Here is a 922746-nt window from a genome sequence, read left to right on the forward strand (position 1 = left end):
TTATGGCTGTGAAGATGGATGAAGAGACAGAAGTAGAAGCGGATATTGCCCTCGTCGGCGACGCGAAAGGCGTCAAAGAAGGCGGATATCTCGCTCAGTCGCTCTATAAAGTAACGGTTTCTGCGACACCTGCCAACATCCCTGAACGCATCGAACTTGACGTGTCAGACCTCGAAATCGGTGACTCGGTGACAGTAGCGGATCTTCCAGAAGACAAATCGTACACGATTGTCTCTGAACCAGATATGCACATCGCCTCTGTGAATGAGCCGGTTGCTGAGGAAGAGGAAGAAACGACTGAATCAGAGGAAGGTTCTACTGAGGAAGAAGCTTCTGAAGGATCTTCTGAAGAAACAGAAGAATCGACTGAGGATAAAGAATAATTGTAGAGAACGTGCTTCGAGAAATCGAAGCACTTTTTCTTTGTCACAAATCCGCCACATGTAAACGATTACGATGTGAACACTCTGTCAATTCCTTCTAGAGGTGATTGCCAACAGAGACTGTACAGTTTATATTGTTAATGATTTCACATATTAGAACTGATACTTTCCTATTTAATTATTCAGAAAGAAGGGTTTGTGACATGGCATCAATGGAAATCCATGCACTCGAATCATTAAGGAAAAAAGCACAGGCTTCCTCGCAAATGATTCATTATCGTCCAATGGAATACTTTTTACGGGCAATGTTAGCCGGGATCTTTATCGGCTTTGCTTCAATCTTCACGTTGAAAGTCGTCAACGGTATGTATTTAGCGGACTCTCCGTTCACGACACTCATCGGGGGCTTCTCGTTCGGGATTGCGCTCGTTATGATCATCTATGGGGGAGCCGAGTTGTTCACGGGGAATACGATGTATTTCACAACGTCGACACTTCGCGGTTACACGACGCTCAGCGACACGATGCTCGTTTGGTTACTCTGTTTCGTCGGGAACGCACTCGGGGGAATCCTATTCGCGTTACTACTTGCACCGACTGGTGTCATTCAAGAACTTGGGATGAACAACTGGCTGTTCTCAGTCGTCGAGGGGAAAATGCATCACACGACGGTCGAAATTTTCTTCCGCGCCATCTTCTGTAACTGGATGGTCTGTCTCGCCATTTTCTTACCGAAACAAATGAAAAATGAATTCGCTCAAATCTTCTCGATGATTTTCCTTGTTGCCGTCTTCTTCGCTTCAGGATTCGACCATGTTATCGCCAACTTCGTCTTGTTCGCCTTGACGCTCGTCGTTCCACACCCTGAGACGATCAGCATGGCAGGTGCAATCCACAACTTGATTCCTGCGACGTTCGGTAACATTATCGGCGGCGCCCTCTTCATGGGAGCCATCTATACATGGCTCAACTCAAAAGGTCTCCGTGAGGCACAAGAATTAGAGGAAGAAGTCGAATTAAAAGTCGTCAAAGCTGCTAAATAAATGACGTTTGTCACAAATAACGTTGGGCCTTGTCTTACCGAAGACGAGGCTCTTTTTTGTCGTATGCTCACACGTAAACTGTCACAATATCGACTCGTGACCATCAAGAAAAATACGTGTCATAATCTATATATAGGATTTTAAAAACGTTTGTGAATGTTTTTAATCCATATATAGTGAGGTGATGGGTTTTGAAATTACTGCAGTTGTATGAGGATGTCTGCGTCTTACCAGACCAAGACTTGGTACAAGAAAATGCGAATGTGGACGGAAAGTCCCCACTTGGGAAACTAGCACGACTCTCTTCAGAAGTGTCGAAAGAATTGTCGCAGACATATTTGATGTCGGAGCGCTCAAAACAGGCCGTCACTGATAACTACTTATATGTGCACGACGCCGACTATTACATCACAGGATCGACGACATGTTGTCAAATACCACTCGGTCAATTATTAAAAGATGGATTCCATACGGGTCATGGAACAATCCGTTCGCCAAAGGACATTCGCTCCGCCATGGCGCTCGCGTCCATCATCCTTCAAGCGAATCAAAATATGCAGCATGGGGGTCAAGCGTTCCCGATGTTTGACGTCGATTTGGCACCGTACGTCGAGAAGACGTATGTGCGCCAATTGAGCAAACTCCAATCACTCCCTGTTGACTGGGACAAGACACAATTGGAACAACTCGCAGAAGAAGAGACGATCTCGGCGACATATCAGGCGTGTGAGGCGTTCATTCATAATGCGAACTCGATGCATTCACGAGGTGGCGGTCAAGTCCCGTTCGTCTCAATCAATTACGGGACGGATACCTCAAAGTGGGGACGCATCCTGATTCGGGAGTTACTTCGTGCCACGGAACGGGGATTAGGGAATGGAGAGACCCCGATTTTTCCTATTCAAATCTTTAAAGTGAAGGAAGGCATCAACTTCAACGAGGAAGACCCGAACGTTGATCTTTTCCGTGAAGCGTGTCGCGTCACAGGCAAACGACTATTCCCGAACTTCTCTTTCATCGATGCCCCGTTCAATGCCGCTTACTATGATGGGTCTCATGAATCTGAAGTGGCGTACATGGGTTGCCGCACTCGGGTTATGGGAAATAGACACGGAGAAGAGACATCAGTCGGTCGTGGCAATCTTTCCTTCTCCACACTCAACTTGGTGAAGATGGCACTGATCTCGGAGTCACTCTCTGACTTTTACCGCATTCTTAACCGATATATCGATATCGGCATCGAACAGTTGGTCGAGCGCTTCGAGTATCAATGCACGCGTCGCGCTGAAGAGTTCCGTTTTCTTTACACACAAGGTGTCTGGCGCGGAAGTGAGCAGTTACATATACATGATGAGGTCCGAGATGTTTTGAAACAAGGAACGCTTTCCCTCGGCTTCATCGGACTCGCTGAAACGTTGAAGGTGTTGACGGGCAGTACACATGCCGAGTCGCGTGAAGCGGAACGACTCGGTCTCGATATCGTCACGCACTTGGCCAATCGCATGCGTGCGGCAGCCGAAACGTACGACTTGAATTTTTCGTTGCTTGCGACACCGGCAGAAGGACTGTCAGGTAAATTTGTGACGCGAGACCAGGAAGAGTTCGGCATGATCGACGGGGTGACGAATCGTGCGTTTTACACAAATTCTTTCCACGTACCGATATATCAAACCGTGTCCATCCGCGAAAAAATCCGAATCGAAGCACCATATCACACGTTGTGTGACGCGGGACACATCTCCTATGTCGAAGTCGATGGCTCGCTGGCCCATAATGCGGAAGCGGTAGAATCGATTGTCCGCTTGATGCGTCAGCATGATATCGGCTACGGTTCCATCAATCATCCCGTCGACCGCTGCGGGAATTGCGGGCTTGAAGGCTTGATTGACGCGGCTTGTCCGACTTGTGGAGAAGATGAGAAAATCGAACGAATCCGTCGTATCACTGGCTATTTGGTCGGGACGATGGACCGCTGGAATACGGCGAAGCGAGAAGAAGAACGGGCGAGGGTGAAACACGATGCGCATTCTATCCGTCGTTGAAGAATCCGTCGTCGATGGACCGGGGATTCGAACGGTCATCTTTACTGCCGGCTGTCCTCACCACTGTAAAGGTTGTCACAATCCTTCCTCGTGGAATCCAGCTGGCGGTGAGGACTTCGAAGTGGATGAGATTGTCCGTCGCATTGAGCTCAGTGGTTGGGACGGCGTGACCATCTCAGGCGGCGAACCGTTTCTTCAATCTTCAGAGTTAGCAAAACTTGTCTTGGCATGTAAGTCGCTCGGTAAAAATGTGTGGGTGTATACGGGCTATACGATGGAACAGTTGGTAGCGATGCAGGACGAAGCCGTTCAAACCGTGTTAGACTACGCCGATGTGCTCGTTGACGGTCGCTTTGAGCAGTCGCTACGAGATATGGGACTTCGCTTTCGGGGATCGAGTAATCAACGAATCATCTTTTTGAATAAAGTGTAATCGAGGCAGAGATGTCTCGATTTTTTGTATAATGATGAAAAAGGGGGATTTTTGATGAAATGGTGTAGTTTTGACATGCAAGAAGAGCAACGAGTGGGGATTGTCGAAGGCGATTTCGTCTACGATGTCAGCAATCAAGTACACACGACTAACTTATTAGAAGTGATTGCGCGTGAGTTCGAACCGGATATTGATTTAGACGTGGCGCCCTCATACCGAGTGACGGACGTGAAACTGCTCGCCCCGTACCGCCCATTGAAAAATGTGATTTGTATCGGGAAGAACTATGAAGAACACGTGAAAGAAATGGATACAGCGGGAGCGGGGAAACTCGTCATCTTCACGAAAGCACCAACTTCAGTCGTAGGACCAGAAGCGGTCATCGAGCGCCATCCGGAATTGACGGACAAACTCGACTACGAAGGCGAACTTGCCGTTATCATCGGAAAGTCGGGACGAGACATCGAAGCGGTCGAAGAACACATTTTCGGATACACGATTCTAAACGATGTGACGGCACGGGATGTGCAAAAAGAACATGTCCAATTTTTCCGTGGTAAGTCGTTCGATACGTTCTGTCCGATGGGACCGTTCATCGTGACGCCGGACGAGCTTCAGTTCCCTCTCCGAATCCAAACGAATGTCAACGGGGAGACGCGCCAAGACGGAACGACGGCCGATATGATTCGCCCGATTGACGAGCTCATTCGTACGTTATCGAAAGGTATGACGCTTGAAGCGGGTGACATCATCGCGACCGGAACGCCAGCCGGAGTCGGGCATGGAATGACACCACCGACCTATCTTCAAACGGGGGACACCGTCGAAGTGACGATTGAAGGTCTCGGCACGCTACGAAATGTGATTGTCTGAATGAAATGACGCAAAATGTGAAGAATCTTGTAATTCATTTATCATTTTATAAATGAGTGTTCCTCTTCGTTATAGTAAGGGTAGAAGATAACACAGAGGAGATGAATCATTATGGATCGTCACGATCAATCAAATGAACACGATCAATTACATGAATCAGAACAGCAAAAAGATTGGTTAGATACAGAACTCGGTTCATCCAACCGAGAAGAAGCAAAAGTACGAACACAGACAAAACCTTCATTCGTCAGCCGCATGTTCCCAGGACTTGTCGGTGGGGTCATCGGGGCATTGCTGACGGGCGCAATCGCTTACCCGTTTATCGATCAACCCGCAACGAATGTGAGTGATACGAACGTGACCTCGCAAGGGACTCCGGTCCAAACGTCATCAAACGTGTCTGACTCTTCAGTCACGAATGCCGTCGCGACCGCTCAGCCTGCCGTCGTGACCGTGAACAACTTCGCCCAAACTGGCTTCTCGAGTGAAGCGGTCGAGGCTGGAGTCGGTTCAGGGGTCATCTACAAAAAAGAAGGCGACTCGGCATTTATCGCAACGAACCATCACGTTGTCAACGGGGCAGACAAGCTGACGGTCACGTTTAATGACGGGACGACAGCAGAAGCAACGCTCATGGGCAGTGACGCGACGTATGACTTGGCGGTCTTGAAAGTGGACGCTGACAAAGTACCAGCTGTCATCTCAATCGGAAAATCGAGCGAATTGAAACCAGGTCAAACCGTCATCGCCATCGGGAATCCGCTCGGACAATTCGAGAACTCCGTGACACGCGGTGTCGTCTCATCGACGTCACGTCTCGTCCCGGTAGATACGGATGAGAACGGACAGGCTGACTTCAACGCAGAGGTCATTCAAACGGATGCGGCCATCAACCCAGGTAACTCGGGTGGTGCGTTAATCAACGAAGAAGGACAACTCGTCGGAATCAACTCGATGAAGATTGCGACGGCAGAAGTCGAGGGAGTCGGATTCTCGATTCCGGTCGACATCGCCCTTCCGCTAATCAATCAAATCGAACAGACGGGAGAAGTGAATCATCCTTCGCTCGGCGTATCGCTACGTGATGTGTCAGAATTCCCTCCAGGTTACTTGACGGAACAAATCAATTTACCTGAATCGGTAACGGCGGGAACGATAATCGTAGAAGTTCAACAAAACAGTTCAGCCGCAAAAGCGGGTCTTGAAGCGCGTGACGTCATCGTGAAAATCAATGACAAAGACGTCAGCTCGTTCATCGACCTCCGTAGTGAATTGATTCGAGATACGGACGGAACGGTCGACATCGAATATGTCCGTGACGGAAAAACGGAAACGGTTCAAGTTGAGATTCAAAACGCAAACGGTTCTGCATTGTAAAAGGTGGGCAACATGCCCGCCTTTTTTGCTATGCTTATACAAAAGGAGGATGAAATATGGTACGAAATTTATATGGAGTGTTATTATTCGGGGCAGGGATTTTGCATTTTGTCAGAGAGAAGGCGTTCATGTCGATTATTCCAAAGTCTTGGCCGTTCCGCCGCTTGATGGTGCAACTGAGCGGAGTCGTGGAAGTCGTCTTCGGGGCGATGCTCTTACTAAACAAAGGGACGACGTTCGTAAAGCGGACGCTACCGGCATTCTTTATCGCCGTCTTCCCAGCCAATATCAACATGGCCGTCAAACCTTCTAGAATCGGTGGGAAAATCATTCCGAAATGGATTACATGGGGACGACTCCCGCTTCAATGGGTTTTGATCAAAGGTGTCAAAAAAATATAAAGGTGTGGAGATACATATGACAAACGTATTGAAATGGTTTGAACATTTTCATGCACATCCAGAAATCAGTTGGAAAGAAGTTGAGACGACTCGAACGATTGCATCCATCTTATCGGACTGGTCGATTCCGCATCGGACGTTTGAAGATGTGACCGGGGTGATCGCGGAGATTGGATCGGGTGAAGACGTGATTGCGGTCCGCGCCGATATCGATGCGTTATGGCAACAAGTGGACGGTACGTTTCGTGCGAACCATTCATGCGGGCACGACGCGAACATCAGCATGGTACTCGGTGCACTCGAACAATTGAAGGACAAGGCGTTACAGAAGCGGATCCGTTTCATCTTCCAACCTGCCGAAGAGCAAGGGAATGGTTCCCTCGCCATGATCGAACGTGGGGCGTTAGAAGACGTGACGCAACTGTTCGGGATTCATTTGCGTCCACAAGAAGAGTTGAAGAAAGGTCAATACGCGGCGGCGATTCAGCATGGTGCTGCCTTCTTCTTAAAGGGAGAGGTTATTGGGGATGACGCGCACGGCGCAAGACCGCATCAAGGGCAAAACGCACTCGATGTCATCTTCACGATTCAACACATGCTCAAAAGCATTTACTTATCACCGTTTGAGCCACACTCCGTCAAGTTGACGAAAGTCCATGCTGGGAGTGACAACATGAACATCATTCCAGGAAATGCGACGTTCTCGATTGATGTCCGCGCTCAACAAAATGAGGAATTGCTCGAACTGCGAAATCGTGTCGAAGACATGCTACTCCATGTCGGTCAGCTTCATCGTGTGAAACTGGAATGGGAGTGGCAAGACTTCACACCGGGAGCGGTCGTTGGGGAACAGTCAAGTCAGATTGCGAAGCAGGCGATCGAGCAACGCTTCGGTCAGTCGGCTCTTGTCGAGAGGATTGTCACGTCAGGTAGCGATGATTTTCATTTTTATACCGTCGAGAAACCGACGCTTGATGCGACGATGATTGGAATCGGCGCTGATTTAGGTCCAGGTCTTCATCATCCGCATATGACGTTTGACCGTGATGCGTTAGAAGACGGGGCACGCCTGCTTGCGGATGCACTCCGAATTGCAGCAACATAATTCAGGATGAGTGTGATAGACAGATGTCTGTCCACTCATTTTTTTATTGCATCAAATGATTGTAAGCGCTATCATAACGTTATTAGCGACAATATAACGACAATTCTGAATTTTCGCTATAGGGGAGGAAGTTAGATGGAAACAATGGGGAACAAGCAAGACATGAGGCTAGGGTGGGCGCTCTTACCACTTGCCGTGATGATTGTCGTCATGCTCATCTCAATCGTCAAACTCGGACAAGGACCACACATCCCGCTCATCGTTGGGACGGCGGTCGCTTCGCTCGTCGCCTGGCGTCACGGGTTCAAGTGGAAAGAGATTGAAGAGATGATGTATAAAGGGATTCGTCTCGCTTTACCGGCAGTCGTCATCATCATTTTGGTCGGATTGACAATCGGTGCTTGGATTGGTGGGGGAATCGTTGCCACGATGATCTATTTCGGACTGAAGATCATCTCGCCGGCATACTTTTTATTAACGATTTGCCTCATCTGTGCGGTCGTCGCGCTCTCGATTGGGAGTTCATGGTCGACGATGGGTACAATTGGTGTAGCAGGGATGGGAATCGGACTGAGTATGGGGATACCAGCTCCGATGGTTGCGGGAGCCGTCATCTCTGGTGCTTATTTCGGCGACAAGATGTCACCATTGTCAGATACGACAAACTTGGCGGCAGGATTGACTCATACGAATCTATTCGTACATATTCGACACATGCTATATACGACCATTCCGGGACTCATCATCGCGCTAGGGGTATACGCTTGGCTTGGTAGACGGTTCGCAGATTCGACGACGGACTCGTCAGAGATCACACAGACGCTTAATATTCTTGAAGATAGTTTTGTCATCTCTCCATGGTTACTCGTCGTGCCGCTCGCTGTCATTTTGCTCGTCGCGAAAAAAGTACCAGCGATTCCAGCACTTGTTGTCGGGATTGCACTCGGTTTCTTGGCTCAAGTGTTCATCCAAGGCGGGACACTTTCAGACAGTGTAGGTGCTCTTCAAAGTGGTTATGTCATTGATACAGGTAATGAATTAGTCGATAACCTCTTCAGCCGAGGTGGTCTAGATGCAATGATGTACACGGTCTCTATGACGATTGTCGCGATGACGTTCGGTGGAATTTTAGAATATTCAGGTATGCTTCAATCAATCATGAATCAAATCTTGAAGTTGGCGAAAACGGCAGGCTCGTTGATTGCTTCAACGATTTTGGCCGGGATTGCGACAAATGCGACTTGTTCGGAGCAGTATATCTCGATTGTCGTCCCATCACGTATGTTTGCAGGCGCCTATGAAAAAATGGGACTACAATCGAAAAACTTATCACGCGCACTCGAGGACGGTGGAACATTGACATCGGTGTTCATCCCGTGGAATACGTGTGGGGTATTCATTCTTGGTACGCTCGGGGTCGGGGCATTCGAATACGCGCCTTACGCCGTCTTAAACTTTATCGTACCGGTCATTTCGATTCTGTATGCCTTTACGGGGTTCACAATCGAGCGCATGGCCGTCATTCAGCAAGAAGAGTCAGTTGTGAAGCAAGCAGCCCAATAAAACAATTCCCGGTCGTCAATCGACCGGGAATTGAAATTTATAGACGGTGCGCGGACGACCTTGGCTGTAGCTCATCTCTTCACCAATCGGATGAACAAGTTTTGCATCAACCAATTTTTTGATGAGTCGCTCTGTTGTGCGACGGGTGACTTGTAAGTAATCGGTCAACTCTTTAGCCGTGAACTCAAGTTGATCACGTGAGAAGTGGATGAGTTTTTCGATATTGGTCGGACTCATGCCGGTCTGTTTCATCATGTCATAGACACCTGTTTGCGTGACGCGAAAATGAATGGGTGATGGGTGATCCGAGAATATCAGTCGCTTCGAATCATCGACGATGCGCATCAGACGTTCACTTTCTGCATAAAGCGCGAGTCGTGCATGGTCGAGAGCACGCTGATAGTCTGAGCCATATCCGATGCCGACATGAACAGACGAGGGATTCGGTAAAACAACACCATTTGAAATAGCGGTCTCAATTTTGCCTTTATTCGATAAGATTGTGACCCCCTCTTCATTCGATTGTAGCAACTTGCCACCGAAGAATTGTTGGTCCGACACGTGTGCTAACGTCTCTTCACTCGAATTCGAATACTGAAGAATGGCAAACTGAGACTGATCTGATTTTTGCAATCGAATCTGCTGAAGAAAATCATTAAAATGGTGAAGAATCCTCTCTTTCGGTTCAATCATGAGTTGACTCTGATAGCCGTCACTCATTAATCGACGATGGACTTGCTCGACACTCGTCAAAGCGAATCGTGTCGTCCCATTTTCTTGAAGTTGTTTATGGAAGGCAATCAAGTCCTCGAAATTCATGTTCGGATGAAGCTGTTTCACTTGCGATTGCGAGATACGAGTAGGAAATGGCTCTAACATCGATTCAAGTCGTGATGTGTCGACGAGGTCAATCGATAGATGTTCAAGCTCGACGTGTTGCGTTAACGTCATATATAAGAGTGAAGTCAATAAGACGACATCGTCTTGAACGACATGATGAGCATACGGGAGGCTCGCCTTCTCCATCGCGTACGTATACGGAAATGAACCGGAGAAGAAAACACCGTCAAAAAAGTGTAGTTGATGGGCGATGTCTTTCGCTTCACGCGGGTCATCATAAGGAAACTCTTCAATCCGGACATCGGGTAAAGAAGAACCTTTTACAATATGTTGAATAAAAGCTGGTGAGCCGACGACGGCGATATGGATGGACATTACAAAATCCCCCTTGCAATTTAACGACCATATAACGACAATATAGAGGAAAGCGTAGACGAAGTAAAGGAGTGATGAACTTGAACATTCAAAGCATTGAAATTTTCTCGGTTCGATTCCCACTAAAAGTGCCGTTTATCGTCAGTTATCATCGATATGACGATATGCCATCTGTCATCGTCAAAATGACCACGTCTTGCGGACTGATTGGATATGGTGAAGCGGTAGCAGATGAGCACGTGACGGGAGAGTCAGCTGAAAGTACGGTGAGTGTCCTCCGTCATCTATTGGCACCATTATTAATCGGGAAAAACCCGATGCATTTGGAGAGGATTCATGATGAGATGAACCGCGCGATAAAAGGTGTTCCTGCAGCAAAAGCAGCGCTCGATATCGCATGTCACGATTTGATTGGGAAAAAATTAAATCAACCAGTCTACGAATGGATTGGCGGTCGATACCATGAGTCATTCCCGGTCACACACGTCTTAAGTATCGGAGAACCGGATCACATGGCACAAGAGGCTCTTGATCAAATCAATCAGGGCTATACGGCCGTGAAGATGAAAGTCGGGGTCGACGTACAAACGGACGTGGCACGTGTCAAAGCCGTGAGAGAAGCCGTAGGACCAAGTGTTCCGATTCGGGTCGACGTCAATCAAGGGTGGGTCAATGCGGCTAACACGGTCCAAGCTATGCGTCTACTCGAACCGTACGGAATCGATTGGGTCGAGCAACCGGTCAAGGCGGATGATTTTGAAGGGATGCTCGAAGTGAAACAAAAAATCTCGGTGCCACTTATGATCGATGAAGGTCTGAAAGACATTCACGATATGAGACGGTTGACGATGATGCAAGCAGCCCATAAAGCGAACATCAAGCTTATGAAATGTGGTGGCATTTATCCGGCGAAGAAGTTGGTCCATATGGCGGAGATGTCAGGGATTGAATGCCAAATCGGCTCGATGGTCGAATCATCGATTGCATCGAGTGCGGGATTCCATGTCGCCTTTTCAAGTAAGATCGTGAAAACGGTCGAGTTGACAGGACCGCTTCGCTTCGGGAAAGATGTCGGGAACTTAACATATGATTTGCCGATCATCTCATTGAACGACCGTCCTGGTCTCGGCATCGATGTCGATGAGGATCTATTGCGTGAACTGACAATCGATTCATATGTGATTGGAGAAGACTCACATGTGGCAAGGTGAGATCAAAGGTCTTCCGCTTCAAGTGCATGTTCTGACGTTGTCAGACTTACCTGAGTTGTTGTCGATCCAAGAAGCGGTGATTCAAGCGTTGGCTGAACCGGAGCACTATCAATCATTATCGATTAAAGAATTCACGAAACTTTTGACGGATCAGACGTTGATTGGGGCAACGTCTGAAGGGCGACTGATTGCATTCCGTGCCATGTTGATTCCGCCGATTGACGACGAACATTTAGGAAGAGATATCGGCTGGCCGGAGGATTCGCTTGAACGTGTCCTTTATCAGGAAGTGACGAACGTCCATCCAGATTTCCGGGGATATGGGTTGCAGACGCACTTGGGCAAACTATTGATGTCACAAGTTGAAGCGGATGACCGATTTGATGTCGTCTGTGCGACGGTCGCACCGTTCAATATTCCAAGTATGAAAGACAAGTTCACGCTTGGACTTCGAATCGGGGCATTGAAAGAAAAGTATGGCGGGAAACTCAGATATATCTTTTATAAAGAGCTTCATCGTTCATGGCAACCCACATCAGAAGTGATGGATGTGCCAATGGAAGAACGGATGAAACAAGTTGAGTTACTCCAAACCGGTTGGTTCGGGACTTGTCTCATGAAACAAGGGGAACAGTGGGTTGTTCGATATGAGAAGTAATAAATCCTCGTCAAGCTGACGAGGATTTTGTTTATTCGAGGACGAAAAGTACATCATTCGCGAATTTTTCATACGTGCGGTCACTCGGATGGAATTGGTCGGTCGCGAGATCACGTGATAAGTCAGAGATATAGGCGAACGGGTCAATCACATCGATATTTTGCGCATTCGCTAATTGCTTCGCAGAGGCGTTCCAATCGAGGATGAGCTGATTGAACGCTTGTCCATTCTCATCATTTTGAAACGGGTTGTATAGGCCGATGTAGACAATCGTAGCTGAGTCGTTCAGCGCACGGATCTCAGAAAAAATCGTTTCAAGATTTGTCTTTGCATCCGTGACCACTTGTTGAATATCGACAGATTCAAAGTTGTCGACGTTCTCCCCACGGTTAAACAAATCGTTTCCGCCGATGGTCAACGTAATATATCGTGCGTTTTCAATTGTCCGACGTACTTCGGGTTGCTCGAGTTGAGCAAGTAAATCTTCAGTACGTGCCCCAGACACAGCTAAATTTTGTGTACGAACCCCATCTTCTTCTAGTACTGTACTAACAGGTTGTACATATCCCGCGCCTGACGTCGAGCCGACACCGCGAGTCAAGGAATCGCCGAGGGCGACATAGATGTCTCCTTCTGGCTCAGGACGTTCGTCTTCAGAGACGGAAAGTGTTCGTTCTGGCGGATTGACGATATCTTGATAACCAATCCAAAGACCATATATGGCGATTCCGGTCAAAAGTACGGCGCCACTTAAAAATGCATACCATTTCGAATGTTTCATGGGCTGACCTCGCTTTCTATACAGACATCATATCAAAAATGTGACGATGTGCCCTATGTGAATGTTCGAATAGGACAGATTTGATTTTGTCCGATAGAATAAAGAAAGAGGTGAGACAATGGAACCGACTTTAAAGCTACATCAATTGACAAAGGTGATAGGGAAAAAGACGATCATCGATAATATTTCGTTAGAAGTCAACCCAGGTGAGGTGTTCGGATTTTTAGGACCGAACGGTGCCGGGAAGACGACGACGATTCGGATGATCGTCGGATTGATTAAACCGACGAAAGGTAATGTATCCATTTGTGGCTATCGTGTCGATAAACAGTTCGTTCAAGCGATGAATCAGATCGGAGCCATCGTCGAGAATCCGGAGCTGTATAAATTTTTGTCTGGACGTGAGAACTTAGAAGCCTTCGCCCGCATGTTGCCTGATGTGGACGATCAACGAATTCAAGAAGTGATCGACCTCGTCGATCTGACTGCTCGCATCGATGATAAAGTGAAGACATACTCGCTCGGGATGCGTCAACGGCTCGGAATCGCACAGGCATTATTGAACAATCCACGCGTTCTTATTTTAGACGAACCGACGAATGGACTTGATCCGATGGGGATTCGCGACTTACGACTTTTCATTCGTCGACTTGTCGAAGAAACGGGGCTGAGTGTTCTCGTGTCGAGTCATATCTTGGCCGAGATTGAATTGTTGGCGGATCGCGTCGCCATCATGTCGCGCGGGAAGATTGTCAAAGTTGGCACGGTCGATGCTTTGATTGAAGAACTCGCATCGACGGTCGATTTGCACGTTGCCAATAGCTTTGAAGTGCTGCCAATCGTTCAAGGTTATGAAGGAATCGATCAAGCGGACGTGATCGATGAGCGAACGATTCGAATCTCGATGAACGTCGAGGAGACGGCAAAGTTGAATCGATACTTAATGGAACGAGATGTCGACGTGTTCGGACTCGAGCGTCGTGTGCAGACGTTAGAGGATCTCTTCATTACATTGACGGGCGGTGATCACATTGCCTAATCCATCTTTACTCGGACTCATACGTAATGAAGTATTAAAAATTCATCGGAAGCGTAGGTTGATGGTCGTCTCGATCATCCTGATTGTACTCGTCTCGATGTTCACATACGCGAACTATCGGCAAATCGAGAAGCAACGTGAAGAGCAAGGGACGATTGATTGGCGTGTTGATCTTCAGCAAGAAATCATCGATACACAAAACCGACTCGCTTCTGCCAACGTCCAAGACGAGTTTCGTCAGATTTTAGAATTCCGTGTCCAACAGAACCAATACTATTTAGACAATGACATCAACCCGAACTATCCAGGCGCTCCGACGTTTATGCGTGTCTTCTTCTCGCAAGGGACGACGCTCGTACTGCCACTCTTTATTATCGTCTTGATGGCAGATATCGTCAGTGGGGAGCATAACGACGGGACAATCAAGACGCTACTGTCCCGACCGGTAAGGCGTTATAAAATTTTGCTTGCTAAATGGTTGACGACACTTTTGTATACGTCAATCTTAATATTTGTGACCGCCGTCGTCAGTTACGCCATATCCGGAATCGTTCTCGGGTGGGACGGTTGGACAGCTCCAATCCTGACAGGCTTCCAAGCTTCAGCGACTGGAACTTTCTCAACCGATTTCGTTCATACGTTGCCGATGTGGGAATACTTGCTCATGTCGATGGGGCTCTCATGGCTTGTCGTTGCTGCCGTCGGTACAATCTCACTTATGATTTCGGTACTGGTGAAAAATACGGCGACCGGAATCGGGATCATGATGGCCGTCCTCATTTCAGGACCGCTTTTGACGTCGCTTGGATCAAATTGGGATAGCTCGAAGTACTTGGTGAACGTCAACTTCGGTCTTCATACCTACTTGGAAGGACAAGCTCCACCGATTGAAGGGATGACTCTACCGTTTTCTCTAGTCGTCATTCTCATTTGGGCAATGGCTGCTCTGGCGTACGCGTTTTATCACTTTACGCAAAAAGATGTATATTAATGTTTATAGTGTTACCCTCCTGGGTGGCACTTTTTTTAGTGGCTAAATGATTACGAAAAAGAACTAAATAGTGCTTATGACTCAATATTTTGAATTGTCAAAATAATTAAAAAGTTGGATACATTGTTTGTGGGAAACTGTGTAAAGTAAGAGTCATCACAAAGGAGGCAAACACATGAAAAAAGTTGTATCTACATCATTAATCGCAGGTGTCCTACTCGTACCACAATTGGTCGGGGCGGCAGAATTGAAGTCAGGCACGTTAACGAAACCATCTGAAAGTGCTCCGACGACAATCGTCAAAGAGTATGTGAAGTCAAAAGGTGAATTCAAAACGATCGAGTCGAAATCAGACAAACTTGGTAAAGTCGTCAAGTTACAGCAGACGGTAGACGGTGTCCCGGTATTCGGTGGTGTCGTTGTCGGTGTCGTTGATGAAGACGGACAATTGAAAACAGTCGTAGATGATGCAAAATCAGTAAAGAATCTACATAAGTCAATCAAATTGAGTGAGAAGAAAGCCATCGCAAGCTACAAGGCGCTCGTCGGACATAAAGGTGCTTACGAACTCGAACCTGAAGCAGAATTGATCGTCTATCCAAATGGAGACAAGTCAGTCTACGCGTATCAAGTGACCGGAACGATTTTAGATGCTGAAGAGCCTTCACGTTGGACTTACTTCATTGATGCTGGTACAGGAGAAGTTCTTAACAAATTCGATCAGTTGGCACACGCAAAACCGACGAACGGTGTGACGGGAACTACATATACAGGAACAGGAATCGATGTTCTTGGATATAGTCAGACGTTCAAGACAACGAAAAGTGGTTCATACTACTACTTACAAGACTCGACACGTGGAAAAGGGATCTATACGTACGATGCTGGAAACCGTACACGCCTTCCGGGTTCGCTTTGGGCTGATGTCGATAACGTTTTGAACACGACATACGATCGTGCTGCAGTTTCGGCGCACGTCAACGCAACGAAAACGTATGACTTCTATAAGAACACGTATGGACGTAACAGCTATGATAACGCGGGTGCAGCCCTTAACTCGACGGTTCACTATAGCCGTAGCTACAACAACGCGTTCTGGGATGGTAGCAAGATGGTATATGGTGACGGAGATGGTCAGACATTCACATACCTCTCTGGGGCACTTGATGTTGTTGCCCACGAATTGACGCACGCAGTCACAGAGTACACGGCAGGATTGATCTATCAGAATGAGTCTGGGGCGATCAACGAAGCAGTATCGGATATCTTAGGTACAGTTGCTGAGTACAGTGTCGGAACAAACTTCGACTGGTTGGTAGGGGAAGACATCTACACGCCTGGAGTTGCGGGAGACGGCCTTCGTTCGATGGCAAACCCTGCTGCATATGGCGACCCTGACCACTACTCAAAACGTTACACAGGTACGCAAGATAACGGAGGTGTTCACATCAACTCTGGTATCGTCAACAAAGCGGCATACCTCTTGGGTAACGGCGGATCACACTACGGTGTATCTGTCCAAGGAGTCGGTGTTATGGAGATGGGGGATATCTACTACCGCGCGCTCAATGTTTACTTGACGCCAACGTCTAACTTCTCAAGCCTTCGCCAAGCAGTCGTTCAATCGGCGAAAGATCTTTACGGTGCGACTAGCCCACAAGCAGTATCGGCTGCGAAATCGTTTGACGCTGTCGGAATCTACTAAGAGTCTAATCGAGAAATCCCTTCCGAAATATTTCGGAAGGGATTTCTTGTGTCGATTTGGGGTAAATCAAATTGGAATGATGACTGAAAAGGAGAAATAACATGAATCTAAAAGAATATATGGCCGCACCGGGCAAGCAAATTCAGTTAAGTGATCTCTATACCCATGTGAAAGATAAACCCGATGATTCGACTTTGACTGATGATCTGATTCCGGACAGTGTAGAACGATTAAAAGAGTTACATTGGAGACTGTACGCCGAGAGCAAGACCGGGATTGTCGTCGTGTTACAGGCACTTGATGCAGGTGGGAAAGACGAGGCGATCAGCTACATTTTTTCGAACTTGAATGCTCAAGGGTTAAAGACGAATGCATTCCAAAAACCTTCCGATACAGAGAAGAAGCATGACTATCTGTGGCGAATGCACGACCTGTTACCGGAAAGAGGTCAAGTAGGTATTTTGAATCGGTCTCATTACGAGGAAGTGATTGCTCCTCGTATCCATGACTTGTTAGGGGACGAAGTACTTCCGGATGAAGAGGATCAAGAAAAAGTGTGGGAGATGCGATATCGTCAAATCAACGATTACGAATTGTATTTAAAAGAAAACGGATTTGAAGTCATCAAATTCTTTTTTAATGTGTCAAAAGATAAACAACGGGATCGTTTGCTTGAACGACTGAAAGACCCGAAGAAGAATTGGGAGTTCTCGTTCAGCGATGTGGAAGAACGGCAATATTGGGATGATTATCAAAAAATCTTTGAAGAGATGATCACACACACATCGACGGACGTTTCACCGTGGTATATCTTGCCGGCAGACGACGAGTGGTACAGTCGTTATATCATTTCATCCGTCATGATTGATGTCCTCGAGCAAATCGACCCACAATATCCAACGTTTTCGGATGAAGAGCAAGAACGCATCGATGAGGCGATTCAAATACTTGAAAATGAATAACGGATGACGTTCTCGTGAACAATTAAAAATCCCCTTGCACTGAAAGCGAATTCAAGCTAAAGTGATACAGTAGAATAGAGGTCAGACATCTGTACAAAGGGGTAATGAGTGTGGGTAACGTAAGTTTATTATTTGGTGGCGTCGCGCTATTTTTAAATAGTCTTGTCCTTCTCGGGAAGGTCGATATGAAGAGTGCCGGTGTATTCAGTTTGTTCACCGGAATCCTGCAAACATTTATCGCAACATGGTTACTGATTGGGGCAAGTCCTGAAGAGCAGTTCGGCCTCGCGAGCATTTACTTGTTTGCGTTCACATATTTATATGTCGGTGTGACGTTCATTTTGAATTTAGACGGACGTGGCGTCGGCTGGTTCTCGTTATTCGTGTCGATTGCAGCTGCTTTTTATGGGGTGATGGCAATCGCTGTAGCCGATCCAATGGGTGCATTGACATGGTTTTTCTGGTCACTATTATGGGGACTCTTCTTTTTCGGAATGGGACTTGGCAGACCGAATGAGGCCATCACAGCACGTGTCGCTCTCGTATTGTCATGGTTGACGCTGATTGTCCCGGCGATGGTTGGGATGGCCGGACTCATGAACGGATTGTATGACATGATTTGGTGGGCAGCGAGCGGGACAGCTATTCTTTACTTTATCGTCTCCGTCAAACGAACGAAACAGGCCGTAGAAGTAGCTTGAGTATATAGAAACACATATGAGGTCATCTGGTGAAGTATTATCGCATCGGATGACTTTTTTGTATAACATGAAATAATTTGGTATATACTACATTCAACAGAAAACGTTGTGTAGAAAGGGGACCGTGGATTGATTGCCTTAGAAGCATTGAAAAGTCGACTTGCAGACAATCAATTGAAAGTACAAAGGGAAGAAGGGGATGTGGACACGTTACGATTTTCCTTCAATCAGCCTGCAACAGAACTTGAAATCAAACGATTGCCAAAAAGAACACCCGAAGCCATGATTCACTTTTTGAACATGCATAATGGCGCACAGCTATTCGTCCATCCGACATATGGTGGAGGGATCCAACTGTTTAGTGTGGAAGAAATCAACGAGTATCGGGAAGTATGGGAATGTCCGGAGCAGTTCATCCCCGTCGGCGCTGGTATAGATGGAGAATGGATTGTTTGTGAGGTCGTCAACGAACATGAAAATTACATATGGGTCGGAGAATTTTTGACTTATGAAGATGACATTGAAAAACTTCCCATGGATTATACACGTTGGCTTGACTACTTAATTGTCGCGCAAGGTGCCCACTTTTGGGATTGGTTCAGAAGATAAGGTTAAATTAGTAGGTTGCTTATTTATCTTAGTTAGCACACTCTTCACGAGTGTGCTTTTTTCTCATCTATTTTGTGTCTAAAATGTGAAAAGTGGGAATGAGGAAGCTAAAGGAGGCGAAAGCAGATGAGTGATGGACTCGTGTTATTACTCGGATTACTTTTATGTGGTTGGATGCTGTTTGCCGTCGTATTTGATGATAGAATAAAAAGAAGAATTTGATGGCCCGTCTCATGAAGAGACGGGTTTTTAATTGAGGAGTGAGAATTATGAAAAAAACACCTGTCGTCGTCATCGTCGGACCAACTGCTGTTGGAAAAACAAAGACGGGTATTGAACTCGCGAAAGCGTTCGACGGCGAGATTGTCTCAGGTGACTCGGTTCAAGTATACCGGGGCATGGACATCGGTTCGGCAAAAGTAACGAAAGAAGAAGCCGAAGGAATCCCGCATCATTTGATTGATATTTGCGACCCAGATGATGCAATGAGTGTCGCAGCTTTTCAACAGTTGGCTCGTGCTGCCATTGATGATATTTATGCCCGTGGCAAACTACCGATTATTGTCGGAGGAACAGGTTTATACATTCGTTCGATTTTATATGACTATGAATTTGTGGAGCGACCTGTGGACGAGGCGTTGCGGGCTGACCTCGAACGGTTGGCAGAAGTTGAAGGACGTGAGGCGTTACATCAAAGGTTAGTTCAACTTGATCCCGAACGTGCGGCTACGATTCACCCGAATAACGTCCGTCGCGTCGTGCGAGCACTCGAAGTAGCGATGCAAGGCGATACGCAGACGACAGATAGCACGCCGTCCGAACATTATGATTACCGATTATTCGTCCTTCACGCTGAACGGGAACTTCTATATGACCGAATCAATCAACGGGTCGATGCGATGATGGAAGCAGGACTAGTTGAGGAAGTAGAGAGCTTGATGGCTAATGGATATCGAGATACTCAGGCGATGCGAGCCATCGGGTATAAGGAAATCATTCCGTATGTTGAGGGAGATATTTCGAAAGACCGTGCAACAGACTTGTTGAAACAGCATACGAGACAGTTCGCAAAGCGTCAGTTGACGTGGTTCCGTCATCAATTTGATGGAATTTGGGTGGATATGGGGCGAAAATCATTTGAACTATCATATAAATATATTTATGATGATGTAGAGGGGTTTTTTCGAAAATTCCGATTATTTTAAAGAGATAAAGACTAGGGGGAATCCAGCATGAAAGCGAGCTACAACATCCAAGACCATTTTTTGAATCAACTCCGAAAAGAAATGGTGCCAACGACCGTCTTTTTAGTGAGCGGGTTTCAAATTCGAGGTGTCATCAAATCATTTGATAACTTTACTGTCATCGTCGAATCGGAAGGTCGTCAACAATTGATCTATAAGCATGCGATCTCAACATTCTCACCGGCACGTAACGTCACGTTATACGAGCCAGATGCAGTCGAAGTAACAGAAGGATAAGCATAAGAAAAGGAGCGGCCCGGGGACCGCTCCTTTTCTTATGCTGTTTTTGACGTACCAGGCTGTTTGATCGCCTCTAGGACGCGCTGAACGGCGCAGCCACCGAGGAGCGAATCCATTTGGCCACAAATTTGTGTTGGCGTCGAACGGTGTAACAGTGTATATGTTCGTTTCCATGCCCGTTCTGCCGATTGAATCCGGACTAGAAGGTCGGCATGGCTCAGTTCTTTCAATTTATCAATGTTAAGACGGTTCGTACGTGTGAAAGCAGATAGGATGACCGCTTTCGCAAGTGGTGTTTGAAGTGGATAACCAGATAGCTCGAGAGCGGCCATGGCGCCTTTCATCTCGTGTTCGACGATTTTATCGAGTGACTCATCTTTTGTATATGGATTACCGGAAAGATGAGTGAGGGACTGTTCTAAGTCCTTCATCTCTATTGGACAACTAGATGCTTGTAGAATATGTTCGATGGATTGTTGCTCTTGTGCATAACGTGTCGCTTCCCCCGAGGCGATGAAACGCTCATACGTATCGATTAATGAAATCATTATCGTTTCCCCCTTTGTAGAACTATCTTTATCGTACCAATAATCGTAAGCGCTTTCAATATAATGAATGTGAAATCATGACCCTACTAGAAAGTATGTTCGCCTAATGTGTAGAAACGCGATACAATGTCAGAAGATACGAGGAGGGAATGTTCATGAATTATTATCAACAAATTGATTCGGTCACAGGTTTATCGACGAACCGTGAAAGATTTCAGATACCACATATTGAAAAATCGAAAGAGCGGTTAGATCAGTTGCCAGACGGGGCTCCTGTTCAGACGAAAGCGCTCGTTAGTACGGTAGAAGTGAGAGAAGGGAAAAGCGGGGCGAAATGGCTACAGTTAAGTGTCACGACGGCGAGCGGGATGATGCGTGCGAAGCATTGGCTACGTGGAAATGAGAGTGAACTACTTCCGATCTATGAATCGGGTGTCATCGAATTGTCCGGGAAAATCGATGTCTATCCGAAACCGGACGGTGCTAAGTCGATTACAATCGATCGTGTCCAACCGATTTCAAAAGATGAGGCGATTTCTTTACTCCCAGGGTTACCGGGTGATGAGACGATCGAACAGTTTGCAGATGAGTTGTTCAGTTTAATCGATACGTTATCACCGACCTATCAACAGATTGCCTACGGACTCCTCGATTTCGTCTGGGATGACTTTGTACTTTCACCTGCAGCTCTTTATCACCATCACAATTACGCAGGAGGATTGCTGAAGCATACCGCCTGCATGTTGCGTCTCGGATACCGGATTCAGGAGCAGGACGACTATTTGGCAATGGTGTTTCGTGTGATCAAAGAAGCCGAGCAGTTGCATAAAGTCGACCTTTGGAATACGATGAACGGTGTTAAAATCGAACAAGCCTATAAAGGTACGTTCGAATCATTATATGCGGCATGTGAAGCGATGGCAGAGCGGAAGGAACCACTCAATTGGGATGAGCTTGCGCTAGGAATCCTCTTCCATGACATCGGAAAAATATATGAATACAGTCACCTGTTATCGAGCCCGAACCGTTTTGAAAAACTGTCGCCAGTCGAAGGGACGAGTGAGACGACAGGGATCTCCATCAATCCGCTAGGAACGTTAATCGGGCATATGCCGTATGGTGGACTTCTATTCGAAGAAACGCTGCGTCGTGCAGACGTCCGTCTGCCGATTGATGTCCATCACCGTATTTGGCATATGATCTTATCGCATCATGGGAAACGTGAGTGGGGTTCGAGTGTATTACCGATGACGACAGAAGCGTGGATGCTTCACTTGATTGATTTATTAGACGCACGCTATGAGAAATGGGCTCGTGCTCATGAAGATTTGTAAGAAAAGGGTGGTACTATGATTCCCGTTCAGTTAGTGACCGGATTTTTAGGAGCAGGAAAGACGACGTATATGAACCGTCTACTCGCTGCGACAGATGAGAAGATTTGTTTGATTGTCAATGAACTCGGGGCGGTCAATATTGATGAACAGTTGATTGTAAAGATGGACCAGGAGCAAATCGAACTATCGAATGGCTGTATTTGTTGTTCGATTCAAAATGATTTGAGTAAGACATTTTATCAACTTGTGGCGAAAAAGGAGACGTTTGACCGAATCATCATCGAGACGACTGGTGTTGCCGACCCGGCCCCAATCATCCAGACGATTTATTATGATGAGTACTTACGTCAACATTTTAAGATGAACGCCATCTTGACTGTCGTCGATGCCAGTCAAATGAATCGTGACCTATTCAAAGAAGGCATTCATCAAATCGCGTATGCAGACATGATTTTATTAAACAAGACAGATTTAGTCTCGAGCGAGGAATTGAAACACGCTCGAGCACGGATCACTCAAATCAATCCGACCGTTCGTGTAGTGGAAACGGTCCAGACGGAAGGGGAATTTGACCTTCTTGAAAATACGTTCCAACTGTCGCGAGTCGATGAAGAACAATTGAGTCGTCTAACAGAAGCGACCGAATCTGTCTCTTCGCTTCGGGCCGTCACGTTGAATGCAAATCGTCCGCTCTCTCGTGAACGCGTGACGCGATATGTTCGTGAGGTATTGATGCATTATGAGGATTCAATCTATCGGATGAAGGCAATCGTTCGTCTAAAGGATGAGAATCGAAAATTTGTCATTCAAGCAACGAATCAACTCATGGGCGCGACGTTTGCGAACGAGGTACATGAAGGAAACCGTTCGGTATTCGTCTGGATTGGAAAAGAACTGGATGCCGATGCATTGGCACGAGGATTAAAAGCATGTGAGGTGGAGCAGGATGAAACTCATTCTCGTTGATGGATTTAACTTATTATCACGTTATTATTTTGCAACGGAGCGGAGAAGAGCACTCGACCCAGACGTGACGGTGAAAGGGTTGCTTCGAAAAGTCGATGCCTGGACGACGGACTTTTCACACATCGCTTTCTTTTGGGACGGGACGAGAGAAACGACGCATCGTTATGCCCTTTATCCTGAATATAAAGCGACGCGTAACGGACTCCCGGAACCGCTTTTCGAAGACTATGTCAAATTGAGAGCGGCCTTGGACGAGCGAGGGATTCTACAATCAGAATTGACCGGCTATGAGGCGGACGACTTGATGGGAGCTGTGGCGACAGCGTTCCCAGGAGAATCATATCTTTATTCCTCTGACCGTGACTTACTACAATTATTGTCACCAAACGTGTTTCAAATCATGCCGAAAAAAGGTGAAGAACAACTCGTCAATGAGAGTTCGTTTGAAGCGATGTATGGGGTGAAACCATATCAGTTTGTCGACGTGAAAGCATTACAAGGTGATTCTTCGGATAATATCCCTGGCGTTCGTGGCATCGGGCCAAAAACGGCAACCATCTTGATTCAACATTACGATACGGTCGAAACGCTCTACACGCACGTTCAAAATGCAACGCTCGAGGCACCACATCAGAAGTTTGCAAAAAAATTAGACGGGCATGAAGAGATTGCGCTCTTATCTAAACGTCTGTCACAAATTGATATCCATGCGCCTATTAATACGGACTGGGAGGCGTATCGATTTGGTTCACATTTATTTTGACGCAGCAACAAATCAGACAACCGAAGAGAACGGGCTTGGTGTCTGGATTAAGTCATCAGACGGTATGGTCTCGACGTTCAAGCGTCAAGCGCAAGGTTTGTCCAGTGTCCATGCAGAATTAGCGGCTTGTGCCTATGCACTTGAAATGGCGCATACGATGCAAGGAGAGACGTCATTCATGCTCTACTCCGATGCGGAAGTGATTGTTCGTGCGTTGGAGCAACGTTTCATGAAAGATTCCTCGGCCAAACCCCTCTTTCTCAAAGCGTTGATTGCGTATGATGATTTACCGAACGTCTTTATCAAATGGATTCCTCGTGCAGAAAATCGTGCAGATGTCATTGCACGTGAAGCATTAAACGGAACGAAGTAAGCGACTAAGATCATTCTTGGTCGCTTTTTGGATTGAGTCGTTTCTTTTTAGATGGTTTTTCGCTAAAATGAAAGCGTAGTCAACTATAGAGGGGGAATTTAGCATGAAGGATTATCGAATCGAACGGGACACGATGGGGGAAATTAAAGTCCCGGCTGATGCAAAATGGGGAGCACAAACGCAACGTAGTCTTGAGAACTTTAAAATCGGTGCAGAAAAGATGCCGCTTGAGATTATACGTGCCTTCGCAATCTTGAAAAAAGGGGCGGCTCTCGCCAACGCTGAACTTGGAGTACTGGAAGAAGAGAAAGCTGAAATCATTGCGGAAGTAGCCGATGAGATTTTAGAAGGAAAGTACGACGCTGAATTTCCACTCGTCGTCTGGCAAACGGGATCGGGTACCCAATCAAACATGAACGTCAACGAAGTGATCGCGAATATTGCGAATATCAAATTGCATGCGCGTGAGCAATCGATTTGGATTCATCCGAATGATGATGTCAACAAATCGCAGAGCTCGAATGACACGTATCCGACAGCGATGCACATTGCGGCCATCCTTTCCGTGCAAGATGACGTCTTGCCGGCAATCGATGCCCTTCACCAAACTCTTTCGCAAAAAGCGGAAGCATATATGGATATCGTCAAAATCGGACGCACACATCTTCAAGATGCGACACCGGTCACGCTCGGTCAGGAAATCAGCGGCTGGGTGCGGATGCTTGAACTCTCAAAACAAATGATTGAACGGACGATTGAACCATTGACAGAGCTTGCTCTCGGTGGAACAGCTGTCGGTACCGGAATCAACGCCCATCCTGAATTTGGGGAAGTCGTGGCGAAAAAGATTTCTGAAGAGACAGGTAAACCGTTTGTCACGGCCGTAAACAAATTCCACGCTCTTACGAGTCATGATCAACTCGTCTTTACACATGGTGCTTTAAAAGCGTTAGCGATGGATGCAATGAAGATTGCGAACGATGTGCGGTGGTTGGCATCGGGTCCACGTGCGGGAATCGGCGAAATTACGATTCCTGAAAATGAGCCAGGAAGTTCAATCATGCCAGGGAAAGTCAATCCGACACAAAGTGAAGCGCTCACGATGGTTGCCGCCCAAGTTCTTGGTAACGACGCGACGATTGGTTTCGGGGCAAGCCAAGGGAACTTTGAACTGAACGTCTTCAAACCGGTCATCATGTATAACTTCTTACAGACTTGTCGTCTCTTGACGGACAGCCTACATTCATTCAACGATCATTGTGCAATCGGGATCGAGCCGAATCATGATGTGATTTCTCGTAACGTGGAACAGTCGCTCATGCTCGTCACAGCACTCAACCCACATATCGGATATGAAAATGCTGCGAAAATTGCGAAACTGGCACACAAAAACGGTACTTCTTTAAAAGAGGCGGCATTGGAAACAGGATTATTGACAGAAGAGCAATTTGATCAATGGATTCGTCCTGAAGAGATGACATCACCGAACCTAAAAGTGAAAAAATAACACAAAGCGGTCGCAAGACCGCTTTTTATATGTCTATTTTAGGACGTAAGCACTAGGGATATGTAAAACAATAGAAAATAAATAAGGAAATAGTTGTATTTTATCTGTAGAAGTCGCATAATCGATACATAAGAGAATTCGGGGAGTACGAACATAGGGGGGACGAAGATGGAGCAAGGTCAACTCACTGAGCGTATACATATGATTTTAAAAAAAATATCAGAGTCTAGACAAATTCCTAAATCCGATATCGAGTTTCTACTTGATTGGGTGAAGAAAGAGGTTAGACAGCGACGCTTTATGCATCTGTTAGAAATATTTAGTCGTGTCGAGTCTGATGCGAAGGAGTTGCCGAACGTCCTCACGCAAGCAGAAGCACTGACCTTGATCTCTCCTGTGAAACGTTACATTCACACGGTTTTAGGAATCGAACAAGAAGACGAGGACCTCGTTCTAATCTTATCTGCGAGTTTTTCGACGTTTAGTCGCTATAAGTCGCGTGTTGAGAAGCTCGGTGCGCGTCCTGTATTTTTACAAACACTTGAAGAAGCAGTCGAGTATGACTATGAGGACGTCCCAAAAGCTATCATCATGGACGTCGAACTGTGGCCACAGTTTAAAGAGCGTGACATCCAATCGTTTGTGAGCAAGATGAGGAAATTATATGTCCCGCTCATCGTCATTGGAACAAATGAGCATTATCGTCTCGCCGCCTATTCCTATGGATTCGATGACTATTGGGAATCATGGGTACCAATGGAGGAACGGTTAGTCCGTCTTGGTCTACATATTGAAAAGTCTCGATTAGTTTCAAAGGCATTACTTGTCGATGAACTGACGGGTGCGTTTAATCGGAAGTATTTAAAAGCGACATTTACGCGCTTCATCTCAAGGTTAGAACGTTCAGGCGAGAGCTTTGCTGTTGCGCTACTCGATATCGACCATTTCAAACAGCTGAATGACACGTTCGGTCACTCTTATGGGGATGACGTGCTCCATCGTGTTTCCGAAGAAATCCGACACGCGATTCGCTCGAGTGATGAACTCATCCGTTATGGAGGAGAAGAGTTTTTGATTCTCTTGAACGTATCGGACCGAGCAATCGTCGAATCGGTTTTAGAGCGCGTCCGTACCCGGATTGAAGAGATGGAGTTCCCATACGAGCATCAAGTGACCGTATCCATTGGATATACCCGTGTCTGTCAGACAGGATATACGCTTGGAGAATGGTGTGCCTATGCGGATGAGGCGCTTTATAAGGCAAAACGGGATGGCCGAAATCGTGTCGTCCGCTATTCGTCTGCGGTTCGTGAAGAAAAGCGCATTGCTTACGTGACGATGTCAGAGAGTGCGTACACATCGCTCGCAAATCGTCTGCCGAAAGAGCACCGCCGTTATGAAGTTGTCTATCGTCCGTATGAAGCATATTCTTGTAATGACAACATTGAGATGTTCGTCTTAGACGATACCCGTGCCCTTGAAGCGAGAGGGACGCTCTCTGCTGTGAAAGAACAGCGCGGTAAATATAGTCACATCCTCGCGGTCTCAAAGCGTACTGCCTCCGAACTTGAAGCGATTTATGATGACTATGCAGATGACGGTCATGATGAAGTGATTACGAAGAAGATTGAACAGTGGTTAGAAAAACTGCCGGACTAAAAAGCAGACATCGACGATTAATCGATGTCTGCTTTGTCGTATTGTATGAACGAAAAGGCATAGGCATGCTTTTCGTCTTGCGGGTGATTTGATTGATCCATGACTTTCCATGAACCAATCCGTTCTGGATAAAACGTATCAGCTTCAAACGTCGATTCGACTTCTGTGGCATAGATTCGGCTCGTCACCGACATGGTCTGTTCATATAGCGTCGCGCCGCCAATGACAAACCATTCATCGTTTTGACTTTCCTCGACGAGACGTTCTAAATCATGCCACACTTCGACACGTTCAGCTGAAAACGAAGGATCGGACGTCACGACGATATTCCGTCGGTTCGGTAATGCTTTTCCAATCGATTCGAACGTTTTTCTTCCCATGATGACGGTACCCCCAGACGTGACAGATTTGAAGTGTTTCAAATCATCCGGCAATCGCCACAATAAATCATTGTCTTTCCCGATTTCCCGATTGAGTCCATACGCGACGACATGCGAAATCATACGCTCACTTCTCCTTTAATATGTGGATGCGGGTCATATCCGAGAATCTCAAAGTCCTCAAAACGGAATGATTCAATTGAAGGTACTTCACGGAGAATCTTAAGTTGTGGTAACGGACGCGTGTCACGTGACAGTTGAAGCTCCACTTGTTCGAGATGGTTATGATAAATATGAGCATCTCCAAGGGTGTGGACGAAATCGCCAACTTCTAGGCCGGTTACATGAGCGACCATATGTGTCAAAAGTGCATACGATGCGATGTTGAATGGAACACCTAAGAATGTGTCGGCGCTTCGTTGATATAACTGGCAAGAGAGCTTCCCATCAGCGACATAGAATTGGAAAAGTAAATGACACGGCGGAAGGGCCATCTCATCGAGCTGCCCAGGATTCCATGCGGAGACGATCAACCGTCTTGAATCAGGATTCGTTTTGATTTGTTCAATCACTTGAGCCAGTTGATCGACGGACGATCCGTCTGGACGTGGGAATGAGCGCCACTGTGAGCCGTACACCGGGCCGAGGTTTCCTTCTTCATCTGCCCATTCGTTCCAAATCCGCACTCCATTCTCTTGTAGATAACGAATGTTCGTCTCACCCGAGATGAACCAAAGAAGTTCATGGATAATCGAACGAGTATGTAACTTTTTCGTCGTGATGAGGGGGAAGCCTTCTTGTAAATTGAATCGCATTTGATAGCCGAAAACGCTGGTCGTCCCTGTGCCGGTACGGTCTTCTTTCACTACTCCGTTTTCGAGGATGTGTCGACATAAATCATGATATTGCTTCATAAGGTGATGAACCTCCTTCTCAATCTCCATTGACTAAAGGTATCATAACATAACACAAGATATAGTATCTAGGAGCGTATTCCATCCATATCCTGAAAAAACAACCTTGATTCTTCGTTTTCGCGAACCTCTGTTTCGGGTATAATGGGGAATGAACAAAAGGAGGGGTTTGATGAAACTACAAGGAAAGAAAGTCCTTCAACTTGTCAGTAATGACTTCGAGGATTTAGAACTTTGGTATCCTGTACACCGTCTTCGTGAAGAAGGTGCGCATGTCATTTTAGCCGGGGAAAAGGCAGACCATGCCTACATTGGGAAGTATGGTGTGCCAGCGAAGTCGGACGTATCATTCGATGATGTGGATATCACATCGTTTGATGCGATTCTCGTACCGGGTGGGTGGTCACCTGACTTGTTGCGTCGTTTTGATTCGGTGAAAGGCTTCGTCCGTTATATGGATGAACAAAAACGACCAATCGGCCAAATTTGCCATGCTGGATGGGTCTTAATTTCAGCGAATATTTTGGACGGGGTGAACGTCACGAGTACACCAGGAATCAAGGACGACATGGAAAATGCAGGTGCCATTTGGCATGACGAACCTGTTGTCGTCGATGGACATATCGTCTCAAGTCGTCGACCACCCGATCTACCAGACTACATGCGTGCGTTTATCGACGTGTTCGCAAAACAGTAATTGAACCATAAAGGAGCTATACAACGTTGAACTTAAAATCGAATCCACTACTTCGTAAATCAATGCAGTCTACAGCTTACAGTGCTGAGCCGATGACGAAAGCAGGAACATGGTCAAAAGTGTTTACCTTGCTTCTTCTCGTCACAGCGGCAGCCGGAACGACGTGGCTCGTCGTTCCTACAATCGGGGAAGGGCTCTTATTCCCGCTCATGATCGGGTCACTCATCCTCGGTTTCATCTTTGCGTTACTTATCACGTTCAAGCCGAATACGGCACCAGTCGTTGCACCGCTATACGGAATTGTCGAGGGTGTCTTCGTCGGTTCAATTTCATACTTCTTTGAAGCGATGGTCCCTGGTATTGTCGGCCGTGCTGTCATGACAACATTCGTCGTTGCTTTTGCGATGTGGTTTGTCTATACGACGGGCCTCGTTAAAGTGACACAAAAGTTTAGAGCTGGAGTCATGGCAGCCATGTTTACGGTCATGTTATTGTACCTTGTCCAACTCGTCATGAGCCTATTCGGTTCAGGATTGGCATTTATGACAGGTTCAAGCCCACTTGCCATCGGCGTACAGTTTGTCATTGTCATCGTCGCTTCGCTCGCACTCGTCTTAGACTTCGATTTCATCGCACGTCAAGTCGAAGAGCGGGCACCAAAACAATTAGAATGGGTGGCCGCGTTTGGTTTAATCGTCACGCTCGTCTGGTTGTATATTGAATTGCTAGACTTACTGTATCGTCTAGCGATGAGAGAATAACAATCAATCATCGATCCATTGGGTCGATGATTTTTTCACGAAAGGATGTGTTCATCTGTCTGAAAAGGCAGGTACATGATGAAGAAAATTGTGATTATTGGGTCGGGCATCGTTGGTGTCTCCACAGCCTATCATTTAGCAGGAAAAGCTGACGTGACGGTCATCGACCGTAAGGAAGAAGGACGGGCGACAGATGCGGCAGCGGGAATTGTTTGTCCTTGGATTGCGCAGCGGCGTAATAAAGCTTGGTACGCACTCGCTAAAGGTGGTGCACACTATTATCCGCATGTCGTGAAAGAGTTGGAAACTGAAGGGGAGACAGACACCGGATACAAACGTGTCGGGACACTTGCACTCCATGAAGAGTCTAAACTTGATCAAATGATGGAGCGGACGATGATTCGCCGCGAAGAAGCACCAGAAATCGGTGACTTAGAACGATTGACAGCAGAAGAGGCACAACGTCTTTTCCCTCCACTATCAGATGAATATGATGCGCTTCTAGTCAAAGGTGGCGCACGTGTGGATGGTGGGAAATTCCGTGCAGCACTTGAACGAGTCGCTATGAAACGTGGTGTGAAATTTGTATACGGTTCGGCACGGTTGACCGATGGGGACGCGATTGGCGTCGAGTGTGACGGAGTTCGATATGAAGCGGATGAAATCATCCTTGCGACTGGGGCGTGGCTTCCGGAGCTGTTACAGCCTCTCGGATATACGGTGCGCGTCGACGGAGAAAAGGCGCAACTCGTTCACGTCCAGTTAAAAGATACCGATGCCTCGAATTGGCCGGTTGTCATGCCGCCAAGGCGACGTTATCTACTTGGATTTGAAGACGGGAAGGTCGTGATCGGCTCGACCCATGAGAAAGGTAAAGCGTTCGATGTTCGACCGACGGCGATTGGTGTCCACGAAGTGCTGACGAAAGGGCTTGAATCAGCACCAGGACTTTCGGAAGCAGAACTCATCGAGACGAAAGTCGGTTTCCGTCCGGTCACACCGAACTCGATTCCTGTACTCGGGAGAGTACCGGGGGCGAATCAATTGCTTGTGGCGAACGGACTAGGGTCATCCGGTTTGACGGTCGGTCCGTTCATCGGAAAAGTGTTAAGTGAACTCGTGCTGACGGGTGAATGTGAAGTGGACCTTTCACTCTATCCGATTGAAGACTTTATATTCAAAGCATAAGAAAAGGTGGCTGTCTCTTTATAGACAGTCACCTTTTTAGCGTTTAATGACCCCGTTCAAAAAGAAATGAAAATAGTCTTCCATCCTCTCTTTCATGTCCCCGATTGAAAAATGCGGGTCGGACAGGATGGCCTCTTGCATCAATTGAACGTACCGTAAGTAGGAAGTGGTCGATAATGTGGCATCAATAGTGCCTTTTTGTTTTCCGTATTCGATTAAACGGGCGAAAGATGCATAACCACGAGACGCCAACTGCTCCCAGTTCGGATCTTGTTGAATCATCGTAGTGATGGTCTCATCAAAAAGAACAGCCGTTTTGATTTTTCGTTTCAAAATATCGACGAGTAACGTCTCAAACGGAGCGTTCGACTCAATTTGTTCATCAATCCAACTCATTTGTTCTTCCGTCATCTGCTGCAACACTTCAATGATGACTTGTTCTTTCGAGCCGAAGTAATTGTAGATTGAGACGGGAGAGACATGAGCTTGCTTCGCGAGTTCACTTACGGTAAACCGAGATTGTTTTTCTGTCATCAAGTCATATGCGGCACGTAAGATGGCCTGTCTTTTTTCCTCGGTGCGTTTTGCGAATCCATCCATAGGTCGGAGCGCTCCTTTCTGTAGTTTTGTAATAAATATACCATTTCCATTTCAAAAAAGAACGTGATATACTAGTTTTGTAATCATATTAATCTCATATTTCAAAAAAAGGAGGGTTTGTGATGATTCGGATTGAACGATTGACAAAACGATTCGATGCAACCCACGGTATTTTTGATGTGACACTCGATGTTTTACCCGGTACGATTTTTGGATTCATCGGACCGAACGGTGCTGGGAAATCGACGACGATTCGTCATCTAATGGGTCTGTTGAAACCGAGCGAAGGGAAGGCGACCATTAACGGGTTTGACTGCTGGAGCGAAACCGAGCAGGTCAAACGAAATGTCGGTTATTTGCCTGGAGAAATCAATTATCCACAACATATGACCGGAGAAGAAATCATTCGGTTGACACGGCATTTGCATAAAACGGATCCTGCACGAGAGCGACGACTTCGGGAGCGATTCGCGTTCGATGAGTCGACGAAAGTTCGGAAGATGTCTAAAGGGATGAAACAAAAGCTCGCCATCATCACGTGCTTCATGAAAGAGGCACCCGTCTATATTCTGGATGAGCCTACGAGCGGACTCGATCCGCTCATGCAGGAACGTCTGATTGATTGGCTAATCGAAGAAAAAGAAGCAGGTAAGGCGATTCTGATGAGCTCTCACCATTTTCCTGAGATGGAGCGGACGTGTGATCGAGCCGCATTGATTAAAGACGGGCGCATCATTATTGAGGAAGATATGGAAGAGCTTAGACAGCACAGTGTGAAACGATATCAGATTGAGTTTTCTTCTGAGGCAGAGGCAATCCGATTCACCGAAACGACTGGAACGCGAGATGGAATACACGTAGAAGTCGCCATCACGTCGCCAGAAGACTTGAACAACTTGATTCGAACGCTTGCCGACTATGAGATTCGTTCATTGGAGAGTGGCGCTGACGAACTCGAACACTTGTTTATGCAGTATTACGGGGAGGCGACATAAATGTTAATACGCTCAATGTTTAAACAGAATCGCAGTTGGATTCTAGGTTATTCGGTCGGGACAAGCGTCTATCTCTTCTTTTTGGCCGCTATATTCCCATCCATTCAGGAAACGGGACTGATTGAGGCGAAATTAGAGTCACTTCCACCTGAGTTACTCGAAGTGTTTCAAATTGATGCGACGATGGCGATGGATAATCTGCTCAATTTATTGTCGAGTAACTACTATGGATTGATTTTTTATGTACTTGCCGTGTTGTTTGCGTTGACGTTCGCCTCGAAACTTCTTGCCAAACCGGTCGATTCAAGTGAAATCATGCTGTATATGGCAGCTCCGATTTCTCGTGTCACATATGTATGGTCTACGTTCATCATCCTAGTCATTGCAGTTGGCTTGTTTGTCGGGTTGAATGGCTTCAGTCTCATGGCGGCAGATGTATTATTCGATTTACAAATCGACTATGCGGTTTTATGGATGCTTCAATTGAACGGAGCGCTCATGCTTCTCGTATTAGGGGTCGTTGCCTATATGCTGGCCAGTCTGTTTGATGACAGTAGTAAATCTTATATGGTGACTGGCGGAATCTTCACGTTCTTCTTGATGGTGAATATTATCAACGGAGTAAGCGAGCAGTTCGAATGGTTAGGGAACATCTCTTTCTTTTCTCTCTTCGATGCTCCGGCCATCATGCGTGAAGAGTTCGGTGGTGTTCACTTTATTTGGTTAATCGGCTTGTTAATCGTGTTTTCAGCACTCTCATTCTTCCGCTTTACCCGAAAAGATTTAACGATTTAGTTTTCCGAAATAAATTGTCGGGTATGATACAATCAGCTCGTTAGAAAGAAAAGGGGATGAATGAAATGTTATATGCTACATTACGAAACAAAGTAGAGATTCCGATGATTGGGTTTGGGGTATGGCAAGTCGACAATGAGACAGAGGCACCAGCTGCTGTCGTCGAGGCACTCAAAACTGGCTATCGCCATATCGACACGGCTGCGATTTATAAAAATGAAGAAGGCGTCGCAAAAGGGATTAAAATCTCTGGAATCAACCGTTCAGACCTATTCATCACATCGAAAATTTGGAATGATGATATTCGTGAAGGGAAGACGAAAGAAGCGTTTGAAGACTCATTAAAACGCCTCGAGACAGACTATTTAGACCTTTGTCTGCTTCACTGGCCTGTTGATGGTTTCGTCGATGCTTGGAAGGACCTGATTGAACTATACGAAGCTGGAAAGATTAAAGCAATCGGTGTTTCCAACTTCAAAGAACATCATCTTGAGACGTTAAAAGAAGAAGGACTGATGGCACCACTCATCAACCAAGTAGAACTTCATCCACAGCTTCCACAACCGGATTTGTTGGACTATTGCCAGGATGAAGGCATTCAAATTGAGGCGTGGAGTCCACTTATGCAAGGGAAGTTCTTAGAGATCGATGCCTTCTCGGAGATTGCGGAGAAGCATGGAAAAACGCCTGCACAAGTTGTGCTTCGTTGGCACCTCGAGTCAGGTCATGTCGCATTGCCGAAGTCGGTGACACCGCACCGAATTCGTGAAAACTTCGACGTATTCGATTTTTCACTCGACGCGGACGATTTGGCAAAAATCGACCAGGTGGCGACAGGTGAACGTCTTGGACCAGATCCGGACGAAATCGACTTTTAATGACTTGGGGCTCGCATTTGCGAGCCCCTTTCTAAGTGTAGAGTCACATGGATGCGGGTAATGATTATTATGTTGCTAAAAGGAGGTGTTTGATCTTCATTCAGAAGATCGTGCTTATGGACTTATCAAAATGGCCAATTGTAAACTGGGTCGCTTTTCTAGCGACCGTCGTCATCAATTATTTTGCGAGCGGTGATAATGCCGCGGTTTCAGACCGAATTGACATCTACTTTAAACCGGCGGGTTATGCCTTCTCCATTTGGGGCGTCATCTATGTCGCATTACTTGTCTGGTTAGTCTTACAATTGAAAAAAGGGACGACGGCCAATCGACAGGCCGAACGTATGAAAGCAGGATTCCTGATTTCATGTGTGTTGAACGGATTGTGGCTTCTCGCATTTACGAATGAGTGGTTCGTACTCTCGCTCGTAATCATGGTGGCATTCTTAGCGTCTCTATGCTGGCTATACTATATTGCATTCCGCACATCTACAAGTTGGCTCGATCGTTTCCCGTTCTCGATCTATATCGGTTGGGTGTCGGTCGCAACGATTGTCAATACGTTCGTCGTGATGAAGACAGAACAGATCACTTCTTTATTAGGTCTTGATGAACTTGCATGGACATCGCTCATGCTGATGGTCGGTGTTGTATTAGCCCTACTCTTTATGTGGTGGCATCACGATTTCATCTATCCACTCGTATTCGTCTGGGCCTATATCGGTATTTTTGCAAGAATCGAAGAAGGGACACTGTATGTCGTCATCGTCAGTGCGCTCGCATTGCTCGCGATTGGATATATCGGTTTGATCTTGTGGAAGCGTCCGAAATCGTTTTTGCATCACCCGCGAAAAACAGTTGAACACTAAGTTCGAAAGGGATGTCTATAAAGATATCCCTTTTTTATGTTCTTAAGAACCTATAAATAAATAATATTCATGGATATTTATTCTTTATCTAACATAACTAAAACGATAAAACCTATTGATATCAGCTATGTATACGCTTTCAATCGTAATAGATTCAATTCCTATTATGCAAAAATACATACAGTCCACTTGATTTTTCAGAATATTTAGAACAGAATGTTAATTACGAAACTGTGAGTGAAAGGGGTCGATGATATGAGTCGAGTTGGACTGTATGACTCAAGATTTGAGAAAGACGCGTGCGGGATTGGATTATACGTCAATTTAAACGGACTAAAAAAACATGAGATTGTCCGTAAATCACTCTCGATGCTATGTAAATTAGAGCACCGAGGAGGGCAAGGTGTCATCGATGCCGGTGATGGTGCGGGTATTATGACTGAAATCCCACATGAACTTTTCACGCAAACGATGAACCTTCCGTCACCTGGTCGTTACGCTGTCGGAATGGTTTTTTTTCAACCATCAGACGATCGGCTAAAGGAAAAAATAAATTTGATGGAACGCATGGCAGATGAATTAGACTGTTCGACTATCGAGTGGCGAGAAGTACCCGTGGACGCAACGCAAATCGGGGAACATGCACGCGTGACGCAACCGGTCATTTATCAGTGGTTCATCTCTTGTCCGTTTCTCGATGAAGATGCGAATGAACGTGTGTTCTATGAACTCCGACGAAAGATTGAAAAAGTTGAATCGCTAAACTTATATATTGCGAGCCTGTCGACGAGAACGATTGTATATAAAGGAATGCTGACGCCAGTTCAAATTGATGCCTTTTATTTGGACTTGCAATCACCGCATTATAAGAGCACGTTCGGAATCGTTCACTCTCGCTTCTCAACAAATACGTTTCCTTCATGGGAACGTGCACACCCAAACCGGATGATTGTCCATAATGGAGAAATCAACACGTTACGAGGCAATATCGATGCGATGCGAGCGCGCGAAGGGGTCACATCGACCGATTTGTTTGAGGATGTGAATCATTTGTTCCCAGTTCTCCAAGAGGACGGCAGTGATTCGTCGATGCTTGATAATGCCTTCGAGTTCTTCACGCGCACCGGTCGATCGATTGCGCATACGGCGATGATGTTGATTCCCGAACCGTTTGTTGAAGGTAAGATGGAACCGTTCAAACGTGACTTCTATCAATATCACTCATCCATCATGGAGCCGTGGGATGGTCCAACTGGCGTCGTATTTACCGATGGGCGACAGATCGGTGCAATTTTAGACCGGAACGGGTTGCGCCCGATGCGTTACGTCGAAACATTAGACGGAGAATTAATTCTGTCATCAGAGACAGGAGTCATCCCTGTCGATGCCGAGAACGTCAAATCAAAACAGCGCCTACGACCTGGGCAATTGCTCTTGATCGACTTGATTGAGAAACGTTTGATTCCCGATCAGGAAATCAAGGAGACGATTGCAAAATCGGAGCCGTATCATAAATGGCTCAAACAAATGATGAAAGTGGAAGATAGAGGTGTTCAGGAACAAGACGTCTCAAAGCTCGATCGTGTGCAACGCGCGTTCGGGTATACAAAAGAGGATATCGAACAGTATATGATTCCATTGATCAACGACGAGAAAGATCCGATTGGGTCGATGGGGCATGATCAACCAATCGCAGTTCTCTCTACCCGTCCTCGGTCGCTCTTCCATTACTTTAAACAACACTTCGCGCAAGTGACGAACCCGCCAATTGATGCCTTACGGGAGAAAATTGTCACAGCGACGTTCACTTGGATTGGTCCGCAAGGTGATCCGGTCCATACCGGACGTGGTCACGCGAAACGTGTGTGGCTGGATCATCCAATCATCGATGGTTCGACACTCGATCAAATTAGTGAGCGACTCAAACTCGCTCGCGTCGATACGACGTTCACAAATGATTTAGAGGCGTCGCTTGAAGCCCTTTTGCAACACGTCAGCGAAATTGTACGAAATGGTGCGAACGTCATTGTCCTATCTGACCGTTATATGTCACGTGATCGGGCTGCGATGCCGGCGCTCCTCGTGCTCAGTGCCGTTCACCAACATTTGATTCGTGAGAACTTGAGATCGAACTGTAGCGTGATTTGTGAAAGTGGTGAAGTGCGAGAAGTGCATCAGGCTGCGACTTTGATCGGTTATGGAGCCGATGCGGTATACCCTTACGTTGCCTATGCGACGATTCAACACTTGGTCGAACATGAACAAATCACTCATTCATTTGAAGCGGCAATTCGTTCCTATCAAAAAGCTGTCGTTGAAGGCATCGTCAAAATCATGTCGAAAATGGGAATCTCGACGATTCAAAGTTATCGTGGGGCTCAAATCTTCGAAGCGGTCGGATTAGACCGTGATTTGATTGAAACACATTTCCGAGGAACGACGTCTCAGCTGTCAGGAATCGGATTCGTTGAATTAGAAGACGAGGCAAAAACGCTCCACAAAGACGCATATGAGACAAACCGCCCGCTCGAAGCGGGAAGTGACTTCCAATGGCGTGCAGACGGAGAGGAGCATGCGTTCAATCCGAAGACGATTCACTTGTTGCAACGCGCCTGCCGTGAGAATGAGCGAAAATATTACGATGCCTACGTGAAGTTGCATGAGTCGTCGGGACAATTTATCCGTCAGTTGTTCGCGTTTAAGGAACAACGTCCGGTGGCGATTGATGAGGTGGAACCGATCACGTCGATCGTACGCCGCTTTAAGACGGGAGCGATGTCATTCGGATCCTTGTCGAAAGAAGCACACGAGACGCTCGCTATTGCGATGAACCAAATCGGTGCGAAAAGTAACTCAGGTGAAGGTGGGGAAGACCGTGCTCGCTTTGTCCCGGATGAATTCGGGAACGAGCGCATCAGCCGCATCAAACAAGTGGCGAGTGGCCGTTTCGGCGTGACGGCGGAATATCTATATCATGCCGATGAGATTCAGATCAAGATGGCACAAGGAGCAAAACCAGGGGAAGGTGGACAACTTCCAGGGAACAAGGTGTATCCATGGGTCGCCGAAGTCCGGGGATCGGTTCCTGGCGTCGGACTCATCTCGCCGCCTCCGCATCATGATATTTATTCGATCGAGGATTTGGCACAACTTATTTTTGACTTAAAACATGTGAACCCGAACGCGAAAATCAGTGTCAAACTCGTTTCAAAATCAGGGGTTGGGACGATTGCAGCAGGCGTAGCGAAAGCGAACGCGGATACGATTGTCATTAGCGGATACGACGGTGGGACCGGTGCTTCTCCGAAGACGTCAATCAAGCATACAGGTCTTCCGTGGGAACTCGGTCTCCTAGAGACACATCAAACGCTCGCATTGAACGGACTCCGGGGAAGAGTCACGCTCGAGACGGACGGGAAGCTTATGACGGGCCGTGATATCGTCATGGCGGCCATCTTTGGGGCCGAAGAGTTTGCGTTCGCGACAGCACCGCTCGTCGTTCTCGGATGTATCATGATGCGCGCTTGTCACTTAGATACTTGTCCGGTCGGTGTGGCGACACAAGATCCGGTACTTCGTCAGAAATTTATGGGGAAACCAGAACATGTCGTCAACTTGATGACGTTCTTGGCTGAAGAAGTGCGCGAAATCTTGGCGTCACTCGGTGTCACATCACTCGACGAAGTGGTCGGTCGAACGGACCTACTCGAAGAAAGCGTGTGGAAGACGAATCATCCGAAAGCGCGACGTCTAGATTTGTCTCCAATGCTTTCGATGCCGACACCGTTGCCGGAACGAGAAGAACTCACTCATCCGGCATACCGTTCATACGATCATCGTAAGCTCATCCCGGCTGTATCACGTTCCATCACTTCTGCCCAACCGACGTTCTTCGTAGGTCGCATCCGAAACACCGATCGAGCCGTCGGAACACAGTTAGGTTTTGAAGTGACGAAAGTTCATGGTCAGGTCGGTTTAGCGGACGATACGATTTCGCTTCGCCTTAGTGGATCTGCCGGACAAAGTTTGGGGGCATTTTTACCGAACGGGATCACCATCTCTGTCATTGGCGATGCGAACGATTATATCGGCAAAGGCTTGAGCGGAGGGAAACTGGCATTGATTGCTGAAAAGCATGCGCCGTTTGATGAAAGTGAACAAATGATTGCCGGTAACGTCTGCTTGTACGGAGCGACGAGCGGTCAGGCGTTCTTCAACGGACATGTCGGTGAGCGGTTCGCCGTTCGTAACTCTGGTGCGACGGCAGTCGTAGAAGGAGTAGGGGATCACGGGTGTGAATATATGACCGGTGGGACGGTCCTTGTACTCGGACAGATAGGACGAAATTTTGCCGCCGGTATGTCCGGTGGGACAGCTTATATTTACGGAGCGCAAGCCTATGAACAACTCGTCAATGAGGAGCTTGTCTCCGTCGTACGGGAGTTGGGCGATGAAGATATCGAACAAATTTATGCGCTTCTTGAAGCGCACCAATTCCACACAGACAGCGTCAAAGCACGGACGATTTTAGAGTCATTTGAACAAGTACGTTCACAGTTTGTGAAAGTCGTTCCGAGAGACTACGCGAACGTCTTAGATGTGATGCGTCAAATTGAGGCGGAACGCCCAGAATTGAGTGAAGCAGACCGAGCACTTGAATTGTTCCGTGTCGTGACTGAAGGAGGTACCGCATGAAACATAACTTTTTGAACATCGCTCGAACGACCTTACCGGAACGTCAAGTCGATGAGCGTGTGAGAGATTATGACGAATATGCGACGAGAATGGATGACGAATCGGTCCAGCAACAAGCCGCGCGTTGTATGGACTGCGGCACACCGTTCTGTCACGTCGGTGATTTGATTGGTCAGGAGACGATTGGATGCCCGATTCACAACTATATTCCCGAATGGAACAAGCTCGTCACGAAAGCGGACTGGATGGGCGCGTACCATCGATTGATGGAGACGAACAACTTCCCGGAGTTCACGGGAAGGGTTTGTCCGGCACCTTGTGAAGGATCGTGTACACTCGGGATCAGTGAAGATCCAGTCGCAATCAAATCCATCGAGCGAACAATCATCGACCGGGCATTTGAAGAAGGATGGGTGAAACCGAGACCGGTTCATCGAAGAACTGGGATGTCGGTCGCCATCATCGGAAGTGGTCCTGCTGGTCTAGCCGCCGCTGATCAATTGAATCAATTGGGTCATTCGGTCACGATCATCGAGAAAGCGGATGAAGCGGGAGGACTGCTCATGTATGGAATCCCGAACATGAAACTCGATAAAGATGTCGTAAGACGTCGCGTTCGGTTACTCGAACAAGAGGGTATTGTCATCCGGACGAACGTCGAGGTTGGTACAGATGTAACGGTCGAATCGCTTCGGAACGAATACGATGCGGTCATCTTGGCGACCGGAGCTCAAAAACAGCGCACGCTCGGGATTGACGGAGATGATGCCGCTGGCGTTGAAATGGCGATGGATTATTTGACGGCATCCATGCATGAACGAAAAGGAGCTCCCCTTGCCTCTGATTATGACGCCAAAGACAAAGATGTCATCGTCATCGGAGGAGGAGATACAGGAGCGGACTGCGTGGCGACGGCAATTCGTCAAGGTGCGAAATCAGTCGTTCAGTTCGGGAAGCACCCGTCAAAAGGGTTGCTACGCGCACCTGAGAAACCTTGGCCACTTCAACCTGACACACTTACGACCGATTATGCTTACGCTGAATCATTTGCGGTCTATGAGAAAGATCCAAGAACGTATTTGATTCGTTCAAACCAAATCGTCACGAAAGAAGGACGTGTCACAGGGATTGAAACGGAACGGATGACGAAAGTCGTCAACCCGGATGGTCAAGCGACTTTCTTCGTAGAGGAAGATTCGATGGAGACGTACCCGGCGGACCTCATCCTCGTCGCCATTGGATTTGAACGACCAGAACACGAGTTGCGGAAAATCGGCGTCGAGAAGACGAAAGATTTCCATACGGCAATGGATAACGTCTTTGTCGCTGGGGATGCGAAGCGGGGGCAAAGCCTGATTGTATGGGCAATTCGAGAAGGACGAGAGGTGGCAGAAGTGGTCGATGCGTATCTCGATACTTGCAAGACCGTATTAAAAACCTCATCATAAAAAGGAGCGACAGCCGTCGCTCCTTATCTTTTGTTTAGGAGGAGTTTTATGTTCACCGAAATCCTCATGTATACGGGAATCTGGTTTATTCTCATCCTGATTTTATTAGGAACCATTTATTCACGACGGAAAAAATGATCAAAGCACCATCGCCGCAATCACACCGAAGATGATGAGTGGAATGTTGTAGTGTAAGAACGTTGGCCAAACTGTTTCACGTAGGTGATCGTGTTGACCGTCAGCGTTCAATCCACTCGTAGGTCCGAGTGTCGAGTCACTCGCAGGACTCCCGGCGTCACCAAGAGCACCTGCAGTCCCGATGATGGCAATCGTCGCCTCGACAGAGAAGCCATACTGTATACAAAATGGTACGAAGATGGCCGCGATGATTGGAACTGTTGAGAAACTCGAGCCGATTCCAAGTGTAATAACGAGTCCGACGAGTAACATGACAAGAGCTGCAATCATTTTAGAATCACCCATCAAATCGCTCGCGCCGTTGACGAGCGGATCGATGGCACCCGTTTCACGAATGACAGCTGCAAATCCACTAGCGGCAATCATAACGAAACCGATGAAAGCCATCATGCGCATCCCGCTCGTGAAGATGTCATCGGCCTCTGACCAGGGGATGAGGCGGAAAATCGAGAGTAAGATTAGTCCTGTCACCGCTGAAGCGATCATCGACTCCGTCTGCAATTGGACGATGAGGACGATAAGAACGACGGCAAGTGTCATGATCATCTTGAAGCCGCTCATTTGGCGAACTTCATAGTCAGACGGTCCGAGTGCAATCGTTTCGTACGTTCGTGGTTTCCGGTAGTGAATGAACGCAGCGATCAATCCGACGACCATCCCTAATGCCGGGATTCCCATGATTGAGATGATATTGACGTCTCCGACAGCTAAGCCGTTCGCTTCAACGTTTGCAATCAAAATCTCGTTCAAGTAAATGCCACCGAACCCGACTGGTAGCAACATATAAGGTGTCACGAGACCGAACGTCAAGATGGTCGCAACGAGACGGCGATCTAACTTCAACTCATTGAATAAAACGAGTAACGGCGGAATCACAATCGGGATAAAGGCGATGTGAATCGGGAGTACGTTTTGTGAGCTGATTGACAACAATAAGAGAAGCGACAATAAGAACGCTTTGACGTACATCACACGCTTGCCTGACACGTCACGACCTGACATCGCAATTAACTTTTCAGCTAAAACGTCCGGTAGACCCGTCTTCGACAATCCGACGGCGAATGCCCCAAGGAGCGCATAGCTAAGGGCGATGCTCGCTCCGCCGCCAAGACCGTCGCTAAAGGCGGTCAATGTATCGTTAAACCCGAGCCCTCCAACAAGCCCTCCGACAAGCGCTGCTAATATTAAGGACAATACAATGTGCACACGACTGATGGCGAGTGCAAATAAGACGATGACTGCAAGTAATACTGCGTTCATATCCATCCAACACCTTTCACAATTTCTTTCTCTTGGTATCACTTTAATATGATAAAGACTTTTTGAAATTTAACATATGATGTGACCCTTGTCAAATCGATTATGAAAAAAAGCGATAACTCGTGAAAGTTATCGCTTACGTGTTACAGATCGACGTTGTGATACACTTGGCGAACATCTTCCAAGTCTTCGAGCACATCGATTAATTTTTCAAACTGTTCTTTCGAATCGTCATCGAGCGACACTTCGTTTTGTGGAAGCATCGTCAGCTCGGCGACGGCGAACTCTTCAACCCCGGCAGACTTGAATGCAGTCTGAACGGCATGGAACGCTTCTGGCTCGGCATAGACGATGACCGTCTCGTCTTCTTCGATGACGTCACGAACGTCGAGGTCGTGTTCCATCATGAGTTCAAGGACATCGTCTGCCGACATTTGATTGACACCGATAACGGCAGTCGCATCAAACATGTAGGCGACCGAACCGCTGACACCCATGTTTCCTCCGTTTTTACCGAAAGCGGCACGTACTTCAGATGCTGTACGGTTCACGTTATTCGTCAACGTATCGACGATGACCATCGCACCGTTCGGTCCGAATCCTTCATAACGAAGTTCATCGAAGTTTTCCTCGTCGCCACCTTTTGCTTTATCAATCGCGCGATCGATAATCGCACGGGGCACGTTATACGTCTTCGCACGCTCCACAACGAATTTTAATGACTGGTTCAACTCAGGATCAGGTTCCCCTTGACGGGCGGCCACATAAATCTCGCGACCGAACTTCGCATAGACGCGACTCGTGTTCGCGTCTTTTGACGCCTTCTTCTCTTTAATGTTGTTCCATTTACGACCCATTACATGTCATCTCTCTTTCCATTTGTACGTAGATTCATTACAGATTATATAAGAAGTTGCTTGAATTGACGAGAAAAGTTTTACTCGTCGCCTTTATCCATCTTCTCAACAATCTCGGTGAGCGTCTTCAAACTGTCAATGAGGCGGTCGGTTTCATCCTCATTTAAGAAGGCGAGACGCTCCTCAAAAAGCCTCCGGAACGAGTCTCTCCGTTCAAGTAAAATACGCTCACCTTTCTCCGTCAACTGGTTCCAAATGACACGACGGTCTCGTTCATCCGGTACGCGTGTAATATATCCTTCATTTAACAGCTTCGTGATGAGCGGGGTAACGTTTGGCGGCGCGATGGAGAGTGTTTCACTAATTCGTCCGTTTGTGACAGCTCCCTCGTCCTCAATCAACATCAACAGATGGAAATGAGAGAAGTTCAAGTTCGGAATTTGTGGGAAATCAGATCGACGTAGCAGTTTACGACGAATTAAAGGGATCAGTTTGACAAACTGGTCCGCAGCATCTTGTTTCGGCATAGTAGATTCACTTCCTAGTTAGGTTCTATTTTTATTATACACGAGTTAGGTGCAGTTGAACCTAAAAACGGGTTGATGTGATGATTCATACATCATAGTAGAAATAGATTCGACACAATTTATGTAAGCGTTTACATAAACGGGATTACTTGTTTTCATGAAAACGTATTCGATTTTACTGAGGACACAGTTAAAAATCAAGGGCTATCAACAAATGACAAAAAAATATTGTGAAAGAGTTCACATTGTTGTCACCCACAAACTCTGAAAAACATTGTATTCTATGAATGTGAAGGAAAGCACAATCTCTTGAAAGCAGTCATCACATTGTGTCTTCCATCAAGTCAATATGTTCATTAAAAGCTCTCAATTATGAGGAGGAACCTAACATGGCAGTCAAAGAGAAAGCAAAAGTGGAAACTACGGCAGAACAAATGGTGGATGCGCTCGTAGCGGGTGCACATGCCGCACTCGATACGTTGATGACGTTCGACCAAGAGAAAATCGATGAAATCGTACAAGCGATGGCGCTCGCTGGTCTTGAGCAACACGTCGCACTTGCGAAACTAGCACATACAGAAACAGGTCGCGGTGTCTTTGAAGACAAGATGATCAAAAACATCTTCGCGACAGAATATATTTACAACTCACTCCGTGGAGAAAAAACAGTTGGCGTTCTTGAAGACGACGTTCAAAACGGAATCACATACATCGCAGAACCAGTCGGTGTCGTCGCTGGGGTCACACCGGTCACAAACCCAACATCGACAACGATGTTCAAAGCGATCATCGCCATCAAGACACGTAACCCAATCATCTTCGCGTTTCACCCATCCGCTCAACAATGTTCAAGTGAAGCTGCACGTGTCCTTCGTGACGCAGCGGTAGCGGCAGGTGCTCCTGAAAACTTGATTCAATGGGTTGAAGTCCCGTCACTCGACGCAACAAAAGCACTCATGAACCACCCAGGTGTGGCGATGGTTCTTGCGACTGGTGGGGCAGCAATGGTCAAATCGGCTTATTCGACTGGTAAACCAGCACTCGGTGTCGGACCTGGTAACGTACCGGCTTACATCGATAAGACTGCGAAAGTGAAACGGGCCATCTCAGACGTCATCCTTTCAAAAACGTTCGACAACGGTATGATTTGTGCGTCTGAACAAGCAATCATCGTCGACCAAGAAGTTTACGAAGAAGTGAAGGCAGAAATGACGGCACTCGGTTGCTACTTCTGCTCACCTGAAGAAAAAGCGAAACTCGAAACACTCGTCATTCGCACGGACACATGTGCGGTCAACCCAGAAATCGTCGGGAAGCCAGCAGTGTGGATCGCTGAAAAAGCAGGTCTCAACGTACCGGCTGATACGAAAATCTTGATTGCTGAACTTGAAACGGTCGGCGCAACTGAACTTCTTTCTCATGAGAAGTTGAGCCCGGTTCTCGGTGCTTATAAAGTTCAGTCACGTGAAGAAGGATTCGCCATCGCTGAAAAAATGCTCGAAATCGGTGGTCTCGGTCACACAGCGGTCATCCACTCAACAGATGATGATGCAATCCTTGACTTCGGTCTTCGTATGAAAGCTTGCCGTATCATCGTCAACTCACCTTCAGCACACGGTGGAATCGGTGACCTTTATAACGAAATGACACCATCCCTCACGCTCGGCTGTGGGTCATACGGTAAAAATTCCGTCTCAGAAAACGTGACGGCGAAACATCTACTCAACGTGAAAAAGGTGGCGAGACGTCGCGTGAATATGCAATGGTTCAAAGTACCTGAAAAAATCTACTTCGAGAAAAACTCGGTGCAATACCTTCAATCGCTCACAACGAAAAAACGGGCGATGATCGTCACGGATGAAATGATGGTCAAACTCGGATTTGCTGACAAAGTCATCAAGAACTTGCCAGCAGGTGTTGAGTACCGCATCTTTGACCAAGTCGAACCAGACCCATCTGTCGAAACGGTCATGAACGGTGCCGAAGCGATGCGTCACTTCCAACCGGATATGATTATCGCACTCGGTGGTGGATCACCGATGGATGCTGCGAAAGGAATGTGGCTCTTCTACGAACGTCCAGAAGAGAAGTTCTCAAACCTTCGTCAGAAATTCATGGATATTCGCAAACGGACGTACAAGTTCCCGACGCTCGGTAACAAATCAATGTTTATCGCCATCCCGACAACTTCTGGTACAGGTTCTGAAGTGACACCGTTCACCGTCATCACAGACAAAAAACGTAACGTGAAATATCCGATTGCTGACTATGCAATCACACCAGACGTTGCAATCGTCGATCCTGAGTTCGTCATGACCGTGCCAGCATCGATTACGGCTGACACAGGAATGGACGTCATGACGCACGCGATCGAAGCATACGTTTCAGTCATGGCGAATGATTACACGGACGGCCTCTGCCTCCGCGCCATCAAGATGATCTTCGACTACCTACCAAAAGCGTATGAAAACGGTAGCGATGCGGAAGCACGTCAGAAAGTGCACAACGCTTCAACGATGGCTGGTATGGCGTTCGCGAACGCGTTCCTCGGTATCAACCACTCGATCGCTCACAAAATCGGTGGAGAGTTCCACGTACCACATGGTCGTACGAACGCAATCCTTATGCCACACGTCATCCGTTACAATGCGACACGCCCATCAAAACTTGCGGCGTTCCCGAAATATGAGTCATTCATCGCAGACGAGCGTTACGCAGAAATCGCACGTTACCTCGGCCTTCCGGCAAGTACGACAGCAGAAGGTGTCGAGTCACTCGTCCAAGCGATCATCGAGCTCGGTCAACGTTTGAACATCAAGCTCTCGTTCAAAGCACAAGGCATCAAGAAAGCAGAACTCGATGCGAAGATTGACAAAATGGCAGTCGACGCATTCGAAGACCAATGTACGACGGCAAACCCGAAAATGCCGCTCGTTGAAGAGTTGAAAGAAATCATGTACGCAGCATACGAAGGCGTATAAGAAATCAAATCAATCAAGGTGCCCGTTCGAGAGAGCGGGCACTTTTTTTGAGGAGATAAAAGGTTAGTTAAGAAACGGCACAGGTTACGACATATTTTTTTGGTCGTTCGTTTCGGGTATGATAGAAGTGGAGGCGATACGATGAAACAAGAGATGACGATTACGACAGCATATGGAACGATTGCAGGAACTTTTCTTTCGCATGAGGAGCCTCGGGCGACCATTGTCATGTTGAGTGGAAGCGGACCAAGTGACCGTGACGGGAATATGGGTGGCGTCGGCTTTAATACGTACGGAAAATTAGCTGAGGCGCTATACGATCATGGCTATAACGTCTTTCGGTATGATAAACAAGGAATCGGGAAGTCGGATGGTGACTTCAATAAGGTCGGGTTACATGATTTGATCAACGATGCGATTCTAGTCGTGCGGACGATTCGACAACTCGCAGATGTGAATCATCTCTATATACTCGGTCATAGTGAAGGGGCAGTCCTTGCGCCAGCTGTACAATTGGAGACGAAATCCGATGGACTCATTTTATTGTCAGGGTTCCATGAGTCATCGAAACAGATGTTTTTATATCAGGCAGATGCCTTAGCAAAGGACGTCGAGCGTGTCAAAGGATTGAAAGGTATGTTTTACCGGGTGACAGGGGTGGCGAAAAAGGTGAGACAGCGGCAGGATGACTTGCTCGAGCGATCTTTACGCACGAACGTCTCCGCTTTTAAATATAGAGGACAAGTCGTGAACGCAAAATGGATTCGCGAACATGCCTCGTATGACGTACGGGAGCGGTTAGAACATGTCACCGTTCCAGTCCTTGCGATTACAGGGGGACGTGACGTACAAGTACCACCGGAGCACGTCTATATGATTCGGACAAAAGGGGAGGTTACGTCCTCTATCATCGATGACATGAATCACCTACTCGTGAAGCGAGATTCACCGCATTCTCTTCTGACGCTTCATAAAGAATACCGCGAGGCGATTGATGAACCAATTCATCCAAAACTCGTGCAAGAAGTGGTGGAATGGTTAAGAAAACAGTCATAAACATAAAAAACGGTCATTTTATGACCGTTTTTTATGTTATAATTGTGACAGATTGAATGTATATGAATGTTTTTGAGTGATTTTAGTTGTTTTTATAATGAAAACGCTTTATATTAGACGTATGGAGGGAACAAGATGTTAACGAAACAACGACATCAGTTGATATTACAACGCTTATCTGAGCAGAAAGTCGTCAAATTGAAAGAGTTGGTTGATTTGACGGATTCATCCGAGTCGACGATTCGTCGTGATTTGACGGACCTCGAAGCGGAAGGATATCTGGCAAGGGTGCACGGGGGAGCGACACTCATCGCGACTCCTGACGAAGAACCGACATTTGAAGAGAAACGAGATCGTTTCGTCGATGAAAAAGTTGCGATTGCACGGAAGGCCGCAACATTCATTGAAGATGGGATGTCGATCTATTTAGATGCCGGGACAACGACTCAAGCGATGGTACCGTTTTTAGAAGGAAAGAAAATTGTCGTCGTCACGAACAGTCTACCGATAGCGAATGAATTATTTGATCTTGATATTAAGACGTTTGTGATAGGCGGAGAATTGAAACGGTCGACTCAAGCGCTCGTCGGATACAATGCACGCGAGAGCATGATGAATTATCGAGTTGACCTCGCTTTCCTCGGAATGAACGGAATCGACCTTGACGCAGGCTACACGACACCGGACCCAGAAGAAGCGCTTGTCAAAAAGACGGCAATTGAATTGGCACAGACGTCATACGTGCTCGCGGACGCATCGAAAATCGGGAAACGAACGTTCAGCCGAGTCGCCACGTTAGACGCTGCGCAATTGATCACATCAAGCGATGCATCAATGAGTTCCATCCAAACAATAACAAAGGTGGTGAATGCGAAATGATTTACACGTTAACACTCAACCCTTCTATTGATTACTATGTGACATTACCAGAAGTAAATTTAGGAGAAGTGAACCGAATCGAAGAAACGACCGAACGAGCAGGTGGAAAAGGGATCAACGTTTCGATCGTGCTTCGAGAATATGAAAAAGAAACGAAAGCGCTTGGCTTTATCGGTGGAACGACAGGTGATTTCATCAAAAAGTCGCTAGTCGACCATGGCGTGCACACGGATTTTGTTGAAGTAAACGGAAATACTCGAATCAACGTCAAAATTCGTGCAAAAGAAGAGACCGAATTGAACGCGAGCGGACCGAACATCACGGATGGTGAACTCGAACAATTGAAAGCCAAGTTCGACCAAGTCGATGAAGGTGACATCGTCGTTCTTGCGGGAAGTATCCCAAGTAATTTACCGGACTCATTGTACCGGACAATCGCTGAATCGATTCGCGAAAAAGGTGCCGACTTCGTCGTCGATACGACGAAAGACGCCATGCTTGAAGTCCTTTCGCTCGAACCGTTGATGATCAAACCGAACCATCACGAGTTAGGCGAACTGTTCGATACAGAGATCGAGACGTTCGAGGACGCCCTTCCTTATGCGGAGCAACTCGTCGAACGTGGCGCGAAAAACGTCATCATTTCATTTGCAGGCGATGGAGCGCTACTCGTCAATAAGGACGGTGCGGTCACGGCAAACACACCGGTAGGAAAACTCGTCAACTCAGTCGGTGCCGGAGACTCACTCGTTGCCGGATTTGTCGCAAACGTCAAAGAAAAAGGCGAACAGGAGGCGTTCCGCTACGCTGTCACAACAGGTAGTGCGTCCGCATATACGTTTGGTCTTTGTTCAAAAGAAGATATTGATCGATTGATCGATCAAGTACAACTCACACCACTTAAACGAATGGAGGAAACAACATGAAAATCACGGACTTGCTTCAACGCGATACGATTCAATTGAATCTTCGTGCTAGCTCTAAGCGTGAGGTCATCGAAGAACTCGTCGATGTCCTCGACCGTGCCGGCAAACTATCTGATCGCGATGGATATCGTGACGCCATCTTAAAACGTGAAAGCGAGAGCACGACTGGACTCGGAGAAGGGATTGCCATCCCTCACGCGAAAACGAGTGCTGTCCAAACACCAGCAATCGCCTTCGGACGCTCAGAAGGAGTCGATTACAAAGCGTTGGACGGTCAACCAAGCCGACTCTTCTTCATGATTGCGGCAGGGGAGAACGCGAATAACGAACACCTTGAAACGCTCTCTAAATTATCGGTTTACTTGATGGACCCAGCATTCCAAGAGCGCCTCTATGCAGCGACTTCTGAAAGCGATGTCATCCGTGCCATCGAGGAGAAGGAAGCGGCTGAAGAGAAGCCAGAAGTCGTCAAACCGACGAATGAAGATGCACCGTTCATCTTAGCGGTCACGGCTTGTCCGACAGGAATCGCCCATACGTATATGGCGGCGGACAGCTTGAAACAAAAAGCGGAAGCGATGGGTGTCGATATTAAAGTCGAAACGAACGGTTCTACTGGAGTGAAGAACGAGCTTACACGGGCAGACATTGATCGTGCGACAGCCATCATCGTCGCAGCGGATAAAGCCGTGGAAATGGATCGCTTCGCTGGAAAACGCGTCATCGAAGTACCGGTCGCACAAGGAATCCGGAAACCGGAAGAACTCATCAATCGTGCCGTCAATCAAGACGCGCCGGTATATGAAGCTTCCAAAACGTCTGGCGCACCGAAAGAACAACGTACAGGTGTCTATAAGCACTTGATGAGCGGTGTATCTGCGATGCTACCACTTGTCGTCGCAGGTGGTCTCTTGATCGCAATCAGTTTCTTCTGGGGCATCAACTCTGCTAACCCGGATGATCCATCTTACAATGAATTCGCAGCACAGTTGATGACAATCGGTGGAGCTGCATTCGGCTTCCTCGTTCCGATTCTTGCAGGTTTCATCGCGATGTCGATTGCCGATCGACCAGGTCTCGCACCAGGTCTCGTCGCAGGGGTACTCGCAAGCCAAGGGAACGCAGGATTCCTCGGTGGCCTCATTGCCGGTTTCTTGGCAGGTTACGTTGTCCTCTTCTTGAAAAAGGCACTCGCGAAATTGCCTGCTTCACTTGAAGGAATCAAGCCAGTTCTTCTGTATCCGTTACTCGGATCGTTTATCTCGGGTATGATCATGTTGCTTGTCGTCAATGAACCGATCGCAGCACTTATGACATGGTTGATGGATACGTTGAACAGCATGAGTGGCGCGAATGCGATCCTTCTCGGTGTCATCGTCGGTGGTATGATGGCAGTCGATATGGGTGGTCCGATCAACAAGACAGCATACGTGTTCGGTACGGCAGCTCTCACAGCAGGAAACCAAGAAGTCATGGCAGCTGTCATGGCGGGTGGAATGGTACCACCAATCCTTGTCGCACTTGCATCAACCGTATTTGCTCGTCAGAAATTCTCGAAACAAGAGCGTGAAGCTGGTAAGACTGCGTACATCATGGGTGCTTCATTCATCACCGAAGCGGCCATTCCGTTCGCTGCTGCGGACCCGATTCGCGTCCTACCATCTGCCATCCTCGGTTCTGCAATCGCAGGTGGATTGTCAGCATTCTTCGCGATTCAATTACCGGCCCCGCATGGTGGAATCTTCGTCTTCCCACTTCTTGAAGGTGCTGGAAATGTCGCGATGAGTATGGGACTCTATGCCGTTGCCATCTTGACAGGTGCCCTCGTCGGTGCATTGCTCCTTTCATTCTTGAAGAAGCCGTTGACGACATCTGCACCAGTGCAATCAAAAGAAGTCGCATAAACCGAGAGAGTCGTTGCCTCAGTAGAGGTGGCGGCTCTTTTTTTGTGGTAGAAGAACGATGAAAATTCACATAATCTCGGATTGCAAGTTGGGGATTTGTGGTAAACTATTTGTAAAGCTTCGGGTTAGGAGGGGGTCACATTGGACATTCGAGTCGCCAAACCAGATGATGTGTATGGGATTGCGAGAGTGCGTGTGAACGGATGGCGTACGACCTATCGGGGGATCGTACCGACTGAGTATTTATTGAAAGTTTCGTCCGGTTCCATCGAATGGGCAGAACGGTTGCGGACAGCGCTTCGTCGACAGGAAGTCGCAGGCTTTGTGGCGATCGTGGATGATGAGATTGTGGGCTTCGTCCTTTACGGAGAAGAGCGTACGGGTGAGTATCCAGACCATACGAACGAAGTGTATGCCATTTATATTTTGGAAAATCATCAAGGGAACGGAATCGGGTCCGCTCTCCTTGAACATGCCGTTCAATCGATGTGCGAGGCGGGACTTTTGATTTGGGCGCTTGAGATGAATCCATTCCGCACATTTTATGAGCGGAAACAAGGGCAGGTCATCGACCAAAAGGATCGGGAATTTGGTGAATTGTTACTCCGTGAAGTGGCGTACGGTTGGGAAACGACCCGTCATGATTCGATTATGGGTGCCTAAGCTTAGTGACTGTAGGAATGTTCTACGGTCTTTTTTTGTGCCGATTGGAGCTTTTTTCTTTGACGATGAAGTCTACTTTTTAGCAACAATCGTGAACTCCCATGGTATATTTTCACCGTTCCACCCTCTATGCTCATCTAACTGTTGCAATGTGAATCCTACTGAAATCACTGAATTGATGATGTCACTCAATGTATGGTGACTTAAACATACAGATGGGAAGTCATGTTGTTCATCTGGAGAAAAAAATTGCCTATAGGAAATGTCGTCTTGAAAAGGTTCGCGGTTAAAATACTTAGGGATGTAGACGAATTCAGGAGTGATGCATGTTTTTATCGGGTGATAGTCACTTAAGATGAGTTTACCGCCAACCTTCAAGATGGAATACAAAACATCCATCAATTGAGCGAGGTCGTCGAAGTAATGTAAGATTCCTCCCTCTAAATAGAGAAGGTCGAAATGATGTTGATACTTTTTCATATCGAGATCAAGAATATCACCAACGATGTATTCAATCGTAGTGTTGGTACAATCTGCTAATTGTAAAGCGTACCGTTTATTTTCCTCTGACAGGTCGAATATCGTCACCTCTGCCCCTAGGATAGAGAGCGGTACGGCTTTTCTTCCATTGGAACCACAGATGTTTGCGATGTTCAGTCCTTCGACGTTATGAAAATACTCGCTGTGTTTCTTCAAGCTGGCCCGAGGGTCTCTCAAAATCTCGATTGATTTTTCAGATGGAGTCCCGTCTCGTTTACACCAAAATTCATAGGCGCGATATTCCCAAGCCTGCTTGTTCATGTGACTTTGTTTATTCATAGCGATCTCCCTTTCTTTTCCCTCGTATCGATTCGTCGAGCAAGCTACCAAACAATTTTAGCACTATAATGGAATTATCTATAATAATTTTACATTGATATATTGTCAATAAAGCTATGTCTAGTAAGGACAAATCTGGATAAATTAAAATGTAAAAGTGAGGTTACGGAGAATGATTAAAGGAATTTACGAGGCCCACTTGCCGGTGAGTGATCTAACTGAATCAATTCGATTCTATGAGAAACTAGGTTTAGAGTTGGCATTCCAAAATGAGAAAGTGGCCTTCCTTTGGATTATGAAAGGGGAGAGCTGGATCGGGTTATGGAAATCTGGTCAAGTCAATTTACCGTATCATCCATCAATCCGCCACATCGCTTTTCGAATAGAGGAGCAAGATTTAAAATCGATCAAAGCGTGGCTTGAAAATCGGGGAATTGAAATTCGCACTGCCTTTAAGATGACACCGGAACAGCAACCTTTAGTTCTTCCGAATGCCCCATTTGAACATGCGGCCATTTACTTTGATGACCCGGACGGAAATTCGATTGAACTCATCACGTATATTGGAGCGAACGCAGAAGAAATGACTAGCGTGATCCCATACAAAGATTGGATTGGGAAATAACGAGTCTACATAAATGATTCGAACAAAGGAGAGAACATATGTTATTTCATTTTCATGTATGGACACCACACGTCGAAGAAACTGAGAAATTCTATGCGGGTCTAGGATTTCAAGTGACCCAACGAATCGGTAAAAAGGATGGAGAGTTTAAGTCATTTGATCCACCACTCAATTGGGATGATTTTAGGGGGCAATCCATTCGTTTTAGAATCATTGAAATGAAACGGGGAGCGACGAATATCACATTTGGTTACGGGAAGAAAGTGATGTTTGATCATATTGGTTTTTTAGTATCAGAAGAGGAAAAAGTGAATGTGTTAGAACGAGCAGAGCAAATAGGATTGACGGTTCAATCAAATGAACGAAGAACGTTCATCCATACACCTTACGGATTTCGAATCGAGCTGCAACAGCATTTAGATGCTGTTCAATCACGTTCTGAGAATCGTATTCATCGATTGAATATGGAAACAAAAACGGCAGGTCTTGAAGAGGTATTGCAACAATTATTCAATTGTCCTGTCTCGCAAATCGTTGTAACTGAATCGGATCACACACAGTTAACGCATGTAAACCTGATGAGTGATTGTGCAATCAGTTCAACTGATCCGAACGGTATTCAAATCATCCTCTCAGAATGATTAATAGATGAAAATTTTAAAGGGCAGAGAGAATGATACATTTTGATCAAGAAATCCAAAAGATACAAACTATGGCACAATCGCCAAAGAAGCTGTACCTTGCAATCCGTGCCGCCAGAGAATTAGTCCGAGAGTACCCAGACGAATTCATCGCCTGGACGACTCTCATTAGTGCTGAAATGGATACGTCGGAAGAAGACTATGAGAGTGCCTCCAAACACTTATTCGAAGCATTTGATAAGTTTCCGGAGCATTCGATTTTCTTCGCCCTCGGCATATACCTTGAGTCAACTTTCGTCTATCCAGTATATGACGAAACAAAGATCGAAGAGATCAAGTCGATGCTGAATAAAATGGATGCTAAGTCAAAAGGGATCCTCTACTATTCAATGGCCAAACTACATGAATTTGAATATCCAGAACAGTATGAATCGTATCTATTAAAGGCGATAGCGGAGTACCCAGAATTTCCTCGTTACTATCTTTGTCTTGGACGGTACTATATCTCAAACGAGAGTATTGAAAAGGGAAAGCAGTATGTAAGAGAAGGTTTGCTAAGAGTAAAAGAGTGTTTCAATGAAGCATCACTCCCAGACTATGAAATTTCTCTATATTCGTTCATTGATGAAGAAATCGGTGGACTTTATATGTTCGATGAGTTTTACAAGGAATATAAAGAAATGTCCTTATGAATCAATTAAAAATAGTGTTGTTCCATTATATAAACTCTTCTATACTGAATTGAACAAAAAATTCCAAATGAAGGGTTGGGGAATGATGCAACACCGAAAAATCTGTATCAAGTTAAGTGGAGCCGCTCTAGCTGGTGATGGACCGGATAATTTTGATGAAATGAGCCTCAGCCTGATTGCAGAGGAGATATTGTCACTCGCAAATAGCGGGGTTGAAGTGTGTGTCATGGTCGGCGGGGGAAATCTCTTCCGAGGGAATCAAGCAGAAGCGTGGGGCATAAATCGAGTGGAAGCTGACTTCATCGGGACGCTCGGGACAGTCATGAACTCATTGATGCTGCGTGGCATCTTGAAACGTGATGCCAATCGAGAAGTACGCGTCATGACGTCGATTCCAATGCCAAGTGTAGCCGAGCCATACATTCAACTTCGGGCCATCAATCATTTGAAAAAAGGGTATATCGTCATTTTCGCAGGCGGTAACGGTCAACCGTTCGTCTCTTCAGATTACCCGGCTGTTCAGCGTGCCATCGAAGTGGGATGCGACGCCTTATTTGTGGCCAAGAACGGTGTCTCCGGCGTATTTGACCGAGACCCTCGGTTGGATTCGGAGGCGCGTCAATACGAAACCCTACACTATAACGACGTCATCGCACATGATTTGAAAGTGATGGATCAATCGGCATTACTTCTCGCTAGAGACCACGGTTTGCCGATTCACTTGTTCGACTTCAAGGAACGGAACGCCATTCATCGGATTCTCCAAGGAGAGACCATTGGAACGATGATTCATCACCATGACACGCAACTTTTGCAGAATTGAGGGGACGATATGCATAAAGTAACAGATGGTCACGTCGTGGGGACAAACGGAATACCTGTCTCGTATTCGTTCCTGCAACCTGATTCGTCATCCGACACGCTCGTGATGTTGTTGCCGGGATACGGATATACGAATGATTCCCCGATGTTTCGCTATACGACAGCGTTATGTTTAGAGAATGGATTGAACGTTCTTGAAATCAACTACAATTATCGGGATGAGCGGTATGATTCAGTCGATGTATCAGTGGCGGTTGTTGACGATGTTCGTCTCGTCATCGACCAAGTGCTACAATTCCATTCTATTAATGAATACATAATCGTCGGGAAATCGCTCGGTACGATGGCGATGGCAAGTGAGCTTACCCGAAACGTGTTTCATGATGCCAAACTGGTTTGGTTGACACCGTTGTTAAAACAAGACGACATATACGAAGCGATCCTGTCCCATAAAGGTAAACAGCTCGTGCTAACGGGAACGGCGGACCAACATTATGTAGATGAGAGAATGAAGCGTCTTGAACATCTGGCCTTGACCGAACTCGAGATTGTCAAAGAGATGAATCATAGTCTCGAGTACACAGGAGAGACATACCGGTCACTCCGGTTACTTGAAACACTTCTCAAGCGCGTGGAGCAATTTATTATTTCCTCAAGGTATTGAACCTGTGGGGAGTTTCATGGGGAGATTGCAATCATATGTGGCGTGGCGTTTACCTACTTATTTTCCTCTTTTTAATGATTCGAAGTATGTATCGGGTTTTCGGCCGTCGTGGCTTCAGAAAAAAACAAATGGTCGCCACAGCAGGCGGTCATTTGTGTGACTCATCCCACGGCGCCCCGACTCCTACAGGAACACAATCCGCCGGAGACCCAGTAGCGACTTAGTTGCGGTGCGGCTCCGGAATTGCCTGTGGAAAGCGTGGGTGCCGGAAGGACGAGTTCGAATATGTTATTTGTTAACAAGATAGGGAGATGACGCGTGTCATCTCCCTTTTTTTACAATTTTTCAATAACCGTTTTCGGGTCGACTCGTTCTGTATAGTCAGCGGGCACATCACTGAATGAAATCGTACCATCCGGTTGGATGATGAATGTCGCTGGCTTCGGAAGTTGCCAGTCCTCATTGCCGTTATGTGCATCGACGCGAAGACCAGATGCCTCATAAATCTCAATCAAATAATCCGGCATATCAAAGACGAGATCGAAGTGACGTGCGACTTGATTGTCCACGTCGCTCAACACGTAAAAATCGAGCTCATTTTTCTCTTTCGTAGATAGTGAGTAATCCGGAGTCTCCGGGCTGATTGCCACGAGTGTGGCGCCCTTTTCCTCAATTTGTGCCAATTCTCGCTGATACGCTCGGAGTTCGAGGTTACAGTATGGGCACCATCCACCGCGGTAAAACGTGACGATGACAGGTCCTTTTTCAAGGAGTGTTTTCAAACCGACTTCTGTCCCATCCGCATGAGGCAATTCAAACAGCGGAGCTTGATCCCCGACTGCTAAACCGGCAGCCACCCCTGATTCTTTCAATTCTTGTGTCGCCTGCGCCATCAAACGTTGTTTTTCGGCCGGCGCTTTTTGCTTAAATTGATCTTTATACGCTTTGATTTCTTCCAATAATGTGTTCATGTTTTTACCCCCTTTTCCGATATGTTAACTGAATACATTTTAGATTACGAATATAATGATTTGTCGTTATGTTATGAATCAAGTGAAACTCCATTTCAGCTTCCGAAAAATAATTTTCGAATAATTCAATCAATGATTAACATCTATTTTTCCTAACCGATATTGTAAGTAACCCAAGGAGGATTCGGTACCCCATACCGATGCTTCTTGAACATTCTATTCGGGGTAAGGAGATGTTTTATGAAACAGAAGCGTACCATCAGCATCAAACAGAAATTAATTGTCTTATCTGTCCTTTTACTACTCATTCCAGCAACATTGATTGGGGTCGTCGCTTATACGCAGGCGAAACAAAAAATCGAGTCACAAATGATCCAGTCTGCCAATTCGGGGGTAGACCGGATGAATAATGAAGTGACGAATTTGATTGCTCCGATTCAGACGGACATTTCATTCTTCTCCAATCGGATTGATGCATCCATCTATGAAGAAGGTGAAGACAATCAAGCGTTAGCAGAAAAGTTCACGGAATACTTAGACACACACCCTAAAGTGACAAATATTTATTTTGCCTCAGCGGAAGGTACGATGACGATCTATCCTGAGCAAGAATTGCCGGAAGGGTACGATCCACGGACTCGTCCTTGGTATGAGGCGGCAGAAGCGAGTGGTCAAGACGTCGCCATTACGAATCCATACGTAGACGCCGCTTCTCAAAAAATGATGATCACGGTCTCTAAAAAGACGGCAGATGGTCGCGGGGTCGTGGCGGTTGATGTGGACGTGAATGATATTGCAGAAGTCGCAAAGAATATTCAAATCGGTGAAGAAGGATATGTGGCCATCTTCGATGAGGCCCAACAAGTCGTCATTCATCCATCGATTGCTGTCGGAGAGAAATCAGAAGAGTCATCGATGGAATCTGTTTTTGCAACAGATGAGGGAATCCTGTCCGCTGAAGAGAATGGAGAGGGTGTCGAAAAAGCGTTCGTGACGAACCCGCTCACAGGGTGGAAAATCACAGGGACCCTGTACGATGGCGAAATTCAAGACGAGACTGTCGGCATCCTTTGGACGACCGTATTCGTCATTATCGGTATGTTCGGTGTGGCGGCTATTCTTCTATATTTCGTTCTCCGCTCAATCTTACGCCCGTTACGCTTATTAACCGAGGGGGCAGAACGGATCAAGTCCGGCGATTTGACTGAACCGATCAGCGTCTTATCGAACGATGAAATCGGTCGCGTTTCAGAGAGTTTCAATGAGATGAGTGCATCACTGCGAATGGTATTACTTCGTCTAGACGATTCAATTAGTCAAGTAGCAGCATCTTCGCAGGAATTGATGGCGAACTCCGCACATAATTCCTCTTCGTCAGAACAGATTGCTCGTGCGGTCGACCAGATGGCGGTCAGTGCCGATGGTTCAAAACGTCAGCTCGATGACAACGCGACGTCACTCCAGGCCATCACATCCGGAATCATGCGCATTTCAGAGAGCTCGATGGACGTGTCTGAACTATCACGTGAGACGTCAAATGAAGCAGAAGATGGGTCAACGACCGTGCGAGAGAACGTTAAACAGATGCAGGCAATCGATGCATCGGTCGTCACGTTTGAAGGTGTCATCCAATCGTTGGCACATCGTTCAAGCGAAATTGGAGAGATCGTCTCGGTCATCAACGGGATTGCAGAACAGACGAACTTGCTCGCTTTGAACGCAGCAATTGAAGCGGCACGTGCCGGTGAGAACGGGAAAGGGTTCGCCGTCGTGGCGAGCGAGGTCCGAAAGTTGGCCGAGCAGTCCCAACAGTCGACGAAACAAATTGCAGCATTGATTGACCGCATCAAACAGGAGACAGAGCAATCCGTCCACTTGATGCAAGAAGTGTCCACTCACACGAAAGCCGGTCTCATTTCTTCAGAAATGACGGCAGATCGATTTGAGAAAATCAAAGAGCGAACGGTCGCGATGACACCGCGAATCGAAGATGTGACGGCAACAGTCGAGGAGATTGCGGCAAACGTCCAAGAAGTAGCGGCGACCGCATCCCAAATTGCTGACATCGCCGACGAGAACTCAAGTGTCTCCAAACAAGTCGCAGCGACGACAGACGACCAGTTGAAATCGATTGAAGAAGTGTCACAATCGGCGAAGGCACTCGCGACGATGGCAGAAGAACTACAAGACCTCGTCTCACGATTCAAACTATAAAATGAAAAAGAAGCAGAGCGCCGAGCTCTGCTTCTTTCGTTATAAAATCGGGCTGAGGAGTCGTGAGACACCCTCCCGAGCACGTACTGTCCATTTCCGCTTTTCATAGTCTTCCATCGTATACGTCCGACTGACCGCCGTGTCTGTTTCAAATAAAGAAACAAGTTCGAGGGCGACGCGTTCGTCGTAAATGACTGCGTTCACTTCAAAGTTGAGACGGAAACTTCGGGCATCCAAATTCGTCGTTCCGACCGTCGCGATCTCCTCATCGACGACAAGCGTCTTCGCGTGGAGGAAGCCTTCATCATACAGATAGACGTTTGCCCCATAATCGAGCAACTCTCCAAGGAAGGAGAGCGATGCCCACATGACGAACGGGTGGTCCGGTTTTCCTGGGATCATGATGTCCATCTGAACGCCGGAGTTGAGTGCCATTTTACATGCATCCATAAAACTCGTGTCAGGTATAAAATAAGGGGTTTGGATGACGACCCGTCGTTTCGCTGACATAATCATTTTAATCATCATATTTTTTAAATGTTCGGTATCCGAGTTTGGACCGCTCGTGACGATTTGCATCGGTGAATTGTCTTTAATCTCATGTCTCGCGAAGCAGAACGTATTCTCCGGGTCATGCTTGCGGTGACCTGAGTAATTCCAGTCCAGGATGAAGCGGTGCTGGAGATTGTAGACGACGTCTCCTTCGACGCGTAAATGGGTATCGCGCCAATATCCGAACTTCTCGACGAGTCCGAGGTATTCGGTCCCGACATTAAAGCCACCGACATAACCAATCTTCCCATCGATGATGACGACTTTCCGGTGATTGCGGTTGTTCAACTTGAAATTGATCATCCCGAGTGTCGGTGGGAAGAAAACACGTACTTCTCCATCGTTCGCAATTAATTCTTTGAAGTCTGAGTTCCGAAGACTACGAGAACCGACCGCGTCGTAAAGAAGCCGAACTTTGACACCCGCTTTCGCTCGTTCAATCAATTCCTTTAAGAGTGCTTGTCCGAGAGCATCACGCTGGATGATATAGTACTGGATATTGATTTCGGTTTCAGCGGAGCGGATGTCATCCATCAACGCCTTAAACTTTTGTTCGCCGTCATGTAAGATGAGGGAACGGTTATGTACACTGATCAATGATTTTGAAGAGCGCAAATTCATTTGAAGCAGTTGGTCATACTTTTCGAACAGTGGCTGCGCAAGTTGCGTCTGACGTGTGTGGATCTGTTCGAGCTGTGCTTCTACTTGTAGCGCATGAAAAGAACGTTCTTCCACACTTAAATTATAAAAGTTATCCTTTTTAAGTTGTCGCCCGAGGAAGAGATAAATGATAAAGCCAAGCACCGGTAAGAAAAATAGGACGAGCAACCAGGCCCAGGTCGCGCCGACGTCACGTCTTTCGGCAAAGATGACGGCGAGTGCGAACAAAATGTTTAACCCGAGGACAATATAAAGTCCCCAACTGAAAATAACGGACCAATCCAACGACATACACCCCTTAAAAATCGATTTGTAGCTTAATCATACACTAAATGCGGGAATAGGTTGCTATCAAATGAAATAGGGGGAGAAGATAATGAACATGGAAGTCGTATGGAAGCAAGGCATGGCGTTTGAGACGCATACGCCATCGGGGCACACGGTGACACTTGACGCATCCGAGGACGTGGGCGGTCTCGACACGGGACCTCGTCCGACGGAGATGTTACTTCACGCAACCGCGTCTTGCACGGGGATCGATATCGTCTCCATTTTGCATAAGATGCGTCAACCGCTAGAATCGTTCGAAATGAAGATCGATGGGGTTCGGGCAATCGATCATCCGAAACGCTTTACAGCCATTCACATCTTGTATATTCTGAAAGGCGACATGTCGGAAGAGCGGGTGCGACGTGCGATTGAACTATCTGTTGAACGCTATTGTTCTGTTTCACACAGTCTCAATGCCACTTTATCCTACAGCTATCAATTGAACGATGGCGAGGTCACGCCGTTCGAACTTCAACAGTGAGCAAGATGGTTGAAAGGCAATCTGTTCTCCGTTATATTTGTATTTCAAATACTGTATAACTAAAGGAGGACGTTATGATTCGACTCGCGACGAAGCGCGATGCCAACAACATCGCGAACCTAATCGAACAACGAGCCGTAGCGCTAAATGAACAAGGAAGCGACCAATGGACCGAATATTTGGAACAGGACCTCGTAGAGCGTGTGCGCACTGACATTGCAGAAGGCAGTGTATATGTCTTTGAAGATGACCAACAAATTTTAGCTTCTATCGCCTTGTTACCCCCGGACGACTGGGATGACAACTTATGGGACGACAGTGAGCGTGGACAATATATCCATCGAATCGTCGTCAGCGAAAAGCTGAAAGGTCGTGGCGTCGGGCAGCAACTCATGGAGCACGTACTAGAGGAAGCCGATGAAGATGAACCAATTCGTCTAGATTGTGTTGCTGACAATGAATTTCTAAATAGTTATTATCCACGTTTTGGTTTCGTCTTTGTCGATTCACGAAACGGGTACAATACGTTCGAATACAGATTAGATGAGAGCATGAGTGCATAAGGGTCTATGGACCCTTTTTTTGATACAATAATATAAGCGAAAAGGAGGAGTTTTCATGATTAAAACCATTTTGGTAGGGTTCGGCTTTTCAGCGAACACATTCCATCTGCCGTTTTTAAAGGCGATTGACACTTTTGAAGTGAGCGGCGTCGTGTCATCGCGTCCGGATGAAGTAAAGGCTGAATTACCGGATGCCACGGTGTATGCGACATTAGACGAGGCGCTGCAAACAGATGCCTCTTTGTATGTCATTACCACACCATCGCATTTACATAAAGAGATGATTGTTGCCTGCCTCAAAGCCGGGAAAGATGTGTTGGTTGAAAAACCCGCATTCCTGACAACTGAGGAAGGAATTGAGTTGATGGAACTTGAAGCGAAGTCGGAAGGCATCGTCAACGTTTATCAAAACCGTCGTTATGACGGTGATTTCTTAACAATTCGGTCATTGCTCGACTCAAATGTGTTAGGGGAGTGGAAAGTGATTGAATCCCGATTTGATCGTTTCCGACCGAACGTACGGGACCGTTGGCGTGAAAATGCAGGTCCGGGATCAGGGATTTTGTTTGACTTAGGAAGTCATCTCATCGATCAGACGCTCGCCTTGTTCGGAAAACCTGACAAGATTCAAGCGGATGTGATGATTCAACGCGAGGGTGGACAGTCTGACGACGGATTCTATGTGACATTCTATTATGGAGAGAAGCGAGTGTATCTTCGCTCGAATCCATTCATCGCTGGCGAAACTCCGCGGTTCGAAGTCCATGGAACGAAAGGTAGTTTCGTGAAGTTCGGACTTGATCCTCAGGAAGAGGCACTGAAGCAAGGACAGTTTACGAGTGACGTGTTAGAGACTGGGATCTTATCGACGGATGAGGTTGAAACAATTCAAGTCGAGAAAGGTGACTATTTGATGTATTATCATCAGTTAGCCGAAAGCTATCAGACACGGCAACCTGTCGTTTCATTAAAGGATGCGGCACTCACGACGCAAATGATCGAACTCGCTCGACAATCGTCCGAGACGGGTCAAGTGATGTCAGTAGATTGATTTCCATAAGAATTCTATAAGAACGAATTCGCCTGAGTGCGAGTTCGTTCTTTTTTTAACCAAAAACGTAAAAAGAAATCACGATATTTATTTCGTGAATTACTTTAAACGGATATTGATTGTTAACAACAAAAAGTTAAATTCTTCACTGGTGTGCTCATCCTTTAATGGGAAAAGTGGTTATGGAAATCACTTACTGAAAAGGGGATGAGATGATGGAATTCAAAATCATCAAAGACCAAATGGAATGGGAAAAATGGTTGGATCTAACAACATGCGATGCGTATGATCATTTTGATTATGTCAACGTGAATTGTGAATCGAACGACTCACCAGAGCTGTTTCTCGCCATCACGTCAAAAGGGATGCTTGTATATCCATATATCCGTCGCCGAATCAATGAAAAATATGATGATCTTGTGACAGCTTATGGATATGGTGGTCCGTTTCGTGTTGGAACGTTCACAGATGATGAGGTGAAGGTCGCAAGGCAACATTTTATTAGACGTCAGGAGAATGAGAGAACGGTGACCGAAACGATTCGCTATCATCCATTAAGAATTGATGAGGTGATTATGGAAACATTCGGGAGAGCAGTTCCGGTACGACAGACTGTCCATGTCCAACTAGATGAACCGTATGAATATCTGGCTGAGCGGTTCCATAAAATGACGAAGCGAAACGTGAAACGAGCCATCCGTGAACAGTTGACTGTCGTGCGTGGTGACGCTTCAGACATTCACACATTTATGCATCTTTATGAGGCGACCATGAATCGTCGGGATGCAATTGAAGACTATTATTATACCGATTCTTATTTCACTCAGTTACTGACGAGCGAATCCTTTGAAGCGGAATTTCTATTTGCTGTGTTTGAAAACACCGTGGTTGCAGGAGTTCTGGTATTGTACGGAGATGAGGGAGCCAATTATCACCTTGGAGGGTCTCTTAAGAAATACTTACCTCTCCGTCCCAACCATTTCCTCTTCAGTGAAATGATTCGCCGGGCGGGTGAAAAGGGTAAACTCCATCTTCATCTCGGAGGAGGGGCGACCGGGCAGGATGCACTCTATGACTTTAAAATGAGTTTTTCCGGAGATGAGCCGCTTCCTTACTACATTGGTCAATTTGTATTCAACGAACAGGTTTATCAGCAATTAAATGCAAAGCACATTCAATTGCATGGATTATCTAATTACTTTCCAATCTACCGGACACCTGTAAGGTTGGATACCCCACTCCCGAAAGCAAAATAAAAAAATCGATGCCGCTGAACAAACCGTTCGAGCGTGCATCGATTTTTTTATGCGGCATCTTCTTCTGTTGATTCAACTTTTTCCGTATGACGGACAATCGGGAAGTTTTTAAAGAGTCGACTTCCAATCAATCCGAATCCGATTCCAAGGATGAATAAAACAACAGCTGTCAGTGTGACGGTCTGCCAGTCGTTGAAGCCATACATGACGAGTAGACCAGGAATACCCGCAGCCGACCCGGGGGCATCATTGATCATACCGGTCATCGCTACAATCAATCCTGCGATTGCACCTCCTACAAAGTTCACACTATAGATTGGGATTGGATTCGCCGAGATGAGGTCGGCCTGTGTCAACGGTTCAATGGCTACAGAAAGCTGGTCTTTTTTCGTACCGATTTTCAGTTGACGGAACAACAGGTAGTTCATCGAAATGGATGCGGTCAACGCGAGAGCGGCAATCGCCATCGGCACACCTGTCAATCCGAGCATCGCCGTCAAAGCCATTGAGCTGAGAGGTGACGTCGACACGACAGTAACGATTCCACCGAGAACGAGTCCCATGACGACAGGGTTTTGCGTCGCGGCGAGTTCGATGACTGCACCGATTTGTGCAAGTGTATTTGAAACCAGTGGGTCCACGCCAGTAGCGACGAGACGTGCGAGCGGTGCCATCACGATGACGTAGAAAATCATATCGACACCTGTCGGAAGATAGCGATTGATTCGTGTGCCAGCCAGAGCTAGGATATATCCTGCGAAAAATCCAGGAAGGATCCCGAAACCAGACACGGATAACCCGATCATTAAACTATAAACGGGATTGATTCCGAGTGCGATGGCAACGAGTGCTGCGGCAGCAGGACCAGATAATGAACCGGCTGCCTGCCCGACTTCTTCATATAAAGGGAGTGGCAGTAATCCGCCGATGGCATATGCGTTGAATGCTTCGACGAGAAAGCTTGCGATTGCCGCACCTGCCAATGCGCCCATCGCTTTCATTCCGTAAGGCGCCTTGTAACTGAAAAGTGTGAACAAGGCGAGGATGAGCAGTAAAAGTGCAATTCCTTGAATAATGACCATAAACTCTTCCTTCTTTCTATCTATCTGTATTCATTCATAATTTCTTCTATATTCAATGATTGAAAGGCTTCTGTAAAGCCATTTTCATCAGAAAAATCAAAATTGATTCATGATACCGTTTACATGAAGAAACAAAAAATCATGGGAGCGTTTTCTTTGAAAAATGACATCAATTATACAAGTTTGGACGTGTCGAGCCGAATCAGATTGGGAACAGATAGGGGATAGATGTTTCATAAAGTATTGGTCGAGGAGGAAAGAACATGCAGAACGAGAACAGGGAATGGCATGCGCTCGAAGTAGACGAGGTTCAGTCCCACGTGGAGACTGATGTGGAATCTGGTCTCTCGAAGCAAACGGTCACCAATCGACAGGAGGAGTTCGGAAAGAACGTTCTACCTGAAAAGGAGAAGACGCCAGAAATTATAAAATTTTTAAGACAGTTCAATGATATTCTCGTTTACGTCCTTTTGGGAGCGGCAATTGTCACCGGTTTTCTTGGCGAATATATCGATACGATTGTCATCGTCTTAGTTGTGACGGTCATCGGGGTTGTCGGTTATCTCCAAGAGAATAAAGCGGAAGAAGCACTTGAAGGAATCAAAAAGTTGTTAGAGACGAAAGCGACCGTCATTCGCGATGGTAAACAATCCGAAATCGATTCAAGTGATCTCGTCGTCGGGGATATTCTCGTTCTCGCTGCAGGCGACAAGGTACCCGCCGACGCAAGGGTCATTCAAGCGGAAAAATTTAAAGTGGAAGAATCCGCATTGACCGGTGAGGCCACAACGGTCGAGAAAAAACCAGACGTCGTCAAAGAAGAAGCCGTGCTCGCAGATCGAAAAAACATGGTCTATTCAGGAACGAGTGTGGCGACGGGAAGTGCGAAAGCCATTGTGACGGCAATCGGAGAAGGTACGGAACTTGGTCAAATCAATGCGTCCATTTCAGAAGTACAAACCGTGAAGACGCCACTGATTCGTCAGACGACGAAGTTTGGACAGACGGTCTCCATCGCCATCCTAATTATCTCTGTCATTATTTATGCATTCGGTTATTTCTTACGAGATTATGAACCAGTCGAACTCATGTTAACGACGATTGGTCTAGCAGTCGCAGCCATTCCAGAAGGATTACCAGCTGTCATCTCCATTATCTTGGCGCTCGGGGTTAGGAATATGGCTGAGCAAAAAGCAATTGTTCGAAGTCTGCCGTCTGTTGAAACGTTAGGCGCAGTCTCGGTCATCTGTACCGATAAGACCGGAACGTTGACGAAAAACGAGATGACCGTCAAACAAATCGTGACGGCGAAACATGACATTGAGGTGTCAGGGAGCGGGTATGCACCGAACGGAGACTTAGAATTGAACGGCCAACCGTTTGACTTGGATGACGATGAGTCGATGATTGACCTATTGACTGTCGGGAAGACGTGTAACGATGCACAGTTGAACGAAGAAGATGGGGATTGGGTCATCAATGGGGACCCGACCGAGGCGTGTTTATTAACTGTTGCTGAGAAAGCGGAGCGCCCAATCGAGCGTCTCAAAGTCATCTCTAAAATCCCTTTTGATTCAGAGTACAAATACATGGCGACGCTCGTTGAATATAAAGACGAGCGCATGATCTTCGTCAAAGGGGCTCCGGATCGCTTGTTTGATATGGCGGCAACAGATGGCTTCAAACAAGAGTATTGGGATGAAAAGCGAAAAGAGATTGCCGACCGTGGTCAGCGCGTCCTCGGTGCCGGATTAAAACGTGTCGACAGTTCAAAACAATCGATTGATCATGAGGACGTTGAAGATGGTCTGACTTTCCTTGGTTTATTCGGGATCGTCGATCCTCCACGTCAAGAAGCAATCGATGCGGTAGCCGCGTGTCGCGATGCTGGAATCCGAATTAAAATGATCACGGGTGACCATAAGGATACGGCCGTCGCCATCGCAAAAGAACTCGGTATGGAAGTTGAAGGGGCGCTCGAGGGTCGAGAGCTGACAGACATGTCTGATGAAGAAATCAAAGAAGCGTCGGTTCATAACGATGTATTCGCGCGAACGAGTCCGAACGATAAACTTCGTCTCGTGAAAGGGTTACAAGAGAATGGATTGATCACCTCGATGACCGGAGACGGTGTGAATGATGCACCAGCCTTAAAACGTGCCGATATTGGGGTCGCAATGGGGATTAAAGGGACCGAAGTCGCAAAAGAAGCCTCTCAAATGGTTCTTGTCGATGATAACTTTAAAACCATCTATAACGCCGTACGTGAAGGACGACGTGTCTATGATAACTTGAAGAAAACCATCCTCTTCCTACTTCCTACGAACGGTGGACAGGCGTTGCTCGTTGCGATGAGTATTTTACTCGGGGCAGCAGCTCCACTCAGCCCGGTTCAAATCTTATGGGTCAACATGGTCGTCGCGATTACCCTTTCATTGGCGATTGCCTTTGAACCACTTGAAGAGAGTACGATGAAGCGTCCTCCACGGCCGGCGAACGTACCACTTCTCAGTCGCTATTACATCTTCCGTGTCACGTTCGTATCGATATTGATCGGGGGAGGTAGTTTATGGATCAACTACATGCTTGGAGATTTCGATTACTCGACCGAGAAATTACAGACCATTACTTTAAATGCGATTGTCATGGCACAGTTATTCCACTTATATAACTGTCGCACTGAGTTGGTTCCGGCGTTCAATCGTCGTTTCTTCGACAATAAAATCGCGTTCCTCGTATCTGGACTGCTCATCGCCCTACAATTGTTCATCACGTATGTTCCGTTCATGCATACGCTATTCGGGACTGCACCACTTACGTGGGAAGATTGGATTTATCCAGTGGCATTTGGAGCCGTCGTATTTATCATCGTGGAGATTGAAAAAGCCATCTCAAGACGAGTGATTGGGAATCAAAATATACACTGATACGTTTCATCTATAAACAAAACGGATAAACAAATGGAGTAACGATGAAGGAGGGATACGATGAAACGAGACGAATCACAACCAGGGGTACATCCAGATCCGATTCCGGATGATGAATCAAACCCGGCACAAAAACCGGCTCCGACCCAACACCCTGATCCAGATCCCGATGAAGAATCGGATGAATAAAGGGATTAACTTGTAAGACAAAACCTCCTCGTCGATTAGACAAGGAGGTTTTTCGTGTCGAGCTTACTTTTTCGTTTTTGAGGAACGGCTGTTTTGTAGACGATTAAACTTCTTTTCATCCATATGTTCTGTGATGACAAAGTCACCGACAGGGCATTCCCACTTTCCTTTTGCGACAACACATTCACGCAACGTCACTTGATCATCATACAGATCAAGCTCTAGCGTTTCTTTTAAAAATTGATCTACTTTTGGATTTGGCACTTTTACATATTCATTCAAGACAAGTTCTTCATTCTTAACAGTCACATAAGAGGTGACTTGAAAATAGCGCATGCGATAATCTCCTTTGATAATAAAAACTAATAACTAGTATAACGGTTCATGAGACAAAACGGGATATCAATGTTTCATCTCGGCCCGCTCACGTTTTGGTGGTGCCTCGTTAAACGGTTTTTGATGCCGAATCATGAGCCAGAAGATCAAGCCGAAGAGCGGGATGTATGGAAGAGGCCAAAGGCTCATCTTATACCGTTTCGCATCACGATTCATTAACGTAATCTGAATAAATGCCAATAAAAAGAAATCGACGGTCATCGTTCGGACGAACTGGTTGTTCTCCACATACGACCAATATTCTGCTACATTCCCTGTATTTGCGGCGGCGATAAACAATCCGATTGTCACCAGCAACAATACGACGCCAAGGATGCGTGTCGGAAGCGGTTTAACGGGAGTTGGATAAGGAGATTGTCTCGCGAAAGCCAAATAGGGGGCGAGTAAGAAGCCTCCTACGAAGAAACTACTGATTGCCGCAAACAGCGGATTTGGCTTCAATTGGTTCACTTCTGACCAAAGCAGCGGGAACATGGCTAATGGAAATACACCTAGAATACTAAATAAGGAAAGAGAATAGCCTTCGTAAGCATCCGTATTATACGTCACGAAATCAAGTAAGAATCGCCCGTCAAACGGTACGTTCGGACCAAAAATAGCTAAAGCAATGGCCACACCCCATGGAATCAATAAAAATTTTCTCGTCATACGAACACCTCACCCAATGATAGTCATAATAGTAGTATACCCTCTTTTGGAAACACGAAAAAATGAGAAGATGCGATATCGCATGTTCTCATTTATTTTCACGTGCATACATTTTAATCATCGTGACAAGTTGTTGCGTTTCGTCCATTTTGGCATCAAGCAAAATACCATAATCGTATAATGAACCTAATTGACTGCGATGTCTGACATGTCCAATCAACTCAATAGGTTGAAGAGTCGGAACGAGATCAAGGACGAAGTGAACCTGCAAATCATCGGATAGTGGAAAAAGATAATCGGATCGTAATTTCAGTCCGTGTGAGCTCACATTCAGAAGAAGTCCTTCTCCATCATAAAGTTCCTTCTCTTCCCAAACGAGTCGATAAGGGATCGTACGGGGATTCGGTAGAATATAGCGAAAAGTTTCCTGTCTGCGATAACGCATCAATTCACCCCATTTCTCTACTCCCTATATCGGACATTTACAATTCGAAATGAAGTGGAAATAAGTATAATTTTTCGATAAGCTCGCTTTACAAATGTGAAAACGCTTTCTATAATAGGTGTACGATTTGAATAGGGAGGAGATCAGATGAATGTACATGATTTACTCCGACGTTACTCGATTCAAACACCAGTCATCTACGAAAAAAAACGTAACGGGGAGTGGGTTAAACTCGAGCGCTTACCCGCTTATACCATTCTTGAAGTCGAAACGAACGATCAAACAATCGAAGCGGTCGCCATTGATGCGTTCAAAGCGATCACCGTCTGTCGAGAATCGGCGTCGATTGAAGAAGCCCGTCCGTATGCTGTGCGCATCCAGATTGAACGACCATAAGAAAAGCCGTAACTTCGACAGTGAAGTTACGGCTTATTTTATGCAGCGTCTTGTTCGGTTTCATCTTGTGGATTCGTACGTTTTGCGTAGTACATGAATGGTGTTGCCATCCAAGCAATCACGAATTTCGCAACGTACGTCGTAATGAAGATATTCCACCAGATGTCCCAATCCATTCCCCAGAAAGCGATAATACAGAAAGTGAACGTATCAATTAACTGTGAGAGCACGGTAGAACCTGTCGTTCTGAGCCAAAGTTTTTTCTCGCCCGTTTTGGCGCGAATCTTCGAGTAGACGAAGACGTCAAACAATTGAGAGACGAGGTAAGCAGCGAGGCTACCAAGTGTGATCAACGGAAGCATCGAGAAGAGTGCCTCAAAACTTTCGTGCATGAAGAGCGCTTCTTCGAACGGTTCATACAAGAGGGCATACTGCATGAGTACCGTCGAAACGATCAAAATGAAGAACCCGAGCCATACCCCTTTTCGAGCCGCAGCTCGTCCGTGTTTTTCGTTCAAAATATCAGTCGCTAAATAAAGCGAACCGTAGACGATGTTACCGAGCGTAAAAATGTATCCGCCAATTACAATCTGTTGTGTGACTTGAATATTTGCGACAACTGAAGCCATCGCAATCCAAGCATATAATCCGACCCGTCCGAACAATTTGTAACTGAGGACGAGAAGACCGAGTGTAAGGATGGCAGAAGGAATCCATAACCATTCGTTTAGCATGAATCATGCTCCTTCCTCTAACTATTCAATGATTTCAACTTTTCAAGTTTATAGAGGAACGGAAATGATGTCAAGGTGAGGTACACTCAGGCTGATCTATAATCCATGATACACGAACGGAGTCAGACACCGCTCAGTTCGATGTTCAAACCTTTTACAATACCACGTGCACTGCCGAGCATGTCTGCTTGTTCTCTCCATGTCAATTGGTGCTTCGTTTCTTTGAAGTGATTGATCACGTCCTGCGAATAGGTTAATGATCGAAGAACGGAATCGATTTCAACATGTTGAATATGGTCGATATCAAATTCTTTTAAGTGTTCAAGACCCACTCGCAATTCTTCGATGTTAGTAAAGGTTTGATCCAAACGATTTTGTAGGTTAATGGATTCAGTCGAGTCAGGTTTCTCACAAGTGTTTTGGCAAGCCCAAAGACTTTCTGATCCCTCGGCGAATGCAGCGAGCACATCGCTACTTTCGGATCTTAAATATCCCCAGAAAATATCAATTTCTTTTTGAGTTGGTTCGCCTTTGAAAAATAGAGTGAATTCTTCGACGGTTTCTTCTGATGTTTCAGTGGTGTTTTCTGTAACTGGTTCAGGTTTTGAGTCCTGATCTGGACTAGGCGAACAAGAAGCCAACAAAATCATGACTGTGCCTATCCCAAGTGCTCGTTTCATCGAAACCCTCCTGTAAAAGATATGGTAATCCAAATTGTACCATTGATTGTCGTCAGAATGTTCATCAAAAACGATATTAGATTGATAAGTATAAAAAAAGCACCTCCTGTCATAAACAGGAAGTGCTCTGAACCGCTTCGTTGAGCGGTGTTTATGATGCCTCCGACGAGAATCGAACTCGTGCTGCAGCATTACCATTTCTAATTTGGTTTTTCGTGGGAGCATATTCGTGCGAGATGTGGCGTGGTTGAGCCATTCTCTAATTCGTTATTGTAAGTTATTGGTGTTTAAAACTGTGAATTCGCCTGTGCATGGGCGGTAAGTGTGCACAATGCTGTGCACTAATCAATTGCTTAACAGTTTTACTTTTTGTGTCTCGAATTCTTCCTGAGACAACACCCCAGCGTCGAGTAATTGCTTGAGTTTGAGTAATTCGTCCGCCGCACTATTTGAGGAAGTTTCATTTTGTGTCTGCAATGGTTGATTGATTAGTTCTTCTACATGATCTCGTAATTTTAAAGCCAGGTCATATTCTTTCTTTGCAAACATGATAGAGTTCTCGTCTCTCACAGCATCCATTACTCCGGTAGTATCTTTACTGCCCGAGAAAACGAACTGGATATAACCCTGCGTAAGACCAGGCTTTTTTATTTGAATTCCTGAAAGAGAGCTGATTCGGATATTTTTATCTCCGCCGCCATTGTTGAAACGATTCATTAATCCGCGGCGAACGATTTTAACAAAACCATTCTCTACAGTCACTTGAGTTTTACCAACGGTTTTAAAATCAAAAACATTATTCATAAGTCGTACCTCCTAATATTTTCTCGTTCATATTGTATCATGTATAGTACATATACCCATCTTTGTTAAATAAAGTTTCAATTCGACACGGATTCGATAAAATTGTCGAACAATATTTTACAGGGGGAGCCAAAATTATGGTTGAATCTATAAGTGCGTTGTATCATACTTAAGACATAGATTACGAACATATGTTCTAGTTCGGTGGTAACAAAAACGATGGAAAAGTGAGGGGAACTACTTGGAAAGTCGCGCAGTCATGGATGTAGCATACAACGAAGCAATGGTCGATGATGTTTTGCAGAAGAGTCGAATGGGTTTGATTCCTAATGTGGAAACAGGTGTGCTCGAGAGGCGGATCTATACACTCGATGATTTTCTAAAGTTAGCCTTGGAACATGAAAAGGACAAGCGGTGATTTTTCTCACTACTCGTCCTTTTTTTGATTTCGTTTTTCTAAGCTCTCGGCGAGCTGGAAGCGATAGAAGCTGTACAAGGCGTTCATTCGGTCTTCACCAAGAATTTTTGCCTCTTCGTCATTAATTCCCAACACTTCACGGATTCGCTTCTCTTCAAATTTCTTTTCTAAATCTTTATTCGAAGTCGGATGTGGCTCGTTCGTCTCGCCATATAAATATTGGTATGTCGTCTCCATGAGCTCCTTTATAAGAGGCAACTCGCGGAAGCGGGGCACGTTGTCTCCCTTTTCCCACGCAGAGTAAGCTGATTGCGACTTACCAAGTCGTTTGGCCGCCTCCGTCTGACTCCATCCTTTGCGATTACGGAGATAGGCAAGACGCTGACCGAAGTCTTTCGCCAGCTGATCTTGTTCTTTATTTATTTGCTTCGATTCCTTCGGCATTGTAATGACATCCCTCTCAGTTGTTTCGTTCATCTCAAATCCTCCTTCCACATCATACATAGAAAATGAGGGAGATGACCATCTTCTATGTATAAATATATCGGTTTAAATGGTATACATCAAATAAATGTAAAAAAATCCTGTTTTAATGGTTGACTTACCTGTTTAACAGGTATATGATAAGTGTGTAGCAAGCAGAAAGCGAGGTGAATACGAACATGGCAGTCAAAGAAACGCATCCACGCGAAGCGTTACGACGTCGGAGACAGGCGCTAGGGATCACGCAGAAACACATGGCCCGATGCCTTGGCTACTCTCGGTCACAACCTTACCATGACATGGAGAAGGGATTGACGAGCGTGAAGGTTGGCGCAGCGCTACTGATCGCTGAGATTTTAGAATCGACAGTCGAAGAGCTTTTTTTTGAAGAAAAGTACCATAATAAATGGTATGAGAACGAGATTTAACATTTTTACAGGTAATACCGGTAATCACAGTTTAATATCATATTCCTCTTATGTAAACAATCGAACCTTGAAAGGATGAATCGAATGAACGAATTCAAAACACCAATGTTCCAGGTGATGGACGTAGTAACTCAAGCGAACGAGTTAAAAGTAATCCATACCGAAGAAATCCTCGGACGCGAGATTGAAATCTATGGCACAAAAGAAGAACCGTTGTTCTTGGCCAAGGACGTCGCTGAATGGATCGAGCACAGCAACCCGACAGAAATGCTTCGTACCGTAGATGAGGATGAAAAGCTGAACTCAACAATCCTTAGTGCAGGTCAACAACGTCGAGTTTCATTCGTGACGGAGGACGGTTTATACGAAGTGTTCTTCCAGTCACGCAAGCCAATCGCTAAACAAATGAAGAAAGTTGTGAAACAAATCCTTCGAGAGATTCGACAAACCGGAGAGTTTCGGATGCCGAAGCAAGCGAGCGAATCGTTGCCTCAATTGTTCCGAGGTGTCGCTGATCTGATTGAGAAGACGGGCGACATCGAAGAAGACGTGAAAATGCTCAAAAGTGAAATGCGTCTGTCATCCCGCGACGAACGCAAGCTCGACAGTTCCATCAACAAACGAGTGGTCGAAGCGCTCGGCGGTAAGAAGGCGCAAGCCTATCGGGATGCCTCGTTACGTCAGACGGTGTTCGCGCAGTTTTGGAAGGAGTACAAGAATTACTTCGGCATCGTGCTCAAAGGCGACCTGCCTCGCGTGAAGTTGCAAGAGGCGAACGTTTTCATCCGAGAGTGGACACCAAGCACGGAAAACCGCATGGCCATCCATCAACTAAACGACCAAATCGAATTGAATCTAGATTGAAAGGAGTCATTCCATGTTCGACACGCAAGCCATGTTCCAACTGATCGAGTCAGCCGTCGCCAAGGTCATGCAAGAGTACGCCAAGCCGCACCGTGAGTACATGACCATCAACGAGGTATGCGAGGAGCTCAAGTTGAGTCGCTGGTCCGTTGATAAGCATATCCGCGAGAACGGCTTGCCTCACGTCAAGATCGAGAAGCGGGTGCTCATCGAACGCTCGGCACTCTACGACTGGCTCGACCAACTCAACAAATGAACGCAAAAAACAGACGAGGAAAAGACCCCGCCTGCTCAATGATTCGACACCTTGAGTATACCACGGGGCGCCTCAAAAATGGAGGATAACATGCTCACTGAACGCCAAACCGACATCCTGTTCGAAACGACAGGCTACGCCGCACTCGCATCACTCTTACTGACGATGCTACTCGGTCAATACGACTACTACCTTATCGGCGCCGCCGTCACACTAACCCTCGCGACAGTCTTCGCAGGGATCAGCTACCTCAGTACAAAGGGGGAGGACGCATGAACATCCAAGCGCACGACCAACTCGAAGAGCGTGAGCAACAGCTCGACGCCTTCCACCATCAACTCAAACAGCTACGCTCGGACGCCAACGATGCGATTGAGCAATTGCACTATAAGGACCTCGATTACAGCTACGAGCAGGGCGTGTTCAACACGTTGCGCCAATTGCAGGACCTGTTCGAGCAGACTTTCCAAAAGGAGGAGTACTAATGGACGCTTACGACAAAATCAACGGCTTAAACGAAGTCGTCGCTGATCTAAACGACGCCATCAAAGCCATCGAGAAACTCGGAAACCTTAACGCCAATATCACAGGGCCAATCTACGACGCCTTGTATCAAATCGAAATCGCACTGGAGTTTCAACAAGACATCGTTCGCCAGATGCCAAAAAGCGAGGTCGAGCTTCGCTACGAACGACTCGCACAAGAATACGGTGCCAAGCGTGTCAAACATGTCTGCTACGAAACGATGCTCAAAGAACAGGGAGGGACAGCGGTATGAACCCTCAATTGAAAATGAATGCAATTCCAATTGCCGACACGAAAGACATGAGCCGAGAAGAATGGCTTGAACTTCGTCGAAACGGCATTGGTGGATCGGACATCGCAGGCATCCTTGGGTTAAACAAGTATAAATCTCCGATGGGTGTCTACCTCGATAAAGTAGGCGAGTCACCACATGAAGACGAGACAAGTGAGGCCGCGTACTGGGGCAACATGCTTGAAGAAGTGGTGGCTCAAGAATTCGGTACACGCACCGGACTTGAGGTCGGTAACGACACACGGATGCTCAGCCATCCTGATTATCCGTTTCTGATCGCTAATCTCGACCGGGTTGTTGTAGGAAAACCCGAAATCATCGAGTGCAAGACCTCGTCGGCATATCGAGCCAAGGAATGGGAAGGCGAACAGGTGCCAATGGAATACCTCATCCAAGTGATGCACTACTTGGCTGTCACAGGATACGAGCGGGCACACATCGCGGTCCTCATCGGTGGTCAACGCTTCGTTCACAAGACGGTCGAGCGAGATAACGAACTCATCGAACTGATGATCGACGCCGCTTCTAACTTTTGGAACAACCACGTACTGACGAAAGTGCCTCCGCCGTTCGATGGTTCTAACGCATCGGTGACTTTGATTGGCGCCATGTTCCCACAGGCAGAGAACGAATCAGAAACAGAGTTGCCGGACGAAGCAGAGGCGCTCATCGAGCAATATCGCGAAGCAACTGAACGTATGGACGCCGCCAAAACGGACAAGCTCGACGCAGAGAACAAGCTCAAAGCGCTCATCGGTAACGCCGAGATTGGAATCGGGCGTAACCACATCGTCGAATGGAAAAACGTCAAAGCACGAGAAACGGTCGATGCACGTCAACTGCTCATCGATCATCCCGATATCGTCGAGAAGTATCGCAAGGTCGGCAATCCGACACGTCGCTTTTCAATTAAAGAAGTCAAATAAGGAGGAACCATCATGGCCAATACAGCAGATGCAAAAACGGCACTCGCAAATCGGACCCAACAACAGACGCAAACACCAGCCCTGACACCGGAAAAAGGACTTGAGCGGATGCTCGCCGCTAACTATAAGGCGATTCAATCACTCGTGCCAAAACACGTCACACCCGAACGTCTCACACGACTCGGACTTAACGCTGCAAGTCGAAACCCAAAATTGTTCGAATGTGAACCAATGACTCTCGTTGGTGCCATCGTCAACTGTGCAGCACTAGGTGTCGAACCGAACCTCATCGGTCATGCCTACATCCTTCCTTTCTGGAATGGGAAGACGAAGCGGATGGAGGCGCAGTTCCAACTCGGATTTAAGGGAGCGATCGACCTTGCTCGTCGCTCAGGTGAGCTCAAGCAGTTATATGCACATGAAGTGTACGAAGGAGACGATTTCCATTACTCGTACGGACTGAACAAAGATCTTCACCATATACCGAACGGCGAAGACGACCCCGATAAAGTGACTCACTTCTACGCAGTCTATCACTTGAAAGATGGCGGTTCAGATTTTGTCGTCATGAGTCGTAATCAGGTCGAGAAGCACCGTGACCGTTTCACGAAGTCGAAAGACAAGTCGGGCAACGTATTCGGCCCCTGGAAGGATCACTTCATCGAGATGTCACGTAAAACAGTCATCCTCAAGTTACTCAAAACTGCTCCGTTGTCAATCGAACGAGAGGACGGTCACTTGCAACCAGTCGGGGAACTTATCGCAGCCGATAACAGCGTCTCAACTATCCGCCAATCATCAGTCACTCAAGAAGGTGTCATCGATAGTTCATATGTAGACACGAAACACGACGCGGAAGTGGGTCCGGAAGTCATCGAGGCACAGCAAGAAATGCCATTCGAGGTGAACGGACAATGACCCCATTCGAAGAGCAAGAAACTGTAGAAGAAGTCATCGAGTTTGATACGCAGGCATCGGAATACTGGGGCTTGGAGCAAGAACAAGCCCTGATGCGTGACATTGACCGACGCAAGAACGTATTTTATCCAACCAAAGGTGAGAGGGAGACGATTAAACATGATTAACCGAGTTGTATTAGTAGGCAGACTGACACGAGATCCAGAGATGCGATATACCCAGAGCGGCATCGCCGTTGCACGATTCACATTAGCGTGTGACCGTCCGTTCGGCGGACAGGACGGCAAGAAGGAGACGGACTTCATCGACTGCACCGTGTGGCGCAAACAAGCCGAGAACGTCGCCCAGTATTTGAAGAAGGGCAACATGGCAGGTGTCGATGGTCGTCTCCAAATCAGCAGCTATGAAGGACAGGACGGACAGAAACGCCAGCGTGCCGAAGTGGTCGCTGATAGTGTCCGCTTCCTCGAACTGAAAGGGCAGGGGAAATCGTCAGCACCGAGTCAGCCGAGACAAGAAACACCACAATCGAACTTCACAAATGACCCATTCTCAGGTGGTGGCAAAATCGATTTGTCAGATGATGACCTGCCGTTCTGATGTGGTTGCGACTCTATTACGAACGGAATGGGCAGGAGGAGACGATGGTCTTCTTCGCCCGTTCCAATGTTGACATCACACAGCTGATGAACGACATGAACGCTGAATACAAACGCTATGAAGAATGGAGTGGAACCTAATGGGCGTATACCGACCCGTCCAAACGGAGTTTTGGACAGACCCGAAAGTGGTCGAGGAGTTCACACCGGAAGACAGACTGTTCTACCTGTACCTCCTCACGAACCCGAGCACGACACAAATTGGCATCTACCAGATCACGAAGAAGACGATGGCCTTCGAACTAGGTTATTCCATCGAAAGCATCAACGCCTTGATGGACCGGTTCATCCGCCATCACAAACTCATCGACTACAATCCAGAAACGCGCGAGGTCGTCATCCTCAACTGGGGCAAGCACAATTTCAAACGAGCGGGGAAACCGATTGTCGACCTGGTGACCAAGGAACTGCGTAACGTCAAGCATCGGCCATACATTCAACTGGTCGCGCCACATGTTCCGGTCGACTCGATACGGGAGATTTACGAATCGTGGTACGAATCGTCGACGAATCGTGGTACGAATCGGGGGCAAACAAAAGAAGAAGAAGAAAAAAAAGAAGAAACAAAAGAAGAAACAAAAGAAGAAGAAAAAGGTGCAAATGACGAATCGTCACCATCGCCTCGGAACGAATTGGCTGACTTGGTTTCTTTCTTTCAAAACGAAGGATTCGGCAATGCGACGACTTTCATCATCGATGAGATGCGATATGAACTAGAAGATTCTTCTTACGATGTCGTTCGTTACGCCTTGGAACAGAGTGTGACCAACGGGGTCCGCAACTGGAACTATGCCAAGAAGATCATAAAGGACAAACGAGAGAAAAACTTGTTGACCCGTGAAGCCATCGAAGCGTTCGAAGCGAAACGTTCACAACCGAAACGGGGTTATGACCAGCAAGAAACAGCGATGAAAGACGCTCCCGCCTGGCTCGAGGAAGAGGCGAACAAACAACGGGAGCACGATAAGCGTCGCCAAGACGAGTTAGCCGCCAGTGTGCCGGACGACGAGGAAATGGCCAAAATGTTCGCCGAGTTGAGAGGTGGCTCATGAATAATCAGGAGATTGAACCGCATATCATCGAGTCCTTCGGGCACGACTATCGGACGAGCCGAGAGCGCGTCGAGGACATCGCCAGGCGTCACCACGTCGACCGAAAGACCATCTACAAATACGCCAAGCTGCATGGGTGGGTTCGCCCCACTCATGTGTACGCTGGCAACGGTGTACAGGCGAGAATCATCCCGTTCCGTGACCTCTATCACGCGTATTACGAAGAGGTGCTCTCGATGAAGGAGATCGCCAAACGCTATAGCTGCCATGAACGGGTAGTGAAGCGCTCGATGGACCACCACGAGTTGAAGCAAATGCCAAAGAGCGAACGGATCCAGATGAAACGACACTTTGAACAGGTAAAGGGAGGACGTTGAGATGATTGAGTATTATTCCAAAACAGATAGTTGGACTGAAGCGATGCGACTTCTGAAAGAACATCTCACTGACTGCGCACCGCATAATAACGTTTACTTCGTTTACAGCGAATATGAAGAACGCTACATGATTACAAATCACGAAGATGAAGTATCTGATTGGATTCACGAATCATGGATGGACGGAGCTTGCGAGCTGTCACCTGAGGAAGAGGCCGGGTCATTTCATGTCTATTGTTACATCCACGAGGATGCAATGAATAGACACCCGATTCTTTATAAGGGATATAAAGCAACCTTGTTGAACACCGAAAATCCAATCTACCGAAGACGAATAACTGTCAACCCTGAACATTCCGTAAGTTTTGAGATAGATATACACAATTTAGGTGTGTTTGGGATGTAACTGCCGTCAAATCATTAGATAGGAGGATGCTGACATGCACTACGAACGCACAGAAGGCACGACACGCTATCTACTCTTTCCAGACAGGCTGACGCTCCACGTCATCGTCGACAACCGCATCAAGGACGTGAAGGACGTCTCCGAAGACGAACTGTACGCCCTGCTCGACTCGAACGAGTGGGTGCTCAAATGAACCGCCGCAAGAAGAAGCCGCAAACCTTCGTCCGGTATCGGGGTACACGCTTGATGTATCTCGTGCGGATGGAAGGGGAAACACGTGCCACGCTATACGACGCATTTAGTCAATGCGAGTTGCAGTTGCTGTTGAAAGAGGGATGGGAGGTACACCCTTGGACAAACGAATGAAACGCAAAATACTGACACTCTATTCGAACGGCATGAACGCACACGTCATCACGGTTGAACATAACTTAGATCCACGTGCCGAATACACGGTCACGACGATGGAAGTCGCTGACGTACTTAGGGAGATGGGCGCAGTCGACCCGACCCGCCGCATCCCGCAAAAGCCAGAGATACAACCCGACATGCCGAAACGCTTCATCTCGATCAGCGAGAGTAAGAAACAGCGCTCGAAGCACAAGATGAAGAAGAAGCGGGAGCTAACGGAAGACGCCAAGCATTGGCACTCGCTCGCCTGCGGTTTCGTACGAAGCGGCTATAAGGCGTTGCGGTGCCGTGACATCTACAAACTCGAACGACTCATCAAACAATACGAGGCGATGGGCTATACGCAGGTCGGGGAGATCACCTCGGACTTCGCCTTCGACGGCGACACGTACCTCGCTGTCATGAAGAAAGGAGACACACCGGATGCAAGATGAACTATTGAGCACGAAGTTATCCAAGAAGGAGCGGAAACGCATCGAGCGTCTCCTTTTCGACTATCACCGCATGCCATCGAAAATCGAGAGCGCCAAGATGAGAGCCGAGCAAGCCGTCACCGCCAGCTACACGGTCCAGGAGGGGAGTCGCAATGCCTCCCCGTCTGACCCGACGGCAAGCCTCGCCATAAAGCGTGATGAGATCGGCCAGATGGAACGCCTTCGGAAGTTGCTCGAAGACCAGTACGACCTCATCACGGACGACGAGCGCTACATCTGGAACCATGTGTACCATCCCCGTCACCGCTTCACACCCGAACGGACGGCGGCGGCATTATCCATCTCGCGTCAGCATTACTTCAACCTTCGGAACCGCCTCATCTCGCAAGTGGCAAGCGTGCTTGAAGGGAAATACGATGTGACATTTTGGGAGAGTGAACGACATGATTGACGACGAACTCGGCGCATTGGTCGAGGACAAGGACATCCCGTACAGTGTGCAGCTACAACTTATCAAGAAACGAACCGAGCGAGGCATGTCGCCTCTGCAGATCGCCCGACTCATGGGCCTCAAGAAAAAGGACATCCAAGCCGTCGTGAAGGAACACGGCTGGTCAGCGAAACGGGAGATCGAGAAGGTCGGCAACGGCAGACCGCCGCGACCGTCCGAGAAGACCGAATGGCGCATGCAGGAGATGAAACGACTCGCTCATGAGGGCTACAACCGCAAACAGATCGGCGCACTCTTAGGCATCGACCGGAGTTATGTCGACACACTCTGCCGTCGCTACGGCATCAAGACGGTGAGCCAGCTCGAACAGATCGAGAACCTATACAGCAAAGGCTGGACACAAATGAAGATTGCCGAAGAGCTCGGCGTCTCGAAACAGCGCATCAGCGAGATGATTAAACGCCACGACTTGAAGAAAGGAGACAGACCATGACGACCGAACTGAATGAGCCGCAAGCGCCGATTCGCATCGATGTGGTGCAGAAACAATATAAGAATGGAATGCAACTTGACGAACTCGCCCGTCTCTATGAGGTGACGCCCGAGACGTTGGAGCCGATTGTCCGAGACATTCAACAGAAGCAGCGTAAGGTTTGCACCAAGGAATTCCATTACAGCAACCTATCGAAAGAAGAATTGACAGAAGCGCTCGAACGAAACCCGACGGTGCACTCGTTCAAACGTTTCGCTGGTATCGCCTCTGATAAAGAGATGTGGGCCTTGCTCGAACGTCACGGATTGTCTCACATGGTCCGGACGGAAGCTCAACGGATCGAGGAACGGAACCTGCAAATCATCAAGGCGTTGGAATCTGGTGCGACTCAAAAAGAGGTGGCGAAAGAGTTCAATGTTTCCGTAGGCACCGTCCATATTGCCATCCGAGACCTTAAGCGTGATGACCTCAAACGCACCTGGTTGACCGCCGAAGATTGCGAGCGACTCGCCGGACAAGTGAAGCAACTTGTCGAGACGATGACGAACAAAGAAATTATGAAAGAACTCGGGATTACTCAGAATCAATTGAGCAAACTACGTCGAGAGTACGACATCAAGCCCGCGAAACGTGATATGACGAATCGGTTCAATCGCGAGAAACACGATGGGAGAGCGAAACGGGAGAAGGAGGAGAAGCAGGTGGCGAATACTAAATCTCGCACGACTGACTTTCAGGAGTTGGCTGATCGGATTGGCAGCCTGTTCGAACAGGGCTTGACCACCGAAAAAGTCATCGAAGCAGCAGGTATCAGCCGAGGCACTTACTACCGTGTCAAAGAGTCGCACGGGAAAGAGTGGAAAATAGTCGACGGTCGGAAGAAGCGTTCACCGAAAGCAGCCAAACCGAAAGCACCGTATCTCATCCACCCACTTGACCAAAAGGAGGAACCGCCCGTGAAAGAAACGACGACAGCAAGCCTAGAAAGCGCCGTGACCGCGTTCAAAGCCGAGGAAGTATCTGAACTCATCGGCGCACCGCACGAGCACAAGAAGCCGTCCACACGCGTCATCAACCGCGACAAGGACGTGTGGGGCGAATATTTGACGGCACGCTCGCAGGAGATTCATGACGTGGCGCACGATGTCGAGGTGGTCGTGGAGGACGGCAAGCTGATCGAGCGCACGACGATTCAATACACGTTGGAAAGGGAGTTGACGAAATGACCATACTCTACGGACTGACTGCCATCGGACTCGGCATCTACGCCATCTTGCTGCAGAATCGCATCGACGAGTTGAAGGAAGACACCGATGCGCTCGAAAGCCAAAAAGAAGCGCTGGCTACGATGAATCTGATGCTCAACGGGTCATTGCGGAAGGCGCGAGAGCAGTTGCGTGCGAAAGAGGCGGAGAACGAGCGGTTGATGGATTGCATCATCGAGATTGAACGAGAAATGGGGGCGAGTGAATGAGAGAGATTAAATATCGCTACATCGTGACAGAACCAGCTAAGAACATCACGCATCGTCTATATCACACGCTTGAAGGAATCGAGAGACTCGACCCAAATCATCAGATTTTCAAACCGAGTTACGAGATTGTGTCTAGGGATTTGTATACAGGGTTTAAGGACAAGGATGGAACTGAAATTTATGAAGGTGATATTACTGAACGCATTGATCGGGACCAATTAGTTTTCGGTAAAGTCGAAAGAGATATTGATGGGACTTGGCTATTAATTGAGGAATATGGAGCTGTATTTTTGAGGCATTTACTAGAGTTAGTTGCGGTGGCTGGAAATGTCCACGAACATCCTTACCTGCTGGAGGTGGACGAATGACCACGAGTGTAAAAAACCGAGGCAAAGACCTCGAAGCCCTCGTCATCCAGAGTAACCACGTCTATCGCATGCGGCAGGAGGCGTTGATCCATCAGGCGCACGCTGAGGTCAAGACGATACGGGGGCGCAACGGGCAAATCGTCAACGCGTTCCATAAGGGCAAGGCAGGACTCGACTTCTACGGCATCGCAGACGGCAACTACATCACGTTCGACACCAAACAGACAGCGAACAAGACGAGCTTCCCGCTCGGCAACATCGAGCACCATCAGTACACGACAGTCGTGGAGAAGCGGACAAGGCGGGCGGCATCGCCTTCCTGCTCGTCCGCTTCTCCTACTGGGGCGAGACGTACTACCTGAGCGCTGAACAGCTACGGTACTGGTGGACGCAAAAGGAACGCAAGAGCATCCCGTATCAGTGGTTCGTGGACAACTGCAAGGTGGTGCGTAGTCAGAGTGCGGCGGCGCTCGATTGGTTGAGTGTCGTCCGAGAGGAGCTAGGCGAACGTGATTGAATGGACGGACACAGGCATGACGCTGTTCCTCATCGTGATATTCGGGGCGATGGCGATCAGCTTACTACAGGAGGGGAACGAGAGATGACGTTAGAGATTATCCCGCACGAGAAACGAAAGAATCACTTACGCATCAAGTACAAGGGTGTCGTCGTCGCAGACGGCATCCGGTGCCCGAGCGGACGGATCGAGGTACGACCACGGGAGAAACACTTCCCGTATCATCGGACGAATCGGGTGCTCGACGAGGGGCAACTGAGGGAGTTTGTGCTTTTATCGGACGTGGCGAAGGAAAGATAAATTTTATAGGAGAGTGGATGGGATGGAAAAATACTTTATTTCATACAACTACGCGAACAGGACAGGAAGTGGTTTCGGATGCACTCAAACATTGATTGATAGAAAAATTACAGATATCGATGTGGTAAGAGAAATTGCGAAAAGTATCGAAAAAGATTACGGGTTCGATAGCGGATCGGTTATCATCCTTAGTTTTCAACGATTTGACCAATAAAATTATGAATTGACCAGAAGATGCCAATAAAAGAGCTTGGTGCGACCCATAAAGTCCCATCAAGCTCACGAGGAGGTTCGGTATGGAACATCATGTCTATGCAGCGACATACGGCGATCAGTTCGGAAACATGGAGGTCAGCGTGTACCAAGGTGAACCAATGCACCTGTTCGTCTACTGGCAGGCGGTCACGGACAAGAAGGGACAGACGGTCGTCATCAAAAGCGCGCACTGGGCAGGGGCGGAGAGTCCGTGCGACGGGTACGAGATTCTCGGTGAGTGGGATGACGAGGCAGAGGGACGATTCGAGGCAGAGCGAAAGAAGTTGATAGTGGAGCACGATGCGACGGATGGACCGAATCGAGAGGCGACAGTAAGGCTTGAGAAGAGACCGACACCTGTGAAGAGGGTTGCACCCTTGGAGCGGGAATACGGGCAAATGAGACTATTCTAGGAGGATGAGAGCATGATTTTATCAGAGCAGACGTTTATCGAGTTGGCAGGCAAGCAGGAAGTGTTGGACGCGAAGATTAAACAAAAGAACGGAGTGACAGACTTACCGCTCAGACGGATCGAGTTGTATTTCCGCATCGAGTTAGCCGAGTGTCTGAACGAAATGAAGGGCGACTTCAAGCATTGGAGCAACAAACCGATGCGGCGGGCGGAGTTTATCGAGGAATTGGTGGACGCGTTGCACTTTTACCTCAGCTTCGTCAACCACATGATTAAGCAGGACAGCCCATTCTTTGAAGATATGGACTTACAATCAGCGTACTTCGATGTTGTCACTGAATATGACATTTACCAGGACTACATCAGCGGTGTAAAAGAGCTAACGGCGTGGGATATCGCGACGGATTGTATCGGGAGCGGACAAATCAATCGTTCCCTTGCCATCCTATTGTCGCTCGCTGAGTATTATGAGTTTACCGAACAGGACATCATCGACACATACAACCGCAAGAACGCCGTCAACCACGACCGTAGCGATTCGGGGGTGTACTGATGCCACTGGACACTCAAGCGACACTCAACGCATTGATCGAGCAGAATAGACGCATCGCGGGCTACCCACCGAACTGTGACTGCGGGAACGAGGCGACGTTGCAACAGCCGGACATCTTCGGAGGGACGACGGGGTATTGCCAGAGTTGTTACGACGTGTTGGGAGGCGAGGGGGAGTGACTACTCGTAAAAAATGGTTAAAGCGAGACGAGAAGAAAGACAAAGGTCCAGTAGAACAAATAAATATGGAAATCATGCGCTACACAATGTTTTGGAACGCTAGGAGTGACGCTAGAGCGCAAGGTCTTAGTGTCGAAAAACGACGGAGGAAGATGATGGAACGAGCAATATTGCAACAATTAAGCAAGATGTAGAAACTGACTTTACTAATTGTGTACGAATCGTGTACGCGCGTCACGCATATAGAGGATAGACTAAGAGAGTAGAGGACTCGGAGACGTTCCCACCCACCGAAGACGACCGGACGCTCCGAGGACTCGCATAATGTGTTCGTCCATGTACCATCCACCACATAGAGTAAGCAAGACGCCATTGATCTGGCGTCTTTTTAAATTTATTTTCGTGAAAAGTGGATAATTTTTCGAAAACGACCCTATATACCATGTGCGCAGAAAGTGGCGTAACTTGAATATAAGGACGTGGAACGAAATGAACAACAAACTTTTCGGAAAACCTGCGAATTCGACAAACGAGACGGTTATATCTTGTAGACAATCGAACGATGATTGTACTCATAACTGGGAGCGTGGTCGAATGGAACGCGGGAATGATTACGAATGGTTCAACGAAGATGAGGAACAAACTTACTATGATCCATACACGGGACAGGAAATCAGCGAACGCGAGTATTGGGAACACGGATGCTCGGACGAGATGATGGATAACCTGTTCTGATGAGGACGCCTCAGGGCGTCTTTTTTGTGCCTAGAATACCGCTCACGTGTCAACTCCCCTAGACATCCCCCAACGTGCGCGGCCTTGTAGACATAAACGAAAGGAGGCGATGAGATGAATGCGAGACAGCAACGATTTTGTGATGAATACCTCGTGGATTTGAACGCGACGAAGGCGGCGATACGGGCAGGATATTCGGAAAAGTACGCTGGGCAGAATGCAGACAAGCTACTAAAGAATACTAAAATTAGGAATTACATCGACGCTCGGTTGAATGCAAAAGAACGCTCGCTCATCGCCTCTCAGGACGAGGTGCTCGAGACATTGACCCGCATCATCATGGGTGACGAACGGGGAACCGCTCTCGTTGGTGTTGGAATGGGCGCACAGGAGGTGTCGCAAGTGCCACCTACAAACGCAGAGAAGATTCGGGCAGCGGAAATCCTCGGGAAGTATTACAAACTGTTCACGGATCGCTCAGAGGTCGACGTGAAAGGTTCGCTCGCCGTCCAGTTCGTCGATGACATCGGTGGCGATGACGGATGACCGTAAAGCAAATCCGTTTGTCCGAGTTGCTCCCGAAGGCGTTTCATTCGTCTTGGAAGGCGGCGATCAGTCCCGACATCCTCAACGTCGTCGAGAAGGGTGGGCGTGGTTCCGGTAAATCATCGGACATCGCGATCATCTTGACCCAGTTGATGATGCGGTACCCGCTCAACGCAGTGGGCATCCGCAAAATCGACAACACCATCGAGCTCTCGATCTTTGAACAAATGAAGTGGGCCATCGAACTATCGGGTGTCAGTCACCTCTTCAAGATCAACAAGAGCCCGATGCGGATCACCTACATCCCTCGCGGCAATTACATGGTGTTCCGTGGGGCACAGGAACCGGAGCGCATCAAATCGCTCAAGGCATCCAATTTCCCGTTCGCATTCGTCTGGATTGAGGAGCTCGCTGAGTTCAAGACAGAGGACGAGATCACGACCATCACCAACTCCATCCTACGGGGCGAGTTGCCGGATGGTCTTTTCTATAAATTCTTTTTCAGTTACAACCCGCCGAAGCGTAAACAATCATGGGTCAATAAAAAGTACGAGTCAGCGTTCATCCCGTCCAACACCTTCGTGCATCATTCGACCTATCTGGACAACCCGCACATTTCGAAGCAGTTCATCGAGGAGGCGGAGGCCATGAAGGCACGGAACCCGATGCGGTACAGATGGGAGTATGGTGGCGAGGCGATCGGCTCGGGTGTCGTCCCGTTCAGCAATCTCACGTTCAGAACAATCACGGACGAAGAGGTCGCAAGGTTCGACAACATCCGTCAGGGCGTCGATTTCGGTTATGCGACCGACCCGCTCGCTTTCGTGCGATGGCACTATGACAAGACCCGCCGCAAACTGTACCTCATCGATGAGCTGTATGGCGTGAAGCTGTCCAACAGGCAGTTGGCTGAATGGGTCATGTCCAAGGGCTACCACACGAAGGAAATCATCGCAGACTCCGCAGAGCCGAAGTCCATCGCGGAACTCCGTTCGATGGGTCTTGCTCGCATCATCGGGGCGAAGAAGGGTCCTGACAGTGTCGAGTTCGGTGAACGATGGCTCGACGACTTGGACGAGATCATCATCGACCCGAAACGGACGCCTCACACGGCGAAAGAGTTCGAGGACATCGATTATCAGACCGATCGTGACGGAAATCCGAAACCGAAGCTCGAGGACAAGAACAATCACGCGATCGACTCGACCCGCTATGCAATGGAGCGGGACATGAGACCACAGGCCGCGGCATTAAAAGTAAGGGGGTAAGCACATGGCAAACGATTTCGAGACCGGGGGCGATTACGTCGCATCGAACGGCAACATCAAGGGTTACACGTTCGACATCCCCGACTATACCGATGAGATCCTCCTGCTCGACCAAGGAGAAGACCATCGGAAGGTCATCCCGAAACTCATCGAGAAGCACAAACCGCAACGTCTGCGCATGCTTATGAACCACGAGCGCTATAAGACGGACGCGAGCGGCGTCCCAGTGTTTCATCGGTCGTTCGAGCGGGACGTGACCATCGATAACCGCATCAACAACGACTATTTCTCAGAAATCGTCGACATCAAGACAGGGTACTTCGCAGGAAAGCCCGCGGCGTATGCCTATGACAAGCAGGAACAGAACTTTGAGAGCATCTCGGAGCGGCTGACGGACTTCTTGGAACGCAACCGCATCGCAGACGTCAACATGGAAACGACGAAGTATTGTGCCATCGGCGGCTACTCTGCCCGACTGCTCTATATCGACACGATGGGCAAGGAACGCATGATGTACATCCCCGGTCATCAGGCCATCCTCTTGAACGAGGACGGGAACATCATCGAAACGAAGTACGCCGTCCGCTACTACGGCAAAGAAGGCAACTATGTCATTCACTTCTATGACGGGTTACGCCGCTACAAGTACCAACAGGACGGCTCAGAGCTCAAACTGTTAGAGGAGAACATCCACGCCTTCAAGCTCTGCCCGCTGTTCGGCTATCCGAACAACGAGGAACTTATGGGCGACCCGGACAAGGTGCTCGGACTCATCGACGCCATCGACCGCACCGTCTCGGATGTGAACTCGGAGATCGAGGCGTTCCGTCTGGCATATCTCTTGTTCCTCGGTGCATCCGTCGACCAAGAACAGATTGACAACATGCGAAAAAGTGGAGCCATCTCCATACCGGGCATGTCAGGCGAGAAGATAGATGCACGTTTCCTCGAGAAGAACCTCAACGACAGCGCCATCGAGAACCATCTCAACCGCCTGCATGACAACATCTATCGTTTCAGTGGTACGCCAGACCTTGCAGACGAGGCGTTCAGCGGCACTCAGAGCGGCGAGTCGCTCAAGTTCAAGCTGTTCGGACTGGAGACCAAGGCGGCACGCTTCGAGCAAAAGTTCAAAGCGGCAGACACACGAATGTTCGAGGTCATGTCCACCAAGTGGGCACTCGAGAACCTCGCCATGAACCCTTACAAGGTGTTCGCAGAGTTCAAACGCAACTTCCCGCAGAACCTCGTCAACGAGGCGGACATCCAACAGAAACTAAAAGGACTCGTATCCGACCAGACACGCCTCGGGCTCGCCTCGTTCGTGGATGATGTCGAATATGAGCTCGAACTGATGGAGCAGGAGAAGGATGCCATCGACCCGCTCGACCTCGACGAGGAGACGGAAGTCCTAGAGGGTGAGACCGATGCCGTCGTTTGATGACAAACAGAAGGCACTCGAGAAGGCGCAGAAACGACGTGAGGTGCTGTTCGAGCGTGAGACTAGACGAATGTATCAGGATATCATCAAGGACGTTCTAGGCGACGTCTCCGCCATCTATGCACGACTGGAGAAGGATGAACTGACCTATGAGGACATGGCGAAGTTCAACCGCCTCGACTCGCTCGTCAAACAGATTGAGACCCGCTCCAAGCTCCTCACTCAACGACGACGAAACGCGTTGCTGACATATCTCTCAGACGCGTTCCGCTTTTCTTACGAATACATGGCATTCGGCATCGAGACCGCGGCCATGGCATACCTGAACTACACGAGCGTGACCACGGAGCAGATCCTTGCCTCCGTGAACAATCCGGTGAAGGGGCTGACGCTGAATGAAACGTTGGAAAAGAATCGTCGTGACATCATTGCCACTATCCGCTCCACCGTGACGCAAGCGCTCGTGAGAGGGTCGTCCTACTCGTCGATGGCGAAAGAGCTCAAGACGGTGTTCGAGGGCGATTACAAGAAGGCTATACGGGTCTCACGCACTGAGGCGCACCGTGTCGTCGAACAAGGAAAATCGCAGGCGGTACAACGAGCGGCGTCGCAGGGAGTCGTCATGATGAAGAAATGGAACTCCTCCCGTGACAGCCGTGTCCGCAAAACGTCGAAAGCCAACCACCGAAAGATGGACGGTCAGACGGTCAAGGCGGACGAGCAGTTCAACCTCGGCAGGGGAATCAAGGCGGATGCTCCCGGAACCTCTGGGGTCGCCGCCCATGACATCAACTGCCGCTGTTTCGTGACCTACACGGTCGAACGTGTCGAGAAGAAGGAACACGCCGAACTGGCGTCCATGACCTACGAGGAATGGCGAAAGGTACGGCTCAAATAAATCAAATCACACGCGGCTCGATTGACGCGATACGAGGAGGATACGCATGCGGCTCCGAATCGGCTCGGTGATCGAAACGCACAAAAGGAGATTTCATCTATGTTCAAACGTGAAACGAAATACCCGCTCAACCTGAACCTACAATACTTCGCAGAAGGCGGAGGGGGCAGCGGTGCTAGTGATCAAGGCAGTGGACAAGAGGGCGGCGCAGACAAAGGCGCAGACAATAGCGGCCAAGGCGCGGCGGCTCCCGTCTTCACACCGGAGCAACAGGCACAGATCGACGCACTCATCAAGTCCGCTCAGGACCAAGTCCGAAACGATTATGGCAAGAAACAGAAAGAGTTGCAGACGACTATCGACCAGTTGAAGAATCAAGGGAAATCGAAGGAACAACTCGCACAGGAGGCGGAGGACAAGCTCCTCCAAGGTCAACGCGAACTGTTGTCTCAAAAGAACAAATTCCACGCGATCCAATCACTGGCGAAGGAGGGTCTTGATTCAGAACTACTCGATCTAGTCATCGTAAACGAGGGCGAGGACGAAGAAGCCCGCAACACAGCAACGGACGAACGGATCAAGACGGTCAGCGACATCATCAACCGACTCGTCACCAAGCAGGTCGAGGAGAAGATCAAGGGCGCAGGGTACAACCCGGGCAACGGCTCGGCAGGCTCTAGCGGTTCCGGCTTCAAATCCATCGCAGAGACGATTCGTGCAAACCAGATCAAAAAATAATCGAAAGAAGGTAAACCTACATGCCTACATTTAACCCAGATAACGTTTTATTGATGAACGCCCGCACGGGTAGCATCCCGACACAATTCGCATCAGAAATGATTGGCGAGGTCGTACAGAACTCTGCCGTCATGCAACTCGCTCAACTCGAGGACATGAGCCTCCCGAAGAAAGAAATCACGTACCTCGCTGAAGGCCCGGGCGCTTACTGGGTCGCAGAAGGGGAACGCATCCAGACGTCTAAGGCGACATGGTTGACTGCTGAGATGGAGGCGAAGAAACTCGGCGTCATCATCCCAGTGTCTAAGGAGTTCTTGAACTACTCGGTCTCAGACTTCTTCAACATGATCCGTCCGAAAATCGCTGAGGCGTTTTACAAGAAGTTCGACCAAGCGGCATTGTTCGGCACGCAGTCACCATATGCGGCAGGGCACTCTATCCTCGCGGCGGCTACTGCGGCAGGTAACACGGTGGCGCACGATGACGCTGAAGCGCTCTATGGTCAATTGAACGGACTCATCGGACTCGTCGAGGACAATGAAATCGATCCAGACGGTATCGCGACGGTTCGCTCGCTCAAACAGGTGTTCCGTGGAGAGCTCGACTCGACTGGTCGCCCGATCTACGTCAAAGGAGACGGTACTGCACCGGACGACATCCTCGGTTTGCCTATCGCTTACGTCAACGGCTCATCGTTCGACAAGACGAAGGCTGTCGCCATGACAGGTGACTGGGACTATGCTCGTTTCGGTATCCTCCAAGACATCCAATACTCGATCTCTGAAGAGGCGACACTCACGACTGTCGTCGATGAAGGCGGGGAGCCGCTCAACCTTTGGGAACGTGACATGTTCGCGCTTCGTGCGACGATGCATGTGGCATTCATGGTCCTCAAGGACGAGGCGTTCGCTGTACTCACTCCAGACGTGACACCATAAGGAGGTTTGACTCATGGTTGAAAAGTTAGTGATCATCAAGAAAGAAGGCAAGAAGGCGCTCGAGGTATCAGAGCGCCTTTATCGTGTGTATTACAAGGGGCTAGGCTACAAGTTGGCTGAAGCCGATGACGCTCAGGTGGTTGACGATAATGACCAAGTACCGGACGGGGACAAAGGCGACCAAGAACCCGCACTCGACGAACTCACGAAGGCGGAAATCATTAGCAAGTTGAAAGAGGGCGGCGTCGAACACAACCCACGCGACACGAAAGAGGTATTACTCAAACTGTTAGAGGGTGAATGATGTGACACTTGCAGAACTCAAGGCGCTCCTCGGCATCCCAGTCGAGGACACGAGCCAAGACATGAAACTCTCGATGTTGCTCGAGTCGGGAATCCTCGCCGCTCAGTCGTACTGTGACAAGCTCGATTTCCTCACACTCGTCGATGCGGAGACGGGTCTTCTCGTGCTCCCTGCGGCGGTCAAGCTCGGCATCTCGGACTGGGTCAAGGCGAACCAGACCATGAGCGCCCGTCAAGGTGTGACCGCTGAGTCCATCGGCGGGTTATCCCAGTCGTTCAGTGGTGACGAGACGGTCATCTATGCGACCGCTCAGAAGCACTGGGCACCGTACCATTCAGACGTGCTGTTCATGCCTGTGAGACGTCGTCATGGGCGTTAAAATCAGGCGACGCAATCCTGACCTATTGAAGGACATCGTGAAGAACGCGAAAAGCATCGATGGTCGGACATTGCGGGTCGGTGTGATGGAGGACGGGGAGCTCGGCATGATCGCCCACGTCCACGAATACGGGTGCGACATCCGTGTCACTGACAAGATGAGGGCGTATCTCTCCGCCGCGAAAGGCATCCACCTGAAGAAGTCGACGACCGTCATCCGAATACCGGAGCGGTCGTTCATTCGTGCCGGATTTAACGAGCATGAGGCAGGATGGAGACAAAAGGCGAGTGAGCTCATCAACGAGGCGGTGACCGGGAACGTCCCTGTGGACACCATGTTCGACATGCTCGGTCTGGAGCTCGCAGGAAAGATTCAAGAGTTCGCCCGTGACCTCAAGAGCCCGCCGAACAGCTCGGCGACGAAGATGCTCAAGGGTTCGGGCAATCCGTTGGTGGACACTGGTCGAATGATCGGCGCCATCAAGCACGAGGTGGACTGATATGCTATACAACTTTGCAGGTCTGATTCAAAAGTATGAGGTCAGCGTGCCTTACACGATCGAGACGGCAGGCTATCGAGACCCGGCGACGGGCAGATGGGTGGATGGTATCAAGTCCACAGCGGACAGGCTCATGGCCGTCCTACCTGCCGACAAACAGGCGGTATATGAGAGCGGCGGTCGAATCACATCGGCGAACCGCATCATTTACAGCCGCTCGGCGCTCGATGTACGAGGGAGCATCCTTTTCGAGGGTGCCCGTTGGACCATCGAGACGTATGGTGACTATACGACATATGGCGATTTCTTCCGCTATGTGGCGACGAGGGAGGCGACGGCGTGAAAACCTATGATTCTATCATTCAAGGCTTCTATGCGCCGTTACGGGGCTACCTGGGGCGTGAGGTCGTCCCTTCCAATGAGGAGGCGCCTCGCCCAGAGCTCCCGTTCTGCTCGTACAATGTCATCAACCCTCGTCTGGTGCAACATGGGCCGATGAGCGGGCATGTCGAGACGGTCGTGGACGGTGAGACCGTGACGGAACGCAAAGAGACGGACGTCGAGGTCGTGTTCTCGTTCAACTTTTTCGGACAGACGGATCTCGAGGCGATGTCTCTCGCTTCCAAGGCGGAGGAATACCTCGATTTCGTGGGCGAGTATGAGCTCAACTCGAGAGGGTTGACCGTGGTCGACATCACGAACGTCCAAGACCGCACATTGTACCTCGGCGACGCCTATGAGCATCGTGTCGGGTTCGATGTACGGTTCAGGGTGAAGGAAACGAAGGAACGTGTCGTCATCCATACGATCGATGACGCGGAGATCGAACAAATTTAATTGAGGAGGGCATCACATGGCTCTTTATAAAGACGTGAGCGTCAGCATTGACGTGTTGAAGCCATCGGGGGCGGTCACATCGACGAACGTGCTCTTGGTGGTCGAGAAGACGGGCGGTTTCGCCTACAAAGAATATTCAGGGGATGACGCACTCGCATCGGTGGAGCTTGATTTCGCTGCTACGACTGAGGCGTACAAGATGGCGGCGACTTTACTCCGTCAGAACAACCGACCTGAGAAGATCGCCATCGTCGGGTTTGACTCGGTGAGCGATTCGGCGGCCGATGTCGTCGAGGACAATCTCAATCAAGATTGGTACTATGTCGTGTTGGAATCGGCTGACACGGTCGACCAAATCGCCGTGGTGCAGAAGTTGGATGCACTCGACAACAAGGTCGCCATCCTCCGCTCGAATGCTGTGGCGGATGCTGAGGCGCTTCATGCGGCGAACATCGAACGTTACTATGTTCTCTATACGTCAGAGGCGGACGAGTACATCGATGCGGCGTTCGTTGGTCAGTTCGCGGCAGACGCGGCAGGAAGTGCGACAGCGAAGTTCAAGCAACTCGAGGGCATCACTCCGGTCGAGCTCTCGCTTGCTGATTTCAATGCATTGGAGGCGGTCAATGCATCGTCTTACGTCACGAAATTCGGCGAACCGCAGACGACTGGCTCGAAATTGGGCGGCGGCGAGTTCCTCGACGTGGTGGCAGGCAACGACTGGATGATTGCGATGCTTGAACAGCGTGTCCAAGCGCTCTACATCAAGAACCGCAAGATTTCATATACGCAGGCGGGCGCGAACATGATCGGTGCTGAGGTCGAATCGGTCATGAAGCTCGGCCTCGACAACGAGATCATCGCAACGGACGAGGCGGGCAACGGCATCTATTCGGTCGTCATCCCGGACGTACAGGCGATGACAGAGGCAGACCGTGCCTCACGTAAGCTTAAAGGCGTGAAATTCACCTACCGCTTGGCAGGAGCCATCGAAGAGGTAGACATCAAAGGACAAGTATCGTTCTAATAGGGAGGGAAAACGGACATGCCAGAATATACTTCATATAATGCCAAAGACACGACAATCACTGCAGATGGCGTCTTTTTGACTGGTTTCGCTGAGGATAAGATCGAGTTCGAGCCGAACGAGGACGGATTCGAGTACGAGGCGGGAGCGGATGGGGACTTTATCGTCTCTGAGTCAAACGACACATCTGCGACGGTCACGATCACATTGCAGGCGACATCACCGTCGAACAAGCACATGATGAACCTACTCAAGAAAAAGCAGTTCTTCCCGCTCTGGGCGGTATCAAAGCGTGGCGCACTCACGGAGAAGGCGGGCGGCAACAAGGCGCGCATCCTCAAGGGTCCTACTGGTACCCTCGGGACGACTGCGGAACCTCGTGAATACGAGATCGTGGTCTTCGACTTCGATAACAAGTACGAATAATCAATAGCAAGGGGCGGGAAATCGTCCCTTTTTTATTTGACACTAATCAAACAAACGGAGGTTTTTACCCATGTCAAAAGCATTCGAGCAACGCAAGGAAACGATCAACGGCACAGAATACGTCTTCCAGTTCCCGGGACTACGAGCGGCGAACGAAATCTCGGACCGTGCTAAGAACCAGTTCGGCGTCGTCCAACAGACGAAGATGCAGGACGAATATTTCGCACACGTCGTCGTGTCGCCTAAAGTGTCGTGGGACTATTTCGAGAACGAGAAACCAGAGGACTATGCGCAGGTCTTGAAGATCTGTAACGAGGTCTTTCAGGGACCCTTCGCGGGAAAGTAAGAGCTATTATCGAGAGAAAGCGAAACGGGACTCGCTCATCTACCGCCCGCTCCTCGCAGAAAACTGCTCCGCGACGTACACGGAGCTCAAAGAAATGACGCTCGATGAACTGTATACGCTGAACGCCGCTCTCGACCTGTACAACGAGGAAGTGAAGGCGCAGATGGAGAAGGCGAAGCGTGGCAAGAAGTAACCCGACAAAGGGGGTGGCAATATGTCAGACAACAGCACAGAGATTCAGATAGACTTCGGGGTCAGAGGGTTCGGTGACGTCAAGAAGGCGGACGATGCACTCGATGACCTCGGAGATAAGGCCAAGGTCACGGGTGACAAGATTGATGACTTCGGTGACAAGGTCAAACCCACCACGGATGATGTCGACGATCTTGGTGATAAAGCGAAAGACACAGGCGACAAGGTCGAAGGGTTCGGTGCTAAAATGGGCGCCGCCTTCGCCGCTCTCGGTGGTGCCGCCATCATCGGGCAGGTCGGGACGATGTTCTGGGAGATGGGCAACGAGTATGAAGGTGCGATGAACCAGATTGCTGCTTCGACTGGTGTAACGGGAACAGAGCTCGCAGGACTCGAAGATGTGGCCAATGATATCTATGTAAATAATTTTGGAGAGTCCTGGGATGATGTCGCGAACTCATTGGCTGCCGTAAGAAAAGCCACAGGGGCGAGCGGAGATGAATTGCAATACTTGACAGAGAGTGCAATCGGACTTCGGGACACGTTCGGTTATGACGTCACAGAGTCCGTCCGCGCTGCAGACAAGATGATGAGTAACTTCGGTATCACGGGTGAAGAGGCGTTCAACCTCATTGCACAAGGTGAAGCGGAAGGGTTAAACGTCGGCGGAGAACTTCTTGGAACGCTAGATGAATACTCCGGTTACTTCTCAGCGCTCGGGTTCAGCGCGGATGATTTCTTCGAGATGATGAAATCGGGATTAGATTCCGGTTCGTGGAACATTGATATCATTGGCGACAGCATCAAAGAATTCGGGATTCTTTCCACGACTCAGTCTGAAAAGGTAGGAGACGCTTTAAAGGCGCTCGGCTTTGATTCAGAGGAGATGATTGCGACGTTTGCCAAAGGTGGACCTGAAGCGAATGAAGCATTCGGTGAAGTCGTCAATGCACTACAAGGGGTTGAAAGTCAGGCAGACCGCAACGCGTTAGGCGTAGAGTTATTCGGTACCAAATGGGAAGACATGGGTTCAAGTGCCGTCCTAGCTCTGGGGAATACCGGAGACTTGTTCGACCAGACAAAGGGTTCGATGGATGCCATCAATGCCGTCAAATACGACACGCCGATGGAAGCACTCGCGGGAATCGGAAGACAGCTCGAGGTGAGCATTGTCCAACCGATCATGGAGAAGGTCATGCCTGCGATCAATGCGTTCGCCACATGGGCATCTGACAATATGCCGATCATCACAGCGGCAATCGGCGGGCTTGCTGTCGCCTTCGGTATTCTCGGGGCGGTCATCATGTTCACGGTCGTACCTGCCGTATGGGCCATGATGGCGCCGTTTTTGCCAGTTATCGCTGTTGCTCTTTTAATCGGAGCGGTCGCAGGGGTCATCATCTGGGCATGGCAAGAATTTGATTTAAGCTGGCAGAAAATCTGGACAAGCATATCGACATGGGCAATTGATACATGGACCATGCTGTCCGGTTGGTTTGTCACTGGATGGAATTACCTTGTTGAAACCGGTAAGACATTATGGTCAGATTTTATGAATGCTCTCAATCAAATTTGGACAGGAATTGTCAATTTTGCTATTGAATTGTGGACTAGTTTCACTACCTTCCTTTCTGAAATGTGGTCTGGGCTCATTTTGCTCGGAACGACTTTATGGGAAGGATTCAAAACGACTGTATCAACAATTTTCACAAATTTACTCACGACTGCACTTGAAATCTGGGAGTCCATAAAGACAGGTATTTCAACGGCAATCGAGTCAGCATACACGGCTGTGACTACCACGGTCGGAAATATTTATGACACGATCGTCGAAGGATTCAACAGCGCAGTCGAGTTCGTCCTTGGACTCGGTCAAACCTTTTACGATGCGGGTGCCGGATTGATCGGGCAGATGATCGAGGGGATTTCTTCGATGGTCGGCAAGGTCACAGAGACGATTTCAGGAGTCGCGGAGACCATTCGGGAATACCTCCCGTTCTCACCTGCCAAAGTGGGACCACTGTCCGACCTCGACCATCTCGATTTCGGTGGCCCGATTCAGGACAGCATCATCAAGGCGACGCCGAACGTGCAAAACTCGATGGGCACGATGTTCACGGGTACGACTTCATACGAACGCGCGAGCATCGCACCGATGGCATCAAGCTCGAATTCATCGAGCACGTCGAACAACAGCTCGAACAATAGTAATGCGATTACCATCAATATCAACGGCGCACAGAGCCCACGAGAGACCGGGCAGGCGGTGCGCGACGTCCTAGAGGACTTGTTCGCATCATATGGACGAGTAAGTCCACGGACGACGGAGGTGTAACATGGCGAAACTAGGAAGCTATAACATCGGTGTCACCAGTGAAAGCTCCGACTTCGCCGTCGAAGCAACCTCTCATCCGGTGGAGAAGGGTGTGAACATCACTGACCACGTCAAACGTGAGCTCGAAACCTTCTCCATCACTGGAAAGGTCACAGGTGTCAACGCACCGAAGGCGGAAGCCTATTTCAAGAATCAGATGTACAGCGGGAAGCCAGTCGTTTATATCGGACGGACACGTCTGAAAAACGTCATCATCTTGGACTTCAAAAAGACGGAGCACGGACGGATCGCGAACGGATTCGAGTTCTCGGTGACATTGCAAGAGGTGCGCATCGCGAAGTCGAGCGTTGTCCGCAAGTCGACCCAAAGCAAAGGGACACAGCAGAAGAAACCGACCTCGAAACCTGCGACGAAGAACACGTATTATGTCGTAAAGAAAGGTGATACCCTGTGGGCTATCGCGAAACGATACTATGGCACGCCTGACTACCGCACCATCTTCAAGGCGAACCGGAACATCATCCGAAATCCTGACTTGATCTATCCCGGGCAAAAGTTACTAATTCCAAAACGATAAGGAGTGAGGCAATTGCAAGATAACCTGTATTACATCGAAATCGACAAGGACCTCATCCCTTATCGTTTCGACATCACACTTGGGAACTCGGTGTATTTCATGGAGTTCCGTTACAATCGTACATTCGACTTTTTCACGGTCGACCTATTGAACGAGGCGGAGGAGCCGCTCGTTTTCGGCGAACCGCTCGTCTATGGCAAGCAATTGTTCGAGGACATGGATGACATCCGGTTCCCCGTGAGTCGTCTGGTGCCGCTTGACCTCTCCGGGGTCGAAAGTCGGATCACGTTCGACAACCTGAACAAGACAGTATTCCTCTATGACCTCTCAGAGACGAACACGCCAGAGGAAGGTGAGGCGACATGACGACGACGTTCGGACGTGTGACCCGCATCGAGGTCGACAATGACGTGAGGATGTCAATGAAGGACTTGGACATCGAGTTCGAGGTCGAGTTCGACGACGACACGAACCCGAACGAGTCCATCATCAAGGTCTTCAACCTCTCGAAGTCGACCCTCAGCAAGATCAACCGAAACGACAAGGTCGGCATCGTCGCAGGATATGAGACGGACGGGTCAGGGTACATCCTGAACTCCCGCGTCTCATCGATACGCAGTGAATGGGAGGGTGTCGACCGCGTGACCCGCATCACGGTCATCGATGGTCCAGACCTCTCGAACAAAAAGACGAAGAAAAAGACATACGGGAAGAACGTCAAGGCGTCACAAATCCTCAAGGACTTGGTGCCGCTCCTAGGCGTGCCCACAGGTAAGATCAACTTGCCGAAAGACGTGTCCTATCCGAAAGGGTACACGGTCAACGAGAAGGTGGTCGAAGAGGTCGAGAAACTAGCGAAGGCGTGCGGCGCAGCTTTCTTCATTCATAAGCAACGCCTTTATATCTGTCGCATTGCAGACGCCGCCTCGTCGACACGATTCACCTTATCGAGTGACACGGGGCTCATCGGTAGCCCAGAACCCTATGAGAACGACGGCGAGCGGGGCTATAAGGTGAAATGCCTGCTTCAATACCGCATCTCAACAGCTTCACTCATCACGATCAAAAGCAAGACGGCGAACGGGCAGTTTCGTGTCCGTCGCGGCAGACACATCAAAAACGGGTCGGACTTCATCACAGAGATCGAGGTGGTCAAAGCATGAGCAAAGGTCTGAACATGCTGAACGACTTTATCGAGGAAAAGCTCTACAACCTGCATACGGCGACCGTCGCAAAGGTCGTCAAGGTCAACAGCGGCAGTTACGACGTCCAACCGCTCATCATGACGAAAGAGTTTGACGAGTCGCGGGGGGAGCGCATGCCGCTCCTCATCAATGTGCCCGCCCTTAGTCAAAAGGTATTTTTGGACGGCGTGCGGAAGACGCTGACGCCTGCCTATCAGGTCGGGGACGTCGTGTTCATCAGTTTCGGAGAGCGGGCGATCGATTATGCAATCACAGGACGGGAGGCACTGCCTGCCGATTTCAGACGGCACAGCCTGAACGATGCGGTCATCTTGGGGGTGTTTAGATGAAAGATTTGAAATTGAAGGATGGCGACCTCGTCATCTGGGAGAATGATGTCTCGCTCGTCGACGGTAAGGAAGAGGTGGCGCAGTCGCTACTCAATGCGGTCGGCACGAACATCGGAGAATTTCAGCTCGAGCCCGACATGGGCATCGAGTTTTTCAATATACTCGGCAAGGGCGTCACGAAAGAGGACATCCAAGCGGAGGTTTTTGCGGGACTATCGCAAGAGGAACGGGTCGAGACGGTCGACGAAATCAGCGTCAGCATCGACTCATTGGAACGAAAGACGTCCATCGACTTCACAGTCACGACGGTCGAGGGCGACATCATAGAGAGCGAGGTGGATTATAGTGCTTGATGAAAAAGGATTCAAACGGATGACCTATGACGAGATCCTGACAGAGCTCGAGAATCGGGCGAAATCTCAGTTCGGGCAAGACTTGAACGTCGGGCGCCTGTCCGTCATGGGCATCTTGTTGCGGGTGATCGCTTGGTTCATTGGTCTCACTTGGCAACTCGCTGAGGCGGTCTATCTGTCGGCGTTTATCTCGACCGCGACGGGCGTCAATATCGACCGTCTGGCGAAATTGCTCGGTATCACGAGACGACAGGCGGCTCCCGCTTTCGGCACGGTGACAATCACAGGACTCCCGAACAAGCTCATCGAAATCGGCACGAAGATCCGTGGCCCGAAAGAGGATGACCCGATCTATCAGACCGTCGCAGACTTGACTCTGGACGGCGCAGGGAATGGCTCTGTCGGCATCGAGGCGCTCGAGGCGGGTGTCGGGTCCAATGTACTGGCGAACACGCTCACAGAGCTCGTGGAGCCTGACCTCGACATCTACACCGTCACGAACACGGAACCCATCATGAACGGCGTGAACACCGAAACCGATCAAGAGCTCCGTGAACGATACGAAGATTCGCTATCGACTGGAGGGGCGTCGACACTTGAAGCGTTACGGGCATCTTTGCTCGGCGTCAGCGGCGTCCAGACCGTGCTCATCGAAGAAAATGACACGATGACGGAACTCAACAGCATCCCTCCGAAATCCTTCTCGGCGCTCGTATACGGCGGTAGTGACCAAGACGTCGCAGAGGCCATCTATTCGGTCAAACCTGCGGGCATCCGGTCATACGGCACGACAGAGGTCGTCGTCGAGGACAGCATCGGCGGGACGCACACCATCGGATTCGAGCGAGCGGAGGTCGTACCGATCTACGTGAACGTTACATTGTCGACAAACGAGTTTTTCCCGGTCGACGGCATGGACAAGGTCCAGACGAACATCATCAAATATATTGGTGGTATCGATGCGGACGAGACCGTGTTCAACGGTCTGGGGCTAGGCGACGATGTCATCTATACACGCATCATCTCGGCCGCCCATGCGGTGCAAGGAATCGATGACGTGACCGTGGAGCTCGGCACGAGTGAGAACCCGGTCGGAACCTCGAACATCGCCATCACGAACCGTCAAGTCGCGTTGACGGATGCGGACAAGGTGGTCGTCTCATGAGTGTGAAAAACAAGATGATTAAGATGCTGACGGACGTGTTTGACAAGAGTGAGGACAGCAACATCGCGAAACTCATCACCATCGTCGCCGAACAGTTGGATCGCTTGAACGACACGCTTCGGACGGTGAACGACTGGCGTGACATCGACAACGCTAAAGGCACGACGCTCGACCTGATCGGCGTGAACCTCGGTGAGGCTCGTGACGGACGTGACGATGATGCCTATCGCGACTTTTTGAAGACCGCCATCAAGGCGACCATCTCGAAGGGTGATATGGAGTCAGTCCTCTCGATGGGTAAGGTGCTCTATCAGGATGACATCGTGAACATCATCGAGACGTGGGCGTCAGAACGTTATGACTTTGAACCTGCCGGACTCGTGATGCAGATCGAGAACACGCGGGACGAAGGAATTCTATTGAACTATCAAATCTTGAAGCGGGTTATGGCCGCAGGCGTGCGCCTCTATATCGAGGTCTATCAACCTCGGTCTCGCATTCAGTTCGAGTCGGACGTCATCGACATGGAGACACGGAGCGTCATGCTCGGTCTCTACCAAGCAGGCAGTCAAAATATTACGGGGGTGATTCGAGGATGATACTCATTCAACCGAACACGATGGACGAGATTCAACAGTTTTTCGCAGATATGCCAGACTTCGCGCGTTTGCACATTCAAGGAGAGGGGACGCTCGACGTCGCCATCTACAAGATTGAACGGAGCGGGAACCTCGTCTCTATCTGGACACGCATCCCGACGGGCGTCCAGACCGTCACAAAGATCCAAATCATCCACAAAAACGGGTCGGTCATGCTCGAGCGAAACGCTCCATTGACAAAACCCGAATCACGGAACGTCTATACACGTTTTGAATTTGAAATCACGGAGGTGCCTGCAGAATGACAGACTATAATATTGATTTTAAGGACCATAAAGTCCAATTTCCGAACCGTTTCAAACAGGTTCAAGTATCTCCCGGTGTCGTCGACCTCATCCCGACATGGATCGAGAACCCGTCAGAAGTCATCGAGGAAGGGACGCCCGTCAACGCGGACCTGTTCGACAAGTTACGGGCGAACGTGACCCGTCGCTCTGAGACGTTCGCGGCGACAGCAGGACAGACGGTGTTCAACCTGACGAGCGCCTACATCATCGACCAAGGACGCATTGACGTCTACATCTCAGGGGGCAAACAGCGTTCGGGTGTCGACTTCACGGAGACATCCCCGACATCGTTCACGCTTTCAGAGGGATTGGATGCAGGGACCATCGTCGAGGCGGTCTATTTCAGCGCCTCGCAGGCGTTGTCAGAGGACTTGATCGAGCAGGTGCAGGCGGCAGAAGCGGCGACCATCGCGGCAAATGAAGCGACAGCGGACGCCATCAATGCGACGGAGGCGGCTCTCACAGCCAACCTCATCTGGAAGGAACCCGTCAACAACTTGACGGCGTTGAACGCTCTCTCAAACCCACAGACCCGCGACACACGACAGACGAAGGACACGGGCAATGTGTACCGCTATGACGGTAGTGCTTGGGTGCTCATCCAGACGATGGACCCGAACGCAATCACCGCACTCGATACGCGACTTACGTCGCAGTTGGCGGATATTGAGACACAGACAACCACACAAATCAACGCAGTAAACGAGGATTTGCAGACGAGTAAGACTGAGTTTGACGCAGATATCCAAACGGCACGCACCGAACAAATTAACCCGACGCGAATTGATTTAAACAGTATTCCGTCATCCAAGCTAAAAATTGCCGCAGACGCAGATCGCATCAAACTCGCCAACCTGTCTGACGAAGTGTTGCAAGCGATGGCGGGTAACACTTCGGTAAACGTGACCCCATCCGCCGGAAGTGTGACGACCGAAAAAGTAGCGACAGGGGCAGTCACACCCGATAAGACGAGCTTTGCTAAAACGGTTTTAGCAACACAAAACCTTTTTAACAAAGATGGTGTTCTAACAAATGGCTACAACTTAGACAGCACGAACGGGTCACTATATGTCAAAGCAGACTGGAGTGTGTCTGATTTTATCGAGGTAAAACCGAACACAACTTACACCGCGAACAATACAGATCGCATCGTTGAATACAATGCGGGCAAAGTATTTGTAAAAACTGTGCTTGCGCCGACGAAAACAATCACGACAGGTGCGACTGCAAAATACGTCCGAATCTCTGCCGCAAATACGAATATCGCTACATTGATGTTGGTAGAAGGTAACACTGTCCCGACACAGTATCAACCATATGATATGCAGGTATTGATCGAAAAACTGAGATTGGATGAAGTCGCCGTGAAGTCTTTGTTTTTTGAGGGCGACAAGCTGAAAGGTTCGCTAAAAGTCGATATGAATAATGTGGCCTTTTTGTATCGTGACTCTGTCAACCTCTTCGACAAGTCACGCATCACGGCAGACGCTCGGCTGAACACAAACGGGACAACGACAGCGCGAAACGACTACAACATTTCAGATTTTATCGAGATTACACCGAACACGCAGTATGCGTACTCATACGCGGTCGAGGTCGTTGAATACGACGCAAATAAACAGTATATTCGCGGGGTGTCGGGTGCGACGACCATGACGACAAGTGCGAACGCGGCATTCGTCAAACATTCAATCTACGATCCGCATTTAGACGTGTTTATGTTTGTTCAAGGGACTTCCGTCCCTGCCGACTATGTACCTTACGACGTATACTCATTTAGCGACACGATTAAAGTAGCTAAAGAAACACAACGTTATGAGGGTAAAACATGGAACGTATTAGGTGATAGCATCACCAACCGACCGGCGTATTCGTATTGGACGGTGTTGCGTCAAAGACTTGGCTTCGCTCAGGTCAACAACTATGGTGTCAGCGGTTCATCTATCGCCGTTCGCGCGGGTCGTACTGACTCGATGGTCGAGCGCTATTCGAGCATGGTTGACGCAGATGTTATCACGCTTCTTGGCGGTACCAACGATTTTGGGAGTAACGTACCTCTCGGAACGATGGCAGACCGCGTGAACACGACATTTTACGGCGCTTGCCACATCTTGTTGAGCGGACTCGTTACCAAGTATCCGACAAAAACGCTTGCGGTGTTCACGACCATCCCGCGCTACAATATGCAGGAAACGAACGGACAAGGGTTGTACGTCCACGACTATATGGACGCACTTCGTGAGGTCGCAGGATTTTACGGGATTGCGAGTTTTGACATTTTGCGTAACTCGCAAATCAAAGCGTACAACGAGACCGCGAAAACGGCTTACATCCCGGATGGTTTGCACCCGAATGATGCAGGATATGATTTACTGGCAGCTCAAATGTTACCGTTGATGGAAGGTCTGTAAGTAATCTATAGCGTTATTGGGTCAGATAGCGATGAAAAGATAGGAGGTATAATCCATGATCAAAGGAAAAATGTTAAATCTATCAAATAGTAAAAAGATTGATAAAAGTAAACTGACTAAAGATGCTGCAAAACTGATTAGTAAATGATTAGATTGTAATTACCACTCCAAGATAATTATAATAATGACGTTGTAATTATCTTGGAGGTGAATGTAAATGAAAGTTCATGGCAGTGGTTTTCCGACGCCAAACATAATGGAATTTGAAATTAGTCGTAAAATCAGATTCGTTTCAATGTGTAATATATCACCAGAGCACAATCAACTTTTCCGGATAGGAACAATGGGCGTTGAAAGGCAAATTATCTCAGAAGGTATTTCCATCGAGTCTTTGCCAAAACTAAATGCCATTATCAGTGACCAAAAGATGATAACCTTTGAACTTGACGAAGAAGCAGGTGGTTATCGAACAAACTTAGTTTTTTATCCTATTAATTTTTGGATAGAGAATCAATGGTCTGATTATGCAATATTAGCTTCGGTTCTAGAAGAATATTGTCATCATTTCTGGAATATTGAAGATGAGGCACTGGTTAAACGTAAAGTGGTCGATATTATGAACAGTCACATTTTTAATAGAGAATCTCAGGTGACTCTAGATCAAGTTTATAATATTAAATGGATAGAGGAATACGAGTACAGAAGAGACAATGGACTTGATTTGACAGACATGCACTAAAATTATTTAACGTAATTAATTTCTCTCAGAAGCGCTCCCTCGGGGCGCTTTTTCATTGTCCGTCACCGTCTCAAAAGGAGGGTCACACTCATGCACACGACACACCCCGTGACCCCACACAACAAGGAGGTCAATCATGCGTACACTAAACATCATCGAGGGCGGCATTGCCGCCATTGCAACCATCGTCACAGGGATGTTAGGGGGCTGGGACGTGGCGATTAAACTGCTCGTCACGCTCATCGTCATCGACTATGTCACCGGCTTCCTCGCCGCTGCCAAACACAAACGTCTCAACTCGGACGTCATGTGGTGGGGCGGCATCCGCAAGGGTGTCGTCTTTTTGGTCATCATCGTCGCCGTACTGCTCGATGAGATGCTCAACAACAGCCATCCCGTCATGCGGACGCTCGTCATCTATTACTACATCGCCCGCGAGGGGTTATCCGTCACGGAGAATTGTGCGCTTTTAGGCGTGCCACTCCCTGACAAGCTCGTCGAGGTACTCTCGCAACTACAAGGCGACAAGGAAGAACCGACCATCGACCGCATCGCCCAAGATGTCGCACCAGAGGACGAACAGGTCAAGCCGGTCAGCCGCGAGGTGCCGATTGACACAGAGTTAGCCGAGAAGGAAATCATCGCCACGAAGGAGGAAGAGAAATGACCGAGAAAGCCATTTTACCACTCAACAATGCACGGATCACGGCAGGGTACAAAAACGCCCTCTATCGTCAGAAGATGGGCTTTGCACACTTTGGTACTGACATGGCAGACCTCAACCGCAAAGACTTTGCCGTATACGCTCCGTTTAAGATGAAAGTGGTCGCCGTCGGATATGACAACCTCATGGGCGGTTCCCTCATCGCCGTCAGTGTCAATCCTGTCGACGTGCACTACGGACCGAAGAAAGGCGCGCGTCGCCTCGTCGTCCGCATGGCGCATCTAGCGAAGACGTATGTCAAAGCGGGGGATATCGTTGCACCAGAAGACACGAATATTGCTGACTATGGTTCGACCGGGAAGTATGGCGGCTCTGCCCACCTGCATATCGAGATTGATACGGATATCGCATATCCGCAGTACAGCCCGTCCCTTTCACGCTCCTCGAACATCTGGAAGGCGGGGCGCGATTCAACAATCAACCCGATGGACGTGTTCAAAGTCGATGCTTCTGGCCAACGAGGTTACAAGCAATCGTTCAGCCATGCCAAATCTTCTGGCGCTTGGGTACAACCCGATGACAAGACGACGGTCGACCTCGATGGGAAGATCGTCAAAGCAAAAGGTGTATGACGCACGAAACCCCACCTCAAACGAGAGTGGGGTCTTTTTTACGTATTGCTTTCGGCTTCTTGTACAACTTGCGGCTATACCCGCGATGTAAATACACCCATTGCCACCACGTGGCATCCCGACTCGTCACCTCGCACAGATAGCGCATGTTCATCGGATTCACCTCGATGACGCGGAATGTGATGTGCGGGTCGAGGTTCGCCATCACCAGTCGGGAATAGATCAACTCATATGTATCGTCATACAGCATAAACGGTCGTTTTGTCGCCGCCATGTCATCACCTCATATCGAGCATACCTACTTAAAGTCTATTCAGCAAAAGGAGAAAATACGAAATTTAACCGTGATAAAAGTTGTTAGCCTTCTATAACCTTATCTGACTCGTATTCATACATTAATCTAAAGGAAATTCCTTCATCTGCGCTCGATGAAATTTGATGCAAGACGACTTTGTAAGTGGAGACAGTGTACTCATTAAGACGAAGTTGTTCCACAGTTTTAAACCTAGTGACAATAACAAGTTCCGGATCTTCTAATGGAGTTTCTGGGTCAAAAATCAGGGCGATTTTTCGATTGATATAGTCTCGTAAGATTAACTGGGCATAAGAGTTGACCGTCACGTCCATGTAACCATTCGACCCGATTGTCATTTTGGGATTCGCTCTATTTCGGGCAATATATGAATAGTTGTATTCCACTTGAGAACTCTTGTTATGATTTCTCAACATAATCTCGTAATAACTAATATTTTTAGGACTCTTCTTCCCTCTTTTACTGATTGAGTAAGACTCCAACCAAATGTCACTTAAATCATTTTTTGAAACGAAATCTAAATAGTTTTCGAGATTCCTTACATCCAAATAAGAAACTACATTGAAAGCATTTGAATTTGCGACATTCGTTAGCTCAATCTTCAAATCGCCAAACTTAGTCCCGATAGTTTCATTACCTTCTAACGTTTCGTTAATTCTAGGTGATGCGGCTTGATAATCAGATTCAATCGGAATCAGTAGAGGTTGTTTAGACATTTTCGAGTCTTCTTTAGATAGGTTAAACTGAGATTGCGCCGCATCTGCAGAGGCTTTTGCACTAAATGCTGCCCAAGTCGATAAGCACACCGTCACAGCTGTCAAAAAGGCAGTGACGTTATCAACATTAAGCAGTGTATTATTAGTTCCTAAAATTAAGTCGATCATTAAACCAACTCCTTAGTGTGATTATTTCATTAGGTTACTCACTTCAAGAAACCTCCGCAGCTCTGGCAACTCGTTCCGCCGGTCATTCTCCCATAAATCCCTGAACGCCTCAGGGTCATGCGATAATGTTGTCTGTCGATAGGTGTGCTCGTCCACTGGTGTCATGATGACAATCGGGTCCGTCGACAATCCCAGGAATACATCCGTCTTGCCGTACGTCTCCGCCAGTTTCCAAGTGGCTCTGTACCGACCATGCACGTCAGCAGGGACGAGTCGTTGTTCAATGATGCTCCATTTCATGATATCCCTCCAAACAAAAAAAGCCCTCGTTCGAGAGCCTATTTCGCCACACGTATCCGTTTGTCCTGCGTTACATACTTCGTGACCGAGCCCGTTTGCTCCACCGTCACCGCTTGCAACCGACGCAACAAGTCTTCAATCTCCTTCGTCGTTCCCTTGATCGCCACTTGGGTCCCACCGATGACCACAATGTTCATGACGCCCTCCTATCTAGTTGACTAGATGACTTTACTACTTGATTATTCCCGCATTATATAGAAGGAAAACCTTTCTACCTTTCATTCAAAAACAGGAACAAACGTTCTTTCATTTGGTGTAATATTGTCTATACAGAGAGAGTGAGGTAGGATGGTTTTGCTTACTCTCATGCACAGGGTAGGGGGATGAAGATGAATATTCAATATGATGAGAAAAAGAAACGCTATTACTCACGTATAACGCTAGGGTATAACAATGTCGGAAACAGAATACAGAAGAGGGTCTTTGCTCAAACAAAACGTGAGATGCATTCGCAAATTGCATCTTTGATCAAACGATTTGAGTCGGGCGAGTTTGATGTAGCGAAGAAGAAAAGCGAGAATCTTAACTTTGAAAACGTGGCAGAAGAATGGCTAAGTGAGCACGTAGCCGAACTATCCATTAATACCAGGGATAGCTACACGGCACGAATGAACCGGATCCTTGATAATTTCTCGGGTCGACTAGTCGCGGAAATATCAACCCGAGACATTCGTATTTTCCTAAAGGGATTGCAAGAGGAAGGACTGGCACCCGAGACGACGAACACGTATCGGAGCATCCTGTCCTCGCTATTCGCATATGCCGTCCGAAACAAGTATGTGAGCGAGAACCCGGTCAGCGTCATCAAACAGTTCCGCATGCCGAAGAAGGAGATTCACACCTTCGACTCGCTGCAACTCACATCCTATTTAAACGGGTGCAAAGAGTTGGCTGAGGAAGAAGCAAACCACGGGAATTATGTTGCCTTGAAGACTGCAGCATACACCGGTATGCGCATTGGTGAGGTATTGGCGCTCCGCTGGTCGGACATCGACTTCGAGAATGCGACGATCCGTGTCGCTCACTCATTATCGTACAGCACAAAAGACAAATGTTACTCGTTGGACGGGACGAAGAACAAACGCGTCCGTCACGTCACCATCTCGAACGACTTGGTCCAGACGTTGAAGTGGTACAAGATGCAATGGATGTTCCTCGTGAAGAAGATGCGGAACGAGCCAGAGCCGACATTCGCAAACCTTGTATTCCTCACGATTGAAGGGAAGCCGAAGCACCGCTCCTATCTCCGCCATTGGCACAAACGCGTCCTGAAGGAGAAAGGACTGCCTAAGGACTTCCGAATCCACGACCTGCGCCACACCCATGCCACGCTATTGCTCGAAATAGGAGAGCATCCGAAGGTCGTACAGGAGCGGTTAGGGCACAAGGATATCAGTGTCACGATGGATATGTACACCCACGTGACGATGACGCTCCAGAAACAGACGGCCGAGACGTTCGGGGCGTTAATGGATCAAAAGCTATCAAACGAGTAACAATCGTTCGACAAATTGAAAACCGATTCGACAAAATAGTGCTCACGACATGAAAAAACGAAAACTGTGCCATTTCTGTGCCACACCAAAAAGAAAGCACCTCCTGTCATAAACAGGAAGTGCTCTGAACCGCTTCGTTGAGCGGTGTTTTTGATGCCTCCGACGAGAATCGAACTCGTGCTGCAGCATTACCATTGCTGAGGTCTGCCACTAACCTACAGAGGCGTTACATCAACTATGTTACACACGTTCCTTCCATTTTTCAAGCTTTTTCAGAATAATAAGACCTCCAATCTTCCTTAGCGGAAGACTGGAGGTCAAATGGTTCATGCTTATTTTGTACGGATCCAAACAGCACCTGCAGAATTGTCTTTCGCTTCACCGACAACGTCAATGACGAGCCCGTATTGCGGAAGTTTACGTCCTGCATCTGGGATGAGTGAGTTGATGTACGAATTCGCATCATTGAACTGCTTCACGCCAGCTTGTGCTTTGTAATCATACACACCACGACTTGGTGAATCGATGTACCAAGCGAGTGTCTTATCGAGACTGAATGCAGCATCAGCGATTTGGTAACGCGTGCTACCTGCAACTGTCTCTTTCCCGTTCAAGTTTCCGATGAGCGCCTCTGGGTGAGAGTCGACGACACCGAGGAAGCCTTCACCAGGGTGGACACCGACCCAGTTGTCTGTGTACGAGTCATCACCGTACCACACGACAAGACCAGTGTTGTATTTCACGCCACGGCCGTTGAGAAGACCCATATCCGACCCGGCATGGTTACGCCATTCGAGGTAGTAGTAATGCGGTTTTGAATCGTATCCGTCTGAGTTGACGAACCCATCAAGCGTGACGGCTTCAGCGCCTTCCGCATCATCTGCGAAGAGTGTTGCTGATTCTGATTGGATTGACAAGTTGTCGACCGCGAAGCCTTTCATTGCGACGCCGCCATCTGTCACGTATTCGAATACAATCTGTACATCTTGTCCAGCGAATTGTGAGAGGTCATAAGACTTGTTGACCCATGCACCGTTCGTCGTCTCAGCAGGGTATCCAGCTTCGTTTTCGCCATTGACGTCGTCACCGAACACATCGAGGACAACTTCTTTACCGCCACTGACGGCTTTCACATACAAGTAGTCGTAATCTGATTCGACTTCATAGAATGAATCAAATGTGAGTACACCGTCCGCACCAAGTTTCACGCTAGGTGTAGCCATTTCTGTATGGATGTCGTCACCTTTTGTCGAGTAGTAGTAGCGCTCGCCATAAGCTGGTTCGATTCCTTTAATCTTCTTATCAGGAAGGTTAACTTTGACAATTCCTGGGTTGTTTGACTTCGTCACAGATTGGTCGAGTTGAGAGACAAAACCTTGTGAGTTGATATCTTCAAGGTCGACTTCTGTGATGTTCGCCCAGTTTCCACCCATGATTTTTTGGAAGTACTCTTTGTTTTGTGGTGAGAAGCTTGTTGGCTCTGTACCAGCGACTTTACCAGCCCAGCTACCGCCACTCATGATTGACCATGATTGTACTGGCTCACCTTGACCTGTGTACTGCGTATCGTACTCATCTGGAAGACCGAGGTCATGTCCAAATTCGTGTGCGAAGACGCCGACTGCACCGTCTTCAGGTTGAATCGTGTAATCGTACGCCGCCATTTTTCCGCCCCAATAAGGAACTGCAGCTTCTGTGTTGGCTACCGGATAAACGCCGTTAAGGACCCAACGGTGTGACCATACTGCATCGTCACCGAGTGCACCACCACCAGCTTCTTGACCAGTACCAGCGTGGATGATCATCAAGTGGTCGACGAGTCCGTCTGGCTCATTGAAATCACCGTCTCCATCCAAGTCATAAAGATCGTATTGGTCGTGCTCGGCAAGATCGATTCCTGATGCGACAGCAGCGTTTAACGCATCTTTAACGAGTTGACGCGGACCAGGACCGACGTTATCATGACCACCATCGCCTTTGTCTGCACCATAGTCTTTAGCAGTTCCAGGTACGGTTAACCATTCAGAAACCTCTCCGTCGACCGTGTAACTGCCACCTGATTGTTCTTCATAGTATTGTTTGAAAGTTTGAACCTTTTCTCCGTTGAAGAGTTCAAATGGTTGGTCACCAAACATATAGTTCTCATAGTGCTCTTTGCTGAAGTTGTCACTATACATATAGCCTGCTTCTTGAATAATGTTATTGTGTTTGAAGTCGCTATACTCGACGAGAAGGACGAGGACCTTATCTTCACGCACTGCACCGTTATAAGATGATTGTTGTGCCGGAGAAACCTTCACTTGACCGTTCGGCTTTCCTTTACGGTAGTTCGCTTGACCTTTTTTCGCTTTGTCGAGAATTCGTTCAGTTTCTTTTTCGAATTGAGTATGTATCTTCTCTTTTGCTTTTGAAGCCTTCTCATTCAATTCGTCGTCGTGCTTATGTGGATCTTTCGCTTCACCTTGTTTTTTCGCGATATACGCGTCGACCGCTTTCATGCGCTCCGATGCTGACAATCCTTTTTTGATGACGCCACGCTTCTCGAGTGCTTTTGCGAGACGATCTTCATCGATGATGTTGTGGTCGAACGGAGCAAGCTCGCTCGTTGTCGGCACAGATGGTGCAACCGAAAGCGGTGCAGCACCAGCGGCCGGAACGATACTGACTGTCATGGCAGATGTCATGAGAGCCGCGAGTGTCGTTCGACGGATGGAACGTTTTTTCATTTGTATGAACCTCCTGTAAAAAAATAATGGGAAAATGTGTGAGCTTGTTGTAAATGTACCGTTTGTGTCTGATTAATGTCAATATTCAGAAAATAATAACCTAAAAAAGAGTCTAAAGACCTATTTAGTCAATATGTACTAAATAGTCTTAGACTCCAGGTCGATATATCCATAATGGAATTTCGATGTTTTTCTCTTTACCTGAGTAAAACCATAGTGTTTGAAGGCATCGCTCTCAAAATGAGCCTTTAAGACAATTCGTTTCTTAGCTACTCGATTTGCTTCAACCATCAACTCTTTTGAGAGTGGGGAGGTGTCGGCGATTGAGCGAAGTGGGTTCAGATGAACCGATTCTGAAATCGTTTTTTCGAACATCGGATCAAAGTAAATACAGTCGAACGAATTTTCCGCACATGTTTTCAAATATTCGAGAGAATTCGTATGAACGACCTCAATGCGGCGCATCGCCTCATTCACCTGCTCATCTTTTTCGACCCAAACGGACATGCCTTCTCGGACGAGCTGTGCCGTTATGAATTGGCTCTCAAGACCGATTACTTTACCGGTTGAACCGACGGCATGGCTCATAACGATACTGTCTGATCCGAGTCCAAGCGTACAATCTAAAATACGATCACCAGGTATTGCTTGTAATGCGTCAATGAGTGGATCTGTTCCGCCACGACTGAGTTGCTTCACCCGAAAAACCGAACTAGAAGGGTGAAAAAAGAATGGCTCTTTACTTTGTAATGGTGTGAACTCGACGCGTCGCTTGTCAAAGACGAGCACATCTTGGCGATGCCGCTTTTTCAATTCCTCAATGGAATGTTTGCGTCGCTCGATAAATTTCATATTATATAATGTGGCATGCGCTTGCGCCCGAGACAATACTTCATCTGTCGGACGTAAACAAGTGGTTACGATATACATGGGACGAGCTCCTTCATAAAAAATGAGACGCAGTCGCGTCTCATTTTTTCTTACTGAGTAAATCTGACAGTTCGTCGATTAGTGCTTTGTGAGAAGCGAGTTCTTTCTTCTTCTCGTCGTTCACGTTCACCGGACGTTTTGAACGGCTTTGAAGTGCTTCGAGTGTCTCGTCGATTGACGATTTCAACGTATCACGTTCTTCAGGTTTCAAGGATACTTCATGCGGATTTTCTCCAGAGGCATCTAACTCGCGAAGGCGCGCCATCAATTGTTTCGCTTCACGATTCAAATCCACTAGCAATCTGTCAATTTGTTCCAATCTTAATTTGATTCCATCTCGTTCTGTAAACATCTGTTTCACCTCTTTTGCGGTTTAACCCTAAGGTCTCTTCCTGTTTACTTTACCATAAAATTTGTTAAACGAAACTACCGGGAATATATTCCATTTATTTTGAGTATAAGAAACATTGTTTCTCTATCCCCACACGAAGTTCACCTGCTATACTAACTGAGCTAATAAGGAGGTGGGCGGATGGAGACTACAAATCATCCACCAAAAGCGCTCAAGGGAGCGATTGTGTCAATCACGGCATATTTGATCTTATCTATATTAAAAGTGTTTTTCGGATATTTATATGAATCTGAGGCGGTTTTAGCCGATGGATTCAACAATACGACGGATATTATCGCGTCGGTCGCCGTCTATATTGGAATTCGGGTTGCGGCGTTACCTCGGGATGCTGAGCATAAATATGGTCACGCGAAGATGGAGACAATCTCTGCACTCATCGCTTCATTGATCATGATTGCGGTCGGTATTTTCGTCTTCTTTAATAGTCTGTCGAATTTAATCGGGGGAGAATATGCAGAACCGAACCCGTTAGCGGCGGTCGTCGCGTTCGCCAGTGCGCTCGTTATGTTCGGGGTGTATCGCTTCAACTTGAACCTCGCAAAGAAAACAAAATCATTGGCGCTTAAGGCTGCGGCGAAAGACAACTTGGCCGATGCGATGATTTCAGTTGGAGCTACGCTGGGTGTGCTATTCGCTTATTTCCAACTGCCTTGGATGGACACTGTCTTGGCAATTGTTATTGCCGGCATGATCATCCGGACAGCGATCCAAATCTTTTTAGATGCAACCCATCAGCTTTCTGACGGATTCCCTCCACACCTCGTCGAGTCTTATGAGGAAACGATTGAACAATTTGAACGTGTGAAAGAAGTTCGGGAGATTAAGGGGCGTCATCTAGGAAATCACGTGATGCTCGATGTGACAATTGCAGTTGATGGAGATTTGACCGTGGACGCGGCCCATGAATTATGTGACGAAATCGAACGAAAACTGGATGAACAGCATGCGGTCGATTCGGTGCATATTCATATTGAACCGATTTGACGTTCGGTTATCTTTTGCGCTTCATGATTGGATTCGTTTATAATAAGCGCAGACAGATATTGAACTACTAGTTAAGGAGGGCACGGGATGAACATCGTGCGTCAACCTATTCGCCAGATTGATGAGATCGAATATGAACACTTTCAGAAATATGGAGAAAACTCATATGGCGTTTCTGCTGAAGAATTGAAAGGAATCCTCGAAGAAATGGGGACGGAGCAACTCTATCATGCAGAAGAGCATAGTTACGGAGAAGACTTTTATTACGACTTGATGGTCGATGATAAACTTGTCGGTAAAGTCTTGTTGCTCAAGCTTGCCCGAGTTTACCAACTTGACCTGATGGTGTTTGATGCATACAAAAATAAGGGATATGCGACGGAAGGTTTACGTCTCGCCTTATTGGACTCAAAATTGATGGATGGACAAACAGTTCGCGCCGGCATTCCACCGACAAGCCCACATCAACAAGAGATGCATCAAGTGCTCGTTCAAAACGGATTTGAAAAGCGAAACGGTCTATATTATTTAAATTTCAAGAAACGATATGTAGTAAACCATTAAGCTGACGGCGTCTCGCACGTCAGCTTTTTTCATATGGAGGGGTAAGGATGAAGCAGGTCACCATTAAAGATATCGCCGAACTCGCAGGGGTCGCAAAGAGTACAGTCTCCCGCTATTTGAACGGTGGATCGGTAGGGAAGAAGACGAGAGAGAAGCTCGATCGGGTCATCCGGGAAACCAATTATGAACCGAATCAATTCGCTCAAAGTCTTAAGTCAAAACAGACGAAGATGATTGGGGTCATCGTTCCGCGACTCGATTCTTACGCTGCCTCGCGTACGATGATGGGAATCGATGAACGATTGACAGAACGAGGCTATCAGATGCTCGTCGTCAACACGGCACAACAGACGGAACGAGAGATTGAACAATTATACAACCTCGCCAAACAAAAGGTCGCCGGTATCATTTGGCTCGGAACGACTGTCACCGACCGTCACCTCGAAGCAATAGAGGCGATTCAAATCCCAGTGTTGCTGATTGGTCAACAGCATGACAACGTGCACAGTCTCGTCTACCCGGACTATGAAGCCGCATATGCTCTCGGTAGAGAGTTCACGAAATGGGGTCATCGGGACGTCGTCTACGTCGGTGTTTCGGAGGCAGATATCGCAGTCGGACAAGATCGACGTGATGGATTTTTAAAGGCGCTTCATGAGGCGGATGCACGCGTCACAGTCGTTCAGACAACCTTTAAAATCGAAGATGCCATTCCGGTTGGAGAACGGTTGGCCAAGGAGATTGGCTCGACCTCACTCATTATTTGTGCAACAGACAATATTGCCCTTGGTGTATTGAAGGGACTGGCGAATCAGGGGATTTCTGTTCCGAATGACATCTCTGTCAGTGGCTTTGGTGGCTATGATTTCACGGAAGTCTTACATCCATCAATCACTACTGTTCATCTTCCGTATCGGCGAACTGGGGCCAAGTCGGCAGATATGATGCTTCAACTTTTACAAGGAAATGACGTTCCGATGAAAACGTTCACAATTTTTGAATTAAAAGTGCGCGAAAGCGTTGACAAGCTGAATTAAATCGTTTACATTTGTGTTGCGGAACCGGTTCCGCAACATTTTTTATTCTAAATTGGAACCGGTACCAATCGTATGTAGAACTTATAAGATTTTTGGAGGTGGACGATATGAACACCGTACATTGTATCGGCGAATTGTTGATTGACTGGGTATGCGAGGATGCCTCGAGCGACCTCGTCAACGGAACGACGTTCGTCAAAAAAGCAGGTGGCGCACCTGCAAATGTGGCTGCAGTCGTCAGTAAGCATGGTGGACAGTCGAGTTTTCTCGGACAAGTCGGGAATGACCCGTTCGGTCTTTTCCTGAAACAGACGTTGACCGACAACGGAGTCAGCACAGACAACCTTGTTGAATCGGGAGATACGACATTCGCTTTTGTGTCGATTCAAGAGGACGGAGAGCGGGACTTCACATTCCGTCGCGGAAGTGATGGAGATTATGCGTTTGAATCCATCGATTTGTCATTGATTCAAAAAGGTGATCTCATTCATTTCGGTTCTGCGACAGCATTACTAGACGGAAAACTAAAAGATGCGTACTTCAAATTATTACAATTTGCAAAGCGGGATGGTTTGTTCATCTCATTTGACCCGAACTATCGAGATGCGTTGATCACGGACCTTGAGCAGTTCAAACAAGATGCGAGACATTTCATCGCAGAATCAGACTTCATTAAATTGAGTGAAGAAGAAGCGCACTTGTTGACCGGTAAAGAGCAACTTGAAGACGCTGTTCAAGCACTACTTCAATTAGGTGCAAAACAGATTGCAATCACATTAGGGTCTCGTGGGACATTGATTGCGACAAGCACGCATCACGAAATCGTTCCTTCAATCTCAATCGACAGTGTCGATTCAACAGGAGCGGGAGATGCGTTTGTCGGTGCTTATTTGTATCGGTTGGCGACGCTCGGATTTGACCCGGAGCGCTTACGTTCCGACATCGAATATGCAAACGTAACGGGTGCATTAACATGTACAGCTTATGGCGCTATTCCAGCAATTCCATCACGACAACTTGTGAATGAAACGTTAGGAGGGAAATGAAGATGGATTACAAAAAAGAAGCAGCATCGATATTAGAAGCGATTGGTGGGAAAGAAAACGTGGCGGCAGCTGCTCACTGTGCGACGCGTCTTCGTCTCGTATTGAACGATGAGTCGAAGGTTGATGAGAAAGCTCTCGAACAACTCGATGTTGTCAAAGGAACGTTCTCAACGGGAGGACAATACCAAATCATCATCGGACAAGGTACGGTCAACAAGGTATATACAGAGTTCTCGTTATTAACAGGACTTGGTGATATGTCGACGACAGATGTGAAATCAGCCGGAGCGAAAAAGATGAACCCGCTCCAACAGTTCGTCAAAATGTTATCGGATATCTTCGTTCCAATCATTCCGGCGATTGTCGCCGGCGGTCTCTTGATGGGGATCAACAACTTATTGACGGCACCGGATTTGTTCTTTGAAGGACGTTCATTGATTGACCAGTATCCAGGCATGGCAGACCTCGCAGCAATGATTAATACGTTCGCGAATGCCGCCTTCGTCTTCTTACCTGTACTCATAGGTTTCTCCGCAGCCAAGCGATTCGGGGGTAACCCATATCTTGGTGCAGCGCTCGGGATGATCATGGTTCACCCGGACTTGATCAACGCATATGCACAGGCAACTGTTGAAGAAATTCCGGTTTGGAACATCTTTGGTCTTGAGATTGAGAAGTTAGGATACCAAGGACAAGTCTTACCAGTCCTCGTCTCGACGTATATTTTATCGAAGCTTGAAATCAACATCCGGAAGTTCATGCCGGCGTCACTTGATATCTTGCTTACGCCATTACTCTCTCTCCTCTTCACAGCGTTCATCACGTTCGCTTTCGTCGGTCCGATCACTCGTGAAGCAGGGAACTTGATCATTGATGGGTTGGTATGGACGTATGATTCACTCGGATTCGTCGGTGGTTTGATCATGGGTCTTCTCTACGCCCCAATCGTTATTACAGGTATGCACCATAGCTTCATCGCGATTGAAACACAGCTTCTTGCGGATATCGCCGAAACTGGCGGATCGTTCATCTTCCCAATCGCTGCGATGTCGAACGTCGCGCAAGGGGCGGCTACACTCGCTGTCTTCTTCTTGACTGCTGATAAAAAGATGAAAGGTGTTGCATCAGCATCAGGAATCTCAGCATTACTTGGGATCACAGAGCCTGCCATGTTCGGGGTTAACTTAAAGCTTCGTTATCCGTTCATCGCTGCCATCGTCGGTTCAGCTATCGCCTCTGCATTCATCGTCGGAAACGACGTATTGGCAGTAGCGCTCGGTGCTGCTGGGTTACCGGGAATTATCTCAATCGCACCTGGTTCAATCATCTCATATATCATCGGTATGGCTATCGCATTCGCCGTGACATTTGGATTGACATTCATCCTCGCGAAGCGACAAGCAAAAAAAGAAGCGGTCAAACAAGCCGCATAATGAAAAAGGAAGTGACACTATGAATTGGACGAAGGCCGAACGTTATCGTTCACTCCGTGACGTGAGCGCCCTCGAGATGGAGGTGCTCCGTACTAAGACGGCCGCATCCCCGTGGCGGTTTGGATACCATATCCAGCCGCCTACGGGCCTCCTCAATGATCCGAACGGCTTCGCATATTACGATGGAGAGTACCATCTATTCTATCAGTGGTTCCCGCTCGGGCCAGTTCACGGTCTCAAACATTGGTACCATGTCAGTTCAACTGATCTCGTCCATTGGACGGACCGCGGGGTGGCGTTAGTCCCTGAAACGAAGGAAGATTCTCATGGTGCATATTCTGGAAGTGGATTCGTCGTTGATGATACCCTTCATGTGATGTACACCGGGAATCATCGTACCGACGATTGGACGCGTCACGCCTCGCAAATTATCGGTGTCTTACGTGACGGGGTAATTGAGCGTCGTAATGTGGCAATCCCGGATATTCCAGCAGGCTACACGGAACATTTCCGTGATCCGAAAGTATGGGAAGAAGATGAATCGTATTATGCGATTGTCGGTGCACAGCGAACGGATGAGACAGGATGTGTCGTTTTATATCGTTCGACCGACTTGAATGAATGGACGTTTTTAGGTGAAGTGAAGACCGAACTTGAGCGGTTCGGTTACATGTGGGAATGTCCTGACGTGTTTGAACTGAATGGAAGACATGTTCTCATTTTTTCTCCGCAAGGGATTGAGCCTGAGGGTCATCGCTACCACAACATCTATCAATCCGGATATGTCACAGGTACTCTTGATTTAGAGACGCTCGTCTTCACGCACGAGTCGTTTGAAGAGCTCGACTTCGGTTTCGACTTTTACGCTCCGCAAACGACGGAGCATGATGGTCGTCGTATTCTAGTCGGCTGGATGGGCTTACCGGAGATTGAATATCCGACAGACCGCTACGGTTGGGCCCATGCGTTGACGCTTCCTCGAGAACTCTCGGTTGAGGATGGCGTATTAAAACAACGACCAGTCCCTGAAATGAAGCAACTCCGAACTAATCAGTTCGCAGACGAATCAGGTACGCATATCGAAATGATTTCGCCCGAACGTTATGAATTGAAATTGTCGACGTCCGGAGAAGACTTCGAGCTTGAACTATTGAAGACAGAAGAAGAGTCGCTTGTGATTCGGTACGAGAAAGATACACGCGAATTGACCATCGATCGGACAAACGCGGGTGAACCGTTCGCGACCGAGTTCGGGACGACCCGGACAAAAGTGAACGAGGTCAAGTCCCTTCATCTGTTCGTCGATTCCTCAAGTGTTGAATGTTTCGTCAACGAAGGTGACGCCGTGGCAACGCTTCGTGTCTTCCCAAGTGATGACGAGAAACGGATTCGCTTCGTCGGAGCGGATGCGACATTAGTTGGTTGGAAGTATGAATGAGTGTAAAAGCTGAGCGTTTGCTCGGCTTTTTTATTTTCCCAAATATTGAAACCGATTTAAATGGTGCGACGTATATTAGGCGAGAGGGGTGAAATGATGGATAAATGGATTCGTTGGGCAGGTGAGATTCGTAAAATAACGATGGCTTATAAAATCGATACAGAAGAACTTGAGAGAGAAGAAATGGAACACGTGATGGTGGCGGAGTCAACGGAGCGTGGAATAGTGAATCCAGAAGTAAAGTTAGAGTTTCATGAATTGAGCCGGGTTCGGGTGTTCGCGGAAATGCTACGAAGTTCGGAAGAAATCGAAGGCATTGAGATTGAAGTGGCTCCCGATTTTGATCTGATGTTGCACTATAAGGGTGGAGAACAGGAATGCTATCAGCTTTGGCTCGGTCAACCAAACCGTCCGAGTGCGATCACGAAACTCGAACGGACGGACGTTATTTGGAAGTTACCAGAACATACGACGAATCGCTTGATTGATATCCTCGGAGTGAACTACTCGCCACTTATTTGCTTCGCAAATTGAAGGGGGAGCTTCTTGGGAAGACCGTGCTCTCACCAGCCACGATTGTTTACCAAGCTCGTCGGGTGGTTCCCACCCTGAAGGAATTCGTTTTAGTTTGCCAACATCAACAGGTTGATGCTCGCGTTGATGTCTCGGTCATGATGCGCGCCACAGGCACACGTCCATTCACGGACATCCAGCTTCTTCTTCTCGCCCTTTACTCCGCAAGTGGAACAGATTTGAGTGGATGCGAACCATTGATCCGCCTTGATGAGCGTCCGTCCGTAGAAGTTTGATTTGTACTCGAGTTGACGGACGAACTCGTACCAACTGACATCGCCAACCGATTTGGCTAAGCGTCGGTTCTTCATTATGTTGCTCGATTTCAATGTCTCCACGACGATGACTTGGTTCTCGTCAACGATCCGTCTCGACAGTTTGTGAAGGAAGTCCTTGCGTTGGTTGGCAATCTTTTCGTGTTTCTTGGCCAAAAGTAATTTGGCCTTTTCACGATTCTTGCTCCCGATCTTCTTGCGTGACAAAGCGCGCTGCGCCTTCTTGACCTTCGCTTCGGATTGTCGAAGGAAACGTGGGTTTTCGATTTTCTCCGATACCATCGCGTCGTTCGTCATGACGGCGAAGTGCTCCAGACCGAGATCGATCCCGACCTTGTTCTCGGCTGGGATCCATGGTTCATCGTCCTGTTCGACGAGGATGGAGACAAAGAACTTGCCCGTCTTGGTCATCGAGACCGTCGCCGACCGGATGACGCCCTCGAACGGGCGATGTTGTGTGAACCGCACGAACCCGACCTTCGGCAGCCGGACCTTGCCCGCCTCGATGCGGATCGTGCCGTGCTGGTTGTTCGTCGTGTAGGAGGCGCGCGACCGTCGTCTCGACTTGAAGGCCGGGAAGCCGCCCGTCCCGGCGAAGAACTTCGCGAACGCGTTGTCGAGGTTCAGCTTCGCGTTCGCGAGCGCGAGGCTGTCCGCCTCGGCGAGGAACGGGAACAGGGGCTTGTAGGAGGCGGGTGTCGCCGGTTTCCGCTTCGTGTCGCTCCCCGCCTTCGCCTCCTCGCGGATGGCGATCCGGTCCTCGAGCAGCTTGTTGTAGATGAACCGGGCGCAACCGATCGTCTTGATGAGGAACTCGGCCTGTGCCGGCGTCGGATGGAGCCTGTATTTGTAGCCTTTCAGCATGTCCGTCCCTCTTCCCTCCAGAAGATTGTGATGTGTCCTCCTCATCCGATACCCGCGGAGATGAAAGAAGAATCTGACGGAATCACGAACTTTTGTTCGCTACATCTGTCACAGAGAGAGAAGAGTTTTGGACCGGGCGATTCATCTCCCGCCTACGCCGGGCTACGCCACGAGACGCTTAGAGGAGGGAGAATTCTCGCCTGATTCAGTTAAATACGTAAAAAAAGCACCTCTTTATGAGATGCTTACGAGTTGAATCGAATGAACCGTTCGATTTGTCGCTCTGATTTTCTCGCTTCCCGTCCGACCCAAATGAGGTGTCCCGGGCTGTTCAGGATCGTTAGCTGAGCATGGGGAATCAACCGCTTCGCATAATGAGCATGGCGTAAGGGGACGGCTTTGTCATTTTTCGAGTGAATGATATAGGTCGGACACGTCACACCGAGTAAGACTTCGCTCGATACACGCTGTTTCAAATCGAACTGGGCCCCAAGGCCAAACGCCATTTGATTGGCGACACGCTTGAGGAGGAAGATGTCATAAGGAGACACCTCTTCTCGAATCGTCTCAAGTGCCAACACACTCGTCGATTGAATCATGCGTGCCGTCGCTTCGAACGGATGTTTTTGAATGGCACGAGCAATGAATTGTTTCATGATGTATTGAAGTGCGATGAATGCGGGTTGGACAATATTTCTGCTGACTGTGTCCCGATACGGAAAATCGACGACACTCGTTACAGCCGCAGCTAGCGTCAAGCTTCGTACACGTTGGTTTTGAGAAGCGAGTTCAATTGCGGTCGGTCCTCCGGCAGAGATGCCATAAACATGATATTGATCAATTTCTAGCATTTGCATCAAGTGAGCGAGTCGGGATGCAAAGAGTTGAGGAGATGCTGAAAAAGAGTACGGTGTTTCTCCATATCCGGGTCTAGATGGGACTATGACCCGAAAACCGGACAAAACGAGCTGGTCCACATGGTATGGTTCTAAACTCGATGACTGGGTCCCATGAATCAGTACGATCACAGGACCGTGGCCACGGTCTATATATTCAATTTTTGAGCCGTCGACGTGTGCGTAATATTTCACTTCAGATGGCGCCTCCTTAAACAGTTTGTAATGGAAAATACCTTTATTTCGTGGAAATAAAATGATAATGTCTGTTTATACATATTATAGATATAGAAATGAAAGGGGATAGAACCGTGAATAACCGAGAGCGGTTACTTGAAGTTCGGCGTTTCTTCGAACGTTACACGGACGAAGCAAATCCTAAAACACTAGAAGATTTGCTCGAATACTTGTCAACAATTGGAGATACTTCTAAGTTAGCAAAAAAATCGGTGAAAGACGATATCCAAGCACTGAATAATTCGGGGTTTGAAGTGCAGGATGAATTGGAGAAGAATGGTCTCGCCAAAAAATATTGGCACTCTGCTCGTTTGTTCGAGATTCACGAACTTCGAATGATGGTCGATGCCATCGTCGCAGCCAAATTCATCTCAGAAGACGTGACCGAAGAGATCGTTGAAAAGCTTCAAATGCTGACGAGCAATCCTGAGGCGCAGACGTTACAATCAATCATTAAGACACCGAAGAAAAAACACGGACAGATTCCATACCATATCGACCGCATTCAGCGAGCGATTCATGAACGGAAAGCCATCTCGTTCCAATATACGGATGTCATCGGATTCGACGTGACGAAGCGGACGTTCCCGCTCCGTCGTGAAGGAGAGCGGTACGTCATCAATCCAATCGACTTGCATTGGAATCACGAACAGTATTACTTGATTGGCATCGATGAATCGATCGGAGAGGTTCGGAACTATCGGGTCGACCGAATCGTCAACTCCGAGATTGTAGAGGACGGCACCATTCGTCCGAAACACCATCTTCCAGATGACTACTACCAAAAGTCCTTCAATATGTACAACGGCTTGGATGAGCAAATCGTCTTGTCGGTCGATGAGCGCGTTCTTCCGGTCATCTTCGATAAGTTAGGAGAAGACGTCTCTGTGTCTGAACATGAAGAACGCTTCCTCATCCGTTTCGATGCGGCCGTGTCTGACGGATTCATTTACTGGTTGCTCTCTTTAGGGGCACAAGTAGAAGTCGTTGAACCACTCACGCTTCGCGACCATATGAAGGCAACGATTGAAAAAATGGCAAATACTTATGAGAATACAAGCATTCATTCATCCATCGAGTAATCAGATGTGCTATACTGCTTGCGACACTTAATGAAGGGGGACAGGCGGATGTTGAATTGGATGCCATTGATCATTCCGATTGTCGCTGTCATTTTCGTAACGATCGTCGCAAGACGCGCCATGAAAATGGATAAAGAGAACTAACATGAAGAGACATCATCCTTGATTGGGAGATGTCTCTTTCGCTATGGAGGTAGAACGTGGATACGATTACACATACGTTATTCGGTCTAACGCTATATGGTGCAGCCGATAAACGTGATTTACAACAACATGAAAAACGAGCCTTATTCGTCACGACGCTCGTCGGGAGTCAAATCCCGGACAGTGATGTGATTTCAAGACTATGGGACACGGAAGGAATGTATCAGATGTGGCACCGCGGCATCACCCACTCCATCTTTCTCGTCCCGCTCTTCGCACTGCTCATCTACATACTCGTTCGTCTTCTCTTTCAAGTGACGGACATCCGTTATTTTTGGTGGGCTCTGTTGTCTGTATTCATACACAACACATCTGACTTGTTCAATGCGTGGGGGACTGGCTACTTCGAACCGATCTCGGACGTGAGGATCACATTCGGTGTGATCCCGATTGTCGACTTTGTCTATTGGGGCATCTTCTTGGTCGCCTGGCTCGTAGCCCGTAAACAAGAAGTGCGCTATAAGACGTATCGGTATGCATGGGCTTGCCTCGTCCTATATGTCGCGATTCAAAGTGCGCAAGGAGCTTACTTGTATCAGGCATATGCAGATGAATATGACGAAGTGGCGCTCTCGGCTTCTTTTATCCCGACGCAGTTCACCGTCATCACGAAGACTGACGAAACCGTATCGCTTTTTAAAGACTCCATTTATCAAGAAGCAACCTTGCAATACAACTTGACGTCTGACGAACAAGTGAGTCTTGAACCATTGTTTGAAGCGAATCAAGAGGCACTCACATTGACTAAATGGTCACCGTTCGTTGTCATCGTGGCAAATGAAGAACGGCTCGGCGTCTTTGACCCACGTTTTTATGACGGAGAGTCTTCTTTCTTATACGAATATATAGAAAGGTAGGATCAATCGATGGAACCCATCCGCTATCTCTTTATTTTCGCTTACGAACAGGCACTCAGTTGTATTTTTCCAGTCGCCATCTTCGGTGCACTCGCCGTCACGAAATTTGTAGAGTTGCCGTTTCCCCGTTACGATGTCTTATTTATCTGGTGTGTGCTCGTCCAAGTGTTCCTCGTAAAGACAGGACTTGAAACAATCGAAGAAGTGAAAGTCATCAGCTGGTTCCATGTCATCGGTCTTGGACTTGAGCTATTCAAAGTACAGATGGGGTCATGGAGCTATCCGGATGAGGCGTTCACAAAAGTATGGGGCGTCCCGCTCTATGCGGGCTTTATGTATGCGAGCGTCGGGAGTTATGTCGTTCAAGCGTGGCGTCGTCTCGATTTACAGTTTACGAAGATGCCTAACCCGATCATCGCCTTCGGACTAGGCATTGCGATTTATTTCAACTTCTTCTGGCACCATGTTTGGCTAGATTTGCGATGGCTATTGATCGCACTCATTTTCTTGGCGTTTGGCCGCTCGGTTGTCTCGTACAAACTCGATGATCGGCGATTCAAGATGCCGGTCGTGCTGTCGTTCTTCTTGATTGCCTGCTTCATCTGGCTCGCTGAAAATATTGTGACCTTTTACAACGGCTGGGCGTATCCGGACCAGTTGAACGGTTGGGCCATCGTTGATTTAGGAAAACTGTCTTCGTGGTTCCTACTCGTCATCATCAGCATCCTGCTCGTGGCTTGGCAAAAGCGAAAGCTGGAGTATGAAACGACTTAACTCGACCTGTGTCGAGTTTTTTTGTGAGAAGCTTCGAATCTTTTTTCGAGGAAATTCGTATTATAAATTGAGGTGATTGGGTTGTTGGAAATTGTATTCTATTGGTTCATTGGATTATTGTGTCTGGCTTCTCTTGTCATCTATTGGATAGATTGGCGGAAAACACGCAATCGTGTGAAATTAGGTCAAGCCGTTCTCGCATTTTTTTGTTCTTTTCTTGTACTTGGAATGGCAGGTATGGAGACGTACGACCGTATGACGACGAATTACATTGTCGAGACGGGAGAATGTTATGTCGTCGATGACCGATCATCGAAGGGTTCATCGAACGTGAAGCTATGGTTCGGCGAGCGGGCGTACGGCTTCAAGGAAATTCCGGATGTTGCATATGGTCCGGGGCATGTTTTTACATGTCGCGCGACGATGACGAAGCAGTTTCAAAACGGAATTGATTATGAGTTGAGGTCTGAGGACGGCGAGCTGTTGTTTTCGACTTACTCACAAAAAAGTAAAAAATCCGATTGAGATGGAAGTATTCCAATAATCAATCGGATTGTTTTTTATCGGAAGAGAATCTTTTTTGACGAATGTTCTCTAAAAATATCGGAAGGAGATTCAAGAAAATCGCCGCAATCGTCAAGAACCACAATGCGCGTGACATTCCGGGCACCACATCCTTTAAGGCAGCCCAGTCCTCTGCTTCGACCCACATATTGATTAAGCTATACTCGGCGCATAGCGTGAGAGCAGTCAAGGACAGCGCAATCGCCATTGGCAGTTTGTAATCTTTCTCCATCATAAAGACAGTCAAATTCAATAGCGTGGCCCCGATGGCAGCTAATCCAAAAATAATCCACATGCTTCAACCCCCTAAATATTTCTATAAATCCATCATAGCATACATCATTCTCCATCATGATTTCTGAAAATTGTTTCTATTCACATAATAGTTATGCTAGAATCAATGGAAAGTGTCTTTGGATATAATTCCCTTTACAAAATGAAGGAATAACGAGAATCTTTCCACACTTATGATTGAGATATCTCATCTAAAGGAGACAGAACTATGGCCTATTTTGCACGAAAATCTGCACATCTTGTCATCGCATTCTTTGTCTTGATTGCGATCAGTGCGCTACCGACGCTCGTCGTTCAAACAGATTTTAGTCTGACGAGTTACTGGAACGGCATCCAACAACAGCTGGACCAACTCCAAAAGCTTGATGAGATTACATACTACAATGTCACCGCTCAAACAGATTTACCTTTATTACCTGCACTTGGACCGCTCGTCAAAGAGTCGGTCATCATTTTTACGACGGCGCTCGCCGTGTCGACCATACTTGGTCTCCTGTATGCCTACTACTATTATCGGAGCGGCAGGCGGGTTCGCACCGTCCTGCACCAAACGAGTCAGACGCTCGAGATGGTGCCTGATTTATTTTGGTTAATCTTCTCACAGTTTCTTGCTATTTCTATACATAGAGCAACAGGGTTTGACCGAATCGAAGTAGCTGGTGGGTTCGCAGAATACATACGATTTCTACCGATTGTCACATTGACACTGACAACGTTATTCTTCTTTATCAAATGGCTGACCATCCATATCCATGAACAAGAGGCCATCCCTTACCTTGAGCTTGCCCAAGCGAAAGGGATTCAACCTAGAGGGCTGTTTTGGAAGCATTTGTTGCCGAACATCATCTATCGCTTCTACCTCTTTTTTCGTTCAAACATCATCACCATCTTATCGACACTTCTCATCGTTGAATATTTGTTCAACGTCCAGGGACTGTTTCGATTCGCCGTCTACAACCCACAGATGGAGATCTTGCTCGTCATTTTATTCGTCATCTATATCCCGATTTTTCTGTTGGATTTACTGATTGAATGGATTATTCCGAATGCATGGAAAGGAGGGATTTGATGCGACGCGTATTAATGCGTGACCCGATTTTTATCTTCTGCTTTGTCATTGTCACGGGTCTATTGCTGATGAGTGTTGGAAATACCGTGTTTCGTGATGGGAACGTAGATCAAACGCTTATGCTGTACTCGGATGAAGGGAGACTCATCGGAATACCACCACTAGAACCTTCGAAATATCAATGGCTCGGGACAGACAATGCTGGATATGATTTATTTCAGATGCTCGTGGAAGGATTTAAATGGACCGTTAGTATCTGTGCGATTGTCGCACTTGGACGAATGGTCATCGGCTTATTGATAGGGATACCGCTTGCTTTTAGAGGAGCGCGATTGAATCACTTTTTTAAAACGTTGCTCGATGGATTCTTGATTTTGCCGATATCTTTACTCGCATTGATGATGCTCGCCTCGACGATGATTTTTTGGGATTCGACACAAGTGCCTCCACTATGGGATCGGGTGAAGATTGAGCTAATCGTTTTAGTCGTTCTCGGATTACCTGCCGTCACGCTATATCTCATCACGGAGATTCGTCAATTGTTACAACAAGAGTTTATGATTGTTGCCCAGACACTTGGTGGCAGCGTCTGGCATCGCGTGAAACTTCATCTCTTGCCCCATCTGATTCCGACGCTTGTCATCGTATTTATGCAACAATTCGTACAGACGCTCATGTTGCTCATTCATCTTTCATTGTTTGGAATCTTCTTTGGAGGGACTGTTCTTTTGCATGAAGGAGTCATGCCGACGATTTATGAATGGTCTTCGATGTTTGGATACTATTTCGGACAATTCACAGCGATGACATGGATGACAAATCATCTATTCCTGATCCCTGCGATTGCGCTCGCGGCGTTGATCTTTATCTTTAATTTATTGACCAGTCGACTCGAACGGGCGTTCCGTCTACGTCGACAAGAACCGATGGTGACCGAAATAAACATCGCACAATCAGAAGCAGCAGCCGCGTCGCTCGACAATCCGTTTTCTCTCGTAGATGCGAGTGTATCATTAAAGAATGAACCGGATGATATCTTATGATGTCATCTGGTTTTTCTATGCCAAATCGACTGAACCCTCATGATTGCGGGAACGTATATAACAGAAAGAAGTGACAAATCAGAAAAGGAGTGAATCAACGTGAAAGCTGCGATTTGTACGGCGTATGGGGGACCAGAAGTGTTCGTCATTCAAGACGTAGACCGCCCGAAACCCAAAAGCAATGAGCTACTGATTCAAGTACATGCATCGGCCGTTCACTCAGGAGATCGAAGACTTCGCGCACTGGACGTTCCTGTACTCGGACAACTACCGATGCGGATAGTTATGGGGCTCAAGGCGCCAAGACAACCGATTCTTGGAGTCGTGTTGGCAGGTGTAGTGGTAGAGGTCGGTAGTGGTGTAAAGAGCTTTCAAGTAGGGGAGAACGTCTATGCGCTCACCGGGATGAGGTTTGGTGGATATGGGGAGTTTGCTTGTGTGAACGAATCGAAATGTGTGGTTCAGATGCCCGAGCATGCCAGCTTTATCGAGGCGGCGGCACTTCCGTTCGGAGGGACGACCTCATTACATTTTTTACGGAAAGCAAACATCGAACGGGCGACAAATGTTTTGATTTATGGTGGCTCAGGTGCAGTCGGCTCCACTGCCGTACAGATTGCAAAACATTTCGGCGTACATGTCACAGCAGTTTGCCATGAGCGGAATGTGGAGCTCGTAAAGCGACTCGGGGCAGATGTGGTCGTCGATTATTCGAAAGAAGGCTACGACCGCGAATTGGGTACGTATGATGTGGTGTTTGATGCGTCTGGAAAAATCGATAGGCGATTGGCTCGAAAACATGTTGCGGAGAACGGGTCATTCCGTTCTGTTGCGGGACAGGGGCCAGCGAGTGAACGAAAAGAGGATTTGAGGTTCTTGAACGAATTGTTTGAAGCAGGAGAGCTGAAACCCGTTATTGATTCAGTTTATCCACTGGATGAGATTGTCGAGGCACATCGATATGTCGATCAAGGGAAAAAAGTTGGGAATGTGATTGTGACAATTGAATAGGAATGAATCAGATGATTGATAGTATTATGAAAACAGGATATCAATGTTGAACTTCATAGTGAGGTACGTTCTACCATCTCACTTACATATAAATAGCAGACGTGGGCAATGAGACGGAGGAGTAATGATGAATATATTAATTGGACAACCTAAAATGGAGCAAGATCTTAAGCAATTAAAGCTAGAGGTTGAGGCGAACCCGACAGTAGACTTGATTCTCTATCCGGAGGGATATTGTAAATATACAGAATTAGATATGATCCGTCAGTTAGCTAGTGCATTCAAGACGGCAATTGTTTTAGGTTATCGGGATGATACGAATAAAGATCGGGTCCTCATTGTAAATAAGAAAGGTGAAACGCTGTTAACGCGACGGAAAACACCTGAAAGTGTGCGCTTGTTCATGCCATCAAGTGTCAAGGACGGAGCGGAGGAATACGGATACTTACTTTGCAGGGAGATTTTTATGGGGGTAGAGGGATTAAAGAATCATGAGCATCTATCAATCATATTCAATCCAATCGGGGTCGGGATGTTTAGTGAAGAACAATTCATGGAGTGGTCCGAAGAAGCGAGAAAGATTGCGATGGAACGTAAAGCGATGATTATCGGAACGAGTCACGCGGATGGGTCGTATCGAAATTGTGGTGTATCGATACCAATCGCGTATTGTTATGATGAAAAGGGTGAAGAAGTGTTTCTATCGAAAAATGATACGAGGACGAGAGTGTTAGATACTGTTTCAAAAGGTACAATGATTGTCTGACCTATTATAATATTATTAGCATTTTGTTATTTCACATACCGTATTTTAACTTAATAATAGAAAGAGAGAATGTATGAGATACCCATTCAAACGAAAACACAACAAAAATTGTACTTGCTCAAAATGTGGCAGGAATACAGAAAGTGAAGTTGGTTTTGGATCAAGGATGCCAACAGTTCTAAATGGAATGACAACACGTGAGATGAAAAAACGTGTCGTATTGACAGATGATGTATGTGTCCTCGATGAAGCCCACTTCTTCATTTACGGATGCCTTGAGATTCCGGTCATTGGGGAAGAGAATCCATTCATCTGGACCGTCTGGGTATCACTCAGTCCGGATAACTTTTTCAAAGTCATCGATTCATGGGATGAACCCGCTCGTGTTGACCTCGACCCGATGTTCGGCTGGCTATCGACAGACCTTCCCATCTATCCGGACACCATCAATTTAAAAACGAATGTCCATATGCGTGAAGTCGGACTACGCCCGTTGATCGAACTCGAACCGACGAATCATCCTCTTGCCATCGAGCAGCGCAATGGCATCACGAGGTCGAGGGTCGATGATATTTTCCGACTCGTTGAAGGTGATGAATAAAGGAGTCAGGCCATTTGTAACGAGCTGTTAGGCATGGATATGAGTTCGGCAGCATATAAAAAATACAAATGAATGACCAAGTAAAGGGATGAAGAATAGTGATGAGGAATGTGAGGGAAGATTTCATGAGAATCACAGAAACGATGCTTTACACGAACCGGCTTGACGAAATGAAACGTTTTTATACGGAAAAACTTGGATTATCAGTCATTGAAGAAGACTCGACGAGTTTTCGAATCAATCTAGGTGAAGATACGCTGGTGTTTCAAGAGGCAGCGACCGTTCAAGAGCGACAGTATCATTTCGCCATTAATATCCCGTCCAATCGATTCAAAGAAGCGAAAGAATGGATCAAATCACGTGTCTCACTTTTACGTGAAGATGGGGAGGATGAGATTTATTTTGAAGGGATTGATGCCTCGTCACTTTATTTTTACGATGCGGACGAGAATGTCGTCGAATTGATTGCTCGACACTCGATTAACCGAGAAAGTGATGCAGAGGTATTTTCTACTGATGATTTTCTTGGAATCGGCGAGATGAGCTTGACTGCAGTAGACCCGCTACATGTCGCACAGGAACTTACGAATATCGAGATTCACCGCCGAGACGGCAAACCGATTGATGAGCATCACCTCAATTTTTTAGGCGCACCGAACAGCGATACATACATATAGTTGGTGCCTCCAGGTCATGTGTGGCTGTTTTCACCAAAGCTGTCGATCCCGAGTCCTATTCAATTGACCATCAATCGACAATATGTCATTGAAATCGATGAGAATCATGAACTGAGCATCCATATGAATAAAAAATGAGTTCATTCCTGAACTCATTTTTTTTCGTCTTCACTCAAGTACATCCGAATCTCATCCAAACTCATAAATGAATTCTCTAAGGTCACTTCAAATGATTTATCTAAACAATCAATAGTAAGTGGTTCGCCATCTAGACGAGAGTATCCTTGTAACAGTGGTTTGATGCGTTCATGAACGATTTGTGCCTTTACGAGTGTGGTTTGAGGAAAGAGGATGGCAAACGTATCTGAGGCGACCCGATATTTTTTATCGGTCCGTCGTGTCGCTTCATGTAATTCGTCGCTGAAATAATCTAAAAACCATTCATATTCGGATTGTCCATAACGTTTTTCGAAATCATTTAGGAGAGGTAATGTGACGAATGTGACGACGAACGTCCCACCGTTTCGGATCAATCGATCCCGCTCTGCTTCAAGGTCCATGAAGAATCGATTACGATTATCAAACCCTGTCTCAGGATCGACAGCAATTAATTGACTGACTCTCGCTTCTGCGACGCTCAACGCAAATTGAGAGCGAAAAAGACCGACTTGAAGCAAGTAAGCAAGACTCGTCAACATCGCTAACAACAAAAGAATAATGAATTGCTTAAGGACGGGATACGTATAGCCGGACATCATGATTAAAAAGTAAGCGCCGAACCCTAACGCGATCAGGACTCCAGAGGCTCGGTGTATGAGTAGCGTTGAAAGAAAGAGGACAGGGATACAAATCATCCACCAGACCGGTAGATTGTTCATCATCAGAACAGAAGACAATAGAGTACTGACGATCAATGAGCCAACGATGAGCGCAATCAGTTGAAGTGACGTGGCAGACCAATGTCGCATCTCATCTCCCCCTTCCCAAAAGAAATAAATTGCAATAGTAACACTATTATCCATTTTCCGAAATAGTGATGATTCAAACCGATTCGTACACTTGATTCATTATAAGTGATTCTTTAATTGAATAACGGGATATTTTTGAAAATACGCCAATGTTTCAGAACACTTCTTTACCGAAAGAGGATTCATTGATTGGTGTATAATGGAAATGAGGTGATGACATGAATCAAAAACATATCTTAATTGTCGGTGGTACCGGAATGTTAGCTGAGGTCACATCTTATATGGCAAGCGAACATCTTGTCACTGTTATCGGGCGAAATCCGGAAAGAATGGCAAAAGTCGTTCGACGAAACCCTGAAACGTGTCATTCGCTACTACTTGATTATCGTAGCGAACAGGATTTATCAAAAGGGCTACAAGAATTGATCAAGCGATACGGACCATTCAAACAAGTCATCGCATGGGTACACCGGGACTCCGGGAAGGCGATGCAAATCATCTTGAATCATTCCTTGCATGCAGATGTTCTACATATTTAAGGGAGCCAGGCGAACTCCGAACAGGAGAAACGGTCTTTATATATAAACGAACAACAAACGTACCGACAAATCCAACTTGGCGCGATTTATGAGCATGAAACTTGGCGTTGGCTGACACACGAAGAGATTGTGAAGGGTATACTAACCGCTTTGCATCAACAATTTGATTATCAGTGTATTGGTATAAATAAGGAGGAATCGGATGCTCACGAAAGAAAGAATGAGTGAATTGATGAAGAAACATCATGTCTCTCAAATAGATATGGTATTTGTTAATGAGAGTGAAGAAATGTCTGTATATCGAATGGGAGATGCTTCTCCTGAGGGCAGAATGTTTGCCGCCTGTTCCCTCAGTAAACTTGTAACGACTATTCTTATTCTTAAGCTAGTTGAAAACCGGAAGCTGAGTCTAGACTCTCCAATCAACGACTATTTTGCCTCTTTTTCGTTGAATGATCAAAATGGTATGCGTTCCCAGGTCACAGTCCGTCAACTCATCCAACATCAAGGGGGTCTGGTCGATTTACCGAATCAGTTTGGAACAACGGTTCAACGTACAAGCTTTCCGTCAATGAAAGAAATCCTATCGGGCACGACACCATATTATGAACTTCCTGTGTTTGTCCAGTCACAGGAAATAGGTAAGTTCCATTATTCAGATGCAGGTTACTGTTTACTTCAATATGCGATAGAGGAATGTATGTCATCTACATTCGAAAAGATTATGTCTGATTTTATCTTTACACCACTCGATATGAAAACGAGTTCGTATGACTTGGAGATAGTGGAGAAGTTTGGCGTTAATGGGATTGAGCCAGATGAATCAATCGTTTCTGCATATACTTGTTTTTACCCGTATCCCGCAGCGAGCGGTCTATGGACGACGACTTCGGATTTAGCGACGCTCGTCAACGCGATTACGACAAAAGGGTTCTTGAATACTGAGTCAAGAAGGATCCTGTTCACAACCTCTTCTATGAATGCTGAAGTAGGACATGGTCTATTTCTAAATCCGAATGAACCGAGTAAAGGATTCTCGTTCGGTTGGGGTATTGGGTTTCAAAGCATACTCGTAATGGAGAAAAACTCTCCAATATGTTTGATCTGTTTGTCAAATCGGAATGAAGGAATTCATCAGTTTGAAGGGATGATTGGACAGGTGCTACGTGCATACACATAACATAACGTGAGGAGGTATAAACGTTGGCTAGACACTATTCAACGGGAGAGGTCGCAAGAAAACTGAACGTGTCTGTGCGTACGCTTCGATACTATGACCAAATCAATTTGGTCACCCCCTCGTATACGAACGATGTACAGAAACGATTTTATAGTGACGACGAAATGTTTCGGCTTCAAAAAATCATGCTTTTAAAATCGATGACCGTCCCGCTCGATGAGATTCGGAGAATCTTAGATGAGGAATCTCTTACAAGCATCTTGTCCGCCCATCTTTCCTCGTTAGAAGAAAAGATAGAGGAATTGAAGCAGGCGCAGAACCATACAGTCACGCTCCTTCAATCCATGCAGCTCGAAAATGAAAAAATCGATTGGACGAAACTGCAAACTATTCAAGCTAAATCAAATGACCGGAAACAATGGACGGACTATTTTACGGAAGAAGAGTCTGATTCATTGCAATCAAGTTTACCTAAATTAGAAGACGGTGAGCATGATACGAAAAAGTGGATCAACTTGATTCGGAGAACCGAAATTCTAATCGAACGTGGGGTCGCCCCTTCCTCAAAAGAAGCCCAAATTCTTAAAGAAGATTTGACTTGGTTAACAGACGAGACATTTGGAGACAATCAACAATTGATTGAATCATTTTGGAAGATTCGAAAATCAACTGATGCATCGAATGAATTAGGACTGTATCCAATCGATGCATCGATACTTGCCTATATTGATTCACTATATCAAGAGATAGCAGACTGATTCCCTCATGCCAATGCAGTCAATAGAACGGCTAGCCCATTAAAGGTGCCATGGATGAGCATGCTGGAATAGATAGAGTTAGTCCGTTCATATATCCAAGCGAACACTAGTCCCGATACAAAATTGACGAGTAACGTGTTTGTCGTCGGTAAATGAGCGAGAGTGAATATTCCAGCACTTACGATCATCCCGATCCCAACCCCAAATCGTTGCTCAAAGAAGCGGTATAAGAACCCACGATAAAAGATTTCTTCATAAATCGGTGAAACGATAGCCGCCGATCCAAACGCAATCAGTATGGAGATAATCGACAAGTCACTTTGTAAACTCTCTGTTTTTGTATTCGACGTACCGATACCGAAATATGATTGGACTATGACGATGATGATACTGAGTCCAATTAGCACAATTGTCCATAGAAAGATGATGCCCGAATCTTTCAATGGAAAACGGCGAAGTCCTAACGTTTCCAGCGATAGGGTTTGAGGACGTATTGCGACGAGATAGAGGACAGTCATAAATATTATGGCTAATAACAGGCCGATACTTGTTCCTGAATAGAGGGTGTTTCCCCATGATTGCTCTAAAAAGTTGTGTAAGTGTTTTTCGATGAGTAGGGGCGTCACTCCGAATAGAAGAATCATTGTGATTGCGAACTGATTCCATGTCCAAATGGGAGTTGTTTTCTTTTGCATTAGACTGAACATCGTGTTTCCTCCTCATGTCGTTGTAGCCCCATCATATCGGGTGACGTAACGTCACCTGCAAGCAGAAAAATAAAAAAGGAGTAATAAGACTATGAAACAGTGGATTGGATCAGCTGCTTTATGCATCAACGACGAAAAGAAAGTTCTGTTCGTAAAGAATCGTGACGTACAAAAATGGAGTTTGCCATCAGGTGGTTTAGAAGAAGGAGAAACTCCTGAACAGTGTTGCCTGCGTGAAGTGTTAGAAGAGACGGGCTATCGCATTTCGATTAATCAACGACTACATATCAAACGAGCCATCCTTTCAAACTATCAAGTCGAGACGCATTATTTCTTGGCAACGTGTGAGGAGCGAGTGGCGACTGCCATAATCGACTCGGACATCGATGAAGTCAAATGGTGTTCAATTCATGAATTAGAACGGTTGAACCATGCATTTCCGGAGGATCTTGAGATGATTAAACGATGGAGTTTTATGAATGAATCAATTCTCTAAACATACATCGAATCGAACAAGCCGGTCATATAAAAACGACCGGCTCATAACTTAAGACGCTTTTTCAATTTGATTGTGTATGAAATACTCCCGTTTCGAGCGGTCGCGAATGACATATATGGTGTAACAACCAACGAGGAAGAAGACAATCGAGAATGCGAGATAGACTGGGCGAATCCCGACCATTTCGGCAAGGAGTCCATTCCCGAATGTGAGCAGGATGACGAATAGCGACTCTGTCACATTGATGACACCAGAGAACCGGCCCATGATTTCGACAGGAACATGGTGTTGATAGAATGACAAAAATCCGGTATTGGCGAACGCAAGCGCGAACGTCAGGATAAAAAATCCGATGGAAGCCATCGTGAACGAAGAAGAGCCTGCGAATAGGAGATAGCCGACTGGTGTCATGATTGCCCCGAATCCGATACAAAACGATAAGGATAAACGGTGACTCCATCTTGAATTGATGAGTGACCCAACGATAATTCCAATCCCAGCGATACTGACGAGAAAGCCATATCGGCTCTCAGACAAGTGAAGGACTTGGGTCGCAAATGACGCTTCCAACGAATCGAGCCCAGACATGAAGATGGTCATGACACAGAACAATCCATAGATGATCGTCACATATCTGGCATTCGAAGCGAATCGGATGACGACTTTCCAATCTTCGATAATTAATCGGACGGAGAAGGATTCAATAGATGCATTCGTTCGAAGATGAGACGGAAGGCGCGACAACATTCCGACCGAGGCAACGAGTGCGAACGCATTCACGAAAATTGCAGTTGTTGGACTCCCAACTAGGAAGAGTAGTCCGGCAATCATCGGACCTAAAATAAATCCGGATGACTGCACAAAGTTCTTCATTGCATTGAACTTTTGTCGATTCGAGGCAGGTACGAGTTGCGTCATGTAGACCAGACTTGATGATTCGAATAGCGAGCTCATTACATTGAGGAGAAAGACAATCCCGTAGATGAACCACAGAGACTCAATCCAGCCTAAGCTGAACACGAGGAACGCGCGTAAACCATCCAATATCATCATCAGTCGCCTCGTATCGACTCGGTCAATCAGGCTACCTGACCAAAGATTCGAGATGAGCGAGGCGAGCGGAACTAACACATAGAGAACTGAGACAGCAAACGGCGAACCAGTCATTTCTAGGACAATCAGGTTGAGCGCGATAAAGTATACCCAGGCACCGAGGTTTGAGATTCCAACACTGACGAGTAGCAGCGCAGAGGTTTTTCGAAACGAGTTCAAGTCAATAACTCCTTCTATTTTTTATAATTTTCGGAACGCAAAAAAAATCCCACCCCCAAGAACGAATTCCTGGGGACGAGATTCTCATCGTGGTGCCACCCCTGTTCATCCGCACGTCACCGTACGAACCTTGTTCGGTACTGCCGAACGAGTCGGACTATACCTCAACTCTATAACGGGAGTGCCCGTCGCCATATCCCTCGGGGTGAGTTCCATGGCGCTGCTCAGAGGCTTGTTTCGACCAACGTTCTTTACTCCTTTTCACCGGGCGGAGCTCTCTTCGAAAGATTCATTGATGTACTGTTCTCTTCATCGCGTTTGTCAAATCATTTTGGTAAGGATAGCATATTGTGAAAATATTGGAAACAACATTTTATTGAATCTAACTCTACTCGCAATCAGTCAAGAAGTCGGGTTCAATAGTTCGGCTCAACTGAACAAGCATTTCACGGAATGGGTAGGCTACACCCCGGCTCGATTCCGTGAGAATAAAGGGCATCAGCTCAAACGTGATTAGAGAGCTTCAATCGATTTTGGATTTGGTGGGGGAGGGCGTTGAACGGTCCCTTGCAAAGTTGTACCGCATCTACATGATAAAACGTGCTCGTCTCCTCCATATTCATCATTTGATCACCCAAATCGTAAAGGAAAACGGGTTTGTTCGTCCCGAGTGCAATCCCGAGTTCGACGTGTGCGCCTTTGCCTCCAGGCAACAGGATGACGACGAAGTCCGCTGATTGAATTCCAGCGACTTCTTCTTCACCAATTGAGCGTAATGCATCAATCGAAGCGGCACGTTCGTGTTGTGTCCAGTCATACGTATGCGTGTGACCGAGGGCACTCAGCTCATCACGGATGAAACGTACTTCTTCCTTATTTGAAAAGCTTGAACCGACATAAAATCGCACAAAAAAACCTCCAATTCGTTATAGATGATTCATCTGGTAAAGCGCTACGAAATAAAACATGGTGATCAACAGACAACAGAGTACAAGGAAAGAAATCACGCTAATCAGGACGAATTTCATCAAAGTAAGTGGAACGTATGATTGAATCAAGCGCGTGATCGATATAGACGAGAGGACGAGTAAAATGATTGTGCCAACTAACCAAATATAGTCATACGCGATGTTTGGCATCTGCCAAAAGTAGACGATTGTTATGACGATTAGACTGAAAGCCATCACCAAATCTTTATGCTTTCGTGTCATCTGAAACCTCACGCTGATGTTCCAACTTCAACCGCACTTGTTCGGCATCTTCCGCATCAAACGTACTGTACCACCTCACATAATCGAGGTCGATGATTCGATAATGTCCGCTGACGATATTTTGTTGAAGAGTGAAGTATGGTCCTTCTTCGATTGCGTGCCAGAAAACACGTCCTCCGAGCGTCTTTTCTTTCGGTTCATATGTGTTCGCGGTCGCAATCAGTTTGACGAACTCGACCGGGTCATCACCGATTAAATGGATGAGGATCTCACTCTTATTGAACAAGGCGCATAGCGTCACTACGGTCGACCAACTGGCTTCATTCCGTTCTTTCTCGATTTGAATGAGTGTTTTTTTGGATATGCCAAGTAAACTCGCCATCTCATCTTGTGAATGCTGGGATTCAATACGAATCAATTTCACTTTTCGAGAGACTTGTCCAATAAATTCAGATTTTTGCATATAGTTTTTTTCCTTTCTATTCGTACAACTCAAAGTGACGCCGAGCTAATGAAGATCAGGATCCATGAGATGCCGAGAAACACGGTGAATAAGAGCAGGCAGACGACGATATAGCAGGAAATGTATTGCCAATATGTGAATCGTTTCGATTGATAAAAGTGATATGTAAAACTGAACGTCGCGATGCCGATGACTAAGAATGCGACGATATCCCAGATGATGCCGACCTTCAAAAACGATGGAGTAAGATACGATGCAACAAGTGCAAGTACAACCGTCACCACTCCAGTAGAAATGGCAGCGGATGGCGTTGAAGTGTTTTCCAACATAATCACCTCCTAATATATTACAAGTGTAATTTTACACTAAAAGTAGACAATGTCAATTTCAGAATCTAAAAAACCCTTCTCTAAGGAAGGGTTCCGTCACTCGTCATGTTTATTCGTTAAGTATGTCGTCAGTGGGTAAACACCGATACTTTGTATGATCAGGGAGAGTAGAATGACGGCGAACGCGAGGGATATCATTTCGCTCGACCCGGCAATTTTCTCTGCCTCTAGCCAGAGCACGAGGGCAATCGACATCGTTCCTTTGATTCCCGACCACGTGAGTAAGGAAGTCGCCGTTAAATCGTCTTTAAATTCCTTACGCCAGACGGGGACCGAATAGACGAGGCCGCCGACGACGATGAACCGGGTCACGATTGAAAGTAAGAATAAAAGAACGGCGAACGTCCAGAGCGATACAGACAAATAGCTGGTCGCTTCAATTCCAATCAATAAGAACAAGAGAGCGAGCAACATCGGTATGACGATGTCCCAGAAACCATCCAAGTGACGCTGGACCGATTCGTAATCCTCTTTAGTTCCGAGTTCGTGAGACAACATCATACCCGCTGTCACCGTTGCGAGTACACCAGACACTTCTAGCGCATCGGCGAGGTAGAAGGCACCATATGCAGTCACAATCGTCAACATGACGAGCTCATGCTTTTTAAAGCTGACAATCATCAATTTCTTAAGTAAAAATCCAGAAATGAAACCGATGCCGATTCCTCCGGCAGACACAATCAAAAATTCGGTCAAAAAATTGAAGGTGGAGAAACGCTCTCCCGTTGCGAACATACTGAGAAAAATGGTGAAGATGACCACACTCGTTCCATCGTTCACCATCGATTCACCTTCGACAACATCCGCAATCCGCTTCTCACCTTTACTCCGCTTTAAAATCGCGGTCACGGAAACGGGGTCGGTCGGAATCAAGATGGACGCTAATAAGAAGGAAGCAGTCAGGCTGAGCGGGGTGAAGAACTCACTGATCCAAAATGTGCCATATCCCATCAAGATGGCGGTCAAGACAAGGCCCACCGTACTCAATATCGTGATGATCCCGATATTGTCCTTCAAATCTTTGTATTTGAACTGATAGGCAGATGTAAAGAGAAGTGCAGGCAGGAACACCTCGAAAATCATATCTTTTGAGATGAACACCGAATCAAAAAAGGCGATATACGAGAGACCAATCCCGATCAAGACCAAGATGACCGGAACAGGGAAGTAATTGCGTTTGGAATCAATCAAATAAATGAAATAGCCAATGAGTAGTAATGTGATCACCTGTTGCGCAATCATAACGACGTCCTCCTCTACATTCAACATGCTATACACTATCTTCCCATTCAAGGTCTAATCAAACGGGAAATGTGGAATATAGGGGATAGTACATTCATTTCATATAGGGAGGAATCGATATGGGAAACCCAATTGGCGATTTGTCGTGGACGTTTTATTCAGAGTGTGAGGTGCCGAGTGATATCACCGAGACATTCATCGATGGAGAGCGGGCCGTAGCTGCCTACAAGACGGTGCGTGACGTCGCCGTATTCACGAACAAACGCCTGATTGTCCGTGACGCACAAGGGCTCACGGGGAAGAAGATTGAAGTCTACTCACTTCCGTACGACTCGATCAATATGTACTCGACGGAGAACGCGGGACGCATGTTCGACTTGAACTCAGAAGTCCAACTGTTCACGCGCGCGGGAACGATCAAAATCAATCTGAATAAAAAAGTGGATGTGCGTAAGTTCGACCGTCTGCTCGCGGAAGCAATTTTGTAAAACAGTGGACCGAAAAATCTTCGGTCCTTTTATTTGGATTTTTCTGACAATCCATAATCTTGCATGATACGATAGGACATAATGTGTGACGGAGGTTACGATGCGATTTACAACCCGATTATTGATGATCATGCTCGGCAGTTTGGTGTTGGTGACTGGATTGATCCATCTGGCTCGTCTATTTTGGGAATGGTTTCACGACCCTACGGAGGGAGGGATTGTGCTCCTTTTTTCTGGAGAGGATGGTGAGAGCAGCGGTTTTTATGAAGGGAAGTCACGCCAGATGAGAGAGGACGATGAATTACAGTTCTTGAATATCGACTTTCTAGATTACACGTTCGGAGCAGATGGGACGGTGACGGAGTCAGGGAGTTCATACTGGTTATGGTTCCTTATTGGAGGATTGATTGTTTTAATGATTCTACTGATCATCGCGATGCGAAGAAGAAAGCGTGTCGTCTCGACCATTGATTTCTCGAGTGACGCCGTAAAACGAAGACTGAGAAAGACTAAAGCAAAAGAGTTTGTAGAATCCAAAGAGATTCAATGGACCGATAGCGAGATTCGGAATGCGCTCATCCAGTTCAACTTGGATTTACCGGTTTCATTAAAGCATCAATCGAATGAGACCGTTTTGGACTGGTTCAAACGAATCGGTGTTGAAGAGGTGGACCTCTCTCCTTATTGGAAATCGAGATATGTGGATGAAGGAGTGACTGATGTAGAATCTAGACAGTTTCGAGAGGCGTTACAGTTCATGCGATTGGAAGAGGATAAGGGGTGATTGTGTATGAACGATGAAATAGAGGTGGTTGATTTCGATCTGCAGAAATCAATGGGCTCCGCTCGTTTGGTAAAGTCCAATCATCGATTCTACATTAATTGGGATGAGCTGGTCATAGACCTTAAACAGCATGAATATGTCTCGGGTATTCGAATCATCGACGAGAATTACTTGTTCATTTGGGCGTTTACGTTAGAAGGAGAACCAATCAATGCGTGGGTGCTGGATACGCATGGACAGATCAATCATTCCTTTCATGCAGGAAACGCAATTGCAGCAGTTGTAATGAACGATACGGGAATCTGGATTGGATATGGGGACGAGGGCATCTTTGGAGATGGGATCTCGAGCGAGGCACTCGTCTGTTTCTCAAAGGAGGGAAGCGTACATTTTCGGTACAATCAAGAAGTGAGAAAGGCCCCAGTTCTTCATGATTGTGACGTGATGTGTGCGTCAACGAATGGAGTTTGGGTCATCTCTTCAATCGATGCTCGTCTCGTCCATGTCCAAATGAACGGACGGATTGACTCCTATCCGATGCCCCGTCATCTCCTTGACTGTTCGTCATTGATGATTGAAGACGGTGTTGCCTATGTCATGAAAGACGAGCAGGTGTATCGCTGGCCATTCGAGGATAGAAAGCGTGCCGAACTAGTCGAAAGTTAACGAAGATATTAAGTAGATTAAATGGGCAATCAATTGAATTCTTTATCGCATTGAGAGTCAGTGGATTTAGTCACAAAATTAAAGGTAAAAAAAGCTAGGGGTATTATTTCACATACCGGAATCATACTAAATATGTGTTTAAATCATGAACAGAAAATAATCCGCTCTCACTCAAGAATTGCTTTAACAGATGGATATGTCCTAAACCATAAAGTACAAAGATGCGATCATTTGATTCCCTTAGTGACATCAATTCCTTAAAAATCATTAAGTTACGAAAATACCAGTAGTGTGATACCCACCTAGTACCAGACACTTCAAGAGATGCAATCTCTAAATAGGCGCGATGCATAGATAATGTAATTGTAGGGTGATTGATTTCTTTATAATAGTCAGAAATCGTACGACTCTTAAATATTTTTTCGATATGATTCATGACATCTTGTTGGGATGATAATATTTCCTCCATTTCTCGCTTCTCATCATGAATAATGGTTTCTAAACTGAATCCCTCATCCTCATTCCAATCGATTGGATATACGAAATCCAGATGAGATTGTTGTGCAAGTCGGAATGCAATTTGTTCACGTTCGTTAGCGGTTGCTAATTCCGGCTGCTGAATGATACGTTGTAATTGCTCATTTATGTATTCTTTCTTTGAAGTATTCATTTCTACACATACTTTAGTAGGTTCAAATTTTGCTAATTGATTCACGAATTGTTTAATTTCTAACTGACGTTTTTCGCTTAACACATCTGGCATTTCCGGCATAAAAAAATCACCATTGTTTGGCATGTTTAGATGTGTTGTGCCAACGAGCAATATATCTGTTTTATTCATAGCAATTCTCCTAATCAATTTGATGTATAGTGTTAACTACGCTTATACTTCTTCTAGGTTTCATATCTTGTTACTTGATTTCAAAAGAACCAAGTCAATATTTCTCATGGACCTTCGAGTTCATCCTAGTTAATAAACTTGTTAAAAATCTACATAGAAATGAGGAATTCACATGATCCGTTTCGGCATCATTGGTACAAACTTCATCACAGACTGGTTTATCGAAACAATCAATCAGTTGGATTACGTAGAAGTGACGGCACTTTACTCGCGCACGGAATCACGTGTTAAAGAATACGCAGAAAATCACTCCATTGTACATACGTTCACGTCACTTGAAGAGATGGCTCAGAGTGATGTCATCGATGCCATCTATATTGCGAGCCCGAACTCACTTCACGCCGAACAGAGCATCTTGTTCATGCAGCATGGGAAACACGTCCTCTGTGAAAAACCGCTCGCCTCGAACGTCCAGGAAGTCACTCGTATGATTGAAGTCGCAAAGGAGAACCACGTCGTCTTACTTGAGGCATTACGTAATCTGTTCATGCCGAACTTTGAACGGGTTCAACAAGCGATGGAACAAATCGCTCCGGTTCGCCGAGCCGTCTTCAATAAATCGCAGTATTCTTCACGGTACGACCTGTACAAAAAAGGGGAGAACCCCAACACGTTCAATCCTGATTTTTCGAACGGCTCGTTGATGGACCTCGGTGTCTATCTCCTCGGACCTGCTTTGAAACTGTTTGGTCAGCCGAAAGATATCCAGGCGAACGGCGTTACGTTAGAATCTGGAGTGGACGGGAGTGGTACGGTCCTTCTCTCTTATGCCGACCTTGACGTAGTTATCATGCACTCAAAGATTCATGCGACATCGACGCCTTCTGAGATCATCGGTGAAAAAGGGCGTATCGTCATCGATGATATCGCGACGTGCGATGAAGTCCGTCTAGAGTTACGGGATGGCACTTCAGAAATCATATCAGAAACGCAAAACGCTCCGATGTCATATGAGATTGAAGCATTTGTGCGAGCAATTGAAGCTAGGAACTCAGAGACGGATGCGCATTCAGCAACTGATATGATTCGTCTTGCTGATGTGATGACAACGGTGCGAAAACAAGTTGGTGTGATTTATCCAGCAGACAAATAAGTACACAAATAAAACGGTCCTCGATGTCATGTGCGCATCAAGGACCGTTTTCATTATTCTTTGTTCAAATAGAGATATCTCAGAAACAGTCCCAAGACAATCGTCATGACGACGGCAGGGATGAGTCCGATGAGCAGTAATGTGTTCATACGGTTTCCTTTCTGAGCGATTCGAGTCGTTCACGCATCTCATCAAAAGAATGGCTATCCGTCAACATACTGAGCTCTGCAGCGGCGAGTTCTTTCACTTGAGTCGACCACTCTCGTTCAATCTCGATTTCAGAATTCCTGATTTCCTCGTTTGCCCGCTCGACCTGCTTCTTATGAATGCTCTCGAGACGAGTGCGAATCATGTCACGGAGGAGTGCCGTCAATTCATCCTTCAGTTGTGTCCGACCATCTCCTTCGAAAAATTGACCAGCGTTCTTATAGCGCTTCAACACCGACTGATATGGTGGTGTTTCGAGATGAATCGGTTCGACAGCCTCTCGTAGCCATGCCACGTCGAGTTCACGGTCGAATTCAAGCGTCGGTAGGAGAGACGCTTGACGTTCGGTCAACCGTTCGACCAAGGCTACGAATTCGCGTTTAACGTATCGCTCCAACCGATACTGGAACAATTGGAGCTCTTGCTGGATATCATAGGCGTATTTATCGAGTGTACGTCCGAGTGCACGCTCTAGGCTCTTCCTCGACCCGTCGACCTCGACCGGGTGGAAGGTCTCTTTGACGAAGTCTGAGAGACGGAGAAGCGAACGGGTCTCGAGGTGGGCGAGGAGTTCTTTCGCTTCCCGGTCAAACAGGTCGATGAGTGCTGATACACCGAGTGCCGGCGGGTTCTCGAGTAAGGCATTCAATTGTTGGCGACGATGTTCTTTCGCCGACGCGTCTTCTTTCGCTTCGTTCAGAACACGATCAAATGCAGCGAGTAGTGCTGTCGTTTCTTCCTGGATACGCATCGCGTTGGCGAGACGAAGGTCTTTGTCGACATAGCGTTCAAGTGTCGAGACGAATCGATCGAATCCTTCGTCATCCCCTTGCATGGCGTTTCGGCTTGAAATGGGGAGAACGGTCGGTCGTCGGACACCGAGCGCGGTCAACTGTTGAGAGACATAGCTTGTGACCGCATCCTGTTCTTCATCATCTGTCGCAAGATCGGAGGCGTTCACGAGGAAGAACATCTCATGGTCTCCGGTCCCTTGGACACGTCCGAGCTGAATGACGAGCTCACGGTCCGCTTCCGTGAACGCATGATTATAGTACGTGACGAATAAGACGGCGTCTGCGTCACGCATGTAGCCGAACTGTACCTCGCTATGACGATTGAACTGTGAATCGGCACCTGGCGTATCGACGAAGACGATGCCACGTCGTGCCCAAGGGGAGTCGAGGTACAGTTCAATCTCTTTCACGATACAGCTTTTCTCTTCTTGTGCGACGAACGCGCAGAACGTGTCATAGTCGACGACTTCCGTTTGTCCAAGATAATCGAGCGGTGCCGCTTTTACGGCGTTGACGAACGGGTGATCGACATCGAGTGAGGCGAGGGAAGTCCCGTAACCTTGTAGCTCATCCTCAAGTTCATCTCGTGATTTGAAGGTGATCATCGCTGTTCGATTCGTCCGACCATCTGGCGGTACGATTTTCGTGATCGATGCCGTCAATGGGTTCGGTGAGGTCGGTAAAACCGTCTCCCCGAGAAGGGCATTGAGGGTTGACGATTTTCCAGCCGAAAACGCACCGAAGATGGCGAACGTATATTGCTCATGCTTCGCGCGCTCGATTTTCTTACGTAATGTCGAGACACGGGAGCGGAACAATGGGTGATTCTCTAATATTTCACATACCGTATTTTCATAAGAAAAATTAAAATCAAACAAGTCATAATCATCTTCTAACATCGACGTCGATGCAACCTCTGATTCAACAACATTCGACTGTTTTTCGGGAAGGTACGTCGCGTCGACATAGTTTCGAACGGCCAACTGATCGAACTGATTCGAATCAAGTTGTAACGTCTCATATTTACCGATTGCATGTAGACGATTTATGAGGCGTAAACGTAATGCTTCATTGTCGAGCGCTTCATACAACTCGTCTTCTTCAGTCGAAAATTGTTCCAAGCGCATGTTTACTTCAGCTTTCATATACATATCCGTCGAATGGACCCAAGGTTCCGAGACTTTCGTCACCCATGACGCAAGGGCCGTCTCGATGTCACGACTGAACTGTAACACCGTATCACCACTGAGTGATGCGCCGGACTTCACTTGTTCAGTGATAAGTGAGCTCGGTGCAATCGGGAGGACATCACCTTTCGGTAGCAAGGTCTCTGGAAGTTTCAAATCCCGAATGATGTCTTCTGCATATTTCACGAGGTGCGGACGTAAATTCATATCAATCAAACGGTTGAACTCTTTTACGGCCACGTCTTCACGACGAGTGCGTTCTTGTTTTGTTTTCTCTTTCGAGAACAAAAGACCGACCTTGAAGGAAGGGGCACAACTCTCGAGATAGAAACGTAGCAATTCACGGAATTCATAGGTCATGATGGGTGCACTCTCGACGATTGGTGCTTGATGTTTGAAGAATTCACGACGGAATGATGTCCACCATGCCCGTTTCTTCTCAAGGCGGTGCAGGCGAGATTGCATTTCCTTCGGACTCTTCTCATAGGTCGGTAATTGATCCAACATCGATTGAATCGAAGTTTCGTTGCGTTGGACCAACGTATTGATCAATGCATCCGCATGCTCGACTTGCTGCTGTCTTGATTCTTTGATGACATGCCGCACATACGAGCGCAAACGCTCGACTTCGTTATGAGGATGTTGTAATTCCCGAAGTGAAATATAGAACGTGTCGTTCGGGACGATGTCATGATGACGGAACGCTTTCGTCAATGACGCCTTGAAGTCCACAAAGGAGAGTTCGTTTTCATCATGCTTATCGATTTGATTGATGATAATGGAATAGGGGCGTCCTTCCCGGCTAAATTGTTTCATCAGTCCGATGTTTTGTTCCGATTGGACATGGTTGTAATCCATCATAAAGAACAAATGATCGGCCAAGAAGAGCGATCGTTCCGTTGCTTGGCGATGTCGTTCATCCGTTGAATCAATCCCTGGTGTATCCATCAACACGACATGTTCATCAAATGGGAATCGGTCGATTGTATACTCGACTTCCTTGATTTCCTCCACTTTGCAATAGTCACTGATGTTTGATAGGGAAGAAGCGTCTAATGAAATCCAATCCGTATCATTGATCGCGACGGCTGCCGCTGATTTTCCACCCCGCAACGTGACGATATTAGCACTTGTCGGAATCGGACTTGTCGGAAGGAATCCATCTTCTAGCCAGTCATTGAGCAATGTCGACTTCCCGGCTGAGAAGTGACCACAGACGGCAATCCAAACTTCTTCATTCGTTACTTTTTGTAGGGCGGTGCGGGCGAGTCGTGCTGCATCCGTCATCTCCTCTTGTTCAAACGTTAAAGCAAGCCGTGCTAATTGTTCTCTTTGTTCGTGCATGTTTCCCATCCCCTAATTATGATTCCGTCGTGATGCCGACACGATGTCCGACATATTCATCATTCGTTAAACAATCCAGAACCAACTCGGCGACATCGTCTCTCGAGATTGGACCTGATTGTTTCGTGCCTAACACTTCTTTTGAGACAATGATATCTCCATTCGATGGTTCATTGATCAGTTGAGTCGGACAGATGACTGTGAACGCCAATCCGGAGTCTCGTAATAATTCATAAGCCCGCGCATGATCCTCCGCTGCGGTTGTCATCGAACGCTTCGATTCTTTCGTTTCAAAGCGGTAATTGTCGCTGTCATGCGCCTGTAAGATGCCGGCGGTCCCGACAGTGATGATGCGTGTTACATCAAATTGTTTCATCGCGTCAATCACGAGTGGTGTGAATGTAGACAATACGTTTTGTTTGTCCGTCCCTAACGCCGAGATGACGACGTCTGCAGATTGTACCATTTCTAGGACTGCTTCTTTGTCCGTCGCGTCTCCGATGATTTCGTTGACACCTTCCTTTGAATCCAACGAATGTCTCGTTAAAAGTTTGACGTCATGTCCTTGATTTAATAAACGTTCAAGTATCCGTTCCCCTGTACGGCCACTTCCGCCGAATAAAGCAATTGTTGACAAGTAAACCCCTCCCCATCAATATGAAAGAAATATCCAACGCCATCATAACACGGAAGCGTTCACAAAACTGCCTGAAATGGTTCGATTCTGCTTGAAAAGAATGTGGTACGTTTTAGAATTGAGGAAGAAGGCAAAAAATACATATGACAAGCGTAAGAGAGGAAGGCACCATCACATGAAATTTGGGGCTCGAACTATTAAGACCGGACTATCGGTCGCAATCGTTTTACTGATTGCCGAGGCGTTTCAGTTCCAACAGATCGTCGTCCCGGCACTCGCTGCGTCACTCGCGCTTCTCCCGTCTGTTTATCAGACCGGACTTCGCTTAATCGAAGAGATGAAAGGGAACTTGATTGGGGCATTGCTCTCCGTCGGGTCCTTGTTGCTCACTCCGAATCCGACACCAATCGCTATCGGATTCGTCATCATCATCGCCATCTCCATCCTTTTGTTTTTAAATTTAGAATCGACGACACGGACCGTCATCTTGACGACGATTCTCATCATGGAAGGGGCAAGTCAGTCGGACATGCCGGTTTGGGTGTTTGCGGGTGAGCGTTACTTACTCATCATGATGGGGATTACCGTTGCATTAATCGTAAACGCACTTTTGTTCCCACCTCGATATGAACGGAAGCTTGAAGAGCAGGTGACTGAGGTATTTCAAATGGTCGTCCGTATCGCACGATTGTTTGCGGAAACGGAAGGCGGTCGCTCATCCTTTGAATCCTTGCCTGAGACGAAGAAGTTGCATAGTGATTCAAAACAAACATATGCCTATTTTGAAGAAGAAATCAAGGCGAATCGTTGGCTCGAGAAGAAGACGCCAATCTTCCGTCGTGCCGTCCTGAAGTCCAAGATGATTGAGACGAACCGGGCCGCGCTCCATGTCATCGAGAAACTCGATCATGATTTCCATACGATTGAACAACTTCCTCCACAATTGAGCGATGAGTTGTATCGCCATATTCGGCATTTGTTGCGTCGGCATGAGCGTCTGTTTTCAGCCTATGAGCTTGAGAACGAGCACCTCATCGACCGGGATGAGGATCTCATTCATGAGAACTTTGACTTTGCGAAGTTAATGATTGAGAGGATGCGAGAAGAAGAGGAAGAACTCATCCTCATTGTCGTGCCGCTCGTAGCGACGATGACCGACTGGGTCAAGGCAATGAATGAACTCGAACGCTATCTTGTGACGGAAATGAAGAAACATGGAGATAACTTAAAAGTGGAACCACGTAAGAAGTGGTTTTTTGAAGACTAAGTAACGGGCCGAATATCGGCCCGTTACTTGTTTAGGTTCAATATGAAACCTTTTTGAGACTTGAGCGTATACAATAGAGAGAGAAACATATGAACGATAGGGGGATTCACCATGTCAGAAACAACACCGACACCAGAAGAAGGTGTCACACCACAACGAATCAGCGGAACGCTTCCGATCGAGGCACGGGCGGTCTTTCGATTATCGAGCGCGATTTTTTATATCATCGGTCTCCTCATCACTGGAGCTCTCGTAGTCGCATCATACTGGTTCGACTGGCCGACTTGGCTACAGATTGGCTTTATCGTGCTGCTTGTCATCGATGTCGTCTATAGCTTGATTGATATCATCTGGTTCCAAAAGTGGAAACAGGAACGATTCACGTATGATGTCCAGCCGCTTGAGATCCGGATTCATCATGGGATCATCACGACTCATGACGTACTCATCCCGATGACGAAGGTCCAATATGTTCATGCGGAACAAGGACCGATTCTCCGTAAATACGGGTTACAGACCATCACCATCGGAACAGCGGCCGGTTCACACGAAATCTATGCGATCGAAGAGTCATTCGCGAAAACACTCCGTGAGCAGATTGCCATCTATGCACGGATTGAAGAGGAGGAGGTCGTATGACCGAGACCGCGTTAACATGGCATCGACTCCCGAGTCGCGTTTTGGTGCTGCGTATTCTCGAAGTCATCAAGTCGTTCGCCATTCCAATCGTCCTACTCTTTGTGCTTAACAACGACTGGGAATCGACAATCGGCATCATCATCCGAGTCGGCATCCTACTCTTTCTATTACTCGACATTGTCCAGAAGTTCTTTGGGTGGTTAAACTTCCGATATGCACTGGATGAAAAGACTGTCTATGTGATCGAAGGGAACTGGTTGAAAAAAGAAAAATCGCTTCCACTCTATAAGATTCAAAGCGTTCATTCGAACAGTCCATTCCTCTATCGATTGCTTGGTGTCGTCGAATTGACGTTCGATACGAATGCCAACAGTGACGATGCATCATTCAAACTGGCTGGTGTCTTTCCGACCGAAGCCAAACGACTTGAAGAGATTCTCGAGCAAGTCCGTCATCGGAAACAGAATGCACAAACCGAAGACAATTCAGAAACGACAGATGCGACAACAGAACAAGCACAACCGTTATCAAGTCGCCTTTTATATGCCTTGTCCACGCGCGAAATCGTGTTGGCCTCTATCACGTCGCTCTCTGTGTTCGCCATCTTCCCGGTCGCTTCAACGATCATCTCCTCGATTGATGACTTCATCAATTTGGATGGGGCATTCAACCAGGTCGAAGATTATGTCGTCCATGCGTCCATCATCGTCATCGGTCTTCTCGTCATCGGGGTGTTGATGCTGTCAGTCGTGATCGGCATGGTTATCAACTTCTTAAAATATGGGAACTTCCGACTCGAGCGAAGAGGGGAGCGCATTCGCGTCGAAAAAGGATTATTGAACCGGAGTGCGAAAGAAATCCCGTATGAGAAGATTCAAGCGATTCGAATCAAAGAGACGTTCATTCGTCGCTGGTTCCACATCGTTGGAGTCGAACTTGTCGCAGCAGGGACGATGGATGAATTGAAAGATGAATCGTCGACGATTCTTCCGTTCGTTCGACGTGACCGTGCGATGCGAGTACTCCGTGAGCACTTCAAGCACTTCACATGGTCGGATGAATTACATCGACTTCCAAAAAAGGCGTTAGGAATCAAACTCCTGCGAATCAGCTGGTTCGGCTTCATCTTATCAGGACTCGTGCTCTATTTCTTCCGAGATTATGCATGGTGGCTACTTCTTTTATGGACCATTATCATCGGGGGACGTGTGCTCAGTTACGTCACGACAAAATATGTCCGTACCGATCAATTCATTCAATTGCGGACGGGTGCATTCAACGTCCGGTCGTTCTTGACGGACAAACCACGGATCGAACAGATTCAAGTGAAGCAATCGCTCTTGCAACGTCGATTCGGACTTTGTACGGTTCAGTTCTCGACTCGAGGAGGATTCTTGTCCGTCGAGACAATTGACGACATTCCGAAAGAAGAAGCGGACGCGATGCTCGTCTGGTTCTCTCGTTATAACGAAATGAATGAAAAATGCTCAGGATAAAGTTTCCTGAGCGTTTGAATTATTTGTGATTTTCGTATCAAATGATGTTTCTCTTACTGAAAACGCGGATAAAGTATGGTATGATGCAAGTAGAAAGAGACCGGTGCTGGACACACCGACCTCTGGCTTACAGGCTCCCACTTTAAGAGTGGTCCCAGCCGCCACAATGGTTAGTGAATCAGAAAGTGACCCATCTCATTGCGCCGAGGGGGTCATTTTTTTGTGCGTTCAGACGTTGCACGATCGGATGTTCGGTGAATCACCAAGTGAACGATGATCGGAGCGAGGATTGGGATCATGACATAATCTCCAACCCAGGTCCAAAGTTGTTCCATCCGCACCACCGCCTTCCTCCATTGTGGACTTGGCGGCTGACCCCACTATTGCTGCGTTAACCTGCCCCTTCATTATAACAGATTCGTTCGTAAAATGGCGTTAAAAATAAGAACAAACGTTCTTGTTTTATAAAATGAATCTTTTGATGGAATCGGTCTCATATATGGGTCCAAAGAAGGAATTGAGTCGAATCGCTCTTGCTTGTTAGATGTCTGACAGGATATAATCAATCTCGTGTGTATACACGGGTGGGTGAGGGTGCCAATAAAGGATTGATTCCTATGGCAAAACAAACAGAATGGAAAACAGAAACATACGGGGGCGTGCTGAACTTTCTGGCGACAGCATACATCCCGGCCGTGCATGCGGCAATCTTGACACAAGCCGGACTCCCGTTCGAGGGGGCGCTCGTCGGAGCGATTTTGACAAGCATCATCGGGACGTTGATTGCGGGTTTCTTCAATCTTCCGCTGCTCTTGTTACCGGGAATGGGGATTAACGCGCTCTTCACGTACACGCTCGTCTTGCAGATGGGCTTGAGCTGGCAAAGCGCGCTCGCCGTCTCGTTCGTCTCAGGTGTACTCGTCGTATTGTTGACGGTAACCAAAGTGGCGAGGAAATTGGCGAATGCCTTTCCACCAATCATTCATGACGGATTGACGGTCGGTCTCGGCCTCTTCCTCATTTTGATCGGCCTCGAGGCGGCAGGGATTGTCTCAGGTGGGGGCGGGGCATTGCTCCACATCGGTGACCTCGGTGAGCGTAACGTCCAGGTGGCCTTTTTATCACTCTTCGTCGCCATCTTGTTATTCTTGAAGATGGGACCGAGCAGCTTCCTTTGGACAATCGGTTTCGGTGTCGGTCTCAGCGCCGTGATGGGAACGCTGGAGTGGACGGGAAGTTTCTCGTTGTCACCGTTCTTCGAGTCATTCGGCACGGTGTTTGGGAACATCTCGTTCGCGGAATCTGCGTCTCCGCTCTTCTTAGTCGCAGTAGGTGTACTGACGCTCGTCTTGTTGATTGAAAATATCAGCTTGATTCAGAATCAGACACGTGCAATCGACAAAGAAAAGGATGCGCCGAAAGGTCTCGTTGCACAAGGCCTCTCGACGATGGCCGGGGCCATGTTCGGGTCAAGCCCGACCGTCTCGACGGTCGAAGTGGCTGCCGGGATATCGGTCGGTGCACGAGGCGGGATTGCTTCATTCGTCACATCTGGATTGTATGTGGTGTCGCTCTTATTGTTACCGCTCTTTGCAATCATTCCTGTGACGGCGATCGCTCCGGTGTTGATCATCATCGGGATGATGATGTTCCAGAACGTGAAGCATCTGCCGCTCGATAACTGGGAACATGCCTTCCCGGCGATTCTCGTCATCATCATGATCCCGTTCACGTATTCCATCGTCGATGGGATCGGACTCGGGTTCATCGCGTACACGATGATTGTCTTGTTCAAAAAGGGCTACCGGTCACTCAGTCCGGTCGTCGGTGTCTTGACCGTATTGTTCTTAGTTTTCTTCTCATTACCAGTCTGGTTATAGAGATACGCACGGCATCGTTCAGGAAGAACGGTGCCGTTTTTTGATTTGAAAAGACTCGTTCGTGCTATAATCGCAGTAATTTAAAGCGAACGTGGAGGGGATTGGATGCAAGTTATTCAAGAATTCGCATCGTACACAGAATGGCTCAAGTCGTTAGAAAAGCTAAATGAATCTGATTGGAATAAACAGATCGACTCGGAGAAGTGGTCCATAAAGCAAATCGTCTTACATATCGCCCATTGGGACAATCATCTATTGAATGTCATCATCCCATCGGTGAAGAACGGCGAAGGAATGATTTTCCCTGACTTTGACTCGTTTAACGCGCGGGCGACGAAAAGAGCGGAGAAGTTGACAGGTGAGGCCGTACTGAAAGAATCCCTTAACAGTCGGCGAACGCTCGTCACGATGCTCGAGTCCTTAAGTGAAGAGGCGCTGACTTATAAAACGACAGCGAATGGCGTCTCACATGATCCGCATCAAAGTGTCCCATATTCACTATATGTGATCATCGGAGAATTCATCGATCATGACCAGCATCATATAAGACAAATCGAGTCGATCCTGAAATGAGACACCGGAAAGTGCGTGGTCTGAAACGAAAGTTAATTCGTCTTCAGCGTAATATGCAAGAAAATCATCATGATTTTCCAACTGAGTTTCATAATGGTTATTGGAATACTAAGATTCCGGTCGGACAAACTTTTTTATTGGATATTCAACACAATGCCCAAATCAAACAGGCAATCATCCATATTCTGCTCGATGAAGCGAAACGACTAGTAGAGTTGCGTGTGGATGAGCGAATGCGAGTTGTCGTGCTGCTAGATTTTCCTACACTCTGGAACTCTGAATTTCTCGTGTTTGAAGATGAAAAGGAGTTACAAACGTTTGTGCGGCGTGATTCATCCCATCAAAAGTGGATCCCGATTCCACATGTCAAAACGTTTATCAACCAATGGGACATTCGTAGTGATCAGGAGATTCGCGTGTATGGATTTGTAGAATGGTTGAGCGACGAAGAAGATGAAGGTAGAGAATGGTGGATGCTCGTTCAATGAATGGGCTTTTTCTTTTGTCTAAAAATAACTGAATATTCCGTTAAGGTGCATGGTATAATCCTTTTAATCCTATTTCCAAATAAAGGATTAGATTTATGGAAGGAGCCGTCACCTCAAATGAAAACGTTCAAACTGAATATACATAAGCGAAATAACCAATGAAACAAGCTAAAACAATCTTTGCGTCAGGAATTCTTTTCTCCTTGTTACTGGTCGCGCTCATCTCCTATTCCGGTCAACTGGGATACCGTTACTACCAATCATTAGATATCTCAGGGAGCGAGATCACGAGTTGGGTCACCGACTGTCATGACAAACGAAAGTTTTTAGGGATTTTCGAAGTGACGGATGTTGATTTTTGGTGTGGGGATGCCCCATACGAAGAACCAGAAGGAAATGGTCCAGACGGAGCGATGATTGACTCAGAAGAGGGTTCAGGTGGTACACCGAAAGAGATGATCAAGGACCAGTCACCTTCTTACGGAAACCCCTCATCAGAAGAGTCGAAAAACATCTCCTACCTCCCCTATATTATTACTGCACTAATCATCTCGCTCGGATGGTGGCTCTGGAAAAAACGACGCCCCTCGAAGAAACAAAGCGAGGAGGGAGAGTTAGATATCGAGGATCACTCGCTAGTGACTTCTGACAACGCGTCGATGCAGATAAACCGAACGGTTCATCCATTACCAGCCTCGGCTATTCGACAACAGTTGATTCAATTCGAGGCAGCGTTACCTCCACATAAACGTCGCCGTCCGTATGAGACGTTGTCGACCTGGGCGAAACGAATCGAGCTCGATGCATCCCTACTTACCTATTTAGAGACACGCTATGACGAAGGCGACATCTCACCAGAACGTGAGCGAGCGTTCACCCAACAACTTGATGAATACCTACTACGCACACAAAAGGAGTCGAACTCATGACCATCCGACACGTATTGGATCAATTAGACCGCATTTACCTCGGTAAACCGGAAATCACAAAATTATGTTGCACAGCCCTTTTGGCGAACGGCCATATCTTGCTAGAGGATGTGCCTGGGACGGGGAAGACGTTACTTGCGAAAAGCATCGCCAAAAGCTTTGAGGCAGACTTCGCCCGAATTCAATTCACAGCCGACCTGTTGCCTTCTGACATCATCGGTTCAGACTTCTTCAATATGCAGACCCAGACGTTCGAGAACCGCACCGGACCGATCTTCACGAATATTTTACTCATCGATGAAGTGAACCGTGCTGTCCCGAGAACACAATCCGCCTTGCTTGAAGCGATGGAAGAACGCCAAGTCTCCATCGGCGGCGTCACCTATCAGCTACCGAGACCATTCTTCGTCATCGCGACTCAAAACCCAATCGAGTCGGCGGGAACGTTCGCCCTACCAGACGCCCAACTCGACCGCTTCCTCATGTCCCTTCAAGTCGGATATCCAGGGGCGGATGAAGAGCGGAACTTGATTCTGCAGACGATTTCAAAGACGAGACATGTGGTACACGCCTTGATGACGAATGACGCTTTCTTAGAAGCACAAGAAAATGTCGAGAGCGTGCGAATCCATGAAGATGTCGTCACTTATTTGCTCGCACTGATTCAAGAAACGAGGCAACATCCGTTAGTCGAAGTCGGGGCGAGCCCACGGGCGACACTTGCGCTCGTCAAAGCCTCACAAGCTTATGCGTACTTGAACGACCGTCAGTTCGTCACGCCTGAAGATGTTCAAGCCATTGCACCACACGTTCTCTCGCATCGATTGACCCTCACCCTTGAAGGGGACATCAAATCGACGAAGCGACAAGTGCTAGCGGACGTACTCGAGTCCGTAACTGTCCCAGTCGAAAAGGTGTAACGATGCGACAGGTCGAAATCAGTACACCGTCCATCCTTCAAGACCAACTCTGGCCGACTTATGTCATTCTCGGTCTCCTCACCATGTGGATGCCTTATGTATGGCCCATCGCTTATGTATGCGGAGCATTATTAATCGTCATGTTCATTCGGAAACGAATCATTCGAACACTTTCAAACGAAGTCTCATTTTCCATCCGGCAGAAAGAAGATCTCTTGTTCATCGACGATGAGACATCATGTATCGTCCGTATCGATGGGTATGAGCGAATCATTGCCCTTGGTGTTCCGCTATTGATTCGACTAGAGGGTAATGAACGAATGGTATTCGAGGACGGGGCACAGGCATACGACACAAGGATCGAACAGGACATACATCATGTGAGCGTCTCGGCTGTGAAGCGTGGACCTGCTTCGATTCATACGTGTGTGATGCGTGTCACGTTACCGTTTTATTTAGGTACTCTTTTTTTCACGGATGAGGAGATGGATATGCCCTCATGGATTGTGTTACCTACCATCAAGAAGTCGCCAATCACCGAATCTCGTATGATTCGGATGGGTGACCGCATCGTCAAGCACTCCCCGTTGAACGATCCGTTGATGATTCAAAGTGCAAAACGATATGAGAAGGAACCCGCCAAACAGATCGACTGGGTCGCCACTTCAAAGGTCGGTCATGTACAGGCAAAAGTGTTCGAACGACAAAATCTCGACACGTTCACGATTTCCCTTGATTTGAGCGGTCCGCTCGGGAACGGGCTCCATGCGCACTATGAAGACTTGATTCAACAGACGGCCTATTTGGTTTCTTACTTGATCAAAGAAGACTGTAAAGTGGAGCTGTTAATCAACCGACTCGACAAAAACAATCAAGTCGACCGTGTTACACTGGGAGAAGGAAGAAAACAATTACGGCTCATTCTCGTCCGACTAGCGATGATTCATGAATCGAACGCGTTTGTTGCGTCATCACGTTTCACTTCATATGTCAGTCGTCACAAACAGCCGCACGCCGAATTGATTCACATCAATCACGCGATGCTGCTGAAATCTTCAGGGTGATGAAGGGAGAAACACATGCAACGAATGACGAGCTTACTTATATGTTGTGTCGGACTGCTTGCAAGCACGACGACCGTATCAGCCGAGATGACTGAATCCTCGGCGGAACGTTTTGCAGATGCATATTTTTATGACATTGTGATGGACCATATTCAGGGAGATGACCCGGCTAATTATCATATGACGGACAGTGAGAACGTCACGTTCGGTCCGTTGTTGGAGACGTATATCCCGTCATCATCTTGTTACAAGAATGATGAGACATGTTCGTTCGTCCCGACAAAAGAATTTGTGGCGACCGTCTTTCAAGATGATGAACCGGTCAACGTGATCGGAACGTATGAACAATCAGCGGGTACATATGCGTTTTCAACGTTCGGTTCAGACAAAGAAACTCCGAAAGCGTTGATGGACGTACAAGGACATCTCGTGAAATACACAGAAAGGTCTGCATGGTTTGATTATGATGGGGACATGTTGGTGGCGTTGACATCCTACTCAAAACAGATGATTAGTGGAGATGAAATGTCAACGAAGGACTTCCAAGCTTTATTGATTGAAGAGCATGAAAATATTGAAGGGAATGTCGAAGAAGGGATGATGGATGGAGCGGGTGGCTATTCGGATGAAGCAAAATCAAATAATCCAACATCGAATACCAACCGATTGATTGGTTTTGCAGTGTTAGCAATGTTGCCATTCGGATATTGGTTCCTTAAAAGACGAAAAACAGCATGATGTCAAAAGATTTATACAATCAACATGAACCACTAGAATTAGTGATCATTCCGAGTCATGCACTGAGAGAAGGAGAAGCAAAGCGATTGATTTTTCGACATCTGAAGGATGAGGACTTTCCATTGCGCCTTGTACGTAAACGAACTGTGAAGGGTACGAGAAAACATCGCTTCTCTTTTGAACGTCAAGAAGAGCATGTGACGACCAAAACCATCAAGAATCGTGAGTCATTAGAATCGGAATTGACACTCTCTTCGAATGAAATCATCGTCCTACAAGGAGAGAAAGATTGGATTCTGAGTTATTATGAGGACGGTTTGACGCTTCAAGGAAAGCAAGTGAGTCGTGTCGAAACAAAGGGAATAGCCCATATCGAGGATTTTTTTGAATATGTGACGACAGGTGCGTTTCCGATTGAGGTGTCATTTGGTTTAGATGGAACGCTCGGTCCTCGTGAGAACGTATATCGCTTCACGTTGCATGACGCAGATTGGAAGACATTGATTGAAGACGAACTGTTGCCTCAGCTTCAAATTCCGAAAGCGAAGAATGTATGGCAGTCCCTTTTCTTTCCGACAAACAATCAGACAATCGAATGGTTCACTGGTGAATTTCATCCAAACATCTTAGGAAACTTCGTTTTCGCCCACGATGCCCATGATACGTATTATTTCTTGGATCACGTGAACGGAGACATCAAAGTGTTTTGAATGACCCAACTAAAGAAGAAGTGAGTTTGCGTCAATCGATTGAGTCCATCAAACTCAAAACCCGAGTCAAAAAGTACGCCAGTTATGAGAAAGTAGGGATGGAACATGAACTATTTAGAACATCTAGAAAAACATTGTGGCACATTCGTCAGCGGGTATGATATCCCTTACTTGCTAGAAGATGATGTCCAAATCATCGAACTTGAAGAAGAGTCCTCTAAAATCACGAGTATTTCGACATTAGGACTGCATTGGCATGCACTTCAATTCGAAAATGGTTCGACAGCTCACCAGGAGTTGCTGTTCCGCTTCAATCAACAGCATGCCAAAGAGGAGTTTGTTGAATTGATGTGGCAGCTGACCGATTATGCGTTGGGAACGCACCAGGCGTTCGAGTTGGGCGAACTCTACGAACTGCCAGAGGAAGTGCTTGAACAATATTCATTTTCTTCGGTCTATGTGACCGCTCCTTTTTACTCAGATGAGTCGTTCATCACATATGAGAACGAGGAGCAGAGCGTCCTAGTCGTCTGGTTTGTACCGATTTACCCTTCAGAAGAGCTGTTCATCGAAGAACACGGAACCGAACGGTTTGACGAACTCCTATATGAGACTGATCGCGAGTTATTCGACTTGAACCGAAAAGAACTTGTCTAACGAACATCCCCTCATGCGCGCATGAGGGGATTCTTTACATATAGGGGCCGTTCGCTTGGACGACGAACTGCGAGTGCTCGTAATGATACGTGATGCGTGAGTAGTCGAACGGTTTTCCATTCGAAAGATGGAAGATCGTCTCAATGCGGAGCGTCGGATCATCCTCTTCCAAACCGAGAAGTACCGCTTCACTTTCCGTCAATCGCCCGACCTGTAGATACATGTCAGAAAAACCAATTGTGACACCGAGCGCCGATTGCACGTAATCAAAAATCGAGTCGGCCACAATCTCTCGATTCAAGTAAGGGACGATGGCTTTTACGTAATACGATTCTTCATGACAAAGTACTTCCCCGTCCACATATCTTACCCGTTCGACACGATACACATCGTCAGTTACGTCAATCCCGAGATTTTCGGCCACCAACGCATCTGGTTTCATAACAGACACGTCGAGTACATCAGAGGTCAAGATTCGATCTCCAAGGTTACTCTTGAATCCTTGGGTGGAAAAGAGACTCATATAACCGGGACGATTATGGCGTCTGACGAAAATGCCGCTACCACGGAGTTGAAAGATGATGCCTTTTCGTTCGAGCAACTCGAGCGCTTTCGTGATCGTACTCTTACTCACGGCATATTGACTCATCATCTGCTCAAGGACAGGTAGCTTATCACCTTGTTTTAAATTCTGTTTATGAATGTATTGTTCTATTTCATTTGCGATTTGTTGGTATTTTAACATGGTCATTCCTCACTTTTTCGTCACTTCTTGTATTATATCATGAAAAAAACAAGATTGTTTCATTGTATCAACCTTGTTAAATTGTACCGGTACAATTATACTTGACGTGTATGATTCATCAGAAGGAGGAATAGAGGATGAAGACGTTACCGAAAGATTTTCTATGGGGAGGCGCACTCGCCGCCCATCAATTCGAGGGTGGTTGGGACGCTGACGGAAAAGGACCGAGCGTCGTCGACATCTTGACAGCAGGCGCACACGGTGTCGCGCGTCGGATCACCGACAAGGTTGAGCCGAACGAATTCTACCCAAACCATGAAGCGATTGATTTCTATCATCGTTATAAAGAAGATGTTGCGCTCTTCGCCGAGATGGGGTTGAAGTGCCTACGCACCTCAATCGGATGGAGTCGCATCTTCCCAAATGGTGATGATTCAGAGCCGAACGAGGCGGGTCTTCAATTTTATGACGATTTGTTCGATGAGTTACTCAAACATGACATCGAACCGATCATCACACTTTCTCATTTCGAGATGCCGCTTCATCTTGCCCGTGAATACGGTGGCTTCCGAAATCGTGAGGTAGTCGACCATTTCGTCCGCTTCGCGGAGGTCTGCTTCGACCGTTACAAAGACAAGGTCAAGTATTGGATGACGTTCAACGAAATCAACAACAAGATGGACGTCAACAACCCGCTCTTCTTATGGACGAATTCAGGTGTCCTTCTAGAAGAAGGGGAGAACGCGCGTGAAGTCATGTATCAGACGGGACACCATGAACTAATTGCGAGTGCCCTCGCCGTCGCCAAAGGGAAAGAAATCAATCCGGATTTTGAAATTGGGGCCATGGTCTCTCACGTTCCAATCTATCCGTATTCATCGAACCCGGACGACGTCATGTTGGCCGAAGAGATGATGCGTCAACGTTATTTCTTCCCGGACGTGCAAGTACGTGGGTTTTATCCAAGTTATGCGTTGAACGAGTTCGAGCGCGAAGGGTACAACATCCCAATCCTTGAAGGGGACGAAAAGATTTTACAGAACGGAAAGGTCGATTATCTCGGTTTCAGCTACTATATGTCGACAACCGTGAAGAGTGATGTCGTCGCGGACAACAGTGGTGATATCGTCAACGGTGGTCTGCCGAACGGCGTTGAGAACCCGTACATCCAGTCGAGTGACTGGGGCTGGGCCATCGATCCGGTCGGTCTCCGTTATGTGCTCAATCGTCTGTATGACCGCTATCAGATTCCGCTCTTCATCGTGGAAAACGGATTCGGTGCTGTCGATGAGATTGTCGACGGGAAGATTCATGACGCGGCCCGAATCGATTATTTGAAGGCACATATCGAACAATTGAAGCACGCCGTCCTCTATGACGGAGTCGACTTGATCGGCTACACGCCTTGGGGCATCATCGACATCGTCTCGTTCACGACGGGAGAGATGAAGAAACGGTACGGGATGATTTACGTCGACCGCGACAATGAAGGGAACGGCTCGATGGAGCGGATGAAGAAAGACTCGTTCGACTGGTATAAGCGGGTCATCGCGACGAACGGGGAAAAATTAAACAGCGAAATTTGAGAATTCCAGCATACATTTGTATAATGGCGTTATGAAACCATTACACCATCCGTCTATTGACACCATACCGTATACGAAAGTCCTTCACGCACTCAGTGAACCGAACCGATTGCGCATCATCCGATGCCTCAGAGAATCCGGTGAAAATAATTGTTCCACTTATTCACTTGAATTGATGCTAAATAAATCAACGGTGTCCCATCATATCAAAATCTTAAGGGAAGCCGGACTGATCAAAGGACGCATCGAAGGAAAAGAGCATTACTACTCGCTCCGAAAAGATGAGATTGAACAGAAGTTTCCTGGATTATTGAGTTCCGTGTTCGCCGTGAAAGATGAAGACTTATAAGCATGCGCTCGAGGCGCATGCTTTTTTGTTGATCAAAATGCTTGCGAAGTATAACTCACGGTGATACGATACTTTTAGTTTGATGGTTATCGAACTATAAAACAATTTCCGAAGGAGTTTTGAAAGATGAAAAACGTATTAGTAATCAACGGACACGAGTATTATGACTTTGCAAAGGGTGAATTGAACAAAACGATGTTCGACGAGATCGTTCGAACACTCGACGGAGCTTATGAAGTGAAAACGACGGTCATCGATGCCGGTTATGATATCAAAGAAGAGCAAGAAAAATATAAATGGGCGGACATCGTCATCTACCAAACACCAATCTACTGGTTCTCACTCCCAGCGAAGTTCAAAAAATACATGGATGAAGTGTACGAATATGGTGTCTTCTTCGCCGGTTCTGCTGAAGGGTACGGAAAAGGTGGATTGATGAAAGGGAAGAAATACATGTTCTCGACAACGTGGAATGCCCCTGTCACAGAATATAACAATGCTGAAGGTTTCTTCGCTGGTAAAGACTTTGAAGATTCAATCGCCCACCTGCACTATGCACAGCAGTTCATTGGAATGGAACCATTAAAGAGTTTTGGAGCGCATGACGTGATTGCGAACCCGGACATCAACCTTTATAAGCGTGAACTCCAAGCTCATTTGGAAGACGTGTTCGAAATCACAGTAAATCAGTCGTAAAAGGAGAGAGGTCACATGCTTCGGGAAGAATTAGCAACGGTACGGGACCGATTCTTAGATCGTGCGCCCACCCACGTCAAACAAAGTGTTGCGGAAGCGACAGCATCATTGATTGAATCAGGAGTTGGTCAAGGGTTACAAGTAGGAGAAAAAGCCCCTGACTTTACGCTCGTCAACGCTACGGGTGAAAAAGTCACCTTGTCCGAATTATTACAAGATGGAAAAGTGATCTTGAACTTTTATCGAGGGGGATGGTGCCCCTACTGTAATCTCGAATTGAAGGCGTATGAACGCATCCTACCGAAAATCAAAGAGAAAGGGGCACAACTCGTTGCCATCAGCCCTCAAATGCCAGATGAGTCCTTATCGACGTCCGAAAAGAACAATCTGACATTTGAAGTGCTCAGTGACCCCGATCAACATGTAGCAGAATCATATCGTCTACTCTTCGAGTTTCCAGCTCACTTGATTCAAACATATGAAACGGACTTTGGACTTCAACTCGCCGATTATAATGGAGATTCGAATCCGTGGCGCCTTCCTGTACCTGCGACTTATGTCATCGACCAGGATGGTGTAATTCAATTTGCCGAGGCGGACCCTGACTATATGGTTCGACCGGATCCGGAGCGCGTGCTCGCCTCTTTATAAGAAGAAAAGCCAAGGAATTCTCAGAAATAAGGGATTGCTTGGCTTTTTTCGATATAATGAAGAAAAATACAATATTGGAGGGGAAAATGATGCAAGTGAAGCAACATGGGCCAGTGACGGCAGTTTGCGCCAAAGTGAAGAACGGTCCATTCGAGATGTCGATGTATGTGTATTATCTCGATGGGATGATCATCGATACCGGGACCCGTACGATGCTCCCCGCTCTCCAACCCTTTTATGAATCGGTCCCAATCGACCTCGTTAGCATCACACACCCACATGAAGACCACATCGGAACGGCCGCATGGCTCGAACAAACGTATCGCGTGCCAATCTACATACATGAGTCTGCCAGAGATATGTGCATAACGGGGCTAGATATCCCAGCTTATCGGGCACGCTTCTCCGGTGACCCGGAACCGTTCCGACCGATCGCCTATCACGACAATCAGATCACATCAGAACATCATACCTATCAGGTGATCCATACACCCGGTCATGAACCGAATCACGTCGTCTTATATGACGAGGAGAACGGTCGACTGTTTTCAGGTGATTTGTTCGTTCATCCGTATCCAAAAGTCATGATTCCAGAGGAGTCGGTCCCTGAACAGATCCGTTCGCTCAAGCGTGTCCTGTCCCTCGATTTTGAGGAAGTGTACTGCCAGCATGCAGGGCGTCTCGAGCAGGGAAGGGAGCAACTGACCAAAAAGCTCGATTATCTAGAACGATTGACCGATGACGTGTTAACGAAAACCGCTGCGGGCTATACGATTGACGATATCAACGCTCACCTTTTCCCTGACCCGTCGCCGCTCGTCCAAATCTCCAAGCGGGATTATGACTCCAGACATATGATTTCAAGTATCCTCCGAGAAGTCTACGAACAACTTCGTTGACAGAAGGCGAATCACCTAGTATTCTGTATGTAGGATTAAACGTTTAAACTTTTAAACGGAGTGATGAATATGAAACAACCAGATACAACACCAGAGGCATCGCTATCTTTATTTGAAGATGCAATCCCATTGTTCCAAGTGTTAGCCGACGTCAATCGTCAACGCATCATCGTTGAGATCGCCAGACATGAGCGCTTGAACGTCAATCAGATTGATGAAAAGATCGAGTTGTCTAGACCGGCCATCTCGCATCACCTCAAACTGTTGCGACAAGCAGGGATCGTCTCATCCGAGAAAATCGGGACAGAGAACTTTTACTTCTTGACCCTCGAGGACGCGGTCGGACTGCTCAAAGCACTGACACGTGCGATCGAAGATGAATGTATCTTATGACCTTTCTTTTTGGAAACAAAGAGAAAGGCTTCTTTTTCACTAATCAGTTTAAAAGTTTAAACATATAAACATTAAGAGGAGAATGAAAATGAATCAAACCATTGTCATCACAGGAGCGTCAAGCGGGATTGGTCGAGCGACCGTCGAATTGTTCAGCAAACGAGGCTGGCATGTCGCCGCGACGATGCGAAGTCCTGAAGACCATCAAGAACTGTCTAACCTAAAAGGGGTCTCGCTCTATCAGCTAGATGTTACGAACGAATCGAGCATTCTTGACGCCTTCGAGCAAATCATCTCGAATCACGGCACAATCGATGTGTTATTGAATAATGCCGGGTACGGAGCGGTCGGGATTTTTGAAGAAGCCTCTTCTGAACAGATTCAGCGTCAGTTTGATACGAACGTCTTCGGGGTCATGAACGTGATCCGAGCATCTCTTCCGTATTTCCGCAAACAGCGGAGCGGACGGATTGTGACCGTGTCTTCGGTCGGTGGTCAAATCACATTCCCAATCTATAGTCTGTATCATAGTTCAAAATGGGCGATCGAAGGGTTCATCGAATCGCTTCAGTTTGAACTGGCACCGTTTAATATCGACATGAAATTGATTGAACCAGGACCAATCAAGACAGACTTTTATGGTCGTTCCCAGGAACTCGTCCGTGACCAACCGCTCGACGTATATGATAACTATACGGAAGTCGCGCTCCATAACACGAATGCCGCTGGTGCGAACGCTGAAGGCCCGGAGGTCGTCGCCGAGACGATTTGGCGTGCAGCGACCGACCGGAAGAAGCGTCTCCGCTATCCATCGGGTAAACAGGCAGGACTGTTGATTGCGCTGAAGCGTTATCTGCCGAACCAAGTGTTCTTCTCTATCGTGCGACGTGTCGTAGAGAAAAATTAACATCAAGTATTTCTTTTGAACTTCATCAGTGTCGGAAAGAATTTTTTATCCACTCATTCAACGATAAATATCACACAAATTTACCCGATATAATGTAAGAGGAGGGATTTGATGAAAAAAGTCTCACTGGCATTATCGACGTTCATTCTTATGATTGGATTGACGGCAACACCGACAGACTCGGTCGATGCTGCGGCGAAACGCTTCAAAAACTGTACGGAGATGAACAAAGTGTATAAAGGGGGCGTGGCCAAATCGAAGACGATTAAAAACAAAGGTGGAAAGACGCGTTATAAACCTTATGTCAGTAAAGCCATATATGACGCGAATCAATCAAAAGACCATGACAAAGACGGGATCGCATGTGAACGGTGATCATAAATCATGCATCGAATCAGCCGCCATACGAGGGCGGCTTTTTGTATGGATATAGACAACGATTCGACCACATGATATTATCATAAATAATAACATTATCAAATATGATAACATTGAGGTGGAATCAATGAATCAAGATGTCTTAAAAAGTTTATTGAACCCGATTCGCATGAAAATCTTTCAACACGTTCTGATGAATGAAGGAGTCACGACCGGAGACTTAGCAAAAGCACTTCCCGATGTTCCTCAAGCGAGCCTCTATCGCCATATCAACAAAATGGTACAAGACGAGATTTTATCTGTCATGAGCGAAAATAAAGTTCGCGGGGTGTATGAGAAAGTGTATGCGATTCAAAACAATCCGTTGACCAGTATCAACAAAATTGTCGAGGAGGAAGACCGAGAACAACTGTATATGGTCTGTTACACGTTTGCGATGTCACTGCTCATGGATTTCGGCAACTATCTAAAGCGCGACTCAATCGACCTCCCAGAAGACAAAGTCGGATTCCGGAGCATCCCGCTCTACCTGTCTGATACCGAAAGTGACCGATTCTTAAAAGGTCTTTATGACTTATTAGAAGATGTGTTGGACCATGAGCCATCCGAAGAACGCACGTTACGAAAGTTCTCGTATGCGTTCATGCCGGTCGAAGAAAAGGAGGAGATGAATGATGTATAAGCAAGAACAGGTATTCATTCAAGGAGAATCAACCATCGCGGCTACAATGACGACTCCACATGGTGGCCAGTCGCCATTTCCAGCCATCATCCTTATCGGGGGGACCGGTGGATTGGACCGCGACGGGAATGGGGCAGGCTTCAAGTCGAATCTGTATAAAGATCTGGCAGAATGGCTGACGACACAAGGTTTCGTCACGTTACGTTTTGACAAACGTGGCATCGGCAAGAGTGGGGGAGATCGGAATACCGTCGGTCTGTCTGGGCTCGTTGATGACGTGGCAACGATGATCCGTTATCTGAAATCGCTTGACCATGTCTTACAAGACATCTTGTTGCTCGGTCATAGTGAAGGATGTATTGTCGCGACGCTTGCGGCTGAACGCGAGTCGGTTTCCGGCCTGATTCTATTGTCTGGTGCCGGTGTGGCCTTGAAGACGAGCATGCAGGAACAGGCGCACTTCTTACTCGATGAAGTAAAGCGTACGAAAGGAATCAAAGGAAAACTACTTCGACTTAGCTTGAACGAGAAGTCGGTCATCGGAAAGCAACAAAAACTGTTCGAACGTGTCACCGCGACGGACCAGGATACGATGCGGATTCAACTAATGAAATTCCCTGCCAAATGGTTACGGGAGCACCTTGCGTATACGGATGAGTCGCTCCGGGATCGCTTGGTTCAGTTGAACGTACCGACACTTGCACTGACCGGAGATCGAGATGTTCAAACGGACGTCCATCATCTTGACGAGCTCGATGCTCTTCACGCGGAACATATCGAGGTACAAAAGATTAGAAACATGGACCATATGTTGAAACATTTCGACGGGGAGATGAGCATTCTGGACGTGAAAAAACAATATCGTGCACAACTTAAGGAGCCGCTTCATCCCGAGCTACAACACCAGCTCCACGAATGGCTCATACGCCACAACTGGATATCATGATGAAGAAGAAGGCAGCGGAGAATTATCCGTTGCCTTCTTCTGTACGTAAGAACCGCTCGACGTGTTCCATCGAGAAATGACGACTCCACTGGACGAAGTGCCCGCCTGGGACGGCAATCAATTGCACAGAGGGATGAATCTCTCGTTCCGCTCGTTTGACATGCCGGAGCGTCCGTTTCGCCTCATTCAAATCAATACCTGTGAAGTCCGCATAATAGAGTTGCGTCGGCACTTTGATTCGTCGTAACAACTTCTTAAAGTCCAGTCCGTCGTATCCGAACAATAAATGTAGGCCACCGGTCGACAGACGAGCGGGCTGCTCGAAAGCTGTTCGAATCATCGATGTTGATTCTACCCCAATCCGTCGACAGAACAATTGGAACCGTTCCTCGGAAAATACGGAATCACTCTTGTTCATGCGAGCTTCAATCGAGTTCAAGAGGCGCTTCGGGGAACTGTGATAGAGCAGTCGCAACAAGGGGAAAGCGAATCCGAATATGCCATATTCACGAAAAGGAATCATGGCATTCGGTTTATGACCTTGATCGAGGAGAATCAACCGTCTGACCCGGTCTGGGTAATGGACCGCGTAAGCAAGCACGATAGCACCCCCCATCGAATGTCCGATCAACCGAATGGACTCCAATTGTCGTGAAGTTCGGTATGCTTCGACCCAATCTGCGAGTACTTTGGAGGTCGCATATGTATGTAGTCCTTCACTCTCACCAAAACCAGGTAAGTCTAACAGATGGATTTCAAATTGTTTATGTAACGCTTTGACAAACTGTTGTCCTTGAGACCCGGTGAATCCGCCACCAGGAAGGAATAGGACAGGGTCACCTTGACCGTGGATGGTTGCCTTAAATTGTCTCACTTCATCTCTCCTCTATATAGAATGGATTCCATTCAAGTATAAAGATGATTGGAAATCAATTGAAGAAATTTCGCCATCTTTCTCACGGTGTTCGTGAACAAATGAGGGTATAACTTAGTGATAGGTAGCTTTCTATCATTACGCATCATATGTGCTCTTATGTTTAAAGGAGGAATGATGGATGAAACTTTCGGGGAAAACAGCAATCGTCACCGGGGCCGGCTCTGGTATGGGGCGGGCCATCGCGAAACTCTTCGCGATGGAAGGCGCGCGGGTCGTCGCATTCGATATGAATGAAGATTCTGTGCAGGCAGTGGTCGAAGAGATGAAGACGGGAGGTGGGGATGTCGTCGGCATCGCTGGTAACGTAACGAATCAGTCAGATATCGACCGTCTCGTCGATACAGCGAAAGAAACGTTCGGGTCGGTCGACATTCTCGTCAATAATGCGGGCATCATGGACAACTTTATGACGGTGGGGGAAGTGACGGATGAACTGTGGGATCGGGTCCTTGCTGTCAATTTGACCGGACCGATGAAATTAGCCCGCGCCGCCATTCAAGTGATGGAGAAACAAGATAGTGGTGGGGTCATCATCAACAATGCGTCTGTCGGAGGATTGTTCGGCACTCGCGGAGGCGCAGCATATGTGGCATCGAAACATGCCTTGATCGGGTTGACGAAAAATATTGCAGCGACCCATGGGACACTCGGTAAGATTCGCGCTAATGCCATCGCGCCGGGTGGTGTCAACACGAATATCGGTTCGACCATCACCGCTCCGAGCGAACTCGGGATGCGTGCCATCCAAGGTGCGGGGGAAGCACCAATGGGTGAGCCCGAACAAATCGCGAACGTCGCGCTATTTTTAGCATCGGACGATTCAAGTTTTGTAAATGGCGATGTACTGAAAGCGGATGGTGGTTGGACGGCAAGATAAACGAAAAGAGCCGGAATCATTCGGCTCTTTTCGTTTGGTATTTTTTTCGATAGGCGAGCGGGGTGATCGAATGACGTGCTTTAAATGTCTGGACGAAGTGACTGACACTGGAGTAACTCAGGCGATTGGCGATATCAGCAACCGATTCAGTCGAATCCTTTAATAGGATTGCGGCCCGGTCCATTCGTTTAACTTGGACATACGCAAGCGGGGAGGTGTTCCCGAACGTTGTAAACAGCCGACAACATTCACTGCGACTTACATCACCCGCAGTTGCGATTTGAGCTAACGATAGTTTATCTTCAAGCTGCAAATGAATATATGCCAGCATGTTTCGAAGACTCTCCAGTTTTTTCTCGTTATTCATTCCTTGGTTATCTTGCTGAATCCAATAACGCCAGATCACCGCACATTGCAGTGTCGCATCCATCCGTTTAAGCGGTCCGTCTACCTGCAAATGGTTATCGACTTGTTCAATCGTTTGAACGATGGAGCGGTGTGTTCGTTCTCGCTTTAAGATATGTATGGCTTTATCGCCTGCAAGGTATGGCGTTACATATTCTTCGGACAATTTAGGGTGGAATAACTCATATGGATCAAATTCAAGTTTGATGATTTGCGAAGTCTCTTCCATCTGTTGCACGACATAGCTTTGTCCAGACGCCAACAGGATACTTTCTTTTGAAACAAGTTTTATATCCTCTCCGTTCACCCGAATATCGACAATCCCTGATTCGATCAATAGTACCGTGAACTGATTCGTGATGGTAAATGTGGAAACCCCTTGATTCGACAGTATCGTTCTATTCAAAGTGACAATCTCCTCGATTTGGTAATTTTCCGATATTTCGTTTCTTTTTTAACGGGTGAAATACTTTGATTTATCCAAAAACAGGGACGATTTCAACATTTTCCTCATCCCTGTAATCTTAATCATGGTTGTGTTTCTTCTATATAATGCTTAAAAGATGAGCCACCCTGTAAAAGCCGCATGGACGAGAATCGCAATTGGTACCCCGATCCGGAATTTCGGCTTCAATGTCTTATGTCGGAAGATGCGCATCGCCAAATAAGCACCGAATGCCCCACCGACCCATGCCATCGTCAGTAACGTGCGCTCCGAAATGCGCCAAGCCCCGACGCGAGACCGTCGTTTATCGACAAAAAATGACACAAACGCTAGTAAATTAGTCACAATGTAATATAGCAGTAATAGTTCCAAAGACCAAAACCTCCTTATTTCTCTCTTGATTATATCTTAAAATGGCTCTACGAAGCCGTTTTTATGGATTAAAACAATTTTCTGAATCCTCTCATCCCCATGAATTGTTCTGTAAATGAACTGATATGACTCTCATATCGTCCTGTAATCGCTATGAAATATAGAGGTGTTACAGTAAGGGGGCGTTAGAAAAGGGAGGAATATTCTTATGAAAAAACCACTATTGACACTAACGGCACTCGCTGGCCTTAGTTTAGGAGTCGCTGCTCCAGCTTCGGCAGCATCAACACACACAGTTCAGTCTGGAGATACACTCTACCGTATCGCCGTGAACAACAACGTCTCTGTAAACGACATTAAACAAGCGAACGGCTTAAACTCAAATATGATTTACCCGAACCAAGTCTTGAAACTTGGAAAGGCAGAAGCGAAAGCTTCTACTGCATCTAAAACGTATACAGTTAAATCAGGTGATACACTTTATCGTATCGCATTGAACCACGGGATCTCTGTTAATCAATTGATGACTTGGAACGGTCTTAATTCAGATCTTATTTTCCCAGGACAAGAGTTCGCCGTGAAAGGTGCAGCAGCTGCATCGGTAGCGAATGATGCGAAAACATCAGCACCGAAGACTTCAACATCAGCACCAGTAACAAAAACAGCATCGTCTACAACGCAAACCCAAGCTCCGGCTTCAGGTAAGACAATGACTGTTGAAGCAACAGCTTATACGCCATATTGCGCTGGATGTTCTGGTATCACAGCGACAGGTATCGACGTTCGTTCGAACCCTAACCAAAAAGTCATCGCGGTCGACCCTTCTGTCATTCCGCTCGGCTCTAAAGTATGGGTTGAAGGATACGGAGAAGCAATCGCAGGAGACACTGGTGGTGCCATCAAAGGTAACAAAATTGATATCTTGATGCCGACACAAGAGCAAGCGCTCAACTTCGGTCGCAAGTCAATCACAATCAAAGTCTTGAACTAATTCAAGCTCATCAAAGACACTGCCATCGGGCGGTGTCTTTTTTGTGCTTAACCCTTTTCCCAAGGATTCTTCACTTTCGTCAAACCTAATCGTTTGGCGAGCGGCTTAATCGTCAATCCATGCAAGGTGACAGACGTGACGACGAGACCGAGCGTAATCGGTAGCATCCGTTCTGCGTCTTCAATCCCCAGTTCCGCAATCTCTTGTGCAAAAAATGCTGTCACCGTCATGGCGACGATCCCACGTGGGGCAATCCAACTGATGAGTGCCCGCTCCTTCGTCGTCAAAGGGGAGCCAAGTAAGGAGGTTTGCACCGAGACGGGGCGGACGATGAATAATATTGCGAGAATCGACAAGAGGAGCGGCCAATCGAAGATGGCAAGTAAACTATCGCGGGTCAAACTCGCGGTCAAAATGATAAACACAGTTGAAACGAGCAAGATAGAGATGTTTTCTTTAAATTCACGAAGTTGCTTCAAAATGTGGAGATGCCCATGTTTGGAGTTCGCCATCGTTAACCCCATCGCCGTCACGGCCAATAGTCCGACCTCTTGCATGACCCATTCACTGATGGAGTAAACGAGAAGGACTCCGGAGAACGTCAAAGTCGTCCGTAAATATTCTGGGACTTTCTCATTTCCGAACAAGCGGATAAGTAGATGCCCGACGGCAATCCCGAAAGCGACAGCGACGATACAGGACCAAAAGAACGGCAAGTGACTTGCAAGCCCCTCGTTTTGGTACAGGATAAACCCGATTCGAACAACGAAGAGACCCATCAACGCACCGAGTGGATCGACGATAATCCCTTCCCACTTCAACACTTTCGAAGGTCGAACGGATAAGTTTGCTTGACGTAATAACGGGATGATCACAGTCGGTCCCGTCACGACGAAGATGGCGCCCAGTGTGAAAGCCGGTAACCAATGAAAATCTCCAATCCAAATCAATAAGATAGATGTCAGGATAAAAGAAATGAAGACACCGACGGTAACGAGACGAAAAATTGGCTTTCTTAAATCATCAATCTCTTTAAACTCAAGACTGAGACTGCCTTCAAATAAGATGAGCGCCACGGCAATCGAGATAAGTGGGCTATATAAATCACCCAAAATCAAATCCGGCTCTAACCATCCGAAAATCGGACCGACCAAAATACCCGCAACCGTCATGATCAAGATGGCTGGGAAGTCAAAACGCCATGCAATCAACTGCGAAAGTGCGCCGATGAGGACAAGTAAGCTGAATCCGATCATCATGTCTTCCATAAACACCCTCCATTTCATTACTTCTTCATATATGTATACCCACATCATGAAAAACATCTGCTAAGATTGCCCGATTTCGGGTAAGAATTGAAAGAAAGGGAGGGATACGATGGAAGTAACAATCGGACTCATCATCGTCATACTGACATGGCTCATCTTAGTACTTAACCTCACGTTCGCCGTCACTATCATCTTTTTTGAGAGGCGGGACATCGGTACGACGTGGGCATGGCTGCTCGTTCTCTTCTTCTTGCCACTCATCGGCTTCTTTGTGTACATCTTCTTCGGCCGACTGATCAAGTCTCAAAACTTTTATGAAGTGGAAGAAGAGAAACGCGAAGCGTATCACCATCATGTCGAAGAACAACTCGAGCAACTCGACCGTTCGCTCGCCCCGTTCAATCATCCGATTCTTTTAAAATATCGGAGGCTGGCTCGCCTGAACCTCGTGTCGACGAATGCACTGATGTCATTCCATAACGATATCACTGTCCTGCACGACGGAACGGAAAAATTTGAGCAGATGTTTCAGGATATCGAGCGCGCGACGAAAGAAGTCAATATTCAATATTACATCATCCAAAACGACCCGCTCGGTCAGTCGCTCATTCGTCTGTTAACGGAGAAGGCGAAACAAGGGGTACGCATTCGTCTCCTTTACGATGCCGTCGGATCGAGAGGATTAAGGCACAAACATTTTAAGGATCTACTCACTCACGGTGGAGAAGTCAAATCGTTCTTCCCGTCCAAACTCGGCATTAATTTCCGCGTCAACAATCGAAACCACCGAAAGCTCTGTATCATCGATGGTGAACTTGGCTATATTGGTGGCTTCAATGTCGGGGATGAATATCTCGGAAAAGATGATCACTTCGGCTATTGGCGTGACGTTCACTTAAGAATCTCCGGCGACGCCGTCAAAGAACTGTTAGAACGGTTCATTTTAGATTGGAATCGCTCGGTCCCGACAAAAACGAAGGCTCAGAAAGACGACTTTGTCTGGCCGACGGAGGGAATCTCACATCACGCTTCACCGGTTCAAATCGTGACCTCAGGACCGAACTCCTCGACGGAGCACCTGAAGAACATGCTCGTCAAAATGATCACGCAGTCAAAAGATTGTATCTACATTCAGACACCGTACTTCATTCCGGATGCGAGCTTCCTTGATGCCTGTCGGATTGCTCTCATGGCAGGCACCAAAATCAAACTGATGATTCCAAATAAGCCGGACCATATGTTTGTCTACTGGGCAACTTATGCGAATGCGGCGGAGCTCGTACGCTACGGGGCCGAGGTCTTCACATACGAAGAAGGATTCCTCCATGCGAAGACGCTCGTTATTGACGGAGAGGTCGCTTCCATCGGGACGACGAATATCGATGCGCGAAGCTTCCGTCTCAACTTTGAAATCTCAGCGCTCGTCTTCGACCGAGATGTCGCCCAGTCGGTCATCGATGCGTTCGAACGGGATGAATCCCGTGCCGAACGATTGACACTCGAGCGATACGAGTCGAGGACCCGTTGGATTCGATTTAAAGAGAGCGTGTCACGCCTGCTCAGTCCGATCCTATAACGCGAAACATCCGGTAGAGGAAATTCCTCACCGGATGCTTTTTAACGTTTCTTCAATTGTGCGACAAGACGCTCGAATGACTCATTGACGTCTTTTGGAGCTTCCTTGTCTCCATATTCCGCCGCCTCTAACCATTCAGCATATAAGGTATGGTTCGTAAACCCAATTCGTTGTAGCCAGTCAGATACCGTCTCTTCACGGAGACGCGGTTGCACTTGTTCGAGCTTCCTCCCCGTTTCAAGGAGCTGAATCTGTCTTGGGGAACGAACAATTCGTTTATCTGAAAGAGTCGGGTGATGAATACTTTTTGGAATCATCCCGTCTTCCTGAATGTCTTTTCGCTTCTGTAAATAGAAGAACAAACCGACACCAATCAACAAGGTGACAACAAAGATACCGATGAAAAAGAGTGACTCATTCGAAGCGGACTGGAGTAATGTCTCCTGTGACACTGTCTCCGCATCGATGTTTGGGTTATCTGGCACGAGGAAGCGGTTCACACGGTCATTCGGATCGAGTGTGATGCCGTCGAACCAGCTGCCGATCCATAAGAAGAAAGGACTGATCCAGGCGATGACATTTCCAAACAACAGCTCTTTGATCGTCCGGATGACAAGGGAGACGGCTAACCCGATTCCTAGCCCGAGAGCAAGCATCGTCACCATGCGCTTATAATCACGACGATAGTAAAGATTCCGCTGCCAAATCAAAAAGATGAACGGAAAGAGCACCATCGCGAGCGGCTGGGTCGCCGGTGGGAATAACCAGTCGGCCACTAAGAACAGGACACTCGCCATCGCGTAACGGTCCGTCCAATCGAGCGTTCGGATAAATGCATGCACGTACGTGAAGACCAGAAGCAAGATGCTCATCTCATAAGAGAAGTACAGGGCACCGATTGAAAGGACCGTCTGCACGATAAGCTGTGTGTTCCGAGGGAGGCGTAGCGTCAATAAAAAGAGGAGCGGAAACACGTGACCGATATAAAATGCCGCGAAGACCCACCATAACCATCTCATTGACCGTCACCCCCTAACCGTAAAATCGATTGGTTCCCGCTATACTTGGCAACTTTTCGTTCGAACAAGGAGCGTGCCAATGGAAAATCGCTCTCCGACAGACAGGCGAACGTCGTCATGATCTTACGGAAATGTACCTCGCCGCTTCCAGGAGGTAGGTCGTATGTGATTCCGTCTTTTGTAAGCGTCGGGACGATGAGACCGTAACTCGCATTCTCTTTCTCGAAATCGCGGCATAGGGCTGCCGCTTGAGAGATGAGTCGCTCCATCTGATAGGTGAGGGCTCGTCCGTCTTTCGTCAACAAATCGAGGACGATCACATACTCATTCGCTTGGACCGGTTGCTCCGTACGGGCAAGCAGTTCCCCTGTCTTTGCATAGGCGGACCAATACAACTGTCGCATCGGTTGCCCGTGATATGGTGTGACCGACTGGAACGTCTCCGGGTCACGATAGGCGCTATGTAGGACCATCTCCTCACCGGGGAGGGTAGGTGGCCGTTTCGGGATCGGATACGGTGAAAACTCAGGGAACACATAACCGATTCGGGGAAGGGTGTCTTCCTTGTATAGAGAGAACATACGAAGCGGATCACGAATTTCTATCCCGATTGCCTCAAGACGGATGGGTCCACGCTTCTTTGCATGGAGCGGGATGGTAAAATCGACGGTTGCATTCGTCTCGACAAAGTTCTCCTGGCGCCAAAACGCGTGACCTTCCGACTCGACGGTTGGATGTAAATACCCGGATAGCCGTACGACTCCGAGTGGTACTTTTGCAGTGGATACGAGTTTTAACACGTAGACGGCGTCATCGTTCGGGAAAAGTTTTAACTCCTCGGTGAGGTCGACATGCACTTGTTCTGCCAATCGAAACATGAAAGCAGGCATGACCAAGGCATAGAGACTGAAGCCGATCAATAGGCTCGCAATCAAGACATTCCCGTATAGCGCTGTGAAGACCCCGACGACAAACAAGAGCCACATGTATCCGGACTCGAGATAGCGTGGGCTGACTAACTGCATCTTACACCTCTGATGGGACCGGGATGGTCTCGAGTACTGATTTGATCAGCTTCGTCGGCTTCGTCTTCAAGGAAGCTTCGACAGTCAAGACGATTCGGTGTCCTAGAATCGGAAGAGCGAGCGCTCGGATGTCTTCTGGCGAAACGAAGTCTCGTCCTTCCATATAGGCATGTGCCCGAGCCGCCATCGTATAGGCAAGGGTCGCCCGCGGACTCGGACCCACCTCGATATCCCGGTGGTGACGGAGTGACTCCATCAAATCGAGGAGATAGTCCTCCATCGCCTCATGGAACTTCACGTCGCGTACTGCTTGTTGCATCTTCAACAGCTCGTCACGTTGAAGCGAGAATGGCTCCGTCGACAAATGCTCGTTCCGAATCAAACGACGCTCTGAATCCCGTGACAGGGGAGCGAGTGTCAATTTAAACAGAAAACGATCCAATTGTGCTTGTGGAAGCGGAAATGTCCCTTGCCCGTCGAACGGGTTTTGTGTAGCAATCATAAAGAACGGTTCCGGTAACTGAAGTGACACTTCCCCGAGGGTCACTTGACGTTCTTGCATCGCCTCAAGTAAGGCCGATTGCGTACGCGGTGTCGTCCGGTTGATCTCATCGACGAGAAGAATTGATGTAAAAATAGGTCCCGTCCGACGTTCAAACGCTCCCGTCGTCGGATTGAACAATTCCATTCCTAAAATGTCACTTGGTAATGTATCCGGCGTACATTGGACACGCTGAAACGTCGCCGATACAGAACTCGCGAGACTTCGGGCGAGAGTCGTTTTCCCTGTTCCTGGACGGTCTTCCAGTAACACGTGTCCTCCTGATAATAATGCAATCGAGGCAAGCTTGATTGCTTTTGATTGCCCGATGACTTGATCATTTAAATGTGAAACCCATGGATGCACCATTCAAAATCCCCCTATATTTTTCTGATAATTAAGAAAATCATAGCATAATCGACGATTGAGGTGTGCGGAAAATCCAACGATAATCTAAAAAAGACCGACCGGCATCAGCCAGTCAGTCAACGTTTTGGGGAATCTAAATATCGTTCAAAATGACGTTCGAGCCACTCTTGGAAAAACGACATGAACGTACAAATCGCCCAGTAAATCAATGCCACGACGATATAGACCGTCATATAATCAAACTCACGACCCCCGACGATTTTTGCTTTATTGAAGATCTCCGGAACAGTGATCATCGCCGCGAGAGAACTCGCTTTGATCAAATCGAGAAAGACGTTCGAGAGCGGGGGAAGGGCAATCCGTGTCGCCTGAGGTAGGATGACACCTTTGAGCGTCAACCATTTCCCCATCCCGAGCGAACGGGCCGCTTCCACCTGTCCGTCATCAACCGCACGAATCGACGAGCGGATAATCTCGGCGATATAGGCGGCAGAGTTCAAACTAAACCCGAGAATGGCTGCCGTCAATGCGGCAAACTCAATGCCGATGAACGGGAATCCGGAATAGAGGATGAACAAGATGATCAGAATGGGCACACCACGCATGAACGAGATATAAAATGTCGATGGATAGCGGAGGAGTCGCGTCGGAGACAACTTCCCAAGCGCCAATATCAGACCAAGCACAAGACCGAAAAACATGCTCGTAAAGGAAATCCAAAGCGTGTTCGGTAATCCGCCTAACAGATAAGGGAACGACTCGATGGCTAGGTCTACGTCAAAGATGGCGTCCCATTTGATGTCTGAGAACGTCATATCATTTCCTTACTTCGTCTCGACGATTGTCGCGTCCACATCAGGTTCAACCGAGACGTCGGCCCCGTTGTAGAATTGCTCTGACAACTCTTTGACCGTACCGTCCTCGAGCATCTCTTCTAATACACGGTCGATATTCTCTTGAAGCTCGTCGTTTTCGTTATCCATCAAGAATGCGACTTCTTGCGGGTTATAAGCGATATCAGGGTGAATCGTGATATCAAACTCTGGGAAGAAGGCGAGAGCTAGTGTTTGAAGATAGTAATCGTTCAAGATGACATCGGTACGTCCTGTCGAGACGTCACGCAAGTACTGGTCGTTCGTCGCGTTGTCGTAGATGACTTCTTCAGCTCCGTATTGACGTGCCACATCCATGAAGACGGTCGTCGCTTCACCAGCGGCTTTTTTGCCTTTCAAGTCTTCAAGCGATTCAATGCCTGAAAGGTCACTCTTGCGAACGATGGCTGTTCCGTATGTGTATTTATACGGTTTAGAGAAAGCAAACTTTTCCTTACGGTCTTCGGTGACCGAGATATCATTAGCTGCTACGTCGATTTGACCGTTTTGAACGCTTGTCAACATGTTGTCAAACGCCATTTCTTTGAACTCGACTTCAAGCTCGAGGCGCTTCGCGATCTCTTTCATGAGTTCCACGTCAAAACCTGTCAACGTATCACTCTCTTCTTCACGGAAAGAAGCGGGGTAGAGCGTACCAGCTGTTCCGACTGTCAATGTTCCTTCTTCTTGAATTTTTTCCCAATGTGTAATATTTGCTTGATTCGTGCTATCATCACCACAAGCGGCAAGTGGGATTGCAAAAAACAATGTTGCTGCCAAACCTTTTGTTGTTCGTTTCACAAGAATTCCTCCTTAGATGCTTCATCTGTCTAAAAATAGCATGACTTCAGCGGTCTAGCAACTGTGAGTTACAGATTGAACAGCTTTAAGACATAATTGAAACGTTTATTCATAAAGCGCTATCATTCCGTTGAATGCGAAATTCATTTCTATAATACAGATATCACTGATTAATGAAACAGGTTTTCAACTGACATAACAACTAGGTTAATCGAAATGAACAAATGGAGGTAATCTTATTATGAAAAGAGGTGGAACGGATGAGTCGTATTCAACTAAATGTACTAAATGAGTCACTTATCAATCAAGTGAATGACGCGAATGACCCATTTCCAATCATCGGTCGAATCATCCCAAGTTATATGAACGGAGAATGGACATATGTAGAAGAACTTTATGATAACAGAAACGAAATATCATTCCCAGACGATCAGATTGATTGGCGACATTACATGGAACGAGACAATCGCGTCGTATATTTAGCGATGGACAATGATGAATGTGTCGGGCAAATCCGGCTCGTGAAGGATTGGAATCGGTTTGCATACATAGAAAACATTGCGGTCAGAAAGACACACCGTAAACTAGGAATTGGACGAATGCTCCTTGTGACGGCAGAAAGATGGGCTAAAGAGAGAGACTTGACTGGATTATCTCTTGAGGCACAGAACGATAACTTGATTGCATGTCGCTTTTATAGAAAAGAGGGATTCCAACTCGGAGGAGTCGATACAATGAAACAACACGCGAATCCACAGATTGATTTGACCTTGTATTGGTACAAGATTTTCGAAGAAGGGGGCAATCATAAATAGAGTATTTTCATACTCTTTTTTTATTAGTTTACATAACATATATTATCAGTAAAAATAAAGTCTCATCTCATTATCTTAGTATACTTATGATAGTGAGATGAGATAGAAATTTAAGAAGAGTGTGTATATCGAATTAATGTGACACCGGGTTCTGGTTCAAATTCAGTACTTCGCACAAATCCGAGTTTCGTATATAGACGCTTGGCGGGCCCGTTATGTTTGCCCGTATGCACGTATACGAGCTGTCCTTTATGAATACTCAACACGTGCTCAAGTAGCGTCGTCGCCAGTCTCGCCCGGAAATATGTCGGATCAATACAAAGCTTTGTGATCTCCACCGTGTTTTCGGATGCTTCAATGGTGACAAATCCAATCAACCGCTCCTCGACATACAATCCATAGCTCGTACCTGGCAAGTTTTGAATGACATCAATCGTCTCATATCGTGCCGGAATTTCGTCAAATCCGAGCAATTCCGCTTCAACGGCATATGCATTCCGCTGAATCTCGAGCATCTGCTGTGCCTGTTCGAATTGATGGATCGGGATTTCTTTTAGTTGCATCGTCTCATCCCTCCATTATCGAGTAAACTTCCTTGCCTGTTTGCGTTTCGCCCGCTTCAATGCCAAATAGAGACGGTGTGTCCCTTTGAGTGGCGGACCATGCCCGACAAAAGTCAGGAGTGGTGACAAATCGACCAGCCGCTCCGCACTCCCTACAGCAACGGATCGGTTCCATGTCGCAAGACCAGGTAGCGGGAACAACGGACGGACGTCCCCCGCCACTGCTGCCCCTCCTTGCGACTGAAAAGCGTCTCCGGCGAATAACATCCGATTCGTTTCATCGTAAAATGCAATTGATCCTGGTGTATGACCGCTTGCTGCAAGAACACGTAGACCGAATAGCCGCTCCCCGGGATCTAACAACGTATCTGGTGTAGAACGGATCGTCGGCAAGGAACCCCGTATCTTGTGCTCTTCTTCCTCATCTAGTGAACGGTCTCCAGATAGTAAGCGGGCATCACGCCGGGAAATGAACAGTTCTGCGAGTGGATGCTCCGCTTTGATGGCATCTACCCCGCCGACATGGTCTCCGTGGGCATGCGTCAATAAAATGGCAAGGAGCGGTTTGTCGAGTTCTTCAATATACGTCAGAATATGTGCCGCATTCCGTTTTAGCGCCGTGTCTATCAAGACGAGCCCGAGTTCATGTTCGATCAGCTGGACGTTGATCGGAAGAACGGGAGCGTAAAAGGTTAGTTGGTGGATATGTCCGTATCGTCTCACTTTCATCAAAAAATCCTCCTAATCGAATAAGGTGGTCCAGTCATCTTCTTGCCAGTGCGCGTCGAAGCACATATGAATCTGTTCGAGCGTGTTTCTGGCAAGGGAGAGCTCTGGTAAATGGTCGCGTTCAAAGAATCCGACATCCGTCGTCTCTACGCCGGCAGCACCTTCCCCGTCACCGATCAATGCACACTCGATGAAGAGTTTGTAATAGTGCTCAGAAAGTGGCGGGTGTGGATGTTCATGCATATCAAATAAGGCGAGTAAACGCACCGGTATCACATCCAAGCCGGCCTCTTCTTCTACTTCTTTGATGATATTTGCAGCAGGAGAACGGTTTACCTCACAGAAACCACCTGGTAGTGTCCATAACCCGTCCGACCGCTCCTTGACGAGTAACAATCGGTCCCCTTTGAAAACGACGCCTCGTACATCGAGCTTCGGTGTCGGATACCCTTGAACATGGGTCAATTGAGAGATGGCCTCGTTCGGTAAGTCTGAATGTCGTTCATACATCTCTTTTGCGATTTCTTGGAGTTCTTCATATCGTTCTCGGTCATATTGATCATGTGTGAACGTCAGACCGGCCTGAGACAGCGCCTGAATCCGTTTCGCCCACGTCAGCCATTGAGACATATAGATCCCCCTATCATTTGTCCTACATATTTCTTTCGGCAAATCGTCACGTTCTCCTTTTTAGATTTACATTCCCCTAAGACTCGAACAAGTCACGTATACTGAAAGTAAACAGAAAAGAGGTGCAGCATGAATCGTTATGAACTGACTCATTTCAAAGAAACTTTGTTACATTATTCAGAACCTGACTTACGGTATAAATGCTCCCCTGCGATTTGGTCAATTGGTCAGATGTACGATCATATCATGTTGGTCGCGAATGAGTATTTAGATGAAGTCGACCATTGTCTTCAAGAAGACGGTCAACTCGGTGGAGAGAAGACACCATTTGGGGAGAAGTTGTTTCGAGAAGGTGGATTTCCTCCAATCAAAATCGAGCTCCCTCCCGAGATGAACCAACCTCCGAACAATACCGATACGAATGAGCAGTTACTCGAGCGGATGACCACCTTGATTTCAAGGATGGATGCGTTAGAAGCCCGTTTAGGGGACGCCACAGACGATCGGAAGACCTTTCACGGTGGGTTCGGCTGGTTGAATGCGAGAGAGTGGTTCGAGCTTGTCGAGATGCATACACGGCATCACCGTCGACAGCAACAAGAACTAGAAGGATGGCTAACACAAAAAGACCTGTGAGCGGCGATTATGCCGATCGACAGGTCTTTTCTTTAATCGAGATACACGTCCTCGATCTCACCGAATGAATCTTCGTCGAAGACGAACGACCCGTTGGCGTAGCGATCAAGTAGCGTGAGCGTTTTTGTCTTCACTTGTTTTGCTTTCTCTTTTCCGACGATATGCAAGGTCTCATCCCCATGTACAGGGAGCACACGACGAATCTGGTGCGGTTTAGATTTGACTTCACGAATGAGCATCGTTCCGCGGAGGTTGCGGTTCGTGCAATCGAACTGGTCTTCAAGTTTCATCTTCTTGACCGCTCCACGCTGCGTCACGAGAACGAATAACGGCGGCGTGAAGAACGAGAAGGCATCGGCGACGACGTCTCCGTCTTTCAAGTTCATCGCTTTCACACCGGCTGCCCGCTGTCCGACGACCGGGACGTCATCCTCTTTGAACCAGAGCCCGTATCCACGCTCTGAGACGAGGAACAACTGTCCAGGACCGTCACTGATCCCTGCGAAGACAACCTCATCGTCACCTTTTAGCTTCAAGGCCATGAGCGGCTTCGACTTCCGCTGCGCGTCATAGTCGCGTAACGGCGTACGTTTGACCATTCCGTCTTTTGTCACGAAGAGGCAATGAGCGTCCGTCTCGAAAGTCGAGACAACATCTGCCGAGATGACCTGTTCCCCTTCGATCGGGACGAGGTTGGCGACATGCTGACCGGCATCCTTCCACTTCGACTCAGGGATCTGATGGATTGGGATGAGGAGGTAGCTTCCTTTGTTCGTCCAGACGAGCAAGTGGTCTGTCGTCATCGCTTGTGTCGTGAGGAGAGGACGGTCCTTCTCCTTCATCTCCGGCAAGACGTCACTTGAGGCGCCATATGAGCGCATCGAGGCACGTTTGACGTATCCGTCACGGCTGACGAAGACCATCGTCTCTTCAACGGCAATCATGACTTCCGTCTTCAGCTTCAGTTCTTCGACTTCCGACTCGATGACCGAACGACGGTCATCCCCGAACTCATCACGCAGCGCCGTGAGTTCTTTCACGATCAACTTCCGTTTCGTCGCATCCACGTCAAGGATGTTCGAGAGGCGAGCGATCTCTTTTTGGAGCGCCTTTGCTTCTTTTTGCAATTCGACGATGTCCGTGTTCGTGAGTCGGTACAATTGGAGCATGACGACCGCTTCGGCCTGGCGTTCTGTGAACGAGAACCGCTCCATCAGTTTCTTCTTCGCGTCCGCTTTATCTTTCGCGGAACGGATCAATTCAAGCGTCTCATCGAGGACCGAGATGGCTTGCTCCAAGGCATCAACGATTTCGGCCCGTTTTTTCGCCTGTTCGAGTTCGAACGTCGTGCGGCGTGTGACCACTTCTTCGACGTGCTTCAAATAGGCGTCGATGACCGGGATGATGCCCATCTGTTTTGGTGTCCGGTTCACGATGGAGACCATATTGTAGTTATAGGCGAGCTGCAGGTCCGTATGCTTCAAGAAGAAGTGAAGGACACCTTCCGCGTCTGCCTCTTTCTTCAATTCGATGACGACACGAAGGCCGGTCCGGTCCGTCTCATCACGGACTTCCGCGACACCTTCGACCTTTTTGTCGAGACGGAGCTCTTCCATTTTTTTGACGAGGTTCGCCTTGTTCACTTCATAAGGGAGTTCGGTGATCGTGATCTGTTCACGGCCACCTTTTAGCTGCTCAATCTCTGATTTCGCGCGGATGATGACCTTACCCTTGCCGGTTTCAAACGCCTTTAGGATGCCTTCTTTCCCCATGACCGTCCCTCCGGTAGGAAAGTCAGGTCCTGTGACATACTCGATGGCGTCTTTCGCCGTATCGACCTGACCTTTCAGGCGTGCGATGGCGAGGTTGAGCACTTCCGTCAAGTTATGCGGCGGGATTTCTGTCGCATAACCCGCTGAGATCCCTGTCGTCCCGTTCATGAGCAAGTTCGGGAGGAGTGACGGCAAGACGAGCGGCTCCTCCGTCGAATCATCAAAGTTCGGCGTATAGTCGACCGTATTCTTCGCGATCGACGTCAGCATCACCCCAGCAATCTTCGAGAGACGGGCTTCTGTATAACGCATGGCCGCTGCCGGGTCACCGTCCATCGACCCGTTGTTCCCATGCATGTCGATGAGCGGATAGCGTAGTTTCCAGTCCTGAGAGAGACGTACCATCGCCTCATAGACGGACGAGTCACCATGCGGGTGATAGTTCCCGATGACGTTCCCGACCGTCTTCGCAGACTTCCGGTACGGCTTATCGTTCGTATTCCCCTCATGGTGCATCGCATAAAGGATACGACGTTGTACGGGCTTGAGCCCGTCGCGTGCGTCCGGCAAGGCACGGTCTTGAATGATATATTTTGAATAACGCCCGAACCGGTCACCGACGACCTGTTCGAGAGATAAGTTTAAAATGTGTTGAATCGTCGACATCGTTACATCACTTCCTCAATCGCTTTAGTCACATGTTCATTGGCGATGATCGAATCATCTTCCTGGAGTCCGAAGGCGACGTTCTCCTCGATCCACTCACGGCGATGCGTGACGTTATCACCCATCAAGACCGAGACACGCTTGTCCGCGACGGCCGCGTCGTCCACCGTGACACGGATGAGCGTACGGGTATCCGGGTTCATCGTCGTCTCCCACAACTGGTCCGCGTTCATCTCACCGAGACCTTTGTAGCGCTGGAGGATATAGCCTTTCTTATACACTTTGACCAACTTCTCGAGTGCTTCTTCGTCCCAAGCGTAGTCGAATTGCTCGGACTTGCCTTTCCCTTTTGAGATGCGATAGAGCGGTGGCAAGGCGACGAACACACGGCCTGCCTCAACGAGCGGTCGCATATAACGGAAGAAGAACGTGAGAAGGAGCACTTGGATATGCGCACCATCTGTATCAGCATCCGTCATGATGATGATCTTGTCAAAGTTGCAGTCATCCAAATCGAAATCATGACCGACTCCGGCACCGATCGCATGGATGATCGTATTGATTTCTTCATTCTTCATGATGTCCTGGAGTTTTGACTTCTCGGAGTTGATGACTTTCCCGCGTAACGGAAGGATGGCTTGGAACGTCCGGTCACGCCCTTGTTTGGCGGAACCACCGGCCGAGTCACCCTCGACGAGGAACAGTTCGTTCTTCGCGGCATTCTTCGATGTCGCCGGCGTCAATTTCCCGTTCAAGATGCTCGAACGTTTCTTCTTCTTACCGTTCCGTGCCTCTTCACGTGCTTTTCGTGCCGCCTCACGCGCCTGAGCCGCGCGAATCGCCTTTTTGATGAGCATCGTGGCCATCTGTGGGTTCTCTTCTAGGAAGATCGTCAGTTGCTTCGCCATGACGCTATCGGCACTCGCACGTGCCTCTGGGGAGCCAAGTTTCGACTTCGTTTGGCCCTCGAACTGGAGGAACTCCTCAGGGATTCGAACCGAGACGATGAGCGTGAGTCCTTCACGGACATCGCCACCGTCTAGATTTTTGTCCTTCTCTTTGAGCAATCCGTTCTTCCGTGCATATTCATTCATGATCCGGGTCATTGCCGTCTTGGCACCGACCTCATGCGTACCGCCATCACGCGTTCGGACGTTGTTGACGAATGAGAGGACGTTCTCGGAATAGGCGTCTGTGAACTGGAATGCGAGCTCGATCTCAATTTCGTTCTCTGTCCCTTCGAAGTAGACGATCGGGTGAAGCGTCGCCTTATCGTCATTTAAATATTGAACGAATTCAGCGATCCCATCCTCGTAATGGAACGTCTCTTGTTTATCGGTACGCTCGTCCGTCAGCGTAATCGTCAATCCTTTTAAAAGGAAAGCCGATTCACGAAGGCGTTCGGCGAGCGTGTCATAGTTATACGTTGTCGTCGAGAAGATCGATGCATCCGGTTTAAAATAGACGCTCGTCCCGGTTTGGCGCGTCTTACCCGTCTCAAGGAGTGTCGTCTGCGGCACGCCACCGTCCGCAAATGTTTGCTCGAACACTTTCCCGTCGCGATGGATGGTCACGACGACCTTGCTCGAGAGTGCGTTGACGACCGAGGCACCTACCCCGTGGAGACCGCCCGACGTCTTGTAACCGCCTTGCCCGAACTTCCCACCGGCATGGAGAACCGTGAAGATGACTTCAGGTGTCGGTTTTCCAGAGGCATGCATCCCTGTCGGCATCCCACGTCCGTGGTCACGGACCGTGATCGCATCGTCTTTATGAATCGTTACATCGATTTGACCACCGAACCCGGCGAGCGCCTCATCGATCGCATTGTCGACGATCTCATAGACGAGATGGTGAAGCCCGCGATGGTCGGTTGACCCGATGTACATCCCCGGTCGTTTTCGTACGGCCGTGAGTCCTTCGAGCACCTGGATGGCGTCTTCGTTGTAATTAAATAGATCTGTTGACATAGCAGTCACCTCAATTTCGAACACACGTTCGTTTTTCTTTCCTATTGTATAGCTGTTCATCGATTCTGGCAAGCCTCCCTTGTCAGCCGTTGCTGAAAAAAAGGAGACCTACCAAGGAGGTAGGTCTTATCCGAGTAGACGAGCATGCTCCACGTACAGGCAGCGGTTCTCGATGTAATCGAGCCCGGCATCGCGTGCGATTTGCTCCGCCTCTGGACTTGAGAGACCGAGCTGGTTGAAGACGAGCCCGACATCCCCATGTCGTACCGCATCTTCCGCGACACCTGCTAAAAACTCACTGCGACGGAACACGTCGACGATATCGATTCTACCCGGGATGCTCTCGACGGACGGATATGCCTTGCGGCCGTTCCACTCCTCGAGCATCGGGTTGACAGGGATGACGGTATACCCGACACGTAGTAAGTACTCCGCAATCTGGTTGGCCGTCTTGTTCGGGTTGTCGGACACGCCGACGACCGCGATGGTCTTCGCTTCAGACAAAAGTTGCTTCAAACGCTGATCATCCATCCAAAATCCCCCTTTGGTTTACGTTTACAGTGTAACGTTACCTGACTTGCCGTTTCAAGTCCAATTTTCATCATAAGGTATAATGGTTCAACATTACAATTTCAAGACAAATCAATATGGTTTACATAACAAATTATTGTCTACCATTTATTTCGCGTTAAAAATTATTGGTCGATTAACTACTCGATTCAGAAACAATCATGTAACTCATAAACATTGCGTGAAATATCTATTTCACGCAACAATAAGGACGTGTTATAAGGTCTTTTCATGGATGATTTTGATGACTTTTATATAAATACTAGCGTTCTTTCGCTATACTGAATGAGAGGAGGTGTGAGATGGGAACAATATATGATGCCCGTCGCGGAACGCTATATAATGAACGCATCATGTTTTATGGCAACCTCATCGCCTGGTTCGTTCATCTCTTGTTCTGTCTGTTATTCTGGCGATTTGATATTACCTCTTTGTTCATCTCTAATGGAGTGAGCGTCCTATATTACACGATTTCATTTTATTTTGTACATAAGCGATGGTACGGCATTTTCTTTACCGGGCTGTTCATCGAAGTCGTGTATAACGCAATCATCTCGACCATCATTCTCGGTTGGGATGTCAACATGCATTATTTCATCCTCATGATGGCCTATGGCGTCTTTTTCATGCCGAGCGTGACAAAAGGACAACGAATCTTGACGACCGCCCTCGCAATGGTGATTTATAGTATCCTCTTCGTCAATGTGTCAGACGGAATGGTGACTTTGCCGCAACCTATTGAACAGGCGCTTGGGCTCTTTTGTATCCTTTCGACGGTCATGATGATCGCCGGTCTCTCTTTCATCTTTGAATCAGCCGTCGTCGAGGTGACGGATGAACTCGAGCAATCGAACGAACAATTGCAGGTTCTCGCTTCGACAGATGGATTGACCGGGCTGCTGAATCGGAAAATCGGGCACGAACGCGTCTCGGAATCCATCGAGCAGGCTAGTCGTGACGGCATCTCTTATGCCATTGCGCTATGTGACATCGACGGATTCAAGTCGTTCAATGAGACGTATGGCCACGATTGTGGAGACCGTGTCATCCAACAAGTCGCATCCATCCTGTCCTCGGTTGACGGACTTGCCATACGCTGGGGTGGTGAAGAGTTTTTGCTCTTCTATACGAACTCGTCTGGAGACGTTTACGCCATAACGGAACAGTTGCGACATCAAATCGAATCCACACGTTTGGAATACGAAGGTGAACAACTCCATATCACGATGACGTTCGGACTTGCCGTGCGTACACAGTTCGATACGTTAGAGGAGATCGTGAAAGAGGCAGATGATTATTTGCGTAAAGGAAAACAAAATGGAAAGAATCAAGTTAGATTCGTAAGAAAAGGAGAGGTTCAATGAGTATCTTCCGTCAACTCGGACAACGGCCGACGACAACGAACTTGAAACGGTTTGAGCTGAACGGATTGCACCGATTACCTGTGTTCATCCAACAGTTCTTCCACCACTTAGCGGCTAAGCACTACTCCAAACAGACCGCTCAACGCTATGTCTATGATGTATTGGATTTCTTCCGTTGGGTCGAACACGTGAGCGGGACTGAGTTAGAACCCGAGACAATTGATTTGGCGGCATTTACGGAAATCGATCACGCGGGTGCAGAAGCATATGCGACTTACCTCGCCCTCGAGCTCGAGAACGCCCCGAGTGTCATCAATCGAAAACTCTCCACGTTACAATCACTCTTCAATTATTTGATTGAGACGAACCAGGCCACAACCAATCCATTTCAGGCCGTGGAGCGCCCGAAGCGAGGCAAACGGAACCCGATCTATTTGACAGAGTCGGAGTGGCTCGACTTCTCAACGCTCGTCCGAAGCAATGTCGGGATGACGAACCGTGAGGCGAGCTGGTATGAGGCAAATCGCGAACGTGACTTTTTGATCATCCAACTTCTCGGACTGACGGGTATGCGCGTGTCCGAACTCGTCGGACTCAATTGGACCGATATTAACTTCGAGACCGAGACCATCCGTGTCATCGGTAAAGGGAACAAGGAACGCCTCATCCCGATAGCAGGTCCTCTTCAGCCCCTGCTCATCGAATACCGTCAATTGTCACGTGAAGGTGCGTTATTTCAGAATGAAAAAGGGAGACGAATTGCCGTTCGTACGGTTCAACACGTGTTAAAAGGCCATATCGATCGATTGAAACCATATCTCCCTTTCTTGTCATATAAACAAGTGACACCCCATAAGCTCCGCCACACGTTTGCTACACGACTGGCGATGAGCGGAATCGATGTATTGACGATTCAACAGCTACTCGGTCATGAATCGGTGGCCACGACACAAGTGTATGCCCATATCGGTGACGAGCGGAAAAAACACGCGATATCAGGTTTGCAATAATATGTTATGTAAACTATATATCCAAATATAAACACCACCTAATAAATGGGTGGTGTTTATATTTATGTGCTCGACATGGATAGGATTAATACGGCATCATCGATGACCATATAATAGGCATTTTCATATGCAAAGCGTTCCTCTGTCTCTAAATCGAAAATGACGACACCGCTCGTAAGACCCTCTGTAAACTCATGCACGAGATAACGACGACCAATCACGCGCTCGAACGGTTCCACGTCGATATAACGTGCCCCAGTCGCAATATCAATGACTTCCGTATGCATGTCGCTCTCATCTACCTTGATAAAGATTGTCGAACTGACATCGTCATATGTGAAGTCGAGTGGTTCGTAGGCGCCCCAGTCGACAACCGATACTTCATGTAACACATCAGGTGCCGTCAAGTCATAGATGACTTCTTCGTTCAAAGAGTCGACGAACGCTGAAAATCGAAGGATGTCCTCGTTTTCGCCAAGGTATTGTACCGTGTCGCCTTCTCCTTGCAATCGGAGAACATCATCGAATGGCAATTCATCCCGCTGATCCCAGATTGCCTCAATCGCTTCCTCGAGCGGACAGATGAGTAGTGCCTCAGAATGGTCAATCGGGTCGTCCGGAGAGACTCGTCCATTATCGAGTGCATCATAGTAGTCAAATTCATCGAGTCTGGCGTTACAGACGATATACGCGATACCCGCGAATGTCGTCGTGAACAAATACAGTTCACGGAATCGTTCCGTTTTCCCGACTAGACGCTCGTCCCGAATGCGCTCCCGCTGACCGGTCACCCGATCATACAACCATGCCTCATCAGACGATTCAAATGCCGTCAAAAAAAGGAAGTAACGATGATCGAGTACCCAGAATAGCGTACTATTCCCTCTCTTCTCAAATGTCGTTACAATTTCTTCTTTCCCTGCTTTATAAGAGAACGCGATCAACTCTGTCTTGATGATTCCTTCACCGTCTGGTATCTCGTTTAAGAAGTACACGAGATCCCCATCCACGAAGAGTTTCGAATAGCCGTAGTCTTCATAGGGACGACGGTTCAACTGTGTAATCATCCCGTCCTCTTCATCGAAACGATAGAGGGAGAAAGTCGTCTCGTCTTTCTTTTCACGATAGTAAACCGATGATGATGTGACGGCAATCAAATCCTCATGGTCGATCGGCATGGCACGTGCGTCCACAATTCTCATAAAGCACCTCTTTCATGTCCAGATTCAGCAGGTTCGACAGTGACAAGGCCCGGTGGTCGTTTCGGGAACGTGATACGGAGATGGGCATATTCAATCACATTCTGGTGTGGATGATTCTTATCGATCCAACGAACACGCTGTTGATTCGCCAGAGCATGACCGATTTTCTCTTCCATCTGAAATTTTGAGATATCCCGATATGCGACTTCTTGGATATACGTCTCTTCATCGGTCTCAAACTGTTGCCAAATCCCCATGATTAGTTGGCCAAGTGCTGAAACTCGTCGTTCCGGTAACGTGATGGTCCCTAACGTCTGACTCACTTCCCTCAGACATTCGTTAGGGTCATCCGATACCGCAAACAATCGCTTCGCCGTATTGTTCATAACGCGATAGCGACGCTTCCCGCTCTCGAGTCTGAGTACTTGCGCATATGGCTCGACCGGCACGCCGTGAAAGAACGTCTCTGTACCACCCCATGCGAATCCGAAGGAAGGATCGAACTTTCGGATCGTCTGCATGAACGACATCATAAAGTCCTCAACTTCTCTCCGCTCAAGTCGGAGCCATTCGGCAAGAGCGAGTGTGCCTTTGTGTTTTGAGATACGGTCGACCGGGAAGAAGAGTTCGCCGTCTGCCAGACGATGAGGCTTTAACTCGACCCCATCCGCCCGATAATCGGTCGATGGTCTACCGCCCCTACCTGCGTAAATGACCCATTCCTCATCCGTACTCTCGATAGCATACGCCTGGTGGGCCCACGGTGGGGTCACATATAAGGCCGGATATTCCTCGAATGTGTCGAGATGGATATAGGAACGGTCATTCCATAGGTGAGCGACGAGACGGACGACCTCGCCTGTCTCAGAATCTTTAGGCGCGATATAGTTTCCGGTATCACCGATGAACGTCAGCACATGGAATCCATATCCGTTGTATAAATGACGTACGATTCGTTCGAATACGGCTGTCACCATCCGCTCGAATAAGGGATGGTCCTCGTTTCGGTCAAGAGTCGGCGAATCGACCGTACACATGAGCCAGCCCATCCGCTCATACAATCGGACACGGAGCGGATAAGAGATCAACGGAGAAGAACTCGCATGAATCTCAGTCAAGCGAATATTGGACATGTTTTCGACTTGCAAGGTGAATCCACTGCGCCTTAGCTGTTCCTCCATTTTTTTCTTCCAGTTGATCGTCTCCATCCCATCCACTCACTTTCTCTCATCATCTCATTGTGAATTTTTCCCGATTCTCGTTTTACACAAACGCTTTTCGCTTCATTTGCGTGCTGAGACGTTGGATTGCCTCGTCTAGCAATTCGCGACGCGTCCCGATATTCATCCGTTCAAACGCTTCACCTTGAGGACCGAACGGAGTACCCGGTGACAAGAAGATTCGTACGTCTTGATGTAGCCAAGACTTTCTCTCCTCCGCAGACATCGGGAGCTCCGAAAAGTCGATCCACAATAAATAGCTCGCCTCAGGACGCGCCGTACGGAGCATCGGTAGATGGGCTTCAATCGAGTCGATGACCTCGCTCATTTGTTGCTCGAGTTCTTCACGTAACTGATCGAGCCATTGCTCCGCACGTTTGTCTGTATAGGCGGCGATGATAGCTGTATTCGCAAACGGTGTCGGGAGGACGTGATGTTTGTTCTGTACTTTCGTGATCTGCTTCCGCCATTCATCGACCGGACAGATGATGTAGGATGCAAATAAACCTGCGATGTTAAACGCTTTTGAGGGCGCACTTACTGTGATGACACGGGGGTCGAGTGAGCCGATTGCGGTATGTTTATGAGAAGGGAACGTCAAATCCGCATGGATCTCATCTGCGACGACGATGACATCATATTGATTTGCAAGCTCGACGACCTTTTCCAGTTCTGCTCTCGTCCAGACACGTCCGACCGGATTATGCGGAGAACAGAGCAAGAAGAGCTTCGCTTGTTTCATCGCGTCCTCTAATGCGACAAAGTCCATCTCATAGCGTCCATCGTTCTCTTTCAACGGCGCATCGAACACCTGTCGTTTCGAACCGACGACGAGTTCATGGAACGGTGGGTAGACGGGTGACTGAATGACAACACCATCCCCGACTTCCGTCAGTGCCTCGACGATATGTGTCAATGCGGGGACGACCCCACTTGAGAATAAGACATGCTTCGGATCAATCTCCATATCGTGACGTCGCCCGTACCAAGACCGAACCGCTTCCTGCGCTTCAGGCGCGAACAAGGTATAGCCGAATTCTCCTTGAGCGGCCTTGTTGGCGAGTGCCTCCGAAATAGACGGTGCTGTACGGATATCGATGTCGGCCACCCAGAGCGGCAAGACCTCTTCTGACAGATGGAACCAACGCTCCAACCCATCCCACTTCACTGAGTTCGTACCAGTACGTTCAAGTTGTTGTTGTAAAATTGATTTCATGTTCATCCCTCCTCCTCTTACTGTATCAAAGTTGATTCGACTGCGTGCCAAAAAAGCATGGCAGTTTCTTGCCGACTTCGTTATACTCAATCGAGATATAGTGAGGAGGTAATGTATGAACGTCAACATCGTCAGACATAAACGAAGAAAAAAAGCCGCATTTTATGTCACACCAAATGGCATCGAGCTACGTATCCCAGCACGTTTGTCAAAACGAGTCGTCGATCGCATTTTAGAAGAGCACGACTCATGGATTCGTCATACATGGCACAACCTTCCGAAACAGACGTCTGTTCTTGATGAGGGGCTCGTCTTTCATGGAAAAAGCTATCCGACCAAAAAAGATGAGGGCACGACACTCAGACATGACGGTTCCTCATTTTTCGTACCGGGGACATGGGACGAAAACACCCTGTCTAAACATTATGAGGCATGGCTACGCGAACGCGCGCTTGAATATGTGACCGAGCGGGCGCCGACTTACGAAAGAATCTTAGGCGTAAAAGCGGAAAAGATTCGAATCGGTCACCAAAAGACACGTTGGGGGTCATGTAGTTCAAACGGGACCATCTCCATCAACGTCCGCCTCATGCTCGCACCAAAAGAAATGATGGATTACGTCATCGCTCACGAATGGGTGCATCTCGTCCACTTCGACCACTCTGCCTCATTTTGGAACACGTTACGTACCGTATATCCAGAAACAGATCAAGCGAAAGCTTGGTTGAAGGAGAACGGCCATACATTACAACTCAAAAAAACCGACTGACCCATCAAAGGGTCAATCGGTTCATAAGTTAGAAGTGAACGTGTCAGCCGTATCATGTAATTCGGCTGCGGCCTGCTCGAACGCATGGAATCGATCCATCGTTTGTTCCATCGTCTTTGCACTCAACTGAATTTCTTGATTGGATGCGGTGACACCTTCTACAATTTTTCGTAGTTCAAAGTTCATCCCTTCCGTATTTGAATTGACGTCGACGACCGCACGTTCCACCATACGGGAGAGATTCCGCACTTCCGTCGCCACGACATTAAATCCAAGTCCATGTTCACCGGCGCGAGCGGCTTCGATGGCGGCATTCAGGGACAATAGATTTGTTTGTGCGGCAATCTCTTTGATGGACAGTGCGATTTTCGCGATATCATCGGCTTGACGACGCAAGTTCTGAAGGGCATGGAGGTTGTCCGCTGCATCTTTAGCAAGCCGTTCAATCGTCTCATTCAATACTTTCGTATCTTGCATACCTGTCTTCGCCCGTTCATCGAGCACATCGGTCATCGATTTGAAGCGATACGCATAATCCTCAATCACCTGTTGCCGCTCCGTGATATCCGATGCGATTTTGACGACACCGATGACATCATCCCCTTCAAAGATTGGCATGTACGTCGCCTCGAGCCAGATCGTCTCTCCTTTTGCATTCTCTCGCTCCACTTTATCCGAGAAACTGAATCCGCTCCAAAGTTTCTCCCAAAATGCCGAATACTCTGGACTATTGACAAAGGATGAAGGACAGAACAAGTGATGCTGCATGCCAATCATCTCCTCGCGTCTGTATTTCATCGCTTTTGCAAATGTATCATTCACATCGACGACCCGGCGTTGACGATCAAACCGTATCATCGCCATGTTCGTCTCGATGGACCGGAATACGTCTTCTGAATGGATCACTTTTTGGTTCAATGTACTCATTAAAGATAGCAACCTTTCTTCTTCGTAGGATATTCGTACTAAATCGTGAATCTCAGTGTAACGTATTGAGAAGCAATCCATTGCATCCTTTTTGTATAGAAGGTCAATATCTTAAGTTTGAAGTATTTACCAAATGAAAAGACGCCAATCGGCGCCTTTACTCTTTCAAATCAGGAAAATAGCTGAAGAACGTTTCTGCACCTTCACTTGTCAGTTTGAACGTCTGCTTTCGTTTTGCATCGGTTAAGTACACATCCACCTTTTTCGAACGTCTCTGAAAGCTTAATTGAAACTCCTGACCGACCCATCCGTCGATGAACGTAAGCATCGTGTACTCTTCTATCTCCCCTTTTCGCTTGACCGGCTCTGCCTCATCGATTGCGTCCATCAAATCAGACATGTCGATTCCTGCAGCCCGCAGCACGTTCGGGTAACCAATCGTTGCTTTTTCGTCTAAAGGAGTCTTATGGACGAACACGAACGGACCACTTGGTACGGCGGGATTCGATTCTATGTCTGCTTCGATCGATTCATCCGTCGCAAATTCGCGACCGGTGTACGTGAGACGGACATCTTCCGTCACACGTTTCCCGTTCTCCATGTAAGAGAATGTGTAAATCGGTGTCTCGACACCTGGTTCGAGCGATTCTGCTTGCAGTACCCGCTCGACTTTGAGCCCTTCAAATTGCTTTGGTTGCTGCTCTGGTTGCGAATAATCATCTTTTGTTATAAGGACAATCGGGTCATAAGAAAGTAACCCACCTTCCGACTTAGCGAAAATGTAAGCCTCTTTGGATTGTTCGTCGTAGCCGAGTGCGATTGTCATGCTTCCCATTTGCGCGTGATAAGGTTCAATGATTGAGAGCGGAAAGATCCCTTCGTCCTCTCCGATGGTTAAATGGATACTTCCATTCAAGGAAGGGGTCACTTGAATCATCGTTTCGTCAATGAGATTGACGGGATCCTCGAAAACATCGGAATAATCGCTTTCCTTCAGACTCTCTTCTTGTTCCGGAGTTCCATTTGCAATTGTCGGGTTACTTGGGATGGTGACACCTTCAGAAGCCTGTACAAACGAAGGGAACTTCTCAACAAGTCCGACTCTCATCTTTGGAGAAAAGCCGTCCTGACAAATGACATAATTCTGTTCGCCTTTTACATACGTCACTAGCTTATAGGTATGTGCATCGTAGTCCGAAATCATGGCTTTTCGGTTCAAAACATACGAATGATAGACCGTGACGTCTTCATTAATTTGGGGAACCGGGTCATCGGTGCATGCAAGGAGTAAATCGCTCGCCCACGTCTCCGGCCCGGTAGTAAAGCTGTTCATGTCTCGTACATCCCATTGTGATGGCATATGGTCCAGTTTGACGACCTTTACCTCTTCACCACCACAACCCGATAAAATTCCAACTGTACATAACGTGAATAATAGTCGTTTCATCATGATTTTTCGTACTCCGGGAAAATATCCAAGAACACTTCCGCCCCTTTACTAGATAATTTAAATGTCTGCTCGCGAAGCGGGTCTGTCAGATAGATGTCGATTTTTTTTGACCGCTGTTTATAGCTGATTTCAAATTCTTGCCCTTTCCATCCTTCCATCAACGTCAAGTATCGATAGTCTGCAGGTTCACCCTTACGGCCGACCGGTTCTGCCTCCTTCAATACTTCCATGACTTGTTCAGATTCTTCCGTCGAGATTTCGATGAAATCAGGATAAGTGAGTGAATTCCCATCAAACGGTTTACGGTGCGCAATGACTCTTGAACCGTCTTCTTGGTCCAGCACCCACTCTACAAGCATCGAATCGGGTTCTTCGCCTTCTTTCAGTAACGTACCTTCAATAAAGCGAACCGTCATCGTTTCAGTCACTGGTTCACCATCTTTTATGTAGTGGAATGAATATAAGGGAACCGCTTCTCCTTTTTTTATCTCTCCAGGTTCGATGATGGTGTCGACGCTTAACTCTTCAAAGGACTGTTGTTCTATTGACGCAGGATCCTCTAGTTCTTCAAACTGTAATTGCTGATAAACAAAGCGTTCATTGAATGAAAAAAGAATATACGGTTGAGATGTTTTTCGATCGAGTCCGATGGCAATCTGTCGATGCGGCATATCGATTCCGGTCGGTTGAAAACTAGTGAGCGAATGTCTCGTCGCTTTACCATCGAGTTCTAGTTCAAGCTCTCCGAATAGAGCCGGTTCAATTTCAAGTAATGTATCTCGGAACGGGATGATGTCGATTTCATCGATGTTCAGTTCGTCTGTTTTCATTAGCTTATCTTTTGAGGATAAAGATGTTTGATGAAGGCTAGGTAATCGGGGGACGCTGATTCCTTCAGATGTATTTACAAAGTCCGGGAACTTATCGATCGTCTCCGCCATCCATTGATTCGTATAATCTTCGCGACAGACAACATATCGTTCGTCACCTTCTAAATAGGTAACTACTTTCATCGAGTACGGATCCATGGATGACACGACCCCGTTTCGTCCTGCGAACACTGTCTGATATACAGTGACATCTCCATTTAGCTCCGCCGTTCGTTCACCCTCACATGCCTCGAGCACTTCTCTCGTTTCGTGTACTTGAACAAATTCTCCTTCTTTCGTGTAACTCTCGAGATTCCATTGATTTTCTATGTGATCTAATTGAATGACTTCTATGTCAGATGCTCCACATGCGCTTAACAACGAAGCGCCAAGTATTATTGTAATCCCTCTTTTAAACAAAATATCTCCTCCAGTCAACATTCTATCCAATTTTACCATTATCTAACTGTCCTATACGAAAAAAAATCCGCTCATGTTTCATGAACGGATGGTACATCGATTATTTACTTTGGTCGATCGCACGTTGCAGTCTAGATTCGACGTCCGCTGCGACGGCTTGTAGCGATTTGTCGTCAATGAGACGAATCAACGTTGTCGGTTTCGGCATGCCGATCTGTGTGTGATTGTCCTTTTCGAACACTGCGATTTTACACGGGAGGAAGTAGCCTCCCTCTAACTGTTGTGACAGCACTTCTTTTGCTGCCTTCGGGTTGCACACTTCTAAGATGCGATACTTCCCTTCAATGGCCTGCCCTTTTTTCTCTAACGTGTCGCTCAAATCAAAGTCCCATAATACACCGAATGACTCATCTTTCAGCGCTTCTCCAAGACGGGCGATGACGTCCTCAACAGTACGGTCAGACTGTACAGTATAATCAAACATCTTCATTCCTCCTTATGTGATTCCTCTTGAAATCTGTACCCGAACGAAGTCGCTTTCAATCAAAAAGAAACTGTATGTGATTTGAAACATAATCACGAAACGTAACGTATAAAAAGAGATAATAGTTAGAACCAAACTGATGTAAAGGAGAAGTGGTTGTCGTGACGGTCACGGTATTCACGCATACGAGCTGCAGTTCTTCCAGAAAAACGATTGATTGGTTGCGGGAACAAAAGATTCCCTTCATCGAAAAGAAATTGACAGACCAAGGCTTATCCTTTGGTGAATTTAAAGAAATGCTAAGTCTGACTGAGAATGGGACGACCGACTTGCTGTCGGTACAGAAGAGCGTCTATAAACAAGCGGCTGAGAAACTCGACGAGATGTCGATCCGCGAACTGTACAGTTTTGTCGCATCAAACCCACAAATCCTGAAGAGTCCGATTGTCTTCGACCATCATCGCATCCAGGTCGGTTTCAGTGAGAAAGAGATTCGGACGTTCATTCCTCGGCATGACCGCATCGCTGAACTAAAACGGTTGCTCCACAACGCATAAATCGTGTCGCCAAGGCGACACGATTCTTTTTTAGGCTCGTTTTAATTTGGCTGCCAATCGGTTTCCGAATGACTGAATCGATTGAACAAGTAGGATGAGGACGAAAATCGTCACATACATCACTTCCGGTTCAAAACGAAGGTGTCCGTATTGATATGCGATATCTCCAAGCCCACCGGCTCCAACGAGACCTGCCATGGCAGTTGCACCAATCAACCCGATCGTTGCAATCGTCAATCCGAGAACGATGGAAGAACGTGCCTCACGGATGAGTACGTACCAGATGATCTTTCTCGTCGAGATGCCCATCGCCTCATACGCCTCGATGACCCCGCGGTCGACTTCAAGTAGAGCAGACTCCATGAGTCGTGCGATGTATGGGGCGGTGAAGACAATGAGTGGTAGAAGTACACCTTGGACCCCGATTGTCGTACCCATGATGAACCGTGTGAATGGCAAGATGAAAAACAAGAGAATGATGAACGGAATCGAACGGATGACGTTGATGACGCTCGACAATCCGCCGCACACGAATCGGTTTGCGAGACGCCCGTTCGGTCTAGTCAGTACGAGTAACGTCCCGAGCGGTAGTCCGATCAGTGTCGAGATGAGGAGCGCGATGCTCGTCATCGTCAACGTTTGAATGGTTCCCGTCCAAATGAGGTCACCCCAGTCTGTCCAGAACTGTTGCATGATTCGACACCTCCCTTACGTGTACACCACTCGTCTTCAAATAACGAACGGCGAGTTCTGTTTGTTCATGGTCTCCGTCAAGGTGAACGAGCAGGTTTCCGACGAGACCCGCTTTCAATTTCTTGATACCGCCTCCGATGATGTTCGGTAAGATCCCGAATCGTTTCGTCAACTGCGCGAGCACCGCTTGCTCCGTTTGACTACCGATGAATGATAAATGAACGAGCGTGCCTCGCGTCTGTAATTCCGACACCACTTCTTCCGGAACATCGAGATTCGTCTTCAAGAACCGCTGCGTCGTTTCGTGTCTCGGGTTTGAGAAGACATCCAACACGTTGCCTTGTTCAATAATGTTGCCGTGATCGATGACGGCGACTCGGTCACAGATTCGTTCAATCACTTCCATCTCATGCGTGATCAAGAAGATGGTCAATCCGAGCTCTCGGTTGATTTCGAGTAACAACTCTAAGATCGACTCGGTCGTTTCAGGGTCGAGGGCACTCGTCGACTCGTCGCTGAGGAGGATGTCCGGTTCATGTGCGAGCGCTCGTGCAATGGCGACGCGCTGTTTTTGACCGCCTGACAATTGTTCCGGATAATGATTCCGATGTTCAGATAAACCGACGATGTCGAGATAGCGGTCGACCCGTTCACGGATGACTAGCTTCCCGAGCCCTTCGAGGCGGAGCGGGATGGCGACATTCTCTTCGACGGTCGCGGTCTTTAATAGGTTGTAATGTTGAAAGATCATGCCGATTCGCTGACGTAGCGAAGAGAGTTCTTTTTTCTTTAATTGTGTGATGTCTTGTCCCTCAATCTCAACGACACCTGCTGTCGGGCGCTCTAATAGATTGATCATCCGGATGAGAGTACTCTTCCCAGCACCGCTTCGCCCGATGATGCCGAAGATCTCTCCTTTTTCGATTGTGAGGGAGACGTCGTCAAGCGCGGTGATCGTATCTCCATTGACGTGAAATTGCTTGGTGATTTGTTTCAGTTCAATCATCAAATCCCTCCTCAGAACGCTGGTACGACAGATCCATTGAATTCTTCTTCGATGAAGGCACGTACTTCATCCGAATGGTAGTAAGACTTCAATGTCTCAACGACCTCATCTTCTTTGTTGACCGAGCGGACGACCACATAGTTCGGATATGGGTTGTCGACCGTGTCCTCATGGAACAGGGCATCCTCGTTGATGGAGAGACCTGCTCCCATCGCAAAGTTCGTATTGATGGCTGCAAGGGCTACTTCCGGTAGCTGTGTGGGAAGCTGCGACGCTTCAAGCTCGATGAATTCTAAATTGAGCGGGTTTTCTGCGATATCTCGTTTTGTTGCTTTATCCGTCAGACCTTCTTTTAATGTGATCAGACCTGCTGTTTCATATAGTCGCAAGGCACGAAGTTCGTTTGCCGGATCGTTCGGGACGGCAACTTTATCCCCTTCTTTTAAATCTTTGATATCTGTCAACTTCTCAGAATAAAGACCCATCGGGAAAGCGACGGTCTTGAACACATCGTCAATTTTATAACCTTTGTCTGACTTTTGTAGTTCGAGGAACGATAACGTCTGGTAACTGTTCACATCAAGGCTTCCCTCGTCAAGGGCCGTGTTCGGTGTATTGTAATCGTTGAATACTTTGATATCGATCTCAAGACCGTCCTCTTTCGCGAGTTCTTGTACTTTCTCTGCAATCTGCTCGTGTGGGCCACCGGTCACGCCGATCGTCAGCTCTTCCGTGCTGAGCGTCTCGCTCGCCTCGGATTGTCCACACGCGGAAAGTGCGATTGCTGCAAGGAATGACGTACCTGCCAAAAGTGTTTTTTGTTTGATGTTCATGAATAGTTCCTCCTCCAAATGAAAAGCCCGCTACTCACGAAGAGCGGCGGGCACGACAAGTGAAAGTCGGACACGCTCATCTCCCAGACGTCTCGTCTGTTGGAATTAGCACCATGATCATACTGATCTGGTTGCCGGGTTTCATCGGGCCAGTCCCTCCACCACTCTTGATAAGCAATCGGTTCTATTATTTTGTTATTATATTACTGATAAAAGCATTATTTGTAAACCACTTCTTGTAGATTGATGAGAATTTCTTTTAACTGCTCTGAATCTTCGAGATTCCGAATCCCTTGAATCGTGATTTCTTCGACGATCGAAGTGACCAACTCTTCGACTTGATCAGGACGAATCCCAAGTTGGGTAAGTGAAGTCGGCGCATCGATGGATGCAAGCCAGCTCTCTAAAAGGATGGCTTCATCGGACCTAATCAATCGTTCTTGAACAATCAATCCGAACCCGACCTTGTCCCCATGTAACCAATGATGAGTCGAATCAAAGCGACTGAGCGCATTATGAACGGCGTGCGCGACAGCAACACGTGTGCCGGCATCCCCGAACCCACCAACCGCACCACCGATTGCGAGGACATGGTCGACGATATATCGGACGTCCGTTCCATAACGACGAAAGTCCTGTTCATGAATCGACAAGTCCATCAATTTCCCGCACTGCGCAGCAAGTGATAACCCTGACTGAATCCCTGCATCCTTTGATGTCGTCCCACTAATATATCGGGCCTCGAACCACTTTGCGACCGTATCGATCACGCCGGCTTTGAAATAGTCGTAAGGTGAATCACGTAACAGTCGTTCATCTGCGATGACGCGCTCGATGACGACCGAAAACGTATCATAACGGATATAGGATCCTTCCTCAGTATAGATGACGCTAAGAGGTGTGAAGGCGGCACAGTTTGACACGAGTGTCGGGACGACAATGAGCGGCACCGACTGAATGGCCGCAATTCGTTTCGCCGTATCGATCAACTTACCACCTCCGATAGCAACCCATACGTCCGGGCGATGGGCATCCAATCGATTCACTTCTTCGTCTGAACATTCCCCGTTGAACTGTACACTCGGAAGATTTGCTAGACGAGGGAACACGCGAACCGCTTCACCGTATCCGTTCAATCCTTTCAAAACTAGTGCCTTCCGGTTTCCAATCAACGTATGAAGGTTCTCGAGCGCATCATGCGAATGGTCATATTCGAGCACGGCCTGACGAATCACAAATGTACCTCCTCATAGGCTGCAAACAGTCTCTCAATCCGTTCTACCGCTTCATCGATCTTCTGTTCAGACGATACGAGACCGAAACGGATGTGTCGCTCTCCCTCTGTTCCAAAGAAATAGCCTGGCGTGACGGCGACTCCCGCCTCGTGGAGTAACTTTGTCGAGAACGATTTTGCATCCCCCTCAGGTACTTTCGCCCATACAAAGAACGAACCCTTCGGTGCCTCAATCTCCCACCCCGCTCGGCGTAACCCATTAATCAATCGGTTTCGTCTTGTTTGGTAAAGTGAGGCAAGTTCGTCACGTAAGTAACGTGGAGATTCTAATGCCACGATGGCCGCTTCTTGAATCGCCGAGAAGACAGATACGTGGACGTGATCTTGATATGTGTTGATGGCTTCGATGATATCCGCATTCCCAACAGCAAAGGCGACCCGCCATCCCGACATATTGAACGCCTTCGACATTGTGTATACTTCAATTCCAATTTCCTTCGCACCATCTGCCTGAAGGAAGCTCGGTGGAACATAACCGTCGAACCCGATACTTCCATATGCGAAATCGTGGACGACCATCACATCATGCTTCTTCGCAAACGCGACGGTTTCTTCAAAGAATGCCGGCGTCGCGACAGCCCCAGTCGGATTGCTCGGGTAGTTCAAATACATGAGCTTTGCGTGTGCCGGGTCGAGTGATGAATAGTCCGGAAGAAAGCCGTGTTCCTCTTTTAACGTCAAATCGATGATTTCCGCACCAGCCAGACGCGCCCCCGAGATGTAATCCGGGTAACCCGGGTTCGGGAGCAAAATCCCGTCACCCGGTTCGAGAAGGCATTGTGGAAGGGTGATCAAACCTGATTTACTACCGATCAAAATCGCGACTTCTCGTTCCGGATCGAGTTCGACACCATATTCACGAGAGTAAAATGATGCGACCGCTTCTTTCAAGCGGGTCTGTCCACGAAATGGACCGTATTGGTGTGTGACCGGGTCCGTGATGGCACGTTCGAGCGCCTCACAGATTGGAGCGGGTGTCGGTAAATCGGGTGTCCCTTGCCCGAGCCGGATGACGCTCTTTCCGCTTGCCTCTACCGCTGCGACCTCTTCTGCCAATCCGACGAAGTGTTGCGTCGGTAAAGATTTTAATAACTGTGAACGTCTATCTGCCATGATTCTTCCTCCTGATACGAAAAAACACCCCTTTCTGAGGAAAGGGGTGCTCAATACAAACGTATGTAGTCAACCACCTTCCCATCTCTCAAGGTCACCTTGCTGGAATTAGCACAGTATTTTGCAATCTGTTGCTGAAGCTTCATCGGGCCAGTCCCTCCGCTTCTCTTGATAGAAAGTGTTATTCGCTATGTAATTTTTGTATGTCCCTAAGTTAACCAGACATTTCCAACGGTGTCAAACATTTTTTTCAAGGTGAACATCTATTGAATCCTTTTCAAAAAACATTCATAGTAAAAGAGTAGAAAAATTATATTTGTATGAGGGGATAGAGCATTGGAGCTTAATCGTCAACTTATTTGGAAACTCAGTGTGATCGGTCTGATTTTACTCGTCTTATGGCGGGTCATCAGTGAACCGGATACCATCTCACGTGTTTTGCAGTACACGTTTCAGTTACTGACCCCAATCATCATGGGGATTGCCATCGCTTTATTACTTAACACCGTACTCTCTTATATTGAAGAACGGTTCCATTTGAAGCGATATCAAGGTCTGCTCATTGTCTACATCACGTTTATCGGGATTTTAGCGATCTCGGTTGTCACGTTATTCCCGCGGATCTACTCGAGTCTATCATCACTCATCGAGGAGTTACCTGTCTACATCCGTCAAATCGATGCGTTCTTAGGTGATGTAAATAATTACTTGAAAGACTATAACGCGACAATCGCCCAGGCGATTGATTTTGCGCGCTTCGAAGATCGTTATTCCGGATGGGTCGAGACGGCCGTCCTCTCTTCTGTCGGTTATGTTTCTAGTTTTACAATGACATTGATCAACTTCTTGATCGGGATTGTCATTTCCATCTATCTGTTAAAAGACAAAGAAGTCTTCGCTCGTATGTTCAAGCGTCTTCTCTACGCGCTCTTACCAGTAGGCACTGCGAAGACGACAATCGATATCTTTCAGGAGATGGATTACATTTTTAAACGATACATCATCGGTAAATCACTCGATTGTCTGATCATCGGTGTTCTCGCTTTCATCGGACTCTTAATCATCGGGGCGCCATATGCGCTACTTCTTGGTGTCATCGTCGGGGTGCTCAATTTTATCCCTTACGTCGGTCCGCTGCTCGGGATGATCCCAGCGTTTATCATCACCTACTTCTATGATCCGTTCACCGCCGTATTGGTGCTCTTGTTCATCTTCTTGTTGCAACAATTTGACGGGTTGTGGCTCGGGCCGAAGATTTTGGGTGACAGCGTCGGAATTACGCCGTTTTGGGTCATCACATCGATTATTATCGGAGGAAGCCTCTTCGGTCTCGTCGGCATGTTTGTGAGTGTTCCGATCACGGCGATGATTCAAGTGGTCTTGTCTAGACTGATTGATTATCGTTTGAATCGAAAAAATTTAAATGAATTACTCTAAATCCTTCCAATAATTTGTTGACACATTGATGAAATGTGTCATACAGTTGAAGGGAAGAACAACAATTAACAGAAAGGAGAGGTTCCCATGTCAGTAGTATCTTCGAAACCATTCATTCAAGTTCATACTGATTGGCAGGCACCTCTTCGATTGATTCATATCTAAGACGCATGCCTAACTAGGCATGCATAAACAACGTGGGACGTCGTATGCCTCCATGCATATGACGTCCCTTTTGTGTCTAAAATTAAATAAAGCAGGTGACCTGTATGTTTCAATCACTCAAGCAACTCGACCGCAACATTTGGATACGTTTCTTAGGAGAAACAATCACGGGAATCATGATGTTCATGATTGCCCCATTCTTAGTCCTTTATTATAGTGACCAGTTAGACAGCTATCTTCAAGTCGGAATCATCATGGCGACGGGACCAATCATGGCGCTCCTCGGCTCGATGATTGGGGGACGGCTTGCTGATCTATACGGACGAAAACCAATCATGATGATTGCCATCGTTGGTGACGCACTCGCCCTCATCGGTTTTGCGTTCGCTGATTCGTTTTGGCCGTTGCTCTTACTCAATGCCATGCTCGGCTTGACCAATTCATTGTTCCACCCCGCTGCTAGTGCAATGGTCGCTGATGTCACGGAACCCGAGCATATGAACGAGGCGTTCGGTCTCTTACGAATGGGACATAACATTGGAGCCGCATTTGGACCTCTTCTCGGGAGTGCGGTACTGTTCATCGATCGGGAGCTCATTTTCTTTGCGGCTGCTTTCATCTTTGGTTTGTATGCCCTCGTACTTGGGATATTTATTCACGAATCATTGCCGGATTTCACAGAAGATGAGACTCCGAGCAACCGGGAAGTGTTGCGCGTATTCTATAACGACCGCGTGTTTCTTATCTTTATCTTTGCGGGTATATTCATATCAATGGGGTTCTCGGTCGTCGAAAGTATGTTGCCGCTCTTTTTGAAAGAGTCGCTCCCAACGTATACGGATCAACAAAACCCATTCCCTTACCTGTTGGCACTTAACGGGATCCTCGTCGTTCTTTTCCAGTTCCCGATTGCATCAAAGCTCGGAAATAAGCCTTTTGGGAAAGTCATGTTTGCTGGAGCTACCGTATTCGGGATTGGAATGATCTTGATCGCGATCGTTCCGAGAGCATTGTACGCTCTCGACGTTCCTTATCTCCCACTCGTCGGGATTTTACTCGCCGTCTACGCGTTTTACACGTTTGGCGAGATGATCATGTCTCCTGTCCAACAGACATTCATCGCCTTGATTGCGCCAGAGAACATGCGCGGTGCCTACAATGGTGCTGCGAGTGTCCAGTGGCTGATTGGCGGTGTGACGGCACCGATTATCGCGAGTGTCTTCTTCGATCATCGTGCCGGACATATCGCACTGATTTTGATCGGCGGCGCGAGTTGTCTGTCAGGTATTATTTACTGGCAACTCGGACGTCACGTTCAAGCGACAGAAGCTAAGCAAAAAACGGCGTAATCACTCATTGACCACACTCTCTGTTTTATAGAAAGTGTGGTCTTTTCATTCTTTTCATTCTTATTAAAATTTGAAATTATCATTCAATTCACTTTACAATCATAATAATCCTTTTTATGATAAAACGGTTAAGGAGGGATCTTTCATGGAAAGGATCGATAAACAGACAATCGTGGACAGTGTTCCACAAAAAGGCTTCTTCGGACAACCGAAAGGGTTGTTCACCCTATTCTTCACGGAGTTTTGGGAACGTTTCTCGTACTACGGCATGCGTGCCATCCTCGTATTCTATATGTACTATGAGGTTTCTGAAGGTGGACTTGGGCTCGACCGTAATGTCGCGCTGTCCATCATGTCCGTCTATGGTGCGCTCGTTTATATGTCAGGGGTCATTGGGGGATGGCTTGCAGACAGAGTATTCGGGACGTCACGCGCGGTCTTCTACGGTGGTGTGTTCATCATGCTCGGACACATCGTCCTCTCGATTCCAGGTAGCGTCGTCTTCTTATTCATCTCAATGGCGTTGATTGTTATTGGTACAGGTTTATTGAAACCGAACGTATCAAGCATCGTAGGAGATATGTATAGCGAAACGGATCGCCGTCGCGACGCTGGATTCAGTATCTTTTACATGGGGATCAACTTAGGCGCATTCATTTCGCCTCTTATCGTTGGACAAGTTCAAAAAGACTACGGTTTCCATTGGGGCTTCGCCCTTGCAGCAATCGGGATGTTCGTTGGACTTGTTGTCTTCGTGTTGACACGTAAGACGAACCTCGGGCTTGCTGGTTCGTATGTACCGAACCCGTTGTCTCCAGACGAGAAAAAGAAAACGATTCGAATCGTCAGTCTCGTCACAATCGGGATTGCCATTTTGCTCGCAATCTTAATCCCACTCGGTTGGTTCACAATCAACACGTTCATCTCACTCGTCGGAGTGTTCGGGATTGCGATTCCAACGATTTACTTCATCATCATGTATCGTAGTCCGAAAACGACAGAGGTCGAGCGTTCGCGCATCATCGCCTATATCCCGCTCTTCATCGCTTCGGTCATGTTCTGGGCGATTCAAGAGCAAGGGGCAACAATCCTTGCGAGTTATGCCGATACACGGACTGACCTTGAATTCTTCGGATTCACATTGTCACCGGCATGGTTCCAGTCGTTGAACCCGCTCTTCATCATTCTGCTCGCACCGGTATTCGCTTGGCTGTGGGTTCGCCTTGGTGACCGAGAGCCGAGTATCCCGACGAAATTCGCTTTCGGGATCTTGTTTGCAGGGATCAGTTTCTTGGTCATCCTACTCCCTGCTTACTTCAGCGGTCCGGATGCTCTCGTTAACCCGCTCTGGCTCGTCTTGAGTTACTTCATCGTCGTCTTGGGAGAATTGAGCTTGTCGCCGGTCGGTTTGTCGGCTACGACTAAACTTGCACCCGCTGCGTTCTCTGCTCAAACGATGTCACTCTGGTTCTTGTCGAACGCTGCCGCGCAAGGGATCAACGCCCAGCTCGTCAAGTTCTACTCACCAGAGAATGAGATGCTCTATTTCGGAGTCATCGGCGGTGTCGCCATCATCTTAAGTTTGATTCTGTTCGCACTCGCACCAAAAATCAAAGTATATATGCGCGGAATCCACTAATCATCAAAAACGCCAGCCGATCGAATCGGCTGGCGTCATTTTTTATTTGCGTACTTGAATGAGTGACAAGTAGCGGTCAATCATATTGTGGTTAAAGTAATCATGGAAGTTGTCTTGTTTCAGGGATTGAATCGATTCATGGAATGTCGCAGGAAGTGATGCGATTCCCTGGCTTTCGATTTGTTTCGCTGAATACTCGAACAAGTCGTCTTCATTCGGATTAGACGGTTCAAGCTTCTGCTCGATTCCTTCTAAACCAGCGTAGATGAGGGCAGCAAGTGCCAAGTATGGGTTTGCACTCGGGTCAGGATTTCGGACCTCTACTCGAGTCGCACTTCCACGAGAAGCCGGGATTCGAATCATCGAACTACGGTTCGACGGACTCCAGCAAATATTGACCGGTGCCTCGAATCCAGGAACGAGACGCTCATATGACTCAGGAAGCGGATTTGTAAAGATGGCCGTCGCACGGGCATGCTTTAGGATCCCTTCGATGAAATGACGAGCTGTTTGAGAAAGGCCGTAATCGGCGTCAGCCTCATCAAACGCATTGCTTGTCGCCTTACCTGCTTCGTCATTCTTCCATACCGAGATGTTCAAATGCATCCCAGAACCGTTCACGTCACGCAACGGCTTCGGTAAGAACGAGACAGATGCCCCTTTTTCTTTTGCCGCGATCTTGACGATTTCTTTGAAGAACTGAATGTTATCTGCCGTATGGAGCGCATCGTCATATTTGATCCCGATTTCATGTTGTGCCGGAGCGACCTCATGGTGGACCGCCTCGATGTTAAATCCGACATTGCTCAAGCGGTTCGCGATATGCTGACGTACTTCATAGCCTTTGTCTTCTGAACGAGTCGAGAAGTAACCGGCCTCATCATAAAACTCTCCATTTTCATCAAAGATAAAGAACTCAGGCTCTGCGCCGACGAATACCGAGTAGCCATCGCGCGCTGCTCGCTCGAGTGCATCCTTCAATACATTACGTGGGTCGTATTCATATCGCTCACCCTCTGGTGTACAAACATCACAGAAGAACGCCAAGATACTCTCATCACCATCTTGCTCATAACGTGGACGATCTAAATCCGGTCTCAAGAATAAGTCGGAGTTTTTGATGGAAGAGAATCCGTTGATTGAAGAGCCATCAAACATTGTTTTTCCTTCAAAAACCTCTGGCAACAATTTTGCCGAAAGGGTCAAGAGTTTCAAATCACCGAGTACATCTGAAAAGTAGAGATGGATTTGGGTAATATTTTTCTCTTGTACCGTTTTCTCAATTTCTTGTTGCTTTTTTGCTACGTCATCCTTGTCTGTTCCGAATAGATTTGCCATGATTCTTAAAAACCTCACTTCAATGGATTTGACAGGCAAGCTGTCGTTACGCACCTTTCGTACGCTTCTCTATAGTTCATAACCGACTTCGTTTTTTTCTAAACATGAAATTTTGAAAGACGCAAAGTGGCTACATGACGTAAGACTTGATATGATGGATGCAGAATGTCACAGAGAGGGAGAACGCGATTGTATATTTTTATGACTGGTGGGACTGGATTTTTAGGAGGTCGACTCGCCAAAGAGTTGATTGAACGGGGGCATCGGCTTTGCATGCTAGCCCGAACACCGGAAAAAGTAAATGCTCAGTTCACGGCGGAAGAAAGAAAATCAATCGATGTGTTGCCAGGTGATTTGACGACACACGCACTCGGTGCTGATGAACAATTTATCGATTCACATAACGGGAAAATCGATTTATTCCTACACATGGCAGCACTCGTCAAATTTGATGAAGAGTTACGCGATGAATTGTTTGAAACAAATTTAACGGGGACGAAAGAAGCTCTTCGATTAGCGAAGTTGATTGACGTTCCTCGGTTTTTCCATGTAAGTACCGCCTATACACTCGGGGCAAAAGAAGTCGGCGGCGAGACATTATATGATGTATCTCAATCATTTTTAAATCCATATGAAGAGAGTAAGGCACATGCCGAACAGGCTGTCTGGCAATCGCGGGATGAACTCGACGTATCCATCTTCCGTCCAGCCATCATCGTTGGTGACTCGAAGACCGGAGAAGCGGATTCAAAGTTCACGATGTATGGCTATATGCGTGCACTCGAGCTGTTCAAACGGAAATTGGAGCGCCGCGGTCATGATTTTGAATCCATCCGTTTAATCGGATCGGCGACGGGCACTTCGAATCTTGTTCCGGTCGATTATGTCGCGGATGTACTCTTGGCCGCCATCGAGCATGCGAAAGCGGGCACGATTTACAATGTTACGAATGATACGCCACCACGCAATGAGATGATGCTCGATTATATGAAAGAGTCGCTCTCTTTCCCGCATTTGACGATTACGGAGACGCCGTCGTCCACACTCAGTGCTGTCGAACAGTCATTCAACGAGATGGTGAAAGTATTTAATCCGTATTTGAATCGTAACATCACGTTCCATGACGAAAACACAAAACAATTGTTGAAAGATGCGGGATTCTCTCCACTTCGCCTCGACCACAAGTCGTTGCGACGAATCGTGAATGCCTATTATCAAACAAAATAATAAAAAATGGACCGGGCTTCCGGTCCATTGTCATTTATCACAGACTAATACGATTTTTCCATCTTTGATTTCGCGCTCGAGTGAGTCGACCATCTCTTTCGTAAGACCGAGGCTTTCCATCTGTTCCATCCGATCTTCCGAGTTGCTCGTAAATTTCGAGAGCAACGACTCGAACATTCCCTTTTCCGGAATGCGGTACGGTTGGACACCAGCTTCCGCTGCCAGTCGAATCGTCAATTCTTCGTCTTTGGCGAATAAGTAGATGTGTTCGTTCACACACCCTCCTGAGACCATCTCGTTCACTTCATGATCTACCGTTGTCATATCATTTACTACCCTTGTCTCTAACATGCCCCATCCTCCTAAACGTTCACAGTCATGGTTTTCACTGTTTTTGTTATTCCCGAAAAATGAGGTGGTAAACATAAATCGTCATCGTTTAATCATGAAAAGTCCATTCTTCCACTTCAAAATGCTGTACGATTCCTCCGATGCGCTCACGTTCCCCTTCTATGGTAGCCCGACCCAATAGGCGCGCGGTCACAACGAATTGATTCCCATCTTCTCGGATACGGGATATCCGATAATCCGCTTGTTGCAATAGACCAGCGATGATCTCTAGTTTTTCTCTCTCGGATGACCGAAATGTATGGTTCATGTTCATTCCCCCCTCTGTATATATGCTACCATATCGTTTTGTAATCGAGATGATATACTAAAGACAGTGAAAAGGAGTGAGTGACGTGCCTAAACAAGACTTGAATACAATCATGCTGGAATATTTGAATGAAAAAGAAGATTATGAAGCGTTTGCCACAAAACTGAAAGCGCTCCTCAGTGAATTATTGACGGAAGCCGGAATCCAGTTTCATTCGATTGTCGCCCGAGCGAAAGAAGCGGACAGTTTATATGCCAAACTGTCCCGTAAACCATACCAATACCGTTCGTTACGTGACGTCCAAGACCTTGCCGGAATTCGGATTGTCACTTACTTTCATGATGATGTACGGACTGTCGCCCAAATATTGGAGGACGAGTTTACCATTGATCGAGAACAATCAATCGATAAATCAACTTTGCTTGACTCCAATGAGTTTGGCTATTTATCTGTCCATTATGTTGTGGAGCTGAGTGAAAAACGACTTGCTCTCGGGGAATATCGTCGCTTTGCCGAAAAAGAAGCAGAAATTCAAGTCCGCTCGATTCTACAACATGCTTGGGCTGAAATTGAGCATGACCTCGGTTATAAAAACCCGAATGCTGTTCCGCCTGAAATCAAACGTAGTTTCAGTCGTGTTGCCGGGCTTCTCGAGATTGCTGATTCTGAGTTTGTGAACATCCGTAAACAACTCCGGACATTCGAACAAGAAACAGTTGAACAAATCCTTGATTCTCCTGAAAAAGTGGCGATCACTCGAGACAATTTAAACTATTACATTGCCAACGACCAGACCGTTGAAAAATTGGATAATGCCATCTTCCAAAGCGAATGGTTGCTCGAGACCGATCTCTCAGCAATCGTCGAATTGACTCGAATGTTTCATTATGCAGACATCCGAACGTTCAAAGACTTGAACGACACGCTTTCAACTTATTATACGCAAGCCGTCCAATGTGCGACGCTACTCCCTTCATCTCTACTGCCGAGACAAGGGATGGGTGTCGTCTATGCCGTCCTGGCCAAACTATTGGCAGAAGGCGATGACCCGCAAATCGAATTCTTCTTTAGACGATTCTATCCAGACTTGAAACATTACGAGGATATCATTCAACAAATCCGTGCAAAAGACGAGCCTTTATAACTTTACAGACAACATGTTTTTAATGTAGAATGTTTCTATGTTCTGAAGTATATATGAATAATATTATCACTAGGAGGTAGTTTCGAGGATGACAACACCTGTACCAACTGCTTCACGTCGTCAGCTCGTCGCTGATGCTGAACGTGGAATCCGGATGAACTATCGCGGAGTGAAAAAAAATCTCCGTTCGATGTTCTCACAATATTTGACTCGTAATGAATTCTTCATTCTACGTTCTCTTTGTCAACAGAGTCCTCAAATCGCCTCTGCTTTGTCGAATGAGTTTCAATTTTCTGCTTCGATGATCACAGCACTCGCTGATGAATTAACGAAAAAAGGGTTAATCTCTCGCGAACGCAGCGAACGGGATCGCCGTGTCGTCGAACTTCAAGCGACAGACGAAGGTCGCGAGTTGTTCGAGACGTTAGAAAGCATGAAAATCGAATACTTGATGGATGTATTTACTGATTTCTCTGATGAAGAACTCATTTTACTCTCAAAATTATTAGACCGCATGGATGCTTAATCCATGAACAGACCTCAGCCGTACTGGTTGGGGTCTATTTTTATGAGACATGAAAAAGGAGATGCAAAACAAGTGTTTGCATCTCCTTGCTGTTAGTTTGTTTCAATCAAGTGTGCCGTGACGACGATACGATCACGATACCCTAGATTTTCATCGTATGGCCCTGCACATGTAATCAGTTGAATCCGTTTCGCCTGAGTCGCCGCAAAGATTGATGCAAGCGGGACTTGATCAAGGCGATATTGCTTCACACTGACCACTTCATACGTTGCGACTTGACCTTCCCTTTGGAGCGTCACCATTTCTCCTAGCGGAAGTTGACCAAGATTCGCAAAAATAGCGGGACCGTTCAAGTCATCGAGATGACCCGACAAGACGACGTTTCCAGTCGCCCCTGCTTTCGCACCATACTGATACCAACCGACTTGATCCACTTCAGACGGTGTATCCATTCGACCAGCCTCATCTTTCCCGACTGCTTCAATCGATGCATCGACATCAATTGATGGAATGACGAGTCGTTCCGGGGTGAAACTTTTCGAATGAAACGATTGCCTGTCGACCTGTTTAGAGGTCAAGACGAGTGGTTCGGCGAATTCAGCCGTCGGCATGACGAATGGTTTGTCTGGTGCTTCAGCTTGAGCACCCATCACTAGAAAAATGATGGTACCTAGAAAGAACAGCTTAAGCGTCTTGCTTCTGACGACGAAAGACGTAGAATCCAGCTGCTGCTGCTCCAACTACTGCTGCTGCGAGCAACCAGTTCATTGACGCTGTTTGAGCGAGACCACCTTGTCCTGTTTCAGGGGCCATTGCCATCTCTCCACCATCAGCGGCAAGGAGTACTTCAAACGCTGGTTCTCCTTCAAGGAGTCCGATTGCGAATGCTGTATAGTTCTTACCACCTTCGAGTGCGACACCGTCAAGTGCTTTCACGACATCAGTCGCTCCTGCTGGACGAACTTCAAGGTCATACGTGCCAGCATCGAGTGTGCCATAGTCACTTACTGCTTTGAACTCGAGGTTCGAGAAGAGTGGGTCTCCACCTTTAGGTGCGACATCTACTGCAGGTGCATCCGGTGCAAAGTGTGCGACACGGACTTTAGATTTACCGTCTTCGAAGTTCGCATCATCTTCCATTGCAGCGATTTCGATGTTTTCAAGTTGACCGATCGCAGCAGCTGTGTAGAATTTGCCTGCTTCGATTGAAAGGTCTGCTGAAACGACGACTGTTTCTGCGTCACCTGCTGGCTTGATCTCAACGTTGTAATCCCCTGCAGGAAGTGTCAAGTAGTCAGTGAGATCCTTGAACTCTGCTCCCTCGACCGCGACTTCCCCATCCACATACACGTCAACTGCCGGTGCATCAGGTGAAGCATGTAGCACACGGACCATCGCATTTTCGTGTCCATCGGCGCTAACCGGTAGGATGAAAGCGAAGGCCAGTGCTAGTGTACCCAGTAAAGACATCAACTTCTTCATGTGAAATTTCCTCCTTTTGTCTACGGTAACCTACGACTTGCATACAACAAGTGTGATGCAGTGCTACATGGTGTGCTACATCTGATTGCTATGTAGCTCGGTGACATCTTAAACTTAAGACAATCCGACAGTGACGTAAAGGGGACACTGTGTCCTGAATGTGCTCCAATATGCTAATAGATGAAAGCGCAACCCTTACATAATTCGTAGTTCCCTTCTAACAAAATGTAAAACCCTTTAGTCTGCGACTAAAGGGTTTTACTTGCCCATTCGATATCATTGACGAAAATGGCGTCGACTTGTAACGCGCGGCAACGCTCGAGTTGTGCATCTGTCTTAATCGTATAGGGTCTGACGGGTACTTCATGTCGTTGCAAAAAACGAATCTCTTCATCCGTGATGCGATCGATGTGCGGATGAACTGAATCGGCGCCAACCGATTCGAGATATCCAACGATGTCATATAACGGCTGGGCAAGCAATATGGCCGCCTCGATGTCTGGTCGCATCTTTTTCAATCGGTGAATCGTCTCATGATTGAACGATGAGAAAAGGACACGAGACGGGTTGATGCCCGACATCTCGATTGTGTCGAGCAGCCGGGATTCGATTCCAACGTATCGAAGCACATCGGTCTTCACCTCAAGATTTAATCGGATCGATTCACCTCTCACAAGTTCGAGAAGTTCTTGTAATGTCGGGATGACCTCTTGTTGAGAAGATCGAACTCCGGCGTTAAATCTTCTCAGTTCGTCGAGTGTGTATGAAGACACCAACCCGCTCCCGTCCGTCGTTCGCTCCAGCGTCTCATCATGAATGAGAACGAGCTCACCATCTTTGGTCAAATGAACATCTGTTTCAATCCCATCTGCCCCCGTATCCAGTGCGAGCCTGAACGCAGACATCGTATTCTCCGGTTGTAGTGCCATCACACCACGGTGCGCGAACCGTTTCATTTGGACACAGTCTGATACTTCTCTGTCAAATAGCGAACAAGTGGTTGAACCGAAATTTCTTGACCTGTCACTTGTTCGATGAGTTCATTCGGCGTCAGACGTTTTCCATATTGATGGACGTTTTCTTGGAGCCATGTTTTGATCGGCTCAATCTCACCATCTTGAATCAGTGTCTCAAATTGAGGAAGGTCCGCTTTCAATGCCTCCGTCAACTGAGCCGCATAAATGAGTCCAAGTGCATAACTTGGGAAGTAGCCAAACGACCCACCCGCCCAATGTACATCTTGAAGAACACCATCTGCATTCGATGGAACATCGAGACCAAGATACTCTTTATACTTCTCATTCCACGCGGCCGGAAGCTCGTCTACGGATAACGTTCCTTGGATGAGTGCTTTCTCAAGTTCATATCGGATGATGATGTGAAGGCTATACGTCAGTTCATCCGCTTCGATTCGGATAAGTGAAGGTTTTGCCTCATTCACCCCACGATAGAACGTATCAAAATCGATGTCACCGTATGCCGGATAGAGTTCTTGGAGTTTCGGATAGACGCGGCGCAAGAAAGCTTCACTCCGACCGATAAAGTTTTCAAAGAAGAGCGACTGTGATTCATGGATTCCCATCGATGCGCCACCGCCTAGCCCGAGCTCGTCAAGCATTGGGTCGATTTGTTGTTCATACGTCGCGTGCCCCGCCTCATGCATCGTTCCGAACAAGGCATTTCGGAAATCAGCTTCATCGTATTTCGTCGTAATCCGTACATCGCGACGGTTTATCGTGATCTCAAACGGGTGCACCGTCGCGTCGAGACGACCACGGGACAAATCGTATGCAACGACGTTCATCCAGTCATGACAAATCTTTTCTTGGATGTCTGCAGGCATCGACCAGTCCAAAGAGAACGACTCTTTTGGAAGCTGTTGAATGAGCGGAACCAGCTCGTCTCGGAGAGAAGCGAACAGCTGATCTAACAAATTGACTGTCATTCCCGGCTCATAATCATAAAGTAAGGCATCGTATGGATGATTCTCATAGCCGAAATATTCCGCAAATTTTTGTTGGAATCCGATAATCTTTTTCAAATATGGAGCAAACATGTCCCAATCATTTTGATTCTTCGCTTTCTCCCAAGCCGTTTCTGCTTCAGATACAAGCGTCACGTAAGCTTGATACTCGTCATGAGGAATCTTTGCGTTTCGTTCATATTGCGTTTTTGCAACTTCAAGTGAACGCGATTCGACATCAGACAGTCCACCTTCTTCAGTCATGCGTACTAGTAAAGAAGCGAACGACTCACTCGTTTGTCGTTTGAACGCCTCGGTCGACAAATATCCGATTGTTTCCGCACGGAGCGGTGCCGACTGTTCCGGCATCTGAGTACGCATATCCCAATATAAGAGAGAGATTGCTTCATCGAACGCACGCAATTGCTTAAAATGTTCACGCCATTCTTTTGTTAGTTCCATCTGTCCTTCACCCCTATGTGTTGTTCTGTTCTCTTTCTACTTTATTATAGCTGTCAACCTTTGCCTATACTAGTTTACAAATCTTCTCGCTTCTTGTAGGGAAGTGGTTTTGTCGCAGGACCTTCTAGGACGGATCCTTTTGCATCAAAACGAGACCCATGACAGGGACAGTCCCAAGTCCGTTCCGCATTGTTCCATTTCACCGTACAACCGAGATGGGTGCATGTCAGATTGACTACGTGACAATGGTTGTCTAAATCTCGATACACCCCTTTTGTCTGATGGTCCACTTGCACGATTCCTCCTTCATCTAGTTGAAGGTCCTCCACGTCCCTGCGTTCGAGTACGCGTTCCACGGTCCCTTTTGCGAATTGTGTCGCCGTATCGAGATTGGTTTTAACAAATGAACCGACATCAGTTGGTTTGACGGTTTTCCGAAGTGGAGACACCAACTCTGAAAATCGATTCGGTTGACCGGTAAGTTGATCCGCGAGTAAATTCCCCGCTGCAATCCCGTTTGTCATCCCCCACTTCAAAAATCCCGTAGCAAGAAAAAGATCCGGTTCTCGTTTGAACATTTGCCCGATATAAGGAAGCGAGTCCAAGGTGATGAGGTCTTGAGAGGACCAACGATATGTCGCCCGATTCGTTCCAAAGTGATCTTGAGCATCGCGCTCAAGATGATCATAACGATTTCGTGTGTCCGTCACCTGTCCCGCTGTATGTCCTTCTCCGCCAATTAATAAATACGTTTTTCCATCATCTACATATGACCGATACGATCGACTGTTTTGGTCAACACTTAAATACATCCCTTTCAGCGGAGCTGTATCCGTTTCACAAGCGACGATATAGGAGCGCTCTACTGAAAATTTTGACACGTATAAACCACGTAGGTCATTGAACGGATAATGGGTCGCAATCACGACCTGATTTGCCTGAACCCGTCTCCCTGCAGCAGTGGTTACAATTGGACGTGGACCTTGACTCACATCTAACGCCCTCGTCTGTTCATAAATCTTCCCACCCATTCGGACGAATCGATCTGCCAATTCACGTAAGTACTTGACTGGGTGAAACTGTGCTTGCTTTCGAATCACGAGGGCTTGTTCAATCGGAAAAGGAAATACGTTTCGGACTTCCTCCGTCGCCTCTCCCCCGTCAAGTTTCAACCGTCGATAAGCATCAAGTTCTCTAGACAGTTCTTCACTCGGTCCCGTTGAATATAAAAATGAGTCTTCTATCGAATAGTCACATTCAAATCCTTCATCGATTTGTTTTTGGAGATAGACGAGTGCCTCCGCATTAAATTCGTAGTAAAGTCGGGCAGTCGTTTCATCGAAATGTCGAATCAACTTTTGATAAATCGTTCCGTGTTGGACAGAACACTTTGCCGTCGTGTGTCCCGTCGTTCCGTGACCAATTTCTAACGCTTCTAAGAGCGTTACTTGTTTTCCACGCTTTTGGAGTTCATAGGCACAGACTAGCCCGGCGATACCGGCTCCGATGACGACGACTTCAGATGATTCCGAAGCGGTTAACGGTGGATACAGCGTTCCGGTGTCATGTTGTCGCCAGATGGAGTTCGTGAACGGATAACGTTGCATGGCGTATTCCCCTCTCATTAATGGCATTCCTACCTCTTTACCCGATACGCCATCGTTTCATCATCAATCATTGACCTAGTTCTTTATTTTATCGGCGCAATAAATATACGTTTTCTATTATCTTTATAGAGTAACGTTAAAGGAGGGACTTGTTTTGAACCGTAGAAGGAGACACCGAAGAAGAACGTACATCATGCGACGAATGGTTGCAGCGGTAGTGTTGCTCGGAATCGTCGCACTGATCCCGACATTGGTCGGATTTAAGCAGGATAAAGAATCACCGACACCCGCTGAAACAGCGGCTCCCAAAGTTGAACCGATGAAACAAGGCCCGGTGTTCCCTGACATCGAGATGGGAACTTGGCATCCAAGTGAAACGATGTTACTCAATAACGAGGACATTCCAGTCGGCGCGATGACTTTCGTAAATGCAGATAAACAGGAAATATTGATTGATAAAAATGCTGACGACCGTGTCTTCCCAGCCAGCACGACAAAACTGATGACGGCTTTACTCGCTTACGAGAAAGCATCGGCGGCAAACGAACTCGACCAGCCGCTCATTTCAATCCAGACTTCAACACTCGACATCCCTTGGGATAGCCACATCGCGCATCTTGCGATTGGTGACACATTAACGGTTCGTCAAGCGCTATACGCCACGCTTCTTGAATCAGGGAATGATGCCGCAAACAGTCTGGCAGAGTATACGAGCGGTTCGACCGAAGCATTCGTTCAATTGATGAATGAACGGGCAAAAGTTCTTGGATTGACAGGTACCCACTTTGTGAATGCTCACGGTTATTCTGATCCAAATCACTACACGACGGCGAACGATATGGCAAAAATCGCATACGCATTTAGTACATATTCTGAACTCGTTGAGATTGCTGGTACATATGAATTTAAAGCTGAATTCAATGACAAAGACGGACATGGCAAACGACGCTGGTGGTATCACCTCGGCTCCTCCGTCAATGAGAGAAGTATACATTACTCAAAATATGTGACCGCTACGAAAACGGGTTATACCGATGAGTCGGGCTATACGATGGTGTTTATCATGCAACATCAAAATGAGACGTATATTTTGGTCACAATGCAGGCAAAATCCGGGCAAACTTTCCCGACAATGCGTTTGGTCGAAGAGAAGGCTTTTCAATAATGTAAGAAAAGGGCATGTAAATCCATGCTCTTTTTTCGTTTTTTCTGAAAAAAAGACACCTAATGTTACAGCAATGTTACAACAGGAAGTCCTCAACATTTCAAATATTCAGAATATTTAAACTTTTTAACGTCTATTTTTCACTCTCATCCGTTGATATGATGGGCTTTAGAGCCATTTTTCTGAAAAGGTGACAGTTTGCAATCATTTAAATCGTTCGGTAAGGTAAGACACAAGTTCGCCTTTTCAACTTTTGTTATTGACTGTGTGATGTGTTCACACAATCGCGAACGAGTTTGATAAAATAGATTTTCTTAACTTAATAGGAGGTAATTCAATGCTATGGCAAGAATGGGTATCAATCGCGCTTTATCTCGTGATGATGCTTCTTATCGGATACGTTGCGTATAAACGAACGACCGATTCATCAGATTATATGTTAGGTGGCCGTAAAATGGGGCCAGGAGTTACAGCCATGTCAGCCGGAGCTTCGGATATGAGTGGTTGGATGTTAATGGGACTACCGGGTGCAATGTATGCAACTGGACTATCAGCAATTTGGTTAGCCGTTGGATTGGTCATCGGAGCTTACTTGAACTACTTGTTAGTTGCTCCACGACTTCGCGTCTTCACAGAGATGGCGAACGATTCGATTACGATTCCAGACTTTTTAGAGAATCGGTTCCGAGATCACTCGAACTGGCTACGGATCCTATCTGCATCCGTCATCATCATCTTCTTCACGTTCTATACGTCAGCTGGACTCGTTTCTGGCGGGAAGTTGTTTGAAAGCTCATTCGGATTAAACTATCAGACAGGTGTCATCGTTACAATTAGTGTCGTGATCTTGTATACCCTCTTCGGTGGGTTCACGGCAGTTAGTTGGACAGACTTCGCACAAGGTGTCATCATGTTCTTGGCACTCGTGCTCGTTCCATTTGTTGCTTTAACGGATCTCGGTGGAGTAGACACTGCTGTCAATTCTGCAACGACAATTAACGCCGACTTGTTTGATCTCTTCAAAGGGACAACGACACTCGGGATTATCGGTCTCCTCGCTTGGGGACTCGGCTACTTTGGTCAGCCACACATCATTGTTCGCTTTATGGCCATCCGTGATGTGAAATCATTGAAAACAGCACGTCGTATCGGAATGAGCTGGATGACCGTATCAATCATTGGTGCAGTCATGACAGGTTTCGTCGGAATCGCTTATTTCCGTGGACAAGGAAATCCACTCGGTGACCCGGAAACAGTCTTCATTCAATTCTCAGAAGTCTTGTTCCACCCGTTCATCACTGGATTCTTGTTAGCCGCAATTCTTGCTGCAGTCATGTCGACTGTATCATCACAATTGCTCGTTACGTCATCTGCTTTGACAGAAGACTTCTATCGTAAGTTCTTTAATAAAGAAGCAAGTGAAAAAACAATGGTACTTGCTGGACGTATCGGTGTCTTGCTCGTCGGTTTTGTGGCGACGCTTATGTCACTTAACCCGTCTAGTACAATCTTGACACTCGTTGGTTATGCTTGGGCCGGTTTCGGTTCTGCATTCGGACCAGCAATCCTGTTGTCACTCTACTGGAGCAAGATGACACGTCAAGGTGCCCTCGCCGGTATTCTTGTAGGTGCCATCACCGTTATTCTTTGGATCGTGACTGGACTCTCAACTGTCCTCTACGAAATGGTCCCTGGCTTCTTCTTAAGTATGTTGGCAATCGTACTTGTCAGTAACTTTACAAGCCAGAAAGAACAGAAACGTATCAACCGTGAATTCGGTGAAATGGAAGCTGAATTGGCAGCTGCGAAAAAAGAATAATCCAGGTCAATTTAAAAACTCGGTTCCCTTCAGAGGGACCGAGTTTTTTTATTACATCGATGCTGCGATTAACCAGACACGAATCACAAACGGCACGAGCACCAACACGAACATCGCATTACGCATCCATTTGCTTCGATTCCAATAGTACGCCATCAAAACGAACGGATGAAGTGCGACTAGTTCATATGGGTTGAACCAGAACCATGTAATAATCAAGACGATTAAATAATACAGAACTGATTTTTCTTTCGTCGACCGATATTCACGCCACATGTCATATGCACCTTTGAAGAACGCAATGAATGTCGAAATCCAGAACACAATGACAATGATATTGTCGAATCCACTAAACAACTGAGTAACCACCTTTTAGGAAGCATTTTCTACATAAAAACCGCCCCAATAAATATGACGGTACGTAAACTCTTTTCCACTCTCTACAGTAATCACAATTTCATCTTCCGTCAATACGAGGACGTGAACAGGTACTTCTCCTTGGCGTAACATCGGGCTAAATAATTGAAATTGTTTATTGAGCCATTTACGTTCAGAAAAATTTTGATAATGATGTAGTGCGAGCATCGGATGACTCAAGTACGCGGCACCAACAATCGCGATTGCGACAGGTGGTGCACCCACTTCCATCATAAATGAAAATACGAGAACGAGTGACAACACTGAGTAGCCGAACTCGACCAATTCCATGAAGGAAGCACGACTGGCGATGACATATTGTATCACTCGAAACATGAGATACAATATGACACTGACGACCAGAAACTCAGAGAATGGCGAATGGCGAAACGATACATCCAAATAGAACAAGACAGGTAACAGGAGAATCCATTTCCACAGATGTAAGGCGAGGTAAAACAATGATTGATCGATGAAACGACGATTGTGAACGAGCCGTTGCATATCCATGTTTCCCACCTCCGCTTAGATGATGTGACCTTACGTTACCATTCCCTATTCTTTTAAATGATAACTAGCATTTACACGTCTAACGAAGTTTTTCTTTCCTCTCGATTAATGTTGCGTTTAAGAGTCCTCCTAGCAAAATCACAGAAGCAGCGAGGTAAAACCAAATCAACAAGACGATGAATGCTCCGAGTTGTCCGTAAAACTGTTCGTAGTTCGCGAACTGGGAATAGTAGCTGAACACGTTTGAAACGATGAGGATTCCTAGAGTCGCAAATGCCGCCCCGGCCCAACTATTCTTGAATGTACCTGATATACTCGGTAGCCACTTATAAACGAAAATAAATACGGTAAAGAGTATACCCGTCCCAACGATCCATCTGAAGTAAAACCAGATCTGGGCATAGGTCGTGACGATCTCATCGATAAACAAAATATATGAAGACACTTCACGTAGCGCTGTTTCGATCACCGGTACGAGTAATGAGAACGGGAGTACAAACATGAGTGCCAATGTGATTGCGATGTCTTGTAAGATGCCTCTCCAAAAAGCCTTATTTCGGACTGCCCGATAAGCATCGTTTAATGCCCGGACCAATGACTGCACAGCAATCGATGAAATCCAAAGTGCGGGTAAGATACTGAATGATGCCAATTTCAATTTAGAGTTATCGAAAATCGCTTCGATATTTCCTTCTAACAGCCGATAACTGGCTTCAGGCATAATGAGCGATAACGCTTGAATCACATCCCCGCTCGTAAATGGTAAAAACCCAACAATCCCTAATACGAATAATAAGAACGGGAACGTGGATAAAATGAAGTAATAGGCCAACATGGCAGCTTGGTCAAAGAAGCGTTCTGTAAAAAAACGCTTGACGACTGTCGATAAAACTTGTCTCATCTTTACTCTCTACTTTCTTTAATATAATATAAATGCGGTATTTGAAATATTATTGTTAAAATGAAGGAGAGGCTTCCGGTAACGGAAGCACTCTCATATGGGTTAACTGATTTCTTCTTTTTTCGCTTCCCACGCCTCGATGTGTTCTTTTCCGGGAAGATCGACGCCTTCTTTAAAGAATTCTGGGTCTCGCCCTTCTTTCTTCTGGGCCATGTAATCATCGAGTAACGTCTTCGCGACTTTACTCAAGCGGAAGATCGCATACATGTTGACGAGCGCCATGAGTCCCATGAAAATGTCAGCGATGGACCAGACAAGCCCTGCCGACCGTACTGAACCAAACATGACCATACCGACGACTGCAATCCGATAAATGATCAGATAGCGTTTCTTTTCCGAGATGAACTCAATATTCGTTTCACCATAATAGTAGTTCGCCAGAATAGAACTGAAGGCGAAAAGTAAGATGGCGATGGTCATGAGCGTCGTCGCAATCGGTCCAATCTCGACGAGAAGTGCCTCTTGCGCCAGTTCAATCCCTTGGAACGACTCGGACCCTTCAACACCCGAAATCAAGACGATCATCGCCGTCGCTGTACAAATGAACAACGTGTCCACAAAGACGCTGAGCGATTGGATCAATCCTTGTTTCACGGGGTGACTGACTTCTGCCGTAGCTGCCGCATTCGGTGCAGACCCCATCCCCGCTTCGTTCGAGAACAACCCACGGCGAATTCCTTGCAGGACAGCCGCACCGACCGCACCACCGAACAACTGTTGGAAACCGAGTACTCCTTCAGAGAAGATAGCCGAGAAGACTTGCGGAACGACATCAAGATTCGTCAAGACGACCCAAATGGCCAGCAAGATGTAGCCTCCTGCCATGACCGGTACGATGATTCCGGATAGTGTTGAAATAGAACGAATTCCACCGAAAATGACGATGGCGGTGACGACTGACAGAATCAAGCCGACCCATACCGTGTCGACCTCAAACACATTGTTCACGGAGAGTGCAATGGTGTTGGCTTGTACCGAATTGAAGGCAAAACCGAACGCAAACGTAATTAAGATCGCAAACACGATGCCGAGCCACCGTTCTCCGAGCGCCCGTTCGATGTAGTAGGCCGGTCCCCCACGCCAAGCCTTGCCATCATGCACTTTATACACTTGAGCAAGCGTGCTCTCAACAAATGCCGAGGCCGCTCCAATCAAGGCGATGAGCCACATCCAGAACACGGCCCCAGGACCACCTAATGCAATCGCCGTCGATACACCGGCGATATTCCCTGTACCGACACGTGCTGCGGTACCGATTGCGAACGCTTGGAATGAAGAAACTTGACCTTTTTCGTGTTTGAGTCCTTTGACAAATAGTAGTTTGAACATCTCAGGTAGCATTCGGAACTGGACGAACCCCATCCGAATCGTAAAATAAAGACCTCCTGCAATCAACACGAAGATGAGAAGGTACGACCATAAATAGTCATTGATTTGCATAATAAGTTCACGGATATCCAACGAAATCGCCTCCTTTTATCGGGTTTTTACCCGCTATGAATCTGACAGAAACAGCGGGTTCACTGCACGTTTTTAAGAACCTCTTCACATAGACGATGTGTCTCTAAACTATCCTCAGCTAGGACTGACTTGTTCGCTTCCCCATTTAACAGTTTGATAAAGTCATCAATCAAGTCGATAAAACCCCGACGCTTTAAATTCGACTCCCACGGATCAAGCGGCCACTCTTTTACTCCGTCGACGCCATAGTCTATGACTCGTTCGACGTCCCGCGTGACACGCTTCACAGATGGAGACATGACTTCCATCACTTCTTCCGTACAACCATTATCCCGGTTCATCCAGCCGATTGCTTCAATTCCACCCGCCTGAAAATGAATCATCACCTGTTTCAACACATCTCCTTCATATCGCGGCGTGACAGACAAGCGTTCGACAGGATGAAGGTCCGTCAAATAACGAAGCGTATCGACGACGTGCACAAAGTCCTCGATGATAAATTCTCGAAGTGTCGCCGGTTTATACGTTCTGTTCTTTTGAATAAGTATCATGTTCTTTTGTTCGACTTGTTTAAGCGCCTCTGTCGCCGTAGCAAATCGGCGATTGAAGCCCGTGACGAGATGAACACCCTTCTCTTTCGCAAGTGCAACAAGACGTTCCGTCTCTTCAAGTGAGAACGTGATCGGCTTGTCGATGAAGACATGCTTCCCTTGTCGTAAACAATATTCCGCTTGCTCGTAATGGGCAGCTGTCGTCGAATGAATCATGACCGCATCGATTTTTGTCATCGGTACGTCTTGAAGGTCCGTATATCCTTTTTCAAAACGATAGGTCGATATGATGTCCTGTAACTTCTGTTCATCTCTTGAGACAAGATACACGTTCACGTTTTTTAATCCGGCGTATACAGGCAGATACGCTTTTTTTGCCACGTCACCTATGCCTACTACTAACATCTTCATCTACTCACTCCTCCAATAATATGTAGAAAGCCCGAAGCGACTGCCTCGGGCTCATGTAATAGATACAATCTCAAAACTGGTGATCGGTTCACGAATCGCGTCGGATACAATCTGGTAAGCCGCATTTAGTTCTTCTTGATTATTCAAATCTGGCACCCGGTCCATTTCCACCTCGACCGTCCGAGTGTTCTGTTCTTTCGCGTGTAATTGATATTCAACGGTATACTTTTGCATCACATGTCCCCCTCTAATTATACATATGTTATGTATAACCTGTTATTTGAATGATGAAACAAGTGAGTTTGTTCATCGGAAGCAAAAAAATGACCGCTCGCTAGAACGGTCATTCGTTTATGACTCCGATTTTGGTGACGCGTCACGGTTTGGGCGTGGACGACGTTTTCCAAAGTACTGATAATATTGAGTTTCGATGTTACCGTTGTACAACTTCCGACGCTTCGTCGCCGGGCGACCGTATGCTTTTTCGAAGTCCTCATAACTCGTCAACATGTAGACGCTGTATCCAGGGTACTTCGCATATTGTGCGCCGATCCGCTCGTACAAGTCGATGATTTCTTCTTCTGACTGAAGTCGTTCCCCGTAAGGCGGGTTACCAATGATGACGCCGTACTCCTCTTTCGGTTTCAATGCGGCCGCATCACTATGGACGAACGTGATCGCATCACGGACATCGGCGAGTTCCGCGTTGTCTTTCGCAAGTTTTACCATACGCGGGTCAAGGTCGATTCCATAGATTTTGAGCGGTTTATCCCACTCCGCTTTTTCGTTCGCTTCGTTCATGGCTGCATACCACGCTTTTTTCGGGATACATGTCCAGTCCTGAGCGAAGTATTCGCGATTGATACCCGGCGCGATGTTTCGTCCGATCATCGCCGCCTCGATTGCGAGTGTCCCTGAACCTGTAAAGACATCATAAAACGGCATATCAGGACGCCAGTTCGTCAATTGAATCATTGCCGCCGCCATCGTTTCTTTAAGTGGTGCCTGTGAATGCAACTCACGGTAGCCTCGACGGTGAAGCGGTCCTGACGTATCGATTGTGATCGTCGCTACATCTTTTAACAAAGCGACTTCAATCGGGAATTTCGCACCTGACTTCGGTAACCATTCCCCTCCCTTATGATAGCCACGTTGCATCGCTTCGACGATTGCCTTCTCCGTGATTTTTTGACAGTCCCGGATTGAGAACAGTTTCGATTTGACCGAGCGACCGTCAACCGTGAACGCAGCGTCCCACGGCATGAAATCTGTCCACGGCAATGTCACAACCCCGTCGAATAGTTCTGTGAACGTTGTCGCCTTGAACTCTGCTACGACGAGTTTGACACGGTCTGCCGTGCGCAACCACATATTTAATCGTGGGATGTCTTCCATTTCCGCATCGATGTATACTCGACCATTCTCGACTTCACATGTGTATCCTAAGTCTCTTACTTCTTTTGCAACGAGTGCCTCAATCCCCATCGCTGCTGTCGCAATCAGTTTACGTTTTGCCATCTGCAATCGCCTTCTTTCTACATTAAAATCTTTCATTCATGTTGTAAATTGTAAAAAAATCATGAAAAAAGGAGCTCAAGTATATGTGCTTGAACTCCTTGTCGTTGTTAGTTGAGACTATGTTGTCCTGTAAGCCATGTTCTGTACTCCGGTGCTCATAGCGGTCTCCCTGGCACGATGGAGTGACAATCATCTATCTGCGCACATCGGCGCCCTCCGTCCCGTTCGGTTCCGGTTCGGAAGTTCCCCTACCATAGTTTGGGTTTCTCGCTCGTGGGGTTTACCTCGTTCCACTCTGAACGTTTCCGATCAGACTTCGTCACTGTGGCACTTTCAAGAAGCGTACACCATATCCGAGGACTTAGGTGTTTCTTCTGCCGTCAACTTGCGTTGCCTACACTTATCTTTTCGTGTAGCACGATCACTACAGCCATCACAGGCTGTGCGAGCATGGACTTTCCTCAAAACTTGCGTCCCGCGATTGTCCAGACCTCATAGTCACTTCAACCATTGTAGCGGAAATTTCAACAATTTACAACTGAAATTCGAAACTTGATTTTACATTCAGTCAGCGCTAAAATAAGGCGTGTTCATTGAATAAGGAGGGATTTTGATGCATCAAGATGCAAAAAACGGTTGGATTCAACGTCTGACTTATGTAATAGAAATCGATGACATTAAAGTGCTCCACCCGAACAACGGCGTGTTCGCCTTCTACCGAAATAATCGTCTCGTCCGAGGGTTTGAACCGTTCGATATTAAAGCACCGAACGAACTCTCGAAACGATCTTATCATTTTGACCATCATAATTTAGCACACTTAGAAGAGCGTTTCCCTGACGCGATTCCGGTGTTCGACGAAACCCATGAAACGCGTCGCGTTTGGAGTGATCGGGTTCGTGTCGGATTATGCGAAATCATCCGCGATGGTAAACTCAGTTTTGAGCATATTGACGACCAAGGAAATGTATTAGAAGCGAGTATCCGTTGGTATGGAGAAGCCATCACCATCGATTGAATTTTTCACTCTAAAATTAAAAGGTGAAAGAGGAAGAATTGACAAACTTCCTCTTTCACCTTTATTTTACATAAAATATAACTTTAGCAAATATTATGGGTAATAAATCGTCTTAACACTCTTCTGATTACGATCATCTGGTTTCAAGACAAATGTCATCGTTTTATTCGTATCACCATTTATAAAGAATGTTCCAACCGGACGTTTTCCAGAAAAAACAATCTTCCCTTCAACATCTCTTACTTCAACGTTACCTTTTCTTGAAAGATCAACCTCAAACGTTTTCTTATCTTTAGCACTAATTCGAATTTTAGTCTTCGTATTGTTTACATAGTTGAATGTTTTACTTGTTTCGCGTTTATAAGTCCCATCGCTAACTTTTGCTACTAACTTATATTGTCCACTCGATAACCAATCACCATTTGCAAACATTGTGAACTCTTTATTAACTGGCAGTGTTTTTATCTTCTTAGAACCTTGATATAATGCCAAACTAGTTTTTACTTTTTTAGCAGTACCAAGCTTCACACGCACATTTCGTACATATGGCTCTAATATGTTCTGAGGAGAACTTACAATAATCGGCTGAGGTGTTGCATCTAATAGACGTTTCACATTTAATTCTGTATACGATTTTCCGTTCGATTTTGGCATTTTGGCAATCAAGTTGTCAATTTCAGACGGATTTAAATAAGGGTTTACTGATTTTACTAAAGCAAGTGCAGAAGTGACCATCGGTGCTGCCATTGAAGTACCGTCCATGTATACGTACTGATTTTTAACACCGAGAGATAAAACACTAACACCTGGAGCAACAATTTTTACGTCTTTGTTCATGTTACTAAAATCTGCAATCCGATGCTTAGCATCGACCGCTCCCACTGCAACAACCTCTTTCATACTAGCTGGAAACGATATTTTATTAGAAGAATCGTTTCCTGAAGAAGCAACAATTGTGACTCCTTTAGATCTTGCCGTCTTAATGGAATTAGCAAGAACTTTATCATATTCGTCTCCACCTAAAGATAGATTAATAATTGTTGCACCGTTGGCCACTGCTTTATCAACCGCTTTTGCAACTGTCCAAGAATCTGTATATTCAGAGTTTTTTCCATAAAAGACATTGTAAAAGTCATATCGAACAGAAGGTGCCATACCAGCAATTCCGGATTTATTGTGTTTACTTGCCATTATCCCAGAAGTATGGGTTCCATGATAATCAGCACTATAAGGACCCTTCATCGAGTTAAGAATGCGAGGAACACTTTTTAACTCAGAATGTGTATGGTCTACAGAGGAATCAATCAACGCAACCAAAATATCAGATGATCCCCTTGTAACATTCCACGCCTTATTCGTTTCACTTTGATTAATATAATATTGATTTTTATACTTCGGTTCACTCACTTGATAACTATGTTTCTCTAACACGACAGGTTTTTCTGCATACGAATGCAGAGGAGAGATAAATGCTGCTATCGTTAAACCCAATAAAAGTTTCTTCATTTGACACACTCCATTCGAACAAATGATTGATTACTTTATTATTGCAAAACAAATAGCAGATTTACCTATTTTTTAAATAGTTTACCAATAGCTTGGTTCATCAGGATGTAACATCTCATATTCGACAATTCGTCCGATGGTCAAATACGTATAATACCGCGCCAGTTCAACTCGACTTGGGTCGGGACGAAATCCTTCTAAATCTTCTCCGAGCGGAGAGCCGTCGATTGTCTCAAATTGCTGACAAAAAAAAGACTCTGTTTCTGCATCCCAGACGATACGATCCCCGATATATCCACTTCCAAAGCGAATGTAGTCGATGATGGACGGGACGATGACTTCAGCTGGTAACCGTTCACTCATCCGTCCGACTAGTTCGTATCTGATTCGGTCTGCCTGATCCGCTTCTTCGAGGGAGACACATTTTAATACTTCTTTATTGATTTCAATCAAGACAACATAATCACCAGGTTCGATGGAGAGCTTCATTGTCTCACCTCACTTTTCATTCCTTCATCCGATTCTCTACACGTTACTATTCGTGATGGGATGTGGAAATCCTGTCCATTCCGTATGTTTTTCCAAATCTCAGTTGAATTCGCAACGATTGCATGGTTTTTGATATACTATTCGTATGAATCTAGAGAGGAAGTGCACCATGGCCAAACGACCGTTGACCCCTCGTGAAAGTGAATTGATTGCGACCGCTTTATATGTCGTCGAGACGATTCCATACGCAGGATATATCGACCGTCTCGAATCACTCACGTTACGAGACATCGCTGATGACTATTTGAATGGTACACTACCTGCCGCTGACGCGATTGACGCGCTTGACCAATATATTTATGTTCGACGCCATCGTTTCAAAAATGTGACGCCCCACAACCTTTGGACGTTGGATGATCGCACCGAACAAGAAGCGCTGCGTCACATCTCGAAACGACCTGAGTTGAAAAAAGGACAGACGCTGAATAAGCGGAACCAGCCGTTTCAAGTCGGACAAGACATTGAGTTTAAAGTGGACAAACATGTCGACCGGGGGCAGTTCCGTATTTATATCGGAAAACAACAAGGGTATACATGTAAAGCACAGTCTAAAGAACGGGACAAAATGAAATCGGTCACGGGATGGGTCACTCATATCGATCCAAAAGACCGCTTAGTGTTTGTCAACGTCACGGATTTCGGACGTTTGCCGATGGAACAGTCGATGAAGCAAGAACTCGAATCGATGAGTGCCTCATTACTCGGATGGTTCGCGACGGCGACCCTTCCTTCCGAAGAAGAAGCTCTACTTGCAAAACAAATGATTGCCACCCTTCAACGTCGCGATCAACCGTTTTGGTTTACGTTGACAACCGCCCTTAATCATCCGAGACCAGAACACGTCAAACGTTGGGGAACAGTTGTGAATCTGCTCTTAAAAGCATCAACGGGCGATCAAAAAGCGATTCAGACATTAGAGACACAAGAAGATAAGTATTTCAAAGATGCATTCATCCGTGCGCTTCGCGCCTTGCACGAGGAAATGACGAAACAATTGAACTGATTCGACTCGAGGTGACGCCGTATGGGTCACCTCGTTTCGCGTGTATAGTTTTAAAGAAAGGAACGATTGACATGCGTTTACTCATCGTGGAAGATGACCCTTCTATTTTACGTCTTGTGAAAGAGACGTTCGAAGATGCAGGTCACGATGTTTTCATTGCAACAGACGGGAAGTCAGGCGAGCAGCTATATAGGACTCAGTCGATTGATGCAGCGATTATCGACATAATGCTACCAAGTATAGATGGTCGGGAATTGTGTCGCCGCCTGAAAACGGAACTTGATATTCCTGTCATTTTATTGACGGCACTCGGCGAATGGGAAGATAAACGTCAAGGGTTTGAGCACGGGGCAGATGACTATATGACAAAACCTTTCATCCCGGAGGAACTACTATTCCGATTACAAGCCGTTTCAAGGCGATATAACCGCTCATCTGCTTCGCGTATTCAAGCAGGACCGCTACAGTTGGATTTAACCGAATATGAAGTGAAACTCGACGATCAATTGTTCTACCTTCCCAAAAAAGAGTTTGAACTATTGTTTCAGCTCGCTTCATTCCCAGGCAGGGTATATCGTCGCGAAGAGTTGATTGAGCTCGTATGGGGATTTGATTTCGAAGGAGATGAACGAACCGTCGATGTGCACATCAAACGACTTCGTCACAGGTTCGACCACCCTGCCCTTTCAATTCGGACAGTGCGCGGTGTCGGATATTCACTAGAGGTATTGAAATGAAGACATTATATACTCGAATCATTCTCACCATGTTTTTTATTCTGCTCATTTCTGGAGCCATTTCGTTATTGATTAGTAATGTCGCTTACTATACGTGGTGGCAACCTTCCTATAGTGAGAAGACCGAGGCAATCGCAAAACAGGCGTCGACCTATTTCTCAGAACATACCGATGCAGACGAAGACGCATTTTATTCTTTTTTGGCTGCGACAGGTTACCAATTGGTAGTGATTGATTCGACAAATACACGATTGCGCTATGGTGGTTCGTTTAGAGATGAATCGATTCCTGACGATGTGATTTCATCTGTTCGTGAAGGCACACCTTATCAAGGAATGCGTGATTTCCCATTTCACCTGTTCCTTTTAGGGCTGTTTGATAATGAATTGACGAATACGTACGGATGGACACTCGACAATGGGGATGTCGTCTTCATTCGACCTGACCTGAGTGCCCAAATCCGAGAGCTTCACCTTTTCGTCGGCATGTTCTTCGCACTCGTTACCATTCTCGCGTTCAGCTTGATTGCGATGTCGACTCGTTCGCTCGTTCGACCGTTAAAAACGCTCACAGCCGCGACGACTGACGTGGCCATGAGACTAGAGCCGAAACATCTGCCTATTGAACGAAAAGATGAAATCGGAACGTTAGCGAGACAGTTCCAAGAGATGACGAATGTGATCAAGCAGACCGAAGCACGGCAACGTCGATTCGTCTCGAATGTCTCTCATGAGTTTCAGTCACCTTTGACGTCACTCGTCGGCTATGCGGAAAAGTTGGCTGATGATACCGACGGTGTATCGAAAGAATATGCACGCGTCATCGAACAAGAAACGAGACGTTTATCTCAATTGACCAAACAACTCTTACTGTTATCTCGTTTAGATGAACATCCTCCGACTCTTGCGTCGGATGTGAACGTGTTACAGTCTATCTCAGAGGTCATACAGATGAACGCCTTTTTGCTCGACCAAAAAGGGATTGCCGTCATGACCGACATTCCGTCTGATGTTAAATTGAAGAGTGACCCCGTCCTCCTCGCACAAGTGTGGAACAATGTATTAGTCAATGCCATTCATGCTTCAAACGATGGTGGAACGATCCGAATCAGATGCACCGTCAATCCTAGGGTATGCGTCTCCTTTATCGATGAAGGAATCGGAATGGATGAGGAGACGAAACGTCATGTATTTGACCGATTTTTCAGAGGCGATGCCGCACGAACGACTCAGGGAACCGGGTTAGGCCTCGCCATCACATCAGACATCATCGCCTTGCACGGTGGACAGATCACCCTCGAATCGACTAAAGGGATCGGGACGACGTTCCATCTTCATTTTTGACGCTGTTCATATTCCGTTCATATTGAACGATTACACTTCCTTCATAGAACTTGAAGGAGGTTTTTTTATGCAATTAGGATGGAAAGAAATGTGGCGACAAAAACGAAAGTTTTCGATGCTGTTCGTGATCACGCTCATGATCGTCATGTTAACGACCTTGATCACGGGGCTTGCAGACGGACTAGCATATGACAACGGTTCTGCCCTACACGAATTGAACGTTTCAACGTATAGACTCGACAAAGATTCAGATGGCCAGTTGACGCGCTCCTTTTTGGACGTCCCAACTGATGCTTCAACTGAAACGATGAGTGTCCGCCCGCTCACGGTCACAATTGATGGAAAGAAAGAGGAGGTGACGCTCTTCGCCCTTCCTAGCGGGAGCAAGATTGGGCCAGTAGAAGGTCTACAAAAAGGTGAAGTGGTCTTCGATTCTAGCCTTTCAGAGAACGTGAAGATTGGTGATACCTTGACCGACTTCGTGTCAGCGTATGACTTTACAATCGCTGGTGAGGCCCTCGGAAGATACAGCCATGGCCCCGTCCTCTATACGACAAATGAAACGTGGTTCGACTATTTACGATATTCCGAACAACGTCCATATGTATCTGCCGTGATTGGAGCACATGATTCGGCATCCGATACACTCACGATGAGTCAACAGGAAATCATCGAATCTGTTCCCGGTTATAGCGCCGAGCAGAGCACATTTACGATGATGCGGGCATTCTTACTGGTCATCGGAACCTTTATTTTGACCGCATTCTTTTATCTGTTCACCTTACAAAAGCTACCGGAACTCGGTATTTTGAAAGCAATCGGTCTTTCCCCACGAATCATCGGACAGGCATTGCTCTTCCAAGTCATCGTCATCGTATCATCCGCTGTCGCGGCGTCCATCGCGATTATGTATATCGCTGATGCCGTGATTCCATCGTCGATGCCATTTATCGTCGATATCGGTCACGTTTCTCTATTTGGTTCCATGTTCATCATCTTATCGATTCTTGGTGCATTCCTTCCGCTCTGGAAGCTTCGCCAAATCGACGCGATTGAAATTATAGGAGGGAAAGCATCATGAGACTAGAGCATGTATCGCATCAATTCGATGGTCAGCTCGTTCTGAACGATATCAATTTACACGTATCACCCGGAGAATGCATCGCTATCGTCGGTCCAAGTGGGAGCGGGAAGAGTACGTTGTTATATATTCTCGGTCTACTCCGAAAACCAGATCAAGGAACATTCTCCATGAATGAACAAGATGTGTTTGATTTGGACGAGGAAAAACGACGGCTTCTCCGACTACATGAAGTCGGGTTTGTATTTCAACAAGCACATCTGATCCCTTATCTGACAGTGCTCGAACAGCTCGATCTCATTCAAGAAAATAAGGATGCCGACGCAAAACAACTGCTAGTGAAGCTTGGATTAGAACATCGATTACATCATCTCCCGACGACACTCTCTGGAGGAGAAAAACAACGCGTCGCCGTCGCTAGAGCCTTGATTAATTCGCCACAACTCATTTTGGCGGATGAACCGACGGCGAGTCTAGATTACGAGAACGGACGGCGTGTGATGGAGTTGCTGTCACAACAAGCACATCGTGAAGGACGAAGCGTCGTCGTCATCACGCACGATGAACGCATGCTCGATGTATGTGATCGTGTACTGCGTGTCATCGATGGCACATTGACTGAGGTCAATAGCTAAACATCGGTTCACGTTGACAGATTTGTTGAAGCTGATGCGTGAGCCAGCCACCGAAACGTACGGTGACCCCGATCTCTCCCTGTTGCGAGATGTCGGCACCTTCAATGACCATGAACCGCTCCGCAATATGATTTGATTCGAGTCGTATACCCGAGAGACAGGCAAACGCACGGACGACCTCTTCTGGTCGGCATCCCGTCGATTTTGCGATTTCCTGAACCTCGGTGTGCAGGCTCGTTTTATTGTGTAGAAAATAACGATCGAGCAACAAATCAAACACGAGACCAACGATTCGCTCGTCACCGTCACATGTCCATCTAAAGGTCACATCTCTTTCGAATGCCCCATTTGGATTACTCAACACACATTGAATCATTCGATAGCTATCCGCTCGTTCCATCACTGTTCTGATCCCCTTTATAGATTGTTTATCGATCATAGCGTGTATCATTATGTGATGCGAGAAGAGGATTGACATATAAACTTTGAGGTTATGGGACGTAAGAACCCAACTTACGTCAGAAAACAGCACGATTTCTCTTCGTTTCGGGTACAATTACGTTGAAAGGAGTCGATCATATGCAACGAAAATGGCAAATCGGATTAGCTTCACTTTTCACTGGTTATTACGCAATCAGCTACTATGCTTTCAAACGGATGACTCGAGGGAAACGGAAAACACCGGAGATGTTACTTGCTCCATACACGGAAGAGGACCGTGCCTTCTATCATGATGTCCCATTTGAACACGTCTCCATACAGTCGAGGGACGATTATCGACTCTATGGTCGAATTTATCGGAATGACGCCTCGACGAAATGGATTGTGTTTGTACATGGCTATACCGCTTCACATAGTTTTATGGCGCCTCATCTCGCCATGTTCCATCGTCTCGGATATAACTTGCTTGCTGTCGACTTAAGGTCACATGGGGAATCCGAAGGCGTTTATGCTTCTTACGGATATCATGAAAAAATCGATATGATCGATTGGGTCGAATGGTTGAAAACGAATGAAACAGTCGAACAAATCGGTCTTCACGGAGTCTCGATGGGTGCAGCGACGGTCCTTCAAACGACTCCGCTCACAGACGTCGATTTTGTCATCGCAGAATGTCCGTTTGACGATATGGGGCATTTGATGCGATACCAATTGAAAGAATTGCATCGGATACCGGCAGAGCTCTTCCTTCCCGGAATCAATTATTTCTTATGGTCTCGTGCCGGGTTCACCATGAAGCAAGTACAACCGAAAAAGGCCGTCACTGAAACGACGACCCCAATCTTATTCGTACACGGCTCAAAAGATGATTTCGTCCCGACGTGGATGTCAGTCGAGATGAACGCGTTGAACCGCCAAAACGATTTGCTCTTGATTGACGGAGCAGAACATACAGATTGTATGATCAAGGACGCCCCTGCATATGAAGATGCGGTCAATGGTTTTTTGCATCGACATGGATTGGTCCAGCAATCAAGTCAAGTAGTACATGCAAGACCATGACCGGCCATAAGACACCCATACCTAAATATAGGAGACCGAGACCAAAACCGACAATGCCCGTCGTCAATACTCCTTTGACGCCTTGATAGGCATGTGCGATGCCGAAGAGTGCCCCACCAATTAGCGCAAGAGTGACGTTCGACCCATCGATATATAGTGTAATCGTATAAAGCAGAACGCCTCTAAAGATGAACTCTTCGGTCACACCTGCTGTGACCGAGACGGCACTCCATTCCTGTTCCTCTTTCTTCGTTCTAGGCAGGAGGAGCTTTTCTAAATCAAGCTCATAGTACGGGCGTAGGACACGTCGTAATCGGGATGAGGTCTTGACTAACAGATAAAAAACGAGTGTCACTGTGACGAGAATACATGATAGGAAAAAGACTTGCCACGCCTGTTCGTTGCCTGGTTCTGGCGAAAATGTCAAACCTACTTCCGATGGCGGTACTTGAAATAAAAAAATGAGAGCTACAATCAACAAGGTCAGTCCCCATGCTGATTTAACGGTTTGGTCGTATACCCACGTCCGTCCTTTCGTCTCAATCAATGGACGAATCAGTTTTGCGTTAAAGATTTGGACGATCAACATGTATCCAATAATTGCCGTGAAAATCAATCGTTCGAGCATCCATATCCACTCCTGTCCTTCCTCTTAGCTATATGCTACACTATTCGGGTATTGTCTAAAAGCTAGGAGGCGGTATCTTGAAACGTATGATGCTGCGACTGACCGGTTTCATCATTGTACTCGTGCTTTTGCTCGGGGCAATTGGCTGGTTCGGTCAACATGATAAAGTAAACAATGGATTGTATCGAACCTATTATGGCGAGCACGGTGTACCGAACGCTAATCTCACTGTGTATCAGGACGCCGCGGAGGCATACGATGTGGACTGGCGTCTGCTTGCTGCTGTACATCGCGTCGAGACGATCTTCTCACACAGTTCTTCGATGCGCTCCTCTGTTGGGGCAATCGGACCATTTCAATTTATGCCTCGCACTTGGCTAGGTTGGGAATATGATACGGATGATCAAAAAGGCGATGTTCCAGAAGACGAAGTCGATCTGACGGATCTGGCTTTAATCGAACAATACGGGGGTCTCGGTCGTGACGGGAATGGCGATGGCAAGGCAGACCCGCATAGTCTTGTTGATTCTGCCCACACGGCGGCGTATTATTTAAGTGAACACGGCGGGAAAAAGACAGATTCAGTCACATCGATACGGAACGCCATCTTCGAGTACAATCGAAGTGAGCAGTATGTCACTGATGTCATGACATACTATGAGAATTATGAATCAAGTGTGACGGTCATCCCGGATGAGCGGGACACGTTCAGTCAACATGTCGCTTATTATACGATTCGATACGTCGAGTGGTTTAAGACACTCGGCTGATGTTTACATGAAAAAGTGAGGAATGGAAATGAATACGCATATAGAAGAAGTAACCATCCGCGTAAAATCGATTTTCAACGAAGACAAAACGAAACGTTATTTGCGAACGTATGAGTTCACGGATGTCGAGGATGGAGTAATTTGTGCCGTCATCATCTATTCACCGCGTATGAGCGATGCCTTTTTATCAGGTACGACAACGCAACGTGCTTATATGTTGATGCAAAATCATTTGTCGCAACCGATTCGGGAGATGCGTGTCATCAGTCTCGTGCCAACACTTGCCATCAACGATAATCTTCCATATGTGGAATCGCAGCTCGACGAGACGAATTATCACTATGTCGAAGAGACGTTACAAGAGGTGGAAGCGAGCGGCGGAATGATCATCGTCGGTTGGGGCTCGCCTGGTCGATTGATGCACCATGCGACATCCTATAAATCGCTCTTTGCCGATTACGAGTCCAATATGTACTGTATCGGTACGACCGCTAAAGGTGAACCGCAACAGATTCGTATGGCCAACGAGAACACGGTGCTCGAGGCGTTCAACAATGAATCGGTAAAACCAAAGTTTCGGATTGTGAAGGAAACGAAGAAGGAAGATGACTCCATGTGAGTCACCTTCCTTTTTATATGCCCGCCCAGATGGCGATTCCAAATAACGTGAGTAATACACCTGACCAAACAAAATCACTTGATTTGACCTCAACCTTGTCATAAATCGTTCGTTTTCCACTCGTGAACCCTCTCGCTTCCATCGAGAAGGCGATGCGTTCGGCTCGTCGGATCGAACCTGCAAGGAGTGGCAACAGTAATTTCGGAACGTGCCGAAGGCGTTCCCATTTCGTGTTGAACGGTACACCTCGCAGCTGATGTGCATATTGGAGTTGCTGTAGCTCACGCTGCAACAATGGGATGAAACGGAACCCGACAAGGGCACTATAGGCGATTGTTGGCGATAACTTCGCCTGTTGCATCAAACTCATAACGAATCGCTTTGAATCCGTTGTCATCATGAAAAGAAGGGAGAGGACCGTGAACGCCAGGACACGAAGACTAAGGGCAACGGCAATACGTCTCTCTTCATCTGTGATGTCCTGACCGAGTATGGTCATCCACGTCTCTCCCTCAAGATTTTTCCCAAACACGAGCGTCGTCCAAAACGTACCGATCGCCGTGATGAGAAATGGAATTAAGAACATTCCCCATTTCTTCCACGATACGTCTGTCGCCACCAGCTGAATCAGTAGCGTACCGACAATGATGACGAGCGGGGTCCTAGGGTTATAGAACAGCGCCAGACCGAACATAATGAGCGTCAATGTCACAAATTTCACCGTCGGATTCATGTCATGGAGTGACATCGTTCTCCCCTCCCCTTCAATCGATAATCAAGGAGCATCTCTGTGTTCTGCCATAGTTCATCCCCGAACGGTCCCGAAAGTTCCCCATCCTTCATCAAATAGAACGTATTGGCGATATTGGCGAACGATAGGTCATGGGTTACGAACAGGATGGTCTGCCCTTGTTCCGCATGCCGCTTCATCAGCGCCTCGAGTGCATGGAGTGACGCTTCGTCCTGACCTGCAGTCGGTTCATCGAATGCAAGCAATTGCTTATTCGATAGCGACTGGATTCCAACTGCGAGCCTCCGTTTTTGACCATGGCTAAGGGATAACGGATGGAGGAATCTCTGATTATGAAGCTCCATGTCAGATAACACGGTCTCAATTGATGTTTCGTGACCAAACTGCAACTCTCGCACAACGGAGTTCATAAAAAATAGATGTTCTGGTGATTGTGGCACGAGTCCGACCCGATGATCGTGTTCTGTTAAGCTTCTTAAAAATGTCGACTTCCCGCTCCCATTCGGTCCGAGAATGGCAATCACTTCTCCAGCCCGGACGTGGAGCACCGTCTCGTTGAGCTGAAACGAATCACGTCTGACCTCTTTAACCTTGTAGCGTTGAATAGCTGAGAGTGACGCGTTCGACTTCACAAATGAAAAATCCTCGACCGAACGGAATGATTCATTCCTAACGACACACCCTCGCTCTAACTCAATATGCCAGTCAAAGTAATCTCCCCATAGATGAGGGCGATGCTCGACGACAATGACGTTCAGGTCTTTCATCTTGTCGAGCCATTTTACAAATTCTTGCGCGGTCACTGGGTCTAGATGCGTCAACGGTTCATCGAGCAGAAGCCATTCCGGTCTTCCGACTAGAGCGCACGCAACAGCAATCCGCTGTTTCTGTCCGCCTGACAACGAATCGATTTTTCGGTTTCGATAATCACTCAACTGTAACGATTCGAGGATTTCCGTCACGCGTTGTTCGATATCTGAGACAGGTGTCGACAAGTTCTCAAGTGTGAAGATCAGTTCTTCTTCCACCCGTTCCATGACAAATTGCGTATCCGGGTCTTGAAACACCGTCCCAACCCGCTGATTGATTTCGCCAGGTGCATAGTCGTCGTATGATCGTCCAAGTAGTTCGAGTCTACCATCAAGGATTCCGTCACAATTCTCCGGATAGAGACGGTTGAATAGCGCGAGAAGTGTCGACTTCCCGCTCCCGCTCGCCCCACTAAGAATCGTACGACCTTGACGGATTGAAACGGTCACGTCTTCAAGAATCGCCTCAGAACTCTCTAGAAATCGAAAATGAAGTGACTCTGTCTCAACCATGGACGTTCCCACTTCGTGAAATCGCATAACCGCGAAGTGATCCTGTCTTCAGCAATAGGTCACTGAGCAACTTCCCACCGATTCCAGCGATGACCATCCCACTGATGGCTCTCAGCCCGAACATCGTCGCCACATAACCTGGCTCTAACATCGCGAACCCACTCATGAAATATGTATAGACGAAACTCGTGACAGCCGACCCAAATCCGGCAAGCATGAGTACCCATAGCTCATAACGTCTGTAGCCCGTCATCGCAAAGACGGCTTCTGCCCCTAAACCTTGAACAATGCCGACCAAGATGATGCGTGGCCCAATGGCATTCCCAATCAACATCTCAATCGTTGCGGCCATCACTTCTGAGATGAATGCCGCCCCCGGTTTGCGAATGATGTATGCCGAGATAATCGATACGATAAACCAGATGCCAAAGATCCACTCGTAGGCGATGGGACCGATCAACCCTGCCCACAAGTTACCGATATGAACGAACAATAAATAGACGACCGCGAAGACAACAGATAATACGGAGACAAGGACGACTTCTTTCAATTTCCACGATTTAAGCATGTCGCCCTCCATGTGACGGACTATTTACGCTGAACGTCACCGTCATGACAACATGTTGGTTCTTTTCGCGCGTCCGCTTAAAAGCCGCCTCATAGTACGAGAACACGTCATCTAAGTTCCCATGAATGCCTGATGCATAATGCATCGACTCGTTATAGACACCAGTCTGTTTTGCTTGCTCGATTTCTTCATAGATGAGTTCCATGTAATTGTCAGCACCCATCGGATAGAGTGCGAACTGCGAAGACACATACTGGTCTCTTGATGCACCGTTTGATGGTTCGCTCGGAGCCTCGAGTGCCTCATCTCCCGTTGAATCTCCTGGACAACCGACAGAGAACGTTCCGCTCATCGAGACGTGCTTCCCTTCCTCCGAAGCAAGACTCAACACCGTTCGAGCGACGTCAAACACATGCTCGACTCGTCCACGGATGACCGTCGACACGTCATCCGTATGTCTCCACACACCTGACAGATCCGTTCGTTTTAGAGCACCTTTGATTGTCCCGACAAAATCGTCTGTCATCGGGCTCAGTGTGAATCGAAACCCGACAATCGGACTCGTACCACATGATTCATTCATTCTATTTCCCCCTCTAAATGTGTTTGCATAAAAAAAGCCGCATTCATGAGAATGCAGCAACAAAATCTATACAAACTTGCATAGAGAAAGTGCCGCACTTCCTCACGCCAGTATTATCTGGATCGAGTTATAAGGGATCGGAGCCATGCTCTCATCTCAGCCGAAGCACCCCTAGTGCAGTCATTATTATGCGGTTACTTATGCAGTCACAGTATAGCGATGTTTTAATCTTTTGTAAACGGTCAATCTGAATACGTGACGAATTGACCTGTACCAGGGAGCGGATCATGGAGCGTATCCCACGATGTTTCCATCTCCTCATCCGTCAACAAGCAAGTGTCAAGTGACCGCTCGACCGTCTCCCGGTCCATTCGTTGACCGATGAGGACCAATTCGTTCTGTCGGTCTCCGTACGGCTCGATGTAGTCTTCGCGCAGTTCAGGTTCGGTTGCAAACATAGCCTCTCGTTCACTCTCCGGAAGTGTCGCTAACCAACGCCCCGCATGTTCGAGCGTTGATGCATACCCAGCTTGTGAAAACAGACAAGCGAGGTCGTTTCGTGTCGCAATCCACAAGAAACCTTTGGCACGAACAATTTCTTCAGGGTAATGTTCCATCCAATTCATCAAACGCTCAGGATGGAATGGTCGACGCCGACGGTAAACGAACGAACTGATACCATACTCTTCTGTCTCCGGCGTATGTTCTTCCGACTCAAGTTCTTGAATCCAACCTGCGGCGCGCATCGCTTGGTCAAAATCGAACAACTGGACGTCTAGTAGGTCGTCTAACGCCACATTCGAGTAGGTCGACGTCAACAACTTAGCACTCGGATTGAGCGTTTTCAGTAAGCCCTTCATCTCCTGCAGTTCTTCTTCAGATACCCTGTCCGCCTTGTTCAAAACGATGATGTCCGCAAACTCGACTTGGTCGACGAGTAGGTCGACGACTTCACGCACGTCACCTGTATCGACGGCTTGTTGACGTTCCATAAGCGATTCACCGGAATTGAAATCTTTAAAGAAACGGTATGCATCGACGACGGTGACCATCGCATCGATATAGACACGGCTCGTCAAATCGATTCCGAGCGCGTCGTCAGCATACGTGAACGTCTGTGCAACGGGAATCGGTTCAGAGATACCAGAAGACTCAATGATGATGCCATCGAGGTCGCGATCTTTCGTTAAATCATAGACAGCTGTCAACAAATCTTCGCGAAGCGTGCAACAGATACATCCGTTCGAAAGTTCGACTAATTTTTCATCCGTCCGGGAGAATCCTCCCTGCTCGATCAACTTCTCATCGATGTTCAATTCGCTCATATCGTTCACGATGACGGCATATTTCTTGTGATCTCGGTTATGTAAGATGTGGTTAAGCAGCGTCGTCTTGCCGCTACCAAGATACCCCGAGAGTACCGTAATTGGAATTCGTTTCATGATATATCCTCCATTTAAATCGTAATGATTACTTTTTATATAATGGAATGGGAACATCTTTTTGTCAACAAAAAAACACGCCTCACGGACGTGTTTTCGAAGAAAGTATAATCATTCTTCCAACGCTCTTCGTTCTGCCTCTGAGCGTGGGTAAGCGTTCGCCTGCCATTCAGCCCGATAAATCGAGTCGAGTTGAGTCAATCCGACTTCATCCTCATCTTTGTCTGAATCGACGCTCGGCACCTCATCCCACTTCGGGTCGAGGTACGAATGGTCTTTTTCACGTGCTCGATTTTCTTGGATCTTTTGAATCCCCATCTTAACTGCTGCAGCAACTGCCAACCCAATACCTGCTCGAACCAACAGTCGTCTCACCATCGTATTTCCTCCTCAGCGACCGAAACGATACAATGGCATCCCTTTCACTTCTGTGTCGACGATAAATACCGATCCCGCATCCGGATATTTGGAAAGCGCCTCCTCATCCATTCCTTCACGAGCCGTCGTGATGGCTAATCGATTTAGTCCATCCCCGATAAAGGCGCATGAGGTGACATTCGGTGCAGGAACATGCACTTCCAATAATTTATTACCTGTCGATGGGTCCCAACGTGACACTCGTCCACCAGCATAATGTGCAATCCATAGACAGCCTTCAGAGTCGGACGTCATTCCGTCAGGAAAACCTTCTTCCTCTGAGAAATCAACGACGACCTCTCCGTTTGAGAGCGTTCCTGACTTCAAATCAAAATCATATTTCCGAATTTTTTCAGTCGGTGTATCGATATGATAAAAAACGGAATGGTCAGGCGACCATGTCAACCCGTTCGAAAGTGTCAATTCATCCATGAGTGATGTTGTCGTTCCATCTCGATCGACTCGATACAATGTCGCTTCGTTTTCTTCATCCTCAAGATGGAGCGTACCTGCAAAAATACGACCATATGGATCGGCTTTCCCGTCGTTGAAACGTAATCGACCATCAGGGTCATCCAACTCGACAATCTTATTTAAATCTCGATTAATTTCATCCCATTCATAGATTCCATCTTTCAATCCAAGGACGACACCATCTGTCACTTTTGGAATGACAAAACCGACCTGTTTCCCAACTTCAAAAGAAGAAATCTCGTCTTCTTGCTCGTCATACCACCATAACGTATGACCTTCAATATCTACCCAATAAAAACGCTTTAACTCAGCATCCCAACAAGGACCTTCACCAAGCGTATTTCGTACCCGAATCCATAACGACGCATCTACTTTCTCCATTACTTAGCCTCCACTCTATCCATTAGTTCAGAAATCTATTCCCTTCTCCCATCTCGACTATGCATGAATTCAGAAAATCGTGATGGATTTTCACCGTCGTCCGTTCGATTTGCTATAGTGAAAGAAAAGTAGAGAGGAAGTGAATGTCTTGTCTAAATGGGATGAACGATTTAGCTCGGAGGATTATGTGTATGGGACAGAGCCGAACGAGTTTTTACAAAAATGGATCACCTCTCATCAGATCGAAGGAAAACGTGTATTGGCCATCGCTGAGGGGGAAGGTCGAAACGCAGTCTGGCTCGCCACGCTCGGCTTCGACGTCGAGATGTGGGACGCTTCGAAAGTTGGACTCGAAAAAGCGAAGCGCTTGGCAACTTCACGAAACGTCTCCCTTCAGACGAAGCAGATTGACTTGAATGAAGCGGTCTGGTCGCAAGATACGTATGACCTAGTCATCTGTATCTTCGGCCACTTTCCTCCACATGTCAGAGAAAAGGTGCTCGCCGGTATTCAAAAAACACTACGACCTGGTGGCGTATTCCTGACCGAAGTGTACTCTACAAATCAACTCGCATACGGAACAGGTGGACCAAAAAACCTCTCACTTCTTTACAATGAGGAGATGTTCCACCAACTCGAAGACAATTTCATTTCTCTCGTCTTAAACGAGAATGTCGTATGGCGAGAAGAAGGGACACTCCATCACGGCGAATCAGCTGTGATTCAATATGTCGGACAAAAACGATAAGCGAATGGCCTCCCCGAAAAATTCGGAGAGGCCATTTGATTACTTCGCGCCTTCGACGTTCATATGCTTACTGCGGAGCTGACCGCAAGCTGCATCGATATCTGTCCCATGTTCGAGACGGACACCTGTGTTGACACCACGCTTTTTCAAGATATCATAAAACGCCATGATATCTTCCGGTGTGCTTCGCTCATATTGGATATGCTCGTTGACAGGATTATATGGAATCAAGTTGATGTAAGACTTGTCCTTGATGTCTTCAATCAAGTCCGCGAGTTCTTCCGCATGTTCCGGTAAATCGTTCACTTTCGAGAGCAAGATATACTCGAATGTGATCCGTTTATTCGTCTTCTCGACGTAATAGCGAATCGACGGCATGAGTTTATCAAGCGGGAACGCCCGGTTGATTTTCATGATACGTGTGCGTAATTCATCGTTTGGAGCATGTAGAGAGAGCGCCAAGTTGATGCGCAAGTCGAGGTCCGCAAACTTATAGATCTTGTCCGCAAGTCCACTCGTCGACACGTTGATTTTACGTGGGGCGATTGCAAGACCACGCTCATCTTTGACGACGCGCAAGAAGTCGACCAAGTTATCGAAGTTATCGAACGGTTCACCGATTCCCATAACGACGATATGACTGACGCGGTCCCCTTCTCCTTCTTCATCGAGGAAATGTTGGACAGTCATGATCTGCTCGACGACCTCACCAGCCGTCAAATCACGTGTCTTTTTCAACAAGCCGCTCGCACAGAAGCTGCATCCGATGTTACAACCGACCTGTGTCGTCACACAGACCGAGCGACCATATTTATGACGCATGAGCACCGTCTCGATATAGTGACCGTCATGCAATTTAAGTAAGAATTTGACCGTTCCATCGCCCGCTTCTTGTTTAACGAACAGTTCTTGTGTCGAGATGACGTATTTCTCAGTTAAGTAATCGCGTACTTCGTCACGGACGTTCAGCGCGTCCATCGATTTGACCCGGTCGATGTAGAGCGAGTCCCAGACTTGACGTGCGTGGAAGGCACCATATCCTGCTTCCGTGCACTCGTTTGTGAGTTGATCGAACGTCAACCCGTATATAGATGATTTCATTCTAACCTGTCCTTTCTCTAATCCGCATACGTACCATTGTAGCGGACGTCAGAGACGGGTGCAACTTACGAATAATCTGGAGGCGTCGGTCGTGTGATGAACTGTTCGAACGCATAAGCGACACGAATCAAATCTCTTTCCGCAAAGCTCGTTCCCGTGAACGATAGACCGAACGGGGCCCCGCTCTCTTTTCGTTTATAAGGGACCGTGATTGTCGGGTGTCCTGCTTTCGCAGCCATATCATAGTTCATGTCATGTGGCAGGACGATCGCGTCCAGTTTTTGCCCTTTTAATAGCTCATCCATTCCGTCCACTTTTGCGAGATGAACATCATCAATCCGACGGTCGAGATAACTAGCTTCGACGAGACGCCCTGAACGTGCATCTGACTGTTCAAAGATGGTCTGCCCGTGCGGAATCGTTTCGGGGTGGTCCGCGTTCCATTCGATCAAGTCTGAAAGCGTCTTAAATGGCACAGTTGTGTTCGCAAGATACGCCTCAATCCCAAGCTTAAATTCATCAAATAAAATATCTGCCTGTTCTAATGCATCGTGTTTCGGTAACGTGATCTCGACGAGTTCAACCTCGGCTTGACGCAACAATCGAAGTGCCTGTTCATACAATCCGACTTCTTCGTCTGAAATAGTTGGCTTGATAAATCCGACACGCATCCCGACGGCTTGACGGACATCGAGACATGTCACATAAGGCGGTCCGACTGGAGTTTCCCATGTCGCAGGATCAGTCGAATCTTCACCACACATTGTCTGTAACGCAACGACCGCATCACGAAGGGTACGCGCCATCGGTCCAGCCGTATCTTGAGAACGTGAGATCGGAATGATTCCTGAACGACTAATCAAGCCAACGGTTGGCTTGATTCCGACGATACTATTATGCACACTCGGGTGTACAATCGAGCCGCTCGTCTCAGATCCAACGGCAAGGAGTGTCAAGTTCGCCGCAACCGCCGAAGCCGATCCAGAACTCGATCCCCCGACATCTAATTGGTCGCCATAAGGATTCTTCGTTTGTCCGCCAACAGCACTCCAACCATTAGGCATATCTTCCGTTAAAAAGTTCGCCCACTCGGACAGGTTCGCTTTTCCGAGAATAATGGCCCCGTCAGCCCGTAATCGTTTTACGAGCTCGGCATCTCGACCTGCAAAATGATGTCGCATGGCGGCGGCACCTGCTGTCGTACGCATCAGACCGGCTGTCTCGATATTGTCCTTAATTAAGACGGGGATGCCGAGGAGCGGTTTGCGTACTCCTTTTTTATAGGCCCGGTCTGCTGCCTCTGCCTCGAAAAGTGCGTCTGGATTCACCTGGATGACGGCATGAAGTCGCTCATTATATGCAGCAATCCTTCTAAGATAATACGCTGTTATGTCTCGTGCCGTGAATTGTCCTTCTTTATACCCACGATGTGCACGTTCAATCGTCAGTTCATGTAATTGGATTTGTTCCATCCTACATTCCTCCTTTATCTCTCCCACTTTATTCGTGCTCTATGCCTGATTTCCTTTTCGTATCGCCAAGTCGATGTGTTCTTGTTACACTTAAGAAAAAACAGGAGGTTCCTATGACACGCTCCTACATATTCGTGCTTCTCGCTGTGTTCGGTCTATTTTTCTTGCAGTTATACGGAGAAAATGTGCCGTATGGTCCGTACATTTCAATCGGGTTGATCGGATTCATCATCGTCTTGACGATTTTTCAGTTGAAGCGAAAACCGAATCATTGACGAAAGTATTTTGAGGGTGGTATGATGCTCTCACCAACTACATATCGATATCAAGAGTGAACGAGAGATCTGGCTCCATGACTTCACAGCAACCTGCCATAGGCAAGGTGCTACGACCAGCAAGGGAAACCTTGGACGATATGACGAGAGCGCTCATGTCATCCGACGTGAGCGCTTTTTTGTTGAAATACGATTTGGAGGGAACGACAAGATGGAAAAAGCAACATTTGCAGGTGGCTGTTTTTGGTGCATGGTAACACCTTTTGAAGAACTACCAGGGATTGAAGGAATCGTATCCGGCTATATGGGCGGAGAGGTCGACAATCCGACGTATGAAGAAGTCAAAACGGGAACGACTGGTCATTTAGAAGTCGTTCAAATCACATATGACCCATCTCTGTTCTCATATGAGCGTCTCCTCGAGCTATATTGGATTCAGACCGACCCGACCGATGACGGTGGTCAATTCCAAGACCGTGGGCCTCAGTATGCCCCAGCCATCTTCTATCACACGGAGGAACAACGAATCGCGGCTGAGGCGAGTCGCGATGTGTTAGCTGCAAGTGGTCGTTTCACCTCACCGATTGTCACAAAAATCACTCCGGCGACGACATTCTTCGAAGCGGAAGAGTATCACCAGGATTACCACAAAAAGAATCCAAAACACTATAAAGAAGACCGGGCCATCTCGGGACGTGACGAGTTCATTGAGGAGAACTGGACCGAAACCGTATAACGGTCATCAGGCGCGAATGTTAGCATTCGCGTCTTTTTATAAGCCCAATAATCGGGAAAAGGCTAATAATGGTTCATACATCCGAGAAGGAGGACTCATACATGAATACAAGTACGAAACTCATCATCGGTGTGATCGGCATAGCCGTGATCGCCGTCGCCTGGTGGCTCATCTCACCGCTTTTCTTGACAGAGACAGTCGATGAAGGATTACCACCGACAGCTGTTGAGACGCCTGCTCCAGAAGAAGAGACAGAGGAAGAGACACCGGAAGCACAACCGAATCAAACCGAAGTAGCGGGTGTGTTCATGGACGGGGAGAAAAATTATGAGACAACCGGCACGATTCGCTCCGTCGAGGCAGAAGACGGGACGTATCTTCGATTTGAAGAGTTCGAGACGACAAACGGACCTGATTTATTCGTCTATTTGATGAAACCCGGACAAGAGACGACCGAAGGGATTCGACTTGGAGCACTTAAAGGGAATACAGGAAACCAAAACTATTTAGTTCCGGCAGATATCGATCTGTCAGAATATAGCACCGTAGTGATTTGGTGCCGTGCTTTTAGCGCGACGTTCGGGACGGGAGAACTGACTTCAACAAGTGAATGAATTGACTAAAGGGTGACTGAATGAATCGGCCACCCTCTTTTCATTTGAATTTGCCTAAAAAATAAAGACCAATCATCCAACATCAATTGAGAACATGCTATCATATATGTAAATAAGTGTAATTCAATTGAGGAGGTACGATTATGGAGCAGACGTTGTCACAACCATATAAACATTACTTTTGGAAACGTTTCTTTCTATTCTTCATTCCATTGATGATGGTCGGTATATTATCCGAACCGATGATTATTCAAAATCCATTTGAAAAGCTCGAAGACTATGGAGAATTTGTGTTATTCTTGGCAATTTATATCCTTGTACTCGGTGGATGGGCGGCGTTTATAACGTCGATGATGTGGCGTATTAGACAACGCAAGTTGAAAAAAGAGGAGAATGAGTGAACTACTCGCCACTTATTTGCTTTGCAAATTGAAGTGGGAGCTTCTTGGGAAGACCGTGCTCTTATTAGCCACGGTTGTTTACCAAGCTCGTCGGGTGGTTCCCACCCTGAAGGATTGTCAGTCGGCCAGCATCAATAGGTTGATGCTCGCGTTGATGTCTCGGTCATGATGCGCGCCACAGGCACACGTCCATTCACGGACGTCCATCGCTTTCTTCTGACCTTTCTCGCCACAAGAAGAACAGATTTGTGTCGATGCGTACCAGGGGTCCGCCTTGATGAGCGTCCGTCCGCAGAAGTTTGATTTGTATTCGAGTTGACGGACGAACTCATGCCAGCTGACATCTGCAATCGATTTGGCGACCTGATGGTTCTGCATCATATGCTTCGACTTCAATGTCTCCACGACGATGACTTGGTTCTCGTCAACGACCCGTCTCGACAGTTTGTGAAGGAAGTCCTTGCGTTGGTTGGCAATCTTTTCGTGTTTCTTGGCCAAAAGTAATTTGGCTTTTTCACGATTCTTGCTCCCAATTTTCTTGCGTGACAGCGCGCGTTGCACCTTCTTGACCTTCGCTTCGGATTTTCGAAGAAAGCGAGGGTTGTCGATCTTCTCCGAGACCATCGCGTCGTTCGTCATGACGGCGAAGTGTCCCAGACCGAGGTCGATCCCGACCTTGTGCTCGGCTGGGATCCATGGTTCATCGTCCTGTGCGACGAGGATGGAGATGAAGAACTTGCCCGTCCTCGTCATCGACACCGTCGCCGACCGGATGACGCCCTCGAACGGACGATGTTGGGTGAACCGCACGAACCCGACCTTCGGCAGACGGACCTTGCCCGCCTCGATGCGGATCGTGCCGTGCTGGTTGTTCGTCGTGTAGGAGGCGCGCGCCTTTCGTCTCGACTTGAACACCGGGAAGCCGGCCGTCCCGGCGAAGAACTTCGCGAACGCGGTGTCGAGGTTCAGCTTTGCGTTCGCGAGCGCGAGGCTGTCCGCCTCGGCGAGGAACGGGAACAGGGGCTTGTAGGAGGCGGGTGTCGCCGGTTTCCGTCTCGTTCCGCTCCCCGTTTTCGCCTCCTCGCGGATGGCGATGCGGTCCTCGAGCAGCTTGTTGTAGATGAACCGGGCGCAGCCGATCGTCTTGATGAGGAACTCGGCCTGTGCCGGCGTCGGGTGGAGCCTGTATGTGTAGCCTTTCAACATGTCCGTCCCTCCTCCCTCCAGAAGATTGTGATGTGTCCTCCTCATCCGATACCCGTGGAGGGGGATGGAGAATCTGACGGAATGACGAACTTTTGTTCGTCATATCTGTCACAGGAGGAGAAGACTATTGGACCGGGCGATTCATCTCCCGCCTACGCTGGGCTACGCCCCAAGACGCTTAGAGGAGAGAGAATTCTCGCCTGATTTAGTTAAAATGACCTCTTATTACTCCCATCCAGTGATGAGAAATACAAAATGGGAAGAAGTTAGAGAAGCAATGTGCATTAATCCCACTCACTTCCAATGGCGGACAAAAGATATTGAAACAGGCTATATTTCGATGTGGGATGCTGAGTCGTATTATCATTTCAGACTTGGGGACTACAACTACATTGAATGGTTAGAAATCAAGGCAGACACCGAGGAACTCCGAAAAAACCTTTTAGATATCCTTGAAAAAATTCATGTTCCTAGAAAGGTTCTTGAAGATGCTATTCGAGTTTATGGATATGCCGATACCGAATTATATGTTGACTATATCTAGTATAAATCACTATGATCAATTTACTCTTTTCTCTCTTAATGTCAATTATGGCTTAAGCAGATGGCCCAAGTCCTTGTTTATGATTTTTCTTTTGCGCTCCGCGCCTCCTGTCAGAAAGGTAAGGAACATATTTCTTATCGGCGACGCACGCATCCACTCGGAGTGTTCCATCACTCCCGAGAACGAGAACACCGTCCGGACGAACCGATCCAATCCTTCGAACGTATAGTCATCAAGTAGTCATTCGTTCATCACGTCTAAAATTCTTCCCATTCTCTACAGAACGACTTCTCTCAAAAAGTCCATTCAGTCCACCTACGGAAGTTTATCGCCAAAATCATCGGCAAAAGTGTAAAAAAGGGGTCTAGCCACCAAAAATTGATGACCGAACCCCTCTTTTTTTTAAATCTCCCTAATAGTATATGAGTCCTTTCGAGTTTCCCTATCGATTTGAAGAAGGCACAGCGAGTCAACTTGAGCGCACATTCAACAGGAAAATGTTCGAGCTGAGCGACTTCTAACGCATCGAGAAAAGAATGAACGAAATAATTTAGTTGACGAAACTCTACTAACAAATTCGGACAAGCACATTTTGCACATTTAGGAGCGCCCACCACAACGGACCATGTGCACGGATTTATTTACTCCAACTCGATGAAAGACGCTTAAACACCACTCAACATCATCGCATCGCTCAGTATTCTCCAAAACCTTGTTCATATCATTGAAAAGGGAGCTGCTGTTCAAAGCATCTGTTTATCTTTTATACACTCTTACCATTCACATATCGAGTGAAATTGTCGAGAATTGCCTGCCAGCCTTGTCGTTGCATTTCAACCGGATTCATCGATTCTGCATCAAACACCTCGACCACCTTCGTCTGATCACCTTCTGAAGCAAATGAAATTCTAACTCTCCGTTCATCTTCAAGACGATACTGAATGAGCTCATTTACTTTAACTTCTTCATATACTCCTTCAAAATCAAAGCCCATGCTTTGATCTTTTGCTTCCATCCGACTTCGAAATTTCCCGCCAATCTGTAAGTCGTTTTCCGCTTCGGTCGTATGCCAATCGTCAGACGCATGATTCCACTGTTTGATATGATCTGGGTCTGTCCACAGTGTCCAGACAGTGTCGATTGGTGCATCGACGAGCGTTGATATCGTCACTACGTTTGATTCCATGATTCGTTTCCCCTTTACTCTGTCATTTTACGAGCAATCATGAATGTGGTACGCACCTGTACCATGTAGATTACATGAGTAGGCATTACTTCCATATCGATCACGTCATCTCCTGCTTTCCCTCAATATCGCTAATCAAAAAATCCTGGATGGCACGCTAGCACGAGTGCGCATTCAGGGTTCTTATCATTTCATAATCGAAATTTAACTCTTGGCAATCCCAAGCATAAATCCGGCAACGACAATCAAGCCGATTCCCATAAAGACATAGACGCGTTCCTTTGTCGTCTTCTCTTCTTTCAAGAGATAGATCCCACCGAGTGTCGCCACGACGACGTTCAATTGAGATAAAGCGAATGAAGTCGCAATCCCGACTTCTCCGCTCGAGACGAAGAGACCGAAGTTCCCGATCCCCCAGGCAATCCCGGCTAAAATATTCTTGAACGTACGTGGATCGATTTTCTTCACGTCCTTCTCACGGATACTGAAGAGAAGTGCTGCGATGAACATCCCGACCGATTGTGGAAGAATCGCGGTGATGCCTTCTACTTCAAAGTAGTTCGTCAAGACCGCATACGTGACGTAACCGATACTCGAGACGAATAGGACGAGTAATCCCTTTTTCAAAGCTCCGGCACTATCCTGATCTTTCTTCTGTTGGTATGAAGTCATGGTCGCCCCGATGATAATCAAGACAAGCGCTGAAAACCCTAACCATAACTCCGTCGTCGTCTGCCAGTCACCGAGTACGATGACCCCAAAGAGAGACGTCCCGACGAGCTGCATCCCCGTACTGATCGGCATCGCTTTGGAGACGCTTAGGATTTGGAACGATTGGAACTGCAAATATTGACCGAGCGCCCAGAACGCCCCTGAGATAAATCCGGTCACGATGGCGAGTGTCGTGAACTCCGGTCGGAATACGAGGGCAATCACGGCCGCCATGATCATCGCCCCAATGGTCGTTCCGATTAACTGCTGAATCGGTTTTCCTCCCACTTTCGACACGATAAGTGGAATACTTCCCCACATGAGTGCCGGTAAGAGTGCCAAAAGAATCATTTCCATGAAGCACACCTGCTTTCTTAATATAACGTCTAACATGAAATTCCCACGTCTTCAATTTTATAAACCTAAATTGCAAAAGGGAATTGCCATGTCGAATACTACGATGATATAATGATTTCGAACGGGGCATTAGCTCAGCTGGGAGAGCGCTACGCTGGCAGCGTAGAGGTCAGGGGTTCGAGCCCCCTATGCTCCATTAATTTGTCACATCTCGAATGAGGTGTGGCTTTTTTATTGGCATGATGCGATTCAACCCCTTTCTGAACGGGTAATGTTAGATAGACTTTTTCATATAAGGGGGAATTTTTGATGGAACGCACATCTGTTGAAGAGACATTGACGAGCGTGATCGAATGCATGCGCGCTTGTAACCATTGTTTCTCAAAAAGTTTACAAGAAGAAGATTTACACATGTTCACTGAATGCATCCGATTGACACGTGAGTGTTCCGACATCTGTTCGCTCGCATTGAATGCCTTAGAAACAGATTCAGCCTTCTCTAAACCAATCGTCGCACTATGCGCCCAGGTCTGTGATACGTGTGCGGTTGAATGCGGACGCCATCAGCACGACCATTGTCAAGCCTGTGCCAAAGCATGTGAACGTTGTGCGGAAGCTTGCCGAACACTCGTTGCCGCTTGAGCACGACATTTGTCTAACTTTCTGTTAGACTTTTTTTATTGCAAAGGAAAGAAGGAAAACTATGAGCCATACCATTCTCGCACTTGACGTGGAGACCGCTAACCGCGATAGCCGTAGCATCTGCTCACTCGGGTGGAGCATCCTGCAAAATGGAGAAGTCATCGAAACTGATCAACGACTCGTCAATCCAGAGGAAGACTTTGATATGGGGAACATACGGGTTCATGGCATTCGTCCGAGTGATGTATGGGATGCCCCTGCGTTACCGGAAGTACTTGCCTCTCTTTACCCGATTTTACGAGAAGTCGACCTCGTCATCGCACATAACGCCTCTTTTGATATGGGGGCCTTAAGAAAGGCAATTGTGAAATATGATCTATTCGATTTCCCTACAATTGAGTACGGATGCACTGTCAAATTATCACGTAAACTGTATCCAGGACTCCCGAACCACAAGTTGAACACGATGGCAGAATACTTGAACGTGCCGTTTATTCATCATGATGCCGCGGAAGACGCTCGCGTATGCGCTCTTCTCATGCGTGATATGATGCAGAAAACCGGCATTACAAGCCCAAGAGAGCTACATCGCTATACGTCCGTCAAAACAGGAACGCTCGCATATTAAACCGGTCATGCAATCATGACCGGTTATTTTTTGAATATCCATCTTTTTTGGATATAATAACTGACGAAAAAGAGAAAGCTATCGACGATCACCTTTAAGATCACCTCTCCTTGTCTAAATAGGAGAAACAACAGATAAACGAGTAGTGCAGAAACGGCCATTTGTAGCACGACGAGACTAAAGTATTTTGGAAGGGACCGCCGCGCCTTCGAATCGAAGACTACTTTTCGATTAACGAGATAATTGAATAAAGAAGAAATGATTCGAGCGATGACCGTCGCAATGACGACATGAGCCGTGTCGAAGTATGGAGATAATAAATAAATGAAGAGCGCATACATCCCGACGTCGACAAGGAACGAGGCGACAGACGATAGTGAATACATCAAAAACATCCGGTAAATTAAGATCGAGTCGAGAATCGGTCGGAAATGGGATGAGTCATTTTCATTCTTATAAACGGTCTGGATGGTCGTCTGTTGAATCGGGACCTGCAACCGTTTCGTGAACGTGAGCATGTTCATCTCGAACTCATATCGATTCCCCGGAATGTCAATCAATTGTCGCGCGTATCGTATCGGGATAGCACGTAGTCCTGTCTGAGTATCTCTTAACTTTAATCCACTCCCGATCAACATGACGAGTCGTGTCGCCTGATTCCCAAACCGACTTCGGAGTGGAATCGCATCTCCACTGAAGTCACGGCACCCCATGATCAGATGATGCGGCTTACTCACTCCCTCCTCATACACATTGACGACATCCTCAGGTAAATGTTGCCCATCGGCGTCAACCGTGATGACACCTAATTTGTCAGGATAGGTCTCCGCAATATACTGCAATCCAGTCTTCAGAGCTGCCCCTTTTCCTTGATTCTGTTCGTGCGCTAGCACTTGATCAACAAATGATGCCACCTTTTCAAATATGCCTACCGTCGACTCATCACTACCGTCATTGACCACAACGATGGTCGAAAACCCGCTCGCCCTCAACTTCTCCACGAGTGTGACGAGTGCCTCATCAGGGTTATAGGCCGGAATCAAGATTGTATACGCTTGACGTGTTTCCACTTCATGCATTTGCATCGCCACCCCTCCTCTCCTTTCCTCTATACCCGAAGCGACGACCTCACATTCCCATAAAAAAAGCATCAGTCCTGTGACTGATGCATGAACTCATCCGATAAAAATCAAGTAGGAAGAAACAAAGTAAACGACAACGACGAGAAGCGAAGGAATGACGTAACGTACCTTCGACGTGACATTTTGTCGGAGAACGCTATACATAACGAGAATCGATAGAATCGTAATCCCGACCGCCGACACAAGATGTGAAGTCGATACGTCTGCCAAAATCGAACCATTACGATAGAAGACGTCCGACATGGCGATAATGAGCATGTTAAAGATGTTACTTCCGAGAATCGAACCGAATGCCAAGTTGACGTTTCGAAGCTTGAGCGCCATAAACACGGCGACTGCCTCAGGTAATGATGTCGATGCGGCAATCAAAAAGCTCCCGACGAAACTAGAACCGAGTCCCGTGACGACGGCGATTTGATCTCCTGTGATGGAGAGTGCCGTTCCGGCTGCCATGATGACGACAGCAGCAATTAGAAACCCGAATCCAGCTCGTTTCAACGTGATGTCTTCATACTTACTGACAACGACCTCTTCTTCCACTTCATGCTCAGCGACCGGCTCTTTCGGTTGCTTCCCGATATAGTAAATTCCAATCCCGTATAGAAGGGCAATTAAAAGTGCGTCAACACCGATTCCGATAAACGTCATATCGACTCGGACAATCAAGGCGATCAATGTCGTCACGGTCAAGAGTAAACCAAGTCCTGCCGTGTATAGATGATCACGGCTCGCATAGTTAAAGAGTTGCTTTTGACGGAAATACAAATCGAACATCGCTAAAATAAAAATATTGAACAAGTTAGACCCGAGCATGTTTCCGATAGCGATGTCCGGGTTGTCAATCATGACCGCTGATATACTCGTCGTCACTTCAGGTAGTGACGTCGCTCCTGCCAACAAAACGGTACCGACGAGCATCCCGCCCATTTTTGACTTTTCCGTCATGACATCGGCGTATGTGGACAACTTGATTGCGGCATAGACCGTGATGGCCGCAGCTAATAAGAAATAAACAAATACCATTTTTTCTCCTCCTTGGGTAAACAAAAAAGACCTTTTTATGGACGACAAAAACGCCCATAAAAAGGTCTTGCGGACTTGTAAAAGCTCGATGGACCGAGTGCATGCACACTGTAATGACGACCCACCGACCACGTGCGTGGTCGCTACTCCCCTTTTTATCTTCCTCTTGACTATAGCATGAACCTATCTAGTTGACAATCGAGCGACGCATGAGCGCAACAAAATCCGATGCGTCCATAGCAGTCCGATAACCAAGTTCTTGCAACGCTGCTAACTGCGGAGCTAGCATCGGATAAGTCCAACCCGCTCGCTCTAGTTGCTGTCGAAACGCCTCATTCTCCTCGTCCTCTACAGCATTACGAGCAACAATTTCCTTTAATTCATATGCGGTTTGACAGAGTGGTGCCACTTCTTGGACCCATTCATCTTCTATGAAACAGGTTAGGATAGATTCAAATAGTCTCAATACTTTCTCATTTTTTACATTCTTTTCACCATAAAACAAAGAATTAAGTTCCTGCTCATACAAGCCAATCAAATCCGTCGAACTACGAAACGGTTCGAATGCATGTAACAACTGATGGTAGTACCAAGACTGATCTCGCATCGGACGTTTGAAACGTTGCCACACCGTCATCCCTTCCATCTCTAAATCATAACGTATGGAACGTAGATTATGTAGCTTATCCGCTACGAGGAGTGCGACCTCATCGAATTGTAACGATGAGATGTGCTCAAGAGTCATCTGTTTTCGTTGTTCCCACGTCTGTTCACGGTTCTTCTCAGAAACGGCGAGTACAAGGCGTAATACGTCCGGACCGAATCTAGCTAAGATTTCTTGAGGATCCGTTTTCGAATCCTCAATTAAATCGTGTAAGAGTCCAGCTGCAACGACCGTTGGTGGTTGGTGATCCGTCTCGAGCAACAGTGCTACAGAAAACGGGTGTGACAAATATGGAATCGATGACCCTTTCCGGTGCTGCCCTCCATGACGAATCGATGAAAAGCGAAGCGCTTCTTCTACAAGCGGGTTCATGTCAATTCCCCCTTCTTCCGGATGAAAACTCTTCTATTACTTACCCGGAATTAGGCATAAATAACCTAAATTCTTTCTATAATTAGGTATATAGTCTTATCACTCTTCGTAAATCATTTTCTTCGTCATTCCGCCATCGACGACGAGATTGTGACCGTTTACGAAGTCATTGTTTCGGTCAATCAAATACCGTACCGCTCGGACAATGTCAGCCGGTTCGCCGACACGGCCAGAAGGATGCTGACGATGGTCGACTTCTCGTAACGCTTCGTCTGATGTATGAATCCAGCCCGGGCTAATCGCATTCACAGTTATCGGTCGATCACTCAATGAAATGGCAAGTGAATGGGTCAAACCGACAATTCCACCTTTAGAAGCCCCATACGCATCCCAGTGCGGTTCGTTTTGCATAGCACGTGTCGAAGCCATATTGACGATGCGACCATATGACTCATCTTTGTTCAATTCCAAAAAGTATTTCGCACAAGTAAACGTTCCTACTAAATTGACGTCGATGACTCGTTTGAACGTATCGATTTCAAGTTCGTCAATCGGTTTGACGAGAGAGGCAATCCCCCCGTTGTTAATCAATACATGAGCATGTCCAAAACGTGACTTTATGTCTTCGAATACACCCTGTAGCGCTTCCGTCTTGCCAAGGTCAACTTGGTAAAAGGACACCCCTTTTATATTCGGATCTTCACCAATGTCCAAGCCAACAACTTCATATTGATTTACGAACGCATTAGCGAGCGCGTAGCCAATCCCTTGCGTGACACCTGTAATGATCATAATATCTTTCATCTGTTCATCCCTCCTAGAAGAGTGTATACCCGAATGTGGCTTACTCAGTCCACAGTTTACGATTTGAGGTCGTGATGACACTTGCCCCAGCGGCAAGGGCTGCATCCACTTCTTCCGTCGTCTCAATCAACCCTCCTGCAAATACAGGTATACCTGTTCTCTCCTGTACTCGTCGGATATACTTCGGAACGATTCCAGGTAGGACCTCGATGTAGTCTGGTTTTGATCGTTCAATATGCTTGATGCTCTTTTCCAATGATGTCGAGTCAATTAAAAACAAGCGTTGCACCGTCAACACATGATTTTGTTTTGCCCGTACAATCACGTTCCCTTTCGTCGAGATGACTCCAAACGGTCGATACGTTTGACAGACATACTCAGTTGCAAATTCATCCGCTTTCATTCCTTGGATTAGGTCCATATGAATAAAGACTTTTTTCTGATGCTTTTCTAATAATTTGAAGATAGGTTCTAATCGACTCATATGAATTTCAAGTAAGACTCCTACTTCAAGTTCACTCGATAAAAATCGTTCTAAATCGCGCATATCTCGAATCGCCGGCAAGATTGATTGACCCTGTATCATCCGATATTCCCCCTGTCTACTTTTCATTATGCCGACAGCTATTTTCATAAATCAAGGTTTACTCATTCAATATAGCGGGAAAGTAATATTAACTTGTGTAGAGGGGGATTTTAGCATGGTCAATGAAGTCACTGTAAAAGTTGAGACACCGACACCGGAGCAACATCAGTCGTTGCGGGTGAAGGCGGGGATGCCTCGACGCTCAGATGAAAGTACGGTCAAAGGGCTTAAGAACACGCTATTTGGCGTCTGTTTATATTTAGGTGATGAGATTGTCGGGATGGGGCGTGTCGTTGGGGACGGCGGAATGGTCTTTCATCTAGTCGACATCGTCGTCGATCCAGAATGCCAAGGACTAGGTCTTGGTAAATTAATCATGGAAAATTTAATGGAGTGGATTCTAAAAGAGGCAGATGAGACGGCCATTATCAGTCTGATTGCCGATATTCCTGCTGATGGCTTGTATCGTCAATTCGGCTTTGATTATTCACGGCCAGAATCAGTCGGTATGGAGTATCAATGGAATCAACTAGAAAGTTAACACACTTCTACAAAGGAGATGACTTATGGATGGATTGAACATCATCGTGTTGCTTGGACTGGCGCTCACGCTTATCTCCGTCTTCAGTCTCCTGATTGAACGCCTATACTTTCCAAGTATTTTAGCGTTTATCGCCATCGGAGTTGGGGTCGGTTTTTTCTGGGATGGAAACGAAGTATTTAAAATTGCTGGTGAAATCGGAATCATCCTTTTATTTTTCCTTCTCGGGTTAAAGTTTCCGTTACGCGAATTATGGAAGCGCATGCGAAAAGTATGGAAAGCAGGCGTATTAGACATCGTCCTATCGTTCGGCGTCTCATTCGGAATCGCCTTACTGTTTGGATTGGACTTTCCGCGTGCCTTCTTAATTGGTGCCGTTCTATACGCAACGAGCTCTTCGATTTCAGCGAAACTACTTGAGCGCCACTCCGAAAAACATGAAGATATTAAAGAATTCGTCCTTGCTCTACTTATTTTTGAAGATATATTCGCACCACTGTTATTGACGATTGCGCCATTCATCATTCAAGAGGAACCGGTCGCCATGACAGATATCGGGAAAGTATTCGCAGGATTTCTGATTTTCGGGGTATTATTGTTTATCGGATCGAGCTTTGTGTCGAAACAACAGAAGTTCTCGAAACACCTCTTACGTCAGGATGATGCGAGTATCGGGCTCATCGGACTCATTCTATTCTTCGCCGGAATCGGTATGGTATTTGGTCTATCTGAGATTTTAGGAGCCTTTATTGCCGGAATCATGCTTGCGGATATCCATGACGTTCGTCCGCTCAAACGTTTGACGGTACCCGTTCGTGACTTGTTTCTCCCAATCTTCTTTATTTCATTCGGAATTTCAATCAACTTGGAAAAAGGTGTCATCGTTAACACCTTATTCTTTGTATTGATTGTTTGGGGGGTCTTGTCGAAGTGGATTGTCGGTCGCGTTGGAGGAAGAATTTACGGGTTATCTCGCGTCCAGGCGAATGAGGCTGGGTTTTCTCTCGCTCCACGTGGTGAGTTCTCGATTTTGTTTACCGCCCTCTCAAACGGAGCAATCAACTTGTTTGTCGGTCTTTATATTTTCGTGTCAGCCATTGTGGGAATCATTTTATTCCGATTCTCGGAATACTTGGCCGAAAAGACAGAAAAGACGCTCACAAAAGTATTACCAGAAAAGAAAAACGAAGAGTGAACAGGCGAACCGAATTTTCGGTCCGCCTGTTTTATCGTCTCATTTATTCATTCATTCTTTTACTGCCTTTTTAGCATGTCGCTTTTTTCGCCAGATGAGGTATCCGATTAACCCAACGAGCAACAGAGCGTAAATCGTATAAGAATAGGCATCTAGATAGGCAAGTATATCTTGCCAGTTCTCACCGACTTTCATTCCGATCAAGACCAAGATTGTGTTCCAAATCGCTGTTCCGGCAGTACTGAGGAGCAAAAACTTTAAGAATGGCATATTCGACATACCTGCCGGGATTGAGATGAGACTTCGAACGACCGGCATCAATCGCCCAAAGAAGACCATCCACCCTCCGTATCGATCGAACCAGGCATCTGCTTTTTTGACATCGTTAATATCAAGCCGAATCCACTTTCCATATTTCTTCGTCCACTTTTCAATTTGCTCAACATCAAATAACAAACCTAGTCCGTATAATAAGACTGCTCCTAATATGGCTCCAACTGTCGATGCCACGATGACGAGCATGATGGACAAGTTCGTCTTTACAGCAAAAAAACCACCAAAGAGTAATACGACTTCAGAAGGGATTGGCGGAAAAACGTTCTCAATGAAGATCATGAACGCAATTCCTATGTATCCGTACTGTTCAATAATCGAAATCATCCAATCACTCATTATTGATGCCTCCATTCCCACACATTATACCCATACTTTCTAATCGATAACCGTTGAGACATGCTACACTTATGAAAAAAGGAGTTGATTGTGGTGGAAGAAACAATTCGCTGTCCGTGGTGCGGGTCTGACCCGCTATATGTCCGCTATCATGACGAGGAATGGGGTAAACCTGTCCATGATGACCAAAAACATTTTGAGTGCCTGACGCTTGAGAGTGCACAGGCTGGACTCAGCTGGATTACAATTTTAAGAAAACGTGAAAACTATCGCTCCGCATATGCGAATTTTGAGGTAAACGAAGTGGCTCATTTTTCAGAAGCAGACATTGAGAGACTGATGGCAAACAGTGGCATCGTCCGGAACCGCCGAAAAATCGAAGCCTCCATCAATAATGCGAAACAGTTCATGAAGATACAAGAAGAGTTCGGTTCATTCGATTCATATATTTGGTCGTTCGTTGATCATGAACCAATCATCAATGCATGGGAACGGCTTGAAGAAGTCCCCGCAACGACAGAATTGTCTGAGCGATTGAGTAAAGACTTAAAACGACGTGGATTCAAATTTTTAGGTCCGACCACGGTGTATGCCCACTTACAAGCAACCGGTCTCGTCAATGACCATCTTGCCTCTTGTGCATTTCGATAAGTTAAGACCAGCTATCAAAAATATCTTTACATCTCCCCTATTGTTGTGACAATATTTTGACAAAGTGATACTCTATCACTGAAAGCGTTTTCATATTTTTTATCTTTCGGGGGGATGTTGATGAACGGAATTTTAGTGTCCATTGTCGTATACATGGCACTGATGGTCTTACTTGGGATCATCGCGTATCGAAGAACAAGTAGTATTGGCGATTATATGTTAGGTGGACGAGCACTTGGTCCCGGCGTCGCAGCCTTATCGGCCGGCGCGTCTGACATGAGTGGATGGCTCTTGATGGGCTTACCTGGTGCGATGTATGCAACGGGAATCTCAAGCGGTTGGATTGTCATCGGGTTGACAATTGGCGCCTATTTGAACTGGTTGTTGGTCGCTCCAAGATTACGCATTTATTCTTACATATCGGATGATGCGATCACGATTCCAGACTTTTTTGAGAAGCGGTTTAAAGACTCAAAAGGGTTATTACGTTCTTTTTCTGCTGCCGTCACCCTCATCTTTTTCACGTTGTATGCGACGAGCGGGTTCGTTGCAGGTGGTCGACTATTCAATGCCGTCTTCGACATTGAATTCGTAACAGGTGTCATTATTCTCGCCTCGATCATCATTTTGTATACGTTCATCGGTGGTTTTTTAGCCGTTAGCTGGACAGACTTTGTTCAAGGACTCATCATGCTTTTCGCACTCATTTTTGTACCGGCAATCGCCATCATGGCGACAGATGGTGTGTCGAACGCATTAGATACGGTTCGGGATATCGATGAAGCGTTACTCGACCCATGGACGGGTCAATCGCTCATTGGAATCATTTCTTTATTTGCATGGGGACTCGGTTATTTTGGCCAACCACATATCATCGTTCGTTTTATGGCAATCGGGAAATTAGAAGACATAAAAACGGCACGTCGTATTGGAATCTCATGGATGGTCTTCACCGTCGTCGGGGCGATGGCGACCGGATTGTTTGGACTTGCCTATTACACGCAACAAGGACTGACAATCGATAATCCTGAAAACATTTTTATTAACCTATCGGATCTATTGTTCCCTGACCTAGTGACCGGTGTATTATTAGCGGCTTTACTCGCTGCCATCATGTCGACAATTTCATCACAATTGCTCGTCTCATCGAGTGCCGCGACGACAGACTTCTATCAAAAATTCTTCCGTAAGGACGCAGGAGACCGCGAACTCGTCATGGTCGGGCGAATCACAGTTGTTCTCGTATCGGTCGTATCAATTGTCCTTGCGCTCGATGCAGATGACACAATCTTGAACCTTGTCGGCTATGCTTGGGCAGGATTCGGTTCATCGTTTGGACCGCTCATTCTATTTAGTCTTTTCTGGAAACGGACGACTCGTCAAGGCGCTCTTGCCGGGATGTTGACTGGTGCATTTGTCGTTATCCTTTGGAAGAACTATGCTGCTTCACTATTTGGAACCTTCGGAACGCTCTATGAGATGATTCCAGCATTCTTCCTGTCTGCACTCGCCATTTATGTCGTTAGTTTGCTGACGCCTCCACCGAGTGAGGTCATTCAACGTGAATTCAACCGAATGCGTGACATGGTGAAAAAACATATCAAATAATCTTCTTGGCAGGTCATCTTGACCTGCCATTTTTATATACAAGGATTTTTCTAAATTTTTGACGAATAATATATAAATTGAGATTAATTCCATTTTGAAAAGGAGATTTTTGATGAAACCCTTTAAAACCATCTCTCATCTCACATTCGCTTCAAGCTTGATTCTGTTATTCAGCTGTGGTCAATCTTCTTCAACAAATCAAGAAACCTCAGTTGAAACCGAAGAGCCAATCGTTGAGACACCTGTAGAAGAGACCCCTTCCGAACCTGAGTCAACCGTCACGACGGCATCCATCTATGCCATTGGTGATATATTACTGCACGATTCGGTATACAATGCAGCCCGTGTCAATGACGGATATGATTTTGATCCTTCTTTCGAACAAGTCGCGCCGATTTTAGAACGAGCGGATCTCGCAATCGCTAACCAAGAGAGTATGATTGGCGGGAGCGAAATCGGGTTATCGAGCTATCCGGCTTTCAACAGCCCATTCGAGATTGGCGATGCTTTGCAACGTGCCGGAATTGATTTAGTCACGACGGCGAACAATCATACGCTAGATCGCGGGGTTCGTGCGATTGAGAATTCGATTGGTCACTGGAATGAAATCGGAATGCCTTACACCGGTTCCTTCTTATCTGCTGAAGATAAGGCAAACATCCGTACATTGACCGCGAACGAGATTTCCTTTTCCTTTTTAGCCTATACGTACGGAACGAACGGCGTGATTCCAAAACAGCCATACCACGTCAACTATATCGACCTTGAGCAAATGCGCCCTGAAATCGAGAAAGCAGAACAAACTACCGATTTGACCGTAGTATCCTTACATTTTGGAACAGAATACGAGACATTACCGAACGAAAGTCAGACTGAGCTTGCTCAAACTCTTTCAGACCTCGGTGTCGATATCATCATCGGTCACCACCCACACGTCCTACAACCACCGAAGATGCTTGAGGGAGCTGATGGCAATCAAACATTCGTCGTGTATTCACTCGGTAACTTCTTATCTGGACAACAAGGCGATGATCGAAATACGGGTGGGATCATCGGAATTGACGTTGTCAAAACAACAGAAGACGATGTTTCAACGTTCGAATTGAAAAATCCTATGTTTTATCCAACATTTACACAGAAATCATCAGAAGGACATTATGAAGTCGTCCCGTTACAATCAGCAAAACCCGAGCTCTTCTCTCCTGTCAGCGAACATATGTTGCAATGGTTACCAGAGCTAACAATCGAACAATGATGACCTCGAATATCTTTCGTGGTCATTTTTATTTTCAAAAAAAGGTTGCCACTTTAGGTATTATCCCTTACACTAATTCGTATATTTATAAATAAAAATTAATAATTATTCATAAGGGGTGCTTACATTTTGAAACAGAAACTCGTATTGGCTTACTCAGGCGGACTTGATACATCGGTTGCAATCAAATGGTTGGATGAACAAGGATATGATGTCATCGCCGTATGTTTAAACGTTGGGGAAGGAAAAGATTTAGAGAAGATTCAACAAAAAGCGATGAAAGTCGGGGCAAAAAAATCAATCGTCATCGACGCTGTCGATGAATTCGTGAGCGACTTCGCACGCTACTCGATGCAGGCGCATACATTGTATGAAGGTGTATATCCGCTCGTATCTGCTCTATCACGCCCACTCATCTCGAAAAAGTTGGTCGAAGTGGCACAAGCAGAAGGTGCAGTCGCTGTGGCCCACGGATGTACAGGAAAAGGAAACGACCAAGTTCGTTTCGAAGTGTCCATCCATGCACTCGATCCGTCACTTGAAATCGTTGCACCTGTACGGGAATGGAAATGGTCACGTGAAGAGGAGATTGCATACGCGGCAAAACACAATATCCCTATTCCAATCGTTCAAGAAGAACCTTTCTCTATTGATCAAAATATTTGGGGACGGGCGATTGAATGTGGCATTTTAGAAGACCCTTGGGCGGCACCGCCGGAAAGTGCTTATGAGTTAACAGCAGCACTTGAAGATACACCTCATGAACCGACATATCTTGAAATCGAATTTAAGAATGGGGTACCGGTAGCCATCAATGGGAAGAACCAATCGTTCACAGATCTTTTAAAAGAGTTGAATATCGTCGCCGGGGCGCATGGAGTCGGGAAAATCGACCACATTGAGAACCGTGTCGTCGGCATCAAATCACGTGAAGTATATGAGGCTCCTGGCGCGATGACGCTGATCACGGCCCATAAGGCCCTTGAGGCATTGACACTCGTACGTGAAGTGGCTCATTTCAAACCAATCGTCGAACAAAAATTGACTGAGACGATTTATAACGGACTGTGGTATTCACCTCTCACAAAAGCACTACTCGCATTCATCGATGAGACACAACAGACTGTCACAGGTACCGTTCGGATGAAACTCTTCAAAGGCCAAGCAATCGTAGACGGTCGTAAGTCACCGATTTCACTATATGATGAGGAGCTTGCGACATATACTTCGGCGGACACGTTTGATCAACAAGCCGCTGTCGGATTTATCAAGCTTTGGGGCTTGCCGACAAAAGTTCAGTCAGAGGTATTGATGGAAAAAGGAGCGTTCATTCATGAGTAAATTATGGGGAGGACGTTTTGAAAAGACGGCCAGTGATTGGGTCGATGCGTTCGGCGCCTCGATTGAATTCGACGCTCAACTCGTCCTTGAAGATTTAGAAGGTAGCATGGCACATGTGATGATGCTCGGAGACCAAAACATCCTTTCAAAAGAAGAAGTCACTCAAATCCTTGAAGGATTACAACAACTCAAGCAGAAGGCCATCGCTGGCGAGTTGGCGTTCGAAGTATATCATGAAGACATCCATATGAATTTAGAGGCTTTGCTTCATGAAGAAATTGGCCCGGTTGCCGGAAAAATGCATACGGCACGTAGTCGTAACGATCAAGTTGCGACAGACATGCATCTTTACTTGAAAGCACGTGTGAAAGAAGTGATTCAATTGATTGAATCACTTCAACGTGAGTTGCATGCACACGCTTCAGTAAACGTAGAGACGATTATGCCTGGCTATACGCATCTCCAACGTGCACAGCCGATCTCTTTGTCGCATCATTTGCTCGCCTATTTTTGGATGCTCGAACGCGACAAAGAACGCTTCTCAGACAGTTTGAAGCGAATTGACTGGTCTCCTCTTGGAGCCGGTGCGCTCGCAGGGACGACGTTCCCGATTGACCGAGCCCGTTCAGCTGAACTTCTCGGCTTTGACCGAGTCTATCCGAACAGCTTAGACGCAGTGAGCGATCGTGATTTCATTCTCGAATTCTTATCGAACGCGTCGATCCTCATGATGCACCTCTCGCGCTTTTGTGAGGAGTTGATTCTTTGGGCTAGTGAAGAATACCGCTTCATTACTGTGTCCGATACATTCTCTACCGGATCGAGTATGATGCCACAGAAGAAAAATCCAGACATGGCTGAACTCGTACGTGGAAAATCGGGACGCGTCATCGGAAACTTGATGGGATTGTTGACGCTTATGAAAGGACTTCCGCTCGCTTATAATAAAGATTTGCAAGAGGATAAAGAAGGCATGTTTGACACGGTTAAGACTGTTCAAGGCTCACTCAGCATTATGGCCGGGATGATGAACGAATTGACGTTCCATCCAGACACGATGAAGCAAGCAACAGAGCGCGATTTTTCAAATGCCACTGAACTTGCTGATTATTTGACGACAAAAGGTATGCCGTTCCGTGAAGCGCATGAAGTAACTGGGAAACTCGTCAAATACTGTGTCGATGAACGCTTATATTTACGTGAACTCCCAATGTCTGTGTTCCAAACACATTCTGACTTGATTGAAGAGGATGTGTATCACGCTTTGACCCCTGAACAAGCGGTCGCGCGTCGTAATAGTTATGGCGGTACAGGCTTTGATGCCGTTCGCGAACAGTTGAAAGAAGCTTCGGCATGTATGAATGTCATACCTTCTTCTTAATGACCCTTGTCTCAGTATGATTGCTGAGACGAGGTTTTTTTGTTGACCTAGACTCAAGAAATGACTTGCCAACTCTATAAACTCATGTTAACTTTTATATTGTTAACGTTAACTGAAAAGGGGTTTACATATGAAGATTCAAGATATGACTCAAATTGCCTTCGGGGCAGCACTTATCGCAAGTGTCGGTTTCATCGAAATACCGATCGGACCCGTTCCGATTACCCTTCAAACACTTGCCATCATGACAATCGCCGGCGTATTCGGTGCACGAAAAGGATTTTTGGCAGTCATCGTCTACCTCCTACTCGGCTTGATTGGCCTTCCCGTACTGAGTGGTCAAGGAGGTCTTGCTCCCTTCGTTGGACCAACCGTCGGATATTTAATTGGATTTCCAATCGCCGCTTTCTTCATTGGCTGGTTCAGCGAGCGGCATCGCTCCATCCCAGCATTGATTGGCTACAACTTGTTATTCGGTTTGGGGCTTGTATACCTACTTGGAAGCATCGGGCTCGAGATCGTTCTCGGTATGTCGTTCATTGATGCGCTCAAGGTGAATATCCCGTTTATTCTTGGAGATTCACTCAAAGCCGTACTTGCTGCGATCTTAGCTGTGAAAATTTCTCAGAACGTTCAAATTCGTCGTTCCTTAGCATCTTAAACGTTCGAACGTTTCGCCCGTTTCCATATGTGGAATAAATGAAGTATGGAAGGGGGTGTCCCTATGAGCGACTCGACGTTTAAAAAACGCTTACAAAAAGCGACCCACTTTTATCAACGCTCTGACAAAGGGCAACGTCAAGGAGTTGACAAGTCGTCTCATGAGAAACGTGACACAGAAGCATTTGAGCGCAGACTCCGCGAAGCAAAAGCGAAAGTTGGAGAGATTCAAGAAAACATTGACCATATCGCCAGACGTTAAAACCCCGTCCAAAGACGGGGTTTTATTTTTTGCGTGGTCGAATGATGAGCGTGATGATAAAGAGAAGCGCTAGTGTGACGAGAAGTATAAGTGAAGCTGTATTCCATCCGACTAAATTGAGCGCCACACTAAATGCGACCGTGACATAGAAGCCACCTAATGCTTTTTTGACATGTTGTGAACTGAAACGCTGTAACTGTTTGGCTCCGAACGGAGATCCAATCATCGCACCTGCGATTAATGCAAGTCCATGCCAGTAATTCGTTTCAGCACCTGCCACGGCATAGCTGATTACGCCTGAAATTACGATGAGGAGAGCTGCTGAAATACTCGTTCCGACTGCACGTTTCATTTCAGTGTTCAGTAGCTTGACTTGAAGCGGCGTCAATACAAAGCCACCACTTACCCCCATCAAAGAAGAGATAAATCCTGCAAAGACACCGATGATCCCAAGTCGTGGTACAGAAGCTGTCCCGACACTCCCTTCGACATGCTGTTTCGACCGGAAGAATGAAATCGCAAAGTACGTAAGTAACGCAATGTAGACGAGTGAGATGATCAGTGTCGCGCCGTCCACCCCTTCTAAGTAAAAGACGAGCGGAGTGGCAATCCAAGTCCCGACAATCCCGAACACACCAATCCATAACGCGTGTGACACGTTCACGTTTCGTAAACGAATGTGCGAGATTGTCCCTGCCGTCGTCGAACCGAGCGTCAACATGAGACTAAGTGCAATCGCCGCACTTGCTTCATAACCGAAAACAAGGAGGAGTGGCGTGAGCAAGATGCCACCACCGATTCCGAAGAAGCCGCTCAATATCCCGATCAATGTACCGAGCAAGAGAAACTGTAATAGTTGTAATAAGTCCATTTTGCACCCTTCTTTCATTGTTCTCGTTTGCAATCATATCAAAAAGGGGCGCCAATTGCGCCCCTTTGCTCACAATGATCGTTCTAGAAAATCGAAAATCTTTTGACGGTATTCGGTCTGGAATGATTGATACGATCCGACATGACCATCGTTTTCCGTCACCCATAGTTCGACACCATCCTGCGCGCTCGCAAGCTTTTCACTTTCTGAGACAGGAATCGCGTCGTCTCCTTTACTATGAATCAATAAAATCGGTGCCTCGATTGATTTGATATCTTGAATCGGTGAAACAACATCCGCATCCAGTCCAGTGAACCATGGGGTCACTGTCATGATGACGGGTGTGAATGGAATGTTCGGGAGATCACTCCATACGGGGAGATTTGTCTCAAGGTAGTTCCGTAAATCACTGAACGGACTGTCTGCGATGACTGCGGCTACCTCGACATCATCTGCCGTAGAGAGGGCCGTCGCCGCTCCCATGGAAATTCCGTAAAGTACGATCGGACCCTCTGATCGACCTTTTGCGTATTGGATGGCAGCTTGTAAGTCTGATTGTTCTTTCGCACCGACCGTTACCCGATCTCCTTCTGAAATCCCAGAACCACGAAAATCGAACGTTAAAAATTGATATCCTTGCTCATGAAACTCGGGAATCAACTCTTTTAACGGGAGATCCTCCTGTTCTCGGTTCTTTCCATACCCATGAGCAAATACGATTGTCGCACGTGGCGTAGGATGGGGAATCCACCACCCATACAAGTCATGCCCTTCTTCTGATTGAATGGTCACGTTCTCATACTTCAATCCAAGTGACTTCGGTGTGTACGTCAACGTCTCTCGCTCAGGTGATGTTAATTGGTCACCGATATGTGCCGAGATCCCACCGATTGCCAATCCGGCCACCAGTAAGATGACTAGAGTCACAATACTCAATAGTTTCATCCAACGATTCATCTATTTCTTCCCCTCGATTCTACATTCATTATCTTAACCAGCTTCGAAGTGCGATGAGCGCATGTTGCACTGGCTCCCATGTATTAGCTGGAATCAAATAGCACGTCGCCTCATTGATGGTAAACGTATGGACATCTTTCTGTTTGACGATATTTTCGCCGATTGCACCAAATGGATCACTATTTACATCTGTATGTTCGAACGTTCGCCACACGCGTTCGCCTTGTTCGATTACAGCACAACCGAACATTTTTGTAGGACCATCAATCCCATACTCCGCATAGTGCCAGAGTGTCGTTGCATCAAGTGGCGACCCGAGATGTAGAACACGTGCATTTCGTTCAATCATTCGCTCGATTGGTGAACCTGGACCGAAGCCGACGTCTATCGAGTGACCAGACACAATTGTTTTTGCCTCTTCACCCCATGCGGCGACTGACCACATCGGATGTGCACTTCGATAAACGTTCGGATAGTTCCGAAACAGTTCGGGGACACGCCCCATTCCACGGGTTGATGTCTTTTCTTTTTCATAAGGCGGCATTTCGGCACGAATCGTCTGCCACCACTCAACCGGAACAGGCGGTGCCTCCCATTCAGCCGGATCTGAATTGTCTCCGGTTTGGGTCGCCATCATGAGAAGTCCTGATGGCCCCACCACTTCTTGCAGTGCCTCGATTACAGTCTGCGCACCTCCACATACCCATCCGAGTTTTGAAAGCGAGGTATGAACAAACAAAGACTCTCCTCGTTGAATTCCTGCTTCTTTCAAATGATTGATGAGACTTGACTTCGTCACCATCTGTTTCATTTCGATCACTCCACAATCAGCTGGATCGTTGACCCGCTTCTAGATTTTTTCACTTCGATTCGGGCATCGACGCGATCTTTCAATTCTTGAACATGACTGATGACCCCGACAAGTCGACCTGTCGCCTGAAGCGACATCAATAATTCGATTGCCTGGTCTAAAGATTCGGCATCAAGCGTCCCAAATCCTTCATCGATGAGCATCGTTTCAAGACTCACACCCCCGCTCAACTGTTGCACCACTTCTGCTAGACCAAGCGCGAGTGAGAGAGACGCTTTAAAACCTTCCCCTCCGGAAAGGTTTTGTACACGGCGTGATTGACCGGTGTACGCATCGAATACGAGAAGTTCAAGTCCGGACTTAGCATTCCCTTTTGCCGTCTCCACTTTTCGCTCTAGTCGAAACTGACCGCTTGTCATCTGGTCCAAATGAATGTTCGCCGCATGTAAAATCTGGTCGAAGAACGCCGTTTGTACGTATGTTTCAAACGTCATTTTTTGCGGATTGATGCCTTTTCCGGTTTCTGCAATCAACTTGATGGTTTCTAACTTCTGTTCTTCACGTGCTGTGTCCTTACGAAGCGTATTCCACTCGGAAACGATTTGCCGATGTCTAGACAAGGCTTCTTGTGAGGTGATGAGGTGTTCTGATGCTCGCTCGTATAGTTCCTGGGCTTCGTTCACCTTCGTTTCAATTAACTGAAGGTCAGGTTGTGCTACATTTCCTAATTTCCCCTCAATCATCTGGATGCGGTGTCTTAACCGGACACCTTCCTCTTCTTCACGTTGTAAGTTCACGCGGATATTCGCACGCTGATCGATTCGATCAGCTAGTTGTTCGTACCGCTCTTTGTTCAACTGTGCGACTTCTAATTGCTTATTCCAGGTCGTCTTTTGTGAATCGTATTGCTCCATCGCATCAGAAAGCTGTTGCCGCAATAGAGTAAGTCGCTCTTCTTCTTTCCACGTTTCCTTTTTGACGATTTCAAAGTCATGGTCGAACGCTTCAATTTTTTTCGTAAGTATGGCGAGACGATGTTGTCGATTTGTCCGCTCGGTCTGTAACTCTTCTAACGTTGTTTCCTCTGTTTGACCGAGCGCGTTCAGTTTTTGCTGTATCGCTTCGAGTTCTGTGAGGACACGTTGACGTTCTTCAAATTGGTTACGTCGCTCTTCTTCAAGTTGTCTCATTTCACTGGTTAATTGACGAAGCGTTCGTTCATTCTCGAGACGCGTTCGCTCTTCACGTTGTAGACGATCCATATGCGCTTGCCATTTCTTGACTTCTTCTGATAATAATCCATCCACCTGAATATCTTTCGAAACCTCATTAAATTCTCGTCGTGCCTCTTCAAGCTGAGAATGGAGCGAACGATAATCGGATCTCGCTTCAATCAATTGAGTCGTCAATTCCTCAAGACGTGCCTTCGCCTCCACTTCTTTTTCCATAGATTCAAGCAAGTCTTCGAACTGTGGAACATCATGGTGACGTGAACCACATACTGGGCAAGGCTCACCTTCTTGAAGGGTTTCACTCAGTTGTCTTGCCGCATTCATTTGTTCTTGTTGTTTGTATTTCGTCATCATTTCTTGCTGGATGGCATGCAGTCGCTGCACTTCTTTTCCGGACCGCTCACAAGTGACGAGCTGATTTGATAACTCATTCACTTTTGTCTCAAGCTTGACCAAATACATTAATCGGTCGACATATCGCTCCGCATCAACTGCACGTTCTTCAGGTTCAATCGACAACGTTCTCACTAATTGTTGTTCGTGGACTTGAAGTTCTTGGAGTCGAGCCTCTTTGGAAAAGGCATTTAATTCCTTCGCACGTTTCGTCAGTTGCTCACGTAATGTCACGTATTCCGCGCGCTCTTTCATTCGCGGTAACATCTCATCAATTAACCGAAGTCGCTCTTGAAGGGATAAGATTTCTTGTTTATTCTCTTCAATTGCAGATTGCTGCTCCGATAGTGAAGATTGCTTTTGTTGTAATTGTTCGAGTTTTTTAGAAGATGCTTGTTCCTCCACCGTCAGTCGTTGCACATGTTTCTTCATTTCTAATAATCGGTCATAGACTGGACGAATGTTCGCTGCTGCCTCTAAACGTTGCAACAACTCGTGACGTTCGTTTCGTTCTGTCTCGCCTTTTAAAAATAAATCAAGAGCTTGCAAGGTTTCTTGCTGTTCTTGAAATAAACTGACAAGCGCTTTCGCTTGTTCTAATTCGGTACGCGCCTGTTCGAGCTTCTTCGAATGATCCTGTTTCTGTTCTGTTGCGGACTCAACAGTTGTGATCAAACGTTGTTCGCGCTCGTCTAGCCACTGATGGATCACATCAATCGATTTCGTCGAAACCTCTTCGATTGCTTCATCTTCGAGCTCTAGTAACTTGAGACGGGTTCGCTCGACCGCCCATTCGACTTGTTTCCGGTATGTGCTGAGACGTTCTGCCCACTTCTCCTGGAAAGCACGATACGCCTCCGTCTTGAAAATAGATTGCAAGATTTGTTGTTTCTCATTTGAGTTCGAATCGAGCAATTGTCTAAATTGGTTTTGAGGGAGTAACAAGATTTGACTGAATTGTTCATATGAAAGTTGTAAAATCGACTCGACTTCCTCTTGAACCTCGTTCACTTTTGTCGCGATCGGCTTCCAACCATCCTCCCATTCATAAAGAACGGCCTCATGTGGGATTGGTGTCTTGTTTTTCGGGTGAGGTTGTTGAGGTTGTCTCACGATTCGATAGTGGTCACCGCGAATCGTAAACGAAAAGTCGACCTCCGTCTTCAACTCAGGTTGTGCGAATTGACTTCTGAAATCACTCGCATTGCGAAGCGTCCCGCTGGCCCGTCCGTATAATGCGAACGTCATCGCATCAAAGATGGTTGTCTTCCCTGCACCCGTCCGACCACTCACGACAAACATCGAGCGACCAACTAATTGTGTGAAGTCAATCGTTTCTCGTTCCGCATACGGTCCGAATGCTTGAATCTTCAATTCGACCGGTCTCATCTGACATCACCTTCTTCAATCATTTGTTTGACGGCATCCGAGGCCGTTCGGTCGTGTACAGCTTCAAAGAACTGTAGATACACCTCTTCGACGGATTGTCGTTCTAGCGTTTCCCGTTCAAATGTGGACGTCTGTTCTTGGCGTCGTAACAGCTCCAGTTCAAGATGAAGAATATTCGGATAAACGGTCCGAAGCTTTGCCATCGGATCAAAAAGTGCTTTGTCATCGGTCAACACGATTTTCAAATAATCATCGGTTTGTTGTTGTTGATAAAACGAAGGTGCGAGTAACTCATCCAACGTTCCTGCGAGCTGTCTCATGTCCCGTTCTGGCGTCAACGTTCGACGTCTACGCTTCCAGTGTCCGTCCCATTCCAAAATATCTACCGATTTCTCATGATTGACCTCAGAGAAAGAATATTTCATGAGAGAACCACTGTATGCAATCCGTTCTGAATGGATTGCATCACGATTATGTAGATGTCCAAGAGCCGTGTATGAGAACGGGTCATAGAGCCCTTTCGCGACCTGTCCGGCGGTACCGACCGATAACTGGCGCTCCGAGTCGGTCTCAAGTCCTCCTGCGACAAAACTATGGCCCACTGAGACCGCATTCTTCTCAATCGGTCCATATGCTTCAATGACAGCCTCTAATGCGTCATGGTGCGTGCGAATCGTTTCGTTCCCTAATATGTGCCGTACACGTGCCGGCTCAAGAAACGGGATTGGGTAAAACGGAATCCCGGCCACTTCAAGCGGACCAGCTTCTGGGTTTAATTTACCAACGATATGTAATCCTACTTGTTTCAACAATTTTGAACTATAGTCGAGACGCTCCGCTGAGTCATGATTTCCCGCGATAGCGACGACCGGGATTTCTCGCTTCAACACCAACTCTCGCCACATCTCATCGAGCAAATCGACAGCCTCGACGGGTGGGACGGCCCGGTCATACAAATCACCTGCAATGATGACTGCATCTGGCTTCTCCTCATCGACGATTTGTAAAAACGAATGGAATAAAATATTTCGCTGATCTTCTGTCATATGACGACCATGAACAATCTTACCTAGATGCCAATCGGCCGTGTGAATCCATTTCATCACGTATCACCTCTCTTTCTTATTCTAGCATGACTCAATCGTTCGATTCGACGTCTTGACACCCGTTTTTGAAACAGCGAAAGTAAAGAGAGAGGAGGTTTGTTCAAAATGAATTCATCAACGTGGAAAACGTTTTTCCAACTTTTTAAAATCGCGAACCCTCCTAAAGGATTGTTTGTTGGAGCTATTCTGATTTCGCTTCTTCAAGCCGTCGCATCGCTAGCGATTCCACTCATCCTGCAACGTGTCGTTGACCGTTGGAGTAGTGACCTGTTGACGCCTGAATGGATTGCATATTTTCTCTTTGCCTTTCTCGTCCAGGTCATCACGAGCGCGTTATCGATTTACTGGCTACATATTGTTGGTCAACGTGTTGTCGCCAATCTTAGGACGACATTGTGGGACCACCTCATCAAACTGCCCATCCCTTTTTATGATGGGATCAAATCGGGAGAACTCGTCTCCCGCTTGAACAATGACACAACGACGCTGCAACAGCTGTTGTCCGAGCAAAGTGTCCGCTTGTTGACCTCTTTCGTCTCGGTCATCGGTGCCGTCGCCATCTTGTTCACGCTCGATTGGCAAATGACACTCGTCATCTTGTTTTCAGTGCCGACGACGCTTGTCATCGTCATCCCACTCGGCCGAAAGCTTCGAGTGATTGCAAAAGAAACGCAACAGGAGCTCGGTAACCTGTCCGGATTCTTTGCGGAACTGCTCGGTGAAATCCGTCTCGTCAAATCGCAGGCGACAGAACAAATGGAAGTGCGGACCGGGAAAGTGAAAATCGAAACGTTGTTCGATTATGGAGTGAAAGAAGGACGAATTCAAGCCATTCTCATCCCTCTCCTTAACGTCACGTTGACGGGGATGTTGATTGCCATACTCGGATTTGGAGCGTATCGTGTCTCGACAGGGGCCTTATCGACGGGTGAACTACTCGCATTCATGCTCTATGTATTCCAAATCATCACTCCTCTGATCACCATGAGTGAATTTTTGACGAGACTACAAAAAGCTCGTGGCGCAACTGAACGAATCGCTGAATTATTAGATGTCCGTCCTGAACCGTACAGCACATATCAAGAATCCATCGAGCAGGCTGACCTCTCTTTCGAGAATGTGACCTTTCATTATGGGACGGAACCCGTTCTTCAAGGACTCTCTCTTCACGTTTCACCTGGCGCAACGACCGCCATCGTCGGTCGAAGCGGCGCCGGCAAAACAACACTTTTTTCGCTCGTCGAACAATTTTACACACCAACGGAAGGATCAATCCGGTACGGTAATCGCGATATTCAAACATATGCCCGGGATACATGGCGTCAAATCGTCGGTTATGTCGCTCAAGACTCTCCCGTCTTGTCGGGTTCTGTTCGGACAAACATCGTCTATGGTCTTCAACGTGAAGTAAGTGATGCAGAAATCAAAGAGGCGTGTGAAATGGCAAACGCATGGTCATTTATCGAAGTGATGCCGAATCAGCTCGAGACGGAGATTGGAGAACGTGGTATTCGCTTGTCAGGTGGACAACGACAGCGTCTTGCGATTGCCAGGGCATTGTTACGTAATCCGCAAATTTTACTCCTCGATGAAGCGACGTCGAGTCTGGATTCAGAATCAGAACGCGTCGTCCAGGAAGCGCTCGATCGCCTGATGGTCGGGAGAACCACACTCGTAATTGCCCATCGCTTATCGACCGTCAGACATGCCGACCAAATCGTCGTGTTAGAGGATGGACGCATCAGCGGGATTGGGAAACATGAACAACTTTTAAACGAGAATGCTCTTTATCATCGTCTCGTCTCACAACAATTACTAGGAGGACAATCTACATGAAAACAATCGGGTTTATCGGTCTCGGGGTCATGGGCCAATCCATGGTACGAAATTTGATGAAGCATGGTTTTGACGTAAAAGCTTATACGAGAACGAAAGAGAAGGCTGCCTCGCTATTAGAGGAAGGTGTAGTATGGTGCGAAACGATTCAAGAGGTATGTCAAGATGCTGATGCCGTCATCACCATCGTCGGTTATCCATCAGATGTTGAGTCAATTTATTTCGGGGAGGGAAATATCCTCGACTCGGCAGAACCAGGTACGCTCTTGATTGATATGACAACCTCTTCTCCGAAGCTCGCCGAACGAATCGCCGAAACGGCCATTGAACGGAGTCTTCTTCCGCTCGATGCACCGGTCACCGGTGGAGATATTGGTGCAAAAAATGGGACGCTTTCCATTTTGGTCGGTGGCGGAGAGTTCGCCTTCAATAAGGCAAAACCTTTATTCGAAGCAATGGGACAGTCCATTGAGCGGATGGGATATGCCGGGAGCGGACAATATGCGAAACTCGCCAACCAAATCGCCATTGCCGGAACGATGATGGGGAATGCGGAGATGTTCGCGTTCAGTAAACGAGCAGGACTTGACCCCGAAGCGCTCATCCGTACGATTCGTGGAGGAGCAGCCGGTAGCTGGACGCTTGAAAACTTGGTTCCACGGATGATTGTTGAAGATTATGCTCCAGGTTTCTTCATCAAACATTTTATTAAGGATATGACACTCGCCATCGAGAGTGCAAACGAACTTCAAGTGAAATTACCTGGACTCGAACTCGCTCATCGACTCTATTCGATTCTCGAAGAAAATGGATACGGGGAGAACGGAACACAAGCGCTCATCGAGTATTACCTTCATCAAGACGTTTGAATCATGCCGTTTGTGGAATTAGTAGGAGTGAAGGAGGCGATTTTCGTGCCATGGAACATGAAAGACTATCCTGAATCACTGAAAAACTTCGATCCACTTGTAAAAAAGAAAGCCATTGATATTGCGAACGCACTGCTCGCACAAGGCTATTCTGAGACGAAAGCGATACCAATTGCCACTGAACAAGCGAAAAAGTGGCATGCGGATGCGTCTGAACAAGAAAAACAAGATTTTGAAGACGCCCCTAACCCGAAAAAGACAGATCAGCATTGAACGTAAACAACCGGTCGGATTATCCGACCGGTTGTTTTGCGAGATATGACGCCTTCATTTCTAGATAGAGACCTGAAATCGCCGTCTGTAAGTAAGGCGTGACAAAGATGTAAGCGAGTCCCCCAGTAAGAAGGACGAGCGCGTACCATCCGATAAAACTTGCGAATAGCTTTAACATAGTCTGTTTATGCCCTTTCATCATCAAACGACTCTTTCGCATAGCTTGGAACGCCGAGAGATCTGGTTCTTCCCGCATGATGAACGGTGTGATGCGATACGTCAAGTAAAACCAGACGCCAGGCACAATTAGGAATAACATCAACACGTTCAGTCCTAAATAAAACACCGCGTAATAAATCACCGCTCGTGAATACTCTTTCAGGGAGCCGAACGCTTCAATCAATAAGCCGAACTTAGGCTTCTCGTCTTTAGCGACCTGAAGAAACACCCAATTCTTCCCGAGCTCGATTGGAGCGAGAAGGACTGTCGCCCCATACAATAGTGCCACAGAAGTCATGAGAACTTCAGGGTCATTCGTTGATAGGTCTAGACGTGTCGTGATCATCGCCTGAATGACCATGACGGTCAAAACGACGAGTAATGATATACCCCATTTTCCAGAGAGCATTCGAAGCGCATATTGTTTGTAAACGGAAGATTGCATGAGTTCACCTACACTTTTTATTTTCTTTCATTATAGCAAAAAAACAGTCTTTCGACTGTTTTCCGCTTTGACTCATCCACGAAGTTGTTTAAATTTATCCCCATCCAACTGTCCGTTTGTTCGTACGCCATTCCCGACGTGTACCATGTCGACGTTGAGTCGTTCCTGTAAGGATGGCAAAGTTTCTGTCGTGATGCCAGCTCCAGGCAATATAGTCATCTCTGCTTGCTCGTTCAGTCGGATCAATGTTTCGATACCTTCTAATGCAGTGTTCGCACCACCAGATGTCAATAAGATATCGATTTCTGGGAAATCATTTAAGACATCCAGCGATTCATATACATCACGCGACGCGTCGAAGGCACGATGGAACGTTAGTGCCATCTCACCTTTATGTTTGATGACTTCTCCTAAAATCCGCTCATCGATTGCCCCGTCTTTTGTCAATGCACCAAAGACGATTCCATTCACCCCGAGTTCACGGCATAGACCAATGTCTGCAAGCATTGTTTCCACATCATCTTCGTTGAAATGGAATGAACGTGTATGAGGTCGAATCATGACATGTACCGGGATGGATACGTGCTCGATTACATTCCGAATCGTCCCGAAACTTGGCGTGATCCCGCCATTCTCCATATCTGCAATCAGCTCGAGTCGATCTGCCCCGAGTTGCTCCGCCTCGATTGCTTCAGATAACGTTGTGACAATCACTTCTACTTTCATACAATCGCTCCTTTTACGGCGCGAACTTCCAGTCCACACCATGTTCGGCTAAGACGCCTTTAAATTCTTGTGGTTCCGGAAAATCTGAGATAATTGCCGTCACCTTTGAAAAGTCGCACACCCGATATCTTTTTTGTTGGTTCAACTGGGTATGGTCGGTTAATAAGAATGTCTCGCGACTTTGGGACATCACCGATTGTGTGATACTAGCGAGTCCGAAAGCATCGCACGTCAAACCAAGAGTTGAATCGACCCCCTCAACTGATAAGATGGCAAGGTCAAACATATAGGTTTGGAGTTGTGCGAGAACTTGTTCGCCTGTCGTCACGAGATGTTTCGGATCGATTGTACCACCTAACAACTGGATTTCGCCACCGAGCACACCTTTCGCCCGTTGTTCAAACAACGCTTTGGCGACCGTTAGAGATGGAGTGACCACCGTCACATTTCGTCCTCGTATACGAGACGCCACTTGTTCGGCTGAAACCCCATGACCGATATAGAGTAACGTATCGTCCGGAATCAATTGAAATGCCGTATACGCGATACGGCGAATCCCATCCATGTTGGCAATGACAATCGGCTGAAAAGACATGCTCTGATGAAGAACCGCCCCCCCATAAACACGCTTGATTCGATGTTCTTTCTCTAGTTCTTCTAAATAACGTCGAATCGATTCCCCTGATACATTCAATCGCTCAATCAATTCGCTCGTCTTCACTTTACCTTCTCGTTCGATCCACTCGACAATTTTCTGTTTACGTTCTTCACCGATTAAAGACACGTCCCTGCCTCCTCCACTAAAATCTTTCCTTTTCTAGTGTAACGAACGCATGTAAATTTAACGTAAATTGAAAGTAAAGAACGAGCAAATCCAACATGATTTTGCTTCTTTTTTATGTAAATCAACAACAATGCACAAAAAAGGTACGTCTTGATCGGACGCACCTGAAAGATATTAAGATTTATGCTTGTTTTGAAAAAGCGGGACTTTCGGTTCTTTCCCGGCTCGTATTCGTTGCCAGTTGGTACGATGTTTAATGATGATAAACAGGGCCAATGGAACGATGACAATCAGAGGTAACCAGTCCTTCGTCAATATACTGTAAGTCGTTGCCGTCACGAGACCTACTACAGCGGCAGCCATAGAAGAGAGGGATACCATACGTGAAATGAGAAGAGTCACAATAAACGTGCCGACGACGACAAAGAAGAACCACGGAAATGCCGCTAAAAGTACCCCGCCGCTCGTCGCGACCGATTTTCCACCTTTAAATTTCGCAAAGATCGGATAAGAATGTCCAATGACTGCAGGAATCCCGGCAAGAAGCAGACTCATCTCACTTCCGAATAAGAGTGGTAACAAAGCTGCGACTAGTCCTTTCCCCATGTCACCGAGTAAAACAAGAATCCCCGCTTTTTTGCCGAGAACACGAAAAGTGTTCGTTGTACCTAAGTTGCCGCTCCCATGTTCGCGAACATCTACTCGATAACCGAGCTTGCCGATGATGAGCGCAAACGGAATCGCACCAAGTAAATAGCTTAAAATGATAATGATGATTTCTGTCATAAATGGCATCGCAATTCCCCTTACTTCATATATTCCTTTATATAACGATCGAATGGTTGATTCGATTCAAACACTCGCTTGGCGTGTTGAACTCCGATATAACGTAAGTGCCACGGTTCATACATATAGCCGGTCTCATCTTCAAACGCTTTTTGATAGCGAATGATAAAACCATACTCGTGAGCATGTTCTGCTAGCCATTTCCCTTCAACCGTTTCACCAAGGCTTTGTGTGAGCTGATAATTGACAGAAGCGCTCGAGACGTCGATTGCAAGACCCGTCTGATGTTCAGAGTGTCCAGGTGGAGCGGAGTATTTCATCGCTTTTTCTTTCCCATCCCGTTCTACATATGCATTGAAAAGATTGACTTGGTAGGCATAAGAGCGATAAGCACTTGTACCTTTTAAATCAATTCCATCTACTTTTGCGCCTAACATCAACCCTTCAATGGCACGCGCTGCTTCCCCTCTCAACAATTGTCTTTCCCCAGTTGCAGAATCAACGAAATCTATGTTTGCCCGAACAAGATCTGACGGTTCATAGTCTATTGGAAGGGCAATCTCTTTGTTCACAAAAATTAACGTATCTAGTTCTAGATTGGCCATCCCATCGATTTCAATGTCTACAGCGGACCCTGACGTACTTGTATGATTACGGGATTCAGCAAATTGCGGCCTTTGGTGCACAGGTGGCATGTCTTCATCTATTCCTTCATCAACAGTCGAACTGTTCTCTTGAAGGGATTCCGATTCATTTGGTTCTGTTTGTGGTTGATTTACTGTCGATGACTGTGTCGTTGGTTCTTTCGGTTCAGCTTGCCCGTCTGTATTACAACCGGCTAACATGAACGTCAAGGCGCCGCAAACCATCAAGACTGATGGATAACGCATGCGATTTTCCCCTTTCTAGATAACAAAAAGTACCGTCAAGATATGATACCATACTGACGGTACGAAGACAGAAGATTCTTAGACAGGATTCATGACTTTCATGTACATGTCATGCCATTTTGGGAACTCTCGATCGAGACGAATCGGTTTGAAATCTCCTCGTTTGACCACAACATGAGTCGTCTTGGCTGTTCCTACGAGCTCACCATCTTGGTTCGTCAACTCATACCCATAAATCGTTCTGATCTTTGAGTATTGGTCGACCCATACGCGCACATGAACCGTATCGCCAAACGTTACGCTTCGCTTGTAATCCATCGATACGTTCGTCACCGGCGAAACGAATCCTGCTTCTTCCATGTCTTTGTATTCGACGCCGAGCTGACGTAACAGTTCGGTGCGAGCAATCTCTAGATAAACTAAATAGTTGGCATGATAGACGATTCCCATCATGTCCGTTTCTTGATATCTAACTGGGATTTGAATCGTATGCATTGAATCATCCTTCTTTCCTACTACTAGTGTATTATAGCTTACTCTTAATATCTACTACTAATAATTGTTGGAGAGATGTCTCGTTTTCTTCCTCCGACATGAGTCGATACGATTGACGAGCGATTGACTCATCGATGACAGACAAGGCAGTCCGTGCATTCGCGTTATTGATTTCACTTAATCGAATCGATAACGCTTCGATTGCTTGTTCGTCCAGCTCGTATCCAAATTGGTTCGCATAGTTCACAGCAATCTCGACTAGCTGTTCTTGCGAATAATCTTCAAAATGAATCGTACGTTTCATGCGACTGCTTAGTCCAGGATTCGATTCAATCAACCGTCTCATCGGACCTTCATACCCCGCAAGGACGACAACAAGGTTTTCGCCATGTTTCGGCATTTCATCGACAAGTGTATCGATTGCCTCTCGACCGTAATCATTCGCTCCTCCATTCAGGCTGTATGCCTCGTCAATGAGTAATACGCCACCGAGTGCATCACGAATCGCCGCCTTCGTTTTTTGTGCGGTCTGTCCCACATAGCCACTGACCAAATCTGCTCGACTGACAACGTTGACATGTCCACGCTTCAAATAGCCTGTACGCTTCAACATTTGAGCATACAGATATGCAAAAGTGGTCTTACCCGTTCCACTATTCCCCGTGAGTGTCATATGAAGTTGGATGGGTGCCGTCTTCAGACCTAGCGCTTTTCGTCTCTTTTGGATGTTCACGAGTGCTTCAATCTCTGCCAATTGTACTTTGGCATCTTCCATACCGACAAGGTCGTCCAACGATGTTGGACTCGCATCTTCTTCGGGTTGATCAAAGTCTTCTTCGGTCAAAAGCGCCATCTCGTCTAGAGGGGCATCTGCACCGAAACGAGATCCTTTTTTAAACATTGCATCGAGTAAGATGTTATGAACCGTTCGCGCATTCCCGAACGTCGAATCGACACGTTCACGGTCGATCCGTGTCAGAAGTGACCGTTTTGCTTCCTCCGTCAACACATAATTATTTTCCTGTGCCACTTTTTCACCGATAGCGACTAATTCCTCATCCCGATAGTTTGGCAACTCGTAATGATTCGATTCTGGGAATCGTGAGCGTAAACCAGGGTTCGCAAGTAGGAAATGACGCATTTCTTCTGGATAACCAGCCAGGATGACGACAAACTTCCCGGCATATTCGCCGCTCGTCATCGCTGCGACGAGCGTGTCGATTGCAGCTTGCCCATAGTCACTTCCGCTTGCATCTTGACGTTTTAGTGCATATGCCTCATCGATGAACAGGACGCCACCTTCTGCTTCTTTGACTTTATTCATCACTTGTTCTTCCGTTTGTCCGACATATGCGCCGACTAGGCTTGAGCGATCCGCTTCGACGAGGTCCGGTCGACTGAGCAGGCCGAGTTCAAAATAAATCTCTGCCATGAGTCGAGCAAGCGTCGTTTTCCCGGTACCTGGATTACCCGTAAAAACGAGATGAAGGGAAGGTTGATGCTTCGATGAAAACCCTGCTTTTTCTCGTTCTTTCTGGAAGAGCAGGAAGCGATACCATGCTTTCACACGGTCTTTGATGTCATCTAGACCAATCATTTCCTCAAGTGATTCGATGGCGCTCGAACGTGTCTCCGTTTTACGTTCCGGCAGCAACTGACAGATTGCATCGAGTCGCTCTTTGACGAGCACAACGCGTTCACCGAAGCGACGAAACGCTTCTCGACTGAAGTAGTTCCCTTGCATCGATGCGAGTAAAGATGCCGTATCATCCTCTAACGATGCAACTTCCTGCATCGCCTCGATGATTGCCTCGAATATCTTCTCGAGTTGCCCCCGCCATTCTGAGTCCCGCAAATCAGACTTGGCCGCCTCCACTTCATCGTGAAGTCGGTCGAGTTGGTCAAGTAGTGCAGATGTTTTTGACTCATATTCCGTCAAAATTTGTACCTTCATTGAGGCGTAATCTGCTTCGCGAAGTGTCGGCCAATCGATTTGAAGCGCTTGTTTTGAACGACGCAATTGCTCGTTCAATTGAAACAGACGTAATTCAGGCGGTAACGCATTCATCGACTCTAATTCTTTCACCCAGCGGTTCAATAACGGGTCCATCGACTCTTTCTGCTCGAGTCGATGTGTAGCGAGCAATGTCAATGAACGAATCAATTCTTTTTCATGCCCAGTCGCACGTGACCAGTGCGCATAAGATAAAAGCGCCGCCTCATTGATCTTTTCTCCAGCTTCCCAGTTCGTCAAATCCGTTTGAACTTGTTCAACTTGAATTTGTTTCATTCTGTTCTCCCTTTCAGACGACAAGGGAGCCGACATGTTGTCTGCTCCCCATCGGATTATCTTGATTCAAAAGATGTCATTCGAATCGAATGGAACAACTTTCCGTTATTCCGCGATTCTGCCGCAAGCAAAATCCGTTCGTTCGCATCGACATAGTATGTGACTGTCTCTTTATTATCTTCTGCACTAAAAATAGATGGATAGTTTTGAACCCATTCTTCAGGAACCGTTTCAGCCGCTTCAGACTTCACGTAAGCTTGTGCGGTTCGACCGACTAAATCTGTCTCGCCCTCACTTGACCCGAGCGTGCCATCGTCTAGCCATTTACGAATCTGTTCATTCGTGGCGCGGGATAGGAATGGATGCGGTGCGACTGCTCCGGAATTGGTCTCTTGTCGAAGAACCTCTTCTCCGTCCGGATTAAACTCCAAATACGTTTCTCCGTCCCACTCTGCTTTTGCACCCACGTTTGGTCCCATGACGACTTCTGAGACAAAATGTCCGTTTTCATCATACGTGACAAGGTACTCTCGTTCTTCGAGTGTTTCCCCTTCTTTCGGAAGTTTACGCTCTTGATACCCAATCACGACATTTGAGTAGAACGGTTCAACCTGTTCTCCCTCTTCACCATTCAGATTCATGAGTACGTAAAAATTATAAGCGAGTAATGCCCCGACAATGAGGATGCCGGCCAAAATGACCCAGCTCAACCGTTTTTTTATCTGTTGTTTCATAGCCTATCCTCCTCGTTTCTTCACTTACTATCCTACACTAGCTAAGAGGACAAGCAAAATATTTTTAACCGAAAAAAGGGTCTCATACGAGACCCCTCTAAATTATCCTAATTTGTCTTCATCTTTCTTCTGTGCTTCGAGCCACTTATCTCGCTCGTCAGGTTCATCGGCCAAGTCTTTGAACAAGGCGACAATCATAAAGACGAGAACGAAGATGAATGGGAAAGCTGCGAGAATCGCTACAGCTTGCAGGGCATCCAATCCACCAGCAAATAGAAGCACGGCAGCAATAGATGATTGGATCACACCCCATGTCATTTTAATGCCCATCGGCGGGACAAGCTTCCCGTTTGAAGTGAGCATACCGAGTACATATGTCGCTGAGTCGGCAGACGTGATAAAGAATGTCGAGATGAGGAAGATTGCGACAATACTGAGTACTGTCCCAAAACCACCAAACGTATCGAATAACGCGAACAGCCCGACTTCTGTACCGATTTCGTTCACTTGTCCAATCAAGTCGTATCCACCGAACAAGTCAGCCCAGATAGCTGAGCCACCGAATACGGAGAACCATAAGAGTCCGAACGATGTTGGGACGAGTAAGATCCCGATAATAAATTCACGAATCGTGCGGCCTTTTGATACGCGTGCGATGAACGTTCCGACGAATGGTGACCACGAGATCCACCAAGCCCAATAGAAGATCGTCCAGCCATTGATCCACTCACGTTCAACCGGCTCGAATGCGGCCGTACGGAAACTCATACCAGGAAGTTGCTGCAAGTATGTCCCTACTGTTTGAGTGAACAAGTCGAAGATGAACGCAGTCGGTCCAGCGAACATGGTCGCGACAAGTAAGACGATTGCCAAGAAAATGTTCGTGTTACTTAAAATTCGAATCCCTTTATCAAGACCCGTTGAAGCACTGATCATGTAAAGTACCGTTACGACGGCGATGATGATCAACTGTGTCACGAAGGCGTTCGGTACCCCAGGGATGAGATAATGAAGGCCACCGGCAATCTGTTGAGCACCAAAACCGAGTGAAGTCGCTACCCCGAATGCCGTCGCAATGACCGCAAGAATATCGACCGTTTGTTTCACAGGTTGTTCGTAGCGGTTATGGACGAGCGAACCGATTGTCTCCCCAATCGTTGCAGGGCGACCTTTTCTAAACGTTGAGTATGCGATTGCGAGTGCGATCATCGCATAAATTGCCCATGGGTGGAAGCCCCAGTGGAAGAAGGCATAACGCATCGCAGTACGTGCGTCCCCTTCAGGCGTCAAAGAAGAGAACGGTGGTGAATGGAAATGAAGCAGCGGCTCTGCTGCTCCCCAGAAGATGAGTCCAATCCCCATTCCGGCACTGAATAACATGGCGAACCATGACAAGTAACTGAATTCAGGTCGGTCCGTATCTTTCCCGAGACGAATCGATCCATAGCGAGAAAAGATTAAAAAGATAGCGACAAGTAAGAAGCCGGTCGCACTTAACAGGTAGAACCAGCCCATCCCGTTTGAGAGCCAGCCTTGTAACGTGCTGGTTACATTTAATAGACTAGCATTTCCTAAAATGCTTTCGGGAAATAATCCCCAGATTGTGAATAAGCCAGTTATGATTACAGAAATGACGAACACAGGCGTCACACGGCTTTTCCGTTCCATAAAATCACTCCTATTTAATTTTCTATTTTCATATACGTTTTCCACCCTAACATACTTTTTAAACAAGTCTCAACCCCAACTGTCCATAAATGTGTCATTTACTGAAAAATAGATAGGTGTCTTGTCAAGAAGACGTTTCCTTCGGTTCAAGCGAGACAATTAACGTCTCATCCACCACATAATAAGGTCTTTTTGGAAGTGTCTTTAAGTAACCTCCCTCTCGAAGACGTGTCAAATCTAGCTGTAGTGCATTTTCAAATTTCCGCAATGGCAATTTTTTCTCTTGATCCATATACAGGTCTAGGGCACGCTGTACTTGGTCCATCTCATAGATGACATCACGCTCTTCTTCCGGAACGATATGAAACGTCTCTTTCGACATATAGAAACGCTGTTTCGGGATTCCGGATAAATGATGCTTCAATCGTTTGGTGTCAATCTCCTGTGTGTCATCTAGTAAGACGGTACGATTTACGCCTTTTGGCAAGGTCTGTTCATACTCGTGAATCGCATGACGTAATTCAGGTAACGAGATGTCGATTTCTCGATCAGGCTTCACCTCTTTTTGCTGTGTCAAACGCTTCCACCAACTCTTACTCTTCTTTTCTTCCCGCTCCATAAGCACACCCCTCCCTGTCTTCCTGTTCCCGATTCTTTTAAAACTTTCACCATAAAATCGCATATTCATGAAAAAAAACCTTCCTTTTTTTCAAAGGAAGGTTTAATAAGCCGAAGCTTATTTAAGTTTGTTACGGAGAACCATTTGTAAGATTCCACCGTGACGGTAGTAATCAATTTCAACTTCAGAGTCGAAACGTGCGATGACTTTGAATTCTGTCACCGTTCCGTTTTCATGTGTCGCTTTTGCGTTCAAGATATCGCGTGGACGTACAGACTCATCGACTTGGATATCGATTGCTTCCTCACCAGTCAATCCGAGTGTCTCTGCTGATTCACCCTCTAAGAATTGAAGTGGTAGTACACCCATCATAACAAGGTTTGAACGGTGAATCCGCTCGAAACTTTGTGCGATGACCGCACGAATGCCAAGGAGGTTTGTCCCTTTCGCAGCCCAGTCACGAGACGACCCCATTCCGTAGTCGTTGCCAGCTAGGACGACAAGTCCAGTACCTTGTTCTTTATACTTCATCGCAGCATCGTACATCGGCATGATCTCACCTGTTGGCCAGTAAGTCGTGAATCCACCTTCTGTACCTGGTGCGACTTGGTTGCGGATGCGGATGTTGGCGAACGTACCACGCATCATGACTTCATGGTTACCACGGCGTGAACCGTAAGAGTTGAAGTCAATTGGCTCTACCCCTTTAGAAAGGAGGTATTGACCAGCTGGTGTCGTCTTCGAGAATGATCCCGCTGGCGAGATGTGGTCAGTCGTGACCGAATCTGCGAACTTTCCGATGACGCGTAAGCCATTCAACGCGTGAACTTCGCCCGCTTCTGGTTCGAGTTGTTCGAAGAATGGTGGGTTTTGGATGTATGTCGACTCATCTGAGAAGTCATACAAGTTACCTTCTGGAACGTCTAGCGCGTTCCAACGCTCGTTACCAGTGAAGACCGTTTCGTATTCTTTACGGAACGCTTCTGGTGACACGACGTCTTGTACGACCATCTTGATTTCATCGTTTGATGGCCAGATGTCTTTGAAGTATACTTCATTTCCATCTTTGTCCGTACCGAACGAATCGTTCATGATGTCGAAGTTGACTGATCCTGCAAGTGCGTAAGCGACGACGAGTGGTGGTGACGCCAAGAAGTTCGCTTTCACGAGCGGGTGAACACGTCCTTCAAAGTTACGGTTCCCAGAAAGGACAGAAGATACGAGCAAGTCGTTCTCCGTGATTGTTTCTTCGACTTCACGGTCAAGTGGACCCGAGTTTCCGATACATGTCGTACAGCCGTAACCGACCGTGTTGAAGCCGAGTTCATCCAAGTAAGAAGTCAAGCCAGCTTTGTCAAGATAGTCCGTTACGACTTTCGAACCTGGTGCGAGTGACGTCTTCACGTATTTCGGAACAGTCAAGCCGCGTTCTACCGCTTTCTTCGCAACGAGTCCGGCACCGACCATAACGTAAGGGTTCGACGTGTTCGTACAGCTTGTGATGGCAGCAATCGCTACATCTCCTGTGCTCATATCGACGGCACCGTCTTCATAGTTGACCGTCGCCTTCTTCTCGAGTTCAGAACGGTCAAGTCCAAAGCCGCTATTCCCTGCTGGAGCGCTCAAGCTATCGATGAACGATGTTTGAACGTCTGAGAGATTGATTCGGTCTTGTGGACGTTTTGGACCTGCTAGTGAAGGTTCAACTTTTGACAAGTCGAGCGTCAATACTTTCGTGAACGTTGGATCAGCTTGGTCTGGCGTGTAGAAGAGATCGTTCGCTTTTGAGTATTCTTCAACGAGTGAGATCAATTCTTCAGAGCGACCAGTGGTACGCATGTAGTTCAATGTTTCCGTATCGACTGGGAAGAATCCACATGTCGCGCCATATTCTGGTGCCATGTTCGCGATTGTCGCACGGTCTGAGAGTGGCATCGTGTGAAGCGACGGTCCGAAGAATTCAACGAATTTCCCGACTACTTTTTCATGACGGAGCATCTCTGTTACGACGAGTGCCACGTCTGTCGCTGTTACACCAGGGTTGACTTCACCGATGATTTTGACACCGACGACTTCTGGCACTGGGAAGTACGATGGTTGACCGAGCATACTTGCTTCTGCCTCGATTCCTCCAACGCCCCAACCAAGAACACCGAGTCCGTTGATCATCGTTGTGTGCGAATCCGTTCCGACGAGTGAATCTGGATAAGCCACAGTACCTGATGCATCGTTTTTCTCGAGGACGACAGAAGCCAAGTACTCTAAGTTTACTTGGTGAACAATCCCCGTTGCAGGTGGTACGGCACGATAGTTGTCAAACGCCGTCTGAGCCCAACGTAAGAACTTATAACGCTCTTCGTTACGTTCGAATTCAATGTCCATGTTTTTCATCAATGCGCCAGCGAAACCGTACGCATCTACTTGAACAGAGTGGTCAACGACGAGGTCGACAGGGATTTCCGGGTTGATTTTGTTAGGATCTCCACCAAGGTCCGCCATTGCTTTACGAAGTGAAGCAAGGTCTACGACTGTCGGTACACCCGTGAAGTCTTGAAGTACAACGCGTGCCGGCTTGAACGGTACGTCAATGTCTTTCGAGACGTCGGCAGTACCCCATTTTGCCAAGTTCTCGACATGTTCTTTTGTAATCGCGCGACCGTCTTGTTGACGGAGTACCGATTCGAGAAGTACGCGAATCGAATAAGGTAAACGGCTGATGTTCGTTAACCCTTCTTCTTCTAATTTTTTCAATCGATAAAAATCATACGATTGCCCGTTCGCCTCGAACGATGTCCGAGATGCGAACGCGTCTAAAACATTCGTCTGTTCCATTGCAATTTCCCCCTTTTTGAAAGCGCCGACCACACGACAATGCGTAATCGCTTACTTTTCACATATTTATCATAATACAAGTATAGCGTGACGTAAAATACATTCCGTCACAAATTAGTCATAAGCAAAACTTATCAATTAGTTTAAAAAGGGATAAACGACAAAAAAACACCTCAAAACTGAGGTGTTTACAAATTATTCTTCTGTTCCAATCTCTTCGTTGACATCTAAAGCCTCGACGAGAGTCAAATCGTCCGCATGACGTTCAGCGAACCGCTCATACGTAAACTCGTTCGCAAACAGGAAGACCGGACGTTCCCAGCGGTCAGTGACGAGCATGTTCCGTGAGTCTTGGAAAGGTTTCAATGCTTTCAATTCTTTATCTTTTACCCAACGTGCAACGCTGTATGATACAGGTTCCATCCGGATGTCTACGCCATACTCATTGTTCAAACGATATTCAAACACTTCGAACTGGAGTTGGCCGACCGCACCGAGATAAATCTCATTGTATTCATTGCGATAAACTTGGATTGCCCCTTCTTGCGCGAGTTGCTCTACACCTTTGTGGAAGTGTTTTGACTTGAGCGAGTTGACTGGTGATACTCGCATAAACAACTCAGGTGGGAAAGTCGGCAATGCTTCAAAGGCAATCTTTTGCTTCGATGTCGTAATTGTATCCCCGATTTGATACGTACCTGAATCATAGATCCCGATGACATCTCCTGCGAATGCTTGGTCAACCGTCTCACGATCGTTGGCCATGAGCTGCGTAGACTGGCTCAATTTGATTTTCTTGCCGGTTCGTGTGAGTGTGACGTCCATTCCACGCTCGAACACACCTGAACAGATTCGAACGAATGCGATGCGGTCACGGTGCGCCGGGTTCATGTTCGCTTGAATCTTAAAGACGAACCCACTGAAATCTTCTGATGTCGGATTGATTGGACCGACGTTCGATTTACGCGCCTCTGGAGCTGGAGACATCTCCAAATAATGATTCAAGAACGCAGTCACACCAAAGTCAACGAGCGCCGTTCCGAAGAATACGGGCGTCAATTTTCCGCTTTGGATCGCTTCCACATTAATCTCATTCCCTGCTCCGTCGAGTAGGTCGATCTCATCGCGAAGATTCGTCAAATTCTCTTCAGAAAGATGGTCAGCGAGTATCGGGTCGTTTACCCCGTCCTCACTTAGTTGAAGGGTCGACTTGTCTCCGCGGAATAAATGAACTTCATTTTTCATCCGGTCATAAACACCTTCGAACTGCATCCCGCTGCCGATCGGCCATGTGATGGCAACTGAAGGCATGCCGAGCACTTCCTCAAGTTCTTCCATCAATTCAAGCGGGTCTTTAGCCTGACGGTCCAATTTGTTCATGAACGTAAAGATTGGAATACCGCGCATACGACAAACTTGGAATAGTTTCTTCGTCTGCGTCTCGATCCCTTTCGCGGCATCGATGACCATGACCGCACTGTCGACAGATGTCAATACGCGATACGTATCCTCACCGAAATCGTTGTGCCCAGGTGTATCCATGATCGACACGACTTTGTCTTGATAGATGAATTGCATGACAGACGATGTAACCGAGATTCCACGTTGTTTCTCAATTTCCATCCAGTCTGATTTGGCGTGTTTTGAATTTTTACGCGCTTTGACGGTACCCGCTTCACGAATTGCACCACCGTGCAAAAGTAACTTCTCTGTTAATGTCGTCTTACCCGCATCCGGGTGAGAGATGATGCCGAATATTCGGCGTCTCTCGACTTCTTGTTTCAATTGGCTCATATACGATAGACCTTTCCTTTCTCGACTCACTTCATGCTTATTCTCGTAGCAACGCTATCTATTCTAACGAAATCGATTGAGTTCGTCTATCCTAACGAGACGTACGCCTTTTGCAAATGGATTCTTTTTTGTATACTAACGATGACAGTAAGTGAATGTATAGAACGGGGGAAAGACGATGCCAGAAAACTTGATGATGTATTTCATTGTATTCTGGGGATTCGTCATGATCGGACTCATGACGATTGGCGGGTACTTCATGTTTCGTAAGTTTTTAAAACGAATGCCGAAAGAAGACGGGCGTTCCCTTTTAGACATTGAGGATGATTATATAGAGAGAACACGTCACTTATGGACGCCGGAAACGCGGACTCTGTTAGATCGACTCGTTTCACCGGTTCCAGAACTATTTCGAGACGTCGCCATCCGAAAAATCGCAGGCAAAATCGGTCAGTTTGCCCTCGAATCTCGTGCTAAGAAGATGACGACCGAACTCGTTGTAAAAGGATATATCGCTGCAACGCCTAAGCGAGACCACAAATTTTTAAAAAAAGCGCTAGCCGAAGAACAAATCGACTGGACACCTTACGAACACTATTTTCAGCAGTAGACTCTTTCCATCCAGGTTAGAGTTTTTTTATTTTGTCGAATTGTGCATTTTGCCTATTGGGTCGAAAGTACCTTTTCTTCCAATTTTAATTATATAGACATAATGTTCAATATTTAGACAATATTGAAAACGCTTACAATAAATTGGTATGACCAATATTACAATAGTATTAGTGAATTCGACATGAAAAAAAGGCATGACTCCTCTCATTTTCACACCGCATAATGGATTTATCTTACAGCTTAGGAGGGATTTTATGCATGACGTGACGCAAGTTACTCAAACGACCAGTAGCCATTCCGCTCAGTCGATTACAGAACACGAGACGTTCCATCAATTGATGCGTGAAAAAAATCGTTTTATCGTTCCCGCTATCATCTTCTCACTTATTTTCTATTTCACGCTCCCTGTTTTGACAAGTTACACAACGATCTTGAATACAAAAATTGTTGGTGACATCACTTGGGCTTGGGCGTTCGCCTTCTCCCAGTTTATGATGACGTGGACACTGTGCGTGCTCTATAGTCGTCGTGCCCGGCGCTTTGATGCACTCGTGAGACAACTGAAGGAAGAGGTGAAATCATGAACTGGACAGCAATTGCCCTCTTTACCGCCATTGTCGGTCTCACCCTTGTCATTACATATTTCGCCGCTAGAAAAACGAAAACCGCCAGTGATTTCTACACGGCTGATGGTGGGTTGACTGGTTTCCAAAACGGTCTCGCGATTGCGGGGGACTATATGTCCGCGGCTTCCTTCTTAGGGATTGCAGGCATGATCGCACTCGCTGGATTTGATGGCTTTTTCTATTCCATCGGCTTCCTCGTTGCCTATCTCGTTGTCCTCTATCTCGTCGCGGAACCGCTCCGCAATCTTGGGAAGTATACGATGGCCGACATGATTGCCGCCCGTTTCAATAAACCACGCGTGCGCGGTGTCGCGGCGATGAATGCCATCGTCATCTCTATTTTTTATATGATTGCCCAGCTTGTCGGGGCCGGTGCATTGATTGAACTATTGCTCGGTATCCCGTATACGACAAGTGTCGTTGTCGTCGGGATATTGATGACGGTCTACGTCGTATTCGGTGGGATGACGGCGACTTCATGGGTACAGATCACAAAAGCCGTCCTATTGATGATTGGGACAGCCATCATCTCATTTCTCGTCTTTGCACGATTCGATTTCTCAATCATGACGATGTTCAATGAAGTGAGCAAAGCCACACCGCTCGGTAGTGACTTCTTGAACCCAGGCAACAAGTTCAAGCTCCCGCTCGATACGATTTCGTTAAATATGGCACTCGTACTCGGTACAGCTGGTCTTCCACACATCTTGATTCGCTTCTTTACCGTCAAAGATGCACCGACGGCAAGACAGTCGGTCGTATATGCGACGTGGATCATTGGAGCGTTCTACATTTTGACAATCTTCTTAGGTTTCGGGGCAGCAGCTTTTGTCGGACGAGACGCCATTCTCGCCGCGAACCCTGCAGGTAACATGGCGGCTCCTCTCCTTGCGCAAGTACTCGGTGGTGACCTCTTGTTCGCCTTCGTGGCAGCCATCGCATTCGCGACCATTCTAGCGGTCGTCGCCGGGCTCGTCTTGTCAGCCGCATCTGCTTTCGCTCATGACTTCTATGGTCACATTATCCGGAAAGGGGAAGCGACAGAGAAGGAACAAGTAAAAGCCGCCCGGATCGCTTCTGTGGCCGTCGCTCTCGTCTCGATGGGACTTGCGTTCTTCGCTCAATCGATGAACGTAGCGTTTCTCGTGTCACTCGCTTTTGCTGTTGCAGCAAGTGCGAACTTACCAGTCATTCTCTTCACGATTTTCTGGAGACGCTTTAACACAGGTGGTGCAATCTGGGGAATGGTCGTCGGTTTGTTCTCTTCTTTAATTTTGGTCGCAATCAGTCCGAACCTTTGGGCACCGGACGGGTCAGCCATTTTTATTGGAGAAGCACTTTTCCCACTCTCGAACCCAGGAATCGTCTCAATCCCACTTGGCTTCCTTGCAGCCATCATCGGTACGCTCGTCACGAAGTCCGACGAAGCCGCCGGAAACTACGAACGGATTCTCGTCAAAGCAAACACGGGAATCGATTCGGAGACGGAAGTGGCTGTCACAAAAGAATCGTAATCAAAAATGGAGCGGCCATGAGCCACTCCATTTTTTACGTGATTGCAATTCGTTTATACTTTTGATACATCGCGATTCGCCATGGGACGATCATCCCCCAGGCAATCAAGTAGAACAATCCACCTGTTGAGAAGATATCGACTTCATGACCGACCCAAACTTTCATTGCCGTACGAATCGCAAGTAGCGCGAACACGACGATAAAAAATGCTTTTGAGCGTGACAAGTATACTTCTCCGTCCCGTTTTTCGAAGTTTGACGTTTTGATGAGGAACAGACTAAAGATTAGCCCGACCGCTAACGCCTCAAGTACTTCGACCCACGATAAACGAAATGCGGGAATTAAGAACTGAATCATCCCGGTCGTCATCGCAAGTGGTGGAATTAAGATTTTTTTTGCATTCGTCGGTTTCGCTGATGCTTTCACACGCACGAAACTCGCCACGATACCCATCAATAACGCAACGAGAGTCGACCCCCATAACATTGACATCTCGGTCAACCCCTTAAAATCCGGTGAATCCGACAAGTTCGCTCATCCAAGCAGCGAAGCGGTTCATTCCGTCAAAATATAATAATACGCCGAATGCCATCATCAAATAGCCGCCGACTTTTGCAACTTTTGCACTGTTACGTGCTAAGTACTTGATCTTGCCTACAAACGCGACCATCACTAAGAATGGAATCGCAAAACCGATGACATACGCCAACATGTAACCGAGACCTTGGCTCGGATTGGTTGCCGCAAGTGCAATCACACCTGCTAAAATCGGACCCGTACACGGCGTCCATCCCGCAGCAAAACCAATTCCAATTAATACGGTTCCAAAATAGCCGCTCTTTCGCTCGCCAATGTCCATCTTCTTTTCGCGCATCATAAATTGCGGTTGCCATAGACCGGCCAAAAAGACGCCGAACACGAAAATTAAAATGGCGCCGAACATCCGCAAACTATCTTTATACTGGATGAAGACGTCTGCAATTAACGAAGTCGATAATCCAAGCACGAGAAAGACAATCGAAAAGCCGAACAAGAACGAAAACGTGTGGAACCAAGCTGTACGCTGTTTCAATCCTTCATTTTTTAATTCAGATACGGAAACCCCTGTAATATACGAGAGAAACACTGGATATAACGGGAGCGTACATGGTGACAAAAACGATAAGACGCCCGCCCCAAATGCGAGCCATAATGTGACTTCCATGACGATTTCCACCTTTCACGACCATTATAGCGAAAACCTATTTAAATTGCTCGAATCTTTTCTTTCAGAACGAAACATCATTTTGTAATTTTTGAAATGGAAATGAAACTTGTCATCTGTAAACGTAGGTGCTAAGATTTGGATATTCTAGTTCGCAAAATTCTAATTTACATGATGGGGGAACGAACGTGGCAGTCACCGCAGCAGATACACTACACCAGGCCATTGAACAGAAACGTGATGAACTGTATAAAATCGCGTCAAAGCACACTTGGACCTCACCAGAAGTCATTCTGGTCAGTCAAGAACTTGACTCTCTCATTACTCGTCATGTCCTATCAAAGCATAAAAAAGATCAGCATTCGAATTGACCTTGATGGCTCGTCACTCTCCGTGGCGAGCTTTTTTTCCATGGAAAAAGGACACCCCGATAGGTATCCCTTCCAATTCAAGACATCAGACGTTGTCCAGACTGTAATTCATACATTTTTTTGTATAGACCGTTTTGCTTCAATAACTGTTGATGATTCCCACGCTCGACGATTTCTCCGCGATGCAGGACTAAAATCAAGTCAGCATCTTGAATCGTTGAAAGACGGTGAGCGATAGCAATCGTTGTACGACCTCGGCGCATACGGTCGAGCGCCGTCTGTACGCGCTCTTCCGTCTCGGTATCGATTGAACTCGTCGCCTCATCGAGAATGAGTACTTTTGGATTACGGGCGACCGTTCGCGCAAATGCGAGCAATTGTCGCTCACCGCTCGAAAATGTCGCGCCACGCTCTCCGACAACATGACCGTACCCGGCATCTAATTTCTCGATGAACGTGTGTGCCTGGACAAACTCAGCGGCTTCACGGGCACGTTCTGAATCGATATTTGGATTGAATAACTTTAAATTTTCTTCAATCGTCCCAGTGAATAGAAACGGATCTTGTAGCACCAGTCCAACTCGTTGACGAAGCTCTTGCTCTTCAAATTGTTCGAGTGGCTGTCCGTCAATGGTGATACGACCCGAACCATATGGATAAAAGCGGGTCAACAGGTTGATAATCGAACTCTTCCCACTACCCGTATGGCCTACGAGCGCGACCGTCTCACCAGGTTTTGCAACGAATGAGATTTGCTTCAACACATCGACTTCCCCGTCATAGCTGAACGTCACGTTCTCAAACCGCACTTCACCTTCTGTAATCTCTGCCTCGCCTGGCATTTGCTTTCCTGGTGCCGGCTCGTCTGTATCCAAGATTTTAAAGACACGGTCTGCCGATACGACAGCTTGTTGGAATTCACTCAATCGCTGCATAATATCGAGAACTGGTCGGAAGATTCGTTCGATATAGCTGATGAATGCGTAGACGACCCCGACCTGTACTTGCTCACTCATCGAGAGCACCCCGTAATATCCGAGGAGACCAATGATTGAGAAAGCAAGAAGGAGCTCGATGATTGGACGTAGCAACATACTGTCGAGCTTTAAGTTTCGATATCGTGCCTCTTGGTGCGCCTCATTCGTCTCTTCGAACTGACGGATGAGCCGCTCCTCTTGACGAAACTGTTGAATAATCCCCATGCCGTTGATCGACTCGTTCAATTGAGCGTTGAGCTGTGACAACAGGTCCCTCACTTGCGCAAAATATTTTGTCGAAAAACGACGATACGCCCAAATGATGAGCCAGAAGAGTGGCAATAAGACGAGCCCCATTGTCGCTAGTGGCGGTTCTAATATGTATAGGAAAATATACGTCCCAATCAATTGAACAGCCGACTGGACGAACGTACTCATCACACCGACGTACAATTCTTTGACCGCCTCGGTATCATTCGTAATCCGTGACACGAGGACGCCAGCTGGTGTTCGGTCGAAATAGGCGAGCCGCATCCCCATGACGTGGCGGAAGATATCCATACGTATGTTTTGAACAATCTTCAACGCAATCTTTTGAAACGAAATCGACTGCAGATAATCAAACACGATTGCGGATACATGAAGAACCATATAGACCGCGAAGAGTGCGATGACCCAGTTCGTCGGGTAGACACCTGGCGTGACGAACTCATCGATGAACACTTTGATTAAAAACGGACCGGCCAATTTGGCACCTGTCGCAATCAACAGGAAGACGAAAGCGATACTGAGCGACTTCCCGTATCGTGTTGCATAACTGAGTAGCCGTTTGATAACCTGCCATTCTTGAACATCATGCTTCATCGTGTCCACCCCCTTCTACAATCGCCTCAAGTTGTTGACGATCGTACGTTTCACGATACCAACCCGTCTCTTGAAGCAATGCATCATGGCGACCTCGTTGGACGATTTTGCCGTCTTCAATCACGAGAATCTCGTCTGCATGTTCGACAGCTGAGAGGCGATGCGCCACAATCACACGTGCCTGTTCAGGGTTTCCGACACGGAAGTGTTCGATGATCGACTCTTCCGTCTTCGCATCGACTGCAGATAGCGCGTCATCCAAAATCAAGACGTCCGCTTCAGTCATGAGCGCACGCGCGATGGAAATCCGTTGTTTCTGTCCACCTGACAACGTCACACCGCGTTCCCCGACAAGCGTCGCGTATCCTTCCGGTAGCCGGATGATATCCTCATGCACTTCCGCGACTTTAGCCGCCTCGATGATTTCTTCCATGCTCGCATCGGGTCTTCCGAAAGCGATATTGTTCGCAATTGAATCGGAGAACAAGAAATGATCTTGTGGCACTACCGCAATTTTGTCCATCAATAATGATTTTTTCACTTGGCGAATATTAATGCCTCCGATTTTAATCTTTCCGTCTTTCACATCATACTCACGGGTCAACAGACGGACAATCGTCGTCTTACCCGCACCTGTCCTGCCGACAATGCCAATCGTCTTTCCGCGCTCAATCCGAAAATGGACATCACGGAGTACGACGGTTTCGTCATAGGCGAAGTGTCGCACATCGACTTCCACTTCTGAATGTGCAAGTGTTGTCGCGGCCATTCGGTCATCTTGAATCTCCGGTTTGACGGCGAGCATTCTTTCGATTCGATCATATGATGCCCGTCCACGCTCGACAATGTTGAATAACCAACCGAACGCCAGCATCGGCCACGTCAACAGCGCCAAATAGGCTGTGAAACTGACAATTTGTCCGATTGTCAATTCACCTTGTTCAATCAAGACGGCGCCATACCCGACCGAGAGGATATAGGACAAGCCAACAATCCCAAAGATGGTCGGATCATATAGAGCATCAATTTTGGCGACTCGTACGTTTTTTGCCATGACCTCACTCGATAAGTTCTCAAACGAGTCCACGTCTCGGTCGACTTCCCCGGTCGATTTCAAGACACGAACCCCACTGACACTCTCTTGCACTTTGTCATTCAATTCTGAAAATGCTGCTTGGGCGACGCCAAAGCGGCTATGTAACATCTTCCCGTACCGTGTCGTCAGAGCGACCATGATCGGCAGTGGGAGCAAGGCAACGAGTGTGAGCTTCCAACTGATCGTCGTGATCATCGTAATGATGACGAATGTCCCCAACGTCACGCTATCGACGAGTGTCAATATCCCCGCCCCTGCCGTCATCGATACGGCCTGCACATCATTCGTCGCGTGGGCCATCAGGTCGCCAACACGTGACTTTTTGTAAAATCGTTGATCGAGATCGGTAAAGTGCCGATACAGTTGGCTACGTAACATTCTCCCTAGTCGAATCGAAGCGCCGAAGATGAAATAGCGCCAAAAGAAGCGGGCAACATAATTCCCAATCCCGACTGCTGCGAGACCTCCGAGTAACATCCAGAGCGTATTTGACGAGAGTGAACCACGGTTGATTTCGTCGACGATTCGACCAATAATACGCGGTGGAATCAATTCTAGCCCTGCCACGAATATGAGCAAGACGATGCCGAGTGCATACGTCTTCCATTCGAGACGCAAAAACCAAGACAATTGTTTAAATACACGAATATGAAACGCCCCCTTTGTCTTTATATGAAGATTATTCATTAATCGTAGCGAAAGTTTGTTCGATTGTCTAACAAAAAGAGGAAACAAAAAAAAGCACTTCGGATACCGAAGTGCTCTCGTGATTGATTATGATTTCTTTTCGTTTTTCATCTGCACGTTCATGGCGCGCATCACTTGGTTAACTTTCTTCTGTGATGGCTTTTGACCCATTTGCATCATCAACGTACGAATCATATCTTCATTGATTGGCGGGTTCTGTTCAAGGTAGTTCATCATGTATTTACGCGCGATAAAGAATCCAATCGCGATACCCCCGATGAGTGCTGCCACGACAAGAAGAATCCAGAATAATGTACTCAAGGCTTTACCTCCTCTACCATATGAAACATCGTTTTTTACTATACACTAAATTGACCAACTTCGCTAGTCGTCCAGAAAAAAAGTGACGACCAAACAAATGGTCGTCACGAGATTTTCGAATTCGATTAAAGTGATTTTACTGCATTGACGACGTTGTCGACTGACATGCCGTATTCTTTCATAAGGAGATCCCCAGGTGCAGATGCTCCGAACTTGTCGATTCCGAGTACTTTTCCACCGAATCCTACGTATTTATACCATCCAAGTGTCGCACCTGCTTCAAGTGATACACGCTTCGTGATTGAAGATGGAAGGACAGACTCTTTATACTCAGCAGATTGCGCTTCAAAGAGTTCCCATGATGGCATCGATACGACTGCCGCATTCACGCCTTCAGCCGCAAGTTGCTCACGCGCTTCAACGAGAACGTGTACTTCAGAACCCGTACCGAGCAAGAGGACATCTGCATCTTTCGATTCACCTGCAACGACGTATGCTCCTTTTGCTGCCGTTTCAACCGATGTGCCTTCGAGCTCTGGTAACGCTTGACGTGTCAAGACGAGAAGTGAAGGTGTCGTTTTCGATGTTACCGCTTGTTTCCAAGCAGCGATTGTTTCTTTCCCGTCTGCCGGACGAAGAACAGAGAGGTTCGGCATCGCGCGGAAACTCATTAAATGTTCAACTGGCTCGTGTGTTGGGCCATCTTCACCAACTGCAATTGAGTCGTGCGTCAAGATGAACGTTGACGGAAGTCCCATGAGTGCAGCAAGACGAACTGCCGGGCGAAGGTAATCCGAGAAGACGAAGAATGTCGCACCGTAAGGAAGGACGCCGCCGTGAAGTGCCATTCCGTTTACAGCTGCCGCCATTGCGAACTCACGAACACCAAACCAGATGTTACGTCCAGCTGGATCTTCATCGAAGTCCACTGCACCTTTAATCATCGAGTTGTTTGACCCGGCAAGGTCAGCAGATCCACCGAAGAGTGTCGGGACTGCTTTCGCGATTGCGTTTAAAACTTCACCGCTCGTTTGACGTGTTGCTTTTTTCGAACCGATTTCGAATGTTGGCAACTCGCTGTCCCAACCTTCAGGAAGTTCGTTGTTCATCGCACGCACGAACTGCGCACCGAGTTCTGGATGTGCCGCTTTGTACGCTTCTACGAGTTCGTTCCAGTCTGACTCATATTTTGCGCCAGGCTCGACAACTTTCTCGTTGAATAAGTCATATACTTCGTTTGGTACGTAGAATGACTCGCCTTCCCATTTATAGAACTGTTTCGTCAATTCGATTTCAGCATCTCCAAGTGGAGCACCGTGTGATGCCGATTTACCTGATTTGTTCGGTGAACCGAATCCGATGACCGTTTTCACTTCGATCAATGTAGGTTTTGACGTTTCAGCTTTCGCTGCATCGATTGCTTTTGCGATCGAATCGATATCTGTTCCGTCTTCGACACGAATGACTTGCCATCCGTACGCGTTGAAACGGTCTTCTACGCTTTCAGAGAACGATTTGTGAAGATCGCCATCGAGTGAGATATCGTTTGAATCGTAAAGAACGACGAGTTTGCCGAGCTTCAAGTGACCAGCGAGTGATGCCGCTTCTGCCGATACACCTTCCATCAAGTCTCCGTCTCCGCAAATCCCGAACGTGTAGTGGTCAACGACGTTGAACTCGTCGCGGTTGTAAGTCGCTTCTAAGTGCTTCTCTGCCATGGCCATCCCGACAGCCATTGCAATCCCTTGTCCAAGTGGGCCCGTCGTCGCATCGACACCAGCCGTATGACGGTATTCTGGGTGACCAGGAGTCTTCGAGTCCATTTGACGGAATGATTTAAGGTCGTCCATCGACAAATCATATCCAGACAAGTGAAGGAGCGAATACAAGAGCATCGATCCATGACCTGCCGAAAGAACGAAACGGTCACGGTTGAACCAGTTTGGATTTTTCGGGTTGTGACGCATTTTGTCTGTCCAAAGTGTAAACGCCATAGGTGCAGCACCCATCGGCATCCCTGGGTGACCAGAGTTCGCTTTTTGGACCGCATCAATTGAAAGCGTCCGAATCGAGTTAATCGCTAATAATTCTTTAGTAGTTGTTTCCACTAATTTCATCCTCTCTGTGTTAAGAAGGTTTTCTACCCGTCATATTTTATCACACTCATTCGTGTGTCACAACTAATTAATTAGTATAACACATTAAGTGAAATCGTTTCCTTCAATTGCCTTAAAAAAACTGCAATCCGTTCGTCTGATATCCGTTCGTGTATAACAAAAATGCACATCCTATACGAAATAGGATGTGCATTCAGCATCACTCGCCACGATAGCGTTTTTGATCTTCTTTCAACTTCTCTGGTGTGACGTCGTTTCCTTCTGGATCGACGACCTTCATCCCCATCATTTGCGATTTGAACGATTGACGGAACGCCTTCAAATATTCTTGGCGTAAATCTTGTTGTTCGTTCATCTCATCTTGAGACAGTCCTTCTGTCTTCGCTTTGTTGGCGAGGAAATTGATTCGCTCCAATTGTCCTGGTGCTAACATCTGACTCGCCCCCTCTCTAGTGAATTTGTTCTTATACTTTACAAAATCAGAGAGGAAGAATCAAGTTTCAGCTACTGACTGGTGCTCGAGATAACGTCGATTGACGGTCGCTTTCGACACTTCATAACCAAATCCACGGAGTGTTGCCGCAATCTCAGCAAACGTCAACCCGCGTTCGCGCAGTTGGATAATCTCCTCGATTGGCACTTCGATTCGATGTCGCCCACCTTGATCGTTGTTTTGAATATTGCGCTGTGGGTTGAATCCGTTGGCGACGGCACGGCGCATCCCACGAGAAATTTTAGCGTTGTGAATTTTACGTTGATACTCTTCCACAACACTGACAATTTCTAATACCATTTTTTCGGCATCAGAAACGACATAGTCCGACGTCGATTGCATCGTCAGCAACCGAACGTCATGCTTCATCAATGTGTGCAAGATGGCAATCTTGGCATTCCCTCGTCCCAGACGACTGTCGTCCGTGACAAGTACGGCATCCAAATCAGACATCGACACATGGTCAAGCAAATCAAGGAGCCCCTGTCGATTCACTTCATATCCACTCTCTTGCTCCGTGATGATCTCTATGACTTCTGCCCCTAGTTGCGAAGCCAGATGCTGTAATTCATCGACTTGCCGACTGAGTGATGTCTCTTGGGTTGACTTGTTCGTCGATACCCGACAATAGATGACGACTCGCATCGCATCACTCCCTTTCATCGCATTCATTCCTTACGATACACAGTTCGAGAACGGTTCGCAATGATCAACAATCACTCAGCGGCATACCATTTTGTTTTTCGTTCATTATGCTCTTCTCGCTCTTCCATAATTTGTGCTTCGAGTGATTCCGCTTGGACATAAGCGACTTCTTCTTCAATCGTACGTTTCTCCGTAGTGACGACTGGTTCGACTACTGCCGGTTCCCCTCGCATCTCCCCTGCCAAATAAAAAGCGAACATCCCGACCAAGAGCATCCCGACTAAAATGATTCCGTTAAGTGTGTCTTTCATGATTACATTGCCTCCTGTATAAGAATATATGTTCGTTAGAACGTTTGTTCGTTTATCTGTTCTCATCATAAAACAAGAACCCGTGTTCGGTCAACACAAAAAAACGAACGAATGTTTGTACGCTCATGTGTTCTTGTGTTACACTAGACACATAAAGAATAGGATGCGTTTGCAGGTTATTCGATTACATCGAGGTGAACATAATGAAAAAAATGTCAGCGCGACAACAACAGATTCTTGATTTCATCAAAGACGAAGTTCGGGCAAAGGGATATCCGCCTTCTGTTCGTGAAATTGGAGAAGCCGTCGGCCTTGCTTCTAGTTCGACCGTACACGGTCACCTAGATCGTTTGGAAAAACGCGGGTTGATCCGTCGAGACAAGACGAAACCTCGCGCGATTGAAATTTTGACTGAAGATATGCCGGCAATGGAAGAGCAGGAGTCCGTCATGTACGTACCGGTCATCGGGAAAGTTACCGCCGGGACACCGATTACCGCCATCGAGAACGTGGAAGAACACTTCCCGCTCCCGGCACATATCGTCGGTTCAGATAATGTATATATGTTGTCCGTTTCCGGAGATTCTATGATCAACGCCGGAATTTTGGACGGGGACCGCGTGCTCGTTCGTCAGCAAAGCACCGCCGACAATGGAGAGATTGTCGTCGCCATGACCGATGAGGGCGAGGCGACTGTGAAACGGATTTATAAAGAAGCTTCAAAAGTCCGTCTTCAACCGGAAAACGATGAGTTGGAAGCGATGTATTTTGACAACGTCTCGATTTTAGGGAAGGTCATCGGTGTATACCGGACGATTCATTAATGGCTAGTGGCAAGACCCATACCCGAACGAATCTCGTGGCAACCGGCGCACTTGCGGTTGCCACGCCTTTTATTGAAATCGATATTCCGTTCGCATTGATCATCGGTGCGATTATCGGTACACTCTGGCTCTCCCCGGACCTTGACTTAAAATCAGATGCCTATTACCGATGGGGCCCACTTAAATTTATATGGCTCCCATATGTGAAGCTCATGCCGCACCGTTCGCTCTTTTCGCATTTACCTGTTTTGAGTGATCTGATTCGGATTGCGTACATCGGCTTCCCACTCATTCTGCTTTTGCCTTTCACAGCATATGAAACAGAAATCCGGTCGTGGGTGGACGTACACGGCATGTCGTTCTTTTTAGGTCTTGTATTTGCAACGACACTGCACACGACGCTCGACTATACATCGACATTTTTCAAGAAAGCATTCTGAATAATTTAAAGGACCACCTACCGATTTTTTTCGCAGAGGTGGTCCTTTTTACTTGAATGCCATAGTAAGCGAAAGAGCACGGAATGATCTTCAGCTGAAGGTCATTCCGTGCTCTTTTTTTGCATATCTCTTCTATTAGTAGAGCGTCATGTACTGATCGCGTTCCCACTCTGTTACTTGCATACGGAACATATCCCACTCGATTTCTTTCAATTCGAGGAAGTGTTCGCCGATGTGCTCACCGAGTGATTCCATCACGACTTTGTCCGCACGAAGGACTTCAAGTGCATCGAAGAGTGTTGCCGGGAGATCGTCGATTCCGTTTGCTACACGCTCTGGCTTGTCCATCACATAGATGTTGCTGTCGATTGGTTTTGGTGCATTCAAATCTTTTTCGATTCCGTCAAGACCTGAAGCCAAGAGAGCAGCAAGTGCGAGGTACGGGTTCGCTGCTGGGTCAACCGAACGTACTTCGATACGAGTCGAGAGACCACGTGCTGCTGGTACACGTACGAGTGGTGAACGGTTGCGTGCGCTCCATGCGACGTAGCAAGGTGCTTCGTAACCAGGTACGAGACGCTTGTAAGAGTTCACAGTCGGGTTACATACTGCTGTAAACGCACGAGCGTGCTCCAAGATACCAGCTGTGAACGCGCGAGCTGTGTCTGAAAGTTCCATGTCGCCATTCGGATCGTAGAAGACGTTTGTGTCGCCTTTGAAGAGAGACATGTTTGCGTGCATCCCTGAACCGTTTACTCCAAAGAGTGGTTTTGGCATAAATGTCGCGTGAAGACCATACTTCGCAGCGATCGTCTTAACAACAAGCTTGAACGTTTGGATGTTATCTGCCGTTGTGACAGCATCTGCGTATTTGAAGTCGATTTCGTGTTGTCCTGGTGCAACTTCGTGGTGTGATGCTTCGATTTCAAAGCCCATGTTTTCAAGTTCGATGACGATTTCTTTACGGCAGTTCTCACCGAGGTCAACTGGCGCCAAGTCGAAGTATCCACCTTGGTCGTTGAGTTCGAGTGTCGGACGACCTGATGCGTCTTTCTTGAACAAGAAGAATTCTGGCTCTGGTCCAACGTTGAACGCTGAGAAGCCAAGTTTTTGCATTTTCTCAAGGTTACGCTTGAGTGTACCGCGCGGGTCACCACTGAATGGTGTACCGTCTGGGTTATAAATATCACAAATTAAGCGAGCGACTTTTCCGCTGCCATCTGTCCACGGGAAGACAACCCATGTGTTGAGGTCTGGATATAAGTACATGTCTGATTCCTCGATGCGGACGAATCCTTCGATTGACGATCCGTCAAACATCATCTTGTTATCAAGTGCTTTGTCCAATTGGCTGATCGGTACCTCGACGTTTTTGATTGTTCCGAGGATATCCGTGAATTGAAGACGAATAAAGCGTACGTCTTCCTCTTGTGCGATGCGTTTAATGTCTTCTTTTGTGAACGTTTTTCTGGCCATGGTAAAATGTCCCCTCTCACATTGTGTAATGGTTGATGTGTGCGGCGTTATCGATAAAAACGTGAAAGCTCGCCTTGAATGAGCGACGTCTTATTGAAACGACCGGCTTCTTGAAGCTGTGTTTTCAACAAATGATGTAACTCTTTTTCCGAAACCTTTGGTGCTTCATTGACCGGTGCGGCCGGAGCAGACGTTTCCGCTTCTTTTTCACCTTCTTGCTCTAACATGTGGCGAATTGCCGCCAAATTAAAGCCTTGGTCAATGTAATCCTTGATTGCGAGTAGACGTTCGACATCATTAAAGGAATAAAGCCGTCGTTTCGATTCCGTCCGACTAGGCGAAATCAGACCCTGTTCTTCATAATACCGAATCTGTCTACCAGTCAGTTGCGTCAGATCTTGGACGATTCCAATCGGAAACAACGGGTTGGAGCGACGAAATTGATCAGCCATCCTTACCCCTCCTTTTCTGTCTCACAATGTGAGAATAATACATGACAACAATCCTGTCAATAGATGTTAAGAAAGTTAACATGACAGAACGGTTACAAATGTGCTTGTTGATTTTGGTCGTTAAATTCGACCAGTCCTTTATCGTGTAATTGGCTCAACGCCAACATAAGCGCGACTTTCACATGAGCATACGTCAGACCACCTTGAACATATGCTGTGTATGGTGCCCGGAGTGGTCCATCCGCTGACAGCTCGATTGATGAACCTTGGATGAACGTCCCTGCTGCCATGATGACATCATCCTCATATCCAGGCATATAGGCCGGAACGGGTAACGCATGAGCGTTTACCGGTGATGCCATTTGGATGCTTTGACAAAACGCAATCATCTTCTCACGGTCGCGGAACGTCACTGACTGAATCAAGTCCGTTCTTGGAGTCGAATAATGTGGGTCAGTCTCAAATCCAATCAACGATAAAAGGCTTGCCGTCAAGTGTGCCCCTTTCAATGCCTGTGCGACAGTATGAGGAGCCATATAAAAGCCCTGATACATTTCTTGAAGCGAATAGAGTGATGGTCCGGCTTCACTCCCGATACCTGGAGTCGTCATCCGGAACGAACAACGTTCAATCAGTTCTTTCGTCCCTGCGATATACCCTCCCGTCTTCGCCAACCCGCCTCCTGGGTTCTTAATCAAGGAACCCGCCATCAAGTCGGCTCCGACGTGCGTCGGTTCAATTGTCTCGACAAATTCACCGTAGCAATTGTCCACGAACACATACACATGCGGATGCGCCGCTTTGATGCGTTCAATGGCGATCTTGATTTCTTCGACTGGAATGCTGCGACGATTCGCATATCCTTTCGAGCGCTGAATCCCGACGAGTTTCGTCTCCGGACGAATCCGTTCGATGACGCGGTCGATGTCGATTTCACGTTCTTCCTTTAATTCGACAGTATCATAGTGGACACCAAGCTCTTTTAATGAGCCGCGACCGTCCCCACGGATGCCGACGATTTCCTCGAGCGTGTCATATGGCTTCCCTGTGATATACAGCAATTCGTCACCTGGTAGAAGGACACCGAACAAGGCAATCCCGATCGCATGCGTACCCGAGATGATTTGCGGTCGGCATAATGCAAGCTCTGCTCCGAACACGTCTGCATAAATCGACTCGAGCGTGTCACGACCGAGATCATCATATCCATACCCCGTCGTCGGATTAAAATGGAAATCCGATACTTTGTGCTTTTTAAACGATTCGAGAACACGATACTGGTTGAACTCAGCCGTCTCTTCAATCTTCTCAAAAAATGGTTTCACTCGTGCCTCGGCCATTTTCACAAACGGCGCGAGTGCATCATAATGTTCAATCTTTTCTTGCCACATACTTACACCTCAAATTGTTTTAGCGTCGCATATAGACGCGTGTCTTCTCTCATATAGCCTACCAACTCGACAGAACCGTCATCCAAGAAGTTTTCTTCAAGACGGTACATCGCTTCTTTGGCTGGGTGGTAATGTTCAAAAGCCGTCACCGGTAAGACGACGTGGACTTTTGTTAAAATGTCCGAGATTTTATTTTCGAGTGCACCAATCAACTGTTCGATGTCTTCTGAAGCGATCGCAGAGATCAACAGCGGTCCACCGACGAAGTCTTCTGTGAGCCGGTCTTTCTTATTATATACCTCGAGTTGTGGGACCTCACTCGCACCGAGTTCTTCCAATACCGCATTCGTCGTATCGATTTGGTTCAAATAGTGTGGGTTCGATGCATCGATGACGTGGAGGATCAAATCAGCACCGACCACTTCTTCCAAAGTCGAACGGAAAGCGGCAACGAGTTTCGTCGGTAAATCACGAATAAATCCGACCGTATCGGTAATCAACACTTTTCCACCGCGTGGAAGTTCGAGTTCACGCGTCAACGGGTCAAGTGTTGCGAACAACTCATCCTGTTCATACGTATCTGCATCCGTCAATCGATTAAAGATTGTCGACTTCCCAGCATTCGTATACCCGACGAGCGCGACCTGGAAGACTCGATTTTCTTTCCGACGTTCCCGGTAGCGATCTCGGTGTGCGACCGTTCCTTCGAGTTGTTTAGTAATCTCATCGATGCGACGCTTGATGTGGCGACGGTCCGACTCAAGTTTTGTCTCACCCGGTCCACGAGTCCCGATTCCACCACCGAGTCGCGAGAGCTGTGTCCCTTGTCCGATGAGACGTGGTAGTAAATAGTTCATCTGCGCAAGTTCGACCTGCAATTTCCCTTCGCGCGATTGCGCACGGCTCGCAAAGATGTCTAAGATGAGCTGCGTACGGTCAATCAGCTTCATCTCATCCGGGTCGTTCAAGGCGATGCGAATGTTCTTCGACTGCGCCGGTGTCAACTCGGCGTTGAAGATTAACAAATCCGGCTCGAACTGTTCGACGAGCATCGCGAGCTCCTCAATTTTCCCTTTCCCGATAAAGGTACGACGGTCGACTTGTTGACGTTTCTGGTCGAGTCGTGCGACGACTTCACCTTGCGCCGTGTCCACGAGTTCGACGAGCTCGCCCATCGACTGTTCATATGTCCAATCATCGACATCCGGTAACTGACAGCCGACGATGACAACTTTTTCACGTTCTATCATGTAATCCCTCATTCCATAAAGTCTCACCTTTCATCTTACCACGAATCAACGTATAGAGAACGTCCGTTTGTGGTAGGATAAAAGAAGAAGGAGGCTCGACCATGACGAAACGTAGAAAAGACTATCCGCTCCCGGAATTTATCGAAACATACTTGTATCATCTCGGAGCAAGCGGCCGTCAACCCTCGACGCTAAAACGATATCGCTACGACTTGATTGACGTGCATAAATACTTTCACGACCACAATGTCGAACTGAACGAACCGACGGACTGGTTAGACGTCCCCATCGAATCGTGGAAGACGTTTGTGAATGACTTTTTAATCGAAGAGAAGCACTATCAACAGGCGACCGTCGCTCGAATCGTCACGGTCATTAATAGCCTGACCCACTTTTTAAATCCGCTTCGGAAGAAGATGCTTGCCTACTCGCAGCCGGCACATACGTTATCCATCGACCAAATCGCACTCGAGTCTGAATTCAATCGTCTTGTTCATACGATTCGTTCGACGAGGGGCTTGAGCGAGAATCAGTTGCAAGCCCATCCTTATCTTGTCAATCGGAACGAACTGATTGTGACGCTCTTCTATAAATACGGCTTGCGCGTCCATCACATCATTCGTTTGCGTATGAGCGACCTGCATCTGGCTGATCACACCTTTGACGTGTATGACCGTCTCGGGAACCAGTTCACGTTGAAGCTCTCGCAAGAAGACCAATCGTTACTCATGAACTACCTAGCTGACATCCCGACACCGGTGCGACCACGCTGGTACTCGGAAGATCCAGTCTTCGTCTCATTTGATTTCGCGCGAATGACGTTCCGCTGGGTGTATGCGAAGAATCAACCTAAGCAATTGACGATCGTCATGATCACGAAGATGATGCGACAGCTAAATGAACGGAGCGGACTCGCACGATCGGTCACCCCGTCAATGCTTCGAAACGCCCATGTGTTAAAGACATATGCGAGCGATATGACACCATCCGAACGGATGAACCTTACCTGTATGCATAAGGAATCTTCACTCCGCCGGTATGAACAGGCGTATCAAGAGTTCGGAACTGAATTGTTCGAGTCAGACGAAAGACCCGCCCTCTCGTGAAGGGCGGGTCTTGTTTTGTTCGTTTTTAAGTGTTATCGAAATATGGCATGTACGACATTTATAACTAAATAATGATTAAGCCGATTATAATTTATTCGGCTTCAATTGCATGCTGAAATAGTCTTTCCCTTTCTTCGTCAATTTGACGAGTATCGATTCTTGAAAATAATGCACCATCATATTGAAGAATCGAAGCTTTCACTTGTAATACCCCCCACCCTTCCTTGTCTACCTCTATTGCATCACGTATTTTTTGACTCGAAAATGGTAAGAAAGGCCATAATACATTACCAAAATTGACGATTAAAAACGTACAGTCCGCTAATGTTTGTCTGCATTCCGCTGGATTTTCCTTTATCGTTTTCCATGGTTGCGTTTGATCGAAATATTTGTTCGAAAATCGAATCGCTTCAAAAATCAATTCCAATGCTTGTTTAAAATTCGTATCTTCGATTAACTGACCTACTTCTGCGTACAAGTTGCTTATCCGTTCTTCAATCTCACTTGAAATATTTTCGTTCGGAATGTGATTATCAAAAGATTTCTCGATAAATTTTAATGTTCGATTCACGAAGTTCCCATAGGCCCCTAAGAGTTCTGCATTGTGGCTATAAATGAACTCCTTCCATGAAAAATCTGCATCCCGATTTTCAGGTGCATTAATCGTTAAGAAATAGCGAATAGAATCTGGATCATATCGTTCTAACATATCAGGAAGCCAAACCGCCCAATTTTTACTTGTTGAGAGCTTTCTTTTTTCTAGCGTCAGATATTCGTTAGATACGATATGGGTCGGGAGTGCTTTGCCTCCAAGAGCCTCTAAAATCGCTGGCCAGATGATGGAATGAAACGGGATATTATCTTTTCCATGAACGTAATAAGCTCGAGTTGTATTGGACCAAAAAGTAGCCTCATCAGCTTCTGCTGATTGCGCCCACAATCGGCTTGCAGAGTAATATCCTGAAACCGCCTCAATCCATACATACACCTTTTTCTCTTCATATCCTTGAATTGGAATGTTCACACCAACAGATAGATCACGTGATACCGCACGGTCGTGAAGACCTTCTTGTAAGTAACGCTTCGTCAAAGAAAGCGCGTTCTCCCTCCATAACGATTGACGGTCCGCATTTTCCGTATAATTTTCAAGAAATTTTTGAAACGAGCTCAACGAGAAATAAAAATGTTCAGTAAAACGTGTGGACGGTTTGTGCATACAGTGCTTACATCGAGGTTCCAATAAATCTAATGGTTCCAAAATTGTTGAGCAGTGATCACATTGATCACCACGAGAGGGACCATGACAAACCGGACATGTACCTTCAACATAGCGATCTGGTAAGAATTGCATACATGTTTCACAATAGGCTTGTTCCACTTCTTTTTTATAAATAAAACCTTTTGAGTAGAGTTCAGTAAATATGTGTTGTACCACCTCATGATGCTGGGGATGATCGGTACGCGCATACACATCATAAGAGAAACCTAGGGAAGAATAACACGCTACGAATTCTTCATGGTATCGGTCGGCAATTTCAGTAACCGATACACCTTCTTGTTTAGCACGTACAGTGATTGGTGTTCCGTTACAATCACTTCCTGAAACATATAGAACGTCTTCCCCCTTACTACGATAATATCTTGCTAGGATATCACCTGAAAGTAGGCTAGAAATATGCCCTAAATGCAATGAACCATTTGCGTAAACCCAAGCACCACCAATAAATATACTCATTCTTAAATCCTCTCCCATCCTTAAAATTGAAAAAACCTCGCCCTTAACTGTCAATAACAACAGTTAAGGGCGAGGTTTGAATTCTCGCGGTACCACCTTAATTCGCAATCTGATTCACATCAGATGCCTCTACAAGTACTGTGTATTATGCTATACACGAATACCGTGACATGGATAACGGATGCCAAATCCCGTCGCCTCCTACTTGTGAATCCACACGTTCAGGACGAAGCTCAGAGACCATTTTCAATCGAGTGTCTTTTACCTTTTCTCAGCTTACAAGGTTCTCTGTATAAAAACGAACTCGATTTACTTTTCTCTTCAACGCATTTTCATATAGTTATACGTATCTTAGTCTTACCAGTTATCAGTAGTCAATATATTTCTAACCTTGAGGTTTATATAACTTATCGACACTCATCAAAGTGTCGTCTTCAAAAGACACCTTGTAGATATCTGGCATGTCGAGCTCTTTCCAAAATTCATATCCATATCGCTCGTCAAAATAATTCAACATGAGAACCATAATATTTCCGTGTGTGCCGAGCACCACTTTTTTCCCTCCGTACTCACGGAAAAGTGATTTAAGAGCATTTACTCCTCTGGATTGAGCCTCAACATTAGACTCTCCACCCTCCCATGCGAACCTCGGATTCTGCCAAACGGCCTCCATCGCGCTTGTAAAGTCTTTAGCTGGTGCTGAAGTCAACGCTCGTTCTTTCAAATCATCGATTACTTTAATTTCCTGCTCAAGATAATCTGCAATGCCTTGTACGGTTTGAATGGCTCGTTTATATGGACTCGAAGTCACGATATCGACATTCTCACCAACTAGAAGGTCTGTAATTCCAGCAACATCATGCATCCCTCTCTCGGATAAAGGTCTGGTGAATTCGTCTGCCGTATAGGTTGAATGTGCATGTCTGACAAAGTATATAGTTGTCATCCAATAGTCCCCTTCTAAAAAATATGTACTTGTTACATACGATTTTCAGCCTCAATATAATCTTTAGAATGATGATTTAGCTGTAAAAATTCATTCTGCAGCAACCCATAAATAACATGATCAACGTAACGGTCATACAGCCATTCCGCATCTCGAATGATCCCTTCTTCTCTAAAGCCAAAACGTTCCGGGAGTGCACGACTTTTTACATTATCAGTCGCGACTCGAATCTCAATCTTATTTAATTTCAAATCTCGGAACCCGTACTCGATGATGGTCTCGAGCGCTTGACTCATGATACCTTTCCCCTGAAACTCTTGTCCGAGCCAGTAACCAATTGTGCCGCATTGGATCCCACGATCGATTTCGTTAAATCCGATTGTCCCGGCAAGCACACCTTTATACATCACAGCGAATGATTTTGGGAATCCACCCGTCTCAATCAGTCCTTTGATTCGTCCTTCTATGTTCTTCTTCGAGTCTTCCACTGACATGATATAATCAAGCCAACCAAGCCATTCTCGTAGATAAGGCTTCGATGCAATCGTCAATTTGAATAGTGCTTCTGCATCGCCTGTATTGAACATTCTCAATGTGATATCGTCATTTATTTTATATTCAAGCATATGGATTCATCCTTATCATTCATATTTTATCAATTCGTCTTTATATGTCACTGCAATCTTAATTGGGTTGATGACATGTGTGCTTAGTCTTTCAAACGTAGCAATTAAGCTATATTGATCAATGTCCAACTCAAAAATCTCTTGTATGTATGAGGTTTGCCAACTCGCTTCAAAATACCACTTGAAATGTTTTCTATAGTCCCAACCGTCACTTGATCCGACGATATGTAACTCTTTTTCATAGAATTGCGGTTGAAGCACCAGTTCTTCTTGATTACCGTCTGATAAGATACAGATAGACCCATTCGGCATTACTGCCTGTTGAAGGTTCATGAACCCTTCATTTCGAGCAGAACACTCCATGCCATAATGGTAGTGGCTGTCCTTCACCTCGTTCGGGGCGTATACCTGTTCAACTCCAAACCGATAAGCTAATTCTCTTCGATTCGAATCTGGCTCGATTGCATCAATCTTCTTCACACCATAATAATTTCTTAAGTAATATGTTGCGAGTAAACCCATCGTCCCCAATCCAGAAACAATGACCGAATCGGTAGAGGATGGTGCTAATTTTCTAACCCCTTTCGCTGCATCACATGACAAAATCGCTAGCAACGCCGTTTTATAATCCACTTCCGGTGGAACATAAAACGCTTGTTGTTCAGAGACAATCCCGTACCTTTGTTGTCCATAAAAAGCAATCACCCGGTCGCCAACATGGAGTGTCGTGACATCCTCACCCTTATCTACAACCCTTCCATAACTCTCATATCCCACTTTACGAGGATATTCCGGATTCAAATCAGTCAAATCAGATTCTTCATATTGCGGAAGCTCTGCACCAATGCTAATGGCTGTAGCGATGGTTTCAATCAAAACTTGATCCGCTTCAAGAGCAGGTACTCGTGATGTAACCCACCCCAACTCCTTCTTACCGACTAGTTTCAAAGCTTGTTGAATCATTTCACCCTCCTAATATTGACAATCGCGACCATACGACAAGTTTACAGAATTAATCAAATTTTGTATAATTATTTTTATATCATTTTATGAAGAGGTGTAAATGTGTAAAAACGATTCGTCCACCCTACCTAATTGAATAGATTCGGAGGAGATTTGTGATGAAATCGTTTTATACACTGCTCGTTAGCCAATGGCTCGCCAATATTGGCGATGTCCTATACATCGTCGCGCTCATTGCCTCGTTGTATCAACAAACCGGTTCCGCTCTCATGGCGGCCAGCTTCCCGATTGCCGTGACTGCCGGTATGACACTCAGCGGACTCTTTTTCGCCCGTATCCTCAGCCGCTACTCGCTAGGGAAAACGCTCGTCCTGTCACAACTGATGAAGACGGTCACCCTTGTTCTCGTTCTCTTCACGGATTCGATTCTAGTTCTCGGTCTTGTCGTGTTGATCGCTTTCCTCGATGGGTTCGCACGTCCCATCCAAGCATCATTCATCCCAAGATTGACGACGAATCGTCAACAAGCGAACAGCCTCGTGCAAGGGTCCAATCAGTTCATCCAACTCGCGATGTGGCCACTCGGGACGATGCTCGTCTCTCTCACGTCGAGCACCATTGCGTTAATCGTTTCCCTCGTCCTCTTCGTTCTTTCCACGATTGTGACAATTTACTTCGATCAATCGCTTGCGGAAGACGTCGTCGATGATGTAACGGATGACTCGATTACCTTACGCGCCAGTCTTACTTATGTAAGAACGTCACCATTCGCCCGTCGTGTGACATGGTTTGTGACGTATGAATCATTTGTCAGCACGCTCTGGATTTCGGCATTACTTCTCGTCTATCTCGAACGACATCTACAAGTCGATACGGGCTGGTGGGGGACGCTCAACGCAGCATTTTTGATCAGTATGATTGCGGTGAGTGCCTATCTTTATCGGTCTCGACGAGCGCCATCGTTACCGTTGACCGCTATCTTATCCATTGTGGCCGCCATTTTGTTCGGCATGACTGCACATCTCGCGTTTGCAATTTTGGCGTTAGTGATTCAAGGCGCAGCTACACAAATCCGCATCATCCAGACGAACACGGTCATTCAAGAAGAGATCCCGACTACACAGCTTCCTTATGTATATAGTGTGCAACAAACGGGATACGCCCTTGCATTCAGTGTGGGGAGTTTACTGTTCGGACTTCTTGCGGACGGACTACCGATTGATTCGGTTTACCTTCTCGGAGCATTCTTGACACTTCCGTTGATATGGATCGGGCGATTAACAGAACAGTCCATCTTGACCGTATCATCTGTATAAGTAACAGGCGCCTTCTCAAAGAGAGGGCGCCTTTATGTATAGAACTTTCCACCAAAATATATGGTTGGACTCCCTTTTCGAATACAATCGAGTGAAATCACAGATGCAATGGTCGGTTCCGAAAGCGTGATGATTTCTAGAACTGAGTTCAGCCCACAAATGCGATAGTGCGTGAAGATTGTTGAGTCATCATGTATCACTTCCCAAAATGAGAAACGCGTTCGTTTCAAAAAATCCAAATATCCGGATTGCTCGAATCGCTTGATTTGTGACCCCTCAAACTCATCTGACGGTTCATCCATGATTCCATCCGCAAATGACTCTTGAATAGTTTCTAAGTAGATCACGTCTTCAAAACATAGTTTTACATTGATCACTTCTCGCTGGGAATGAACTCCACCAACTTCGACCCGTTCACGGAATCTCGTGTTTCGCTTCTTCTGGTGATCGAGTAACTGTAATTGAAAAGTAAGACGGCTCGATCCTAAATCATGTTGAAAATCAAACACGTGCATCATACCGTGATAGAAGAATAAATCTTCGAACTTCATTGTCATCCCCCCTTTTAGTCAATTTCGTATTGAAACACTCCGACGCCATAGCCACGTTTCAAATCTCCTAAAATAAAAAGTGACAGAATGCTTGCCTCGGTCTCAATCAAAAATCGAAATCCTTCCAACTCATCACTCGCCTCAATCATTGTAATCAATTGAAGAAGTTCACCTTCAGATACGTTTGGAAGTTGACAGGTCATCATATACTCATTCGACCACATCCATTTTCCGTAATGTTCGACACTGTATTCACACTTTGTCACATCTGCCCATCCCTTGAGATCAGTTAGAAATCGACTCTTCTTTAAAACTGTCTGAAATGAAGTGACGTTTAGTAATTTGAATAGTCGCAAGAGGAATGTCTCAGATGACTGTACTTTCGGCAACCCGAATTCCCTCCAATGACTATCCGATGATAGTTTATACAAGTCTTCACTCTTTAGTGAAGACGAATCAGGGTCATGAAAGTCTCGACTATTAGCACATAAGAAATCAATAGTCGAGATACTTTGTTCATTTGGATAATCGACTCGTGCATGTGTTGAATAGATCTCACGACGATACGGATCATACAACAAGAGAAGTCGACCCTCTATATACACGCCCAACGGCAAGGTCAAATCAACGTACCGAAGTCGTCCTAATTGTGACTTAGTGACAATCACGTCAAGTTCACAGTAATCTGTGACTCGATACGAACCGACAGGCAATCGACTCAAATAGTCTGTTTTCAATGTGAACAGATCCATTATCTGAAATGAGTTCACCTTTAGATGCTCAACGTTTATTTCATCAAAATTCAATTTGGATTCCCCTTTCTCACAATGGATAAGACAAACTGTAGCGATTCATATCGTATACTAGAAGAAACAAATGATCGGAGTGATTCCCATGTCGAAGCTTTCACACGAAGAAACTCTCGAGTTATTAAATACGTTAGAGTCTCGCTTTACCGAAAACGTTGAACGTCATCCTGACCTCATCTGGTCAGACGTATTGGAACGAATTCAAGTTAATCAGGACAAGTTGGCTACACTCTCCTTAATGGAACAGACAGGAGGCGAACCCGACGTGATACGTCTAGCTAACGGAGATCTCGCTTTTTGCGACTGTTCAGTCGAGAGTCCGAGCGGTCGACGAAGCCTCTGTTATGATGAACCCGCTCTTGAGGCACGTAAGAAGAACAAACCCGCCGGAAGCGCGATCGCCTTATCTGAACAGATGGGCATAACCCTTCTCGACGAAGAAACATACCGACATTTACAAACATTCGGTGCATTCGATTTGAAGACTTCGAGTTGGATTCACACACCGGACACCATTCGTCAAAAAGGTGGAGCCCTGTTCTGCGACCGCCGTTATGATCACACCTTCGTCTATCACAATGGTGCAGACTCTTATTATGCGGCTCGAGGATTTAGAGGAATGATCACGATTTAAGCAAGGCATTGCGCCTTGCTTCTTTTTTATCGGCATAACCAACTAAGGAATTGCGGAATATACATGATGAAAAACAAACTGACAGGAATCATTGCAATTAATCTTAACACCCATATAGTTCTACTTTTGAACTTCCGAGAGTAAAACAACAATGCACCAAACGTAATCGCATTCGCTGTCACATTCGGTTCTTCTATTCCGTTCTTAATCCATTGCCTGAAAAAAACCTTCCATCCAGGAAAGGATTCAAGGGCGAACGATTCATCGAAACTCGGTGTAAGATTGTATTTTAGCCTTACAAACCAGGCTCCTATATAAACAGAGATGAATAAGATTGCGTAGGACATGAGGGCGAAGTTCCACAATTTCTCTTTCCACCCCTCACTCCGAACGTACAAGACATACATCACAATCATGACGCTAAAGATCACATTTATGATGAATGGTGGTGAAATGGTTAGAATGGAAAACGTCTCTCGATCTAACACCATTCCCACTTGAAATATTCCTTGCTGAAACATAGCTTTTCCTCGCTCTTTTTGATTTATAAAAATCTAATAATACGGTAATTGAAATATCAAAGAAAATGCTACATTTCTCGTTTACCCTATCTATGCTCTATCTGAATATAATCGATTTCGTGTACAGATCCCATCAAAAAACTGCAGACAGATTGTCTGCAGTCAACGTTTACGCGTGTAGTGTCACATTCAATTCTTCTGCGACTGTTTTGAACGCTTCTAGTGCACGTTCGAGGTCATCTCTTGTGTGCTCCGCTGTGACGATGGTCCGGATGCGTGCTTTTCCGCGCTCAACTGTTGGGAAAGCGATACTCTGTGCAAATACGCCATGCTCTTTCAGTTTGTCCGAGAACGTATGCGCGAGTGTCTCTTCACCAAGCATGACCGGAGTGATCGGTGTTGTCGCATGTCCGATATCGAAGCCGAGGTCGCGTAGTCCGTTCTTGAAAAATTCCGTGTTCGCCCACAACTTGTCGAACAACTCTTCTTCCTCTTTCATGACACGGATTGCTTCACGGTTCGCAGCAACAACTGCCGGTGGATGTGATGTCGAGAAGAGGAATGGACGACCTTTGTGGATCAAGTAATCGCGTACGTCTTGTGAACAGGCAACATACCCGCCTAAGACACCGATTGCTTTTGAAAGCGTTCCGACCTGTAACGCGACACGACCGTCCAAACCGAAGTGGTTGACCGTTCCGCGACCGTTCTTCCCGAGAACGCCGGATGCGTGCGCATCATCGACCATGACCGCAGCATCATATTTCTCTGCAAGTTCGACAATCGCCGGAAGTGGTGCGATGTTCCCGTCCATCGAGAACACACCGTCCGTTACGACGAGACGTGTCCGATAATCTTGTGTCTCTTTTAATGACTTCTCCAAGTCTTCAAGATCGACGTGCTTATAAATGCGTCGCGCTGCTTTCGTAAGACGAATCCCGTCGATAATCGACGCATGGTTGAGTGCGTCACTGATGACGACATCTTCCGGTCCGAGAAGTGCAGACAAGACCCCGAGGTTCGTCGCGAATCCTGATTGGAAGACGAGCGATGCTTCCGTGTGCTTGAACTCTGCGAGTTCGCGCTCAAATGCTTCGTGCATCTCGAGAGTACCGGCAATCGTCCGGACCGATCCTGTTCCCGCACCGTACTGTTCGACCGCTTCAATCGCTGCCTGCTTCAAACGTGGATGGTTCGCAAGTCCAAGGTAGTTGTTTGATGACAGCTGGACGAGCGACTTCCCGTCGATTGTCACTTCGTTCCCTTGTGCCGATTCGAGTGGGACGAGCTTACGGAACGTCCCCTGTTCTTTCATCTCATTGATTGCTTCTGTAATATGTTCAAATGCCATGTTGTTTCCCCCTTTAAGGTATTAAGACGACCTTCCCACATTTCCCTGCCCGCATGAGTTCGAACCCTTTTTCGAACTCTTCGAGCTTGAAGACGTGCGTGATGATCGGTTCTACGTTCAACTGACCCGTCGCGAGCATCGTCGAGACTTGCCCCCACGTCTCGTACATCTTCCGTCCTGTGATCCCTTGGACACGGACACCTTTAAAGACAACATCACGCGTGAGGTCGATGGCGACCGGACGAGCTGGGAGTGACAGTACGTTGACATCCCCGCCTGCCGTGACCATTTTGAACGCCTGGTCGATCGCAATCGGATGACCGCTCATCTCACAGACGACGTCGATTCCATCTCCATCCGTCTCCCGTTCGATCAATTCGAGCGGATTTTCTTCTAAGCTGTTGATGACGACATCCGCTCCCATCTCTTCAGCAAGTTTCAAACGATACGGATTGACGTCAATCGCATAAACGCGACTCGCGCCAGCTGCTTTGGCAACACCTACCGCCATGAGACCGATTGGTCCACATCCGACGATGGCGACCGATTTGGCGGATACGTCACTCGCTAGCACCGTGTGCACCGCGTTCCCTAGCGGTTCTTGAATCGAGGCGAGTTTCGTTGGCATCGACTCCGGGTTCACCCATAGGTTCTCTTCAGGCATAACGACATACTCTGCAAAACAACCTTGCGTGTCCACACCGATGATTTTTGTATTTTTACAGATGTGATATTGTCCACGCAAACATTGTTTACACTGATGACAGACGATATGCGTCTCAGCGGATACGGTCTGTCCGATTTTGATGCGCTTCGTCCCTTCCCCGAGTGCCACGACTTCTCCCGAAAACTCATGACCGAATATATACGGTGGTTTGACACGGCTCTGTGACCATTCATCCCACTCATAGATATGAACATCGGTCCCGCAAATCGATGTCGCTTTGACTTGAATAAGTACTTCTCCAGGCCCCGGCGTCGGAACTGGTACGTCGACCAGTTTAGCCCCAAATCCGGCCGTGTGTTTTTGAATCGCTTTCATTACTGGTGTCGTTGTTTCCTTCTCTTTGGTTGACACGAGTTGTTCCATTGAAAACGTCCCCCTCTTGTCTCTTATGATCGAACGATACGTTCTTTATCATCTTGTCATAAAATGACGAAACTGAGAAGATGCATCATGATTTTTTTATGACATTCTTCTGAGAGTTCGTCTTAACACGTCTCACTCAACTGATGTGAGATATCACCAATCGTCACTTCTTTATATTGATTGTTCGAATACTCAATCACTGTCAAGCTCGTTCCTTCAATCTCATCATCAAACCACAACTCAGATATATTCGCTTCTCTGATTTCTCGTAATATCGCTTGAATCACCATTCCGTGTGTCACAACCAGAACATTGCCACTCGTATTCGCTTGAATGATGTGTTGCATCGCGGATGAAACACGATTCGTGAATGTCAACATGGCTTCCCCATGATTCAATCGATGGTCATATTGACTCGGATTTGACCAAAATGTTTCAAATACATCTATTCGTTCGATTTCGTCTTCTGCCTTCCCTTCCCAAACACCAAACGAGATTTCATCCAACTCATCTAAAATATGTATCGGTGAATCTAACGATACGTCCATCGCTTCTAACGTTTGAATGGCTCTACCACTGGGACTCACATAAACGGTCTCAAAAGCAATCGTTTGAAGTCGGTTTCCTAACTTCTCCGCATTCAAGATTCCCTCGCTCGTTAACGGCGAATTTTGCCGACCTTGTAAACGCCTTTCTTTATTCCACTCTGTCTGTCCATGTCTGACGATATATAACGTTAACACCTTAATCATCCTTTCACATCAGCATTAAAAAGAGGAGCCATCCGCGCCGATGGCTCCTCTTCACAAGAATAGGACCTATGTCCCGACCGCTCATCGTGGCTCAATGATGAGCTTGATGGCAGTACGTTCCTCTCCGTCAATCATAATATCGGTAAAGGCTGGAATGCAAATCAAATCGAGACCGCTTGGCGCGACGAAGCCTCTGGCGATCGCGACGGCTTTGATGGACTGATTCAGCGCACCTGCCCCAATCGCCTGTATCTCACACGTTCCTTTTTCACGTAGCACACCCGCTAAAGCACCCGCAACGGAGTTAGGGTTCGATTTTGCCGAAACTTTGAGTACGTCCATTCTTGTTTCCCCCTCGGGTAGGTTGTTCAATCAAACCAGACGGTCTGATCATCTAGGTGTATTCGTTCGATTTTTGTCGCTCGTTTCGTCTGATCATCGATTGTAATGAAAACTCCATTAAGTTGTTCCCGTCCCTCAGCAACTTCAAACCGAACTGGGAGTTGTGTCATAAATTTTTTTAAAACAACGGATGCATCCATCCCGAGTACCCCGTCAAGTGGACCCGTCATCCCGACGTCGGTAATATACGCTGTCCCGTTCGGCAAGACACGTTCATCTGCCGTCTGTACGTGCGTATGCGTCCCGACTACAGCTTGGGCACGCCCGTCAAGGTGATACCCCATCGCAATCTTTTCACTTGTCGCCTCGGCATGGACATCAACGAAGATGGCGTCTACCTCGTCACGCACTTCTTCGACGAGACGGTCGACGGTACGGAACGGACAGTCAAGAGACGGCAAAAAGACATTCCCCATGACATTGATGACAGCCAATTTCTTTCCATTTTGTTTTAACTTCATCATCCCGACCCCAGGTGTCCCGTCCGGATAGTTTGCTGGACGGACGATCCGGTCGGCATCGTCAATCCAATCAAAGATGTCACGGTTATCCCACGTATGGTTCCCCATCGTCACCCCATGGAAGCCGAGTTCTAAAAACTGTTGATAAATCTTTTTTGTGAGACCACGACCGTTTGCCGCATTCTCACCGTTGACGAGCATGAACGTCGGGTTGTATTTGTCTTTCAAACGACCAATCTGATTGCTCAAAATATCTCGACCGGGTTTCCCGACGACATCACCGATAAATAAAATTTTCATATAAAATCCTCCCTCAAACAGAAAAAGCGGAGAAATTCTCCGCTTCGTTTACTTCGCATAATCGACGGAACGTGTTTCACGAATAACCGTCACTTTAATTTGTCCAGGATAATCGAGTTCATCTTCGATTCGTTTACAAATATCGCGTGCCATCTTACCGGCGACGACATCGTCGACGACGTCAGGGCGAACGATAATTCGAACTTCACGTCCCGCTTGAATCGCATACGATTTCTCGACACCTTCAAACGACTCACAGATTGACTCGAGTCGTTCGAGACGGCGAATGTAGCTTTCTAGCGTCTCTTGACGAGCTCCAGGGCGAGCTGCCGACAAGGCATCAGCTGCTGCGACTAGTACTGCAATCGTCGATGTCGCCTCGACGTCCCCGTGGTGGGAAGCAATCGAGTTGATAACGACCGGATGTTCCTTGTACTTCGTTGCAAGCTCTACTCCGATTTCGACGTGACTGCCCTCGACTTCGTGGTCGATCGCTTTTCCGATATCGTGCAAGAGTCCAGCTCGCTTCGCGAGTGTGACGTCTTCCCCGAGTTCGGCTGCCATCATCCCGGCAAGATGTGCCACCTCGACCGAGTGAGACAAGACGTTCTGTCCATAACTCGTACGATAGCGCATGCGACCGAGTGTCTTGACGAGGTCTGGATGGAGTCCGTGAATACCGGCTTCGAAAGTAGCTTCTTCTCCGTACTCACGAATGCGCTCATCGACTTCACGACGAGACTTCTCCACCATCTCTTCAATGCGAGCCGGGTGGATGCGCCCGTCTTGAACGAGTTTTTCGAGCGTCATTTTGGCGATTTCACGGCGAACCGGATCGAAACCTGACAAAATGACCGCTTCTGGCGTGTCATCGATGATGAGGTCAATTCCAGTCAGCGTCTCGAGTGTTCGGATGTTACGTCCTTCACGCCCGATGATGCGACCTTTCATCTCATCACTCGGTAAGTTGACAACGGATACCGTCGTCTCCGCGACATGTTCAGCAGCGTATCGTTGCATCGTGAGAGATAAGAGGTGTTTCGCTTTTTTATCCGCTTCTTGTTTTGCTTTTTGCTCGATTTCTTTTTGAAGGAGAGCAGCATCGTGAAGCGCTTCCTGCTTCGCTTCGTCCATGATGATGGTACGTGCTTCATCTTTCGAGAGGGCTGCCACGCGTACAAGTTCTTGGCGTGCCTCTTCGTATAAGTCCTCCACTTTGCTTTCGAGCATTTCTGCTTCACGTTTGCGTTTTTCGAGCCCGCGCTCCTGTTCATCTAGCGAATCTTCTTTCCGCTCGAGCATATCTGCTTTGCGGTCGAGAAGCTCTTCTTTTTGAACGAGGCGATTCTCTTTCACTTTCTGGTCTTCGCGACGTTCACGCAATTCTTGTTCCGTCTCATTGCGAAGTTGAATCATCTCTTCTTTTACTTCAAGCCGTGCTTCTTTTTGCATCGCTTCCGATTGTTGTTTTGCTTGTTCTACAATCTTAGTCGCTTCCGTCTCGGCACCTTGAATCTTCGCTTCGGCGATCGATTTACGCACAAAAAAACCTGCAACAAAAGCTATCGGCAAAAGGAGGATCAGAATAAGCCAGTATAGCCATTCCATCATGTTCACCTCCCTTTCGCAAGGTTATTTTATTTTTTTAATAAGTGAGTAACGCAGGCAAGCCCGCGCATAACTTTATTGTACTTATTTAAGAGAGAGAATGCAATGCACGGACAGGATAGAACTACCAATTGCCTAAAAATTATACTAAAAAAATCTCACTCGGATGATTCCGAGTGAGACCATGTGCTTATTCGTCATCAAGAAGTGAGAGAACTTCGTCGTCTTCACCTTCAACTGTGACTGTTTTTTCCCCGTTCAAGCCGTAGTGATCACGAATTTGACGTTCCACTTCGGCCGCGATGGCTGGATTTTCTTTCATGTATTGTTTCGCATTTTCACGACCTTGACCGAGACGCTCCTCGTTGAACGAGTACCATGCACCGCTCTTTTGAACGATATCGAGGTCTGCACCGATGTCGATGAGTTCCCCTTCACGTGAAATCCCTTCACCGTACATGATGTCTACTTCCGCCGTCTTGAATGGTGGTGCGATCTTATTTTTTACAATCTTGATCTTCGTACGGTTCCCGACCATATCTTGACCTTGTTTGAGCGTTTCTGCACGACGTACTTCGAGGCGTACTGAAGAGTAGAACTTCAAGGCACGACCACCAGGTGTCGTTTCCGGGTTACCGAACATGATTCCAATTTTCTCACGAATTTGGTTAATGAAGATGACGATTGTTTTCGATTTGTTCGTTGCACCAGACAATTTACGAAGTGCCTGAGACATCAAACGAGCTTGAAGACCGACGTGCGAGTCCCCCATCTCCCCTTCGATTTCGGCTTTAGGTACGAGTGCTGCAACCGAGTCGACGACGAGGATATCAACTGCTCCCGAGCGAACGAGCGCTTCAGCGATCTCGAGCGCCTGTTCCCCTGTATCTGGCTGAGAGAGCAACAACTCATCGATGTTGACGCCAAGATTTTTAGCATACTTTGGATCGAGTGCATGCTCGGCATCGACAAATGCAGCTTGACCGCCACGTTTTTGAACTTCTGCAATCGCATGAAGGGCAACAGTCGTCTTACCTGAAGATTCTGGTCCGTACACTTCAATGACACGACCGCGTGGATATCCACCCGCTCCAAGTGCGACGTCGAGGGCAATCGACCCAGAAGGGATGACCGATACTTGCTGGTCTGTATTTTCACCAAGGCGCATAATCGAGCCTTTACCGAATTGTTTCTCAATTTGGCGCAATGCCATTTCTAACGCTTGTTTACGATCACTCATAGATAAATGAGCCTCCTTTAATTGATACTTTCATTATACGTGAACATATAGCGATACACAAGTTTTTTACGAACATTTATTCGCCTTTTTTAATTCGTTGTATGAGGGCCCATAGTCCATCTTTTGCAGCCCGCAGCCGAATGACGTTACGTTCTTGATGCGGATAAACACGCTCGATGACCTCGATTCCATCCGGTGTTTTCACCCCGATGTAGACGGTACCGACGGGACGTCCTGAATTTGAGGTTGGTCCAGCTTCACCGGTAAACGAAAGCGCGTAGTCCGCATTTGTTTGTTTAACTAATCCATCTACCATCTCATAAGCAACTTCTTTTGAGACGACTGAGTGCTGTTCAATTGTATCAAGAGCGACCCCTAAATACCTATTTTTTAGCTCATCTGAATAGGTGACGACCCCCCCTAAAAAGACAGCCGATGCTCCCGGAGTCGATGTGATCATCGATTGGACTTCTCCTCCGGTCAATGACTCAGCAATTGCGAGTGTTTGGTGATGACGTGTCAATGATTGCACGAGGTGTGAGGCAATCGTTTCATCATCTGACCCAAAATAATACGAACCGACACGTTGTAAGATTTCATCTTTCATTTCTTCAATCATCAGTCGTGCAGCCGTATCATCTACCGCCCGAGCACTGATTCGAAGTCTCGCTTCTCCTGTCTCAGCATAAGGTGCGACAGTCGGGTTAGACCCGTTCAACAAGTCTTTGACGGCATCATCAAGTGCCGATTCTCCAATTTCATAAAATCGTAACGATTCTGAGACGAGCGTCGCGCCTGAAAACTTTTTCGGAAACGTCGCATCGATGAGCGCCCGCATCTCGCGTGGCACACCAGGAAGTAGCATCCACGTCGTCTCCCCTTCAATCCACATACCTGGAGCCAGACCGACCGGATTTTGTAAAACGTCCGCACCTGACAAGACGTCCGCCTGACGAGCGTCCCCTTCATTCATCTCACGGTTACGTGACTGAAGAAATTGTTGAATCGTGTGAAACGCCTCTTCGTCTCGAACAATCGGGCGTTCGAGCAAATCAGACAAGACTGTCTTCGTGACATCATCTGCCGTCGGTCCAAGTCCACCTGTAACGATGACAAGGTCTGAACGACGAAGCGCAATCTCGAACGTCTCCCGCATTCGTTCCGCGTTATCCCCGACAACTTGATGATACAAGACCGAGACACCGTATTTCGACAGTTGTTCCGATATGTAACTCGCATTCGTATTGACGATTTCTCCTAAGAGCAACTCGCTTCCTACCGCAATGATTTCGGCTCGTTTCATCTTATTTCCTCCTCGACTTCAAAAAAAAGACGAGCTAGATCAACCAACTCGTCTTTGTCGACTTACATCGACTTCACAATAATCTTGTAGTTTTGTGCGAAATACTCGGCACCTGAGTAAATCGTGAGTGCGAGTGCCAACCACATCGCCCATTCCCCAAACGGGATGCCGACATAACTGAAAATCGGGTTACCGAATAGGAGGAAAATGATAGCGAACAGTTGCACCCATGTTTTAGCTTTGCCTGACTTACCCGCCGCGACGACAATCCCTTCGTCGGCAGCGACAAGTCGAAGACCCGTGACCGCAAACTCACGAGAAAGAATCACGACAACGACCCACGCAGCCACGAGGTCCATCTCGACGAGCAACACGAGCGCCGCTGTCACGAGTAGTTTGTCCGCGAGCGGGTCCATGAATTTCCCAAAGTTCGTGACCAAGTTGTGTTTCCGCGCCAAATGACCGTCCAACCAGTCTGTAATGGCCGCGATGGTAAAGATGACACCAGCGATAAATTGGTGTAGCGGGATCTCAGCACCTAAAAAGGCAATGTTTCCCCAATCAAAATCAACAGCGAGTAAGACGACGAATACGGGAATCAACACCACGCGTAACATCGTCAATCGGTTAGGTAGGTTCATGTAGAACGCCTCCTCTTAGAAGGAGAGTCGACTTATTCTGCGTCAACTCTCTTTACAAATATATTTTGTGTGACCGGAGACTCTTGAAGCTCGAGCTCGCGACCGTTGACGACGATTTTCTCAACACCTGCGATGAGTCCGATTCGGATTCGTAACGTGTCCGTTTCAGCATCTTCAATGACAATCGGATTCTGTTTCGATTGATTCGGATACTCAGGCGCAAGGAACGGACCTTCAAGTGATGTATCACGAACACCGACATATGAAGCTGGCGATTCTTTCACATAAATCTCGGTCGATAGTTTATCGCTCGTAGCGAGCTCATATGTGATGTCTGCCCCGTTCGATTCCGTTACCGCAATTGGACCGGATTCCGCTGGCGGTTCTTCCTCAGCAGGTTCCTCTGATACCGGTTCTTCCTCGGCTGGTTCATCCGCTGGGACATCCTCGTTCTGGTCGAGTGTGACATTTGAACTCGGTGGTTCAGCCGGACTTGCGTCTTGTCCACCGAAGTCGATGCTTCTCACGGCAAAATAGATTGCTGTAATGAGCAAAAAGACGGTAAGGGCGAGAAGTACTTTCGGAACCCATCGCGATACTCGACTCGTCGACTCGGACGCTTTGGAATACGTCTTTTTACGAGAAAGTTGAACGGATGGCTGTGCTTCGATTTTTGGTAAATCTTTTGCGTAAGTCTCATACAATTCGTCCACATCGAGACCGAGTGACTCCGCATACGTTTTAATGAACGCCCGTGCATAGAAAGAGCCAGGGAGATTTTTGTAATCACCTTCCTCGATCGCGATGATATAGCGCTTTTGAATCTTCGTCGTCTGCTGGATTTGGTCGAGCGTCAATCCGCTCTCCTCACGCTTTTGTTTCAAAAAAGTCCCTAGTTCTGTCACAGGGGTCCACACCTTCCATTCACATAATTATTCAAACCATTCTGACTCACGATGCGTTTCTTGTGGGATGATAATCGTCTCATCCGGATTGTTTCTCAATTCAATAATATAATCAAAGTCTTCGTACACGCAATCGGTGTTTCGGACATAAAGGTCAGGGTGTTCAATGACCTTCACGGCAGGCAACCGCATGACCTCACGGATCAGTTGACGATGTCGCTCGTCCATCGTACGCGTAGAGACCGCTCCATCGATTATGTATACATGATCGCCTTCCCGCTCTTCTTCAAACAAAGAGGTTCGGACCGTCTGTTTCATGAGGGTCGATGACAAGAACAACCACCGTTTATTCGCACACACACTGGCTGCAACGATGGATTCTGTTTTCCCAACGCGCGGGTTCCCCCGTACGCCAATCAATAGATGACGTTCTTCTTTCATCAGTTCTGCTACGAAATCAACAAGAATCCCTAAGTCTTCTCGGACGAAACGGAACGTTTTCTTATCATCGCTGTCGTGGTCGATGTAACGACCATGTCGAATCGCTATCCGGTCCCGTAATTTCGGGCGGCGCAATTTGATGACTGCGATGGCTTCCATACGTTTTAAAATATGCTCGAGTCGATGGACATGATCTGCAGCCGGAGCTTTGAGCAGCATGCCACGACGTTGCAGGTCGACTCCATTAATGGTGACGATGGAGATTTGAAGCATTCCCATGAGAGACGCGATGTCTCCGAGGATACCCGGTCGATTTTGACACAATTCATATTCGAGATACCACTCTTCGAATTTATGTTCCATCCCGAACCATCCTTTCGAGCAAATTCGCTACCTTGCCTATTTTAAATTATTTTAGAAGAATTGAAAAGAACTCGTTTATGCATCTTGATGAGATCATTGCCAACCGCCATCAATGCGTAATACTGTGCCGGTCATATATGAAGCATCCGATGAGCATAAAAAACGGATCGTCTTCGCCACGTCTTCAGTGGTACCAAGACGCCCAAGTGGAATATCATCCATCACGGTTTGTTTCGACTCTTCTACCGTATCATTCATCGGCGTATCAATCCACCCTGGTGTGACCGCGTTGATTCGAACATTGAACGGTCCTGCTTCACGCGCAAACGCTTTGACGAAACCGAGTTGTGCCGCTTTGACCGTAGAATAGAACACTTCGGCTGCTGCCCCGACTTCACCCCAAACGCTTGAGACGACGATAATATCTAGTGGATGGTCATACGGTTTACGCGCAACAACTGACTGAATCAATCGAACCATGGCGCGTACATGCACCTCGTAAAGTCGATCCAGCTCATCTACCGATTGGTCGACGACGAGACCGTGTAGCGCGTGACCAGCGACGTAGACGATTCGATCAACGGTATCGATTGACGACACCCACTTCTCTACTTCTGCTCGGTTCGATAAGTCACATATAATCAGTTCAGCCTGTAGCTTCTCAGTCTCCATCATTCGAGTAAGTGTCTCACGACCTCGATTCGCATGTAGCAAAAGCTCATCCTCACGAAAAGCGAGCGAGACTGCACGTCCAATCGCGCCGCTCGCTCCGACAATCAACGTCTTCATGGCTTTTTGACAACGCACACCGTTCGTTGCTCACTTCGGAACAATCGTACGTATGCTTCGTGAAGTTCATCTAATGTGATCGCATCGATCAAATTCGGAATCTCGAACAAGTTCCCGTCATTGAGTGCATACCGTGAGAACTGGTTGGCGATAAACTCTGGCGAATTCAGTGCTTTTAAAAATTGTCCCTGCATCATCCGCTTCTTACGATTGAGCGTCCCTTGATCAAGATGAAGCGGGCGCTCCAACGCACCCGTGACACGTTCGACAAAGGCATCGACATGGGACGTTTCCATCGACAGTGCGGCGAAGGCGAACGTCTCTTCTGACGTATAATCAAATGAGAATGCATCATCGATTAGCCCTTCTGCGTACAATTCCGTGTAGAGGGGTGCTGTCGTATCGAAGAGCGCGTGCATGAGGAGTTCCACCGTCAACTCTTGTTTGAGACCGGCTTCTCCAGCTTGTGGGACATCTTTATAGCCAATCATCACTTTCGGAACCGAGACATCCATCTCAATGACCCGTTCTGACAGACGAACCGTGATCGGCTCTTCCACCGTCTCACGTGCGCTTAAAGGTGGCGCGTCAAATGATTTAGCTGCCTGATTGTCACGAATCAATTCAAGCATCTCATCCGGTTCGATGTTCCCGACGACGAACAACGCCATGTTGCTCGGATGGTAGAATGCCTGATGACACGTATACAAATCTTCTGCCGTGATTTTTGAGATTGATTCGATTGTTCCGGCGATATCGATTTTGACGGGATGCGTCTCATACATCGCTTCGATCAATCCGAAATAAAGACGCCATCCCGGATTATCTTGATACATCTGAATCTCTTGACCGATGATGCCCTTTTCTTTCTCGACTGACTCTTTCGTGAAATATGGTTCTTGAACGAAATTGAGTAGCGTTTGAACGTTTTCCGGCACGTTCGATGTCGCCCCGAACAAGTATGCCGTCCGCGTGAATGAGGTAAAGGCATTCGCTGACGCTCCTTGGCGTCCGAACTGTTGGAAGACATCGCCATCCTCTTTTTCGAACATCTTATGCTCTAAGAAATGTGCGATTCCATCCGGCACCTCTACCCAATCCTCTAATTTGAAGCGACGGTCAATCGAACCATATTTCGTCGTGAACGTCGCGAACGTTTTCTCATATCCAGTCTTCTTCAGCAAATACACGGAGAGGCCATTGTCGAGAACGTGGTGATGTAATGTCTCTCCGACGTTTGGGAAATCTAGTTTCATGCTTCTCCTCCTTTCAGACAGTAAACTGCTTCAAGCGAAATTTCATTCGCAAGCGCGATGACGTGGTCGCGTGTCGTACTCTCGATGATTGCCATCTCTTCATCGAGTGAAAACGGGCGTATGTCTGCACCACTCATCCATCCAATCAACTGACGAGGGCTGTCTCCGAGTTGGCGACGTTGGTGGAACAACATTTCTTTCGTCTGTTGTAACGTCTCGTCTTCGAACTCACCCGCCTGCAGTGCTTTTAATTGCTCTTCGATAATGTGCTCGGTCTTTTGTTGATTCGATGCATCGATCCCCGCATACACGAACAGTTTTCGACTGAGCGAACTGTATTGTGACGCGGCGTAGTAGGCCAAACTTTCTTTTTCACGGACGTTCATGAACAGCTTCGAGTGCGGGAACCCACCGAATAATCCGTTCACGACTTGCATACGGATGGCATCTTCTGTCCGCGGGTCGACGTCAATCGCGTAGGCGAGATGAAGTTTACTTTGCTTGATGTCTTGATGCTCTTCTAAGCGTTTGAACTCACCACGACTCGATTCGGGCAGACGTCTCGGCTGACGCGTCCCGAGCGATTCGAGCGGGTTAAATGCCTGTTCGACTTGTTGACGGTCGACATCGCCGACGACATAAATGTCGACACGATCGTTCTGAATCATCGATTGATAAGCATTGAAAAGTGATTTCGGCGTGACGTGATCGAGCTGTTCGAGCGTACCGAGAGACGGGATGGCGAGTTCGCCTCCGAGCATCTCTTGCAGACGCTGTTGAGCGAAACGCATCTTGTCATCATAGACTGACTCGATTCGCTGACGCTGCAATCGGCGTTCTTGCTCCACGATGAGCGGTTGGAACGCGCCATCATAGACATTCGGACGAAGTAACACTTCCTCCAGTAATTGAATGGCCTGACTCAAGACGTCTTCACCGACAAGATTGTCATTAACGACTTCGAGTTGAAATTGAATGACATGCTCTTTCCCAATTTTTGATGCGCCTGCATACAAGTTTGTATCATATAAATCTTCTAGCGGTGTGTGAAATAACTCAATTGATGGATAAGCTTCTGTCGATTTTTCCATAATGAATGGAAGCAGTGCCCGGTCTGCCACCGTGTCCTGAGACAGCGGGGCCGCAAACGAGACGAGGCAAGTCGTCGTTTTAAATTTTTTGGTCGGATAGACCGAATAGTGCAATTGATGTTGGAACTGTTCGATTCCTTTCATCAGCCGATCACTCCTTTTTTCGTTTTGGTTGAAACACGGCAGCGCCGCGTGCATATTCTTGGTCCGGTACGCCTGCGACAACATTCGCATATCGCGCGACCGTGAAAAGATAGTCACTCAATCGGTTAAAATATGGAAGTTGTCGGTCGGCGACACCGAGTGCGGTCAAATCTCGTTCGACACGACGGCAAACGGATCGCGCCACATGCAGGCTCGCCGCAGCGACACTTCCTCCCGGTAAGATGAAACGCACGAGTTCTGGACATGATTTTTCCCATTCGTCCATCCATTGTTCAAGTTCCGTCACAATCGACAAATCGACCGTTTTCGGGGGCGCGTCCGTATACATCAGCTCCGAACCGAGGTCAAACAAGTCGTGCTGAATCTTCGTCAGCTGTTCCCGGAGCGACTCGTCGGTCTGTTGCGCAATCGCTAATCCGATGTGACTGTTCAATTCATCAAGATGTCCCATCGCTTCAATTTGAGGATGATGTTTGTCGACACGGCTACCAATCAGTGATGTTTCACCCGTGTCGCCCGTGCGTGTATATCGCTTCATTCGGCTTCCCCCTTAAAATGCCACAAATGGTGACTCAGACGAGTCACCATTATGAGATATGTGGTTGTTCAAATGGTAAGTAAATGTCAAACGTCGTTCCGACACCGAGTGTGCTCGATACGCTGACTGTACCATGATGGGCATCGATCACATTTTTCACGATGGCTAAACCAATCCCGGTACCGGTCTTCGACCCGCTCGTCCGTGCTTTGTCGGCTTTATAGAATCGCTCAAACACGAACGGTAAGTCCTCTTTCGGGATCCCGTGTCCTGTGTCGGTCAGTCGAATCTGCAACCCATCAGGCATCTCGGTCGCCTCAATTCGAATCTCTCCTGAATCGGTATGGGCGATGGCGTTGCCGATCAAGTTCGTGAATACTTGCTCGAGTCGGTCACCGTCTGCTTCAATCTGTCGATGCGGTACGTCCGTCTGTAATCGAATCTCTTTTTCAGATGCCATTTGATTGAACTTTCTCATGACACGTGGCAAGAAATCACCGATATCGAATGAACTGAATTGCATCGTTTCTTTACCCGATTCGATGCGGGCCAAATCAAGTAAGTCGTTGACAAGTCGCGCAAGTCGAAGAGATTCGTCATAAATGATTGACGCAAACTCTTTCGTCGCCTCGTCACTTTCTGTCATCCCGTCGATGATTGCCTCTGAATAACCTTGTAGCGTCACGAGCGGTGTCCGAAGTTCATGGCTAATGTTCGCCACGAAATCGGTCCGCATCTTATCGAGACGGTGGCTTTCAGATGTGTCGCGAATGACGACGACAGCTCCTTCGAAATCATCCTCCCCGATGAGCGGCGTGACCGTCAACGTATAGTAACGGTCATCTTGTTTCACTTCAATCGTCTTCTCAGCCGTCCCTTCCATCACTTCTTCATACAGTGACAGAACGACTTCATGCGGCTGACCGTCTTGAAGCAACGGACTAGCCTGTGGATTGGTGACGATCACGTTTGCGTGACGGTCGAGCGTGATGACACCGTCCGCCATCGAACGAAGAATGGAGGCAAGTTGCAGACGTTCTCGGTCTAACGCATCGACATATTTCGCCAGTTGACTGCTCATCGCGTTGAACGAGGCGGCAAGTTCTCCAATTTCGTCTCGAGTCTTCGTCTCAAGACGCAAGTCGAATTGTCCTTTCCCCGTCTTATTGACCGCATCCCGCATCGCTCGGAGCGGCGCCGTGATCCGCGTCGATAAGAAGAAGGCGAACACGGTCGTCACGATGATGGCAGAAGCAACAGTCCAAAAAATGATTGTTCGTGCACCAGCATTTGCACTCGAAATCGCATCGAGTGGTTCAAGTAAGTAGAGTGTATATTGTCCGGTCGATAACGAAAACGTCGTCCGGTAGGCAAGAGCAGCTTGGTCATCAAAAGAAGAGAAATTACCGATGGCCGTTTCTCCGACTGCCTGATAGGTTTCCCAATCTTGACGTTCAAGTTCAACCATCAGCCCGTCCACTTGATTCCCGAAATTTGAGCGCGTGGTCCCGTTTTCTAAAATATAGTTCGCACCATATACTTCGATGATTTGATCAATCGTCTGGGACGTGTCACCTTCATTCAACAACACCGACTGAACCTGTCCGCCAAGTTTGGCGAGGTGACCACGTTCTTGGTCGATGTGAAAAGAGTTGAAAAATTCAAGCATCAATACCGAGACGATGAATAAGATGACGCTGACCAAAACGAGAATCGTCAGCCACAGTTTCGTGACGATGCTGTTTCGCCGAATCATCATTCACTAGCAGCTTCGAACTTGTACCCAACACCCCATACAGTCGTGATCATATGAGCCGCATCTGGTGAGACGCGATTCAATTTCTCACGAAGACGTTTCACATGCGTATCGACGGTCCGAAGGTCTCCAAAAAATTCATAGTTCCATACTTCTTTCAACAACTGCTCGCGAGAAAAGACTTTATCGACCTGCTTCGCAAGGAAGAACAGCAATTCATATTCTTTCGGTGTAAGGGCAATCTCTTCTCCGTCGACCGTGACACGGTGCGCATCATTGTCAATCGTCAAGTGCGGGAACACGATCAAATCTTTTGATTTCTCACTCGTCTGCATAAACTTAGTCGAGCCAGAACGACGAAGGAGTGCCTTGACGCGAAGAACGACCTCACGCGGACTGAACGGTTTCACGATGTAATCGTCCGCCCCGACTTCAAATCCTTGGACACGATCAATCTCTTCACCTTTCGCTGTAAGCATGATGACCGGTGTCGCTTTCGTTTTCCGGAGTTCTGTACACACTTCGACTCCGTCCATTTTCGGCATCATCAAATCAAGTAAGATGACGTCGTATTCGTTTTCAAGAGCGAGAGCGAGTGCCTCTTCTCCATTGACCGCTTCTTCAATCACATACTGTTCACGTTCTAAGTACATTTTCAAAAGTCGGCGAATTCTCTCTTCGTCGTCGACTACTAAAATCTTCGTTTTCTCAGCCATACCAGAAACCCTCCTAAGACCCATTACGAGTTGTAGCGAATGTTGCACAATTGTGAACATTCCACTCCCTGCCATAACTATACCACTCTATTATTTCGCTTCACAACGATGATTTGATGGACCAAATGAAAAAGAAGTCACAATTGTGACTTCTTTCGCGTCATGCATATGAATGTAGACCGGCGATGACCAAGTTGACGAAGACGAGGTTGAACATGATGATGGCAAATCCACCGACACATAACCAAGCCGCTTTCGTTCCGGTCCAGCCGCGCTGGATGCGCATATGCAAGTAATAAATATAAATGAGCATCGTAATGAGGGCCCATACTTCCTTTGGATCCCAACCCCAGAAGCGGTTCCACGCAATCTGTGCCCAAATCATCGCAAAGATGAGACCGCCGAGGATAAAGACAGGCAATCCGATTGCGACCGAGCGATAGCTGATCTCATCAGCAAGGTCGAGGTCGACCTTTTTCGCAAGCGGTTGAAGCGCTTCAGCAATGCGTTTTCGCAAAATCACGAAACGGAGCAACGCATAAATCACGACACCACCGATAACCGACCAGATGAGCGTGTTCAACTTGAGTGTATTGATCCAATTCGGCAACTCAAGTGACAAACCGCTCGCTCCTGACAAGAGCTGTGCACCTTCTGGTACGAATAGGATTGGCATGAAGTATTCATACGTCTCGACTTGACCGCGGTCATTCGTAAATTCGACGACTCCACCGGCACCGATTCCTTTGAAGAGCATCGACACGATGATGAACCCAAGTGTACACATGAGAACGAACATCGTCACTTCAAGCCACGTCCGTGATTTAGACTGTTCTTTCATCGATGTCTCATTCAATAAGAAAATGAGACCTGACGCAAAACTGATGGCCAAAATCCCTTGTCCGAGCGCTGCCGTCGTGACGTGGATTTTTAACCATACACTGTTGAGTGCCGGAATGAGCGGTGCGACCTCACTCGAGAACATCGAGGCGAAAGCAATGACGAGTAACGCCACTGGCATCGCGAACAATCCGAGTACATCATTTTTATAAATCCCGTATACGACGAGGAATCCGAGCACCATCATCATGCCGAAAAACGTCGTATATTCATATAAGTTTGATACCGGCGCATAGCCGACACCTGCCCAACGCATAAAGAAATATGTCATTTGGGCGATAAATCCGATAATTGCCAAGATGAAGGCATACTTCCCATAGGCGACACGGTTGACGTTTCGATCCTTACGCATACCACTAACGGCAATCGTAAAGAGAACCGTCGAGATCGCGTAAAGGAAGAATGCGATAAACAGCATTCGGCTGCTCCATTCAATCCATTCCATCAAGATTCCCCTCTTTCATCTGTTGACTCGTTCTCCGGCTTCGAAGTAAATCTCGCCTGATCTTCCCACATCGGTAAACCGGACTGTTCTAATAATGGCGAAACCTCTCGACGGAGCGAGGACGGGTTTTTGTTCGTAAAGCCTGCAACGAGTACCTCATCTTCATGACGACGAATCCAGACACGGCGGTGTGGCCAATACATACCCATCACAATTCCAATCATGAAGATGGTCGCACCGACGATCAGAATCGGGTACGTCGAGTCACTCTTCACACGGAGTCCACTCGTACTCGCCATCTCTGTACCTGCAAACTGGACATCATAACGGTTCTCTTCATCGGCGACGTTGAGACGAATACCGACTAAGTTTGATTCCGTCTCGCCTTCAGGTGATTCGATATTGAAGAAGAAGGCAGGATTCAGTGCACGTGGTGATTTCGTGTTCGGTTGTCCATCCTTCACTTCAAAATCAGGATACAAGTCTTTCAATGTGACCGTGACACCGTCTAAGTCATACGACTTTTCTGGATTCTCGAGGTCGACTTTGAACGGTCCATACTCGTCACCTGTCTGTTTATCGACGAGCATGAACGACATCGACAAGAATTCCGGTCGACTTGAATATTGCTCTTGATACACTTCATATTTTTCGAACTTAAACGGGTGGTTGACTTTCGTCGAACCGACATCGACTTGTTCGAGTTGCGGCGATCCGTCCTCGTTCGTTCCCGTCTTCTTAAATAATGTCAGTTCCGTCTCGTAGTTTTTTGGAACGGCTCCGGCTTTTTCAATGGCAGCTGCGAACTTCGCATCTTCCTCATTGTTCTCCGGGTCATACATTTCAAGAATGAACTGGTCGTTCCGTAAATAGTATTCCCCATCTGTCGCCTCTAGTGAGACCGTATCTCCTTCACGAATCCACTCGAGTGTATCCGTGTGGAATGCAGGGAACACGCGGAGCATCGCCCCAAGGAAGAAGATGACGAGGCCGACGTGGTTCACATATGGACCCCAACGACCGAAACGGTGTTTTTCAGCCAATAAGGCATCTCCGTCTCGTTTGACACTGTACCGTTTTTTCTTGAGCGACACTTCCATTTCATCGATTTGAGCGTCTGTTCCTTCGCCTTGTCCGAAGAGGCGTTGTCCTTTCATAAAGCGCTCTGTCCGTCTAACCGGCTGATTCTTTAGCGCTTTATAGAGCGGGACGCCACGGTCAATCGATACAACGATGAGCGAGAGCGTCAACATGACGATGAGACCGATATACCACCATGACGTATATAGGTTGTGGAATCCAAGTGCATAATAAATCGAACCTGGCGTCCCATATTCCTCCAAGTAATATTGCTCTGGAGGTAACTGTTGTGGGATGTACATTTCTTGAGGGAAAATCGTCCCGATTGCCGAGCCGACAATAATCAGCGCAATCAACCACAATCCCACTTTGACCGATGCGAAGAAGTTCCACACCCGGTCAATGACCGATTTAGGACGACGCTTTGACCGTAAATCAGCGCCTTCGTATTTCATATCTAGCATCTGTGCGTCCCCCGTTCGCTTACAATGACTTCTCGGCTAGCTCCATCAATTTCTCTTTCGTGAGTTCACCTTCATATTTTTCAATTACGTTTCCTTCACCATCGATGACGAATGTGACAGGTAAATTATAAATGCCATAGGCTTTCTCGACTTCACTCTTCGTGTCCATCAAGATCGGATAATCGAGACCGACACCGAGGTCGTTCACAAAGTTATCGACGCGAAGCGGCGTCTCACCGACGTTCACCGCCCAAAAATCGACACCCATGTCTTGGAGTGTTGCGTAATTCTCCTGTACGACTGGCATTTCTTTCTTACAAGGTTCACAGAACGTACCCCAGAAGTTGAGAAGCATTCCTTTTCCTTCGTATGTGTCACGTTCATAAAGGGTCGTACCGTCGAGTGTGACGAGTTTGAAGTTCGGTGCCTCGTCCCCTGCCTCGATGCGTCCGTCATTACCAGCTTGGTCGAACAATTGCATGACGGTGATGGCTCCCGCAAAGAGAACGACCGTCATAATCATCAAGCGCCAAAATGACCTCTTTTTCTTTTTCGCGACCGCTTGTTCCATGCGGTCGTCTTTGTTTTGATCTTTTGTCATCGTTTTCACACCATCCTTCAGTTGCTATTGTACTGAAAAAACATTAAAAACGCACATTAACAGACTTTTTTCATTTTTTTGTCACACAATTTACACAATCAAAAAAATCATCCTATTTCAGGACGATTTTTTGTTGTTATTTTTTCTTCTTTTTGCCTCGTGGTTTAGGTGGAACCGTCGGATTCGCGAGTTCACGAAGCTTGCTGATCTCTTTGTGTGAAAGTTCACGCCAGTCGCCGGTATTGAGACCGTCGAGCGTCAAGAAACCGAACTGTTCACGCTTTAGTTTGATGACCTCAGAACCGATTGCTTCGACCATGCGACGGATTTGACGATTGTGTCCTTCCGAGATGACGATCTCAAGGATGGCCGTGTTCTTTTTCTGGTCGACAGACTTCATCTTCACTTTCGCACTACCCGTTTTGAATCCGTCATCGAGCTGAACACCTGACTCCAGTTGCTTGATTGCCAAGTAAGAAGGGATGTTCTTCACTTTTGCCACATAGCGCTTTTGAATCTTATATTTCGGATGCGTCATCATGTTCGAGAACTCTCCATCATTCGTCAAGATGATGAGTCCTGTCGTGTTATAGTCAAGACGTCCGACCGGGAAAACACGTGCCCCTGGTGGCACGAGATCCGTGATCACTTTACGTCCTTTATCGTCTTCTACCGTCGACACATAGCCGCTCGGTTTATAGAGCACGTAGTAGACATGCTCTTCTTGCTCGATTTTGACGCCATCGACCTCAATCTCTGACTTCGGTCCGACTTTCGTCCCGAGTTCACGTACCACTTTCCCGTTGACGCGGACGCGACCATCCAAAATCATTTCTTCCGCTTTACGACGCGAGGCGACCCCCGCTTGTGCGATTACTTTTTGCAAACGTTCCATATGATTAATCCTTCTCCAATCTCTCTTCTTGCTTCGGTGATTCCTGACCGAAGAACAAATCGCCTTCGTCTGTCAGTTCATCCTCAAATGTTAATGGTGGTAATTCCTCGAGCGAGTTAAATCCAAAATGGTCGAGGAAGTGCTCTGTCGTTCGATACAACTTGGCACGACCAATTGTTTTAGCACGGCCAGCTGATTCGATTAACCCTTTTGATAATAGCGTATGAATGACTCGCTCCACTTTGACACCGCGAACCTCTTCGATGTCCGCCCGCGTGACCGGCTGCTTATAGGCGATAATGACGAGCGTCTCCATCGCCGCGCGTGAAAGTGCCTGCTCCGCCATCGTCCCGACATATTTTTGAATGTAGGGAGACACATCTGGAACAGTCACAAGTTTGTACACACCTGCCGATTCCATGAGTTGGAACGGTCGGTTCGATGTTTTAAACGAGGCTTCTAACTTACTGAGCTGTTCTCGCGCAGCAGCCTCTGAGATGTCGAGCGTTTCTGCGAGCGCTCGGACTTCCATCCCTTCGTCCCCGACGACGAATAGCAATCCTTCGATAATCGTTTCATAGGACAGCAACCGCTTCATCCCCTTTCTTTGATGATTCGATGAACGAGATTTGAATGTCTTGGTCAAGTTGTTTCGTTTCGACGACCCGTAGCTTGATCAGCTCAAGAAGCGCCATAAACGTCACGACGAGATCTGAGACGTTCGGTCGTTCTACAAAGAAGGCGAAAAACGATGTCTGTCGCGTAGAAGAAACGTGTTCATGAAGTCTCGTCATCTGTTCTTCAAGCGTTCGTTCTTCGCGTTTAATCGTCTTTTTGCGTCGTTCTTTCCAACGTTTCCGTTCAATCATTTTAGAATAGGCATGAAGAAGGTCTGAGAAGTTCAGCGGTCCGTCGTACTTCGACACTTCCTCTGACATGTAGTTCGTCAAATCTTCTCCCGGTCGTGTGTAAAGTTCGAGACGATGTTCTTCTTGTTCACGCATAAAAACGACTGCTTCTTTATATGCTTTGTATTCGATCAATTGACGAATGAGTCCCTCACGTGTTGGTTCTTCGCTAAAGTCTGGAACATCCTCATCCTCGACCTGAACAGGCGGTAACAACTGCTTGCTCTTTAACTGGAGCAACGTCGCCGCCATGACCAAGTATTCACTGGCCACGTCGAGTTCAAATTTTTGCATCGTGCGAATATAGCCGACATACTGGTCAGTGACTTCTGCCACGGAAATGTCGACGATATCAATCTCCATTTTTCCAATCAAATGGAGCAACAGGTCGAGTGGACCTTCGAACGTATCGATTTTAACGTTATAGGCTTCCATAGAGACACCTGCCATTTTACATTTTTGCGCTTTAGTATAACATGTTTTATAACACCGTGGACACGAAAGGAGAAAAATGATTCATGACCCCTTTTATTCATTATACGTTGCTTTTTGAATGTCATGCCGATTATTTCGAATGTCATGAGGTATTAGAAGAAGCGTGGCAGGCAGACGGACGTCGTCATCACGGCTATGCGGCACTCATTCAATACGCCGTCATTCACTATCATCTCCGACGAGACAATCTAATCGGTGCGAAAAAGAGCTTGCGACTCTTACGTCGAAAGATGGACATCGCTTCCCCCTATTTAAATGAGCTCGGTCTTGATGTCGACGCCTTCATCGCACAGCTTGATGAATGGCCGTTACACACGAAGCTCCCATTACAACAGGATGTTCGTGACACGGTCGAATCACTAAAACCGACGTTCCCATCGACAGATCTGTCGTTCGAGGAATTGGTCCACAAGCATCTTCATCGTGACCGGAGTGAGGTCATCACGGAACGGGAGTTGGCACTTTTAAAAAGGCAACGTGCAAGAAGTTGACGTCAAGATTCAAAACGTCTCCTTTTCATAATCAATGATGATCTTTTTTAACTAAATCAGGCGAAAATTCTCCCTCCTCTAAGCGTCTCGGAGCGAAGCCCAGCGTTGGTGGGAGATGAATCGCCCGGTCTAACAGTCTTTTCCCCTGTGACAGATGTGACGAACAAAAGTTCGTGATCCCGTCAGATTTTCCCTCCCCCTCCACGGGTATCGGATGAGGAGGACACATCACGATCTTCTGAAGGGAGGAGGGACGGACATGCTGAAGGGCTATACATACAGGCTCCACCCGACGCCGGCACAGGCCGAGTTCCTGGTCCGGACGATCGGCTGCGCCCGGTTCATCTACAACAAGCTGCTCGAGGACCGCATCGCCATCCGCGAGGAGGCGAAAGCGGGGAGCGGAACGAGACGGAAACCGGCGACACCCGCCTCCTACAAGCCCCTGTTCCCGTTCCTCGCCGAGGCGGACAGCCTCGCGCTCGCGAACGCGAAGCTGAACCTCGACACCGCGTTCGCGAAGTTCTTCGCCGGGACGGGCGGCTTCCCGAACTTCAAATCGAGACGACGGTCGCGCGCCTCCTACACGACGAACAACCAGCATGGCACGATCCGCATCGAGGCGGGCAAGGTCCGTCTGCCGAAGGTCGGGTTCGTGCGGTTCACACAACATCGCCCGTTCGAGGGCGTCATCCGGTCGGCGACGGTCTCGATGACCAAGACAGGCAAGTTCTTTATCTCCATCCTCGTCAAACAGGACGATGAACCATGGATTCCAGCCGAGAACAAGGTCGGGATCGATCTCGGTTTGGAACATTTCGCCGTCATGACGAACGACGCGATGGTATCGGAGAAAATCGAAAACCCACGTTTCCTTCGACAATCCGAAGCGAAGGTCAAGAAGGCGCAACGGGCGCTGTCGCGAAAGAAGATCGGGAGCAAGAACCGTGAGAAGGCCAGGCTGATCCTCGCCAAGAAACACGAAAAGATTGCCAACCAACGCAAGGACTTCCTTCACAAACTGTCAAGACGGATCGTTGACGAGAACCAAGTCATCGTCGTGGAGACATTGAAATCGAGCAACATAATGAAGAACCGACGCTTGGCCAAATCGGTTGGCGATGTCAGTTGGTACGAGTTCGTCCGGCAACTCGAGTACAAATCAAACTTCTACGGACGGACACTCATCAAGGCAGACCCTTGGTACGCATCCACTCAAATCTGTTCCACTTGCGGAGTAAAGGGCGAGAAGAAGGCGATGGATGTCCGTGAATGGACGTGTGTTTGTGGCGCGCATCATGACCGTGACATCAACGCGAGCATCAACCTGTTGATGTTGGCCGACTGACAATCCTTCAGGGCAGGGACTGCCCGACGAGCTTGGTAAACAACTGTGGCTAGTAAGAGCACGGTCTTCCCAAGAAGCTCCCCCTTCAATTTGCGAAGCAAATAAGTGGCGAGTAGTTCACCTTCTTAAACGCCGTCACCCAACTCTCGAAATTGCTCCGATCATGTAAATATTCAGAAAGGGTTTCAAGTAAATCCATGCCAACTATCGTTTGTAAGCAGGACCAAACCAAACCACCTCGTCAGAAGCTGTCCAATCAAATCCATCTATATTTTCATACTGTTCCATCCACTGATATGCCCAGTCAGAAATTTCTTCTCGCGTTCGTTCTTGCCTGAGCACTTGCTCCAATCGATTGATTAGTTCATCGATTGTTACTCGATTCAAGAATCCACCTCATTTTATGAGTTTGTGATTTACTCCATGCAATATGCAAAACCCCCATAATCACAATCGTGATTACGGGGGTTTTTGTCATCAGACGACTAATTGATTCCATTTATCCAATAAATCGCCCGTCTTGCCTGTACCGGTTAACGTCAAATCAAGTGGAAGTACGTTTCTCACCTCGTCTAGAAGCTCGTAAGAACGTTTCTCGCCACGGAATGATGGCGACAGGGCGATATGGTCGATGACCATCGTCGTTCCTTGCTGCTCCATTCCAATGATGCCGACGAAGTCTTCACCGACTTTCCATAAATAGAGGAACTTCGACTCTTCCTCGTCATACGATCGGACGAGTTCAAGCAAGCTAAGCGGAGATTTGTCACTGCATGAGAATGCAAGTAGACCCATCGCCGTCTTTTCATAAGAACGTTTATATTTGACCAGCATCGCTGGGTTCACCACCTTTAGTCATTCAAGTTTCACGATGTGAAGACGTGAGAGACATGGTTCATTGTGCCATAACCTTCAGGCAAAAATCAATTCTCGTCCCAAACCTTCACTTCTGCCATCTTCGTTCCTTGACGAAGTTTGACGGCATGTTCAAGACCAGATGTCACTTTACCGAAAACCGTATGGACGCCATCCAAGTGTGGTTGTGGCTCATGGACGATGAAGAACTGTGAAGACCCTGTGTTACGTCCTGCGTGTGCCATCGAGAGTGATCCCGCTTCGTGTTTGTGTGGGAAAGAAGTCGATGTCTCACATGGAATCGTATAACCAGCGCCACCCATTCCAGTACCATCCGGGCAACCGCCTTGGCTGACGAATCCAGGAATGACACGGTGGAATGTTAATCCATTGTAGAACCCGCTGTTCGCAAGTTTTTCGAAGTTTTCGACCGTGATCGGTGCCTCGTTGTGGAATAAATCAAATTCAATCATTTCGCCATTTTCAAGTTTCATAGAACCTTTTTTCATGTTTCAAGCAACCCCTTTATTTGAATATGTATCCTGCTGTTTTACACTCACATTACCCATCTTATCAAAAAAACACGTCTGTCTCCACTTTTTTTGTGGAAACAGACGTTCTGCCTTATTGGATGACAGCGTGAACGAGTGGGCGAGCTTCTGGTTTCGTCGCACCGATTGTATACGCGTGATCTAAACGTTCGACAGCCGAAGACATGTCTTCCATGTTCGAGCGGAGCACGGCAATCACATCGCCCGCCTCGACACGGTCGCCAACTTTCTTCTCGAGCGTGATGCCTGCCGCGAAGTCGATCTTGTCTTCTTTCGTCGCACGACCCGCTCCGAGAAGCATCGCTGCGACACCGACTTCGTCTGCGATGATTGACTCGACATAACCTGCTTCTTTTGCGACGAATGTCGTCTCATAGGAAGCTTGAGGTAATTTTGTCACGTCATCGACGAGCGACGCGTCTCCACCTTGTGCTTCGACGAACTTACGGAACACCTCGAGGGCATGACCGTCAGCAATTCGTTTTTCAAGGTCTGCATATGCTTCGTCAAACGTTGGATAGAAATCACCAAGAACAGCCATGTGTCCCGCAATGGTGAGGGCGATTGTTTTCAAGTCTTCTACTTCCTTACCTGAAAGGACTTCAATCGCTTCTTTTACTTCGTTCGCGTTCCCGATTTCAAAGCCGAGCGGTTGGTCCATGTCGGTGATGACAGCGACCGTTTTACGACCGACGTTCTTCCCGATTGCGACCATCTCTTCTGCGAGTGCTTTCGCATCATCGAACGACTTCATGAACGCACCAGAACCCGTCTTGACGTCGAGGACGATACTGTCAGCTCCAGCTGCGATCTTCTTCGACATGATTGAACTCGCGATGAGTGGAATGGACTCAACGGTAGCCGTCACATCACGGAGGGCATAAAGTCGTTTGTCAGCTGGCGTCAAGTTCCCCGTCTGACCGATAATCGACATCTTAATATCATTTACTTGTTTCGTGAATTGTTCTTCCGTCAATTCGACGTTAAAACCTGGGAACGATTCGAGTTTATCGATCGTACCACCCGTATGTCCAAGTCCACGACCACTCATTTTTGCAACCGGGATACCGATTGACGCGACGAGTGGTGCGACGATCAAGCTGATCTTGTCACCGACTCCACCCGTTGAGTGCTTATCGACTTTCTTCCCTTCGATGTTCGAAAGATCGATCGTATCACCCGACTTCACCATTTCCATCGTCAAGGCTGCCGTCTCCTTTTCAGTCATCCCGTTGAAATAGATGGCCATCGACAATGCCGACATCTGATAGTCAGGAATTGTTTCGTTCGTGAATCCTTCGACGACGAAGCGAATCTCCTCTTCGTTCAATTCTCCACCGTTACGTTTTTTCAAAATCAAATCGACCATACGCATAACTGTCGTCCTCCTAGAAATAAGTTACTTACATGCTTTTAATCGTGCCGCGCACGAGTGAAAGGAAGTCTTGACGGACACGTTCCGTCGTCTCGATGACTTCTTCATGGTTGAGTGGTTGATCTAAAATCCCTGCCGCCATGTTCGAGACACACGAAATTCCGAGGACGCGCATATCCGAGTGACGCGCGACGATGACTTCTGGTACCGTCGACATCCCGACGACGTCACCACCGAGAAGACGTGCCATTTTTACTTCTGCTGGTGTCTCGTAAGTTGGACCTGTGTTCCCGAAGTAAACCCCTTTTTGGACAGTGAGTCCGAGGTCTGAAGCGACGCGTTCTGTCAATTTCACGAGTTCTTTATCGTACGCTTCTGACATATCTGGGAAGCGAGTCCCGAATTCACTCGCATTCTTCCCGATGAGTGGGCTCGTCCCGAAGAAGTTGATGTGATCCGTGATGATCATCAAATCACCAGGGTTGAACGACTCGTTACACGCGCCCGCCGCGTTCGTGACGATGAGTGTCTCGACACCGATCAATTTGAGGACACGAACAGGGAACGTCACCTGTTCCATCGAGTATCCTTCATAGAAGTGGAACCGTCCCTGCATCGCGACGACGCGTTTTCCTTCAAGTTCTCCGAACACGAGTTGTCCCGCATGCCCTTCGACAGTTGATACTGGGAAGTGTGGAATCTCTTCATAAGGGATTGCAACCGGATTCTCAATTTCGTCCGCGAGGACTCCAAGGCCTGACCCGAGAATAAGTCCGATTTCTGGTGTTGCGCCCATACGCTCCTGCAAAAACGCTTTTGTTTCGTTCCAATTTACCATGAATATTGCCTCCTCAAATTTCGTTTAAGAAACTCTTTCCGTTTGATGGTGCCGCAACGTCAAAGTTGTCAGCCACTGTCGCACCGATATCTGCAAACGTACCTCGAATGCCTAAATCAACTGCTTTCGCTCCAGTGTGATGTACGATGAGCGGTACATATTCACGCGTGTGGTCTGTACCAGCATGTACTGGGTCATTCCCGTGGTCCGCCGTGATGATGAGCAAGTCGTCTTCACGGAGACGTTCCATCACTTCAGTTAAACGGGCATCATATTCTTCAAGCGCGACGGCGTAGCCTTCTGGATCGCGACGATGACCGAACAATGCGTCAAAGTCGACCAAGTTCAAGAAGCAAAGTCCTTCGAAATCTTCCTCGAGTGATTCGACCAACTTGTCCATCCCGTCCATATTCGATTTCGTACGGACCGCTTTCGTCACGCCCTCACCGTCATAAATATCACTGATTTTCCCGAGAGCGATGACATCTTTCCCTGCCTCTTCGAGCGTATTCATGACTGTCTTACCGAAAGGCTTGAGTGCGTAGTCATGGCGATTTGCTGTACGTACCCATGCACCCGGTGTGCCGATGAACGGACGGGCGATAATTCGACCGAGCATATACGGGTCTTCACGTGTAATCTCACGCGCGTATTCACAAATCCGGTACAACTCGTCGATTGGCACAATCTCTTCGTGCGCGGCGATCTGTAGGACCGAATCTGCTGATGTATAAACGATGAGCGCGCCTGTCTCGACATGTTCTTCACCAAGCTCATCCAAGATGGCCGTACCTGATGCCGGCTTGTTTCCGATGATTTTTCGACCACTGAACTCTTCTAGACGATGAATCAAATCGTCCGGGAATTCTTCAAAAACGCGGAACGGCGTCTCGATATGAAGACCCATGATTTCCCAGTGCCCTGTCATCGTATCTTTACCAGCCGAGATTTCTTCCATACGACCATATGCACTTGGCGTCTCCGACACGTCGATTCCTTGAATCGGTTTAATGTTCGCGAGTCCGAGTTTTCCCATATTCGGCATGTTCAATCCGTTATGTTCACGAGCGATATGTCCGAGCGTATCGGCCCCTTTGTCACCGAACTGTTCAGCATCCGGTGCTTCACCGATACCGACCGAGTCCATGACCACTAAAAAAATGCGTTTAAACTTCTTCACAAAAAATTCCTCCTTTTCAATGTCTAGGCACGAGGGTGATGCTTGCGATACACATCATGTAGCCGCGACTTATTGACGTGTGTATACACTTGCGTCGTCGCTAAATCCGCATGACCGAGCATTTGTTGAATGGCACGTAAGTCTGCGCCGTTCTCGAGCAAGTGTGTCGCAAAAGAATGACGGAGAACGTGAGGTGTGATCTCCTTATCAATTCCGGCAAGCTTGGCACGTCGTTTGATCATCTTCCAAAATCCTTGACGACTGAGCCGTCCACCTCTGCCGTTTAAAAAGAGCGCTTCGGTCTCTCTGCCGCCGAGTCCGTTTCGGGCTTGTTGAATATACCGCTCGACAAACCCTTGCGCGACCGACGAAACCGGAATGATTCGAGCGCGCTCGCCTTTCCCTTCACATTGTAGATACCCCAATTCGAACTGCAAATCATCCAAATCAAGACCTAAAAGTTCACTGACCCGCATTCCGGTCCCGTAAAGCAACTCGAGCATCGCACGGTCCCGAAGTGAGAGCGGATCGGATGTCGGGACGCTATCTAAGAGACGCTCGACTTCCTGTTGCGACCAAGTATCCGGAAGTTGCTTTTCTGCTTTTGGCGTCTCTAGATACAGAGACGGATCAGTCGTCGTGACCCCGGTCATTTTTAGATGATGATGGAACATCCGGATTGAACTGACAGCTCGTCTCAAAGAGGACGAAGCACGTCCCGCCTGTGACAGTTCTTCGATATGCTTTACGATATGAGAACGTGTCACGTCGTTCCAATCTTTCACCCCCAACTGGTTTAAGGTCGATGCGTATTGCGTCAAATCGCTCGCATACGCCTGTCTCGTGTTGGCGGACATCCGCTTTTCAACCGTCATGTACTGAAGAAATGACTCGATATGCGAACGCATCATACCCTCCTCCTTCCTCGTTTCACCTGAATACGCTTACAGCATATCACTTATGTAAACTGTTGTGAAGATGTCTGACCTCATTTTTTAATCACTTTTTTGTGAACATAAAAGGTGATGTGTCATTGTTCTATTTTTTAATTTTTCTGGCATATTCCAATTCGGAACGATATACTACAAATGACTTATTAAAATATTTTAAAAAGTAGACTGGAGTGTGGTCGTGTTGAAAGATCCACAACATGAATTACTAGTTGATATCCGAAAGCAGATGGCTCTGTATAGCGTATCGACAATCTCTGAATTGAGTAAAGTCACACACGTTTCATTCCCTACCATCAAAAAGATGATCGATGACATGATTGTACGTGGGGAAGTCATCGAACATGGTCAGAAGGCGCCAGAAGGTGGGCGCCCTGCAAAAAGTTATGGGTATAATCCTGAATTCCGTCACTGTTTGACGTTATATATCGAAGCGAGAGAGATTCGCTACCGCTTGATTGACTGTCAACATCAGATTGTAGAAGATGGAGTGTCCCTAATCACCGATAGTCATTTAGAAGCATTAGGAGAACTAGTTGATCCGTTTATTGAGGACAAGACAAAAATCGGAGCGATTTCTGTCGGAGTCGCCGCTGCTGTAGACATGGGTCGGATTGTTTTCGCCCCAGAATACCCGTCGCTTGCGCACCTAGATTTAAAACACTGGTTGATGGAACGAACAGGACTTCCCGTCGTCATTGAAAATGATATGAATGCCGCCGTTTATGGATTTTCTAAACGAGATGAGACGACAACACATCAGTCCATCGTCTATCTCGGTCTCGGGAAGAATGGTCCTGGTGCTGGTATCTTGTTCGATGGACACGTCGCTCGTGGACAATCCGGGTTTAGTGGAGAAGTTTCATTTCTTCCGCTTTATGATGATGCATCGTTTTATGACCGTATTAAAGATAAGCCTTATGGACCAAACGTTCTGAAGAAAGAAGAAATTGATGCATTGGGACGTCTCGTCGCTACGTTTGCTGCGACACTCAACCCCCACGCATTTATTTTCTCAGATGTCGATCTCGTTCAAGAGGATTTGCTTCGCATTAACCGTGCCTGCGAACGATACCTTCCCTCCCGTCACATTCCCGTCCTTCGAATCGGGCAATGGGAGGAAGATTATTTTTCGGGACTGGCCCGACTCGGCATTGAATTGACGCTCGAAACCATACAACGAGGTGACGTATGACGATTTTATTATTGGCTGTAATTTATATCGCGTTTATCAGCCTCGGTCTCCCGGATGCCCTGCTCGGTGTCGGTTGGCCACTCATGCATCAAGAGTTTTCAGCCCCATTATCGATGGTCGGTTGGATTTTCATGACAATTGCTGGCGGAACGATTCTGTCGAGTATACTCAGCGGCAAACTATTAGAGCACTTTGACACGAAACAAGTCACATTCGGTTCAACGCTACTGACCGCGCTCTGTCTGTTCGGTTTCTATTGGGCGCCTTCAATTGGTTGGCTGTTCGCATTAGCCATTCCGCTTGGTTTAGGGGCAGGTGCCGTCGATGCCGCACTGAATCATTACGTTGCAGAACACTACGAAGCACATCATATGAATTGGTTACACTGTTTTTGGGGGATTGGCGCAACCGGTGGACCACTCGTCATGGCGGGAGTGTTGACGGAGAATGGATGGCGTGACGGCTATTTGATCATCGCTGCAGTTCAGTTCGGTTTGGCCCTCGTGTTATTGCTGTCCTTCCCACTCTGGAAACAGAAAGGTCAGTCAATTACACACCATCAAGAAACAGCCGTCACGACGCTCGAACGACAGTTTCCACTTGGAATTTCTTATGCATTGGTCACGTTTTTACTTTATTGCGGGGTCGAAGCATTGATTGGCTTATGGACAAGTAGTTACCTCGTGCAGACGAAACAATTTTCGATCGCGACGGCTGCGGCATGGGTGTCAATCTATTACGGTAGTATCACGCTCGGGCGATTCGTGAGCGGGTTTCTCTCATTCCGTTTCACAAACAAACAGATGATTCGGATGGGACAATCGCTTGCCCTTCTCGGTAGTATTTTCTTTTTCATCCCGACATCCGCGACGATGTTAGTCGGCTTGATATTGATTGGATTCGGATTGGCTCCGATTTATCCGAGTATGCTTCACGATACACCGAACCGGTTCGGGTCTGCCCAATCAAAACGATTGATGGGTTTCCAAATGGCATTCGCTTACACCGGAAGTACGTTTTTACCACCATTGTTTGGTTTGCTCGTCTCTCAAACGTCACTTGGCTTCCTGCCACTCGTGACAGTCATGATCATGATGGGGATGCTTTTTAGTACAGAGCGATTGAATCAAAGGATTAGACGAACAACATAGGAGGAGCCTACATGAGAATTGAGCATATTGCGCTTTGGGTCGAAAATCTTGAGAACATGCGCATGTTTTATGAGACCTACTTCGACGCCCAATCGAATGAGAAATATGAAAATCCATCGAAGCGATTTGAATCGTATTTTTTGACGTTTCCTGATTCAAGTTGTCGAATCGAATTGATGCACCGACCAGATCTTGTGAAGCATACGAAAGAAATGATCGGATATGCCCACATCGCCTTCTCACTCGAAAGTAAGCAAGCGGTAGATACGTTGACGGAGCGGCTTCGACTCGACGGATACACACACGTGGACGGCCCACGGACGACCGGGGACGGCTATTACGAAAGTGTCTGTCTCGACCCAGAAGGAAATAAAATCGAGTTGACCATCTAATTTGAAAAGGAGCGAACAATATGATTCAGGCTATTTTACTTGATTTAGACGGAACGCTGTTGAATGACCAGAAATTGATTACCGAACAGACGAAGTGCACGCTCATGGCATTACAACGACAAGGTGTCAAAGTCGTTCTTGCCTCTGGCCGTCCGAAGCGCGGGATGTTGCCATATGCTGAAGAGTTGAGACTACACGAGTACAATGGGCTGATTGTCTCTTCAAACGGAGCTTGTGTCACGGACGCTACGACAGATGAGACATTATTTGAACAACCGATGCAAATCGATAATGTTCGCTCGATTTTAGAGCATTTAGAGAAATTCGACGTCATCCCGATGATTAACGATGAAACGTATATGTATGTAAAAGATGTATTTGCCGGAATGATTGAGGTGAACGGACAACTCGTTAACATCATCGAATACGAGTCGAGAGGCGGACGATTCCAACTACGCGAAGAGCCGAATTTAAGAGACATCATCGAGTTCCCTGTTCATAAAATCCTCGTCGCAGGTCAACCTGATTATTTACAAGAAGTCGCACCTGCTATGGCAGACCCTTTTGACGATCGGGTCACGAGTATGTTCACGGCAGCGATGTATTACGAATTCACCGATTTAGGAATCGATAAAGCGAAAGCGCTTCGTCACGTCTTTGAAGAATTGTCGATTGACCGTGAACAGGTCATTGCTTTCGGAGATGGTCATAACGACCGTTCAATCATTGAGTACGCAGGAATCGGAATTGCCATGGGAAATGCAGTCGGGGCACTGATTGACATAGCGAGTGAAGTCACGACATCAAACAATGAAGACGGGATTTCAAGAGTTCTTGAACGATACATTACTCATTGAAAAAAGGACAGATGACCCGATTGGGCCGTCTGTCCTTCATCTTTTAACCGTTGATCACTGCTTTATGACCTTCGAGCGTGACGCCTTTTGCTTGGCATACTTTACAGATGCCGTGAAACGTCAAGCGATGGTCTTTAATGAGAAATTCGTATTTGCTCTCGACTTTTTTCTCGACATCGACGAGCAAATCTTCCATGATTTCTTCGACCGAGCCGCATTCGACACAGACGAGATGGTGGTGCGAATGATTCGCCCCTTCAGGACGCAAATCAAAGCGTGCGACCCCGTCACCGAAGTTGACTTTGTCGACAACACCGAGTTCAGTCAATAACTCAAGTGTGCGATACACCGTTGCGAGTCCGATCTCTGGTGCGATGCTCTTGACGAGCATAAAGACGTTCTCGGCACTCAAATGGTCACTCTCATTCTCAAGTAAGATGCGAACCGTCGATTCACGTTGCGGTGTCAATTTATATCCTTTGGCGCTCAATTGCTGTTTAATTCGTTCAATTCGCGTTTCCATAAGGCGCCCCCTCTTTACATAGTTCACTACACAAAGCATACCGAAGTTTTAATCAATTTTCAATTTAAAATCATTACTATGTAAGTTTACCATATAAAATTTCAGATTAGAATTATTTTAATCTAGACAATTGCCACCATTGTATCGCCATGATTGTCTTCGCATCGGTGATGACACCTCTGTCTAACAAATCAACCGCCTCTTCAAAAGAATATCGTTTCACGTTTAAAAACTCATCCTCGTCAAGATTCATTTCACCCGCTGATAATCCTTTCGCGACAAACACATCGACTCGCTCACTGCAAAAACCTGGGGCTCCGTAGAAAGAAAAAATCTTTTCGAGCGACTCCGCCGTATATCCGGTCTCTTCAGCTAACTCACGTTCGGCACTCGATACCGGTTCTTCCCCTTTTTCAAGTTTGCCTGCTGGGATTTCAAGCGACATCGATTCAAACGCTTTTCGATACTGCTCTACCATGACAATTTTGTCCGATTCTTCGATGACGAGCACGGCAACAGCACCGTTGTGATAGACGAGTTCTCGCACAGACGTGTTTCCATTCGGAAGGGAGACGACATGCTTTTCCACATCGAAAATCTTACCTTCGTAGATGACTTCCCGCTCAATCGTTTTTTCTTCCATATGATTACTCCTCACTTTTCGATATACTCTGATTATGAGTCAAACCAACATTTCGAACAAGGAGGAATCCATATGAGTGAACTCGGACTCGGAACGATGACCATTTTGAAACATGGAGAAATTGAGGCAAAGAAGATCCTCGAGACGGCCATTCAATCGGGGATTCGCCATATCGATACAGCAGATGTCTATGCACGACAAGCTGTCGAGCGCGTAATCGGGGAAACGTTAGGTCAGGAACGAAAACAACTCTTTTTAGCGAGTAAAGGTGGAAATGAACTGACTGAGGACGGGATGCGCTGGAATCCTGATCCGTCCTACTTAGAGGAAGCGTTACACGGATCGCTCGAGCGATTGCAAACCGATTATCTAGATTTATATTACATTCACGGTGGTACGCTCGAGGACGATCTCGACGCAACGATTGAATGGGCGCAAAAACAAAAGCGTGACGGTTTCATCCGACAAATCGGACTCTCGTCCATTCGACCGAACGTCATCAAACATTGGGTCGCTTCTGGAGCTCTCGATGTACTCATGACGCCGTATTCCCTTCTTGACCGACGACCAGAGACGCTTGATTTGTCGATTCCAATCGTTGGACGTGGTGTTCTTGCCAAAGGATTACTGACGGATGAATGGGAGACACGACTCGGGGATAAAGGATTTGAGGCGTGGCGAAAAGAGGAACTTGCCAGTGAATTGGCGATGATGCCTAATCCGATTCAGGCGTATGCACTCGAAGCCGCTAAGCGGTTCTGTGACGTCGTTTTACCGGGTGCCTCTTCAGTGAAGCAATTGAACGAGACGATTCGCGCGTACGAGACTGAAATCGATGAAGAAGCGCTTGATCGACTACTCGCCCGTCTGCCAATCCATCCTTATACAAAACACGTGACCTGAACTGTTTCAGGTCACGTGTTTTTCATTGCGCGTTTTAATCTGTTCGATTGCCCAGTTTGCCCATCCGGCATAGTTTTCCATCATCCGAATCGCATATTCACTCGTCAATAAATAACCGAGCGTATCTTCATCAGATTGATGTTCTTCCTGGAACATTCGAATTTGTTGGGCAACTTGTTCGTGATGGGCTTTTGTCTCTTCGATATATCGGACCGCTTCTTCGACTGGAAGCAATTGAAGCAAACTGACTCGCAAAAGGTTCTCATCTTTCATTTTTGGTTGAAACGATGTCGGTTGACGTAGCCAGTTGATCAACTCCTCACGTCCTTGGTCCGTGATCGAGTAGATTTTCTTATCAGGCAACTCCTGTTGCGAAATATGCTCCGCTGAGACGAGGTCATCTTCTTCCATCTTTAACAGTTCCCGATAAATCTGTGTATGGTGTGCGTTCCAAAAATGAATCATCTGCGCCTTGAACGTCGCGTTCAGGGCATACCCGGTCGCAGGCTGGTGGGTCAATAACCCGAGCAATGCGTGACGTAACGCCATATCCATCACCTTTTCCTTATCATGCTATTTTTATAAGTGTATCACATTCTTCTATGAATTCGAGAATGCCAATCTGTTGACGACTCGTTTAAAACCCGACAAAATAGATAGAAGAAAGGAGAGTTGTTTATGCAACCGATTCATTCATCACAACAATTTGACGAAGCCACAAAAGATCATGGAATGGTAGTCTTCACTACGTCATGGTGCCCGGACTGCAAACGTCTCGACATGTATGTCGACGAGCTCGTCAAAGACTATCCACAGTTTAACTGGCATGTCGTCGACCGCGACGAACTACCAGAATTATCTGATGCTCAAGAAGTTCGCGGCATCCCTTCACTTCTCTATTATAAAGACGGGGTAAAGCAAGAACACCTCCACTCGGCAAACGCCAAGACGGAGATGCAAATTCGTTCATTCCTCGATACGATTCAAGCATAACCTGATTCCTGCAGACCTATCAGCTGCAGGATTTTTTTGTACACGCTTATGTCATCCTCATCTATACTGTAAGAAATAACCAAACAGGAAAGGAGAATGATCATGATTCGAACTCGCCTTTTTACCGCACTTTGTTTCACTATCTTCATGTTAATCGGCTGTACACAATCATCCACCTCATCACCTATACCACCGGATGATGAGAAAGTCATCATAAATCATGCAATTGAATATCTAAACAATATGGATTGGCTACCAACCGACGAAGATGGCAAACAGGCCACGATTCAATCCATCACAGTCGACGATCGTTTTGAATTAATTGATTCACGCTTTGAAGGGTCAAGGGCCTGGCTCGTCACGTTTCCTTCTGATTCACAGCGCACGGTCGAGATTCCACAAGTGCTCGTTGAATCAGAATCGAATGAAGTGATTGGCTATTTGCCGAGCGAATGACGCTTTAGACCTCCGACTACTTGTAGTGCCGAACATATCGCGAGTCAATGAAACGCTTCACATAATATGGAAGACGTCCATGCCACGTGAACTGTCCAAATGTCAGCAAGGCACGACCTGGTGTCGTCAATAGTATATTCATCGATTGACGTCTTCGAAATGGTTGACTCGTCTCACCGAGTAAGCGCTTGGCGACAAAGCGCCCCGATCTGACAGCATCGACACCTCCGTTTAAAATGGATGCCATATCTCCTGTTATATATATATTCGTAAACTGATGATGACGCAAATATTCATCCGTCGCTATAAAATTGTCAGGTTTTGCAAGTCCGGATTCAGCCCACCATTCTACGGGAACAACGCCCGTCGCATCTAGCAGAAGCCCCTCCGATGCGTCATCTTGAAACTGTTGTTTCACGACCATAATGCCTGATTTCACTAGAAGACGTTCAATTTGTTTCTGTCTATGGAGCGGCACGTATGGCATAATCTTTTTCGCATACAGCGTCACGTCTTTCGTCTTTGCGCACGTAAACGCCAATTCTACACCGGCCTTGCCTCCACCGACAATCGTCACTACCGGACTCGAATCGATACGGTCAAGTAAAGCTTGTGACATCGGTTTAAGCGGTGTCCCAATGCCTCTACTCTTTGCACCAGTCGCCAGCACAAGTTGATCGTAGTGAAACAAGCCCTGTTCCGTTTGAACGGTTTGCTGATGAGGGTCTATTGAGATAACCCGTTCTGCGACCGGTTCAAGTCGTGGCAATTGGACTGTCGCGGAGTTCATGAGCCCGGCAATCACTTGTGGGAAGGCACCTGTATACACCGTCTGACGTCCTCCGATGAATTGAACTTCGTAATGCTCTCGAATCTCATCAAGACGGTCCAAAATTTCAAGCTGGCCGTGACCGAGTCCTGCCAACATCAATACTGGTTTCATCGCAAAATTCTCCGCGCCTCGATGAATCGTTGCGTGATTGTCATCACTTCAAGTACTAAAAAGATGAGCGCAATCACACCGACCCAGTTCGGGAAGAGAATCATCAATGTGAACAAGATGAAGCATTCCGTTCGTTCAATGATTCCAGGCTGATAATAAAATGTCTTCTCTGATCGCCTTGAACTACTTGCACCGACAGCCAAAAATAGCGTCATCGCAATGACAAATGATCCAATCAATATGAGAAAGATTGGCATGTATTCCGGATAGCGAAGTGCGAGGGCAATCACGACCGACAATTCGACAAACCGGTCCAAGACGAGATCGAGCACCGTCCCAAATCCAGTCGTTTTGGATTTTCGTGCCATCGTCCCATCCAAGACATCAAGCAAACCGGATAGCCACAATAAGATAACGGCCGTCCAGTGCATGTCATTATAAATAAAGATTCCTGTCGAAACCCCTATGATTCCGCCTAAAATGGTTACTTCATTCGGTGTAAAGTTCCATTTGAGCAGTCGATTCGCCCCCCGTTCAATGACAGGCTGGACGTAACGACTCCCGTACGTATCAAGCATGGTATTCCTCCTTTCGTTTGATTCGATATGTCATTCCGATTCGAAACCATTCATGCGTCGGTAACATGACCGACCTCCCATCCTCGAAATGATATTCTCCAAAGCACTGACCGAACCGATAAATTTTCTTCATCAATTGCACCGGTTCACCAATCGTTTCGGATATTTCCACCTCGGACAATGGTCGAAGTTTGCCATCGAGCATGACAAAGTCTCCGAATCCAGGTGCGGAGTCATATAACTCCTCTGCGGTCCCTGTCTGCGTCACCTTGCCAGCTTCAAGCAGTGTCACTCGATCTGCCATGAGCATCGCCTCTTCTCGGTCATGGGTGACCAATACTGCCGTGAGGCCGAGCTCTTTGACTAAGTCACGGATGAAACGTTGCAAATCAAGTTTTAGCTTCGGATCAAGGTTTGTGAACGGTTCATCCAATAACAGAAGTTCCGGTTCTGCCGCTAGAGCCCGGGCAAGGCTCACGCGTTGCTGTTCTCCACCCGATAGTTCGTGTATTTCAGCATTGTACCGGTCAGCGAGGCGAACGACCTGTAACCAATGTTCTGCTTGTTTACGTGAACGCCCACGTGTCGCGAGTGTGACGTTCTCCCCTACCGTCAGATGTGGGAACAACAATGCGGTCTGCGATAGCATCGTGACGCGACGTTTATGGGCGGGAATGTTGTTCAAGGAGCGATGATTCCACCACACATCACCTCCATCAGCCGTCTCGAGACCTGCGATGATTCGGAGAATTGTCGATTTCCCTGAGCCGCTCACCCCGACGATTGCATGAATGTCATGAGGTGCGACTTTAAAATTGACACCATCTAATATGTGTCTTGATCCAAATTGTTTACGTAAATCGTGTACATTCAAACTCATTGTAGACGTCCTTTCAGCATACGCACCATCCACCGATTCCATCCGGAAAGCAAAAAATAGATGACTACGGGGAATAAGATGAGCATCCATGTGTTCGAGAGCGCGAGACTCCTATTGTTTCCCGCGTAAGATTGATACAATTCTGTCGTCACCGTCGGGATCAATCCTGCACCGATCAGCTGAATGAGTGCGAATTGACTGAGTAAAATGACGGTCGTGAATAACGCGATGGTCCGCATCATTCTCGAGAAGAGCGGATACAGTACATAGACGACTCGTCGACTCATCGGCAATAGTCGTGCCTGTTCTAAAAGTGGACGACCGATGACCGCCATTCCGTTATAAGCGAGACGGATTGAATATGGAATCGTCACGACGAGCAAGGCAAGTATGACTCCGATATAAGTCCCGATTAGCCCAACTTCCGCTAAGATCAGGTAAAGCCCAAACAAAGTGGCAAGCATCGGAATGAACAGCGGTAAAAACACAAGCCATTCTATGACACTTTTCCATCTCGATTCTGTCCATAAGAGCCACCAGGCAAATGTCGTCGCGAGCCATACATTGATTCCGGATAGAATGATGGTTAATCCAACCGTATGAACAATGTACTCAACATTCCCGATTTCCATTGACGGAGCGACTAAAAATAAACTGACGAATGGGAATAGCGCAATAAGTAGGATGAATCCTTGACGAATCATCGTCTTACCCCCCGTTCAATCCGTCGTCGAACGGATGCGGTCATCACGTAAGACACAAATACACCGAATCCGACAAAACATGTCCAAATAAGGGCGACGGCATACGGTTCTGTCGCCTCCAAATAGAGTCCCGTAGAGAGTCGTTCGTATGCGAGGACACCAATTAGTTTCGGATAGGTCACACCGAGCAGTGCCGGAACCTCATACGCAAATGAAATAAAAGCGATTAAAATCCAAGTCGAGTCGAGCAACGGTTTAATCAAGAACGGGAACTCTGCATGTTTGAACTGTGCATAGGGAGAAAGTTGCAGCGTTTTCGCCGTTTCTACGTAACCCCGATTCAATTGTTCGTACGTTCCAATCATCATTAAAAAGACAAACGGAGTCTCCTTCCATATGTATGTCAGGATGACCGTCACATAATCTCGCTCGTTCGACTCAATCCCCCAAAAACCATTGGACCCACTAAATAATAGCCAAAACAAATACGCCGCTGCGATGTGAGGAACGAACATCGGGATTTTCAAGATTGTCGATGTGAATCGCCATCGTTGATTTACAACCGTCCGTGCAACCCACGTTCCGAGGACGAGCGATACGATTGTCGACACACTGACGACATAAAGCGTAGTGAATAAACTATCTCGCCACGTTTCGTCTGTCAACAGTGCGCCCCAATCCGTCCCGAGCGCCTCCATTCCTAGAAAAAAGAGGGCAGCGAGCGGCAAAAAAGATACGAGAATTGATAACGCGACACTACTTCGCAACACTCGGCCACTCCTCGCGTACGGCATCAATGATGTTCGGTCCGTAATCTGGAATCGAGCGTTCGAGCAACTGTTCTGAATTTGGATACGTCACGCCGTCTCCTAGCTCTTCGAAGGCTTTTTGGTCGTTTGCATCAAGTTTTGTTAAATCGAGTGACGTCCCATCTCCCCAATAATCAGGACCTTGTTTCACGAGCTGAGCTTCTGGCGATAACAGTTCTTGAATGAGAACGAGCGCCCCATCTGGATTTGGTGAATTGAAGGGGATAGCCAAAAAGTGCGTCGAGGCAATCGAGTGATCTAAGAGAAGTGCACGTGTCTCTTTCGGGAAGATGCCTTCCTTCACTTCCGCTTCGGCTCGACGTTCATTGAAGCCCATTGTCATCCAAACTTCCCCTGATGCATAGAGTTGATCGAGTTGTTCAAGCGTCTTCGGATACGTCTGTCCTTCTTTCCATAAATTCGGGGACCACGCTTTCAAATCATCCCAGAACGACTCTTCAACGGTCGCATTTTTGTTCAATTCATCACCGTAGCGCTCATATAAAAGATGGCGGACAAAAGCATTTCCAGTGAAATCTGTGACTTCAGGATACGTGAAACGACCTGGGTTGTCTTCGGTCCAGCGACGTAATTCCTCAAACGATTCTGGAGGATTGTCTACTTTCGCTGCATCGTAATGCAAGATAAACTGTACATTTCCCCAAGCGAGTTCCAAGTCATCTGTCGGTGTACCGGCATCTGATTGTTGAGCCGTTTCATTTAATAACGTGGCATTTGGGACACGCTCCATCAGTCCATCCCGAAGGAGTCCTGCTTCTTTCGCATTTCGGAAATTATCGCCGTTAATCCAGACGACGTCGATTGTTCCGACTTGTCTGTCCGCTTTTTTGTCGAGCGATAGCTGACGTACGAATTCTGCCGTATCCATCGCGACACGATTTAATTCGACATCGTAAGATTCCTCAAGCCGGGGTGCCACATAGTCATCAATATAGCTATTGATTCCTTCGTCCCCACCCCACATATATAGATTGACGGTCGACCCTTCCGCTGACTCAGCCGCAGCTTCGAATGTGTCCGAAAACTCAACCGCCTCTTCATTCCCACATGCTGCAACGAAAGTGAGCATAAGCGTTGCGAGCAATACTCTCCATTTCTTCATCGTTCTCCCCCTTTTTTACTTTTTCTCAAATCCCCGTTTTGCGAGCATTTCGAACATAGTTGGGCATATTGCATACACATTCGCACCGATATTCATCCACCACGGCGCATTGATCTCGCGTTTGCGCGTCAAACTCCCTTTGACAATCGCGTCGGCTAATCGTTTCGGATCAAGCATGATTCCTTTAACGCTTTGGGCATATGTACCACTCTTATCGGCCCGATCAAAGAACGGCGTGGCAATCGGTCCCGGATTGACGGTCATGACATGGATGCCACGTGGCTTCAACTCGAGTCTCAGGGCGTTCGAAAACTGTAAAAGTGCCGCCTTCGACCCAGCGTATACAGCTGATTTCGGTGTCGGAACTTTTGCAGCTTGCGAACAGATGTTGATGATGACACCTCCACGATCTAACACTCGGGCAGCGTTCCTCGATAACAGCATCGGAGCGACGGCATTCACATGCATCGTTTCTTTCATCAGATCGGTCGATTGATCAGTCACGAAATCAAATTCAGCCATTCCTGCGTTATTGACCCAAACGTCAAACTTCCCAAATCGCTCAATCACATCATCAACAAGAGCATCCGCCTTCGTGACGTCCGCGCGTATCCATTCTCCCTCACACATGGTCGCAATGGTTTTCAGACGTTCTTCATGTCTTCCAATCAATAACACGCTATATCCTTTTTCATAAAAAGAATGCGCCAATGCGGCACCGAGTCCGCTTGACGCACCTGTAATGACTACCCGTTTCATGACATCTCTTCTTTCTTTGTATAAATCCATTTTTGGTCATCTCGGCGTCTCTCGATGTCGCCACGCTCTTCGAGTAAACTGAGTCGTGCGAACACCTCGCTAAAGACGAGTGGCATACCACTTCGCATCTTTCTCCCATATAATTTCATCGACCAATCAAAGACACTGAGTCCATCTTCCCATTCGGCGAGCAATTGTTCACTGCGTTCATACCGTTGTCGGATTCGGCTCTCAATCAAATCGTTCGGATGATGAATCGGTTCACCATGTCCACTGACGACAAGTTTCAAATCGATTCCACGCAACTTTTTAAGTGAATCGATGTAGAGAATAACTGGTGAGGCAAACCCTTCACCCTCATACGGTTGTTCAATGAGTGGATTTGGTTCGACCTTATCAATCAAGTGATCTCCCGCAATCAAAACGCCTCCAGGACCGATCAATCCGAGCTGGTCACTCGCATGTCCCGGCAAATGAATCGTTTGCCACGCCCCGTCCGGTGTCACAGCTTGTCCGTCACTGAACGTCATGGTGACAGTCGTCGGCCCAATCCAACGTAATGCTTCCCGATAGTCTGGCAATTTTTCCACGAGTGGCGCCGGTGCTCCAAACGAGAGCGCCAATTCATGTAAAAAGTGGTTGCCCCTTTTTAGAAAATTCGGGGTTTGTTCTAAGTATCGAACGAGCTTCTCGTGCCCATACACCGGAATCGAGGCATCACGAAGTCGCCACGCCTGCCCCGCATGGTCGGCATGATGATGCGTCAAAAATAAAAAGTCGATGTCAGACAACGATAGTTCAAGCTCTTCAAGTTGCCGATTCAATGAAGTCCACGCTTCTTCCGTATCTGGTCCACAGTCGACCATAAAAAAGCGATTCTTATGTTCAACGATATATACGTTCACGTTTCCAACTTCGAACGGTGTCGGAATATCGAGTCTTGCCAGTTGGCTTGAAATCCAGTCCGCCACGTCATCACCACCCCTTCTTCCTGTCTTTCTCCATTATACCCGTCTGAAAGATGCGTTTTCAATCAAACAAAAAAGAGGGGGACATCTCCCCCTCACGAATGGTGAATATTATAAGTTGATAACCGTCACTTTATCGCGTGTCATCGTCTCGAGGCTACGCCCGATTCCTTGAACGCCAAGTCCCGATTGTTTCACGCCGATGAATGGGAAGTGGTCTGGACCACGTTCCGTACGTCCGTTCACTTGGACCGTACCGACTTCTAGCTTGTCAGCGACTGTAAAGGCGCTATTCACATTTTGAGTGAAGACACTCGCTTGAAGACCGAACTCAGATTCGTTCGTGAGTTCAATCATCTCTTCGAGTGATTTCACGCGGATGACAGGAAGGACTGGTCCGAACGGCTCTTCCCATGCGACACGCATGTCTGTCGTCACATGATCGAGTAATGTCGGATAAATAAGGTTTCCTTCACGCTCATTTCCATGAACGACCGTCGCCTTTTTGTTGACCGCATCGTCAATCAAACCTTGAACGTAATCTGTCGTTTTCGCATCGACTAAAGGAACGATGAAGCTGTTCTCTTCAGGCGAACCGACCGAGAGTTTCGCGACGCGTTCTTTCAACATGCCAACGAGTTCATCCGCTTGGTCTTCGAGGACGAAGACGCGTTTGATGGCTGTACAACGTTGACCTGAGTACGAGAATGCACCACTGACAATTTGATCTGCCGCAAGTGTCAAATCCGCATCCTCAAGGACGAGTGCCGGATCTTTCCCACCGAGTTCGAGCACGACCGGTACCATTGACGCTTGTTGTGACAAGTGTTGACCTGTACCTGTTCCACCTGTGAATGTGATCATGTCGATTCCTGGGTGAGACGTCAAGTAATCTCCTATGACCGAACCGCGTCCTGTCACGAGATTCAAGAGACCTTTTGGAAGTCCTGCGTCATGAAGGGCTTCGACCATCTTGATTCCGCTGATTGCACCTTGAGTTGCTGGTTTGAAGACGACCGCATTACCTGTGACGAGAGCAGGTGCAATTTTTGCCGCTGCCAAGTTGACCGGGTAGTTGAACGGTGAAATCGCGAGCACGACACCAAGCGCCTCTTTCTTGATGATGGCCATCTTGTTTTTCGAACCACCAGGGAACGAATCACCTTGCATGAATCCACCATTGAAACGAATGCCTTCTTCCGCTGTGTAACGGATGATTTCAGCTGTGCGAACGACTTCTTTTTTCGCGTCGTTCAAGTTTTTCCCGACTTCTTGCATGATGATTTGACCGATCTCATCGACGCGTTCTTCGAGTTTCTCTGCCCATGCATACAACAATTCAGCGCGCTTGTTGACCGGAAGCGTCGCCCATTCTTGTTGTGCACGTTTTGCGCCATGGATGGCTGCATCGACTTCATCGCGTGACATCGCCTGAACGCGACCTACGACTTCGTCTTTATATGGTGAAACGAGTTCAATCGTTTCCTGACTTGATGATTCCTGCCATTGACCATTTAATAAATATGGATATGTGTTCATACTCATCATCTCTATCTGCCTCCTGAGTAAGCTGTAATATCTCGTTGCCAACCCCATTGTATGCAGATTTTTTTGCATTGGACAACTATAATGATTCAGTTTATAAGATGTAAACGGTTACTATGAAACTTTTTGTGAATTCTGACGAGAGTTCGACAATTTTTCACTATAGATTTGATGATTCGAAACCGATAGTAAAGAAGAGAGTACGTGAAATAGGAGGGACAACCATTGAGCACTGATCATAATATTTTACTTGAGGCTGGAACGAACGAACTTGAAATCGTCATCTTCCAAGCTGGACCGTTCTTATTCGGAATCAACGTCATGAAAGTACGTGAAATCATCACGATGCTTCCATTGACACCTCTTCCGGGTACACCAGAAGCAATCATGGGACTGATTGAATTACGGGGCGAAGTCATGACCGTCATCGACCTTCCGATGGTCATCAATCATCCGCGTGAGGTCGGAAGTGACGATCGATTGATTGTCTGTGAGTTTAACGGGGAAAAATCAGTTCTTCGCGTCGACCAAGTGACGGAGATCAAACGCATCTCGTGGGAGCAGATTGATACGCCTTCCGACCTTGCACGCGGCGTCCAAGGCATCACGAATGGTGTCGTCAAAACAGGTGACCAAATGATCATCTTACTTGATTATGAACGAATCGCACTCGAACTTTCTCGTAAAGATATCATGGCCCGCGAATCGGTCAAACGCCTCGGGGCTCGCGAACGTTCGAATAAAAACATTTGGATTGCTGAAGATTCGGAAATGCTCCGAACGCTCATCCTCGATACGTTGGATGATGCCGGATACTTCAATACGACCGTCTTCAACAATGGGAAAGAGGCGCTCGATGCGTTCGAACAAGATGGTGTAGAGTGTGACCTTCTCATCACGGACATCGAGATGCCACAGATGGATGGACTCCATTTGACAAAGCGTCTTCGAGAGATGGACCGCTATGCGTCCCTCCCAATCATCATCTTCTCGTCACTTATCTCAGACGACTTGAAGCATAAGGGTGAGGCCGTCGGGGCGAACGCTCAAATCACGAAACCTGAAATCGGGATTTTGATTGCGACACTCGACGAATTTGTAGGATAACAAAAAAGTTTGCGACTTCACGGTCGCAAACTTTTTTACGTCAACTGCTCAAAATGATGGTTCCATTCGACTAAAAAACGCTGACTATGCGACTCGATTGTCGCGAGTGTCTCATTTGCACCTTCAAGATGTGCATTCTCGCCTGCCACTTCAAGGTCATGAAAAAGAAGCGCTGTCTGTTCCAAGCCGACCGAATAGGACGCCCCTTTTAATAAATGGGCGAGTTGTTCGACCCGTGAATAGTCATTCGACTCGACAGCTGCTTGCAATTCAGGGTATTTTTCTTCGAACTGCTTAATATATGTGGTAGCAATTTTATTTAAAAAATCCATATTTCCATTTGCGATTTGGTGGAGCTCCGCTAATTTATCTTCATTGAACAGAGCGTCTTCGGGCATTTTTGTCAATATAACCCCTCCTCAATAAACGATTATCCAACCGTTCCCTCTCACTGTAACATGTTTTCTAGAGAAAACAAAAAATCTCCTGCTTTGGATTGCACTCTTCATTTTCGCTACCTATAATAAGATTGAGTTAAGGTAGGAGGAAGATGCATGCTGACGATTTACCGTACTGACGCATCAGGCCATGTGGATGAAATCGAAGACTTTGATAAAGGAAGCTGGATTCAACTCGTGAATCCGACAAAAGATGAGGCCGATCAAGTCATCGAGGCGTCCGGCATTCCAGAAGACTTTGTATATGACCCACTTGATATCGAAGAAAAACCGCGTTTTGAAAAAGATGATGAGGGTCTTCTCATGATCATTGACGTCCCGTACGTGGAGGAAGATGATACGGGGCGAACTTACAATACAATCCCGCTCGGTATCATCGTGACTGGACGACATTTCATCACCGTCTGCTCACGTGAGCTTGACGTCTTGAACTTGTTCGCAAACGGCAAAGCACGACTGTTCCGGACGAATTATCGAAGTCGTTTCGTCTTTCAGATTTTACATCGGGTGAGTATGACGTACTTACGCTTCTTGCGACAAATCGACCGGAGAATGGACGAGCTTGAACAGGAACTACAACGTTCGATGCGAAATCAAGAGATCTTTCAATTGATGAACCTGCAAAAATCCCTCGTCTACTTCATGACCTCTTTGAAAGCGAACGATAGTGTCTTAGACCGAATCGTCAAGACACCAAGTTTGGAGAAACATGAAGAGGACGAAGAACTATTAGAAGATGTGTTCGTCGAACACCGCCAGGCCATGGAAATGGCGTCAATCTATAATGATATCATCAGCATTAAGATGGAAGCATTCGGATCAATCATTTCGAACAACGTCAACTTCGTCATGAAGTTCTTAGCGTCGATTACGATTGTACTCAGTATTCCAACGATGATTTCTGGAATTTTTGGGATGAACGTCCAAGTTCCATGGGAAGGACAGCCGTTCGGATTCATCATGGCGATTACTATGATGATTGGATTTTCTGGTCTTGCCTTTTATATCCTATGGCGAAAGCGATATTTCTAAACGTACAAGAGCCTGACGCATCATACGTCAGGCTCTTTGTTATGAGATCTTGACCGTGACGAGACAAAGGTCATCCTCAATTTCAATTTTGGGGACGAGTTGCTCTGCGACGTGACGACTATAGTCGAGACCGTACGTGGAGACATCCTTCTCAAGCCAACGAATCCCATCGTCAATATCTTTGCTGTAACATTCCATGAGTCCATCCGTGTACATGTGAAGTGTCATACCCGGAGCAATATCAACTTCTTTAGACTCATAATTTGGCTCTTCGAACATGCCAACAGGTACTCCCGTCGTCTCAAGACGACAATTGCCTTCTTCTGACGTCACAATGACTGGAGGATGCCCTGCATTCACATACTCAATTCGACGTTTCGTTGTATCGATATAGCAATACACCGCTGTAAAATAACTATGCATATCGTCACCCGAGAATAAGAACGTCATTTGACGATTCAACTCGGTCATCACGTCCACCGGATATTGAACATTTCCAACAAGTCCCGGAAGAATCGAGCGAATACCCATCGTAATGAGTGCCGAAGAGACCCCATGACCCATGACATCAAAGATGATGACACCATACCGATCCGGTGCGACCTGGAACCACGCATACATATCCCCTGCTAATTTTTTTGATGGAAGATAGAGAGCGCGCACGTCAATCTCTTCATTACTGATTGGTGGCGTGAGCGCACTTTGTTGGATTTTTTGCGCAAGATCCAAATCGTATTGGAGACGTGCCTCATAGATTTTCCGCTCATCGACGGCCGCTTTATAGCGAAGAGCAGAGCGGATACGTGCGAGCAACTCCGTCACCTTGATTGGTTTCGTCGTATAGTCTGACGCTCCTGCATCTAGTCCTTCAGCAATCTGCTTTTCATCTGTACGACCCGACACCATGATAACTGGCATTTCTTCGTAATCAGCCATCTGTCGAATTCGTTTACATGTCTCGATTCCAGAAATCCCGGGCATCTCGACATCCAACAGGACGAGATCATACAGCGATGCGGCTTGTGGGGCCATCAATAAATCGAGCGCTTCTTCTCCGCTCGAGACCGATATCGTCTCATAGTCGTGCTGGTGAAGCAGTTGCTCGAGAACGAGCGTATTGACCGGTTCGTCGTCCACAATCAAAATCGCCATGACTATCCCTTCCTTCTCTACGTAGTGTTCTACATCGTATTGTACCATATCTTTTCAATGTCACACGAAATTACCGTCTGTTCGTTCCAGTTGAAGAATCGACTCACTATTTGGCATACTGAAGAGAGAAAGTGAGGGGTTCTTATGGCCTGGATATTTGCCGTCAGCGGTTTGATTATTTTACTCGTCCTCATCGCATCCATCGTCGTCATTCAAAAAGGATATGCCTACAAAGATAACAAAGACGACATCGTTCTAGACTATGACGAAATCAATCGTCGCATCGAGGACGACCAGAAAAGAGAGAAGACTGACAAGACAGAAGGGCCGCTCTAAAACGCGACCCTTCTTTTATTTGAATTCGAATCGGAGCGTCCCTTTTTCAAGATATAAAGAAGCATTGAACGTCTTCTCGCCTTTTTTGAACGTATGCACGTTCGATTGACCTCCGTTGATCATTTGCTTCAACTCATCTTTGACAAGTCCGACGCCGAGCACCTGTTTGGAGACGGTGAAGCGACATCCTTCCCGGTAACCACTACAACCGATGAACTTCGGATGCTCAACGAGGGCTTTGCCACAATTCGGACAGACTCCAAACGAGGGTTTCGGTCGAGTCGCTCCTTTTTTCCCGTAACGCTTCGCCTCAATCGTATAACCTTCCGGGTTTGCTGCCTCGACTCGCGACTTCGCCTCTTCAACCAAATGAATCGACATCTTTTTCGCTTGTTCTATGAATTCAGCGGCAGATGCCGATGCTTGGCCGATTTCGTGAAGGCGTTTCTCCCATTTCGCCGTCATGACAGGCGATGCTAAAATACTGTCCCCAAGCACATCAATCAAGAGACGTCCTTTGTCTGTCGGAACGAGCTCTTTTTTCTGAAGTTGAACATAACCGCGCTTTTTCAATCCATCGATAATGTTAGCGCGTGTCGCCTCGGTGCCAAGACCTTCGACTTCTTTCATGATATGAATCAGCTCTTCGTCATCGAGCTGTTTTCCTGCGACTTTCATCGCCATGATCAGTGAACCTTCCGTATACCGCTTCGGTGGCTCCGTCTGTTTTGACAACACTTCAACTTTCTTCTCTTTCAATTCTTCGCCGATTGTTAATGGAGGAAGCTCGACATCTTTTGATTTCATCTCGACGACTTGACGATAGCCTGGACTCACGACGACGGTACCTTTTGCCCGATACAAATCGTTTCCATCAATCAAGTCAACTGTCGTCTTCTCGAGCTTCGCCGCCGGTGCAAATGCCGCGAGAAAACGTCGGTTAATCAAATCGTACAGCTTTGCCTCATCGCCGCTTAGACGTGTGACATCACCACAAGCTTCGGTCGGAATGATTGCGTAGTGATCACTGACCTTTTTCGCATTGACGTAACGACGATTTTTTGACGGGTCCTCGGTTAAGATGTCGCGAAGACCTTCATAGGCGGCTGACTTCAGCAGTCTCGCCTTCGTCTGAGGAAATAGCGTCGCTTCATCTGGGGTGACGAAGCCAGAATCCGTCCGAGGATAGCTGATCCACCCTTTCGTGTAAAGCTTTTGAGCGATATCGAGCGTCTTTTTCGCCCCGAAACCGAATCGTTTCCCTGCTTCTGCCTGAAGCCCGGATAAACTGAACCAAAATGGAGGTTGCTCTATCTTTTCTTCTTTGTCGATTGTTTTGACTGTTGCGGTGCCAGAAGCTCGCTTCACAACCGCGTCTGCTTCCTCACGCGTTTTGAGCTTCGTCGTCTTTCCGAGTGTATATTTCGCTTTGAACGTGCCCCGACCTTTTGCAAGTGTCGCCTCGACTTCAAAGTACGGTTCTGGCACGAACTGCTTGATTTCTCGTTCGCGATTGACAATCAAGGCGAGTGTCGGAGTCTGGACACGACCGAGCGAGAACACGTCCTCGATCCCGATTGTTTTCAACAAGGTCGTGTATGCACGGGAAGCGTTCATGCCAACGAGCCAGTCGGCACATGCGCGACTCATCGCCTCATGATAATAAGGGACTGTTTGCTCACCCGGTAACAGTTGAGAGAATCCGCGGTCGACCGCTTGTTCCGTCAAACTCGAAATCCATAGTCGCGCTAACGGTTTTTTGTTTCCAGCGAGTCGAAGAATTAATCGAACAATCGCCTCCCCTTCCCGCTCGGCATCCGAAGCGATAATCACATCGGTGATGGAGCGGTCATGTAGCCATTTCTTGATGGCATAAAACGGCTTTGATTTTCCTTTTGAGATTCGATAATCGAACCGTTCCGGAACAATCGGAAGTGCCTCGTATTTCCAAGACTTCCATTCAGGACGATAGTGTGAAGGCTCCTGCAGTTCGCAAAGGTGACCGACCGCCCAGACGACGATTGCTCCTTCCGGGAAACGTGAACATGGTGAGATTTCAATCTCATCTTTTCTTTTTTTAGATGGGTAGGGAGCCGCCAACTTTTGAGCTTGTGATGGCTTTTCCGCGATGATTAGTCTCATAAGAACTCCTTACTTTGCCTTCAGTTTCGTGGCAAGACGTACATGGTGGGATTGCTTCTTCTATGTATTTTACTATACCAAGTCGAGGATGGACATATCGAGAGGGGAGCATTTGTTTGTATTCCATGAATCATATCTTGCCACACGGCTGTTTTCCGATATGATTAACAGAGAACATACATATGTGAAGGAGTGTCGTCATGTCTTACCTCATTTTATTCGCTGCCGTTTTTTTCTTGTCGACGAGCGTCTTGTTCGTCAAATGGACGTCTGCTCCAGCTGAGACAGCTGCGTTTTACCGCATGCTGATCACATGTCTCATGCTACTTCCATTCGTCGATTTCAAATCACTCATCACAACGCGATTGATGACACGATATGCTTTGTTACTTAGCGGAACGTTGCTCGCGTTTCACTTTTGGCTCTGGTTTTTATCACTCGATTATACGACAGTCGCCAGCTCCACTCTTTTTGTCACATCGAGTCCGATTTTCGTCTTAATTGGAAACGCCTTGATCTTTAAAAAGAACCCGACGCGAAAAGGATTGGCATACGCGCTCGTAGCTGTCCTCGGTGGGATGCTTGTCGCTGCAGGTGATATTCAGCTCGGACGAGAAGCACTATTTGGTGACCTGCTCGCTCTGATTGCCGCCATCCTCATCGCAGGGTACTGGCTCGTCGGTCAACATGTCCGGACATCGATGAACACGAATACGTACTCGTTTAGCGTCTATCTCGTCGCGACGGTCGTCCTTTGCTTCATGCTCCTCGTACGCGGGACGACGTTCACGGACTTTGAAATGGTCAACTGGTGGTATTTCCTCGCCCTTGCCTTCTTCCCGACGATTTTAGGGCATAACCTGTTCAATTATGCACTCGCTCGGGTCAGTGCGACCGTCGTCAGTATTACCATCCTTGGAGAGGCCTTATGGGGAATGCTATTTGGGTACGCCTTTTTCGGTGAGCGACTCGGTCCGTTCCAGTGGCTCGGCGCCATCGTCTTGCTTGGCGGGATTTACTTGTTCCTAAAAGAAGATGCCCGCTCGACACGAGCGGACGTTTGATTATAAGTTTGTCGCTTTCGGATTTACATCATTCGCTTCTTGATCTTCTTCTGAAGGACGGAACAATAATTTACGGTCCCAGAACGCCAAGGCGACCGCTGTCAAAAACGTCATCGCATCGGCAATCGGAAACGCCAACCATACCCCGAACACTCCGAAGAACGACGGGAGTATAAAGACGAGCGGAATCGTATAGAGGGTCTGACGTGAAAGGGACAAGAACATGGCGACTCGCGCTTTCCCGAGTGACTGGTAAATCCCGTTAACGAGCATTTGAACACTCGGTAAAAACGAGACCGCGAACAAGATGTGAATCGCCGTCACGCCTCCCGCAATCAATGCCTCGTCCGTCGAGAACCATCCCATCAACGTATTCGGGAATAGCTGCAAGATGAGCCAGATGATCACAGCGATTGCAATCCCAGCCCGCATCGCTGTCCATATGGTTTCGCGCATACGATCGTATCTTTCGGCACCATAGTTATATCCGACAATCGGTTGCATCCCTTGGACAATTCCCATGATTGGCATGCCAACGAGCGCCATGAACTTATTGATGATGGCGAAAATCGCCAACTCCTCTGTCCCACCGTATGTTCCGAGCATCACGTTGACGCCAACGAACAAGATGGATTGGGACACCATCATGATGAATGAAGATGAACCGATTGCCATAATCTCTTTCATCTCATCGAATCGTATCCGGAACTGTCGCCATTTGAAGCGCAGTTCCGTTTTTGGTTTTCGGGCGAAGAAGAATCGAAGCATCAATATGGAACCGATGACTTGAGCGAGTGCCGTCGAAGTCGCTGCACCGTACATCCCCCAGTCGAACGTGAAGATGAAAAGTGGCGTCGTGACGAGATTGACGAGAACGGTCGTCAACATGACCTTCATTTGATACGGTGCCTGACCTTCGGCACGAACCATCGCACTCGAAGCAAGCGTGAACATAAAGAATGGTGAACTGATCAAAACAACCGATAAGTACTGTCGACTGAGCTCCATAATCTCGGACGTCGCCCCGAAGACCATTAAAATCTCATCCAACATAAAGAAAGCGGAACTCACCGCTAGGGCAGCAAACAATCCGACGAGGACGAGCACATTCAAAAATGTGACAGCCGCACCGGCATCGTCTCCTCTCCCTAACTTCCTAGAACTGATGGAGGCGCCACCGAGACCAACAGCACTCGACACGGCCATTAAGATCATCTGTATGGGAAACGCAATCCCGATGGCAGCGACGGCCGAAGCGCCAATGCCACGAGCGACAAAAATCGTATCAATGATATTGTAGAGCGCCGTCACGAGCATCCCGATCATCGCGGGTAGCGATAACTTAAACAGGAGTCGGCCGATGGGCTCTGTCCGCAATTGCTCCGTATTTTGGTTCATCCTTCCATCCCTCCGTCTCTATCTCTTAGGGTAGCAGGATTAGACAGTTCGGGCGACTATGTTGGCTCGGTGGATGTGTCAGGCGAGGACGCGCATCGGGACCCCTTTTCGCTTGCGCATGATGTAATCGGTCGCGACGGGTTTTTCCACTTTAACTCGAATCGTCATCATCGCTTGGTTGGCGGATTCGAGTTGTTGACCGTCTACATCCTCAATCGTCTCGATGATTTGGGAAAAACGGACGAATCCAGGTCCAAAAAATTCAACTTCTTCACCTGTTGAGAAGTGATTTCGCTGTTCGAGTGTCGCCATCCCGCTCGACGGGTCGTATGCGATGACACGTGCGGCAAATGCGTACTGAGGAATCGAACGTGGTTTCCCAAACAATTGTTCTTTCTCGGTCGGAATCCCGTAATAGAAACCACTCGCGAGTTCTCGCTGTGCCGCTTTCCAAATCTCTTCTTCCCAAGCCGGGTCGAAGACAAAGTTCTCAGGATCTTCACAGTATGCGTCAATCACTTGTCGATACACGTTACACACGGTCGCGACGTAGTGAATCGATTTCATTCGTCCTTCGACTTTCAAACTGTCGACTCCAGCGTCCACCAAGTCGGGAATATGTCGGACCATCGATAAATCGACCGAACTCATCGAGAACGGCTCTTCATCACGTGCCACCATCTCTTCCGTCAAGTGATTCCCCTCTTCAAAGAAGCCATATTTCCAACGACACGACTGGGCACAGCCACCTCGATTGGCATCCCGCAAAGTCATATGATTCGACAGTGTACAACGACCGGAGTATGAGATACACATCGCACCATGGACAAACGTCTCGATTTCGACATCGACTTCTTGTTTCATTTGCACAATCTCATCCATCGATACTTCACGTGCCAATACAACCCGTTCAAGTCCTTCTTCTTTCCAAAAACGAAGTGTCTCGTAGTTCGTCGCAGAAGCTTGTGTCGACAGGTGAACCGGTAAGCCCTCCGCTTCTGTGAGACACGTCTCAATCATGGCAGGGTCAGAGACGATCACTGCGTCAATCCCGATATCACGGAGCGTGCGGAAGAAGTCACCAGCTCCTTCGATATCCCCTTCATGCGTCACCATGTTTGCAGCGACATATACTTTCGCCCCGCGAGCATGTGCGAAATCCACACCTTCACGCATCTCGTCATAGCTGAAGTTACCGGCACGCGAACGTAACCCGAATTGTTGACCACCGATATAGACCGCATCGGCACCATAATGAATCGCCATCTTCAGTTTCTCTAAGTTTCCTGCTGGCGCTAATAATTCTGGACGTTGTTTCATCTTGATCCCTCACTTGATCTCTTCTGGTTTACGTAACAATAATCCCGTTCCGAGTCGAAACGCTTCCGGTTGTAATTCTCTGAGGCGGTGTTCCATCTCGATTCGGTCGAATTGACCATTCAATAGATTCGCCCGCGCGATGGTAAACAACTGAACGATTTCAACAAACTGTTCTCCCGCGTGCCAGCCATCAAGTTTCCATGTGTGAAGGCCGTTTTTGACTAACGTCGGTAGCTGACCCATAAGCGTCAAATCTTCTGAGAAAATATGCGTGCCATTCTCGTCCTCGTAGATAGGATAACGACTCGCCGCATCTGCTGGCTCACTCATATAAAACTCACGTTGTTTCGCCTCTTCAGAAGGGCGTCCAAGCTCATTGAAATAGTTCGTCACGAGCGGTCGCTTCGAATGATGGATACACGTCGGACCGTACACTTGTACTTCAACGGGGAGACCGATTTGTTGCTGAATCAACACCAATTCCTCGAGAGTGACTTCTCGCGCAACGACGGCTCCGATGGCCTCACGTTTCCCCCAGAACTGAATCTGTTTAGCGGACGTGACGAGCGTTTGGGCATCGTACCAATATGGGATTTTCGCTTGACGGATCAAACGGATGGCCCCGGGATCCCCAGCTGTCACATCGTCGACGCCAATCGCTTTTAACATTTGTAAATAATCCGGCAATTCTTGAATGTGGTCGTTATGCATCAAATTGTTGACGGCCACTGTCACTTCTTTTCCGTATCGATGGGCAAGCTGTGTGACTTCCCTCACAGCATCGTTTGTCCAGTCTCCCTTTTGTCGCAAGCCGAACCTAGAATTCCCGATATACAATCGGTCCGTACCCGCTTTAATTAACGCTTCTGCTTGTTCGACGCTTTGCGCCGTAGTGACGAGCTGAATCATCATATTTGTTCTTCTCCCTACTTTGTGAGTCTAATCACATTTTCTTGCTATACTTTAGCATAGGATTGAATGTGCAAACGGGGCAGGATTTTAACAACTCGTGAAGAATTCAGTAACAATGTATGACTTTTCATTAAAGGAGTGGATCACGTTGTCAAAGACAGCTTTAATCACTGGGGCCTCGATGGGCATCGGTTTAGACTTGGCCGTACTCGCCGCACGAGACGGGTACGACTGTATTCTCGTATCCCGAAACGAACCTCGCTTACACGAACTGAAAAAAGTCCTTGAAACGAGATATCGAATCAATGTATATGTCTTCGCGCTCGATTTGGCGAAACATGACGCTGCCAAACAATTGACCTCGATGATTGAAGAAGCCGGACTAACCGTCGACTTTTTAATTAACAATGCTGGATTTGGAACGTCTGGTGCGTTCGCTGACCTCGATCCTGAGACGGAGGCGGACGAAGTACGATTGAACGTCAACACATTGACGGAACTGACAAAGGCCTATCTACCGGGTATGCTCGAACGAAATCACGGCTATGTGCTAAACGTCGCTTCTGTCGCTGCGTTCCAACCCGGTCCGTATATGGCCGTCTACTATGCGACGAAGGCTTATGTCCTCTCACTTACCGAGGCGCTGCATGCCGAAGTGAAAGGGAGCGGTGTTCACGTCAGTGTCCTCTGCCCTGGCCCGACAGATACGAATTTCTTTGATCGCGCCGGTAGTGAATTGTCCTTCTCAAAAATGCCATCTCACCTCGTCGCCTTCTTCGGTTATAAAGGTGTCATGAATAACAAGCGCGTGATTGTGCCTGGCCTCTCGAATCAACTTCTAGTCGGGGTGGCTAAGTTGATGCCACGTGCTCTCAGTCTCGAAGTATTGCGCCGTGTCCAAAAACCAACAGACGGGTCAGCCGCTGAATCAACGACATGAAAAAAAGGAGTGACCGGCGACGGTCGCTCCTTTTAAGATTCTGAAGGTAATCGCGAGACACATACGAGCCGATGTAAAAAGACACCTGCTGGAATCATCGTCATGAGCGCTGTCGAGAGGACGACTCCCCACGCAAGCACAGCATCTAGTGACCATTCACCAGAGGTCAATTGATCCATCACGCTCAACTGTTCTACTGATAGAACAATCATCAGCGCTGGCCATACACTCGCTGCTAGAATGCTTAGCATGGCGAAACGGGCCCTCGTATAACGTTTCACTAAAAGAACAAGGTTTAACAAGATAAACAACAACCCTACGAGTAGAAACATGCCGACTTCAGTAATGTTAATATATGCACTCATCCGTCGTTCACCTCACTCAATATGATAGGAATATTGTATATTTACCCGAGTTGACGAAGGAATATGCGCTCAAATAACGGACGAATCATGACCAAGAAGACGACATTCGAAATACCGTGGGCCAAATCAAATGGAAAACTGAGTAACAACAACTTCACGACATCCGTACCGACCACTTCAATGAACGCCAAGTTTGTCGTCCATCCATATAAAAAACCTGATAGTAAACCAAAAAGTAAGAAGAGGGTTTTCGACCTCAGTAGGATCGGACGAAATAAATGGACGAGCACAACGACAAGAAGCCATCCTAAAAATTGAAAAAATACAAACGGACCCATCCCGAGCAATAGTCCTGACAAAATCGGGACAAAGAGCGCAAGGATAGCGGCTCCGTTCAAACTGACCAGTAAGGCCGTCAACATGATCATGGCCGTCGTCGGTTGAACATTCGGTATCGTCATAAAGAGCCAGCGTCCGATGACCGCAAGTGCTAACAATTGAACGAGTGGTTGAATCGGGATTCTTGATTTTTCGAACCGGTACAACACGACGATTGCGATCAGGATGGCGAGGACGTATGTGACCATAAGGTGCTCCGATCTTGAAAAAGGTTCCGATCGCCTTGAAAGACGACTTGACCGCTCGCTAGATAAATCACATCCGTCGCAACCTGTATGAGACCCATGTCATGTGTTGCACAAATCACGCGGGCCGACTTTGCTTTTTGTTGAAGCGCATCAAAGAACGCGTCCCGCTCTCCCCTCGTCAAATCCACGGTCGGTTCATCGAGTAAAAGGACACTCGACGGATTGTGTAGGACGGATTGAAGTTGGGCGACCCGTCGCTTCCCTTCTTGTGGGAACGGACCCACTTCTGGATTGGCAGGAAGATAGACTGCTCGTTCTCCCTTTTTCACTCGCCCCTGAAGTGGACGTCTACTTCTAGCTAATAGTTCGAGTAAAGTTGACTTCCCACTCCCGTTCGTCCCGACACAAACTGTGAGTCCAGGCTCAGTCATCTGAACTGTCACATGATCAATCGCATAGGTCGCTTGCAGAGGATGCCGATAAGATACGTCGGTCGCATCGATGGAAGGTGTCGTTTCCGATTCGTTGAACGTGAACGTTGTTTCTCCTGAAGGTTCTTTCGCTCGCTCGGTATAACCGATTTGTACCCCGATTCCAGAAATACGGCGGAGCAACATCTCTAAATGCTCTCTTCGAAATTGGTCTAGATGCCGAAATGGTTCAATCAGGACGATGGAGTCCGGTCGATTTAACAGGGCGTAGGCGACTCGAACAATCTGTTGTTCTCCACTCGAACATGCATCAAACCGCTTCGGATAAAGCGCGTCGATTTGTAATAGTGTAGCGAGTTCCGCCCCTCGAAAAGGATCGACACTCGAAAGTAAGTGCCCAACCTTTCCTGAGAACGATTGCGTCATCTCGATCACATACGGGCGGTAACGTTCGACGTATTGCTCGAACGAACCGTCAACGGTAGATAACCATTGCATCACGCATCCCTCCTTTCGTGAGATAAGGATAAATCAGCCAAAGTCCGACAAACAGATGAAGTGAGGAAAAACAAATGATTACGATGAGGACGATTTGCAACAAATCCTCTAAACGAAAGCGCCGTATCGGGTCAACCGCAAACTTCGGCTCAGTTTGCTGACTTTCAATCCCGATTTGCACACCCTCTCGCCAAGATGCCCTCGGATGACTCCTGACTGCCTGACGTACCGCATGCTCCATTGACGGAATGAGTGCCCATGCGCCGTATAAGAGTGAAGACGACCGTGGAAAGTTCGATAAGAGCGGGAGTAATCGTTCAAGACGAATGATGCGTGCAATCCATAACATCCCGAGTAAAAAGGCAGCCAATTTCAAAAGCTGACGCCATATGTATCCATAAGAAAGTTCCCAACCAATCAGGATGGGCATGATTGAAATCAGGCCAAACGCAATCAGTATGGATAGCATTGACCAAGGGAAACGACGTTCAATGATGAGCAGCAAGAGGAGTCCAACCACAAAAAGAGTGACGTCTTCGACATTCATTAATATGTAAAGGTGACAGAAGAGATAGAAAAGGAGCGTGACAGGATGTCTCCGCTCCCAATCTGCCTCATTCGAAGAAAGCCACTGCATCTTCTTCGAACCGCCATTGAATGACATCCGTCGATTCCACTTCTTTGGCGCCCGCACCTTCATCCCCGGGTGCACCGTTGAAAGCAAATACCCATCCTGACGATTGTCCTTCAGATTTTTCTTCGATTCCTTCGATTGCCGTCACATAGGACATATCACCACTCCCTGTCACCTCAAGGTCGAGTCCTGTTGCTTTTAATGCATCGAGAACAGTCGCATCCTCTTCTAAGCAGACACTTTTCTCTTGATAGAGCGTTTCCTCAGTCGCTGCGTTATAGACCGAAATAGTCGGACTCACTCCGCACGATTCTTGCTGCGCCTCTTCCCCGCCACATCCGGCAAGAAGCGCCGTCGCTAGTAGAGCAATCGTTACATATGATTTCATTGGTCTGTCAAATCCTCTCGTTGGTGTATCGAATAATTGTAAAGAATCGCATAGCGCTCACCTGTGCTACGTCCCTCTTGCGTCAGTCCGACGAGCTGAATACTGTTAGCAAGGACGGGTTCACGTTGTAGCCAGAACTTAACGAGTTCATTGTCACGGTTGATCATGAGCATCGACTCATTCTCGAACGTATACATATCATACAGCCCATCGTAAGAGAGTTGTAAGATTGGGGCGGCTATGACATCTGTATATTCTTCCCATGAAGGTTCCCTTAAAGTAGACAACATATGGTCAAATTCGACGAGCTTTTCAAAGAATGCCTGACCTGATTCTTTTCGTAATTCATCGACCTGTTCATAAGATAATTGTCCGTCTGCGTACGTCACGCGAATTTGTTGGAACGATTCGGCTCGTTCGACCATCAGCAAATATTCAATCGTTTGGACGTTCCCTTCCCGATTAATTTGAAGCTTACCTCGGTCAAGTTTGATGGAGTCACTGTTGACTCGTTGCAAAATTTTCTCTGTCATCTCGTCGAAAGATTCATCCGTGACGGAGACGACGCCAATTTGTTGCGATTCCGCACGAAATCCAGATTGGTCAAACAAGGGTACGAATAATAAGACGATAAAAAAGAAAAATCCTAAAAGCGCTCCATACCATTTATAGCGGCTGTTCTGTTTCGGGAAGAATAAAAAAGACAATAAAAACCCGATTGGGATATGAAATCCGCCGATTGGGAACGAAACAATGCCAAGCAGTGAATAAAATAAGAACTTCGGAAAGAAATTGGCTTCCGGTTCTTTCAATTGGTTTAAGCGAACACCTAACAGGACGCTGATCACTAAAAACGCGGCCCAAACATAGAGTTGAATGGTCACATCAATCCCCCACTGTATATTCTAGAAAGTCGGTCGCAACTAAACTCGATGGAAAATCCGAAACGACCTCTTGTTCAAATTCTTCCTCTCGTCCGACATAGCGAGCGGAAATATGTGTGACAATCAATTGGCCGACCGCAGACGCTTTCGCAAGTGTAGTCGCCTCACGCGTCGTCGAGTGACCATATTTTCGGGCGAGCGGTTGTTCACTTTCCATGAATGTCGCCTCATGAACGAGGAGGTCGGCCCCTTCTGCTAACAATCGCGCGTTCTCGCATGGCGTCGTGTCCCCAAGAATCGCAACGATTTTGCCCGGAGTCGGTTCAGTGACGTATTCTTTAGAATCGTACCATTTTCCTTCATATTCGAACCGTTCTTGTTCTTTGATTGTTTTATAGATGGGTCCACTTGGGATTCCAAGCTCTCTTACCCGATCGACGCGCAATGTTCCCGGTTTTTCCGGGCCTGTGACACGAAACCCGTAAGAAGGGAACCGATGCTCTAATTTTCGCACAGTGATCGTATGACCGTCTTGCTCAAATGTGTCTCCGTCCGTGAATTCAATGACGTTCAACTCATAACCGAGATGAGAACCTGTGACGCGAAGTGTCGCTTCGAGCCATTTTTTCAATCCTTTCGGACCATAAACCGTGAGGGGATCCGTTCCGTCTAGCGCAGAGCGGGTCGATAAAAATCCAGGTAATCCGAACACATGGTCACCGTGCAAATGTGTCACCCATACCGCTGTCACTTTACGTGGTTTGACTTTCGTGTAGAGCATCTGATGTTGCGTCCCTTCACCACAGTCGACCAACCAGGTGACTTTCGGTAGAACGAGCGCAAGACCTGACACGTTGCGTTGTTTCGATGGCATACCCGAACCAGTTCCTAAAAACTGTAACTTCATAAATAAATTAGTCCTTTCTTCAAGTCCGTTCCATGCTATACTTGTGGTAATCGCTGAAAAGGATGTGATTTGTGATGACCAAGGCAGAACAACCCGAATCCATTTACGAGACGATTCGAGACCGTGCGGCTTTGATAAATCGCTTGCACCAACAGGAACAAGGCACCTCTATCCGCATTCACGACATAGCGATCGAACTTCATTGCACAGACGAGTTGATTTTGGAGTCTCTGGAGTTCGCAGCATAACGAGTACGAACACATACGAAGAGCCGACGAATGGTCGGCTCTTTTTTTATTACTTGGGTGATGCGACTTCTTCAACGATTGTGACGACATACTCGACGAGTTTATATAGCTCTTCAAGTGGCATCCGCTCGTTCGTCGTATGAATTTCTTCATAACCGACCGCTAAGTTGACTGTCGGAATCCCGCCACCGGCGATGACGTTCGCATCTGAACCCCCACCTGAGTGCAAGATTCGTGTCGGACGTCCGATTGTCGCCGCCGCACGTTTTGCGACCTCGACAACTTCATCGCCTTCTTCAAACTTGAATCCCGGGTACATGATGTCGATATCGACTTCAGCACGACCACCGAACGACTCCGCCACTTCGATATAGGCTTGCTTCATCGTTTCCGCCTGTTTCTCCATCTTCTCATGAATGAGCGAACGAGCCTCCGCGAGTACTTCGACATAGTCACAAACGATGTTTGTAGCACGTCCCCCTTCGAAGCGTCCGATGTTCGCCGTCGTTTCTTCATCGATTCGACCGAGCGGCATCTTCGCGATGGCTTTTGCTGCGATTTGAATCGCTGAAATCCCTTTTTCAGGAGCGACACCCGCATGAGCCGTCTTTCCATAAATCTTCGCGTTCACTTTCGCTTGTGTCGGTGCCGCGACGATGATGTCGCCGACTGGACCGTCCGAGTCAAGTGCAAAACCGAACTTCGCGTCGATTTTTGATAAATCCAAGACTTTCGCCCCGACGAGTCCTGATTCTTCCCCGACCGTAATCACGAATTGAATCTGACCGTGTGGAATCTGTTTTTCGTTCAACACGCGAACAAGCTCAATCATCGCCGTGAGACCTGTCTTATCATCCGCTCCGAGAATCGTTGTACCATCCGTGACGACATAACCATCTTTGATGCTCGTCTTGATTCCCTTACCAGGTGTCACCGTATCCATATGAGCTGTGAAGTAAATCGGATCAACATTCTCTTTCGTTGCAGGCAACGTGATGATCAAATTGTTACCAGAATGTGCTGTCTTCGTTGATGCATCGTCTTCATACACATCACATCCAAGCTCTGTGAATACCGCTTTCAAGTGTTCACAAATGACAGCTTCTTCCTTCGTTTCTGAATCGATGCCGACCAATCCTAAAAATGTGTCGAGCACACGTGTCTCGTTTACCATAAACAACATCCCTCCATCCAAACATTTCTTGACCATTATAACAAACTCCCTTAGATTGCACGAATCTTTTCCATTCTGTACAATGATGGCAAACACGTACATGGAGGCAAGTTATGAAGAAAAAGCAAAAAAGACGACAACGCATCATTCAAATTGGCGTCATCGTCATCGTCTCAATCTTTTTGATCAGCACGTTTCTCTCGAGCATGACCATGTTCTTTTAAGAGCAAAATATAGCGTTCTTTCAAGATCAAGTAACTCTTCACATCCGATAAAATATTCAACAAGGATGAACGTACCTCAAATTCTTCACGTGTTGTGGGGAGAGGTACGTTTTTTCGATAATGTTCAATCATCTCTTCAAGTTCTTGCAGAAAGACGGAAGCGTCCGCCTGCTCGTTCACATGATCCCCGACGCGACGCAAAAATGTTGCAACAGGTTTTGCTTCATTGACGACCATGGTGATTTCTCTTGCATTATCAGCGACCCGCTTCAAAATATCGTATTGTCGCTCCCGCATTCTGAAGTATAGATAGTCCATGTCTTCATTCCGCTTCCCGATGGAGTTACCCATACGTCGAAGGGCCAAATCTTTCCCTTCTTTCAAATAGTCCCGTGTTTTGATGAGCATCATCGAATGATTGTTATACACACCGGTCTCGACACATGCGGCTACATCGTAAAAAAGTACGGCAAGCGATCGATCGATACTATCTTTGATTCGCTCGATTTCACGGTCTAGCGTCGGCATATACATGTTGACGACGAGTCCGACCCCGACACCAATCGCGATGAGCAATAACTCGTTGATGAACAATTCAAGCGAAAACTGTGCCTCGGTATAAAGATGCGTCAAGATCACGACACTCGTAATGAGTCCATCTTGCAGTTTCAGTTGTTGTACGAGTGGAATGAAGATGACAAAATAAAGTGTGAGCGTCACCGGTGAATAACCGAGTAACGTAAACATCGCGGCGCCCATCCCGATGGCGAGAAGACTCGCCATGACGCGCTCATACGAGGCACGAATAGATTTCTTGCGTGTCTCTTGAATACTCAAAATGGCGATAATGGCAGCAAATACAAAATAATCAAGATGAATCGTCTCGGAAATGAGCATTGCGATACCCGCTGCGACCGCGGTTTTTAACGTCCGCGTTCCAATTTTCATACTGATTTCCCCCTTCTCCATCAAATTGTTGACTAAATCAACTCGTTTGGCAATTCAAAAGTTTGGAAGTGATCTGATTGAAACGAAAGAAAAAACGTACGATTTGGCCGATGATTGCGACACTCGCGCTCGCCATCGCCGCATTTTTATGGATACAGACCGGTCGTGAAGACACATATACTGTCGAAACCGTCACGAACGGGGACCGTGTCACACGGTCGTTCGAATCTCTTGCTGAGGCAAAACGCTATATGGCAGCGGGAAACAACCGCACCTTATTCTCTCCTTCTGGAGAAGTTCTCGACTTCACAGGCACCGGTGTGGTCGTGACTCCAAGCGATGCCATCACGAACCTTTACGAAGATCAATCGTTTAAAAAACGTCAGTCTTATGTCGCTGGTGGTACAAGACTTCAACTCCTTGAACGAGGAGAAGACCATTTGAAAGTACGCATATCAGGCGCAGACGTCTATGTAAAACCGGATCAGATGGCATTGTTCCCAGAAGCCGTCGTGGAAAGACGTGGTTACTACGAGATTCGAGATGGTGATGTGTATCATTCCGTTGAGGCGAATGCGAATCTCGCCGGCACGTTTCTTGTCGGACCGACAGAAAAACGCTCAAATGATCGTTTTTATACGGAACGTGTCCGAGACGTCTTCGACTCTCCCTATCAATTCGCTTCGATCCGATCATCGTCACCGTATTCCGCCAAAGCGTTCGATCAATATTTACAATCTATCGACTCTCCACTCGCTGGAGAGGGCGACGCCTTCAAACGTGCGGAAGAAACGTATGGCATCAATGCCTTATTCCTACTCGCTGTAGCCGGTCATGAGTCGAGGTTTGGGACGTCCGACATCGCACGGGAAAAGCGTAACTTGTTCGGATTTCGGGCAACAGATGACGACCCGAGCGGCAATGCCACAACCTTTGAGACGGTTGAAGCGAGCGTTGACGCGGCTGCCGAACTGTTCGCCACAAAATATGTAAAAGGTCCATACGCACGCGGAGATTACCCTGGTAACAAACAAGAAGGAATTAACATCTTCTATGCGTCAGACCCGTATTGGGGTGAGAAGGTCGCCGGTACGATGTATGCAATCGATCGTAAACTTGGCTTGGAACAATTGAAACAGATGAAATGAACAGTAGCCCGGCTCAAACGAGTCGGGCTGATTGATGTATCATTGATTCATAGAGTATCCTTCACTTCTTTTTCGTAAAGCTCGATGAGACGATTGTTGTCGAGCACTTGCTCACTTGACTCTTCATATCGTTCCGTGATGAGTGGGATCAGTCTTTCCCATACGACCCATTTCATATATTGATCTCGATCATAATTATGATTCAGCTCATATACACTCATTTCTTTTGCCTCGGCATACCGTCTTTGTGACTCGACTACCTCCGCATCAGGTCCTCGTTCAATCCAACCATCGACTTCTTCATCTGTTATGACGACCCCATATTCGTCTTTCGCATGAGTCAACCAAGCACGTTCAAAATCAGCTTGCTCTGTAGCGCGCGTTATGAGCCTGTTTATATCAATGCTTTCATCAAACAGTTTCATCTCCACGTACAATCGTTCTGCCAACTTCCGTTCGAAATCGTTTTTGATTTGCGGGGCCACATCGCGTTGGAAATCAGTTAAGATACCTTTTAGTTCGCCCACAGTCATTTCAGGAACGGCCTTTGTTTCGACTTGAGAATTCGTCACCTTTTCAATCGGTTCGGACAAATCATCATCTCTCATATTCGTAAAAACGAGCGCTATCACAACTAGAATACTGAAAATAGATATCCCCATCAGTCGCCTCATGGCTTAGCAGCTCCCTCCATTGGATTAACATCATCTTACGCACTTCAATCGTATCATATTCTATATACGCATCTTGTCGAAGAAATGATTCAACACCAAATGACATCTGATTGAAGGAATTTCAAATCAGAAGACGAATACATAGAATGAACGACCATTCATTTTCAAGGGGGAATCAATATGAAAACGATTTGGATTACCGGGGGATCGTCTGGTATGGGGAAAGCCATGGCATTAAAATTTAAGCAAGAAGGATGGAATGTCGCCATCAGTGGTCGAAACGAGGAACGACTACTAGAAGCGATGGACGAACTGAACGCTATTGAAGCAGGTCAAGCGATGAGTGTGCAGCATGATGTTCGTGATTATGAAGGATGCGCTCAAGCACTCGCTGACATCGTATCCGCTTACGGACCGGTTCACGCACTCGTCAACAACGCGGCAGGTAATTTCGTCTGTCCGACACTTGATTTGTCTCCGAACGGTTGGGCGAGCGTCATTGACATCGTCTTGAACGGCACATTCAACTGCACTCATGTTCTCGGGAAACATTGGGAAGCAGAAGAATTACGAGGCGGGTCAATCATTAACATGGTCGCCTCGTATGCATGGCAAGCAGGTCCTGGTGTCGCACCGAGTGCGGCAGCGAAAGCAGGCGTCCTCAATTTGACGAGAACGCTCGCAGTCGAATGGGGCTATCAGTTCGGGGCCCGTGTCAATGCGATCAGCCCAGGACCGATTGAACGGACAGGCGGCGCGGAAAAACTCGTGTCTCATGTGAAAGAAGTAGAGCGGATTCGCCGCAACGTCCCGCTCGGACGCTTTGGGACACCGGAAGAAATCGCCGACTTGGCCTTTTGGATGGCCTCTGACGAGATGCGTTATTTAAACGGGGATTGTATTTCTCTTGACGGCGGCCACTGGCTCAATAAACATCCATTTTAATCAAAAGGACGACCGAGACATGCATCCCGGTCGTCCTTTTAAACGTCTACTCCATCCCACTCTTCGTGAAATTGCACCAAAAAGCGCTCCATGAACACATGACGTGACATCGCCAATTGTTTCGCTTTTACGGTGTGCATCCTAGACGCCAGTTTCAACAATTTATCTTGAAAATGTTGAATGGCACTCTGATCTGACAAATCGAGCGGTGTTCCGCGAGAACCAGCGTATTGGAACGTTCGCGCAATCCCAATGGCTCCGATGGCATCAAGACGATCGGCGTCCTGCAAAATTTCACTTTCGCGAGTCGTTGGTTGCCTTCCTTTTGAGAAAGACACTTCATCAATTAAAGTCAGCACCAAGTTTGCTTGCTCTTCAGTGATTTCTAGAGAAGTCAAATGTTGTTTGATGAGTCCTTTCGGTCGACCGAACTTATGGTCTTCCACGTCATGTAAATATGCAGCAAGGATGAGCACTGTCTCGTCGACAGGCTCATCCTTCATCAAGCGCTCCACCAGTCGGACGACGCGCTCAATATGAGCGGTGTCATGCCCTGTATGGTCTTCTGCATGAATTTGTTCGACGAACGTTTTCGTCGCTTGTATCATATCCACGCTTAAATCTCGATCGTCGTGTTCGGTTCAATCAAAAGACCACGGCGATGTAACTGGTCGCAGAATGCTTGAGCGTCCTGCTTGATTGGCGGGAACGTATCAAAGTGGATTGGGACGACCCGTTTGGCTTGGAGCCACTGCGCCGCGTCTAATGCATCTGCAGGTCCCATCGTAAAATTGTCTCCGATTGGAAGGAAGGCGACATCGATTTCGAAACGTTCTCCGTACATTTTCATATCCGAGAACAGGCTCGTATCTCCAGCGTGATAGAGCGTCAGCTCATTCGTCTCAATGATGAATCCAGCTGGCATTCCCATATAGATCGGTGTGTCACCCATATCGAAACTCGAGCTATGAAAGGCTTGCGTCATCGTGACGCGTCCGAACGGGAAGGCGTGTCCGCCACCGATGTTCATTCCGTGTACAGAAAAACCTTTTTTCTCATAATAGGTCGCGAGCTCATGCGTCGCCACAATCGTCGCACCCGTCTCTTTCGCGATCAATTCGACATCTTCGATATGATCAAAGTGAGCATGTGTGAGCAACAAATAGTCTGGGCGTAGTGTAGAAGGGTCTACTTCCGTATGAGGGTTACTCGTCAAAAATGGATCAATCAACACGTTTACGCCATCGATCTCAAATCCTACTGTCGCGTGTCCATAATAAGTGATTTTCATGTGCATTCATCCTTCCTTCTTAAGTTCAGATTACAACACTTTTTCTAAGAAACGTTTCGCACGGTCTGTCTGCGGGTTCAACAACAAGTCGGCAGGTTTTCCTTCTTCCATCAAAATTCCTTCGTCAAGGAAGAGGACACGGTCTGCCACTTCACGAGCAAAGCCCATTTCGTGTGTGACGACAACCATCGTCATCCCTGTCTCAGCTAACCCTTTCATGACATCGAGTACTTCGTTGACCATCTCAGGGTCAAGTGCCGAAGTCGGCTCATCGAATAACATGACGTTTGGTTCCATCGCCAAAGCACGTGCGATCGCGACACGTTGTTTTTGTCCACCCGATAATTGGCTCGGGTAGGCGTCGATTTTCTCAGAGAGACCGACACGTTCGAGCAATTTTTTCGCACGTTCGAGTGCTTCAGTCTTACTAACTTTCAAGACGTTGACCGGTGCGTACGTCAAATTGTCCAATACGCTCATATGCGGGAAGAGGTTGAACTGTTGGAACACCATCCCGATATTTTGGCGAGCCTTCGCGACGTTCGCCCCTTTTTTCGTAAGTTCGAATCCATCCACACTGACCGTCCCGCTCGTCGGGATTTCTAGCATGTTCAAGCAACGCAGAAATGTCGACTTACCAGACCCAGACGGTCCGATGACGGCGACCACTTCACCACGCTCAATCGTTGTCGTGATTCCCTTCAATACTTCTAAGTCACCAAATTGTTTGTGTAGGTCTTTAACTTCGATCATCTTCCATCACTCTTTCTTAACCGTTTTTCTAGACGTTGTCCAAGATACGTCAAGATCATCACTATCGTAAAGTATATCACACCGGCGAATAGAAGCGGTTCGAAGTAGATCGCCTTCTGCCCACCGACAATCTGTGCGCGGCGCATAATATCGAGTACGCCGACCGTCGAGACGAGGGCCGACTCTTTTGTCAACGTGATCATCTCGTTGACGAGGGCGGGCAAGATATTCTTGAACGCCTGCGGCAAGATGATTGAACGTAATTGTTTGACGTATGGGACACCTAAGGCATCAGATGCTTCCCATTGGCCTTTATCGACCGCTTGAATACCAGCACGAATAATCTCTGAAATATACGCCCCTGAGTTTAATGAGAAGGCGATGACTGCCGATTGATATGGTGTCGTGATATAGCCAGTCAATTGCGGCAACCCGAAGTGAATGATGGCAAGTTGCAAGATGAGTGGCGTCCCACGGAATACAGCCGTGTATGCATGTCCAATAAAGTTGATGAGACGATTCGGTACGATTTTCAGTGTTGCAACGACAATACCAAGTGAGATCCCGATCAATGCCGAGACGATGACCACTTGGAACATGACTGGGATCCCCTCAAGTATGTAAGGGATCGAATCATAAATCCGGCTAAAATCCATTGTAAGTTCCTCCTAAAAAAAGGCTGACCGATTCATCTTCAGTCAGCCTCGTACGATTCATTATTCGGCTGGTGCAGCCTCTTCTTCAAACCATTTTTGTGCTAACTCTTCGATTTCTCCACTGTCGATCATCTTCTTCAACTCTTCGTTGAATTGATCGCGGAGTTCATCGTCTTTACGGAAGGCAGCAGCAGAGCCCGCTTCTTCTTCGTCCACGATTTCAAATGTTGTCAATTCGCTGTCTTGCTCGAGGTATTTCTTCGCGACCGTATCTTCGATGACCATTGCGTCAATACGTCCTGTCTTGATTTCCTGGATGATCTCAGGAATTTTGTTCAATGAGACGATTTCAGCGTCTGTGATTTGATCCTGTGCGATTCCTTCTTGAATCGAACCAAGCTGGACACCAATCTTTTTGCCTTTCAAATCTTCAAGTGATTGAAGCGAATCATCTTTTGATAAGATCAAGTTCACCGCTGTGAAATAGATATCCGAGAAATCGGCATTTTCTTTACGCTCTTCTGTCGGTGTCATACCAGCCATGACGAAGTCGACACGACCCGCGTTGAGGGCTCCGAGCAAGCTTCCGAAGTCCATATCTTCAATTTTCAATTCATATCCCATGTTTTCCGCCACTTTTTTGGCGATGTCGATATCAAATCCGACGATTTCGTCGCCGTTCGCTGTGTCAACGAATTCATAAGGGAAGTAATCGGCACTTGTACCCATGACGATGACTTTGTCATCCTCACCATCGGTCGATGTCGATCCTCCTTCGTTCACGTCTGCCCCACATGCGACTGAGAACGCGGCCAGTCCTGCTAAACATAATGCTAGAAAACCTTTTTTCATCTTCATCTCCCTTTCATAGTTGAATGATAATTATCAGAACTTTAACAAAATTATGACATATGTGTGAACGTAGCTCAACTGTTCTAGGACACATCAGTTGTCCGACTTGTGTCTTCAACCACTATATACACATAATTATTACTTGTAAAGTATATTCATGCATTTTATACAAAAAAAGAAGGTCACATTCGCTCGAAAGCGAAATATGTGACCGTTCCATTGTCGCGAGACCCATATGGTTGGACTTGTTTAACGGATGACATTGGGATGGCACTATAAACGTGCGGATAACGTTCCCCATCCTCATCTAACTCATAATGTAACAGTTGCCCAAGACGATTGACGTAAAGGGAGACGAGCACGACCGCTTCTCCCGGATACGACGCTTTGACGACCTTTCCGATCTGTTGCGGTGTACAACATTTAATCGTCCCTTCCGATTGAAGCGACGGTTCATTGATCTCACCGCGTGACAGGGCAATCATATATTCTGCCTCTGTCATAATTTTGATGACTGGTTCCATATACACTGCCCCTTTTCACAAAAGCGCAAAGGCAGTGCCTTTGCGCCGATGCTTGATTATGCGAAGTAGATATCGAACAATGTTTTTAATTGGTCGACGAGTTCTTCCGCAGTTGACGACTCGATTTCACTACGCTCTACCATCGTCACGATGTTTCCATCCTCGAGGAGGGCAATCGATGGTGAAGACGGTGCATATCCTTCGAAATACTCACGTGCACGATCTGTTGCTTCACGGTCTTGACCTGCAAACACGGTCACGAAATGGTCAGGTTTGACGCCTTCCATCTTGTTTACGTAAGCCGCGGCCGGACGAGCGATTCCGCCTGCACAACCACAAACCGAGTTAACGAGTACAAGTGTCTTCCCTTCTTTTTTCAGTGCCCCGTCCACTTCGTCCGGTGTCGTTAGCTCTGTGTATCCTGCAGCACGCACTTCGTTACGCGCTTGTTCGACTACATCTTGAAAATATAATTGAAAATCCATGTTGTTTCCCCTTTCGACATTTCGTCTATACTCCCTTATTTTACGTCTTGTTCTACCTCGAGGACAAGTCTATCGCTCAATTCACGTTCTAAGAACGGATCTGCCTGTAACATTTGTTTAAAAGCGAGGTAACGAGCCTTCGTCTCATCACTCGCTACTCGATTCGTCAAATAGGCACGAATCATGATGTTCTTTGGCGTATGCTCGAGGTCGATGAACTCCAGTAATTGAGCTTCATAACCGACAAGTCCAAGAAGTTCGGCCCGAATCGAATCTGTTGCGAGCGAGGCGAACCGTTCTTTGATCAATCCGTGCTGGAGCATCACGTCTAGATTCGGTGCTTGAAGTTGACGATTTAACTCCTTCTGACAGCAAGGGACGCTCAAGATGACTTTCGCCCCCCACCGGACGGCACGGGCTAACGCCATATCGGTCGCCACGTCACAAGCATGAAGCGTCACGACCATATCGACAGCTGTCTCCCCTTCATATTCATTGATGTCTCCGACTAAGAACTCGAGTCGCTCATATCCTAAGTCTTTCGCAATCGATGCACATTCTTCGATGACTTCTTTTTTCAAATCGAGACCCGTGATATGGACATCATACCCTTTCATCTCGTGTAAAAAGTGATAGAGCGCGAACGTCAAATACGATTTCCCTGAACCGAAATCCAAGATTCGGACGGTACGGTCTGTCGGCAAGTGTTTGAGCGAATCCTCAATGAACTCAAGGAAGCGGTTGATTTGTTTAAACTTGTCATACTTTTGTCGCTTCACTTTCCCATCACTCGACTGGATGCCAAGTCGAATCAAGAACGGGACCGGCTTATCGAGCGGAAGTACATACTGCTTTTCCCGATTATGGCTCAACTGAATTTCTTTTTGAGCTGTCTGCTTTTCTTTCAATGTCACTTTGAACTTTTTCGATAACTGGAATTGGAGATCAGATTCCTTTAACTGAAACTGTCCCTGTCTGAACGTTTCAAGAAGTTCGAGCAATTCTTCTACAGCCTCATCCGGCGGTAAGTTTTTATGGTTCATCACCCGTTCGTACTGATATTCGAACTGGATGTGGTATGCATTCCGAAGCATGACCGGTTTCAATTTGACGCGTCTGAGATCACTTGATTTTTGACGGGGTTGACTGATTGTCGCCGACACGAGATGATTTAATTGGATCACGTCTTCGAGACGTTCTTGTAACGCTTTATATTCCAATGGATTCAATCCTTTTTTAGAAATTTTGAAACATATCGTTTCACCTGTCCGTACATACTATTACACGAAGACGACGTTACGTCAAAGGAGGATACACATATGTTTAAAAAGATTTTATCATCAATCGGAATTGGTGCCGCAAAAGTGGATACACGTCTGAATGAAAGCCACTGTACGCCTGGTGGAGAACTGAACGGGGTCGTCCATATCGAAGGTGGTTCGGTCGAACAATCAGTCGACAGCATCTACCTATTCTTCAATACGCTGTACAAGCATGAGGTCAACGACAAATCGACATACTCGACCTTCACGATCGAAAAGATTTTATTGAATGAGGCTCCATTTATGATCGGACCTGGAGAAGTGAAAGAGATTCCGTTCACGGTCAACGTCCCGTTCAATACCCCACTCTCTGTCAGCCAATCAAAATCATGGATTGAGACCGGACTCGATATCGCACAAGCCGTCGATCCGAAAGATGAAGATGCGATTACCGTACAACCGAACGCGGCACAACAAGTCATTTTAGATGCGATGGACGAGCTCGGTTTCCGTCTCAAGAAAGCCGACACAGAGATGCTCCCGGCACGCCATCGTTCAGGTCGTCTTCCGATTGCACAAGAACTCGAATATTCAGCGAACGGCTCACGTTTCGGGCGTCAGTTAGATGAAGTCGAAGTCGTCATCTTACAAGAAGAGGATTCGATTGAATTACTCATACAAGTCGACCGTAGTGTCCACGACCTCGGAAGTCTTTTCGCAGACTTGACAGGAACAGACGAGTCAACGCATCGTGTCCGCTATGATGCTGCACGTTTGTCACCAGCTGAAGTTCGTCGCGACATCGAATCGATGATTGAACAATCGATATAAAGAGCTCACCGACACGCCATTATTAGAAATGGCGTGTTGTTTTAGACCTCGAGTTCACCCATCCAATATGTTACAATTATATGGAATTAATTGGAGTCGACGTCATTTTATTCGCGTGTATCTTAATCGGGAGTATCGGTCTTACGATGCTTGCTTTGCCCATTTTAGAGACTAACTTGTCTGACTCGCTCGCTTTCTTCACGCTTGGTGGCATCGGATTTTTCATCGGTATGATTGTAATCTTCGTCATACGTCATCCGTCTGCGTATGCCCGATCATTCATAAAGTTCGTTCCATATTTTATTTTTCTGTTTCATTTTCCAGCCTCACTCGTTCTTCTCTGGATTTCTTCGATCAGACATGATGGGGTTCCCGAATTTGCCTTAGACTATACCTTCGTATACTGGATGTTCCTTCTCGTGTTTGTTGTGACCATCAAATCGATGGATCACGTCCATCAACGACAATTCGAGAAGGTGCAAGATTAGAAAGGACGATTCAACATTGGATTTACTTCACCTTCTTTACGGTCGAGCAATCCCGCTCACGTTATTCACGACGCTCGGCATATTCAGTTTCATGTTTGCGTATGCGCTCTACAAAACCAAACAACGACTCTCCAAAGGACTCGTCATCATGGGCATGTCCATGTCGCTCCTTCTCTTACTCATCTCAGCTGCAAGTTTCTTCTTCACGCTATTCATTGGCTATAACTCATGAAAAAGGAGGCGCCCCACTAGGAGTGCCTCCTTTTTTTATACATCAATAGACTGTATATGTGTTCGGGTCAATCGACTCGAGCGACTGCTTGATCGCTTGCAAGAACTGACCTGCGACGAGACCGTCGAGGACACGATGGTCGACTGACATACACAGGTTGACCATGTCCCGTGCCGCGAACATCCCGTTCATCCAGACAGGACGTTTCACGATTGATTCGACAGATAGGATTGCCGCTTGTGGGTAATTCAAAATCGGTGCCGATTGGATTGAGCCAAACGCCCCTGTGTTGTTGATCGTGAACGTCCCGCCACGCATCTCTTCAGCTTTCAAGCGATTCTCACGCGCACGTGATGCCACGTCTTGAAGGGCCACGGCAAGCCCTTTTATATTCTTCTCATCCGCTTGACGAATGACCGGCACATACAGGGCATCGTTTGCCGCGACGGCCACAGAAAGATGAATGTCTTGGTGAACTTTGATGTGATCGCCTGCCCATTCCGAGTTCATCATCGGATACTTCTTCAATGCCTCGATGGCCGCTTTCATAAAGAACGGCATGAACGTCAACTTGACCCCTTCCCGCTTCATGAACTCATCCTTCAATCTCGCACGTGCCTCGACGAGATTCGTTACATCGACCTCAATCATGAGCCATGCGTGTGGCGCCTCATGCTTCGAGCGAACCATATTGTTCGCAATCGCTTGACGCACACCTGCTGTCGGAATCGTTTCGTATCGACCTGTAGATGTCGAGGCAGCTGGTTGTGAAGGCTCGACGGCAGGACGTGGTGCCTCAGTCGGAACATCCATTTTTGTTTGTACCATTGTCTCTTGGAGAGGTGCTTGTGTCACTTTCTCAGGAGTTGATGCAGGGCGTCCTTCTGATAAATAACGAAGAATATCTTTCCGCGTGATCCGACCGCCTAGGCCGCTTCCGCTCAATTCATTCAAATCGATGTTGTTCTCATTCGCGAGTCGGATGACGGCAGGAGAATATCGACCGTTCCCACTCTGTTTTTTCGGAACCGTCGCAACAACTTGCTTCGCTTCAGATGGAACTGACGGTGCAGCTTCCGCGACTGGTTCTGTCTTCGTCTCGGTCACAGCTTCCTCTGCACTTTCGACTTCCATCGTCAGGACTGGTGTCCCGACACTGACCGTCTCACCTTCTGGAATGAGAAATTCTTTTACGATTCCTGCACTTGTTGCCGGAATTTCGGCCGTAACTTTATCTGTCATCACTTCGGCGAGTGGTTCATACTCTTCCACACGGTCGCCCGGTTTGACGAGATATGTCGTAATCGTGCCTTCCGTTACACTCTCACCAAGTTGGGGCATTGTAATCGTTTGTTCCATGGAGCCGCCTCCTTAAAACGCGGCGAGCTGACGCGCCCGCTCGGCAATTTTTTCTGGGGATACGATAAAGAATTTTTCCATAGGTGGTGCATATGGCATAGCCGGAACATCAGGACCCGCTAAGCGTTCAATCGGCGCATCGAGTTCAAAGAGCGCCTTTTCTGCGATAATCGCCGCGACTTCTCCGATGATGCTTCCTTCTTTATTGTCCTCTGTCACGAGTAACACTTTACCGGTCTTCTTGACCGACTCGATGATTGCATCCTGGTCGAGCGGATAGACGGTACGAAGATCAAGAATATGCGTACTGATTCCTTCCTCTTCGAGTGTTTTCGCAGCTTCTTGTGCCATATGGACACAAAGACCGTACGTGATGATTGTGATATCGTCACCTTCACGTTTGACAGCTGCCTTACCGATTTCAACCGTGTATTCGTCCGTTGGCAAGTCCGCCTTCAAAAGACGATAGGCACGCTTATGTTCGAAGAAGAGGACAGGATCGTTCGAACGGATTGCTGCTTTCAACAATCCCTTCGCATCGACCGGGTCTGATGGAATGACGACTTTAAGACCTGGCGTCGAACTGAACATCGCCTCGACAGATTGCGAGTGATAGAGTGCCCCGTGAATGCCACCACCGAACGGAGCGCGGATGACCATCGGACACGTCCAGTCGTTGTTTGAGCGGTATCGAATTTTTGCCGCTTCCGATACGATTTGGTTCACTGCTGGCATGATAAAGTCTGCGAATTGCATTTCTGCAATCGGACGCATGCCGTACATGGCAGCCCCGACTCCTACACCGGCAATCGCACTTTCAGCGAGCGGTGCGTCGATGACACGGTCTTCACCATACTTCTCAATCAAGCCTTGTGTGGCACGGAATACACCACCACGTACGCCGACGTCTTCCCCGACGACGAAGACGTTTTCGTCGCGCTCCATTTCCTCATGAATCGCTTCATTGATCGCTTCGATAAACGTTTTCATCATTTTTCCTCCTCATAGACGTAATCCAATGCAGATTCAGGTGATGCGTACGGTGCTTTGTCTGCATATGTCGTCGCTTCATTCACTTCAGCATCGATTTGTGCATCAATTTCAGCAAGTGTATCCGCCGTTGCAATACCGTCGTTCACAAGTCGTTGACGGAACAATTGAATGCCATCCCGCTCTTTTAATCCTGCCAATTCTTCAGCTGAACGGTATGCTTTGTCATCATCATCTGATGAGTGTGGGACGAGACGCTCGACTTCTGCTTCGATTAGCGTCGGTCCTTCTCCGCGAAGTGCACGTTCACGCGCTTCCTTCACGACCGCGTATACAGCAATCGGGTCTGTCCCGTCGACTGTCACACCTGGCATCCCGTAACCTTTTGCACGGTCTGATACACGCTCGCATGCCAACTGTTTCGTAAGTGGTACCGAAATCGCATATTTGTTGTTCTCACAGAACAAGATAACCGGTAATTTATGGACGCCAGCAAAGTTTGCCCCTTCGTGGAAATCACCTTGGTTTGATGATCCTTCTCCGAACGAGACGAACGTGACGAGTTCTTCTTTTTTCATCTTCGCCGCAAGTGCAATTCCGACCGCATGAGGGACTTGTGTCGTAACCGGAGATGAACCCGTCACGATGCGATGTTCTTTCGAGCCGAAGTGACCAGGCATCTGACGACCGCCCGAGTTCGGATCTTCCGCTTTCGCAAATGCAGACAACATCAAGTCTCTTGATGTTTGACCGAAGTGAAGAACAACCGCCACATCACGATAGTAAGGCAATACGTAGTCGATTCCTTTCTCGAGCGCGAACGCCGCACCGACCTGCGCCGCTTCTTGTCCTTGACATGAAACGACGAACGGGATTTTCCCGGCGCGGTTCAACTTCCACATCCGTTCATCAATCTTACGGGCGCGTACCATCGTTTCATACATCGCCAATAAATCTTGTTTGGTTAAACCAAGCTCTTCATATGAGTTTACAGTCATCTGTTCCATTCTTGTTCCTCCTTAGGCGTGAATCGGTAATCCATCGACGGCAAGTGCCGCTTCTTGGAAGGCTTCGCTTAGTGCAGGGTGTGGGTGCACGAGTTGTCCCATCTCCCAAGCCGTCGCGTTCAAGACGAGCGCGAGTCCACCTTCCGTGATGAGTTCAGTCGCTTTCGGTCCGACGATATGAACACCGAGAAGGTCATCTGTTTCTTTGTCTGAAACGAGTTTGACGAATCCGTCGGCTTGTCCTTCAATCCGCGCTTTCCCGAGTCCATTGAAGCGATATGTCCCCGTTTTCACATCATGTCCGGCATCTTTCGCCGCCTCTTCCGTCAAGCCGACCGAAGCGACTTCAGGGACGCTGTATACACAACGTGGGATGAGCGCGTAATCGAGTGGTGTTGGTTCAAGTCCAAGAATCGTTTCGACCGCCTTCACGCCTTCTGCAGACGCGACGTGAGCGAGTTGTAACTTCCCGATGCAATCCCCGATTGCGAAGATATGACGTTCTTTCGTCCGATACTGACTATCGACTTGAATGATCCCATTCTCTACGACGATAGAAGTGTTTTGAAGTCCTAAGTCTTCCGTGTTGGCAACTCGGCCAACCGAGACGAGGACACAGTCTACTTGTAACATCTCTTCCCCGACAGCAAGCTCCACTGTATTTTCGTGAATCAATGTTCGTTCGGCGTCGACCGTCACGCTCTTCTTCACACGGACGCCACGCTTCTTCAATAGACGTTCCACCTCACGAGAGACCGCCTTGTCCTCAAATGGAAGTAATCGATCTCCTACTTCGATCAACGTCACGTTCACATCTAAATCGACGAGCATGGACGCCCATTCGACTCCGATGACACCACCACCGACAATCGCAATCGATTCAGGTAGTGTCTCAAAATTGAGGAGGTCGTCCGAGTTTAAGATACGTTCGTGATCGAACGGCAATCCAGGAAGTTCACGCGGAATCGAACCTGTTGCGATAATCAATTGGTTTGGCAAGATGAGTTCTGACTCACCGCTTTCATCTTCAACGGATACGGTCCCAGGTTGTGGCGAGAAGATACTTGGTCCAAGGATCGAGGCTTTTCCGCGAAACACTTCAATTTTCCCTTGTTTCATCAAGTGCTCGATTCCTTTTTCAAGACCAGCTACAAGATCGCGTTTATACGTTTGGGCTCGTTCCATGTTGAACGTCACACTTCCCGTTTCTACGCCGTACGTTGCCCCCTGTTTCGCCGTTTGATAGACATGGGCAGCTTTTAGAAGAGCTTTCGTAGGGATGCAGCCTCTATGTAAGCAGGTGCCGCCTAATTTTCTCGCCTCGACGATTGCGACAGATTTACCAGCCTGTGCAGCCTTGATCGCAGCCACATATCCTCCTGGTCCTCCACCAATGACGACAACATCAAATTCTCGTGCCATGTGTATCCCCCTCATATTCTCTTGCGGTCTCTTCCTTCTCGATGACGCGAAGTGCCCCTTCTGCCAAGGCTTTCAATTCATCTTCACCTGGATAAACGTATACCGGCGCGAGGAATGCGACACGCTCTTTAATCTTGTCAGTCAGCCAGTCAGAATAAGCGATTCCACCTGTCAATAAGATGGCATCCACTCGACCACTGAGCGTCGCACCATGTTTTGAAATCTCTTGTGCGACACGGTAAGCCATCGTCTCATAAAGGAGTCTCGCCTCATCATCTCCCGATTCCATTCGTTGCTCAATCTCAATCGCATCGAATGTACCGAGGTGTGCGAACAACCCACCTTGACCGACAATTTTCTTTTTCATTTCCGATTCTTTATACCTGGTACTATAACATAGTTCTACTACCTGTCCAACAGGAATTGAACCTGCCCGTTCTGGAGCAAGTGGTCCATCACCGTCTAGTCCGTTGTTCACATCGATGACGCGTCCATGCTGATGCGCACCGACCGTAATCCCTCCGCCCAAGTGAGCGACAATCAAATTCAGCTCATTGTAATCGCTTCCATTTTCAGTCGCAAAGCGTTTGGCGACGGCTTTTTGATTCAGGGCATGAAAAATACTACGGCGATCGATGTCGGCCATCCCGGTCTTTCTTGCCAACTCATGCATCTCATCGACAACGACAGGGTCAACGATGAAACTTGGGATTCCTTCAATCTCTCCTATTTTGGATGCAATCAATCCACCGAGGTTAGACGCATGCATTCCGAATCTTCCGCTCGTCAAGTCCTCTCGCATCAAATCATTGACGGTATACGTTCCTGATGTCATCGGTGCAAGCAAACCACCACGACCGACAATCGCGGTCAAATCATTGACCGCGATGCCAGTCTCTTCTAACAAGGCACGCACTTCTTGCTCACGATGAGGTAACTGCTCAGGAAGGCTGAGACCGGTCACGTCAATCTCATGGCGGACCGTACGTGTCATCACTTCTTCCTTCCCATCAAACAATCCAACTTTTGTCGAGGTCGACCCTGGGTTGATCGCAAGAATTAGCCGTTTTGTCATCTTAGCGTCTCCCTAGAATACTTTTTTCAACTTTAAGGAACTGACTACGTGAACGTGCCATCATGTGAATCCGTTCTTCGGCCATCTTGTCAGCCGCCACGTGCGTCGGTACTCCATCACGCTCCGCGATTTCAAAGACACGCATCATGTTGTCATAGATGAGTTCGACTTTCTTCATTGCCCGTTCACGGTTGTAACCTTCAAGTTCGTCCGCGACGTTGATGACACCTCCAGCGTTGATGACAAAGTCTGGCGCGTAGAGGATCCCGTTCTCGTCAAGCACATCCCCGTGACGATCTTCCGCCAATTGGTTGTTTGCGGCACCCGCAACGATTTGTGCTTTCAATTGTGGAATCGTTTTGTCATTGATGACTGCACCGAGTGCACATGGAGCAAAAATGTCACACTCGACTGCATAAATCTCATCTGGTTTGACGACCGTCGCACCAAAGTCTGCTTCTGCACGTTTGAGCGCTTCTTCGTTGATGTCTGTCACAATCAAATGCGCGCCTTCTTCGTGGAGGTGACGACATAAGTTGTAGGCTACGTTACCGACACCTTGCACGGCAACCGTCTTCCCTGCGAGTGAGTCTGTTCCGAACTTCCATTTCGCAGCGGCTTTCATACCGCGGTAGACACCATACGCCGTTACTGGTGAAGGGTTACCACTTGAACCGAAAGCAGGGCTGACTCCTGTGACGTAATCCGTCTCCATATGGATGAAGTCCATGTCAGCAACCGTCGTATTCACATCTTCAGCAGTGATGTAACGTCCGCTGAGTGATTGTACGTAACGACCGAATGCGCGGAAGAGAGCTTCTGACTTGTCCGTCTTGGCATTTCCGATGATGACAGCCTTCCCCCCTCCAAGGTTGAGACCAGCCGCAGCATTTTTATAAGTCATTCCTTTTGCGAGACGCAACACGTCTGTGAGCGCTTCTTGCTCTGACTCATAATTCCACATGCGAAGTCCGCCAAGTGCTGGACCGAGCGTCGTATCGTGGATCGCAATGATTGCTTTTAGCCCAGAAGCTTGGTCTTGGCAAAATACGATTTGTTCGTAATCCTCAGATTGTAAGACATCAAAAATACGGAAGCGTGGTTCTGTGTTTGTTTCCATCATGATCAATTCCTCCTGTTAAGTACGATTAGTTTTTGGCATGTAACAAAGCGAATGCGAGGGAATAAAGTTTCGCCTCCGCTGTATCGGCACGACTCGTCAATACGACAGGGGCAGATGCGCCAACGACAATCGCCGCAACGCTCGCCTCTGCGAAATACATGATTGATTTATAAAGGACGTTGCCGACCTCTATGTACGGTACGACTAATAAATCTGCTTGCCCCGCCACTTCACTATTAATTCCTTTTTGTTTCGCTGCGATCATATCGACCGCGTTATCAAGGGCGAGCGGTCCATCTACGATACAGCCTTTGATTTGTCCCCGACGATTCATCTGACTGAGCAATGCGGCATCGAGCGTCGCGTTCATCTGAGGGTTGACAACCTCAACAGCCCCAATCGCTGCGACTTTTGGCGATTCGTAACCGATGTCATGCATCGCCTCTACCGCATTATGAATGATTTCGACCTTTTCTTCGAGCGTTGGCGCGATATGGATTGCAGCATCGGTCACACCAATCAATTTTTCCCGATTTGGAATTTGAAAGAGTGCGATATGACTGAGTGTCCGGTTCGTCCGAAGACCGGCCTCTCGATTGAGGACGGCTTTCATGAATGTCGATGTCGACACCATCCCTTTCATGAGCACATCCGCCTCTTTGTTTTTCACGGCTAGTGCAGCACGTCTGGCAATCTCTACGTCACCTTTTGCATGTAAAATATCGACGTCTGACTCATCGATTCCATACTGTTCACATAACTTTCGGATTTCCCGGGCTTCACCAAATAAAATGAAACGTGACAATCCATGATCTGTGGCAAGTTTTACGGCTCGGATTACTTCTTCATCCGCTGCCCCCGCAATGGATACCGTACAACCCTCTAGTTGTTTTGCGTTCGTCAGCATCCGTTCAAAATTCATCATTGTCCCCCCTTGCTCTCTACACTATAACATAAGCAAGTTTGCTTCCTAAATTGTAAGCGCTTTATTATGCGGATGACCATGCAAATAAATGCTTACCATGCATAAAAGTTCATGCATTTTATTGCATGGTTTCTAATTTATTATATAAAGTCCGAATCGAAATTTTTAAACGACGAGCAGCTTCTGACTTATTTCCACCAGTTTCTTCGATTGTTCGTTCAATCAAATCGCGCTCATATTTCGCTACCGCTTCATAGAGCGTTCGAGACTCGACGACTTTCTGAGTTGGCGTGCGAGGTGATAATTGTAAGTGATGTGGAGCAATCCATTGTTCCGCGCTCGCCATATAAATCATCGCCCGACCAATCACATTCTCAAGTTCTCGGACGTTCCCTTTCCAATGCTGACTTTTTAGAAGCATGAGGGCATCTTCATCCACCCCTTGAACACTCCGACCATATTCTTGATTTAACTTTCGAATGATCCGGTCACAAAGTGCCTCGAGTTCATTCAACCGTTCACGAAGGGGAGGGATATGGATGGGCATGCGATTGATGCGATAGTACAAATCTTCACGGAAGGTCCCATCTGCCACTTTCTGTTCAAGATCGGCATTCGTCGCAGCGATGATGCGGACATCAATCGGAATCGCCGTCGTCCCTCCGACTCGTACAATCTCATTTTCTTGAAGGACACGCAGAAGCTTCACTTGGACATCGAGTGGCAGTTCTCCGATCTCGTCCAAAAAGAGCGAGCCGCCGTCTGCCTCCTCAAAGTAACCTGTCTTTCCACCACGCTTCGCACCACTGAACGCACCATCTTCATAGCCGAACAGTTCACTTTCGAGAAGCGTGGGTGAAATGGCTGCACAGTTTACCCGGATAAACTTTTTGAATTTCCGAGGGGACTCCCCATGAATGGCATGGGCGAACAGTTCTTTTCCTGTTCCCGATTCTCCGCGAATCAATACTGTCACCGGGGTCACAGCTGCCAATTTCGCTTGATCGATGACGAATCGCATCGTATCACTTGTCGCGATGATATCGGCAAACTGATATTTCGCCTCTAGATTTCGAATGCGTGTTTTCGCTTCTTGTAATTCATCACGCAGCGCACGTATTTGAGACACGTCTCGAATGACGCCGACCGAACCTCGCAATTTCCCCTCAACGATGATCGGTTCGGCATTTACAAGGATGTCACGTCGCGTCGCCCCGATTTGCATCCGAATATCTCGAACACCCTGCCCCGTCGATAATACTTTCAAATGTACACTTTCCTGCATCCCGATGTCGGCAGTGGCAGGCTTATCGACGACATCCTCCTTTTTGAATCCCGTCAATCGTGTGTAAGACGGATTGATCAATATGGTGTTGCCGTGATGATCGGCTACCGAAATCGCCTCACTCGTACACTCGATGATTGCCTCAAGCATCTGTTGATTCTGTTTCAATCGCTCGACAACGATTCGAATAAACTCTCCCGGCAACACAACTGCGTCTTGATAATGATCCTTCAACTCTTCAAACGTTTGATGCTGCCCTGTCGTCTCAATGACAAAGTCCAATGCTGCATCCGCATATTTCGTCCAATTGTCCGTCACGGCAATTCCATAACTTTTGGCAAATGCGATTCCTTCAGCCGATGCATCGGAGTCCACGACCGCCACGATTGTAGCAAGCGGAGAGTCCATCAACATGTTCAGAACTTCCGTCCCCCCTTTTCCTGCCCCGACAATCATCAACCGTTTATTCATACGAATACCCCCATCTTTCTCTCTTCTCATCTTCATGCTACTGAATCCAAACATGATGCGCAAGCCGCCTAAAAATAGACCGTGTGGAATGAATGAATTTCTGTTAAAATAATGTATGGTAAAGGAGGAGATTGCATGCGTTTCATCGCGCTTCTAATCTTAATCGTCCCTGGTTTACTCGGTGTTTACGGAATCAAATTACTTCGTGATAGCTTCTTTTTGAAGACGAGTGGACCATTCACATGGATTGATTCACTCGCTGCCGCCTCCATGTTGCAGGGGACTTTTGGACTTCTGCTCGCCATGGGCGGGATCGGATTTGTAGCTGGCTATATATTTAACCGTGACAAAAAAACAGGTAAAGTTCAACGACTCGACTCATAAGCGCACAAAAAAAAGGTTCCCTAACTTGACTTCATTTCAAGTGCGGAACCTTTTATTCGTATTGAATTGTGATCACTACGGATGATCTCCTTTCCAACTGCTTTACTTCCATTGACATGAAATCCAACGTCTTCTTAATGAAGAAGTATGAAAGAACTTTAGTAACTGCCGTCTTGCGTGAACGGAACACTTCCATTCGAGTTACTAACTTTTTTTGTTATCGGATCATGTCCAACCATCCATCGTGAAGTCGAACGCTTGCCATAAACTATTCAACGGTTGACAACACTCCTTTTGGTTAACTGAACGATTCGTTTTTCCTATATCAACCCCTAGCTTCGAGTTGATGATAGAATCGTCTCGCGAATGAGCGACTGCCGCGACCTCACGTCGGGACATTAACGACTTGAGATGTCGTTCCCACCTCTGAGCTATTGTCGGATAGCGAACCGAGATGATTTTGTTTCTTCAAACATTGCTCCGGAACAAGTTTGAAAAGCGTTCATCTGACGCTTGTCCAAGTAACTTGGTACACCTTTATTATAACAAAACACTCTCATTTTGCAAGCGCTTTCTTTCATAAAGTAAATAAATTTTTTATTGATTATTTTACAAAAAGGACTAAGCCATCAAACAGCTTAGTCTTTTTGAACGATTCAGTTGCTTTTAAACGACAAGTAGGTGACGAAATATGAAATGAACTCCGAGTTCTTCGGACTCCGCTCACGCTCAGGTCGCCCTTCAAACATCTCATGATCGCGCATTCCATTCTCCCACGCCGTCTTGATGGCGTGACGCATCGCCCGCTCTACACGTGACGAAGTCGTATCATGCTCTTTTGCGACCATCGGATACAATTCCTTCGTAATCAATCCAAGCAAATCTTGACGCTCGCGTACGTAAATGACGGCTTGGCGGATATACTTGAACCCTTTAATTCGAGGAGAAATCCCAAGCTGTTGGAGCAAGAGCGAAATTTCAATTTCGTCTGGAGACATTCCTTCGAATTCGCGATTCGCACCATCCGACAACTCACGAATTTTCGTCAATAGTTGTTGGATATTGAAAGGTTTGACGAGAAAGTAAGAGGCACCCAATTGAACCGCTTGTTTCGTCACTTCATCTTTTCCGAACGCACTCAACATGATCACTTCTGGCTTATCATCACCGAACTCTTCATGTAAACGTTGCAATACTCCGATTCCATCCAAATGAGGCATAATAATATCGAGTAAGAGTACATCCGGTTGGTGTGTCTTGACGACCTCCAAGCACGCTTCACCATCGTGCGCTGTTCCAACGACACGGAGATCAGGCTCAGATTCTAGTTGTCGGCTCAACAAATCGACGATTTCTCGATTGTCGTCCGCAATACATAATGTAATCACTTATGACACTCCTTTGATGAACTTCTGTTTTACTTGCTGTGACATTTCGAGCAACTCTTCAACATGTTGCTTCGTCAAGTCTGTCATTTGAATACCAGCAATCATTCGACCTAGCTCGTCAATCCGGCTCTCGCGGTCGAGAGTGGCAACGTTTGTCTTCGTCCGGTCGTCTGTTTCCGTCTTCGTGATATATAGGTGCTGATCTGCCATTGCAGCAACTTGAGCTAAGTGCGTGATACACAACACTTGCGACCCGACAGACAGACGGAAGATTTTTTCTCCCATCGCCTGTGCGACACGCCCTGATACTCCTGTATCGACTTCATCAAAGATAATCGATGCGACTCCGACCGTGCGGGAAAAGATTGATTTAAGAGCTAACATGACACGGGAAAGTTCACCACCTGAAGCCACTTTTGCAAGTGGCTTGAATGGTTCCCCGACGTTCGTCATCATATAAAACTCGACATCATCAAGACCGTCTTGTTTTAATGGCGTCGTTCGGAATCGGACTTCAAACGCTGTTTTCTCCATATATAATTCTTTTAATTCTCGATGGATGTCGTGCTGAAGGGACTCAGCCGCCGCTTTACGTGACGCTGACAGTCGTGCGCCTGCCTCTTTTGCGACTTTCTCTAATCGCAAAATGTCTTCTGACAGTGTTTGCAGCAACTCCTCACGATTCGTCATCGATTTCAATTCATCGGATACTTGTTCACCGTAAGCGATGACTTCTTCGATTGTCGTGCCATATTTCCGCTTAAGCTGTTGGAACAGTGCAAGACGCGACTCGATTTCATCTAACCGAATCGGATCGAACTCAAGTGAGTCGAGTTGGTCTCGTAACTGAAATTTCGCATCTTCGAGCAAATAATAAGCATTCGAGATTGTCTCTGACACAGATGCTAGGGAAGAGGACAATTGAGAAGCTTCTTCCATCTCGCGCATTGCGACCCCAATTTGGTCAAGTCCGTTCGTATCTTCCGCGACCGCCTCATAAGACAGGCGAATGTGTTGATGAATGCGTTCAAAGTTCGCTAATTCATCCCGTTCTTCCATTAACGCCTGTTCTTCACCCTCTTTTAGTTCAGCCGCTTCAATTTCTTTCGTTTGAAACGATAATAAGTCCATGCGTTGTGCAAGCTCTTGTTCACTTTGGCTGAGTCGCTTCAGTTCATCCGCGACTTGCTTCCAAGATGCGTACGCTGTCTGATATTCCTCTAATAATGGAGCGATTTCCTTTTCGGCATAATGATCAAGAATGCCTAAGTGAAATTCTGAGTCCATCAAGTGTTGATGCTCATGTTGACCATGAATATCGACAAGCAAGCGACCGAATTCACGTAGCGTCGAGAGTGGCATCATCTTCCCATTTACACGACAGACGCTTTTCCCGCTACTATGTAAGTCTCGGCGCAAAATAACTGTCCCGTCCTCGATTTCGATGCCGTATTGTTCGGCCGCCTCAATGACCGGATGATCCGATTCAACCATGAACATTCCTTCGATTTCGGCCTTATCCTGACCATAACGAACGAATTCGCTCGATCCACGTCCTCCAACAAGCAACCCAATCGCATCTAACAAAATCGATTTACCGGCACCTGTCTCACCCGTGAGAACGGTCATGCCCCGATTAAACGGAATGTTTAATTCGTCGATAATCGCAAACTGTTTGATTGATAGTTCTGCCAACATACGTACTTTCACCTCATAACATTCCGAGTAGTCGATCGATGATTTGTTTCGCTTTCTCCTCATCGCGAGCAATCATGAGAATCGTGTCATCTCCACAAACTGTTCCAATCAATTCGTCCCATGACAGATGGTCAATCAAGACACCGATTGCATCCGCGTTACCTGGTAGTACTTTCATGACAACCAAGTTTTGAGCTGAGTCGACCGAGACGAAGCTGTCACCGAGGATGCGCTTCATTTTTCCGTACGGGTTAAAACGCTGATCCGCAGGCAAGCTGTATTTGTATCGTCCGTCATTCAAAGGAACTTTCACTAAATGTAATTCTTTAATATCCCGAGATACAGTCGCCTGTGTGACGGGATATCCTAGGCGACGAAGTTCGTCTACTAATTCATCTTGCGTTTCGATTTCACGATTCGTCACGATGTCTCGAATTTTAATCAATCGCTGTCCTTTATTCATAAGCGCTGACACCTCATTCTTCGTTTCACATACACATTATCATTCTAAAGTATTGTCGAAAAAAGGTCTAGCATTCCAGCGGGTATTTCCACCATTCCCCATCTCTTCTTCGTCGATAAGAAAAAGCTACAGACAAATCTGCCTGTAGCCATTGCTTATCCCTTTAGTTTGGCATGTGCCGTATCCACCACGTCTTCGACTCGTAGGGATGGTTCGATTCCGCCTACTCCCGTATAACGGGCGAATAGGAGGAATTCAATATTTCCGTCTCCACCCGTGATTGGGGAGTAATCCAATCCTTCGACGAAGAATCCTTCCGATGCAAAATAGCGAACCATATCACTCGCCACACGCTCATGTACGTCACGGTCTCGCACAATCCCTTTCTTTCCGACGTCGGCTTTACCGGCTTCGAATTGAGGTTTAACGAGCGCCATGACGACCCCTTCTTGCTTTAAAATCGCTTTAAGAGGTGGCACCATGAGACGAAGTGAGATGAAAGAAACATCGATCGTCGCAAAATCAGGTTTGACCGGGAATTGATCGGCTGTCGCATGACGGAAGTTCATTCGTTCCATAACGATGACACGGTCATCGCTCCGAAGCTTCCATGCTAGCTGGTTGTACCCGACATCGACCGCATACATTTGTGTCGCCCCGTTTTGAAGCGCACAATCTGTAAATCCTCCCGTAGAGGAACCGATATCAATCCCCACGCGGCCTTGAACGTCGAGCGGGAATACTTGCAGAGCTTTCTCAAGCTTAAGTCCGCCTCGTCCGACGTACGGTAGAACTTGACCTTTCACTTCAAGAGGGATATCGTCAAACACTTTATCGCCTGCTTTATCCAGACGTTCGGTCCCGCTGTAGACAAGACCGGCCATGACAGCCCGTTTCGCCTTCTCTCGTGTTTCAGCGAGACCGCGTTCGACGAGTAGTACATCTAATCTTGTTTTCGTTCTTTTTTCCATAATCCCTCACACATTCTGTCGATTTGTCTCCATTACGAACCGTTCAATCGATTCCGCCATTTGGGCTGGTCGGAGACCAATCTCTTCTAAAAGTTGGTTGACGCCGCCGTGCTCGATATATCGGTCTGGAATCCCGAGGCGTTGAATCCGCGGGAACGCTCCTGTTTCATTCGCATGTTCTAACACACTGCTTCCAAAACCACCTGCGAGTGCTGCTTCTTCAAGTGTCACGAGCGGAATGCCCTCTGCATATAAAGAAGTGAGCATTGCATCATCGAGCGGCTTGATCGTGCGACAATTGATGACGCGCACACTGAGCTTGCCTTCTAATAATGAACGTACTTCTAACGCGTCTTGAACTTGTGGTCCGAATGTCAAAATGGCGACATCCGTTCCTTCCGCCTCGACTTCCCAATCATCGAGTGAGATTTCTTGGAGCGTATCACTCATTGGTACGCCAATCCCTTCGCCACGAGGGAAGCGGATTGCAATCGGTCCATCATCGTAACGAAGCGCGGAGTAAACGAGTTGTTGTAACTCTTCTTCATCTTTCGCCATCAAAATTCGAATGTTCGGTACGTGACGCATGAAGGCGATATCGAATACACCTTGGTGCGTCTCTCCATCTGCCCCGACAAGTCCTGAACGGTCAATCGTGAATACAACGTTCAAGTTTTGACGACAAATGTCATGGACGAGTTGGTCGTACGCACGCTGGAAGAATGTTGAGTAAATCGAGACGACCGGTTTCAAACCTTGTGTCGCCTGACCTCCTGCTAGCGTTACCGCATGCTGTTCGGCAATCCCGACGTCAAACATGCGTTCCGGGAATTTTTTCGTGAAACAGTCGAGTTTCGAACCGACACTCATTGCAGGCGTGATCAACGTCACCCGATCATCCGACTCTGCCACTTTCGTAATCGTCTCTGCGACGACTTTCGAATAACTCGGTCCTTTTGGCTTCCCTTTGATCACTTCACCTGACTCAATCTTGTAAGGTCCTAAACCGTGCCACGTTCCAACACCGTCTAACTCAGCGGGACGGTAACCCTTCCCTTTTTTCGTGATGACGTGAACGAGAACCGGTCCATCGATTTTTTTCGCATATTCGAGTGTCTCAAGCAAGTCTTTCAAATCATGGCCGTCAGTCGGTCCAAAGTAAGTGAAACCGAGTTCTTCAAAAAATGTGCCTGGAATGAGTGCAGATTTCAATAAATCTTTTACTCGCTCCCCACTTCGTTCGAGTGAATTGCCGACAAGTGGAATGTGCTTGATGATTGATTCCATCTCTTCACGTGCATGTTTCAGTTTACGTGACGCACGGATTCGACCGAGCATATTATGCATCGCCCCAACGTTCGGCGCGATAGACATCTCATTGTCGTTCAAGATGACAATGACATTCTGCTTCTCGGCACCGATGTGGTTCAATGCCTCGAGCGCCATTCCTCCAGTCAACGCTCCATCACCGATGATGGCAATGGCACGATCATTCGCACGTCCTTTTAATTCATTTGCGATTGCAATCCCCATTGCTGCTGAAAGCGACGTCGAACTGTGGCCAGTTTCCCATACATCATGTTCACTCTCACAACGTTTAGGGAACCCACACAACCCGTTGTATTGTCGAAGGGTATCAAACTGGCTCGTACGTCCTGTCAAAATTTTATGAACGTACGCCTGATGACCGACGTCCCATACAAGTTGGTCTTTCGGACTGTCAAATACACGGTGCAGGGCTAGCGTCAACTCCACAACTCCTAAGTTTGGCGCTAAATGCCCTCCCGTCACTGCCAATTTTTCAATCAAGAATCGTCTAATATCTGAGCCGAGTGATTCGAGTTCGGTTACAGACATCCTTTTCAGGAATGACGGGTCTTGAATGGATGTCAAGTCCATAATGACCATCCTTTCTCCTCACATTTTACTGATTCGTACCTTACATTTTACAAGAATGTGACGGTAGATGCCACACATTCCCCAAAACAAAGGTGACACGATGTGCTCATCGTGTCACCGGGATCAATGATTTCGTTTCACCACAAACGCCAACAAGTCTAATAATAGCGGAGCTTGAATCGAAAGTGACTCAATGGCAAAGGTCGCTGCCTCTACTTCTGCATCGAGTGCACGCTTCGCCCCGTCTAATCCGAGCAGTTTCGGATACGTCGTTTTTTCATTCTCTTCATCCGAACCGACACGTTTCCCGATTGTCTGTTCGTCCCCGACGACATCTAAGATATCGTCTTGAATCTGAAATGCGATGCCCAGATGTCGACCGAATTGTTTTAATTGTGTCCGATCTTCCTCCGACACACCGGCAAGGATCCCACCTGCTTCAAGCGCATAGACGAGCAGTGCACCCGTCTTTCGTTCATGAATCGACTGTAGTTCCTGTAACGTGACGTCACTCCGTTTCTCAGCGAGCATATCGTCCAACTGACCGCCGACCATGCCAGAGCTACCAGCTGCTAGACCGAAAACGCGAATGATTTCGACGATTTCTTCAGCAGGGAGCGACATTTGCGCAAGAATGCGAAATGCATCCGTCAAAAGCGCATCTCCTGCTAAAATGGCAGTCGCTTCATCAAACTGTCGGTGATTCGTCGGTCGACCCCGGCGAAGATCATCATCATCCATCGCCGGCAAATCATCGTGAATGAGTGAATATGTATGGACCATCTCGAGCGTCGCCGCTACCTCGCCACCTCGCTCGAGTGGAACACCGTACGTTTCTAGAACAGCATAGACAAGCGCGGGACGGATTCGCTTTCCGCCCGCTTCTAATGAATAGACCATCGCATCGCGAAGTCGCGTCGGCATGTCACTCGCCTCAATGAGCGAACGCATCGATTCTTCGACAGTTCGCTTCCATTTGTTCAAACCATCCGTGCGGTTCATGCAGACCCTCCTTTTTCACGAAGGGTACCGTCTAACTCGAGTATTTCGTCCATTTTCTTTTCAGCGGCCGAGAGTTTTGTCTGGCACAAAGCAGATAACCGGACACCTTCTTCATATAAAGTCATCGCTTCCTCTAACGGTACGTCACCGGTTTCGAGTTGCGCGACAATCTGTTCGAGTCGTTCAAGTGCCGCTTCAAACGTCTGTTCTTGTTTCGTCACCAACAATCCTCTCCTTCACTTCAGCGACAGCGTGACCGTCCCGAAAACGAATCGAGATTTCTCCATCGCGTAATTCTTTCACATTTTGCACATATGCTCCATCTTGTTCAATGAACGTGTAGCCCCGTGATAGGACGGCGAGCGGACTGACCGCATGCAATCTTCCTACCTGTTGTGTAAATTGTCGTTTCGATTGTTCTAATGGTTTCGTCCGATGAAGTCGATCGACCATTTGATTGACCTGTTCTCCTTGTTGCAACAAGGTTTTTGAGAACCGTTTCACATCAAGCTGTTGTGACAACTGACGGAGTTGATGAGTCGCTTCGGAAAGATGTCGCTTCATCCCTTGCTCAAGGCGAATCTCCGATTGTGCAAAACGTTCTCGTTTTTGAGAAATCGTATAACGTGGTGATTTCAAGCCATAACTGTTAATCATCCGGTCTACACGGTTCCGAGAATCATCGAGTTGAATCCTAACGGCTTTATGCAGATGGTTGTCTAGACGCTCTACATCTTTCCGCTGTGCGTCAATCATCGCTGTGGCGAGTTCGGCCGCCGCTGTCGGAGTTGCGGCCCGAACATCTGCGACAAAATCAGCGAGCGTATAATCTGTCTCATGACCGACAGCAGAGATGATCGGGATGGTCGACGCATAGATGGCTTCGACCACGACATCCTCATTAAACGCCCACAATTCCTCAATCGAGCCGCCACCACGGCCGACGATGAGTACATCACAGTCGGTCCGTTCATTCATCCAACGAATGGCAGATGCCACTTGTGGGGCAGCCATTTCGCCCTGTACGGCCACAGGGGCGAATGTGATGGCAACGTGGGGCGCACGACGCCGAAGTGTGGTCGCGATATCATGTAACGCTGCCCCTTTCGGAGATGTGACAATTCCGATCCGCTCAGGAAACGTCGGAAGGAGTTGTTTTCGGTCTACATCAAACCAACCCTTCTCCTCAAGTTCACGTTTTCTCGCCTCATACTGTTCGTATAATAAACCGATTCCGTCTTGACGCATCAGTTCGACGTACAATTGAACGTCACCGGTCGCTTCATACATAGTCACTCTTGAGACGGCGATGACCTTCATTCCATCTTTCGGTTCGAATTGAAGCTGTTTCGCATCTCGAGAAAACATGACAGCTTTCATGCGGGACGCATCATCTTTCAAGGTAAAATAACAATGACCAGATGAATAGCGTTTAAAATTCGAGATCTCACCGATGACCGCGACTTGTCGAAGCAAGACATCATCATCGAGTTGTCGCTTCACATATCGAACAACTTCGGAGACCGGAAGTGGGTTAGCCACGTGACGCTACCTCGACCGTGTTGTGCATGAGCATCGTGATCGTCATCGGACCGACACCGCCAGGAACCGGCGTAATCGCACTCGCCTTCTCTTTGACGGCCTCATAGTCGACATCGCCAACAAGACGACCTTCGACACGGTTGACGCCGACGTCGATGACGAGCGCACCAGGTTTGACCATGTCTGCAGTAACGAGACCTGCACGCCCAACTGCGACAATTAAGATGTCAGCCTGTCTTGTCATTTCTCCAAGGTCTTTCGTTTTCGAGTGACAGTACGTGACCGTAGCAGATTCATTCAAGAACAACATGCCGACTGGTTTTCCGACGATTTGACTGCGACCGACGACCACGACGTGTTTCCCAGCAATCTCAGTTTGTGTCTTTGCGAGATGCAAAATGCCGTGTGGTGTACATGGAAGCAACGTATCAAGACCGAGCATCATCTTTCCGACGTTCTCAGGATGGAAGCCGTCTACATCCTTCTCAGGAGAGATGCGCATGATGACTCGTGATTCGTCAATGTGTTTTGGTAGTGGAAGTTGCACGAGAATCCCGTGTACTTCCTCATCCTCATTCATCAAGTCAATCAAGTCGAGCAATTCTTTCTCGCTAATCGTCTCATCAAAACGGAGCACTTGCGAATCGATTCCGATTTCTTGTGCTGCCCGTTCTTTCCCGCGTACATAGCTATGACTTGCTGGGTCATCCCCAATCAATACTACTTTCAATTTCGGTACGATGTTGCGTGCACGAAGTGCTGTCACACGCTCTTTTAACGTTTCTCGATATGATGCTGCCACTTGTTTCCCGTCGATCACTACTGCCATCTCTCTCATCCCCCGTTGTCTTTAGGTTTTTCTGTAGTTGGTCTGGTGTCTTATCTCTATTTTTTAGTCTTCTTTAATAATGTTGCCGAGTACGCCATTTACGAGCTTACCGGCTTCTTCGTCTCCGAACGATTTCGCGAGTTCGACCGCCTCGTTGATGGTAACGTTCTCTGGAATCGTTTCAACGTATAGTAATTCAAACGTCGCCATACGTAAAATCGTACGTTCGACATTGCCTAGACGATCCAAACGCCAGTTTTTCAAGTTTTCGACGAGCAAAGCGTCGATATCCTCTTGATGCTCTAGCGTTCCTGTGACGAGTTGTTCGTAAAACGGATCAGACTCTTGACCGTCCAATGCGAATTCGATGGCTTCGTCCACCTCTAATTTAGATACTTCGATTTGAAAAAGCGTTTGAATCGCTTTCTCTCGTGCTTCATGACGTTTCATTCAGTTACTCTCCTTTTACATGCTTTCATTGTGATAGTTTAGCATAAAGCACTCATAAATTCAGTACAAAAAACCAGGAAGCCGAAATAATGTTCGGGCTTCCTGGTTGTTGTTATTTCGCCAATGACATTTCTTTTTCGACAAATTTCGTGTCAAATGTACCGATTCGGAACTGTTCATGTGCCATTACTTGTTGATGGAACGGAATCGTCGTTTTGATTCCCGAAACCGTAAACTCGTCTAAAGCGCGTAACATCTTTAAAATCGCCTCGTCACGCGTCGGTGCATGTACAATCAACTTGGCGACCATCGAGTCATAAAACGGAGGGATCATCGCTCCTGCATATAGACCGCTGTCCACTCGAACACCCATACCACCTGGGACGATGTATTGATCGATTTTTCCCGCCATCGGACGGAAGTCCATGAACGGGTCTTCTGCGTTAATCCGGCATTCAATTGAATGTCCAGAGAACGTGATGTCTTCTTGTGAGATGGCGAGCGGATGTCCGAGCGCAACTTCTAATTGCGCTTGTACGAGATCGAATCCGGTGATCATCTCCGTGACCGGGTGTTCGACTTGAATCCGCGTATTCATTTCCATGAAGTAGAATTCATTGGATTCTGGAACATAGATAAACTCGATTGTTCCCGCTCCAGAATATTGAATCGCTTTCGCTGCCTTGACTGCCGCATCTCCCATCATTTGACGTGTTGCTTCGTCAATTGCAGGCGAAGGGGCTTCTTCAACGAGCTTTTGCATTCGTCGTTGAATCGTGCAGTCGCGCTCTCCTAAATGAATCACGTTCCCGAATTGGTCAGCGAGGACTTGCACTTCTACGTGACGGAACGACTCGATAAATTTCTCGAGATACACGTCTCCGTTACCGAACGCCTGCTTCGCCTCTTTGCGCGTCGCAATCAACCCTTGAATGAGTTCGTCTTCGTTTCGGGCGACCCGAATACCGCGTCCCCCACCACCTGCCGTTGCCTTGATGATGACCGGATAGCCCATCTCGCGCGCAAGTTCCACGGCCTCTTCATCCGTGACGACACCGCTAGAACCCGGGACGACTGGCACACCTGACTCGATCATCGTTCGTTTGGCCTCATCCTTGATTCCCATCTTGCGGATGGCATAGCTACTCGGCCCGACAAATTGAATGCCACACGCCTCACACATCTCGGCAAATTCAGCGTTTTCAGCTAAAAATCCATATCCAGGGTGCACCATCGTCGCGTCAACGGCACATGCGACCGACAAGATGTTTGGAATGTTCAAATACGAGTCTTTGGACGGATTTGGTCCAATACAGTATGCTTCGTCGGCCAAATGAACATGTAACGCTTCACGGTCTGCTTCTGAAAAAACAGCGACCGTCGGAATATTCAATTCTTTTGCAGCACGTATGATTCGAACCGCGATTTCTCCACGGTTAGCGATTAATAATTTCATAACGACCTCACTTCACGCTGAAGAGCGGTTGACCAAATTCGACGAGATCGCCATCTGCGACGAGCACTTCTACGATTTCGCCACTGATTTCCGCTTCGACATCGTTAAACAGTTTCATCGCCTCTAGAATACAGACGATTTGTCCTGACTCCACTCGATCACCTACGTTGACGAAGGCTTCTTTATCCGGAGCTGGACGGGAATAAAACGTTCCGACCATTGGAGAGGTGATTGTACGATAAGACGCTTGTTCTGGCGTCGATTGTTCTTGATGTTCTTCTGCTTGAGGAGCAGGCGCAGGTGGCGTGATTGCTTGTGTCTGCATCACAGGCGCGCTCATGACCGCTTGCGCTTCTTTCTTTAATGACAGTTTGAAATCAGATGTTTCAAGCTCCATTTCATGAACCGTTGACTGGTCCAATAGTTGAATGAGCTCTTTGATTTGATCGATTTGCATCTTTCTTACCCCCTGTTTATACCTGGTACTAATCTCCTCTTCACTATAACTGGTCAGACCAATGAATGCAACGAGAAAAAAAGAGTGCCCATTCATTCGAATGAACACTCTTTCAGATTAACCGTTGTAACGACCCATGAACTCTCCAGTACGTGTATCAACTGTCACTTTTTCACCTGGCTCGATGAAAAGTGGTACTTGAATCACATGACCTGTTTCAACTGTCGCGTTTTTCTTCACGTTCGATGCTGTGTCCCCTTTGACGCCTGGGTCTGCTTCGATGATTGTCAACACTACGCTCGTCGGAAGCTCGATTCCAAGAATCTCACCATTGTAGTCCGCGATACTGACTTCCATGTTTTCAAGCAAGTAAGGAAGCGCTGCTTTCACTTGCTCGCTCGTCAACTCAAGTTGCTCGTATGATTCATTGTCCATGAAGACATACGTGTCGCCCATTGGATAGAGATATTGCATACGCTTACGCTCGATGTGCGCACGTTCGATTTTTTCTCCACCGCGGAACGTTGTTTCTTGGATCGCTCCGTTGCGCAAGTTACGCATTTTTGTACGAACGAATGCTGCACCTTTACCTGGTTTTACGTGTTGGAATTCGATGACTTGCCAAATCGAACCGTCAGATGTTTTGACTGTCAATCCTGTTTTTAAATCGTTAACTGATACCATGTTGATTTCCTCCTAAATTCAGACGAGACTCAAGCCTCAATCGTAATTAACTCTTTTGGCGACTGCGTCAGACGGTAACATCCGTCTTCCGTAACGACGACATCGTCCTCAATTCGGCAACCGCCGACACCGTTGATGTAAATACCCGGTTCAATCGTGACGACCATCCCTGGCTCGAGTACTGTTTCCGAGCGGAATGATAATCCAGGTGCCTCGTGCACTTCCATGCCAAGACCATGACCTGTCGAGTGGCCGAAGTATTCACCATATCCTGCTTCTTTGATAATGTCTCGTGTCAATGCGTCAGCTTCAATCCCTGTGATGCCAGCACGTGTACCTTCCACACCAGCGAGTTGGGCACGAAGCACTGTGTCATAGATTTGACGCAACTCGTCCGAAATCGGTCCTACCGCGAGTGTACGCGTAATATCTGAGCAGTACCCTTTATAGTAAGCACCAAAATCAAGTGTGACAAGTTCGCCAGATTCGATGACCTTATCGCTCGCAACGCCGTGCGGAAGTGCCGAGCGGAGACCAGAGGCAACGATCATATCGAACGATGACGAATCAGCGCCTTTTGAGCGCATGAACATTTCGAGTTCGTTTGCGACTTCTCTCTCGGTACGACCCGGACGAATGAATGTCTGGATATGTGCATACGCTGCATCAGCGATTGCCGCAGCTTCCTTCATAATCTTAATCTCTGATTCATCCTTAATCAAGCGCAGTTTTTCAACGATTCCAGACGTCTCAATCAGATTTGCATCCACTTCTTTTTCATAAGCGCGATATTGACCGACTGTCATCGCGTCTTGCTCGATTCCAAGGCGTGCGATTGACTCACGTGACACAACATCTGCTACCGATTTGATGAGTGACGTATCAAGTTCAATGATGTCATACCCTTTTACTTGATCGTTCGCCTGTTCCGTGTAACGGAAGTCTGTGATAAAGCTTGCAGATTTCGCCGTGATAACAATCACACCGCTTGATCCGGTGAAGCCTGATAAGTAACGAATGTTCTCCCGTTTTGTGACGAGCAATGCGTCAATCTCGTTTGCCTCTAACTGTGCTTGCAGTTTGTTTACGCGTTCAATCATGTCGATTCCTCCAATGTTCGATTAGTGCATGCAGTGCCAACGTGTAACTCGTCAGTCCGAAGCCGGTAATGACACCTAGACATACGCCAGCGAGTTTTGACTCGTGGCGAAACGATTCTCTAGCATGCACGTTCGAGATATGTACTTCAACGACCGGGGCAGCGATTGCAGATATGGCATCGCGAATCGCGATTGATGTATGCGTATAAGCACCCGCGTTCAAAATGACACCTTCATAGTCGTAGGCATCATGTAGCGCATCAATCAACGCTCCTTCGTGATTGGATTGAATGAAAGTGAGTTCGACGTCATCCGGTGCAGCAAGCATCAATTCGGCAGCTAAACCTTTTAACGACACGTCCCCATACACGTTCGGTTCACGGCGACCCAATAAATTTAAATTCGGACCATTCAACACTAGAATCCGCAATCTTCTTCCCCCTCGTTCGTCAAGTCTTATCTATTGTAACAAATTTATCGAAAGAACGTGAATCGAGCCTTCCGCCCTTTCGTTTTTTTTATAAATCGCGGTATAATTCAAGTACAACTCTGTAAGAATCGAGGAAAGTGAATGAATTCTAAACCAAACATTCCTGTCGGAGGACAGGCACTCGTGGAAGGCGTCATGTTCCAAGGCCGCTCCGAGAGCGCATCCGCCATTCGGCGAAAAGACGGTTCCATCGAAACGTTCGAGCAAGCGCGCATCCTCGTCCCGTGGGTCCAATCGTTGAAAAAGGTACCGTTTTTGAGAGGAATTGTCGCATTATATGAATCACTGAAGAACGGATCAGCGCATATGAATTTTGCAAGCGATCGTTATGACGTCGACCCGAGTGAAGATGTCAGTACGAACGAGGAACAGAAGCAGAGCATGTGGATGATTGCCTTCATTGCCATCATCGGTGTGATTTCTTATGTCTTTGGGAAGTTGATTTTTAACGTGACTCCAGCTCTTCTTGCCTCGATGTTTCAAGACGTGCCGTTATTTTCCGGACACGTGGTTCAAAACCTCCTTGAAGGGGGAATAAAATTAGTATTGTTGCTCAGTTACCTCTATCTGATATCGTTGACGCCACTCATTAAACGCGTCTTCCAGTATCATGGGGCTGAACACAAGGTCATCAACTGTTATGAGTCCGGACGTCCGATTACGGTCGAACAAGTTCGAAAGAGCTCACGTCTTCATTACCGTTGTGGGTCGAGCTTCATTTTGTTCACCGTTTTCGTCGGGATTGGCGTGTACATGATCGTCCCAATCGATCCACTTTGGCTACGACTCGTCAGCCGAATCGCGCTCTTACCTGTCGTCATCGGAATCTCATTTGAAGTCCTACAATTCACCAACCGTTTCCGTGAACATCGCTTCCTTTCATTCCTCGGAAAACCGGGTCTGTCACTCCAGCTATTGACGACTCGAGAGCCGAGCGATGAACAGATTCAAGTCGCAATCGAAGCATTCGAGACATGGGAACGTAAAGAGTTAGGAGAATCGGTCATTCATAGAGAGGGATAAGAGGAGGAAGCACCATGATCAGACAACGAATTGGTTCAACCGCTGCAACAATCGTGTTTATCTTAGGCTTCATCGGGGTCGGGCATATGCTCGCCACCGATCCCGGTCGATTATTTAGACAATTGTTGTTCATCGGGATATTCGGGTTAGTCTTTTATGTGATCTACCGCGTTTTCATCGGACGACGTATGTCCCCAGAGGATATGCGCTATCGTAAAACCGCTCAAGCCTCTAAGAAACGGATGCAAGGGAACCGTGGACCTCAAGTCAAACCTTCCGCATCCGTGAAGAATAAGAAACACAAGAAGCCGGGTTCGAACGTCACGAAGTTGTCCAAACGATCGAACGGACATCGAAGCAATCCCCCGCACCTCACCGTGATCGAAGGAAAAAAAGGGAAGAAGAAAAAGAAAGCCAACATGTAAAAAGGAGCGCCGCGGCGCTCCTTTTTACGTTGTCTCTACATATCCGATGTATGGTAAGTTGCGATACTGCTCGGCATAGTCGATGCCATACCCGATGACAAACTCATCCGGAATCTCAAAGCCGACATAGTCTGCATCTAATTGCACGAGACGTCGCGCTGGTTTATCGAGAAGCGTACAGATTTTTAGCTGTTTCGGTTGATGGAGTTCCATATGTTTGCACAAGAACTTCAACGTCTGCCCTGTATCGATGATGTCCTCGATGATCACGACATACTTTCCTTCCACATCCAAGTCAAGGTCTTTACGTAGTTGTACACTCCCACTCGAAACGGTCTTTTTCCCGTAAGAAGACGTCGCGACTGTGTCGAGTTGTACACTCCCTTTCATATAACGCATCAAATCAGCAGCAAATACCATTGACCCTTTTAAGACCGCAACAATGACAATAGGCGTCCCGTTTGCGTCTTTCTCAATTTCTTCTGCTAATTCTTGTACCCGATTTCGAATTTGCTGTTCATCAAACAGCTTTCCTTTAATTTGAATGTCCATCAGCTCGGCGAATGTTCGCCGTCACCCCCTATTTAGTGAATCCACGATTCATCTTATCATATTTCCAACTTAAAAATATACATTAGTAGATAAAATAGGTGTTTTCGTTCGTATTTAAGCCCTGTTTACCCTACAAAAAAACGTCAATCGTAAGAAATTGACGTTTTCTACACATTATTCTTCTGCTGCTCGCTCTTGCTCACGAAATTCTCTGAATTGATCCATTAGTTCAGGTTTGTCTTCAAAAAATTCCACAAACTGCGTCATGCAATCGAGCGTATTTGAACTGAGGTGATGTTCGATTCCTTCCACATCCTCGTATACATCCGCTTCGTCGACTCCAATCAGACGTAAAAAAGACTCGAGCATCGCATGGCGCTCGACGAGTCGTTTCCCTACTTTTTGACCTTTCTTCGTAAGCATGAGACCGCGGTATTTTTCGTACACCAGATATTCTTCACGGTCCAACTTTTGAACCATTTTGGTGACAGAGGAGGGATGAACTCCTAAATGTTCGGCAATGTCAGAAACACGTGCATATCCTTTTTCTGACATAAGTAAATAAATCCGTTCTAAATAATCTTCCATACTCGGTGTCGGCATGGGCACGACCTCCCCTAATGTTCCGGTTTCCACTTTATATTTTATCCTAACGAAGCTGAAATCGAAAGGGAAAGCCCCGATTCATTCAGTCAATCATTGTCTCGTGACCTTAAATTCATTATAATGAGATATGGTAACTTTGAAAGAGAAGGGAAGAACATCTATGGGAATCGAAACAATCCTCGTCATCCTCCTATGGGTTGCCTTGATCGCCTACATCGTATGGCGCTTCATGCCAGCTCGCGGGTTGAAAAAAATGAAACAAGAAGAATTCCGTGCTTCACTCCGCAAAGGGCAATTGATTGACGTACGTGAACCGAATGAATACAAAGGTGGTCACATCGTCGGTGCTCGAAACATCCCGGTCGGTCAACTCAAGATGCGTATGAAAGAATTACGTAAAGACCAACCGATCTTAATTTATTGCCAAGGAAGCTCACGTTCTAACCAGGCGGCCAAACTACTCATGAAAAATGGATATAACAATATCTACATGCTTGAAGGCGGCTTCAAGAACTGGAAAGGCAAAATTAAAAAAGCATAAAAATGGGCGGGTCGATTGAATCGACCCGCTCCTTTTATTTCACGGATGACGCCTCACGACGTTCATATTTTAAAACAGGCTTCCGAGCAGCGAGCGTCTCATCCATACGCTTAACGACCGTCGTATGCGGGGCCGTCTGTACGATTTCTGGATTTTCTTCCGCTTCTTTTGCAATTTGAAGCATCGCATCGCAGAACGCATCAAGCGTTTCTTTTGATTCGGTTTCAGTCGGTTCCACCATAATACACTCTTCCACATTTAATGGGAAATAGATTGTCGGTGGGTGATACCCGAAGTCGAGCAATCGTTTCGCGATATCAAGCGTACGGACACCGAGTGCCTTTTGTCGCTTCCCTGACAAGACGAATTCATGCTTGCAATACGTATCGTATGGTACGTCGAAGGCATCTTTCAATCGAGCAAACATATAGTTCGCGTTGAGCACGGCTTCACGCGATACACGCGTCAATCCTTCTGCTCCCATCGTTTTAATGTAGCTATACGCGCGAACATTGATCCCGAAGTTTCCATAGAACGGCTTGATTCGACCAATCGAGTGTGGACGATCATAGTCTAAGCCGAACCCTTTATCTGTCTTCGTGACGATCGGCGTTGGCAAGAACGGAATCAGATCACGTTTTACCCCTACTGGACCAGAACCCGGACCACCACCGCCGTGAGGACCCGTGAATGTCTTATGCAAGTTCAAGTGAACGACATCAAAGCCCATGTCTCCTGGACGTGCGATTCCAAGAATCGCGTTCGAGTTCGCACCGTCATAATAAAGCTTTCCACCAGCCTCATGAACCACTTTTGAAATTTCGAGGATGTCCGCCTCAAACAATCCGAGCGTATTCGGGTTCGTCAGCATGAGAGCAGCCGTGTCTGCACCAACTTTTGATTTCAAATCATCCAAGTCAACCAGACCACGCTCATCCGACTTGACCGTCACCGTTTCAAATCCAGCAACGACGGCAGAAGCTGGGTTCGTTCCGTGCGCCGAGTCTGGAACGAGTACTTTCGTACGAGCCGTATCCCCATTGCGTTCGTGGAACGCTTTGATCAACATGAGCCCTGTCCATTCGCCATGCGCCCCTGCTGCTGGTTGCAACGTCACTTCATCCATCCCAGTGATTTCCGCAAGTTGCTCTTGTAAGTCGACCATGAGTTCAAGCGCACCTTGAATCGTTTCAACGGGCTGTAATGGGTGAATGTGCGCGAATCCAGGAAGGCGCGCCATATCTTCGTTCACTTTCGGATTATATTTCATCGTACAAGAACCAAGCGGATAAAATCCTGAATCTACTCCATGGTTTCGTGTAGAGAGCGCCGTGTAATGACGAACGACATCGAGCTCAGATACTTCAGGAAGTTCAGCCACTTCTTTTCGAATCATCGTCGCCGGCAATAATGACTCGAGGTCAACTTCCGGAACGGTTGGCGTCGGTAAGTTATATCCTGTTCGTCCTTCACGTGATACTTCAAAAATTAGCGTTTGTTCGTGTTGCATCATTTCATCCCCCCGACCACTTCGACAAACTGATCAATCTCTTCTTTTGTACGTAACTCTGTCGCACAGACTAGCATCTGTGACTGGCGCTCTTCTTCATACGTTCCGAGCGGAAGTCCACCAATCATTCCATGTTCAAGCAAGTGACGAGATACTTCTTCTGCATCGCGTCCGAAATCAACAACAAATTCATTAAACATTGGTCCCTCGTCAACGATTGTAAATCCTGCTGCTTTCAATGCTTCTTTCATGTAATGGGCTGTTTGGATATTCCGGACAGCCATGTCTCGAATGCCATATTTCCCTAAAGCGGACATCGTGATCGAGGCGGCCAATGCGTTGAGCGCCTGGTTCGAACAGATGTTTGAGGTTGCCTTGTCACGACGAATGTGTTGTTCACGCGCCTGTAACGTCAAGACGAATCCACGTTTTCCATCCTCATCTACCGTTTGTCCTACGAGTCGACCAGGTAGTTTACGCATCAACGACTTCTTCACTGCAAAATAACCACAAGACGGACCACCAAAGCTTTGTGGAATCCCGAACGGTTGAGCATCCCCGACCGTAATGTCCGCTCCAAGCGCACCTGGTGATTCCAAAATGCCTAATGCAAGCGGGTTACTTGATACGACGAACAGTGCACCTGCATCATGCGCTTGTTTCGCCAATTGCTCCAAATCTTCAATACGACCGTAGAAGTTCGGATATTGTACGACTAGACATGAAGCATCTGTTAAATCGAGGTCAGTTACATCCGTCACCCCATTTGTGACGTTTGTATATTCGACAGAAAGTCCTGGACCATCCGCATATGTGCGAATGACATCTTTCGCTTCAGGATGTACCGCTCCAGAAACGACAACGCGTTTTTTCTTCGTCTGCGCACTCGCTAGGTAAGTCGCTTCAGCAAGAGCCGTAATTCCGTCATACATCGACGAGTTTGCGACATCCATCCCGGTCAACTCACAAATCATCGTCTGGAACTCGAACATCGCCTGAAGCTCACCTTGTGAGATTTCAGGTTGATATGGCGTATACGCCGTATAAAATTCAGAACGTAAAAGCATATGGTTCATCACGGTCGGTGAAAGATGATCATACATCCCGGCTCCGAGGAAACTTGGATATGACTTTGTATGTTTGTTCTTATCCGCTAGTTTCGTCATATGACGAACGAGATCCACTTCCGGAAGTGGTGACCCGATTGCTGCAAGCGACGCTTTTTCGCGAAGCGACTCTGGAATATCCGCGAGCAACGATTCGATGGAATCCACTCCAATCGTTTGAAGCATGTCTCGCTCATCTTGTTCGGTCATCGGTAAATAACGAAATTCCATTCTATTCATTCTGAATCCCCCTGTTTCATTTCGTTCGTTTATAGAAAGGTGTCGGTACGCGTTCGGCTTCAATCTTTTTGCCACGAATGTCGATAACAAATCGCTCTTCATCTTTATACCGTGCATCCACACGTGCCCAGGCGATCGACTCATTGACTGTCGGAGGCATTGTACCAGTAGTAACGACTCCAACGACGTTCCCATCGACTTCTACTTGCGCGCCTTGACGTGCGATTCCGCGACCAAGCAATCTCAAGCCCACCATCCGGTTCGGGATGTTTTCTTTTTGTGTGGCGAGCGCCTCTTTTCCAATAAAGTCCGTATCTAATTTGACCGCAAAATTAAGGTTCGCCTCGAACGGAGTAACCGACTCATCTAGTTCATGCCCATAGAGCGGAAGGCACGCTTCAAACCGTAGCGTATCTCGTGAACCTAACCCGCAAGGTGTAACACCCTCTGCTTCAAGCGCTTCCCAGATTGCTGAGATCCCTTCTGCCCGCGCATAAATCTCGAATCCGTCTTCTCCCGTATAACCACTTCGCGAAATGATCGAAGCAACACCCGCCACATCGCCGTTTATAAATTTAAAGAAACCAACTTCGTCAAGCGCTACGTTCGTAATCGTTTGAAGAACAGCTTCCGCATTTGGACCTTGAATGGCAATTTGGCCATATTCATCAGACTCATTCGTCACCGTGACGTCGCCACTAACAAATTGACGAATGTGCGCCTCGTCTTTTTCGATATTCGAGGCATTGACGACGAGCCAATAAGCATCTTCATCTAACCGGTAAACGAGTAAGTCATCCACTACGCCACCATTCTCGAGACAGAGAAGGTTGTACTGCGCTTGACCGACTTTAATCTTTGAGACATCGTTCGTCACAAGATTCTGCACTTGTTCTAGAGCGTCCGGTCCTTCAACCCGAATTTCTCCCATGTGAGATACATCAAACATCCCCACGTTTTGACGTACAGCCTGATGCTCTTCTTTGATCGAAGAAAACATTATCGGCATTTCGAACCCCGCAAAATCAACCATCTTCGCCTTCGGTTCAATCAATTCGAACAAAGGCGTACGTTTCAAAGTAACCTTTTCCATAATATCCCCCAATCCCGAACATAAAATGCTTTTGTTTTTGAAATCTTTCGTTTTCCATTCCACTTTAACAATTTTTATTCTTTCTGCATAGTTAAAAAAGCGAAAAAGAAAAAGGATGAAAAACGAAAACGTTTTCATCCTCATTATTTCATATTTTTGTCTCGGTGGAAACGTCAGAGCGTTCGATTCCCGCTGTACGTTTGATTTCATGTGTCAGCCCGACTGCCGCCTGTTTCAATTCAATCGATTCGTCTTTAGCTTTGATGCCGAAATCTTTGATTTGCGTAACGGAACGGTTGACCGCGTCCACATGCCCTTTGATTTCAGTGACTTGTTGGTTGATGACGTCAGCACGAATCTTAAATCGTTCCGTCAAACGGTTTAATCTTCCAAACGTCGGCTTCATCTGTTTTTTAAATAACAAATATCCATATACACCAAGTCCAATGATGGCGAATAAAAGAATTGCAAGGTTAATCCAAATCATACTTTTTCCTCCTTCATCCGGATAATCTGTTCTGCAATACACCGCGGTGTCTGAGACGCATCAATCGTCTCGTCCGCTTCCTGATAAAGAGTGGTCCGTCGGTTGTATAATGCCCGAACTTCTGACTCTCCTTTTTTCACCAGCGGTCGATCCGAATCTTTGATCCGTGCCCAGCATTCCTCAAATGGTAAGTCTAAATGAATGATTTTACCGTGTTCGCGCATCCAACGTATGTTTTCAGAGCGTTCGACAATACCACCACCCGTGAGGACAAAGTCAGCATCGATCCGCTGAAGCACTTTTGATTCTACGTCACGAAACGCTGACTCCCCGTATTGGTCAAAATATGTAGCGATGTCGGTTCCAATCCAGGCTTCGATTTCTTCATCAATGTCCACGACGTCTCCATGTTCCTTTATAAAATTGAACAAGGTAGACTTACCTGTACCCATAAATCCCACGATATAAAACGGTTTCTTATTCATAAGCAATCACCTCTTTATGACGTTCACCAGATATCAACACCATCTCCACTTCCGTTCGATTCGGTGCAATCGGACGACACATCACCGTACCCGTCGGTTTGGTGAGCGTTACCGGTTGATTGCCACAGCGTTCTTTCGCCAATAACAAGTGGGATTCAAAACGTATGGCCAATATCTCATCTGAGATTCGTCTCGTCGTTCGTTCTACATCAGTATACCAAAATAATGCAATACCAAGTAACCACACGACGATTGTCAACGTAGTGATTAGAAAGAATCCTCTTTCATACACATGACGTACCGCTCCCTCTCGAAAGTTGAATCTTTCCAAGAGATTCGAAATCCCATACCGACCGTTTCGACGCGATACTGATCGATTCCTCTTAAAAATAACAAGTTCCCTCCTCCGTCTCCGACCATGACCAAGTTCCCGTTCAACTGTTTGATTGTCCATGGCCACACTTCTTCATCTACCTTAAGAAAATCACCTCTTAATCGCCCCTCATCGACGCGACAATTTTTGCTGTTCTGCAAGCGACGCACAATGAGTTGGGGAGTCGTATGGTGTTCCCACTTCGGTTGTTCGTAAAGGCGTTGACCAAGCGTGAGCAATTCGACCAACAATAATATAAAGATGGGAAGAATCAACAATACTGCCGTCATTTCTAACATGGTAAACCCCGGATCAAAGCGTCGGTAAGCAAAAACCCTTTTCACACACTTCTTCACGCCCAGTCGGTTCAGCGGCTTCAAGCAGCACCTCTCCTTGTAATCGTTCATAAATGAACAACGTGTCACGCAACCTTACGACTTGGTCATTCCCTTCCGTCACAAACGATGTCAGAATGAGTATCCAGCCCATCACGACCGCTAAGCTCACACTCACTTCCCATAACGAGAATCCTTTCTCATCCCCCTTCATGGATGATCACCTCCGGTTCATACGTTCCAAGTCGAAATTTAAACGTGACGGATGTTTTCCCACTGACAAATTTCCACTGTCCTGCATAGGAAGCTGTTGCCTGGGAGAAGGTGATGGTATTGTAGGTCGGAAGATAAACAATGATTCCTTCCGGTACGTCCACCCTTCGCACTAACGTCATTCCACACATGATCAAATACCTTCTCTGTTTAGCCACCCAAATCAACTTTGGCACGCAACTTCCATTTTCCGAAATGTACGGGTATTGTCCCGCTTCTTGAATATTCGTCACTAACGTATCTGTAAAATCAAATAGTTCAAGTCGCTCAAAAGGCTTCACTACAGGACTACTGATCAGTATGAGGAAGGAAATGATCACGAGTACCCACGCCATCTCGACAAACGTATAGCCTTTCATTGTTTCTTCAGCGAACCATCAAGTGGAGAATACGTGTAGGCTGACGATTGACAACTATACACTAGTGGATCCGTTTCAGAAGCACGTTTAATCACTTCTAATGTGGCAGGGTATGATTTATGTTCGGCATAGTGTAAATTGATTTCTGACTCTACGATTCGGACACTTCCCTCACAACTCACTTGGTCCGCCCGTGACTTTCCTTCTGTCAGCGTCGGCACGAGCAATAACAGTAAAATTGAAATAATGAGTAAGACTGCAGCCATCTCAACAAGCGTGAATCCTTGTTCTTCCTTCATGTGAATGTCCCCTTTCATAATTGAGCCATGATAAGTTTTACAGGCAAATAAAGCGTATAGAATAAGGTGCCAACCATGACGCTGAGCACTCCATAAAGTGCCGGCTCTACTTTTTCGATCAATTGACGACTATATTGTTCCATTTCTTCGAATACTAGTTCTCGATGAAGTGACATCAATTCACCGAGTTCTCCACTCATCGACCCTACTCCTAACAAGCTGACAACTTCATAGTCAATAAATCTTTCCTGTTTGACTGCCATTTCGATTCCTTCACCGGCAGACAACCGTTTGTGAATCCGATTTGCCATTTCAGCCATCTCCCCCTTTTCATTAGCGAGACGACTGATAATTTGCCTGATGTTCGTTTCCGTCTGTTGTAATAACGACAATTCGCTGACAAACAAATAAGTCAGGTACAGAGTTTTACCACGGTTCCATATGTAAAACGGTAGTTCTACACCTCGTCGATGCAGCATGTAGACCGTGATCCCAAGCATCACAAATACAGAAAACAGAGCTGGAAAGAACCATTTCGATAGTAAAATTGAACCTGCTCCCTCATATGTGGACACATCAACCATCCCCATCAGCTTTGGGAAAATGTACAACGCATAGACCATCCCAAGACCGAGCAGGATAAAGAAAATGATTAAAGGATACCGAATGAGTCGCTTCAATTTTTCCTTCAACCGCATCCGCATTTCTAAAACTAAAACGACTTGAGATAACCCATCCATAAACCGCCCGTTCCGATCGGCTGTCATCAATATTTCTTGCATTTGGCGATTTGTGATGATTAGCGAGAACACGTCCGCTAAAGAAGTACCAGATTCAAGTTGTGCCCTCATCTCTTGAACATCCGCTTTCCTGTTTCCTTTTTCATGATATTCAAGTGTTTCCATTGTGGCTTTCAACGATACACCTCGGGATTGAAGACGCAGAAAACGGTGAATCAATTGAATCGGTGGTTTTACTGAAGCGTTGCCCATTCACACGTCACCTCCTGATCACGCGTTAGTACACACCAATGTCTTGTTACTGACGATTTTCCGAGCAATTGTTCAAGCCGTTTCTCCCCATCCTGAATCGTCGCTGTATGAAACGTAGTAATCGTCAAATGCCCACTGAGTGCAGCATCGTAGGCGACGTTTAACTCTTCCTCTGTCCGTACCTCTCCGATTACAATGATGTCTGGGTCGGCACGTAACGTTTCTTTTAATAACTGTCGATGATTCAACCCTGCTTTTGCATTCACCTCGAGTTGAATCACCCCATCAATCTTTTGTTCTGGAGGATTTTCAATCGTGACGACCCGCTCACGCTTTAAGTGATTAAGAAGCGCATACAATATTGTCGTCTTGCCCGCACCAGTAGCACCTCCGATTAACAGGAGACCATGTCGCGATGCAGACATTTCTTGAAAACGTTCAACGTCCCCTGGTCTCAACAAGTGATGAAGCTCAAACGCTTGATTTGGTACCCTCCAGGACATCAATGTTTGAGTAAATGATGGGAGAAATGTTACGCGGATGACTTCTCGATCAAGTTCATACACGCCTGACTGAGGCACACGTTGATTCGTGTCCGGTAACGAACACCAATATCGCATATGAAGTGTGAGACGGTCGTATTGATTGATATCCATCGACTGAAGATCAAGCAGTCTCATATCTGATCGGATTTGGATCTTCACTTCATGCGTACTCGGTATAAAATGAAGATCGCTTGCCCCCGCCTCTCTCGCCACAATCATCAGTTGTTCAATAAGCTCCTTCATTCCGCTCACCTCGAGAACAGCATAAAAAAAAGCCCACTCTATTGAAAGTGGACTTGTCTTATGAAACTTGTGTCGAAACGACATGATGACGACGTGCATATGTTTCGATTGAAACCTTGTCATAACCGACAATGACTTCTTTTCCGTCTGTTAAAATCGGACGTTTTAACAATTTTGGATTTTCACTCATCAGTTTGAGTAGTTCGCTCAGCTTCAAATCCTCAACATCAACGTCGAGTTGTTTGAAGGCTTGGCTTCTAGTAGCAAGAAGAGAATCTACACCTTCTTCACTAATCGCAAGAAGTTGTAGTAATTCGTCGACAGTCGGTGCATCTCTGAAAATGTGACGTTCACTCACTTGAAGTTCTTGTTCTTGTAAAAACGCTTTCGTCTTCCTGCAAGAAGTACAGCTCGGGTACGTGTAAAACATTAATTCTGATGCCATTTTATGTTCCTCCTCATTTCAACTTTTCACTTCGCTCATTTTGTATAAGTTGATTATACATCTCTTATACCCTGTTTGTACATATTTTGTACAACTTTTTTATAAATTTTGTACAACTTTATTTTCCGTATTGATTTCACATATTTTTCACGATTATTTTGCTCAATTCTCACGTTTCCATAGCATTTTTTCGAATGTGTTGGTAAAATAGTGAATGAGAATGGAATAATGCACGTATGGGGGGATTAACATGGCAAGAATGTTTCGTGTCCTAGGCTTCTGGACTGGGCTAGTGGCGGCACTTGCTTTCGTAGGCGCACTAGGCGGCGACCAAAGTAGTAGTGAACATACTGGTGACTTTATCGTTATGGGACTTGTCTTCTTAGCACAAACGATTTTCTTCGTCGCACTTGGCTACTTAAAGCTTACTGAAAAAACATATGTATACGTCTTCGGCGCGTATTTGACAATTTTCTTCGTTGTCTTTACGTATTGGAGCAACTTCCAAATGTAAAAAAGATTGTCTCGTCGGAGACAATCTTTTTTATTGCTTGAAGAATGGATTTGTTTGCTTCTCTTCTTCAAGCGTTGTTTTTGGTCCGTGACCTGGATAAAGAACCGTCGCACCCGGAATCAAGTGCTTCATGCGTTCAATGGATCCCATCAACGTTGCCTGATCGCCTCCGAATAAATCGGTACGACCGACTGATTGTTTAAAAATCAAGTCACCGCAAAACGCAATCTTTTCATCCGCCATGTATAACACGACGCTACCTGGTGAATGACCAGGGGTGTGATAAAGATCGAATGTAAAATTGCCGATAGTCAACGTATCGCCTTCATATACCTTTTCAGCCGGCTTCATCGCCGGTACAGGAAGATTGAAAGCGTGCGCTCCGTTCTTTTCTCCATTCGTCAACCAATCACTTTCGAGACGATGGACATATACTGGAACTTTATAGCGTTCGCGGAGTGCATCCACTCCTCCAATGTGATCAAAATGGGCGTGAGTCAACAAAATCGCAGCGGGTGTACCAAGACGATCAATCACCTCGAAAAATCTTGGGTCATCCGTTCCTGGGTCGATGATGACGACACTACCTTCTTTTTCAAGGACGTATCCATTCTCCTGCGCTAAGCCTGACGTAATCTTCTTCACTTGCATATGATTGATCCCCCTCTCATTCAAAACAATATTGTGGCAAAATTGTATCGATGTCAACCTTTACTCGACAGCGCCTCAATAATCGGATAAAATAATAATGATATTTCAGTGAAATTTTTATGAATTTCATGACGTATAATTAAAGGGGGAACTCGTCATGCATTTGTATGAACCGTTCGGATGGATTTCTGTCATCGTCGCGATTGTGGCTGTATGGGGAATGATTCGTTCATTCAAAAAACGCCAATTCTTTCCACTCGCAGTTGCAGGTTTAACTGTACTCGTATTCGGATTCTTTGGTGTTGCCACGTTGATCTACGGCGGTATTCCAGGTTAATGGATTTGTATCAAGCAATCATCAAGCGACTTCGGTCGCTTTTTTTGTGCCTATAATTCCTCGATATAAAAAACGAACCAAATCACATAGTGGTTTGGTTCGTTTTTAGGTTATTCATTCGTTTGTTCTTTAAAGCGGAGAAGGTCGGAATAGATCAAATCATCGTTCATTTGTAAGATCTTTTCTGCTTCTTCCGTCATTGGACCGCACAGCGTTGTGTCCTCAACCACTTCTCCAGAAGTAGCATTATAACAAGTTGATTGTGTCCATACATATTCATCCGTCACAACCGTACCATCTCGGAAGATTGCACGACTATTTCGATTTTCAGAGAACAAGTCATTCCCGAATCCGATTGTGTCCGATGTATCAATTCCAAGTAAATGCAAGATTGTCGGTTTCATGTCGACGTGACTTCCGATCGTTTCATGCACTTCACCTTTTTCTTGATCCGGCAAGTGAATCGCAAACGGAACCTGTTGTAATTTCGCCACATCATATGGTGTCAACTCTTCTTTACCAAGCAACTCTGCCATCGCATTGTTGTGGTTCGTCGAGATACCGTAGTGGTCACCATAAACAACGAAAATCGTATCCTCCCACATTCCGTTCTCTTTCAATTGATCGATGAAGAGACCGAGTGCATAGTCTTGATATGCAAGTGCCTGCGGGAAGTTGTTTAACGTTGTTGAACTTGTCTCGAACTTCGGTACAAGTTCATAGTCTTCGCTTGGCATCGTATATGGGAAGTGGTTCGTCAATGTGATGAACTTCGCATAGTACGGCTCTGGCAACTCTTGAAGCATCGGGATCGATTGTTCGAAGAAACTATCATCTAGGAGGCCCCATTCTGTCATGTCTTCTGGATTTCCGAGATCGTAGCTCTTCTCATCAAAGAATTGATCGACACCAATATTTTTATACATTTGGTCGCGGTTCCAGAACGATTTATTATTCGCATGGAAGACGGCTGAGTAATAGTTATCTTCTTTAATCAACTCTGGAAGTGCTTGATATTCGTTGTCCGCGTTCGTAAAGTATACAGCACCACGCGGTAGGCCATATAGCGAGTTATCGAGCGCAAACTCCGCATCTGATGTCTTCCCTTGACCTACTGTATGGTAGTAGTTTGGCCAATAGTGAGACTCTTCAATCAGTTTGTTCAAGTTTGGCGTGATAAATTCACCGTTCGGCGCTTTCATATTGTGTGTGAAGTTTTGTGCAGATTCGAACGACACAACAATCACGTTTTTCCCTTTATACTTACCGAATAAATCAGGGTTCGGTGCAGCATAGTTTTGACGAGTGAATTGTTCAATCGTTGCAAGCTCTGATTCGTCAGCCATCGCTTTTTGAGCAGATGTTTTCGTTTGAAGCATCGCGTCATACACATGGAAGTTAAATGTTCCGATGTTTTTCACTAATAGCTCACGGTCGAATGAACGAGTCAACAATTCCGGACGTTCTGTTTCCGCCAATGAAAGGTTGAACAAGAATACCGATACTGCTGCAACGAACGTCACGAGTGCGCGACGATGTGAAGCGGCATTCTCTTTCATATTCATACGCCATAAGATAAACGGTAAGACAAAAACGTCACCAAGAATGATTAAGTCTTTCCATTCAAGAAGTGATGTGAACGATGTCGACAGCGTCTCCATGTTCGATGGTTGCATAATGACCGGCATCGTTAAATAGTCCGTAAATTCACGATAATATACGGCATCCGCAAACAAGATGAAAGATGCGAGCGCGTAAAGCGTGTAGAGCACCCATTTTTGTTTGTTTCCTTTAAAGAAGAAATGGAAAGCAAACAAGAATAATGTCGAACTGATCGGGCTAATCAGTAGGATAAAAGCTTGTGCGGTGTTTTCAATCGGAATGTTGAAGAAAAATTGATAGACGATATACGTCTTCGTCCAAAGCAATAACGTAAATATCCAAAATAGACGATATTCTTGAAACGAAGCGCGGACCGTATCGTTCAGTCTCGTCGATAGCTTCGAGAAGCGTTGAGATGAATTCATCTGACGGTCTCCTCCTCTTTTCAGTTTTCGGCATGTTTTTATAGCCATTTATTTTTATATTTGTTCATACATTGTACAATTCGATTTGAATAGTACACGTCCAGTATCAAGTCCAAATCTTACCCCTTTTTTAATAAAAAATCAACTGTGACGTTACAAATTTTACAATATCCCATACCCTTTCCCATAAGAAAACACGCCTGCAATGTGCAGACGTGTCAGTTTTATACACGTGTCGGAAGGAAGTGTTTGCGTGCTAACCAGCCACAACCGATGACTCCGGCATCATTTTCAAGTTCAGCGATTTTAAACGTCGTCGACTCATAGACACGTTCGAGTGCGAAACGCTTGAACTGAGCATCGAGCGGTTCAAGCAATGCTGTCCCTGCTTTTGAGACGCCGCCACCGATGACGATCATTTTCGGGTTGAGTGTGTTGGCGATATTCGAGATTGTCAATCCGAGATATTCTGTCATCTCGTCAATCACTTCTGTCGCGATTGTATCCCCAGCTTTATAAGCTTCGAATACGTCACGTGCCGTCACTTCTTTCAATTCGTTCAACGAAGTATCTTGATTTTTCCGTTTTTGCAACGCTAAACGTGAAATACCTGTCGCAGAGGCAATCGTTTCGATACACCCTAATCGGCCACAGCCACATTTTACAGCTTTCGCCTCATCTCGTTCGACGGTGATATGACCGATTTCTCCTGCCATACCAGCCGTACCATGAACGATGTTTCCGTTCGTGATGACGCCACCACCGACGCCTGTACCGAGCGTGATGGCAAGTAATTCGGATGCACCTTCACCTGCACCCTTCCACATTTCCCCGAGGGCAGCGGCATTCGCATCGTTTTCGAGGACCGCGGGGAGTCCGACCGCTTTTTCGAACTCACTCACAAGAGCGAAGTCTTTCCATCCGATGTTCGGTGAATACTCGACAACACCTTCAGAGAAATTGATGAATCCAGGGGCTCCGATACCTGCACCTGCGAAGTCTTCTTTCTTCTTGCCTGACGTCTCTAAATACGTTTCAAATGAGGCTGCGATGTCTTTTGGTATATGTACACCGTTTTCTCGAATATCCGTTTTAACTTCCCACTTATCAGAAATGATGCCATTCATGTCTAAAACAGCCATCTTCACCGTTGTACCACCGATGTCGATCCCTAATAACCATTTCATACCGTTCACTCCTCATCTCAACTAAATCGCTTTCATTCAATAGTGTACACTATTATCCCCTTAGTGCAACCCTTTGCACTAAGGGGATTTCTGTCAATCTCTTGAATTTTTCAATTCGTGGGTCAAAATGATTTTCGCCGTATCGTATACACGCTGCTCGATGATGCCCCCTTCATACAACTCGTCGAGTTCCATCATCATCAGTGAGATTTCAGCATCCCGCTCCCCGATGTAAATAATGGTTCCGAACGATTTTAAAAACTGTTGGACATCATAAAAGTTTTTCATGCTTCTTCCTCCATCGTTGACAAGACATAACGATTTAACAATTCTCTTGTCGCTTCCATAGACGTCACATGTGTCCGTTCATAACTATGACTTGACTCAATTCCTGGACCAATCAAAGCGTGCTTCACATCGTAGCCTGCACGGATCGCAGCCGACGCATCCGAGCCATAATAAGGATAGATATCCACTTTATAAGCGATGTCATGCGCCTTACATAATGAAGTAAACTTACGGCGCAAGCTAATATCATATGGTCCAGATGAATCTTTGGCACAAATCGAAACCGTATATTCATCTGAATGTTGGCCATCTCCGAGCGCCCCCATATCGACGGCAATGTATTCCACAACATTTTCAGGAATACCGGCATTCCCCCCGAATCCGACTTCTTCATAATTCGAGATTAAGAAGTGGACCGTATGTGGCAAATCATCATTAACCAAATCTTTAGCTAGGTCTAACAAGATGGCCACAGAAGCCTTGTCGTCCAAATGACGAGATTTGATGTATCCGGAAGACGTCACCTTGAATCGTGGATCAAATGACACAAAGTCACCGATTTCAATTCCAAGTGCCGTCACATCTTCACGAGAATGGACTTTCTCATCCAATCGAACTTCAATGTTTGAAGCAGAGCGTTCTGCAGAGTTCGTGTCTTTATACACATGAACGCTCGACTGATGGACGAGGATGGTTCCTTCGATCGCCTCCCCCTCCTCGCGATGAATGAGACAGTTTTCTCCTTCGATCGCCGTCCAAGCGTATCCACCCACTTGCGTGAGACGTATGCGTCCGCTCGGCAAGATGTCCTTGACCATCGCCCCAAGGGTATCGACGTGCGCCGTCAAAAGACGCGCCTCGTCCGAACGTCCTGGGAACGTCGCGAGCAACGCCCCTTTATGTAAACGAGACGTCTTGACACCGAGTGTTTGGAGTTTATTTTCTGCAAATCCGATCGCCTCCTCCGTCATACCAGACGGACTCGGGATTTCAACTAATGTTTTCAGTGTTTCTATCATCATATTCTCCCCTTACCAAGATCCATACCCGTATAGTAGACCAAACAACATGGCCGTGAGCACAGAAAATAAGATGCGTTGTGTTCGATTTTCCTCATCAGGCAATCCGACGACACCAGAGACGACGAATCCACCTAGTAAACCACCCGCGTGTGCAAAATGATCCAAGTTCGCACCCAATACGAACGCGAGTCCTACATTTAATCCTAACATAATAAAGAGCGGAGGTCCGAGTGTCTTCATAAAGAGCGAACGATCCCGCAGTCCAAAATAGAGTAAGGCACCGACCAAACCAAATAAGGCTCCTGATGCCCCCGCTGAAATGGATTCACTGAACGCGTACGATGCTGTCGTCGCTAAAATCCCACCGACCACGTATATGATGAAAAAGCGGAGGGAGCCGTACATTCGTTCAACAAGCGGACCAAGTGACCAGAGCGCAAACATATTGATGGCAAAATGGAACCATCCGATATGCAGAAACATTGGCGTAATTAACCGCCACCATTCCCCTTCTTCGATGAGCGGGTTCACTTTCGCACCGAATGCGATCAACGTGTTCGGGTCGAATGTCGAACCGACTGATTCAGCTAGCCACATGACTAAAAACGTGATGAACATCAAGCCGTAAACTACTTGCGGTTTACCAAAGGAGAATCGTTTCTTTAACTCCGCTTTCTTCTTTCGATCCATTGCAACCGCGAGCAGTCGAAAACGGTCGTCCTCCATCGTAGGTGTACAAATCGAGCGAGATACTGTCACTCTCGCTGGAATCGGGAACGTCATGGAGTCGACCCGCTCTTCATCAACGAGACGGTCACCATATATGTGAATCGTCAAACGCTTTCGTCCAATACGAGACAGACGAAAGGCGCTCAAGATTGCGTTAATGTCAGTACCGACATGATTCGCCCATGCTTTTTCAGTTTGAACGTATAAGTCATAGCGATCACCTGCTTTTGTATCAAACAAGATGACTGCACGGGACGGTTCTAATATCCCTTCGATTCGTCCACCGTTCTCGACCGCTTGATAAATGTCTTCCCAGAAGCAAGTCGCCAACAAAATCCCTCCTCTCTCATTCTATTGTAAATCACGTTGTACCTCACGACAAAGTCGTGGCTTGCCTCAAACGTACAAAAAAACCCGCAACCTTTACGGCTACGGGTACTCATATATCGCAATTACAAGACAGGTTCCATCGTTTTCATTAGGACGTTCGCAGAATGTTGCATTTTTTGATGTTCTTCTTCTGACAACTCAATCTCAACGACCTCACGCACGCCCTGACGGTTGATGATCGCCGGTACCCCGATATGAATATCGTGCAAACCGTATTCCCCATCAAGATGAGCACCGACTGTCAGCAACGTGTTCTCATTACGAAGGACCGCTTTGACCAAACGGAGTAATCCGAGTCCAATGGCATAGTATGTCGCACCTTTACGTTCGATGATGTGATAAGCCGCATCACGTACGTTCACATATATGTCTTCAAGGTCTTGCCAGTTATATTCATCATGCTCTTCAAGTAACTGCTCAACAGACTTTCCATAGATACGAGCATTACTCCAAGCAGCAAACTCAGTGTCACCGTGCTCACCCATGATATAGGCATGACAGTTACGTGGGTCGACATTGAAATAGTCGCCAAGCATGTAACGTAAACGCGACGTGTCGAGTACAGTTCCTGAGCCGAAGACGCGATGTTTAGGTAGTCCTGAATACTTCCAAGCCAAATGTGTCATAATGTCGACCGGGTTTGAGGCGATAATGATAATGCCATCAAAACCAGAATCCATAATATCTGAAATCATCGATTTCATGATCTTCGCATTTTTTTCGACGAGGTCAAGACGAGTCTCACCTGGACGTTGCGGTGCACCTGCAGTAATGACGACGATGTCTGCTACACCACAGTCTGCGTAATCTCCTGCCCATACACGCATCGGTGAAGACGCGAACGAGACGCCGTGGTTCAAGTCCATCGCTTCCCCTTCTGCTTTTGCCTTGTTGATGTCAATGATGACGAGTTCTTCACAAAGGCTTGCTGTCGTTAACTGGTACGCAAAGCTCGCTCCAACTGCCCCTGCCCCTACAAGTGCGACGCGCGTTACTTTAGCATGATTTAATGTTTCCATATTGATTCTCCACCCTTCGATCAATCTGTTTCATGTTTTTGTTATCTCTGTTACAACAAGATTGTAACATCATTCACAAACCCTAACTACAGTGGAAACCGTTTTCACTTTGGCGATATTGTGACAACATTCACATTCATTTGAAACATCTTCATTTTCTGTACTACCCTCATCCGAATACCAAAAAACAAATAGACGCCGCTCCAAGAACGGATAAAAAATTGACTGCATCATTCCCTAGCACACGCCACCCTGACACATATGTTGTAGGAACTTGATGATGAACTTTCTTTTCCGTCAGCTTTCCACAAACTGTACAGCGAAACTTCCGTTGAACCGTCGCCCCGAGCAATGTATCGATGACACTCCCACTCAGTCCGATTCCCCAAAGCGCCAACAGTAATGCCATATCCAATTCAACAAACAGGAGAGAAGAACAAACAATCACGAATGCGCCTACAATCGACATGACCGTCCCAAATGTTGAAACGGCACCGCTCGTTCCCGGCTCAACTTCTCTAAACGTGAACATGAAGCGCGGTTTACGTTTTGCGAGGACACCGAATTCAGATCCCCACGTGTCACTCGTCGCTGCCGCAATGGACACGATGTACATATAAAGATAGACGAGGTCATCTGTCAGTAAGTAACCGAGGGCACAGAGAATCCCTACCCCACCGTTTGCTAACACTTGAATGGCGTCGCGCGCTCCCGTTTTTTCGACAATGTCATCTACATTTTGTTTATCACGAGATCGATATTTTGATGCAAGTGAAGATGTCGAGAAGAATACGCCGAGTAAATAGAGGCCGAACCAACCAAACGATAACCCGATCAATACCCCCGTCACCACTGTCAAGAAGGCTCCCGAGATCGTCAAGGAGCGTAACCGATACCCGAGAAAGGCGACGATACAAGTTACAACAAATATGGCGAACATTGAATCATCTCCTTTTCTGTCACAATCCACTGAACAGGTAGATCATGTGGTTCAGTCGGCACTTGATCGACCAATTGAACGGAGTACGCTAATGAAACCGTCTCCCCTTCATATGTACGTAGAAATCGGTCATAGTATCCTCCACCCCAACCGATTCGATATCCAGACCGGTCAAATACCCTTCCCGGGACAAGACAGAGGTCGATGCTTTTCATCGTCGGCGGGGTCGTAGGCTCCAAAATATTCATGACGCCCGTCTCAAGGTCATCTACTGAATGAATAATATGAAACGTTAACCCCTGCTCCGTTACTTTCGGGACGCACACCGTTTTTCCTGCTTCAAATGCTTCATGAATGATTGGCGATGTATTGATTTCAAGCGGAAGTGACGATGTCACGGCAATCGTCTGGCTTTCTTTCCACATCTCTGTTGCGAACAACTTCTGATGGATGATTCGGTCAACTCGTTGGCGATTATTCATTTGTTTAATATACTGATGAACCGTTCGTCTTAACGCTGCTTTGTCTTCCACAACGCATTCCTCCTTACAAAAAAAGCCGCCACATATGTGACGGCCGGTCCCTCATTACTTCACTTCGCGGTAAAGCGTGTGACGACGGAGACGTGGGTTGTATTTGCGCAACTCAAGGCGCTCTGGGTTGTTACGTTTGTTTTTCTTCGTGATGTACGTGCGATCGCCTGTTTCTGTGCAAGCTAATGTAATTTTAACGCGCATTTCTTTCACTCCCATCTTAATGATGTTGTATCAAGTGCTTTTGCTTTACAGTCTAAGCATACTCAATTATCCTACCAAGTTTCTTATGAAAAAGCAAGGTTATTTCACGTTCTTTTTCATTGACTCCTGTCCGTAAGGAGAAGATTCAAGAGGTAGGCATGTGTTGACATTCTCGCTTACTTTATACCATTGTTTCAGGTCGTTCATCGAGAGCTCTTCGCCGACATAAACGTACTCCGCTGACGAGAACACACTGTTTTCAATACGATGGATCGCATCGAATAAACCACCGTGCCCGTGCGGGTTCCGTGTCGCTTCAAAGGACAACATAGTTGAGTATAACGGAAGCGCAAGTGATTGCGCAAGTTCTCTTGCAGCAGGAATCGTCATCCAATCAAAGTGATGAATCACTTTGAATGATACCCGTTTCGAAAGTTCATGAACGAGTTTGACATACGCAATATTTTGCGTGGCAACCTGATTCATGACGTGCTCTAAAAATGGGCTAGTCGGACGAACTCGATACACATGAACGTTTCCGTGTCGTTCGTATTCCGGTAACTCATCGTGATACGGCGTCAGCACATAGACGGTTTCTCCCTCATTTGCTCTCGCCTCCACTTCCTCGACAACACGATGACCAAGTCCACCGACGATATGACCGTGATATTCGGGTGTCAGCATAAGAATTGCCGACTCTTCTGCATCTCGTTCAGTCGTCACGTAATAGTCGTGCGGGGAGAGGAATGAATCGACATCAAGATCTTCGTCTTGAAGGAATGGATACGCCGCATAATGATCATCGAGCAACTTGTTCGAGACAGTGCCTTGATAAAGCGCCGTTTCAAGTTCGGCGAAAAGTCGTGTATGCTCCCTGAAGCGTTCAGCCGCATACTGTGCTGTCGTTTGCCCATCTAAGATAAACGCCCAGTCACTCGATACAGCCAACACATAATGGCGAATCAATTGCTTTAACGCACGATTCGTCAAATCCGATTGATCACGATAATCTGCTACGTCTTTGACGAGTTGCATCTCCATCATATGCAGGTGACGGAGCATCCATTCATTTCGTTCATTGATCCAAACTTCACCGTAGCCTTTTCGTCCCCATGTGTTCATGGAAACATGGACCGTTTGTAAATCTTTGAAGTGACGCTCAAGAAAGATTGCTGGCGTGATTGTTTCGATTCCAAATTCTTCGAGTCGCTCTGCGACTTTCCCAAGAAATTCAGGACCTTCAAACCACCAGTGGCCAAACAATTCCGCATCGAACGGTGCTGTGACCAAGAAGGGTGGGAACGTTTGTCCGCCATGTGCCTCCAGGTGCCCTTCTAACGTTTGAGCGAAGTCTGTCGCATGGTTCTCGATTTGATGTTCAGCCCACTCACGTACATAAAAGTCTTTTTGATCGGTGTCACCTGTGATGCGGTGCATTTTTAATCCTGTGTCGAATCGAATGCCTTCCGGATGCATGAACGATTGAATATAGTCCCAATCTCGGTCGTAGGCCAAATCTCGATAAAACTCTCGATAGTCAGGGTGACCTGGATATCCAATCATCGAACTCCAGATTTTACCCGAGATGATTTGGTCTCGTGGGAACAATGCGACACCGTGTGGAGAATAGACCGGAGCACCAATGCCTTTTTCGGGAGTCGGGTCCGCATCGAGCAATGCATGTTCATCGACAAACGTGTATCGAATCCCTTCTTCGTAAAGAATTCGGTCCACGCCTGGTGTATATGCACACTCTGGCAACCAAATCCCTGTCGGACGAAACCCGTAGTGACGTTCGAAACAGTTGAGACCTGTCCGAATTTCAGCCCGTGCCGCCTGCTCCGTGAAGAGATGTGGGTTGAAGCCGTGGGTCGCCGTACAAGTCACCATGTCGATATATCCCGCTTCACGATATGTACGGAACGCTTCATTCAAGTTTTTATTCCAATGAAGGAACGTATTTTTCAAGTCGTGATAACGCTGTTCATAGAAATGTAACGTCGACGTCTCCTCGTCCGTTCTTCCCTCTGAGAGTTCTAACGCAATCAATTCGAGCATCTCATCGATGTGCTCGACATATCGGTCTTGGATGAGCGGGTCTGCGAGCATTTCCACCACTGGTGGCGAAATACTGACTGTCCAATGCAATGGCCGCTTCAAGCGGTCAACTTGCCAAAGAATTGGAATATATGTTTCTGAGATGGCTTCATATACCCATCTTTCTTCTAATCGGTGCTTCTCTTCATGCCTAACGTACGGTAAATGAGCATGAAGGACGAGTGAAAAGTATCCTGGTTTCATGTAAGAATGTCCTCCTTAACGTACGTGACGATATGCCGCATATTTTGGTAATGTATCTAATAACTCAGGAGAATCTACTTCCCCATACTGCCAACGTCTCACCGGTTCCGCAAAACGTCCGATGCCGGCTGGTTCTGCACGCGGTGTATCAAGCGGTGCTGATGCCACGATTGGTAAAAATTCTCCCTCCATCGTGCGAATCCCGAATTCGAACACATATGTCGTATTCGGATCGAGAGGACGAACGAACCAACTATTCGTCATTTCAGGTAGGTCGAACGTATATGAACGATTTGCATGACCGCTCGCATAATCCAATAAGGTCACGTCTAAAATACGGAATGCTTTCGGTAGCTCTTCCCATCGTCTCATAAACTGAAGCTCTAACGTCTCTTTGACCAAATCAGACACTTCCCAGCACACATAAACCGAGTTCGGTGATTGCACGACTGCATGTAAAAAGTCGACGTTGTATCGGTCTGGCAACTGCCAGTATCCTTCTGGTCCTTTCGTAAGAAGTGGCGATACGTTCACATCACTCGTTTCTTTCGCTGTGGCGACTTGTTTACGCGAAGTTGATCCTGGCGCTTTAGCTTTAGCTTTCTTATTGCTCTTTTGTTTCACAGGGACAACTTCCTCCACCTCTTGTTGCTGATTTCTCCATTTTCGCCATGCGTATTGGACTTTGCCAATCGGGACGTCTAGTTCTGCCGCAATCTGTTTCAACGTAAGTCCTTGTTGCTTCAAGGATACGATTTTCTCTTCCATCTCTGTATGGCTCCCTTCATGTAAAAATCCATGTAGACTAGTATTCGCTCATTCTTTATGAATTCCTGCCCAAAAAAATAAAGAACAACAGCACTGTTGTTCTTTACCACTAATCTTATTGATTCAAATCATAATGTTTCCCTTTTTCAAGAAAAATTAAATGTTCTCCGAAGTTTGTCACGTGATCGCCCATCCGTTCGAGATATCTAGCGATGTTTGAGAACTCGTATACATCGTTCGTTCCGACCGTCATTGCCGGAAGGGAACCGATGTATTGTTTAATCACCGTTAGATTGATTTCGTCAATCACACGGTCCATTTCATTGAGTTCACGGACACGACTCACTTCTCCTTTACGATACGCACGCGTCGCCAATTCGAGCATGTCAATCAACTGTTCAGCCATCTGTTTGAGTGGTTGAATGTCATGTAAATAAGGAACATGTTCAATTCGCGTCACAGCTTTGGCGATGTTCGTCGCGTAATCCGCAATGCGTTCTAAGTCCGTCGCCGATTTCATCGTTACAATCAGACGACGCAAGTCAGTCGCAACAGGCTGTTGCTTAGCAATCAATAAAATCGCTTCGTCGTTGATAGTTAATTCTAAATCATCTAGTTCATTGTCGTTGTCGATTACCGTTTGCGCCAACTCAAGATCATGTTTTTCTAACACTTCGATTGCCGTCGCCGTTTGTCGCATCGTCAAGTTTGCCAAACGGACTACTTTATCTTCTAATTCAGTTAATTTCGTATCAAAAAATGTGCGATTTTGTGCCATCAATCTAGTCTCCTCCTTAACCGAAACGGCCAGAAATATAGTCTTCCGTCCGTTTGTCAGATGGATTCGAGAAAATCTTATCTGTTACATCGAACTCGACAACTTCTCCATTTAAGAAGAAGGCCGTTTTATCCGAAACACGGGCAGCTTGTTGCATGTTATGCGTGACGATGATGATTGAGTACTGCTCTTTCAACTCCTGAACAAGTTCTTCCACTTTCAATGTAGAAATCGGGTCAAGGGCAGATGTCGGTTCATCCATCAAGATGACGTCAGGTTCGATTGCTAGCGTACGAGCGATACAGAGACGTTGCTGCTGTCCACCAGAAAGTCCGTATGCGTTTTCGTTCAGACGATCTTTCACTTCATCCCAAATGGCAGCGCCACGAAGTGAGCGCTCGACAATCTCATCGAGTACTTTTTTATTTTTGATGCCGTGCGTACGAGGACCGTACGCTACGTTATCATATACTGATTTCGGGAACGGGTTTGGTTGTTGGAATACCATTCCGACCGATGTACGTAAATCTTCTACTTTATATCCACGGTCGAAGATGTTCCGACCATGATACAAAATTTCACCATTCGTCCGAACAGATGGTACGAGTTCTACCATGCGATTCAACGTTTTAATGAATGTTGATTTCCCGCACCCAGATGGTCCGATGATGGCCGTAACTTCATTCTTTTTAATATCGAGGTTGACGTCAATCAAAGCTTGGTCTTCGCCGTACCATAAGTTCAAATTGTTGACGACATAAGCGCTATCTTTTTTCATCTCAGTAGTTGTCGGTTCTGTCGTTGTTGTGTTCACGTTTTGATCTCCTTTATTGAGCTCTTGTTGTTTCATCATCTCGAGCTTCCTCCTCATTCATCTGCAAGAACGACTTAATGTCGGTTCGTATATTTGTTTCGGATATAAATCGCTACAGAGTTCATCGCAATGAGCATCGTCATGAGTACGATGATTCCTGCCGCGGCCAAGTTTTGGAATTCTGCTTGCGGTCGGCTCGTCCAGTTATAGATCTGGATTGGGAGCGCCGTAAAGTCAGAGAAAATACTGCTTGGTGTTGTTGAAATAAATGTTGCTGCGCCGACCATGATCAACGGTGCTGTTTCACCGATTGCACGAGACACGGCTAGAATGATTCCTGTGATAATCCCAGGAATCGCTGACGGCAAGACGACATTGAACGTTGTTTGCCATTTTGAAGCACCTAGCGCTAAAGAAGCGTGTCGTAACTCCATTTTGACTGCCCGTAATGCTTCTTGTGAGGCTACGATGACAATCGGTAAACTCATGAGTCCAAGCGTCAACGCACCTGCCATAACCGAGTTGCCTAATTCCATCACACGAACGAATATCGTTAATCCGAGCAATCCGAATACGATCGAAGGCACACCAGCCAAGTTCGAAATATTGACTTCGATAAATGAAGTCATTCGATTCTTCGGTGCGTACTCTTCTAGGTAGATTGCTGCACCGACACCAATGACGAACACCATTGGTACGATCAATAACATTAACCAAAATGATCCGATCAATGCAGGATATAGACCAGCATCTTCAGGGCGACGTGACGGGAAGTTACGTAAGAAATCAAGGTCGACCCAGCCCGCCCCTTTTGAGACGATGTCATAAATCAAAGTCGATAAGACGACTAATGCAAAGACAAGTCCTGCCAAAAAGACGTATTTGAAAATTTCATTCAGTTGTAAGCGGCGTTTGATTCGTTCAGACACCGTCTCACGATCCATCAGGTTCTTCGTATTCTTGAACTCACTGTTCGGTAAAGCCATATTAGTACTCCTCTCTGAAGCGGCGCGTCACCCAGTTTGCGAGCAAGTTCATCAACAGAGTGAAGACGAACAATAACGCACCGACCGCATAGATACTGTAATATTCGATTGTTCCGTAACCTGCGTCACCTTTTGCGATTTGAACGATATATGCTGTCATCGTCTGAATCGCATTGAGCGGATTGAACTCGAAGTTCGGTTGCGACCCACCCGCAATCGTTACAATCATCGTCTCTCCAATCGCACGGCTCATTCCGAGAACGATTGAGGCAATGATTCCAGATGTCGCTGCTGGCATGACGACCTTTGTCGCCACTTCAAGGCGTGTTGCACCTAGACCGAGCGCACCATCTCGAATTTTCTTCGGCACCGCACTCATCGCATCCTCAGAAATCGAAGCGATCATCGGAATAATCATGATCCCGACGACAATACCAGGACTAAGCGCATTGTAAATTTGAAGTCCTGGAATCAACGCTTGCAAAATCGGTGTGATGAATGACAACGCGAAGAAACCGAATACGATGGTCGGTACACCTGCCAACACTTCTAAGATCGGCTTTAATACTCGACGCGCTCGCTCCGAAGCGTACTCACTCAAATAAATCGCAGAAGCCAGTCCAAGCGGTACGGCAACGATCATCGCAATTACAGTAATTTGGAGTGTTCCCATCACAAGTGCCCATACCCCGAAGCGCTGATCTGCACTAAGCGGGTACCATTCTGTCGTTCCTAAAAATTCAGCGACAGGCACTCGTTCAAAGAACTTAAATAGCTCAAAGCCAAGTGTGAACGCAATACCGATTGTCGTGACGACCGATACGAATGCGCTCAAGAATAATAAGAACGGCATGATTTTATCAAACACGTTCGTCGTACTATATTTCTTTTGTTTATTTTGTTGAATCATCTCTCGAATCGAGAGCTCTTTGTTTGGTTCATTCATCTCGTGTATCGCTCCCTACCTCTTCATACTAGAAAGCATGGCGAGAAGGTGAGAGTTACCCTCACCTTCTGCCACGTATCACTTTATTCTCCAGCGATCTCATCGATCATCTTCATGTTTTCGTCGTAACGCGCTTGCTCCATTTTTACGTAACCAACCTCTTCAGAAAGGTCAGCTGCATTTTCGTTCATGAAGCGTGCGAAGTCAGCTACTTGCTCTTTGTCTTTCAACGAAGCGTTGTTGACATACGTGTAAATTTCACGTGAGAGCGGGTAAGACAAATCGTTGATTGTGTCATGTGTCGGCTCTACTCCTTCAACATTCAAGGCACGAAGTGTGTCTTGGTTCTCGAGGTAGTAAGCAAATCCGAAGAATCCAATTGCACCTTCCGTACCTGCTACACCTGTTACGAGTACGTTGTCATCTTCAGACAATTGCGCGTCTTGACGAATATCTGTCTCATCAAGAACTTTCTCGTCGAAGAAATCATATGTTCCTGAATCTTTACCTGGTGCGAAGAATGAGATTTCTTCATCTGGCCAGTCCGAGCGAACGTCTTTCCACGTTTTCACGCTCGTATCTGTCCACATTTTATTCAATTCTTCAATTGTGATATCTTGTGCCCAATCGTTCGCCGGGTTCACAACGAGTGAAAGACCATCAAGTGCGACTGAGAGTTGTGTAAATTCCACACCATTTTTCTCCGCTTCAGCTGCTTCTTCTTCTTTGATTTCACGTGATGCGTTCGAGAAGTCTGTCTCTCCCGTCACGAAGCGTTTGAAGCCACCACCCGTACCAGAGACACCGACCGTCACTTCAACTTCTGGTTGTTCAGCTGAATATTCTTCTGCGACTGCTTCCATGATTGGGAATACAGTTGATGATCCGTCCATGACGACTTTTCCTGATAGCGCATCGCCTTCAGCAGCGCCACTTCCTTCTTCATTGTTCCCACAGGCTGCACCTACGAGTGCGACCGAAGTGATTGAAGCGAGTAAAGCTGATTTTTTCATCCAAGACATTTGTGACGTCCTCCTTGAGTTTGCTTTGATTTTTGTTGTGGATCTGTTGTTCTGTCCTACAATTAATATCCTAATGAACTTCTATTAACGAGAAATAAACGGAACGTAAAAGAATTGTAAAGACAAAAAAGAAGTCACCGAAGTGACTCCTTTCATTGAAGCATTGCATTCACATCTTCTAAGTTAAAGTAAGCTTTCATAATATCGTGCGCGACACGTGTATTGATTCCTTCTGCCTCAAGTCCAGGCATGATGATGGCCCATGCGATTTCAGGATCGTCGAATGGCGCCCAACCGACGTGGTTCGAATTAAGCGTCTTGATTGGTTCCCCTTTCGCGTTCCGTTTCGCCTGACCATCTGCACCTTCAGCAATAGCCTGTGCCGTTCCGGTCTTACCGGCCGCCGTCATTCCTGTCTGTTGCAAAATCCGAGATGAACCCGATGCAGATTCAACCCCTTGGCGATATCCTTCGCGAACCCGCTCGATATATTCGTCTTGAATATCGACTTTATTCAATGCGTTCGGTTGGAACGTGCTGACGACTTGTTTCTTGTTTTCATCGAGCGAACCTGGCTCAATGATTTCTTTTAATAAATGCGGCTGAATGCGATAACCGCCATTCGCTAACGTGGAAGTATATTGAGCCAATTGGATCGGCGTGTACGAGATATACTGTCCGATCGACATATCCATGAGGAGCGTGACACGGTCGGGAACGCTACGGAATCCAATCGACTCAAACGGTAAATCTATTCCCGTCTCGATTCCGAGACCGAACTGTTTATAGTAATGTTCCATCGTTTCAAACGCTTGTGTGACGTTTTCCCCGACAATTTGTCCAGTCGAATAATAGTCAGCCAAACGTAACGCAATCTGGAACATATAGATGTTTGACGACATCGCGAGTGCATCTAAATCGTTAATGTTCCCCATGTTACGGTAAGAGGCTTTGGTCGACGATCCGATTTTAATTGGCGCGTCATAAATATATTCTCCTGGCTCGACGACACCTTCTTCGAATCCATAAGCGACCGTCGCCCCTTTGATGGTTGACCCGATTTGGCTGGCACGGAGCACGGTACCTGTCGAGACATCTTTGAATTCGTTTGTCTCTAAATCAAGCTCCTGACCTGACAAGGCGAGGAGTTCACCCGTCTGCGGGTTCATGACAACAGCAAACGCTCGGTCGAAATGAGGACTTCCCGAACGTCCTGCACGAATCGCTTTTTTCAAAATCTCGTCGACTTCTTTTTGGAATTCAATATCAGTCGACAATACAATATCTTTCCCCGGGTTCCCGCTCACGCGAGTCGGTTCCCCAACCGGTTCACCTTTATACGTCGTGAACACATCGTATGCTGGCGTCCCGCGAAGGACGTCTTCATATTGTTGCTCTAAGTAGGACGTTCCGACACGATCGTTCAGACCATATCCTTTTGCCTGATAAGAAGCTCGTTGTTCTGCCGGGATTTGACGATAGCTTCCTAAGAAACTCTTGAACGTCTCATCGAACGGATAGTCCCGTTGATAGTATGGCTCGACGCTCACGCCTGGCAACATTTCTAAATTTTCTTCAATGACTGCCATCTCTTTCGGACTTGCACCGATTTTGATGACTTGTGGGTCGAGCGCATAGCCGCTCTCCATATTATGTTTGATCGCGATGATTTCTTCTGTCGCATCATCGAACGTAATCTCTTCTTCTGTAATGGAGTCGAGTAAGAGCCGGTCCACATCTTGGTTGGACAAGGCAGCCCGCTCATCTTCCGGTAACTCCTCCATCAATGCTTGTGTACGTTCTTGTGCGAGTTCTGGATTCGTTGCAATCCAGTAATCCTTACGGTCACGTTCCGTCATTTTGCGATCTTCTTTCGGAATATCAACGATTTCCGACAACTTTTTGGCGACATCTAAACGTTCATCCGCTTTCGTCACTTGCGAACGACGGTACATGATCGAGTAGTTTGAAATCGTATCCGCGAGCACTTGACCGTTACGGTCATAAATCTTCCCTCGTGGTACCTCGTATTTAATCTTACTTGACTCAGTTTTTTGTACTTCACGTGCAATCAATTCCCCATTCACGATTTGAACGACGCCTAATCGAAAGATTAGCGTTGCAAATAAAACGAAGACGATGAAAAATAACAAATTTAAACGTAACGGTAAGTGGTTTCGCCGTTTCTTCGGCACTTTCACACGATTTTTTGCCAAGTCCGTTATCTCCTTCCACAATCGATTCCTTCTATAGTATAGCGTACACGGTCATCTACTATTTTGTCCGTTTTTCACTATATCATAATTTGTTTACAAATTAATGAAAGACACAAAAAAACCCGAGACTCTATGAAGAATCTCGGGACAAACGCCTTATTTTGCGTCAGCGTACAATTTCGCAACATAATCCCAGTCGATGACGTGGAAGAATGCATTGATGTAGTCAGGACGACGGTTTTGGTAGTTCAAGTAGTAAGCGTGCTCCCAAACGTCAAGTCCGAGGATTGGCGTAACGCCTTCCATGATCGGTGAATCTTGGTTTGGTGTAGACGTCACTTCGAGTTTGCCGTTCTTCACGACGAGCCATGCCCATCCTGAACCGAAACGAGTAGTTGCAGCTTTTGTAAACTCGTCTTTGAATGCATCAAAGCTACCGAACGACTCGTCGATTGCAGCAGCGAGATCGCCAGAAGGTGTCCCGTTCTCGTTTTTCTTCAAGAGTTTCCAGAAGAACGAGTGGTTCCAATGGCCACCACCATTGTTACGGACAGCAGTTTGAATGTCAGCAGGAAGTGAATCGATTTTTTGAAGCAAGTCTTCGAGTGAAGAGTACTCCACGTCTTTTCCTTCGAGTGCATTGTTTACGTTTGTGACGTAAGTGTTGTGGTGTTTCGTGTGGTGGATTTCCATCGTGCGTGCGTCAATGTGTGGTTCGAGTGCATCATATGCGTAATCAAGTTGTGGTAATTCAAATTTAGCCATTACTAAAATCCCCCTTAAAAGTGTTTTGAACAACGTTCGTTATAAATGTAACAGATTTGTGACGGTCGACTCAATTGTAATGCTTCACTCTACATCTTCTTCTGGTAACGCCCAGACTGAAATAGATCCCGCCGCCACTTTAAATACCCCAAATCCTTCATCATCAATCTCAATTTTATCTTCTCGTGTATTCGTCAAGTCGACCCATGTTTCGCCAGCTCGCTCTTCCCCGACGAACATTCGCTTTTCAGCCTCGTCCGAATTTGAGATGAGAACGGCACATCCTGAACGCTCGATCTCCTCCACACCTTTGCGTACCCAGCCGATGACGTTTGCATCATCAAAGTAATCATCCTGTTCCCCATAAGCCTTTTCCCGACGAGCATAAAGAAGCGTGTCAATGGCGAGTTTCATCCCATCAGTCGGGTGGGGACCATCGATGCCGTAGTAATCCCCGTAGAAGACACATGGATAGCCATCTTTACGAAGCAAGACGAGACCGTATGCGATTTGTTTGAACCAATCTTTTACCCACGACTCAAGCGCCTCTTCCGGTTGCGAATCGTGATTGTCTACAAATGTCACTGAATGGAGCGGGTGTGACTGGACGAGCGTATCATCAAAAATGGTACGCATATCGAATGCGGCACCTTCTTCTGACGCCTGATGTAATTTATAGTGGAGCGGAACATCGAATAAATCGACGTGGTAATCGATGTTATCGAGGAATTCACGGCATGCGTCAAGATCTGACTTCCAGAACTCTCCGACGAAATAAAATTCATCCCCCTTTTCTTCACGCATCGTTTGACTGAACTCTTTTACGAAGTCATAGTTGATATGTTTGATTGCATCCAATCGGAATCCGTCACATTTCGTTTCCTCAATGAACCATTTACCCCAGCTCAATACTTCTTCCCGAACTTCAGGATGATGATAATCGATGTTTGCGAACATCAAATAGTCATAGACACCGAATTCGTCATCGACATTGTCGTTCCATCTTTTATTCTCTCCAACTATAAAGAAAATGCCAGAACGGTCTGTCGCTGCATCATAATCCGTCCCGTTAAAATGTGTGAAGTCCCATTTAAATGTAGAATACTTCCCATCACGAGCTTCATAATCAAACTTTGTCCATCCTTCGATTTCAAAAGGCTCGTCAGACAGCACTTTCGTACGATCGTTCGGATCCACTTCGAGCACTTCGAACTTCTCGGTCGCATCTGCTCCTGCTTTATGGTTCATGACGACATCCATATAAATTTGCATCCCGAGTTCTTGCTGACAATAGGTTGTCGCTTCAAGAAGCTCTTTTTTTGTTCCGTATTTCGTGGCAATCGATCCTTTTTGATCGAACTCACCTAAGTCATATAAGTCATAGATTCCATATCCGGTATCTTGATCGCTTTGCCCTTTCGTAACAGGCGGTAACCAAAGCGCAGTGATCCCAGCTTTATTTAAATCTTCCGCTCTCTCTTTTAACCGCTTCCAATGTTTTTGATCCGCTTCGACATGCCATTCAAAAAACTGCATCATGGTGTGATTTCGTTCCATTTTGTCCGCCTCGTTTCATATTTTTCAAAAAACAAAATGCTAACGAGTATTTACCCATGAATTTTAGATTGAAAACAAAAAAACAACTTTCACAAAATGAAAGTTGTTTCAAATGGACCCTGTAGGACTTGAACCTACGACCGGACGGTTATGAGCCGTCTGCTCTAACCAGCTGAGCTAAGGGTCCTTATAAGTAGCGGCGGAGGGAGTCGAACCCACGACCTCACGGGTATGAACCGTACGCTCTAGCCAGCTGAGCTACACCGCCATGTTGTTATACAGTAATAATATACTGAATATGCTCCATACTGTCAAGGAAAATTCCTTTCCATTGAAAAGAAAAACACTCCAACATATAGTTGGAGTGCCTCATCTTTATACCGTCACTTCGTTTGCATCTTCGAGTGTGATTTCTGTGATGTTCATGGCATGGTCACCGATACGCTCAAGGTTTGAGAGCATGTCGACGAAGAACATACCTGCTTGTCCATCACAAGCACCCGTGTTCAAACGAACAACGTGGTTTTTACGGAATTGACGCTCGAGCATGTCGAGTTTCGCTTCCATTTCGATGACTTTACGTGCTTCGACCATGTCACCGCTCGCTAACGTCTGAAGTGATTTCTCTAACGTTTCGCGTGTGAGGTCATACATTTCAGTCAATTCTTTTTGAGCATCTGCTGAAAGTGTCACTTTTGTAGCAGTCTTATAGTCAATCAACTCAATGATGTTTTCAACGTGGTCACCGATTCGTTCGATGTCGTTGATCGCATGCATGAGCGTCTTGTGCTCTTGTGATTCTTGCTCAGTCAAATCAACCGCAGCCAATTTAACGAGGTAATCTGTGATTTTCGCATTCAATGAGTTTAACGCTTCTTCGATATGCGCAGACTTTTCAGAGTGCTTCTTATCTCCTGTTGTCAAATAGTTACGCGCTTCGTCAAGACCAAGTTTTGCGAAATCGCCCATACGGATGACTTCGTATTTCGCTTGTTCCACTGCAATCGAAGGAGATTGCTGAATGAAGATTGGGTCCAAGTGCTGTGCTTTCGTATCGACGATAGAATCCTCACCAGGCACCAATTTCGTCACGATCCAAGCAATCGTTCCAATGAACCAGAACTGAATCAATGTGTTGACGATGTTAAACGTACCGTGAGCGAATGCAATTTGCATCTTGTCTTCAATTGCCAAGAAGTCTGTAATCCAATAAATATAGTTTGTGAACGGAATCAACAAGATCATGAAGATCGTCGTTCCGATTAAGTTAAAGATAACGTGTGCTGCAGCTGCGCGACGTGCGGCAACCGATGCACCGATTGATGCCAAAATGGCAGTGATCGTCGTACCGATGTTGTCACCAAACAATACTGGAAGAGCGGCATCCAAGTCGATTGAACCACCTGCATAGAGCTCTTGCAAAATTCCGATTGTTGCAGAAGATGACTGGACGATGACTGTAAATACAGTACCAACGATGACACCGAGGAACGGATTGTCACTCATTGATTGCGTCAAGTCGATGAAATACTCACTTGAACGGAGCGGACGCATGCCGTCTCCCATCAACTCAAGACCGTAGAACAATGCACCAAGTCCAAAGATGACTTGTCCAAGATGTTGGTAACGCTCTTTCTTAAAGAAGAAGAGTAAGACTGCACCGATTGCAATCATCGGGAGTGAATACTCACCGACATCGAATCCGATGATAAATGCCGTCACCGTTGTACCGATGTTTGCCCCCATGATGACCCCAATCGCTTGACGGAGTGTCATGAAGCCGGCGCTAACAAGTCCGACCGTAATAACAGTTGTACCTGAAGAAGATTGAATCAATACAGTAACGATAATCCCGGCGAGTACACCAAGGAATGGATTCGTTGTATACTTATCTAGGATGTCGCGCAGGCGATTACCTGCAGACTTTTGGAGTCCGTCTCCCATCGATTTGATCCCGAAGAGGAAGATCCCTAGACCTCCAAAAAACATGAATAACATTTCTTGCAAATTGTATTCCACGATTTTTGTACTCCTTTTAATTAAGAATTGGTTGGATTTGCTTGGTTTTTAATGCCCTACTCATTATGCCTTCATCGGCATCTTCATGTAAACACGTTTTATGTAAAAGTTTTATTAAAACACTGTACTAATTTTATCGTTTATACGCATACTGTAATATAACAGATTGGAGTTTTTAGCATGTTGTCCACCATTTTTACGTTTATTCGAACGAGCGTAGTGCCGTCAAAACGAGCCCTCCGCCTCCGCCTCGCTCCGCTTCACGCCTATATGGGAGCCACTTTTGTGTTGACGTTACTCATTACCCTCTTGGACTTTATTGTGATTCGTCCTGACTTTTTCATTCCGATGTGGCTCTTCTTACACGGATTCGCCATCTTCTTTTTCTATTTAATCTGGGTCGCCTTCATGGCTTTATATGTTCAATTATTTACAAGAGTCTATTCCAAAAACATGTGGGCTTACCGCCAAGCTTGGCCATACGCAGTGTCGATGACACTCGTTCCAACGATTTTATTAGTGATTTTGTATCACATGAACCCTTCATTGATATCGATTGGCTTTGTGATTGGACTTGGATATATCACCTATCCATTAACAAAAGTACCTCAAAAAAAACAACGACGAGCGTCTTCGTGAACGCTCGTCGTTGTTTTTTATTTTGGTGAAAGATCCTCAAGCGTTCGATTTAACGCCTCGCTTTGGCCTTCTAAATCTGCGCCTGCAGATCGTAAGGCAGATTGAACGTGTGACCACCGATCGACTCCCTCGCTCAGCTCTCCTAATTTTTGTTCAAGTAACGAACTGATTTCTCGTAGTTGCTCATTTGATTCGATTAAGTGTAAAAGCTGTCTACCTGTGTGTGAGGTATGATCCGTAATGGTTTGAAACTCACCTAACTGCACTTTGATTTCGTGATCGATCGTTCCAATTCCACTCTCTACTCGTGAAACGGCATCTTTTAATCCATGTACTTGATTGATAAAGTCATTGACTTCCCCTAATAAGTCCTTTCGCTCCTCGTTCAGCGCTTCGATTGCATGTACCGCGAGAAGTGTCGCTTCATTTGTCATTTTCGCTAAGTTCCCCACCTCACTGGCAACAACAGCAAATCCTTTCCCATGCTCGCCCGCTCTTGCCGCTTCGATTGATGCGTTTAGCGATAGCATCTTTGTGGCTGCCGAAACCGAGAGGATACTCTTCAGCGCTTCATCCGCTTTTGACGAGTTGGCTTCGCTTTCGATTAGTTTTTGCTGAATATTCCCCACTTGGTGTTCAACATACTCACTTGCGTTTTTGACAGAAGAAAATGTTTCAAGTTCATCATGTAAAATGGATTTCAAGCGATTCCCTCGCTCATCGACACTGTCCATTTGACGTCCAAGCATTTCGATTTGTTTGGTCACTTCCTTCATTTTTGATGTAGAGTCGCTCGTTACCATCTGATACGAATCACTCGTATGTTCTACAGTGGTTGCGACTTCTTGGAACTGTTCCACTTGATGATGACTATTCATCAATTCCCGTTTAAAGACAGGAAGACTTTGATGGAACGCATTTGCCGTCTTCCCCATCATTTCCATAGATTGATTCCATAAATGAATGAATATATTGAACTCAGTTTCGAGAATATGAATCTCCTTTGATTTTGCTCCGAGCGACACATCATCGAATCGGCGCGATTCTACGGCATGACGCAATGAATTGGCAAGTATACTCAATGGTCTGACTTCGCGCTGAATCAATCGTGTAAATAGGATTGCCATCCCGATCATCGAAATCAATAAGATATAAATGATCAATCGTCGTAGCTCATTCATCGGACCAAGTGTCGATTCTTTCGTTACGACGAGAACATAATCCGCTTTCAACTCAGGAATGGAGATAGATGCCATTAAGTATCGCTCCGTTTCTGTCACTTCCGGTTTCGTCTTCGATGCGACTTTCTCCAGGGTTTCTGTTCTCTCCATCCCTTTTGGTCCACTCAATTGCTCAATAGACTGTCCACGCACTAAAAATTGTGCGGCTTCGAATTCATCCCCCGATAAAATAGAAGCTTGTTGCATATAAGTGGATTTTAATGAACGATTCAGTTGCTTCTCGTTTGCAACGTATGCACTGTAGGATGTCTTCACCGCTTCTCGCATGACCGTGACTTCCCGGACGAGACGTTGCTCGATTTCTGCGGACAAGAGTTGTTCAGACTTTAATGCGAACCAACCAAACGTCATGATAAAGACTAGTAAAATAATCGGCATGAGCGTCCATTGGAGGCGGTGTGCCATTTTATAATGCCGATTCGGTCGATTGTTTTCTCTCGCTTCCTTCATTTGATTCCGTTTGAAGCCCCATTTCATATGTTGCCACCTCTTTTTCTATTCTCGCCTTTATATCGGTCTTGAGACGGTGGAAAATTATGAAGTAGATGTTAAGATAACGTTAGAGTTTGTAAAGAGCACACATCCGTTACGCATCCTAGATGCTTTTTCACATTCTTTTCGTTATGATAATGAAGAAACCTTATTTTCTTAAATCGATTGGAATCTTTCCAAAAGAAGGAGATTACGTATATGTCAGAAATTTTGCATCGTTCATTAACTCGTCCGATTCGCGTCGGTAATTTGATTATCGGAGGATCGAACGAAGTCGTCATTCAATCTATGACTACAACAAAAACTCACGACGTCGAGGCAACTGTCGCCGAGATTAAGCGTCTAGAAGAAGCTGGGTGTCAGGTTGTTCGCGTGGCATGTCCAGACGAACGTGCAGCTGACGCACTCGCTGAAATCAAGAGCCGCATTAACATCCCGCTCGTTGTCGATATTCACTTCGATTACAAGCTTGCCCTAAAAGCCATCGAAAGTGGCGTCGATAAAATTCGAATCAACCCAGGTAACATCGGTCGCCGCGAAAAAGTAGAAGCGGTCGTAAACGCCGCGAAGGCAAAAGGAATTCCGATTCGAATCGGTGTCAATGCCGGGTCACTCGAGAAACAATTCCTTGAAAAGTATGGTTACCCGACTGCACAAGGAATGGTCGAGAGTGCGATGCACCACGTGAAAATTCTCGAAGATCTCGGATTCTATAACACAATCATTTCACTCAAAGCTTCTGACGTGAACTTGGCGCTTGAAGCGTATACGCTCGCTGCGAAGACGTTTGATTACCCGCTCCATGTCGGGATCACAGAATCAGGTCCACTTTTCTCTGGTTCACTAAAATCAGCAGCTGGGCTTGGCGCGATCCTCTCACTCGGAATCGGTTCAACGGTTCGTGTCTCTCTTTCAGATGACCCAGTCGAAGAGGTAAAAGTTGCGAAAGAAGTGCTCAAGTCATTTGGTCTTGCTGCAAATGCCGCAACATTGATCTCTTGTCCGACGTGTGGTCGAATCGAAATCGATCTGATCTCGATTGCGAAAGAAGTAGAGGAATACATCCAAAACATTAACGTCAACATTAAAGTTGCTGTTCTTGGTTGCGCGGTAAACGGTCCTGGTGAAGCACGTGAGGCTGACATCGGTATCGCTGGTGCCCGCAATGAAGGTCTTCTTTTCCGCCATGGTAAGATTATCCGTAAAGTTCCTGAAGCCACGATGGTTGAGGAATTGAAAAAAGAAATCGACGCCATTGCTGCTGAGAAGATGGCTGAGCGCGAGCGTGAAGAACAAGAGCTTGCTAATCAATCAAATTAATGAATCACCTTACCCGCACGGTTGCAACCGTGCGGGTTTTTGATAGAATAGAGGGCATGTGAGGAGGAGTGATGAGATGCGAATCGGTATTGATTTAGATGGAACCGTAACAGACCCTAGAAGTTGCTTTATATATATGAATGAATCACTTGGTTACTCCATTGACTATCATCGTGCGACAGAGTATGAACTGCATACGTACACCACGATGGAACAGCATGAGTTTTGGAAGTTTATGATTGAAGAAGGACATGAGGAAGCAATCTATCGTCGTTCCCTTCCCCATTCCGATGTATTGGACGTATTGTGGGAGTTGAAACAACAACATCACCTTCACTACGTCACTGCAAGGAGCGAAGCGGTTCGTCCTGTTACAGAAGAATGGATTACGAGTCACCGACTTCCACTCGATTCGCTCGTGATGACCGGATCACACGATAAAATCAATGTCGTCAAAGACTTGTCACTCGAATTATTCATGGAGGACCGTTATGAAAATGCGGTATCCATCCACGAAGAAACGTCTATCCCCGTCCTATTGTTCGATGCACCTTACAATCGGAAAGCACTGCCTAAAGGTGTGACACGCATCTCAACATGGCGTGAGGCACATCACCAGATTGCGCATATCGAAAAACAAATGGTTCTTAACCAACGCTAAAAGGCAATCCCGTTCGGCTAACGGGATTGCCTTTTTTAATTAGATGCGGCCGAGTTCTTCAATCACGTCACTTGCGAGTACACTTGCTGGATGAATCGTTTGACTGATCGATTTAGCTGCGAGCGCATGCCAAAGGACTGCTTGTTCATTTGGTGACCATGACCCACCTTCTCTCGCCCATAATGCGAGCAAAATTCCTGTCAACACGTCGCCGCTCCCTCCTTTGGCCAAGGCAGAGGCTTCCACTGTATTGACCGCGCCTGTTCCGTCTGGTGCCACGATGAGGGTATACGTCCCTTTTAAAATCAGGTGGACACGGTGCTCTATTGCAAATTCAGCAGCAATGGTGAAACGGTCACTTTCAATCTCTTCAACTGATCGACCTGTCAATTTAGAAAATTCACCAGGGTGCGGCGTGAGGATGAGCGGTCCTCGTGCTTCAAGTCGCTTCGTCGATAGTGCACCCGCGTCAACGACGACGGGGCACGATTGCCGAGTCACTTGTTGCCAAATCAAGTCCAAACCCTCACCTTCCACCATTCCAGGACCGATTGCAATCGCGTCGTATGTTTTTTCCAAGAGATCCGTATGCTGGTCGTACATCGCTTCAGGTAACGTCGAAATGAGAGGACTCGCCTCCCTTGGGATCGAGAGGTTTAACAAGCCAATCCCGGAGCGAAGTGCTGCGCGGCCCGCCATAAATGGGGCTCCGAGGAGATGACGACTTCCCCCAATCAATATGCCGTGCCCATAATCCGTTTTATGACTGAATCGGTCTCTCTCTAAAAGCGATTGATTAAAATCAGATTCGGTCAATACGTTCCAGTCCGATGTATGCGGGAGCCCGATATCGATTCGTTTGAGCTGTCCAAAATAAGGTGCAGTGCGGTTTAAAAAAGCTGTCCGCTTATAGCCATGTAAAGAATAAGTATGGGTCGCCTGAACAGCCAAGCCATCAAACTCACGAGCGTGGTCACTCGGCATACCGGAAGGAATGTCAATCGACAACACCTCTGCCGATTGTTCATTGATCCATTCAATGACATCTCTCGCTTTTCCTGAAACGGGTCCTGAGAGTCCGACACCGAACAACGCATCGATGATGATGTCCGTAGTAATCGGTTGCTCAATAATTTGAACGAATGATGCCGCATAAGTCGCGTGCGTCGATGCCGCCTCCGATTTACTTTCACCGAGTGGTGACCAAACGCTCACGTTGTGACCTTTCACCGCAAGTTCCCTCGCGACAACCCATCCGTCTCCGCCGTTATTGCCTTTTCCACAAATCACTAGAATTGTTGAAGAGGAATCTATCTGCATCTTCGGCACGATTGCCGAAGCCGCTCGTTCCATCAATACTGCCTCGGGCATCCCGTTTTGACTGGCGGTTTGATCGATCTGTTTGATTTCTTTCGCTGTGTAAATCATCTAACTTCCTCCTTTCGATACAAAAAAGGGATTGAATCAATTCAATCCCTTTTGCTTACATTCTTTACAATACCCATATATCTCAAATTTATGATCGACCACTTCGAATTCAGGATCCACTGTCTCTACAAAACGCATCGGACACAAATCGAGTAGCTTTGTCTTTCCGCAACTTCGACAAATCAAATGGTGATGATGGTGCGAAGCGCTACATGTGACGCGAAACGACTTTTCGCCTTCAAGCTCTGTCGCTTCGAGTAGCCCTTCCTCAGCGAAAGATTTGAGGTTTCGATAAACCGTATCAAAACTCATCGTCGGATGCTTATCCCGCATATATTCCAGTACGTCTTTAGCACTGACGTAGCGATCTTCTTCAGAGAGAAAGGCGTACATCTCAAGACGTTTCGGCGTAACTTTTAAAGAAGATGCACGAAGACGATTCAATTGTTCAGTCTCATTCATGTTGTACCTCCTTTTTCCTGAAACTCATCACTTTCTCAAGAATCATGACACCCGCCAAGATACCGACCGCGATCAACACGATGACCCCACCTGGTGCGACATCAAGGTCGTAAGCAAGAACGAGTCCACCGATTGTCGCAACTTCACCAAAGATGATGGACCAAAGGATTGTCTGTTTGAAACTTGAGGTGAAACGTAACGCCGCTGCGACAGGTAGCGTAATCAAACTTGATACGAGAAGCGTACCGACGATTCGCATACTGACAGCGATGACAAGTGCCACAATGAACATGAATAACATATGGAGCATTGTGCTCGGAAGTCCCGAGACTTTCGCTTGTTCTTCATCAAATGACAAGAACAGTAACTGTTTATAGAAGATAAAGATCACAAGGACCGTTAAAATCGCCACACTGACAATCAAGGTGATATCTGACTGACTCACTGCAGAGATTGATCCGAATAATAACGTCGACAAATCCACGGAGAATCCTCTTGAGAGCGAGATGAAAATAGCGCTCAGTCCCATCCCAGCTGACATCATGATGGGAATCGATAATTCTTGAAAGTGAACATATTTACTTCGTAACCAGTTGAGTCCGAGCGCCGCTAATACCGAAATCAACGTTCCCATATAGAGAGGATTGAGATCAGCGAATAAGGCGATGTATTGCCCGAGAAATAAGCTGAATGAAATACCGGCAAGCGTCATATGTGACAGGGCATCGGCAATCAAACTCATTCGTCTAACGACGATAAACGAGCCGATGAGCGGTGCTGTGAAACCAATGACGAGCGCTGCAATGAACGCATAACGTAAAAAACTGTATGTCCAAAGGTCTGCAATCATGTTGTACCCTCATGGACTAGCACTTTCACGGGATATGGTTTAATGGATGATGCCAATTCACCGAGTTCGCTATATTCTCGAAGACCACAATTACACGCCAAACGCCCACGGTCGAGATGGACGACTTTCGTGACGAGGTCCGTCACGACGTTTAAATCGTGGGTGACGAGAACGAACGTACACGTTGTATGTTCCCTGAGCATATGCAGCACTTCATAAAAGTCTTGTAAGTGTTTCTGGTCTACACCAACCGTAGGCTCGTCTAGAATCAATAAGTCAGGCTGATTGACCATCGCCCGCGCGATAAAGACACGCTGTTGTTGCCCTCCTGACAAGTCCCCGATTTTACGATGGCGGAACTGCCACATGTTGACTGTCTCAAGCGCATTTTGAATCGCTGCCTGATCTTCCATTTTTAGACGTTTGAATAAACCGAGGCGGCCATATCTCCCCATCGCCACAACTTCTTCAACGGTAACCGGGAATCCCGAGTTAAATGAAGCCGCTTTTTGGGAAACGTAACTGATACGAGACTTGTCTTTAAACTGCGAAATTGGCTTGCCGAACAGTTCAACGGACCCTTGTTGTGGTTGTAGCAAACCAAGAATCGTTCGAATCAATGTCGACTTCCCAGAACCGTTTTCTCCAACGATGGCGACGAAGTCCCCTTGTCGAATATCAATCGAAACTTGTTGTAAGGCCGGTGTCCCATCATAGTAATAAGACACATCATTTAATTTGACGACGGATGCTGTCATCTAATCCCTTCTCTCATTTGATAAATCGTAATCATTTCTACTTTCTAGGCGTTTGTATTATACAGAATATCCGACACGCCTTCAAGCGAGACCGTTTTCGCCAATCTAATTGTTTAAAATTCACGTAAATCATATGTTCGTCCAAAACCTTGTCGATTACACTAAGAATATGAAGGGGATGGTTTTATGGTAAAGAAACTGGCAGTCATTGATATCGGATCCAACTCGATTCGGAATGTCATCTTTGAAGTCAATGAGGAGGGACAATATTTCGAGCGCTTAAACGTGAAAGAAGTAGCTCGTTTATCTAGTCACATTAGTGACTCGAATGAAATGACAGAGGACGGAATCGCTGCTTTGATTGATACGCTACGCCATTTTAAAGAATTGAACGATTATCATATCGTTACAGATGTGCTTCCTGTCGCGACAGCGGCTATCCGAAATGCAAACAATTCGGATGATATCTTACAGCAAGTGAAAAACGCTACGGGTATGACGATTCGCTTGCTAAGTGATTATGAAGAAGCATTCTATGGGTACTCTGCCATTGTCAATTCGACGTATGTTGAAGACGGTTACTCTGTCGACATCGGTGGGGGATCAATGGAGGTCACCTATTTCCAGAATCGTGAGCTTGTCTTTTATCATAGCTTCCCGTTTGGTGCTGTCACCTTGACGAAAGAGTTCATGAAAAACGATACGATGACAAAAGACGAACGCAAAGCGTTGACCTCATACTTAAAGAAAGCATTTAAGGAAATCGAATGGTTAGAACCTCATGGTGTCCCACTTGTCGGCGTCGGAGGGACAGCACGTAACTTAGTTCGCGTCGAACAGACCATGTCGAATTTCCCACTTGAAGGAATCCATCAATATACGATTTCATCCGATCAACTCGAAGAAGTCGTGGATGAGCTCGTCGGCATGTCGAGCAAGCAACTCGGACGAATGGATGGACTGTCAAAAGATCGGGTCGACATCATCGCCCCGGCTGTGACAGCAATCGGTGAGCTTGCGAAATATTTGAAAGTTCCGGAATTCACGATGAGCAATAACGGACTTCGAGAAGGATTGTTTTATGAGAACTATTTACATGAGCATGATAAAGTGCGGTTTGCTGATGTGAAAGAAGAAAGCTTTCGACATTTTGAAAAACAATATGATGTGAACCCGACCCGCCACCAACACTTGATTCGATTAGCTCGTCAGCTGTATACCGGACTGATTGAAGAAAAGGTCATCAAACCGAAACCGTTCGAGCCTGGTCTACTCGAGGGTGCTTGTCGTCTCGCCTATGTCGGTGAATATATCGACCATAACAATAAGAGCGATCACACATTCCATTTGATCACGACGAATGATTTCAAAGGGTTGAATAATGAAGACCGGCTCGCACTCGCGCTCGTTACTTCATTTAAATCAAAACGCGTGTTAGAACAACATATCGAGGCTTTTCCGAAGTGGTTTGACCACAAGTTGTTAAAGAGCCTCGAATTGCTCGGTTCGATTGTCAAACTTGTCGACGCGCTCGATTTGACCGAGCGTCAAATCGTCACGGACATCCACGTCTCTAGCTCAAAAGATGGTCTTATACTCTCACTTGATACGAACGGGTCTGCCCGCTTTGAGTTGCAACGAAGCACCCGACACAAAAAACACTTAGAACGCGCAATCGACCAATCGATTGAGATTGTCTTGAACGAGGAGGAATAAACATGCCCGACTATACGTACGAACATTTCAACAATCGGGAACTTAGCTGGCTCGACTTCAACGAGCGTGTCCTCGAAGAAGCGGTGGACGATCGAAATCCGCTCATGGAACGACTGAAGTTTCTAGCAATTTTCAGTTCAAACTTAGATGAGTTTTATATGGTTCGTGTCGGAGGTTTAAAAGATGAGGTGCTCGCGGGGTTTAATCGTCCGGAAGACAAGACCGGACTCACTCCGAAGCAACAGATTAAAGCCATCTCGATGCATGCTCAAGAACTTGTCGAGACACAGTATGCGACGTATAAGAAAATCACGAAACAATTATCCAATCAAAACGTGCGCTTTTTGCGGACGAAACATTTGAACAAGACGCAACAAGACTTTGTGAAAGAGTATTTCCGGACGCATGTATTTCCTGTCCTCACCCCAATTGCGGTGGATGCCTATCGTCCTTTCCCGATGCTGTTATCAAAATCATTAAATATTGCCGTTGAAATCGCTTCGAATGACGAAGGGAAAAAGCGACTCGCCCTCGTTCAAGTACCTTCTGTCCTACCCCGTTATCTTGAACTGCCTACAGATGACGAGGAACATACCGATTTGATTTTGCTCGAAGATTTGATCATTCAATTTATCGATTCCCTATTTAAAGGGTTTGTCGTCGAATCGACGATGCCGTTCCGGATCACCCGTAACGCGGATATGCCTTTCCATGAGGAAGGGAGCCGCGATGTGTTGAAACAAATTGAAAAAGAGCTGAAAAAACGTCGCTATGGGGTCGCCATCCGGCTCGAAGTGCAGCAACGCTCATTACGAAAAGAACTGTTATTCATGCTTCAAGATGTGCTTGATTTGCACGACCGTGACATTTTCATTGTGGATGGTCCGATTGATTTGACCTTCCTTTTCGGTATATATAGTCAAATCGGGATAGAATATGACGACATGATCAATGAGACGTTGATCCCATTTATCCCGGAAGGTCTTGAATCCGGAAAAGATTTATTCCAAAGTATCGCCAAACAAGATTATCTTCTTCACCACCCGTACCACTCGTTCGATCCAATCGTACGATTCATCGTCCAAGCCGCTAAAGATCCGAACGTACTGGCGATCAAACAAACGCTGTATCGGGTCTCTGGGGACTCTCCGATTATCAAGGCCTTAACCGATGCGGCCGAGAGCGGTAAACAAGTGACCGTCCTCGTCGAATTGAAAGCACGATTTGACGAAGAGAAAAATATTCAATGGGCCAAACAACTTGAAAAAGCAGGCGCCCACGTCATTTACGGTTATAAAGAACTTAAGACACATTCAAAAATCACACTCGTCGTACGTATTTTAGAAGGTGGTGTGTTGCAACGGTTCATTCACCTTGGAACGGGCAATTATAACGACTCTACGGCAAAACTGTACACAGATATCGGGCTCTTAACAACGAACGAGGAACTTGCTGAGGATGCCACGAACTTCTTCAACTGGCTATCCGGTTATGGAGAACGACCGTCTTGGCATCTATTCGAGACGTCACCTGACGATATGAAAGACTTCTTCCTCAACAAAATTGAAGAGGAAATCAAACTACACGAGAAATATGGGAACGGTAGAATCGTTGCAAAGATGAATTCGATTACAGACCGGGCCATCATCACAAAATTGTATGACGCTTCGTCAGCAGGTGTGAAGATTGACTTGATCATCCGAGGAATCTGTTGTTTACGCCCGGGAATCAAAGGTGTTTCTGAAAATATTCGGGTAATCTCGATTATCGATCGGTATCTCGAACATTCACGTATCTTTTATTTCTATCAAAATGGTAAAGAAGACTTGTATTGTTCTTCTGCAGACTGGATGACGCGCAATATGAAGAAGCGAATCGAGATTCTCTTCCCGATTCTCAATGCATCACATAAAACATACATCAAAGATATGATGGCACTGCAACTTGTCGATAACGTGAAGGCGAGAAGGCAACGTTCCGACGGACGTTATGTATATGTGAAACGGGAGAACAATGAAGAAGAGATTCAATCTCAAATCATCATTCACCAATATACGGGAGGACGCTGGAACAACATCCCTAGCGTGTTCGAGCGAGAACCTTCAAACTGGGCTGAGCGCGAAGTTTTACGACTCCGAGCTGAAAATGAGAAAATGACGGATGACTGATGTTAGACTTCTCAAATTGAGAAAGTCATTGTATAATGAATGCGATTCAGTCATTATAAAGCGCTTTCATTAGAAGATACGGAGGAATCATACATGCAAGAAATTCTGCTTTCACTACTCGCTGGCTTAATTTGTGGCGCCATCTTTACAGCACTCAAATTGCCATTGCCAGCCCCGCCTGTATTACCAGGTGTCGTCGGAATCTTCGGGGTCTTCCTCGGGATGAAAGTATATCAATTCGTCGTGGCAAACTGGCCATTCTAAAAAAACGATGCCTCTCAGGCATCGTTTTTTTAGTCTAACGTATGAATCGCTTTATGACAGGTTGGACACACCCAAATTCCGTGGTCATCTTGCAGATGATATTCCATCAGTTTCGATGCATCGTTTCCGTATCGTTCGAAAAGATTGATCTCACAAACCGAGCACGTTGTCACCGGAGCATAGGGAGCGACAAGGTTCTCCCGAAACAAATGCGCTTCATAATCCTCTTTTGTCCATTTCGATGAGGGAACATGGTATCCATCCATCCATTTCTGATGAATCGACTCATACGGTTCACCCGCCTCATACATCCCTATTTTCAAAAGCGGATGATGGAAATGAAGTTGGATTAAATCGACCAAGCTATACGTCGCCATCTCTTCCTTCTCAGCGCCAAGCCAGTATGGATCGTCAGGTTGTTCAATCATTTCCACTAACAATACCTCTGCCTCTGCCACAATCCCATGTCCCATCACTTCGATGAACGCTGTCGGGGTCGTCACGGACCCTTTCACATAAACGGGACTCTGTTCAAGAAAATAGGTCGGGAATGCGTTCCAGACATCATATCGATTCGGATCGACCTGAAGGATCGCCATCGCTTATTGATGAGAAAGCGTGAAGCGTTCACGCCATTCTGGATCAAATTGATTCGCACGGAACATCTCGATTTCTTGTTTATAAGGTGCCACTTTCGTTTTTTCACTAACAGGGATGTATGGTGTCTCTAAAATTTTTGGCAGATGTGCAAATGCCTCATGATGAATGATTCGATTTAATGTATCGAATCCAATCTCACCATACCCGATATTTTCGTGCCGGTCTTTTCTCGCACCGCGCACGTTTTTTGAATCATTCACATGAATCACACCGAGACGGTCGAGACCGACGATTCGATCGAATTCTTCAATCACTCCGTCCAAATCACCGACTAAGTCGTAGCCTGCATCATGTACGTGACACGTATCAAAACAGACAGAGAGACGATCATTGTGTGTGACGCCGTCTATGATTGTTGCCAATTCTTCGAAAGTCTTTCCGAGCTCGCTTCCCTTCCCTGCCATCGTCTCAAGCGCAATCTTAACCTGTTCGTCACCAGTCAACACTTCATTCAGTCCTTCAATGATCCGGGCAAGACCAATGTCTTCCCCGGCACCAACATGAGCCCCTGGGTGAAGAACGACATGGCGAGCAACTTGGAGTGCTTCAGCACGCTTCAACTCTTGTGTCAAAAATGAAACGGCCAATTCGAACGTCTCAGGTTTTGTCGTATTTCCGAGGTTAATGATATAAGGTGCATGGACGACAATCTCTTCGATATCGTGAGCAGCCATATGTGTGAGTGCAGCCTCGATATTCAAATCCTCAATCGGCTTTCGACGTGTATTTTGAGGAGCTCCCGTATACACCATCATCGTATTCGCCCCATATGAAACAGCCTCTTCACTACCTGCAAGTAGCATTTTTTTACCTGATACCGAAACGTGTGAACCTATTTTTAACATCATCATCTTCCCTTCATAAGCTTCTATCTTCAGTTTACACAAAAAGAAGAACCGACTCCAAGAAGTCGATTCTTCAAACGATTAACGCTTGTTTTTCTTACGAGCAGCACGACGATCCGAGCGCTGCTGTTGCATGTGCTCGCGTGAAGCCGTCTCTTTTAACTTATACTTAAATTTCTTCTTATAGCCAGGTTTGACTTTCTTCTTCGCCTTCTTGATTTCACCGGCCATACGACTATGTGCCGTATGTGAGACTTTCATCTTCCGGTCCGTTTGGCGACGACGACGTGTTTTGATTGGCTGAATCGAACCATTGCGCAAGTCCACGTGTGTGAATTCGAACCCTCGTTCTTCTAGTCGGTTGATTGGTCCATTTTCATGGTCCTCATACAATGTGTATGCCTCACCAGATGCGCCCGCACGACCTGTACGACCGACACGGTGCGTGTAGAAGTCAAGGTCTTTCGGAATCCCATGGTTGATGACGTGAGAAACGCCTGAGATGTCGATTCCTCGAGCTGCCAAGTCTGTAGCAATCACGTATTGATACTTCGCGTCATTAATGTCCTTGATGGCTTGTTTACGGCGACGTGCCTGCATGTCCCCGTGTAACGTACCGACATTCAGTCCCGCTTCACGGAATGATGTCTCCAATTCATCCGCTTCTTGTTTCGTATTAGTGAATACGAGACAGACGAACGGATTGATTGCTTTTGCAATTTCGACGGTCAATTCCTTACGGTCACGGTGACGTACCGGAATGACGTGGTGCTTGATTTTTGGTGCGACACGATGTTCCGGGCTCGCTTCAGCAAAGCGCGGGTCGTGCAAGTAACGCTTCAAGAACGGCTCGAGTTTCTCAGGGATCGTCGCTGAGAAGACCATCGTTTGAAGTTTTTCTGGAAGTGATTGCGCGATGCGGTCAACTTCCGGCAAAAATCCCATATCGAGCATTTGGTCAGCTTCATCGACAACGAAATGCGTCACTTTATGCGGGAACAATGCTTGTGCTTTCATCAAGTCAAGGATTCGTCCCGGTGTCCCGATAATGAGTTGTGGTGGATTTTTCATCTTATCGATTTGACGTTCGCGGTCTGTTCCTCCGACAATCAAACTTGATTTGATGTAATCCGGATTCTTAATGAGGATTGACTTTAATTCTTCATGAATCTGCCATGCGAGTTCACGTGTCGGTGCGACAACGATCGCTTGGACAGATTCCTCTTCTGGGTTGATCGCTTCTACGATCGGTAATAGGAACGCAAGTGTTTTCCCCGTTCCTGTCTGTGATTTCCCAATAATATCTCGACCATTCAGTGCAGCCGGAATAATCCGTGCTTGTATATCGGTCGGTTTCGTGATGCGTTTTTCTGTTAACGCATCAATCATAAACGGTAGCAATTTGAACTGTTGGAAGCTGTTCAATCGATACACCTCCTGTTTCTTTCCACTTTTCCTAGCATAGCGGAATCAAATCATTTGTCAATCAATCTTTTGCCACGCCTTCATATAAATAACTCGACGAATAATAGTGCTTGGCAATTTTCTTTCCATTTAAATGTTGTTCGAGCGCTTTAAAGCCGACTTCCATCATCTCATTCGGGGACTGTACGACAGTCGCATTGACCTTCCCATTTTGAATGAGTGGATAAATATCAGAAATGCCATCCACCGATACGATCGTCTTGTCCGATAAGTCATGACTTTCTAAAGCTCGGACGACACCGAACGTATTATCGTCATTGTGCGAAAAGACGGCATCAAATGGAATTTCTTCTTCTAACCAACGTGACATCTCAATCTCTGCTTGGAACGTATCATAGTTCCCCGTGACGGAGGCAATGATTTCGAATTGGTCGGCATTCGCTTTTTCGTACTCCCGAATCCCAAGACTGCGGTCCATCGTGGAGCGTACCTTCGGCGTACCCCTCACCTCGACGACACGAATCGGTCGATCCAAATCACTATATTTTGCGGCAATTTGTTCCGCTGCCATCCGGCCGATATCGACATTGTCGGAGACAACCGATGTCAAGACACTCGGATGATCAATCATTCGGTCAATCGCAATAATCGGGATATTTTCTCGTTTTGCACGTTCTAACGACGGTTGAATGAACGTGTCATCGAGCGTCGTCAAGAAGATGGCCTCAACACCCCGATCAATCAAGGAGTCCAATTTTTCTTTTTCTAACACGCGCGAATCTTCACTCGTCGTGGGAATCGGAATAAATCCTTTTTGGTTGGCCGTATGAACGAAGGAGTCTAACAGCTTGTTCGCATGCTCATGTTTATCGCTGACGAACACGAATCCGACTTCTTTCTCATCTGTTTTTTGCTCCGGTAATTGAATCGATGTGATCAGAAGGATTGTCATGGCCCAAACGATTGGTAACCAGAGCCAATAATGTTTGAGCGTTTTCATGATGGATCTCTCCTTGGAATTTTGATCAACATCGCTGTTCCTTTGTCGACGACGCTATCAATTTCCATCGATCCGTTCACACTCTTCAAGTATTCTTGAATCATGTAAATCCCAAGACCGTTTCCGTTGTCTTTCGTCGTGTTGAATGCCGAACCGACTGTCTTGAGTTGTTCTTCTGTCATCCCAATCCCGTTATCTTCAATTAAGAACCGATATTCCTGCTCCGTAAAGAGGACGGTCACGACAACACTTCCCTCTGCGCCTTTCGACTCGACAGCCTCGACCGCGTTTTTGAACAGGTTATAGATGATTTGAACGAGCATATCGAACGAGGCATAGAAAGGAGGCATGTCATTCGGAACGAGTAATTCCCACTTGGTCGGACGCTTATAACATTCAGCATCCATCAAGAATTCGAGTCGCTTCGCAAAGTCTAACATATCAATCCATTCTTCGTCTCTTCCTGCCTGATCAGGTTTGGCGAGTGTCAGCATCGTCGAGATTAAATCATTCGCCCGCTCCAACTCTTTGATGGCGACGTCTACCATGTCTTTATTGCTTTGTCCTTCTCGTGCCAACTGTAAGGTGATATGCACCGGTGTGAGCGGGTTTCGAATCTCATGGGCAATCCCGGCTGCCAATTGTCCAAGTGACGCTAGCTTTTCTTGGTGCAAGATCAATTGTTGCTGGCTCAACTGTTCACGCCTTGATGTTTCCATCCGCTGAGCGTAATCGTTATACGTATCCAGTAACGTCTCGACTTCTTTTGAACCGGTCCTCTCGAGCGTGATGGCACCGAGTGACTGTTGCTTCTTGATCTGATTGACAAGTTCGACGAGCGGGTTGGTCAACGTTCGCGAGAGCAACAATCCGACAAGGATGCTCAAGAAGAACGTCACAAGCGCAATCATCAAGTACTGCCAACGCGTATCGTAGACCGTCTCATATACGGAGTCGTTCTGATGTTTTGCAAGCATACTCCAGCCACTGACTCGCGCATCCGGTTCGTACATCATCGTGTCTTCTTCCGTACTTAAAATCGTACGTGTACTCCGTCCTAGCACGTCGTCAATGACTTCACGTGACACGCGACGTTCTGCATCTGTGACCAAATTGAACGACGTCGTCAATACTTCTCCTTGTTCATCTAACAGGTAAAGAATCATGTCATCATTCGCTGACTCGAGCGACCGACGGTACAAGTCAGAGTTGAGCACACTGATGCTTCCCCCAAAAATACCGATTGGTCGGTTGTCTTCAATGACGGGAACATATAAGAACGTTCCCATGTCCCCACTAATCATGATAGGGTCACTCATATATAATTCTTTTCCACTCGCAGTCAATACTTCTGCGAACTTGGGGTCCCGTTTAATCACAGAAGAGGAAACTTGACGCTCAGAATACCATTTAAACGAATTCTTGCTGACATCATAATAAAAAATCGATGTAAAACTCGTTCGTTGATTTAAATACCCTGTCCGGATACGTTCTTCAATCCACGGTTCGTTCCCGACATAAGCTCCAAGATAAACCAAATCCTCATACAATTTACCGAGTCGAGACTCGACATTTTCAATGCTATCGTCAATCGCATAGTCAAATTGCTCTTTCGCCAGCTCTTCTGCACGAGACACCGTGACGCGATCAGCAGAAAATGCAAGTGACGAGATAACAAGTGCTAGAATAATGATGATAATAAACGTAATTTGGAAAAAATATGATTTTCTAAGTTCACGTAACTGTTTCATTCGATTCACGATGTCCCTCCTTTCTAACCTAAAAATTATAGCATGAATACACGCAAATCTTTTCGTATTTTCGAAACAATGTTAGACTAATACGTATGAAAGCACTTCGAAAGGAGCCTTCGTCTTCATATGAAAGTTAAAAAAATTAGTCCACGCGGATATTGCTATGGTGTCGTTGATGCCATGAAACTCGCAAATGAGGCAGTTGCAAATCCAGATTTGCCACGCCCGATTCATATACTCGGAATGATTGTCCATAACCGTCATGTCACACAGGCGTTCGAGGATCTCGGTGTCAAAACCGTTGACGGTGAGGACCGGATGCAGGCGCTTGAAACCATCGACCGCGGAACGGTCGTCTTCACGGCGCACGGGATTTCCCCACTCGTCCGTAAACGTGCCATTGAAAAGGGATTGACGATTGTTGATGCCTCTTGTCCTGACGTCCTCGTCACACACGACTTGATTCGGGAAAAAACAGCCGAAGGATATGACGTCATCTATATTGGGAAACATGGCCACCCAGAACCAGAGGGCGCGATTGGAGTCGCACCGAACCATGTTCATTTGATTCAATATGACCATGAAATCGATCAGTTACCAAGTCGGTTATTCGATCGGAAAATTCTCGTGACGAACCAGACGACGATGAGCCAATGGGATGTCTCTGCACTGATTGAAACGATTCAGGCCCGCTATCCACACGTTGAAGTGCATAACGAAATTTGTAATGCGACTCAAGTTCGTCAAGAAGCCGTGGCCGAACAAGCCGGAGACTGCGAATTATTAATCGTCGTCGGCGATCCAAAATCAAATAACTCGAATCGCTTGGCGCAAGTTTCTAAAGAGATTGCCGGCACAAATGCATATCGCATCGGCGATTTGAGCGAACTTGATTTGAACTGGCTTGAGGGCGTCGAAACCGTCGCCGTGACATCTGGTGCCTCTACACCGACACCGATCACGAAAAAGGTCATTGATTTCTTGTCACAGTACGATCCAGAAGATTTGAGTACGCACGATAAAACACCATATCTCGAACTTCGCAGTATTTTACCGAAAGTAAAGGCATTGCGTAAGTGAACGAATCCCCCATTCTCAACGAGAAAATGGGGGATTTTTTTGTCATCTGAATTGAAACGGGTTCGTGTTCGCTTCGGAAATCATCAACTCGACATCAATTTTCGCTTTCTGAAACTTCTCTGTGAGAATCCCGACCACGCCATGCTTCATGACACTTTCGACATGGTGTCCTGGGTCGACGACCGCGAGTCCGAGTGCCATCGCATCATGCGCCACATGGAAGTATAAATCACCCGTTACGTAAGCATCTGCTCCTTTGAAATGTGCAGCGGAAACATATTTGTTTCCGTCCCCTCCAAGTACAGCCACTTTCTCAATCAATCGTTTCGGGTCTCCGACGAAACGGACACCTTCCACTCCAAAGCTTGTTTTCACATGGTCAGCGAACGCTTCAAGTGTTAATGCCTGTTCAAGTTTACCGATACGTCCTAAGCCATATACGTGCCCTTCAATCTCATCTCGAATCATGTCATATGCCACTTCTTCATACGGATGAGCATCTTTCATCGCTTTCAAGACTCGCTTCTTCTGACTTTCGCGAACGACCGTCTCGATTCGAATCTCATCGACTTGTTCTGTCTCGTGAACTCTACCAATGAATGGAGTCGTTCCTTCGAGCGGAGTGAATTGTCCTTTTCCAGAAACACGGAACTGACAATCCGCATAGTCTCCGATATGTCCGGCACCTGCTTTGCCTAATGCACGTGACACGTCTTCTGCGTGTGATTCCGGAACGAACACCGTTAATTTATAGACTGGCTCCTCATACGTTGGTACGAGTACTTTTGTGTCGTGCAATCCGATTGCTTCACTCATCCAATCGTTCACACCGCCAACACAAACATCTAAATTTGTATGTGCCACGTAGACCGCGATGTCATGCTGAATACATTTCATCGTGATTTTCCCTGCCGTAGAACGATCATTGACTTGAGATAACGGACTAAAGATAGGCGGATGATGGGCAATGATCAAATCCACCTTTTTCTCAATCGCTTCATCCACGACCGATTCAAGCACATCGAGTGTCACCATGACCCGTTTGACATCTTTATTGAGCGATCCGATTTGCAAGCCGATTTTATCGCCTTCGACAGCTAAATGCTTTGGCGCAAACTCTTCAAACAACTGGATCACTTGATTGCCGTTCGCCATTACTGACTCACCTCTCTCATTTTGTCACGCATCCGTTTGAATTCGATTTGTTTTTGAACCAACGCCTCTGACTGAATGCCATCTGCCATTTGACCGAGTACGTATTCGAGCTTATCCGCTTCACGACTCCACTTCAGTTTGAACGCCTCAGGGCGTTCCTGAATCAAATATGGACCGAATAATAGTTGCCAAGTCCGTTCTGTGAGATCGTCACTATAAATCGTCTCAGACCCTTTTTCGCCGACGAGAATCTCATATACTTTATCATTTTCTTCGACAATCGCTTCTTCAACGAGAACATATCCGTTCTCAAGTAGCCAACTCCGAACGTGTTGTCCGTCGACATTCGGTTGAAGAATCAGACGCTCGACTGCACCGAGCTTCTCTTTCCCGGATTCTAGAATAGAACGAATCAAACTGCCTCCCATCCCACAAATCGAGATACATGTCGCTTCGTCTTCTTGTAGTACAGCGAGACCATCACCGAGACGCACATCGATGACTTCTCGCGCTCCAATCAAGTCCACTTGCGCTTTTGCGGCCTCCATCGGACCAACATTTACTTCGCCAGCAATCCCCTTTGAAATGATTCCTTGTTGAAGGGCATAGCATGGCACATATGCGTGATCCGACCCAATATCAGCGAGCACGCTTCCTTTCGGGATATAATCAACAACTTGCTTCAAGCGACGATCTAAGATGACACGTTCTTGCATGTAAGACAACTCCTTTGTTCTACTTCTTCCTTAGCGTATCGAATTCTTTACACTTCGACAACAAAAAACGCACTCCGATACGGAGTGCGTCACTTCTTATTGTTCAATCAACCAGTTCGCAAGCACTTCTGCTTCTTCAGCTGATGCAAGACCTGCTGGCATCGCACCACGACCGTTTACGATAACGTTCGCGATTTCTTCTGGTGAAAGACGATCGCCGACACCAGTAAGTGCTGGACCAACGCCACCTTCAAGGTTTCCGCCGTGGCAACCTGTGCAACCCTTCGCTGCATATAACTCTTCTGGGTTCATTTCAGTGACTGCTGGACCTTCAGCCGCTTGTTGCGCCTGATTCACACCAAAATACGATAATGATACCATGGCAATAATTGCGACGATTGCGATTGCCGCAAACGGTAACAATGGATTACGCATTGTAGTTCCCCCTCATGTTCATTCCAAATTTCTATCCAACACTATTTTACTCAAAAAATAATAAAGAAGGAAGGAAAATCACTCATTTTCCTTCCTTTCTTCTAAAACTTCACACTTTATTCAAATATGAACTTAATCGAGGAAGTCTTTCAAGCGTTTGGAACGACTTGGGTGACGTAATTTACGAAGAGCTTTCGCTTCGATCTGACGAATCCGCTCACGTGTGACGCCGAACACTTTCCCGACTTCTTCAAGTGTACGCGTACGACCATCGTCTAAACCGAAACGAAGACGAAGGACGTTTTCTTCACGGTCCGTCAACGTATCGAGCACGTCTTCTAACTGTTCTTTCAACAATTCATAGGCTGCCGCATCTTGTGGGGCCATTGCATCTTGGTCTTCAATGAAGTCACCGAGATGTGAATCGTCCTCTTCCCCAATCGGTGTTTCAAGTGACACCGGTTCTTGCGCGATTTTTAGAATCTCACGTACTTTTTCAGGTGTGAGTTCCATCTCTTTCGCAATCTCTTCTGGAGAAGGTTCACGACCGAGGTCTTGGAGCAATTGACGTTGAACGCGAATCAATTTGTTAATCGTTTCGACCATGTGAACCGGGATCCGGATTGTACGCGCTTGGTCAGCAATCGCACGAGTGATGGCCTGACGAATCCACCATGTCGCATAAGTCGAGAATTTGAACCCTTTCATGTAGTCGAATTTTTCGACTGCTTTGATGAGGCCCATGTTTCCTTCTTGAATCAAATCAAGGAAGAGCATCCCACGACCGACGTAACGTTTCGCAATCGACACGACGAGACGAAGGTTCGCTTCCGCAAGACGTTTTTTCGCTTCTTCGTCTCCTTGCTCGATTCGTTTCGCAAGCTCTGTCTCATCTTTCGCACTGAGAAGGTCGACACGTCCGATTTCTTTCAAATACATTCGGACCGGGTCGTTGATTTTAATTCCAGGTGGTACCGATAAGTCGTTTAAGTCGACTTCTTCATCTTCTTTTTTCGCAGGTGTTTCTTCTGCGTCAGCTGCGTCCTCTGTGACACGGATATCTTTCGCTTCTAAATCTTCGATGAAGTTATCAATGAAATCCGAGTCCACCTCAAAATGACTGAGGCGGTCTTGAATTGCTTGCATTGAGACGACGCCTTTTTTCTTTCCTAACTTTTCGAGCTCTTCTATGGCGTTAAATAAATCCTCTTTCTTCTTCTCTGCCATTTAGCAGTTCAACTCCTTCCAAACTTCATCCACGTTCATCGTTCTCGTAGACGACGACTACGGGCAATCAATTCTTGTAGCTTGGACGCCTGGTCAACAATACTTTCGGCGTCTTGAGCGATTTCCCTTTTTGCACGCTCGATTTGACGTTGCTCCTCATAACTGTTTATGACCCGAATGTATTCGTCTAAAACCTCTTCAGACAGTTCATCCGGTCCAGTCATCAGTCGGATCTCCGCAAAACGCATCGCATAATCGGGACGTTGGTCGCAGTAACGCTCCATAAACGGCAACGTCACTTGATCGAACTCATCTTGTGTCATCGTCTCAGAGACGATTTCATACAATGCCGAACCTAGCATACGATGTGTCTCATCCTGATAACGTAGCCCTAGACGATCGCGTACAAAGCGGACTTGTTCCGGTCCAGTCAACATGGCACGTAACAAATACTTCTCTGCTTTCATCCAGCGTGGTTCGCCCGTTTTACTCGAACGCTTTCGTACAGGTTCCGCAGGCTCCATCGTACGGACGGGTGTCGATTCGCTTGACGTCGGACGAGGGATTCTCGAACGAAGCGTCTCAATCGGAATCTCAAATTCATCCGCCAGCTTTTTCACATATAAATCTCTTCGAATCGAATCATTCGTCTTACCGATCTCTTCAAGCATAGATTCAATAAAGCGAATCCGTTCTCCTTCTCGGTTCAAGTTTTTTCCTCGTCTGAGCATGCGATTCATAAAATCAAGCACGCTCAACTGTTCTGTCTCGACAAACTGTTGCCAATGCGACGCCCCGTGTTGACGTATATAATCATCCGGGTCTGTCTTTTCGGGTAACGGTAAAACTTGTACATCGAGCGGGGATGACTCTAATAAGCGAATGACTTTTTGAGTCGCCTCTTGTCCCGCATGGTCTCCGTCATAACAGATGATGACTTCCTCCACGATTCGAGACAATGCTCTTGCATGCTGTGGAGAGAAGGCAGTCCCAAGTGATGCCACAACTTCTTGTGTACCCGCTTGCGCGACTTGTAAGACATCTACGTTCCCTTCTACAAGAAAGACTCGTTTTTTCTTACGCATCAATGCCCGGGCTTGAGAGAAGCCAAATAGCAATTCACTCTTGTTGAATAGCGGTGTTTCAGCCGTATTCACGTATTTTGGTTGACGGTCATCAATCGCACGTCCACTGAAGCCAACGATGGTGCCGTCTCGATCCGCAATCGGAAAGACGACCCGTCCTTCAAATCGGTCAAAATATTCACCGGATTTGGACTTCGAGATTAAACCTGCCTCAACCATTACTTCTAAATCGAACCCTCGCCGCTCCAACAACTCGACAGTAAAGCGTCGTTGGTCTGGGGCAAATCCAATCTTGTATTGTGCAATCGTTTCTTCCGTTAAATCACGGTTTCGCAAATACGCCAATCCCACTTCGCCAGCTTCTGTTTTCATCAAGACTTCATGGTACAAGTCCGCGACGAGTCGATGTGCATCACGCATTTGTTTACGCCATACTTGTTCACGTGTGAGTTCTTCGTCCCCTTGTATACCTTCTACTGAAATATTCGCGCGCGTTGCTAAACGCTCCACTGTCTCAGGAAAAGATAACCCTTCCGTCTCCATCACGAAAGTGAATACGTTCCCTCCGGCACCACAGCCGAAACAGTGATACATCCCTTTTTCAGGTGAAACAGAAAAAGACGGTGAGTTTTCGGAATGAAATGGACATAACCCGACAAGCCGATGCCCTTGTTTCTTTAATTCGACACGCTCGCCAATCAATTCGACGATATCGGTCGCTTGCTTCACTTCTGCGATGACTTCATCTGGTATCCGTGGCATCTTGACCACTCCCTGTTTCCAATCTCGCAACGAAACGGAACGCTCATCACGTTCCGTTTCACTGTACTGTCAATACTCTATTATACCCTCTCAAAGCAACGATTACTAATTGAAACACTTATGCACATTAGTCGTCTTTTGATTGTTCGAGATGACGTAAGATAATGCCCGCCGTCTCTTCGACCGCCTTGTTCGTCACATCGATCACATCACAACCGATTCGTTCATAAATCCCGCGAGCATATTCGAGCTCTCGATTGATTCGTTCAAGTTGTGCGTAGTCCGCTTCCGGCTTCAAACCGAGTGACTTGAGGCGCTCCATTCGAATCGAAATCAACTTCTCTGGAGAGATGATTAACCCGACACACCGTTCTGCCGGTAAGTCGAATAACTCCTCTGGAGGTCGTGATTCTGGTACGAGTGGGACGTTCGCGACTTTATATCGCTTCAGCGCCAAATACTGAGACAGGGGTGTCTTCGATGTTCGCGAGACGCCGACGAGTACGATGTCGGCTTTTTTCAGACCACGCGGGTCTCGACCATCGTCATATTTGACGGCAAATTCCATCGCTTCGATTTTACGAAAGTAATCATCGTCCAAGCGATAGATGAGTCCCGGTTTTTCACGTGGGGCTTCTTTCAGCTGTCCCGATAAGACATCGAGCAAATCACCGAGCAAGTCAACCGTCTTGACCTGATGTTCTTCCCCGAGTTTCATGAGAAGCGCGCGATGCTCTTCATTGACGAGCGTGAATGCAATAATTGCGTGTTGCGCCTTCGCTTGTGTGACCACATCGATAATCGTCTGCTCATCCTCAACGAATGGGATGCGAAGCGTATCAATCGCATTCTCATGGAATTGGATACTCGCTGCTCGGACGACGAGCTCACATGTCTCTCCGACCGAGTCACTTACCACAAAAACGAGTTGTTTCGTAGTCAAATCGGTTTCCTCCTCAAATCGACTCATCGTTCGCTAACGCAATGAGCACCTTCGTCATGTTCGTTTTCGTCATCCGACCGAGAACAATCAATTTGCCATCCTTCTCTTCAACGACCGGCATGGCATCGATTTGCTTCTCAATCAATTTCATTCCCGCACGAATCAATGTCTCGCTTTTCTCGCAAACCGTGATATTCGGCATGCGTGTCATGATGACGTTGACCGGCAATTGATCTAAATCTTGATTCCCAATTGCTGCGCGGAGGAGGTCTTTACGTGACAGTACCCCTACGAGTTCTCTGTCACGTCCGACAACGAACAGCGAGCCCACATCTTCTAAGAAGAGCGTGACAATCGCATCATATACCGTCATCTCGTCCCGAACGACTTTCGCAGAGGACATAAAATCTCCGACCGTTAAGGAATCTAGCTTTTCGCGGAGCATCGACGAATTCCGTTTGCCAACGAACGTGTAGCCGACGCGAGGTCTTGCTTCAAGTATTCCTGTCATCGTCAAAATCGCAAGATCTGGACGCAAGGTCGCACGCGTCAGCGATAATTCCTGCGCGATTTGCTCCCCTGTAATCGGTCCATTTTCTTTTACAATCTCGACGATTTTTTGTTGGCGTTCATTCAGTTGCATAGCCAACCCCCTCTAGTTTGTTAGAGTACGAGCGCGTTGAAGTCTGCGACACTCTTAATCGTCGTAGCAAGTCGGTTCATTTCGTGGAGTCGGTTTTGGCGTACCGCCTCGTCATCACTCATGACCATTGTATGTTCGAAATACATCATAATTGGTGATTCAAGCGTCTGAAGAAGTTGAAGCGCTTTGTTGTAGTCTCCTGTTTGAACGGCATTCATCGCATCAGGAGCAGTCTGTTCAATCGCTTCATGTAATGCAACCTCTTGGTCGTTTTCAAACAATGACGGATCGACGTCTCCTGGCTCACCTTTTTTCGAGATATTGACGACGCGTGACAATTGCTCGATCAATGACTTCGCGTCCGTCGAAACGAATTGTTGGATCGCATGTGCACGAGCATCAAGACGGTCCACCGTAAGCGTAGTCGTCAACACGGCATCAATCACGTCATAGCGAACTTGCTGTTCTTGCAAGCGATATTTCAAGCGAAGTGTAAAGAACTCCACGAGCTGTGCCTTGACTTGTTCTTTATCGGCTTCATAGAGTCCTGCCTCCAGTTGTAATTCGACAACTTTCGAAAGAAGTTTGTCGATTGAGAGGTCAATCTTCCAATCCCCAAGGATTTGTACGACCCCTTGTGCTTGCCGACGAAGTGCGAACGGATCTTGTGAACCACTCGGAATCATGCCGATACCAAAGAACGCAGCAATCGAATCGAGCTTATCTGCGAGAGCAAGCACGGCACCTGTTGCCGTCTCCGGAGACGAATCACCCGCGAAACGTGGCATGTAGTGCTCACGAATCGCCGCAGCTACTTCCTTGTCCTCACCTTGTTGAAGGGCATACTTCTCACCCATGATTCCTTGAAGCTCTGTGAACTCGTAAACCATCTGGCTGACAAGATCAAACTTATGAATCGCACCAGCACGATTTACTTTTTCAAGGTCCGCATCAAACAAAGGAGCAAGGGCTTGTGCGATTTCGGTCACACGTCGCGCTTTCGCTCCAGTCGTTCCTAATTTTTCGTGGAAGACGATTCGGTCGAGACGTGCAAGCTGATCATCGATTTTTGTCTTCTTGTCTTCTTCGTAGAAGAAGACCGCATCCGCAAGACGCGCACGGATGACCTTTTCGTTCCCACGTGCGACGTTTTCGAGATGATCGGCGTTCCCGTTTCGAACGGTAACGAAATAGTTTTTCAACGTTCCATCAACATATACCGGGAAATAGCGCTGGTGCTCTTTCATCGTTGTAATGAGAACTTCTTCCGGTAAGTCAAGATACGTCTCATCAAATTCACCAAAGAGGGCAGTCGGCCACTCGACTAAGTTCGTGACTTCCTCTAACAAGTCGGCATCAAGCGGAATCGTCCACCCTTGATTTGTCGCGAGCGTTTGAATTTGACGTTCGATTTCGGCTTTACGTGTCTCGTAGCTTGCCATGACAAATGCAGCCTCTAGCGCTTTCACATATTCAGCAGGTGACTCGACGACGACATCTCCCTTGCTGAGGAAACGGTGACCTCTCGTCACATTCCCTGTTTTCACGCCTTCAATCGTAAAGTCAATGACGTCTTGACCGAAGAGGGCAATCAACCAACGAATCGGACGCATGTAGCGTAAACTGCTCGTTCCCCACTTCATGTTTTTCGGGAACGTCAAGCTCCGAACGACATCTTCAAGGCCGTTCAATAACGACATCGTATCTTGACCCGCCTCATGACGTTCTGCGAAGACGTATTCAACACCTTTTTCTTCGGCGAAGTATAAGTCTTCTACTGTTAATCCACGACCACGGGCAAATCCTTCTGCCGCTTTCGACCAGTTCCCTTCAGCATCTTGAGCAATCTTTTTCGCAGGCCCACGAAGAGTTTCCGTCAAATCTTGTTGTGTCTCTGCCACATCGCGAACGATTACAGCTAAACGACGAGGTGTAGAATACACATCGATTGAACCAAATTCAACACGCGCTTCTTTCAAGAACGCATCGATGCGCTCTGCCAATTGCTTCTCTGAGCGCAAGACGTATTGAGCCGGTAGTTCTTCTAATCCAATCTCTAATAAAAGGTCACGCATTCAAGTCACCTGCTTTCTCTTGTTTCAAAAGTGGGAAACCGAGGCGCTCCCGTTCTTCAATAAATTTAGCGGCACACGCGCGTGACATATTACGGACGCGTTGGATAAATCCAGTCCGCTCTGTCACGGAAATCGCACCTTTTGCGTCTAACAAGTTAAACGTATGTGAACATTTCAAAATGTAATCGTACGCAGGGAAGACGAGATTTTCTTCGAGAGCACGTTTTGCTTCTTTCTCATATGTGTCAAATAGCGTGAAGAGCATATCGACGTCTGATAACTCGAACGTATATTTTGAGTGTTCGAACTCTGGTTGATAGAAGATGTCTCCATACTTGAATCCATCCGTCCAAACGAGGTCGAATACGCTCTCGACTTCCTGAATGTACGAAGCGAGGCGCTCAAGACCGTATGTGATTTCAACCGCAATTGGGTCACACTCGATTCCTCCAACTTGTTGGAAATACGTGAATTGCGTAATTTCCATCCCGTTCAGCCATACTTCCCAACCGAGACCGGCTGCTCCGAATGTCGGGTTTTCCCAGTTATCTTCGACGAAGCGGATGTCATGTTCGAGCGGGTTGATTCCAATCAACTCGAGACTTTCTAAGTACAACTCTTGGATGTTGCTCGGCGACGGTTTCATGATCACCTGGAACTGATGGTGTTGATACAGGCGGTTCGGGTTCTCCCCGTAACGTCCGTCAGCCGGGCGGCGTGACGGTTCCGTGTAACAAACGTTCCAAGGCTCTGGTCCTAACGTTCTCAATGTAGTCATTGGGTTTAACGTACCCGCCCCTTTTTCTACATCGTACGCTTGCATCGTCAAACAACCTTTCGATGCCCAAAACTTTTGTAGCGTGAGAATGATTTCTTGCATAGTCATATGCTTCATAAATGACACCTCCAATAGTATTGAAACGACAAAAAACGCCCCTATGTGCCTAGCACATAGGGACGGGATTGATTCCCGCGGTTCCACCCTACTTGCCCCAACAACGGGGCCACTCTTAAAAGATGTGGGCGCTCTGGAATCGCCATTCACTCTTCTCATGACGCTCGGCTCACACCACCCCGAACTCGCTTCATTCATGACAGGAAGAGTTACTTTTTTCCTTCATCGCGCACGCTATTTCATTTGTCTAATCGTAACTCATCGTATCGAATTCGGTTTAAAAAGTCAATCCTCATTCAGATGAAGACGGGTCATTTGGTCGAGCACTCGTTTCGTCTTCAATCGTAGTCCGCTATAAGACTCCATGTATGCATCAAAGAGTTGACGCAAGAGGAGTCTAGACTCGTTCGATAACGGTACGTTCCGAAATTCCGACAGCTCATGTTTGCTCATCAAGTAAAGCAATTTGGCGAGACGTTCTGATAATCGAACCGCTCCCTCTTCTCGATGCCGTCCACATAAAAAACCGCCAGAGGCGACCGAGAAATACATCGGATCCGTCACGTCTCCACAGCGGACGCACCCTGTCAGCACAGGGGAAACACCTAGAAGATGCAAGATACGCAGTTCGAGATGATGGGTGATCACATCTGCGTCCATCCCCGCATTCAATGCTTGAAGCGCATCCTGTAAAATCCGAAAGAGCGGACGATTTTGTACCCGATCCTCGACAGACCGGTCGACGAGCTCTAACCAATACATGGCGTACGCCATCCGATCGACATCTTTTCGAATCTCTGGATAAGAAGTCATAACATCGGATGATTTTAACTGAGCGAGCCCACGGCTAGATGGGAAAATATACACACCTTCTACAAACGGTTGGCTCGAGGCATGAAACCGGCTCCCCGGTTTTTTTGCGCCTCGTGCCATAATCGCAACTTTGCCAAGCTCTTCTGAAAACAATGTCACGACTTTATTCGATTCACCATAATTGACGGTACGAATGACGATTCCCGTGACTTTTTGTAACATGGCTTAATACTCGTCGTCGCGGAAACCGAGGTCACGAAGCTGACCCATCTTGTTACGCCAGTCTTTCTGGACTTTGACCCAAAGGTTCAAGTACACTTTCGTGCCGAGAAGCGCCTCGATGTCTTGACGAGCATCTGTCCCGATTTCACGGAGCATCGTCCCTTTTTTCCCGATGATGATTCCTTTTTGTGAATCGCGTTCCACCATGATGACGGCTTCAACATCAATCATCTCCGAGTTATCACGTTTCTTGATTGATTCGATTGCCACAGCGATCGAATGCGGGACTTCGTCTCGCGTCTTATGCAACACTTTTTCGCGAATCATCTCTGAGATGATAAATCGCTCCGGGTGGTCCGTCACTTGATCGGCCGGGTAGTACATCGGTCCTTCAGGTAACAATTTCTTAATTTCTCCTAGGAGTGGTTCGACGTTATTACCTTGTAATGCCGAGATTGGGACGTACGCTGCAAAGTCCAATTCATTTGTATATTGCTCAATCACTTTCGGCAGTTCATCCGGGTGAATCAAGTCGATTTTATTCATCACCAAAATGATAGGTGTGTCGAGTCCTTTCAATTTTTCAATGATGAAATCATCTCCGGCACCACGAGGTTCCGTCACGTTCACCATGAAAAGAATCGCATCGACTTCGCGAAGGGCGTTCGTCGCCACTTTCATCATGAAGTCGCCGAGGCGGTGTTTCGGTTTATGGATTCCCGGTGTATCGATGAAAATGATTTGAGAATCATCCGTCGTATATACACCTTGTACTTTATTTCGTGTCGTTTGTGGTTTATCCGACATGATGGCAATCTTTTGACCGATCACGCGGTTGAGGAATGTCGATTTCCCGACGTTCGGCCGACCAATGATTGACACGAAACCAGATTTAAAATCTTCTTGATACATAATGCACCTGCTTTCTCAATTTCAGAACTCTTAGTATAGCACGTTCCATAGCCTTGGACCGAATATAATGAGTGCTGTCACAGCCGCTCCGACTGAAGCGACGAGGACGGCACCCGCGGCCACGTCTTTCGCCTGCTTCGCGAGCGGATGGACATCTTTTGTGACAAGGTCGATCGCCCGTTCGATTGCCGTGTTCATGAGCTCTAAACTCAGGACTAGTGTCACCCAGGCAAGGAGGACGAGATTTTCCATCCTTGTCGTTTGTAGCCAAATCGCGACAGCAAATACGAGTAACGCGGATATGAGATGGACACGCATATTCCGTTCTGTCCGAATGGCATGGAAGATTCCCTCACATGCCACACGAAACGGTCTCACACGTTGCCTCGCTTTAACTCGAAATGAGTGAGAACTTCCTCTTGTCTTGCGGTCATTTCCGCCTCTTCCTCTGGCGTCATATGGTCATATCCCAACAGATGAAGGAATCCATGGATGGCCAAGAAACCGAGTTCTCGCTCAAAGGAATGTCCGTAGTCCGCTGCTTGTTCGCGGCATCGTTCCACCGAGATGACCAAGTCTCCGAGGAGATGCGGTTCGTCCTCATCGAGAGTGAAGTCCATTTCGTCTTCGCCCATCTCATCAAAGGCAAAGCTGATTACATCGGTCGGAGCATCTTTTCCTCTCCACTCCCGATTCACCTCATGGATTTCTTCATTCGTTAAATACGTGACCGACAATTCACTCGGTTCTTCGACCTCTTCTAATTGTGCGGCATGTTTTAGAATCGACTCGACAAGCTCGATTTGAGACACCGTCAACAATTCATGTTCATCGTTCGAGATGATTTGCATGTAGTTCTCCCTCTTTCTTTAGTTCTGGATATTCAATTCGCTCGTGGAACAAGCCCGTCAACGTCTCGCATGCGCTCTCACCGACGCGCCAAATTTCTTTTGTCGTCAAATCGCAGTCTTCAAACTGTCCGTCTGCCAGTTTATCACGGATGATGGCACGAACGAGCATCCGGATTTTCTCCGGAGTTGGTTGTTTTTGCGAACGAACGGCCGCTTCGATTGAGTCGACAATCATGACGACCGCCGCTTCACGTGTTTGAGGCTTCGGACCAGGATAACGATATCGGGACTCCACCACATCTTTCTCCTGATCTTCTTTCGCTTTGACAAAGAAGTATTTCAATAAAGATGTCCCATGATGTTGCTCAGCAATATCGATGATTTCCTTTGGTAGTTTATAGCGTCTCAATAGATCGGCCCCGTCATAAGGGTGAGCCATAATGATGTCAGCGGACTCTTCTGGTGTCAGACGATCGTGCGGATTCCCTCCACCTTGCTGATTTTCAATGAAGTGAAGAGGACGTTCCGTTTTCCCAAGGTCATGGTAATAGCTCGCCACTCTCGCGAGTAACCCGTCCGCCCCAATGGCTTCACATGCCGATTCCGCCAAGTTTGCCACCATCATACTATGGTGATACGTGCCAGGCGCTTCCATCAAGAGCTTTCGGAGCAATGGATGTGTCGGACTCATCAATTCGACGAGTCGACCAGACGACAAGACGCCAAACCATGGCTCTAGGAAGGGCAAGAATCCAAATGTCAACACGATCGATAGCAAGGCGCTGATGACGGCGAACCCAGATAGGTACATCGCCATTTCCCAAGTCACTTGAACGTTTCGCAATAAGAGCAACGCGATGACCATGATGATATTCACGATGCCGAGTAAGACGCCCGACAAGAACAAGCGTTTCCGCTGAATTTTTGGTTCGACTAAAAAGACGGCTAAGAAACTTCCGGTCGCGACATATACCAATGTCATGAAGTTCGTGCTTTGTCCGAATGTGACGACGATACTCCCCGCAATCATGGTAATGAACGCCGATGCGAGGGCGACACGCTCGTCAATCAAGATACGTAGTAATAATACGACGAAGGCGGTCGGTGCCAAAAGATAAGCATACGTCGTGTAGTCGACGCCGATGTATCCGACGCCAAAGAAGATACCGAGTTGTAACAGAAGCAACCCATAGACGGTCACTAATATTTTCGGGCTTAGTAATAGATCTTTGATTTTCGAACGGATAAGCATGAATAAGAACCCGCCCGTCAATAATCCGCTCAATAAGAATGATCCGAACAGTGGAGCGAGTGACCGGTTCGGATCGATCGCTCCAGTGAGTTCTAGCTTCCGATAAATCTCACGCGTGACGACTTCCCCTTGACTGACAAGAAGTTGCCCTTCTTGGATGATGACAGGATCGACTGCATCGACGGCTTCTTGTTCTTTTTGACGAGTCGCCTCAGAGTCAAACACATAGTTCGGAACGATGAGTTCATCGCTTAATGTTTTTGCGATTGCACGGAATTCAAACGAAAGTGGTGATTGATCAACGATTGCAGCCGCGCGGTCTCTGGCCGCTGCGACCGCTTCATTACTCGTTTCAATTCGATCATCCATCACTTGTTGCAAAGCCGTTACCGTCACGTCTTCAACGGTTTGGCGCGTATCTTCCGTCGCCTCGAGGAGTGAGTTCAACTCTTCGTCCGCGAGTACCCCGCTCGCTTCCGTCGAGTTCAGACGGTTCTTAATATCTGCAAGTTCCGTCTCTTCATCGGTCTGGTCGAACGCTGCGAACAATTGCTCGACTTTAGCAATTTGTTGGTCGGCAAATTCCCGACGGAGCGAAAACTGACTGCCGACACCGTTCGTTACTTCTTGTTTCAACCGTTCAGTCGCCACTCGGTCCTCAACCGTAATCGGAGACCGGATGTCCTGTTCGGCAATCCCTAACGGTTCCACACTAATAATGGATGGGCGCACGGTGAAGTATAGAATGGCACCTAGTAAGAGAAAGAAAATCAGCGAAATCGTCGCGACTGTCCAATGTTTGGCTTGCTGCATTCGTGTGCCCCCCTTTCACGATCGTTTACCTCACTATCGTCCTTATGTGAGGTCTGTACTATAGGCGTTGATAATTTTCTTAACGAGTGGATGGCGGACGACGTCAGACGCGCTGAAGTGTTCAAAGTGAATCCCATCCACACCCTCTAATAAGCGTAACGCCTCTTGTAAACCTGACGCCTTGCCTTTCGGTAAATCGACTTGTGTCAAATCCCCCGTGACCACCATCTTCGATCCAAAACCGAGTCGCGTCAAAAACATCTTCATTTGTTCTTTCGTCGTGTTTTGTGCCTCATCTAATATGACAAACGCATCTTCTAACGTACGTCCACGCATATAGGCGAGAGGGGCCACTTCGATTGTCCCTCGTTCTAATAAGCGATTCGTCTGTTCGACGCCGTAGACGTCGAATAAGGCATCATATAACGGCCGAAGATACGGATCTACCTTTTCTTTCAGATCACCTGGTAAAAACCCAAGATTCTCGCCTGCTTCTACGGCAGGTCGTGTCAAGATAATCCGTTTCACCTGACCTTCTTTTAGTGCGCGCGCCGCTAGCACGACTGCTAAATACGTTTTACCCGTTCCAGCCGGTCCGATTCCAAAGACGAGGTCTCGTCGTTCGATTGCACGAACATAGCGACTCTGCCCAACTGTTTTAGCACGAATCGGTTTTCCCTTGTTAGTCGTGAAGACGACACGCTCATAATGTTCGAGCAGTTCGTCTCCCTTTCCAACTTGGATATGTTGAATGACACTGATGGCGTCACTTTCGTTAAGACGTGCACCTTTTTTCACTAACGTCTGTAACGTGAGGATGACTTGTTTTGTCAATTCTAGTGCTTCTCCAGTATCGGCTTGGATAATCAATTCCTCGCCTCTTGGAATAAGTGCCACTTTCAATTCTGTCTCAATCGCTTGGAACACTTCATCTTTCGGTCCGAGTAAAGCTTGTGCTTCATTCGCATGTTCCATGACGAAAGGTATTTTATCAGTCATAATCAATGGATACGTTGCCCCCTCTAAATATCGGTTATTCCTCTTTTACTTTAGCACTATCACGCCTATCGTGAAAGAAAGACCGTGTATTTTCCCCATGCAAAAGGCAGTAACGCGAGGTTACTGCCTTTGCCTTACTTCTTTCGTTTCGAGACCGGAGGTTGTAATACCTCGCTCCAAATGACAGCTTCCCGCATTTGTTTTTTCGAAACTTTCAGTTGTCGCGGTTTAATTTCCTCCTGAATTGGAGGGATTTTCACCGCTTGTTCAAACTGCGCACTCACTTTCGGCATCTCGACTTGACGTTCCCGAGGAGCTGGTCGCTCTTCGGTACGCGCTATCCGACGTCTCACCTTTTGTGGTGCTGGCTTTTGTTCTGATTCGGAGTCGTCAAACGCCGATTCAATTTCTTTCATCACGTCTCCGACCGAATCCAAGTAGCGTTTCAGTTCACTGCTCTGAGGACGGTCGCCTGAAGACGATGACTTTTCAAGCCGCTTCATCACCGCCGAGGCGATTCCGAAGGCTGCTAACAAAAGTACCCATAGTCCATCCATATTTATCACTCACTATCTGATTCAGAATCGATAGGTGACCCGATCGCTTTACGCATTTCCGTATCTGCTTGAACGTTCAAGTAATTCACGTAATCCATGACGCCGAGTTTACCGTTACGCAACGCCTCGGCCATCGCGAGTGGCACTTCCGCTTCGGCGCCGACAACTTTCGCACGCATTTCCTCTACAGAAGACTTCATTTCCTGTTCGCGAGCAATCGCCATCGCACGACGTTCTTCCGCCTTCGCTTGGGCAATCTTTTTATCTGCTTCGGCTTGGTCAGTCTGCAGGACCGCCCCGATGTTCTTACCGATATCGATATCTGCAATATCAATCGAGAGAATTTCAAACGCCGTACCTGAATCCAAACCTTTTGTGAGTACGGTACGTGAAATCATATCTGGGTTCTCAAGTACGTGCTTATGATTGTTTTGCGATCCGATTGTCGATACGACACCTTCCCCGACACGGGCGATAATCGTTTCTTCTCCCGCACCACCGACGAGACGATCGATATTGGCACGCACTGTAATACGTGCTTTCGCCTTCACTTCAATCCCGTCCATTGCCACACCGGCGATAAATGGTGTCTCAATGACTTTAGGGTTAACCGACATTTGTACGGCTTCAAGTACGTTACGTCCTGCCAAGTCAATGGCAGCGGCACGCTCGAACGATAATTCGATGTTTGCGCGGTGTGCCGCAATCAATGCGTTTACGACACGGTCAACATTACCACCCGCTAAGAAGTGACTTTCGAGTTGGTTCGTGTTTAAACCGAGACCCGCCTTGACTGCTTTAATCAATGGGTTAACAATTTTTGATGGTACGACGCGGCGAAGGCGCATCCCGACCAATGTGAAAATCGAGACGTGTACACCTGCTGCGAATGAGCTGATCCATAATCCGATTGGTACAAACGTGAAGAAGACAGCAAGCGCAATCAATCCTCCACCTGTAATGAGTAACGTCGTCAATAGTTCTGGTGTCATTCTGTTACATCCTCCTTCGGTTCTATAAAGGTCCGAACGACAATCCGCCCTGAATCCACTTTATATACCTGAATTTTTGTCTGCTGATCGAGATAGCCACCTTCTGTCACGACGTCAATACGTTCTCCGTCGATTTCGGCAGTACCGGCCGGGCGAAGTGGTGTTAACGTCACACCGACTTTCCCGAGAAGTTGTTTACGGTCATCATGGGACAAGTAACCTTTTTCGGTCGATGTCGAATCCGTCAAAATCAACCCTTTATAAATGAGCGGACGATTCGTACTTAATCGGCGGTATGCCCAGAACCCAAGTCCAGTGAGCACCGCTGCCGCCAAACCGATGGAGAGCCATAGCTGACCGATTGTCGCACCCGCCATGATCAAACTGGCAACGACCGCTCCGATCCCAAGCAAACCGAACAATCCAAACCCTGCAACGAACACTTCAATTCCAAGAAGGACGACTCCGACAAAAAAGACTGTCAGAATCACTCCGAGACCAAATGTCATCGTCTTGCTACCCCCTTCCAAATTCAAAGCTATCTCCTATCTCTAGTGTATACGAAACAAGAATGAATGTGGTTTCAGAATACGCAAAAAAAAGCAGAAACTTTCGGTTTCCCGAAAAGTTCTGCTTTTTCATCAATTCGTCAATTGTTGTTTGACGATTCGGTTCACAAGACCACCGTCTGCCTTGCCTTTGACTTGCGGCATGACGACGCCCATCACCTTACCCATATCAGATGGAGCGGATGCGTTCGTTTGAGCAATTGCTGCTTGGACGATCGCAGTCACTTCATCTTCTGAAAGTTGTTCAGGCATATAGGCTTCTAGGACGACAATCTCTTCTGCTACTTTGGAAGCAAGGTCTTCACGACCAGCGCTTTCGAATTCTCGGAGGGAGTCTCTGCGCTGTTTCATCTCTCGGTTGAGCACCGTGAGTTCCTCTTCCTCGGTAAGATCTTGACGACCTAGTTTGATAGCCTCATTTTGGAGCGACGCTTTTACCATCCGGATCGTCGTGAGACGATCTTTTTGTTTAGCGCGCATGGCTTGCTTCATGTCGTCCGTCAAGCGTTCTTGAAGACTCATGAGCCAACACCCTCTCTACACAATGAAACTGGAATCAGAATTTCTTACGCTTACGCGCAGCTTCTGATTTCAATTTACGTTTTACGCTTGGCTTTTCGTAGTGACGACGTTTACGAACTTCGGCAAGTGTGCCATCTTTCGAAACACCGCGTTTGAAACGACGAAGAGCGTCTTCAAGCGATTCGTTTTTACGGACACGAGTTTCCACTAGTTTTCCCTCCCTCCGAATTACACGACTAAGGAAACGTGTTTCACACGTCATATCATATTATAGTGAAATTAAGTCGTGTGGTCAACCACTTATTAATAGTCGCTGTCTGAACGTCCGCCTGTGACGATTGCGATACCAGCTGAAGCACCGATGCGTGTCGCACCAGCATCGATCATCGCTTTCGCTCCTTCGAAGTCACGAACACCGCCTGAAGCTTTTACGCCGAGGTCTGGTCCGACTGTTTCACGCATGAGACGAATGTCTTCGACCGTTGCGCCACCAGTTGAGAAACCAGTTGATGTTTTGACGAAATCTGCTCCAGCTTTCACTGAAAGTTCAGCAGCTTTCTTGATTTCTTCTTTTGTAAGCATGCACGTTTCAAAGATGACTTTGACGAGTGTACCGTTTGCCGCTTCGACAACCGCACGAATGTCACGCTCTACGAGGTCGTAGTCGCCGTCTTTGAGTGCTGCGATATTGATCACCATATCGACTTCATCCGCACCGTTTGCGATCGCGTCTTTTGTTTCGAACGCTTTCACTTCAGGCGTGTTCGCTCCGAGTGGGAATCCGATGACTGTACATACTTTGACGTCGTCATCCGACTTAAGTTGCTCCGCAGCATATTTGACCCATGTCGGGTTGACACAGACGCTTGCGAACTTATATTCGAGCGCCTCTGCACAAAGTTTTGTAACTTGATCTTTTGTTGTTTCAGCTTTTAAAGCTGTGTGGTCGATATAACGGGCTAATTCCATTATTCATTTCCTCCTCTGACAAATAAGTCTGACATCTAACATATTACCATGTTTTTTCGAGATGTAACAGCTTCCAAATTTAAATGAGTTGACGACGTTTACGAGCGACGACCCAACTGTTCCAACTGAAAAAGAAGATGGCCAGCCAAATACATGTGAATGCGAAGACATGATATGCTGTGAACGGTTCATGATACATGACGACTCCAATAATCAGACTAAGTGTCGGTGCGATAAATTGAAGGAATCCGACGAGTGTGAACGGGATATGTTGTGCCCCGTAACCAAACAAAAGAAGCGGAAGCGCCGTCACCACACCGGTTCCTAGCAATGCGACCCAAATCATCGGTGACATGTCGAAGGCAATCTGGTCCGTGACGACCTGATTGCTGAGAAAGATGAGCGCGACAGGAACGACTGCTAACGTCTCAATCCCAAGACTCACTGTTGAAGCGAGAGGTCGCCGCTTCTTCACCATTCCATAAAAACCAAACGTACTCGCTAATACGAACGAGATCCACGGAAACGAGCCATATCCAAGCGTCAAGACGAGGACGCCGATTGACGCGATCCCGACCGCCATCCATTGGACTCGGTTTAATGATTCCCGAAAGACGAGCACCCCTAACACCATACTGACAAGCGGATTAATGTAATAGCCGAGGGATGCCTCGATGATATAACCGTGATTGACAGCCCATATGTACACGAACCAGTTTGCACTGACGATGAATCCGTTCAACATGAATGCGTTTCGTGTGGCAGGGTGGCGAAGAGCGTAACCGAACTCTTTCCACTGATTCGTCCATCTTAATACGAGTAAAATAAATAAAAAGGACCAAACGATACGATGTGCCAAAATTTGCCCGCTCGGCACTTCTTGCAAAAACTTCCAATAGATTGGGAGGACGCCCCACATCACGTAGGCCCCGATTGTCGTCCATACTCCCTTGTTCACACGTTCACCCGCTCTCTTTCAAGATAAAAATAGTTTAGTCGATGAATGACTTCCGATACAAGGCTTTTGTTTCATGAAAAAAGGACGCGAAATCGCGTCCCTTACTGTTTATTGCTTTACCTGTTCGATGGCGGATAGAGCTTGTGCTAAATCTTCAACTAAATCATCGATATCTTCTAATCCAACTGAGATTCGAACAAGTCCGTCCGTGATCCCGAGTTCTGCACGTCGCTCAGCTGGAATCGACGCATGCGTCATACGAGCCGGGACACTGATCAAGCTTTCCACTGCACCGAGACTCTCTGCGAGCGTGAAATACTTCGTCTTCGCGACCATCATTTCAGCCGCTTCGGCCGAACCGACGTCAAACGCAATCATTCCACCGAACCCACGCGCTTGCGACAAGTGGACGCGTTTCGCTTCTTCACTAGAGACACTCGGGTGAAGGACACGTGACACGTTCTCATTCGATTGTAAGAATTCAACCAACGCCCGTGCGTTCGATTCAATCTCTTCCATTCGAACGGCAAGTGTCTTGATTCCACGGACGACGAGGAAGCTGTCTTGAGGTCCGAGGACTGCACCGACTGAATTTTGTAGGAATGCCAACGCTTCTCCTTGTTCTTCCGTACGTGCGACAACTAAACCTGCCACGACGTCACTATGACCGCCTAAATATTTTGTAGCACTGTGTAAGACATAGTCGGCACCAAGGTCGATTGGATTTTGGAAGTAAGGTGTCATGAACGTGTTGTCTACGACGAGCAAGACATCTGCCTCATCCGCAATTGTGCGCATCGCTCGGATATCCGTCACGTTCAAGAGTGGATTAGTCGGTGTCTCCACATAAATCATTTTCGTGTTCGCTTGTAGCGCATCACGAACCGCCGTTTCATCGGATGTATCGACAAAAGTTGCCTCCAAGCCTCGTGACTGAAATACTCGATTGAATACACGATACGTTCCTCCATATACATCAGACCCGACAATGACGTGGTCTCCAGATTTCAACAACATGAGTACGGTCGAGATGGCAGCCATCCCAGAACCAAATGCAAAACCCTGCACACCACCTTCGATATCCGCTATGAGTGTCTCGAGTGCGGTACGTGTCGGGTTCGCAGATCGAGAATACTCATATCCTTCCCGTAAGTTACCGATTCCGTCTTGCTTATATGTGCTCGTTTGATAAATCGGTGGTGTGACCGCCCCTGTTAATGGGTCGGTCGTTTTACCGCCGTGAATGAGTGCTGTCTTTGTACGCATGTTCTGCCTCCTTGACAATTCCTTGACTTAAATATCGTTCTGCACTGTCTGGCAAGATCGTCACAATCGTGCCTTCTGACATTTGATTTGCTTCCTTTACACATGCTGCGATGGCAGCACCAGAAGAACTTCCGATGAGCAATCCTTCCTGTTTCGCAAGATGCGCCACGTAATAGAAGGCTTCCTCATCTGTGATGGTATGAATCGCATCGACATAAGACTTTTCCAAAAATGGCGGCCATTTTTCGACGCCAATTCCTTCTGTTTTATGTGGACCTGGCTCACCGCCGTTCAAAATCGAACCGACCGGCTCCACGACAACAGTTTTCGTCCCCTGTGGTTTTAACGTTTTGGCGACACCAGTGAACGTACCTCCTGAACCCGCCCCCGCTACAAATACGTCGATTTGTGGCACGTCCTTCAACAACTCTTGCGAAAGGATGTCGACATAGGCGTCCGGGTTGTCCGGATTTGAAAACTGTTCCGGCACGTATGCGTCATGTTCTTCAGCCAACTCAAGTGCGTGACTGATTGCGCCTTTCATTCCAAACTCGGTTGGCGTGTTGACGACGGTCGCTCCAAGGAGACGCATCAATGCTTGTTTCTCTTGACTAAACTTTTCAGGGGTCACGGTTATCAGACGAATGTCGTATCGCTGACAAGCGAGCGCGAGTCCGATTCCCGTATTCCCGGCTGTCGGCTCGATCACCGTACCACCTGGTGCCACATCTCCACGTTTCATCGCCCGCTCAATCAAATTCATGCCGAGTCGGTCTTTGACACTTCCTCCCGGATTCATCATCTCCATCTTCCCGTACACTTTTACCGTAGCTGGAACAGGTAATGAACGGAGCTCGATGAGCGGTGTGTCCCCGATGAGTTCATAGACGTCACGGACAATCATCTTACGCTTCGTCCTTGAAGACGATATGCCACTCGTCACGTTTCGCAAGCATGTCAGCTGCTAATTTTTTGGCTCCCTCAAAATCATGATGGTTCGCATTCCCGCACTGTACCGGGTTTTGCGCTGGCAATTCTTCCGCGTTCATCGCATCGCGCAATGTCGCTTCTACGAGGTCGAGCATGCGCTCATAGTCCCCATCATTCAACATCGTCCAATAGAAACCTGTTTGGCATCCCATCGGCGAAATGTCCACGATGTCTTCTGAATGATTACGACTGTTTTCGGCGATCAAATGCTCGAGAGAGTGAACAGCACGCATCGGCATGAGGCCTTCGTTCGGTTGGATGAAGCGAATATCATACTTGTAAATCGTATCAGCCGTTCCTTCTTTCACACCGGCGAGACGGACAAATGGAGCCTGAACTTTCGTATGATCCAAGTTAAAGCTTTCAACGTTATATGTTTTCATGAGTAATTCCTCCTAATTATTTTGTAGCGACGACAAGCCAAACAAATTTATTTTTCTGTGTCATTGTCACGTTGTATCCATTCGCCTCTAGCATCGTACGAATGGTTGTCGTATATGGATAATATTCACGATTTAAATCCTCGACCAAGTCTGAATAGCCTTGTTCCGTAGCCCAGTCAATAATTTCTTGACGTGCGTGTGGAGATTCGAACATCGTATCAAGCAATACGAATTTCGGATGTCCCCAATCACGAACATATTGACCGATCGCTGTTTCCTTCTCAGAATCCGTCAAGTGATGGAAAGCGTACGAGGAAACGACCGTATCGACATGTGAGAACGTTGGATAACGGAGAAAATCTCCATGTTCGACCGATATGCCCAACTTCTCAATTGCAATCTGCCTCATTTCTGGAGAAGGTTCGATTGCAATTAAAGGATGTCCCTTTAAAATTCGGGCACTCAAGTTGCCTGTGCCGACACCAAATTCCAAGACCGTTCCTTCAACGTGTAACGCAACGTCATCAAGCATTTGATCATATCCGACAAATACTTCATGATATTGTTCGTCATGCCCCCCGACTGCCGTATCGTAATCTTTCGCCCAATCCTTGAAGATATCCATGAATGGTAAATTCATAGCGCCACCCCATCCTTAATTCTGACTAAATTGATATGTTTTATTGGTATTTAACATTAACGTTACATTAACAGGTTTTTTTGAACATTTCAAGTCATTCGCGTGATTCTGACGATCACCAAAATTTGATATAGGTCTTATGATTCAGGTCTTTAGTAATTGTCTGAACATTTAAATTTGTGCAAAAACACTCCCCTACTTTACGAAAAAATCCACTCTTTTTCCCCTGAACAACGATATGATAGTTCACAATGCAAGAGGAAATCTTTGTTTTTTACAGGTAATAACAAATATTAGGGGGTAAACACGTTGTCAAGAAGAAAAGTCTACTTAAACGCTTCACTTGCTACATGTATTGCTTTAACACCTGTGTTGATTCAAGCGGGTACGTCATCTGTTTCAGCAGAAGCTTCCATCAAACCAAAAATTGAGCTCGAAAAGAAACAGAAAAAAGTCCGAGTCGTCGTCGAACTCGTCGGTGCACCTGCAATCGCAGAAGCAGCGCAAAAAGGGAAAAAATTTAATGAGTTGACGAAATCAGAACAAAACAAGGCACAACAATCTGTACAGTCTGAACAAAAACGCGCAAAATCCGCTTTGAAAAAACAAGGCGTGACTGCTACACCGATTGAAGAGTTCACGACCGTTTTTAACGGCTTCTCCACTTTCCTCTCAACAAGTGAAATCGCTAAAGTTGAAGCTCTACCTGAAGTAGCGACTGTCCATGTCGTCAACGAGTATGAACGTCCTGAAGTGAAACCAGATATGGTCACAAGTAACGGAATGGTACAAGCCGAACAAACATGGGGAGATTACGGATTTGCCGGGGAAGGCACCGTCGTCGCTGTCATCGACTCGGGAATTGATGCCGACCACCGAGATTACCGAATCACAGATTCGAAAACGGCAGAATTGACGAAATCAGAAGTCGATCAGGCCATCACTTCGTTCGGTCTACCTGGTGAATATGTGAATGAGAAAGTCCCATACGCCTATAATTACTACGACGAAAATGATGATATTAAAGATGACTCACCTGGCGCTTCCATGCACGGTCAGCACGTCTCAGGGACGGTCGCTGCAAACGGTGATCTCGAAAACGGTGGAATTAAAGGGGTCGCACCTGAAGCTCAAATCCTTGGTCTTAAAGTATTCAGTAACGACCCGAATTACGCATCTACATACGGAGATATTTATATTAAAGCGATTGACGATGCGATCAAGCTAGGAGCAGACGTCATCAACATGAGTCTTGGTTCAACAGCAGGTTTTGTCGAAGCCGACTCTCCTGAACAACAAGCCGTTCAACGCGCTGTAGACAACGGTGTCTTCATGTCCATCTCTGCTGGGAACTCAGCATACTTCGGACATGGCTTTGACTTACCAACGGCTTCAAACCCTGATACGGGTGTTGTCGGGGCTCCAAGCGTAAGCCAAGCATCGACATCGGTCGCTTCACTCGAGAACGATCAAATTCAATTGGACGCTTTCCGCGTCGGTGACGAAAAAATCGGATGGAAGAAACAAGATGGACCTGCATTCTCGGAAGGTACATATGACGTCGTTTACGTCGGAGATGGGCAACCAGAAAACTATGCTGGTAAAGACGTGAAAGGAAAGCTCGTCCTCGCCGTTCGCGATGGAGGATACTTCTACTCGAAGATTCAAAAAACGGCTGAGGCACAAGGGGCAGCCGGTGTCATCGTACGAGGCGCTGTCTCACACGGAGACTATGTGTCTATGGCTCTCGATCAACCACTCATCCCGATGGCATCACTCAGCATCCAAGACGGGAACGAATTAAAAGAGAAATTAGCGGATGGACCGCTCCAACTCACGTTTGCTGGTGACCGAATCAGCGTCAACAACCGTTCGGCAGGCGCAATGTCTGATTTCACATCTTGGGGTGTCACACCGAACCTTGACTTCAAGCCGGAGCTTTCAGCCCCAGGCGGTCAAATTTTCTCAACGTTCAACGACAACCAATACGGTTTGATGAGCGGAACATCGATGGCCGCACCTCACGTTGCCGGCGGTGCAGCTCTTGTTCTTGAACGCGTCGATCGCGATTTCGACTTGAGCGGAGCGGCTCGTGTGACGATGGCAAAGAACTTGCTACTCAATACTTCGAAGCCCGTCACAGACATCGGACCGTATAACCAAGAATTGAAGCAGTCTCTTCCATATTCACCACGTCGGGCAGGAGCTGGTCTCATGCAACTCCATGCGGCCGTCACATCTCCGGCAGTCGCGTATGAGAAGAAGACGAAAGAAGCGAAAGTCGCTTTAAAAGAATTGTCGAAGAGTAAGGCGAAGTTCACGATTGTCGTTGAAAACATGTCTGACGAATCACTCACATACGATGTGGCCGCTTCCCTCCAGACAGACCTTGCCGTTACTAACAAGGATGGCGTCATTCAGAATGCGATGGAAGCTCAGGCGCTTCAACAAGCAATCATTAAGATCAATGGCAAAAACACAAGTAAAGTCACGTTGAAGGCAAAACAAAAGAAAGAAATCACCGTATCGATTGATGTCTCGAAGGCACAAGTACTTAATCCTGAGACGTTAGAAGGAACGGTATCTGCAAAATCAGTCTTTGAGAATGGTTATTTCGTCGATGGATTCCTACGCTTGACTGACCCACGTGGGACAGACGGCAACCCGTCACTCGTTGTCCCGTTCGTCGGATTCGAAGGCGATTGGGGCAAAGCACCAATCTTTGACGAAACGATTTATGAAGATGGTTCATTCTATGGAATCTCTGGATTGGTCGATGCGGCCGGGAACTATTTAGGAGAGAAACTTGATGAGTCTGTAGATGAAGAAGCGGTAGCGATTTCGCCTGACGGGGACGGTTCAAAAGACACGGCTACCCCGGTCTACTCGCTCTTACGAAATGCGAAAGACGTCAAGTATCGGATCGTCGATGAAAAAGGAAACGTCCTTCGTACCCTTAAAATCGAAGAAGAATTGAGAAAGAACTACTTTGATGGTGGAAGCGGTGACCCATACTACTACACGTCAGATAACGCTTGGGACGGAAAACTGAACGGAGAGATGGCGCCGAAAGGAACGTACTACTACGAAATTGAAGCGAGCATCGACTACATGAAAAAACAAGCCCAGACGTTACGGATTCCAGTGAAAGTGGATTACACGGATCCTCGTTTCACGATTCGTTGGAACGAAGGTGTGGCTAGTGTCAAAGCATCCGACGACTTTGCAGGCATCAACGGTATCGAATTCCTTCTTAATGGGAAAGTTGTTGCGAAAGAAGCAAAAGATACAGCAAACTTCACACTCGATGCGCCACTTGAATCAACGGACCAACTATCGGTTCGCGTTTCAGACAATGCGGGTAACGTGATCACACGCGACGTATCTACAGAAAATGACGCAGATAAACCAGGAGTCTTTGTCGATGCACCACTCGCCCTGTCTCCTTACGGTTCATCGATTGTACCGATCATCGGTCAAATCAAAGATGCCTCTGACGTTGTATCGTTCACTGTCGACGATGTGGACGTACCACTCACGTATGACGCAGCTGCAAAACAATACACGTTCAATACGACACGTTCGTATGAAGATGGATTCCACAAGATTCGTTTCATCGCGGAAGACACGTCTGGTAACGTGACGAACTTTGTCCGTCCAATCTTTGTCGATTCTACGGATGCGACGCTCTCAATCAGCAACGTGCCGAAAAACGTTTCGGCGAAACAAAACTCTGTGAACGTGAAAGTTCAAGTGACGGATAACTTTGACGACATCAAACTCCGTGTCAACGGTGATTTGAAATGGAGTCATACGTTGAAAGAACCTTATGCGATGCGCGCATTCTCACGTACCGAAACCGTCTCGCTCCCTGTAACAAAGGGACAAAACACTTTCACATTTGAAGTGACTGACCTCGGTGGCAACGTGACGAAGAAAGTCATCACGATCAATAAAAAATAATGGATTCACGAAAAAACGGCTGCCCACGTGGGTCAGCCGTTTTCTTATCCTCTCGCCAATTCAAGCGCGTACGAGATAGCAGACAGTGCATAAAGAGGAGCCGTCTCCGAACGAAGGATACGAGGTCCGAACGCGCAAGCGATCGCCCCCGCCTCTATCCATTGCGTGACTTCCGCTGTGTCAAATCCGCCTTCCGGTCCCGTGATGACGAGGAGACGTTGTTTTGATTGAAGACGATTCAATGTGTTGGCAAGTGCCGACTGCTCGCCTTCTTTCGCCGATTCTTCATATGCAATGATGACTTCGTCGTATTGTTCGAATTGCTGTGACAGTTGCTTCGAAGTGAGGAACGTACATGACGGGACGACGGCCCTATACGATTGCTCAGCCGCCTCTTGCATGATTTTTTGAATACGTTCTACTTTTTTCGGCACTTTTTTTGAGTCCCATTTGGCGACTGATCGGGAAGATTCGAACAATAGAAGTTGATGAACGCCGAGCTCGGTCGCTTTTTGCGCGACAAGTTCGACCTTGTCTCCTTTTGGCAACGCATAAGCGAGCGTCACGTCAATCGGCAGTTCGGTCTCTGATTGACGAGTCGACAATACTTTAGCCACTCCACTTTTCTTCTCAAGCGACGTCACGACACATGCGTACTCATTGCCCGTCCCGTCGAGAAGAACTATTTCGTAACCCGCCCCTTGTCGCAGGACCGTTCCGATATGATGAGCGACATCTGAAGGAAGTGTCACAACATCGCCTGTGAAAGCTTCTGGTGTCAGAAAATAACGTTGCATAGCTTATCCCTTCTTGGCGATGATCGCGACCCAGTCTTCCATCACGCGTGTCTCTTCAATTTCAAACCCTGCAGCCATCAGAGCGTTCGTGACTTCCGCCCGTTTCTCTCCAATGATGCCGGATGTGATGAAGCGACCTCCCGTTTTCGTACGAGCATAAGCATCTTCGATGAAGAGAAGAATGACATCAGCAAGAATGTTTGCCACGACCAAGTCATATTCTCCGTCCACACCTTTTAATAAATCTCCCGTGTCGACTTGAACGAGTGATTCGACACCGTTCGTCTCCACGTTTTGACGAGCCGATTCAACGGCAACCGAATCCAAGTCTAGCGCTTTTACGCTCGTCGCTCCAAGTTTCGCAGCGGCGATCGACAATACGCCTGATCCTGTACCGACATCAATGACGCGGTCACCTTCCCGGATGTAGTTCTCAATCGCTTGAATACAGAGCATCGTCGTCGGGTGTGTCCCTGTACCGAACGCCATGCCCGGGTCAAGCAAGATGACATTCTCTTCCGGTTGTGGTGTGTACTCTTCCCACAAAGGGACAATCGTCAGCTGTTGTGAGATTTTGACCGGCTTGTAATACTGCTTCCAAGAATGCGCCCAATCTTCCTCATCAATCTCTGCGACCGTGACCTCGCCTGATCCGATATCAAGCATGTTCCGGAGTCGCTCGATTTCTTTTTTCAAGTTTGCGAGCACATCTTGGAAATCACCTGAAGCCGGCACGTACGCTTTGACGTGTACTCCAGATGTCGGATACGTTTCACGATCCGAAACGTCCCAAATCTCTCCGAAATGGTCTTCCGCCATCATTCGGTCGAAGTCTTCGACGTCCTCGATGACGACACCTTGTGCCCCCACTTCGTGTAATAAGTTCGATACGGCTTCCACCGCAAGCTGTGTCGTGTGGACACAAATTTCAGACCATTTCATCGTTTGTACACACTCCTTTTAGTGACTAAAGAACTTTTTCATTTTTTGGAACATGCCGTGTTCCTCTTCGACACCCGATTCGCCACTGATTTCTTCGAATTCACGAAGCAATTCTTTTTGGCGGTCCGTCATATTTTTCGGTGTCATGACAATGACGCTCACGTACTGGTCGCCATTCGCGCCACCACGCACACTTGGCATCCCCTTTCCGCGTAAACGGAACTTCGAGCCAGTTTGTGTTCCGGCTGGCACTTTCAAACTCACGTTCCCGTGAACCGTCGGAACTTCGATTTCTGCACCGAGTGCCGCTTGTGCGAACGTGACCGGCATTTCCATCGCAATGTGTTGGTCGACACGTTCAAAAATCTCATGAGCTTTCACGCGGACGACGACGTATAAGTCTCCCGCTGGTCCTCCGTTCACGCCAGGACCGCCTTTTCCAGATAGACGGATCTGTTGCCCGTTATCGATACCGGCTGGGATTTTCACCTCGACGGTCTGTTTCTTCTTCACATGACCTGAGCCGTGACAAGTCGGACATTTTTCTTTGATTGTCTTACCACTACCGTGACACTTGCTACAAGGACGTTGATTGACCATACGACCGAGAATTGTGTTTTGCTCAACCGTCTCGACGCCACTGCCGCCACACTGGTTACACGTTTCTGGTTTCGTTCCAGGTTTCGCACCGTTCCCCATGCACGTGTCACATTCGACTTCGATTTCGAGCTCGATTGTTTCCGTCTTGCCTGTCACACTCTCCATGAAATCGAGGTCAACAACGTATTGATAATCTTCTCCGCGACGCGGTGCGTTCGGGTCTTGACGGCGTCCGCCGCCTCCGAAGAACATGTCAAAGATATCCCCGAATCCACCTTGGAAGTCACCGCCGCCTCCGAACTGGTTCGCCCCTTCAAAACCGAATCGGTCATACTGGGCACGTTTTTGTTCGTCAGAAAGCACTTCGTAGGCTTCACCAATCTCTTTAAACTTATCCGCCGCATCTGCCTCTTGGTTGATGTCCGGGTGATATTGACGGGCCAATTTCCGGTATGCCCGCTTGATTTCTTGTGCAGAGGCCGACTTGTCGAGCCCGAGCACTTCATAATAATCTCGTTTCGCCACTATTCTCGCTCCTATCCTTACAATCTACGTATCGATTTTACCGATTCTACCTTAACATGGAAAGAGCCAAAGCAGAAACCTGCTTTGGCGCTCTCCTTTACAACGGCTGTTTATTTACGGTCGTCGAGATCCTCAAACTCTGCGTCCACGACATCATCGTCCTGTTTCGCTTCTGTTTGTGGTTCTGCGCCTTCAGCACCTTGCTGTTCAGCCATTTTAGCATATACTTTTTGCGTCAACTCTTGAACGACAGCTGACAATTCGTCTTTGGCTGTACGGATCGCCTCAAGGTCTGAACCTTCGAGAGCAGTTTTCGCTTTTTCTTTCGCAGCTTCTGCTTTTTCTTTGTCCGCCTCTTCCACTTGCTCACCAAGGTCTTTGATTGCCTTGTCTGTCGCGAAGACGAGTTGGTCTGTTTCGTTGCGAAGTTCCGCTTCTTCTTTACGTTTGTTATCTGCGTCAGCGTTCGCTTCAGCTTCTTTTACCATACGCTCGATTTCTGCCTCATCGATACCTGAAGAAGATTGGATTGTAATCGATTGTTCTTTGTTCGTACCGAGATCTTTCGCTGATACGTGAACAATTCCGTTTGCATCGATATCGAATTTAACTTCGATTTGTGGCACACCACGTGGTGCTGGCGGAATGTCAGTCAATTGGAAGCGACCAAGTGTCTTGTTGTCTGGTGCCATCGGGCGTTCCCCTTGAAGGACGTGGATGTCAACAGCAGGCTGGTTATCTGCAGCAGTTGAGAACACTTGTGATTTCGATGTCGGGATTGTCGTGTTGCGATCGATCAATTTCGTCATCACGCCACCCATTGTCTCGATACCGAGTGAGAGTGGAGTCACGTCGAGAAGGACGACGTCTTTTACGTCTCCAGCGAGAACTCCACCTTGGATTGCTGCACCGAGTGCAACAACTTCATCCGGGTTTACCCCTTTGAATGGCTCTTTCTTCGTGAAGTCGTGGATTGCTTTTTGAACGGCAGGGATACGTGTCGAACCACCGACGAGAATGATCTTATCGAGGTCAGATGGTGTAAGTCCTGCATCTTTCAAGGCACGACGAGTTGGTTCCATTGTGCGTTCGACAAGGTCAGCCGTCAATTCTTCAAACTTCGCACGCGTGAGTGTCATCTCCAAGTGGAGTGGACCTGCTTCACCTGCTGTGATGAACGGAAGGCTGATGTGTGCGCTTGTGACGCCTGAAAGGTCTTTCTTCGCTTTTTCAGCTGCATCTTTCAAACGTTGAAGTGCCATCTTGTCTTTCCCGAGGTCGATGCCGTTCTCTTTTTTGAATTCTGCAACGAGGTAGTCGATGACTTTTTGGTCAAAGTCATCTCCACCGAGACGGTTGTCACCAGCTGTAGCGACAACTTCGAATACGCCATCACCAAGCTCAAGGATTGAAACGTCGAACGTACCACCACCGAGGTCATAGATCAAAATCGTGTGGTCTTCACCTTTATCTAATCCGTAAGCGAGTGCCGCAGCTGTTGGCTCGTTGATGATTCGTTTGACATCAAGACCAGCGATTTTACCAGCATCTTTTGTCGCTTGACGCTCAGCGTCGTTGAAGTATGCAGGAACTGTGATGACTGCTTCCGTGACTGTTTCACCGAGGTAGTCTTCAGCATCTTTCTTCAACTTCTGCAAAATGATTGCCGAGATTTCTTGTGGTGTGAATTTCTTGCCATCTACGTCAACTGTATGCGACGTACCCATGTGACGTTTGATTGATTGGATCGTGTTCGGGTTCGTGATGGCCTGACGTTTTGCGACCTCACCTACTTGACGCTCTTCCCCTTTGAATGCAACAACCGAAGGAGTCGTACGGTTACCTTCTGCGTTTGAGATGACGACTGCTTCGCCACCTTCCATTACTGCCACACATGAGTTTGTAGTCCCTAAGTCAATACCGATAATTTTACCCATCGTTTATTCCTCCGTCTCGTTAAGTAGTATTATTCTGCAACTTTTACCATGCTTGGGCGAATGACTCGACCATGCATCGTATATCCTTTTTGAAGCTCCATCGTCACGACGCCCGACTCGAACTCGTCGCTCGGCTCTTGCATGACTGCTTGATGGAAATTCGGGTCGAACGGCTGTCCGACTGCTTCAATCACTTCGACTTGCTCAGCATTCAATACGTCAAGAAGTTGACGATGAATCATGTCGACGCCTGATTGAATTTGCTTGGCATCCTCTGAAGTTGCTTGCACTTGAAGTGCACGCTCAAAGTTATCAATGAGCGGAATCAATTTTTCAATGACAGACTGTGAAGCAAACTTGACGCGTTTTGCATTCTCTTCATTCGTCCGACGACGGAAGTTGTCAAAGTCAGCACGAATGCGGAGTTCGCTCGCTTTCAACGCTTCGATTTCTTTTTGTAAGTCCGTCCCCTCAGAACTTTCTTCCACAATCTCAGCATTTAAAACCTCATCTTCATTTGATTCAGTTGACTCGTTCTCTTCTGTCTGTGCCGAGTCTACAGATTTTTCTTCAAGCACGTCTTCTTGTTCGTGCCCGTTTTGATGATCTGCTGTCATAGTAAAACTCCTTTCCGTCACTCATCTAGTTTCGTTCGCCGCAACGCTTCGATAATTTGTCCCATCATTTGGACACCGTGACGGTAATTCATTCGAGTCGGGCCAATCATGGCAATCGTTCCGAATGTTTTTCCATCTAGTGTATAATCCGAGGTGATGACACTACAATTTTGAAGGGCGACAATTCCGTTCTCGCTCCCAATGCTCACATAAATCTCGCGATTTGGCAACGATTCGAGCCAGTGCGTCAATCGTTCTTGCTCATCAATCCATTCTAGGAATGGTCTGAGCGTGTCTAACGTCTGAAACTCAGGTTGGTTGAAGATATTCTTCTTGCCTCCGAGATAAAGCGAAGACGGCGTTTGAATTCCAACCGTCGATTGAATCAGTTGCATCATATTTTCATATTGCTGTCGCTGCGCGAGTTGCAATTTTGCAACCTCTTCTCCGATTCGGACTTTTAGTTGTCCGATCGCTGTTCCGACGAGACGATCGTTTAACAGTCGAATCGTCTCCTCGATGACTTCAGGAGCTACACGAGATTCGAACATGACCGTACGATGCTCGACATGACCTTGATCCGTGACGATGAGAACGACACCCCGTCGCTCATCTAATGGCATAAAGTCCACACGTGCCAATCTTTCGGATTGGCTATTGGGACCGAGGGCGACCGTCGTATAATTGGTCAAATCAGAAAGGAGATCTGCAGCTTGGCGAATCAGGATCTCAGACTCTTTTGAAGATTGCTTTAAACGCTCTTCTAAGCGACCCGTTTCCCGCTCGTCGATGATTTGCTTCTCGACGAGGTGGTCCACGTAATATCGGTATCCGACCTCTGACGGGATTCGACCCGCGGAAGTATGTGGTTTTTCAATCAACCCCATGTCTTCCAAATCGGCCATATCGTTCCGAATCGTTGCCGAACTAAACGTCAAATCGTCTCGTTTCGATAACGTACGCGAACCGACCGGTTGAGCCGTCTGAATATAATCGTCAATGATGGCTCGAAGAATGAGCAATTGTCGATCTGTCAGCACAACATCACTCCTCTCTGAAAAAGTTACCTCGCTTTATTAGCACTCATATTTAACGAGTGCTAATCACACTTCAAATATTATCATGTTCTCACTATTTGTCAATTCATACACTCGGATTTTTTCACCTTTTTTACAGACGGCAAACCTGAAAAAGAAACAGTGTTTCGTTATGATAGAACGTGAGGTGATGAAATGTTTACAACAAAACAATTTAACGTATTCAAACAGGACGGACTCGACGAACGCATGTCTGGCATCCGTTCGGATATTCAACCGCTCTTCCATCGGATTTATGACGAGGTCGGACCACAACTCGAGGCAGATGTCGGAATCCCCCTCTACCTGCATGTCGCAAAACATGCACGTCGCACGGTAAACCCTCCGAAAGACACATGGATGGCCATCTGTCACGATAAGCGCGGGTATAAAAAACATCCACACTTACAAGTCGGGCTTTTCGACGACCGCGTTTTCATCTGGCTCGCATTCATCTATGAGATGCCGAATAAAGATGTAATCGCGAAACATTTGCAACAAATTGATTTTAAATCAACGTTTACTGATTTCCATATTGCGGGCGACCATATGAAAAAAGATGCGTTCCTAATTGAAGAGACATCAAACGAAAACATCCAGGCGTTGCTCGAGCGCTTCGGCACTGTCAAAAAAGCTGATTTCTTAATCGGACGACAACTGCCTGCCGATGCATCGATTCTTCAAAACGAAGACGCTTTTCTCGCTTTGGTCGAAGACACGTTCGCTCGGCTCACGCCGCTCTATCGTGATCTCGTCTTATAATGCTAAAAAATGGACAAATCCCAAATAAGGGACTTGTCCATTTTTCATGACTCGGTATGCTCGAGTTTTGCCTCTCCGATAAATGCCGCGAACGCTTCATTCGCGAGTGGTAGACCAGACGCCGTCAATCGGATATGGGAGTCTGTCCGTTCAATCAACGACTTCTTCACCAAATCGTCGATGACGTGACCGAACACATGATCGAGTGCCACGCCATACTTCTGTTCAAATGTCTGAAGAGAGACCCCTGAACGCATGCGTAATCCGAGGAACAGCTCTTCTTCCATTTTTTCTACTTCTTCCAGCTCAGTCACCCGTTTCACCGGGATGCCTTCCGCTTTAATATAGTGAGGAATCGGTGCGATATTGGCACGACGTGTGCCATTTAAATAGCTGTGCGCACCTGCCCCGAATCCATAATACTCTTCGTTCCGCCAGTACACTTGGTTGTGACGACTTTCTCGACCCGGCAACCCATAGTTCGAGATTTCGTATTGCTTCAGTCCATGTCGTTCAAGTGTCTCCATCACTTTGAGATACATCTCGACCTCAACATCCTCTCCCGGTAGACGGAGCTTACCTTTTCGGTCTTGAATCGCAAACACGGTATGCGGCTCAAGAATTAAGGAATAGGATGAGACGTGTTGAATCGGAAGCTGTAGCGCTAGTTCTAAGTCTCGGTCAATCTGCTCGAGCGTCTGCTCTGGTAGCCCGAACATGAGGTCAATCGAGATATTATCAAAGCGTTTCGCTGCTTCATTCACCGTTTCAAACACGTCGTCAGCGCGATGCGTTCTTCCGATCCGTTCGAGCCCACCATCGTCGAACGTTTGGACACCGAAGCTGAGTCGATTGACACCACCAGCTTTCATCGTGTCGAGTTTTTCCGTACTTACAAAGTTCGGGTTCGCTTCGACAGAATACTCTAGGTCGTCTGAAGCGAACGGGAGGAGGTGTCGACGGACCATGTCCATCAGGCGACCCATCTGCGCTTCATTGAGCGCCGTCGGTGTGCCCCCTCCAATAAAGATGGTCTCAATCCGTTCTGTCGGAAACGCTTCGAGCGTCAATACCATCTCTCGTTCTAATGCATCTAAATATTCATCAACAGGTTGGTTTTTTAAAAACACCTTGTTGAAATCACAGTAATAACAAATATGTTCACAAAATGGAATGTGAAGATATACGGCTTTAGCCAATTTCGGCCACCCCTTTCTTCTCATTCCATTTATAACGCTTTTCGTCCGTTCTTTCCAGCCTGCGCCATCAATCGAACCGATGAATAAACAGACCGCTCTTTAATTTTGGTTCGAACCATGTCGATTTTGGTGGCATTTGCCCACCCCCATCAGCCACTCGCATCAACTGTGGCATCGTCGTTTCATGGCACGTAAACAGTAATTGGTCAGGTACTTGCGCGAGTTGTTGCAATTCTTCGATTGACCGGTTTCCTCCAACAAAATCGACTCTGGCATCCGTACGAATATCTTCGACGTTGAAGTACGGAGCAAGGATATCACGCTGTAAGATGGCGACATCGAGATCCGTTTCATCTTTTCGTTTCGATAACTTGTAATAATTCCCTCGATACGCAGCGCCGAACACGCCATGACTTTCAGGTAAGACGAGTTCATCTTCTTCTGTCACTTCATACGAGAACGAAAGTCCTTCCAACATATGTTCTACTTCTTCAGGTGCGATAGTTGTCAACAGACGGTGGTATGGCAAAATCGTCAACTCGTCGCTCGGGAAGAGGACACCTAAAAAGTGTGTTCGTTCATTCTTTTGAGAATGTTCCCCACCCATTTCAGAAACGACCGCTGCCGCTTTCGCGCGATGATGACCATCTGCGATATAGATAGACGGGATCGTCGCACCAATCATCATGACACGCGCGAGTTCTCGACTCGGAATCATGAACCCTTCGTGTAACACGCCACGATCATCCGTAAACGAGAACAGTGGTTCTTCTTCCGTCGCACTCGTTAAAATCTGTTTGAGACTCGCATGTGGCGGGTGGCTGAGCAAGATCGGACCGGTATGCGCCCCTGTCGCTTGGACATGTTCAACCCGTTCCCGTTCCTTCGTTTCACGGGTATGTTCGTGAATCTTGATTCGCCCGGCTTCATAGTCTGCAACAGAGAATGTGGCGACTAAGCCCGTTTGCTGACGCTCGTTCCGGGTCAATCGATATACGTAAAATCCACTCGGACGAACCGTCAGCTCGTCTTCGTATAGACGTTCTAGCTCCTGACGAGCACGCTTTCCCCAGTCTTCGAGTGAGAGGTTTGCTTGAAGAGCTTCTGGCTTATCTACCTTCAAAAATGAGTTCGGTTGCTCAGCGATGACCGCCTTCGCTTCTTCTACAGAAACGACGTCATACGGATCTGCGGCAACTTCTTTAGCGTGTACGGGCATGTATGGGCTGAACGGTTTAAATACGACCATAGGATCCTCCTTAAAATTCTCGGACGCGAATGACGCCCTTGATGTCATACAGTGCATGAATCGATAACGGTTCATGTTCGTTGTTGTCTAAATCAATCAATGTATAGGCCATCTCGCCTCGGCTACGGTTGATCATGTTATCGATGTTCAATCCATGTGAGGCGAGTTCTCCCGTAATTTGTCCGACCATGTTCGGCACATTTTGATGCAAAATCGCGAGGCGACGTTTGCCGGTATACGGAAGTTCCGCATTTGGGAAGTTGGCGGACGAACGGATGTTACCGGTCTCCAGATATAACTTCAGCGTCTCGACGGCTTGAATGGCACAGTTGACTTCTGATTCCTTTGTCGAGGCACCGAGATGAGGCAATGCCATCACTTGAGGATGTCCGATGAGCGAGTGTCTAGGGAAGTCGGTGATGTATAGCCCGACGTGATGATGGAATGCTTCAACTAAATCAGCATCCTTCACGAGCTCTCCACGTGCGAAATTCAAAACGGTCATCCCAGGCTTCATCCGTTCGAACCAACTCCGGTCGATACTGAAGCGCGTCTCTTTCGTCAGCGGCATATGAATCGACAAGAGATCAACAGACCCTAGAACCTCACTCAAATGCTTGGCGCGTGTGACATGTTTTGAAATGTTCCAAGCGGCATCGACCGAGAGATGAGGATCATATCCGATGACATCGACCCCGAGTTGGAGAAGGTCGTTAGCAAGTGAGGCCCCAATGGCCCCAAGCCCGATGATCCCAACTTTCTTCCCCCGTAACTCGGCCCCGAGGAACTGCCGTTTCTGTTGCTCCATCGCTTCTTCCAACTGAGATTGTGACTCGACCGCCTGTTCATTTACCCAGTTGAAACCTTTGACGATCGGTCTGACCGAGAGGATCATGCTGGCCAAGACGAGTTCTTTCACCGCATTCGCATTCGCACCAGGAGTATGAAACGCCACGACTCCTTGTTTCGCCAGTTGATCAAGCGGGAGATTATTGACTCCGGCACCTGCCCTTGCAATGGCGAGCAGATGGGGCGGAATTGCTTCATCGTGCACGTTATGACTTCTGAGTACCCAAGCATCGGCCTGTTCTGAAGCATTGATGATATATTCATTCGGCTCAAATCGTTTCAGACCCGCTGTAGCGATTTGGTTAAATGTTTTGATGTGATACATTGTTCTCCTCCTCAAATGCTCTCATGACGTCGACAAGGCGCACAGCACCTTCTTTTGGCATCGCGTTATAAAGACTCGCCCTCAGACCACCGACGGAACGATGACCGCCGAGTTCGAGTAATCCGCGTTCAAGGGCAAATTGTTCAAAGCCCATGTCTCGATTACGGTCACCCGTCGTGAACGGGATGTTCGTTAAGGAGCGGCGTTCTCCCGATACGAGAGAAGAAAATACATTCGATTGTTCAAGGAACGAATAGACCGTATCGCTTTTTTCACGATTCAGTTGCTCTATCGCCTCGACACCTCCTTGATCTTCGACCCACTTGAGGACACGTTCTGCCGCATACATACTGAACGTCGACGGCGTATTGAATAACGTATCGACATGAGACGCGTAATGAAGATAACTTGGTAGCTCGATCGACTGAATCAAGTCGCGGCGTATGATGACGACCGTCAGTCCTGCTGGACCAATATTTTTCTGGGCACCAGCATAGATCATCCCGAAGCGCTCAACGTCGATGTGCTCGGCAAGAATGTTCGAAGAAGCATCCGCAATGAGTGGGACATCCGTTTCGGGTATAGTCGTGAATCGGGTTCCTTCAATCGTATTGTTTAATGTCACATGTAGATAGTCGACATCTTGAGCGAGTCTCGGTTCAAATGACATCCCACCCGCCTCATCTATGAGCGGATGGATGACGTCGACCTGCCCGAAGTGCCTAGCATCTTCCATCGCTTTTTTAGACCAAATCCCTGTATCGACATAGGCGAATCGATTTCGATTCCGTAAATTCATCGGGATCATGGAAAACTGCAGTGTCGCCCCACCTTGCAACCAAAGAACGGCATAGTTCTCAGGAATATGCATGAGTCTTCTGAGTCTTGCCTCGAGCGAGTCGACCACTTGTTGGAATGACTCTGAACGATGACTCGTTTCGATGATCGAGACCGCTTCATATTCGAACGTCAGGAGATGTTGTTGAATCTCTTGCATCACTTCTTTTGGTAGCATGCCGGGACCCGCAGAGTATGTATACGTCGACACGGTGTTTCCTCCTCTTTTGTCTGTCTAAGGGTGTACTCTTCCTTAAAAGAAGTGCCATTTCCTGCCTAAACAAAAAAATCACCCCGATTCGAACATCAGGGTGATTCAATCCAATTATTCTTCGTCCATCGATAGAACGGACATGAACGCTTCTTGCGGGACTTCGACAGACCCGACCATCTTCATGCGCTTCTTACCTTCTTTTTGTTTCTCAAGGAGTTTTCGCTTACGCGAGATGTCTCCCCCATAACATTTAGCCAAAACGTTTTTACGAAGTGCTTTGATTGTCGAACGTGCGACAATTTTTGTTCCGACGGCAGCTTGTACCGGGACTTCGAACTGCATCCGCGGGATGAGTGCTTTCAACTTCTCGACGATCACTTTTCCGCGCTCATACGCAAAGTCACGGTGAACGATGAAGCTGAGGGCATCGACCACTTCGTTGTTGAGCAAGATGTCCATCTTCACGAGACGTGATTGACGATAGCCGATCAACTCATAATCGAGAGACGCATACCCTTTCGTGCTCGACTTCAATTGATCGAAGAAGTCATAGACGATTTCACTCAGTGGGATCTCATACGTGATTTTGACGCGTGTCGTGTCGATATACTGCATATCGATGAACGTCCCACGTTTCTTCTGGCATAGTTCCATGATGGCCCCGACATAATCGTTCGGTGTCATGACGGCCGCTTTGACGTAAGGTTCTTCAATCGATTCCACTTTTTGTTGTTCCGGCATCTTCGATGGGTTATCAACGTGGACGACTTCTCCTGAAGTTGTCGTCACGTGATAGATAACCGATGGTGCCGTCGTGATCAAGTCGATCCCGAACTCACGCTCAATCCGTTCTTGGATGATTTCCATGTGAAGCATCCCTAGGAATCCACAACGGAAACCGAATCCGAGTGCCTGTGACGTCTCAGGTTCAAACTCGAGCGCGGCATCAGAAAGTTGAAGCTTTTCGAGTGCCTCACGAAGGTCGTTGTAGTTGGCTGCATCGATTGGGTACAATCCACAGTACACCATCGGGTTCATTTTACGGTAACCCGGAAGCTGACTCGTGGCAGGATTTTTCGCAAGTGTGATCGTATCCCCGACACGAACATCTCCGACTGTTTTGATTGATGCAGAAAGTGTTCCTACATCACCGACGTTCAATTCTTTGACCGAGACAGGTTTCGGTGTCGATACACCGAGATCCGTTACTTCGAACGTCTTCCCTGTCGCCATCATTTGAACTTTATCTCCTACTTTGACCGAACCGTTGACGATTCGAATCGATGCGACGACACCGCGGTAAGCATCATAGTATGAGTCGAAGATCAAAGCTTGTAACGGTTCTGACGGATCACCCGTCGGAGGTGGTACGAGTTCGACGATTTGCTCGAGAATCTCTTCGATTCCAATCCCTGCCTTGGCAGAAGTCGGGACCGCATCGCTCGCGTCGAGACCGATGACGTCTTCAATCTCTTGACGGACGCGATCGACATCCGCTGACGGCAAGTCGATTTTATTGATGACCGGAATGATTTCCAGGTCGTTATCGAGTGCTAAGTAAACGTTCGCAAGAGTCTGCGCTTCAATTCCTTGTGCCGCGTCGACGACGAGAATTGCACCTTCACATGCCGCAAGCGAACGCGACACTTCATACGTGAAGTCGACGTGTCCTGGCGTGTCAATCAAGTGAAGAATATACTCTTCTCCGTCTTTTGCCGTATAGTTCAATTTAACAGCGTTCAATTTAATTGTAATCCCACGCTCACGCTCTAAATCCATCGCGTCAAGCGTCTGCTCTTTCATCTCACGAGCCGTGAGTGCACCAGTTTTCTCAAGAATCCGGTCAGCGAGTGTCGACTTTCCATGATCGATGTGAGCGATAATCGAAAAGTTACGAATCTTCTTCTGACGATTCTCTAATTCTTGTTTATTCATATATGGGTTCACCTATCCTTCTCATGCATACCGTGTCATTATATCAAAATCCTAAAGTAATGTGTACGACCTACTACAACAATACCACATATAGTTTTCAGAATAATCATCAAGTGGTTGCTTTTCATATAACCGTTTGCTACAATTGTGCTTGTTCTGTTGAATGATTACTTGAAGTAATAAGAACATACACTTTCTTGTTTCAGGAGGTGACAAACAATGGCAAACATCAAATCAGCAATCAAACGTGCAAAAACTTCTGAAAAACGTCGTGTTGCGAACTCTCAAGAGAAAGCGGCAATGCGTACAGCAGTAAAACGTGTTGATGCTCTCGTACTCGAAGGAAACAAAGAAGCTGCTCAAGAAGCTTTCGTCCTCGCTACGAAGAAGCTCGACAAGGCTGCATCAAAAGGCCTTATCCACAAAAACAAAGCAGGTCGTGATAAATCACGCCTCGCAGCTCGTATCGCTGCTCTCTAATTAGAGACCAAACGAAACAGCCGCCTCCTACTCGGAGCCGGCTGTTTTTTTGTATACCATGACGTAGTGAGGACCAATCCCAGGAATATCGAACGGTTCACCAATTCGCTCGAGACCGTTTCGTTCGTAGAAGCGAACGGCCACCTCTCGGGCGTTACACCACCACGACCCATCCAACTCTTCATGTAATGCCTGTAGGAAACGCGACCCGATTCCTTGTCCGGCTAGATCCGGATCCGTCGCCATTCCCCGAAGTTGATACGGCACCGACTCGCCTTCGATTTCTCTTGATGACAACATGACAGTCGCGACCGATTGCACGTGGTCTCTTTCGACCCAAGCAAAATGACGTGTCGTCGACGTCTCATCCCCTTCAAAATAACAAGTCTCAATCCCTTTTCCCGGTCTGAGTACAATGTGCCGAAGCGGAATCACATCTTGCAGAGATACTTGTTTCAATCCCATCTTCTCACCTCACAGTAAGGCCAATTGGCAAACGAGTGTATCGAATACGATTTGTTTATCGCCACGACCAGTTTTCATCGCTTCATCCGCATCTGCAATCAACGTTAACGCTTGCGCGAGCTGCGCTTCTGAAAAATTGCGACTCGCTTGTGTTGCTAGTTTGACGGTATATGGATGAGCACCAATTTTTGAAGCGATTTGTTTTTCTCCGTACCCCGCTTCTGTCAACTGCTTTGATAGATACATGTTTCGGTATTGCCTTGCTAACAAGCCAAGAAGTCCAATCAGTTCTTGTCCTTGCTTCTCTAAGTCACGTACTAACCGAAGCGCCGCATCTGCGCGTCGTTTGACGAGGAGCTCGGACAGCTGAAACACATTATCTTCTAGCGTACGTGGTACCAAATCATTCACGATGTCGATTGGAATCATCGCGCCTGTTCCAGCATATAACTGTAGCTTTTCTAATTCTCGGACTAATTTTCCCCAGTCATCCTGACATAAGAACAACAGTCGCTCCATGGTCGCACGTTCCATTTTTTGTTGTTCCTGACTAAGCGTATCATTCACATAACGCATCAATTCTGCTTGGCTCGGCTTTTTCGCTTCGAGTACGATGGCCCGTTCTTTCAATCGTTTTACGATTTTTTTACGTTCATCGAGTTTTTCTGACTCGACAATGAGGACGAGGACCGAGTAAGTCGCAGGCTGAACGACATATTCGGCGAGACGGTCGACGTTATGCTTTTGCTTTTCTTTCGCTCCCGTCAAAAATTGGGCATTCTTGACGATGACTGTCCGAAATTCACTGAAAAAAGGGACCGTTTCCGCTTCATCGAGCGCAGTATCTAATGACGTCTCTTGGAGATCGAGTTGCATGACATCAAATTGATCACCGGATGGGTTGGCCGCCTTCACGATTCCACGTTCCCAATTCTCTAATAAATACTTTTCAGTTCCATGGAGAACATAGACGCTCGCTAGTTTACCATTATGTAACCACGGTTCATTCAAAACACACACCACTTTCACAATTTATTCTCATCTAAACATAGATTATCTTCGCATGATTCGCTATACTTATAAAGGAAGTATGATAAGGAGGGACCTAATATGCAAATCAACTCTGTACGCCCACCGAGTGAAAACCCGTTTGAAAATGACGTTCAATGCAAACGTAATGACGCGATCGACTCTGCGATCGGCTTCATCGTCCCATTTGGCTTTTTCTTCACGATTTTCTTCATCGGTGTCATCATCAAGTTCTTGAGCCTATAAGTTTTCAAACGATTGCCCCGGGGGAGCAATCGTTTTTTAGTGTATCATATTTATTCACGTGCTAGTCGATGATCCCCCGACACATTCTTTTTTCACAGATGATCATCCCATCGAGATCCGTTCGCAACAAGCGACGTCCGAAAATCCGATCTAACGTCTCCTGATGTGGGTGGCCATAACGATTGTTCGCTCCGACGCTCGCAATCACCCATTCCGGATCGATTCGCTCGAGTAGCTCTTCCCCTGACGACGTATTCGATCCATGATGCCCTAACTTAAACACGTCGACGTCCACCGTCGGTAAGTTAGTCTCTTCTTCTATAGGCAAATCCCCTGTCAATAAGTACCGCATGCCACCTACGTTCATATAGAGGCTGATCGAATGATCATTTTCATCTTCATGCACTTTAGTCGGTGAGACAATCCATATCCAAGACATCGGTCGATTTCCTGCCTCGAGATAGCGAATGGATGCCCCGTAATTCGTCGCCAACTGAAGAATCTCCTCACGCTTCTCCGCATTCGCCACTTCTTTCGATAACCAAATCTCCTTTACATGCACGAGCTTCAACAATCCTTCTAAACCACCGATGTGGTCATGGTCTGCATGCGTCAAGAGAACAAAATCAAGTGCACGCTCCCCACGCTTCCATATATATGGAGCCACAACGTCTGCTCCCGGGTCATACACTGTCCGTTTTTGCTCGTTGGGATCCTGAAAGACGCCGCCGACATCAATCACACCAATTGTTTCTCCTGACTCTACAACAATCGCATCGCCTTGACCGACATCTAAAAATGTCACCCGTGGAGCCTCTGCCCATTCGGCCCAACCGGCAACGAGGATACATGTCAATATGGCCATACACCATCCCAACCATCGCTTCCGTTGGACAAGAAGTAAACTTCCCCAAATCCCAATCCATAAAGCGACTTGCTGCGGAAATGTCAGTTCATGCAACGGTAGCCATGGTCGATTCATATCATGCATGGAGAATATTCCGTTAATGGCGTCTAGGATCACCATGAATATCGGTGCAATTTCTGGAACGACCCAAACAATCAGTGCAAGCGGCATCATCACCCATGATATGCAAAACGCCATGATGATATTGAAAAGGGGTGCAGCGACGGATAGAATCGGTTGAACTTGCCAAAGGACAAATAATCCAAATAGTTGGGCAAACACGGACAACTCCAACAAACCGGTCCACAGTTGTCTCGTGACCAACAAGAAGAACGTCATCCCGACCGTTAACTGAAACCCTAAGTTTGAGAGAAGGTGTGGTTGAAAGGCAAGCATGGCAGCTGCGCACCAACTTAAGAGACGAATCGGGTCCCTTACCGATACACCAAATAAAGAAAGGATGAGCAACACATCTGCCACGAGGACAGCTCGTGCGACCGGTGGTGAAAAACCAGTCAGCCATCCGAACGCCGTAATCGTCAATAGAATCAATACCGTCTTCGTCTCTCGTCGAATCGGGATTGGCCGAAACATTGCTCGAAGCGCGACAATCAGCATGGCGATATGCGAACCTGAGATGACGAGAAGATGCAGGAGACCCGTCACTCGATATGAGAAAGAAGTCTGTTCGTCGAGCATCCGACTCTCACCGAACAGTAAGGCCTCTATGTATAGCGCGACATCGGCGCGATATTGTTGTTCAATCTGTTGGAGACGTCTTTCTTTCCACCTCAACATCCAACCGTCCATCCCTGCTGTCGGACGGCACTCGTCGATTCGCTTGATCTTTCCTTTAAAGGATAAGTCCGCGCTAGCCGCCCATTTCTGTTCGTCAAATCCCCCGATGTTCCGTAACGGCTGAAACAGTTCTTGTTCCATTTCTACGAGACACGTCTCACCAGGTCTACCAATCGAGAGCTCCCTCCCCCGCAACACACCTTGATGAGTCCCCACGTTCCCATATAATCGGGTCGTCTTCCCGTTCTCTTTACGACTCTCAATCGAGAACACGATTGTGTCTGTCGGTGTCCATTCTGCTGGATTGGCATGTAGCCATGCGATCAGGATGAGGAGAATGACACCGAGTTTCGCAAATAGATGTTGTCCGCCTCGAGACGCGACATATAACACACCGGAAACGATTGTGACGAGGTAGATTCCTTCAGTCAATCCGGTCACCATCACTATCGCAAATAGTGGAAATAACGGCATCTCATGGTACCAATAAGTAAGGTTTCATACTTTCTAATGTTTTCTCCCCAAATCCTTTCACATCACCTAAGTCCTCGTATGTTTTAAAGGGACCATTCACTTTCAGGTGGTTCAGAATCGCGTCTGCTTTTGCAGGACCGATGCCAGGGACCGACATCAACTCGTCTTTCGTGGCACTATTCACGTGTACCCCATTTGGTTCTTGCTCTGTGCTAGGTACCTCTTGTGCAATCGGTGCATCTCCTTTTTTCGGTACGATGATTTTTACACCGTCCACGAGTAGTTGTGCCAAGTTCAATCGTTCCGGGTCGGCTTCATCTGTTAATACGGCCAACGAGAGAACATCCCCGACTCTAGCACCTTCTGGCACGGTATAGACGTTCGGAGACTCGACCGCGCCTGTGACATAGACGACGATTTCTAATCGCTCTACGGTCTCATCCGGAACTACTTCTTCTGATTCTACGACGAATTCATCGACGACACGTTCTTCTGGTTCTTTACTATAAAATAAATAACCAACACCTAAAAACAGGACGACGACAACACCGATGATGACCTGCTTCCACTTTTCCAAGACGATTCTCCCCCTGTTTCGACTATTGTATCTAGTATGCCGAATCTAGCGTGACTACACTTGTCCCGTTCCAGGTCTTAATTCATTCTCAACGGAGTCGTTTGCTTACCTGCTACGTACCCGACCCTCATACAATATGAAAGATAATCGCTCATTTCCTTGCGACAACAGAAGAAGGAGCCCAAACATTCGAAACAGCAAAAAAACCGAAAACCAACGATGGTCTTAGGTCCTTCTGCATAAGGATCATTACTCTTCCTCGAAATGCTGGACTTGGTCAGCGAGTGCCGCAGCCTGTCCTTCTAGTTCTTGCATCAACGTAAAGATTTGATCAAAGCTTGCTTGTTGTTCTTTCATCGAAGCAGCCACTTCTTCATTTCCAGCTGCCAATTCTTCTGTCACGCCCGATACTTCCTCGACACGACGCAACACGTTGTTCACTTCACTACTAGATGTGCGCATCTCTTGCTCAATCGTACGGACGAACGAGGCAACATGGTCTGTACGTTCATGGATGCGGTTAAACGCTTCCTTCGTCAAACCGAATGCTTCAAGCTGTGCTTCTTGTTCGCGTTTTGATTCGTTCACCGTTTCTGTCAATCGTACGACTTCTTGTTGAATCGTCTTCACGACATGGAAAATCGAGCGGGTTGCCTTATTGCTCTCTTCGGCCAACTTTTTAACCTCGCTCGCCACGACCGCGAACCCACGTCCTGCTTCACCTGCACGAGCCGCTTCAATCGCTGCGTTCAAGGCAAGTAAATTCGTCTGAGCCGCCACGTCTTCCACGAGTTTCGCCATCGATTCGATCTCCGCCGTCTGTCTAGCAAAATGATCCATTCTCGTGACAAGCACTTCATTTCGTTCGCTCGAGCGATCAAGGATATGTTCCTGATCCGTTAACGTCTCAATCCCGGCTGCCACTTCTCGAGTCATCTCAGTCGTTTCTTCTGTCGTCTGTTTCGTTTGATTCAAGCTCGTCTCGAATGACGTCGCCATCGTATGGACCGAGCTGAGCGTCTCTTGCAATTCATTGGCGATGGACTGCGCACCATGCGCCATTTCATCCACTGCGTTCGTGATGTTTGACGTCGTGCTGACAACCGCTTCATTTTCAGCCGCTGCCGTTTCCGTCATCCCATTCACCTTCATCGATGTCACACGAATCGAACCGATGACCGTTTGCAGAGATGCTGTCATCTCGCGCATCGCGCGTTCAAGTCGTCCGATTTCGTCATTGCGATTCGATTCTGGCAATGTGACAAGACGTCCTGAAGCGATGGCTTCTGCGACTTTCACGTTGCGCTCGAGCGGACGTGTGATAGAACGCGCGAAGAAGAAGTTGTAAATGCCTAGCGCTAAGACAACGAGAATCGTTAACAAGATTGAGATGAATAATAGACGCTCTGTTTCATTTGCCGCCTCTACTTGAAGTGCCTCGTAGAACGAACCGTTCTTAGCAATCAGTGTGTTGATATCATTTAACAACCCTTCGAGCTTGGCAGCTTGTATCCGAGCTCCAATCCCACCTTCTAATGCAGACTCGACATCGTCGTTCACTTGTTCATACTTCGTCGTGGCACGTTCTAGATGATTCGAAAACTCTGGAATCAAGTAAGACTGTTTTAATTCATCAAACGTTTTCGCATTCGATACACGGATTCGCTCAAGTTGGACGAGTGTTGATTGATTCGATTGTTCGCCAAGCGACGTCCAGAGCGACTGTTCTTGTAAGAGTGACGTCTCAAGCTGAGACAATTCAATCATCTGACTCCCGTACTGTTCATTGTAAGTCTGCAGACGGTTCAAGGTCGACAAGACATAACTCATCATGAGAACGATCAAGACGACGGTGAACACCGTTGAGAAGATAAACCGTTTACGTAAACTCATTTTAGTGTCCCCTCTTTCAGTTGACGTTCGACCGATTCATACTGAGTTGTCTCATTCTCATCCCATTGAATGCGACGAAGTGGCGCTAAGCCGACGCCTCCTTCTTCAATACCAAGGATGACATGATCGTTGAACGGCTGTGTCGTCACACGACCTGCGATTTCAACGATCGCCAAATCGACTTGTTTCAACATCGAAGTCACGACCGCATCAGGTGCAATCATCGATTGATCGCTATCAACTCCGATTGCCTTAATTCCATACTTTTCAGCAGTCTCCAATACCCCGACTCCCGTTAGGCCAGCTGCCGCATAGAGAACGTCTGCGCCCTCTTTGATTTGTTTCTCAGCTAGTTCGCGTCCAAGCTCGGGTGAGGCAAAGTCGTTCGAGAAATCAACGAGCATCTCGACATCCTCGTTTACGGATTTTGCTCCACGCTCAAATCCTGCCTCGAATTTCTGAATGAGTTCAATATCCATCCCACCGATAAAACCGATTTTATCCGTCTCTGTCTCAAGACCAGCTACCGCACCCGCGAGCGCACTGCCTTCTCCTTCTTCAAACGTGACATTTAAAACGTTCGGTAACGCTGACACGCCATCAATGAGGGCAAATTGTTGATTCGGATGTTCTGCCGCCACCGTCTCAAGATCTTCCTGACACGCAAAACCGAGACCGACAATCACATCATGTCCCTCTTTGACCAACTCTTCAAACCCTGCCTGATATGTTTCTGTCTCGGATAACTCACGATAGTCGACGAACCATTCGCCCGTCTCACGTAACTCCCCCATGCCACGCATCGCCGCATCACTGAACGATTGGTCCCCGAGACCAACATCCGATAGGACGACGCCCATCGTCTGACGTTCTTCAACAGCGGCAGTCGGGTCATCGATGACCGACTGACAACCGGACAACCACAGTGAACAAGCTGTGATTGTACTGATGATTATGCTTTTCTTCATGTATTCCATACTCCCTCTCTCTATTGGTCTGACAACTCTTTTATCGACAGAGAAGACACGATTCTCCATCGTTATTTTTAAAAGTTGTGGGAATAAAATATCGGGACATCTGAGAATGTCAGATGTTTCAAAAGGGAATTTATTCTAATTGTTGAATACACATATGAATGACTTTGATGACAAATCCGAAGGGAAGATAAAGGAAATGATAGAAAAGATCATTCGACATAGTTGGAACGTCATATCTGGATTATTTGTTCTCTTGTTGTCACTTTGGTTGAGTGGTCCTGGTATAGCAGAGACAGACACCCCACAATATCGTTGGTATTTCATGCTTTGGTTTGTACTATGGACGGTCGGTTTGATCTTACAGTTCAGACCACGAACGAAATGGTTCGGTCTATTCATCACGTTCGTGCCGACATTGTATTATTTTATTTCCGTCCTAAAAGCATTTGAAGTCATTTCATACTAGTCAATCATGTACAAAAATCAGAGCCATAGACGATGTCTATGGCTCGTGTCAATTATTCTTTTGATGCAGCGACCGTCGTATCCGCTAACTCTCGCTCCGGTGCAGGTGCCTTCGCGACATTCCCTTTACCGGCAAAGTTCTCGAGCAAGTCTTTCATATCGATACCCGAAGAGGCTTTCAACGTTTGTTGCAATGAAGCCATAAGGTCCGTTGCATATCCCGTCACCTTCCCTGCTCCACCGTTTTGACCACCGCCTGTGTCGACGACCGTGATTTGATCGATGTTGCCAAGTGGTGCCGCAATTTCCTTCGCATAATCCGGAAGCATTTTGACGACCATATCGAGAATCGCTGCCTGCCCATATTGAGCGAACGCCTCGGCGATTTTCTCTTTCGCTTCCGCTTCCGCGAGACCCGTCAAGCGAATGATTTCAGCTTCCGCTTCACCTTTCGCGCGTTCAGAATCGGCTTCAGCAAGACCAGCCAAACGAACTCGTTCCGCATCCGCTTTCGCTTGTGCTTCGATGCGATATTTCTCGGCATCTGCGCTTGCGATTTGACGTGCTTTATCCGCAGCGGCCGATTGTTCGATTGAGTAACGGTCCGCATCGGCTTTTTTCTTCACTTCTGAATCATACTGTTTCTCACGACGCATGATTTCTTTCTCTTCGAGCTCGATTTGCTTTTGACGCTCGATGATTTGAACTTGCATTTGTTGTTCTGTAACTTCTTGTTTCGCACGTGCTTCCTCGAGCTCGTACGCTTGGTCGGCCCGGGCTTTGGCAACGTCTTGCTCGCGACGGTATGCCGCAATCCGGAGCTGATTCTCTTTCTCTGCTTCTGCGATTTCTGATGCTCGTTCTAACTCTGCTTTTTTCGCATCTTTCATCGCTTCCGCCTGTTTGATGCGCGTTTCTTTATCCGCTTCCGCTGTTGCGATATCGGCATCACGCTTCACTTGCGCGATACGAGGTTTACCGAGTGATTCTAAATAACCATTTTTATCTCGAACATCTTTGATTGTGAAGGAGACGATGACAAGCCCCATCTTCGCTAAGTCTTGAGAGGCGACGCGTTGGACTTCTTGAGAAAACTTGTCTCGGTTTTTGTAAATTTCTTCAACCGTCATCGAACCAAGAATAGATCGCAAATGACCCTCTAATACTTCTTTCGCCTCGTTTTCTCGTTCAACTTTCGGTTTTCCGAGGAACTGTTCTGCGGCTGTCGCAATTTCACTGATTGACCCGCCGATTTTAATGATGGCCGTTCCGTCCGCCATGACCGGTACACCTTGTTCGGTATACACTTCAGGCGTTGTGACCTCTAGCTTGCTAGAGAGTAAACTGAGTGGTTCTGCTTGTTGGAACACTGGGAGGACGAACGTTCCTCCACCACGAATGATTTTGACACGGTTACCCGAGGTGTCGCTATGTACATTTTTCTTGCCTAAATAACTACCTGTTACAATCAACGCTTCGTCAGGTCCGACCGTACGGTATTTCAAAACGAATACAAACACGAGTGCGAGGATGATGACCCCGACGATGATGCTGACTAAAATAGCCGTATTCATAAGTTATTTCTCCTCTCGAATCGTAGGTTCGTCATATGTCATGACGATGGCGATATTACTTTTCACTTCAATAATAATGACGCGATGGTCCGTGGAAATCGATGTCCCATCTAAACTTTGAGCTGTCTTCAAAAGGGACCCGGTCACTGTCTCAATCATAACTTCACCGTATCCGCCTTCTGGGATTGGTACTGTCAACCGTCCGATTTGTCCTACCAACGCTTCATCTGTCAATCCGATTGACTCTTCAGCATTGGATAATGGTAACAACACGAACAAATAGAGAAGTGTTGTCAGAGCGAGCGACCCGACCAATGCGACAGCAAGTCCAATCACCGGTGACACGTGCGCCAATGCGTTTAAAATGAGTCCGATTCCAGCACCGAGTGCTAAAAACGATAAAATAACTGCAGGGTTAAACCAGCCTTCAAACATGTCAAAAGCATCAGAGAACATCATATAGATGAAGGTTCCAAAACCAGCGATGATCAACACCCACCAGTACAGTTGATCGATTGCCTCCATTACCACCCCTCCTGTCGACGTTGCTGTTCCATAAATAACATACGTCGAAGTTGCTCGACTTCAAGGGCGAGCTGATCCTCAATCTTATCCCATTCGGATAGGGACGACGTGGATAGATCGTTCGCTTCCCGAACTCGACCAATCGATTGTTCAATGCGCCGTCGATTATATACATCGACGAGTTCTTGACGTTCGAGTCGCATCCGGTTTAAAAAATATTCAACTTCTTTTTGAACCTGAACCACTTGATCCGTCACGTCCTCAGAAGAATCTTGCATCAGCAGCCGACGCACTCTCACTTGATGAGCCACTAATTTGGCAATTCTCGCTTCGAGTTCGAGAATGTGCTTGTACAATTCCTCTACCTCATCTTGATTCGTGTCATCGCGCCACCACACGTCCATCTCACCTCACTTTACTCTAATCACTTTCATATACGATAAAACCTCATCATCGGTTTCAAAAAATCATAAAAAAATGTAAAATGAATTTGCCAGACAGAAAGGAAGTGCTCATTTTGGGCAACCAAGTCATCAAGCTATCAACTGCTGATCAAGAAAAACTAAAAACCATGTATCACAAGTATGCAGTCACCCCGCCTCCTTACGCGACTTTCAGTGCAAAAACCCCTGGATTTGTCGTCACGATTTATCAATCGGGTAAAGTGATGTTCCAAGGTAAAGATGCAGATTCCGAGGCAGTGAAATGGGGAACCCCTGCCAAGAAAAAACAAGCGTCTCCACCGAAGACGACATTACCTGAAGGCTTTTCGAATTGGTCTGTCATCGGGAGCGATGAAGTCGGAAAAGGGGATTATTTCGGACCACTCGTCGTCGTGTCTGCTTTTGTATCACGCGACCAAATCGCACTCGTCAAAGAGCTCGGTGTCAAAGACTCAAAACAGCTATCTGATCCTGAAATCATCCGAATCGCTAGAGATTTACACGCAACCATTCCATATCAAAAGGCGACACTACACAACCCGACGTATAATAAGATGCAACGCACGATGACACAAGGCAAAATGACCGCCATCGCACATAACGCTGCACTTCATGCCTTGCTTGAAAAACTGGAACAGAAACCTGACGCCATCCTGATCGATCAGTTTGCCGAAAAGTCGGTCTACTATCAACATCTACGGGCAGAGCGCGATGTCGTCCGTGATGACGTCTACTTTTCAACAAAAGCGGAAGGACTACATGTCGCAGTCGCCGCCGCTTCCATCTTAGCCCGTGCCTTTTTCTTAAAAGAGATGGACAAACTAAGTAAACAAGCAGGATTGACCCTTCCGAAAGGGGCAGGGGCAAAAGTCGACCAAGTGGCCGCTCAGATCATCCGACGTCATGGACAGGAATATTTACAAAAGATTGCTAAAGTCCATTTTGCCAACACAAAAAAAGCAATAAACTTAAACGAACGTCGTCTGTAGAGGTTCGATTTCAAATATGATATACTCATTTTATGGTTAAATGAACTTAAAATTTTTGGAGGATAGCGTTCATGTTGCATTATAAAACCTATACAATCAGCGATGACCATCCTTGGGTCGTCTTCATTCACGGAGCCGGTGGAAGTTTGTCGCATTGGTATCGTCAACTTCGCCCATTCCGTAAGAAATATAATGTGTTGCTCGTCGATTTACGTGGACACGGCGGTTCATACGATGCCGAACAATCGCTCAAACAACCGTTGAACGCCTATACGTTCGATGTCGTCGCAAAAGACGTCATCGAGGTCATGGATCACTTAGACATCGAAAAAGGTCATATGGTCGGACTTTCTTTAGGTACGATTGTGATTCAGGCGATGTTTGAACATTATCCGGACCGGATTGCGTCGGTCGTCCTTGGAGGCGCCATCGTCAAATTCAACGTTCGTTCGACACTGCTCATTCGACTCGGTAGCCTCGTTCAAAATTTCGTACCCTATATGTGGTTATACAAATTGTTCGCTTGGATTTTACTGCCGAAAAAACGGCATAAAAAATCACGGATGATGTTTGTTCGTGACGCTGCGAATTTGTGTCAACGCGAATTTATTCGCTGGTTTAAGATGACTGAGAACATCAATCCATTATTAAATCAAATCACTTCGATTCAAACGAACGTCCCGATTTTATATATCATGGGCGATGAAGATTATATGTTCCTCGAAGCTGTGGAACGGACCGCAAAACACCAACCGACTGCCAATGTCGAAATCGTTGCAGACTCTGGTCACGTCGTGAATGTGGACCAACCCGAGCAATTCAATTCGTTGTCGATGAAATTCATCGATGATCAAATTCAAGCACGCTCTCTACAAATGAGCTGATTCAGGATGCCACCATACATCCTGAATTTTTTCAGTTTATTTTCAGAAAATATTGATTATTACAAAAATAGGTGGTATTCTTTAGCAAATCCAACAAAGAGGAGATGCTTGAGATGTTCAAACCCGTACATATGAACAGCCTGCTGATTATTATTCGACTGAGGGACTGAAATCGTTTTGTTTTTGAAAAACGACTTTTCAGGCCCTTGTTCCCGTGGTAATCGGACAGGCGCCTGCACATGTAACTCGCGCCTATCCTAATTGGATAGGTTTTTTTATTGGCACATAGACAAAGAGGAGATGATGGAAGTGAAGCAGTATATGATGGATCGAATGGTAAAAATTTCAGCAGGGATGGCAAACGCCGTACTCGTCACGCTCGGTGTTGGTCTATTGATTGAGACGATCGGTAATTTGACCGGGATCGCGATGCTCGTTCAAATCGGGCAAGTTGCGAAATCTTTGTTGGCACCAGCACTAGGAGCCGGTGTTGCCTTTCAACTCGGTGGGAACACGCTCATCTTGTTTAGCGCCATGATTGCCGCAACGATTGGCGGTGCTGCTTTAAAAGCGACCGAAAGTGGGCTCGTCCTCGTTCCAGGTCAACCGATTAGTGCATTGATTGCAGCTGCAGCAGCAGTATGGCTCGGTAAACGCGTTCTCGGAAAAACAAAGTTCGACATGATGGTCGTACCCGTAACAGCCGTTCTCGGAGGTGGAATCGTCGGTGTTGCCGCAGCGGCAGTCACGACTCCTCTCATCAACTCCATTAGCCAAGGAATCACAGCGTCCGTTGAAACGTCACCAATCGCGACATCTCTCGTCATCGCCCTTGTCTTCAGTGTCATGCTCATGTCACCTGCTTCATCGGCCGCACTCGCCATCGCTCTTCAATTAGACCCTGTCGCCAGTGCTGCCGCATTGATTGGTTGTTCTGCTCAGTTTGTCGGATTTACATTGATGGCGTATCGTCAAACGGATCCAGGTGGCTTAGTCGCTTCCTTCTTTGTCACGCCGAAAGTTCAGTTCCCGAACATCATCAAAAATCCGCGAATCGTCGTTCCACCATTCATTGCAGCGATGATCTCAGCACCGATTGCCACGTTAATGTTCTCATTACAAGTGCCGTATGAAATCGCCGGTCTCGGACTCAACTCTCTCATTGCCCCGCTTCAAATTTTAGCGGTACAAGGAATGAACGCGTTTCTCATCTTCACGATGACGGGTGTTGTTCTTCCTGCACTCATTACCTGGGCACTTTATCGTGTCACGAGCCTCGTCGGTTGGACGAAGTTCGGTGACCTTGCCCTTGAAATCCAATGAAATAAGGAGCGCTGTCCAAATCGGACAACGCTCCTTATTTTTACGCTCGTACTTCAGCGCCGTGTGCTGCACGGACTGCTTCGACGATTGTTTCATATGCTGCGGTTACTTCTTCATCTTGTAACGTTCGTGACGGGTCTTGGAACTTGAGTGAGAAGGCAATCGACTTCTCTTCTGGTCCAACATTCTCCCCTGTATATACGTCAAACAAGACGAGATCGATCAAGAGTGGACCTGCCGCTTCACGGATTGTTTGCTCCACTGTTCCAGCCGGAATCGAACGTGGCAAAACGAGTGCCAAATCTCGTGAAATCGATGGATAACGTGGCACGTCTTGATAAAGAATTGTCTCTTCCCCACTAAGTGCCAATAGGTCGAGTTCAAACACATACACTTCTTTCATCCCATAGACTTCTTTTGACGTTCCTGGATGCACTTGTCCAACATAACCGATGACGTCACCGTTCATCAAAATGTTCGCCGTGCGACCTGGATGCATATCTGGCATCGATACCGCTTCATACGTGACATCAAGACGAAGTGTTTGAACCAACGTGTCGACAATCCCTTTCGCGACAAAGTAGTCGACCGGAATCCGAGTGCCTTGTGAACGATGATCCATCCAAAGACCTGTGACAACTCCCGCCACTCGTTCTTTTTCACGTGGTAACGTATCACCTTGCTCTGTATAGACACGCCCTGTTTCGTAGAGTGCGACGTTTGATTGTTGACGCGCCGTGTTATAACGTGCCGCCTCTAACAACCCAGGGATGAGTGATGTACGAAGTACAGAACGCTCTTCACTCATCGGCATCGCTAGACGGACGAGTTGATCGGCTTGACCACCAAAACGTGTCGCATGTGCCTCACTCGTTAATGAATAGGTGATCGCTTGTGATAATCCGACACCTTGTAACATGCGGCGTGTCTTTCTGCGCAACACGTTGATTGCTGGTAAATAGCCTTTCGACTGAGATGCAGGTAACGTCGACGGGAGGCTGTCATATCCGTATAGACGCGCAACTTCTTCCGTGATGTCAGCTGGCAGCTCTAAGTCCGGACGACGAGAAGGGATATGGACACTCAATACATCATCGCCTTCTGTAGCTAGACCGAGACGTTCTAGAATACGTTCAATCGTTTGACGATCGAGTGTCATCCCTAAACGTTTATTAATGTAATCGACCGAGACTTCGATTTGACGAGCGCGTGACGCTTTTTCACCAGAAACAGTCGCTTCCCGAATCTCGCCTCCACCGAGCTCCACAATCAATTGAGCGGCACGGTCGAGCGCAAGCATGACACGTTCCGGGTCCACACCTTTTTCAAAACGAGCGCTTGAGTCAGAACGAAGACCGAGCGTACGGCTCGTCTTACGAACTGAAGCCGGATCAAAGTATGCTGACTCCAAGACGATATCTGTCGTAGAGGCGTCCACTTCAGTGTTCGCACCACCCATGACACCTGCGATTGCGACCGGTGTCTGACCATCTGTGATGACCATCATTGAAGCGTCGAGCCTACGTGTCACATCATCCAGTGTAACCATCTCTTCTCCATTCTCAGCCTGGCGGACCACAATCGATTGACCGAGTTTTTTCGCATCGAATGCGTGGAGCGGTTGACCAATCTCAAGCATCACGTAGTTCGTCACATCAACAATGTTATTGATTGGGCGAACGCCCTCTGCAATCAAGATGTTTTTAAGCCATTGTGGAGATTCTGCGATTGTGACTCCTCGTACTTCACGCGCCGCATAGTACGGGCAGTTCGCTGTAGCGAGTTCAATCGACACTTCAGACGCAGAAGAGGACGTGACATCTGCTTCTGGTAACGTGTGCGGACGTTCTAGAATGGCCGCCACTTCATGAATGATTCCATAAAGGCTCAAACAGTCCGAACGGTTCGGCGTCAGGCCAAGCTCGATGACCTCATCATTTAAGTCGAGTAAGTCGAGTACGTCCGCTCCAACTTGGACATCTTCACGGAATGTGTGAATTCCGTCTTGCTCATCTTCTCGAATTTGCTTCTTCTCGAATCCGAGTTCCTCGAGCGAACAGATCATTCCTTGAGATTCGACACCGCGAAGTTTCGCCTTTTTAATTTTTAATCCCGGTAAACGTGCGCCAACTTTCGCCACGATGACGTGTTGACCTTCGCGTACGTTCGGTGCGCCACAGACGATTTGAACGGGATCACATTCGCCGATGTCTACTTTTGTCACGTTCAATTTATCCGCCTCTGGATGCTTCTCACATGAAAGCACACGACCGACGACAATCCCGGAAAGTCCTTCTGCACGGTTTGTGACACTTTCCACTTCAATCCCGTTTTTTGTGATCAAGTCGCCAAGTGTTTCTCCGCTCAAATCTGACACATCAATATATTGATTCAACCATTTTTTTGATAGTAACATCTGTCTTCCTCCTTAGAATTGCTCGATGAAGCGTAAGTCGTTTGTGTAGAAGTGGCGGATGTCATCGACACCGTGTTTGAGCATCGCCATACGCTCAACACCGATTCCGAATGCGAATCCTGACACTTTTGACGAGTCATAGCCTGCCATCTCTAACACATGTGGATGTACCATCCCGCCTCCGAGAATTTCAATCCAGCCGGTTCCCTTACAGACGTTACAACCTTTTCCTCCACACTTGAAGCATGAAATATCAACTTCAACGGATGGCTCAGTGAATGGGAAGAAGCTTGGGCGAAGACGAATTTCACGTGCCTCACCGAATAATTGCTTCACGAACACTTCAAGCGTCCCTTTTAAGTCTGCCATCGAAATCGACTCATCGACGACTAACCCTTCGATTTGCATGAATTGATGCGAGTGCGTCGCGTCATCTTCATCACGACGATATACTTTTCCTGGGCAAATGATGCGAATCGGTTTCCCGTTCGCCTCTAGCATCGTCCGTGCTTGTACCGGTGACGTATGTGTACGGAGCAACGTTTCCTCGGTAATATAGAACGAGTCTTGCATATCACGTGCTGGATGGTCTTTTGGCAAGTTGAGCATCTCAAAGTTGTACAAGTCCGTTTCGACTTCAGGACCTTCTGCAATCGTGTAACCAAGTCCGACGAATAAATCTTCCATCTCGTCGATGATCTGTTGTAACAGATGACTGTGCCCTGGAGCCGATGTACGTCCCGGGAGCGTCACGTCAAGCGTTTCGGCTTTTAACTTTTCTTCCAGTTCGATTGCCTTCACTTCTTCGATTCGAGCGTCGAGCGTCGTTTGAATCGACGTACGGACCGTATTCGCCAATTCACCAATGACTGGACGTTCCTCTGCGGATAACTTACCCATTCCACGAAGTACCTCGGTCATCGGACCTTTTTTTCCTAAATATTTGATGCGGACGTCATTTAATGATTTTTGTGTGGATGCCTGTTTGATTTCTTCAAGTGCTTCCATTTGTAACTGTTCTAATTGCTCTTTCATATGTTCACTTCCTCCTCTACATAAAAAAAGTCCCTTCAGTCGTTGACTGAAGGGACGAATCATCGCGGTACCACCCTACTTGGCCAATAGTTGGCCCACTTGAGAGCATCGTTATCGAGATGCCAAACCGGTGTTGTCTCCAACACGACTCCAGAGTGAATTCAGCGACGATTCCGGCTTAGGCTCTCAGTCACGGCCCATGCTCCCTGAACGGAATCGGTCATTCGCTTACTATGTTCTTTCAACGTCATATCATATTCATCGATGTGTTTAACCTATCACGTTTTTCACGTGCTGACAAGATTATTGTAAAGCGATCCGATACATTAAAATACCAGCAGCGACCGCCGCATTGAGCGATTCTGCCTCACCGAGTACTGGAATATGGACACGTGTGTCGCACAGTGCCAACACATCGGCATGTACACCTTGTGCTTCATTTCCGATGACCAAAGCTACTTTGTCTTCAAATGCCACCTGCTCATACGATGTCGCTTTCGAAAGGGCTGTTCCATACACATGGAAACCATCTTCTTTCAGTTCAGGTAGTTTTTCAAGCAAGTCAACCGAAGTCACGTTCACGTGAAACAGGGAACCTTGAGTCGCACGAACGACTTTGGCATTGAACGGATCGACCGTCCCTTTCCCGAGGAGCACCGTATCAAATCCGGCTGCATCTGCCGTCCGAATCATCGTACCTAGGTTACCTGGGTCCTGTACCCGGTCTAACACGAGAACTTTCTTCATCTTACGCTCTACCGGTGTCATCTTCACGACAGCAAACACACCTTGTGTCTTTTCTGTCTCAGATAACAGGTCAGCGACATGATCAGATAACTCGAGCACCGGCATGTCCTCGATGCGCCACGTCTTTTTCGGTACGTACGACTCTGCCATGATGAGTTGTACGAGACGACCTGCTCGGATTGCCTCATCCACCAAATGCTCTCCCTCTACAAGGAATTGCCCGGTTTCTTGGCGTCCTTTTTTCGTCATCAATCGTTTTAATCGTTTAATCGTCTCGCTCTTCGTAGACGTTATCTTCGTCATATTATCCCTCTTTCAACCATTGGACCGTCTCGTGGTCTAAGCGTTTCGTTAATGCGACAACGAGTTCAATCGCTGCTTCGTAGTCGTCTTTATGGATGATTGACACGTTCGTGTGTAAATAACGAACAGGTACTGTCAACGCGATCGCCGGCATTCCAATCCCAGACAAATGGAATCGTCCTGCGTCTGTTCCGCCACCTGGTGTCAAATCAAGCTGATATTTGATGTCGTTTTCTTTTGCTACCTCAACAATGAGGTCGACGAGACGTGGATTCGTCACAGTCGTTGCATCAAAGAAGATGACTTGAACGCCATCACCAAGTTTTGACAACCCTTCTGCCGGTGTCATTCCTGGCGTATCACTTGGAATTCCTGTATCGACAGCAATCGCCACATCCGGTTGGACCAAGTTAGCCGCTGTAACCGCTCCACGCAATCCAACTTCTTCTTGTACCGTCGCACCTGTATAGATGACACCTGGGAATGCTTCTTCTTTCAGGCGTTTTGCTGCTTCAATGGCAATGGCACAACCGATTCGGTTATCCCAAGCTTTCGCCATCAAGAAGTTCTCATTTTTCATGACCGTGAATTCACAATGCGGGACGACCGTATCACCCGGACGAATTCCCCATTCGGCGACTTCGTCTTTTGATGTCGCTCCGATATCTAAGAACATGTCTTTAATTTCAACTGGTTTTTTACGTGCTTCAAGGGGAAGGACATGTGGTGGTTTCGCACCAATCACTCCCGGGATTTTTTCACCAGAACGCGTCACCACATCCATCCGTTGTGCCAATAGGACTTGGTTCCACCATCCACCAAGCGCTTGGAAACGTAGGAAACCACCTTCTTCCACACGCGTGACCATAAAGCCGACCTCATCCATGTGACCTGCAATCATGACACGAGGACCTTCTGCGTTCCCAGTCACTCGACCAAATAAACTTCCGAGACCGTCTTGTTCAAATGATTCGACATGTGGTTCAAGGTATTCACGCATTAACTGACGGACTTCCCCTTCATTTCCCGGGACGCCAGTTGCGTCTGTCAGACGTTTTAACATATGTAACGATTCATTCATACCAATCCGCTCCTTTTCCTTAATAGCCTAATTGTTGTCGCTCATGGTTCACTTCATTTTTGTTCATATACGCCATGAAAATGAGTTGTTCATTGAACCCAAGCGTATAGCCAAGTTCAAGATACGCTGCCATCAGCGTCTCGTACATCGCTTCTGTTTTCGAAAGACCAAAGTTCGTCACTTTTCGATAAATATCTAAAAAAGCATCAGTCGCATCAAGATATGAGCTCCCCGCAGGAAACGCGTCTCGTTCATATCCAAGTGCAAGGCCGAGTGACAGTAAGAAATGAATGCCGTCTACATATTCTTCTAAGATCACATCTTGAGGCGACGGTCCTTTCTTCGACCAAAACTTAAAGCTACGTGTTTCGTTAGCCAGTTCACCGAGTTCGACAAGCAGCGCCAGTAACCGTTCATCGAATTGATTGCCGGATAATCCATGTTGTGCTTTGATCCGCTCGTCTAATTCGCGCTGCCGATCAAACAATGTTGTCCAGTTCACCGGATGTTCCTCCTCTATCTCCACTTATAGCAGTACTAAAATCATTAAAGACCAGCCTACCGCTAAAATCAATACTTGTAATTGGAGCAGTTTTGGGGCATGAACGGTCTTTTTACGTGTCAAATGGAGACCGAACAAGGCACCGATGGCTCCTCCCGCATAGGCGTATAGCACATTGAAATCACCTTGGCCATGCGTATAACGTTTTGCCTGGATATAGGTGTATACGTTCAAGACGATCAGCGCAAGGGCAACGATGGCGACAACTGATTGATTCATACGTTCTCCTCCTTCTCTTAATTCTAAGAAATTCTGAAGAAAAAAGAAAGCGCCGAGAGAGTGTCTCGGCGCTGTCGATTGAACGATTACGCGTTCAATTTTGATTTAGCTGTTTCAGCGAGTGACGCGAATGCCTGTGCATCTGTCACAGCAAGCTCAGCAAGCATCTTACGGTTGATGTCGATTCCTGCAAGCTTGAGGCCGTGCATCATACGGCTGTATGAGAGACCGTTTGTACGTGCTGCCGCATTGATACGTGTGATCCAAAGACGACGGAAATCACGTTTCTTCTGACGACGGTCACGGTAAGCGTACATGAGTGACTTCATGACCTGTTGTTTTGCTACTTTAAATAGAATGTGTTTCGAACCAAAGTATCCTTTGGCAAGTTTAATTTGCTTTTTACGACGTTGACGAGTCGTATAACCGCCTTTTACGCGTGGCATATGGATTCCCTCCTAATTGTTTCTGTATTACTTCGCGATCATGTTGCGAATGCGTTTGAAGTCTCCAGCTGATACGATAGCGCCTTTACGGAGCTTACGTTTCGCTTTAGTCGATTTGTTTGCGAACAAGTGACTTGTGTAAGCGTGTGAACGCTTGAGTTTACCTGATGCTGTACGTTTGAAACGTTTTGAAGCACCACGGTGCGATTTCATTTTCGGCATGAGTATTTCCTCCCCACTGAGAATCGATGATTAATCTTCTTTGTTCGGAGCCAGCACTAAGAACATGCTGCGTCCTTCCATCTTCGGCTTTTGTTCAACTGTTGCCAAATCGGCACATTCCGCTGCCATTTTGTCCAAAACACGTTTCCCGATTTCCGAGTGTGTGATGGCACGTCCGCGGAAACGAATCGAAGCCTTCACTTTGTTTCCTTTTTCAAGGAACTTGCGTGCGTTACGCAATTTTGTTTGGAAATCGTTGTCCTCGATTGTTGGACTGAGACGTACTTCTTTCATTTGGATGACTTTTTGGTTTTTACGCGCTTCTTTCTCCTTTTTCTGGAGTTCGAAACGGTACTTCCCATAATCCATAATTTTAGCGACCGGTGGATTCGCTTTGTCCGCGACTAAGACTAAGTCTAGTTCTGCTTCTTCAGCTAAACGTAACGCATCGTTACGCGATTTCACACCGAGTTGTGCGCCGTCTGCGCCAATGAGACGTACTTCACGGGCACGAATGTTTTCGTTGATAAAGAGCTCTTTGCTAATGGTTAGCACCTCCATCGTGCGATTGCACGAGATTTAGATTGACAAGACAACATGGCAATAAAAAAAGCGTCGGCAGTTTCCCACCCACACATCAGTTGAGGTCATAAAACGGCAGACGATGCCGATTGAACCAAGAACTTGATGGACCTGCCTGATGACTCTCAGACGAGGTGAAAAGCGGGTGCTTCTGCTTTGTTGTTTTTAATCACTATGTCATCTTAGCACTAGCAGGAAAAGATGTCAAGATATCGCGCATGAATAATTGGTAGCTCACACTTTTATGATGATACCAGTCATTCTCTCGTTTCGCAATACCTTTTCAAAGGGAATAATGAATTATCAAAGGAGGGATTTACATGAACTGGCGAAAAGACGTCTCGCGTGAACATGACTATCACGACCAGGTTCAGCAGATCGTCAGTAAAACGATGCAGGCGCATGGCTTAGAAGATGAAAAGTTACAGGCAGTATTAACGGACTTATTAGAAGAGATGAATCGTATCACATTAAAGATTGTCGATGATCACGAGTCAGCTCAAAACTATATTCATAAACGATGGTATTGAAGTGTAAAAAAACCTGTCCTGCTTATGTACCATATAAAAACGTCCAGTTCCAAATCTATGGAATTGGACGTTTATTCATGTTTACTGTGCGTAAATCATCTGTCCACCGAGATGCCCGGCGTATGCAAGAAGTCCCGCTCCCACGAGTGCAATCACAAAACTAAGCGTGATCCATAGCTTCCCTTTCGCACGATATCCAATGGCAAGCAAGACAACAGTGATGCCAAACGCGATCAAGCTGTACAAGGCAAAATGTTCATGGTTTTCAATCATCGCCTCTGTGACCGAAGGAAGGTTTGCTTCCGCATACTCCTCGGCACTGTCACCCGATAGAAATGCCACTCCGCCCGATATTAATCCAGCAACGAGCGTGACGAGTGCAAACAGTCGAAAACTTGTCCATTTGAAGCTAATCAAAATCAAAAGCGTCCCAAACAGTAGAAGACCAATCGGAGCGTGCACGAGCAATGGATGTAGCGGAACACCACCGAGCATAACGATTCCTCCCTAAGATTAAAATAATGGATGAAAGTTATTTACCCCGTTAGACGATTTTTTTACCCAGTTTTCCTTCTTTTCACAATGACACACATTTAATTCGTGAGCGACTTGAAGAAGTTGCTAATTGCTTCAAATAGTCTCGCAAAGAATCCTTGGACTTCCTCTTGTTCAAGAAAAGCCTGTACGTCCTGACCTGCATCTTTTAATCCGTTACTAATCGCAGACCAATCCAGATTCGCTTGTTGCATGTTTTCAAATAATGTCGTCAATTGGTCGAGTTGTCCTTCAGACAGCTGGACGTTATTTTGATTCAACACTTGAATGACGATGTCGCGAATCTCAATATTCGTCTCAGGCATTTGATTCGCGATTTCCGCTTTGATTTCGTTCATGAGACCGGCAACATCCTCTTGACCAACCGTCTTTCCGATTTCAGACGTCACTGCCAACTCTTCCTGTGCAAGTTCTTTTCGTTCATCCGACAGTTCAATCCCGGTTTCGGCCGCCGTTTGATCATACGCCTTCATGATCCCTGTCAAAGCAGACGTACCCGTCACGTTGATTGGCGACGTGATATAAATGTCCGCATCCGTCACACCTGCCGTGACTAATGCGTTCGCATACATATCTTTCGTGACCCACGTCACATTTTCAGTTTGAATATCAAGACCTGTCCCGTCCGTCAATTTGATTCGTGCGGACGAATACATACCTCCCCCACGTTGCGCCTGTGGGACAGAATCTCCTAAATATTTTTCTTCATCCGCTGCCGTCGTGATAATCGGTTCGATTCCTTCTGGCGCGTCCATCCGTTCAAGTACCCATTTTTGTTGTTCTGAAGAGAGCGATTCCCCGAGCGTCACAATCGTGTCATTGACGATTGCCTCCGCCCCGACTTTCGGAAGTGCTCCTGTAAATGCGACTGCTCCAATAGTAAGTGCCAATACTGGCTTCATATAATTCATGAATCATCACTCCTTATTGTTTACGATACGTGCAGACAACAAAATACACATCCGTCTTTAGACCGAAAAAAGCCACCTTTCTAGATGGAAAGGTGGCTCCTTGCTTAGCGTGAACGGTTCGCGATCTCTTCTGTGAGTGATGCGATGAATTCGTCAAGTGATGCTGATACTTGTTCTTGTTGACCGTAACGGCGAATGTTGACCGCACGCTCATCACGTTCCTTGTCCCCAAGTACGAGCGTCATTGGAATCTTCTTCATTTGCGCTTCACGAATCTTATAGCCGAGTTTCTCGTCACGAAGGTCCGTTTCGACGCGAACCCCACGCTTGACGAGTTCCGCTTTGACTTCAGCGACATACTCATCATGGACATGTGATACCGGAATCAATTTCACTTGTACCGGTGCGAGCCATGTTGGGAATGCGCCTTTGTATTCTTCGATCAAATACGCAACAAATCGTTCCATCGTCGAAACGACACCACGGTGCAAGACGATTGGACGATGGTCTTTCCCGTCTGGTCCTGTGTACGTCAAATCGAAACGTTCTGGGAGTAAGAAGTCAAGTTGAACAGTCGAGAGCGTCTCTTCTTTCCCGAGCGCCGTGCGTACTTGCACGTCGAGTTTCGGTCCGTAGAATGCCGCTTCCCCTTCTGCCTCGAAGTATGGAAGCTCGAGCTCGTCCATTGTTTCTTTCAACTGGCTCTGTGCCATCTCCCAAATCGCATCGTTGTCGAAGTACTTCTCTTTATCGGCAGGATCGCGATACGAGAGACGGAAACGATAATCTTTAATGCCAAAGTCAGCATACACCTCTTGAATCAAGTGAACGATGTCTTTGAACTCTTGTTTCATTTGTTCAGGTGTCACGAACGTATGCCCGTCGTTCAAGACCATGTAGCGGACACGTTGAAGTCCTGTGAGCGCGCCGGACATCTCGTAGCGGTGCATCCCACCTAGCTCAGCGATCCGGAGTGGAAGCTCACGGTATGAGCGTGGCTCATGTTTGTAGATTGTCATATGGTGCGGACAGTTCATCGGACGAAGGACGAGTTCCTCATTGTCCATCTCCATTTTCGGGAACATGTCATCTTGATAGTGGTCCCAGTGTCCAGATGTCTTATACAAGTCGACCGACCCAAGCACCGGTGTATAGACGTGTTGGTATCCGAGTTCGAGCTCTTTATCGACGATGTATCGTTCGACCGTACGACGAATCGATGCACCTTTAGGCAGCCACATCGGAAGTCCTTGACCGACTTCTTGTGAGACGAAGAAGAGATCGAGTTCTTTTCCGAGTTTACGATGATCGCGTTCTTTCGCTTCTTCAAGAAGTCGCAAGTGCTCGGCGAGTTGTTCTTTCGTCGCCCAAGCCGTCCCGTAAATACGCTGTAACATCTTGTTGTCAGAGTCGCCACGCCAGTATGCTCCAGCCACGCTCATCAATTTAAAGATTTTCAACTTCGAAGTCGATGGGACATGTGGTCCTCGGCAAAGGTCGAAGAATTCACCTTGATGATAGATTGTAAGTGTCTGATCGGCAGGAATGTCTTCAATCAACTCGATTTTGAGTGGGTCTCCCAACTCTTTATAACGAGCGAGCGCTTCGTCACGTGAAACGACTTCACGAGTGATTTCTAAGTTTTCATCGACGATACGTTTCATCATTTTCTCAATCTCAGGAAGGTCTTCCTCATTGATTCGGCGGTCCATTTCGATGTCGTAATAGAATCCGTTCTCGATTGTTGGTCCAATCCCGAGATAGATGTTATTTTCTTCTCCATATAGACGCTTGATTGCCTGTGCCATCAAGTGCGCTGACGAGTGACGCATCAGATCGAGACCGTCCTCTGAATCTGGCATGACGAGCTCGATTTTGCCGTCCTGTTCAATCGGACGACGGTAGTCGATAAGTTCTCCGTCTAGTTTTGCTGCGATTGCTTTTTTGCGAAGTCCCGGGCTGATTGAGCCTGCGACGTCTTCTGCTGTGACGCCGGCATCAAATTCTTTTACCGCGCCATCTGGAAATGTTAATTGAATCATGTACATCTGTCCCCTCTCAAAAAATGAATATAAAAAAAGCCCATCCCTCAAAAAGGGACGAGCTTTGATTCTCGTGGTACCACCCTCGTTCCCAAGCAAAGTGCTTGGCTCGAACACACGATAACGAGTGTGAATCGCCGCACGATTAACCCGTACGGTGCTCTGAGGGAGTAAATGCATCGTCGTCGTTAGGAAGCTTCCACCGCCCTTCCCTCGCTAAAACTCGTCTCGATGATTCATATCCTCTTCTATGCATCACTTATATGGTTATTAGTATAGTCAACTCATCCGAGAAAAACAATCCTTTACCGACGGCGATTTTCACCCTTCAGTTCGATTTGGGTCGTCGTCGTTGAAATTCGCTGCATGAGACGCTGTGCTTTCATTTTATTTTGCGCGGACCCATCGATTGAAAAGTGAGTCTCAAGCTCTTCTCCGCTAAAGTTCGAACTATATAACGTCGGCAATCGATGCATCATCCGATATTGGAGAATGATGCCGAACAGTTCGTCGCGCACCCACGGGCTGATCGCCTCGGCGCCAATGTCATCAATCAACAAGACAGGCACGTGTTGAAACGATGTCAAAAATGAATCAAACGATTCCGTACGGATTTTGCGCTTTGCCTCTGATACGAATCCAGGGGCATGAACCAAAATCGTCTCGATATCCGCCACTTTTAATTCATTGGCAATGGCGGCGAGTAGATACGTTTTCCCGACACCGAAACTTCCGTGTAAATAGAGTCCGTTCACTTTTTGTTTGGACTTCATCCCCGTCACGAAACGCATCGCTTCTCGAAGTGCGATCTTACGCGCATCATCCGCCCAATCAAATGACTCAAAGCTCGCCTCACGGACTTCTTCGGGTAAAAACAGGCTCTTAAACTTTCGGTCCATCTCTTTTTGGCGTCTAGCTTGTCGATGAGCGACCGTCTCTTCATAGCGAATGGCAATCTGCCCGAGATCGACATAGAGCACCGGTTGATGACCAGGGATGACGGCCTGTTCTTCGATGAACGTCTTTCCATCCATCTGCTCGGCATACTCACTCAGCTTCGTGAATCCAATTTCAATCGCTTTCTCTTCTAACTCAGGATGAGCGTTCAAAAAGGCGATTACTCCCGGATGATTGAGCGTTCGTCTGCGAATCGACTCATACGCTTCGCGGACTTCTTTTCGATTCATCAACTGCGATAACGACTGGTTGATTCGTTCCATCCCCTCACCCCTTCTCTTTCAATTCATTTAATAGTTTTACAAGTTCCGCATCATCTGGAACGGAAGATTCCAATTCTTTCTTCCTCGCTTGATCATACGATCGCTGTTGTTTCGCTTCATCTTCGAGCCATTTCGGCATCTCGCCTTGTTGGGGTTTCCGACGTGAACCGACAGTTGTCCGCTGTACATTTTCACGTTTTTGTTGCTTCTTCTCAATGAGCGCATCTTGTGACGCTTCTTGCTCTAACGCCTCTTTCGCGTTCGTATAGCCAGCCGTCTTCCAACTCGTCGCGATGCGAAGGACATAGTTCTCGTTCAGACGAGTCTGTTTCTTCACTTCAATACAATAATAGAAGAGTGCGTTGATCACGCCCGGTGCGAGACCGAGTGTATCGACGAGTTCGATGACCAACTGTTCGTCACTTTTCGACAGCTGAGGCGTCTTCCGAAGTGTCGATACGTACTGATGGGGGTGGGCTGCTTCCATTACCGCTGGATCATGTAAATCTCCTAGTTTGGTCTCTTCGAGCTCCACCGTCTTCTCTTTTCGATGCCGAGTCTGCTTTTTCTTCAACTGAAGTACCATCTGACGACATCCGTCTCGCTTCTCCTGCTCACTGAGCGGAAGATAGGCTTCGTGAACGAAATATTCTTTCAACATCTCCGCCATCGTCTCTTCGTCGAGTTGAGACACATAGGCCAATTTTGTGATGGTTTCGTCTAATTTTTTTGTGAAAAACCCGACCGGGAAATTGGTCAGTTTCTTCACAATGTCCATATCGAACGAATAGTTGATTTCAATCTTCGCACGGTCTGGTTTTTCGTAGTTCTTTTGTGTAAACGCTCGATGGTTGACGCCTTTCACATCAAATACTTCGTTAAAATCTTTCGTCACCTCGACGATTCCCGCTGGTAAAGGGTCGATCGTGAAACGCCCCTGAAGTTGTTTAAATCGCACCTCCCCTACTTTATAGAAGAGAAAGCTCGATAACAGCCCATCGTTTAAAAACGTATGCGGTGCGAGCGGCACACGCAACTGATAGACGTATTGCGTCAATCGGGCATCTTTCGTTTTGTACGTCCGTACCAATCCGATGGCTTCGAGGCGAAATAGATTATCCGTCAATTCATTGATGGAGTACTCTAACATCTCACACAAGGCACTATGTGACATATAGTTCGATTTCATCTTGCCTGGTTTCAATTCACTCCAGAGCGTCTGGTAAAGTGCGAGTGCTTTGACGCCGATGACAGGTTGATATAAATGATAGAGGGACTGATACGATTCGCGGTCAACAAGACCTGTACTCATAATGAGCAGTTCGTCCGTCCCAAAGATTGTACGTTCTTTCTCCATAGCTCTCTCCCCTGAAAAAGGGCGACCAGCAGGCCGCCCTTTAGTTGGTCGAATTTTCTTGCTTCATTAAATCTTCAAGTTCTTTAAAGAACACAGTGATATCTTTGAATTGGCGATAAACCGATGCAAATCGGACATATGCGACTTCATCGACACGCGCGAGTTCATTCATTACCAACTCACCAACCTGCTCACTCGGAATTTCCGACTGCGCGAGGGCGCGAAGTTGTTGTTCGACTTTTGTCACGACTCCTTCAAGCTGTTCAAGTGTGACTGGTCGCTTTTCACACGCACGAATGATTCCACGGAGCACTTTTTCGCGACTGAATTCTTCACGGTTTCCATCTTTCTTCACAATGATGAGGGGTGTCTGTTCCACCGTCTCAAACGTTGTGAACCGATACCCACATTTTTCACATTCACGACGACGTCGAATCGAATAATGGTCTTGCACCGGTCGGGAATCGAGCACTCTCGTTCCATTGTGATCACATTTCGGACAACGCATGCTCAAGCCTCCTTATCGTTCGACAGATTTATTTCCGATAGCACGAAGCGGGAATTGTTGTGTGAGCGCCTCGTAATAGTGAGTAACGATTTGTGCGAGGTCTGTCCCGAGTCGCTGTTCGCGGTTCAATGTAAAATCGACTGCTGTACGACCTCCGTCTACTTGCACGATCGTAATGAGTCCGTCCCATCCGTCACCAATGAACGAGAGTTCGCCACGGTTTGAGTCGATTCGACGGACCGTCTGAGCATTTGACTGAATCTCGCTTTCTAACCATTGTAAGATTGCGTTCGGAGATGCCGCATAGTAGCGTGTCCGAAGCGATTCATTTTTATGTGTATCTTTCGTTTCAATATGTGTTTGTAACTTATCTAACAGTCCCATAATCCACCTCAACGCCTGAGTTATATACGTTAAGCATATCAAAATTAAGGCAACAACAAAACAATTAAAAGGGCTGACCGTTAAACGGCCAGCCTCAAAAGGTTCTTCAGAATTATTTAGTTAGTGCAACTTGTGCTTCTGGAACACGAATTGGTCCCATTCCACGTTCAAGTTTCACATCTTCACGTACTTTCGCATCCAATCCTTCGGCGATGTATTGCGATGCCGTAGCTGGATCGATTCGATCTCCACATGTGAACACGTCAACCGACGCGTAGCCATGCTCTGGGAAACTGTGAATCGTTAAGTGCGATTCTGAAATGATGACGACTCCACTCACACCGTGTGGCGCGAATTTGTGGAAAGCGACTTCGCGGACTTCAGCGCCCGAACGAAGAGCAGCATCGACGAACAAACGCTCGATGTAGTCGATATCATTTAATTTGTCGGGATTGCACTCCCAAAGTTCTGTAATAATGTGACGTCCCATAGTATCCATATTAGTGGATCCCCCTTTACATCAATGGTCTCAAAGTAGTTGATGATCACTCACTTTGTGCCTGAATCGCCCACAACCACGGGGGCAAGTTAGTCCTAAGAGGTCCTAACCCTTTAAGTTGCGTTTGTCAGACCAATTGAAGTTCACGAAATTGAGTGTAACGTGTTTGGGACGTCGTTACAAGACATTTGTTTAAAAAATTCAAAAATATTTTTTAGACCGTAATATTTTTTTAGGCGTGTGTTTCTTGTTGCCCAATTTGAAGGTAACTCGCCACCATATCTAACAAGTCGACGACACGGCACGAATAGCCCCATTCATTGTCATACCATGCGAGAACTTTTACATGATTCCCGCCGAGTACCATCGTCGAATCCATATCGATAATTGACGAACGGTCGTCTCCATTGAAGTCAATCGATACGAGCGGTTCATGAGAGACACCTAACACGCCCGTCATCTCTCCAAACGCCGCCCGCTCAAACGCTTCATTCACTTCATCGACGGTGACGTCACGGTGAAGCTCGACGACTAAATCGACGAGTGATACGTTCGGTGTCGGGACACGGAGTGCCATTCCGTTTAATTTCCCTTGTAGCTCTGGCATGACAAGTCCAATCGCCTTAGCCGCTCCTGTCGAAGTCGGGATGATCGAACTGCCACAAGCACGTGCCCGGCGTAAGTCCTTATGCGGGTTATCAATATTATTTTGGTCGTTTGTGTACGCATGAACGGTCGTCACTAAACCTGTCTCGATGCCAAATGTCGAATGCAATACCTTTACAACCGGTCCAAGACAGTTTGTCGTACACGATGCATTTGAAATGATATGGTCTTCTTCCGGGCGATAGTCTCGATCGTTGACCCCCATCACAATCGTACGTAAATCTCCTTTACCTGGCGCAGTTAAAATTACTTTTTTTGCGCCTGCATCCAAATGAAGTTTCGCCCCAATATCCGAGTTGAACTTCCCTGTCGCCTCAACCACGATGTCGATGCCAAGGTCAGCCCATGGTAAACGTGATGGATCACGTTCTGAAATGAGTTCGATTCGCTTCCCATCGACTTCAAGCGCATCCCCTTGCGCTCGAACTGTCAATCCGAATGGACCGTGAATGGAATCATGTTTGATGAGATGTGCGAGCGTTTCCGCTGGATAACTCGCATTGATTGCCACAACTTCATGACGTCCCTCAAGCATCAATTTCCGGAATACCATTCTCCCGATTCGACCGAATCCGTTAATCGCAACTTTTGTCCCCATGCTAAATCCCCCTTTTTCTACATTACGGTTTCATTATAACGGATAGCTGTAAGCGTTTTCACTATGAATCGTCACATTTTTTTCGTTTTTCTTTGTTTATTTTTTGAAAATGAGGGGAATTTCTTGTCGTGAAGCACAACAGAAAGGAGGCGTCACCATGTTTGATTGGGGAGATATCGATAAGTTCTTCATTTCGTTTTTCATCATCTTACCGATCGTGACGTTGATTCATGAGTTCGGACACTTCTTTTTCGCAAAGTTGTTTGGGGGCTCGCTCGACATGCAAATCGGCACAGGAAAAAAACTATTTAAAGTAGGACGTCTTCAAGTGAACCGCGTCTATTTTTATGATGCGTGGTGCCAGTTTACAGATTTAAAATGGAGCAACAAGGTCACCCGCACGCTTGTATATGGCGGTGGAGCCATTTTCAATCTAGCGAGCATCTTGATTGTCAATGCGTTTATTTTAAGACGAGATATTGAACCGACGCTGTATACGTATCAGTTCGCTTATTTCTCGTTTTACTATATTTTCTTTTCACTGTACCCGATCTATTATTCGAACGGTCATCCAAGTGATGGACGTGCCATTTATGATACTTGGAAGAAAGGGTCGCCCGAATCCGACCCGTTAAACTAAAAAAGAAGGCGAATTATGATTCGCCTTCTTTTTCTATCGTTTTAAATTGTTCGACCAAACGGTCAATTTGTGGTGGTAAGTCACCGAGTGAACCGTTGTTATTGACGAGAAAATCGGCCTGATGTTTTTTCTCTTCGATTGGGATTTGAGAATGAATGCGAGCGAGCGCCTCTTCTTTCGTCAATCCATTCCGCTCCATGAGGCGCATCAATTGAATCTCTTCGCGACAATAGACGACGACAGAATAATCGACTAGGTCGAGCATTGTCCCTTCAAATAAAAGAGGAATATCAAAAATGACGACAGACTCCCCGGATGCTTCATAAGCACGCATCTGTTCCTTCATCTCTTCACGAATCGCTGGATGCATCAGTTGATTGAGGTGTTGTCGTTTCGTCTCATCATGAAAAATTTCACGCCCTAGCGCGGGACGGTTTAAGACATCGCCGTCAAAACATTTTGGAAATGCCGCTTTTACGCCCTCAATCGCCTTTCCTCCAGGTTCGACGACCGTCCTCGCAATCAAATCGGCATCGATGATCGGAATCCCCTTTTTCCGAAAAAGTCGAGACACCGTGGACTTCCCGGTTGCAATCCCACCCGTCAATCCAATTTTCAACATAACGCCCACTCCTTAACGTTGTTGACAGTGTGGACAATAATGCGTACCACGACCGCCTAGTTTCATCTTTTCAATTTCTTGTCCGCAACGACGACATGGTTCACCGGCTTGTCCGTATACATAAAGTCGTTCTTGGAACGTTCCCGTTGCTCCGTCTGGATTCGTATAACTGCGAATTGTACTGCCTCCACGTTCAATGGCCTCATTTAGCACGGCTACCGCTTCAATGCGTACACGCTCCACTTCTTCGTGCGTCAAACTAGCAGCTGGTCGTGTCGGATGCACACCAGCACGAAACAATGTTTCATCTACATAAATATTCCCTAATCCAACGAAGATGGACTGATCGAGAAGCGCCGTCTTGATAGCGCGTGTCTTCATCCGCTCTAGACGCTTATGCAATGCATCAGTTGTCACACGCTCGTCAAACGGTTCATATGCGAGCAGTGACAGTGGTGGTGTCGTATGAACCGCCTCATTCGTCCGCAACTCCATCGTTCCAAACTTCCGCACATCATTATAATGTAGGGTCGATTGGTCCGTGAAGTTGATGACGACATGCGTATGTTTAGCCGGTGCTGTGATTGTCTCATATGGGAAGAACTTCCCTTCCATCCGAAGATGGGAGACGAGATATCCATTCGTTAATTTAAATAAAATAAATTTCCCTCGACGTTCCACATCTGTAATGGTCTCTCCGACCAAATGATGGACCCATTCTTCTGGCTCGAGTCCCCGAATGATTTTAGGGTCAAGCACATCGACAGACTGAATCGTCTTTCCGGAAACGGCAGGTCGTAATCTGCGACAAACCGTTTCGACTTCTGGTAATTCTGGCATACTGATTTCCTTTCTATCTTCTTATTTCGTATCGAACCACGTCGTTCCAACGGCTCCATCCGCACGTAACGGAACATCGAGTGTCACCGTATGTTCCATCGCTTCCGTCACCAATTTTTCTAATGCTTCCATCTCTTCAGCCGGACCTTCAAAAATCAATTCATCATGTACTTGTAACAATAACTTGGATTGAAGTTGCGACGATTGAAGCGCGTGGTCGACGTCAATCATCGCTTTTTTGATGATGTCGGCTGCCGTTCCTTGAATCGGTGTGTTGATGGCCGTACGTTCAGCGAATCCACGCAAGTTGAAATTACGAGAGTGAATGTCCGGGATATTACGACGTCGTTTTAACATCGTCTCGACGAACCCATGTTCACGAGCCCGTTCAATCGCAGCATCCATGAACGTCTTCACTCCCGGGAATTGTTCAAAGTACGTATCGATAAACGTTTGTGCTTCTTTTCGTGTGATACCTAGGTTTTGCGAGAGCCCATAATCACTGATTCCATATATGATTCCGAAGTTGACGGCTTTCGCCTGACGACGCATGAGTGAAGTGACTTCCTCATTTGCGACTTTGAACACGTTCGCCGCCGTCGACGTGTGGATATCCTCATCATGCAAAAAGGCCGCCATCATTTTCTCATCTTGTGACATATGCGCCATGATTCGAAGTTCGATCTGTGAGTAATCGACCGCATAGAGTACCCAGCCCGGCTCACTTGCGGTGAACGCCTTACGAATTCGACGTCCTTCCTCTAATCGGATCGGAATGTTTTGTAAGTTCGGGTTGACTGACGAGAGTCGTCCCGTTTGCGTTAACGTCTGCGTGTAACGGGTGTGAATCTTGCCATCTTCCTTCACAACTTTCTGCAATCCTTCTACATAGGTCGACTGTAGTTTCCCGAGTTCACGATAATGCATGATTTTCTCGATGATCGGATGAAGCGGCGCCAACTTCTCAAGGACATCCGCCGCAGTCGAGTAACCCGTCTTTGTCTTTTTCACAGGGGGAAGCGCTAGTTTCTCAAATAGGACGACCCCTAGCTGTTTCGGCGAGTTGATGTTGAACGGTTCGCCGGCCAATTCATGAATCGTTACTTCAAGCGCAGACAGGCGCTCACGAAGATCTGTCTCCATGTGTTGAAGTGTTTCCACGTTTACATGAATGCCTGCCCATTCCATCTCGGCTAACACCGAGACGAGCGGTTTTTCAAGCGCCTCATATAATTCCGTCTGTTCGTTGTCTTTCAACTCTGAAGCGACACGTTCGAACAACGTCAAAATCGCATGTGCTTTCTCCGCAAGATGGGAATGGAATACTTCCTCATCAGGGACTTTTATTTTTGCGCCTTTCCCATAAACTGCTTCATCTTCTTCAAGAGGGTATGTGAAATGAGAAGCAATCGAGCTGAGTGACGTTCCACCAGATAAATTCAACAAATATCCAGAAACGAGTAAGTCTTCGTAACCACGAAGGAATAACTGATGACGTTTCAACTGAATGATTGTTTGTTTAGCATCGAGACAAATCGTCGTCTTCGATTCGTCTTCAATCCATTCCTTGACTCGTGCATCTTGTAACAGTGTCACGTCACCGACGGTCACGCCACGGTCTGATGCGATTGCAACCCCAACGATGTCTTCTTCGAAATAGTCATCGTGTAGTTGCTCAAGAAACAGGACCGCTCGAGACAAATCTTGTTCAGAAAGGTCGATTGTCGGTCTGACTTCTTTTTCGACCGTTTCTTCTGTGGAGCTATCCGCTAATTTACCGATCAACGACTTGAATTGAAGTTCCATGAACAAAGGTTTTACGACAGAAGCGTCATAAGGTTTAAAAACGAGATCATCAACGGTCACATCAAGTGGCACGTCCGTATAAATCGTCGCCAACTGTTTTGACATCTTCGCCTCTCGCTCGTTCGCTTCCACTTTTTCTTTCTGTTTCCCCTTTAGTTCATCCGTATGTTCATAAAGGGACTCGACGGTTCCGTATGTTGAAATCAACTTGAGCGCCGTCTTTTCCCCGACACCCGGAATACCTGGAATGTTATCCGATTTATCCCCCATCAACCCTTTTAAGTCAATCATCTGAATCGGTTGTAGTCCCTCATAACGTTCCTGGAACGCCGTTTGGTTCATTGTCTCGACATCTGTGATGCCTCGTTTCGTCAAGTAGACGGTCACGCGATCATCGATCAGTTGCAGTAAATCTTTATCTCCCGTCACAATCGTCACTTGATCGTATGATGTATCCTTTGAGAGCGTGCCGATGATATCGTCCGCCTCATATTGATCAAGTTCTAAGACAGCAATACCAAACGCGCGACAGACGTCTCGTACGAGCGGGAACTGTTCGCGTAATTCCCCAGGAGTCTTCTGACGCCCCCCTTTATAGTCAGCAAACGTATCGTGACGGAACGTCTTCTTCGACGCATCGAACGCAACGGCAAAGTGCGTCGGTTGCTCATCTTCCATCAATTTCAACAACATCATCGTAAAGCCGTACACCGCGTTCGTATTTCGACCTGACGCGTCCGACATCGGAGGCAGTGCGAAAAACGCACGATATGTTAAGGAGTTCCCATCTAGGACTAGTAGTTTATTCATTCAATCGACCTCCATTCTTCTCTTCATTCATCATACCATACGGGTACAAGCGTTCGAAAAAAAAGACCCTTTTCTACGAATAGAAAAGGGCCAAATTCTCGACCGTGTGGAGATGAGCACCGATCGAGTCACGAGATGATGAAGAGGTCTCATTCATAAGAATAGCAAGGTTTTGTAAAGCAAATATGAATGGAATGGCAAGGTTTTGTAAAATGATTAATCACACGTGAGGTAAAGGATTTCAAACTGTTGGGAACGTGATGGTGAACGTAGTCCCTTTACCCTCGACGCTATCGACATCGATTGTCGCATGATGGAGATCGATGATGTGTTTCACGATAGCAAGACCTAGACCCGTGCCACCTGAATTTCGGCTTCTTGCTTTGTCGACACGATAGAAGCGCTCAAAGATTCGACTGACTTCTTTTTCAGCAATCCCGATTCCATTGTCCTTGACGCGTAACTTGTAGGCATCCTCATTCGCCTCGACAGAAATTTCGACACGACTTCCTTCCGGAGAATAGTTGATGGCGTTTGCGACGAGGTTCATGATGACTTGCTTCATCCGATTCAAATCGGCCTGTAAGACGGCCGTCCCATGATGCTTCGCCTCTAGATGAATCGACTTTTTGTCCGCTTTCTGACTGAGCAAGAGACATACCTCATCGACGAGCTGGTTCAAGTCGACGGATACCAGTTCCATCTGGAAATCATCACGTTCTAATCTCGACAGCTCAAGCAAATCTTCAACAAGCATCTGCATCCGCGTCGCCTCTTTTTGAATGATGTCTAAGAACTGGTCGCGGAGTTCAGGCACTTCTTTAGCCCCGTCGAGTAATGTCTCACTAAATCCACGAATGGAGGTGAGCGGGGTCTTGAGTTCATGACTGACGTTCGCGACAAAGTCTTTCCGCATCTTCTCGAGTCGCTTCAGCTCCGTGATGTCGTTAAATAATAATGTCGTCCCACGAAGCATTCCCGTATCACTGAAAATCGGTGCAGCAGACACCATATACGTCTTCTGATTAAAGCCAGTTCGAATCGATAACTGACGACGATGAACTTCTTCCGTCAAATAGACGTCTTCGATCAGAGTCTCAACATCAGGACTTGGTAACATCCCGTGATAAAATTGTCCAATCGACAAATCATCGTATTGGAACATCTCGCGATACGAACGGTTGACTAATGTGACGATGCCTCGCTCGTCCACGAGAAGGAGCCCTGCCCCCATATATTCGATGAGTGATTCGAGTCGTGCTCGCTGAACCGATTCTCCGAGTGAAATTGACTCCAAATTTCGGGCGAGGACGTTGATTGATCCAGCGAGACTTCCGGTTTCCTCGTCATTTCGCAGTTCGTAAACGCGAGCCCGATAATTACCATCGGCGAGTTCCCGTAAGACGATGGTCGCTTCATCGATTGGTCGTATGAATTGGTTCGTCAGATGCTGAAGGACGAATAAGATGATGAAAAATGAAAAGAACAGCGCGAGCGCAATCGTTAACCAAATTCGATCATACACACCTTCAAGGTCTGACACGTAACGGATGAACGTTAAATAGACCGTCTCCCCTGTCGCAAGTTCAATCGGTTTTGTGAACTGAATCAGTTCATCTTCGTCTGCTTCACCAAACGTTCCGTCTTCAGGCACCAGACTCGGTTCAATCTTATAATCGATTGACCCGACACGAAACGGCGTCCCGGCGATGACTTCATTCCTGCTATTGAGAAGCAGTATGTCAAAGCTACTCCCGTCATCGATTTGACCGACATATCCTCGAATTTCGTCTAGCTCTCCTCCTTCAAGGTACAAAGCGGCGAGCTGAGCATCCTCTTTCAAGCGGTCACGTTCAGAATCCAAATAAAAATCTTTGAACAGTTGGCCAAGCACGATGCCAAGCGTCAAAAGCACGCCTGTGACGAGAAGAATGAGCGTGGTCATGAATCTAGAGCGATACGTCTTCATTCCGAAGTCGGCTCCTCCATTTTATAACCGAGTCCACGAATCGTTTTAATATATGTCGGCTTCTTCGTGACCGGTTCGATTTTTTCACGGAGATGACTGATATGAACATCGACGATTCGCGTGTCACCGACGAAATCGTAATTCCAAATAGCGGATAGCAATTGGTCTCGTGTCAGCACACGTCCTTTATTTTTAGCCAAGTATGCTAACAGTTCAAATTCTTTCGGAGTCAATTCGAGACGTTCGCCTTGTTTGAACACTTCGTAGTTCGACGCGACAATTTTTACGTCACCGATTTGAATGACATCCTCCTCTACCGCGGTTTCTTGTGGCGCCGAGCGTCTTAGAATCGCTTTGACACGTGCCACGACTTCGCGCGGACTGAACGGTTTCGTCAAATAGTCATCTGCACCGAGCTCGAGTCCGAGAACTTTATCAAACTCATCATCTTTCGCCGTGAGCATCAAAATCGGTGTGTTGACTTTTTGTTGACGGAGTCGCTTACACACTTCAAGTCCGTCCATTTCCGGAAGCATTAAATCGAGCACGATTAAGACGGCATCTTTCTTTTCAGCCAGTTCCAATCCTGTCTTTCCATCATGTGCGGTTTCCACCTCGAAACCAGCTTGTTCTAAATTGAATTTTAATAACGTCGCAATCGATACTTCGTCGTCGACAACAATTACTTTATCAGCCACACTACTTCCTCCTCTTAATCCATCAAATGTCACTCTCTATTTTACAAATCAAAGCTTGCAACGACCAACCTCAAAGCAAATCTTTACAAAAACAAAACAAATCCACTTTTAGTGTAGCATGCCCCACATGATGGAAACCGCAAAAAAGTGCTTCCCACAAAATTGCAGGAAGCACTTTCTACTTATAAGACGCCTAATACGGAGCGGACCGAGTCGGCAGAACGTGAAAGTGCTGCTTTCTCCTCATCCGTCAAGTCGAGCTCAAGTACTTGCTCGATGCCATGTTTCCCAAGAATCGTCGGGACGCCAAGATACAAATCGCTAAATCCGTACTCGCCTTCTAGATAAGCAATAGCAGGTAAGATGCGACGCTGATCTTTTAAAATCGCCTCGACCATCTCTACGATTGCGGCAGCTGGCGCATAATACGCCGAGCCGTCACCTAGCAGTTGAACAATTTCACCGCCACCTTTACGTGTCCGTTCGACGATTTGCTCAATCCGCTCATGTGGTATGAGTTTTTCAAGCGGGATTCCCCCGGCGTACGAGTAACGCACGAGAGGCACCATATCGTCACCATGTCCTCCAAGAACAAACCCGGATACATCTTTGACAGAAACGTTCAATTCTTGAGCGACAAACGTCCGAAAACGAGCCGTATCCAGCACACCAGATTGTCCGATGACACGTTCTTTCGGGAACCCTGATTCTTTAAATGCCGCATAGGTCATCGCATCCACCGGGTTGGTCAAGACGATTAAAATCGCTTCCGGAGAATAGCGAGCAATCTCTTTGACGACAGATCGCATGACGTTTGCATTGGTTGCAACGAGATCGTCTCGACTCATCCCTGGCTTACGCGCGATTCCCGCCGTAATCACCACAATGTCCGAATCAGCCGTATCGGCGTAATCTGATGTTCCCGTAATCCAAGCGTCAAACCCTTGAATCGGAGCCGTTTCTTGCATGTCGAGCGCTTTCCCTTTCGTCGGTCCAACTTTTTCTTCCATATCGAGTAGAACGACATCCCCTAGCTCACGTTGAGCCAGGTATAGTGCAGTGGTTGCACCGGTGAAGCCACTTCCAATTACAGAAATTTTGTTACGACGAATCATGAGCTCTCCCCCTCAATTGGCGACTTATTCGTTTAAATTACATGTTTTTGATCAATTCATCCGCAAATTCAGAACACTTCACTTCTGTCGCGCCGTCCATGAGACGTGCGAAGTCATATGTGACAACTTTCGAAGCGATTGTTTTCTCCATTGAGTTGATGATGAGGTCAGCCGCTTCGTTCCAGTTCATGTGGCGGAGCATCATCTCACCTGAAAGGATGACTGAAGATGGGTTTACTTTATCGAGACCCGCGTATTTCGGAGCTGTACCGTGTGTCGCTTCGAAGATTGCATGTCCTGTGATGTAGTTGATGTTCGCACCAGGTGCAATCCCAATTCCACCTACTTGCGCAGCAAGTGCGTCTGAGATGTAGTCACCGTTCAAGTTCATTGTCGCGACGACATCGAACTCACGTGGGCGTGTCAAGATTTGCTGGAGGAAGATATCAGCGATCGAATCTTTGACGATGATTTTCCCTTCAGCTTCTGCTTTCGACTGAGCTTCGTTCGCAGCTGCTTCGCCAGACTCTTCTTTGATGCGGTCATACTGTGCCCATGTGAACACTTTGTCACCGTATTCAGCTTCAGCGAGTGCATAACCCCAGTTTTTGAATGCGCCTTCTGTGAACTTCATGATGTTTCCTTTGTGTACGAGCGTGACAGATTTACGATCGTTCGCAATCGCATATTCAATCGCAGCACGGACGAGACGTTCTGTCCCTTCAGAAGAAACAGGCTTGATGCCGATTCCTGATGTCTCTGGGAAACGGATCTTGTTCACGTCCATTTCATCTTGCAAGAATTTAATGAGTTTTTTCACTTCGTCGCTTCCTGACGCGTACTCGATTCCTGCGTAGATATCTTCTGTATTTTCACGGAAGATGACCATGTCTGTATCTTCAGGACGTTTTACTGGCGAAGGAACACCTGTGAAGTAACGAACTGGACGAAGGCATGTGTATAAGTCGAGTTCTTGACGAAGGGCAACGTTCAATGAACGAATCCCACCACCGACCGGTGTCGTAAGTGGTCCTTTGATTGCAATCAAGTACTCGCGAATTTGATCGAGCGTTTCTGTCGGGAGCCACTCACCTTTTTCGTTATAAGCTTTCTCCCCAGCGTATACTTCCATCCATTCGATTTTCTTGTCGCCGCCGTATGCTTTTTCAACTGCAGCATCGAATACACGAACAGCCGCGTTCCAAATATCAGGACCTGTTCCGTCACCGATAATGAATGGTACTGTCGGAACGTTTGGTACGTTCAATACACCGTTTTCAACTGTAATTTTTTGTCCTTGTGTCAACATAATGAATCCCCCTAAGTACATTACTGTAGGTCGACGCGTACGCCGACCTACGTCACTTGTTAGTTTACCAAACTTTTGTCTAAAATGTGTCTCGAATTAACGTTCGTTCACAGGAACATATTTACGGCTTGTTTCACCGACATATTCCGCACGTGGACGAATCAAGCGGTTATCCGCATATTGCTCGAGAATGTGCGCGATCCAACCTGACATCCGTGATACGGCGAAGATTGGTGTGAATAAGTCTTCTTCAAGACCGAGCGCATAGTAAGTTGATGCCGAGTAGAAGTCGACGTTTGGTTTCAATCCTTTTTCTGTTTCAACGAGATGATCGATTTTCTCAGACATCTCATACCATTTCGGCTCGCCGATTTGAGCAGTCAACTGGCGGCTCATTTCTTTCAAGTGCTTCGCACGCGGGTCGCCGTCTTTGTAGACACGGTGACCGAAGCCCATAATTTTTTCTTTGCGTTCGAATTTACCACGTACATATTCTTCAACACGGTCGACCGAGTCGATCTCATGAAGCATTTTCATAACCGCTTCGTTTGCACCACCATGAAGCGGTCCTTTGAGTGCTCCCATTGCCGCCGTCACACCAGAATACATATCAGAAAGCGTCGCCACACAGACACGGGCTGTGAACGTCGAAGCGTTCAATTCATGGTCTGCATGAAGGATAAGTGCTTTGTCGATTGTCTTCTCTGCGACTTCGCTTGGTTCTTCTCCATTCAACATGTATAAGAAGTTTGCTGCATATGAAAGACCTTCTTTTGGAGCGACAGGTTGCTCGCCTTTACGTAGACGTGCGAATGCCGTCACGATTGTAGCAACTTGTGCTTGAAGACGAATCGCTTTACGCATGTTTGCCTCGTCACTCATGTCTTCAGATTCTTCATCATATAGAGCGAGTTGTGAGAGCGCCGTACGAATCGTCGCCATTGCATTGGCTGATTTCGGTGCACGGGCTAACGTATCAATCACTTCTTCTGGCAACGTCGCTTCTTTCACGAGTGCCTCTGAGAGCGCTGTCAATTCCTCTGCATTTGGTAAGCGATCATTCCACAATAAGAATACAACTTCTTCAAATGTGGCGTTGTCCGCTAAATCATCAATGGTGTATCCTCCATAAGTCAATTGTCCGTCAATAATTGAGCTGACTTTTGAGGCTGCTGCCACAATACCTTCTAACCCTTTTGTCGTTGACATTCATAACTCCCCCTCAGTCTTGTTTGAAAGTAGTCGACCGTAAAAACAGTCTGTGTATAGGGAATAAGGATACGGGACGGGCTTCTCCCCTGCATTCACCCAGTCTCCGTTTACCCTGTCCTTTATATAGTATAAACAATTTATTGCAAAAAAGAAATGTAAGCGGCTTCAGTTGTCAGAAAATATCAAAACCATTTTTCAATGACTTGATATCCACCTAAAATCAAGGCTGCAATTCCAGCCCCAATCAACGGTCCAACAGGTACACCTTTCATGAATCCAACCGCTAGAATCGTGCCTGCGAGAAGCGCCGTCGTGACGACTGGGTCGACGCGCATCAATTGAACGCCTTGCGCCGCAGCTAAGGCTACAAAGATTCCTGAACCAAATGCAACGATTCCAACTGGGCCACGAATACTATTCCACAATTCTTTAAAACCGATATCACCGGTCGCAATCGGGACGAGTACGGCGATCGTAATAATCGTCACACCCCAATTGATTCCTTTCGATGCAAGTGTCGGAAATAATTGATCACCAAACCCTAATGCTTTAATGATGAGTAACGCACTGCTTGCGATAATGATTGACTGGTTTTGTGCAATGACACCAATTAGCACCAATAGAATTAAAAATAGATATGCACTCATACGTATTCCTTTCTTCGAACGGAAAAAGAACCGACCTTTGTAGAAGGCCGGTTCGATTGTCGTTCAATTATGCGTTATAGATTTTACCTGTGAGTGGGTCGATTGAAATCATCTGACCGTCACGAAGTGAAGTTGTAGCTGTGTCTACACCTACGATGACTGGCTTACGGAGTGATGGTCCAACGATACCAGCATGGCTCGTCAATCCGCCGTCTTCCGTGATAATTCCAGCCGCTTTTTCGATGGCAGGCATCATTTCTTTATCTGTGAATGGCGCCACGAGAATCATGCCGTCCTTCGCTTTCGCGTTTGCTTCTTCCGCATTTTTCGCGACAACGACTTCTCCAACAACACCGCGCTCACCGATTCCACGTCCGTCTGCGAGAGCATGACCGACGATGTGGACTTTCATCATGTTCGTCGTACCAGCTGTCGCTGCAGGAATACCAGCTGAGATGACAACGAGGTCACCGTCAGTGACGAATCCAGCGTGACGTGCTGCTTCTGATGCTTGAACCAACATTTCATCCGTGTTGTTTGGCATCGTCTCAGCAACGATTGGGTATACGCCCCAAACGAGGTTTAATTGACGAGCAACGCGCTCTGATTCAGTGACTGCGATGATGTTCGCTTCCGGACGGTATTTCGCCGTACGAGCAGCTGTGTATCCTGATTGCGTTGGCGTCAAGATCGCTTTCGCGTTCAAGTTGATTGCTGTGTGAGCAACCGCTTGTGAGATTGCATCCGTTACCGTATGCTCACTGCGCTTCTGACGATCTTTCAACAAGTTTTTGTAGTCAAGCATGCGCTCAGTGCGCTCTGCGATTGCAGCTTGCATTTGAACTGACTCGATTGGGTAGTCCCCTGCAGCTGTTTCACCAGAAAGCATGACTGCATCTGTTCCGTCCAAGATGGCGTTTGCTACGTCAGATGCTTCCGCACGCGTCGGACGCGGGTTACGTTGCATCGAGTCGAGCATTTGCGTTGCAGTGATGACCGGCTTACCGAGGTCGTTACACTTCTTGATGAGTTCTTTTTGAACAGGTGTTACTTCTTCTGTCGGGATCTCGATACCGAGGTCACCACGAGCAACCATCAAGCCGTCAGAGATTGCCAAGATTTCTTCGATGTTATCCACACCTTCTTGGTTCTCGATTTTCGGATAGATCTTGATGTGTGACGCGTTGTGTTTTTCAAGAAGTTGACGAATTTCTACCACGTCAGACGCACGACGTACGAACGATGCTGCGATGACGTCGATGTCTTGTGAGATACCGAACTCGATGTCCGAGATATCTTTGTCTGTGAGGGCAGGAAGGTTTACCTTGACGTTTGGCAAGTTAACACCTTTCTTCGTCTTGATGATTCCTTCGTTTTCGATTACGCAACGGAGGTCGCGGTTCGGAAGTTTTTCAACGACACGGAGTCCGATGAGACCGTCGTCGAGCATGATGTGTGAACCGACTTCTACGTCTTCGTAAAGACCTTCATACGTTACAGAGAAACGATCTTTCGTTCCGACGATTTCTTCGCTTGAAACGATTGTGACTTCTTTCCCTTTTTCAAGAAGAGCTTTTCCATCTTCAAACGTATGTGTACGGATTTCTGGACCTTTCGTGTCAAGAAGGACTGTGACCACTTTCCCAGCTGCTTTCGCCGCTTCACGGATGTCACGGATACGAGCGCCGTGCTCTTCATAGTCACCGTGTGAGAAGTTGAGACGGGCAACGTTCATTCCAGCTTCAATCATTTCAGGAAGACGCTTCTCAGAAGCCGGTCCAATCGTACATACAATTTTCGTTCTACGCATAATATAAAAACCTCCTAGGGGATATAGTGCAACTTACATACAGAAAACGGGGGGCCATAGACCTGATCCCGTCTCTGCAACTTCTAAAATCGATTAGATCGACAATTGGTTGACGAGGTCAATCAATTGCATATCGATTGTGTGCTTGTTGTGGTCGAGCGCCTCATCGATATCAAGATCCATCATCTGGTTATTACGGATTCCGACGACACGGCCCGCTTTCCCTTCAAGAAGAATCTCGACAGCATAAGCACCCATACGGCTTGCAAGTACACGGTCTGCAGCAGTTGGGGAACCACCACGTTGAATGTGTCCGAGAATCGTAACACGTGTTTCTGAGTTCGTCTTCTCGGCAATCAATTTGCCGATTTCTTCAGCACTTCCGGCACCTTCAGCAACGATGACGATTGAGTGCTTCTTACCGCGTGCAATCCCGTGGTTGATTCGTTCCACGATTGCGTTCAACTCTTCTGGACGTTCTGGGACAAGGATCGACTCCGCGCCACCAGCGAGACCAGAATAAAGCGCGATATCACCAGCATCGCGACCCATTACTTCAATCACATACGTACGTTCATGAGATGAAGCTGTGTCACGAATTTTGTCGATTGCGTCAAGCGCTGTGTTGAGCGCTGTATCGAAACCGATTGTCGCATCCGTTCCCGGAATATCGTTATCGATCGTACCAGGAAGGCCGATTGTTGGGAATCCGAGTTCCGTCAATTTTTGAGCTCCGCGATATGAGCCGTCTCCACCGATGACCACGAGGGCATCGATATTGAACTTCTTCAACTGTTCTACTGCTTTTGCGCGTCCTTCTTCTGTTCTGAATTCAGGACAGCGTGCAGAGCGAAGGAACGTACCTCCACGTTGAATGATGTCGCCGACTGATCCAAGGTTTAATTCGACTAAATCACCTTCGATTAATCCTTGGTAGCCGTTATACACACCGTACACTTCAAGACCTTCGAAAATCGCTTTTCGGGTCACGGCACGGACAGCAGCGTTCATTCCAGGAGCGTCTCCTCCGCTCGTTAATACCGCAATACGTTTTAAATTCACGTCACTCACCTCTTATGTGTTTTAACGAAATCTGAAAATAAAATACCATGTCTGACCTTTGTTTTACAACACAAGTATGTGAAAAAAATGCATAGGGTATCCTACAAAGCAGTCACTTAATGAATGAATAACTCTATATTCAAAGCCATTGTTAACGTTTTCACTCACTAATTGTGCCAATTTGATGATATTTGGTCGCACGTCCTTGAATGAGCTGAGAAGTCGACAGATCGAGCAACTCGTTCATGTGCTGTAATAATACAGGTTTCAAGAGTGATGACTGTAATGACACATCGACATGCGCGCCCCCATACACTTCACCTACAACTTCATCCACGATCCCTAGGTTGAACAAATCTTGTGCTGTAATTTTCATCGTTTCTGCTGCACGCTCTGCTTGTTTGGCATCTTTCCACAAAAGTGCCGCTGCACCTTCTGGCGAGATGACCGAGTACGTACTATTCTCAAGCATCAACAATCGGTCGCAAACACCAATCCCAAGCGCACCACCAGAGCCGCCTTCTCCGATAACGACGGAAACAATCGGTACTTTCAACGTCGCCATTTCAAACAAGTTTCGAGCAATCGCTTCACTTTGACCTCTCTCTTCAGCGGCTTTCCCTGGATAAGCCCCTTTCGTGTCAATGAATGTCAAAATCGGACGATTGAACTTCTCGGCTTGCTTCATGAAACGTAGTGCTTTTCGGTATCCCTCAGGGTGTGGCATCCCAAAATTCCGCTTCATGTTTTCTTTCGTATTCCGACCACGCTGATGCCCGATGATGGTCACCGGAACACCTTCGAATGTCGCAAGTCCCGATACGATTGCCGCATCATCATACCCGTGTCGATCGCCATGGAGTTCCATGAAATCAGGGAACATGTGATGGATGTAATCGAGTGTTGTCGGACGTTTCGGGTTTCGCGCCAATTGTACGCGGTCCCACGGTTTCATATTCCCATAAATATCTTTTTCTAATCGGTCGAGCTTTAACTCCAGGTGACGAATCTCACGTGATAGGTCAATCCCTTTTGTTTCGGCTGTCTCACGCAATTTATTTAGCTGTTCGGTCACTTCTTTGATTGGGTCAAACATGTCGAACACCCCCATCGTGTAATCCGATCATTTTCTTCAAGAACGAACGCATCTGTTCACGATGGATGACCGCATCCAATTGTCCAGACTCGAGTAAGAACTCTGCCGTCTGGAAGTTTTCCGGAAGTTTTTCCCGAATCGTCTGTTCGATGATTCGTCTTCCCGCAAATCCAATAAGCGCACCGGGCTCTGCGACGTTTAAGTCGCCAAGCATCGCAAAACTTGCTGAAACCCCACCTGTCGTCGGATGTGTCAAATAGGCGATGTAGAGAAGACCCGCTTCATCATGTTCTTTTAAAGCGATGGACGTGTTCGCCATCTGCATCAAACTGACCATCCCTTCTTGCATGCGTGCGCCACCTGACGCCGTGAATAATACGACCGGGAGACGACGTGACGTCGCTTGGCGAACAGCAGAGGCAATCGCTTCCCCTACGTAAGCACCCATCGACCCCATTCGGAATCGAGCATCCATCACGCAAACGACGAGTGGTAGTCCATCAATCGTCGCTTTTCCGCAAACAACCGCTTCTTCAATCCCGGTCCGTTCACGGTCTTTATTCAACTTTTCTTCATAATCAGGAAAATCGAGTGGATTCGCTTTGACGGAAGGTCCCGCAAACCGTTCGAAAGAACCTTCATCGACGAGCATGTCGATTCGTTCCTGTGCATGAAGCGGAAAATGGTAGCCACAGTCACATACCTTATGATTTTCGTTTAACTGTTTTGTATAATGCATATATTTACAAGATGGGCACTTCGTCATTAATCCCTGTGGAGCGTCAATTTTTGGTTCTCGTTGACGCAACGGCATATATCGTTTCGGTTTCTTGAAAAAAGCAGTCATCGCTTCCCCCTCGTTCATTCCGGCATCCCCATTCCACGCCACGTCTCGACAAAACGCTTACGTTCTTCGAGCGTATATAACTCCCCAACATCTAGTCCCTCAAAAAATCGGTTCACTTCGCTCCAAATCCTGATGAACAACTCATTCTTCAACTGAAAAATGAGTTGCTGACGAAACGTTCGATCCTCTTCGATCACTGCCTCTAATTGAGTCAGTCGCTCCTTCGTCGGCTCTACTTCCGAAAACGCCATTCGCTCTAACAGTTTGAGCATTTCGATGATATCGGTCGCTTTCGTCTGTTTCGTGACGATGAACTCCGACAAAATCTCGATGTAGCGATGTCGGTCCTGTTCACATAGGTAAGTACCCCCGCCGCGTCTAGTCTCGACGATACCTAAAAAGCTCAATGCGCGTAACGCTTCTCGAACAGAAGCGCGACTAATGGATAGCGTCTCCGCAAGTTCACGTTCGGATGGAAGTCGATCCCCTGGGACCAGTGACGATTGGACAATTAATTTTCGTATCTTTGAAATATTTTCGTGAAATGTGGATGCGTGTTTTTCATGCATCTGACCGTTCAACTCCCTTATTTGGATCACTTATCAATCTTAAGTGGTCAGACCAATTAGTGCAATTATATCATTATTTAGGACTTGGTACTAGTTTCTGGACCAACCATTTTCATATCGACTCGTTTTAAAACAACATTCTCTTCTCCGAATCGCCTCTTCGCCTCTGCAACATATTCCTCGTTCGGGTTGATTGCAAAAGCGGATGCCAGTTGTTTCACTTCTTTTGAATCCGTGAATCGACAGACGACCGGAACATCTCCTTGTGCACGCTGAATCCAGTCTTCTAGTTCAGAGAATCGATCTAACGTTAGCCTTACGAACAGAGCTTGACCATGTAATGGGCGCACTCGTTCGACAATCAATTGTTTGCGTCCATCCCGTTCGTTCGAATGAACTTCAAGCAACAAAATGTTACCTACGTAGAGGGAGCGACTGAACTGGGCAAAGGTTCTTGGAAAGACGACGACTTCTTCTTGCGTCACCCCATCGTCTACCATCATGACACCCATCCGCTCTTGCTTTTTCGTCATAAACGTACGCACGTCATCCACATACACGACCAGATACCCGTTCGTCCCGTGCAGAACGTCTTCAATCGTGGAGGGCTCAATTCCCACGTCCGGAATCGTTGTAAGCGGCGAGTGCACAACCCATGTTCCGAGTGCTTCCCGCTCTTCTTCAGACCAGTTTGGTTCTTTCGCTTTTTTCTGCTTAAGCCCGAGTGATGATAGTTCATCTGGTAAGAAGTGCGTACCAGCCTCTTCACGTAAACGTTCGACTGCTTCAAACGCACTCGTCCGATCACCGTGATACATTCGGTCAAGCGCTCCAGCTCCTAGCAAACGTCTCAACTTGAGTTGATCTTTACTCTTCCATTCCATCGCTTCTTGAAGAGTCCGGACGTCTTTTAGCTGTCCATTCAACTCGATGAGTCGTTCTACGTCTCGTTTCGTCAGTCCTTGAATCGCTTTAAGCCCAAGACGGACGCCAGGACCTTCAAGTGTCGCATCGGCATGACCGTGCAATACGTCTGGCGGATACACAGGGATTTTGTCTTTACGCAATAGTCTCACGAGTTGACTTGTCTTCTCCGACGTCACGACATGGAAAACACGTGGATAATGCGCTTTGACGTAAGCCAGTCGATAACTGATCAAACTGTAGGCGACCGCATGGGAACGGTTAAACCCATACCCTGCAAACTTTTCAATCCAAGAGAAGATTTGTGACAAGACATCTCGGTTCTTTCCTTCAGATTGACGTAAAAACCGCTCTCGTTCTCGTTCAATCGTACCGGTATCTTTTTTGGCAATCGCTCGTCTGACCAAATCCGCCTCGGCATATGAATATCCACCGAGTTTTCGAAGAAGTCGCATGACCTGTTCTTGATAAACGAGCACGCCATATGTCGACTTCATGATTTCTTCGACGTCCGGGTGAATCGGTTGATATGGCATACCTTGTTTTCGTTTTGCATACGTTTCAATAAACTGCATCGGTCCTGGTCGATAGAGCGACATCGTCACGACGATATCCTCAAACTCCGTCGGTTTGACTTGACGCAACGCCTGTTTCATACCCGACGACTCAAACTGGAAGATCCCGTCCGTCTCTCCTCTTGCTAACAATCGGTACGTCCGGGCATCATGTAAGGGAATCGTCTTCAAGGAGAACATTGCGTCACTCTCACGGACCAATTCCTCCATTTGACGAAGGCGAGTCAAGTTTCGGAGCCCGAGCAAATCAATTTTGAGTAGCCCGATTTCTTCCAAATCCTTCATATTATATTGGGTCACATGATCCTCGAGTTCGGGTTGAAGTGGAGTCACGTCTTCAATCGGTTGACGACTGAGTACAACCCCAGCGGCGTGTATGGATGATTGACGTGGCAACCCTTCTAGCTGTTTCGCAATCCGAATCAACTGTTGACGCTTCTGGCTACCTGCGAACCATTTCATCTGTTTTGGATTCGCCATCAATTCGTCCAACCCACCTGATTTCACTTGTTTACTTGCAGCCTGCCCCTCTTCTAACGTCATGCCGAGCGCCCTCGCGACGTCACGGATGGCCGCCTTTGCCCCAAAGGTTGCGAGTGTACCAATTTGCGCCGCATGAGTCTCCCCATATTTCGATAGCACGTATGAAACGACTTCTTCCCGACGCTCATCTTCAAAATCTAAGTCAATATCCGGCATCGAGACGCGTTCCGGATTGAGGAACCGTTCAAATAGGAGACCATAGCGAACTGGGTCGACTTCTGTAATGTGCAGTGCAAAACTGATGAGCGAGCCGGCCGCCGACCCCCGACCTGGACCGACCTCGATCCCGGACTCACGGGCGAATCGGATGATATCTTCGACAATCAGAAAATACGAAGAAAACCCGGTCTTGGCAATGACGTCAAGCTCAAACTTCGCTCGTCCGATATACGGTTCTTTCATCAATTCCATCGCTTTTAACCGTTCACCAACGAGTCGCTTCAACTTTTGATCAGCGTCCGGTAACTCTGGAATCGCGCCTTCCACTTGTGGAAGTTGCTCGATTTGAATCAGTGCTTCAAATCGCTCAAGCTCGCCCAATTCTTCTGAAGTGAACCAGTCGTTCATCTCGCTTGGTAGCCGGACATGCAGACCTTTTTGACGTACATCCTCCTCTGACATCACTTCGCCTTCTCGAATGGCAGAGATTGCCCGGAAACCCTCCACATCTTCAGGTCGCATATATCTCGTTTCAGGGACCGGAATCAGTTGGACGGCGAGTTCTTCTTTCATCATGCGAAGTTGCTTTAACAGTTGTACCTGTTCTGTCGTCTGCGGTGCCGGGAGACCGAGCCATAGTCTGTTCTCGTCTACAAAAGACAGCAGTTGATGATAAAGACGACGTCGATGGACCGGGTCGCTCGCTTTCCAGTTTTCCGGTAGGACAATGAGTGGCATCGTCGTGCGTTCATCGATCCCGCCTTTCTTGATGATTCGATATTGCTCTTGTAGTTCTGCTTCGTTCGATGCATACGCAAGTACCGACACATCGAGCCCGTCTAGTCGAAGGACGGTTCTCAGTCCGATGAGCGGCTTCACCCCATAGCGTTTGCAGTAGGATAGAAACGACGGCACACCATAAAAGGCATCGTCTGCGATGGCGACCGCGCGACTCCCCCGCTCTGTCATCTGCATCACATATTGCTCTAGTCGAATCGTGCTTTGTAGTAAGCTAAAAGCAGTTCTGACATTAAGATGAATCATCTTCGTCCTCCTCTCTATTTAATGGAATTGTCAAACTCAATTCTCTACTTCTCTGATACAATAATTATAGACAAAACTCACGACAAAAGGGGGCAAAAGCGTATGATTATCAATCGGGGACAAATTGCGCGCGATAAGTTAGAAAAATTACAGAACGGTCAAACCGTCTTTGCGGACAGTCCTGAAATCATCGACCGACTTCGAAAGTATATTGCAGAATATCAACTCGATGTCGTCGAAGATGTGACCGACCGCGGCACGTGGTTTATCCCACAAGAAAACGGAGACAAATGAAGAGAGCTGACCGCGGTCAGCTCTCTTCATTTTCTTCAAACGTGAACTCTCCTGCCACTTCATTCAGAGCAGCAATGACGTCATCCATTTCATCCCACGTATCAATCGTGGCACCTGACGCCATCGGATGGCCACCACCACGGTAACGCTTCGCCACTTCATTGATGACAGGTCCTTTCGATCGAATCCGGACACGAATCTCTTCTTTGTTTTCGACAAACATGACCCAACATTTCAATCCTTCGAGGCCAGAGAAGCTATTGACGAGTTGCGATGCCGCTTCCGGGGACGCATGGAACGTCCGGAGCACATCTTTATCAATCTTCACATACCCGACGCCTTCTTCTGTGACATTGACGTGCTGTAACACGTACCCTTGTAACTGTAGCGTCGCTAAGTTGGTCTTATACATGTGTCGGTACAGTTTGTTCGTATCGATGCCTTTGTCAATCAATCTCGAAGCAATCTCAAACGTACGTGCCGAGGCATTACGGAACTGGAAGCGCCCCGTGTCACCTACGATACCGGCATATAATAAGAAGGCCGCTTCTTGATCAATCGGATAATCCCAAATGTTCGCCAGCTCCACAATCATCTCGGACGTCGAACTGACCGTGGTGTCCACGATTTGTGTCATCGCATACGGGTCTTCATCAGGGTGATGATCGATTTTAATGATTGTTTTTCCTTTTAACGCATATGGTCCATCGATTCGTTCCTGATTCGCTGTATCTAGAATCAAAACGAGCGCATCCTTATACATTTCTTCCTCAACGTGTTCCATCTTTCCTAAAAATTCAAGGTCGGGCACCATACCACCGACTACATAGATCTTTTTATCCGGATGAACCGACTTTAAAATACGTTGGAGTCCGAGCTGGCTCCCCAATGCATCGGGGTCTGGTCTGACATGTCGATGAATAAGAATGGTGTCAGCCGCCTCGATTTCTGTTTTGATTGAATCCGCTTTCGCCCATGCCCACATGATGATTCCTCACTTTCCTACACACTATTATGGTATGATGATAACAGATTACGAGAAAGAAAGGGGTTCCTTCACTTGCAACTTGTCATGATTGGACTCATTTTGTTCGCGCTCGGAGCGTACCTTGTCTTCAAGCGTCGTGCTTTTTTGACAAAGACGCCAAACCGTAAAGCTTTGTTCAATACACAAGCTTTAATCTGGTTAAGTTTATTTCTCGCGCTATTCGCCGCGAACCAAATGGTTGGTGGATTCGGTTTGAATTCATCGGTCGGTTGGATTGTCAGTATCGTCATGTTGGTCGTCGGCTTAGGCAATGCGGTCGTTGGATTTATCCGTTACCGGAAAATCTATCCGCTCGCCGCAGAAGAACCGACGAATACGCCTTCATAAAAAGAGAGCACCCGCTACTCGTGTAGCCGGTGCTCTTTTAAGTTACCGATCAATCAACTGTGCCGTGACAAGCGCCTTGGCGACAAGTTGTGTACCTTGTGTCATCTCCACATCAACTTTCCCGAACTTCCGCCCAAGATCGAAGACGTTTGCCGACACTCGAATCTGACTCTCAATCTGAATCGGTTTCATGAAATAGACGGTAATGTTCTCGACCACCAAATCCCCTTTTTTCATATGACGCAGACTGCGTGTCGCCCCTTCGACTAACAAAGTCGTCAACACACCTGATGACGCGGTCCCCATATGGCTCGTCATTTGCGGAGCAACCTCGACAGTAAACGCCGTACCGTTCGACGTGGGATCTTCTTTCAATTGGTTCGTGATCATGTTGTCGAACGTTTCACCGACTTGTGGCTGACGATTCGCAAGCTGCAACGCCTTCAACACATCTTGACGACTGATGATTCCGAGCAAGCGACCATAGTTATCGACGACAGGGAGCATCTCAATCCCTTCCCATACCATCTGGTGCGCAGCGTTGGTCACGCTCGTCTGGACGCCGACAGTAATCGGGCTCTTTGTCATGACTTTCTCGATATCATAGTCGTGCGATTTGTCGATGACATCTTTCGCAGTGATCACCCCGACCACCTTCATCTGCTCATCGATGACCGGATAACGATTATGCTTCGTCCGCTCATTCAATTCGTGCCAACGTTTCACCGTGTCATCCGATTTCAAATAAAACGTGTCGTGAAGCGGAATGACGATGTCTGAGACAAGAAGAATCTCTTTCTTGATGAGTCGATCATAAATAGCCCGGTTAATCATCGTTGCGACGGTAAAGCTGTCGTAAGAAGTCGAGATGACGGGCATATCATACTTATCCGCCATTCGTTTCACTTCATCCGTCGTATCAAATCCCCCTGTGATCAACACGGCCCCGCCGGACTGCAAGACGAGTTCATGCGCCTTCTCCCGGTTTCCGATGATGACGAGTGAATCGACATCGATATAACGCATCATCGCTTCCAATTTCATGGCTCCGATGACAAATTTAGATAATGTCTTATGCAGACCATTTCGTCCACCCAACACTTGTCCATCGACAATATTGACGACTTCGGCAAATGTCAGCTTCTCAATATTCTCTTTTTGTTTACGCTTGATCCGAATCGTCCCTACACGTTCGATGGTAGAGACGAAGCCCAGGTTCTCAGCTTCTTTGATGGCCCGATAAGCCGTACCTTCTGATACAGCTAACTCTTTGGCGATTTGGCGGACCGAAATTTTTGACCCAACATCGAGTGACTCGATATGTGCTATGATCTGTTCATGTTTTGTGGTCATACGCGGAGTCCCTTCTCTCAATACATTTTCTACTCTTTCTAGTATACTGTATCAGTCAAACTTGTTCAAACTGTACTAATCAAATTGCAACATTTCCTTTCTGTTTTCGAAACAGCTATAATAGACGAGTAGTCAACGTAAGAGTGAGAAGGGAAGGGATTCATCTTGAATCAACGCACCAATCAAATTGCACAATCTTTAGCGACGAAAGGATTAGACGCAGCATTCGTCACATCGAAGGCATCTGTATTTTACTTCTCGGGAGTATACGCAGAAGCACACGAGCGGCTGATTGCCATCCTCGTCCTAAAGAATGGGACAACTGCCATCATTTGTCCTGCCCTTGAAAAAGGAATTGTCGAAGCGAGTGACTGGACAGGTGAAATCGTGACGTACATGGACCACGAGAATCCGTGGGATAAAATCGTCAAGTTGTTCCTCGATAACCAAATCGTTCCTGAGCGTATCGGGATTGAAGGCGAGCATTTGACATTCAATCGTGTCGAGCAACTCCGCGCTGGTTTTGCCGGATTGTCGATTATCGATTTGACAGACGAACTCCAAACGTTACGCATGATCAAATCACCGGATGAAGTACGTACAATGAAACGCGCCGCTGAACTTGCAGACATGGCAATCGAAGCAGGAATTCGTTCACTCCGTGAGGGCGTGACCGAGCTCGAAGTCATCGCGGACATTGAATATGCGATGAAACAACAAGGCGTTCGTGAAATGTCATTCGACACACTCGTATTGTTCGGTGAAAACAGCGCTGACCCTCACGGTGTACCAGGCAACAACCGTTTGAAGAAAGGCGATTTCGCCTTGTTCGACCTCGGTGTCGTCTGGCAAGGGTATTGCTCGGATATCACTCGAACGGTCGTCTTCGGTGAAGCGAGTACGAAACAACGTGAAATTTACGAAACAGTATTACAAGCAGAAGAAGCAGCGATCGAGATGGCGAATGTCGGTACGACGCTCGGAGCGATCGATATCGCAGCCCGTCAAGTCATCACGTCTGCTGGATACGGTGAGTACTTCACGCACCGTATCGGTCATGGAATCGGAATCGAAGTTCATGAACATCCATCGATGGCGGCGAACAATGATATGACAGCTCAAGTCGGCATGACGTTTACCGTCGAACCAGGTATTTATCTACCGGGTGTCGGCGGGGTCCGTATCGAAGATGACCTCGTCATGACGGAGAGCGGTCCGATTGCATTGACGAGTTATCCGAAAACACTTCAAGAGATCGTATAAGAAAAAGGTGGGGTCCAAGGACCTCACCTTTTTACGCATTCCTCAATAGAACAATCGGAACATGACATCGCGTTGCGGGACTTCATAACGTTCCATTTTCTCTAGAAATATTCGTTTGTCATAAGGGACAGCCCGCAGATCAATCTGCATCCCCTTTTCCCCGCCTGACAAAATCGCGAACCGCGCAAGTTCATCTCGTGCGACACCGAGCGCACCAGGATTGACGTACCGCTTCTTCTCGTCTTCGAATAGGTGAACCGGGTGGTGATGCCCAAATAAGATGATATCCCCATCGTACTCTCCATACAACCGTTGCATGTTTTCAAGTGTCGGTTCGAGAATGTCATGGAACGGTTCATCAACGATGGTGGCTTGACGCTTTTCGCTCGGGATATGGTAGTGGATACCGAACGCTTTCTGACTAGCCATCTCACTCGTAATCGTTCGTGGAAGAGACTCAAGAACATCCACATATCTAGAATCGAGATGACGTGCGACCCATTCGTGATGCGGTCGCGTATGCGCGTAGCTTTCTGGGTGACCATGTCCGGATAGGAGCGAGACGACCGCTTCATCGTGATTACCGGAAATCATGTGTGCCCCGCGGTCAATCAATCGCTCCATGACCGCGTTTGAGTCTGGCCCCATCGCAATCATGTCACCAAGTGACCAGATCATGTCGACCCGTTCTGTATCTAACGAATGAAGGACTGCCTCTAGCGCCTCTAGATTTCCGTGAACGTCAGTCACAACGCCAATCTTCATCGCTCTCCCCCTCACTTTCGATACTGATGGACAACGTTGACCCCGCCGGTCACATCGATGACGGCGCCCGTAATCATATCTGATTCCTCATGTAATAGGAAGGAAATGAGTCGTGCGATATCCTCTCCAGTTCCGTGTCGTCCGACTGGAGTCCCTTCATCGATTTCCGCTTCCTCGATACGCATCTCTTTTTGAGATCCGACGATGTTTCCTGGATTGACCATATTTGCCGTAATCCCAAAAGGCGCTTCCTCAAGAGCGACCGATTTCGTCAAACTGACGAGTGCCGTTTTTGCTGCTGCAAATGCTGAACGGTGAATCCATCCGGGAGCTGATGCACTTTCCGGAAACCCGTATGAGATGATGCGCCCGAAACGATTCGAGCGCATCGAAGGAATCGCGCGACGCATCAACCAAAACGAGGCGGACAGGTTACCTGTCACCACTTCATCCCACTCTTCATCTGTCAATTCAACAAGCGGTTTCCGTTCAAAAATGTATGGACCCGCATTTAAAATCAAAGCATCCGGTTCACCAAACCGCTCGACCGCCTCCTCATAAGCCGAGAGCAGCTGTTCGCGGTCTGTCAATCCTGCCTCGATCATATGTATCCGCTCATGTTCCCAATCAATCGGATTCCGCTGTAAAATACTGACGTGCCATCCATCTTGCAAAAGACGCTCTGTCACGACACGGCCAATCCCTTTCGCACCAGAAGTAATCATTACATGTCTCATCGTCCAACCTCCTCCGCCTTATTTTACCCGTTCTTTCACGTGAATTCCAAACTTGGACATGTCGTGAACAATTCTATGAAAAAATTCACTCCTTTTCATGACGAAAAAGCGTGAAATTCGAAAGAAGTGGTATACTATATATGTAAGCCGAACGTATATTTCGAGCGAAAGGTTGGGATTTACATGGCAATTGTATACAAACACATTCTATCTGCCGTTGACGGCTCTAAAGAGGCGGAACGTGCATTTGAGACCGCAATCGATGTCGCCATTCGTAACGAAGGGAAACTGTATGTGGGTCACGTGATTGACACGCGTACATTCGCGACAGTTGAAGCCTACGACCGGACGATTACCGAACGCGCAGAAACGTATGCCAAAGAGTTACTCGAAGACTATGTGAACCGCGCGAAAGAACGTGGTGTGAAAGAAGTCGAGACCGTCATTGAATACGGTTCTCCAAAAGTGACAATCGCTAAAAAGATTGCTCCTAACCATGATATTGATCTTATTATTTGTGGCGCGACTGGGTTGAACGCTGTCGAACGCTTCTTTATCGGAAGTGTTTCAGAAAGTATCGTCCGCTATGCGAAGTGCGACGTGCTCATCGTCCGTCAATAATCATTTATTCTCGAAAAAGGGGTCTTGCGCAATCGCAAGACCCCTTTCTTTATTACAACACCTTGACCGTAACCGTTTTACGACCGAATTGAATCGCCGCACTGTGCGAATACATTAAGATGTCGATTTTATTTCCTTTGATGGCGCCGCCAGTATCTGCAGCCGTATATGTTCCTAACAACTTGCTCCCTACGTATACTTGAACTTTCGTTCCAAGTGGAATGACACGTGGGTCGACCGCGATCACATTACGTTTTTGTTTACGAACGTCCCAACCGAGAGCCGTTTTCCCAGAACAGCCTTTGCAATAAGGTGTATACGCCGATGCTTTCATCGCGTAAGTTTTGCCGACAGACTGTTTCTTCGCTCCTGTTGTCGTGACATAACTTGTCGCAATCCATGCTTTTTTCTTTTTATAATAAACTTGTGTCCAGGCACCTTTTGAACCTAAACGTTGTAACTTTTGACCTTTGTTTAACTTGCCTAAGATTTTTGTACCCACTCGTGCATCTGAACGGATATTTAAATCGTTCACTTTACTGACGACATAAACTTTATTTGAAGAGGCAGCTTGCACTTGCGATTGTGGCAGGAAAAGCGTTGAAACTAAAATCGTAATTAGCATCATCCATCCTAACTTTTTAAGCATGCAATCGTTCCTCCCTTAGTTCAGATCGTGTCATCGATGAATTTCACATCGAATGTTTCGTCCAGATAACTATATGATGAAATATGTAGCAGTGCCGTTACACTTACAGTTCATTTGAATGTCACGAACGTTACAACTTGATGTCAAAACAACCGATTATTTGCTTTAAATTGCACCTTTGAAACGAAGTAGAGATATTTATATAAATACTCATCCAATATATGGTTCTTTCATGACTCAAATGTTACAAAATGATATAAAACATGCACCTAATGTTACAAAGCGAAAAATCATTTGTCCCATTCATTCTCTAGCACGTTAGGAAAAAAGGCTCAAAAAAACCCACGTTACGCAAAGTAACGTGGGTTTGAGTGATCTTATGCGTGCTCTTCAACGAGGTTTGCAATGCGAACCGTATCGCGCGCGATGACCAATTCTTCGTTCGTCGGGATGATGATGACCTTAACTGGTGAGTGTGGGTAGTTGATGAACAACTCTTTGCCTCGTGCACCATTGTTAAGTGAAGGATCCCAGTAGACGCCCATGAATTCGAGACCACGGAGGATACGCTCACGGATGACATCCGAGTTTTCACCGACACCGGCAGTGAAGATGATGGCGTCGACACCATTCATTTCAGCAGCATATTGACCGATGTAACCGTGAATACGGTTTGAGAAGATTTTGAGAGATACTTCTGCACGGTGGTTTCCTTCTGCAGCCGCTTGCTCGATGTCACGTAAGTCACTTGAAATACCAGAGAGACCGTAAACACCAGACTCTTTGTTCATGACGTTCAAGACGTCTTCAGCAGACTTCCCTGTTTTTTGCATCAAAAATGGGATAAGGGCTGGGTCAAGCGAACCTGAGCGAGTTCCCATCGTAATTCCTTCAAGCGGTGTGAAGCCCATTGTTGTATCAATCGAACGACCACCTGCAACGGCTGCGATTGACGCACCGCTACCGAGGTGACATGAGATTAAACGCAAGTCTTCGAGCGGACGACCGAGAAGTTCTGCTGCACGTTGTGTCACATACTTGTGGCTCGTCCCGTGGAAACCATATTTACGTACACCGTGCTCTGTATAGTATTCATACGGAAGACTGTACAAGAAGTTCTCTTCTGGCATCGATTGGTGGAATGCCGTGTCGAATACCGCAACTTGTGGAACGTTTGGCAAGATTGCTTGGAAAGCACGAATCCCAGTCAAGTTTGGTGGGATGTGAAGTGGTCCGAGCTCTGTGAAAGACTCGATGTTCTTCATGACTTCGTCATCGATCACAACCGAATCCGCATACAACTCTTTCCCGTGTAACACACGGTGACCTACGCCAGAAATTTCATCGAACGATTGAATGATATCAAGTTCGATCAGTTTCTCTAACGTCAATTCAACCGCTTCTTTGTGCGTGTGAAGTGGCGTGACCACGTTGAACTTCTGTCCTTCACCGTACTTGATTGTAAAAATTGCATCTTCTTTCCCTACACGCTCAACCAATCCAACTGCGAGCAACTCTTCCGTTGGCATCTCGAGTAACTGGAACTTGAGCGATGAACTACCAGCATTGACTGCCATAATTTTCGTCATGTCATACACCTCTTACCTTTCGTTTTAAACGCGTTTCTTTATCTGTTCAATTTAAAACTGATAACTGTATCATAATGAAGATACTTGATTTTGAATATCTTTTTCAAGTATTTTGTCTATTATTTTTGCGTTGTTTTGAACCAATCATCAATCTGTTTCACTACATTGGCAACAGCTCGAACGTCTGTGAACGACGGAAGCTCAACGAATAAGGCTTGTTTCGGGCGTGTGACGCCTTCCCCTACTTTTTGTAGAAGCAACAAACTTTTCGCATAGCGTTCATCTTTGAACATCGTCGTCGGAAGTTGGATCACACCTTTGACAACCGCTTCACGGTCCATCCATTGTTTTAATTTCCCTTCATCATCTTGTTCAAACAAATTGTTCGGAATGACGAACAATCCGTGTCCACCCGGTTTCGTATGACGGATCGCCTGTTCCATCATCAAGAAATGAGAATAGGCATGTCCTTCATTACGTTTCATGTCGTATTCGGCCGCGACTTCGTCATTTGGGTAGTAACCGATCGGCAAATCCGCAAGTGACAGGTCACTCGGTTCGACAAACAAGGGGGCGAGCGCGTCTTGATGGAAGTATGAAACCGGCTCTCCTAATAAATTGCTGATCGAAAAAGAGAGACGAAGCAACAATTCATCGACTTCGACCGCTTGTGCCGTTGCTTCTTTCAATTGTGAGAGGACCGCATGTGTCAATGTGCCTGTTCCGCTCCCGAGATCGAGAATCGTCGCACCATCTTTGAGGAGCTTCGTTGCCAAGTAGCCCATGAACAAACTGACCGCATCCGGAGTCGGTTGGTTGTTCGGTGGGAGTTGCGTCGTTTCTTCAAGCACGAGCAGACTGACAGCTTTCCGCACGTCATCCATCTTCTCATTTTCGATGTCGACATGGTCAAACACTTGTACTAGTGCCTCAATCGGTAATACATCAAGGTCGTTGACAAGTTTTTTCGCTTCTTTCTTCCAATCACGATACAGTTGTTCAAAACGTTCCATTTTCGTTCATCCTTTCCATACAAAACCGGCCCCCATAAGAGGACCGGTCGGTTCACGTACTAGTGTAAGCTATTTTAATCAATTTCGCCAAACGAATCAATTCGCTTGTTCGAACGCCTGAAGCGCTGCTTCAAAATCAACTTCGTCCGTCATTTCATCCATATATTGAACGTACTGGACGACGCCGGTTGAGTCGACGACGAACACAGAACGAGCCAGAAGACGCATTTCTTCAATTAATACGCCGTACGCTTTCGCGAATGATAGATCACGGTGATCAGAGAGCGTGACCACGTTGTCAATACCTGAAGCCGAGCACCAACGACGTTGTGCGAATGGGAGGTCGTTCGACACAGTCAAGACCGTTCCGCCAAGTGATGATGCTTTCTCATTGAATTCACGCGTTTGTGCGTCACATACGCCTGTATCAATTGAAGGAATGACACTGATTAATTTTTTCCCCGGATAACTTGCTAATGTCACTTCTTCTAAAGCTGTCGTCAACACTTGGAAGTCAGGAGCTTGGTCTCCCACTTTTACTGGATTTCCTTGTAATGTCACGTTGTTCCCTTTAAATGTTGGCATGAACTCATCCCCTTTGTTGTAGTTACCTTCTCATCATATCGATGAAATTGAGCCTTTGACAAACTTCCTGCTTTTGGCTCTGTTTCAGTTTTCCCTATATTGGTTGAAGGAAACACGTTATAATAAGGGAGACACCATTGACAAAGGGGATGACTCAGATGAGAAATAACGTCTATTTGTACCATCGTAACGTCAACGAATTCACGAAAGAAGTGAAAAAGCTAAAAGAAATCGGGGAAAAACACGGGTTTAACATCGTCAATCAACCAGAAGATGCGAATATCATCGCTGCGGTTGGTGGAGACGGCGCCTTTTTACAGGCTGTTCGCTATACAGGTTTTCGTCAGGATGCTATCTACGTCGGATTCGGCCGCGGATTGAACGAGTTTTATTGTGACTTTGACATACATAAACTCGATGAAGTCGACCGCCTCTTCTCTGACAACTCGACGCGAATCGAAGAAGGTCTCGAAGTACGCAAATATCCACTTCTCTCCGCATCGATCAACGAATCGACACCGCTTCTTTGTTTAAATGAAGCTTCCATTAAATCGAGTATCATCAAATCACTCGCGATCGAGGTCTATATCGACGACTTGCACTTTGAGACATTCCGTGGGGACGGAATGGTCGTGTCGACTCCGACCGGTTCGACTGCTTATAACAAATCGTTGAACGGCGCGGTCGTCGACCCACTCATCCCATGTATGCAAGTCAGCGAGATCGCTTCGGTCAACAACAACCGTTATCGTACCCTCGGCTCATCGTTTATCGTCCACGAATCGCGCAAGTTATCGCTTCGCATCGTCGAGGACGGAAACGATTACCCGATCATCGGTATGGATAACGAAGCACTCAGCTTGAAGTACACTGATCGGATTGACATCGAACTTTCTGATAAAGTCATCAAGACCGTCAAACTTCGCACGAACTCGTTCTGGCATAAAGTACAACGTTCATTCTTCTAATCAAGAAGAGGAGCCGGTTGACCCTAACTCGGATCAATTGGCTCCTCTTTTATTTACGATGTGACGACTTCCGCTTCATATACCGGTTTTCCTCCGACAACCGTCATGACTAAACGATTGTGAAGAATCTCCTCCCCTTGTAATTGGAAGAAGTCCTCGTCCCACACGGTGAAGTTCGCGTTGTAACTTTGAATCAATAACCCGTTTTTTCCGTGCGTACCCGTGGCGACATGAGGTGAATACGTAAAGCTACGAAGTGCTTCATACATCGATAGACGCTCACTCGGATTTAACGTGCCCGAACCCTTAAACGACTGTCTCGCCACCGCTCCGAACAACCCTTTCCGAACATCGACGGATGAAATCGGGGCATCACTTCCCCCTAACAATAATGCTCCCGTATCAAGAAGTGACTTGAAGCGATACACATCATGAACGCGTTCATTCCCTAACCGTTCAAACAACATATCTAAGTCGTCAGAAAGAAAGACCGGTTGCGCATCGATTAGAACAGGCAAGGATTTGATGCGCTTGATCAAGGAATCGTTCAACAAGGAAGCGTGGATAATGCGGTCCCGCGTTCCTTTTTTAGCTGGATATTTCTCAAGCAGACTGACAAACTGTTCGACGGCCGCATCCCCAATCACGTGAGCCGCCACGTTCATCCCGTACGTACGCGCCTTTTTCACAAGCGCTTCTAGATGATCCGGCCGATGTACTTCGATACCACGCTGAGCCAGGTCATCAGCATACGGTGCTGAGAGCAGCGCTGTCCGCCCCCCGAACGAGCCGTCTACGAACAGTTTCATCGCCCCAAAGTCAAACCGTTTCCGTTTTGTCATCGCATCATGTTGAATGACACGGTCCACGACTTGTTCATGAACGAGAAGATGCGCTTGGAACGGTAATTCATCCAACACGTCCTCATACGCTTGAATCGTCTCTAACGGGTCACCATGATAAAACAAGTCCTCGGTGTGGGCACCGACAATCCCGTGTGCGAACAACGAATCGATGGCACGTCGGAGTGAGGCAGCATTTTTCTTTCGATTCCCACTCAATTCTTTATATAAGAGGTCGAGCGCGGCATCATATAAGACACCGTTCAACTTCCCTTCCTCATCCCGCCCGAGCTTCCCGCCTTCGATGACCGTGTGATGAATCAAGCCGAGGCGCTCGAGTCCTTTCGAGTTCACGACCGCCACATGACGGCAGACACGCTTCAAGACGACGGGACGATCCGAAATGACTTCATCAATCATGTCTCGCGTCGGCATTTCACCGAGTAATCGATCATCAAATCCTTCTGCGACCACCCATTCATCATCTGACCCTTGTTGTTTCATCGTCTCAAGTAATTCTCGAAGGTTGGTCGCCTCGCTTGCATCGACACGGTCTAGCGCTTCCCCGTAACCAACAAGGTGAATGTGCGAGTCTGTGAAGGCAGGATAGACACTCTTTCCTTCTAAGTTCACAATCTCTTCAATCCGACCGGCGTATGTACGACGGAGATGACCCTCTTCGCCCATTTTTAAGATTCGTCCATGCTCCACGAACATGGCCCGCATCATTTCACCCGGTTTATTCAACGTATAGATATTTCCATTAACCCATAACGTACCCATCTGACGATTCCTCCTTGATTGAAAAAAGATTGACGTCTACGTTTTTCCCGTTTCCGTCAATCTTCATGCATCGTTTATTTTTTTAGCAGTTCTTGCTGTTCTAACCCTTGATCGACACGTCGACGAATCTCATGCGCACCATCTTCTTCGAAGCGGCCGAGCACACGCTCACCGATTTCAACGGCAGTACCATACTCACCGTGCAAAAACTTGTTTTCTGCGAGTGTCAAAGCGATGTGCACTTCGTTGTCACGACGACGGAATCGGTTGGCGTATTGTAACAACTGTTCAGCATACGTCACTTGACGAATCAGCGCATGGACACGGTCGCGGAAGTGATCCATCATTTCTTCTACATCATGACTGAGTCCGACGATATAGGTCATATTAAATGGCGCTTTATCGAACTGTTCATCTAGAGACTGGACGCCTTTTTGAAGTTGACGTAAGTCGTTGGATAAATCGTTCGGGACGACAGGCATCGCGCTTTTCGCCAGAAGGCGGCGGTGCGCAGACAATTCTTTCTTCCACGTTTCGAGCTTATGGCGTACTTCAAGTTCTTCTTTACGTAACGAATTCGTGTCCTCGATGAATCGCTCATGCATGGCATTGAATTGATCGAGCGAACGTTTCGCTTCTTGGACTTTCGATTTGATCATGCTATACGGCAACATTTGAGCGACGAGCGCTTGCTCGATATCAAGTACGTTCGCCGTGAGCGTCGTCCGTTCGCGTTCTAACTGCTCAAACTCCTCGCCGACGCGAGCATTGATCTCATAGTTACTGACGAGTCGAGACATTTCTGTTTGCAGGTTACCCATGATTTCGGAAGACTGACGTTCACGCTCCTGAATCGTCGCAAATTCCTTCTTCACATATTGGCGTGCATCGACTTCCGTCCGGAACGCTTCAAACAGCTGGTCGATATCGGAACTCAACTGTTGCATGTCCTCTTCGAAATGATCGAATTCCAATCGTTCGATGCGAGCCATCAGTTCCTCGCGACGATCTTCCGCTTGATCGATTTCTTCCATTAGTCCGAGCGGTTCGAGCGCATACCCATCCATTTGCATTTCTTTATGTCCAGCCCGTAACTGTTGAAGTTGTTGTTTCAACTCCACTTGGACCGTACGTACGAATTGCGGAATGATCCGAATCAATTCACGGATATGACCGACTTGGTCCGATAGGGATTGTCCAGTCTCGAACGCCTCAGAGACTTGACCGACTTGTTTCAAGTTGATCATTTCACTGCGCTTCGCCTCAGCGGCGGCAATCTCTTGCTCGACGAGCGTATACGTCGGTCCGAACGCATGATTTTGTGAATTCAATGTTTTGCGGAACTGATACAATTCTTTCTCGTCTTGCTTCACGATGTCCATGAGCGAAGTGTGGTGTGTCGTGAACTCATCCATCTCATCGAGCATGGCGTGTACCATCGTCTCGAGTTCTTCGATGAGTTGTTCTGTCGCATTCAAGTCCGCCTTTACTTTCATGAAGCGATATTTGTCCAAGTCTTCCTCGGCTCGGTATAACGCTTCATCGATTTGACCTGCATGCACACTGACCAACTCATCCCAAGATTGATGCCAACGATCGAACTTTTCTTTCGTTTCCCCTTCCATTGGCCATTGCTTGAACTTTTGAAGTTCAACCGGGATGCTCGCGCTGAGCACACTTTGTTTCCTCATATCTAAGTCATCGATTTTTTGGTAAAAATTCCTTCGAATGAGCATACTCCCCAACATGCCGCCTAATACGACGACGATGATTCCAATGATTAACCCATAAATTCCGTAATCCATCTTTGTCACAACCTCCAAGCCGCTTTCGTGGACTTATGTACCTTATATAAAAAAGAAGTATTTTATAAGAATAGATATACCTAATCATATTATAGAACCAATGATTTGCATAGGTTTTCCAATGGTTTCAGTGGAGATTGTTCATTTTTTCGGAACTTTCACGCAAGACAAATTCGATTTTTGCGTGTACCATAATGCTAAATTCTAAAAACAAGAAAGATGGAGGGGATTCAATATGTTCCAAACAACATCCTATTCAGGTGATTTAGCTGCCGGTTACGATTTATTAAATAAACAACTCGCCGCTCTATTAGAAGGTGAAACAAATGCTGTCGCCAACCTTGCTAACGCAAGTGCTTTACTAAACCAATTTTTAGATCGAATCAACTGGGTCGGCTTTTATGTGACAGACTCTGAGGATAGTCTCATTCTCGGCCCTTTCCAAGGTCTTCCAGCTTGTGTGCATATCGCATTCGGAAAAGGTGTTTGTGGAACAGCGGCGTCTACACAGGAAACGCAGCTTGTCGCTGACGTTCATCAATTCCCAGGACATATTGCGTGCGATGCGGCTTCGAACTCTGAAATCGTTGTACCACTCGTACGAGACGGGAAGACAATTGGCGTCCTCGATATCGACAGTCCAGAATTCGATCGTTTCTCCGAAGTCGATCGTGTTGGACTCGAACGTTTTTGTGAGACGCTACTTCGCTTTATTTGATTGACAAGCATTTACTTTCATCGTATACTCATCTTTGTGCATGAAATGACGATAGCAGTCATAGACAAACGTATCCACCTTTCGGGCCTCGACTTAGTCGGAGGGGCATCTCGTAGCTTCGCTATCAAGTGAAGGTGCTTGCACCTTGAAAGGGGCGTTACTCGTCTTTGACACCGTTGTTCTTTTGTGCAAAATACATGAACAACAAGGAGGAGTCCAATCATGGCTCGTTACACAGGTCCAGCTTGGAAACTCTCGCGTCGCTTAGGCATCTCGCTTAGCGAAACGGGTAAAGAATTAGTAAAACGTCCTTACGCACCAGGTCAACACGGAAATGGTCGTAAGAAAATCTCAGAATACGGTCTTCAGCTTCAAGCGAAGCAAGCACTTCGTCACATGTACGGAGTGAACGAGAAGCAATTCCGCCGCATCTTCAACGATGCTGGTAAAATGCCAGGCATCCACGGTGAGAACTTCATGTTCTTGCTCGAATCACGCCTTGACAACCTCGTTTACCGTTTCGGCCTCGCTCGCACACGTCGTGGAGCACGCCAACTCGTCAACCACGGTCACATCACAGTTGACGGATCACGCGTAGACATCGCGTCTTACCGCGTAAAACCAGGTCAAGTTATCGCAGTTCGCGAAAAGTCGAAAAACGTGAAAGCAATCGCTGAAGCTCTTGAAGTAGCACCAGCTACAAAAGACTTCGTATCGTTTGACGCTGAGAAACTCGAAGGTACATTCGTACGTCTCCCAGAACGCGCTGAACTCAACGACCAAATCAAAGAGCAACTCATCGTCGAGTACTACTCACGTTAATGCTTTTAATCCCCTTCTTTGCGAAGGGGATTTTTTTATTTCTTCAGAATTTCTTGTCGAATGTGTCCCATCTGCGTATCGAGGGCATCGGCCATCCGTGACGCTTCAATGAGTTCTTCTTTCGACGACTCCGGTACCTCGTGCTGATATTTATATTGAAGTTTATGTTCCGTCGCCGCCCAAAAATCCATGGCAAGCGTACGAATTTGAATTTCAGCCGGTACCCAGATGATCCGCTCGGCCAAATAGACCTTTGTCTTCACGATGAGATGTAAACTCCGATACCCGCTCGGCTTCGGATGTTCGATGTAATCTTTGATTTCGATGATGTCCAAATCATCCCGTGCCTCTAAATGACGCAAAATCTCATAGATGTCATCACGGAAGCTCGTGACAATCCGAATCCCCGCCACATCATGGACGTGTTCCCAAAGTGCAGACACCTCTAGAGGTAAGTCTTTCCGCTTCATTTTGCGCACGATGGACGGTAACGTCTTCATTCTCGTCTTTACGTGTTCAATCGGTGAATAACCGAGTCGCGTCTGCCAATCCAAGTCAATGATCCCGAGATCGCTCTCGAGCTCCGTGATCGCCATTTCATAATATCGAAAGTGTTCACGCCATTGATGGAACTGGTCGCCGAAAAATTCTTCAATCTCCATCGTCATCCCTCCTATCTCCTCATTTTATCAAATCCGAATAACATAGAATGTACAAAAAACGTCCATTCTCCAACAAATGAGGAACGGACGTGATGATTATACGTGACGAATCACAAAGTACTTTTTCTTACCGCGACGAATGATTGTGAATTCACCGAGCGTGTCTTCGCGCGTGACGACTTTATCAAGCGCTTGTTCGCGTTCGCCGTTCAAGTAAATCGCTCCGTTCGTCACATCTTCACGTGCCTGACGTTTCGATGGTGAGATCTTCGCCTCGACGAGGAGGTCGACGATGTTGCGCTCGCCGTCAAGCTCGAATTGCGGCATTCCTTTGAAAGCATCTTCCATGTCTTCTGGTTGAAGCGACGTCAAATCTCCGCTAAAGAATGCTGTCGTGATGCGTTCCGCTTGTTCAAGTCCTGCTTCACCATGGACGAGCTTCGTCATCTCTTCTGCGAGACGGCGCTGCGCCACACGCTTCTCAGGTGCTTCTGCCACTTCAGTTGCAAGTGCTTCAATCTCTTCATGCGACATGAATGTGAAGTATTTGATGAACTTGATGACATCTGCATCGTCGACGTTGATCCAGAACTGGTAGAACTCGTAAGGTGACGTCTTGTCAGCGTCTAACCAGACCGCACCGCCAGCTGTCTTCCCGAACTTTTGTCCGTCCGACTTTGTGACGAGCGGAACCGTGAGACCGAACGCTTTTTCTGAATGACCGAAGCGACGAATCAATTCAAGACCTGCCGTGATGTTCCCCCATTGGTCACTTCCACCGACTTGAAGACGACATTTCTCTGTCTCGTATAGTTTCAAGAAGTCGTAAGATTGAAGCAACATGTATGAGAATTCTGTGTACGAAATCCCGTTCTCCATGCGTGAATCGACGGAATCTTTCGCAAGCATGTAACTGATTGGGAAGTGCTTCCCGATGTCGCGAAGGAAATCGATGATGGACATCTCTTCCGTCCATTCGTAGTTGTTGCGAATCGTGATCGGGTTCTCCCCTTCAAGTGGAAGGAATCGGCTCAACTGATCTTTGATGCGGTCCGAGAAGAGTTTGACCGTATCTAACGTGTTCAATGAACGTTCATCCGAACGACCTGACGGGTCTCCAATCATACCTGTCGCCCCACCGACGAGCGCGATGACCTGGTGACCTGCTTGTTGGAAACGTTTCAGCGTCAAAATCGGGAGCAAGTGCCCGATATGAAGCGAGTCAGCTGTCGGGTCAAATCCCGTGTACAACGTCGTTGGTTGTTTCAGTTGTTCTTTCAATCCTTCTTCATCTGTCATTTGGTTGACAAGCCCTCGAAACTCTAAGTCTTTTAATAGTTCCATCTGTTCCACTCCTTCAATTGACATAAAAAAACGTCCCTTCTCATATGAGAAGGGACGGAGATTCCGCGGTACCACCCTACTTGTCGCAATTCGCGACCGCTTGAGCGAGAGATAACGGTCTCGAACCGGCCTAAAGGCACGCTCTGAAAGTGTAATTCATCGTTTGGCATTGGCTAGTTCACAGCAACCACTAGCTTTCTGGACAAGAGGCCCACCGACTACTTCGCTTTCTTCATCGCGTCATGATATCGTTGACTATGCTATTCATTTTATAAGCATCGTTTTCAACTTGTCAACTCCCATAATGAAACTTGCACGAGACTTCGGTTTCAAGGTAAGGTGTAGGTTGAATTGTGCTATAATCGAATATATTACTGTCTAAAATAGTTTTACACCATATTAAGGAGGCTGTCATGCTGCAGAAGATTCGAGATTTATGGAATAATCCGACGTCCATGAAAGCACGTCGCTATGCCAATGTGATCTATGATGTGTCTTGGAACGTCTTACTCCTCACCATCATTTCTGTTGTACTAATCGGATTTTTAGGTGCCGGAATCGGTGTCGGATATTTCGCATCCCTTGTCAAAGATATGCCGACCCCTGCCTATAAGACGATGACGTCACAAATCAATACGTACACGTCGACGTCAAATATTTATTTCGGGAGCGGAGAACGTATCGGGAACTACACGACCGATGAAGTACGCATTCCAATCCCAGTAGAAAAAGTATCACCATATGTGGTCGATGCGCTTCTTGCGACAGAGGATGTCGAGTTTTATGAACATGATGGTGTCGTGCCAAAAGCGACGCTTCGTGCCATCTTACAAGAAGCGACAGGGTCAGAGGATCGCACAGGTGGTTCGACCTTGACGCAACAATTGATTAAAAACCAAATGCTGACGAATGAAGTATCGTTCGAACGGAAAGCAAAAGAAATCCTACTTGCCCTTCGTCTTGAAAAAGCAATGGATAAGGATGAGATTTTAAATGCCTACCTAAACGTCGTCTCATTCGGTCGTAACTCGATGGGACGTAACATTTCAGGAATCGAAGCCGCTGCAAACGGCGTATTCAACACGTCTGCTGAGAAGTTGACGCTTCCACAAGCAGCATTTTTAGCAGGTATTCCGAAAAACCCATTCTTCTATACACCTTACTATCAAGGTGGGGTCATTAAAGAAGATGTGTCAGGTGCGGTCAACCGAATGAAGACCGTCTTGAACCGAATGTATGTCGCTGGGAAGATTACACAAGAAGAGTATGACGCAGCGTATAACTATGACATTACACAAGACTTCATGAAGACGCAGTCGAAACCACGGGATAAGTATCCGTACGTTATTGATGAAGCCGAACTTCAAACACGAGAAATCGTCACAGACTATTTGATTAAGCAAGATGGAATCAATGTAAACGACCTTGAACCGAAAGAACTGAAAGAAATTCGATCTAGCTACGCAAAACGCGCTCACAATATGCTACGTCAGGGCGGATTTAATATTCATCTAACACTTGATAAAAAGATTCACGAAGCGATGCAACAACCCGCAAAAAATGCAGGGAACTTCGGTCCAAATCAGTACGTTGAGGAGAATGATAAAACATATCCTGAACAAACGTCTTCTATCATGATTGAAAACAAAACCGGAAAAGTTCTTGGATTTGTGGGTGGTCGTTATGTGAATGGTAAGCCGGATGATTTGAACAGAGCATTTTATGCAAACCGACAAATCGCTTCCACTGCAAAACCAATTCTAGTCTATCCGAACGCTATTGAAGCTGGTCTTATCACTCCAGCTACAGTTGTGGTAGATGAAGAATATTTCTACCAATTCACTGGTCCAGGTCAAGATAAAAAATCGGTCTCCAATGAGGGAGGAAATTTCCGAGGACCTGTCACAGTACGCGAAGCGTTAAAACTTTCTTTAAACGTACCAGCTGTTAAGATTTATGAAGAACACAATCAAAAATACACGGATACCAAAAAATTAATCGACATGGGCATCCCTGTTTCGGAAGTTAACCGCAATGCTTCATCGATGGCACTAGGTGTAGGCGAAGTCACACCAATTAAGTTAGCCTCTGCATATGCGATGTTAGCTAACTACGGGGAACATGTAGACCCTTATCTTGTCGAACGTATTGATTATCAAGGTGAGACGATTTATGAGGCAAATCCAAAGAAAACACGGATATACTCTGACCGAACATCATACCTTGTCGTCGATATGCTTCGTGATGTCTTCACATCCGGTACTGCCACTTATGCAAACTCATTGTTTAATGTCCCTGGAGACTGGATAGGTAAGACAGGTACAAACAATGACCAAAAAGATTCATACTTGATTGGTTCGAATCCTGAAGTGACTTTAGCAGTATGGTCTGGCTATGATACACAATTAGCCACTATGAAAGATGGGAATGGATATGGTCGGTACTATCAACGTACGCAACGGATTTGGTCAGAAACGATGAATCTCGCGTATGCAGCCAATGCTGATGCTTTCAATGTCAATGCCCGCTTCAAACAACCTTCTAGCGTAACTGCGAAAGACTTCAAAGACTCTGGTTCATTCTCTGAGAAGAAAAAAGTAGAAGAGAAAGAAAAAGAAGAGGAAGAGAAGAAGAAGGAAGAAGAAGAGAAGAAACGAGAGGCGGAGGAAGCGAAGGAAGAGGCTGAAGAGAAGAAACAAGAAGCCGCTGCCGATGCTGCCGCTAAGAAAAAAGCTGAAGAAGAAGCTAGAGCTAAAGCCGAAGCCGAGGCAAAGAAAAAAGCCGAGGAAGAAGCGAAGAAGAAAGCTGAAGAAGAGGCTCAACAAGAAACTGAGCCACCAGCTGAAGAGAACACCGATTCAGACGGTGCATAAACAAACGGTCGACACATCGCGTGTCGACCGTTTTGTATATCTCAATCTTCCATCGTCGAGAGGTCACCTGTCTCCAGGTTCAACTCCCAAGCTTTTAAGACGCGACGCATGATCTTACCGCTTCGCGTTTTCGGCAACTTGTCTTTGAATTCAATTTCACGTGGTGCCGCATGCGCAGCTAATCCTTCTTTGACGAATTGCTGGATTTCTTGTTTTAACTCATCCGACGGCTCATAGCCTTTCCGAAGCGCAATGAATGCTTTGATGATTTCGCCTCGGACCGGGTCTGGTTTTCCGATGACACCCGCCTCAGCGACAGCCGGGTGCTCTACGAGTCGGCTTTCGACTTCAAATGGACCGACGCGTTCTCCAGCCGTCATGATGACGTCATCCACACGTCCTTGGAACCAGAAGTATCCGTCTTCATCCATGTAAGCTGAGTCGCCCGATACGTACCAATCTCCCCAGAAATAACTCTCGTACTTCGCATCATTCTTCCAGATCTTCCGCATCATCGATGGCCAAGGCGTTTTGAGTGCCAAATTCCCCATTCGGTGTGGCGGAAGTGGTTGACCCCGATCATCCAAAATCGCAGCTTCGCATCCTGGGATCGGTTTCCCCATTGAACCAGGTTTGATGTCCATCGTTGGATAGTTACAAATCATCATCGCGCCCGTTTCTGTCATCCACCATGTGTCATGGATCCGAAGGTCGAACGCCTCGTGGCCCCAACGAATGACTTCAGGGTTCAACGGCTCACCGACCGATAAAATATGGCGCAATGACGACAAGTCATACTTTTCAAACGCCTCATCTCCCGCACCCATGAGCATGCGGAACGCCGTCGGTGCACTATACCAGACCGTCACACCGAATCGTTCGATAACCGAATACCAGAACTCAGGGTTGAATCGTCCCCCGACGATGACGTTCGTCGCCCCGTTCAAGAACGGCGCAAAAATCCCGTAGCTTGTCCCGGTTACCCAGCCTGGGTCAGCGGTGCACCAGTAAATATCGTCTGGCTGAAGGTCAAGCACCCACTTACCGGTCATCATATGTTGAATCATAGCGTTATGAACGTGAAGGACCCCTTTTGGCTTCCCTGTTGATCCAGATGTATAGTGTAAAATCAGACCGTCTTCTCGATCGACCCATGTTAATCCAAGTTCTGTCGTCGCCTCGTTCGCCAATTTCCGATAGTCGAGCACTTTCTCCGACTCTTCGACATCGTCACCGACGAGCAGAATCGTCTCGAGGTGTGGCAACTGGTCGACCGGTACACGCGGCAACAGTTCTTTCGTCGTCACGATCACTTTTGCTTCAGAGTCGAGCAATCGATCGTGTACCGCCTGTTCCATGAACGCCTCAAACAACGGTCCTACGATGGCACCGAGTTTGATGGCACCGAGTAAAATAAAATAAAGTTCTGGTTGACGTGGCATAAAGATAAAGACACGGTCGCCTTTCTCCACACCAATCGACTTCAGAACATTTCCAGAACGATTACTTTCTTGCTTCATATCCGCATACGTGTAGCGCTCTTCCCGATCCCCATCGAAATAGAGCAATGCCACTTTCGTCGCCAATTCACTTTCCGCATGACGATCGATTGCTTCGTATGCCAAATTGACCTTCCCCGTTAAGTTCCAAGAAAATAAAGCTTCTGCTTGTGTCCATTCAAACGACTGACAAGCCTCTTCATACGACGCTAATTGATGTTCCCCTGTTAACGCTTTCAATTTTTCCATCGCTAAAGATTCGCCTCCCCTGTACAGATTGGTATAACCACTTTCAGTATAGTGTTAAAATTATGACAAATCAATGAATTTCCAATTTCATCAAAACAGGATGATTCCTACTTGATGAAAGCGCTATAATAAGAGGTGGAAAAGGTGGTGACCCAATGGAAAAACAATATCATTCAAAAGTGTGGCAGACCTCACAAGGTGACGTCACGATTGACGGTCCGGTTGCGCCCGACGTGCTGCAGACGTATCGTCTTGATGAAGGATTGACGGCTTTTCGTGAACCAGAAGATCAGCACGAGGCTCTTGTCGATATTGCTGGGTTGAAAGAAGGAAGAATCATCGTCGCTAGACAGGATGATCTTGTGATTGGTTACGTGACATTCCTCTATCCTGACCCATATGAGCGTTGGAGTGAAGGAAATGACCCATACATCCTTGAACTTGGGGCAATCGAGGTGAGTCCCCGCTTCCGTGGTCAACGAATCGGGAAACAATTACTCGAAGTATCGATGATGGACCCACATATGGATGATTTTTTAATTTTGACGACCGAATATTATTGGCACTGGGATTTGAAAGGCAGTGGACTCTCGATTTGGGATTATCGAAAAGTCATGGAGAAGATGATGAATCACGGTGGACTTGTCTTCTTCCCGACAGACGATCCTGAAATCGCCTCTCATCCCGCCAATTGTTTGATGGCTCGCATCGGAAAAAACGTGCGCCAAGAATCCATCGACCACTTTGATTCGCTACGGCTTCGCCGGCGATTTATGTACGACTAAGGAGGGGATTTCATGCTAATCGAACAGATGATGAATCGACATGTTGTGACGATTCAACCGACCAATACGATCGCTCATGCCGCTAAATTGATGCGTGAGCATCGTGTCCGACATTTGATTGTGACAAATCCGGCCCGCCAAGTCGTCGGGATCGTCGGACAATTTGAGATGAGTGGTGCGACGAGCGTCTTTCATCCCGAAAGTGAAAATGCAGACTTTCAAAACCCTGTATCGAGTATCATGCGTTCAGAGGTACCGACAGCACATCCTTTCGACTTTTTTGAAGATGCCGCTGCTTTGTTTTATGAAAACCGGCTAACCTGTCTCCCCATCGTCGAACAAGGGAAACTCGTCGGTGTATTAACTGAGACCGATTTATTACGATATTTCGTACAATTGACCGGCGCACTCGAACCAAGTTCGCAAATTGAGATCCTCGTCGAAAATACGACCGGTACACTCGAAAAAGTAACCCGACTCCTCGCCAAAACAAACGTCAATATCATCAACGTCTTCGTTCATCCGACGAGCGATCCGTATAAGCGCATCATCTCGTTCCGCGTCCAGACGATGAACCCGCTCCGAATCATCGAACGGTTGAAGCGTGAAGGCTATGATGTCCTCGGTCCGGAGATGTCGCGATGAGACCGATTTACATATTTGGCGAAGACGAGACGTCTTATCGCTTTCATGAGGATCATCCGTTCAATCCGCTACGACTTGAATTGACGACATCGCTTTTGATTGCAGCCGGAAAACTTTCCAAATCGGAATGTGTGTCTCCTCCACTCGCCTCGGTTGAAGAGTTAGCGCTCGTTCACGACCTCGATTATATCGAAGCCGTCCAAGCTGCGGCTGCGGGAGAACTTTCTACGCTGAAAGCGAATAAGTTTGGTCTTGGTACGGAAGACACACCTATCTTTCCGACGATTCATGAGGGAGCCGCTCGGCTTGTCGGCGGGACGATTCATGCGCTCGATTTGGTCGCGAGCGGGAAAGCGGAGCGCGCCTTTCATGTCGGCGGCGGTTTACATCATGGCATGCGACGCAAGGCATCCGGATTTTGCGTCTATAACGATGCAGCTGTCGCCATCGCACATGTGCGAAAACAGTATGGCTCTCGCGTCCTTTATGTGGATACGGATGCGCATCATGGGGACGGCGTTCAATGGCTCTTCTATGACGATGATGACGTGATGACACTGTCGATTCATGAGACGGGACGTTATTTGTTCCCCGGCACCGGAATGGTGACAGAACGAGGGAACGGCAAAGGATACGGCTACAGTTGGAACGTACCGGTCGATGCGTTCACCCAGGATGATTCATTCTTGACGTGCTATGAGACCGTCTTACGCGAGGCGTGCGAATGGTTCAAACCTGATATCATTTTGACTCAAAACGGTGCAGACGCCCATGCCTTTGATCCGCTCACCCATTTGGCATCAACGATACGGACGTTCGAACAAATCCCGCAGATCGCCTCACGCCTGGCCGATGAATATACAGATGGCCGTCTCGTCGCCCTTGGTGGCGGTGGGTATGACTGGTATCGTGCCGTACCACGCGCTTGGGCTCAAGTGTGGGCAGGGTTGACGAGAGAAGCACCCTACTCTGGAGATATCCCGCGCGAGTGGATTGAGAAGTGGTCAGGTATCGCTGATCAACCGTTGCCTACTCGGTGGGACGACTCTCTATATTCGTTTGACCATATCCCGCGACGTCAACAAATCGAAGAAAAGAATTGGGAAGTCACGAAACGAGCCTTTTGGCCGTTTATCTCAAATGATCGAAAGTCAATTTACCTATAAAAATAAGCCTCCCCTTTCCCTCACATGACGTGACGGATGGGGAGGCTTTTCATTAGTCTTGGCGAAGCGAATCACGACGCTCGATCCGGTGAGGAAGCACGACGTTTTTCTCTTCGATTTCTTCTGCGTTCAAGATTTTTGTCAAGAGACGCATCGCAACGGCTCCGATATCATACATCGGTTGAACAACAGTCGTCAATTTCGGACGAATCATCGTCGCGAGACGCGTGTTATCGTGACCGACGACTTCAAAGTCGTTCGGAACCGAGAAGCCGGCATCTTGAATGGCATGGATGACACCGAGGGCCATCTCATCAGTCCCAGCAAAGATCGCTTTCGGGCAATCGTCTCGCTGCAACATTTTTTGCATCGCTTCAAGACCTGATGCGTATGTGTAATTCCCGAGAATCATATCGTTGTCGTGGAACGGAAGACCTGCATCTTCAAGGGCGCGACGGTATCCTGCGAATTTCTTCTCGCCGTTGATCTGTTGCTCGAGTGGCCCAGTGATGAATCCAACACGGTCATGCCCATGGTTGATCAACATCTGAGTCGCGTCATATGCCGCTTGCTCATAATCGATGTTGACGGCCGGGAGGTCATATCCTTGGTTCAATGTCGCTGCGAGAACGATTGGAACCGGTGATTTTTTGAACTCTTCGACGAGATCTTCATGCAAACGTCCACCCATAAAGATGATGCCATCCACTTGTTTCCCTAAAAGTGTGTTCAGTAAATGAACTTCCTTGTCACGACTTGAATCCGAGTTTCCAAGGATGATGTTGTATTTGTACATCGTTGCCACATCTTCAATGCCTCGTGCCAAATCGGCGAAGAAAATATTTGAGATGTCCGGTACGATGACACCGACCGTCGTCGTTTTCTTACTTGCTAGCCCACGCGCGACGGCGTTCGGACGATAACCGAGACGGTCAATCGCATCTTGTACTTTCTTGCGTGTCGTCGGTTTGACGTTCGGGTTTCCGTTGACGACACGAGAGACGGTTGCCATGGACACCCCGGCTTCTCGTGCGACATCGTAAATCGTTACGTTGTTACTATTCATAAACTACTCCTCCTACAAGTCCTGATTTTCAAAAAGTTTTCATAAAACGTCTTAAAAAAGGAAGACAGGTATCTGTCATCCATTTACCCTGTCTTCATGCGATATAAAACGTTTCCATTTGGAAAGCTTACTTTTTCACCAAATCAAGTTGGGGAAACTGGACCGTCAGTCCTTCCACAAATTGATCGAATTGATCGAAATCCAATTGTTGTTGCGCATCCGATAATGCAATGGCAGGATTCGGGTGTACTTCGACCATGACACCGTCTGCCCCGATGGCAAGCGCTGCTTTTGCAGCCGGCAACAACAAGTCACGACGACCTGTCGAATGGGTGACGTCTACCATAACCGGTAAATGCGTCTCTTGTTTCAAAATCGGCACTGCCGTGATGTCTAACGTATTGCGAGTCGCACGCTCATACGTCCGAATCCCTCGCTCGCACAAGATGACTTGGCTGTTCCCACTCGCCATAATGTACTCTGCCGCATAAATGAACTCTTCGATTGTAGCGGATAATCCACGCTTCAACAAGACCGGTTTGTCTGTCTTACCGACTTCTTTCAACAAATCAAAGTTTTGCATATTCCGGGCACCAACTTGAATGATATCGACATATGGCAAGGCCGACTCGACTGCTCCTGGTGTCATGATTTCCGTGATGACTCGTAAATCATGACGGTCCGCTGCTGCCTTCAGCATTTTCAACCCTTCAAAACCTAAGCCTTGGAAGTCATACGGCGATGTACGTGGTTTGTATGCCCCGCCTCGCATCACTTTCACTCCAGACAACGCGAGCTTCTCTGCGACCGCGTTCACTTGTTCGAACGATTCGACGGCACATGGCCCCGCAATCAGCTGCGGACGTCCATTCCCAATCGTCACGTCCTTCACGTGGACCAACGTATCTTCCGGTTGACGTTTACGCGAAACGAGTAACGTCTTATCCCGGTCTTCGCCTTGTAGTTCAGCAGACGCTTTGAATACTTCTTTAAAAATATGTTGAAGACGTGACGTTTCGAACGGTCCTTGATTCGAAGCTGCGATGAAGTCGAGCATTTCTCGTTCCCGGACCGGGTCGTATCGTTCGACGCCTTGAAGACGTTTGATTTTTCCAATTTCGACGGCAAGTGCACCACGCCGACTTAGCAAGTCGAGCATTTCATGGTTCAATTCATCCATTTCTCGACGTAATCGATTCAATTGATCTTGTGGACTCATTCGTTTCCCTCACATTCTTAAGCCGTTCTTTCCAGAAACCTAATTATATCGAACTTTGTGCGCTTTGTCATAAGGAAACCTTCTACGTCACAAAATCACCAAAAAAGGACCGAATGCGTTCGGTCCTTTCTACTTTATTCTTCCTTCTTAAGGTCTTTCTTCAAATCATTGAGTTCTTCTTTCGACTCATCATCGAGCATCTCATTGACAGGTGCTTCGAGTGTATCGTCCGACTCAGATTCAAGTGATGAGTCCGTCGTCTCTTCTTCAGCCGCGCGGTCCATCTGTTCTTTCACTTCAGATTCCGCTTCCGCGACGAGTTGATCCGCTTTCTCCATCGCCTCTTCAATTGAGAGATCATCCTCGTCCATCTGTTGTTTTAACTCGGCAGCTTCACGCGCCTTATCTTTCACGATATTGAGGACCGGCGCCGCTTTATCGCTCGCCACTTTAATCCACTCGCCGACGACTGGTTCTGCCTTCTCACGCATTTCCTTCGATTTGACAGTCAATCGTTCACGCGATGTAGATGTCTTTTCGTCTAGGTATGTTCTTACTTCCCGTCCGCTTTTCGGTGATGTCAAAAGTGCGACAGCCGCTCCGACGATCCCTCCGAGAATGACACCCGTCAAAAATCCACTACTTGATTGATTCTGTTCTGTTGGTTGTTTTTGGTCTGTCATGTGTGAGTTCCTCCCCGATGTATCGTTATTTGATTGTATCGTCCGTGTTAATCATGTCGGGCGATACAGGTGCTTCCTCTTTCTTTTCACGTCGCGTGCGACGACGTGGACGTTCTTTCGTAGTTGATGATTCTGGTTTGTTTTTCTTGAACAGTTCTACCGCGACCGATCCCCATCGAACCGCTTGAGCAATCTGTTCTTTGTTTTCATCCGCTGCCGAGTGGACAGAAGTTGAGACGGTACGGACCGATTCAGTTACCTCGTTCAAGGATGTACCTAATTCATCGAGTGCATGGGCAACAGGTGCGAGCAACTCTGTTTTTTCTTCCACGTTGTCGACGAGACGGTTCGTCTTATGTAAGAGCGCCGTCACTTCCATTGTGATTCCGTCGAGCTGGCGTTCTAAGTTTTCTGTCGTATTGGCGACGCTACCGAGTGTACGGTTTACATTCGATAAGACACGTGCCAAGAAGATGACGAGTACGACAAACGCGAGGGCCGCAATCAGGCCAGCGATGCCTCCTAATGTGATCTCCATTCAATCCATTCCTCCTATTCAATCGTTTCTTGTTTCATTATAGCACCATTATGACTGAAAAGATTTGCTACAACCGTTTTCGCCATTCGGTCTGATTATTCCTTTACCCGTTTTTATGTTTTCGATTACACTAAAATAGAAATTCATAAAAATAATTAGGGGTGGTCGTGTGAGAGATCCAAGAATTACACAATTAGCAGACGGTTTAATTAATTATTCCGTCAAGTTACAACCGGGGGAAAAAGTACTGATCGAGAATTTTGGCGTAGAGGAATCGCTCGTCGAGGCACTCGTCGAAAAAGCATATGAGGCCGGCGGACACCCATTCGTCTTATTGAAAGAAAGCCGCATCTTACGCAAATTGTATACGGGAGCAAGTCGTGAGCAACTCGAACTCATGGCTGACATCGAACGGAAACAGATGCAGGCAATGGATGCGTACATTGGTTTACGTGCCGGTGATAACATCAACGAACTTTCTGACGTGCCGAGTGAGCAACAAAAACTCGTCGGTGCCACACTCGGTAAAATGCACACGGAAGACCGCGTCAAAGGGACGAAATGGGTCGTACTTCGCTACCCTTCTCCATCAATGGCACAATTGGCAGGTAAATCAACAGAAGCGTTCGAAGACTTCTACTTCAATGTATGTACACTCGACTACGGCAAAATGGACCGTGCAATGGACGGATTGGTCGAATTGATGAACAAGACGGACCGCGTCACATTGAAAGGACCAGGAACGGACCTCTCGTTCTCCATTAAAGATATTCCGGCAATCAAGTGCTCTGGTCAAATGAACATTCCAGACGGTGAAGTGTTTACGGCACCGGTAAAAGATTCGGTCAATGGCGTGATCACATACAACACGCCATCTCCATACCAAGGATTCACGTTCGAGAATGTGAAATTGACGTTCAAAGACGGCAAAATCGTGGACGCGACGGCCAATGATACAGAACGAATCAATGAAGTGTTCAATACAGATGAAGGAGCTCGTTACGTCGGTGAGTTCGCAATCGGTGTGAACCCATACATTCAACATCCGATGAAAGATATCCTCTTCGATGAGAAAATTGACGGCAGCTTCCACTTCACGCCAGGTCAAGCGTATGACGATGCCTATAATGGCAATAACTCGTCAGTTCACTGGGACCTCGTCAACATCCAACGTCCGGATTATGGCGGTGGTGAAATCTGGTTCGATGATGTCCTCATTCGCAAAGACGGACGTTTCGTCATCGATGCGTTGCTTCCACTCAATCCGGAAAACTTGAAATAATATAAAAATGGTGCGCCTTCGTCAGGCGCACCATTTTTGTGGTTACAATTTTGTTTTTTTACCGAGTGCGGCAGACATCATCCAAATTTCTTTTTCGAGTCGCTCGATATGAGAGACGAACGTATCTTCAATCGCTTCATCCCCGTCTTCAAAATTTTCCATCGCATCTTGCATCTCTTGGCGAATTTGTTTGAAGTCGTTGATGATATCTTTAATCATCTGATCCGTCTCCGCATGACGATCTCCTTCTGTCAGCGTCGAGTGTTCCAAATACTCTTTCATCGTCGCAAACGGTTCACCGTCATTCATGAGAAGTCTTTCCGCTACGTCATCGTAGAGTTCAGCAACCAAGTTATAGAGCTCTTCGAGTTTCTCATGATACGTAAAGAAGTGGGGACCGCTAATGTACCAATGATAATTATGCAGTTTCACAAACAGTAACCCATAGTTTGCGACTTCCTTGTTTAACGTATTGAGTGCACCTTGACTAGCCATTCCAAACATCTCCTTTGTCATATTCATCGATACTACTATTACCGAGATTTTGATTGGCTAAACATAAAAAAGGAGAGACATTCGTCCCTCCCCCGTCTTATGCTTCAAGTTTTACGATTTCTTCATATTCACGCTGGTACGTTTGGATGTCACCTGCACCCATGAACAAAAGTACTGCCTTGTCATGATTGCGTAAGACGCTCGTACCACCACGTTTCAAAATATGCGCACCGTCGATTCGTGATTGAAGGTCCTCGATTGTGACAGTCCCTTCTTGTTCACGGGCTGAACCGAAGATATCACAGAGATAGACCGTATCTGCTTCAGCCAATGCTGTTGCAAAGTCATCCATGAATGATTTAAGACGTGTGTACGTATGTGGTTGGAAAATCGCAACGACTTCCCGTTCTCCATACTTCTTCCGAGCCGCTTCGACCGTTGCACTGATCTCACGTGGGTGGTGTGCATAATCATCAACGAGTACTTGATTGTTAAGCATTGATTCACTAAAACGACGCTTCACCCCGTTGAATGATGCAAGACGCTCTTTCACCAACTCTTTAGGCAAGTTCTCGTAATCACATGTAGCGATAACAGCAAGAGCGTTCAACACGCTATGGTCGCCGTATCCAGGAATGCGGAACGTTCCATAGAAATCATCACGTAAAAAGACATCGAATGTCGTTCCGTTCTCTGTCGACGTAACGTTTTCCGCACGGAAATCGTTATGTGTCCCAAACCCGTAATAGACGAGTGGTACGTTCGCTTGAATGTGCTGAAGATTCTCATCATCACCACAGGCAATGATTCCTTTCTTCACTTGCTTCGCCATCTCCTGGAATGCATCGATGACATCGTCTAAACCAGAGAAGTAATCTGAATGGTCAAAGTCGATATTCGTCATAATGGCATAGTCCGGACGGTAATATAAGAAGTGACGCTTATATTCGCAAGCCTCGAAGACAAAGTTCTTCGAATCGGCAACACCTTCACCTGTTCCATCACCAATTAAGAATGATGTCGGTTCAATTCCACGCATGACGTGTGCAAGCAAACCTGTAGTCGATGTTTTACCGTGTGACCCTGTGATGGCGACACTTGTGTAATGATTCGCGAGCTCACCTAAAAACTCGTAGTACTTATAAATCGTCAATCCGAGTTCACGCGCGCGTACGATTTCTGGATGATCGTCGCTGAACGCATTTCCTTGTACGACGATTTGATCTTCAGAAATATTTTCAGGGTCGAATGGCAAAATTTCAATCCCTTTTCGTTTCAATGCTTCTTCTGTAAAAAATGCTTTTTCAACGTCCGATCCACGGACCTCATTATTCATATCAAATAAAATTTGAGCTAAAGGACTCATGCCCGTTCCTTTAATTCCGACGAAGTGATAACGGTTCATCTGTAAATAGCCCCCCTAATTCATTGCGGCTCGTCAAAATGCGACAAACCTTTGTCATTATAGCAAAACTCACTGAGTCGTGCTATTACAGATTATTGTTTTTTTGCGCAAGTCGTCGGCTACGGTACATCGCCATGCGATCTTTTGGCGTCATCATCACGTTTACAGGTGGTTGGTCGGCTTTAAACGAAACTTGAACAGCCGGTGTCAATTCGGTGTCAGCCGGTAATTCTTCTTGTTCAGATGGCGTTTGTAATTTTTCTGCAATCTGCTCAATCGACTCTCCGATTTGTTCCACAGAACCGTCGATGTCTAAACTTTCATCTGGCGCTGCATGTTGATGAACTTCTACGACCTCTTCTTTTTTCGAGCGGGATAAGTCCGTTGATTGCATAAAGACGGACGAAAAACCGTTATCTAAAATCGAAACCTGACCGAGAATCGATTTTTCTTCTTCGGTCGTTTCCCCGGAAATGTCTTCAATATGTTCTGCGTCTATTTCAGGACTAATGCTAACGATCTCTTCATCTTGAAGTGACTCTTCAGATGGAACCACTTCAGACGCTGTGCTCATTTCGAATGGTTCTCTCGTTTCAGGAGAATGCTCGACCGGCAGAACAATCTTCGGTTTTGGACGGGCATATCCGTAAATCGGTGAAGGAACATCAGTCGGAATGAATTCATCGGTGATATCTACCTTCGGAGGTGGTGAGACCGGCTGTCCTTCTTTCGACAGCTCTCGTTTGATTCGATCTGCTTGTTGTTTTAATGAACGTTCATATGCATCCATACTTGATTCCTCGCTTTTTCACTCAATCCATATTTAACAAAAAATCGGTCGAGTTTAGCGACCGATTTCAAATGCTGTACCTACTTCATATTCGTTATCTAATACTAAAATCCCTTTTTCTTGCGGGGCATTTGGAAGATTTAATTCACGCGCCGAGCAAATCATGCCATGCGAGCTCTCTCCGCGAAGTGCCGATGGTCGAATAATCAAACCGGTCGGCATGACCGCTCCTGGTTTGGCTACGACTACCTTTTGGCCAGTCGCGACGTTTGGTGCGCCACATACGATTTGAACAGTGCCTTGATCGATTTGAACTTGGCAAACGGATAATTTATCCGCATCCGGATGTTTTTCCGCACTTTCCACATAACCAACGACAAACTTCGGTGTCACATCTACCCATGAGAAGTCTTCGTCAATTCCATTTTCCTTCAAGACAGCTTGTACCTGTTCAACCAATTCAGTCGTCAAATCAACTGGACCGTTCCAACCTGTGACGTCAAAGTGCTCACTTGCTTGAAACAAATTATATCCGTTGACGGCTCCGTCTTCAGATTTGACGATGGCAACGTCACCTGTTCGTTCTACAGATTGATGGTGACGTTCTCCCTCTTTCAATAACACCATGAGTACATCGCCGATTCCTTCTCGGTTATAAAACACATTCATTTGCATACGTTCCTACGTCCCTTCTTTCAAACTCATCTCACTTATTTTATCAGATTATGTGTTCGATGGCGGGGTCTTTTTTCCGACAATAAAAATCGGTTCAAGTTGCCCTGCCTCATAATGAAAGGCGAGTGCAGTTACTGGGACACGACCATTCGTAAAGAAGTCAAACATCAATTGCTGCATCGCATCATACCCTTGGTCGTTTCGGATATCGGCGATAATCATCACATCTTGATGTGGTACACCGACAAGCATATCCCCTTCAACTCGGCGCTCCATCATTCGAAGAAAATCATCGTTTAAAATGCGCGATGCCTCGTAGCCGTCTCGCGTCGATAAAAAGTAGAACGGGTTGCCTGCAACTTCATCTTGTTTCATCTCGGTCGGGAGTTTTTTGACATTTTCCCGGGCAATGCGTTCAATCGTTTCAAGCGTCAAATCACCGGATACATGCTTCTCCTCGATTAAACGATAGCCGTTCCCGCGATCGAGCGCGTAAAAGATGGCGGTCTCCGCCGTATGCGGACTGAAAACAAGTGGTTCTCCACTTTTCGTCGTCTTTGCGAACGAGTTCGAACGAATGACCGGATAGATGGCATCCAATTTTCCGGCGAGTGAGATGTGATCATCTGCCTTCATTGCCGACTCGATGTATTCGATGACTTCATCGACTGCCACTTTGCCCCGCGTTTTCGCTTTCGCGACGATTGGTGCGAGTCGAATATTCACACCAAAGCGATCAGTTTTCCGTTCGACGCGCAACACCTCATTCTCGCGGTCATAAGATGTGCGATAGTCCTCTTTGAAATTCGCTTCTAAATAGCGTCTTAGCTCATTCCGTTCCATAAAGGGTCACCCTAATCCATTCAAGAATGCTTCGACCTGTTCCGGCGTCTTCCGTTCGCGACCGACATAGCGATCAATTTCCTTACCATTTTCAAATGCGACAAAGCTTGGAATCCCAAAAATATCGAGCTCTTGCGCGAGTTGCATAAACTCATCACGATCGACGTAATAAAACGTCCAGTTTTCAAATTTCTGTTCGATTTCAGGCATGAACGGGTCGAGGAAACGGCAATCTCCACACCATGTTGCCGAGAACATGAAAATACTTTTTGATTCTTTTGCTTCTGTATATTCTGCCATTGTTGATAATTGTTTCATGATTAACCACTCCTGTTCGTTTTTTCCTCACTTATAATAGCATAAGTCCTGTCACACATTCTGCTCTGCTGTTTGTTATAATCAAAGCCGAAACTAGTTGAAACAGGTGAAACCATATGAAATTGACACGAGAAAAATTGAATCCTGAAATGAAACATCCGCTCGAACAGATGGTCGTCGTCTTTGGGATGCTCGCCATTTTGCGATATGGATATTTATTTATTGATACCGATAAAACGAGACTCGAGATCTTGATTTGGCTAGTTGTGGGCTTTGCCGTCATTTATGTCCTCGAAAAGTGGCTCAAGCAACTCGCCCGTCATTTACCGATTGTACGAAAACGATATTTGATCCCAATCTATGTAATCGTCCTTCTACTGTTCCTCATCAGCTTCCGTGTCCCTCGCGAGACGGTTGATTCTGTCAAAGTCTTATTCGGTATCGGATGACACGAAAAGGCGCCGTTTGCTTCAAACGGCGCTTTTTTTAATAGTCAATTTTCATATCGTTTGGCTGAATACGTCCAGTCCGTCTCAATACAGCGTATACCGCATAACTTAACAGAGCAGGTCCGATGACTAGGAAGCCGAGGACAATGATAAACGTGTACCAACTGAAGCCCATCGTTTCTAGCATGACAATCGGACCGACGAGTCCACTCGTCCCCATCCCTGCCCCAGCTGCCACACTTTCTAATTCAAACAATAGAATCGCGATTGGTGCGAGGACAGCCCCAGCTAATGTAGGGGGTAAAATAATCCAAGGATTTTTCACGATATTCCCGACTTGAAGCATCGACGTTCCGATTCCTTGCGCAATCGCTCCGCCGACTCCGTTATCGCGATAACTCGTAATCGCAAACCCAATCATTTGAGCAGCACATCCGACCGTCGCGGCACCAGCGGCAATACCGTTCAACCCGAGCATCAAAGCGATGGCTGCACTCGAAATTGGCGCAGTCAATGCCAACCCCATGAGTGTCGCTACGACGACTCCCATGAACAATGGTTGTTGCTCAGTCCCCCACTCGATCCAACTACCGAGCTGTGTCATGAACATCCCTACATATTTCCCGATATATGTCGCTGTGAAGAAACCGACTGCGATTGTCGTAAATGGCGTCACCAAAATATCAAGCTTCGTTGATTTCGATACAAGTTTTGATACCTCAACGGCTAAAAGTGTGGCGACGTAACTACCGGCCGGTCCAAACTCATATCCGAACGTCCCGACGACGAGTGCAGAAAATAAAATAAGAGGTGGCGCCTCAAGGGCATAAGCAATCGCAATCCCGATCGCTGGACCCGTCAGACCCATCGCCACGTCCCCAATTTGAACGAGCGTCGCGCTTATTCCCTCAAGTGCGGTCCCTTCAAGCTGACCACCAATCGTCTTCATAATCAAACCGATGATCAACGTACTGAACAACCCTAATGCCATATAACTAAGTGCCGTCACAAAATAAACAGACGGGCTAAGTGAGATTCCTTTTTTCTTGAACATATGAGATCCTCCTTACAATCATACAGATGTCTTTACACAAGTAAACAATATGTATAAACACCTCTATCAGTATAAGGCGTTTTCTTGAAATAGCAAGAACATCTACACAAAAAAAACCGTCCACTCAACATCATGAGTGAACGGCATGTACGTTTAGCGAGACGGACGGAGTGTTTCAAGCGTCGAACGGTCAAGTCGTTTGACCAACGCTTTCAGTAATGCTTTCGCCGCATCGTAGTCGTCTGTATGAAGAATCGAAGCATGTGTATGGATGTAGCGTGATGCGACACCGATAACGGCTGTCGGTACACCTTCGCCACTCATATGCACGCGTCCAGCATCCGTACCGCCTGGCGAGACGAAATACTGCGTCTTAATATTTTCATCAGAAGCCGTGTCGAGCAAGAAGTCACGCATTTCAGGCGACATGACCATGACCCGGTCTAAAATTCGAATCAAGGCACCCTCACCGAGTTGTCCAAACTCCGTCTTACTTCCAGATGCATCGTTCGCCGGTGAAGCATCGAGTACGAGTGCCACATCTGGCTGAATCAATTCAGATGCCGTTTGCGCTCCACGTAGTCCAACTTCTTCTTGTACGGTAGCACCCGAGAACAAGATGTTCGGGTGATCTGCTTTTGTCGTCTCTTCTAACAATTCGACAGCAAGACCGACACCGTAACGGTTATCCCATGCTTTCGCCATGATTTTTTTCGGGTGATGAAGTGGTGTAAAAGCGCTCGATGGTACTGCAGGAACACCCGGACGTACTCCCCATGATTCTGCTTCTTCTTTTGAATCGGCACCGATATCGATGAACATTTGTTTGATGTCCATCGGTTTACTCATCGCATCTGGTCCGAGTAAGTGAGGCGGTGTCGACGCGACGACGCCTGGGATTTTCCCGTTCGAAGTGATGATGTCAAAACGTTGTGCCATGAGCACTTGGCTCCACCATCCGCCGAGTGGTTGTATGTATAACATGCCATTTTCCGTGATGCGTGTCACCATGAAGGCAACCTCATCCATATGACCGGCTACCATTACTTTAGGTCCCGCTTCGTCCCCGACACGTTTCCCAAAAATTGATCCGATGCCATCCGTGACGATTTCATCTGAGTGTGGTTCAATTCGTTCACGTACGAACTGACGAACTTCTGACTCGAACCCCGGAGCTCCCGGTAGTTCTGTTAACGTCTTGAATAAATCTCTCGTCTTTTGATCCATCTTTTATCATCCCTTCTTAACCGTTCTTGTCTCATTATATACAAAAGTTTTGATAGGATGCGAATGCTTTTCATTCCATTCGGGTACAGGTTTTGGTACGATGTACATGATAGCCATAGTTCAAGGGGAGGTAGTCATATGAAAAAAAGGTATTGGTTTATTGGAATCGGGGTTGCCGTCATTGCCGCACTTATGACGAAAAAGGCTTTAGATGAACGTAGCTTATCTGCAGAAAACGCGTTGGAATACACGAAACGTGCTTTCTCAGCTAAAGGTCATGTCCAAGGGGCATGGATCTCTGCATCACCTGAGATTTACACATACGACGGTCGTGAATACGATGTCTACAAAGGTGGAATCTCGGTTCTTGAGAACGACGAAGAAAAAACGTATGAGTTCACAGTCGACTCTGAGACTGGCGCTTTACTCGAATATGCATGACACGAAACCGACGAATGATTCGTCGGTTTTTTTGTTTAGTTACAGCGAAAGAGTGGAAAATTGAAATTGGTAGTTTTCAATTTAAAAAAGGAGTGATCTCGCGTGAAAAAGCTAATCGGTGAGGCAAGTGAACTCGTATCGCAAATGGTAGAAGGAATGGTCCATGCCCATCCTGAACTGTACGGTCGTGTCGAAGGATTCAATGTCATCTGTCGGGCGAACGGTGCAAAATCCGGTAAGGTCGGGCTCGTCTCGGGTGGTGGTAGCGGACACGAACCGGCACACGCCGGTTATGTCGGAGACGGCATGCTCGATGCGGCAGTTTGCGGGGAAGTCTTTACATCCCCTACTCCAGACATGGTGCTTGAAGGAATCAAAGCAGCCGATGGTGGCAACGGCGTTTTGTTGATTGTCAAAAATTACTCGGGGGATGTCATGAACTTCGAACTCGCCGCCGAATTGGCTGAAGGAGATGGGATCAAAGTCGACCATGTTGTCGTCGCCGATGATGTCGCGATTTCAAACAAGGAAGACCGTCGTGGTGTTGCCGGTACCGTCTTCGTTCATAAAATCGCAGGTGCCGCTGCAGCAAGCGGTAAATCACTCGAGGAAGTTAAATCGATTGCGGAAAAAGTCGCATCACACGTCCGCTCAATGGGGATGGCGGTAGAACCTTGCTACATGCCAGTGAGTGGCAAGCCTGGTTTCGACTTGAACGAGGAAGAGATGGAAATCGGGATTGGTATTCACGGGGAGCGCGGTGTAGAACGTAAACCAACGAGCGATGTCGACCAAATCGTCGATGACCTTCTCAGTCATTTGAAAAAAGAAGTTGAGCCTGGCGAAGTCGCCGTTATGGTAAATGGAATGGGCGGGACTCCATTGTCCGAACTATATGTGACGTATCATTTCGTCGCGCAAAAACTCGAAGCTGCTGGATATACGCTGAAACGTAAATATGTCGGTAACTACATGACGTCACTCGAGATGCACGGATTCTCGATTACTTTGTTACCGCTTGATGATGAGATGACCACTTATCTAGATGCTCCATCGGAAGCACTTGGATTTAAACTTTGATAAATGAGGTGTTTGTTTTATGTTGACGATTGATCGGATGAAGCAAGCGTTACGCGACACACAAGTCGGGATTGAAGACCAGAAAGACACACTGACAGATTTAGACCGTGCCATCGGGGACGGAGATCACGGGATCAACATGTCCCGTGGTTTCGACGCGGTCTCTTCCATTTTAGACGAGGAGTATGACTCTCTCGGAGCGCTCAGTAAAAAAGTAGGCATGACTCTGATGTCGAAAGTAGGCGGCGCGGCTGGTCCATTATATGGTTCTGCTTTCGTCAAGATGGCGACCAAGTTCGGGGATGCGACCGAAGCTGACTTTGACCTTCTCAAAGAAGCACTCCAAGAAGGTTCAAATTCGATTAAAGCGCGAGGGAAGTCAGAAGTCGGTCAGAAAACAATGGTCGACGTTTGGGACCCGTTCCTTGAACATGTAAAACAAGGGGACGACTACAAACAACAGTTAGACGAACTTGTGCAAAAAACGGAAGATATGGTGGCAACGAAAGGTCGAGCTTCCTACTTCGGTGAAAATTCGCGTGGGACGGTCGACCCGGGTGCCCTCTCCAGTTCGATTCTGTTAGCCGCGATTATGAAGGAGGTCGATTGACATCGTTGAATTGATTATCGTCTCGCACAGTGCAAAAATTGCGGAAGGGATCCAAGATCTCATGAAAGAAATGGCGCCATCCGTCCCCATTCATTTAGCTGGCGGTCTTGAAGACGGTTCGATCGGAACAGACGTCACGCGCATCTTGGAGGCACTCGACCAAGTCGAAGGGGATGCGCTCCTTCTCAGCGATATCGGTTCGGCGACGATGAACGCCGAACTTGCCATCGACATGTACGAAGGAAGTAAAGAGGTCGCATTTTTCGACGGTCCGATTGTCGAGAGTGCTTTCATCGCTTCGGTTTCCTCAGGAAACGACATGTCTCTCACAGATATCGTCGAACAGCTGAAGCAACAATGAAAAAGCACCCCGTTCAGGAGAACGGGGTGCTTTTATGTCTTAACGTGGGTTGTCATTCTTTTCATATACGGCATTCATATATGAGCTTGTTGAATAGAAACGTGGTACGACCAAGAACAAAATGAGTGCTGGAATCGCAATCAATAGAAGCAATACCAATACCGGCAACCAGTAGACAATTTGTTGACCGAGCATATCGATGTTCGCATCTGCGAATTCGGCTGCTCCTTCAACTTCTACGAGGTCTGCTGATGAGAGGATTTTGTTGTCTGTCGCATCAAAGTAATGGTACTCGGTTTTACGTGTGATGAAGATCCCATCACGAATCGTATCGAGTTCTACGACAGCCGCGATCACTTCGTTGCCATTTGAATGGCGAAGCGTCTCTTCTTTGATGATTTCAGCTGTTCCTTCTTTATAATCGTAATGCGTCGCTTTCAAATCCTCTTCGAGTGCGTCTAAGAACGCTTCGTTCGCTGAGGTATTCATTGGTGCGATTGTTAGAATGAAGATTACTGCAAGCAGGCTTGCCCATGCTTTTTTCAACATCCCCATGTTCCCCCTTCTCTTATTCCAGTTTAGCGTCATTCCTATTGTACCAAGAAGAAAGAAAAAAGTGTGAAGAAAATACTATTAAAATAAGAAAAAAGCGTGTCAATTTTTCGGACGGAATACAGCTTCCATTCGATAAATCGGCTGACCGAGCGCACTGAAGCGCTCTTCATACTCTGTTCGAATATTATCTTCCGGTTCATTTACATGTAAATCAAGTGAAATTTCTGTGAAGAACATCCCGTATTGACTCATGCTTTGAAGAGAATATTCAAAGAGTCCGCGGTTGTCCGTCTTGAAATGAATCTCCCCTGCTTTCGGAAGAATCGCTTCATATGTCGCTAAAAATGTCTTGTACGTCAAGCGACGTTTCGCATGGCGTGTTTTCGGCCACGGGTCCGAGAAGTTTAAGTATACGCGGTCGACTTCTCCAGCTTCAAAGTATTCGACGAGTCGCTTCGCATCGACCGTCAGTACTCTCACGTTCGGCATCGGCGTCTCGACGAGCTTTTGAACGATTGAGACAGCTACGCTTTCAAATAGTTCGATTGCGATAAAGTTCACGTCCGGATGCTGTTTCGCCATCCCTAAAATGAATTGCCCTTTCCCTGAACCGACTTCGATAAAGAGCGGGTGGTCATTGCCGAACTCGGCGTCCCACTTCCCTTTTAATTGTTCAGGATGTTGAATAAATACGTGTTCTTGAGCTTCCATATATTCTTTTGCCCAAGGCTTATGTCGTAAACGCATGAAAATCCTACCTTTCGTTCATCAAATGTTCAAGTTTAATGGGAATATGCACGTTACGTACGAGCAGTCCTCTTGCGATTATACACGAAATCATAGTTTAATGAACGTGAATCATCCTTCACAAGGAGGTTAGATACGATGAGTACATTAGATCAATTCTTAATTTTTTATGCCGCTCCACTTACGTTTTTCGCAGGCGTCATCGCAACGTTCGTTTGGGCTTACTTCATGAATCCGGACGACATCTAAACACATTCAAAAAGGGGTGGCGCACAGCCATCCCTTTTAATTGATTCGTTCATACGCCTCATCGATTAATTCGCGCAGTACATGAAAACCTTCTGTTCGTGCTGCATCGTTTCGTTCCCCATAAATCGTTAAAATCGTTTGGGCAATCGCATACCAATGCATTCGATTATGAAGCTCACTCGAAACCTCGACCCCATAATGCGTGAACCAATGCTCCCATTCCGCCTCTTCGACATAGCTATAGACTACCATCGCCAAATCAAAGGCACGGTCCGCGATGATCGCATCGTCCCAATCCGTCAAATAGAGAAGACCGTTTTCATCTTCAATCCAATTGTTGTGATTTAAATCAGAGTGGCATACGACGAACTCTTGTTCGTCGACTTTAGGCAAGTGGTGTTTTAACCATTGAATCGCCTCTCCAATCGTAGGATCTGTCTCATCTTGTTCATATGCCTCACACTGACGAAGCAACAAGTGCGGCGTCACCGGTGTGTGATTTAATTGTTGTAACATGAATAATAGCTCTTTCGAATCATGAATCTTTCCGAGTTGTGCCGCGACATCTGGTCGCTTCATATCTTCTGGTGAAAGTTCGCGGCTCTCAATGAATTGTTGGGCACTTAATACGTCCCCGTTAAACATCCGCTTTGTCCAAAGAAGTTTCGGAACAATTCCTTCCGCTGAAAGAATCGCTAAGAATGGAGAAGAGTTCCGTTTCACAAAAATCTTCTGTTGGCGCGTCGTCGCTACATACGCTTCGCCCGTAATACCTCCGGCAGAAGCGACTGTCCACTCTTTACCGAGCGCACCGACTATATCTGAATACATATTCATCACGCTCAAATCTTACTTGAATTAAAGAGATACAATCAACATCTTAACACGCGAGAATCGTCATTGACAACGACTCGACTTGAATGTGTGACGGGTTTCTTTCAATCGGGACGAGGCTAGCAGTCTCCCCTTGAACGTAGACGTTCCATTTCGTATCGCTCTCGAATGACAGTTTTTCGAACGTTCCATTAATATATACGCGTACCCGCTGCCAAGCGTCATACGAGTGGCTCGCCGTCAGTTCATAAATGATGACGCCAGGCGGCGACGGCAGGAATGTGAAATGATCGATGACTTCCTGACGTGAATCGTAACGGAAGCATGTATGCAGTCGTCGCAGTTTCAAAAGCGTCTTCACATACTCGATCTCACTGATTCGCGCATCGCGTAAGTCCCAATCGAAATGATTGATGTGGTCTGGTGAATTATAGCTATTCTCCACGCCATGTTTCGTTCGACCGAACTCTTGACCCGCGTGGATAAATGGGATCCCTTGAGACGTGATAACGACCGCATTGGCGAGTCGCTGCATTGCGAGGCGAGTCGCTTCATCAACCCCTTCACACGACAACTGTAATTTGTCATAAATCGTATAATTGTCATGGGCTTCGGCATAGTTGATGGAATACGTCGGACTCGGGAAACGTCCAACCGTCACGTTCGGGATATTGACGGCCCCGGTCAGACATTCACGGAGCTCCCATTCTCGCCATTCATTTCCTGAAATGAATCCACGTTCTCGGTCATTGAAGGTCGAGCCTTTTAGAGCATCTCGAATCATATCGTTAAAGTGTCCGATACGAGGCATTCGGGCTGCATTTTGCGAAGTCGCCTTCAAGGACTGTCCAAGAGGTGTCGCCAAGTCCCACCCTTCTCCATACACAAGGATGGACGGGTCAACTTTATCAAGGGCGGCTCGCACCTGATTCATCGTCTCGACGTCATGAATCCCCATCAAGTCGAAACGGAATCCGTCCACTCGATAAGTTGTCGCAAAGTATGAGACGAAGTCGACAATCATTCGCCGCATCATATAACGTTCCGATGCCGTATCATTCCCGACACCGGTCCCGTTTGCGACCGTTCCGTCATGCTCATAACGAAAATAATAATAAGGAACGAGAGCCTCGAGCGGAGAATGTTCACGAATATAGATGTGATTCATCACGACGTCTGTGACGACACGGAGACCTGACCGGTGAAGATCCGCGACAAGTGACGCGTACTCGAATACCCGACTCATAGGAACATCCGGGCTAGAGGCGTAACTTCCTTCAAGGCTGAACCAATGAATCGGGTCGTAACCCCAGTTATACGGCATGCGTGTCGCTTCATCGACACTTCCAAAATCATGAACGGGTAACAATTGGACATGGGTCACGCCGAGTTCTTTTATATAATCAAGTCCTGCACTGTGACCCTCTTTCGTCTGAACTCCCTTTTCGCTCACCCCTCCATATAGACCTTTCAGTTGGCTCAACGATGAAGGGTGGCTTGTAAAATCTCGGATGTGCAGTTCATAAATGACGGCATCGGTCGCTTTCCAAAGAGGTGGACGCGGAGCTTCATCGACTTGTTCATTCACAAATCGTTCCACGTCCATCAATACCCCGTACTCTCCGTTCAAGCTAACGGCTCTTGCATAAGGGTCAACGACTTGTCTCGTATCGACGGGCGTCTTTACTTCTAAACGATATAGCATCCCTTCGAACGCTTTAGGCACTTCTCCATTCCATTCCCCACGTGTACCACGATTCATATGGAAGCGTTCGAGTTCACGGTGGTTCGTGTCGTCATGGACGGTAATCCACATCGAGAGTGCGACAGGCGACCAAACGGTCACTTCCATCCCGTGTGGCGTAAATGACAAACCGAGTTGCCCATCATATGAGAACCGACGCTCGAACTCTTCGGAGCGCACAATTTCTCGTGGGACGATGACCATCGTCTTTTGCCCCGGATGAAACACCGTATACATCATGTCCAAAGAAATGGGTTCATATAGTCGCAGAATTTGTTCAATCATCCCTGATTCGTTCACATGTTGTTGTTCGACCATGTAGTCGATCGGGCGTCCATTCTGTTCAATTTGTACTGGAACGGATTCATATTCGCGCACAATCTCAAGTTGTATGGTCTCAAATGATACGAAAGACGCGCTCTCAATCGTTACATGCGAGGCAGTCTTTTGATCTGGTGTATGATGCATATGCGTCCCTTCCTCTCAATCACTGATCCATAAATTGACGAAACGGCATCTTGGCTGTCACTTCTAATAATGTAGCGACATCGCGAACTTGTTGCGCTTTTACAATTGTTGCACGCCCATTCACTTGTTTCATCCACTCTTTATACTCATTTCGTCCCACATAATGCGTCGTCCGAACGCTTGGAACGTTATCAAAATAACCATCTGCTGCAATGACGACCTTTTGAAGGACACCCGCATAGTTCGGTACAATTTGTCGAACAAGTTCTTCGGTGCGTGTCAACGCAATGAGCGGGTTCACTACACGAGTATTTTCCCCTTTCAGCGGTTGATGAACCCACGTCTTCTCTTTCGATATGTGATAGATGCTTCTGTCTCCCTCGAGCCACTCTATGATATAAAGATGCGTCGGACCGACAAGGACATGACTTAATTCAACGGTCGCACCGTTCCACTCAATGACAGGACGATAAAAGAAGAAGTGTCGTTCATTCCATTCGGAACGCATCACGCGATATGCAAAATCTCTCGTGAATGCCAAATGTGGTAAATCTGCCTCAAGTACCCCTTCACAAGCAAATTGCAGTTTTTGAATGTGTCGGCGCTCTCGAAGTAATTTCTGATACTGTGATTCGGCGAGGGGTTTCGGTTCTAGTTCAATCCGTTCCGACTTCGCCCAAAATTTCCACCACGGCCGATCGATCTCAAGCACTTCGACTGGACTCAGTCGATTGTTTTCATGAAGACGCTGCAATCGGGCCGTATCGGATTCTACATATTCTAAATAGCGATTGTATTGATCTAATACATCACGTTCATATTTTGAGATTACGTCAAAAATTTTAACCGGGATTGCCATATGTCCTCCTCTGGCCGTCTTAACGGAAATACTTCAATCGCCCTATAGGACGGAGTATGATTCGGCTGCACTTCATACAGGATCACTTCTTCCACCGACTCGGTTACGTTGAACTCGGTTGGGACGTAAGCAATCCGTTCCCCTTTGTCCCACTTTTTTGCGAGAGTGACATGAGGGACGAATGTTTTTCGGTCTAAATTCGGAATCAATGCGACGAGCTCTTGACGCAGCGCCGTCGCAAATCGCTGAAGAGCATCTGACGCGTCAGGTACAATCGTCAACACGCGTGGACGGTCCGCTCTCCCGAAATGGTCGATGGCATGAAACGTCAACGTGAACGGAAGGGTTTCTTGACTGATTCTTCTAGTGATTTCTTTCACTTCATCCAGCTCTTCACCATCGATTCCCCCTAAAAATTGTATCGTCAAATGAAACTCGTCCGGTCGATAAATTCGCCGATACGAGTAATACGGTAAGATGGTTTGTTGCACAGCAGCGAGTTCGACCGATTCGATCGGAATCGCAATAAAATAATGCGTGCTCATCTGATTCATCCTTTCAGTGCGCGACGTGACAGTCCAATCCAAATCACTGCCCCGATTGCCGTGACAATCGTATACATCCAAAATACGCCGATGATGTCATCGAGTTCGATGATTGTACCACTCAACTTGTTGAATCCCGCTGTCGCAAGTCCTGAAGTCAACGCCATGTAAACACCGATTGCCGTTGAAGAGACTTGACGGTCGACAAGTTTCCGGACGAACTGAAGCGCGACCGGGATTAAAAGTCCGACGACGAGACCTTGTGCGATCGCCAGCAACCAAACGACCCAAATGGGCGGCTCTAATGCAAGGATTCCATTTCGCATGGCCGAGATGAGTGCCGCCCCGACGAGTACCGGGACACTGCCGAAGCGTTCTACAAATTGTGATGCCACTTTCATGAAGGGAATTTCAAACAAAACCGCGACGAGGAATAGTGTTCCGACGAGCGTCGTCGATCCCCCGCTACTTGTCACGTACAATCCAAAATAATAGTTGTTCGCATAAATTGGTCCGAAGACGAGCATGCCCCCGAGCAGAAAGAATAAGAAGGACTTATTCCATACAGCTGTCCATGAAATCGGAGCTAACGTGACGTCACGAATCGAGCTCTTTTCCGGAATCATTCGGACGAACACACTTCCGAGGATAAGTAAAACGGCACTTAATACGAACGTACTAGCAAGGCCCCACGTCGTATCGGAAATCCACCCCATCGCAAACACCGCGATGGCAAAACCTGCCGACCCATACAAACGAATCGCTCCATAATCCACTTTTGAACGTGTCGTATAGTCGAGTGTCATCATATCGACGAGCGGAATGTGTGCACATTGGAACACCGACCAGATGACCATGAGCACCACGATCCATACGTAAGAAGTCGCCACTAAAAAAGTAAACGAAATGAGGGCTGCGCTTAACATCGCTAACATGAGCCACGCCTTCACCCGCCCGGTGCGATCGGTCAACATTCCCCAAAGTGGTTGTACACCAATCGAAAGAATGGGAAGAATGGCCACGATATTTCCGACCTGACTCGGTGTGAGTCCGAATTGATCTTGTGAAAAATATAAAGCCATGTAAGGGATCAATGCCCCTTGTGCGAAGAAAATGGTGACATATACAGATTGAAACAATCTTTTTTGCGAATTCAATGATAACTTCCTTCCTAAAGGACAGAGAGCCGACTACATCAGTCAGCTCTCCACGGTTCTTATTTAGCGAGCTCGTAAATCGCTTCAGCATAAATCGCTGCTGCGCGTAATAAATCTTCTATCTCCATATATTCATCGACCTGATGCGCCACATCTTTAGCGCCTGGGAACAATGCACCGAATGCGACCCCCGCCTCGAGTGAACGGGCGTAAGTTCCCCCACCGATTGCCATCAAGTTCGCATGCTCCCCCGTCTGACGTTCGTACACATTAGCGAGCGTCTTCACGAGCGGATGATCTTCAGCCACGTGATGCGGTGGCATATGTTGACGCGTCTTCAATTCGAAACCGAGCGACAACGCGATTTCACGTAGGTTTTGCAACCGCTCTTCAAACTTCGCCGTATAAGGATAGCGAATGTTAACCGTAGCCGTACGCTCATCTTCGTGATAGCGGAACACACCACCGTTGATCGTCAAATCACCTGTCTCGTCACTCGCCTCAATCCCGAGTGAAATCCCGCGAGAATCGGCAAACACATGACGAACGAGTTCAATATAGCGTTCCCCTTGAATATCGAGAGGAAGGTGCAACAAGAATCCAGCGAGGACGTAGGCCGCGTTGATCCCGTTATCCGGTTCCATCGCGTGTGCCGCTTTCCCTTTCATCGTGAACGTATATGTCCCACGGTCATATACGCATGTCCCGTCTGCTTCATATTTTTCAAGATAAGCCTCGAACTTTTCTTCGAGTACCTCGTCTGTCTTCAATTCAGCTTTCGCGAAGTCCGGAACCATGTTCGGACGCTCCCCACTCGTAAATGAGAGAAGGTGATACGCCGACTCTGGTGCCCGTTGAATCGGAAGTTGTGTCAACACACCGTCATATAGCCCTTTCTCTGCGTTGATGATCGGGAAGTCCGCGTCTGGTGCAAAGCCGTATGTCGGCATCTGTTCTTGTTTAAAGTATTCGCGGACACAGCGCCATTCGCTCTCCTCGTCACAACCTGCGATCAGGCGGACACGTTTCGAGAGCGGTAACCCGAGTTCTTTGACGATGCGTAAACCATAGTAAGCAGCCATCGATGGTCCTTTATCATCATTGCTTCCGCGAGCGACGATTTTTCCGTCCGATGTAATCGTCGGATTGAACGCACCATACGTCCATCCTTCACCTGCAGGGACGACATCAAGGTGACATAAGATTCCGACGATATCCTCACCATCCCCATACTCCAAGTGTCCCGCATATCCACCGACGTCCTTCGTTTTAAATCCATCTCGCTCACCAAGCTCAAACATGTAATCGAGCGCTTTTCGAACCTCTGGCCCGAATGGCATGTTCGGCGCGGCTTTTGATTCATCGAGCACGCTAGGGATTTGTAGTAATCCTTTTAAATCTTCTAAAAATGCATCTTTACGATTGTCGACTTCTTGTCTCCAATTCATGTTCATCTCCCCTTTTGCGAATGTTCTCTCCCTTACTAGTATATCCAAATGAATGAAAGACGAACATTCATTTAGAAAAGTTTTTTTCGTTCGTGTTTGAACTCATTTTAAATACAAAAAAACAATCTTCATTCGATATTTACGTTCATAATCAAATCTTTACAAACAGATTGTTCGTGCTTTCTGCTTGCATTTTTGCACAGGAGCGGTATACTAAAGGTGTAATTTTAGAAAATAACAATTTCATATTTCATTTTGTCGTCTGTAGGTATGGTTTGTCATTATTCTACACATTGGGAGGTTATCCAATGAAAGGCTCAACAGATCGGATGTTAACGCGCATCAAGTCCATTTATTTGTTCATCAATGAAAGGGAGACAGTTACCACTTCAGAACTAGTAGAAGAGTTCGGTATTACGTCGCGCACTGTGCAACGTGATTTGAACGTACTTGAGTACAATAATCTTGTGGAGAGCCCTAGCCGTGGCACGTGGACTTCATCGAAACGTTCACTCAAGACGGCAAATTGAAACGTATATGTAGATTCAAGAGACCTGACATTCAGGTCTCTTTTTTATGAAAGAAGGTCTTGTGGTTTTGGATTGTATCAAATGTTCAAGATGAGGTGATGATGTGAAAGAAGAAATAATGAAGTACATAGATAATCATTTTTCAAACCGCTCTGAAGAAGTCCATCTAAGATTCGAACTCGGCGAACCGTATAAAAACGGAACGGATGAGAGAATAGAGCAAGTGGTAAAAAGAGTGACAACATTGTTCGAGGAAGTGTTTCAATCTGATGATTACATCCATATCTTTATCAAGGATTGGAACGAAACAGAGGACATCATGTTCGGGAATACCACTCCCGAATATTTGTATGGTTTATTCATGAAGCAACAGATTGAAGAAGAAACGTTATTCGAATTAGATGAAGATATAGACGAAAAAACAGGGGAAATTATAGAAATCAAACATGAATATAAAGCGAAATTTGTATCCTCGCAGATAAAGTCAATCTCTTACGAGAAAATCCTTAGAGGTATAGGAAATTACGAGCAAGGAAGAGAACCTTCGATTGGACAAACGGTATACTTTATAAGCACTGAAAAGAACATCGTTTTTCATATGTATGATGATCGAGGTTGTACCATAAGTTCAAATGAAGTTGAACCATTAGTCCCTTTATATCACAAATACAACGACTGGTTAGTTAACTATTGGCGTGCTGATTTTGATGCCATTTTCAAAAAGATATAATCGAAAATTAGAGCTTTTTATACAAAAAGAGAATCCGCCCAATTGGACAGATTCCCTCTCACCTCTCTAATTATTGAAGAAACAATTGAACTTCTTCTTCCGTCAACTCACGATATGCCCCGAGCTCGAGCGTCTCATCGAGTTCAAGATCCCCGATTTGAACACGCTCTAATCGCTCGACATGTTTGCCTACCGCCGCGACCATTCGTTTCACTTGATGATATTTCCCCTCAGATAATGTGAGACGGATGACAGAGCGACGTCCGCTCCGACTCAAAATCTCGAGTCGGGCCGGCTTCGTCGTATATCCATCTTCTAATTCGACTCCGTTCGCGAACGTCTTGATATCCTCAGCCGTCATCTCCCCATCGACTTCGGCGATATATACCTTGTCGACATGTTTACGAGGTGACATGAGTGCATGATTGAACGCACCATCGTTTGTGATGAGGAGAAGGCCCGTCGTATCTTTATCGAGCCGTCCGACCGGGAAGAGGTCGTAATGAGCATACTCCGGATCAATCAACTCGATGACCGTCGTCTCGACTTGATCTTCCGTCGCACTGATGACCCCTTCCGGCTTGTTCATCATGAAATAGATGTAGGGCCGATATTCAACGACTTCCCCGAACACCGTGACCCGTTCTGATTTTGGGTTAACGTGCTGTTTCGCATCTTTTACAGGGACATCATCGACTCGTACTGCCCCTTGTTTTAATAGGATTTTTACATCTTTTCGTGAACCATATCCCATGTTCGATAGTAATTTATCAATTCGCATTATCCGTTCCTCCGATATTCAAAGCGTTTCCCTAATAATTTTCCTGCGAGATGGCTGCGCCAGCCGAGATATCCGTATACGAGAATCCCGACAATGACACCGACGATTGTCGCAAAGATGTCATTTCCCCAACTCGCTTCATCTTGCAACGTGACGAGAAGAGAAAGGTAAACAGCCGCAAACATCGCCGCCCCCATCAAGAACATCAAGATGGTCCGACGAAGCAACTGCTTGTATGGGAAATGTAGAGACCGCTGAATCATCCATACCATGAGCACGATCGCCACAATGTATCCAGCAATCGTCGCATAACCCGCACCGATGCCACCGAGCCAATAGACGAACGGTACGTTCAGGGCGAGTTTCGCCAACAGACCCATCGATGTAGCAAAGATGGTGAAGTACTGACGGTTAATCCCTTGGAGGATCGCAGCCGCAACCGAGTAATAGGCTAAGAAGAAAGCACTCGGTGCATAATGAAGTAAATACACCCATCCTTCACGGTCTCCCGGGAACAACGTCCCAAACAACGGCTCCGCGAGAGCCACGAGACCGATGACAGCAGGAATTGTCACGAAGAACGAGACTTGGAAAATATGATTGACTTGATTTCGTACCTTCAGCATATCTCCTGTCGTGAAGGAACGGGTCACGAGCGGGATGGTTGCCATCGAGACACTCGCCGCAATCGACACGGGGATCAGTACAATTTTATGTGCGTTTCCGGTCAAGAATCCATAAGCCGAAGTCGCTTCGGATACGGTCGCACCCGAACTGAGTAACGTATTGACCATCGTCAACTGATCAATCAGCTGATAGAGAGGGGTCGATACCCCGACCATCACGATTGGGATTGAGTAGCTGAGCAACTCGAGTAACAACGACTTCATCGAACGGACAGGTGTGCCCGCTGGATTATCCGTCTGACGATGGATGTCTTTTCGACGCTTCCAGTACATCATGAGTACGACGAAACTACCGATCGCCCCGACAAAAGCACTAAACGTCGCAATCGTGACGGCGATGACTTTCAATCCATTCAATTCAGTCGTCTCGACGGATTGCGTCCCTCCAAGAGCGTTTGCGATTGGTCGAATGAAATCAGAGTCCGCAAAGACGAACAAGACGAGCATCGTCCCGCTGAGAAGGAATAGAATGCGCACAATCTGTTCGACGACTTGTGAGATTGCCGTCGGAGCCATGTCTTGATGTCCTTGGAAATAACCACGAACCATACTCATCGCTGGGATGAGTAGTAACGCAAAACTGACGCTTCTCGTCACGAGTGTGAGCGAGTCAATGTATTGCTGATTGTTCTCCGAATTTCGGACCATCAGCTCGGACAGCCATGGTGCCGCAAAAAAGAGTAATAAAAAAGCGACGACACCGGTCGCAAGCATCAGCTTCATTCCTTGTCGGAACAATCGTTGACTCGTTCCATATTCCCCTAGCGCATTATATTTGGCGATAAATTTCGAGACGGCAACAGGAATCCCTGCCGTCGATATGGAGATCATGATTGCGTAATACGTATAAGCCGCTTGATACAACGTCACTCCGGCAATCCCGACCATCGCTTGGAACGGGAATGTGTACAACAGCCCTAACATCCGGGAAATCAAGTTTCCCGCCGATAAAAGAAGCGTTCCTTTGACGAAGGAGGCTCTTCCAGAATCTTGTTTGGCGCTTGATGACATGAGGCACCTCCATCTATAAATCAACTATTCATATGAATTCGGTTTTACAAAACAACCGCTTCTCATTATACTCTTACTGTTACGGATAATAAAGTTACGATAATTTTACTAATCATATAGATGAAGAAATGAGGAGATTTTACATGAAAGATGTCATCGTCATCGGCGGAGGTCCAAGCGGACTTATGGCAACTTATGCGGCTGCAAAGAGCGGCGCATCGACCTTGTTGATTGATAAAGGGTCTAAACTCGGTCGGAAATTAGCGATTTCAGGTGGAGGGCGTTGTAACGTCACGAACCGAAAACCAATCGATGAATTGATTCAGTTCATCCCTGGGAATGGCCGCTTTTTATATAGCGCCTTCGCTCAGTTCGACAACCAATCAATCATCGACCTGTTCACAGGATTCGGCATCCCGCTGAAAGAAGAGGACAACGGGCGCATGTTTCCAGTGACCGATAAGGCACAAGACGTGGTCAACACGTTGCTTCGTGCGATTGAAGACCTCGGTGTCGAGATTCGAAAAAAAGCAGAAGTCAAAACGCTACATTTTAATGAAGAAAACGAGTTTCACGCGGTCGAGCTGATGGACGGAGAAATGATTGAAGCAAAAGCTTGTGTCGTCGCGGTCGGTGGACAATCCGTCCCCCACACCGGTTCGACGGGTGACGGTTATCCGTGGGCACAAAAAGCCGGGCATACGATTACGGAACTATTCCCGACAGAAGTACCGATCAAGTTGAACGATTCGTTCATCGGAACGAAACAACTTCAAGGATTATCATTACGTGACGTCGCGTTGACGGTACACGGCAAAAAGGGGAAAGCCATCAAGACGCACCAAGGCGACATGATCTTTACCCATTTCGGGATCTCAGGTCCAATCGCACTCCGTTGCAGTCAGTATACGATCAAAGAGCGGAAGCGCAGCAAAGAGCAAGTCGTCCTTTTGTCACTCGACTTCTTCCCGGACACATCACGAGATGCGCTCGTCCAAGAACTGTGGAACCAAGTGCAGAGCCAACCGAAGCGTTCCGTTAAAAACGTATGGAAAGGCTATATCCCCGAGCGACTTCTTGACTTGTTGCTAGAAGAACTCGCATTTGGAGAAGAAGACGCCAGTCAGTTGAAGAAGCAATCCGTCATTGATTTCGCAACGCGTTTGAAAATGTTTGAGATGCACGCCGTCGGGACACTCGACTTTGACAAAGCATTTGTCACAGGTGGTGGCGTTTCGGTTAAGGAAGTTGCGCCACAGACGATGATGTCAAAGAAAGCACCAGGTCTCTTCTTTGCCGGTGAAGTGCTCGACATTCATGGATACACAGGTGGCTACAACATCACGGCCGCTTTCACGACAGGACATTGCGCCGGATCGCACGCAGCTGAACTGGCGACAGAGCGGTAAAGGGTTCGACCCAACGCATCGTCTGCGTTCTATCGTGATCACTAACAATCAAAAGGCTTGATCCTGTCTCATTCAGGGTCAAGCCTTTTAACATTCTTTTTCAACTTAATCTTCCAATTCCATCACATCTCGATACTTGTATTTTTCTAAAAGCTCATGATCTTCTTTGAAGGTCCATTCGGGAATCGACAGCTCTGGGTGCGCCGTCAAATAGTCATGAAGCACATCCCTCCCTAGAATATAGTTACTCCAACGTGGCATATCTTTTTGATAATTACCAACCGCAAAATCGGTATAGGTTGTTTCATAATCATTCACTCGACTCGCGATGTGTTCCATGGTCGCTTCATCAATCTCTACATTCCACGGGGGAGTCACACCTTTGACGATATGATCAGCAAACGTATCGGCTTTTCCTTCAATGATGACAGAATCGAGAATTGTTTTAAGACGGAACCCAGGGTGATTCTGAACAATCAGATGATGATACTCGTGAGCCGTCGTATAGGCTAGCACACCTTTATCAAAATCTGTATCGAGAAACAAGATGAATGCGTCCTTGTACGCCGCTCCTGCTACACCTTTCAACGGTTCACTATCGTAGAAAAATTCAGGATTATAAGGGGCAACAAACACCGTACCTTTCTTTTTAGGAAGGATTTGATTTGAATCTGCGTATGTCGATGCAATAATCTCTTTAATCTCGTCATGTTGTTCGATCAACGTATCCAGTTGCTTCAGCAATTGTTGCTTATGAGGAGTCGGTTTTAGTGAAAAATCAGTTTTCAATATGGATGTATCAATCTTTTCTTCCTCTCCGACCTCTCCTATGTAATCTAATACATATTTCTTGAAGTTTTGTTTGTTCTCCTCCGCATCGGTTGTTTCAAGGGATGCATTCAAATATTGTTGGTATTGGGTGTAAAGTGGGACGATTGTCAATTCATTCTCTTCGTTGATTTTTATCGTTTCGATTGAAATATCAGGCTCAGACGTTTTAGATTCTGACGTTTTTTCATCATCACTACATGATGCTAACAGAAGTACTGAACTACAACATAGAATACCGAATAATTTTTTCAGCTGAATGACCTCCATCTCAATGATTAATATTCATCGTTCGCTTACTTATGTTAAATTATACCATTAATTACTCTCATGACCTTCCTAATCTCATCTAATACCATGATGTCATTATGACCTTCACAACAAAAAACGACTCAAACCCTTTCTAATGAGGGCTCAAGCCGTTTGTGATTATTCTTTCCCTGCAATTTGACGACGCACTTCTTTTTCGAGCTCCGGCTCCGGAGGCATCCATCCTTCAGGTTTCATAACTTTGTTGTCCGACTCGCGTAAAATCGGTTTCCCGTCCGGTCCAAGCTTCGCCATATTGGCACGCTGGACGATTTCAAACAACGGAACGGGATCAAGTCCGAGTTCAACGAAACTGCCCATCACAAAATATAACGCATCCGTTAACGCATCCCCTTGACCAACGAGGCGTTCCACATCATCTGACGGTGGTGCGTCTTGTAATGATTTTTGGACCGCTTTTTGGAAGCCTTCTTGGAATTGCTCGATGGCCTGTAAGAACTCTTCTTCAGTCTGTGACGATTGGTGTAAAAATTCAACGACCGCTTCCTCTGCCGTCCAAACCGATCGTTTTGTCGCACGATCAAGTGTCAACGGTTGCGGAGATTTTGCTCCTGGATGTCCGAAAGTCTCGTGGAATTGTTTCACTTCTTCAAAAAAGTAACGTTTGCTCATCTGTTCTTCCCCCATTGTTAGTCCACGGAAACGAATGCATCCAAATCGAATACTTCCGGGTGGACGATTGCAAAGATTTCATTGTCTTGTAAAAACATGCCGGTCGAGTCATACACGCGAGGTGTCACCATCTGACCGTTGATGGTACCTTCTTCCGGGTTGACCGTATAGAGGACGAGCTCTTCCGAGTCGAGCACGTATATTCGGCCTTGTCGCTCGACAAGCCCAACGCCTTCGAATCGCTCAAACTTTTGCTGGATTGAGGCGCTCATCCCGTCAGCCGATAACGCTTGACGCGAATCGAGCATCCATTCCGTTTCCGGTTCTTTTTCCTCGACTGCCTCATCTGGCGTATCCTGTTCATTCTCAGGTGCCTCTTCTTCCGCAACGGCTGTGTCACTAGAGACACCGTCACTCGTCGAAACGTTTTCTGTTGTCGTTTCTTCTGTTGATTCTTCAGTGCCTTCAACATTATCATCAGATTCTGTCGATTCTTCTAACTCGTTTTCCGCAGGCGCTTCCGGTTCAATTTCACGCTCTTCGATATAGAGGAGCTCAAGGTCCGGCGTGTCTGCTAATCGATTCATCATGAACAGACGATTCGATTCTCGGTCATAGCCGAGACCAAAGATTCGGTCTTCCGATACGAGACCTTTGATTTGTTTTCGCGGTCGTTCGACCCAGCGTCCTTCTTCCCGCTCAATCGTGATGAGCGTCCCGTTTGCAGTCACCGCATATACGAGGTTCTCTTCGACCATCCGCATCCCGATAAAGTCATCGAGGCGCATCTGTCCCGTATTTTCGAGTTGAAACACTGAGTTGACGCGTGTGCCGTTCCCGCTCACTTCGAAAAATTCAGCCTGCTCGGTAAGCACGAGATAGGCCCCGATCGTATCGCTATAGTACACTTCATCGATCTGGTTGATTTGCTCGAGCGCATCGGTCGTATCAATATCTTCATCATCTTGCGCTGCCTCCACAGGTGGGAGGGATGCCGTTTGATGACTCGTTTGAATGTCGATTTTTTCAAATGTCGAGGCGACCTGTCGCTGAATCTCTTCATCAGAGAAGACAAAGACATAGCAAAGGATCACGCCGACCACGACAGCACATAGTGTCGTGTATAGCACATAAGAACGTTTCATGGACATGTCGTCCCCTTCTACTTCAGTATCGCCCTTTAGTGTATCAAAACCGACCGTAAAAGAAAATGACCTCACCAAAAAGAAAAGAATGTGCGACAATGTCACACATTCTTTCGATTATCCAACTACGATATTGACGAGTTTTCCAGGAACGACAATGACTTTACGAACCGTCTTGCCTTCTGTGAACTCTTGGACACGCTCGTTGCCGAGTGCCTCCGCTTCAAGCGCTTCTTTTGATGCGTCACGCGAAACGTGCATTTTCGCACGAAGTTTCCCGTTCACTTGGATGACGACTTCAATCGTGTCACTCACAAGTTTTGACTCATCGTACGTCGGCCAAGCCGCATACGTCAACTCTTCCGTCATGCCCATCTTCTCCCACAACTCTTCAGACAAGTGTGGAGCGACCGGTGAAAGCATCTTGATGAAGTCGACCATTTGCGATTTTGGCAACGTCTCTTGTTTGTTCGCTTCATTGACGAAGACCATCAATTGAGAGATTGCTGTGTTGAAGCGAAGTGCTTCATAGTCTTCAGTGACTTTTTTCACCGTCTGATGATACGTACGTTCAAAGTCGGCAGTCGGTGCCACGTCCGCAAAGTTCGTTTGATCGAACAAACGCCATACGCGGTCGAGGAAGCGACGTGCCCCGTCAAGACCATTCGTTGACCATGCGATTGCCGCGTCAAGCGGGCCCATGAACATTTCATAAAGACGGAGTGTATCCGCGCCGTGTGATTTCACGATATCATCTGGGTTGACGACGTTCCCACGAGATTTCGACATCTTCTCGTTGTTTTCACCGAGAATCATTCCTTGGTTGTACAATTTTTGGAACGGTTCGTTCGTCGGGACGACACCGATATCGTAAAGGACTTTATGCCAGAAACGTGCATAGAGCAAGTGAAGAACGGCATGTTCCGTACCACCGATATACAAGTCGACTGGAAGCCAACGCTTAAGTTTCTCAGGGTCCGCAATCATTTCTTCGTTATCTGGATCGATGTAACGGATGTAGTACCAGCAGCTACCTGCCCATTGTGGCATCGTGTTCGTCTCGCGACGACCTTTTTCCCCTGTGACAGGATCTGTGTACGTCAACCACTCTTCTGCGTTCGCAAGTGGCGACTCACCCGTACCAGACGGTTTGATTTCATCGATGATTGGAAGTTCGAGCGGAAGCTCTTCGACCGGTACCGTCTTCATCGTCCCGTCTTCCATATGGACGACCGGAATCGGCTCTCCCCAGTAACGTTGACGGCTGAACAACCAGTCACGAAGACGGTATGTCGTCTTCGCACGACCCGTACCCGCAGCTTCGAGTTCTTCAATGATCGTCTTGATTGCATCGGCTTTATTAAGACCGTTCAAGCTACCTGAGTTGACGTGCTCCCCGTCTTCGACATAAGCCGCCTCTTCCAAGTTTCCACCTTTGACGACTTCACGAATCGGGAGGTCGAACGTTTTTGCAAACTCATAATCACGCTCATCGTGTCCAGGAACGGCCATGACTGCACCTGTCCCGTATGTCGAGAGGACATAGTCTGCTGTCCAAATCGGAAGTTTCTCACCGTTTACCGGGTTGATCGCATAAGCGCCCGTGAAGACTCCTGTCTTCTCTTTAGCGAGGTCTGTACGCTCAAGGTCCGTCTTCTTCGAAACTTCCTCGATGTATGCTTCTACTGCCGTTGATTGTTCAGGCGTTGTGATCACTTTCGTAAACGGATGCTCTGGTGCGAGCGTCACATAGGTCGCTCCGTGAAGTGTGTCCGGACGTGTCGTGAAGACCGTGACAATCTTGTCGTGACCGTCGACTTTGAAGTCGACCTCGGCACCGACCGATTTCCCGATCCAGTTGCGTTGCATCTCTTTGACGCTCTCTGGCCAGTCGAGACCTTCCAAGTCTTCAAGCAAACGCTCCGCGTATTCTGTGATGCGAAGCACCCACTGTTTCATCGGGACACGGTATACCGGGTGATTCCCACGCTCTGACAAGCCGTCGATGACTTCTTCGTTCGCAAGGACCGTGCCAAGTGCAGGGCACCAGTTAACGGCAACTTCGTCGACGTATGCGAGGTCACGCTCGAACAATTGCGTGAAGATCCATTGTGTCCATTTATAGTATTTCGGGTCCGTCGTGCTGATTTCACGGGCCCAGTCATACGAGAAACCGAGTTCTTTCAACTGACGGCGGAACGTCTCGATGTTACGCGCTGTGAATTCGCGTGGGTCGTTCCCAGTGTCGAGCGCGTACTGCTCGGCAGGAAGACCGAACGCATCCCAGCCGATCGGGTGAAGGACGTTATATCCTTGCATCCGCTTCATACGGGCGATGATATCCGTCGCCGTGTAACCTTCCGGGTGACCAACGTGAAGGCCAGCACCTGATGGGTATGGGAACATATCAAGGATGTAGAAACAATCCTTCTCCGGGTCTTCTGTCGTTTTGAATGCGTCTTTCTCTTCCCAACGCTTTTGCCATTTCGGCTCGATTTCTTGATGTTTAAAATAGCTCAATATTCTTCCTCCTCTGCATAATAAAAAGCCTTCCGTCCCCGAAAATGGGACGAAAGGCTTGAAAGCTCTCCGCGGTACCACCCATGTTGCATTGCTGCCACTTGAGACGCCGATAACGAGGCGTAACCCCGGTTTTCCCTACTCGGTTCAGGAAAACAGCTCCAAGGCGAGTTCACGACCTCCATTTATCGATTCACACCAACCATCGACTCTCTATGAAACGGAACGTTCGCTACTAATCCTCTTCATCGCTTGCTATTCATCGTAGTCTATTTTAGCCCATTCTGAAATTCAACGTCAACTTGATTTTTCAGCGACGCGAATGTCTTTCATAATGACGAATAGAGTAAGGCCGAACGTAGCGAGCAGAAGAAGCATGCCGAAGACCGCAGTAATACCGAACATGTCATAGACAAATCCAGACAATGTAGGCCCAATCATCCGGCCGACTGATGCTGCGATATTGACGAGTCCCTGATATTGTCCTGCTTTACCAGGCGGTGCGAGTTTCGCCGCAATCGTCGGGACTGCTGGCCAGACGAACATTTCCCCGATTGTCATGACGACCATCGCGACCATGAACATGCCAAATCCGCCGGCGAACGGCACGATTAAAAAGGCACCGAGGAAAATCGAGGCTCCGATAATCAATTGGCGTTTCAAGTCGTCCTCAAACTGTCGCAAGACACGGTTGAGTAACGGCTGTGCGAATACGATCATCGCCCCGTTCACCGTCCATAGCAGTGAATATTGGCTGATTGTGACACCAAGGTCTTTCGAATGAACGGCGATCGTCCCTTGCCACTGAACGTACACGAACCAAAGCACGGCGTAACCGACGGCGACATACCACATCGACTTCATCGTTGCGCTCGAGAGCGTCGTGGCAGCTGCCTCTAACTGTGACTGAACGACAGGACGTGCCGGGTTTTTCAAATAGCGAAGTCCAAATAAAAGGACCACGACAAATAAGACCGACAAGAAGAAGTTTGCATAAAAAATCCACTCGATGTTCAAACGCGCGATTTGACCACTCATGGCCGTACCGAGTGCGACACCTACGTTTTGCGCAACGTAAATCGCGTTGAACGAACGGCGTCCACCTTCTGGCCAGATAAGTCCCGCAAACGCGTAAACGGTCGGAAAGACGAGTCCACCTGAGAACCCAATCATACCGAGCCACACCAAATAGCCGAAGAACGTGGCGTGGAACAGTAAAAATCCGAGTGAGCTCGCAAGCAACAAACCGACAGAAATCATGAGCGTCATCTTTCCACCGATTCGGTCGAATAATGTCCCTCCGATATAGTTTCCGACGATTGCGAGTGCGGAGTTCACAAGAAGTGCCACCCCAGCAAGTGTCATCGACTCACCTAAAAAATCATGAATATACAGTGTGTTAAATGGCCATAAAAAAGACGCCGCCGTTGTATTGAGCGCCATCGCAATGACTAGAATCCATACCGAAATTGGCATTTTATTGTTCACACCAAGTCCTCCTTTCATTCCTCTTTCACATCAAAAAAAATCGGCACAAATGGCCGAATCGACAAGATTTCCTTATCAAACCTAAACGAATGCCAAAGAAGTGTCAAGAAAAATTACTTATTATGAAGTTTTGTCATTTTTCATTTGTGATAGCATGAGCAAGGAAGGAGAGAGATGTTGAATGAATCCATTTGGTCAAAACCGATATCACACGTTGAACGAGGCGTATCGCCGAGAATATGGAGGAAAGGTGTTCAAGGTCCCGCTCGATGGCGGATTCACCTGTCCGAACCGTGACGGGCTCGTCTCAAAGGGAGGATGTACGTTCTGTTCAGACGACGGGAGTGGTGACTTTGCAGGAAATGCTTGCGATCCGATTCCCGTTCAATTTGCCGAAGTAAAGGCTCGTCTTCACCGAAAGTGGAAGAACGCCAACTACATCGCTTATTTCCAAGCATTCAGTAACACGTACGCGCCGGTCGAACGGTTACGTGAGTTGTACGAACCTGCACTTCAAGAAGAAGGCGTCGTCGGTCTCTCGATTGCGACACGTCCGGACTGCTTGCCAGACGATGTCGTCGCCTATTTGGCAGAATTGAATGAACGTACGTCGCTTTGGGTGGAGCTCGGCCTTCAGACCATCCATGACACGACGGCGAAAAAAATCAATCGTGGACATGACTACGAGACATTTTTGAGCGGTCTTGCAAAACTTCGACGCCACAACATCCGTGTCTGTGTTCATATCATCAACGGTTTACCCGGTGAGACACTTGAGATGATGCTCGACACAGCCCGAGAAGTTGCTAAAATGGACATACAAGGAATCAAGATCCATTTACTTCACGTCTTGAAGCATACACCGCTCGCCCGTCAATACGAAAAAGGCCTACTCGACTTGATGGAGGAAGATGACTATGTCTCCCTCGTCTGCGATCAGCTCGAATGTATACCTCCCGAGGTCATCGTCCATCGTTTGACAGGAGACGGCCCACCTGACTTATTGATTGGTCCGTTTTGGAGCCGTCACAAGATGCAGGTGTTAAACAAGATCCGTGCAGAATTGGAACGACGAGATTCTTTCCAAGGAAAAAAGAAGGATGAGATGTATGGGATTAATGAGAGTACTACCTTTTGCAAAACAATTACTACATGACCACCTTGAAGAAGGTCATGTCGCCGTCGACATGACCGCCGGAAACGGACACGATACGCTGTTTTTGGCGAATGCAGTGGGCGAAACGGGTCATGTGTATGCATTTGATATCCAGTCAGAAGCGGTCGCGTCCACACGCGCACGTATACAGGAAGCCGGTCTCGATGAACGGGTATCCGTCATTCATGACAGTCACGACACGGTTCAAGCGGTCGTCGCGAACGAGACGCGCCCCATCTCCGCTGCCGTCTTCAATTTAGGTTATTTACCAGGAAGCGATAAATCAATCACGACTCACGGGAATACGACGATTGCCGCGTTATCTCAATTATTAGAGGTCATGACCGTCGGCGGCGTCATCGTCATCGTCATTTATCACGGGCATGAGAGCGGAAAAGTCGAACGGGATGAAGTGCTTCAATACGTGGAGTCGCTTGACCAAAAACAGGCCGGCGTCCTCCGCTACGGTTTCATCAACCAAATCAATCATCCCCCATTCATCGTGGCGATTGAAAAACGCGCATAAGAAAAGGCGGCTCATTCGAGTCGCCTTCTGTCATTCTTGAATCAATTCATAAAACGTCATCAATGTCTCCGCAAACTTGGTGTTCAAACGTTCATATCCAAAATGCGGGAATCCTTCCAACCGACGGATGTACACTTGATCCCCACCAATCTTCCGGCAGACGTTTAACGTCAACTTCACGTCCGCAAATTGATCGTCTGGTGCATAGAAACAAGCAAGCGGAAGTCGTGGTAAGTGCTTCTTCTCTTCTTGATGTTCCACGATTTCTTCTTCAATCTCTCGATATTGCGCATACGTGATCTCACCGAAGCGTGACGATTCCTCGCCTCCACCAGTGAATGTCATCATCCCGAGCGGTAGGTCTGGGCGGAAACGGTCGACAGCACTCGCGACGACTTGTTTCAATCCGCCCATTTGACGAGTGGCATGCCAATCAAATAAAGGAGAGATATACGTCAAACTCCCAAGCGGCACATCATACTCTTGCAAGAGTCGGTTCGTGAAAAGTGCCCCGAGACTGAATGCAACGACGTGGATTGGTAGTTTGTATTCCCCTGCCTCACGCAACGCTCGCTTGATGAGCTGTTTATGGTCATCTGCCGTCAATCCGACCGATTGGTCACGGACGACAATTACCTCGTACTCGTCTTGGAGTCGGCGAATAAAGTTCTCACTAATCCGAGACGTGAACTGTAGCGGGTACACGATGACGATGACCCCTTTTCGTGCTTCTTCATATGTCATGCTGCCGTCACCTCATTTATAGACTATGTGTATTGTATCAAAAAAACATCAGCCGCAACTGATGTTTGAAGAAAATCCGTCTGGAGGCTTAGCTCGGATGATATCGTAAATGAATGAGTTCCATCGGTTGGTCGTATACCTCTTCTTGGATCCGATTCACTTCTTTAAACGATTGATGCAAAAGGAAGGCAATCGCTTGGTCATTTGAATTTTCAACGTACACTTCCATCGGTTGTGTTTTTTTCGATTGGAGATAGTTTAAAAAGGCTGCCCCATATCCGTTCCGGTGATAATCAGGGTGAAGATAAAGACGAAGCATCTCCCACATGTCACCGCGATCGATGGCATGACAAAATCCGATGACATCTTCTTCGAACTCGCCGACGATAAAATATTGCTCTCGTGCTTCTTCACTCGAATTGATCGCTCGAACAATCTCTTCTTGTCGATAAGCGCGCTCCATTGCTTTCAAACGATTCAAATCATCCTCTGAAATCGTCGCAAGTGCAATCGTTCGAATTAATGCTGCATCTTCTGGAACTGCTTCCCTCATGTTCATGACAGCTTCCCCCTTTTGGCCAATCTATTTGTATCATTCCCTATCGTCACGTTTTTATCCTGCCATTCGTTTCTTTTTCATGACGATTCATAAGAAAACGTTATGTCCGCAATCGACTAGGGTATAACACTAGCAATGCCAATCACATGAAGGAGTGGAACAACATGGAACCAAAATTAGAGCATGACCCGAAAGTCGAACAAACAGAGAATCCGAACCGTCAATTTGACCAAATGGATGCAGGAGGTCCAAAAATCAGCGTTGTGACCGGGATGTTACTCGGTGCCCTCGTCGGTGGTCTCCTCGCCTTACTTAGCTCTTCGAATCGGGAGCAGACGAAACAATCGCTTACGAATGCAAAATCTTCGGTCGGAGGCATCGTGAATGAGGTCAAACAAGATCCAGCCGGTAAGGCATCTCAAGTCATTGAACAAGTGAAGACCGCTTCTGGCAAGATTCAGGAAGTGACTACAGACGTTCAAAACGTATATGAAAAAGTGGTCGGAGAAGTCGATACGGTCAAAGAAGACGTCAATAAAATCGTCGAGACGGCCCAAGAAGCCAAATCAGATTTACAAGACATCGGTGAAAAAGTCGTCGAAGCGAAGGATACGGCGCTTGGACAAGAAACCACTTCAACTGATTCGTCATCGAATGATCATAAACAGACACCTCCAACGACTTGAACCTAAAAAAACGACCTTTCCGCGGAAAGGTCGTTTTTGTTGATTACGCGAAACGCTTCGCGCCTTCTTCAAGAACTGCTGCTTTATCTGTTTGCTCCCATGGGAGTTCGATATCTGTACGACCGAAGTGACCGTAAGCTGCTGTTTGCTTGTAGATTGGACGGCGAAGGTCAAGCATCTTGATGATGCCTGCTGGACGGAGGTCGAAGTTCTCACGAACGAGTTCAACGAGCTCTGTTTCGCTCAATTTACCAGTGCCGAACGTATCGACAGCGATTGATACTGGATGTGCTACCCCAATCGCGTAAGCGAGTTGAACTTCTGCTTTATCCGCAAGTCCTGCTGCAACGATGTTTTTCGCTACATAACGAGCTGCGTATGCTGCCGAACGGTCAACTTTTGTAGGATCTTTACCAGAGAATGCGCCACCGCCGTGACGTGCGTATCCACCGTACGTATCGACGATGATTTTACGTCCTGTAAGACCTGCATCTCCTTGTGGTCCACCGATTACGAAGCGACCAGTCGGGTTGATGAAGTATTTTGTTTCAGCATCGATGAGTTCAGCCGGGATGACTGCTTCGATGACATACTTTTTCAAGTCTTCTTGAATTTGCTCGAGTGTGATCTCTTCTGCGTGTTGTGTCGAGATAACAATCGTGTCGATACGAACAGGGTTGTTGTCCTCATCGTACTCAACCGTTACTTGCGTCTTACCATCCGGACGGAGGTAATCAAGCATACCGTTCTTACGAACTTCAGCAAGACGACGTGACAATTTGTGCGCCAATGAGATTGGAAGCGGCATGAGTTCAGGTGTCTCGTTTGTCGCGTATCCGAACATGAGACCTTGGTCACCTGCTCCGATTGCATCGAGTTCCTCTTCAGTCATCTGACCTTCACGTGCTTCGAGAGCTTGGTCAACACCTTGCGCGATGTCTACTGATTGCTCGTCAATCGACGTCAAGACAGCACATGTTTCTGCATCGAAACCATATTTCGCACGTGTGTATCCGATTTCACGAATTGTTTCACGGACAACTTTCGGGATATCCACGTAAGTTGACGTTGTGATTTCACCAGCTACGAGTACAAGACCCGTTGTGACAGACGTTTCTGCCGCAACACGGGCATTCGGGTCTTCCGCTAAAATGGCATCCAAAATCGAGTCAGAGATCTGATCACAAATTTTATCTGGATGTCCTTCAGTAACCGACTCTGAAGTAAAAAGTCGACGGTTCAATTTTGACATTCAAAAAACCTCCTATAATAAGGGTGATATGTGGACGGTACTCGTTCCCCTTACGCGTTGCTTTGGGACGGTAATGAAAAAAACCTCCCCCGATGACATACATGGGGAAAGGTTGAATCGTTCTTCCTTACCCTCTTATCGTTCGAAGCTAATGGCTTCGCTTCAGGATAGCACCTTTTCCGCACAAGACTTCATGTCGGACGGTTGCTGGGCTTCGTAGGGCCTTGTTCCCTCCACCGCTCAGAATAAGAGTATCCGTTACGAAAACCATCATATAAATGACGCTCGATTATGTCAAGGGAATCGAACGAATTCGTTAAAGTTTTCACTGACTTGCAAAACATTTCTGTTTGTGAATCGTCAAACATTTTTTTAATTCGTTTCTGTTTTTTAACACCTTGTGATAAGAGAATGTGATAAACTGTCTTTGTAAGAAAGCGCTTACTTAGAGAGAAGAAACGCTTGTGTTTAATTAGTGTGTCACATATAATTAAAAATGTCATACTGATTAATCGTAATCGCGGAAGTATGCGGATTTCATCCACATCTATTTAGGGGAAAGGTGGGATTCAGGATGGCGACAACGCTCCTGAAAATCGAAGAATTAATTAATGGTGCCGACATGAAACGGAACTTGACGGTTCCAGAACTGGTGGAAGAAGCCATCCAAAATGGTGAAGGTGTACTGACAAAAGACGGGGCTTTATCTGTCAGCACGGGTGCTTTTACCGGACGGTCACCGAAAGACAAATTCGTCGTACAAGATGAAGTCAGCAACAACCTTGTCGATTGGGGAAAAGTGAACCAACCGATCGCGGAAGAGAAGTTTTCAGCACTTCTCGACAAAGTACTCAACCATTTAGAAAAGAAAGACAAACTTTATTACCTCGAAGCGTCTGCTGGTGCCGATGAGCACTATACGTTACCGGTCCGTGCCATCACGGAATATGCATGGCATAGTCTGTTCGCAAAACAGCTATTTTTACGCGAATGGCCAACGAAAGGTGCGTTCGATCCGTTCACTGTGATCTATGCACCGAGTTATAAAGCAGATCCTGCAGTGGATGGCACGAACTCAGAGACGTTCATTCTCGTTTCATTCGCCAAGCGCACAATTCTGATCGGGGGAACAGAATACGGTGGCGAAATTAAAAAATCAATCTTCTCCGTCATGAACTTCTTGCTACCTGAACAAAACGTCTTATCGATGCACTGTTCGGCAAACGTCAACGATGCAAACGAAACGGCACTCTTCTTCGGGTTGTCGGGAACTGGGAAGACGACACTTTCAGCTGATCCAGAGCGCCACTTAATCGGAGACGATGAGCATGGATGGTCACCGGATGGGGTCTTCAACATTGAAGGCGGTTGCTACGCGAAGACAATCAACCTGTCGCGTGAGAACGAACCACAAATCTATGATGCGATTCGCTTCGGTTCATTGATTGAAAACGTCGTATTGAATGAAGATCGTACGCCGGACTACAAGAACATCTCCTTGACTGAGAATACGCGTGCGGCATATCCAATCGAATTCATCGACAACGCGATGCTCCCATCACGTGCCGGTCATCCAAATACGATCGTCTTCTTGACGGCCGATGCGTATGGTGTCTTGCCACCAATCAGCAAATTGACGAAAGAACAGGCGATGTATCACTTCTTGTCTGGTTATACGTCTAAGCTTGCCGGTACGGAGCGAGGAGTCACAGAACCACAAGCTACGTTCTCGACTTGCTTCGGTTCACCGTTCCTTCCGCTCGCTCCAGAGCGTTATGCGGATATGCTCGGTAAATTGATTGAAGAACACGATGTGGATGTCTACCTCGTCAACACGGGCTGGACAGGTGGAGCATACGGCGAAGGTTCGCGTATGAAACTCGCCTATACGCGTGCGATGGTCAATGCCGCCGTCAACGGTCAGCTTCGTGATGTGGAGACGATGAAACATGACATCTTCAATGTCGAGATTCCTGTAGCCATCGATGGTGTACCGAGTGACGTGCTCAATCCGCGAGATACGTGGAGCGACCCAGCTCGTTATGATGTAGAGGCAAAAGCACTCGCCATGAAATTCAAAGAAAATTTCAATCGCTTCACGAAAGCAAGTGAGTCCGTCATCGCAGCCGGACCACTCGTCATCTAACACAAAAGCACTGACTCGATTTTTTTATCGAGTCAGTGCTTTTTCTTGTCGCAACATCCAATCCATCGCTTGTTCGGTCGTCTCCCATTTATCCCAAAACGGGAGCTGGTGACCGAACGGGAGCACCCAAAACTCTGCCTGTTCTCCTAATTTCTCAGCGACGGCTGTCGCATGACGTAAGCGAACTTGTTCATCGTCCGTACCGTGGATGAGCAGTGTCGGGGCGACCCATTCCTTGTAAAGCGGTGAACGGTCGACATACGCAGATTCTGCGGATTCGGGGTCCCCACCCGTCATCCGACGTAACATCTTCCGCATCGAACGCTGTTCTTCATACGTCCACTCGAGATTTGTCACGCCAGCCCATGAAGTAACCGTCGTGACCGGTCGTTCAGAAGCGAGGGAGAGGGCCATCATGCCTCCTCTTGAAAAGCCGAGAACGTGGACCGGTCGCCCGCTCATGTAGACACGGTCGAATAGCGAGAGCACGTCCTCTAAGTCTTCCCCTCCAAAATCTTCTTTTCCCGTCCCACCGTGGTTGCCGCGATAGACCGGGGCGACGACGTGAAAGCCCCGCGATGCAAATTGCATGAGACGTGGTAAACGGACATCCCCGATTCGAGCCGTTCCTCCCCGTAAGTACATCAACACTTGGCCATTTGAACGTTTCGGCTCAATCGAATACGCCACGACCTCTTCCCCATCTGTCGTCGTGTACCATCCTCGTGTCACTCGGTAACCCGCATAAGGTGGTAACACATCGATTCGGTCAAACCAGTTTTTGATCATAAAGAACCCTCATCGTTTCTGGTAGGACACGGTCTTTCATCATGAAGCTGTAGCGTGGATTGCGCAATAAGTTATCCGGCAAGGCATCGATCAGGACAGCCCCATCTGTCTCGTCAATGGCAGGATGATCCTCGAATCGCTCAATCTCCGCATAATAAATGTTTTTGATGACCGTATCACCTCTACCTAACACACGGTACTGTCCCAAATAGCGCAACGTTTTGACGACGCCACCGGTCTCTTCATATACTTCCCGGATGGCGGCATCGTCCTCGTGTTCTCCTGGCTCGACTTTCCCACCTGGAAACTCGAGTCCGCGCTGTTTATGCTTCGTCAATACCCACTTGTCTTCATATCGGGCGACGACCCAGACGTGGAGCGGCGTGTCTGAGAACGGATAATGGGTGAAGCTTAACTCGACTTGATTATGATAGTAATCCTTGAATGTCTTCATAGTCCATCCCTTTCTTTCCCCTGTCTACTCTCACTTTACCTTGTCTTCACCCAGTTTCAAACAAAAAAATCGGTCCGACGCGCGGACCGATTCGTTTTCTTATTAATTCAAACGTTTTTCGAGCTCTGCTTTTTGTTCTTCATAACCCGGTTTACCGAGTAACGCGAACATGTTCGCTTTGTAAGCTTCGACGCCTGGCTGGTTGAACGGGTTCACCCCAAGGATGTATCCGCTCATCGCACATGCTTTTTCGAAGAAGTAGAACAAGTAACCGAGGTGATACGGTGTCATCTCTGGCAGTTCGACGACCAAGTTCGGTACATCGCCGTCAGTGTGTGCGAGAAGTGTTCCTTCTGTCGCTTTGTCGTTCACGAATTGAATCGTTTCGCCTGCGAGGAAATTCAAACCGTCCAAATCTTGAGCGTCTTCTGGGACGTTCATCGAATGACGGACTTCTTTCACACGAATGACCGTCTCGAACAAGTCACGACGACCTTCTTGGATGTATTGCCCCATCGAGTGGAGATCCGTCGAGAAGTCGACAGCCGCTGGGAAGATTCCTTTGTTGTCTTTTCCTTCTGACTCACCGTAAAGTTGTTTCCACCATTCTGACACGTAGTGAAGAGCTGGCTCATAGTTGACGAGCATCTCAATCGATTTGCCTTTCGCGTAAAGGGCGTTACGTACGACTGCATACTGATACGCTTCGTTTTCAGCCAATTCTGGTGAGCTGTAAGCGTTCTGCGCGTCACGTGCACCTTCCATCAATGCATCGATATCAATTCCAGCAGCGGCAATCGGAAGAAGTCCGACTGGCGTGAGGACAGAGAAACGTCCACCGACATCATCTGGAATCACGAACGTCTCGTATCCTTCTGCGTCCGCAAGTGTCTTGAGTGCACCACGGGCACGGTCTGTCGTTGCATAGATCCGCTCACGCGCTCCATCTTGACCGTACTTGTCTTCCATGAACTGCTTGAGAACACGGAAGGCAATCGCAGGTTCTGTCGTCGTTCCTGATTTTGAGATGACATTGATTGAGACCTCTTTGCCTTCAAGTACTTGAAGCAACTCTCTCATATACGTTGAAGAGATATTGTGGCCCGCATAGAATACTTGTGGTGCCTTGCGCTCTTCTTTTGACAATACGTTGAAGAACGAATGTTGAAGCATTTCGATCGCTGCACGGGCACCGAGGTAAGATCCTCCGATTCCGACGACGACGAGAACGTCTGAATTCTCGCGAATTCGTTCCGCCGCAGCTTTGATTCGTGCGAACTCATCTTGATCGTATTCGGTCGGAAGATCGACCCACCCAAGAAAATCACTTCCGGCACCGCTCCGCTCGTGAATCACCGAGTGAAGGGTTTTTACCGTTTCTTGCATTTGGTCGATTTCGTGCTTCCCTACGAATGAGAGCGCGTTTGAATAATCGAAACGTACAGTTGACATGTCATTTCCTCCTTTAAATCGCTCGTAAAAGAGCCATACATGACCCATCATAAACGGAAACGCTAGATTCGTTCAATCATTATTGCAAAATAGGCAATAAATTGCCTTATTTGCTGAGTTCGAGGATATGCGCGACATCTTCACGTTCGAGTGTACGGAAACGACCGAATGCGCCACGTTTCATCGCAGAATCGAGAATCGCATCGAATGTCGACTCATCGATATCGTAGTCACGGAGTGAGTTTGGTGCACCGAGCTGGTCGAAGAATGCACGAATCGCTTCGATTGTACGTTTCCCAGTCTCCAAGTCGTTTTTACCTGGCTCCACATCGAATACTTCCGTACCGAGTCGGGCGAAACGTGAAGCATTGTCTTCATCCATTACGTGCTCCATCCAACGTGGGAAGAGGATCGCGAGACCACCAGCGTGCGGGATATCGTGGACAGCCGATACAGCGTGCTCGATGTTGTGCGATGCCCAGTCCCCAGCAGCACCCATTTGAAGGACGCCGTTCAACGCCATCGTACCTGAGAACAAGATGATGGCACGTAAATCGACGTTTTCCAAGTCGTTCACGAGTTTCGGTGCCGATTCAACGACCGCTTTCAAGACACCTTCTGTCATGCGTTCCTGTACTGGCGCATGGTTCGGGTGGAAGTATTGTTCGAAACAGTGGCTCATCATGTCGACAATACCGTAAATCGTCTGATCTTTTGGAACCGAGACCGTGTAGCGTGGGTCAAGGATTGAGAATGTTGGGAAGACGAGTGGGTGACCCCAACCGAACTTCTCTTGTGTTTCCCAGTTCGTGATAACCGATCCTGAGTTCATTTCTGATCCTGTTGCCGCGAGTGTGAGGACCGTTCCAAATGGTACCGCCTCTGTCGGGATATGTTCGCGAAGCACGATGTCCCATGCATCCCCTTCATAAGGAATCGCTGCTGAAATCAGTTTCGTACAGTCGATGACGGAACCTCCGCCGACTGCGAGCAACGCATCGATGTTTTCTTCACGTGCAAATTTGACCGCACGACGTACTGTCTCAATACGCGGGTTCGGTTCGACGCCAGAGAAGTCTACGTATGAGATGCCTGCCTTTTCAAGCTCAGCCACGACTTCATCGTACGTTCCGTTCTTTTTGATGCTTCCGCCACCATAGACGAGCATCACTTTCTTCGCGTCGAGCGCGCCAAGTTCTTTCGATAATGTTTCGACTTGATGTGTACCGAAGATCAATTTCGTCGGGTTTTTGTATTCAAAGTTGTGCATGATTCATCCTCCTCGTAGAAATATGTAACACCTACACTATATACCCTGTTTTCAAAGAATGAAAAGTATCGTGCTTATGCGTAAATGCGATCGATGATGCGATGGAGTATGACGGCTTCCTCTGCTTGCCGATAGTTCGGTTCCTTTCGGCACGCTTCGAGAAACAGCTGAATTTGACGTTCATACGGATCATGCTCCGTCAAATAGGCAGGTCGTTCGTCAAACAACGCCCCATATTTTTCAGTATGGAGCGTGAGCGGGAATAGACTTGCCCCGGCATTCGTACCTCGGCACTCGACACGCATCGTATCTTCTGCTTCGACATTGGCCATGTAACTGACGTCGAGCAATAAAGAAGCACCCGTATCGAAGGTGATCATCGCTCTCGCCGTGTCTTCGACAGACAGCGATTCATGGTCCCATTTGCCCATCAAGCCTACACCCGGACGGTTCCCTAAATATTGCCCGACGTGACCGACAACCTCTTTCGGTTCCGGATAACCCATCAAGTGAAGCGCGAGATCTAACATATGGACGCCGATATCGAGTAGTGCCCCTCCGCCTTGTAGTTCCTTGTTCGTAAACACGCCCCATCCAGGAATGCCGCGTCGGCGAAGGGCAAGTGCCGTTGCCGCATAGATGTCCCCCATCTCTCCTGCGTCAATCATCCGTTTTAGGAGAACCGTGTCGGCACGATGCCGATAATGAAACCCATAATGGAGCGTCTTACCCGCTCGTTTCGCTGCTTCTAACATCTCCACCGCTTCATCTTCCGATATGCCCGGAGGCTTCTCACAAAGCACATGGCATCCCGCTTCTAGTGCAAGAAGCACTTGCTCTTTATGTAAGGCGTTCGGCGTACAGATGCTGACCGCATCGAGCTGTTCGTGCGTGAGCATCTCTTCGACCGTTTCATAGACGTTCGAAATGTTAAACTGTCGTGCGACACGTTCACCGTTCGCCCGTGTCCGATTCATGACCGCTACCACATCCACCCCTGCTTTTACATAATTCGGAATGTGAGCACTCGTCGCAATCCCGCCCGTTCCAATGATGCCAATCTTCATCTAATCTCCTCCTATTCGAATTACAGTTTCGTCATAAGCCCCATCGATTCCTGTAAAACACAAAAAAGGTGACCCGTTTAGAACGGGTCACCTTGGAACACTTACTTCTTGAAGTTTGTGTTTTTGATCCAGTCTTCAAGTTTGTCTTTGAGGACTGTGAATCCTGGAGCTTCTTCTTGCTTGAAGTTTGAAGATGCTTCGTTGCGGCGTGGCGCACGACGAGCTGGCTTCGCAGACTTCTCGCGTTTTGGAGCTTCTTGAGTCGCTTTCATTGAAAGCTTGATCTTTTTAGAAGCTTCGTCCACTTCAAGGATTTTCACTTCAACTTCTTGACCAACTTGAACGTAATCGTTTACGTCTTTTACGTAGTCGTGTGAGATTTCTGAAATGTGTACAAGACCTTGAGTCTCGTCATCGAGTGCTACGAAAGCACCGAAAGGTTGAATTCCTGTTACTTTACCTGTTAATACTTGATCTTTTTCGTATTTTGCCATTACAAACAACTCCTATGCTAAATTCATCAACTTACTATAACATACTTTTTTCGATAAAGTGTACAAATTAGTAAAAAAGATTATTTTTGACGTGTTGTTATGTTTTAAAGTCGAAGCTCGGGGTAAATACAAATCAAGCAAGACTTCAAGTATTCCCCCCTGATTCCGCTAGGCGACTCGCCTAGCCCTTTTTTTGTTCAAAACGTCGTGAACGGCTTTTGATGGCGAATCGGATAGACCGTTTCTCCAACCATTTCGTTCAACATCACCGCATTTCGATAGACGGCCATTCCTAGATTCGTCGCGGCGGGGCCATGGGAATGTTCCAAGTTCGTATGTGTGAACAACTTCCCACCTAACGACTCGCTCATCACCACTTCATATGTGTCATGCACTGCCCATTCTCCCTCTTCTTCCCATACTACCGGAAGCTTATCGACCCAAGATGGGATTACCGGGCGATACCCTGTCGCCACAACGACGAGGTCGTACTCTTTCTCAATCACTTCTCCTGTATAGCGCTGCGTCCCCTTCAAACGATGCGTCAACCAATCATAGGAAATGGATTCCACCTCGACTTGCGTCAGCATCTCTGCTCGCTTCGGCTCACCTTCTGCAGTCCGGTGATAGAGCGCCTCATAAATCGCCGTCATCGTCTCAGGGTTGACGCCATGGCGGAAACGTTCAAATGACTGAAGCAATTTCTGACGTGCTTCGTAAGACAAACCGTGAAAATATTCGATGTAGTCCACACTAAAAATCTCGTCCCCAATCTTTCCTGCTTCAAGTGACTCGAAATGATCGGAACGTGTAATCCAGTCGACACGTTGTTCATCCGTCGCTTCACGAAACAGATCAAGAAACACTTCTGCCGCACTCTGTCCACTGCCGACAACCGCGACGCGATAACGATCTCGAAGGACGTCCCTATAGGTCAAATACTCGCTCGTATGGATCACTTGTTCAAAACCTTCCGGCACAAACGGTTCTGCCCCAGTTCCAAGAACAACATGTGTAGCTTGAACTTGAGTCGTTTCACCGTTTGATTCGACCGTCACGAGAAAACCATTTTCCTCGACCGACACATCCGTCACCTCATGATTGAAGTGGACGGTCGACAGCTGTTCGGTGACCCAACGCAAATATCGATTGTATTCCGTCCGAGGTATCTTATCTTGTTCTTGCGTGATGAACGTCTGGAGACGCCCCGTCCCACTCAAGTAGTTCAAGAAACTCGATGGATTGGTCGGGTCTGCGAGCGTGACGAGATCTTGTAAGTAATGTGTTTGCATCGTCATCCCTTCAATGAGCATCCCTTCATGCCACATCATTTCCTTCCGCTTTTCAAAGCAAATCCCGCGTAGTGATGTCTTTTCCGCGAGAGCCATTAATCCAAGATTATAAGGACCACATCCGATTGCAACAAAGTCAACTTGTTTCATTTTCTTCACCTCGCCCATCTTTTCCCTCTCATTATATCGCTAAAACAGCAAAAGACCCTCACGAATGAGAGTCCTTGACCGCTGTGACTTCGAATTGCTGCATGAATCGATGGATGCGTCGAATCGCTTCTTGTAACTGTTCGAGCGACGTCGCATAGCTCGCCCGAACGAACCCTTCCCCACTCTCACCGAAGGCGTTCCCTGGGACGACGGCGACCCGTTCTTCAAGCAAGAGACGTTCCGCAAATTCTTCACTCGTCAATCCCGTGTGTCGAATCGACGGGAAGGCATAGAAAGCTCCACCCGGCACGTGTGTCGGGAGACCTGCCTCGTTCAGCGCCTGAATGAAATAGTTCCGACGTTGACGATAGCTCTTCACCATGTTCGGTACGTGTTGATGACGTGAACGAAGTGCCTCGAGTCCGCCGAATTGAACGAGCGTCGGGGCACACATCATGCCATATTGATGCACCTTCAACATTTCCCGCGTCACGACTTCAGGGGCACAAGTGAAACCGAGGCGCCATCCCGTCATCGCGAACGCTTTTGAGAAACCATTGATGACGATTGTCCGGTCCCGCATATCGTGAAGTGTCGCGAAACTCGTGAACGGCTCGTCATAGCAAAGTTCCGCATAAATCTCGTCACTGACAACCCAAAGGTCATACTTGGTCGCGAGTTCTGCGATTTGCGCGAGCTCATCGGCGTTCATCGTTGCTCCCGTCGGGTTGGACGGGAAGCAGAGGAGAATCGCTTTCGTCCGCTCGGTGATGACGCGCTCGACATCATCGCGGTCGAGGCGAAAACCCTTTTCCGGACGACAGGCGACAGGAACAACTTTCCCACCCGCCATCTCGATGAGCGGTCCGTAAGATACGAAAGCAGGTTCGACGACGATGACTTCATCACCTGGGTTCAGGAGAGCACGGAATGCGATATCGAGCGCCTGAGAGGCACCTGTCGTCACAATCAATTCAGATGCCGGATCGTATTTGACTGAAAATCGTTCTTTCATATAAGTAGCAATCTCTTCTCGTAATTCGATGAGTCCTGCATTGGCACTATACGCCGTATATCCTTGTTCGAGTGCGACATAGCTCGCTTCTCGTACGTTCCAAGGCGTGATGAAATCCGGTTCTCCCACCCCGAGAGAGACCACGTTTTCCATCGTTTGCGCCAAATCAAAGAAGCGGCGGATGCCTGATGGTTTCATCGAGACAACTTGATTGGATAATGACTTCATGGCGTGATGTTCAACCGCTTGTCTTCAGTTTGTGGGGTGAACAAAATCCCGTCGTGTTTGTACGTCTTCAATTTGAAGTGTGTCGTCGTCGATAAGACCGAGTCAAGTGGTGACAACTTGTCAGAGACAAACGAAGCCACGTCTTGGAGCGAGCTCGCTTGAATGACGACTTGGAGATCGTAAGCACCTGACATCAGATAAAGGGCCGTCACTTCCGGGAAGCGATAAATACGCTCGGCCACATCATCAAATCCACGTCCTCGTTTCGGCGCAACTTTGACATCGATAAACGCCGTGACATCATGCCGGTTGATTTTTTGCCAATTGACCATCGCTCGGAAACCAAGCAAAATGCCGTCTTGTTTGAACTTCTCGAGCATCGACTCAATCGTCTCTTCATCAAGCGCCAACAAATCAGCCAACATCTTCGTCTCCAAATAGCCCTTTTCTTCTAACAACTCTAATAGTTCAAGTTCTTTTGATGAATACATACTTATTCTCCTTCCGTCCGACCAGGTAACACGCCTGTGAACGTTCTCTCTGTCTGCCTCACAAATGGACGTCGTTCCTCTTGGACCATATGGAAATTCTTCATCCCCATGTCTGTCAGCCCATGCTTCTGACAAAAGCGGTCAAAGTAACGACGTCTCGTTTCGTCTTGTTTCGCTGATAAGTTGTCTGTCCCATTGAATGCGTAGAGAACCGTTGCTCGAGCGGGATGGGACACGGTGAACGTCTCCATGACCCTCAAGAAAAAATCCCAGTCCCAATAATTATAGACATCTTCATCGAAGAGACCGATTGTGTCATGGATTGATTTGCGATACATCGTACCGGACGGGATGAACGTCGAGTCCTTTCGCATCCGCTCACGGTCGAAGTCATATGCGAACGGTTCCCAGTCCGTCACTACTCGACGACCGCCTTCCCATGTAAAACGGAATAGCTCGGCATCCGTATAGACGAAGTCCGCTTCTTGAAGATCGTGCAAACCGTCCTCGATGTGAGTCGGCATGAGCAAATCATCATCGTCTAACAGTAAGATGACGTTCCCTTTCGCTTCGAGTACGCCACGATTCCGCGCACGGACGTGATGATTCTCCCCGACTTCAATGACACGCACATCCAATTGATTCAAAAAAGGCGCCAAAATATGCTGTTTTGGCGGCCCTTCATTATTCATGACCAAGACTTCGAACTGCTGAAACGTTTGGACCGTTAAGCTTTCAAGCAGCTCCGTCAATTCCATCTCGCGCTTATAGGCTGGAATGACAATCGAGACAACCGGGTTCATCCGCGATATGCCGTCTCAACGTGTGGAAGGATTGCTTCCCAACTCACGCCATTCTCTTTTGAAACGGTTACAAAGTCGCCGTATGCGAATACACTCTCGACACCTTCAATCTCGACAAGTTTCGCAAGGAGCGGCTGATCTGTCGCTTCTCCTGCTTTCACACTTTGGCTTTTTGCGCCGAATACGTTCTCTGGAAGTGTGACTTTCATTGCATTCGGGTTTGGTGTTGGATCAATTCGTAACATTATTCTTCCTCCTTATAGTTGGCAAGATGACGACGCGAATAGTTGCTGCGCCATCTTCATGATTTCTTCTTCAGGGGGACACTCATCGAACGCCTCAAGAAGCGTGCAGCGAATCACATCGGTCAATTGTTCTGAAGATTCGACATAGGTTAATGCTACCATCACCTCATCGAACTCCGGTCCGTATGAACCTGTTCCATAACCGAGCGGGTCCCATGTTAATAATAAGTCTTCTGTACGCACTTGTTAAACCCTTCTTTTCGTTGAAATCCGTGTCCTACCTCATCAATCTACCTTACTTTTTGCTCGGATACCAGCCTTGACAAACGGATTCATTCGTCACGATTTGACGAAACACTATATCTAGTGTCGACCGATTCATGCAGGTATTCTGATGATCGACGTCAAATACAATACATTCGTGCCTATATAGAGGTTCAAACACCCCTTCTTCGAAGATGAAATCGAATTCATTTTTCTGTGAAGAACTATGCAATTAGAATTCATAAAAATTTTTCATCTCATTTCTCTGTCTCAAATTGGGTCATGAAGCCCTTTTCGAACAAAAGCAAAACACCGCCCTGCACATTCAAGAATGTCAAGGATTGAAAAACTAAATATAGGTGTTTTATGATTAAAAAGATAAAAATGTGTCAATATATAGTTAACAGCTATTTTGGTCGTTGACACATTATTGTGACAGGTTAGGAAGTTCTTATTATACTTTCATAACGTCTACATCTATTAAAGGAGTGATCGATTTTGACATCCCCTATCCACCACGAGACGATGCTACCAGCGACGCCAACGCTTGCTGATGTTTCTTCTCTTATTCAATCTATCCAAACACGGTATCCTCATTTAAGTGTACAGCGTTACGAGGAACGCGCGATTCGGGCGCTCGATACGAAGACGCTGACACAAGATGTAGTATATGACTTATTGACGATGCATGCGCTCGATATGTTGAAAGCCGAAGAACCGGACTGGACGTTCGTGGCGACTGAAATGTATTTGAACCGTCTCTATCTAGAAGCGGCACGCAATCGCGGCTATGATGCGTCGATGCGCTACGGCAACTTCCATCACTTGATCGAGACGTTGACATCAAAACGCATCTTCACTTCAGCACTAATTGATACGTATTCAAAAGAAGATATGGACCACCTCGAGACCTTGATTGACCCGTCTCGCGACCGTCTCTTCACTTACATCGGACTTCGCACGTTATCGGACCGTTACCTCGGCCGCGACCATGTGAAGAACTTATACGAGCTTCCACAAGAGCGCTTCATGGTCATCGCGATGACCCTCATGCAAAAAGAGGATGAAAAAACACGCCTCAAACTCGTCGAAGAAGCGTACTGGGCGCTCTCAAACCTTTATATGACCGTCGCAACACCGACGTTATCGAACGCTGGTAAGTCATATGGTCAGCTCAGCTCTTGTTTCATCGATACAGTCGACGATTCGCTTCGCGGCATCTACGATTCCAACACCGACGTGGCAACACTTTCAAAAGGTGGCGGCGGAATCGGCGTCTACCTCGGTAAAATCCGCTCACGCGGAAGTGACATCAAAGGATTCAAAGGCGTCTCGAGTGGTGCCCTTCCTTGGATGAAACAATTGAACAATACGGCCGTTTCTGTCGACCAACTCGGCATGCGCCAAGGTTCGATTGCCGTATATCTAGACATCTGGCATAAAGACATCTTCGAATTCTTAGATGCAAAGTTGAACAACGGGGATGAGCGTCTTCGGACGCACGACTTGTTCACAGGAGTCTGTTTACCGGACCTCTTCATGCGTACGGTCGAGGCACGCGGTGAGTGGCATTTGTTCGACCCGCATGAGATTCGCACGGTGATGGGATATAGCCTTGAGGACTACTTCGACGAAACGGAAAACGGCGGTAGCTTCACAGAGAAATACATGGAGTGCGTCAACACACCAGAATTGTCTCGCGTGACCGTACCTGCCATCGATCTCGTGAAACGTTACATGCGCTCACAGCTTGAGACAGGTACGCCGTACATGTTCTTCCGTGACGCCGTGAACCGGGCAAACCCGAACAAACACGCCGGTATGATCTATAGCTCGAACCTTTGTTCAGAGATTGCACAAAACATGTCAGCAACGACGATTGAAGAAGAGTACACACAAGACGGAAAAATCGTCATCACGAAAACACCAGGTGATTTCGTCGTCTGTAACTTAAGCTCAATCGCACTCGCCCGTGCGGTGAAAGCAGACGTCCTCGAACGCCTCATCCCGGTTCAAATGCGTATGCTCGACAACGTCATCGACTTGAACACCATTGAAGTGCCACAGGCGATGATTACGAACCAGAAGTATCGTGCGGTCGGTCTCGGCACATTCGGATGGCATCATTTACTCGCCCTCGAAGGAATCCGCTGGGAATCGGTCGACGCCGTTCAATACGCAGAGAAACTTTATGAGAAGATTGCTTACCTCACGATTCAAGCTTCGATGGAACTCGCGAAGGAGAAAGGCGCGTTCGGCGTCTTCGAAGGATCGGAATGGCATACAGGGGAATACTTCAAGCGCCGGAACTATCGCTCGCACGATGATCTGGATTGGGATGGTCTCGCAGAAGCCGTTCACCAAAACGGTGTCCGTAACGCCTATATGATGGCTGTTGCACCGAACTCGTCGACTGCTATCATCGCGGGTAGTACCGCTTCGATTGACCCGGTCTATAAGAAAGTCTACTCAGAAGAGAAGAAGAACTATAAGATTCCAGTCACGGTGCCAGATTTGACACCTGAGACGAACTGGTTCTACAAATCAGCTTTCGAAGTCGATCAACTATGGAGCATCCGCCAGAACGCATCGCGTCAACGTCACATCGACCAAGCAATCAGCTTCAACTTGTACGTGAAGAACGATGTGAAAGCGACAGAGCTTCTCGCGATGCACTTAGAAGCTTGGTCTCTCGGTATGAAATCGATTTATTACACACGTTCAACGACCGTTGAAGTAGATGAATGTGAGTCTTGTGCCTCATAACTGATTAACTAACGAATTCGTCCGTTTTTATGAAAGGTGGTTAACGACATGAACATTGCAATCATTTGTCATTCGATGAGCGGAAACACGGAAGAAGTGGCGACGCTCATCGAGTCGACCCACCATCATCGTGGTGACCACGTTGTCCGCTACGACGCAGATCGGGTCGGATACCGGGAAGCCCAGTCTCTCGCATCGTGTGACCTCGTCTATTTCGGGTCTTACACATGGGCAGACGGCATCTTGCCGGATGAAATGAAGGACACGTTCCGTCTCGTACTGAAAGAATTGAATGTACCGATTCGTCAGGCAGCCGTATTCGGAACAGGTGATAAAATGTTTGTTCACTTCTGTCGAGCGGTCGATGAGATGGCGTACCACCTTTCAAAATACGGAATCCCACTCGCCGGTGAACTGCTTAAAATTGAGCAGTCGCCTCGTAACCAACCGTTCAACGTCCAGCACTGGGCTGAACGGATGGCTCAGAATGTAGAAGAAGGAGTCATGCACCATGTCGATTCAGAAAATCAAATTATTGTCGCCCAAACATCCTAACCGGGCAACCGCCATCATCGGTGGCGAAACAAGCTCAATCGTGAACTGGAACGATATCGCATATCCTCAGTTTTATACGATTTATAAGCAATTGCTTTCAAACTTTTGGATCCCAGATGAGATCTCGATGTCTAAAGACATGCAACAATGGCCGCAGTTAACGGAACGTGAACAAGATGCGTTCAAACGGATCATCGGGCTGTTATCGATTCTCGACTCTGTCCAGACACGATATATCCTCGAGTCGTCGATGTTCTCATCAGATTCATCCGTACACGCCGTACTTGCCGTCATCGCGCAACAGGAAGTCGTACACAATCAATCGTATAGTTACGTTTTATCAAGCCTTGTCCCACTCGCTGAACAAAATCGCATTTTTGATATTGCGAAAGATGACGAGATGGTCATGAAACGTAACCAATTCATCTTGGACTTATATGAAGAATTCCGCGACACGCCAAACGCAGAGAATTTCGCAAAATCACTTGTGGCCTCGGTCATTTTGGAAGGCATCAACTTCTATTCTGGATTTGCCTACTTCTATAACTTGGCCCGTCACCAAAAGATGGTCGGGACGTCAACGATGATCAGTTATATCCAGCGCGACGAGATGCAACATTCTTACTTCATCAGCCAGTTGCTCCGTGCCGTTTTGACTGAAAATCCAAAGATTGATGCGGATGGACAGTTCAGCCAATTCGTATACGATACGATGGCAGAGGCCGTCGACCTTGAGATTGAGTGGTGTGAATACGTCCTTCGCGACCTCGATGGACTCGACGTCAGTGAGATGCGTGACTACGTCAAATACTTGGCAAACAAACGCTTACGTGTAATCGGTCTGAACGATTTGTACGAAGGATATGACGAAGATGTCATGCCTTGGATCCGTGCATACTCAGACGACTCACTCAACGCAACAAAATCTGATTTCTTCGAACAAAAATCGCGTTCGTATGCGAAAGTGACAGACGCGAACGGTTTCGACGACTTGTAAAATTCTTCTCAACCGAACCTTCACATGGTTCGGTTTTTTTTGATGCATCAAAAAACCTTAGACACGTTCGTCTAAGGTTTTTCGAATTAATGATAGGTTTGTACGTATTTAGCGATTCCTTCCGCAACACCCTCTGCCATACGCTGGCGAGATGCGTCACTGCGAAGATACGTCAAATCCGTTGGAGAAGAAATGAATCCGAGCTCAACGAGAGCAGATGGCATCGTATTATATGTGATGACGTGATAATTTGCTGTCTTCACACCACGGTTCGACATCCCACTCATCTTACTAGCTAGGTTATTTTGAATATTTGATGCCAACACGCGACTACGAGCACTATGAGCTGAACGTGTTGAGTAGTATGTTTCCATCCCTTTAGCGGTAGAAACATTTAAAGCATTGACATGCATACTGATGAACAAGTTGCCACGTAACGACTTCGCCGCAGCGACACGCTGTTCGAGCGTCAAATAGACATCTGTCGAACGTGTCATGCGTACCGTATACCCATATTTCGAACGAAGATATGCCTCTACCCGTTTCGTTACATCTAACACGATTGTTTTTTCATAAAGCGAACCATTAACCGCACCTGGATCCCTTCCACCGTGCCCTGGATCAAGAATGATAACAGCGTTTGACGAAGCAACAGGTTTAGAAGTTTTTATGAATGCCGAAGAAATATAAGCAAATTGCCCATTAAATTTAATTTTATGAAATCCGTTTTCCGTACCATAATATTCAATCTCAGTTCCATGTTTTAACGTTCCCACTTGCTTCGAATTAACGGAAGCAGCTTGACGAACATTAAGTACATCACCCGGAACGTTCACATAAATAACACCTAGAGAATCAACATCCGGCTTCCCAGAGATAACCTTACTCGCCTCAGCATAATATATGTTCGATCCGATATAAACTTTTATCCAATTTTCATCAATTTTACTATATGTTAGACTTTCGTATTTTCGGAGTTCTTTTACAATAGTCGCATTGCTTGATAATTGATTGTATAAGATAAGTGTTTGCGATGCATATCCTTGAATCTTTTCTTCTACCGGCTTTTCGACTGGAACTTTCCCAACAATAATCCATTTCGTCAAAGTAAAATAGGTTTTTGTACCTAAATAGACAATCGACCAATCTGAATTATACTTGCTATAAGTCATTTCTTTTTTACTTGGCAACGTGTTGACGACTGTCGACTTTTGGTCTGTTTTGCTATAGAGTTTTAAAGGTTCTTTCGCATAACCAATCACCTTTGTCACTTTCACTTCTGTGGTAACAGGTTTGATGTAAGCTTTCGACGCGTAATATGTTTTCCCACTTATTATCACTTTGACCCACGATGAATTGTACGATGCATAATCAACTTTTGTATTCTTTTTCAGTGTCTTATACACTTTCCCGCTTAAACTAGGGGACATACGAATATTTAAATTGCTCGTCAAAATCCCTTTCAAAACGTTCGGAGTAGATGGTACTGATGAAGAAGGTGTTGTACTTACTGACTTTACATATTTCTTCGAGGCATAGTATGTCTTTCCACTGATGACCACTTTGACCCACGATGAGTTATAGGACGCGTACTCGACTTTCGTATTCTTCTTCAATGTTTTATATACTTTTCCACTTAAACTAGGGGACGTGCGGACGTTTAAATTTGCTGTTGTAACTCCTTTTGTCGTTTTGACAGTGGAAGTTGTGCTAATTTGTGATGCCTTTATTGGAACAATGTAACGTTTCGAAGCATAATATGTTTTCCCATTCAGATATACCTTTACCCAACTACTATTGTAGTTACCGTAATTTACACTACTGTTTTTCTTTAGTGTTGTGTACACTTTTCCATTCAAGTCTGGTTTTACACGAACATTTAAATTGACAGATGTTTTGCCATTATATGTGGCTGCTTCAACTTGATGAACCCCTATGCTTGCAAAAACGATAAAAACCGACATGACGAATGTAAATATTTTCTTTTTCATCCACTTTTCCTTTCATTGAAAGCTTTTGACAATGGTTGTTAGAAATATATTAACAAATATTAAAATAGTCGATACTTTCTTTTTAGAAAAAGAGATAAATGATTTATCTTTTTTTATGTTTTTTATAACTTTGGACGAATGACGACATAACCTTGAGTATTGTATACCTCGATAGTTACCTTGAAATCACTAGGTAAGTTTAAGTCTTTTTCAACATTTTCAGGAACAATTAGTCCATCTCGACCCAACTTGATCACAAATCCATCAAGCCCCTCAATATGAGCAATTTTCAGAAAGCGTTCTATATGTTTCTCTCTCTCCATGTATCGGTCAAATCGCTCAAAAGGTTTAGGATCAATCCCACCCCAATAGCGTCCAGACTGATACGTGACATAGCTTCTGACGGAAGCTTCCGTAATCGGATCCGGTGTATGATCGAAACGCCCGAAGTCACGTGTCGATTTTTCATCAATCAATGCATACAATGAGTCAAACAGTTCGTAGTTGCACTGTTCTCCTAAAGAAATCACGGCACGTTGCAGTTGCTCGATATGCAGCTGTAACGACTCTCCTTGGCGATTCGGCTTCAGCTTTTTATCTCCTTCGTAAGCATTCAATATCCTCGCCACTTCGCCGGCCTCTTCTACGATTTGAAAATATAACTGTTCTTTCGTCACTCCTCTTACATCCGCTTCTTGTTGTTGAAGTGAGATCGCATACTGGTTCGCGAGACACGTAGAAATGACGAGCACATCGAGCAGTTCTTCTTTTAGCTCCTCCGCTGATCCTCTACGCATCGCTCCCCCCACTTCTCCCACTTCTTCTAATAATCGTGCCAGCCCCGATAACGGTCTCCAGTAACCTCCCAAATGAAGAATCATCGTATCAATTTTTTGTTGAATCTCTCTCATGTTCATTCACCTATCTTTCTGCTTTATTTACCGTCTACATGATATACTATGCTCAATCTAACTGTCCGGAAAGGGTGGGTTTTTCATGTCTTCGGTAAGACTTTGGCAACTGCTTCGGTTCGTACTTGTCGTAATCGGCTTATTTTTGATTACATGGGTACTGAACATCCTCTTCGAATATACGTATCCTTTCGTGTTTGCCCTACTCTTATCTCTCTTGACCGTTCCACTCGTCAATTTTTTCGAACGAAAAACCAACATGCCGCGTGCACTCGGGACACTGATCTCGTTGTTGATCGTCCTCAGTATCGTCGTCGGCATCATCACCATCGTCATCATCCAATTGATTCATTATGCGACAATCGCAGCGGAGCGACTTCCTGAACAAATCCAAACGTTCACTGAATATGTCCAGCGCTTGTTCAACGAAAAGATTGCACCACTCGTCAACGATGCGTACGAGAGCTATCAACAATTGAATCCTGGACAGACGACTTCATTAGAAGGCGGCATCACAGAGCTCGGTGTCCAACTCGCGGCCGCAATCGGTGTCTTATCCCGTGGTGTGGCAAGTGTCCTACAAGGCACGCTGGCCGCACTTCCACTTGTGCTGCTGCTTGTCGTCGTCATTGTGCTCGCCTGGTTCTTTATCACAAAAGACTGGCCCTCTTACGTGACGTCACTAAATCGCCTGAATAAACGCAAAGGATTTAAAGAGTTCGAGGAAGTGATGATCAACCTGAAGTCCGCTTTATTCGGTTACGTTCGGGCACAACTTACGCTCATTTCCATCACATTCGGAATCGTACTTGTCGGTATGTTCATTCTTCGAGTCGACAATCCGCTCTCATTCGCTTTACTCGCAGGGTTCTTCGACCTTTTACCTTACTTAGGTGTCGGTACACTACTCATTCCGTGGGCCGCCTATGCCGCAGTATCGGGCGATTGGTTCGTCGCCATCGGATTGATTGTGCTATATATCATCGTCATCGTTCAACGAAACCTGGCCGAACCGAAGATTGTCGGTTCTCACATCGGGTTGAATCCGCTTGCCGCACTCATCTCGATTTTCGTCGGTCTAAAACTATTCGGTGTATTCGGCTTCATCTTAGGTCCCGTACTCGCCGTTCTACTGAAGGCTTTATACAACGCCAAAGTCTTTCATTATATGTGGCGATTCGTCGTCGGTCCGACCGCCACGACAGCAAAAGAGCGATGAAATCAACATTTCATCGCTCTTCTTTCATTTGAGGTACAGCTACTTTCGGCTCATTCGCTTCAGCCGGGTGTAACGAAAGACCACTCGTCCCCGCTTCATAGGCGGCTACCGCTAAGATGCAAGCATCGATAATGTCATCGATTTGGACGTTCGACATTTTCCATTTCCACGGAGAGCTTTTCGAGTATTTTCGAAGTAACTCGATTCGTTCATCCTGCCCTTCGACTGTCTTTTTCGAATGACTTGCCTCATGCCCCATCATGACCGAGAAGCATACTTCTGGGTGAGATTCATAAACGTCCTCCGCTAACACCTGCTGGAACTCACGGATACGCGGAACCAAATGCCAAGCCTGTTTGCTAAGCCCTTTATCGATCAACATTCGACTTTGTTTGTTCGCTTCCTCGTATGTCTCTTCATGAAGCACTTCTTGAATCGGCGGGGTGAAGACGGACGATTTCCGCTCGACGAGTTGGCTCCGCATCCACGCGTCACACGCTCGACTCGGATGGTCGACCGTTCCTAAATCTTTCGGCATATCCACGAAATGCATCGCACCGTCAATGAGCAACTCCTCTAGCGTTTCTGAAATCGTCAAACATAAGGAAATGCTATCGTATGTGATGCGCACCCAGCCTCCGCGTGCGCCGTCAATTCCTACTCCTACCATGTCTTACCTCCTGTAACATCATCAACACGCCGAACATGGCGAAAAATACTGTACATCCTAACCAGATCCGGTTCGGCCAAACCGTGTACGCAAAGCCACACAGAATCGCCAAGCCGATCAAGAGGAGCGCTCTTAGCGCTCCCACGTTTCAATCATCCGTGCAAGCGTTCGGACCATGACACCAGTCGGGCCTTTCGGGCCAAGGTCGTTCGCAGCAGCACGTTCGCTCGTTCCTGCGATATCGAGGTGAAGCCACGGTGTATCGCCGACAAACTCGCCGACAAACGCTCCACCGAAAATCATGTGACCGAAGCGACCAGGTGAGTTGTTCAAGTCGGCTACTTCTGATTTTCTCACTTTGTCGATGAACACATCAAAGTATGGCATTTGCCAAACGAGTTCATTCGTCTCGCGACTCGCTTCTTCGAGTGAGCGATAGAGGGTATCATCGTTCGTCAGACAGCCCGTCACGTCTGTACCGAGTGCGACGAGTACACCGCCTGTTAGCGTAGCTACGTCGATGATTGCTTTTGGCTCATACGTTTTCGCGAACGTGACAGCATCCGCTAAAACGAGGCGCCCTTCCGCATCTGTGTTGAGTACTTCGATCGTTTTGCCGTTCATCGCCGTGATGACATCATCCGGCTTGAAGGCATCGCCTGAAATCATGTTGTCTGTCGCACCGATGATTCCGATGACGTTTTTATTCGGACGTGTGCGTCCGAGTGTCTCGAATAGGCCAAGGACAGTAGCCGCACCACCCATATCGCCTTTCATTCCGACGATGCCATCTTTCGGCTTGATTGAATAGCCACCTGTATCGAACGTGACGCCTTTTCCGACAACCGCAATCGGAGCTTCTTCATCCGCACCACGATATTCCAACACGATCAATTTCGGCGGGATCGTCGAGCCTTGGTTTACGGCGAGGAGTGCACCCATTCCGAGCCCTTCCATTTCTTCCTTTTCTAACACTCGGTATTTGAAATCATGGCGTTTCGCTAATTCTACCGCATAATCCGCCAACGTCTCTGCTGTCAAAATATTAGCCGGCATCATCGTCAACGTTCGGGCGACATTGACCCCTTTTCCATAAGCGACACCTGCATCGATGTCTTCTTGCAACACATCCCCAAGGAGTGTGATGTTCGGCTCTTCGACCGTTTGTTTCGGCTCTGACTTGTATGTAGGATGAGCATACGTCGCCATTTCAAATGCTTCTGCGAAGATGCGAGCCGCGTCGTTTGTAAACGTGTCGAGTGCGACTGCAACGTCCTTTAATCCACGCGCGTGGACGAGCTTCGCCACTTTCCCGAACCAGTTCCGTACATTCTCTGTCGTGATGTCGTTTCGTTGTCCAAGTCCGACAAACAAGACGCGTGCCGTTTCCCCGGCGAACGTCGGCAATAACGTCACTTCTCCTGTTTTCGTCGAAAGATCTCCTGATTGAATGAGTGCTTTCACTCGTCCACCGAACAATGCGTCGAGCCCTTCGTCGATTGAATCGGCCGCACCGATTCCAACGATCATCGTGTCATATGAATCTGTCCAATTTAATTGAGCAATTTGATACATCTTGCCACTTCCTTTCTTTATATATGGTAAGCATAGCGAACTTCTCCAAAATAATGAAATAGTATGCGTAAGAGTCAAAAAATCTTCGAATTCGTGGGCTATCTCCTCGTTGTGACGTTGTTTTATTTTATGATAGGATAAGAAAGTACGCAATCGGGCTTCTCTTCATCGTGAAGTGAGGCCAATTTGACTGGTCGAGGCTTCCCCTAGTCGTAGACCGTTGCTACTTTAACTTTCTTCGTTCTCGTTAATTCTTTTTTCTTTTCGGGTATGAAGTAACGAGGCAGGAAAGTACACTATTTCTTTGAAAAGAGGGACTACGCTTATGTCACACATTAAAGGTATTGGTGCATCTGCAGGGATTGCAGTTGCAAAAGCATTCGTCATGGAGACACCTTCATTCGATATCCCAACATACAAGATTGAAGATGTCGCTGCAGAAAAGGCACGTTTCCAAGATGCAATCGCACAATCTAAAACGGAGCTTGAAGAAATCCGCGAGCACACGCTTCGTGAACTTGGTCCAGACAAAGCCGAGATTTTCTCAGCTCACCTTTTAATCGTTGAGGATCCAGAAATCGTTTCGCAAGTGAACGATAAAATTGAAAGCGAAAACATGAACGCGGCGAAAGCACTTGACGAAGTCGCACAGACGATGATCATGATTTTCGAATCGATGGACAACGAGTACATGCGCGAACGTGCAGCTGACGTTCGTGACGTGACAAAACGTGTTTTGGCACACATTCTTGGGGTGACATTCGTGACACCTGCATCGATCTCAGAAGAAGTGATCATCATCGCTGAAGACTTGACGCCTTCAGACACGGCACAACTCAACCGTAAATACGTCAAAGGGTTTGCGACAAACATCGGTGGACGTACGTCTCACTCTGCCATCATGTCACGTTCACTCGAAATTCCAGCGGTCGTTGGTACGAAAGTGGCCCTTGAAGAAATCAAAAACGGTGACCTCGTCATCATCGACGGTACGGAAGGTGACGTGTTCGTCAACCCTTCTGAAGACCTCGTCAAAGAGTACGAAGGCAAACGTGCTGATTTCGAAGCTTACAAAGAAGAGTTGAAGCAACTCGTCAACGAAGAGTCTGTCACTGCTGACGGTCATAAAGTGAAGCTTGCAGCGAACATCGGAACGCCAAACGACTTAGAAGGCGTCTTGAAAAACGGTTCAGATGCAATCGGTCTTTATCGTACAGAGTTCTTGTACATGGACTCTGAAACATTCCCGACAGAAGAAGAGCAGTACACAGCATACAAAACGGTTCTTGAAGGTATGGAAGGCAAGCAAGTTGTCATCCGTACACTCGATATCGGTGGCGACAAAGAATTGTCTTACCTCGACCTCCCGAAAGAAATGAACCCGTTCCTCGGCTATCGTGCGATTCGCCTTTGCCTCGAGGAAACAGATTTGTTCCGCACACAACTTCGTGCCCTTCTCCGCGCGTCAGCTCACGGTAACCTCGCAATCATGTTCCCAATGATTGCGACACTTGAGGAGTTCCGCGCAGCGAAAGCCCTTCTCCTTGAAGAAGAAGCGAAGTTGAAAGAAGAAGGAATCGAAGTCGGTCAATATGAAACAGGGATGATGGTTGAAATTCCATCTACAGCTGTCATGGCGAAACAATTCGCAAAAGAAGTCGACTTCTTCTCAGTCGGTACAAACGACTTGATTCAATACACGATGGCGGCTGACCGCATGAACGAAAAAGTATCTTACTTGTACCAACCGTTCAACCCTGCCATCTTGAACCTTCTCCACAACGTCATCACAGAAGCACACAAAGCTGGCAAATGGGTCGGTATGTGTGGAGAGATGGCTGGAGAAGAGCTTGCGATTCCAATCCTTCTCGGTCTTGGACTCAATGAATTCTCGATGTCAGCTTCAAGCGTCCTTCGTGCACGTAGCCTCGTGAAGCGCTTGACGAAGACAGAAACAGAATCGATCGTCAACGAAGTCCTCAACATGGACACAGCTGAAGAAGTCGTGAACTTCCTTAGTGAAAAATTTGACATTAAAAAGTAACGTCAAAAGTCCTTCTCTCGAGCGAGAGAAGGACTTTTTTTACATACTATTTAAAAATCGAAGTCGGCCGGGTCTGGACCGACACGTTTATGTTGGTCGAGTGCGTCGATCCGTTCCATTTGTTCTTTGCTCAATTCAAAATCATGCAGGCTGAAGTTTTCTTCGATTCGATGCGATTTGACCGACTTCGGAATGATGACCCACCCTGTCTGAAGGTGCCAGCGCAATATCACTTGAGCGACAGAACGCTCCATTTCTTTCGCGATTGTAACTAACGTAGGCTCTTCGAACAATCCACCTTGCATGAGCGGCGCCCAAGCAACCGGTACGATGCCGTGCTCAGTCATATACGATGCTAATTCGGTTTGACGAAGCAACGGATGCCGCTCGACTTGGTTCACGGCTGGAACGAGTTCACTGTTTGCAGCCAATGTCTCAAGGTGATGAATCTGGAAGTTACTCACTCCGACCGCTCCGACACGTCCTTCGCGATATAATTGTTCAAGGGCGCGCCAAGAGTCAACAATTTTGTCTTCCACCGGCCAATGAATCAAATACAAATCCAATTGTTCTAAGCCGAGGCGTTCGAGTGAAGCTTCATACGCAGCGATGGCTGATTCATACCCTTGATCGGCATTCCAAAGTTTTGAGGTGATGAACAAATCATCCCGGGAAATATTCGCCATCTCCATTCCTTTTCGAATTCCGATTCCGACACCTTCCTCGTTCTCATAAACAGCTGCCGTATCGATGTGGCGGTATCCTTGACGAATCGCTTCCACGACAGCATCGATGACCGTATCCCCGTCCTCTACTTTGAAGACGCCAAGTCCGGTGGTAGGAATGGCTTTCTGACCATGATTCAACTCTACAGATTGTTTCATTTGTACCCCTTCTTTCGTGAGAATTCTTCTTCACTATAAAAGGGATTCCTACTTTTCGGAATAAGGCACATTGAAGTAACTATACAAAAAGAGCCGCTCCATTACTGGAGCGGCGTGTGAAACTTGGTTACTCTGGACCTCTGTCATCAGCTCTAAAGTCGAGCGCTTCCCCTGCGACGACCGTCTCACCGAACGGTACGACGACGACTTTTCCGTCTCCGTTCGTCCAAATGATCGGTGTGATCAGTGACGGCACTTTATCTCGAATCGCATTGAGATCGACTTCGAGAAGTACGTCTCCCGCTTCGACTCGAGCACCTTCTTCTACTTTCGCAGTAAATCCTTCCCCTTTCAAATTGACCGTATCGAGACCGACATGAATCAGTAGTTCACGTCCATCGTCAGCCAAGATACCGATCGCATGTTTCGTTGGGAAGAATGTCGTGATTTGACCCGTCACCGGCGAAACGACCTGACCTGAGCTTGGTTCAATCGCAAATCCTTCTCCCATCATCCGACCAGAGAAGACTTGATCTGGTACATCATCAAGTGACAACAATACACCTGACATCGGAGCGAGGAAGCGATGATCAGCTTGTTCAGCCGCTTCCGGTGTAATCACCGCTTTTTCAACTTTTTCTTTCGGTTTATACTCGCCACCTTCGATGATGGTCGCGATTTGTGATTTGAGCGTATCCGACTTCGGTCCAAAGATGGCCTGAATGTTATCCCCTACTTCAAGGACACCGGCAGCACCAAGTGTTTTCAGGAGGTCTTTGTCGACTTGTTTGACGTCATTGACCGTAACACGAAGTCGAGTGATACAAGCATCCAAATGTTTAATGTTTTCAGGACCACCGAGTCCGACGAGCACTTCATACGGCAAGTCGTCCCCAATACCGGCTTTGTCCCCTTTCGCGCCGGTCTGAACGTCACGTCCAGGGATTTTCAGGTCGAATTTTGTGATGGCGAAACGGAATCCGAAGTAATAGATGACCGCAAAGACGAGTCCGACCGGAATGACAAGCCACCAGGCCGTTCGGTTCGGCAAGACTCCGAAGAGAAGATAGTCAATGAGACCGCCAGAGAATGTCATCCCGATCTTGACGTTCAGTAGATGCATCGTCATAAAGGAAAGACCGGCAAAGACAGCGTGAATTCCAAAGAGAAGTGGTGCAACGAAGACGAATGAGAACTCGACTGGTTCTGTGATACCTGTCAAGAATGACGTGAGAGCAGCTGAGAAATAGAGACCTTCGACGTCTTTCCGACGTTCTTTCGGAACCGTGTGGAACATGGCGAGACAGGCAGCAGGTAACCCGAACATCATGAACGGGAATTTCCCGGTCATGTACGTACCAGCTGTGAACTCGACGCCGTCACGTAGTTGCGCGAAGAAGATCCGTTGGTCACCTTGTACGAGATCACCGGCTTGGTTCGTATATTCCCCGAATTGGAACCAGAACGGAGAATACCAAATATGGTGAAGACCGAACGGAATCAAGGAACGTTCTACCAATCCAAAGATGAATGCTGATAAGGCAACGTTTGCCTCGATGACCGTACTTGAGAACGTATTGATCGCATTCCCGATCGGTGGCCATATATACGCGAGCGCAATCCCGATAATCAAACTGAATGCGGCCGTCGCAATCGGGACGAACCGCTTCCCTGCAAAGAATCCTAAGAAATCTGGCAACTTGATGTTGAAATACTTGTTGTACGCATAAGCTGCAACAAGACCTGCGATAATACCCCCGAATACCCCCATTTGGAGCGTCGGGATACCGAGAACGGTTGCATACTGCGGGTCGCCTTGAGCGATTTCCGCGGTAATCCCGTTCCACGTGCTGATGACTTTGTTCATGATCAAATAACCAACAATGGCTGCTAGACCAGCAACCCCATCCCCGTTCGCCAGGCCGATTGCGACCCCGACGGCAAACAGTAACCCTAAGTTTGCGAAGACGATGTCCCCGGCATCTGTCATGACTTGCCAAATTAGGACAAGTGAGTCATTTGCCAGAAACGGGAGCAATTCAACGAGGTCCGGGTTTTGGAATGCGGTACCAAACGCCAAGAGAAGACCGGCTGCCGGTAAGATCGCAACCGGAAGCATGAGTGCTTTCCCGACCCGTTGTAAAACGCCAAACACTTTCTTCCACATCATGGTTCCCTCCTTTGTCAGAATACTTACTTTTTCCCTCTAACGTTTGGATGAAACCGTTTCATATAAAAGAAAAAGACCAACCCCGAAGGATTGGTCTAAATGATGATTAGTTTGCTTTCTTTTCGTTACCTGAAGCGATAACCGCTTGAATTTCTGATTTCAATGCATCCGAACGTGGTCCGAAGATTGCTTGAATGTTGTTACCAACTTCAAGGACACCAGATGCGCCAAGGCGTTTCAACTCATCTTTGTTGACTTGGTTCTTATCTTTTACTTCGACACGAAGACGTGTGATACATGCATCGAGGTGCTTGATGTTTTGTGAGCCACCAAGACCAACGAGGATATCTTGTGCAAGTTCCGAACCAGTAGCTGTTGATTGTTCAACAACCTCATCTTCACGACCTGGTGTTTTAAGGTTGAACTTACGGATAACGAAGCGGAATCCGAAGTAGTAAACAACCGCGAACACGAGACCAACTGGAATGACGAGCCACCAAGCCGTACGACCTGGAAGAACACCGAAGAGTAAGAAGTCAATCAAACCACCTGAGAACGTCATCCCGATCTTAACGTTCAAGAGGTGCATCGTCATGAACGAAAGACCTGCGAACACTGCGTGTACTGCGAAGAGAAGTGGTGCTACGAACAAGAATGAGAACTCGATTGGTTCTGTGATACCAGTCAAGAACGATGTAAGGGCAGCAGAAGCCAAGAGACCACCGACAACCGCTTTACGCTCAGGACGTGCTTCATGGTACATTGCGAGTGCTGCTGCAGGAAGACCGAACATCATGAACGGGAATTTACCAGTCATGAACGTACCTGCTGTCAATTCGGCACCGTCACGAATTTGTGCGAAGAAGATCGCTTGGTCACCACGAACGACGTTACCCGCTGCATCTGTGTATGAACCGAATTCAAACCAGAACGGTGAGTAGAAGATGTGGTGAAGACCGAATGGAATCAATGAACGTTCGATCAAACCGAAGACGAACGCTGCCAAAGTGCGGTTTTCATTCAACATGAAGTTAGAGAATGTGTTCAAACCGCCCTGTACTGGTGGCCAAACGAGAAGCATTACGAAACCAGCAACGACTGCTGCTACTGCTGTTACGATTGGAACGAAACGTTTACCAGCGAAGAAACCAAGGAACTGTGGCAATTCAATATTGAAGTACTTGTTATAGGCCCATGCGGCGATGAGACCCATGATGATCCCTCCGAATACCCCTGTTTGGAGTGTTGGGATACCGAGTACGTTCGCGTATGCTGGGTCACCTTGTGCTAACACTTCAGGTGTGAGTTCGAGCCAAACACCCATCACTTTGTTCATGATCAAGAATCCGACGATTGCCGCAAGTCCGGCAACCCCGTCACCTGCTAAACCGATGGCGACACCGACTGCGAACAAGAGCGCCAAGTTCGAGAAGATGATTCCACCCGCTTGCTCCATCAATTGAGCGAATTTCACGACGCCTTCGTTTGTTAACCAACCAGCGCGTGATGTAAGTTGTGGGTTTTGCATTGCGTTACCGAATGCAAGAAGAAGACCGGCTGCCGGCAAGATCGCAACAGGAAGCATAAGTGCTTTACCGACTTTTTGAAGAACACCAAAGATCTGCTTAAACATCAACATTTCCTCCTTTTTTAAGTACGTATAAACAATATGATAGCGGTGTAGATGTCAGACAACCGACGTATCTAAACGTTTTCATAAATCACGTTTATAAAACAGAAAAGGCATGAATAAGGATAGAACGTAGACCTCTCCCAATGGAGAAATCACATAACGTTCCACTCCTTACTCATGCCTGATCGAATCAGTAACACGTAAGACACGTGGTATCATTTATCTACTTGTTAGGCGCTGGAGATGCATCGTCAAATATGTCGCTTCACCTCGTGGGACGGGACGCTTTAACTCGCGTTCCATGATGCCCATCAGCTCCCAAGCAGTACTATAGCATAGCGGATATTCGTCGCGCAACACCTTTTCAATTTTTTGTGGTGCCTCGACCATCTCACCCGTCGCAACCCGCTCAACGGCGTACCTTAAGTGCCGAAGTAAGCGCTTATAATCGAGTGAAGTTCGGTCCAATTTTACGTTCAAACGACTCTCAATCGTCTGGACGATTTGGCCAATGATTTGGTTATGACGATTCACTTCCAGGACATTTTTGAACGTCGTCGCTGAGTGAATATGGAGGGCAATGAATCCAGTCTCCGCATCTGGAAGAAGTACGTTCAATCGTTCATGGAACATATCGACGATTCGTTCCGCGAGCGCAAACTCGTTTGGATAGAGGGATTCCGTCTCAAGTAAAAACGGATTCGTCACTTCCATCCCTTGCTCGATTCGTTTCATCGTGAAGAACAAATGGTCGGTCAAGCCGATATGAATGTGCTCATCGACTTTTTTACCCGTACTCGTCTCGATGAAGCCGACGATTTCTTGCATGAACGCAATAAAATCCTCATCGACATGTTTGACGAGCTCTTGATACTGCGACTGTTCTTCTTTATCTGTCAGTTGATACACTTTCTCCGGGACGCTGGCCGGGTCGACGAGGTCGCCTGGTTTTTTGCCAAAGCCAATTCCCTTCCCGAGTAGAATGACTTCCGGATCCGTATCATGTTGACAAATGACAACGCTATTATTCAACACTTTTTTGATCGTATACATCGGTAATGTCATTCGCATCGCATCCCTTACTAAAAATCGTTTCGCTATCTAGTATATCGGTTCATGCCCTAAAAAAGTAGGGACAAAACAAAAAAGGCGAACATTTCTGTCGCCATTTAAAACATTGAATAACCGCTCTTCCGTAAGAAACGAATCGTCACGCCAGCCAAGATTGCTCCGAGCAACCCGAAACCGAGCATGAACAAATCGAGAAGTTGCAATCCGACGAGACCTTCATAGATCCCCGTGAGTGCAGTTGACGTCTCGGTCACGTAACTCGAAAGTTTGACATTATCAATCATCATGATGACAAAAATCGGATAAATGAACACGAGTGTCCATGTCTTTTTAAGTAACATATTCAAGATGAAGCCGATACTGAAAAAAATCGTCATATATAAAACGGCCCCAATGACTGCTTGGATAATATGCATGTGATGCCCCCCTTGTCCGCTCTCCATTATACAAAATTTCAACCGACGTGGTCAAAGAACTTCCTATGACAATTTCGAAAGAAAACAGCTCGTTCTGAATCAGAACGAGCCGTACGTTAATCGAAAATTAGAACTTCCCTTTTTTGAGGACGAGTCCGTATTTTTTCAATTCGATGAAGTGTTTGTTGTCGATGACTTTCTTCATGAATGAAGCGTTTCGACCGAAGATTTTTTTACCCATGACGATTCCGATTCCATCGTTATGACCGAGCGAAGCGACTGTTCCTTTGCTCTCGTAAGTGAACTTCGAAGTTGATTTGCCATTGATAAGTGCCGCGATGTTTTTCGCAACGTTGTGCGCTTGTTGTGTTGCGATTTGTGCCGTCGGTGGGTATGGACGGTTCGAAGCTGGATCCATGACTGCCGAGCAGTCACCGATGATGAAGACGTTGTCGTGACCTGGTGCACGGTTGTCTGCTTCCACCATGACACGGTTACGAACCGCTTCAAATCCTGATTTTTCGATGATCGGGCTACCACTTACGCCACCTGTCCAGATGATCGTGTTGGCGTGGATCGTTTCCGTCGTGTCACCTTGAAGTGGACCAAACGTAACGACACCTGGCTCAACACCTTTGATTCCGTTACCGAGTTTCATCTCGACACCGTTACGCTCCAACCATTTCTGAGCGTACGTTGTGAGTTCTGGGTCGAAACCTGGAAGAACCGTTGGCGCTGCTTCAATGTTGACGATGCGAACGGCTTCGCGTGGAACGTCATATTGTTTGCAAAGCTCTGGGATTCGGTTGACGATTTCGCCGAGGAATTCGATTCCTGTGAATCCAGCACCACCGACAACGATCGTTACGAACGAGTTGTCAGAAGATCCGTTTGTTTTATATTGAGCGAATGAGTACTCGATGTGCTCTTTAATTTTACGAACACTGTTCAATGAGCTGATTGTCATTGCGTTTTCTTTCAAGCCTGGGATACCGAATGTTTCCGGTACACCGCCGAGGCCGATGACAACGTAGTCGTATTCGACGACAGAACCATCTTCAAGCGTGACTTGTTTCGCAGCAGTATCGACGCGATCGACGATCCCTTTGACAAGTTTCACACGTGACGGGTTCACAATGTCGTTAATGTAAATGCGTGCTTGGTCTGGGTTCATCGTTCCAGCAGCTGGTTCGTGAAGCCAAGTTGTTTGGTAGTGATAATCATGCTTGTTGATGAGCGTGATGTTCGCGTCACCTGCAGCGAGTGTCTTTTGAAGGTTGACGGCTGTGATGAGTCCACCAAAGCCCGCGCCAAGAATAACAATGTTAGGTCGTTTCATGTTCATTTCCACCTTGTTTAAAGTTTTGTTTTTTCGAACAACTATGTTGTGTGTTTCTTCACATAGATGTTCACAATAAAGCCTATTCTTGTTCAACATCTGTTCACAATTGCTTCTGTTTCATTGTACGCTCTTTAATTTGAATTCTCAATGGAAAAGCTTATCTTCTTGAATTTTTTTTGAAAGTGTTGCATGTTTGTACTGAATGGATTTAATTCAATAAACTCTCTATAATAAATGTATACGCTTTGAGGAGGAATTCGATGAAGACGACGAAAGATGTAATCATCATCGGTGGAGGTCCGGTTGGATTGTTCACCGCATTTTACGCAGGCATGCGCCAACTCGATACGACGTTGATTGAAAGTTTACCGCAACTCGGCGGTCAATTGTCAACGCTCTATCCTGAAAAATATATTTATGATATCGCTGGTTTCCCGAAAGTGAAAGCACAGGATTTGATTGATCAATTAAAAGCACAGGCTGATCAATTCGAGCAAGACTACCGCCTCGGCGAAACAGTTGAGACGGTGGAACGTCTAGAGGACGGCACGTTCGTTTTGACGACAAATAAAGAAGAGTACCATACGAAAGCGGTCATCATCACTGCTGGAAACGGTGCCTTCTCAGCTCGTCCACTCGGTCTTGACGGTTGCGAAGATTACGCAAACCTTCATTACTTTGTCGACAACATGGAGAAATTCCGTGATCGCCGCGTCATGATTGCCGGTGGTGGCGACTCTGCTGTCGACTGGGCACTCATGCTCGAAGGGATCGCGAAAGAAGTACACATCGTCCACCGCCGTGACCGTTTCCGTGCTCACGAACATACGGTCGAACAAATGAAGGCATCGACGATTAATGTCCTTACGCCGTACAACATCGAGTCACTCTCAGGTGAGACACACATCGAATCTGTTGAATTGACGGATAAGGACGGCGAGTCGAAAATCGTTGAGATCGATGATTTGATTTGTAACTACGGATTCGTGTCATCTCTTGGCCCAATCAAGAACTGGGGAATGGAATTTGAGAAGAACACGATCCGTGTCGACTCACGCATGGAAACGACAGTTGCCGGGATCTTCGCTTGTGGTGATATCGCCACATACGAAGGAAAAGTGAAGCTGATTGCGACAGGTTTTGGTGAAGCACCAATTGCCATCAATCAAGTGAAGCAACTTGTGGACCCGACTGCACGTCATCCGCAACACTCGACATCTGTATTTGCCGGGAAATAATGATCAATCCTCTGTGGACCGTGTCCGCAGAGGATTTTTTCATTTCCGCATCGTCTGAATGATGACCCGGTCAATCCAGTCATCGAGTTGCGTGAACACGAAGCCCGCCTTTTTCGCTTCAGCGATCGACATGTAATAGTCGACATCCGAATCATATGGTGACGACTCCCCATCTTTTATGATATGGACCGGTTTTCCGACATGTTGTCCGATTCGCTCCATTAAAGCACCCATGGAGATGAGACCGTCACTCGCTGCGTTGAAAGGACCAGTCACGTTCGCACGTCCCACCCATTCTAAAAATGCTGCTGCTTCCGCACTCGAGATGAAGCCCATCTTCGCTTCTGGATGATGCAACACAATCGGTTCCTCGTTGCGAATCGCGTCCACATAAAATTTGAGTCGATCTGTATAATCATCTGGTCCGAGGACAATCGGTAAGCGTACGGTCGCAACTGGGAACGAAGCCCGGTGGAAGAAGAACGATTCTGCCTCTCGCTTCCCTTGTCCGTAGTCATGCTCGGCTTCTAGATGATATTCATAATGGAGCGGATTAAAATCGCTCTCTTTTAAGTCAGGTCCTGGCGCATAAACCGACATCGTAGACGTCAGGACATACTTTCCGACTTTGTCCATGAACGCATCCGAGACGATTTTTGCCTGATACGGGGTAAAACAAATGTTGTCATAGACGAGATCGTAACGTTCGCGTGCCAAGTCTTTCATCGTCGCGACCGATTGCCGGTCTCCTTTGATGGACCGAATCCCTTCGGCTTCCGGCACTTGCAACTGTCCCCTCGTCACAATCGTCACATCATCCCCCGCCTCCGCGAGTCGCAAGGCAAGTCGTTTCCCGAAATAGCGCGATCCTCCAAAAATCAATACTTTCCTCATCACCCTAGCCCCCTTCAATACGATTCTCTTCCCTACATTCCCTTTCCCCGACGTTCCGTAACTGGTCGAATCGCACAAAAAAAGACTATGGCGTTCCATAGTCTAAAATAATTAACATTCTCCTGGTGTACCGGCGTTCGTTGCCGTACGGAAACTTGAACCGCAGCCACACGTGGCGATGGCATTCGGGTTTTTAATCGTAAATCCCCCACCGAGCATCGATTGCTTGTAGTCAATCTCAAGCCCATCGACGACCCCGTGATCGACTTCTGCGACGATGACGCGGACGCCGTGATGGTCGAATTGAATATCTTTATCCGTCTTTTCCTCATCAAAGCCCATTCCATATGAAAGTCCTGTGCATCCGCCACCTTGGACCTTTACTCGCAAATATTGTGCATCCGGGCGTTCGGTCTGTTTCATCATCTCTTGTACTTGAAGTGCTGCTGATTCTGTCAAATGAATCATCTGAACTCCTCCTCATTTTATCTTCAATTCAAGTCAATTGACTTGTAGTTTTGTGCATTATCTTGTATAACTAAACTGTAACAAAAAAAATTAAATCGTTCCATCTTCGGGGCAGGGTGAAATTCCCGACCGGCGGTATTGAAGAATTTATTCTTCTCAGCCCGTGAGCGAGCAAGGCGTTGCTTGCTGATTTCGTGAGATTCGAAAGCCGACAGTACAGTCTGGATGGGAGAAGATGGCGGCATCCGACCGATATCCGGATGTTTTCTTTGACGTGGACTTTTCCACCTCGGAAAACATCTATTTCGTATGCGCGTAAACTCTCCCGATTGTCTTCATTGCAATCGGGTTTTTATATGCGACGGGTGCCATTCATCGAGGAGCGACCTAAAGGAGAGATTCTGATGAAAACTACGCGCAACAAACGATTGACAACTATGGTGACTTTGGCGATGCTCGGGACGATTTCGTTCGTACTCATGCTATTCAACTTCCCGCTCCCATTTTTACCGCCATTCCTTAAAGTGGATTTCAGTGACATTCCTGCACTCATTGCTGGAATCGTCTTTTCTCCACTCGCAGGTGTCGTGGTCGTCGGATTGAAAAACGTCTTGTACTATGTCTTTAACGGTGGCGGTGTCCCGGTCGGAGAGGTCGCAAACTTCTTCGCAGGTGTCGCATTCATGTACCCGGTCGCATGGTTCTACCACAAACGGAAGACGAACAAAGCACTCGCTTCTGGACTACTCGCCGGTACAATCACGATGGCACTCAGCCTCGCCATTTTAAACTATCTCGTCATCTTGCCAGCCTATGCCTTCTTCTTCGGAATGGCAGACATGGCCGACCCGGCAGTGAAGACGGACCTCGTCCTTTACGGGATCTTACCGTTCAACTTGATTAAAGCGATCTTGATCAGTGCGCTCTTCGTCCCACTCTTCTTGAAATTGAAGCCGTGGATCGAACGTCAGCGCGTACAAATTCAAGCATAATCGATATACGAGCATCTAGGCGTTGCCTAGGTGCTTTTTTTCAATCCGATGGATCAGGAGGAGTTTGATTGATGAAACATGAACAGGATTTGATTGATTTCTTACAACAAGATGCAGAACTTATGAACCTTCTTCGCACCGTTGCTACCCTTCATCTGCCCGACTGGTGGATTTGCGCGGGCTATATCCGCGCAAAAATATGGGACCATCTTCATGGATACGATGCACCGACCCAAACGGACGACGTCGATGTGATTTATTTCGACCCTACTCAGTCAGAAGAATCCATCGAAAAAGAATTAGAACAGGTGTTGAATCAACTCGACCCGAGCGTACCTTGGTCTGTAAAAAACCAAGCGAGGATGCATCATGTGAACCATTTGCCACCATATACGTCATCGGTCGATGCGCTAGCGCACTTCCCCGAGACGGTGACCGCAATCGGGGTACGTCTCAATGTAGACGGTGAGCTCATTCTCTCAGCACCCTATGGCGTTCAAGACCTTCTCACACTACAAGCTAGACCTACACCATATTTTGAAACAAGCACCTCAAAACATCCAATCTACTTGAAACGAATGGCTCAAAAAAATTGGCCAGCTCAATGGCCGAACGTCAAATTGTATACATCATCCCTACACTAAAAAACGCGACCACCGAAGTGATCGCGTTTTCTTATACTAATTAGAGAAGAAGTCCAGCCAATGTAGCTGACATCAAATTTGCAAGCGTACCTGCGAGAATTGCGAGGACACCCATACGTGCGATGTCACCACGACGGTTTGGTGCCATACCACCAAGACCACCGAGAAGGATCGCGAGTGATGAAATGTTTGCGAAACCACAAAGTGCGAATGCGATCATCGCTTCTGTACGAGCTGACAAATCACCAGTACCGATGATTGGTGCAAACTCAGAGAATGCAACGAATTCGTTCAAGACTAATTTTTGACCGAGGAAGCTACCAAATTGTACTGCATCTGCCCACGGTACACCGATGACGAATGCAAGTGGCGCGAACACGTAACCAAGGATCAATTCGAGTGACAAGCTATCAAATCCGAAGAGTCCGCCGACTGAACCAAGGATCAAGTTGACGAGCGCAATCAATGAAACGAACGCGAGAAGCATTGCACCGACGTTCAAAGCAAGGAAGAGACCGTCAGAAGCACCACGTGCCGCTGCATCGACGAAGTTCGCCGCTCTGTCTTCTTCTTCCTCTACAATCTCGATGTCATCATCGTATTCTTCTGTTTCTGGAACGATGATTTTCGCGAACAAGAGACCAGCTGGCGCTGCCATGAAGCTCGCTGCGAGCAAGTACTCGAGCGGTACACCGAGTGCTGCGTATCCAGCAAGTACAGAACCGGCAACCGATGCGAGACCACCGACCATAACTGCGAAGAGCTCAGACTGTGTCATCGTAGGAAGGTAAGGCTTGATGACAAGCGGTGCTTCCGTTTGACCGACGAAAATGTTTGCTGTTGCTGAAAGTGACTCTTTACGTGACGTTCCTAACGCTTTCGCGAGTGCCGTACCAAGGATACGGATGACCCACTGCATGACGCCAAGGTAGTAGAGTAACGCGATTAATGATGACATGAAAACGATAATCGGAAGGACTTGGAATGCGAAGACGAAGTTGTCGCCGCCGACCGCTGTTCCGAATACGAACGCGATCCCGTCACCCGCCGTGTTCAAGATTGCTTGAACCCCGCTCGAGATCCATTCAAGTGCCGAACGTCCCCAAGACGTGTACAGAACAAGGAAAGCAAACGCGAATTGAACAGCGAACGCTGCCAAGACCGTGCGCCATTTGATGGCTTTACGGTTGGTAGAGAAGATGTAAGCGATTGCAATTAGTGCCAAAATACCAACCACACTCATGATTTTCATTGATGTTGTGCTCCTTTCATATTAAACAAAGCTATTATATGTGTCATACCCGAAAAGAGATGTGCCCTACCGTTTGAAACGCTTTCTTTTTATCGTTGTTAAACGTCAGACAACCTACATTCGAACCTCTTAGAATATAACATCCCTCTTTTTAAAATGCAACGGGTGAAATAAAAAAGTTTGAGGTCATCCCTCAAACTTTTCACCATGCCATCTCTTCTATTTTTTCATACACCTTCGTCACTAACTCATCCGGTGTTTCACCGGTCACGACTTCCCCGTCGACGAGGCAAAAGAGATCAAGGGAACAGACGCCACAGTAGCCTGTACAGCCGTATTCGACCACATCGAGATCAGGGTCAGACTCTAATTTCGCTCGGGCCACTTGTGAGCCCATCGCTAAATTCGAGGCGCAAAATTCGATGATTGGATTCATCATATATGTCACCGTCTTTCTTTACATGAATTATCGGAAAATGGTTCTTCTACGGCAGATTATAACATGATACAGTTGAAGAGTAACAAAGGGGGATTATTATGCGCAAATTAGTCGTCTTAGGGGGCGGTTACGGGGGTATGCGTGTCATCGAAAGAGTTCTTGGACATCAGTTGAAGGACGTATCGGTCACGCTCGTCGATCGCTTACCTTATCATGGATTAAAAACAGAGTATTATGCGCTCGCTGCAGGAACAGTCTCGGACCGCGATATTCGCATCGATTTTCCGGAAGAAATTGACTACATATACGGACAAGTCACGGATATCGATACGGAAGACAAGATGGTTCTTCTCGCGAGTGGAGAAAAAGTACCTTATGATGACCTCGTCATCGGATTAGGCTGTGAAGACAAGTATCACAACGTCCAGGGGGCAGCAGAGTTCACGTACAGTATTCAAACACTTGAAGAATCACGAAAAACACAGCAAGCGATCAACGGGTTACGACCTGGATCGGTCGTCTCGGTCGTTGGAGCCGGATTATCCGGCGTCGAACTCGCAAGCGAACTACGCGAGAGTCGTCCTGATTTGACAGTTCGCTTGTTTGACCGTGGACCTTCCGTATTATCATTCTTATCCAATCGTGTCTCCATGTATGTGCAATCTTGGTTCGAAGAGCACGGAGTCGAAGTCATCAACAACGCCAACATTACACGCGTCGATGCCGATGGCTTATGGAACCATGAAGATTTGTTCCTTTCCGACTTGACGGTATGGACAGCCGGTATTCAACCAGTCGCTGTCGTACGCAACCAAGGATGGGAGCTTGATGGAGGCGGACGTGTCAAGTTAACGGAGCACCATTTCGTCCCTGGTCTACCAGACGTATTCGTCGTCGGAGACAATGCGAGCTTGCCATACGCACCGTCGGGACAGCTCGCCGAAGCTCAGGCGGAACAAATCGTTCAAGTGCTCCTCTGTAAATGGAAAGGGCTCGCCTATCCAGAGTTACCAGACATCAAATTGAAAGGGACGCTCGGTTCCCTTGGGAAGAAAGCAGGCTTCGGGGTGTTCATGGGGAAACAATCACTCACCGGAAAAGTCGCCCGCTTGTTGAAGTCCGGTATTCTTTGGAAACATAAAGTCATTAAGTAAACCATTGCGAATGGACCTGACGGGTCGATTCGCTTTTTTTATGCATCGCATCATCGATTTTCTGTTACCGTTGCGTCCTCTTGAGTCAAAAGTCTTGTATCTGAATCCCCTGTATCCTTATCTAAATATTCAGATTTTTAATGCCATCGACATATTCTATCCATTGGAAATACTTGTTACTCTATGAACACGGCAGCCCGACATCCTGTCATCTTGCCTACTACCTTAAAGGAGGAAACAAGTTGAAGAAAATCTGTAGCACCGTCCTTGCATCATTGCTCGTCTTATCAACCGTCCCAGGAGGCGCAGAAGCCGCCCCGAACAAGGAGAAAGAACGCGTCCTCGTCGTCTTCAAAGAATCGGCAAAGAAAATCCCGCTCTCGATTGAAGGCATGGAAGTTAAACAACAGTATTCGAATATTCCTGCAGCAGCACTCGAAGTTCCGAAAGCTGCCTTGAACGGACTGAAGAATAACCCGCATGTCGCACACGTGGAAGTCGATCAAACGGTACATATCGAAAACCAAAACCAGGATTGGGGAATCCCTAAACTTCAAGCTCCTTCCGCTTGGCAAAGTGGATTCACTGGAAAAGGTGTCAAAGTATCCGTCGTTGATACGGGTATTTCCGCTCACCCTGACTTAACGATTGCTGGTGGTGCCTCATTTAGTACGGTCACGAGTTCTTACGCCGATGATAACGGTCACGGTACGCACGTCGCCGGGATTATCGGAGCCCGTAACAACAGCATCGGTACGGTCGGAATCGCTCACGAGGCAAGCATCTATGCCGTTAAAGCACTTGAGGCGAACGGTAGTGGTAGTCTATCAAGCATCATCGCCGGCATTGACTGGTCGATCACAAATGACATGGACATCATCAACTTGAGTCTTGGGACGACAAGCCCTTCGACGACACTCCAACAAGTCGTGGATCGTGCGAATAACGCAGGTATCCTCGTCGTTGCGGCAGCCGGAAACAACGGACGTACTGATGGGTCAGGCGATCTCGTCAACTATCCAGCGCGTTACAATTCAGCAATCGCAGTCGCTGCGACGGATATCAACAACAACCGTGCCTCGTTCTCAGCGACAGGTGGCACAGTCGAAGTCGCGGCACCTGGTGTCAGCATCAATTCAACCCTCTCAAATGGCGGCTACGGTCAAATGAGCGGGACATCGATGGCGACGCCTTACGTTGCAGGTAACCTTGCGCTCATGAAGCAAGCCTTCCCAACGTTATCGAGCACGCAACTCCGTACGAAATTATCGCAAGATTCGATTGACCTCGGTACGGCAGGTCGTGACACTTGGTTCGGAAATGGACTCGTCCAAGCCCCTACTTCTGGTGGTACGACGCAACCGGTACAAGCACTCACGTCGACAGTATCGACTTCGAAGTCATACTACTACGCGGGTGAAGTCGTCTCGATTTCTTCAACAGTTCGTAATTCGAATGGCCAAGCAGTCGCGAACGCCGATGTCCGTGTGACGGTCACACAACCGAACGGCGCGACGCTCGTCGGTACAGGCAAGACGAATGCTTCAGGTGCCATCACGTTCACACTCTCTACGAACTCTTGGTCACAGCGTGGTACGTATCAAGTGAAGTCTGACGCGACGCTTACAGGTTACACGGCTGGTTCAGCAACGTCATCGTTCCAACTTCTCTAAACAAAAAAAGTCGAGCGCTTGGCTCGACTACACTGATTGACGAATCACGTCGCTTCATACGACCTGGTTCGTCTTTTTGTAATGTGAACATCTACAATCGTTGCGCCGTATCCATCAACTGTGTCGAAGATGTCGCAATTTGTGTCGTCGCCCGCTTGAGTTCGGCAATCGACTCCACAATCTCATCGATGTCCCCGGCAAGGCTCCCCATCTGTCCGTCGGCATGTTCCGAGTCACCAGAGATCTGGAGGAAGGCATCCGTCACTTGATTGATTCGTCCCATCGTCTGCTTCATCTCTTGCTCGGTTGAAAGCACTCGACTCGATGTCTCTTCCATTTGATTCGTCAAACGCTTCACCAAATCCTCAACTTCTTCCGCTGCTTGCTTGGACTGACTCGCAAGCTTCCGGACCTCGGAAGCGACGACTTGGAACCCTTTCCCTTGCTCTCCAGCCCGCGCCGCTTCAATGGCCGCATTCAAACTGAGCAAGTTCGTCTGATTGGCAATCTGTTTCACCGAATCTGCAATCGTCATGATCTCATTCATCAACTTTTCGAGCGCTTTGATTTCTTGGGCAGAATCTGAAAGGTCTCGTGTGATTTCATCGAGACGGCCTGTCTCGGACAAGATAGCGTCTTTCCCGCTCACCGATGAATGAAGCACCGTCCTTAACTTCGTCTGAGTCAATGAACTCGAATGTTTCATATCATCTGCTCGCTCGTTCATCGACTGGAAACTGGCCATCACTTCTTGAGAGAGTGCCGCTAAGTCCTCACTAGCCTGTTGGATCGTTTGACTGATTTCATCCTTCACAAGTTGCATTTGGTCACGAACGACTTCAGCCTCATCATCGAACATCTCCAGTACGATCTGTTGCTCGAAGTTAAAGATTTTGGAGACGGCCATCATCAATTTCATTTTCGATTCCGCATCGAGCTGTTCATCTTGAATCGATAAGACGAGTGTCTCAAATATTTTTTGAAAAGCAGCCATATACCACTTTCCTTTTAGACCAATCAAATAGTGACGTTTAGCAATCGCAAGACGTCTGTTAATATACGCTTCATTCAACTTTCCTTCAAACATCTCCATGATGTGGTTCGAGAGGGTCAACTTCAATTTGTCCGATGACGAATGTTGCCGAATCAAGTCTTTCATCTCATCAATCTTTTCGAGCTCCTCATAAAACACATCAACTAAACGGGGTGTCAACTGACGTAGTTCATGTTGATAGGCACGCAAATACGCGAGATCTTCACGTTCGAGGCGAATCAACTGACGTTGTCTTTCTAAATCCTCCGGTAACGCGATCAACAAGTGCTCCATTTGGGACGAGGTGTCTAAATGGATCGGCATGTTTCGTTTTCGGGCAAACATTGAACAGTCCTCCTTCAATGAATGTTTTCGTTAAATTTTCAAAATATTATAAAAATTATGCAAGTTATGTTCAGTTTAGCTCGTTAGTCAAAAGTTGTAAAATCGTTTTCGAAAGAATAGGTAAACAAAAAACGAACCTTGCAGTCGCATGGTCCGTCTGTCTTCAATACTCATTTATGATTGCTTCGCTTCGATCGCCGCATATACTTTTCTCAACTGAACGACGCCTTCATCAATTACTTCCCCGTCTAACAAGACGAGCGGATAGAACCATTCGTCCTCTTTAAGTGCCTGCGCAAACTCGTCTTCACTCTGTTCGAAGTCGATGTATTCGAACGAAAAGGATTGCTCTGGATACTTTCGTCCGAGTGCACTTTGTAACCATTCATACGTCTCGGTCGAGCTCGGTGCACCGACACAACTCGCACATTGAACTTCAGCCCCATATACCGTAATTTTCATCTTCATTCCCCCTCAAAACCATTATACAAAATCCTTCCCTTACTCGATGATGAAACGCTCAGCGTAAATGATTGAGAAACACTCTCAAACTTGCTAGAATAAAGTAGAACGAGAAAGGGGTAGATACCATGGAAATGTTTGATCAAGTCCAAGAAGTGCTCGATAAATTGCGTCCGTTCTTGCTTCGTGACGGCGGAGACGTCGAACTCGTTGATGTCGAAGAAGGCATCGTCAAGCTCCGTTTGATGGGTGCTTGCGGCAGCTGCCCGTCTTCAACAATCACGCTAAAAGCTGGTATTGAGCGTGCGCTCATCGAAGAAGTACCAGGCATCGTCGAAGTAGAACAAGTATTCTAAGCAAAAAGGGAGACATTTGTCATCCCTTTTTTTCATGCTTCCATTCATCTAAGCTCTCGACCATATAGGTTGGGAGTTTTTCTTGTTCTTGGATAAATGCCGGTCCATGTACACCTGAATTCACATGGAGTGTACGAATGCCACCATTGATTCCAAATAAAATATCTGTGTGATAGTTATCCCCTACCATGACGACATCTTCTTTATTCAACCCAATCATGTCGAGTGCGATGTCAATCATGACCGGTTCCGGCTTTCCGATGAAGAAAGGATCTTTCTCCGTCGTCACGGTCAACACAGACGTGAGTGATCCGTTCCCCGGTAAAAATCCACGTTCGGTCGGAATGGCAATATCCCCATTCGTCGAGATGAATCGAGCCCCCGAACGGATGGCGATTGCGCCTCGCGCCAACTTCTCGTATGTGATGTGTCGGTCGAGTCCGATGACCACGTAGTCCGCCTTCGGTTCGTCCGTGACATGAAAACCACGAGACTCTAACGCGAGACGGAGTCCGTCTTCCCCAATCATATAGACGGTTGCTCCTGGCGACATCTTCTCAATATAAAAAGCCGTCGCCATCGCGCTCGTCAAGACGTTTTCTGCCTTCACGTTTGCGCCCATCGCAATCAATTTATCCGCGATCTGTTGTTGTGTCATCGATGCGTTGTTCGTGACGAACAAATACGGGACGCCCGTCGCTTCTAGTTCGTTGACGAAATCAACCGCTGCCTGAACGGGTTCTGTACCGGCATACATCGTGCCGTCTAAATCAAACAAATATCCTTTAATCGGTTCCATCCAATCACTCGCTTTCTGGTAAGAATGCGGACACTGGTCCAAGCTCGACTTCTAAGTAGTGACGAACTTGTGCGGAGAATGCCGTGAAGTCTTGTTTTGACGTCTTCACCCACTCATCAAATTTTGATGCGTCGGCGTGCACAAACTCACGAACATAATAGGCACGTAATCCGACGAGCGCTTTCGTCGCGTTCGCCGTCGTCTCATCGAGTACGCTCTCATCCAGTAAGATGTCGACAATGTCTTCATAACTGCCCGGATCTCGCATAATGAACCCGTCAATCATCGAGTTCCCAACATCGATGACACCTTCCATAAGAAGGACGGCCATTCGCTGTTTCGCAAGCTCCACCGTGAACGCATCCCCCGTCAATTGATCGGTGTGCGCTAACATCGTCTCCATTTGTTCCAGTGTCTGATTAATCTTCTCTCTATTCACAAAATACATGATGATCCCCCCTGCTGTTAATACTAATCTTTTTTCGGTCAAGAGAAAAGAATCTGTCCTATTTACATCATTTATAAAATTGTGATACACTAATCAACGGATTTAAGCTGTAAAAAGTATAACACATTGAATAGAGATAACGTGGAGGGTACAACACTATGGAACGTGAATTAGCATTAGAAATCGTACGGGCAACAGAAGCAGCAGCACTCGCATCATCGAAATGGATTGGACGCGGGCAAAAGAACGAGGCCGATGATGCGGCAACGTCAGCGATGCGAGAAGTTCTCGGAACGGTCAATATGGACGCTACAGTTGTCATCGGAGAAGGTGAACTCGATGAGGCCCCAATGCTCTACATCGGGGAAAAACTCGGAACGACATTCGGCCCGAAAGTTGACATCGCCGTCGACCCACTCGAAGGAACATCCATTGTCGCAAAAGGCCTTGGAGATGCGATGGTCGTCATCGCCGTTGCTGATGAAGGCGCCCTCCTCCACGCACCAGATATGTACATGGACAAGCTTGTCGTCGGTCCAAACTTAAAAGGGAAAGTCTCCCTCGACGAACCGCTCGAGTCAATCATTGAAAAAGCTGCGAAATATAATAATAAGCGTATCGAAGAAGTGACGGTCATCATGCAAGACCGTGACCGCCACGAACACCTTCGTCAAGCCGTCATGAATGTCGGCGCACGCGTCAAGCTCTTCGAGGATGGCGATGTGTCTGCGGGAATCGCTGCCGCCGTCAAATCGAACCCGATCGATATTTTCATCAGTACAGGCGGAGCTCCTGAAGGAGTCATCACAGCCGCTGCTGTCAAAGCGCTCGGTGGAGACATGCAGGCCCGTTTACATCCGATGAACGAAGAGGAATCAGCTCGCGTCATCTCGATGGGGATTGAAGATCCACTCCAACTCCTCACGCTCGACGACCTCGTCAAGAGCGACGACTGCATCTTCGCTGCGACGGGTGTCACGTCTGGTGAGTTGCTCGATGGCGTCAAGTTCTTGACGGATGATATCGTCGAGACGACGTCACTCGTCATGCGCTCGAAGACACGCACGATTCGTAAAGTCGTGGCTGAACATCACTTGTCATTGAAGCCATACTTACAAAAAACTGAAGTCAACGCCTAAAAAAACGCCTTGCTCAATAAAATGAGCGAGGCGTTTTGTTGATTAGAAGCCTTGTTCCGTTCCGTGCACCGGCTCGTCCGAACCAACTTGGTTGTCGCGAATCGAGTCATAGAACGTCGCATACGTTGTCGAGAAGTAAGGTCCGATGAAGAAGAACCCAATCCCTAATGTCAAAATACCGACGAGGAACCATCCGAAGAACGACAAGAAGAGCATGAATGCTTCCATCTTGTGCCCGTCCATGAGACGACGCGATTCCGTGATCGATTCGAGTGCCGAAAGCTCAGGCTGATCGCGTAAGATATACGGCGTAAGCGAGTACGAGAATCCTTTGATGATTCCAGGTACGATGAGCAATAACGTCCACAATACGAGGAACACACCCATCACGAAAGACGTGATGACATGTTTCACATAACGTTTTTGGAACGGTTTGAACAATGTCGAGAGTGATGCGCCATTTCCGCGTGATACGTTAAGTGCGAGCCATGACCAACCGATGGCAAGTGGCGCAATCAAGATTTGAAGCACGTTCGACACGAAACTTAACGTGACGTCTGTCGATGTGAGTGGCTCTGTAGAATTTGGGTCCACACTTGGAGCAAATCCTTGTGGAATCCCGTTGATGATCATGAACAAGAGCGCCAACCCAGCCATGAGCCACCATTTTCCTTTCAGTGCTTGTCGTGCATGTTGTTTCCATTCAGATCTCATTGTAACCCATCCTTTTTTATAGTCTTCTCTACAGTGTACGTGAAAAGGTTGAAGGACGTTTCAAAAAAACATAAAAAAAGGGAAAGGATTTTTTCCTTTCCGCTTAACGAATCATGACATTACCTAAAAAAAACTGAGACATGGATAAGATCAACAAGAGCACTCCGAGCGAAAACGCAAGGTGAGATGTAACTTTGAAAACGCGACTCCGTAAAAAAGAGTGGCTGTATTCAAAGCGACGGACGATCAATACATGAATGAGTTCAAAAAGAATGACTGCCGCCGTAAAATAGAAGGTCATCATGATATGAAAGCCAAAAAAGAACATGGCCAGTATCCCTAGTCCAAGATTATGAATTCGATTATGGACGTCATCCCGATCCCCGACGGTCGTTTGTACATGTTGCATCCAATCACCTCACTCTAAAAACCAAAACTACGTAGCTATCCTTAATGACAATTTATCACATTTTTCCAACCCTTAAACTCGAAGTCATGACTTTTTACCTAAACGAAATATTTGGAAATTAACTGTAATAAAAAAAGTGCTGATTGCTCAGCACTTTACGCATTCGTCTCTTCATTTTTGTTGAATTTCCGCTTCAACTTCAGTTTCTGCTTCGTTCCACCAAAGACAGGACCACTCTCTTCTTCGTTAATGTCCGTCTCTTTCTTCAGAACGAAATAAGGACATCCGAAATTACAATACTCGTATACATAGTCCATCACGTGATCAATCCGGTTCTCATACGTCGCTAACTTTGATTGCGGTTCATAGAACCCCTTCAAACGTAGCTGTCCGTGTCCCCAGTCACCGACAATATAGTCGTATTTATCAAGCACGTCACTATACCGTGCGATAAACGCTTCTTCATCAAATCCGTCGCGCTTCTCTTCTAAAACGGTATATCCGTGGCGATTCACTCGAATCATCGCTCCCACCTCCACTCTACTATCATAGCATGTCCCGCTATGACGGCTCTATCCTTTTCGAATGACCTCATGACGAGCGACAATTGTCTCTCGCAACACATCCCGTAGTAATTCCGGCATGAAATATCGCTTCGGCTGGTCTGCTAAGTATGGAAGGAGCGGGCCAAACGTCAACATATCGACCGTCGCGACGCGATATGTCCGATTCAAATCTAGCTTTTCTCCCATGACATAGTACTGACCGTCCCGCTGTTCGATTTGATACAGACTCGGCTCACCGAGTACGGTGCCTCTGAATCCTAGACCTCTGACGTGCATATTCGTGAACGTTTCATCATTTACGTCATGTAAAAATCGCTCGAGCGTCTTACCGTCAAGCGTCAGGACACATGGATTGATTGGATGTGGACAAATCCGATGCAACATGTTCAGCGTGACTTTTCCTGGAGCGAGACCGTCTAGGACGACTCCGGACGGAATAATCCCGACATCGGCTGCACACCATTCGACCATCCCCTCTACAAGCAACTCACCAAGCGGAGAATGCCCGAACCAATCAGATGCATATCCTTCTGTTTCTGCGATTGTGATATCGAGGAGACGTTCGGCATCTGCCCCTTCTGTATCTAACAACGCCAACGTATCTGGACTATCCGATTGCTGTGACAGTTCGTGGAGGCGAGCTTCTTTCGAAACGACTCCTGACTCACCGAGCGTCAGCGTCACTTCCCCGACATACTTCCCATATTTCCCGGCTTGTGCAATGAGCACTCCGTTCGTCGTCACGCCTTCATCTAAAACGTGATGCGTATGGGCCCCGAGAATGACGTCAATGTCAGGATACATGTCTGCTAATCGTTCATCCCCGAAGAAACCGAGGTGACTGAGTGCGATGATGACATCACAATGTGCCAACCGCTCTAACGCTCGCTTTGTCGCTTCGTAAGGCGATTCGATTTGCCAACCAAGTTCGGGATACAACTCTTCATAAGGGGCTGTGACACCAAATAAGCCAATTTTCAACCCATCACGCTCAAGAACAAGCGTTTCTTCGACCCAATGTGGTCGCGACCCGTCTGCTTCATACACATTCCCAAGCAAAATCGGGAACGTCGCCTCTTCATACAACTCGGCTAACCAATCGTGCGGAAACGTGATGCCTTCATTGTTTCCAATCGTAACGGCCGTCGGTTGAAGTCGCTCGAGTAAGCGAACGTTCAACTTTCCGCGCGTCACTTCAGTTGCCGGATGTGTGCGATCGGCATGATCTCCTAAATCAAAATAGAGGGTATCGTCTGTGCGACGTTCTTCTAGAAATGAAACAAGTTTCGGCCACTGGTCGAACTTTGAGTGAAGATCATTGTAATGAAAAATAGTAAGTTTCGTCACGGCCATCCCTTCCTTCTAAAACAGACTAATTTGTCTAGGTGCAAGCTCGTATTCGAGCCCGAGAATTTCAATCAAACGTTTGGCGTTCGGAGCCGCGTCCCCGGCCGAGTTGTTGTTAAAGTATACATACACGTCTTTCGCTTCACGGTCAATCTCGCGAAACGCGGCGGCAAGCTCTTGAAGTTCTTCCTCGCTATAGCGATATAGACATCGGACGTGTCGCCATTCTTGACTCGTCATGCCCGGCTTTTTAAGCCAACCTGACGTATTGCGTCCATGCAATCGTACGACGGCTACCTCAGAGTGTGTCACGACCGGCACGAACGGAATACTGCTCTCTTTCGTCTGTGGCTCATCACAAATCGTATTGATGAATCGCTGTTCCTTTAAAAATTGAAGCGTACGATCCCGGAACGCCTCAGAGAACCAAGTTGGATTACGAAACTCGATGGCAATCTCATAATCAGAGAGTTCGGCACGGAGTGTTCGCAAATAGTCGAGATGTGGTTTCGATACGTCGAACCAAGGCGGAAGCTGGACGAGCACGGCCCGTAACTTCCCTGCCTGTTTCAATGGATCGACCGAAACACGATAACGCTCAAACAACTCAATAAGTGGCGTTTTCGGTTCACGGTCATGCCCGCTCATTTCCCGGGAAACTTTGACGACGAATTGGAAATGGTCCGGTGTCTCAGCATCCCACTTCTCGAAATTTTTCACGGGCTGTATCGCATAAAATGTCGAATCGACTTCAACGGTCGGGAAGTGACCCGCGTATGTCGATAGTTTATGTTTTCGTTCCTCTGGGGTCGTGTATAACAAATCGTGGTCACCCCATCCAGTCACACCAACGTAAATCATAGCGTCCTCCTTTATGACTCCGAAATGACGGTCGCTTTCCGTTTCGACCAGTTCCATGTGCCTGTATACGTAATGAGCAACAAGACCAGTCCCATGATGAACGGATAGCGCATATCAATATCAAACGCAATACCCGCGAGTGTCGGTCCTAAAATATTTCCGATGCTCATATAGGCGTTGTTCATCCCCATCGCGAGTCCCTGCTCGTTTCCGGCAAGTTTTGAGACGAGCGTGTTCAATACCGGGCGCAAGATGGACGTTGACAAGAAAATGACGAGTGTCACCGCAAAGAACAACATATACGTTCCCGCGAAGAGCGATAATAAGAAACCAAACGCCGCAAGCGCGATGAAGGCGAGGACGACTTTGACCTCTCCCATCAACTCGACTAAACGGTCGACCGCGAACAATTGGACGATGACGCTGACGATGCCCGTTCCCGTCACCATGATGGCAATCTCTTGAGGCGTCGCGCTGAACATCTCGCTGACGTATAATCCAAGCACTGATTCATACGCCATGAGTCCGAACGCCATGACCAAGTTGATCAATAATACGAAGAAGTATGGTTTACGTGTCGACATAACCAATTGTGTCGGTAACGATTCTTTTATTTTCGGTGCCACGTAAGGAGCACGGTCCGGTTCTTTTAAAAGAAGGACGGATGAAATGACAGCAATGAACGAAACGATTGCTGAGACAAGTAATGGTGTCTTTAGCCCGAACTCGGCAAAAAATCCACCAATCCCTGGTCCGACAACAATCCCTAGCGACATTGCCGCGGAAATATAACTATTCCCTCGCGCTCGTTGTTCGAGCGTCGTGATATCCGCAACATAGGCAAAGATGGCAGGAATCAATAACGCTGCCCCGACTCCCCCAATGGCACGCGATACGAGCAAGATTGTTAAATTATCCGATAGGTAGAAGACGCCCATCGAGATGGTAAATCCAATGAGACCTAAAATAATCATCAAGCGACGACCATACACGTCTGCCCATTTCCCCGCAATCGGTGACATGACGAGTTGAGCACCCGCGAATACGGAAATCATCAACCCGGCGGCGGTTCCTCCTTCGCCAATCATCTTTAAGTAATCCGGAATAATCGGGATGATGATCCCGAAGCCGGCGACGGCGATAAACATATTTAACATGAGGATCGCCAATTGATTTTTTTGTTTTGTTGTCAACGCATGTCACTCCCTTTTCATCTTTCCATTTTACTGTTTGAGCTCACATATGGGCAAACAATAAGACAGAAAAAAGCCCATCCTTGACCAAAGGATGGGCTAGACTTATGAGATGCGTGACTGAGCAAGTGATTCTTGCGATGCACCCTTCGGAAGAAGGAGTGTGATCGCATAGACAATCATCGTTGGAACCGCCCAAGCAAGACCGATTTCCGCCATTGGCAAGCTTGAGATCCAAGAAGTGACCGCAGACGGCTGGATGCCATTCCACGTCTCAAACAACGAAAGAACGAGTGCCGTGTAAATCGTAGCCTTCATCGCCACACCAGGGTTGCGTTGAAGTCGTTCTGTCACCGACACGAGCACGAGCGCGATCATGACCGGATAGAGAAGCGTGAGAAGTGGGACCGCGATTTGGATCAACGTGCCCAATCCGACGAGTGAGATCAAATAGCCGAACAATGTAGTCGCGATGACGACATGGTGGTATTTGAGTGAATCAAACTGGTTGCTGATGAAGCGTGAGAACTCTGAGATGAGTCCGACCGCTGTCGTCAAACAAGCGAGGAAGACCGCTAACCCGAGAGCGAGCATTCCGACTTGGCCGTATGACGTACCAGCGAACGCTTGGAGAAGGCTTGCACCACTCGTTGTTCCTTCTGCGACCGTCATATTCGCACCGATTGATCCGAGCGAGATGTAGACGAGCATCAAACAGGTAACCGCGAGCATCCCTGCTGAGCGAAGGAGTGAAGACGCTTCTTTTTGGTCACTCAATCCATTGGCTTTCAACGTGACGAGGACGATTGCCCCAAAGACGAGGGCCCCGAATACATCCATCGTCAAATAACCTTGTTGGAAACCTTGGCCGAGTGCGCCAACCCATGTCTCAAATCCTTCTGCTGGAGCTCCTGGCTCCCCGAGTGGAGCGACAAGGTTCGTGATTCCAATCGCTGCAAGCAAGAACAAGAGGATTGGTGTGATGATTCGTCCGATGACTTCAATCAACTTTTGAGCACGAAGCGTCAAGAAGAACGTCAACCCGAAAAAGACGGTCGAACTCATCGCGAGTGTCAAAGTTGAAGGTGCGTCGAGAAACGGAACAAGTCCCATTTCATACGTGACAGCGGCCGTACGCGGGATTCCGAAGAATGGCCCGATGGCTACGTACATCAATCCCGTCAAGACGAGCGCGAGACGTTTAGGAATGTAACGAGCAATTTGGTCTGTTCCGCCGCCGACCCGAGCGACTGCGAACAAAGCAAGAAGTGGTAAACCGACACCCGTAATGACGAACCCGATCATCGCCGGTACGAGGTTTTCCCCCGCCAAGGCGCCGAGCTCTGGTGGGAACAGCAAGTTCCCGGCCCCAAAGAATAAAGCAAAAATCGTAAACGCTAACGGGAACAATGTCGATTTTTTCATACAACTACCTCCATACACTTGATATTCCGAACGAATTAACAAAAAAATAATAACTAAATTTTCTGACAATATATCGCTTGGTCTATTCCATTATACACACTTCCTATCGTTTGACCACCCCATCTTTAAAAATCGAGGTTTATTTTTTTGAAATGTGGATTTCACTAAAAATTCTCCTTCGGCCCGAAGGAGAATGTAAGCGTTTAATAGCGAATTTCGAACTTCCGGAATCCTTGATCATCTGTTTTCGCCTCGTCAATTCGCTCGACGCCGACGAAACGATTTCCGTCTTGTAAAGCTTTTTGAAATGACTCAATGCCTTCACTTGTGCCTTCAACATGAAGTTCGACCGTTCCGTCATTCAAGTTTCGCACCCATCCTTTGATTCCGTATTGGCGAGCGGACTCTTGGGAAAAGTATCGAAACCCGACGCCTTGGACACGTCCAGATACGATCAAATGTTTGGCGACTCTCATTCTATATTCCTCCTTTATTTTGACAAAGATGTTTAGAGGTCCTTACTTTAGGAAACAGTATTTAAGTAAAATAATGGAATTGGAGTGGTTATATGAATGCAGTTATCGATATCGTCACGAGTTTTTCAAATTGGCTTTGGGGTGTGCCGATCATCTCGTTACTCGTCTTGTCCGGTGTGTTTCTCACGATCAAACTTGGTTTCTTTCAGTTTCGTTATCCAATCTACATATTTAAGCAAACGTTCGGCAGCATCTTTAAAAAACCAAAAGGTGAAGGCGACATAAGCCCAAGACAAGCCTTAACGTCAGCGCTCTCTTCAACAGTCGGGGCCGCGAACATCATCGGTGTACCTGCAGCGATCATGTTCGGGGGACCGGGTGCCATCTTCTGGATGTGGGTCATTGCCATCATCGGCATGGCCATCAAGTTTTCGGAGAGCGTACTTGCCGTGCACTATCGTGAAAAGAATGACGCCGGCGAATTTGTCGGTGGACCTGTCTACTACATATCAAAAGGCCTTCGTTGGAAGTGGCTTGCGACTTGGTTCGCCTTCGCCCTCATGATTGAACTCATCCCGAGTATAATGGTACAAGGGAACGCTGTCAGCTCCGCAGTTCGTGAGACGTTCAACGGAAACACGCTCATCACCGGCATTATCGTTGCCGTTCTTGTCGGCATCATCGTCTTCGGTGGTCTGAAACGGATCGCGAAAGTGACCGAGATCGTCGTTCCTGGGATGGCACTCGTCTACGTCGGGGCCGGACTCATCATCGTGTTGATGAACTTGTCTGAGATCCCAAGCGTGCTCAGTCTTATCTTTTCTTATGCGTTCGAGCCGATGGCCGCGTTCGGTGGTTTCGCCGGAGCCGCAGTCGCCGAAACAATTCGTTGGGGCTTCGCCCGAGGACTCTATTCGAATGAAGCCGGTCTTGGGACGGCACCAATCGCCCATGCCGCTGCACAGACGGATCATCCGGTACGCCAAGGATTCTGGGCGGTCATCGGAATCGTCATCGATACGTTGATCATTTGTAGTACGACAGCCTTCGTCGTCTTATCTTCAGGTGTGTGGACGGCGGATGGGGCAATGGAAGACCCAGCAGCGTTGACGACGATCGCCTTCCGTGAATACTTTGGGTATACGGGAAGTTTACTCGTCACCATCTCCCTCATTTTCTTCGTGCTCTCGACGATCATCGTCATCATCTTTTACGGTTCGCGTCAGGCCGAGTACTTGTTCGGTTTGACAGCAGGAAAAATCATGAAGGCGGTCTATATCGTCTCCATCGTCATCGGTTCAATCGGAGGGGCTCAAATGATTTGGAACTTCCTCGACTTGATGCTCGCGATGATTCTCATCCCGAACATGATTGCCGTATTGTTACTCAGCAGTGAGGTGAAGCGATTAACGACCGAATTCTTCACGTCCGAGAAGTACTATAAGAAAGATATCGCCGAAGAAGAGGCGTCTTAACCAACAATCCGACTGCTCACGCAGTCGGATCTTTTTTTAGGATGCCGGTTCAACTTTCTCGATTCCAGCCTTGATCGCTTGTACCGAGGCATCAAACTTCTGTTGTTCTTCGTCCGTCAATTCAATCTCGATGATCTTGCGAATGCCGCTCCGGTCAATCAAGGCCGGTACACCGATATGCACGTCACTCGCCCCATACTCGCCTTCTAAATGAGCCCCAATCGTGACGACGGAGTTTTCATTTCGGACGATGGCCCGGATGATGCGTAGCAAGCCGACCCCAATCGCATAATAGGCGGCATTTTTATGCTCGATGATTTGGTAAGCAGCATCGCGCACGTCCGTATAGATGGCTTGTAAATCTTCAAACTGATACTCCTCGTTCTCTGCCAACAGTTCATCGATACTCTTTCCATAGATGCGCGCGTTGTTCCATGCGACAAATCCCGTATCGCCATGTTCCCCCATATAATAAGCGTGGCAGTTTCGTGGCGACAGTTCGAAATAGTCTCCGAGCTTGTAACGGAGTCGCGCCGTATCGAGGACGGTTCCTGAACCGATGACACGTTCTTTCGGTAGGCCCGATGCTTTCCAAGCGACGTGTGCCATCACATCGACCGGGTTCGTCGCGACGACTAAGATGCCGTCAAAGCCACTCTTCATCAAGTCTTCCGTCACGGTGCGGACGACCTTCGCGTTTTGCTCGACGAGGTCCATCCGTGTTTGGCCGAGTTTTTGCGCCGCTCCTGCCGTGATGACGACGATATCTGCGTCTTTACAATCCGAGTAATCGCCTGCCCAGATTCGGACCGGTGTCGGGGCGAACGAGATGCCGTGATTCAGGTCCATTGCCTCCCCTTCTGCTTTGGCATGATTCGAGTCGATTAAGACGAGCTCTTCACAAAGGGCTGCTGTCGATAATTGATAAGCAAAACTGACCCCGACCCACCCTGCACCGATGACGGCGATGCGAGTGATGTCTTTCGGGTCAATATCATCTTTATGTGGAATACGTGTCATGTAGATCCTTCCTTTCTATATATCATTCTCTTTTTAGCATACCCGACTCTTCCATCTTTAACGACAAAAGCCGCATGAAAAATACATGATTACGTTAAATATCCTACTTCGGTTCAAAGATTCCTGTATTCCGAATATAACCGAAAATCTGAATCGTCTCACTTTCCAAGCTGAACGGAATTCTTTCTCTCTCTAAAATTGAAATGAGTTCGATGGACATATCACAAACATCTGGGTCAAGAATCACTCCCTTATAGAGCAGTACGCTTGGTTGCAAACGAATCCATTCGATGGAGCGTAAACGGGATTCCAGCCAGATTTCATCCCACTCTCCCCACAATATTTCATACTCGGATAACGAGTCACTTGGAAATAACGTATCCTCCCCTAAGTATTTTATTTGATACGGCGGCGCATACGTCAACGCTTCAGAAACAGCTCGATTGAGACGTTGCCATTTTGTCTCGTTCATCACCGATATCAATTGGTGTCTCTCTATGTATTGCAGTTCTTCTCGTCGGTTCATGCTGTTGAATCTTCTATCATAAGCTCTAATTTTTCAATCGTTCGTAACACTTCTTTACGGTTCTGCTTACTTTTCATCCAAGCGGGTAATCGACTTTCGAGACTACGGTTCGTTCCCTCGCTCGTCCGAATCTTCGCCTCGATATAATTTTTGATATAGTTGAGGTGTTCACGGTTGTAAGCCCATAACACACGACCACAGCAACTTGTTTGTAAAAATAGCGGCAACCTAAAATGGACATCGATCGGTTCTCCGACGTACTTCGCACCACTCTCCTTCATTTGCAAATGACCGCAATGAAGACAACTTAGGCGCACCTCATCATTCTTCTCCCACACATCGGCCTGTTCCCCACAACTCGGGCAAATGACAAGCATGGAATTCATGAATGAATAAATGTCTCGGCTCTCTAATAAAAATCGATGGGTCACGTTATCGCCTCCTTATTTCATTATACAAAAAACCAGCGAAGCTAAGCTTCGCTGGTTTCAAAGTCACGATTATCCAATCGAACCTTCCATCTCGAACTTGATGAGACGGTTCATTTCGACCGCATATTCCATTGGCAATTCTTTTGTGAATGGCTCGATGAAGCCCATCACGATCATTTCTGTCGCTTCTTCTTCCGAGATTCCACGGCTCATGAGGTAGAAGAGTTGCTCTTCTGACACTTTTGAGACTTTCGCTTCGTGCTCGAGCGACACTTGGTCGTTCAAGATTTCATTGTACGGGATTGTATCTGACGTCGACTCGTTGTCCATGATGAGCGTGTCACACTCGATGTTCGAGCGCGCGCCCTTCGCCTTACGGCCGAAGTGGACGATTCCACGGTACGATACTTTTCCGCCTTGTTTCGAAATCGATTTTGAGACGATTGACGAAGACGTGTTCGGCGCGAGGTGAATCATTTTCGCTCCAGCGTCTTGGTGCTGTCCTTTACCAGCGAGGGCGATCGAGAGTGTCATCCCACGTGCGCCTTCCCCTTTCAAGATGACAGCCGGATATTTCATCGTGAGTTTCGATCCGATGTTTCCATCGATCCACTCCATTGATCCACCCGCTTCACAGACTGCACGTTTCGTTACCAAGTTGTAGACGTTGTTCGCCCAGTTTTGGATTGTCGTGTAACGGCAGTATGCGTCTTTGTTGACGAAGATCTCAACGACCGCTGAGTGAAGCGAGTTCGTTGTGTAAACCGGTGCCGTACATCCTTCAACGTAATGAACCGATGCGCCTTCGTCGACGATGATGAGCGTACGCTCGAACTGACCCATGTTTTCCGAGTTGATGCGGAAATAAGCTTGAAGCGGTTGCTCGAGTTTCACGCCTTTTGGTACGTAGATGAACGAGCCACCCGACCAAACAGCTGAGTTGAGGGCCGCGAACTTGTTGTCTGTCGGCGGGATCAACTTCCCGAAGTACTCTTTGAAGATTTCTTCGTCTTCTTTGAGTGCAGTGTCTGTATCTTTGAAGATGACACCTTTGGCTTCGAAGTCTTCTTGCATGCTGTGGTAGACAACCTCAGACTCATACTGAGCCGAGACACCTGCCAAGTATTTTTGCTCTGCTTCTGGGATACCGAGCTTGTCAAACGTACGTTTGATTTCTTCTGGTACCTCATCCCATGAGCGTTCTGTCTTTTCAGATGGTTTGACATAATAAGTGATTTCGTCGAAATCAAGTGCCGAGAGGTCTCCGCCCCATGTCGGCATCGCCATCTTGTTGAAGTGATCCAACGACTTCAAACGGAAGTCGAGCATCCATTGTGGCTCTTCTTTCATGCGCGAGATCGTCTCTACGATTTCTGTCGTCAAGCCGCGGCCTGAACGGAAAATCGAAACGTCCCGATCATGGAAGCCGTATTTATAATCGCCAATTTCCGGCATATTCTTTGCCATATCGGTCTCCTCCTTCTCCTTACGCGTCCTCGTCTACTCCTTTTTCAAGCGCCTTCCACGCGAGCGTGGCACACTTGATTCGAGCCGGGAATTTCGATACGCCTGAGAGCGCCTCGATATCACCGAGGTCAAACGTATCCGTGTCGTACTCTTTGCCTTGTACCATTTCAGAGAAGATGTTGGCGAGTTGAAGCGCCTCTTCTACTGTTTTTCCTTTGACGATTTGGGTCATCATCGATGCCGAAGCGAGACTGATTGAGCAGCCTTCCCCTTCGAACTTCGCATCTTTGACGATGTCGTCTTCGACTTGTAGTTGAAGACGAAGCGAATCCCCACATGTCGGGTTGTTCAAGTCCACCGTCACGCCATCTTCGATGACGCCACGGTTTCTTGGGTTTTTATAGTGATCCATGATGACCTGGCGGTACAACATGTCGAGATTATTAAAACTCATAATTGAAATACTCCTTCGTTTGACGTAATCCCTCGATGAAACGGTCGACCTCTTCTTTTGTGTTGTACAAATAGAAGCTCGCCCGCGCCGTCGATGATTGCTTCAAAAGGCGCATGAGTGGTTGTGCACAGTGGTGACCGGCACGAACCGCGATGCCTTGCATATCGAGAACGGTCGCGAGGTCATGCGCATGCACGTCCTTCAAGTTGAACGTGACGAGACCGACGCGATCTTCAGGACCGTAAATCTCAATCCCTTCAATCGTTTTCATCTGCTCGATCGCGTAAGATGCGAGTTCACGTTCGTGTGCTTCGACGTTCTCAAGCCCGATTTCTTCTAAGAAATCGATGGCTGCCGCGAGTCCGACCGCCCCAGCAATAATCGGTGTTCCCGCTTCGAAACGGTACGGGATGTCTTTCCACGTCGATTCATACAAATCAACGTAGTCGATCATCTCGCCACCGAACTCGACCGGCTCCATATTTTTGAGGAGTTGTTTCTTCCCGTATAAGACACCGATTCCAGTCGGTCCGAGCATCTTATGTCCAGAAAAGGCAAGGAAGTCACAGTCGAGCGCCTGAACGTCCAGTTTACGATGCGGTGCACTTTGTGCGGCATCGACGACCATGACGGCGCCTTTCTCATGCGCGAGTCGAGCGACTTCAGCAATCGGATTGATCGTACCAAGCACGTTTGAGACGTGGCTCATCGCGACGATTTTCGTCCGGTCCGATAAGACGGCTTGAACGGCATCCAATGTGACACGTCCGTCCGGCGTGAGTTCGACGTAACGAAGCGTCGCGCCTTTCCGCTTGGCAAGTTGTTGCCACGGAATCAAGTTCGCATGGTGTTCCATCGGAGTGAGTACGATTTCGTCGCCTTCACCGACATTCGCATCCCCGTAGCTCGACGCAACCAAGTTGATGGCCGTCGTCGTCCCACGTGTGAAAATGATTTCTTCAGGAACCGCCGCATGGATGAACGAGCGGACGCGTTCGCGTGCTCCTTCATACGCATCCGTCGCTTGCGTCCCGAGCGTATGGACGCCACGATGCACGTTCGAATGGTTGCGACGATAATAGTCCTCGATCGCCTCGATGACAGCGAGCGGCTTTTGTGAGCTCGCCGCGCTATCAAGATAAACGAGCGGGTGTCCATTGATTTCCTGATCTAAAATCGGAAACTGTTCACGAATCGAGGCGTTCAACATCTTAACGTACTTTCCCTTCGATGACTTCGCGGAGACGGTCCTTGACCGAATCGATTGCGAGTTCTTCGACGACAGGCGTCAAGAATCCGTGGATGATTAAACGCTCTGCCTCTTGGCGAGACAAACCACGGCTCATCAAGTAGTACAATTGAACATCATCGACACGGCCGACCGATGCCGCGTGACCTGCCATAACATCATCTTCATCAATGAGAAGAATCGGGTTGGCATCCCCACGTGCTTTTTCAGAGAGCATCAAGACGCGCTCTGTTTGAACACCGTTCGATTTTGACGCACCGTGGTGAATCATCGATGTCCCGCTGAAGATCGCAGTAGCTGCGTCTTTTTGGACACCGTGAATCAAGATGAACCCTTCAGATGCTTTTCCGAAGTGGTCGGTACGAATGTTGAAGTTTTGTTTTTGTGCACCGCGACCGATTGTCACAGCTTTTGTATCCGAATACGTGTTGTCTCCGACGAGGTGAGTCTTCGTCTCAACGACCGAGTTCCCGTCGTTCATGTGACCGAGCGCCCAATCAAGACGACCGTTCGCATAGACGACACCGCGACGGTTCATGAACGTAAGTGCAGATTCAGCGAGCTGATCGACACCACCGAAGACGACTTTTGCGTTCTCTCCAGCGAATACTTCCGTCACGACGTTGACCGTGTGCGGTTCGTTCGTACCAGAAAGGAAGTTTTCGATGTATGTCACTTCACTGCCTTCGTCAGCGACGAGGATCGTGTGGTGATAGAGGGCACCGTTCGCCTGTTCCATCGTGAAGATCGCTTGAAGCGGATCTTTCAATTGTGTGTTTTTCGGTACGTAAATGAACGCCCCACCGTTTGTGAGGGCAGCGTTCAACGCCGAAAGACGTTCTTCATCGACACGTACGCCTTCCGTCATGAAGTATTTCTCAACGAGCTCAGGATGTTGCTCCATCGCTTCTTTGATTCCCATGAACAAGACGCCTTCTGGCATCGACAATTCGTTATAGACGACATGACCGTTGCGTTCAACGAGCACGTTTGTCCGGTGGTCTCCGAGGAGTGATTCGATGTCAGCCGTCAAACCGTCTTTCGGTTCGAGATTGACGTCTCCCGCTGCGAAGTCCCACTTATCAATCTTAATCTTTTCAACTTTTGGCAAAGCAAGTGTCGGCGCAAGTTCTGCTGCCTCTTTACGACGGTTGACCATCCATGCTGGTCCGCCGAGCGCTTCTGCACGTGCCGACAACGCTTGTGCATCCAATTCAAATTGTACGGTCATCGTACAGCCTCCTTACGCTTCTGTGTCTACTGTCATTCCGAGTTCTTGCTTCACCCAGTCGTAACCTTCTGCCTCGAGTCGTTGTGCGAGCTCTTTACCACCAGACATGACGATTTTCCCGTCCATCATGATGTGTACGAAGTCTGGCTCGATATAGTTAAGGAGACGTTGGTAGTGCGTGATGATCAAGCAGCCGAACTCTTCTGAACGCATTTCGTTTACGCCTTTAGCAACGACTTTAAGGGCATCGATATCAAGACCCGAGTCGATTTCATCCAAGATGGCGATGTTTGGTTGAATCATCATCATTTGAAGAATTTCGTTACGCTTCTTCTCACCGCCTGAGAATCCTTCGTTTAAGTAACGGTGTGCCATTTCTGAAGGGATTTCGAGAAGTTCCATCTTCGCATCGAGTTCACGGATGAACTTCATGAGCGAGATTTCTTGACCTTCTTCACGACGCGAGTTGATTGCTGAACGCAAGAAGTCTGCGTTTGTCACACCGCTGATTTCAGCCGGGTACTGCATCGCAAGGAACATTCCTGCTTGTGCGCGCTCGTCGACTTCCATCTCGAGGACATCTTCGCCGTTCAATTCGACGCTTCCCCCAGTGACCTCATAAAGTGGATGACCCATGAGTGCTGATGCGAGTGTTGATTTACCAGTCCCGTTAGGACCCATGATGGCATGAATTTCGCCACCTTTAATTTCTAGGTTAAGACCTTTGACAATCTCTTTTCCTTCGATTGAGACGCGGAGGTCATCAATTTTCATTTGTGGTACGTTAGACATTCGGATACCCCTTCCGTATTTTCTCGCCATAGTGAATGGCGTAGATTAGATATATTCTAATCTTAGACTAGTCATTTTTTTATTTCAAGCGACTCACCTTAGAATTCATTCTCAATAAAATGATAAAAGTTGAGAATGCTAATAGTAGGAAATCAAGACATTATCCGGCATTCTCTTCGACGAGTGCGAGGACGGCTTTCCGCTCTCGTACTGCGGCCGCGAAGAAGAAGGCACCACATCCCGTTAAGAGCGCCAAACTTCCGAACACCGGAAGCGATGATTGGCCAAACGTATCGAGTAACACCCCACCGATAATCGGTCCGATTGTCTGACCGAGTGACGTCAATCCCATCGCCCCAAAATAAGTTCCCCGTAAATGTTCGGGCGCCAGTTCGTCCGTCAATACGTCCGTCATCGTGAACATCAACACTTCGCCGACCGTGAAAATGGCCATTGCCACAAAGAGCACCCATTCAACTGTCGCAAACCCAATCAATAAAAGACCGAACGACAACGTCGAAATGCCGAAGAAGAGTGACTTGATCGGCGAGACACGAATCCCGAAACGCATAATTGGATATTGGACGATGAGCACCGTGATTGCGTTCGTCGTCAATAAGTAAGCGAACAATCTCGAACCGTCTACTAGTCCGTCGCGTAACGCAATGAATTGAGGAAGCGTCGAATTGAACTGACTGTAACCGATAATCGCGAAAATCATCCCGATGATGACCGCACGGAATGTCCGGTCGTCTCGTAAAACGCGAAACGTCTCCGTCAAGCGTGGCCGTGCCTTGACCCCGTCTCCTTCTTCAAACGGATACTTATAAAACAAGATCGAGATGATGATTCCATACAATATGTATACTGCCGTCACGACAAAGAATGCAGTCTTTACACCTGTGAGCGATAAGACGACCGCCAAGAGTGGCCCGATGGCCGCGGCGATATTGATCATGAAGTAACGGACGTTATAGACGATGACCCGTTGGTCTGCCTGCGTCGTGTCACTGATGAGTGCCCGCGAAGCCGGTTCTAAGAAAGATCGCGACATGCCCATCAACATCGATAACATATAAAACCAAAACAACTCGGTCGCGAGCGCGAGACCAGCGAACGTGACGGCATTGAGCACGATGCCGATCAGCATGAGCTGTTTTCGCCCATATCGGTCAGAAAGAGTTCCTCCAAAGAAGCTCATGAACAGACCCGAAAGTGCCGTCACGGCAAAGATCGTTCCAATCACACTCGCCGAAAAGCCGAGCGTGGCCAGATAGATCGCAAAAAATGGCATGACGAAAAACGTCGCCAGTCGTGCAAAAAACGTCCCGAACAGGACGCCCCACGTCAGTGGATGAATCTGTCTGAGCTTCATCCAAATCCCCCCTTTTCTTTCATATATGTAGTGTACTTCTCTTTATGAAAGAACACTAGACAAAAAAAGACCCAGGGGATGACCCCTGAGTCGAGACTGCTTATTGTTGTACCGGTACGACCGCACCTTTGTATTCGTCTAAGATCCACTGTTGTGTCTCTTCAGAAGTCAATACTTCGAGGAGTGCTTTGACGCGCTCATCTTCTTCGTCCCCTTCACGTGTGACGATTAAGTTGACGTATGGTGAGTCTTCGCCTTCGAGTGCGATGGCATCTTCAAGTGGGTTGAGACCTGCGTCGATTGCGTAGTTCGTGTTGATGAGGACCGCATCGCCTTCTCCGTTGTTGTAAGCTGTCGGAAGAAGTGCTGCTTCAACGTCTGTTTTGAACTTCAAGTCTTTAGGATTGTCAACGATGTCAGAGACTGTCGCATCGACCGTCTTGCCTTCAGCAAGTGTGATGAGACCTTCTGATTGGAGCATCGTGAGAATTCGTCCGTGGTCAGCGACCGATGAACTCATGATGATTTCTGCGCCTTCAGGAAGTTCATCGAGCGATTTGTATTTTTGTGAGTACACACCGATTGGCTCGATGTGAACGCCACCCGCAGATGCGAATTTATAGTCTTTGTTTTCAGCCATTTGTGACTTGAGGTATGGCTCATGTTGGAAGTAGTTCGCATCGAGCTCACCGCTTGCGAGTGTCTTGTTCGGAAGTACGTAGTCTTGAAACTTCTTGATTTCGAGTTTGTAGCCTTTTGCTTCATATTCTTCTTGTACGTGCTCTAAAATCTCAGCGTGCGGTACGTTCGACGCACCGACAATCAATGTTTTTTCATCGCCAGAACCTGTTTCTGCCTCTTCTCCGCCGCAAGCCGCGAGAACTGTGAATGCTGATAAAGCTGTCAATCCGAGTACTGTTTTCCAAGTTTTCATTATGAATCCCTCCAAATGGTGTATGTGTAATTAAGCTGAACGTTTATCAATTTTTGTGACGAGTCGGTCACCGATGAACTGGATGACGAACACGATGATCAAGATGAGCACCGTCGCCACGAACGTGACGTCGTTTTGTGAGCGTTGGAAACCTTCCAAGAAGGCCAAGTTCCCGAGTCCGCCGCCTCCGACGACACCGGCCATCGCCGTATAACCGACGATTGCCACAATGGTCACCGTGAGTCCTGAAACGATTGCCGGAAGAGCTTCCGGAATCAAGACTTTGTAGACGATTTGCCATTTCGTCGCTCCCATCGATTCGGCCGCTTCGATGACCCCACGGTCGACTTCACGAAGCGCAAGTTCGACCATTCGAGCATAGAACGGTGCCGCTCCGATGATGAGCGCCGGAAGCGCCGCCGTCGAACCGAGCATCGTACCAAGCAGGAACAACGTGAACGGGATGAGTAAAATGATTAAGATGATGAACGGGATCGAACGAAACACGTTGACGATTGCGCTGACGAAGACGTAAATTGGACGATTCTTCAATAATAGCGATTCGTTTGTAATATAAAGAATCAAACCTAAAGCGAGTCCAATCACAAACGTCGCGACACCCGCGACGAGCGTCATGTATAACGTCTCCCATGTCTGTTCCATCATGATTTGCCAGTCTACGTTAGGAAACATCGCTTTCCACCTCCACTTCTACTGATTGCGAACGAATCGACGCGATGGCGCGTTCGATTTCTCGTGCTTCCCCAATCAATTGGATGAATAGCGTGCCGAGCGCACCGACTTGTGACTGAGTCACGTTCCCGCCGATGATGTTGAATCCGATGTCGTGCGTCTTAAGGACGTCAGACAAAATCGGTTGTTCTGCCGTTTCGTTCAAGAATTTCAATTTGACGATTTGCCCACTCGGATAGCGTGCTTTCAAATGTTCGAACGTGAGCGACAGATCGTCGACCGCCCCGATTTGTTTCACGAATTCTTTTGTGATCGGCTGCTCCGGATGTTGGAACACATCAGAGACTTGACCTGTCTCAACGACTTTCCCTGCCTCCATCACGGCGACGCGATGACAAATCTTTTGGATAACGTGCATCTCATGTGTGATGAGGACGATTGTCAATCCGAGTTTCTTATTGATGCTGACGAGCAGTTCAAGAATCGAATCTGTCGTCTTCGGGTCGAGCGCGCTTGTCGCTTCGTCACAGAGGAGCACCTCTGGATTTGTAGCGAGCGCGCGGGCAATCCCGACTCGCTGTTTTTGACCGCCGGATAATTGTGACGGATAGCTGTCTTCGCGACCTGATAGTCCGACGAGCTCGACGAGTTCCTGAACCCGACGTTTCCGCTCACTTGCCGGAACCCCGATCAATTCGAGTGGGAAGCTGATGTTTTCTGCGACCGTGCGCGACCACAGAAGGTTAAAGTGCTGGAAGACCATCGAGACGTTCTTGCGAACCCCTCGTAATTCTTTCGGGCTGAGCTTCGTGAGCTCACTCCCGGCGACCTCGATTTCACCGCTAGACGGTGATTCGAGACGGTTGAGCAATCGGATGAGCGTCGACTTCCCCGCCCCCGAATATCCGATTATTCCAAAAATTTCACCGCGATCAATCGTTAGTGACACATCATCGACCGCCTGGACACGACCATTCTTCGTATCGAACCATTTGGCGACGTTTCGTAATTGAATCAATACTTTTCCCTCCTGACAACAAAAAAAGCGCGCACGTTTGAGCAAACGTGCGCACTTTATCGTACGGACAACGATTGCTCTCATCTCTCAAGGTTTCTCACCTTGCTGGAATTAGCACCATTTCGGATTGCTCCGCGGTTGCTGGGCGTCATAGGGCCAGTCCCTCAGCCTCTCTTGATAAGAGTGTTGTGTATTCGATTAGCTTTATCATAGCGACAGCTTTTTCTGCTGTCAAATCATTTTTTCAAAAAAATCAAAAAAAGGTGCCGTCCGAGGACGACACAGAACGTAGCACCTTGAGTCACGGAAGGACAGCCCATAGATGAAAATCTTTTGCCCGTTCAAGATTTACATCCTTATATGGGGGAGATTCACCAATCATCACTCGATCTTGACTTGGACCGTGCGATTATACGGAACATCTTTCTTCGCTTGATTTTTTTGGGGGACAATCGAAGGGAAGACTGACGTGTATTCGTATAAAGGTAGCAGCGGCTTCACCAAAACGTCTTGATGTCGGGAATATCGCGTCCTATTTTGTGTTCAAGTAAGATGTTGTAATGAATATACCATTCGTGAACTTTCTGTGTCAACTGATTATTTAAAATTTTCAGATTATTCTAATGTTCCTCTCTCACTTTACGAAAGAGAGGACGTGTTGAACGTTTTGAAAAGCGTAAAGACGATCCCGAACCTCGCCATTTTCAAGCTTTAACAGCGCTGGGACGCTCATCACCTGATAGGCTTCAAGCTCTTTTGGGATATAGTTCGCATCGCGCTTTTCAATCTGAATTTCAGGGTCGACCGCCTCGACAACCGTCAACATTTTCTCCGCGACAGCGCATGTACCACACATTGGGGCGTATATATATAAGTATCCGTCTGTAATCATTTTTCTCACCTCTCTTGTCATTATAATAGTCGTTCGAGTCCCGTTCAAAAATCGTGCTCTCGTGAAATTTCAGAATTTTTCAATGATTCTCTTGACTCTTCTGTCTGATAGGAATAATATGGGTTCTAAATTTATCGCTTTTGTACATAACAGCAAAGAAGAAGGACAGGTGAATGAATGATGACGGAACAGGCAACAAGTACGACAAAGCAATTTACGATGAACGTCTTAAACGGTCTCAGTATGGCGATTCTGATCGCCCTCATCCCGAGCGCGCTGCTCGGTGAACTCACGAAAGCTATACTCCCTTATTTTCCGTCTCTTCAATTCATATTGGATGCGACGACGATTGCGATGCGACTCCTCCCGGCCATTATCGGTCTTGCCGTCGCGATGCAGTTCGGACGATCGATTTTAGAGGCTGGAACGATCGCCATCGCAACCTATGTCGGCAGTGGCGCCGTTCGAATTAATGAAGGTACGTTCGTGATGGCCGGAATCGGTGACGTAATCACAGCCGGTGTGACCGCTGCGATCGCTACGATTCTTGTCATGAAGCTCGCTCCCCACTTGAAGACGTATACGGTCATCGTCATGCCGATGACAGTCATTGTCGTCGCAGGGGGCATCGGTGCCTTCTTATTGACGTATATCTCACAGATCACGACATACATCGGATACCTCATCATGACGATGACGGATCTTCAACCGGTTCTCATGGGCATCTTGATCGCGATGGCGTTCTCGCTCATCATCGTCTCGCCGATTTCGACTGTCGGAATCGCGACCGCGATTAGCCTATCAGGCGTTGCGGCTGGTGCGGCAAACCTCGGCGTCGTCGCCGCCGGGTTCGGTCTCGCCATCGCAGGGTGGCAGGCGAACGCGACCGGGACATCGATCGCCCACTTCCTCGGGTCACCGAAGATTCAAATGGCAAACTTCGTCCGACGCCCGATTATGATGCTTCCGATTTTGGCGAATGCGGCCATCCTCGGTGCGCTCGCTGGTATATTAAGAATCGAGGGAACTCCAATCAGCGCAGGGTTTGGCGTATCTGGACTCATCGGACCGGTAAACGCGCTACATCTCATGCCGGGCGGGTTCGCCTTGTTCAACGTGCTTCTCGTGATCGTCTTGTTCGGGCTTATTCCAGTCGGGCTCGGGATTTTCTTCTATCGTGTGTTCGAACGGGCGACGCTCGTCAAATCGGACCATTACCGACTCGATTTCGAGTGAACATAAAAAAAGCCGGCTTCTCCAATTAGGAGAGGCCGGTTTTACTTATCCTTGAATCATCGCTTCATATTCTTCTGCAGACATGAGCTTGTCGAGGTCTGACTCTTCCGTCAACTCAACTTCGACCATCCATGCATTTTCAAACGGTGACTCGTTGACGAGTTCTGGAGAATCGGCAAGGTCCTCGTTCACTGCTGTGATGCGTCCTGATACTGGCGCATACAACTCAGAGACCGTCTTCACTGATTCGACTGAACCGAATGGCTCGTCGAGCAAAATCGTACCGTCAACTTCTGGGAGTTCCACAAATACGATATCCCCTAGTTCGCTCTGTGCGAAATCCGTGATGCCGATGCGGGCTTTCGTTCCGTTCACTTCTACCCACTCATGTTCTTTCGAATAACGTAAATTTGCTGGTACTTTGCTCATCCTAACTTCCCCCTCAAATAAATTAGACTCACATCTGTATTATAGCACTTAGCCCCAAACGTCCGTAAAGGACTTTTCTGAAAATCCGACCGTCGTTTTTTCACCATTTGTGACGATTGGACGCTTCAAAAGCATACCATTGCTTGATAATAGCTCAAGTTGTTCGTCTTCTGATAGATTAGGTAGCTTGTCTTTGATGCCTTCGTTCCGATAGACTTGCCCGCTCGTATTGAAGAACTTCTTAAGCGGTAAGTCCGATTGTTTCCAAAGCTCGGCGAGTTCTTCTTTCGTCGGTGTCGATTCGACGATATGAACGTATGTATACTCGACGCCTTGCTCTTTCAACCATTTTTCTGCTTTTTTACACGTACTGCATGGTGGATAGCCGTATAGTGTCACCATCTGTTCATCACCTCTTTCATCAATGTAGCATATCTAGAGAAATCAATTCACGTCTCAAGCAACCGTTCGATCTCTCGTTTCATCGTCGGATTGACGGAATGTCGCTCTTCCATAAAGCGAAGGATGACCGCTGCCGCCTCGCTTGACCTGCCGTATCCTAATACCCCGCCTGACAGGAAAGGAATCATCTCTGGATGTCTCGTCTCGACCCGACGTGTCGGGTTGAACGGGTCTCCTTGTCCACCGAGCGCCTTCAAGACGTTTTGAACGGCCGCGACTTGGACGAGTTCGAACCCGGCGAGCATCTCGCCCCGGCGTTCCCGAAGCAAGCCGACATATAGGTTCGTCAACGCTTCTTCATAGTAATAAGCCGTCGCTTCACGCGCGATCTCAAGACGCGGTGTCGCGAACACGTCGAGTGCTTCATCCCGTCGCCAGACGACGCGTCCTGATGTATAGGCGATTGCTGCGAGTTCATGTACTTCAAAGACGGCGAACTCACCGTAGATGCCATCGTGATACATGATCTTATGTCCGTCTTTTGTGTTTTGAAACTGATAGTGAAGCGGCTCGACTTCAAGCCAGTCGAGTCGGTCGATAAAGCGTGCCTTCTGCCCGTCCTCGACAATTAAAAAGAAATCGAGGTCCGAATAATCATCCAACCGCTCCGTCTCTTGTCCAATCGACCCTAATGCAAGCAGCATCAGCGTCCCTTCGTGTGCGGCAACCGATTCTCCGATTCGTTCCATTCGTTCAAGCAATCTATCGCGTGTTCTCATCGTCTCTCCCCCTCGTTTCTATTGTACGTGGCAGAGGTCAAAAAAAGAAAGGGCCGACCGCGTCCGGTCCACCCTTTCTGTCGATTGGATTACACGATAAACTTGTTCGCTTTGATGAGGCTCGCAGCGACTTCACGCTTCGTCCCGATCACATTGATCGGCTGGTAGCGGCTGAACTTCTTCATTGCCGAGAGAAGCATGCGCTGCTCGTCACCAGACGCCGCTGCATACAATACCTCTTTCGCCATGAGTTCGACTTGTTTGAACACTTGCTCCGCAAAGATTTCTGTGTAGCGGACTTTGAGCGTGTTTTTCTCTTCGCCTGTGCGTGCGATCGCCTTGTCTGTACGAGCGATGGCTGCTTCAAGCGCATAGATAGCACTGATCATGTCTGCAATCTTCGCCAAGATTTCTTGTTCGTTTTGAAGGTCTTGTTGATACTTCTGAACCGCTGTACCTGCGACCATCAAGTTGATCTTCTTCATGTTCGAAAGGAGCATCTTCTCGCGTGCGAGTGGTGAGCCGTCCAATTCTTGCGGCATGTAGCTCATGAGCTCTTTTTGAAGTTTTTGTGCTTCTGCGAGGAGCGGCAATTCACCTTTCATCGCTTTCTTGAGAAGTGTACTCGGAACGATCAAACGGTTGATTTCGTTCGTTCCTTCGAAGATACGGTTGATGCGTGAATCACGATAGAGGTTTTCGACTTCATACTCTGCCATGAATCCGTATCCACCATGGATTTGGACCGCTTCGTCGACAACGTAGTCAAACGTTTCAGAAGCGAATACTTTGTTGAGTGAGCATTCGATCGCATATTCAGCAATCGCTTGTGCTACTTTTGATCCGTCGCGCATATTCTCGTCACCAAGTGCATCCAAGCTATCTTGGAACAAGCCGCCCGTGCGATACACTGAGCTTTCCATCGCATAGATGTTCGCTGCCATCGTTGCCAATTTCTCTTGGATGAGCGGGAATTGGCTGATCGGTGTCTTGAACTGTTTGCGCTCGTTCGAATATTGTACCGAGAGGTCGAACGCACGTTTTGAAGACCCAACTGCTCCGACTGCAAGTTTGTAACGACCGACGTTCAAGATGTTGAAGGCGATGACGTGACCTTTTCCGATTTCACCGAGAAGGTTGTCGACTGGTACTTCGACGTCTTCAAGGATGAGCGTACGTGTCGACGACCCCTTGATTCCCATCTTCTGCTCTTCTGCGCCAGTCGAGACTCCTTTGAAGTCACGCTCGACGATGAAGGCACTGAACTTGTCGCCATCGATTTTCGCGTAGACGACGAAGACGTTCGCGAAGCCAGCGTTTGTGATCCATTGTTTCTCACCGTTCAACACGTAGTGCGTGCCCGCCTCGTTCAAGACAGCCGTCGTTTTCGCACCGAGAGCGTCCGACCCTGAGCCTGGCTCAGTGAGCGCGTAAGCCGCGATCCATTCGCCTGTCGCGAGTTTTGGCAAGTACTTGTGTTTTTGCTCTTCTGATCCGAAGAAGACGATCGGGAGTGTCCCGATTCCGACGTGTGCGCCGTAGCTGAGTGCGAACGAACGAGCTTTCGCGAAACGCTCCGTGATGATCGAAGAAGAGATTTTATCAAGTTGATAGCCGCCGTACTCTTCAGGAACGTCTGCTCCGAGGAGACCGAGCTCGCCCGCTTCTTTCAACAATTCGACAGAGAGGTCGAACTCGTGTTTCTCGATGCGCTCGAGAACCGGCATGACGCGGTCATCGACGAATCCTGCCGTCGTGTCCCCAATCATCTTATGCTCATCTGAGAAATCCTCTGGTGTGAAGAGACGCTCTGCGTCGAGTGCGTCAATGACAAAGCTACCGCCTTTAATCAATTCATGTTCTGTACGTTCCATATCCGATTCCCCCTTAAAGTAATTCGAAGACACCAGCCGCGCCCATTCCGCCGCCGATACACATCGTGACAACCCCATACTTCTCATTGCGTCGTTTCATCTCATGCAAGATCGAGACAGAAAGTTTTGCTCCTGTACATCCGAGTGGGTGACCGAGGGCGATAGCGCCACCGTTCACGTTCACTTTCGATGGATCGATTCCGAGTTCACGGATGACACCGAGTGATTGGCTCGCGAACGCTTCGTTCAACTCGAACAATCCGACTTCTTCTAACTTCACGCCAGCCATTTCGAGTGCTTTTGGAATGGCGACGACTGGACCGATCCCCATCACTTCCGGACGGACACCGCCGACTGCGAACGAGAGGAACTTCGCCATCGGTTGTAACCCTTGGCGTTCTGCTTCTTCACGGTCCATGACGAGGACAGCTGCCGCTCCGTCTGACACTTGTGAGGCGTTACCCGCCGTGACCGAACCTTTGATTTTGAAAGCTGGGCGAAGTTTACCGAGCGCTTCGATTGTCGAATCGGCACGGACACCTTCGTCATGCTTCACGACTTTCTCTACTTCCGCGACTTTACCGTCTTCACCGAGCACGTGCTCGATGACCGTCACAGGAGCGATTTCTTCCTGGAACTTGCCACCCGCGATGGCTGCCGCCGCTTTTTGATGACTGTTGATAGCGAACGCATCTTGGTCTTCGCGCGAGATGTTATATTCGGCCGCGACACGCTCTGCCGTATGACCCATGCTCATGTAGTACTCAGGTGCCGTCTCCATGATGTGTGGGTTTGGACGGATGACATGCCCACCCATCGGTACTTGGCTCATCGACTCCATACCGCCGGCGATGATTGCCGTTGCTTGACCGATCATGATTTTTGCCGCCGCATCTGCGATGGCTTGAAGACCTGACGAGCAGTAGCGGTTGATGGTGATCGCTGGAACTTCGTGCGACAGTCCCCCCCGGACCGCCGCATAGCGAGCGATGTTCATCCCTTGCTCCGCTTCTGGCATCGCACAACCCATGATGACGTCATCAATCGGGCCTTTATATCCTGAACGCTCAAGCGTTGCCTTGATGGCATATCCCGCGAGCTCGTCCGAACGAACGTTACGGAACGAACCGCGTTTTGCTTTTCCGACCGGCGTCCGTGCGCCGGCTACGATGACTGCTTCCCTCATCTGTTATGTCCCCCTTTATCAGTTCCGTAGTGGTTTGCCTTTCACGAGCATATGTTGCATCCGTTGTTGTGACTTCGGCTCCCCGATGAGGCTCAAGAAGGCTTCACGCTCGATGTCGAGGAAGTACTGTTCGTCGACGAGCGTACCGTATGCCAAATCGCCACCACTGATGACATGTGCGAGTTTCTTCGCAATCTTCAAATCATGCTCTGAAATATAACCGCCGTAGAACATTTCGTACGCCGCGAGTTCAAGCGTCGCTTTACCCGTTTGACCGACGACTGGTAACTTCTCACGAACCGGTGCCGTATATCCATCGGCAAGTTCGAGTACCGTCTGTTTCGCATCGAACGTCAAGTGATCACGGTTCATCGAGATCCCGTCGACCGCACGGTGGTAACCGAGTGTCTTCGCATCAAATGCCGACTTCGATACTTTCGCCATCGCGATGTTCTCGAACGTCTGTTGCGCCGCCTTCTCGATGTTTTGCATCGATTTTGGCGTCTGTTCGAGGAGACGACGATACGTGTTGACGTTTCCGCCCCCACCTGGGATAAGACCGACACCGACTTCGACGAGACCCATATATGTCTCAAGCGCGGCTTGCATACGTGCTGCCGGTAAGCTAATTTCCGTTCCGCCACCAAGCGTCATGCCGTATGGTGCGGCGACGACCGGACGACTTGAATAACGAATCTTTTGAACGACTTGTTGGAACTTGTTGATGATCCAATCGAGTTCGAACCAGTTTTCGTCTTCTGCTTCCATGAGCATCATCGCAAGGTTTGCGCCGACACAGAAGTTCTTGCCGTCGTTCGCGAGGACCATTCCTTTGAAATCTTGCTCGACACGGTCAATCGACTGTTCGATCATCTGCATGATGTCGACACCGATCGCGTTGTTTGGTGATGTGAATTCGAGTGCGACGACGTCATCGCCGATATCGACGAGGCGTGCCCCACCGTTTTCTAAGATGATGCCGTTTGATTTTGCGAGTGGCTTGAGTTTCAATTCTTTCGGGTTGACGGTCTTCTCGACATACGCCTTCGACGCTTTATCGTAATACTGGTCTCCCTTATAGAATGACGTGTTACCTGCAGCAAGCATCTCATCGATCCATGCCGGGACGTCGTAGCCTTCCGCTTTCATACGTTCGACTGATTTTTCAACACCGAGGGCATCCCACATCTCGAACGGTCCGAATTTCCAACCGAAGCCCCACTTCATCGCATCGTCAATCGCAACGATTGTGTCTGCAATCTCACCAGTAAGACGTGCCGAGTAAGCGAGCGTCTTCGCCGTGATTGGCCAGAGCAGTTGTCCGACGCGACCTTTGTTCAAGATGGCACCTTTCAACTTCGCTTTCGAACCAGGAAGTGATTTGATTTGATCAAGTTCAGGACCTGTAATCGCTTTCAATTGTTCGTATTCGAACGTCTGAAGATTCAATTCCTGAATGACCTTTCCTTCTTTCTTATAGAAGCCTTGACCGGCCTTTTGTCCGATCCAACCTTTTTCCACGAGTTGCTTCATTTCTGAAGGGACGTCGAACGTGTCCTTCTCTTCCCCAGCTTCGAGCGTCTCGTAGACGTTACCCGCCACGTGGACGAACGTGTCGATTCCGACGACATCGAGTGTGCGGAACGTCGCAGATTTCGGACGACCGATGAGTGGACCTGTGATCGAATCCATCTCTCCGATTGACGCGTTTTGCTTGAGCATCTCTTCGAACGTGACGAGGAGACCGTATGTCCCGATGCGGTTACCGATGAAGTTCGGCGTGTCTTTGGCTTCGACGACACCTTTCCCGAGTCGGTCTTCCGCGAAGCGTGACATGAAGTCGATGACCGGGCGTGCTGTCTTCTCCGTCGGGATGAGTTCGAGCAACTTCAAGTAGCGCGGTGGGTTGAAGAAGTGCGTTCCGAGGAAGCGTGATTTCAATCCTTCTGGAAGGGCACTTGCCATCGCTTCGATGGAGATCCCTGACGTGTTCGAGCTAAGGATCGCATCTTCACGGATGTAAGGTGCGATCTTCTCGAAGAGCTGTTGCTTCACATCGAGGCGCTCGACGACGACTTCGATGACCCAGTCCGCTTCTTTCAAACGCTCTAAATCATCTTCTAAGTTCCCGACTTCGATGAAGTTGAGATGGTCGGCTGTCGCAAGTGGTGCCGGATTTTGTTTCAATAGCTTCTGACGGTTTTCTGAGGCGATGCGATTTCGTACTTCTGGTGACTCGAGCGTCAACCCTTTCGCTTCCTCTTTTGCTGTCAATTCACGTGGTACGATGTCGAGCATGAGCGAACGAATCCCCGCGTTCGCCAAGTGAGCCGCAATCCCCGCCCCCATTACTCCTGAACCGATGACGACCGCAAAACGAATTGAGTTCGTCAAACGGAGGTCGGTTGATTGTTCGATGTGACTCGTCATAGTGTTCCCCCCTAAAATGAGAATGAATAGTGATTCATTTCACGCGTAAAAAAAATCGCAATCACCATCGTGTTTACTCTTCTATCATAAATGAATGAACATTCATTCGCAAGCGTTCATTTTTCAATTTCATTCCATTTTTTGATTGAACGATTAGTTTTCAATCGATGTGGTATAGACAAAAAGAGTCAAATTTAGAAAGGGGAATGTACGCATGCGCGATAATCGTCTGAACACTGCAGGTAGTCGAAAGGATTTTGAGTCGTTTAAAAAGGACGCACAAGAACAGGCGCACCAACCAGGAATCGATTCGAAGATGGAGCCCTTCCCCATCTATGAACGGGAAGACTATAAGGGAAGTGACAAGTTAAAAGACAAGGTCGCGATCATCACCGGCGGGGATTCCGGGATTGGGAAATCGGTCGCCATCTTCTTCGCCCACGAAGGTGCGAACTCGGTCATCGTTTATAAGGACCAAAACGAGCTCGAGGACGCGGAAGCGACGAAAGAACGGATTGAAGATTTGGGTCAAGCCTGCCTCTTGCTGCAAGGAGACCTCGGGGAATCTTCCTTCTGTCAACGAATCGTCGAGGAGACGCTCGAGACGTTCGGTCACATCGACATCCTCGTCAATAACGCCGCCGAGCAGCATCCGCAGGAATCACTCCTCGACATCTCGGACGAACAGCTCGAGAAGACGTTCCGCACGAACATCTTCAGCATGTTCTACTTAACGAAAGCCGCGCTCCCCTACTTAAAAGAAGGAGCGAGCATCATCAATACAACTTCGATCACGGCATATGAAGGAAACGATCAGCTAATCGACTATGCGTCGACGAAAGGCGCCATCACCGCGTTCACCCGCTCGCTCGCCAAAAACTTGGCGGACAAGAAGATTCGCGTCAATGGGGTCGCGCCAGGACCGATTTGGACACCGCTCATCCCATCGACGTTCGATGCAGAGAAGGTCAAATCGTTCGGGGACTCTTCCGGTATGAAACGTCCGGGGCAACCGGCCGAACTCGCACCGGCCTATGTCTATCTTGCAAGCGATGACTCGACGTATGTCAGTGGCCAAGTCATTCACGTCAATGGTGGTACAGTGATTAATGGATAATTTTGAAACAGGCTCAGTCATCATGTACTGAGTCTGTTTTTATGGGAAATTAATCCACTACATGATACAGTGGTTAACAGATATTACTTCGTTAATCAGATGAAAGGAAGGAGTTAGTGATAGATGATTCATTATCAATTGACAAAAAATGATTTTTTCATGCTACAAAAAAATTTTATTGAAAACTCGGTTTCGGAAAAACGGAAATCTTTACTTATCACGATTGTACTCATGTTGCTGACAGCTTTTTATGGATTTGCCCTCGCAATCACCTTGTTACCTGAAACAATGTCCGCCGCTATCATCCTCATACTCGCTGTCGGTACCGCTGTTGTAGCACCGCTTCTCTTGTTCCCATTCTTCAAGAAAGTGCATTTTACAATTAGGCTGAAACTATTACGTTCCATATTTCGACAGGAATCGAAATGGCCACGTGACTTGACATTATCAATTTATGAGAACGGAATTGAAGTCAACTCTCTCCACAACGCCGTCAATAAACAGGTTCGAGTCTCATGGAAAGCAATTGAAAGAGTAAGTGAAGACGAAACCAACTATTATCTATACATCGAAGCGACGGAAGCAATTATTATACCGAAGCGAAAGTTGCGTGAGACTAATCAAACAACCCTCAATCACTTGTTACAAAAATACTTAAATATCACTCTCTAAGCAACTATATTCAAGGTTCAATACTCCCTAGACATACATGCATATGACAAACTACAAAGGAGCAGATGTTATGGTCACCACGTACAAACTGACGCTTGAAGATTTTTCAGCTTTCCAAAACGACATGATTCACCATTCTGATCAACATAAACGAATTCGCAGCGTATGGTTGAAATATATGAATATTCCGCTATTCGCGCTTGGGTTCATTGCTACAATCTTATTATTTCCTAATCTCGAATCGACGATGACCAAATTGTTGATCACATTCGGAATTGGGATGTTGTTCGCCCTATTACTTAGACCGCTGTTAAAAGATTTACATGCCCCACTCTACCTTTGGCAGATCCGTCGCACCCTCAAAAAACAGAACGTTTGGCCAAAAGACATTAAGCTTCAGTTTTCTGAAACTCACGTCGAAATGCAAGCCGTTCGCGGTAGTATCCACCGTACGACACAAGTTCCTTGGACATCTATTCTTCGCGTATATCAAGACGATTCGTATCGCTTCCTTTATTATGAAGAGGATGAAGCTTTGATTATCCCGAAAATGAAAGATGGGATTACCGAAGTCGAACAAAGTGAAATCGATCGGATACTCGAAAAACATCTACACACAGAAAAGCACACAAGTTCAACGTGAACTCGTGTGCTTGTTTTATTTCTTCACCATTCCTTTTAATACGAACGCCACGTTCGCCGGACGCTCCGCGAGGCGGCGCATGAAGTATCCGTACCAGTCACGACCGTATGGCACGTAGACACGGACTTTGTATCCTTGGCGTACGAGCTCGAGTTGACGCTCGACACGGATGCCGTATAGCATCTGGAACTCGAACTGGTCGAGTGGGATGTTGTTTTCTTTGACGTGCTCGATGACGGCGTCAATCATATGGTCATCGTGTGTCGCGATGGATGCGTAGTTCCCGTTCGCAAGATGGAGTTTGACGAGCTTCACGTAGTTATGGTCGACGTCCTCTTTTTCAGGGAACGCGACCGTCGCCGGCTCTTTGTATGCCCCTTTGACGATCCGGAGGTTCGGCTTGAGCGGTGCGAGGTGATTGATGTCATCTTCCGAGCGATATAAGTACGACTGGATGACCGTCCCGAGACCGTCGAATTCAGACTTCAGCTTTTTGAACAATTCGAGCGTCTTCTCACAGCGCTGCTCATCTTCCATATCAATGGCCACAAAGACCCCGACTCTTTGTGCGACCGTCAAAATTTGACGCATGTTGTCTTCAATCAACTCGTCCGAGATATCGAATCCGAGTGACGTCAACTTGAGTGACATATAGGCATCTAATTGCTCTTCTGCCATAATTTCAATCGCACGCATGATCTCGTCGCGATTCGTATTCGCCTCTTCGACCGTCTTAATAAATTCCCCGAGGTGGTCGACCGTGACCGACAACCCTTTCGCGTTCAATTCGCGAATCGTCGGAACGGAAGCCTTAAAGTCTTCCCCTGCTACAAAGCGTGATGCACCAAATCGTAGGCCATATTTCTTTGCCAAACTGTTGAGTGTTTTGTTTTGTGACATGTAGATAAATCCATCGCGCAACACTTTTTCCATCTGATTTTCCCCCTTACTTTTACACCCATCTATCTCTATGATGATGTCTGCAATTATTATGACACACAAACGTCAATTCGTCTGTATTTTTGTAACCGTTTGCAGCACTTTCTTCCCAACTTTTCAAAAAAGACAGACGCCCCGTAGGACGGCTGTCTTATAGGCTTGTCGAAGGTGCGACATAGAGCAAAATACTGAGGAAGATGAACACACTTCCGGCTAGGACGAACAAGTGCCAAATCGCATGGTTGAACGGCAGTTTTTGCCACACATAAAACACGATTCCGACCGAATAGGCGATCCCTCCTGCGAGGAGAAGCATGAACCCTTGATGCCCGAGTGATTCATATAGCGGACGGATGGCGATGATGCAGATCCAGCCGAGTGCGAGATACGTCACATTCGACACCCACATATACTTCCCGGTCGAAAACAGTTTCCAGACAATCCCGAGAATCGCCACTCCCCATACGATCCCGAACAACGTCCAGCCGAGCGTCCCGTGAAGCGTCACAAGGGCGAACGGCGTATAGCTTCCGGCGATGAGTAAGTAAATCCCCGCGTGGTCGAACACTTGCAGCACCCGCTTCGCCCGTGGATGCGGGATGGCGTGCATGAGCGTCGAGAATAAGTAGAGTAAAATCATCGATGCCCCGAACACACTTACCGCCGTGACGTTCCACGTGCTCCCACTTTCCGTCGCACTCATGACGAGTAAGACGAGGGCGACGATGCTGAAGATGACTCCTAAGCCGTGCGTGATCGCGCTCGCAATCTCTTCCCCGAGCGTGTCGGCATGGAGCATCTCTTTGAGTTGTTCTTGTTTCATATGCTCCCACCTTCCATAACTGTTCCTTCTAGTATGGACATTTCCCGATTCGAACGCAAACAAAAACACGGGCTACCGATTAGCCCGTGTCGAGATTATGCGACTTCTTTCACCGGAACGTCACATTCCATTTGTGCAGCCCGCATGGCGCGTGCCCGTTTGTGGAACAAGACGAGCAGCGTCAACGTACCGAGTGTCGAAATGACATACGGAAGGACCCCGTCCAGCTTGAATCCAATCGGTGCCGTCAAAATATAGAACCAGACCGCATACAACATGAACGTCCCCGGAAGGAGCGCGATGTAATGGTTCTTCCCTTTGATGTAGAGGTACATCGCCCCGACGAACAGTGCGATGACCGCCGTCGTCTGGTTCGCCCAGTTGAAGTATTGCCAAAGCATCTGGAAGTCCATGTTCGTGAGCACGTATGAGATCGCGAAGAGTGGAAGTGCGATCCAGAGGCGCGACGAGAACTTCTTCTGTGCGATCGACAAGTAGTCCGCGATGATCATACGGGCACTACGGAATGCCGTGTCGCCTGACGTGATCGGTAAGACGATGACACCGAGAATCGCGAGCGTTCCACCGATGCTACCGAGCATGAGTGTCGCCACTTCTTGGACGACGAGTGCCGGCGTCCCTGAGTTGATGAGTCCAAGCAATTCACCTGGCTCGAAGATGGCCATCGCAGCCCCAGCCCAAATCATGGCAATGACTGCTTCGGCGATCATCATACCGTAAAAGATTTCACGCCCGTTGCTTTCTTTCATCGTCGTCCGCGAAATGATCGGCGACTGTGTCGCATGGAAGCCAGAGAGCGCCCCACACGAAATCGTGAAGAAGAGGAGCGGCCAGATCGGCAAGCCGTCCGGATGCATGTTCGTCAATGTCATCTCCGGGATTTGGTAGCCTTGTGCGAACAAGCTGACCGCGATCCCGATAGCACTGACGACGAGTAGTGCCCCGAAGAACGGATAGATGCGCCCGATGATCTTATCGACCGGAAGGAGCGTCGCCAAGATATAGTAGGCGAACACGCCGAAAATGACGAGCATGAGCGTCGATGCGTTTCCGTCGAACAAGTTGTTGATCATGTTACTCGGAGACGTGACGAACACCGTTCCGACGAGTAACAGAAGTAAAAGTGCGAATCCGTTGACGATGTGGCGGAGCGAGCGTCCGAGGAACTTCTCCGCTAGTTGTGGCAAGTGTGCACCGTTATTCCGAAGGGAAATCATTCCTGTCAAATAGTCGTGTACCGCCCCGGCAAAAATCGACCCGAAGACGATCCAAAGAAATGCGACCGGTCCGTAGAGCGCCCCCATGATCGGTCCAAAGATTGGTCCGACACCGGCGATGTTCAGTAATTGAATCATCGAGTTCCGTTTTTTACCCATCGGCACGTAGTCGATGCCGTCCTGGGAAGCGTAAGCGGGCGTCGTCCGCTCTTCCTTGATGCCGAACGTCTTCTCGACGTAACGACCATATACCAAATACCCGACCAAAAGTAGTGCGAGTGCGACAAAGAATGTAATCATCTGTCAGTCCCCTTTTCCGTCCATATGTAGCTGATCCCCGTCAGCTCTTCGGTTTACATGTGTCATGTAACCGATTACATGATTGATTATACAAGAAGAATCTATTAAATGTAAGGGTTTTCATTCACATTTTTGCCACAAAAAATGAGCCCCCATTCAGGAAGCTCATTTCCAATTAACGAAGCGCTGGTTCACCGACGTGGCCGGCACCGACGACTTTCATTTCTGACTTCGTCTGACCGTCTTTTTCACTGACGACTTCGACTGTTTGGCGAAGCTTGAGCGGTTTGACAGACAGTACATATTCCCCGTTCTCATTTGCGACCGTCTCAGCCAATACACGATTGCCGTCGCGAAGCGTCACGTCAGCTCCAGGAGCCGTCATACCCGTCACGCGTTTTGAACCTGGTTTGATCGTATCTACCGTGAGGGTCAATACGAACTCTGGTGCTGTCGGCTCGAGACCGAGCGTATACGTCCGGAAGAGACGCCCCGCTGCGTCCGCACGAGTCGCGTCTGTCGCTTCGATGCCTTCGTAAAGGTTCAAGTACTGCTTGCCGGCATCTGCTGTCTCAAATGTCACAGAACGTTTTGCGTCCGTGACAATCTTCCAGTTGTTGTCGGCTTTATAGTCCAAGTTGCTGCCACTCGACACGATATAGTCCGAGATGACGTTACGTGTCTCATACGCTGAGCGATAGACGATGTTCTTCCCGCCACCGAGACCCGGGAACGAAGACGAGCCGGCACGGTAGTTGTTCGTCGCGACCAAGAATTCTTGGTCCATCGTGATCGGTTGACCGTTATACTCGACGTTCTTCACACGATTGGCGTTCTCGTTGACGAGCTTCCCGCCGACATCGAACTTCGCCGGACCTGTGACATCGATCTCATACGTCAAACCGTCGAGGACATCGAAGTTATAGCTACGGAACTGGAGGTTGAGGAGGTTTTCCCCATCTGTCTCGATTTGGTCATATGCCCCCGCTGACATCTCGAGCCAGTCCATGACGTCTTTCCCTGTCACTTTGACGACTTCAAGCGTGTTCGGATAGACATATAGGTCCGCCACGTTCTTCAAGGCGATTTGACCTTTCGGGATGTTCGTGTAATAGCTTGCGTCCGTCAACTCACGCCCACCCGCTTTGAACGGTGCCCCTGCCGACAAGAGTGGCAGGCCTTTATAAGGTGAAAGCTCCGGGTTCGTCTCGAGTTCTTTCTCGACGTACCATTTCTGTGCGTTCGTCACGAACTGGACCGATGCATCGTCACGGACGAGCGCGAAGTAGCTTTGAATATCGTCTTGAATTTGTCCGACCGGTTGGTTGATGTAGTCGATCGTCGCCAAGTGGTCGTCTTCGATCAACGCTTGGATTGTCGGGTCGACCGCCGTATCGGCTGTCACCGTGTCGAGCGCGGCCGATGCGTCAAGAATCTGCCATTTGCCGTCGACGAGCTCGAGTTCGAAATCGATGACGCCGAGGTCTTTCCCTTGGTTGTTCGCCATGACGACCGGTTTGCCGTTGATCGTCCCTTTTGCCATATCGACGTTCGGGAACGAAGCGAACATACCTTTCGCATCCGGGAAGCGACCGTGCTGGTGCCCCGTCATGACCATGTCGAGCCCATCAATCTTCGTGAGCGCATATCCGACGTTCTCTTCGCTGTCGAGTTGTTCGTCCGCAAGTGCTGCACTTTCGCCGATGCCTGAGTGCGCGAGCGCGACGACGACGTCTGCTCCTTGGTCTTTCAATTTTTGAACCGATTCACGTGCCGATGGGATGATGTCCTCTGCCGTCACGCGACCTTGTAGGTTTCCTGAATCCCATGACATGATTTTCGGCGGAACGACACCGAACACACCGACTTTGATTGTATGTGTTTCCCCGTCTGTGTCCGTGACCGTCCGTTCGATGATTTGGACCTCTTGTCCATCCACGTTGAACTTCGAGACGATCGGGTTGCCTTCTAAGTCTTTGACGTTCGAGTTGACGAAACGGAGCTTCCCTTTCGATCCTTCCATCGCGTTGTACAAGAATTCGAGCCCGAAGTTGAATTCGTGGTTCCCGAGTGTGACGGCGTCATAGTTGAGTGCTGCCATCGCCTTATACATCGGATGTTCGAACGCTTCATTCTTGCCCGCTTGAAGCTCACGGACGTAGTCGCCAAACGGTGTCCCTTGAATCGTATCGCCGTTATCGAACAAGAACGTGTTCGATTCCCCAGCGGCTGTACGATGTTCATTGATGAGTGTCGCGACTTTCGTCAACCCGATCGTGTTGTCGACTTTGTCTTGGAAGTAGTCATAGTTCGTGATGTTCGTATGTAAGTCTGTCGTCTCTAAGAAACGGAGCTTGACGATATCCTCGTCGACTTCTGCCAAAACGTTTGGTGCCTGTAGCGGTAAAACGGTTGGTAACACGAGCGCGGTCGCGATCGACCATTTTAAGGCTGTTTTCATGTTCATTTCCCCTTTTTACAAAAAATGACCTAACCTCTTTCACTATACCACCCGTTTGTAAACGCCACCATTATTTTTTGTAAAAATTGACGGATATTTAGACTAGGATGAAAGTACACTAATTGCGAGGAGAGGGAGCTCGTTGATTATCGAAATTGATGGCTATTGGGGCAGCGTTTGCCTGAGCGGAAAGAAGTGCTCCAAACAGAGAATAAGTGAAATGTATCGACAAACGAAAGAAATGGTGACCTATATACAAGACTTTCCGGACATGTTTTGTCGGCTCTACGGTTTTGACCGTATTCCGTATTCAGACGAGGTGAGCATCGATCTCGTCCTAGACACGGACACGGACCATATTTATACCCCGTTTGAATAAGTACACGAAAAGACTCAACCCCTCCAATCGGAGAAGTTGAGCTTTTTCATGTAGCGTTGAATTTTCCCATACATCGCGTTTTCTTTTTAATCGTATAGTGATGCGTTCTCAAGTAATTAATCTGCTCTGTGGGTACTTATGTGACTTAAGAAACAACTTTTTAAAAATCGTTTAATTTTTTAAAGCCTTCATCGAATGTGTTAATGAAGGAATTCTCATCATAGTAAAAAGTTAAGTAAGGATTTTTTTCTTCTTTATTTTTGAAAATAACCTTGTATAGATAGTTAGTTGAAACTTCAAATTCTTGAGCATTTATAATCTCATGTTTTGATGAAATTTCCGTTTCATACATCTCAAAATCATTTTGAATCTTTTCAATATTTTTCTCATCTTCAGAAGATAAAGGAATTTTAGATGAAAGCATTAAATATTTTTTATTCTCTTCATCAATGACAACAAACGATTCATTATCAACTAAAAAAGAAGGGTTATTCGGATTCTCGAAAAATCGGCTTTCAGATTCAACGATAAATTCAAAATCATTCCCATCCACTAGTGATTTTGCTTTACTAATCGAAGATTGATTCATATAGAAAAGCACTCCCACAATAACAATTAGAAACCCTAAAATACTTATTAACTTCTTCATGATGGGACCCTACTTTCATGATTAATCTGGTGTTATTCCTTGTAAATACCAAGCTGCAGATGCCGTTCTATTAAGGTAAAGATATGCATCGCCTGTTGTAGTTGCCCAATGGTCGTTAATGCGAACAAACTCGTTAGTAAAGCTTCTCGTAATTGCAAATCGATCTTTATAAACTGTTTTATATTTTGCATAGCCTTTAACTGTGACAGTGTGAGCACCGTAAGGAGCATGATTGATACTTAAGTATGAGGGTCCGTAAGAATTAATATAACTCTTATATTCGCTATAGCTGGCGCCTAGTTTCCAACTTGGATCATTTGCAGTAGACTGAGTTCCTTTTCCCATAGCTTGGGCGCCTACTTTAAAAAGATCATCATTATGATACCAGTATACTCCATTCGCAGAACTAAAATAAGACGATTTAATCATAGCGGCATAGCCTTTGTCTCTATTCGTCTGACTTTGCGAACCGTAATGATAATTAATAATTTCTAAAGTTGCAATTACTGCGCAGTCATTTTTTTCTTTATAGATTGTCAAATCTTGATTAATTTCGCCAACACTTTTTGTAGCGCTTTCAATTTGAGTTACGCTTAAGTTGGTAATCCCACTTTCCTTATTAGGATAATACCGTAATAGCCATAATTTTGGATCAGTAATTTTGTCCCCTACACCATTCCCTTCATTGGCCCCGTAATAGATAGAATCTAAAATTTCTTCTGCAGTTTCTACATTTTCAATAAGAGGTTCTTGATTTTTTTCACTAGATTTATTTACTTTTTTAAATTCTCTCTTTAATTCCTTTAAAGATTTATTTGAGTATTTTTTATCCACTATATTATTATGTTCGTCAATTGCAAAATAGCCGAAACCATCCGAATATAATTTTGAGCTTTCTTCAAAGTATCCTTCTTGAACTGATTCATGTGAGTATCTGACGAGTTCTCCTGAAACAGAATCTACAATGATATATCCATGATCAAAAATCAACATAGTTTCTATTGCTTCTTCACTTAAATCAAATATTGGAATTACCTTCTGAATTTCAAATTCTCCTTCGACGAAGTCTTTACTCCATATGGATTGTTTATCTCCTTCTGCAATTAAAATCGCTTCAGTAAGTCCACTAGCAACAGAGACAATCAACTGCTCAGAGTTTACCGTTCTTAAAGACGAATGCATTTTTTTAGGAATTTTATCAAGTAATTTTTGCTTCATTTTTGTAGACATATCTGCAATTCGATTTTCATTTACGCTTTTTAAATTAAACGTTGCCTCAACGGTTCCTATTTGAGCAATGGGTAAAATGACAATAGTAGAAAAAATAAAACTTTTTAAAAGAAATGAATTTTTCATTAAATCACCTCCTTTTTATTCCTTTTTATAAAACCAATTACAATAATAATACAAAAAAGTATTGTAATAGTAGATACGTTACATAATAAGATGATTATGCTAATTTTTAGATAATCCCTTTAATCTTTTTTTATAAGCGACGCCATTAGTGTTTGAAATGGATATCAATGATATATGCCAAAACAAAAGCCCAAGTTCTCCGTGTCGCGGAAAACCTGGGCTTATCTTTATGAACGTGAATGGTCCTGTTGCTTCAATCGCTTCAAACGTCGCCCGCACCGGGTAAGCATGCTTCCCGCGCACCGCTTCTGTGAGGCGGACGACCATCAAGGCGACCGCTTCGTCCCCGCACATCAATTCGAGCGGTAACTGTTCGACGTTCAAGTCTTGGCCATAGCCGTTTCGGAGCAACAGCGTCGCCGTCACGTCCGACTCGTTCGTCTCGATGTGGACGAGCATCATGTTGAACTCGTTCTCGCCGACCGGTGGCGTCGACACGTTCGTCCGGGCGAGCTGTTCCCACGCGGCTGTTGAGAACGGAATTTGTCCGATTTGCTTCGCGTCACGTGTCGCGAGGTATTCGTTCACGGTGATGACGTGGACGCCTTTTCCTTCAAGCGCCTTGACGTAACTCGGCAAAGCGGCGACGAGGGTCTTCCCTTCCCCTGTCGGCATCTCCGAGATATTCCCTTCGAGAAGGGCGAATCCACCGATGAGCTGGACGTCGTAATGACGCATCCCGAGCACGCGGACCGATGCTTCGCGGACGAGGGCGAACCCTTCTTCGGCGATGTCATCGACTTTCTTTCCATCCAAGAGACGTGCCTTGAGCGTCTCCGTATATGTACGCATCTCGTCATCCGAGAGTGCTTGCATCGTTGTCTCTAAGTCGTTGATTCGCGCGACCCGTCGTTCGTACGCTTTCAAACGCCGGCTTTGATCATTCGTTAATTGTTTTACAAATTGGATCACACTAATAGCCTCCATCTTTCTGTCAATTCATCTGTTACATACTCGTCTATTATAACGAAAATCGAGTGAATCCGGAGATTTTTTTACTAAAACTTCCTAAAAGTTGGTTTTGTCATGTTAAAAACCTATAAATTTTGGTTAATTTTCAAAAAGTCTTTGTAAAAATATTTTCAATTCACTATTTGAGACGGCGTGAGACTGTGTTACGATGAGAAAAACAGAACATTTGTTCGTAAAAAGGAGTGGTGACGATGCGCAGACGAATCTTTTGTATCGACAGCGTCTCGTTCTATGCCAGTTGCGAGTGTGCCGCGCGCAACAAAAATCCTTACCGCACAAAGCTTGTCGTCCTCTCAAACCTCCAGGATAGCGGGGCACTCGTCCTGGCGGCGACCCCGAAGATGAAGCAGCTCGGCATCAAGACCGGGTCGCGTCGCTTCCACATCGACCGTCTTCCGTGGCACGAACGGAGGGATGTTTTGTATGCCGAGGCGCGGATGAGTCATTACTTGAACGTCTCCATCCAAATCATCCACATCCTCCATCAGTTCGCCCCACCCGAAGCGATTCGCGTCTACTCGATTGACGAGACGCTCGTCGACATGACGGGGACGGAGCGGCTATTCGGAAGTGACGAGCACGTCGCACACCTCATGCGCGCGACGATTTTTCGCTATACAGGCATCCCTGTGACGATTGGTATCGGACCGAACAACGTCCTCGCCAAGCTCGTCCTCGACTTGCATGCGAAAAAGGAAGGTGTCGCCACGTGTCTCCTCCACGATGTCGAACGGCTCATCCATCCGGCGCCGATCGAGAAGATGTGGGGTGTCGGATCGAAGATGGCGGTCCACCTGCAGCGGCTCGGTATTTGGACGATTGGTGATTTGGCCCGTTATCCGCTCGAGTCTCTTCATGAAAAATTCGGCGTCATCGGTGCCGAACTCTGGCATCACGCCTGGGGCATCGATGAGTCGCCGACCATCTTGCCGGCGAGCTCCTTATTCGGGGCGAAACGGACACGACCGAAGTCGATTGGACACGGAATCACCCTCATGAAAGATTACACGACGTACTCCTCGATTCGGCTCGTCCTACAAGCGATTGCGGTCGAGGTCGGGATGCGGACCCGGCAAGCGGGACTCGTCGGAGGAACGATTCATCTCGGGGTACGCTATACGCGGACGAGCGACCGAGGTGGGTTCAGTAAACAAAAGAAGCTCCCCCGCTTCACAGCGGACGAGCAAGAGTTTTTACCCATCTTGTTGCAACTATTTTTAGACGGCTGGGAAGAGACAGAGGCCGTCCGCTACGTCTCGGTCGCACTCGGCAAACTCGAGCCACGGAGCGACCACGTCCAATTGTCGTTCTTCGAAGACGAATGGGCGAAGGCGAAACGGCTCGACTTCCTCGATTTGATTGACGGTTTGAACGTCCGGTTCGGTCGCGGCACAATCCGACCGGCGTCGAGCTTACTGAAAGACAGTCCGCTTCGGACGCGCCAACGCTTAATTGGCGGACACAAACAAGGAGGCGATTCCTCATGAGTAAGACCCGCTATCGTGACCGAGGTGAATTGAAATGGATCCCATTTCTCATGCCCGAGCACGTCGCTCTATTGAAACGTTATTATGCCCAAATTCAAAAGATCGAACTACCCGACTTGGACGAACAACTCCTCTATCTTTGGCAGACCGAGCTCGAACGAGCCATCCGTGAAGGCGACCAGGTCGAGGTGACCTTGTTCGTAGACGGCTTGACGAAAAGCATGCGCGGCTACGTCCACGCCATCTATTATGCCGAGCGCGAAGTCGAACTGTTCGACGGTGAAGTACGGCGCGTCCCATTCGGAGATATCTTGTCCGTTCGTTAAGACGCCTCGATTGCCTCTTGTGTTGTCTCGAACGTCTCAATCCCGTCGAGTAGTCCATAGTGAGCAAGCGTTGCCCGGACCGACGGTGACAGGTGCGCGAAGATGACGTGACGGTCGGCCGCTTTCAGTTCGGTGACGACACGACGCAACTCCTCGACTGCGGTCACATCGATGACCGGGCAGCGGTGGAAGTTGAAGATGAACACGTTCGGCTCCCGATGGATGTGATGGAGGACGTGCTCGAACAGCTCGACCGCACCGAAAAAGAGCGGACCTTCTACACTGAAGACGATTTGTCCGTCCCGCGTGACGTAACGTTCTGTCCGTTCACGCACGTCGATTGTATCCGCCATCCGCTTCGCAAAGAGCGCGAGCGCACAGATGACCCCGACCTCGACGGCGACGACCAAATCAATGAATACCGTCAATAGTAGCGTGACGAGCAAGACAAGCGACTCGGATGAACGATGACGTAACATCGCCATCACGTGATGACGCTCGGACATGTTCCAGGCGACACGCATCAAGATTGGAGCGAGTGCGGCGAGCGGCACGTAACTCGCGAACGGTGCGAGGACGAGCACCGCAACGAGGACCGTGATGCCATGAATGACACCGGCGCGTCGGCTGACCGCTCCCGCCTGAATGTTTGTCGCCGTCCGAGCGATCGCACCTGTCGAAGGGATTCCGCCGAAGAACGGCGTGATTACGTTCGCGATCCCTTGTCCGAACAGTTCCTTGTCCGGCTTCATCTTCGTCCCCGCCATCCCATCGGCGACCGTTCCCGAAAGAAGTGACTCGAGCGCACCGAGGAATGCAATGGCGAACGCAGACGGAAGGAGCGTCGTGATCAAGTCGACGTCGATGGCGAGCCAGTTGAATTTTGGCAGTCCGCTCGGGATGCCGCCGTAGGCACTCCCGATGGTCGCGACTGTACCTGGGATGAGGAGACTGACGAACGTCGGGACAAGCATCGCCATGAGTAAGAGCGGTAAACGAAACGGCAGCTTCGGCACGAGCCAAAGCGTCAAAAAGCCGATCCCGGCAATGACAATCGGCCACATCGATGCTTCGGGCAACGCCTGACCGAGACGAAGCAGATTCTCGTGAAAATGTGGCGCCTTTTTAAATGTGACCCCGAACAACTCATCGAGTTGGTCGACGAAGATGACGACGGCAATCCCGGCCGTGAAGCCGATGGTGACGGCACGGGGCATGAAGCGGATGAGCCGTCCGACCCGAAGCACACTTATGAGGAACAGTAAGATCCCCGCAAGAACGGTCGTGACGAGCAATCCCTCATATCCGTATGCGAGAACGACACCCGAGACAATCGGGATGAACGCTCCCGTCGGTCCGGCAATTTGGAACGTCGAACCCCCGAACAGGCTGACGAGGATTCCAGCGAAGATGGACGTGTAGAGCCCATACACCGGCGGGACCCCTGAGGCGATGGCGAATGCCATGGCGAGCGGGATGGCGACGACACCGACCGTGATTCCGGCCGAGATGTCCTTTTGCCACATCTCACGTGTGGAGAGTGAGTCTTGCATCATACATTCCTTCTTTCCAATCAGTTCAAAAACGAGTTTAGTGTACGCCTGGAAAGAGGGCTTGTAAACGGGTTGAGAAAAACATTAACAGAATGTACAAAAGAACTTTTAATCATCAGTTTAAATTGCTTTTGTTGAATACGACGTGAATAATTCTTCTCATCTATCATCAATTTGATTGAAACATACAGAAGGACGCACCTCTTAGATACGTCTACACGGTACAACTCATACAATTTTCTCAAGCTTGCCACGGTTGATTCGATAGACATCCTCACATAAGTAATCGATATCTTCTTGATTGTGACTCGTCATTAAAATAGTCTTCCCTTCTTCTCGGAAAGCAAGTAATAGTTCACGTAACGATTCGACACTATCATGATCTAATGCATTGAACGCTTCATCCAAAATCAAGATGTGTTGGTTTTCCATAATCGCCTGTGCGATAGCAAGTTTTTGCTTCATTCCAAGCGAATAGTTTTTCACTTTTTGTGAATTGTCTGGGTTTAATCCTAAAATCAACATTGTCTTTCGAATTGTCTCTTCATCAATCTGATTTTGAATTTGTGCCAGTTCTTTTAAGTTTTCAAATCCTGTCTTATTGGCAATATAACCTGGACGATCGATAATCATACCGACACCTTCCGGGAAGCGCTGCTCTTTTCCAATTTGTTTCTCCTCAACGTACACTTCTCCATGATCAGGGAACACAAATCCACACATCATTTTGAACAAGACGGATTTGCCAGATCCGTTCGGTCCGACAATTCCGACAATCCGCCCTTGTGGAACAGTCAAATCCACCGCATCAAATAACAAATTGCCTTTGTAGGATTTCGTTACATTTTTTAATTCGATCACTGCAGTCATATTCATCCTCCTCATACATGCAAACTTCTTCTTAACAACAACGTGATCCCGAGCATCAGTACAATCAGTGCTCCAAGCAACTGTATAAACACGGTCCACATCGAAGTAGACTCAAGAACGATTAACGCGTTCATTCCGATTGGTAACCAGTTGACATGCAGACTTGGAAATAAAAATAAAGACAACAGACCGATAACGGTCGGTACAACATATACTTCTCGAATCATCCAAGACAGCATGAAGCAAAGCAACGTATACACGAGACACTGCAAAACAGTACTCACAAACAGAAAACCTAAAACGCTCGCGAAAGCATACCCCTGATAAGTTTGATGGACGTCAAATGGTACATTCGACAGAAATGCCATCAGTAAGGTCAGTCCAATTAAACTGAGTGTAAGGATTGAGAAGAACACAGTCTCCTGAAGGAGAATATTGCGAAACCAACGATGCGGACTCTTATAACGAATCAACTTGTAATGACTAATTTCCAAAAGTTCTCGCTGCATGCGAAGTTGACTCATATAGGTCGCACCAAAAAAGAGAATCACATAGGACATAAAGGACAAATAAGAAAAATAATCTGCCCCCACTCCAATGAAGGTTGCTACGATCACTTCATCAGCCGTCGCCCCTTCTCTCCTATTCAAAATTCCGTTGTAAGAAATATGAAGGATAGCCAACCCAGCATATAAAAGGTATGCTCCGTTCCCTCTCCATTGCTTCCACTCTATTCGTTGAATCGTTGAAAGTTGACGGAACAGCAGCCCTTGACCCAAGATCATTCCTGTCAGGATGAGCGCAGCCACAATCAAATTTGAATACGAAACGGACGTCATTGAAATAGATAAATATGTTGTCGGCGATAGAAATGAGAATTGCTCGGGAAATAATTTAAATCCAACGACCCCAAGTAAAAATGTGAAGATCGCTTGTGTGTACAACCATCCTTTTTTAGCATGAAGAAGAAAAATCCCAGCTAACGAAAAATGAACTGTCGTCAGAAAAAGGAACCATAAACAAAGCTGAACGGGTAACGGGTACCAAGGAAGCGAGAAGCGACTTTGCAATACACTCGTCGCATTGACTTCGGTGACCATCTTCGTGTAATCACTCCAACTGGCTTCATATGGTAGTCCAATCATCATCAACGTACTGAGTATAAACAACACGGTAAATAGTGGTGCGGCTTCTACAAAAAATAGTTTTAGCGTTCGGTAAATCCAAGCTTGTGGAGTCAACATTCGAATGAGTACCTCATGACGATACTCCCGAATCAAAATCCCAACTGATAAAAATAACATGACAGGAAAGACAAAGTACGTCAGAAGATACATATCCGTCATAAGGGCATAAAATCCGTCCCATACATTCACCTCGACCTGATTTAAACGTACCGTGTCTAATATCTGTCGTTTTACCCTCAAACTATAGAGAAAGATGATGACCCCAACAAAGAGCCAGCTCCTTTTTGTAAATTCATTCATCAATCGATCAACGACCATTACTTCTCCTCCTCAAAAACTCCACTCCCGGCGTGACCGTAGATGGAATAAATAGATGCCGACACCAATGGAGAGAAAAAGAAGGAATGGCACGAAAATTGTCCAAATCGGTTGTGCCGTAATATTAAACGGAAATAGTGTGCTAAGCGGCGAGAATTTCGGAACCTGAAAAATCCCTGCCACAAAATTAAGAATGTGGTATGCCAAAAATGGGATAGAGATGGCTACAAATAAGTTGTCGAGTGTCAAAATCAACAGATACGCCATCGTCGCATACAACGACCCGTTCACACCAATCCAAACAGCATAAGAGAATCCATAGAGCATCGGATGAATCTCTTGCAAAAAGGAAAACGTCGTAGTCGGGATCACTACTCCGTCTGTCACAGCGGTGTACTCAACTAAATGGAATAGAGGTTCCACGTACATGACAAATAAAAACGTCATGAAAATCATGGAGAATAGCACGATCCCGCTCAAAATCGCATTAACCAAACCTTTCGCAACCAGATACACAGATAAATCGATACGTGTTCGTGTATACGTCAAAAAATTGTGCCGATATTCAGCCAAGATATTTGGCAAAAAGATTAAGATGGCTAGCACCGGAAACAGCATGGCAGGAATGGTAGATACACTTTCTTCAAACACCTCGATTGGGCTAAAGAACTCATACCGATCCCGAATGGTCATAAATTGCACGAACGGCACGATGAAAATGATACCGATGTATACCATGAGAGAACGCGGTGTCCATAAATTAGTGAATTCACGTCGAATAAGCTGCTTCATTCGTTAGTCCTCCTTTTCCGTGGAGACCAATTGATTGGCCATCCAATAACCGAGCACGTTCAATAAAAATAAAAGCGTAAGACTCCACACGTTCAATCGTCTGTTTATATGTAGATTAATCACACCCCATACCATCGATAAGACCAGATAAATCGTCAATCCAATCAATAAAAGGAAACTGCCGATTTTACGTGGATCAATGACATCAATGACAACTAGCAATCCGTTCTCCAAATATGAGATTTCATTCGAGATGAGTCCCACAGCACCCGACCACCGCTTGGCCTCTGAGAAGACCTGTTGAGAATTGCTATAGTCTGAAATCGTCACACCATGAATCAATCGACTCGTCTCGAGAATGGCTTGACTCATTTCTTCATCTGTTGAAGATTCAACAATATTCAGGTATACGGCATCCGCAAACACCAAATCATAGCGCCCACCAATAACAATCAACGTGATGAACAGGAACATCGATACAATCGCGATGCTAAATCCGATTTGAAGCAGTTGCTTCGCAAAACGATTTTGTTGAATTTGCATCATTTGAATGATGGATTCCGCTTGCTCAGCCCCTCCAAACCGATTGAATGCAATGCGAGTGGCATCTGACTCTGAGTGACCTTTAATCATCAAATCGTGAATCGACTGCTCTAAATGAGTTCGCGTCTCCTCTTTTAACTCAATGGTTTCTTGCAGGCGCGAGTCTGCGTTTTGATAGAGTTCGTCAATGTATTCATCCACGTGCTTCAAACGAATCACCTTCTTCATGCAAAAATAGGTTCATCAATTGTTTCACAAGACGCCATTCCACTTTCTTTCGTGCCAAGACGGCTCGTCCATCTGTCGTGATCCGATAATACTTCCGTCTTCCCCCGGGCCCTTGCTCGTCTCCCCAATAAGATTCCACACTCCCTTTTTTCTCAAGACGTTTTAAAGATAAGTAGAGTGTCCCTTCCTTTAACTCGAACGCTTCATCAGTACGTGTGTGTACGACTTTGGCGATTTCGTAGCCATACATATCCTGATTGTTGAGTAACGACAGAATCATCGTATCGATATGACCTTTCAGCATTTCTTTGTCGATTTCCATAGTGCCCTCCATTCATCATCTAATTCAACTTACCTAATTTTCCCATGCTAATACCTCGTTATGCAATGTATTTTTATTTTTGAGTCTTCTGGGTACATTAACATTAAAAATCAGATGAAAATCGAGACCATTGGGCATAAAAAAAGAAGACAGGGTCACTGTCTTCCTCTACTTCATCACATTTAATTCGTCGGAGCCTCTACGACTTGATCACCGTCTTCCGCGTCTTTCGCCAGCAACTTCACGTGACGGCCGAACAGCCACATGACGACGAGATGGGCTTTCGCCTGAGTCTTCGTATAGAACCACCACGGAAGTGCCGGTACGAACTCATGGATGGCGACGAGTCCTTCATCCGACTCCGGTAATCGTCTAAACTCGAGACGTCCCGTCTTATCCTCTTCACTCAATTTGACGAACTTCCCCCCGTCAATCGCAAAGGATGCCATATCATCCGTCGCTTCTCGTTCAAGTGATAGATGAAGTGCGACGAATGACGGATCTAGCAGCGCGATCTCCCAATCATCGTCTTCTTTTGTAGTCTGAATGAGCGGATACATAAAACGACCGAGCCATTCAAAGTACGTGTCCGCCATCCAAATTGCCGACTTCTCTTCCGGCAGACCGAACCGCTGAATCGAGCGGACGGTATACGACTTTGGCTGCTTTTTCTTCTTGCCGCCCGAGGACTGTTTCTTCTCTTCTTCAAGGGCATGTTCGACCGCCTGTTTGAATGGAATCTCTCCCTGCCCGATGCCTTCGACGGTATCTTCCGCCACCATCGCGTGCCCCATGCTCTCGACGAGCGGATAGACGGTTGCCTTCGGTTCACCCGTGACGGCCATGACCCATAGGCGCGACAGTTTGATTGTCGGGAATGGGAAGTCGATCAAGACGCGACGCTTGTCCATGACTTCGGCCGTCTGTTCAATCATCTTCCGATAGGTCATCACCTCGGGACCCCCGATGTCGATATGACGGTCATAAAGCGATTCGGCACCGACGACCGAGATGAGGGCCTGAACGGCTTCACGGATGTCGATCGGATGCGTCTCCGTCTTTGTCCACCGTGGCAGGATCATCGACGGCAATCGTTTAACAAGCTTCGCTAAAATCGGGAACGATGAACCTTCTGGACCGATGATAAGCCCAGCCCGAATCGTCGTCACCGGGACGCCTTGTCCGCCGAGGATACGTTCGACCTCGAGCCGACTCTTCAAGTGACGTGACAACGTCTTCTCTTGTTTCGGAATGATGCCGCTCAAATAGACGATTTGCTCGATATCGTTCGCCTTCGTCGCCCGGGCAAAGTTATCGGCAATGAGCGCATCCATGTCTTCAAACGTCGCCTGCGTCAAGCCACCATCCGGAATCATCGAGTGGACAAGGAACATGGCGTAGTCCGCTCCCTCACATGCTTCTCTTGTTGCCTCATATGAAAATAAGTCACAGGCACGCCATGTGATATGGGCTTCATCTTCTTTATTCTTCGTTGATCGCGACAACGCGATGATATCGTACTCTTCTTTCAGCTGTTCCATCACATTCGAGCCGATATAGCCGCTCGCCCCCGCAATGACAATCGTTTTTCGCATAAAGCTCACTCCCCTTAGTTTTCACATAGAGGTAATGTACCCGTCTTTTCGAAAAAATAAATCAGTCTAAGTATGTAGAGCCTGCCCGTTCGATACGTAATAAAATGATAATAATTAGAAAAAGGAGTAATATTAATGGTATTATGGTATTTTTTTGCTTGGATTGGGAATGATCCTCGTCGTGAGAGGGATTGTAAGTAGCGCGAAACAAGGTGGATTGATTTTAGTCGGGCTTGTGATGATCGGAGTATCCATATTTATGTTCCAAGATGGCAGCGCGGACTTGGTCGCAAGTTGGTTTGATCAAATCACGGGTCGATAGACCAGCAGTGGAATAAATCGATATCACTAGTTATAAGATTGGTAACCAACAGACTTCAATTTATGTGGAGGGAACACGACGATGAAACGGTTCAAACGAGTAAGTGCCATGGCGTTATTCGCCTTGATTGGGTTTGTTCTTTTCCACTATGCGACAGAGTCAAAGACAGGATCTGCTGCATGGACGACAGAAGCTGCGACACATCACTTCAAAGACATCTTAGACGCGCAACGAGTAGCAATTGAAGCACATACCCCGCTCGAAGATATCGAGCGAACGAAACTATCGCACGAAGATGATCTCGTTCGACTCGTCCTCGGTCAGCGGGATTGGGTCGAGCAGTTCCAATATACAATTCAGGATGTGCAAGTGGAGGAAAAAGGCGGTTTCTTATATGCGAATGCATATGTGACGAGACATCTTACATTCCAAAACGGTGTAACGACTGGGCTTGGTGACGAGATGACGATTCAATTGAGATCTCCGAATGAGGCAATAGAAGAAGTCGAGCTTGATAATCATAGTGTGACACAATCGGAACAACCTTTTTTCAAACGCTGGGTCAACCGAGTGTTGGATTGAATAAATCCCACTATCCAATTGGAAGGTGGGATTATTGTTAAAACGATAAATCTATGCCGCCACTCAAATAACGTTAAATATAGAGTCCTCTCATAACTGTTTGTTCATGGCGATGGACGCTTCTTGGAATCCGAGTCGTTTATACAATCGCTGTGCGTCTGGGTTCGTACCAAATACACTTAATCCAATGGATGTTGCACCAAGTTCTTCTGAGGCGACTTTCTCAAGTTTCTCAAACACTGCTGTCGCGTATCCTTGTCCACGGTACGTCTCTTCAATCAAAATGTGATAAATGAAAACACGTTTCGATTCAGCTTGAAACGCATACCACAAAATCCCGACACGAGTGTCTTCGTTCATTACATGAACAACGGTCTGCCCTTCCCCGGGGCGATTATCTGGGAAGAGGTCGTGAATCAATTGTGTCGATTCCTCTTGCGCCAATACCATCGGAAGTTGATAGTTTCGTGCCACATCTTTTGCATAATCGTCAATCAACCAAGTCACATAATTCGCGATTTCTTGTTCCGTCATCTTGTCAAAATGAATGGTCATCTGTTTACCCCTAATCGTTTTCCTTTAGTGTAACATACAATTTTTGGAATAAGTATTTTTAACGAAGCCCAGATTTTTGTAAAGTTAACGTATGCTATAGGAGTGAATTTAATTTCATAAGCTTTACCAAACCCAACTTGCAAACTTTTCGAAAAAAGTCGCCTTCACTATCATGTTGTTCCTCCTTGATTTTCCATCTTGTAAGGACGTTCACGTCAATACATTCTCCGAATCGACTAACCCATTCATGGAAATCACTCTTCAGTGCGTTAGAAATCGTGAAGACATCCATCTCTATCTTGTATTGACAGACCGAATAGCATATCGGATCCACTTCCATATCGGCCTCTATCGTATGTCTTTTTCAAATTTTCACAATCACAAATCCTTTTTATCAATTCGCTACCTTATTTCTTTTTAATACGCGTCCAGACATAAATACATTATCTTCTTCATTCATTCATTTTAGATTTTCTAGTGTCTGACTATAATGAATACTAAACAAAACTAAACAAAAGTCGAACCTAATTGATAAGGTTCGACTTTTTCACGTCTTCGGTGCCCAACTATTTTCAAATCCATTTTGAACAGCGTAATGATACAAATGAATGAGTTTTGACTCTTTGTATGTAGACAAATGTTCTGACGTACGCAGTTCATGATTTCGTTCTACCAAAGTATAAAGATAATCAATCTTCGCTAATCGATTATTCTTGCTTGTATTGCACGTCGGACATGCAAGAACAAAGTTCCATAAGACATCGTTTTGCATATAAGACCAAGGAATGAAATGATCAACGTGAATCTGTTTTACCGGCTTTAAGCAATAAAAACACGTTGAATGACCGTGGCTTAATAAAATTTGTTTAAACTCTTCAAGCGATTGACGCACAGACACAAACTCCAGCTTACTCAAGATCCGTTTCATCGCATCTTGTGAATTGTACTTCTCTAAGAAGACGGCTAACTGATAGTTTGTCACGTTCATTAGAATGCGTTTGTATTTTTCAAAAAATACAACATACACCGGAACGAGCTGAATCCACTCTTCTTTTCGATTAAAGGAGTAAATCGTTTCGTTAAATGAGCGATAGAAAGAACCATATACGTATTTTTTATAAAATTGATTCACGTTCCGGATCAATTGACTTTGTTGATGTTCTGGTAAGCGATCGAAGTTCCAATCTCGTGGGATGTCATTTTCTTTCTGAAAGGAGACCATATCTTTTTCAACAGCGCTCTGCTTTCCTAGTTGATTCATCTGTGTCAAACCATGTGTCACAATGAGATTCCAATAGATTTTCGTCACATGTTTAGCAATCTGATGGAATGACACGACACCTGATTCATTTAATTCTGTTGTACATTCAAGTAACGCCTTCATCAATACATGTTTGTACGTAGTCGTGTGAGAAGCGTTCATCAGAAATTGTTGCGTAAAGCGCCATAAGTCAGATTCGGTTAAATACGTATCTTTTGCCTCAGCGACACTTAAATCCCATCCCAATGGCTTCACCTCCATCTACTCGTTGCACTATTGATTATAACGAATACAGATAGGAAGTGGATCGTGGTGCTTCATACAGGAGCAGAAAACTCTCTTTTGATTTGTTCGATATCAATCATTGTTTTTTCATGAACGTACTGAACGAGCACATCATACTGTTCGACCGTATTCAGTTTTTTGAATTTCTCCACATCCCCTTTAAAGCCCGTGAAATAATCACTTTGATACTCCGGGTTGTTGAAAAGTCTCAAATATTCCATATAGTCTTTGATTGTTATTTGACTCACGATGTGAGAGAGAATGGCTTCCCACTCTTTTATCCGCCCCTCATGAATCTGTTTTTTGATAACGATGTCTTGTGCTTGCTCCATTTTGATTTTTTGAATACATTGCTCCACTTCCAACTTATATTCAAGTAACTCATCGCGATTTTGAGTATCCAACGTAGGAATCACTTCAGTTAAATAGTACTGATACCGTTGCTTTCGAGGATGCTTGTTCTTGCCTTTAGCTACTTTAGAGCTTTGATTGAGATCATCGGATTTATTTAATCGTTTCTTTAAATTGATTGACTCTAAAGCTCCAATGATTTCTTTGTTATGTTTTAATGCAAGTTCGACCACTGTCGGACCATATTTTTTGACTCCATTCACAATAAGTTCAGTCGATTTTTTAGACATGAGGAATTCTCCTTTGATATGTAAATTTCATGACGATTTTCAAAAAACAACTCGTAGTTTCTATTCAGCAAAGGAATGCTCAATCCCTTGAATCCATTCAAAAACCTAATAATCGGTTTTCGCTATCCATAAAAAAAGGATTAATGAGCAGGCACTCAATAATCCTTCGTCAAATCACTTCTTCTCTTGTTGCTTCTGCAAATACGCTTCACGAAGCTTGTTCAATCTTTCCTTCTTGTTCGAGACAGTCGGCTTTTTCCCGTCCTGATATTTCGCCGCAGCTACTTTGCTTCTCGTGTCTAATTGATATTTTCCCATGCGCTTCACCTTCCTTTCTTCGTGGCTGACTCTCAACAAAAAGTAAAGACCCTCTAATCTCAATGAAATTAGAAGGTCTTCATGAAAATCATTGATCGCAGTCGTTACAGACTGCTTCAAAATGGAGACGGCGGGAGTCGAACCCGCGTCCGAAGGCATCGTAACGTATGCTTCTACGTGTGTAGTTTATCTATTGAATCTCGATGTGACACTGCCGATAAACAGGCGTTGTCGCATCCAGTCTGTTTCATCTCTTCTTCGCGCCCTCAGACGGCGAGGTTGAAGCGTAGCTTGCTTAGTTTGAGACCCTGAAAGTCATCCACACAAGCGATGGATGTCAGGATCCGCAGGGCACTTAGGCTGCTGCGAGTTGTGTGTTAGTTTTGCCAGTTATAGGCGTTTGCGTTTTAACGAGGCCGACCCCTCGACACGCCACATACGACCGACCTACCCCCGTCGAATCCATAACGTCCCCGGGGTGGTAATTGGTACTATATTTAATATACCACAATCAGGATTCGTTGTCAGTATTTTTGCCGATCGCGCATCGCACGGTCGACGTCACGTTTCGCGTCTTTCTTCTTCAAGTCCTCGCGTTTGTCGTACTTCTTCTTCCCTTTTCCGACGCCGAGCAGGCACTTGGCGAACCCGTTCTTGATATACACTTTGAGCGGGATGATCGTGTAGCCGTCACGCCCAGATGCCCCGATGAGCTGATTGATTTGCTTCTTATGCAACAATAGCTTTCGGACGCGAAGTGGCTCATGGTTGAAGCGGTTCCCCTGGTCGAATGGGCTGATATGACAGTTGTGAAGCGTCGCCTCGCCCCCGTCGAACCGGACGTACGCATCCGCGATATTGATCTTCGATTGACGGACCGACTTGATCTCCGTCCCTGTGAGCACCATGCCTGCCTCAATCGTATCCTCGATCGCGTAATCGAAGGACGCCTTGCGGTTTTGGGCGAGTGCGTTCGAATCTTTCTTCTTGGCCATACACATTCAGTCCTTTATCTACAAGATACGGAGGAAGGGACGAGTCCTTCCCCGTCAGCGACGTTTCTTCGCACCTCGTTTGGCGTCGCCTTTTCGTTTATGCTTGTCTTTCTTCTTCAAGTCGAGTGCCGAACGGCCTTGGGAAGACTTCTCCCCGTCACGTTTCGGTTTCTCGCCTGGTTTGCCCGGCTTCCTAGGTCTTCCTGGTTTGCCGCGCTTCTTCTTGTCGTCCCGACCGCGACCGCCACGACGGTCTTTCTCATCCTTCTTCGGACGACCGCCTTTTGCTTTGATCGTCGTCGGTTGGCGACGCGTCGATGGTTCCCGTTTCGGCATGCCGACGACTGTGAAATCAATCGTCCGCTCGTCTAGATTGACGGCGTCGACTTTGACACGGACGGCGTCCCCGATCCGGAACTGACGTTTTGTCCGCTCCCCGAGCAGCATGAGCTGTGATTCGTCGAAGTGGTAGTAATCATCCATCGACTGGAGACGAACGAGACCTTCAATCGTATTCGGAAGCTCGACGAACATTCCGAAGTTCGTGACGCCGGCGACGACACCATCGAACTCTTCACCGAGATGGGCTTCCATGTATTCGGCTTTCTTGAGCGCCTGTGTCTCACGCTCTGCGTCGACCGAACGACGTTCCCGTTTCGATGCCTGTTCGGCGATTGCCCCGAGACGGTCCTCGTACTTCGTAATCGTCTTCTCCGACAAGTCGTTGTTGAAGACGTATGTGCGCATGAGACGGTGGACAATCAAGTCCGGGTAACGACGGATCGGTGACGTGAAGTGCGTATAGAAGTCTGTCGCGAGTCCGAAGTGACCGAGCAATACGTCATCATATTTCGCCTGTTGCATCGAGCGAAGCATGATCGTGCTGATGACCGGCTCTTCCGGTTCTCCGTCAATCGCCTTCAAGATTTTTTGAAGCGTCTTCGGTTCGACCGTCTGTCCTTTGATGCGTTCGATGTGAACGCCGAAGTTTGCGACGAAGTCGAAGAAGAAGTCGAGCTTGTCCGGTTTCGGATTGTCGTGGACACGATAGATGAACGGCACGTCCATCTTGTGGAAATGTTCAGCGACCGTCTCGTTGGCCGCGAGCATGAACTCCTCGATCAACTTCTCGGCGACCGAACGTGGACGAAGCACGATATCCGCTGGCTTCCCTTCATCGTTGACGACGACTTTCGCCTCGGCGAAATCGAAGTTGATGGCACCGCGCGAGTTGCGTCGTTTCCGAAGGACTTCCGCGAGCTCGGCCATGAGGTCGAACTCACCGATGAACGGCTCGTACTTTTTCAACGTCTCTTCGTCATCGCGCTCGATGATTTCACGGACGTTCGTATACGTCATCCGTTCCGTCGTCTTGATGACACTCGGGAACAAGTCGTGGCGAACGACCTTTCCGTTTTGCGGGGAGATCTCCATGACACAGCTGAGCGTCAAGCGGTTGACGTGCGGGTTGAGGGAACAAATTCCGTTCGAGAGTCGGTGCGGCAACATCGGAATGACACGGTCGACGAGATACACACTCGTCCCACGCTCGAGCGCCTCGACGTCGAGCGGTGAGCCCTCTTTCACGTAATGCGAGACATCGGCGATATGGACACCGAGCTCGTAGTTCCCGTTATCGAGTTTTTTGACGTGGACGGCATCGTCCAAGTCTTTCGCATCTTCGCCGTCAATCGTGAAGATCGTCTCGTCACGAAGGTCGACGCGACCGATGAAATCTTTCTCATCCGCCTCGTCCGGCACCGCGTTCGCCTGCGCGATCACGTCCTCCGGGAACTCCGTCGGAATGCCGTGTTTATAGACGATCGACAAGATATCGACACCTGGGTCGTTCTTATGCCCGATGATGCGGACGACGTCACAGGCACCGGCGAAGCGTCCGTCCGGATACTTCGTGATGCGCACGACGACTTTATGTCCGTCGACGGCACCGAGCGATTTGTCCGGGTTGACGACCGGCCAAAAGTTAATGCGCTTGTCATCCGGCTCGATGAAGGCGAACTGGTCAAGTCGACCGCTCGGGAGCGTATACGTCCCGACGAACTCCGAGAGTCCGCGCTTCAATACTTTCAATAGGATTCCTTCTGTCTTGCCACGGTTGTCCTCGCGTTTTTTGACGAGAATCGTATCGCCATGGTAGACGTCCTTCAGTTGGTCGGGCGGCAAGAACACGTCTTCCGCTTCCCCTTCGACCGACAAGAAGCCGAAGCCGCGCTGGTGGATCGAGATGATCCCCGCGACTTGGCCGAGCGAGGCGAGCGTCCCGTAACGGTTCGTCCGCGTCCGGCCGATGGCACCCTCTTCCTCGAGGGCATTCAATGTGCGGATGAGTTCTTTGAAGTCATCCGTCGACGCGAGCTGTAATCGCTCGGTCAGTTGATCGACAGAGAGCGGTTTCTCGCTCGCCTGTAAGATCTCTAGTAATTGGTCACGTAAATTCAACGTGACACCTCCTTCTTAGACTGACCAGTCTAACGTTTCGAGAAAATCGAGCACGTCCTGGTGCAGTTTCTCTTTTTCTTTGTCGAGCGTAATCACATGTCCCGAGTTCTCATAGATGAGCAACTCTTTTTGGAACGTATTGACCGCCTCGTAAATTTGATTCGCCGATTCCGGGTCGATCATGTTGTCTTTGGCGCCTTGGACGACGAGTGTCGGGACGAAGATGTCCTCGAGCTTCGACGCCGTGTCGCGGACGAAGGCACGGAGGTCTTTTAGCGTTGGCATCGGTTTGAACTCTGCCATCTCCTGCTCGATCTGTTCCGGCGACTTTTCTTCTCTACCCTTATATTCTCGAGCATATGCCTGGACTCCTTTGTACAAGCGGTCCTCGGCATCGATTCCAGTCGGCGCGCACATCGGGATGACCGCCTTGACGTCTTTCTCCTCGGCGAGACGGAGTGACATCACGCCACCTAGCGATAGTCCGCAGACGACAATCTCCTCATGGCCTTTGTCGACGAGTGTCTGGTAAGCGTTCAAGACGTCTTCCCACCAGTCTTCTGGTCCATATTGGAGTAACTCTTCCGGTGGGACGGCATGACCACGATAGATCGGTCCCATACATGTGTATCCTTCTTTTTGAAGGAAGCGACCGAGCATGCGGACATCCGCGCTCGATCCAGTGAAGCCATGTAACATCAACACGGCACGTTTTCCGCCCTCGAAGAAGAACGGTTTTGGTGCAGTCACTTTCATTTTATCTGTCATCTCCTCGTATCTACATTATTCCCAAAAAATAAATCGAAAAAACAAAAGCTGACCGCCTCACGTAAAAATCGAGAACGATCAGCCTTATCATCATAATGATGCGACTAGTAATCCTAAAATGAAAAACAAAGTGCCTAGTACAGCTGCAGTTCGGTTCAAAACAGCATCGAAGCCGCGCGCTTTCTGGCGTCCGAACAACTGCTCCGCGCCACCTGCAATCGCTCCAAGACCTTGCGACCGACCTGACATGAGCAGTACGACGACAATCAATAAGACAGCCACGACGAGTAGGCTGATTGTAGCGATCGTTTGCATAGTAGTCAGTTCCTCCTTCTATTTACACGCCTTTTATTATATAGAAGTTATCGTCAAAACACCAGCATTCAAATTATCGGGACGGGTAGCTGAATCCTTCCCCGATGACTTCCTTCACTTGGTGGATGACGACGAAGGCGCGGTCGTCCGTCACTTGGACGATTTTTTTGAGTGGCGCGATCTGACGTTTGTCGACAATCATATACAACATGTTCTTGTCTTGCTTCGTGTAGTAGCCGTGTCCATGAATGATCGTCGCCGAGCGACCGAGCGTCTCCGTCAAGACGACGGCGAGCTCTTCTTGCTTGTCGCTGATGATCGTGACGGCCTTGCGGATGTTGAGTCCCTCTGCGACGAGGTCGATGACCCACGAGCCGATGATGATGGCGATGAGCGTATAGAGGACGACCTGTTCCCCTAAGAAGAAGCCAGATGTCGCGACGACGATCGCATCGATGATGAACATCGAGACGGCGACGCTCAAGTGGAGATAGCGCTCCATGAGCCGGGCGATGATGACGCCCCCTCCTGTCGTCCCGCCGACACGGAGCACCATGCCGATTCCGACCCCGATCATAATCCCGGCATAGACGGCCGCGAGCAGTTTATCCTCGGCAGGGCTGCCCCAGTCGTGCGTCAGACTAAGAAAGAATGACGTCGCAACGACGGCGATGACCGAATAGACCATTGTCCGACGGTCGAGCAGCTTATAACCGACGATAAAGAGAATCCCGTTCCCGATAATCGACGTGAGCCCGAGGTCCCAGCCGAACACGTAGTACAGGATAATCGTGACCCCGAGCAGGCCACCTTCCGAGAAATCGTTCGGTACGGTGAAGTAGTTGACCCCGAACGAGAGAATGAATGAGCCCGCGATAATCCAGGCGATGTCTTTCACCGAGATGGTTTGTAGCTTGCGCCATACTTGTTGGCGCAATAGATGTTGCTGTTGACGTTTCATAAATTGTCCTCCTTCCATATAAAAAAGACCGCGGCCAAAGCCGCAGTCTTAAGATTGTACTGGCTTTGGCGCACCGTCTTTCATAATCGGCAACTTGCGCTCCGCTGCGTTCGCGTAGACATTCAAGAGTGCCTCTTTTTCCAAATCCCAGTTATATTTCTCACGCGCGGTCTTCGTGTTCTCTTTGACACGCGCATAGAGTGCTTGGTCTTCAATCATCCGGTTGACGCCGTCTGCGATCGATTGTGGATCGTGCGAGTCGACGAGCACCCCGACATCGTTCCCCGCAACGACCCGTTCGATTTCAGGGAAGTCACATGAGACGACCGGTACTTCGGCCATCAAATACTCGAACAATTTGTTCGACGACGCCGAGTAGTGGTTGAAGCAGACGTTGTTCAATACTTGGAAGCCTAAGTAGGCGTTCATCGTATAGTAAGGTAACGCTTCGACCGGTACTTTGTCAATCATCTTGACACGATCGCCGACGCCTTCCGTCTCGATCAACTGTTGAATCGTCGGTTTGAGCTTCCCGTCCCCGATCATGACGAGCGTACCTTCTTTGAAGTCTTTCGCCGCGAGCACGAGCTGTTCGAGACCGCGCCCTGCTTGAATCCCACCTTGGTACAAGAGGATCTTCTCGTCTTTCGGCAAGTCGAGGAGCGCATGCAAGTCCTTACGGAGCGAGAAGTCGAGCGGACGGTAGAACGGGTAGTTGTGGAGCACGTACGGGTAGAATCCGTATAACTCTTCATTGTGTGCCGCACGTGTATGGTTCTCGACCATCATCGTATCGACGAACGGCAAGAGCCATCCTTCGAGGTTACTTTGGATGTAGCCGTAACCGGTACGGTCCGTCTGTACTTCGTGCGAATCGTAGACGATTCGACCTTTGTTGAACACTTTTCCGGCGAGGAGTGCCTGCGGGAGCGTGTTCAAATCGTTCGCATGATAAAAGTCGTATGACTTCTTCGTCGACGTGAACACCATCTCGAGCATCGCACTCGCATTGACGATTTGCTTACGCACTTGCGGCAACAAGATTGTCCCGACCGCCGCCCCGAGAGCGAGCATCGTGAACGGTGCGAGTAGGAACAAGCCAGCACCGACGAGTCCGGCACCTAACTTGCGTTGTGGTTTTGCAAAAATCCATTTTTTTAACTTACTAGCCATTTTCATTGAATTTATAAGAATCGATGGCTGACGCTTCACGCGGATGACGCGGAAGCCTTCCGGACGCATCTCTTCTTTCGGTAACTCTTTATTTTTTGGGTCCTGAAGCGCAATCAAATCAACTTCATAACCTGCCTCGGCAAGTGCCGAGCATTCGCGAAGAACGCGCGCATCATTCGTAAAATGGTTCCATACAAACATACATACTGACTTCATTGTGTTTCCTCCATCACTAACTGTTGTACGACTTGATCTAACACGTCGATATTCTCTTCCCAACATAAATTCTCTTTGACATAACGAATCCCGTTCGCCCCGAGCGCCTCCCGAAGGTCCGGTCGGTCGAGGAGCTTGCGGAGGATCCGCTCGATCTCATCGATATCCCGTTTCCGAGAGACGAATCCGACTTCGGCCGCTTCAATGACATTCGCCGCATGGCCTGACACTGCTGCGACAATCGGTTTGCCGACCGCCATATAGTCGATGAGTTTCCCAGGGATGACCGTATCAAACACTTCTTGCTCGATCAGGCTGACAAAGGCGACGTCCGCATTTTTAATCGCCTGGAACGCCTCCGTCCGTGGCATCGCTTCAAGGAACAAGAAGTTTTGGAAACCACGCTCTTTGATCGTCTGCTTCAACTCTTCTTTCCGATACCCGTAGCCGATCAGTTTGAAGTGAATCCGCGGTTCGTCACGGAACCGTTCGGCGAGCTCGAGTAAGAGTGACACGTCCTGGGCGAGCCCCATGTTTCCGGCATATAAAATCTCCATCCGGTCGTCCGGCGGGATCGTCCGCTCAAGCGCTCGTTCCGATTCTCGAATCGAGTTCGGCATGTAGTGGATTTTCTCGTTCGGGACACCGCGTTGGCGCAGATAGCTGCGGAAGCCTTCCGAGTTGATGATGACCTCGTCAGCTGCACGATACAATCGTTTCTCGAGCCAAAACGCCGGCGCGAGTACCCAGTCGTGTTTGAACACGCCGACCCCTTTCACCGATTCCGGCCAAAGGTCACGAACGTCCAAAATGAGGGGGACACGATACTTCCGTTTCGCATATACCCCGACAAACGCCATAAAAAAAGAAGGGGTCGTCGCAAATACGACGTCTGGCTTCAATTTTAACTGGCGAACGGACCCGATCCCTTTCACCATCTGTTCGAGAAACAAGAAGAGACGGCTGACCATATTGGACGTATGTTTTCGCTTCTTCGTAATGAGTCGTTTGATGAACGGTTGATTGTTCAGCTCCCGGTCATTCCAGAAACGGTCGTCCTGATACATATCAAAGCTCGGGTACGAAGGGGCGGCCGTGATGACCTCGACTTCATACCCGCGCTGCTTCATCAAATGCGTAATGTTTTGCATCCGGTTACCGGCGCTGCCGATCTCCGGATAATAGTTTTGACACACCATGAGCATTGTTTTCAAAAATAACACACCTTACTGTTGATCAAGTTCGTCCACGAGCCGTTTTAACAAGGCATGGACGTCATCTTTTAAATCAGGATCGCTGAGCGCATGGCAAATCGTCGTCTCGACGAATCCAATCGGCTCCCCGACGTCATAGCGTCGACCATCAAATTCGTAAGCAAAGACCGTCTGCGCTTCATTCAAGCGTGCGATCGCATCCGTCAATTGAATCTCACCTCCTGCCCCTGCTTCTTGTCCTGACAACGCCTCAAAGACGTCCGGTGTCAACACATAGCGACCAAGGATGGCAAAGTTCGAAGGGGCCTCACCGACGGGCGGTTTCTCGACGAACGTCCGCACCGGGATGAGCTTCCCTTCGACGGCAAGCGGGTCAATTATACCATATCGGTTCGTCATTTCATACGGGACACGCTGCACACCGATGATCGAGCGTTCATGCGCCTCATATTGGTCAATCAACTGCTTCGTCGCCGGCACGTCGGATTCAATGATGTCATCTCCGAGCAAGACAGCGAACGGCTCGTCCCCAATAAATTTCCGAGCACACCAAATCGCATGACCGAGACCTTTTGGCTCCTGTTGGCGTATGTAGTGAATGTTCGCCAAGTTCGAGGAGTGTCGGACCGATTCGAGTAAGCGGGTCTTCCCTTTTGACTCCAAGTTTTGTTCCAACTCGAGCGCACGGTCAAAATGATCTTCAATGGCGCGCTTATTCTTACCCGTGACGATGATGATGTCTTCGATTCCTGAAGCGACGGCTTCCTCGACGATGAACTGAATCGTCGGTTTGTTGACGATTGGCAACATCTCTTTTGGCATGGCTTTCGTGGCTGGTAGGAAGCGGGTGCCGAGACCGGCGGCTGGGATGATGGCTTTACGTACACGTGTCATTAGCATTGGCTCCTTTACTCGTTATGTAATGAGTATACCCAATATTTGTGTGTTCTGACACAAAATAGAGGTCATGACAAAAGAGTCATGACCAATCGTCGTCGCGCTTCGTTTTTAGATAATACCACACCCCAAATGTAATCAGACCGATGACGAGAAGAATCCCTAGCATCATCATGAGAAGCGAACCGGCATTCACAAATCTCTATTTCGTTGATGCACTTCCTTATAACACCTCTTCAGTATAGTCAAAACGTGATCCTCATATTCATTCTCCGGTTTCAACAGCAAATCGTCTTCTTCCTTATAAAATTCATCTAGTGGACCGATATGTCGATAGTATTTTCCTAAGATTATTGGAGGTTCGTATGATTCATCATCAATGATGAATCTAATAACGCCTTCTTTTCGCTCAACTTTGTATCGTGAACAAGAAATCTTACTTAACTTTCCGTAATTATATCCCATAGTCATCCTCCTAGAGAGTTATACCTTAATTTAAAGGTTATCTTCATAGGAAACTGTTCATAACTACAAGTCAAGTCAATCGTAAGATTTAGTGATTTAAAATCAAAGATGAGCTATTTGTTTGTGCGTCACTAAGATCAAGCAAAGAGGAGTTGTACATTTGATTTAAGCGTATATTTACAACATTCAAAAGCAAAATGTGTAATAAATGCACTATTCCAGACACAAAAAAAACCACGAACGGCTATACAAAGCCATCCGTGGGTTATTTTAATTATTTTTTAAGGTTGTAGAACGACTTGATGCCGTCGTATTTCGCTACATCGCCGAGCATGTCTTCGATGCGGAGAAGTTGGTTGTATTTCGCGATACGGTCTGTACGTGAAAGTGAACCAGTTTTGATTTGTCCAGCGTTTGTCGCAACAGCGATGTCCGCGATTGTCGCGTCTTCTGTTTCACCAGAACGGTGTGAGACAACTGCTGTGTAACCAGCTTTTTTAGCCATTTCGATCGCGTCGAATGTTTCTGTGAGCGTACCGATTTGGTTAACTTTGATGAGGATCGAGTTCGAGATTCCTTTTTCGATACCTTCAGCAAGTTTAGATGTGTTCGTTACGAAGAGGTCATCCCCAACGAGTTGAACTTTGTGTCCGATTTTGTCTGTGAGAAGCTTGTGGCCATCCCAGTCGTTTTCGTCACAACCATCTTCGATTGAGAGGATTGGGTACTTGTCAACGAGCTCAGCGTAGAAGTCTACAAGCTCAGCAGTTGTGAGTGACTTGCCTTCGCCAGCGAGTTCGTATTTACCAGTTGACTTGTCGTAGAACTCAGAAGATGCAACGTCCATTGCGAGGTAGACGTCTTCACCTGGTTTGTAACCAGCTTTTTCGATCGCTTCAAGGATAACTGTGATCGCTTCTTCGTTAGATTTCAAGTTTGGTGCGAAACCACCTTCGTCACCAACAGCTGTGTTAAGACCCATACCAGAAAGAACTGATTTGAGGGCGTGGAATACTTCAGCACCCATACGGAGCGCTTCACGGAATGTTGGCGCGCCAACAGGCATGATCATGAACTCTTGGAAGTCCACGTTGTTGTCCGCGTGCGAACCACCGTTGATGATGTTCATCATTGGTGTTGGAAGTGTCTTCGCGTTGAATCCACCGAGGTATGTGTAAAGTGGGAGACCAAGCTCATCTGCTGCTGCGTGAGCTGCTGCCATTGACACACCGAGGATTGCGTTTGCACCAAGTTTAGCTTTGTTTGGCGTACCGTCGAGTTCGATCATTTTCGCATCGATTGCGTTTTGGTCGAAAACATCGTAGCCGATGAGTTCTGGTGCAATCGTGTCGTTTACGTTTGCAACTGCTTTCAAGACACCTTTACCGAGGTAACGTGACTTGTCGCCATCGCGAAGCTCAACTGCTTCGTGCTCACCTGTTGATGCGCCTGATGGGACGAGGGCACGGCCGAAACCGCCGTCTTCTGTGAAGACTTCTACTTCTACTGATGGGTTACCGCGTGAATCTAAAATCTCGCGTGCGTAAATTTCTGTAATCATTGACATGAAAAATCGCTCCTTTTCGTATGAAAAATAGTTTTATGATTTTGTAACGATTGATGAACCAGTCATTTCAGCTGGTTGCTCTCCACCGAGAAGGTCGAGAAGCGTTGGGGCGAGGTCGCAAAGTGCGCCTTCGAGAACTGGTTTCAGTTCGACTCCCTCTTTTGTGATGATGCACGGAACAGGTTCCGTCGTGTGCGCTGTCATCGGCGAGCCGTCTGGGTTCGTGACGATGTCTGCGTTCCCGTGGTCTGCTGTGATGATGGCCGCGCCGCCCTTAGCAAGTAATGCGTCCACTACTTTACCGAGGCATTCATCGACTGCTTCGATTGCTTTCTTCGTCGGCTCAAGCTTACCTGAGTGACCAACCATATCCGGGTTCGCGAAGTTGATGATGTATGCATCATACTCATCCGACTCGATACGCTCGAGCAAGCCGTCCGTGAGTTCGTACGCACTCATTTCTGGTTGCAAGTCGTATGTCGCGACTTTCGGTGAAGGAATGAGGAGACGATCCTCTCCTTCGAATGGTTTTTCTTTTTGTCCGTTCAAGAAGAACGTGACGTGTGGGTACTTCTCTGTTTCTGCGGCACGGAGCTGTTTGTATCCTTGCGCAGAGAGTGTCTCCCCAAGTGTGTTTTTCAAATCTTCCGGTGGGAAGACGATGTCCGTGTCGATATCATCTGAGTACTTCGTCATCGAGACGAGAAGAAGGTTCTCAGGATGGTTTTTAGAGAGTGTAAAGCCTTCGAATCCAGCTTTCTCTTTGAACACTTTCGACAACTGGATCGCTCGGTCCGGACGGAAGTTGAAGAACATGATGGCATCGTTGTCTTGAATTGTTGCGACCGGCTTGCCATCTTTTTCGATGACTGTCGGTAAGACGAACTCATCCGTCAAATCGTTCTCATACGACTTCTTGAGAACCTCGACTGGGTCCGTACCGACTTCGCCTTTTCCGTTTACGAGGACGTCGTATACTTTCTCGACACGCTCCCAACGGTTGTCGCGGTCCATGGCATAGTAGCGACCAGACACGCTAGCGACTTGACCGACACCGAGTTCAGCGAGCTTTTCTTCTGTTTCCTTGAGGAAACCAGCACCTGACTTCGGATCACAGTCACGGCCGTCCGTGAAAGCGTGAATGTACACTTTTTCGATGCCGTGTAGTTTTGCGAACTCAACGATGGCATACATGTGTTTGATGTGCGAGTGAATCCCGCCATCTGACACGAGGCCCATGATATGGAGGCTCGAATCATGCTTCTTCACATGTCCTGCCAAATGGTTCATCGCTTGACGGTCGAAGAACGAACGATCTTTGATTGCGTTGTTGACGCGTGAGAGTGACTGATAGACGACTCGACCGGCACCGATATTCAAGTGACCGACTTCCGAGTTCCCCATCTGTCCTTCTGGAAGACCGACGTACTCGCCTTTTGCGTTTAAGAGCGTATGTGGATACTGCTCCCAGTAGCGATCGAAGTTCGGTTTGTCCGCAGCCATGACCGCGTTACCGAACGATTCATCACGCATTCCGAAACCATCTAAGATGATGAGTGCGACTGGTCTAGCCATTTAAATCGCCTCCAACAATTTGAGGAACGAAGCGGCTTCGAGTGAAGCACCGCCGACGAGTGCGCCGTCGATGTCTTCTTGTGCCATGTACTCTTTGATGTTCTCAGGTTTAACAGATCCACCGTATTGGATGCGTACTGCAGCCGCTACGTCTTCGCCGTAAAGACCTTTCACCACGTCGCGAACATACTTACAAGAGCTTTGTGCGTCAGCTTCGTCTGCTGATTTACCTGTACCGATTGCCCAAACTGGCTCATACGCGATGACGAGTTGTTTGACTTGGTCAGCAGAGAGGTCAGCGAGACCGCCTTCGACTTGTGTTTTGATGACTTCTTCGAACTTGTCGCCTTCGCGCTCTTCAAGTGTTTCACCGACACAAACGATTGGCGTAAGACCGTGTTCGAACGCTTTTTTCGTTTTGCTGTTGATGAACGCATCTGATTCGCCGAAGTACTCGCGACGTTCTGAGTGACCGAGGATGACGTAAGTCACGCCGAGGTCAGCGACCATAGCTGGGCTGATTTCGCCAGTGTATGCACCGCTATCTTTGTCGTACATGTTTTGTGCACCGAGCTTCAAGTTTGACCCTTTAGCTGCTTCTACCATCGGTGCGAGGAAAAGTGCCGGAGCACCAATCGCTGCATCTACTTTGTCAGTAGACGGAATGTTGTTTTTAACTTCCTCTACGAAAGCGACAGCTTCCGAGAGTGTTTTGTTCATTTTCCAGTTACCTGCAATAATCGGTTTACGCATCGATAACCCTCCTCTAAATTACTTGTCGTTAAGCGCCTCGACACCTGGAAGTTTCTTGCCTTCCATGAATTCGAGTGACGCGCCACCACCAGTTGAAATGTGACTCATCTTGTCAGCAAGACCAAACTTGGCTGCTGCAGCGGCTGAGTCGCCACCACCGATGATTGAATATGCATCGCTATCCGCAAGTGCTTGAGCGACACCTTTCGTTCCGTTTGCGTATTTATCGAGTTCGAATACGCCCATCGGTCCGTTCCATACGACAAGTTTCGATTCGCGAATCGCATCCGCGTAAAGTTCGACTGTCTTCGGTCCGATATCAAGACTCATGTGATCCGCTGGGATCGAGTCGATATCGACTGGGCCGACATACGTTTCTTCGCCGAATTCTTTCGTGATGACGCAGTCGATTGGCATCAAGAATTTCACGCCTTTGTCTTCTGCTTTCTTCATGAATTGACGAGCGAGGTCAAGCTTATCCTCTTCAAGGAGTGACGTTCCGACTTCGTGCCCGAGTGCTTTCGAGAACGTGTACGAGAGTCCGCCACCGATGATGAGTGTGTCAACGATGTCAAGAAGGTGGTCGATGACCCCGATCTTATCCGCTACTTTCGACCCGCCGATAATCGCCGTGAACGGACGGTCTGGGTTAGAAAGAGCTTTACCGAGAACTTCAAGTTCTTTTTCCATCAAAAGACCAGCAACGGCTGTGTCCACGTGGTGTGCAATCCCTTCAGTTGAAGCGTGTGCACGGTGAGCCGCGCCGAACGCGTCGTTGACGTATACGTCAGCAAGTGCTGCGAATCCTTTTGCAAGTTCAGCGTCGTTTTTCGTTTCACCTGGGTAGAAACGAACGTTCTCTAAAACGACGACATCGCCTTCAGAGAGTTTAGCGACCGCTTCTTCTGCGACCGGACCGTATGCTTCTTCGACGAGCGGTACATCTTTTCCGAGGAGCTCAGCAAGACGCTTCGCTACTGGAGCAAGTGAGAACTCAGGGTTCTTCTCGCCTTTTGGACGGCCGAGGTGGCTCGCGAGGACGAGTTTCGCACCACCGTCAAGCAAGTGCTTGATCGTTGGAAGTGCGGCTTGGATCCGAGTTTCGTCTTGGATGACGCCATCTTTGAGTGGAACGTTGAAGTCAACGCGGCAAAAGACGCGTTTCCCTTTTACATCGATGTCACGAATAGACTGTTTGTTCATAACTTTCGCCTCCATATGTCGTGCGTGTCATTTCATAAATAGAGCGGAGAACAATCTCTTGTTTCCGCTCCTATTTGATTCTATTTAGTTCACGAAATTACTTCGCGATGTTAGCGAAGTGCTTAACTGTGCGAACCAATTGTGCAGTGTAAGACATTTCGTTGTCGTACCAAGAAACTGTTTTAACAAGTTGCTTGTCGCCAACTGTCATAACTTTTGTTTGAGTCGCGTCGAAGAGTGAACCGTATGTGATTCCGATGATGTCAGAAGAAACGATTTCGTCTTCAGTGTAACCGAATGACTCGTTTGCTGCTGCTTTCATCGCTGCGTTTACTTCGTCAACAGATACTTGCTTGTCGAGTACAGTTACGAGCTCAGTGAGTGAACCTGTAGCAACTGGTACACGTTGTGCAGCACCGTCAAGTTTCCCTTGAAGTTCAGGGATTACGAGACCGATTGCTTTAGCAGCTCCTGTTGTGTTAGGAACGATGTTCGCTGCAGCTGCACGCGCACGACGGAAGTCACCTTTCGGGTGTGGAGCGTCAAGCGTGTTTTGGTCGCCAGTGTAAGCGTGGATTGTCGTCATGAGACCTTCAACGATTCCGAACTGGTCTTGAAGTACTTTAGCCATTGGAGCCAAGCAGTTTGTTGTACAAGAAGCACCTGAGATGACTGTTTCAGTACCATCGAGGATGTCGTGGTTTGTGTTGTAAACAACAGTCTTCATGTCACCTGTAGCAGGAGCCGAGATAACAACTTTCTTCGCGCCAGCTTTCAAGTGAAGCTCAGCTTTTTCTTTAGAAGTGAAGAATCCAGTACATTCGAGAACGATGTCTACACCGAGGTCTCCCCATGGAAGTTCTTCAGGGTTACGGTTAGCGAGCGTGATAACTTTCTCTCCGTTTACGAGGAAGTGATCGTCGTGTACTTCAACTTCTCCGTCGAAACGACCTTGAGTCGTGTCATACTTGAGAAGGTGCGCAAGCATCTTCGTGTCTGTCAAGTCGTTGATTGCAACAACTTCGATTCCTTCGTTTTTGATGATCTCGCGGAATGCCAAACGACCGATACGTCCAAATCCGTTAATACCAACTTTTACTGCCATGTTAATTTCCTCCTTAGGGTAGAAGCTATTTATTGAAGAGCCAACGGGGGGTCAACTCTTTAATAACAAGTTAATAATTCTTTCGCCGCACCTTCGTCCGTGACGAGGATGATATTCGACGTGTGTTTCGCATAAGCGGCGATCGCCTGTGCCTTCGATTTCCCTCCGGCAACCGCGATGACGGTATCCATGTCATCCAACTCTTCGAGTTGGATCCCGACCGTCTTGACGCGATGGACGATCTCGCCTTCCGCATTGAAATAATATCCGAATGCTTCGGCGACGGCGTCATGCCGTTCAATCATCCGCAAATGCTCCGGTGATGCGTGACGGCGTTTTGCCATCGTTTCTGCCTCACCAATTCCATGTACCACAATTCGCGCCGCTCTAATCATTTCCAGTACATTTTTAATACTAGGTTCCTCCACCATCCGGTCGAACGTCTCTTGTGACACTTCATCCGGAATATGTAGAAGATGATAGTCTGCGTGGGCACGGTCCGCCATGCGTGAGCAGACGGTATTCGCTTGAAGTTCAAGCGTTTCTCCAAGACCTCCGCGTGCGGGCACAAAATGCATCGGGCGTTCTTTTTTATCGGGCGACATCATCGCCGCAACCGATGCCATTGTCGTTCCACCCGTTACCGCAATCACGTTATCATCCGGTGCGAGCCGCGCTTTTAACTGCGTGACCGCTGCCCGTCCGATATCGCGTTGGACCCAGAATGTCTCATCTGAATCACCCGGTACGATGACGACTTGGCGAACCCCTAATTTCTCTTCGAGCTCTCTTGCCACTTCTGAGATTCCGAGAAGTTCTCCCATGATCTCGTGCAAGTCCCGTAAGACGTTTCGTCCCGTCTCACTGAGGGAAATTCCTTGAGTAGCGACGTAAAGAAGACCTTGGTCTTTCAAAAAGTCGACTTCTCGTCTGAGTACCCGTTCGGTCAGTCCCAAACTCGTTGCGAGTGTCCTGCGGCCAATCGGCTGCATCAAGCGGACATAGTGTAAGATATCGTAACGATGTCGGAGCGTATCGAGCAGGTCAGGGACAATTTGCTTCTGAACGTGAATCAGTTGCTGGATCATGCTCTTACCCCCTCGACTTTCAGTGTGGACAATTTTTGTCCCACTTTTTTATTTGCGTCCCACCGCTACGAGTTCATCTTATCAATCACTTTTCCGTCTGGCAACCCCTTCAAACGTTTTTTTTCGATGTAAGCGTATACTTAACAAAATCTTCAACTTTGTTGTCATCATATCGCCCTTGACTGATGACTTCTCCTTCATGTATGAGAACGGGGATTTCGAAGAGGTACTTCGCCTCGAGATCCTCATCTCCCGTAATATCAATCTGTTCGAGTTCGATCGGATAATCCTCCTGCAGCCATTCGAGCATGACAAGCGCCTCGTCACAGAGCGAACAATTGTCACGTTTATATAAAGTTAGTTTCATTTTCGTCATCCCTTCCATAACTGGCGCTCGCGTTCTCGCGAGTTGCCGAATCCGAGTTCTTCCCGATAGTTCGTCACGGTCCGTCTCGTCACTGGATAGCCGTATCGGGCGAGTTCGTCCGCCAATGCCTGATCACTTTGCGGGGCCTTTTCCCGTTGAATCAGTTCTGCGAGCGTCCGCTTGATCATAAACGGTGAATGTCCATGACTCGTCGACCTTACGAAAAAATGTTTCCATTCCATGATTCCGCCTTCGGTCTTCGCGAACTTCCCTTGAATGGCACGTCCGACTGTTGATTCGTGCTTGCCGATTTGTTGTGCGACGGTCCGACGGGTCAGCGGATTGAGGACAAGTTCTCCTTTCAGCCACTCGGTCTGAAGTGACGCGATGATAGCCCATATCTCACGTAACGTCTCGTTCCGCATCGCAAGGGACGTCATCCACCATTTCGCCTCGCGGTCATTGCCGACTTTCGTCGCGTCAAGTTCCGGGCTGAGCCACGTCGTGACAAGCTCTCCATCTTCGTAACGTACTTCGACTTCGGGGAACACGTGCCCCGTTTCTTCATATAATAATGGACGTTTTGGTAGTGTCGCGACAATTCGCTCTAAACGGGCGAGCTCTTCATCTGAAATCGCGAGCACGCTCGTCATCTGTTTTTGGCTCACGCCACTCTCAATAGCATCAAATACATCGACGACGCGTGGGTCCTCATGTTCAATTGCATGGCGGTACTGACACTCTCGTTCCGTTCTCGCCCCGATCCCCGTCGGTTCAAGAAATAAGAGTGCCTGTCTCGCCTGTTCGATTTGAGTCACGTCGACACCGAACCGCTCCGCCAACACATCATTCGAATCCGGCAATAATCCTCGATGGTCGAGCAACAAGACGAGTTGCCGTCTCAGCTCTTTCTCCGAGTCGCTGCCGCTTCCTTCTCGAATCTGGGTGAACAGCTTCTCTTCGAACGCGCTCGCCGCATCCGCTACCCAACCGAGGTCCCCACTCCCGATATGAATGTTTGGATTATGGCGCGCTAGACGTGCGAGACGAAACGAGAGCGCGAGACGGTCCGCCTCGAGCACCGGTAGCCGTTGCACAAGGTCTTGCGTCATCTGTTGATGTTGTACCTGTTTTTGTTCTTGCCGTTGCATCGTTCTCCCCCCTCTTCTCTATTGTAACGAACCCGCTCCACTCGCGCTCAAAAAAGGATAATGAACAGGATTGCTTTTTCAATAAAACAAATGTATAATAAATTCGTGTCACACACATGCACCCGTAGCTCAGGGGATAGAGCACTGGTTTCCGGTGCCAGGTGTCGGGAGTTCGAATCTCTCCGGGTGTATCAAATGCAAAGGACGAAGGCCAAATGAGGTCTTCGTCCTTTTTCTTATGTTTTCTACTTCAATTTTTAATTCATCACACTTCTAATTATCCTTTATATAGTATATTTAAGTAAAAGAATTGAAAAAGAGGTGTCAGTAAATGTCTCATACTGTTCCAGAGACAATTCGTTCATCTGCAACAACAGGAGAACGACTTGTCTTTCGCACATTGAAGCGCTACCTCCCAGATGATTACATCGTTTACTTCGAACCCAATATACACGGCAGAAGACCAGATTTCGTCATCATTGGACCCGACTTAGGATTAATCGTTTTAGAGGTGAAAGACTATACCCGTTCTACGCTTTATCAACTGAACCACGATGAATGGATCATCACTCCTGCAAACGAATCGCAAAAGAAAGTGAAAAGTCCATTTCTACAAGCACGTGAAAATATGTTCAAACTGACTGATGTCCTAAAGAAAGATCAAAATCTGATTCAGCACGAAGGAAAATATGCGACAACGTTAAAATTCCCTTATGGCTCAGGCGTTATTTTTACACGACTGACACAAGATGATTGTATTCGCCATGGACTCTATCAAGTCATTGATCCTTGTTTGTCACTCATGCGTGATGAAATCAATCCTGATGACCCACAATTCTCAGAGGAAATCCTTATCGAAAAAATTCTGAACATGTTTACTGTTCCTTATCGCCTAAAGCAACCATTGACCGGAGAAGAGATTGATGCGATTCGTTATCATCTATTCCCAGAAGTTCGAATCAGCGCGGAGTTCAAAAAAGTCACCCCTTATCAAGATCAGCTCTTACTTTCCCTTCACAATATCCGAGCCATGGACCTGCATCAAGAAAACTTGGCCAAACAACTCGGCGACCAAAATCGCTTGATTCGAGGTGTGGCAGGTAGTGGAAAGACTCTTATTTTAGCAAGTCGCGCCAAATTGTTATCCAAGCAACATCCTGAATGGAAGATTTTAATCCTATGTTACAATATCTCGCTAGCCCGTTTTATCGAGCAGATGGTGCAACAAATGATGCTGGAACCGGATGATTTGTTCGATTTCGATCCTTTAGTAAAACGTAAAAGCCATTTGATCGAAGTACGAAATTTCCATGCCTGGTTGCAGAATGATTTACATATTTCAGAGAGAAGGATTTCTTCGACACTTGAGAAGTTAAGAAAACGAGAAATCATCCTTCCTTCATACGATGCCATCTTGATTGATGAGGGACAGGATTTCGAACCCGAATGGCTCGAACTTGCAAGCGAGGTTTTAAATCCTGAAACGAAATCGCTGTTGCTTGTTGAAGATCGTGCCCAATCCATCTATAAGCGAAAACGTAGCTATGTACAGGACACGGGTCTCGACTTCCGAGGAAGATCCAAAATTTTAAATATCAATTATCGGAACACATCTCAAATCGTATCGTTCGCCTGGTCATTCTATCAATCCAACTCCTTATTGAAAGATAAAGTTGTGACGAAAGAGTTAGACGGAGAAATCATCGCTCCTCAGAGTACGCTTCGAAGAGGTCCTGAACCAGCCGTTATCAAATGTGACCATTTCTTCAAAGAAGCAGATCTCGTTGCCCGACAAATCAAAAAGTTACATGAGGAGAAAAAAGTCCCTTATTCTGAAATGTTGATCCTATATCGTGTCCAAAAATTTTCAACGATGCATTATGTCGACACCTTACAACGTGCACTGAACTACTATGGAATCAAGAACTTTTGGATTACAGAGAGCAGTGAGACGAAACGTACCTTCTCAAAAGATGATCAGTGCGTAAAAATCAGTACAATCGACAGCAGTAAAGGTCTTGATTTTCAAGCCGTTTTTATCGTCAACGTTGACAATATGCCATTCAAATATGAAGAAGATGTCGAACGAGAAGTGGCTCTCCTTTATATCGGAATGACACGTGCAAAAGAATATCTCTTCTTATCGTATTCAGGCGACTCCATCTTTACTCGTTATTTCGAATCAAGTCAGGTAGTCACACCAGTTCGTCCAAAATTAAATGGATAACGTCAGCACTTGAGACGTTTTACACATCGAGGGTCGTGGAATAAGCACTAGAAAGGGTTTCTGTTTGACCAACATTGACTATACAGGTATGATGAACTTACAACCTACATAAAGGAGGCAGATTCAATGTTAATTCCAACAGTTATCGAACAGACAGGCCGTGGGGAGCGCGCGTACGACATCTACTCACGCTTGCTCAAAGACCGTATCATCCTTCTCGGAAGTGCGATTGACGACAACGTCGCGAACTCAATCGTCGCACAGCTTCTCTTCCTCGCAGCTGAGGATCCAGAAAAGGACATCTCGCTCTACATCAACAGCCCAGGTGGTTCGATCACAGCGGGTATGGCGATTTACGACACGATGAACTTCATCAAGCCGAACGTGTCGACGATTTGTATCGGAATGGCTGCATCGATGGGTGCCTTCTTGCTCCAAGCCGGTGAAAAAGGAAAACGCTTCGCACTTCCGAACGCGGAAATCATGATTCACCAACCGCTCGGCGGCACACAAGGCCAAGCGTCAGACATTAAGATTCACGCAGAACGCATCATTAAAATGCGTGAGAAATTGAACCAAATCATGGCAGAGAACACTGGACAGCCACTTGAAGTCATCGAGCGCGACACAGAGCGTGACTACTTCATGGCAGCTGACCAAGCGAAAGACTACGGTCTCATCGACAAAGTCATGACACGCTAATCATATAAAAGACGTTTTCCGATCAATCGGGAAACGTCTTTTTTCATGTTGTCTGTCCCTAAGAGGCAGGTCAACCATTAGTTTTCGGGTACCCTGACACCGAACACGTATCGACTGTCGCCCTGCGTCCATTCCCCGCCGACCTCGTATAGATAAATGCCTGGTTCGTCTGGTACGACCGGTTCAGCCTGGACGAGTTCTCCGTCTTCAATCTGAAAGAAACTCGATTCCATCGGGTCTGCATGATAGACAACGTCAATCGCGTCACCCGGTTTGACCGTGATGAGTTGCAGGTCATCCGCTTCCGGTAAGCCATAGTCGGCGCACGTCGCACGACTGCCGGCTTCCCAACAATACGTCGATTGTTCTACTTCCGCCGTCATCGAGCCGACACGAATCGTCGGGAGCGGCGGTTTGACATGATCGTCCCCCTCACCGAACCAAGACACCGCGACATAAATCACCCCCACACCGACAAGTAACCCAATCAATACAATCCAAAAACGTCGATTACGCTTCACGGTCTCATCTCCTTTCCTCACTCATTCCCTATCGTGCAGGAAAATCCCTACTCCAACAAAAAAAGACCCACTTCCGTGAGTCTTGTGCGTCATTTCGGACGACGCAGTCCTTTCATCATGTAGCCGCCTTTGAAGTCGATCGGGTCGAATGCGACGAGAAACGCCTTCGGCTCATGCTTCTCGACAAGTTCACGCAATTCTTTCATCCGTGTACGGGCTGCCAAAACGTCCAGACGATAACGGACACCGTCTCGACCTTGTCCTTGATAATGCGTCACCCCGTAACCATTGTCGCGCATCTGTTGAATGAGCTCGGCCGGATATTCTTTCGTGTGAACTTGAATCATGTTGTAGCCGATGGCGAGTTTACGTTCGACATAGCCACCGAGTAAAATCCCGAGTCCGAACCCGACCGCGTACACGATCATACCGAGCGTCGTCAAATCTTGGAATACGATTCCGAGTGCGAAGATGTAGATGAGTGTCTCAAGCGTCCCGAACAGACCCGCGATGACGGTCTTCCCTTTGACGAGCATGATTGTCCGGAGCGTGAGCACCGGGACGTAGATAAGTTGTAGCAATAGGATGAGTAAGATTTGACCCATTCGATCGACCTCCGTTCAAATTCATTACCACCACTATTCCAAATTTCAGAGTGAGATGCAACTAAAAAAGGCTGACCGAAGTCAACCTTATTATTTCGTATCTAGATTTTTCACGCTCGTGAGCAATTCATAGTCTTTACGAATCACTTCGTAGATCGCGTTCTTATCTCCGTTCAACAACTCTTCTGCACGAAGCTGGTTCAAGAGAAGGCTTGTTGCGAACGTGACGAGTGCACTCTTCGGAATTCCGATTTCTTTTGCGCGCTCCGTGATGACTTGGTCGAGCTTAGCGTCAATCGTGAGCGATAATCTTTTCTTTTCATTCGACATAGTGATGAAGCTCCTTTAATTCCTATTCAGTAAACCTATTCCAGTTGCTTATTATATAGGAAGAATGGTTTTGGTGCAACCGCGTCACGATGAGGCGATCTCGTCGCCGCTCCGCACACGCTCGGCAATTTGGTCAATTTTGCGAAGTCGATGGTTAATTCCAGACTTCGAGATCGGTCCTGACTCGAGCATATCCCCGAGTTCTTGTAACGAGACGTCTTGATGCGTGACGCGTAGTTCGGCGATTTCCCGAAGTTTTTTCGGCAAGACATCGAGTCCGACCGTCCGCTCCAAGAACTTGATATTCTCCACTTGGCGTAACGCAGCCCCGACCGTCTTGTTCAAGTTGGCCGTCTCACAGTTGACGAGACGGTTGACGGAGTTCCGCATGTCCTTGATGATGCGCGCATCCTCAAATTCGAGCATCCCCCGTGTCGCACCGATCAACTTGAGGAAGTCTGAGATTTTCTCGCTCTCCTTCATATAGAGGATGTGCCCTTTTTTCCGTTCGAGCGTCTTCGCATTCAAATCGAACCGATTCGCCAGATCGCGTAGCGCCTGGTTATGGTTTTCATATAAGCTGTAGACTTCGAGGTGATACGACGATGTCTTCGGATGGTTGATGGATCCTCCAGCGAGGAAAGCCCCACGCAAGTAGGCGCGTGCCAAGTTCTCGTCTCGTGTCATATCCGAGTTCAGTGTCCGGATCATCTCATAGTGCTCCCCGAGAATCTCGAGGTCACGAAGCATCGTCTCCGCGTGCTGTGACACCCGGACGATATAGACGTTATTCTTTTTCAGACGCATTTTCTTCCGTACGAACAAATCTAATGGATGGTCGTAGAGACGTTTCATCAACGAATACATCCGACGGGCGATTGAGGCGTTTTCGGTCGAGACGTCGAGCGTCATGCCTCGTCCTAGGGCGAGCGAGATGACCCCGTTCATCCGAACGAGTGCCGACAATTCCGCTTTCGCCTCGGCGTCATTCACTTCAAGTTGTGTCAATTCTTTCTTCACATCTGATGCAAAGCTCATCGAGTCCCCCTCCTTTCTGTCTTTCGAACAATTCTTATTTCAATTCTAACTGCTGGAACGAGCGCGGCTTCTTGATCCGAAGCACCCGTTGCATGACGAGTCCGGCGATGGCGTCAGAGTCGTGACGGATATAATCCCGATTGTAATCGACGATATCTCCTGCAAGGACATTCGTTCCATAGTTTCGGAGCTTCTTCCGGTCGAAGCGGACCTCTTCCGATCCGTCCTCGAGGTAACGCTCCAAATAGTCTTCATCGATCGGCTCGTTATTGACGACGATCGTATCAATCGACGCCTTCCCGAGATATGCTTCGATGGCTTTTAAATGTTTCATGGCGTCATAGCCCTTCGTCTCGCCCGGTTGTGTCATAACATTACAAATATAGACGACCGGGACTTGTGAACGGACGATGGCTTCTCGCACGTCTGGGATGAGTAGGTTCGGGATGATGCTCGTATAGAGACTCCCTGGGCCGAGCACGATGACGTCTGCCGATTCGATTGCTTCTACGACCCCTGGGGCCGGCTTTATGCCTTCTTCGAGTAAAAACAGACGTTTGATCGGCTGCTGATGGAGCGGGATCTTCGATTCGCCTTTGACGATCGTCCCATCCTCAAACTCCGCCGCAAGCGTCATGAGCGTCTCCGTCACCGGCAACACTTTCCCTTGTGCGTTCAAGAGCTGCGACATGACGTCAATCGCTTTGACGAACGATCCTTCACAAATATGGGTCGCCGCCGTCAGCATCAAGTTCCCGAGGGAGTGACCTTCTAGGCCATACCCCGTGTCGAAACGATACTGTAAAATCTTATCCATCAACGGCTCGACTTCTGACAAGGCCAAGATGACGTTACGGATGTCGCCCGGGGGCAACATATGAAACTCGTCGCGCAAGCGCCCTGAGCTGCCTCCGTCGTCTCCGACCGTGACGATGGCGGTGATGTCGAGCGGATAATGCTTCAAGCCACGGACGAGGGTGGACAAACCTGTCCCCCCACCGATGGCCACTACTTTCCGGTCTCGTCTCATATTATTTCTCCTTCGTCGCGTGGGCAAGGTCACGGTGGACCGTCTTCACGTTGTAGCGCTCCGCGAAATGCTCCGACACTTTCTCGGCGAATGTGATTGAACGGTGTTTCCCGCCCGTACAACCGAACGCTACGACAATCTGCGTCTTCCCTTCCCGCTTATATTGTGGAAGTAGGAATTCGAGCATATCGATCAACTTCTTATAAAACGCCCGCGCTTCCGGATGTGACATGACGTAGTCTTGCACTTCCGTCGTCTGACCCGTGAGCGGCCGAAGCTCAGGGATATAGAACGGGTTCGTGATAAAGCGGACATCGAACAGTAAGTCCACATCGAGCGGGACCCCGTGTTTGAATCCGAACGACATAAAGTTGACCGTGAACGGGATGCGTTCCTCGTTGAACTGTTGCAAGATGCGGTCCTTCAGCATCTGCGGCTTCAAGTCACTCGTGTCATAAAGTGTATGGGCACGGTCGCGGAACCCTTCTAACAGTTCGCGCTCCATCTGGATGCCGACGAGTGGCGCATCCTCTGGTGCGAGCGGATGTGACCGCCGCGTCTCTTTATAGCGACGAACGAGCACATCGTCACGCGTCTCTAAGTACAGAAGATGTGGGTGTACGTTCTTCTTTTCTAAATCGTCGATGACGATGAACAGGCTATCGATAAAATCTCTCGTACGTGTATCAATGGCGACCGCGATTTTCGGTCGGACCGAGCTGATGACATCAATCAATTGTGGCAAAAGCACCGGTGGCAAGTTATCGACACAGAAATAGCCGAGATCCTCGAAACTATTCATCGCGACCGACTTCCCAGCCCCGCTCATTCCGCTGATGATGATCAATTCTTCTAATCCTTTAAAATCTTCCATCTCGCTGACGCCCCCTTAAAATTGACAACCGAGCCGTGTGTGTAGCTCTCTCCATCTAGTATAACGAACGTCCGAAAAAAAGAGAAGGACCGCGGTTCCCCGCAGTCCTACCTTCTTGAATCATGCGTTTTGTTCTTGCAACGATTCGAGGAGCCCCTCGATGAAGTGCTGAGCGTTCTGAGCGGCAATCGATCCATCGTTCGTCGCCGTGACGACTTGGCGGAGCGTTTTGTCACGAACGTCACCGGCAGCAAAGATTCCAGGAATCTTCGTTTCCATCGCCTCGTTCGTGACGATGTAGCCTTGCTCGTTCGTGATTCCGAGGTCTTGGACGAATCCAGTGATCGGGTTCATGCCGATATAGATGAAGACGCCGTCGATTTCATGGTCTGTCTCTGTACCGTCAACTGTGCTGACGAGACGAGCGCCACCGACTTTACCGTCTTTCTCTGTGATTTCTTTCAATGTGTGGTTCCAAATGAAATCGATTTTCTCATTATCGAACGCACGTTTTTGAAGAATCTTTTGAGCACGAAGCTCATCACGACGGTGAACGATCGTCACCTTGTTCGCGAAACGTGTCAAGAAGACACCTTCTTCAACAGCTGAGTCGCCACCACCGATGACGAAGAGATCTTTGCCTTTGAAGAATGCTCCGTCACATACCGCACAGTACGATACGCCACGGCCTCCGAGTTCTTCTTCACCCGGTACACCGATTTTCTTATACTGAGCACCAGAGGCGAGGATGATGGCACGCGCTTTATAGTCGCGGTTGTGCGCATGCACGATTTTGTATTCTGTTTCATCCGAGATGCTTTGCACGTCCCCATACGCATACTCCGCACCGAACGCTTTCGAATGGTCGAACATCTTTTGAGACAAGTCAGGACCGAGAATGCTGTCGTATCCTGGGTAGTTCTCGATGTCTTCCGTGTTGGCCATCTGACCACCTGGAATTCCGCGTTCGATCATAAGTGTTGAAAGGTTCGCACGTGAAGCATATAGCGCAGCGGTCATTCCGGCAGGGCCGGCACCGATGATAATGACGTCATAAATTTTTTCTTCTGTCATGTTGATTCCACCTCTGCAAAATATTGATTGCCTTTAGTATAAGAAACCTGTATGGGTATCGTCTATCTTTATGCTTGTTCGAGTGTCCGTTTGAACGAACGAACCGTCTCCGTCAACGTGTCGACTGGGAGATGGAAGGCGTTCGCACAGTCCTCGAGAATCAAGGCGTCTCGTTTCGTATAAAACATCCAGACGAGCGCAGCAGCCGATGCCGTTACGTCCATGAATGCTTCGTCCGATAACAGAAGCGTAGCAAATCGTTCATAAAAATCACCTTCTAGGCTCATCCGTTCCGCTTCCGAAACATGTGATTCGGCAAGGACAAGGGCATCAAACGCGCGTTTGACACGAGCGTCTCCTTGGAACGATTGCTGACAGAGGTCGGCACGACACATTTCCGCAAACGCACGGACCGTCTCGTTCTCCGTCACGGCGTTCGTCAGCGCGAGCGCTTCAAACGCCTCATCGTCTTTCAAGTTAGAAATGATTCGAATGATCTCGACCCGGGCCAAGTCCGTCTCTTGACGAAGTCCTTGGACGAGCGCCGAACGAAACTCGAGGTTTTCTCGAATATCGAAACTTTGCTTCTCTTCAAACCGTTTCATCTCATCTTTGTTCAAGTAGGTGGCTGCCTCTTCTAATCGTCCTGTCTTATAGGCAGACACGCTGAGCCAATGCCCGAACAATGCGTCACCGCGAAACCCGCGTTCTTTCAATAGACGTAACTCTTCATACGCACGGTCATAATGACCGACGAGCGCGAGTGTCGTCGCCAATTTGTAACGTAAATCAAACTGGAGTGGACGAACACGTGTGAGTGGCGTCGATAATTGCATCGCCGCTTCGGATTGTCCTGCTTCATGCAACAAGAGAATCGTGTTCAAGATCGCATGCAAGTTGCCCGGATTTTGATCGAGCACGTACTCGAGCGTACGAAACGCCGCTTGGTCGTCGCCGAGATAAAAACTGACGACGGATAAATTGTTATAGGCCGGCCAAAACGATGGATACTGACCGATTAAACGCTCGAGCGTCGCCTTTGCCGCAAATAGCCGTCCTTTGTCGATTTGACGCTGCGCCTCTGAATGCCATGTGATCAATTCGTCTTCTTCCTCGTCCTCGAGCTCTTGTTCGAGTTCGATTAGTTCGAGAAGGGATTGCACGGCTTCCGCGTAGTGACCTTTCGTGTCACGTGCGAGATATTCAGATGCATAGTTCGCCGCTTCTTCATATTGAGAGACATAGGCACAGTTGCTCGCTAAATGATAGAGCGCCTCTGTCGCGGTCTCGTCGAGCTCTAATACTCGTTTCCACACGTCATTGGCGTGGTAGACCTCCCCTACTTCAAATAACAGTTCTGCGTACTGTTTATGATAGTCGACGCGATGCGTGGCTGCCGCTGTCGCTTCAGCCATGAAAAAAGTCGCTTCATCTAGGCGACCTTCCCGTAACGCACGACGACCTCTATAGTAGTGGAGCTCCGCAGCGAGCGGAGATTCTGGTTCGGGTAGCGTCATTACTGCTTCATAGTTCGCTTCCATATTCTAAATCCTCCACATCATCTCTAAATCTTTTTTTAGTTGCAGGGATAAGAATACCGCACTCGAACAACGAGGGCAACTGAAAAAGTTAAAAAAAATTGCGACTATATTCCCTCTATAATGAATATTTTTTACTAGGTTCAAAAATTGTTTTTGAGCGAAAATATGATTCCTTCATTTCGGTTCATTTTCCCATTAAAAAGCGGCATCCCTTTTAAAAAAAGTGATACCGCTCAAGTATTCTTTCATGTCTCTATACAAAAGAGGCATAAAAACATTTTGCGAAAAATTGTGTCAAATATGTGTCAGCGACTGGAGTTTCGAACCGACGACCCGCTCTCCCGGCAAGACGTCGCGATGTACGACCGCACCTGCACCGACGACAGCACCGTCGCCGATCGTCACGCCCGGTAAGATGGTCACGTTCGCGCCAATCAAGACTTCATTTCCGATGATGACATCTCCGATTCGATACTCATCGACGAGATACTCATGACAGAGGATCGTCGAGTTGAATCCGATGACCGTGTTCCGACCGATGGTGATTCGTTCCGGGAACATGACGTCCGGCGTGACCATGAGGGCGAGAGCGCTATACTCTCCGATGTTCATCCCGAGAAATGTCCGGTACAACCATCGCTTCGCCTTCACCGAAGGGAAGTAACGCCCGACGAGCACGACCGCTGTGTTTTTGAAGACACGTAGGAAGCGAATCGTCCGATACATCTGCCAAAGCGGGTTCGGCCCGTCGATACGAAACCGTTTCGTCTTACGCATGGACGCTGACCTCGTCGAGCCATGCCTCTAAATGTTCCATTGAGTCGATGATGACGTCCGGCTCGAGTGACTCGAGGAATGGGCGACCTTTTAAAGCCCACCCGACAGCGACCGTCTTCGTCCCAGCGTTCTTCCCACTGAAGATGTCCGTATCGTTGTCACCGACCATGATCGCTCGCTCTGGTGACGAGCCGAGCGCTTGAAGAGCACGTTCGACCGGTTCGGCGTGCGGCTTTTCATTCTCGACATCGTCAGCTGTCACGACGACATCAAACAAGTGGTCGATTTTGAACAACCGAAGGCCCCGTTCGACGACCGGACGCCCTTTCGATGTGACGACGCCCATCTTGTACCCTTTCGCATGAAGGCGATATAAGCCTTCGATGACACCCGGGTACTCAGCGACGAGTTGGTCGTGCATGGCGATGTTGAAACTCCGATAGAACGCCTGCATCTCTTTCCATTCTGCTTCGTTCAATTCACGGAACGACTTCTCGAGCGTCGGTCCGATGAAGCGATAGATGTCCTCATCCCGATACGTATGTTCCGGGAAATAATAGTCGAACGTATGACGGAAGCTGGCGATGATAAGCGGGTTCGTATCGAGTAACGTACCGTCTAAGTCAAATAAGAGCGTATCCATTAATCAAACAATCCTTTCTCTGATGGGTCATTGTATCGTTTCGCATTGCGGCGAAGGACCATCATGACGATACCGAAGAGGATCAAGGCGATCGACACCATTTGGGCCGCACGCAAATCGCCTGACATGAGACTATCCGTCCGGAGTCCCTCGATATAGAAGCGACCGATCGAATACCAGACGAGATACGACAAGAAGATGTATCCGCGACGTGGGTTTCCAATCATACGCCATGCGACGAGGAGGATGACCCCGATGATGTTCCATACACTTTCATAGAGGAACGTTGGGATATAGTATGCCCCGTCGATATACATCTGATTGACGATCCAATCCGGTAGCATGAGCGTGTCTTGTAAGAAGCTACGCGTCGTTTCGCCACCATGGGCCTCTTGGTTCATGAAGTTCCCCCAGCGCCCGATAGCTTGTCCGAGGAGAAGTGATGGTGCCAAGATGTCTGTGACTTTCCAGAACGACATCGACTTTCGCATACAATAGACGATGACGACAAGGAGTGCCCCGAAGATGGCACCGTGAATGGCAATCCCGCCTTGACGGATATCGATGATTTGTCCGAGATTCTCTGAGTAGTAATCCCATTGGAACGTCACGTAGTAAATACGCGCGAAGATGATACTAATTGGAATCGACCAGATGACGACGTCAACGAGTCGTTCCGAATCATAGTTGATGCGCTTCGCTTCGTAAAGGGCAAGGACGAGTCCGAGCATTGCCCCGAAGGCGATGATCATACCATACCAGTAAATCGGCAGAGACCCGATTTCAAACGCTACACGATCAAATGTCGGTTCTACCATGATCACAAGTCTCCTTCAGTGTCCTGAATCGCGTTTGCGAGACGTTCCGCAAACTCTTCAGCCGTATTGATGCCCATGTTTTGCAGACGATAGTTCATCGCTGCGACCTCGATGATGACCGCTAAGTTTCGACCTGGGCGGACAGGGATCGTGAGGAGCGGGACTTCACTGTCGATGATTTTCATCGTGTTGTGATCGAGTCCGACGCGGTCATACACTTTTCCAGCGTCCCAGTTCTCTAAGTTGACGATGAGACTGATCTTCTTATGTGACCGGACCGCACCTGCGCCGAACAAGGTCATGACATCGATGATGCCAATTCCACGAATCTCAAGCAAGTGGCGAATCAGCTTCGGTGCTGAACCGACGAGGAGCTGGTCGCCCGTTTGACGAATCTCGACCGAGTCATCGGCGACGAGACGGTGCCCTCGTTTGACGAGTTCAAGCGCGGTCTCCGATTTCCCGACACCGCTCTGTCCTTTGATAAGGACGCCGACGCCGTAAATGTCGACAAGGACGCCGTGCATCGCTGTCATCGGTGCAAGTTCCATCTCGAGGAAGTTCGTGATTTGCGACTCGATTGATGTCGTCACCGCATTCGTCCGCATGAGTGGGACGTTTGCCGCTTCCGCTTCTTCTTCGATTTCTGTCGGAATATCAAATCCACGTGTGATTAAAATCCCAGGTGTCGATTCCGTACATAAAATACGGGCACGCTCGCGACGCTTTTCTTCCGATAAGCTCGCATAGAAAGTCAACTCCGTCTTCCCGAGTACTTGAAGACGATTTTTCGCATAGTGCGTGTAATAACCAGCGAGGACGAGTCCTGGTCGACTAAGGTCAGGTGTGGCGACCGGACGATGGAGTCCCTCTTCTCCCGCAATGACTTGAAGTTTAAAACGCTCAACGACTTGAGCTGTACGTACGATATTCTGCATCAGTATCTGCCCCTTTCACGCTCATTATTGTATCATAGCTCTTTCTCGGAAGCGTTAGGGAAGTGATAAAGAACGTGTCAAAAAATTGTTGAAACTTTCATACATGGCGTTCGTAGGAAGGGTATAGGCAAATAGAGGAGGTGAAATGATGGATACTTGGATTTGGTTGATTTTTATATTTGCGTTTATCATCGGAATCGGTACGCTCGTGTATTTGATCAAGTCATTGATTGATATGTGGAAAGAGTATGCGGCGACGAAAAACGAGACGGTCTTGCTCTTGTTCATTTTGAATATCATCGGATTCTTCTTATCCGGTGCGCTCATCTCGATGATTGTCGGGATCATCTTCTACTGGAATCGCTCGAAATCGATGCGACTTCTTGGAATCATCTTGTTGATTGCCGGTCCCGTTCTCTTTATCGTCTTTGCGATTAGTGCATTCACGATGTTTGATACACAGATGATGGATTGGCAACAGATGGAGTATGAAATGAATTTATAATCAAAAAAATCCCGAAGGCAGCGCCTTCGGGATTTGCTTATTGTTGATGGAACGGATTATTCAAATCGGCTGGGTCGACGGGATCGACCGGATCCGACGGCTCCGTCTGTTCTTCCTCAAGGAAAGTCGACGGTGTATACACCGATCCGTGTTCCAAATCGATTGTACCGGTACGTGTACCCGCTTCGACTTCGATGCGAGGCGTTTGACCTCGACCGGACAAGAATTCGAGACGACGCTGCGCAACGTCTTTTCGGTCACGAATGATCTCGAGTTCGTCGAGTAAGCAGTGGAGTCCCCCGAAGTTCGTCTCGAGTTCTCCTTCCACCTCGACGCCGTGTGGCAACACGAGTCGAATATTTCCGGCGAGCGAAGCGAGTTCGAACTTGGCCGGACGTGCTGTCGCGAGTTCCGCGCGGATGTTGCCGTTCCCTGTCTTGAGGGATGCTTTATCGTACTTCCCTCCGACGATGACGGCCCCGTTTCCGGTACGGACGTGCACGAGCTCCGCCTCGACGCCTTCCACCTCGACTGTCCCGTTTCCGGTATTGAGAAGGAGTTCAGACGCGTGTACTTCATGTAGGACAACGCGACCGTTCGCCGTTTGCACGCGGACGTTCTCAACGTCCAAACCATCGGCACGGACTTCCCCGTTCAACGTCTGAATATGAAGATGGTTGAAATGGTGGTGCGGGACGTACAGTTCCACGTGGGCCCGGACGAGCTTGTCACGCAAGGAGACGACGAGACGGTCCCCAATGACGGAATGCTTGACCGCCGATTGCAACTGTTCGAGCGCTTTGTCCGCGTCTTGTTGGCGAAGCGGACGACCGGTCACGATGAGCTCACAATCTTCTGCATCTGACGAGACGATGGTCGCCGATGCGTTGAAGAGATCGAGTGAGATGTCGCTACCCGTGAATGGGAATGATTTCGAATACGTCACTTCTGGTCCGAAGTTCGAGCTGAAGGAGAAGTCGCTGTCACGAAGCTTCGTGACGAGTCCTTCTACCGCAGACGTCAGTTTCGTCGTGAGCGATTCGACCGAATAGGCATCGACCTTCTCCGTGTCTTGACGCTCTTCTAACGCCTGGACTTGTTCTGGTTCGAGGCGCTCGAGACGCTCGAGTTGCGTCATCGCCTCCTCGATTGTCATCTTGCCTTCCTTCACTTGCTGGAGAATCAGTTCACGCATTTCTTGTTTCACGTTCGTTTTCCCCCTTCAATTTGGTTGCACGTCAATTACCTTCCCGTTTCTCACCATTTCTATACTTATTTCTTTTTTCCTGCTTTTGGTTTCACGCGAGCCGCATCTCGTTCGAGGACCGGCTTCAAATACTTGCCGGTATACGACCCAGACACTTCGGCAACTTCTTCCGGCGTTCCCGTCGCGACGATGAGTCCGCCGCCGTCCCCTCCTTCTGGTCCGAGGTCGATCAAATAATCGGCTGACTTGATGACGTCGAGGTTATGTTCGATGACGAGCACCGTGTCCCCGTTCTCGACGAGGCGCTGTAGCACTTTCAACAAGCGGGCAATGTCGTCGACATGAAGACCTGTCGTCGGTTCGTCCAAAATATAAATCGTCTTCCCGGTCGAACGTTTATGAAGCTCCGAAGCGAGTTTGACACGCTGGGCTTCCCCGCCGGAAAGTTCCGTCGCTGGCTGACCGAGTTTCATATAGCCAAGACCGACGTCATAGATGGTCTGAATCTTTCGCTTGATTTTCGGAATTTTGTCAAAGAATTCGAGCCCTTCCTCAATCGTCATATCGAGGACATCGGCAATCGTCTTCCCTTTATACTTCACTTCGAGCGTCTCGCGGTTATAGCGTTTCCCGTGACAGACTTCACATGGCACGTACACGTCCGGCAAGAAGTGCATCTCGATTTTGATGATTCCGTCCCCACGGCACGCTTCACAGCGTCCGCCTTTCACGTTGAAACTGAAGCGCCCTTTCTTATAGCCGCGCATCTTCGCTTCGTTCGTCGAGGCGAAGACGTCACGGATGTCGTCGAAGACGCCCGTATACGTCGCCGGGTTTGAACGCGGTGTACGCCCGATCGGGGATTGGTCGATATCGATAACTTTATCGATATGCTCGAGCCCTTCAATCTTCTTATGTTTCCCTGGCTTCGCTTTGGCACGGTTCATGTTGTGTGCGAGCGATTTATAGAGAATCTCGTTGATGAGTGTCGATTTCCCAGAACCGGATACACCCGTCACGGCGACGAACATCCCGAGCGGAATCGAGACGTCGACATCTTTCAAGTTGTTCTCTTCCGCCTTGACGATCTTCAAGAACCGTTCGTCCGGCATTTTCCGTTCGGCCGGGAGCGGGATGAACTTCTTCCCGGCAAGGTATTGACCCGTGAGCGAGTTTTTATTTTTCATGAGTTGCTTCGGCGTGCCGGCAGCAATGACTTGTCCACCGTGCTCCCCGGCACCCGGTCCGATATCGATCAAATAGTCGGCTTCCATCATCGTATCTTCATCATGTTCGACGACGATGAGCGTGTTGCCGATGTCTCGCATCTGTTTGAGCGTTGCGATCAAACGGTCGTTATCCCGTTGATGAAGACCGATCGACGGTTCATCGAGGACGTACAAGACACCTGTGAGACGTGAACCGATTTGCGTCGCAAGTCGAATCCGCTGAGCTTCTCCACCTGAGAGGGTTCCCGCGGCACGAGACAGCGTCAAATAGTCGAGACCGACGTTATTCAAGAAGCTGAGTCGCTCTCGAATCTCCTGCAAGATGAGGCGGGCGATGGCGATATCTTTTTCACTGAGCTGTTCATTCAGTCCTTCGAAGAACGCGAGTGCATTCACGACAGACTTTTCCGTCACTTGTCCGACATGCTGGCCCGTGATCTTGACGGCGAGTGACTCTTCTTTCAAACGATATCCGTGACATGTCGGGCAGGCGTGCGTCGCCATATACATCTCCATCTGTTCGCGGATGTAGTCTGACGTCGTCTCCCGGTAGCGTCGCTCGATGTTACGGAGCACCCCTTCAAAGAAGATTGTGTTCGTCCGGACCTGACCGAAGTCATTCTCATAACGGAAGAGGAATGACTCTTCCGAAGAACCGTTCAAGACGAGGTCCTGGTCACGTTTTGACAGACGTTCGAACGGCACGTCCATGTCGATGTTGAAATGCTGGCACATCGCCGCCAACAGTTGCGGATAATATTGTGAACTCGTCGGTTGCCATGCAGCGATCGCCCCTTCTTTTAACGTCATCGATGGATCAGGGATGACGAGTTCTGGGTCGACGTCTAGTTTCGTCCCAAGACCATCACACGTCGGGCAAGCCCCGAACGGTGAGTTGAAAGAGAACATACGTGGCTCGAGTTCTCCAATCGAGAATCCACAAATCGGGCAAGCGTGGTGTTCGCTGAAAAGAAGCTCGGTCCCGTCCATCTTGTCGATGATGACACGTCCGTCGGCGAGGCGTAACGCCGTCTCGAGAGAGTCGGCAAGGCGCCCTTCGACGTCAGGTCGGACGACAAGACGGTCGACGACGACTTCGATCGAGTGCTTCTTGTTTTTGTCGAGCTCGATCTCATCTGTCAGTTCGATGGTCTCTCCGTTCACGCGGACACGGACGAATCCTTCTTTCTTCAACGAATCGAACACTTTGATGTGCGTTCCTTTACGACCTGACACGATCGGTGCCAAAATCTGAAGTCGCGTCCGTTCCGGCAATTCCATCACCTGGTCGACCATCTGCGAAATCGTCTGACTCGAGATCTCGATACCGTGGTTCGGACAGACCGGTTTCCCGATTCGTGCGAACAAGAGTCGGAGATAGTCGTAAATCTCCGTCACCGTACCGACGGTTGAGCGCGGGTTTCGGCTCGTTGTCTTCTGGTCGATCGAGATAGCCGGACTTAAGCCTTCAATCGTATCGACGTCCGGCTTATCCATCTGTCCGAGGAACTGACGAGCGTACGCAGATAAACTCTCGACGTAGCGTCGCTGCCCTTCCGCATAAATCGTGTCGAACGCGAGCGACGACTTCCCGGAGCCGGACAAGCCCGTCAAGACGACGAGCTGGTCACGTGGGATATCGATGTCGATATTTTTTAAGTTGTTGACGCGTGCCCCTTTGATGACAATCGCATTTTTCTTTTCAGCCATTTAATTCCCTACCTTCAACTCCAAGATTAAGTCACGCAATTCGGCCGCACGCTCGAACTGGAGATCGCGTGCCGCTTGCTTCATTTCTTCTTCTAGTTTGGCAATCGCCGCCTCGCGTTCGGCCGGCTTCATCGTACTGAGTGATTCGAGTGCCTCTTCTTCGGCCTCGACCGTCGCTCGGATGACACCACGGACGTCTTTTCGAATCGTCTGTGGCGTAATGCCATGTTCTTCATTATATGCTTGTTGGATTGTCCGACGACGATCCGTCTCTTCGATGGCTCGTGCCATCGAATCGGTCATCTTGTCCGCAAATAGGATGACGTGTCCGTTCGCATTACGGGCCGCCCGTCCAATTGTCTGGATGAGCGAACGGTCGGAACGGAGGAATCCTTCCTTATCGGCATCGAGAATCGTCACGAGACTGACTTCCGGAATGTCGAGCCCTTCTCGTAACAAGTTGATTCCGACGAGCACGTCATATTTCCCGAGACGAAGATCACGGATGATCTCAATCCGTTCGAGCGTCTTGATCTCGGAGTGCATATAGTTGACCTTGATTCCCGCTTCACGCAAGTAGTCGGACAAGTCTTCTGCCATTTTCTTCGTGAGCGTCGTCACGAGAACGCGCTCGTCTCGCTTGATGCGTTCGCGAATCTGGTCCATCAAGTAGTCGATTTGTCCTTTGATCGGATGAATCTCGATGGTCGGGTCGAGTAACCCTGTCGGACGAATGATCTGCTCGATCATGTTCGGTGTATGTTCGAGCTCGTACGGACCTGGTGTCGCCGAGATGAAGATCGCTTGTGACAATTTTTTCTCGAACTCATCGAATTTGAGCGGACGGTTGTCCTTCGCAGAAGGAAGACGGAACCCGTGGTCGACGAGCACTTGTTTCCGCGCCTGGTCCCCGTTATACATCCCGCGCACTTGCGGGAGCGTCACGTGTGACTCATCGGCGACGAGGAGGAAGTCTTCCGGGAAGTAGTCGATCAATGTATACGGGGTCGAGCCCTCCGGCATCAAGTTCAAGTGTCGCGAATAGTTCTCGATGCCTGAACAATACCCCATTTCACGCATCATCTCCAAATCGTAATGCGTTCGCTGCTCAAGACGCTGTGCCTCAAGTAGCTTCCCTTCTTCACGGAACTTCTCGAGCTGCTCCTCGAGTTCCGCTTCGATGTTGACGATTGCTTTTTGCAGTTTCTCGTCACGCGTGACGAAGTGGGATGCCGGGAAGATGGCGACGTGATCGCGGTCCGCGATGATTTCACCCGTCAACGGGTCCATCTCACGGATTCGGTCGATCTCGTCCCCGAAAAATTCGATGCGCATACAGTGTTCGTCACGTGACGCCGGGAAGATTTCGACGACGTCCCCACGTACACGGAAACGTCCACGCTGGAAGTCGATATCGTTTCGTTCATATTGAATGTCGATGAGCTTACGAAGCATCTCGTCACGACCCATCTCTTTACCGACGCGGAGACTCAATACGAGACTGCGATATTCTTCTGGGTTACCGAGACCATATATACAGGAAACGGATGCAACGATGATGACGTCATCCCGCTCGAAGAGAGCCGACGTCGCCGAGTGACGCAGCTTATCAATTTCATCGTTGATAGAGGCATCCTTCTCGATGAACGTATCGGTCGAAGGCACGTACGCTTCTGGTTGATAATAGTCATAGTAACTGACAAAATATTCGACCGCGTTGTTCGGGAAGAACTCTTTGAACTCGGAATACAATTGACCGGCGAGCGTCTTGTTGTGAGCCAGGACGAGTGTCGGCTTCTTCACTTCTTGGATGACGTTCGAGACGGTGAACGTCTTCCCTGTTCCGGTCGCCCCGAGGAGTGTCTGATAACGGTCACCCCGATTGACGCCTTCGACAAGTTGTCGAATCGCTTCAGGCTGGTCACCTCCTGGTTGAAATTCAGATTGTAATGCAAACGGAATCGATTCCATAAGATACTCCTCACCTTCTCATTTCATAGTGTCTTGATTATACCATAGACACGAACAAATATTCGCTTATTAGCTTACATACACATTTAAGCCTTTTCTCTTATATATCATCATTTCTTTTTCCTTTACTGTCTCAAAAGAAACATCAAATCTTGTTGCGTTTCACCTTCGAGAATTACTTCACAATCGTTTTTGTAGCATAGAACACGGAAAGTCGGATCCTGGACCTTGTTACTATTCAATTGAAATTCCCATGATTTTTAAAAAGGATGTCAAAATCATATCCACGTCGCTCTCTATCTGACTCTTTATGTGAAGTTTACAGGTGTAAATGTGAACATTTGTAGGAAAAAAGTAGGATTTTTGAAAAACACTGTTTTAAAACGCTTACATTTTGGGCATATAATGAAGTGGTAAGTCAAATTGCATAAGGGAGAAAGGGGAGTATCACATGTCAGCATTTGTAAGTGAAATTATCGGTACGATGCTATTGATTCTGCTCGGTAACGGTGTCGTCGCCGGCGTCGTCCTCCGCCATTCCAAAGCGGAAAACTCTGGCTGGATTGTTATCACAATGGGTTGGGGTCTTGCCGTTATGGTCGGGGTCTACGCAGCCGGAATTTACGGAGGCGCACACATCAACCCTGCCGTCACGATTGGTCTCGCGACAGCAGGCGAATTCCCATGGGCCGATGTCCCACTCTACATCCTTGCTCAGTTTATCGGAGCGTTCATCGGGGCATGTTTGGTATATGTCCACTACAAGCCGCATTACGATGCAACGGACGATCCAGGCTTGAAACTCGCAACGTTCTCTACCGCACCAGGTATCCGAAGCACACCGTACAACTTGATTGGTGAGATTATCGGAACATTCGTCCTCTTGTTCGCGTTGTTGTCATTCGGGGCAAACACATTCGCAGACGGACTCAATCCGCTCATCGTCGGTTTCTTGATCGTCTCAATCGGTCTCTCGCTCGGTGGTACGACGGGGTATGCGATCAACCCGGCACGTGACCTTGGGCCACGTATCGCGCACGCCATTCTTCCGATTAAAGGAAAAGGATCTTCAGACTGGGGCTATTCATGGATTCCAGTTGTCGGTCCGATTATCGGTGCTGTCATCGCCGCACTCGTTTACGGCATTCTCGTCCCTTAACACATAATTTTGAAGGAGGAAATCACATATGGCGAAAGAAAAACGTTATATTTTAGCATTGGACCAAGGAACGACAAGTTCACGGGCAATCATTTTTGATCATGATGGAAAAATCGTCACAGTCGCACAGCGCGAATTCAAACAATACTTCCCAAAACCAGGCTGGGTTGAGCATAACGCCAATGAGATCTGGGGGTCTGTCCTCGCCGTTATGGCGGAAGCGTTCGGTTCGGCGGATATCGACCCGAATGAAATCGCAGGAATCGGGATCACGAACCAACGTGAGACTGCGGTCGTTTGGGAGAAAGAAACAGGACGTCCTGTTTACAACGCGGTTGTTTGGCAATCACGTCAAACTGCTGATATCTGTGAAGAGCTAAAAGCGGCAGGTCACTCGGACATGGTTCGTGACAAAACGGGTCTTCTCATCGACGCCTACTTCTCAGGTACGAAAGTCAAATGGATCTTGGATAACGTCGAAGGCGCTCGTGAGAAAGCCGAGAATGGTGAACTTCTCTTCGGAACAATCGACACATGGCTCATCTGGAAACTCTCAGGTGGTAAAGCCCACGTGACAGATTATTCGAACGCATCACGTACACTCATGTATAACATTTACGAACAGAAGTGGGATGACGAGTTACTCGAAATCTTGACGGTACCGAAATCAATGCTTCCTGAAGTCAAGCCTTCGAGTGAAGTCTATGCGAATACGATCCCGTATCACTTCTTCGGATTTGAAGTACCGATTGCCGGAGCCGCAGGTGACCAACAGGCTGCCTTGTTCGGTCAGACGTGCTTCGAAAAAGGTGAAGGAAAGAACACGTACGGAACGGGTTGCTTCATGCTCATGAACACGGGTGAAGAAGCCGTCAAATCGGATCACGGTCTATTGACGACAATCGCGTGGGGCTATAACGGAAAAGTCGAATATGCGCTCGAAGGTTCGATCTTCGTCGCCGGTTCGGCAATTCAGTGGCTCCGTGACGGATTACGGATGTTGAAGTCAGCGAAAGACTCGGAGCAGTATGCGACGCGAATCGAATCGACAGAGGGCGTTTATGTCGTACCTGCCTTCGTTGGTCTCGGTGCACCATATTGGAACTCTGACGTGCGTGGTGCCATCTTCGGTCTCACACGCGGAACGGAGAAAGAGCAATTGGTCCGTGCGACAATCGAGTCACTCGCTTATCAGACACGCGACGTCCTCACATCGATGGAGAACGATTCAGGCATCAACTTGAAGACACTCCGCGTCGATGGTGGAGCCGTCAGCAACAACTTCCTCATGCAGTTCCAATCGGACATCCTCGATGTACCGGTCGAACGTCCGGAAGTAAGTGAAACGACTGCACTCGGTGCCGCCTACTTGGCAGGTCTCGCCGTTGGTTTCTGGAAAGACCAAGCAGAAATCAAAGACCAGTGGAAACTCGATAAGAAGTTCGAGCCGAACATGGACGAGTCTCATCGCGAAGCACTCTACAAAGGTTGGCAACATGCGGTCGAAGCAACGATGGCATTCAAACCATCAAAACTTGACGTATAAGTGGCAAGGGCATCCTCACGGGTGCCCTTTTCGTATGCAAAAAAAGAGTACCCCGTGAAGGATACTCTTACAATTTACGAAGTCGGACACGTGGGCTCGTCGGTTCCCCGACGAACAAGATACCGAGTTCGTGTGGATCGGTCTCATACATCGCCCGTTGAACAAAACGAATATCTCCGTTCAGATTCAACACCTCGAGCTTGATGTACGGTTTATGTTGCTGGAGCGCCTCATAAAAACTGTGCCCTCCCGTGATGATCGTCCCATTCACTTTATAGATGGATTCACCTGGGATAAGCTGCATCGCCTCTCCTGGTGAATTCGGAAGCGTGTCCACGATAACCGCCCCACGATTTCCATTGATGAAGACAGGTGTCGTACCGCGATTCTCTCGTTTGATCCACTGAAGTCCAAGCTCATAAAGAACAAACAAGGCGAACAGCGCATAGTCGACATACGGGATCTCCCATACATACGAGAGACCGAATAGACCGAGAGCGATCAAGGCGAGTACCCCGCGATAGTTGCTCAATCGTGCGAGAAGCGTTCCCGGTAAGGCACCGGTCGACAGTAAACTGACCCCGATCGGAATCGGAAGAATGATCGGCACCATCGGCCAGTCGAGACCGAACGTCGGTGGCAAGAAGACGACGAGCGGGAAAAACCAAATGCGTTTGACGACATGCCCCCCGATGAACTGACCACGTTTCGATAAAATCAGTGTCGGGGATGTCTCTTTCGACCCGTTCCAGCGCAAGAGAATCGCTTCAGCGAGTGTGACGAGTCCGAACGTGAGCGCGTAAACCGTCCAATCGACTCGAGCGAGTTCTCTCACCCAATCACTGAGTGCCCCGTAAGAGACGACATCTCGTAACATGACGACCGCGAACAAGACAAAGAGTGGAAGCACCGGATTGAAGAATCGCGGATGCATCGTCAATACCACGAGCGTATAGAGCATCGTGAACGAGACTGCCCATTCAAACGTGATGGTCGTCTCAAGTAGAATCGTCGCGGCCGATGAGAGGACCGCTAGAAGAAGACTCGGCCAGATGAAATGCTTCCATTCCGACTTCGGCGAGCGTCGTCTCGAACGAAACATGGCTCGTTCTCGTTTGACTCGTGTCATCGATATGTATGTAAGGGCGACGAGCGTCACCCAAAACAGCGGACTACCTAACAACGTCAGTAAAGCCGTAACACTCATTCGTACAACTTCCACGCGGTCCAATCCTTTCTTTCATTCAACGTTATTTTGCGGCTTCTTCGAGCGCCCGGTTCAATTGGGCATCGTTCGCCTCATCTTGAATCGCCTCGAGCAATTTCGATTCGAGCGCCGAAGCGGTCTCTTCATCGACTGTCCCAGAAGCCTCGAGGCCATTGTCTGTCTGGAATGCTTTCACGGCATCTGCCATCGTGTCACCATAGTATCCTGGCTGACCGCCTGGCTCATAGCCGATTCCCGTCAAGATTTTATGCAAGTTCGAGACGGCGTCGCCGTAATCGCCGACTTTTAATGACTCTTCTTCTGTCAACACTCGGGTCACATTGAAGTAATCTGGTTGTTTCACTTCGATGTCCGGCTCAATCCCTTTTTTATTGATCCAGTTCCCGTCCGGCGTGAGCCATTTGCTCGTCGTCAACTTCAAGTTGCTGCCGTCCTCTAGATCGAACGCCGTCTGAACGACGCCTTTTCCGAACGTTTTCGTCCCGATGATCGTTGCGCCTGCCCCTTCTTTCATCGCACCCGTCAAAATCTCGGATGCCGAGGCAGAGCCCTCATCCGTCAAGACGAATAACTCATACGGCTTCGCTTCGCGGGCGCGTCCATTCTGTGCGTCACGGTCCCCGTCCGCATTTTCGATTTGAACGACCGGTTTTGATGTCGGTACGAATCCTTCCGACATCTCGATGACAGCCGGCAAGAGACCTCCTGGGTTCCCACGTACGTCGATGATCAAGCTGTCGATATCTTCTGACTCGAGTTGCTCGAGTTGTTCAAGGAACTCATCGGCTGTCGGTTCTGAGAACTGCGTCACTTGAAGATAGCCGATTTTTTTACCGTCTTGCTCCTTCACTTCTGAGAACACCGTCTCAATCGGAATCGTGTCACGCGTGATCTCATAGTCCGCCGTCTGACTGCCACGGCGAATCGTCAACGTGACGGTCGTCCCTTTTTCCCCACGGATGAGCTGAACGGCTTCTTGTACGTCCATCCCTTCGATCGACTCCCCGTCGACCGCCGTGATGATATCACCGGGACGAAGACCCGCCTCCTCGGCTGGAGCGCCTTTGATTGGAGCGACGATTAAGATGTCTTCTCCTTTCTTCTCCAAAGTCGCGCCGATTCCTTCAAAACTCGATTCAATCGAGTCGGTAAATTGCGATGTTTCTTCCGCGTCCAAGAAATCCGAATACGGGTCATTGAGTGCTGCCGTCATACCATCGAGCGCACCGGTCAATAAATCCTCTTCCGAGATGTCTTGTAACGAATGTTCTTCAATCAAATCACGCACTTGGTCGACTTTATCCCAGCCTTCCGCATTCGTCTGAATCGGAAGTGATGTGTCTGTAAACGCCATCGTCGCAAGGCCTGCACCGGCCCCAGCCACGAACGTTGTGCCAGCGAGTAGTCCTGCGGTTGAATTTTTCACGGGTTGGTCCCTCATTTCTCTTTGTAAGTCTTTTCATTAGTATAGCAAAAACGAGAGGAAAAGCGGACGCGTTCCACATATTTGGGACGCGTCCGCTTTAGTCAGTATCCAATATACGGGGCTGGGTCAATCGCATTCGGTTGTCCCGGTGCCCATTTTCCTCGATGTAGCTCAAAATGGAGATGCGGTCCAGTCGACCAGCCGGTGTTGCCGAGCGTCCCGACCGTCTGCCCTGCTGCGACTTGTTGACCGGCACCGACCGTGATCGCATCCAGATGGGCGTAGACCGTCGTCCAAATCTCTCCGTTCATGACGTGGGAGACGAAGACGACGTTCCCATATCCGGTCGCCGGAGCCGCCTTGATGACCACACCTGGCGCACTCGCGACGATCGGTGTCCTTGGGGCGTTAACGAGGTCAATCCCCTTATGAATCTCAGGGACACCTGTCAACGGATTGTTCCGTGGACCGAACGGGCTCGAGACGTAACCGGAAACGGGACGGACGAATCCAGTCGAGGTGGACACGTTCGTCGGCGTTTCAGCCGGCGACGCTGGCGGTGGAGTCACTTCAGGTGCCGCGACTTCCGTCTCCGCTTCCTGCGCCTCTCTTTCGGCGCGTGCCCGTTCTTCAGCTGCGCGTGCCTCGGCTTCCCGCTTCGCACGTTCCGCCTCCTCAGCGGCTTCCCGTTCAGCTGTCGCGATTGCCTCAAGCTGTTCACTGATGATGCGGTTCTGTTCGGCCATGACGGCTTGTTCTTCGCTGCGCGTCATTTTTTCGAGTTCGAGCTGCTCGACTTGTTCGTTCAGTTCGACCAACAAATTACGTTTCTTCTCGGCCGTACGGTCAAGGTCTTGTTTCGTGATGACGAGCTCACGCTCTTTTTGTTTGATGAAGGAGAGCTGGGTACGCTGTGTCGTCTCTAACGACTCGAGACGTTCCATCTCACTCATATAATTATGTATGAGCTCCCGGTCCTGCTCAGCGATCGTGCGGGCCGTCATGACCCGAGTCACGAAATCGCCGAAGGAACGGGACTCAAAAATGACTTGTAAATAAGAAGAATCTTCATGCACTTGTAAGACGCGAAGGCGTTCGTTCAACAGTTCCTTCTGACTTTCCAAGTATTCTTCCTGAACGGAAAGTTGTTGGCGGGTCGCCTCAAGCTCTTCACGGGCCGTATCGACCTCGTGCTGTTGAATCGCGATTTGTTCACTCAAATCATTCAAGCGGTCATCGACGACGAGAATTTCCGTCTGCACGGCATCCCGTTCTGCCTCGGTGACCTCGAGCTCGGCATCCGTCTCGGCCTGCGCTTTTTTCGACTCCTCCAATTCATTGGACAGTCGGTCTTGTCGAGCTTTTAACGTGTCTTTCTCTGTCGCCATGACCGGCATGGCAAGTAACGATACACACAACCCTAGCGCAAGCGAACGTTTCATCCGCCAACTCCTCCTTATTTAAGTTAGATTTTCAAGAAGCGACCGAGCGATGTCGTCGATCCCCAAATCCCGATGAACGCACCGAGTGCAAGTAAGACGAGCGATACTTGTACCGTGAGCGTCGATGGATCAATCAACTTAAATATATCACTATTCAATTGATCAAGCGATGGTTGTAAAGCACTATATGCGACGTCATATCCGAAATAAATGACGAGAATCGGGACGAGAGCACCAAGCATACCGAGAAGCAGTCCTTCGATAAAGAACGGCCAGCGGATAAAGCTGTTCTTCGCTCCGACGAGTCGCATGATTTCAATCTCACGACGACGTGAGAAGATGGTCATCTTGATCGTATTTGAAATCAAGAACATCGCCATCAATGTCAGTCCGACGATCAACGCGAGTCCACCGATGCGAATCCCGTTGAAGAAGGCAAACATTTTGTCGATGTAGTCTTTTCCGTACTTCACATCGTCAACATTTTCGAGTGAACTGACCGACTTGGCCACGTCCTCTAGTTCTGTCGGGTCTTGTGCTTTGACGATATAACGGGCGTGGAGCGGGTTGTCTTTCTCAACCGTTCCGTATGCCGCCGCATCGTCCCCGAGTTGGGTCTGGAACTTCTGCAATTCATCCTCTTTCGAGCTAAACGTGACCGTCGAGACGCCCGGCACCTGTTCAATGTTCTGTCCGAGTTGCTCTACCGATTTCTCATCCGCTGTCCGGGTGATGAACACTTGAATCTCGACATCGTTCTCGACGTTGTCCGAGATCTCATTGACGTTGAACATGACGAGTGCGAAGACACCGACAAGCAACAAGGTGATTGTCACGGCACTGATCGCCGCGAACGACATCCATCCATTACGAAGTGTTCCTTTGAACCCTTCACGCAAATGGCGCAATCCAGTCTTAAACATCATAGCCATATGCTCCTTTCTCTTCATCGCGAACTACTTTCCCATTCTCAATCGCGATGACGCGGTGACGAATCTTATCAACGATGTCACGGTTGTGCGTCGCCATGACGATCGTCGCTCCGCGGCGGTGAATTTCTTCAAACACTTCCATAATGCCCCATGCCGTTTCCGGGTCCAAGTTCCCTGTCGGCTCATCGGCGATGATAAGTTTTGGTTTGTTTACGATTGCCCGTGCGATTGAGACACGTTGCTGCTCTCCACCTGAGAGTTCATCTGGATAGTTGCGTGCCTTGTTTTTCAATCCGACAAGGTTCAACACATCCATGACTTGTTTACGAATCGACGTCGCGTCTGCCCCGACGACTTCTAATGCGAACGCAACGTTCTCATAGACAGTGAGTGTCGGAAGCAACTTGAAGTCTTGGAAGATGACGCCGAGTTGGCGGCGCAGCTTCGGCACGTGCCGGTCCTTCAATTTTCCGACATCTAGTCCGTCGATCAACAATTGACCGCCTGTCGGTTTCTCTTCACGATAAATCATCTTCATGAAGGTCGACTTTCCGGCACCGGAAGGCCCGACCACATAAAGGAACTCGCCGTCGCGAATCTGTAGATCGAGGTCATCCATGGCTACGACGCCGTTTGGATATACTTTACTGACTTTTTGCATCGAGATCATAACGTATTCCCTACCCTTTTTTTAATATTTGTATGCATCTATGACGAAGTTGAATCAATTGTTTTAGTTACTGTATATTTCGCCTAGAGTCTTTTTTACAGGAAACGACTCCCGCTGTCAAGGTGTCGTTTTTTCATATTCCCCTGGTCAAAAATTCATCTAGGGCATAGTTGAAGCGACTACAATTATATCAATCCAACTTTTAAAAGACCATTACAGGATTGTTTCAGTTCGATTGAGTTCAGTGGGAAAATGTCGCGAAGAACCTCGCTTTCTCTATATGTAAGAAAAAGTTGAAACCGCACTTCAAAAAGGGTGCTCTCGTAGGAACACCCTTCACGATATCGTCAATAATTAGTCACGTGGTTTTTCTTTCAATGCGTCAAACGGAGATTTTTTCCGCTTCCGATACTTGATATGGATCGTCGACGATTCATAATCATCGGAGGCTCGGATATCCCGACTCGACACCCGGACGAACGACCAGGCTAGGAGGAACATGATAAAGATCAGAGGGAACCCACCGACGATACTCGCTGTCTGTAGCGTATCAAGTCCACCGAGGAACATGAGCGTGAGCGGCATGATCGCAAGTGCGAATGCCCAGAAGAGACGGTTCCAGACGATTGGCTCGTCCTCGACATGCTTCTGTGTGACCGATGCCAAAATGTAAGACGATGAATCGAACGTCGTCGCCAAGAAGATGATGGCGAGAAGCGTGAAGACGCCAACGACGACTTTCCCGAACGGCAACTGGCTGATGATGGCGATGATGGTCGGAGCTGGACCGTTCGCCGCCATATAGCCGACGACATCGAACGTGCCACTCAAGTGGAGGTACAGCCCATAGTTCCCGAGAATCCCGAAGAACAGGATACATCCGAGCGTCCCGTACACCATCGTCCCAAAAATCATGTTCCGAATCGTCCGGCCGCGCGAGATGCGGGCGACGAACAGTCCGACGAACGGTGCGTACACGAGCCACCATGCCCAATAGAATACGGTCCATGATTCTGGGAACCCGGTTGTCGTGAATCCACCGAAGTCACCGAACGGTTCCATCCACGTCGCCATACGGAAGAAGTTGTCCATGACAATCCCGACTCCGTTGAATGTCGTCTCCAAAATGAACCGTGTCGGTCCAAAGATGAAGACGAACGTCAAAATCCCGAGCGCGAGCCAGATGTTCAAGTCACTCAGTACTTTGATTCCGCCCTTCAGTCCGATATATGAACTGACGGCAAAGATGACGGTACAAATCAACATGATGACGGCTTGCATGCCGAGCGTGACCGGAATCCCAGTCAGTTCGTTGACCCCTTCGGCAATCATCGGTGTCCCGAGCGCGAGTGTCGTCCCGGCACCGCCTAATAACCCAAAAATAAATAAGATATCAATCAATTTGCCGAGTGGTCCGTCCGCCCATTTGCCAATCACGGGACGTACCGCTTCACTGACTTTAAGTACTGACTTTTTACGGACATAGAAGAAATAGGCAATCGGTAATGCCGGTAACGTATAGATTGCCCAGGCGATTGGCCCCCAGTGGAACATCCCGTATGCCGTCGACCATTGAATCGCTTCAGGTGACTCGGGTGTCAGTCCGAACGGTGGCCCCTCATAATAGTAGACCCATTCAATGACTGACCAATAAAGAATACTCGACCCGATGCCGGCAGCAAACAACATCGCTGCCCAGGAGAACGTACTAAATTCGGGTTCTTCATCTTCACGACCTAACTTGATATGGCCATTCTTACTAAAGGCAATAAAGATCAAAAATCCGAATGCACCTAAGCCCATCGCTAAGTACAATACTCCGAAGTTAGAGGTCATGTATTCGTTCGCCGCCCCGACCCAGGCCTTACCGGTCTCCGGGAAGAAGATGAGCGGTAACGTCACCCCTAACAGTAATACAAACGAGCCGATAAAAGTCGGCCAGTCAATCAGTTTCGTCTTCAATTGTCATCACTCCATTTCCATAACATCTACTATTACCCTAACAATAATTCCCCAAGCAATAACACCCAAAACAAAAAAGCACGAGGTAAATGCTCACCTCATGCTTAAGTGTCTTATTTTTTCTCAGCGAGCCAAGCGGCAACTGCCGTGATCTCTTCATCGTCTTCGAGGACGTTCGCAGGCATCGCGCCTTGACCGTTACGAATGACGTTTTCAATCTCTTCTGCCGACAGACGAGCACCGACTTGCTCGAGTGACGGACCACTCATTCCTTCAAGGTTCGCACCGTGACATGCCGCACAGTTTTGTGCGTATACCGCTTCCGCGTCAACCGATGCCGTGTTCGAGCCCGAATCCCCGTTGCTCGACGTGTCCTCTTCTTCGCCGCCGCCACATGCGCCGAGTGTCAGCATGGCGCCGAGGCCGATGGCCATCATCCATTTTTTCATAACCACGTTCCCCTCCTAAGTTGTAGAAATGACCTACATTTACCATTATAGCCGTTCACGTGTACTTTCTAACCTAATCTCACGAAAAGTACACAAAGATTCCACAACTTACGGAACGTTGATATAGCGTTTATCCGACGTGAACCCTTGTCCGAGCACCTCGTGCGCCTCGCTGAAGACGAGGAACGCCTCCGGGTCGATCCGACGGATGATCTCTTTCAGACGGCTCACCTCGCTCTGACGGACGACGATCATGAGCATCGGACGGTCGAGACGAGAATACGCCCCGATCGCCTGAATCTCCGTCGCGCCACGGTCGAGCTCCTCAAAGACGGCCCGGACGATGAAGTCCCGCTTCTCCGAGATGACATACGCCATCTTGTCCTGTGTGAACCCGAGCTGGACGAAGTCGATCATCTTGACCGTGATGAATAACGCGATAAGTGCATAGAGCCCGGTCGAGAACGAGAATGTGACAGCAGCGGTCAAAACGACCATACCGTCGAGGATGGCGATACAAAGATAGAGCGGGATGTGCGTGAACTTATGTAAGATCTGTGCGATTAAGTCCATCCCGCCTGTCGAGGCACGTCCTCGGAAGATGAGCCCGAGTCCGACACCGACACCGACTCCACCGAAAATGGCGGCGAGTAACGTGTCGTTCACGGCAGCTCCCGCATCGATTGCCTCATAAAAGAGGATGACACCTGGTAAAAAGATGGAGCCGACGAGCGACTTCACGCCGAAGCCGAGACCGAGGATGGCCCATCCGATGATAAGTAGCAACACGTTCGCCACGAGCTGGAACGCCCCCGGTGAGATGCCGAACAGTTCATACGTGATGACCGAGATCCCGCTCACCCCGCCCGACGCGAGGTTGTTCGGCAATAGGAACAGACTGAAGGCCGAGGCGACGAACACCGAGCCCGTCAACAAATACAGATAGTCTTTGACGATTTGCTTCATTAAAGAAATTCTCCTTTACAGACAACATGGCCCAAAGACAGGAGTCTTTGAGCCACATGCATCACATATTTGTTTTACGAAGGTAAGCATCGATGAACGGCATGACGTCGCCATCCATGACACCACTTGTGTTTCCGACCTCGTGGTTCGTACGGTGGTCTTTGACCATCGAATACGGGTGGAAGACGTATGAACGGATTTGGCTACCCCAACCGATGTCCGTTTTCTCCCCACGGATCTCGTCGAGCTTACGTTGTTGCTCGTCGAGTTCGCGTTGGTACAATTTCGCTTTCAACATCTTCATCGCCGACTCACGGTTCTTGATCTGTGAACGTTCTGTCTGACATGAGACAACGACGCCTGTCGGCACGTGCGTGATCCGGACGGCCGAGTCTGTCGTGTTGATGTGCTGTCCGCCGGCACCTGACGCGCGGTACGTGTCGATGCGGAGGTCTTCTGTCCGTACTTCGATTTCGATGTCGTCATCGAATTCTGGCATGACGTCACATGACACGAACGACGTGTGACGACGGCCTGACGAGTCGAACGGCGAGATGCGGACCAAACGGTGAATCCCTTTCTCCGCTTTTAAGTAGCCGTACGCGTTGTGCCCGACGATGCGGAGCGTGACCGACTTGACGCCCGCTTCTTCACCAGGAAGGTAGTCGACCGTCTCGACTTTCCAGCCTTGCTTGTCTGCGAAGCGCTGATACATCCGAAGGAGCATCGATGCCCAGTCCTGTGACTCGGTACCGCCCGCACCCGGGTGTAATTCTAGAATCGCGTTGTTCGCATCGTACGGTCCGTTCAAGAGGATCTCGAGCTCGAAATCGTCGAACTCTTTCTTGAGCGATTGAATCGTCTCCGCGAGCTCTTCTTGCATCTCGGCATCCGGCTCTTCTTTGATGAGTTCGAGCGTCACTTCGCCGTCCTCATGTTGTGTCGCGAGGTCTTGATACTTATCGACCATCGCCTTGAGGCCGTTCGACTCGTCGATGACTTTTTGTGCCTTCTCTTGGTTGTCCCAAAAATCAGGGTACGTCATCTCGTTCTCGAGCTCGGCGATGCGTGCTTCCTTCTCCGTTAAGTTGAGCGAAGCTCTGTAGTTCTCGAGGCGCTTCGCCATTGCCTCAAGTTCGTTCCGAATATCTGAAATTTCCATAGTGTTGATTCACCTTTCCGTAGGAAAGAGGCGAGCGGACCCGCCTCTTCAATAATTAAGCCTGTTGTCTACCGTGACAGTTCTTGAACTTCTTACCAGACCCACACCAGCACGGATCGTTCCGGCCGATGCTGTCTTCTTTCGAACGACGGACCGGTTTCTTCTTGACCGGTGCGTCTTCCTTGCCTGAGACGGCGACTTCTTCTTCGACGACTTTCTCGCGTCGGAGGTTGTCCCCGACTTCGGCACGGAGCACGAAGCCTGTCACTTCTTCTGAGATGGCTGCGTTCATCGCATCGAACATGTTAATCCCTTCCGCCTGATACTCGCGGAGCGGGTCATTCTGTCCGTATGCACGGAGATGAATCCCTTGACGCAACTGATCCATATGGTCGATGTGAGACATCCAGTGCGAGTCGACGGCACGGAGCACGATGATCTTCTCGAACTCGTTGAAGCGCTCAGGCGGTGCGAGTTGACGTTTCGACTCGTACTGTTCGTTCACGCGCTTCATGAGGAGTTCGATGATCTCTTCGCGTTCTTTGCCGAAGAAGTCTTTGCCTTCGACTGTACGCTCGAGCGCGAGCGTCTGGTTCGCCCAGTGCGCGAGTTCGTCGATGTTCCACTCTTCCGGCACGAGTTCGATCGGTGTGTATTGACCGACACCGAGTTCGACCGTCTGTGCCATCATCGAGCGGACGATGTCTGTGACCGACTCGTTCTCGAGGATGCTCGAGCGGTCTTTATACATGACTTTCCGTTGGTCGGCCATGACGTTATCGTAACCGAGAAGCTGTTTACGCGCATCGTAGTTGTTTCCTTCGACGCGTTTTTGAGCCGATTCGACGGCTTTCGAGACCATGCGGCTCTCAATCGGTTGCGTATCGTCCATTCCGAGACGCTCCATCATGTTCTGGAGACTGTCCGTTCCGAAGCGACGCATGAGTTCATCTTCGAGCGACAAGTAGAACTGGGATTTACCCGGGTCCCCTTGACGACCTGAACGACCACGAAGCTGGTTATCGATCCGGCGTGACTCGTGACGCTCTGTCCCGATGATATAGAGACCACCGAGGTCGATGACACCTTCGCCGAGCTTGATGTCGGTACCACGACCGGCCATGTTCGTCGCGATCGTGACCGAGCCTTTTTGACCGGCGTTCTCGATGATTTCCGCCTCGCGCGCGTGGTTCTTCGCGTTCAAGACGTCATGACGAATCTTCTTCTTCGTCAAGAGCTTGCTCAAGTATTCAGACGTTTCGACGGCGACCGTACCGACAAGGATCGGTTGACCTGTCGCGTGGACCGTTGCGATCTCCTCGACGACGGCTTTAAACTTCCCTTCCATCGACTTGAAGATGAGGTCCGAACGGTCCTCACGAAGAATCGGTTTGTTCGTCGGAATCGTCACGACTTGCATGTTGTAGATGTTGCGGAACTCTTCTTCCTCTGTCTTCGCCGTACCAGTCATCCCGGCAAGCTTCTCGTACATACGGAAGTAGTTCTGATACGTGATCGTCGCGAGCGTCATCGATTCACGTTGAATCTCGACGCCTTCTTTCGCCTCGATGGCCTGGTGAAGACCTTCCGAGTAGCGACGTCCGTCCATGACACGACCGGTGAACTGGTCGATGATCATGACTTGTCCGTCACGCACCATATAGTCGATGTCGTGATGCATGACCGCGTTCGCACGAAGAGCGAGCCCGACATGGTGGTTGACCGCGACGTGCTCGATTGCGAACAAGTTGTCGATGCCGAAGAACTTCTCGGCGAGGTCGACCCCTTGGTCCGTCAAGAGAACCGATTTCGTCTTCACGTCGACCGTGTAATCGTCTTCCTCTTTTAACGTACGGACGAATGCATCTGCACGCGTATAGAGTTCCGTCGATTTTTGGGCCGATCCTGAGATGATGAGCGGAGTACGCGCTTCATCGACGAGGATCGAGTCGACTTCATCGACGATTGTATAGTAGAGCTCGCGTTGCACACGGTCTTCCTTATAAAGGACCATGTTGTCACGGAGGTAGTCGAATCCGAGCTCGTTGTTCGTCGAATACGTGATATCACAGTTGTAGGCCGCCTGCTTCTCGACACGGTCCATGTTCGACACGTTGAGGCCGACCGAGAGACCAAGTGCGAAATAGAGCGGCTCCATGAGTTCTTTATCTCGCTTCGCCAAGTATTCATTGACCGTTACGACGTGTACGCCACGGCCCGTGAGCGCGTTCAAATAGACTGGAAGTGTCGCGACGAGCGTCTTCCCTTCACCGGTTTTCATCTCGGAGATGTCACCGTTGTGGAGCACGTAACCCCCGATGAGCTGGACACGATAGTGACGCATGCCGAGCACACGCTCTGATGCCTCACGACAGACCGCGAACGCCTCTGGCAAGATATCGTCGAGCGTCTCGCCTTTCTCTAGGCGTGCACGGAACTCTTCCGTCTTCGCTTGAAGCTGTTCGTCTGACAATGCTTTGATTGGTTCGGCGAACGACTCGATCAAGTCGGCCGCTTTCTCTGCTTTTTTCAATACTCGTTTCTGTGGAGCAAATAACTCTTTCAAAAAGTTCGCCATACTCATATCTCCTCTGCACTCACTAAAAAATGCATGTTTTTTCCCTAATGTACAGTTTAACCGAAGTGGTGCCACCTTTCAAGGAAAGGCAAAACGAAACGACCCTCCGAAGCCGGAGGGTCGTGTAAGGTCAAGTATATTATTCTGGTTCGATCAAGCCATACTTCCCATCTTTACGACGGTAGACGACGTTCGTGTTGCCCGTTTCCGCGTCAGAGAAGACGAAGAAGCTGTGACCGAGCATGTCCATTTGAAGAATCGCCTCTTCCGTGTCCATCGGTTTCAATGTGAAGCGTTTCGTCCGTACGAGTTCGAGTTCTGCCTCGTCCTCATCATAGACGGCCGGTGCATCATCAGGTCCTTCGAGGGACTTGAAGTACTCGCCGACGCCACCTTCTTTCCCGCGTCCTTTACGGTTGAGTTTCGTTTTGTGTTTACGGATTTGACGTTCCAATTTATCGACGACGAGGTCGATTGCCGCGTACATGTCGAGGTTGATGTCCTCGGCACGGAGCAACAAGTTCGGCATCGGAATCGTCACTTCCACTTTTTGTTTCTCGTTATACACTTTTAAGTTGACGTAAGCCGTCTGTGCATCCGTAGGAGTTGTGAAATACCGAGTCAACTTCTCCAGCTTTTTCTCGACATAGTCTTTGATTGCTGGTGTGACCTCAATGTTTTCGCCGCGAATGTTATAAATCATCTGAACTCCTCCTTAAAATAACCGCTTGAACCAATGATTCGTCGAACGTGACAGAATCTCCTGCTTCATTTCTAAAAGAAAGTGGAACCAGGTGGCTCACTAATATTATACCCCGAAATCGCTATGTTTGAAAACGTTATCATCAGAAAATAATGACAATTTTGTTCCGAATTCAACATTTCCTACAACGAGCGAAAGGTATAGAAAGAAAATACCCATTCCACCCATTTTTAAACGCGTTTTTTTATTATCTAGACAAAATAAAAAGCCGACTCCCGAGGGAGCCGGCTTCACGGTTTGAAATTATAATTTTACAACGTTAGCCGCTTGTGGGCCACGCTCGCCATCAACGATTTCAAACTCTACGTCTTGACCTTCGTCAAGTGATTTGTAGCCTTCAGATTGGATTGCTGAGAAGTGTACGAACACGTCTTTGCCGCCTTCTACTTCGATGAATCCAAAACCTTTTTCTGAGTTAAACCATTTTACTTTACCTACCATGTGTAAATCCATTCCTTTCACCATTGGAGAATACAGAGGGTTGTCCTCTACGGCTAATCTTACCACCTTCTTGTAAGCGTGACAAACACTTTCTCAAATATTTGTAAACGTTTCGTCATTTGGCTTTCATTGGAATTCTATTTCCCTACTTTTCATATTGTCTTGTTGAATTTACATTTTTTGTGATATATCATTGAAGGGATGATTTAGGTTTGTGCCGTTTGTCATTTAGCCGATCCTGAAAATCTAATACGAGGAGGATGGTGCAGCGTATGCGCTCCTACTATTCTGAGGAAAAATATCGCATCACAAAGCGAACCGTGGCGATTCTCCCTTGCTTTGACATTATGAAGCAGTCACGGATCATTCTCGAGGATGGCACCGAGATTTCAACCCCGCTCCGGCCGTACCAGTTGTTGCAACTTTCTTGCCGCCAGTACAACAGCTCGATCGAGGAACGAATCTTCATCGCCAAACGCGTCGCCGGCGTAAAAGGGAAAGTCCCTGTCGTGATCGAACCGACAACCGGACTCGTCTTCTTCCCGACGAAGTCTCCGAAGCGAGACGATTGTGAATGGTATGCCTGGTCCCATATTCGAGACATACTGAACATCGAGGAGGAGCCGAACGGCCTCGTCCTCACAAAAGATGGACATCAAATCCAGACGAACGCGACACCGTACGTCCTTCGGAACCAACTGAAAGCGACAGGAGAACTCGTCGCCCGGTTCCAACAATTGAATGCGAGCCCAGCGCTTGAATCATGACACGCCTTCCGTCGAAAAGACGGAAGGTTTTTTTCGTTTGTTTCGCTTCATTTTTTGAAAAAGAGGTCGATATTATGGTCGAGGTGACAAACATGCAAATTCAAGCCCAAGCGACCGCCGTCAGTTCGGTCTTACCAGGCATCCAGACGAATCGGACCTATAAGGCCGAACTCGTCAAACAGACAGGCCCCGACTCCGCAATCGTCAAGATCAACGGCGAAGAAGTCGAGGTCACATTCAAAGACGGGCTTCCGAAGACGAACCCGTTCCACGTGACGCTTGCCGAACAGGACGGCGTCTTGCTCGCGACCGTCGTTCCACAAAAGGAAGAGACGCTTGAACCCGCACCACCTGCATCGTCAAAGCTCGACACGAAGATCCAGATACTCCTCGCTTCCCTTCCACCCGAAGTCCGAAGCGCCGTCAGTCGTCTGCTCCAGTCCGGGCGTTTGCCGATGAACGAGGACACGGTACGCCTGCTCGAGACGGCTTTTAAAGGAGACATGCGCGACGTCATCCTTCATCTAAAGACGCTCGACACTCAGGTCGTCCCGCGTGAAGTCGCACGAGAGATCGCTGTCCTTTCTTTAACTGAGGCGAGACAACTCCTCACACCGCCGGCGCCAGACGCCCCGTACCCTCAAAAAGAGCGATACGTCGAACTCGTCAACTTGTCACGTCCCGTGAGCGAACGGGTGACACCGACCCAGGAGACGATCGACCGGGTCATCCGAGACTTCCCTACCCCACCGAAGATGGAGCGCAACGAACCGTTGCCGCTCCCTCCGGTGAACGGACGACAAGTGATGGTCAAGGAAGTGACGAGCCATCTCGCGAACGTGACGAACACGTTCCGAAACGAACAGGCGACGGTGACGAAACAACTCGGACAGGTCTCAGCACTCATCGAGTCGAACCCACATGCGGCACGCCCCGCGCTTGAGACCGTCTCGACCCGCTTGACGCAACTCGTCCAAAAGACGGATGCGCTCCTTCACACGGATGTGACGCAGGAGAAACAACTCGTCGCCATGACCGCGAAGCTCGACCTCGCCTTGTCGTTACTCTCGACAAAGCCACAAGAGAGCGCGGCACTCGTCAAAGACGTCCGGGCGACGTTGAACGACTTCCGCTACGCACCGAACCAGGCACGGATTGAATATATCCCACATGGTGCGATGCGCGCAGGAGAGATCCCGAGCGTCACACCGCTGAAACTTGACGCGACACTATCCGGTCGGCACGTCCAGGAAGTGACGCAACGTGTCCAGGCACAGGCCCAGCTCGCACAGGCGAACAACACGCCGACGTCCGCCCTGTCCGTACGAAGTGATACGACAAACCCCGAAGCGCAGCGACTCGCGTCATTCCTTCAGGTCCAACAGACGCTCAACCGCCTCGATGGCGGGCAGCTCCACCAGCTCCTGTTCGCCCTTCCGGCGAAAGTACAGGAGATCGACACCGGGATTCACGTCCATATCCAAAACCGCGAGGCCGGTGACGTCGTCGACTGGGAGAATAGCGTCCTTTATATCCGCTTAGAGACGCCTCGCCTCGGCGAGATCGGCGTCAAACTAGAAGCGAAAGACCGGAACCTCCGCCTCACGCTCGAGCATGACGATGCGACGGTCGAACGACTCGCCCGCCCGCTCCTCGGCAAGATCGAACAGACGCTCGAGACGATCGGCTATAAGAGCGTGACGACCCAGTTCAAACCGCTCACGAAAACCGAGCGCGTCGTCGATGAGCCGAAAGTGGCACCGACGACCGGCTATGACTTCAGAATTTAGGAGGCCACGATGTACCAACGCATGGATTTGACGAAACGAAAGACGGCCGCGGTCGTCCGCTATGACGAATCGACGGACAAAGCGCCCGTCATCGTCGCCCGCGGAACGGGAGCCGTCGCTGAAAAAATTCTTCAAGAGGCACGTGCCCGAGGCGTGGCGGTCGAGAACGACCATTCCTTGCTCGGACACCTGCTCGACCTCGACTTAGGGGATGCCATCCCCCCGCAGCTGTATGACGTGATGGCGGAAGTGTTGCTGTTGATAGAAGAACTCGATTCCATTAAAGGAGAACCAAGATGAACCCAACCCAGTTATATGAAATGAGGCCTGAAGAACTGACACAGGCGATGTTACACGCACTCACGTATCATTACGAACGCGCCCAAGGCTCGACAATCGCTGAACGAAATCGTCATCTGCGCCAAGCGCGCGAGCTGTTGGTCAAGCTCCATCAAGGACTTCATGACGGCGGTGGCATCATCGCGGCTCAACTTGATGAAATCTATCTCTATATGGCGAACGCCAGCGTCGAGGCGATCATCGACCAGGACCAACAAAAGATCGCAGAACTACATACGCTCGCAAGCGACCTCGACAAGACGTGGAGCGAGGCGATGGAACGCGCAAAAACACAATCTGTCCCGACTGGAGGAAATCGCTATGAAAATTACCAATAACGTCCAAGCGTTAAAAGCTTATACGTCACTCTCGTTGAACCAGACGTCGATGAAGAAGACGATGGACCGCCTCTCGAGCGGTGTCCGGATCAACAAGGCGTCAGATGATGCGGCAGGACTCGCCATCTCCGAGAAGATGCGGATGCGCCTTGACTCGCTCTCGATGGCAGAGCGCAACACGCTCGACGGTATCTCGCTCACCCAGACGCTCGAGGGCGGGATGAATGAGACGCATTCCCTTCTCCAGCGCATGCGTGAACTGTCGGTCCAAGCAGCGAACGGGACGCTCAGCGAGGACGATGCGAAAGCCGTCCAAGAAGAGATCAACGCCTTGACAGAAGAAGTGACACGAATCGCCGAGACGACCGAGTTCAACTCGAAGAAAATCATGAACGGGGAATACATGCAGGGCGCAAATACGCTCTTCTTCCAAATCGGGGCCGGCAATAACGAAGCCGTCGTCTTGAACGTCGAAGACATGCGCGCGCACGCGCTCGGCATCACGACAACGACAGCAGGAGGCGGAGCGTTATCTCCCGTCGACCATGACAACGATCAGGCGACAGCAGATGTTTCCTATTACTCCCTCAGCGTATTGACGCCAGACAAAGCGGGAGAGGCAATCGCGAAGTTCGATGCGGCCATCAACCGCGTATCACTTGAACGTTCGAAGCTCGGGGCGATTCAAAACCGTCTCGAGGCGAACGTCAGCGTCGTCGCCATCGGTTCTGAGAACTTGACGGCGTCCGAGTCACGAATCCGTGATGCCGACATGGCCCGTGAAATGATGGACTTCGCCCGACTCAATATCTTGAATCAGTCCGGCATGGCAATGATTGCGCAGTCGAACGCGTTGCCGCAAGGCGTGTTACAATTATTGAACTAACCTAAAGAAAGGACGGTTGCCCATATGGACATTCGTCGCATCATGGAGACGCAATCGCTCCTCGGCTCAAATAAGGCGAAACGCCCCGAGGTCGAACCCGGCGTCTCCTTCCAAAACGTCATCGGTCAAAAGCGTGAAGACCGCGAACATGAGCGGTTCCATCGCCAAATCGCCGCAATCCAGGAACAAGGAGAGCTGCTCGCCGAGAGCCAGACGGTCGAGGCGCTCACAGATTATAAGAAAATGATCAAAGACTTTATGAAAGAGGCCGTTGACGCGGCACTCCGTCTCGAGGACAAGCGCGGATTCAACCGCCGGGGACGTGCGAAGATCTACAAGGTTGTCGAACAAGTCGACCAGAAGCTCCTCGCGCTGACGGATCAGGTCATCTCAGGGGAAGCCTCTCGCCTCTCCCTCCTCGACCAGGTCGGTGAGATTCGCGGATTGCTCGTCAACGTCTATGTGTGAGGTGTCGAGATGGCAGAACATTTGTTTTTGAAGAAAGTCAAATGTCCGTATTGTTTACAGGAAAGCAAGACCCAGCGTGTGTTGTCACGTCACATCCGTCCGCTCGAGGTCGAAAAGGACGGCTATACGACGTATGACGGACCGAACCCGTATTTGTATGAGCCGACCGTCTGCGGTCACTGCCACCTCGTCTTCCATGACTCGTTCGACAAGGTGCGGAAGCATAACCGGGAGGCACTCGAGACGCATTACTTCAACCAAGTGAACCCGGATGTGCTGAAAGGTGACCGAACACATGAGCATGTCATCCTCCTTTATAAGTTTGCGGTCATGACGGCCCAGTTGAGCGGACAAAAACCGTCCGTCGTCGCCATGCTCGGGATGCGGATCGTCTGGATGTATCGATTGATGGGGGATACGGCGTCTGAGAAGGAATGGATGCAGCGGACGCTCGATAAATACAACGAGGTGCAAGAGGCATACACGGACCCGATTCGGACTGGCCTGCCGTACGATCAGCTCATGCTTCGGATTGCCGACCTTTCGGCTGCGCTCGATTACTATGAGGATGCTCGTCGCTGGTACGGGATCCTCCTCAGCAGTAAGGAAGTATCGGAGCGAATTCGAAATCAGGCACGGACGCATTGGGAAGATTTTCGGTTGGAGCATGCGTAAACGAAAGCGTAGGACGCTAAATCCTACGCTTTTTTCGTAGTCATCATTGAGAAGTTCAATGATGGGGTATAAACAAATAGCTTACATACTAAAGGAGGATTTCTCATGTTTGAAACACAATATCTCGATACCGTACGCGCCACCTTCAAAAGCCAGAAACAACTCGCCGAGCGCGCACTCGTCCAAGTGAGTGACGAGGACCTGCATAAGACGCTCGCGCCCGATACACTCTCCCTTGCCCTCATCATCCAGCACATGGCGAACAATATGAAGTCGCGCTGGACCGACTTCTTGACGACGGACGGCGAGAAACCGGATCGGAATCGCGACGCCGAGTTCGAGGACCAACAATTATCCCGGGACGAGCTCATGCAAGTATGGGACGAGCGCTGGCAACTGTTGGACGACGTCTTAGCCGATCTGACACCAGAAGACTTAGGAAAAGATGTCATGATTCGTGGGGAAGCCCACTCCGTGATCGATGCGATTGAGCGACAAGTGTCGCATTACGGCTATCACGTCGGACAGATCGTTTACCTATCGAAGTTATTTGCCGGTAGCGACTGGGACGTCTTGTCGATTCCGCTACCGCATCAGCGGAAATGAGACGTTTTCTCTTGAGCGATTTCGATGAGACGATGCTCTAGCGAACCGTCAAACGGAAATTGCTGATGCTGGATTCGTCGTTTCACTTCAGCGACGGTGTGCCATACCTGTTCAACCAATGCATCTGGATAACCGTATCGTATCCGGTTGATGTCGAACTCCTCTTCGTCGACGAGTTGCCATTCTCCTGGTTCCCTCGCAACGAGGTCCACATCCAAGTCAATGAAATGAATCTCCTCATCCGTAACGGTTGGGGGCAGGCCAATATTGGAGTACCCGCGCATCGTGCCGTCCTGTTCTAAATCGAGTTGCAGCGTGAAGCCTTCATGTCGCATAAAGCACTCCAGTGCGTGAGAATCGTATGTATAACAGGCACCTCGCGTATGATGTTGGAGCGTCCGCCCCGGTCCCGCATACAACAATACGTACTCGTCCGTTTCTTCTAAGACACGACTCGACCATTCATAATGGAGCTGTTGGTCATATTTGAGTAGAGAGACATTCTTCATCAATGACCTCCTAAAAGATGGGATATTTTTATTATCCCTCTTTCGTTCGGGTTTAAAGTACAAAAATAGAGCGTGCCGACATTTATTCGGCACGCCTCCTTTTATTTCGTCACGTTGATTGTATATTCGTAGCGTTCTTCTGCCACTTTGTCGAAGTTCTCGTCAAACGGTCCATCGATGACGATTTTTAAATCCGTCAGCTCTTCTGGCTTCGCCTTCACGAAGAAGAGCACGTTTCCTTCTTTCTTCACTTTCCCCATGAATTCGCCACCGACGTCATCTGAGAACCACAAGTCCGAAGACACCTGCTCCCCCGTGTTCGTCACGAGTGTCGCCTGGTTCGGATGGAAACTCATCGTCTCGTCGACCGTGTTCTCGACGATCATGTTCATCGCGACGACTGTTACTTCTTCTTGTCCATCGAATGAGTCGCTGTATGCTTCCGCGACCGTGAGACGTGACGTCTGCACTTTGTCAATCGCGAACTGAATCGGTCCCATCGTCTCCGTGATGGTGACTGCCTTATTCTTCAAATAAATCTTGTTCGTCCCGAGTTCACTTTCTTGGACGTCCGTCTCTTCAGCAGTCGTCTCCTCTGGCGCACTCGCTTCCGCCTCTGCCACTTCTTCCGTGTCCGTCGCCGTCGTCTTCAGTTCATCTGCTTCCCCGCATCCGACGAGCAGTGCGAGCGGTACCGCCACCAGTAAGCCAAATCGTTTCATGTTCATCTTCATCTCTCCCTTTTCATAATCAAAGTAAAGTGGTTAAGACGAATATAACGAATTGGCAATCTGTACCGTGACAAGAAAACATGCCAGGCAAAATAAAAGTCAAGGTCCACAATCGGACCTTGACATATACACTTATCCTCTTGATTTCAGCTCTTCTTCCTCGTATGGGTCAGGACGATCTTCAAACGGCGTATCGTCCTCGACATACGCCTCGAGTTTCGGGTCCCGTTCCACATACTCATCGTACGCTCCCTCTGGACCATAGACGAAATAACGGCGTTTCCGTGACGATACCGGTTTGGACTCTTTCTCACGCATCTCGTTTCCCTCCTCTTTCCAGAAAAGAAGCAACGGCTACAATGATGTTTACCCGATTATAGCGGAAAACAGACGTCATTTCATCCTCGCTTTTTCTCCGAAACTTTTTTACGTGATATCCGTATATATTCATAACGATTCAATGAAGGGATGGTACATATGCAATTCGTGAAGAAAGGGTTCGTACGGAGCCTCTTATGGTCGCTGCCGTTCGCGATACTCGCGCTCTACCAAGGATGGTCAGGAAATATGGACGGCGTACACGCCATGCTCGTCTACGCCGGAGTCGCTTTCTTTCTCGGGCTCACGAGCGTCATTTATGAAGTCCGACAATGGTCGTTCAAAAAGCAGATTTTCATTCACTGGTGCGTCATGCACTTGACGATCCTGCCACTCCTTTGGTTCGGTGGGTCTACGCCAGTGACGTCACTTCAAGATGCCGTCAGCCTCTATTTAAACTTTACGGTAAGTGGGCTGATCTTGTTTACGGTATCTTATTTCATCATTCGGATGCGTCGTCAAGTGAAAACCTCTTAACACAACAAAGCTCGAAGGCGTATGCCCTCGAGCTTTTTTACGTCTGTTGGTCGAATAGACCAGAGAAATTGGAATCGACGTCTTCATACGGATCGACGTACGATTTGACCGTCTTTCGTTCCATTCGGGTCGTCCCGAGCGTCATTCCGAGACGCTGGTGTTCAGCCTCAATGAGACGCGCAATCTTTTGACTGTCGTCAACGAGCTGCCGGAGAACCGTCTGATCGGCTTTCTCCAAATCAGGACCGTGTGCCGCGAGTAACTGTTCCCGGTCGTCCAAGAGCTCATGGATTTGTTCCATCCACGTGTCGTACGTCGGCTCTTTCGGGACTTGTGCCAGCAACTCTTTTAAGCGTTGCGTCTTTAAGATGATCTCATCAATCGGCATCATGACTGCTTCGCCAGTTTCATCGCTTCCTTCCACGTGTCGCGGAGTTCCGTCGTGAAATCGAGTACCTCATCGAGGATGGTCGTGTCGTTCTTGACGTTCGCATCGACGAGACGGCGCCACATATACTCATAGAGCGAGTCCAAATTCGTCGAGATGGCAATGTCTTTATTCAGTGTGAGACGAAGCTCTTGGAAGATGGCTTGCGTCTTTTGGATGTTGATGTTCTTTAAATCAGGGTTCCCCTGGTCAATCGCAAGCTTGGCGAGGCGCATGAACTTGAGCGCCCCGTCATAAAGCATAAGCGTCAGTTCCTGTGGGTTCGCGGTCGTGACCGCATTGTTTTGATAAGCTGCATATGGATTAGCTACCATTTAAATTCCTCCTCTTACATTCCGCCGCCTAAAAACTGTTGAAGTGAAGCGGCTTGCGAGTTCGCCTGGTTCATCGCTGTTTCCATCGCCGCAAAGCGACGGTAATAGGCGTTTTCTTTATCGATGAGTAAATCGTTTAATTGTTTGATTCGAGTATCCATCTGCGTCATTTCGCGACCCATTGAATACGTCGGAGCCCCCGCCCCGTCCGCACCGGCGATACGCGTGATCGTCTCACGTGAGTCTTTTGCCGTGTCACGGATTTGCGGGAGAAGTCCCGTTTCTTCATCCGTGAACAGTTTATACACTTGTTCCGGGTCTTTCTCGATGGCGGCTTTTAACTTTTCTTCATTCAGCTCAATCTTTCCGCCGTTCGTGAAGTCAGATCCGGTCGAGAGACCAATCTGGAATAAACGAGACATGTCTAAATCGTTTGTGCTCGATGTTGCGCCTGACCATTTGCTACGGAGCGTGTCCATCGTCCCGCGAAGAATCGTGTCCCCACGGAGCATCCCGCTCATCGCTTTCTCTTCCCATTTCTTGATTTCATCTTCCGACAACTCATCACGCTGCGCCTGTGTGAGCGGTGCAAATGAACGGAAGCGTTCTTCGCGTGTCTTCTTGTTCATGAGATCAATCGTCTCATTGTATTTATCGACGAACCCTTTGATGTTGTCAAAGATTTTTTGGGTGTCGGTGGCAGCGGAGAGTGTGACAGGTCCACTCGCAAATGTCGATTTTAATGTCAACGTCATGTTATCAATCGTCGTCGTGTTCGAAGCACGTTCGACTTCAATCCCATTCACTTCGAACTTCGCATTTTGTCCAGTCGGTACAACCGTCCCCATACTAAAGGCAGATTTGAAGTTAGTATCAAATTGAATAGTAGAAGTTGCCCCGGTCTCTTTCGTCGACAAAGAAATTTTTCCAGTAGACGATTCAAAGAATGCAGAGAGTCCTGTCTCTTTACTATTTAACTTGCTCATTAAATCTTGTACCGTCGCGTCCGCACCTAATTCTATCTTTTGATACGTCCCGGTTGTACTAGATTTGTACTGAATTTCAAAACCAGTCCCAGAGGCGAACGAAGCAGAAACGTCTTTTGGAATGACTCCACCAGGATAGTTTGTGGTGTTGGTAGCAGTGACTTTTCCAGTCGCTGCGTCATATGCAAAGTCAGCAGCATCTAAAACGTTTCCTGCCGCATCTTTTAAAACGACTGTCGAAAAGTCCAAATCTTTCGGAATCGTTAACTCGGTTCCATCCGTTTCTTGAATAACCCGCTTTTGACCGGCAACAAATCCATTCATGTCTGATAATTTTGTTGTACTCGTCAACTTCTGTCCATTACGATCGACAGCATCTAAAATGGTTGTCGCCGAACTGGCCAACTGTGTAACCGAGTCAATCCGAACCGCACTATTCCCACTTGATGGTCCGGCAGTCACGTTAATTTTTGACTCATCTGAAGAACTCGACGTCTTCGCATAGAAGTTGCGGCTGAACATCAAGTCGACCGCACTGTTTCGTAATGTCATGAGAGAACGGTTAATTTCGCGATATGCATCGCGTTTCCATTCCGTTGTTTGTTTCTTTTGTTCGAGTTTATCGACTGGTGCACGCTCAGCCTGCATCAATTGCTTAATAATCGTATCCGTATCGATTCCACTGGCGAGTCCGCCAAATCGGATCGGTGTCGTCATGAGAATCCTCCTTTATACCCGTTCATCAAAGAGTTGGTTGAACTCCATGAACGCCGCAAAGAAATCGAGTGATTTCTTGCTTGGGATTTCGCGGATGACTTCGTTGTTTGTATCCACGATTTGAATATAATAATCGTTCAATTTTTCATGTTTCATAAACTTCAAGCCCGTACGTTGTTGTTCGAGCACTTGATTCGCCTTCTCGACGGCCGCCTCTAACTTGGTGACGTGTTGAGGCGTCGGAAGAATGACGATGCCTTCGTCGGCAAGCTTTGCTTGATTCGCTTCGACGAACACGTTTTTCGTTTGTTCATAAGGCAAGACGGAAGAAGGTAGGTGAAGCCGGACTTCAGAAATGGTCGGATTCATATACGTCTACTCCTCTTAAAATGTTCTCAATTCATATATCGGTTATTCTATTGAATTATTAAGAAATTCTGGGAAACTGACCAAAATCTTCGATTCGAGGTAGGTTAATTGGTTTTGTAAATCTTGAAATGATTGATTTAATACTATTCTTCTCGAGTCTCCGGCATTCATCGCTTCAAGTGCGATAGATTTCATCGTCCGTAATAGCTCTTCTTTTTCATCAAGTATTTCTCCCAACTCTTTTACTTGATGTAGTTGTTCCAATACCTTTTCACGATTCATAAACTTCAACCCCTTCTCTTTTTCTATATCGGTCAAATGAATGAGCTTCATAAGGAACGGGAATTAAATAATGTATGATTACTAAAATAGGGAGTGGTCAAAGTGAAGTGGGAAGAGTTGACGGTTTTTGAGAAAAGTTTGTTACTCGGCACACTATTAGGGGATGGAACAATCGCAAGAACAAAATCAAAAAGTATTCCAAAGAAAGGTCTTCAGTACCGAGAACATTTTTCTGTGAAACAGATGGAGTATCGAGAGTGGAAGTTAAAAGCGGTTCCTCGTATTTTTAGTGGAATCCAAATTCGGAAATCAGGAACGAGCGCAGAACTGTATTCAGAGAAAGATGAATTATTCGCATGGCTTTGGGAGCAGTGTTACGTCGATCGAAAGAAACATATACCTATCCACCTGTTAGAAGATTGTACCCACCCTGTCTTTTTGCTTGCACTTTACTTAGATGATGGAAGCTTATCCTTGACCAAGTCCTCACGGTCTAAATTGAACCAAATCATCTTCACACCCCATATCTATCTGTATCTTCAAGCATTTTACCCTGAAGAGCTTGAGCAATTGAGTGCATTTATTGCTCGCACATTCCATCATCAGTTTGTGTTAAGCAAACGATCCGATGGTCATTTTTACACGCTACGTATTCAAAAAACAGAAGAAGCGGTTCGATTTTTGAATGACTTTGAACCTTATTCTTATGCAATCCCTTCAATGCGAAAAAAATTGGATTGGGAATACCGACTCAATTTGGAAAAAACGAAACATCCAGACATGACTGTCGTTGTCTCTAAAGCAAAAAATGATTATACAGACAAAGAGATTCAATTCATCATTCAAGCTAAACAAAAAGGGATGACGGATGCTAAAATTGCCGAGGCATTGAATCGTACGTATTGGTCAGTCGTCTATAAATGGCAAGATATCAAGAAAAATATTTTAAAAGAAGAGTTAGTTTTATATATGATATGACAAAAGAACCCGTCACTCGAGAAGCGAGAGACGGGTTCAATTATATGTTCAGTAACTTGTGTGTACTGATTAGAAATTCGAAAGAAAATCTTAACGAAGAAGTTGAAGAACCGCTTGCGGCTGCTGATTAGCTTGACTGAGCATTGCTTGTGCAGCTTGGTTAAGAATGTTGTTCTTCGTGAAGTTCATCATTTCTTTCGCCATGTCAACGTCACGGATACGCGATTCTGCAGCTTGAAGGTTTTCTGCTGAAGTTCCGAGGTTGTTAATTGTGTGCTCAAGACGGTTCTGTGATGCACCGAGTTTTGAACGTTCTGCCGAAACAGTATCTAATGCTTTTTGAAGTACTGTTACAGCATTACCAGCGCCTTTAGCAGTTGTAACATCAAGCGAGTACTCAACGTTTGTGTTGTTAGTTCCGTTAGTAACGCTCTTATCTTTCGAGAAACCAGTAGCATCTTTAACAGTTGACGTTAAGCCAAGTGCTTCTGCACGCATATCGCTGATTCCAATCGAAATGTTTTGTGATTCGTTTGCACCGATTTGAAGTGAGGCTTCCTCACCAGCTTTTGTAACTTTAAGTGAAGAATAAGTACCTTCACTACCAGCAGCTTCTGCAATCGTGAATACTCCGTTAGCTTGTGATACAGAAACAGTTGCACCTAAATCCGTACCAAGTTTTGTAGCTAAGTCTGCAAGCGAGCTGAATTTATTAGCATCACCAGCTACTGCTTTTGCATCGTACTCCATCGTAGATGTAGTCGTATCAAGCGCAAATGTAAGTTTATCTCCTGCTTTTAAAGACGACAAATCAATTTGTGATGTGACAAACGATCCAGCTACTGCTGCTGTAGTTGGTGCTCCAGCCGCTGCGCCTGGTGTGTCAACAGTTGCTGTTTCAAGAGTACCGTTATTGTTTACTGCTGGTGCAGTAGCACTCTCTTGCCCAGCGTTTTGAACTAATTGTAAGTTTCCTGAAGCATCTGAAGCAGTGTATTTCGCACCTAATGTAGCATCAGCATTAATTGCTGCGGCAAGTGATGCAACGTCTGTGTAATCAGTAACTGCAGTAAATGTTACTCCATCTAATTCGAAAGTTTCTGAAGCTCCGAATGAGATTTGTGAAGTACCATCAATAGTGTATTGACCAGCTACTGCTGGCGTTCCGCCTCCAGCTGCTTTCCCAGCAACACTTGAAGTCGTAATAATTCCACCAACCGTATCTTTTTCACCATTTAATAGTTTTTGTGTGTTGAACTCAGTCGTGTTACCGATACGGTTGATTTCAGAAGTTAACTGGTTAATCTCTTTTTGAATCTCACCACGGTCTGTAGTTGTGTTTGTATCGTTTCCTGCTTGTACAGCAAGTTCACGCATACGTTGTAGGATTGAGTGTGATTCATTCAACGCGCCTTCCGCAGTTTGAATCATCGAAATTCCATCTTGTGCGTTACGTGAAGCTTGGTCAAGTCCACGAATTTGTCCACGCATTTTTTCAGAAATCGCAAGACCAGCTGCGTCATCCCCTGCACGGTTGATACGAAGACCTGAAGACAATTTCTCCATCGCTTTACCAGTGTTAGTCGTGTTGAAGCCCATGTTGCGGTGTGCATTCATAGCATTAAGGTTGTGGTTAATAATCATTGTAATTTCCCTCCATAGGTTTAAAGTTTTTCCGCTCTTCCAAATCCATTTGTCCGAGCATGCAAGGTTTAGGCCGGCCCCTCACCTTGCATTTTTTGGAACGTTTTATCGTTTCCATACTCTATATCGGAACCCTATTCAGATTGTTTAACAGTTCTTTCATCATTTTTTCTTTTTCTTTTCCGTCTTTATACTACTTGGTTTCTTGGTTTCTTGGTTTCTTGGTTTCTTGGTTTCTCACCCCTCTCATCCATTACGTCTAAAAAATCCTATCAACAATAGGATAAATTATCTAATTTTCCTCTTTGTTAGAAACGTTTACCCCTTTTTGAAATATTTCCTTTCAATCACTTCCCTACTTTCTCTATACTTGTGTCGAGTCATCTTTATATTGAACTAGCAATCAAGGAGGGAAACCATTGAACAAACAAACTAAGCGGTTGAGTACAGCTATTTTCTTAAGTGGCGTATTGTTCGCTACACTTTATACTCAACACGCAGACGCCGCATCGAAAACTGCAACCGTCGACACAACCGTGTTAAATGTCCGACAATCTTCCTCTACATCTTCCCCAATCGTTGGGAAGCTCACAAAAGGGACAAAAGTCTCTGTATTGAGCACAAAGGGATCTTGGGCACAAATCGAATACAAAGGGCAAAAGCGCTATGTATCTTCGACTTATCTCAAAATGACTTCGACTTCATCGACAAGTGCGCAGAAAGTCGAAAAAGTATATAGCGTTACAGAAAATCTTAACTTACGTTCGTCTGCGAGCTTAAAAGCAAACGTATTATTGACAATCCCAAAAAACAAAGAGGTTCAATATATCTCGAAATCAGGTAGCTGGTATCGCGTCAAATATGGCTCGAAGACTGGGTATGTCTCTTCTCAATATGTAAAGTCTGAAAACAAAGTCATTAAAGAAGCGACGTCAACGGTTTCGAAGACATCGACCTCATCATCTTCTAGTTCAACGAAGAACGTCTATACCACTACGGTCAACTTGAACATGCGCTCAAAAGCATCGACTTCTGGATCGCGTATCCTCACGATTCCAAAAGGGAAAGAGATTCAATACATCTCGAAGTCAGGTAGCTGGTACCGCGTCAAATATGGTTCGAAGACCGGATACGTCTCGTCTCAATACGTGAAAACGACGACAAAAGTCGTAAAAGAAGACTCTACTTCAACAACGAAGCCACCAACAACATCAACTAATTCGAACAAAACGACTACAAAATATACGACAACTGCCAATCTGAATATGAGATCGAAAGCGTCGACATCGGGATCACGCATCCTCACGATTCCAAAAGGTAAAGAAGTTCAGTATATTTCAAAATCGGGTAGTTGGTATCGTGTCAAATATGGTTCAAAAACTGGATATGTCTCGTCTAGCTACATAAAAGCGACGAAAGTATCGACACCGGCAGCGAAACCTCCTACGACGAAACCACCGACAACAAACGCCACATCAAAAACCTATAAAACGACAGAGAATTTAAACTTACGTAGTTCAGCATCTACGTCAGGCAAGATTCTCGTGACGATCCCGAAAAACAAGACCGTCAAATATATCTCAACATCGGGTAGTTGGTATCGTGTTCAATACGGTAGCAAAACAGGTTATGTATCTAGCAAATATTTGTCAGAAATCAAACCGACTCCTCCAAAACCGACAACGCCAGTCGTGAAGAAATACTATTACACGACAGTCAACTTGAACTTACGTGACAAGGCATCAACGAGCGGCAGTCTCTTGATGACGATTTTACCAAACGAGAAAGTCGAATACGTCTCATCACACGGCGATTGGTATAAAGTGAAATATGACGGAAAGACTGGTTACGTCGCGAAGCAATACTTGACTGAAAAAGCGCCAGCCAAGCCGAGTGTACCTGCTGACGATACCGATTATGAAATCAAATATGAAGCTGTCGTCACAGTAGACGGTTTGAACGTACGAAGCACTCCGGGCGTTACGTCTACGAATAAAATCGGTCAATTAGAGAAAAATCAAATCATCGGTGTCATTAAAGATGTGAACAGTGATTGGTCTCAAATTGAATTCGTCGTCAATGATAACTTCGTCACGGCTTATGTCAGTCGCGATTACATCAAGCCTTACACAGGTCCAACGGTTCCTGAGACAATTCCTGGATCAAAAAATGTTGTCTTGAATTACACAGACTACGCATACAAATTGACAGACATGGTGGCTATCCAAAAAGGTGTCAATGCTCAAACCGATAAGTATAGAGGCACAGCTGCCTACGTCTCACAAGAATATGTTGAACTCATTGAAGGTACGAATACCGGTAGAATTACCGTTTCAGGCCTCCGTGTTCGAGCTGATTCGAACACGAACTCTCATATTTACGGTATTTTAAATGTAAATAGCATTGTCAATGTGTTAGGAGTAAAAGATAACTTCTATCTTATTACCTATACACGTAAAGCAGGAGAATCGGAAAGCGTATTCGATAACACATGGCGTTTGGCAACCGAGGAAGATATCTTGAACCGTGTCGACCCACGTTTGGTCGAATTTGAAAAAGCGCTTGAATCGCCTTATGAATCATTCCAGTTCTTAGACCTTTCGAAACCGACCAATGCATCTGCAGCTGTTCTGAACAAAGCACTCGTTGGTAAAGGAATTCTCGCTGGACAAGCTCAAGCATTCATTGATGCGGGTAAAGCCTTCAATATCAATGAAGTATACTTGATGTCACATGCATTCCTCGAAACCGGAAACGGGACATCCACACTTGCAAAAGGTGTTTGGGTCGATTCTAACGGAAACTTAAGTACATCAGACGCTACAAAGAAACATCTGGTCTACAACATGTTTGGAATTGGCGCAACTGATGCAAATCCATTGGCAGGCGGAGCGAAGCATGCCTTCACTAATGGATGGTTCACTCCGGCACAAGCCATTTACGGAGGCGGACAATGGATCAGTGAGAGATACATCAATAACTCACGTCAACAGAACACTCTTTATAAGATGCGCTTTAATCCAGCAAAACCTGGAACGTATCAATACGCGACAGACATTGGATGGGCGTTTAAACAGACATATAAGATTCACGAGATTTATAAATTGCTTGATTCTTATACAGCAGAATTCGATATCCCACGTTTCATCTATTGATTTATTTGACGAATCCGGTCGCATCATGTGATCCGATTCGTCTTTTTGTGTTCTAACCGATAAGGAATTCAATCAATACTGTTTAGACAATCTGTTTAAATCAAAAAAATACCTCCACGGATACCGACTTCTCATCGCCGACATCCATGGGGGTATGTTTATATTTTATGCTTCCACCTTCATCTGTTCCGTCTCATTCTGCAAACTCTCCGCGACACGAACGAGCTCTGTCATCGCTCCGTTCACTTCTCCCAGACTTGCCGCTTGCTGGCTCGCCGCTGACGTCACTTCATTCGCATAACGCGACGCTTCTTCGACCATCCCGACGATGCCTGCCGAGTTTGTCACGACAGAATCGATTTGACCACGTGATTCATCAAGGAGTGAATCGACCGAATGAACATGGCTGTACACTTCATTTGCCGAATTGTGAATTGATGCGAACGCACCACCTGCTTTTTCAACCAAGCCGACGCCTGTCTCGACTTCTGCTTTGACGTTCGCCATCGACGATGACGTGTCGCCAACGAGACGCTTCACGTCTACGATGAGATCTGTGATTTCTTGCGTCGAGTTCGCTGTTTGTTCCGCGAGCTTTTTCACTTCTGCCGCAACGACAGCGAATCCACGTCCATGCTCCCCGGCACGTGCCGCTTCAATCGACGCGTTCAAAGCAAGCAAGTTCGTCTGTGCCGAGATGTCACTGATGACATCCGTAATGCGTGAGATCTCGCCTGTCATCTCTGTCAACTGGCTGTTGAGTGTCGAGGATTGCTCCACTTTCCCAGCAATCGCATGCATCGCGTTGACCGAAGACGACGCAAGCCCTTTCCCGCTCTCCGCTTCCTGTTGCATCTCGCTCGCCGAATCAAGCGCCGATGACATCTCTTGACGAATGCTTTCCATCGTACGCGCGACCGCTCCAAGTAAGTCCATCGAGTTGTACGTCGCACTGACGTTGTCTTCTAACATCTTGTTAAGGGCATCCATCGCGACACGAATGTTTTCACCCGCCACGTTTCCTTCTTGGACCGCTGCCGCGATCTCTTGCGCCGAACCCGTCAACTGGTCCGCCGTGTAACGCATATTCGTCCCTTGTTCCCGAAGGTGTTCGACCATGTTGTCCATCGACAAGAGCAAACGTCCCATCTCCGAACGGTCTGTCGTCTTCTCGTCCGCGAAGTGGACCGTCAAATCGCCGTTCCCGACCTCGACGGCTTTCTCAGAAGCCATCTCGACCGCTTTCAGTGGACGACGGGCAATCAAGTAAATGACGATGCCGCCGAGTGACGAGATGAGTAACGCCACGACCGTACCGACGAGCATGACCTGACCTTGTTCCATCTCGAGTTCTGTCAAAAGCAATAGAGTGATGTAGCCGACCGCTCCGCCCGTGATAAAGGACGTGACCAAAATCCACGCGAGCAATTGCGTCGTAAAGTTTTTAAATACTTTCACTGTGTTGTTCCTCCTCATTGTGTTCATCACTCCCTATATCGTCCGATTTCCAATGAATGTATAGCGTTTTCAGTTGAACGTTTGGTCAATGAAAAAACGTACCCCAGAAAGGAGTACGTTTCGTCAAAATGCTTCATCGTCACGTTCGACGCGCGTCACCCGTCGCGGAGTCGTCGCCGCGTCAATCGCGAGCGTGATCGCTGCCGCCCAGTGGAGCATCATCCCGACGATCGGAATGAACCCGAGGATTGATGCCGTGATTCCGACGGCCGCGCCGTACGAGAATCGGTTCAGTCGGCTGAACGAGAGAATCAACACGATGACGTGATAGACGAACATGAATCCGAGGGGCGAATAGCCCATCCCGATGATGAAAAGACCACCGAGAATCGGGATCCCAAGAAATGCTTCAAACGCTGCACCGAGCCATTTCAGATTTTTCACCATGTGGGTCACCTCATAATTCGATCATGTAAAACTCGTAGCCGCCATTTTCTGCGAAGCCCGCGCGCTTATAAATCTCGAGCGCCGCCTTGTTTTCCGTCTCGACATCGAGCTCGACTTTCGTCCGACCCATGCGGAACAGTTGTTGTACCATTTGTTTCAACATCTTCGTGCCGTAGCCTTTGCCTTGCTCTCCTGCCTTGACGCCGAATGCGTGAATGCTTGCCGCATCGTCACCGACGAGAAGGGCACGGATGACGCCGACCGGTTTGCCGTCAACTTCGCCGATATACGTCACACGGTCCGGTGTATCAATTTGCTGATAGATGTTTTCCGTCACATCGACCGGGTCACCGAACGCCTCGCTGAGTGTCGCGATGATGAGCGGGCGGTCGTCTGCCGTCGCCTCACGGAGCGATACCTCGTCCGGTTTCAAGAACAATTCCGCCTTCTTCAAGACAAGATTGTATTCCGAGAACTGGTACGCCGCCTGAAGATGTTCAAGCACCGCCTTCCCAGATGCCGAGTTCCGGTCGATGACAAACGTGAACGCCTCACAGCCGTTCAGTTTCGCATCACGTTTCGCCGTCTCGAGCAATGCCGTGAAGACGCCTTGCTTCCGGTATTCCGGATGGACGAGCGCATTCACCTCATACTCGTTCGGGAGATACGGGAAGAGCATGAGATACCCGACGAGCGTCTCGCCGTCATATACCGCATAGTCGTTCTGTCCGACCGACTCATGACCGACTTTGACGTCGATCTTCTCACTCATGTTGACCGCCTGTTCTAACGTTTTCACATCATTCGCTTGCTTGACTTCTTCTACTGTCCAATTCATATACATCACCTCATTTGTATTGTAGCACAAAGGAAAAAGCCCGCCGTAGCGAGCCAACTTACGAGATTATAACGTCCGGAACTCCAACTCAGGGAGCGTCTCAATCAATTCAGCGATCTCGTCCGTATGCGCCTCCGCACCCGGGACGGCCTCTGTCGGTTCGACCCAGAAGAACGTCTTGTCGTTCGTGCCGAGATAGTTGCCGTAACCGACCTCTGTCGCGAACGCCTCTTCCGTCAACTCACGGTCGATCAAGTCCAAGTGGAACAAGAGTTGGTCGTCGCCGTCCTCGACGTTATAGTACAAATCGAACGTGCTGTAGCTCTTCGTGTCCCCGATGTCGACGACGTCCTGAGCCTTCTCGATATAGACGTCACCGCGCTCGATCGCCGCAACGATTTTTGACGGCAAGATGATCTCGTACCCGAGCTCTCGGTCACGAATCGTCTGCGTCGTATCCTCTGTCCGTCCCCGGGACGAGACGACACCGACCGTCGCCACCAATGCACCTGTCACACCGAGCGCGAGCGCCCACTTCATCGATTTGTTCACAAGAACCACTCCCTACTTGTTAATGTCTTCACTTGATTATCCCACAAGTTGATGACTTTTCATCAAATATTCTGAAAAAATGTTTCCCCTTACATTGACGACCGTCCGCCAATCCCATACGATGGTAATAACGTATTAGAGAAAAGAGGAACTGACATGTCTAACGAAACTACTTTGACGCGCGCTCAGCTCGACGCGCTCTTGAAAAACGTCTTCGCCCTTCAAATCCCGGTCATCGAGAAATTCATGACGGATTTGTTTAAACAATACGTCTCGACGGCTTCCACGTTCAAACAAGATATGGACACGATGAAAGCGACAGACTGGCACAAGCACTTCTTCGGTCAAAAGGTCATGCCGCACCTCTTCATCGAGAACCTCGGCTTCGGCGCATCGTTCCGCCACCAAGGTCAAGAGAAAGTCGTCAGCATCCCGGAGAACATGACGGTCGTCAAACCGGACTCGGACGCACAGATCAAAGAGATTTTAGAGAACCTCGACAAGACGCTCGCGTCGATGGACGGGATCAAAAACAAAGGACTCGTCAAAAAGTTCTATAAAGAAACGCTCGAACTCATCTGCCAGCTCGGTAGCCGTACTGGTATGATGGATGACTTCTATGACAAAGTCAAAGGCAGTTTGACGACAAGTTCATGACAATACCTCGCTCGAAGGAGCGAGGTATTTTTTATGCTTCCTTTTCGATTGCCATCGGAAGCTCGATGAACTGGCTCCGACTATGGAAGACGACCCCGATCATGACGAGCGTGATCCCGACTAAGGCAATCGGGGACGGCATGACCGCATGGAGGAAGAGGAGCTCACCGATCAAGGCGAACAACACCTCGAGCGCCTGCGTCGCCTCGACGGACGCCAGTTTTCCCATATCGTGCTTGACGAGGTCCGTCGCCTTGAAAAATAGGACGGTCGCGACAATCCCTGACAACAAGGCGACGAGGAACGTCTGCCCGAGCTGGCTCGATGAGGGACGACCCGTCGTCAACCCGTACCCGAACAGTAAGAACCAGACCGGGAGCGACCCGAGACACATGCCGAGGATGCGTTCGAACACGTCGAGGTCCGTCTGTTGCATCATCTTGCGGTTGCCGAGTGGATACGCGAAAGCCGCGATGACGACCGGGACGACACCGAGCCATAGGAAACGAGGTTCGAACGTCTCGAAGAACTCGACTTGCATCAAGACGACCCCGATCAAGATCAGACTCGAGAACCGAAGTCCTCGCCACGGGATCTGTTCGCGTGACCCATCCGCTTTCTTAAAGAGTGGTGACAACAGTGCCCCGGCGACGATTGTCACTTGCCACGTGCCTGCGATGAGCCACGGGGGTGCGACTTCAGCGGCGAGACAGATGGGAACGTAAAAGAACCCAAACCCGACCGTCCCCCAGACGATCCACGGACGCGGATTGTCTTTAAGCGTCGAGATGACCCGCTTGAGCCCGCCCCGTAAAGCGACAACGAGCATCAACAGTGGAATCATCCATAAAAAGCGGAGCGAGGCACTATAGGCAAAGCTACCTCCCCCGACTTGCATCACTTCGTTCAACACGAACGTGCTCGCAAAAAACAAGGCCGCGAAGACACCGAGTATGAGTGGACGCATACGTTCCCTCCTTTCCGAATCCTGTCTTGTTCTCGGTATTCATCTATTTCTCCTGCAAAAAAGACGGACGACACGTAGTCATCCGCCTGTTGATTCGATGATTCCGTCACGTCCGCAGTTCGAGCGCGGCGATCCGCTCCATCCGCTCGAGGATGGGCTTCGCCTGATCGATATACGCCCTCACTTCAGCAAGCGACAACGACGCCGCATGCGCATCCTCACTCCGCCACACTTCATAGACGAACACCGTGTCCGCCTCGTCGAGCGATACGTGGACCCGATACGATTCACAGTCCGACGTCGCCTCCATCTCCCGTGCCGCTTCCGATAAAATCGCCACGAGTCGGTCCCGTTGTCCCACTTTCGTGACGAGCTTTCCGATCAGTGCATACATGCTCCATCCTCCCTTTCTCTTGCCTCGTCTCATTCCACTTTTTGCGTCCAATTTCCTGCCTTATCGCTTCATGCGTATGGAATGTTTTCACGCCACATGTATAAAAAAACGGACGGCACGTGGCCCTCCGTCAATGAATATCGCGTTTTTGGAAATTCCCGCCTTTGACCTCTGTCACCTCGTACACGACAACGAACGCTTTCGGGTCGACTTGGTCGATGATGTCCTTGATTTTTCGTTCTTCGAGCCGGTTGATGACACATGTGATTTCATAATAGCTCTCTTTTGAATACGCACCTTGGATCTGATTCAAGGTGGCGCTCCGTCCGAGACGATCCCGAATCGTCTCGACCATTTCATGCGGTTCACTCGTGATGATCTTGAACGTCTTCGCCCCGCTCAATCCCTCTTCGACGATATGAATCACTTTCGAGGCGATGAAATAGGCGATCGCCGACAAGACGGCTCCTTGAAGCCCGAACACCGTCGAGACGACGATGAAGACGAACGTATTCAAAAATAGAATCAAGTCACTCGTCCCGAACGGTAATTTACGGGACAAGAGGACGGCCAGCATATCGATCCCGTCAAGCGCACCCCCGTTACGGAGGGAAATCCCCATCCCGAACCCGAGGATGATTCCGCCGACTACGGTGATGAGGAGCGCGTCGCCCTCGATGATCGTCGGAACGTGGTGCATGATCACCGTACCGACAGACAACGACGCGATCCCTGTGACGGAAAGGATGGCGAAACTTTTCCCGATCTGTTTATACCCGAGATAGATGAACGGGATATTGAGAATCCCGATAAAGATCCCGAGCGGCAACCCTGTTAGCTGCGACCCGACGATACTGATGCCGGTGACGCCCCCATCCGACACGTTGTTCGGGATGAGGACGGACTCCAACCCATACGCCGCAATGAGTCCACCGATGATGTTCATGATGATTTGAAACCCCATCAACCAGGTTCTATTCTCTCGTTTCATGATGCATGGACCTCCTTCTCATGTTCAACAACCTTCTTAGCCTACCACAAAATAATACTGAAATAATTTACAGGGAATCATCAATCTATTCTGAATATTCATGTCAGATTCTCTGTCTCAAAGGATTTTGTATCGGCTCGTTTTGGTATACTTAAGAAAATGGAAAGGGGGCACCACGTATGCAGCGTACACCCATGCCTTCCCCGACACCGGAGGAAGTGCAGCGCTTAAGGCGCGAACATAATCCGATCAAGGCGTCCGAACTGTTTGCGAAAGTCGTCCTCTTGCTACTCGGTTCCCTCGTCTTCGCGGTCGGTCTGGAGGCGTTCCTCGTTCCGAACCAGATCATCGACGGTGGGATCGTCGGGGTCTCGATCATCGTGTCGTATTTGACGGAGACGAAACTCGCCATCTGGCTCGTCCTCTTCAACTTGCCGTTCATCTATTTCGGGTATCGGCAAATCGGGAAGACGTTCGCCGTCGTCACGTTGACGGCGATCCTCCTCATGTCGGCGTTCACGATCGTCCTGCATGACATCAAGCCGTTCACGGACGATTTGCTGTTGTCGACCGTTTTCGGGGGCTTCTTGCTCGGGGCCGGGATCGGACTCGTCATCCGCGCCGGTGGGTCGCTCGACGGGACCGAGATTCTCGCCGTCGCCTTCACGAACCGATTACCGTTCTCAGTCGGAGAGATCGTCATGTTCTTTAACATCTTCATCCTCGGGACGGCCGGTTTCGTCTTCAGCTGGGACCGGGCGATGTACTCGCTCCTCACGTACTTTATCGCGTTCAAGACGATCGATGTCGTCTTGGAGGGGATCGATCAGTCGAAGGCGGCGTGGATCATCACGAACGCTCCGGAAGAAATCGGTCAGGCGATCATGGACCGGCTCGGTCGGGGTGTGACGTATCTCCACGGAGAAGGGGCCTACACGGGAGACGGGAAGAAGGTCGTCTTCACGGTCATCAGTCGACTCGAGGAGACGAAACTAAAGGACATCCTCGACGACTATGACGAGAAGGCGTTCCTCGCCATCGGCAACATTCACGACGTCCGGGGCGGACAGTTTAAGAAGAAAAACATTCACTAAACGTGAAATCCCCTATAACCGCTGGACACCATTCGCCAACGGTTATAGGGGATTTTTTAGGCGAAGCGGACCTGGTCCCGTCCATTCCGTTTCGCCTCATATAAAGCCTCGTCCGCTCGTTCGAACACGACCATGCTCGGTTCGTGCCCGGCGACCGCGGCACCGATCGAGACGGTCATCGGGATGACCTCGCCCTGACATTCGAACGTCGTGTGGCGCACCGTCTCAACTAATGATTCAGCCACTTCTTTCGCCTGTTCACACCCTTCGATCACGAGCAAGAACTCCTCCCCGCCGTAACGACCGACGAACCCGCCTGGCGGACAGTGCCGTTCGAGCGTCTGACCGATATGTCGGAGCGCGGCGTCTCCTGCCAGATGACCATATGTATCGTTCAACTGCTTGAAGTGATCGACATCGATGACGAGTAACGTCCATGGCTTCCCGGACATCTCCAAGTCGTTCATCTGTTCGAGCGTCCGGTAACGGTTCGGGAGTCCCGTCAATTCATCGACGGTCGCCCGATGTGTATGCAGGAGGAACATCCATAGATGCGTCTCGAGCTTCTGCGCCCCCCAATAACAGAGCCACGCCCCGAGCGACAGCATGAGGAAGTACGGGATGAAGACGTTCACGAACACCATCGTATCCACACTGCCGGTCACGCGAATCAAGACGAGAAGCGCACCGAATCCGACATAGACGGCATATCCTCGTGAGCGATGCATCGGGACACGCGAGAGGAGAAGCGAAAAGATGTAAAAGACGACGAACATGAGAATCGAATCGACGAACGGGGCACTCATCCCATGCAGCGTCATGCGTCCGATAAAGATGAGCGCGAGGGTGACGACGGCACCGAACGGTCCGGCGTACGTCGCCGACAAGGCGATCGGGATGAGACGGAGATCGATTCTCGCATCGCCAAGCTCGATGGCGTTTAAGGTCAACAAAATCGCCGTCAACCCGTTCGATACCCCGAACCAAAAACGGACGAACAGCGGGGAGGACGGTTGAATCGGCAAGACCGTCCGCATCACATAGAACGTTAACGACATGAGTAAAAAGATGATACTGATATTAATAAAAAACTGGTTGATGACCGTTCCCATCGATTCGCCTCCTTCCCTTTCCGTTTCCATCCTATCCCAACTAGGTGAAAAATGTCACCCTTACATTCTAGATTTACAAAAAAAGTCGAAAGCTCACGCTTCCGACTGCTTTTTGATCATCTGCTTCATCAAGTTGGCACTGTTCCGTGCCGACTCGTTCTCTTCTTGCATCTGAATGTACACTTCATGTCGATGGATATCGATATGGCGCGGGGCATCGATTCCGAGTTTCACCTGGTCGCCCTCGATGGCGAGCACCGTGAGCGTCACGTCGTCCCCGATATGGATCGCCTCGCCTTGTTTTCGTTTCAATACGAGCATCAGCGCACCTCCGCCTTCGTGCCGCCGAGTGGATAACGGGCCGGGTAGGCATCATCTAAGATGACTTGCTTCCCGCGACGTTCCTTTGTCTCGATGACGATCGGTGCCTTCAAGTTGAGCGTCGATGCATCGAACGGCTCACGGAGCGTGACAATTGAGTAAACCGAGACGTGTTCCGCCTCCTCGATTCCGAGTTGATCCTTCGCCCCGTCCGACAGTTCGAACGAATAGTCCGACTTGTGCCAGAACGGATTCGTCACGACGAACGCGCATGCCTTCTCTTCAATCGACTGGAGCGACCAGAACGGCAGCTCTTCCCCGTACGGAATCAAGACGAACGTCTTCGAATCCGGGAATCCTGGAATCTCACTGACGAACGTAATCGTCTCCGCTTCATTTATTTCAATCTTGCCAAAGTAGTCTGTTTCAATGAACATGGATTGTCCTCACTTTCAACGCGTTTCATCATACATCCCACCGACCGGCCACATCTCGAGCGATGCCTGTTGACGGAGAGAAATATCCGTCGTCCATGGCGTGAACGAGATGTCCGCCGGTGTGAGCGATACATCAATCTGTGGCGGTGTGATATTCCATTCGATTTTCACATCCGCCGGCGTATACGTCAACTTGACACGGTCAATCGATTTCGGCATATAGCCCATCTCGACGATCGGATACGGGTCGTTCACTTTCTCTGCCGCCATCGAGGCAATCGGGTTGCCGTTCTCGATGCGCATCATGCGGTCCCCTTCACGGGCGATGTTCATCATCGCCTCGCGGGCCCCTTGTTCCCCCATCTGTCCGAACGATTGACCGAGTTCGAGCGCCCCTTTCAGGTTGCTCTCACTCCGTGCCACCGAAGAGTCGATCTCAAGTTTCCCTTGAGTCGTCTGTTGCGTCATCTCGGCTTTCCCTTGCTGCATCGACATGTCCGCCCGACCTTGACGCATCTCGAGCACTGGTCGGTTTGAGGTCATCTGGATGGCAGCAAACGTTTGCCGCATCTCAAGTCTCGCGAGATTCATGACCGATTACCGGAGGAAATCAAGGAGCGTCGGTTGGATGATCCGAGCCCCGGCCGAGAGTGCGGCGCGGTGTACCGTCTCATGCGATTTCAACTCCATGATGACTTTCTCGACGTCGATGTCTTCGTTGTCGGACATGATCGTCTTCGCGATGATCTCGTGGTCTTGTAGACGATTGTCGACGAGCTCCAAACGGTTCGCCCGGGCACCGAGCTCAGACCGCTCCGTGATCAAGTTCTGCCCAATCGTATCGAGCGTCTCGAGTTGTCCCGATAAGTCGGCTCCTCCCGTAGTCTCATCGGCGAGCAGACCGCTCAGTTGCTTCAATCCTTCAAAAAGCTCTCGTCCGAAGACGGTCTCCGGCTGCATGTTCACTTGCATCGTGATGCCTTTTGATACTTCGAACTCGATTTTTCCGGTCGCCGTCGGAGGACCGTCCGTTCCATAAATCGACTCGAGCGTCGCCCCTGGCGCTTCATTCAAATAGTCTTTCAGCGCCTGCATGTCAATGAGCGGTTGATCCGTTTTCGTCCCGTTATAAATATACTTCTCGCCCGCCTTCGAGTTGGCGAGTGAGCCGATATGTTCAATCAACTGGTCGACCTCACTCTTGATGATCGCGCGCTGTGACGACTCGTACGTGTCGTTCGCGGCTTGCGTCGTCAATTCCCGAATCCGTTTGACGGCTTCCGTGACCTCGTTCAAGGTCGAGTCCGTCATGTCCATCCAGCTCGTCGCCTCGCTGACGTTGCGACGGAACTGGTCGACTTCCCGTACCTCGGTCCGGTATCGGATCCCTTGCATCGCGACGACCGGGTCCTCCGATGCCTTTTGAATCCGCTTCCCGCTGATCAGTTGTTCCTGGACGCGGGCGAGCGTGTTATAGCTACTCGATAAGTGTTTCAAGTTCGTCTGTGTGAGCATCGTCTGTGTGACACGCATCAGTCATTACCTCCCAACGACACCCATGCCGTTAATGATTTTGTCGAGCATCTCGTCGACGGCCGTGATGTTCCGTGCCGCCGCATTGTATGCATGTTGATATTGGATCATCATCGTCATCTCTTCATCGAGCGACACCGCGCTCACCGACTGACGGCGCTGGTCCGAGCTACTCAAAAGGGCGAACGTGCTCTTCGCGAGGTTCGCGTTCTGGCTCGCCTCGACCGCCATGTTCCCGATGACGTTCTGATAGTACTTCCCGATCGATGTCGTCGTCGTGGCCGACCCGGCAAAGCTGAGTGCTTTCTCTTTCAGACGTGCGAGTTCGAGTGCCCCGCTCCCGTCCCCGATATTGCCGTCTTTTGAAGCGGCGATCAAGTCGAGGTTACTCATGAACGTCTCGTTCACTTCGATGTTCGACGCTTTGATGTCGGTGTTCGTGTTCGTCCCTGCGTTCACGAAGAAATCGTTTCGTCCGTCCGTCCCTGATGCATCTTTGTTCGTCATGTGTGCATTGTTAAATGCCGTCGCGAACACGCTCGCCATCTCGTCTAAGTCTTTGAGCATCTTCGTATACGCCCCATCCGCCGCTTCAGGACCCGATTGGCTTCCGTACATTTCAACGAGCGCTCGTAATTTGCCGTTCGGCATGTCTTGAAGTCTCATCGCCTCAGCTGTCTCAGCATCTGCCGCGCGATACGTCGACTCGGTCATTTCCCCGACACCACCCGTGATGCCATCGACCAATTTCACTTTGACCGGTTCTGGCAACACGTCCGGGTTTGCAGGGTCGATGACACCTGGCACAGTGATTTGGATGTCGATTCGTCCTTCTGCGACACGTTGCGAGTTCCCACGCGTCTCCCCGTTCAAGTAATCGACGGGCACACGCTCGAACTCGATATATTGCGAGAGCTCGTCCATGTAACGGTCGCGCTCGTCATACAGTTCGTTCGGTAGGACACCAAGTGGTTCCGCGTCCCCGATTTGACGGTTCACGTTATTGATCTTCGTCAAGAGGTCGTTAATCTTTTTCGATACGACGCCCGCTTCCGCTTTCAAATCGTCTTGTACTTTTGTCAGCGATGAAGACATGTAGTTGAACGTCTCGGCGAGCGTCATCGCCCGCTGGCGGACGACGCTTCGTGCGCCCGTATCGTCCGGGTTGACCGACAAGTCCTGAAGTGACGCCCAGAACAAGTCGAGCGACTTGGCAAGGCCGTTCTCAGACGGTTCGTTGATGATATCCTCCATCCGCCCGAACGCCGCTTCTTTCGTCGCATAGAACGCGTTCTTCACCGACTCGTCACGATACTGTTGGTCGATCATGAGATCGCGAATCCGGGCGAGCGTCTCCCCGCGTACCCCGGTCCCGAATTGTCCGGCTTTCGTTCCGCCGAAGTTGACCGAGAGCTGTTCCGTCATCCCGAGGGTGAGGCGTTGGCGTGAATAGCCAGGGTTTGAGGCGTTCGCCACGTTGTTCCCCGTCGCCTGTAACGCCCATTGGTGTGTCGTCAGGCTGCGGCGCGCCGTCTCTAGTCCCATAAATGTTGAACCCATTCTGTACTTCCTCCTTAAACGTCACGGCTGAACGAGCGCGTTTCAAACGCCTGTTGTCCGTATGTGAAATCATCTGCTTCTGGCAAGAGCATGTCCAAGTGCCAGGTAATATAACGAAGGGACTGTTCGAGAAGCGATGCGTTCAATTCATTCTGACGCTTCAACTCGAACAAGACCGGTCTCAGTTCCTCTATCTCTTCATCGTCCAATTCATACGTCCCTTGAAGTCGTTCCGCTTCTTTTTGTGAGATTTGTCGGACGAGTTTCGCCTCTTCTTTGACGAGCGCGCTAAAAGCAGCCATGTCATTTTGGACGAGCAGCTGTTCTTTCGTGTAGGCCAATTCGAGTAAACGTTTATGTAATGTGAGCATGAGTCTCTCCTTTTTTCAAAAAAAGAGCCGACTAAAGAAAGGGGTGCCCCTTATTTAGTCAGCTTCCGTGCCGTGTTATTCAGTGCGAAGGCCTCAAACGGACCTCGCTTCCATTCATCCTTGTAGAAAGCGTTTGGCGATTTCACGCGCGTCCCGTGAATACGTGCCCGCATCAATCTCTGCTTTCAAAGCGTCGATTTTTGCGAGACGGTCCGGATGTTTCACCGGTTCTTCAAACCGGGCGCGGGCTTCCGCCGAGATTGACAATTGGTCCGTTTGGCGTGATGGCGCGGGCTTCGGCTCGACTTGCGTTTTCTTTTCATAAGTGTTCGGTAAATGTACCCACTTGGCTGAATCGATGCGCATGCGTCTTCCCCCTCTTCATGATGTTAATCCAAACGATAAGCGCGAGCACTTGACGACTTCGTCAAGCTCTCTTGTAGACTAGACAGTTCCTTCTGCATATCTCTCTGGCAGTTCGAACAGACTTTCCCTTCGTTCGTCGGTTGACCACAACGTACGCAGCCGACGAGGAGTTCCGGGTTGTCCTTGATGATCAGGCGTCCTTCATGGATATATCGCGTGATATCAAGTTCCGACACACCCGTCGCTTCGACGAGGGCGCCGATGTTCGTTGATTTGTTTTCTGGTTCACGAATGAAGTCACGGACTTTCAAGAAGTTTTGGAAGTCGACTTCACTACATGATGGGCAATAAGGCGAGCGACCTTGTTTCATAAACAAGCGTCCGCACATTTGGCAAGATGCTGCATCCATTGGTTTCACCTCTGCCTTTTATATCGGACGCGTTTTTGATTTGTTTAGCGCCCGAAATAAGCAAATCGCAGAAACTTCTGTCGCACCTGCCTGCCGTAACGAAAATACCGCCTGATGGAGCGTCGTCCCTGTCGTATAAACGTCGTCTACAAGAATGATTTTCCCACATTTCACTGAAGTTGGTACAGTGAAAGGATTCGTTCGGTGTCGTCTTTCTTCTTTCCCGAGTTCGCGTTGACTCGAAACCTCGGTTTTCTCGATCAGTTGCCGGGTCGGACCAATCTTTCGTGCGAGCACATCCGCTTGGTTGAAGCGACGCAATTGGAGTCGTTCGTCACTGAGCGGGACGGGAACATATGTCGCACCAGGTTCTCGCAGTGCCCGAAGTTTTGGTGCGATCGATGCGGCGATGACGACGTCGCCACTGAATTTGAAGCGATGTAGCCACTCGATTCCCGCCTCGTCATAGGCGTACAGGCAACGGACGGTCAAATCAGAGCCGAGCGCGAGCCAGCGGATGCAATCTGAGCACGTCTCCCCCGTCTCGTTCGGTTGACCACAGCGCGGACAGCCTTTCCCGAGCGGCGTCAGTCGGTCCTCACATGACGGGCACACCCAGTCGCGTCGCCATAACGTGGCCGGTGTCCACGGGACGGTCATCGGTTGGTGACAGAGAAGACATTTCATCGACTGTTCGCCTTCACGATCGCCCGGATGGCGAGATCTTGCCGAAACGTCCGTTCATGATAAAAGAAACAGACCTCCCCTGTCGGCGCATCGGGTTTTCGTCCGGCCCGTCCTGCCATTTGGATAAGCCCCCGTGTCGTGAAGAGTCGATGTTCGCTCTCAAGCACCCCGACCTGCACGTCCCGGACCGTCATCCCCCGCTCCCAAATCGATGACGCGAGGACGATTCCCTTCGTCTCTTGGAGCCAGTGAAGCGCGTCGGTCCGCTCCTCGGTCTCGGCCGATACCGTCCGACATGTAAACCCTGCTTCTTCTAACGTTTTGCGATATTGCTCGAGGTGAGGCTTTGTCGGCACGAACAAGAGACGCGGTTTTGCGGCGTGACGTCGACAGAAGTCGGTAATCTGCTCGTCCGACTGTTTGACGAGTGTCGGGACCGGCAAATCAAATCCGTGATAACGGCGGGACAGATGAACCGTCGAAACCATCTGTTGCCAAGCGGTCGGGGTCGCTGTGATGAAGACAAACACCCCTTTTCCGACCCGATAGATGGTGCGCCATAACGTCACGTCAAAAGCGAACGGAAAAGCATCGGACTCATCGATGAGCACATAATCGAACACGTCACGTAGATTCAACAACAACGGTGCGGTCGCCACCGTGATCATCCCGATGGAGTCTTTCTCGCCACCCCCGTACCGTCTCGTGACGGGCACGGTGAATGCTTGTTCGAGCCGTTCCACCCATTCGATGGCGACATCTTTCCTCGGGGACACGATCAATACTCGCTTCCCTTCATTGACGACCTGCTCGATCACATGGAACGTCATCTCGGTCTTCCCGGCGCCACACACCGCATGGACGAGACCGGTCTTCCGTTCGTCCCACCATGTGAGCAGTTGATTTGCGACCCGCATTTGGGCTGGTGCGAGCTCGAACGGCATCGTCAATTCGGTTCTTTCGAGTGGTGTCGTGATGTCCCGCTCTTGTAGAAAATCACATCGACAGATACGTCCAAGATAAAGACAGTTCCGGCAGTAGGCACACGACCCGTGGTGACAGGTGAACGTTCGGACGTCCGTGCTGAGACAGCGTTGGCAGATGCCAAAACGGATGGCGCGCGTCCCGTTTGATGCGACGATGAGTTCTCCCATATCCCTTTGCTCCTTTTTCCTTTCACGCTAACAACACGCACATGTGCGCGCGAATCCTCTTGATCTACAAATCCCTTCGGCAATCGTTCTTTTGACGGATGACGCTTCCGTATTTTATCCGTTATGATTATGGGAAAAATAGACTAAATTGTGAGGACGTGGAACAGATGCGACGATTCATTGGCTCTTTGGTTGGAATAGGTTTGATCTTATACGGTAGCTTCACACTACTCTCTCATTTTTTGTTCGGTCATCCGAAAGACGAACAGTTCGTTCGCCAAGTCGCTGCCACGTATCTCGAGGATCACCACCGCGATCAATCTCTCGAAATCACGAGCGCCACTATGATGATGTGGGGAAGTGACCTTTATCTCCTCACGATCGATTCCGACTCGAGCATGGACACACATTTTGAATTGCACATTACGACGGATGGTGACATCACGTTCAATAATTATGCGAACGTCACCTCTGGAATGAATACGTTCGATCGGATCCATGATGCGTATCGTCAATTGGTCGGACCCGCTCTCCCAGAACGTGTTCATCTGAGCGATGACGTCCTCATCCCAAAGAATGGACCCGATTCACCGGAAGAATCCTTGGACCTCCAATCTCTTCGCCTCGATCAGGACTATGACATTCAAGATATCGGTGCCAAACATGGCAGTCTATTTATTTCTGTGGATGTCCCCGTCGTGACGGTCAATCGTGCAGCATTTCTATTACGAGATTTGAAGCGCAACTTGGACGCGGCTGGCGTTCCGTTCCGAACGATGTCCGTCACGCTTCGCGGGGAGGAGGACTGGTTTTATACCGGTAGCGTCTCACGAGAAGCAATCGACTCTCCCGAGCTCGAACAAATAATCCAGCGTCAGCACGATGAGGTGATATCACAATGAAATGGAGGATTTTCTTTCTTCTTTGCGGCACCATCATTGTCGCCACGTTCGGGGTTCGCATCGTTTTCGGTACGGATTCCGAGAAACAGCGTGTGTCGAATAGTGCAGTAGCATATGTTGGTCACACCTATCCCGCACTTGACGTGCGTGTCCAACAAGTCGACTACATGTTCCCACATAGCACACGTTATTTCGTCACATTCACTTCTCCAACGAGTCCTGATACGACGTTCACGGTCTACGTGAAACGCAATGGACAAGTCACACACGATGATTATGATCAGGTCCATCTTCGAGAAACGACTTATCAACGGTTGAATGATGGATACGCTTCATGGACAGAACGCGTCTTTCGTTCTGACACGTTTCCCTACCCCATTACATATGGACAAGGATTCATTCGTAGAGAAGAAGACGACTCAGAGGTTGAAGGCATTGCTCCGAGCGATTTAGAGCTAGACGAAGCGTTCGATCTGATTGCATATGGAACCACGTACGGTCATATCCATCTCGACTTGTCTCAACCGACATCAATGAAAGAGTCACTTTCAGACATAGCAAGAGGTACAAGACGCTATTTCGATGACCATCAAGTCCCGTTCCATACGCTATCGCTCAGCGTGACCGATCAAGACGACATCTATTTCGTCCCCTCCCTCTTTTACGATGAATTGGAATCTCCACTCCTCGAGGACATCATCGAAAGCCGGATCCTCACCGACTGAACGAAAAAACGGATCATCCGACATGCGGGATGATCCGTTTTCGTGCAAGCTGCACTTATTTCTGTTTGTAGAACATGATCGCCTCGTATGGACGAAGGGACAACGTTGTCCCGTCGAGCTCAGGCACGTCGTAGTTGTGGCTGACGACGCTCACCCGCTCGAAACCTTCCGGGATGGTATACGTCGTTTCCGTTCCATAGAAGTTGGCGACGACGAGGAGCTCCTCGCGGTCGGTCTTCCGTGTATATGCCCAAACGTCTAACGAATCAGGCGTGAGGAGCGTATAGTCCCCGTCCGTCAAGACGTCAAGTTCTTTTCGTAATGCAATCAAGTTTTTGTAGTGGTAGAACACCGAGTTCGGGTCATCGAGCGCCGCTTCGACGTTCACTTCCTGATAGTTCGGTGCCACGTTGATCCACGGTGTGCCGTTCGTAAAGCCGGCATGTGTCGTCGCATCCCACTGCATCGGTGTCCGCGAGTTGTCGCGTGACTTTTGTTTGATGGCCGCCATCATATCTTCATGCGACACACCTTCTTCGCGTTTCAACTTATAGTTGTTGAGCGTCTCGATGTCACGGTACTCGTTCAAATCATCGAAGCCAGGATTCGTCATCCCAATCTCTTCTCCTTGATAAATGTACGGTGTTCCTTGGAGACCGTGGAGCACGGTCGCAAGCATCTTCGCACTCTCGACGCGATGATTCGTGTCGTTCCCGAAACGGCTGACGACGCGAGGTTGGTCATGGTTGCACCAGAAGATGGCGTTCCATCCCTTCCCGTGCATCCCTTGTTGCCACGTCGACATGATGTCTTTCAATTGGATGAAGTCGAACGGGGAGGCGACGAATTTCTCGCCGTTCGGGTAGTCGACTTTCAAGTGATGGAAGCTGAACGTCATGCTGAGCTCGTTCTCGTCCGGGTTCGAATAGCGCACGCAATGGTCGAGCGTCGTCGACGACATCTCCCCGACCGTGATGACGTCATGCCCGTCAAATACTTCTCGGTTCATCTCTTTCAAATATTCATGGATGCGTGGGCCGTCCGTGTAGAACTTCCGACCGTCCGACTCGTCTTCCGGGAAATCTTGTTCTTTTGAGATCAAGTTGATGACGTCGAGACGGAACCCTTTAATTCCTTTCTCGCGCCAGAAGCGCATCATCTCATAGACGTCTTCACGCATCTGTTCATTTTCCCAGTTCAAGTCGGCCTGGGTCACGTCGAACAAGTGGAGATAGTATTGCCCGCTCTTCTCGTCATATTCCCACGCGTTCCCACCGAACTTCGATTCCCAGTTCGTCGGCTCGTCGCGCCAGATGTAGTAGTCACGGTACCGCTCGTCTCCCGCCAATGATTTCTGGAACCATTCATGGTCTGTCGACGAGTGGTTGACGACGATGTCCATCATGAGGCCGATGCCCCGCGCCTCTGCCTCACGGATCAATTCGTCAAGGTCTTCCATCGTGCCGTAAGACGGGTCGATGGCATAGTAATCACTCACGTCATAGCCGTTATCGTGTTGAGGTGACTGATAGACAGGCGTCATCCAAATGTATTCGATGCCGAGTTCTGCCAAGTAATCTAGCTTCGCCGTCACCCCTTTGATTGATCCGGTCGCGTTTCCTTCCGGACTGTAAAAGCTTTTCGGGTAAATTTGATAGACGACTGATTTGCGCCAATTTTTCTGTGTCATCAACGACATCTCCTTTTTGTAAGAGTTTTCATTTCAATAGGAAAGAGGGAAGAACTACCGTCCCTCCCTCCCGAGTCAATGCTTATGCGACTTTATTTTCTTCGATTTCACCTTTTTTCATGTAGCGCTTCGACAAGATGAACGTGAGCGCGAACGGTACGATGATCGCGATGACCATCCCGACGATGAAGAGAAGGATTTTGTCTGTAAAGATTGAGAGGAATCCAGGGAGTCCTCCGACACCGATTGCGATTGCTTGAACATCATTCAATGTGATGAAGATGGCTGCGATCGCTGACCCGATCATCGCAGAATAGAACGGGAATTTATTCGGCAAGTTGACCCCGAACATCGCCGGCTCCGTGATCCCGAAGTAAGCCGAGATTGCTGAAGTCGATGCCATACTCTTTTGCTTCGCGTTGTGCTTGTAGACGAAGAACATGGCGAGTGCAGCAGAACCTTGTGCAATATTTGAGAGTGCGATCATCGGCCAGATGAACGTACCGCCTGTGTCTGCAATCAACTGAAGGTCGATGGCGATGAACAAGTGGTGCATCCCTGTGACGACGAGTGGTGCGTAGAACAATCCGAAGAGGAGTGCCCCGACGACCGGTACGGCTTCAAACGTGTTGACGAGTCCTGTCGCAATCACATTACCAATTCCGCGTGTGATTGGTCCAACGATTGCGAGTGCAAGGAATCCAGTGACGACAATCGTCGTAATCGGAACGACCAAAAGTTGAATCGCATTCGGTACACGTTTTTTCAAGAATATCTCAATTTGGCTCAAAATATAAGCCGCAGCGAGAACCGGCAAGATTTGACCTTGATATCCGACTTTCTCAATCTCGAACAATCCGAGGATATCGAATGTCGGTACTTCCCCTTCAAGTGCCGCTGTTCCGTAGCCCCAAGCGTTCAAGAGGTCCGGGTGGACAAGCAAGAGACCCATGACGATCCCGAGCACTTCGCTTCCGCCGAAACGTTTCGTCGCCGACCATCCGACAAGTGCCGGTAAGAAGACGAATGACGTGTTCGCCATCATGTTGATGAGGTCCCAAAGTCCTTGTAAGTTCGGATAAGCCTCGATGAGCGTCTGCCCGTCGATGAAGAGACCTTCAGAAGCAAGTAAGTTGTTGATCCCCATAAGGAGACCGGCCACGATGATGGCTGGAATGATTGGCATAAAGACGTCAGAAAAGACTTTGACGAGTTTTTGAAGCGGATTCATTTTTTTGCCGCCTGCGGATTTGACCTCGGCGACCGTTGCCGCTTCGAGTCCTGCGAGTTTGATGAACTCGGCATAGACGCGGTCGACATCACCGGCTCCGATGACGATTTGATACACGCCCGAGTTCTCGAACGCCCCTTTGACGAGATCGACTTCTTTCACACGTGCCTCATCGACTTTTGACTGGTCTTTGAGGGATAGACGAAGACGTGTCACACAGTGTGCGGCTTTGTCCACGTTGTCTTTGCCGCCGATCGCTTCAAGGATGTCTGCGGCAATTTGACGATAATCTGCCTTCATGTTTATTGTCCTCCTTTGTTTGAAAACTTCAAATGAAAACGGTTACTTATGAGTACAAACAAAGTATAACTTATCTATATAAGTTAAGTCAACAACTTATATAGATAAGTTTGAGTGAAGGTTCTATGACCAAATTCATTGTAAAAAATTCCCTTAATCGAGTTTACGTAAACAAAAAACCTCTTCCTGTTCGAAAGAGGTTTTAGCGCCGGGCGACATCACTGAACTGGAACTTGTCCAAGCGGTGACGCGATTCCGTATATTCGAATTGTTGTCCTTCATATAAGAACGTATCGTTCGTGATGACGATGACATATTCATAGTCATGCAAATCAAGACGCATCCGGTCGAGCTCGGTCACGTCTTCTGCCGCAATCTTTCGTTTGGCGTAGCTGATCTGTAAGCCAAGCTCTCCTTCGATATATCCATAAATCGATCGAGCAGCGATTTCTTTTGTCAATCCAGGAACGAGGTCTTTGACGAAATAGTTGATGTCTAAGATGACGTTCTCCCCGTCAAAGTTTCGGACGCGTTCGATGCGAAACACATGTGTTCCCGGTTTCAAGTTCATCCGTTCGACGAGCCAAGGTGGTGCCTCCATCTCTTCGAACGCCGCGACGTGCGTCTGGATGGAGCGACCGAGCATGCTGGCGTACACTTCCGAAAAACTGACGATGCCGTTGAATTGAAACTCGATCTGGTCGCGCTTCAACACGAAGACACCTTTCCCGTGGTGTTTTCGGACGTACCCGTTTTCCTGCAAGAGATCGAGTGCCTTGCGGACCGTCCCCCGACTCGCCTCGAACTGATGCATCAGCTCCGTCTCCGACGGGAGTTTCGAGTCTGCAGGTCTCGTGCCGTTCCGCATCTCTTCTGCCAACCGCTCAAATATTTGGCGATATTTCGCCATCGCATTCCCTCCTCCATTGAAAAAGACGACCAGAAACGGTCGTCTTGTGGTTTACCATTCGCGACGATACCAAGTGATGCCGATTGCACCAGGTCCGAGATGCGTTCCGATGACCGGACCGAAATGGCTTCCCGAGATGTGTGCTTTCGGGAACTTCTGTTTCATCGAAGCGATTTCTTCCGCCTGACGCTCCGGGCAGTTGGCGTGAATGATTCCGATACAGTATCCCTCACCGTCACCTGCAATCGACTCGTCCATCATTTCTTCGATTCGACGTACAGCCTTCTTATACGTACGAATCTTCTCAAATGGGACAATCAACTTGTCTTGGAAGTGAAGGACCGGCTTGATTTGTAAGAACGAGCCGACGAGCGCTTGCGCGGCGCTCAATCGTCCACCACGTTGTAGATGATCGAGATCATCGACGACGAAATAGGCGCGAATCGAATCACGGACCGTCTCGAGTCGGGCGATGATTTCTTCCGGTGTGGCACCTTTGTCACGGAGGTTTAACGCCTCTTCGACCATGAACGCTTGCGGCATACAAGAAATCTCAGAGTCAAACGCATGAACGGTCACGTCGACCATATCATTTAACGCGACCATCGACTGGTATGTTCCGCTGATGCCACTTGAGAGTGTGATAGCAATCACGTCCGTCACATCATCCGGCAAATTCTCAATCAACTCGACCGTCTCACCGATGACCGGTTGTGACGTCGTCGGCAGTTTGCCTGCCTCGATTCGCTCATAGAACGCCTCCGTCGACATATCGATCGACTCGCGGTACGACGCGCCATCGAAGATGACACTGAGTGGAGCGACATGGACATCATGTCGTGCCAAAAAATCATCCGACAGATAGGCGGTACTGTCGGTTAAAATCGCAATGTTTCCCATACTATATCCTCACTTTACGTCGTTTCATTTTCCAATTATGTTAGGATTCCATTCCATATTGTAACACAAAAACGAGGTAAAGCATCGGTGACGCTCAAATCTCGACCCATCCCCGGCGAATCGCATCGACGACCGCTTGCGTCCGGTCGTTCACATCCATCTTACGGAGGACAGAGGACACATGGTTTTTAACCGTTTTTTCACTGATGAACAACATGTCGCTGATGTCTCGGTTCGATCGCCCATCCGCGAGAAGGTGCAGCACCTCGACCTCACGACGTGACAACAGTTGGTACACCGGGTCATCCGTGCGACTTTCGACGCCACGACCCGCTTGTTCCCCTTTGAATTGTAAGAGGCGACGGTATTCTTTCAAGACGTTTGTCGTCACTTTCGGGTGTAGGTAAGCCCCGTCCCGAGCGACGGCACGGACCGCCGAAATCAATTCGGTCGATGCCACTTCTTTTAAGAGAAAACCAGACGCGCCCGCTTCGAGCGCATGCGTGATATAAGACTCATCATCGTGGATCGAGAGGATGAGGACGCGTGTCTCCGGTGACAAGAGCGACAGTTGCTTCGTCGCCTCGATCCCGTTCATGTCCGGCATGTTGATGTCTAAGATCATGATCTCCGGTTTTTGCTCGCCGGCGATGCGAATCGCCTCGCGACCCGTCCGTCCTTCTGCGACGACCGTAAATTCATCTTCTAAATCAAAAATCCGCTTCAATCCTTCGCGGAACAGTTCGTGATCATCCACGATTGCAATGCGTGTCTGTGTCATTTCCATGTATGTCTTCCCCCTTGTTCTCTCACGGAATCGGAATCGACATGCGGACGACCGTCCCCTTGCCGACTTCCGAGTCAATGGTGATACTTCCGTTCACCAACTCAATTCGCTCACGCATCCCGACGATCCCAAACGACTCTTCGCCAATCGAACTCGGTTCGAAACCGATGCCATAGTCGCGGATGTGAAGGTGAATCACATCGCTCGCCTGTTCGACATTGACGATGATTTCTGGCGTCTTGGCATGCTTTATCGCATTTTGCACCGCTTCCTGCACGAGACGGAACACGTTGATTTCTAACTTCTCCGGCAGACGGGCACGTGACCCGCGATAGTTGAGACGCGTCTTGATGGCCGTATACTCCTCCGTTTGGTGGAGATAGCGCTCGAGCGTCGGTAAAAAGCCTAAATCGTCAAGCGACATCGGACGCAAATCGTAAATCAGGCGACGTACGTCGACGAGTGCTCCACGAATCAACTTTTTCAATTCATGTAATTCGGCAAACGCTTCATCTTTCCCTCGTTTATCAAACGTCTTTTCAATCAAGTCGGCACGAATCAAAATGTGGGCAAGCGATTGCGCCGGTCCGTCGTGCATCTCGCGAGCGAGGTGACGTCGTTCACGCTCGGCCGCTTCGAATACACCGATGGCCATCTCCTGCTTTTTCATCATGTCCGAATATTCTTGTTGCAGGTCATCCCGTAAGAAGTTCAAGACGACGCTGACACGACCGATCAGCTTTTCGGCACGTTCAATCGTGTCCTCTAAAATAAGAAGACGTCGTTCTAAATCGTTACGACGCTGCTGGGCCGCCATCTCTTCTTTTTGAACGAGAAACCGCTCCAGTTGCATCTGATTCGCCCGTTCATAGGCGTCACGAATTTCTTGCTCACTATGTATATGAAACTTTTTACTGACTTGAACGAGCTTGGCTTTCGCGGCTTTCACGAGTCGGTCGAGTCGATCGGACTCCTCGATGTAGAACTCGATTTTATCCGTCAATTCTTTCAACTCGTTTTGAATCGCAGAATATTCAGTTGATGAACTTTCGGTTATACGGACAATCTCCTCTTTACTTTCCGTCACCGTATCAATCATATTTGTTATGATATGTTCTAAAGCTGTCCGATCGGTAATATGATTCACGATGCCATCCCCTAATAGTTCGGTAGTTAATCCTCATCTATCCTTATATATCGTCCACTTGAAACCAGGTTTACAGTGAACATGAGAGATTTTCTATAAATTGCATTCGCCAATTGAAGCGTGTGTGCCTACTTGAATTCTAAAAAAAATATTTAAAAATAGAAAGGAGAATTTTCAGAAATGTCTATTGAGTCAAATTATACTATAAAACAAAGTGGAACATACGAAGTCGTCATACAAAAGTCAAAATTTATCGCCCACTTCAAACGTGTCGAAACCGAGGAAGAGGCGCAGTCGTTTATCCAAGGCATCAAAAAAGAGCATTGGAACGCGAACCACAACTGTTCTGCCTACATCATCGGGGAACGAAACGAGCACCAGAAAGCGAACGATGACGGGGAGCCGAGTGGTACAGCGGGCATGCCGATGCTCGAGGTGTTGCGGAAACGTCACCTTAAAGACACTGTCGTCGTCGTGACACGTTATTTCGGAGGCATCAAATTAGGCGGAGGCGGACTCATCCGGGCATACGGTGGGACCGTCAGCGAAGGACTCGATGCGATCGGGATTGTCGAACGCTTGCAAATGCAGCAATTGACGCTCACCGTCGACTACACCTGGATCGGTAAAGTCGAGAACGAATTGCGACAATCTACCTACTTGCTCGACGATATCTCGTACGCCGACCTCGTCACGTTTCACGTTTCAGTACCCGTGGAAGAGACAACTGTAGCGCTCGATTGGCTGACAGATATGACAAACGGTCAAGGCGCGCTACAAACCCACGATATCCGCATCATCGAACGTGATTTCAAACGCTGAAACGCCTATACTAAAAGAAACAACTGAAATGAGGAATCCACATGGAAACACCCCCACGCAAGAATAAGTCAACTTGGAAAATCGTCCTCATCGTGTTGGGTGTCGTCTTGCTGATCGGCGGTTCTGCTTTCGGCTATTTTGTCTTCAAAGCGAACGAGACCGCCGAGAATGCGAACAAAGAGTTGGAGCGTGGCGACAAGTCTGAGCGTCGCGACGAGACCATCGACTTGACGAAAGACCATTTCTCCGTCCTGTTAGCAGGGGTCGATGGCGGCGCCTCGCTTGAAGAAGGTCGAAGTGATTCGTTGATGGTCGCGACATTCAACAAGGAATCACGTCAAGTGACACTCGTCAGCATCCCGCGCGACTCGTATGTCGACATCATCCTTGATGAAGGAGACCCGTTCAAAGACAAGATCAACCACGCTTACTCGTATGGAGGCATCGATACGACCATTGCGACCGTTGAAAACTTGCTCGACATCCCCATCGACTACTATGCGACCATCAATTTTGATGGCATTGAAGACCTCGTCGATGCGGTCGGCGGCGTCGAGATCGACGTACTCATCCCCATTTCCGGAAAAGCGACCGGAAACGTCGAGTTAGAGCCGGGTGTTCAAGTATTGAATGGAAAAGAAGCGCTCGCATACGCCCGCATGCGAAAAGAAGACCCTGCCGGCGACATCGGTCGGGCCGGCCGACAGCAACAAGTCATCGAAGCCATCATCAACGAGGCGACCACGATCAACTCGTTCACCAAATTGAACCGGATCATGAACGCGGTCGGCGAGAACATTCGAACGAACATGTCCTTGTCGGAAGCCTCACAGCTTCAACCGTATACGAAATCGCTCAAGTCGTTCAATCGCGAAACACTTGAAGGAACCGATTTGACGTTGAACGGTGTCTATTATTACGAGCTCGATCCCGCTGACCTACGAGACGCGCAAGCCCTTCTCCAAACGGAGCTTGGAATGCCCGTCACAGCTGACGAACCGTCAACCGATGAGACAGACGACTCGATGACCGAGACGACGATTTACTAAAGAATACGGCCGATATCGCTAGGCGATACCGGCCGTTTGTTTATGTCCTTGGTCGACCAAGAAGTCGACGGGACGTTCGGATGATGGGTTTATAGTTCGGATGAATGAGTTCCGTCGATTCGACAATCAATTCGATGACAATCAGGACCACGACGAACGTGATGACCGCACCGAGCATTGTCGTCTTCGCAAACAAGATCGATGAGATGCCGAAGAATAGCGTCATCCCATACATGAGCAGGACGGCTTGGCGCGTCGTGAACCCCATGTCAATCAACTGGTGGTGCATATGCGACTTGTCCGGTGACATCGGAGGTCGACCTTGGACGAGCCGGCGGACGATTGCGAAAATTGTATCTGAGATTGGCAACCCGAGCAAGAGGACCGGGACGACGAGAGAAAACAACGTCACGTTTTTAAAACCGATCAGTGAGAACACGGCGAGCATGTAACCGAGAAACAGCGCTCCTGTGTCCCCCATGAAAATCTTCGCCGGGTAGAAGTTGTGGACGAGAAAGCCGAGCGTACTCGCGAGTAACAATAAAGCCATCATCGTCAAATAGACGTTCCCTTGAATGATTGCCAAGACGGCAATCGTTCCGAGGGCGATACTCGAGACACCAGCGGCGAGCCCGTCGAGTCCGTCAATCAAGTTGATTGCATTCGTAATCCCGATCAACCAAAGAACCGTGACCGGGATGCTCCATGACCCGAGGTACAGTTGCTGATCAAACGGGAGATTGACGAGCTCGATACGCATCCCTGAGTTCAAGACGACGACCGTCGCAATCATCTGACCCATCAACTTCACGCGGGCAGAGAGCTGGAAACGGTCATCGATCAGTCCGGTCAGGAGAATCACGACGGCCCCGATCAAGATGGCGTCATTATAGCGACTCGTCGGAAGCAGTAGCGCATAGCCGATAAAAAAGGCGATGAAGATCGCCAGACCACCGATTCGTGGCATCGTCCGTAAATGTACTTTTCGTGCGTTCGGATGATCGACTGCACCGATAAAGAATGCGAATCGACGAACGAGCGGTGTAATCAAGATGGCCATTACAAAACTGACCAACATGGCAATCCATAGCATGGGCCGACAGTTCCTCTCTCAAAAAAATAGACTCTGACGATTATATCATATTTTAAACCATTCAGTTTATGTCAGTCCGTTTACAACAAAAAGGCCGACGGGTGCTCTCCCCATCGACTCTAGATTATGAATGTGTCACTGCCTCTTTATCTGTTACAGGCTCGTATGTATAGAGGCCGCGGCCAATCTTTTTTATCTCTGGGTTGACCCCTTCGATTTTCACCATCAATTGGTAGATATTACTGATGTGATGACGATATCTAAGTTCAAGCTCCATTTGAATGTCACGTACACTCATGGTTTGTCGTTCTTTTAATAAGTCGGTCACTTGATGGACATATACATCTAGCGGATAACGTTGATTGACACGTCGAGGGCGTAAGCGTTTCGACATTTCCGAGAGTGCCGTTTCTCGATCTTGGTCTCGATTCAATTCAGAAACTAAATATTCTGCACGTTGTTGGAGTTGTCGATATGACTCTTCAATTTCTAACAATTCTCGATAAATATGGTCATTCTTATTAGTAAATTCCATGCACAAATCCCCTTCTATATACAATTCAAATCTATAATTCTATTTATATAAATTATTTACAAAAATATCTCTTTAGAATTGTAACGGATTTGTAATGTGTTTGTCATCTCTTTTTGGACAATATTGTCTATTCGGGACTTTTGATTCAATAGAAAAAGACGGCGACTGTTCGGGGCAGTCGCCGTCTCACGGAAGATGATTGTAGTCCATTACACGCGAGCGCGTTCGAGAATGCGATCGAGTGAAAGTTCATCGGTAGAAGCAACGATGAGGTCTGCATGACCAAGCATCGATTCTTCCCCGACGGCGACAGCAAACATGTTTGCCGCTTTGATTGCAGTTACGCCGGCAGCCGCGTCTTCAACGCCGATGGCGAGTTCGGGTTTCACGCCAAGGGCAGAAGCAGCTTTCAAAAACACTTCGGGGTGTGGTTTTGACTGGGCGACAGTTGCTGCATCGACAATATGGTCGAAGTAATGACGGACACCTAGTGCGTCAACAACCGCAAATGCGTTCTTTGAAGCAGACGCCATTCCGATTTTAAGTCCCGCCTCTTTGATTTCATCAAGGAATGAAACGATGCCAGGAAGAAGATCGTCAGATGAGATATGTTGAATGAGTTCAACGTAATGCTCGTTTTTCTTTTGAGCGAGTTCTTCTTTCTCTTCCGGCGTGAAGTCGTTCTGTTTTCCGCCGAGCGTAAGGATCCGCTCGAGCGATTCAGTCCGACTCACCCCTTTGAGCGTTTCGTTGAATTCGCGGTCAAATGGAATTCCGAGCTCTTCACCGAGCTGCTTCCAAGCGAGGTAATGGTACTCTGCCGTGTCAGTGATGACACCGTCCAAATCGAAAATCACTGCTTCAATCGTTGACATACATGCTTTCCGCCTTTCCTTCAAATGCTTGTGTCGTCAGACTACATTTAGGGAACTTGACAAGTACCCGTCGCACGTTTGGTCAATGATGCAAACGGTTGCACTTGTTCGATTTCTATTATAAATGAAAACGTTATCTTGATGCAACCGTTTTCGCAAAAATCAAAAAAAGAGAAGAGCTCTCTGCTCTCCCCTCTCATTTACAGTTGGATCCCTACGACTTTCACGTTCACCGAACGCGGTGTCATCGCAAGCATCGTATCCATATCTTGCGTGATTCGCTCTTGAACCGCCGTCACCGTTTTGATGATTGACTGCCCATATGCGATATAAAGTGACAAGTTGATCGTGATGCCTTCTTCTGACTCATCGACTTTCACATGCTTCATGAGCGCACGCTCTGACAATTTCGTGTCTTCTTGCGTGAACGATACGTGTTTCGTTTCTTTGACCGCGACTGCGGCGATCATTTCTACGACGTGACGTGAGACGTTCACGTCACCTTCTGTGCTGTGCATTCCATTTTCGTATGGCATAGGGTCACTTCCTTAACTCTAGTTTCGTTTCCTCTTTATAAAGTGTAGCGGAAATGAAGCGTTTAGAAAAGACTTTACCCTTTCACACCCTTCGTATTTTGTACGCGCCTCACGTCAATCTCGACGAGCGGACGTAAGAGACGGACCATCGGTGGACTGATAATCACGAGTACCATCACGAATGCGACACCGAACAAGACGAGCAATTGCATCCACGACGTCGGCATGAATCCAGCCGGCACGAACGCTTTCCAAGCGACCACGAAGAAGACGTGAACGAGATAGACATACAAACTATATCGTCCTGCCCTCGAGAAGATTGGTAGTTTTCGTCCCGGAATGATGAGCGCAAAACTGATCGACATGAGAAGTGACACCGTATAGACAATCAAGAAAGCGAACGGTCCGCTCCACATCGCCTCCGGCACCGCCGTATCATAAGCGAAGCGGAACTTGAATAAGTTTCCGATATGATAGAACGTGTCATCTTGTTGGACGCGCATGGAAATCAACAGGCCAATCGTCAACGTGACAAAGACGATCGCTCCACCAATCCGATAGCGGTTCCGTTGTTCGGCCCGTTTCGGCAATTCAAAGAAGTTGAGTGTGTTCCGTTCAGACATCCAGTTCCCAATCAAGAAGAACGGATAGAACATGATTACTTTTCGTAACGCGAAATAGCCGGTCGCCTCAGCCTGGAACCCGAACAAGAGCGCAAATAGAAGCGCGTATAGGACATACCCTTTCAGCTGCGTCACGTACGGGGTAATGATGTACCAGAAGATAATCGCCATCAAATACCAGAGTGCCCAATACGGTTTCAACAGATTCAGTCCCGGATTCTCCAGCGAGAAAATCGGGATGCCTTCTGTGAAAGCGAACCATGACCCGAGAATGACTTGCCAGATGACGTAGACGACGAACAACTGGATCACACGTAAATAACGGTTCTCCCGATAGAAGTAACCGCTTAGCATAATGAATAACGGCATATGGAAGGTGTACAGGAACAAATACACCCACTTCGGAAGAATGTCGTCATAAGCGCCGCGGACGTCCGTCAACAAGTGACCGAACACGACGAGTAAGACGAGTACTCCCTTAATATTGTCATACCAATAATTTCTCATAACATTCCCTCTAGTTCTTTATGATGATTGCGATGAAGCTGACCTTCATGTTTTCACGTTCAATTCGCACACGGACTGCATGGAAGGTCAGATGGAAAAATCCCTCACCTATCATAATCGATTCCCTCGCCAAGTGAAATTACGTTTCAACAAAATTTTCATGTCTTCACTGTCATCATTCCCATAATTCGCGTATTGCAAGCCGAAACGTCAAAAAATCCTCACGATTCAGCACGTTGTGGGCGTATTCAAATAGACGGGATTGGGTACAGTATAGTATAGTAGTGTTACTAAATATTCAGAATATTCTAATAAAGGAGGTGGAGAGAATGGCTTCGATCATCCGGAATCGACATCATATGGTGCACGACCCGAAACGTTCATTCTCTAACTTCGGATTCTGGTGGTTAATCAGCAGCTTTTCCGTCGGGCTACTGATGGTGGCCTTTGAGTCGGTCCGTAACGGGTTCTCTGCCATTCATCCTGTGTTGTCTAGTATGGCCTTCCTCGGTCTCACGTTCGCGCTCGGTGTGTGCGCCAAATTGGTCCGTGACGTCTGGTGGCTTAACTATCTGCTCGAGCGCACCCAAAACCGGCACTTATACATCGGTGGCGACACGCTTCAGAGCTGGCAGTATACGCTCGACTCGATCTGGTTGCTCACGCGAACCTCACAAAAAAAGCTCGGCCGATTGTATATCCAAATCGACCGAACCGTGCATGCTGAGGAAGCGAAACGTCTATTCGCCGCCTATTTGATTGACCGAGGTGTCCTCGTCGTCTATTCTCGTCCGAACAAACCGAAAAAAATGGCTTGAACGAATTAGTCGAGGTGAGCGGCGATCCATGTCCGTGCCGCCTCGACTTCTTCCATGCGCACTTCATGCCCACCCGTATGATAGAAGAGCTCGACGTCCGCTCCGGCATTCCGGAGTGTCGATGTCAGCTCTTCTGTTTCTGCTTTTGGACAAATCGGGTCGCGCTCTCCTGCCGAGATGAATACGTTCATACCTGACAAGTCAGGCAATGTGAGCGAACGGTCCGGGACCATCGGATGGAACAAGAGTGAAGCGGCGAATGCTGGTTGACGGTATAGTGCCGAACCAATCAAGTTCGCCCCGTTCGAATATCCGATTGGGATCATCTTGTCGCGTTTGATGTCATATTCCGCTGCCGCATCATCTAAAAACTGAAGGAAGCGCTCCGTCTGTTTCTTTAAATCTTCGAGGTCGAGCACGCCTTCCGCGTGACGACGGAAGAAGCGGGTCATCCCATTCTCAAGAATGTCCCCTCGTAGCGTCAGGACGTTCGATTCCGGTGATAACTCTTTTGCGAGCGGGATCAAGTCTTGCTCGCTCCCCCCTGTTCCGTGCAATAAGACGAGCGTCGTCTCTTTCGTTCCTTGAATGAATTGATGAATCATATCCGTTCTCCTTTCGGGATTGTAATCGTTGGTAGCGTGCGGACAATCTTGTCACGGTCCGCTTCAAGCCATGGTGGTAGGCGTAACGTCTCACCGAGCGTGTCGATGGATTCGTCCACGGTGAACCCAGGTACGTCTGTCGCGAGTTCGTGTAAGATCCGTCCGGCATCGTGGAAATAAACCGAGCGGAAATAGTTTCGTTCTTTCACTTCGGTCGGTCTCAATCCAAGGTCAAAGATGGCGTCTTGCCACGTCGGATAGTGTTCACCGTCCGCGACCCGCCAAGCGATATGGTGGACCGTACCCGTTCCGGGCACACCGTTCGGAAGAATCGTCTTTTTGACGTCGATGACGTTCCCATAGTCAGCCGTCCCTTTCAGCCGTACCCATTCCTCGTCTTCTCCGACTCGTTCAAATCCAAACAGTTCCGTCAACAAGCGTACGGTTTCGTCTGGTGCTTTTGATAATAATGTCGCGCCCGCGAATCCGACGATTGCCTCATCCTTCGTGACGCCTGGGATGACCCAGCGCGTCTGTTTCGTCGTCGGTCGAGCGACGAGTTCGACGACGAGTCCGTCCGGGTCTTCAAACAGAAGTGACGGCTCCTCGAACCGTTCCGTGGCGACGGTCGCAATTCCATGCTGTTGTAATCTTTCTTCCCAGAACGGTAAACTTCCTGCCGGCACGAGATATGTCGTCACGCCGACTTGACCGCTCCCGACCTGTCCTTTCCCTAACCCAGGGATTGGGAAGAAGGTGATGACGGTTCCCGGTGTGCCGACCTCATCCCCGAAATAGAGATGATACGTACCCGGGTCATCAAAATTGACGGTCTGCTTCACGAAACGAAGACCGAGTACTTGTCCATAAAAATCAAGCGTACGTTGCGGGTCTTGTACCATCGATGAGATGTGATGGATGCCTGTAGACTGCGTATTCATTGTCATCCTCCTTTATTATCTTGATTTCAAGATAAATCATTTGCTAGAAAAAGTGAAACTTTTTGCTCACGGTGGCGTACGATAAGAAGAGAGACATTCTAAGGAGGTATAAGAACATGGCATTACAGATTGAACGAGTCACCAAAGAATTCGGTGACTTCACCGCTGTCGACGACCTCACGTTCCGCGTGCCACAAGGAGAGATGTTTGGTCTTCTCGGAGCGAACGGTGCTGGCAAGACGACGACGTTCCGGATGATCCTCGACATTTTGAAACCGACCGACGGAAGCATCACATGGAACGGCAAAGCGGTCGACCATCGGATTGTCGGATACTTACCCGAGGAACGAGGACTATACCCGAAGTCGCAAGTTCGTGAACAACTCGTCTTTTTAGCCAGTTTGAAAGGCATGCGTTCAAGCGATGCCAAACGTGCGGTCAAATCATGGCTCGAACGGCTAGAGATTCCTCAATATGAGACGATGCGCGTCGAGCAACTGTCAAAAGGGAATCAGCAGAAAATCCAACTCGTTGCCGCGCTGCTCCACAACCCCGAGCTCGTCATCTTAGATGAGCCGTTCAGTGGACTCGACCCGGTCAACGTCGAAATTCTGAAACGCGAGGTGCTCGCTTTGCGTGACGCCGGAACGACCATCGTCTTTTCGAGTCACCGGATGGAACATGTCGAAGAGCTCTGTCAACATGTCGGCATTTTGAAAGGTGGACGTGCCGTCGTCAGTGGTGACGTACCCTCCATCAAGTCGCGTTACGCCGAGCCAGCTCTCTTCATCGAGACGGACCAGATTCACGTGCTCGAATCACTCACGGTCATCGAGACGATTAAGCCGTATAAGTCCGGCCATTTAGTACGTCTACATTCATTTGATGATAGCGACGTCGTCCTATCGACACTCGTTCGCCATCAGGCAAACGTCAAGACGTTCATGCGCCAACCGGTATCGCTCAATGACATCTTTATCAAGGAGGTCGGACAGCATGTTTCATAACTTTGGACCGCTCTATGCATTCACTCTCAAATCGAGGATTCGTTCGAAAGCGTTCGTCATCTCGACGGCGTTGACGATTCTATTCATCTTCGGATTTACGAACATCGACCGCATCATGTCCTCATTCGAGGATTCAGAACAAGCGAGCGCCCTCGTCGTAACGGAAAACACAGCGCTCGTCGATACGATGAAGTCGCTCGGCTACGAAGACGTTGCCATGAGTGACATCACCGAAGAAGAGGCACGCGCCGGAATCAATGGCGGCGAATACGGAGTCGTTGCTTTCGTCAACGGTTATGACGCCCGTGTCATCTCGGAGCGCCCAGAGCAGGAATTCACGACCATCTTGCAAACGTCGCTTCAACAATTGCGTAATGCGGAGTTGATCGAATCAGCCGATGTCGACCCGGCCGTCATCACGGCCCTCAGTGAACCGATCCAACTCGATGAGTCGTATCTCGGGCGCGGAGGCGAGAACTCGGATGAGCTGCTTTCGTCTTCGGCACTCGTCTATGTCATGTTGATGCTCCTTTACATCTCGATCATCACGTACGGATCGATGATTTCGACAGAAGTGACGACCGAGAAGTCGTCGCGGGTCATGGAACTGATCATCTCGACGACGCATCCGGTGACGCACATGCTCGCCAAGGTGTCCGCCATCGGAACGCTCGCCCTCATCCAGATCGGAATCTTCCTCGGGTTTGGTTATGTCAGCGCGAGCGGCAGTGAGTTAGCAACGACCGTCATCGAAAACGCCGGGAATGCGCGAGCTGTCATCTACTTACTCGTCTTCTTCCTACTCGGCTACTTGTTGTACGCATCACTCTTCGCCGTCCTCGGCTCACTCGTCAGCCGCGTCGAAGAATCCCAACAGATGGTCATGCCGGTCATCATGCTACTCGTCGCAGCATTCTTAGTGGCGATGTTCGGCTTGAACAATCCGGACGCGACCATCGTGACGATTCTCTCGTTCGTCCCGTTCTTTGCCCCGATGCTCATGTTCCTTCGGGTCATGCTCGTCGATGTAGCCGTGTGGGAAGTCGCGCTCTCGATTGGCTTACTCATCGGAACGATCGGTGTGACGCTTTGGATTGGCTCGAAATTCTATCGTGGCGGTGTCTTATTCTATGGAACGAACGCCATTAAACAATGGCGACAAATATTACAAAACCGCCAATAACGTTTACAGCAAATTCGTTTTCGTTTACTCTAAAGAATGTGCAAAATGAGGAGGAAAACGAACTATGCGATCACGATTACTCGCGGCCTTAATCTTTACGTTTATGACGACGCTCACGACGTTCATCTGTTATACCGTCTTCTTAGACGCGGATGCGTTATGGCAAATCCTGCTTGCGTATGCAGGTAGTACATTTATCGGAACGCTCGCGTTTTGGTATCCGGTCAGCAGACGTCCACAAACGTCTCGCTTCGGTGGCGCATGGATCGGCATCATGATTACTGCAACGACACTCATTGGCTTCACCGTCATCCGCTTCACATTCCGCGGCGACGCAGCAGCTCTGCTCGACTGGCAAACGGTGCTGGCGAGTCTTGCTTACACGTTCGGGTATGTCGGATGGGTGCTCACAATCTTGAATATCGTGCTCGGCTTTTTACTTGCCGGCACTCGTCCGAAAGTACGCTACGAAGCGCGTCCGATGCGCTGATGAATGGAAATGACCAGGAGAGTGATTCTCCTGGTCATTTTTTTGGTTCTATATCACTGCAATTTATATGATTTGTCCACGACGCCGTACTCTGCATATTGGAAGGAGTTGTCCGCGAACTGGTCGGGGACGAGTCGTTCCACATAACGAGCGAACGGGACGATGTGACGATTTGGATTTGAATCATGGGAGCGTCCGAGGTCAAGGACGGCGTCGACGAGTGCTTCGAGGGCATGGTGCGACGTCGGCTCTTCGTCTTCTTCAAAGATTCGCTGCAATTCGTCTTCGTGCATCAAGTCGAAGATGCGCATCCGCTCCTCGAGTTGTCGTTGCATCTCCTCGACGGACTTTCCGTGCATCGCCTCCTCATAGGCGAGCTTCATCTGTTCGATTTCGGGTACTTTCCCTCGCATCAACACTTTGAGCGACTCTCCCGTCCAAATGTGACGCGCCAAATAATTGGAATCGATGCGCAGAGCTTCTGCGAGCGCCTCTATGTAAGGCATCGTCGGATAGACCTCACTCAGTTCCGTACGTCGAATAAAATACGGGGCGACGCCGATTTGTTCCGCAAGCGTCTCAATCGATAATCCAGCCCGCTCTCGCAAGATTCGAATCCGGTCCCCGTATCCCCGGTATGGTGCATTTTTACCATCCATCTCATTTCCCCCTTCCCTCTCTTCATTATAATTCCCGAATTCACAAAAAAATACTCGGAAGCGTAGGCTCCCGAGTCATGAATCGTTCTCTTATTTCTTCGTCAATTCGACGACTTCTGAAGATCCAGCTGTCACCGTGTCGCCTTCTGCGACAAGTTTGTTCACGCCGAAGCTGTCATGGTTCGTGATGATGATCGGAGTGATTGTAGATGGAGCGTTCGCTTTGATGAAGTCGAGGTCGAACGTGACGAGCGGGTCGCCTGCTTTGACAGACTGACCTTCTGTGACGTGTGTCTCGAAGCCTTCACCTTTAAGGTTTACCGTATCCAAACCGATGTGGATCAAGTACTCTGCACCGTTGTCTGCGTTGATGCCGATCGCGTGTTTCGTCGGGAATACCGTTGCGATTGTTCCGCTAACTGGTGAAACGACTTTGCCTTCAGTCGGCTCGATCGCAATTCCGTCACCCATCATTTTTTGTGAGAATACTTGGTCCGGTACGTTCGTGATGTCGACGACCTTTCCTGTAAGCGGTGAAACCGCGTTGAGTTGTTCTTCTTTACCACCAAATAGTTTTTTAAAGAATCCCATAGCTTAATCCCTCCAACATGTTCTATTGAATCGAAGTCTTCACTTTTATACCCGAAAAGCTAAAACTTCAATCCCTACCTTATTAACGGTATAGTAGATATAAGGTAGTGCGAAATCGTTTTACACATCGTAAGAATACGAGTGTGCAATCGCTTTTGCAAGCCCTTTTTACACTTTATAAAAATTTCACACGATGGAGGCGCTTACAATGACGACTTTCACAAAATTGTCATATGAACGGCCCGACTTGGACGCTTTGAACAGCAGATTGTCGGACTATTCTGCCGAATTACAGCAAGCGAGCACACTAGAGGAAGCGAATGAACTCATTCGTCAAATCAACAAGGAACGGAACGACTTTGAGACACAAAGTCAACTCGTCGCGATCCGACACTCGGTCGACACACGCGACGCTTTTTATGAAGAAGAACAATCTTTCTTCGACGATGCACTACCGGTTTATGAGAAAGAGATTCAAGCATACTACCGCGTCTTGACGAACCACGAACTTCGTTCTGAACTCGAAGCGGAATGGGGTAGCCAGTTGTTTTCTCTCGCCGAGCGTGCACTCGAGACATTCGAGGAGTCGCTCATCCCGAAATTGCAGGAAGAGAACCGCCTTGCGACGGCATACCAAAAGGTCATGTCAGCGGCACAGATTGAATTTGACGGCAAGACACTCAACTTGTCACAGTTCGGTCCATACCTTCAGTCACCTGACCGCGATGTCCGTAAAGCCGCATCCGTTGCCCGCTATACATACCTTTCTGACAACGGTGACGAGCTCGACCGGATTTACGGAGAACTCGTACGGGTTCGGACAGAGATCGCACACGCGCTCGGCTTCCCATCATTCGTTGAACTCGGTTATGCACGCATGCAACGCGTCGGATATGACGAGTCGATGGTCGACAACTTCCGAAAACAAGTCCGCGATGTCATCGTCCCGCTCGCTTCTGCGTTAAAAGAGAAGCAGGCGAAACGCATCGGTGTCGATCATCTTTACTATTACGACGAGTCATTCGTCTTCCCGGACGGTAACGCGACACCTCAAGGGGATGAGTCGTTCATCATCGAAGGCGGCAACAAGATGTATCAGGAACTCTCGAACGAGACAGACGAGTTCTTCCAATACATGCAAGAACGCGGCGCCCTCGATTTGACGGCGAAACCAGGTAAAGCTGGCGGCGGATATTGCACGTACTTGCCGTCTGAAGGTCTCCCGTTCATCTTCTCGAACTTCAATGGGACAGCTGGAGACATCGACGTCCTCACACACGAAGTCGGTCATGCCTTCCAAGTGTACGAGAGCCGCCATTTGACGACTCCGGAATACGCTTTCCCGACATATGAGGCGTGCGAAATTCATTCGATGTCGATGGAGTTCTTCTGTTGGCCATGGATGGAACTCTTCTTCGGCGACCAAGTCGACAAGTACAAGTTCAACCACTTGGCTGGCAGCATGACGTTCCTTCCGTACGGTGTGCTCGTCGATGAGTTCCAACACGTCGTCTACCGCAACCCGGACATGACAGCTGCCGACCGTCGTCAAGCATGGCGCGACTTGGAGAAGGTGTACCTTCCGCATCGTGACTACGAGACGAACGACTATCTCGAATCAGGTGCATGGTGGCACCAACAAGGGCATATCTTCCAAAGTCCGTTCTATTATATCGACTACACGCTCGCGCAAGTGTGTGCGTTCCAGTTCTGGGTACGCATGCATGAAGACCGCGAAGCGGCATGGAACGATTACCTCACACTCTGTCAGGCAGGCGGAAGCCGCTCGTTCCTCGAACTCGTCGAACTGGCTGGTCTCAAATCGCCATTCGCAGACGGCGTGTTGAAAGAAACAATCGATCAAATCGAAGACTATCTCTTGAAACATCCGCTCGCGAACTAACAAGAAAGACCATCGAAGAATCGATGGTCTTTTAGTTTGGATTGATTTCGTTCTGCAGTTCGAACGGCAAGTCCTCTAAATCAATTTGACGGCTGTCGAACAGATTGAACTGTTGGAGGCGACTTTCCAAATACTTTTGAAGCAGTTCAGCTACCTTCTCCCCGGACAATCCGTTCAAGTCCGGGACTTGCGTCACCGATAGTTCGATGGTACGAAGCCCGTAGTCCGGCAACCGCGATTCGATGTCGGCAAGTTCTTCTTCGGTCAACCGTTTCCCTGTAGTCGTCACGAGAAGAAGATTGTCATCTTCTTGATAGTCCTGACTGATAATGATGGCATCTGAGAATTCTTCTTCGATGAAGTTATTGATTCCCGTCCGGACGATGCTGTCTTGAACGAGCGTCGCGGCCGAAAAGATACTCGGAACGACGATCAGGACAGATAAACCGATGAGAAGTCGATTGATTTTTTTATGGTTCGCATCCTGTTTCGTCAACACTTGAGAGATGCCCATGAACTTGACCCCGATGAACGTGGCGATGGCGATGAACGCACAGTTGATGACGAACAGGTAGCTCGAACCGATTAAGTAGTCGAGATTGCGTGTTGCAATCGAATAGCCGACCGTACAGAGCGGTGGCATCAAGGCGGTCGCGATGGCGACCCCCGGGACGATGTTGTTACTCATTTTCTTTTGCGCCCCGATAATCCCCGCGGTTCCCCCGGCGAAGGCGATGATGACATCCCAAATCGTCGGTTCGGTCCGGGCGATGATTTCATTACTCGCATAGGTGATTGGGGAGATGGCGAAATAGATGGTCGCGACGGTGAGACTGACCGCGACTTGGACGAGCAGTAAACGAACACCCGCCCGCAATAACTTCATATCATAAAGCGACAAGGCGAGACCGATACTTAAAATCGGTGTCATGAGTGGCGAAATTAACATCGCCCCGATAATGATGGGAATGGAGTTCATATTGAGTCCAATGGATGCGATAAAAATAGAACACATCAAAATGACGGAATCACTCGGCCGTACCTTTAAATTCGAGTACATCTTGTCTTTGAATTCTTCGGCGGTATACGTCTGTTCCATTTGGTCTTCAGCTCCCTTGTCGTATCAGTCTCCTCTACACAAGCAAGTCCTTTCTTTATTTACCCGCAACACGAAAGCGACAATCGATTTCGGCAAAAGAAAAACTGGACCTTTGATTGGTCCAGTTCACATTATTAAATGACATCTAGCGGTTGTTTCGTCGTCGGTGGTGGGAATGCTTCATCGAGCGCCGCAAAATCTTCCTCACTCAAATCGAGCAAGAGCGCTGCCGCATTCTCCTCGACGTGCTCGGCCTGCCCCGCTTTCGGGATGGCAATCACATGTCCGCTCCGAACCGTCCAGGCGAGTAAAATTTGTGCGACCGAGGCACTATACGCCTCTGCGATCCGATTGACCGTCTCGTTTTCGAAGACGTCTTTTTTCACGTCACTTCCCTCGGCGAGCGGTGCGTATGCCATGACCGGGATGCCTTGTTCTTCTAGATAAGGAAGCAGGTCATACTCAATCCCTCGACTCCCAAGATGATAGAGCACCTGATTGACCGCGCAGTTGTCTCCGTTCGGTAAGGCGAGAAGTTCTTTCATATCCTCGACATCGAAGTTCGAGACACCCCATGCCCGAATCTTACCGTCTGCCTTTAGCTGCTCCATCCCTTGAATCGTCTCCTCGAGCGGGGCATCCCCTCGCCAATGGAGTAAGTAAAGGTCGAGATAGTCAGTCCCGAGTCGTTCGAGTGACGCATCGCATGCTTTGACGAGTTTGTCGCCGTATGCATTGTATGGATACACTTTCGAGACGAGGAAGACGTCTTCGCGTCGGTCTTGAATCGCTTCGCCGACCAACTTCTCGGATGCCCCTTCCCCGTACATCTCAGCCGTATCGATGACATGGAGTCCGCAGTCGAGTCCTGTCCGAAGTGCTTCTACCTCAGCGTCATGCTTCGACTTCTCTTCCCCCATACGCCACGTCCCTTGCCCGAGTGTGCGCATCTCCCGTCCGTCTTTCAATTCGACGACATTCTGTTTCAATGCCGCGAGTAATAAAGAATGTGGTAGTCGTTGATTCATATCGTTTCCTCCTTTGTCCATGCCTCATGTAACGGTCCCGTCGTCCCGAAGACAGGGTCGTATGTCGGTTTCTCGACTTGTTCGATTCGCTTTACGTTGTCCGGTCGCTCTTCCGTCTTCCCGGTCAACGTGTCATAGTCACGACCGTCCGGGTATGCCCCGACGACTTGAAAGTCTCTGCTCGCCTCGATGCGCCGATGTCCTGTTCCCGCCGGCAAGACGAGGACATCACCTGCACTGACGCGTACGAGATCACCGTTCGTCCCTCCGAGTTGAAGGGTCGCCTCGCCGTTTAATACGCCCAACACTTCATGCGTGTTGCTGTGATAGTGATGATAATCGAACACCCCATTCACCCAACTGTTCGTCCATTCATTATGAGCGAACGTTTCTTGCATCCCGCTCGGGTCATCAAAGACACCACGATACAGAAGCGCCGGATAGTCGGGATGATTCGGGATCGAGCCGTCATCTGTAAACAAAAAAGTTTTCAAGTCCATCCTAAGTCCCTCCTTGTCTCTGTCCCTGTACCCGACTTCCCCACACAAAAAACGGTCGCCCTCTATGGACGACCGTGATTGTTATGAAATGACCTCTTCTCCAGACTGGTCGATATGGCACTCGCCCCAGGCGCACATGGCGTCTAAAATCGGTTTAAGTGACCATCCATACTCTGAGAGTGAGTAGATGACTTTCGGTGGAACTTGTTCGTACACCGTACGCACGACGACCCCGTCCGCTTCTAGTTCACGCAATTGTTGGGTGAGCATCTTCTGGGTGATGTTCGGCATGAGTTTACGCAACTCACTCGTCCGACGCTCTCCTTTGATCAAGTGACACATGATGACGACTTTCCATTTACCGCCGATGACGTCAAGCGTCGCTTCGACCGGAATATTATATGGCATATCATTTCCTCCATTTCTCACATAGGCACTTTTTGGTGCCTACCGCACTTTAAAGTACGTACTTCTCAAACGGTTTTCATGCCCTTATGATAGCAACTATAGCAAATCAATACAAGTTCATTTCGCTCGTAGCACCCTCTTGAGACGGTAAGGTACTTTTTCGACCGTACTGAACAAATAGAGGAAAGCGAGATGTCTTTGCTATCGGGAGACGAAGGGCCCTCGTCTTCCACACCATTTTTTCATCAACTAGGAGGAACTACTCATGAATCAACCTATTTCACAACCTGTTGAAGAACAGGCACCTAAAAATGGAGGATTGGCGTTACTCGCCCTTGCCATTAGCGCTTTCGGCATCGGGACGACCGAGTTCGTCCCTGTCGGATTGCTCGCATCCATCGCAAGTGACTTAAACATCGGGATCACACTCGCGGGTCTCATTATTTCGGGATATGCCATTGGCGTCGCCGTCGGTGCACCGATTTTAACGGCACTAACGAACCGGATGAACCGCAAGACGTTACTCATGGCACTGATGGTCGTCTTTATCGGCGGAAACTTGGTCTCTGCCATGTCGACCAGCTTTGAACTCTTGATCGTCGCCCGATTTATCACCGCGTTCTCGCATGGTGTCTTCTTCTCAATCGGAGCAACCATCGCCGTACAACTCGTACCACCGCATAAAAAAGCGAGTGCCATTGCACTCATGTTCACAGGTTTAACTGTCGCGACCGTCACAGGTGTCCCACTTGGTACGTTCATCGGTCAAGCGTTCGGATGGCGTGCCACATTCTTTGCCGTCGCAGCACTCGGTGTCGTTTCAATCATCGCCAGCTTCTTCTTGATTCCGAAAGATTTGAAACAGTCACCACCGGCGAAGTTCTCTGATATGAAGAAACTGCTCACGAACGGTCGTCTCATGCTCGGATTCTTGATCACAGCACTCGGTTACGGCGGAACGTTCGTTGCGTTTACGTACTTGACACCCATCATGCAAGACGTGACAAAAATTAGCCCGAGCTTAATCAGCGTCGTCTTACTCGTTTACGGAATCGCAGTCGCCATCGGGAACGCGGTCGGCGGAAAACTCGCCAACGAAAACCCGGCGAAAGCATTGTTCTATATGTTCATCGTTCACGCAGCGGTCATGATCATCATGTCGTTCATGATTCCTTTCAAAGTGGCTGGTCTCATTGCCATCGTCTTGATGGGACTTCTCGCCTTCATGAACGTGCCTGGACTCCAACTGTATATCGTACAATTGGCTGAAAAATATGTACCAGCTGCTGTCGATGTCGCATCCGCACTCAACATCGCCGCCTTCAACATCGGAATCGCCCTCGGTGCGACAATCGGCGGACTCGTCGCCGATTCAATCGGACTCGTCCACACGCCTTGGGTCGGTGGCATCATGGTCATCATTGCCGTCATCTTGACAGCCATCTCTCGTCGTTTGGAAGCAAACTAAGGAGGAACCTATGTTCAACAACCATAAAAGCTACAACCGGATGTATCGGGAGGGCGAGCTTACGCTCGGCCTCCACATCCCTTTAGAAAATTTTAAAATGCGTACTCCGACACTCGAACGTCAAGTCGAACTCGCCCAAAAGGCCGATGATTATGGCTTCACGGCGCTCTGGTTACGGGATGTTTTACTCAAAGACCCGAACTTCTTGGACCCTGCCGTCGGACAGATTTATGACATGTTGATCTACGGGACCCATTTACTCGGTCAAACAAAAAACATCGCGCTCGGTACATCCGCGCTCGTCTTACCACTCCGTCATCCCCTTCGTTCAGCGAAGGAAGTCGCGACGATTGAGGCGTTATTCCCAGAACGATTGATTCTCGGAATCTCGTCAGGCGACCGTCGTGCCGACTTCAAAGGACTCGGAGTCGATCACCCGACACGCGGCGACCAGTTCAAAGAATCGCTTCGTGTCATGGAGCAAGCACTCTATTACAACTACCCAACGATTGACTCACCTTATGGGGAAGTCGAACAGGCAACGCTCGTACCACGTCCGAAGAAACGGATCCCGACGATGATCACTGGATTCGCACAACAAGATATGGACTGGCTCGGGGCGAACGGGGACGGATGGATGTACTACCCACAGGCACCTTTCGCGCAGCAGCAAGTGCTCGACGCTTGGCGTGAAAGCGGTGAGGCACACGGTCGTGCTTTCCGTCCCTTCTCGATGCCGATGCATCTTGACTTGACGCATGACCCAGATGAGCCACCGACGCCAATTCGCCTCGGTTTCCGCCTCGGTCGCAACCACTTAATCAAATTGCTCGAAGCGTATCGTGCCATCGGTGTGAATCACCTCTTCTTCGCCCTCTTCGACGGGGAACGTCCGGCTGAAGAAGTCATCGATGAATTAGGAGAATATGTACTTCCTCATTTCCCACCCCTTGATTGAGGTTTGCCCTTCATTTTCGAAATGAAGGGTTTTTTGTGAATCGGACGGGTAAATAAAAAGGAATCTATGAAAAGGAGTCCTCTCATGCCCTCTCATCATGAAAAGGTAGAAAAGATTGAACTGTTTTTTGACTTGGTATTTGTATTTACGTTCATCCAACTCACATTGAAACTCGAACATCATTTGAGTGTTCATGCGTTTTTAGAAGTTCTCGTCCTCATGTCCCTCATTTGGTACATCTTTGAAGGGTATATTTGGTTGACGAACACGACCAAACTGACAAGAAGGAATCATCAAATCTTCATGACGCTCGGGATGATTGGCTTTATGCTCATTTCCGTCGCCATCCCAAAAGCATATGATCAAGATGGCTTCATTTTCGGGCTTGGCTTTTTAGTGATTGTCGCCGTGCATTCGACGCTATTCTTGTTGCACAGTAATGAGGATACGAAAAAAGCGATGCTTGCCATCGTACCGTACAATGTCTCCTTTAGCATCATCATCCTCGTCGCTTCGCTGTTTGAGGGGGACGTACGCCTGATTGTATGGGGGATTGTCGCGATCGTTGCGGTATTAGGTCCTCTTGTACAGAAAAACAGAGGGCAGTTCGAAGTGTCGTCCTGGCACTTCCTTGAGCGTCATTACTTGATTCTCGTCATCGCCCTTGGCGAAACGATTGCATCGACCGGTCGAGCTGCGATTGATGAGGATTTAACGTCGGATGTCGTTCTGACAATGATTCTTGCCCTTATGCTGACCGTTCTGCTTTGGTACTCCTACGTGAAGGACGATGAAGCAAGAGAAAATCGTTTTAAAGACATGCATACGGATAAACGAGATCAGACAGCCAAGGCCGGATTCTATTGGTCGCATCTTTCAATGTTCCTCGGCATCATCTTACTCGCCGTCGTCAAGATCACCATCGTGCACGATCCGATGCAGACACTCGATTTGGCACATCGGATCACGTTGTATGTCGCCATCGTCTTGTTTGGATATGGTGTCATTTACTTCAATCGCCTGTTCTTCAAAGTGTCGTGGAAGCGACTCGCGGTTCTTGCGGTCCTACTCGTCATCCCACTCATCGCACCCTATTTACCGGCAATCATACTTTTACTCGTGATCGCCTTGATTTATTTCATCGCAATGATTGCTCCACTTCCGTTCTTGAAAACAAAACAGAAAGAAACGTAAAACAAGCCAGAACCGGGATTCGGTTCTGGCTTGTTCGTCATCGGACTTCATTCTCCAGTTGTTTCAACTTTGATGAATAATACTCGATGATGTCACGGCGTCGGATGATGCCGATGAAGTATTTGCCGTCATCGACGACCGGCACGAAGTTTTGATCCGTGATCGCATCGACGAGTTCTTCGATTTGGGCCGTAATGGATACCGGCTTATAGCGAACGCGTTGCTTGATGTCTTTTAGACGTGTCCGGAGCACTTTTTCATAGTCTTCTTCCCCGCGAAGCTGTTCTGCGAGTGCCCAGAGTAAATCCCCCTCTGTCATCGTCCCGGCGTAAAATCCGTTTTCCGAAACGAGTGGGACAGACGTGAATCGATGATGCTTCATCTTTTCAAGTGCTTGTCGTACCGTTGATTCGGGGTCCAAATATTTGACGTCTTCTTTCGGATATAAAAAGAAAGCGATGTTCATTTAAATCTCTCCTCAATCTGTTAATCCACCCCGTTATTGTACCATGAATGGTAGGACAGGTTGAACTAAATCCATGTGCCTAGCTTTATTCATCCCCCTTTCTCCAAAACGACACAAAAAAACATCGTGACTCTTGTCACAGCGATGTTTCGGTGATTCAAAAGAATTGGAAGGGAACTCCAATTGATTTATACCCGTTTTAGTTGGTTCTTATCCATCTACACAAACAAAAAGACCCCCATCAGGAGGTCATAAATTATTTTACAAACTGTAAAAGTGTGTCGTTAAATTTCTCACGCTCATCGAGAACTGTCCCATGCCCACTCTCTTCAAATCGTTCAATGCGGGCGTTCGGAATGCCTTGTTCCATCTGTTCTGCGAACTCGAATGGGCAGATTTTATCGTGCACTCCGTGAATGATTAACGTCTCCACGTCAACCTTTGGAAGAGCGTCACGAAGGTCTTCGTCTCGGAGCGCTTTTGCAGAGGCAATCGTTCCGTGACTCGAAGCCACGAGCGCAAGATGATGGAACCAATTCTGCATCGGTTTCGAATGTTCTTTTTCAAAGAAGATTTCCCCGAATCCTTCGAGCATCTTCGGCCGGTCGGCTCGCGTATCTTCGATCAACGCATCGACCTCGTCCGTCGTCATCCCGTATGGATAGTCTGGACGTTGTGTGAAAATTGGTGCCGCTGCTCCCGCTAACACTAACTTTTTCAGACCGTCTTCTTTATAGTCTGCTGCATATCGCACTGCAATTGCCCCACCCATCGAGAATCCAACGAGTGTAAAGTCTTTCAGGCCTAGACCGTAAACGACCATATGCACGTCGGATGCCATTGTCTCATAATCATAGCCTGTCGCCGGGGCATCAGACTTACCATATCCCCTATAGTCAATCCCGACATAACGATAGCCTGCTTCGACAAGCGCATTCTTCTGATACTCAAACATGTTGTTGTTCGCCGGCCAACCATGTAAAAATACAATCGGTTCCCCAGAACCGACATCTTCTACATATAAATTTGTTCCGTCATGTGCTGTAATGTATCCCATCATTCACCCTCCGTAGTCATTGTTAAGCGTAAACACTCACAACCTACTTGTTCCCGTTTCCGATTCCTGAAAACCTTCTCATGTGTCACGCCAGAGCGATTCTCCTTTTAAGTAACCCTCAATGGCTTTTGCACCTTCTCGTAACACCGCTTCCCGCCAAGACGAGTCGTCTGGATAAAACATCGCCATAAACTCGTTTTGAATCCCGTTACGCGCTTCGGGATCTTTCGTCCCTTCGAAGTACAGGCGATTCTCTAAAATGATCGTCAAAAACTCGCGAATAGAGGCTTTCGTCGACGTTCCGAACGTCCCGAACTCAAAGAGAGCAGAGACGAGTCCTTTGTCTGGATACTCCGTGTCTCGTACATAGTAGAAGTGGTTCGTCGAGTCCCCGAGTACTTCATCTGGGTCATACACTTTCACGTTGTCGAGACCGTATGCCTGTTTCAACTCGTCTTCGGTGCGACCGTCTCGCTTACTGATGACCATCGTCACTTCGTTTGTCGGGCCGAGTGCGGTATGCCAATCGAGATGAACCACTTTCTCGTAGCGCTCCAGTAGATCATGTTGAATGCCTTTCAAGAAGATGGCTGACGGTTCGTCTTCTTCTCCGCCATAGTACACACCTTTCGGGAATTGGTACTGTCCCATCCCTTTCGCTCCACTCATCGCTTTGAAGCCATCGAGCTTAATGCCAGAGCCGAGGAACGAATAAATCTGTTCACGGGCCTCATGGTAGTCGTCAATCACTCCGTCCGGTACGAAGAGATGGCGCATCAGCTCATATTCACGGTTCACGTTATACGGCACAGATTCACGGTCGATCACATAGTTCCGATTTAAATCAACATTATGCTCGTTGACCCGGCGGAAGTGTTTCATTCCCCACGGATTGACGGCATGGATGAGACAAAGGCCTGTCGTTTCATGTCGCAGTTGTGGCAATTGTGTTTGAACAAATTGATGCGTCACTGCGGCACCTGCATATCCTTCAATTCCATGTTCCCCGATGGTCATGAGAAGTATAGCTTTTCGATCTCGTTTCGGTTCGCCTAAGATGATGTCGATGCTTTCGTCCCCAATCGAATGCGTCAACAGCTCCGCTTTCGGATAAAAGCGTTTCACCTCCGGCAACAAATTGATGAACTTCTCTCGCGACTCTTCATAGGATGATGAAAAATACTGGCTCATCGCACTCTCCTCCATTCTTTTCTCTCTACTCCATTCCCATCCTGCGACAATCTAAAAACGCCTCCTGAAAGAGGAGACGTTTCGAGTCAAGGTGTTCGGATCCGTTTCGTATGTTGACGCCGGAATGCCATCACGTAGAAAATCGGACCAATCAAGACGGCACCGAATAACCAATAGAGACCCGCGTTCGCATACAATCCTTCAAACGAACGGAACACCCAGGCGAGGACTGTGAACGCGACGATCAGCTCGACGGTCCACAACAATCCACGACGAACCGCTAGGAGAATCGTATTCGTTTTTTGGAAAAAGGCTGCGACGAAAGCAATCAAAAATGCTGGGAAACTCGAGAGCCACAACATGCGATTGAGTGAGGACTCGGCAAAGTATGAGTTTCCGAGAGAGACGGTGATGAGGAAGTGCACCAATATAACGAGCAAGACGACCATCCATCCGACGAACACATCACGTTCCATTTTTCTCATCACAACCAGCTCCCTTTCTAAAGAGTTGAATACTAAGTATTTACCCGCTTTTTCAGCCTTCTCTTCCGCTTCCACTAAAAAACGCATCCTGATTCCAGAATGCGTTTCACGTATTATCCGACCAACTCTCGTGCCCATGCTTTCGCACGTTCGAGCTCGCCTTCTTTCAGCATCTCCGTCTTCCCATCAACCAAGAACGATTCTTTTTGAACGTTCATCGCGCCTTTTTCAATCATTTCCCCTTCGACGCGATTGACCGCATGACCGAACCAGTCGATGATTTTACCGAGAATCGGATTCTGTTTTTCTTTGACGACACTCGTATCAAACGCAGCCGTCCGCTTCCCGCGAAGCGCATTGTCCGAGATTCCGTCTAGAAACACTTTAATGTCCTCTGTCTCATAACCCCCATGTGTTGGTGAACCGATGACGACAAGGTCGACATGCGCCAAGTCACCAAGGCCGATGTTCAACACATGTTCCATGCGTGCCTCATGCTCTTTCGAAAGTTCTTCCTGCATCGCATGGGCAATCTTTTCTGTATGACCATACAACGAATCAAAGATAATCAAAATGTTCATGATGAATCCCCCTTTGCCGAACGTCTCTTTATCCCCTTCCCATTCCAACGTTCGTTCATGCTTCTTTTTTGTACAGTGAACTTCGCTTGAAGAGTGTCCAACTTACCATAACAATGCCGAGCACGAGCAAGATATAGCCGAAGAATGTGACAAAGTCGCGCGTATGATAGGGTGCTTCGAATCGGAATTCTGCCCGTTTCCATTCCGAGCCGTCCTCAACTGCAATGACGTCTTCAATGGGCTCCCCAACAACTTCACGGTAAGCGGTCCCAATCGGATAGCCATTTGAGGCATTCCCGTAGTAACGTCCCGTCTCATCGTTGACCGTTGTTTCCACTTCACCGATCACGTCACCGAGCGAATCCTCACCTATTATCGTATCAAGCACTTCATATGCATTTCGGTCGAACACGACAAATGTATATGCCCAGGAAAGGGCGGATACGGGAAGCGCAATCGATATAGCGAAAAGAGTCAGGATCATGAATCGCCTCATTTAAGACTCCAGACGAACGTCGCCGAATCACTGACATTGATGTCATCTGGTTCGATTTCGGGCATCCGCGATTCAGAATAGACGATGTCCTGGCTATAGAGAACGTTTGTAGGCGAGAATACGTGAATCTCACCCCATGTGTAATCGATCTGAAGCAAGTCCCCTAGTTCTGCACCTGCTCCTTTCGCAAGGAGTTCCGCTCGTTTCCGCGCATTCTCCGCAGCACTCACCAATAGCTGATCTTCGATTGCATTCGGGTCTTTCATCGTGAAACGAATGGAGAGCGTCGGATTTGCCCGGGATTGACTGATTTGTTCGATGACGTCCGATAGTTTTGACGTATCGAGTGCAAATTCGAGCTTCGTCTTCTGCTTACAGACATATCCGACAAATCGCGACCGGTAATTTTCATCTCGATCACGATAGCGCTCGTATTCCGTATCGATGGAAAAGTCACTCGTTTTAAGGTCCGTTTTGTCAAAACCTGCGCGAGAGATGGCTATTTGAAGATGTGACACCGCAGTTGCCGCCTCGGTCATCGTGTCTTCGTAACGCGGTGCTTTTGAGACGAGGTCCATGTGAATCACAATCAAATCTGGTCGAGATGAGACATTTCCTGTTCCTTTTACCGTAATCGTACGTTCCATATCGTTCACCCTCCTAATAATGTGAGATGTAGATTATTTTGATGCATGAAATCGTGAGATCATCCAACGTTCTATTCCATCTAAAGAATGCATATCTTGCAATGACGGATAAGCATCCCGCTCAAACAACAGTCCATTCGGAGTATCTAAAAACAGATAACGCTCCCCGTCCGGAAAACCGTAATCCGCAATATCTTTCAGTCGAAGTGTGGCCCCGTTTTGTTCCCAGATGAATTCGTCATCATATGGAATCGGCATAAAGATGCCCTCCATCCCTTGACGTACGTGTGAGATGACGCTCGTATGCTCTGTCTGTTCCATTCCTCCGATTGCATCGGCACGAACAATCAGTTCTTGCCCGACTTGCACATCCCCCCGATACACATCTGACACATGGATCGTGATGAGGGATTGATATTCGGTCTCCCCGTTGAAATCAATCTCTATGTGCTGGATGTTCGAGACCGTTCCTCTGATCACGACCGGACTCCACCGCGAAAAGAGTTCATCCTCTGTCATGTCCATCAAGTTTTCCTGGGAAGTACCTTGTCTTATTTCTGATTTATCGACGATATGAACCGAGTTCGCCGTCGAATCCGTGGATAAAGGCATACGTTCATTCCAAATATTCGATGTGAAGAGCATGAATCCCGCCGCGGTGGCGAGTACCAGTCCTGCCCCCCATTTGAGTCGTTGATAAGGTCTTCGCTCTATCATCATGGATTCCTCTATAAAGCGGTCATCCACTTCCCCAAGTAGTCGAAGCAACTGTTCATTCTTCATACGCGAATCCCTTCTGCTTCAAGCGCTCGCTGTAATGCATCACGCGTTCGCTTCAGCGTCATTTTGACATGACTCTCCCCGAGTTGATGGTTTTTCGCAATTTCTTGAATCGAGTGAAGATAAAAATAACGTTGCATGAACATCATTCTCGTCTGTCGAGGAAGGTCTGCAAGAAATGCATTCAATAGGTCGACGATGTCTTCGTCTTTCATCGACACCGTGAGGACATGTTCTAGTTCTTCATAGACGAGCGGTACTTGTCCACCACCCCGTTTTTTCGCATGATTCTTCTTATAGCGTTGCAGCGAGAGATTCCGAACAATCTTCGTCAAATACGCCCCGAGTCGAAACGGACGTGTCGGCGGTATTGATTCCCATGCTTTCATATATAAATCATTCAGACACTCTTCCGTATCTTCATGATTTTGTAGAATGTTGTAGGAAACACGATGACAATATCTCCCGTATTTCTTTTTCGTGGCAACAATCGCATATTCGGATCGCTCCCAGTACCAATCGATGATGACCTGGTCATCCATCTATTTACCCCCTCCTCTTAACCCTCTATCACTATAGATCCCAATCGACTATTCTTCGTCACAACATGCTAAAAAAACCTCGTCGTTGAGACGAGGAGTCGAAGCGCTTATTCATCATTTTTTCCAAATCGATACGGCAAGTCCTCCGATATAGCCAACCATCGCCCCGCTCGCGATGCCGTATGTCAGCTGTATATCGAAGAAAAACGAGAGGATTACACCGAGTGTTGTCCCCGCAATCAATCCAAAACAAATGATACAGTCCTTCCATTCTCGTGAATCCATCTTGCTCCTCCTTACCAATCCGTTCAATCTGACGACTTCATCTCTTCCATGCCCATCTACAACTCATTCATTCTTTATGTCAAAGCGAATTCACTACTTTTTTCTAAACAACCTTGTCGTATATTTCCTAATATGTAGCAACAGTCGATATATCCAAAATATCCTTTATTTAGGTAAGAAACAAGAGAAAATGCCAAAGATCATGTCTTTGGCATCGCTTTATGATTTGTCGAGTTCAGTTGAAGCAAGCTCATACTCGCGTTGACTGGGTAGCACTTCTTTTTTCTTCTTTGGAAACGTAGCGTCGAACACCTCTACCTCGGCTTCTTCCACTTCCAATCCCTCTGTAAATACGGCGACACCTTGAACCCCATCAAGCGCCCCTTCGTATAAAGGTAGTACAAGTAGTCCTTTATAATACTGTCCGTCCGGCATCGCAATGCCGTATCGTTTTCCATCTACGAAACCATATGGTTCATAATGATATGGATACCCGAGTGTCAGGATTGCACGGTAACCAAGCGATTTCGCATGTTCGATTGAATGCGTAATGAGATGTCTGCCTACGCCTTGTCGATGATACTTCGGATCGATGAAAACTGGACCGAACGTGATGGTATCCACCGACTTCTCTCCATCCACAATTTTCGACTTCGAGTAGAAGATCCCACCGGCAAGCTCTCCATCAATCTCGATAACCCATGACAATTCTGGCAAGTAATCTTCATGTTTTCGAAGTTGATGGATTGCATAATGCTCATGACATCCCGGGAAATATAAGTTCCAAAACGCTTCCCGCGCAATTTCTTCCACGCGACGCTCATCTTCCACTCTTTCTTTGCGAATATTCATCATGTTTCTCACCCTTTCTCAATTCAGTATACAAAAAAGGTCCAGCTCTCGCTGAACCTCATCGTTTATTCAGCAGCCAGCGCTGCCTCTTCTTCATGATATTTCTCGACGAAGGCATCAAGCAACGCTCGTACCTCGTCCGTCGATTTCGTTTCCATCAAGTTATGACGGAGCTCGCTAGCCCCACGGAATCCTTTGACATAAATCTTGAAGAACCGGTGCAAGTTCGAGATTGAACGTGGCACGTCTTCTTGGAATTTGTCTTGAAGGTCCAGTTGCAGACGCAATAGATCGAGATGTTCTTCCATCGAGTGTTCGCGCGGCTCTTTCTCGAATGCGAACGGGTTCTTGAAAATCCCGCGACCAATCATGACACCATCGACCCCGTACTTCTCAACGAGCTCGAGTCCCATTTGACGGTCGAGGATATCTCCGTTGATGGTGATAAGTGTATCTGGTGCAATCTCGTCACGCAACTTCACGATATCCGGGATCATCTCCCAGTGCGCGTCAACTTTACTCATCTCGTTGCGCGTGCGCAGGTGAATCGACAAGTTCGCGATGTCTTGTTTCAAGAGATGCGTCAACCAGTCGCGCCACTCGTCGAGCTTCGCGAAACCGAGACGCGTCTTGACGCTGACCGGGATGCCGCCGGCTTTCGCCGCTTGAATGAGCTCAGCCGCGACTTCCGGACGGAGAATGAGTCCGCTCCCTTTTCCACGTTTTGCGACGTTTGGGACTGGGCAACCCATATTGATATCGAGTCCTTTATAGCCCATCTCGGCCATCCCGATACTCATCTGACGGAAATATTCCGGATTGTCTCCCCAGATGTGGGCGACCATCGGCTGCTCGTCTTCCGTGAATGTCAAACGGCCACGAAGGCTACCTTTCCCTTCAGGATGGCAATAACTGTCCGAGTTCGCAAATTCTGTGAAGAAGACGTCCGGGCGTCCCGCATGAGCGACGACATGACGGAAGACGACATCGGTCACATCTTCCATCGGGGCAAGTATAAAGAATGGACGCGGAAGGTCGCGCCAAAAGTTTTCTTTCATCGTAAAATCAGTTCCTTTCATCCATACAGTCCAACAAAATCACTCATCTATTCTATTATGTCTGTCGGATTGTATCAACTGTTTCACCACACCGTTCGATATAATAAAGGAACAATGACAATGAAATGAGGAGTAGGAATGATTATATGGATCAACGGCGCTTTCGGTTCAGGCAAAACCACATGTGCTAATATACTTCAGAAACAACTGCCGAACGCATTTCTCTATGACCCGGAGCAGGCTGGATTTTTCATTCGAAATCAATTACCGGAGAGCCTTCAGCAATCTGATTTTCAACATCACCCGGAATGGCGAGAGTTCAATTATCGAATGCTTTTGAAAATCGCAACGTCCTTTGATGGGGTCATCCTCGTTCCAATGACACTCGTTGACGCAACGTATGTAGATGAAATCATCGGACGACTTCAACGAGAAGGCGTCGATGTACGACATATCATTCTCGAAGCGAATCGACGGACACTCGTGAAACGATTAAATAAACGATTCGAGTGGTTCAACTCTTGGGGGAAATCTCAAATCGACCGCTGCCAATCCGCATTCGAATCTGACATCCACGCAGAAAAGATTGTAACGGATTCTCAATCAAAACAAGATGTCGCGAGAGCAGTCGCTCAGCACGTAGGACTGACGCTTTCTTCAAAATGATTCAGATTCATACATCTCTTCTACAGGGTCGTCTTCCCATCGGATGACGAGCTCGCTTGCATGGGAGAGATTCAACTCCACCGTCTCACATGTCGTATCCGTCAACCACATGCAGCGGAATAACAGCTGGCGGTAACCATACAACTCATCGACAATCTCGAAACGTCCACGTTTTACAAAGTGGCTCAACTGTTCAATCGAACACACAGTATAAGTCGATTCACCAAATCGTGTAAGGGAAGAAGAATCTCGTTCCACCTTCGAAATCGTCACGGTAGCGCGTCCTGTCCAAACCGCTTCTTTCCTGAACAAATCACGGATTCCATCTTCAAAGACGAGACGGATGGTCGAACCCATGACGGTCACTTCCGTGATGACAGCGTCATGTAAGGAAATCGGGACGCTTCGGTTTCGCATCGTATATTGTTTCATTCAATCCCTCCTTTTCTGAAACACATAATTCTCCACTTGTTTCGTATATCGAAAACCTTTCATCTTCTTCTTCACTTCTGCGATATCGACGTCTTTCCCTTTCGGCAATCGGAAATACTCGTCGAGCCCCGTCTGAACGAGTTCATTCGCACTTCCTATAACCCCAATCAATTCGAATGCCTCATCAAATCGTGCCAACGTCGCGTCCCCGTGACTATCATTGCAGAGCAAGATGCCGCCTGGCTTCAAATAGTGTTTCGTCGCCTGACCAACCAATCCAGCATACTGTGAGATGATCAAATCGACCGGTTCGATATCGAGCGGCTGCGTATAATCCTGACCAAAGAATTCAATCGTACATGGCTCATCGTATTCGTTTCTTTCATCCACCAGCCTATGCACCGCTTCGATGTGTTTGAAGAAACGAATCGTCCCTTTGAAACTGTCGACATAGATGACGTGAGGGATAACAAAGGATGGTGCGATATCGACGTGACTTCCAGGATAAAGCGCCCGCTTCACGTCGAAGGTTCTCGCAATCGTTTTATATACTCGTTTCCGGTCACCAATTTTTTGTGCGTACGCCTCATACGTGGCTGACACTTGTTCACGGTTCATCTGGACCCTCCTAGTATAAGTATCCGAGCAAATCAAGCTTTCCATCGGTCCATCGTTTGTCTCCCACCTGACGAATCATCAATTCTTCAAATCGTGCTTCCCCGATTCCTCGTGTCGTTTGATTCTCGTCATTGATTTGAAGCCACGTGCATGTATTGGATACCGTGTGAAACCCAATGCGTTCGTAAAGATCTGGTCGGTCAGCGAACAACAGGAGAAAGTCGATTGGGTACGCTTCCCCGAGCGCGATGACTTTTTCCATTAACGCCCGTCCGACCCCACGTCCCCGCACTGCTTCCCGTACGTATAAATCGATGATGCCAAGCACGTGAATCGGAGTTCCATCCATATTCATCACACGAAAATCTAACCCGACTTGTCCGATGATTTGTTGATCCTCATACGCGATGAGCCGAAGATGCGGCAGTTGCTTAAAGTAGCGGCGATTCGGATAAATGGAAGGAAATGAATGCTGTAATAGCTCAATCAGTTCCGTATCCATCGATTCTGAAATGGTCATCTCGAGGTGCTGCTCGATTCTCATAGCCCCTCTCCATCTTGTTGAATACGTTCGTAGCGGACGATACTGACTCCGTTCGGCATCAGCTGTTGCTCGACTACATCAAGTTGAAGTGGCAAGATGTTTCCATCTGGGAAAAGACGTTTTCCAGAACCAATGATAATCGGATACATGATCAATCGGTATTCATCGATGAGGTCGTTCGCGAGTAACGTGTGTACGAGTTCACTGCTGCCCCAGACGTGTAAATCCGGTCCGTCCTGTTGTTTGAGTCGTTTCAATGATTCGACCGGGTCTGTCAGAAACGTCGTTGATTCCCATTGTGAATCATGTGAATGCCTACTAACCACATACTTCACTGCACGGTTGGCTTCCGGCCAAATGTCATCATGTTTTGGCCAGTAACTCGCCCACTGATCATATGTTTTTCGACCAAGTAACAGATCAAACTCACTGTGCATCTGCGTTCGAATCCAAATGCCGAGCTCTTGACTCGAAAACGACTCTGTCCATCCTCCATGCATGAAATCCCCGCTCTTGTCCTCTTCTTTTCCACCAGGTGCTTGAATTACACCATCCAATGACAAATGTTCTAGAACAATAATCTTCCTCATCTCCGACTCCCCTTTCGGCTGTTTGCAAAAAAAGCCCTCGATTGATTCAATCGAAGGCATCATACATTCATCTTATTCTACTTTCTCCATCCATGCCACCGTCTCCACATGCGCCGTATGCGGGAACATGTCGACCGGTGTCACTTCCATCAAGCGATAGCCACGGTCGGCAAGATAACGCATATCACGTGCTTGTGTCGCGACGTTGCATGAGACGTATACGATTCGCTTCGGTCCCATCTCGACCATCGTCTCGAGGAATGACTCGGCACATCCTTTACGCGGCGGGTCGACGACGATCACGTCCGGATTCACACCGTCTTTCTTCCACTGTGGGAGCACATCTTCGGCCGCTCCACATGCGTACGTCACGTTATCGATCTCATTGACGAGCGCATTTTGTTTCGCATCCTCGATTGCTTCCGGTACGACTTCGACACCGTAAACGTGTGCCGCTTTCCGGGCGAGGAAGAGGCTGATTGTCCCGATGCCACAATACGCATCGACGACTTGCTCCGTACCTGACAGTTGTGCGTATTCTAACGCTTTCCCGTACAACTTCTCTGTTTGGACCGGGTTGACTTGGAAGAACGAGTGCGGGGAAATCGTGAACGTGAGTCCTGCGATTTTGTCCTCAATCGTCTCATGACCGTAGAGCAACTTGTTCGTCGCCCCGAGGATGACGTTCGTCTTGTCCGGGTTGACGTTTTGCATGATCGACGTCACGTCCGGGAGACGCTCGACGATGTCCGCGACAATCTCATTCACGCCTTTTAGTTTCGTCGTCTTCGTGATGAGGACGATCATGAGTTCACCTGAATGGTACCCGTAACGGGCCATGACATGACGAATGACCCCGCGGCCTGTCTTCTCGTCATACGCTGGCACGCCATGTGCGTCCAATACATCACGAACGACTTGGATTGCCTTGTCATTACGCTTATCTTGAATCAAACACTCGCTCATCTCGACGATGTCATGCGAACGAGGACGATAGAAGCCTGAGACGAGACGGTCCCCTTCTTGTTTGAACGGGACTTGTGCCTTGTTGCGGTAGCGCCAAGGTTCTGGCATCCCAATCGTGTCATGTACCGGTACATCGAACTGACCGAGACGCTTCAACGCATCGACGACGCGTTCCCGTTTTTGGCGAAGTTGTCCTTCATAGCTGAAGTGTTGTAGCTGGCAGCCGCCACATTGATAAAAGATCGGGCACGGCGGCTCGACGCGGTCGGCACTCGCTTCTTTCACGTTCAACAATCGGGCGAACCCGTACTGCTTGTTCGTCTTCGTCACGACGATTTCGACCGTCTCTCCTGGCAACGCGTTCGGGACGAACAGCGTATAGCCATCGACACGTGCTACACCCGCCCCTTCATGGGTTAGGTCGTGGACGTGGACATCGAGACGATCATTCTTTTTCACTGGTAGCATACGAATGCTCCTTCCATTACAAATAGGAATGACTGATGTCGTCATTCCTATCTTTTCACTCTGCTTTATCTAGCGAAACATTGAACAATTGCTTGATCATCTGTTCGCGTTCATATTGTGCATTCAAATCTTCCATCTCGCGGATCCGGGCGTTCGGTGCGAGCACCGTCAAGTGACGGAACAAGTTCCGCATCTCACCTGTGCACTCCCCTCCATACTCTCCGTCGATGTTCAGACTCATCGGCTCGGTCGTCTTCATCTTGACGCGGCTCGTCTTCACATGTTCGACGAGTGGGCTCGACAAATGTTCCCCGCGGAGGAGAAGACGGACGACATGGATGAATTCAAACAAGTTACATTTCCGAAGGATGAACAAGTCGAACAACCCGTCATTCAACGACGCGTGCGGTGAGATTTTTTCAAATCCACCGACTGAATTCGAGTTCGATGTGAGGAAGACCATGACTTCGCCTTGGAATGTCCCTTCATCGTGCTCGAGCTCGATATATGTCGGTTTGATGAGTGGCAGTTTCTCCATTCCCTTCACGTAATACGCGAGCTGTCCGAGTGCCGTCTTCAACTTCGATGGCACCTCATACGAGAGCTCGGTCATGATTCCACCCCCGGCGATATTGATGAAATAGTGGATATCACCTTTCTCGCCTTCGATCTCCCCGAGGTCGACCGGCATCTCGAACCCATCACAAATGACGTCGAGTGCGCCGACGACGCTCAGTGGAATCCGCATCGCCCGGGCAAAGTCGTTCGTCGTCCCGACCGGAATGAGACCGATTGTCGGACGATTCTCAAGCGGTGCGAGCCCTGAGATGACTTCATTCAATGTCCCGTCTCCACCTGCGGCGATGATGAGGTCGAACTCGGCCGCTGAGGCCCGTTTTGCTTCGAGCGTGGCATCACCAATCGCTTTCGTCGCATACGTCGACGTCTCATAACCCGCATCCTCGAGGCGGTTCAAAATGTACGGGAGTTCCCGTTTGATCACTTCTTTACCAGATGTCGGGTTATAAATGACCCGCGCACGTTTCCGTTGCATATTGATTCTCTCCCCTGTGCTCAACTCGAGCGAAAAGCGAGACACAAGTGTCTCGCCGCCTGCTTAGCGTTTTGCGATCTCTTCGTGGAACAAGCCATCGAGGAGTGCCGGGTTCGCCATCCCTTTCGTCTGTTTCATGATTTGCCCGATGATGAAGCCTTTCGCACGGTCTTTCCCGTTCTTAAAGTCTTCGATCATTTGCGGGTGTGCCTCGAACAATTCGAGGATGTAGCCACGGAGCAAGTTCTCGTCCGAGATTTGGGCGAGACCGTTCGCTTCGACATACGCTTTCGGCTCTGCACCCTCTTCCATCATCGCTGTGAAGACACGCTTCGCAATCTTCGATGAAATCGTCCCTTCCGCGATCAAGCGGATGAGTTCTGCGAGTGCTTCTGGTGTCAACTTCATCGTTTCGACCGTTTCATTCGACTTGTTCAAGTGACCGAGTACTTCACCCATGAGCCAGTTCGCCGCTGCTTTCGGTTCAGCTCCAGCCGCTGTCGTCGCTTCGAAGAAGTCCGAGAACTCACGCGTCGACGTGAGAGCTTTCGCGTCGTATGCCGAGAGACCGTATTGGCTCATGTAGCGTTCACGACGTGCTGCCGGCATCTCTGGAATCGTCGCGCGAATGCGCTCTTTCCACGCCTCATCGATTTCGAGACGGACGAGGTCTGGTTCTGGGAAGTAGCGGTAGTCCGCTGCCCCTTCTTTGACACGCATGAGAATCGTCTTTTTCGCTGCTTCGTCGTAGCGGAGCGTCTCTTGACGCATGACGCCACCTGAGAGAAGCAACTTGCGGTGACGCGTCTCTTCAAAGTCGAGTGCCTTCAAGACGTTCGAGAACGAGTTCAAGTTCTTGAGCTCTGTCTTCGTCCCAAACTTCTCTTGCCCGAATGGACGGACCGAGATGTTACAGTCACAGCGAAGCGATCCTTCTTCCATCTTGACGTCCGAGACGCCAGCGAACGAAAGGACCTCTTTCAAACGCTCGAGGTACGCGACCGCATCTTTCGGTGAACGCATATCTGCTTCACTGACAATCTCGATGAGCGGTGATCCGGTCCGGTTGAAGTCGACGACCGAGTGTTTCTCGCCCGTGTGGTTCATCTTTCCAGCATCTTCTTCCAAATGTACGCGCTCGATGCGGAATCGTTTCATCTCGCCATCGACTTCGACGTCGACGTGGCCGTTTGAACCGATTGGCTTGTCAAACTGCGAGATTTGATACGCTTTTGGCGTGTCTGGGTAGAAGTAGTTTTTACGGTCAAATTTCGTATCTGTCGCAATCTCACAGTTGAGTGCCATCGCCGCTTTGATGGCGAGGTTGACCGCTTCTTCGTTCAATTTAGGCAAGACGCCCGGGTGTCCGAGACAAATCGGACACGTCTGTGTATTCGTTTCGGCACCGTAAGTGCGTGAGCAGCCACACCAAATCTTCGACTTCGTGCTCAGCTCGGCGTGCACCTCGATCCCGATGATCGTTTCAAAGTTCATCGTACGTCCTCCTTAGAGCTGTGGCATCTTGAAACCGCCGTTTGCTTGTTCAAAAGCATGGGCCACGCGGTAAAGTGTTGATTCATCAAAGTAGTTCCCGATAATTTGAAGACCGACCGGAAGACCTTCTGAAAGACCTGCCGGGACCGAGATCGCCGGGATACCGACCAAGTTGACCGGAATCGTCATGATATCGTTCGCATACATCGTGAGCGGATCGTCGAGCTGTTCGCCTAGTTTGAACGCTGTCGTCGGTGCAGTTGGTCCAACGATGGCATCATACTCTTCGAACACTTTCGCGAAGTCCTGCTTCATGAGGGTACGGACTTGTTGTGCTTTCTTATAGAACGCATCGTAATAACCAGAGCTGAGCGCATATGTCCCAAGCATGATCCGGCGTTTGACCTCGTCACCGAAACCTTGTTCACGCGAATACGTGAACACTTCGTCGAGCGTGTCCGCTTCGGCACGACGTCCGTAACGGATACCGTCGAAACGAGCCAAGTTCGAAGAGGCTTCTGATGATGCGAGCAAGTAGTAAGCCGAGAGCGCGTACTTCACGGACGGAATCGATACCGTCTCGATCGTCGCACCGAGAGACTTGAGCGTCTCAATCGCTTTTTCAATCTGTTCACGGACGCCTGGCGCGACGCCTTCTGCCATGAACTCTTCCGGGAGGGCAAACTTCATCCCCGTCAAATCTTGGTTGAGCGCTGCCGTATAGTCCGGCACCTCGACCTCGGCTGACGTCGAATCCATGTCACAGTGTCCCGCAATCGTATTCAATAAGTAAGCATTGTCTTCAACGGTACGCGTGAGCGGACCGATTTGGTCAAGTGACGACGCGAAGGCAACGAGGCCGAAGCGTGAGACGAGACCGTATGTCGGTTTCATACCGACGACACCGCAATAAGCGGCCGGTTGACGAATCGAACCACCCGTATCCGAACCGAGGCTAAAGAGGACTTGTCCAGCTGCGACCGATGCCGCTGAACCGCCTGAAGAACCTCCTGGTACACGTGTCGGGTCCCATGGGTTACGGACCGGTTTGAACGCCGAGTTCTCGTTCGATGAACCCATTGCAAACTCGTCCATGTTCAACTTGCCGATTGTGACGGCACCGGCGTCATGAAGACGCTCGACGACTGTCGCATCGTGGGCCGGGACGAAGTTCTCGAGGAACGTCGAGGCACATGTCGTGCGCATCCCTTTTGTGACGATGTTGTCTTTCACACCGATTGGCATCCCGAAGAGCGGATCTTCTGATGTTTTGGCGAGCTCGTCCATGCGTTTCGCTTGCTCGAACGCATCTTCATTGAGCGTCAAAAACGCACCAATTTTGTCATCTGTCGCTTCGATGCGGTCAAATGACTCTTTGACGAGGTCTGTGACCGTGACTTCGCCTTCTTTTAATAGCGTGTGCAGCTTCGCTACACCGTGGTCAAATAAACTCATGAAAGGCCTCCTTACTCAAAGACCGCAGGGACACGGACTTGACCGTTCTCCCAGTCAGGTGCCATCCGTTCGACTTCCTCACGTGGAAGCGATGGACGAACCTCGTCTTTGCGTAGTACGTTTTTCAAATCTAGGGCATGGGTCGTCGGTTCGACGCCCGTTGTATCCAGCTCATCGAGTTGCTCGGCGAACTCGAGAATTTTTGTCAATTGCTCCGTGAAGTGCGTCACTTCTTCATCCGTGATCGCAAGTCGGGCAAGTCCGGCAACGTGCCGAACTTCAGCTTCTGTAATACGAGCCAAAATTCCCACCTCCAACAGTTTTCAATACATCGTTCATTATCATACCACTTTTTCATAAGACAAAAAAGGAAATCTATCTCGTTCTAAATTGTCTCATTTTTATGAAACTAGGGGAATCCTCCCCGAATATTGACCCGCTTTCCAAATCAGCTATACGGTCGAAGCGCGATTCTGATTATGCTTATGTATAGAAACGATTCGTTAAGGAGGAATCATATGTCGATCCGAAATAAACTGATCACCGCTTTCAGCATCATGTTCGTTTTACTTCTCGGTGTAAGCGGTTACTCTTGGTATGCCTTGAACGCCTCAAAAGCGGCTCAAGAAGATATGACCGTCTCCTGGGTACCGGGGATGGACCAAATCCATCAAGTCGATAAACAATTGCTCGAAATTCGACGCCACCTCATTCGTCACGCCCTCGTCGACGATGCGGTGACGAAACAAAATATCGAGCGAGACATTCAAGCATCCGTTGCGATTTTAGAACAGCGGATGGATGGCTATGAAGCGACAATTATTATGGAAGAGGATCAACAGCTCTTCGACCAAGCTAGTGCGAACTGGAACGACTTCCAGACTGTCATGACCGAACTTATCCGTATTTCAAATGAAGAAGGTGAAGGAGCTGCGGAAGAATACATTCGTGATACGGCTACCGCAAGCGCGGACACGCTCTCGAACGCTCTCGGTCTTCTTGTCAACTTGAACCGTGAAGAAATTCAAACGGACACAGCTGCAGCGGCTAAGATGTTTGAACAGGTCCAGCTGACACTTCTCATCGTTCTCGGGGTCGCGGCTGTCATGACCATTCTCATGATGCTCTTCATCTTCCGTTCGATCTTTGAACCACTCAAAGAGTTCAAGACGAAGATGCACGAACTCGCAACGAGCGAAGGCGATTTGACGACGTCGATTCCCGTGAAACGTCGTGACGAGTTCGCAGGACTTGCCCGTGACTTCAATCAGTTCATCGCCAACTTACGTCAGTTGATTTTGCAAGTGAACGATGTGACAACAGGCGTGACGAAACAATCAACCCATATGTATGACGAATTGAAAGAACTCGATACGTATATGACGACGACTGCGGCGACGACCGAAGACTTGACCGCCGGCATGCAACAGACGGCCGCGAGCGCGCAAGAGATGAACGCGTCTGCGTCGGATATGGAACGGACGATTCATCATATCGTGACGATGGCTGATGAGCGAAAAGTCGAAGCCAAACAGATTGATGAACGCGCCCTCTCTCTGAAGTCGCATGCGGTGGAAGCGAAGGAGAACGCCATCAGCGTTCTGCAGTCGACACGCACGAACTTAGAGAAAGCGATGCAAGACGCCAAAGCTGTCCGTGAAATCGCAACGCTCACGAACGATATTCTCGACATCGCCGCTCAAACGAACCTGCTTTCCCTCAATGCTTCCATTGAGGCAGCGCGTGCCGGTGAGGCCGGTCGTGGATTTGCCGTTGTCGCTGATGAGATTCGAAAACTTGCCGAGACGAGCCGAGCGACCGTCGAACGCATCCAAGCCATCTCGACGACCGTCCTCCATTCGGTCGATCATTTGAATGAAAGCTCAGGTCAGATGCTTCACTTCCTCGATACGAACGTGTTGAAAGACTATGACCAACTCGAGGAGGCGGCCGGCCAATATAGCGAGGACGCGGGACGTTTTGAGACGACGGCGACCGAGTTCGCCGCTGCCGCGGGTGAGCTTGAGCTATTGACGTCGAATATGATCGGCGTCATTCAAGACGTGGCGACGACCGTCAATAATGGTGCTCTTGGGACGCAAGAGATAGCTGAAAAAGTGACGATGTCCGTCGATCGCTTCGCTGAATTGAACCGAGCGACCGAACAGTCACAACAAAAGATGGAAGAACTCGATTCATTGATTCGACAATTCAAAGTATGACAAAAACCCGCCGACACGTGCTGTTCGGCGGGTTTTCTAATCAGGCGGCAGACTGCGCCGCTTCTTTTTTTCGTTCGAGTTCGAATCGTTTTGTCTCGGCGACGACGACACCCGACAGGAACAAGAGTCCAATCAAGTTCGGAATCGCCATGAGACCGTTGAACACATCCGAGATGGACCAAATCAAATTCAAGTTCGTCGTCATCGCACCGAGTCCTGCGACTAAAATATAGAGGACACGATACGGGACGATCACTTTTTCCCCGAGTAAATAGTATGCAGAACGTTCCCCGTAATAACACCAGCCAAGGACGGTCGAATAGGCGAAGAAGACGAGTGAGACCGTCACGATGATTTCACCAATCGGTCCTAAGAAATAGGCGAATGACGCTTGCGTCAAGGCAATCCCTTCGAGTCCTTCCGTATATTGACCACCCATGACAATCGTGAGTCCGGTGATTGAACAAACGATTAGCGTATCAATCAACACCTGTGTCATCGAGACGAGTGCTTGTCGTCCCGGGAAGTCGGTCTTCGCTGCCGCGGCCGCGATCGGTGCAGATCCAAGTCCTGCCTCGTTAGAGAACACACCGCGCGCGACCCCGTAGCGAATCGCGGCACCTAACGCACCCCCACCGATGGCTTCGGCACTGAATGTGCTCGAGAACATCGTCGATAAGGCACCCGGTACCAATTCAAGGTTCATGATGAGAATCACGAGCCCGCTTCCGACATAAGCAAAAATCATGAACGGGACGAAGATCCCGACGACTTTTCCGATCGATTTGACACCACCTAAAATGACAAACGCTGTTACCGCCATCATGACGATTCCTGTCACAACCATTGGGACGTTGAACGAATTGTTCAAGGCGAGACTGATTGAGTTCGTCTGTACCCCGTTCCCAATCCCAAAGGCTGCGACCGATGCGAATAAGGCAAACAACATGCCAAGCCACTTTTTCTTTAGCCCGTGTTCTAAGTAATACATCGGTCCCCCGGCAATTTCGCCTCGTTCATCGACGACACGATATTTGACCGCCAGAATGGCCTCCGCATATTTTGTCGCCATTCCGACAAAACCGGATAACCACATCCAAACGACTGCGCCCGGTCCCCCGAGGACGATTGCCGTCGCGACACCGACCATGTTTCCGGTACCGACCGTGGCCGCCAATGCCGTCATCAACGCCTGGAAATGCGAGATGTCCCCACGTTGTTTCTTCTTCGGTTGCTCATTCTTTGGAATAAAGGCCTCTTTCAAGCCGACACCAAGCCTCGTTACTTGAATAAAGCCGAGACGGACGGTCAGGAAGATTCCTGTCCCGACGAGTAAGATTAATAAATGTGGCCCCCAGACGAGATTTGATAAACTCGACAGCCAACTTTCAATTTGATTCACTGTGTTGCTCTCCTCCTACGTTCTTGATTTGAGCGCTCTCCCTATATTTTTCAGAACATTCACAATCGAGTCAAGGTACACCACAAAAAGAAAGCGTTCTCAATACGTTATATAATTGTAATATTTTCCCTGACCCCTTGTTCTTAAGAGCTTCTTAAAATTTATTTCGAAATATGTTTGTAATATATTTAAGAATAAATAAGCACCGATTTCAAATGAAATCGATGCTTGATTCTCGTTACGAACGGATGGCAGACACGACCTCTTCAACGTGTCCCTTCACTTTGACGTTACGCCACTCTTCTTGAATATAGCCGTCTTCATTGATCAGGAACGTCGAACGGACGATGCCGTAATACTCTTTCCCGTAATTTTTCTTCAGTTGCCAAACACCGTACAATTCAGACACTTCATGATTCTCATCGACGAGCAAGTCGAACGGCAACTCATTCTTCGCGATAAAGTTCTGGTGCTTCTTCTGACTGTCCGCTGAAATCCCGATGACGACCGCGCCTTCCATCTTCGGCATCGCATCACGGAAATCACACGCTTCCGTCGTGCAACCCGGTGTCGAGTCACGAGGATAAAAATACAAAACGACTTTCTTGCCTAAATAATCTTTTAGCGAGACCATCTCTCCATTTTGGTTTGGTAATGAAAATGTGGGTGCGAGCATCTGTTTTCCTCCTTAACCGAACGACGGGTCGACGAGTTGTTCGTCGAAGCCATCGATCGCTTCCTCTAATTTTGTCTTCAATGGATCGAGAACTTCGATATACTCGATTGGATCTTCAGTGGCGGCCGCTTTTCGAAGCGTCTCTTCATTGTCGGTGTACCACGTCTCATACGCTTTAAAGTAATCGGCCATGATCGCTTGGTTCTCTTCGACCGTCAACGTCTCCGCCATTAAGAGAAAAACGTTATTGTCCGCCTCGAGTGCCGTATAGTCGGTCTGGGCGTTGACTCGGTCGTAGATCGGTCCTGCCTCATCTTCCGGAACCTCTGCAAGACGGGCGTTCGCTTCTGCGTTGACCCCATATTCGTTTGCCTGTATCCCGATGAGGAGCTCTCCGACTTCGGCGATGACGTCCTCTGGTAACGCAGTCGGCGTGATGACGAGCGACCAATCGTCACCTTCTTTCACAGCGACTTTACTGAGTCGGTTCGGGAGCGGATTGCCGTCTTGGTCGACCATTTCATGAACGAGAAACGCCACGTCTTCGTCCTCGTTGACCCAACTCTCATAGATGTCACCCGGGGCAAGCTGACGCGTGACGGCACCGGTCGCCGGAATGTCAGTCAAGCGACCCGCGTAGTCGATGGCTGCGAGCGCATCGGCATCGCCCGATTCGAGCGCCGTTTGATAGTCCGCATATACTTCCGTGACGGCGTCAGGCAATGCGCGTTTCGTTTCTTCTATAACCGTCTCTTCGTCGTTCCCACATGCCCCGAGCGTGAATACGAGGAGGAGCGGAATAAGCCATTTTTTCATGTTGTTCGTCCTTTCTAAAGCCGTGTTCTCCCCCATCCTACCATGTCTCGAATTGTCGCTCCAATGGCGTGTGTTTCTGGAAAATTGTTTCACTAGGATTTCTACGATAATTTCGATACAATACAGACGTAAGCGCTTTAACGCTCAACATCACTTTAAGGGGGAACGAGAATGATTCCATACAAACATGAACCATTCACAGACTTTACACAAAAAGAGAATGCCGATGCGATCCAAGCGGCAATCGAGAAAGTGAACGGTGAGCTCGGGAAAGACTATCCGCTCGTAATCGGTGGGGAAAAGGTTACGACGGAAGGTAAAATCACGTCTTACAACCCAGCGAACAAAGAAGAAGTGATCGGTCGCGTCTCAAAAGCAAACCAAGAGCTCGCAGAACGTGCGATGCAAGAAGCACTCACAGCATTTGACTCATGGCGCCACGTCGATCCAGCCGTCCGCGCAGACGTCTTGTTCAAAGCAGCGAACATCGTCCGTAAACGCAAGCATGAGTTCTCAGCTTATCTCGTCAAAGAAGCAGGTAAGCCATGGAACGAAGCAGATGCGGATACAGCAGAAGCGATCGACTTCATGGAATACTATGCACGTCAGATGCTCGAACTCAAACCTGGTAAGAAAGTCGAGAGCCGTCCAGGCGAATACAACCGTTATGACTACATCCCACTCGGGGTCGGGATCGTCATCAGCCCATGGAACTTCCCGTTCGCAATCATGGCCGGTACAGCTGTTGCGGCAATCGTAGCCGGTAACACGATTCTCTTGAAGCCAGCTTCAACGACACCAATCGTTGCTGCGAAATTCGTCGAAGTGATGGAAGAGGCAGGTCTTCCAAAAGGTGTTCTCAACTTCATCCCAGGACCTGGCGCAGAAGTTGGAGACTACCTCGTCGACCATCCGAAAACTCGTTTCATCAGCTTCACAGGATCGCGTGATGTGGGACTCCGCATCAACGAACGTGCTTCTAAGTTGAACGAAGGTCAAATCTGGCTCAAACGCGTCATCGCAGAGATGGGCGGAAAAGATACAATCGTCGTCGACGAGTCAGCGGATCTCGAACTCGCAGCACAATCGATCGTCAAATCGGCATTCGGTTTCTCAGGTCAGAAATGTTCAGCTTGTTCACGTGCCGTCATCGTTGACAGTGTGTATGACACGGTACTTGACCGCGTCGTCGAACTCACGAACGAACTCTCTGTAGGAAACACAGAGAAGAACGAACACTTCATGGGACCTGTCATCGACGCAGCAGCCTTCAAGAAAATCACATCGTATTTCGATGTGGCAAAAGAAGAAGGACGCATCGTCGCAGGTGGAAGCGCCGATGACTCAACAGGCTACTTTATCGAGCCGACGGTTGTCGCAGACGTCGACCCGAAAGCACGTCTCATGCAAGAAGAGATCTTTGGACCAGTCGTCGCCTTCACAAAAGCGAAAGACTTCAAAGAAGCGATCGACATCGCGAACAACACAGAATACGGTTTGACAGGTGCAGTGCTTACGCGTGACCGCGCAAACCAAGAGTTCGCTCGCCAAAACTTCCACGTTGGTAACCTTTACTTCAACCGTGGTTGCACAGGCGCAATCGTCGGCTACCAGCCGTTCGGTGGATTCAACATGTCAGGAACGGATTCAAAAGCAGGTGGACCGGATTACATCCAACTCCACATGCAAGCGAAAACAACATCTGAAACATTCTAATCAACAAGGAGACGTTCCCTCGGGGGAGCGTCTCCTTTATTAGTGTGCTTTAAAAGTCTGATCGAACATGATGGCAATCTCTTCTTGATGGAGCAGGAACAGATCAAACAGCGTCGGATCGAACGCCCCTTTCATGTCTTTCATCGCGACAATCGTATCGTCATGGGAGAAAGCAGGTTTATACGGGCGAACCGTCCGTAACGCGTCATAGACGTCGATGATGGTGACGATTCGGGCCGCGAGTGGGATTTCCTCTCCCTTCAACCCTTTGATATATCCTGTCCCGTCCCAACGCTCATGATGATAGAGCGCGATCTGATAAGCCATTTGGATAAAGTAGTTTTGAGGGAACTGTATCTGGAGATCCTTCAACACTTCACCCCCGACGCGCACATGATCTTTCATGAAGACCCATTCCTGGTCGGATAACTTATTCGCCTTCAGTAAGATCGAATCTGGTACAGAAATCTTCCCGATGTCATGAAGCGGTGCCGCGAGTCGAATTCCTTCGATGAAGAGTGGCGACACGTCCGGGTGATGATGGTCATATAAAATCGTCGCAAACAGCGTCGACAAATCTTGTACCCGCTCGATATGGTTCCCCGTCTCATTGTTACGTAGTGCGGACAGCCGTAACAACGTCCGGACGAGCCCCTCTTGATAATCGATCAATTCTTTTTCCCGCTCGGCGAGGATACGCTGTGCTTCTTCCCGTCCTGCTTCGATCCGGTGCCGTTCGACCGCACCGAGAAGGGCGTTACTGAAATCTTGCAGTGCCTGTTGCTCGTATTCCGTGTACGTTCGCTCCGAGACGACGGAATCAAATCCGACGAACCCTTGGCACGTCTTGCCTTGCATCATCGGGACCGCCAGCAAGCTTTGAATCGACTGCGGTTCGAGAATCCCGCGGACGACACTAGTTTCTGGTAAATCTGCCACGCGTGGAATGTACATCGTCTCGCCTGCCACGTGAGTGTTGACCCATTCGGGCAGCACGTCGATCGGCACGTCTTGAAGATTGTCCATCTCGGCGGTGATGCCCTCGGCGCACCACTCGAACGTGTTGTGACAAACCTGATTCGTGAAATCGTAATCGAAGACATAGACGCGGTCGACCGCGAAATAATGTCCAAGTTCGGCTAGCGACTGGTCAACCCGCTTTTTGAAATCCGCAATCTCTGTTGTTAAAAAGCGATTGAGGAGTGACGAAAGCAGGTGATGGAGTCGCTCTTGTTGTTGTAACTGTAACGTCAATGATTCATGCGAAGTTGCCATGTGCCAAACCTCCCTTTTGTCTGGAATATATGCAATCGTTCCATGAGTTTATTTTACCCAATTTTCAGTCTTTTTACCCTGCTTATCCCAATTGAAAAACCGGGCGACGATGCACCCGGTTCTTCCTCACACTTGCTTCAATAAATTCGCCATTTCAATGGCTGATGTTGCAGCTTCCCAGCCTTTATTTCCTGCTTTCGTACCAGCCCGTTCAATCGCCTGCTCGATCGTCTCCGTCGTCAATACGCCAAAGATGACTGGGACCTCCGATTGATAGCTCGCTTGCGCGATTCCTTTCGCCGCTTCGTTACACACGTAATCAAAGTGTGGTGTCGCGCCACGGATGACGGCCCCTAGCGTGATGACCGCATCATATTTTTGACTCATCGCCATTTTTTTCGCCACGAGTGGGAGCTCAAACGCACCCGGGACGAAAGCGAGTGACACGTCCTCTTCTTTCACGCCATGACGCTTCAATGCATCTTTCGCACCGTCTAGAAGACGCATCGTGATCAAGTCGTTGAATCGACCGACGACGATTCCAATCTTTAAGCCTTCTCCTACTAAATTACCTTCAAATGTATATGTCATCTCATTTATCCTCCAATATGGTTCATTTTGAGTTGTTTCGTCATACGATATGATTCATTCGCTTCGTGTGCACCGACGTGAAGCGGGACACGCTCGACGACGGTGATGCCACATGATTCTAAGGCATCGACTTTTTCAGGGTTGTTCGTCATGAGTCGTACACGGGTCACCCCGAGGTCACGGAGCATCGCCGCACTGACACGATAGTCACGCATGTCGGGATGGAATCCGAGTGCCTCGTTCGCCTCGACCGTATCCAACCCTTCCTCTTGTAAGGCATAGGCTTTCAGTTTGTTCACGAGTCCGATGCCTCGCCCTTCCTGACGCATATAGAGAACAATGCCCGACTCCTGTTCGATTCTCTCGATGGCGGCATCAAGTTGCGGACCACAGTCACATCGGAACGACCCAAAGACGTCTCCCGTCAAACATTCGGAATGGATCCGAACGAGCGGAACGTCTGTAAGCGTCTCGGTCACGAGGGCCACATGCTCTTGTCGGTCGAATCGGTTTTCGTATCCAATCATTCGAAACGTCCCTTTCGATGAAGGGAGTGACACGTCCGCTTCACGCGTGACAAGGCTCGTCTCCATATACTGGACCAATGCTTCGATTGTGATGAATGCCAATTCGTGACGTTTTGCGACTTCGACCAAGTCCGGGACGCGGGCCATCTCCCCGTCTTCTCGAATGATTTCGCAGATGACGGCTACCGGCTCACTACCAGCAAGGCGTGCCAAATCGACGGATGCTTCTGTGTGACCACGACGCACCGAGACCCCTCCTTTTTTGGCGATGAGCGGGAAGAGATGTCCCGGTCGTTGAAAGTCAGAAGGACGTGACGATGGGTTTGCTAATTCACGAACGGTGTGGGAGCGCTCGCTCGCCGAGATACCTGTCGTCGAATCGATATGATCGACACTGACCGTGAACGCCGTACCATGTGGGTCCGTGCTATTGGTTACCATTGGTGCAAGTTCAAGGCGCGCCGCCACTTCTTCGGCGACGGCCGCACAGACGAGTCCTTTCCCTTCCGTGATTAAAAAGTTCATCGTCTCGGATGTCATCTTGTCACCGAGCACGACAAAGTCACCTTCATTCTCACGATTCTCGTCATCGATGACGATGATCGGACGTCCGCGTCCTAATTCCTCAATGGCCCGTTCAATCGAATCAAACATTACCATTCCGCCTTTCCATAACCTTGTGATGCCAAAGATTCGAGTGTCATCTTCGACTGTCCGACTAGTTTTTCCATATATTTTGCCAACAAGTCACATTCCAAATTGACGGGGTCACCGACGTGCTTCGACCCGAGAACGGTCTCACTATACGTGTGCGGGATCAACGACAACGTAAACCCACGTTCCGATACATCGAATACGGTCAGACTCGTTCCGTCCACCGAAATCGAGCCTTTCGGCACGATGTAGGGGAGAAGCGAAGGGTCGCATTGAATGTCGACATATACGGCATTTGCGAGTGGACGCTTCTTGGTGATGCGCCCGACGCCGTCAACATGTCCGGACACGAAATGCCCGCCGAATCGCCCGTTCGCCGGCATCGCTCGTTCGAGATTGACGCGCGTTCCTGGCTTCACGCCATCGAGACTGGATGCTTTCAGTGTCTCTGGCATCACATCAACGGCGAATGTTGACGCATCAAACGTTGTGACCGTCAAACAAATCCCATTTACCGAAATGCTGTCGCCGATTTTTACGTCATCGAGCACCTTTGCCCCCGATAGGACGAGCCGCAAGGACGGACCGTTTCGTTTCACCGCTTTGACCGAACCGATTTCTTCTACGATTCCTGTAAACATCAGAGCGCCCCCTTTCGAAGGACGACTTTCAGATCAGGTCCAATCGTCTCGACCTGCTGAATCTCAAAACGAGAAATCGCATCCAGCGAACCTTCCTGTTGTGAACGGTAAACACCGTTTTTCCCGCCGAACACGCGTGGTGATTGATAGGCAACCCATTCATCCACGTACCCTCCGTCAAGAAGGGACGTGACAAGTGTCGGTCCCGCCTCGATCAATAAGCGTCCAACTCCGTTCGCGTAAAGTGTCTCGAGCACGTTTCCGAGCGACGTATAATCGAATAACTCGATTCCCATGGCACGTGCCTGTTCCCGTTTTTCTCTGTCGTCTGACGAGGTGAACAGGAGCACCGGGACGTCTTCAGCCGTTCGGGCAAGCGTGCTCGCAAGAGGCAAGCGAAGGTCACGGTCGAGGACGACTCGCTTCGGTTGACGTGTCTCATGGTCCAATCGAACGGTCAGTGCCGGATCATCCGCTAGCACCGTTCCAATTCCCGTTAAAATCGCATCGGTTTTGGCACGCAGTTCATGGACGTCACGACGAGCTTCCGAACTCGTCACCCATTGACTCTCACCGGAATCCAAGGAAACTTTTCCGTCAAGACTCGTCGCCGTCTTTAAGATGACGTATGGTCGCTTCGTCTCAAGCGCCCGTAAGAACGCTGGATTCAGTGCCCGCGCCTCCTCTTCAAGTAAACCGACTTCCACCTCGACGCCAGCCGACTTCAGACGCATGATCCCTTTTCCCGCAACGAGTGGGTTCGGGTCTTTCATGGCGATGACGACTCGTTTGACTCCGGATTCAACAATCAAGTCGGCACACGGTGGTGTCTTTCCATGATGCGAGCACGGCTCAAGTGTGACGTACAGTGTCGCCCCGTACGCTGCCGCACCTGCCATCTTGATGGCGTGAACCTCGGCATGCGGTTCGCCCGCCTTGAGATGGGCACCTAGCCCGACGACGCGACCGTCTTTGACGAGAACGGCGCCGACGAGCGGGTTCACACCCGTCTGTCCGTCGGCAGATTTCGCCAATTGGATGGCTTGTTGCATGTACTGTTTCATCGTTCTCCCTCCTTTTTTCCGTACAAACAAAAGACCCTAAGGAACGGTCCTTAGGGTCTTGGTGGGAGGGTTTCGTCGTTTTTGGACAAGCCAAATAAACGTTTTCTTTACAGAAAAGCGTACGACGAAGCACAGGTCACGCGGACCTGTTTTTTGTTCCTTCTCCCATCCAGACTATACTGTCGGCTCTAGAGTCTCACTAGATCCACCGTTCGCACACGTGCGCCCGGGTCACGGACTTAGGGCATGGCCCATCACCGCCGGTTGGGAATTTCACCCGACCCCGAAGGAATATTTGTTTGTACAGATTTACTGTATCGCAATTGTTTTTATTTCGCAAAACAAAAAACGCTACCCGTGAGAGTAGCGTCTCGATTATGCGAGAAAGAGGGCGACGAGAAGCCCGACAATCCAGCAATAATAGGAGAAATACTTTAATTCACCTTTTGCCATGATGTGCTGGAACCACTTCAACGAAATCGCAGTCAACACATAAGAGGCGATAAATGCCAAGATGAGCGGACCGAACAAGTCACGTGTTTCTGGGTTCGTAAATAATGCCGGACCGTCCAAGATCATCGTCCCGAGACTGATTGGAATGAACAAGAAGAACGAAAAGCGAAGTGCTGATTCCTGCTTGATCCCGAGCAACATCGCCATGACGATGGTTGCTCCAGAGCGACTGATTCCTGGAATGAGCGCCACCGCTTGGGCGAGTCCAATCAAGACGGCGTCACGTAACGTGATCCCGCCGTCTCCTTTATTCCCGCGCATGTTTCGAATGAACCAAAGCGCAAGACCCGTGATGATGAGCGTGTATCCGACCGTCGCGACGCCACCGAGTACTTCTCCGATCCAGTCACCAAAAATGACACCGAGCACACCGGCCGGAATCGTTGCGACGAGGAGCAATCCGATAAACTTCACATCGACCATCGTCTCATCTGTCCGGTCTTTCTTGAAGAGGAACGTCCATAAACTGACGATGAGGCGGACGACATCTTTACGATAGACCGTCAAGACCGCGAGGAGCGAAGCAAAATTTACGAAAACTTCAAATGACAATCCCGGCAAGTCGATGTTAAATAATTCTTGGAAGATAACAAGATGTCCGCTCGATGAAATCGGGATCGGCTCCGTGAATCCTTGGATCAATCCGAGCAACGTATAAAATAACCAAACTGTCATAATGGTAATCCTCTTTTCTGTTTTTCACTCAATGCGCCTATTTTAGCAGAATTGGACTTTCGTTGACCAGCTGTTAAAAATTTTTTGATGTAATTTCAATATTCGATTGATTAGTCTGAAAATTAAATTTATTATAGAAGGGTACTCATCTGGAGCGAAGGCGATGACCCCATTTCTCCAGTTGGGTACTTTTTTATAAAAATATGACATTTTTGGTTGATTAAAACTTTTTGTTTACATTTATCTCGAAATTCGATTTAATTTGTAATAGAACTGTTACCATTTTTTGAAATGTTTATCTGTGACTTTAGACCTATCCAATTCTTAGAAATTGTTTAATATTTTTCAAAATCACGTTAATAAATCCGAAAAACCATCCGATAGTATGATTGTAGGAGCATTTTTTTCATCTTTGTCGGTTCAGAATTGAGTCCACGGAAGGAGGAACCATCATTGAGTCAAACGCTAACCACTAAATCCCATCACCTGTCCACCGAACAACAGAGGATGATCCATTGCATCCGCCTTCTCGGGGACTTGTTGAAGGAACGTCCACGCCGCTCTGTCTACCGTCGCTTTGCCATGGAACAGAATTGGCCATCTCCTGAATCCATCATCAGACAGTTCGGGTCATGGGCTGAGGCACTTGCCATCGCAGGCTATGAATGGCATGGAGAAGCAACTGTCGAATTGCCAGACAAAATGCCGAAGTATACACGCGAGGACATCATCGAGACGCTTGCACTTTATTCGCGAGACATGGGCTCGATCATCACCTTGAAGAAGTATCAGCAATGGCGAAAGCTCCATCCGAAGGCACCGAGCCACTATCATATCGTCAAGACGTTCGGTTCGTGGCATGATGCCTGTGCCGAGGCAGGACTTGAGGCGAGTGTCACCTATTCGAAAACAGAATTATCTAACGCGCTACGTGAAGCCATTCAGGAAATGGGCTTCTCCCTCTCATTCGAAGCATATCGAGAATGGGCGAAACGCAACAACAAGCCTTCGACAAAAGCGATCCTACATCGCTACGGCTCTTGGTCAGCCGCCGTTCATGCGGTGGAGTCAGAACTTTATAATACGAACTCATAATCTTTTCATACAAAAGGAGGATCCGCCATTTGGTGGATCCCCCTTTTATCTGACTTCTGTGGATAGTTCTTGATAGTGGGCGACCCGGTCACGACCATTGAACTTGGCCCCGACATACATGGCTCGGTCCGCATGCCGGAGTACTGTATCCAGGTCTTCATATTCATGAATCGTCTCGATCCCAATACTCGCCGTCACCGTGATGCGCGTCCCTTCCGTACCAAAATCATGGCGTCTCAGCGCTTCCCGTATCTTTTCACCGACCAGATGGGCTGCCGCCTCATCCATTCTGGGGAACACGAAGACAAATTCTTCCCCACCATACCGCGTCACCAAATCCGTCGCCCGAACGCTGCGCGTGAACAACTGTCCTGCCTCAATCAACACCTCATCCCCAAACGCATGTCCATACGTATCGTTGATCGACTTGAAATGATCCAAGTCGACGAGAAAAAGCGAGAGCGGATAGGATGCCACGTCATTCAATCGTTCTGTCGTCCAGCTGCGTAACGCCCGTTGATTATGTAAGCCCGTCAACGGGTCCGTCAAACTTTCATACTGCAAACGGTCCCGCTCATCGATTCGCTCGATCGACCACGACAACGTTTTTAGGAGCCGGTTCACTTCGATGGCAATCGGTGTCTCATATGCCCCGTTGGCTGTCGTCGATACCATACAGCTGACGGCCGTCGCTGCTCCCCAAACGGGCTGGATGACGAGCGCCGAATGATGCAGCTCTTGCTGCTGTTGTTGTAACTCGGGGTGCCATTCATGTAACGAATCATAGACGAAACATGGCTCATCTTCGTCATGATAACGCTCGATTGTATAGGCGTCCGGCACACTCGGGATGATGCGTCCTGTCATGTCGTAAAACGTTCGCTCCCCTTTTCGGTTGACTTGCAGCCATCCACGTTCAACTTCTACGATGTCACGCAATCCGTTCCAAAACTTTTCAATCAACAGTTGCTCGCTATCGACACGGTACAGCTGTTCTTTCAATCGCTCGACCTGATCGACTTTTGTTTTCGTCTCTTCTGTCTCCGTTGCTTTTGACATCGTCATTTTTAAGACAGATAGCACGAAGAACGTGACGATGAGTCCGACGTACCCAAACACGTGATACGATTCGATGGCAATCATCGTGAACAATAGTTCGAGTGACACGACGAGCCAGTCAAATCGAATCAATCGCCACATGATTGGGAACGGAATCCGCTCCCCGACCATGAAGTAAGACAAGGCAAAACTCATCGTCAGGACCAGGAAAAGCGTGCCTAGGAACGCCAACATCGCTACGCCCTCTTGCATCAAATGAACAGGCTCCCCGATGCGTCCACCGAGCCCGATATAGGCCAGTCCCGGTAACAGGACGAGGAGGCACTCGATCACCGTATTCAGCGGATAGAAATGTAAGAAACGCCGCCGTCCGACCCGACGATTGAACGTCCTCGCTTGAAAGGTGAACAAGAGGAGTTGACCCATCAAAAGGGCCGGGGCGAGCCCGTAAAGGAAGAACGTGATAAAGACGAACATCTCATGGAACGTGAAATGGAGATGTCTACGCTTGAGCGGGTTCATGACGAACAAAGCGCCTAGCGTATAGATAAACCAAAACAACGGCCAGTCGAACGATTCCAGGTGGTGCAAGGTCAAATACGTCACACCTGTGAAGACGATTGCCCACGCGAGCCAGCTCCGAACTAGATACTTCCGAAATCGCATCGTCTTCTCCCCTTTTCTCGTTCATTTTTTCTAGTATGACCCGTAATGCAAAAACATTCCAGCAATTGTTTGAAAGTTGAGACAATGAAATATTGAAAAGATTCCCAATCAGAAGTTTTGTAGACATGAATGTCGGCAACAGTCAATGAAAGGAGGCTATGACGATGGACCTTTCCATGTTTCTCATCACGTTCCTACTCATTTATTCGCTGACAATCACATTTCTATTTTTACGAAAGCAAAAACAACATTGAAGCATACAAAAGGCGATTCTCTCACGAGAACCGCCTTCACATCTTATTTCGCTTTCAAATACGAGATTCCAATCGACCCAGATCCCGTATGCGCCCCGAGGAGCGGTGCGAGTGTGTCGACCCGAATCGGAATCTTGTCACCGAGTCGCTCTTTCCACTCTTGTGCGAGTTCAGGAACGTTGCCGTGGAAAATCGAGACGTCTTTACACTCACCAGACTCAATCGCTGCACGCAACACTTCGAATAAGTGAGCCTGTGCTTTCTTATACGTGCGGACCGTCTGATACGGGACAATCAACCCATCCTCGAATCGGAGCACCGGTTTCAATTGAAGCATGTTCCCGATTAACGCCTTCGATTTTGAGATGCGTCCGCCTTTTTGCATTTGTGTCAAATTTTGCAGAGTCAGCTCAATCCGTACGTCTTCAACGCGTTCCTTCATGTAGGCTTCCACGTCTTCAAGCGCATCGCCTCGTTCGACACGTTCAATCAACTCTTCCAGCATGAGCCCCATCGTATAGATCCCCGCTCGTGAATCAATAGCGAGTAACTTAAATTCTGCAATCTCAGCACCTTGTACAGACGCCGAGTACGTTCCACTCAAGTCAGAGGACAGGTGAATTGCAATCCCCATGTCGTACTCTTCCTTCAACTTCTCATACAAAGTGACAAAATCTCCGATGGCTGGCTGGCTCGTTGAAACGCGCTCCCCGGCATCAATCCATTCATAGACGGTCGTGGCATCGACTTCAATCCCGTCTTTATACGGTTGGTCCCCTTTGACGACATAGAGCGGGACGATATGAATATCTGGGTGGTTCACTAAAGCATCTGGAAGGACAATCGTGCTGTCCGTGATGTATGCAATCTTCATGAAAAGTTCTCCCTTAAAAAAGTTTTTAGTACCTGGTAATATTATTTTATCACATGTGAAGCGGTTTCACTATTTTTTCAAAACATCCTATATGCAACTTGTCCAATCCGACTTCGAAAAGGGTACATAATACATAATGAACAAAGGAGGCGAACGAGAGATGATTCAGCTCGAGAACGTCAATAAAATCTATAAGACCGGCGACGTGGAAACGGCCGCGTTGAAAGAGATTAACCTAAGCATTCGTGACGGCGCGTTCGTCGTCATCCTCGGACCGAGTGGAAGCGGAAAAAGTACGCTACTCAACGTTATCAGCGGACTCGATACCGTGACGAGCGGCAAAATCACATTCGGAGACACGGTACTCACCGACTTGTCTCCTGAACAGATGACGGCGTTTCGGCGCGACCACCTCGGATTCATTTTTCAACAATACAATCTCCTTCAAAACTTGACCGTCTATGAGAACGTACAAATCGGGTCCGATTTGACGAAAGACCCGCTCCCCATCGATGAGTTGCTCGACCAAGTCGGGCTCGCGGCAGCACGTGATAAATATCCCTATCAACTATCCGGTGGCGAACAGCAACGGGTCTCTGTCGCCCGGAGTCTCGCTAAAAATCCAGCCATCGTTTTCTGTGACGAACCGACGGGATCGCTCGACGAGGAGAATTCGAAGAAAGTGCTCGAGCTGTTGGAGCGACTGAACGAGACGTATCAAAAGACGATCGTCGTCATCACGCACAATAACGGAATCAGTGACATGGCGGACGATGTCATCAAGATGAACTCCGGTCGAATCGTCGAAGTGACCCATCACGACACCCGCGTTGCAGCACGTGACATTCGTTGGGGATAAGGAGGTGGCGACATGCTGTACAAAAATGTGTGGAAGACGCTCAGTAAGAAATGGATGCAACTGCTCGCCATCGCCATCATCATCGTCATGAGTTCACTCACGTACACGATGATGTTCTATGGAATTAGCGGAATCGAAGTTCCAACCGAAGAATACTTGGAAGAATCGAACCAGGAAGACTTCGCCATCGAGATGCTGAACCGGGTGACGGAAGAAGAATTACGTGACCCCGATGTCGCCGCACTCGCTGAAGCCGGAACGTTCACACTAGCCGACATCAAGCAGGCAGACGAGGAAACGTTCAATCGTTTGATTGCGTCACGCATCGATGCGGTCGAACAAGAGATGCCAGAGGCGACGATTGAACTTCGTGACTTAAAAGCAATCACGTACACACTCGGTAACGCGGAGCATCGCGGTCTCTTGCTAAAAGAATCCGATACAATCAACCGTTCCTATGTAGAGGCGGGAGCAAGACCGAGCACGAACGACGAGGTCGCCTTAAACAAAAAGTACGCTGAAGAGAATGGAATTGAAATCGGGGACACAATCGATTTAGGAAGACCGTTCACCGTCAGCGGGTTCGTCCTCTTCCCGGACTATACCCTCCCCCTCTTCGACGACAACTTTTTCAATCTAGATCCCGGCTCCCAGACGCTCTTACTCATGACAGACGAATCGTTCGAATCGACCGTCGGACAAGAATCGTTCCGCCTCTCCGGTGTGACGGAACAGAGCGTCGTGACCGATCTCGACCTACCGTTTGTCGTGTCTGTCATGGAGACGGAAAATATTATCCGAAGCGGTGCGATTTACAGTGAAATCTCATCTGGGAAAGCGATGGCGCTCGGGCTCAGCCTCTTTATCGTCTCCATCGCCGTTATCATCGTCGCCATCTTGATTTCGAATATGCTCGAGGCGGAACGCGGTCAAATCGGACTGTTGAAGGCAATCGGGTACAGTCGTCGTCAAATCGCAGCACCTTATCTCGTCCTCATCTTAATCTTTGCTTTCTTCATGCTGATCATCGGCTATTTCCTTGGTCTTTATTTCGCAGACCCGTTGAAAGAACTGTATCTCGATTTTTATCTCTTACCGTCCATCACCATCGCCCAAAGTCCGCTCGTCTTTTTGACGGCCGTATTTGCGCCACTGCTTTTCTTTGCACTCGTCGCAGGAGCGGTCATCTACAAGATCATGGGAGAAAGCGCCCTCGCCCTCTTATCGCCTCGGGATAATGTTTCCTTGAATCGCCTGAGTCGGCTCGTCAGTCGACTATTGAAACGCGCGAGCGGCAAGACGAAGTTCAAATACTTGTATGCGGTCAAGAGCACGGGAAGCTTCCTCATTTTCTTCCTCGGCATCTTGTTCTCGACCATCCTCATCGTCTTCGCCCTCATGATGAACGGGGCCGTCGATCGAATGACCGTGGGCGGTTTGAATGAAGCAGTGTATGAATACGAAGCCTATACGGACGGTTCACCGCCAATCGAAGACGGACAAGAGCCGTTCCTCACTTATCCGTTCGCATTTGTTGAAGAGAAATTGATTACGTTGAAAGGTTTAGAGATTGACAACACCTTGTTCCCGCTACGTAACGAAGATGGTGACACATTGACACTTGAACCCGACGGACTAATCGTCTCCTCATCCCTCGCCCTCAAACTCGGGCTTGAAGTCGGTCAGGACATCGATATCGAACTGAACGAAGAGACGCTGACCTATCCGATTGTCGGGATTGCTGATGAATTCTCTGGAGACTTCGCCTATTTGCCCCGGGCGACGCTAAGTGAACTGCTTACCGACGGCGCGACGGACGAGTTGTTCAATGGCATTTATGCGACGGAGCGCCCGAACGACTCAGACTATCCGACCATCCTGTCCCGTCAAGGGTTGATTGAACAATCCGAGTCCATCAATCAATATATGAACTTCATGATGAATGTCTTGATTGGTGGTGCGTCTCTCATCGCCTTCAGCATCCTGTTCGTCCTGACGGCGCTGACGGTCGAGAAGAACTACTACGTCATTTCGTTATTAAAGGTCATGGGATACCAAAAACGGGAAGTCCGTTCGATGATTCTAAACAGCTACTTCATCTATGCGCTCGTCTCGGCCCTCTTAAGTATTCCGATCGCCTTGTTGACGCTTCGGGTCATCATCGTCGTATTCGCAGAGGATTACGGGCTTGTCCTCCCGCTTGAATTCGAATGGATGTATATCGTCTATACGCTCGGTGCGATCGTTCTCCTCTTCTTCCTGAGCACGTTCGTCAGCCGACGGAAGATTGATCAAATCCCACTTCAGGAAGTATTAAAGACATATCAAGAATAATTTATGCCAAAATAGGGCATAATAAGAGATAGACCAGGCCTCTCTAGAAGAGGGGCCTGACTTTTGCAGAAAAGGATGATTGACATGAATCGTACACAAGTAATGCTCGCCATTCCCGGGAACTGGTCTTCCGCGGAAGGCGTGAACGAACAAATCAGTTTACATAGTGAAGGCTACACGATGGCCGGCTTATTGCTACTCGAAGATGAGACGGGCAAAGCGTTCACCGTAGAAGTCGTGGAACGTGACCCAGCTCTCGCCGAGGCCATGATCCACGCGAGTTCTGGTGGATTCACACCGAAAGTCGCAAAAGGAATCGCCCGTCACACGCATGTCGTCTACTTGATTGTCGACGTCAACGATTTGACAGACGTCGCCGCTGCGCGTCGTGCCGCAAATGCCGTCTTGAATGCCGGTGGGGTCGGTGTCATGGTCGAGTCGGCTGGTGTTTCCTTCTCGAAAGACGAATGGCAAGAGTCAAAAGAAGAAGACCTTGCGCTCGACTACTCGCTGTTGACGGCGATCACGGAAGAAGAGAATGCTTATATGTCGTGGGGAATGAAAGCGTTCGGACATGCGGACGTGGCCGTACCGATGACACTCGAGATCGAAGATGCCATCCACGTGATTCACTCGTTCAACTTCCACCTCATCTCAGGCGGAGCGATGTTCGGTGATGGCGACCATTTCGCATTCGAAGACGGACGTGCTTTCACGGTCGAGATGGGTGAAGATGAGCGAACGACAATCGACAACTTGTTGCACAACCCGTTCGGCTTAATCTACCTCGTCCCACAAGCAGCAGAATAACAAAATGGAGCGCCCGATGGCGCTCCATTTTTATGTGGTCGTGAGTTTAGCGTAGACAGCGAAGAAGATGGCAAGCTCAATCATAATGACTAAAGGTGAAACGAGTACAAACAGATGGATGACGGTGAACACAAGAATAAGCGCGACGAAAAACACGAAATAGCCCCAGTGCAATCGACTCTCCGGGAAACGATGATTATGAAACACGAGCGTTGTCGACAAAAAGTAGACGAGCACCGCACCAAACGTCACAATCACTTCGAACCGTTCGTTCAATTCGCCCAAGTACATGAGTTTCATCATACTTGCGAGTACACTGAGTGACATCCAAATGAACAAATGACCGTAGAGAATGATTTGACCGGTACCGACTGCTTCTTTGTCTACTTTCTTTTCAATGTTGTCAAAGTATTGCCACCAGATGGCGATGAGAACGATGAATGCCAAAATTGAAAAGCTGATGGACCGGATGTCCCCATCTTGTGGTTCGAGCACAGCGAGAATACTGATGATGGATTCGCCCAAGACGATGATGGTCAAAAGACCAAAACGTTCGAGCAAGTATCCTAAGTGAATCGGTGTCATCGCAAGGCGCTTTCGACCTATGATTGGTACGACCAAATCGATGATGATGCCCAGATACAACACGACATAGCGGAAACTCCCGTCAAAGAACAAGGATAACGCCGATACTCCGATCCCAATCCACAAATACGTACCTAAAAAACGTGCCGCCGGGTCTTGAATGCGTCGATTCACCATCGTATATTGCAAGACCGTCATCACACGTAGTCCCAGATAGCCAATCAAAAATGAATAATAATAGTCATCAAAATCGACGTTCAGGCTTGCCGTCATGATGAGGACAAATACCATTTGTCCAATGACAAAGAGACGCTGGTGGACAGCGTCTTCAAAAAATCGATTGATAAACATCGTCTGCCCCACCCATGCCCACCAAATCGGGATAAACATGAGCACGAACTTCGAGGCGTATTCGAAAGGGATGACACCGTGGTGAGTGTGAAGTAAGACATGGGTCGCTGTCGCAATCGCTGCGACGTAAACCAAGTCATAGAAGAGTTCTAACCACGTGGCTCGTTTTTCTTCCATTTAGCCCACCTCGGTTCACGTCGCCAACACGTCGTGATACTCCTCATGACGGTCGAACTGATTTTTCGTGAACGGACAGAGCGGGATGATCGTCTTCCCTTGCTCCCGTGCATATTCGACGACAGTGAGGACGAGCTTCTCCCCGATCCCTTGTCCTCTCAGGTCGTCACTGACATACGTATGGTCGACAATCAGTTTATCGGGACCCGTCGGTACGTAATGCAGTTCTGCCGATGGCTCAGCCTCGTTTCCTACATAAAACGTGTTTTCTTTTTGTTTAATATCCATTCACTCAGCACGCTCCTCGTCTAATTTTAAAGGGATGAAGAAATGATCACGCGTCGTCCAGTCCATCTCACGCATCAAGATATCGAACGAGGTGGACAAAAAATCTTGGACGTGACCACTCGTCGCTTCATCAAGCGTCAAGAAAAATTCGCTCTTCTCCGCATCATAATAAGCCGCTTCCGGCTTCAACGTATCCGTCGGTAACGGTCTGAACAAAAACGGATACGGCAACACGAAATAACTCGGACGATCCGTCACGTCGTCTCCGAGCCAAAATCCAAATTCAATCAACTGTTCATCAAAGGCGACACGTTCGATTATCTTATCTTCCGGAAACGGATGTTCAATCGGATAAATGACAAGAGACGAGACATCAAACGTTCCCCAAAAGAGGGCCGGTTTGATTTTCCGACATCGTAACTTCGATAAATAAGTCAGTTGTTCGTGCGCCGCCCGCTGAAACAGTCTCAATCCTTTCCGAGCATACGTCGCGTCATAGGCGAGCGGGGTCTCATCCGTATCGAGTAACCCTTTGAAGGCCATCTCTTGTGGTTTCGGATTGATGGTGATGTGTACCCCGTGTTCACGAAGGCGCGCGAACAAGTCATCATAATAAGACTTAATCGTTTTGCCCGCTTCAATCGGAATGGCGTCCGTCTGTTCCTCGACATGAACGACGAGGCAAGACGTCAATAAGTCCACATCAATCTGTAGCGCCCGCTCTCCTTCAAATAACAACCCTGTCGTGAAACCTTGCACCGTGAGCGGCAACGAGACGTGCCCCCATTGCGGTTCCGGTGGTGCCAGTTTGAGCTTAATCTTTCCGAGAAGCTGCGAAATCAAATGTAAGGTCAATTTCGTATCGTACCATTCTGAATGCAGTGGAATGTGCATCCCCTATCATCCTCTCATCCTTTACACGCACCACTATGGTCACAAATCGGACGTTTCCCAGATTGCCCGCATCCACATAGTGTCGCTCGGTAAGTCGAAATGACCTCATCGCCTTGATCGATCTGAAGGTCACCCCGCACTTCGATTTGTTGCCAATCGTTCAATTTTACGGATGTCGGTACATCTGGTGCCTCCGCATCCCCTCCGTCTTTTCGGACGAATTGGAGGGCACCGCTCGGACAACGTTCAATCACCGTCGCGACATCTGGCGCCTCGGCACCATCCGGTAAAATCCACGGTTTTCGTTTCGTATCAAACACTTCCGGTAGCCCACGGACACATTCTGCCGCATGTACGCAGAGCGACACATCGTAGTACACATCAATCGATTCTCCCACGTATTGTTTGCCTCGCATCGAATCACCCCTTATGTGTTTGCGGGTCTTTACCCGTTAAGATACGAAAAAAACCCATCATCCTCTAATTCGGATGATGGGTTGATTTTAGGCTTGTCTCATTTCTTGCATGCGTTCGAGTTGATGCGTCAATTCACCGATCGGGACGAATCGCGCCCGGCGTAGCATCTCTTTCCCATTGATGAAAAAGAGGACGACCGGCACCGTGAAAATGGAGAAGGATCCCGCAACTTCCGGGACTTCGTCCGAATCCACCGCGACCGCCTCGATGTCAGGAAATTGATGAAGCATCTCTTCGATTTGAGGTTTCAGCGCATGACAGACACTGCATCCCGGATGTGACACGTAGACGAGCAGTTGTTCCGTGCTCGCAATCCGTTCATTCAATCCAGTCAAGGTTGTCATTGCTTCCATCTTACATTCCTCCTATTGATTAAGCGTCGAGCCACAAGACACCGACCGTCTCAAACCCGGCATGTACCGCGATCGATGGACAGAATCGTGTCCGTACCACTTCAAGACCTGGTAATTTTGACTCGATGAGCGTGACAAGGTCGTCTTGCATCTTCGGTGCGAGTGCCGTCTGGACGAACACCCGGTTATCCTTCACACCGTTCTCCGCGTGGCGACGTTCGAGTTCACCGACCATTTCCGCATAGGCTTTCTTCAACGAGCGCGCTTTTTTGAACGGGATGACTTTCCCTGTCTCATCGAGCGTGATAATCGGTTTAATGTTCAAGATGTTCGCAAGGAACAGCTCACCCGAAGAAACGCGACCGCCGCGGCGCATCGTTTCCATGTTTCCGATAATCATGAAGAAGTTTTTCTTATCGCGCCATGCTTCAAGCAATGCGACAATCTCTTCGACGGATTTGCCTTCTTGTTCAGCAGCTTTTCCGATTCGAACGAGCTCTTGTTGCGCTTCGAGCGCAGCGTGCGAGTCGATCGTATACACTTTGAAGTCAGCCGCCTCTGCCGCTGCTTTTGAGTTTTTCGCCGTGCTGCTCAATCCGTTTGAACAGTGGACGGCAATGGCGCAGTCATATCCTTCTTCTTTCAAGCGTTCGTAGCGGCCGATGAAATCTCCGAAAATCGGTTGTGACGTCTTCGCTTCTTTCTTTTGGTCAATCATATACCGATGCAAGTCTTCAAGCGAGAGATTTGTTTCACTATAGCCGTTGCCATCCACAATCAATTGAATCGGGACGATATCGACACCGAGACGTGATGCCTCTTCTTGTGAGAAGTTGGCCATACTGTCGGTAATCCATGCGATTTTTGTCATAACTAAAAAGCCTCCAATGGTCGTTCATTTTGATCCAACCTCATTATACCTTATTTTCTATCCCGATTCCTAGCCGACCGAATGAGACGAAAAAACAGAGCGACACGCGGTCGCCCTGCTTCTTTTCACTTTGTCGAAATCAATTTCGTGTGGGCGAATTCGTCATGCGGCAGTTCGAGGTCTTTATTCGACTTCATCTGTTGAAGCGCTCGAATGAGTGGGATCCCAAGCGTCGCTGGATAAACAACGTCTTTATAAAGCGTTCGTTTGATGACCTGCTCAAAGGAGAGTGGGCGTCCGTCCGCACTCACGACTTTAATTCCGACGACTCGGTCTCCGAGTGTCTGACCGTTTTGGTACAGCATACAGTAAACCTCTCCGGCCATCGTCACAACGGTCGGTAAGTAATACCGCTTCACTTCCTTGTCGGGCCATACCTTTTTACGGATGGCCTTTTCAATCAATTTGGCCGGCGTCTGAAAGACGACTTGGTCGATTTGACCGGCGACGGCTCGTTTCCAAAGTGGGACTGCCACAGCAATCATCCTTTCTCTCGGTTCTAGCCTTTTATTTCCTCTTTTACCGGCTGACGAAACCCAGAGAACGGACATCCGCTTCGTGCGAACAAGTTCGGCGTCTTGATGATGTTGTCATAATGTTCATGGAAGACGTGCGTCGTCGCAGGCGATAGAGGCGGGATGAGCCAGCTCCACTGCCCTGTGACGTCACGCCCCGCTTCCCGTTCATTCTTTTCGAATCGTTTGAACTGTTTGGCGGCGGTATGATGATCAACGATCGTGACACCCGCCCGCTCGAACGACTGGAGGACGGCGATATTCAATTCAACGAGCGCGCGGTCCCGCCAGAGCGAGCGCTCTTTCGACGTATCAAGCCCGAGTGAGCGGCCGACGAGCGGCAACAAGTCGTAGCGATCCGTGTCTGCTAAGTTACGCGCACCGATTTCTGTCTCCATATACCATCCGTTGAACGGCACTGACGTAAAACGGAGACCGCCGATTTCAAGTTCCATGTCAGCGATAGCCGGAATGGCATGCCATTTAATCGGGCGACCATCAAACAAGTCAAACTCCTCGTGAACGATGTCGACTTCGAGCACGGCATCACTCGGCAAGTCATATAGACGAACGTCCTGACCGTCCGTAATCATGAGCGGTAACTTATCAAACGGCGTGCCGGTCCCGACCCATCCGAGTTGTTCTGCCCGTTTCGTCATCGCCACGGACATCGGGTCCCCGATGATTCCTTCCGGTGTCTCATATCCGGCATACCGAATCAATTGCGTGTTCAACAGTTTGAACTTGTTCGGAAGGACCGTCATCGTCGAGCGGATTTTTCCACCGTTTGTGGCGAAATGAAGATGCTCCACAAGCCGAGCGTAGACGTCATCAAACGTTTTCGCATCCCGGGCATCGATCACATGAAGCGTCTGCCAAAACAATCGTCCGATGCAACGGTTTGAGTTCCGCCATGCCACTTTTGCGCCTTCACACAACTCCTCCGTCGTCAACGAATACGTACCCGTGCGTTCAATTTCTTGTTCGATTTCTCGCAAACGTTCGGAAGGGTCATCTTGCCACTGTCGCATCCACTCGCTCGCTTGTTCATACAAATTCATGTCTTAAGTCTCCTCATTTGTTCTCTCTTCTCCATCTTAGAGAAAAGGAGACCTTCGTTTCAACTATCCGTCCTCGTACGTGACAGGTTACTTCATCACGAGCCATCTGCTTGATGAACGAGTTGCATGTAATCGGTGATTCCTTCGTTCCCCGTCACTTCCGTTTCAAGGGAAGTGAGTTGCGTCTCAATCATCAGGCTCGATTCGTATGCAGCGGCGTATTGGTAAACTCCATTCGTCACTTCCGTCATCCGACGCAAGCGAACGGGTAAATCCGCTCCAGACGCGAAACGAATGATGAACTCAACCTCGCCATCTAAAGGAAGACGGAGCGCAGCGTAAAAATGAAGATGCTGGTCTGAACGCGATGTCAACACAATCGAAGAGATTCCGACCGATACGGGTTGCTCGCGAATCGTCGTGATGGTGATTCCCGCTTGAATGTAGCGATTTGACGCCATCTCGTGGTCATCGAGCGGGTCGGCGAGCAGTTTCCCGGTATGCATCATCTTCTCGAACACCTCTCCACGGACAGGTGGACTGAACAGATACCCTTGAATCGTTTTGCATCCGAGTTGACGCAATAGCAATAAATCATCCATCTGTTCGATACCTTCCACGACGACTTCGAGATCAAATTCTTTTGCCAAGACGACAAGACTATGAATGATGGCGCGGGCTTGCTTGTTCTCGGATACGCCGTGACCGAAAATCCGGTCAATCTTGATCGTGTTGACTTGGAATTGTTGCAAATAGGCAAGTGATGAGTACCCTTTCCCGAAGTCGTCGAGTGCGAGCTGAATCCCGAGTGCTTTCAGTGAAGAAAAGACGTTCATGATATGGTGCGTTTCATCTAGTTGTGACGTCTCGGCCACCTCAATTTCAATCCAATCTAACGGGACATCATGTCGCAGACTTGCTCCTTCAAACGTATGCAGCAACTGCTCGTGATACAAGTACTTCGGGGAGACGTTCAACGAGATGGGGACCTTTTTCGGTAACGTCGCCAAATAGCGAAACACCTCATCAATCAAATAGTCCGTCAATCGAATGAACAGATTGCTCTCTTCAGCGAGTGGGATGAAGTCGAGCGGGGACACCACACCCCATGTCGGGTGATCCCACCGCATCAACGCCTCCGCTCCCGTGATTTCTCCCGTCCACGCATTCACTTTCGGTTGATATAAGAGATAGAATTCATTTCGATCAATGGCGTTCGGCAAGTCACGCAACAATTCGAACCGCTTCAACTCATCGAGATTCATGTGCGAGGCATACAACGAAATGGGAGCCGCACCCGACTTCCCCGCTCGCCCCATAGCCATATAACTACGGCGAATGAGTGTCGTCTCGTCATCCGCGTCGTTCGGATAGCGACTGACCCCGATTTGCATATTCGGGTACACGGAATACGGTTCGAGTTGAAAACAGTATTTGGATAAAGTCGTGAGTCGCTTCCCGATTTGAAACAACTGTTCATCCTCGTGATGACCCGGCATGATGACGAGATACGTATCCCCGTCCAAATGACCGACGACTGCTTCGTCCGGCACACTCTGGAGCAAGCGATGACCCGTTTGAATTCGCCATTCATCGCCATATTCATAACCGAAAGCTCGATTGATGTCCCCAATTCGATTGAACGTGACCGTGAATAGGACGAATGCGAGCTCCGTCTGAATCAATCGAGTGATGGACTGAAACATCGTCTCGCGGTTCGGAAGATTCGTCATCGGGTCGAATTCAATCAGTCGAAGGACTTTCGCTTCCTGTTCCCTTACTTCGGTCAAATCGCGAATCAACGCCTGAAACCCACGCACACGTCCCGTCTCGTCATACAGATGCTGACGGAACTCCTGAATCCATTTCTGCTTCTTTCCGACAAAAATCCGATATTCAAGCTGAACCGGGGTCTCATGACGGGTTTTCTCATTTGCGCGATTAACCTTTTCCAAGTCATCCTGATTGATGACAACTTTCCAATAATCCGGGTGGGCATTGAACTGCTTTACCGTGTAACCGAAGATGGATTGAAACTGTCCTGTCGCAAACTCGATTGAGCGCGTATCATAACTATAATCACAAATCGCCGTGTCCGAAGCCTCGCATACGCGACGCAACAGTTCATCTTTATCGGTCAATTCATGCTCGATGCGTTGTTGGTCTTTCGTCGAAAAAAGAACGTACGTGAACACATTCCGTTCGCGAGACAGGGCACCTCGTATCGTTACAGGTAATTCTTCACGTGTCACCTGATGAAGAAGACGAATCTCAATCGCGAAGTCTGCCCCTTCCACGGCTGTTCGCAATGTTCGAATTGCTTGTGTAAGTTGTTCCCAGTCATCAGAATGGACAATTTCACGAATTTCGTTCAACGTCATGTCCTTCAAACGTCGTCTCGAAAGGCCGAGGAATGATGACACTTGAGAAGAGAAAGAAAACGTACCCTCACCAAGATGTGCCTCGATCATCATGAGGCCCGGCACTTGTTCAAGCAATTCACGTCCTACTTTCATGATTGCATAACGATTTTGCGTCTCCCATTCCGCGCTCATGTCTTTTACAATCCCATATACGCCTTGAATGAGTTGATTTTTATAGAGAGGGGTACATGTGACCGCAAGTTTACGTTTTTTCCCTTCATATGTTTTGACTAGTTCAAAATGAACCGTTTCCCCGACTAACGCTTGCCGGTGATAAGGTGCAAACTCTTCTGACTCCGCCGGGGAAAGGCCGAGATCGTCAAACAAAAGTCCCATCTTTTCGTTTGAATCAATCAAGTGACCATTTGTATCGAGTACGTAGATGGCATCAGGATATTGCTCAATCAATAGGGAGTCCACATGAAATGCGGGGATTGTTCCTTTAGAAAGCATCTCTGTGTCGTCTCCATTGACGCGGTGAATCCACTTCTTGAAAATCGCCATACAATCTCTCCTTTCGAAAGAGATGGAAATTCCAAACGTAAACTCTCGCGTTCATACAAAAAGACTAGTTTTAAAACATTAATTACCAATTACCCATAATTGTGCCATAAGAAAACCCCACTTGTTTGCAAGTGGGGTCAATGAATTAGTTACGCTCGAGGACAAACGTATGGTATGCAGGGACTGTGACTCTGCCAGTCGTACGTTTGATCGTCTTCGTTCCAGCGCGGTCCCCGTCGACAATCACGTTCCACGTTCCTTTTGGAAGTTTCACGGATACAGCGTTCGGGTTTGCGTTATGTGTGATGTACAAGTCGTTCTTTTGTCCTGGTGCGTCTTCATCAATCAAGTACGTGATGACGTTCGCCTCAGACTTGTAGAATTTCAAGAAGCGCTTCACATCAGTCGCTTTCGTCATGCGGAGTCCAGGGTTGGCTTTGCGCATCTCAATCAAGCCTTTCATGTATTGGACATCCGCCTTACGGTCGGCTGCCCGTTTCCAGTCGAGCTGGTTGATTGAGTCCGGTGATTTGTACGAGTTATGGTCGCCGTCTTTCGTACGCATGAACTCCTGGCCAGCGTGAAGGAATGTCGTACCTTGGCTCGTCAACAAAATGCTTGAAGCGAGACGATGCATGTCGGTACGCACTTCTTCAGAAGCTTCCGGATTCGTCAATTCTAACTTGTCCCAAAGCGTATGATTGTCGTGTGCTTCGACATATGTGATCGCTTGCGTCGGCTCTTTCGTGAAGCCTTTGATCATGTCGTTATACGTGATTTCACCGACGATTCCTGTCTTCACGCGGTTCTCCATACCTTCTTTTCCGTTGATGAAGCCATTGTCCTCATCGTAGAAGACGCTACCTTTCAATCCATCACGGATGTTGTCATTAAAGTGAGCAACACCAGGCATGTCGTAGGCGTTCTTTTGGTTCGCTTTGAGTTCGGCGTCAAGTGGCGTGCCGAGATCCCAGCCTTCACCAAAGACGAGAATCGATTTGTCGACTTTATTCAATTCCGCACGAACTTTGTTCATCGTATCGACATCGTGGATTCCCATCAAGTCGAAGCGGAAGCCGTCCCAATGGTATTCTTTTGCCCAGTAGACGACTGAATCGACAATGAGTTTTTGCATCATCGCACGCTCAGACGCTGTATCGTTCCCGACACCTGTTCCGTTTGCGAAGTCGCCACCTGCCGTATAACGGTAGTAGTAACCCGGTACGATTTTGTGAAGGTTAGATGCTTGCGCGTCGAACATGTGGTTGTAGACAACGTCCATGACGGCACGTAAGTTGTTGTCATGTAGCCCTTGAATCATTTCTTTCATCTGACTGATCCGCACTTTGGCATCGTACGGATTCGTCGAATACGATCCTTCTGGTGCGTTGTAGTTTTTCGGGTCGTAGCCCCAGTTGTATGTTGCCGTCGGGTTCGTTTCGTCGACAGAAGCCGTGTTGTAGTCATAGACCGGAATGAACTGGACGTGTGTCACGCCAAGGTCTTTGACGTGGTCGAGTCCCGTCTTCGTCGCTGTCTTTTTCCCGTTCTCAATCAAGCGAGTTCCTGGTTGAACGACACCGAGGTATTTGCCTTTATGGCGGATTCCTGAATCGTATGTGTTCGATGTGACATCAAAAATTGAGAAGTCGCGGACGTGTGTCTCATAGATGATGGCGTCCGTCGCGTTTTTCAATTTCGGCTTCATCGAGTTCCAACGTTTCGGATCTGTTTCTTTCAAGTCGACGATGACCCCTTGGTCACCATTTACACCGACAGCTGTCGCATACGGATCGACCGCACGGACTTTCCCTGTCGCATGTGTCACTTGATACGTATACCCGACACCGTCGAGGTCGCCGCGTACTTCAGCCACCCACGTGCCACGTTCCCCACGTTTCATTTGAATGACTTTTTTCAAGTCTTTGTCATTCGCTGGTCGGTCTTTCGGCATGTTCCATAGCTCGAGCTCGACTTGCTGAGCTGTCGGTGCCCAAAGAACAAATTGAGTTTTTGATTTTTGGTACGTGATGCCGAGTTTTCCATTATAGGCATACTTCGCATCAAACTCTTTTGAACGAAGTACTTTTCCTGCTTGAAGCGTCTGTTCACCAAACTCAGGATGTGAGGCTTTGATGACTTTTGCTAAATCGATATCTTCTTTGAATTCGATTGTGACTGACTTGTCACCAGCCTTTGTGATGGCAGCGACAGTTGCACCATCTACCGTCACTTCATCGATGAACGCATCCGTAATGACGCGGTTCGTCGTGAGTGTTGCTTGACGGAACGTGTCCGCTGAGAATGAGACGAGTTTCGGTGAGCGATCGATTTCAGGCTCTGAATAGTAAATCGTCGAATCGCCTTCAACGAGCCAAATTTCTTTCGCTGAACCAAGAACGAAACGGTCTTCCCCATCTTTCTCCGTCCATTCTCCTTTTTTCGTGATTAAGCCCATAAGTTTTTTCGACTCTGGGTTGGCGAGCTTGACGTTCGCCACGCCACCGAATGCATCCGTCTCGTCAAACGCGATGCTCTGACCGTCCCCACCGTCTGGCCAAGCCCATAGGCCCCAGTCCGTGTATGTATTGTCGTAACGGAAATAGTGAACTTTCATATCAATCTCCGTTGAAGCCGTCTCCCCGTCCGGGTTCGACGTATAAATCTGCGGATCACCTGACTTGATCCACACTTCTGCGACACCATTTTGAATCATGTCGCTCGTGATGAAGCGGTCGTTCTCTGACCCTTTATCTTTGTCCCAGTTGTCCGTTCGAACGATGAGACCAATTTTTTCAGGTGAATCGACCGGGAATTCGTAAGCCGCCACCTTTCCGAATGCATCTTCCCCATTAAATGTGAAGCCTTTGTTCGGGAAGTAATCTGGGCCATTCGCCCAAAGCCATAAGTTCCAATCCTTTTCGTTATCCGGCGCCTCTTGATAATGGACGACGACGAGTGTCGACTTCCCTTTATCCAAAGCGGACGTCGGCATCGGAAACATTGACAGAATTAGTGCAAACGTTAGCACAACTGCCCATACGGGTTTCCATTGCTTTTTGACCATGAGGGTCCCTCCTTGTAGCACTATTTTGAGAAAACGCTTACACAAAAATTGTAAACGGTTTCCTTTAGCGAAGCAACGTTATTTTAGAAAAGGGTCAATTGGCATCATTCTTCTTACAGATTGTCTAAGGACAATGAACTAAAAAGACGGATGCCGATTATCATCGCGGAATCCGTCAGAGCTTATTCCATTCCTCGAGTGACTCCAAATACCACCGATAGCTTATCTTGATTTCTTCGTCTGTCAAATCGGCTGGCAAAAGCGAACGTGGCACGAGACCTGTGAACTTGGCGCCTCCGACATGCGCAAAAATATAAGAGCCGACTTGCTCCGACATGTATCTCGTCAAAAAGCCGGTCACATACTTTCCATCCTTGCTCTCGAAGACGATGTCGAGTCGACGTCCTTCCTGTTCATCGATGATCAGCTGGTTGTATCGCCGGTGTTCTTCGTCCTTATGCTTATACACCGTCCCACGTCTTGCGTTGTCATCAATCTCCCACTGATGGTCTTTTCTCTCTTTCGCCGTGAAGATTTTCTCGAGTATTCTTGGGTCATCAATCGTTAAGCAACAAAAGATATGTTCATACGAGAGTTGATCGTCGTTTACCAAATCCATGATGTCCGTCTTCGGGATGATTCTTGCCTTATAGCGCACCATCACGCGACGGACGACCTCTTCTTTATCAAAAATCAACCACTTCTTCCGACGTTCAAACTTTTCATGTAGCATCTTATAATTCATACGACTCACCTCACGTTTCAGCATATCAAAAAACGACGCCCGCAATGGACGCCGCCTTATTCAGTTCCCGTATTTTTTGAACAACTGATAGTTCTTATTCCCGCCTGACAAGTTGTAGACGTCGGTGAATCCGAGGTTACGAAGCACGTTTTGCGCCGCGTTCCCTGTCACCCCGCCGTTACAATAGACGACTGTCGGCTTGTTCTTGTCCATCTCTTTCGCCGCTTCCCGCAAATTGCCGAGTGGGACGTTGACCGCACAATCGACACACGCTTTCTCGAACTGTGCTGCTTTCCGCGTATCAATGATTTGCATGTCTTCCCCTGCATCGATTCGTGTCTGCAGCTCGGCTGGTGTGATGAGTCGTGCCGCCTTGTCGATACTGTTCGAAAGGACCATCCCTGTATACATGACCGGATCTTTCGTCGTCGAGAATGGCGGTGCGTATGCGAGGTCGAGGTGGAACAAGTCATCCACTTTCGCCTTCAGTGTGATGGCCGTGACGAAGACGTCGATTCGTTTGTCGACTCCTTCGAACCCGACGATTTGAATGCCGAGCAATTGACGCGTCGAACGGTCTGCGACCGCTTTGATTGTCATGTCTTTTCCACCCATATAGGCAGGCTTATCCGGTTTTGTGTTGTGGAGCACTTCGATGTCATATCCGTGTTCGCGTGCTTCCTTCTCGGAAAGACCTGTTTGCGCCACAGAAAGTCCGAACACTTTGAAGATACCCGTTCCGAGAATACCGCGATGCTCGAGATGACCGCCCGTGATCACGTCCCCAGCGGTCCGCCCCATCTTGTTCGCTGTCGAACCGAGCGGGCGCCAGATTGGTTTCCCCGTCACGATGGAGAAGCTCTCCGCGACGTCTCCGGCCGCATACACGTCCGGGATGTTCGTTTCCATACGTTCATTGACGGCAATCGCTCCCGTCTCACCTAGTTCAACTCCCATATTCATCGCAAGTTCGACGTTCGGACGGACCCCGACCGATAAGATGACGAAGTCAGTTTCGATCGTCTTGCCGCTCTCCGTGACGACACGTTCTACATGTCCATCACCGACAAGTTCCGTCACTGTCTCCCCGAGCATGAGTTCGATTCCGTTCTTCTCGAGGTGTTCCTCGACGCGGCACGCCATGTCTTTATCGAGTGGTGGCATCACCTGCGGCACGCGCTCGATGATTGTCACGTCCACACCGCGTAGCTTCAACTGTTCGGCCATCTCCAAACCGATGAAGCCGGCACCGATGATGGTCGCATGTTTCGGGCTCGTCGAATCGACGAACGACCGTGTCGCTTCAGCGTGCTGAATGTTTCGGATTGGGAAGACGTTATCCGATTTCACACCCGGAATCGGGGGAATGATGCTCGTCGCCCCTGTTGCGAGGACGAGGACGTCATACGCGTCCGTGAACGTGTCACCCGTCTCCAAGTTTTCAACCGTCACCGTCTTTGCGTCCTTGTCGACCGTCGTCACGTTATGACGCGTCATGACGTCGATGTTGTAGCGTTTCTTGAAGAACGCCGCGTCACGTGGTGTCAAATCGTCACGTGATTCTACTTCTCCACCGACGTAGTACGGAATGCCACAACCTGAATACGAGATATCATAATCACGGTCGTAAATCGTAATCTGGGCGTCCTCGTTATTCCGACGCGCTTTCGCTGCGACCGATGTCCCGGCAGCAACGGATCCAATGATGACTAGTTTCATATAACCCACTCCTTAATAAAGTAATAAGCTGATATATAGGCCGAGCAATGTGATGGCCAGTGTCGGAATCGTCAAGATGATCCCGACTTTGAAATACTCACCCCATCCGATCTTAAGGCCTTTCGTACGGAGCACATGGAGCCAAAGAAGCGTCGCAAGTGATCCAATCGGGGTGATCTTCGGTCCAAGGTCGGACCCGATGACGTTCGCATAGATTAACGCTTCCCGAATCTGACCGGTCGTATGCGTCAAGTCGATGGCGAGCGCATCAATCATGACGGTCGGCATGTTGTTCATGACCGATGACAAGATGGCAGCCAAGAAGCCCATCCCGAACGTCGCACTGAATGCATTCACTGCAAACCAATCAATGAAGTTGGCGAGTACTTGTGTCAGTCCCGCGTTTTGTAAACCGTAAACGACGATATACATCCCGAGCGAGAAAAAGACGATGGCCCACGGTGCACCTTTTACGACTTGAGTCGTCTCTACCGCAGATGATCGATTCGCCATCACGAGGAAGAACAAGGCGATGACACCGGCAACAAGTGAGACCGGGATTCCGAGTAAGTCACTCGTGAAGTAACCGATGACTAGCAAAGCGAGTACGACCCACGATAAGCGGAACATCGTATGGTCTTTGATGACTGACGCTGGTTCAGCCAACTGAGACGCGTCATATTGTTTCGGGATGTCTTTTTTGAAATAGAGATACAAGACGAGCAGACTACCTGCGACTGCGAACACGTTGACGAATACCATCCGCGCCGCATACTCGGCAAACCCGATACCAAAGAAGTCAGCCGAGACGATATTGACCAAGTTCGAGACGATGAACGGGAGACTTGCTGTGTCGGCGATGAAGCCGGATGCCATGACATATGCCAACACGACCGCGTCCGGCAGTTTGAGTGCCCGCACCATCGCTAAAACGATTGGTGTCAAAATGAGTGCGGCTCCGTCGTTCGCGAACAATGCCGCGACGAGCGCGCCAAGTAAGGTGATATAGACAAATAGCTTCACCCCACCGCCTTTAGCGATTCGTGCCATATGTAAAGCGGCCCATTCAAAAAATCCAATCTCATCTAAAATGAGTGAGATCAAAATCACGGCGATAAACGTGAATGTCGCGTTCCAGATGATGCCCCATACCGTTCCGACGTCATCTAGGTTGACAACGCCCGAAAGGAGAGCGATGACGGCCATCCCCATCGCCGAGTAACCGATGCCGAGGCCTTTCGGTTGCTTGATGATGAGAAAGAGCGTCACCAAAAAAATTAAACTAGCAATCCACTGCACAATGAGTTCCTCCAATAATCTCTATTTATTCTTTTAGCAAGATGGTTGTAAACCGTGCAACACGAGCGTGATGCCATCTTCTGTCGATTCGACGTCGAGCGTCACGTTTTCCGCCAACGCCTCAGCTTCCTTCGCAACAGCAAATGTGAGCGTGTCGAACTGCTTCACCTCGTCTGTCTCTTCTGGTGTCGCCACGGCTAGACCGAGCGTCGGTCCACAGCAACCTGCCTCTGTGATGATGCGGACAGATTTCGTTTCTTCCTCTTCAAGTGCCGTCTTCAAAAAATCGATTGCTTCGTTTGTGATGTTCATTGTATTTTCTCCTTTCCTAATTGAGATAGCGCCGAGTATCCGACTGGCAGTTGTTCTTGCCATGCGAGAACCGTCGGACGCGGATAGTTGTTCACGCGCTCTAGCCAAATCGCCTCGCTCGCGACTTTCGATGTCAAGAGCTTACTCGTCACATCGAGTGGCGTAAACGATTGATTGACGACCCAAGCGAACGGTTGAATCGCTGCCCGTTGTAAGTCTGCTGTGAGACGCTCCGCTTCATATACCGGCGTCGCCTCAGGCAGTGTCGTGATGATGACGTGCGTTTGTTTTGGGTCACGCAGCTTCGGTAGTAACGTTCGGACCGCTTCCGGAACGACTCCGGTCGACCGTTCAAGTTCGCGATGATAGCTCTCCGTCGCATCTAATAACAGAAGTGTATGTCCAGTTGGAGCTGTGTCGATGACGACGAAGCGGTCTTTCGCTTTCGCCACTTGATCGGCAAAGGCGCGGAAGACGGCAATCTCTTCCGTGCACGGTGAGCGCAAGTCCTCTTCGAGCATCATGCGCTGCTCTTCGTTCATGTCCCCTGCTTCCCGGAACACATCCGTCCGATACTTCTCAATCTCGGCTTTCGGGTCAATGGCATCGACGGTGAACGTATCTGAAACGTCTGCGCCAATTGTGAGTGCGACATGAGCGGCCGGGTCTGTTGTCGTCAAATGGACAGCATGTCCTCGTTCGTGAAGCGCGACAGCAAGAAGCGAGGCGAGTGTCGTCTTCCCGACGCCACCTTTCCCCATCGTCATGATCACGCTAGGACCGTCCGCTTCCATTTCGTCGACGAGTTGATCGATCGAGCCGAAACGACTCGTGTCATAACGTGCATCCGAGATGACGACCGACTTCCCGCTCACAAAACGCTGGAGCGCCGATATCCCGACGAGATTTTCATATGCATACGGAAGCGTGAACGTCTCAAGATCGGCGATTTCGTGCGGGAGATTGTCGAGTGCTTGTTGTTGGCGTTCGATGAACCGCTTCGTGAAACGGTCTGTCCCTTCACCTGACTCGACAACACCGTTGATGATGAGTTGCATTCGCTCGATGCCGATGGCGCGAAGCTCGTTCGCGGCTCGCGCCGCTTCGACGAGTGTCGACTTTTCAGGACGAGCGACGAGCAATAACGTCGTCTCGTTTTCATCGATGAGCGTCTCGACGGCTCGTTTGTACTGCACTTGCTTATCCACAAGACCAGCCAATGGACCGAGACAAGACGCGCCCGTCGTATTCGTCTCTAAAAATTCATCCCATGCGCTCGGTAGTGTCAGTAATCGGAGCGTATGCCCAGTCGGTGCCGTATCGAAGATGACATGGTCGTATCGTTCCCGTGCTGCCTCGGACGTCAACAGCTCCGTGAATTGATCGAACGCCGCAATCTCGACCGTACAGGCGCCAGACAACTGTTCTTCCATCGATTGGATGGCAACATCCGGTAACACGCCCCGATACGGACCGACCATGCGTTCCATATACTGTTTTGCCGCCTGTTCCGGGTCAAAGTTAGCGATTTCGAGCATCGTTCCTGTGACGGATCGCGGTGTCTCATCGAGCTCCATCTCAAACACGTCTTGTAGATTACTCGCCGGGTCGGTCGAGACGAGTAAGATCTGTTTTCCACGATTGGCGAGCGTTAAGGCGAGACTCGATGCCGTCGACGTCTTCCCGACGCCACCTTTCCCGGTCAAAAACACATAACGGGTCGGTTCAATCGTCTGAAAATCAAATGGCTTCACTGTGAGCATCTCCTTATTTTTTGAGTGAGATTCGAACTTTCGGTTTTTCTCCATCTTGTTTGGCGAATGCGGCAATCGGTAGTCCCGTCAACTCTGCCATCTCTTCATTCGTCAAATAGGCGCCCCGCTTCACAATCTTCCCGTCGACGAGCGTCATCGGGAGAATGTCGAGCCCGTTCATGATTTCAGCTTGAACGATGGTATTCTCGACAAATCGGTTCGGTTCCGATGCGAGATTATAGCGCGACACATCAAAGCCTCGTTGCTTCAATACATAATGAATTGTCGCTACCCGCGTCAGTTCAGGGTCAATTGACGGTCCGCATAATCCCGTCGGACAACACATGGCTGGTTCGAACACTTCAAGTTTCATCTTCATCTCTCCTTAAATGGCACAATTCGGCTCACAATCACAGCTCGGCTCATTCGTCTCTAAATTCGCTAACAAATCAGTGACGAGCGGATAAAACGGACTCGTCTCGTTCAATCGATAATGGATCCACTGTTTGTCCCGACGCTCGAGCAAGAGTCCCGCCTGGCGCAACATCTTCAAATGGCGACTGATGGCCGGTTGCGAAATATCGAAACAATCGACGAAACTACAGGCGCACTGTTCGCCTGCTTCCATCTGTTTCAACATCGTCAAACGGGTCGGGTCCCCGAGCACCTTGAGCACTTTACTCAATTCTTCCACGGTATACATGACTACTCCCCTACCTTTCATATAACTTTTTTGTTATATAACCTGTACGTTATGAAATTACCATAGTTTTTCACGCGAAGCAATTGTCATTTTAGACTAGATTCGGTATGATGAAACACGTTGAAAATGAACGGATTCCATTATTTTGATTTTCGTGAGACTCGAAAATCAAATCATTTTATAAAGAAAGGTGTGTTCTTTTGGAAAGATTGAATACGTTGAAACACGAATGGTTCGGAAATATCCGGGCCGACATTTTGGCCGGGATCGTCGTCGCCTTGGCGCTCATCCCGGAAGCCATCGCCTTCTCCCTCATCGCAGGGGTCAACCCGATGGTCGGGCTTTATGCCTCATTCATCATCGCCATGGTCATCTCGTTTGCCGGAGGTCGTCCGGCCATGATTTCGGCTGCGACCGGTGCGATGGCGCTCGTCGTCGTCTCGCTCGTTGCCGACCACGGTCTGCAGTATTTGCTTGCTGCCGGTATTTTGACCGGAATTATTCAAATCGTCCTCGGTTATCTCGGCATCGCCCGCTTGATGAAATTCATTCCCCGTGCCGTCATGGTCGGTTTCGTCAACGCACTTGCCATTTTGATTTTCCAAGCGCAATTGTCAAACTTTGAAGGGGAAAGCTGGATCATCTGGGCAATCGTCGCGGCGTCACTCGCCATCATCTTCTTGTTCCCACGTGTCACGAAAGCAATCCCTGCGCCGCTCGTCGCCATCGTCGTGATGACGATTCTCGCGATCACGCTAGGACTCGATACAAAAAACATCGGGGACATGGGCACGATTTCGGCGACACTTCCGGATTTCTTATTCCCGGATGTGCCGTTCACGCTTGAGACACTCATGATCATCTTGCCGTACTCGATCTCACTCGCGTTCGTCGGCTTGATTGAATCGCTCTTGACGGCCCAAATCGTCGATGACATGACAGGAACGGACTCGAATAAGAACCGCGAGTCGCGTGGTCAAGGGATTTCGAACATCATCGCTGGATTCTTCGGTGGGATGCCAGGATGCGCGATGATCGGTCAATCGGTCATTAATGTCTCCTCAGGTGCGCGTGGTCGTCTCTCGACATTCACCGCAGGACTCGCCCTCTTCATCATGATCATGACAATCAGTGATGTGCTTATGCTCATCCCTGTCGGCGCGCTCGTCGGTGTCATGTTCTTCGTATCGTATGCGACGTTCGACTGGGGCTCGCTCAAAGCGATGCGTACCGCTCAAAAGTCAGACACGGTCGTCATGCTCGTCACGGTCATCGTCACGGTCTTCACGCACGACTTGTCACTCGGTGTGCTCGGTGGAATTTTGACGGCTGCGATTTTGTTCGCTGCCAAAATTTCGAAAATCGACCTCGGTCGCCACGTCACGTCGCATCGCGTAGACTATACGGTAAACGGACAATTGTTCTTCGCCTCGACATCTGAATTCGTCAACCAGTTTGATGTGGCAGAAGACATGGAGGCAGGTGTCAACCAGGTCACCATCGATTTTGCGAATACGCATCTTTGGGATGACTCGGCCATCGGCGCCATCGATAAGGTCGTCTTCAAATACCGTGAAGTCGGAATTGAACCTGAACTTCTCAATTTGAATAAAGACTCTGAAAAACTGCTCAACACGCTCGCACTCCACTTGAAGCAACAAGACGGAAACGCAGGACATTGATTCGGCATTCCCCCGCTTCACCAAATCACCTATACTAAATGTAGAACGTGCGAAAGAGGAGGAGTTTTCATGGGAAAGGTATTTTTAGCGGCAGACGGTTCTGCCCACTCGAAACGTGCGCTTGAAAAGGCGATTCAACTCGCAAAGGCATCCAATGCGTCAATTGACATCGTCCATGTCATCAGTGCGAAAGAATCAAAAGAGGCCGCCCTCAACTCAACGGGCAAAATCGACTTGGAAACGAAGCGGAAGCAGATGCTCAAACCGTTGTTCGATTTGACGGAAGCAGAAGGCATCCCTTACGAGTACATCGAACTCCGTGGTGAACCGGACGTCGAGCTTGTCAAATATGCGAACCACGAACCATACGAATATGTCGTCGTCGGGTCACGCGGCTTGAACACGTTCCAAGAGTTCGTGCTCGGAAGCGTGAGTCATAAACTCGCCAAACGTGCACTCGCTCCTGTCATCATCGTTAAATGATTCATCTTCCCCGTCTCTTTGTGAGATGGGGATTTTTTGTGTCTCATACAGGGGACGCCCTGTTCGTGTAGAATGTGTAAGGACAGTCTATCTACCAAAGGAGGTTCTCGCTATGGACATCGCAAACGACCCGAATACACTTTTTCTCATCCTGTTACCTGTCCTCATCCTGCAACTCATCTTGCTCGTCGTCGCTTTGATTGACTTGTTCAAACGAGACGTGACGAACGGCCCGAAATGGGTATGGCTCCTCGTCATCGTCTTCATCAACATTCTCGGCCCGATCATCTACTTCTTATGGGGACGGACGCCGCGATGAAAGTCACACGGTTAACCAAACGATTCGGTTCATTCACGGCCCTCGATGATGTCAGCTTTGAGCTACGCCCAGGTTGCACCTCGTTACTCGGAGAAAATGGTGCCGGGAAGACCACCTTGTTGAACTTGCTCGCCCGAGTCACGGACCCGACGAGTGGCGATATGAGCGGACATGACCAGATTCGGGTTGGCTATTTGCCACAACGCCCTGCCCTCTATCCGTCCCTCACGCCTGTCGAGACGATTCGCTACGCTGCTGAATTGACGGGAACGAAACACGTTGATCCTATCCAACTATTAAAACGCGTCGGTCTTGAGCCGGTCGACCGTTCAGCCTCGAACTTATCGGGCGGGATGCGTCAGCGTCTAGGCATCGCCCAGGCACTCGTCCATGACCCTGAATTACTGTTACTCGACGAGCCGGTCTCAGCTTTAGATCCACGCGGTCGACGGGAAGTGCTCGACTTGTTGAGCGACTTGAAACGAGAGCGAATGATTCTCTATTCGACACACGTCCTCCCGGATGCTGAAGAAGCGAGCGACTGGGTGCTCTTGCTTCGACAAGGTAAACTACTGATGGAAGGCACGGTGACCGACTTGCTCGGATCGAAATCAACGATTGAATTACGTCTCTTCGACGACCCGACGAGCGGGACAGATTGGAATACGCTAGCCGGTGTGCGTCGTGTGACGAAAAATGGCTCGACGTGGACGTTCGAGTCGACGGACCGGGATATCGCTGAACGTGCGATCTTGAACCGAATCCTTGAACTGAACGTCACCGTCCAATCGTTACACGTCGGGCATCCGTCACTCGAGTCCTTGTTCTTGGAGGTGAATGCCTGATGCGCACGGCAATCTTTAAACAAGAATGGCGGGAGTCGTGGGCGAACAAGCGACTCATCTGGATTCCGATCGCTCTCATGCTCCTCGCCTCGATGCAGCCGCTCACGCTTTATTTCTTACCAGACATCCTCGCTTCCGGCGGGAACTTACCGGACGGTGCCGTCATTGAGATCCCGACACCGACACCGGAAGAAGTATTGATCTCTGTCAGCGAACAACTTCGCCAAATCGGGCTCCTCGTCGTCTTATTGTCTGCGATGCATACGTTCAGCCACGAACGGACGAACGGGACCCTCGCCTGGCTCAAGTCGTTACAAATCCCGACGTCACGCATCGTCGTCAGCAAATGGGGACATTACGCCCTATTAACCGTGGGCGGCATCTTGCTCGCACAAACGGCAGCCGCCTATTATACGGTCATTTTGTTCGACGCATTCGATTGGCTCGACTTTCTCATATCGACCGCACTCCTCATCTGTCATTTCATTGTTCAGTTATCGATTTTCTTCCTCATCGCCGCGATGTTGGAAAGTGGTGTCGTCGCGGTCGTGTTGACGCTCGGCCTCCATTTCGTCATGTCGCTCCTCATCGGTTGGGTCGACCTCGATTGGATGCCTTGGATGCTCGGTCCGCTTTCGAGCGAAGTGCTCCTGACAGAAGCAGATCTCATGTGGCCGCTCGTGAGCGGGATGCTCATCATCTTCCTCTCGCTTTATGTGGCGTCGAAACGTCTTCGGTTCATGTCCGATTCAACGTAAATCATCTTACAAAAATGAGTCTTTCGACACTACCTTTTATTGGATAAAAAAGGTATATTACTTTTACCCTAGATACACGATTCGGAGGCTCAATCGTATGAGATGGAAAACTTACACAAAAATCAGTATAATCGTTGGCTCTTTGTTAATGTTCCCCTTAATCACCCATGCAGAAGGTTCATTTGAACAAACGAACGTTGGCATCATCTATACTTCAAATGATGGAAATGTGTTAACGGGTTGGCAACAGATCGATGGAAATACTTACTATTTAAATGAGAGCGGGATTGTCCTCACAGGTTGGCAACAAATCGAGAACGCTACATACTTTTTCGAGGCAGATGGCCGACTCGTCACGAGAACGGTATCGATTGAGGGAAAGACCTATCACTTTGCCGAAGACGGTAAACTATTGACCGGTTGGCAAACGTTCAACGGACAAGTCTACTATTTTGATGCGACAGGTATACCCATCTCAGGGTTCCAATCGATTGATGGCAAACGCTATTATTTTTCAAATGATGGGATGCGACTATCCGGATGGCAACAGATTGCCGGGGCAAAACATTACATCTTTTCAGACGGAACGATTCGTACCGGAATGTATACGCTCGACGGAAAATCGTACTTTTTGATGAACGATGGTAAAGTTGCGACCGGATGGCAGACGCTTGGCACGCGTCGCTATTATTTCGGGGATGACGGTGCACGTCGTCAAGGAATAACGCGCATCGATAAACAAGTGTATGGACTCCATCCTGCAGATGGTTATCTCCTTTCAGGGCTTTATAAAATTGACTCACGCTACTATTTATTTGATTCAAAAGGGAAGCAACAATACGGTTTGCAAAAAGTGAACGGCAAGACGGTTGGATTTCATCCAACATCCGGATATCGTTTAACAGGAAAATTTAAAATAGGCAAATACACCTACTTTTTTGATTCAAATGGTATCCAACAAACAGGATGGAGGTATTCAACAAGCTATGAATACTTTGCACCTGCATTGACTAAAAAAACCGATTGGCAGTCTATCAATGGAAAATGGTATTTTTTTGATTCAAATGGCCGAATGTATCAAAATAAACGAGTAGGGAATGCTAAATTTGATGCAAAAGGTGTATATTCTCATACTATGTCTGTCTATAAAATGAATGTTCCTTTATATCGTCAGTTCCCAATGGGTTATCCATCCGGATGCGAGTTTTTCTCGCTCAAGATGGCTCTTGAGAAAAAAGGGCGCGTTGTCAGCGCCTCGACACTGTATCGTGAAATGCCAAAAAGTATGTGGAATGCGCGATATGAGAATCGTTCCTATCGTTGGGTCGACCCGAACGTCATGTTTACCGGGGATCCTCGCAAGAAACTCAGTAAATATAAAAATTACGGAATCTATCCAAAAGGCATGGTCGGCTTCGCAAGCAAATATCGTCCTGTAAAAGATGTGTCTAATCAGGGAATCAGTTCAATTGAACGGGAATTGTCGATGGGCAACCCGGTCATCGTCTGGGCGAGCGTCGATTTCAAAAAGCCATATGGTTACTTCAGTTGGTACACATCCTCGAAGAAAAAATATACCGGATTCACCAATTATCACGTGATGCTTGCGACCGGGTACGATAAATCAAATTTCTATATCAATGACCCATATCGCGGACGTCTTGTCATTCCTAAAACAAAAGTAAAGGCCGTGATGGGCGCAACGGGTTGGAAAGCCCTATCTGTCAGATAAAGTCGTATGATTTTATAGAAGTATTCAAAAAGATGAGTTCGCAGAAAATGCGAGCTCATCTTTATTGATGCATGCTATACAATCGAATTCCTGCCATCAAACCAATCATTCTTGACTATCTGAGTATCTTGGTAGTGAACTGATGGGTATCATACCTCATGCTCTTTCACAAGCACACGAAAACGCGGTCGGACGGTCAATTCGATTGACGTCACGGTCCGCTTACGGTCTTCCGCGAGAACGATCAACAGCTCCGCATGGTCACGTCGGTCTTCTAAGATTTCGACCTTACTGACGGTCCGAAGCAATTGGTAGTAAAGGAGTTCCCCGTCCCGGTCTTTCACATTGATTTCAAACTCGTGATAGCTCGGCGAAATTTTAAAGTAGAACGTCTCCTCTTTATTGGTGAATCGAAAAATCGACTCGTCATAATAAAATGGTAACGTCGAATCCATCCGTTTCGGTTCGACTGTACAAAATGCAGACAGTACGATTTCGTCCGGGAATAACGCCCCCTCATGTTTATTGAATTGCCACCCTTTCATCCCAATCCCTCATTTCAACACAATAATTATCTGAATAATTAGATTATTACACATTTTCATAAATCCGGACAGGTATATTCGTGACAATCCACGAACACCTATATGTAGAATGATGAGTCTTTCACATGAGAAAGGAGTACATCTATGTCGATCATCTCGCTCGATCATGTTACGAAACGGTTCGGTGACACCATCGCCTTGAACGACCTTAGTCTGAAGGTCGAAGAAGGCGAACTGTTCGGCCTCCTCGGTCCGAACGGTGCCGGTAAGACAACGGCCATTTCTGTCATGTTGAATCTATACGAGGCGGATTCGGGATCCATTCGCATCTTTGGACAATCGATGCCAAAAGACGAACTGTCCATCAAGCGACGTGTCGGGATCGTCCCGCAGCACGTCTCCGTCTATGACCAACTGACCGTGTATGAAAACATTCAATTCTTCGCTGAATTATACGGATTCAGTCCAAAGGAAGCGCGACAAAAGACCGAGGCCGCGATTGCGTTCGTCGAACTCGATGCCCATCAAAAGAAACGCCCACCAGAACTGTCCGGCGGTCTTCTCCGCCGCCTCAACATCGCATGCGGAATCGTGCATGAACCGGAACTCATCTTCATGGATGAGCCGACCGTCGCCATCGACCCGCAATCACGAAACACGATCTTAGAGAATATCCGTGAACTGAACCGTCGTGGTGCCACCATCATCTATACGTCACACTACATGGAAGAGGTCGAGCTGCTCTGCGACCGTATCGCCATCGTCGACGAAGGAAAAATCATCGCTGAAGGGACACAAGATGAGCTGAAAGACCGCGTCATGACGCTCGAGACAGCCCGCATCAAAGTTGATGCGCTTACCCCGCACCTGCTCGAACGGCTCGATGCACTCGACCACGTCCAAAAAGTGCAATATGAGGAACCGTATATCGAAGTGTCGCTCGATAAAGATACGCCGCTCGCTCCGCTCCTGGATACGCTTCATCAGGAGCATGTTCACTTCACGTCCATCACGGTCGACCGTCCTTCCCTCAATACCGTCTTTTTGGCATTGACCGGGAAGACGCTCCGGGAATAGGAGGTCCTTTCATGTGGACATTTATCAAATATGATGTGAAACAGCGGCTCCGGGATCGTGCGACACTTTTTTGGATGCTCCTCTTCCCGCTCATCCTCATTTTCGGACTCGGGACGATGCTATCGACCGTCTTCAGTGACACGTTCAAACTCCCCGTCACGAACGTCGCGTACGTCGAAGCTTCAACCGACCAGTATCGAGAACCGCTCGAGAACTTTTTGAACGACGAAGACATTCAGGCGTTCATCCGCCTCGTCCCTTATGAAGACATCGCGTCAGCCGAGCAAGGTGTGAACGATGGGGATGCAGACGTGATCTTACGGCTCGACGGCAGTGACATTACGTTGTTATACGAAGAGCCGACGACCGTCGAGTTTGACGTCCTTGAAGCCATTCTCGGTCAGTATACGGCAATCGCCAACCAACAGATTACGCTCGCGGAGTCCGGTCTTTCGGCCCCGTATGAGAATGAGGCGTGGCTTGATACAGAAAGCGTCGATTTAGCGGGACGGACCCCGACGTCGCTCGAATATTTCACCGTCACCATCTCCATCATGACCGCTCTGTTCGGGTCGTTTTATATCACAGCGATGGCACGGGAAGAACAACCGAATATCGGCAGCTATTTACGGATTCAAGCCGCTCCTGTCCGAACGGTCCAATATCGGCTCGCACGGACGTTCAGCCGCTACGTCATCATTTTGCTTCAGCTCATCCTGTTGTTCTGGTTCAGTCATTTCGTCTATCGGACGTTTGATTTGGCAAATGTCCAGTTCGGTTATTTGATTCTCGCCTGGCTCGCCTTGACCGCGTACGGGGTCGCCATCGGGTTTGTCATCGTCAACCTGCCGAAGTTGAGTACGACGACGAAAGATGCGGTCGTCAACGGCTTCGTTGCCATCATCATGATTTTATCAGGGGGCTACGTTCCCGGATTCGATCAAGTGACGCTGAACTATGCGCCATGGGCCGCGTATGTGTTCATGCCGATTTTCATGCGCGACGGGATGCTGGCCGTCATGCTTCGGGGAGGCGACATGAGCGTCTATTGGGAAAGCCTCGGTTTACTCGGGGTCCATCTGCTGATCTTCATCGTACTCAGCTATCTTCTATCGAAAGGGGTGAGGCGCCATGGTACTCATTAGGCACGTCGCCAAACGGATGCTCCGAAAGAAAGGGCTCTGGGTATTCACGTTTGTCTCGATGTTCGGGTTTGCGCTCATCCTCTCCTTCGTAGGGGGGACGTCGAGTCTCAATGCGTCGATTGGCATTGTCGATGAGGACGGGGATATTCTCGCCGAGCGCCTCATCGAAGAAGCCGAACGTTTCGGTCGCGTCACCATGCTTGAGACGAGTGGCGAAGATGTCTTGTTAGAAGGAGAAGACATCGTGCTTCTCATTCCTGAAGATTTTACAGAGCAATCGTTCAACGGCGATATGCCTCGTCTCTCGTTCTCCGCAATTGCCGGCAGTGACGCTTCTTTAGTCGAACAGGCATTGAACGGTCACTTGTCACGTGAACGCCAGCTTCTTGAGGCGAGTGAATATGACGAAGCCACATTCACCCAACTCGCGACCGAGGAGACAGATAACGGATACACGCTCTCTAGTGAACCGTTCCAAGAGAGCGTCGCGACGACCGCACGCACACAAGCGTTTTTCGGTCTCTTGTCGTTCATCATGATGTCGACGTTCCTCCAGTTCATCCCGATGTTTGTCGCGGATGACCGGGACGAGAAGATTTATGCCCGCCTGTTCGCCTCACCGGTGTCACCACGGCGGTATTTCGCATCACTTCTTCTCGCCTTCTATCTCGTCGGCTTCGTCTATGTCATGCTGTTGATTGGCGTGAGTCTCGCGCTTTACGGTCAAGACGTGTGGACCCATCTCCCGACCGTCTTCGCCTTGTTCTCGGCCTATTTGCTCGTCTGTCTGGCATTTGGTGGCCTCATCTCGGTATTTGCGACGAATCGAGAGAAGGCGAACATCTTTCAAATATCGGTCACGATGGCATCTGCCATTACCGGAGGCGCGTTCATCAGTCTGCTTTGGTTACCAGATTCATTGAAACTCGTCGGACGTTTCCTACCGACCTATTGGCTAAATAACGGGGTCATCACGATGTACGAAGGACAGTTTCCGTTCCTCTCCATTCTCGTCATGATTGGCATGACCGCCGTCGTCTTCTTGTTGACGGTTCTCGTCTTGAAGAAGCGTCCACTCACCGTTTGAAAAAGCGAGTCCTCCCAAAATAAGAGAGGACTCGCTTGTTTATTGTTGTAGGGTTGGGACGACTTTTTCAAAGAAGACATCGACGAGCGTCGGGTCGAACTGCTTGCCCGCCTCTTGTTGAATGATGGCAAGCGCCTCATCAATCGACTTCGCCTGTCGATAAGGACGACCCGTCACCATGACATCGAACGTGTCGGCGATCGAGATGATACGGGAAGCAAGCGGGATTTCGTATTCACTCATCCCTTTCGGGTATCCTTTCCCGTCCCATCGTTCATGGTGTGCCAGAACGATTTCAGACAAGGCGACATATTCAGGAACCGTACTTAAAATATTGTAACTGACCTCAGGATGTCGTTTGATTTCACGCCATTCGGGTTCAGTCAAGGCACCTGGTTTATCTAAAATATCGTTACTAATCGCTACTTTTCCGATGTCGTGCAAAATAGCGGCCGTTCGAATCTCATTCACTTCGGCGCTTGTGAAGCCCATCGCTTCCGCAAGCTTCCCAGACAAATTCGCGACACGCTGGGAGTGCGCCTCTTCACGGGGAATCTTTTCATATAGTGTACGCATGATCAGTTGAATCGAGTGATGGCGACGGCTTTGTTTCTCCGATACTTTATGATGATACATCCGGTCTTCCGCTAAATTGAAGACGTCGGTTAATTCGATGGACGCGTCGTGCTTGACTGCCTCACCGAACGAGGCGGAAATCGGAAGCCCTTCTACCGTTCGTCCGAGGAAAAGGCGACTCAAACGATCAGATAAATGCTTCGCTTCGTCGAGTGTCGTGTTCGGCGAGATGACGACAAATTCATCTCCACCGATACGTGCCACTTCATCTTTCGCTCGCAACTCATTTCGTAAAATATTCGCCGCTTCGACGAGCAACCGGTCTCCAATTAAGTGTCCGAACGCGTCGTTCGTCAACTTCAGCCCATTAATATCGATGACGATTAGTGACAATGGATAAAACGCATCGTCGTCATAACGTTCCAGCGCTTCTTCAAAGTACCGACGATTTTTTACCCCTGTCAACTGGTCGTGATAGCTTAAATACTCGATTTCTTTCTCGTACTTTTTCTTCTCTGTGACGTCACCAATATATCCGTGCCAGAGGACATGACCGTCAGCAATTTTCTCTGGGCGGGACGATCCTAAAATCCAAATTGTTCGTCCATCCTCGGTCAACACACGAAACTCCGCGTCCCATATCGTCAAGTTCCGATACGATTCATCAATCGACTGCATGACGTGAGGATAGTCATCTGGATGCATCCGTCGGAAGACGAGGCCGGCATCTGCCTGCACTTCTTCGGCAGTAATCCCTAACATGTCTTCAAAACCTCGACTGAAGAATGGGAAGTTGAAGCTACCGTCCGGCAACAACTCGAACTGATAGATGGCTCCCGGAATTTGGTCAGACAGTTTCGTCAACAGACGGTCCCGCTCGGCCAACTTCTCTTCCAACTGAACGCGATCCGTCACATCTTTCGCGACGGCGTAAATATAGTTCCCTTGAAGTTTACAATGCCATTCAATCGAACGATAGGTGTCATCAATCGTTCGGAAGCGATTGACGAAACGGAACAGTTCTCCCCGTTCCTCGAGTTCTGTAAAGCCCGCTTCTGTAATGACATCATCGTCTGGATGAATCAAGCTAAGAAAATCCATATTTTCAAGTTCATCAAGCGAGTAGCCAAGCACCCGTTCCCACGTATCATTCAAATGTAAGACTTGGCGTGTATTAAGCGCCATAATGCATTCCAGGTCAAGTGTCGCAAACCCATCGAACATCGACTTCTTCGTCTCCCCGACTTGGTGATCCGCTTTGACCAATTGTTCTAGCACATGGACAAGATACAACTCGACAAGACCAAGTCGATTCGCCACTTTCCCTTCTTGCATCACAATCGTCAAATCTCCATATAGTATCCCATCCTTCTCAATTTTGAAGAGGACGACCTCTCCAAGCGAGAAGATGCGGAGTAAGTTTTTGACGAGTCGTTTCGGAAGGGCACCGTCAATCAACGGATCAATCCCCTCAAACACAAGTGGATTCGGTTTACTGAACAGCTCCCGTCGTTGGTCGGTCATCGGCCACTTCTTCCCAACCGGGTGGAACCCTAACACATCGAGACTTCGTTCTAACATCTCGTCCATACCGGACAATGCGACCGTCGTATATGACTCGCCATCACTTTCCATCAAATTAAGTGCGACCGCCTTCGCCCCGGTGAAATCACGAATCTGATCAAGGAACTGTTGGTTCATCAATAAGTCGCTTCCCGTTGAAACGAAACGATGCGAGACGTTCACGAGCTGCTTCAAGGCATTGTTTTCTTGAACATGTCGCGTGATGTCATGGAACATGACGGAGACAAAGCCTTTTCGTTCGCTGAAAACGGACATTTCGAACCATGACTTGTTACGGCGAGAGAAGTGTTCAAACGTCACCGTACCGCCATCACTGACGACCCGTGCCACTTGAATCATCCACTCCCGCTCGCTATATTCAAAATCTTTCAATGCCGCTGACACTTTCTGACCGATAAAATGTTTCCGTTTCCCTTTCATCATCTTTTCGAAGGCAGGGTTCACTTCAAAAAATTCGTAATCAATCGGCTCCGAAGCGTCGTCGTAAATCACTTTAAACTCGACGTAGCCTTGGGGCATATAACGCAACAATGTATCGTATGAAGAATGAATGGGGTTTGTCACGTCACTTCCTCCTCAGCAAATAAACTCAATACCTAGTTTACCTCATTTGTGATAGATTCCCTATTTTTTCCGAACTCATTCCCATCTTCTTATTATAAGTTTTTGTAAACTGCAGACAGCGTGCTTGTCACTTTCTCACTCGTTTGTTAGACTGTTTTCGAAAACCGATATCGAAAACCGATATGAAGGAGATGACACGTATGGAAGATCGCGTCCTGCGGAAACTGTTCCTCGGATTCATCCACATCCATATCTTGCATCATGCTGCGGAACATCCGGTGTACGGGGCATGGATGGTCGATGAGTTAAGAGAGCACGGATATGAAATCAGTGCCGGTACGCTCTATCCGATTTTGCACGGTATGGAGAAGGATGGCCTCCTCGTTCGCGAAAACGAGACCGTCGACGGACACGTCCGCAAAAATTATGTGACGACCGAAAAAGGACTCTCGGTGTTACAAGAAGCCCGCCAAAAAGCTTATGAGTTATTTAAAGAAATTAAGGAGTGAAGACATGACGACACAACGTGTGACGTTCAAGACGTTACTAGAGATTTTATTCGTTTCAACCCGGCTCGGGCTGACATCGTTCGGCGGACCGGTAGCCCACCTTGGCTATTTCCATGAGGAATATGTGAGACGGCGCAAATGGATGGATGAGAAGGCATACGCCGACCTCGTCGCCTTATGTCAATTCTTGCCCGGCCCCGCGAGTTCGCAAGTCGGGATTGGCATCGGCATTGTCCGCGGCGGGATATTAGGTGGGATCACCTCGTTCATCGGCTTCACGACCCCGTCGGTCATCGCGCTCATGCTGTTTGCTTTGGTCCTATCCGGTCTCGACGTCTCTGATGCCGGTTGGTTATACGGTTTGAAAGTCGTTGCCGTTGCCATCGTCGCCCATGCGATTTTAGGCATGGCGAGTAAACTCACACCTGATCCAAAGACGAAGACGATTGCCTTCTTCGCGCTTGCCGGCGTATTGCTTTGGCAGACGACGTTCAGCCAAGTGCTCGTCATTCTCGTTGCTGCTGTCGCTGGATTCTTGTTGTTCAAGCCAGATCGTCTCGATGCGAAATCAAGTACGTTCCCGATTTCAAAACGGTTCGGTGCCGTCTTGCTGTCGGTATTCGGGGCACTTCTCGTCATCTTACCGATTTTACGGGAAACGTTTGAAAACCAAGCGATCGCCTTATTCGATAGTTTTTATCGCGCCGGTGCGCTCGTTTTCGGTGGCGGACACGTCGTCTTGCCGCTCCTCGAGCGTGAACTCGTCCCAGCAGGTTTCTTGAGTGAAGAAGCCTTCCTCGCAGGATACGGTGCCGCACAAGCTGTTCCGGGACCATTGTTCACATTCGCTTCCTACCTCGGGACAGTCATCAATGGGATTCCGGGTGGGATTTTGGCAACGGTCGCCATTTTCTTGCCGGCGTTCTTGCTCATTCTTGGGGCACTTCCGTTCTGGGATGCGCTTCGCCACAATCCGAAAGTCGCTGGAGCCTTAATCGGGGTGAACGCTGCGGTCGTCGGTATTTTGATTGCGGCATTTTATAGCCCAATCTTTACGAGTACCGTCAAC

Annotated in this window: 966 protein-coding genes, 5 tRNA genes, 2 other RNA genes, 2 pseudogenes, 8 riboswitches and 4 other annotated features (2 of these 987 cut by a window edge); of the genes and pseudogenes, 353 read left to right on the forward strand and 622 right to left on the reverse strand. The window is 47.8% G+C overall.

All coding sequences use genetic code 11. The annotated features are described in order from the left end of the window. From LCM29_RS03295 to nhaC, 9 genes are all read left to right on the forward strand, one after another. Positions 1-383 carry the 3' portion of a 50S ribosomal protein L25/general stress protein Ctc gene (locus LCM29_RS03295; protein WP_224860806.1) on the forward strand. 271 nt of this gene lie to the left of the window's left edge, so 383 of the gene's 654 nt are visible here — the last part of the coding sequence; its start codon lies beyond the left edge, outside the window; it ends in the stop codon at positions 381-383. Positions 384-595: 212 nt separating this feature from the next. Beyond that, positions 596-1426: a formate/nitrite transporter family protein gene (locus LCM29_RS03300; protein ID WP_412093981.1), complete on the forward strand. Its 831-nt coding sequence runs from the start codon at positions 596-598 to the stop codon at positions 1424-1426. A gap of 191 nt (positions 1427-1617) precedes the next feature. Next, positions 1618-3468 carry an anaerobic ribonucleoside triphosphate reductase gene (locus LCM29_RS03305; protein ID WP_224860810.1) on the forward strand — a complete coding sequence of 617 codons (1851 nt, stop codon included), beginning with the start codon at positions 1618-1620 and terminating at the stop codon, positions 3466-3468. Then, positions 3446-3901, forward strand: coding sequence for an anaerobic ribonucleoside-triphosphate reductase activating protein (gene nrdG, locus LCM29_RS03310; RefSeq protein WP_224860812.1), 456 nt, complete (start codon positions 3446-3448; stop codon positions 3899-3901). The genes LCM29_RS03305 and nrdG overlap by 23 nt, the downstream gene beginning before the upstream one ends. A 54-nt stretch (positions 3902-3955) precedes the next feature. Further along, a complete protein-coding gene (locus tag LCM29_RS03315) occupies positions 3956-4774 on the forward strand; it encodes a fumarylacetoacetate hydrolase family protein (protein WP_224860814.1) in 819 nt (272 codons plus the stop codon). Between the two features lie 111 nt (positions 4775-4885). Next, entirely contained in the window at positions 4886-6151 is a 1266-nt protein-coding gene (locus LCM29_RS03320) for a S1C family serine protease (RefSeq protein WP_224860816.1), read from the forward strand. Positions 6152-6207: 56 nt separating this feature from the next. Beyond that, positions 6208-6552, forward strand: coding sequence for a hypothetical protein (locus tag LCM29_RS03325; protein ID WP_224860818.1), 345 nt, complete (start codon positions 6208-6210; stop codon positions 6550-6552). Between the two features lie 16 nt (positions 6553-6568). Continuing rightward, a complete protein-coding gene (locus LCM29_RS03330; protein ID WP_224860820.1) occupies positions 6569-7657 on the forward strand; it encodes an amidohydrolase in 1089 nt (362 codons plus the stop codon). A 135-nt stretch (positions 7658-7792) separates the two neighbouring features. Then, the gene (gene nhaC / locus LCM29_RS03335; RefSeq protein ID WP_224860822.1) at positions 7793-9220 is read left to right on the forward strand and encodes a Na+/H+ antiporter NhaC; all 1428 of its coding nucleotides are present in this window, start codon (positions 7793-7795) and stop codon (positions 9218-9220) included. 15 nt (positions 9221-9235) lie between these two features. Here nhaC and LCM29_RS03340 read toward each other — a convergent pair whose 3' ends face one another. Continuing rightward, entirely contained in the window at positions 9236-10435 is a 1200-nt protein-coding gene (locus LCM29_RS03340) for a hypothetical protein (RefSeq protein ID WP_224860824.1), read from the reverse strand. A gap of 80 nt (positions 10436-10515) precedes the next feature. Here LCM29_RS03340 and LCM29_RS03345 point away from each other — a divergent pair, with 80 nt between their 5' ends. Both LCM29_RS03345 and LCM29_RS03350 read left to right on the forward strand, forming a co-directional pair. Beyond that, positions 10516-11646 (forward strand): mandelate racemase/muconate lactonizing enzyme family protein, encoded by a 1131-nt coding sequence (locus LCM29_RS03345; protein WP_224860826.1) that lies wholly within the window; start codon positions 10516-10518, stop codon positions 11644-11646. Then, on the forward strand, positions 11633-12304 hold the full coding sequence (locus LCM29_RS03350) for a hypothetical protein (protein WP_224860828.1): 672 nt from the start codon (positions 11633-11635) through the stop codon (positions 12302-12304). Before LCM29_RS03345 ends, LCM29_RS03350 begins: the two co-directional genes overlap by 14 nt. A 31-nt stretch (positions 12305-12335) precedes the next feature. Here LCM29_RS03350 and LCM29_RS03355 read toward each other — a convergent pair whose 3' ends face one another. After that, entirely contained in the window at positions 12336-13085 is a 750-nt protein-coding gene (locus LCM29_RS03355) for a GDSL-type esterase/lipase family protein (protein WP_214745256.1), read from the reverse strand. 118 nt (positions 13086-13203) lie between these two features. Here LCM29_RS03355 and LCM29_RS03360 point away from each other — a divergent pair, with 118 nt between their 5' ends. The 8 genes from LCM29_RS03360 to hfq all read left to right on the forward strand — a co-directional run bounded on the left by LCM29_RS03360 (position 13204) and on the right by hfq (position 20573). Next, positions 13204-14124, forward strand: a complete 921-nt coding sequence (locus tag LCM29_RS03360; RefSeq protein ID WP_224860829.1) for an ABC transporter ATP-binding protein — start codon at positions 13204-13206, stop codon at positions 14122-14124. Next, complete coding sequence (locus LCM29_RS03365) at positions 14117-15115, forward strand: ABC transporter permease (protein WP_224860830.1); 999 nt, start codon at positions 14117-14119, stop codon at positions 15113-15115. Before LCM29_RS03360 ends, LCM29_RS03365 begins: the two co-directional genes overlap by 8 nt. A gap of 175 nt (positions 15116-15290) precedes the next feature. Next, positions 15291-16820 (forward strand): M4 family metallopeptidase, encoded by a 1530-nt coding sequence (locus tag LCM29_RS03370; RefSeq protein ID WP_224860831.1) that lies wholly within the window; start codon positions 15291-15293, stop codon positions 16818-16820. Between the two features lie 101 nt (positions 16821-16921). Then, entirely contained in the window at positions 16922-17782 is an 861-nt protein-coding gene (locus LCM29_RS03375; RefSeq protein WP_224860832.1) for a PPK2 family polyphosphate kinase, read from the forward strand. 104 nt (positions 17783-17886) lie between these two features. Then, on the forward strand, positions 17887-18483 hold the full coding sequence (locus LCM29_RS03380) for an AmiS/UreI family transporter (RefSeq protein ID WP_224860833.1): 597 nt from the start codon (positions 17887-17889) through the stop codon (positions 18481-18483). Between the two features lie 129 nt (positions 18484-18612). Further along, the gene (locus LCM29_RS03385) at positions 18613-19092 is read left to right on the forward strand and encodes an SMI1/KNR4 family protein (protein WP_224860834.1); all 480 of its coding nucleotides are present in this window, start codon (positions 18613-18615) and stop codon (positions 19090-19092) included. Positions 19093-19361: 269 nt separating this feature from the next. Continuing rightward, complete coding sequence (gene miaA / locus LCM29_RS03390; RefSeq protein WP_224860835.1) at positions 19362-20297, forward strand: tRNA (adenosine(37)-N6)-dimethylallyltransferase MiaA; 936 nt, start codon at positions 19362-19364, stop codon at positions 20295-20297. A 27-nt stretch (positions 20298-20324) separates the two neighbouring features. Then, entirely contained in the window at positions 20325-20573 is a 249-nt protein-coding gene (gene hfq / locus LCM29_RS03395) for an RNA chaperone Hfq (protein ID WP_012726185.1), read from the forward strand. A gap of 38 nt (positions 20574-20611) precedes the next feature. Here the strand turns inward: hfq and LCM29_RS03400 are convergent, their stop codons facing one another. After that, on the reverse strand, positions 20612-21124 hold the full coding sequence (locus LCM29_RS03400) for a hypothetical protein (protein WP_224860837.1): 513 nt from the start codon (positions 21122-21124) through the stop codon (positions 20612-20614). Between the two features lie 155 nt (positions 21125-21279). Here LCM29_RS03400 and LCM29_RS03405 point away from each other — a divergent pair, with 155 nt between their 5' ends. From LCM29_RS03405 to LCM29_RS03430, 6 genes are all read left to right on the forward strand, one after another. Next, positions 21280-22458, forward strand: a complete 1179-nt coding sequence (locus LCM29_RS03405) for an HD domain-containing protein (RefSeq protein WP_224860839.1) — start codon at positions 21280-21282, stop codon at positions 22456-22458. A 15-nt stretch (positions 22459-22473) separates the two neighbouring features. Continuing rightward, positions 22474-23424: a CobW family GTP-binding protein gene (locus LCM29_RS03410; protein WP_224860841.1), complete on the forward strand. Its 951-nt coding sequence runs from the start codon at positions 22474-22476 to the stop codon at positions 23422-23424. Continuing rightward, positions 23405-24187 (forward strand): 5'-3' exonuclease, encoded by a 783-nt coding sequence (locus LCM29_RS03415; RefSeq protein WP_214692097.1) that lies wholly within the window; start codon positions 23405-23407, stop codon positions 24185-24187. The genes LCM29_RS03410 and LCM29_RS03415 overlap by 20 nt, the downstream gene beginning before the upstream one ends. After that, complete coding sequence (locus LCM29_RS03420; RefSeq protein ID WP_224860843.1) at positions 24168-24560, forward strand: reverse transcriptase-like protein; 393 nt, start codon at positions 24168-24170, stop codon at positions 24558-24560. The genes LCM29_RS03415 and LCM29_RS03420 overlap by 20 nt, the downstream gene beginning before the upstream one ends. A 103-nt stretch (positions 24561-24663) precedes the next feature. After that, entirely contained in the window at positions 24664-26067 is a 1404-nt protein-coding gene (gene fumC / locus LCM29_RS03425; protein ID WP_214761861.1) for a class II fumarate hydratase, read from the forward strand. A 168-nt stretch (positions 26068-26235) separates the two neighbouring features. After that, positions 26236-27726: a GGDEF domain-containing protein gene (locus LCM29_RS03430; protein ID WP_224860845.1), complete on the forward strand. Its 1491-nt coding sequence runs from the start codon at positions 26236-26238 to the stop codon at positions 27724-27726. A gap of 17 nt (positions 27727-27743) precedes the next feature. Here LCM29_RS03430 and LCM29_RS03435 read toward each other — a convergent pair whose 3' ends face one another. Both LCM29_RS03435 and LCM29_RS03440 read right to left on the reverse strand, forming a co-directional pair. Further along, positions 27744-28229: a dihydrofolate reductase gene (locus LCM29_RS03435; protein WP_224860847.1), complete on the reverse strand. Its 486-nt coding sequence runs from the start codon at positions 28227-28229 to the stop codon at positions 27744-27746. Further along, positions 28226-29020, reverse strand: a complete 795-nt coding sequence (locus tag LCM29_RS03440; RefSeq protein ID WP_224860849.1) for a thymidylate synthase — start codon at positions 29018-29020, stop codon at positions 28226-28228. The genes LCM29_RS03435 and LCM29_RS03440 overlap by 4 nt, the downstream gene beginning before the upstream one ends. A gap of 172 nt (positions 29021-29192) precedes the next feature. On the opposite strand from LCM29_RS03440, the gene LCM29_RS03445 reads away from it, so the two are divergent. From LCM29_RS03445 to LCM29_RS03455, 3 genes are all read left to right on the forward strand, one after another. Next, entirely contained in the window at positions 29193-29717 is a 525-nt protein-coding gene (locus tag LCM29_RS03445) for a type 1 glutamine amidotransferase domain-containing protein (protein ID WP_026826070.1), read from the forward strand. 26 nt (positions 29718-29743) lie between these two features. Next, positions 29744-30478: a Bax inhibitor-1/YccA family membrane protein gene (locus LCM29_RS03450; protein ID WP_214692109.1), complete on the forward strand. Its 735-nt coding sequence runs from the start codon at positions 29744-29746 to the stop codon at positions 30476-30478. Positions 30479-30553: 75 nt separating this feature from the next. Then, positions 30554-31666 (forward strand): FAD-dependent oxidoreductase, encoded by a 1113-nt coding sequence (locus LCM29_RS03455; RefSeq protein WP_318247814.1) that lies wholly within the window; start codon positions 30554-30556, stop codon positions 31664-31666. 36 nt (positions 31667-31702) lie between these two features. Here LCM29_RS03455 and LCM29_RS03460 read toward each other — a convergent pair whose 3' ends face one another. Beyond that, positions 31703-32266 carry a TetR/AcrR family transcriptional regulator gene (locus LCM29_RS03460; protein WP_224860851.1) on the reverse strand — a complete coding sequence of 188 codons (564 nt, stop codon included), beginning with the start codon at positions 32264-32266 and terminating at the stop codon, positions 31703-31705. Between the two features lie 122 nt (positions 32267-32388). On the opposite strand from LCM29_RS03460, the gene LCM29_RS03465 reads away from it, so the two are divergent. From LCM29_RS03465 to LCM29_RS03490, 6 genes are all read left to right on the forward strand, one after another. Continuing rightward, complete coding sequence (locus LCM29_RS03465) at positions 32389-33261, forward strand: ABC transporter ATP-binding protein (protein ID WP_224860853.1); 873 nt, start codon at positions 32389-32391, stop codon at positions 33259-33261. Beyond that, entirely contained in the window at positions 33262-34056 is a 795-nt protein-coding gene (locus tag LCM29_RS03470; RefSeq protein ID WP_224860855.1) for an ABC transporter permease subunit, read from the forward strand. It abuts the gene before it with no gap. Between the two features lie 65 nt (positions 34057-34121). Continuing rightward, complete coding sequence (locus LCM29_RS03475) at positions 34122-34934, forward strand: aldo/keto reductase (RefSeq protein ID WP_224860858.1); 813 nt, start codon at positions 34122-34124, stop codon at positions 34932-34934. Positions 34935-35050: 116 nt separating this feature from the next. After that, a complete protein-coding gene (locus LCM29_RS03480; protein ID WP_224860860.1) occupies positions 35051-35803 on the forward strand; it encodes a tryptophan-rich sensory protein in 753 nt (250 codons plus the stop codon). Between the two features lie 255 nt (positions 35804-36058). Further along, a complete protein-coding gene (gene gltB / locus LCM29_RS03485) occupies positions 36059-40498 on the forward strand; it encodes a glutamate synthase large subunit (RefSeq protein WP_224860862.1) in 4440 nt (1479 codons plus the stop codon). Beyond that, the gene (locus LCM29_RS03490) at positions 40495-41946 is read left to right on the forward strand and encodes a glutamate synthase subunit beta (protein WP_224860864.1); all 1452 of its coding nucleotides are present in this window, start codon (positions 40495-40497) and stop codon (positions 41944-41946) included. Before gltB ends, LCM29_RS03490 begins: the two co-directional genes overlap by 4 nt. Positions 41947-42084: 138 nt before the next feature. Here the strand turns inward: LCM29_RS03490 and LCM29_RS03495 are convergent, their stop codons facing one another. The 3 genes from LCM29_RS03495 to LCM29_RS03505 all read right to left on the reverse strand — a co-directional run bounded on the left by LCM29_RS03495 (position 42085) and on the right by LCM29_RS03505 (position 44788). Beyond that, positions 42085-43404 (reverse strand): Na+/H+ antiporter family protein, encoded by a 1320-nt coding sequence (locus LCM29_RS03495; RefSeq protein WP_224860866.1) that lies wholly within the window; start codon positions 43402-43404, stop codon positions 42085-42087. Positions 43405-43547: 143 nt separating this feature from the next. Continuing rightward, entirely contained in the window at positions 43548-44261 is a 714-nt protein-coding gene (locus tag LCM29_RS03500; protein WP_214783428.1) for a YebC/PmpR family DNA-binding transcriptional regulator, read from the reverse strand. A gap of 80 nt (positions 44262-44341) precedes the next feature. Then, positions 44342-44788: a MarR family winged helix-turn-helix transcriptional regulator gene (locus LCM29_RS03505; RefSeq protein ID WP_031423822.1), complete on the reverse strand. Its 447-nt coding sequence runs from the start codon at positions 44786-44788 to the stop codon at positions 44342-44344. A gap of 389 nt (positions 44789-45177) precedes the next feature. Between LCM29_RS03505 and adhE the strand changes: the two genes are divergently transcribed. The 6 genes from adhE to LCM29_RS03535 all read left to right on the forward strand — a co-directional run bounded on the left by adhE (position 45178) and on the right by LCM29_RS03535 (position 53197). After that, the gene (adhE, locus tag LCM29_RS03510) at positions 45178-47769 is read left to right on the forward strand and encodes a bifunctional acetaldehyde-CoA/alcohol dehydrogenase (RefSeq protein WP_224860868.1); all 2592 of its coding nucleotides are present in this window, start codon (positions 45178-45180) and stop codon (positions 47767-47769) included. Positions 47770-47910: 141 nt separating this feature from the next. Beyond that, the gene (locus tag LCM29_RS03515; RefSeq protein WP_224860870.1) at positions 47911-48825 is read left to right on the forward strand and encodes an alpha/beta hydrolase; all 915 of its coding nucleotides are present in this window, start codon (positions 47911-47913) and stop codon (positions 48823-48825) included. A 135-nt stretch (positions 48826-48960) separates the two neighbouring features. Further along, complete coding sequence (locus LCM29_RS03520; protein ID WP_214875742.1) at positions 48961-49704, forward strand: DeoR/GlpR family DNA-binding transcription regulator; 744 nt, start codon at positions 48961-48963, stop codon at positions 49702-49704. Continuing rightward, complete coding sequence (pfkB, locus tag LCM29_RS03525; protein ID WP_214875744.1) at positions 49701-50630, forward strand: 1-phosphofructokinase; 930 nt, start codon at positions 49701-49703, stop codon at positions 50628-50630. The genes LCM29_RS03520 and pfkB overlap by 4 nt, the downstream gene beginning before the upstream one ends. Then, positions 50627-52534 (forward strand): fructose-specific PTS transporter subunit EIIC, encoded by a 1908-nt coding sequence (locus LCM29_RS03530; protein WP_224860872.1) that lies wholly within the window; start codon positions 50627-50629, stop codon positions 52532-52534. The genes pfkB and LCM29_RS03530 overlap by 4 nt, the downstream gene beginning before the upstream one ends. A gap of 141 nt (positions 52535-52675) precedes the next feature. Then, positions 52676-53197: a GNAT family N-acetyltransferase gene (locus LCM29_RS03535; RefSeq protein ID WP_214692154.1), complete on the forward strand. Its 522-nt coding sequence runs from the start codon at positions 52676-52678 to the stop codon at positions 53195-53197. 72 nt (positions 53198-53269) lie between these two features. On the opposite strand, the gene LCM29_RS03540 is transcribed toward LCM29_RS03535, so the two are convergent. Continuing rightward, positions 53270-54016 carry a class I SAM-dependent methyltransferase gene (locus tag LCM29_RS03540; RefSeq protein WP_224860874.1) on the reverse strand — a complete coding sequence of 249 codons (747 nt, stop codon included), beginning with the start codon at positions 54014-54016 and terminating at the stop codon, positions 53270-53272. A gap of 172 nt (positions 54017-54188) precedes the next feature. On the opposite strand from LCM29_RS03540, the gene LCM29_RS03545 reads away from it, so the two are divergent. The 5 genes from LCM29_RS03545 to LCM29_RS03565 all read left to right on the forward strand — a co-directional run bounded on the left by LCM29_RS03545 (position 54189) and on the right by LCM29_RS03565 (position 57460). Then, on the forward strand, positions 54189-54641 hold the full coding sequence (locus tag LCM29_RS03545; RefSeq protein ID WP_224860877.1) for a VOC family protein: 453 nt from the start codon (positions 54189-54191) through the stop codon (positions 54639-54641). Between the two features lie 38 nt (positions 54642-54679). After that, a complete protein-coding gene (locus LCM29_RS03550; RefSeq protein ID WP_224860879.1) occupies positions 54680-55282 on the forward strand; it encodes a VOC family protein in 603 nt (200 codons plus the stop codon). 71 nt (positions 55283-55353) lie between these two features. Continuing rightward, a complete protein-coding gene (locus tag LCM29_RS03555) occupies positions 55354-55974 on the forward strand; it encodes a hypothetical protein (protein ID WP_224860881.1) in 621 nt (206 codons plus the stop codon). 82 nt (positions 55975-56056) lie between these two features. Continuing rightward, complete coding sequence (pyrH, locus tag LCM29_RS03560; protein WP_224860883.1) at positions 56057-56797, forward strand: UMP kinase; 741 nt, start codon at positions 56057-56059, stop codon at positions 56795-56797. A 9-nt stretch (positions 56798-56806) separates the two neighbouring features. Further along, positions 56807-57460, forward strand: a complete 654-nt coding sequence (locus LCM29_RS03565) for an alpha/beta family hydrolase (protein ID WP_224860885.1) — start codon at positions 56807-56809, stop codon at positions 57458-57460. A gap of 335 nt (positions 57461-57795) precedes the next feature. On the opposite strand, the gene LCM29_RS03570 is transcribed toward LCM29_RS03565, so the two are convergent. Beyond that, on the reverse strand, positions 57796-58431 hold the full coding sequence (locus tag LCM29_RS03570) for a peroxiredoxin-like family protein (RefSeq protein WP_224860887.1): 636 nt from the start codon (positions 58429-58431) through the stop codon (positions 57796-57798). Positions 58432-58671: 240 nt separating this feature from the next. On the opposite strand from LCM29_RS03570, the gene LCM29_RS03575 reads away from it, so the two are divergent. Continuing rightward, a complete protein-coding gene (locus LCM29_RS03575) occupies positions 58672-60645 on the forward strand; it encodes a methyl-accepting chemotaxis protein (RefSeq protein WP_224860889.1) in 1974 nt (657 codons plus the stop codon). 39 nt (positions 60646-60684) lie between these two features. Here the strand turns inward: LCM29_RS03575 and cls (LCM29_RS03580) are convergent, their stop codons facing one another. Next, on the reverse strand, positions 60685-62142 hold the full coding sequence (cls, locus tag LCM29_RS03580) for a cardiolipin synthase (protein ID WP_224860891.1): 1458 nt from the start codon (positions 62140-62142) through the stop codon (positions 60685-60687). Between the two features lie 91 nt (positions 62143-62233). Here cls (LCM29_RS03580) and LCM29_RS03585 point away from each other — a divergent pair, with 91 nt between their 5' ends. The 4 genes from LCM29_RS03585 to LCM29_RS03600 all read left to right on the forward strand — a co-directional run bounded on the left by LCM29_RS03585 (position 62234) and on the right by LCM29_RS03600 (position 65538). Further along, positions 62234-62668, forward strand: a complete 435-nt coding sequence (locus LCM29_RS03585) for an OsmC family protein (RefSeq protein ID WP_214783398.1) — start codon at positions 62234-62236, stop codon at positions 62666-62668. A gap of 74 nt (positions 62669-62742) precedes the next feature. Further along, entirely contained in the window at positions 62743-63231 is a 489-nt protein-coding gene (locus LCM29_RS03590; RefSeq protein WP_074034518.1) for a GNAT family N-acetyltransferase, read from the forward strand. 55 nt (positions 63232-63286) lie between these two features. Then, positions 63287-64282, forward strand: coding sequence for a Gfo/Idh/MocA family oxidoreductase (locus LCM29_RS03595; protein WP_224860893.1), 996 nt, complete (start codon positions 63287-63289; stop codon positions 64280-64282). 215 nt (positions 64283-64497) lie between these two features. Continuing rightward, complete coding sequence (locus LCM29_RS03600) at positions 64498-65538, forward strand: lipid II:glycine glycyltransferase FemX (protein ID WP_224860895.1); 1041 nt, start codon at positions 64498-64500, stop codon at positions 65536-65538. Positions 65539-65585: 47 nt separating this feature from the next. On the opposite strand, the gene LCM29_RS03605 is transcribed toward LCM29_RS03600, so the two are convergent. Beyond that, positions 65586-66620 carry a PTS sugar transporter subunit IIC gene (locus LCM29_RS03605; protein ID WP_224860897.1) on the reverse strand — a complete coding sequence of 345 codons (1035 nt, stop codon included), beginning with the start codon at positions 66618-66620 and terminating at the stop codon, positions 65586-65588. Positions 66621-66883: 263 nt separating this feature from the next. Between LCM29_RS03605 and LCM29_RS03610 the strand changes: the two genes are divergently transcribed. After that, entirely contained in the window at positions 66884-69547 is a 2664-nt protein-coding gene (locus LCM29_RS03610; RefSeq protein ID WP_224860899.1) for a cation-transporting P-type ATPase, read from the forward strand. Between the two features lie 60 nt (positions 69548-69607). Then, on the forward strand, positions 69608-69736 hold the full coding sequence (locus tag LCM29_RS15175) for a hypothetical protein (protein ID WP_256441151.1): 129 nt from the start codon (positions 69608-69610) through the stop codon (positions 69734-69736). A 63-nt stretch (positions 69737-69799) separates the two neighbouring features. Here the strand turns inward: LCM29_RS15175 and LCM29_RS03615 are convergent, their stop codons facing one another. The 3 genes from LCM29_RS03615 to LCM29_RS03625 all read right to left on the reverse strand — a co-directional run bounded on the left by LCM29_RS03615 (position 69800) and on the right by LCM29_RS03625 (position 71225). Continuing rightward, positions 69800-70072 carry a hypothetical protein gene (locus tag LCM29_RS03615; RefSeq protein ID WP_074034514.1) on the reverse strand — a complete coding sequence of 91 codons (273 nt, stop codon included), beginning with the start codon at positions 70070-70072 and terminating at the stop codon, positions 69800-69802. 66 nt (positions 70073-70138) lie between these two features. After that, on the reverse strand, positions 70139-70780 hold the full coding sequence (locus tag LCM29_RS03620; protein ID WP_224860901.1) for a hypothetical protein: 642 nt from the start codon (positions 70778-70780) through the stop codon (positions 70139-70141). 88 nt (positions 70781-70868) lie between these two features. Continuing rightward, entirely contained in the window at positions 70869-71225 is a 357-nt protein-coding gene (locus tag LCM29_RS03625; RefSeq protein WP_214745176.1) for a PilZ domain-containing protein, read from the reverse strand. 147 nt (positions 71226-71372) lie between these two features. On the opposite strand from LCM29_RS03625, the gene LCM29_RS03630 reads away from it, so the two are divergent. Next, positions 71373-71621, forward strand: coding sequence for a hypothetical protein (locus tag LCM29_RS03630; protein WP_214692196.1), 249 nt, complete (start codon positions 71373-71375; stop codon positions 71619-71621). A gap of 38 nt (positions 71622-71659) precedes the next feature. Here the strand turns inward: LCM29_RS03630 and LCM29_RS03635 are convergent, their stop codons facing one another. The 3 genes from LCM29_RS03635 to LCM29_RS03645 form a co-directional block, all read right to left on the reverse strand. Continuing rightward, positions 71660-72355 (reverse strand): queuosine precursor transporter, encoded by a 696-nt coding sequence (locus LCM29_RS03635; protein ID WP_074034510.1) that lies wholly within the window; start codon positions 72353-72355, stop codon positions 71660-71662. Positions 72356-72477: 122 nt separating this feature from the next. Continuing rightward, the gene (locus LCM29_RS03640) at positions 72478-73035 is read right to left on the reverse strand and encodes a hypothetical protein (protein ID WP_224860903.1); all 558 of its coding nucleotides are present in this window, start codon (positions 73033-73035) and stop codon (positions 72478-72480) included. Positions 73036-73380: 345 nt separating this feature from the next. Next, positions 73381-73839, reverse strand: coding sequence for an SHOCT domain-containing protein (locus LCM29_RS03645; protein WP_224860905.1), 459 nt, complete (start codon positions 73837-73839; stop codon positions 73381-73383). A gap of 241 nt (positions 73840-74080) precedes the next feature. Here LCM29_RS03645 and LCM29_RS03650 point away from each other — a divergent pair, with 241 nt between their 5' ends. Further along, positions 74081-74257: a hypothetical protein gene (locus tag LCM29_RS03650; RefSeq protein ID WP_224860907.1), complete on the forward strand. Its 177-nt coding sequence runs from the start codon at positions 74081-74083 to the stop codon at positions 74255-74257. Between the two features lie 9 nt (positions 74258-74266). Here LCM29_RS03650 and LCM29_RS03655 read toward each other — a convergent pair whose 3' ends face one another. Further along, complete coding sequence (locus LCM29_RS03655; RefSeq protein ID WP_224860909.1) at positions 74267-74734, reverse strand: helix-turn-helix domain-containing protein; 468 nt, start codon at positions 74732-74734, stop codon at positions 74267-74269. A 185-nt stretch (positions 74735-74919) separates the two neighbouring features. Between LCM29_RS03655 and LCM29_RS03660 the strand changes: the two genes are divergently transcribed. From LCM29_RS03660 to LCM29_RS03930, 56 genes are all read left to right on the forward strand, one after another. Then, a complete protein-coding gene (locus tag LCM29_RS03660) occupies positions 74920-75168 on the forward strand; it encodes a helix-turn-helix transcriptional regulator (protein WP_224860911.1) in 249 nt (82 codons plus the stop codon). Positions 75169-75252: 84 nt separating this feature from the next. Beyond that, the gene (locus tag LCM29_RS03665; protein WP_224860913.1) at positions 75253-76032 is read left to right on the forward strand and encodes an ORF6C domain-containing protein; all 780 of its coding nucleotides are present in this window, start codon (positions 75253-75255) and stop codon (positions 76030-76032) included. Between the two features lie 13 nt (positions 76033-76045). Continuing rightward, complete coding sequence (locus tag LCM29_RS03670; protein WP_224860915.1) at positions 76046-76288, forward strand: helix-turn-helix domain-containing protein; 243 nt, start codon at positions 76046-76048, stop codon at positions 76286-76288. A 90-nt stretch (positions 76289-76378) separates the two neighbouring features. Next, positions 76379-76564, forward strand: coding sequence for a hypothetical protein (locus tag LCM29_RS03675; protein WP_224860917.1), 186 nt, complete (start codon positions 76379-76381; stop codon positions 76562-76564). Next, positions 76561-76773, forward strand: coding sequence for a hypothetical protein (locus LCM29_RS03680; protein WP_224860919.1), 213 nt, complete (start codon positions 76561-76563; stop codon positions 76771-76773). Before LCM29_RS03675 ends, LCM29_RS03680 begins: the two co-directional genes overlap by 4 nt. Then, complete coding sequence (locus LCM29_RS03685; protein WP_224860921.1) at positions 76773-77066, forward strand: hypothetical protein; 294 nt, start codon at positions 76773-76775, stop codon at positions 77064-77066. The genes LCM29_RS03680 and LCM29_RS03685 overlap by 1 nt, the downstream gene beginning before the upstream one ends. Next, positions 77063-78031 carry a YqaJ viral recombinase family protein gene (locus LCM29_RS03690; RefSeq protein WP_224860923.1) on the forward strand — a complete coding sequence of 323 codons (969 nt, stop codon included), beginning with the start codon at positions 77063-77065 and terminating at the stop codon, positions 78029-78031. Before LCM29_RS03685 ends, LCM29_RS03690 begins: the two co-directional genes overlap by 4 nt. A 12-nt stretch (positions 78032-78043) precedes the next feature. Continuing rightward, positions 78044-78949 (forward strand): recombinase RecT, encoded by a 906-nt coding sequence (locus tag LCM29_RS03695; protein ID WP_224860925.1) that lies wholly within the window; start codon positions 78044-78046, stop codon positions 78947-78949. Then, positions 78946-79116 carry a hypothetical protein gene (locus tag LCM29_RS03700; protein ID WP_224860927.1) on the forward strand — a complete coding sequence of 57 codons (171 nt, stop codon included), beginning with the start codon at positions 78946-78948 and terminating at the stop codon, positions 79114-79116. The genes LCM29_RS03695 and LCM29_RS03700 overlap by 4 nt, the downstream gene beginning before the upstream one ends. Further along, positions 79109-79549 carry a single-stranded DNA-binding protein gene (ssb, locus tag LCM29_RS03705; RefSeq protein ID WP_224860929.1) on the forward strand — a complete coding sequence of 147 codons (441 nt, stop codon included), beginning with the start codon at positions 79109-79111 and terminating at the stop codon, positions 79547-79549. Before LCM29_RS03700 ends, ssb begins: the two co-directional genes overlap by 8 nt. After that, positions 79549-79689 carry a hypothetical protein gene (locus tag LCM29_RS03710; protein WP_224860931.1) on the forward strand — a complete coding sequence of 47 codons (141 nt, stop codon included), beginning with the start codon at positions 79549-79551 and terminating at the stop codon, positions 79687-79689. Before ssb ends, LCM29_RS03710 begins: the two co-directional genes overlap by 1 nt. Then, positions 79689-80660: a DnaD domain-containing protein gene (locus tag LCM29_RS03715; protein ID WP_224860933.1), complete on the forward strand. Its 972-nt coding sequence runs from the start codon at positions 79689-79691 to the stop codon at positions 80658-80660. The genes LCM29_RS03710 and LCM29_RS03715 overlap by 1 nt, the downstream gene beginning before the upstream one ends. Beyond that, positions 80657-81037 (forward strand): hypothetical protein, encoded by a 381-nt coding sequence (locus tag LCM29_RS03720; RefSeq protein ID WP_224860935.1) that lies wholly within the window; start codon positions 80657-80659, stop codon positions 81035-81037. The genes LCM29_RS03715 and LCM29_RS03720 overlap by 4 nt, the downstream gene beginning before the upstream one ends. 1 nt (position 81038) lies before the next feature. After that, positions 81039-81443 (forward strand): hypothetical protein, encoded by a 405-nt coding sequence (locus LCM29_RS03725; protein WP_224860937.1) that lies wholly within the window; start codon positions 81039-81041, stop codon positions 81441-81443. Positions 81444-81477: 34 nt separating this feature from the next. Then, positions 81478-81636: a hypothetical protein gene (locus LCM29_RS03730; RefSeq protein WP_214783320.1), complete on the forward strand. Its 159-nt coding sequence runs from the start codon at positions 81478-81480 to the stop codon at positions 81634-81636. A gap of 157 nt (positions 81637-81793) precedes the next feature. After that, positions 81794-82288, forward strand: a complete 495-nt coding sequence (locus LCM29_RS03735; RefSeq protein WP_224860939.1) for a hypothetical protein — start codon at positions 81794-81796, stop codon at positions 82286-82288. Continuing rightward, positions 82278-82739: a hypothetical protein gene (locus tag LCM29_RS03740; RefSeq protein WP_224860941.1), complete on the forward strand. Its 462-nt coding sequence runs from the start codon at positions 82278-82280 to the stop codon at positions 82737-82739. The genes LCM29_RS03735 and LCM29_RS03740 overlap by 11 nt, the downstream gene beginning before the upstream one ends. 46 nt (positions 82740-82785) lie before the next feature. Continuing rightward, positions 82786-83232: a hypothetical protein gene (locus tag LCM29_RS03745; RefSeq protein ID WP_224860943.1), complete on the forward strand. Its 447-nt coding sequence runs from the start codon at positions 82786-82788 to the stop codon at positions 83230-83232. Further along, positions 83229-84458: a winged helix-turn-helix transcriptional regulator gene (locus LCM29_RS03750; protein ID WP_224860945.1), complete on the forward strand. Its 1230-nt coding sequence runs from the start codon at positions 83229-83231 to the stop codon at positions 84456-84458. The genes LCM29_RS03745 and LCM29_RS03750 overlap by 4 nt, the downstream gene beginning before the upstream one ends. Then, entirely contained in the window at positions 84455-84706 is a 252-nt protein-coding gene (locus LCM29_RS03755) for a hypothetical protein (protein WP_224860947.1), read from the forward strand. Before LCM29_RS03750 ends, LCM29_RS03755 begins: the two co-directional genes overlap by 4 nt. Next, positions 84703-85074 carry a YopX family protein gene (locus tag LCM29_RS03760; protein ID WP_224860949.1) on the forward strand — a complete coding sequence of 124 codons (372 nt, stop codon included), beginning with the start codon at positions 84703-84705 and terminating at the stop codon, positions 85072-85074. The genes LCM29_RS03755 and LCM29_RS03760 overlap by 4 nt, the downstream gene beginning before the upstream one ends. Then, positions 85071-85436, forward strand: a complete 366-nt coding sequence (locus LCM29_RS03765) for a Holliday junction resolvase RecU (protein ID WP_263600778.1) — start codon at positions 85071-85073, stop codon at positions 85434-85436. The genes LCM29_RS03760 and LCM29_RS03765 overlap by 4 nt, the downstream gene beginning before the upstream one ends. Beyond that, on the forward strand, positions 85394-85591 hold the full coding sequence (locus LCM29_RS15290) for a Holliday junction resolvase RecU (RefSeq protein ID WP_412093982.1): 198 nt from the start codon (positions 85394-85396) through the stop codon (positions 85589-85591). The genes LCM29_RS03765 and LCM29_RS15290 overlap by 43 nt, the downstream gene beginning before the upstream one ends. 84 nt (positions 85592-85675) lie before the next feature. Continuing rightward, a complete protein-coding gene (locus tag LCM29_RS03770; protein WP_224860951.1) occupies positions 85676-85891 on the forward strand; it encodes a hypothetical protein in 216 nt (71 codons plus the stop codon). Between the two features lie 22 nt (positions 85892-85913). Continuing rightward, entirely contained in the window at positions 85914-86105 is a 192-nt protein-coding gene (locus LCM29_RS03775; protein WP_224860953.1) for a hypothetical protein, read from the forward strand. 82 nt (positions 86106-86187) lie between these two features. Continuing rightward, on the forward strand, positions 86188-86559 hold the full coding sequence (locus tag LCM29_RS03780; protein ID WP_224860955.1) for a hypothetical protein: 372 nt from the start codon (positions 86188-86190) through the stop codon (positions 86557-86559). 12 nt (positions 86560-86571) lie between these two features. Beyond that, entirely contained in the window at positions 86572-87111 is a 540-nt protein-coding gene (locus LCM29_RS03785; RefSeq protein ID WP_224860957.1) for a dUTP diphosphatase, read from the forward strand. Next, a complete protein-coding gene (locus tag LCM29_RS03790; RefSeq protein WP_224860959.1) occupies positions 87111-87290 on the forward strand; it encodes a hypothetical protein in 180 nt (59 codons plus the stop codon). The genes LCM29_RS03785 and LCM29_RS03790 overlap by 1 nt, the downstream gene beginning before the upstream one ends. A 594-nt stretch (positions 87291-87884) precedes the next feature. Continuing rightward, positions 87885-88025 (forward strand): hypothetical protein, encoded by a 141-nt coding sequence (locus LCM29_RS03795; protein ID WP_224860961.1) that lies wholly within the window; start codon positions 87885-87887, stop codon positions 88023-88025. Between the two features lie 114 nt (positions 88026-88139). Then, positions 88140-88571 carry a terminase small subunit gene (locus LCM29_RS03800; protein WP_224860963.1) on the forward strand — a complete coding sequence of 144 codons (432 nt, stop codon included), beginning with the start codon at positions 88140-88142 and terminating at the stop codon, positions 88569-88571. Continuing rightward, on the forward strand, positions 88568-89839 hold the full coding sequence (locus LCM29_RS03805; RefSeq protein ID WP_224860965.1) for a PBSX family phage terminase large subunit: 1272 nt from the start codon (positions 88568-88570) through the stop codon (positions 89837-89839). The genes LCM29_RS03800 and LCM29_RS03805 overlap by 4 nt, the downstream gene beginning before the upstream one ends. A 4-nt stretch (positions 89840-89843) precedes the next feature. Further along, entirely contained in the window at positions 89844-91280 is a 1437-nt protein-coding gene (locus LCM29_RS03810; RefSeq protein WP_224860967.1) for a phage portal protein, read from the forward strand. Next, complete coding sequence (locus LCM29_RS03815) at positions 91267-92178, forward strand: phage minor head protein (RefSeq protein ID WP_224860969.1); 912 nt, start codon at positions 91267-91269, stop codon at positions 92176-92178. Before LCM29_RS03810 ends, LCM29_RS03815 begins: the two co-directional genes overlap by 14 nt. A 21-nt stretch (positions 92179-92199) precedes the next feature. Beyond that, the gene (locus tag LCM29_RS03820) at positions 92200-92916 is read left to right on the forward strand and encodes a DUF4355 domain-containing protein (RefSeq protein ID WP_224860971.1); all 717 of its coding nucleotides are present in this window, start codon (positions 92200-92202) and stop codon (positions 92914-92916) included. A 20-nt stretch (positions 92917-92936) separates the two neighbouring features. Then, a complete protein-coding gene (locus LCM29_RS03825) occupies positions 92937-93854 on the forward strand; it encodes a phage major capsid protein (RefSeq protein WP_224860973.1) in 918 nt (305 codons plus the stop codon). A gap of 13 nt (positions 93855-93867) precedes the next feature. Continuing rightward, a complete protein-coding gene (locus tag LCM29_RS03830) occupies positions 93868-94158 on the forward strand; it encodes a hypothetical protein (protein WP_224860976.1) in 291 nt (96 codons plus the stop codon). Between the two features lies 1 nt (position 94159). Continuing rightward, complete coding sequence (locus LCM29_RS03835) at positions 94160-94537, forward strand: hypothetical protein (RefSeq protein ID WP_224860978.1); 378 nt, start codon at positions 94160-94162, stop codon at positions 94535-94537. After that, the gene (locus LCM29_RS03840; protein ID WP_224860980.1) at positions 94527-95036 is read left to right on the forward strand and encodes a hypothetical protein; all 510 of its coding nucleotides are present in this window, start codon (positions 94527-94529) and stop codon (positions 95034-95036) included. Before LCM29_RS03835 ends, LCM29_RS03840 begins: the two co-directional genes overlap by 11 nt. A gap of 1 nt (position 95037) precedes the next feature. Beyond that, positions 95038-95379, forward strand: a complete 342-nt coding sequence (locus LCM29_RS03845; RefSeq protein ID WP_224860982.1) for a hypothetical protein — start codon at positions 95038-95040, stop codon at positions 95377-95379. Beyond that, positions 95376-95873, forward strand: coding sequence for an LIC_12616 family protein (locus LCM29_RS03850; protein ID WP_224860983.1), 498 nt, complete (start codon positions 95376-95378; stop codon positions 95871-95873). Before LCM29_RS03845 ends, LCM29_RS03850 begins: the two co-directional genes overlap by 4 nt. Positions 95874-95889: 16 nt before the next feature. Continuing rightward, positions 95890-96900: a DUF3383 family protein gene (locus LCM29_RS03855; RefSeq protein WP_224860985.1), complete on the forward strand. Its 1011-nt coding sequence runs from the start codon at positions 95890-95892 to the stop codon at positions 96898-96900. A gap of 18 nt (positions 96901-96918) precedes the next feature. Beyond that, positions 96919-97326 (forward strand): phage structural protein, encoded by a 408-nt coding sequence (locus LCM29_RS03860; RefSeq protein ID WP_224860987.1) that lies wholly within the window; start codon positions 96919-96921, stop codon positions 97324-97326. 70 nt (positions 97327-97396) lie between these two features. After that, the gene (locus LCM29_RS03865) at positions 97397-97672 is read left to right on the forward strand and encodes a hypothetical protein (RefSeq protein WP_224860989.1); all 276 of its coding nucleotides are present in this window, start codon (positions 97397-97399) and stop codon (positions 97670-97672) included. A 214-nt stretch (positions 97673-97886) separates the two neighbouring features. Next, positions 97887-100199: a phage tail tape measure protein gene (locus LCM29_RS03870; protein ID WP_224860991.1), complete on the forward strand. Its 2313-nt coding sequence runs from the start codon at positions 97887-97889 to the stop codon at positions 100197-100199. Position 100200: 1 nt separating this feature from the next. Next, positions 100201-100776: a LysM peptidoglycan-binding domain-containing protein gene (locus LCM29_RS03875; protein WP_224860993.1), complete on the forward strand. Its 576-nt coding sequence runs from the start codon at positions 100201-100203 to the stop codon at positions 100774-100776. A 12-nt stretch (positions 100777-100788) separates the two neighbouring features. Beyond that, entirely contained in the window at positions 100789-101142 is a 354-nt protein-coding gene (locus tag LCM29_RS03880) for a phage baseplate plug protein (RefSeq protein WP_224860995.1), read from the forward strand. Beyond that, the gene (locus LCM29_RS03885) at positions 101139-101939 is read left to right on the forward strand and encodes a phage protein (RefSeq protein ID WP_224860998.1); all 801 of its coding nucleotides are present in this window, start codon (positions 101139-101141) and stop codon (positions 101937-101939) included. Before LCM29_RS03880 ends, LCM29_RS03885 begins: the two co-directional genes overlap by 4 nt. Next, a complete protein-coding gene (locus LCM29_RS03890) occupies positions 101936-102310 on the forward strand; it encodes a Gp138 family membrane-puncturing spike protein (protein ID WP_224861000.1) in 375 nt (124 codons plus the stop codon). The genes LCM29_RS03885 and LCM29_RS03890 overlap by 4 nt, the downstream gene beginning before the upstream one ends. Next, positions 102307-102663 carry a DUF2634 domain-containing protein gene (locus LCM29_RS03895; RefSeq protein WP_224861002.1) on the forward strand — a complete coding sequence of 119 codons (357 nt, stop codon included), beginning with the start codon at positions 102307-102309 and terminating at the stop codon, positions 102661-102663. Before LCM29_RS03890 ends, LCM29_RS03895 begins: the two co-directional genes overlap by 4 nt. After that, the gene (locus LCM29_RS03900; RefSeq protein ID WP_224861003.1) at positions 102656-103828 is read left to right on the forward strand and encodes a baseplate J/gp47 family protein; all 1173 of its coding nucleotides are present in this window, start codon (positions 102656-102658) and stop codon (positions 103826-103828) included. Before LCM29_RS03895 ends, LCM29_RS03900 begins: the two co-directional genes overlap by 8 nt. Further along, positions 103825-104427 (forward strand): hypothetical protein, encoded by a 603-nt coding sequence (locus LCM29_RS03905; protein ID WP_224861005.1) that lies wholly within the window; start codon positions 103825-103827, stop codon positions 104425-104427. Before LCM29_RS03900 ends, LCM29_RS03905 begins: the two co-directional genes overlap by 4 nt. Next, positions 104424-104732, forward strand: a complete 309-nt coding sequence (locus LCM29_RS03910) for a hypothetical protein (RefSeq protein ID WP_224861007.1) — start codon at positions 104424-104426, stop codon at positions 104730-104732. The genes LCM29_RS03905 and LCM29_RS03910 overlap by 4 nt, the downstream gene beginning before the upstream one ends. Further along, positions 104729-107185, forward strand: a complete 2457-nt coding sequence (locus tag LCM29_RS03915) for an SGNH/GDSL hydrolase family protein (protein WP_224861009.1) — start codon at positions 104729-104731, stop codon at positions 107183-107185. The genes LCM29_RS03910 and LCM29_RS03915 overlap by 4 nt, the downstream gene beginning before the upstream one ends. 217 nt (positions 107186-107402) lie before the next feature. Next, positions 107403-107924 carry a hypothetical protein gene (locus LCM29_RS03920; RefSeq protein ID WP_224861011.1) on the forward strand — a complete coding sequence of 174 codons (522 nt, stop codon included), beginning with the start codon at positions 107403-107405 and terminating at the stop codon, positions 107922-107924. Positions 107925-108060: 136 nt separating this feature from the next. After that, positions 108061-108591, forward strand: a complete 531-nt coding sequence (locus tag LCM29_RS03925; RefSeq protein WP_224861013.1) for a holin family protein — start codon at positions 108061-108063, stop codon at positions 108589-108591. Next, complete coding sequence (locus LCM29_RS03930) at positions 108588-109220, forward strand: M23 family metallopeptidase (protein WP_224861015.1); 633 nt, start codon at positions 108588-108590, stop codon at positions 109218-109220. The genes LCM29_RS03925 and LCM29_RS03930 overlap by 4 nt, the downstream gene beginning before the upstream one ends. Before the next feature lie 16 nt (positions 109221-109236). On the opposite strand, the gene LCM29_RS03935 is transcribed toward LCM29_RS03930, so the two are convergent. The 4 genes from LCM29_RS03935 to LCM29_RS03950 form a co-directional block, all read right to left on the reverse strand. After that, positions 109237-109494: a hypothetical protein gene (locus tag LCM29_RS03935; protein ID WP_224861017.1), complete on the reverse strand. Its 258-nt coding sequence runs from the start codon at positions 109492-109494 to the stop codon at positions 109237-109239. 83 nt (positions 109495-109577) lie between these two features. Then, on the reverse strand, positions 109578-110417 hold the full coding sequence (locus tag LCM29_RS03940) for a hypothetical protein (protein ID WP_224861019.1): 840 nt from the start codon (positions 110415-110417) through the stop codon (positions 109578-109580). 21 nt (positions 110418-110438) lie between these two features. After that, positions 110439-110717, reverse strand: coding sequence for a hypothetical protein (locus LCM29_RS03945; RefSeq protein WP_224861021.1), 279 nt, complete (start codon positions 110715-110717; stop codon positions 110439-110441). Between the two features lie 38 nt (positions 110718-110755). Further along, positions 110756-110914, reverse strand: coding sequence for a hypothetical protein (locus tag LCM29_RS03950; protein ID WP_224861023.1), 159 nt, complete (start codon positions 110912-110914; stop codon positions 110756-110758). A 192-nt stretch (positions 110915-111106) separates the two neighbouring features. Here LCM29_RS03950 and LCM29_RS03955 point away from each other — a divergent pair, with 192 nt between their 5' ends. Next, entirely contained in the window at positions 111107-112273 is a 1167-nt protein-coding gene (locus LCM29_RS03955) for a tyrosine-type recombinase/integrase (RefSeq protein WP_224861025.1), read from the forward strand. Positions 112274-112427: 154 nt separating this feature from the next. Here the strand turns inward: LCM29_RS03955 and LCM29_RS03960 are convergent. The 4 genes from LCM29_RS03960 to LCM29_RS03975 form a co-directional block, all read right to left on the reverse strand. After that, positions 112428-112498 (reverse strand) — tRNA-Thr (locus tag LCM29_RS03960). 107 nt (positions 112499-112605) lie between these two features. Next, positions 112606-114999, reverse strand: coding sequence for an immune inhibitor A domain-containing protein (locus tag LCM29_RS03965; protein ID WP_224861027.1), 2394 nt, complete (start codon positions 114997-114999; stop codon positions 112606-112608). A 138-nt stretch (positions 115000-115137) separates the two neighbouring features. Beyond that, positions 115138-115929 (reverse strand): class I SAM-dependent methyltransferase, encoded by a 792-nt coding sequence (locus tag LCM29_RS03970; RefSeq protein WP_224861029.1) that lies wholly within the window; start codon positions 115927-115929, stop codon positions 115138-115140. A gap of 40 nt (positions 115930-115969) precedes the next feature. Next, a complete protein-coding gene (locus LCM29_RS03975) occupies positions 115970-116281 on the reverse strand; it encodes a hypothetical protein (protein ID WP_026826028.1) in 312 nt (103 codons plus the stop codon). 180 nt (positions 116282-116461) lie between these two features. Here LCM29_RS03975 and LCM29_RS03980 point away from each other — a divergent pair, with 180 nt between their 5' ends. From LCM29_RS03980 to LCM29_RS04010, 7 genes are all read left to right on the forward strand, one after another. Continuing rightward, positions 116462-117325, forward strand: a complete 864-nt coding sequence (locus tag LCM29_RS03980) for a cation diffusion facilitator family transporter (RefSeq protein WP_214692206.1) — start codon at positions 116462-116464, stop codon at positions 117323-117325. Between the two features lie 87 nt (positions 117326-117412). After that, the gene (locus tag LCM29_RS03985; RefSeq protein WP_214783163.1) at positions 117413-117889 is read left to right on the forward strand and encodes an N-acetyltransferase; all 477 of its coding nucleotides are present in this window, start codon (positions 117413-117415) and stop codon (positions 117887-117889) included. Between the two features lie 47 nt (positions 117890-117936). Beyond that, entirely contained in the window at positions 117937-118926 is a 990-nt protein-coding gene (locus LCM29_RS03990) for a LacI family DNA-binding transcriptional regulator (protein WP_224861032.1), read from the forward strand. 107 nt (positions 118927-119033) lie between these two features. After that, positions 119034-119972 carry a carbohydrate kinase family protein gene (locus LCM29_RS03995; protein ID WP_214783157.1) on the forward strand — a complete coding sequence of 313 codons (939 nt, stop codon included), beginning with the start codon at positions 119034-119036 and terminating at the stop codon, positions 119970-119972. Between the two features lie 2 nt (positions 119973-119974). After that, positions 119975-121405, forward strand: a complete 1431-nt coding sequence (locus LCM29_RS04000) for a sucrose-specific PTS transporter subunit IIBC (RefSeq protein WP_214875788.1) — start codon at positions 119975-119977, stop codon at positions 121403-121405. A 19-nt stretch (positions 121406-121424) separates the two neighbouring features. Further along, the gene (locus LCM29_RS04005) at positions 121425-122843 is read left to right on the forward strand and encodes a glycoside hydrolase family 32 protein (RefSeq protein WP_224861034.1); all 1419 of its coding nucleotides are present in this window, start codon (positions 121425-121427) and stop codon (positions 122841-122843) included. 96 nt (positions 122844-122939) lie between these two features. Further along, on the forward strand, positions 122940-123377 hold the full coding sequence (locus tag LCM29_RS04010; protein ID WP_224861036.1) for a hypothetical protein: 438 nt from the start codon (positions 122940-122942) through the stop codon (positions 123375-123377). 89 nt (positions 123378-123466) lie between these two features. Here the strand turns inward: LCM29_RS04010 and tnpB (LCM29_RS04015) are convergent, their stop codons facing one another. Beyond that, entirely contained in the window at positions 123467-124555 is a 1089-nt protein-coding gene (gene tnpB / locus LCM29_RS04015) for an IS200/IS605 family element RNA-guided endonuclease TnpB (protein WP_224861038.1), read from the reverse strand. Positions 124556-124800: 245 nt separating this feature from the next. Beyond that, positions 124801-125646 carry an alpha/beta fold hydrolase gene (locus LCM29_RS04020; RefSeq protein WP_224861040.1) on the reverse strand — a complete coding sequence of 282 codons (846 nt, stop codon included), beginning with the start codon at positions 125644-125646 and terminating at the stop codon, positions 124801-124803. A 116-nt stretch (positions 125647-125762) separates the two neighbouring features. Here LCM29_RS04020 and LCM29_RS04025 point away from each other — a divergent pair, with 116 nt between their 5' ends. From LCM29_RS04025 to LCM29_RS04040, 4 genes are all read left to right on the forward strand, one after another. Further along, complete coding sequence (locus LCM29_RS04025) at positions 125763-126770, forward strand: helix-turn-helix transcriptional regulator (protein WP_214874341.1); 1008 nt, start codon at positions 125763-125765, stop codon at positions 126768-126770. 200 nt (positions 126771-126970) lie between these two features. Then, positions 126971-127831 carry a metal-dependent hydrolase gene (locus tag LCM29_RS04030; protein ID WP_214874342.1) on the forward strand — a complete coding sequence of 287 codons (861 nt, stop codon included), beginning with the start codon at positions 126971-126973 and terminating at the stop codon, positions 127829-127831. A gap of 9 nt (positions 127832-127840) precedes the next feature. Further along, the gene (locus LCM29_RS04035) at positions 127841-128605 is read left to right on the forward strand and encodes a DUF817 domain-containing protein (RefSeq protein WP_214874343.1); all 765 of its coding nucleotides are present in this window, start codon (positions 127841-127843) and stop codon (positions 128603-128605) included. A gap of 84 nt (positions 128606-128689) precedes the next feature. After that, complete coding sequence (locus tag LCM29_RS04040; protein WP_214874344.1) at positions 128690-129130, forward strand: hypothetical protein; 441 nt, start codon at positions 128690-128692, stop codon at positions 129128-129130. Positions 129131-129149: 19 nt separating this feature from the next. On the opposite strand, the gene LCM29_RS04045 is transcribed toward LCM29_RS04040, so the two are convergent. Next, entirely contained in the window at positions 129150-129464 is a 315-nt protein-coding gene (locus LCM29_RS04045) for a hypothetical protein (RefSeq protein WP_214874345.1), read from the reverse strand. 207 nt (positions 129465-129671) lie between these two features. Here LCM29_RS04045 and LCM29_RS04050 point away from each other — a divergent pair, with 207 nt between their 5' ends. The 6 genes from LCM29_RS04050 (at position 129672) to LCM29_RS04075 (ending at position 134630) form a co-directional block, all read left to right on the forward strand. Beyond that, the gene (locus LCM29_RS04050) at positions 129672-130532 is read left to right on the forward strand and encodes an ABC transporter permease subunit (protein ID WP_214874346.1); all 861 of its coding nucleotides are present in this window, start codon (positions 129672-129674) and stop codon (positions 130530-130532) included. Then, complete coding sequence (locus tag LCM29_RS04055; protein ID WP_214874347.1) at positions 130532-131575, forward strand: ABC transporter permease; 1044 nt, start codon at positions 130532-130534, stop codon at positions 131573-131575. The genes LCM29_RS04050 and LCM29_RS04055 overlap by 1 nt, the downstream gene beginning before the upstream one ends. Before the next feature lie 99 nt (positions 131576-131674). Further along, positions 131675-132586 (forward strand): NAD(P)-dependent alcohol dehydrogenase, encoded by a 912-nt coding sequence (locus LCM29_RS04060; RefSeq protein WP_224861042.1) that lies wholly within the window; start codon positions 131675-131677, stop codon positions 132584-132586. Between the two features lie 127 nt (positions 132587-132713). After that, positions 132714-133352, forward strand: a complete 639-nt coding sequence (locus LCM29_RS04065; RefSeq protein WP_224861044.1) for a hypothetical protein — start codon at positions 132714-132716, stop codon at positions 133350-133352. 73 nt (positions 133353-133425) lie between these two features. Further along, on the forward strand, positions 133426-133953 hold the full coding sequence (locus LCM29_RS04070; protein WP_224861046.1) for a DUF2199 domain-containing protein: 528 nt from the start codon (positions 133426-133428) through the stop codon (positions 133951-133953). 125 nt (positions 133954-134078) lie between these two features. Further along, complete coding sequence (locus tag LCM29_RS04075) at positions 134079-134630, forward strand: VOC family protein (protein ID WP_224861048.1); 552 nt, start codon at positions 134079-134081, stop codon at positions 134628-134630. Positions 134631-134782: 152 nt separating this feature from the next. Here the strand turns inward: LCM29_RS04075 and LCM29_RS04080 are convergent, their stop codons facing one another. Further along, positions 134783-135598 (reverse strand): GGDEF domain-containing protein, encoded by an 816-nt coding sequence (locus tag LCM29_RS04080; RefSeq protein ID WP_214745123.1) that lies wholly within the window; start codon positions 135596-135598, stop codon positions 134783-134785. A gap of 218 nt (positions 135599-135816) precedes the next feature. Between LCM29_RS04080 and LCM29_RS04085 the strand changes: the two genes are divergently transcribed. The 3 genes from LCM29_RS04085 to LCM29_RS04095 all read left to right on the forward strand — a co-directional run bounded on the left by LCM29_RS04085 (position 135817) and on the right by LCM29_RS04095 (position 138075). After that, complete coding sequence (locus tag LCM29_RS04085) at positions 135817-136137, forward strand: hypothetical protein (RefSeq protein WP_224861050.1); 321 nt, start codon at positions 135817-135819, stop codon at positions 136135-136137. Between the two features lie 202 nt (positions 136138-136339). Beyond that, positions 136340-137317, forward strand: a complete 978-nt coding sequence (locus tag LCM29_RS04090; RefSeq protein ID WP_224861052.1) for a serine hydrolase domain-containing protein — start codon at positions 136340-136342, stop codon at positions 137315-137317. A gap of 23 nt (positions 137318-137340) precedes the next feature. Continuing rightward, positions 137341-138075 carry a MerR family transcriptional regulator gene (locus LCM29_RS04095; RefSeq protein WP_224861055.1) on the forward strand — a complete coding sequence of 245 codons (735 nt, stop codon included), beginning with the start codon at positions 137341-137343 and terminating at the stop codon, positions 138073-138075. Between the two features lie 5 nt (positions 138076-138080). Here the strand turns inward: LCM29_RS04095 and LCM29_RS04100 are convergent, their stop codons facing one another. Continuing rightward, a complete protein-coding gene (locus LCM29_RS04100; protein WP_224861057.1) occupies positions 138081-138782 on the reverse strand; it encodes a CPBP family intramembrane glutamic endopeptidase in 702 nt (233 codons plus the stop codon). Between the two features lie 91 nt (positions 138783-138873). Here LCM29_RS04100 and LCM29_RS04105 point away from each other — a divergent pair, with 91 nt between their 5' ends. Then, a complete protein-coding gene (locus LCM29_RS04105) occupies positions 138874-139278 on the forward strand; it encodes an NUDIX hydrolase (RefSeq protein WP_224861059.1) in 405 nt (134 codons plus the stop codon). A 51-nt stretch (positions 139279-139329) separates the two neighbouring features. Here LCM29_RS04105 and LCM29_RS04110 read toward each other — a convergent pair whose 3' ends face one another. The 6 genes from LCM29_RS04110 to LCM29_RS04135 all read right to left on the reverse strand — a co-directional run bounded on the left by LCM29_RS04110 (position 139330) and on the right by LCM29_RS04135 (position 143858). Beyond that, complete coding sequence (locus tag LCM29_RS04110; protein WP_224861061.1) at positions 139330-140553, reverse strand: MFS transporter; 1224 nt, start codon at positions 140551-140553, stop codon at positions 139330-139332. A gap of 68 nt (positions 140554-140621) precedes the next feature. After that, positions 140622-140875, reverse strand: a binding site (T-box leader). A gap of 181 nt (positions 140876-141056) precedes the next feature. Continuing rightward, the gene (locus LCM29_RS04115; RefSeq protein WP_224861063.1) at positions 141057-141461 is read right to left on the reverse strand and encodes a nucleoside 2-deoxyribosyltransferase; all 405 of its coding nucleotides are present in this window, start codon (positions 141459-141461) and stop codon (positions 141057-141059) included. Positions 141462-141479: 18 nt separating this feature from the next. Then, complete coding sequence (locus tag LCM29_RS04120) at positions 141480-141764, reverse strand: hypothetical protein (RefSeq protein ID WP_224861065.1); 285 nt, start codon at positions 141762-141764, stop codon at positions 141480-141482. After that, entirely contained in the window at positions 141748-142227 is a 480-nt protein-coding gene (locus LCM29_RS04125) for a helix-turn-helix transcriptional regulator (protein WP_224861067.1), read from the reverse strand. Before LCM29_RS04125 ends, LCM29_RS04120 begins: the two co-directional genes overlap by 17 nt. Positions 142228-142256: 29 nt before the next feature. Then, positions 142257-142553 carry a hypothetical protein gene (locus LCM29_RS04130; RefSeq protein ID WP_214874358.1) on the reverse strand — a complete coding sequence of 99 codons (297 nt, stop codon included), beginning with the start codon at positions 142551-142553 and terminating at the stop codon, positions 142257-142259. 99 nt (positions 142554-142652) lie between these two features. After that, the gene (locus tag LCM29_RS04135; RefSeq protein WP_224861069.1) at positions 142653-143858 is read right to left on the reverse strand and encodes a cation:proton antiporter; all 1206 of its coding nucleotides are present in this window, start codon (positions 143856-143858) and stop codon (positions 142653-142655) included. A gap of 119 nt (positions 143859-143977) precedes the next feature. Between LCM29_RS04135 and LCM29_RS04140 the strand changes: the two genes are divergently transcribed. From LCM29_RS04140 to LCM29_RS04150, 3 genes are all read left to right on the forward strand, one after another. After that, positions 143978-144346, forward strand: a complete 369-nt coding sequence (locus LCM29_RS04140) for a PH domain-containing protein (RefSeq protein WP_214692319.1) — start codon at positions 143978-143980, stop codon at positions 144344-144346. A 100-nt stretch (positions 144347-144446) separates the two neighbouring features. Then, the gene (locus LCM29_RS04145; RefSeq protein ID WP_224861071.1) at positions 144447-145130 is read left to right on the forward strand and encodes a hypothetical protein; all 684 of its coding nucleotides are present in this window, start codon (positions 144447-144449) and stop codon (positions 145128-145130) included. Between the two features lie 6 nt (positions 145131-145136). Then, a complete protein-coding gene (locus LCM29_RS04150) occupies positions 145137-145796 on the forward strand; it encodes a hypothetical protein (RefSeq protein ID WP_214874361.1) in 660 nt (219 codons plus the stop codon). Positions 145797-145917: 121 nt separating this feature from the next. Here LCM29_RS04150 and LCM29_RS04155 read toward each other — a convergent pair whose 3' ends face one another. Continuing rightward, positions 145918-146637 carry a DUF5694 domain-containing protein gene (locus LCM29_RS04155; RefSeq protein ID WP_224861074.1) on the reverse strand — a complete coding sequence of 240 codons (720 nt, stop codon included), beginning with the start codon at positions 146635-146637 and terminating at the stop codon, positions 145918-145920. A 172-nt stretch (positions 146638-146809) separates the two neighbouring features. Between LCM29_RS04155 and LCM29_RS04160 the strand changes: the two genes are divergently transcribed. Beyond that, positions 146810-147790 (forward strand): Gfo/Idh/MocA family protein, encoded by a 981-nt coding sequence (locus LCM29_RS04160; RefSeq protein WP_224861076.1) that lies wholly within the window; start codon positions 146810-146812, stop codon positions 147788-147790. Positions 147791-147935: 145 nt separating this feature from the next. Here the strand turns inward: LCM29_RS04160 and LCM29_RS04165 are convergent, their stop codons facing one another. Beyond that, complete coding sequence (locus LCM29_RS04165) at positions 147936-151322, reverse strand: dynamin family protein (protein ID WP_224861078.1); 3387 nt, start codon at positions 151320-151322, stop codon at positions 147936-147938. A 16-nt stretch (positions 151323-151338) separates the two neighbouring features. Then, positions 151339-151959: an NAD(P)-dependent oxidoreductase gene (locus LCM29_RS04170; RefSeq protein ID WP_224861080.1), complete on the reverse strand. Its 621-nt coding sequence runs from the start codon at positions 151957-151959 to the stop codon at positions 151339-151341. Positions 151960-152134: 175 nt separating this feature from the next. Here LCM29_RS04170 and LCM29_RS04175 point away from each other — a divergent pair, with 175 nt between their 5' ends. From LCM29_RS04175 to LCM29_RS04185, 3 genes are all read left to right on the forward strand, one after another. Then, positions 152135-153226: an FUSC family protein gene (locus LCM29_RS04175; RefSeq protein WP_214692333.1), complete on the forward strand. Its 1092-nt coding sequence runs from the start codon at positions 152135-152137 to the stop codon at positions 153224-153226. A 111-nt stretch (positions 153227-153337) separates the two neighbouring features. Then, positions 153338-153865, forward strand: a complete 528-nt coding sequence (locus LCM29_RS04180) for a PH domain-containing protein (protein ID WP_224861082.1) — start codon at positions 153338-153340, stop codon at positions 153863-153865. Then, the gene (locus tag LCM29_RS04185; RefSeq protein ID WP_224861084.1) at positions 153862-155361 is read left to right on the forward strand and encodes a PH domain-containing protein; all 1500 of its coding nucleotides are present in this window, start codon (positions 153862-153864) and stop codon (positions 155359-155361) included. Before LCM29_RS04180 ends, LCM29_RS04185 begins: the two co-directional genes overlap by 4 nt. A gap of 212 nt (positions 155362-155573) precedes the next feature. On the opposite strand, the gene LCM29_RS15180 is transcribed toward LCM29_RS04185, so the two are convergent. Next, a complete protein-coding gene (locus tag LCM29_RS15180; protein ID WP_255349577.1) occupies positions 155574-155696 on the reverse strand; it encodes a hypothetical protein in 123 nt (40 codons plus the stop codon). A gap of 282 nt (positions 155697-155978) precedes the next feature. Between LCM29_RS15180 and LCM29_RS04190 the strand changes: the two genes are divergently transcribed. The 9 genes from LCM29_RS04190 (at position 155979) to LCM29_RS04230 (ending at position 163320) form a co-directional block, all read left to right on the forward strand. After that, a complete protein-coding gene (locus LCM29_RS04190; protein WP_224861087.1) occupies positions 155979-157241 on the forward strand; it encodes an NCS2 family permease in 1263 nt (420 codons plus the stop codon). A gap of 105 nt (positions 157242-157346) precedes the next feature. Next, the gene (locus LCM29_RS04195) at positions 157347-157814 is read left to right on the forward strand and encodes a DinB family protein (protein ID WP_224861089.1); all 468 of its coding nucleotides are present in this window, start codon (positions 157347-157349) and stop codon (positions 157812-157814) included. 11 nt (positions 157815-157825) lie between these two features. Beyond that, a complete protein-coding gene (locus LCM29_RS04200; protein ID WP_224861091.1) occupies positions 157826-158302 on the forward strand; it encodes a DUF3916 domain-containing protein in 477 nt (158 codons plus the stop codon). 158 nt (positions 158303-158460) lie between these two features. Beyond that, complete coding sequence (locus LCM29_RS04205) at positions 158461-159231, forward strand: hypothetical protein (protein ID WP_224861093.1); 771 nt, start codon at positions 158461-158463, stop codon at positions 159229-159231. After that, complete coding sequence (locus tag LCM29_RS04210; RefSeq protein ID WP_224861095.1) at positions 159228-160151, forward strand: AAA family ATPase; 924 nt, start codon at positions 159228-159230, stop codon at positions 160149-160151. The genes LCM29_RS04205 and LCM29_RS04210 overlap by 4 nt, the downstream gene beginning before the upstream one ends. A gap of 2 nt (positions 160152-160153) precedes the next feature. Next, positions 160154-161215, forward strand: coding sequence for a DUF58 domain-containing protein (locus tag LCM29_RS04215; protein WP_224861097.1), 1062 nt, complete (start codon positions 160154-160156; stop codon positions 161213-161215). A gap of 15 nt (positions 161216-161230) precedes the next feature. After that, positions 161231-161953 (forward strand): hypothetical protein, encoded by a 723-nt coding sequence (locus LCM29_RS04220; RefSeq protein WP_224861099.1) that lies wholly within the window; start codon positions 161231-161233, stop codon positions 161951-161953. After that, positions 161950-162663, forward strand: coding sequence for a hypothetical protein (locus tag LCM29_RS04225; protein WP_224861101.1), 714 nt, complete (start codon positions 161950-161952; stop codon positions 162661-162663). Before LCM29_RS04220 ends, LCM29_RS04225 begins: the two co-directional genes overlap by 4 nt. Positions 162664-162768: 105 nt before the next feature. Then, positions 162769-163320 (forward strand): suppressor of fused domain protein, encoded by a 552-nt coding sequence (locus tag LCM29_RS04230; RefSeq protein WP_214874381.1) that lies wholly within the window; start codon positions 162769-162771, stop codon positions 163318-163320. A 34-nt stretch (positions 163321-163354) separates the two neighbouring features. On the opposite strand, the gene LCM29_RS04235 is transcribed toward LCM29_RS04230, so the two are convergent. Continuing rightward, the gene (locus LCM29_RS04235; RefSeq protein WP_224861103.1) at positions 163355-164065 is read right to left on the reverse strand and encodes a GntR family transcriptional regulator; all 711 of its coding nucleotides are present in this window, start codon (positions 164063-164065) and stop codon (positions 163355-163357) included. Positions 164066-164202: 137 nt separating this feature from the next. Between LCM29_RS04235 and bglA the strand changes: the two genes are divergently transcribed. The 10 genes from bglA to LCM29_RS04285 all read left to right on the forward strand — a co-directional run bounded on the left by bglA (position 164203) and on the right by LCM29_RS04285 (position 171552). Next, positions 164203-165651 (forward strand): 6-phospho-beta-glucosidase BglA, encoded by a 1449-nt coding sequence (bglA, locus tag LCM29_RS04240; protein WP_224861105.1) that lies wholly within the window; start codon positions 164203-164205, stop codon positions 165649-165651. 31 nt (positions 165652-165682) lie between these two features. After that, the gene (locus tag LCM29_RS04245) at positions 165683-166000 is read left to right on the forward strand and encodes an ArsR/SmtB family transcription factor (RefSeq protein ID WP_214749121.1); all 318 of its coding nucleotides are present in this window, start codon (positions 165683-165685) and stop codon (positions 165998-166000) included. A 126-nt stretch (positions 166001-166126) separates the two neighbouring features. Continuing rightward, positions 166127-166696 carry an NAD(P)H-dependent oxidoreductase gene (locus tag LCM29_RS04250; RefSeq protein WP_224861106.1) on the forward strand — a complete coding sequence of 190 codons (570 nt, stop codon included), beginning with the start codon at positions 166127-166129 and terminating at the stop codon, positions 166694-166696. A 15-nt stretch (positions 166697-166711) separates the two neighbouring features. Further along, the gene (locus LCM29_RS04255) at positions 166712-167347 is read left to right on the forward strand and encodes a peroxiredoxin-like family protein (protein WP_224861108.1); all 636 of its coding nucleotides are present in this window, start codon (positions 166712-166714) and stop codon (positions 167345-167347) included. Between the two features lie 89 nt (positions 167348-167436). Further along, the gene (locus LCM29_RS04260; RefSeq protein ID WP_224861110.1) at positions 167437-168246 is read left to right on the forward strand and encodes an MBL fold metallo-hydrolase; all 810 of its coding nucleotides are present in this window, start codon (positions 167437-167439) and stop codon (positions 168244-168246) included. 69 nt (positions 168247-168315) lie between these two features. Further along, positions 168316-168639, forward strand: coding sequence for an ArsR/SmtB family transcription factor (locus tag LCM29_RS04265; protein WP_214692369.1), 324 nt, complete (start codon positions 168316-168318; stop codon positions 168637-168639). Between the two features lie 88 nt (positions 168640-168727). Further along, the gene (locus LCM29_RS04270) at positions 168728-169546 is read left to right on the forward strand and encodes an SDR family oxidoreductase (protein WP_224861113.1); all 819 of its coding nucleotides are present in this window, start codon (positions 168728-168730) and stop codon (positions 169544-169546) included. A 150-nt stretch (positions 169547-169696) separates the two neighbouring features. Then, positions 169697-169921 carry an excalibur calcium-binding domain-containing protein gene (locus LCM29_RS04275; RefSeq protein WP_412093983.1) on the forward strand — a complete coding sequence of 75 codons (225 nt, stop codon included), beginning with the start codon at positions 169697-169699 and terminating at the stop codon, positions 169919-169921. A 130-nt stretch (positions 169922-170051) separates the two neighbouring features. Then, positions 170052-170606: a helix-turn-helix domain-containing protein gene (locus tag LCM29_RS04280; protein WP_214874387.1), complete on the forward strand. Its 555-nt coding sequence runs from the start codon at positions 170052-170054 to the stop codon at positions 170604-170606. Beyond that, the gene (locus tag LCM29_RS04285) at positions 170596-171552 is read left to right on the forward strand and encodes an alpha/beta hydrolase (protein WP_224861117.1); all 957 of its coding nucleotides are present in this window, start codon (positions 170596-170598) and stop codon (positions 171550-171552) included. The genes LCM29_RS04280 and LCM29_RS04285 overlap by 11 nt, the downstream gene beginning before the upstream one ends. Before the next feature lie 22 nt (positions 171553-171574). Here LCM29_RS04285 and LCM29_RS04290 read toward each other — a convergent pair whose 3' ends face one another. Next, a complete protein-coding gene (locus LCM29_RS04290) occupies positions 171575-172426 on the reverse strand; it encodes an alpha/beta fold hydrolase (protein WP_224861119.1) in 852 nt (283 codons plus the stop codon). 181 nt (positions 172427-172607) lie between these two features. Between LCM29_RS04290 and LCM29_RS04295 the strand changes: the two genes are divergently transcribed. Further along, the gene (locus LCM29_RS04295) at positions 172608-173366 is read left to right on the forward strand and encodes a glucose 1-dehydrogenase (protein ID WP_224861121.1); all 759 of its coding nucleotides are present in this window, start codon (positions 172608-172610) and stop codon (positions 173364-173366) included. Positions 173367-173382: 16 nt separating this feature from the next. Here the strand turns inward: LCM29_RS04295 and LCM29_RS04300 are convergent, their stop codons facing one another. Both LCM29_RS04300 and LCM29_RS04305 read right to left on the reverse strand, forming a co-directional pair. Further along, positions 173383-174177, reverse strand: a complete 795-nt coding sequence (locus LCM29_RS04300) for an AraC family transcriptional regulator (protein ID WP_224861123.1) — start codon at positions 174175-174177, stop codon at positions 173383-173385. Between the two features lie 150 nt (positions 174178-174327). Further along, complete coding sequence (locus LCM29_RS04305) at positions 174328-174588, reverse strand: DUF1294 domain-containing protein (RefSeq protein ID WP_214817614.1); 261 nt, start codon at positions 174586-174588, stop codon at positions 174328-174330. 208 nt (positions 174589-174796) lie between these two features. Here LCM29_RS04305 and LCM29_RS04310 point away from each other — a divergent pair, with 208 nt between their 5' ends. Continuing rightward, positions 174797-175579, forward strand: a complete 783-nt coding sequence (locus LCM29_RS04310) for a LysM peptidoglycan-binding and 3D domain-containing protein (protein WP_214874392.1) — start codon at positions 174797-174799, stop codon at positions 175577-175579. 47 nt (positions 175580-175626) lie between these two features. On the opposite strand, the gene LCM29_RS04315 is transcribed toward LCM29_RS04310, so the two are convergent. Next, complete coding sequence (locus tag LCM29_RS04315; RefSeq protein WP_214874393.1) at positions 175627-176847, reverse strand: cation:proton antiporter; 1221 nt, start codon at positions 176845-176847, stop codon at positions 175627-175629. Positions 176848-176956: 109 nt separating this feature from the next. Between LCM29_RS04315 and cls (LCM29_RS04320) the strand changes: the two genes are divergently transcribed. Beyond that, positions 176957-178423 carry a cardiolipin synthase gene (gene cls / locus LCM29_RS04320; protein WP_224861125.1) on the forward strand — a complete coding sequence of 489 codons (1467 nt, stop codon included), beginning with the start codon at positions 176957-176959 and terminating at the stop codon, positions 178421-178423. A 41-nt stretch (positions 178424-178464) separates the two neighbouring features. On the opposite strand, the gene LCM29_RS04325 is transcribed toward cls (LCM29_RS04320), so the two are convergent. From LCM29_RS04325 to LCM29_RS04345, 5 genes are all read right to left on the reverse strand, one after another. Next, a complete protein-coding gene (locus LCM29_RS04325; RefSeq protein ID WP_224861127.1) occupies positions 178465-179442 on the reverse strand; it encodes a hypothetical protein in 978 nt (325 codons plus the stop codon). Then, entirely contained in the window at positions 179439-180467 is a 1029-nt protein-coding gene (locus tag LCM29_RS04330; protein ID WP_224861129.1) for a DUF58 domain-containing protein, read from the reverse strand. The genes LCM29_RS04325 and LCM29_RS04330 overlap by 4 nt, the downstream gene beginning before the upstream one ends. A 1-nt stretch (position 180468) precedes the next feature. Then, the gene (locus LCM29_RS04335) at positions 180469-181377 is read right to left on the reverse strand and encodes an AAA family ATPase (RefSeq protein WP_224861131.1); all 909 of its coding nucleotides are present in this window, start codon (positions 181375-181377) and stop codon (positions 180469-180471) included. Between the two features lie 116 nt (positions 181378-181493). Next, a complete protein-coding gene (locus LCM29_RS04340) occupies positions 181494-182192 on the reverse strand; it encodes an amino acid ABC transporter permease (RefSeq protein WP_214874398.1) in 699 nt (232 codons plus the stop codon). A gap of 9 nt (positions 182193-182201) precedes the next feature. Further along, positions 182202-183050 (reverse strand): transporter substrate-binding domain-containing protein, encoded by an 849-nt coding sequence (locus LCM29_RS04345; protein WP_224861133.1) that lies wholly within the window; start codon positions 183048-183050, stop codon positions 182202-182204. A gap of 260 nt (positions 183051-183310) precedes the next feature. Here LCM29_RS04345 and LCM29_RS04350 point away from each other — a divergent pair, with 260 nt between their 5' ends. After that, the gene (locus LCM29_RS04350) at positions 183311-183865 is read left to right on the forward strand and encodes a GNAT family N-acetyltransferase (protein ID WP_224861135.1); all 555 of its coding nucleotides are present in this window, start codon (positions 183311-183313) and stop codon (positions 183863-183865) included. A 110-nt stretch (positions 183866-183975) separates the two neighbouring features. Here the strand turns inward: LCM29_RS04350 and LCM29_RS04355 are convergent, their stop codons facing one another. The 3 genes from LCM29_RS04355 to LCM29_RS04365 are packed head-to-tail and all read right to left on the reverse strand — an operon-like array spanning position 183976 to position 185787. Beyond that, on the reverse strand, positions 183976-184428 hold the full coding sequence (locus LCM29_RS04355; RefSeq protein ID WP_214782950.1) for a GNAT family N-acetyltransferase: 453 nt from the start codon (positions 184426-184428) through the stop codon (positions 183976-183978). Between the two features lie 15 nt (positions 184429-184443). Then, the gene (locus LCM29_RS04360; protein ID WP_224861137.1) at positions 184444-185157 is read right to left on the reverse strand and encodes an MBL fold metallo-hydrolase; all 714 of its coding nucleotides are present in this window, start codon (positions 185155-185157) and stop codon (positions 184444-184446) included. 12 nt (positions 185158-185169) lie between these two features. Continuing rightward, positions 185170-185787 (reverse strand): NUDIX hydrolase, encoded by a 618-nt coding sequence (locus LCM29_RS04365; protein WP_224861139.1) that lies wholly within the window; start codon positions 185785-185787, stop codon positions 185170-185172. Between the two features lie 129 nt (positions 185788-185916). Here LCM29_RS04365 and LCM29_RS04370 point away from each other — a divergent pair, with 129 nt between their 5' ends. Further along, on the forward strand, positions 185917-186423 hold the full coding sequence (locus LCM29_RS04370; protein ID WP_224861141.1) for a DinB family protein: 507 nt from the start codon (positions 185917-185919) through the stop codon (positions 186421-186423). 32 nt (positions 186424-186455) lie between these two features. Here LCM29_RS04370 and parC read toward each other — a convergent pair whose 3' ends face one another. The 3 genes from parC to LCM29_RS04385 form a co-directional block, all read right to left on the reverse strand. Then, positions 186456-188861, reverse strand: a complete 2406-nt coding sequence (gene parC, locus LCM29_RS04375; RefSeq protein ID WP_224861143.1) for a DNA topoisomerase IV subunit A — start codon at positions 188859-188861, stop codon at positions 186456-186458. A gap of 2 nt (positions 188862-188863) precedes the next feature. Beyond that, positions 188864-190831, reverse strand: coding sequence for a DNA topoisomerase IV subunit B (gene parE / locus LCM29_RS04380; RefSeq protein ID WP_224862736.1), 1968 nt, complete (start codon positions 190829-190831; stop codon positions 188864-188866). Between the two features lie 126 nt (positions 190832-190957). Then, on the reverse strand, positions 190958-191362 hold the full coding sequence (locus LCM29_RS04385; protein ID WP_074034448.1) for a CoA-binding protein: 405 nt from the start codon (positions 191360-191362) through the stop codon (positions 190958-190960). Between the two features lie 341 nt (positions 191363-191703). On the opposite strand from LCM29_RS04385, the gene LCM29_RS04390 reads away from it, so the two are divergent. Then, entirely contained in the window at positions 191704-192765 is a 1062-nt protein-coding gene (locus LCM29_RS04390; protein WP_224861145.1) for a GGDEF domain-containing protein, read from the forward strand. Beyond that, the gene (locus tag LCM29_RS04395; RefSeq protein ID WP_224861147.1) at positions 192762-193775 is read left to right on the forward strand and encodes a tyrosine-type recombinase/integrase; all 1014 of its coding nucleotides are present in this window, start codon (positions 192762-192764) and stop codon (positions 193773-193775) included. The genes LCM29_RS04390 and LCM29_RS04395 overlap by 4 nt, the downstream gene beginning before the upstream one ends. Before the next feature lie 62 nt (positions 193776-193837). Here the strand turns inward: LCM29_RS04395 and LCM29_RS04400 are convergent, their stop codons facing one another. Genes LCM29_RS04400 through LCM29_RS04410 form a run of 3 tightly spaced genes read right to left on the reverse strand, consistent with a single transcriptional unit; the run spans position 193838 to position 197413 of the window. Next, complete coding sequence (locus tag LCM29_RS04400; RefSeq protein WP_214874407.1) at positions 193838-194977, reverse strand: hypothetical protein; 1140 nt, start codon at positions 194975-194977, stop codon at positions 193838-193840. Beyond that, on the reverse strand, positions 194974-196185 hold the full coding sequence (locus LCM29_RS04405; RefSeq protein WP_224861149.1) for a hypothetical protein: 1212 nt from the start codon (positions 196183-196185) through the stop codon (positions 194974-194976). Before LCM29_RS04405 ends, LCM29_RS04400 begins: the two co-directional genes overlap by 4 nt. A gap of 55 nt (positions 196186-196240) precedes the next feature. Next, a complete protein-coding gene (locus tag LCM29_RS04410) occupies positions 196241-197413 on the reverse strand; it encodes a MalY/PatB family protein (protein ID WP_224861151.1) in 1173 nt (390 codons plus the stop codon). A 115-nt stretch (positions 197414-197528) separates the two neighbouring features. On the opposite strand from LCM29_RS04410, the gene LCM29_RS04415 reads away from it, so the two are divergent. Beyond that, positions 197529-198182: a M48 family metallopeptidase gene (locus LCM29_RS04415; RefSeq protein ID WP_224861153.1), complete on the forward strand. Its 654-nt coding sequence runs from the start codon at positions 197529-197531 to the stop codon at positions 198180-198182. A gap of 21 nt (positions 198183-198203) precedes the next feature. On the opposite strand, the gene LCM29_RS15245 is transcribed toward LCM29_RS04415, so the two are convergent. The 4 genes from LCM29_RS15245 to LCM29_RS04440 form a co-directional block, all read right to left on the reverse strand. Then, positions 198204-199109, reverse strand: a complete 906-nt coding sequence (locus tag LCM29_RS15245; RefSeq protein ID WP_318247815.1) for a methyl-accepting chemotaxis protein — start codon at positions 199107-199109, stop codon at positions 198204-198206. Between the two features lie 157 nt (positions 199110-199266). Continuing rightward, the gene (locus tag LCM29_RS04430) at positions 199267-200559 is read right to left on the reverse strand and encodes a hypothetical protein (RefSeq protein ID WP_224861154.1); all 1293 of its coding nucleotides are present in this window, start codon (positions 200557-200559) and stop codon (positions 199267-199269) included. Next, entirely contained in the window at positions 200556-201848 is a 1293-nt protein-coding gene (locus LCM29_RS04435) for a hypothetical protein (protein WP_224861155.1), read from the reverse strand. Before LCM29_RS04435 ends, LCM29_RS04430 begins: the two co-directional genes overlap by 4 nt. A gap of 100 nt (positions 201849-201948) precedes the next feature. Continuing rightward, positions 201949-202332: a DUF302 domain-containing protein gene (locus tag LCM29_RS04440; RefSeq protein WP_214692464.1), complete on the reverse strand. Its 384-nt coding sequence runs from the start codon at positions 202330-202332 to the stop codon at positions 201949-201951. A gap of 161 nt (positions 202333-202493) precedes the next feature. Between LCM29_RS04440 and LCM29_RS04445 the strand changes: the two genes are divergently transcribed. Then, entirely contained in the window at positions 202494-202889 is a 396-nt protein-coding gene (locus LCM29_RS04445) for a Spx/MgsR family RNA polymerase-binding regulatory protein (protein WP_012726343.1), read from the forward strand. A gap of 30 nt (positions 202890-202919) precedes the next feature. On the opposite strand, the gene LCM29_RS04450 is transcribed toward LCM29_RS04445, so the two are convergent. The 5 genes from LCM29_RS04450 to LCM29_RS04470 all read right to left on the reverse strand — a co-directional run bounded on the left by LCM29_RS04450 (position 202920) and on the right by LCM29_RS04470 (position 207828). Further along, positions 202920-203582: a methionine ABC transporter permease gene (locus tag LCM29_RS04450; RefSeq protein ID WP_224861156.1), complete on the reverse strand. Its 663-nt coding sequence runs from the start codon at positions 203580-203582 to the stop codon at positions 202920-202922. Beyond that, the gene (locus tag LCM29_RS04455; RefSeq protein ID WP_224861157.1) at positions 203554-204588 is read right to left on the reverse strand and encodes a methionine ABC transporter ATP-binding protein; all 1035 of its coding nucleotides are present in this window, start codon (positions 204586-204588) and stop codon (positions 203554-203556) included. The genes LCM29_RS04450 and LCM29_RS04455 overlap by 29 nt, the downstream gene beginning before the upstream one ends. 11 nt (positions 204589-204599) lie before the next feature. Then, a complete protein-coding gene (locus LCM29_RS04460) occupies positions 204600-205421 on the reverse strand; it encodes a MetQ/NlpA family ABC transporter substrate-binding protein (protein WP_214874416.1) in 822 nt (273 codons plus the stop codon). 73 nt (positions 205422-205494) lie between these two features. Beyond that, positions 205495-205598: riboswitch (SAM riboswitch) on the reverse strand. Between the two features lie 41 nt (positions 205599-205639). Continuing rightward, the gene (locus LCM29_RS04465) at positions 205640-206656 is read right to left on the reverse strand and encodes an iron-containing alcohol dehydrogenase (protein WP_224861158.1); all 1017 of its coding nucleotides are present in this window, start codon (positions 206654-206656) and stop codon (positions 205640-205642) included. Further along, positions 206653-207828, reverse strand: coding sequence for an aminotransferase class I/II-fold pyridoxal phosphate-dependent enzyme (locus LCM29_RS04470; RefSeq protein ID WP_224861159.1), 1176 nt, complete (start codon positions 207826-207828; stop codon positions 206653-206655). The genes LCM29_RS04465 and LCM29_RS04470 overlap by 4 nt, the downstream gene beginning before the upstream one ends. 78 nt (positions 207829-207906) lie before the next feature. After that, a riboswitch (SAM riboswitch) is annotated at positions 207907-208006 on the reverse strand. A gap of 158 nt (positions 208007-208164) precedes the next feature. Here LCM29_RS04470 and LCM29_RS04475 point away from each other — a divergent pair. The 3 genes from LCM29_RS04475 to LCM29_RS04485 all read left to right on the forward strand — a co-directional run bounded on the left by LCM29_RS04475 (position 208165) and on the right by LCM29_RS04485 (position 212418). After that, positions 208165-209265: an AI-2E family transporter gene (locus LCM29_RS04475; protein WP_224861161.1), complete on the forward strand. Its 1101-nt coding sequence runs from the start codon at positions 208165-208167 to the stop codon at positions 209263-209265. Between the two features lie 269 nt (positions 209266-209534). Further along, positions 209535-210779, forward strand: coding sequence for an MDR family MFS transporter (locus LCM29_RS04480; RefSeq protein ID WP_224861163.1), 1245 nt, complete (start codon positions 209535-209537; stop codon positions 210777-210779). 145 nt (positions 210780-210924) lie between these two features. Further along, a complete protein-coding gene (locus LCM29_RS04485; RefSeq protein WP_214874420.1) occupies positions 210925-212418 on the forward strand; it encodes a peptide MFS transporter in 1494 nt (497 codons plus the stop codon). A gap of 42 nt (positions 212419-212460) precedes the next feature. On the opposite strand, the gene LCM29_RS04490 is transcribed toward LCM29_RS04485, so the two are convergent. Next, positions 212461-213756 carry a glutamine synthetase family protein gene (locus LCM29_RS04490; RefSeq protein WP_214874421.1) on the reverse strand — a complete coding sequence of 432 codons (1296 nt, stop codon included), beginning with the start codon at positions 213754-213756 and terminating at the stop codon, positions 212461-212463. 189 nt (positions 213757-213945) lie between these two features. On the opposite strand from LCM29_RS04490, the gene LCM29_RS04495 reads away from it, so the two are divergent. Next, a complete protein-coding gene (locus LCM29_RS04495; RefSeq protein ID WP_224861165.1) occupies positions 213946-214983 on the forward strand; it encodes an SDR family oxidoreductase in 1038 nt (345 codons plus the stop codon). 30 nt (positions 214984-215013) lie between these two features. Here LCM29_RS04495 and LCM29_RS04500 read toward each other — a convergent pair whose 3' ends face one another. Further along, positions 215014-215334, reverse strand: coding sequence for a general stress protein (locus LCM29_RS04500; RefSeq protein ID WP_214692491.1), 321 nt, complete (start codon positions 215332-215334; stop codon positions 215014-215016). 88 nt (positions 215335-215422) lie between these two features. After that, the gene (locus LCM29_RS04505) at positions 215423-215641 is read right to left on the reverse strand and encodes a hypothetical protein (RefSeq protein ID WP_224861167.1); all 219 of its coding nucleotides are present in this window, start codon (positions 215639-215641) and stop codon (positions 215423-215425) included. Between the two features lie 85 nt (positions 215642-215726). Here LCM29_RS04505 and LCM29_RS04510 point away from each other — a divergent pair, with 85 nt between their 5' ends. After that, complete coding sequence (locus LCM29_RS04510) at positions 215727-216785, forward strand: GTP pyrophosphokinase family protein (RefSeq protein ID WP_224861169.1); 1059 nt, start codon at positions 215727-215729, stop codon at positions 216783-216785. A gap of 88 nt (positions 216786-216873) precedes the next feature. Then, positions 216874-217311, forward strand: a complete 438-nt coding sequence (locus tag LCM29_RS04515; RefSeq protein WP_074034413.1) for a MarR family winged helix-turn-helix transcriptional regulator — start codon at positions 216874-216876, stop codon at positions 217309-217311. A gap of 92 nt (positions 217312-217403) precedes the next feature. Here LCM29_RS04515 and LCM29_RS04520 read toward each other — a convergent pair whose 3' ends face one another. The 5 genes from LCM29_RS04520 to LCM29_RS04540 all read right to left on the reverse strand — a co-directional run bounded on the left by LCM29_RS04520 (position 217404) and on the right by LCM29_RS04540 (position 222825). After that, a complete protein-coding gene (locus tag LCM29_RS04520; protein WP_224861171.1) occupies positions 217404-218051 on the reverse strand; it encodes a class F sortase in 648 nt (215 codons plus the stop codon). Beyond that, positions 217996-218793 carry a DUF4397 domain-containing protein gene (locus LCM29_RS04525; protein WP_214874424.1) on the reverse strand — a complete coding sequence of 266 codons (798 nt, stop codon included), beginning with the start codon at positions 218791-218793 and terminating at the stop codon, positions 217996-217998. Before LCM29_RS04525 ends, LCM29_RS04520 begins: the two co-directional genes overlap by 56 nt. Positions 218794-219041: 248 nt before the next feature. Next, positions 219042-219749, reverse strand: coding sequence for a glycerophosphodiester phosphodiesterase (locus LCM29_RS04530; RefSeq protein WP_224861173.1), 708 nt, complete (start codon positions 219747-219749; stop codon positions 219042-219044). Beyond that, positions 219746-221218 (reverse strand): carboxypeptidase M32, encoded by a 1473-nt coding sequence (locus LCM29_RS04535; protein WP_224861175.1) that lies wholly within the window; start codon positions 221216-221218, stop codon positions 219746-219748. Before LCM29_RS04535 ends, LCM29_RS04530 begins: the two co-directional genes overlap by 4 nt. Before the next feature lie 74 nt (positions 221219-221292). Continuing rightward, complete coding sequence (locus LCM29_RS04540; protein ID WP_224861177.1) at positions 221293-222825, reverse strand: FAD-dependent oxidoreductase; 1533 nt, start codon at positions 222823-222825, stop codon at positions 221293-221295. Positions 222826-223018: 193 nt separating this feature from the next. Here LCM29_RS04540 and LCM29_RS04545 point away from each other — a divergent pair, with 193 nt between their 5' ends. Both LCM29_RS04545 and putP (LCM29_RS04550) read left to right on the forward strand, forming a co-directional pair. Beyond that, the gene (locus LCM29_RS04545) at positions 223019-223990 is read left to right on the forward strand and encodes a D-alanyl-D-alanine carboxypeptidase family protein (protein WP_214874428.1); all 972 of its coding nucleotides are present in this window, start codon (positions 223019-223021) and stop codon (positions 223988-223990) included. A gap of 337 nt (positions 223991-224327) precedes the next feature. Next, positions 224328-225809, forward strand: a complete 1482-nt coding sequence (gene putP / locus LCM29_RS04550; RefSeq protein WP_214874429.1) for a sodium/proline symporter PutP — start codon at positions 224328-224330, stop codon at positions 225807-225809. A gap of 51 nt (positions 225810-225860) precedes the next feature. Here the strand turns inward: putP (LCM29_RS04550) and LCM29_RS04555 are convergent, their stop codons facing one another. The 8 genes from LCM29_RS04555 to rnpB all read right to left on the reverse strand — a co-directional run bounded on the left by LCM29_RS04555 (position 225861) and on the right by rnpB (position 232131). Beyond that, positions 225861-226166: a hypothetical protein gene (locus LCM29_RS04555; RefSeq protein ID WP_224861179.1), complete on the reverse strand. Its 306-nt coding sequence runs from the start codon at positions 226164-226166 to the stop codon at positions 225861-225863. A gap of 15 nt (positions 226167-226181) precedes the next feature. Then, a complete protein-coding gene (locus LCM29_RS04560; protein ID WP_224861181.1) occupies positions 226182-226736 on the reverse strand; it encodes a hypothetical protein in 555 nt (184 codons plus the stop codon). A 79-nt stretch (positions 226737-226815) separates the two neighbouring features. Further along, a complete protein-coding gene (locus LCM29_RS04565; protein ID WP_224861183.1) occupies positions 226816-227637 on the reverse strand; it encodes a YihY/virulence factor BrkB family protein in 822 nt (273 codons plus the stop codon). A 102-nt stretch (positions 227638-227739) separates the two neighbouring features. Beyond that, entirely contained in the window at positions 227740-229158 is a 1419-nt protein-coding gene (locus LCM29_RS04570; protein ID WP_214692521.1) for an alanine/glycine:cation symporter family protein, read from the reverse strand. A gap of 59 nt (positions 229159-229217) precedes the next feature. Beyond that, complete coding sequence (locus tag LCM29_RS04575; protein ID WP_224861185.1) at positions 229218-230120, reverse strand: Gfo/Idh/MocA family protein; 903 nt, start codon at positions 230118-230120, stop codon at positions 229218-229220. Between the two features lie 51 nt (positions 230121-230171). Continuing rightward, positions 230172-230354: a hypothetical protein gene (locus LCM29_RS04580; protein ID WP_074034388.1), complete on the reverse strand. Its 183-nt coding sequence runs from the start codon at positions 230352-230354 to the stop codon at positions 230172-230174. Between the two features lie 117 nt (positions 230355-230471). Next, a complete protein-coding gene (locus tag LCM29_RS04585; RefSeq protein ID WP_214874433.1) occupies positions 230472-231638 on the reverse strand; it encodes a THUMP domain-containing class I SAM-dependent RNA methyltransferase in 1167 nt (388 codons plus the stop codon). Positions 231639-231763: 125 nt separating this feature from the next. Then, an RNA gene (rnpB, locus tag LCM29_RS04590) (RNase P RNA component class B) lies at positions 231764-232131 on the reverse strand. A gap of 120 nt (positions 232132-232251) precedes the next feature. Here rnpB and LCM29_RS04595 point away from each other — a divergent pair. Then, positions 232252-232656, forward strand: coding sequence for a hypothetical protein (locus LCM29_RS04595; RefSeq protein WP_224861187.1), 405 nt, complete (start codon positions 232252-232254; stop codon positions 232654-232656). A gap of 93 nt (positions 232657-232749) precedes the next feature. Here the strand turns inward: LCM29_RS04595 and LCM29_RS04600 are convergent, their stop codons facing one another. Together LCM29_RS04600 and LCM29_RS04605 are read right to left on the reverse strand one after the other, a co-directional pair. After that, a complete protein-coding gene (locus LCM29_RS04600) occupies positions 232750-234162 on the reverse strand; it encodes a S8 family peptidase (RefSeq protein WP_224861189.1) in 1413 nt (470 codons plus the stop codon). Positions 234163-234243: 81 nt separating this feature from the next. Beyond that, positions 234244-234651 (reverse strand): hypothetical protein, encoded by a 408-nt coding sequence (locus LCM29_RS04605; RefSeq protein ID WP_214782839.1) that lies wholly within the window; start codon positions 234649-234651, stop codon positions 234244-234246. 169 nt (positions 234652-234820) lie between these two features. On the opposite strand from LCM29_RS04605, the gene LCM29_RS04610 reads away from it, so the two are divergent. The 5 genes from LCM29_RS04610 to LCM29_RS04630 all read left to right on the forward strand — a co-directional run bounded on the left by LCM29_RS04610 (position 234821) and on the right by LCM29_RS04630 (position 239510). Then, on the forward strand, positions 234821-235714 hold the full coding sequence (locus LCM29_RS04610) for a hypothetical protein (RefSeq protein ID WP_224861191.1): 894 nt from the start codon (positions 234821-234823) through the stop codon (positions 235712-235714). A 71-nt stretch (positions 235715-235785) separates the two neighbouring features. After that, complete coding sequence (locus tag LCM29_RS04615; protein WP_224861193.1) at positions 235786-236451, forward strand: response regulator transcription factor; 666 nt, start codon at positions 235786-235788, stop codon at positions 236449-236451. After that, the gene (locus LCM29_RS04620; protein ID WP_224861195.1) at positions 236448-237794 is read left to right on the forward strand and encodes a sensor histidine kinase; all 1347 of its coding nucleotides are present in this window, start codon (positions 236448-236450) and stop codon (positions 237792-237794) included. The genes LCM29_RS04615 and LCM29_RS04620 overlap by 4 nt, the downstream gene beginning before the upstream one ends. A 67-nt stretch (positions 237795-237861) precedes the next feature. Beyond that, complete coding sequence (locus LCM29_RS04625; RefSeq protein ID WP_224861197.1) at positions 237862-238875, forward strand: ABC transporter permease; 1014 nt, start codon at positions 237862-237864, stop codon at positions 238873-238875. After that, a complete protein-coding gene (locus LCM29_RS04630) occupies positions 238872-239510 on the forward strand; it encodes an ABC transporter ATP-binding protein (RefSeq protein ID WP_224861200.1) in 639 nt (212 codons plus the stop codon). The genes LCM29_RS04625 and LCM29_RS04630 overlap by 4 nt, the downstream gene beginning before the upstream one ends. Here the strand turns inward: LCM29_RS04630 and LCM29_RS04635 are convergent. Next, complete coding sequence (locus LCM29_RS04635; protein ID WP_224861202.1) at positions 239500-239910, reverse strand: hypothetical protein; 411 nt, start codon at positions 239908-239910, stop codon at positions 239500-239502. The genes LCM29_RS04630 and LCM29_RS04635 overlap by 11 nt on opposite strands. 179 nt (positions 239911-240089) lie before the next feature. Here LCM29_RS04635 and LCM29_RS04640 point away from each other — a divergent pair, with 179 nt between their 5' ends. Further along, a complete protein-coding gene (locus LCM29_RS04640) occupies positions 240090-241013 on the forward strand; it encodes an alpha/beta hydrolase (RefSeq protein ID WP_224861204.1) in 924 nt (307 codons plus the stop codon). Here LCM29_RS04640 and LCM29_RS04645 read toward each other — a convergent pair. Beyond that, positions 240946-241641, reverse strand: coding sequence for a CPBP family intramembrane glutamic endopeptidase (locus LCM29_RS04645; RefSeq protein WP_224861206.1), 696 nt, complete (start codon positions 241639-241641; stop codon positions 240946-240948). The two genes, LCM29_RS04640 and LCM29_RS04645, sit on opposite strands and share 68 nt — an antisense overlap. An 86-nt stretch (positions 241642-241727) precedes the next feature. Between LCM29_RS04645 and LCM29_RS04650 the strand changes: the two genes are divergently transcribed. Both LCM29_RS04650 and LCM29_RS04655 read left to right on the forward strand, forming a co-directional pair. Next, a complete protein-coding gene (locus LCM29_RS04650; RefSeq protein ID WP_224862738.1) occupies positions 241728-242411 on the forward strand; it encodes a lytic transglycosylase domain-containing protein in 684 nt (227 codons plus the stop codon). A 28-nt stretch (positions 242412-242439) separates the two neighbouring features. Next, positions 242440-243030: a DUF1643 domain-containing protein gene (locus LCM29_RS04655; RefSeq protein WP_074035263.1), complete on the forward strand. Its 591-nt coding sequence runs from the start codon at positions 242440-242442 to the stop codon at positions 243028-243030. Between the two features lie 13 nt (positions 243031-243043). Here LCM29_RS04655 and LCM29_RS04660 read toward each other — a convergent pair whose 3' ends face one another. The 7 genes from LCM29_RS04660 to LCM29_RS04690 all read right to left on the reverse strand — a co-directional run bounded on the left by LCM29_RS04660 (position 243044) and on the right by LCM29_RS04690 (position 248968). Then, positions 243044-243778, reverse strand: coding sequence for an energy-coupling factor transporter transmembrane component T family protein (locus tag LCM29_RS04660; protein ID WP_224861208.1), 735 nt, complete (start codon positions 243776-243778; stop codon positions 243044-243046). Then, positions 243760-245103, reverse strand: coding sequence for an ABC transporter ATP-binding protein (locus tag LCM29_RS04665; protein ID WP_224861210.1), 1344 nt, complete (start codon positions 245101-245103; stop codon positions 243760-243762). The genes LCM29_RS04660 and LCM29_RS04665 overlap by 19 nt, the downstream gene beginning before the upstream one ends. Continuing rightward, on the reverse strand, positions 245096-245671 hold the full coding sequence (locus tag LCM29_RS04670) for an ECF transporter S component (protein WP_224861212.1): 576 nt from the start codon (positions 245669-245671) through the stop codon (positions 245096-245098). The genes LCM29_RS04665 and LCM29_RS04670 overlap by 8 nt, the downstream gene beginning before the upstream one ends. Next, positions 245664-246254: a Ykof family thiamine-binding protein gene (locus LCM29_RS04675; protein ID WP_224861214.1), complete on the reverse strand. Its 591-nt coding sequence runs from the start codon at positions 246252-246254 to the stop codon at positions 245664-245666. Before LCM29_RS04675 ends, LCM29_RS04670 begins: the two co-directional genes overlap by 8 nt. An 82-nt stretch (positions 246255-246336) precedes the next feature. Continuing rightward, positions 246337-246437: riboswitch (TPP riboswitch) on the reverse strand. Between the two features lie 59 nt (positions 246438-246496). Beyond that, positions 246497-247696: a GTP-binding protein gene (locus tag LCM29_RS04680; RefSeq protein ID WP_224861216.1), complete on the reverse strand. Its 1200-nt coding sequence runs from the start codon at positions 247694-247696 to the stop codon at positions 246497-246499. Between the two features lie 111 nt (positions 247697-247807). Beyond that, complete coding sequence (locus tag LCM29_RS04685; protein WP_224861218.1) at positions 247808-248074, reverse strand: hypothetical protein; 267 nt, start codon at positions 248072-248074, stop codon at positions 247808-247810. Between the two features lie 12 nt (positions 248075-248086). Beyond that, positions 248087-248968 carry an SMP-30/gluconolactonase/LRE family protein gene (locus LCM29_RS04690; protein ID WP_224861220.1) on the reverse strand — a complete coding sequence of 294 codons (882 nt, stop codon included), beginning with the start codon at positions 248966-248968 and terminating at the stop codon, positions 248087-248089. A gap of 139 nt (positions 248969-249107) precedes the next feature. Between LCM29_RS04690 and LCM29_RS04695 the strand changes: the two genes are divergently transcribed. Further along, a complete protein-coding gene (locus LCM29_RS04695) occupies positions 249108-249716 on the forward strand; it encodes a class I SAM-dependent methyltransferase (RefSeq protein ID WP_224861222.1) in 609 nt (202 codons plus the stop codon). Between the two features lie 39 nt (positions 249717-249755). Here the strand turns inward: LCM29_RS04695 and rlmN are convergent, their stop codons facing one another. After that, a complete protein-coding gene (gene rlmN, locus LCM29_RS04700; RefSeq protein ID WP_224861224.1) occupies positions 249756-250817 on the reverse strand; it encodes a 23S rRNA (adenine(2503)-C(2))-methyltransferase RlmN in 1062 nt (353 codons plus the stop codon). 65 nt (positions 250818-250882) lie between these two features. Continuing rightward, on the reverse strand, positions 250883-252289 hold the full coding sequence (locus tag LCM29_RS04705) for an amidase family protein (protein WP_224861226.1): 1407 nt from the start codon (positions 252287-252289) through the stop codon (positions 250883-250885). 113 nt (positions 252290-252402) lie between these two features. Between LCM29_RS04705 and LCM29_RS04710 the strand changes: the two genes are divergently transcribed. From LCM29_RS04710 to LCM29_RS04725, 4 genes are all read left to right on the forward strand, one after another. Next, positions 252403-252564, forward strand: coding sequence for a hypothetical protein (locus LCM29_RS04710; RefSeq protein ID WP_224861228.1), 162 nt, complete (start codon positions 252403-252405; stop codon positions 252562-252564). A 44-nt stretch (positions 252565-252608) separates the two neighbouring features. Further along, a riboswitch (SAM riboswitch) is annotated at positions 252609-252708 on the forward strand. 67 nt (positions 252709-252775) lie between these two features. Continuing rightward, the gene (gene msrA / locus LCM29_RS04715) at positions 252776-253300 is read left to right on the forward strand and encodes a peptide-methionine (S)-S-oxide reductase MsrA (protein WP_224861230.1); all 525 of its coding nucleotides are present in this window, start codon (positions 252776-252778) and stop codon (positions 253298-253300) included. Positions 253301-253401: 101 nt separating this feature from the next. After that, entirely contained in the window at positions 253402-253914 is a 513-nt protein-coding gene (locus tag LCM29_RS04720) for a DM13 domain-containing protein (RefSeq protein ID WP_224861232.1), read from the forward strand. A 143-nt stretch (positions 253915-254057) separates the two neighbouring features. Then, complete coding sequence (locus LCM29_RS04725; RefSeq protein WP_224861234.1) at positions 254058-254315, forward strand: hypothetical protein; 258 nt, start codon at positions 254058-254060, stop codon at positions 254313-254315. Between the two features lie 117 nt (positions 254316-254432). Here LCM29_RS04725 and tnpB (LCM29_RS04730) read toward each other — a convergent pair whose 3' ends face one another. Then, the gene (gene tnpB, locus LCM29_RS04730) at positions 254433-255521 is read right to left on the reverse strand and encodes an IS200/IS605 family element RNA-guided endonuclease TnpB (protein WP_224861236.1); all 1089 of its coding nucleotides are present in this window, start codon (positions 255519-255521) and stop codon (positions 254433-254435) included. Positions 255522-255648: 127 nt separating this feature from the next. On the opposite strand from tnpB (LCM29_RS04730), the gene LCM29_RS04735 reads away from it, so the two are divergent. Further along, the gene (locus LCM29_RS04735; protein ID WP_224861238.1) at positions 255649-256065 is read left to right on the forward strand and encodes a DUF6678 family protein; all 417 of its coding nucleotides are present in this window, start codon (positions 255649-255651) and stop codon (positions 256063-256065) included. A gap of 763 nt (positions 256066-256828) precedes the next feature. On the opposite strand, the gene LCM29_RS04740 is transcribed toward LCM29_RS04735, so the two are convergent. Both LCM29_RS04740 and LCM29_RS04745 read right to left on the reverse strand, forming a co-directional pair. After that, the gene (locus LCM29_RS04740) at positions 256829-257251 is read right to left on the reverse strand and encodes an SRPBCC family protein (RefSeq protein WP_224861240.1); all 423 of its coding nucleotides are present in this window, start codon (positions 257249-257251) and stop codon (positions 256829-256831) included. Between the two features lie 204 nt (positions 257252-257455). Next, the gene (locus LCM29_RS04745; protein ID WP_214749946.1) at positions 257456-258319 is read right to left on the reverse strand and encodes a GRP family sugar transporter; all 864 of its coding nucleotides are present in this window, start codon (positions 258317-258319) and stop codon (positions 257456-257458) included. A gap of 123 nt (positions 258320-258442) precedes the next feature. Between LCM29_RS04745 and LCM29_RS04750 the strand changes: the two genes are divergently transcribed. The 3 genes from LCM29_RS04750 (at position 258443) to LCM29_RS04760 (ending at position 259589) form a co-directional block, all read left to right on the forward strand. Beyond that, positions 258443-258515, forward strand: a tRNA-Ala gene (locus LCM29_RS04750). A gap of 113 nt (positions 258516-258628) precedes the next feature. Next, on the forward strand, positions 258629-258961 hold the full coding sequence (locus LCM29_RS04755; protein ID WP_214749944.1) for a four-helix bundle copper-binding protein: 333 nt from the start codon (positions 258629-258631) through the stop codon (positions 258959-258961). A gap of 61 nt (positions 258962-259022) precedes the next feature. After that, positions 259023-259589, forward strand: coding sequence for a 3'-5' exonuclease (locus LCM29_RS04760; RefSeq protein ID WP_224861243.1), 567 nt, complete (start codon positions 259023-259025; stop codon positions 259587-259589). A 23-nt stretch (positions 259590-259612) separates the two neighbouring features. Here LCM29_RS04760 and LCM29_RS04765 read toward each other — a convergent pair whose 3' ends face one another. From LCM29_RS04765 to LCM29_RS04785, 5 genes are all read right to left on the reverse strand, one after another. Continuing rightward, positions 259613-260674, reverse strand: coding sequence for a bifunctional glycosyltransferase family 2/GtrA family protein (locus LCM29_RS04765; RefSeq protein ID WP_224861245.1), 1062 nt, complete (start codon positions 260672-260674; stop codon positions 259613-259615). Positions 260675-260764: 90 nt separating this feature from the next. Next, positions 260765-261754 (reverse strand): sodium:calcium antiporter, encoded by a 990-nt coding sequence (locus tag LCM29_RS04770; protein WP_224861247.1) that lies wholly within the window; start codon positions 261752-261754, stop codon positions 260765-260767. A gap of 187 nt (positions 261755-261941) precedes the next feature. Next, complete coding sequence (locus LCM29_RS04775; protein ID WP_224861249.1) at positions 261942-262790, reverse strand: HD domain-containing protein; 849 nt, start codon at positions 262788-262790, stop codon at positions 261942-261944. Between the two features lie 99 nt (positions 262791-262889). Then, positions 262890-263594, reverse strand: a complete 705-nt coding sequence (locus LCM29_RS04780; RefSeq protein ID WP_224861252.1) for an SDR family NAD(P)-dependent oxidoreductase — start codon at positions 263592-263594, stop codon at positions 262890-262892. A gap of 40 nt (positions 263595-263634) precedes the next feature. Beyond that, the gene (locus tag LCM29_RS04785) at positions 263635-264180 is read right to left on the reverse strand and encodes a glycerol-3-phosphate responsive antiterminator (protein WP_224861254.1); all 546 of its coding nucleotides are present in this window, start codon (positions 264178-264180) and stop codon (positions 263635-263637) included. Positions 264181-264295: 115 nt separating this feature from the next. Between LCM29_RS04785 and LCM29_RS04790 the strand changes: the two genes are divergently transcribed. Further along, entirely contained in the window at positions 264296-264721 is a 426-nt protein-coding gene (locus tag LCM29_RS04790; protein WP_214874461.1) for a GNAT family N-acetyltransferase, read from the forward strand. A 25-nt stretch (positions 264722-264746) separates the two neighbouring features. Beyond that, a complete protein-coding gene (locus LCM29_RS04795; RefSeq protein ID WP_214874462.1) occupies positions 264747-265916 on the forward strand; it encodes a cation:proton antiporter in 1170 nt (389 codons plus the stop codon). Positions 265917-265967: 51 nt separating this feature from the next. Here the strand turns inward: LCM29_RS04795 and LCM29_RS04800 are convergent, their stop codons facing one another. Next, entirely contained in the window at positions 265968-266588 is a 621-nt protein-coding gene (locus LCM29_RS04800; protein ID WP_224861256.1) for a DedA family protein, read from the reverse strand. Between the two features lie 93 nt (positions 266589-266681). On the opposite strand from LCM29_RS04800, the gene LCM29_RS04805 reads away from it, so the two are divergent. The 7 genes from LCM29_RS04805 to LCM29_RS04835 all read left to right on the forward strand — a co-directional run bounded on the left by LCM29_RS04805 (position 266682) and on the right by LCM29_RS04835 (position 273746). Continuing rightward, positions 266682-267239: a DNA-3-methyladenine glycosylase I gene (locus LCM29_RS04805; RefSeq protein ID WP_224861258.1), complete on the forward strand. Its 558-nt coding sequence runs from the start codon at positions 266682-266684 to the stop codon at positions 267237-267239. Between the two features lie 120 nt (positions 267240-267359). Next, positions 267360-268847: a sodium/proline symporter PutP gene (gene putP / locus LCM29_RS04810; RefSeq protein ID WP_318247816.1), complete on the forward strand. Its 1488-nt coding sequence runs from the start codon at positions 267360-267362 to the stop codon at positions 268845-268847. Positions 268848-268959: 112 nt separating this feature from the next. Next, positions 268960-270102, forward strand: coding sequence for a CapA family protein (locus tag LCM29_RS04815; RefSeq protein WP_224861260.1), 1143 nt, complete (start codon positions 268960-268962; stop codon positions 270100-270102). A 126-nt stretch (positions 270103-270228) separates the two neighbouring features. After that, the gene (locus LCM29_RS04820) at positions 270229-271443 is read left to right on the forward strand and encodes an argininosuccinate synthase (protein WP_214875150.1); all 1215 of its coding nucleotides are present in this window, start codon (positions 270229-270231) and stop codon (positions 271441-271443) included. Beyond that, positions 271436-272824 (forward strand): argininosuccinate lyase, encoded by a 1389-nt coding sequence (gene argH, locus LCM29_RS04825; protein WP_224861262.1) that lies wholly within the window; start codon positions 271436-271438, stop codon positions 272822-272824. Before LCM29_RS04820 ends, argH begins: the two co-directional genes overlap by 8 nt. Positions 272825-272954: 130 nt before the next feature. After that, positions 272955-273485: a biotin transporter BioY gene (locus LCM29_RS04830; RefSeq protein WP_214692643.1), complete on the forward strand. Its 531-nt coding sequence runs from the start codon at positions 272955-272957 to the stop codon at positions 273483-273485. 63 nt (positions 273486-273548) lie between these two features. Next, the gene (locus LCM29_RS04835; RefSeq protein ID WP_214692645.1) at positions 273549-273746 is read left to right on the forward strand and encodes a hypothetical protein; all 198 of its coding nucleotides are present in this window, start codon (positions 273549-273551) and stop codon (positions 273744-273746) included. A 22-nt stretch (positions 273747-273768) separates the two neighbouring features. Here the strand turns inward: LCM29_RS04835 and LCM29_RS04840 are convergent, their stop codons facing one another. The 5 genes from LCM29_RS04840 to LCM29_RS04860 all read right to left on the reverse strand — a co-directional run bounded on the left by LCM29_RS04840 (position 273769) and on the right by LCM29_RS04860 (position 280502). Continuing rightward, positions 273769-274617: a sulfite exporter TauE/SafE family protein gene (locus tag LCM29_RS04840; RefSeq protein ID WP_214782636.1), complete on the reverse strand. Its 849-nt coding sequence runs from the start codon at positions 274615-274617 to the stop codon at positions 273769-273771. A 69-nt stretch (positions 274618-274686) separates the two neighbouring features. Further along, positions 274687-275574, reverse strand: a complete 888-nt coding sequence (locus tag LCM29_RS04845; protein WP_224861264.1) for an alpha/beta hydrolase — start codon at positions 275572-275574, stop codon at positions 274687-274689. A gap of 28 nt (positions 275575-275602) precedes the next feature. Further along, on the reverse strand, positions 275603-276385 hold the full coding sequence (locus LCM29_RS04850) for an aminoglycoside N(3)-acetyltransferase (protein ID WP_224861266.1): 783 nt from the start codon (positions 276383-276385) through the stop codon (positions 275603-275605). 5 nt (positions 276386-276390) lie between these two features. Continuing rightward, entirely contained in the window at positions 276391-279399 is a 3009-nt protein-coding gene (locus LCM29_RS04855; protein WP_224861268.1) for an AAA family ATPase, read from the reverse strand. Next, complete coding sequence (locus LCM29_RS04860) at positions 279396-280502, reverse strand: exonuclease SbcCD subunit D (RefSeq protein WP_224861270.1); 1107 nt, start codon at positions 280500-280502, stop codon at positions 279396-279398. Before LCM29_RS04860 ends, LCM29_RS04855 begins: the two co-directional genes overlap by 4 nt. A gap of 108 nt (positions 280503-280610) precedes the next feature. Between LCM29_RS04860 and LCM29_RS04865 the strand changes: the two genes are divergently transcribed. The 3 genes from LCM29_RS04865 to LCM29_RS04875 are packed head-to-tail and all read left to right on the forward strand — an operon-like array spanning position 280611 to position 283483. Continuing rightward, positions 280611-282341: an ABC transporter ATP-binding protein gene (locus tag LCM29_RS04865; RefSeq protein WP_224861272.1), complete on the forward strand. Its 1731-nt coding sequence runs from the start codon at positions 280611-280613 to the stop codon at positions 282339-282341. Next, positions 282338-283210: an NAD(P)-dependent oxidoreductase gene (locus tag LCM29_RS04870; RefSeq protein WP_214749909.1), complete on the forward strand. Its 873-nt coding sequence runs from the start codon at positions 282338-282340 to the stop codon at positions 283208-283210. The genes LCM29_RS04865 and LCM29_RS04870 overlap by 4 nt, the downstream gene beginning before the upstream one ends. Before the next feature lie 45 nt (positions 283211-283255). Then, the gene (locus tag LCM29_RS04875) at positions 283256-283483 is read left to right on the forward strand and encodes a hypothetical protein (RefSeq protein ID WP_074033180.1); all 228 of its coding nucleotides are present in this window, start codon (positions 283256-283258) and stop codon (positions 283481-283483) included. Positions 283484-283502: 19 nt separating this feature from the next. On the opposite strand, the gene LCM29_RS04880 is transcribed toward LCM29_RS04875, so the two are convergent. The 12 genes from LCM29_RS04880 to LCM29_RS04935 all read right to left on the reverse strand — a co-directional run bounded on the left by LCM29_RS04880 (position 283503) and on the right by LCM29_RS04935 (position 297765). Continuing rightward, entirely contained in the window at positions 283503-284147 is a 645-nt protein-coding gene (locus LCM29_RS04880) for a DUF975 family protein (RefSeq protein WP_214782620.1), read from the reverse strand. Between the two features lie 72 nt (positions 284148-284219). Further along, entirely contained in the window at positions 284220-284873 is a 654-nt protein-coding gene (locus LCM29_RS04885; RefSeq protein ID WP_224861274.1) for a copper homeostasis protein CutC, read from the reverse strand. A gap of 13 nt (positions 284874-284886) precedes the next feature. Beyond that, the gene (locus LCM29_RS04890) at positions 284887-285657 is read right to left on the reverse strand and encodes a DeoR/GlpR family DNA-binding transcription regulator (RefSeq protein WP_224861276.1); all 771 of its coding nucleotides are present in this window, start codon (positions 285655-285657) and stop codon (positions 284887-284889) included. Between the two features lie 174 nt (positions 285658-285831). After that, on the reverse strand, positions 285832-286452 hold the full coding sequence (gene plsY / locus LCM29_RS04895) for a glycerol-3-phosphate 1-O-acyltransferase PlsY (RefSeq protein ID WP_412093969.1): 621 nt from the start codon (positions 286450-286452) through the stop codon (positions 285832-285834). Between the two features lie 11 nt (positions 286453-286463). Next, positions 286464-287333 (reverse strand): D-alanyl-D-alanine carboxypeptidase family protein, encoded by an 870-nt coding sequence (locus LCM29_RS04900; protein ID WP_224861278.1) that lies wholly within the window; start codon positions 287331-287333, stop codon positions 286464-286466. A gap of 78 nt (positions 287334-287411) precedes the next feature. Then, positions 287412-287828 (reverse strand): acyl-CoA thioesterase, encoded by a 417-nt coding sequence (locus tag LCM29_RS04905; RefSeq protein ID WP_224861280.1) that lies wholly within the window; start codon positions 287826-287828, stop codon positions 287412-287414. 31 nt (positions 287829-287859) lie between these two features. Beyond that, positions 287860-290118, reverse strand: coding sequence for an AAA family ATPase (locus LCM29_RS04910; protein ID WP_224861282.1), 2259 nt, complete (start codon positions 290116-290118; stop codon positions 287860-287862). A 56-nt stretch (positions 290119-290174) separates the two neighbouring features. Beyond that, complete coding sequence (locus LCM29_RS04915; RefSeq protein ID WP_224861284.1) at positions 290175-290852, reverse strand: hypothetical protein; 678 nt, start codon at positions 290850-290852, stop codon at positions 290175-290177. A 102-nt stretch (positions 290853-290954) separates the two neighbouring features. Further along, positions 290955-292520: a BCCT family transporter gene (locus LCM29_RS04920; protein WP_224861286.1), complete on the reverse strand. Its 1566-nt coding sequence runs from the start codon at positions 292518-292520 to the stop codon at positions 290955-290957. 124 nt (positions 292521-292644) lie between these two features. Next, a complete protein-coding gene (locus tag LCM29_RS04925; protein ID WP_224861288.1) occupies positions 292645-293139 on the reverse strand; it encodes a DUF3939 domain-containing protein in 495 nt (164 codons plus the stop codon). Positions 293140-293256: 117 nt separating this feature from the next. Next, complete coding sequence (acnA, locus tag LCM29_RS04930; protein ID WP_224861290.1) at positions 293257-295971, reverse strand: aconitate hydratase AcnA; 2715 nt, start codon at positions 295969-295971, stop codon at positions 293257-293259. A gap of 195 nt (positions 295972-296166) precedes the next feature. Further along, positions 296167-297765 (reverse strand): peptide chain release factor 3, encoded by a 1599-nt coding sequence (locus LCM29_RS04935; RefSeq protein WP_224861292.1) that lies wholly within the window; start codon positions 297763-297765, stop codon positions 296167-296169. A 178-nt stretch (positions 297766-297943) separates the two neighbouring features. On the opposite strand from LCM29_RS04935, the gene LCM29_RS04940 reads away from it, so the two are divergent. The 3 genes from LCM29_RS04940 (at position 297944) to LCM29_RS04950 (ending at position 300517) form a co-directional block, all read left to right on the forward strand. Continuing rightward, positions 297944-298375, forward strand: coding sequence for a DUF2621 domain-containing protein (locus LCM29_RS04940; RefSeq protein WP_074033193.1), 432 nt, complete (start codon positions 297944-297946; stop codon positions 298373-298375). Positions 298376-298631: 256 nt separating this feature from the next. After that, positions 298632-298961 carry a DUF485 domain-containing protein gene (locus tag LCM29_RS04945; protein ID WP_214782600.1) on the forward strand — a complete coding sequence of 110 codons (330 nt, stop codon included), beginning with the start codon at positions 298632-298634 and terminating at the stop codon, positions 298959-298961. Further along, positions 298958-300517 (forward strand): cation acetate symporter, encoded by a 1560-nt coding sequence (locus tag LCM29_RS04950; RefSeq protein ID WP_214782598.1) that lies wholly within the window; start codon positions 298958-298960, stop codon positions 300515-300517. Before LCM29_RS04945 ends, LCM29_RS04950 begins: the two co-directional genes overlap by 4 nt. Positions 300518-300551: 34 nt before the next feature. Here the strand turns inward: LCM29_RS04950 and LCM29_RS04955 are convergent, their stop codons facing one another. Both LCM29_RS04955 and LCM29_RS04960 read right to left on the reverse strand, forming a co-directional pair. After that, positions 300552-301004 (reverse strand): CcdC family protein, encoded by a 453-nt coding sequence (locus tag LCM29_RS04955; RefSeq protein ID WP_074033875.1) that lies wholly within the window; start codon positions 301002-301004, stop codon positions 300552-300554. A gap of 19 nt (positions 301005-301023) precedes the next feature. Then, positions 301024-301722, reverse strand: coding sequence for a cytochrome c biogenesis CcdA family protein (locus LCM29_RS04960; protein ID WP_012726450.1), 699 nt, complete (start codon positions 301720-301722; stop codon positions 301024-301026). Between the two features lie 188 nt (positions 301723-301910). Between LCM29_RS04960 and LCM29_RS04965 the strand changes: the two genes are divergently transcribed. Further along, positions 301911-302093, forward strand: a complete 183-nt coding sequence (locus LCM29_RS04965; protein WP_074033196.1) for an aspartyl-phosphate phosphatase Spo0E family protein — start codon at positions 301911-301913, stop codon at positions 302091-302093. A gap of 77 nt (positions 302094-302170) precedes the next feature. Here LCM29_RS04965 and LCM29_RS04970 read toward each other — a convergent pair whose 3' ends face one another. The 7 genes from LCM29_RS04970 to LCM29_RS05000 form a co-directional block, all read right to left on the reverse strand. Next, complete coding sequence (locus LCM29_RS04970) at positions 302171-303934, reverse strand: ABC transporter ATP-binding protein (protein ID WP_224861294.1); 1764 nt, start codon at positions 303932-303934, stop codon at positions 302171-302173. Beyond that, positions 303924-305678, reverse strand: coding sequence for an ABC transporter transmembrane domain-containing protein (locus tag LCM29_RS04975; protein WP_074033878.1), 1755 nt, complete (start codon positions 305676-305678; stop codon positions 303924-303926). Before LCM29_RS04975 ends, LCM29_RS04970 begins: the two co-directional genes overlap by 11 nt. A gap of 126 nt (positions 305679-305804) precedes the next feature. After that, positions 305805-306038 carry a YneF family protein gene (locus LCM29_RS04980; RefSeq protein WP_012726454.1) on the reverse strand — a complete coding sequence of 78 codons (234 nt, stop codon included), beginning with the start codon at positions 306036-306038 and terminating at the stop codon, positions 305805-305807. Positions 306039-306163: 125 nt separating this feature from the next. Beyond that, positions 306164-308155 (reverse strand): transketolase, encoded by a 1992-nt coding sequence (tkt, locus tag LCM29_RS04985; RefSeq protein ID WP_214748269.1) that lies wholly within the window; start codon positions 308153-308155, stop codon positions 306164-306166. Between the two features lie 199 nt (positions 308156-308354). Continuing rightward, the gene (locus LCM29_RS04990; RefSeq protein WP_074033199.1) at positions 308355-308588 is read right to left on the reverse strand and encodes a DUF896 domain-containing protein; all 234 of its coding nucleotides are present in this window, start codon (positions 308586-308588) and stop codon (positions 308355-308357) included. Between the two features lie 60 nt (positions 308589-308648). After that, positions 308649-309293 carry a recombinase family protein gene (locus LCM29_RS04995; RefSeq protein WP_074033881.1) on the reverse strand — a complete coding sequence of 215 codons (645 nt, stop codon included), beginning with the start codon at positions 309291-309293 and terminating at the stop codon, positions 308649-308651. A gap of 71 nt (positions 309294-309364) precedes the next feature. Continuing rightward, positions 309365-309604 carry a hypothetical protein gene (locus LCM29_RS05000; protein ID WP_224861298.1) on the reverse strand — a complete coding sequence of 80 codons (240 nt, stop codon included), beginning with the start codon at positions 309602-309604 and terminating at the stop codon, positions 309365-309367. A gap of 203 nt (positions 309605-309807) precedes the next feature. Between LCM29_RS05000 and lexA the strand changes: the two genes are divergently transcribed. After that, complete coding sequence (lexA, locus tag LCM29_RS05005; RefSeq protein ID WP_074033201.1) at positions 309808-310428, forward strand: transcriptional repressor LexA; 621 nt, start codon at positions 309808-309810, stop codon at positions 310426-310428. Beyond that, positions 310428-310868: a metal-binding protein gene (locus LCM29_RS05010; protein WP_224861300.1), complete on the forward strand. Its 441-nt coding sequence runs from the start codon at positions 310428-310430 to the stop codon at positions 310866-310868. The genes lexA and LCM29_RS05010 overlap by 1 nt, the downstream gene beginning before the upstream one ends. 135 nt (positions 310869-311003) lie before the next feature. Here LCM29_RS05010 and glnA read toward each other — a convergent pair whose 3' ends face one another. From glnA to hflX, 4 genes are all read right to left on the reverse strand, one after another. Then, on the reverse strand, positions 311004-312344 hold the full coding sequence (gene glnA / locus LCM29_RS05015; protein ID WP_214692727.1) for a type I glutamate--ammonia ligase: 1341 nt from the start codon (positions 312342-312344) through the stop codon (positions 311004-311006). Positions 312345-312391: 47 nt separating this feature from the next. Continuing rightward, positions 312392-312796: a MerR family transcriptional regulator gene (locus LCM29_RS05020; protein ID WP_074033204.1), complete on the reverse strand. Its 405-nt coding sequence runs from the start codon at positions 312794-312796 to the stop codon at positions 312392-312394. A gap of 92 nt (positions 312797-312888) precedes the next feature. Then, on the reverse strand, positions 312889-314187 hold the full coding sequence (locus tag LCM29_RS05025) for an aminotransferase class I/II-fold pyridoxal phosphate-dependent enzyme (protein ID WP_224861301.1): 1299 nt from the start codon (positions 314185-314187) through the stop codon (positions 312889-312891). 2 nt (positions 314188-314189) lie between these two features. Beyond that, a complete protein-coding gene (hflX, locus tag LCM29_RS05030) occupies positions 314190-315437 on the reverse strand; it encodes a GTPase HflX (RefSeq protein ID WP_224861304.1) in 1248 nt (415 codons plus the stop codon). 101 nt (positions 315438-315538) lie between these two features. On the opposite strand from hflX, the gene LCM29_RS05035 reads away from it, so the two are divergent. Then, on the forward strand, positions 315539-316543 hold the full coding sequence (locus tag LCM29_RS05035; RefSeq protein ID WP_224861306.1) for a tyrosine-type recombinase/integrase: 1005 nt from the start codon (positions 315539-315541) through the stop codon (positions 316541-316543). 91 nt (positions 316544-316634) lie between these two features. Here LCM29_RS05035 and metG read toward each other — a convergent pair whose 3' ends face one another. From metG to LCM29_RS05055, 4 genes are all read right to left on the reverse strand, one after another. Further along, a complete protein-coding gene (metG, locus tag LCM29_RS05040) occupies positions 316635-318278 on the reverse strand; it encodes a methionine--tRNA ligase (protein ID WP_224861308.1) in 1644 nt (547 codons plus the stop codon). A 62-nt stretch (positions 318279-318340) separates the two neighbouring features. Continuing rightward, positions 318341-318612, reverse strand: a binding site (T-box leader). Between the two features lie 51 nt (positions 318613-318663). After that, positions 318664-319224 carry a histidine phosphatase family protein gene (locus LCM29_RS05045; protein WP_224861310.1) on the reverse strand — a complete coding sequence of 187 codons (561 nt, stop codon included), beginning with the start codon at positions 319222-319224 and terminating at the stop codon, positions 318664-318666. Between the two features lie 32 nt (positions 319225-319256). Continuing rightward, on the reverse strand, positions 319257-319850 hold the full coding sequence (locus LCM29_RS05050; RefSeq protein ID WP_224861312.1) for a GNAT family N-acetyltransferase: 594 nt from the start codon (positions 319848-319850) through the stop codon (positions 319257-319259). A gap of 15 nt (positions 319851-319865) precedes the next feature. Next, on the reverse strand, positions 319866-320813 hold the full coding sequence (locus tag LCM29_RS05055) for a zinc-dependent alcohol dehydrogenase (protein ID WP_224861314.1): 948 nt from the start codon (positions 320811-320813) through the stop codon (positions 319866-319868). 158 nt (positions 320814-320971) lie between these two features. Here LCM29_RS05055 and LCM29_RS05060 point away from each other — a divergent pair, with 158 nt between their 5' ends. Further along, positions 320972-322129 carry an MFS transporter gene (locus tag LCM29_RS05060; RefSeq protein ID WP_224861316.1) on the forward strand — a complete coding sequence of 386 codons (1158 nt, stop codon included), beginning with the start codon at positions 320972-320974 and terminating at the stop codon, positions 322127-322129. A 32-nt stretch (positions 322130-322161) separates the two neighbouring features. On the opposite strand, the gene LCM29_RS05065 is transcribed toward LCM29_RS05060, so the two are convergent. Together LCM29_RS05065 and LCM29_RS05070 are read right to left on the reverse strand one after the other, a co-directional pair. After that, positions 322162-322680 carry a hypothetical protein gene (locus tag LCM29_RS05065; protein ID WP_224861318.1) on the reverse strand — a complete coding sequence of 173 codons (519 nt, stop codon included), beginning with the start codon at positions 322678-322680 and terminating at the stop codon, positions 322162-322164. A 14-nt stretch (positions 322681-322694) separates the two neighbouring features. Next, a complete protein-coding gene (locus LCM29_RS05070) occupies positions 322695-323432 on the reverse strand; it encodes a hypothetical protein (protein ID WP_224861320.1) in 738 nt (245 codons plus the stop codon). Positions 323433-323574: 142 nt separating this feature from the next. Here LCM29_RS05070 and LCM29_RS05075 point away from each other — a divergent pair, with 142 nt between their 5' ends. Beyond that, positions 323575-324123: a DUF4256 domain-containing protein gene (locus LCM29_RS05075; protein WP_224861323.1), complete on the forward strand. Its 549-nt coding sequence runs from the start codon at positions 323575-323577 to the stop codon at positions 324121-324123. Positions 324124-324813: 690 nt separating this feature from the next. Here LCM29_RS05075 and LCM29_RS05080 read toward each other — a convergent pair. From LCM29_RS05080 to LCM29_RS05190, 23 genes are all read right to left on the reverse strand, one after another. Next, positions 324814-325995, reverse strand: a complete 1182-nt coding sequence (locus LCM29_RS05080) for a glycine C-acetyltransferase (protein WP_224861325.1) — start codon at positions 325993-325995, stop codon at positions 324814-324816. A 13-nt stretch (positions 325996-326008) separates the two neighbouring features. Further along, positions 326009-327085 (reverse strand): L-threonine 3-dehydrogenase, encoded by a 1077-nt coding sequence (gene tdh, locus LCM29_RS05085; RefSeq protein WP_224861327.1) that lies wholly within the window; start codon positions 327083-327085, stop codon positions 326009-326011. A gap of 122 nt (positions 327086-327207) precedes the next feature. Continuing rightward, positions 327208-327828 carry a histidine phosphatase family protein gene (locus LCM29_RS05090; RefSeq protein WP_224861329.1) on the reverse strand — a complete coding sequence of 207 codons (621 nt, stop codon included), beginning with the start codon at positions 327826-327828 and terminating at the stop codon, positions 327208-327210. A gap of 90 nt (positions 327829-327918) precedes the next feature. Continuing rightward, positions 327919-328179 (reverse strand): stage V sporulation protein S, encoded by a 261-nt coding sequence (locus LCM29_RS05095; RefSeq protein ID WP_012726477.1) that lies wholly within the window; start codon positions 328177-328179, stop codon positions 327919-327921. A gap of 26 nt (positions 328180-328205) precedes the next feature. Further along, positions 328206-329000 carry a TIGR00282 family metallophosphoesterase gene (locus LCM29_RS05100; protein ID WP_214692776.1) on the reverse strand — a complete coding sequence of 265 codons (795 nt, stop codon included), beginning with the start codon at positions 328998-329000 and terminating at the stop codon, positions 328206-328208. A gap of 48 nt (positions 329001-329048) precedes the next feature. Next, positions 329049-330611, reverse strand: a complete 1563-nt coding sequence (gene rny, locus LCM29_RS05105; protein ID WP_214748227.1) for a ribonuclease Y — start codon at positions 330609-330611, stop codon at positions 329049-329051. A 187-nt stretch (positions 330612-330798) separates the two neighbouring features. Next, the gene (gene recA, locus LCM29_RS05110; RefSeq protein WP_074033216.1) at positions 330799-331848 is read right to left on the reverse strand and encodes a recombinase RecA; all 1050 of its coding nucleotides are present in this window, start codon (positions 331846-331848) and stop codon (positions 330799-330801) included. 76 nt (positions 331849-331924) lie between these two features. Further along, positions 331925-333151 carry a competence/damage-inducible protein A gene (locus LCM29_RS05115; protein ID WP_224861331.1) on the reverse strand — a complete coding sequence of 409 codons (1227 nt, stop codon included), beginning with the start codon at positions 333149-333151 and terminating at the stop codon, positions 331925-331927. A 62-nt stretch (positions 333152-333213) separates the two neighbouring features. Then, a complete protein-coding gene (gene pgsA, locus LCM29_RS05120; RefSeq protein ID WP_214692781.1) occupies positions 333214-333792 on the reverse strand; it encodes a CDP-diacylglycerol--glycerol-3-phosphate 3-phosphatidyltransferase in 579 nt (192 codons plus the stop codon). Positions 333793-333824: 32 nt separating this feature from the next. Continuing rightward, complete coding sequence (locus tag LCM29_RS05125; protein WP_074033219.1) at positions 333825-334697, reverse strand: helix-turn-helix domain-containing protein; 873 nt, start codon at positions 334695-334697, stop codon at positions 333825-333827. Between the two features lie 27 nt (positions 334698-334724). Then, positions 334725-335501 (reverse strand): YmfK family protein, encoded by a 777-nt coding sequence (locus LCM29_RS05130; protein WP_012726484.1) that lies wholly within the window; start codon positions 335499-335501, stop codon positions 334725-334727. 93 nt (positions 335502-335594) lie between these two features. Continuing rightward, the gene (ymfI, locus tag LCM29_RS05135; RefSeq protein WP_224861333.1) at positions 335595-336308 is read right to left on the reverse strand and encodes an elongation factor P 5-aminopentanone reductase; all 714 of its coding nucleotides are present in this window, start codon (positions 336306-336308) and stop codon (positions 335595-335597) included. Further along, positions 336287-337546, reverse strand: coding sequence for an EF-P 5-aminopentanol modification-associated protein YfmH (gene yfmH, locus LCM29_RS05140; RefSeq protein WP_224861335.1), 1260 nt, complete (start codon positions 337544-337546; stop codon positions 336287-336289). Before yfmH ends, ymfI begins: the two co-directional genes overlap by 22 nt. Then, a complete protein-coding gene (yfmF, locus tag LCM29_RS05145; protein ID WP_224861337.1) occupies positions 337543-338781 on the reverse strand; it encodes an EF-P 5-aminopentanol modification-associated protein YfmF in 1239 nt (412 codons plus the stop codon). The genes yfmH and yfmF overlap by 4 nt, the downstream gene beginning before the upstream one ends. A 7-nt stretch (positions 338782-338788) precedes the next feature. After that, entirely contained in the window at positions 338789-339340 is a 552-nt protein-coding gene (locus LCM29_RS05150; protein ID WP_074033223.1) for a cob(I)yrinic acid a,c-diamide adenosyltransferase, read from the reverse strand. A 49-nt stretch (positions 339341-339389) separates the two neighbouring features. Beyond that, the gene (locus tag LCM29_RS05155; RefSeq protein WP_224861340.1) at positions 339390-341099 is read right to left on the reverse strand and encodes an ATP-binding protein; all 1710 of its coding nucleotides are present in this window, start codon (positions 341097-341099) and stop codon (positions 339390-339392) included. Next, complete coding sequence (locus LCM29_RS05160) at positions 341096-341812, reverse strand: response regulator transcription factor (protein WP_026825821.1); 717 nt, start codon at positions 341810-341812, stop codon at positions 341096-341098. Before LCM29_RS05160 ends, LCM29_RS05155 begins: the two co-directional genes overlap by 4 nt. 160 nt (positions 341813-341972) lie before the next feature. Next, positions 341973-343157 carry a c-type cytochrome biogenesis protein CcsB gene (gene ccsB, locus LCM29_RS05165; protein ID WP_214692798.1) on the reverse strand — a complete coding sequence of 395 codons (1185 nt, stop codon included), beginning with the start codon at positions 343155-343157 and terminating at the stop codon, positions 341973-341975. Next, on the reverse strand, positions 343157-344701 hold the full coding sequence (locus tag LCM29_RS05170; RefSeq protein WP_224861342.1) for a cytochrome c biogenesis protein ResB: 1545 nt from the start codon (positions 344699-344701) through the stop codon (positions 343157-343159). Before LCM29_RS05170 ends, ccsB begins: the two co-directional genes overlap by 1 nt. A 19-nt stretch (positions 344702-344720) precedes the next feature. Further along, complete coding sequence (locus LCM29_RS05175; RefSeq protein WP_214782536.1) at positions 344721-345302, reverse strand: redoxin domain-containing protein; 582 nt, start codon at positions 345300-345302, stop codon at positions 344721-344723. Between the two features lie 136 nt (positions 345303-345438). Next, positions 345439-346197, reverse strand: coding sequence for a pseudouridine synthase (locus tag LCM29_RS05180; RefSeq protein WP_074033228.1), 759 nt, complete (start codon positions 346195-346197; stop codon positions 345439-345441). 4 nt (positions 346198-346201) lie between these two features. Then, complete coding sequence (gene scpB, locus LCM29_RS05185; RefSeq protein WP_074033229.1) at positions 346202-346795, reverse strand: SMC-Scp complex subunit ScpB; 594 nt, start codon at positions 346793-346795, stop codon at positions 346202-346204. After that, positions 346773-347540: a segregation/condensation protein A gene (locus tag LCM29_RS05190; protein ID WP_214692804.1), complete on the reverse strand. Its 768-nt coding sequence runs from the start codon at positions 347538-347540 to the stop codon at positions 346773-346775. The genes scpB and LCM29_RS05190 overlap by 23 nt, the downstream gene beginning before the upstream one ends. A gap of 83 nt (positions 347541-347623) precedes the next feature. Between LCM29_RS05190 and LCM29_RS05195 the strand changes: the two genes are divergently transcribed. Both LCM29_RS05195 and tnpB (LCM29_RS05200) read left to right on the forward strand, forming a co-directional pair. Beyond that, positions 347624-348091 carry a DUF309 domain-containing protein gene (locus LCM29_RS05195; RefSeq protein ID WP_224861344.1) on the forward strand — a complete coding sequence of 156 codons (468 nt, stop codon included), beginning with the start codon at positions 347624-347626 and terminating at the stop codon, positions 348089-348091. 259 nt (positions 348092-348350) lie between these two features. Then, positions 348351-349439 (forward strand): IS200/IS605 family element RNA-guided endonuclease TnpB, encoded by a 1089-nt coding sequence (gene tnpB / locus LCM29_RS05200; RefSeq protein WP_224862746.1) that lies wholly within the window; start codon positions 348351-348353, stop codon positions 349437-349439. 204 nt (positions 349440-349643) lie between these two features. On the opposite strand, the gene LCM29_RS05205 is transcribed toward tnpB (LCM29_RS05200), so the two are convergent. The 7 genes from LCM29_RS05205 to xerD all read right to left on the reverse strand — a co-directional run bounded on the left by LCM29_RS05205 (position 349644) and on the right by xerD (position 355146). Next, complete coding sequence (locus tag LCM29_RS05205; RefSeq protein ID WP_214782524.1) at positions 349644-349826, reverse strand: hypothetical protein; 183 nt, start codon at positions 349824-349826, stop codon at positions 349644-349646. A 90-nt stretch (positions 349827-349916) separates the two neighbouring features. Further along, the gene (locus tag LCM29_RS05210) at positions 349917-350273 is read right to left on the reverse strand and encodes a GCN5 family acetyltransferase (protein WP_031423428.1); all 357 of its coding nucleotides are present in this window, start codon (positions 350271-350273) and stop codon (positions 349917-349919) included. A gap of 89 nt (positions 350274-350362) precedes the next feature. After that, complete coding sequence (locus tag LCM29_RS05215; protein WP_074033238.1) at positions 350363-350803, reverse strand: peptidylprolyl isomerase; 441 nt, start codon at positions 350801-350803, stop codon at positions 350363-350365. A 115-nt stretch (positions 350804-350918) separates the two neighbouring features. Further along, positions 350919-352220 carry a pyrimidine-nucleoside phosphorylase gene (locus LCM29_RS05220; RefSeq protein WP_224861346.1) on the reverse strand — a complete coding sequence of 434 codons (1302 nt, stop codon included), beginning with the start codon at positions 352218-352220 and terminating at the stop codon, positions 350919-350921. Positions 352221-352248: 28 nt separating this feature from the next. Then, on the reverse strand, positions 352249-353058 hold the full coding sequence (locus tag LCM29_RS05225; protein WP_214874493.1) for a purine-nucleoside phosphorylase: 810 nt from the start codon (positions 353056-353058) through the stop codon (positions 352249-352251). Between the two features lie 13 nt (positions 353059-353071). Continuing rightward, positions 353072-354238, reverse strand: coding sequence for a phosphopentomutase (gene deoB, locus LCM29_RS05230; RefSeq protein ID WP_224861348.1), 1167 nt, complete (start codon positions 354236-354238; stop codon positions 353072-353074). 23 nt (positions 354239-354261) lie between these two features. Further along, positions 354262-355146 carry a site-specific tyrosine recombinase XerD gene (gene xerD, locus LCM29_RS05235; protein WP_214748184.1) on the reverse strand — a complete coding sequence of 295 codons (885 nt, stop codon included), beginning with the start codon at positions 355144-355146 and terminating at the stop codon, positions 354262-354264. Positions 355147-355369: 223 nt separating this feature from the next. Between xerD and LCM29_RS05240 the strand changes: the two genes are divergently transcribed. The 4 genes from LCM29_RS05240 to LCM29_RS05255 are packed head-to-tail and all read left to right on the forward strand — an operon-like array spanning position 355370 to position 358783. Then, positions 355370-356383, forward strand: coding sequence for an ROK family protein (locus LCM29_RS05240; RefSeq protein WP_224861350.1), 1014 nt, complete (start codon positions 355370-355372; stop codon positions 356381-356383). After that, positions 356380-357534 (forward strand): MFS transporter, encoded by a 1155-nt coding sequence (locus LCM29_RS05245; protein WP_224861352.1) that lies wholly within the window; start codon positions 356380-356382, stop codon positions 357532-357534. Before LCM29_RS05240 ends, LCM29_RS05245 begins: the two co-directional genes overlap by 4 nt. 11 nt (positions 357535-357545) lie before the next feature. Next, complete coding sequence (locus LCM29_RS05250; RefSeq protein WP_224861354.1) at positions 357546-357926, forward strand: VOC family protein; 381 nt, start codon at positions 357546-357548, stop codon at positions 357924-357926. Between the two features lie 20 nt (positions 357927-357946). Continuing rightward, the gene (locus tag LCM29_RS05255; protein ID WP_224861356.1) at positions 357947-358783 is read left to right on the forward strand and encodes a Cof-type HAD-IIB family hydrolase; all 837 of its coding nucleotides are present in this window, start codon (positions 357947-357949) and stop codon (positions 358781-358783) included. A gap of 43 nt (positions 358784-358826) precedes the next feature. Here LCM29_RS05255 and LCM29_RS05260 read toward each other — a convergent pair whose 3' ends face one another. Next, on the reverse strand, positions 358827-359306 hold the full coding sequence (locus tag LCM29_RS05260) for a Fur family transcriptional regulator (protein ID WP_012726507.1): 480 nt from the start codon (positions 359304-359306) through the stop codon (positions 358827-358829). Between the two features lie 112 nt (positions 359307-359418). Further along, a complete protein-coding gene (locus tag LCM29_RS05265) occupies positions 359419-359949 on the reverse strand; it encodes an NUDIX hydrolase (protein WP_224861358.1) in 531 nt (176 codons plus the stop codon). Positions 359950-360021: 72 nt separating this feature from the next. Here LCM29_RS05265 and LCM29_RS05270 point away from each other — a divergent pair, with 72 nt between their 5' ends. Continuing rightward, the gene (locus tag LCM29_RS05270; protein WP_224861361.1) at positions 360022-360852 is read left to right on the forward strand and encodes an aldo/keto reductase; all 831 of its coding nucleotides are present in this window, start codon (positions 360022-360024) and stop codon (positions 360850-360852) included. A 6-nt stretch (positions 360853-360858) separates the two neighbouring features. Here LCM29_RS05270 and LCM29_RS05275 read toward each other — a convergent pair whose 3' ends face one another. Further along, the gene (locus tag LCM29_RS05275; protein WP_224861363.1) at positions 360859-361401 is read right to left on the reverse strand and encodes a PadR family transcriptional regulator; all 543 of its coding nucleotides are present in this window, start codon (positions 361399-361401) and stop codon (positions 360859-360861) included. 129 nt (positions 361402-361530) lie between these two features. Here LCM29_RS05275 and LCM29_RS05280 point away from each other — a divergent pair, with 129 nt between their 5' ends. Continuing rightward, a complete protein-coding gene (locus LCM29_RS05280; protein WP_012726511.1) occupies positions 361531-361845 on the forward strand; it encodes a thioredoxin family protein in 315 nt (104 codons plus the stop codon). Positions 361846-361947: 102 nt separating this feature from the next. Next, on the forward strand, positions 361948-362301 hold the full coding sequence (locus LCM29_RS05285; protein ID WP_224861366.1) for a hypothetical protein: 354 nt from the start codon (positions 361948-361950) through the stop codon (positions 362299-362301). A 16-nt stretch (positions 362302-362317) separates the two neighbouring features. Here the strand turns inward: LCM29_RS05285 and LCM29_RS05290 are convergent, their stop codons facing one another. The 9 genes from LCM29_RS05290 to LCM29_RS05330 form a co-directional block, all read right to left on the reverse strand. Further along, complete coding sequence (locus tag LCM29_RS05290) at positions 362318-363244, reverse strand: NAD(P)/FAD-dependent oxidoreductase (protein WP_224861368.1); 927 nt, start codon at positions 363242-363244, stop codon at positions 362318-362320. Then, entirely contained in the window at positions 363241-363822 is a 582-nt protein-coding gene (locus LCM29_RS05295) for a CDP-alcohol phosphatidyltransferase family protein (protein WP_224861370.1), read from the reverse strand. The genes LCM29_RS05290 and LCM29_RS05295 overlap by 4 nt, the downstream gene beginning before the upstream one ends. Further along, entirely contained in the window at positions 363815-364702 is an 888-nt protein-coding gene (locus LCM29_RS05300; RefSeq protein WP_224861372.1) for an ABC transporter ATP-binding protein, read from the reverse strand. Before LCM29_RS05300 ends, LCM29_RS05295 begins: the two co-directional genes overlap by 8 nt. After that, positions 364699-365406 carry an ABC transporter permease subunit gene (locus tag LCM29_RS05305; RefSeq protein ID WP_224861374.1) on the reverse strand — a complete coding sequence of 236 codons (708 nt, stop codon included), beginning with the start codon at positions 365404-365406 and terminating at the stop codon, positions 364699-364701. The genes LCM29_RS05300 and LCM29_RS05305 overlap by 4 nt, the downstream gene beginning before the upstream one ends. Beyond that, positions 365403-366176, reverse strand: a complete 774-nt coding sequence (locus LCM29_RS05310) for an ABC transporter permease (RefSeq protein WP_224861376.1) — start codon at positions 366174-366176, stop codon at positions 365403-365405. The genes LCM29_RS05305 and LCM29_RS05310 overlap by 4 nt, the downstream gene beginning before the upstream one ends. Continuing rightward, positions 366163-367338: an ABC transporter substrate-binding protein gene (locus LCM29_RS05315; RefSeq protein ID WP_224861378.1), complete on the reverse strand. Its 1176-nt coding sequence runs from the start codon at positions 367336-367338 to the stop codon at positions 366163-366165. Before LCM29_RS05315 ends, LCM29_RS05310 begins: the two co-directional genes overlap by 14 nt. 15 nt (positions 367339-367353) lie before the next feature. Continuing rightward, on the reverse strand, positions 367354-368097 hold the full coding sequence (locus LCM29_RS05320; RefSeq protein ID WP_224861380.1) for an SDR family NAD(P)-dependent oxidoreductase: 744 nt from the start codon (positions 368095-368097) through the stop codon (positions 367354-367356). Further along, on the reverse strand, positions 368094-369068 hold the full coding sequence (locus LCM29_RS05325; RefSeq protein WP_224861382.1) for an MBL fold metallo-hydrolase: 975 nt from the start codon (positions 369066-369068) through the stop codon (positions 368094-368096). The genes LCM29_RS05320 and LCM29_RS05325 overlap by 4 nt, the downstream gene beginning before the upstream one ends. A gap of 108 nt (positions 369069-369176) precedes the next feature. Next, on the reverse strand, positions 369177-370613 hold the full coding sequence (locus LCM29_RS05330; protein WP_214692848.1) for an NADP-dependent glyceraldehyde-3-phosphate dehydrogenase: 1437 nt from the start codon (positions 370611-370613) through the stop codon (positions 369177-369179). Positions 370614-370835: 222 nt separating this feature from the next. Between LCM29_RS05330 and LCM29_RS05335 the strand changes: the two genes are divergently transcribed. Further along, a complete protein-coding gene (locus tag LCM29_RS05335) occupies positions 370836-371717 on the forward strand; it encodes a chemotaxis protein CheV (RefSeq protein ID WP_214692850.1) in 882 nt (293 codons plus the stop codon). A gap of 35 nt (positions 371718-371752) precedes the next feature. Here LCM29_RS05335 and LCM29_RS05340 read toward each other — a convergent pair whose 3' ends face one another. Continuing rightward, the gene (locus LCM29_RS05340) at positions 371753-372115 is read right to left on the reverse strand and encodes an Hpt domain-containing protein (protein ID WP_214784029.1); all 363 of its coding nucleotides are present in this window, start codon (positions 372113-372115) and stop codon (positions 371753-371755) included. A 156-nt stretch (positions 372116-372271) separates the two neighbouring features. On the opposite strand from LCM29_RS05340, the gene LCM29_RS05345 reads away from it, so the two are divergent. Further along, positions 372272-373207 (forward strand): magnesium transporter CorA family protein, encoded by a 936-nt coding sequence (locus LCM29_RS05345; protein ID WP_074033258.1) that lies wholly within the window; start codon positions 372272-372274, stop codon positions 373205-373207. Between the two features lie 39 nt (positions 373208-373246). Here LCM29_RS05345 and LCM29_RS05350 read toward each other — a convergent pair whose 3' ends face one another. Further along, entirely contained in the window at positions 373247-374359 is a 1113-nt protein-coding gene (locus tag LCM29_RS05350) for a PP2C family protein-serine/threonine phosphatase (RefSeq protein WP_214782480.1), read from the reverse strand. A gap of 144 nt (positions 374360-374503) precedes the next feature. Between LCM29_RS05350 and ytzI the strand changes: the two genes are divergently transcribed. Beyond that, entirely contained in the window at positions 374504-374695 is a 192-nt protein-coding gene (gene ytzI, locus LCM29_RS05355; RefSeq protein ID WP_074033260.1) for a YtzI protein, read from the forward strand. A 15-nt stretch (positions 374696-374710) separates the two neighbouring features. Here the strand turns inward: ytzI and LCM29_RS05360 are convergent, their stop codons facing one another. Beyond that, on the reverse strand, positions 374711-376837 hold the full coding sequence (locus LCM29_RS05360) for a DNA topoisomerase III (RefSeq protein ID WP_224861384.1): 2127 nt from the start codon (positions 376835-376837) through the stop codon (positions 374711-374713). Between the two features lie 200 nt (positions 376838-377037). Between LCM29_RS05360 and LCM29_RS05365 the strand changes: the two genes are divergently transcribed. After that, on the forward strand, positions 377038-377901 hold the full coding sequence (locus LCM29_RS05365; protein ID WP_224861385.1) for a DMT family transporter: 864 nt from the start codon (positions 377038-377040) through the stop codon (positions 377899-377901). Here the strand turns inward: LCM29_RS05365 and LCM29_RS05370 are convergent, their stop codons facing one another. The 3 genes from LCM29_RS05370 to LCM29_RS05380 form a co-directional block, all read right to left on the reverse strand. Further along, entirely contained in the window at positions 377902-379299 is a 1398-nt protein-coding gene (locus tag LCM29_RS05370; RefSeq protein ID WP_224861386.1) for an MATE family efflux transporter, read from the reverse strand. It abuts the gene before it with no gap. Between the two features lie 78 nt (positions 379300-379377). Further along, entirely contained in the window at positions 379378-380619 is a 1242-nt protein-coding gene (locus LCM29_RS05375; RefSeq protein ID WP_224861387.1) for a peptidase U32 family protein, read from the reverse strand. A 9-nt stretch (positions 380620-380628) separates the two neighbouring features. Then, positions 380629-381531: a peptidase U32 family protein gene (locus LCM29_RS05380; protein ID WP_224861388.1), complete on the reverse strand. Its 903-nt coding sequence runs from the start codon at positions 381529-381531 to the stop codon at positions 380629-380631. 148 nt (positions 381532-381679) lie between these two features. Between LCM29_RS05380 and LCM29_RS05385 the strand changes: the two genes are divergently transcribed. Continuing rightward, entirely contained in the window at positions 381680-382471 is a 792-nt protein-coding gene (locus tag LCM29_RS05385; protein WP_224861389.1) for an SDR family NAD(P)-dependent oxidoreductase, read from the forward strand. 32 nt (positions 382472-382503) lie between these two features. Here the strand turns inward: LCM29_RS05385 and LCM29_RS05390 are convergent, their stop codons facing one another. The 7 genes from LCM29_RS05390 to rnz are packed head-to-tail and all read right to left on the reverse strand — an operon-like array spanning position 382504 to position 387165. After that, positions 382504-382836 carry a hypothetical protein gene (locus LCM29_RS05390; RefSeq protein ID WP_224861390.1) on the reverse strand — a complete coding sequence of 111 codons (333 nt, stop codon included), beginning with the start codon at positions 382834-382836 and terminating at the stop codon, positions 382504-382506. Positions 382837-382877: 41 nt separating this feature from the next. Further along, positions 382878-383423, reverse strand: a complete 546-nt coding sequence (locus LCM29_RS05395; RefSeq protein ID WP_224861391.1) for a hypothetical protein — start codon at positions 383421-383423, stop codon at positions 382878-382880. Continuing rightward, positions 383396-384352 (reverse strand): ATP-binding cassette domain-containing protein, encoded by a 957-nt coding sequence (locus tag LCM29_RS05400; protein WP_224861392.1) that lies wholly within the window; start codon positions 384350-384352, stop codon positions 383396-383398. Before LCM29_RS05400 ends, LCM29_RS05395 begins: the two co-directional genes overlap by 28 nt. After that, the gene (locus tag LCM29_RS05405; RefSeq protein WP_224861393.1) at positions 384330-385016 is read right to left on the reverse strand and encodes a hypothetical protein; all 687 of its coding nucleotides are present in this window, start codon (positions 385014-385016) and stop codon (positions 384330-384332) included. The genes LCM29_RS05400 and LCM29_RS05405 overlap by 23 nt, the downstream gene beginning before the upstream one ends. Then, on the reverse strand, positions 384967-385374 hold the full coding sequence (locus LCM29_RS05410) for a DUF4430 domain-containing protein (RefSeq protein ID WP_074033270.1): 408 nt from the start codon (positions 385372-385374) through the stop codon (positions 384967-384969). Before LCM29_RS05410 ends, LCM29_RS05405 begins: the two co-directional genes overlap by 50 nt. Beyond that, positions 385371-386258, reverse strand: a complete 888-nt coding sequence (locus tag LCM29_RS05415) for a hypothetical protein (protein WP_214820166.1) — start codon at positions 386256-386258, stop codon at positions 385371-385373. The genes LCM29_RS05410 and LCM29_RS05415 overlap by 4 nt, the downstream gene beginning before the upstream one ends. Position 386259: 1 nt before the next feature. Then, the gene (gene rnz, locus LCM29_RS05420) at positions 386260-387165 is read right to left on the reverse strand and encodes a ribonuclease Z (RefSeq protein ID WP_224861395.1); all 906 of its coding nucleotides are present in this window, start codon (positions 387163-387165) and stop codon (positions 386260-386262) included. Positions 387166-387239: 74 nt separating this feature from the next. Between rnz and LCM29_RS05425 the strand changes: the two genes are divergently transcribed. Then, a complete protein-coding gene (locus tag LCM29_RS05425; protein ID WP_214748115.1) occupies positions 387240-387413 on the forward strand; it encodes a hypothetical protein in 174 nt (57 codons plus the stop codon). 49 nt (positions 387414-387462) lie between these two features. On the opposite strand, the gene LCM29_RS05430 is transcribed toward LCM29_RS05425, so the two are convergent. Beyond that, on the reverse strand, positions 387463-388587 hold the full coding sequence (locus tag LCM29_RS05430) for a M20/M25/M40 family metallo-hydrolase (protein WP_224862748.1): 1125 nt from the start codon (positions 388585-388587) through the stop codon (positions 387463-387465). A 173-nt stretch (positions 388588-388760) separates the two neighbouring features. Then, a complete protein-coding gene (locus LCM29_RS05435) occupies positions 388761-389759 on the reverse strand; it encodes an aromatic acid exporter family protein (protein WP_214782456.1) in 999 nt (332 codons plus the stop codon). Positions 389760-389836: 77 nt separating this feature from the next. Here LCM29_RS05435 and LCM29_RS05440 point away from each other — a divergent pair, with 77 nt between their 5' ends. Further along, a complete protein-coding gene (locus tag LCM29_RS05440) occupies positions 389837-390907 on the forward strand; it encodes an N-acetylglucosaminidase (protein ID WP_224861397.1) in 1071 nt (356 codons plus the stop codon). Between the two features lie 47 nt (positions 390908-390954). On the opposite strand, the gene LCM29_RS05445 is transcribed toward LCM29_RS05440, so the two are convergent. Further along, a complete protein-coding gene (locus LCM29_RS05445) occupies positions 390955-391569 on the reverse strand; it encodes a hypothetical protein (protein WP_224861399.1) in 615 nt (204 codons plus the stop codon). Between the two features lie 186 nt (positions 391570-391755). Here LCM29_RS05445 and fadH point away from each other — a divergent pair, with 186 nt between their 5' ends. After that, the gene (fadH, locus tag LCM29_RS05450; RefSeq protein ID WP_224862750.1) at positions 391756-392526 is read left to right on the forward strand and encodes a 2,4-dienoyl-CoA reductase; all 771 of its coding nucleotides are present in this window, start codon (positions 391756-391758) and stop codon (positions 392524-392526) included. 38 nt (positions 392527-392564) lie between these two features. Here fadH and LCM29_RS05455 read toward each other — a convergent pair whose 3' ends face one another. From LCM29_RS05455 to LCM29_RS05490, 8 genes are all read right to left on the reverse strand, one after another. Next, positions 392565-393134: an HD domain-containing protein gene (locus LCM29_RS05455; RefSeq protein WP_224862752.1), complete on the reverse strand. Its 570-nt coding sequence runs from the start codon at positions 393132-393134 to the stop codon at positions 392565-392567. Positions 393135-393142: 8 nt separating this feature from the next. Then, a complete protein-coding gene (locus LCM29_RS05460) occupies positions 393143-393817 on the reverse strand; it encodes a metal-dependent hydrolase (protein WP_214748101.1) in 675 nt (224 codons plus the stop codon). Between the two features lie 30 nt (positions 393818-393847). Then, a complete protein-coding gene (locus LCM29_RS05465) occupies positions 393848-394570 on the reverse strand; it encodes an amino acid ABC transporter ATP-binding protein (protein WP_214748098.1) in 723 nt (240 codons plus the stop codon). After that, entirely contained in the window at positions 394567-395226 is a 660-nt protein-coding gene (locus LCM29_RS05470; RefSeq protein ID WP_012726548.1) for an amino acid ABC transporter permease, read from the reverse strand. Before LCM29_RS05470 ends, LCM29_RS05465 begins: the two co-directional genes overlap by 4 nt. 60 nt (positions 395227-395286) lie before the next feature. Further along, positions 395287-396078, reverse strand: a complete 792-nt coding sequence (locus LCM29_RS05475) for a transporter substrate-binding domain-containing protein (protein ID WP_012726549.1) — start codon at positions 396076-396078, stop codon at positions 395287-395289. Between the two features lie 182 nt (positions 396079-396260). Beyond that, a complete protein-coding gene (locus LCM29_RS05480; protein ID WP_074033280.1) occupies positions 396261-396602 on the reverse strand; it encodes a DUF952 domain-containing protein in 342 nt (113 codons plus the stop codon). A gap of 56 nt (positions 396603-396658) precedes the next feature. Beyond that, complete coding sequence (locus LCM29_RS05485) at positions 396659-397087, reverse strand: BrxA/BrxB family bacilliredoxin (protein ID WP_214782447.1); 429 nt, start codon at positions 397085-397087, stop codon at positions 396659-396661. Between the two features lie 35 nt (positions 397088-397122). After that, the gene (locus LCM29_RS05490; RefSeq protein ID WP_214782445.1) at positions 397123-398307 is read right to left on the reverse strand and encodes a class I SAM-dependent methyltransferase; all 1185 of its coding nucleotides are present in this window, start codon (positions 398305-398307) and stop codon (positions 397123-397125) included. Positions 398308-398406: 99 nt separating this feature from the next. Here LCM29_RS05490 and LCM29_RS05495 point away from each other — a divergent pair, with 99 nt between their 5' ends. From LCM29_RS05495 to LCM29_RS05505, 3 genes are all read left to right on the forward strand, one after another. Continuing rightward, a complete protein-coding gene (locus tag LCM29_RS05495; RefSeq protein ID WP_224861401.1) occupies positions 398407-399180 on the forward strand; it encodes a sporulation protein in 774 nt (257 codons plus the stop codon). Positions 399181-399260: 80 nt separating this feature from the next. Continuing rightward, positions 399261-399668 carry a hypothetical protein gene (locus LCM29_RS05500; RefSeq protein ID WP_224861403.1) on the forward strand — a complete coding sequence of 136 codons (408 nt, stop codon included), beginning with the start codon at positions 399261-399263 and terminating at the stop codon, positions 399666-399668. A 16-nt stretch (positions 399669-399684) separates the two neighbouring features. Continuing rightward, positions 399685-399900, forward strand: coding sequence for a hypothetical protein (locus LCM29_RS05505; RefSeq protein WP_224861405.1), 216 nt, complete (start codon positions 399685-399687; stop codon positions 399898-399900). Between the two features lie 42 nt (positions 399901-399942). Here LCM29_RS05505 and LCM29_RS05510 read toward each other — a convergent pair whose 3' ends face one another. The 8 genes from LCM29_RS05510 to LCM29_RS05545 all read right to left on the reverse strand — a co-directional run bounded on the left by LCM29_RS05510 (position 399943) and on the right by LCM29_RS05545 (position 409557). Then, entirely contained in the window at positions 399943-401259 is a 1317-nt protein-coding gene (locus LCM29_RS05510; protein ID WP_224861407.1) for a dihydrolipoamide acetyltransferase family protein, read from the reverse strand. A 12-nt stretch (positions 401260-401271) separates the two neighbouring features. Continuing rightward, positions 401272-402249: an alpha-ketoacid dehydrogenase subunit beta gene (locus LCM29_RS05515; RefSeq protein ID WP_214782433.1), complete on the reverse strand. Its 978-nt coding sequence runs from the start codon at positions 402247-402249 to the stop codon at positions 401272-401274. Further along, positions 402249-403256, reverse strand: coding sequence for a thiamine pyrophosphate-dependent dehydrogenase E1 component subunit alpha (locus tag LCM29_RS05520; protein ID WP_370148335.1), 1008 nt, complete (start codon positions 403254-403256; stop codon positions 402249-402251). Before LCM29_RS05520 ends, LCM29_RS05515 begins: the two co-directional genes overlap by 1 nt. Positions 403257-403268: 12 nt before the next feature. Beyond that, positions 403269-404678 (reverse strand): dihydrolipoyl dehydrogenase, encoded by a 1410-nt coding sequence (gene lpdA / locus LCM29_RS05525; protein ID WP_224861409.1) that lies wholly within the window; start codon positions 404676-404678, stop codon positions 403269-403271. Beyond that, positions 404662-405753, reverse strand: coding sequence for a butyrate kinase (gene buk, locus LCM29_RS05530; protein ID WP_214782429.1), 1092 nt, complete (start codon positions 405751-405753; stop codon positions 404662-404664). Before buk ends, lpdA begins: the two co-directional genes overlap by 17 nt. A gap of 1 nt (position 405754) precedes the next feature. After that, positions 405755-406876, reverse strand: coding sequence for a Glu/Leu/Phe/Val family dehydrogenase (locus tag LCM29_RS05535; protein ID WP_214782426.1), 1122 nt, complete (start codon positions 406874-406876; stop codon positions 405755-405757). Between the two features lie 25 nt (positions 406877-406901). Further along, the gene (yqiS, locus tag LCM29_RS05540; RefSeq protein WP_224861411.1) at positions 406902-407798 is read right to left on the reverse strand and encodes a phosphate butyryltransferase; all 897 of its coding nucleotides are present in this window, start codon (positions 407796-407798) and stop codon (positions 406902-406904) included. A 121-nt stretch (positions 407799-407919) separates the two neighbouring features. After that, a complete protein-coding gene (locus LCM29_RS05545; RefSeq protein ID WP_224861413.1) occupies positions 407920-409557 on the reverse strand; it encodes a sigma 54-interacting transcriptional regulator in 1638 nt (545 codons plus the stop codon). A gap of 135 nt (positions 409558-409692) precedes the next feature. Between LCM29_RS05545 and LCM29_RS05550 the strand changes: the two genes are divergently transcribed. Further along, positions 409693-409941: a DUF2627 domain-containing protein gene (locus tag LCM29_RS05550; protein WP_074033291.1), complete on the forward strand. Its 249-nt coding sequence runs from the start codon at positions 409693-409695 to the stop codon at positions 409939-409941. Positions 409942-410597: 656 nt separating this feature from the next. On the opposite strand, the gene spo0A is transcribed toward LCM29_RS05550, so the two are convergent. The 15 genes from spo0A to aroQ form a co-directional block, all read right to left on the reverse strand. Then, positions 410598-411329 carry a sporulation transcription factor Spo0A gene (gene spo0A / locus LCM29_RS05555; protein WP_224861415.1) on the reverse strand — a complete coding sequence of 244 codons (732 nt, stop codon included), beginning with the start codon at positions 411327-411329 and terminating at the stop codon, positions 410598-410600. Then, positions 411330-413027, reverse strand: coding sequence for a DNA repair protein RecN (gene recN, locus LCM29_RS05560; protein ID WP_224861417.1), 1698 nt, complete (start codon positions 413025-413027; stop codon positions 411330-411332). It abuts the gene before it with no gap. A 13-nt stretch (positions 413028-413040) separates the two neighbouring features. Further along, entirely contained in the window at positions 413041-413490 is a 450-nt protein-coding gene (gene ahrC, locus LCM29_RS05565) for a transcriptional regulator AhrC/ArgR (RefSeq protein WP_214748051.1), read from the reverse strand. A gap of 155 nt (positions 413491-413645) precedes the next feature. Then, complete coding sequence (locus LCM29_RS05570) at positions 413646-414461, reverse strand: TlyA family RNA methyltransferase (RefSeq protein WP_224861419.1); 816 nt, start codon at positions 414459-414461, stop codon at positions 413646-413648. 6 nt (positions 414462-414467) lie between these two features. Then, positions 414468-416360, reverse strand: coding sequence for a 1-deoxy-D-xylulose-5-phosphate synthase (gene dxs / locus LCM29_RS05575; protein ID WP_224861421.1), 1893 nt, complete (start codon positions 416358-416360; stop codon positions 414468-414470). A 123-nt stretch (positions 416361-416483) separates the two neighbouring features. Then, positions 416484-417362: a polyprenyl synthetase family protein gene (locus LCM29_RS05580; RefSeq protein WP_214782412.1), complete on the reverse strand. Its 879-nt coding sequence runs from the start codon at positions 417360-417362 to the stop codon at positions 416484-416486. Continuing rightward, positions 417359-417583 (reverse strand): exodeoxyribonuclease VII small subunit, encoded by a 225-nt coding sequence (xseB, locus tag LCM29_RS05585; protein WP_074033298.1) that lies wholly within the window; start codon positions 417581-417583, stop codon positions 417359-417361. Before xseB ends, LCM29_RS05580 begins: the two co-directional genes overlap by 4 nt. Next, the gene (gene xseA, locus LCM29_RS05590; protein WP_224861423.1) at positions 417558-418904 is read right to left on the reverse strand and encodes an exodeoxyribonuclease VII large subunit; all 1347 of its coding nucleotides are present in this window, start codon (positions 418902-418904) and stop codon (positions 417558-417560) included. The genes xseB and xseA overlap by 26 nt, the downstream gene beginning before the upstream one ends. Further along, positions 418897-419733 (reverse strand): bifunctional methylenetetrahydrofolate dehydrogenase/methenyltetrahydrofolate cyclohydrolase FolD, encoded by an 837-nt coding sequence (gene folD, locus LCM29_RS05595; protein ID WP_214782406.1) that lies wholly within the window; start codon positions 419731-419733, stop codon positions 418897-418899. Before folD ends, xseA begins: the two co-directional genes overlap by 8 nt. A 63-nt stretch (positions 419734-419796) precedes the next feature. Then, entirely contained in the window at positions 419797-420183 is a 387-nt protein-coding gene (gene nusB, locus LCM29_RS05600) for a transcription antitermination factor NusB (protein ID WP_214692966.1), read from the reverse strand. Positions 420184-420295: 112 nt separating this feature from the next. Then, positions 420296-421639: an acetyl-CoA carboxylase biotin carboxylase subunit gene (accC, locus tag LCM29_RS05605; protein WP_224861425.1), complete on the reverse strand. Its 1344-nt coding sequence runs from the start codon at positions 421637-421639 to the stop codon at positions 420296-420298. 7 nt (positions 421640-421646) lie between these two features. After that, the gene (gene accB / locus LCM29_RS05610; protein ID WP_224861428.1) at positions 421647-422096 is read right to left on the reverse strand and encodes an acetyl-CoA carboxylase biotin carboxyl carrier protein; all 450 of its coding nucleotides are present in this window, start codon (positions 422094-422096) and stop codon (positions 421647-421649) included. A 117-nt stretch (positions 422097-422213) separates the two neighbouring features. Continuing rightward, complete coding sequence (gene efp / locus LCM29_RS05615; protein WP_214692975.1) at positions 422214-422780, reverse strand: elongation factor P; 567 nt, start codon at positions 422778-422780, stop codon at positions 422214-422216. Between the two features lie 29 nt (positions 422781-422809). Then, entirely contained in the window at positions 422810-423877 is a 1068-nt protein-coding gene (locus tag LCM29_RS05620; protein WP_214784012.1) for a M24 family metallopeptidase, read from the reverse strand. After that, positions 423873-424310, reverse strand: a complete 438-nt coding sequence (gene aroQ, locus LCM29_RS05625) for a type II 3-dehydroquinate dehydratase (protein WP_214748027.1) — start codon at positions 424308-424310, stop codon at positions 423873-423875. The genes LCM29_RS05620 and aroQ overlap by 5 nt, the downstream gene beginning before the upstream one ends. 141 nt (positions 424311-424451) lie before the next feature. Between aroQ and LCM29_RS05630 the strand changes: the two genes are divergently transcribed. Then, entirely contained in the window at positions 424452-425393 is a 942-nt protein-coding gene (locus LCM29_RS05630; RefSeq protein ID WP_214748024.1) for a DUF1385 domain-containing protein, read from the forward strand. Between the two features lie 14 nt (positions 425394-425407). Further along, positions 425408-425818 carry an SA1362 family protein gene (locus LCM29_RS05635; RefSeq protein ID WP_214748021.1) on the forward strand — a complete coding sequence of 137 codons (411 nt, stop codon included), beginning with the start codon at positions 425408-425410 and terminating at the stop codon, positions 425816-425818. Positions 425819-425842: 24 nt separating this feature from the next. On the opposite strand, the gene hpt is transcribed toward LCM29_RS05635, so the two are convergent. Then, positions 425843-426370: a hypoxanthine phosphoribosyltransferase gene (gene hpt, locus LCM29_RS05640; protein ID WP_074033308.1), complete on the reverse strand. Its 528-nt coding sequence runs from the start codon at positions 426368-426370 to the stop codon at positions 425843-425845. A gap of 174 nt (positions 426371-426544) precedes the next feature. Beyond that, positions 426545-426973 carry a transcriptional regulator MntR gene (gene mntR, locus LCM29_RS05645; protein ID WP_074033309.1) on the reverse strand — a complete coding sequence of 143 codons (429 nt, stop codon included), beginning with the start codon at positions 426971-426973 and terminating at the stop codon, positions 426545-426547. 163 nt (positions 426974-427136) lie between these two features. On the opposite strand from mntR, the gene LCM29_RS05650 reads away from it, so the two are divergent. After that, positions 427137-427517, forward strand: a complete 381-nt coding sequence (locus tag LCM29_RS05650) for a rhodanese-like domain-containing protein (RefSeq protein ID WP_083600098.1) — start codon at positions 427137-427139, stop codon at positions 427515-427517. 34 nt (positions 427518-427551) lie between these two features. On the opposite strand, the gene gcvPB is transcribed toward LCM29_RS05650, so the two are convergent. From gcvPB to LCM29_RS05715, 13 genes are all read right to left on the reverse strand, one after another. Continuing rightward, a complete protein-coding gene (gene gcvPB / locus LCM29_RS05655; RefSeq protein ID WP_412093970.1) occupies positions 427552-429027 on the reverse strand; it encodes an aminomethyl-transferring glycine dehydrogenase subunit GcvPB in 1476 nt (491 codons plus the stop codon). Further along, a complete protein-coding gene (gcvPA, locus tag LCM29_RS05660) occupies positions 429027-430364 on the reverse strand; it encodes an aminomethyl-transferring glycine dehydrogenase subunit GcvPA (RefSeq protein ID WP_214748283.1) in 1338 nt (445 codons plus the stop codon). Before gcvPA ends, gcvPB begins: the two co-directional genes overlap by 1 nt. Positions 430365-430389: 25 nt before the next feature. Next, positions 430390-431466 (reverse strand): glycine cleavage system aminomethyltransferase GcvT, encoded by a 1077-nt coding sequence (gene gcvT, locus LCM29_RS05665; RefSeq protein ID WP_224861432.1) that lies wholly within the window; start codon positions 431464-431466, stop codon positions 430390-430392. A 148-nt stretch (positions 431467-431614) separates the two neighbouring features. Further along, a complete protein-coding gene (locus LCM29_RS05670; protein WP_214748009.1) occupies positions 431615-431953 on the reverse strand; it encodes a hypothetical protein in 339 nt (112 codons plus the stop codon). Beyond that, positions 431950-432438 carry a shikimate kinase gene (locus tag LCM29_RS05675; RefSeq protein WP_224861434.1) on the reverse strand — a complete coding sequence of 163 codons (489 nt, stop codon included), beginning with the start codon at positions 432436-432438 and terminating at the stop codon, positions 431950-431952. The genes LCM29_RS05670 and LCM29_RS05675 overlap by 4 nt, the downstream gene beginning before the upstream one ends. Continuing rightward, complete coding sequence (locus LCM29_RS05680; RefSeq protein ID WP_224861436.1) at positions 432431-432730, reverse strand: hypothetical protein; 300 nt, start codon at positions 432728-432730, stop codon at positions 432431-432433. The genes LCM29_RS05675 and LCM29_RS05680 overlap by 8 nt, the downstream gene beginning before the upstream one ends. After that, positions 432706-433110, reverse strand: coding sequence for a hypothetical protein (locus LCM29_RS05685; RefSeq protein WP_224861438.1), 405 nt, complete (start codon positions 433108-433110; stop codon positions 432706-432708). Before LCM29_RS05685 ends, LCM29_RS05680 begins: the two co-directional genes overlap by 25 nt. Before the next feature lie 13 nt (positions 433111-433123). Further along, positions 433124-433360, reverse strand: a complete 237-nt coding sequence (locus tag LCM29_RS05690) for a hypothetical protein (RefSeq protein WP_224861440.1) — start codon at positions 433358-433360, stop codon at positions 433124-433126. Next, positions 433347-433778: a prepilin-type cleavage/methylation domain-containing protein gene (locus LCM29_RS05695; protein WP_214782383.1), complete on the reverse strand. Its 432-nt coding sequence runs from the start codon at positions 433776-433778 to the stop codon at positions 433347-433349. Before LCM29_RS05695 ends, LCM29_RS05690 begins: the two co-directional genes overlap by 14 nt. Continuing rightward, positions 433775-434077 (reverse strand): prepilin-type N-terminal cleavage/methylation domain-containing protein, encoded by a 303-nt coding sequence (locus LCM29_RS05700; RefSeq protein ID WP_214782380.1) that lies wholly within the window; start codon positions 434075-434077, stop codon positions 433775-433777. Before LCM29_RS05700 ends, LCM29_RS05695 begins: the two co-directional genes overlap by 4 nt. A 14-nt stretch (positions 434078-434091) precedes the next feature. Then, positions 434092-435069: a type II secretion system F family protein gene (locus LCM29_RS05705; RefSeq protein WP_224861442.1), complete on the reverse strand. Its 978-nt coding sequence runs from the start codon at positions 435067-435069 to the stop codon at positions 434092-434094. Next, positions 435051-435857: an ATPase, T2SS/T4P/T4SS family gene (locus tag LCM29_RS05710; RefSeq protein ID WP_224861444.1), complete on the reverse strand. Its 807-nt coding sequence runs from the start codon at positions 435855-435857 to the stop codon at positions 435051-435053. Before LCM29_RS05710 ends, LCM29_RS05705 begins: the two co-directional genes overlap by 19 nt. A gap of 58 nt (positions 435858-435915) precedes the next feature. Next, positions 435916-436302, reverse strand: a complete 387-nt coding sequence (locus LCM29_RS05715) for a Spx/MgsR family RNA polymerase-binding regulatory protein (RefSeq protein WP_074033321.1) — start codon at positions 436300-436302, stop codon at positions 435916-435918. Positions 436303-436552: 250 nt separating this feature from the next. Between LCM29_RS05715 and LCM29_RS05720 the strand changes: the two genes are divergently transcribed. Beyond that, positions 436553-436816 carry a DUF2626 domain-containing protein gene (locus tag LCM29_RS05720; protein WP_012726597.1) on the forward strand — a complete coding sequence of 88 codons (264 nt, stop codon included), beginning with the start codon at positions 436553-436555 and terminating at the stop codon, positions 436814-436816. A gap of 30 nt (positions 436817-436846) precedes the next feature. On the opposite strand, the gene LCM29_RS05725 is transcribed toward LCM29_RS05720, so the two are convergent. After that, positions 436847-437467 carry an MBL fold metallo-hydrolase gene (locus LCM29_RS05725; RefSeq protein WP_214782374.1) on the reverse strand — a complete coding sequence of 207 codons (621 nt, stop codon included), beginning with the start codon at positions 437465-437467 and terminating at the stop codon, positions 436847-436849. A gap of 157 nt (positions 437468-437624) precedes the next feature. On the opposite strand from LCM29_RS05725, the gene LCM29_RS05730 reads away from it, so the two are divergent. Then, positions 437625-437804 carry a DUF2759 domain-containing protein gene (locus tag LCM29_RS05730; RefSeq protein WP_074033323.1) on the forward strand — a complete coding sequence of 60 codons (180 nt, stop codon included), beginning with the start codon at positions 437625-437627 and terminating at the stop codon, positions 437802-437804. Between the two features lie 110 nt (positions 437805-437914). Here LCM29_RS05730 and LCM29_RS05735 read toward each other — a convergent pair whose 3' ends face one another. From LCM29_RS05735 to LCM29_RS05840, 22 genes are all read right to left on the reverse strand, one after another. Further along, complete coding sequence (locus LCM29_RS05735; RefSeq protein ID WP_214747979.1) at positions 437915-439831, reverse strand: LTA synthase family protein; 1917 nt, start codon at positions 439829-439831, stop codon at positions 437915-437917. A 224-nt stretch (positions 439832-440055) separates the two neighbouring features. Continuing rightward, positions 440056-441018, reverse strand: coding sequence for an ROK family glucokinase (locus tag LCM29_RS05740; RefSeq protein ID WP_214782368.1), 963 nt, complete (start codon positions 441016-441018; stop codon positions 440056-440058). Between the two features lie 93 nt (positions 441019-441111). Further along, positions 441112-441306 (reverse strand): YqgQ family protein, encoded by a 195-nt coding sequence (locus LCM29_RS05745; RefSeq protein ID WP_214782365.1) that lies wholly within the window; start codon positions 441304-441306, stop codon positions 441112-441114. Next, entirely contained in the window at positions 441303-442325 is a 1023-nt protein-coding gene (locus LCM29_RS05750) for a M42 family metallopeptidase (protein WP_214782362.1), read from the reverse strand. The genes LCM29_RS05745 and LCM29_RS05750 overlap by 4 nt, the downstream gene beginning before the upstream one ends. A 12-nt stretch (positions 442326-442337) precedes the next feature. Then, entirely contained in the window at positions 442338-443387 is a 1050-nt protein-coding gene (locus tag LCM29_RS05755) for a rhomboid family intramembrane serine protease (protein WP_224861446.1), read from the reverse strand. Between the two features lie 122 nt (positions 443388-443509). Then, a complete protein-coding gene (locus LCM29_RS05760) occupies positions 443510-444466 on the reverse strand; it encodes an L-lactate dehydrogenase (protein ID WP_074033328.1) in 957 nt (318 codons plus the stop codon). 169 nt (positions 444467-444635) lie between these two features. Then, positions 444636-445406: a DUF92 domain-containing protein gene (locus tag LCM29_RS05765; protein ID WP_224861448.1), complete on the reverse strand. Its 771-nt coding sequence runs from the start codon at positions 445404-445406 to the stop codon at positions 444636-444638. After that, complete coding sequence (locus LCM29_RS05770) at positions 445385-445939, reverse strand: 5-formyltetrahydrofolate cyclo-ligase (protein WP_224861450.1); 555 nt, start codon at positions 445937-445939, stop codon at positions 445385-445387. Before LCM29_RS05770 ends, LCM29_RS05765 begins: the two co-directional genes overlap by 22 nt. 54 nt (positions 445940-445993) lie before the next feature. Beyond that, positions 445994-446158, reverse strand: coding sequence for a 50S ribosomal protein L33 (rpmG, locus tag LCM29_RS05775; RefSeq protein WP_255313299.1), 165 nt, complete (start codon positions 446156-446158; stop codon positions 445994-445996). A gap of 84 nt (positions 446159-446242) precedes the next feature. Continuing rightward, positions 446243-448444 carry a 1,4-alpha-glucan branching protein domain-containing protein gene (locus tag LCM29_RS05780; RefSeq protein ID WP_214782350.1) on the reverse strand — a complete coding sequence of 734 codons (2202 nt, stop codon included), beginning with the start codon at positions 448442-448444 and terminating at the stop codon, positions 446243-446245. Positions 448445-448459: 15 nt separating this feature from the next. Then, positions 448460-449212: a DUF4912 domain-containing protein gene (locus LCM29_RS05785; RefSeq protein WP_224861452.1), complete on the reverse strand. Its 753-nt coding sequence runs from the start codon at positions 449210-449212 to the stop codon at positions 448460-448462. Between the two features lie 115 nt (positions 449213-449327). Then, on the reverse strand, positions 449328-449990 hold the full coding sequence (gene phoU, locus LCM29_RS05790) for a phosphate signaling complex protein PhoU (RefSeq protein ID WP_214693037.1): 663 nt from the start codon (positions 449988-449990) through the stop codon (positions 449328-449330). A 16-nt stretch (positions 449991-450006) separates the two neighbouring features. Further along, positions 450007-450768: a phosphate ABC transporter ATP-binding protein PstB gene (pstB, locus tag LCM29_RS05795; RefSeq protein WP_224862754.1), complete on the reverse strand. Its 762-nt coding sequence runs from the start codon at positions 450766-450768 to the stop codon at positions 450007-450009. Between the two features lie 110 nt (positions 450769-450878). Beyond that, a complete protein-coding gene (gene pstA / locus LCM29_RS05800) occupies positions 450879-451790 on the reverse strand; it encodes a phosphate ABC transporter permease PstA (RefSeq protein WP_214693039.1) in 912 nt (303 codons plus the stop codon). Between the two features lies 1 nt (position 451791). Further along, positions 451792-452736 (reverse strand): phosphate ABC transporter permease subunit PstC, encoded by a 945-nt coding sequence (gene pstC, locus LCM29_RS05805; RefSeq protein ID WP_214747955.1) that lies wholly within the window; start codon positions 452734-452736, stop codon positions 451792-451794. An 83-nt stretch (positions 452737-452819) separates the two neighbouring features. Further along, positions 452820-453758, reverse strand: coding sequence for a PstS family phosphate ABC transporter substrate-binding protein (locus tag LCM29_RS05810; RefSeq protein ID WP_214747954.1), 939 nt, complete (start codon positions 453756-453758; stop codon positions 452820-452822). Between the two features lie 152 nt (positions 453759-453910). Further along, positions 453911-455974, reverse strand: coding sequence for a peptidoglycan D,D-transpeptidase FtsI family protein (locus tag LCM29_RS05815; RefSeq protein WP_224861454.1), 2064 nt, complete (start codon positions 455972-455974; stop codon positions 453911-453913). Positions 455975-456130: 156 nt separating this feature from the next. Then, positions 456131-456739, reverse strand: coding sequence for a superoxide dismutase (locus tag LCM29_RS05820; protein WP_074033338.1), 609 nt, complete (start codon positions 456737-456739; stop codon positions 456131-456133). An 84-nt stretch (positions 456740-456823) separates the two neighbouring features. After that, positions 456824-458296, reverse strand: coding sequence for an alpha-amylase (locus LCM29_RS05825; RefSeq protein WP_224861456.1), 1473 nt, complete (start codon positions 458294-458296; stop codon positions 456824-456826). Positions 458297-458409: 113 nt separating this feature from the next. Beyond that, positions 458410-458483 (reverse strand) — tRNA-Ile (locus LCM29_RS05830). 7 nt (positions 458484-458490) lie between these two features. Next, positions 458491-458564: transfer RNA gene (locus LCM29_RS05835), tRNA-Met, on the reverse strand. A gap of 107 nt (positions 458565-458671) precedes the next feature. Further along, positions 458672-460315, reverse strand: a complete 1644-nt coding sequence (locus LCM29_RS05840) for a Na/Pi cotransporter family protein (RefSeq protein ID WP_214820266.1) — start codon at positions 460313-460315, stop codon at positions 458672-458674. Between the two features lie 180 nt (positions 460316-460495). Here LCM29_RS05840 and LCM29_RS05845 point away from each other — a divergent pair, with 180 nt between their 5' ends. Continuing rightward, positions 460496-460954 carry a hypothetical protein gene (locus tag LCM29_RS05845; protein ID WP_224861457.1) on the forward strand — a complete coding sequence of 153 codons (459 nt, stop codon included), beginning with the start codon at positions 460496-460498 and terminating at the stop codon, positions 460952-460954. A 17-nt stretch (positions 460955-460971) separates the two neighbouring features. Here the strand turns inward: LCM29_RS05845 and LCM29_RS05850 are convergent, their stop codons facing one another. Further along, a complete protein-coding gene (locus tag LCM29_RS05850; RefSeq protein ID WP_224861459.1) occupies positions 460972-462672 on the reverse strand; it encodes a methyl-accepting chemotaxis protein in 1701 nt (566 codons plus the stop codon). A 213-nt stretch (positions 462673-462885) separates the two neighbouring features. Between LCM29_RS05850 and ispG the strand changes: the two genes are divergently transcribed. Continuing rightward, entirely contained in the window at positions 462886-464007 is a 1122-nt protein-coding gene (ispG, locus tag LCM29_RS05855) for a flavodoxin-dependent (E)-4-hydroxy-3-methylbut-2-enyl-diphosphate synthase (RefSeq protein ID WP_074033343.1), read from the forward strand. A gap of 76 nt (positions 464008-464083) precedes the next feature. Further along, complete coding sequence (locus LCM29_RS05860) at positions 464084-464668, forward strand: hypothetical protein (RefSeq protein WP_214782330.1); 585 nt, start codon at positions 464084-464086, stop codon at positions 464666-464668. Positions 464669-464707: 39 nt separating this feature from the next. On the opposite strand, the gene LCM29_RS05865 is transcribed toward LCM29_RS05860, so the two are convergent. The 4 genes from LCM29_RS05865 to LCM29_RS05880 are packed head-to-tail and all read right to left on the reverse strand — an operon-like array spanning position 464708 to position 468166. After that, entirely contained in the window at positions 464708-466096 is a 1389-nt protein-coding gene (locus LCM29_RS05865) for an NAD(P)H-hydrate dehydratase (protein ID WP_224861461.1), read from the reverse strand. A 36-nt stretch (positions 466097-466132) separates the two neighbouring features. Next, on the reverse strand, positions 466133-466558 hold the full coding sequence (locus LCM29_RS05870; protein ID WP_214747940.1) for a Fur family transcriptional regulator: 426 nt from the start codon (positions 466556-466558) through the stop codon (positions 466133-466135). After that, positions 466551-467408, reverse strand: a complete 858-nt coding sequence (locus LCM29_RS05875; protein ID WP_214782324.1) for a metal ABC transporter permease — start codon at positions 467406-467408, stop codon at positions 466551-466553. The genes LCM29_RS05870 and LCM29_RS05875 overlap by 8 nt, the downstream gene beginning before the upstream one ends. After that, a complete protein-coding gene (locus tag LCM29_RS05880; RefSeq protein ID WP_214693061.1) occupies positions 467405-468166 on the reverse strand; it encodes a metal ABC transporter ATP-binding protein in 762 nt (253 codons plus the stop codon). The genes LCM29_RS05875 and LCM29_RS05880 overlap by 4 nt, the downstream gene beginning before the upstream one ends. Before the next feature lie 186 nt (positions 468167-468352). On the opposite strand from LCM29_RS05880, the gene LCM29_RS05885 reads away from it, so the two are divergent. From LCM29_RS05885 to LCM29_RS05895, 3 genes are all read left to right on the forward strand, one after another. Beyond that, entirely contained in the window at positions 468353-469882 is a 1530-nt protein-coding gene (locus tag LCM29_RS05885) for a Ppx/GppA family phosphatase (protein ID WP_224861463.1), read from the forward strand. 2 nt (positions 469883-469884) lie between these two features. Next, on the forward strand, positions 469885-472050 hold the full coding sequence (locus LCM29_RS05890) for an RNA degradosome polyphosphate kinase (protein WP_224861465.1): 2166 nt from the start codon (positions 469885-469887) through the stop codon (positions 472048-472050). Between the two features lie 93 nt (positions 472051-472143). Next, a complete protein-coding gene (locus tag LCM29_RS05895; protein WP_074033351.1) occupies positions 472144-472314 on the forward strand; it encodes a DUF1427 family protein in 171 nt (56 codons plus the stop codon). A 29-nt stretch (positions 472315-472343) separates the two neighbouring features. Here LCM29_RS05895 and LCM29_RS05900 read toward each other — a convergent pair whose 3' ends face one another. The 5 genes from LCM29_RS05900 to LCM29_RS05920 form a co-directional block, all read right to left on the reverse strand. Continuing rightward, positions 472344-472913 (reverse strand): hypothetical protein, encoded by a 570-nt coding sequence (locus LCM29_RS05900; RefSeq protein WP_224861467.1) that lies wholly within the window; start codon positions 472911-472913, stop codon positions 472344-472346. A 3-nt stretch (positions 472914-472916) separates the two neighbouring features. Continuing rightward, positions 472917-473819: a deoxyribonuclease IV gene (locus tag LCM29_RS05905; protein ID WP_214749337.1), complete on the reverse strand. Its 903-nt coding sequence runs from the start codon at positions 473817-473819 to the stop codon at positions 472917-472919. Positions 473820-473900: 81 nt separating this feature from the next. After that, positions 473901-475244 (reverse strand): DEAD/DEAH box helicase, encoded by a 1344-nt coding sequence (locus LCM29_RS05910; RefSeq protein ID WP_214693072.1) that lies wholly within the window; start codon positions 475242-475244, stop codon positions 473901-473903. Between the two features lie 61 nt (positions 475245-475305). After that, positions 475306-476244 carry a sugar ABC transporter substrate-binding protein gene (locus tag LCM29_RS05915; protein WP_224861469.1) on the reverse strand — a complete coding sequence of 313 codons (939 nt, stop codon included), beginning with the start codon at positions 476242-476244 and terminating at the stop codon, positions 475306-475308. Continuing rightward, positions 476241-477995 carry a sensor histidine kinase gene (locus LCM29_RS05920; RefSeq protein ID WP_224862756.1) on the reverse strand — a complete coding sequence of 585 codons (1755 nt, stop codon included), beginning with the start codon at positions 477993-477995 and terminating at the stop codon, positions 476241-476243. The genes LCM29_RS05915 and LCM29_RS05920 overlap by 4 nt, the downstream gene beginning before the upstream one ends. A gap of 129 nt (positions 477996-478124) precedes the next feature. Here LCM29_RS05920 and LCM29_RS05925 point away from each other — a divergent pair, with 129 nt between their 5' ends. Beyond that, a complete protein-coding gene (locus LCM29_RS05925; RefSeq protein WP_224861471.1) occupies positions 478125-479078 on the forward strand; it encodes a 4-hydroxy-3-methylbut-2-enyl diphosphate reductase in 954 nt (317 codons plus the stop codon). 42 nt (positions 479079-479120) lie between these two features. Here LCM29_RS05925 and LCM29_RS05930 read toward each other — a convergent pair whose 3' ends face one another. The 26 genes from LCM29_RS05930 to LCM29_RS06055 form a co-directional block, all read right to left on the reverse strand. Next, the gene (locus LCM29_RS05930) at positions 479121-480233 is read right to left on the reverse strand and encodes a Nif3-like dinuclear metal center hexameric protein (RefSeq protein ID WP_224861473.1); all 1113 of its coding nucleotides are present in this window, start codon (positions 480231-480233) and stop codon (positions 479121-479123) included. Then, the gene (locus LCM29_RS05935; RefSeq protein ID WP_224861475.1) at positions 480233-480949 is read right to left on the reverse strand and encodes a tRNA (adenine(22)-N(1))-methyltransferase; all 717 of its coding nucleotides are present in this window, start codon (positions 480947-480949) and stop codon (positions 480233-480235) included. The genes LCM29_RS05930 and LCM29_RS05935 overlap by 1 nt, the downstream gene beginning before the upstream one ends. Positions 480950-481045: 96 nt before the next feature. Continuing rightward, positions 481046-481384: a cytochrome c550 gene (gene cccA, locus LCM29_RS05940; protein WP_224861477.1), complete on the reverse strand. Its 339-nt coding sequence runs from the start codon at positions 481382-481384 to the stop codon at positions 481046-481048. Between the two features lie 132 nt (positions 481385-481516). Further along, entirely contained in the window at positions 481517-482611 is a 1095-nt protein-coding gene (gene rpoD / locus LCM29_RS05945) for an RNA polymerase sigma factor RpoD (RefSeq protein WP_012726640.1), read from the reverse strand. Between the two features lie 35 nt (positions 482612-482646). After that, entirely contained in the window at positions 482647-484458 is a 1812-nt protein-coding gene (dnaG, locus tag LCM29_RS05950; RefSeq protein WP_224861479.1) for a DNA primase, read from the reverse strand. A 127-nt stretch (positions 484459-484585) separates the two neighbouring features. Beyond that, positions 484586-485428 carry a pyruvate, water dikinase regulatory protein gene (locus LCM29_RS05955; RefSeq protein ID WP_214693090.1) on the reverse strand — a complete coding sequence of 281 codons (843 nt, stop codon included), beginning with the start codon at positions 485426-485428 and terminating at the stop codon, positions 484586-484588. Next, on the reverse strand, positions 485415-486044 hold the full coding sequence (locus LCM29_RS05960) for a helix-turn-helix transcriptional regulator (RefSeq protein WP_074033362.1): 630 nt from the start codon (positions 486042-486044) through the stop codon (positions 485415-485417). Before LCM29_RS05960 ends, LCM29_RS05955 begins: the two co-directional genes overlap by 14 nt. A gap of 20 nt (positions 486045-486064) precedes the next feature. Further along, complete coding sequence (gene glyS / locus LCM29_RS05965) at positions 486065-488119, reverse strand: glycine--tRNA ligase subunit beta (RefSeq protein ID WP_224861480.1); 2055 nt, start codon at positions 488117-488119, stop codon at positions 486065-486067. Beyond that, positions 488112-489005: a glycine--tRNA ligase subunit alpha gene (gene glyQ, locus LCM29_RS05970; RefSeq protein WP_198930010.1), complete on the reverse strand. Its 894-nt coding sequence runs from the start codon at positions 489003-489005 to the stop codon at positions 488112-488114. The genes glyS and glyQ overlap by 8 nt, the downstream gene beginning before the upstream one ends. A gap of 294 nt (positions 489006-489299) precedes the next feature. Next, entirely contained in the window at positions 489300-490049 is a 750-nt protein-coding gene (recO, locus tag LCM29_RS05975; RefSeq protein WP_224861482.1) for a DNA repair protein RecO, read from the reverse strand. 3 nt (positions 490050-490052) lie between these two features. After that, complete coding sequence (era, locus tag LCM29_RS05980; RefSeq protein WP_074033366.1) at positions 490053-490961, reverse strand: GTPase Era; 909 nt, start codon at positions 490959-490961, stop codon at positions 490053-490055. 30 nt (positions 490962-490991) lie between these two features. Beyond that, positions 490992-491339, reverse strand: coding sequence for a diacylglycerol kinase family protein (locus tag LCM29_RS05985; protein WP_224861484.1), 348 nt, complete (start codon positions 491337-491339; stop codon positions 490992-490994). Then, entirely contained in the window at positions 491336-491812 is a 477-nt protein-coding gene (gene ybeY, locus LCM29_RS05990) for an rRNA maturation RNase YbeY (RefSeq protein WP_214782295.1), read from the reverse strand. The genes LCM29_RS05985 and ybeY overlap by 4 nt, the downstream gene beginning before the upstream one ends. Further along, complete coding sequence (locus tag LCM29_RS05995; protein ID WP_224861486.1) at positions 491790-493877, reverse strand: HD family phosphohydrolase; 2088 nt, start codon at positions 493875-493877, stop codon at positions 491790-491792. The genes ybeY and LCM29_RS05995 overlap by 23 nt, the downstream gene beginning before the upstream one ends. Positions 493878-493919: 42 nt before the next feature. Next, positions 493920-494876: a PhoH family protein gene (locus LCM29_RS06000; protein ID WP_074033920.1), complete on the reverse strand. Its 957-nt coding sequence runs from the start codon at positions 494874-494876 to the stop codon at positions 493920-493922. A 134-nt stretch (positions 494877-495010) separates the two neighbouring features. Further along, the gene (locus LCM29_RS06005) at positions 495011-495433 is read right to left on the reverse strand and encodes a hypothetical protein (protein WP_214749229.1); all 423 of its coding nucleotides are present in this window, start codon (positions 495431-495433) and stop codon (positions 495011-495013) included. A gap of 5 nt (positions 495434-495438) precedes the next feature. After that, positions 495439-496425, reverse strand: a complete 987-nt coding sequence (gene floA, locus LCM29_RS06010) for a flotillin-like protein FloA (protein WP_074033371.1) — start codon at positions 496423-496425, stop codon at positions 495439-495441. Beyond that, positions 496422-496961 (reverse strand): NfeD family protein, encoded by a 540-nt coding sequence (locus tag LCM29_RS06015; RefSeq protein WP_224861488.1) that lies wholly within the window; start codon positions 496959-496961, stop codon positions 496422-496424. Before LCM29_RS06015 ends, floA begins: the two co-directional genes overlap by 4 nt. 105 nt (positions 496962-497066) lie before the next feature. Further along, entirely contained in the window at positions 497067-497516 is a 450-nt protein-coding gene (locus LCM29_RS06020) for a GatB/YqeY domain-containing protein (protein ID WP_074033373.1), read from the reverse strand. A 34-nt stretch (positions 497517-497550) separates the two neighbouring features. Beyond that, on the reverse strand, positions 497551-497745 hold the full coding sequence (gene rpsU / locus LCM29_RS06025; protein WP_029334745.1) for a 30S ribosomal protein S21: 195 nt from the start codon (positions 497743-497745) through the stop codon (positions 497551-497553). Between the two features lie 74 nt (positions 497746-497819). Continuing rightward, positions 497820-498485 carry a deoxyribose-phosphate aldolase gene (gene deoC, locus LCM29_RS06030; RefSeq protein ID WP_214749232.1) on the reverse strand — a complete coding sequence of 222 codons (666 nt, stop codon included), beginning with the start codon at positions 498483-498485 and terminating at the stop codon, positions 497820-497822. Positions 498486-498564: 79 nt separating this feature from the next. Further along, entirely contained in the window at positions 498565-499443 is an 879-nt protein-coding gene (gene rarD / locus LCM29_RS06035; protein WP_214693116.1) for an EamA family transporter RarD, read from the reverse strand. A gap of 108 nt (positions 499444-499551) precedes the next feature. Continuing rightward, positions 499552-500709, reverse strand: a complete 1158-nt coding sequence (locus LCM29_RS06040) for a bifunctional cystathionine gamma-lyase/homocysteine desulfhydrase (protein ID WP_214749236.1) — start codon at positions 500707-500709, stop codon at positions 499552-499554. After that, positions 500675-501613: a PLP-dependent cysteine synthase family protein gene (locus LCM29_RS06045; protein ID WP_224861490.1), complete on the reverse strand. Its 939-nt coding sequence runs from the start codon at positions 501611-501613 to the stop codon at positions 500675-500677. Before LCM29_RS06045 ends, LCM29_RS06040 begins: the two co-directional genes overlap by 35 nt. 1 nt (position 501614) lies before the next feature. Then, positions 501615-502082 (reverse strand): S-ribosylhomocysteine lyase, encoded by a 468-nt coding sequence (locus LCM29_RS06050; RefSeq protein ID WP_074033378.1) that lies wholly within the window; start codon positions 502080-502082, stop codon positions 501615-501617. Between the two features lie 16 nt (positions 502083-502098). Further along, positions 502099-502722 (reverse strand): class I SAM-dependent methyltransferase, encoded by a 624-nt coding sequence (locus tag LCM29_RS06055; RefSeq protein WP_214782286.1) that lies wholly within the window; start codon positions 502720-502722, stop codon positions 502099-502101. Between the two features lie 309 nt (positions 502723-503031). Between LCM29_RS06055 and LCM29_RS06060 the strand changes: the two genes are divergently transcribed. After that, positions 503032-506685: a S8 family serine peptidase gene (locus LCM29_RS06060; RefSeq protein ID WP_224861492.1), complete on the forward strand. Its 3654-nt coding sequence runs from the start codon at positions 503032-503034 to the stop codon at positions 506683-506685. A gap of 44 nt (positions 506686-506729) precedes the next feature. Here LCM29_RS06060 and LCM29_RS06065 read toward each other — a convergent pair whose 3' ends face one another. The 6 genes from LCM29_RS06065 to hrcA form a co-directional block, all read right to left on the reverse strand. After that, positions 506730-507482 carry a 16S rRNA (uracil(1498)-N(3))-methyltransferase gene (locus LCM29_RS06065; protein ID WP_224861494.1) on the reverse strand — a complete coding sequence of 251 codons (753 nt, stop codon included), beginning with the start codon at positions 507480-507482 and terminating at the stop codon, positions 506730-506732. A 3-nt stretch (positions 507483-507485) separates the two neighbouring features. After that, positions 507486-508424: a 50S ribosomal protein L11 methyltransferase gene (prmA, locus tag LCM29_RS06070; protein ID WP_224861496.1), complete on the reverse strand. Its 939-nt coding sequence runs from the start codon at positions 508422-508424 to the stop codon at positions 507486-507488. 18 nt (positions 508425-508442) lie between these two features. Next, positions 508443-509549 carry a molecular chaperone DnaJ gene (dnaJ, locus tag LCM29_RS06075; protein ID WP_214693130.1) on the reverse strand — a complete coding sequence of 369 codons (1107 nt, stop codon included), beginning with the start codon at positions 509547-509549 and terminating at the stop codon, positions 508443-508445. A 110-nt stretch (positions 509550-509659) separates the two neighbouring features. Then, positions 509660-511486: a molecular chaperone DnaK gene (gene dnaK, locus LCM29_RS06080; RefSeq protein WP_214693135.1), complete on the reverse strand. Its 1827-nt coding sequence runs from the start codon at positions 511484-511486 to the stop codon at positions 509660-509662. 29 nt (positions 511487-511515) lie between these two features. Continuing rightward, a complete protein-coding gene (gene grpE, locus LCM29_RS06085; protein ID WP_214749255.1) occupies positions 511516-512103 on the reverse strand; it encodes a nucleotide exchange factor GrpE in 588 nt (195 codons plus the stop codon). A gap of 17 nt (positions 512104-512120) precedes the next feature. Continuing rightward, positions 512121-513143 (reverse strand): heat-inducible transcriptional repressor HrcA, encoded by a 1023-nt coding sequence (gene hrcA, locus LCM29_RS06090; protein WP_074033386.1) that lies wholly within the window; start codon positions 513141-513143, stop codon positions 512121-512123. A gap of 192 nt (positions 513144-513335) precedes the next feature. Here hrcA and LCM29_RS06095 point away from each other — a divergent pair, with 192 nt between their 5' ends. Then, positions 513336-513941, forward strand: a complete 606-nt coding sequence (locus LCM29_RS06095) for a DUF1054 domain-containing protein (protein WP_214782274.1) — start codon at positions 513336-513338, stop codon at positions 513939-513941. A 44-nt stretch (positions 513942-513985) separates the two neighbouring features. Here LCM29_RS06095 and hemW read toward each other — a convergent pair whose 3' ends face one another. The 5 genes from hemW to lepA all read right to left on the reverse strand — a co-directional run bounded on the left by hemW (position 513986) and on the right by lepA (position 520549). After that, on the reverse strand, positions 513986-515140 hold the full coding sequence (gene hemW / locus LCM29_RS06100) for a radical SAM family heme chaperone HemW (RefSeq protein ID WP_224861498.1): 1155 nt from the start codon (positions 515138-515140) through the stop codon (positions 513986-513988). A 67-nt stretch (positions 515141-515207) separates the two neighbouring features. Beyond that, entirely contained in the window at positions 515208-516389 is a 1182-nt protein-coding gene (locus tag LCM29_RS06105; RefSeq protein WP_224861499.1) for a DUF1015 domain-containing protein, read from the reverse strand. 10 nt (positions 516390-516399) lie between these two features. After that, positions 516400-517563, reverse strand: a complete 1164-nt coding sequence (locus LCM29_RS06110; RefSeq protein ID WP_214782265.1) for a phosphoglycerate dehydrogenase — start codon at positions 517561-517563, stop codon at positions 516400-516402. Further along, complete coding sequence (gene serC, locus LCM29_RS06115; RefSeq protein WP_224861501.1) at positions 517541-518611, reverse strand: 3-phosphoserine/phosphohydroxythreonine transaminase; 1071 nt, start codon at positions 518609-518611, stop codon at positions 517541-517543. Before serC ends, LCM29_RS06110 begins: the two co-directional genes overlap by 23 nt. A gap of 114 nt (positions 518612-518725) precedes the next feature. Further along, positions 518726-520549: a translation elongation factor 4 gene (lepA, locus tag LCM29_RS06120; protein ID WP_214693159.1), complete on the reverse strand. Its 1824-nt coding sequence runs from the start codon at positions 520547-520549 to the stop codon at positions 518726-518728. Positions 520550-520768: 219 nt separating this feature from the next. Here lepA and rpsT point away from each other — a divergent pair, with 219 nt between their 5' ends. Then, a complete protein-coding gene (rpsT, locus tag LCM29_RS06125) occupies positions 520769-521029 on the forward strand; it encodes a 30S ribosomal protein S20 (protein ID WP_012726675.1) in 261 nt (86 codons plus the stop codon). 27 nt (positions 521030-521056) lie between these two features. Here rpsT and LCM29_RS06130 read toward each other — a convergent pair whose 3' ends face one another. Then, entirely contained in the window at positions 521057-521494 is a 438-nt protein-coding gene (locus tag LCM29_RS06130) for a GNAT family N-acetyltransferase (RefSeq protein WP_224861503.1), read from the reverse strand. Between the two features lie 9 nt (positions 521495-521503). After that, a complete protein-coding gene (gene holA, locus LCM29_RS06135; RefSeq protein ID WP_224862758.1) occupies positions 521504-522514 on the reverse strand; it encodes a DNA polymerase III subunit delta in 1011 nt (336 codons plus the stop codon). Positions 522515-522604: 90 nt separating this feature from the next. Between holA and LCM29_RS06140 the strand changes: the two genes are divergently transcribed. Further along, positions 522605-522769: a YqzM family protein gene (locus LCM29_RS06140; protein ID WP_012726678.1), complete on the forward strand. Its 165-nt coding sequence runs from the start codon at positions 522605-522607 to the stop codon at positions 522767-522769. 61 nt (positions 522770-522830) lie between these two features. Here LCM29_RS06140 and LCM29_RS06145 read toward each other — a convergent pair whose 3' ends face one another. The 4 genes from LCM29_RS06145 to LCM29_RS06160 form a co-directional block, all read right to left on the reverse strand. After that, positions 522831-524948 (reverse strand): DNA internalization-related competence protein ComEC/Rec2, encoded by a 2118-nt coding sequence (locus tag LCM29_RS06145; protein WP_224861505.1) that lies wholly within the window; start codon positions 524946-524948, stop codon positions 522831-522833. Position 524949: 1 nt separating this feature from the next. After that, the gene (locus LCM29_RS06150; RefSeq protein ID WP_224861507.1) at positions 524950-525525 is read right to left on the reverse strand and encodes a helix-hairpin-helix domain-containing protein; all 576 of its coding nucleotides are present in this window, start codon (positions 525523-525525) and stop codon (positions 524950-524952) included. Positions 525526-525774: 249 nt separating this feature from the next. Continuing rightward, positions 525775-527418: a methyl-accepting chemotaxis protein gene (locus LCM29_RS06155; protein WP_224861509.1), complete on the reverse strand. Its 1644-nt coding sequence runs from the start codon at positions 527416-527418 to the stop codon at positions 525775-525777. Beyond that, positions 527415-528386, reverse strand: coding sequence for a BMP family lipoprotein (locus LCM29_RS06160; RefSeq protein ID WP_224861511.1), 972 nt, complete (start codon positions 528384-528386; stop codon positions 527415-527417). Before LCM29_RS06160 ends, LCM29_RS06155 begins: the two co-directional genes overlap by 4 nt. Before the next feature lie 205 nt (positions 528387-528591). Here LCM29_RS06160 and LCM29_RS06165 point away from each other — a divergent pair, with 205 nt between their 5' ends. After that, positions 528592-528861 (forward strand): hypothetical protein, encoded by a 270-nt coding sequence (locus tag LCM29_RS06165; RefSeq protein WP_224861514.1) that lies wholly within the window; start codon positions 528592-528594, stop codon positions 528859-528861. 52 nt (positions 528862-528913) lie between these two features. Here LCM29_RS06165 and LCM29_RS06170 read toward each other — a convergent pair whose 3' ends face one another. Genes LCM29_RS06170 through LCM29_RS06180 form a run of 3 tightly spaced genes read right to left on the reverse strand, consistent with a single transcriptional unit; the run spans position 528914 to position 531357 of the window. Then, complete coding sequence (locus LCM29_RS06170) at positions 528914-530434, reverse strand: flotillin family protein (protein ID WP_214693180.1); 1521 nt, start codon at positions 530432-530434, stop codon at positions 528914-528916. Positions 530435-530437: 3 nt separating this feature from the next. Continuing rightward, on the reverse strand, positions 530438-530959 hold the full coding sequence (locus LCM29_RS06175) for an NfeD family protein (RefSeq protein WP_214749289.1): 522 nt from the start codon (positions 530957-530959) through the stop codon (positions 530438-530440). Next, positions 530959-531357 carry a hypothetical protein gene (locus tag LCM29_RS06180; protein ID WP_214749292.1) on the reverse strand — a complete coding sequence of 133 codons (399 nt, stop codon included), beginning with the start codon at positions 531355-531357 and terminating at the stop codon, positions 530959-530961. The genes LCM29_RS06175 and LCM29_RS06180 overlap by 1 nt, the downstream gene beginning before the upstream one ends. Positions 531358-531476: 119 nt before the next feature. Between LCM29_RS06180 and rnhC the strand changes: the two genes are divergently transcribed. The 3 genes from rnhC to LCM29_RS06195 all read left to right on the forward strand — a co-directional run bounded on the left by rnhC (position 531477) and on the right by LCM29_RS06195 (position 534598). Beyond that, positions 531477-532391, forward strand: coding sequence for a ribonuclease HIII (gene rnhC, locus LCM29_RS06185; RefSeq protein WP_224861516.1), 915 nt, complete (start codon positions 531477-531479; stop codon positions 532389-532391). Positions 532392-532462: 71 nt separating this feature from the next. Then, positions 532463-533275 carry an alpha/beta fold hydrolase gene (locus LCM29_RS06190; protein ID WP_224861518.1) on the forward strand — a complete coding sequence of 271 codons (813 nt, stop codon included), beginning with the start codon at positions 532463-532465 and terminating at the stop codon, positions 533273-533275. A 300-nt stretch (positions 533276-533575) separates the two neighbouring features. Then, positions 533576-534598 carry a PTS transporter subunit IIC gene (locus LCM29_RS06195; RefSeq protein WP_224861520.1) on the forward strand — a complete coding sequence of 341 codons (1023 nt, stop codon included), beginning with the start codon at positions 533576-533578 and terminating at the stop codon, positions 534596-534598. Between the two features lie 40 nt (positions 534599-534638). Here the strand turns inward: LCM29_RS06195 and pheT are convergent, their stop codons facing one another. The 9 genes from pheT to infC all read right to left on the reverse strand — a co-directional run bounded on the left by pheT (position 534639) and on the right by infC (position 542190). Next, entirely contained in the window at positions 534639-537014 is a 2376-nt protein-coding gene (gene pheT / locus LCM29_RS06200; RefSeq protein WP_224861522.1) for a phenylalanine--tRNA ligase subunit beta, read from the reverse strand. 12 nt (positions 537015-537026) lie between these two features. Next, entirely contained in the window at positions 537027-538049 is a 1023-nt protein-coding gene (gene pheS, locus LCM29_RS06205) for a phenylalanine--tRNA ligase subunit alpha (protein ID WP_224861524.1), read from the reverse strand. A gap of 303 nt (positions 538050-538352) precedes the next feature. Further along, positions 538353-539099, reverse strand: coding sequence for a TrmH family RNA methyltransferase (locus tag LCM29_RS06210; protein WP_074033405.1), 747 nt, complete (start codon positions 539097-539099; stop codon positions 538353-538355). Between the two features lies 1 nt (position 539100). Further along, the gene (locus tag LCM29_RS06215; RefSeq protein WP_214749307.1) at positions 539101-540180 is read right to left on the reverse strand and encodes a M42 family metallopeptidase; all 1080 of its coding nucleotides are present in this window, start codon (positions 540178-540180) and stop codon (positions 539101-539103) included. A 19-nt stretch (positions 540181-540199) separates the two neighbouring features. Continuing rightward, entirely contained in the window at positions 540200-540682 is a 483-nt protein-coding gene (locus tag LCM29_RS06220; protein ID WP_074033407.1) for a dUTP diphosphatase, read from the reverse strand. 24 nt (positions 540683-540706) lie between these two features. Further along, positions 540707-540961: a hypothetical protein gene (locus tag LCM29_RS06225; protein WP_214693206.1), complete on the reverse strand. Its 255-nt coding sequence runs from the start codon at positions 540959-540961 to the stop codon at positions 540707-540709. Positions 540962-541047: 86 nt separating this feature from the next. Next, a complete protein-coding gene (gene rplT / locus LCM29_RS06230) occupies positions 541048-541407 on the reverse strand; it encodes a 50S ribosomal protein L20 (protein ID WP_012726696.1) in 360 nt (119 codons plus the stop codon). 27 nt (positions 541408-541434) lie between these two features. Next, positions 541435-541629: a 50S ribosomal protein L35 gene (gene rpmI / locus LCM29_RS06235; RefSeq protein ID WP_012726697.1), complete on the reverse strand. Its 195-nt coding sequence runs from the start codon at positions 541627-541629 to the stop codon at positions 541435-541437. A 30-nt stretch (positions 541630-541659) separates the two neighbouring features. Then, the gene (infC, locus tag LCM29_RS06240) at positions 541660-542190 is read right to left on the reverse strand and encodes a translation initiation factor IF-3 (protein WP_074033409.1); all 531 of its coding nucleotides are present in this window, start codon (positions 542188-542190) and stop codon (positions 541660-541662) included. 341 nt (positions 542191-542531) lie between these two features. Between infC and LCM29_RS06245 the strand changes: the two genes are divergently transcribed. After that, on the forward strand, positions 542532-542741 hold the full coding sequence (locus LCM29_RS06245; protein ID WP_012726699.1) for a hypothetical protein: 210 nt from the start codon (positions 542532-542534) through the stop codon (positions 542739-542741). 81 nt (positions 542742-542822) lie between these two features. Here the strand turns inward: LCM29_RS06245 and LCM29_RS06250 are convergent, their stop codons facing one another. The 9 genes from LCM29_RS06250 to LCM29_RS06290 all read right to left on the reverse strand — a co-directional run bounded on the left by LCM29_RS06250 (position 542823) and on the right by LCM29_RS06290 (position 551481). Further along, entirely contained in the window at positions 542823-543236 is a 414-nt protein-coding gene (locus LCM29_RS06250; protein WP_224861526.1) for a DUF2231 domain-containing protein, read from the reverse strand. Positions 543237-543334: 98 nt separating this feature from the next. After that, entirely contained in the window at positions 543335-544207 is an 873-nt protein-coding gene (locus LCM29_RS06255) for a DUF1002 domain-containing protein (protein ID WP_224861528.1), read from the reverse strand. Positions 544208-544311: 104 nt separating this feature from the next. Next, complete coding sequence (gene thrS / locus LCM29_RS06260; RefSeq protein ID WP_214782220.1) at positions 544312-546255, reverse strand: threonine--tRNA ligase; 1944 nt, start codon at positions 546253-546255, stop codon at positions 544312-544314. Positions 546256-546554: 299 nt separating this feature from the next. Beyond that, positions 546555-547469, reverse strand: a complete 915-nt coding sequence (gene dnaI, locus LCM29_RS06265) for a primosomal protein DnaI (protein ID WP_074033411.1) — start codon at positions 547467-547469, stop codon at positions 546555-546557. A 4-nt stretch (positions 547470-547473) separates the two neighbouring features. Continuing rightward, positions 547474-548826: a DnaD domain protein gene (locus LCM29_RS06270; RefSeq protein ID WP_214693215.1), complete on the reverse strand. Its 1353-nt coding sequence runs from the start codon at positions 548824-548826 to the stop codon at positions 547474-547476. A gap of 40 nt (positions 548827-548866) precedes the next feature. Continuing rightward, positions 548867-549334, reverse strand: a complete 468-nt coding sequence (gene nrdR, locus LCM29_RS06275) for a transcriptional regulator NrdR (RefSeq protein ID WP_012726705.1) — start codon at positions 549332-549334, stop codon at positions 548867-548869. A gap of 12 nt (positions 549335-549346) precedes the next feature. Further along, complete coding sequence (locus LCM29_RS06280; protein WP_224861530.1) at positions 549347-549718, reverse strand: hypothetical protein; 372 nt, start codon at positions 549716-549718, stop codon at positions 549347-549349. Between the two features lie 112 nt (positions 549719-549830). Further along, the gene (gene speD, locus LCM29_RS06285) at positions 549831-550217 is read right to left on the reverse strand and encodes an adenosylmethionine decarboxylase (protein WP_026825618.1); all 387 of its coding nucleotides are present in this window, start codon (positions 550215-550217) and stop codon (positions 549831-549833) included. A 232-nt stretch (positions 550218-550449) separates the two neighbouring features. Next, positions 550450-551481: a glyceraldehyde-3-phosphate dehydrogenase gene (locus LCM29_RS06290; protein WP_214760153.1), complete on the reverse strand. Its 1032-nt coding sequence runs from the start codon at positions 551479-551481 to the stop codon at positions 550450-550452. 157 nt (positions 551482-551638) lie between these two features. Between LCM29_RS06290 and LCM29_RS06295 the strand changes: the two genes are divergently transcribed. After that, positions 551639-552121, forward strand: coding sequence for a site-2 protease family protein (locus tag LCM29_RS06295; protein WP_214693224.1), 483 nt, complete (start codon positions 551639-551641; stop codon positions 552119-552121). A 13-nt stretch (positions 552122-552134) separates the two neighbouring features. On the opposite strand, the gene coaE is transcribed toward LCM29_RS06295, so the two are convergent. From coaE to dnaE, 15 genes are all read right to left on the reverse strand, one after another. Further along, positions 552135-552743: a dephospho-CoA kinase gene (gene coaE, locus LCM29_RS06300; protein WP_224861532.1), complete on the reverse strand. Its 609-nt coding sequence runs from the start codon at positions 552741-552743 to the stop codon at positions 552135-552137. 12 nt (positions 552744-552755) lie between these two features. Continuing rightward, positions 552756-553583, reverse strand: a complete 828-nt coding sequence (gene mutM / locus LCM29_RS06305) for a DNA-formamidopyrimidine glycosylase (protein ID WP_214746472.1) — start codon at positions 553581-553583, stop codon at positions 552756-552758. A 21-nt stretch (positions 553584-553604) separates the two neighbouring features. Further along, a complete protein-coding gene (polA, locus tag LCM29_RS06310; RefSeq protein ID WP_214820370.1) occupies positions 553605-556199 on the reverse strand; it encodes a DNA polymerase I in 2595 nt (864 codons plus the stop codon). Between the two features lie 241 nt (positions 556200-556440). Beyond that, entirely contained in the window at positions 556441-558168 is a 1728-nt protein-coding gene (gene pnpS, locus LCM29_RS06315) for a two-component system histidine kinase PnpS (protein ID WP_214782205.1), read from the reverse strand. Next, positions 558165-558866, reverse strand: a complete 702-nt coding sequence (locus LCM29_RS06320; RefSeq protein ID WP_074033421.1) for a response regulator transcription factor — start codon at positions 558864-558866, stop codon at positions 558165-558167. The genes pnpS and LCM29_RS06320 overlap by 4 nt, the downstream gene beginning before the upstream one ends. A gap of 182 nt (positions 558867-559048) precedes the next feature. Then, positions 559049-559981 (reverse strand): malate dehydrogenase, encoded by a 933-nt coding sequence (gene mdh / locus LCM29_RS06325; RefSeq protein ID WP_224861534.1) that lies wholly within the window; start codon positions 559979-559981, stop codon positions 559049-559051. A gap of 37 nt (positions 559982-560018) precedes the next feature. Continuing rightward, positions 560019-561287 carry an NADP-dependent isocitrate dehydrogenase gene (gene icd / locus LCM29_RS06330; protein ID WP_224862760.1) on the reverse strand — a complete coding sequence of 423 codons (1269 nt, stop codon included), beginning with the start codon at positions 561285-561287 and terminating at the stop codon, positions 560019-560021. A gap of 99 nt (positions 561288-561386) precedes the next feature. Next, on the reverse strand, positions 561387-562499 hold the full coding sequence (citZ, locus tag LCM29_RS06335; RefSeq protein ID WP_214693233.1) for a citrate synthase: 1113 nt from the start codon (positions 562497-562499) through the stop codon (positions 561387-561389). A gap of 185 nt (positions 562500-562684) precedes the next feature. Then, positions 562685-563149 carry a DUF441 domain-containing protein gene (locus LCM29_RS06340; protein ID WP_074033425.1) on the reverse strand — a complete coding sequence of 155 codons (465 nt, stop codon included), beginning with the start codon at positions 563147-563149 and terminating at the stop codon, positions 562685-562687. Between the two features lie 67 nt (positions 563150-563216). Next, entirely contained in the window at positions 563217-564959 is a 1743-nt protein-coding gene (gene pyk / locus LCM29_RS06345; RefSeq protein WP_214693235.1) for a pyruvate kinase, read from the reverse strand. 93 nt (positions 564960-565052) lie between these two features. Continuing rightward, positions 565053-566021, reverse strand: coding sequence for a 6-phosphofructokinase (gene pfkA / locus LCM29_RS06350; RefSeq protein ID WP_214693237.1), 969 nt, complete (start codon positions 566019-566021; stop codon positions 565053-565055). A 160-nt stretch (positions 566022-566181) separates the two neighbouring features. Next, positions 566182-567132 carry an acetyl-CoA carboxylase carboxyltransferase subunit alpha gene (locus LCM29_RS06355; protein ID WP_214693239.1) on the reverse strand — a complete coding sequence of 317 codons (951 nt, stop codon included), beginning with the start codon at positions 567130-567132 and terminating at the stop codon, positions 566182-566184. Continuing rightward, positions 567110-567964 (reverse strand): acetyl-CoA carboxylase, carboxyltransferase subunit beta, encoded by an 855-nt coding sequence (gene accD, locus LCM29_RS06360; RefSeq protein WP_074033936.1) that lies wholly within the window; start codon positions 567962-567964, stop codon positions 567110-567112. Before accD ends, LCM29_RS06355 begins: the two co-directional genes overlap by 23 nt. A gap of 14 nt (positions 567965-567978) precedes the next feature. Continuing rightward, positions 567979-568533: a FadR/GntR family transcriptional regulator gene (locus tag LCM29_RS06365; protein ID WP_224861536.1), complete on the reverse strand. Its 555-nt coding sequence runs from the start codon at positions 568531-568533 to the stop codon at positions 567979-567981. Between the two features lie 77 nt (positions 568534-568610). Further along, positions 568611-571778 carry a DNA polymerase III subunit alpha gene (dnaE, locus tag LCM29_RS06370; RefSeq protein ID WP_224861538.1) on the reverse strand — a complete coding sequence of 1056 codons (3168 nt, stop codon included), beginning with the start codon at positions 571776-571778 and terminating at the stop codon, positions 568611-568613. Between the two features lie 102 nt (positions 571779-571880). Here dnaE and LCM29_RS06375 point away from each other — a divergent pair, with 102 nt between their 5' ends. Next, positions 571881-572072, forward strand: a complete 192-nt coding sequence (locus LCM29_RS06375) for a hypothetical protein (protein ID WP_074033430.1) — start codon at positions 571881-571883, stop codon at positions 572070-572072. A gap of 16 nt (positions 572073-572088) precedes the next feature. Here LCM29_RS06375 and LCM29_RS06380 read toward each other — a convergent pair whose 3' ends face one another. After that, the gene (locus LCM29_RS06380; RefSeq protein ID WP_224861540.1) at positions 572089-573057 is read right to left on the reverse strand and encodes a DHH family phosphoesterase; all 969 of its coding nucleotides are present in this window, start codon (positions 573055-573057) and stop codon (positions 572089-572091) included. A gap of 75 nt (positions 573058-573132) precedes the next feature. Here LCM29_RS06380 and LCM29_RS06385 point away from each other — a divergent pair, with 75 nt between their 5' ends. Continuing rightward, a complete protein-coding gene (locus tag LCM29_RS06385) occupies positions 573133-573447 on the forward strand; it encodes a YtpI family protein (RefSeq protein WP_074033432.1) in 315 nt (104 codons plus the stop codon). 42 nt (positions 573448-573489) lie between these two features. On the opposite strand, the gene LCM29_RS06390 is transcribed toward LCM29_RS06385, so the two are convergent. Next, positions 573490-574800, reverse strand: a complete 1311-nt coding sequence (locus LCM29_RS06390; RefSeq protein ID WP_214782184.1) for a DRTGG domain-containing protein — start codon at positions 574798-574800, stop codon at positions 573490-573492. 165 nt (positions 574801-574965) lie between these two features. Between LCM29_RS06390 and LCM29_RS06395 the strand changes: the two genes are divergently transcribed. Continuing rightward, complete coding sequence (locus tag LCM29_RS06395) at positions 574966-576063, forward strand: M24 family metallopeptidase (protein WP_214782181.1); 1098 nt, start codon at positions 574966-574968, stop codon at positions 576061-576063. A 42-nt stretch (positions 576064-576105) separates the two neighbouring features. Here LCM29_RS06395 and LCM29_RS06400 read toward each other — a convergent pair whose 3' ends face one another. Both LCM29_RS06400 and LCM29_RS06405 read right to left on the reverse strand, forming a co-directional pair. Further along, complete coding sequence (locus LCM29_RS06400) at positions 576106-576828, reverse strand: metallophosphoesterase family protein (RefSeq protein ID WP_224861542.1); 723 nt, start codon at positions 576826-576828, stop codon at positions 576106-576108. A gap of 11 nt (positions 576829-576839) precedes the next feature. After that, positions 576840-577565 carry an SDR family oxidoreductase gene (locus tag LCM29_RS06405; RefSeq protein ID WP_224861544.1) on the reverse strand — a complete coding sequence of 242 codons (726 nt, stop codon included), beginning with the start codon at positions 577563-577565 and terminating at the stop codon, positions 576840-576842. A 183-nt stretch (positions 577566-577748) separates the two neighbouring features. Between LCM29_RS06405 and LCM29_RS06410 the strand changes: the two genes are divergently transcribed. Further along, complete coding sequence (locus tag LCM29_RS06410) at positions 577749-578186, forward strand: universal stress protein (RefSeq protein WP_012726732.1); 438 nt, start codon at positions 577749-577751, stop codon at positions 578184-578186. 52 nt (positions 578187-578238) lie between these two features. Here LCM29_RS06410 and LCM29_RS15250 read toward each other — a convergent pair whose 3' ends face one another. From LCM29_RS15250 to tpx, 4 genes are all read right to left on the reverse strand, one after another. Beyond that, entirely contained in the window at positions 578239-578835 is a 597-nt protein-coding gene (locus LCM29_RS15250; RefSeq protein ID WP_318247818.1) for a 3D domain-containing protein, read from the reverse strand. 377 nt (positions 578836-579212) lie between these two features. Next, positions 579213-580424 carry an acetate kinase gene (locus LCM29_RS06425; protein WP_214693261.1) on the reverse strand — a complete coding sequence of 404 codons (1212 nt, stop codon included), beginning with the start codon at positions 580422-580424 and terminating at the stop codon, positions 579213-579215. A 119-nt stretch (positions 580425-580543) separates the two neighbouring features. Beyond that, a complete protein-coding gene (locus LCM29_RS06430; protein ID WP_224861546.1) occupies positions 580544-581437 on the reverse strand; it encodes a class I SAM-dependent methyltransferase in 894 nt (297 codons plus the stop codon). Positions 581438-581533: 96 nt separating this feature from the next. Beyond that, a complete protein-coding gene (gene tpx, locus LCM29_RS06435) occupies positions 581534-582022 on the reverse strand; it encodes a thiol peroxidase (protein WP_224861548.1) in 489 nt (162 codons plus the stop codon). Between the two features lie 149 nt (positions 582023-582171). Here tpx and LCM29_RS06440 point away from each other — a divergent pair, with 149 nt between their 5' ends. Further along, positions 582172-582990, forward strand: coding sequence for an NAD kinase (locus LCM29_RS06440; RefSeq protein WP_224861550.1), 819 nt, complete (start codon positions 582172-582174; stop codon positions 582988-582990). A gap of 53 nt (positions 582991-583043) precedes the next feature. Here LCM29_RS06440 and LCM29_RS06445 read toward each other — a convergent pair whose 3' ends face one another. Both LCM29_RS06445 and ezrA read right to left on the reverse strand, forming a co-directional pair. Continuing rightward, complete coding sequence (locus tag LCM29_RS06445; protein WP_224861552.1) at positions 583044-584615, reverse strand: amidohydrolase; 1572 nt, start codon at positions 584613-584615, stop codon at positions 583044-583046. Positions 584616-584689: 74 nt separating this feature from the next. After that, positions 584690-586420, reverse strand: a complete 1731-nt coding sequence (gene ezrA, locus LCM29_RS06450) for a septation ring formation regulator EzrA (RefSeq protein WP_224861554.1) — start codon at positions 586418-586420, stop codon at positions 584690-584692. A gap of 235 nt (positions 586421-586655) precedes the next feature. Here ezrA and LCM29_RS06455 point away from each other — a divergent pair, with 235 nt between their 5' ends. Together LCM29_RS06455 and rpsD are read left to right on the forward strand one after the other, a co-directional pair. Continuing rightward, positions 586656-587138, forward strand: coding sequence for a GAF domain-containing protein (locus LCM29_RS06455; protein ID WP_214693271.1), 483 nt, complete (start codon positions 586656-586658; stop codon positions 587136-587138). 222 nt (positions 587139-587360) lie between these two features. Then, positions 587361-587960, forward strand: a complete 600-nt coding sequence (rpsD, locus tag LCM29_RS06460; protein WP_074033444.1) for a 30S ribosomal protein S4 — start codon at positions 587361-587363, stop codon at positions 587958-587960. Between the two features lie 35 nt (positions 587961-587995). Here the strand turns inward: rpsD and LCM29_RS06465 are convergent, their stop codons facing one another. Together LCM29_RS06465 and tyrS are read right to left on the reverse strand one after the other, a co-directional pair. Then, on the reverse strand, positions 587996-588622 hold the full coding sequence (locus tag LCM29_RS06465; protein ID WP_214820408.1) for a GTP pyrophosphokinase family protein: 627 nt from the start codon (positions 588620-588622) through the stop codon (positions 587996-587998). A gap of 96 nt (positions 588623-588718) precedes the next feature. Continuing rightward, on the reverse strand, positions 588719-589966 hold the full coding sequence (tyrS, locus tag LCM29_RS06470) for a tyrosine--tRNA ligase (RefSeq protein WP_224861557.1): 1248 nt from the start codon (positions 589964-589966) through the stop codon (positions 588719-588721). A 47-nt stretch (positions 589967-590013) separates the two neighbouring features. Further along, positions 590014-590211, reverse strand: a binding site (T-box leader). Positions 590212-590379: 168 nt separating this feature from the next. Between tyrS and LCM29_RS06475 the strand changes: the two genes are divergently transcribed. Further along, complete coding sequence (locus LCM29_RS06475) at positions 590380-592839, forward strand: transglycosylase domain-containing protein (RefSeq protein ID WP_224861559.1); 2460 nt, start codon at positions 590380-590382, stop codon at positions 592837-592839. A 41-nt stretch (positions 592840-592880) separates the two neighbouring features. Here LCM29_RS06475 and acsA read toward each other — a convergent pair whose 3' ends face one another. Then, positions 592881-594587 carry an acetate--CoA ligase gene (gene acsA, locus LCM29_RS06480; RefSeq protein WP_224861561.1) on the reverse strand — a complete coding sequence of 569 codons (1707 nt, stop codon included), beginning with the start codon at positions 594585-594587 and terminating at the stop codon, positions 592881-592883. Between the two features lie 155 nt (positions 594588-594742). On the opposite strand from acsA, the gene LCM29_RS06485 reads away from it, so the two are divergent. From LCM29_RS06485 to LCM29_RS06495, 3 genes are read left to right on the forward strand one after another with little or no spacing between them, the layout of a single operon-like run. Next, the gene (locus LCM29_RS06485) at positions 594743-595372 is read left to right on the forward strand and encodes a GNAT family N-acetyltransferase (RefSeq protein WP_214693289.1); all 630 of its coding nucleotides are present in this window, start codon (positions 594743-594745) and stop codon (positions 595370-595372) included. A gap of 12 nt (positions 595373-595384) precedes the next feature. Next, complete coding sequence (locus tag LCM29_RS06490; protein WP_012726747.1) at positions 595385-596017, forward strand: acetoin utilization AcuB family protein; 633 nt, start codon at positions 595385-595387, stop codon at positions 596015-596017. Further along, a complete protein-coding gene (locus LCM29_RS06495) occupies positions 596014-597183 on the forward strand; it encodes an acetoin utilization protein AcuC (protein WP_224861563.1) in 1170 nt (389 codons plus the stop codon). Before LCM29_RS06490 ends, LCM29_RS06495 begins: the two co-directional genes overlap by 4 nt. Before the next feature lie 52 nt (positions 597184-597235). On the opposite strand, the gene ccpA is transcribed toward LCM29_RS06495, so the two are convergent. The 4 genes from ccpA to LCM29_RS06515 form a co-directional block, all read right to left on the reverse strand. Then, a complete protein-coding gene (ccpA, locus tag LCM29_RS06500; RefSeq protein WP_214746416.1) occupies positions 597236-598249 on the reverse strand; it encodes a catabolite control protein A in 1014 nt (337 codons plus the stop codon). Positions 598250-598376: 127 nt separating this feature from the next. Beyond that, positions 598377-599468 carry a bifunctional 3-deoxy-7-phosphoheptulonate synthase/chorismate mutase gene (locus tag LCM29_RS06505; RefSeq protein ID WP_214741397.1) on the reverse strand — a complete coding sequence of 364 codons (1092 nt, stop codon included), beginning with the start codon at positions 599466-599468 and terminating at the stop codon, positions 598377-598379. A gap of 134 nt (positions 599469-599602) precedes the next feature. Further along, positions 599603-600151, reverse strand: coding sequence for a YtxH domain-containing protein (locus tag LCM29_RS06510; protein WP_214760136.1), 549 nt, complete (start codon positions 600149-600151; stop codon positions 599603-599605). Between the two features lie 25 nt (positions 600152-600176). Continuing rightward, positions 600177-600689 (reverse strand): DUF948 domain-containing protein, encoded by a 513-nt coding sequence (locus LCM29_RS06515; protein ID WP_214782151.1) that lies wholly within the window; start codon positions 600687-600689, stop codon positions 600177-600179. A 169-nt stretch (positions 600690-600858) separates the two neighbouring features. Here LCM29_RS06515 and LCM29_RS06520 point away from each other — a divergent pair, with 169 nt between their 5' ends. Next, on the forward strand, positions 600859-601971 hold the full coding sequence (locus tag LCM29_RS06520) for an aminopeptidase (RefSeq protein ID WP_214746407.1): 1113 nt from the start codon (positions 600859-600861) through the stop codon (positions 601969-601971). Between the two features lie 42 nt (positions 601972-602013). Here the strand turns inward: LCM29_RS06520 and LCM29_RS06525 are convergent, their stop codons facing one another. From LCM29_RS06525 to LCM29_RS06550, 6 genes are all read right to left on the reverse strand, one after another. After that, positions 602014-602466, reverse strand: a complete 453-nt coding sequence (locus LCM29_RS06525; protein ID WP_214693309.1) for a Dps family protein — start codon at positions 602464-602466, stop codon at positions 602014-602016. A 97-nt stretch (positions 602467-602563) separates the two neighbouring features. Beyond that, a complete protein-coding gene (gene murC, locus LCM29_RS06530; protein WP_224861565.1) occupies positions 602564-603871 on the reverse strand; it encodes a UDP-N-acetylmuramate--L-alanine ligase in 1308 nt (435 codons plus the stop codon). Positions 603872-603956: 85 nt separating this feature from the next. Beyond that, complete coding sequence (locus LCM29_RS06535; protein ID WP_224861567.1) at positions 603957-604661, reverse strand: hypothetical protein; 705 nt, start codon at positions 604659-604661, stop codon at positions 603957-603959. 54 nt (positions 604662-604715) lie between these two features. Next, positions 604716-605330: a YtpR family tRNA-binding protein gene (gene ytpR, locus LCM29_RS06540; protein WP_224862764.1), complete on the reverse strand. Its 615-nt coding sequence runs from the start codon at positions 605328-605330 to the stop codon at positions 604716-604718. Positions 605331-605384: 54 nt separating this feature from the next. Further along, entirely contained in the window at positions 605385-606179 is a 795-nt protein-coding gene (locus LCM29_RS06545) for a DUF1444 family protein (RefSeq protein ID WP_224861569.1), read from the reverse strand. A gap of 6 nt (positions 606180-606185) precedes the next feature. Then, positions 606186-606497: a thioredoxin family protein gene (locus LCM29_RS06550; protein ID WP_224861571.1), complete on the reverse strand. Its 312-nt coding sequence runs from the start codon at positions 606495-606497 to the stop codon at positions 606186-606188. 116 nt (positions 606498-606613) lie between these two features. Here LCM29_RS06550 and LCM29_RS06555 point away from each other — a divergent pair, with 116 nt between their 5' ends. Beyond that, complete coding sequence (locus LCM29_RS06555; RefSeq protein WP_224861573.1) at positions 606614-606946, forward strand: hypothetical protein; 333 nt, start codon at positions 606614-606616, stop codon at positions 606944-606946. Positions 606947-606983: 37 nt separating this feature from the next. Here the strand turns inward: LCM29_RS06555 and LCM29_RS06560 are convergent, their stop codons facing one another. Both LCM29_RS06560 and LCM29_RS06565 read right to left on the reverse strand, forming a co-directional pair. After that, on the reverse strand, positions 606984-608000 hold the full coding sequence (locus LCM29_RS06560) for a PTS transporter subunit IIC (RefSeq protein WP_224861575.1): 1017 nt from the start codon (positions 607998-608000) through the stop codon (positions 606984-606986). Between the two features lie 153 nt (positions 608001-608153). Beyond that, positions 608154-609227, reverse strand: coding sequence for a M42 family metallopeptidase (locus tag LCM29_RS06565; protein ID WP_214782140.1), 1074 nt, complete (start codon positions 609225-609227; stop codon positions 608154-608156). A gap of 138 nt (positions 609228-609365) precedes the next feature. Here LCM29_RS06565 and LCM29_RS06570 point away from each other — a divergent pair, with 138 nt between their 5' ends. From LCM29_RS06570 to dhaM, 4 genes are all read left to right on the forward strand, one after another. Then, the gene (locus LCM29_RS06570; RefSeq protein ID WP_012726763.1) at positions 609366-609668 is read left to right on the forward strand and encodes a PepSY domain-containing protein; all 303 of its coding nucleotides are present in this window, start codon (positions 609366-609368) and stop codon (positions 609666-609668) included. A 102-nt stretch (positions 609669-609770) separates the two neighbouring features. After that, complete coding sequence (gene dhaK, locus LCM29_RS06575; RefSeq protein WP_214693331.1) at positions 609771-610748, forward strand: dihydroxyacetone kinase subunit DhaK; 978 nt, start codon at positions 609771-609773, stop codon at positions 610746-610748. Between the two features lie 19 nt (positions 610749-610767). Then, positions 610768-611358, forward strand: a complete 591-nt coding sequence (gene dhaL, locus LCM29_RS06580; protein WP_214746384.1) for a dihydroxyacetone kinase subunit DhaL — start codon at positions 610768-610770, stop codon at positions 611356-611358. A gap of 10 nt (positions 611359-611368) precedes the next feature. After that, positions 611369-611719, forward strand: coding sequence for a dihydroxyacetone kinase phosphoryl donor subunit DhaM (gene dhaM, locus LCM29_RS06585; RefSeq protein ID WP_263600784.1), 351 nt, complete (start codon positions 611369-611371; stop codon positions 611717-611719). Between the two features lie 39 nt (positions 611720-611758). On the opposite strand, the gene LCM29_RS06590 is transcribed toward dhaM, so the two are convergent. Beyond that, positions 611759-612268 carry a hypothetical protein gene (locus tag LCM29_RS06590; RefSeq protein WP_224861577.1) on the reverse strand — a complete coding sequence of 170 codons (510 nt, stop codon included), beginning with the start codon at positions 612266-612268 and terminating at the stop codon, positions 611759-611761. Between the two features lie 105 nt (positions 612269-612373). Beyond that, positions 612374-613021: a tRNA (guanosine(46)-N7)-methyltransferase TrmB gene (gene trmB, locus LCM29_RS06595; protein ID WP_074033469.1), complete on the reverse strand. Its 648-nt coding sequence runs from the start codon at positions 613019-613021 to the stop codon at positions 612374-612376. A gap of 138 nt (positions 613022-613159) precedes the next feature. Here trmB and LCM29_RS15295 point away from each other — a divergent pair, with 138 nt between their 5' ends. Beyond that, a complete protein-coding gene (locus tag LCM29_RS15295; RefSeq protein ID WP_012726769.1) occupies positions 613160-613270 on the forward strand; it encodes a hypothetical protein in 111 nt (36 codons plus the stop codon). Between the two features lie 36 nt (positions 613271-613306). Here the strand turns inward: LCM29_RS15295 and LCM29_RS06600 are convergent, their stop codons facing one another. From LCM29_RS06600 to pepV, 6 genes are read right to left on the reverse strand one after another with little or no spacing between them, the layout of a single operon-like run. Continuing rightward, complete coding sequence (locus LCM29_RS06600; protein ID WP_224861579.1) at positions 613307-614101, reverse strand: phosphotransferase family protein; 795 nt, start codon at positions 614099-614101, stop codon at positions 613307-613309. Between the two features lie 49 nt (positions 614102-614150). Continuing rightward, positions 614151-616316: a type I pullulanase gene (gene pulA / locus LCM29_RS06605; RefSeq protein ID WP_224861581.1), complete on the reverse strand. Its 2166-nt coding sequence runs from the start codon at positions 616314-616316 to the stop codon at positions 614151-614153. Positions 616317-616335: 19 nt separating this feature from the next. Then, complete coding sequence (locus LCM29_RS06610; RefSeq protein ID WP_224861583.1) at positions 616336-617175, reverse strand: NERD domain-containing protein; 840 nt, start codon at positions 617173-617175, stop codon at positions 616336-616338. Then, entirely contained in the window at positions 617145-617720 is a 576-nt protein-coding gene (gene thpR / locus LCM29_RS06615) for an RNA 2',3'-cyclic phosphodiesterase (RefSeq protein WP_224861585.1), read from the reverse strand. The genes LCM29_RS06610 and thpR overlap by 31 nt, the downstream gene beginning before the upstream one ends. A gap of 5 nt (positions 617721-617725) precedes the next feature. Next, positions 617726-618877, reverse strand: coding sequence for an MFS transporter (locus tag LCM29_RS06620; protein WP_224861587.1), 1152 nt, complete (start codon positions 618875-618877; stop codon positions 617726-617728). A 59-nt stretch (positions 618878-618936) separates the two neighbouring features. Beyond that, positions 618937-620325: a dipeptidase PepV gene (gene pepV / locus LCM29_RS06625; RefSeq protein WP_412093971.1), complete on the reverse strand. Its 1389-nt coding sequence runs from the start codon at positions 620323-620325 to the stop codon at positions 618937-618939. A 308-nt stretch (positions 620326-620633) separates the two neighbouring features. On the opposite strand from pepV, the gene LCM29_RS06630 reads away from it, so the two are divergent. Continuing rightward, a complete protein-coding gene (locus LCM29_RS06630) occupies positions 620634-620855 on the forward strand; it encodes a DeoR family transcriptional regulator (protein WP_074033475.1) in 222 nt (73 codons plus the stop codon). Positions 620856-620958: 103 nt separating this feature from the next. After that, entirely contained in the window at positions 620959-621585 is a 627-nt protein-coding gene (locus tag LCM29_RS06635) for a DUF3885 domain-containing protein (RefSeq protein WP_224861589.1), read from the forward strand. Between the two features lie 70 nt (positions 621586-621655). On the opposite strand, the gene LCM29_RS06640 is transcribed toward LCM29_RS06635, so the two are convergent. After that, positions 621656-622366, reverse strand: a complete 711-nt coding sequence (locus LCM29_RS06640) for a pseudouridine synthase (RefSeq protein ID WP_224861590.1) — start codon at positions 622364-622366, stop codon at positions 621656-621658. After that, on the reverse strand, positions 622366-624063 hold the full coding sequence (locus tag LCM29_RS06645; protein ID WP_214746358.1) for a polysaccharide biosynthesis protein: 1698 nt from the start codon (positions 624061-624063) through the stop codon (positions 622366-622368). Before LCM29_RS06645 ends, LCM29_RS06640 begins: the two co-directional genes overlap by 1 nt. A gap of 143 nt (positions 624064-624206) precedes the next feature. On the opposite strand from LCM29_RS06645, the gene LCM29_RS06650 reads away from it, so the two are divergent. Further along, entirely contained in the window at positions 624207-625472 is a 1266-nt protein-coding gene (locus LCM29_RS06650; RefSeq protein ID WP_224861591.1) for an NAD(P)/FAD-dependent oxidoreductase, read from the forward strand. 105 nt (positions 625473-625577) lie between these two features. On the opposite strand, the gene LCM29_RS06655 is transcribed toward LCM29_RS06650, so the two are convergent. The 5 genes from LCM29_RS06655 to LCM29_RS06675 all read right to left on the reverse strand — a co-directional run bounded on the left by LCM29_RS06655 (position 625578) and on the right by LCM29_RS06675 (position 632395). Beyond that, positions 625578-626414 (reverse strand): DUF2268 domain-containing protein, encoded by an 837-nt coding sequence (locus LCM29_RS06655; RefSeq protein WP_224861592.1) that lies wholly within the window; start codon positions 626412-626414, stop codon positions 625578-625580. Between the two features lie 315 nt (positions 626415-626729). Continuing rightward, on the reverse strand, positions 626730-627242 hold the full coding sequence (locus tag LCM29_RS06660; RefSeq protein WP_214693364.1) for a hypothetical protein: 513 nt from the start codon (positions 627240-627242) through the stop codon (positions 626730-626732). A gap of 17 nt (positions 627243-627259) precedes the next feature. Further along, positions 627260-628387 carry a hypothetical protein gene (locus LCM29_RS06665; protein WP_224861593.1) on the reverse strand — a complete coding sequence of 376 codons (1128 nt, stop codon included), beginning with the start codon at positions 628385-628387 and terminating at the stop codon, positions 627260-627262. A 117-nt stretch (positions 628388-628504) separates the two neighbouring features. Further along, the gene (gene leuS, locus LCM29_RS06670; RefSeq protein ID WP_224861594.1) at positions 628505-630907 is read right to left on the reverse strand and encodes a leucine--tRNA ligase; all 2403 of its coding nucleotides are present in this window, start codon (positions 630905-630907) and stop codon (positions 628505-628507) included. A 42-nt stretch (positions 630908-630949) separates the two neighbouring features. Next, positions 630950-631165 (reverse strand) — a binding site (T-box leader). A gap of 39 nt (positions 631166-631204) precedes the next feature. Next, positions 631205-632395 carry an MDR family MFS transporter gene (locus tag LCM29_RS06675; RefSeq protein WP_224861596.1) on the reverse strand — a complete coding sequence of 397 codons (1191 nt, stop codon included), beginning with the start codon at positions 632393-632395 and terminating at the stop codon, positions 631205-631207. 181 nt (positions 632396-632576) lie between these two features. Between LCM29_RS06675 and LCM29_RS06680 the strand changes: the two genes are divergently transcribed. Continuing rightward, the gene (locus LCM29_RS06680; RefSeq protein ID WP_224861598.1) at positions 632577-633551 is read left to right on the forward strand and encodes a TIGR01212 family radical SAM protein; all 975 of its coding nucleotides are present in this window, start codon (positions 632577-632579) and stop codon (positions 633549-633551) included. Beyond that, complete coding sequence (locus tag LCM29_RS06685; protein WP_224861600.1) at positions 633505-634077, forward strand: class I SAM-dependent methyltransferase; 573 nt, start codon at positions 633505-633507, stop codon at positions 634075-634077. Before LCM29_RS06680 ends, LCM29_RS06685 begins: the two co-directional genes overlap by 47 nt. Positions 634078-634107: 30 nt before the next feature. Here LCM29_RS06685 and LCM29_RS06690 read toward each other — a convergent pair whose 3' ends face one another. Next, positions 634108-634821 (reverse strand): alpha/beta hydrolase, encoded by a 714-nt coding sequence (locus LCM29_RS06690; protein WP_214820473.1) that lies wholly within the window; start codon positions 634819-634821, stop codon positions 634108-634110. A gap of 88 nt (positions 634822-634909) precedes the next feature. After that, the gene (locus tag LCM29_RS06695; RefSeq protein WP_214820475.1) at positions 634910-635380 is read right to left on the reverse strand and encodes a GNAT family N-acetyltransferase; all 471 of its coding nucleotides are present in this window, start codon (positions 635378-635380) and stop codon (positions 634910-634912) included. A 164-nt stretch (positions 635381-635544) separates the two neighbouring features. Between LCM29_RS06695 and LCM29_RS06700 the strand changes: the two genes are divergently transcribed. After that, positions 635545-636066, forward strand: coding sequence for a hypothetical protein (locus LCM29_RS06700; protein ID WP_224861602.1), 522 nt, complete (start codon positions 635545-635547; stop codon positions 636064-636066). 43 nt (positions 636067-636109) lie between these two features. Here LCM29_RS06700 and metK read toward each other — a convergent pair whose 3' ends face one another. Continuing rightward, positions 636110-637318 (reverse strand): methionine adenosyltransferase, encoded by a 1209-nt coding sequence (gene metK / locus LCM29_RS06705; RefSeq protein ID WP_214820486.1) that lies wholly within the window; start codon positions 637316-637318, stop codon positions 636110-636112. Between the two features lie 132 nt (positions 637319-637450). Beyond that, a riboswitch (SAM riboswitch) is annotated at positions 637451-637570 on the reverse strand. Between the two features lie 322 nt (positions 637571-637892). Between metK and pckA the strand changes: the two genes are divergently transcribed. After that, on the forward strand, positions 637893-639464 hold the full coding sequence (gene pckA, locus LCM29_RS06710; RefSeq protein WP_224861605.1) for a phosphoenolpyruvate carboxykinase (ATP): 1572 nt from the start codon (positions 637893-637895) through the stop codon (positions 639462-639464). A gap of 24 nt (positions 639465-639488) precedes the next feature. Here the strand turns inward: pckA and LCM29_RS06715 are convergent, their stop codons facing one another. The 12 genes from LCM29_RS06715 to LCM29_RS06770 all read right to left on the reverse strand — a co-directional run bounded on the left by LCM29_RS06715 (position 639489) and on the right by LCM29_RS06770 (position 649457). Then, positions 639489-640253 (reverse strand): alpha/beta hydrolase family protein, encoded by a 765-nt coding sequence (locus tag LCM29_RS06715; RefSeq protein WP_224861607.1) that lies wholly within the window; start codon positions 640251-640253, stop codon positions 639489-639491. Then, positions 640234-640707, reverse strand: coding sequence for an RNA deprotection pyrophosphohydrolase (ytkD, locus tag LCM29_RS06720; protein WP_074033492.1), 474 nt, complete (start codon positions 640705-640707; stop codon positions 640234-640236). Before ytkD ends, LCM29_RS06715 begins: the two co-directional genes overlap by 20 nt. Before the next feature lie 102 nt (positions 640708-640809). Beyond that, the gene (locus LCM29_RS06725) at positions 640810-642159 is read right to left on the reverse strand and encodes a glucose-6-phosphate isomerase (RefSeq protein ID WP_224861609.1); all 1350 of its coding nucleotides are present in this window, start codon (positions 642157-642159) and stop codon (positions 640810-640812) included. Positions 642160-642265: 106 nt separating this feature from the next. Continuing rightward, the gene (locus tag LCM29_RS06730) at positions 642266-643429 is read right to left on the reverse strand and encodes an iron-containing alcohol dehydrogenase (RefSeq protein WP_224861612.1); all 1164 of its coding nucleotides are present in this window, start codon (positions 643427-643429) and stop codon (positions 642266-642268) included. A 74-nt stretch (positions 643430-643503) separates the two neighbouring features. Then, positions 643504-644496 carry a Gfo/Idh/MocA family protein gene (locus LCM29_RS06735; protein WP_214820494.1) on the reverse strand — a complete coding sequence of 331 codons (993 nt, stop codon included), beginning with the start codon at positions 644494-644496 and terminating at the stop codon, positions 643504-643506. Between the two features lie 101 nt (positions 644497-644597). Then, positions 644598-644990: a S1 domain-containing post-transcriptional regulator GSP13 gene (yugI, locus tag LCM29_RS06740; RefSeq protein ID WP_074033496.1), complete on the reverse strand. Its 393-nt coding sequence runs from the start codon at positions 644988-644990 to the stop codon at positions 644598-644600. 197 nt (positions 644991-645187) lie between these two features. After that, complete coding sequence (locus tag LCM29_RS06745; RefSeq protein WP_214820496.1) at positions 645188-646432, reverse strand: lysine N(6)-hydroxylase/L-ornithine N(5)-oxygenase family protein; 1245 nt, start codon at positions 646430-646432, stop codon at positions 645188-645190. Positions 646433-646490: 58 nt separating this feature from the next. After that, positions 646491-647675 (reverse strand): aminotransferase, encoded by a 1185-nt coding sequence (locus LCM29_RS06750; protein ID WP_214782077.1) that lies wholly within the window; start codon positions 647673-647675, stop codon positions 646491-646493. Then, positions 647672-648166, reverse strand: a complete 495-nt coding sequence (locus LCM29_RS06755; protein WP_074033499.1) for an Lrp/AsnC family transcriptional regulator — start codon at positions 648164-648166, stop codon at positions 647672-647674. Before LCM29_RS06755 ends, LCM29_RS06750 begins: the two co-directional genes overlap by 4 nt. Positions 648167-648168: 2 nt before the next feature. After that, positions 648169-648969, reverse strand: coding sequence for a glycosyltransferase family 2 protein (locus LCM29_RS06760; protein WP_224861614.1), 801 nt, complete (start codon positions 648967-648969; stop codon positions 648169-648171). Further along, the gene (locus LCM29_RS06765; RefSeq protein ID WP_012726804.1) at positions 648966-649214 is read right to left on the reverse strand and encodes a NifU N-terminal domain-containing protein; all 249 of its coding nucleotides are present in this window, start codon (positions 649212-649214) and stop codon (positions 648966-648968) included. Before LCM29_RS06765 ends, LCM29_RS06760 begins: the two co-directional genes overlap by 4 nt. Before the next feature lie 12 nt (positions 649215-649226). Then, a complete protein-coding gene (locus LCM29_RS06770; RefSeq protein WP_224861616.1) occupies positions 649227-649457 on the reverse strand; it encodes a DUF1871 family protein in 231 nt (76 codons plus the stop codon). 546 nt (positions 649458-650003) lie between these two features. On the opposite strand from LCM29_RS06770, the gene LCM29_RS06775 reads away from it, so the two are divergent. Genes LCM29_RS06775 through LCM29_RS06785 form a run of 3 tightly spaced genes read left to right on the forward strand, consistent with a single transcriptional unit; the run spans position 650004 to position 653796 of the window. Next, the gene (locus tag LCM29_RS06775; protein WP_224862768.1) at positions 650004-652244 is read left to right on the forward strand and encodes a ribonucleoside-diphosphate reductase subunit alpha; all 2241 of its coding nucleotides are present in this window, start codon (positions 650004-650006) and stop codon (positions 652242-652244) included. A 48-nt stretch (positions 652245-652292) separates the two neighbouring features. Then, positions 652293-652799 carry a flavodoxin domain-containing protein gene (locus LCM29_RS06780; protein WP_214693399.1) on the forward strand — a complete coding sequence of 169 codons (507 nt, stop codon included), beginning with the start codon at positions 652293-652295 and terminating at the stop codon, positions 652797-652799. Then, positions 652756-653796, forward strand: coding sequence for a ribonucleotide-diphosphate reductase subunit beta (locus LCM29_RS06785; RefSeq protein WP_074033504.1), 1041 nt, complete (start codon positions 652756-652758; stop codon positions 653794-653796). The genes LCM29_RS06780 and LCM29_RS06785 overlap by 44 nt, the downstream gene beginning before the upstream one ends. Positions 653797-653882: 86 nt before the next feature. Here the strand turns inward: LCM29_RS06785 and LCM29_RS06790 are convergent, their stop codons facing one another. After that, complete coding sequence (locus LCM29_RS06790) at positions 653883-655787, reverse strand: N-acetylmuramoyl-L-alanine amidase (RefSeq protein ID WP_224861618.1); 1905 nt, start codon at positions 655785-655787, stop codon at positions 653883-653885. A gap of 122 nt (positions 655788-655909) precedes the next feature. Next, positions 655910-656698, reverse strand: coding sequence for a MazG nucleotide pyrophosphohydrolase domain-containing protein (locus LCM29_RS06795; protein WP_224861620.1), 789 nt, complete (start codon positions 656696-656698; stop codon positions 655910-655912). 85 nt (positions 656699-656783) lie between these two features. Here LCM29_RS06795 and ytvI point away from each other — a divergent pair, with 85 nt between their 5' ends. After that, positions 656784-657917: a sporulation integral membrane protein YtvI gene (ytvI, locus tag LCM29_RS06800; protein WP_224861621.1), complete on the forward strand. Its 1134-nt coding sequence runs from the start codon at positions 656784-656786 to the stop codon at positions 657915-657917. Between the two features lie 10 nt (positions 657918-657927). On the opposite strand, the gene LCM29_RS06805 is transcribed toward ytvI, so the two are convergent. After that, on the reverse strand, positions 657928-658587 hold the full coding sequence (locus tag LCM29_RS06805) for a DUF429 domain-containing protein (RefSeq protein ID WP_224861623.1): 660 nt from the start codon (positions 658585-658587) through the stop codon (positions 657928-657930). A 132-nt stretch (positions 658588-658719) separates the two neighbouring features. Then, positions 658720-660162 (reverse strand): leucyl aminopeptidase, encoded by a 1443-nt coding sequence (locus LCM29_RS06810; RefSeq protein ID WP_224861625.1) that lies wholly within the window; start codon positions 660160-660162, stop codon positions 658720-658722. A 325-nt stretch (positions 660163-660487) separates the two neighbouring features. Here LCM29_RS06810 and ptsP point away from each other — a divergent pair, with 325 nt between their 5' ends. Beyond that, entirely contained in the window at positions 660488-662206 is a 1719-nt protein-coding gene (ptsP, locus tag LCM29_RS06815; RefSeq protein WP_224861627.1) for a phosphoenolpyruvate--protein phosphotransferase, read from the forward strand. A gap of 50 nt (positions 662207-662256) precedes the next feature. On the opposite strand, the gene LCM29_RS06820 is transcribed toward ptsP, so the two are convergent. The 6 genes and pseudogenes from LCM29_RS06820 to LCM29_RS06845 all read right to left on the reverse strand — a co-directional run bounded on the left by LCM29_RS06820 (position 662257) and on the right by LCM29_RS06845 (position 669719). After that, entirely contained in the window at positions 662257-663090 is an 834-nt protein-coding gene (locus tag LCM29_RS06820) for an aldo/keto reductase (RefSeq protein ID WP_224861629.1), read from the reverse strand. A gap of 127 nt (positions 663091-663217) precedes the next feature. Beyond that, positions 663218-665257 (reverse strand): glucose-specific PTS transporter subunit IIBC, encoded by a 2040-nt coding sequence (gene ptsG, locus LCM29_RS06825; protein WP_214782053.1) that lies wholly within the window; start codon positions 665255-665257, stop codon positions 663218-663220. A gap of 136 nt (positions 665258-665393) precedes the next feature. After that, positions 665394-666893, reverse strand: a pseudogene (gene ptsG / locus LCM29_RS06830) (glucose-specific PTS transporter subunit IIBC); the annotation flags it as partial. 219 nt (positions 666894-667112) lie between these two features. Further along, on the reverse strand, positions 667113-667958 hold the full coding sequence (glcT, locus tag LCM29_RS06835) for a glucose PTS transporter transcription antiterminator GlcT (RefSeq protein WP_214746281.1): 846 nt from the start codon (positions 667956-667958) through the stop codon (positions 667113-667115). Positions 667959-668062: 104 nt separating this feature from the next. Continuing rightward, positions 668063-668380, reverse strand: a complete 318-nt coding sequence (locus LCM29_RS06840; RefSeq protein WP_012726819.1) for a YuiB family protein — start codon at positions 668378-668380, stop codon at positions 668063-668065. 127 nt (positions 668381-668507) lie between these two features. Then, positions 668508-669719 carry an NAD(P)/FAD-dependent oxidoreductase gene (locus LCM29_RS06845; protein ID WP_224861631.1) on the reverse strand — a complete coding sequence of 404 codons (1212 nt, stop codon included), beginning with the start codon at positions 669717-669719 and terminating at the stop codon, positions 668508-668510. 263 nt (positions 669720-669982) lie between these two features. On the opposite strand from LCM29_RS06845, the gene LCM29_RS06850 reads away from it, so the two are divergent. Next, positions 669983-670960, forward strand: coding sequence for an NAD(P)/FAD-dependent oxidoreductase (locus LCM29_RS06850; protein WP_074033516.1), 978 nt, complete (start codon positions 669983-669985; stop codon positions 670958-670960). Between the two features lie 39 nt (positions 670961-670999). On the opposite strand, the gene LCM29_RS06855 is transcribed toward LCM29_RS06850, so the two are convergent. Continuing rightward, positions 671000-671854, reverse strand: coding sequence for an epimerase (locus LCM29_RS06855; protein WP_224861633.1), 855 nt, complete (start codon positions 671852-671854; stop codon positions 671000-671002). A gap of 111 nt (positions 671855-671965) precedes the next feature. After that, the gene (locus LCM29_RS06860) at positions 671966-672322 is read right to left on the reverse strand and encodes a HesB/IscA family protein (RefSeq protein ID WP_074033519.1); all 357 of its coding nucleotides are present in this window, start codon (positions 672320-672322) and stop codon (positions 671966-671968) included. Between the two features lie 98 nt (positions 672323-672420). After that, positions 672421-672563: riboswitch (FMN riboswitch) on the forward strand. A gap of 163 nt (positions 672564-672726) precedes the next feature. Between LCM29_RS06860 and LCM29_RS06865 the strand changes: the two genes are divergently transcribed. Beyond that, positions 672727-673314 (forward strand): ECF transporter S component, encoded by a 588-nt coding sequence (locus LCM29_RS06865; protein ID WP_224861635.1) that lies wholly within the window; start codon positions 672727-672729, stop codon positions 673312-673314. Between the two features lie 71 nt (positions 673315-673385). After that, the gene (locus tag LCM29_RS06870) at positions 673386-673958 is read left to right on the forward strand and encodes a nucleotidyltransferase family protein (RefSeq protein WP_214874595.1); all 573 of its coding nucleotides are present in this window, start codon (positions 673386-673388) and stop codon (positions 673956-673958) included. 40 nt (positions 673959-673998) lie between these two features. On the opposite strand, the gene LCM29_RS06875 is transcribed toward LCM29_RS06870, so the two are convergent. Further along, positions 673999-675210, reverse strand: coding sequence for a NupC/NupG family nucleoside CNT transporter (locus tag LCM29_RS06875; protein WP_224861637.1), 1212 nt, complete (start codon positions 675208-675210; stop codon positions 673999-674001). A gap of 202 nt (positions 675211-675412) precedes the next feature. Next, entirely contained in the window at positions 675413-675649 is a 237-nt protein-coding gene (locus LCM29_RS06880) for a YuzB family protein (RefSeq protein ID WP_074033523.1), read from the reverse strand. Between the two features lie 98 nt (positions 675650-675747). Here LCM29_RS06880 and LCM29_RS06885 point away from each other — a divergent pair, with 98 nt between their 5' ends. Both LCM29_RS06885 and LCM29_RS06890 read left to right on the forward strand, forming a co-directional pair. Next, a complete protein-coding gene (locus tag LCM29_RS06885) occupies positions 675748-676803 on the forward strand; it encodes an NAD(P)/FAD-dependent oxidoreductase (RefSeq protein ID WP_214820532.1) in 1056 nt (351 codons plus the stop codon). 242 nt (positions 676804-677045) lie between these two features. Then, the gene (locus LCM29_RS06890) at positions 677046-678476 is read left to right on the forward strand and encodes a S8 family serine peptidase (protein WP_224861639.1); all 1431 of its coding nucleotides are present in this window, start codon (positions 677046-677048) and stop codon (positions 678474-678476) included. 91 nt (positions 678477-678567) lie between these two features. Here the strand turns inward: LCM29_RS06890 and LCM29_RS06895 are convergent, their stop codons facing one another. Together LCM29_RS06895 and LCM29_RS06900 are read right to left on the reverse strand one after the other, a co-directional pair. Beyond that, positions 678568-679854, reverse strand: a complete 1287-nt coding sequence (locus LCM29_RS06895; RefSeq protein ID WP_224861641.1) for a globin-coupled sensor protein — start codon at positions 679852-679854, stop codon at positions 678568-678570. Positions 679855-680028: 174 nt separating this feature from the next. Continuing rightward, complete coding sequence (locus LCM29_RS06900; RefSeq protein ID WP_224861643.1) at positions 680029-680316, reverse strand: YuzD family protein; 288 nt, start codon at positions 680314-680316, stop codon at positions 680029-680031. 128 nt (positions 680317-680444) lie between these two features. Between LCM29_RS06900 and LCM29_RS06905 the strand changes: the two genes are divergently transcribed. Next, positions 680445-680672 carry a NifU family protein gene (locus LCM29_RS06905; protein WP_012726833.1) on the forward strand — a complete coding sequence of 76 codons (228 nt, stop codon included), beginning with the start codon at positions 680445-680447 and terminating at the stop codon, positions 680670-680672. 19 nt (positions 680673-680691) lie between these two features. On the opposite strand, the gene LCM29_RS06910 is transcribed toward LCM29_RS06905, so the two are convergent. Then, on the reverse strand, positions 680692-681471 hold the full coding sequence (locus LCM29_RS06910) for a TIGR01457 family HAD-type hydrolase (protein WP_214693457.1): 780 nt from the start codon (positions 681469-681471) through the stop codon (positions 680692-680694). Between the two features lie 4 nt (positions 681472-681475). Further along, positions 681476-681919, reverse strand: a complete 444-nt coding sequence (locus LCM29_RS06915) for a DUF86 domain-containing protein (RefSeq protein ID WP_224861645.1) — start codon at positions 681917-681919, stop codon at positions 681476-681478. Positions 681920-682077: 158 nt separating this feature from the next. Here LCM29_RS06915 and glpX point away from each other — a divergent pair, with 158 nt between their 5' ends. Beyond that, positions 682078-683058 (forward strand): class II fructose-bisphosphatase, encoded by a 981-nt coding sequence (gene glpX, locus LCM29_RS06920; RefSeq protein WP_047795127.1) that lies wholly within the window; start codon positions 682078-682080, stop codon positions 683056-683058. Positions 683059-683100: 42 nt separating this feature from the next. Here glpX and LCM29_RS06925 read toward each other — a convergent pair whose 3' ends face one another. The 8 genes from LCM29_RS06925 to LCM29_RS06960 all read right to left on the reverse strand — a co-directional run bounded on the left by LCM29_RS06925 (position 683101) and on the right by LCM29_RS06960 (position 690049). Then, a complete protein-coding gene (locus LCM29_RS06925) occupies positions 683101-683772 on the reverse strand; it encodes a DUF975 family protein (RefSeq protein WP_214760112.1) in 672 nt (223 codons plus the stop codon). Positions 683773-683875: 103 nt separating this feature from the next. Next, complete coding sequence (locus LCM29_RS06930; protein ID WP_074033530.1) at positions 683876-684181, reverse strand: hypothetical protein; 306 nt, start codon at positions 684179-684181, stop codon at positions 683876-683878. A gap of 155 nt (positions 684182-684336) precedes the next feature. Beyond that, positions 684337-684705: a YutD family protein gene (locus LCM29_RS06935; protein WP_224861647.1), complete on the reverse strand. Its 369-nt coding sequence runs from the start codon at positions 684703-684705 to the stop codon at positions 684337-684339. Between the two features lie 48 nt (positions 684706-684753). Beyond that, complete coding sequence (locus LCM29_RS06940; protein WP_224861649.1) at positions 684754-686100, reverse strand: bifunctional metallophosphatase/5'-nucleotidase; 1347 nt, start codon at positions 686098-686100, stop codon at positions 684754-684756. 9 nt (positions 686101-686109) lie between these two features. Further along, a complete protein-coding gene (locus LCM29_RS06945; protein ID WP_224861651.1) occupies positions 686110-686955 on the reverse strand; it encodes a DUF72 domain-containing protein in 846 nt (281 codons plus the stop codon). Between the two features lie 11 nt (positions 686956-686966). Next, positions 686967-688148, reverse strand: a complete 1182-nt coding sequence (locus tag LCM29_RS06950) for an MFS transporter (RefSeq protein ID WP_214874602.1) — start codon at positions 688146-688148, stop codon at positions 686967-686969. Positions 688149-688253: 105 nt separating this feature from the next. After that, positions 688254-689573 (reverse strand): branched-chain amino acid transport system II carrier protein, encoded by a 1320-nt coding sequence (gene brnQ / locus LCM29_RS06955; protein ID WP_214746231.1) that lies wholly within the window; start codon positions 689571-689573, stop codon positions 688254-688256. 203 nt (positions 689574-689776) lie between these two features. After that, positions 689777-690049 carry an acylphosphatase gene (locus LCM29_RS06960; protein ID WP_224861653.1) on the reverse strand — a complete coding sequence of 91 codons (273 nt, stop codon included), beginning with the start codon at positions 690047-690049 and terminating at the stop codon, positions 689777-689779. 92 nt (positions 690050-690141) lie between these two features. Between LCM29_RS06960 and LCM29_RS06965 the strand changes: the two genes are divergently transcribed. Next, positions 690142-691524, forward strand: coding sequence for an alanine/glycine:cation symporter family protein (locus LCM29_RS06965; protein WP_224861655.1), 1383 nt, complete (start codon positions 690142-690144; stop codon positions 691522-691524). A 36-nt stretch (positions 691525-691560) separates the two neighbouring features. Here LCM29_RS06965 and LCM29_RS06970 read toward each other — a convergent pair whose 3' ends face one another. The 13 genes from LCM29_RS06970 to LCM29_RS07030 form a co-directional block, all read right to left on the reverse strand. Next, the gene (locus tag LCM29_RS06970) at positions 691561-692544 is read right to left on the reverse strand and encodes an L-lactate dehydrogenase (RefSeq protein ID WP_224861657.1); all 984 of its coding nucleotides are present in this window, start codon (positions 692542-692544) and stop codon (positions 691561-691563) included. A 103-nt stretch (positions 692545-692647) separates the two neighbouring features. After that, positions 692648-693070 (reverse strand): DUF6678 family protein, encoded by a 423-nt coding sequence (locus LCM29_RS06975; protein ID WP_224861660.1) that lies wholly within the window; start codon positions 693068-693070, stop codon positions 692648-692650. Continuing rightward, on the reverse strand, positions 693067-693501 hold the full coding sequence (locus LCM29_RS06980) for a hypothetical protein (protein WP_224861662.1): 435 nt from the start codon (positions 693499-693501) through the stop codon (positions 693067-693069). Before LCM29_RS06980 ends, LCM29_RS06975 begins: the two co-directional genes overlap by 4 nt. A 69-nt stretch (positions 693502-693570) precedes the next feature. Then, positions 693571-694968, reverse strand: a complete 1398-nt coding sequence (sufB, locus tag LCM29_RS06985; RefSeq protein ID WP_047795116.1) for a Fe-S cluster assembly protein SufB — start codon at positions 694966-694968, stop codon at positions 693571-693573. A 19-nt stretch (positions 694969-694987) separates the two neighbouring features. Further along, positions 694988-695422 (reverse strand): Fe-S cluster assembly sulfur transfer protein SufU, encoded by a 435-nt coding sequence (gene sufU, locus LCM29_RS06990; protein ID WP_026825487.1) that lies wholly within the window; start codon positions 695420-695422, stop codon positions 694988-694990. Continuing rightward, on the reverse strand, positions 695412-696632 hold the full coding sequence (locus LCM29_RS06995; RefSeq protein ID WP_031422927.1) for a cysteine desulfurase: 1221 nt from the start codon (positions 696630-696632) through the stop codon (positions 695412-695414). The genes sufU and LCM29_RS06995 overlap by 11 nt, the downstream gene beginning before the upstream one ends. A gap of 1 nt (position 696633) precedes the next feature. Next, entirely contained in the window at positions 696634-697902 is a 1269-nt protein-coding gene (gene sufD / locus LCM29_RS07000) for a Fe-S cluster assembly protein SufD (protein ID WP_214693478.1), read from the reverse strand. A 12-nt stretch (positions 697903-697914) separates the two neighbouring features. Beyond that, positions 697915-698676: a Fe-S cluster assembly ATPase SufC gene (gene sufC / locus LCM29_RS07005; protein ID WP_143180266.1), complete on the reverse strand. Its 762-nt coding sequence runs from the start codon at positions 698674-698676 to the stop codon at positions 697915-697917. A 178-nt stretch (positions 698677-698854) separates the two neighbouring features. Next, entirely contained in the window at positions 698855-700069 is a 1215-nt protein-coding gene (locus tag LCM29_RS07010; protein WP_224861664.1) for an MDR family MFS transporter, read from the reverse strand. A gap of 100 nt (positions 700070-700169) precedes the next feature. Then, positions 700170-701003 (reverse strand): MetQ/NlpA family ABC transporter substrate-binding protein, encoded by an 834-nt coding sequence (locus tag LCM29_RS07015; protein ID WP_214820562.1) that lies wholly within the window; start codon positions 701001-701003, stop codon positions 700170-700172. Positions 701004-701033: 30 nt separating this feature from the next. Then, positions 701034-701696, reverse strand: coding sequence for a methionine ABC transporter permease (locus LCM29_RS07020; RefSeq protein ID WP_224861666.1), 663 nt, complete (start codon positions 701694-701696; stop codon positions 701034-701036). Continuing rightward, the gene (locus LCM29_RS07025) at positions 701686-702714 is read right to left on the reverse strand and encodes a methionine ABC transporter ATP-binding protein (protein WP_214693486.1); all 1029 of its coding nucleotides are present in this window, start codon (positions 702712-702714) and stop codon (positions 701686-701688) included. The genes LCM29_RS07020 and LCM29_RS07025 overlap by 11 nt, the downstream gene beginning before the upstream one ends. A 77-nt stretch (positions 702715-702791) precedes the next feature. Beyond that, positions 702792-702898, reverse strand: a riboswitch (SAM riboswitch). A gap of 450 nt (positions 702899-703348) precedes the next feature. Next, positions 703349-703606 carry a thioredoxin family protein gene (locus tag LCM29_RS07030; RefSeq protein ID WP_214693488.1) on the reverse strand — a complete coding sequence of 86 codons (258 nt, stop codon included), beginning with the start codon at positions 703604-703606 and terminating at the stop codon, positions 703349-703351. Between the two features lie 177 nt (positions 703607-703783). On the opposite strand from LCM29_RS07030, the gene LCM29_RS07035 reads away from it, so the two are divergent. After that, positions 703784-704842, forward strand: coding sequence for a PTS transporter subunit IIC (locus LCM29_RS07035; RefSeq protein ID WP_224861668.1), 1059 nt, complete (start codon positions 703784-703786; stop codon positions 704840-704842). 45 nt (positions 704843-704887) lie between these two features. Here the strand turns inward: LCM29_RS07035 and gcvH are convergent, their stop codons facing one another. The 6 genes from gcvH to LCM29_RS07065 all read right to left on the reverse strand — a co-directional run bounded on the left by gcvH (position 704888) and on the right by LCM29_RS07065 (position 711942). Beyond that, positions 704888-705271, reverse strand: a complete 384-nt coding sequence (gcvH, locus tag LCM29_RS07040) for a glycine cleavage system protein GcvH (RefSeq protein WP_026825478.1) — start codon at positions 705269-705271, stop codon at positions 704888-704890. A gap of 48 nt (positions 705272-705319) precedes the next feature. Further along, complete coding sequence (locus tag LCM29_RS07045; protein ID WP_214693491.1) at positions 705320-705673, reverse strand: arsenate reductase family protein; 354 nt, start codon at positions 705671-705673, stop codon at positions 705320-705322. A gap of 47 nt (positions 705674-705720) precedes the next feature. Continuing rightward, entirely contained in the window at positions 705721-706452 is a 732-nt protein-coding gene (locus LCM29_RS07050; RefSeq protein ID WP_224861670.1) for a hypothetical protein, read from the reverse strand. An 89-nt stretch (positions 706453-706541) separates the two neighbouring features. Further along, positions 706542-708326, reverse strand: a complete 1785-nt coding sequence (locus LCM29_RS07055; RefSeq protein WP_224861673.1) for an acyl-CoA dehydrogenase family protein — start codon at positions 708324-708326, stop codon at positions 706542-706544. A 13-nt stretch (positions 708327-708339) separates the two neighbouring features. Next, a complete protein-coding gene (locus LCM29_RS07060) occupies positions 708340-709512 on the reverse strand; it encodes an acetyl-CoA C-acetyltransferase (protein ID WP_074033549.1) in 1173 nt (390 codons plus the stop codon). A gap of 18 nt (positions 709513-709530) precedes the next feature. Next, positions 709531-711942 carry a 3-hydroxyacyl-CoA dehydrogenase/enoyl-CoA hydratase family protein gene (locus LCM29_RS07065; RefSeq protein ID WP_214820568.1) on the reverse strand — a complete coding sequence of 804 codons (2412 nt, stop codon included), beginning with the start codon at positions 711940-711942 and terminating at the stop codon, positions 709531-709533. Between the two features lie 214 nt (positions 711943-712156). On the opposite strand from LCM29_RS07065, the gene LCM29_RS07070 reads away from it, so the two are divergent. The 3 genes from LCM29_RS07070 to LCM29_RS07080 all read left to right on the forward strand — a co-directional run bounded on the left by LCM29_RS07070 (position 712157) and on the right by LCM29_RS07080 (position 714374). Further along, positions 712157-713059 (forward strand): SDR family oxidoreductase, encoded by a 903-nt coding sequence (locus LCM29_RS07070; RefSeq protein WP_214820570.1) that lies wholly within the window; start codon positions 712157-712159, stop codon positions 713057-713059. Between the two features lie 123 nt (positions 713060-713182). Next, complete coding sequence (locus LCM29_RS07075) at positions 713183-713731, forward strand: YcxB family protein (protein WP_224861675.1); 549 nt, start codon at positions 713183-713185, stop codon at positions 713729-713731. Between the two features lie 70 nt (positions 713732-713801). Then, entirely contained in the window at positions 713802-714374 is a 573-nt protein-coding gene (locus tag LCM29_RS07080) for a YcxB family protein (RefSeq protein ID WP_224861677.1), read from the forward strand. A gap of 15 nt (positions 714375-714389) precedes the next feature. Here LCM29_RS07080 and LCM29_RS07085 read toward each other — a convergent pair whose 3' ends face one another. From LCM29_RS07085 to LCM29_RS07100, 4 genes are all read right to left on the reverse strand, one after another. Further along, positions 714390-715307 carry a proline dehydrogenase family protein gene (locus LCM29_RS07085; protein ID WP_214778013.1) on the reverse strand — a complete coding sequence of 306 codons (918 nt, stop codon included), beginning with the start codon at positions 715305-715307 and terminating at the stop codon, positions 714390-714392. A gap of 157 nt (positions 715308-715464) precedes the next feature. Next, on the reverse strand, positions 715465-716136 hold the full coding sequence (gene trhA, locus LCM29_RS07090; protein WP_051829405.1) for a PAQR family membrane homeostasis protein TrhA: 672 nt from the start codon (positions 716134-716136) through the stop codon (positions 715465-715467). A gap of 95 nt (positions 716137-716231) precedes the next feature. Then, complete coding sequence (locus LCM29_RS07095; protein ID WP_224861679.1) at positions 716232-717674, reverse strand: carbon starvation protein A; 1443 nt, start codon at positions 717672-717674, stop codon at positions 716232-716234. A 175-nt stretch (positions 717675-717849) separates the two neighbouring features. Then, positions 717850-720135: a bifunctional 2',3'-cyclic-nucleotide 2'-phosphodiesterase/3'-nucleotidase gene (locus LCM29_RS07100; protein ID WP_224861681.1), complete on the reverse strand. Its 2286-nt coding sequence runs from the start codon at positions 720133-720135 to the stop codon at positions 717850-717852. 142 nt (positions 720136-720277) lie between these two features. On the opposite strand from LCM29_RS07100, the gene LCM29_RS07105 reads away from it, so the two are divergent. Further along, positions 720278-720514, forward strand: a complete 237-nt coding sequence (locus LCM29_RS07105) for a hypothetical protein (RefSeq protein WP_214746134.1) — start codon at positions 720278-720280, stop codon at positions 720512-720514. 160 nt (positions 720515-720674) lie between these two features. Here LCM29_RS07105 and LCM29_RS07110 read toward each other — a convergent pair whose 3' ends face one another. The 4 genes and pseudogenes from LCM29_RS07110 to secA2 all read right to left on the reverse strand — a co-directional run. Next, positions 720675-721163 (reverse strand): hypothetical protein, encoded by a 489-nt coding sequence (locus LCM29_RS07110; RefSeq protein WP_214746131.1) that lies wholly within the window; start codon positions 721161-721163, stop codon positions 720675-720677. Between the two features lie 21 nt (positions 721164-721184). After that, on the reverse strand, positions 721185-722519 hold the full coding sequence (locus LCM29_RS07115) for a hypothetical protein (RefSeq protein ID WP_214746129.1): 1335 nt from the start codon (positions 722517-722519) through the stop codon (positions 721185-721187). A gap of 99 nt (positions 722520-722618) precedes the next feature. Next, positions 722619-723071: an SLAP domain-containing protein gene (locus LCM29_RS15300; RefSeq protein WP_412093984.1), complete on the reverse strand. Its 453-nt coding sequence runs from the start codon at positions 723069-723071 to the stop codon at positions 722619-722621. After that, a pseudogene (gene secA2, locus LCM29_RS15305) lies at positions 723060-723506 on the reverse strand (accessory Sec system translocase SecA2); the annotation flags it as partial. The pseudogene secA2 and the gene LCM29_RS15300, both read right to left, overlap by 12 nt. A 236-nt stretch (positions 723507-723742) precedes the next feature. Here secA2 and LCM29_RS07125 point away from each other — a divergent pair. Beyond that, the gene (locus LCM29_RS07125) at positions 723743-725038 is read left to right on the forward strand and encodes a DNA polymerase thumb domain-containing protein (protein ID WP_224861685.1); all 1296 of its coding nucleotides are present in this window, start codon (positions 723743-723745) and stop codon (positions 725036-725038) included. After that, a complete protein-coding gene (locus LCM29_RS07130) occupies positions 725035-725364 on the forward strand; it encodes a YolD-like family protein (protein WP_214746123.1) in 330 nt (109 codons plus the stop codon). Before LCM29_RS07125 ends, LCM29_RS07130 begins: the two co-directional genes overlap by 4 nt. On the opposite strand, the gene LCM29_RS07135 is transcribed toward LCM29_RS07130, so the two are convergent. The 7 genes from LCM29_RS07135 to LCM29_RS07165 all read right to left on the reverse strand — a co-directional run bounded on the left by LCM29_RS07135 (position 725361) and on the right by LCM29_RS07165 (position 732772). Further along, a complete protein-coding gene (locus tag LCM29_RS07135) occupies positions 725361-726917 on the reverse strand; it encodes a SulP family inorganic anion transporter (protein WP_224861687.1) in 1557 nt (518 codons plus the stop codon). The two genes, LCM29_RS07130 and LCM29_RS07135, sit on opposite strands and share 4 nt — an antisense overlap. Positions 726918-727145: 228 nt before the next feature. Then, positions 727146-727787: an ATP-binding cassette domain-containing protein gene (locus tag LCM29_RS07140; RefSeq protein WP_214820587.1), complete on the reverse strand. Its 642-nt coding sequence runs from the start codon at positions 727785-727787 to the stop codon at positions 727146-727148. An 11-nt stretch (positions 727788-727798) separates the two neighbouring features. Then, a complete protein-coding gene (locus tag LCM29_RS07145) occupies positions 727799-729292 on the reverse strand; it encodes a hypothetical protein (RefSeq protein ID WP_224861689.1) in 1494 nt (497 codons plus the stop codon). 12 nt (positions 729293-729304) lie between these two features. After that, the gene (locus tag LCM29_RS07150) at positions 729305-730084 is read right to left on the reverse strand and encodes an ABC transporter permease (protein WP_224861691.1); all 780 of its coding nucleotides are present in this window, start codon (positions 730082-730084) and stop codon (positions 729305-729307) included. A 3-nt stretch (positions 730085-730087) separates the two neighbouring features. Continuing rightward, positions 730088-730828 carry a permease prefix domain 1-containing protein gene (locus LCM29_RS07155; RefSeq protein WP_224862770.1) on the reverse strand — a complete coding sequence of 247 codons (741 nt, stop codon included), beginning with the start codon at positions 730826-730828 and terminating at the stop codon, positions 730088-730090. After that, positions 730821-731177, reverse strand: a complete 357-nt coding sequence (locus LCM29_RS07160) for a PadR family transcriptional regulator (RefSeq protein ID WP_224861693.1) — start codon at positions 731175-731177, stop codon at positions 730821-730823. Before LCM29_RS07160 ends, LCM29_RS07155 begins: the two co-directional genes overlap by 8 nt. Positions 731178-731359: 182 nt before the next feature. Next, a complete protein-coding gene (locus LCM29_RS07165) occupies positions 731360-732772 on the reverse strand; it encodes an NAD-dependent epimerase/dehydratase family protein (RefSeq protein WP_224861695.1) in 1413 nt (470 codons plus the stop codon). 181 nt (positions 732773-732953) lie between these two features. On the opposite strand from LCM29_RS07165, the gene LCM29_RS07170 reads away from it, so the two are divergent. After that, positions 732954-733094, forward strand: a complete 141-nt coding sequence (locus tag LCM29_RS07170; protein ID WP_224861697.1) for a hypothetical protein — start codon at positions 732954-732956, stop codon at positions 733092-733094. Positions 733095-733175: 81 nt separating this feature from the next. Then, positions 733176-733676 carry a hypothetical protein gene (locus LCM29_RS07175; RefSeq protein WP_224861699.1) on the forward strand — a complete coding sequence of 167 codons (501 nt, stop codon included), beginning with the start codon at positions 733176-733178 and terminating at the stop codon, positions 733674-733676. Between the two features lie 90 nt (positions 733677-733766). Here the strand turns inward: LCM29_RS07175 and LCM29_RS07180 are convergent, their stop codons facing one another. From LCM29_RS07180 to LCM29_RS07285, 22 genes are all read right to left on the reverse strand, one after another. Further along, complete coding sequence (locus tag LCM29_RS07180; RefSeq protein WP_214693536.1) at positions 733767-734231, reverse strand: GNAT family N-acetyltransferase; 465 nt, start codon at positions 734229-734231, stop codon at positions 733767-733769. A 547-nt stretch (positions 734232-734778) separates the two neighbouring features. Next, positions 734779-735738: an HNH endonuclease gene (locus LCM29_RS07185; RefSeq protein ID WP_224861702.1), complete on the reverse strand. Its 960-nt coding sequence runs from the start codon at positions 735736-735738 to the stop codon at positions 734779-734781. A gap of 71 nt (positions 735739-735809) precedes the next feature. Beyond that, positions 735810-736418: a hypothetical protein gene (locus LCM29_RS07190; RefSeq protein WP_224861704.1), complete on the reverse strand. Its 609-nt coding sequence runs from the start codon at positions 736416-736418 to the stop codon at positions 735810-735812. 174 nt (positions 736419-736592) lie between these two features. Beyond that, complete coding sequence (locus tag LCM29_RS07195; protein ID WP_214746089.1) at positions 736593-736736, reverse strand: alcohol dehydrogenase; 144 nt, start codon at positions 736734-736736, stop codon at positions 736593-736595. Positions 736737-736855: 119 nt separating this feature from the next. Continuing rightward, positions 736856-737211: a transfer-messenger RNA gene (ssrA, locus tag LCM29_RS07200) on the reverse strand. Between the two features lie 49 nt (positions 737212-737260). Further along, positions 737261-737731, reverse strand: coding sequence for an SsrA-binding protein SmpB (smpB, locus tag LCM29_RS07205; protein WP_214693541.1), 471 nt, complete (start codon positions 737729-737731; stop codon positions 737261-737263). 54 nt (positions 737732-737785) lie between these two features. After that, the gene (gene rnr / locus LCM29_RS07210; protein ID WP_224861706.1) at positions 737786-740191 is read right to left on the reverse strand and encodes a ribonuclease R; all 2406 of its coding nucleotides are present in this window, start codon (positions 740189-740191) and stop codon (positions 737786-737788) included. A 15-nt stretch (positions 740192-740206) separates the two neighbouring features. After that, positions 740207-740947, reverse strand: a complete 741-nt coding sequence (locus tag LCM29_RS07215) for an alpha/beta hydrolase (RefSeq protein WP_074033592.1) — start codon at positions 740945-740947, stop codon at positions 740207-740209. A 102-nt stretch (positions 740948-741049) separates the two neighbouring features. Further along, complete coding sequence (secG, locus tag LCM29_RS07220; protein ID WP_012726902.1) at positions 741050-741274, reverse strand: preprotein translocase subunit SecG; 225 nt, start codon at positions 741272-741274, stop codon at positions 741050-741052. Between the two features lie 73 nt (positions 741275-741347). After that, positions 741348-742235 carry a YitT family protein gene (locus LCM29_RS07225; RefSeq protein ID WP_083600113.1) on the reverse strand — a complete coding sequence of 296 codons (888 nt, stop codon included), beginning with the start codon at positions 742233-742235 and terminating at the stop codon, positions 741348-741350. Positions 742236-742283: 48 nt separating this feature from the next. Next, positions 742284-743624, reverse strand: a complete 1341-nt coding sequence (locus tag LCM29_RS07230) for a glycosyltransferase (RefSeq protein WP_224861708.1) — start codon at positions 743622-743624, stop codon at positions 742284-742286. Then, positions 743621-744829: a glycosyltransferase family 4 protein gene (locus LCM29_RS07235; RefSeq protein ID WP_224862772.1), complete on the reverse strand. Its 1209-nt coding sequence runs from the start codon at positions 744827-744829 to the stop codon at positions 743621-743623. The genes LCM29_RS07230 and LCM29_RS07235 overlap by 4 nt, the downstream gene beginning before the upstream one ends. 21 nt (positions 744830-744850) lie before the next feature. Then, positions 744851-745732: a UTP--glucose-1-phosphate uridylyltransferase GalU gene (gene galU, locus LCM29_RS07240; RefSeq protein ID WP_214693547.1), complete on the reverse strand. Its 882-nt coding sequence runs from the start codon at positions 745730-745732 to the stop codon at positions 744851-744853. Between the two features lie 195 nt (positions 745733-745927). Further along, entirely contained in the window at positions 745928-746200 is a 273-nt protein-coding gene (locus tag LCM29_RS07245; RefSeq protein ID WP_224861711.1) for a hypothetical protein, read from the reverse strand. A 274-nt stretch (positions 746201-746474) separates the two neighbouring features. Then, positions 746475-747767: a phosphopyruvate hydratase gene (gene eno, locus LCM29_RS07250; RefSeq protein ID WP_224861713.1), complete on the reverse strand. Its 1293-nt coding sequence runs from the start codon at positions 747765-747767 to the stop codon at positions 746475-746477. A gap of 33 nt (positions 747768-747800) precedes the next feature. Beyond that, positions 747801-749342: a 2,3-bisphosphoglycerate-independent phosphoglycerate mutase gene (gene gpmI / locus LCM29_RS07255; RefSeq protein ID WP_224861715.1), complete on the reverse strand. Its 1542-nt coding sequence runs from the start codon at positions 749340-749342 to the stop codon at positions 747801-747803. Continuing rightward, positions 749343-750095, reverse strand: a complete 753-nt coding sequence (gene tpiA, locus LCM29_RS07260; protein ID WP_034778525.1) for a triose-phosphate isomerase — start codon at positions 750093-750095, stop codon at positions 749343-749345. A gap of 18 nt (positions 750096-750113) precedes the next feature. Further along, positions 750114-751298: a phosphoglycerate kinase gene (locus LCM29_RS07265; RefSeq protein ID WP_224861717.1), complete on the reverse strand. Its 1185-nt coding sequence runs from the start codon at positions 751296-751298 to the stop codon at positions 750114-750116. A gap of 97 nt (positions 751299-751395) precedes the next feature. Further along, positions 751396-752403: a type I glyceraldehyde-3-phosphate dehydrogenase gene (gene gap / locus LCM29_RS07270; RefSeq protein WP_224861719.1), complete on the reverse strand. Its 1008-nt coding sequence runs from the start codon at positions 752401-752403 to the stop codon at positions 751396-751398. A 59-nt stretch (positions 752404-752462) separates the two neighbouring features. Further along, entirely contained in the window at positions 752463-753491 is a 1029-nt protein-coding gene (locus LCM29_RS07275; RefSeq protein WP_012726913.1) for a sugar-binding transcriptional regulator, read from the reverse strand. Between the two features lie 109 nt (positions 753492-753600). Beyond that, positions 753601-753858: a glutaredoxin family protein gene (locus LCM29_RS07280; protein ID WP_074033610.1), complete on the reverse strand. Its 258-nt coding sequence runs from the start codon at positions 753856-753858 to the stop codon at positions 753601-753603. A gap of 5 nt (positions 753859-753863) precedes the next feature. Continuing rightward, complete coding sequence (locus tag LCM29_RS07285) at positions 753864-755009, reverse strand: Fis family transcriptional regulator (RefSeq protein ID WP_224861721.1); 1146 nt, start codon at positions 755007-755009, stop codon at positions 753864-753866. Between the two features lie 118 nt (positions 755010-755127). Here LCM29_RS07285 and LCM29_RS07290 point away from each other — a divergent pair. The 3 genes from LCM29_RS07290 (at position 755128) to clpP (ending at position 757938) form a co-directional block, all read left to right on the forward strand. Beyond that, a tRNA-Arg gene (locus LCM29_RS07290) sits at positions 755128-755200 on the forward strand. 140 nt (positions 755201-755340) lie between these two features. Beyond that, complete coding sequence (locus tag LCM29_RS07295; protein WP_224861723.1) at positions 755341-757236, forward strand: 3'-5' exonuclease; 1896 nt, start codon at positions 755341-755343, stop codon at positions 757234-757236. A gap of 126 nt (positions 757237-757362) precedes the next feature. Continuing rightward, the gene (gene clpP, locus LCM29_RS07300; protein ID WP_012726916.1) at positions 757363-757938 is read left to right on the forward strand and encodes an ATP-dependent Clp endopeptidase proteolytic subunit ClpP; all 576 of its coding nucleotides are present in this window, start codon (positions 757363-757365) and stop codon (positions 757936-757938) included. A gap of 77 nt (positions 757939-758015) precedes the next feature. Here clpP and LCM29_RS07305 read toward each other — a convergent pair whose 3' ends face one another. The 12 genes from LCM29_RS07305 to hprK form a co-directional block, all read right to left on the reverse strand. Further along, positions 758016-758459, reverse strand: a complete 444-nt coding sequence (locus tag LCM29_RS07305) for a hypothetical protein (protein WP_224861725.1) — start codon at positions 758457-758459, stop codon at positions 758016-758018. Positions 758460-758548: 89 nt separating this feature from the next. Next, a complete protein-coding gene (locus LCM29_RS07310) occupies positions 758549-759064 on the reverse strand; it encodes a DUF2179 domain-containing protein (RefSeq protein WP_074033625.1) in 516 nt (171 codons plus the stop codon). A gap of 90 nt (positions 759065-759154) precedes the next feature. Continuing rightward, the gene (locus tag LCM29_RS07315; protein WP_074033629.1) at positions 759155-759394 is read right to left on the reverse strand and encodes a CopG family transcriptional regulator; all 240 of its coding nucleotides are present in this window, start codon (positions 759392-759394) and stop codon (positions 759155-759157) included. Between the two features lie 84 nt (positions 759395-759478). Next, positions 759479-760432, reverse strand: coding sequence for a DNA-binding protein WhiA (gene whiA / locus LCM29_RS07320; protein WP_224861727.1), 954 nt, complete (start codon positions 760430-760432; stop codon positions 759479-759481). Positions 760433-760466: 34 nt separating this feature from the next. Further along, complete coding sequence (locus tag LCM29_RS07325; RefSeq protein ID WP_224861729.1) at positions 760467-761462, reverse strand: gluconeogenesis factor YvcK family protein; 996 nt, start codon at positions 761460-761462, stop codon at positions 760467-760469. A 1-nt stretch (position 761463) separates the two neighbouring features. Beyond that, a complete protein-coding gene (rapZ, locus tag LCM29_RS07330) occupies positions 761464-762336 on the reverse strand; it encodes an RNase adapter RapZ (protein WP_074033636.1) in 873 nt (290 codons plus the stop codon). Between the two features lie 120 nt (positions 762337-762456). Continuing rightward, complete coding sequence (gene trxB, locus LCM29_RS07335) at positions 762457-763410, reverse strand: thioredoxin-disulfide reductase (protein WP_074033640.1); 954 nt, start codon at positions 763408-763410, stop codon at positions 762457-762459. A gap of 68 nt (positions 763411-763478) precedes the next feature. Further along, the gene (locus LCM29_RS07340; protein ID WP_214785845.1) at positions 763479-764951 is read right to left on the reverse strand and encodes a tetratricopeptide repeat protein; all 1473 of its coding nucleotides are present in this window, start codon (positions 764949-764951) and stop codon (positions 763479-763481) included. A gap of 294 nt (positions 764952-765245) precedes the next feature. Beyond that, on the reverse strand, positions 765246-765728 hold the full coding sequence (locus LCM29_RS07345) for an acyltransferase (protein ID WP_214693571.1): 483 nt from the start codon (positions 765726-765728) through the stop codon (positions 765246-765248). After that, entirely contained in the window at positions 765721-766371 is a 651-nt protein-coding gene (ppaX, locus tag LCM29_RS07350; protein WP_224861732.1) for a pyrophosphatase PpaX, read from the reverse strand. The genes LCM29_RS07345 and ppaX overlap by 8 nt, the downstream gene beginning before the upstream one ends. Next, positions 766371-767189, reverse strand: coding sequence for a prolipoprotein diacylglyceryl transferase (lgt, locus tag LCM29_RS07355; RefSeq protein WP_074033649.1), 819 nt, complete (start codon positions 767187-767189; stop codon positions 766371-766373). The genes ppaX and lgt overlap by 1 nt, the downstream gene beginning before the upstream one ends. Positions 767190-767191: 2 nt before the next feature. Further along, positions 767192-768127 (reverse strand): HPr(Ser) kinase/phosphatase, encoded by a 936-nt coding sequence (gene hprK, locus LCM29_RS07360; protein ID WP_214693573.1) that lies wholly within the window; start codon positions 768125-768127, stop codon positions 767192-767194. A 148-nt stretch (positions 768128-768275) separates the two neighbouring features. Here hprK and LCM29_RS07365 point away from each other — a divergent pair, with 148 nt between their 5' ends. Then, positions 768276-768632, forward strand: a complete 357-nt coding sequence (locus LCM29_RS07365) for a hypothetical protein (protein WP_214785849.1) — start codon at positions 768276-768278, stop codon at positions 768630-768632. A gap of 37 nt (positions 768633-768669) precedes the next feature. Here LCM29_RS07365 and LCM29_RS07370 read toward each other — a convergent pair whose 3' ends face one another. The 3 genes from LCM29_RS07370 to uvrB all read right to left on the reverse strand — a co-directional run bounded on the left by LCM29_RS07370 (position 768670) and on the right by uvrB (position 774749). Continuing rightward, positions 768670-769839, reverse strand: a complete 1170-nt coding sequence (locus LCM29_RS07370) for a DUF4097 family beta strand repeat-containing protein (protein ID WP_214785851.1) — start codon at positions 769837-769839, stop codon at positions 768670-768672. A gap of 65 nt (positions 769840-769904) precedes the next feature. Then, positions 769905-772778: an excinuclease ABC subunit UvrA gene (gene uvrA, locus LCM29_RS07375; protein ID WP_224861734.1), complete on the reverse strand. Its 2874-nt coding sequence runs from the start codon at positions 772776-772778 to the stop codon at positions 769905-769907. After that, positions 772779-774749: an excinuclease ABC subunit UvrB gene (gene uvrB / locus LCM29_RS07380; RefSeq protein ID WP_214746005.1), complete on the reverse strand. Its 1971-nt coding sequence runs from the start codon at positions 774747-774749 to the stop codon at positions 772779-772781. Positions 774750-775200: 451 nt separating this feature from the next. Between uvrB and LCM29_RS07385 the strand changes: the two genes are divergently transcribed. Both LCM29_RS07385 and glpK read left to right on the forward strand, forming a co-directional pair. Beyond that, complete coding sequence (locus LCM29_RS07385) at positions 775201-775908, forward strand: MIP/aquaporin family protein (protein ID WP_214746002.1); 708 nt, start codon at positions 775201-775203, stop codon at positions 775906-775908. A 28-nt stretch (positions 775909-775936) separates the two neighbouring features. Continuing rightward, positions 775937-777454 carry a glycerol kinase GlpK gene (gene glpK / locus LCM29_RS07390; protein WP_214786928.1) on the forward strand — a complete coding sequence of 506 codons (1518 nt, stop codon included), beginning with the start codon at positions 775937-775939 and terminating at the stop codon, positions 777452-777454. A gap of 67 nt (positions 777455-777521) precedes the next feature. Here glpK and LCM29_RS07395 read toward each other — a convergent pair whose 3' ends face one another. The 12 genes from LCM29_RS07395 to cspD all read right to left on the reverse strand — a co-directional run bounded on the left by LCM29_RS07395 (position 777522) and on the right by cspD (position 791473). Further along, on the reverse strand, positions 777522-778661 hold the full coding sequence (locus LCM29_RS07395) for a PDZ domain-containing protein (protein WP_224861736.1): 1140 nt from the start codon (positions 778659-778661) through the stop codon (positions 777522-777524). A 43-nt stretch (positions 778662-778704) separates the two neighbouring features. Then, positions 778705-780108, reverse strand: coding sequence for a S41 family peptidase (locus LCM29_RS07400; RefSeq protein ID WP_224861738.1), 1404 nt, complete (start codon positions 780106-780108; stop codon positions 778705-778707). A gap of 101 nt (positions 780109-780209) precedes the next feature. Beyond that, positions 780210-781550 carry a murein hydrolase activator EnvC family protein gene (locus tag LCM29_RS07405; protein WP_224861740.1) on the reverse strand — a complete coding sequence of 447 codons (1341 nt, stop codon included), beginning with the start codon at positions 781548-781550 and terminating at the stop codon, positions 780210-780212. Between the two features lie 23 nt (positions 781551-781573). Next, positions 781574-782476 (reverse strand): permease-like cell division protein FtsX, encoded by a 903-nt coding sequence (gene ftsX / locus LCM29_RS07410; RefSeq protein WP_224861742.1) that lies wholly within the window; start codon positions 782474-782476, stop codon positions 781574-781576. Next, the gene (ftsE, locus tag LCM29_RS07415) at positions 782466-783152 is read right to left on the reverse strand and encodes a cell division ATP-binding protein FtsE (protein ID WP_224861744.1); all 687 of its coding nucleotides are present in this window, start codon (positions 783150-783152) and stop codon (positions 782466-782468) included. The genes ftsX and ftsE overlap by 11 nt, the downstream gene beginning before the upstream one ends. A gap of 354 nt (positions 783153-783506) precedes the next feature. Next, the gene (locus LCM29_RS07420; RefSeq protein WP_224861746.1) at positions 783507-785114 is read right to left on the reverse strand and encodes a BCCT family transporter; all 1608 of its coding nucleotides are present in this window, start codon (positions 785112-785114) and stop codon (positions 783507-783509) included. A gap of 113 nt (positions 785115-785227) precedes the next feature. Further along, positions 785228-785563 (reverse strand): cytochrome c551, encoded by a 336-nt coding sequence (gene cccB, locus LCM29_RS07425; protein WP_012726941.1) that lies wholly within the window; start codon positions 785561-785563, stop codon positions 785228-785230. Between the two features lie 108 nt (positions 785564-785671). Continuing rightward, positions 785672-786529: a YitT family protein gene (locus tag LCM29_RS07430; protein ID WP_214693594.1), complete on the reverse strand. Its 858-nt coding sequence runs from the start codon at positions 786527-786529 to the stop codon at positions 785672-785674. A 61-nt stretch (positions 786530-786590) separates the two neighbouring features. Continuing rightward, positions 786591-787691 (reverse strand): peptide chain release factor 2, encoded by a 1101-nt coding sequence (gene prfB / locus LCM29_RS07435; protein ID WP_214693596.1) that lies wholly within the window; start codon positions 787689-787691, stop codon positions 786591-786593. A 55-nt stretch (positions 787692-787746) separates the two neighbouring features. Continuing rightward, positions 787747-790269, reverse strand: a complete 2523-nt coding sequence (gene secA, locus LCM29_RS07440) for a preprotein translocase subunit SecA (RefSeq protein ID WP_224861748.1) — start codon at positions 790267-790269, stop codon at positions 787747-787749. A gap of 139 nt (positions 790270-790408) precedes the next feature. After that, positions 790409-790972 carry a ribosome hibernation-promoting factor, HPF/YfiA family gene (hpf, locus tag LCM29_RS07445; protein WP_214687196.1) on the reverse strand — a complete coding sequence of 188 codons (564 nt, stop codon included), beginning with the start codon at positions 790970-790972 and terminating at the stop codon, positions 790409-790411. A gap of 303 nt (positions 790973-791275) precedes the next feature. After that, positions 791276-791473: a cold-shock protein CspD gene (gene cspD / locus LCM29_RS07450; RefSeq protein ID WP_012726946.1), complete on the reverse strand. Its 198-nt coding sequence runs from the start codon at positions 791471-791473 to the stop codon at positions 791276-791278. A gap of 272 nt (positions 791474-791745) precedes the next feature. Here cspD and LCM29_RS07455 point away from each other — a divergent pair, with 272 nt between their 5' ends. The 8 genes from LCM29_RS07455 to LCM29_RS07490 all read left to right on the forward strand — a co-directional run bounded on the left by LCM29_RS07455 (position 791746) and on the right by LCM29_RS07490 (position 797342). Then, on the forward strand, positions 791746-792240 hold the full coding sequence (locus tag LCM29_RS07455) for a competence protein ComK (RefSeq protein WP_214745974.1): 495 nt from the start codon (positions 791746-791748) through the stop codon (positions 792238-792240). A 74-nt stretch (positions 792241-792314) separates the two neighbouring features. After that, complete coding sequence (locus tag LCM29_RS07460) at positions 792315-794030, forward strand: hypothetical protein (protein WP_224861750.1); 1716 nt, start codon at positions 792315-792317, stop codon at positions 794028-794030. 9 nt (positions 794031-794039) lie between these two features. Further along, complete coding sequence (locus LCM29_RS07465) at positions 794040-794330, forward strand: EscU/YscU/HrcU family type III secretion system export apparatus switch protein (RefSeq protein WP_214693601.1); 291 nt, start codon at positions 794040-794042, stop codon at positions 794328-794330. Continuing rightward, complete coding sequence (fliS, locus tag LCM29_RS07470) at positions 794327-794707, forward strand: flagellar export chaperone FliS (RefSeq protein ID WP_224861752.1); 381 nt, start codon at positions 794327-794329, stop codon at positions 794705-794707. Before LCM29_RS07465 ends, fliS (LCM29_RS07470) begins: the two co-directional genes overlap by 4 nt. Then, positions 794691-795593 carry a flagellin gene (locus LCM29_RS07475; RefSeq protein ID WP_224861754.1) on the forward strand — a complete coding sequence of 301 codons (903 nt, stop codon included), beginning with the start codon at positions 794691-794693 and terminating at the stop codon, positions 795591-795593. The genes fliS (LCM29_RS07470) and LCM29_RS07475 overlap by 17 nt, the downstream gene beginning before the upstream one ends. A gap of 24 nt (positions 795594-795617) precedes the next feature. After that, on the forward strand, positions 795618-796061 hold the full coding sequence (locus LCM29_RS07480) for a YaaR family protein (RefSeq protein WP_214785873.1): 444 nt from the start codon (positions 795618-795620) through the stop codon (positions 796059-796061). 9 nt (positions 796062-796070) lie between these two features. Next, positions 796071-796736, forward strand: coding sequence for a DUF2225 domain-containing protein (locus tag LCM29_RS07485; protein WP_224861756.1), 666 nt, complete (start codon positions 796071-796073; stop codon positions 796734-796736). Positions 796737-796841: 105 nt separating this feature from the next. Further along, positions 796842-797342 (forward strand): DUF1572 family protein, encoded by a 501-nt coding sequence (locus LCM29_RS07490; protein ID WP_224861757.1) that lies wholly within the window; start codon positions 796842-796844, stop codon positions 797340-797342. Here the strand turns inward: LCM29_RS07490 and LCM29_RS07495 are convergent. From LCM29_RS07495 to LCM29_RS07505, 3 genes are all read right to left on the reverse strand, one after another. After that, positions 797330-797851, reverse strand: a complete 522-nt coding sequence (locus LCM29_RS07495; RefSeq protein WP_224861758.1) for a DUF402 domain-containing protein — start codon at positions 797849-797851, stop codon at positions 797330-797332. The genes LCM29_RS07490 and LCM29_RS07495 overlap by 13 nt on opposite strands. Positions 797852-797952: 101 nt before the next feature. After that, on the reverse strand, positions 797953-798579 hold the full coding sequence (locus LCM29_RS07500; RefSeq protein ID WP_224861759.1) for a hypothetical protein: 627 nt from the start codon (positions 798577-798579) through the stop codon (positions 797953-797955). Between the two features lie 135 nt (positions 798580-798714). Next, entirely contained in the window at positions 798715-798900 is a 186-nt protein-coding gene (locus LCM29_RS07505) for a hypothetical protein (protein ID WP_031422829.1), read from the reverse strand. 159 nt (positions 798901-799059) lie between these two features. On the opposite strand from LCM29_RS07505, the gene LCM29_RS07510 reads away from it, so the two are divergent. Next, the gene (locus LCM29_RS07510; protein WP_224861760.1) at positions 799060-799437 is read left to right on the forward strand and encodes a DUF3021 family protein; all 378 of its coding nucleotides are present in this window, start codon (positions 799060-799062) and stop codon (positions 799435-799437) included. A gap of 37 nt (positions 799438-799474) precedes the next feature. On the opposite strand, the gene LCM29_RS07515 is transcribed toward LCM29_RS07510, so the two are convergent. Genes LCM29_RS07515 through LCM29_RS07535 form a run of 5 tightly spaced genes read right to left on the reverse strand, consistent with a single transcriptional unit; the run spans position 799475 to position 802553 of the window. Next, complete coding sequence (locus LCM29_RS07515) at positions 799475-799828, reverse strand: flagellar protein FliT (protein ID WP_224861761.1); 354 nt, start codon at positions 799826-799828, stop codon at positions 799475-799477. Then, complete coding sequence (fliS, locus tag LCM29_RS07520) at positions 799825-800199, reverse strand: flagellar export chaperone FliS (protein ID WP_224861762.1); 375 nt, start codon at positions 800197-800199, stop codon at positions 799825-799827. Before fliS (LCM29_RS07520) ends, LCM29_RS07515 begins: the two co-directional genes overlap by 4 nt. Positions 800200-800213: 14 nt before the next feature. After that, the gene (gene fliD / locus LCM29_RS07525; RefSeq protein ID WP_224861764.1) at positions 800214-801902 is read right to left on the reverse strand and encodes a flagellar filament capping protein FliD; all 1689 of its coding nucleotides are present in this window, start codon (positions 801900-801902) and stop codon (positions 800214-800216) included. 12 nt (positions 801903-801914) lie between these two features. Next, a complete protein-coding gene (locus LCM29_RS07530) occupies positions 801915-802271 on the reverse strand; it encodes a flagellar protein FlaG (protein ID WP_114165849.1) in 357 nt (118 codons plus the stop codon). A gap of 42 nt (positions 802272-802313) precedes the next feature. After that, the gene (locus LCM29_RS07535) at positions 802314-802553 is read right to left on the reverse strand and encodes a hypothetical protein (protein ID WP_224861766.1); all 240 of its coding nucleotides are present in this window, start codon (positions 802551-802553) and stop codon (positions 802314-802316) included. 102 nt (positions 802554-802655) lie between these two features. Here LCM29_RS07535 and LCM29_RS07540 point away from each other — a divergent pair, with 102 nt between their 5' ends. Then, complete coding sequence (locus LCM29_RS07540; RefSeq protein ID WP_224861768.1) at positions 802656-803531, forward strand: endonuclease; 876 nt, start codon at positions 802656-802658, stop codon at positions 803529-803531. 90 nt (positions 803532-803621) lie between these two features. Here LCM29_RS07540 and LCM29_RS07545 read toward each other — a convergent pair whose 3' ends face one another. Beyond that, complete coding sequence (locus LCM29_RS07545; RefSeq protein ID WP_224861770.1) at positions 803622-805175, reverse strand: flagellin; 1554 nt, start codon at positions 805173-805175, stop codon at positions 803622-803624. Between the two features lie 419 nt (positions 805176-805594). Between LCM29_RS07545 and LCM29_RS07550 the strand changes: the two genes are divergently transcribed. Next, positions 805595-808330: an SH3 domain-containing protein gene (locus tag LCM29_RS07550; RefSeq protein ID WP_224861772.1), complete on the forward strand. Its 2736-nt coding sequence runs from the start codon at positions 805595-805597 to the stop codon at positions 808328-808330. 165 nt (positions 808331-808495) lie between these two features. On the opposite strand, the gene LCM29_RS07555 is transcribed toward LCM29_RS07550, so the two are convergent. From LCM29_RS07555 to LCM29_RS07570, 4 genes are all read right to left on the reverse strand, one after another. Beyond that, a complete protein-coding gene (locus LCM29_RS07555) occupies positions 808496-809788 on the reverse strand; it encodes a methyl-accepting chemotaxis protein (RefSeq protein ID WP_224861774.1) in 1293 nt (430 codons plus the stop codon). Between the two features lie 123 nt (positions 809789-809911). Beyond that, the gene (locus LCM29_RS07560; protein WP_214760022.1) at positions 809912-810235 is read right to left on the reverse strand and encodes a hypothetical protein; all 324 of its coding nucleotides are present in this window, start codon (positions 810233-810235) and stop codon (positions 809912-809914) included. 10 nt (positions 810236-810245) lie between these two features. Beyond that, positions 810246-811073 (reverse strand): GNAT family N-acetyltransferase, encoded by an 828-nt coding sequence (locus LCM29_RS07565; RefSeq protein WP_224861776.1) that lies wholly within the window; start codon positions 811071-811073, stop codon positions 810246-810248. 66 nt (positions 811074-811139) lie between these two features. Then, positions 811140-811625 (reverse strand): hypothetical protein, encoded by a 486-nt coding sequence (locus LCM29_RS07570; RefSeq protein ID WP_074033732.1) that lies wholly within the window; start codon positions 811623-811625, stop codon positions 811140-811142. 156 nt (positions 811626-811781) lie between these two features. Here LCM29_RS07570 and LCM29_RS07575 point away from each other — a divergent pair, with 156 nt between their 5' ends. Then, positions 811782-812282, forward strand: a complete 501-nt coding sequence (locus LCM29_RS07575) for a hypothetical protein (RefSeq protein ID WP_074033734.1) — start codon at positions 811782-811784, stop codon at positions 812280-812282. Positions 812283-812313: 31 nt separating this feature from the next. Here the strand turns inward: LCM29_RS07575 and LCM29_RS07580 are convergent, their stop codons facing one another. The 3 genes from LCM29_RS07580 to LCM29_RS07590 all read right to left on the reverse strand — a co-directional run bounded on the left by LCM29_RS07580 (position 812314) and on the right by LCM29_RS07590 (position 814634). Next, a complete protein-coding gene (locus LCM29_RS07580) occupies positions 812314-813249 on the reverse strand; it encodes a multidrug resistance efflux transporter family protein (RefSeq protein WP_224861778.1) in 936 nt (311 codons plus the stop codon). 106 nt (positions 813250-813355) lie between these two features. Further along, positions 813356-813643, reverse strand: a complete 288-nt coding sequence (locus LCM29_RS07585; protein WP_224861780.1) for a putative quinol monooxygenase — start codon at positions 813641-813643, stop codon at positions 813356-813358. 130 nt (positions 813644-813773) lie between these two features. Then, positions 813774-814634, reverse strand: coding sequence for a YitT family protein (locus tag LCM29_RS07590; RefSeq protein WP_224861781.1), 861 nt, complete (start codon positions 814632-814634; stop codon positions 813774-813776). Between the two features lie 179 nt (positions 814635-814813). Here LCM29_RS07590 and LCM29_RS07595 point away from each other — a divergent pair, with 179 nt between their 5' ends. Beyond that, a complete protein-coding gene (locus LCM29_RS07595; protein WP_214693643.1) occupies positions 814814-815728 on the forward strand; it encodes a YitT family protein in 915 nt (304 codons plus the stop codon). Between the two features lie 56 nt (positions 815729-815784). On the opposite strand, the gene LCM29_RS07600 is transcribed toward LCM29_RS07595, so the two are convergent. The 11 genes from LCM29_RS07600 to LCM29_RS07650 form a co-directional block, all read right to left on the reverse strand. Next, positions 815785-816840, reverse strand: coding sequence for a GGDEF domain-containing protein (locus tag LCM29_RS07600; protein ID WP_224861782.1), 1056 nt, complete (start codon positions 816838-816840; stop codon positions 815785-815787). Positions 816841-816933: 93 nt separating this feature from the next. Then, entirely contained in the window at positions 816934-817161 is a 228-nt protein-coding gene (gene csrA, locus LCM29_RS07605) for a carbon storage regulator CsrA (RefSeq protein WP_214785909.1), read from the reverse strand. Further along, a complete protein-coding gene (fliW, locus tag LCM29_RS07610) occupies positions 817161-817598 on the reverse strand; it encodes a flagellar assembly protein FliW (protein WP_224861783.1) in 438 nt (145 codons plus the stop codon). The genes csrA and fliW overlap by 1 nt, the downstream gene beginning before the upstream one ends. Before the next feature lie 15 nt (positions 817599-817613). After that, a complete protein-coding gene (locus LCM29_RS07615) occupies positions 817614-818168 on the reverse strand; it encodes a DUF6470 family protein (RefSeq protein ID WP_263600790.1) in 555 nt (184 codons plus the stop codon). A gap of 27 nt (positions 818169-818195) precedes the next feature. Beyond that, positions 818196-819131 carry a flagellar hook-associated protein FlgL gene (gene flgL, locus LCM29_RS07620; RefSeq protein WP_224861784.1) on the reverse strand — a complete coding sequence of 312 codons (936 nt, stop codon included), beginning with the start codon at positions 819129-819131 and terminating at the stop codon, positions 818196-818198. A 6-nt stretch (positions 819132-819137) separates the two neighbouring features. Next, positions 819138-820691 (reverse strand): flagellar hook-associated protein FlgK, encoded by a 1554-nt coding sequence (gene flgK, locus LCM29_RS07625; protein ID WP_224861785.1) that lies wholly within the window; start codon positions 820689-820691, stop codon positions 819138-819140. A 14-nt stretch (positions 820692-820705) separates the two neighbouring features. Beyond that, positions 820706-821062: a flagellar export chaperone FlgN gene (flgN, locus tag LCM29_RS07630; RefSeq protein WP_074033757.1), complete on the reverse strand. Its 357-nt coding sequence runs from the start codon at positions 821060-821062 to the stop codon at positions 820706-820708. Positions 821063-821176: 114 nt separating this feature from the next. After that, a complete protein-coding gene (locus LCM29_RS07635) occupies positions 821177-821428 on the reverse strand; it encodes a flagellar biosynthesis anti-sigma factor FlgM (protein ID WP_074033759.1) in 252 nt (83 codons plus the stop codon). A gap of 23 nt (positions 821429-821451) precedes the next feature. Then, entirely contained in the window at positions 821452-821838 is a 387-nt protein-coding gene (locus LCM29_RS07640; RefSeq protein ID WP_074033761.1) for a flagellar protein, read from the reverse strand. Positions 821839-821856: 18 nt separating this feature from the next. After that, complete coding sequence (locus LCM29_RS07645) at positions 821857-822525, reverse strand: ComF family protein (protein ID WP_224861787.1); 669 nt, start codon at positions 822523-822525, stop codon at positions 821857-821859. After that, on the reverse strand, positions 822522-823679 hold the full coding sequence (locus tag LCM29_RS07650; protein ID WP_224861789.1) for a DEAD/DEAH box helicase family protein: 1158 nt from the start codon (positions 823677-823679) through the stop codon (positions 822522-822524). The genes LCM29_RS07645 and LCM29_RS07650 overlap by 4 nt, the downstream gene beginning before the upstream one ends. A gap of 167 nt (positions 823680-823846) precedes the next feature. Here LCM29_RS07650 and LCM29_RS07655 point away from each other — a divergent pair, with 167 nt between their 5' ends. Together LCM29_RS07655 and LCM29_RS07660 are read left to right on the forward strand one after the other, a co-directional pair. Further along, a complete protein-coding gene (locus LCM29_RS07655) occupies positions 823847-824581 on the forward strand; it encodes a hypothetical protein (protein ID WP_224861791.1) in 735 nt (244 codons plus the stop codon). After that, positions 824578-825306 (forward strand): hypothetical protein, encoded by a 729-nt coding sequence (locus LCM29_RS07660; RefSeq protein ID WP_224861793.1) that lies wholly within the window; start codon positions 824578-824580, stop codon positions 825304-825306. The genes LCM29_RS07655 and LCM29_RS07660 overlap by 4 nt, the downstream gene beginning before the upstream one ends. A 55-nt stretch (positions 825307-825361) precedes the next feature. On the opposite strand, the gene treC is transcribed toward LCM29_RS07660, so the two are convergent. From treC to LCM29_RS15255, 6 genes are all read right to left on the reverse strand, one after another. Further along, the gene (gene treC, locus LCM29_RS07665; RefSeq protein ID WP_214874672.1) at positions 825362-826996 is read right to left on the reverse strand and encodes an alpha,alpha-phosphotrehalase; all 1635 of its coding nucleotides are present in this window, start codon (positions 826994-826996) and stop codon (positions 825362-825364) included. 82 nt (positions 826997-827078) lie between these two features. After that, entirely contained in the window at positions 827079-828527 is a 1449-nt protein-coding gene (gene treP / locus LCM29_RS07670) for a PTS system trehalose-specific EIIBC component (protein WP_224861795.1), read from the reverse strand. Between the two features lie 202 nt (positions 828528-828729). Next, positions 828730-829437, reverse strand: coding sequence for a trehalose operon repressor (gene treR / locus LCM29_RS07675; protein WP_214693692.1), 708 nt, complete (start codon positions 829435-829437; stop codon positions 828730-828732). 51 nt (positions 829438-829488) lie between these two features. After that, positions 829489-830337 (reverse strand): DegV family protein, encoded by an 849-nt coding sequence (locus LCM29_RS07680; protein ID WP_214693694.1) that lies wholly within the window; start codon positions 830335-830337, stop codon positions 829489-829491. A gap of 94 nt (positions 830338-830431) precedes the next feature. Next, positions 830432-831124 (reverse strand): response regulator transcription factor, encoded by a 693-nt coding sequence (locus LCM29_RS07685; RefSeq protein ID WP_271305325.1) that lies wholly within the window; start codon positions 831122-831124, stop codon positions 830432-830434. 22 nt (positions 831125-831146) lie between these two features. Then, the gene (locus tag LCM29_RS15255; RefSeq protein WP_214785931.1) at positions 831147-832271 is read right to left on the reverse strand and encodes a sensor histidine kinase; all 1125 of its coding nucleotides are present in this window, start codon (positions 832269-832271) and stop codon (positions 831147-831149) included. A gap of 180 nt (positions 832272-832451) precedes the next feature. On the opposite strand from LCM29_RS15255, the gene LCM29_RS07695 reads away from it, so the two are divergent. Beyond that, a complete protein-coding gene (locus LCM29_RS07695; protein WP_214745866.1) occupies positions 832452-833093 on the forward strand; it encodes a YigZ family protein in 642 nt (213 codons plus the stop codon). A 41-nt stretch (positions 833094-833134) separates the two neighbouring features. Beyond that, positions 833135-834142: an LCP family protein gene (locus LCM29_RS07700; RefSeq protein ID WP_224861797.1), complete on the forward strand. Its 1008-nt coding sequence runs from the start codon at positions 833135-833137 to the stop codon at positions 834140-834142. 40 nt (positions 834143-834182) lie between these two features. Here the strand turns inward: LCM29_RS07700 and LCM29_RS07705 are convergent, their stop codons facing one another. From LCM29_RS07705 to LCM29_RS07725, 5 genes are all read right to left on the reverse strand, one after another. Beyond that, the gene (locus LCM29_RS07705) at positions 834183-835235 is read right to left on the reverse strand and encodes a glycosyltransferase family 4 protein (protein WP_074033780.1); all 1053 of its coding nucleotides are present in this window, start codon (positions 835233-835235) and stop codon (positions 834183-834185) included. Positions 835236-835359: 124 nt separating this feature from the next. Beyond that, positions 835360-835770 carry a hypothetical protein gene (locus tag LCM29_RS07710; protein ID WP_224861799.1) on the reverse strand — a complete coding sequence of 137 codons (411 nt, stop codon included), beginning with the start codon at positions 835768-835770 and terminating at the stop codon, positions 835360-835362. 209 nt (positions 835771-835979) lie between these two features. Next, the gene (pgmB, locus tag LCM29_RS07715; protein WP_074033782.1) at positions 835980-836645 is read right to left on the reverse strand and encodes a beta-phosphoglucomutase; all 666 of its coding nucleotides are present in this window, start codon (positions 836643-836645) and stop codon (positions 835980-835982) included. Between the two features lie 200 nt (positions 836646-836845). After that, entirely contained in the window at positions 836846-837181 is a 336-nt protein-coding gene (locus LCM29_RS07720; protein WP_074033784.1) for an Asp23/Gls24 family envelope stress response protein, read from the reverse strand. A 74-nt stretch (positions 837182-837255) separates the two neighbouring features. Continuing rightward, positions 837256-838311 carry an acyltransferase family protein gene (locus LCM29_RS07725; protein WP_214793707.1) on the reverse strand — a complete coding sequence of 352 codons (1056 nt, stop codon included), beginning with the start codon at positions 838309-838311 and terminating at the stop codon, positions 837256-837258. 329 nt (positions 838312-838640) lie between these two features. On the opposite strand from LCM29_RS07725, the gene LCM29_RS07730 reads away from it, so the two are divergent. Next, positions 838641-839129 carry a hypothetical protein gene (locus tag LCM29_RS07730; protein ID WP_224861801.1) on the forward strand — a complete coding sequence of 163 codons (489 nt, stop codon included), beginning with the start codon at positions 838641-838643 and terminating at the stop codon, positions 839127-839129. A gap of 5 nt (positions 839130-839134) precedes the next feature. Here the strand turns inward: LCM29_RS07730 and LCM29_RS07735 are convergent, their stop codons facing one another. Next, entirely contained in the window at positions 839135-839734 is a 600-nt protein-coding gene (locus tag LCM29_RS07735) for an alpha/beta hydrolase (protein WP_224861803.1), read from the reverse strand. Further along, positions 839731-840675, reverse strand: a complete 945-nt coding sequence (locus tag LCM29_RS07740; RefSeq protein WP_224861805.1) for a ring-cleaving dioxygenase — start codon at positions 840673-840675, stop codon at positions 839731-839733. The genes LCM29_RS07735 and LCM29_RS07740 overlap by 4 nt, the downstream gene beginning before the upstream one ends. Positions 840676-840791: 116 nt before the next feature. Here LCM29_RS07740 and LCM29_RS07745 point away from each other — a divergent pair, with 116 nt between their 5' ends. The 3 genes from LCM29_RS07745 to LCM29_RS07755 all read left to right on the forward strand — a co-directional run bounded on the left by LCM29_RS07745 (position 840792) and on the right by LCM29_RS07755 (position 843355). Further along, positions 840792-841682, forward strand: coding sequence for an ABC transporter ATP-binding protein (locus LCM29_RS07745; protein ID WP_224861807.1), 891 nt, complete (start codon positions 840792-840794; stop codon positions 841680-841682). After that, on the forward strand, positions 841672-842865 hold the full coding sequence (locus tag LCM29_RS07750; RefSeq protein ID WP_224861809.1) for an ABC transporter permease: 1194 nt from the start codon (positions 841672-841674) through the stop codon (positions 842863-842865). Before LCM29_RS07745 ends, LCM29_RS07750 begins: the two co-directional genes overlap by 11 nt. A 64-nt stretch (positions 842866-842929) precedes the next feature. Then, the gene (locus LCM29_RS07755) at positions 842930-843355 is read left to right on the forward strand and encodes a hypothetical protein (protein ID WP_214693732.1); all 426 of its coding nucleotides are present in this window, start codon (positions 842930-842932) and stop codon (positions 843353-843355) included. A gap of 53 nt (positions 843356-843408) precedes the next feature. Here LCM29_RS07755 and LCM29_RS07760 read toward each other — a convergent pair whose 3' ends face one another. Both LCM29_RS07760 and LCM29_RS07765 read right to left on the reverse strand, forming a co-directional pair. Beyond that, on the reverse strand, positions 843409-844014 hold the full coding sequence (locus LCM29_RS07760; protein WP_224861811.1) for a helix-turn-helix domain-containing protein: 606 nt from the start codon (positions 844012-844014) through the stop codon (positions 843409-843411). 90 nt (positions 844015-844104) lie between these two features. Next, the gene (locus LCM29_RS07765) at positions 844105-844605 is read right to left on the reverse strand and encodes a PTS glucose transporter subunit IIA (RefSeq protein ID WP_012727005.1); all 501 of its coding nucleotides are present in this window, start codon (positions 844603-844605) and stop codon (positions 844105-844107) included. 208 nt (positions 844606-844813) lie between these two features. On the opposite strand from LCM29_RS07765, the gene LCM29_RS07770 reads away from it, so the two are divergent. Further along, positions 844814-846508, forward strand: a complete 1695-nt coding sequence (locus tag LCM29_RS07770) for a M3 family oligoendopeptidase (RefSeq protein WP_214785949.1) — start codon at positions 844814-844816, stop codon at positions 846506-846508. 31 nt (positions 846509-846539) lie between these two features. Here the strand turns inward: LCM29_RS07770 and LCM29_RS07775 are convergent, their stop codons facing one another. From LCM29_RS07775 to LCM29_RS07790, 4 genes are all read right to left on the reverse strand, one after another. Next, positions 846540-847607, reverse strand: coding sequence for a DUF389 domain-containing protein (locus LCM29_RS07775; protein WP_224861813.1), 1068 nt, complete (start codon positions 847605-847607; stop codon positions 846540-846542). Between the two features lie 134 nt (positions 847608-847741). Beyond that, the gene (locus LCM29_RS07780) at positions 847742-848635 is read right to left on the reverse strand and encodes an aldo/keto reductase (protein WP_318247820.1); all 894 of its coding nucleotides are present in this window, start codon (positions 848633-848635) and stop codon (positions 847742-847744) included. Continuing rightward, positions 848632-849135 (reverse strand): cupin domain-containing protein, encoded by a 504-nt coding sequence (locus tag LCM29_RS07785; RefSeq protein ID WP_224861815.1) that lies wholly within the window; start codon positions 849133-849135, stop codon positions 848632-848634. Before LCM29_RS07785 ends, LCM29_RS07780 begins: the two co-directional genes overlap by 4 nt. An 81-nt stretch (positions 849136-849216) precedes the next feature. Continuing rightward, on the reverse strand, positions 849217-849543 hold the full coding sequence (locus LCM29_RS07790) for a winged helix-turn-helix transcriptional regulator (protein WP_012727011.1): 327 nt from the start codon (positions 849541-849543) through the stop codon (positions 849217-849219). A gap of 265 nt (positions 849544-849808) precedes the next feature. On the opposite strand from LCM29_RS07790, the gene LCM29_RS07795 reads away from it, so the two are divergent. The 3 genes from LCM29_RS07795 to LCM29_RS07805 all read left to right on the forward strand — a co-directional run bounded on the left by LCM29_RS07795 (position 849809) and on the right by LCM29_RS07805 (position 853163). Further along, positions 849809-851011, forward strand: coding sequence for an MFS transporter (locus LCM29_RS07795; RefSeq protein ID WP_224861817.1), 1203 nt, complete (start codon positions 849809-849811; stop codon positions 851009-851011). Between the two features lie 10 nt (positions 851012-851021). Continuing rightward, positions 851022-851969, forward strand: coding sequence for an LLM class oxidoreductase (locus tag LCM29_RS07800; protein WP_214785958.1), 948 nt, complete (start codon positions 851022-851024; stop codon positions 851967-851969). Positions 851970-852053: 84 nt separating this feature from the next. Next, on the forward strand, positions 852054-853163 hold the full coding sequence (locus LCM29_RS07805; RefSeq protein ID WP_224861819.1) for a low temperature requirement protein A: 1110 nt from the start codon (positions 852054-852056) through the stop codon (positions 853161-853163). A gap of 37 nt (positions 853164-853200) precedes the next feature. Here LCM29_RS07805 and LCM29_RS07810 read toward each other — a convergent pair whose 3' ends face one another. The 12 genes from LCM29_RS07810 to LCM29_RS07865 all read right to left on the reverse strand — a co-directional run bounded on the left by LCM29_RS07810 (position 853201) and on the right by LCM29_RS07865 (position 861603). Further along, positions 853201-853629: a CBS domain-containing protein gene (locus tag LCM29_RS07810; RefSeq protein ID WP_074033810.1), complete on the reverse strand. Its 429-nt coding sequence runs from the start codon at positions 853627-853629 to the stop codon at positions 853201-853203. 256 nt (positions 853630-853885) lie between these two features. Beyond that, complete coding sequence (locus LCM29_RS07815; RefSeq protein ID WP_224861821.1) at positions 853886-854689, reverse strand: alpha/beta fold hydrolase; 804 nt, start codon at positions 854687-854689, stop codon at positions 853886-853888. Between the two features lie 75 nt (positions 854690-854764). Further along, positions 854765-855877: a M14 family metallopeptidase gene (locus LCM29_RS07820; protein WP_224861823.1), complete on the reverse strand. Its 1113-nt coding sequence runs from the start codon at positions 855875-855877 to the stop codon at positions 854765-854767. A gap of 86 nt (positions 855878-855963) precedes the next feature. Continuing rightward, complete coding sequence (locus LCM29_RS07825; protein ID WP_214874696.1) at positions 855964-856362, reverse strand: hypothetical protein; 399 nt, start codon at positions 856360-856362, stop codon at positions 855964-855966. Positions 856363-856475: 113 nt separating this feature from the next. Beyond that, a complete protein-coding gene (locus tag LCM29_RS07830; RefSeq protein ID WP_224861825.1) occupies positions 856476-856943 on the reverse strand; it encodes a flavodoxin family protein in 468 nt (155 codons plus the stop codon). 55 nt (positions 856944-856998) lie between these two features. Then, positions 856999-857427 carry a hypothetical protein gene (locus LCM29_RS07835; RefSeq protein ID WP_224861827.1) on the reverse strand — a complete coding sequence of 143 codons (429 nt, stop codon included), beginning with the start codon at positions 857425-857427 and terminating at the stop codon, positions 856999-857001. Positions 857428-857435: 8 nt separating this feature from the next. Next, entirely contained in the window at positions 857436-858086 is a 651-nt protein-coding gene (locus LCM29_RS07840) for an SIMPL domain-containing protein (protein ID WP_224861829.1), read from the reverse strand. Between the two features lie 33 nt (positions 858087-858119). Next, positions 858120-858869, reverse strand: coding sequence for a hypothetical protein (locus LCM29_RS07845; protein ID WP_224861831.1), 750 nt, complete (start codon positions 858867-858869; stop codon positions 858120-858122). Beyond that, entirely contained in the window at positions 858866-859408 is a 543-nt protein-coding gene (locus LCM29_RS07850; protein WP_224861833.1) for an RNA polymerase sigma factor, read from the reverse strand. The genes LCM29_RS07845 and LCM29_RS07850 overlap by 4 nt, the downstream gene beginning before the upstream one ends. Positions 859409-859522: 114 nt before the next feature. Then, positions 859523-859693 carry a hypothetical protein gene (locus LCM29_RS07855; protein ID WP_224861835.1) on the reverse strand — a complete coding sequence of 57 codons (171 nt, stop codon included), beginning with the start codon at positions 859691-859693 and terminating at the stop codon, positions 859523-859525. A 219-nt stretch (positions 859694-859912) separates the two neighbouring features. Beyond that, positions 859913-860545, reverse strand: a complete 633-nt coding sequence (locus LCM29_RS07860; protein WP_224861837.1) for a GNAT family N-acetyltransferase — start codon at positions 860543-860545, stop codon at positions 859913-859915. A 65-nt stretch (positions 860546-860610) separates the two neighbouring features. After that, the gene (locus tag LCM29_RS07865) at positions 860611-861603 is read right to left on the reverse strand and encodes a tRNA dihydrouridine synthase (protein ID WP_012727027.1); all 993 of its coding nucleotides are present in this window, start codon (positions 861601-861603) and stop codon (positions 860611-860613) included. A gap of 138 nt (positions 861604-861741) precedes the next feature. On the opposite strand from LCM29_RS07865, the gene LCM29_RS07870 reads away from it, so the two are divergent. Beyond that, positions 861742-862269 (forward strand): AAA family ATPase, encoded by a 528-nt coding sequence (locus tag LCM29_RS07870; RefSeq protein ID WP_224861839.1) that lies wholly within the window; start codon positions 861742-861744, stop codon positions 862267-862269. Here the strand turns inward: LCM29_RS07870 and LCM29_RS07875 are convergent. The 9 genes from LCM29_RS07875 to gatC all read right to left on the reverse strand — a co-directional run bounded on the left by LCM29_RS07875 (position 862261) and on the right by gatC (position 870192). Next, entirely contained in the window at positions 862261-862701 is a 441-nt protein-coding gene (locus tag LCM29_RS07875) for a hypothetical protein (RefSeq protein ID WP_224861841.1), read from the reverse strand. The two genes, LCM29_RS07870 and LCM29_RS07875, sit on opposite strands and share 9 nt — an antisense overlap. Then, positions 862702-863319: a hypothetical protein gene (locus LCM29_RS07880; RefSeq protein ID WP_224861843.1), complete on the reverse strand. Its 618-nt coding sequence runs from the start codon at positions 863317-863319 to the stop codon at positions 862702-862704. A gap of 10 nt (positions 863320-863329) precedes the next feature. Next, complete coding sequence (locus tag LCM29_RS07885) at positions 863330-863863, reverse strand: GNAT family N-acetyltransferase (protein WP_224861845.1); 534 nt, start codon at positions 863861-863863, stop codon at positions 863330-863332. After that, the gene (locus LCM29_RS07890; RefSeq protein ID WP_224861847.1) at positions 863860-864453 is read right to left on the reverse strand and encodes a dihydrofolate reductase family protein; all 594 of its coding nucleotides are present in this window, start codon (positions 864451-864453) and stop codon (positions 863860-863862) included. The genes LCM29_RS07885 and LCM29_RS07890 overlap by 4 nt, the downstream gene beginning before the upstream one ends. Positions 864454-864525: 72 nt before the next feature. Further along, the gene (gene rlmD, locus LCM29_RS07895; protein WP_224861849.1) at positions 864526-865887 is read right to left on the reverse strand and encodes a 23S rRNA (uracil(1939)-C(5))-methyltransferase RlmD; all 1362 of its coding nucleotides are present in this window, start codon (positions 865885-865887) and stop codon (positions 864526-864528) included. Between the two features lie 55 nt (positions 865888-865942). Beyond that, positions 865943-866941: a diacylglycerol kinase gene (locus LCM29_RS07900; protein WP_214745761.1), complete on the reverse strand. Its 999-nt coding sequence runs from the start codon at positions 866939-866941 to the stop codon at positions 865943-865945. Positions 866942-867004: 63 nt separating this feature from the next. Continuing rightward, positions 867005-868435 carry an Asp-tRNA(Asn)/Glu-tRNA(Gln) amidotransferase subunit GatB gene (gatB, locus tag LCM29_RS07905; protein WP_214745758.1) on the reverse strand — a complete coding sequence of 477 codons (1431 nt, stop codon included), beginning with the start codon at positions 868433-868435 and terminating at the stop codon, positions 867005-867007. A 12-nt stretch (positions 868436-868447) separates the two neighbouring features. Next, complete coding sequence (gene gatA / locus LCM29_RS07910; protein ID WP_224861851.1) at positions 868448-869890, reverse strand: Asp-tRNA(Asn)/Glu-tRNA(Gln) amidotransferase subunit GatA; 1443 nt, start codon at positions 869888-869890, stop codon at positions 868448-868450. Between the two features lie 11 nt (positions 869891-869901). Continuing rightward, a complete protein-coding gene (gatC, locus tag LCM29_RS07915; RefSeq protein ID WP_012727041.1) occupies positions 869902-870192 on the reverse strand; it encodes an Asp-tRNA(Asn)/Glu-tRNA(Gln) amidotransferase subunit GatC in 291 nt (96 codons plus the stop codon). Positions 870193-870408: 216 nt separating this feature from the next. Between gatC and LCM29_RS07920 the strand changes: the two genes are divergently transcribed. Further along, the gene (locus tag LCM29_RS07920; RefSeq protein ID WP_224861853.1) at positions 870409-872112 is read left to right on the forward strand and encodes a methyl-accepting chemotaxis protein; all 1704 of its coding nucleotides are present in this window, start codon (positions 870409-870411) and stop codon (positions 872110-872112) included. A gap of 40 nt (positions 872113-872152) precedes the next feature. Here the strand turns inward: LCM29_RS07920 and LCM29_RS07925 are convergent, their stop codons facing one another. The 3 genes from LCM29_RS07925 to LCM29_RS07935 form a co-directional block, all read right to left on the reverse strand. After that, a complete protein-coding gene (locus LCM29_RS07925) occupies positions 872153-873514 on the reverse strand; it encodes an alanine/glycine:cation symporter family protein (RefSeq protein ID WP_224861855.1) in 1362 nt (453 codons plus the stop codon). Positions 873515-873752: 238 nt separating this feature from the next. Further along, positions 873753-874190 (reverse strand): thioredoxin-dependent thiol peroxidase, encoded by a 438-nt coding sequence (gene bcp / locus LCM29_RS07930; RefSeq protein ID WP_214786010.1) that lies wholly within the window; start codon positions 874188-874190, stop codon positions 873753-873755. 12 nt (positions 874191-874202) lie between these two features. Further along, a complete protein-coding gene (locus LCM29_RS07935) occupies positions 874203-875006 on the reverse strand; it encodes a hypothetical protein (RefSeq protein WP_224861857.1) in 804 nt (267 codons plus the stop codon). A 171-nt stretch (positions 875007-875177) separates the two neighbouring features. Here LCM29_RS07935 and pruA point away from each other — a divergent pair, with 171 nt between their 5' ends. Further along, positions 875178-876722 carry an L-glutamate gamma-semialdehyde dehydrogenase gene (gene pruA / locus LCM29_RS07940; RefSeq protein ID WP_224861859.1) on the forward strand — a complete coding sequence of 515 codons (1545 nt, stop codon included), beginning with the start codon at positions 875178-875180 and terminating at the stop codon, positions 876720-876722. Between the two features lie 39 nt (positions 876723-876761). Here the strand turns inward: pruA and LCM29_RS07945 are convergent, their stop codons facing one another. The 6 genes from LCM29_RS07945 to LCM29_RS07970 form a co-directional block, all read right to left on the reverse strand. Beyond that, on the reverse strand, positions 876762-877997 hold the full coding sequence (locus LCM29_RS07945; protein WP_224861861.1) for a GAF and HD-GYP domain-containing protein: 1236 nt from the start codon (positions 877995-877997) through the stop codon (positions 876762-876764). A gap of 126 nt (positions 877998-878123) precedes the next feature. Then, positions 878124-878588 carry a 6,7-dimethyl-8-ribityllumazine synthase gene (gene ribE / locus LCM29_RS07950; RefSeq protein WP_214745735.1) on the reverse strand — a complete coding sequence of 155 codons (465 nt, stop codon included), beginning with the start codon at positions 878586-878588 and terminating at the stop codon, positions 878124-878126. 5 nt (positions 878589-878593) lie between these two features. Continuing rightward, the gene (ribA, locus tag LCM29_RS07955) at positions 878594-879769 is read right to left on the reverse strand and encodes a GTP cyclohydrolase II (RefSeq protein WP_224861863.1); all 1176 of its coding nucleotides are present in this window, start codon (positions 879767-879769) and stop codon (positions 878594-878596) included. Then, positions 879769-880410 carry a riboflavin synthase gene (ribE, locus tag LCM29_RS07960; protein WP_224861865.1) on the reverse strand — a complete coding sequence of 214 codons (642 nt, stop codon included), beginning with the start codon at positions 880408-880410 and terminating at the stop codon, positions 879769-879771. The genes ribA and ribE (LCM29_RS07960) overlap by 1 nt, the downstream gene beginning before the upstream one ends. Next, positions 880410-881474 carry a bifunctional diaminohydroxyphosphoribosylaminopyrimidine deaminase/5-amino-6-(5-phosphoribosylamino)uracil reductase RibD gene (ribD, locus tag LCM29_RS07965; RefSeq protein WP_224861867.1) on the reverse strand — a complete coding sequence of 355 codons (1065 nt, stop codon included), beginning with the start codon at positions 881472-881474 and terminating at the stop codon, positions 880410-880412. The genes ribE (LCM29_RS07960) and ribD overlap by 1 nt, the downstream gene beginning before the upstream one ends. Positions 881475-881627: 153 nt before the next feature. After that, positions 881628-881769: riboswitch (FMN riboswitch) on the reverse strand. 80 nt (positions 881770-881849) lie between these two features. Beyond that, on the reverse strand, positions 881850-882662 hold the full coding sequence (locus LCM29_RS07970) for an undecaprenyl-diphosphate phosphatase (protein ID WP_224861869.1): 813 nt from the start codon (positions 882660-882662) through the stop codon (positions 881850-881852). A 453-nt stretch (positions 882663-883115) separates the two neighbouring features. Here LCM29_RS07970 and LCM29_RS07975 point away from each other — a divergent pair, with 453 nt between their 5' ends. Continuing rightward, complete coding sequence (locus LCM29_RS07975) at positions 883116-883757, forward strand: homing endonuclease associated repeat-containing protein (RefSeq protein WP_074036465.1); 642 nt, start codon at positions 883116-883118, stop codon at positions 883755-883757. Positions 883758-883802: 45 nt separating this feature from the next. Here LCM29_RS07975 and LCM29_RS07980 read toward each other — a convergent pair whose 3' ends face one another. Together LCM29_RS07980 and LCM29_RS07985 are read right to left on the reverse strand one after the other, a co-directional pair. Further along, a complete protein-coding gene (locus LCM29_RS07980; protein WP_224861871.1) occupies positions 883803-885482 on the reverse strand; it encodes a GGDEF domain-containing protein in 1680 nt (559 codons plus the stop codon). A 297-nt stretch (positions 885483-885779) separates the two neighbouring features. Beyond that, positions 885780-886610: a DegV family protein gene (locus LCM29_RS07985; protein ID WP_214786029.1), complete on the reverse strand. Its 831-nt coding sequence runs from the start codon at positions 886608-886610 to the stop codon at positions 885780-885782. Between the two features lie 160 nt (positions 886611-886770). Here LCM29_RS07985 and LCM29_RS07990 point away from each other — a divergent pair, with 160 nt between their 5' ends. The 3 genes from LCM29_RS07990 to LCM29_RS08000 all read left to right on the forward strand — a co-directional run bounded on the left by LCM29_RS07990 (position 886771) and on the right by LCM29_RS08000 (position 890613). Beyond that, positions 886771-887469 carry an ABC transporter ATP-binding protein gene (locus tag LCM29_RS07990; RefSeq protein WP_214693849.1) on the forward strand — a complete coding sequence of 233 codons (699 nt, stop codon included), beginning with the start codon at positions 886771-886773 and terminating at the stop codon, positions 887467-887469. 12 nt (positions 887470-887481) lie between these two features. Beyond that, positions 887482-889803 carry an ABC transporter permease gene (locus tag LCM29_RS07995; protein ID WP_224861873.1) on the forward strand — a complete coding sequence of 774 codons (2322 nt, stop codon included), beginning with the start codon at positions 887482-887484 and terminating at the stop codon, positions 889801-889803. Between the two features lie 84 nt (positions 889804-889887). After that, complete coding sequence (locus LCM29_RS08000; RefSeq protein WP_214693859.1) at positions 889888-890613, forward strand: DUF4261 domain-containing protein; 726 nt, start codon at positions 889888-889890, stop codon at positions 890611-890613. A gap of 30 nt (positions 890614-890643) precedes the next feature. On the opposite strand, the gene LCM29_RS08005 is transcribed toward LCM29_RS08000, so the two are convergent. The 17 genes from LCM29_RS08005 to LCM29_RS08085 form a co-directional block, all read right to left on the reverse strand. Continuing rightward, positions 890644-891726, reverse strand: coding sequence for a low temperature requirement protein A (locus LCM29_RS08005; RefSeq protein WP_224861875.1), 1083 nt, complete (start codon positions 891724-891726; stop codon positions 890644-890646). Positions 891727-891741: 15 nt separating this feature from the next. Further along, entirely contained in the window at positions 891742-892014 is a 273-nt protein-coding gene (locus LCM29_RS08010) for a GNAT family N-acetyltransferase (protein WP_224861877.1), read from the reverse strand. Further along, positions 892015-892908 carry a DUF5996 family protein gene (locus tag LCM29_RS08015; protein WP_224861880.1) on the reverse strand — a complete coding sequence of 298 codons (894 nt, stop codon included), beginning with the start codon at positions 892906-892908 and terminating at the stop codon, positions 892015-892017. Between the two features lie 14 nt (positions 892909-892922). Further along, entirely contained in the window at positions 892923-893324 is a 402-nt protein-coding gene (locus LCM29_RS08020; RefSeq protein WP_224861881.1) for a (4Fe-4S)-binding protein, read from the reverse strand. A gap of 87 nt (positions 893325-893411) precedes the next feature. Beyond that, complete coding sequence (locus LCM29_RS08025) at positions 893412-893738, reverse strand: thioredoxin family protein (protein WP_074036441.1); 327 nt, start codon at positions 893736-893738, stop codon at positions 893412-893414. Positions 893739-893757: 19 nt separating this feature from the next. Beyond that, entirely contained in the window at positions 893758-894609 is an 852-nt protein-coding gene (locus tag LCM29_RS08030; RefSeq protein ID WP_214874724.1) for a DegV family protein, read from the reverse strand. 125 nt (positions 894610-894734) lie between these two features. Next, positions 894735-895154 carry an RDD family protein gene (locus LCM29_RS08035; RefSeq protein ID WP_224861883.1) on the reverse strand — a complete coding sequence of 140 codons (420 nt, stop codon included), beginning with the start codon at positions 895152-895154 and terminating at the stop codon, positions 894735-894737. 14 nt (positions 895155-895168) lie between these two features. Beyond that, entirely contained in the window at positions 895169-896245 is a 1077-nt protein-coding gene (locus LCM29_RS08040) for a nitric oxide synthase oxygenase (RefSeq protein ID WP_214874727.1), read from the reverse strand. 95 nt (positions 896246-896340) lie between these two features. Then, a complete protein-coding gene (locus LCM29_RS08045) occupies positions 896341-899172 on the reverse strand; it encodes an EAL domain-containing protein (RefSeq protein ID WP_224861885.1) in 2832 nt (943 codons plus the stop codon). Between the two features lie 145 nt (positions 899173-899317). Then, the gene (gene pulA, locus LCM29_RS08050; RefSeq protein ID WP_224861887.1) at positions 899318-902239 is read right to left on the reverse strand and encodes a type I pullulanase; all 2922 of its coding nucleotides are present in this window, start codon (positions 902237-902239) and stop codon (positions 899318-899320) included. A 175-nt stretch (positions 902240-902414) separates the two neighbouring features. Then, positions 902415-902984, reverse strand: coding sequence for a hypothetical protein (locus LCM29_RS08055; protein ID WP_224861889.1), 570 nt, complete (start codon positions 902982-902984; stop codon positions 902415-902417). 60 nt (positions 902985-903044) lie between these two features. Further along, positions 903045-904703 carry an FAD-dependent oxidoreductase gene (locus tag LCM29_RS08060; RefSeq protein ID WP_224861891.1) on the reverse strand — a complete coding sequence of 553 codons (1659 nt, stop codon included), beginning with the start codon at positions 904701-904703 and terminating at the stop codon, positions 903045-903047. A 12-nt stretch (positions 904704-904715) separates the two neighbouring features. Next, positions 904716-906002: an arsenic transporter gene (locus tag LCM29_RS08065; protein WP_224861893.1), complete on the reverse strand. Its 1287-nt coding sequence runs from the start codon at positions 906000-906002 to the stop codon at positions 904716-904718. Positions 906003-906035: 33 nt separating this feature from the next. Next, on the reverse strand, positions 906036-906314 hold the full coding sequence (locus LCM29_RS08070) for a Fe-S cluster assembly protein HesB (RefSeq protein ID WP_074036419.1): 279 nt from the start codon (positions 906312-906314) through the stop codon (positions 906036-906038). Continuing rightward, complete coding sequence (arsA, locus tag LCM29_RS08075; protein ID WP_224861895.1) at positions 906311-908077, reverse strand: arsenical pump-driving ATPase; 1767 nt, start codon at positions 908075-908077, stop codon at positions 906311-906313. Before arsA ends, LCM29_RS08070 begins: the two co-directional genes overlap by 4 nt. 4 nt (positions 908078-908081) lie before the next feature. Continuing rightward, positions 908082-908441: an arsenite efflux transporter metallochaperone ArsD gene (gene arsD, locus LCM29_RS08080; protein WP_412093972.1), complete on the reverse strand. Its 360-nt coding sequence runs from the start codon at positions 908439-908441 to the stop codon at positions 908082-908084. A gap of 12 nt (positions 908442-908453) precedes the next feature. Further along, positions 908454-908771 (reverse strand): ArsR/SmtB family transcription factor, encoded by a 318-nt coding sequence (locus tag LCM29_RS08085; protein WP_214784151.1) that lies wholly within the window; start codon positions 908769-908771, stop codon positions 908454-908456. A 200-nt stretch (positions 908772-908971) separates the two neighbouring features. Between LCM29_RS08085 and LCM29_RS08090 the strand changes: the two genes are divergently transcribed. From LCM29_RS08090 to LCM29_RS08115, 6 genes are all read left to right on the forward strand, one after another. After that, entirely contained in the window at positions 908972-910453 is a 1482-nt protein-coding gene (locus LCM29_RS08090) for a SulP family inorganic anion transporter (RefSeq protein WP_224861900.1), read from the forward strand. Positions 910454-910522: 69 nt separating this feature from the next. Further along, the gene (locus tag LCM29_RS08095; RefSeq protein ID WP_214693889.1) at positions 910523-910936 is read left to right on the forward strand and encodes a universal stress protein; all 414 of its coding nucleotides are present in this window, start codon (positions 910523-910525) and stop codon (positions 910934-910936) included. A gap of 112 nt (positions 910937-911048) precedes the next feature. Next, positions 911049-911255 (forward strand): PLD nuclease N-terminal domain-containing protein, encoded by a 207-nt coding sequence (locus tag LCM29_RS08100; protein ID WP_214683707.1) that lies wholly within the window; start codon positions 911049-911051, stop codon positions 911253-911255. Next, positions 911252-912100 carry an ABC transporter ATP-binding protein gene (locus tag LCM29_RS08105; RefSeq protein WP_224861902.1) on the forward strand — a complete coding sequence of 283 codons (849 nt, stop codon included), beginning with the start codon at positions 911252-911254 and terminating at the stop codon, positions 912098-912100. Before LCM29_RS08100 ends, LCM29_RS08105 begins: the two co-directional genes overlap by 4 nt. Continuing rightward, on the forward strand, positions 912100-912858 hold the full coding sequence (locus LCM29_RS08110; protein WP_224861904.1) for an ABC transporter permease: 759 nt from the start codon (positions 912100-912102) through the stop codon (positions 912856-912858). Before LCM29_RS08105 ends, LCM29_RS08110 begins: the two co-directional genes overlap by 1 nt. Before the next feature lie 97 nt (positions 912859-912955). After that, positions 912956-914590, forward strand: coding sequence for a C39 family peptidase (locus LCM29_RS08115; RefSeq protein ID WP_224861906.1), 1635 nt, complete (start codon positions 912956-912958; stop codon positions 914588-914590). A gap of 149 nt (positions 914591-914739) precedes the next feature. Here LCM29_RS08115 and LCM29_RS08120 read toward each other — a convergent pair whose 3' ends face one another. Continuing rightward, positions 914740-915135 (reverse strand): hypothetical protein, encoded by a 396-nt coding sequence (locus LCM29_RS08120; protein ID WP_214693899.1) that lies wholly within the window; start codon positions 915133-915135, stop codon positions 914740-914742. Between the two features lie 144 nt (positions 915136-915279). On the opposite strand from LCM29_RS08120, the gene LCM29_RS08125 reads away from it, so the two are divergent. Genes LCM29_RS08125 through LCM29_RS08135 form a run of 3 tightly spaced genes read left to right on the forward strand, consistent with a single transcriptional unit; the run spans position 915280 to position 918444 of the window. Beyond that, on the forward strand, positions 915280-916212 hold the full coding sequence (locus LCM29_RS08125; protein WP_224861908.1) for an ABC transporter ATP-binding protein: 933 nt from the start codon (positions 915280-915282) through the stop codon (positions 916210-916212). An 11-nt stretch (positions 916213-916223) separates the two neighbouring features. After that, on the forward strand, positions 916224-917357 hold the full coding sequence (locus LCM29_RS08130) for an ABC transporter permease (protein ID WP_224861910.1): 1134 nt from the start codon (positions 916224-916226) through the stop codon (positions 917355-917357). Next, positions 917344-918444 (forward strand): ABC transporter permease, encoded by a 1101-nt coding sequence (locus LCM29_RS08135; RefSeq protein WP_224861912.1) that lies wholly within the window; start codon positions 917344-917346, stop codon positions 918442-918444. The genes LCM29_RS08130 and LCM29_RS08135 overlap by 14 nt, the downstream gene beginning before the upstream one ends. A gap of 39 nt (positions 918445-918483) precedes the next feature. Here the strand turns inward: LCM29_RS08135 and LCM29_RS08140 are convergent, their stop codons facing one another. Continuing rightward, positions 918484-921168: an HD domain-containing phosphohydrolase gene (locus LCM29_RS08140; RefSeq protein ID WP_224861915.1), complete on the reverse strand. Its 2685-nt coding sequence runs from the start codon at positions 921166-921168 to the stop codon at positions 918484-918486. Positions 921169-921368: 200 nt separating this feature from the next. On the opposite strand from LCM29_RS08140, the gene LCM29_RS08145 reads away from it, so the two are divergent. Both LCM29_RS08145 and chrA read left to right on the forward strand, forming a co-directional pair. Next, positions 921369-921677 carry a PadR family transcriptional regulator gene (locus LCM29_RS08145; protein ID WP_074036378.1) on the forward strand — a complete coding sequence of 103 codons (309 nt, stop codon included), beginning with the start codon at positions 921369-921371 and terminating at the stop codon, positions 921675-921677. A 4-nt stretch (positions 921678-921681) separates the two neighbouring features. Beyond that, positions 921682-922746, forward strand: partial view of a chromate efflux transporter gene (gene chrA, locus LCM29_RS08150; protein ID WP_224861917.1) — the 5' portion only. Its footprint extends 120 nt past the window's final position; 1065 of the gene's 1185 nt are visible here — the first part of the coding sequence; its start codon is at positions 921682-921684; the stop codon falls past the right edge of the window.

This window comes from Exiguobacterium aestuarii (genome assembly GCF_020171655.1).
Lineage (GTDB): Bacteria > Bacillota > Bacilli > Exiguobacteriales > Exiguobacteriaceae > Exiguobacterium > Exiguobacterium aestuarii_A.

Excerpts from the sequence above, each read along its gene's own strand:
- LCM29_RS03300 (WP_412093981.1), top strand. The coding sequence starts at position 596 with ATGGAAATCCATGCACTCGAATCATTAAGGAAAAAAGCACAGGCTTCC.
- nrdG (WP_224860812.1), top strand. The coding sequence starts at position 3,446 with ATGCGCATTCTATCCGTCGTTGAAGAATCCGTCGTCGATGGACCGGGG.
- LCM29_RS03315 (WP_224860814.1), top strand. The coding sequence starts at position 3,956 with ATGAAATGGTGTAGTTTTGACATGCAAGAAGAGCAACGAGTGGGGATT.
- LCM29_RS03320 (WP_224860816.1), top strand. The coding sequence starts at position 4,886 with ATGGATCGTCACGATCAATCAAATGAACACGATCAATTACATGAATCA.
- LCM29_RS03325 (WP_224860818.1), top strand. The coding sequence starts at position 6,208 with ATGGTACGAAATTTATATGGAGTGTTATTATTCGGGGCAGGGATTTTG.
- LCM29_RS03330 (WP_224860820.1), top strand. The coding sequence starts at position 6,569 with ATGACAAACGTATTGAAATGGTTTGAACATTTTCATGCACATCCAGAA.
- nhaC (WP_224860822.1), top strand. The coding sequence starts at position 7,793 with ATGGAAACAATGGGGAACAAGCAAGACATGAGGCTAGGGTGGGCGCTC.
- LCM29_RS03340 (WP_224860824.1), bottom strand. The coding sequence starts at position 10,435 with ATGTCCATCCATATCGCCGTCGTCGGCTCACCAGCTTTTATTCAACAT.
- LCM29_RS03350 (WP_224860828.1), top strand. The coding sequence starts at position 11,633 with ATGTGGCAAGGTGAGATCAAAGGTCTTCCGCTTCAAGTGCATGTTCTG.
- LCM29_RS03355 (WP_214745256.1), bottom strand. The coding sequence starts at position 13,085 with ATGAAACATTCGAAATGGTATGCATTTTTAAGTGGCGCCGTACTTTTG.
- LCM29_RS03360 (WP_224860829.1), top strand. The coding sequence starts at position 13,204 with ATGGAACCGACTTTAAAGCTACATCAATTGACAAAGGTGATAGGGAAA.
- LCM29_RS03370 (WP_224860831.1), top strand. The coding sequence starts at position 15,291 with ATGAAAAAAGTTGTATCTACATCATTAATCGCAGGTGTCCTACTCGTA.
- LCM29_RS03375 (WP_224860832.1), top strand. The coding sequence starts at position 16,922 with ATGAATCTAAAAGAATATATGGCCGCACCGGGCAAGCAAATTCAGTTA.
- LCM29_RS03380 (WP_224860833.1), top strand. The coding sequence starts at position 17,887 with ATGAGTGTGGGTAACGTAAGTTTATTATTTGGTGGCGTCGCGCTATTT.
- miaA (WP_224860835.1), top strand. The coding sequence starts at position 19,362 with ATGAAAAAAACACCTGTCGTCGTCATCGTCGGACCAACTGCTGTTGGA.
- hfq (WP_012726185.1), top strand. The coding sequence starts at position 20,325 with ATGAAAGCGAGCTACAACATCCAAGACCATTTTTTGAATCAACTCCGA.
- LCM29_RS03400 (WP_224860837.1), bottom strand. The coding sequence starts at position 21,124 with ATGATTTCATTAATCGATACGTATGAGCGTTTCATCGCCTCGGGGGAA.
- LCM29_RS03405 (WP_224860839.1), top strand. The coding sequence starts at position 21,280 with ATGAATTATTATCAACAAATTGATTCGGTCACAGGTTTATCGACGAAC.
- LCM29_RS03410 (WP_224860841.1), top strand. The coding sequence starts at position 22,474 with ATGATTCCCGTTCAGTTAGTGACCGGATTTTTAGGAGCAGGAAAGACG.
- LCM29_RS03415 (WP_214692097.1), top strand. The coding sequence starts at position 23,405 with ATGAAACTCATTCTCGTTGATGGATTTAACTTATTATCACGTTATTAT.
- fumC (WP_214761861.1), top strand. The coding sequence starts at position 24,664 with ATGAAGGATTATCGAATCGAACGGGACACGATGGGGGAAATTAAAGTC.
- LCM29_RS03430 (WP_224860845.1), top strand. The coding sequence starts at position 26,236 with ATGGAGCAAGGTCAACTCACTGAGCGTATACATATGATTTTAAAAAAA.
- LCM29_RS03435 (WP_224860847.1), bottom strand. The coding sequence starts at position 28,229 with ATGATTTCGCATGTCGTCGCGTATGGACTCAATCGGGAAATCGGGAAA.
- LCM29_RS03440 (WP_224860849.1), bottom strand. The coding sequence starts at position 29,020 with ATGAAGCAATATCATGATTTATGTCGACACATCCTCGAAAACGGAGTA.
- LCM29_RS03445 (WP_026826070.1), top strand. The coding sequence starts at position 29,193 with ATGAAACTACAAGGAAAGAAAGTCCTTCAACTTGTCAGTAATGACTTC.
- LCM29_RS03455 (WP_318247814.1), top strand. The coding sequence starts at position 30,554 with ATGATGAAGAAAATTGTGATTATTGGGTCGGGCATCGTTGGTGTCTCC.
- LCM29_RS03460 (WP_224860851.1), bottom strand. The coding sequence starts at position 32,266 with ATGGATGGATTCGCAAAACGCACCGAGGAAAAAAGACAGGCCATCTTA.
- LCM29_RS03465 (WP_224860853.1), top strand. The coding sequence starts at position 32,389 with ATGATTCGGATTGAACGATTGACAAAACGATTCGATGCAACCCACGGT.
- LCM29_RS03470 (WP_224860855.1), top strand. The coding sequence starts at position 33,262 with ATGTTAATACGCTCAATGTTTAAACAGAATCGCAGTTGGATTCTAGGT.
- LCM29_RS03475 (WP_224860858.1), top strand. The coding sequence starts at position 34,122 with ATGTTATATGCTACATTACGAAACAAAGTAGAGATTCCGATGATTGGG.
- LCM29_RS03480 (WP_224860860.1), top strand. The coding sequence starts at position 35,051 with ATGGACTTATCAAAATGGCCAATTGTAAACTGGGTCGCTTTTCTAGCG.
- gltB (WP_224860862.1), top strand. The coding sequence starts at position 36,059 with ATGAGTCGAGTTGGACTGTATGACTCAAGATTTGAGAAAGACGCGTGC.
- LCM29_RS03490 (WP_224860864.1), top strand. The coding sequence starts at position 40,495 with ATGAAACATAACTTTTTGAACATCGCTCGAACGACCTTACCGGAACGT.
- LCM29_RS03495 (WP_224860866.1), bottom strand. The coding sequence starts at position 43,404 with ATGAACGCAGTATTACTTGCAGTCATCGTCTTATTTGCACTCGCCATC.
- LCM29_RS03500 (WP_214783428.1), bottom strand. The coding sequence starts at position 44,261 with ATGGGTCGTAAATGGAACAACATTAAAGAGAAGAAGGCGTCAAAAGAC.
- LCM29_RS03505 (WP_031423822.1), bottom strand. The coding sequence starts at position 44,788 with ATGCCGAAACAAGATGCTGCGGACCAGTTTGTCAAACTGATCCCTTTA.
- adhE (WP_224860868.1), top strand. The coding sequence starts at position 45,178 with ATGGCAGTCAAAGAGAAAGCAAAAGTGGAAACTACGGCAGAACAAATG.
- LCM29_RS03515 (WP_224860870.1), top strand. The coding sequence starts at position 47,911 with ATGAAACAAGAGATGACGATTACGACAGCATATGGAACGATTGCAGGA.
- LCM29_RS03520 (WP_214875742.1), top strand. The coding sequence starts at position 48,961 with ATGTTAACGAAACAACGACATCAGTTGATATTACAACGCTTATCTGAG.
- pfkB (WP_214875744.1), top strand. The coding sequence starts at position 49,701 with ATGATTTACACGTTAACACTCAACCCTTCTATTGATTACTATGTGACA.
- LCM29_RS03530 (WP_224860872.1), top strand. The coding sequence starts at position 50,627 with ATGAAAATCACGGACTTGCTTCAACGCGATACGATTCAATTGAATCTT.
- LCM29_RS03540 (WP_224860874.1), bottom strand. The coding sequence starts at position 54,016 with ATGAATAAACAAAGTCACATGAACAAGCAGGCTTGGGAATATCGCGCC.
- LCM29_RS03545 (WP_224860877.1), top strand. The coding sequence starts at position 54,189 with ATGATTAAAGGAATTTACGAGGCCCACTTGCCGGTGAGTGATCTAACT.
- LCM29_RS03550 (WP_224860879.1), top strand. The coding sequence starts at position 54,680 with ATGTTATTTCATTTTCATGTATGGACACCACACGTCGAAGAAACTGAG.
- LCM29_RS03555 (WP_224860881.1), top strand. The coding sequence starts at position 55,354 with ATGGCACAATCGCCAAAGAAGCTGTACCTTGCAATCCGTGCCGCCAGA.
- pyrH (WP_224860883.1), top strand. The coding sequence starts at position 56,057 with ATGATGCAACACCGAAAAATCTGTATCAAGTTAAGTGGAGCCGCTCTA.
- LCM29_RS03565 (WP_224860885.1), top strand. The coding sequence starts at position 56,807 with ATGCATAAAGTAACAGATGGTCACGTCGTGGGGACAAACGGAATACCT.
- LCM29_RS03570 (WP_224860887.1), bottom strand. The coding sequence starts at position 58,431 with ATGAACACATTATTGGAAGAAATCAAAGCGTATAAAGATCAATTTAAG.
- LCM29_RS03575 (WP_224860889.1), top strand. The coding sequence starts at position 58,672 with ATGAAACAGAAGCGTACCATCAGCATCAAACAGAAATTAATTGTCTTA.
- LCM29_RS03585 (WP_214783398.1), top strand. The coding sequence starts at position 62,234 with ATGAACATGGAAGTCGTATGGAAGCAAGGCATGGCGTTTGAGACGCAT.
- LCM29_RS03590 (WP_074034518.1), top strand. The coding sequence starts at position 62,743 with ATGATTCGACTCGCGACGAAGCGCGATGCCAACAACATCGCGAACCTA.
- LCM29_RS03595 (WP_224860893.1), top strand. The coding sequence starts at position 63,287 with ATGATTAAAACCATTTTGGTAGGGTTCGGCTTTTCAGCGAACACATTC.
- LCM29_RS03600 (WP_224860895.1), top strand. The coding sequence starts at position 64,498 with ATGGAATTCAAAATCATCAAAGACCAAATGGAATGGGAAAAATGGTTG.
- LCM29_RS03605 (WP_224860897.1), bottom strand. The coding sequence starts at position 66,620 with ATGGTCATTATTCAAGGAATTGCACTTTTACTGCTCATCCTCGCCTTG.
- LCM29_RS03610 (WP_224860899.1), top strand. The coding sequence starts at position 66,884 with ATGCAGAACGAGAACAGGGAATGGCATGCGCTCGAAGTAGACGAGGTT.
- LCM29_RS15175 (WP_256441151.1), top strand. The coding sequence starts at position 69,608 with ATGAAACGAGACGAATCACAACCAGGGGTACATCCAGATCCGATTCCG.
- LCM29_RS03615 (WP_074034514.1), bottom strand. The coding sequence starts at position 70,072 with ATGCGCTATTTTCAAGTCACCTCTTATGTGACTGTTAAGAATGAAGAA.
- LCM29_RS03620 (WP_224860901.1), bottom strand. The coding sequence starts at position 70,780 with ATGACGAGAAAATTTTTATTGATTCCATGGGGTGTGGCCATTGCTTTA.
- LCM29_RS03625 (WP_214745176.1), bottom strand. The coding sequence starts at position 71,225 with ATGCGTTATCGCAGACAGGAAACTTTTCGCTATATTCTACCGAATCCC.
- LCM29_RS03630 (WP_214692196.1), top strand. The coding sequence starts at position 71,373 with ATGAATGTACATGATTTACTCCGACGTTACTCGATTCAAACACCAGTC.
- LCM29_RS03635 (WP_074034510.1), bottom strand. The coding sequence starts at position 72,355 with ATGCTAAACGAATGGTTATGGATTCCTTCTGCCATCCTTACACTCGGT.
- LCM29_RS03640 (WP_224860903.1), bottom strand. The coding sequence starts at position 73,035 with ATGAAACGAGCACTTGGGATAGGCACAGTCATGATTTTGTTGGCTTCT.
- LCM29_RS03645 (WP_224860905.1), bottom strand. The coding sequence starts at position 73,839 with ATGAATAATGTTTTTGATTTTAAAACCGTTGGTAAAACTCAAGTGACT.
- LCM29_RS03655 (WP_224860909.1), bottom strand. The coding sequence starts at position 74,734 with ATGAACGAAACAACTGAGAGGGATGTCATTACAATGCCGAAGGAATCG.
- LCM29_RS03660 (WP_224860911.1), top strand. The coding sequence starts at position 74,920 with ATGGCAGTCAAAGAAACGCATCCACGCGAAGCGTTACGACGTCGGAGA.
- LCM29_RS03665 (WP_224860913.1), top strand. The coding sequence starts at position 75,253 with ATGAACGAATTCAAAACACCAATGTTCCAGGTGATGGACGTAGTAACT.
- LCM29_RS03670 (WP_224860915.1), top strand. The coding sequence starts at position 76,046 with ATGTTCGACACGCAAGCCATGTTCCAACTGATCGAGTCAGCCGTCGCC.
- LCM29_RS03675 (WP_224860917.1), top strand. The coding sequence starts at position 76,379 with ATGCTCACTGAACGCCAAACCGACATCCTGTTCGAAACGACAGGCTAC.
- LCM29_RS03680 (WP_224860919.1), top strand. The coding sequence starts at position 76,561 with ATGAACATCCAAGCGCACGACCAACTCGAAGAGCGTGAGCAACAGCTC.
- LCM29_RS03685 (WP_224860921.1), top strand. The coding sequence starts at position 76,773 with ATGGACGCTTACGACAAAATCAACGGCTTAAACGAAGTCGTCGCTGAT.
- LCM29_RS03690 (WP_224860923.1), top strand. The coding sequence starts at position 77,063 with ATGAACCCTCAATTGAAAATGAATGCAATTCCAATTGCCGACACGAAA.
- LCM29_RS03695 (WP_224860925.1), top strand. The coding sequence starts at position 78,044 with ATGGCCAATACAGCAGATGCAAAAACGGCACTCGCAAATCGGACCCAA.
- LCM29_RS03700 (WP_224860927.1), top strand. The coding sequence starts at position 78,946 with ATGACCCCATTCGAAGAGCAAGAAACTGTAGAAGAAGTCATCGAGTTT.
- ssb (WP_224860929.1), top strand. The coding sequence starts at position 79,109 with ATGATTAACCGAGTTGTATTAGTAGGCAGACTGACACGAGATCCAGAG.
- LCM29_RS03710 (WP_224860931.1), top strand. The coding sequence starts at position 79,549 with ATGTGGTTGCGACTCTATTACGAACGGAATGGGCAGGAGGAGACGATG.
- LCM29_RS03715 (WP_224860933.1), top strand. The coding sequence starts at position 79,689 with ATGGGCGTATACCGACCCGTCCAAACGGAGTTTTGGACAGACCCGAAA.
- LCM29_RS03720 (WP_224860935.1), top strand. The coding sequence starts at position 80,657 with ATGAATAATCAGGAGATTGAACCGCATATCATCGAGTCCTTCGGGCAC.
- LCM29_RS03725 (WP_224860937.1), top strand. The coding sequence starts at position 81,039 with ATGATTGAGTATTATTCCAAAACAGATAGTTGGACTGAAGCGATGCGA.
- LCM29_RS03730 (WP_214783320.1), top strand. The coding sequence starts at position 81,478 with ATGCACTACGAACGCACAGAAGGCACGACACGCTATCTACTCTTTCCA.
- LCM29_RS03740 (WP_224860941.1), top strand. The coding sequence starts at position 82,278 with ATGCAAGATGAACTATTGAGCACGAAGTTATCCAAGAAGGAGCGGAAA.
- LCM29_RS03750 (WP_224860945.1), top strand. The coding sequence starts at position 83,229 with ATGACGACCGAACTGAATGAGCCGCAAGCGCCGATTCGCATCGATGTG.
- LCM29_RS03755 (WP_224860947.1), top strand. The coding sequence starts at position 84,455 with ATGACCATACTCTACGGACTGACTGCCATCGGACTCGGCATCTACGCC.
- LCM29_RS03760 (WP_224860949.1), top strand. The coding sequence starts at position 84,703 with ATGAGAGAGATTAAATATCGCTACATCGTGACAGAACCAGCTAAGAAC.
- LCM29_RS03765 (WP_263600778.1), top strand. The coding sequence starts at position 85,071 with ATGACCACGAGTGTAAAAAACCGAGGCAAAGACCTCGAAGCCCTCGTC.
- LCM29_RS03770 (WP_224860951.1), top strand. The coding sequence starts at position 85,676 with ATGACGTTAGAGATTATCCCGCACGAGAAACGAAAGAATCACTTACGC.
- LCM29_RS03775 (WP_224860953.1), top strand. The coding sequence starts at position 85,914 with ATGGAAAAATACTTTATTTCATACAACTACGCGAACAGGACAGGAAGT.
- LCM29_RS03780 (WP_224860955.1), top strand. The coding sequence starts at position 86,188 with ATGGAACATCATGTCTATGCAGCGACATACGGCGATCAGTTCGGAAAC.
- LCM29_RS03785 (WP_224860957.1), top strand. The coding sequence starts at position 86,572 with ATGATTTTATCAGAGCAGACGTTTATCGAGTTGGCAGGCAAGCAGGAA.
- LCM29_RS03790 (WP_224860959.1), top strand. The coding sequence starts at position 87,111 with ATGCCACTGGACACTCAAGCGACACTCAACGCATTGATCGAGCAGAAT.
- LCM29_RS03795 (WP_224860961.1), top strand. The coding sequence starts at position 87,885 with ATGGAACGCGGGAATGATTACGAATGGTTCAACGAAGATGAGGAACAA.
- LCM29_RS03800 (WP_224860963.1), top strand. The coding sequence starts at position 88,140 with ATGAATGCGAGACAGCAACGATTTTGTGATGAATACCTCGTGGATTTG.
- LCM29_RS03805 (WP_224860965.1), top strand. The coding sequence starts at position 88,568 with ATGACCGTAAAGCAAATCCGTTTGTCCGAGTTGCTCCCGAAGGCGTTT.
- LCM29_RS03810 (WP_224860967.1), top strand. The coding sequence starts at position 89,844 with ATGGCAAACGATTTCGAGACCGGGGGCGATTACGTCGCATCGAACGGC.
- LCM29_RS03815 (WP_224860969.1), top strand. The coding sequence starts at position 91,267 with ATGCCGTCGTTTGATGACAAACAGAAGGCACTCGAGAAGGCGCAGAAA.
- LCM29_RS03825 (WP_224860973.1), top strand. The coding sequence starts at position 92,937 with ATGCCTACATTTAACCCAGATAACGTTTTATTGATGAACGCCCGCACG.
- LCM29_RS03830 (WP_224860976.1), top strand. The coding sequence starts at position 93,868 with ATGGTTGAAAAGTTAGTGATCATCAAGAAAGAAGGCAAGAAGGCGCTC.
- LCM29_RS03840 (WP_224860980.1), top strand. The coding sequence starts at position 94,527 with ATGGGCGTTAAAATCAGGCGACGCAATCCTGACCTATTGAAGGACATC.
- LCM29_RS03845 (WP_224860982.1), top strand. The coding sequence starts at position 95,038 with ATGCTATACAACTTTGCAGGTCTGATTCAAAAGTATGAGGTCAGCGTG.
- LCM29_RS03855 (WP_224860985.1), top strand. The coding sequence starts at position 95,890 with ATGGCTCTTTATAAAGACGTGAGCGTCAGCATTGACGTGTTGAAGCCA.
- LCM29_RS03860 (WP_224860987.1), top strand. The coding sequence starts at position 96,919 with ATGCCAGAATATACTTCATATAATGCCAAAGACACGACAATCACTGCA.
- LCM29_RS03865 (WP_224860989.1), top strand. The coding sequence starts at position 97,397 with ATGTCAAAAGCATTCGAGCAACGCAAGGAAACGATCAACGGCACAGAA.
- LCM29_RS03870 (WP_224860991.1), top strand. The coding sequence starts at position 97,887 with ATGTCAGACAACAGCACAGAGATTCAGATAGACTTCGGGGTCAGAGGG.
- LCM29_RS03875 (WP_224860993.1), top strand. The coding sequence starts at position 100,201 with ATGGCGAAACTAGGAAGCTATAACATCGGTGTCACCAGTGAAAGCTCC.
- LCM29_RS03885 (WP_224860998.1), top strand. The coding sequence starts at position 101,139 with ATGACGACGACGTTCGGACGTGTGACCCGCATCGAGGTCGACAATGAC.
- LCM29_RS03890 (WP_224861000.1), top strand. The coding sequence starts at position 101,936 with ATGAGCAAAGGTCTGAACATGCTGAACGACTTTATCGAGGAAAAGCTC.
- LCM29_RS03895 (WP_224861002.1), top strand. The coding sequence starts at position 102,307 with ATGAAAGATTTGAAATTGAAGGATGGCGACCTCGTCATCTGGGAGAAT.
- LCM29_RS03905 (WP_224861005.1), top strand. The coding sequence starts at position 103,825 with ATGAGTGTGAAAAACAAGATGATTAAGATGCTGACGGACGTGTTTGAC.
- LCM29_RS03910 (WP_224861007.1), top strand. The coding sequence starts at position 104,424 with ATGATACTCATTCAACCGAACACGATGGACGAGATTCAACAGTTTTTC.
- LCM29_RS03915 (WP_224861009.1), top strand. The coding sequence starts at position 104,729 with ATGACAGACTATAATATTGATTTTAAGGACCATAAAGTCCAATTTCCG.
- LCM29_RS03920 (WP_224861011.1), top strand. The coding sequence starts at position 107,403 with ATGAAAGTTCATGGCAGTGGTTTTCCGACGCCAAACATAATGGAATTT.
- LCM29_RS03925 (WP_224861013.1), top strand. The coding sequence starts at position 108,061 with ATGCGTACACTAAACATCATCGAGGGCGGCATTGCCGCCATTGCAACC.
- LCM29_RS03930 (WP_224861015.1), top strand. The coding sequence starts at position 108,588 with ATGACCGAGAAAGCCATTTTACCACTCAACAATGCACGGATCACGGCA.
- LCM29_RS03935 (WP_224861017.1), bottom strand. The coding sequence starts at position 109,494 with ATGGCGGCGACAAAACGACCGTTTATGCTGTATGACGATACATATGAG.
- LCM29_RS03940 (WP_224861019.1), bottom strand. The coding sequence starts at position 110,417 with ATGATCGACTTAATTTTAGGAACTAATAATACACTGCTTAATGTTGAT.
- LCM29_RS03945 (WP_224861021.1), bottom strand. The coding sequence starts at position 110,717 with ATGAAATGGAGCATCATTGAACAACGACTCGTCCCTGCTGACGTGCAT.
- LCM29_RS03950 (WP_224861023.1), bottom strand. The coding sequence starts at position 110,914 with ATGAACATTGTGGTCATCGGTGGGACCCAAGTGGCGATCAAGGGAACG.
- LCM29_RS03955 (WP_224861025.1), top strand. The coding sequence starts at position 111,107 with ATGAATATTCAATATGATGAGAAAAAGAAACGCTATTACTCACGTATA.
- LCM29_RS03965 (WP_224861027.1), bottom strand. The coding sequence starts at position 114,999 with ATGAAAAAACGTTCCATCCGTCGAACGACACTCGCGGCTCTCATGACA.
- LCM29_RS03970 (WP_224861029.1), bottom strand. The coding sequence starts at position 115,929 with ATGTATATCGTAACCACTTGTTTACGTCCGACAGATGAAGTATTGTCT.
- LCM29_RS03975 (WP_026826028.1), bottom strand. The coding sequence starts at position 116,281 with ATGTTTACAGAACGAGATGGAATCAAATTAAGATTGGAACAAATTGAC.
- LCM29_RS03980 (WP_214692206.1), top strand. The coding sequence starts at position 116,462 with ATGGAGACTACAAATCATCCACCAAAAGCGCTCAAGGGAGCGATTGTG.
- LCM29_RS03985 (WP_214783163.1), top strand. The coding sequence starts at position 117,413 with ATGAACATCGTGCGTCAACCTATTCGCCAGATTGATGAGATCGAATAT.
- LCM29_RS03990 (WP_224861032.1), top strand. The coding sequence starts at position 117,937 with ATGAAGCAGGTCACCATTAAAGATATCGCCGAACTCGCAGGGGTCGCA.
- LCM29_RS03995 (WP_214783157.1), top strand. The coding sequence starts at position 119,034 with ATGAACACCGTACATTGTATCGGCGAATTGTTGATTGACTGGGTATGC.
- LCM29_RS04000 (WP_214875788.1), top strand. The coding sequence starts at position 119,975 with ATGGATTACAAAAAAGAAGCAGCATCGATATTAGAAGCGATTGGTGGG.
- LCM29_RS04005 (WP_224861034.1), top strand. The coding sequence starts at position 121,425 with ATGAATTGGACGAAGGCCGAACGTTATCGTTCACTCCGTGACGTGAGC.
- LCM29_RS04010 (WP_224861036.1), top strand. The coding sequence starts at position 122,940 with ATGGATAAATGGATTCGTTGGGCAGGTGAGATTCGTAAAATAACGATG.
- tnpB (WP_224861038.1), bottom strand. The coding sequence starts at position 124,555 with ATGCTGAAAGGCTACAAATACAGGCTCCATCCGACGCCGGCACAGGCC.
- LCM29_RS04035 (WP_214874343.1), top strand. The coding sequence starts at position 127,841 with ATGGAACCCATCCGCTATCTCTTTATTTTCGCTTACGAACAGGCACTC.
- LCM29_RS04045 (WP_214874345.1), bottom strand. The coding sequence starts at position 129,464 with ATGTGGATTATTTTTGGATTAGCTGCCATCGGGGCCACGCTATTGAAT.
- LCM29_RS04050 (WP_214874346.1), top strand. The coding sequence starts at position 129,672 with ATGGCCTATTTTGCACGAAAATCTGCACATCTTGTCATCGCATTCTTT.
- LCM29_RS04055 (WP_214874347.1), top strand. The coding sequence starts at position 130,532 with ATGCGACGCGTATTAATGCGTGACCCGATTTTTATCTTCTGCTTTGTC.
- LCM29_RS04065 (WP_224861044.1), top strand. The coding sequence starts at position 132,714 with ATGAATATATTAATTGGACAACCTAAAATGGAGCAAGATCTTAAGCAA.
- LCM29_RS04070 (WP_224861046.1), top strand. The coding sequence starts at position 133,426 with ATGAGATACCCATTCAAACGAAAACACAACAAAAATTGTACTTGCTCA.
- LCM29_RS04075 (WP_224861048.1), top strand. The coding sequence starts at position 134,079 with ATGAGAATCACAGAAACGATGCTTTACACGAACCGGCTTGACGAAATG.
- LCM29_RS04080 (WP_214745123.1), bottom strand. The coding sequence starts at position 135,598 with ATGCGACATTGGTCTGCCACGTCACTTCAACTGATTGCGCTCATCGTT.
- LCM29_RS04085 (WP_224861050.1), top strand. The coding sequence starts at position 135,817 with ATGAATCAAAAACATATCTTAATTGTCGGTGGTACCGGAATGTTAGCT.
- LCM29_RS04090 (WP_224861052.1), top strand. The coding sequence starts at position 136,340 with ATGCTCACGAAAGAAAGAATGAGTGAATTGATGAAGAAACATCATGTC.
- LCM29_RS04100 (WP_224861057.1), bottom strand. The coding sequence starts at position 138,782 with ATGTTCAGTCTAATGCAAAAGAAAACAACTCCCATTTGGACATGGAAT.
- LCM29_RS04105 (WP_224861059.1), top strand. The coding sequence starts at position 138,874 with ATGAAACAGTGGATTGGATCAGCTGCTTTATGCATCAACGACGAAAAG.
- LCM29_RS04120 (WP_224861065.1), bottom strand. The coding sequence starts at position 141,764 with ATGACACGAAAGCATAAAGATTTGGTGATGGCTTTCAGTCTAATCGTC.
- LCM29_RS04125 (WP_224861067.1), bottom strand. The coding sequence starts at position 142,227 with ATGCAAAAATCTGAATTTATTGGACAAGTCTCTCGAAAAGTGAAATTG.
- LCM29_RS04135 (WP_224861069.1), bottom strand. The coding sequence starts at position 143,858 with ATGATTGCGCAACAGGTGATCACATTACTACTCATTGGCTATTTCATT.
- LCM29_RS04140 (WP_214692319.1), top strand. The coding sequence starts at position 143,978 with ATGGGAAACCCAATTGGCGATTTGTCGTGGACGTTTTATTCAGAGTGT.
- LCM29_RS04145 (WP_224861071.1), top strand. The coding sequence starts at position 144,447 with ATGCGATTTACAACCCGATTATTGATGATCATGCTCGGCAGTTTGGTG.
- LCM29_RS04150 (WP_214874361.1), top strand. The coding sequence starts at position 145,137 with ATGAACGATGAAATAGAGGTGGTTGATTTCGATCTGCAGAAATCAATG.
- LCM29_RS04155 (WP_224861074.1), bottom strand. The coding sequence starts at position 146,637 with ATGAATAAAACAGATATATTGCTCGTTGGCACAACACATCTAAACATG.
- LCM29_RS04160 (WP_224861076.1), top strand. The coding sequence starts at position 146,810 with ATGATCCGTTTCGGCATCATTGGTACAAACTTCATCACAGACTGGTTT.
- LCM29_RS04165 (WP_224861078.1), bottom strand. The coding sequence starts at position 151,322 with ATGCACGAACAAAGAGAACAATTAGCACGGCTTGCTTTAACGTTTGAA.
- LCM29_RS04175 (WP_214692333.1), top strand. The coding sequence starts at position 152,135 with ATGAAATTTGGGGCTCGAACTATTAAGACCGGACTATCGGTCGCAATC.
- LCM29_RS04180 (WP_224861082.1), top strand. The coding sequence starts at position 153,338 with ATGTCAGAAACAACACCGACACCAGAAGAAGGTGTCACACCACAACGA.
- LCM29_RS04185 (WP_224861084.1), top strand. The coding sequence starts at position 153,862 with ATGACCGAGACCGCGTTAACATGGCATCGACTCCCGAGTCGCGTTTTG.
- LCM29_RS15180 (WP_255349577.1), bottom strand. The coding sequence starts at position 155,696 with ATGGAACAACTTTGGACCTGGGTTGGAGATTATGTCATGATCCCAATC.
- LCM29_RS04190 (WP_224861087.1), top strand. The coding sequence starts at position 155,979 with ATGGCAAAACAAACAGAATGGAAAACAGAAACATACGGGGGCGTGCTG.
- LCM29_RS04195 (WP_224861089.1), top strand. The coding sequence starts at position 157,347 with ATGCAAGTTATTCAAGAATTCGCATCGTACACAGAATGGCTCAAGTCG.
- LCM29_RS04205 (WP_224861093.1), top strand. The coding sequence starts at position 158,461 with ATGAAACAAGCTAAAACAATCTTTGCGTCAGGAATTCTTTTCTCCTTG.
- LCM29_RS04210 (WP_224861095.1), top strand. The coding sequence starts at position 159,228 with ATGACCATCCGACACGTATTGGATCAATTAGACCGCATTTACCTCGGT.
- LCM29_RS04215 (WP_224861097.1), top strand. The coding sequence starts at position 160,154 with ATGCGACAGGTCGAAATCAGTACACCGTCCATCCTTCAAGACCAACTC.
- LCM29_RS04220 (WP_224861099.1), top strand. The coding sequence starts at position 161,231 with ATGCAACGAATGACGAGCTTACTTATATGTTGTGTCGGACTGCTTGCA.
- LCM29_RS04225 (WP_224861101.1), top strand. The coding sequence starts at position 161,950 with ATGATGTCAAAAGATTTATACAATCAACATGAACCACTAGAATTAGTG.
- LCM29_RS04230 (WP_214874381.1), top strand. The coding sequence starts at position 162,769 with ATGAACTATTTAGAACATCTAGAAAAACATTGTGGCACATTCGTCAGC.
- LCM29_RS04235 (WP_224861103.1), bottom strand. The coding sequence starts at position 164,065 with ATGTTAAAATACCAACAAATCGCAAATGAAATAGAACAATACATTCAT.
- bglA (WP_224861105.1), top strand. The coding sequence starts at position 164,203 with ATGAAGACGTTACCGAAAGATTTTCTATGGGGAGGCGCACTCGCCGCC.
- LCM29_RS04245 (WP_214749121.1), top strand. The coding sequence starts at position 165,683 with ATGAAACCATTACACCATCCGTCTATTGACACCATACCGTATACGAAA.
- LCM29_RS04250 (WP_224861106.1), top strand. The coding sequence starts at position 166,127 with ATGAAAAACGTATTAGTAATCAACGGACACGAGTATTATGACTTTGCA.
- LCM29_RS04255 (WP_224861108.1), top strand. The coding sequence starts at position 166,712 with ATGCTTCGGGAAGAATTAGCAACGGTACGGGACCGATTCTTAGATCGT.
- LCM29_RS04260 (WP_224861110.1), top strand. The coding sequence starts at position 167,437 with ATGCAAGTGAAGCAACATGGGCCAGTGACGGCAGTTTGCGCCAAAGTG.
- LCM29_RS04265 (WP_214692369.1), top strand. The coding sequence starts at position 168,316 with ATGAAACAACCAGATACAACACCAGAGGCATCGCTATCTTTATTTGAA.
- LCM29_RS04270 (WP_224861113.1), top strand. The coding sequence starts at position 168,728 with ATGAATCAAACCATTGTCATCACAGGAGCGTCAAGCGGGATTGGTCGA.
- LCM29_RS04275 (WP_412093983.1), top strand. The coding sequence starts at position 169,697 with ATGATTGGATTGACGGCAACACCGACAGACTCGGTCGATGCTGCGGCG.
- LCM29_RS04280 (WP_214874387.1), top strand. The coding sequence starts at position 170,052 with ATGAATCAAGATGTCTTAAAAAGTTTATTGAACCCGATTCGCATGAAA.
- LCM29_RS04285 (WP_224861117.1), top strand. The coding sequence starts at position 170,596 with ATGATGTATAAGCAAGAACAGGTATTCATTCAAGGAGAATCAACCATC.
- LCM29_RS04295 (WP_224861121.1), top strand. The coding sequence starts at position 172,608 with ATGAAACTTTCGGGGAAAACAGCAATCGTCACCGGGGCCGGCTCTGGT.
- LCM29_RS04310 (WP_214874392.1), top strand. The coding sequence starts at position 174,797 with ATGAAAAAACCACTATTGACACTAACGGCACTCGCTGGCCTTAGTTTA.
- LCM29_RS04315 (WP_214874393.1), bottom strand. The coding sequence starts at position 176,847 with ATGGAAGACATGATGATCGGATTCAGCTTACTTGTCCTCATCGGCGCA.
- cls (WP_224861125.1), top strand. The coding sequence starts at position 176,957 with ATGGAAGTAACAATCGGACTCATCATCGTCATACTGACATGGCTCATC.
- LCM29_RS04325 (WP_224861127.1), bottom strand. The coding sequence starts at position 179,442 with ATGAGATGGTTATGGTGGGTCTTCGCGGCATTTTATATCGGTCACGTG.
- LCM29_RS04330 (WP_224861129.1), bottom strand. The coding sequence starts at position 180,467 with ATGCAGTTAGTCAGCCCACGCTATCTCGAGTCCGGATACATGTGGCTC.
- LCM29_RS04335 (WP_224861131.1), bottom strand. The coding sequence starts at position 181,377 with ATGGTGCATCCATGGGTTTCACATTTAAATGATCAAGTCATCGGGCAA.
- LCM29_RS04340 (WP_214874398.1), bottom strand. The coding sequence starts at position 182,192 with ATGACGTTCTCAGACATCAAATGGGACGCCATCTTTGACGTAGACCTA.
- LCM29_RS04350 (WP_224861135.1), top strand. The coding sequence starts at position 183,311 with ATGAGTCGTATTCAACTAAATGTACTAAATGAGTCACTTATCAATCAA.
- LCM29_RS04355 (WP_214782950.1), bottom strand. The coding sequence starts at position 184,428 with ATGCAACTAAAAGAAATCCCGATCCATCAATTCGAACAGGCACAGCAG.
- LCM29_RS04360 (WP_224861137.1), bottom strand. The coding sequence starts at position 185,157 with ATGAAAGTGAGACGATACGGACATATCCACCAACTAACCTTTTACGCT.
- LCM29_RS04365 (WP_224861139.1), bottom strand. The coding sequence starts at position 185,787 with ATGTCTCAATGGCTGACGTGGGCGAAACGGATTCAGGCGCTGTCTCAG.
- LCM29_RS04370 (WP_224861141.1), top strand. The coding sequence starts at position 185,917 with ATGAATCGTTATGAACTGACTCATTTCAAAGAAACTTTGTTACATTAT.
- parC (WP_224861143.1), bottom strand. The coding sequence starts at position 188,861 with ATGTCGACGATTCAACACATTTTAAACTTATCTCTCGAACAGGTCGTC.
- parE (WP_224862736.1), bottom strand. The coding sequence starts at position 190,831 with ATGTCAACAGATCTATTTAATTACAACGAAGACGCCATCCAGGTGCTC.
- LCM29_RS04385 (WP_074034448.1), bottom strand. The coding sequence starts at position 191,362 with ATGGATGATCAGCGTTTGAAGCAACTTTTGTCTGAAGCGAAGACCATC.
- LCM29_RS04390 (WP_224861145.1), top strand. The coding sequence starts at position 191,704 with ATGGGAACAATATATGATGCCCGTCGCGGAACGCTATATAATGAACGC.
- LCM29_RS04395 (WP_224861147.1), top strand. The coding sequence starts at position 192,762 with ATGAGTATCTTCCGTCAACTCGGACAACGGCCGACGACAACGAACTTG.
- LCM29_RS04400 (WP_214874407.1), bottom strand. The coding sequence starts at position 194,977 with ATGAGAATTGTGGACGCACGTGCCATGCCGATCGACCATGAGGATTTG.
- LCM29_RS04405 (WP_224861149.1), bottom strand. The coding sequence starts at position 196,185 with ATGGAGACGATCAACTGGAAGAAAAAAATGGAGGAACAGCTAAGGCGC.
- LCM29_RS04410 (WP_224861151.1), bottom strand. The coding sequence starts at position 197,413 with ATGAAATCAATTTTACAACAACAACTTGAACGTACTGGTACGAACTCA.
- LCM29_RS04415 (WP_224861153.1), top strand. The coding sequence starts at position 197,529 with ATGAACGTCAACATCGTCAGACATAAACGAAGAAAAAAAGCCGCATTT.
- LCM29_RS15245 (WP_318247815.1), bottom strand. The coding sequence starts at position 199,109 with ATGAGTACATTGAACCAAAAAGTGATCCATTCAGAAGACGTATTCCGG.
- LCM29_RS04430 (WP_224861154.1), bottom strand. The coding sequence starts at position 200,559 with ATGATGAAACGACTATTATTCACGTTATGTACAGTTGGAATTTTATCG.
- LCM29_RS04440 (WP_214692464.1), bottom strand. The coding sequence starts at position 202,332 with ATGTTTGATTATACTGTACAGTCTGACCGTACTGTTGAGGACGTCATC.
- LCM29_RS04450 (WP_224861156.1), bottom strand. The coding sequence starts at position 203,582 with ATGCAACAGTTCTGGACAGACTGGGGTGACCTCATTTGGACGGGAACC.
- LCM29_RS04455 (WP_224861157.1), bottom strand. The coding sequence starts at position 204,588 with ATGATTGAACTGAAACAAATCACCAAGCAATTTCACGTCAATGGAGAT.
- LCM29_RS04460 (WP_214874416.1), bottom strand. The coding sequence starts at position 205,421 with ATGAACATCAAACAAAAAACACTTTTGGCAGGTACGTCATTCCTTGCA.
- LCM29_RS04470 (WP_224861159.1), bottom strand. The coding sequence starts at position 207,828 with ATGGCAGATAGACGTTCACAGTTATTAAAATCTTTACCGACGCAACAC.
- LCM29_RS04480 (WP_224861163.1), top strand. The coding sequence starts at position 209,535 with ATGTTTCAATCACTCAAGCAACTCGACCGCAACATTTGGATACGTTTC.
- LCM29_RS04485 (WP_214874420.1), top strand. The coding sequence starts at position 210,925 with ATGGAAAGGATCGATAAACAGACAATCGTGGACAGTGTTCCACAAAAA.
- LCM29_RS04490 (WP_214874421.1), bottom strand. The coding sequence starts at position 213,756 with ATGGCAAATCTATTCGGAACAGACAAGGATGACGTAGCAAAAAAGCAA.
- LCM29_RS04500 (WP_214692491.1), bottom strand. The coding sequence starts at position 215,334 with ATGTTAGAGACAAGGGTAGTAAATGATATGACAACGGTAGATCATGAA.
- LCM29_RS04505 (WP_224861167.1), bottom strand. The coding sequence starts at position 215,641 with ATGAACCATACATTTCGGTCATCCGAGAGAGAAAAACTAGAGATCATC.
- LCM29_RS04515 (WP_074034413.1), top strand. The coding sequence starts at position 216,874 with ATGACAACACCTGTACCAACTGCTTCACGTCGTCAGCTCGTCGCTGAT.
- LCM29_RS04525 (WP_214874424.1), bottom strand. The coding sequence starts at position 218,793 with ATGAAGAAGTTGATGTCTTTACTGGGTACACTAGCACTGGCCTTCGCT.
- LCM29_RS04530 (WP_224861173.1), bottom strand. The coding sequence starts at position 219,749 with ATGAAACGGTTCGCGCACCGTGGTGTGATGGCACTACAACCGGAGAAT.
- LCM29_RS04535 (WP_224861175.1), bottom strand. The coding sequence starts at position 221,218 with ATGGAACTAACAAAAGAATGGCGTGAACATTTTAAGCAATTGCGTGCG.
- LCM29_RS04540 (WP_224861177.1), bottom strand. The coding sequence starts at position 222,825 with ATGCAACGTTATCCGTTCACGAACTCCATCTGGCGACAACATGACACC.
- LCM29_RS04545 (WP_214874428.1), top strand. The coding sequence starts at position 223,019 with ATGCGACGAATGGTTGCAGCGGTAGTGTTGCTCGGAATCGTCGCACTG.
- putP (WP_214874429.1), top strand. The coding sequence starts at position 224,328 with ATGCTATGGCAAGAATGGGTATCAATCGCGCTTTATCTCGTGATGATG.
- LCM29_RS04560 (WP_224861181.1), bottom strand. The coding sequence starts at position 226,736 with ATGGATATGCAACGGCTCGTTCACAATCGTCGTTTCATCGATCAATCA.
- LCM29_RS04565 (WP_224861183.1), bottom strand. The coding sequence starts at position 227,637 with ATGAGACAAGTTTTATCGACAGTCGTCAAGCGTTTTTTTACAGAACGC.
- LCM29_RS04575 (WP_224861185.1), bottom strand. The coding sequence starts at position 230,120 with ATGAAGATGTTAGTAGTAGGCATAGGTGACGTGGCAAAAAAAGCGTAT.
- LCM29_RS04580 (WP_074034388.1), bottom strand. The coding sequence starts at position 230,354 with ATGCAAAAGTATACCGTTGAATATCAATTACACGCGAAAGAACAGAAC.
- LCM29_RS04585 (WP_214874433.1), bottom strand. The coding sequence starts at position 231,638 with ATGGCAAAACGTAAACTGATTGCGACAGCAGCGATGGGGATTGAGGCA.
- LCM29_RS04595 (WP_224861187.1), top strand. The coding sequence starts at position 232,252 with ATGCATCAAGATGCAAAAAACGGTTGGATTCAACGTCTGACTTATGTA.
- LCM29_RS04600 (WP_224861189.1), bottom strand. The coding sequence starts at position 234,162 with ATGAAGAAACTTTTATTGGGTTTAACGATAGCAGCATTTATCTCTCCT.
- LCM29_RS04605 (WP_214782839.1), bottom strand. The coding sequence starts at position 234,651 with ATGAAGCTCTCCATCGAACCTGGTGATTATGTTGTCTTGATTGAAATC.
- LCM29_RS04610 (WP_224861191.1), top strand. The coding sequence starts at position 234,821 with ATGGCCAAACGACCGTTGACCCCTCGTGAAAGTGAATTGATTGCGACC.
- LCM29_RS04615 (WP_224861193.1), top strand. The coding sequence starts at position 235,786 with ATGCGTTTACTCATCGTGGAAGATGACCCTTCTATTTTACGTCTTGTG.
- LCM29_RS04620 (WP_224861195.1), top strand. The coding sequence starts at position 236,448 with ATGAAGACATTATATACTCGAATCATTCTCACCATGTTTTTTATTCTG.
- LCM29_RS04625 (WP_224861197.1), top strand. The coding sequence starts at position 237,862 with ATGCAATTAGGATGGAAAGAAATGTGGCGACAAAAACGAAAGTTTTCG.
- LCM29_RS04630 (WP_224861200.1), top strand. The coding sequence starts at position 238,872 with ATGAGACTAGAGCATGTATCGCATCAATTCGATGGTCAGCTCGTTCTG.
- LCM29_RS04635 (WP_224861202.1), bottom strand. The coding sequence starts at position 239,910 with ATGGAACGAGCGGATAGCTATCGAATGATTCAATGTGTGTTGAGTAAT.
- LCM29_RS04640 (WP_224861204.1), top strand. The coding sequence starts at position 240,090 with ATGCAACGAAAATGGCAAATCGGATTAGCTTCACTTTTCACTGGTTAT.
- LCM29_RS04645 (WP_224861206.1), bottom strand. The coding sequence starts at position 241,641 with ATGCTCGAACGATTGATTTTCACGGCAATTATTGGATACATGTTGATC.
- LCM29_RS04650 (WP_224862738.1), top strand. The coding sequence starts at position 241,728 with ATGATGCTGCGACTGACCGGTTTCATCATTGTACTCGTGCTTTTGCTC.
- LCM29_RS04655 (WP_074035263.1), top strand. The coding sequence starts at position 242,440 with ATGAATACGCATATAGAAGAAGTAACCATCCGCGTAAAATCGATTTTC.
- LCM29_RS04660 (WP_224861208.1), bottom strand. The coding sequence starts at position 243,778 with ATGTCACTCCATGACATGAATCCGACGGTGAAATTTGTGACATTGACG.
- LCM29_RS04665 (WP_224861210.1), bottom strand. The coding sequence starts at position 245,103 with ATGGTTGAGACAGAGTCACTTCATTTTCGATTTCTAGAGAGTTCTGAG.
- LCM29_RS04670 (WP_224861212.1), bottom strand. The coding sequence starts at position 245,671 with ATGCTTAAATCGTGGAAATTGAAAGAAGTCGTCCTTGTCTCCGTATTA.
- LCM29_RS04675 (WP_224861214.1), bottom strand. The coding sequence starts at position 246,254 with ATGAATGAATCATGTGGTACGAGTCCGATTGTCGGGTTTCGATTCACA.
- LCM29_RS04680 (WP_224861216.1), bottom strand. The coding sequence starts at position 247,696 with ATGAAACGAATTCCAATTACGGTACTCTCGGGGTATCTTGGTAGCGGC.
- LCM29_RS04685 (WP_224861218.1), bottom strand. The coding sequence starts at position 248,074 with ATGGTGAGACGACTGTTGGTTCGAGCAGGTATTGGGTTGGCAGTTGCT.
- LCM29_RS04690 (WP_224861220.1), bottom strand. The coding sequence starts at position 248,968 with ATGGAGAAAGTAGATGCGTCGTTATGGATTCGGGTACGAAATACGCTT.
- rlmN (WP_224861224.1), bottom strand. The coding sequence starts at position 250,817 with ATGAAATCATCTATATACGGGTTGACGTTCGATCAACTCACAAACGAG.
- LCM29_RS04705 (WP_224861226.1), bottom strand. The coding sequence starts at position 252,289 with ATGGAACAAATCCAATTACATGAACTGACGATTGAACGTGCACATCGT.
- LCM29_RS04710 (WP_224861228.1), top strand. The coding sequence starts at position 252,403 with ATGACACGCTCCTACATATTCGTGCTTCTCGCTGTGTTCGGTCTATTT.
- msrA (WP_224861230.1), top strand. The coding sequence starts at position 252,776 with ATGGAAAAAGCAACATTTGCAGGTGGCTGTTTTTGGTGCATGGTAACA.
- LCM29_RS04720 (WP_224861232.1), top strand. The coding sequence starts at position 253,402 with ATGAATACAAGTACGAAACTCATCATCGGTGTGATCGGCATAGCCGTG.
- LCM29_RS04725 (WP_224861234.1), top strand. The coding sequence starts at position 254,058 with ATGGAGCAGACGTTGTCACAACCATATAAACATTACTTTTGGAAACGT.
- tnpB (WP_224861236.1), bottom strand. The coding sequence starts at position 255,521 with ATGTTGAAAGGCTACACATACAGGCTCCACCCGACGCCGGCACAGGCC.
- LCM29_RS04740 (WP_224861240.1), bottom strand. The coding sequence starts at position 257,251 with ATGGAATCAAACGTAGTGACGATATCAACGCTCGTCGATGCACCAATC.
- LCM29_RS04745 (WP_214749946.1), bottom strand. The coding sequence starts at position 258,319 with ATGGAAATGATTCTTTTGGCACTCTTACCGGCACTCATGTGGGGAAGT.
- LCM29_RS04755 (WP_214749944.1), top strand. The coding sequence starts at position 258,629 with ATGGAACGCACATCTGTTGAAGAGACATTGACGAGCGTGATCGAATGC.
- LCM29_RS04760 (WP_224861243.1), top strand. The coding sequence starts at position 259,023 with ATGAGCCATACCATTCTCGCACTTGACGTGGAGACCGCTAACCGCGAT.
- LCM29_RS04765 (WP_224861245.1), bottom strand. The coding sequence starts at position 260,674 with ATGCAAATGCATGAAGTGGAAACACGTCAAGCGTATACAATCTTGATT.
- LCM29_RS04770 (WP_224861247.1), bottom strand. The coding sequence starts at position 261,754 with ATGGTATTTGTTTATTTCTTATTAGCTGCGGCCATCACGGTCTATGCC.
- LCM29_RS04775 (WP_224861249.1), bottom strand. The coding sequence starts at position 262,790 with ATGAACCCGCTTGTAGAAGAAGCGCTTCGCTTTTCATCGATTCGTCAT.
- LCM29_RS04780 (WP_224861252.1), bottom strand. The coding sequence starts at position 263,594 with ATGAAAGATATTATGATCATTACAGGTGTCACGCAAGGGATTGGCTAC.
- LCM29_RS04785 (WP_224861254.1), bottom strand. The coding sequence starts at position 264,180 with ATGATACAGGGTCAATCAATCTTGCCGGCGATTCGAGATATGCGCGAT.
- LCM29_RS04790 (WP_214874461.1), top strand. The coding sequence starts at position 264,296 with ATGGTCAATGAAGTCACTGTAAAAGTTGAGACACCGACACCGGAGCAA.
- LCM29_RS04795 (WP_214874462.1), top strand. The coding sequence starts at position 264,747 with ATGGATGGATTGAACATCATCGTGTTGCTTGGACTGGCGCTCACGCTT.
- LCM29_RS04800 (WP_224861256.1), bottom strand. The coding sequence starts at position 266,588 with ATGAGTGATTGGATGATTTCGATTATTGAACAGTACGGATACATAGGA.
- putP (WP_318247816.1), top strand. The coding sequence starts at position 267,360 with ATGAACGGAATTTTAGTGTCCATTGTCGTATACATGGCACTGATGGTC.
- LCM29_RS04815 (WP_224861260.1), top strand. The coding sequence starts at position 268,960 with ATGAAACCCTTTAAAACCATCTCTCATCTCACATTCGCTTCAAGCTTG.
- argH (WP_224861262.1), top strand. The coding sequence starts at position 271,436 with ATGAGTAAATTATGGGGAGGACGTTTTGAAAAGACGGCCAGTGATTGG.
- LCM29_RS04830 (WP_214692643.1), top strand. The coding sequence starts at position 272,955 with ATGAAGATTCAAGATATGACTCAAATTGCCTTCGGGGCAGCACTTATC.
- LCM29_RS04835 (WP_214692645.1), top strand. The coding sequence starts at position 273,549 with ATGAGCGACTCGACGTTTAAAAAACGCTTACAAAAAGCGACCCACTTT.
- LCM29_RS04840 (WP_214782636.1), bottom strand. The coding sequence starts at position 274,617 with ATGGACTTATTACAACTATTACAGTTTCTCTTGCTCGGTACATTGATC.
- LCM29_RS04845 (WP_224861264.1), bottom strand. The coding sequence starts at position 275,574 with ATGAATCGTTGGATGAAACTATTGAGTATTGTGACTCTAGTCATCTTA.
- LCM29_RS04850 (WP_224861266.1), bottom strand. The coding sequence starts at position 276,385 with ATGAAACAGATGGTGACGAAGTCAAGTCTCATCAATCATTTGAAAGAA.
- LCM29_RS04855 (WP_224861268.1), bottom strand. The coding sequence starts at position 279,399 with ATGAGACCGGTCGAATTGAAGATTCAAGCATTCGGACCGTATGCGGAA.
- LCM29_RS04860 (WP_224861270.1), bottom strand. The coding sequence starts at position 280,502 with ATGAAATGGATTCACACGGCCGATTGGCATCTAGGTAAGATTGTTCAT.
- LCM29_RS04865 (WP_224861272.1), top strand. The coding sequence starts at position 280,611 with ATGAATTCATCAACGTGGAAAACGTTTTTCCAACTTTTTAAAATCGCG.
- LCM29_RS04870 (WP_214749909.1), top strand. The coding sequence starts at position 282,338 with ATGAAAACAATCGGGTTTATCGGTCTCGGGGTCATGGGCCAATCCATG.
- LCM29_RS04880 (WP_214782620.1), bottom strand. The coding sequence starts at position 284,147 with ATGCAATCTTCCGTTTACAAACAATATGCGCTTCGAATGCTCTCTGGA.
- LCM29_RS04885 (WP_224861274.1), bottom strand. The coding sequence starts at position 284,873 with ATGAAAGTAGAAGTGATTGTCACAACGTTATCTGAAGCAATCGAGGCG.
- plsY (WP_412093969.1), bottom strand. The coding sequence starts at position 286,452 with ATGCCATTTATGACAGAAATCATCATTATCATTTTAAGCTATTTACTT.
- LCM29_RS04900 (WP_224861278.1), bottom strand. The coding sequence starts at position 287,333 with ATGCGTTATCCATCAGTCTTGATGGTTTGCGGCGCCTTGACGTTCATG.
- LCM29_RS04905 (WP_224861280.1), bottom strand. The coding sequence starts at position 287,828 with ATGCATACGATTCAAATCCCAGTTAGATATCAAGAAACGGACATGATG.
- LCM29_RS04910 (WP_224861282.1), bottom strand. The coding sequence starts at position 290,118 with ATGAAACAAATTCAAGTTGAACAAGTTCAAACGGATTTGACGAACTGG.
- LCM29_RS04915 (WP_224861284.1), bottom strand. The coding sequence starts at position 290,852 with ATGAAACAACAGATAAAAAAACGGTTGAGCTGGGTCATTTTGGCCGGC.
- LCM29_RS04920 (WP_224861286.1), bottom strand. The coding sequence starts at position 292,520 with ATGGAACGGAAAAGCCGTGTGACGCCTGTGTTCGTCATTTCTGTAATC.
- LCM29_RS04925 (WP_224861288.1), bottom strand. The coding sequence starts at position 293,139 with ATGGAGCGGGAAGAAAAGAAGAGTAAGAGTTGGTGGAAGCGTTTGACA.
- acnA (WP_224861290.1), bottom strand. The coding sequence starts at position 295,971 with ATGGAACAGACGAATGTTTTAGACGCGTTCGCATCTCGGACATCGTTC.
- LCM29_RS04935 (WP_224861292.1), bottom strand. The coding sequence starts at position 297,765 with ATGAGCCAATTGAAACAAGAAGTCGAGAGACGCCGAATATTCGGCATC.
- LCM29_RS04940 (WP_074033193.1), top strand. The coding sequence starts at position 297,944 with ATGCCAGAAAACTTGATGATGTATTTCATTGTATTCTGGGGATTCGTC.
- LCM29_RS04945 (WP_214782600.1), top strand. The coding sequence starts at position 298,632 with ATGCATGACGTGACGCAAGTTACTCAAACGACCAGTAGCCATTCCGCT.
- LCM29_RS04950 (WP_214782598.1), top strand. The coding sequence starts at position 298,958 with ATGAACTGGACAGCAATTGCCCTCTTTACCGCCATTGTCGGTCTCACC.
- LCM29_RS04955 (WP_074033875.1), bottom strand. The coding sequence starts at position 301,004 with ATGTTATGGGGGTCGACTCTCGTTGCGTTATTGATGGGTATCGTGGCG.
- LCM29_RS04960 (WP_012726450.1), bottom strand. The coding sequence starts at position 301,722 with ATGGAAGTCACATTATGGCTCGCATTTGGGGCGGGCGTCTTATCGTTT.
- LCM29_RS04970 (WP_224861294.1), bottom strand. The coding sequence starts at position 303,934 with ATGAAGCATGATGTTCAAGAATGGCAGGTTATCAAACGGCTACTCAGT.
- tkt (WP_214748269.1), bottom strand. The coding sequence starts at position 308,155 with ATGAAATTAGTGGAAACAACTACTAAAGAATTATTAGCGATTAACTCG.
- LCM29_RS04990 (WP_074033199.1), bottom strand. The coding sequence starts at position 308,588 with ATGTTAGCACCAGGACAATTGGAGCGAATCAATTTCCTCGCCAACAAA.
- LCM29_RS04995 (WP_074033881.1), bottom strand. The coding sequence starts at position 309,293 with ATGCGAGTCGTCATCTATTGTCGGGTATCGACGAACAAGTCAACCCAA.
- LCM29_RS05000 (WP_224861298.1), bottom strand. The coding sequence starts at position 309,604 with ATGAAAGACACACTTAACGGAATCATTTTAGTCGGGATGCTCTTGGTC.
- lexA (WP_074033201.1), top strand. The coding sequence starts at position 309,808 with ATGAAAAAAATGTCAGCGCGACAACAACAGATTCTTGATTTCATCAAA.
- LCM29_RS05010 (WP_224861300.1), top strand. The coding sequence starts at position 310,428 with ATGGCTAGTGGCAAGACCCATACCCGAACGAATCTCGTGGCAACCGGC.
- glnA (WP_214692727.1), bottom strand. The coding sequence starts at position 312,344 with ATGGCCAGAAAAACGTTCACAAAAGAAGACATTAAACGCATCGCACAA.
- LCM29_RS05020 (WP_074033204.1), bottom strand. The coding sequence starts at position 312,796 with ATGGCTGATCAATTTCGTCGCTCCAACCCGTTGTTTCCGATTGGAATC.
- LCM29_RS05025 (WP_224861301.1), bottom strand. The coding sequence starts at position 314,187 with ATGTGGCAAGAAAAGATTGAACATTATGATGCACTCGCGCCGTTTGTG.
- hflX (WP_224861304.1), bottom strand. The coding sequence starts at position 315,437 with ATGATAGAACGTGAAAAAGTTGTCATCGTCGGCTGTCAGTTACCGGAT.
- LCM29_RS05035 (WP_224861306.1), top strand. The coding sequence starts at position 315,539 with ATGACGAAACGTAGAAAAGACTATCCGCTCCCGGAATTTATCGAAACA.
- metG (WP_224861308.1), bottom strand. The coding sequence starts at position 318,278 with ATGAGTATATTTATTGGTGGTGCTTGGGTTTACGCAAATGGTTCATTG.
- LCM29_RS05045 (WP_224861310.1), bottom strand. The coding sequence starts at position 319,224 with ATGACAACTATATACTTTGTCAGACATGCACATTCAACCTATACGGCA.
- LCM29_RS05050 (WP_224861312.1), bottom strand. The coding sequence starts at position 319,850 with ATGCTTGAATATAAAATAAATGACGATATCACATTGAGAATGTTCAAT.
- LCM29_RS05055 (WP_224861314.1), bottom strand. The coding sequence starts at position 320,813 with ATGATTCAACAAGCTTTGAAACTAGTCGGTAAGAAGGAGTTGGGGTGG.
- LCM29_RS05060 (WP_224861316.1), top strand. The coding sequence starts at position 320,972 with ATGAAATCGTTTTATACACTGCTCGTTAGCCAATGGCTCGCCAATATT.
- LCM29_RS05065 (WP_224861318.1), bottom strand. The coding sequence starts at position 322,680 with ATGAAGTTCGAAGATTTATTCTTCTATCACGGTATGATGCACGTGTTT.
- LCM29_RS05070 (WP_224861320.1), bottom strand. The coding sequence starts at position 323,432 with ATGGATCTGTTCACATTGAAAACAGACTATTTGAGTCGATTGCCTGTC.
- LCM29_RS05075 (WP_224861323.1), top strand. The coding sequence starts at position 323,575 with ATGTCGAAGCTTTCACACGAAGAAACTCTCGAGTTATTAAATACGTTA.
- LCM29_RS05080 (WP_224861325.1), bottom strand. The coding sequence starts at position 325,995 with ATGGCATTTGAACATATTACAGAAGCAATCAATGAGATGAAAGAACAG.
- tdh (WP_224861327.1), bottom strand. The coding sequence starts at position 327,085 with ATGGAACAACTCGTGTCAACCAAAGAGAAGGAAACAACGACACCAGTA.
- LCM29_RS05095 (WP_012726477.1), bottom strand. The coding sequence starts at position 328,179 with ATGGACGTACTCAAAGTTTCGGCAAAATCGAACCCTAACTCCGTTGCG.
- LCM29_RS05100 (WP_214692776.1), bottom strand. The coding sequence starts at position 329,000 with ATGAAAATTTTATTTATCGGTGATGTCGTCGGGAAACCCGGTCGAGAT.
- rny (WP_214748227.1), bottom strand. The coding sequence starts at position 330,611 with ATGATGGAATGGCTATACTGGCTTATTCTGATCCTCCTTTTGCCGATA.
- recA (WP_074033216.1), bottom strand. The coding sequence starts at position 331,848 with ATGAGTGATCGTAAACAAGCGTTAGAAATGGCATTGCGCCAAATTGAG.
- LCM29_RS05115 (WP_224861331.1), bottom strand. The coding sequence starts at position 333,151 with ATGAAACGAGCCGAAATCATTGCGGTAGGAAGCGAGTTGCTCTTAGGA.
- pgsA (WP_214692781.1), bottom strand. The coding sequence starts at position 333,792 with ATGAACCTACCTAACCGATTGACGATGTTACGCGTGGTGTTGATTCCC.
- LCM29_RS05130 (WP_012726484.1), bottom strand. The coding sequence starts at position 335,501 with ATGGAACATAAATTCGAAGAGTGGTATCTCGAATATGAATTGTGTCAA.
- yfmH (WP_224861335.1), bottom strand. The coding sequence starts at position 337,546 with ATGAAACTAGATTTCCCAAACGTCGGAGAGACATTACATCACCACGTT.
- yfmF (WP_224861337.1), bottom strand. The coding sequence starts at position 338,781 with ATGAAAGGAATCGAACAGTTCCAACATCAATTGCACTATTCGGTCTAT.
- LCM29_RS05150 (WP_074033223.1), bottom strand. The coding sequence starts at position 339,340 with ATGAAGCGATATACACGCACGGGCGACACGGGTGAAACATCACTGATT.
- LCM29_RS05155 (WP_224861340.1), bottom strand. The coding sequence starts at position 341,099 with ATGATGATTCGGCGAAACAGCATCGTCACGAAACTGTGGCTGACGATT.
- LCM29_RS05160 (WP_026825821.1), bottom strand. The coding sequence starts at position 341,812 with ATGGCTGAGAAAACGAAGATTTTAGTAGTCGACGACGAAGAGAGAATT.
- ccsB (WP_214692798.1), bottom strand. The coding sequence starts at position 343,157 with ATGGAATGGATTGAATGGAGCAGCCGAATGCTGTTTATCGCATTCTTC.
- LCM29_RS05170 (WP_224861342.1), bottom strand. The coding sequence starts at position 344,701 with ATGCTAGATATGAAATACGAAGGCGCTGATTTACGGTCAAAGCGTCGT.
- LCM29_RS05175 (WP_214782536.1), bottom strand. The coding sequence starts at position 345,302 with ATGACAAAAGATCAAAACAAAGACGACCGCATGGAACAAGCGGTCGCG.
- LCM29_RS05180 (WP_074033228.1), bottom strand. The coding sequence starts at position 346,197 with ATGGAACGTTTGCAAAAAGTAATCGCACAAGCGGGGGTCGCCTCGCGT.
- scpB (WP_074033229.1), bottom strand. The coding sequence starts at position 346,795 with ATGAAGCGGTTGCTGTCCTATGAAACGATTATCGAAGGATTGCTATTC.
- LCM29_RS05190 (WP_214692804.1), bottom strand. The coding sequence starts at position 347,540 with ATGGAAGCCTATAACGTTAAAATCGATACGTTCGAAGGTCCACTCGAC.
- LCM29_RS05195 (WP_224861344.1), top strand. The coding sequence starts at position 347,624 with ATGACCCCTTTTATTCATTATACGTTGCTTTTTGAATGTCATGCCGAT.
- tnpB (WP_224862746.1), top strand. The coding sequence starts at position 348,351 with ATGCTGAAGGGCTATACATACAGGCTCCACCCGACGCCGGCACAGGCC.
- LCM29_RS05210 (WP_031423428.1), bottom strand. The coding sequence starts at position 350,273 with ATGCTGGTCAAATATAAACGTTCTTATGAAAAGACGGCGATGGGTCTA.
- LCM29_RS05215 (WP_074033238.1), bottom strand. The coding sequence starts at position 350,803 with ATGAAAAAAGGTTCTATGAAACTTGAAAATGGCGAAATGATTGAATTT.
- LCM29_RS05220 (WP_224861346.1), bottom strand. The coding sequence starts at position 352,220 with ATGCGTATGGTCGATTTGATTTTGAAAAAACGTAACGGTGGAGAATTG.
- LCM29_RS05225 (WP_214874493.1), bottom strand. The coding sequence starts at position 353,058 with ATGGTAAATTGGAACGAAACAAAAGCGTTTTTGCAGGAGCGTATGGGC.
- xerD (WP_214748184.1), bottom strand. The coding sequence starts at position 355,146 with ATGCGTTCGCATATCGAGTCATTTCTTCAGTACATGACGGTTGAAAAG.
- LCM29_RS05245 (WP_224861352.1), top strand. The coding sequence starts at position 356,380 with ATGACGATTTTATTATTGGCTGTAATTTATATCGCGTTTATCAGCCTC.
- LCM29_RS05250 (WP_224861354.1), top strand. The coding sequence starts at position 357,546 with ATGAGAATTGAGCATATTGCGCTTTGGGTCGAAAATCTTGAGAACATG.
- LCM29_RS05255 (WP_224861356.1), top strand. The coding sequence starts at position 357,947 with ATGATTCAGGCTATTTTACTTGATTTAGACGGAACGCTGTTGAATGAC.
- LCM29_RS05260 (WP_012726507.1), bottom strand. The coding sequence starts at position 359,306 with ATGGAAACGCGAATTGAACGAATTAAACAGCAATTGAGCGCCAAAGGA.
- LCM29_RS05265 (WP_224861358.1), bottom strand. The coding sequence starts at position 359,949 with ATGGAAGAAAAAACGATTGAGCGGGAAGTCATCTACGAAGGTAAGATT.
- LCM29_RS05270 (WP_224861361.1), top strand. The coding sequence starts at position 360,022 with ATGAGTGAACTCGGACTCGGAACGATGACCATTTTGAAACATGGAGAA.
- LCM29_RS05275 (WP_224861363.1), bottom strand. The coding sequence starts at position 361,401 with ATGGCGTTACGTCACGCATTGCTCGGGTTATTGACCCACCAGCCTGCG.
- LCM29_RS05280 (WP_012726511.1), top strand. The coding sequence starts at position 361,531 with ATGCAACCGATTCATTCATCACAACAATTTGACGAAGCCACAAAAGAT.
- LCM29_RS05285 (WP_224861366.1), top strand. The coding sequence starts at position 361,948 with ATGATTCGAACTCGCCTTTTTACCGCACTTTGTTTCACTATCTTCATG.
- LCM29_RS05290 (WP_224861368.1), bottom strand. The coding sequence starts at position 363,244 with ATGAAACCAGTATTGATGTTGGCAGGACTCGGTCACGGCCAGCTTGAA.
- LCM29_RS05295 (WP_224861370.1), bottom strand. The coding sequence starts at position 363,822 with ATGCTTGATACGTACGGGAGTCGTTACGTCCAGCCTGTCATTGAACGG.
- LCM29_RS05300 (WP_224861372.1), bottom strand. The coding sequence starts at position 364,702 with ATGAGTTTGAATGTACACGATTTACGTAAACAATTTGGATCAAGACAC.
- LCM29_RS05305 (WP_224861374.1), bottom strand. The coding sequence starts at position 365,406 with ATGATTCGTCAAGGATTCATCCTACTTATTGCGCTATTCCCATTCGTC.
- LCM29_RS05315 (WP_224861378.1), bottom strand. The coding sequence starts at position 367,338 with ATGAAGAAATGGAGAGTATTGCTCGCAACGCTTATGCTCACTTTCGTT.
- LCM29_RS05320 (WP_224861380.1), bottom strand. The coding sequence starts at position 368,097 with ATGAAACGGGTAGTCATTACAGGTGCGTCAAGCGGACTCGGTGCCGCA.
- LCM29_RS05330 (WP_214692848.1), bottom strand. The coding sequence starts at position 370,613 with ATGATGAGTATGAACACATATCCATATTTATTAAATGGTCAATGGCAG.
- LCM29_RS05340 (WP_214784029.1), bottom strand. The coding sequence starts at position 372,115 with ATGCCCGAAGACGCTCTGTTCAATGAAGATAAATTAGCGGAGCTCCAC.
- LCM29_RS05345 (WP_074033258.1), top strand. The coding sequence starts at position 372,272 with ATGCTGACGATTTACCGTACTGACGCATCAGGCCATGTGGATGAAATC.
- LCM29_RS05350 (WP_214782480.1), bottom strand. The coding sequence starts at position 374,359 with ATGGCGATTTTGATTGTGGACGACGAACCGGTCAATACGCTCGTTCTC.
- ytzI (WP_074033260.1), top strand. The coding sequence starts at position 374,504 with ATGGCCTGGATATTTGCCGTCAGCGGTTTGATTATTTTACTCGTCCTC.
- LCM29_RS05360 (WP_224861384.1), bottom strand. The coding sequence starts at position 376,837 with ATGAGACTAATCATCGCGGAAAAGCCATCACAAGCTCAAAAGTTGGCG.
- LCM29_RS05365 (WP_224861385.1), top strand. The coding sequence starts at position 377,038 with ATGTCTTACCTCATTTTATTCGCTGCCGTTTTTTTCTTGTCGACGAGC.
- LCM29_RS05370 (WP_224861386.1), bottom strand. The coding sequence starts at position 379,299 with ATGAACCAAAATACGGAGCAATTGCGGACAGAGCCCATCGGCCGACTC.
- LCM29_RS05375 (WP_224861387.1), bottom strand. The coding sequence starts at position 380,619 with ATGAAACAACGTCCAGAATTATTAGCGCCAGCAGGAAACTTAGAGAAA.
- LCM29_RS05380 (WP_224861388.1), bottom strand. The coding sequence starts at position 381,531 with ATGATGATTCAGCTCGTCACTACGGCGCAAAGCGTCGAACAAGCAGAA.
- LCM29_RS05390 (WP_224861390.1), bottom strand. The coding sequence starts at position 382,836 with ATGAGTGCATATATTAACATTACTGAAGTCGGCATGTTTCTACTCGTA.
- LCM29_RS05395 (WP_224861391.1), bottom strand. The coding sequence starts at position 383,423 with ATGGTCACATACGTCCTCGCCATCCTGATCGCAATCGTCGTGTTGTAC.
- LCM29_RS05400 (WP_224861392.1), bottom strand. The coding sequence starts at position 384,352 with ATGCAATGGTTATCTACCGTTGACGGTTCGTTCGAGCAATACGTCGAA.
- LCM29_RS05405 (WP_224861393.1), bottom strand. The coding sequence starts at position 385,016 with ATGTCATTCAATGGCGGTTCGAAGAAGATGCAGTGGCTTTCTTCGAAT.
- LCM29_RS05410 (WP_074033270.1), bottom strand. The coding sequence starts at position 385,374 with ATGAAATCATATGTAACGATTGCTCTACTAGCGACGGCGCTTCTTGCC.
- rnz (WP_224861395.1), bottom strand. The coding sequence starts at position 387,165 with ATGAAGTTACAGTTTTTAGGAACTGGTTCGGGTATGCCATCGAAACAA.
- LCM29_RS05425 (WP_214748115.1), top strand. The coding sequence starts at position 387,240 with ATGACCAAGGCAGAACAACCCGAATCCATTTACGAGACGATTCGAGAC.
- LCM29_RS05430 (WP_224862748.1), bottom strand. The coding sequence starts at position 388,587 with ATGGTAAACGAGACACGTGTGCTCGACACATTTTTAGGATTGGTCGGC.
- LCM29_RS05435 (WP_214782456.1), bottom strand. The coding sequence starts at position 389,759 with ATGAAAATTGGAACGCGGACGTTAAAAACCGCGGTCGCAGCGGGTATC.
- LCM29_RS05445 (WP_224861399.1), bottom strand. The coding sequence starts at position 391,569 with ATGGGGATATCTATTTTCAGTATTCTAGTTGTGATAGCGCTCGTTTTT.
- LCM29_RS05455 (WP_224862752.1), bottom strand. The coding sequence starts at position 393,134 with ATGATACAAGCGACGAAAACGTTCGTCGAACAAATTCATGCAGAAGAC.
- LCM29_RS05460 (WP_214748101.1), bottom strand. The coding sequence starts at position 393,817 with ATGAAAATCACTTATTATGGACACGCGACAGTAGGATTTGAGATCGAT.
- LCM29_RS05465 (WP_214748098.1), bottom strand. The coding sequence starts at position 394,570 with ATGATCGAAGTTAAAGACCTACACAAACAATTTGGTGACTTAGAAGTA.
- LCM29_RS05470 (WP_012726548.1), bottom strand. The coding sequence starts at position 395,226 with ATGGATTTTAGCCGGATTTATGATTCGATCCCTTACATACTTGAGGGG.
- LCM29_RS05475 (WP_012726549.1), bottom strand. The coding sequence starts at position 396,078 with ATGAAAAAAGGTTTTCTAGCATTATGTTTAGCAGGACTGGCCGCGTTC.
- LCM29_RS05480 (WP_074033280.1), bottom strand. The coding sequence starts at position 396,602 with ATGGAACCAGTCATCAAAATTATGACAGAGGCAGAATATATGATTGCC.
- LCM29_RS05485 (WP_214782447.1), bottom strand. The coding sequence starts at position 397,087 with ATGGATTTTCAATTATATTTTCAAGATGTAGTCGAACAAGCGCGTAAC.
- LCM29_RS05495 (WP_224861401.1), top strand. The coding sequence starts at position 398,407 with ATGTTTAAAAAGATTTTATCATCAATCGGAATTGGTGCCGCAAAAGTG.
- LCM29_RS05500 (WP_224861403.1), top strand. The coding sequence starts at position 399,261 with ATGGAATTAATTGGAGTCGACGTCATTTTATTCGCGTGTATCTTAATC.
- LCM29_RS05510 (WP_224861407.1), bottom strand. The coding sequence starts at position 401,259 with ATGGAACAAACGATTACAATGCCCCAACTTGGTGAGAGTGTAACGGAA.
- LCM29_RS05515 (WP_214782433.1), bottom strand. The coding sequence starts at position 402,249 with ATGAAAACGTTTATCGAAGCGATCAATGAAGCGATTCATGAGGAAATG.
- LCM29_RS05520 (WP_370148335.1), bottom strand. The coding sequence starts at position 403,256 with ATGGAACAGATGACTGTAAACTCATATGAAGAGCTTGGTTTAACCAAA.
- lpdA (WP_224861409.1), bottom strand. The coding sequence starts at position 404,678 with ATGGCACGAGAATTTGATGTTGTCGTCATTGGTGGAGGACCAGGAGGA.
- buk (WP_214782429.1), bottom strand. The coding sequence starts at position 405,753 with ATGACAAAACGGCTAATTCTTGCGATCAACCCAGGGTCGACCTCGACA.
- LCM29_RS05535 (WP_214782426.1), bottom strand. The coding sequence starts at position 406,876 with ATGATGGAAACAAACACAGAACCACGCTTCCGTATTTTTGATGTCTTA.
- yqiS (WP_224861411.1), bottom strand. The coding sequence starts at position 407,798 with ATGAATTTTGAACGGATGCTGACGAACGCAAAACAACTAGAGGGTTGT.
- LCM29_RS05545 (WP_224861413.1), bottom strand. The coding sequence starts at position 409,557 with ATGAATAAACGGTTGATGATTGTCGGGGCAGGAAAAGGGGGGACGGAA.
- LCM29_RS05550 (WP_074033291.1), top strand. The coding sequence starts at position 409,693 with ATGCGTTTCATCGCGCTTCTAATCTTAATCGTCCCTGGTTTACTCGGT.
- recN (WP_224861417.1), bottom strand. The coding sequence starts at position 413,027 with ATGTTGGCAGAACTATCAATCAAACAGTTTGCGATTATCGACGAATTA.
- ahrC (WP_214748051.1), bottom strand. The coding sequence starts at position 413,490 with ATGAATAAAGGACAGCGATTGATTAAAATTCGAGACATCGTGACGAAT.
- LCM29_RS05570 (WP_224861419.1), bottom strand. The coding sequence starts at position 414,461 with ATGGAAAAAAGAACGAAAACAAGATTAGATGTACTACTCGTCGAACGC.
- dxs (WP_224861421.1), bottom strand. The coding sequence starts at position 416,360 with ATGGACTTGACATCCATTCAAGACCCGTCATTCCTGAAAAGGATGTCT.
- LCM29_RS05580 (WP_214782412.1), bottom strand. The coding sequence starts at position 417,362 with ATGAACCGCACGGATGGTTTGAACAAATGGAAGCGAACTGTCGAAGAA.
- folD (WP_214782406.1), bottom strand. The coding sequence starts at position 419,733 with ATGGCAGTAGTGATCGACGGGAAACAAGTGGCAGCATCATATCGAGAA.
- nusB (WP_214692966.1), bottom strand. The coding sequence starts at position 420,183 with ATGAAACGTCATGAAGCACGAGAGAAAGCGATTCAAACGCTTTTTCAA.
- accC (WP_224861425.1), bottom strand. The coding sequence starts at position 421,639 with ATGAAATTATTAATCGCTAACCGTGGAGAAATCGCGGTTCGAATCATA.
- accB (WP_224861428.1), bottom strand. The coding sequence starts at position 422,096 with ATGCAAATCGATCAAATCAAAGAGCTCATTCAACTATTGGACCAGTCA.
- efp (WP_214692975.1), bottom strand. The coding sequence starts at position 422,780 with ATGGTATCAGTTAACGATTTAAAAACAGGATTGACAGTCAAAACATCT.
- LCM29_RS05630 (WP_214748024.1), top strand. The coding sequence starts at position 424,452 with ATGAATTCTAAACCAAACATTCCTGTCGGAGGACAGGCACTCGTGGAA.
- LCM29_RS05635 (WP_214748021.1), top strand. The coding sequence starts at position 425,408 with ATGATCAGACAACGAATTGGTTCAACCGCTGCAACAATCGTGTTTATC.
- hpt (WP_074033308.1), bottom strand. The coding sequence starts at position 426,370 with ATGGACATTCAAATTAAAGGAAAGCTGTTTGATGAACAGCAAATTCGA.
- mntR (WP_074033309.1), bottom strand. The coding sequence starts at position 426,973 with ATGCCGACACCGAGTATGGAAGATTATTTAGAACGGATTTATTTACTT.
- LCM29_RS05650 (WP_083600098.1), top strand. The coding sequence starts at position 427,137 with ATGGGAATCGAAACAATCCTCGTCATCCTCCTATGGGTTGCCTTGATC.
- gcvPB (WP_412093970.1), bottom strand. The coding sequence starts at position 429,027 with ATGCAACACGAACAAACGCTAATTTTTGAAGTATCACGTGAAGGACGA.
- gcvPA (WP_214748283.1), bottom strand. The coding sequence starts at position 430,364 with ATGGAATTTCGTTATTTACCGATGACCGAACAAGATGAGCGAGACATG.
- gcvT (WP_224861432.1), bottom strand. The coding sequence starts at position 431,466 with ATGGAAAAGGTTACTTTGAAACGTACGCCTTTGTTCGAATTGATTGAA.
- LCM29_RS05670 (WP_214748009.1), bottom strand. The coding sequence starts at position 431,953 with ATGATTTGGATTAACCTTGCAATTCTTTTATTCGCCATCATTGGACTT.
- LCM29_RS05675 (WP_224861434.1), bottom strand. The coding sequence starts at position 432,438 with ATGAATAAGAAACCGTTTTATATCGTGGGATTTATGGGTACAGGTAAG.
- LCM29_RS05685 (WP_224861438.1), bottom strand. The coding sequence starts at position 433,110 with ATGTTAGAAATGACGGCAGTATTGTTGATTCTTCCCATCTTTATATTA.
- LCM29_RS05690 (WP_224861440.1), bottom strand. The coding sequence starts at position 433,360 with ATGAAGGGGGATGAGAAAGGATTCTCGTTATGGGAAGTGAGTGTGAGC.
- LCM29_RS05695 (WP_214782383.1), bottom strand. The coding sequence starts at position 433,778 with ATGAAAGGCTATACGTTTGTCGAGATGGCGTGGGTACTCGTGATCATT.
- LCM29_RS05700 (WP_214782380.1), bottom strand. The coding sequence starts at position 434,077 with ATGAAGGAAGAACAAGGATTCACGCTTGTTGAGATGGCTGCAGTCTTA.
- LCM29_RS05705 (WP_224861442.1), bottom strand. The coding sequence starts at position 435,069 with ATGGGCAACGCTTCAGTAAAACCACCGATTCAATTGATTCACCGTTTT.
- LCM29_RS05710 (WP_224861444.1), bottom strand. The coding sequence starts at position 435,857 with ATGAAGGAGCTTATTGAACAACTGATGATTGTGGCGAGAGAGGCGGGG.
- LCM29_RS05715 (WP_074033321.1), bottom strand. The coding sequence starts at position 436,302 with ATGGCATCAGAATTAATGTTTTACACGTACCCGAGCTGTACTTCTTGC.
- LCM29_RS05720 (WP_012726597.1), top strand. The coding sequence starts at position 436,553 with ATGGCAAGAATGTTTCGTGTCCTAGGCTTCTGGACTGGGCTAGTGGCG.
- LCM29_RS05725 (WP_214782374.1), bottom strand. The coding sequence starts at position 437,467 with ATGCAAGTGAAGAAGATTACGTCAGGCTTAGCGCAGGAGAATGGATAC.
- LCM29_RS05730 (WP_074033323.1), top strand. The coding sequence starts at position 437,625 with ATGCATTTGTATGAACCGTTCGGATGGATTTCTGTCATCGTCGCGATT.
- LCM29_RS05735 (WP_214747979.1), bottom strand. The coding sequence starts at position 439,831 with ATGAATTCATCTCAACGCTTCTCGAAGCTATCGACGAGACTGAACGAT.
- LCM29_RS05740 (WP_214782368.1), bottom strand. The coding sequence starts at position 441,018 with ATGAAATGGTTATTAGGGATCGACATCGGTGGTACAACGGTGAAGATG.
- LCM29_RS05745 (WP_214782365.1), bottom strand. The coding sequence starts at position 441,306 with ATGAAAAACTTTTATGATGTCCAACAGTTTTTAAAATCGTTCGGAACC.
- LCM29_RS05750 (WP_214782362.1), bottom strand. The coding sequence starts at position 442,325 with ATGATAGAAACACTGAAAACATTAGTTGAAATCCCGAGTCCGTCTGGT.
- LCM29_RS05760 (WP_074033328.1), bottom strand. The coding sequence starts at position 444,466 with ATGGAAACATTAAATCATGCTAAAGTAACGCGCGTCGCACTTGTAGGG.
- LCM29_RS05765 (WP_224861448.1), bottom strand. The coding sequence starts at position 445,406 with ATGTTCGCCATATTTGTTGTAACTTGTATCGTCGCCTTTCTCGGGTAT.
- rpmG (WP_255313299.1), bottom strand. The coding sequence starts at position 446,158 with ATGGGAGTGAAAGAAATGCGCGTTAAAATTACATTAGCTTGCACAGAA.
- LCM29_RS05780 (WP_214782350.1), bottom strand. The coding sequence starts at position 448,444 with ATGAAACCAGGATACTTTTCACTCGTCCTTCATGCTCATTTACCGTAC.
- LCM29_RS05785 (WP_224861452.1), bottom strand. The coding sequence starts at position 449,212 with ATGGAAGAGAAAATCGTATCCTTGAAGCAACAAGGACTTACGTTGAAA.
- phoU (WP_214693037.1), bottom strand. The coding sequence starts at position 449,990 with ATGGCACAAAATCGCACATTTTTTGATACGAAATTAACTGAATTAGAA.
- pstB (WP_224862754.1), bottom strand. The coding sequence starts at position 450,768 with ATGAAAAAAGATAGCGCTTATGTCGTCAACAATTTGAACTTATGGTAC.
- pstA (WP_214693039.1), bottom strand. The coding sequence starts at position 451,790 with ATGGCTTTACCGAACAGTGAGTTCAAGAATACGAAGAACCTGATGGAT.
- pstC (WP_214747955.1), bottom strand. The coding sequence starts at position 452,736 with ATGAATGAACCAAACAAAGAGCTCTCGATTCGAGAGATGATTCAACAA.
- LCM29_RS05810 (WP_214747954.1), bottom strand. The coding sequence starts at position 453,758 with ATGTCTTGGATGAAAAAATCAGCTTTACTCGCTTCAATCACTTCGGTC.
- LCM29_RS05820 (WP_074033338.1), bottom strand. The coding sequence starts at position 456,739 with ATGGCTAAATTTGAATTACCACAACTTGATTACGCATATGATGCACTC.
- LCM29_RS05825 (WP_224861456.1), bottom strand. The coding sequence starts at position 458,296 with ATGGAACGAAATCACACCATGATGCAGTTTTTTGAATGGCATGTCGAA.
- LCM29_RS05845 (WP_224861457.1), top strand. The coding sequence starts at position 460,496 with ATGTTGTCCACCATTTTTACGTTTATTCGAACGAGCGTAGTGCCGTCA.
- LCM29_RS05850 (WP_224861459.1), bottom strand. The coding sequence starts at position 462,672 with ATGAAATGGGGCTTCAAACGGAATCAAATGAAGGAAGCGAGAGAAAAC.
- ispG (WP_074033343.1), top strand. The coding sequence starts at position 462,886 with ATGTCAGAAATTTTGCATCGTTCATTAACTCGTCCGATTCGCGTCGGT.
- LCM29_RS05860 (WP_214782330.1), top strand. The coding sequence starts at position 464,084 with ATGCGAATCGGTATTGATTTAGATGGAACCGTAACAGACCCTAGAAGT.
- LCM29_RS05865 (WP_224861461.1), bottom strand. The coding sequence starts at position 466,096 with ATGATTTACACAGCGAAAGAAATCAAACAGATCGATCAAACCGCCAGT.
- LCM29_RS05870 (WP_214747940.1), bottom strand. The coding sequence starts at position 466,558 with ATGAATGAGACTGAACAATTGAATCGTCTTCGTGCATCTTCTTTAAAA.
- LCM29_RS05875 (WP_214782324.1), bottom strand. The coding sequence starts at position 467,408 with ATGATTGCAGACCTTTGGACATACAGTTTTTTACGTTATGCGTTCATT.
- LCM29_RS05880 (WP_214693061.1), bottom strand. The coding sequence starts at position 468,166 with ATGACAGCATCCGTCGTCAAATTAAATGATGTGTCTTATTACTATGAT.
- LCM29_RS05885 (WP_224861463.1), top strand. The coding sequence starts at position 468,353 with ATGGTAAAGAAACTGGCAGTCATTGATATCGGATCCAACTCGATTCGG.
- LCM29_RS05890 (WP_224861465.1), top strand. The coding sequence starts at position 469,885 with ATGCCCGACTATACGTACGAACATTTCAACAATCGGGAACTTAGCTGG.
- LCM29_RS05895 (WP_074033351.1), top strand. The coding sequence starts at position 472,144 with ATGCAAGAAATTCTGCTTTCACTACTCGCTGGCTTAATTTGTGGCGCC.
- LCM29_RS05900 (WP_224861467.1), bottom strand. The coding sequence starts at position 472,913 with ATGGCGATCCTTCAGGTCGATCCGAATCGATATGATGTCTGGAACGCA.
- LCM29_RS05905 (WP_214749337.1), bottom strand. The coding sequence starts at position 473,819 with ATGTTAAAAATAGGTTCACACGTTTCGGTATCAGGTAAAAAAATGCTA.
- LCM29_RS05915 (WP_224861469.1), bottom strand. The coding sequence starts at position 476,244 with ATGAAAACGCTCAAACATTATTGGCTCTGGTTACCAATCGTTTGGGCC.
- LCM29_RS05920 (WP_224862756.1), bottom strand. The coding sequence starts at position 477,995 with ATGAAACAGTTACGTGAACTTAGAAAATCATATTTTTTCCAAATTACG.
- LCM29_RS05925 (WP_224861471.1), top strand. The coding sequence starts at position 478,125 with ATGAAAGTTAAAAAAATTAGTCCACGCGGATATTGCTATGGTGTCGTT.
- LCM29_RS05930 (WP_224861473.1), bottom strand. The coding sequence starts at position 480,233 with ATGGCGAACGGCAATCAAGTGATCCAGTTGTTTGAAGAGTTTGCGCCA.
- LCM29_RS05935 (WP_224861475.1), bottom strand. The coding sequence starts at position 480,949 with ATGCAAGAACGTGTCATCTTAGATCGTCGCTTGAAGCAAGTTGTTGAT.
- cccA (WP_224861477.1), bottom strand. The coding sequence starts at position 481,384 with ATGCGTAATCCATTGTTACCGTTTGCGGCAATCGCAATCGTCGCAATT.
- rpoD (WP_012726640.1), bottom strand. The coding sequence starts at position 482,611 with ATGGCAGAGAAGAAGAAAGAGGATTTATTTAACGCCATAGAAGAGCTC.
- dnaG (WP_224861479.1), bottom strand. The coding sequence starts at position 484,458 with ATGCCACGGATACCAGATGAAGTCATCGCAGAAGTGAAGCAAGCGACC.
- LCM29_RS05955 (WP_214693090.1), bottom strand. The coding sequence starts at position 485,428 with ATGAGTCGATTTGAGGAGGAAACCGATTTGACTACGAAACAACTCGTT.
- LCM29_RS05960 (WP_074033362.1), bottom strand. The coding sequence starts at position 486,044 with ATGCAACTGAATGAACGCCAACAAAAAATCGTCGAGATTGTAAAAGAA.
- glyS (WP_224861480.1), bottom strand. The coding sequence starts at position 488,119 with ATGCGTGACCTTTTATTAGAGATTGGATTAGAAGAACTACCGGCTCAA.
- glyQ (WP_198930010.1), bottom strand. The coding sequence starts at position 489,005 with ATGACTATGCAAGAAATCATTCTCACGCTACAAAAGTTTTGGGCATCG.
- recO (WP_224861482.1), bottom strand. The coding sequence starts at position 490,049 with ATGTTACAAAAAGTCACGGGAATCGTCATTCGTACCGTCAATTATGGT.
- era (WP_074033366.1), bottom strand. The coding sequence starts at position 490,961 with ATGTATCAAGAAGATTTTAAATCTGGTTTCGTGTCAATCATTGGTCGG.
- ybeY (WP_214782295.1), bottom strand. The coding sequence starts at position 491,812 with ATGCAAATCATCTCGAACGATGAACATGAATTGTTGACGGTGTCTCAA.
- LCM29_RS05995 (WP_224861486.1), bottom strand. The coding sequence starts at position 493,877 with ATGCAGCAAGCCAAACATTGGACAGTCGCGACGATTTCGCTGATTTTC.
- LCM29_RS06000 (WP_074033920.1), bottom strand. The coding sequence starts at position 494,876 with ATGACTGATAAAATACCTTTCGTCATGGAACATGCGAATGAAGCACAA.
- LCM29_RS06005 (WP_214749229.1), bottom strand. The coding sequence starts at position 495,433 with ATGGATGGACTATGGGTACTTTTGTTAGCAGCCTTCGGAATCGCCTCG.
- floA (WP_074033371.1), bottom strand. The coding sequence starts at position 496,425 with ATGACACCAGAACTATTGACGACGTTACTCATTACAGGTGGAGGATTG.
- LCM29_RS06020 (WP_074033373.1), bottom strand. The coding sequence starts at position 497,516 with ATGAGTCTTCAAGAACGCTTGACGGACGACATGAAGCAAGCCATGCGC.
- deoC (WP_214749232.1), bottom strand. The coding sequence starts at position 498,485 with ATGGAATTAGCCCGTTATATCGACCACACAGCTTTAAAAGCTGAAACA.
- LCM29_RS06040 (WP_214749236.1), bottom strand. The coding sequence starts at position 500,709 with ATGCGTACAAAGACAGCACTCATTCACGGCGGTAAAACGACCGACCCA.
- LCM29_RS06045 (WP_224861490.1), bottom strand. The coding sequence starts at position 501,613 with ATGATTGTCCGTGACGTCTATGAACTCATCGGGGACACACCGCTCATC.
- LCM29_RS06050 (WP_074033378.1), bottom strand. The coding sequence starts at position 502,082 with ATGAAAACATATAACGTTGAAAGCTTTAACTTGGATCATACGAAAGTT.
- LCM29_RS06055 (WP_214782286.1), bottom strand. The coding sequence starts at position 502,722 with ATGAATTTACCATTCATGGATATCTTCAAGGATTGGGCGAAAGATTAC.
- LCM29_RS06065 (WP_224861494.1), bottom strand. The coding sequence starts at position 507,482 with ATGCAACGTTATTTTCTGACACCAGAAGCTTTCACAGGCGATGTTGTG.
- prmA (WP_224861496.1), bottom strand. The coding sequence starts at position 508,424 with ATGAAATGGTCTGAAATTTGTGTCCACACGACACAGCTTGCGGTGGAA.
- dnaK (WP_214693135.1), bottom strand. The coding sequence starts at position 511,486 with ATGGGTAAAATTATCGGTATTGACTTAGGGACTACAAACTCATGTGTG.
- grpE (WP_214749255.1), bottom strand. The coding sequence starts at position 512,103 with ATGACAGCAGATCATCAAAACGGGCACGAACAAGAAGACGTGCTTGAA.
- LCM29_RS06095 (WP_214782274.1), top strand. The coding sequence starts at position 513,336 with ATGTTTACAACAAAACAATTTAACGTATTCAAACAGGACGGACTCGAC.
- LCM29_RS06105 (WP_224861499.1), bottom strand. The coding sequence starts at position 516,389 with ATGGTCGTATTTAAACCGTTCAGCCCATACATGCCCGTACACGCTAAA.
- LCM29_RS06110 (WP_214782265.1), bottom strand. The coding sequence starts at position 517,563 with ATGTATCACATCAAAACATTTAACCAAATCGCTACAGCGGGTCTGAAA.
- lepA (WP_214693159.1), bottom strand. The coding sequence starts at position 520,549 with ATGAATAAACAAGAATTAGAGAATCGTCAGAAGAAGATTCGTAACTTT.
- rpsT (WP_012726675.1), top strand. The coding sequence starts at position 520,769 with ATGGCAAACATCAAATCAGCAATCAAACGTGCAAAAACTTCTGAAAAA.
- LCM29_RS06130 (WP_224861503.1), bottom strand. The coding sequence starts at position 521,494 with ATGGGATTGAAACAAGTATCTCTGCAAGATGTGATTCCGCTTCGGCAC.
- LCM29_RS06140 (WP_012726678.1), top strand. The coding sequence starts at position 522,605 with ATGCAAATCAACTCTGTACGCCCACCGAGTGAAAACCCGTTTGAAAAT.
- LCM29_RS06145 (WP_224861505.1), bottom strand. The coding sequence starts at position 524,948 with ATGCCGTTATTTCCACTATTTGCGATAGTGATGGTGACCGGATTGACT.
- LCM29_RS06155 (WP_224861509.1), bottom strand. The coding sequence starts at position 527,418 with ATGAGTTTACGTAAACGGTTTATCTTCTCAACGGTGTTCACCGTCGTC.
- LCM29_RS06160 (WP_224861511.1), bottom strand. The coding sequence starts at position 528,386 with ATGAAGAAAAGCATAATCATCAGTACAATCACAGCTTGTTCACTGTGG.
- LCM29_RS06165 (WP_224861514.1), top strand. The coding sequence starts at position 528,592 with ATGATAGAAAAGATCATTCGACATAGTTGGAACGTCATATCTGGATTA.
- LCM29_RS06170 (WP_214693180.1), bottom strand. The coding sequence starts at position 530,434 with ATGAATACGGCTATTTTAGTCAGCATCATCGTCGGGGTCATCATCCTC.
- LCM29_RS06175 (WP_214749289.1), bottom strand. The coding sequence starts at position 530,959 with ATGGAGGCAATCGATCAACTGTACTGGTGGGTGTTGATCATCGCTGGT.
- LCM29_RS06190 (WP_224861518.1), top strand. The coding sequence starts at position 532,463 with ATGTTGCATTATAAAACCTATACAATCAGCGATGACCATCCTTGGGTC.
- LCM29_RS06195 (WP_224861520.1), top strand. The coding sequence starts at position 533,576 with ATGATGGAAGTGAAGCAGTATATGATGGATCGAATGGTAAAAATTTCA.
- pheT (WP_224861522.1), bottom strand. The coding sequence starts at position 537,014 with ATGTTACTATCAAAAAAATGGTTGAATCAATATATTGATGTGTCAGAT.
- pheS (WP_224861524.1), bottom strand. The coding sequence starts at position 538,049 with ATGAAAGAGCAATTAGAACAGTTACAAATGGAAGCACTTGAAGAAATC.
- LCM29_RS06210 (WP_074033405.1), bottom strand. The coding sequence starts at position 539,099 with ATGACGAAGATAACGTCTACGAAGAGCGAGACGATTAAACGATTAAAA.
- LCM29_RS06215 (WP_214749307.1), bottom strand. The coding sequence starts at position 540,180 with ATGAATGAATCGTTACATATGTTAAAACGTCTGACAGACGCAACTGGC.
- LCM29_RS06225 (WP_214693206.1), bottom strand. The coding sequence starts at position 540,961 with ATGAATCAATCAGTTGTCGCCATCGTTGCCCTTGCGCTGATCGTCTTG.
- rplT (WP_012726696.1), bottom strand. The coding sequence starts at position 541,407 with ATGCCACGCGTAAAAGGCGGTTATACGACTCGTCAACGTCGTAAAAAG.
- rpmI (WP_012726697.1), bottom strand. The coding sequence starts at position 541,629 with ATGCCGAAAATGAAATCGCACCGTGGTGCTTCAAAACGTTTCAAACGT.
- infC (WP_074033409.1), bottom strand. The coding sequence starts at position 542,190 with ATGGAGGTGCTAACCATTAGCAAAGAGCTCTTTATCAACGAAAACATT.
- LCM29_RS06245 (WP_012726699.1), top strand. The coding sequence starts at position 542,532 with ATGAACTGGCGAAAAGACGTCTCGCGTGAACATGACTATCACGACCAG.
- LCM29_RS06250 (WP_224861526.1), bottom strand. The coding sequence starts at position 543,236 with ATGCTCGGTGGTGTTCCGCTACATCCATTGCTCGTGCACGCTCCGATT.
- LCM29_RS06255 (WP_224861528.1), bottom strand. The coding sequence starts at position 544,207 with ATGAATTATATGAAGCCAGTATTGGCACTTACTATTGGAGCAGTCGCA.
- thrS (WP_214782220.1), bottom strand. The coding sequence starts at position 546,255 with ATGTACATGATTCAATTAACATTTCCAGATGGCGCGGTAAAAGAATTT.
- dnaI (WP_074033411.1), bottom strand. The coding sequence starts at position 547,469 with ATGGAACGAATCAACCAGTCGTTATCGCAGTTGATGAATCGAAAAGAA.
- LCM29_RS06270 (WP_214693215.1), bottom strand. The coding sequence starts at position 548,826 with ATGGAGAAAGAACGTACAATCTTTGGGACGGACGAACTGCTCATTATG.
- nrdR (WP_012726705.1), bottom strand. The coding sequence starts at position 549,334 with ATGCGTTGTCCGAAATGTGATCACAATGGAACGAGAGTGCTCGATTCC.
- LCM29_RS06280 (WP_224861530.1), bottom strand. The coding sequence starts at position 549,718 with ATGGGACTGTTAGATAAGTTACAAACACATATTGAAACGAAAGATACA.
- speD (WP_026825618.1), bottom strand. The coding sequence starts at position 550,217 with ATGGATACTATGGGACGTCACATTATTACAGAACTTTGGGAGTGCAAT.
- LCM29_RS06290 (WP_214760153.1), bottom strand. The coding sequence starts at position 551,481 with ATGGGGACAAAAGTTGCGATTAACGGATTCGGTCGAATCGGGAGAATG.
- LCM29_RS06295 (WP_214693224.1), top strand. The coding sequence starts at position 551,639 with ATGTTTGATTGGGGAGATATCGATAAGTTCTTCATTTCGTTTTTCATC.
- coaE (WP_224861532.1), bottom strand. The coding sequence starts at position 552,743 with ATGTTGAAAATTGGATTGACGGGTGGGATTGCAACCGGGAAGTCCACG.
- mutM (WP_214746472.1), bottom strand. The coding sequence starts at position 553,583 with ATGCCAGAATTACCAGAAGTCGAAACGGTTTGTCGCAGATTACGACCT.
- polA (WP_214820370.1), bottom strand. The coding sequence starts at position 556,199 with ATGAATAAACTACTAGTCCTAGATGGGAACTCCTTAACATATCGTGCG.
- pnpS (WP_214782205.1), bottom strand. The coding sequence starts at position 558,168 with ATGAAGACGTATCGCTCTAGATTCATGACCACGCTCATTCTTCTCGTC.
- mdh (WP_224861534.1), bottom strand. The coding sequence starts at position 559,981 with ATGATTCGTCGTAACAAAATTTCTGTAATTGGAAGTGGCTTCACCGGT.
- citZ (WP_214693233.1), bottom strand. The coding sequence starts at position 562,499 with ATGTCAACGACAAAAGGGTTAGAAGGTATTGTGGCAGCAGCCTCAAAA.
- LCM29_RS06340 (WP_074033425.1), bottom strand. The coding sequence starts at position 563,149 with ATGAGTGCATATCTATTTTTAATTCTATTGGTGCTAATTGGTGTCATT.
- pyk (WP_214693235.1), bottom strand. The coding sequence starts at position 564,959 with ATGCGTAGAACGAAAATTGTATGTACGATTGGACCGGCTTCTGAGAAG.
- LCM29_RS06355 (WP_214693239.1), bottom strand. The coding sequence starts at position 567,132 with ATGGGGGTGTTCGACATGTTTGACCCAATCAAAGAAGTGACCGAACAG.
- accD (WP_074033936.1), bottom strand. The coding sequence starts at position 567,964 with ATGACTGCTTTTTTCAAGAAACCGAAACGATATATGCCGTTGCGTCAA.
- LCM29_RS06365 (WP_224861536.1), bottom strand. The coding sequence starts at position 568,533 with ATGCATGAAAAACACGCATCCACATTTCACGAAAATATTTCAAAGATA.
- dnaE (WP_224861538.1), bottom strand. The coding sequence starts at position 571,778 with ATGATTCATCTTAATGTCAGAACTGCTTTTAGCTTACTACAAAGCACG.
- LCM29_RS06375 (WP_074033430.1), top strand. The coding sequence starts at position 571,881 with ATGATTATCAATCGGGGACAAATTGCGCGCGATAAGTTAGAAAAATTA.
- LCM29_RS06380 (WP_224861540.1), bottom strand. The coding sequence starts at position 573,057 with ATGTGGGCATGGGCGAAAGCGGATTCAATCAAAACAGAAATCGAGGCG.
- LCM29_RS06390 (WP_214782184.1), bottom strand. The coding sequence starts at position 574,800 with ATGACCACAAAACATGAACAGATCATAGCACATATCGAGTCACTCGAT.
- LCM29_RS06400 (WP_224861542.1), bottom strand. The coding sequence starts at position 576,828 with ATGAAGATTGGCGTTGTGACTGACGTTCACGGAAATCTAGAGGCGCTA.
- LCM29_RS06405 (WP_224861544.1), bottom strand. The coding sequence starts at position 577,565 with ATGAGACATGTAATGATTACTTCTGGTGCGAAAGGGATTGGCCGTGTC.
- LCM29_RS06410 (WP_012726732.1), top strand. The coding sequence starts at position 577,749 with ATGGCAATTGTATACAAACACATTCTATCTGCCGTTGACGGCTCTAAA.
- LCM29_RS15250 (WP_318247818.1), bottom strand. The coding sequence starts at position 578,835 with ATGCTTAAAAAGTTAGGATGGATGATGCTAATTACGATTTTAGTTTCA.
- LCM29_RS06425 (WP_214693261.1), bottom strand. The coding sequence starts at position 580,424 with ATGACGAAAATTATGGCAGTCAATGCTGGTAGTTCATCGCTCAAGTTC.
- LCM29_RS06430 (WP_224861546.1), bottom strand. The coding sequence starts at position 581,437 with ATGGAACGTTTTGAACAACTGTATCGTGATTGGAAGAAAGAAGCGAAA.
- tpx (WP_224861548.1), bottom strand. The coding sequence starts at position 582,022 with ATGCCAACATTTAAAGGGAACAACGTGACATTACAAGGAAATCCAGTA.
- LCM29_RS06440 (WP_224861550.1), top strand. The coding sequence starts at position 582,172 with ATGACTCAGATGAGAAATAACGTCTATTTGTACCATCGTAACGTCAAC.
- LCM29_RS06445 (WP_224861552.1), bottom strand. The coding sequence starts at position 584,615 with ATGGGTACGTTATGGGTTAATGGAAATATCTATACGTTGAATAAACCG.
- ezrA (WP_224861554.1), bottom strand. The coding sequence starts at position 586,420 with ATGGATTACGGAATTTATGGGTTAATCATTGGAATCATCGTCGTCGTA.
- LCM29_RS06455 (WP_214693271.1), top strand. The coding sequence starts at position 586,656 with ATGTTCCAAACAACATCCTATTCAGGTGATTTAGCTGCCGGTTACGAT.
- rpsD (WP_074033444.1), top strand. The coding sequence starts at position 587,361 with ATGGCTCGTTACACAGGTCCAGCTTGGAAACTCTCGCGTCGCTTAGGC.
- LCM29_RS06465 (WP_214820408.1), bottom strand. The coding sequence starts at position 588,622 with ATGGAGATTGAAGAATTTTTCGGCGACCAGTTCCATCAATGGCGTGAA.
- tyrS (WP_224861557.1), bottom strand. The coding sequence starts at position 589,966 with ATGGAACTATTAAAAGACTTAGAGTTTCGAGGGCTTGTCAACCAAATG.
- LCM29_RS06475 (WP_224861559.1), top strand. The coding sequence starts at position 590,380 with ATGCTGCAGAAGATTCGAGATTTATGGAATAATCCGACGTCCATGAAA.
- acsA (WP_224861561.1), bottom strand. The coding sequence starts at position 594,587 with ATGGAAAAATTGAAAGCGTTAACAGGGGAACATCAATTAGCGTCGTAT.
- LCM29_RS06485 (WP_214693289.1), top strand. The coding sequence starts at position 594,743 with ATGGAAAAACAATATCATTCAAAAGTGTGGCAGACCTCACAAGGTGAC.
- LCM29_RS06490 (WP_012726747.1), top strand. The coding sequence starts at position 595,385 with ATGCTAATCGAACAGATGATGAATCGACATGTTGTGACGATTCAACCG.
- LCM29_RS06495 (WP_224861563.1), top strand. The coding sequence starts at position 596,014 with ATGAGACCGATTTACATATTTGGCGAAGACGAGACGTCTTATCGCTTT.
- ccpA (WP_214746416.1), bottom strand. The coding sequence starts at position 598,249 with ATGAATAGTAACAACGTAACGATTTACGATGTCGCACGAGAAGCCGGG.
- LCM29_RS06505 (WP_214741397.1), bottom strand. The coding sequence starts at position 599,468 with ATGAGTCCACAAGATCAATTGAATCGATTACGTCGAGAAATGGATGAA.
- LCM29_RS06510 (WP_214760136.1), bottom strand. The coding sequence starts at position 600,151 with ATGACAGACCAAAAACAACCAACAGAACAGAATCAATCAAGTAGTGGA.
- LCM29_RS06515 (WP_214782151.1), bottom strand. The coding sequence starts at position 600,689 with ATGGAGATCACATTAGGAGGCATCGCTGGCCTGATTGCGGCCCTCGCG.
- LCM29_RS06525 (WP_214693309.1), bottom strand. The coding sequence starts at position 602,466 with ATGGCTAGTCAAGGTGCACTCAATACGTTAAACAAGGAAGTCGCAAAC.
- murC (WP_224861565.1), bottom strand. The coding sequence starts at position 603,871 with ATGAACCGTTATCACTTCGTCGGAATTAAAGGAACGGGCATGAGTCCT.
- LCM29_RS06535 (WP_224861567.1), bottom strand. The coding sequence starts at position 604,661 with ATGGATGCATATGAACGTTCATTAAAACAACAAGCAGATCGAATCAAA.
- ytpR (WP_224862764.1), bottom strand. The coding sequence starts at position 605,330 with ATGAATGTGTTTTATAACCGAGAAGGAATCGGCGATGTACTCATGGTG.
- LCM29_RS06545 (WP_224861569.1), bottom strand. The coding sequence starts at position 606,179 with ATGGAACGGAATGAGCTAAGACGCTATTTAGAAGCGAATTTCAAAGAG.
- LCM29_RS06550 (WP_224861571.1), bottom strand. The coding sequence starts at position 606,497 with ATGAAACAATTATCAACAATGGCAGAATATACAGAAGCAAAAGAATCA.
- LCM29_RS06555 (WP_224861573.1), top strand. The coding sequence starts at position 606,614 with ATGAAATTGACACGAGAAAAATTGAATCCTGAAATGAAACATCCGCTC.
- LCM29_RS06560 (WP_224861575.1), bottom strand. The coding sequence starts at position 608,000 with ATGTTCAAGAAAAAAGGAATCTCACTTAGCCCGTCTGTTTATTTTGTG.
- LCM29_RS06565 (WP_214782140.1), bottom strand. The coding sequence starts at position 609,227 with ATGGATCAAAAGACGAGAGATTTATTCAAGACGTTAACAGAACTACCG.
- LCM29_RS06570 (WP_012726763.1), top strand. The coding sequence starts at position 609,366 with ATGAAAAAAAGGTATTGGTTTATTGGAATCGGGGTTGCCGTCATTGCC.
- dhaL (WP_214746384.1), top strand. The coding sequence starts at position 610,768 with ATGTTGACGATTGATCGGATGAAGCAAGCGTTACGCGACACACAAGTC.
- LCM29_RS06590 (WP_224861577.1), bottom strand. The coding sequence starts at position 612,268 with ATGTTGAAAAAAGCATGGGCAAGCCTGCTTGCAGTAATCTTCATTCTA.
- trmB (WP_074033469.1), bottom strand. The coding sequence starts at position 613,021 with ATGCGTTTACGACATAAGCCTTGGGCAAAAGAATATATGGAAGCTCAA.
- LCM29_RS15295 (WP_012726769.1), top strand. The coding sequence starts at position 613,160 with ATGAGTACATTAGATCAATTCTTAATTTTTTATGCCGCTCCACTTACG.
- LCM29_RS06600 (WP_224861579.1), bottom strand. The coding sequence starts at position 614,101 with ATGTATTCAGATATAGTCGGTGCGCTCGGTAAAGAGTGGACAGTCGCT.
- pulA (WP_224861581.1), bottom strand. The coding sequence starts at position 616,316 with ATGCATCATACACCAGATCAAAAGACTGCCTCGCATGTAACGATTGAG.
- LCM29_RS06610 (WP_224861583.1), bottom strand. The coding sequence starts at position 617,175 with ATGGCAATCCCGGTTAAAATTTTTGACGTAATCTCAAAATATGAACGT.
- thpR (WP_224861585.1), bottom strand. The coding sequence starts at position 617,720 with ATGAGCACGCATTATTTTATTGCGATTCCGATCGAATCGGTCGAACTC.
- pepV (WP_412093971.1), bottom strand. The coding sequence starts at position 620,325 with ATGAATTGGAGACAAGAAGTCGACAATCGTAAAGATGCATTTTTAGAA.
- LCM29_RS06630 (WP_074033475.1), top strand. The coding sequence starts at position 620,634 with ATGAAAGGCTCAACAGATCGGATGTTAACGCGCATCAAGTCCATTTAT.
- LCM29_RS06640 (WP_224861590.1), bottom strand. The coding sequence starts at position 622,366 with ATGCGAATTGATAAATTACTATCGAACATGGGATATGGTTCACGAAAA.
- LCM29_RS06645 (WP_214746358.1), bottom strand. The coding sequence starts at position 624,063 with ATGTCATCAAGCGCCAAACAAGATTCTGGAAGAGCCTCCTTCGTCAAA.
- LCM29_RS06650 (WP_224861591.1), top strand. The coding sequence starts at position 624,207 with ATGAAAGATGTCATCGTCATCGGCGGAGGTCCAAGCGGACTTATGGCA.
- LCM29_RS06660 (WP_214693364.1), bottom strand. The coding sequence starts at position 627,242 with ATGAGCAAACGTTACTTTTTTGAAGAAGTGAAACAATTCCACGAGACT.
- LCM29_RS06665 (WP_224861593.1), bottom strand. The coding sequence starts at position 628,387 with ATGAAACGTTCTTATGTGCTATACACGACACTATGTGCTGTCGTGGTC.
- LCM29_RS06680 (WP_224861598.1), top strand. The coding sequence starts at position 632,577 with ATGAATCCATTTGGTCAAAACCGATATCACACGTTGAACGAGGCGTAT.
- LCM29_RS06685 (WP_224861600.1), top strand. The coding sequence starts at position 633,505 with ATGGGATTAATGAGAGTACTACCTTTTGCAAAACAATTACTACATGAC.
- LCM29_RS06690 (WP_214820473.1), bottom strand. The coding sequence starts at position 634,821 with ATGACATATGAAGAAGCACGAAAAGGGGTCATCGTCATCGTGTACCCG.
- LCM29_RS06695 (WP_214820475.1), bottom strand. The coding sequence starts at position 635,380 with ATGAACATGAGGGAAGCAGTTCCAGAAGATGCAGCATTAATTCGAACG.
- LCM29_RS06700 (WP_224861602.1), top strand. The coding sequence starts at position 635,545 with ATGGAACCAAAATTAGAGCATGACCCGAAAGTCGAACAAACAGAGAAT.
- metK (WP_214820486.1), bottom strand. The coding sequence starts at position 637,318 with ATGTCAAAATTGAACCGTCGACTTTTTACTTCAGAGTCGGTTACTGAA.
- pckA (WP_224861605.1), top strand. The coding sequence starts at position 637,893 with ATGGCGACAACGCTCCTGAAAATCGAAGAATTAATTAATGGTGCCGAC.
- LCM29_RS06715 (WP_224861607.1), bottom strand. The coding sequence starts at position 640,253 with ATGATCAAAAACTGGTTTGACCGAATCGATGTGTTACCACCTTATGCG.
- ytkD (WP_074033492.1), bottom strand. The coding sequence starts at position 640,707 with ATGAAGACATTCAAGGATTACTATCATAATCAAGTCGAGTTAAGCTTC.
- LCM29_RS06725 (WP_224861609.1), bottom strand. The coding sequence starts at position 642,159 with ATGTCAACTGTACGTTTCGATTATTCAAACGCGCTCTCATTCGTAGGG.
- LCM29_RS06730 (WP_224861612.1), bottom strand. The coding sequence starts at position 643,429 with ATGCACAACTTTGAATACAAAAACCCGACGAAATTGATCTTCGGTACA.
- LCM29_RS06735 (WP_214820494.1), bottom strand. The coding sequence starts at position 644,496 with ATGAAGATTGGCATCATTGGAACGGGCGGGATTGCGACGAGTGCTCAC.
- yugI (WP_074033496.1), bottom strand. The coding sequence starts at position 644,990 with ATGGCAAAATACGAAAAAGATCAAGTATTAACAGGTAAAGTAACAGGA.
- LCM29_RS06745 (WP_214820496.1), bottom strand. The coding sequence starts at position 646,432 with ATGAAACAAGTTGACTTTGTTGCAATCGGATGTGGTCCTTATAATCTT.
- LCM29_RS06750 (WP_214782077.1), bottom strand. The coding sequence starts at position 647,675 with ATGAAGTCATTATCCAATCAAGTTGTCTCGATGAAACCATCAGGCATC.
- LCM29_RS06755 (WP_074033499.1), bottom strand. The coding sequence starts at position 648,166 with ATGTATTCATCAAAAGAACTTGAACTATTAGAGTTGTTAGAAGAAAAG.
- LCM29_RS06760 (WP_224861614.1), bottom strand. The coding sequence starts at position 648,969 with ATGAACCCGGTTGTCTCGATTGTCATTCCAGCCTATAAGCGCGAGATG.
- LCM29_RS06765 (WP_012726804.1), bottom strand. The coding sequence starts at position 649,214 with ATGTTACGAATTGATCCAACACCAAACCCGAATGCAATGAAAGTCACA.
- LCM29_RS06775 (WP_224862768.1), top strand. The coding sequence starts at position 650,004 with ATGCTACCAGCGACGCCAACGCTTGCTGATGTTTCTTCTCTTATTCAA.
- LCM29_RS06780 (WP_214693399.1), top strand. The coding sequence starts at position 652,293 with ATGAACATTGCAATCATTTGTCATTCGATGAGCGGAAACACGGAAGAA.
- LCM29_RS06785 (WP_074033504.1), top strand. The coding sequence starts at position 652,756 with ATGTCGATTCAGAAAATCAAATTATTGTCGCCCAAACATCCTAACCGG.
- LCM29_RS06790 (WP_224861618.1), bottom strand. The coding sequence starts at position 655,787 with ATGAAAAAGAAAATATTTACATTCGTCATGTCGGTTTTTATCGTTTTT.
- LCM29_RS06795 (WP_224861620.1), bottom strand. The coding sequence starts at position 656,698 with ATGAGAGAGATTCAACAAAAAATTGATACGATGATTCTTCATTTGGGA.
- ytvI (WP_224861621.1), top strand. The coding sequence starts at position 656,784 with ATGTCTTCGGTAAGACTTTGGCAACTGCTTCGGTTCGTACTTGTCGTA.
- LCM29_RS06805 (WP_224861623.1), bottom strand. The coding sequence starts at position 658,587 with ATGGTAGGAGTAGGAATTGACGGCGCACGCGGAGGCTGGGTGCGCATC.
- LCM29_RS06810 (WP_224861625.1), bottom strand. The coding sequence starts at position 660,162 with ATGTATCAAATTGCTCAATTAAATTGGACAGATTCATATGACACGATG.
- ptsP (WP_224861627.1), top strand. The coding sequence starts at position 660,488 with ATGTCACACATTAAAGGTATTGGTGCATCTGCAGGGATTGCAGTTGCA.
- LCM29_RS06820 (WP_224861629.1), bottom strand. The coding sequence starts at position 663,090 with ATGAAACAATCTGTAGAGTTGAATCATGGTCAGAAAGCCATTCCTACC.
- ptsG (WP_214782053.1), bottom strand. The coding sequence starts at position 665,257 with ATGTGGAAGAAAGTGTTTGGCGTTTTACAACGGGTCGGGAAAGCACTC.
- glcT (WP_214746281.1), bottom strand. The coding sequence starts at position 667,958 with ATGACATTACCGATGTATACGATCAAAAAAGTGTTGAATAATAGCGTT.
- LCM29_RS06840 (WP_012726819.1), bottom strand. The coding sequence starts at position 668,380 with ATGCATATTATCCAAGCAGTCATTGGGGCCGTTTTATATATGACGATT.
- LCM29_RS06845 (WP_224861631.1), bottom strand. The coding sequence starts at position 669,719 with ATGAAACGACCTAACATTGTTATTCTTGGCGCGGGCTTTGGTGGACTC.
- LCM29_RS06850 (WP_074033516.1), top strand. The coding sequence starts at position 669,983 with ATGAAGACGACGAAAGATGTAATCATCATCGGTGGAGGTCCGGTTGGA.
- LCM29_RS06855 (WP_224861633.1), bottom strand. The coding sequence starts at position 671,854 with ATGAGGAAAGTATTGATTTTTGGAGGATCGCGCTATTTCGGGAAACGA.
- LCM29_RS06860 (WP_074033519.1), bottom strand. The coding sequence starts at position 672,322 with ATGATTCATTTGACAGAATCAGCAGCACTTCAAGTACAAGAGATGATG.
- LCM29_RS06865 (WP_224861635.1), top strand. The coding sequence starts at position 672,727 with ATGAAAACTACGCGCAACAAACGATTGACAACTATGGTGACTTTGGCG.
- LCM29_RS06870 (WP_214874595.1), top strand. The coding sequence starts at position 673,386 with ATGAAACATGAACAGGATTTGATTGATTTCTTACAACAAGATGCAGAA.
- LCM29_RS06875 (WP_224861637.1), bottom strand. The coding sequence starts at position 675,210 with ATGAAAATCATGAGTGTGGTTGGTATTTTGGCACTAATTGCAATCGCT.
- LCM29_RS06880 (WP_074033523.1), bottom strand. The coding sequence starts at position 675,649 with ATGATGAATCCAATCATCGAATTTTGCGCCTCGAATTTAGCGATGGGC.
- LCM29_RS06885 (WP_214820532.1), top strand. The coding sequence starts at position 675,748 with ATGCGCAAATTAGTCGTCTTAGGGGGCGGTTACGGGGGTATGCGTGTC.
- LCM29_RS06895 (WP_224861641.1), bottom strand. The coding sequence starts at position 679,854 with ATGTTTGCCCGAAAACGAAACATGCCGATCCATTTAGACACCTCGTCC.
- LCM29_RS06900 (WP_224861643.1), bottom strand. The coding sequence starts at position 680,316 with ATGAAAATTACGGTATATGGGGCTGAAGTTCAATGTGCGAGTTGTGTC.
- LCM29_RS06905 (WP_012726833.1), top strand. The coding sequence starts at position 680,445 with ATGGAAATGTTTGATCAAGTCCAAGAAGTGCTCGATAAATTGCGTCCG.
- LCM29_RS06910 (WP_214693457.1), bottom strand. The coding sequence starts at position 681,471 with ATGGAACCGATTAAAGGATATTTGTTTGATTTAGACGGCACGATGTAT.
- LCM29_RS06915 (WP_224861645.1), bottom strand. The coding sequence starts at position 681,919 with ATGTATTTTGTGAATAGAGAGAAGATTAATCAGACACTGGAACAAATG.
- glpX (WP_047795127.1), top strand. The coding sequence starts at position 682,078 with ATGGAACGTGAATTAGCATTAGAAATCGTACGGGCAACAGAAGCAGCA.
- LCM29_RS06925 (WP_214760112.1), bottom strand. The coding sequence starts at position 683,772 with ATGAGATCTGAATGGAAACAACATGCACGACAAGCACTGAAAGGAAAA.
- LCM29_RS06930 (WP_074033530.1), bottom strand. The coding sequence starts at position 684,181 with ATGCAACATGTACAAACGACCGTCGGGGATCGGGATGACGTCCATAAT.
- LCM29_RS06935 (WP_224861647.1), bottom strand. The coding sequence starts at position 684,705 with ATGATTCGAGTGAATCGCCACGGATATACCGTTTTAGAAGAGAAGCGC.
- LCM29_RS06940 (WP_224861649.1), bottom strand. The coding sequence starts at position 686,100 with ATGGCCGTGACGAAACTTACTATTTTTCATTACAATGATCTTCACTCA.
- LCM29_RS06945 (WP_224861651.1), bottom strand. The coding sequence starts at position 686,955 with ATGATTTACGTTGGTGTGACTGGATGGGGTGACCACGATTTGTTATAC.
- brnQ (WP_214746231.1), bottom strand. The coding sequence starts at position 689,573 with ATGAAAAAATCGACATTGTTCCCGTTAGCGTTTACGATTTTTGCTTTA.
- LCM29_RS06960 (WP_224861653.1), bottom strand. The coding sequence starts at position 690,049 with ATGAGAGTCGCCAAACATTTGATCGTATCTGGACGTGTCCAAGGCGTC.
- LCM29_RS06965 (WP_224861655.1), top strand. The coding sequence starts at position 690,142 with ATGAATGCAGTTATCGATATCGTCACGAGTTTTTCAAATTGGCTTTGG.
- LCM29_RS06970 (WP_224861657.1), bottom strand. The coding sequence starts at position 692,544 with ATGACACGTATTCCACATAAAGATGATATTGACCCGAAAGACATCACT.
- LCM29_RS06975 (WP_224861660.1), bottom strand. The coding sequence starts at position 693,070 with ATGAACCGACGAGAAGAACTGCAATACATAGAGAGACACCAATTGATA.
- sufB (WP_047795116.1), bottom strand. The coding sequence starts at position 694,968 with ATGGCAAAGAATATGCCGGAAATTGGCGATTATAAATACGGCTTCCAT.
- sufU (WP_026825487.1), bottom strand. The coding sequence starts at position 695,422 with ATGAGTTTTAATAATCTCGACATGTTGTACCGCCAGGTCATCATGGAT.
- LCM29_RS06995 (WP_031422927.1), bottom strand. The coding sequence starts at position 696,632 with ATGTTGAACGCCTCGATTCGTGAACAGTTTCCGATTTTAGATCAGGAA.
- sufD (WP_214693478.1), bottom strand. The coding sequence starts at position 697,902 with ATGACCGTACAATTTGAATTGGATGCACAAGCGTTGTCGGCACGTGCA.
- sufC (WP_143180266.1), bottom strand. The coding sequence starts at position 698,676 with ATGAAAATTGATGACCTCCGCGTCTCAATCGAAGGAAAAGAGATTGTC.
- LCM29_RS07010 (WP_224861664.1), bottom strand. The coding sequence starts at position 700,069 with ATGAAGCTCAGACAGATTCATCCACTGACGTGGGGCGTCCTGTTCGGG.
- LCM29_RS07015 (WP_214820562.1), bottom strand. The coding sequence starts at position 701,003 with ATGAAAACTTGGAAAACAGTACTCGGATTGACAGCTTTATCAGCATTC.
- LCM29_RS07020 (WP_224861666.1), bottom strand. The coding sequence starts at position 701,696 with ATGTTTCCTAACGTAGACTGGCAAATCATGATGGAACAGACATGGGAG.
- LCM29_RS07030 (WP_214693488.1), bottom strand. The coding sequence starts at position 703,606 with ATGATTACAGACGGATACTTATATATATACGCCCCAATGTGTGGTACA.
- LCM29_RS07035 (WP_224861668.1), top strand. The coding sequence starts at position 703,784 with ATGATGACGGAACAGGCAACAAGTACGACAAAGCAATTTACGATGAAC.
- gcvH (WP_026825478.1), bottom strand. The coding sequence starts at position 705,271 with ATGAGCAAAGTACCAGCAAATTTACGTTATTCGAAAGAACATGAGTGG.
- LCM29_RS07045 (WP_214693491.1), bottom strand. The coding sequence starts at position 705,673 with ATGGTGACACTATACGGCTATCCACCATGCAGTACGTGTAAAAAAGCA.
- LCM29_RS07050 (WP_224861670.1), bottom strand. The coding sequence starts at position 706,452 with ATGAGAACACGCGATAGATTGCTTGAACGAATGGAACGAATCGGAGAA.
- LCM29_RS07055 (WP_224861673.1), bottom strand. The coding sequence starts at position 708,326 with ATGGAACGTACAGAACATGAATTGATTAAAGGCGGTAGCTTTGTCATT.
- LCM29_RS07060 (WP_074033549.1), bottom strand. The coding sequence starts at position 709,512 with ATGAGGGAAGCAGTCATCGTAGCCGGCGCACGGACGCCGGTCGGAAAA.
- LCM29_RS07065 (WP_214820568.1), bottom strand. The coding sequence starts at position 711,942 with ATGACGAGTCACATCGAACAATCAACCGACCTCCGTTTGACGAACTCA.
- LCM29_RS07070 (WP_214820570.1), top strand. The coding sequence starts at position 712,157 with ATGCGCGATAATCGTCTGAACACTGCAGGTAGTCGAAAGGATTTTGAG.
- LCM29_RS07075 (WP_224861675.1), top strand. The coding sequence starts at position 713,183 with ATGATTCATTATCAATTGACAAAAAATGATTTTTTCATGCTACAAAAA.
- LCM29_RS07080 (WP_224861677.1), top strand. The coding sequence starts at position 713,802 with ATGGTCACCACGTACAAACTGACGCTTGAAGATTTTTCAGCTTTCCAA.
- LCM29_RS07085 (WP_214778013.1), bottom strand. The coding sequence starts at position 715,307 with ATGGAAAAAGTGTTGCGCGATGGATTTATCTACATGTCACAAAACAAA.
- trhA (WP_051829405.1), bottom strand. The coding sequence starts at position 716,136 with ATGAAACAAGAACAACTCAAAGAGATGCTCCATGCCGACACGCTCGGG.
- LCM29_RS07095 (WP_224861679.1), bottom strand. The coding sequence starts at position 717,674 with ATGATTACATTCTTTGTCGCACTCGCACTACTTTTGGTCGGGTATTTG.
- LCM29_RS07100 (WP_224861681.1), bottom strand. The coding sequence starts at position 720,135 with ATGAAAACAGCCTTAAAATGGTCGATCGCGACCGCGCTCGTGTTACCA.
- LCM29_RS07110 (WP_214746131.1), bottom strand. The coding sequence starts at position 721,163 with ATGAAGAAGTTAATAAGTATTTTAGGGTTTCTAATTGTTATTGTGGGA.
- LCM29_RS07115 (WP_214746129.1), bottom strand. The coding sequence starts at position 722,519 with ATGAAAAATTCATTTCTTTTAAAAAGTTTTATTTTTTCTACTATTGTC.
- LCM29_RS07125 (WP_224861685.1), top strand. The coding sequence starts at position 723,743 with ATGCGCAGACGAATCTTTTGTATCGACAGCGTCTCGTTCTATGCCAGT.
- LCM29_RS07130 (WP_214746123.1), top strand. The coding sequence starts at position 725,035 with ATGAGTAAGACCCGCTATCGTGACCGAGGTGAATTGAAATGGATCCCA.
- LCM29_RS07135 (WP_224861687.1), bottom strand. The coding sequence starts at position 726,917 with ATGCAAGACTCACTCTCCACACGTGAGATGTGGCAAAAGGACATCTCG.
- LCM29_RS07140 (WP_214820587.1), bottom strand. The coding sequence starts at position 727,787 with ATGACTGCAGTGATCGAATTAAAAAATGTAACGAAATCCTACAAAGGC.
- LCM29_RS07145 (WP_224861689.1), bottom strand. The coding sequence starts at position 729,292 with ATGGTCGTTGATCGATTGATGAATGAATTTACAAAAAGGAGCTGGCTC.
- LCM29_RS07150 (WP_224861691.1), bottom strand. The coding sequence starts at position 730,084 with ATGAAGCAGCTTATTCGACGTGAATTCACTAATTTATGGACACCGCGT.
- LCM29_RS07160 (WP_224861693.1), bottom strand. The coding sequence starts at position 731,177 with ATGGAAATCGACAAAGAAATGCTGAAAGGTCATATCGATACGATGATT.
- LCM29_RS07165 (WP_224861695.1), bottom strand. The coding sequence starts at position 732,772 with ATGCGAAAAACGATTGTCATTGCGGGGGCGAGCGGCTATATCGGCTCG.
- LCM29_RS07175 (WP_224861699.1), top strand. The coding sequence starts at position 733,176 with ATGAAACGGTTCAAACGAGTAAGTGCCATGGCGTTATTCGCCTTGATT.
- LCM29_RS07180 (WP_214693536.1), bottom strand. The coding sequence starts at position 734,231 with ATGACCATTCATTTTGACAAGATGACGGAACAAGAAATCGCGAATTAT.
- LCM29_RS07190 (WP_224861704.1), bottom strand. The coding sequence starts at position 736,418 with ATGTCTAAAAAATCGACTGAACTTATTGTGAATGGAGTCAAAAAATAT.
- LCM29_RS07195 (WP_214746089.1), bottom strand. The coding sequence starts at position 736,736 with ATGGGAAAATATCAATTAGACACGAGAAGCAAAGTAGCTGCGGCGAAA.
- smpB (WP_214693541.1), bottom strand. The coding sequence starts at position 737,731 with ATGGCCAAGAAGAAAGATTCGAACGCACTCGCCCAAAACCGCAAGGCG.
- LCM29_RS07215 (WP_074033592.1), bottom strand. The coding sequence starts at position 740,947 with ATGAAAGTGACTGCACCAAAACCGTTCTTCTTCGAGGGCGGAAAACGT.
- secG (WP_012726902.1), bottom strand. The coding sequence starts at position 741,274 with ATGCAAACGATCGCTACAATCAGCCTACTCGTCGTGGCTGTCTTATTG.
- LCM29_RS07225 (WP_083600113.1), bottom strand. The coding sequence starts at position 742,235 with ATGAAACGTCAACAGCAACATCTATTGCGCCAACAAGTATGGCGCAAG.
- LCM29_RS07230 (WP_224861708.1), bottom strand. The coding sequence starts at position 743,624 with ATGAAGTCAGTATGTATGTTTGTATGGAACCATTTTACGAATGATGCG.
- LCM29_RS07235 (WP_224862772.1), bottom strand. The coding sequence starts at position 744,829 with ATGCTCATGGTGTGTCAAAACTATTATCCGGAGATCGGCAGCGCCGGT.
- galU (WP_214693547.1), bottom strand. The coding sequence starts at position 745,732 with ATGACACGTGTACGTAAAGCCATCATCCCAGCCGCCGGTCTCGGCACC.
- LCM29_RS07245 (WP_224861711.1), bottom strand. The coding sequence starts at position 746,200 with ATGGGATATAATTACGGAAAGTTAAGTAAGATTTCTTGTTCACGATAC.
- eno (WP_224861713.1), bottom strand. The coding sequence starts at position 747,767 with ATGTCAATGATTACAGAAATTTACGCACGCGAGATTTTAGATTCACGC.
- gpmI (WP_224861715.1), bottom strand. The coding sequence starts at position 749,342 with ATGGCTAGACCAGTCGCACTCATCATCTTAGATGGTTTCGGAATGCGT.
- tpiA (WP_034778525.1), bottom strand. The coding sequence starts at position 750,095 with ATGCGTAAACCGATTATTGCAGGTAACTGGAAAATGAACAAAACACTC.
- LCM29_RS07265 (WP_224861717.1), bottom strand. The coding sequence starts at position 751,298 with ATGAACAAACAGTCTATTCGTGACATCGATGTAAAAGGGAAACGCGTC.
- gap (WP_224861719.1), bottom strand. The coding sequence starts at position 752,403 with ATGGCAGTAAAAGTTGGTATTAACGGATTTGGACGTATCGGTCGTTTG.
- LCM29_RS07275 (WP_012726913.1), bottom strand. The coding sequence starts at position 753,491 with ATGATCCAGCAACTGATTCACGTTCAGAAGCAAATTGTCCCTGACCTG.
- LCM29_RS07280 (WP_074033610.1), bottom strand. The coding sequence starts at position 753,858 with ATGAAACTAACTTTATATAAACGTGACAATTGTTCGCTCTGTGACGAG.
- LCM29_RS07285 (WP_224861721.1), bottom strand. The coding sequence starts at position 755,009 with ATGCAACGGCAAGAACAAAAACAGGTACAACATCAACAGATGACGCAA.
- LCM29_RS07295 (WP_224861723.1), top strand. The coding sequence starts at position 755,341 with ATGTCTCATACTGTTCCAGAGACAATTCGTTCATCTGCAACAACAGGA.
- clpP (WP_012726916.1), top strand. The coding sequence starts at position 757,363 with ATGTTAATTCCAACAGTTATCGAACAGACAGGCCGTGGGGAGCGCGCG.
- LCM29_RS07310 (WP_074033625.1), bottom strand. The coding sequence starts at position 759,064 with ATGGGTCAAATCTTACTCATCCTATTGCTACAACTTATCTACGTCCCG.
- LCM29_RS07315 (WP_074033629.1), bottom strand. The coding sequence starts at position 759,394 with ATGTCGAATGAAAAGAAAAGATTATCGCTCACGATTGACGCTAAGCTC.
- whiA (WP_224861727.1), bottom strand. The coding sequence starts at position 760,432 with ATGAGCTTTGCATCAGATGTGAAGAAAGAATTGACACAACTTGAAGTG.
- LCM29_RS07325 (WP_224861729.1), bottom strand. The coding sequence starts at position 761,462 with ATGAGACGAGACCGGAAAGTAGTGGCCATCGGTGGGGGGACAGGTTTG.
- rapZ (WP_074033636.1), bottom strand. The coding sequence starts at position 762,336 with ATGGAAGATTTTAAAGGATTAGAAGAATTGATCATCATCAGCGGAATG.
- trxB (WP_074033640.1), bottom strand. The coding sequence starts at position 763,410 with ATGACAGAAGAAAAAATTTATGACGTCATTATCATCGGTGCCGGCCCT.
- LCM29_RS07340 (WP_214785845.1), bottom strand. The coding sequence starts at position 764,951 with ATGGAAGCGAACTATGAAGCAGTAATGACGCTACCCGAACCAGAATCT.
- LCM29_RS07345 (WP_214693571.1), bottom strand. The coding sequence starts at position 765,728 with ATGCGTAAGACGAAACGGTTTCGTATCGACGGGCCGAACCCGCTTTGG.
- ppaX (WP_224861732.1), bottom strand. The coding sequence starts at position 766,371 with ATGGATACGCTCTTATTTGACTTAGACGGTACGTTACTCGATACGAAC.
- lgt (WP_074033649.1), bottom strand. The coding sequence starts at position 767,189 with ATGGTAGAACCGACATTTGATCGTGTAGCGTTTGAAATCGGGTCTCTG.
- hprK (WP_214693573.1), bottom strand. The coding sequence starts at position 768,127 with ATGCAGAATATCGTACGTACAGCTCAAGTCGTTGAGCGTTTTAAACTT.
- LCM29_RS07365 (WP_214785849.1), top strand. The coding sequence starts at position 768,276 with ATGGATACTTGGATTTGGTTGATTTTTATATTTGCGTTTATCATCGGA.
- uvrA (WP_224861734.1), bottom strand. The coding sequence starts at position 772,778 with ATGGCTGAAAAGAAAAATGCGATTGTCATCAAAGGGGCACGCGTCAAC.
- uvrB (WP_214746005.1), bottom strand. The coding sequence starts at position 774,749 with ATGGAATCGATTCCGTTTGCATTACAATCTGAATTTCAACCAGGAGGT.
- LCM29_RS07385 (WP_214746002.1), top strand. The coding sequence starts at position 775,201 with ATGTCAGCATTTGTAAGTGAAATTATCGGTACGATGCTATTGATTCTG.
- glpK (WP_214786928.1), top strand. The coding sequence starts at position 775,937 with ATGGCGAAAGAAAAACGTTATATTTTAGCATTGGACCAAGGAACGACA.
- LCM29_RS07395 (WP_224861736.1), bottom strand. The coding sequence starts at position 778,661 with ATGAGTGTTACGGCTTTACTGACGTTGTTAGGTAGTCCGCTGTTTTGG.
- LCM29_RS07405 (WP_224861740.1), bottom strand. The coding sequence starts at position 781,550 with ATGAAACGTTCGCTTGCGCTAGGGTTGTGTGTATCGTTACTTGCCATG.
- ftsX (WP_224861742.1), bottom strand. The coding sequence starts at position 782,476 with ATGATGTTTAAGACTGGATTGCGCCATTTGCGTGAAGGGTTCAAAGGA.
- ftsE (WP_224861744.1), bottom strand. The coding sequence starts at position 783,152 with ATGATCTCGATGCAAAAAGTCAGTAAAGTATATCCAAACGGCGTCGTA.
- cccB (WP_012726941.1), bottom strand. The coding sequence starts at position 785,563 with ATGAAAAAATGGATGATGGCCATCGGCCTCGGCGCCATGCTGACACTC.
- LCM29_RS07430 (WP_214693594.1), bottom strand. The coding sequence starts at position 786,529 with ATGAAGCAAATCGTCAAAGACTATCTGTATTTGTTGACGGGCTCGGTG.
- prfB (WP_214693596.1), bottom strand. The coding sequence starts at position 787,691 with ATGGAAATTTCAGATATTCGGAACGAACTTGAGGCAATGGCGAAGCGC.
- secA (WP_224861748.1), bottom strand. The coding sequence starts at position 790,269 with ATGGCGAACTTTTTGAAAGAGTTATTTGCTCCACAGAAACGAGTATTG.
- hpf (WP_214687196.1), bottom strand. The coding sequence starts at position 790,972 with ATGATTTATAACATTCGCGGCGAAAACATTGAGGTCACACCAGCAATC.
- cspD (WP_012726946.1), bottom strand. The coding sequence starts at position 791,473 with ATGGTAGGTAAAGTAAAATGGTTTAACTCAGAAAAAGGTTTTGGATTC.
- LCM29_RS07455 (WP_214745974.1), top strand. The coding sequence starts at position 791,746 with ATGCGCTCCTACTATTCTGAGGAAAAATATCGCATCACAAAGCGAACC.
- LCM29_RS07460 (WP_224861750.1), top strand. The coding sequence starts at position 792,315 with ATGGTCGAGGTGACAAACATGCAAATTCAAGCCCAAGCGACCGCCGTC.
- LCM29_RS07465 (WP_214693601.1), top strand. The coding sequence starts at position 794,040 with ATGTACCAACGCATGGATTTGACGAAACGAAAGACGGCCGCGGTCGTC.
- fliS (WP_224861752.1), top strand. The coding sequence starts at position 794,327 with ATGAACCCAACCCAGTTATATGAAATGAGGCCTGAAGAACTGACACAG.
- LCM29_RS07475 (WP_224861754.1), top strand. The coding sequence starts at position 794,691 with ATGAAAATTACCAATAACGTCCAAGCGTTAAAAGCTTATACGTCACTC.
- LCM29_RS07480 (WP_214785873.1), top strand. The coding sequence starts at position 795,618 with ATGGACATTCGTCGCATCATGGAGACGCAATCGCTCCTCGGCTCAAAT.
- LCM29_RS07485 (WP_224861756.1), top strand. The coding sequence starts at position 796,071 with ATGGCAGAACATTTGTTTTTGAAGAAAGTCAAATGTCCGTATTGTTTA.
- LCM29_RS07490 (WP_224861757.1), top strand. The coding sequence starts at position 796,842 with ATGTTTGAAACACAATATCTCGATACCGTACGCGCCACCTTCAAAAGC.
- LCM29_RS07495 (WP_224861758.1), bottom strand. The coding sequence starts at position 797,851 with ATGAAGAATGTCTCTCTACTCAAATATGACCAACAGCTCCATTATGAA.
- LCM29_RS07500 (WP_224861759.1), bottom strand. The coding sequence starts at position 798,579 with ATGAACATGAAACGATTTGGCTTACTGGTGGCGGTACCGCTCGCACTG.
- LCM29_RS07505 (WP_031422829.1), bottom strand. The coding sequence starts at position 798,900 with ATGCGTGAGAAAGAGTCCAAACCGGTATCGTCACGGAAACGCCGTTAT.
- LCM29_RS07510 (WP_224861760.1), top strand. The coding sequence starts at position 799,060 with ATGCAATTCGTGAAGAAAGGGTTCGTACGGAGCCTCTTATGGTCGCTG.
- LCM29_RS07515 (WP_224861761.1), bottom strand. The coding sequence starts at position 799,828 with ATGATGCCGATTGATGAGATCATCTTAAAGACGCAACGCTTAAAAGAG.
- fliS (WP_224861762.1), bottom strand. The coding sequence starts at position 800,199 with ATGGTAGCTAATCCATATGCAGCTTATCAAAACAATGCGGTCACGACC.
- fliD (WP_224861764.1), bottom strand. The coding sequence starts at position 801,902 with ATGACGACACCGATCCGATTTGGCGGACTCGCCAGTGGAATCGATACG.
- LCM29_RS07530 (WP_114165849.1), bottom strand. The coding sequence starts at position 802,271 with ATGAATCCGACCATTTCTGAAGTCCGGCTTCACCTACCTTCTTCCGTC.
- LCM29_RS07535 (WP_224861766.1), bottom strand. The coding sequence starts at position 802,553 with ATGAATCGTGAAAAGGTATTGGAACAACTACATCAAGTAAAAGAGTTG.
- LCM29_RS07545 (WP_224861770.1), bottom strand. The coding sequence starts at position 805,175 with ATGATTATTAACCACAACCTTAATGCTATGAATGCACACCGCAACATG.
- LCM29_RS07560 (WP_214760022.1), bottom strand. The coding sequence starts at position 810,235 with ATGGTGAAAAATCTGAAATGGCTCGGTGCAGCGTTTGAAGCATTTCTT.
- LCM29_RS07565 (WP_224861776.1), bottom strand. The coding sequence starts at position 811,073 with ATGAATTGGACAGTAGAAGAAGTCAAGCAAGCGAATGATGTGAAAACG.
- LCM29_RS07575 (WP_074033734.1), top strand. The coding sequence starts at position 811,782 with ATGTCTAACGAAACTACTTTGACGCGCGCTCAGCTCGACGCGCTCTTG.
- LCM29_RS07580 (WP_224861778.1), bottom strand. The coding sequence starts at position 813,249 with ATGCGTCCACTCATACTCGGTGTCTTCGCGGCCTTGTTTTTTGCGAGC.
- LCM29_RS07585 (WP_224861780.1), bottom strand. The coding sequence starts at position 813,643 with ATGTATGCACTGATCGGAAAGCTCGTCACGAAAGTGGGACAACGGGAC.
- LCM29_RS07590 (WP_224861781.1), bottom strand. The coding sequence starts at position 814,634 with ATGAAACGAGAGAATAGAACCTGGTTGATGGGGTTTCAAATCATCATG.
- LCM29_RS07595 (WP_214693643.1), top strand. The coding sequence starts at position 814,814 with ATGCAGCGTACACCCATGCCTTCCCCGACACCGGAGGAAGTGCAGCGC.
- LCM29_RS07600 (WP_224861782.1), bottom strand. The coding sequence starts at position 816,840 with ATGGGAACGGTCATCAACCAGTTTTTTATTAATATCAGTATCATCTTT.
- csrA (WP_214785909.1), bottom strand. The coding sequence starts at position 817,161 with ATGCTCGTATTGAAACGAAAACAAGGCGAGGCGATCCATATCGGGGAC.
- fliW (WP_224861783.1), bottom strand. The coding sequence starts at position 817,598 with ATGTTCATTGAAACAGACTACTTTGGCAAGATTGAAATAAATGAAGCG.
- LCM29_RS07615 (WP_263600790.1), bottom strand. The coding sequence starts at position 818,168 with ATGCGGCAAACGTTTGCTGCCATCCAGATGACCTCAAACCGACCAGTG.
- flgL (WP_224861784.1), bottom strand. The coding sequence starts at position 819,131 with ATGCGTGTCACACAGACGATGCTCACACAGACGAACTTGAAACACTTA.
- flgK (WP_224861785.1), bottom strand. The coding sequence starts at position 820,691 with ATGGGTTCAACATTTATGGGACTAGAGACGGCGCGCCGCAGCCTGACG.
- flgN (WP_074033757.1), bottom strand. The coding sequence starts at position 821,062 with ATGCTCACATTACATAAACGTTTACTCGAATTGGCCTACACGAAAGAA.
- LCM29_RS07635 (WP_074033759.1), bottom strand. The coding sequence starts at position 821,428 with ATGCGCATCGATTCAGCCAAGTGGGTACATTTACCGAACACTTATGAA.
- LCM29_RS07640 (WP_074033761.1), bottom strand. The coding sequence starts at position 821,838 with ATGGATGCAGCATCTTGCCAAATGTGCGGACGCTTGTTTATGAAACAA.
- LCM29_RS07645 (WP_224861787.1), bottom strand. The coding sequence starts at position 822,525 with ATGAAATGTCTTCTCTGTCACCAACCGATGACCGTCCCGTGGACACCG.
- LCM29_RS07650 (WP_224861789.1), bottom strand. The coding sequence starts at position 823,679 with ATGGGAGAACTCATCGTCGCATCAAACGGGACGCGCGCCATCCGTTTT.
- LCM29_RS07655 (WP_224861791.1), top strand. The coding sequence starts at position 823,847 with ATGCGACGATTCATTGGCTCTTTGGTTGGAATAGGTTTGATCTTATAC.
- LCM29_RS07660 (WP_224861793.1), top strand. The coding sequence starts at position 824,578 with ATGAAATGGAGGATTTTCTTTCTTCTTTGCGGCACCATCATTGTCGCC.
- treC (WP_214874672.1), bottom strand. The coding sequence starts at position 826,996 with ATGACACAGAAAAATTGGCGCAAATCAGTCGTCTATCAAATTTACCCG.
- treP (WP_224861795.1), bottom strand. The coding sequence starts at position 828,527 with ATGAAGGCAGATTATCGTCAAATTGCCGCAGACATCCTTGAAGCGATC.
- treR (WP_214693692.1), bottom strand. The coding sequence starts at position 829,437 with ATGGCGAAATATCGCCAAATATTTGAGCGGTTGGCAGAAGAGATGCGG.
- LCM29_RS07680 (WP_214693694.1), bottom strand. The coding sequence starts at position 830,337 with ATGGGAAACATTGCGATTTTAACCGACAGTACCGCCTATCTGTCGGAT.
- LCM29_RS07685 (WP_271305325.1), bottom strand. The coding sequence starts at position 831,124 with ATGGAAATGACACAGACACGCATTGCAATCGTGGATGATCACGAACTG.
- LCM29_RS07695 (WP_214745866.1), top strand. The coding sequence starts at position 832,452 with ATGTCTATTGAGTCAAATTATACTATAAAACAAAGTGGAACATACGAA.
- LCM29_RS07700 (WP_224861797.1), top strand. The coding sequence starts at position 833,135 with ATGGAAACACCCCCACGCAAGAATAAGTCAACTTGGAAAATCGTCCTC.
- LCM29_RS07705 (WP_074033780.1), bottom strand. The coding sequence starts at position 835,235 with ATGCTATGGATTGCCATGTTGGTCAGTTTTGTAATGGCCATCTTGATT.
- LCM29_RS07710 (WP_224861799.1), bottom strand. The coding sequence starts at position 835,770 with ATGGAATTTACTAATAAGAATGACCATATTTATCGAGAATTGTTAGAA.
- pgmB (WP_074033782.1), bottom strand. The coding sequence starts at position 836,645 with ATGTCAACGATTGAAGCAGTGATTTTCGATTTGGACGGTGTCATCACT.
- LCM29_RS07720 (WP_074033784.1), bottom strand. The coding sequence starts at position 837,181 with ATGCCATACGAAAATGGAATGCACAGCACAGAAGGTGACGTGAACGTC.
- LCM29_RS07725 (WP_214793707.1), bottom strand. The coding sequence starts at position 838,311 with ATGAGAAATTATTGGTATGACAATATTAAGGGAGTACTCGTCTTACTC.
- LCM29_RS07730 (WP_224861801.1), top strand. The coding sequence starts at position 838,641 with ATGGCTTCGATCATCCGGAATCGACATCATATGGTGCACGACCCGAAA.
- LCM29_RS07735 (WP_224861803.1), bottom strand. The coding sequence starts at position 839,734 with ATGATTCATCAATTCATTCAAGGAACGAAAGAGACGACGCTCGTCTTA.
- LCM29_RS07740 (WP_224861805.1), bottom strand. The coding sequence starts at position 840,675 with ATGAATACGCAGTCTACAGGCATCCATCACATCTCATCGATGGTACAA.
- LCM29_RS07745 (WP_224861807.1), top strand. The coding sequence starts at position 840,792 with ATGGCATTACAGATTGAACGAGTCACCAAAGAATTCGGTGACTTCACC.
- LCM29_RS07750 (WP_224861809.1), top strand. The coding sequence starts at position 841,672 with ATGTTTCATAACTTTGGACCGCTCTATGCATTCACTCTCAAATCGAGG.
- LCM29_RS07755 (WP_214693732.1), top strand. The coding sequence starts at position 842,930 with ATGCGATCACGATTACTCGCGGCCTTAATCTTTACGTTTATGACGACG.
- LCM29_RS07760 (WP_224861811.1), bottom strand. The coding sequence starts at position 844,014 with ATGGATGGTAAAAATGCACCATACCGGGGATACGGGGACCGGATTCGA.
- LCM29_RS07765 (WP_012727005.1), bottom strand. The coding sequence starts at position 844,605 with ATGGGATTCTTTAAAAAACTATTTGGTGGTAAAGAAGAACAACTCAAC.
- LCM29_RS07770 (WP_214785949.1), top strand. The coding sequence starts at position 844,814 with ATGACGACTTTCACAAAATTGTCATATGAACGGCCCGACTTGGACGCT.
- LCM29_RS07775 (WP_224861813.1), bottom strand. The coding sequence starts at position 847,607 with ATGGAACAGACGTATACCGCCGAAGAATTCAAAGACAAGATGTACTCG.
- LCM29_RS07780 (WP_318247820.1), bottom strand. The coding sequence starts at position 848,635 with ATGAATCAACGACTACCACATTCTTTATTACTCGCGGCATTGAAACAG.
- LCM29_RS07785 (WP_224861815.1), bottom strand. The coding sequence starts at position 849,135 with ATGGACTTGAAAACTTTTTTGTTTACAGATGACGGCTCGATCCCGAAT.
- LCM29_RS07790 (WP_012727011.1), bottom strand. The coding sequence starts at position 849,543 with ATGCCATATAATATTCCGGTCGAAGCGACGCTTGACGTCATCGGCGGT.
- LCM29_RS07795 (WP_224861817.1), top strand. The coding sequence starts at position 849,809 with ATGAATCAACCTATTTCACAACCTGTTGAAGAACAGGCACCTAAAAAT.
- LCM29_RS07800 (WP_214785958.1), top strand. The coding sequence starts at position 851,022 with ATGTTCAACAACCATAAAAGCTACAACCGGATGTATCGGGAGGGCGAG.
- LCM29_RS07805 (WP_224861819.1), top strand. The coding sequence starts at position 852,054 with ATGCCCTCTCATCATGAAAAGGTAGAAAAGATTGAACTGTTTTTTGAC.
- LCM29_RS07810 (WP_074033810.1), bottom strand. The coding sequence starts at position 853,629 with ATGAACATCGCTTTCTTTTTATATCCGAAAGAAGACGTCAAATATTTG.
- LCM29_RS07815 (WP_224861821.1), bottom strand. The coding sequence starts at position 854,689 with ATGATGGGATACATTACAGCACATGACGGAACAAATTTATATGTAGAA.
- LCM29_RS07820 (WP_224861823.1), bottom strand. The coding sequence starts at position 855,877 with ATGAGCCAGTATTTTTCATCATCCTATGAAGAGTCGCGAGAGAAGTTC.
- LCM29_RS07825 (WP_214874696.1), bottom strand. The coding sequence starts at position 856,362 with ATGAGAAAAATGGAACGTGATGTGTTCGTCGGATGGATGGTCGTCTTG.
- LCM29_RS07830 (WP_224861825.1), bottom strand. The coding sequence starts at position 856,943 with ATGAACATTTTGATTATCTTTGATTCGTTGTATGGTCATACAGAAAAG.
- LCM29_RS07835 (WP_224861827.1), bottom strand. The coding sequence starts at position 857,427 with ATGATCCTGACTCTTTTCGCTATATCGATTGCGCTTCCCGTATCCGCC.
- LCM29_RS07840 (WP_224861829.1), bottom strand. The coding sequence starts at position 858,086 with ATGGAACGTACGATTACGGTAAAAGGAACAGGAAATGTCTCATCTCGA.
- LCM29_RS07845 (WP_224861831.1), bottom strand. The coding sequence starts at position 858,869 with ATGAAGAATGAACAGTTGCTTCGACTACTTGGGGAAGTGGATGACCGC.
- LCM29_RS07850 (WP_224861833.1), bottom strand. The coding sequence starts at position 859,408 with ATGGATGACCAGGTCATCATCGATTGGTACTGGGAGCGATCCGAATAT.
- LCM29_RS07855 (WP_224861835.1), bottom strand. The coding sequence starts at position 859,693 with ATGGATTCACGAGAATGGAAGGACTGTATCATTTGTTTTGGATTGATT.
- LCM29_RS07860 (WP_224861837.1), bottom strand. The coding sequence starts at position 860,545 with ATGAATATTCGCAAAGAAAGAGTGGAAGATGAGCGTCGCGTGGAAGAA.
- LCM29_RS07865 (WP_012727027.1), bottom strand. The coding sequence starts at position 861,603 with ATGAAAGAAAACTTTTGGCGCGACCTTCCGCGTCCATTCTTTATACTT.
- LCM29_RS07870 (WP_224861839.1), top strand. The coding sequence starts at position 861,742 with ATGATTATATGGATCAACGGCGCTTTCGGTTCAGGCAAAACCACATGT.
- LCM29_RS07875 (WP_224861841.1), bottom strand. The coding sequence starts at position 862,701 with ATGAAACAATATACGATGCGAAACCGAAGCGTCCCGATTTCCTTACAT.
- LCM29_RS07880 (WP_224861843.1), bottom strand. The coding sequence starts at position 863,319 with ATGAACCGTGAACAAGTGTCAGCCACGTATGAGGCGTACGCACAAAAA.
- LCM29_RS07885 (WP_224861845.1), bottom strand. The coding sequence starts at position 863,863 with ATGAGAATCGAGCAGCACCTCGAGATGACCATTTCAGAATCGATGGAT.
- LCM29_RS07890 (WP_224861847.1), bottom strand. The coding sequence starts at position 864,453 with ATGAGGAAGATTATTGTTCTAGAACATTTGTCATTGGATGGTGTAATT.
- rlmD (WP_224861849.1), bottom strand. The coding sequence starts at position 865,887 with ATGCTACCAGTGAAAAAGAATGATCGTCTCGATGTCCACGTCCACGAC.
- LCM29_RS07900 (WP_214745761.1), bottom strand. The coding sequence starts at position 866,941 with ATGCAACGGAAACGTGCGCGGGTCATTTATAACCCGACATCTGGTAAA.
- gatB (WP_214745758.1), bottom strand. The coding sequence starts at position 868,435 with ATGAACTTTGAAACGATCATCGGGATCGAGGTGCACGCCGAGCTGAGC.
- gatA (WP_224861851.1), bottom strand. The coding sequence starts at position 869,890 with ATGAGTTTATTTGACCACGGTGTAGCGAAGCTGCACACGCTATTAAAA.
- LCM29_RS07920 (WP_224861853.1), top strand. The coding sequence starts at position 870,409 with ATGTCGATCCGAAATAAACTGATCACCGCTTTCAGCATCATGTTCGTT.
- bcp (WP_214786010.1), bottom strand. The coding sequence starts at position 874,190 with ATGCTCGCACCCACATTTTCATTACCAAACCAAAATGGAGAGATGGTC.
- LCM29_RS07935 (WP_224861857.1), bottom strand. The coding sequence starts at position 875,006 with ATGAAAAAATGGCTTATTCCGCTCCTCCTCGTATTCACGCTCGGGGCA.
- pruA (WP_224861859.1), top strand. The coding sequence starts at position 875,178 with ATGATTCCATACAAACATGAACCATTCACAGACTTTACACAAAAAGAG.
- LCM29_RS07945 (WP_224861861.1), bottom strand. The coding sequence starts at position 877,997 with ATGGCAACTTCGCATGAATCATTGACGTTACAGTTACAACAACAAGAG.
- ribE (WP_214745735.1), bottom strand. The coding sequence starts at position 878,588 with ATGACATATACATTTGAAGGTAATTTAGTAGGAGAAGGCTTAAAGATT.
- ribA (WP_224861863.1), bottom strand. The coding sequence starts at position 879,769 with ATGTTTGATTCGATTGAACGGGCCATTGAGGAATTAGGACGCGGACGT.
- ribE (WP_224861865.1), bottom strand. The coding sequence starts at position 880,410 with ATGTTTACAGGAATCGTAGAAGAAATCGGTTCGGTCAAAGCGGTGAAA.
- ribD (WP_224861867.1), bottom strand. The coding sequence starts at position 881,474 with ATGAAACAGTACATGCAACAAGCCATCCAATTGGCGAAATCTGCCGAC.
- LCM29_RS07970 (WP_224861869.1), bottom strand. The coding sequence starts at position 882,662 with ATGACAGTTTGGTTATTTTATACGTTGCTCGGATTGATCCAAGGATTC.
- LCM29_RS07980 (WP_224861871.1), bottom strand. The coding sequence starts at position 885,482 with ATGCGATTTCGGAAGTATCTAGTTCGGAGCTGGCTCGCGTGGGCAATC.
- LCM29_RS07985 (WP_214786029.1), bottom strand. The coding sequence starts at position 886,610 with ATGAAGATTGCATACATCACGGACAGCACGATTGTCCTTCCAGATGCT.
- LCM29_RS07990 (WP_214693849.1), top strand. The coding sequence starts at position 886,771 with ATGATTCAGCTCGAGAACGTCAATAAAATCTATAAGACCGGCGACGTG.
- LCM29_RS07995 (WP_224861873.1), top strand. The coding sequence starts at position 887,482 with ATGCTGTACAAAAATGTGTGGAAGACGCTCAGTAAGAAATGGATGCAA.
- LCM29_RS08000 (WP_214693859.1), top strand. The coding sequence starts at position 889,888 with ATGAATCGTACACAAGTAATGCTCGCCATTCCCGGGAACTGGTCTTCC.
- LCM29_RS08005 (WP_224861875.1), bottom strand. The coding sequence starts at position 891,726 with ATGGAAGAAAAACGAGCCACGTGGTTAGAACTCTTCTATGACTTGGTT.
- LCM29_RS08010 (WP_224861877.1), bottom strand. The coding sequence starts at position 892,014 with ATGGATATTAAACAAAAAGAAAACACGTTTTATGTAGGAAACGAGGCT.
- LCM29_RS08015 (WP_224861880.1), bottom strand. The coding sequence starts at position 892,908 with ATGCACATTCCACTGCATTCAGAATGGTACGATACGAAATTGACCTTA.
- LCM29_RS08020 (WP_224861881.1), bottom strand. The coding sequence starts at position 893,324 with ATGCGAGGCAAACAATACGTGGGAGAATCGATTGATGTGTACTACGAT.
- LCM29_RS08025 (WP_074036441.1), bottom strand. The coding sequence starts at position 893,738 with ATGGAAGCAATGACAACCTTGACTGGATTGAATGAACGGATTGCGAGC.
- LCM29_RS08030 (WP_214874724.1), bottom strand. The coding sequence starts at position 894,609 with ATGACAAAAATCGCATGGATTACCGACAGTATGGCCAACTTCTCACAA.
- LCM29_RS08035 (WP_224861883.1), bottom strand. The coding sequence starts at position 895,154 with ATGATTGCTGTGGCAGTCCCACTTTGGAAACGAGCCGTCGCCGGTCAA.
- LCM29_RS08040 (WP_214874727.1), bottom strand. The coding sequence starts at position 896,245 with ATGAATTTGTATGAACAAGCGAGCGAGTGGATGCGACAGTGGCAAGAT.
- LCM29_RS08045 (WP_224861885.1), bottom strand. The coding sequence starts at position 899,172 with ATGGCGATTTTCAAGAAGTGGATTCACCGCGTCAATGGAGACGACACA.
- pulA (WP_224861887.1), bottom strand. The coding sequence starts at position 902,239 with ATGGTCAAAAAGCAATGGAAACCCGTATGGGCAGTTGTGCTAACGTTT.
- LCM29_RS08055 (WP_224861889.1), bottom strand. The coding sequence starts at position 902,984 with ATGAATTATAAGATGCTACATGAAAAGTTTGAACGTCGGAAGAAGTGG.
- LCM29_RS08060 (WP_224861891.1), bottom strand. The coding sequence starts at position 904,703 with ATGAAACTAGTCATCATTGGATCCGTTGCTGCCGGGACATCGGTCGCA.
- LCM29_RS08070 (WP_074036419.1), bottom strand. The coding sequence starts at position 906,314 with ATGAACATCACAAACGAAGCAATCGATTTTTTGAAGACGGCACTTGAA.
- arsA (WP_224861895.1), bottom strand. The coding sequence starts at position 908,077 with ATGCTCACAGTGAAGCCATTTGATTTTCAGACGATTGAACCGACCCGT.
- arsD (WP_412093972.1), bottom strand. The coding sequence starts at position 908,441 with ATGAAACTTGAAGTGTTCGAACCAGCCATGTGTTGTCCGACGGGATTA.
- LCM29_RS08085 (WP_214784151.1), bottom strand. The coding sequence starts at position 908,771 with ATGTATACCGTGGAAGAATTGAGTAAAGTGCTCAAGGTGCTCGGGGAC.
- LCM29_RS08095 (WP_214693889.1), top strand. The coding sequence starts at position 910,523 with ATGGGAAAGGTATTTTTAGCGGCAGACGGTTCTGCCCACTCGAAACGT.
- LCM29_RS08100 (WP_214683707.1), top strand. The coding sequence starts at position 911,049 with ATGGACATCGCAAACGACCCGAATACACTTTTTCTCATCCTGTTACCT.
- LCM29_RS08105 (WP_224861902.1), top strand. The coding sequence starts at position 911,252 with ATGAAAGTCACACGGTTAACCAAACGATTCGGTTCATTCACGGCCCTC.
- LCM29_RS08110 (WP_224861904.1), top strand. The coding sequence starts at position 912,100 with ATGCGCACGGCAATCTTTAAACAAGAATGGCGGGAGTCGTGGGCGAAC.
- LCM29_RS08115 (WP_224861906.1), top strand. The coding sequence starts at position 912,956 with ATGAGATGGAAAACTTACACAAAAATCAGTATAATCGTTGGCTCTTTG.
- LCM29_RS08120 (WP_214693899.1), bottom strand. The coding sequence starts at position 915,135 with ATGAAAGGGTGGCAATTCAATAAACATGAGGGGGCGTTATTCCCGGAC.
- LCM29_RS08125 (WP_224861908.1), top strand. The coding sequence starts at position 915,280 with ATGTCGATCATCTCGCTCGATCATGTTACGAAACGGTTCGGTGACACC.
- LCM29_RS08130 (WP_224861910.1), top strand. The coding sequence starts at position 916,224 with ATGTGGACATTTATCAAATATGATGTGAAACAGCGGCTCCGGGATCGT.
- LCM29_RS08135 (WP_224861912.1), top strand. The coding sequence starts at position 917,344 with ATGGTACTCATTAGGCACGTCGCCAAACGGATGCTCCGAAAGAAAGGG.
- LCM29_RS08145 (WP_074036378.1), top strand. The coding sequence starts at position 921,369 with ATGGAAGATCGCGTCCTGCGGAAACTGTTCCTCGGATTCATCCACATC.